822 protein-coding genes, 6 tRNA genes, 1 other RNA gene, 7 pseudogenes and 5 riboswitches (2 of these 841 only partly in view) are annotated in these 922,746 nt (G+C 51.6%); of the genes and pseudogenes, 349 read left to right on the forward strand and 487 right to left on the reverse strand.

Going from position 1 to position 922,746, the window contains the following annotated elements:
* Both UNDYM_RS15660 and UNDYM_RS15665 read left to right on the forward strand, forming a co-directional pair.
* A protein-coding gene (locus UNDYM_RS15660; protein WP_110254008.1) for an elongation factor P crosses the window boundary here: on the forward strand, positions 1-169 show its final stretch. It extends 407 nt beyond the left edge of the window; the window shows 169 of its 576 coding nt (coding positions 408-576); the start codon falls outside the window, past its left edge; it ends in the stop codon at positions 167-169.
* A gap of 312 nt (positions 170-481) precedes the next feature.
* Entirely contained in the window at positions 482-2,878 is a 2,397-nt protein-coding gene (locus UNDYM_RS15665; protein WP_162041857.1) for a fused MFS/spermidine synthase, read from the forward strand.
* Positions 2,879-2,971: 93 nt separating this feature from the next.
* Here UNDYM_RS15665 and UNDYM_RS15670 read toward each other — a convergent pair whose 3' ends face one another.
* From UNDYM_RS15670 to UNDYM_RS15680, 3 genes are read right to left on the reverse strand one after another with little or no spacing between them, the layout of a single operon-like run.
* Positions 2,972-3,781 (reverse strand): MetQ/NlpA family ABC transporter substrate-binding protein, encoded by an 810-nt coding sequence (locus tag UNDYM_RS15670; protein ID WP_162041858.1) that lies wholly within the window; start codon positions 3,779-3,781, stop codon positions 2,972-2,974.
* Positions 3,782-3,841: 60 nt separating this feature from the next.
* Positions 3,842-4,501, reverse strand: coding sequence for a methionine ABC transporter permease (locus UNDYM_RS15675; RefSeq protein ID WP_162041859.1), 660 nt, complete (start codon positions 4,499-4,501; stop codon positions 3,842-3,844).
* Positions 4,501-5,532 (reverse strand): methionine ABC transporter ATP-binding protein, encoded by a 1,032-nt coding sequence (locus UNDYM_RS15680; RefSeq protein WP_162041860.1) that lies wholly within the window; start codon positions 5,530-5,532, stop codon positions 4,501-4,503. Before UNDYM_RS15680 ends, UNDYM_RS15675 begins: the two co-directional genes overlap by 1 nt.
* A 260-nt stretch (positions 5,533-5,792) precedes the next feature.
* Between UNDYM_RS15680 and UNDYM_RS15685 the strand changes: the two genes are divergently transcribed.
* Complete coding sequence (locus tag UNDYM_RS15685) at positions 5,793-6,101, forward strand: hypothetical protein (protein WP_162041861.1); 309 nt, start codon at positions 5,793-5,795, stop codon at positions 6,099-6,101.
* 82 nt (positions 6,102-6,183) lie between these two features.
* On the opposite strand, the gene UNDYM_RS15690 is transcribed toward UNDYM_RS15685, so the two are convergent.
* A complete protein-coding gene (locus UNDYM_RS15690) occupies positions 6,184-7,437 on the reverse strand; it encodes a DUF1501 domain-containing protein (RefSeq protein WP_162041862.1) in 1,254 nt (417 codons plus the stop codon).
* 40 nt (positions 7,438-7,477) lie between these two features.
* Complete coding sequence (locus UNDYM_RS15695; RefSeq protein ID WP_162041863.1) at positions 7,478-9,058, reverse strand: DUF1800 domain-containing protein; 1,581 nt, start codon at positions 9,056-9,058, stop codon at positions 7,478-7,480.
* Positions 9,059-9,462: 404 nt separating this feature from the next.
* Between UNDYM_RS15695 and UNDYM_RS15700 the strand changes: the two genes are divergently transcribed.
* Positions 9,463-11,040: an ABC transporter substrate-binding protein gene (locus UNDYM_RS15700; protein ID WP_162041864.1), complete on the forward strand. Its 1,578-nt coding sequence runs from the start codon at positions 9,463-9,465 to the stop codon at positions 11,038-11,040.
* Between the two features lie 73 nt (positions 11,041-11,113).
* Here UNDYM_RS15700 and UNDYM_RS15705 read toward each other — a convergent pair whose 3' ends face one another.
* Positions 11,114-12,691: a thioredoxin fold domain-containing protein gene (locus UNDYM_RS15705; RefSeq protein ID WP_232063504.1), complete on the reverse strand. Its 1,578-nt coding sequence runs from the start codon at positions 12,689-12,691 to the stop codon at positions 11,114-11,116.
* Between the two features lie 248 nt (positions 12,692-12,939).
* Between UNDYM_RS15705 and UNDYM_RS15710 the strand changes: the two genes are divergently transcribed.
* The gene (locus UNDYM_RS15710; RefSeq protein ID WP_162041865.1) at positions 12,940-13,992 is read left to right on the forward strand and encodes a sulfate ABC transporter substrate-binding protein; all 1,053 of its coding nucleotides are present in this window, start codon (positions 12,940-12,942) and stop codon (positions 13,990-13,992) included.
* 72 nt (positions 13,993-14,064) lie between these two features.
* Here UNDYM_RS15710 and UNDYM_RS15715 read toward each other — a convergent pair whose 3' ends face one another.
* Both UNDYM_RS15715 and UNDYM_RS15720 read right to left on the reverse strand, forming a co-directional pair.
* Positions 14,065-14,484, reverse strand: coding sequence for a DUF1801 domain-containing protein (locus tag UNDYM_RS15715; RefSeq protein ID WP_162041866.1), 420 nt, complete (start codon positions 14,482-14,484; stop codon positions 14,065-14,067).
* Between the two features lie 73 nt (positions 14,485-14,557).
* Positions 14,558-16,915 carry a hypothetical protein gene (locus UNDYM_RS15720; protein ID WP_162041867.1) on the reverse strand — a complete coding sequence of 786 codons (2,358 nt, stop codon included), beginning with the start codon at positions 16,913-16,915 and terminating at the stop codon, positions 14,558-14,560.
* A 424-nt stretch (positions 16,916-17,339) separates the two neighbouring features.
* Here UNDYM_RS15720 and UNDYM_RS15725 point away from each other — a divergent pair, with 424 nt between their 5' ends.
* Together UNDYM_RS15725 and UNDYM_RS15730 are read left to right on the forward strand one after the other, a co-directional pair.
* Positions 17,340-17,495 carry a hypothetical protein gene (locus UNDYM_RS15725; protein ID WP_162041868.1) on the forward strand — a complete coding sequence of 52 codons (156 nt, stop codon included), beginning with the start codon at positions 17,340-17,342 and terminating at the stop codon, positions 17,493-17,495.
* A gap of 342 nt (positions 17,496-17,837) precedes the next feature.
* Positions 17,838-18,131 (forward strand): hypothetical protein, encoded by a 294-nt coding sequence (locus UNDYM_RS15730; RefSeq protein ID WP_162041869.1) that lies wholly within the window; start codon positions 17,838-17,840, stop codon positions 18,129-18,131.
* Between the two features lie 317 nt (positions 18,132-18,448).
* Here UNDYM_RS15730 and UNDYM_RS15735 read toward each other — a convergent pair.
* The 4 genes from UNDYM_RS15735 to gltX all read right to left on the reverse strand — a co-directional run bounded on the left by UNDYM_RS15735 (position 18,449) and on the right by gltX (position 20,234).
* Positions 18,449-18,524 (reverse strand) — tRNA-Glu (locus UNDYM_RS15735).
* Positions 18,525-18,592: 68 nt separating this feature from the next.
* Positions 18,593-18,668: transfer RNA gene (locus UNDYM_RS15740), tRNA-Glu, on the reverse strand.
* A gap of 31 nt (positions 18,669-18,699) precedes the next feature.
* Positions 18,700-18,775 (reverse strand) — tRNA-Ala (locus UNDYM_RS15745).
* A gap of 64 nt (positions 18,776-18,839) precedes the next feature.
* Positions 18,840-20,234 (reverse strand): glutamate--tRNA ligase, encoded by a 1,395-nt coding sequence (gltX, locus tag UNDYM_RS15750; RefSeq protein ID WP_162041870.1) that lies wholly within the window; start codon positions 20,232-20,234, stop codon positions 18,840-18,842.
* A gap of 192 nt (positions 20,235-20,426) precedes the next feature.
* On the opposite strand from gltX, the gene UNDYM_RS15755 reads away from it, so the two are divergent.
* The 3 genes from UNDYM_RS15755 (at position 20,427) to UNDYM_RS15765 (ending at position 21,658) form a co-directional block, all read left to right on the forward strand.
* Entirely contained in the window at positions 20,427-21,329 is a 903-nt protein-coding gene (locus tag UNDYM_RS15755; protein ID WP_162041871.1) for an RluA family pseudouridine synthase, read from the forward strand.
* Positions 21,330-21,401: 72 nt separating this feature from the next.
* Positions 21,402-21,478 (forward strand) — tRNA-Pro (locus UNDYM_RS15760).
* A gap of 103 nt (positions 21,479-21,581) precedes the next feature.
* Positions 21,582-21,658 (forward strand) — tRNA-Pro (locus UNDYM_RS15765).
* 93 nt (positions 21,659-21,751) lie between these two features.
* Here UNDYM_RS15765 and ribD read toward each other — a convergent pair.
* Both ribD and apbC read right to left on the reverse strand, forming a co-directional pair.
* Positions 21,752-22,849 (reverse strand): bifunctional diaminohydroxyphosphoribosylaminopyrimidine deaminase/5-amino-6-(5-phosphoribosylamino)uracil reductase RibD, encoded by a 1,098-nt coding sequence (ribD, locus tag UNDYM_RS15770; RefSeq protein ID WP_162041872.1) that lies wholly within the window; start codon positions 22,847-22,849, stop codon positions 21,752-21,754.
* Between the two features lie 13 nt (positions 22,850-22,862).
* The gene (gene apbC / locus UNDYM_RS15775; RefSeq protein WP_162041873.1) at positions 22,863-23,951 is read right to left on the reverse strand and encodes an iron-sulfur cluster carrier protein ApbC; all 1,089 of its coding nucleotides are present in this window, start codon (positions 23,949-23,951) and stop codon (positions 22,863-22,865) included.
* 180 nt (positions 23,952-24,131) lie between these two features.
* Between apbC and UNDYM_RS15780 the strand changes: the two genes are divergently transcribed.
* Positions 24,132-24,821, forward strand: coding sequence for a carboxypeptidase regulatory-like domain-containing protein (locus UNDYM_RS15780; protein WP_162041874.1), 690 nt, complete (start codon positions 24,132-24,134; stop codon positions 24,819-24,821).
* 85 nt (positions 24,822-24,906) lie between these two features.
* On the opposite strand, the gene UNDYM_RS15785 is transcribed toward UNDYM_RS15780, so the two are convergent.
* Together UNDYM_RS15785 and UNDYM_RS15790 are read right to left on the reverse strand one after the other, a co-directional pair.
* A complete protein-coding gene (locus tag UNDYM_RS15785; protein WP_162041875.1) occupies positions 24,907-26,439 on the reverse strand; it encodes a phage tail sheath family protein in 1,533 nt (510 codons plus the stop codon).
* A gap of 39 nt (positions 26,440-26,478) precedes the next feature.
* Positions 26,479-27,078 carry a DUF924 family protein gene (locus tag UNDYM_RS15790; protein WP_162041876.1) on the reverse strand — a complete coding sequence of 200 codons (600 nt, stop codon included), beginning with the start codon at positions 27,076-27,078 and terminating at the stop codon, positions 26,479-26,481.
* 117 nt (positions 27,079-27,195) lie between these two features.
* Here UNDYM_RS15790 and UNDYM_RS15795 point away from each other — a divergent pair, with 117 nt between their 5' ends.
* The 4 genes from UNDYM_RS15795 (at position 27,196) to UNDYM_RS15810 (ending at position 30,170) form a co-directional block, all read left to right on the forward strand.
* Positions 27,196-27,729: a GbsR/MarR family transcriptional regulator gene (locus UNDYM_RS15795; RefSeq protein ID WP_162041877.1), complete on the forward strand. Its 534-nt coding sequence runs from the start codon at positions 27,196-27,198 to the stop codon at positions 27,727-27,729.
* Positions 27,730-27,857: 128 nt separating this feature from the next.
* Positions 27,858-28,295, forward strand: a complete 438-nt coding sequence (locus tag UNDYM_RS15800) for a thiol-disulfide oxidoreductase DCC family protein (protein ID WP_162041878.1) — start codon at positions 27,858-27,860, stop codon at positions 28,293-28,295.
* A gap of 79 nt (positions 28,296-28,374) precedes the next feature.
* Complete coding sequence (locus tag UNDYM_RS15805) at positions 28,375-29,700, forward strand: SDR family oxidoreductase (protein ID WP_162041879.1); 1,326 nt, start codon at positions 28,375-28,377, stop codon at positions 29,698-29,700.
* Positions 29,697-30,170, forward strand: coding sequence for a DUF2269 domain-containing protein (locus UNDYM_RS15810; protein ID WP_162041880.1), 474 nt, complete (start codon positions 29,697-29,699; stop codon positions 30,168-30,170). Before UNDYM_RS15805 ends, UNDYM_RS15810 begins: the two co-directional genes overlap by 4 nt.
* 72 nt (positions 30,171-30,242) lie before the next feature.
* Here the strand turns inward: UNDYM_RS15810 and UNDYM_RS15815 are convergent, their stop codons facing one another.
* The 6 genes and pseudogenes from UNDYM_RS15815 to UNDYM_RS15830 form a co-directional block, all read right to left on the reverse strand.
* Positions 30,243-32,300, reverse strand: a complete 2,058-nt coding sequence (locus tag UNDYM_RS15815) for a DUF4982 domain-containing protein (protein ID WP_197740911.1) — start codon at positions 32,298-32,300, stop codon at positions 30,243-30,245.
* A 27-nt stretch (positions 32,301-32,327) separates the two neighbouring features.
* Positions 32,328-32,477: pseudogene (locus UNDYM_RS30765) on the reverse strand (hypothetical protein); the annotation flags it as partial.
* Positions 32,426-33,163: a sugar-binding domain-containing protein gene (locus UNDYM_RS30325; RefSeq protein WP_197740912.1), complete on the reverse strand. Its 738-nt coding sequence runs from the start codon at positions 33,161-33,163 to the stop codon at positions 32,426-32,428. The gene UNDYM_RS30325 and the pseudogene UNDYM_RS30765, both read right to left, overlap by 52 nt.
* A 163-nt stretch (positions 33,164-33,326) precedes the next feature.
* Positions 33,327-34,664 (reverse strand): glucarate dehydratase, encoded by a 1,338-nt coding sequence (gene gudD / locus UNDYM_RS15820; protein WP_232063505.1) that lies wholly within the window; start codon positions 34,662-34,664, stop codon positions 33,327-33,329.
* Positions 34,665-35,094: 430 nt separating this feature from the next.
* Positions 35,095-35,826, reverse strand: a complete 732-nt coding sequence (locus UNDYM_RS15825; RefSeq protein WP_162041882.1) for a site-2 protease family protein — start codon at positions 35,824-35,826, stop codon at positions 35,095-35,097.
* 66 nt (positions 35,827-35,892) lie between these two features.
* Positions 35,893-36,774 carry a DUF2167 domain-containing protein gene (locus tag UNDYM_RS15830; RefSeq protein WP_232063506.1) on the reverse strand — a complete coding sequence of 294 codons (882 nt, stop codon included), beginning with the start codon at positions 36,772-36,774 and terminating at the stop codon, positions 35,893-35,895.
* Positions 36,775-37,060: 286 nt separating this feature from the next.
* On the opposite strand from UNDYM_RS15830, the gene UNDYM_RS15835 reads away from it, so the two are divergent.
* The 4 genes from UNDYM_RS15835 (at position 37,061) to UNDYM_RS15850 (ending at position 42,859) form a co-directional block, all read left to right on the forward strand.
* Positions 37,061-38,128, forward strand: a complete 1,068-nt coding sequence (locus UNDYM_RS15835) for a hypothetical protein (protein WP_370529336.1) — start codon at positions 37,061-37,063, stop codon at positions 38,126-38,128.
* Positions 38,129-38,256: 128 nt separating this feature from the next.
* On the forward strand, positions 38,257-40,317 hold the full coding sequence (gene metG, locus UNDYM_RS15840; protein WP_162041884.1) for a methionine--tRNA ligase: 2,061 nt from the start codon (positions 38,257-38,259) through the stop codon (positions 40,315-40,317).
* A gap of 31 nt (positions 40,318-40,348) precedes the next feature.
* Complete coding sequence (locus UNDYM_RS15845; RefSeq protein ID WP_162041885.1) at positions 40,349-40,828, forward strand: GNAT family N-acetyltransferase; 480 nt, start codon at positions 40,349-40,351, stop codon at positions 40,826-40,828.
* A gap of 198 nt (positions 40,829-41,026) precedes the next feature.
* The gene (locus UNDYM_RS15850; protein WP_162041886.1) at positions 41,027-42,859 is read left to right on the forward strand and encodes an aminopeptidase P family protein; all 1,833 of its coding nucleotides are present in this window, start codon (positions 41,027-41,029) and stop codon (positions 42,857-42,859) included.
* 85 nt (positions 42,860-42,944) lie between these two features.
* Here the strand turns inward: UNDYM_RS15850 and UNDYM_RS15855 are convergent, their stop codons facing one another.
* From UNDYM_RS15855 to pstS (UNDYM_RS15890), 8 genes are all read right to left on the reverse strand, one after another.
* The gene (locus tag UNDYM_RS15855; RefSeq protein ID WP_162041887.1) at positions 42,945-44,396 is read right to left on the reverse strand and encodes a serine hydrolase domain-containing protein; all 1,452 of its coding nucleotides are present in this window, start codon (positions 44,394-44,396) and stop codon (positions 42,945-42,947) included.
* A gap of 302 nt (positions 44,397-44,698) precedes the next feature.
* Positions 44,699-45,991 (reverse strand): phosphate regulon sensor histidine kinase PhoR, encoded by a 1,293-nt coding sequence (gene phoR, locus UNDYM_RS15860; protein ID WP_162041888.1) that lies wholly within the window; start codon positions 45,989-45,991, stop codon positions 44,699-44,701.
* A gap of 179 nt (positions 45,992-46,170) precedes the next feature.
* Positions 46,171-46,857, reverse strand: coding sequence for a phosphate regulon transcriptional regulator PhoB (gene phoB / locus UNDYM_RS15865; protein ID WP_162041889.1), 687 nt, complete (start codon positions 46,855-46,857; stop codon positions 46,171-46,173).
* Positions 46,858-46,866: 9 nt separating this feature from the next.
* Complete coding sequence (phoU, locus tag UNDYM_RS15870; protein ID WP_162041890.1) at positions 46,867-47,577, reverse strand: phosphate signaling complex protein PhoU; 711 nt, start codon at positions 47,575-47,577, stop codon at positions 46,867-46,869.
* A 102-nt stretch (positions 47,578-47,679) separates the two neighbouring features.
* On the reverse strand, positions 47,680-48,459 hold the full coding sequence (gene pstB, locus UNDYM_RS15875) for a phosphate ABC transporter ATP-binding protein PstB (protein WP_162041891.1): 780 nt from the start codon (positions 48,457-48,459) through the stop codon (positions 47,680-47,682).
* 13 nt (positions 48,460-48,472) lie between these two features.
* On the reverse strand, positions 48,473-49,345 hold the full coding sequence (gene pstA, locus UNDYM_RS15880) for a phosphate ABC transporter permease PstA (protein ID WP_162041892.1): 873 nt from the start codon (positions 49,343-49,345) through the stop codon (positions 48,473-48,475).
* Positions 49,345-50,325, reverse strand: coding sequence for a phosphate ABC transporter permease subunit PstC (gene pstC, locus UNDYM_RS15885; protein WP_197741933.1), 981 nt, complete (start codon positions 50,323-50,325; stop codon positions 49,345-49,347). The genes pstA and pstC overlap by 1 nt, the downstream gene beginning before the upstream one ends.
* Positions 50,326-50,479: 154 nt before the next feature.
* Positions 50,480-51,523, reverse strand: a complete 1,044-nt coding sequence (pstS, locus tag UNDYM_RS15890) for a phosphate ABC transporter substrate-binding protein PstS (protein ID WP_162041893.1) — start codon at positions 51,521-51,523, stop codon at positions 50,480-50,482.
* Positions 51,524-51,719: 196 nt separating this feature from the next.
* Between pstS (UNDYM_RS15890) and ppk1 the strand changes: the two genes are divergently transcribed.
* From ppk1 to UNDYM_RS15905, 3 genes are all read left to right on the forward strand, one after another.
* Positions 51,720-53,906, forward strand: a complete 2,187-nt coding sequence (ppk1, locus tag UNDYM_RS15895) for a polyphosphate kinase 1 (RefSeq protein ID WP_370529337.1) — start codon at positions 51,720-51,722, stop codon at positions 53,904-53,906.
* Positions 53,906-54,385 carry a phosphohistidine phosphatase SixA gene (sixA, locus tag UNDYM_RS15900; RefSeq protein ID WP_162041894.1) on the forward strand — a complete coding sequence of 160 codons (480 nt, stop codon included), beginning with the start codon at positions 53,906-53,908 and terminating at the stop codon, positions 54,383-54,385. Before ppk1 ends, sixA begins: the two co-directional genes overlap by 1 nt.
* A gap of 101 nt (positions 54,386-54,486) precedes the next feature.
* Complete coding sequence (locus tag UNDYM_RS15905) at positions 54,487-55,374, forward strand: EamA family transporter (protein WP_162041895.1); 888 nt, start codon at positions 54,487-54,489, stop codon at positions 55,372-55,374.
* A 1-nt stretch (position 55,375) separates the two neighbouring features.
* Here the strand turns inward: UNDYM_RS15905 and UNDYM_RS15910 are convergent, their stop codons facing one another.
* From UNDYM_RS15910 to UNDYM_RS15920, 3 genes are all read right to left on the reverse strand, one after another.
* Positions 55,376-56,254, reverse strand: a complete 879-nt coding sequence (locus UNDYM_RS15910; RefSeq protein WP_162041896.1) for a UDP-2,3-diacylglucosamine diphosphatase — start codon at positions 56,252-56,254, stop codon at positions 55,376-55,378.
* Positions 56,255-56,256: 2 nt separating this feature from the next.
* Entirely contained in the window at positions 56,257-57,021 is a 765-nt protein-coding gene (locus tag UNDYM_RS15915) for a GNAT family N-acetyltransferase (protein ID WP_162041897.1), read from the reverse strand.
* Between the two features lie 249 nt (positions 57,022-57,270).
* The gene (locus tag UNDYM_RS15920; RefSeq protein WP_162041898.1) at positions 57,271-57,735 is read right to left on the reverse strand and encodes a hypothetical protein; all 465 of its coding nucleotides are present in this window, start codon (positions 57,733-57,735) and stop codon (positions 57,271-57,273) included.
* A 192-nt stretch (positions 57,736-57,927) separates the two neighbouring features.
* Here UNDYM_RS15920 and pstS (UNDYM_RS15925) point away from each other — a divergent pair, with 192 nt between their 5' ends.
* Entirely contained in the window at positions 57,928-59,001 is a 1,074-nt protein-coding gene (gene pstS / locus UNDYM_RS15925; RefSeq protein WP_162041899.1) for a phosphate ABC transporter substrate-binding protein PstS, read from the forward strand.
* A 17-nt stretch (positions 59,002-59,018) separates the two neighbouring features.
* On the opposite strand, the gene budA is transcribed toward pstS (UNDYM_RS15925), so the two are convergent.
* The 9 genes from budA to UNDYM_RS15965 form a co-directional block, all read right to left on the reverse strand.
* On the reverse strand, positions 59,019-59,801 hold the full coding sequence (budA, locus tag UNDYM_RS15930; RefSeq protein WP_162041900.1) for an acetolactate decarboxylase: 783 nt from the start codon (positions 59,799-59,801) through the stop codon (positions 59,019-59,021).
* Between the two features lie 73 nt (positions 59,802-59,874).
* A complete protein-coding gene (locus tag UNDYM_RS31105; protein WP_162041901.1) occupies positions 59,875-60,252 on the reverse strand; it encodes a DUF4184 family protein in 378 nt (125 codons plus the stop codon).
* Positions 60,237-60,662 (reverse strand): DUF4184 family protein, encoded by a 426-nt coding sequence (locus UNDYM_RS31110; protein WP_162041902.1) that lies wholly within the window; start codon positions 60,660-60,662, stop codon positions 60,237-60,239. Before UNDYM_RS31110 ends, UNDYM_RS31105 begins: the two co-directional genes overlap by 16 nt.
* 45 nt (positions 60,663-60,707) lie before the next feature.
* Positions 60,708-61,451 (reverse strand): penicillin-insensitive murein endopeptidase, encoded by a 744-nt coding sequence (locus UNDYM_RS15945; RefSeq protein WP_232063507.1) that lies wholly within the window; start codon positions 61,449-61,451, stop codon positions 60,708-60,710.
* 14 nt (positions 61,452-61,465) lie between these two features.
* Entirely contained in the window at positions 61,466-62,392 is a 927-nt protein-coding gene (locus UNDYM_RS15950) for a hypothetical protein (protein ID WP_162041903.1), read from the reverse strand.
* Positions 62,393-62,844: 452 nt separating this feature from the next.
* Positions 62,845-64,146 (reverse strand): cytochrome c, encoded by a 1,302-nt coding sequence (locus UNDYM_RS15955; RefSeq protein WP_162041904.1) that lies wholly within the window; start codon positions 64,144-64,146, stop codon positions 62,845-62,847.
* A 37-nt stretch (positions 64,147-64,183) separates the two neighbouring features.
* Positions 64,184-64,453 (reverse strand): cytochrome c, encoded by a 270-nt coding sequence (locus UNDYM_RS31395; protein ID WP_370529338.1) that lies wholly within the window; start codon positions 64,451-64,453, stop codon positions 64,184-64,186.
* Complete coding sequence (locus UNDYM_RS31400) at positions 64,450-64,920, reverse strand: cytochrome c (protein WP_370529339.1); 471 nt, start codon at positions 64,918-64,920, stop codon at positions 64,450-64,452. Before UNDYM_RS31400 ends, UNDYM_RS31395 begins: the two co-directional genes overlap by 4 nt.
* A gap of 125 nt (positions 64,921-65,045) precedes the next feature.
* Entirely contained in the window at positions 65,046-65,402 is a 357-nt protein-coding gene (locus UNDYM_RS15965; protein ID WP_162041905.1) for a hypothetical protein, read from the reverse strand.
* A gap of 224 nt (positions 65,403-65,626) precedes the next feature.
* Between UNDYM_RS15965 and rpoD the strand changes: the two genes are divergently transcribed.
* Positions 65,627-68,128: an RNA polymerase sigma factor RpoD gene (gene rpoD / locus UNDYM_RS15970; RefSeq protein WP_370529487.1), complete on the forward strand. Its 2,502-nt coding sequence runs from the start codon at positions 65,627-65,629 to the stop codon at positions 68,126-68,128.
* Positions 68,129-68,204: 76 nt separating this feature from the next.
* Here the strand turns inward: rpoD and UNDYM_RS15975 are convergent, their stop codons facing one another.
* On the reverse strand, positions 68,205-68,729 hold the full coding sequence (locus UNDYM_RS15975; protein WP_162041907.1) for an AAA family ATPase: 525 nt from the start codon (positions 68,727-68,729) through the stop codon (positions 68,205-68,207).
* The gene (gene pnuC, locus UNDYM_RS15980) at positions 68,717-69,307 is read right to left on the reverse strand and encodes a nicotinamide riboside transporter PnuC (protein WP_162041908.1); all 591 of its coding nucleotides are present in this window, start codon (positions 69,305-69,307) and stop codon (positions 68,717-68,719) included. Before pnuC ends, UNDYM_RS15975 begins: the two co-directional genes overlap by 13 nt.
* Before the next feature lie 181 nt (positions 69,308-69,488).
* Between pnuC and UNDYM_RS15985 the strand changes: the two genes are divergently transcribed.
* A complete protein-coding gene (locus tag UNDYM_RS15985; protein ID WP_162041909.1) occupies positions 69,489-69,986 on the forward strand; it encodes a pilin in 498 nt (165 codons plus the stop codon).
* Positions 69,987-70,082: 96 nt separating this feature from the next.
* Here the strand turns inward: UNDYM_RS15985 and UNDYM_RS15990 are convergent, their stop codons facing one another.
* Positions 70,083-72,392, reverse strand: a complete 2,310-nt coding sequence (locus tag UNDYM_RS15990) for a TonB-dependent siderophore receptor (RefSeq protein ID WP_162041910.1) — start codon at positions 72,390-72,392, stop codon at positions 70,083-70,085.
* A 244-nt stretch (positions 72,393-72,636) separates the two neighbouring features.
* Between UNDYM_RS15990 and UNDYM_RS15995 the strand changes: the two genes are divergently transcribed.
* On the forward strand, positions 72,637-72,831 hold the full coding sequence (locus UNDYM_RS15995; RefSeq protein ID WP_162041911.1) for a hypothetical protein: 195 nt from the start codon (positions 72,637-72,639) through the stop codon (positions 72,829-72,831).
* A gap of 37 nt (positions 72,832-72,868) precedes the next feature.
* Here the strand turns inward: UNDYM_RS15995 and UNDYM_RS16000 are convergent, their stop codons facing one another.
* The 5 genes from UNDYM_RS16000 to UNDYM_RS16020 all read right to left on the reverse strand — a co-directional run bounded on the left by UNDYM_RS16000 (position 72,869) and on the right by UNDYM_RS16020 (position 77,932).
* Positions 72,869-73,624 carry a hypothetical protein gene (locus tag UNDYM_RS16000; protein ID WP_162041912.1) on the reverse strand — a complete coding sequence of 252 codons (756 nt, stop codon included), beginning with the start codon at positions 73,622-73,624 and terminating at the stop codon, positions 72,869-72,871.
* Between the two features lie 34 nt (positions 73,625-73,658).
* A complete protein-coding gene (locus UNDYM_RS16005; protein WP_162041913.1) occupies positions 73,659-74,498 on the reverse strand; it encodes a MipA/OmpV family protein in 840 nt (279 codons plus the stop codon).
* A gap of 148 nt (positions 74,499-74,646) precedes the next feature.
* Positions 74,647-75,774, reverse strand: coding sequence for a glycosyltransferase family 4 protein (locus tag UNDYM_RS16010; RefSeq protein WP_162041914.1), 1,128 nt, complete (start codon positions 75,772-75,774; stop codon positions 74,647-74,649).
* A gap of 109 nt (positions 75,775-75,883) precedes the next feature.
* Entirely contained in the window at positions 75,884-77,242 is a 1,359-nt protein-coding gene (locus tag UNDYM_RS16015; RefSeq protein WP_162041915.1) for an ATP-binding protein, read from the reverse strand.
* A 3-nt stretch (positions 77,243-77,245) separates the two neighbouring features.
* Positions 77,246-77,932 (reverse strand): response regulator transcription factor, encoded by a 687-nt coding sequence (locus UNDYM_RS16020; protein WP_232063508.1) that lies wholly within the window; start codon positions 77,930-77,932, stop codon positions 77,246-77,248.
* A gap of 249 nt (positions 77,933-78,181) precedes the next feature.
* Here UNDYM_RS16020 and UNDYM_RS16025 point away from each other — a divergent pair, with 249 nt between their 5' ends.
* Both UNDYM_RS16025 and UNDYM_RS16030 read left to right on the forward strand, forming a co-directional pair.
* Positions 78,182-78,898 (forward strand): hypothetical protein, encoded by a 717-nt coding sequence (locus tag UNDYM_RS16025; protein ID WP_162041916.1) that lies wholly within the window; start codon positions 78,182-78,184, stop codon positions 78,896-78,898.
* A gap of 82 nt (positions 78,899-78,980) precedes the next feature.
* Positions 78,981-79,658 carry a GNAT family N-acetyltransferase gene (locus UNDYM_RS16030; protein WP_162041917.1) on the forward strand — a complete coding sequence of 226 codons (678 nt, stop codon included), beginning with the start codon at positions 78,981-78,983 and terminating at the stop codon, positions 79,656-79,658.
* 16 nt (positions 79,659-79,674) lie between these two features.
* Here the strand turns inward: UNDYM_RS16030 and UNDYM_RS16035 are convergent, their stop codons facing one another.
* The gene (locus tag UNDYM_RS16035) at positions 79,675-80,619 is read right to left on the reverse strand and encodes an exopolyphosphatase (RefSeq protein ID WP_162041918.1); all 945 of its coding nucleotides are present in this window, start codon (positions 80,617-80,619) and stop codon (positions 79,675-79,677) included.
* A gap of 415 nt (positions 80,620-81,034) precedes the next feature.
* Here UNDYM_RS16035 and UNDYM_RS16040 point away from each other — a divergent pair, with 415 nt between their 5' ends.
* From UNDYM_RS16040 to UNDYM_RS16050, 3 genes are all read left to right on the forward strand, one after another.
* Complete coding sequence (locus tag UNDYM_RS16040; RefSeq protein WP_162041919.1) at positions 81,035-81,439, forward strand: DUF4260 domain-containing protein; 405 nt, start codon at positions 81,035-81,037, stop codon at positions 81,437-81,439.
* A 202-nt stretch (positions 81,440-81,641) separates the two neighbouring features.
* Positions 81,642-82,055, forward strand: coding sequence for an ester cyclase (locus UNDYM_RS16045; RefSeq protein ID WP_162041920.1), 414 nt, complete (start codon positions 81,642-81,644; stop codon positions 82,053-82,055).
* A gap of 101 nt (positions 82,056-82,156) precedes the next feature.
* On the forward strand, positions 82,157-82,609 hold the full coding sequence (locus tag UNDYM_RS16050) for a MarR family winged helix-turn-helix transcriptional regulator (protein ID WP_162041921.1): 453 nt from the start codon (positions 82,157-82,159) through the stop codon (positions 82,607-82,609).
* A 100-nt stretch (positions 82,610-82,709) separates the two neighbouring features.
* Here UNDYM_RS16050 and UNDYM_RS16055 read toward each other — a convergent pair whose 3' ends face one another.
* Genes UNDYM_RS16055 through UNDYM_RS16075 form a run of 5 tightly spaced genes read right to left on the reverse strand, consistent with a single transcriptional unit; the run spans position 82,710 to position 92,366 of the window.
* A complete protein-coding gene (locus UNDYM_RS16055) occupies positions 82,710-84,020 on the reverse strand; it encodes a hypothetical protein (protein WP_162041922.1) in 1,311 nt (436 codons plus the stop codon).
* The gene (locus UNDYM_RS16060; RefSeq protein WP_162041923.1) at positions 84,020-85,084 is read right to left on the reverse strand and encodes an SCO family protein; all 1,065 of its coding nucleotides are present in this window, start codon (positions 85,082-85,084) and stop codon (positions 84,020-84,022) included. The genes UNDYM_RS16055 and UNDYM_RS16060 overlap by 1 nt, the downstream gene beginning before the upstream one ends.
* Positions 85,085-85,105: 21 nt before the next feature.
* Entirely contained in the window at positions 85,106-87,016 is a 1,911-nt protein-coding gene (locus UNDYM_RS16065) for a YncE family protein (protein WP_162041924.1), read from the reverse strand.
* Complete coding sequence (locus UNDYM_RS16070) at positions 87,016-92,082, reverse strand: copper oxidase (RefSeq protein ID WP_162041925.1); 5,067 nt, start codon at positions 92,080-92,082, stop codon at positions 87,016-87,018. The genes UNDYM_RS16065 and UNDYM_RS16070 overlap by 1 nt, the downstream gene beginning before the upstream one ends.
* Positions 91,995-92,366, reverse strand: coding sequence for a hypothetical protein (locus UNDYM_RS16075; RefSeq protein WP_162041926.1), 372 nt, complete (start codon positions 92,364-92,366; stop codon positions 91,995-91,997). Before UNDYM_RS16075 ends, UNDYM_RS16070 begins: the two co-directional genes overlap by 88 nt.
* Before the next feature lie 372 nt (positions 92,367-92,738).
* Here UNDYM_RS16075 and UNDYM_RS30780 point away from each other — a divergent pair.
* Positions 92,739-93,005: pseudogene (locus tag UNDYM_RS30780) on the forward strand (DNA adenine methylase); the annotation flags it as partial.
* A 326-nt stretch (positions 93,006-93,331) separates the two neighbouring features.
* On the opposite strand, the gene UNDYM_RS16080 reads toward UNDYM_RS30780, so the two are convergent.
* Together UNDYM_RS16080 and UNDYM_RS16085 are read right to left on the reverse strand one after the other, a co-directional pair.
* Positions 93,332-93,423 (reverse strand) — tRNA-Ser (locus UNDYM_RS16080).
* 92 nt (positions 93,424-93,515) lie between these two features.
* Positions 93,516-94,766 (reverse strand): aspartate kinase, encoded by a 1,251-nt coding sequence (locus UNDYM_RS16085; protein WP_162041927.1) that lies wholly within the window; start codon positions 94,764-94,766, stop codon positions 93,516-93,518.
* A 31-nt stretch (positions 94,767-94,797) separates the two neighbouring features.
* Between UNDYM_RS16085 and UNDYM_RS16090 the strand changes: the two genes are divergently transcribed.
* Positions 94,798-94,992, forward strand: a complete 195-nt coding sequence (locus UNDYM_RS16090; RefSeq protein ID WP_162041928.1) for a hypothetical protein — start codon at positions 94,798-94,800, stop codon at positions 94,990-94,992.
* A 221-nt stretch (positions 94,993-95,213) separates the two neighbouring features.
* Here UNDYM_RS16090 and UNDYM_RS16095 read toward each other — a convergent pair whose 3' ends face one another.
* The 4 genes from UNDYM_RS16095 to UNDYM_RS16110 form a co-directional block, all read right to left on the reverse strand.
* Entirely contained in the window at positions 95,214-95,780 is a 567-nt protein-coding gene (locus tag UNDYM_RS16095) for a DUF1415 domain-containing protein (RefSeq protein WP_162041929.1), read from the reverse strand.
* Between the two features lie 133 nt (positions 95,781-95,913).
* The gene (gene aqpZ, locus UNDYM_RS16100; protein ID WP_162041930.1) at positions 95,914-96,603 is read right to left on the reverse strand and encodes an aquaporin Z; all 690 of its coding nucleotides are present in this window, start codon (positions 96,601-96,603) and stop codon (positions 95,914-95,916) included.
* 277 nt (positions 96,604-96,880) lie between these two features.
* Positions 96,881-98,467, reverse strand: a complete 1,587-nt coding sequence (aceB, locus tag UNDYM_RS16105) for a malate synthase A (RefSeq protein ID WP_162041931.1) — start codon at positions 98,465-98,467, stop codon at positions 96,881-96,883.
* Positions 98,468-98,498: 31 nt separating this feature from the next.
* Positions 98,499-99,179: a haloacid dehalogenase type II gene (locus UNDYM_RS16110; protein ID WP_162041932.1), complete on the reverse strand. Its 681-nt coding sequence runs from the start codon at positions 99,177-99,179 to the stop codon at positions 98,499-98,501.
* Positions 99,180-99,343: 164 nt separating this feature from the next.
* Between UNDYM_RS16110 and UNDYM_RS16115 the strand changes: the two genes are divergently transcribed.
* Positions 99,344-100,249, forward strand: a complete 906-nt coding sequence (locus UNDYM_RS16115; RefSeq protein ID WP_162041933.1) for a LysR family transcriptional regulator — start codon at positions 99,344-99,346, stop codon at positions 100,247-100,249.
* 45 nt (positions 100,250-100,294) lie between these two features.
* Here UNDYM_RS16115 and UNDYM_RS31115 read toward each other — a convergent pair whose 3' ends face one another.
* The 4 genes from UNDYM_RS31115 to UNDYM_RS16135 form a co-directional block, all read right to left on the reverse strand.
* A complete protein-coding gene (locus tag UNDYM_RS31115; RefSeq protein WP_162041934.1) occupies positions 100,295-102,019 on the reverse strand; it encodes a methyl-accepting chemotaxis protein in 1,725 nt (574 codons plus the stop codon).
* A 225-nt stretch (positions 102,020-102,244) separates the two neighbouring features.
* On the reverse strand, positions 102,245-102,448 hold the full coding sequence (locus UNDYM_RS16125) for a cold-shock protein (protein ID WP_007878889.1): 204 nt from the start codon (positions 102,446-102,448) through the stop codon (positions 102,245-102,247).
* A 257-nt stretch (positions 102,449-102,705) separates the two neighbouring features.
* Positions 102,706-103,491, reverse strand: coding sequence for an enoyl-CoA hydratase/isomerase family protein (locus UNDYM_RS16130; protein ID WP_162041935.1), 786 nt, complete (start codon positions 103,489-103,491; stop codon positions 102,706-102,708).
* A 73-nt stretch (positions 103,492-103,564) separates the two neighbouring features.
* Complete coding sequence (locus tag UNDYM_RS16135) at positions 103,565-104,044, reverse strand: thioesterase family protein (RefSeq protein ID WP_162041936.1); 480 nt, start codon at positions 104,042-104,044, stop codon at positions 103,565-103,567.
* Between the two features lie 142 nt (positions 104,045-104,186).
* Between UNDYM_RS16135 and UNDYM_RS16140 the strand changes: the two genes are divergently transcribed.
* The 5 genes from UNDYM_RS16140 (at position 104,187) to UNDYM_RS16160 (ending at position 110,562) form a co-directional block, all read left to right on the forward strand.
* A complete protein-coding gene (locus tag UNDYM_RS16140; RefSeq protein WP_162041937.1) occupies positions 104,187-105,389 on the forward strand; it encodes an acetyl-CoA C-acetyltransferase in 1,203 nt (400 codons plus the stop codon).
* A gap of 28 nt (positions 105,390-105,417) precedes the next feature.
* Positions 105,418-107,550 (forward strand): 3-hydroxyacyl-CoA dehydrogenase NAD-binding domain-containing protein, encoded by a 2,133-nt coding sequence (locus UNDYM_RS16145; RefSeq protein WP_162041938.1) that lies wholly within the window; start codon positions 105,418-105,420, stop codon positions 107,548-107,550.
* Positions 107,551-107,701: 151 nt separating this feature from the next.
* Positions 107,702-109,096 (forward strand): MBL fold metallo-hydrolase RNA specificity domain-containing protein, encoded by a 1,395-nt coding sequence (locus UNDYM_RS16150; protein WP_162044654.1) that lies wholly within the window; start codon positions 107,702-107,704, stop codon positions 109,094-109,096.
* A gap of 102 nt (positions 109,097-109,198) precedes the next feature.
* On the forward strand, positions 109,199-109,570 hold the full coding sequence (locus UNDYM_RS16155) for a hypothetical protein (RefSeq protein WP_162041939.1): 372 nt from the start codon (positions 109,199-109,201) through the stop codon (positions 109,568-109,570).
* The gene (locus UNDYM_RS16160) at positions 109,567-110,562 is read left to right on the forward strand and encodes a CapA family protein (RefSeq protein WP_162041940.1); all 996 of its coding nucleotides are present in this window, start codon (positions 109,567-109,569) and stop codon (positions 110,560-110,562) included. Before UNDYM_RS16155 ends, UNDYM_RS16160 begins: the two co-directional genes overlap by 4 nt.
* A 13-nt stretch (positions 110,563-110,575) precedes the next feature.
* Here the strand turns inward: UNDYM_RS16160 and UNDYM_RS16165 are convergent, their stop codons facing one another.
* Positions 110,576-110,887, reverse strand: a complete 312-nt coding sequence (locus UNDYM_RS16165) for a 2Fe-2S iron-sulfur cluster-binding protein (RefSeq protein WP_162041941.1) — start codon at positions 110,885-110,887, stop codon at positions 110,576-110,578.
* A 105-nt stretch (positions 110,888-110,992) separates the two neighbouring features.
* On the opposite strand from UNDYM_RS16165, the gene UNDYM_RS16170 reads away from it, so the two are divergent.
* Positions 110,993-111,331, forward strand: a complete 339-nt coding sequence (locus tag UNDYM_RS16170; RefSeq protein WP_162041942.1) for a hypothetical protein — start codon at positions 110,993-110,995, stop codon at positions 111,329-111,331.
* Positions 111,332-111,427: 96 nt separating this feature from the next.
* Here the strand turns inward: UNDYM_RS16170 and UNDYM_RS16175 are convergent, their stop codons facing one another.
* The 4 genes from UNDYM_RS16175 to UNDYM_RS16190 all read right to left on the reverse strand — a co-directional run bounded on the left by UNDYM_RS16175 (position 111,428) and on the right by UNDYM_RS16190 (position 114,206).
* The gene (locus tag UNDYM_RS16175) at positions 111,428-111,724 is read right to left on the reverse strand and encodes an SCP2 sterol-binding domain-containing protein (RefSeq protein WP_162041943.1); all 297 of its coding nucleotides are present in this window, start codon (positions 111,722-111,724) and stop codon (positions 111,428-111,430) included.
* A 94-nt stretch (positions 111,725-111,818) separates the two neighbouring features.
* Positions 111,819-112,472 carry a class I SAM-dependent methyltransferase gene (locus tag UNDYM_RS16180; protein ID WP_162041944.1) on the reverse strand — a complete coding sequence of 218 codons (654 nt, stop codon included), beginning with the start codon at positions 112,470-112,472 and terminating at the stop codon, positions 111,819-111,821.
* Positions 112,465-113,268 carry an HAD family hydrolase gene (locus UNDYM_RS16185; protein ID WP_162041945.1) on the reverse strand — a complete coding sequence of 268 codons (804 nt, stop codon included), beginning with the start codon at positions 113,266-113,268 and terminating at the stop codon, positions 112,465-112,467. The genes UNDYM_RS16180 and UNDYM_RS16185 overlap by 8 nt, the downstream gene beginning before the upstream one ends.
* A complete protein-coding gene (locus UNDYM_RS16190) occupies positions 113,265-114,206 on the reverse strand; it encodes a CysB family HTH-type transcriptional regulator (RefSeq protein ID WP_162041946.1) in 942 nt (313 codons plus the stop codon). The genes UNDYM_RS16185 and UNDYM_RS16190 overlap by 4 nt, the downstream gene beginning before the upstream one ends.
* A 125-nt stretch (positions 114,207-114,331) precedes the next feature.
* On the opposite strand from UNDYM_RS16190, the gene UNDYM_RS16195 reads away from it, so the two are divergent.
* Positions 114,332-116,593 carry a patatin-like phospholipase family protein gene (locus tag UNDYM_RS16195; protein ID WP_162041947.1) on the forward strand — a complete coding sequence of 754 codons (2,262 nt, stop codon included), beginning with the start codon at positions 114,332-114,334 and terminating at the stop codon, positions 116,591-116,593.
* 4 nt (positions 116,594-116,597) lie between these two features.
* On the opposite strand, the gene UNDYM_RS16200 is transcribed toward UNDYM_RS16195, so the two are convergent.
* Positions 116,598-117,755 (reverse strand): ABC transporter substrate-binding protein, encoded by a 1,158-nt coding sequence (locus UNDYM_RS16200; RefSeq protein ID WP_370529488.1) that lies wholly within the window; start codon positions 117,753-117,755, stop codon positions 116,598-116,600.
* 96 nt (positions 117,756-117,851) lie between these two features.
* The gene (locus UNDYM_RS16205) at positions 117,852-118,838 is read right to left on the reverse strand and encodes a fumarylacetoacetate hydrolase family protein (protein WP_162041949.1); all 987 of its coding nucleotides are present in this window, start codon (positions 118,836-118,838) and stop codon (positions 117,852-117,854) included.
* Between the two features lie 188 nt (positions 118,839-119,026).
* Between UNDYM_RS16205 and UNDYM_RS31405 the strand changes: the two genes are divergently transcribed.
* Together UNDYM_RS31405 and UNDYM_RS31245 are read left to right on the forward strand one after the other, a co-directional pair.
* Complete coding sequence (locus UNDYM_RS31405) at positions 119,027-119,494, forward strand: MCP four helix bundle domain-containing protein (RefSeq protein ID WP_162041950.1); 468 nt, start codon at positions 119,027-119,029, stop codon at positions 119,492-119,494.
* 50 nt (positions 119,495-119,544) lie between these two features.
* Positions 119,545-120,750, forward strand: a complete 1,206-nt coding sequence (locus tag UNDYM_RS31245; RefSeq protein WP_162041951.1) for a methyl-accepting chemotaxis protein — start codon at positions 119,545-119,547, stop codon at positions 120,748-120,750.
* 102 nt (positions 120,751-120,852) lie between these two features.
* Here the strand turns inward: UNDYM_RS31245 and UNDYM_RS16220 are convergent, their stop codons facing one another.
* Positions 120,853-121,962, reverse strand: coding sequence for a VCBS repeat-containing protein (locus tag UNDYM_RS16220; RefSeq protein WP_162041952.1), 1,110 nt, complete (start codon positions 121,960-121,962; stop codon positions 120,853-120,855).
* 383 nt (positions 121,963-122,345) lie between these two features.
* Between UNDYM_RS16220 and UNDYM_RS16225 the strand changes: the two genes are divergently transcribed.
* Together UNDYM_RS16225 and UNDYM_RS16230 are read left to right on the forward strand one after the other, a co-directional pair.
* The gene (locus UNDYM_RS16225; protein WP_162041953.1) at positions 122,346-124,190 is read left to right on the forward strand and encodes a DUF885 family protein; all 1,845 of its coding nucleotides are present in this window, start codon (positions 122,346-122,348) and stop codon (positions 124,188-124,190) included.
* 232 nt (positions 124,191-124,422) lie between these two features.
* Positions 124,423-125,307 carry an HDOD domain-containing protein gene (locus tag UNDYM_RS16230; protein ID WP_162041954.1) on the forward strand — a complete coding sequence of 295 codons (885 nt, stop codon included), beginning with the start codon at positions 124,423-124,425 and terminating at the stop codon, positions 125,305-125,307.
* Positions 125,308-125,408: 101 nt separating this feature from the next.
* On the opposite strand, the gene UNDYM_RS16235 is transcribed toward UNDYM_RS16230, so the two are convergent.
* From UNDYM_RS16235 to prpB, 6 genes are all read right to left on the reverse strand, one after another.
* Positions 125,409-127,298 (reverse strand): propionate--CoA ligase, encoded by a 1,890-nt coding sequence (locus UNDYM_RS16235; RefSeq protein WP_162041955.1) that lies wholly within the window; start codon positions 127,296-127,298, stop codon positions 125,409-125,411.
* Between the two features lie 146 nt (positions 127,299-127,444).
* Complete coding sequence (prpF, locus tag UNDYM_RS16240) at positions 127,445-128,629, reverse strand: 2-methylaconitate cis-trans isomerase PrpF (protein ID WP_162041956.1); 1,185 nt, start codon at positions 128,627-128,629, stop codon at positions 127,445-127,447.
* Between the two features lie 89 nt (positions 128,630-128,718).
* On the reverse strand, positions 128,719-131,313 hold the full coding sequence (acnD, locus tag UNDYM_RS16245) for a Fe/S-dependent 2-methylisocitrate dehydratase AcnD (RefSeq protein WP_162041957.1): 2,595 nt from the start codon (positions 131,311-131,313) through the stop codon (positions 128,719-128,721).
* Positions 131,314-131,353: 40 nt separating this feature from the next.
* Positions 131,354-131,827 carry a GNAT family N-acetyltransferase gene (locus UNDYM_RS16250; protein ID WP_162041958.1) on the reverse strand — a complete coding sequence of 158 codons (474 nt, stop codon included), beginning with the start codon at positions 131,825-131,827 and terminating at the stop codon, positions 131,354-131,356.
* Positions 131,828-131,860: 33 nt separating this feature from the next.
* Positions 131,861-133,009, reverse strand: a complete 1,149-nt coding sequence (prpC, locus tag UNDYM_RS16255) for a 2-methylcitrate synthase (protein ID WP_162041959.1) — start codon at positions 133,007-133,009, stop codon at positions 131,861-131,863.
* 85 nt (positions 133,010-133,094) lie between these two features.
* Positions 133,095-133,985 (reverse strand): methylisocitrate lyase, encoded by an 891-nt coding sequence (gene prpB / locus UNDYM_RS16260; protein WP_162041960.1) that lies wholly within the window; start codon positions 133,983-133,985, stop codon positions 133,095-133,097.
* Between the two features lie 208 nt (positions 133,986-134,193).
* Here prpB and prpR point away from each other — a divergent pair, with 208 nt between their 5' ends.
* From prpR to phnE, 8 genes are all read left to right on the forward strand, one after another.
* The gene (gene prpR, locus UNDYM_RS16265; RefSeq protein ID WP_162041961.1) at positions 134,194-135,807 is read left to right on the forward strand and encodes a propionate catabolism operon regulatory protein PrpR; all 1,614 of its coding nucleotides are present in this window, start codon (positions 134,194-134,196) and stop codon (positions 135,805-135,807) included.
* 116 nt (positions 135,808-135,923) lie between these two features.
* Complete coding sequence (locus tag UNDYM_RS16270; RefSeq protein ID WP_162041962.1) at positions 135,924-136,289, forward strand: response regulator transcription factor; 366 nt, start codon at positions 135,924-135,926, stop codon at positions 136,287-136,289.
* Positions 136,286-136,897, forward strand: coding sequence for a chemotaxis protein CheX (locus UNDYM_RS16275; protein ID WP_162041963.1), 612 nt, complete (start codon positions 136,286-136,288; stop codon positions 136,895-136,897). Before UNDYM_RS16270 ends, UNDYM_RS16275 begins: the two co-directional genes overlap by 4 nt.
* Complete coding sequence (locus tag UNDYM_RS16280; protein WP_162041964.1) at positions 136,898-137,920, forward strand: GGDEF domain-containing protein; 1,023 nt, start codon at positions 136,898-136,900, stop codon at positions 137,918-137,920.
* A gap of 122 nt (positions 137,921-138,042) precedes the next feature.
* Positions 138,043-138,876, forward strand: a complete 834-nt coding sequence (locus UNDYM_RS16285; RefSeq protein ID WP_162061969.1) for a putative selenate ABC transporter substrate-binding protein — start codon at positions 138,043-138,045, stop codon at positions 138,874-138,876.
* Positions 138,877-138,887: 11 nt separating this feature from the next.
* The gene (locus UNDYM_RS16290; protein ID WP_162041966.1) at positions 138,888-139,742 is read left to right on the forward strand and encodes a phosphonate ABC transporter ATP-binding protein; all 855 of its coding nucleotides are present in this window, start codon (positions 138,888-138,890) and stop codon (positions 139,740-139,742) included.
* 5 nt (positions 139,743-139,747) lie between these two features.
* On the forward strand, positions 139,748-140,593 hold the full coding sequence (locus UNDYM_RS16295; protein WP_162041967.1) for an ABC transporter permease: 846 nt from the start codon (positions 139,748-139,750) through the stop codon (positions 140,591-140,593).
* Complete coding sequence (phnE, locus tag UNDYM_RS16300) at positions 140,590-141,393, forward strand: phosphonate ABC transporter, permease protein PhnE (protein ID WP_232063509.1); 804 nt, start codon at positions 140,590-140,592, stop codon at positions 141,391-141,393. The genes UNDYM_RS16295 and phnE overlap by 4 nt, the downstream gene beginning before the upstream one ends.
* A gap of 28 nt (positions 141,394-141,421) precedes the next feature.
* On the opposite strand, the gene UNDYM_RS16305 is transcribed toward phnE, so the two are convergent.
* Complete coding sequence (locus tag UNDYM_RS16305) at positions 141,422-142,813, reverse strand: YfcC family protein (protein ID WP_162041968.1); 1,392 nt, start codon at positions 142,811-142,813, stop codon at positions 141,422-141,424.
* A 13-nt stretch (positions 142,814-142,826) separates the two neighbouring features.
* The gene (locus UNDYM_RS16310) at positions 142,827-143,945 is read right to left on the reverse strand and encodes a succinylglutamate desuccinylase/aspartoacylase family protein (RefSeq protein WP_162041969.1); all 1,119 of its coding nucleotides are present in this window, start codon (positions 143,943-143,945) and stop codon (positions 142,827-142,829) included.
* A gap of 306 nt (positions 143,946-144,251) precedes the next feature.
* On the opposite strand from UNDYM_RS16310, the gene UNDYM_RS16315 reads away from it, so the two are divergent.
* The 4 genes from UNDYM_RS16315 (at position 144,252) to UNDYM_RS16330 (ending at position 151,325) form a co-directional block, all read left to right on the forward strand.
* Complete coding sequence (locus UNDYM_RS16315) at positions 144,252-145,205, forward strand: MurR/RpiR family transcriptional regulator (protein WP_232063510.1); 954 nt, start codon at positions 144,252-144,254, stop codon at positions 145,203-145,205.
* Between the two features lie 92 nt (positions 145,206-145,297).
* Positions 145,298-148,012, forward strand: a complete 2,715-nt coding sequence (locus UNDYM_RS16320) for a TonB-dependent receptor (protein WP_162041970.1) — start codon at positions 145,298-145,300, stop codon at positions 148,010-148,012.
* A 217-nt stretch (positions 148,013-148,229) separates the two neighbouring features.
* Complete coding sequence (locus UNDYM_RS16325; protein WP_162041971.1) at positions 148,230-149,399, forward strand: cyanophycinase; 1,170 nt, start codon at positions 148,230-148,232, stop codon at positions 149,397-149,399.
* Positions 149,400-149,711: 312 nt separating this feature from the next.
* A complete protein-coding gene (locus UNDYM_RS16330) occupies positions 149,712-151,325 on the forward strand; it encodes a methyl-accepting chemotaxis protein (RefSeq protein WP_162041972.1) in 1,614 nt (537 codons plus the stop codon).
* 11 nt (positions 151,326-151,336) lie between these two features.
* Here UNDYM_RS16330 and UNDYM_RS16335 read toward each other — a convergent pair whose 3' ends face one another.
* Positions 151,337-152,929 (reverse strand): hypothetical protein, encoded by a 1,593-nt coding sequence (locus UNDYM_RS16335; RefSeq protein ID WP_162041973.1) that lies wholly within the window; start codon positions 152,927-152,929, stop codon positions 151,337-151,339.
* A 183-nt stretch (positions 152,930-153,112) separates the two neighbouring features.
* On the reverse strand, positions 153,113-153,448 hold the full coding sequence (locus UNDYM_RS16340; protein ID WP_162041974.1) for an energy transducer TonB: 336 nt from the start codon (positions 153,446-153,448) through the stop codon (positions 153,113-153,115).
* A 307-nt stretch (positions 153,449-153,755) separates the two neighbouring features.
* Between UNDYM_RS16340 and UNDYM_RS16345 the strand changes: the two genes are divergently transcribed.
* From UNDYM_RS16345 to UNDYM_RS16355, 3 genes are all read left to right on the forward strand, one after another.
* The gene (locus UNDYM_RS16345; RefSeq protein ID WP_162041975.1) at positions 153,756-154,208 is read left to right on the forward strand and encodes a cache domain-containing protein; all 453 of its coding nucleotides are present in this window, start codon (positions 153,756-153,758) and stop codon (positions 154,206-154,208) included.
* Between the two features lie 275 nt (positions 154,209-154,483).
* Positions 154,484-156,601, forward strand: a complete 2,118-nt coding sequence (locus UNDYM_RS16350; protein ID WP_162041976.1) for a bifunctional diguanylate cyclase/phosphodiesterase — start codon at positions 154,484-154,486, stop codon at positions 156,599-156,601.
* A 62-nt stretch (positions 156,602-156,663) separates the two neighbouring features.
* Positions 156,664-156,909 carry a hypothetical protein gene (locus tag UNDYM_RS16355; RefSeq protein WP_162041977.1) on the forward strand — a complete coding sequence of 82 codons (246 nt, stop codon included), beginning with the start codon at positions 156,664-156,666 and terminating at the stop codon, positions 156,907-156,909.
* 71 nt (positions 156,910-156,980) lie between these two features.
* On the opposite strand, the gene gcvP is transcribed toward UNDYM_RS16355, so the two are convergent.
* The 3 genes from gcvP to gcvT all read right to left on the reverse strand — a co-directional run bounded on the left by gcvP (position 156,981) and on the right by gcvT (position 161,567).
* Positions 156,981-159,869: an aminomethyl-transferring glycine dehydrogenase gene (gcvP, locus tag UNDYM_RS16360; protein WP_162041978.1), complete on the reverse strand. Its 2,889-nt coding sequence runs from the start codon at positions 159,867-159,869 to the stop codon at positions 156,981-156,983.
* Between the two features lie 120 nt (positions 159,870-159,989).
* On the reverse strand, positions 159,990-160,367 hold the full coding sequence (gcvH, locus tag UNDYM_RS16365; RefSeq protein ID WP_162041979.1) for a glycine cleavage system protein GcvH: 378 nt from the start codon (positions 160,365-160,367) through the stop codon (positions 159,990-159,992).
* A 69-nt stretch (positions 160,368-160,436) separates the two neighbouring features.
* A complete protein-coding gene (gcvT, locus tag UNDYM_RS16370) occupies positions 160,437-161,567 on the reverse strand; it encodes a glycine cleavage system aminomethyltransferase GcvT (RefSeq protein ID WP_162044657.1) in 1,131 nt (376 codons plus the stop codon).
* A gap of 80 nt (positions 161,568-161,647) precedes the next feature.
* A riboswitch (glycine riboswitch) is annotated at positions 161,648-161,786 on the reverse strand.
* A gap of 11 nt (positions 161,787-161,797) precedes the next feature.
* Positions 161,798-161,885: riboswitch (glycine riboswitch) on the reverse strand.
* Between the two features lie 449 nt (positions 161,886-162,334).
* On the opposite strand from gcvT, the gene UNDYM_RS16375 reads away from it, so the two are divergent.
* Complete coding sequence (locus UNDYM_RS16375) at positions 162,335-162,745, forward strand: hypothetical protein (protein WP_162041980.1); 411 nt, start codon at positions 162,335-162,337, stop codon at positions 162,743-162,745.
* Between the two features lie 20 nt (positions 162,746-162,765).
* Positions 162,766-163,704, forward strand: coding sequence for a polysaccharide lyase family 1 protein (locus UNDYM_RS16380; RefSeq protein ID WP_162041981.1), 939 nt, complete (start codon positions 162,766-162,768; stop codon positions 163,702-163,704).
* 84 nt (positions 163,705-163,788) lie between these two features.
* Here UNDYM_RS16380 and UNDYM_RS16385 read toward each other — a convergent pair whose 3' ends face one another.
* The gene (locus tag UNDYM_RS16385) at positions 163,789-164,061 is read right to left on the reverse strand and encodes a hypothetical protein (RefSeq protein ID WP_162041982.1); all 273 of its coding nucleotides are present in this window, start codon (positions 164,059-164,061) and stop codon (positions 163,789-163,791) included.
* A gap of 63 nt (positions 164,062-164,124) precedes the next feature.
* Entirely contained in the window at positions 164,125-166,530 is a 2,406-nt protein-coding gene (locus UNDYM_RS16390) for a penicillin acylase family protein (protein ID WP_162041983.1), read from the reverse strand.
* Between the two features lie 203 nt (positions 166,531-166,733).
* On the opposite strand from UNDYM_RS16390, the gene UNDYM_RS16395 reads away from it, so the two are divergent.
* Together UNDYM_RS16395 and UNDYM_RS16400 are read left to right on the forward strand one after the other, a co-directional pair.
* Complete coding sequence (locus UNDYM_RS16395; RefSeq protein WP_162041984.1) at positions 166,734-168,569, forward strand: ABC transporter transmembrane domain-containing protein; 1,836 nt, start codon at positions 166,734-166,736, stop codon at positions 168,567-168,569.
* Between the two features lie 65 nt (positions 168,570-168,634).
* Positions 168,635-169,009, forward strand: a complete 375-nt coding sequence (locus UNDYM_RS16400; RefSeq protein WP_162041985.1) for a VOC family protein — start codon at positions 168,635-168,637, stop codon at positions 169,007-169,009.
* Positions 169,010-169,061: 52 nt separating this feature from the next.
* On the opposite strand, the gene UNDYM_RS16405 is transcribed toward UNDYM_RS16400, so the two are convergent.
* Positions 169,062-169,637 carry a TetR/AcrR family transcriptional regulator gene (locus UNDYM_RS16405; RefSeq protein ID WP_162041986.1) on the reverse strand — a complete coding sequence of 192 codons (576 nt, stop codon included), beginning with the start codon at positions 169,635-169,637 and terminating at the stop codon, positions 169,062-169,064.
* A gap of 113 nt (positions 169,638-169,750) precedes the next feature.
* Here UNDYM_RS16405 and UNDYM_RS16410 point away from each other — a divergent pair, with 113 nt between their 5' ends.
* On the forward strand, positions 169,751-170,971 hold the full coding sequence (locus UNDYM_RS16410) for an MFS transporter (RefSeq protein WP_162041987.1): 1,221 nt from the start codon (positions 169,751-169,753) through the stop codon (positions 170,969-170,971).
* 30 nt (positions 170,972-171,001) lie between these two features.
* On the opposite strand, the gene UNDYM_RS16415 is transcribed toward UNDYM_RS16410, so the two are convergent.
* The gene (locus UNDYM_RS16415; RefSeq protein WP_162041988.1) at positions 171,002-172,666 is read right to left on the reverse strand and encodes an amidohydrolase; all 1,665 of its coding nucleotides are present in this window, start codon (positions 172,664-172,666) and stop codon (positions 171,002-171,004) included.
* Positions 172,667-173,033: 367 nt separating this feature from the next.
* On the opposite strand from UNDYM_RS16415, the gene UNDYM_RS16420 reads away from it, so the two are divergent.
* The gene (locus UNDYM_RS16420; protein WP_162041989.1) at positions 173,034-174,590 is read left to right on the forward strand and encodes a transglycosylase SLT domain-containing protein; all 1,557 of its coding nucleotides are present in this window, start codon (positions 173,034-173,036) and stop codon (positions 174,588-174,590) included.
* A gap of 208 nt (positions 174,591-174,798) precedes the next feature.
* Here the strand turns inward: UNDYM_RS16420 and UNDYM_RS16425 are convergent, their stop codons facing one another.
* The 12 genes from UNDYM_RS16425 to UNDYM_RS16475 form a co-directional block, all read right to left on the reverse strand.
* Entirely contained in the window at positions 174,799-175,800 is a 1,002-nt protein-coding gene (locus UNDYM_RS16425; RefSeq protein ID WP_162044658.1) for an NADP-dependent oxidoreductase, read from the reverse strand.
* 119 nt (positions 175,801-175,919) lie between these two features.
* A complete protein-coding gene (locus UNDYM_RS16430) occupies positions 175,920-176,729 on the reverse strand; it encodes an oxidoreductase (RefSeq protein ID WP_162041990.1) in 810 nt (269 codons plus the stop codon).
* A gap of 119 nt (positions 176,730-176,848) precedes the next feature.
* Positions 176,849-177,457: a TetR/AcrR family transcriptional regulator gene (locus UNDYM_RS16435; RefSeq protein WP_162041991.1), complete on the reverse strand. Its 609-nt coding sequence runs from the start codon at positions 177,455-177,457 to the stop codon at positions 176,849-176,851.
* A 232-nt stretch (positions 177,458-177,689) separates the two neighbouring features.
* Positions 177,690-178,364, reverse strand: coding sequence for an OmpW family protein (locus UNDYM_RS16440; protein ID WP_162041992.1), 675 nt, complete (start codon positions 178,362-178,364; stop codon positions 177,690-177,692).
* 14 nt (positions 178,365-178,378) lie between these two features.
* Entirely contained in the window at positions 178,379-179,905 is a 1,527-nt protein-coding gene (locus tag UNDYM_RS16445) for a lipase family protein (protein WP_162041993.1), read from the reverse strand.
* A gap of 313 nt (positions 179,906-180,218) precedes the next feature.
* Positions 180,219-183,347, reverse strand: a complete 3,129-nt coding sequence (locus tag UNDYM_RS16450; protein WP_162041994.1) for an efflux RND transporter permease subunit — start codon at positions 183,345-183,347, stop codon at positions 180,219-180,221.
* 3 nt (positions 183,348-183,350) lie between these two features.
* Entirely contained in the window at positions 183,351-184,532 is a 1,182-nt protein-coding gene (locus tag UNDYM_RS16455) for an efflux RND transporter periplasmic adaptor subunit (protein WP_162041995.1), read from the reverse strand.
* Between the two features lie 198 nt (positions 184,533-184,730).
* Positions 184,731-184,967: a DoxX family protein gene (locus UNDYM_RS30795; protein ID WP_232063511.1), complete on the reverse strand. Its 237-nt coding sequence runs from the start codon at positions 184,965-184,967 to the stop codon at positions 184,731-184,733.
* Between the two features lie 2 nt (positions 184,968-184,969).
* Positions 184,970-185,209 (reverse strand): DoxX family membrane protein, encoded by a 240-nt coding sequence (locus UNDYM_RS30800; RefSeq protein WP_232063512.1) that lies wholly within the window; start codon positions 185,207-185,209, stop codon positions 184,970-184,972.
* 52 nt (positions 185,210-185,261) lie between these two features.
* Positions 185,262-186,077 (reverse strand): DNA-binding domain-containing protein, encoded by an 816-nt coding sequence (locus tag UNDYM_RS16465; protein ID WP_162041996.1) that lies wholly within the window; start codon positions 186,075-186,077, stop codon positions 185,262-185,264.
* 8 nt (positions 186,078-186,085) lie between these two features.
* Complete coding sequence (locus UNDYM_RS16470) at positions 186,086-186,916, reverse strand: DUF692 domain-containing protein (RefSeq protein ID WP_232063513.1); 831 nt, start codon at positions 186,914-186,916, stop codon at positions 186,086-186,088.
* Positions 186,917-187,027: 111 nt separating this feature from the next.
* Positions 187,028-187,282 (reverse strand): DUF2282 domain-containing protein, encoded by a 255-nt coding sequence (locus UNDYM_RS16475; protein WP_162041997.1) that lies wholly within the window; start codon positions 187,280-187,282, stop codon positions 187,028-187,030.
* 218 nt (positions 187,283-187,500) lie between these two features.
* Between UNDYM_RS16475 and UNDYM_RS16480 the strand changes: the two genes are divergently transcribed.
* Both UNDYM_RS16480 and UNDYM_RS16485 read left to right on the forward strand, forming a co-directional pair.
* Positions 187,501-187,782 (forward strand): hypothetical protein, encoded by a 282-nt coding sequence (locus tag UNDYM_RS16480; RefSeq protein ID WP_162041998.1) that lies wholly within the window; start codon positions 187,501-187,503, stop codon positions 187,780-187,782.
* Positions 187,783-187,818: 36 nt separating this feature from the next.
* Positions 187,819-188,037, forward strand: a complete 219-nt coding sequence (locus tag UNDYM_RS16485; protein ID WP_162041999.1) for an RNA-binding S4 domain-containing protein — start codon at positions 187,819-187,821, stop codon at positions 188,035-188,037.
* On the opposite strand, the gene UNDYM_RS16490 is transcribed toward UNDYM_RS16485, so the two are convergent.
* The 3 genes from UNDYM_RS16490 to mobB all read right to left on the reverse strand — a co-directional run bounded on the left by UNDYM_RS16490 (position 188,025) and on the right by mobB (position 189,494).
* Positions 188,025-188,474 carry a hemerythrin domain-containing protein gene (locus UNDYM_RS16490; RefSeq protein WP_162042000.1) on the reverse strand — a complete coding sequence of 150 codons (450 nt, stop codon included), beginning with the start codon at positions 188,472-188,474 and terminating at the stop codon, positions 188,025-188,027. The two genes, UNDYM_RS16485 and UNDYM_RS16490, sit on opposite strands and share 13 nt — an antisense overlap.
* Positions 188,475-188,663: 189 nt before the next feature.
* Positions 188,664-188,864 (reverse strand): YjfB family protein, encoded by a 201-nt coding sequence (locus UNDYM_RS16495; RefSeq protein WP_162042001.1) that lies wholly within the window; start codon positions 188,862-188,864, stop codon positions 188,664-188,666.
* Between the two features lie 63 nt (positions 188,865-188,927).
* The gene (gene mobB, locus UNDYM_RS16500) at positions 188,928-189,494 is read right to left on the reverse strand and encodes a molybdopterin-guanine dinucleotide biosynthesis protein B (protein ID WP_232063514.1); all 567 of its coding nucleotides are present in this window, start codon (positions 189,492-189,494) and stop codon (positions 188,928-188,930) included.
* Between the two features lie 134 nt (positions 189,495-189,628).
* Here mobB and UNDYM_RS16505 point away from each other — a divergent pair, with 134 nt between their 5' ends.
* The 8 genes from UNDYM_RS16505 (at position 189,629) to UNDYM_RS16540 (ending at position 208,393) form a co-directional block, all read left to right on the forward strand.
* On the forward strand, positions 189,629-190,753 hold the full coding sequence (locus UNDYM_RS16505) for an ABC transporter substrate-binding protein (RefSeq protein ID WP_162042002.1): 1,125 nt from the start codon (positions 189,629-189,631) through the stop codon (positions 190,751-190,753).
* A gap of 197 nt (positions 190,754-190,950) precedes the next feature.
* Entirely contained in the window at positions 190,951-191,511 is a 561-nt protein-coding gene (locus UNDYM_RS16510; RefSeq protein WP_162042003.1) for a porin family protein, read from the forward strand.
* A 394-nt stretch (positions 191,512-191,905) separates the two neighbouring features.
* A complete protein-coding gene (locus tag UNDYM_RS31120; RefSeq protein ID WP_162042004.1) occupies positions 191,906-193,642 on the forward strand; it encodes a DUF4347 domain-containing protein in 1,737 nt (578 codons plus the stop codon).
* Positions 193,639-198,270, forward strand: a complete 4,632-nt coding sequence (locus UNDYM_RS16520; protein WP_162042005.1) for an Ig-like domain-containing protein — start codon at positions 193,639-193,641, stop codon at positions 198,268-198,270. Before UNDYM_RS31120 ends, UNDYM_RS16520 begins: the two co-directional genes overlap by 4 nt.
* 29 nt (positions 198,271-198,299) lie before the next feature.
* Positions 198,300-198,935, forward strand: coding sequence for a hypothetical protein (locus UNDYM_RS16525; RefSeq protein WP_162042006.1), 636 nt, complete (start codon positions 198,300-198,302; stop codon positions 198,933-198,935).
* A gap of 406 nt (positions 198,936-199,341) precedes the next feature.
* On the forward strand, positions 199,342-200,196 hold the full coding sequence (locus UNDYM_RS16530; RefSeq protein ID WP_162042007.1) for a DUF4347 domain-containing protein: 855 nt from the start codon (positions 199,342-199,344) through the stop codon (positions 200,194-200,196).
* Complete coding sequence (locus UNDYM_RS16535; protein WP_162042008.1) at positions 200,196-205,016, forward strand: S-layer family protein; 4,821 nt, start codon at positions 200,196-200,198, stop codon at positions 205,014-205,016. Before UNDYM_RS16530 ends, UNDYM_RS16535 begins: the two co-directional genes overlap by 1 nt.
* Entirely contained in the window at positions 205,013-208,393 is a 3,381-nt protein-coding gene (locus tag UNDYM_RS16540) for a DUF4214 domain-containing protein (protein ID WP_162042009.1), read from the forward strand. The genes UNDYM_RS16535 and UNDYM_RS16540 overlap by 4 nt, the downstream gene beginning before the upstream one ends.
* Positions 208,394-208,405: 12 nt before the next feature.
* Here the strand turns inward: UNDYM_RS16540 and UNDYM_RS16545 are convergent, their stop codons facing one another.
* From UNDYM_RS16545 to edd, 5 genes are all read right to left on the reverse strand, one after another.
* Positions 208,406-212,110 carry an AAA family ATPase gene (locus tag UNDYM_RS16545; protein ID WP_162042010.1) on the reverse strand — a complete coding sequence of 1,235 codons (3,705 nt, stop codon included), beginning with the start codon at positions 212,108-212,110 and terminating at the stop codon, positions 208,406-208,408.
* A 219-nt stretch (positions 212,111-212,329) separates the two neighbouring features.
* Positions 212,330-215,116, reverse strand: coding sequence for a phosphoenolpyruvate carboxylase (gene ppc, locus UNDYM_RS16550; RefSeq protein ID WP_197740913.1), 2,787 nt, complete (start codon positions 215,114-215,116; stop codon positions 212,330-212,332).
* A gap of 213 nt (positions 215,117-215,329) precedes the next feature.
* Positions 215,330-216,964 carry a glucose-6-phosphate isomerase gene (gene pgi / locus UNDYM_RS16555; RefSeq protein ID WP_162042011.1) on the reverse strand — a complete coding sequence of 545 codons (1,635 nt, stop codon included), beginning with the start codon at positions 216,962-216,964 and terminating at the stop codon, positions 215,330-215,332.
* 63 nt (positions 216,965-217,027) lie between these two features.
* Complete coding sequence (gene eda, locus UNDYM_RS16560; RefSeq protein ID WP_162042012.1) at positions 217,028-217,663, reverse strand: bifunctional 4-hydroxy-2-oxoglutarate aldolase/2-dehydro-3-deoxy-phosphogluconate aldolase; 636 nt, start codon at positions 217,661-217,663, stop codon at positions 217,028-217,030.
* Between the two features lie 40 nt (positions 217,664-217,703).
* The gene (gene edd / locus UNDYM_RS16565) at positions 217,704-219,545 is read right to left on the reverse strand and encodes a phosphogluconate dehydratase (protein WP_162042013.1); all 1,842 of its coding nucleotides are present in this window, start codon (positions 219,543-219,545) and stop codon (positions 217,704-217,706) included.
* 352 nt (positions 219,546-219,897) lie between these two features.
* On the opposite strand from edd, the gene zwf reads away from it, so the two are divergent.
* Genes zwf through UNDYM_RS16580 form a run of 3 tightly spaced genes read left to right on the forward strand, consistent with a single transcriptional unit; the run spans position 219,898 to position 222,949 of the window.
* A complete protein-coding gene (gene zwf, locus UNDYM_RS16570; RefSeq protein ID WP_162042014.1) occupies positions 219,898-221,358 on the forward strand; it encodes a glucose-6-phosphate dehydrogenase in 1,461 nt (486 codons plus the stop codon).
* Between the two features lie 14 nt (positions 221,359-221,372).
* Positions 221,373-222,041 carry a 6-phosphogluconolactonase gene (pgl, locus tag UNDYM_RS16575; RefSeq protein WP_162042015.1) on the forward strand — a complete coding sequence of 223 codons (669 nt, stop codon included), beginning with the start codon at positions 221,373-221,375 and terminating at the stop codon, positions 222,039-222,041.
* Between the two features lie 5 nt (positions 222,042-222,046).
* Positions 222,047-222,949, forward strand: coding sequence for an SIS domain-containing protein (locus UNDYM_RS16580; RefSeq protein WP_162042016.1), 903 nt, complete (start codon positions 222,047-222,049; stop codon positions 222,947-222,949).
* Positions 222,950-222,966: 17 nt separating this feature from the next.
* On the opposite strand, the gene UNDYM_RS16585 is transcribed toward UNDYM_RS16580, so the two are convergent.
* From UNDYM_RS16585 to UNDYM_RS16595, 3 genes are all read right to left on the reverse strand, one after another.
* A complete protein-coding gene (locus UNDYM_RS16585; protein ID WP_162044662.1) occupies positions 222,967-224,178 on the reverse strand; it encodes a PepSY domain-containing protein in 1,212 nt (403 codons plus the stop codon).
* 21 nt (positions 224,179-224,199) lie between these two features.
* Positions 224,200-226,311 (reverse strand): TonB-dependent siderophore receptor, encoded by a 2,112-nt coding sequence (locus UNDYM_RS16590; RefSeq protein ID WP_232063515.1) that lies wholly within the window; start codon positions 226,309-226,311, stop codon positions 224,200-224,202.
* A gap of 315 nt (positions 226,312-226,626) precedes the next feature.
* Positions 226,627-227,445 carry a hypothetical protein gene (locus UNDYM_RS16595; protein WP_162042017.1) on the reverse strand — a complete coding sequence of 273 codons (819 nt, stop codon included), beginning with the start codon at positions 227,443-227,445 and terminating at the stop codon, positions 226,627-226,629.
* A 512-nt stretch (positions 227,446-227,957) separates the two neighbouring features.
* On the opposite strand from UNDYM_RS16595, the gene UNDYM_RS16600 reads away from it, so the two are divergent.
* Positions 227,958-228,800, forward strand: coding sequence for an HDOD domain-containing protein (locus UNDYM_RS16600; protein WP_162042018.1), 843 nt, complete (start codon positions 227,958-227,960; stop codon positions 228,798-228,800).
* Positions 228,801-228,812: 12 nt separating this feature from the next.
* On the opposite strand, the gene ribA is transcribed toward UNDYM_RS16600, so the two are convergent.
* From ribA to pepN, 4 genes are all read right to left on the reverse strand, one after another.
* Complete coding sequence (gene ribA / locus UNDYM_RS16605) at positions 228,813-229,445, reverse strand: GTP cyclohydrolase II (protein ID WP_162042019.1); 633 nt, start codon at positions 229,443-229,445, stop codon at positions 228,813-228,815.
* A gap of 300 nt (positions 229,446-229,745) precedes the next feature.
* Positions 229,746-231,623 (reverse strand): dihydroxy-acid dehydratase, encoded by a 1,878-nt coding sequence (ilvD, locus tag UNDYM_RS16610; protein WP_162042020.1) that lies wholly within the window; start codon positions 231,621-231,623, stop codon positions 229,746-229,748.
* 387 nt (positions 231,624-232,010) lie between these two features.
* Positions 232,011-233,012: a class 1 fructose-bisphosphatase gene (locus UNDYM_RS16615; protein WP_162042021.1), complete on the reverse strand. Its 1,002-nt coding sequence runs from the start codon at positions 233,010-233,012 to the stop codon at positions 232,011-232,013.
* 40 nt (positions 233,013-233,052) lie between these two features.
* On the reverse strand, positions 233,053-235,731 hold the full coding sequence (gene pepN / locus UNDYM_RS16620; RefSeq protein WP_162042022.1) for an aminopeptidase N: 2,679 nt from the start codon (positions 235,729-235,731) through the stop codon (positions 233,053-233,055).
* Positions 235,732-236,020: 289 nt separating this feature from the next.
* Here pepN and UNDYM_RS16625 point away from each other — a divergent pair, with 289 nt between their 5' ends.
* Positions 236,021-236,656, forward strand: a complete 636-nt coding sequence (locus UNDYM_RS16625; protein WP_162042023.1) for a DUF4136 domain-containing protein — start codon at positions 236,021-236,023, stop codon at positions 236,654-236,656.
* Between the two features lie 44 nt (positions 236,657-236,700).
* Here the strand turns inward: UNDYM_RS16625 and UNDYM_RS16630 are convergent, their stop codons facing one another.
* The 4 genes from UNDYM_RS16630 to UNDYM_RS16640 form a co-directional block, all read right to left on the reverse strand.
* The gene (locus tag UNDYM_RS16630; protein WP_162042024.1) at positions 236,701-238,965 is read right to left on the reverse strand and encodes a DUF1631 family protein; all 2,265 of its coding nucleotides are present in this window, start codon (positions 238,963-238,965) and stop codon (positions 236,701-236,703) included.
* 170 nt (positions 238,966-239,135) lie between these two features.
* Positions 239,136-239,282 (reverse strand): hypothetical protein, encoded by a 147-nt coding sequence (locus tag UNDYM_RS30255; RefSeq protein WP_174244949.1) that lies wholly within the window; start codon positions 239,280-239,282, stop codon positions 239,136-239,138.
* 11 nt (positions 239,283-239,293) lie between these two features.
* Positions 239,294-240,268 (reverse strand): quinone oxidoreductase, encoded by a 975-nt coding sequence (locus tag UNDYM_RS16635; RefSeq protein WP_162042025.1) that lies wholly within the window; start codon positions 240,266-240,268, stop codon positions 239,294-239,296.
* 29 nt (positions 240,269-240,297) lie between these two features.
* Positions 240,298-241,209, reverse strand: coding sequence for a DMT family transporter (locus UNDYM_RS16640; protein WP_162042026.1), 912 nt, complete (start codon positions 241,207-241,209; stop codon positions 240,298-240,300).
* A 218-nt stretch (positions 241,210-241,427) separates the two neighbouring features.
* Here UNDYM_RS16640 and UNDYM_RS16645 point away from each other — a divergent pair, with 218 nt between their 5' ends.
* On the forward strand, positions 241,428-241,598 hold the full coding sequence (locus UNDYM_RS16645; protein WP_162042027.1) for a hypothetical protein: 171 nt from the start codon (positions 241,428-241,430) through the stop codon (positions 241,596-241,598).
* A gap of 69 nt (positions 241,599-241,667) precedes the next feature.
* Here the strand turns inward: UNDYM_RS16645 and UNDYM_RS16650 are convergent, their stop codons facing one another.
* On the reverse strand, positions 241,668-243,311 hold the full coding sequence (locus tag UNDYM_RS16650; protein WP_162042028.1) for a helicase HerA-like C-terminal domain-containing protein: 1,644 nt from the start codon (positions 243,309-243,311) through the stop codon (positions 241,668-241,670).
* A gap of 130 nt (positions 243,312-243,441) precedes the next feature.
* Here UNDYM_RS16650 and UNDYM_RS16655 point away from each other — a divergent pair, with 130 nt between their 5' ends.
* The 10 genes from UNDYM_RS16655 (at position 243,442) to UNDYM_RS16700 (ending at position 252,000) form a co-directional block, all read left to right on the forward strand.
* Positions 243,442-244,167 (forward strand): YebC/PmpR family DNA-binding transcriptional regulator, encoded by a 726-nt coding sequence (locus tag UNDYM_RS16655; RefSeq protein ID WP_162042029.1) that lies wholly within the window; start codon positions 243,442-243,444, stop codon positions 244,165-244,167.
* Position 244,168: 1 nt separating this feature from the next.
* On the forward strand, positions 244,169-245,443 hold the full coding sequence (gene purD, locus UNDYM_RS16660) for a phosphoribosylamine--glycine ligase (protein WP_162042030.1): 1,275 nt from the start codon (positions 244,169-244,171) through the stop codon (positions 245,441-245,443).
* Positions 245,444-245,551: 108 nt separating this feature from the next.
* Positions 245,552-246,451: an oxygen-dependent coproporphyrinogen oxidase gene (gene hemF, locus UNDYM_RS16665; protein WP_162042031.1), complete on the forward strand. Its 900-nt coding sequence runs from the start codon at positions 245,552-245,554 to the stop codon at positions 246,449-246,451.
* A complete protein-coding gene (gene nadD, locus UNDYM_RS16670; protein WP_162042032.1) occupies positions 246,442-247,143 on the forward strand; it encodes a nicotinate (nicotinamide) nucleotide adenylyltransferase in 702 nt (233 codons plus the stop codon). Before hemF ends, nadD begins: the two co-directional genes overlap by 10 nt.
* Positions 247,144-247,148: 5 nt before the next feature.
* The gene (rsfS, locus tag UNDYM_RS16675; protein WP_162042033.1) at positions 247,149-247,901 is read left to right on the forward strand and encodes a ribosome silencing factor; all 753 of its coding nucleotides are present in this window, start codon (positions 247,149-247,151) and stop codon (positions 247,899-247,901) included.
* Between the two features lie 98 nt (positions 247,902-247,999).
* Entirely contained in the window at positions 248,000-248,470 is a 471-nt protein-coding gene (rlmH, locus tag UNDYM_RS16680) for a 23S rRNA (pseudouridine(1915)-N(3))-methyltransferase RlmH (protein WP_162042034.1), read from the forward strand.
* A gap of 20 nt (positions 248,471-248,490) precedes the next feature.
* Positions 248,491-249,108, forward strand: coding sequence for a nucleoside triphosphate pyrophosphatase (locus UNDYM_RS16685; RefSeq protein ID WP_162042035.1), 618 nt, complete (start codon positions 248,491-248,493; stop codon positions 249,106-249,108).
* Positions 249,109-249,129: 21 nt separating this feature from the next.
* On the forward strand, positions 249,130-250,602 hold the full coding sequence (gene rng, locus UNDYM_RS16690; protein ID WP_162042036.1) for a ribonuclease G: 1,473 nt from the start codon (positions 249,130-249,132) through the stop codon (positions 250,600-250,602).
* Positions 250,603-250,731: 129 nt separating this feature from the next.
* Positions 250,732-251,367, forward strand: coding sequence for a hypothetical protein (locus tag UNDYM_RS16695; protein ID WP_162042037.1), 636 nt, complete (start codon positions 250,732-250,734; stop codon positions 251,365-251,367).
* Positions 251,368-251,688: 321 nt separating this feature from the next.
* Positions 251,689-252,000: a hypothetical protein gene (locus tag UNDYM_RS16700; RefSeq protein WP_197740914.1), complete on the forward strand. Its 312-nt coding sequence runs from the start codon at positions 251,689-251,691 to the stop codon at positions 251,998-252,000.
* A 127-nt stretch (positions 252,001-252,127) separates the two neighbouring features.
* Here UNDYM_RS16700 and UNDYM_RS16705 read toward each other — a convergent pair whose 3' ends face one another.
* From UNDYM_RS16705 to UNDYM_RS16740, 8 genes are all read right to left on the reverse strand, one after another.
* Complete coding sequence (locus tag UNDYM_RS16705) at positions 252,128-253,288, reverse strand: acetate/propionate family kinase (protein WP_232063516.1); 1,161 nt, start codon at positions 253,286-253,288, stop codon at positions 252,128-252,130.
* On the reverse strand, positions 253,285-254,706 hold the full coding sequence (locus tag UNDYM_RS16710) for a bifunctional enoyl-CoA hydratase/phosphate acetyltransferase (RefSeq protein ID WP_162042038.1): 1,422 nt from the start codon (positions 254,704-254,706) through the stop codon (positions 253,285-253,287). The genes UNDYM_RS16705 and UNDYM_RS16710 overlap by 4 nt, the downstream gene beginning before the upstream one ends.
* 16 nt (positions 254,707-254,722) lie before the next feature.
* Positions 254,723-255,502, reverse strand: coding sequence for an enoyl-ACP reductase FabI (gene fabI, locus UNDYM_RS16715; RefSeq protein WP_162042039.1), 780 nt, complete (start codon positions 255,500-255,502; stop codon positions 254,723-254,725).
* A gap of 63 nt (positions 255,503-255,565) precedes the next feature.
* Complete coding sequence (locus tag UNDYM_RS16720; protein ID WP_162042040.1) at positions 255,566-256,738, reverse strand: ABC transporter permease; 1,173 nt, start codon at positions 256,736-256,738, stop codon at positions 255,566-255,568.
* Positions 256,739-256,754: 16 nt separating this feature from the next.
* Positions 256,755-257,909: an ABC transporter permease gene (locus UNDYM_RS16725; RefSeq protein WP_162042041.1), complete on the reverse strand. Its 1,155-nt coding sequence runs from the start codon at positions 257,907-257,909 to the stop codon at positions 256,755-256,757.
* A complete protein-coding gene (locus UNDYM_RS16730; RefSeq protein ID WP_197740915.1) occupies positions 257,906-259,915 on the reverse strand; it encodes an ATP-binding cassette domain-containing protein in 2,010 nt (669 codons plus the stop codon). The genes UNDYM_RS16725 and UNDYM_RS16730 overlap by 4 nt, the downstream gene beginning before the upstream one ends.
* 9 nt (positions 259,916-259,924) lie before the next feature.
* A complete protein-coding gene (locus tag UNDYM_RS16735) occupies positions 259,925-261,037 on the reverse strand; it encodes an HlyD family secretion protein (RefSeq protein WP_162042042.1) in 1,113 nt (370 codons plus the stop codon).
* Between the two features lie 41 nt (positions 261,038-261,078).
* The gene (locus UNDYM_RS16740) at positions 261,079-262,431 is read right to left on the reverse strand and encodes a TolC family protein (protein WP_162042043.1); all 1,353 of its coding nucleotides are present in this window, start codon (positions 262,429-262,431) and stop codon (positions 261,079-261,081) included.
* 187 nt (positions 262,432-262,618) lie between these two features.
* On the opposite strand from UNDYM_RS16740, the gene UNDYM_RS16745 reads away from it, so the two are divergent.
* Both UNDYM_RS16745 and UNDYM_RS16750 read left to right on the forward strand, forming a co-directional pair.
* The gene (locus tag UNDYM_RS16745) at positions 262,619-264,463 is read left to right on the forward strand and encodes an alpha/beta hydrolase (RefSeq protein WP_232063517.1); all 1,845 of its coding nucleotides are present in this window, start codon (positions 262,619-262,621) and stop codon (positions 264,461-264,463) included.
* A 91-nt stretch (positions 264,464-264,554) separates the two neighbouring features.
* Positions 264,555-265,355, forward strand: coding sequence for an ABC transporter substrate-binding protein (locus tag UNDYM_RS16750; protein ID WP_162042044.1), 801 nt, complete (start codon positions 264,555-264,557; stop codon positions 265,353-265,355).
* A gap of 14 nt (positions 265,356-265,369) precedes the next feature.
* Here UNDYM_RS16750 and UNDYM_RS16755 read toward each other — a convergent pair whose 3' ends face one another.
* From UNDYM_RS16755 to dnaE, 7 genes are all read right to left on the reverse strand, one after another.
* Positions 265,370-267,325 (reverse strand): GGDEF domain-containing protein, encoded by a 1,956-nt coding sequence (locus UNDYM_RS16755; RefSeq protein ID WP_162042045.1) that lies wholly within the window; start codon positions 267,323-267,325, stop codon positions 265,370-265,372.
* A gap of 216 nt (positions 267,326-267,541) precedes the next feature.
* Positions 267,542-268,171 (reverse strand): Crp/Fnr family transcriptional regulator, encoded by a 630-nt coding sequence (locus UNDYM_RS16760; RefSeq protein ID WP_162042046.1) that lies wholly within the window; start codon positions 268,169-268,171, stop codon positions 267,542-267,544.
* Positions 268,111-269,178 (reverse strand): lipopolysaccharide heptosyltransferase II, encoded by a 1,068-nt coding sequence (waaF, locus tag UNDYM_RS16765; RefSeq protein ID WP_162042047.1) that lies wholly within the window; start codon positions 269,176-269,178, stop codon positions 268,111-268,113. The genes UNDYM_RS16760 and waaF overlap by 61 nt, the downstream gene beginning before the upstream one ends.
* Complete coding sequence (locus tag UNDYM_RS16770; protein WP_162042048.1) at positions 269,175-269,753, reverse strand: peroxidase-related enzyme; 579 nt, start codon at positions 269,751-269,753, stop codon at positions 269,175-269,177. Before UNDYM_RS16770 ends, waaF begins: the two co-directional genes overlap by 4 nt.
* Positions 269,754-269,770: 17 nt before the next feature.
* A complete protein-coding gene (msbA, locus tag UNDYM_RS16775; protein ID WP_162042049.1) occupies positions 269,771-271,516 on the reverse strand; it encodes a lipid A export permease/ATP-binding protein MsbA in 1,746 nt (581 codons plus the stop codon).
* 88 nt (positions 271,517-271,604) lie between these two features.
* On the reverse strand, positions 271,605-272,930 hold the full coding sequence (locus UNDYM_RS16780; protein WP_162042050.1) for an O-antigen ligase: 1,326 nt from the start codon (positions 272,928-272,930) through the stop codon (positions 271,605-271,607).
* Between the two features lie 4 nt (positions 272,931-272,934).
* A complete protein-coding gene (gene dnaE, locus UNDYM_RS16785; protein ID WP_162042051.1) occupies positions 272,935-276,453 on the reverse strand; it encodes a DNA polymerase III subunit alpha in 3,519 nt (1,172 codons plus the stop codon).
* Between the two features lie 320 nt (positions 276,454-276,773).
* Here dnaE and UNDYM_RS16790 point away from each other — a divergent pair, with 320 nt between their 5' ends.
* From UNDYM_RS16790 to UNDYM_RS16815, 6 genes are all read left to right on the forward strand, one after another.
* Positions 276,774-278,801 carry a TonB-dependent siderophore receptor gene (locus UNDYM_RS16790; RefSeq protein ID WP_162042052.1) on the forward strand — a complete coding sequence of 676 codons (2,028 nt, stop codon included), beginning with the start codon at positions 276,774-276,776 and terminating at the stop codon, positions 278,799-278,801.
* A gap of 2 nt (positions 278,802-278,803) precedes the next feature.
* Positions 278,804-279,775 (forward strand): ABC transporter substrate-binding protein, encoded by a 972-nt coding sequence (locus UNDYM_RS16795; RefSeq protein ID WP_162042053.1) that lies wholly within the window; start codon positions 278,804-278,806, stop codon positions 279,773-279,775.
* Positions 279,772-281,100 carry a diguanylate cyclase gene (locus tag UNDYM_RS16800; protein ID WP_162042054.1) on the forward strand — a complete coding sequence of 443 codons (1,329 nt, stop codon included), beginning with the start codon at positions 279,772-279,774 and terminating at the stop codon, positions 281,098-281,100. Before UNDYM_RS16795 ends, UNDYM_RS16800 begins: the two co-directional genes overlap by 4 nt.
* 198 nt (positions 281,101-281,298) lie before the next feature.
* Positions 281,299-283,029, forward strand: coding sequence for a glutamine--tRNA ligase/YqeY domain fusion protein (locus tag UNDYM_RS16805; protein ID WP_162042055.1), 1,731 nt, complete (start codon positions 281,299-281,301; stop codon positions 283,027-283,029).
* 29 nt (positions 283,030-283,058) lie between these two features.
* Entirely contained in the window at positions 283,059-284,252 is a 1,194-nt protein-coding gene (locus UNDYM_RS16810; RefSeq protein WP_197740916.1) for a DUF262 domain-containing protein, read from the forward strand.
* The gene (locus UNDYM_RS16815; RefSeq protein WP_162042056.1) at positions 284,249-285,253 is read left to right on the forward strand and encodes an MAE_28990/MAE_18760 family HEPN-like nuclease; all 1,005 of its coding nucleotides are present in this window, start codon (positions 284,249-284,251) and stop codon (positions 285,251-285,253) included. The genes UNDYM_RS16810 and UNDYM_RS16815 overlap by 4 nt, the downstream gene beginning before the upstream one ends.
* Before the next feature lie 228 nt (positions 285,254-285,481).
* Here UNDYM_RS16815 and UNDYM_RS16820 read toward each other — a convergent pair whose 3' ends face one another.
* The 3 genes from UNDYM_RS16820 to UNDYM_RS16830 all read right to left on the reverse strand — a co-directional run bounded on the left by UNDYM_RS16820 (position 285,482) and on the right by UNDYM_RS16830 (position 288,648).
* Complete coding sequence (locus tag UNDYM_RS16820) at positions 285,482-286,210, reverse strand: hypothetical protein (protein ID WP_162042057.1); 729 nt, start codon at positions 286,208-286,210, stop codon at positions 285,482-285,484.
* A 133-nt stretch (positions 286,211-286,343) separates the two neighbouring features.
* On the reverse strand, positions 286,344-287,441 hold the full coding sequence (locus tag UNDYM_RS16825; protein ID WP_162042058.1) for a serine hydrolase: 1,098 nt from the start codon (positions 287,439-287,441) through the stop codon (positions 286,344-286,346).
* A 283-nt stretch (positions 287,442-287,724) separates the two neighbouring features.
* The gene (locus UNDYM_RS16830) at positions 287,725-288,648 is read right to left on the reverse strand and encodes a LysR family transcriptional regulator (RefSeq protein ID WP_162042059.1); all 924 of its coding nucleotides are present in this window, start codon (positions 288,646-288,648) and stop codon (positions 287,725-287,727) included.
* A 147-nt stretch (positions 288,649-288,795) separates the two neighbouring features.
* Between UNDYM_RS16830 and UNDYM_RS16835 the strand changes: the two genes are divergently transcribed.
* Both UNDYM_RS16835 and UNDYM_RS16840 read left to right on the forward strand, forming a co-directional pair.
* Entirely contained in the window at positions 288,796-289,593 is a 798-nt protein-coding gene (locus UNDYM_RS16835; RefSeq protein ID WP_162042060.1) for a putative hydro-lyase, read from the forward strand.
* A 28-nt stretch (positions 289,594-289,621) separates the two neighbouring features.
* Positions 289,622-290,503 (forward strand): DMT family transporter, encoded by an 882-nt coding sequence (locus UNDYM_RS16840; RefSeq protein WP_162042061.1) that lies wholly within the window; start codon positions 289,622-289,624, stop codon positions 290,501-290,503.
* Positions 290,504-290,557: 54 nt separating this feature from the next.
* Here UNDYM_RS16840 and UNDYM_RS16845 read toward each other — a convergent pair whose 3' ends face one another.
* Complete coding sequence (locus tag UNDYM_RS16845; RefSeq protein WP_162042062.1) at positions 290,558-290,989, reverse strand: Hsp20/alpha crystallin family protein; 432 nt, start codon at positions 290,987-290,989, stop codon at positions 290,558-290,560.
* Between the two features lie 284 nt (positions 290,990-291,273).
* On the opposite strand from UNDYM_RS16845, the gene UNDYM_RS16850 reads away from it, so the two are divergent.
* Genes UNDYM_RS16850 through UNDYM_RS16860 form a run of 3 tightly spaced genes read left to right on the forward strand, consistent with a single transcriptional unit; the run spans position 291,274 to position 292,579 of the window.
* Complete coding sequence (locus UNDYM_RS16850; RefSeq protein ID WP_162042063.1) at positions 291,274-291,639, forward strand: YkgJ family cysteine cluster protein; 366 nt, start codon at positions 291,274-291,276, stop codon at positions 291,637-291,639.
* A gap of 1 nt (position 291,640) precedes the next feature.
* Positions 291,641-292,192 (forward strand): hypothetical protein, encoded by a 552-nt coding sequence (locus tag UNDYM_RS16855; RefSeq protein ID WP_370529343.1) that lies wholly within the window; start codon positions 291,641-291,643, stop codon positions 292,190-292,192.
* Positions 292,193-292,219: 27 nt separating this feature from the next.
* Positions 292,220-292,579, forward strand: coding sequence for a TfoX/Sxy family protein (locus tag UNDYM_RS16860; protein WP_162042064.1), 360 nt, complete (start codon positions 292,220-292,222; stop codon positions 292,577-292,579).
* A gap of 93 nt (positions 292,580-292,672) precedes the next feature.
* On the opposite strand, the gene UNDYM_RS16865 is transcribed toward UNDYM_RS16860, so the two are convergent.
* On the reverse strand, positions 292,673-293,245 hold the full coding sequence (locus UNDYM_RS16865) for an outer membrane beta-barrel protein (protein ID WP_162042065.1): 573 nt from the start codon (positions 293,243-293,245) through the stop codon (positions 292,673-292,675).
* A gap of 309 nt (positions 293,246-293,554) precedes the next feature.
* Here UNDYM_RS16865 and UNDYM_RS16870 point away from each other — a divergent pair, with 309 nt between their 5' ends.
* The 6 genes from UNDYM_RS16870 to UNDYM_RS16895 all read left to right on the forward strand — a co-directional run bounded on the left by UNDYM_RS16870 (position 293,555) and on the right by UNDYM_RS16895 (position 298,412).
* Positions 293,555-294,262 carry a hypothetical protein gene (locus tag UNDYM_RS16870; RefSeq protein WP_162042066.1) on the forward strand — a complete coding sequence of 236 codons (708 nt, stop codon included), beginning with the start codon at positions 293,555-293,557 and terminating at the stop codon, positions 294,260-294,262.
* Positions 294,263-294,526: 264 nt separating this feature from the next.
* Positions 294,527-295,780 carry an MFS transporter gene (locus tag UNDYM_RS16875; RefSeq protein ID WP_162042067.1) on the forward strand — a complete coding sequence of 418 codons (1,254 nt, stop codon included), beginning with the start codon at positions 294,527-294,529 and terminating at the stop codon, positions 295,778-295,780.
* 146 nt (positions 295,781-295,926) lie between these two features.
* On the forward strand, positions 295,927-296,289 hold the full coding sequence (locus UNDYM_RS16880; RefSeq protein WP_162042068.1) for a VOC family protein: 363 nt from the start codon (positions 295,927-295,929) through the stop codon (positions 296,287-296,289).
* 2 nt (positions 296,290-296,291) lie between these two features.
* Complete coding sequence (locus UNDYM_RS16885; RefSeq protein ID WP_162042069.1) at positions 296,292-296,813, forward strand: EVE domain-containing protein; 522 nt, start codon at positions 296,292-296,294, stop codon at positions 296,811-296,813.
* Between the two features lie 72 nt (positions 296,814-296,885).
* On the forward strand, positions 296,886-297,797 hold the full coding sequence (locus UNDYM_RS16890; protein ID WP_162042070.1) for a hypothetical protein: 912 nt from the start codon (positions 296,886-296,888) through the stop codon (positions 297,795-297,797).
* Between the two features lie 51 nt (positions 297,798-297,848).
* Positions 297,849-298,412, forward strand: coding sequence for a hypothetical protein (locus tag UNDYM_RS16895; protein WP_162042071.1), 564 nt, complete (start codon positions 297,849-297,851; stop codon positions 298,410-298,412).
* Between the two features lie 36 nt (positions 298,413-298,448).
* On the opposite strand, the gene UNDYM_RS16900 is transcribed toward UNDYM_RS16895, so the two are convergent.
* The 8 genes from UNDYM_RS16900 to mrtJ form a co-directional block, all read right to left on the reverse strand.
* Entirely contained in the window at positions 298,449-298,847 is a 399-nt protein-coding gene (locus UNDYM_RS16900; protein WP_162042072.1) for a nucleotide pyrophosphohydrolase, read from the reverse strand.
* 154 nt (positions 298,848-299,001) lie between these two features.
* Positions 299,002-299,946 (reverse strand): thioredoxin-disulfide reductase, encoded by a 945-nt coding sequence (trxB, locus tag UNDYM_RS16905; RefSeq protein WP_162042073.1) that lies wholly within the window; start codon positions 299,944-299,946, stop codon positions 299,002-299,004.
* 23 nt (positions 299,947-299,969) lie between these two features.
* Positions 299,970-301,859, reverse strand: a complete 1,890-nt coding sequence (gene dsbD, locus UNDYM_RS16910) for a protein-disulfide reductase DsbD (RefSeq protein WP_162042074.1) — start codon at positions 301,857-301,859, stop codon at positions 299,970-299,972.
* A gap of 31 nt (positions 301,860-301,890) precedes the next feature.
* Positions 301,891-303,087, reverse strand: coding sequence for a DUF3570 domain-containing protein (locus UNDYM_RS16915; protein ID WP_232063518.1), 1,197 nt, complete (start codon positions 303,085-303,087; stop codon positions 301,891-301,893).
* A 15-nt stretch (positions 303,088-303,102) separates the two neighbouring features.
* On the reverse strand, positions 303,103-303,342 hold the full coding sequence (locus UNDYM_RS16920) for a DUF4266 domain-containing protein (RefSeq protein WP_162042075.1): 240 nt from the start codon (positions 303,340-303,342) through the stop codon (positions 303,103-303,105).
* Positions 303,339-303,839, reverse strand: coding sequence for a TlpA disulfide reductase family protein (locus tag UNDYM_RS16925; protein WP_232063519.1), 501 nt, complete (start codon positions 303,837-303,839; stop codon positions 303,339-303,341). Before UNDYM_RS16925 ends, UNDYM_RS16920 begins: the two co-directional genes overlap by 4 nt.
* A gap of 77 nt (positions 303,840-303,916) precedes the next feature.
* Positions 303,917-306,088, reverse strand: a complete 2,172-nt coding sequence (locus tag UNDYM_RS16930) for a choice-of-anchor D domain-containing protein (protein ID WP_232063520.1) — start codon at positions 306,086-306,088, stop codon at positions 303,917-303,919.
* A gap of 29 nt (positions 306,089-306,117) precedes the next feature.
* On the reverse strand, positions 306,118-306,564 hold the full coding sequence (gene mrtJ, locus UNDYM_RS16935; protein WP_232063521.1) for a JDVT-CTERM system glutamic-type intramembrane protease: 447 nt from the start codon (positions 306,562-306,564) through the stop codon (positions 306,118-306,120).
* Between the two features lie 342 nt (positions 306,565-306,906).
* Here mrtJ and UNDYM_RS16940 point away from each other — a divergent pair, with 342 nt between their 5' ends.
* The 5 genes from UNDYM_RS16940 to phaP all read left to right on the forward strand — a co-directional run bounded on the left by UNDYM_RS16940 (position 306,907) and on the right by phaP (position 311,539).
* Complete coding sequence (locus tag UNDYM_RS16940; protein WP_162042077.1) at positions 306,907-307,509, forward strand: RNA polymerase sigma factor; 603 nt, start codon at positions 306,907-306,909, stop codon at positions 307,507-307,509.
* On the forward strand, positions 307,506-308,186 hold the full coding sequence (locus UNDYM_RS16945; RefSeq protein ID WP_162042078.1) for a zf-HC2 domain-containing protein: 681 nt from the start codon (positions 307,506-307,508) through the stop codon (positions 308,184-308,186). Before UNDYM_RS16940 ends, UNDYM_RS16945 begins: the two co-directional genes overlap by 4 nt.
* Positions 308,183-309,502: a S8 family serine peptidase gene (locus UNDYM_RS16950; protein ID WP_162042079.1), complete on the forward strand. Its 1,320-nt coding sequence runs from the start codon at positions 308,183-308,185 to the stop codon at positions 309,500-309,502. The genes UNDYM_RS16945 and UNDYM_RS16950 overlap by 4 nt, the downstream gene beginning before the upstream one ends.
* Before the next feature lie 43 nt (positions 309,503-309,545).
* Positions 309,546-310,238: a TorF family putative porin gene (locus tag UNDYM_RS16955; protein WP_162042080.1), complete on the forward strand. Its 693-nt coding sequence runs from the start codon at positions 309,546-309,548 to the stop codon at positions 310,236-310,238.
* 242 nt (positions 310,239-310,480) lie between these two features.
* Positions 310,481-311,539, forward strand: coding sequence for a phasin family protein (gene phaP, locus UNDYM_RS31250; RefSeq protein WP_162042081.1), 1,059 nt, complete (start codon positions 310,481-310,483; stop codon positions 311,537-311,539).
* An 87-nt stretch (positions 311,540-311,626) separates the two neighbouring features.
* On the opposite strand, the gene UNDYM_RS16965 is transcribed toward phaP, so the two are convergent.
* A complete protein-coding gene (locus UNDYM_RS16965) occupies positions 311,627-312,658 on the reverse strand; it encodes an AraC family transcriptional regulator (protein WP_162042082.1) in 1,032 nt (343 codons plus the stop codon).
* A gap of 180 nt (positions 312,659-312,838) precedes the next feature.
* On the opposite strand from UNDYM_RS16965, the gene fabF reads away from it, so the two are divergent.
* Together fabF and UNDYM_RS16975 are read left to right on the forward strand one after the other, a co-directional pair.
* Positions 312,839-314,107, forward strand: a complete 1,269-nt coding sequence (gene fabF / locus UNDYM_RS16970; RefSeq protein WP_162042083.1) for a beta-ketoacyl-ACP synthase II — start codon at positions 312,839-312,841, stop codon at positions 314,105-314,107.
* A 209-nt stretch (positions 314,108-314,316) separates the two neighbouring features.
* Complete coding sequence (locus UNDYM_RS16975) at positions 314,317-315,015, forward strand: transporter substrate-binding domain-containing protein (RefSeq protein WP_162042084.1); 699 nt, start codon at positions 314,317-314,319, stop codon at positions 315,013-315,015.
* A gap of 8 nt (positions 315,016-315,023) precedes the next feature.
* Here UNDYM_RS16975 and UNDYM_RS16980 read toward each other — a convergent pair whose 3' ends face one another.
* The 3 genes from UNDYM_RS16980 to UNDYM_RS16990 all read right to left on the reverse strand — a co-directional run bounded on the left by UNDYM_RS16980 (position 315,024) and on the right by UNDYM_RS16990 (position 316,774).
* A complete protein-coding gene (locus UNDYM_RS16980) occupies positions 315,024-315,554 on the reverse strand; it encodes a GNAT family N-acetyltransferase (protein ID WP_162042085.1) in 531 nt (176 codons plus the stop codon).
* Positions 315,555-315,657: 103 nt separating this feature from the next.
* Positions 315,658-316,503 carry a PA4780 family RIO1-like protein kinase gene (locus UNDYM_RS16985; protein WP_162042086.1) on the reverse strand — a complete coding sequence of 282 codons (846 nt, stop codon included), beginning with the start codon at positions 316,501-316,503 and terminating at the stop codon, positions 315,658-315,660.
* A 13-nt stretch (positions 316,504-316,516) separates the two neighbouring features.
* A complete protein-coding gene (locus tag UNDYM_RS16990; protein WP_162044671.1) occupies positions 316,517-316,774 on the reverse strand; it encodes a hypothetical protein in 258 nt (85 codons plus the stop codon).
* A 256-nt stretch (positions 316,775-317,030) separates the two neighbouring features.
* Between UNDYM_RS16990 and UNDYM_RS16995 the strand changes: the two genes are divergently transcribed.
* The 9 genes from UNDYM_RS16995 (at position 317,031) to UNDYM_RS17035 (ending at position 323,895) form a co-directional block, all read left to right on the forward strand.
* Positions 317,031-317,867: a hypothetical protein gene (locus UNDYM_RS16995; RefSeq protein ID WP_162042087.1), complete on the forward strand. Its 837-nt coding sequence runs from the start codon at positions 317,031-317,033 to the stop codon at positions 317,865-317,867.
* Positions 317,868-317,890: 23 nt separating this feature from the next.
* Positions 317,891-318,823, forward strand: a complete 933-nt coding sequence (locus UNDYM_RS17000; RefSeq protein ID WP_162042088.1) for a fused MFS/spermidine synthase — start codon at positions 317,891-317,893, stop codon at positions 318,821-318,823.
* A 62-nt stretch (positions 318,824-318,885) separates the two neighbouring features.
* Positions 318,886-319,656: a thioredoxin family protein gene (locus tag UNDYM_RS17005; RefSeq protein ID WP_162042089.1), complete on the forward strand. Its 771-nt coding sequence runs from the start codon at positions 318,886-318,888 to the stop codon at positions 319,654-319,656.
* Between the two features lie 130 nt (positions 319,657-319,786).
* The gene (locus UNDYM_RS17010) at positions 319,787-320,233 is read left to right on the forward strand and encodes a DUF2214 family protein (protein WP_162042090.1); all 447 of its coding nucleotides are present in this window, start codon (positions 319,787-319,789) and stop codon (positions 320,231-320,233) included.
* Between the two features lie 125 nt (positions 320,234-320,358).
* The gene (locus UNDYM_RS17015) at positions 320,359-320,730 is read left to right on the forward strand and encodes a hypothetical protein (protein ID WP_162042091.1); all 372 of its coding nucleotides are present in this window, start codon (positions 320,359-320,361) and stop codon (positions 320,728-320,730) included.
* 201 nt (positions 320,731-320,931) lie between these two features.
* Positions 320,932-321,291 (forward strand): LiaI-LiaF-like domain-containing protein, encoded by a 360-nt coding sequence (locus tag UNDYM_RS17020; RefSeq protein WP_162042092.1) that lies wholly within the window; start codon positions 320,932-320,934, stop codon positions 321,289-321,291.
* A 48-nt stretch (positions 321,292-321,339) separates the two neighbouring features.
* Positions 321,340-322,026: a LiaI-LiaF-like domain-containing protein gene (locus UNDYM_RS17025; protein WP_162042093.1), complete on the forward strand. Its 687-nt coding sequence runs from the start codon at positions 321,340-321,342 to the stop codon at positions 322,024-322,026.
* A gap of 12 nt (positions 322,027-322,038) precedes the next feature.
* Positions 322,039-323,109, forward strand: coding sequence for a sensor histidine kinase (locus tag UNDYM_RS17030; RefSeq protein WP_162042094.1), 1,071 nt, complete (start codon positions 322,039-322,041; stop codon positions 323,107-323,109).
* 21 nt (positions 323,110-323,130) lie between these two features.
* Positions 323,131-323,895 carry a LytTR family DNA-binding domain-containing protein gene (locus UNDYM_RS17035; RefSeq protein WP_162042095.1) on the forward strand — a complete coding sequence of 255 codons (765 nt, stop codon included), beginning with the start codon at positions 323,131-323,133 and terminating at the stop codon, positions 323,893-323,895.
* A gap of 10 nt (positions 323,896-323,905) precedes the next feature.
* On the opposite strand, the gene UNDYM_RS17040 is transcribed toward UNDYM_RS17035, so the two are convergent.
* Positions 323,906-324,763 carry an HDOD domain-containing protein gene (locus tag UNDYM_RS17040; RefSeq protein ID WP_162042096.1) on the reverse strand — a complete coding sequence of 286 codons (858 nt, stop codon included), beginning with the start codon at positions 324,761-324,763 and terminating at the stop codon, positions 323,906-323,908.
* A 250-nt stretch (positions 324,764-325,013) separates the two neighbouring features.
* Between UNDYM_RS17040 and UNDYM_RS17045 the strand changes: the two genes are divergently transcribed.
* Positions 325,014-325,289, forward strand: a complete 276-nt coding sequence (locus tag UNDYM_RS17045) for a hypothetical protein (RefSeq protein ID WP_162042097.1) — start codon at positions 325,014-325,016, stop codon at positions 325,287-325,289.
* 46 nt (positions 325,290-325,335) lie between these two features.
* Here UNDYM_RS17045 and UNDYM_RS17050 read toward each other — a convergent pair whose 3' ends face one another.
* The 8 genes from UNDYM_RS17050 to UNDYM_RS17085 all read right to left on the reverse strand — a co-directional run bounded on the left by UNDYM_RS17050 (position 325,336) and on the right by UNDYM_RS17085 (position 333,810).
* Positions 325,336-325,917, reverse strand: coding sequence for a winged helix DNA-binding protein (locus UNDYM_RS17050; RefSeq protein WP_162042098.1), 582 nt, complete (start codon positions 325,915-325,917; stop codon positions 325,336-325,338).
* 163 nt (positions 325,918-326,080) lie between these two features.
* Positions 326,081-327,739, reverse strand: a complete 1,659-nt coding sequence (locus tag UNDYM_RS31255) for a methyl-accepting chemotaxis protein (RefSeq protein ID WP_162042099.1) — start codon at positions 327,737-327,739, stop codon at positions 326,081-326,083.
* A 101-nt stretch (positions 327,740-327,840) separates the two neighbouring features.
* Positions 327,841-328,545: an ABC transporter ATP-binding protein gene (locus UNDYM_RS17060; protein WP_162042100.1), complete on the reverse strand. Its 705-nt coding sequence runs from the start codon at positions 328,543-328,545 to the stop codon at positions 327,841-327,843.
* Positions 328,545-329,258, reverse strand: a complete 714-nt coding sequence (locus UNDYM_RS17065) for an ABC transporter ATP-binding protein (RefSeq protein WP_162042101.1) — start codon at positions 329,256-329,258, stop codon at positions 328,545-328,547. The genes UNDYM_RS17060 and UNDYM_RS17065 overlap by 1 nt, the downstream gene beginning before the upstream one ends.
* On the reverse strand, positions 329,255-330,325 hold the full coding sequence (locus tag UNDYM_RS17070) for a branched-chain amino acid ABC transporter permease (protein ID WP_162042102.1): 1,071 nt from the start codon (positions 330,323-330,325) through the stop codon (positions 329,255-329,257). The genes UNDYM_RS17065 and UNDYM_RS17070 overlap by 4 nt, the downstream gene beginning before the upstream one ends.
* Positions 330,326-330,346: 21 nt before the next feature.
* Positions 330,347-331,213: a branched-chain amino acid ABC transporter permease gene (locus UNDYM_RS17075; RefSeq protein WP_162042103.1), complete on the reverse strand. Its 867-nt coding sequence runs from the start codon at positions 331,211-331,213 to the stop codon at positions 330,347-330,349.
* A 150-nt stretch (positions 331,214-331,363) separates the two neighbouring features.
* A complete protein-coding gene (locus tag UNDYM_RS17080; protein WP_162042104.1) occupies positions 331,364-332,641 on the reverse strand; it encodes an ABC transporter substrate-binding protein in 1,278 nt (425 codons plus the stop codon).
* Positions 332,642-332,769: 128 nt separating this feature from the next.
* Complete coding sequence (locus tag UNDYM_RS17085; protein WP_232063522.1) at positions 332,770-333,810, reverse strand: TRAP transporter substrate-binding protein; 1,041 nt, start codon at positions 333,808-333,810, stop codon at positions 332,770-332,772.
* A 391-nt stretch (positions 333,811-334,201) separates the two neighbouring features.
* On the opposite strand from UNDYM_RS17085, the gene UNDYM_RS17090 reads away from it, so the two are divergent.
* From UNDYM_RS17090 to UNDYM_RS17100, 3 genes are all read left to right on the forward strand, one after another.
* The gene (locus UNDYM_RS17090) at positions 334,202-337,843 is read left to right on the forward strand and encodes a hydantoinase B/oxoprolinase family protein (RefSeq protein ID WP_162042105.1); all 3,642 of its coding nucleotides are present in this window, start codon (positions 334,202-334,204) and stop codon (positions 337,841-337,843) included.
* Between the two features lie 353 nt (positions 337,844-338,196).
* The gene (locus tag UNDYM_RS17095) at positions 338,197-339,276 is read left to right on the forward strand and encodes a porin (RefSeq protein ID WP_162042106.1); all 1,080 of its coding nucleotides are present in this window, start codon (positions 338,197-338,199) and stop codon (positions 339,274-339,276) included.
* A 155-nt stretch (positions 339,277-339,431) separates the two neighbouring features.
* Positions 339,432-340,193, forward strand: coding sequence for an ABC transporter substrate-binding protein (locus UNDYM_RS17100; RefSeq protein WP_162042107.1), 762 nt, complete (start codon positions 339,432-339,434; stop codon positions 340,191-340,193).
* A gap of 6 nt (positions 340,194-340,199) precedes the next feature.
* Here the strand turns inward: UNDYM_RS17100 and pyrF are convergent, their stop codons facing one another.
* Positions 340,200-341,021, reverse strand: coding sequence for an orotidine-5'-phosphate decarboxylase (gene pyrF / locus UNDYM_RS17105; protein WP_162042108.1), 822 nt, complete (start codon positions 341,019-341,021; stop codon positions 340,200-340,202).
* 180 nt (positions 341,022-341,201) lie between these two features.
* Between pyrF and UNDYM_RS17110 the strand changes: the two genes are divergently transcribed.
* Positions 341,202-341,654, forward strand: a complete 453-nt coding sequence (locus UNDYM_RS17110; protein ID WP_162042109.1) for a MarR family winged helix-turn-helix transcriptional regulator — start codon at positions 341,202-341,204, stop codon at positions 341,652-341,654.
* Positions 341,655-341,924: 270 nt separating this feature from the next.
* The gene (locus tag UNDYM_RS17115; protein WP_162042110.1) at positions 341,925-342,344 is read left to right on the forward strand and encodes an organic hydroperoxide resistance protein; all 420 of its coding nucleotides are present in this window, start codon (positions 341,925-341,927) and stop codon (positions 342,342-342,344) included.
* 106 nt (positions 342,345-342,450) lie between these two features.
* On the opposite strand, the gene UNDYM_RS17120 is transcribed toward UNDYM_RS17115, so the two are convergent.
* The 12 genes from UNDYM_RS17120 to UNDYM_RS17175 form a co-directional block, all read right to left on the reverse strand.
* Positions 342,451-342,981: a YcnI family protein gene (locus UNDYM_RS17120; RefSeq protein ID WP_232063523.1), complete on the reverse strand. Its 531-nt coding sequence runs from the start codon at positions 342,979-342,981 to the stop codon at positions 342,451-342,453.
* Positions 342,978-343,181: a hypothetical protein gene (locus UNDYM_RS17125; protein WP_162042111.1), complete on the reverse strand. Its 204-nt coding sequence runs from the start codon at positions 343,179-343,181 to the stop codon at positions 342,978-342,980. Before UNDYM_RS17125 ends, UNDYM_RS17120 begins: the two co-directional genes overlap by 4 nt.
* Positions 343,182-343,191: 10 nt before the next feature.
* A complete protein-coding gene (locus UNDYM_RS17130; RefSeq protein ID WP_162042112.1) occupies positions 343,192-343,641 on the reverse strand; it encodes a copper chaperone PCu(A)C in 450 nt (149 codons plus the stop codon).
* A gap of 22 nt (positions 343,642-343,663) precedes the next feature.
* Positions 343,664-344,239, reverse strand: a complete 576-nt coding sequence (locus UNDYM_RS17135; protein ID WP_162042113.1) for an SCO family protein — start codon at positions 344,237-344,239, stop codon at positions 343,664-343,666.
* Between the two features lie 113 nt (positions 344,240-344,352).
* Positions 344,353-344,769, reverse strand: coding sequence for a DUF2946 domain-containing protein (locus UNDYM_RS17140; protein WP_162042114.1), 417 nt, complete (start codon positions 344,767-344,769; stop codon positions 344,353-344,355).
* Positions 344,770-344,957: 188 nt separating this feature from the next.
* A complete protein-coding gene (locus UNDYM_RS17145) occupies positions 344,958-350,216 on the reverse strand; it encodes a putative Ig domain-containing protein (RefSeq protein ID WP_162042115.1) in 5,259 nt (1,752 codons plus the stop codon).
* Positions 350,159-357,859, reverse strand: coding sequence for a calcium-binding protein (locus UNDYM_RS17150; protein ID WP_232064186.1), 7,701 nt, complete (start codon positions 357,857-357,859; stop codon positions 350,159-350,161). Before UNDYM_RS17150 ends, UNDYM_RS17145 begins: the two co-directional genes overlap by 58 nt.
* Entirely contained in the window at positions 357,859-358,386 is a 528-nt protein-coding gene (locus UNDYM_RS17155) for a hypothetical protein (RefSeq protein ID WP_162042117.1), read from the reverse strand. Before UNDYM_RS17155 ends, UNDYM_RS17150 begins: the two co-directional genes overlap by 1 nt.
* Positions 358,387-358,549: 163 nt before the next feature.
* Entirely contained in the window at positions 358,550-359,170 is a 621-nt protein-coding gene (locus UNDYM_RS17160) for a hypothetical protein (protein ID WP_162042118.1), read from the reverse strand.
* Positions 359,098-359,391 (reverse strand): hypothetical protein, encoded by a 294-nt coding sequence (locus tag UNDYM_RS17165; protein WP_162042119.1) that lies wholly within the window; start codon positions 359,389-359,391, stop codon positions 359,098-359,100. Before UNDYM_RS17165 ends, UNDYM_RS17160 begins: the two co-directional genes overlap by 73 nt.
* A 165-nt stretch (positions 359,392-359,556) precedes the next feature.
* Positions 359,557-361,029 (reverse strand): HlyD family type I secretion periplasmic adaptor subunit, encoded by a 1,473-nt coding sequence (locus UNDYM_RS17170; protein ID WP_232063524.1) that lies wholly within the window; start codon positions 361,027-361,029, stop codon positions 359,557-359,559.
* Positions 361,030-361,115: 86 nt separating this feature from the next.
* Positions 361,116-363,344: a peptidase domain-containing ABC transporter gene (locus UNDYM_RS17175; protein WP_162042120.1), complete on the reverse strand. Its 2,229-nt coding sequence runs from the start codon at positions 363,342-363,344 to the stop codon at positions 361,116-361,118.
* A 346-nt stretch (positions 363,345-363,690) separates the two neighbouring features.
* Between UNDYM_RS17175 and UNDYM_RS17180 the strand changes: the two genes are divergently transcribed.
* From UNDYM_RS17180 to UNDYM_RS17195, 4 genes are read left to right on the forward strand one after another with little or no spacing between them, the layout of a single operon-like run.
* Positions 363,691-364,470, forward strand: a complete 780-nt coding sequence (locus tag UNDYM_RS17180) for a hypothetical protein (protein ID WP_162042121.1) — start codon at positions 363,691-363,693, stop codon at positions 364,468-364,470.
* A gap of 6 nt (positions 364,471-364,476) precedes the next feature.
* Entirely contained in the window at positions 364,477-365,751 is a 1,275-nt protein-coding gene (locus UNDYM_RS17185) for an acyltransferase (RefSeq protein WP_162042122.1), read from the forward strand.
* 17 nt (positions 365,752-365,768) lie between these two features.
* A complete protein-coding gene (locus tag UNDYM_RS17190) occupies positions 365,769-366,266 on the forward strand; it encodes an RNA polymerase sigma factor (RefSeq protein WP_162042123.1) in 498 nt (165 codons plus the stop codon).
* A gap of 1 nt (position 366,267) precedes the next feature.
* Entirely contained in the window at positions 366,268-366,972 is a 705-nt protein-coding gene (locus UNDYM_RS17195) for a hypothetical protein (RefSeq protein ID WP_162042124.1), read from the forward strand.
* A gap of 113 nt (positions 366,973-367,085) precedes the next feature.
* Here UNDYM_RS17195 and UNDYM_RS17200 read toward each other — a convergent pair whose 3' ends face one another.
* The 9 genes from UNDYM_RS17200 to rpsP all read right to left on the reverse strand — a co-directional run bounded on the left by UNDYM_RS17200 (position 367,086) and on the right by rpsP (position 373,716).
* Positions 367,086-367,721, reverse strand: a complete 636-nt coding sequence (locus tag UNDYM_RS17200; RefSeq protein WP_162042125.1) for a tetratricopeptide repeat protein — start codon at positions 367,719-367,721, stop codon at positions 367,086-367,088.
* 85 nt (positions 367,722-367,806) lie between these two features.
* Positions 367,807-368,880: an acyltransferase family protein gene (locus tag UNDYM_RS17205; protein WP_162042126.1), complete on the reverse strand. Its 1,074-nt coding sequence runs from the start codon at positions 368,878-368,880 to the stop codon at positions 367,807-367,809.
* Positions 368,881-368,923: 43 nt separating this feature from the next.
* Positions 368,924-369,493 (reverse strand): GNAT family N-acetyltransferase, encoded by a 570-nt coding sequence (locus UNDYM_RS17210; RefSeq protein ID WP_162042127.1) that lies wholly within the window; start codon positions 369,491-369,493, stop codon positions 368,924-368,926.
* Positions 369,494-369,599: 106 nt separating this feature from the next.
* A complete protein-coding gene (locus UNDYM_RS17215; RefSeq protein WP_162042128.1) occupies positions 369,600-370,550 on the reverse strand; it encodes a CobD/CbiB family protein in 951 nt (316 codons plus the stop codon).
* 276 nt (positions 370,551-370,826) lie between these two features.
* Complete coding sequence (locus UNDYM_RS17220; protein WP_162042129.1) at positions 370,827-371,495, reverse strand: CoA pyrophosphatase; 669 nt, start codon at positions 371,493-371,495, stop codon at positions 370,827-370,829.
* Between the two features lie 120 nt (positions 371,496-371,615).
* Positions 371,616-371,999 carry a 50S ribosomal protein L19 gene (gene rplS / locus UNDYM_RS17225; protein WP_162042130.1) on the reverse strand — a complete coding sequence of 128 codons (384 nt, stop codon included), beginning with the start codon at positions 371,997-371,999 and terminating at the stop codon, positions 371,616-371,618.
* Positions 372,000-372,131: 132 nt separating this feature from the next.
* A complete protein-coding gene (trmD, locus tag UNDYM_RS17230) occupies positions 372,132-372,878 on the reverse strand; it encodes a tRNA (guanosine(37)-N1)-methyltransferase TrmD (protein WP_162042131.1) in 747 nt (248 codons plus the stop codon).
* 25 nt (positions 372,879-372,903) lie between these two features.
* Positions 372,904-373,446 (reverse strand): ribosome maturation factor RimM, encoded by a 543-nt coding sequence (rimM, locus tag UNDYM_RS17235; RefSeq protein ID WP_162042132.1) that lies wholly within the window; start codon positions 373,444-373,446, stop codon positions 372,904-372,906.
* Positions 373,447-373,464: 18 nt separating this feature from the next.
* Complete coding sequence (gene rpsP / locus UNDYM_RS17240) at positions 373,465-373,716, reverse strand: 30S ribosomal protein S16 (protein WP_110255824.1); 252 nt, start codon at positions 373,714-373,716, stop codon at positions 373,465-373,467.
* 184 nt (positions 373,717-373,900) lie between these two features.
* On the opposite strand from rpsP, the gene UNDYM_RS17245 reads away from it, so the two are divergent.
* A complete protein-coding gene (locus UNDYM_RS17245; protein WP_162042133.1) occupies positions 373,901-374,353 on the forward strand; it encodes an NINE protein in 453 nt (150 codons plus the stop codon).
* 254 nt (positions 374,354-374,607) lie between these two features.
* Here UNDYM_RS17245 and UNDYM_RS17250 read toward each other — a convergent pair whose 3' ends face one another.
* The 16 genes from UNDYM_RS17250 to ugpQ all read right to left on the reverse strand — a co-directional run bounded on the left by UNDYM_RS17250 (position 374,608) and on the right by ugpQ (position 392,382).
* Positions 374,608-375,510, reverse strand: coding sequence for a hypothetical protein (locus UNDYM_RS17250; protein WP_232063525.1), 903 nt, complete (start codon positions 375,508-375,510; stop codon positions 374,608-374,610).
* A gap of 185 nt (positions 375,511-375,695) precedes the next feature.
* Entirely contained in the window at positions 375,696-376,736 is a 1,041-nt protein-coding gene (locus tag UNDYM_RS17255) for a PHB depolymerase family esterase (protein ID WP_162042134.1), read from the reverse strand.
* Positions 376,737-377,036: 300 nt separating this feature from the next.
* Positions 377,037-378,827 carry an acyl-CoA dehydrogenase gene (locus UNDYM_RS17260; protein WP_162042135.1) on the reverse strand — a complete coding sequence of 597 codons (1,791 nt, stop codon included), beginning with the start codon at positions 378,825-378,827 and terminating at the stop codon, positions 377,037-377,039.
* A 118-nt stretch (positions 378,828-378,945) separates the two neighbouring features.
* On the reverse strand, positions 378,946-379,875 hold the full coding sequence (locus UNDYM_RS17265; protein WP_162042136.1) for an electron transfer flavoprotein subunit alpha/FixB family protein: 930 nt from the start codon (positions 379,873-379,875) through the stop codon (positions 378,946-378,948).
* An 88-nt stretch (positions 379,876-379,963) separates the two neighbouring features.
* Positions 379,964-380,716 (reverse strand): electron transfer flavoprotein subunit beta/FixA family protein, encoded by a 753-nt coding sequence (locus UNDYM_RS17270; protein ID WP_162042137.1) that lies wholly within the window; start codon positions 380,714-380,716, stop codon positions 379,964-379,966.
* Between the two features lie 433 nt (positions 380,717-381,149).
* Complete coding sequence (locus UNDYM_RS17275) at positions 381,150-381,377, reverse strand: sulfurtransferase TusA family protein (protein WP_162042138.1); 228 nt, start codon at positions 381,375-381,377, stop codon at positions 381,150-381,152.
* Positions 381,378-381,714: 337 nt separating this feature from the next.
* Positions 381,715-382,233, reverse strand: a complete 519-nt coding sequence (locus UNDYM_RS17280) for an NUDIX domain-containing protein (RefSeq protein ID WP_162042139.1) — start codon at positions 382,231-382,233, stop codon at positions 381,715-381,717.
* Between the two features lie 7 nt (positions 382,234-382,240).
* Positions 382,241-382,777 carry a GNAT family N-acetyltransferase gene (locus UNDYM_RS17285; RefSeq protein ID WP_232063526.1) on the reverse strand — a complete coding sequence of 179 codons (537 nt, stop codon included), beginning with the start codon at positions 382,775-382,777 and terminating at the stop codon, positions 382,241-382,243.
* Positions 382,756-385,368, reverse strand: coding sequence for an alanine--tRNA ligase (gene alaS, locus UNDYM_RS17290; RefSeq protein WP_162042141.1), 2,613 nt, complete (start codon positions 385,366-385,368; stop codon positions 382,756-382,758). Before alaS ends, UNDYM_RS17285 begins: the two co-directional genes overlap by 22 nt.
* A gap of 336 nt (positions 385,369-385,704) precedes the next feature.
* Entirely contained in the window at positions 385,705-386,049 is a 345-nt protein-coding gene (locus UNDYM_RS17295) for a hypothetical protein (RefSeq protein ID WP_197740917.1), read from the reverse strand.
* 167 nt (positions 386,050-386,216) lie between these two features.
* Entirely contained in the window at positions 386,217-387,509 is a 1,293-nt protein-coding gene (locus UNDYM_RS17300; RefSeq protein ID WP_162042142.1) for a hypothetical protein, read from the reverse strand.
* 2 nt (positions 387,510-387,511) lie between these two features.
* Positions 387,512-388,303 carry an outer membrane lipoprotein-sorting protein gene (locus tag UNDYM_RS17305; protein WP_370529344.1) on the reverse strand — a complete coding sequence of 264 codons (792 nt, stop codon included), beginning with the start codon at positions 388,301-388,303 and terminating at the stop codon, positions 387,512-387,514.
* Between the two features lie 6 nt (positions 388,304-388,309).
* Complete coding sequence (locus UNDYM_RS17310) at positions 388,310-389,704, reverse strand: ABC transporter permease (RefSeq protein WP_162042143.1); 1,395 nt, start codon at positions 389,702-389,704, stop codon at positions 388,310-388,312.
* Positions 389,701-390,420 carry an ABC transporter ATP-binding protein gene (locus UNDYM_RS17315; protein ID WP_162042144.1) on the reverse strand — a complete coding sequence of 240 codons (720 nt, stop codon included), beginning with the start codon at positions 390,418-390,420 and terminating at the stop codon, positions 389,701-389,703. Before UNDYM_RS17315 ends, UNDYM_RS17310 begins: the two co-directional genes overlap by 4 nt.
* Before the next feature lie 48 nt (positions 390,421-390,468).
* Positions 390,469-391,530 carry a MerR family transcriptional regulator gene (locus UNDYM_RS17320; protein ID WP_162042145.1) on the reverse strand — a complete coding sequence of 354 codons (1,062 nt, stop codon included), beginning with the start codon at positions 391,528-391,530 and terminating at the stop codon, positions 390,469-390,471.
* Positions 391,531-391,635: 105 nt separating this feature from the next.
* The gene (gene ugpQ, locus UNDYM_RS17325) at positions 391,636-392,382 is read right to left on the reverse strand and encodes a glycerophosphodiester phosphodiesterase (protein WP_162042146.1); all 747 of its coding nucleotides are present in this window, start codon (positions 392,380-392,382) and stop codon (positions 391,636-391,638) included.
* Between the two features lie 47 nt (positions 392,383-392,429).
* Between ugpQ and UNDYM_RS17330 the strand changes: the two are divergent.
* From UNDYM_RS17330 to UNDYM_RS17370, 9 genes and pseudogenes are all read left to right on the forward strand, one after another.
* A pseudogene (locus UNDYM_RS17330) lies at positions 392,430-393,670 on the forward strand (CaiB/BaiF CoA transferase family protein).
* Positions 393,671-393,804: 134 nt separating this feature from the next.
* Entirely contained in the window at positions 393,805-394,944 is a 1,140-nt protein-coding gene (locus tag UNDYM_RS17335) for a sensor histidine kinase (protein ID WP_162042147.1), read from the forward strand.
* A gap of 2 nt (positions 394,945-394,946) precedes the next feature.
* Entirely contained in the window at positions 394,947-395,756 is an 810-nt protein-coding gene (locus UNDYM_RS17340; RefSeq protein ID WP_162042148.1) for a LytTR family DNA-binding domain-containing protein, read from the forward strand.
* Positions 395,757-395,792: 36 nt separating this feature from the next.
* On the forward strand, positions 395,793-396,272 hold the full coding sequence (locus UNDYM_RS17345) for a GNAT family N-acetyltransferase (protein ID WP_162042149.1): 480 nt from the start codon (positions 395,793-395,795) through the stop codon (positions 396,270-396,272).
* A 48-nt stretch (positions 396,273-396,320) separates the two neighbouring features.
* The gene (locus UNDYM_RS17350; protein WP_174244950.1) at positions 396,321-397,223 is read left to right on the forward strand and encodes a sulfurtransferase; all 903 of its coding nucleotides are present in this window, start codon (positions 396,321-396,323) and stop codon (positions 397,221-397,223) included.
* A 192-nt stretch (positions 397,224-397,415) separates the two neighbouring features.
* Positions 397,416-399,476, forward strand: coding sequence for a M13 family metallopeptidase (locus UNDYM_RS17355; protein WP_162042150.1), 2,061 nt, complete (start codon positions 397,416-397,418; stop codon positions 399,474-399,476).
* A gap of 205 nt (positions 399,477-399,681) precedes the next feature.
* On the forward strand, positions 399,682-400,113 hold the full coding sequence (locus UNDYM_RS17360) for a hypothetical protein (RefSeq protein WP_162042151.1): 432 nt from the start codon (positions 399,682-399,684) through the stop codon (positions 400,111-400,113).
* An 11-nt stretch (positions 400,114-400,124) separates the two neighbouring features.
* Complete coding sequence (locus tag UNDYM_RS17365; RefSeq protein WP_162042152.1) at positions 400,125-400,943, forward strand: DUF2145 domain-containing protein; 819 nt, start codon at positions 400,125-400,127, stop codon at positions 400,941-400,943.
* 259 nt (positions 400,944-401,202) lie between these two features.
* On the forward strand, positions 401,203-402,897 hold the full coding sequence (locus UNDYM_RS17370) for a long-chain-fatty-acid--CoA ligase (RefSeq protein ID WP_162042153.1): 1,695 nt from the start codon (positions 401,203-401,205) through the stop codon (positions 402,895-402,897).
* Between the two features lie 81 nt (positions 402,898-402,978).
* Here UNDYM_RS17370 and UNDYM_RS17375 read toward each other — a convergent pair whose 3' ends face one another.
* The 5 genes from UNDYM_RS17375 to UNDYM_RS17395 all read right to left on the reverse strand — a co-directional run bounded on the left by UNDYM_RS17375 (position 402,979) and on the right by UNDYM_RS17395 (position 408,505).
* Positions 402,979-403,434 (reverse strand): HIT family protein, encoded by a 456-nt coding sequence (locus UNDYM_RS17375; protein WP_162042154.1) that lies wholly within the window; start codon positions 403,432-403,434, stop codon positions 402,979-402,981.
* A 73-nt stretch (positions 403,435-403,507) separates the two neighbouring features.
* Entirely contained in the window at positions 403,508-405,145 is a 1,638-nt protein-coding gene (locus UNDYM_RS17380) for an amino acid adenylation domain-containing protein (protein WP_162042155.1), read from the reverse strand.
* Positions 405,146-405,256: 111 nt separating this feature from the next.
* Positions 405,257-407,317, reverse strand: a complete 2,061-nt coding sequence (locus tag UNDYM_RS17385; RefSeq protein WP_162042156.1) for an alpha/beta fold hydrolase — start codon at positions 407,315-407,317, stop codon at positions 405,257-405,259.
* Between the two features lie 59 nt (positions 407,318-407,376).
* Positions 407,377-407,622, reverse strand: coding sequence for an acyl carrier protein (locus UNDYM_RS17390; protein WP_162042157.1), 246 nt, complete (start codon positions 407,620-407,622; stop codon positions 407,377-407,379).
* The gene (locus UNDYM_RS17395) at positions 407,600-408,505 is read right to left on the reverse strand and encodes a diiron oxygenase (protein ID WP_197740918.1); all 906 of its coding nucleotides are present in this window, start codon (positions 408,503-408,505) and stop codon (positions 407,600-407,602) included. Before UNDYM_RS17395 ends, UNDYM_RS17390 begins: the two co-directional genes overlap by 23 nt.
* Positions 408,506-409,034: 529 nt before the next feature.
* Between UNDYM_RS17395 and UNDYM_RS17400 the strand changes: the two genes are divergently transcribed.
* The 7 genes from UNDYM_RS17400 to UNDYM_RS17430 all read left to right on the forward strand — a co-directional run bounded on the left by UNDYM_RS17400 (position 409,035) and on the right by UNDYM_RS17430 (position 414,399).
* A complete protein-coding gene (locus UNDYM_RS17400) occupies positions 409,035-410,300 on the forward strand; it encodes an RNA polymerase sigma factor (RefSeq protein ID WP_162042158.1) in 1,266 nt (421 codons plus the stop codon).
* A gap of 66 nt (positions 410,301-410,366) precedes the next feature.
* Positions 410,367-411,431: an alpha/beta fold hydrolase gene (locus UNDYM_RS17405; protein ID WP_162042159.1), complete on the forward strand. Its 1,065-nt coding sequence runs from the start codon at positions 410,367-410,369 to the stop codon at positions 411,429-411,431.
* Positions 411,432-411,574: 143 nt separating this feature from the next.
* On the forward strand, positions 411,575-411,997 hold the full coding sequence (locus UNDYM_RS17410; protein ID WP_162042160.1) for a VOC family protein: 423 nt from the start codon (positions 411,575-411,577) through the stop codon (positions 411,995-411,997).
* Between the two features lie 36 nt (positions 411,998-412,033).
* Positions 412,034-412,390 carry a YciI family protein gene (locus tag UNDYM_RS17415; protein WP_162042161.1) on the forward strand — a complete coding sequence of 119 codons (357 nt, stop codon included), beginning with the start codon at positions 412,034-412,036 and terminating at the stop codon, positions 412,388-412,390.
* Positions 412,391-412,401: 11 nt separating this feature from the next.
* Positions 412,402-412,806, forward strand: a complete 405-nt coding sequence (locus tag UNDYM_RS17420) for a VOC family protein (protein ID WP_162042162.1) — start codon at positions 412,402-412,404, stop codon at positions 412,804-412,806.
* Between the two features lie 56 nt (positions 412,807-412,862).
* Positions 412,863-413,267, forward strand: coding sequence for a VOC family protein (locus tag UNDYM_RS17425; RefSeq protein ID WP_162042163.1), 405 nt, complete (start codon positions 412,863-412,865; stop codon positions 413,265-413,267).
* Positions 413,268-413,454: 187 nt separating this feature from the next.
* Complete coding sequence (locus UNDYM_RS17430; RefSeq protein ID WP_162042164.1) at positions 413,455-414,399, forward strand: alpha/beta hydrolase; 945 nt, start codon at positions 413,455-413,457, stop codon at positions 414,397-414,399.
* Positions 414,400-414,975: 576 nt separating this feature from the next.
* Here UNDYM_RS17430 and UNDYM_RS17435 read toward each other — a convergent pair.
* On the reverse strand, positions 414,976-415,545 hold the full coding sequence (locus UNDYM_RS17435) for a flavodoxin family protein (RefSeq protein WP_162042165.1): 570 nt from the start codon (positions 415,543-415,545) through the stop codon (positions 414,976-414,978).
* A gap of 90 nt (positions 415,546-415,635) precedes the next feature.
* Positions 415,636-416,337 (reverse strand): pirin family protein, encoded by a 702-nt coding sequence (locus UNDYM_RS17440; protein WP_162042166.1) that lies wholly within the window; start codon positions 416,335-416,337, stop codon positions 415,636-415,638.
* A 119-nt stretch (positions 416,338-416,456) separates the two neighbouring features.
* Between UNDYM_RS17440 and UNDYM_RS17445 the strand changes: the two genes are divergently transcribed.
* Together UNDYM_RS17445 and gluQRS are read left to right on the forward strand one after the other, a co-directional pair.
* On the forward strand, positions 416,457-417,374 hold the full coding sequence (locus UNDYM_RS17445; protein WP_162042167.1) for a LysR family transcriptional regulator: 918 nt from the start codon (positions 416,457-416,459) through the stop codon (positions 417,372-417,374).
* A gap of 24 nt (positions 417,375-417,398) precedes the next feature.
* A pseudogene (gene gluQRS / locus UNDYM_RS17450) lies at positions 417,399-418,285 on the forward strand (tRNA glutamyl-Q(34) synthetase GluQRS).
* Between the two features lie 86 nt (positions 418,286-418,371).
* Here gluQRS and UNDYM_RS17455 read toward each other — a convergent pair.
* Both UNDYM_RS17455 and UNDYM_RS17460 read right to left on the reverse strand, forming a co-directional pair.
* Complete coding sequence (locus UNDYM_RS17455; protein WP_162042168.1) at positions 418,372-418,866, reverse strand: hypothetical protein; 495 nt, start codon at positions 418,864-418,866, stop codon at positions 418,372-418,374.
* A gap of 188 nt (positions 418,867-419,054) precedes the next feature.
* Entirely contained in the window at positions 419,055-419,723 is a 669-nt protein-coding gene (locus tag UNDYM_RS17460; RefSeq protein ID WP_162042169.1) for a hypothetical protein, read from the reverse strand.
* A gap of 266 nt (positions 419,724-419,989) precedes the next feature.
* Positions 419,990-420,076, forward strand: a riboswitch (cyclic di-GMP riboswitch).
* Between the two features lie 247 nt (positions 420,077-420,323).
* On the opposite strand from UNDYM_RS17460, the gene UNDYM_RS17465 reads away from it, so the two are divergent.
* Entirely contained in the window at positions 420,324-423,026 is a 2,703-nt protein-coding gene (locus UNDYM_RS17465) for a S53 family peptidase (RefSeq protein WP_232063527.1), read from the forward strand.
* 118 nt (positions 423,027-423,144) lie between these two features.
* Here the strand turns inward: UNDYM_RS17465 and UNDYM_RS17470 are convergent, their stop codons facing one another.
* The 4 genes from UNDYM_RS17470 to UNDYM_RS17485 all read right to left on the reverse strand — a co-directional run bounded on the left by UNDYM_RS17470 (position 423,145) and on the right by UNDYM_RS17485 (position 427,238).
* Entirely contained in the window at positions 423,145-424,566 is a 1,422-nt protein-coding gene (locus tag UNDYM_RS17470) for a multicopper oxidase family protein (protein ID WP_162042170.1), read from the reverse strand.
* A gap of 25 nt (positions 424,567-424,591) precedes the next feature.
* A complete protein-coding gene (locus tag UNDYM_RS17475; RefSeq protein ID WP_162042171.1) occupies positions 424,592-426,001 on the reverse strand; it encodes a TolC family protein in 1,410 nt (469 codons plus the stop codon).
* Between the two features lie 201 nt (positions 426,002-426,202).
* On the reverse strand, positions 426,203-426,577 hold the full coding sequence (locus UNDYM_RS17480; protein WP_162042172.1) for a hypothetical protein: 375 nt from the start codon (positions 426,575-426,577) through the stop codon (positions 426,203-426,205).
* A gap of 55 nt (positions 426,578-426,632) precedes the next feature.
* Complete coding sequence (locus tag UNDYM_RS17485; RefSeq protein ID WP_232063528.1) at positions 426,633-427,238, reverse strand: LysE/ArgO family amino acid transporter; 606 nt, start codon at positions 427,236-427,238, stop codon at positions 426,633-426,635.
* A gap of 133 nt (positions 427,239-427,371) precedes the next feature.
* Between UNDYM_RS17485 and argP the strand changes: the two genes are divergently transcribed.
* Positions 427,372-428,283, forward strand: coding sequence for an HTH-type transcriptional regulator ArgP (argP, locus tag UNDYM_RS17490; RefSeq protein ID WP_162042174.1), 912 nt, complete (start codon positions 427,372-427,374; stop codon positions 428,281-428,283).
* Here argP and UNDYM_RS17495 read toward each other — a convergent pair.
* From UNDYM_RS17495 to UNDYM_RS17530, 8 genes are all read right to left on the reverse strand, one after another.
* Positions 428,264-429,532: a sensor domain-containing diguanylate cyclase gene (locus UNDYM_RS17495; protein ID WP_162042175.1), complete on the reverse strand. Its 1,269-nt coding sequence runs from the start codon at positions 429,530-429,532 to the stop codon at positions 428,264-428,266. The genes argP and UNDYM_RS17495 overlap by 20 nt on opposite strands.
* A complete protein-coding gene (locus UNDYM_RS17500; RefSeq protein ID WP_232063529.1) occupies positions 429,529-430,581 on the reverse strand; it encodes an ABC transporter substrate-binding protein in 1,053 nt (350 codons plus the stop codon). Before UNDYM_RS17500 ends, UNDYM_RS17495 begins: the two co-directional genes overlap by 4 nt.
* Before the next feature lie 286 nt (positions 430,582-430,867).
* Entirely contained in the window at positions 430,868-432,007 is a 1,140-nt protein-coding gene (gene coaD / locus UNDYM_RS17505) for a pantetheine-phosphate adenylyltransferase (RefSeq protein WP_162042176.1), read from the reverse strand.
* Entirely contained in the window at positions 432,004-432,645 is a 642-nt protein-coding gene (gene coaE, locus UNDYM_RS17510; protein WP_162042177.1) for a dephospho-CoA kinase, read from the reverse strand. Before coaE ends, coaD begins: the two co-directional genes overlap by 4 nt.
* 135 nt (positions 432,646-432,780) lie before the next feature.
* Positions 432,781-434,190: a heavy metal sensor histidine kinase gene (locus tag UNDYM_RS17515; RefSeq protein ID WP_162042178.1), complete on the reverse strand. Its 1,410-nt coding sequence runs from the start codon at positions 434,188-434,190 to the stop codon at positions 432,781-432,783.
* Positions 434,187-434,858: a heavy metal response regulator transcription factor gene (locus UNDYM_RS17520; protein ID WP_162042179.1), complete on the reverse strand. Its 672-nt coding sequence runs from the start codon at positions 434,856-434,858 to the stop codon at positions 434,187-434,189. Before UNDYM_RS17520 ends, UNDYM_RS17515 begins: the two co-directional genes overlap by 4 nt.
* Positions 434,859-434,918: 60 nt before the next feature.
* Positions 434,919-436,316: a YncE family protein gene (locus UNDYM_RS17525; protein ID WP_162042180.1), complete on the reverse strand. Its 1,398-nt coding sequence runs from the start codon at positions 436,314-436,316 to the stop codon at positions 434,919-434,921.
* A gap of 80 nt (positions 436,317-436,396) precedes the next feature.
* Positions 436,397-436,864: a DUF305 domain-containing protein gene (locus tag UNDYM_RS17530; protein WP_162042181.1), complete on the reverse strand. Its 468-nt coding sequence runs from the start codon at positions 436,862-436,864 to the stop codon at positions 436,397-436,399.
* 440 nt (positions 436,865-437,304) lie between these two features.
* Here UNDYM_RS17530 and groES point away from each other — a divergent pair, with 440 nt between their 5' ends.
* Positions 437,305-437,595, forward strand: a complete 291-nt coding sequence (groES, locus tag UNDYM_RS17535) for a co-chaperone GroES (RefSeq protein ID WP_110257032.1) — start codon at positions 437,305-437,307, stop codon at positions 437,593-437,595.
* A gap of 41 nt (positions 437,596-437,636) precedes the next feature.
* Positions 437,637-439,286, forward strand: coding sequence for a chaperonin GroEL (groL, locus tag UNDYM_RS17540; RefSeq protein WP_162042182.1), 1,650 nt, complete (start codon positions 437,637-437,639; stop codon positions 439,284-439,286).
* 119 nt (positions 439,287-439,405) lie between these two features.
* On the opposite strand, the gene UNDYM_RS17545 is transcribed toward groL, so the two are convergent.
* Together UNDYM_RS17545 and UNDYM_RS17550 are read right to left on the reverse strand one after the other, a co-directional pair.
* A complete protein-coding gene (locus UNDYM_RS17545) occupies positions 439,406-439,801 on the reverse strand; it encodes a VOC family protein (protein ID WP_162042183.1) in 396 nt (131 codons plus the stop codon).
* A gap of 31 nt (positions 439,802-439,832) precedes the next feature.
* Positions 439,833-440,255 carry a 4-oxalocrotonate tautomerase gene (locus tag UNDYM_RS17550; protein ID WP_162042184.1) on the reverse strand — a complete coding sequence of 141 codons (423 nt, stop codon included), beginning with the start codon at positions 440,253-440,255 and terminating at the stop codon, positions 439,833-439,835.
* 159 nt (positions 440,256-440,414) lie between these two features.
* Here UNDYM_RS17550 and UNDYM_RS17555 point away from each other — a divergent pair, with 159 nt between their 5' ends.
* From UNDYM_RS17555 to UNDYM_RS17565, 3 genes are all read left to right on the forward strand, one after another.
* On the forward strand, positions 440,415-440,990 hold the full coding sequence (locus tag UNDYM_RS17555; RefSeq protein WP_162042185.1) for a TetR/AcrR family transcriptional regulator: 576 nt from the start codon (positions 440,415-440,417) through the stop codon (positions 440,988-440,990).
* A gap of 356 nt (positions 440,991-441,346) precedes the next feature.
* Positions 441,347-443,263, forward strand: coding sequence for an OPT family oligopeptide transporter (locus UNDYM_RS17560; protein WP_162042186.1), 1,917 nt, complete (start codon positions 441,347-441,349; stop codon positions 443,261-443,263).
* Positions 443,264-443,522: 259 nt separating this feature from the next.
* The gene (locus UNDYM_RS17565; protein ID WP_162042187.1) at positions 443,523-443,972 is read left to right on the forward strand and encodes a nuclear transport factor 2 family protein; all 450 of its coding nucleotides are present in this window, start codon (positions 443,523-443,525) and stop codon (positions 443,970-443,972) included.
* Positions 443,973-444,096: 124 nt separating this feature from the next.
* Here UNDYM_RS17565 and UNDYM_RS17570 read toward each other — a convergent pair whose 3' ends face one another.
* Positions 444,097-444,987, reverse strand: a complete 891-nt coding sequence (locus UNDYM_RS17570) for a LysR substrate-binding domain-containing protein (protein ID WP_162042188.1) — start codon at positions 444,985-444,987, stop codon at positions 444,097-444,099.
* A 110-nt stretch (positions 444,988-445,097) separates the two neighbouring features.
* Here UNDYM_RS17570 and UNDYM_RS17575 point away from each other — a divergent pair, with 110 nt between their 5' ends.
* The 6 genes from UNDYM_RS17575 (at position 445,098) to UNDYM_RS17600 (ending at position 450,775) form a co-directional block, all read left to right on the forward strand.
* Entirely contained in the window at positions 445,098-445,796 is a 699-nt protein-coding gene (locus UNDYM_RS17575) for an NADPH-dependent F420 reductase (protein WP_162042189.1), read from the forward strand.
* 131 nt (positions 445,797-445,927) lie between these two features.
* The gene (locus UNDYM_RS17580) at positions 445,928-446,563 is read left to right on the forward strand and encodes a hypothetical protein (protein WP_162042190.1); all 636 of its coding nucleotides are present in this window, start codon (positions 445,928-445,930) and stop codon (positions 446,561-446,563) included.
* 676 nt (positions 446,564-447,239) lie between these two features.
* A complete protein-coding gene (locus tag UNDYM_RS17585; RefSeq protein WP_232063530.1) occupies positions 447,240-448,106 on the forward strand; it encodes an NADP-dependent oxidoreductase in 867 nt (288 codons plus the stop codon).
* A gap of 64 nt (positions 448,107-448,170) precedes the next feature.
* Positions 448,171-448,659, forward strand: a complete 489-nt coding sequence (locus UNDYM_RS17590) for an ester cyclase (RefSeq protein ID WP_162042192.1) — start codon at positions 448,171-448,173, stop codon at positions 448,657-448,659.
* Between the two features lie 18 nt (positions 448,660-448,677).
* On the forward strand, positions 448,678-449,655 hold the full coding sequence (locus tag UNDYM_RS17595; protein WP_232063531.1) for an MBL fold metallo-hydrolase: 978 nt from the start codon (positions 448,678-448,680) through the stop codon (positions 449,653-449,655).
* 205 nt (positions 449,656-449,860) lie between these two features.
* Positions 449,861-450,775, forward strand: a complete 915-nt coding sequence (locus UNDYM_RS17600) for a LysR family transcriptional regulator (RefSeq protein ID WP_162042193.1) — start codon at positions 449,861-449,863, stop codon at positions 450,773-450,775.
* An 86-nt stretch (positions 450,776-450,861) separates the two neighbouring features.
* Here the strand turns inward: UNDYM_RS17600 and UNDYM_RS17605 are convergent, their stop codons facing one another.
* A complete protein-coding gene (locus UNDYM_RS17605; RefSeq protein ID WP_162042194.1) occupies positions 450,862-451,503 on the reverse strand; it encodes a tRNA-uridine aminocarboxypropyltransferase in 642 nt (213 codons plus the stop codon).
* A 113-nt stretch (positions 451,504-451,616) separates the two neighbouring features.
* Between UNDYM_RS17605 and UNDYM_RS17610 the strand changes: the two genes are divergently transcribed.
* On the forward strand, positions 451,617-452,942 hold the full coding sequence (locus UNDYM_RS17610) for a hypothetical protein (protein WP_232063532.1): 1,326 nt from the start codon (positions 451,617-451,619) through the stop codon (positions 452,940-452,942).
* Positions 452,943-452,992: 50 nt separating this feature from the next.
* On the opposite strand, the gene UNDYM_RS17615 is transcribed toward UNDYM_RS17610, so the two are convergent.
* The 7 genes from UNDYM_RS17615 to UNDYM_RS17645 all read right to left on the reverse strand — a co-directional run bounded on the left by UNDYM_RS17615 (position 452,993) and on the right by UNDYM_RS17645 (position 459,860).
* Complete coding sequence (locus UNDYM_RS17615; protein ID WP_162042195.1) at positions 452,993-454,471, reverse strand: radical SAM protein; 1,479 nt, start codon at positions 454,469-454,471, stop codon at positions 452,993-452,995.
* A 1-nt stretch (position 454,472) separates the two neighbouring features.
* Positions 454,473-455,399: a tetratricopeptide repeat protein gene (locus tag UNDYM_RS17620; RefSeq protein ID WP_162042196.1), complete on the reverse strand. Its 927-nt coding sequence runs from the start codon at positions 455,397-455,399 to the stop codon at positions 454,473-454,475.
* On the reverse strand, positions 455,383-456,156 hold the full coding sequence (locus UNDYM_RS17625) for a prolipoprotein diacylglyceryl transferase family protein (RefSeq protein WP_162042197.1): 774 nt from the start codon (positions 456,154-456,156) through the stop codon (positions 455,383-455,385). Before UNDYM_RS17625 ends, UNDYM_RS17620 begins: the two co-directional genes overlap by 17 nt.
* Before the next feature lie 57 nt (positions 456,157-456,213).
* On the reverse strand, positions 456,214-456,414 hold the full coding sequence (locus UNDYM_RS17630; RefSeq protein ID WP_162042198.1) for a hypothetical protein: 201 nt from the start codon (positions 456,412-456,414) through the stop codon (positions 456,214-456,216).
* A gap of 122 nt (positions 456,415-456,536) precedes the next feature.
* The gene (locus tag UNDYM_RS17635; protein ID WP_162042199.1) at positions 456,537-456,773 is read right to left on the reverse strand and encodes a hypothetical protein; all 237 of its coding nucleotides are present in this window, start codon (positions 456,771-456,773) and stop codon (positions 456,537-456,539) included.
* Positions 456,774-456,776: 3 nt separating this feature from the next.
* A complete protein-coding gene (locus UNDYM_RS17640) occupies positions 456,777-457,832 on the reverse strand; it encodes a rhomboid family intramembrane serine protease (protein WP_162042200.1) in 1,056 nt (351 codons plus the stop codon).
* A gap of 69 nt (positions 457,833-457,901) precedes the next feature.
* Positions 457,902-459,860, reverse strand: coding sequence for a TonB family protein (locus UNDYM_RS17645; RefSeq protein ID WP_162042201.1), 1,959 nt, complete (start codon positions 459,858-459,860; stop codon positions 457,902-457,904).
* A gap of 147 nt (positions 459,861-460,007) precedes the next feature.
* Here UNDYM_RS17645 and UNDYM_RS17650 point away from each other — a divergent pair, with 147 nt between their 5' ends.
* From UNDYM_RS17650 to UNDYM_RS17660, 3 genes are all read left to right on the forward strand, one after another.
* Positions 460,008-460,163 carry a hypothetical protein gene (locus UNDYM_RS17650; RefSeq protein ID WP_162042202.1) on the forward strand — a complete coding sequence of 52 codons (156 nt, stop codon included), beginning with the start codon at positions 460,008-460,010 and terminating at the stop codon, positions 460,161-460,163.
* Complete coding sequence (locus UNDYM_RS17655; RefSeq protein ID WP_162042203.1) at positions 460,154-460,561, forward strand: ATPase; 408 nt, start codon at positions 460,154-460,156, stop codon at positions 460,559-460,561. The genes UNDYM_RS17650 and UNDYM_RS17655 overlap by 10 nt, the downstream gene beginning before the upstream one ends.
* Before the next feature lie 195 nt (positions 460,562-460,756).
* Positions 460,757-461,698 carry a 4-hydroxyproline epimerase gene (locus tag UNDYM_RS17660; RefSeq protein WP_162044683.1) on the forward strand — a complete coding sequence of 314 codons (942 nt, stop codon included), beginning with the start codon at positions 460,757-460,759 and terminating at the stop codon, positions 461,696-461,698.
* 65 nt (positions 461,699-461,763) lie between these two features.
* On the opposite strand, the gene UNDYM_RS17665 is transcribed toward UNDYM_RS17660, so the two are convergent.
* Positions 461,764-462,906: an ABC transporter substrate-binding protein gene (locus tag UNDYM_RS17665; RefSeq protein ID WP_162042204.1), complete on the reverse strand. Its 1,143-nt coding sequence runs from the start codon at positions 462,904-462,906 to the stop codon at positions 461,764-461,766.
* Positions 462,907-463,072: 166 nt separating this feature from the next.
* Positions 463,073-463,840, reverse strand: a complete 768-nt coding sequence (locus tag UNDYM_RS17670; protein ID WP_232063533.1) for an AraC family transcriptional regulator — start codon at positions 463,838-463,840, stop codon at positions 463,073-463,075.
* Positions 463,841-464,177: 337 nt separating this feature from the next.
* On the opposite strand from UNDYM_RS17670, the gene UNDYM_RS17675 reads away from it, so the two are divergent.
* On the forward strand, positions 464,178-464,846 hold the full coding sequence (locus UNDYM_RS17675) for a GntR family transcriptional regulator (protein WP_162042205.1): 669 nt from the start codon (positions 464,178-464,180) through the stop codon (positions 464,844-464,846).
* A gap of 764 nt (positions 464,847-465,610) precedes the next feature.
* Entirely contained in the window at positions 465,611-465,868 is a 258-nt protein-coding gene (locus UNDYM_RS17680) for a hypothetical protein (protein ID WP_162042206.1), read from the forward strand.
* A gap of 32 nt (positions 465,869-465,900) precedes the next feature.
* Here the strand turns inward: UNDYM_RS17680 and UNDYM_RS17685 are convergent, their stop codons facing one another.
* Positions 465,901-466,686: an enoyl-CoA hydratase gene (locus tag UNDYM_RS17685; RefSeq protein ID WP_162042207.1), complete on the reverse strand. Its 786-nt coding sequence runs from the start codon at positions 466,684-466,686 to the stop codon at positions 465,901-465,903.
* Positions 466,683-467,614 (reverse strand): annotated as a pseudogene (ylqF, locus tag UNDYM_RS17690) (ribosome biogenesis GTPase YlqF). Before ylqF ends, UNDYM_RS17685 begins: the two are co-directional and overlap by 4 nt.
* 500 nt (positions 467,615-468,114) lie before the next feature.
* Here ylqF and UNDYM_RS17695 point away from each other — a divergent pair.
* The 10 genes from UNDYM_RS17695 to UNDYM_RS17740 all read left to right on the forward strand — a co-directional run bounded on the left by UNDYM_RS17695 (position 468,115) and on the right by UNDYM_RS17740 (position 483,721).
* The gene (locus UNDYM_RS17695) at positions 468,115-469,026 is read left to right on the forward strand and encodes a hypothetical protein (protein ID WP_162042208.1); all 912 of its coding nucleotides are present in this window, start codon (positions 468,115-468,117) and stop codon (positions 469,024-469,026) included.
* Between the two features lie 26 nt (positions 469,027-469,052).
* The gene (locus UNDYM_RS17700; RefSeq protein WP_162042209.1) at positions 469,053-470,246 is read left to right on the forward strand and encodes a hypothetical protein; all 1,194 of its coding nucleotides are present in this window, start codon (positions 469,053-469,055) and stop codon (positions 470,244-470,246) included.
* Positions 470,247-470,253: 7 nt separating this feature from the next.
* On the forward strand, positions 470,254-470,778 hold the full coding sequence (locus UNDYM_RS17705) for a hypothetical protein (RefSeq protein WP_162042210.1): 525 nt from the start codon (positions 470,254-470,256) through the stop codon (positions 470,776-470,778).
* 22 nt (positions 470,779-470,800) lie between these two features.
* Entirely contained in the window at positions 470,801-474,055 is a 3,255-nt protein-coding gene (locus UNDYM_RS17710; RefSeq protein ID WP_162042211.1) for a DUF6603 domain-containing protein, read from the forward strand.
* Positions 474,056-474,142: 87 nt separating this feature from the next.
* Entirely contained in the window at positions 474,143-475,663 is a 1,521-nt protein-coding gene (locus UNDYM_RS17715; protein ID WP_162042212.1) for a hypothetical protein, read from the forward strand.
* Between the two features lies 1 nt (position 475,664).
* On the forward strand, positions 475,665-476,642 hold the full coding sequence (locus UNDYM_RS17720; RefSeq protein WP_162042213.1) for a hypothetical protein: 978 nt from the start codon (positions 475,665-475,667) through the stop codon (positions 476,640-476,642).
* Positions 476,643-476,666: 24 nt separating this feature from the next.
* Positions 476,667-481,019 (forward strand): hypothetical protein, encoded by a 4,353-nt coding sequence (locus UNDYM_RS17725; protein WP_162042214.1) that lies wholly within the window; start codon positions 476,667-476,669, stop codon positions 481,017-481,019.
* 82 nt (positions 481,020-481,101) lie between these two features.
* Positions 481,102-482,658 carry a hypothetical protein gene (locus UNDYM_RS17730; protein WP_162042215.1) on the forward strand — a complete coding sequence of 519 codons (1,557 nt, stop codon included), beginning with the start codon at positions 481,102-481,104 and terminating at the stop codon, positions 482,656-482,658.
* A gap of 12 nt (positions 482,659-482,670) precedes the next feature.
* Positions 482,671-483,141, forward strand: coding sequence for a phage tail protein (locus UNDYM_RS17735; protein ID WP_162042216.1), 471 nt, complete (start codon positions 482,671-482,673; stop codon positions 483,139-483,141).
* Positions 483,142-483,226: 85 nt separating this feature from the next.
* Positions 483,227-483,721 (forward strand): phage tail protein, encoded by a 495-nt coding sequence (locus UNDYM_RS17740; protein ID WP_162042217.1) that lies wholly within the window; start codon positions 483,227-483,229, stop codon positions 483,719-483,721.
* Positions 483,722-483,761: 40 nt separating this feature from the next.
* On the opposite strand, the gene UNDYM_RS17745 is transcribed toward UNDYM_RS17740, so the two are convergent.
* From UNDYM_RS17745 to UNDYM_RS17755, 3 genes are all read right to left on the reverse strand, one after another.
* Positions 483,762-484,271: a nuclear transport factor 2 family protein gene (locus UNDYM_RS17745; protein WP_232063534.1), complete on the reverse strand. Its 510-nt coding sequence runs from the start codon at positions 484,269-484,271 to the stop codon at positions 483,762-483,764.
* A 61-nt stretch (positions 484,272-484,332) separates the two neighbouring features.
* Positions 484,333-484,887 carry a GNAT family N-acetyltransferase gene (locus UNDYM_RS17750; RefSeq protein ID WP_162042218.1) on the reverse strand — a complete coding sequence of 185 codons (555 nt, stop codon included), beginning with the start codon at positions 484,885-484,887 and terminating at the stop codon, positions 484,333-484,335.
* A 16-nt stretch (positions 484,888-484,903) separates the two neighbouring features.
* Complete coding sequence (locus UNDYM_RS17755; protein WP_162042219.1) at positions 484,904-485,842, reverse strand: histone deacetylase family protein; 939 nt, start codon at positions 485,840-485,842, stop codon at positions 484,904-484,906.
* Positions 485,843-486,129: 287 nt separating this feature from the next.
* Between UNDYM_RS17755 and UNDYM_RS17760 the strand changes: the two genes are divergently transcribed.
* The 6 genes from UNDYM_RS17760 to UNDYM_RS17780 all read left to right on the forward strand — a co-directional run bounded on the left by UNDYM_RS17760 (position 486,130) and on the right by UNDYM_RS17780 (position 491,870).
* Positions 486,130-487,050: a MoxR family ATPase gene (locus UNDYM_RS17760; RefSeq protein ID WP_162042220.1), complete on the forward strand. Its 921-nt coding sequence runs from the start codon at positions 486,130-486,132 to the stop codon at positions 487,048-487,050.
* Between the two features lie 27 nt (positions 487,051-487,077).
* The gene (locus UNDYM_RS17765; RefSeq protein ID WP_232063535.1) at positions 487,078-487,902 is read left to right on the forward strand and encodes a DUF58 domain-containing protein; all 825 of its coding nucleotides are present in this window, start codon (positions 487,078-487,080) and stop codon (positions 487,900-487,902) included.
* Positions 487,887-488,060 (forward strand): hypothetical protein, encoded by a 174-nt coding sequence (locus tag UNDYM_RS30830; protein ID WP_232063536.1) that lies wholly within the window; start codon positions 487,887-487,889, stop codon positions 488,058-488,060. Before UNDYM_RS17765 ends, UNDYM_RS30830 begins: the two co-directional genes overlap by 16 nt.
* Positions 488,057-490,069: a DUF3488 and transglutaminase-like domain-containing protein gene (locus tag UNDYM_RS17770; RefSeq protein ID WP_162042221.1), complete on the forward strand. Its 2,013-nt coding sequence runs from the start codon at positions 488,057-488,059 to the stop codon at positions 490,067-490,069. The genes UNDYM_RS30830 and UNDYM_RS17770 overlap by 4 nt, the downstream gene beginning before the upstream one ends.
* Positions 490,060-491,235 (forward strand): lytic murein transglycosylase B, encoded by a 1,176-nt coding sequence (mltB, locus tag UNDYM_RS17775; protein WP_162042222.1) that lies wholly within the window; start codon positions 490,060-490,062, stop codon positions 491,233-491,235. Before UNDYM_RS17770 ends, mltB begins: the two co-directional genes overlap by 10 nt.
* A 335-nt stretch (positions 491,236-491,570) precedes the next feature.
* The gene (locus UNDYM_RS17780) at positions 491,571-491,870 is read left to right on the forward strand and encodes a hypothetical protein (protein ID WP_110257001.1); all 300 of its coding nucleotides are present in this window, start codon (positions 491,571-491,573) and stop codon (positions 491,868-491,870) included.
* Positions 491,871-492,233: 363 nt separating this feature from the next.
* Here UNDYM_RS17780 and cysM read toward each other — a convergent pair whose 3' ends face one another.
* From cysM to UNDYM_RS17795, 3 genes are all read right to left on the reverse strand, one after another.
* Positions 492,234-493,136, reverse strand: coding sequence for a cysteine synthase CysM (gene cysM / locus UNDYM_RS17785; protein WP_162042223.1), 903 nt, complete (start codon positions 493,134-493,136; stop codon positions 492,234-492,236).
* A 272-nt stretch (positions 493,137-493,408) separates the two neighbouring features.
* A complete protein-coding gene (locus UNDYM_RS17790; RefSeq protein WP_162042224.1) occupies positions 493,409-493,903 on the reverse strand; it encodes a helix-hairpin-helix domain-containing protein in 495 nt (164 codons plus the stop codon).
* A gap of 152 nt (positions 493,904-494,055) precedes the next feature.
* Positions 494,056-494,940: a LysR family transcriptional regulator gene (locus UNDYM_RS17795; protein WP_162042225.1), complete on the reverse strand. Its 885-nt coding sequence runs from the start codon at positions 494,938-494,940 to the stop codon at positions 494,056-494,058.
* 170 nt (positions 494,941-495,110) lie between these two features.
* Here UNDYM_RS17795 and UNDYM_RS17800 point away from each other — a divergent pair, with 170 nt between their 5' ends.
* Positions 495,111-495,914 (forward strand): class III extradiol ring-cleavage dioxygenase, encoded by an 804-nt coding sequence (locus tag UNDYM_RS17800; RefSeq protein WP_162042226.1) that lies wholly within the window; start codon positions 495,111-495,113, stop codon positions 495,912-495,914.
* Positions 495,915-495,969: 55 nt separating this feature from the next.
* Here UNDYM_RS17800 and rfaE1 read toward each other — a convergent pair whose 3' ends face one another.
* From rfaE1 to gyrA, 12 genes are all read right to left on the reverse strand, one after another.
* Complete coding sequence (rfaE1, locus tag UNDYM_RS17805; protein WP_232063537.1) at positions 495,970-496,890, reverse strand: D-glycero-beta-D-manno-heptose-7-phosphate kinase; 921 nt, start codon at positions 496,888-496,890, stop codon at positions 495,970-495,972.
* 38 nt (positions 496,891-496,928) lie between these two features.
* The gene (locus UNDYM_RS17810) at positions 496,929-498,302 is read right to left on the reverse strand and encodes a UDP-glucose/GDP-mannose dehydrogenase family protein (RefSeq protein WP_162042228.1); all 1,374 of its coding nucleotides are present in this window, start codon (positions 498,300-498,302) and stop codon (positions 496,929-496,931) included.
* A 159-nt stretch (positions 498,303-498,461) separates the two neighbouring features.
* A complete protein-coding gene (gene lapB, locus UNDYM_RS17815; RefSeq protein ID WP_162042229.1) occupies positions 498,462-499,637 on the reverse strand; it encodes a lipopolysaccharide assembly protein LapB in 1,176 nt (391 codons plus the stop codon).
* Between the two features lie 121 nt (positions 499,638-499,758).
* Positions 499,759-500,073 (reverse strand): lipopolysaccharide assembly LapA domain-containing protein, encoded by a 315-nt coding sequence (locus UNDYM_RS17820; protein ID WP_162042230.1) that lies wholly within the window; start codon positions 500,071-500,073, stop codon positions 499,759-499,761.
* Positions 500,074-500,240: 167 nt separating this feature from the next.
* Entirely contained in the window at positions 500,241-500,546 is a 306-nt protein-coding gene (locus UNDYM_RS17825; RefSeq protein ID WP_110256992.1) for an integration host factor subunit beta, read from the reverse strand.
* A gap of 23 nt (positions 500,547-500,569) precedes the next feature.
* Entirely contained in the window at positions 500,570-502,273 is a 1,704-nt protein-coding gene (gene rpsA / locus UNDYM_RS17830; protein WP_110257122.1) for a 30S ribosomal protein S1, read from the reverse strand.
* 151 nt (positions 502,274-502,424) lie between these two features.
* The gene (gene cmk / locus UNDYM_RS17835) at positions 502,425-503,102 is read right to left on the reverse strand and encodes a (d)CMP kinase (RefSeq protein ID WP_162042231.1); all 678 of its coding nucleotides are present in this window, start codon (positions 503,100-503,102) and stop codon (positions 502,425-502,427) included.
* A 17-nt stretch (positions 503,103-503,119) separates the two neighbouring features.
* Positions 503,120-504,457 (reverse strand): 3-phosphoshikimate 1-carboxyvinyltransferase, encoded by a 1,338-nt coding sequence (gene aroA, locus UNDYM_RS17840; protein WP_162042232.1) that lies wholly within the window; start codon positions 504,455-504,457, stop codon positions 503,120-503,122.
* Positions 504,458-504,506: 49 nt separating this feature from the next.
* The gene (locus UNDYM_RS17845; protein ID WP_162042233.1) at positions 504,507-505,415 is read right to left on the reverse strand and encodes a prephenate dehydrogenase/arogenate dehydrogenase family protein; all 909 of its coding nucleotides are present in this window, start codon (positions 505,413-505,415) and stop codon (positions 504,507-504,509) included.
* A gap of 7 nt (positions 505,416-505,422) precedes the next feature.
* Positions 505,423-506,496 carry a prephenate dehydratase gene (pheA, locus tag UNDYM_RS17850; protein ID WP_110256988.1) on the reverse strand — a complete coding sequence of 358 codons (1,074 nt, stop codon included), beginning with the start codon at positions 506,494-506,496 and terminating at the stop codon, positions 505,423-505,425.
* A gap of 232 nt (positions 506,497-506,728) precedes the next feature.
* Positions 506,729-507,832 carry a 3-phosphoserine/phosphohydroxythreonine transaminase gene (gene serC, locus UNDYM_RS17855; protein WP_162042234.1) on the reverse strand — a complete coding sequence of 368 codons (1,104 nt, stop codon included), beginning with the start codon at positions 507,830-507,832 and terminating at the stop codon, positions 506,729-506,731.
* A gap of 6 nt (positions 507,833-507,838) precedes the next feature.
* Complete coding sequence (gene gyrA, locus UNDYM_RS17860; protein ID WP_162042235.1) at positions 507,839-510,490, reverse strand: DNA gyrase subunit A; 2,652 nt, start codon at positions 510,488-510,490, stop codon at positions 507,839-507,841.
* A gap of 297 nt (positions 510,491-510,787) precedes the next feature.
* Here gyrA and UNDYM_RS17865 point away from each other — a divergent pair, with 297 nt between their 5' ends.
* From UNDYM_RS17865 to ssrA, 5 genes are all read left to right on the forward strand, one after another.
* A complete protein-coding gene (locus UNDYM_RS17865; RefSeq protein ID WP_162042236.1) occupies positions 510,788-511,375 on the forward strand; it encodes an OmpA family protein in 588 nt (195 codons plus the stop codon).
* Between the two features lie 306 nt (positions 511,376-511,681).
* Positions 511,682-512,338, forward strand: a complete 657-nt coding sequence (gene ompA, locus UNDYM_RS17870; protein WP_162042237.1) for an outer membrane protein OmpA — start codon at positions 511,682-511,684, stop codon at positions 512,336-512,338.
* A gap of 207 nt (positions 512,339-512,545) precedes the next feature.
* Positions 512,546-513,250 (forward strand): bifunctional 2-polyprenyl-6-hydroxyphenol methylase/3-demethylubiquinol 3-O-methyltransferase UbiG, encoded by a 705-nt coding sequence (ubiG, locus tag UNDYM_RS17875; RefSeq protein WP_162042238.1) that lies wholly within the window; start codon positions 512,546-512,548, stop codon positions 513,248-513,250.
* 52 nt (positions 513,251-513,302) lie between these two features.
* Positions 513,303-513,980: an HAD family hydrolase gene (locus tag UNDYM_RS17880; protein WP_162042239.1), complete on the forward strand. Its 678-nt coding sequence runs from the start codon at positions 513,303-513,305 to the stop codon at positions 513,978-513,980.
* 44 nt (positions 513,981-514,024) lie between these two features.
* Positions 514,025-514,384: a transfer-messenger RNA gene (gene ssrA, locus UNDYM_RS17885) on the forward strand.
* 689 nt (positions 514,385-515,073) lie between these two features.
* Here the strand turns inward: ssrA and UNDYM_RS17890 are convergent.
* Both UNDYM_RS17890 and UNDYM_RS17895 read right to left on the reverse strand, forming a co-directional pair.
* Positions 515,074-515,247, reverse strand: coding sequence for a hypothetical protein (locus UNDYM_RS17890; RefSeq protein ID WP_162042240.1), 174 nt, complete (start codon positions 515,245-515,247; stop codon positions 515,074-515,076).
* A gap of 18 nt (positions 515,248-515,265) precedes the next feature.
* On the reverse strand, positions 515,266-515,493 hold the full coding sequence (locus UNDYM_RS17895) for a hypothetical protein (protein ID WP_162042241.1): 228 nt from the start codon (positions 515,491-515,493) through the stop codon (positions 515,266-515,268).
* A gap of 399 nt (positions 515,494-515,892) precedes the next feature.
* On the opposite strand from UNDYM_RS17895, the gene UNDYM_RS17900 reads away from it, so the two are divergent.
* On the forward strand, positions 515,893-516,501 hold the full coding sequence (locus UNDYM_RS17900) for a hypothetical protein (protein WP_162042242.1): 609 nt from the start codon (positions 515,893-515,895) through the stop codon (positions 516,499-516,501).
* Between the two features lie 94 nt (positions 516,502-516,595).
* Here UNDYM_RS17900 and UNDYM_RS17905 read toward each other — a convergent pair whose 3' ends face one another.
* Positions 516,596-517,255, reverse strand: a complete 660-nt coding sequence (locus UNDYM_RS17905) for a glutathione S-transferase family protein (RefSeq protein WP_162042243.1) — start codon at positions 517,253-517,255, stop codon at positions 516,596-516,598.
* Between the two features lie 409 nt (positions 517,256-517,664).
* Positions 517,665-518,297 (reverse strand): hypothetical protein, encoded by a 633-nt coding sequence (locus tag UNDYM_RS17910; protein WP_162042244.1) that lies wholly within the window; start codon positions 518,295-518,297, stop codon positions 517,665-517,667.
* A 579-nt stretch (positions 518,298-518,876) separates the two neighbouring features.
* On the opposite strand from UNDYM_RS17910, the gene UNDYM_RS17915 reads away from it, so the two are divergent.
* Positions 518,877-520,910 carry a di-heme-cytochrome C peroxidase gene (locus UNDYM_RS17915; RefSeq protein ID WP_197740919.1) on the forward strand — a complete coding sequence of 678 codons (2,034 nt, stop codon included), beginning with the start codon at positions 518,877-518,879 and terminating at the stop codon, positions 520,908-520,910.
* 15 nt (positions 520,911-520,925) lie between these two features.
* Here UNDYM_RS17915 and UNDYM_RS17920 read toward each other — a convergent pair whose 3' ends face one another.
* The 4 genes from UNDYM_RS17920 to UNDYM_RS17935 all read right to left on the reverse strand — a co-directional run bounded on the left by UNDYM_RS17920 (position 520,926) and on the right by UNDYM_RS17935 (position 526,393).
* Positions 520,926-521,930: a substrate-binding domain-containing protein gene (locus UNDYM_RS17920; protein WP_162044687.1), complete on the reverse strand. Its 1,005-nt coding sequence runs from the start codon at positions 521,928-521,930 to the stop codon at positions 520,926-520,928.
* 86 nt (positions 521,931-522,016) lie between these two features.
* Complete coding sequence (locus UNDYM_RS17925; RefSeq protein ID WP_162042245.1) at positions 522,017-523,273, reverse strand: sugar MFS transporter; 1,257 nt, start codon at positions 523,271-523,273, stop codon at positions 522,017-522,019.
* Between the two features lie 80 nt (positions 523,274-523,353).
* A complete protein-coding gene (gene pgmB, locus UNDYM_RS17930; RefSeq protein WP_162042246.1) occupies positions 523,354-524,007 on the reverse strand; it encodes a beta-phosphoglucomutase in 654 nt (217 codons plus the stop codon).
* The gene (locus tag UNDYM_RS17935; RefSeq protein ID WP_162042247.1) at positions 524,000-526,393 is read right to left on the reverse strand and encodes a glycoside hydrolase family 65 protein; all 2,394 of its coding nucleotides are present in this window, start codon (positions 526,391-526,393) and stop codon (positions 524,000-524,002) included. Before UNDYM_RS17935 ends, pgmB begins: the two co-directional genes overlap by 8 nt.
* 709 nt (positions 526,394-527,102) lie before the next feature.
* On the opposite strand from UNDYM_RS17935, the gene UNDYM_RS17940 reads away from it, so the two are divergent.
* From UNDYM_RS17940 to UNDYM_RS17955, 4 genes are all read left to right on the forward strand, one after another.
* The gene (locus UNDYM_RS17940) at positions 527,103-528,905 is read left to right on the forward strand and encodes an IucA/IucC family siderophore biosynthesis protein (protein ID WP_162042248.1); all 1,803 of its coding nucleotides are present in this window, start codon (positions 527,103-527,105) and stop codon (positions 528,903-528,905) included.
* Positions 528,905-530,050, forward strand: a complete 1,146-nt coding sequence (locus UNDYM_RS17945; RefSeq protein WP_162042249.1) for an MFS transporter — start codon at positions 528,905-528,907, stop codon at positions 530,048-530,050. The genes UNDYM_RS17940 and UNDYM_RS17945 overlap by 1 nt, the downstream gene beginning before the upstream one ends.
* Positions 530,047-531,969 (forward strand): IucA/IucC family siderophore biosynthesis protein, encoded by a 1,923-nt coding sequence (locus tag UNDYM_RS17950; RefSeq protein ID WP_162042250.1) that lies wholly within the window; start codon positions 530,047-530,049, stop codon positions 531,967-531,969. Before UNDYM_RS17945 ends, UNDYM_RS17950 begins: the two co-directional genes overlap by 4 nt.
* Positions 531,970-532,032: 63 nt before the next feature.
* A complete protein-coding gene (locus UNDYM_RS17955) occupies positions 532,033-534,096 on the forward strand; it encodes a TonB-dependent siderophore receptor (protein ID WP_232063538.1) in 2,064 nt (687 codons plus the stop codon).
* Between the two features lie 63 nt (positions 534,097-534,159).
* Here UNDYM_RS17955 and UNDYM_RS17960 read toward each other — a convergent pair whose 3' ends face one another.
* Positions 534,160-535,317 carry a PepSY domain-containing protein gene (locus UNDYM_RS17960; RefSeq protein WP_162042251.1) on the reverse strand — a complete coding sequence of 386 codons (1,158 nt, stop codon included), beginning with the start codon at positions 535,315-535,317 and terminating at the stop codon, positions 534,160-534,162.
* Between the two features lie 219 nt (positions 535,318-535,536).
* The gene (locus tag UNDYM_RS17965) at positions 535,537-536,547 is read right to left on the reverse strand and encodes a LacI family DNA-binding transcriptional regulator (protein ID WP_232063539.1); all 1,011 of its coding nucleotides are present in this window, start codon (positions 536,545-536,547) and stop codon (positions 535,537-535,539) included.
* Between the two features lie 591 nt (positions 536,548-537,138).
* Between UNDYM_RS17965 and UNDYM_RS17970 the strand changes: the two genes are divergently transcribed.
* Positions 537,139-539,616: a TonB-dependent siderophore receptor gene (locus UNDYM_RS17970; protein WP_162042252.1), complete on the forward strand. Its 2,478-nt coding sequence runs from the start codon at positions 537,139-537,141 to the stop codon at positions 539,614-539,616.
* Between the two features lie 67 nt (positions 539,617-539,683).
* Here the strand turns inward: UNDYM_RS17970 and UNDYM_RS17975 are convergent, their stop codons facing one another.
* Entirely contained in the window at positions 539,684-540,349 is a 666-nt protein-coding gene (locus UNDYM_RS17975; RefSeq protein ID WP_162042253.1) for a thioesterase II family protein, read from the reverse strand.
* Between the two features lie 60 nt (positions 540,350-540,409).
* Between UNDYM_RS17975 and UNDYM_RS17980 the strand changes: the two genes are divergently transcribed.
* The gene (locus tag UNDYM_RS17980) at positions 540,410-541,201 is read left to right on the forward strand and encodes a 4'-phosphopantetheinyl transferase superfamily protein (RefSeq protein ID WP_162042254.1); all 792 of its coding nucleotides are present in this window, start codon (positions 540,410-540,412) and stop codon (positions 541,199-541,201) included.
* Positions 541,202-541,273: 72 nt separating this feature from the next.
* On the opposite strand, the gene UNDYM_RS17985 is transcribed toward UNDYM_RS17980, so the two are convergent.
* Positions 541,274-541,507, reverse strand: coding sequence for a hypothetical protein (locus UNDYM_RS17985; protein ID WP_162042255.1), 234 nt, complete (start codon positions 541,505-541,507; stop codon positions 541,274-541,276).
* A gap of 248 nt (positions 541,508-541,755) precedes the next feature.
* On the opposite strand from UNDYM_RS17985, the gene UNDYM_RS17990 reads away from it, so the two are divergent.
* On the forward strand, positions 541,756-542,067 hold the full coding sequence (locus UNDYM_RS17990) for an STAS domain-containing protein (protein WP_162042256.1): 312 nt from the start codon (positions 541,756-541,758) through the stop codon (positions 542,065-542,067).
* A gap of 76 nt (positions 542,068-542,143) precedes the next feature.
* Here the strand turns inward: UNDYM_RS17990 and UNDYM_RS17995 are convergent, their stop codons facing one another.
* The 12 genes from UNDYM_RS17995 to UNDYM_RS18050 all read right to left on the reverse strand — a co-directional run bounded on the left by UNDYM_RS17995 (position 542,144) and on the right by UNDYM_RS18050 (position 568,995).
* A complete protein-coding gene (locus UNDYM_RS17995; RefSeq protein WP_162042257.1) occupies positions 542,144-544,399 on the reverse strand; it encodes an ABC transporter transmembrane domain-containing protein in 2,256 nt (751 codons plus the stop codon).
* Positions 544,400-544,462: 63 nt separating this feature from the next.
* Complete coding sequence (locus tag UNDYM_RS18000) at positions 544,463-544,732, reverse strand: acyl carrier protein (protein ID WP_162042258.1); 270 nt, start codon at positions 544,730-544,732, stop codon at positions 544,463-544,465.
* Positions 544,733-544,753: 21 nt separating this feature from the next.
* Positions 544,754-546,520, reverse strand: a complete 1,767-nt coding sequence (locus UNDYM_RS18005; RefSeq protein WP_162042259.1) for a fatty acyl-AMP ligase — start codon at positions 546,518-546,520, stop codon at positions 544,754-544,756.
* Entirely contained in the window at positions 546,517-547,458 is a 942-nt protein-coding gene (locus UNDYM_RS18010; protein WP_162042260.1) for an MsnO8 family LLM class oxidoreductase, read from the reverse strand. Before UNDYM_RS18010 ends, UNDYM_RS18005 begins: the two co-directional genes overlap by 4 nt.
* The gene (locus UNDYM_RS18015; RefSeq protein WP_162044690.1) at positions 547,455-548,312 is read right to left on the reverse strand and encodes a pyridoxal-phosphate dependent enzyme; all 858 of its coding nucleotides are present in this window, start codon (positions 548,310-548,312) and stop codon (positions 547,455-547,457) included. Before UNDYM_RS18015 ends, UNDYM_RS18010 begins: the two co-directional genes overlap by 4 nt.
* Entirely contained in the window at positions 548,258-548,473 is a 216-nt protein-coding gene (locus UNDYM_RS18020; protein WP_162042261.1) for a hypothetical protein, read from the reverse strand. Before UNDYM_RS18020 ends, UNDYM_RS18015 begins: the two co-directional genes overlap by 55 nt.
* A complete protein-coding gene (locus tag UNDYM_RS18025) occupies positions 548,473-549,711 on the reverse strand; it encodes a hypothetical protein (RefSeq protein ID WP_162042262.1) in 1,239 nt (412 codons plus the stop codon). The genes UNDYM_RS18020 and UNDYM_RS18025 overlap by 1 nt, the downstream gene beginning before the upstream one ends.
* The gene (locus UNDYM_RS18030; RefSeq protein ID WP_162042263.1) at positions 549,708-554,327 is read right to left on the reverse strand and encodes a non-ribosomal peptide synthetase; all 4,620 of its coding nucleotides are present in this window, start codon (positions 554,325-554,327) and stop codon (positions 549,708-549,710) included. Before UNDYM_RS18030 ends, UNDYM_RS18025 begins: the two co-directional genes overlap by 4 nt.
* 56 nt (positions 554,328-554,383) lie before the next feature.
* Entirely contained in the window at positions 554,384-558,310 is a 3,927-nt protein-coding gene (locus UNDYM_RS18035) for an amino acid adenylation domain-containing protein (protein WP_162042264.1), read from the reverse strand.
* Between the two features lie 27 nt (positions 558,311-558,337).
* Positions 558,338-559,387: a TauD/TfdA family dioxygenase gene (locus tag UNDYM_RS18040; RefSeq protein WP_162042265.1), complete on the reverse strand. Its 1,050-nt coding sequence runs from the start codon at positions 559,385-559,387 to the stop codon at positions 558,338-558,340.
* Positions 559,384-568,206, reverse strand: coding sequence for a type I polyketide synthase (locus UNDYM_RS18045; protein WP_162042266.1), 8,823 nt, complete (start codon positions 568,204-568,206; stop codon positions 559,384-559,386). The genes UNDYM_RS18040 and UNDYM_RS18045 overlap by 4 nt, the downstream gene beginning before the upstream one ends.
* A gap of 102 nt (positions 568,207-568,308) precedes the next feature.
* Positions 568,309-568,995: a hypothetical protein gene (locus UNDYM_RS18050; RefSeq protein WP_162042267.1), complete on the reverse strand. Its 687-nt coding sequence runs from the start codon at positions 568,993-568,995 to the stop codon at positions 568,309-568,311.
* Positions 568,996-569,482: 487 nt separating this feature from the next.
* Between UNDYM_RS18050 and UNDYM_RS18055 the strand changes: the two genes are divergently transcribed.
* The 6 genes from UNDYM_RS18055 (at position 569,483) to UNDYM_RS18080 (ending at position 576,067) form a co-directional block, all read left to right on the forward strand.
* A complete protein-coding gene (locus tag UNDYM_RS18055) occupies positions 569,483-569,926 on the forward strand; it encodes an ATP-binding protein (protein WP_162042268.1) in 444 nt (147 codons plus the stop codon).
* A gap of 48 nt (positions 569,927-569,974) precedes the next feature.
* Positions 569,975-572,056, forward strand: coding sequence for a SpoIIE family protein phosphatase (locus UNDYM_RS18060; RefSeq protein WP_162042269.1), 2,082 nt, complete (start codon positions 569,975-569,977; stop codon positions 572,054-572,056).
* Positions 572,053-572,937, forward strand: coding sequence for a transporter substrate-binding domain-containing protein (locus UNDYM_RS18065; protein WP_162042270.1), 885 nt, complete (start codon positions 572,053-572,055; stop codon positions 572,935-572,937). Before UNDYM_RS18060 ends, UNDYM_RS18065 begins: the two co-directional genes overlap by 4 nt.
* Positions 572,934-573,761, forward strand: coding sequence for a bifunctional 2-polyprenyl-6-hydroxyphenol methylase/3-demethylubiquinol 3-O-methyltransferase UbiG (locus tag UNDYM_RS18070; protein ID WP_162042271.1), 828 nt, complete (start codon positions 572,934-572,936; stop codon positions 573,759-573,761). The genes UNDYM_RS18065 and UNDYM_RS18070 overlap by 4 nt, the downstream gene beginning before the upstream one ends.
* A gap of 90 nt (positions 573,762-573,851) precedes the next feature.
* Positions 573,852-575,420, forward strand: coding sequence for a transporter substrate-binding domain-containing protein (locus UNDYM_RS18075; RefSeq protein WP_162042272.1), 1,569 nt, complete (start codon positions 573,852-573,854; stop codon positions 575,418-575,420).
* Positions 575,420-576,067 carry a polar amino acid ABC transporter permease gene (locus tag UNDYM_RS18080; protein WP_162042273.1) on the forward strand — a complete coding sequence of 216 codons (648 nt, stop codon included), beginning with the start codon at positions 575,420-575,422 and terminating at the stop codon, positions 576,065-576,067. Before UNDYM_RS18075 ends, UNDYM_RS18080 begins: the two co-directional genes overlap by 1 nt.
* 149 nt (positions 576,068-576,216) lie before the next feature.
* Here UNDYM_RS18080 and UNDYM_RS18085 read toward each other — a convergent pair whose 3' ends face one another.
* From UNDYM_RS18085 to UNDYM_RS18095, 3 genes are all read right to left on the reverse strand, one after another.
* Positions 576,217-578,499, reverse strand: a complete 2,283-nt coding sequence (locus UNDYM_RS18085) for a molybdopterin cofactor-binding domain-containing protein (protein ID WP_174244952.1) — start codon at positions 578,497-578,499, stop codon at positions 576,217-576,219.
* On the reverse strand, positions 578,496-578,987 hold the full coding sequence (locus UNDYM_RS18090; RefSeq protein ID WP_162042274.1) for a (2Fe-2S)-binding protein: 492 nt from the start codon (positions 578,985-578,987) through the stop codon (positions 578,496-578,498). Before UNDYM_RS18090 ends, UNDYM_RS18085 begins: the two co-directional genes overlap by 4 nt.
* A 79-nt stretch (positions 578,988-579,066) precedes the next feature.
* The gene (locus tag UNDYM_RS18095; RefSeq protein WP_162042275.1) at positions 579,067-580,035 is read right to left on the reverse strand and encodes a sodium-dependent bicarbonate transport family permease; all 969 of its coding nucleotides are present in this window, start codon (positions 580,033-580,035) and stop codon (positions 579,067-579,069) included.
* A 93-nt stretch (positions 580,036-580,128) separates the two neighbouring features.
* Between UNDYM_RS18095 and UNDYM_RS18100 the strand changes: the two genes are divergently transcribed.
* Positions 580,129-581,025, forward strand: coding sequence for a LysR family transcriptional regulator (locus UNDYM_RS18100; protein ID WP_162042276.1), 897 nt, complete (start codon positions 580,129-580,131; stop codon positions 581,023-581,025).
* An 8-nt stretch (positions 581,026-581,033) separates the two neighbouring features.
* Here the strand turns inward: UNDYM_RS18100 and pgeF are convergent, their stop codons facing one another.
* Positions 581,034-581,738: a peptidoglycan editing factor PgeF gene (gene pgeF, locus UNDYM_RS18105; RefSeq protein WP_162042277.1), complete on the reverse strand. Its 705-nt coding sequence runs from the start codon at positions 581,736-581,738 to the stop codon at positions 581,034-581,036.
* 191 nt (positions 581,739-581,929) lie between these two features.
* Here pgeF and UNDYM_RS18110 point away from each other — a divergent pair, with 191 nt between their 5' ends.
* Positions 581,930-582,724 carry a hypothetical protein gene (locus UNDYM_RS18110; RefSeq protein WP_162042278.1) on the forward strand — a complete coding sequence of 265 codons (795 nt, stop codon included), beginning with the start codon at positions 581,930-581,932 and terminating at the stop codon, positions 582,722-582,724.
* 25 nt (positions 582,725-582,749) lie between these two features.
* Here UNDYM_RS18110 and UNDYM_RS18115 read toward each other — a convergent pair whose 3' ends face one another.
* Positions 582,750-583,661, reverse strand: a complete 912-nt coding sequence (locus UNDYM_RS18115; RefSeq protein ID WP_162042279.1) for a LysR family transcriptional regulator — start codon at positions 583,659-583,661, stop codon at positions 582,750-582,752.
* A gap of 181 nt (positions 583,662-583,842) precedes the next feature.
* Here UNDYM_RS18115 and UNDYM_RS18120 point away from each other — a divergent pair, with 181 nt between their 5' ends.
* Positions 583,843-585,813: an alkyl/aryl-sulfatase gene (locus tag UNDYM_RS18120; RefSeq protein WP_162042280.1), complete on the forward strand. Its 1,971-nt coding sequence runs from the start codon at positions 583,843-583,845 to the stop codon at positions 585,811-585,813.
* A gap of 190 nt (positions 585,814-586,003) precedes the next feature.
* Here UNDYM_RS18120 and UNDYM_RS18125 read toward each other — a convergent pair whose 3' ends face one another.
* Entirely contained in the window at positions 586,004-586,222 is a 219-nt protein-coding gene (locus UNDYM_RS18125) for a cold shock domain-containing protein (RefSeq protein ID WP_162042281.1), read from the reverse strand.
* Complete coding sequence (locus UNDYM_RS18130) at positions 586,215-587,387, reverse strand: reverse transcriptase family protein (protein WP_162042282.1); 1,173 nt, start codon at positions 587,385-587,387, stop codon at positions 586,215-586,217. Before UNDYM_RS18130 ends, UNDYM_RS18125 begins: the two co-directional genes overlap by 8 nt.
* Positions 587,388-588,331: 944 nt before the next feature.
* Here UNDYM_RS18130 and UNDYM_RS18135 point away from each other — a divergent pair.
* Together UNDYM_RS18135 and UNDYM_RS18140 are read left to right on the forward strand one after the other, a co-directional pair.
* Positions 588,332-590,029 (forward strand): tol-pal system YbgF family protein, encoded by a 1,698-nt coding sequence (locus UNDYM_RS18135; protein WP_162042283.1) that lies wholly within the window; start codon positions 588,332-588,334, stop codon positions 590,027-590,029.
* A 553-nt stretch (positions 590,030-590,582) separates the two neighbouring features.
* Positions 590,583-591,062 carry a hypothetical protein gene (locus UNDYM_RS18140; protein WP_162042284.1) on the forward strand — a complete coding sequence of 160 codons (480 nt, stop codon included), beginning with the start codon at positions 590,583-590,585 and terminating at the stop codon, positions 591,060-591,062.
* Between the two features lie 153 nt (positions 591,063-591,215).
* On the opposite strand, the gene UNDYM_RS18145 is transcribed toward UNDYM_RS18140, so the two are convergent.
* The 3 genes from UNDYM_RS18145 to UNDYM_RS18155 all read right to left on the reverse strand — a co-directional run bounded on the left by UNDYM_RS18145 (position 591,216) and on the right by UNDYM_RS18155 (position 594,191).
* Positions 591,216-591,737 carry a hypothetical protein gene (locus UNDYM_RS18145; protein WP_162042285.1) on the reverse strand — a complete coding sequence of 174 codons (522 nt, stop codon included), beginning with the start codon at positions 591,735-591,737 and terminating at the stop codon, positions 591,216-591,218.
* 281 nt (positions 591,738-592,018) lie between these two features.
* Positions 592,019-592,723 carry a GntR family transcriptional regulator gene (locus UNDYM_RS18150; RefSeq protein ID WP_162042286.1) on the reverse strand — a complete coding sequence of 235 codons (705 nt, stop codon included), beginning with the start codon at positions 592,721-592,723 and terminating at the stop codon, positions 592,019-592,021.
* A gap of 151 nt (positions 592,724-592,874) precedes the next feature.
* Entirely contained in the window at positions 592,875-594,191 is a 1,317-nt protein-coding gene (locus tag UNDYM_RS18155) for a C4-dicarboxylate transporter DctA (RefSeq protein WP_162042287.1), read from the reverse strand.
* 312 nt (positions 594,192-594,503) lie between these two features.
* On the opposite strand from UNDYM_RS18155, the gene UNDYM_RS18160 reads away from it, so the two are divergent.
* Together UNDYM_RS18160 and UNDYM_RS18165 are read left to right on the forward strand one after the other, a co-directional pair.
* A complete protein-coding gene (locus tag UNDYM_RS18160) occupies positions 594,504-595,763 on the forward strand; it encodes an allantoate amidohydrolase (RefSeq protein WP_162042288.1) in 1,260 nt (419 codons plus the stop codon).
* Positions 595,764-595,806: 43 nt separating this feature from the next.
* The gene (locus tag UNDYM_RS18165; protein ID WP_162042289.1) at positions 595,807-597,030 is read left to right on the forward strand and encodes an ArgE/DapE family deacylase; all 1,224 of its coding nucleotides are present in this window, start codon (positions 595,807-595,809) and stop codon (positions 597,028-597,030) included.
* A 97-nt stretch (positions 597,031-597,127) separates the two neighbouring features.
* On the opposite strand, the gene UNDYM_RS18170 is transcribed toward UNDYM_RS18165, so the two are convergent.
* Positions 597,128-597,343: a hypothetical protein gene (locus tag UNDYM_RS18170; protein WP_162042290.1), complete on the reverse strand. Its 216-nt coding sequence runs from the start codon at positions 597,341-597,343 to the stop codon at positions 597,128-597,130.
* 417 nt (positions 597,344-597,760) lie between these two features.
* On the opposite strand from UNDYM_RS18170, the gene UNDYM_RS18175 reads away from it, so the two are divergent.
* The 3 genes from UNDYM_RS18175 to UNDYM_RS18185 all read left to right on the forward strand — a co-directional run bounded on the left by UNDYM_RS18175 (position 597,761) and on the right by UNDYM_RS18185 (position 600,280).
* Positions 597,761-598,450 (forward strand): M949_RS01915 family surface polysaccharide biosynthesis protein, encoded by a 690-nt coding sequence (locus UNDYM_RS18175; protein ID WP_162042291.1) that lies wholly within the window; start codon positions 597,761-597,763, stop codon positions 598,448-598,450.
* 95 nt (positions 598,451-598,545) lie between these two features.
* Positions 598,546-599,469: a prolipoprotein diacylglyceryl transferase gene (locus UNDYM_RS18180; protein ID WP_162042292.1), complete on the forward strand. Its 924-nt coding sequence runs from the start codon at positions 598,546-598,548 to the stop codon at positions 599,467-599,469.
* 97 nt (positions 599,470-599,566) lie between these two features.
* The gene (locus UNDYM_RS18185; RefSeq protein ID WP_162042293.1) at positions 599,567-600,280 is read left to right on the forward strand and encodes a M949_RS01915 family surface polysaccharide biosynthesis protein; all 714 of its coding nucleotides are present in this window, start codon (positions 599,567-599,569) and stop codon (positions 600,278-600,280) included.
* Positions 600,281-600,316: 36 nt separating this feature from the next.
* Here UNDYM_RS18185 and UNDYM_RS18190 read toward each other — a convergent pair whose 3' ends face one another.
* The 4 genes from UNDYM_RS18190 to UNDYM_RS18205 all read right to left on the reverse strand — a co-directional run bounded on the left by UNDYM_RS18190 (position 600,317) and on the right by UNDYM_RS18205 (position 605,068).
* Positions 600,317-601,672 carry an MFS transporter gene (locus UNDYM_RS18190; RefSeq protein WP_162042294.1) on the reverse strand — a complete coding sequence of 452 codons (1,356 nt, stop codon included), beginning with the start codon at positions 601,670-601,672 and terminating at the stop codon, positions 600,317-600,319.
* Between the two features lie 431 nt (positions 601,673-602,103).
* Positions 602,104-602,433, reverse strand: a complete 330-nt coding sequence (locus UNDYM_RS18195; protein WP_162042295.1) for an STY0301 family protein — start codon at positions 602,431-602,433, stop codon at positions 602,104-602,106.
* 213 nt (positions 602,434-602,646) lie between these two features.
* A complete protein-coding gene (locus tag UNDYM_RS18200; protein WP_162042296.1) occupies positions 602,647-604,620 on the reverse strand; it encodes a U32 family peptidase in 1,974 nt (657 codons plus the stop codon).
* A gap of 112 nt (positions 604,621-604,732) precedes the next feature.
* Positions 604,733-605,068, reverse strand: coding sequence for a hypothetical protein (locus UNDYM_RS18205; protein ID WP_162042297.1), 336 nt, complete (start codon positions 605,066-605,068; stop codon positions 604,733-604,735).
* Between UNDYM_RS18205 and dacB the strand changes: the two genes are divergently transcribed.
* Complete coding sequence (dacB, locus tag UNDYM_RS18210; protein ID WP_162042298.1) at positions 605,067-606,431, forward strand: D-alanyl-D-alanine carboxypeptidase/D-alanyl-D-alanine-endopeptidase; 1,365 nt, start codon at positions 605,067-605,069, stop codon at positions 606,429-606,431. The two genes, UNDYM_RS18205 and dacB, sit on opposite strands and share 2 nt — an antisense overlap.
* A gap of 22 nt (positions 606,432-606,453) precedes the next feature.
* Here dacB and UNDYM_RS18215 read toward each other — a convergent pair whose 3' ends face one another.
* A complete protein-coding gene (locus UNDYM_RS18215; protein WP_162042299.1) occupies positions 606,454-607,335 on the reverse strand; it encodes a hypothetical protein in 882 nt (293 codons plus the stop codon).
* Positions 607,336-607,503: 168 nt separating this feature from the next.
* Positions 607,504-608,928: a M48 family metallopeptidase gene (locus tag UNDYM_RS18220; protein WP_162042300.1), complete on the reverse strand. Its 1,425-nt coding sequence runs from the start codon at positions 608,926-608,928 to the stop codon at positions 607,504-607,506.
* 203 nt (positions 608,929-609,131) lie between these two features.
* A riboswitch (glycine riboswitch) is annotated at positions 609,132-609,228 on the forward strand.
* A 164-nt stretch (positions 609,229-609,392) separates the two neighbouring features.
* On the opposite strand from UNDYM_RS18220, the gene UNDYM_RS18225 reads away from it, so the two are divergent.
* From UNDYM_RS18225 to UNDYM_RS18240, 4 genes are all read left to right on the forward strand, one after another.
* Positions 609,393-609,644, forward strand: a complete 252-nt coding sequence (locus UNDYM_RS18225) for a hypothetical protein (RefSeq protein WP_162042301.1) — start codon at positions 609,393-609,395, stop codon at positions 609,642-609,644.
* Between the two features lie 201 nt (positions 609,645-609,845).
* The gene (locus UNDYM_RS18230) at positions 609,846-610,595 is read left to right on the forward strand and encodes a hypothetical protein (RefSeq protein WP_174244953.1); all 750 of its coding nucleotides are present in this window, start codon (positions 609,846-609,848) and stop codon (positions 610,593-610,595) included.
* Between the two features lie 44 nt (positions 610,596-610,639).
* Positions 610,640-611,227 (forward strand): C39 family peptidase, encoded by a 588-nt coding sequence (locus UNDYM_RS18235; RefSeq protein WP_162042302.1) that lies wholly within the window; start codon positions 610,640-610,642, stop codon positions 611,225-611,227.
* A gap of 138 nt (positions 611,228-611,365) precedes the next feature.
* Positions 611,366-611,635, forward strand: coding sequence for a YkgJ family cysteine cluster protein (locus UNDYM_RS18240; RefSeq protein WP_162042303.1), 270 nt, complete (start codon positions 611,366-611,368; stop codon positions 611,633-611,635).
* Between the two features lie 126 nt (positions 611,636-611,761).
* Here the strand turns inward: UNDYM_RS18240 and UNDYM_RS18245 are convergent, their stop codons facing one another.
* Positions 611,762-612,694: a hypothetical protein gene (locus UNDYM_RS18245; protein WP_162042304.1), complete on the reverse strand. Its 933-nt coding sequence runs from the start codon at positions 612,692-612,694 to the stop codon at positions 611,762-611,764.
* A gap of 974 nt (positions 612,695-613,668) precedes the next feature.
* Between UNDYM_RS18245 and UNDYM_RS18250 the strand changes: the two genes are divergently transcribed.
* The 3 genes from UNDYM_RS18250 to UNDYM_RS31415 all read left to right on the forward strand — a co-directional run bounded on the left by UNDYM_RS18250 (position 613,669) and on the right by UNDYM_RS31415 (position 616,558).
* Positions 613,669-614,487 carry an ornithine carbamoyltransferase gene (locus UNDYM_RS18250; RefSeq protein WP_162042305.1) on the forward strand — a complete coding sequence of 273 codons (819 nt, stop codon included), beginning with the start codon at positions 613,669-613,671 and terminating at the stop codon, positions 614,485-614,487.
* A 347-nt stretch (positions 614,488-614,834) separates the two neighbouring features.
* Complete coding sequence (locus tag UNDYM_RS31410; protein ID WP_174244954.1) at positions 614,835-615,539, forward strand: MCP four helix bundle domain-containing protein; 705 nt, start codon at positions 614,835-614,837, stop codon at positions 615,537-615,539.
* Positions 615,455-616,558 carry a methyl-accepting chemotaxis protein gene (locus UNDYM_RS31415; RefSeq protein WP_370529346.1) on the forward strand — a complete coding sequence of 368 codons (1,104 nt, stop codon included), beginning with the start codon at positions 615,455-615,457 and terminating at the stop codon, positions 616,556-616,558. Before UNDYM_RS31410 ends, UNDYM_RS31415 begins: the two co-directional genes overlap by 85 nt.
* A gap of 93 nt (positions 616,559-616,651) precedes the next feature.
* On the opposite strand, the gene UNDYM_RS18260 is transcribed toward UNDYM_RS31415, so the two are convergent.
* Together UNDYM_RS18260 and UNDYM_RS18265 are read right to left on the reverse strand one after the other, a co-directional pair.
* Positions 616,652-617,227, reverse strand: a complete 576-nt coding sequence (locus tag UNDYM_RS18260; RefSeq protein ID WP_162042306.1) for a hypothetical protein — start codon at positions 617,225-617,227, stop codon at positions 616,652-616,654.
* Between the two features lie 65 nt (positions 617,228-617,292).
* Positions 617,293-618,006 (reverse strand): hypothetical protein, encoded by a 714-nt coding sequence (locus UNDYM_RS18265; RefSeq protein WP_162042307.1) that lies wholly within the window; start codon positions 618,004-618,006, stop codon positions 617,293-617,295.
* 253 nt (positions 618,007-618,259) lie between these two features.
* Here UNDYM_RS18265 and UNDYM_RS18270 point away from each other — a divergent pair, with 253 nt between their 5' ends.
* Both UNDYM_RS18270 and recQ read left to right on the forward strand, forming a co-directional pair.
* Positions 618,260-619,105 carry an undecaprenyl-diphosphate phosphatase gene (locus UNDYM_RS18270; RefSeq protein WP_162042308.1) on the forward strand — a complete coding sequence of 282 codons (846 nt, stop codon included), beginning with the start codon at positions 618,260-618,262 and terminating at the stop codon, positions 619,103-619,105.
* Positions 619,106-619,156: 51 nt separating this feature from the next.
* Complete coding sequence (gene recQ, locus UNDYM_RS18275) at positions 619,157-621,010, forward strand: DNA helicase RecQ (RefSeq protein ID WP_162044693.1); 1,854 nt, start codon at positions 619,157-619,159, stop codon at positions 621,008-621,010.
* A 49-nt stretch (positions 621,011-621,059) separates the two neighbouring features.
* On the opposite strand, the gene UNDYM_RS18280 is transcribed toward recQ, so the two are convergent.
* From UNDYM_RS18280 to UNDYM_RS18305, 6 genes are all read right to left on the reverse strand, one after another.
* Positions 621,060-621,605 (reverse strand): hypothetical protein, encoded by a 546-nt coding sequence (locus tag UNDYM_RS18280; protein WP_162042309.1) that lies wholly within the window; start codon positions 621,603-621,605, stop codon positions 621,060-621,062.
* Between the two features lie 42 nt (positions 621,606-621,647).
* Entirely contained in the window at positions 621,648-622,052 is a 405-nt protein-coding gene (locus UNDYM_RS18285) for a hypothetical protein (protein ID WP_162042310.1), read from the reverse strand.
* A gap of 224 nt (positions 622,053-622,276) precedes the next feature.
* On the reverse strand, positions 622,277-622,537 hold the full coding sequence (locus UNDYM_RS18290) for a hypothetical protein (protein WP_162042311.1): 261 nt from the start codon (positions 622,535-622,537) through the stop codon (positions 622,277-622,279).
* A gap of 43 nt (positions 622,538-622,580) precedes the next feature.
* On the reverse strand, positions 622,581-623,078 hold the full coding sequence (locus UNDYM_RS18295) for a hypothetical protein (RefSeq protein ID WP_162042312.1): 498 nt from the start codon (positions 623,076-623,078) through the stop codon (positions 622,581-622,583).
* Between the two features lie 117 nt (positions 623,079-623,195).
* Positions 623,196-623,378, reverse strand: a complete 183-nt coding sequence (locus UNDYM_RS18300) for a hypothetical protein (protein WP_162042313.1) — start codon at positions 623,376-623,378, stop codon at positions 623,196-623,198.
* A 53-nt stretch (positions 623,379-623,431) separates the two neighbouring features.
* The gene (locus UNDYM_RS18305) at positions 623,432-623,755 is read right to left on the reverse strand and encodes a plasmid stabilization protein (RefSeq protein ID WP_162042314.1); all 324 of its coding nucleotides are present in this window, start codon (positions 623,753-623,755) and stop codon (positions 623,432-623,434) included.
* A gap of 213 nt (positions 623,756-623,968) precedes the next feature.
* On the opposite strand from UNDYM_RS18305, the gene UNDYM_RS18310 reads away from it, so the two are divergent.
* The 6 genes from UNDYM_RS18310 to UNDYM_RS18335 all read left to right on the forward strand — a co-directional run bounded on the left by UNDYM_RS18310 (position 623,969) and on the right by UNDYM_RS18335 (position 633,589).
* The gene (locus UNDYM_RS18310; RefSeq protein ID WP_162042315.1) at positions 623,969-624,661 is read left to right on the forward strand and encodes a YafY family protein; all 693 of its coding nucleotides are present in this window, start codon (positions 623,969-623,971) and stop codon (positions 624,659-624,661) included.
* 122 nt (positions 624,662-624,783) lie between these two features.
* Positions 624,784-625,842 carry a LacI family DNA-binding transcriptional regulator gene (locus UNDYM_RS18315; protein ID WP_232063540.1) on the forward strand — a complete coding sequence of 353 codons (1,059 nt, stop codon included), beginning with the start codon at positions 624,784-624,786 and terminating at the stop codon, positions 625,840-625,842.
* A 671-nt stretch (positions 625,843-626,513) separates the two neighbouring features.
* Positions 626,514-628,826 carry a TonB-dependent siderophore receptor gene (locus UNDYM_RS18320; protein ID WP_162042316.1) on the forward strand — a complete coding sequence of 771 codons (2,313 nt, stop codon included), beginning with the start codon at positions 626,514-626,516 and terminating at the stop codon, positions 628,824-628,826.
* 250 nt (positions 628,827-629,076) lie between these two features.
* Positions 629,077-631,029 carry an alpha-amylase family glycosyl hydrolase gene (locus UNDYM_RS18325; RefSeq protein ID WP_162042317.1) on the forward strand — a complete coding sequence of 651 codons (1,953 nt, stop codon included), beginning with the start codon at positions 629,077-629,079 and terminating at the stop codon, positions 631,027-631,029.
* 206 nt (positions 631,030-631,235) lie between these two features.
* Positions 631,236-632,240 (forward strand): PfkB family carbohydrate kinase, encoded by a 1,005-nt coding sequence (locus UNDYM_RS18330; protein WP_162042318.1) that lies wholly within the window; start codon positions 631,236-631,238, stop codon positions 632,238-632,240.
* The gene (locus UNDYM_RS18335; RefSeq protein ID WP_162042319.1) at positions 632,237-633,589 is read left to right on the forward strand and encodes an MFS transporter; all 1,353 of its coding nucleotides are present in this window, start codon (positions 632,237-632,239) and stop codon (positions 633,587-633,589) included. The genes UNDYM_RS18330 and UNDYM_RS18335 overlap by 4 nt, the downstream gene beginning before the upstream one ends.
* On the opposite strand, the gene soxB is transcribed toward UNDYM_RS18335, so the two are convergent.
* The 7 genes from soxB to soxC all read right to left on the reverse strand — a co-directional run bounded on the left by soxB (position 633,586) and on the right by soxC (position 640,767).
* The gene (soxB, locus tag UNDYM_RS18340; RefSeq protein WP_162044695.1) at positions 633,586-635,295 is read right to left on the reverse strand and encodes a thiosulfohydrolase SoxB; all 1,710 of its coding nucleotides are present in this window, start codon (positions 635,293-635,295) and stop codon (positions 633,586-633,588) included. The genes UNDYM_RS18335 and soxB overlap by 4 nt on opposite strands.
* 511 nt (positions 635,296-635,806) lie before the next feature.
* Positions 635,807-636,442, reverse strand: a complete 636-nt coding sequence (soxX, locus tag UNDYM_RS18345; RefSeq protein WP_162042320.1) for a sulfur oxidation c-type cytochrome SoxX — start codon at positions 636,440-636,442, stop codon at positions 635,807-635,809.
* Between the two features lie 10 nt (positions 636,443-636,452).
* On the reverse strand, positions 636,453-637,292 hold the full coding sequence (gene soxA, locus UNDYM_RS18350; RefSeq protein ID WP_162042321.1) for a sulfur oxidation c-type cytochrome SoxA: 840 nt from the start codon (positions 637,290-637,292) through the stop codon (positions 636,453-636,455).
* 13 nt (positions 637,293-637,305) lie between these two features.
* Positions 637,306-637,617 carry a thiosulfate oxidation carrier complex protein SoxZ gene (soxZ, locus tag UNDYM_RS18355; RefSeq protein ID WP_162042322.1) on the reverse strand — a complete coding sequence of 104 codons (312 nt, stop codon included), beginning with the start codon at positions 637,615-637,617 and terminating at the stop codon, positions 637,306-637,308.
* Positions 637,618-637,787: 170 nt separating this feature from the next.
* Entirely contained in the window at positions 637,788-638,276 is a 489-nt protein-coding gene (gene soxY, locus UNDYM_RS18360; protein WP_162042323.1) for a thiosulfate oxidation carrier protein SoxY, read from the reverse strand.
* Positions 638,277-638,396: 120 nt separating this feature from the next.
* Positions 638,397-639,419 (reverse strand): c-type cytochrome, encoded by a 1,023-nt coding sequence (locus UNDYM_RS18365; RefSeq protein WP_162042324.1) that lies wholly within the window; start codon positions 639,417-639,419, stop codon positions 638,397-638,399.
* Positions 639,403-640,767, reverse strand: coding sequence for a sulfite dehydrogenase (gene soxC, locus UNDYM_RS18370; protein ID WP_162042325.1), 1,365 nt, complete (start codon positions 640,765-640,767; stop codon positions 639,403-639,405). The genes UNDYM_RS18365 and soxC overlap by 17 nt, the downstream gene beginning before the upstream one ends.
* A gap of 278 nt (positions 640,768-641,045) precedes the next feature.
* On the opposite strand from soxC, the gene UNDYM_RS18375 reads away from it, so the two are divergent.
* Positions 641,046-641,654: a rhomboid family intramembrane serine protease gene (locus tag UNDYM_RS18375; RefSeq protein WP_162042326.1), complete on the forward strand. Its 609-nt coding sequence runs from the start codon at positions 641,046-641,048 to the stop codon at positions 641,652-641,654.
* Positions 641,651-642,325 (forward strand): M23 family metallopeptidase, encoded by a 675-nt coding sequence (locus tag UNDYM_RS18380; protein ID WP_162042327.1) that lies wholly within the window; start codon positions 641,651-641,653, stop codon positions 642,323-642,325. Before UNDYM_RS18375 ends, UNDYM_RS18380 begins: the two co-directional genes overlap by 4 nt.
* 14 nt (positions 642,326-642,339) lie before the next feature.
* Here UNDYM_RS18380 and UNDYM_RS18385 read toward each other — a convergent pair whose 3' ends face one another.
* Positions 642,340-643,215: a LysR family transcriptional regulator gene (locus UNDYM_RS18385; RefSeq protein ID WP_162042328.1), complete on the reverse strand. Its 876-nt coding sequence runs from the start codon at positions 643,213-643,215 to the stop codon at positions 642,340-642,342.
* A gap of 148 nt (positions 643,216-643,363) precedes the next feature.
* On the opposite strand from UNDYM_RS18385, the gene UNDYM_RS18390 reads away from it, so the two are divergent.
* The 3 genes from UNDYM_RS18390 to UNDYM_RS18400 all read left to right on the forward strand — a co-directional run bounded on the left by UNDYM_RS18390 (position 643,364) and on the right by UNDYM_RS18400 (position 647,816).
* On the forward strand, positions 643,364-643,963 hold the full coding sequence (locus tag UNDYM_RS18390; RefSeq protein ID WP_162042329.1) for a short chain dehydrogenase: 600 nt from the start codon (positions 643,364-643,366) through the stop codon (positions 643,961-643,963).
* A gap of 51 nt (positions 643,964-644,014) precedes the next feature.
* Positions 644,015-644,935, forward strand: a complete 921-nt coding sequence (locus tag UNDYM_RS18395; protein WP_232063541.1) for a hypothetical protein — start codon at positions 644,015-644,017, stop codon at positions 644,933-644,935.
* A 280-nt stretch (positions 644,936-645,215) separates the two neighbouring features.
* Positions 645,216-647,816, forward strand: coding sequence for an MXAN_6230/SCO0854 family RING domain-containing protein (locus tag UNDYM_RS18400; RefSeq protein WP_162042330.1), 2,601 nt, complete (start codon positions 645,216-645,218; stop codon positions 647,814-647,816).
* Positions 647,817-647,848: 32 nt separating this feature from the next.
* Here UNDYM_RS18400 and UNDYM_RS18405 read toward each other — a convergent pair whose 3' ends face one another.
* The 5 genes from UNDYM_RS18405 to UNDYM_RS18425 form a co-directional block, all read right to left on the reverse strand.
* Positions 647,849-648,430, reverse strand: a complete 582-nt coding sequence (locus UNDYM_RS18405) for a YdeI family protein (RefSeq protein WP_162042331.1) — start codon at positions 648,428-648,430, stop codon at positions 647,849-647,851.
* A 141-nt stretch (positions 648,431-648,571) separates the two neighbouring features.
* Complete coding sequence (locus UNDYM_RS18410; RefSeq protein ID WP_162042332.1) at positions 648,572-649,060, reverse strand: hypothetical protein; 489 nt, start codon at positions 649,058-649,060, stop codon at positions 648,572-648,574.
* 48 nt (positions 649,061-649,108) lie between these two features.
* The gene (locus UNDYM_RS18415; protein ID WP_162042333.1) at positions 649,109-649,420 is read right to left on the reverse strand and encodes a hypothetical protein; all 312 of its coding nucleotides are present in this window, start codon (positions 649,418-649,420) and stop codon (positions 649,109-649,111) included.
* Between the two features lie 44 nt (positions 649,421-649,464).
* Positions 649,465-650,106, reverse strand: a complete 642-nt coding sequence (locus UNDYM_RS18420; protein ID WP_162042334.1) for a glutathione S-transferase family protein — start codon at positions 650,104-650,106, stop codon at positions 649,465-649,467.
* Positions 650,107-650,177: 71 nt separating this feature from the next.
* The gene (locus UNDYM_RS18425) at positions 650,178-651,002 is read right to left on the reverse strand and encodes a helix-turn-helix domain-containing protein (RefSeq protein WP_162042335.1); all 825 of its coding nucleotides are present in this window, start codon (positions 651,000-651,002) and stop codon (positions 650,178-650,180) included.
* A 139-nt stretch (positions 651,003-651,141) separates the two neighbouring features.
* On the opposite strand from UNDYM_RS18425, the gene UNDYM_RS18430 reads away from it, so the two are divergent.
* Both UNDYM_RS18430 and UNDYM_RS18435 read left to right on the forward strand, forming a co-directional pair.
* Positions 651,142-651,561 carry a hypothetical protein gene (locus UNDYM_RS18430; RefSeq protein ID WP_162042336.1) on the forward strand — a complete coding sequence of 140 codons (420 nt, stop codon included), beginning with the start codon at positions 651,142-651,144 and terminating at the stop codon, positions 651,559-651,561.
* 117 nt (positions 651,562-651,678) lie between these two features.
* Complete coding sequence (locus tag UNDYM_RS18435) at positions 651,679-652,047, forward strand: MmcQ/YjbR family DNA-binding protein (RefSeq protein WP_162042337.1); 369 nt, start codon at positions 651,679-651,681, stop codon at positions 652,045-652,047.
* Positions 652,048-652,567: 520 nt separating this feature from the next.
* On the opposite strand, the gene UNDYM_RS18440 is transcribed toward UNDYM_RS18435, so the two are convergent.
* The 5 genes from UNDYM_RS18440 to UNDYM_RS18460 all read right to left on the reverse strand — a co-directional run bounded on the left by UNDYM_RS18440 (position 652,568) and on the right by UNDYM_RS18460 (position 655,769).
* Positions 652,568-653,005 carry a hypothetical protein gene (locus UNDYM_RS18440; protein ID WP_162042338.1) on the reverse strand — a complete coding sequence of 146 codons (438 nt, stop codon included), beginning with the start codon at positions 653,003-653,005 and terminating at the stop codon, positions 652,568-652,570.
* Between the two features lie 135 nt (positions 653,006-653,140).
* Positions 653,141-654,058, reverse strand: a complete 918-nt coding sequence (locus UNDYM_RS18445) for an NAD(P)/FAD-dependent oxidoreductase (RefSeq protein WP_232063542.1) — start codon at positions 654,056-654,058, stop codon at positions 653,141-653,143.
* Positions 654,042-654,506, reverse strand: coding sequence for an Rrf2 family transcriptional regulator (locus UNDYM_RS18450; RefSeq protein ID WP_162042339.1), 465 nt, complete (start codon positions 654,504-654,506; stop codon positions 654,042-654,044). The genes UNDYM_RS18445 and UNDYM_RS18450 overlap by 17 nt, the downstream gene beginning before the upstream one ends.
* A gap of 125 nt (positions 654,507-654,631) precedes the next feature.
* The gene (locus tag UNDYM_RS18455) at positions 654,632-655,051 is read right to left on the reverse strand and encodes a hypothetical protein (RefSeq protein ID WP_162042340.1); all 420 of its coding nucleotides are present in this window, start codon (positions 655,049-655,051) and stop codon (positions 654,632-654,634) included.
* Positions 655,052-655,253: 202 nt separating this feature from the next.
* Positions 655,254-655,769, reverse strand: a complete 516-nt coding sequence (locus UNDYM_RS18460) for a hypothetical protein (protein ID WP_162042341.1) — start codon at positions 655,767-655,769, stop codon at positions 655,254-655,256.
* 255 nt (positions 655,770-656,024) lie between these two features.
* On the opposite strand from UNDYM_RS18460, the gene UNDYM_RS18465 reads away from it, so the two are divergent.
* Positions 656,025-656,315 carry a YciI family protein gene (locus tag UNDYM_RS18465; RefSeq protein WP_162042342.1) on the forward strand — a complete coding sequence of 97 codons (291 nt, stop codon included), beginning with the start codon at positions 656,025-656,027 and terminating at the stop codon, positions 656,313-656,315.
* Positions 656,316-656,381: 66 nt separating this feature from the next.
* Here the strand turns inward: UNDYM_RS18465 and sugE are convergent, their stop codons facing one another.
* A complete protein-coding gene (gene sugE / locus UNDYM_RS18470; RefSeq protein WP_162042343.1) occupies positions 656,382-656,702 on the reverse strand; it encodes a quaternary ammonium compound efflux SMR transporter SugE in 321 nt (106 codons plus the stop codon).
* Positions 656,703-656,873: 171 nt separating this feature from the next.
* The gene (locus UNDYM_RS18475) at positions 656,874-657,338 is read right to left on the reverse strand and encodes a DsrE family protein (RefSeq protein WP_197740920.1); all 465 of its coding nucleotides are present in this window, start codon (positions 657,336-657,338) and stop codon (positions 656,874-656,876) included.
* Positions 657,339-657,663: 325 nt separating this feature from the next.
* Here UNDYM_RS18475 and UNDYM_RS18480 point away from each other — a divergent pair, with 325 nt between their 5' ends.
* Positions 657,664-658,479, forward strand: coding sequence for a phosphate/phosphite/phosphonate ABC transporter substrate-binding protein (locus UNDYM_RS18480; protein WP_162042344.1), 816 nt, complete (start codon positions 657,664-657,666; stop codon positions 658,477-658,479).
* A gap of 47 nt (positions 658,480-658,526) precedes the next feature.
* On the opposite strand, the gene UNDYM_RS18485 is transcribed toward UNDYM_RS18480, so the two are convergent.
* From UNDYM_RS18485 to UNDYM_RS18510, 6 genes are all read right to left on the reverse strand, one after another.
* Positions 658,527-659,117 (reverse strand): helix-turn-helix domain-containing protein, encoded by a 591-nt coding sequence (locus UNDYM_RS18485; RefSeq protein ID WP_162042345.1) that lies wholly within the window; start codon positions 659,115-659,117, stop codon positions 658,527-658,529.
* 55 nt (positions 659,118-659,172) lie between these two features.
* Entirely contained in the window at positions 659,173-659,385 is a 213-nt protein-coding gene (locus tag UNDYM_RS18490) for a hypothetical protein (RefSeq protein WP_162042346.1), read from the reverse strand.
* A gap of 10 nt (positions 659,386-659,395) precedes the next feature.
* Complete coding sequence (locus UNDYM_RS18495) at positions 659,396-660,820, reverse strand: hypothetical protein (protein WP_162042347.1); 1,425 nt, start codon at positions 660,818-660,820, stop codon at positions 659,396-659,398.
* Positions 660,821-660,878: 58 nt separating this feature from the next.
* Positions 660,879-661,766, reverse strand: coding sequence for an ABC transporter ATP-binding protein (locus UNDYM_RS18500; protein ID WP_162042348.1), 888 nt, complete (start codon positions 661,764-661,766; stop codon positions 660,879-660,881).
* A gap of 2 nt (positions 661,767-661,768) precedes the next feature.
* Positions 661,769-662,179, reverse strand: a complete 411-nt coding sequence (locus UNDYM_RS18505; RefSeq protein WP_162042349.1) for a GntR family transcriptional regulator — start codon at positions 662,177-662,179, stop codon at positions 661,769-661,771.
* A gap of 352 nt (positions 662,180-662,531) precedes the next feature.
* On the reverse strand, positions 662,532-669,761 hold the full coding sequence (locus tag UNDYM_RS18510) for a DUF4214 domain-containing protein (protein ID WP_162042350.1): 7,230 nt from the start codon (positions 669,759-669,761) through the stop codon (positions 662,532-662,534).
* A gap of 314 nt (positions 669,762-670,075) precedes the next feature.
* Between UNDYM_RS18510 and UNDYM_RS18515 the strand changes: the two genes are divergently transcribed.
* The 4 genes from UNDYM_RS18515 (at position 670,076) to UNDYM_RS18530 (ending at position 678,540) form a co-directional block, all read left to right on the forward strand.
* Entirely contained in the window at positions 670,076-671,089 is a 1,014-nt protein-coding gene (locus tag UNDYM_RS18515; RefSeq protein WP_162042351.1) for a MerR family transcriptional regulator, read from the forward strand.
* A 35-nt stretch (positions 671,090-671,124) separates the two neighbouring features.
* On the forward strand, positions 671,125-671,895 hold the full coding sequence (locus tag UNDYM_RS18520) for a fumarylacetoacetate hydrolase family protein (RefSeq protein ID WP_162042352.1): 771 nt from the start codon (positions 671,125-671,127) through the stop codon (positions 671,893-671,895).
* Entirely contained in the window at positions 671,882-674,389 is a 2,508-nt protein-coding gene (locus tag UNDYM_RS18525; RefSeq protein ID WP_232063543.1) for a DEAD/DEAH box helicase, read from the forward strand. The genes UNDYM_RS18520 and UNDYM_RS18525 overlap by 14 nt, the downstream gene beginning before the upstream one ends.
* Positions 674,390-674,688: 299 nt before the next feature.
* Entirely contained in the window at positions 674,689-678,540 is a 3,852-nt protein-coding gene (locus UNDYM_RS18530; RefSeq protein ID WP_162042353.1) for an EAL domain-containing protein, read from the forward strand.
* A gap of 56 nt (positions 678,541-678,596) precedes the next feature.
* On the opposite strand, the gene trmB is transcribed toward UNDYM_RS18530, so the two are convergent.
* The 29 genes from trmB to UNDYM_RS18675 form a co-directional block, all read right to left on the reverse strand.
* Complete coding sequence (trmB, locus tag UNDYM_RS18535) at positions 678,597-679,313, reverse strand: tRNA (guanosine(46)-N7)-methyltransferase TrmB (protein WP_162042354.1); 717 nt, start codon at positions 679,311-679,313, stop codon at positions 678,597-678,599.
* Positions 679,314-679,610: 297 nt separating this feature from the next.
* Entirely contained in the window at positions 679,611-680,087 is a 477-nt protein-coding gene (locus UNDYM_RS18540; RefSeq protein ID WP_162042355.1) for a hypothetical protein, read from the reverse strand.
* Between the two features lie 243 nt (positions 680,088-680,330).
* On the reverse strand, positions 680,331-681,677 hold the full coding sequence (locus UNDYM_RS18545; protein ID WP_162042356.1) for a phage tail tip lysozyme: 1,347 nt from the start codon (positions 681,675-681,677) through the stop codon (positions 680,331-680,333).
* 458 nt (positions 681,678-682,135) lie between these two features.
* Entirely contained in the window at positions 682,136-682,585 is a 450-nt protein-coding gene (locus tag UNDYM_RS18550) for a hypothetical protein (protein ID WP_162042357.1), read from the reverse strand.
* Complete coding sequence (locus UNDYM_RS18555; protein WP_162042358.1) at positions 682,545-683,819, reverse strand: hypothetical protein; 1,275 nt, start codon at positions 683,817-683,819, stop codon at positions 682,545-682,547. The genes UNDYM_RS18550 and UNDYM_RS18555 overlap by 41 nt, the downstream gene beginning before the upstream one ends.
* Positions 683,820-683,970: 151 nt before the next feature.
* A complete protein-coding gene (locus tag UNDYM_RS18560) occupies positions 683,971-684,216 on the reverse strand; it encodes a hypothetical protein (protein ID WP_162042359.1) in 246 nt (81 codons plus the stop codon).
* Positions 684,217-684,290: 74 nt separating this feature from the next.
* Positions 684,291-684,713: a hypothetical protein gene (locus tag UNDYM_RS18565; RefSeq protein ID WP_162042360.1), complete on the reverse strand. Its 423-nt coding sequence runs from the start codon at positions 684,711-684,713 to the stop codon at positions 684,291-684,293.
* The gene (locus UNDYM_RS18570) at positions 684,706-685,188 is read right to left on the reverse strand and encodes a glycoside hydrolase family 108 protein (protein WP_162042361.1); all 483 of its coding nucleotides are present in this window, start codon (positions 685,186-685,188) and stop codon (positions 684,706-684,708) included. Before UNDYM_RS18570 ends, UNDYM_RS18565 begins: the two co-directional genes overlap by 8 nt.
* The gene (locus UNDYM_RS18575; protein ID WP_162042362.1) at positions 685,175-685,456 is read right to left on the reverse strand and encodes a hypothetical protein; all 282 of its coding nucleotides are present in this window, start codon (positions 685,454-685,456) and stop codon (positions 685,175-685,177) included. Before UNDYM_RS18575 ends, UNDYM_RS18570 begins: the two co-directional genes overlap by 14 nt.
* 77 nt (positions 685,457-685,533) lie before the next feature.
* The gene (locus UNDYM_RS18580) at positions 685,534-687,132 is read right to left on the reverse strand and encodes a hypothetical protein (RefSeq protein ID WP_162042363.1); all 1,599 of its coding nucleotides are present in this window, start codon (positions 687,130-687,132) and stop codon (positions 685,534-685,536) included.
* Complete coding sequence (locus UNDYM_RS18585; RefSeq protein ID WP_162042364.1) at positions 687,132-687,425, reverse strand: hypothetical protein; 294 nt, start codon at positions 687,423-687,425, stop codon at positions 687,132-687,134. Before UNDYM_RS18585 ends, UNDYM_RS18580 begins: the two co-directional genes overlap by 1 nt.
* A 140-nt stretch (positions 687,426-687,565) precedes the next feature.
* Entirely contained in the window at positions 687,566-687,841 is a 276-nt protein-coding gene (locus UNDYM_RS18590) for a hypothetical protein (RefSeq protein WP_162042365.1), read from the reverse strand.
* On the reverse strand, positions 687,838-689,388 hold the full coding sequence (locus UNDYM_RS18595; protein ID WP_162042366.1) for a hypothetical protein: 1,551 nt from the start codon (positions 689,386-689,388) through the stop codon (positions 687,838-687,840). The genes UNDYM_RS18590 and UNDYM_RS18595 overlap by 4 nt, the downstream gene beginning before the upstream one ends.
* Positions 689,375-690,715, reverse strand: coding sequence for a hypothetical protein (locus tag UNDYM_RS18600; protein ID WP_162042367.1), 1,341 nt, complete (start codon positions 690,713-690,715; stop codon positions 689,375-689,377). The genes UNDYM_RS18595 and UNDYM_RS18600 overlap by 14 nt, the downstream gene beginning before the upstream one ends.
* Positions 690,716-690,723: 8 nt before the next feature.
* Complete coding sequence (locus UNDYM_RS18605) at positions 690,724-690,864, reverse strand: hypothetical protein (RefSeq protein ID WP_162042368.1); 141 nt, start codon at positions 690,862-690,864, stop codon at positions 690,724-690,726.
* Positions 690,865-690,866: 2 nt separating this feature from the next.
* Entirely contained in the window at positions 690,867-691,766 is a 900-nt protein-coding gene (locus UNDYM_RS18610) for a hypothetical protein (RefSeq protein WP_162042369.1), read from the reverse strand.
* Positions 691,744-692,157 carry a hypothetical protein gene (locus UNDYM_RS18615; RefSeq protein ID WP_162042370.1) on the reverse strand — a complete coding sequence of 138 codons (414 nt, stop codon included), beginning with the start codon at positions 692,155-692,157 and terminating at the stop codon, positions 691,744-691,746. Before UNDYM_RS18615 ends, UNDYM_RS18610 begins: the two co-directional genes overlap by 23 nt.
* Positions 692,124-692,945, reverse strand: coding sequence for a hypothetical protein (locus UNDYM_RS18620; RefSeq protein ID WP_162042371.1), 822 nt, complete (start codon positions 692,943-692,945; stop codon positions 692,124-692,126). The genes UNDYM_RS18615 and UNDYM_RS18620 overlap by 34 nt, the downstream gene beginning before the upstream one ends.
* Positions 692,945-693,553, reverse strand: coding sequence for a hypothetical protein (locus UNDYM_RS18625; protein WP_162042372.1), 609 nt, complete (start codon positions 693,551-693,553; stop codon positions 692,945-692,947). Before UNDYM_RS18625 ends, UNDYM_RS18620 begins: the two co-directional genes overlap by 1 nt.
* On the reverse strand, positions 693,550-693,834 hold the full coding sequence (locus UNDYM_RS18630; RefSeq protein ID WP_162042373.1) for a hypothetical protein: 285 nt from the start codon (positions 693,832-693,834) through the stop codon (positions 693,550-693,552). Before UNDYM_RS18630 ends, UNDYM_RS18625 begins: the two co-directional genes overlap by 4 nt.
* On the reverse strand, positions 693,834-694,139 hold the full coding sequence (locus UNDYM_RS18635; protein ID WP_162042374.1) for a hypothetical protein: 306 nt from the start codon (positions 694,137-694,139) through the stop codon (positions 693,834-693,836). Before UNDYM_RS18635 ends, UNDYM_RS18630 begins: the two co-directional genes overlap by 1 nt.
* Positions 694,140-694,255: 116 nt before the next feature.
* Positions 694,256-695,179, reverse strand: coding sequence for a DUF5309 domain-containing protein (locus UNDYM_RS18640; RefSeq protein ID WP_162042375.1), 924 nt, complete (start codon positions 695,177-695,179; stop codon positions 694,256-694,258).
* A 24-nt stretch (positions 695,180-695,203) separates the two neighbouring features.
* Positions 695,204-696,184, reverse strand: coding sequence for a hypothetical protein (locus UNDYM_RS18645; RefSeq protein WP_197740921.1), 981 nt, complete (start codon positions 696,182-696,184; stop codon positions 695,204-695,206).
* A 274-nt stretch (positions 696,185-696,458) separates the two neighbouring features.
* Positions 696,459-696,620 (reverse strand): hypothetical protein, encoded by a 162-nt coding sequence (locus UNDYM_RS18650; protein WP_162042376.1) that lies wholly within the window; start codon positions 696,618-696,620, stop codon positions 696,459-696,461.
* Positions 696,617-696,898, reverse strand: a complete 282-nt coding sequence (locus UNDYM_RS18655) for a hypothetical protein (protein WP_162042377.1) — start codon at positions 696,896-696,898, stop codon at positions 696,617-696,619. Before UNDYM_RS18655 ends, UNDYM_RS18650 begins: the two co-directional genes overlap by 4 nt.
* On the reverse strand, positions 696,885-699,248 hold the full coding sequence (locus UNDYM_RS18660; protein ID WP_162042378.1) for a hypothetical protein: 2,364 nt from the start codon (positions 699,246-699,248) through the stop codon (positions 696,885-696,887). Before UNDYM_RS18660 ends, UNDYM_RS18655 begins: the two co-directional genes overlap by 14 nt.
* Positions 699,249-699,256: 8 nt before the next feature.
* Positions 699,257-700,504 (reverse strand): PBSX family phage terminase large subunit, encoded by a 1,248-nt coding sequence (locus UNDYM_RS18665; RefSeq protein WP_197740922.1) that lies wholly within the window; start codon positions 700,502-700,504, stop codon positions 699,257-699,259.
* Positions 700,494-700,814 (reverse strand): hypothetical protein, encoded by a 321-nt coding sequence (locus UNDYM_RS18670; protein ID WP_162042379.1) that lies wholly within the window; start codon positions 700,812-700,814, stop codon positions 700,494-700,496. The genes UNDYM_RS18665 and UNDYM_RS18670 overlap by 11 nt, the downstream gene beginning before the upstream one ends.
* Entirely contained in the window at positions 700,807-701,001 is a 195-nt protein-coding gene (locus UNDYM_RS18675) for a hypothetical protein (protein ID WP_162042381.1), read from the reverse strand. The genes UNDYM_RS18670 and UNDYM_RS18675 overlap by 8 nt, the downstream gene beginning before the upstream one ends.
* A 704-nt stretch (positions 701,002-701,705) precedes the next feature.
* Between UNDYM_RS18675 and UNDYM_RS18680 the strand changes: the two genes are divergently transcribed.
* The gene (locus tag UNDYM_RS18680) at positions 701,706-705,239 is read left to right on the forward strand and encodes a CHASE domain-containing protein (RefSeq protein ID WP_162042382.1); all 3,534 of its coding nucleotides are present in this window, start codon (positions 701,706-701,708) and stop codon (positions 705,237-705,239) included.
* Here UNDYM_RS18680 and UNDYM_RS18685 read toward each other — a convergent pair.
* Positions 705,230-706,033: an AraC family transcriptional regulator gene (locus UNDYM_RS18685; protein WP_162042383.1), complete on the reverse strand. Its 804-nt coding sequence runs from the start codon at positions 706,031-706,033 to the stop codon at positions 705,230-705,232. The two genes, UNDYM_RS18680 and UNDYM_RS18685, sit on opposite strands and share 10 nt — an antisense overlap.
* 94 nt (positions 706,034-706,127) lie before the next feature.
* On the opposite strand from UNDYM_RS18685, the gene UNDYM_RS18690 reads away from it, so the two are divergent.
* The 10 genes from UNDYM_RS18690 (at position 706,128) to UNDYM_RS18735 (ending at position 716,843) form a co-directional block, all read left to right on the forward strand.
* Entirely contained in the window at positions 706,128-707,336 is a 1,209-nt protein-coding gene (locus UNDYM_RS18690) for an NAD(P)/FAD-dependent oxidoreductase (protein WP_162042384.1), read from the forward strand.
* Positions 707,337-707,801: 465 nt separating this feature from the next.
* Positions 707,802-710,000 carry a TonB-dependent hemoglobin/transferrin/lactoferrin family receptor gene (locus UNDYM_RS18695; protein WP_162042385.1) on the forward strand — a complete coding sequence of 733 codons (2,199 nt, stop codon included), beginning with the start codon at positions 707,802-707,804 and terminating at the stop codon, positions 709,998-710,000.
* A gap of 12 nt (positions 710,001-710,012) precedes the next feature.
* Positions 710,013-711,125: a hemin-degrading factor gene (locus UNDYM_RS18700; protein WP_174244956.1), complete on the forward strand. Its 1,113-nt coding sequence runs from the start codon at positions 710,013-710,015 to the stop codon at positions 711,123-711,125.
* Positions 711,113-712,048, forward strand: a complete 936-nt coding sequence (locus UNDYM_RS18705; protein ID WP_232063544.1) for a hemin ABC transporter substrate-binding protein — start codon at positions 711,113-711,115, stop codon at positions 712,046-712,048. The genes UNDYM_RS18700 and UNDYM_RS18705 overlap by 13 nt, the downstream gene beginning before the upstream one ends.
* Entirely contained in the window at positions 712,045-713,130 is a 1,086-nt protein-coding gene (locus UNDYM_RS18710; protein WP_162042386.1) for an iron ABC transporter permease, read from the forward strand. The genes UNDYM_RS18705 and UNDYM_RS18710 overlap by 4 nt, the downstream gene beginning before the upstream one ends.
* Before the next feature lie 14 nt (positions 713,131-713,144).
* The gene (locus tag UNDYM_RS18715; protein ID WP_162042387.1) at positions 713,145-713,960 is read left to right on the forward strand and encodes an ATP-binding cassette domain-containing protein; all 816 of its coding nucleotides are present in this window, start codon (positions 713,145-713,147) and stop codon (positions 713,958-713,960) included.
* A 37-nt stretch (positions 713,961-713,997) separates the two neighbouring features.
* The gene (locus UNDYM_RS18720; protein ID WP_162042388.1) at positions 713,998-714,390 is read left to right on the forward strand and encodes a VOC family protein; all 393 of its coding nucleotides are present in this window, start codon (positions 713,998-714,000) and stop codon (positions 714,388-714,390) included.
* Positions 714,383-715,243: a ChaN family lipoprotein gene (locus UNDYM_RS18725; protein ID WP_162042389.1), complete on the forward strand. Its 861-nt coding sequence runs from the start codon at positions 714,383-714,385 to the stop codon at positions 715,241-715,243. Before UNDYM_RS18720 ends, UNDYM_RS18725 begins: the two co-directional genes overlap by 8 nt.
* Positions 715,244-715,274: 31 nt before the next feature.
* The gene (locus tag UNDYM_RS18730) at positions 715,275-715,547 is read left to right on the forward strand and encodes a hypothetical protein (RefSeq protein ID WP_162042390.1); all 273 of its coding nucleotides are present in this window, start codon (positions 715,275-715,277) and stop codon (positions 715,545-715,547) included.
* A 72-nt stretch (positions 715,548-715,619) separates the two neighbouring features.
* Complete coding sequence (locus tag UNDYM_RS18735) at positions 715,620-716,843, forward strand: DUF2325 domain-containing protein (protein ID WP_162042391.1); 1,224 nt, start codon at positions 715,620-715,622, stop codon at positions 716,841-716,843.
* Positions 716,844-716,996: 153 nt separating this feature from the next.
* Here UNDYM_RS18735 and UNDYM_RS18740 read toward each other — a convergent pair whose 3' ends face one another.
* Entirely contained in the window at positions 716,997-717,920 is a 924-nt protein-coding gene (locus tag UNDYM_RS18740) for a LysR family transcriptional regulator (protein ID WP_174244994.1), read from the reverse strand.
* A gap of 182 nt (positions 717,921-718,102) precedes the next feature.
* Here UNDYM_RS18740 and metE point away from each other — a divergent pair, with 182 nt between their 5' ends.
* The 3 genes from metE (at position 718,103) to fdhF (ending at position 724,656) form a co-directional block, all read left to right on the forward strand.
* On the forward strand, positions 718,103-720,403 hold the full coding sequence (gene metE / locus UNDYM_RS18745; protein ID WP_162042393.1) for a 5-methyltetrahydropteroyltriglutamate--homocysteine S-methyltransferase: 2,301 nt from the start codon (positions 718,103-718,105) through the stop codon (positions 720,401-720,403).
* A 123-nt stretch (positions 720,404-720,526) separates the two neighbouring features.
* Positions 720,527-721,993 (forward strand): NADH-quinone oxidoreductase subunit F, encoded by a 1,467-nt coding sequence (locus tag UNDYM_RS18750; RefSeq protein WP_162042394.1) that lies wholly within the window; start codon positions 720,527-720,529, stop codon positions 721,991-721,993.
* The gene (fdhF, locus tag UNDYM_RS18755; RefSeq protein ID WP_162042395.1) at positions 721,975-724,656 is read left to right on the forward strand and encodes a formate dehydrogenase subunit alpha; all 2,682 of its coding nucleotides are present in this window, start codon (positions 721,975-721,977) and stop codon (positions 724,654-724,656) included. Before UNDYM_RS18750 ends, fdhF begins: the two co-directional genes overlap by 19 nt.
* 97 nt (positions 724,657-724,753) lie before the next feature.
* Here the strand turns inward: fdhF and UNDYM_RS18760 are convergent, their stop codons facing one another.
* The 3 genes from UNDYM_RS18760 to UNDYM_RS18770 all read right to left on the reverse strand — a co-directional run bounded on the left by UNDYM_RS18760 (position 724,754) and on the right by UNDYM_RS18770 (position 726,522).
* The gene (locus tag UNDYM_RS18760; protein WP_162042396.1) at positions 724,754-725,581 is read right to left on the reverse strand and encodes a hypothetical protein; all 828 of its coding nucleotides are present in this window, start codon (positions 725,579-725,581) and stop codon (positions 724,754-724,756) included.
* 87 nt (positions 725,582-725,668) lie between these two features.
* Positions 725,669-725,977 (reverse strand): putative quinol monooxygenase, encoded by a 309-nt coding sequence (locus UNDYM_RS18765; RefSeq protein ID WP_162042397.1) that lies wholly within the window; start codon positions 725,975-725,977, stop codon positions 725,669-725,671.
* Positions 725,978-726,039: 62 nt separating this feature from the next.
* Positions 726,040-726,522, reverse strand: coding sequence for a hypothetical protein (locus UNDYM_RS18770; protein ID WP_162042398.1), 483 nt, complete (start codon positions 726,520-726,522; stop codon positions 726,040-726,042).
* Between the two features lie 202 nt (positions 726,523-726,724).
* Positions 726,725-726,963, forward strand: a riboswitch (cobalamin riboswitch).
* A 281-nt stretch (positions 726,964-727,244) separates the two neighbouring features.
* Here UNDYM_RS18770 and UNDYM_RS18775 point away from each other — a divergent pair.
* From UNDYM_RS18775 to mmsB, 5 genes are all read left to right on the forward strand, one after another.
* On the forward strand, positions 727,245-728,756 hold the full coding sequence (locus UNDYM_RS18775; RefSeq protein ID WP_162042399.1) for a CoA-acylating methylmalonate-semialdehyde dehydrogenase: 1,512 nt from the start codon (positions 727,245-727,247) through the stop codon (positions 728,754-728,756).
* Between the two features lie 10 nt (positions 728,757-728,766).
* A complete protein-coding gene (locus UNDYM_RS18780) occupies positions 728,767-729,927 on the forward strand; it encodes an acyl-CoA dehydrogenase family protein (RefSeq protein ID WP_162042400.1) in 1,161 nt (386 codons plus the stop codon).
* A complete protein-coding gene (locus UNDYM_RS18785; protein WP_162042401.1) occupies positions 729,924-730,715 on the forward strand; it encodes an enoyl-CoA hydratase in 792 nt (263 codons plus the stop codon). Before UNDYM_RS18780 ends, UNDYM_RS18785 begins: the two co-directional genes overlap by 4 nt.
* The gene (locus tag UNDYM_RS18790; RefSeq protein ID WP_162042402.1) at positions 730,712-731,899 is read left to right on the forward strand and encodes an enoyl-CoA hydratase/isomerase family protein; all 1,188 of its coding nucleotides are present in this window, start codon (positions 730,712-730,714) and stop codon (positions 731,897-731,899) included. Before UNDYM_RS18785 ends, UNDYM_RS18790 begins: the two co-directional genes overlap by 4 nt.
* A 192-nt stretch (positions 731,900-732,091) precedes the next feature.
* Positions 732,092-732,991, forward strand: coding sequence for a 3-hydroxyisobutyrate dehydrogenase (gene mmsB / locus UNDYM_RS18795; RefSeq protein ID WP_162042403.1), 900 nt, complete (start codon positions 732,092-732,094; stop codon positions 732,989-732,991).
* Positions 732,992-733,073: 82 nt separating this feature from the next.
* On the opposite strand, the gene UNDYM_RS18800 is transcribed toward mmsB, so the two are convergent.
* The 3 genes from UNDYM_RS18800 to UNDYM_RS18810 form a co-directional block, all read right to left on the reverse strand.
* Complete coding sequence (locus tag UNDYM_RS18800) at positions 733,074-735,803, reverse strand: diguanylate cyclase domain-containing protein (protein ID WP_162042404.1); 2,730 nt, start codon at positions 735,801-735,803, stop codon at positions 733,074-733,076.
* Between the two features lie 137 nt (positions 735,804-735,940).
* Positions 735,941-736,804 (reverse strand): hypothetical protein, encoded by an 864-nt coding sequence (locus tag UNDYM_RS18805; RefSeq protein WP_162042405.1) that lies wholly within the window; start codon positions 736,802-736,804, stop codon positions 735,941-735,943.
* Positions 736,788-737,738 carry a glycosyltransferase family 2 protein gene (locus UNDYM_RS18810; RefSeq protein WP_162042406.1) on the reverse strand — a complete coding sequence of 317 codons (951 nt, stop codon included), beginning with the start codon at positions 737,736-737,738 and terminating at the stop codon, positions 736,788-736,790. Before UNDYM_RS18810 ends, UNDYM_RS18805 begins: the two co-directional genes overlap by 17 nt.
* Positions 737,739-737,895: 157 nt before the next feature.
* Between UNDYM_RS18810 and UNDYM_RS18815 the strand changes: the two genes are divergently transcribed.
* The 4 genes from UNDYM_RS18815 (at position 737,896) to UNDYM_RS18830 (ending at position 740,164) form a co-directional block, all read left to right on the forward strand.
* Entirely contained in the window at positions 737,896-738,756 is an 861-nt protein-coding gene (locus UNDYM_RS18815; RefSeq protein ID WP_162042407.1) for a hypothetical protein, read from the forward strand.
* Between the two features lie 67 nt (positions 738,757-738,823).
* A complete protein-coding gene (locus UNDYM_RS18820; RefSeq protein WP_162042408.1) occupies positions 738,824-739,603 on the forward strand; it encodes a metallophosphoesterase in 780 nt (259 codons plus the stop codon).
* A 13-nt stretch (positions 739,604-739,616) separates the two neighbouring features.
* Entirely contained in the window at positions 739,617-739,904 is a 288-nt protein-coding gene (locus UNDYM_RS18825) for a hypothetical protein (RefSeq protein ID WP_162042409.1), read from the forward strand.
* A gap of 35 nt (positions 739,905-739,939) precedes the next feature.
* Positions 739,940-740,164 (forward strand): DUF6434 domain-containing protein, encoded by a 225-nt coding sequence (locus tag UNDYM_RS18830; protein WP_162042410.1) that lies wholly within the window; start codon positions 739,940-739,942, stop codon positions 740,162-740,164.
* A gap of 87 nt (positions 740,165-740,251) precedes the next feature.
* Here UNDYM_RS18830 and UNDYM_RS18835 read toward each other — a convergent pair whose 3' ends face one another.
* The gene (locus UNDYM_RS18835; RefSeq protein ID WP_162042411.1) at positions 740,252-741,751 is read right to left on the reverse strand and encodes a DUF4214 domain-containing protein; all 1,500 of its coding nucleotides are present in this window, start codon (positions 741,749-741,751) and stop codon (positions 740,252-740,254) included.
* A gap of 368 nt (positions 741,752-742,119) precedes the next feature.
* Between UNDYM_RS18835 and UNDYM_RS18840 the strand changes: the two genes are divergently transcribed.
* Positions 742,120-742,428 (forward strand): hypothetical protein, encoded by a 309-nt coding sequence (locus UNDYM_RS18840; protein WP_162042412.1) that lies wholly within the window; start codon positions 742,120-742,122, stop codon positions 742,426-742,428.
* A 34-nt stretch (positions 742,429-742,462) separates the two neighbouring features.
* On the opposite strand, the gene UNDYM_RS18845 is transcribed toward UNDYM_RS18840, so the two are convergent.
* From UNDYM_RS18845 to UNDYM_RS18865, 5 genes and pseudogenes are all read right to left on the reverse strand, one after another.
* Complete coding sequence (locus tag UNDYM_RS18845) at positions 742,463-742,918, reverse strand: chromate resistance protein ChrB domain-containing protein (RefSeq protein ID WP_162042413.1); 456 nt, start codon at positions 742,916-742,918, stop codon at positions 742,463-742,465.
* 28 nt (positions 742,919-742,946) lie between these two features.
* Positions 742,947-743,312: a rhodanese-like domain-containing protein gene (locus UNDYM_RS18850; protein ID WP_162042414.1), complete on the reverse strand. Its 366-nt coding sequence runs from the start codon at positions 743,310-743,312 to the stop codon at positions 742,947-742,949.
* An 11-nt stretch (positions 743,313-743,323) separates the two neighbouring features.
* Positions 743,324-744,453 (reverse strand): annotated as a pseudogene (locus tag UNDYM_RS18855) (chromate transporter).
* A gap of 99 nt (positions 744,454-744,552) precedes the next feature.
* Positions 744,553-745,539: a chromate resistance protein ChrB domain-containing protein gene (locus tag UNDYM_RS18860; protein ID WP_162042415.1), complete on the reverse strand. Its 987-nt coding sequence runs from the start codon at positions 745,537-745,539 to the stop codon at positions 744,553-744,555.
* A 169-nt stretch (positions 745,540-745,708) separates the two neighbouring features.
* Positions 745,709-746,641: a LysR substrate-binding domain-containing protein gene (locus UNDYM_RS18865; RefSeq protein ID WP_162042416.1), complete on the reverse strand. Its 933-nt coding sequence runs from the start codon at positions 746,639-746,641 to the stop codon at positions 745,709-745,711.
* 149 nt (positions 746,642-746,790) lie between these two features.
* Here UNDYM_RS18865 and UNDYM_RS18870 point away from each other — a divergent pair, with 149 nt between their 5' ends.
* The 3 genes from UNDYM_RS18870 (at position 746,791) to UNDYM_RS18880 (ending at position 749,070) form a co-directional block, all read left to right on the forward strand.
* Positions 746,791-747,186, forward strand: a complete 396-nt coding sequence (locus tag UNDYM_RS18870) for a RidA family protein (RefSeq protein ID WP_162042417.1) — start codon at positions 746,791-746,793, stop codon at positions 747,184-747,186.
* Position 747,187: 1 nt separating this feature from the next.
* A complete protein-coding gene (locus tag UNDYM_RS18875; protein WP_162042418.1) occupies positions 747,188-748,330 on the forward strand; it encodes an NADH:flavin oxidoreductase in 1,143 nt (380 codons plus the stop codon).
* Between the two features lie 230 nt (positions 748,331-748,560).
* A complete protein-coding gene (locus UNDYM_RS18880; RefSeq protein ID WP_162042419.1) occupies positions 748,561-749,070 on the forward strand; it encodes an HAD family hydrolase in 510 nt (169 codons plus the stop codon).
* A gap of 35 nt (positions 749,071-749,105) precedes the next feature.
* Here the strand turns inward: UNDYM_RS18880 and UNDYM_RS18885 are convergent, their stop codons facing one another.
* Entirely contained in the window at positions 749,106-749,906 is an 801-nt protein-coding gene (locus tag UNDYM_RS18885) for an ABC transporter substrate-binding protein (protein WP_162042420.1), read from the reverse strand.
* Positions 749,903-751,531: a methyl-accepting chemotaxis protein gene (locus UNDYM_RS18890; protein ID WP_162042421.1), complete on the reverse strand. Its 1,629-nt coding sequence runs from the start codon at positions 751,529-751,531 to the stop codon at positions 749,903-749,905. The genes UNDYM_RS18885 and UNDYM_RS18890 overlap by 4 nt, the downstream gene beginning before the upstream one ends.
* A 294-nt stretch (positions 751,532-751,825) precedes the next feature.
* On the opposite strand from UNDYM_RS18890, the gene UNDYM_RS18895 reads away from it, so the two are divergent.
* Genes UNDYM_RS18895 through UNDYM_RS18905 form a run of 3 tightly spaced genes read left to right on the forward strand, consistent with a single transcriptional unit; the run spans position 751,826 to position 753,330 of the window.
* On the forward strand, positions 751,826-752,368 hold the full coding sequence (locus UNDYM_RS18895; protein ID WP_162044704.1) for an O-acetyl-ADP-ribose deacetylase: 543 nt from the start codon (positions 751,826-751,828) through the stop codon (positions 752,366-752,368).
* A 34-nt stretch (positions 752,369-752,402) separates the two neighbouring features.
* Positions 752,403-752,786, forward strand: a complete 384-nt coding sequence (locus UNDYM_RS18900) for a lysozyme inhibitor LprI family protein (protein ID WP_162042422.1) — start codon at positions 752,403-752,405, stop codon at positions 752,784-752,786.
* A 58-nt stretch (positions 752,787-752,844) separates the two neighbouring features.
* Positions 752,845-753,330, forward strand: coding sequence for a hypothetical protein (locus UNDYM_RS18905; RefSeq protein WP_162042423.1), 486 nt, complete (start codon positions 752,845-752,847; stop codon positions 753,328-753,330).
* On the opposite strand, the gene UNDYM_RS18910 is transcribed toward UNDYM_RS18905, so the two are convergent.
* A complete protein-coding gene (locus UNDYM_RS18910; RefSeq protein ID WP_162042424.1) occupies positions 753,314-753,622 on the reverse strand; it encodes a hypothetical protein in 309 nt (102 codons plus the stop codon). The two genes, UNDYM_RS18905 and UNDYM_RS18910, sit on opposite strands and share 17 nt — an antisense overlap.
* A gap of 193 nt (positions 753,623-753,815) precedes the next feature.
* Here UNDYM_RS18910 and UNDYM_RS18915 point away from each other — a divergent pair, with 193 nt between their 5' ends.
* Complete coding sequence (locus tag UNDYM_RS18915) at positions 753,816-754,622, forward strand: alpha/beta fold hydrolase (protein ID WP_162042425.1); 807 nt, start codon at positions 753,816-753,818, stop codon at positions 754,620-754,622.
* A 34-nt stretch (positions 754,623-754,656) separates the two neighbouring features.
* On the opposite strand, the gene UNDYM_RS18920 is transcribed toward UNDYM_RS18915, so the two are convergent.
* On the reverse strand, positions 754,657-756,618 hold the full coding sequence (locus UNDYM_RS18920) for a methyl-accepting chemotaxis protein (RefSeq protein WP_162042426.1): 1,962 nt from the start codon (positions 756,616-756,618) through the stop codon (positions 754,657-754,659).
* Between the two features lie 618 nt (positions 756,619-757,236).
* On the opposite strand from UNDYM_RS18920, the gene UNDYM_RS18925 reads away from it, so the two are divergent.
* Positions 757,237-757,818 carry an RDD family protein gene (locus UNDYM_RS18925; protein WP_162042427.1) on the forward strand — a complete coding sequence of 194 codons (582 nt, stop codon included), beginning with the start codon at positions 757,237-757,239 and terminating at the stop codon, positions 757,816-757,818.
* A gap of 70 nt (positions 757,819-757,888) precedes the next feature.
* Here UNDYM_RS18925 and UNDYM_RS18930 read toward each other — a convergent pair whose 3' ends face one another.
* Complete coding sequence (locus tag UNDYM_RS18930; RefSeq protein WP_162042428.1) at positions 757,889-759,637, reverse strand: DUF4214 domain-containing protein; 1,749 nt, start codon at positions 759,635-759,637, stop codon at positions 757,889-757,891.
* A gap of 342 nt (positions 759,638-759,979) precedes the next feature.
* Here UNDYM_RS18930 and UNDYM_RS18935 point away from each other — a divergent pair, with 342 nt between their 5' ends.
* The 8 genes and pseudogenes from UNDYM_RS18935 to UNDYM_RS18975 all read left to right on the forward strand — a co-directional run bounded on the left by UNDYM_RS18935 (position 759,980) and on the right by UNDYM_RS18975 (position 766,975).
* Positions 759,980-760,573 (forward strand): purine phosphorylase, encoded by a 594-nt coding sequence (locus UNDYM_RS18935; protein WP_162042429.1) that lies wholly within the window; start codon positions 759,980-759,982, stop codon positions 760,571-760,573.
* A 59-nt stretch (positions 760,574-760,632) separates the two neighbouring features.
* The gene (locus UNDYM_RS18940) at positions 760,633-761,274 is read left to right on the forward strand and encodes a Vat family streptogramin A O-acetyltransferase (RefSeq protein WP_162042430.1); all 642 of its coding nucleotides are present in this window, start codon (positions 760,633-760,635) and stop codon (positions 761,272-761,274) included.
* A gap of 33 nt (positions 761,275-761,307) precedes the next feature.
* On the forward strand, positions 761,308-761,637 hold the full coding sequence (locus UNDYM_RS18945; RefSeq protein WP_162042431.1) for a DHCW motif cupin fold protein: 330 nt from the start codon (positions 761,308-761,310) through the stop codon (positions 761,635-761,637).
* Between the two features lie 397 nt (positions 761,638-762,034).
* Positions 762,035-762,544, forward strand: a complete 510-nt coding sequence (locus UNDYM_RS18950; protein ID WP_162042432.1) for a chemotaxis protein CheW — start codon at positions 762,035-762,037, stop codon at positions 762,542-762,544.
* Between the two features lie 54 nt (positions 762,545-762,598).
* A pseudogene (locus UNDYM_RS30330) lies at positions 762,599-764,349 on the forward strand (methyl-accepting chemotaxis protein).
* Between the two features lie 246 nt (positions 764,350-764,595).
* Entirely contained in the window at positions 764,596-765,903 is a 1,308-nt protein-coding gene (locus UNDYM_RS18965; RefSeq protein WP_162042435.1) for an amidohydrolase family protein, read from the forward strand.
* A 115-nt stretch (positions 765,904-766,018) separates the two neighbouring features.
* Positions 766,019-766,396, forward strand: a complete 378-nt coding sequence (locus tag UNDYM_RS18970; RefSeq protein WP_162042436.1) for a hypothetical protein — start codon at positions 766,019-766,021, stop codon at positions 766,394-766,396.
* 126 nt (positions 766,397-766,522) lie between these two features.
* The gene (locus UNDYM_RS18975) at positions 766,523-766,975 is read left to right on the forward strand and encodes a hypothetical protein (protein ID WP_162042437.1); all 453 of its coding nucleotides are present in this window, start codon (positions 766,523-766,525) and stop codon (positions 766,973-766,975) included.
* A 252-nt stretch (positions 766,976-767,227) separates the two neighbouring features.
* Here UNDYM_RS18975 and UNDYM_RS18980 read toward each other — a convergent pair whose 3' ends face one another.
* From UNDYM_RS18980 to UNDYM_RS18995, 4 genes are all read right to left on the reverse strand, one after another.
* A complete protein-coding gene (locus UNDYM_RS18980; protein WP_162042438.1) occupies positions 767,228-767,548 on the reverse strand; it encodes a hypothetical protein in 321 nt (106 codons plus the stop codon).
* A 34-nt stretch (positions 767,549-767,582) separates the two neighbouring features.
* Complete coding sequence (locus UNDYM_RS18985; protein WP_162042439.1) at positions 767,583-768,320, reverse strand: alpha/beta hydrolase; 738 nt, start codon at positions 768,318-768,320, stop codon at positions 767,583-767,585.
* 123 nt (positions 768,321-768,443) lie between these two features.
* Complete coding sequence (lnt, locus tag UNDYM_RS18990) at positions 768,444-769,991, reverse strand: apolipoprotein N-acyltransferase (RefSeq protein WP_232063545.1); 1,548 nt, start codon at positions 769,989-769,991, stop codon at positions 768,444-768,446.
* A gap of 16 nt (positions 769,992-770,007) precedes the next feature.
* Positions 770,008-770,886, reverse strand: coding sequence for an HlyC/CorC family transporter (locus UNDYM_RS18995; protein ID WP_162042441.1), 879 nt, complete (start codon positions 770,884-770,886; stop codon positions 770,008-770,010).
* Positions 770,887-771,362: 476 nt separating this feature from the next.
* Here UNDYM_RS18995 and UNDYM_RS19000 point away from each other — a divergent pair, with 476 nt between their 5' ends.
* The 6 genes from UNDYM_RS19000 (at position 771,363) to UNDYM_RS19025 (ending at position 777,639) form a co-directional block, all read left to right on the forward strand.
* Entirely contained in the window at positions 771,363-772,661 is a 1,299-nt protein-coding gene (locus tag UNDYM_RS19000) for a hypothetical protein (RefSeq protein ID WP_162042442.1), read from the forward strand.
* Entirely contained in the window at positions 772,565-773,020 is a 456-nt protein-coding gene (locus UNDYM_RS19005; protein ID WP_162042443.1) for a hypothetical protein, read from the forward strand. Before UNDYM_RS19000 ends, UNDYM_RS19005 begins: the two co-directional genes overlap by 97 nt.
* Positions 773,017-774,348: a radical SAM/SPASM domain-containing protein gene (locus UNDYM_RS19010; RefSeq protein WP_162042444.1), complete on the forward strand. Its 1,332-nt coding sequence runs from the start codon at positions 773,017-773,019 to the stop codon at positions 774,346-774,348. The genes UNDYM_RS19005 and UNDYM_RS19010 overlap by 4 nt, the downstream gene beginning before the upstream one ends.
* Before the next feature lie 40 nt (positions 774,349-774,388).
* A complete protein-coding gene (locus UNDYM_RS19015) occupies positions 774,389-776,107 on the forward strand; it encodes a ferritin-like domain-containing protein (RefSeq protein ID WP_162042445.1) in 1,719 nt (572 codons plus the stop codon).
* Positions 776,104-777,171: an NAD(P)/FAD-dependent oxidoreductase gene (locus tag UNDYM_RS19020; protein ID WP_162042446.1), complete on the forward strand. Its 1,068-nt coding sequence runs from the start codon at positions 776,104-776,106 to the stop codon at positions 777,169-777,171. The genes UNDYM_RS19015 and UNDYM_RS19020 overlap by 4 nt, the downstream gene beginning before the upstream one ends.
* A gap of 120 nt (positions 777,172-777,291) precedes the next feature.
* On the forward strand, positions 777,292-777,639 hold the full coding sequence (locus UNDYM_RS19025; RefSeq protein WP_370529489.1) for a DUF1304 domain-containing protein: 348 nt from the start codon (positions 777,292-777,294) through the stop codon (positions 777,637-777,639).
* Position 777,640: 1 nt separating this feature from the next.
* On the opposite strand, the gene UNDYM_RS19030 is transcribed toward UNDYM_RS19025, so the two are convergent.
* From UNDYM_RS19030 to UNDYM_RS19050, 5 genes are all read right to left on the reverse strand, one after another.
* Positions 777,641-778,537 carry an ion channel gene (locus UNDYM_RS19030; RefSeq protein WP_162042448.1) on the reverse strand — a complete coding sequence of 299 codons (897 nt, stop codon included), beginning with the start codon at positions 778,535-778,537 and terminating at the stop codon, positions 777,641-777,643.
* Positions 778,538-778,841: 304 nt separating this feature from the next.
* Positions 778,842-779,324: an rRNA maturation RNase YbeY gene (ybeY, locus tag UNDYM_RS19035; RefSeq protein ID WP_162042449.1), complete on the reverse strand. Its 483-nt coding sequence runs from the start codon at positions 779,322-779,324 to the stop codon at positions 778,842-778,844.
* A complete protein-coding gene (locus UNDYM_RS19040) occupies positions 779,308-780,420 on the reverse strand; it encodes a PhoH family protein (protein ID WP_162044705.1) in 1,113 nt (370 codons plus the stop codon). Before UNDYM_RS19040 ends, ybeY begins: the two co-directional genes overlap by 17 nt.
* Positions 780,417-781,757 carry a tRNA (N6-isopentenyl adenosine(37)-C2)-methylthiotransferase MiaB gene (gene miaB / locus UNDYM_RS19045; RefSeq protein WP_162042450.1) on the reverse strand — a complete coding sequence of 447 codons (1,341 nt, stop codon included), beginning with the start codon at positions 781,755-781,757 and terminating at the stop codon, positions 780,417-780,419. Before miaB ends, UNDYM_RS19040 begins: the two co-directional genes overlap by 4 nt.
* A gap of 80 nt (positions 781,758-781,837) precedes the next feature.
* Positions 781,838-782,227: a hypothetical protein gene (locus UNDYM_RS19050; RefSeq protein ID WP_162042451.1), complete on the reverse strand. Its 390-nt coding sequence runs from the start codon at positions 782,225-782,227 to the stop codon at positions 781,838-781,840.
* Between the two features lie 196 nt (positions 782,228-782,423).
* On the opposite strand from UNDYM_RS19050, the gene UNDYM_RS19055 reads away from it, so the two are divergent.
* From UNDYM_RS19055 to UNDYM_RS19070, 4 genes are all read left to right on the forward strand, one after another.
* Positions 782,424-782,933 carry a flavin reductase family protein gene (locus UNDYM_RS19055; RefSeq protein WP_162042452.1) on the forward strand — a complete coding sequence of 170 codons (510 nt, stop codon included), beginning with the start codon at positions 782,424-782,426 and terminating at the stop codon, positions 782,931-782,933.
* A gap of 8 nt (positions 782,934-782,941) precedes the next feature.
* Positions 782,942-783,205 (forward strand): SemiSWEET transporter, encoded by a 264-nt coding sequence (locus UNDYM_RS19060; RefSeq protein ID WP_370529347.1) that lies wholly within the window; start codon positions 782,942-782,944, stop codon positions 783,203-783,205.
* A gap of 49 nt (positions 783,206-783,254) precedes the next feature.
* A complete protein-coding gene (locus tag UNDYM_RS19065) occupies positions 783,255-783,470 on the forward strand; it encodes a hypothetical protein (RefSeq protein WP_162042453.1) in 216 nt (71 codons plus the stop codon).
* A 118-nt stretch (positions 783,471-783,588) separates the two neighbouring features.
* Positions 783,589-783,957, forward strand: coding sequence for a DUF4124 domain-containing protein (locus UNDYM_RS19070; protein ID WP_162042454.1), 369 nt, complete (start codon positions 783,589-783,591; stop codon positions 783,955-783,957).
* Positions 783,958-784,071: 114 nt separating this feature from the next.
* On the opposite strand, the gene UNDYM_RS19075 is transcribed toward UNDYM_RS19070, so the two are convergent.
* Positions 784,072-784,362: a hypothetical protein gene (locus UNDYM_RS19075; RefSeq protein ID WP_232063546.1), complete on the reverse strand. Its 291-nt coding sequence runs from the start codon at positions 784,360-784,362 to the stop codon at positions 784,072-784,074.
* Entirely contained in the window at positions 784,352-785,017 is a 666-nt protein-coding gene (locus tag UNDYM_RS19080; protein ID WP_370529348.1) for a hypothetical protein, read from the reverse strand. Before UNDYM_RS19080 ends, UNDYM_RS19075 begins: the two co-directional genes overlap by 11 nt.
* A 308-nt stretch (positions 785,018-785,325) precedes the next feature.
* Here UNDYM_RS19080 and UNDYM_RS19085 point away from each other — a divergent pair, with 308 nt between their 5' ends.
* Positions 785,326-786,135: an AraC family transcriptional regulator gene (locus tag UNDYM_RS19085; protein WP_162042455.1), complete on the forward strand. Its 810-nt coding sequence runs from the start codon at positions 785,326-785,328 to the stop codon at positions 786,133-786,135.
* Positions 786,136-786,588: 453 nt separating this feature from the next.
* The gene (locus tag UNDYM_RS19090; protein WP_162042456.1) at positions 786,589-787,227 is read left to right on the forward strand and encodes an alanyl-tRNA editing protein; all 639 of its coding nucleotides are present in this window, start codon (positions 786,589-786,591) and stop codon (positions 787,225-787,227) included.
* 194 nt (positions 787,228-787,421) lie between these two features.
* Here the strand turns inward: UNDYM_RS19090 and UNDYM_RS19095 are convergent, their stop codons facing one another.
* From UNDYM_RS19095 to UNDYM_RS19110, 4 genes are all read right to left on the reverse strand, one after another.
* Positions 787,422-787,754, reverse strand: coding sequence for a hypothetical protein (locus UNDYM_RS19095; protein ID WP_162042457.1), 333 nt, complete (start codon positions 787,752-787,754; stop codon positions 787,422-787,424).
* Positions 787,747-788,244, reverse strand: coding sequence for a hypothetical protein (locus UNDYM_RS19100; protein WP_162042458.1), 498 nt, complete (start codon positions 788,242-788,244; stop codon positions 787,747-787,749). Before UNDYM_RS19100 ends, UNDYM_RS19095 begins: the two co-directional genes overlap by 8 nt.
* 4 nt (positions 788,245-788,248) lie before the next feature.
* On the reverse strand, positions 788,249-788,659 hold the full coding sequence (locus UNDYM_RS19105; protein ID WP_162042459.1) for a DUF4259 domain-containing protein: 411 nt from the start codon (positions 788,657-788,659) through the stop codon (positions 788,249-788,251).
* Positions 788,660-788,752: 93 nt separating this feature from the next.
* On the reverse strand, positions 788,753-789,241 hold the full coding sequence (locus UNDYM_RS19110) for a hypothetical protein (protein ID WP_162042460.1): 489 nt from the start codon (positions 789,239-789,241) through the stop codon (positions 788,753-788,755).
* Between the two features lie 531 nt (positions 789,242-789,772).
* Between UNDYM_RS19110 and UNDYM_RS19115 the strand changes: the two genes are divergently transcribed.
* Positions 789,773-790,756, forward strand: coding sequence for a hypothetical protein (locus UNDYM_RS19115; protein ID WP_162042461.1), 984 nt, complete (start codon positions 789,773-789,775; stop codon positions 790,754-790,756).
* 71 nt (positions 790,757-790,827) lie between these two features.
* On the opposite strand, the gene UNDYM_RS19120 is transcribed toward UNDYM_RS19115, so the two are convergent.
* The 3 genes from UNDYM_RS19120 to UNDYM_RS19130 all read right to left on the reverse strand — a co-directional run bounded on the left by UNDYM_RS19120 (position 790,828) and on the right by UNDYM_RS19130 (position 793,718).
* Entirely contained in the window at positions 790,828-791,640 is an 813-nt protein-coding gene (locus tag UNDYM_RS19120) for a transglycosylase SLT domain-containing protein (protein ID WP_162042462.1), read from the reverse strand.
* 1 nt (position 791,641) lies between these two features.
* The gene (locus UNDYM_RS19125) at positions 791,642-792,235 is read right to left on the reverse strand and encodes a hypothetical protein (protein ID WP_162042463.1); all 594 of its coding nucleotides are present in this window, start codon (positions 792,233-792,235) and stop codon (positions 791,642-791,644) included.
* Between the two features lie 592 nt (positions 792,236-792,827).
* The gene (locus tag UNDYM_RS19130) at positions 792,828-793,718 is read right to left on the reverse strand and encodes a LysR family transcriptional regulator (protein ID WP_162042464.1); all 891 of its coding nucleotides are present in this window, start codon (positions 793,716-793,718) and stop codon (positions 792,828-792,830) included.
* A gap of 139 nt (positions 793,719-793,857) precedes the next feature.
* Here UNDYM_RS19130 and UNDYM_RS19135 point away from each other — a divergent pair, with 139 nt between their 5' ends.
* Both UNDYM_RS19135 and UNDYM_RS19140 read left to right on the forward strand, forming a co-directional pair.
* Entirely contained in the window at positions 793,858-795,336 is a 1,479-nt protein-coding gene (locus UNDYM_RS19135) for an MFS transporter (protein ID WP_162044708.1), read from the forward strand.
* A gap of 217 nt (positions 795,337-795,553) precedes the next feature.
* Complete coding sequence (locus tag UNDYM_RS19140; protein WP_197740923.1) at positions 795,554-797,719, forward strand: metallophosphoesterase; 2,166 nt, start codon at positions 795,554-795,556, stop codon at positions 797,717-797,719.
* 57 nt (positions 797,720-797,776) lie between these two features.
* On the opposite strand, the gene UNDYM_RS19145 is transcribed toward UNDYM_RS19140, so the two are convergent.
* From UNDYM_RS19145 to UNDYM_RS19160, 4 genes are all read right to left on the reverse strand, one after another.
* Positions 797,777-798,346, reverse strand: a complete 570-nt coding sequence (locus UNDYM_RS19145; RefSeq protein WP_162042465.1) for an SMI1/KNR4 family protein — start codon at positions 798,344-798,346, stop codon at positions 797,777-797,779.
* The gene (locus tag UNDYM_RS19150; protein ID WP_162042466.1) at positions 798,347-798,646 is read right to left on the reverse strand and encodes a hypothetical protein; all 300 of its coding nucleotides are present in this window, start codon (positions 798,644-798,646) and stop codon (positions 798,347-798,349) included.
* 39 nt (positions 798,647-798,685) lie between these two features.
* A complete protein-coding gene (locus UNDYM_RS19155) occupies positions 798,686-799,024 on the reverse strand; it encodes a hypothetical protein (protein ID WP_162042467.1) in 339 nt (112 codons plus the stop codon).
* A 335-nt stretch (positions 799,025-799,359) separates the two neighbouring features.
* On the reverse strand, positions 799,360-800,031 hold the full coding sequence (locus tag UNDYM_RS19160; protein ID WP_232063547.1) for a hypothetical protein: 672 nt from the start codon (positions 800,029-800,031) through the stop codon (positions 799,360-799,362).
* A 289-nt stretch (positions 800,032-800,320) separates the two neighbouring features.
* On the opposite strand from UNDYM_RS19160, the gene UNDYM_RS19165 reads away from it, so the two are divergent.
* From UNDYM_RS19165 to UNDYM_RS19180, 4 genes are all read left to right on the forward strand, one after another.
* Complete coding sequence (locus tag UNDYM_RS19165; RefSeq protein ID WP_162042469.1) at positions 800,321-800,782, forward strand: hypothetical protein; 462 nt, start codon at positions 800,321-800,323, stop codon at positions 800,780-800,782.
* Between the two features lie 250 nt (positions 800,783-801,032).
* On the forward strand, positions 801,033-801,332 hold the full coding sequence (locus UNDYM_RS19170; protein WP_162042470.1) for a hypothetical protein: 300 nt from the start codon (positions 801,033-801,035) through the stop codon (positions 801,330-801,332).
* A gap of 124 nt (positions 801,333-801,456) precedes the next feature.
* The gene (locus tag UNDYM_RS19175; RefSeq protein ID WP_162042471.1) at positions 801,457-802,218 is read left to right on the forward strand and encodes a hypothetical protein; all 762 of its coding nucleotides are present in this window, start codon (positions 801,457-801,459) and stop codon (positions 802,216-802,218) included.
* Between the two features lie 201 nt (positions 802,219-802,419).
* Positions 802,420-804,510 (forward strand): ATP-dependent endonuclease, encoded by a 2,091-nt coding sequence (locus tag UNDYM_RS19180; protein ID WP_162042472.1) that lies wholly within the window; start codon positions 802,420-802,422, stop codon positions 804,508-804,510.
* Between the two features lie 76 nt (positions 804,511-804,586).
* On the opposite strand, the gene UNDYM_RS19185 is transcribed toward UNDYM_RS19180, so the two are convergent.
* From UNDYM_RS19185 to UNDYM_RS19195, 3 genes are all read right to left on the reverse strand, one after another.
* Positions 804,587-804,889, reverse strand: coding sequence for a type II toxin-antitoxin system RelE/ParE family toxin (locus tag UNDYM_RS19185; RefSeq protein ID WP_162042473.1), 303 nt, complete (start codon positions 804,887-804,889; stop codon positions 804,587-804,589).
* Entirely contained in the window at positions 804,879-805,133 is a 255-nt protein-coding gene (locus UNDYM_RS19190; protein WP_370529349.1) for a type II toxin-antitoxin system Phd/YefM family antitoxin, read from the reverse strand. Before UNDYM_RS19190 ends, UNDYM_RS19185 begins: the two co-directional genes overlap by 11 nt.
* Before the next feature lie 226 nt (positions 805,134-805,359).
* Positions 805,360-808,902, reverse strand: coding sequence for a TIM-barrel domain-containing protein (locus UNDYM_RS19195; RefSeq protein ID WP_232063548.1), 3,543 nt, complete (start codon positions 808,900-808,902; stop codon positions 805,360-805,362).
* Between the two features lie 211 nt (positions 808,903-809,113).
* On the opposite strand from UNDYM_RS19195, the gene UNDYM_RS19200 reads away from it, so the two are divergent.
* Entirely contained in the window at positions 809,114-809,974 is an 861-nt protein-coding gene (locus tag UNDYM_RS19200) for a rhodanese-like domain-containing protein (RefSeq protein ID WP_162042474.1), read from the forward strand.
* Between the two features lie 103 nt (positions 809,975-810,077).
* On the opposite strand, the gene UNDYM_RS19205 is transcribed toward UNDYM_RS19200, so the two are convergent.
* The 3 genes from UNDYM_RS19205 to UNDYM_RS19215 form a co-directional block, all read right to left on the reverse strand.
* Positions 810,078-810,932 carry a C13 family peptidase gene (locus UNDYM_RS19205; RefSeq protein WP_162042475.1) on the reverse strand — a complete coding sequence of 285 codons (855 nt, stop codon included), beginning with the start codon at positions 810,930-810,932 and terminating at the stop codon, positions 810,078-810,080.
* A gap of 227 nt (positions 810,933-811,159) precedes the next feature.
* On the reverse strand, positions 811,160-813,649 hold the full coding sequence (locus UNDYM_RS19210) for a DUF4214 domain-containing protein (RefSeq protein ID WP_162042476.1): 2,490 nt from the start codon (positions 813,647-813,649) through the stop codon (positions 811,160-811,162).
* A 177-nt stretch (positions 813,650-813,826) separates the two neighbouring features.
* On the reverse strand, positions 813,827-814,753 hold the full coding sequence (locus UNDYM_RS19215; protein ID WP_162042477.1) for a hypothetical protein: 927 nt from the start codon (positions 814,751-814,753) through the stop codon (positions 813,827-813,829).
* A gap of 348 nt (positions 814,754-815,101) precedes the next feature.
* Between UNDYM_RS19215 and UNDYM_RS19220 the strand changes: the two genes are divergently transcribed.
* Complete coding sequence (locus tag UNDYM_RS19220; RefSeq protein WP_162042478.1) at positions 815,102-815,791, forward strand: triacylglycerol lipase; 690 nt, start codon at positions 815,102-815,104, stop codon at positions 815,789-815,791.
* Positions 815,792-815,839: 48 nt separating this feature from the next.
* Here the strand turns inward: UNDYM_RS19220 and UNDYM_RS19225 are convergent, their stop codons facing one another.
* The 15 genes from UNDYM_RS19225 to UNDYM_RS19295 all read right to left on the reverse strand — a co-directional run bounded on the left by UNDYM_RS19225 (position 815,840) and on the right by UNDYM_RS19295 (position 830,042).
* Positions 815,840-817,627, reverse strand: a complete 1,788-nt coding sequence (locus tag UNDYM_RS19225) for an RICIN domain-containing protein (protein WP_162042479.1) — start codon at positions 817,625-817,627, stop codon at positions 815,840-815,842.
* A 286-nt stretch (positions 817,628-817,913) separates the two neighbouring features.
* Positions 817,914-818,561: a hypothetical protein gene (locus UNDYM_RS19230; protein ID WP_162042480.1), complete on the reverse strand. Its 648-nt coding sequence runs from the start codon at positions 818,559-818,561 to the stop codon at positions 817,914-817,916.
* A gap of 72 nt (positions 818,562-818,633) precedes the next feature.
* Complete coding sequence (locus UNDYM_RS19235) at positions 818,634-818,855, reverse strand: hypothetical protein (protein WP_162042481.1); 222 nt, start codon at positions 818,853-818,855, stop codon at positions 818,634-818,636.
* Positions 818,856-818,876: 21 nt separating this feature from the next.
* Positions 818,877-819,449, reverse strand: coding sequence for a hypothetical protein (locus tag UNDYM_RS19240; RefSeq protein WP_162042482.1), 573 nt, complete (start codon positions 819,447-819,449; stop codon positions 818,877-818,879).
* Between the two features lie 195 nt (positions 819,450-819,644).
* Positions 819,645-820,076, reverse strand: coding sequence for a rod shape-determining protein (locus UNDYM_RS19245; RefSeq protein WP_232063549.1), 432 nt, complete (start codon positions 820,074-820,076; stop codon positions 819,645-819,647).
* A gap of 137 nt (positions 820,077-820,213) precedes the next feature.
* Positions 820,214-820,639, reverse strand: a complete 426-nt coding sequence (locus tag UNDYM_RS19250) for a hypothetical protein (RefSeq protein ID WP_162042484.1) — start codon at positions 820,637-820,639, stop codon at positions 820,214-820,216.
* A 63-nt stretch (positions 820,640-820,702) separates the two neighbouring features.
* Entirely contained in the window at positions 820,703-821,110 is a 408-nt protein-coding gene (locus UNDYM_RS19255) for a hypothetical protein (protein WP_162042485.1), read from the reverse strand.
* A gap of 224 nt (positions 821,111-821,334) precedes the next feature.
* A complete protein-coding gene (locus UNDYM_RS19260; RefSeq protein WP_162042486.1) occupies positions 821,335-821,853 on the reverse strand; it encodes a hypothetical protein in 519 nt (172 codons plus the stop codon).
* Between the two features lie 75 nt (positions 821,854-821,928).
* Positions 821,929-822,963, reverse strand: a complete 1,035-nt coding sequence (locus tag UNDYM_RS19265; protein ID WP_162042487.1) for an L-threonylcarbamoyladenylate synthase — start codon at positions 822,961-822,963, stop codon at positions 821,929-821,931.
* Positions 822,960-824,171 carry a 5-(carboxyamino)imidazole ribonucleotide synthase gene (locus UNDYM_RS19270; protein WP_162042488.1) on the reverse strand — a complete coding sequence of 404 codons (1,212 nt, stop codon included), beginning with the start codon at positions 824,169-824,171 and terminating at the stop codon, positions 822,960-822,962. The genes UNDYM_RS19265 and UNDYM_RS19270 overlap by 4 nt, the downstream gene beginning before the upstream one ends.
* A gap of 248 nt (positions 824,172-824,419) precedes the next feature.
* The gene (gene purE / locus UNDYM_RS19275; protein WP_370529350.1) at positions 824,420-824,917 is read right to left on the reverse strand and encodes a 5-(carboxyamino)imidazole ribonucleotide mutase; all 498 of its coding nucleotides are present in this window, start codon (positions 824,915-824,917) and stop codon (positions 824,420-824,422) included.
* Entirely contained in the window at positions 824,917-825,813 is an 897-nt protein-coding gene (locus tag UNDYM_RS19280) for a phosphoribosylaminoimidazolesuccinocarboxamide synthase (RefSeq protein WP_162042490.1), read from the reverse strand. The genes purE and UNDYM_RS19280 overlap by 1 nt, the downstream gene beginning before the upstream one ends.
* Positions 825,814-826,073: 260 nt before the next feature.
* Positions 826,074-827,138, reverse strand: coding sequence for a class II fructose-bisphosphate aldolase (gene fba, locus UNDYM_RS19285; protein ID WP_162042491.1), 1,065 nt, complete (start codon positions 827,136-827,138; stop codon positions 826,074-826,076).
* A 41-nt stretch (positions 827,139-827,179) separates the two neighbouring features.
* Positions 827,180-828,619: a pyruvate kinase gene (gene pyk, locus UNDYM_RS19290; protein WP_162042492.1), complete on the reverse strand. Its 1,440-nt coding sequence runs from the start codon at positions 828,617-828,619 to the stop codon at positions 827,180-827,182.
* Positions 828,620-828,848: 229 nt separating this feature from the next.
* Positions 828,849-830,042 (reverse strand): phosphoglycerate kinase, encoded by a 1,194-nt coding sequence (locus tag UNDYM_RS19295; protein ID WP_162042493.1) that lies wholly within the window; start codon positions 830,040-830,042, stop codon positions 828,849-828,851.
* A 912-nt stretch (positions 830,043-830,954) separates the two neighbouring features.
* On the opposite strand from UNDYM_RS19295, the gene UNDYM_RS19300 reads away from it, so the two are divergent.
* Positions 830,955-831,248: a hypothetical protein gene (locus UNDYM_RS19300; RefSeq protein WP_162042494.1), complete on the forward strand. Its 294-nt coding sequence runs from the start codon at positions 830,955-830,957 to the stop codon at positions 831,246-831,248.
* Positions 831,249-831,823: 575 nt separating this feature from the next.
* Here UNDYM_RS19300 and UNDYM_RS19305 read toward each other — a convergent pair.
* Together UNDYM_RS19305 and UNDYM_RS19310 are read right to left on the reverse strand one after the other, a co-directional pair.
* The gene (locus UNDYM_RS19305; protein WP_162042495.1) at positions 831,824-832,147 is read right to left on the reverse strand and encodes an AzlD domain-containing protein; all 324 of its coding nucleotides are present in this window, start codon (positions 832,145-832,147) and stop codon (positions 831,824-831,826) included.
* Positions 832,144-832,881, reverse strand: coding sequence for an AzlC family ABC transporter permease (locus UNDYM_RS19310; protein ID WP_162042496.1), 738 nt, complete (start codon positions 832,879-832,881; stop codon positions 832,144-832,146). Before UNDYM_RS19310 ends, UNDYM_RS19305 begins: the two co-directional genes overlap by 4 nt.
* A gap of 465 nt (positions 832,882-833,346) precedes the next feature.
* On the opposite strand from UNDYM_RS19310, the gene UNDYM_RS19315 reads away from it, so the two are divergent.
* The 8 genes from UNDYM_RS19315 (at position 833,347) to UNDYM_RS19350 (ending at position 839,040) form a co-directional block, all read left to right on the forward strand.
* Entirely contained in the window at positions 833,347-833,556 is a 210-nt protein-coding gene (locus UNDYM_RS19315) for a zinc-finger domain-containing protein (protein WP_162042497.1), read from the forward strand.
* Positions 833,557-833,571: 15 nt separating this feature from the next.
* On the forward strand, positions 833,572-834,003 hold the full coding sequence (locus UNDYM_RS19320) for a nuclear transport factor 2 family protein (RefSeq protein WP_162042498.1): 432 nt from the start codon (positions 833,572-833,574) through the stop codon (positions 834,001-834,003).
* Positions 834,004-834,013: 10 nt separating this feature from the next.
* Positions 834,014-834,970 (forward strand): YheT family hydrolase, encoded by a 957-nt coding sequence (locus UNDYM_RS19325; RefSeq protein ID WP_162042499.1) that lies wholly within the window; start codon positions 834,014-834,016, stop codon positions 834,968-834,970.
* The gene (locus UNDYM_RS19330) at positions 834,970-835,581 is read left to right on the forward strand and encodes a DUF2946 family protein (RefSeq protein WP_162042500.1); all 612 of its coding nucleotides are present in this window, start codon (positions 834,970-834,972) and stop codon (positions 835,579-835,581) included. The genes UNDYM_RS19325 and UNDYM_RS19330 overlap by 1 nt, the downstream gene beginning before the upstream one ends.
* Positions 835,582-835,625: 44 nt before the next feature.
* A complete protein-coding gene (locus tag UNDYM_RS19335; protein ID WP_162042501.1) occupies positions 835,626-836,330 on the forward strand; it encodes a hypothetical protein in 705 nt (234 codons plus the stop codon).
* A gap of 255 nt (positions 836,331-836,585) precedes the next feature.
* Positions 836,586-837,293 (forward strand): hypothetical protein, encoded by a 708-nt coding sequence (locus UNDYM_RS19340; protein WP_162042502.1) that lies wholly within the window; start codon positions 836,586-836,588, stop codon positions 837,291-837,293.
* Positions 837,290-838,456: a M48 family metallopeptidase gene (locus tag UNDYM_RS19345; RefSeq protein WP_162042503.1), complete on the forward strand. Its 1,167-nt coding sequence runs from the start codon at positions 837,290-837,292 to the stop codon at positions 838,454-838,456. The genes UNDYM_RS19340 and UNDYM_RS19345 overlap by 4 nt, the downstream gene beginning before the upstream one ends.
* Positions 838,453-839,040: a hypothetical protein gene (locus UNDYM_RS19350; RefSeq protein WP_162042504.1), complete on the forward strand. Its 588-nt coding sequence runs from the start codon at positions 838,453-838,455 to the stop codon at positions 839,038-839,040. The genes UNDYM_RS19345 and UNDYM_RS19350 overlap by 4 nt, the downstream gene beginning before the upstream one ends.
* Positions 839,041-839,110: 70 nt before the next feature.
* Here the strand turns inward: UNDYM_RS19350 and UNDYM_RS19355 are convergent, their stop codons facing one another.
* From UNDYM_RS19355 to UNDYM_RS19385, 7 genes are all read right to left on the reverse strand, one after another.
* Complete coding sequence (locus UNDYM_RS19355; protein WP_162042505.1) at positions 839,111-839,620, reverse strand: hypothetical protein; 510 nt, start codon at positions 839,618-839,620, stop codon at positions 839,111-839,113.
* The gene (locus UNDYM_RS19360; RefSeq protein ID WP_162042506.1) at positions 839,593-839,946 is read right to left on the reverse strand and encodes a hypothetical protein; all 354 of its coding nucleotides are present in this window, start codon (positions 839,944-839,946) and stop codon (positions 839,593-839,595) included. The genes UNDYM_RS19355 and UNDYM_RS19360 overlap by 28 nt, the downstream gene beginning before the upstream one ends.
* 150 nt (positions 839,947-840,096) lie before the next feature.
* Positions 840,097-841,854: a patatin-like phospholipase family protein gene (locus UNDYM_RS19365; protein WP_162042507.1), complete on the reverse strand. Its 1,758-nt coding sequence runs from the start codon at positions 841,852-841,854 to the stop codon at positions 840,097-840,099.
* A gap of 337 nt (positions 841,855-842,191) precedes the next feature.
* Positions 842,192-842,776, reverse strand: a complete 585-nt coding sequence (locus UNDYM_RS19370; RefSeq protein ID WP_162042508.1) for an exonuclease — start codon at positions 842,774-842,776, stop codon at positions 842,192-842,194.
* 43 nt (positions 842,777-842,819) lie between these two features.
* Positions 842,820-843,272 carry a DUF6794 domain-containing protein gene (locus UNDYM_RS19375; RefSeq protein ID WP_162042509.1) on the reverse strand — a complete coding sequence of 151 codons (453 nt, stop codon included), beginning with the start codon at positions 843,270-843,272 and terminating at the stop codon, positions 842,820-842,822.
* A gap of 130 nt (positions 843,273-843,402) precedes the next feature.
* A complete protein-coding gene (locus UNDYM_RS19380; RefSeq protein ID WP_162042510.1) occupies positions 843,403-843,873 on the reverse strand; it encodes a DUF6794 domain-containing protein in 471 nt (156 codons plus the stop codon).
* 104 nt (positions 843,874-843,977) lie between these two features.
* The gene (locus tag UNDYM_RS19385; RefSeq protein WP_162042511.1) at positions 843,978-846,641 is read right to left on the reverse strand and encodes a hypothetical protein; all 2,664 of its coding nucleotides are present in this window, start codon (positions 846,639-846,641) and stop codon (positions 843,978-843,980) included.
* A 30-nt stretch (positions 846,642-846,671) separates the two neighbouring features.
* Between UNDYM_RS19385 and UNDYM_RS19390 the strand changes: the two genes are divergently transcribed.
* Positions 846,672-846,968: a hypothetical protein gene (locus UNDYM_RS19390; RefSeq protein WP_162042512.1), complete on the forward strand. Its 297-nt coding sequence runs from the start codon at positions 846,672-846,674 to the stop codon at positions 846,966-846,968.
* Here UNDYM_RS19390 and UNDYM_RS19395 read toward each other — a convergent pair.
* The 4 genes from UNDYM_RS19395 to UNDYM_RS19410 form a co-directional block, all read right to left on the reverse strand.
* Positions 846,965-848,038, reverse strand: coding sequence for a hypothetical protein (locus tag UNDYM_RS19395; RefSeq protein ID WP_162042513.1), 1,074 nt, complete (start codon positions 848,036-848,038; stop codon positions 846,965-846,967). The two genes, UNDYM_RS19390 and UNDYM_RS19395, sit on opposite strands and share 4 nt — an antisense overlap.
* 84 nt (positions 848,039-848,122) lie before the next feature.
* Positions 848,123-848,830 (reverse strand): hypothetical protein, encoded by a 708-nt coding sequence (locus UNDYM_RS19400; RefSeq protein ID WP_162042514.1) that lies wholly within the window; start codon positions 848,828-848,830, stop codon positions 848,123-848,125.
* Between the two features lie 40 nt (positions 848,831-848,870).
* Positions 848,871-849,407 carry a hypothetical protein gene (locus UNDYM_RS19405; protein WP_162042515.1) on the reverse strand — a complete coding sequence of 179 codons (537 nt, stop codon included), beginning with the start codon at positions 849,405-849,407 and terminating at the stop codon, positions 848,871-848,873.
* A 6-nt stretch (positions 849,408-849,413) separates the two neighbouring features.
* Positions 849,414-850,985, reverse strand: a complete 1,572-nt coding sequence (locus tag UNDYM_RS19410; RefSeq protein ID WP_232063550.1) for a M48 family metallopeptidase — start codon at positions 850,983-850,985, stop codon at positions 849,414-849,416.
* Positions 850,986-851,069: 84 nt separating this feature from the next.
* Here UNDYM_RS19410 and moaC point away from each other — a divergent pair, with 84 nt between their 5' ends.
* Together moaC and UNDYM_RS19420 are read left to right on the forward strand one after the other, a co-directional pair.
* Positions 851,070-851,597: a cyclic pyranopterin monophosphate synthase MoaC gene (gene moaC / locus UNDYM_RS19415; protein ID WP_162042516.1), complete on the forward strand. Its 528-nt coding sequence runs from the start codon at positions 851,070-851,072 to the stop codon at positions 851,595-851,597.
* Positions 851,594-852,145, forward strand: a complete 552-nt coding sequence (locus UNDYM_RS19420) for an endonuclease V (RefSeq protein ID WP_162042517.1) — start codon at positions 851,594-851,596, stop codon at positions 852,143-852,145. The genes moaC and UNDYM_RS19420 overlap by 4 nt, the downstream gene beginning before the upstream one ends.
* A gap of 62 nt (positions 852,146-852,207) precedes the next feature.
* On the opposite strand, the gene UNDYM_RS19425 is transcribed toward UNDYM_RS19420, so the two are convergent.
* Both UNDYM_RS19425 and UNDYM_RS19430 read right to left on the reverse strand, forming a co-directional pair.
* Positions 852,208-852,741 (reverse strand): hypothetical protein, encoded by a 534-nt coding sequence (locus tag UNDYM_RS19425; RefSeq protein ID WP_162042518.1) that lies wholly within the window; start codon positions 852,739-852,741, stop codon positions 852,208-852,210.
* Between the two features lie 39 nt (positions 852,742-852,780).
* The gene (locus UNDYM_RS19430) at positions 852,781-853,770 is read right to left on the reverse strand and encodes an AraC family transcriptional regulator (protein ID WP_232063551.1); all 990 of its coding nucleotides are present in this window, start codon (positions 853,768-853,770) and stop codon (positions 852,781-852,783) included.
* 47 nt (positions 853,771-853,817) lie between these two features.
* Here UNDYM_RS19430 and UNDYM_RS19435 point away from each other — a divergent pair, with 47 nt between their 5' ends.
* Complete coding sequence (locus UNDYM_RS19435; RefSeq protein ID WP_162042519.1) at positions 853,818-854,183, forward strand: hypothetical protein; 366 nt, start codon at positions 853,818-853,820, stop codon at positions 854,181-854,183.
* Positions 854,184-854,373: 190 nt separating this feature from the next.
* On the opposite strand, the gene UNDYM_RS19440 is transcribed toward UNDYM_RS19435, so the two are convergent.
* From UNDYM_RS19440 to UNDYM_RS19495, 12 genes are all read right to left on the reverse strand, one after another.
* Positions 854,374-856,290: a family 16 glycosylhydrolase gene (locus tag UNDYM_RS19440; protein ID WP_197740924.1), complete on the reverse strand. Its 1,917-nt coding sequence runs from the start codon at positions 856,288-856,290 to the stop codon at positions 854,374-854,376.
* A 627-nt stretch (positions 856,291-856,917) separates the two neighbouring features.
* Positions 856,918-857,265 carry a hypothetical protein gene (locus UNDYM_RS19445; protein ID WP_162042520.1) on the reverse strand — a complete coding sequence of 116 codons (348 nt, stop codon included), beginning with the start codon at positions 857,263-857,265 and terminating at the stop codon, positions 856,918-856,920.
* Positions 857,255-857,659: a hypothetical protein gene (locus UNDYM_RS19450; RefSeq protein WP_162042521.1), complete on the reverse strand. Its 405-nt coding sequence runs from the start codon at positions 857,657-857,659 to the stop codon at positions 857,255-857,257. The genes UNDYM_RS19445 and UNDYM_RS19450 overlap by 11 nt, the downstream gene beginning before the upstream one ends.
* 416 nt (positions 857,660-858,075) lie before the next feature.
* On the reverse strand, positions 858,076-858,435 hold the full coding sequence (locus UNDYM_RS19455; RefSeq protein WP_162042522.1) for a hypothetical protein: 360 nt from the start codon (positions 858,433-858,435) through the stop codon (positions 858,076-858,078).
* Positions 858,436-858,540: 105 nt separating this feature from the next.
* Positions 858,541-858,975, reverse strand: a complete 435-nt coding sequence (locus tag UNDYM_RS19460) for a hypothetical protein (RefSeq protein ID WP_162042523.1) — start codon at positions 858,973-858,975, stop codon at positions 858,541-858,543.
* A gap of 115 nt (positions 858,976-859,090) precedes the next feature.
* On the reverse strand, positions 859,091-859,528 hold the full coding sequence (locus tag UNDYM_RS19465) for a hypothetical protein (RefSeq protein WP_162042524.1): 438 nt from the start codon (positions 859,526-859,528) through the stop codon (positions 859,091-859,093).
* Between the two features lie 162 nt (positions 859,529-859,690).
* Positions 859,691-859,984, reverse strand: coding sequence for a hypothetical protein (locus UNDYM_RS19470; RefSeq protein ID WP_162042525.1), 294 nt, complete (start codon positions 859,982-859,984; stop codon positions 859,691-859,693).
* 500 nt (positions 859,985-860,484) lie between these two features.
* Positions 860,485-860,883 (reverse strand): hypothetical protein, encoded by a 399-nt coding sequence (locus UNDYM_RS19475; RefSeq protein WP_162042526.1) that lies wholly within the window; start codon positions 860,881-860,883, stop codon positions 860,485-860,487.
* A 164-nt stretch (positions 860,884-861,047) separates the two neighbouring features.
* Positions 861,048-862,691 (reverse strand): lipopolysaccharide assembly protein LapB, encoded by a 1,644-nt coding sequence (locus tag UNDYM_RS19480; protein WP_162042527.1) that lies wholly within the window; start codon positions 862,689-862,691, stop codon positions 861,048-861,050.
* Positions 862,688-863,074: an energy transducer TonB gene (locus UNDYM_RS19485; protein WP_162042528.1), complete on the reverse strand. Its 387-nt coding sequence runs from the start codon at positions 863,072-863,074 to the stop codon at positions 862,688-862,690. Before UNDYM_RS19485 ends, UNDYM_RS19480 begins: the two co-directional genes overlap by 4 nt.
* Before the next feature lie 114 nt (positions 863,075-863,188).
* Complete coding sequence (locus tag UNDYM_RS19490) at positions 863,189-864,982, reverse strand: PglL family O-oligosaccharyltransferase (RefSeq protein ID WP_162042529.1); 1,794 nt, start codon at positions 864,980-864,982, stop codon at positions 863,189-863,191.
* Between the two features lie 84 nt (positions 864,983-865,066).
* Complete coding sequence (locus UNDYM_RS19495) at positions 865,067-865,813, reverse strand: hypothetical protein (protein ID WP_162042530.1); 747 nt, start codon at positions 865,811-865,813, stop codon at positions 865,067-865,069.
* A gap of 497 nt (positions 865,814-866,310) precedes the next feature.
* Between UNDYM_RS19495 and UNDYM_RS19500 the strand changes: the two genes are divergently transcribed.
* Positions 866,311-866,610 (forward strand): cyclic-phosphate processing receiver domain-containing protein, encoded by a 300-nt coding sequence (locus UNDYM_RS19500; RefSeq protein WP_162042531.1) that lies wholly within the window; start codon positions 866,311-866,313, stop codon positions 866,608-866,610.
* On the opposite strand, the gene UNDYM_RS19505 is transcribed toward UNDYM_RS19500, so the two are convergent.
* The 11 genes from UNDYM_RS19505 to UNDYM_RS19550 all read right to left on the reverse strand — a co-directional run bounded on the left by UNDYM_RS19505 (position 866,607) and on the right by UNDYM_RS19550 (position 880,182).
* A complete protein-coding gene (locus tag UNDYM_RS19505) occupies positions 866,607-867,242 on the reverse strand; it encodes a hypothetical protein (RefSeq protein WP_162042532.1) in 636 nt (211 codons plus the stop codon). The two genes, UNDYM_RS19500 and UNDYM_RS19505, sit on opposite strands and share 4 nt — an antisense overlap.
* Entirely contained in the window at positions 867,239-869,206 is a 1,968-nt protein-coding gene (locus UNDYM_RS19510) for an ankyrin repeat domain-containing protein (protein ID WP_162042533.1), read from the reverse strand. Before UNDYM_RS19510 ends, UNDYM_RS19505 begins: the two co-directional genes overlap by 4 nt.
* Before the next feature lie 188 nt (positions 869,207-869,394).
* Positions 869,395-871,425, reverse strand: coding sequence for a DUF4214 domain-containing protein (locus UNDYM_RS19515; protein ID WP_162042534.1), 2,031 nt, complete (start codon positions 871,423-871,425; stop codon positions 869,395-869,397).
* A gap of 310 nt (positions 871,426-871,735) precedes the next feature.
* The gene (locus UNDYM_RS19520) at positions 871,736-872,071 is read right to left on the reverse strand and encodes a hypothetical protein (RefSeq protein ID WP_162042535.1); all 336 of its coding nucleotides are present in this window, start codon (positions 872,069-872,071) and stop codon (positions 871,736-871,738) included.
* Positions 872,072-872,219: 148 nt separating this feature from the next.
* Positions 872,220-872,759: a hypothetical protein gene (locus UNDYM_RS19525; RefSeq protein ID WP_162042536.1), complete on the reverse strand. Its 540-nt coding sequence runs from the start codon at positions 872,757-872,759 to the stop codon at positions 872,220-872,222.
* Between the two features lie 14 nt (positions 872,760-872,773).
* Positions 872,774-873,298 carry a hypothetical protein gene (locus UNDYM_RS19530; protein WP_162042537.1) on the reverse strand — a complete coding sequence of 175 codons (525 nt, stop codon included), beginning with the start codon at positions 873,296-873,298 and terminating at the stop codon, positions 872,774-872,776.
* A 76-nt stretch (positions 873,299-873,374) separates the two neighbouring features.
* The gene (locus UNDYM_RS19535; protein WP_162042538.1) at positions 873,375-873,830 is read right to left on the reverse strand and encodes a hypothetical protein; all 456 of its coding nucleotides are present in this window, start codon (positions 873,828-873,830) and stop codon (positions 873,375-873,377) included.
* A gap of 137 nt (positions 873,831-873,967) precedes the next feature.
* Entirely contained in the window at positions 873,968-875,824 is a 1,857-nt protein-coding gene (locus UNDYM_RS19540; protein WP_162042539.1) for a DUF4214 domain-containing protein, read from the reverse strand.
* 69 nt (positions 875,825-875,893) lie between these two features.
* Positions 875,894-876,025 (reverse strand): hypothetical protein, encoded by a 132-nt coding sequence (locus UNDYM_RS31125; RefSeq protein ID WP_255456491.1) that lies wholly within the window; start codon positions 876,023-876,025, stop codon positions 875,894-875,896.
* 480 nt (positions 876,026-876,505) lie between these two features.
* Positions 876,506-878,011: a DUF4214 domain-containing protein gene (locus tag UNDYM_RS19545; protein WP_162042540.1), complete on the reverse strand. Its 1,506-nt coding sequence runs from the start codon at positions 878,009-878,011 to the stop codon at positions 876,506-876,508.
* A gap of 710 nt (positions 878,012-878,721) precedes the next feature.
* Positions 878,722-880,182, reverse strand: a complete 1,461-nt coding sequence (locus UNDYM_RS19550; protein ID WP_162042541.1) for an efflux transporter outer membrane subunit — start codon at positions 880,180-880,182, stop codon at positions 878,722-878,724.
* Positions 880,183-880,283: 101 nt separating this feature from the next.
* On the opposite strand from UNDYM_RS19550, the gene UNDYM_RS19555 reads away from it, so the two are divergent.
* The 6 genes from UNDYM_RS19555 to UNDYM_RS31135 all read left to right on the forward strand — a co-directional run bounded on the left by UNDYM_RS19555 (position 880,284) and on the right by UNDYM_RS31135 (position 887,580).
* Positions 880,284-880,922: a TetR/AcrR family transcriptional regulator gene (locus UNDYM_RS19555; RefSeq protein WP_162042542.1), complete on the forward strand. Its 639-nt coding sequence runs from the start codon at positions 880,284-880,286 to the stop codon at positions 880,920-880,922.
* 84 nt (positions 880,923-881,006) lie between these two features.
* Positions 881,007-882,125 carry an efflux RND transporter periplasmic adaptor subunit gene (locus UNDYM_RS19560; RefSeq protein ID WP_162042543.1) on the forward strand — a complete coding sequence of 373 codons (1,119 nt, stop codon included), beginning with the start codon at positions 881,007-881,009 and terminating at the stop codon, positions 882,123-882,125.
* A complete protein-coding gene (locus UNDYM_RS19565; RefSeq protein WP_162042544.1) occupies positions 882,122-885,190 on the forward strand; it encodes an efflux RND transporter permease subunit in 3,069 nt (1,022 codons plus the stop codon). The genes UNDYM_RS19560 and UNDYM_RS19565 overlap by 4 nt, the downstream gene beginning before the upstream one ends.
* Positions 885,191-885,231: 41 nt before the next feature.
* On the forward strand, positions 885,232-886,050 hold the full coding sequence (locus UNDYM_RS19570; RefSeq protein ID WP_162042545.1) for an oxidoreductase: 819 nt from the start codon (positions 885,232-885,234) through the stop codon (positions 886,048-886,050).
* Between the two features lie 118 nt (positions 886,051-886,168).
* Positions 886,169-886,762 carry an OmpP1/FadL family transporter gene (locus UNDYM_RS31130; protein WP_255456492.1) on the forward strand — a complete coding sequence of 198 codons (594 nt, stop codon included), beginning with the start codon at positions 886,169-886,171 and terminating at the stop codon, positions 886,760-886,762.
* Entirely contained in the window at positions 886,738-887,580 is an 843-nt protein-coding gene (locus UNDYM_RS31135; RefSeq protein WP_255456493.1) for an OmpP1/FadL family transporter, read from the forward strand. Before UNDYM_RS31130 ends, UNDYM_RS31135 begins: the two co-directional genes overlap by 25 nt.
* Before the next feature lie 342 nt (positions 887,581-887,922).
* Here UNDYM_RS31135 and UNDYM_RS19580 read toward each other — a convergent pair whose 3' ends face one another.
* Together UNDYM_RS19580 and UNDYM_RS19585 are read right to left on the reverse strand one after the other, a co-directional pair.
* Positions 887,923-889,782, reverse strand: coding sequence for a DUF4214 domain-containing protein (locus tag UNDYM_RS19580; protein ID WP_162042546.1), 1,860 nt, complete (start codon positions 889,780-889,782; stop codon positions 887,923-887,925).
* Positions 889,783-890,154: 372 nt separating this feature from the next.
* The gene (locus tag UNDYM_RS19585; protein ID WP_162042547.1) at positions 890,155-891,273 is read right to left on the reverse strand and encodes a DUF4214 domain-containing protein; all 1,119 of its coding nucleotides are present in this window, start codon (positions 891,271-891,273) and stop codon (positions 890,155-890,157) included.
* A 146-nt stretch (positions 891,274-891,419) separates the two neighbouring features.
* Here UNDYM_RS19585 and UNDYM_RS19590 point away from each other — a divergent pair, with 146 nt between their 5' ends.
* Entirely contained in the window at positions 891,420-892,061 is a 642-nt protein-coding gene (locus tag UNDYM_RS19590) for a class I SAM-dependent methyltransferase (protein WP_162042548.1), read from the forward strand.
* Positions 892,062-892,092: 31 nt separating this feature from the next.
* Here UNDYM_RS19590 and UNDYM_RS19595 read toward each other — a convergent pair whose 3' ends face one another.
* Positions 892,093-892,980, reverse strand: coding sequence for an alpha/beta fold hydrolase (locus UNDYM_RS19595; RefSeq protein WP_162042549.1), 888 nt, complete (start codon positions 892,978-892,980; stop codon positions 892,093-892,095).
* Between the two features lie 65 nt (positions 892,981-893,045).
* Between UNDYM_RS19595 and UNDYM_RS19600 the strand changes: the two genes are divergently transcribed.
* Positions 893,046-893,483 (forward strand): hypothetical protein, encoded by a 438-nt coding sequence (locus UNDYM_RS19600; protein WP_162042550.1) that lies wholly within the window; start codon positions 893,046-893,048, stop codon positions 893,481-893,483.
* Positions 893,484-893,502: 19 nt separating this feature from the next.
* On the opposite strand, the gene UNDYM_RS19605 is transcribed toward UNDYM_RS19600, so the two are convergent.
* On the reverse strand, positions 893,503-894,090 hold the full coding sequence (locus UNDYM_RS19605; RefSeq protein ID WP_162042551.1) for a hypothetical protein: 588 nt from the start codon (positions 894,088-894,090) through the stop codon (positions 893,503-893,505).
* 37 nt (positions 894,091-894,127) lie between these two features.
* Positions 894,128-894,592, reverse strand: a complete 465-nt coding sequence (locus UNDYM_RS19610) for a VOC family protein (protein WP_162042552.1) — start codon at positions 894,590-894,592, stop codon at positions 894,128-894,130.
* 340 nt (positions 894,593-894,932) lie between these two features.
* Between UNDYM_RS19610 and UNDYM_RS19615 the strand changes: the two genes are divergently transcribed.
* Both UNDYM_RS19615 and UNDYM_RS19620 read left to right on the forward strand, forming a co-directional pair.
* Positions 894,933-896,201: an OmpA family protein gene (locus tag UNDYM_RS19615; RefSeq protein WP_162042553.1), complete on the forward strand. Its 1,269-nt coding sequence runs from the start codon at positions 894,933-894,935 to the stop codon at positions 896,199-896,201.
* Positions 896,202-896,223: 22 nt separating this feature from the next.
* On the forward strand, positions 896,224-896,772 hold the full coding sequence (locus tag UNDYM_RS19620) for an SMI1/KNR4 family protein (protein WP_162042554.1): 549 nt from the start codon (positions 896,224-896,226) through the stop codon (positions 896,770-896,772).
* 204 nt (positions 896,773-896,976) lie between these two features.
* Here the strand turns inward: UNDYM_RS19620 and UNDYM_RS19625 are convergent, their stop codons facing one another.
* Genes UNDYM_RS19625 through UNDYM_RS19635 form a run of 3 tightly spaced genes read right to left on the reverse strand, consistent with a single transcriptional unit; the run spans position 896,977 to position 898,406 of the window.
* Positions 896,977-897,231 carry a hypothetical protein gene (locus UNDYM_RS19625; RefSeq protein ID WP_162042555.1) on the reverse strand — a complete coding sequence of 85 codons (255 nt, stop codon included), beginning with the start codon at positions 897,229-897,231 and terminating at the stop codon, positions 896,977-896,979.
* Positions 897,232-897,247: 16 nt separating this feature from the next.
* Positions 897,248-897,781 (reverse strand): chromate transporter, encoded by a 534-nt coding sequence (locus UNDYM_RS19630; protein ID WP_162042556.1) that lies wholly within the window; start codon positions 897,779-897,781, stop codon positions 897,248-897,250.
* Positions 897,774-898,406, reverse strand: coding sequence for a chromate transporter (locus tag UNDYM_RS19635; protein WP_162042557.1), 633 nt, complete (start codon positions 898,404-898,406; stop codon positions 897,774-897,776). The genes UNDYM_RS19630 and UNDYM_RS19635 overlap by 8 nt, the downstream gene beginning before the upstream one ends.
* Positions 898,407-898,510: 104 nt before the next feature.
* Here UNDYM_RS19635 and UNDYM_RS19640 point away from each other — a divergent pair, with 104 nt between their 5' ends.
* A complete protein-coding gene (locus tag UNDYM_RS19640) occupies positions 898,511-899,443 on the forward strand; it encodes a LysR family transcriptional regulator (RefSeq protein ID WP_162042558.1) in 933 nt (310 codons plus the stop codon).
* Positions 899,444-899,489: 46 nt separating this feature from the next.
* Here the strand turns inward: UNDYM_RS19640 and UNDYM_RS19645 are convergent, their stop codons facing one another.
* From UNDYM_RS19645 to soxR, 5 genes are all read right to left on the reverse strand, one after another.
* Positions 899,490-900,029, reverse strand: coding sequence for a hypothetical protein (locus UNDYM_RS19645; protein WP_162042559.1), 540 nt, complete (start codon positions 900,027-900,029; stop codon positions 899,490-899,492).
* Positions 900,030-900,093: 64 nt separating this feature from the next.
* A complete protein-coding gene (locus UNDYM_RS19650; protein WP_162042560.1) occupies positions 900,094-900,627 on the reverse strand; it encodes a DUF6882 domain-containing protein in 534 nt (177 codons plus the stop codon).
* A 64-nt stretch (positions 900,628-900,691) separates the two neighbouring features.
* On the reverse strand, positions 900,692-900,925 hold the full coding sequence (locus UNDYM_RS19655) for a hypothetical protein (protein ID WP_162042561.1): 234 nt from the start codon (positions 900,923-900,925) through the stop codon (positions 900,692-900,694).
* Positions 900,926-900,994: 69 nt separating this feature from the next.
* Positions 900,995-901,837: a hypothetical protein gene (locus UNDYM_RS19660; protein WP_162042562.1), complete on the reverse strand. Its 843-nt coding sequence runs from the start codon at positions 901,835-901,837 to the stop codon at positions 900,995-900,997.
* Positions 901,838-901,884: 47 nt separating this feature from the next.
* Entirely contained in the window at positions 901,885-902,352 is a 468-nt protein-coding gene (gene soxR, locus UNDYM_RS19665; protein ID WP_162042563.1) for a redox-sensitive transcriptional activator SoxR, read from the reverse strand.
* 83 nt (positions 902,353-902,435) lie between these two features.
* Here soxR and UNDYM_RS19670 point away from each other — a divergent pair, with 83 nt between their 5' ends.
* Positions 902,436-902,879, forward strand: coding sequence for an ester cyclase (locus UNDYM_RS19670; RefSeq protein ID WP_162042564.1), 444 nt, complete (start codon positions 902,436-902,438; stop codon positions 902,877-902,879).
* Here the strand turns inward: UNDYM_RS19670 and UNDYM_RS19675 are convergent.
* On the reverse strand, positions 902,869-903,510 hold the full coding sequence (locus tag UNDYM_RS19675) for an NAD(P)H-binding protein (protein WP_162042565.1): 642 nt from the start codon (positions 903,508-903,510) through the stop codon (positions 902,869-902,871). The two genes, UNDYM_RS19670 and UNDYM_RS19675, sit on opposite strands and share 11 nt — an antisense overlap.
* 179 nt (positions 903,511-903,689) lie before the next feature.
* Here UNDYM_RS19675 and UNDYM_RS19680 point away from each other — a divergent pair, with 179 nt between their 5' ends.
* Entirely contained in the window at positions 903,690-904,403 is a 714-nt protein-coding gene (locus tag UNDYM_RS19680) for an L-2-amino-thiazoline-4-carboxylic acid hydrolase (protein ID WP_197740925.1), read from the forward strand.
* Positions 904,404-904,482: 79 nt separating this feature from the next.
* On the opposite strand, the gene UNDYM_RS19685 is transcribed toward UNDYM_RS19680, so the two are convergent.
* Positions 904,483-905,718: an MFS transporter gene (locus UNDYM_RS19685; protein ID WP_162042566.1), complete on the reverse strand. Its 1,236-nt coding sequence runs from the start codon at positions 905,716-905,718 to the stop codon at positions 904,483-904,485.
* 257 nt (positions 905,719-905,975) lie between these two features.
* On the opposite strand from UNDYM_RS19685, the gene UNDYM_RS19690 reads away from it, so the two are divergent.
* Complete coding sequence (locus UNDYM_RS19690; RefSeq protein WP_162042567.1) at positions 905,976-906,878, forward strand: LysR family transcriptional regulator; 903 nt, start codon at positions 905,976-905,978, stop codon at positions 906,876-906,878.
* Between the two features lie 315 nt (positions 906,879-907,193).
* Here UNDYM_RS19690 and UNDYM_RS19695 read toward each other — a convergent pair whose 3' ends face one another.
* From UNDYM_RS19695 to UNDYM_RS19705, 3 genes are all read right to left on the reverse strand, one after another.
* Complete coding sequence (locus tag UNDYM_RS19695; protein WP_162042568.1) at positions 907,194-907,865, reverse strand: MIP/aquaporin family protein; 672 nt, start codon at positions 907,863-907,865, stop codon at positions 907,194-907,196.
* On the reverse strand, positions 907,862-908,341 hold the full coding sequence (locus UNDYM_RS19700) for an arsenate reductase ArsC (protein WP_162042569.1): 480 nt from the start codon (positions 908,339-908,341) through the stop codon (positions 907,862-907,864). The genes UNDYM_RS19695 and UNDYM_RS19700 overlap by 4 nt, the downstream gene beginning before the upstream one ends.
* Before the next feature lie 62 nt (positions 908,342-908,403).
* The gene (locus UNDYM_RS19705) at positions 908,404-908,730 is read right to left on the reverse strand and encodes a helix-turn-helix transcriptional regulator (protein WP_162044716.1); all 327 of its coding nucleotides are present in this window, start codon (positions 908,728-908,730) and stop codon (positions 908,404-908,406) included.
* A gap of 144 nt (positions 908,731-908,874) precedes the next feature.
* Here UNDYM_RS19705 and UNDYM_RS19710 point away from each other — a divergent pair, with 144 nt between their 5' ends.
* The 5 genes from UNDYM_RS19710 (at position 908,875) to UNDYM_RS19730 (ending at position 913,008) form a co-directional block, all read left to right on the forward strand.
* Positions 908,875-909,189 carry a helix-turn-helix transcriptional regulator gene (locus UNDYM_RS19710; RefSeq protein WP_162042570.1) on the forward strand — a complete coding sequence of 105 codons (315 nt, stop codon included), beginning with the start codon at positions 908,875-908,877 and terminating at the stop codon, positions 909,187-909,189.
* Between the two features lie 98 nt (positions 909,190-909,287).
* Positions 909,288-910,760, forward strand: a complete 1,473-nt coding sequence (locus tag UNDYM_RS19715; RefSeq protein ID WP_162042571.1) for an NAD(P)-binding domain-containing protein — start codon at positions 909,288-909,290, stop codon at positions 910,758-910,760.
* Positions 910,761-910,779: 19 nt separating this feature from the next.
* Entirely contained in the window at positions 910,780-911,994 is a 1,215-nt protein-coding gene (locus tag UNDYM_RS19720; RefSeq protein ID WP_162042572.1) for an MFS transporter, read from the forward strand.
* 20 nt (positions 911,995-912,014) lie between these two features.
* Positions 912,015-912,500: an arsinothricin resistance N-acetyltransferase ArsN1 family B gene (locus UNDYM_RS19725; RefSeq protein ID WP_162042573.1), complete on the forward strand. Its 486-nt coding sequence runs from the start codon at positions 912,015-912,017 to the stop codon at positions 912,498-912,500.
* Positions 912,501-912,504: 4 nt separating this feature from the next.
* Positions 912,505-913,008 carry a GNAT family N-acetyltransferase gene (locus tag UNDYM_RS19730; protein ID WP_162042574.1) on the forward strand — a complete coding sequence of 168 codons (504 nt, stop codon included), beginning with the start codon at positions 912,505-912,507 and terminating at the stop codon, positions 913,006-913,008.
* An 11-nt stretch (positions 913,009-913,019) separates the two neighbouring features.
* Here UNDYM_RS19730 and UNDYM_RS19735 read toward each other — a convergent pair whose 3' ends face one another.
* The 3 genes from UNDYM_RS19735 to UNDYM_RS19745 are packed head-to-tail and all read right to left on the reverse strand — an operon-like array spanning position 913,020 to position 914,954.
* A complete protein-coding gene (locus UNDYM_RS19735; RefSeq protein WP_162042575.1) occupies positions 913,020-913,871 on the reverse strand; it encodes a hypothetical protein in 852 nt (283 codons plus the stop codon).
* Positions 913,872-913,874: 3 nt separating this feature from the next.
* On the reverse strand, positions 913,875-914,231 hold the full coding sequence (locus tag UNDYM_RS19740) for a hypothetical protein (protein WP_162042576.1): 357 nt from the start codon (positions 914,229-914,231) through the stop codon (positions 913,875-913,877).
* Between the two features lie 9 nt (positions 914,232-914,240).
* Complete coding sequence (locus tag UNDYM_RS19745) at positions 914,241-914,954, reverse strand: SOS response-associated peptidase (protein ID WP_162042577.1); 714 nt, start codon at positions 914,952-914,954, stop codon at positions 914,241-914,243.
* Between the two features lie 171 nt (positions 914,955-915,125).
* Between UNDYM_RS19745 and UNDYM_RS19750 the strand changes: the two genes are divergently transcribed.
* The 4 genes from UNDYM_RS19750 (at position 915,126) to UNDYM_RS19765 (ending at position 918,499) form a co-directional block, all read left to right on the forward strand.
* Positions 915,126-916,514, forward strand: a complete 1,389-nt coding sequence (locus UNDYM_RS19750) for an acyl-CoA thioesterase/bile acid-CoA:amino acid N-acyltransferase family protein (RefSeq protein ID WP_162042578.1) — start codon at positions 915,126-915,128, stop codon at positions 916,512-916,514.
* Positions 916,515-916,707: 193 nt separating this feature from the next.
* Positions 916,708-917,415 (forward strand): hypothetical protein, encoded by a 708-nt coding sequence (locus UNDYM_RS19755; protein ID WP_162042579.1) that lies wholly within the window; start codon positions 916,708-916,710, stop codon positions 917,413-917,415.
* 180 nt (positions 917,416-917,595) lie between these two features.
* Positions 917,596-918,054 carry a hypothetical protein gene (locus UNDYM_RS19760; protein WP_162042580.1) on the forward strand — a complete coding sequence of 153 codons (459 nt, stop codon included), beginning with the start codon at positions 917,596-917,598 and terminating at the stop codon, positions 918,052-918,054.
* Positions 918,047-918,499, forward strand: a complete 453-nt coding sequence (locus UNDYM_RS19765; RefSeq protein WP_162042581.1) for a hypothetical protein — start codon at positions 918,047-918,049, stop codon at positions 918,497-918,499. Before UNDYM_RS19760 ends, UNDYM_RS19765 begins: the two co-directional genes overlap by 8 nt.
* Positions 918,500-918,616: 117 nt before the next feature.
* Here UNDYM_RS19765 and UNDYM_RS19770 read toward each other — a convergent pair whose 3' ends face one another.
* The 5 genes from UNDYM_RS19770 to UNDYM_RS19790 all read right to left on the reverse strand — a co-directional run.
* Positions 918,617-919,756 carry a hypothetical protein gene (locus UNDYM_RS19770; RefSeq protein ID WP_162042582.1) on the reverse strand — a complete coding sequence of 380 codons (1,140 nt, stop codon included), beginning with the start codon at positions 919,754-919,756 and terminating at the stop codon, positions 918,617-918,619.
* 379 nt (positions 919,757-920,135) lie between these two features.
* Positions 920,136-920,474 (reverse strand): hypothetical protein, encoded by a 339-nt coding sequence (locus tag UNDYM_RS19775; RefSeq protein ID WP_162042583.1) that lies wholly within the window; start codon positions 920,472-920,474, stop codon positions 920,136-920,138.
* 128 nt (positions 920,475-920,602) lie between these two features.
* On the reverse strand, positions 920,603-921,262 hold the full coding sequence (locus tag UNDYM_RS19780; protein ID WP_162042584.1) for a hypothetical protein: 660 nt from the start codon (positions 921,260-921,262) through the stop codon (positions 920,603-920,605).
* Between the two features lie 56 nt (positions 921,263-921,318).
* Complete coding sequence (locus tag UNDYM_RS19785) at positions 921,319-922,089, reverse strand: Ig-like domain repeat protein (protein ID WP_232064208.1); 771 nt, start codon at positions 922,087-922,089, stop codon at positions 921,319-921,321.
* Positions 922,008-922,746: the 3' end of a beta-1,3-glucanase family protein gene (locus tag UNDYM_RS19790; protein ID WP_162042585.1), read on the reverse strand. 1,091 nt of this gene lie beyond the right edge of the window; 739 of the gene's 1,830 nt are visible here — the last part of the coding sequence; the start codon falls outside the window, past its right edge — the gene reads right to left on this strand; the stop codon is at positions 922,008-922,010. Before UNDYM_RS19790 ends, UNDYM_RS19785 begins: the two co-directional genes overlap by 82 nt.

Raw genomic sequence — 922,746 nt, forward strand, 5'->3', positions numbered from 1 at the left:
GCCAGCAGTTAAAGGCAACACTTCAGGCAACGTCCTGAAAGAAGCCAAGATCGAAAACGCGATCGAAGAATACTGCCATATCGTTCAAGTTCCACTGTTCGTGAGCCAGGACGACATGATCGAAATCGATACACGCACTAATGAATACAAAAAAGTCGTACGTAACTAAGCAATAAGACGTAAAGACTTTGCGAAAAACGCCGCTGATACAGCGGCGTTTTTTTTCGTCCAGCAATTTGCATGACGGCAGCGTTCCACTCCCCCAACATAGACTGACAGAGACAAGATGGTCTTTTTATCAACCATCATACGCCTGAAAAGCAAGGTCACAATTTAGTCATTTGACAATACTTGGTAACATCACTAATATTCAAATTCTTTTTACTATCACTCGCTTAAACTATTGTCGAATATGGTATAAATAGCAAAGAATAAATTCCCATCCACCAGCGCCTGGAAGACGCTCACTAAAAATATCACCGTGAAAAAAATAAACACCTTGTTTGGAATTTTCTTTGCCTCCGGTTTTGCGGCACTGGCTTACCAGATTTATTTTGCAAAGAAGCTTGCCCTGGTATTTGGTAGCCAGTCCAGCGCCACTTACACTGTGCTGGCGATTTACATGGCGGGTATGGCGATCGGGGCTGCGATAGGTGCAGGCGTGGCAAAACGCACACGCTTCCCGGTGCGCATGTATGCCATGGCAGAGCTGGCGATTGCCCTGTACTGCCTGTGTACGCCTTATATATTTTCATTCGCGCACGATATCTATTTAATGATTGCAGTCGGCTACAGGCCCGATTCTGGCTCTCTCGTCATTTATCAGGTCTTGCTGGGCGCACTGGTGCTGCTCTTCCCCACCATCCTCATGGGCCTGACCTTTCCCCTGTTGGTGCGTGCCGTTGCGGATAGCAAATCCTGCATGGCTTCTATTTCATGGTTTTATTCCGCCAATACTTTTGGTGCGGCGTCTGGTGCCTTATTGTCGGGCTATCTGATCATTCCTGCTCTGGGTATGAATGGCACGCTGTGGCTGTCCTCAGCCATTGATATCATGGTGGCGCTGCTGGCATTCTTGCTGGTCAGCGAAACAAAAACAGTAGACAACTTGCCAGCACAGGAGCAAGGCAAAACTGATCTGCTGGCGCAAGGCTCTTATCGCTTTGGCTTGTTCGTCCTGCTCATCGTCGGCGCACTGACGATGATGATGGAAGTCTCGACCATACACTTGCTGGCCGTGGTCATAGGCAATAGCACTTATGCTTTTTCACTGATGCTGACGTGCTTTCTGGCAGGCCTGGCCCTGGGTGGCAAATATGCAGGCAAGGCAAGCAAGCGCTCCACCAATGAGCAATTAAATGACGCCTTGTTTTTGCTGACCTGCACGATCTTATGCTCCACTTTTTTGTGGCATCTTTCTTCTTTGTATTTCTATGGTCTGGCAAAAAGCACGGTCCCCTACTCTTTCTGGTTCAGGGAATTTTTGCGCGCTATTCCAGCCATCATTATTGCCCTGCCACCAGCATTTGCAATTGGTGCTCTCTATCCTGTCAGCATGACGATCGCTTCCAAAGGCCAGCATGACGGTATAGGTTTTCCTTCTGCCATCAATACTCTGGGAAATATCGCTGGTGTGTTACTGGCTGGATTCTTGCTCCTGCCAGCTATCGGCGGCTTCTACACCAGTTTATTGTGCGGTGTAGTGGCGTTCACCTTGCTATTGATAGCGACCTGGAAATCGCGCGACAAATCTGTGCCCGCCCTGCAACAATATGGCAGTGCTATTGCCGCTACGATCTTGCTCATTGCCTGCCCCAAACAACTGGACCTGAATGCAATCGCCACTGGCATCAACACTTATTTCAAGCCGACTTACTATGCGGGCTGGAAAATGATAGACCATGCGGAGAGTGCAGATGGTGGCCTGACTGCGGTCATGGCGCAAACCGAACAAGGCAAGGAATTTAAAACCCTGACCACGAATGGCAAGTTCCAGGGCAATAATGTCATGGAAGCCGGTAGCGAAATGCTGGCACAGGCAGGCTTTGGACTGATACCCATGCTGCATTTGAATAACTACGACAATGCCCTGGTCATAGGATATGGCACTGGCGTCACGGCCATGGCAATCCATGAATCGGGTTTCAAATCGATGGAAGTAGTTGATCTGAGTCGCGACCTGGTGAATATCGCCAACCGTCATTTTGCTGACGTCAATCAGAATCTCGCTACAAAACCTGGCGTATCATTCCTGTATACCGATGGCAGGAATCATTTGTCGCTGACCGACAAAAAATACGATCTGATTGCGATACAACTGTCCTCTATCTGGTTCGCAGGTGCAGCCTCTCTGTACAACCAGGAATTTTATGCACTGGCCAAGTCCAGACTGGCCGAAAAAGGTGTGTTGAAACAATGGTTTCAAACGGCGCACATGTCGAAACAAAACCTGAGAGTCATGATTGCCAGCCTGTCGCAGTCCTTTCGCTACGTCTGGATTTATAACGTAGGCAAGCAAGGCGCAATGATAGCCAGCAATAGCCCGGATGCATTTCCCGATGCCGCAAAGGAAAAACACTTGTTAGCGATGGCCGATAATCAAACTATGAAGAATTATCTCGCTCTTTACAAGAACGGCATAGCATCCATTTCTGGTGCGCAAGTACTCAATCCTGAACAGGTGAAACAGATGTTGGCATTGAGTGAAACCATATTGTCAAATGACGACAATCTTTTACTCGAATACAGCACGCCAAAAGGCAATGCCATGAGAGATGAAGAATTCAAGGACAATATCGATTATCTGAAAAGCTTTGCGCGCAGCCCCTATGTGAATTTGAAGCAGGCAGCAACTGAACCGGCATCGACCAGCAGATAAAGTGGCATGTAAAGCGGAATGTAACACAGCATATAAAACAAAACACCCCGGCAAGTTAATTCTGCCGGGGTGTTTTATTATCCGAAGAGACGATTAAAAAGCAGGAACCACTGCGCCCTTGTATTTGTCTTCAATGAATTTTTTGACTTCAGGTGAATTCAAGGCTGCCACCAGTTTTTTGAAAGCCGGGCTATTTTTATTATCTTCACGCGCCACCAGCAAATTTGCATAAGGTGAATTCGCATCTTCGATAAACAGCGAGTCTTTGACCGGATTGAGTTTTGCTTCTATCGCATAATTGGTATTGATTAAAGCCAGATCAACCTGGTTCAATACACGCGGCAAAGTTGCTGCTTCGAGTTCCTTGAATTTCAGTTTCTTAGGATTCTCAATGATATCTTTTTGAGTGGCAGAGATATTTTTTGGGTCCTTCAGTTTCAACAAACCCTGTTTTGCCAGCAACAGCAAGGCACGGCCAGAATTTGATGGGTCATTTGGGATAGCGACAGTTGCACCATCTGGCAAGTCAGCCAGCTTTTTGTACTTGCTTGAATAGGCAGCGAAAGGTTCTACGTGCACCTTGGCGATAGGCACTTCGATATCATTCTTGTGGCTTTTCTTGAATTCGTTCAGGTAAGGTTGATGCAAGAAGAAATTACCATCCAGATATTTTTCATTGACCTGCACTGCTGGCTGTATGTAGTCAGTAAAAACTTTTACTTTCAAATCCACGCCTTCTTTGGCGAGTTGCGGCTTGATAAATTCCAATATCTCTGCATGTGGCACGGGGCTGGCTGCGATGTTCAAGGTTTCTACCGCGAAGGCAGTTGGTGAAAACACGGCAGCAGCTGTCAGGCTACTTGCCAGTATCAGGGTAAAACGGCGTTTCAGGTTCAAAGACATAGTGGCTCCAATTTAAAAAAATAAAAACTTGCTTAGTTACTTGCTTAATTACTTGCTTAATCACTTACGTGTGAATTTCAACACCAGCTTGTCACCGACAAATTGCAGCAACTGCACCAGCACGATCAAAATAAATACCGTCACTACCATGACCTCAGTCTGAAAACGCTGATAACCATAACGCAGCGCCAGGTCACCCAGACCACCACCACCGATCACGCCCGACATGGCTGCATACGACACCAGGGCTATCGTCGTTACTGTTGCTGCAGCCAGCAAACCCGGCAATGCTTCTGGCAACAATGCATGCCAGATAATCTGCCAGGTCCTGGCACCCATGGCCTGGCAGGCTTCAATAATTCCCTTATCTACTTCCCGCAACACGTTTTCTACCAGGCGTGCAAAAAATGGCGTTGTTCCGATTACCAGCGGCGGTATGGTTCCTGGCACCCCCAGCGATGTTCCCATCAATAACAGCGTGAAAGGGATCAATACGATCAGCAAAATAATGAAAGGGATAGAGCGCAAAATATTCACGACTACCGACAACACTGCGTACAGCAGGCCCTGCTCCAGCAATTGCTTTTTACCTGTCAAAAACAGCAGCACACCCAAAGGCAAACCCAGCACCACGGTGAACAGCAAAGAGGCACCCGTCATCGTCAGGGTATCGAGTGTCGCCAATGCGATATCACTCCAGTCAATTTGAGAAAAGTCCATCAGTGCACCTCTGCTGCTGCGCTGATTCTTGCCACCCTGACACCAGCATTTTTCAATAAATTCTCGACAGTCGCGGACTGTTCCCGCGTGCTGTGTAACTCCACCAGCAATTGCCCGTAAGGCGTATCCTTGATGCGCCCTATCACGCCTTGTAGAATGGCGATATCGACACCAGCCTGCGCCGCGATACGGGTAATGATGGGTTCATGCGTACTGGCACCTACATAGCTCAAACGCAGCAAGTGACGGTCATCGTCCTGGTCGCTGCGCTCCAGCACAGACAGATCCAGTGCCTGGTTTTCTGCGACCAGGCTTTGTGTCACCGCATGTTGAGGATGCAGGAACACATCAACCACATCACCGAGCTCAACAATCTCTCCCGCATCTATGACTGCCACCTTGTCGCAGATAGTGCGTATCACCTGCATTTCATGGGTGATCAAGACGATGGTCAGGCCCAGTTTTTTATTAATATCCAATAACAGGCGCAAGATTGCTTGCGTGGTCTCAGGGTCTAATGCCGAGGTCGCCTCATCGCATAGCAATAGATGCGGATAATTTGCCAGCGCCCTGGCTATGCCCACCCTCTGCTTTTGCCCACCAGACAATTGCGATGGATATTTATGACCCTGGTCCTGCAAACCTACCAGCTCGAGTAATTCGTTTACCCTTGCCTGAATTTCCTGCCTTGTATATTTGCCACTCAGCTTGAGCGGAAAGGCAATATTGTCGATGACCGTTTTTGCATGCAGCAAATTGAAATGCTGGAACACCATGCCCACACGCTGGCGCAAGGCATGCAGTTGTTGCGTGTCAAAACTGGTGATGTCCTGATCATCAATTACCACTTTGCCCGCACTGGGACGCTCCAGTAAATTCAAGGTGCGCAGTAAAGTGCTTTTACCCGCACCGGAACGGCCTATGATGCCGAAAACCTGACCCGTTTCTATGTTGAAATTAATATTATGCAAGGCCCTTACTTCGCGGCCCTGATGGCTATAAATCTTTGCTAACTGCTCTATACGTATCACTGAATATCTGACCGGCTGTTGTTGCTGTTGGACTCAACTTTATCGAAGGCAACAAGTTTTTTCCAATCATATATATGCATTTGTATATACAACTATTCGTATAAGCAAAGTTGAAAAATGAATACGCACTATCAATTGAGCGGGCGTGATTAACATTGACGCATGGCAACAAACTGCGATTTGTGGTTAAATCGCTTGTAATTTTGGTCCAGGCTCGCTATGTTGAAATGATCCTGGTTCTAGTCTTAGGAGTTAATATTATGGTCACGTCCGTTACATCTTCGAGCGCAGCGCAAGTTGCACAACAACAGCAACTCTTGCAGCAAGCTGCTGCAGGTCAGCAGAAACAAAGTGCGGAAACCATAGGCGCAGCAGCAGACCGCGACTCCAGTACGGCTGATGCCATTGCAGATCAAAAAAGAATTACCGCTGCACAAGCGGAGCAACAGGCGCAACTGGCCAGCAAGCAGAATGTAAAGCAGCCAGAACCACCGCCGCCAGAGCAACCCAAACCAGTCGTCAATACCAGCGGGCAAGTGACTGGCACAACCATCAATACCACTGCCTGAACACCGTACACATGCAAAAAAGCCACTCCGGTTTAATCCAGAGTGGCTTTTTTACTTACTATGATCAGCAATTAATCAGCAATCAGGCTTTGTTCACAAATAAATTAAAACTGGACCTGGCGTAAGCCTGTTCAGGAAAAACCCTGAGCAACTGATTGTCTGACAAACCCATATGACGCTCACAGACCTGCGTCAATACCGAACGAAAATCGGTGGTCACCGGCACATCACGTCCCTCATATAACTGATCATTGCCGAGGCCGCGCCAGTCGCCATATATCTTGCCGCCAGCAACTTTGCCACCAAGCACCCACATGACATTGCCATGCCCATGGTCGGTGCCGCCATTGCCATTCTGTTTGGCAGTACGGCCAAACTCTGACATCACAACGATCGTCGTGTCATCAAACATGGGGCCAAGACGCTTGGCCAGATTCGCCAGGCCCAGACCCAGCGGTGACAAACGATTCGCCAACTGACCTTTGCCAGCGCCCTGGTTGGCATGGGTATCCCAACCACCCAATGCCATGAACACCATCTGGATTTTCGGATCATTCTTGAGCAAGGTGGCAACACGGGTACTGTCGTCAGGAAAACCATTGGGTAAAGGCGCGCCGCCATTGGCAGCCTGCTGCTCTTTTTCCATGGAAGCGCCCATCATTTCCTGATGCGCTTCTTTGGCATCGCTGAAGGCTTTGGCGTATTTATCGTTGTCCTTGTACATCTGTTCAAAAGCTGCACCGACCTTGGGCCTGTCCAGTACATTCGCCTTGGTACCCGCCGCACCGCTGGCGATATTGCTGGCGGCAACCGTGCCCGACAAAATACGGGGCATGACCGCACCGACACTAACAGCCCGCGTTGGTGTCGTCGTACCCGGCAAGTTGCCGAGCAAACGGTTCATCCAGCCATCTGTCGTGCCTTTACGCCCAGGCGTGCCAGACTCCAGATAATCCTGGGCATCGAAATGCGAACGGGTAAAATCCGGTGAGCCACTGGCATGCACAAAAGCCAGTTTCTTTTGCTGCCAAAGATCCTGCAAGTTTGCCAGTGCAGGATGCAGACCAAAATAACCATCGAGATCTATCGCACCATCGGTCTGCCCCGGCCTTGCCAGCGCGATAGTCGGACGCAGACGCGCATAGTTGGCATCACCATACGGAGCCACCACATTCAAGCCATCGACTGCGCCCCGCAACATGATGACGATGAGTTTGTTTTTTGTTGCTGCCTCGGTAGCTGCACCATTTGCCCTCGCAGCCCAGGCAGCCTGCCCCACCGGGACCAGCAAACCCGCTCCTGCGGCCATGGAATATAAGAAATTTCTGCGTTTCATTTTGCTCTCTTTGTCTGTACGATCTGTGCGCTTGCCTGCTTCAATGTTGCATAAAATCCGGGCTGCCCAATATCAGTGATGCACGCAAGGCTTCGGGATTGCCATTCACAATTTCTATACTGCGCCCAGACAAGCCTGGCCCCAGTGTCTGCAACAAGGCAGTGGCGCTGACCGCAGGCATGACCGCGGGCCGGTCTGATTTTTCTTCAGCCTGTTTTGCCAACTGCTTCTTGCCCATTTTGTCGCCATCCTCTATCTCTTTATCGAATGGCAGGCGGCCGGTTGCGAGTGCGGTAGCAAAGTTGATGCGGCGGCTGATGGCATCCGGGTTCATCCAGGCATTCTGGGTGTTTTTATACCCATCAGGTGTCTGGCTGCCGTATAAAGGCATGCCAAGCTGCGCCAGTATGCCCAACACGGGCCTGACATTTTGCACGTTGACATCACTGGCCCGGATGGCGGACACCACATATTGATACGGGGTTTTATATTTCACACCGGCATTTTGGGGATCACGAAATTCGGCACTGGCAAACAGTGTCTGCAATACAGCCCGTATGTCACCACGCGTATCGAGATAACGTTTGGCCAGCCTCTCGACCAGGGCGGGCGCAGGTTTGTCAGCGACAAAATACTGTGCCAGTTTGAAACTCAGATGATGCGCTGTGGATGGATGCATTGCCAGCACATCAAGCGCGAATTCTGCCTCAGCCTGACCACGCACAGGTATGGATTTACCGAGCCACAGCTTGCTGCCTTTATCGTGTCTGCCAGCATCAAAGTAAAAGTTTTGATTACTTCTGACCATGGCACGCGGATCAAAAGTCCAGCCGGTCAGCATGCGCGCCAGCTCGGTCACGTCTTTCTGGGTATAGCCACCATCCACACCCAAGGTATGCAACTCCATGACTTCACGCGCATAGTTTTCATTCAAGCCACTGGACTTGGCCTTTTGTCCACCGCCCTTACCCTGCTTGCCATGCGCATGAAAGTCTGCTGACGTGGACAGCCAGTTATCCAGATAAAACAGCATGGCAGGATGCTTGGCCGTTGCACCCAGCAAATCACGGAAGTTGCCAAAGACATAGGGTCGTATCGCATCGCGCTCATAGCTGGCGACAAGTGCACGGTCCAGGCCTTTGCCATTAAACACATTGAAATGATTGAACCAAAAATCGACCATCACCTCTTCCAGTTGATGCGAGCTTTCTATGGCACGGTATAGCCTGGATTCTGCGGTTTGTTCCATAATGCGGCCGACCAGTTCACGGCGTTTCTTTTGCGCAGCATCTGACTCATCGCTGGTGTCTTTCAAGGCTTTTTGATAATCAAACAAGACCGAACCCGCGCTCTGACTCATGACATCGAGTGATTTCAATTTCTTTTGCAAACCATCTGGCAGGGGCAGGAATTGCGGATTCAGTTGCTGCTCAATATAGGCATCCACACCCATTTTTTTGACCCGCTCTATATCACCAGGCCGCGGCCCATAAGCAAGACGGTTCAGTACGTGCAGGGCTTCTGCCTCAGTCGAAGAACCTGCAGCATGCACAGGAAGAGCACAGATATTTACGGTGATCAACAACACCAGCAAGCCAGGAATTTTTGTCAGGTTTTTCATCTATTTCTTATACCCGTTATTGAAACTGTTGAAGTATTTATGCAGAAGAACAATGACTTGCTTATTCATTCGTACAATGTAATCAATATAGTTTCATGCGAATAGCTTTCACAAGTAACGGCATGTAAATCAAAATAAGCAAAACTACGGATTGTTACAGGAAAAATCCTTGTAGCCCCTCGCAGAACCTGCGCGGCACCCTGATTCATTTCGCTCTTGCAGAATGTGCTTCGATTTGTAAATTTCAAAATTCGAAATTTCTAAATTTGCAAGCTGGTTTTATCAACATGTCAGAACGCATTCCATCTCACTTCATCTCATTTCAAATATACAAATACATTCGCGGCCCTGATGAAAAACGCAGGCAATGGTAAGCTTGCAAGATTGAAACTTGAAAGTTGCTTATGCTTCTCACCACAAAAAAGCTCTTGCTCCCCGCCCTGCTTGCAGCCTCGCTGGGTATTTTCCAGCCTGTACACAGTCTTGCTGCGAATCTCAAGATAGGCCTTGCCGCTGACGTCAATTCCATCGACCCGCACTATTTCAATAGCGGGCCGAACAATGCCATGGCCTCGCATTTGTTCGAGGCACTGGTCAGTGTTGATTCAGATGGCCGCGTGGCACCTGGCCTGGCGCTGTCATGGAAGGCGATTAACCCGACCACCTGGGAATTCAAATTGCGGCCTGGCGTGAAGTTCCATGATGGTAGCGAGATGACGGCTGAAGATGTGGTGTTTTCTTTGGACAGGCCTGCACAGATAAAAAACAGCCCCGGCCCCTACACCAGCTTTACCAAACAAATTACTGGCAAACAGATAGTTGATGCCCATACCCTGCGCCTGAAAACGGCGACCGCATACGGCCCATTGCCGCTGGACATGAGTTCTGTATTTATCGTTTCAAAAAAAGCAGCATTGCAGGCAAGCACCGATGACTTCAACAGCGGCAAGGCGGCAATCGGTACTGGCCCCTATAAATTTGCCAGCTTCAAACGCGGTGATGCAGTTGAGCTGACAAAAAACGATGCTTACTGGGGTGAAAAATCAGCCTGGGACAAGGTCACCTTCCGCATCATCACTGCCGGTGCGCCTCGTATGGCTGCGCTCTTGTCTGGTGATGTCGATGCGATAGAGAGTATCCCTCCGGCAGATTTGAGCAAGCTCAAAAGCAATGCCAAATTCAAGCTGGAACAAAAAATTTCCTGGCGCACCTTGTTCTGGCAACTGGATCACCAGGCCCGGGTTTCACCCTACATCACCGACAAGGCGGGCAAACCGCTGGCGACCAATCCACTGAAAGACATACGCGTGCGCAAGGCGATTGCCAAGGCTATCAACCGCACAGCATTGACAGAGCGCATACTGGAAGGTCTGGCAGTGCCAGCATCTAACCTCGTCGCACCTGGCGTGTTTGGCTATAACGATAGTCTGAAGCTTGAAGCCTACGACCCGGAAGGCGCTAAAAAATTGCTGGCTGAAGCTGGCTATCCAAATGGTTTTGCGATGACCCTGCACGGCCCGAATAACCGCTACATCAATGATGAACAGATAGTGCAGACTGTTGCACAATTTCTCAGCAAGATAGGTATACAGGCCAAGGTGGAGACGCAACCGCTGGCAGTGTATTTCCCCAAAGCGTCCAAGGGTGACTACAGCATGGCCTTGCTGGGCTGGGGTTCATTGGCGGGTGACTTCGCGTTGCGTACCACTCTGGGCACCGTCAACGCCGACAATGGCTGGGGCAGCTGGAACTGGGGCAAATACAGTAACCGTGCATTGGATGAGGCAATACAATCTTCGCTAGCATCTGTCGAAGCAGACAAGCGCGAAGCATTTGCCAAAACAGCCATGGCGGCCGCCTTGCAGGATTATGCAGCCATGCCGCTGCATCACCAATACGCCAGTTGGGCCATGCGCAAGGGATTGCATTACAAGGCCAGGACGGATGAATTTACCTTTGCTCACCAGTTCAAACCAGACTGAGTTGCATTGAACAGCCCATAAAAAAAATCCCGCGATATCAAGTCGCGGGATTTTTTTTATACCAAGATTGCCATCAAGATTTATTAAGCACCCCCTGGCAAACTGCTTTTTGCGGGTCATTCGCGGGTAGCTTGCCGCAGATGCCATCGAGCTGACTACGGGCTTTCTGGTAAGCGACCTGGTGCTTGCCTTCCTTATTCCAGTCTATGAGTTTTTTACCCATTTTTTCCAGATAGGCGCGGTTGCGTTCATAGAAGGCATTATCGACTTTTGCGGCTTCGCCAAAGACACTTTGCACGGCTTTTTCTATACGTGCATCATCATTTGGTGCCAGTTCTACCAGGCTGCTTACATAGTTGGAACCCCATTGCAAACGGGTAGCCGGCCCCTTGGCGGCGTTATAGGCTTGCTCATACCAGTTTGCGGCAGCGACTTTGTCACCACGCTTCTTGGCATTGGAACCCAGGGTGGACATGAAGTAGTAAGGAGAATGTGAACGTTTGAGTTCAGCCTTGAGCAAGCTGTCAGAATCATCAAGCAAACCCGCATCACCCAGTGCATGGGCAGCGGCATTGACGACAGACTGGCGTTCATAGGCATCGGTAGTCGCCTGCTCTATCGCCGCTACACGCTTTTGCACATCCTTTTGCAAAGCCGCTTCTGGCTTGGCATTATCCAGACTGGCCAGAGCAACCTGGGCACCGACTGCGCCCAACCTGTCGGTTTTGGAAATCGTGGCATCATCAGCCAGCTTGACCACTGCCGCATTCCAGGCACGCACCAGCTTGTTGCGTGGCTCTGATTTGGCGACAGTCAGGAACTCGGTGATCTCCCCAGCAGCATTGCTCAACAAATCCATATTGTCGCGTGCTGTTTTGGGATCATTGATGGCTTTCAGGACTTTATCTGTTGCCTGGGCCTTGTCTATGTTTGGTAATGCCTGGCCAGGCTTGGCTGTCGCTGCTGCATAAATGCCGCGCAAGTACAAACGCGTGGCATGCAAACCAGCCGGGCTCAGTTCAGACAGTTTGAGCAAAGTCGCCACCAGCTCCTTGCCGGGTACCAGTTTTTGCTCAGGATCATCCCATGAATAATCGGCCAGCAGGCTCCAATCCTCATCCTTGAGATTTTTATTGCCAGCCAGTGCCAGTTTCATGGTGTCCTGCACAGACAGCGTGGTATTCAGTGCCTGGGTCAGCACTTGCAAATAACGTTCAGAATCAACTTCACCTGGCAAACGGGTGATCTCTGTGCCGTCAGGTTTGAACAGTATCATGGTCGGATAACCACGCACCTTGAATTGCGATGCAAATTTTTGCGCACCCGGGGTATCGCCATCCAGATATACCGGAATGAAATGACGTGATTTATCGATGAATTCCTGGCGATTGAAAATTGTCGCCTTTACCTGATTACAAGGCGGGCACCAGATTGCTCCCCAATACAAGAACAAGGGCTTGTTGCTGGCCTTGGCCTGGGCAAAAGCCGCATCCACATTATTGTCCTTGCGCCAGTCTATACCACCTGCATGTGCAGAGGCGCTGGCCGCCTTGCTATCCGCCGCCTGGGCGGGCAATGCCGTCATGGCAGTCAGTGAAATTGAGGCGCTTGCAGCCAACAGAGCTGCCATCAGGGGAGTAGTCATTTTCATCGGTTTTGACCTGGATAAATATATCAAGAGACTCAGTGTAGCAAATTTAATGTCTTTGCAGTACAGCGGACGCAAGCTCTTATCAGACTAATTTTGAGTATCCATATTTGTTTTTCTCCGGCAAGAAATACCAGGCCCGCGTATGCCATGCCACTTATGCCTTGTGCGTCTAAGCAAGTAAAAATATCATCGTTCACAAGTCTGGCATTTTTGCGCAAGATGAACGGTCTGCAAATCGAGAGCAAAAAATGAGCAAAATCGCACATATAAAACAATTAATCAAAACCCGCCAACGTCAGCGCCGCACTTCTTTCGCCGCCGCATTGCTGATTGCCAGTGTCAGCCTGCTTGCCTTTCACAGCACGGCACAAGCTGCCACCGGCATACTGAATGCATCCTATGACGTGACCAGGGAATTATTCAAGGACATCAATCCCGCCTTTGTCGCAGACTGGAAAAAGAAAACCGGCGAAAGCATCAGTGTTAACCAATCCCACGGTGGTTCCAGCAAACAGGCGCGCTCGGTCATTGATGGGCTGGAAGCCTCGGTCGTGACCATGAACCAGGCCAATGATATCGACATACTCGCAGACAAGGGCCTGCTGCCACAAGACTGGGCCAAACAATTCCCAAATAATGCAGCGCCGTTTTATTCAACCATGGTTTTCCTGACGCGCAAGGGCAACCCCAAGCACATCGCCAACTGGGATGACCTTGGCAAACCCGGCTTAAAAGTCATCATCCCCAATCCAAAAACCTCTGGAAATGGCCGTTACAGCTACCTGGCAGCCTGGGGCTCCGTCATCAAAACTGGCGGCACTGAAGCTCAGGCACGCCAACTGGTAGAAAACCTGTTCAAGAATGTACCGGTACTTGATGGCGGTGGACGCGGTGCCACTACCACCTTCACCCAGCGTGAAATTGGTGATGTACTGGTAACCTTTGAGAATGAAGTGCAACTCGTACGTCAGGAATTTGGTGACAACTTTGAAGTCGTCTATCCAAAAATCTCTATCCTGGCAGAGTCTCCAGTTGCGGTGGTAGATAAGGTAGCCGACAAACTGGGTACCCGCAAAATCGCCACAGCCTATTTGCAGTTCCTCTATACCGAAGCTGGCCAGGACCTGATCGCCAAACACTACCTGCGCCCACGCTCAGAAATCGCGGCAAAGAAATATGCAGCCTCTTTCAAACCCGTGAATTTGTTTACTGTCGATGATGTATTCGGCGGCTGGAAGCAAGCGCAGAAAAAACATTTTGATGATGGCGGTGAGTTTGACAAGATTTACATCAAGAAGTAAGTCAATAATAAAGCCATAGCAAACAACACAACAGAAATCAACGCAAACAAAACATCAAACAACGCATATTGTTTATGCACCCAGCATGGGTAGATGTTTTCTGTCGTGATAAGTGAGCGCCAAAAGTATGCAATGCTTGAGTTCATCGATGGGGACTTCATCATCCTGATGAAAAATAATCGCCCTGTTACCTTCGAATGTCAGCTTGTCTGCATATAGCTGTCTGAAGGTATCGATCAGGCTGGTCTGGCAATGGAAATACATCGCGTATTGCTCAGGTCTGGCGCTCTTCCAATCAATTCTGATTGTGCTGCCGGTTTTTACGAGATAACTTGGCTCGCCCCATTTCAGGGTTTCTTCCAGCGTGCTGGCAAGTTTATATTCTGATGCGGTATCGAGGATCAGTTGACGCAGGTGCATCAACTTTTGCCGTATCGGGGATGGATAGTTAGCAAACACCTGCGCGACCCGGAGGTTGTTAATTTCATTCATTACTGCCCTCCTCTGCCTCATAAAGCCTGAACCATCAGTGTGGTTCAGGCTTTATTTTTATTTAGCAGTGCTCTTATTTAAGCTTGCTATTTTTTGCGGTTCCTGTAGCACGGATAAACGGGTTGTGGGATTCAAACCATTTCTTCGCTTGCTGTTTCAGGTTTTCAGGAAAAGCATTAGCCCTTTCTGAACCCGGGTCCAAATATAAAGCGATACCCAAGGCGCGCAAGCGGTCTTCTGGAGATGAAGTCAATTTGGCCTCCATTGCATAAGCCCAAGCATAAGTTGGATTCAGCTTTTGGTAAGTTTTACTCCATTTCAAAGCCAGGTCACGATACTTCTTGTCATTCGTGGCTTCAAATAACATTTCACATATCTCGGCCCACTGGAACTCTTTCAAGATAAGCCTGGTGTCGTTCTCTCTTCTATTGTTAAATGCCAGAGTCAGGTATTGCACGGCCTTTGCTGTCTCGCCGCGCACACCGGTAAAGATTGCCTTGGACAGGTAGTAATCATGCTCGGCACTGGTGAGCACACCTATTTTATCGAGGTATGCTTCCAGCTTATAAGGATCACCTGACCTGGCGCTGGCCCAGGAAAAATACGGCAAGGTATATGCGTACCGGTTAAGGCTGGCCTCATAATTTACAGGATAAAAAGCCTCCATCTTATAAAATTTTTCTGCAGCTTCTTTGTAATCCCGTTTGCGAAAACTCAGGTAAGCGTCGGCAAACATGATGGAATCTGACCAAAGTTCGCCCGCCGCTATTTTGGTGTTTTCGCGTGAGCTGAGCGGCGAGAAAGGAAGCGCAACCTCATCGCCAGATTCTGTGGGAACGGTAAACATAGGCGGATAGCGATAGCTGCCCGTCGCTTTTCCCTCTATCGATTTCATGACTTCAGGCAAATCTGCCGCTGGCATGCGATCGACGCTATTGTGCAAGACCGCCAATATCATTGCTGGCTTATATAGCCCGAATTTGATATTTTTGATTTCATCCTTAAGCAGCCAGGCACTGATGTCTTCCCATGAGCGCTGGTCTATTCTGTATCCAATGTCAGCAGCTCGCCATGCTTCCGGGGATTTGAGTCTCGCTTTGATCTGATTGAACACATCCCATCCCTGCTGGCTTTTACCAAACACGAATTGCCAGGCCATATAGTCGCCATACGACCGGGGAATATCATATCGTTGCGCATTATGAAGTGATAATGCGGAAACCTGCTCATAGTCTCCCTTCAGCAAATGCAGTCTGATAGCACCCAAATGACTGGCGCCTGAGCCAGTGTCCAGATCGGCTGCAATCTTATAAAATATTTTTGCGTCTTCTGGATACGCATTCCAGAAAAAGGTATTCCCAGCATCGACGGCATGATTACTCACCTCAACGACACCATGAACATCTGGCCGTTTGAAGCCTGGATACTTTAGAAAAATTTCTTTGGCATGGCGATAGTCGTTTTTAAAACTGATTAGGTAATTGGCATAATGATGATAGCTTGACCATGTATCCGGATGATTCCGAATTGCCAGCTCATAGTTTTTTATCCTGTTTTGCTCTGTGTCAGGGACTTTATCGACTATCGCCATTAAGTCAGCGCGACTTGGGTTACCGTTAAACCTGTCAGCAACCTGATTCTTCAAGGTTTTTAATTCTGCATCCGTCACGTCCCTTTGTTGTGCGATAGCCAGTGCCAAATTTATTTCAGTTTGCGCATAGTTGAGCTTCACTCGCATCTCATCCACGGTCTTTTTCAATAATGCGGCTTCAGTACGTGCCGTGAAGCTTGTGTACCAGGTCCGGTCAACCCAATAAGGACGCAGTGGCAGATCACCAGCAAAAACACTGAAGTACGGGGTCGATTCCACATTCAAATGCAATCCATGCAGCAACTTCGCTGCGGCGACAGAGGTTTCAGTTTGCCCTTGCTCCCAATAAGCAGCCAAACTCGCCTGCTTCTTGATTTTATCGATGATTGCCTGACGTAATTCCGGTGCCGCAGCTTTTAATTTGAAATTCAAAACATTCGCCATTGCCAGCGCATAATCAGGATTGCCATTCAAATAGCCAGAAAAATACTCGCCCATTTTTTCCGCGCGTTCGTAATTACCCTGAGATAACGCTGTCTTATCCAGCAACTTCACGACATTTGAAATCAGGTTTGCCTCGAGCATATCGAGATACGCAGCATCGACACACATAGGATGGCTGGACTTACAAGCCTGCAAGGCAGGACCACGTGCACGCCTTATATGTTCCAGTGCAGACATTCCCAGTTCGATTTCATCAGCCTTCTTGCCCTGGGCCTGCAAATTTCTGACTTTGGTTTCAAGATCAAACCCTTCGATCGGCAGACTTTGATCAAGCTGCCATTTCACTTGCACGTTGCTTTGCACAGTCCATTGATCATATTCCTGCAATCTTCTCAAGAACAAGGCTTGCCAGAAAGGCCGCTTGTCCAATGCTGTCACGACAAAAGCTGGTACAGGGGTTTTCAGCGAGACGCCATATGCCTGGCGCAAGTCTTGCAATTCTATCTCCAGCATCAGGCGGGAAATTTCGTTCTTCACGCCCAAAACTGCTTTTTCCATTTCTGGCAGATTGCCGTTCACAAAAGCACGGAAAGCGATGCCCTCTGCACTCTTGGTTTGCCCCAGACTTTTCAGGGCTGCTGGCCGGGAATGCAAGTAGAAATTTGCACGCGCTTCCAGATACCCTGCAAATTCACCTTTTTGCCCGCTACTGTGTAGGGCAAGCAATGACTGCTCAAATAGTCTCTCGCGTGCACGCTCGGGCTGGCCAGGAGAAATTGTGCCCAGCACCTGATACAAAATGCTCTCGTTGAGGCGACTCGTGGCCGCAGCGGATCTTGCCTGCGTCAAATTATCAGGCAAGCGCGTCATAACAGCGATTGGACTTGCACTCGTTGTTGTTGTTTTTGTTGAAGACTTTAATTCCATCGCCTTCGCGATTTCAGGTATTGCTTTTATACGGAAGGTTTCTGCGTAAGTCTGGTTTTCTTCAACTGGAATAGTCAGTGCTTGCGATTTTTCTTCTGGCCACGTATCGCTGACAGTCGATCGCTGAGAATAACGGAATTTGACAAGGCAGTTCCCGGCATCATCGTAGCCTGCTTCCACAATTAATCGTTTCAGCGCGCCAGTCTCATTCGCCAGGCGCAGGATTTGCGCTTGCTCGATTTTCCTGTGTCCTTCGCCAAGTGCCCGTTGCACCAGGTAAGGGTTCAGTGACTTCTCACCGAAATTATCGGCCAATCCTGTCGCCAGGAACGCAGCCATCAAAGAGCGAGTACTGCGATCAAATCCATTGATGCGGCTTTCAACCGGTGCGATGAAAAAATCTGCTTTTTGTCCTGCCAGTAAAGCAGCAAATTGCTCTTTGTCTGCGTTAACCCACGCTGATTCTGGAGCAGACGGCAACACAGGTGCTGGATATCCCGGGATTGCAGAGGCCTGCGGCCCGAAGACGCCGGGAGCCTCTGGCTTAAGTCCGGATGACGCTGGCAAATCACTGGAGTTACCCTCCTTCACAAACGTCGCTGCGCATAGCAGGGAAGTGATCAACACTACACCTGAACTTTGCAAAATTTTTTTCTTCATCCTCAACCTTAAAAAGCAAATATAAAAAAACATTCCATCATCAGAAAAATAGTCTCATATCAACAAAAAACTAGCAAACATTGCAACGGACAGGCAAGATTTTAGAAAGACTCACCACATCGACAGGAATGCTGATACGTTTGTCCTGGAGCATTGGACCGTTGGATGAAGCTGGATGGAAAAGCAATTGACTAAATTTGAGTGGATCCCCATAACGCTGGGGTAAGAGGCAGCAAATGTATATTGATGTGTCGAATAGGACCAAACTGTAAAGGGATCGTACAGGCGAAAAAAAAGCCTTGATTTCTCAAGGCTTTTTTCACTCTCTTAACGAGAACTTACTGGCGTCCCCAAGGGGATTCGAACCCCTGTACTCACCGTGAAAGGGTGATGTCCTAGGCCTCTAGACGATGGGGACAGATTCTGTCCGTGTTGCTGACCTAAATCGTAAATTACTTGCTGTCCACAATAAATAATGAAGTTTATTGGCGTCCCCAAGGGGATTCGAACCCCTGTACTCACCGTGAAAGGGTGATGTCCTAGGCCTCTAGACGATGGGGACAACAAGTAATGTTCTGCTCTGCCACTTTATTTGGTGGAGGTAAGCGGGATCGAACCGCTGACCTCTTGCATGCCATGCAAGCGCTCTCCCAGCTGAGCTATACCCCCGACGCTGCAGAACAGAAACAAGATTATAGGGGATACATCGTCAGATGTAAAGCCCCCAGACTTTCTAGCCTGCAATTACGCTCAGGCGCTGAGTAACGACTTCGCGGCCAAACAGCTCGATGACGGCATCGATGGACGGTGTTTGCAATTGACCTGTCAGCAGCAAGCGCAAAGGCATGGCCAGTTGTGGCATCTTCAGTGAGAAATCAGCCAGGGTTTGTTTCATGGCGGCAGACAGGGCTGCCTTATTCCATTCCACGGTTTTGCAGAGTTCGGCGTATTGGCGCAGGGCTGGCAAGATCGCTTCAGTCACATGCTGGGTCATCAATGCCGGGTCTGCTGCTGGCTGACGATAGAACAGCATGGCAGCCTGCCCCAGCTCTACCGTCGTATTGGTGCGCTCTTTCAACAGTGCGATTACGGCTTCCAGTGCGGGTGCATTATCAAACTGTGCACCATCGTCCAGCATTTGCTGTTTGATCAAACCAGCCAGACGCGCGTTGTCTGCGGCCTTGATGTAGTGGTTATTGATCCAGGCCAGTTTTTCAGGATTGAATTGGGCAGCAGAACCAGATAAATGACTTAAATCAAACCAGCTGCACATTTGCTCCATGGAGAATATCTCATCATCACCATGGCTCCAGCCCAGGCGGGCCAGGTAGTTGAGCATGGCTTCAGGCAGATAGCCTTGCTTTGGATACTCCATCACACTGACAGCACCATGGCGCTTGGACAGTTTTTGGCCATCAGGGCCCAAGATCATAGGCAAATGACCATAATGCGGCAGGGTTGCGCCAAGTGCGTTCAGGATATTGATCTGGCGCGGTGTGTTATTGACATGGTCATCGCCACGGATAACGTGGGTGATTTGCATATCCCAGTCATCAACTGCGACGCAGAAGTTATAAGTAGGCGTGCCATCAGGGCGGGCAATGACCAGATCATCGAGCTCACGGTTGGCTATGGTGATTTGGCCCTTGACGACATCCAGCCAGCTGACTTCGCCATCCAGCGGGTTTTTAAAACGTATGACAGGCTTACGGTCTGCCGGAATCGCAGGCAAAGTCTTGCCAGCCTCAGGACGCCATGTACCGTCATAACGCGGCTTTTCACCTGCTGCACGCTGACGTTCACGCATGGCTTCAACTTCTTCCGGCGAGGAATAGCAGTGGTAAGCAGTGCCTTTTGCCAGCATGTCGGCCAGCACTTCACCATAGCGCTCCATGCGTTTCATTTGATAGTAAGGGCCTTCATCATGATGCAGGCCCAGCCAGTTCATGCCATCAAGGATAGCTTGTACGGCCTCTGGTGTAGAGCGCTCAAGATCGGTATCTTCTATGCGCAGCACAAAAGTGCCACCAAAATGACGGGCAAATGCCCAGCTGAACAAGGCAGTGCGGGCACCACCAACGTGGAGATAGCCGGTAGGGCTGGGAGCGAAACGGGTACGTACAGTCATGAGATCACTAGCCTGCGCCCTGCTGTCGATACAACTGACATACAAGAACGCGATAATGGTTAAAACCAGCATTTTACCGTTTTAACATCCCGGACGGATAGTTTCATGAGGTAGGGTGCCCCACTGAACTCTGGAATGAAGCCTGCGTGATAGTATGGCGGCGAAAACAAACACCCAGATAAAGCAACAGATATGCAAGCCCAACCTCCCCTGCCCCTGCCTTTGCCAGTACGCGACGGCATCGCGCCCAGCTATATCTGGATACCAGAAGGCCATTGGGACAATGTCTTCAGTTTTTTGCAAGCTCATTTCCCGGATGTTGAGGCTAACATCTGGCAAGCACGCCTGGACAAGCAAGAAGTAGTCGATCAGCACGGTGTGGCCCTGCTTGCTGACAGCGCTGTCAAACGCGGCATGTGTATTTACTACTACCGAGAAATCGAGAATGAAACACCTGTCCCGTTTCATGAAGAAATCCTGTTTCAGGATGAGCATTTGCTGGTGGTCGATAAACCGCACTTCCTGCCAGTGATTCCATCAGGTCGATTTTTGCGGGAAACCCTGCTGGTCAGACTGAAGAAAAATACAGGCCTGATGGATCTAACCCCCATACACAGGCTGGACAGGGAAACCGCAGGCGTCATGCTGTTTTCACACAATCCAGCCACCCGCGGGCAGTATCAATCCCTGTTCCAGCGCAAAAGCATGGCAAAGACCTATCACGCCATTGCGAAGCATTTGCCAGAACTGGTTTTCCCGCTGCGCCATCGCAGCCGCATGGAAGAAGCCGACAAGTTCTTTGTCATGCGTGAAGTGGCAGGCATGCCAAACTCAGAAACCCTGATCGATATCAAGGAAAGGCGTGGTGAATATAGCCTTTATCAATTGCAGCCTGTGACTGGTAGAAAGCATCAATTACGCCTGCACATGAGCAGCCTGGGTGCGCCCATTCTTAACGATGCATTTTATCCAATCGCCCTGCCCTGCAAGGCAGATGATTTTTCGGCGCCCTTGCAGTTGCTGGCAAAATCCATTTGTTTCGATGATCCACTTACCGGCAAGCAACGCTATTTTGAAAGTAAAAAGTCATTATGAATGACTGCCATAGAGGGATGTACGGGCAAACGGGTTGACAGCAAGTCTCTAAAGCGGTAATATTGCGGTCTTCGGAGTGTAGCGCAGCCCGGTAGCGCATCTGCTTTGGGAGCAGAGGGTCCAAGGTTCGAATCCTTGTACTCCGACCAGATTCCAGGGATCGTCAGCGACGGTCCCTTTTATTTCGGTAGATTCATATCTTGGTAGTTTTAAGTTGAATCGCCTAAAATAATAAATGACAGACCAGTTTTTCGGAGTGTAGCGCAGCCCGGTAGCGCACCTGCTTTGGGAGCAGGGGGTCCAAGGTTCGAATCCTTGTACTCCGACCAGTTAAAAAGGATCGTTGATTATTCAACGATCCTTTTTTCTTTTCTGCCTTACATTTTCCGGGTTCACATATTTCTGCTTCACATATAAATGATTTATTTCAAGCGAGCCAGTATCCGCACATCATCTCCCACCTGGCTGATTTCGTGAAATTGCAAAACGCTCGCCTGATCCACATGTGTCAATTCAGGTAAATTAAATAAACCGGCACCACTACCCAACAGCTTGGGCGCCAGGTACAGCAACAATTCATTGACGCAGTCTTGATTGATCAATGCGCCATTCAGAGTCGCCCCTGCTTCCACATGCAATTCATTGATTTGCCTGCGTCCCAGTTCTTGCATCAGGGCGGGCAAATCGACTTGCTGATTTGCACCTGGCAAGCAAATCACTTCTGCCCCAGCCTGTTCCAGTTGCACCTGTTTTTCAGCATCAGGTTCAGCACAGACAATCAAGGCCCCGCCTTGCAACACTTTGGCTTGGGGCGAGATGCGCAGCTGGGAGTCAACAATGATTTTTTGTGGCTGACGTGGCGTGTCCATGCCCCGGACATTCAGCATGGGGTCATCTGCCAGCACGGTACCTATGCCAGTCAAAATCGCATCAGCACGCGCCCGCCATTGATGACCATCCTGCCTGGCTGCTGGTCCGGTGATCCACTGGCTTTGGCCATTGCTCAAGGCGGTAATGCCGTCAAGGCTGCCAGCAACTTTCATCCTGACCCAGGGCTTGCCTGTTTCCATGCGCTGGAAAAAACCTATGTTCAATTCCCGCGCCTGCAAGGCCAGGTCAGGAAAAGTACCGCATTCAACTTCAACACCAGCCTCGCGCAAGATACTTAAACCGCGTCCCGCCACTTGCGGGTTCGCGTCTTGCACGGCAGCGACTACGCGTGCGATACCAGCATCACGCAAACCGTTTGCACAAGGTGGTGTGCGGCCAAAATGGCTACATGGTTCCAGCGTGACATAGGCTGTAGCGCCACGCACATCATGGCCTTTTGCGGCGGCGTCACGCAAGGCCTGCACCTCAGCATGCGCCTGCCCTACTGGCTGCGTCCAGCCCTGCCCCAGCACCTGACCATCACGCACTATCACGCAACCCACTTTGGGGTTGGGTGAAGTTTCTATGGTCGCGCGTCTGGCCAGCTCCAGCGCTTGCTGCATGTAAGCATAATCAGCCTGCCTATCCATACTCGCCTGCACCTCAGGTATTTTGTATGGTGATGGTGGGGAATTTACTGGTCATGTCCTTGGCCTTTTCCGCAACCTTGATAGCGACTTTGCGGGCGATGTCTTTATACAGACCGGCGATTTGCCCATCAGGTTCGGCAACCACGGTAGGCGTGCCTGAATCGGCTTGCTGGCGTATGCTCATCGTCAAAGGCAGGCCACCGAGGAAATCAACGCCAAAGTCAGCGCACATCTTCTGCCCACCACCCTCGCCAAAAATATGCTCGGCATGACCACAGTTGGAGCAGATATGGATGCTCATGTTTTCGACTATGCCCAGGATAGGGATGCCGACTTTTTCAAACATCTTGAGTCCCTTGCGCGCATCCAGCAAGGCGATATCCTGTGGCGTTGTCACAATAATGGCGCCAGTCACCGGCACTTTTTGCGATAGTGTCAGTTGCACATCACCCGTGCCTGGTGGCATATCAACGATGAGATAATCCAGGTCACGCCAATTGGTTTGCCCCAGCAATTGCTGCAGGGCCTGGGTAACAATGGGACCACGCCAGACCATGGGTTCATCCGGGTCTATCATGAAACCGATAGAGGATACCTGCAGACCATGGTTTTCCAATGGCTCCATGGTTTTACCATCTACCGTTTCAGGGCGACCAGAAATACCCATCATCATGGGTTGTGAAGGGCCATAAATGTCCGCATCCAAGATACCAACGGCCGCGCCTTCAGCAGCCAGGGCCAGCGCCAGATTGGCAGCGGTAGTCGATTTGCCGACCCCGCCCTTGCCTGAGGCCACAGCGATAATATTCTTCACATTCGGCATGAGTTTGATGCCAGGCTGCACAGCATGGGCGATGATTTTTGAGGTCACATTGACCGCGACCTTGCCCGCACCGGGCAAGACAGCAATGGCAGCCACAACGGCAGCGCGTATCATTTCAAACTGGCTTTTGGCCGGGTAACCCAGTTCCACGTCCAGGCTGACATCTGTGCCTTCTATCTTGATATTTTTTACTGATTTAGTCGCGATCAGGTCTTTATTCGTATTTGGGTCTGTCACTTTTGCCAATACGGCTTTAATGTCTTCTACTGTAATACTCATGCAATTCTCCATAGATATCCTGCAAGTCTAGCGCAATTTATGCATCCAGGCTGTAATACCCTTGATGTCAGGCGTGTTGTAAGCGGGCATATTGAAGAAGCGCAAACTTCCCCGCTCAATGAAGTTCAAGCATAATGGACTGCGCTCATTTGTTTTTTATAAGAAAATCAGGAGAAATTGATGCAAGCACCAGCCAAACACCACTTCCGCAACAAATTCTGCCTATCGCTATCTGCTCTTGGCTTGCTGGGTTATTCCATGGCCGCCCAGGCTGGCCTGCTGGTGGGTCACCTGACCGACAAGAATGGACAAGCCATGGGCAATGCTGTTCTGTTCGCGACGCCGCTGGACACGCCCTCTCCCGCCAAAAAGCCGGGCGAAACCAGTGTGGTGGCACAGGAAAATTATGCCTTCAGCCCCTTCCTGACTGTTATACGCAGCGGCACACAGGTGCGTTTTCCCAACAAGGATAATCACGAGCATCACCTGAAATCATTTTCTCCTGCAAAGACATTTGAATTGCGCGTGAACAGCAAGAAAGAAGAACCTGCGCCTATCCTGTTTGATAAAGCGGGTGAAGTAGCCCTGGTTTGCCACTTCCACGACTGGATGCGCGGTTTTATCTATGTGGTTGATACACCATATTTTTCCAGGACTGATGCATCGGGCAGTGTCGCCCTTAACAATCTGCCAGCAGGCAAATATGAAGTCAAAGCCTGGGCACCGAATATGTTTGGCGAACCGCTGGCACAAACCGTGCAAGTGGCCAATGATGGGCCAACCAATGTCAAATTCCAGTTCAACTTCGTGCCCAAGGCGCCGCCTGCTCCCCGCAATTTGAGCAAGACTGCAACATTTGGCTATGACTGATTGCCTGCAATTTGCAGATTGCCTGGCATTGCGCCAGGCAATCGTAATCAACTTAATGAGAGCTTAGTGGGCGCGTAATCACACCTTAGCTGGTCTGCATTTGCTGCTGAAAAGTCAGTACGATAAATTCTGCAGGATGCACCAGCGCGACCATGACCGTGACATTCATCACGCCGTCGAGTATGTCCTGGGCCGTCATGGTAGTTCCCAACCCTACACTGACACTATATGCATCTGCTGGTTTACTGCCAACCAGTGCACCGTACTTCCATTGCGCATTCAAGAAATTGCTGATCGTCGAAGTGACGGCCATCCAGGTCTGGTTATTGTTGGCCTGAAACACATAAGTTTGCAAGGCGGCTTTGATGGATTGCTCAAGCATGATGACCGTACGCCTGACACTGATGTAGCGCCAGTCGTCGCTATTCCCCGCCAGGGTACGGGCGCCCCAGACCAACAAGCCATAATTGGGAAAAGTGCGTATCGCATTCACGGCCAGGCCATTCAAGGGCACATTCAAGCTGCCCTGTTCCTGGTCGCTAATCGTCACCACAGGAGAAATGGCATTGATGATGGTTGTATTGGCGGGCGACTGAAAAACACCAAAGGTGTGATCGGTACGTGCATATACGCCAGCCATCGCTGCTGCTGGCGGCAACAGGTTAACGCTGGTAGCGATATTGTTCATGCAGGTTTGATACAGAGGTGATACTGCCATCAGGCTTTGATGGCGCTGCCGCACTGCCACTGCATCACCCGCCTGAGTCAACGAGCTGACAATACTGAGATAAGACTGCAACCTGGGCGCTGGCGCATCTGTTGCAGAGGGTGGAAATAAAGTGGGTGCTTCCGTCGTCAAATCTGCCACCAGTAAAGCCAAGGTGGCGGCTGAAATCCATCTGTAGTCGATATCACTCATGCTGACGATATTCGTGTTCAGCCAGGGATAATAACTGACACCATATTTATTGAACTCTTCACCGAGCCCGGCAATCCTGTAAAAACCACCGCTACCCGCACCACCTGTAATGGGGTCCTGTGCAGTGCCATCCGCAGGCAAATAGCCATTGTGCACATCCAGTACACACATGAGATGTTGCGATTGCTCACAGCTTTGCAATGCCAGTTGCGATACGCTGGCCCAGTCATCGAGGCTGAGATGCACAGCATCTGGCATGACCAGCAAATCGGCTTCTGTGCAGCCAGCAGCTATGGGCAGCGCGTTGGTATACGCTTCTTTGCCAAAGGCGCCAGCATCAATCACCTCATCATACGTACCAAGAGAAAGTACATAGCAAATCCCGCCACCATTATTGAAAAACAATTCCAGGCCGAAGTACAGGCCAAAAGCTGGCGCGGCATTATTGGCCTGGTATGGCGGTGTTGCCTGACTATTGCTGACGTAGTCATACTCTATCTGTGGAGCAGCACCAAAGATATCAATGTACTCGGCCAGTGACGAAATGCGTACAGGCAGAGTTGCATTGGCTGCCTTGGCGCTGTTTTTTTCTGTATAGCCAAGAAATACCGGAATACCGGTGGGCACTGCCACCACGGCACTGGAAAAACCATCCACCTCAGTAACATAAACACCTGGTGTTGCGCGTTGCTCTGTCATGCCTGATACTCCCTGGTAGTGTGCCTGATAATTTCGGCTTTAAAATGATGAGCCGGGTCCAGCTAAAAATGCCAGCTCATCCGCAGTAGATGTACGTCCGAGTATCGCATTCCTGTGCGGGAAACGACCAAAGCGGCCAACGATCGCGCGGTGTTTTATCGCGAACTTATAAAAACCATCGAAAATCTCACGCTGTGCTTCTGGAGCCTCGCGCCGCAATGCGTCATACAAAGCAACCGATTTGTCCTGATCTGCCAGCGACTCTGAATGTTCAAGTGGCAAATAAAAGAATACTCTTTGTATGGGGCGCAACTGACGGTCTGCCTGCAATTGCAGCCCTGCCTCACAGTAAATCCTGGCCTGCGCATCGTAGGCAAAAGATTCAGGCAGGTTCCTGTACATATTCCTGGGGAACTGATCACAAAGAATAATCAGCGCCAGTCTGCCCTCGGCGGTATTTTCCCAGCCCGACAATTCCCCCTGTATGGCTTGCTCGGTCAGGTTGGCAAAACCATCCCTGATTGCAGCATCGAGGTCATCGCTCTTGGACCACCATAGCTTGGCCTGGGATTGCGCAGTCTTTGCATCGTCGGCATCCAGGCCAAACCAGAAATTTAATACTGCATGTACATCATCCATCTATGCGCCCCTCAGATTTAAGCTTCATTGTGAGCAATTTTATCTTTTCATTAAGGAAATTAATAATTCTTTTATTTCTGTCTTGACTGAAATTAAGGAATTAACTACACTGTGCTCATGGAACTTACACCCGTCAAACAAAAATTTATCCTACACTGGGGCGAAATGGGCACCTTATGGGGTGTTAACCGTACCGTGAGCCAGATTCATGCTCTGCTGTATATCGTCGGCTGCCCCATGCAGGCAGAAGAAATTGCAGACACTTTGGGTGTAGCAAGATCGAATGTGTCCAATTCGCTCAAAGAGCTGCAAAACTGGAAGCTGGTGAAACTGGCGCATGTCATGGGTGACCGCAGGGCGCATTATGAAACTTCGCTGGATGTCTGGGAATTGTTCCGCACGGTAGTACGTGAACGCAAGGAAAGAGAATTCAATCCTACCATCGCTACCCTGCAGCAATGTCTGGATAGCCCGGAACTGGATCAGGAAGACAAGGCCACGCAGTTGCGTATAGCAGAAACCCTGGCGTTGATGAAGACCGTCACCACCTGGACTGATGAAATGCTGCGACTGGAACCGAATACCCTGATGAAGCTGTTGAAGATGGGTGCGGCGGTACAAAAATTTGTGCGTGGGGATGACAAGCAATAAGCTTGCTGCAACAGTATTCATCTGATTCGCACAAGAAAAAATGCTCATGCATTTTTTTTGAAGATAAATTTCTGTTTAGACAGAAATGTCAGAAATAAAAGTTAAAGTTAAAGTTGAGAAAGATTAAAATGAGCGACTATCCACTGACCCTTCTGTACGACGCATCCTGCCCTGTCTGCAAGCTGGAGATGGACAATTTGCGTGAGCGCGATCAATTGAATAAATTGAATTTCATTGATGCTTCAGCACCTGGTTTTGATGTCGCAAAATATGGCGTGAGTTTGACAGAAGTGATGCGCGTCATTCATGGCATCAAACCCGATGGTACAGTCGTGACTGGTGTAGAAGTCATACACCTCGCCTATCGCGCCGCTGGTCTGGGTTGGCTGACGGCATTCAGTAATTGGCCGATACTCAAACCCATCTGCAACTGGGGCTATGAGCATTTCGCCAAAAACCGTCACTGGGTTTCTGAAGTATTTGCCGATTCCATCTTGCGCATTGCTGCAAGACGCGCTGAAAAACGGAGCCGCGCTTGCAAAGAAGGTCGCTGCGACATCAAATAGAATTTACGCAAAACCGACACAGTTGCAGTGCAGCGCCTTGACCGGACAATTTTGCATAAGCCCTTACAAAAACAAGATCATGAAAATTTTTATCTGCGGCGCCCAAGGTTTTTTAGGCCGTCATATCAGTCAGGTTTTGCAAGATGCCGGGCATGAAATCTGCCACGGTGTACGCAAACCCAAACTGCCTGAACGCCTGACTGTTCCTCAAGAAATAGCGATCAATTATGCGCAGGATACCGAGCCAGCCATCTGGGAAAAACGTCTGCGCAGCCTTGGGCAAATTGATGTCATCATCAATGCCGTCGGCATACTCAATGAAACACCAGAATTAAGTTTCGACGCCATCCATCGCGATGCACCTGCTGCCTTGTTTTATGCAGCAGCCAGATGTGGCGTCAAAGCAGTCGTACAAATATCCGCCTTGGGTGCTGCGAACGAAGCTGAACATCCAGAAACCATGACAGGCTATATGCGCAGCAAGCGCGCTGCTGACAAGGCATTGATAGATCTCGGCCCTGGTGGCCTCAGCTACCTGATCCTGCGCCCTTCTTTGGTGGTTGGCATTGATGGTGGCAGCAGCCAGCTATTCCGCGGCATGGCCAGCTTGCCTGTGCTTGGTTTGCCGGGGCGTGGTGAGCAACAAGTACAACCCGTTCATGTAGATGACTTGTGTGAAGCAATCGCGCTCTGGCTTGCTGATGAAAACCGTCATAGCATGGTCTTGAATGCCGTTGGCCCGCAAGCGCTGTCTTACCGGCGCATGCTGGAAATTTATCGAACAGCCATGGGCATGCCTGCGCAATGCATGTTTTCTATTCCCATGCCTGTGATGCGCTTCGCCGCCCGGGCAGCCACGCTGTTACCGCAAAATCTGCTGACACCAGATAGCTTACGCATGCTCGAGCAAGACAATATTGCTGATGCCACCGACTTTGTTGCACATCTGCGCAGGCCAGCAAAATCGCATAAAGACTGGTTCACAGGCATCCCCGCCAATATGCTCGCCAGCAGCGCGATTGCAGGCTGGAGCCTGCCATTGTTTCGTTATGCACTGGCGCTGGTCTGGTTCGTCACTGCCGCCGTGTCGTTTGGCCTTTACCCCATCTCCGGCAGCCTGGCTTTACTGCAACCTCTTGGCCTTAGCGGTGCGCCTGCGATGTTCATGCTGATGGCCGGATCGACGCTGGATCTGTGCCTGGGTTTGGCTACCCTGCTCTGGCCAAGGCGCATTTTATGGCTGATGCAAATTGTCCTGATTGTCGGTTATAGCGGCATCATTGCGATTTACTCGCCTGAATATTATTTACATCCATTTGGCCCGGTCCTGAAAAACCTTCCTATCCTGGCTTTACTCGCTTATTTATTTGCTCATCAAACAGACACACGAAAAGACACAAAATGAACACCTATCTCTTGCTTAAAACTCTGCATGTCCTGTCTTCTGTCTTACTGGTTGGCACCGGTTTTGGCTCGGCGTTTTATATGTTTTTCACCAATCGCAGCAGGCAATTCAAGGCACAAGTCGTGGTTGCACGGCTGGTAGTACTGGCTGACTGGTGCTTTACCACACCTGCCGTAATCATCCAGCCACTGACCGGCTTTGCCATGGTGCACATGGCAGGCTGGCCCTTGAGCACACCCTGGATCATGTGGTCCTTTGTCTTGTACCTGTTTGCCGGTGCCTGCTGGTTGCCTGTGGTGTGGTTGCAAATACGCATGAAAGCCATGCTCGAAGTTGCTGATGCCAACAACACGACTGTGCTGCCAGAGCTGTACTGGCGCTATGCAAAGATATGGGAATGGCTGGGCTATCCCGCATTCATCGCCATGATAGGTGTGTACTTTTTGATGGTGAACAAGCCCAGTTTTTGACGGCTAAGTACAGCCAGAGACATCCAAATACAGCCAGCCTGCTGACGGCAACAGACTGGCTGCCCTCACCATTTAATGCAGCGCCTCATAGAATTCTGCCTCAATAATCGACAGCGCTCCTTTGGCGACGACTTTGGCACCGGTATCCGTATTCTTTTGATTGGCAACCTCCTGCAGGGTAAATGCCTTGTCGCTGTCACTTGCAATACCGGTCAATTCGACTTTGACGACACTGCCCTGTACAGCTTTCAAAGGCAGGCTGGCATAGCCCAGGCTCTTGGTTGTCAAGCCCTCGTACACCAGCTTGCCATCAACACTGATACGTATAGGGTAGCTGCGCTCACGCCAGCCAGTGAATTTGAAAACGGCTTCGGTCAGCGTGGCAGGACGAGCCAGCTCATAGGCTATCCATGCTTCACCAGGCACACTGCTGCTATGCCAGGCGGTGGTTTCATCGTCATCAAAGGACTTTGCTGCAGCATCGGCATTGCTACCCGCTGTAACCTTGGCAATATCCATCGCCAGGCGCGATGCCTTGAATGAAGGAGTAGCCGGTGTCGGGCCACGCCCCAGATAGGAAGGTAATTGTTCACTCGCCAGTTGCGTACCCAGACCTGCATCTACTCTGACCGGTTTTGTAGTCATTTCCAGACTCGCTGATCGCAAGCCTGCGGTGGTGGCAGTCAGGCGTACTTTTCCGGCCTGGGTAGCGCTGCGTAACAGCACCCGATTGACACCACCCTCCACCGGCAAACTGGAAGACAAGATGAAATTATTTTCACCTTGCGCAATACCGCCGCGCCATTCTGCCGGACCATCCAGTTTGAAATCAACCAGATTCAATGCTACAGGATTGCGCTGGCCGTTTGCGTCTATGACTTCCACCTCAACCAACGCCAGGTCCGCGCCATCGGCACGCCAGCCAGTTGGCGCAGCTTTGACACTCAGGCGCAAGGCTACCGGTTCACCCGCTGTTTTCAAAACGGTTTCACAAAGCTTCTTGCCATCTGCGGCATAACCAACGGCGCGCAACTCACCGGCCTGCCAGCTTACGTCCCTGAAGCTGAACAGGAAGCGTGAACTCTGCTCACCCTTGCCGAGTGATTTACCATTCAGGAACAGTTCCACTGCATCTGCACTGGACACCACTGTTATCGCTTTGGTGGTCGCTGGCGTGTAATTCCAGTGGCCTATGATATGTATGCGTGGCTGTTCTACATCCACCCAGCCATCCCAGATCACCTGGTGAGCGTAGAAGCCATCTTTGGGAATCCGCATGGCATCGACTTCGCCACTACGGCGATAATTTTCTGCGCCGCGATGGTGGGTATTGGTGTCAGAGAAAACGATATTGACACCGCCGCTGCTGACACGCCTGCCAGTGCCCGGACGCTCACGCCAGTAGTCATACCAGCGCTGTACATTTTCTATGGCGTGGGAATCCTGATTGCGGTTATAGATGCTGGCGTCCTGCCCCTTGTGCAGAGGGCCATCGCCATCCTTGTGATACGGTGCAGTATAGTTATCCCAGTATTTTCGCAAGCCTTCATCACGCGAATATTCCATGGCCCAGAATGGCAGTCTGGCACTCTTATTGATGTATAGCATTTCACCGCCATATTCTGCCACCTGGCTATTCAGCATTTCCCGGCTGCCAGCAGCGCGCCCGCCATATGGGTCATATTGATCACGTATGGCTTTCATCTCGCGCATATGGGCTTCGCTGATGCCCTTGTTGCCGGCTTCATAGAACAGGATGCTGGGATTATTGCGGTTATAAATGACGGCATCCCGCATCAATGCCACCCTTTGTTCCCAACGACGGCCATCAACATCCGCTTCAGAGTCACCTGCTGGCATGGCTTGTATCAGCCCTACCCTGTCGGCAGATTCCACATCCTGCTTCCATGGTGTCACGTGCATCCAGCGCACCAGGTTACCATTGCTTGCTACCATCAATTGATTGCTGTAGTCGCTTAACCAGGGCGGCACTGACATGCCAACTGCAGGCCATTCATTCGAAGTACGTTGTGCATAGCCATGCATTTGCAGTACACGGTCATTCAGTTTGATCATGCCATTCGCAAATTCAGTTTTGCGAAAACCGGTGCGGGTATGTACGGTATCCACCGCGCGGCCATTCACTTTCAGAGTGGTGCTGACATCGTAGAGATAGCCATAGCCCCAGCTCCAGAAATTCAGCTTGCCTACGCGTGCTGCGGCTTTGACATTCGCAGTCTGTCCAGCGTCTATAGTTAGGGCCGGGCTGGCAAATGCAGCGACTTTTTTGCCATCCAGATCAGTGATGACAACTTCATAGACAAGCTTGCTGGCTCCCCCGTTTCATTCCTGACCTGGGACTCTGCAGTAATCGTGGCGGCCTTGCCAGCCACATCAAAATCCTGCGCATAGATGTAAGTGCCGGTAGTACCCAGATTGGAATATAAGGGCAAGGTCTGGTACAGACGGCCACTCAGATGCAGGCGGATATTCTTGGGGATGCCACCATAATTCGCATTGAAATTATTGTTAGACCATTGATAGCGCTGGTTAGTCGCTTTTTCATGATAATCCCAGGCATTGTCGGTGCGCACTGCAATCGTGTTTTCTCCCTCAGTCACGGCCTCGCTGATATCGACGCCAAAGGCCATGACGCCGTTTTCATGCAAGGCAAGGGATTTGCCATTCACAAAAATTTCTGCCGCCTGGCGTACGCCTTCAAATTCAAGGAAGACCTTGCCCGCCAAAGCACTGGCGGGCAAACTAAAACGCTTACGATACCAGGCGATGCCAGTCGACAAATCAGCGATATCTTTTTTAAAAGCTTCGTCTTCATTCCATGCGCGCGGCAGAGTAACCGCCTTCCAGCTAGCATCATCAAATGCAGGGCTGGCTGCGCCTGGTGCATCGCCGACAAATAGTTTCCAGCCAGGGTTGAAGTCATAGGTACTGCGCGCCGGGATAGCGGGACTAGTCTGTGCTGCTTGCAGCATATCCGTATGCAATCCTGCAGACAAACCTATAAACAGGAATAAGCAGTTGCTGAAAAATGGCCGCAGTGCCCGCAGCAATCGTAGTGTTCGCATGGAATACATACCCATAAATGGTTGAGGTCAGTACAAATTGTCGATGCAGAATATGAAACGGCGATGCGCATTAACGCAACATGCAAGGTTTTTTACGGTCAAACTTCCAGCCAGGTATCAGATATTGCATGGCCACTGCATCGTCACGCGCACCCAGGCCCATGCTGCGATACAGGCGATGCGCACGCTCCACTTCGGCCATGTCCAGCTCTACACCCAGGCCTGGCGTTTGTGGTACCTGCACCATGCCATCAATGATTTGCAAAGGCTGCTTGCCCAGGCGCTGGCCATCCTGCCATATCCAGTGAGTATCAATTGGCGTGATGTCACCAGGTGCTGCAGCGGCCACATGCGTAAACATCGCGAGCGAAATATCGAAATGATTATTGGAATGCGAGCCCCAGGTCAGCCCCCATTGCTGGCATAACTGAGCAACCCTGACGGCCCCGCGCATAGTCCAGAAATGTGGGTCAGCCAAGGGGATATCCACCGCCTGCAGGCGTACTGCATGATCAAGTTCGCGCCAGTCAGTGGCGATCATATTGGTGGCAGTTGGCAAACCTGTTGCCCGCTTGAATTCAGCCATGACTTCGCGTCCAGAGAAACTGCCTTCTTCGCCGCAAGGGTCTTCTGCATAGGCCAGTACATTTGCCTTGTCACGACACAGGCGTATGGCATCTTGGAGTAACCAGCCACCATTGGGGTCAATCGTGATGCGTGCTTGTGGAAACCGTTCAGCCAGCGCAGTAACGGCTTCCATTTCATCTTCACCGCGCAAGACGCCGCCCTTGAGTTTGAAATCGTTAAAACCATAACGTTTGTAAGCGGCTTCGGCCAGTTTCACAATCGCTTGTGGGGTCATGGCTGCTTCATGGCGCAAGCGCAGCCAGTCATCGTCGGCATCGCGGTTGCTGATGTAGGGAAGTTCAGTGAGTCTGCGGTCGCCGACAAAAAACAGGTAGCCCAGCATTTTTACAGCAGTACGCTGCTGCCCTTCCCCGAGCAGCGCAGCGACTGGCACTTCCAGGAACTTCCCCAGCAAATCCAGCAAGGCAGATTCAAGTGCTGTGACAGCATGCACGGCAATGCGCAAATCAAAAGTCTGCTTGCCGCGTCCGCCACTATCCCGGTGTGCAAAAGCATCCCGCACCCGGTTCAATATGCCTTGATAATCGCCGATACCTCTACCCATCAGCAAATCACGCGCATCAAGTATAGTCTGCCGTATGGCTTCGCCACCTGGCACCTCACCAACACCGGTATTACCCAGGCTGTCGCTGAGTATCACGATATTGCGGGTAAAAAATGGACCGTGTGCACCACTGAGATTAAGCAACATGCTGTCATGACCAGCAACCGGGATGACTTGCAAATTGACGAGGACAGGCGTACTTGATGGATTGGGCATGGTTCTTTTCATCAAAAAATGACAACTTAAGCTTAGGGCATTGACGAAAATGGTAGCGCTATCAAAACAACAGGTCAAGACCAGGCGCCATCAACAGGATGGAATGGAAAATGGGATTTTGTACGCATTCCTCCTATGAAAATGACTCAGTCAGCAATTGATTTTCACATCAATCACGCACATGATTATTTTTACAAACATGGAAGAATTTTCAGTAAATTGCTTTTCCGACTGAAATTCGGACCAAAATGGTAGCGCAACAAGCAACATCATTCAGCCAAAGGGAAGCGTCAATGCAAGAGTAAATTCATGCATGCTGCCAGCAAGCATGAGCAAGTCCAGGAGGACGGGAAGATGGGGAGGATACAGAAGCAGGCGGAATCATTACCCAGACCCGCCTACGATCCGCAAAACTTACGGAACAATAAAACTAAATCCCTTTGACCTGACGTGCCGCCTGCACCAGCTCGTGCACATCATTCGTCATGACCGCCAGAAAGCCCAGCAAGATCAGGTAATAAGCCGCATAGGTGAAACGTACCTCACCAGACATATTGTAGTAAGCCTTGTTCTCTTCCGCCTCAGGATCATATTTCCAGGCGCGCCACAATTGTGGCCAGGCCAGTAAACCGATAATGATCAGCATGGGGCTGGGACGATAATAAAACAAAGCCAGCAAGACCGGCACGCCGACAAACCAGATGCGCGGCGTCAGCACAGCAGTAATACGCCCGCCATCAAAGGGCGACAGCGGTATCATATTGAACAGGTTCAAGAAGAAACCCGAATACGCTACCGCCATCAATAAATCGCTATCGTAATTACGGGCGAGAAAATAGCAAAGAATCGAAGCAACCGTGCCTGCCAAAGGGCCGCCTAAGCCTATATATGCTTCGGTCTCGGCGTCGTGAGGCTGATCCTTTATCTCAGTCCACGCTCCCAGAAAAGGGATAAAAGTAGGCAAGCCCGCACGCAAGCCACGCTGACGAGCAGCAAAAAAATGACCCAACTCATGCACAAACATGAGCAAGACAAACCCCACCGCATACCACCAGCCAAATATCCAGGCGTAAAGGGCGACAGAAACAATCATGGTGCCGCCAGTGGTCAGCAACTTGCCAAACTTGACGCCGGAAAACAGCAGAAACAGCAGTTTCATCATCTTTATTACATCCTATTTATTTTGGCCTGGACTTCTTCAAGCTCTATAACTTCAAGTTTTATAACTTCAAGCTTTATTGCGGCCGAACAGCTTGCCTATCAATGCGCCCAAGCCTACCACGGCAACCAGCGCCAGTTTGGCGAACTTGGCAAAGAAAGCAAAGATGAGGGCAAACAGACCCAGCTTTTTGGCAGCGACACCGGCAACCAGAGCTGCCAGGCCATACTCAGCTACTTTGTCGGTACTGATATTGAAATCGCTGTAACGCTTGCCGTCTGTAAATTCCAGATGCCCCAATAAATCTTTGGCGATGGATTTTTGTTGTGGCAAATCGTTCAATGCCGTCACCAGGTTCAGGCTGATGTAGCCTTCACGGCCCAACGCATAGGTATTGTAATTCACGCCCTGTCTGTCGCTGCTGCTCTGCTTATCCTTGGTGATCGCGGACCATACCAGCCTGTGGGTTGCGGCTTCATAATTCGGTTTTTCTGCCCAGCCCACCAGTTGCATTTCAGGAATGCCGCGCTGCACGCGTTCTTTATTTCCCTGCTCGGTACCTTCCTTTAAGCTTTTCAGCAAATCGTCGGCATTCCAGTCTTTGGCATCGTCATCCTTGATATAACCAGATTTTTGGTAGCGCGCGACGATCATCCAGTGCCCTTCTTCAGGGAAGATGGCACCAAGCAAACTGGGGTCAGATGAATTGCCCATGGCACGCATGATGCGGCCAGCCTCAGGCATGGGGATAAAAATCTGACCGGCTGGCACTTTCAATACCGCCTGATCTATCATTTTGATTTCTGCCGGACCTGCCTGCATGACTTTTTTTGCTTCGTCGAAGGCTGCCTTGACTTCGGCATCAGCAGCCGCATTTTGCGCGTAAGCAAAATGGCTAAAGACTGCAACAAATAAGGCTAATACCCACTTTAAATACTGCTTGACGATCATGTTCATTCCCTGTGAATTTATATTTTGATGAGCAATTTGGCATCCTGGCATTTGTCATCATTTATTGAGTGCGCTGAATTAAATACTGCAGATCAAGTACTGCAGATTCATGGATATTGTGCATTTACACACACTTAGTTTCCATAAAGTTAAGCATAATGCCTTGAAAACTGGACTAAATCAAATCCAGGCCAGGCTCTTAGGAGCTAAAATAGCACCCTCAGCTAAAGCTCTCACCGTAAATAAACTGCCCGCATCTAATGATGCGGCAGGCGCAGGCAAAATCATGACCATCTCCATCGTTAATCCAGCTACAAACCCAGAAAAACCTATGGAGATATTGCCTGCGGCAACAGTCGCAATAGCGACAAAGCATTTGCGCGACATCCTGCAACTGGCCTTTGAACATACTGATCAGCATCAGGCAGTAGTCGTGTATGACCAGCGCAGCCCCCTGGCAGTGGCACTGACCAGCGCCTATCGCGCCTGCCTGCCCAATGCACGCTTTATCAATTTCGATGCAGAGACACCAGAATCGATTTTATCAACCTTGAATGCCTTGCAGGCATCTGATCTCGCAGTGCTGGTGCAATCCACCAATTTTCGCCTGGAAGCCTACAGACTACGGGTGGAACTATTCAAACGTGGGCTAAAAGTGATAGAACATCCCCATCTCGCACGCATGGAAGGTGACGAAAACCTGTATTACATAGAGTCGCTGGCCTATGATGCCAACTACTATCGCGGTACTGGCAATGCGCTCAAACAAAAAATTGACCAGGCCAGCGGCGGTATTGTCGATAGCGGTGGTGCCGAACTTATTTTCAGTGGTCGCTTTGAACCGGCCAAGCTCAATGTCGGCGACTATCGCCAGATGAATAATGTTGGCGGCCAGTTCCCTATCGGTGAAGTGTTCACGGAATCAGTAGCGCTGGAAGATGTGTATGGGCAAATCCGCATCTTTGCCTTTGGTGACACCAGCTTTACCGTCAATCGCCCGGCGCAGCCTATTACCCTGATCGTTGAAAAAGGCCAGGTTGTTGACACCATCAATTCCACACCTGAATTTGATCAGGTGCTGGCCAATATCCGGGCAGATGACAGCATAGTCTGGGTGCGTGAACTGGGCTTTGGCATGAACAAGGCCTTTTCCAAGGACAAGACCGTGCGTGACATAGGCACTTATGAGCGCATGTGCGGCGTCCATTTATCCCTGGGGGCCAAGCATGGCAGCTATGCCAAGCCGCATATCAAACGTGGTGAAGGCCGCCATCATGTCGATGTTTTCGCCGTTACCGAGGCCGTAAAACTGGATGATGAAGTGGTCTACAGGAATGGTGCCTGGGTAGTTTGAACAGCATCCATTAGCAAAACAACACGAAAACCCAATTACTATCCCTCCGGATCAGGGCATAGCGGCTGCAATATGTGCATTCGCTGTTAGAATAATGCTCTTGTCCGTTCATAAAAAGTGCATCAACCATGACCCGTAAGCTGTTTGTTACCACTGCCCTGCCGTACGCTAATGCGCCCTTCCACCTTGGTCATATCATGGAATATATCCAGGCTGACATCTGGGTAAGGCATCAGCGAATGTCGGGTCACGAGGTACATTTCGTCGGCGCGGATGATGCACACGGTGCACCTATCATGATTGCGGCTGAAAAAGCCGGTATCACGCCACAGGCTTTTGTGGCGCAGATCGCTGCCGGACGCAAACAATACCTCGACGGTTTTCATATCAAGTTTGACAACTGGCATTCAACCGATGGCGAAGAAAACCATCAGTTGTCACAGGACATCTACCGCAAACTGAAATCTGCCGGTTTCATCACGAGCAAAACCATAGAACAGTTTTTTGACCCGGTCAAAAACATGTTCCTGCCTGACCGTTACATCAAGGGCGAATGCCCTAAATGTGGTGCCAAGGATCAATATGGCGATTCCTGCGAAGTCTGCAGTGCCGTCTATGCGCCTACAGAATTGAAAAATCCTTATTCCGTTCTGACCGGTGCCACACCGATCATGAAATCCTCCGAGCATTTCTTTTTCAAACTGTCTGATGAAAAATGCGTGGAATTCTTGCGTGGCTGGGCTTTGAAAGACAACCGCCTGCAGTCTGAAGTTGCGAACAAATGCAAGGAATGGCTGGAAGGCGAAGGCGGCCTTGGCGACTGGGACATCAGCCGCGATGCGCCTTATTTTGGTATCGAGATTCCTGACCAACCAGGCAAGTATTTCTATGTATGGCTGGATGCGCCTGTCGGTTACCTCGCTTCGCTGAAAAATTACTTCGGCAAGACAGGTCGTGATTACGATGCTTTCATGGCTGACCCGACGACTGAGCAAATCCATTTCATCGGCAAGGACATCACTTATTTCCATACCCTGTTCTGGCCAGCGATGCTGAAGTTCTCTGGTTATAAAACACCGGACAATGTGTATGCGCATGGTTTTGTGACGGTCTCTGGCGAAAAAATGTCCAAGTCACGCGGTACAGGCATTTCACCACTGCGCTATCTGGAAATCGGCATGAACCCTGAATGGCTGCGTTATTACTTCGCCGCCAAACTGAATGCCAAGGTCGAAGACCTGGATATGAATCCAGAAGATTTCGTTGCGCGTGTCAATTCTGACCTGATCGGCAAATACATCAACATCGCCAGCCGCGCTGCCGGTTTTATCAGCAAGCGTTTTGATGGCGTAGTGGCGACTGACTGGGCGACGGCAGATGATGCCTTCCTGAATAATCTGCGCAATGTTGCGCCAGAAATCCAGGCCTTGTTTGAAGCACGTGAATACGGCAAAGCCCTGCGTGCGGCAATGGAACAGGCTGACCTGGTGAATGCCTATGTTGATTCCAACAAACCCTGGGAACTGGCGAAAAAGCCAGAGAACGACGCCAAGCTGCAGGAAGTGTGCAGCCGCTTGCTGGAAGCATTCCGCATTCTGACCATCTTCCTGAAACCGGTCTTACCTCAACTGGCAGCACAGGTAGAAGCACAATTGAATATCGCCCCTTTGCAATGGGCAGATGTTGCGACACCATTGCCGCATCATCACAAGATCAATCCTTATACGCACTTGATGCAAAGGGTGGATTTGAAGATATTTGACGACTTGTTTGATGTACCTGCACCGGCAGCTACTGTTGCTTCTGAAACGACAGCAGTTGCTGCTTCAGATATCGAACCACTGGCAGAAGAAATCAAGATTGATGACTTTGCCAAAGTCGATCTGCGCATTGCCAAAATCGTCAATTGTGAGCATGTAGAGGGTTCAGACAAGCTCCTGCGTCTGACTTTGGACGTAGGCGAAGGCCGTACCCGCAATGTGTTCTCAGGCATCAAGTCTGCTTACCAGCCAGAACAGCTGATAGGCAAATTCACTGTCATGGTGGCTAACCTGGCACCACGCAAGATGAAATTTGGTATGTCAGAAGGCATGGTATTGGCCGCATCTGCTGCTGACGAAAAAGCCAACCCAGGTTTGTACATACTGGAAGCCTGGCCTGGTGCCCAACCTGGCATGCGTGTACGTTAATATCTTTTGTGCGTAGATACAGTACCAGCGTATGAATATTGTTGTCCGTGAAGCGGCTATCGAAGATGCGCAACTCATCGCGCATCTGACGCGCACTTGCTGGACTGACAAGGTAGCCGCTACCTCCAGCGGCCACCATGAAAGCAGTGAGCGTGTCTGCAATGATTTGATGCAGGGTGGCGGCTTTGTGCTATTGCTGGATGATGAACCGGTAGGTTCGGTGCGCTGGTTGCCACTGGATACAGAAAATAATTGCTGGGAAATGCTGCGCATGGGCGTTTTGCCTGCATTTCGGGGCGAAGCCCTGTCCCAGCATTTACTCGAAGCCGTCATTCATGCGGCACAGACATCTGGCATAGAAGAATTACGCCTCGGCGTACGCAGTGACCAGCCCCGCCTGCTGGACTTATATGCCGCATTCGAGTTTGAACTCGCGCCCGAGCTTGAATATTCCCACGCCAATCCTAATGAGCCTGCCCCGCATGTCATGCGGCGATTCTTAAGAAATTAAAGAAATCGGCATACTTGCTCTTATCTAATATATTTTAGGTATACTCTTCTCCAGTTTTGTAAATCTAGATGAATGATGCTATTTAAACAATGGCTTAAGCAACAACTTAAGCAATACATTCAAATTCGCCCTGTATTTACAGCATCTCAGTATTAAACTTATCCTCACCCCTGTCTATCCTGCTTTGGAAATCCATCCATGAACAGCCCTGTTAGTCCTTCTGCCATCACCTCCCCCATCCCTGCCCGTCTGGTGCAATTGCGCGCTGCCATGCAGGAGCAAGGGCTGGATGCCTATATCGTGCCGTCCTCGGACCCGCATCTATCTGAGTATCTACCTGACCGCTGGCAAGGACGCAGCTATTTCTCGGGCTTTACCGGCTCGGTAGGTACGCTGATCGTTACGGCAGATTTTGCAGGTTTGTGGGTAGATAGCCGCTATTGGAGCTCAGCAGAAACAGAACTGGCACCAACTGGTATCAAGATGATGAAAATAGCATCTGCTGCAGCGACACTTTACATAGACTGGCTGGCCAGCAATTTGCAGCCTGGGCAAACGGTGGGTGTCGATGGTGCAGTATTGGGGTTGGCAACTGCCAGGGCGCTGGAACATGCCTTACAAAGCAAGGGCATCACATTCAATACCAGCCATGATCTTTTGGATAAAGTGTGGAACGAACGTCCCAGCCTGCCACAGGCTGCGATCTATGAACATGCAGCACCGTATTCGGTAGTCGCCCGCGCCGATAAGCTGGCGATGATACGTGAACAGCTGCGTGCCAAAAACGCCGACTGGCATTTTGTTTCTACTGTCGATGACCTGGCCTGGATTTTCAATTTGCGTGGCGCTGATGTCAGCTATAACCCGGTCTTTGTTGGGCATGCCCTGATCAGCCAGACTGAGGCAAAACTGTTTGTCTCCACAGGCAAAGTCCCGGCAGAACTGGCAGCTATACTGGCAAAAGATGGCGTCAGTCTGGCAGACTATAGTGAGGCTGCCTCTGCACTGGCGGCTCTGCCAGCAGGCAGCAGCATCATGATAGACCCCCGCAGGATCACTTATGGCTTCCGTCAGAGCATACCAGCAACTGTCAAAGTTATCGAAGCCATCAACCCATCGGTATTTGCAAAATCCCGCAAGACTGCGGAAGAAGCGCAATTTGTGCGTGAAGCAATGGAACAGGATGGTGCGGCGCTGTGTGAATTCTTCACCTGGTTGGAAGGCGCATTAGGCAAGCAACGCATCACTGAACTGACCATTGATGAAGAGATTTGCGCTGCCCGTGCACGCCAGCCGCATTTTGTCTCGCCCAGTTTTAATACCATCGCCGGCTTCAATGCCAACGGTGCCATGCCGCATTATCGCGCCACCAAGGAATCACATTCCGTCATCGAAGGTGATGGACTGCTGCTCATCGACTCCGGTGGACAATACCTGAATGGCACAACGGACATTACCCGCGTCGTTCCTGTAGGCCAGGTATCAGAAGCGCAAAAGCGTGACTTCACCCTGGTCTTGAGAGGCATGATCAATCTCTCGCAAATGCGTTACCCACGCGGCACCCTGTCGCCCATGCTTGACACTGTAGCCCGCGCACCTATCTGGGCTGACGGCATTAACTATGGTCATGGCACTGGTCACGGCGTAGGCTATTTCCTGAATGTGCATGAAGGTCCGCAGAGCATTTCTCCTGCGATAGCAGAAACCCACATGGCGATGGAGCCAGGCATGATCACCTCGAACGAACCCGGCATCTACCGCCCGGGCAAATGGGGCGTGCGTATAGAAAACCTGCTATTGAACGTCCCTGCCATGCAAACCGAATTTGGCGAATACCTGGAATTTGAAACCCTGACGCTCTGCCCCATAGATACACGCTGCATCACGGTAAGCTTATTGCGCGAAGACGAAATCAAATGGCTCAATGATTACCATGCTACAGTCTTGCAGCGCCTGTCGCCACGCGTCAGCGGTGCAGCGCAGGAATGGTTGAAGGCAAGAACCCAGCCTTTGCTGCGCCCTGCCAGTTGATTGTTTGCTTACCCGTCTTAAGAAATACTGTTTGAGTTAAATGAGGCACAAGATAAAAGGTAGCGCATGCGCTACCTTTTATACTCTAAAAGCCCCCCTTACTGCCATTTGCCAACACTTGCAAGCGCTGGATGGCATTCTGATTTTGCGGATTAAGCTCCAGGGATTTTTGGTAATTGCTCTTTGCAAGTTCATTCATGCCTGCTGTTTCATAGGCTTCTGCCAGGCTATCGTAAGTATTGGCACTTTTGGGATACAGGTAAACACCTAGTTTAAATAACTCCACAACCGATTGTGGCTTCCCGGTTTTCATTTTGGCGTAAGCCCATTCGTTCAAGACTTCTTCGCGCAAATAGAAGTCTGCATCTCTCGCTTTTAAATCCTGATAGACAGCAAGCACCTGGTCGTAACCCGCTTTCTCTATTGCTTGCACAAAACTGAGTGGCATTTTCAATTGCCGCAAACGGTACTCGCTATTGATAATCTTGCTACCTATGTCGTCTACATCTGTCGTTGCATTAGATAGCACAACTACGCCTTTGCCAGCTTTTCTGTCAAACCCGATATAGCTGCGGTAACCACCAGTAGCGCCAGCATGAGAAATAATTTCACTCCCATATTTATTACCGCCACCCCAGGCTAACCTGACTGGCTTGCCAAGCGCTTGGGAATCTAAAGGCTCCTGCATTTTATCGACGATGGCTTGCACAGGACTCTCTTGTTTCCCCATATTTGCAGCGAGGAATCTGAGCATATCAGTCATGGATGAGCGCAAGCCACCTGCTCCGTCAAATCTTCCCAGGTCCCAGTTGGATGTAGCTGTCAATGTTGCTTCGCTGGCGCCTTCCTCAGTCACAATGTAGGGGATAGCCAAGTGCTTCTTCATGTCGGCGGTAAGACTAATACCTGTATCCTGCATTTTCAAAGGTAAGAGAATGCGACTTTTTACCAGTGATTCATAATCCACACCCGCTCTCAAGCACAGCACATGGCCAAGCAAACCTACCCCAAGGTTTGAATACTCCATTTTTGAACCTATGTCGCGGGGTAACTGATAAGTGGACAAAAATTGGTATAACAAATCCTGGGTATAGTCGGGGTAAGGATTCGCGGGGTCTTTGGGGGCAAAATTACCTGGCATTCTGGGTAAGCCAGACACATGGGTAGAGAGGTCGCGCAGGCTGATCTGTTTGCCGGCACGGCCAGGTACTGTCACTGATTTTGGCAGGTATTTTGCCACCGGATCATTCAAGCTAAGCTCGCCTTTTGTATTCATATCCATCAAGACCAGACTCGTGAATACTTTGGTAATCGAACCGATTTCAAACACAGTGTCGGCATTTGCCAATTTACGGTCTTCCAAGCTGGCATAGCCATGGCTGATTACACGGCTGCCATTATCATCGATGATACCGACAACAATACTGGCGGCCATTTTTTCCTGATCTATACGTTGCTTGAGGATGGTCCGAATTTCCGTATCGCTCAGTGCGGCAGCTGCCTGCGCATTCATAGCGCAAAGTGCGAGTGCCATCATACTGAATTTAAAAGCGCTGCTTAGGCTGGGGTATTTCAATTTATCTCTCTCCATATAATCTGCCATCCCAAATCAACAGACACGGATCGCAAGACAAATGGACCATGCTGCCATGCACAAGCCCACAGCATGAAATATGCCATTATGTAAGCATTTGATTTTATAGAGAATATTTATGGACGCGCCTGTCCACTTGGAGCAGGCGGACAGGTGCGGACAATAAGCGGACAAGGAGCAGGCAGCAAAGAAGGAGATAGTGCCGGCAAATTTATCAATTCACCAGCTCTAATGGACTGCAAGAACTAAGCAGTGATTGCCGAACCCGGAAACTGCACACAGAATTTACTACCTACGTCCGGCGTAGATTCAATCAACAAATTCGCCTTGTGCCTGAGCAGCACATGCTTGACAATCGCCAGGCCCAGACCAGTTCCCTGAGTTTCGCGGGAACGGCTTTTATCGACGCGGTAAAAACGTTCTGTCAGGCGCGAGATATGTTCTGCGCTGATGCCTATGCCGTCATCCTGCACTGCAAATTTGGGACCATTTGGAGTATCTATCCAACTGATCTTGATGTTGCCATTCTCTGGCGTATAACGAATTGCATTCGTGACCAGATTGGTCAGGGCACTACGGATTTCATCATTGCTACCGCGGATATCCGGGCCAGTACATTCCAGCGTGATTTTGTGCTTGCCAGCAGACAGAGCATGCGCTTCCTGCATGATCTGTTCCAGCAAACCCTGCATGCTGATGCGTTCAGGACGTGGCGGATAATCCACCGATTCCAGCCTGGTCAATGTCAGCATGTCTTCTACCAGACGCTGCATGCGTTCGCCCTGCTCTGACATCAGTTTCAGATGCATATTGCGGGTATGGTTATCGAGGTCGTCCTGCATGGAAGCGATTTCCAGAAAACCATTAATGACCGTCAATGGAGTGCGTAATTCATGCGAGGCATTGGCAATAAAGTCGCGCCGCATCATGTCTATGCGCTCTGATTCAGTCACATCATGGGTCACCAGGATCTGGCGACGGTTTTCAAACGGGATGATATGGGCAATCAGCTTGCGGTCGCGGAATGACAGCGTCAGCGGTGTCTCGTAGCGCCCCAGAATAATGTAATCCATGAACTCAGGGCTGCGTACCAGGTTGGTAACCCGCATGCCCTTGTCCTGCGCGTGGCTCAGGCCCAGGTGGCTTTCTGCTGCCGGGTTGCACCATTCCAGAAACAGCACATCATCCATGATGACGACACCATCTGGCAGCAAGGTCATGGCCTGGCGAAAACGTGCCAGCCATTCTGCCAGTTCTGCCTGGTTCTTTTCATCATCACGGCGCAATTTATACAGGCGTGAAAAAATATCGGTCCAGGCACCCCAGCCGTCAGGCAAGCGCGAACTATTCGGGTTATCCAGCCAGTCTGCCAGGCGCTGCAAATAAAATAGCTGTACGCAAAACAGGGTCACCATACCGATCAAACCTAACACCAAACCTGTTACCGGACCCCATATATACATAGCGGATGCGGCGCCCATGAGAACCAGGGCGATGCGTACAAATGCAGAAATCCAGAAAATAAGGCGTGGAGACATAGTGGGTCCTGAGGGTTCTCAGTAATTGCTTGAAATGTAATGCACAAATGTAATGATATAGGTTTTACTGATATCAGTGAGCAATGTTTGCAAGCTATTCCAAAACAGGAATGGCGCTGCCACACTGCATATAGCTTATGCAGTGAGCGATGCCGTAAATAGCATGAGCTGGTGCCAGTTTATTTTTCAGACAGCATGTAGCCAACGCTACGCACGGTCTTGATCAGTGACTCGGCATTCTTCAAGACTTTGCGCAGGCGCAGTACGTGGACATCTACCGTCCGCTCTTCGATGACGACATGGTCGCCCCAGACTTTGTCAAGCAACTGGCTGCGTGAAAATACGCGTTCCGGATGCGCCATGAAGAATTTCAGCAGCTTGTATTCGGCATGGCCAATATCGACCTTGTTGTCTTCTATCTTGACCGTGCAGCTGACAGGATCAAGTACTACAGAGCCTGCCGTCAGGGCGGTCTGTGCATGCTCAGGGCTCTTGCGGCGTAACAGAGCCTTGATCCTGGCCGTCAGTTCGCGTGGCGAGAAAGGTTTGGTCACATAATCATCAGCGCCATGATCAAGACCAGCAATCTTGTCTTCTTCCATGCTTTTTGCGGTCAGCATGATGACAGGGATTTCATTGAACTGACGGTCTGAGCGTATCTTGGACAAGAGGCGCAAACCACTCTGATCAGGCAACATCCAGTCCAGCAAAATCAATTGCGGAGTGCGGCGCTGCAAATACTCCCAGGCTTCAGCCGTCGTATTGACAGCAAAAGTGTTCCAGCCTGCTGCACGAAGGGAAAAACTGACCAGTTCTACGATTGCCGGTTCATCTTCTACGATGAGTATTGTTGTGTCTGTAGCCATCATCAATAATTAATTCTGTTGTTCCTGCTTGCTTGCCACATAGTCCGAATGACGGATATCCTTGCCTTCAACGATGTAAATCGTATGCTCGGCAATGTTCTTGGCATGGTCACCGATACGTTCTATCGCCTTGGCCACCCAAAGGGCGTCCAGCGACGATGATATCGTACTTGGGTCTTCCATCATGAAAGTAATCAGATTACGCATGATGGAGCGGAAATCATTGTCGATCAATGCATCCTGAGCAATCAATTGTACCGCCTTGCCACCATCAAGACGGGCAAAGGCATCGAGAGACTGATGCAACATGTCTGCCACACTGCTGGCCAGCACGCGCACGGTTTCATAACCGCTGAACATGGGCACGCCACGTTTGTTGCCTGCTGCATCCCTGGAGATACGGGCAATTTTAGTTGATTCATCACCTATGCGTTCAAGATCAGTGATGACCTTGCCGGTTGCCATGACAGTGCGCAAGTCATTCGCAGCAGGCTGACGCTTGACGATGAGGTGGCTGCACATATCATCAAGCGACACTTCGAGGCGGTTGACTTCGAGGTCAGACTGGATCACGGCTTCTGCCTGTTCTGCATTACCAGTACGGAAGCAGGACATGGCATCATGAAAATGGCTTTCCACCAAGCCGCCCATCAACAAGACCTTGGAGCGTATTGTCTCCAGATCCATATCATATTGTTTTGAAGAGTGTTCGCCTGTCACAGGTTTCTCCTGAATTCGCAATTGCAAAATATAAACGCCAGCTCGCGCAATATAATCTATCCGTGCTCCCACGGATAGATCTGCGCAAGCATGGTACGTCTGTTAGCCGAAACGGCCAGTAATATAGTCTTGAGTTTCTTTCTTCACCGGGTTCATGAAGATATGATCAGTTTCACCAAACTCGACCAATTCACCCAGATACATATAGGCAGTGTAATCAGAACAACGGGCTGCCTGCTGCATATTATGGGTAACGATGGCGATGGTATATTCCTCTTTCAGTTCATTGATCAGTTCTTCGATCTTGACGGTAGAGATAGGATCAAGTGCTGAGGTTGGTTCATCCAGCAGCAAGACTTCTGGCTTCACTGCCACACCACGGGCGATGCACAGACGCTGTTGCTGACCACCAGAGAGGCTCAGGCCGCTCTTATTGAGCTTGTCTTTGACCTCAGTCCAGATCGCGGCTTTTTTCAAGGCCCATTCTACGCGCTCATCCATCTCGCCCTTGGACAGGTTTTCATACAGACGCACACCGAAAGCAATGTTGTCATACACCGACATAGGGAAAGGCGTAGGCTTCTGGAACACCATGCCGACGCGGGCGCGCAGCAAGTTGATGTCCTGATCCGCATCAAGGATATTTTTACCGTTATAAATGATGCTGCCCTCTGCACGCTGACCTGGGTACAGGTCATACATGCGGTTCAGGGTACGCAATAAAGTCGATTTTCCACAGCCGGATGGGCCGATGAAGGCGGTGACTTTTTTGTCGTAGATATTCAGATTGATATCGCGCAGGCTGCGTGTCGCACCATAAAAGAAATTCAGCCCGCCGATTTCGATTGCTTTTTTCTGTTGGTTGTCTTGAGTAGTAGTCATATCGAGGCCAGTATTAATGCTGTGTTTTTTGGTTAAACAAAGTACGCGACAAAATATTCAAACCGAGAACGCTGAAGGTAATCAGCAGTGCGCCACCCCAGGCCAGCTCACGCCAGTTGTCGTAAGGGCTCATGGCGAACTGATAAATCACGACTGGCAAGTTTGCCATCGGTTGATTCATGTTGCTGCTGAAGAACTGGTTGTTCAGAGCAGTGAACAGCAAAGGTGCAGTCTCACCAGAGATACGTGCTACCGCCAGCAAGATACCAGTCACCACACCTGCCTTGACTGCTCGCAAACGTATCATCAGGGCGACCTTCCAGCGTGGTGCGCCAAGAGCAAATGCAGCTTCGCGCAAGCTGGCAGGTACCAGACCCAGCATATTGTCAGTAGTGCGGACAACCACAGGAATAGCGATGAGGGAAATCGCAATACTGCCAGCCCAGCCAGAAAAGTGTTTGACGTTGGCGACATAAATCGCATAGACGAACAAGCCAACCACGATGGATGGAGCAGACAGCATGATGTCAGTCACGAAGCGGGTGACACCGCCAAACCAGCTTTTGTCGCCATACTCTGCCAGGTAAATACCTGCCAATATGCCTATCGGAGTAGAAATCAGCGTAGCGATACCGACCATCACAAAGCTGCCAAAGATGGCATTCATCAAGCCGCCGCCGTCGCTGCCCGGTGCCGGTGTCGATTCTGTGAACATCGCGATGTTGACAGCAGAAGCGCCTTTGAGCAGCAAGGTGAACAGTATCCACATCAAAAAGAATACACCCAGCACCATGGCGATAGAAGACAGGCTGATACCTATCTTGTGCATCAGCAAGCGCTGGCGATATACCGGGTTGCTGGCAGATTGCATTGTAGAGTTTTCCATTATTTTGCCCCTTCTTTACGTGACAGGCCCAGCAACATCAGCTTCGCTGCGGACAAGACAATGAAAGTAATCACGAACAATATCAAACCAAGCAGGAACAGTGAGGACGTATGCAATGGTGATTCAGCTTCGGCAAATTCATTGGCCAGTGTAGAAGCGATACTGTTACCAGCAGCAAACAAAGACCAGGACAAGTGATGGGAATTACCAATCACAAAAGTAATTGCCATGGTCTCGCCCAAGGCACGGCCCAGGCCCAGCATGACGCCGCCGACCACACCAATTTTGGTGTAAGGCAAAACGATCTTGCGTACTACTTCCCACTTCGTGCAACCGAGGCCGTAGGCAGATTCTTTCAAGACTGGCGGCACAACTTCAAACACATCGCGCATAACTGAAGAAATGAAAGGGATAATCATGATGGCCAGGATCACGCCAGCAGCCAGAATACCCATACCTATCATGGGGCCAGAGAACAACACACCAATTACCGGCAGTTTGCCCAGGGTGGCAGCCAGCGCCGGTTGCACATATTGCGAGAACAAGGGTGCGAATACGAACAAGCCCCACATGCCGTAAATAATACTGGGCACACCAGCCAGCAATTCAATTGCCGTACCCAATGGACGCTTGAGCCAGTTGGGGCAAATCTCGGTCAGGAACAGGGCAATGCCAAAACTGACTGGGAAAGCGATCAGTAAGGCAATGATCGAAGTCACCAGCGTGCCAACGATAGCGATCATGCCACCGAATTTATCATTGACCGGATCCCATTCTATGGTCCAGATGAATGGCAAACCAAATTCCTTCATGGCCGGAATGGCACGCAGGAATAAAGAAATAATGATACCAACCAGTACCACCAGCACGAGAGCGGCGAAAGTAAAGGTCAGTTTATGAAAAAAGAAATCTTGCCAACGCTGGCGACGCATTACTGCTGCCATTTTTGCCGGGTCAATCTGATCGGCCTGATGTGGCATTGTGTTAGTCGCAGGTGGGATTGCAGTTGGTGCAGTCATGTTGACGGAGGACATTTGGGTAGTCATGGGTGTCTTTTCCACCGGAAGGTAATCCGGACAGCTCCGGATTACCTTGATCGTTTAGTTCAGCTTCTGAACAGGGTCAAACTTTTTATTACCAGAGTGCTTTACCGGAAGCATCTTTGACTTTTGCTTTCCAGTTGTCTTCGATCAGTTTGACAACTGGTGCTGGCAGGGAAACATATTCCAGTTCAGCAGCCATTGCGCCACCGTTTTTGAATGCCCAGTCAAAGAATTTCAATACTTCTTTGCCTTTTTCAGCATCAGCCTGCGCTTTGTGCATCAGGATGAAAGAAGCACCAGTGATAGGCCAGGTGATTTTGCCAGGCTGGTTAGTCAATACCAGGTACATGCCTGGTGCTTTGCTCCAGTCAGCGCCAGCAGCAGCGGATTTGAAGTTTTCATCATCTGGTTCAGCGAACTGGCCATCAGCATTTTTCAGCAAGGTGTAAGTCATCTTGTTTTTCTTCACATAAGCGTATTCAACATAGCCTATGGAATTTCTGATTTGCTTGACGCTGGAAGCCACGCCTTCATTACCCTTGCCACCTACACCAACCGGCCATTTAACAGCGGTAGAAGAACCAACGGCTGTTTTGAAGTCCGGGCTGACTTTGCTCAGGTAATCTGTCCACAGGAAAGTCGTGCCGGAACCATCAGAGCGATGTACAACGGTGATATCTTCTGCCGGCAATTTCAGACCGGCATTGATGGCTGCGATTTCTGGTGCATTCCATTTAGTGATCTTGCCCATGTAGATGCCAGCCAGTACTTCACCTGTCATCTTCATTTTGCCAGGAGCGATACCGTCCAGGTTAACCACAGGAACCACACCACCGATGATGGCCGGGAATTGCACCAGACCTTCTGTTTCCAGCTCTTCTGCCTTCAAAGGCATGTCAGAGGCGCCGAAATCGACAGTCTTTGCCTTGATTTGCTTGATACCACCACCGGAACCGATGGATTGATAGTTCAGACCGTTGCCACTGGCTTTTTTATAAGCTTCTGCCCATTTTGCATAAATTGGATATGGGAAAGTCGCGCCAGCGCCGGTAATGTCGGCAGCATGAGCAGCGCCAAATGTGACAGCGACGCCAATTGCAGCGATGAGAGTTTTGACAACACGTTTGATTTGCATGTTCACCTCAGAGTTAAATAACAGTATTCAGTACTACGAGGCGCACTGTACAAGCCAAATATGACAAGATTATGACGTGAAGCAAAGCCTGTGAAATAATTGCACTTGTTATCACTTTTTTGTCATAAACTTGTCATTTAAGACGTCTAGAATGCTTGCGTATATATATGACGCCCTTTATGACATGCAAAAAACTATGCCAAATCAGGAAACACCCTCTTCAGCAACCGCGCCAGAAGACATGAAACAAGTTCCTGACACTGGAATCAAGGCACTTGCCAAGCAAGTCAAACCAGTGGCAGCACCAGAATTGTCACGTTCGGTGATTTTCCTGGACAGGGAGATGTCACAAATTGCCTTCAACTGGCGCGTGCTGGCCCAGGCTGAGGACCGCAGCATCCCCTTGCTTGAACGCTTGAAATATTTATGCATTGTCGGCAGCAACCTTGATGAGTTCTTTGAAGTCAGGGTGGCCAGCCTGCTGGCGCAGAACACGATAGATGGCGAACTGGTACAACACCCAACCTTCCAGGCCATGCTCAAACGCGTCAGCGATGAGTGCCATCAATTAGCAAAAAGACAATATGAATTACTGAATCAGGAGATTTTGCCCCAGCTCTCCAAAAAAGGCATACATCTGTTGCGCCATTCCGAGCGCAATGAAGCCCAGCGTGCCTGGGTGAAATCCTATTTTGAACGTGAAGTCAGACCCCTGTTGACGCCAATAGGCCTGGACCCTGCTCACCCCTTCCCTCAAGTAGTCAACAAGAGTTTGAATTTCATTGTCTCGCTGGCAGGCAAGGATGCTTTTGGCCGTGGCACAGCCATTGCCATCGTCAAGGCACCGCGCGTTTTGCCGCGCATCATCCGTCTGCCAGATGAACTCTCCAACAATGGCATGGCTTTTTGCCTGCTGTCTTCTGTCATACACTCACACATAGAAGACTTGTTCAATGGCCGTGAAGTAATCAATTATTCACAGTTCCGCGTGACGCGCGACAGCGACTTGTGGGTGGATGAAGAAGAAGTCAAGAATCTGCGCCAGGCCCTGCAAGGCGAATTACAAACCCGCCAGTTCGGTGCGGCAGTGCGCCTGGAAGTCGCAAAGAACTGCCCTGAGGATTTGTCACGCTTCCTGCTTGAGCAATTCAATCTCGACAGTGACCGTCTGTATCCTGTAGATGGCCCGGTCAACATGGTCAGACTCGGTGAGCTGGTCGATCATGTCAAGCAGCCGAATCTGCGTTTTCCGCCGTTCTCGGCCAAGGCCATCGGTAAATACGCGCATGCCGATATTTTTACCCTGCTGCGCAAGCAAGACATACTCTTGCACCACCCTTTCCAGCCTTTCCAGACTGTCATTGACTTCATACGCTCGGCGTCACAAGACCCCAGCGTGGTAGCAATCAAGCAGACTATCTATCGCACCGGCATGAATTCGGATTTGATGGAGTCGCTGATCACAGCGGCAAGGCTAGGCAAGGAAGTCACCGTCATCGTCGAGTTGATGGCACGCTTTGATGAAGAAGCGAATATCAACTGGGCCGACAAATTGCAACGCGCTGGTGCCCAGGTTGTGTATGGCGTGGTGGGTCTGAAAACCCATGCCAAACTGGCGCTGGTGATACGCCGTGAAGAAGGCGGCAATCTGCGTCACTATGCCCATCTGGGCACAGGCAATTACCACCCATCTACTACCCGCTTTTATACTGATTTTGGTTTATTGACCGCTCACCCAGGGGTAGCAGCAGAAGTCAATGAAGTCTTCATCCACCTGACTGGCTTGACCAAACCCAAGAAACTTGAATACCTGTGGCTGGCACCATTTGCCCTGCAGCCGCAAATCATCAAGGCCATACGAAATGAAGCACGCATAGCCCGTGAAGGCCGCCCTGCCCGCATCATCGCCAAGATGAATGCCCTGCTCGATGAATCCGTCATCCGTGCCTTGTATGCGGCATCAGCAGATGGTGTCAAGATTGACCTCATCATCCGCGGTGCCTGCGCCCTGCGACCTGGTGTGCCAGGTTTGTCAGAAAATATCAAGGTGCGCTCCATCATAGGCCGCTTCCTTGAGCATAGCCGCATCTATTACTTCCGCAATGACCTGGCGCATGATGTGTATCTGGCCAGTGCCGACTGGATGAACCGCAACCTGTTCCGCCGTATAGAAGTGGCTTTCCCGGTACTCGAAAAATCCTTGAAAAAACGGGTTATTTCCGAAGGGCTGGAGCCCTATCTGAAAGACAACGTGAACGCATGGACACTGGACTCGGATGGCCGCTATGAGCGCAAGAAAGCCAGAGCCAAACAAGTGCGCTTTTGCGCCCAGCAACATTTGATGCAAACCCTGGGTTCCTTATCTGAGGCGGAAGAATCATAATGGATCTTATCCTCTGGCGTCATGCAGAAGCAGAACCGGCGACGGCTGAACTGACTGATGAATTCAGAAAACTGACAGGCAAGGGAAACAAGCAGGCAAGCAAAATTGCTTACTGGCTCGATAGCACCTTGCCTGAAACCTGCAGGATACTGGCCAGCCCCACCATACGTACCAGGGACACGGCTGAAGCCCTGATCGCCTGCGGCAGGAAGTATAAGGTCGTTCCTGAACTGGGGCCAGCTGCCACGGTCAGTGACGTATTAACGGCGGCCAACTGGCCGAACAGCCGCGAACCTGTACTTATCATCGGCCACCAGCCTTGCCTGGGCCAGGTCGCCGCTGAATTGCTGGGCCACCCTTTGCAAGAATATAGTGTGCGCAAAGGAAATGTCTGGTGGATCACGCAAAAGCAGCGCGAGAACGACATCGTGCAAACCTATCTGAAAGCCATCATGTCGCCCGACCTGGTGGTGAAATAGCAAGCGCCTCCAGCAAACCCGCCATAGGTAAAAATACTGGCGCTCTGCAGCAAATCCTGCTTGCTGTTAGTATGTAGGGCCGTCTTTACCCATAAAGCACGATGAAACCCACGCACATCCTTGCCGCCCTGATCGCCGTCATCACCTGGGGCATCAATTTCGTAGTCATTAAAATCGGTTTGCAAGGTTTGCCGCCTGTGCTGTTTACCGCATCGCGCTTTATCTTTTCTGCCCTGCCCCTGGTATTTTTTGTGTCGTTTCCCAAGACATCATGGAAGTGGGTCGTTGCCTACGGCATGTTCCAGTTCGCCTTCCAGTTCACGCTTTTGTTTTGCGGTATCAAGCTGGGCTTCCCGGCGGGGCTGGCATCCCTGGTCATGCAATTGCAGGCTTTCATCACCATGGGCCTGGCAGTTGTCATCATGGGTGAAAAACCGCAATTCGTGCAGGTACTGGGTGCCCTGATCGCCCTGTCCGGTATGGCGCTGGTTGCCATGCATCTGGAAGCACAGGCAACCATCATAGGATTCTTGCTGGTGGTCGCTGGTGCGGTGTGCTGGAGTATCGCCAATATCGTCACCAAGAAGATAGGTGTGGTCAATCCGCTGGCGATGGTGGTGTGGGGCTCGGCCATTGCCAGCCCGCCCTTGCTGCTGGCGTCTTACATGATGGAAGGCATGGATGCCTGGCAAGCCGCCTATGCGCAACTGAACTGGACGTCCATAGGCGCGATTGCTTATCAGTCTTACCCGAATACCATCGTCGGTTTTGGCATCTGGTCATGGCTGATGCGTAAATACCCCGCCGCGACGATAGCACCGTTCACCTTGCTGGTGCCAGTAGTTGGCATGGTCACCGCATCTATCGTGTTGAACGAGACTTTGTTCTGGTGGAAAATCTGTGCTGGTTTGCTGGTACTTGGTGGCTTGGCCTGCAACCAGTTTGGCCTGCGTATCTGGTCGTGGTTCAAACCGGCTGCAGCAACCTGAATTAGCCTGCAACGGTTTCCAGTTCTGCCTCTTCCGCATCGGTATCTGCCACAGCGTCTGCCACCGCATCTGCCGCATGCTCAGGGTGGCAGATGTCATGCCAGGTCACCAGTCTGAGTTCGCCCTTGGCATCTTCCACCAAAGCTGACAGACTCTCTACCCAGTCACCATCATTGCAATACAAAATGCCACCTATATCGCGTATCTCTGGCTTGTGGATATGGCCGCAGATGATGCCATCAAGTCCCTTGCGGCGCGCCTCATCTGCCAGTGCATCTTCAAATTGCGTGATGTAGCTGACCGCGTTCTTGACCTTTTGCTTCAGGTATTGTGACAACGACCAGTAAGGCATGCCAGCGCGGGCGCGCCAGTTATTGAAGATCTGGTTGAATTTCAGGATGACAGTGTACAGGCTGTCACCCACATAGGCCAGCCATTTGGCACAGGCGATGACGCCATCAAACCTGTCACCATGCAAGACCAGCATGCGCTTGCCTGCTGCTGTGGTGTGGACCAGCTCGTCCCTGATCTTGATGCCACCAAAATCGAGATCGATGAACTGGCGTATCGATTCATCATGGTTACCAGGAACGAAGATGACATTCGTGCCTTTCTTGGCTTTTTTGAGGACAGTCTGCACCACATTATTATGGGTCTGGTCCCAATACCAGCGGCGCTTGAGTTGCCAGCCGTCGATGATGTCACCGACCAGGTACAGGGTATCTGAATCGGTGGCACGCAAAAACTCCAGCAACTTGGTCGCCTGGCAGCCGCTCGTTCCCAGATGCAAATCTGAAATCCAGATAGTGCGGAAACGCTGGGTTTCTTTCTTACCGGTTTTATACAATTTGCTATTCAGGAACTGATCGGCTGGTTTCATCTTTATTGCTCCCCTGTGCCGTAATGGCGTGCGTAACGGTCATCCAGATTCGCCAGTGGCAACATGACGAATAAATCAGCGCTATGGAAATCAGGGTCCCAGGCAGGATCACCACACACCCAGGCACCGGCACGCAGGTAGCCCTTCAGCAATGGCGGAATACGCGCCTCAGTCGTGCTGCTATCGATTTCATCGAGCGGGAAAGGTGTGTGAGGCGTAACGCGGTATTCGAGCGGAGAGAAATCTGCCGCAGACAAACCACGGTATATCGCCGCAGCATTCTGGCCACCGTCGGTCAGGCTGATACTCGCGCAACCGATGAGGTGCGAGCAGCGCTCACGGCGCATATAGGCAGCCAGGCCAGCCCACAACAGCATGATAACGGCACCGCTGCGGTAATCAGGGTGTATGCAGGCACGACCGGCTTCTGCCACGCTATTGCGTATATGTTGCAGGCGCGACAGGTCAAATTCTGTTTCGGAATAATAGCGGCCCATCTGGCGGGCGGCATTTGGCCCCAGGATGCGGTAAGTACCTACCACTTTCAGGGTCTTGGAATCGCGCACGATCAGGTGATCGCAATACTCATCAAATTCATCCTTGTCCAGGCCATCCGGGTTGGACAAAGCAGACAGGCCCATGCTTTCTATAAAGACCTTATAGCGCAGGCGCTGTACTTCTTTGACTTCTTTTGCCGTGGTAGCAAGGCTCAGATTGAGTTTGGAAAAACTGGGATTAGCATCGGCGGGTATCGTGAGTAATCGCATTCATCGTCCTTGTCATGTTGTTCGTTTATCCGACGAACGAAGAATAATCAAGGATTACTTCAGCAAGATGACAGCAAGATGTCGGTTTTATGACAAGTCTGAAAAACAACAATCCCCGTTTTGGCTGATATCGAGCGGATGCCAGAACGGGGATAGTCTTGAAAAACTGTAGCTCAGCAGGGCAAAACCGCATGCCGGGTACGTTCCCGGCATCGTGCCCCTGCTATTCAGCGCATTGCTGCGGTTGAATTATTTTTCTTTCTTTGGCCTGCCCGCCTTCAGCGGCGCCAGACCAGCAATCAGTTTCTTGAGGGCTGGCACGTCAGTCTTGCTCAACAGGGCGACGCCTATACGCAGCAACTGACTCTTTTTGACTTCAACGCCAGCTTTCAGGCAGGCTTTCTTGACGGCACCAAGTGCCGCGTATTCGCTTTCCGGCATGGTGAAGCTATCGCGCACCAGCTTGGCCTTCTTGACTTTTTCGACGACTTCGGCGACGGGCTTGGCTTCAGGCAGCCTGGCTGCCGGTTTGGCGCGTACAGGAGCTTTCACAGGCGCTTTTGCAGCGACTTTCAGCTCGGCTGCAGGTTTGCTGGCGACTTTCTTCCCAACAGCCACAACAGCAGGCTTGACAGGCGTTTTTTTGAGGGCGACGACTTTTTTCTCTGCACCTGCGACTACAGTACTTACTTTTTTCGTTGCTGCGGTTACCATTCCAGCCTCCAGATTAGAAAACATGTAAACAATATAAACAATTTATTGTCGATATGCAAGGAAGAAGCATAGCCACCAGAAATGACAGGTTCATTACGAAAAATACTGCGTCAGGGAGGAATTTTCAGGCTCGTGAGATAATCCGCGCCAATTCGTTTCCAGTTCCCCCGCTTTTCAGCTTTACTTTTTATCATGAATACACGCAACGCCCTGCTCTTCCCCCTGGTTTTATTGTTTTCCCCTCTTGCCAGCCTTCCTGCCCATGCCGATATTCAGGGCTCAGGCTCGTCTGCAGCGGCTCCCCTGTACCAGAAATGGGCAGATGCTTATAGCAAAAACGCTGGCATTACCGTCACTTACCAGGCCAGCGGCTCCTCCGCCGGTATCAAGAAAATCAAGGAAAACAGCGTGGAATTTGGTGCCAGCGATGCTGCCCTTAGCCAGGCTGACCTGAAAAAAGACAAACTCATACAGTTTCCCTCTGCTATTTCAGGCGTGGTGCCCGTCATCAACTTGCCAGGTATCAAAACCGCCGAACTGCGCCTGACCGGCGAAGTCCTTGCGGGCATATTTTCTGGCGAAATCACGAGCTGGAACGATACTGCGATCACGGCACTCAATCCCGGCTTGCGCTTGCCAAACAAGAATATAGAAGTCATCGTGCGTCAGGATGGTTCTGGCACGACTTATAATTTTTCCGATTATCTGGGCAAGGTCAGCAAGAATTGGCAAGCCAAGTTTGGCAGGAATTTCACCATTCCCTGGAACAGCCGTTTGATACAAGTCAAGGGCAGCAGCAATATTGCCAGCACGCTCAAGAAAACCCCGTATGCCATCAGTTACATCGACTTTAATTATGTAACGCAGGAAAAACTCGATTACGCCCTGCTGCAAAATCGCGATGGCAAATTCATCGTCCCTTCTGCCGAGGCATTTTCTGCAGCCCTGTCAAACAGCGGCTGGAAAACCGATGCCAATTTTGAAGAAATGCTGACTGACAAACCAGGGCAAAAAACCTGGCCTATCAGCATGGGTACTTTTATCATCATGCAACAGCGTGCCAGGGACACACAGCAAACCACGGCCACCATGAAATTCTTTACTTGGGCCTTCATGCGCGGTGACCGCTTTGTCAATAGCGTCGATTTTGTGCGCCTGCCCGATAGCTTGCAAGCCAGGATATTCAAGGAAATGACGACTGTCACCGACAAAAACGGCAATATCCTGAACTGGAATCTGAGTACTGATCCTGGTTCAAAAAACTGAGAAAGCAAGGACTATGTTCAGTCCTTGCGCAGCTTCTCTACCGCCTTCAATTCCGTTGCACGGTCAACAGTCTGATTGGTGTTGGCAAACATGCTGTTGGCGGGTAATTTGATCTCTACATCCGATACTGCGCCCACTTTGACGGTACCCTGGCTGAGGCTGAGTGCCAGCACGTGACCACCAGCCTTGCGGTCATCTGAAAGATAGTGCCAGTGATAACCAGGCACATTAAAGCCCTTGGCAAAGCCGGGGCTGCGGAATGCAACCAGGGTCCCCCTGGTATTGCTGAAGTTAAACAGGGTCTGGGTCTTGGTCACTTCTGCCAACGGTTTATAAGGCTTGTCCTGCGGCGAAATGGCGCGTGTAGTCAACTGTTTGAACTCGCCATCTACCCTGATAGCATAAAAAAGATTTTTATTGACCAGTCGTTCATCGAGCATGTCTTCGAGCTCTTTCATGCTGGTTTCTTTGCTGACTTCATAGCGATTGTCAGCCTTGAAAGTGGTGACTACAGCAAAGGGAGTCAATTGCCCGCCACTGGCTTTAACCACAGTCCCATCTGCCTTGAACTGGAACACGTCACCGTCAAGCACAATCATTTCACCATCGACACGGTTAAAGGTGCCTATGCCAAAATCACCCTTCTTTTTCAGCTCATCAACCGTCAGCTCACCTTCATAGGCACCAGCGAGAAGTGCGTCTATCGTGGCGTAATGAAATACTGTCGCCTGCTTCGGCACTTGGGCGCAAGCTGATAAGGTAGCGACGACTAACAGGACTGCCAGTTTTTGAATTTTCATGATTCTCTACGCATTTAAGTTGATAGGGGTGATGTAGTAAAAGGCATATTGTCTCTGATTGCGTATCAATTGCTTACTCCGGTGCTTCTGGTTTTACTCTGGCCCTGGCGATCAGTAAAGCAGCAATCGTCAGCAGTATGGCAAAGCAAGTCGTTGCGCATAGCGCGAAACGAAACAGAAATACCTCTTTTGCTGCACTGGTATTCTTAGCACCAGATATGGCAAACGCCATCGGCAACGCGAGCAATAATGCAGTCAGGGCAGTGCTGGCAATTAAAATATACCGCCACTGATCACTCTCCCTTGGCTCGAGTATGACGATGTGCGGAAGTTTTCTCAGCCATTGCCAGTAACAATAAGCCAGTCCACCCACACCAATCAAGGTACTCAGATGCTGTAACAGATGGAAGACGCGGGTATGAAAACCGGCTATCTCTACTGGCTCACGCAAGACATCAAAATAGACGACCGCAAGCCACTGGCATGGGTAAATGCATCCCAGACTATATGTGTCATGGCCCCCAGCAGCAAAGACAAGGATATCCAGATCATCTGCGAAACACTCAGTCCCAGAGATTCAGACAGATGCGCCTGCAACGCCTGTCTTTGTATCTGCGGCAGCAAATAAATAAAATGTGTTTGCATCAAGCGCAAGAACATGAATATCACCCACCCTAAAGGCAGGCACACCAGCAACAAGCCCGGCCACTGGTGCGCCAGTGTCGCCAGGTCAAAGGCAAATACATAGTAGCCAAGATCAGGCGCAATACTGCCAATAACCAGAGCCAGCAAATTGAAACGCTGTGGCGCCAGGCGGCGCAGGGGCATTATGGCGAGTGGATGGGCAAAGGTCCAGGGCATGTTCAGGTAAAGTAAGTTCAGGTCATCCGTTAGTACGTTTTACAATTAAGCAGGATTCTTCTTGCAGGGCAAATCAAAATCAACATGATAATGCTCATCATGCCTGATCCAGGCTTTTCCTTTCATGAATTTCAGGTGTTTTTGTAGATAGGGGCCACGCTTTGTGGCAAACAATTTTGCCTGGTAGGGCGGGTCAATGATCACCAGTGCAAGTCCCCTGCCCTTGGCTTTTGCTGCAAGATCAAGCTCGTATAAATGCTCGGCCAGTGCGGCAAAGTCTATTCGGTAGTCACCAAAACTACCTTGTGCATCGAAATCGATATCGTAGCCATAGTTGTTATTCATATTCCCTGGCAGGGGACGGGATATGCCTTGGGCATCAAGCACGGGCACCATGAAATCGACAGACAGACCATTTTTATGGGTACGATGCGGCCGCATGCGCCCACCTGTTTTCCAGCCGGTTTCACCATAGACAAAAACTTTGTCACTGGCAGTTTGCTCAAGCTGTTGATAGGCCAGGGAAATAATTTCTGCAACGGCGGAATGTACATAAGTGCGCCCCAGGCTGACGCCCAGGGCACTATACGCAGAAAAATTATTCCCTTTTTCTGGCAAGCTGACGCCGCCTTCCAGCCTGCCATTGGCGACCGTTCCATAGCAGGTACTTGCTTTGGCCTGCACTTTTTCTTGTGCTTTTGCATGCCCTGATGCTAGTCCTGCACAAGAGCATGCCAATACCAGGCCCAGGCCCAGCAGATGGCGACGGATATGTGCGAAGGATTCCACCTCGATGCAGATACTTATTTTGGTTCAGTCGTCTGCGCAGGTGGCGTAGTGCTCACTGCAGGGGCTTGAACATTCACTACCGGCATTGCATTTCGCCAGTTTTCTGGCGTGCACATTTCCCATTTTGCATTGGTCACATAAAATAATGCTGCCTGCTTGTGCGACAGGACATGGAAGGATGGCTGCTGTATCGCCTTCACCGTACCATCAGCAATAAAATACTCAATGGAAAACCGTGGGTAAGCCATGACCAAGCCACCGACTGCAAATGAAACATCTTCAGGCTTGATGATCTCTGCCACTTTGCCTTCACTGGTGCCGGTGGTGACCTCCATCAGGCGCAGCCTGGTTTTTTCAAACAATTCACGCTCAGCCATGGATTCGCGCGCATTATTGAGTTTGCGCAAAATACCCAGGGGATTGGTACCGATATCCACCAGCGAGCCAATTTGTGACAGGGAAGGATTATTGACGACTTCAACAATACTGCGCCAGCTCGACTTGCCAGAGAATTGCAAAGTGATTGCGGAGGTCGGCTGGCTGGCGGCCAGCAAACCGTCTATCCAGGCATTGGCGTCTTTAGCCCAATGGTATTTGGTGGCAGAAGCATAGCCACGGCAGCTATAGAAAGCCAGCGCATCCTGTTTGGAAACCGCACCCGTGAGTTTGTTATCAACAAACACCAGGCCACCGACATCACCATCTGTCATGGCAACATAGGCAATATTGCGCCCCTGAGCATCTTTCATCTCAAAGCGTTCCATGGCCGACTCTTGCGGCACCGTTGTAATCACATAGCGTGCATCGGATTTTTGATCCACCGCCAGGCTCTTGATAGGCCCCGTAGTTTTAGTGGGTTGATCTACATTATTGGCGGCAAGCGCAGGATAGGAGATGCTGAGAGCAAGTGCTGGCAGCAATGTGACAATTCTGGATCGCATATGATGAAAAAGATTTATAAAGAAGCAATCTTAACTGAAATTGCTGATCTATAACACTTTTCCTGGGCAGGTGGATAGGGTTATTGGAGCATGTCGGCAGTATGGTAGCGATTACAGTCAACGCCAAAAAGCTGCTGTCATGCTCCACTTCGTGGTGGTGTCACTTCCAGTGCGACAAGTGGTAGCAACAGGGGCGTCGGATAACACCATGTCTGCCATTACCGGACCAGAAAAATTCCAGCCCTTTCACTGACCTCACTACATCAGCGTTCACACCAGTGCTCGAGACACCACCACACGCCGCCAACATAACTGTAAAAACAGGGGGCAAGCGGGTTGCAGATTTCAAATCTATCTGCAAACAATGTCAATTAACACAAGTGTAAAAGCGGATGAAGTGCAAGAATGTTTAAAAATGTATGTGAATTGTCATCAAATTGTAATTTGCCACACTATTCCATTGCCGCAGTACGGTAGCGATTGACTTCTGCCGGGGTCACTGGCTCGGCTTTATTGCCCCAGGCATTGCGCACATAGCTGAGTACCAGGGCGACTTCACTGTCAGTGAGGGTATGGGCAAAAGGTGGCATGCCGTAAGGACGCGGATTATCTTTGGTCACAGGCGGGAAGCCGCCAGACAAGATCATGCGCACCGGATTCGACAAGGCATGGCTGAGCAAGCCGGGGTTAGACTTCAGGGCCGGATAAATATTGGTTACCCCTTCGCCCTGGGCACCGTGGCAATCCATGCAATGGGTCTTATAGAGCGCGCCGCCCTGCTTCATGACTGCATCCATGCGCTCCGCACTCAGCTCAGAACCTGCCATGAACTTGTCCAGCATATCCTTCTCAGCCACCTGCACGGTTGGAATGGCCTGCAGATAACTGACCATGGATTTGATATCGGCGTCTGACAGATACTGGGTGCTACCCGCCACCACTTCAGCCATGGGGCCAGAAACGGCAGTATGCTGATTGACACCGGATTTCAACAAGGCGATCAATTCTTGCGGCGACCATTTGGCCAGATTGACTTCCTTGCTATTGGTCAGTGCAGGCGCATACCAACTGCTCAATTCGCCACCGGACAAATCTTTGACACCGGCATTTGCCCCCAGGCTGTTGCGGCTACTATGGCAGGCGCTGCAATGTCCCAGTCCATTGACCAGGTAAGCACCGCGGTTCCACTCAACAGACTTGCTCTTGTCTTCCTGATAGCTGGCGGGCCTGAAATACGCAGCACGCCAGAAGGCCAGCAAGGCACGTTGATCATAAGGGAAGCGCAGTTCATGTGCCTGGTTCTGTTTTTCCACCTTGGGCAAGGACATCAGATAGGCATACATGACATCAGCATCTGCACGCGAAACCTGGGTGTAATTGGTATAGGGGAAGGATGGATATAACAGGCTGCCATCCCTGGATTTGCCATTGTGCAGGGCTTGCCAGAAATCGTCGGCAGTCCAGTTGCCTATGCCGGTCTTTGCATCAGGCGTGATATTCGGCGTCCTGAAGTTGCCAAAATCAGTTTGCAACAGGCGGCCACCGGCAAAGGCGGCTTCGCCACGTGCCGTGTGGCAGCCCATGCAATTACCTGCCTTGACCAGATATTCGCCCCTGGTGACCTGCTCTGCCTGTGGCTTGCCCGCGGCTGTATTGACCGTACTTTTGTCATCGACCAGATAATAGCCAAAGCCTGCTACCGCCAAAATGCAGGCCAGCAAAAACAGCACAGCGAATGATAAGATTTTTTTCATAAGTTTATTTACGGCTTAATTACGGCTGAATTACGACTTATTGTGACAGGCTGCCGCATTTCAGTGGCAATTGGGCGCTTTCTGTCAAGGTCATTGCAGGAGCAATGCTATCGCCAGGCACAGTCTGGGCTGCCAGCCAGCTGGATACAGCAGCAATATCCTGGGGATTGAGTTTGCCAGCAATTTGCTGCATGCAGTCTGGCTTATACGCTTTACGGCTACCAGTCTGCCATGCCCCCAGTTGCGCGATCAGGTAGTCACGCGGCAAGCCTACCAGCCCTGGCATGAAAGGAGCCAGACCCGTCATGCTCTTGCCGTGGCAAGAGACACAGGCAGGCACATTACGTGACTTGTCTCCCTGCGCGACCAGTAGCCTGCCCCGCTCCAGCAAAACAGCATTCGCATCACTGGCCTGGGGGCAGCATAGGGCGGATGCTGGCTGGCAAAATACTCTGCTATTTCTTTCAGGTAGGCGTCCGACATATGGGCAACCATGTACCGCATGGCGGGATAAGCGCGCTTGCCTTCCCTGAAATTCAATAACTGGTTATACAGGTATCCGGCTGGTTTTCCAGCAATGCGCGGATAAAAACCGTCTGTGCCCGCCCTGCCCTCTGCCCCGTGGCAGGCGGTGCAGGCTTTCAGCCTTTGCTCCAGGGTGTCCGGCACTTTCAGGCTTGACTGTGCAGGCTGGGCAGCCTGTGCCGTGGCGATTAATGGCAGGCCCAGCAAGAAGCAAAGCAGGCTGGCTTTCAGGTGATATGTAAAGTGCATGGCGATATAAAAACAAATAATGGCACAAAGCCGCTAGCTTAACAGTTTGTCCAATTTCTTTAAGATCAAGCGCAAGAACATATGATTTACATCAAACATTGCCAAGCTACTCACTCCTTGAAACCTCAAGCAAAAATATCCTGACACTGGGCAAAGCCTGTAGATATCAGCCCTTTGCTGACCTCACTGGTCAGCATTAAGGCAAGGGTACAAAATTTTCTGCAAAAGAAAGCAAAGTCTTGCTTGTCAAGAATGCTTAAGCCGAGGATAATTCTGCCCTTTCGTCTCTTTTGAGGCCCAGATTCAGCAAGATGACCTGGCCCGCTTTTACCAGCGGGCTTTTTTATCCGCGCCGCGCCTGCCGTTGATCTGCAAATGATGATCGCCAGCAGCTTTTCGCCCTTGCTATTGCCAAACACTATTGACAAGCATTTGTTGTCGTATTCGAATTTGTTACATGAAAAACAGCTTAACTGACTCAAACACTTCTCCTACAACAAAAACAGGCTCAACGCTGACATTAGGTAAAAAACCGCAACTGCAACTGAACCGCCCCGCGCTCAGCGTAGCGCGCACGGCCACAGTGCAAACTGTACAGGTGGTAGTACCGGTGTCGAATCCAGTAGATTCGATAGAAGAAACACCGACACTGGTATCGACACCAGTAACGGTAATTACCAAACGCCGCTCCAGATTACAGACCGCGATGGCTGACGGCAGTAGTGCGCCTGAAGAGGCGGCATGCACGTCCACAGAGACGGAAGCAACGGCAGTTGAAGGCAGCGAGAACAGCAGCACGGAACTGTCGGCTACGGCAGTTGATACCCACATCGAGACCGCTTCCAGCGATGTCGCTGAAGGCAACGGCAAGGCCGAGGCTGCCGGAAATACTGCTGGCAATATGGCCGATGCTGAGGCCGCAAAGCCGCGTGTCGTCGTCATACGTAAAAGCGGCCCAAAACTGGCAAAGAAATTATTGCTGGCTGACCAGCCGGCAACACCCGCACCTGCCATCATCAAGCGTGAGGCACGCATAGGCTCGGGCAAGCTGGCACCACCCGCACCCGTTGTGACGATGAAGCCAGTGGCGGCTGCCTTGGCACCGGCCACCGCCCCAATTGTGTCGGCTACTGCCCCTGCGGCTGCAGCAAGCAGCGTTACCAGCATCAAGGACATAGATACTTCAGCTTATATCTTGCCAGCCATGCGCGAGCCAGCCAAGCGTGGCCGCAAGTCTTCTGAATTTCAATTCGAGAATGATGAAATCCTGGCATTGAACGCAGCAGAATCAGCAGAGATGAAGCGTGCCGCACGTGTCAAGGCAAAGAAACCTGGTACGGGCAATGCCGCCAGCCAGGAAGCACAACTGGAACAATACCGCAAGCAACTGACCAAGCTGATCAACCTGGGCAAGGACCGCAGTTACCTGACCCATGCCGAGATCAATGATCACCTGCCTGACGACGTTGCCGACGCTGAAATGATACAAGGCGTTATCAGCACCCTCAACGACATGGGTATTGCCGTCTATGACGCCGCACCTGATGCTGCGATGATGCTGCTGACCGATAACGTCGCCAACAATGTCACTGAAGATGAAGCAGAAGCCGCAGCAGCTGCCGCACTGGCCACTGTGGATTCAGATTTTGGCCGTACCACTGACCCGGTACGCATGTATATGCGTGAAATGGGCGGCGTGGAATTGCTGACACGTTCAGGCGAAATCGAAATCGCCAAGCGTATAGAAGATGGCTTGAAAGACATGGTGCAGGCTATCTCTGCCTGCCCTGGCACGATACAGGAAATCCTGGCGATTGCCGACAAAATCTCCAAAGATGAAATCCGCGTGGACGACATCATTGATGGCTTGCTCGATCCGGACGCATCTGACGCTCCCGCCATAGAACTCAGCGACAACGATGACTTGGATGATCTGGATGATGACGATGACGCGGTGGCAGAAAACGCCAGCGGCATCAGCGACGAACAATTGCAGCAAATGAAGACTGTGGTACTGCAAAAGTTTGCAGTAGTCGGCATGCGCTTTGAGCAAATGCAGGCGGCCCGCGCGACGGATGGTTATAAATCACCGGCTTACCAGCAGGCACAGCTTGCAATCACACGCGAGTTGCAAGGCATGCGCTTCAGTGTCAAGACCGCAGAAAAACTGTGCGACTCCTTGCGCAAGCAAATGAAGACTTTGCGCCAGACTGAAAAGCAGATGCTGGAACTAATGGTCAATAAATGCGGCATGCCACGTGCTTATTTTGTTGAACATTTCCGGCAGAATGCGACCAATCCAGAATGGCTGAACAAGGAAATGAATGGCACATCCAGCTATGCTGCCATCCTGGGCCGCAATATTCATGCTGCGCGTGAATTGCAACAAAAGCTGATCGACCTGGAACACAATGTCAGTCTGCCTTTGCATGACCTGCGTGAAATCAACAAGCAGATGGTGGCTGGTGAAAAACGTTCCAGCGAAGCCAAGGCCGCCATGACTGAGGCCAATTTGCGCCTGGTCATTTCCATCGCCAAGAAATATGTAAACCGTGGCCTGCAATTCCTGGATTTGATCCAGGAAGGCAATATCGGTTTGCTCAAGGCAGTGGATAAATTTGAATACCGTCGCGGCTATAAATTCTCTACCTATGCAACATGGTGGATCAGACAGGCGATTGCCCGTGCGATTGCGGATCAGGCACGCACTATCCGCGTACCAGTGCACATGATAGAAACCATCAACAAGATGAACCGCGTACGTCGCCAGCTCTTGCAAACCACAGGCCTGGAACCAGAACCGGTAGCGATTGCTGAAAAAATGGGCCTACCAGAAGGCAAGGTCAGGGAAATCCTGAAGATCGCCAAAGAACCAGTCTCGCTCGACGTACCTATTGGTGATGATGGTGATTCACAACTCGGTGACTTCATTGAAGACAGCATGACCTTGTCGCCGATGGCAGCGGCGATGCAGGCATCGGTACAAGAGAAACTGAAAGAGGCACTGGATTCTTTAAGCCCGCGTGAAGCCAAAGTCTTGCGCATGCGTTTTGGCCTGGAAACCAGTACCGAATTCACGCTGGAAGAAGTAGGCAAACAATTTGAAGTGACGCGTGAGCGCATACGTCAGATTGAATCCAAGGCCATGAAAAAACTGCGCCACCCTGCCCGCGCTGATCACCTGAAGAGCCTGATGGAAAGTAACTAAGCCTGGCCCGGGGGTTCAAACAAGCTCAAATAAAAAGCACTGCATCTTCAGGATTGCAGTGCTTTTTTTATTGAACTCAACTCAATAGAAAAGATAGAGCGAACTGTACTTGCTCAAGCCTGGACCGGGTATTTCCCTCAACCAGCAAGAAAGGGATTTCCCTCTCATCCAGCACATCCAATACTTCCTGATGTACGCGGTCACGCACATAGGCAGATTCACGCTGCAAGCCATCTGGCTGCCAGGGAAAATCTGGTGCAGTGACTATGCAAAAATCATATTGATGCGACAGTTCCAGTTCAGCCAGTTCTGCATCCGGCTCGCCAAAATAATGGCGGCTATAAATAGCTGTCATGATGGGGCCAGTGTCGCAGAACAACCATTGTTTAGCCTGCTTCAATAACTCAGCTTCGCGCTGTACCTGTGTCCTGGCGATGAGGATTTGCTCTTCTGCCTTAGGAACACGCTGATTCTGCTCAACGAATTCACGCAAATACTCGGGCACCCAGAGGGTCTGGTAATGCGCAGCCAACGCCTCGGCCAATATGGATTTACCTGAGGACTCTGCCCCCAATATGACGACACGGTTTACTGAGGACATGTTTTACTCCAGGCACGCAAGCCCATGATGGCCATGATAACGAAAATTGCATACAGCAGCGCCGTCAGCATCAGGCCTTTATAGACATACAGGCCAACATACAGCACATCGACGAAGATCCAGACATGCCAGTTTTCCAGTTTTTTACGGCTGAGCAAAACCTGCCCCAGCAAACTGCCAGCCGTCAGGAAGCCATCGGCAAAAGGTACATCAGTATCGGTATAGCTCTTGAGGAACCAGGCCAGCAAGACAAAGGCCAGCACAGTCATCCCAAGAGAATTCCACCTGCTCTGCGCATTCAAACGCGTGACTTGCAAGCGCTCATGACTATCATCACCACGCAGCCAGTTGGCCCAGCCCCAGACCGATACCAGGATAAAGACAAACTGCAAACCCATGTCTCCATATAATCTGGATTCAAAAAATACGGCGGCATACATGCCAGAGGAAAGGATGGAAAACAGCCAGGCCCAGTGTATCTGCCGTATATTCAGAGCGACGGTGATGACAGACAAGGCAAAGGAAGCCAGCTCCAGCCAACTGGTACTGAAGCCTAACAGGGGAATAGGATCATTCATCATGCAAAGGATAATTGGTTTGCCCGCATTATCAACGATAGGGCTACTTGTGTCATAGCTTATTACGCCAACAGGCGTCGCCAGCCGCTGCACAAGTACATTCTCTTGATATTTAGATTGTGATAAGCAAGGCTTATCCGCTATATTCCTAAAAACTCAACATTCAACAAAAATCAGCTTTATGAAAAAACACTCAGGATTCACCTTACTGGAAATGATGATAGTCATCGGCGTCATTGCCATCCTGGCAGCCATGGCTGTTCCATCCTATATGTTCAAGGTCGTCAGGGAGCAATTGGAAGTCGGCATACAGTTTGCGGATATCGCAAAAAAACCGGTCGCCGCTACCTGGCAAACTGAAAAGAAGTTTCCGGCAGACAATATTGCAGCTGGTTTGCCAGTCGCCGACAAAATTGTCAGCAACCTCGTCAGCTCGGTGGAGGTGCAAGACGGCGTGGTCAATATCACCTTTGGCAATAATGCCCATGGTGCAATCAAAGGCAAGGTTCTGAGCTTGCGCCCGGCAGTGGTTGAAGATGCACCCATCGTGCCAGTGGCATGGGTATGCGCCACAGGTACACCACCAGAAAAAATGACGGTCAAGGGCATAGATAAAACGACAGTGCCGCCAGCGAACCTGCCTTCATACTGCAGACCAAAGGTCGAGAGCAAGAAATAAGCTGAGTTGACCGCTTGGCTTGAATGTCAAGCCTCTGTATATAGACAAAGGGCACTTCATTACTGAAGTGCCCTTCTTGTTTCAGTGCTGATAATGTCAGAACTTGTGTTCAAACATGACGCGGGCAGTCACCGTGGTAGGAGTGACATTGGTTTGTATCAAGCCGTTATCACCTGTAAAGCTGCCAATATTGATATTGTCCTGATGCAAAAGATTACCTAGCGACACACGTAGATTCGTCTTGGGGTCAAACTTCCACAAGGCGTACACATCAAGTACGCGCTTGGGCACAGAATACGAACTCTGCGTATTAGAAATTTTCACCGGCCCACCGTCCTGGAAGCTGGCATTACCGCCCAAGGTCAGTGGTATCTTGTCCAGCTTGTAATCCAAGCCCAGATTTGCGCTGATAGGTGTTTGTGAATCCAAACGGTTGTTCGGTCCAGTCACACTACTAAGAGTGGACCAGTTGAAAGAGACATTCGCCCTGAAATCGATAGCAGGCGCGCCGTCAAGCATCGCGCGCAGAGGGAACTTCGCTTCAAGCTCTACGCCTTTGGTCGTAGCCTGGCCATCATTAACTGGCATACTGACCCATCTGCCATTAGTATCCTTTGACAAATCAGTGCGTGTAATATCATTGATCCTGCGGAAAAATACACTGGCACTGAGCATACCACCGCCAGGCAGATAATGTTCATAAGCCATATCCAAGCCCCACGCCAGTTCAGGTTTGAGGTTAGGATTACCCTGAGAATCCGGGCTGCCTTGAGTATTTTCGTTAGAGATGAAACGGCGCGGTATCAGACGACTGGTATCGGGAGCTTTATAAGTACGGGTGATGCCCAGTCTGATCTGGTCGTTCTTGCTGTCAGGGAGTTTATACAAAGTTTGCAGTATCGGGCTCCAGACGCTGAATCTGTTATGTATGCTGTAAGGCGTATTTTTGCCAGTGTTATTAGCCTTGAAGTCACCACTGCTACGGGTATCAATACCTTCCCAGCGCAAACCACCATATACAGACCACTGCTTGGTGACATTCCATTCATCCTGGGCGAACACTGCCATCCGGGTCACGTCTGCGTTAAAGTTTTCGTCAAGATCATTCGCCAATAAGGGGGAAGGGCTGAGCTTGTTCGCAGCAAAGGAAACATCCTCTTTTTGAGTGCGTGTTTCACCACGTTTGCTATATGCGCCATCCCAGCCAAATACAAACGAGTGATCCTGAACAAATGGCGCACTGTATTTACCACTCATGGTCAGGCCTTTGTCAGTCGCTCCAGAAATACTCTTGCGATCAAGTATTTGCGCACCATCTTTGTTATAACCTGCAAATCCTACATCTGAATTACGTTTGTTATAGTTCACACCCAGTTTGACATCCAGCTTGGCGCTATCGGCCAGCTTGTGTATCCAGTTCAAATTAGTGCGCAACATGGCAAAGTCAGAGTGTATTTTTTGAAAATCACTCGCATACATTGGTAATACATCTTTTTCTTCGAGTGGTTTTGGCAAGATACCAATTACAGTTGCCGTCCTCACATCGCTGGAGTATCCATCAAAACGGTTTGCATTGACAAAGCTTTGCGTTGTCAACGTATCACCATTTTCAAAATTCCAATTTACTCTGGGTGAAAATCCCACGTTATTGAAAGTGCCCCAGCCCAGGTTGTAAGTCTGTGTTTTTACATATGGATTGCCATTCGCATCCATGCGAACCTCATCTGAATACGAGGGGCGCTCATACTTTCCATGATTTAGATTACCGGAGATGGAATATGACATGCGGCCAGCCTTGTCTGATATCTGGTAATTGACATTTTCACCAAACTTGCCACCATCCTCAAACAGGCCTAGCTTCAGTTCTTTTTGTGCTGTCTGCACGGTCTTTCTCAAGACGATATTGATGGTACCCGCAATAGATGCCGTGCTGAGATCAGCCGTCGCTGCACGTATGACTTCTATACGCTCTATGAGGTCAGGGGAAAGGGAGTCCAGCGAAAAACCTGGTGGGCTGGGTTCACCATTGAGCATGATCTGGGTATAGCCTGCGCCCAGACCACGCATGCGGATATCGCCGCCACGGCCCTGCACGCCACCTATGGTCACGCCTGGCAGTCGCTTCAATACTTCGCTGACGGTGGTATCACCGTAACGCAAGATTTCTTCCTGGGTGACGACGATCTTGGACGCAGTGTCCTGACGGCGTTCGTCATAGACGCGGTTACCCTGTACTTCTACTTTTTGTATTTTTGGCTCCGCTGCCTTGGCATCTGCTTTTTCAGCAGTTTCGGCTTTGGCTGGTGTCGCAGGCGCAGTAGTTTGCGCATAGGAAGACTGGCTGAAGGCGGCCATGATGGCCAGTGACAAAATAGTTGGGCGTATGGCTAAACTGTGGGTTTGCATATAGATGTTATTGTGGCAATAGTCGTAAGAGAACAAACCTAAGACCATACCACACGGCGTCAAGTTCCGCGACGCAACAAATGTTTGCTCAAGTTATTGCTCATTGTGGTTTTCAAACAAGTAATATTTTTTATCAATTCTTACAAATTATTTTTTGAAACATCCGCAACAGAGTTTTACACTTGAATTGTCAACGCAAACACCCTGTCAAGCATTACAACTGAAGTACCAACAGGAGTACATCATGCGAAGAAACATTATTGGTCTGGCTGCCATACTCATAGGCGCCCTGGGTTTGTCTGGCTGTGTCGTAGCTCCTGCACAACCCTATGGGTATGGATATGGTTATGGGCCACGGGTGTATGTCAGCCCTCCCCCCGTTATAATACAGAGCGGCCCTTACTGGGGTGGTGGTGGCAGGCACTGGCGTCGCTGGTAGGACGTAAGCTGTATTAATGAATTAATTAGTAGTTAATTCATTCAAAGACTGGTGCAATTGCCACAGGTGGCTGTTGCGCCAGTAACTGTCCTTTTTCCGGCGCATCGGCAAAGCGCAGGGTCACGGTTTTATAAGACTTATTGTTTTCATCAGGGAAGGCACTATTTTCTTGCCATGCCAGTGCGTGCACAGACATGTCTATGTTCCTGAGCTTGATACCTGCCTGCGCTGCGTTCTTCAAATAGGAAAATCTCACACCCACACAGGATTTGGCAGCGGTTTTGGCATCCCCCATATTTTTCAGATAAGTCAGTGCCTGCTCGCATGCCAGGCGTAATTCGGCAACTTCATAAATACCATCAGCCCTGGCAATAATCGATATCCGGCTTTGAAAATTGACTTGCCCGGAAGTCTGGCTCAACACCAGCTCGGCATTTTCATCATAGGCAGACTTCAGCAAGGGAAAACTGGCACGGCCAACAGCATCCAGTGGCAAATTCAAGCGCATGTTTTTGCTGACTAGATGCAATTGCAGATTGTCTGGCAAAGGATTACCATTTTTTGCGCTCACCTGGAAATGGCTCTGGATCAGGTTCTTGGGCTTGCCATACTTCTCAAACTGTATCATCAGGCGGTAAGCACTGCGATAGCTGATCCATTCAGTCTCGGCCTGGCTTTCTGCCACCTGTGCAGCCGCAGGCTTCGTAACAGGCGTTGCGCTATTCATTTGCGCAAAAGCCTGTACTGAAGCTAACTGCATCAGGACAAAAATGGAGGCGTACTTATTGATCATGCTTTAGTAAAATTAAAATCGAATTAAAATCGAATTAAAATCGATATGCAAGGCCAGAATACACGGTGACGTAATTCTTCTTGCCTAGCCACAAACTGTCACTGTCGATATCAAACTGATGCACTCCGGTCACATGCGAGGTGATTATCCAGGATGAACTCAACTCCCAGTTCCAATTCGCACCCAGATAAAAATTCCTGACATTGGCATTGGTATGCACCAAGTCCTTGCCCGACTTTGCAATCATTACCTGACTGCCAGAGCCGACAAAATTATTTCCATCGCCGTTGACAAAGACAGGATAGCCATCTGCAAAATTAGGATCAAACCTTGAGTTGGCTGAATCATAATAACGTCTGCTCCAGGCCAGGCCAGAAGAGAAAGCCAGCCCATGATGGGATGCTATCTTGTAATAAGTGCGTGCTTCTACATTCAGGTACGTAGTCTTCTTGCCTGCGCCGGTGCCGAATAATAATTTGGACCCCAGACGCAAGTTGCTCATAGGACGGAAGTTAAAAAAACCACCGACTTGAAAACTGCCATCTACATCACCAAACCCGGCCAGCTTGCGCGCAGCTGAGGCACTGCAACCTCGCTGATAAGACAATAAAGGACCATACTCATAACCACTGGAGCGGCTCAAATGCATGCCGAGATTGGTGTTACGCAAGAACACGCCATTACTCCATTGCATTTGTACGTTAGGCATGATGCGGGTAGTCTGCTCGCCACCCACTTCACAACTTGGTTCTGAAACCACCCCCAGGCCGACATACATATCCGAACTACCGTCTGGCAACATGCTCGCTGCCGGGGTCTGGGCACTAGCAAGATTGGCGATGCAAAAAAGGGAGGCAAATAGTATAGATTTCATGCTGATCAATTGTAGTCGTGTGTATACCCGGTATATCGCCAATATCTTCAATATCATCAAAATAGCGAAGCTGCATTACGGGCATAAGGGCGGAAGAAATCCGCATCATAGACACCTCTTTCCAATTTCGCAACATCAACGCCCATGCTCAAGGTTCTCTCGTGTTTCCTGATATGACATCCACATACAGGCGTACATAGTTTCTTGCCATCATTTCAGATGTGAATATGGTCTGATAACGTTTTTGGGCAAATTGCCCCATTTGCGCTGCCAGTGCAGGCTTATCCCACAAACGCACCATCGCTGCCCGCAGAGCCGGCACATCATCGGGAGGCACCACTACCCCAGTTTCATCTGCAACATTGACATAACTGGTCCCAGTTCCTATCTCGCTCGAAATCATGGGCTTGGCATACATCGCCCCTTCAAGCAGCGAAATACCAAAAGCTTCTGAGCGCAAATGCGAGGGAAACACCACGCCATAGCAAAGACTGAGCAAGGCAACTTTATCTTCTTCCGGCAAGGCTCCGAGAAAATGCACATTGTCCAAATTCAAATCCCTGGCTTGCCGTTTCAACGCAGCTTCCTCAGGCCCGTTGCCGACTATCAGCACAGGCATATCCGTACCGGCCACTGCCTCCAGCAAGATATGCAAGCCCTTGTAATAGCGCAGCACTCCGACGAACAGGAAGAAGCGTCCCGCAAAACGTTGCTGCCATTTGGCTATCAATTCTGGCGATGGCTGCGGATAAATATCCTTGTCCAGTCCATAAGTAATCACCTCAGTCTTGTCGCGGTAACGGTTCAACACCGGGCTGCTGGACAGGTAATTGGGCGAAGTGGCAACGATCCTGTCCACATCATTCAAAAACCAGTGGCGCAAAGGTTGATACACTTTTTCCAGGAATTTTTGTCTCACAATATCTGAATGATAGGTCACGATAGTTGGCTTTCTGATTCCGCAAAACAGATGCATCAAATCCATAAAAGGCCAGGGGAAGTGATAGTGAATAATGTCCGCACTATTCGCCAGCTCCCTGAATCGCGAAAGCGCCCTCCAGGAAAACCCGGTGGAAGCAATTTCAAAACTCTGTATTACCCTGTGTACTTTATGCCCTTCCAGCTCCAGTTCCAGATCGCCTTGTTTGCGTGTCAGGGTCAGCACCTCGGCATCCACACCCAGGCGGGCTGTTCCCACCGCCAGTTGTCGTATTACTTGCTCTATTCCCCCAAACGTATCGGGGTGATAAGTGCGGTAAAAATGCAATACTTTCATGGCGGGCCTTGATCAGGGCAAACAGAACGCAAACAACAACACTGCGACATTGAGCAATGATAGAGAGCGACAAGGTGCAAGTCTTCCCCAACTTGTCTGGCAAATGTCATCAATTTGTAAGCCCGGGATTTGATGGATTTACTGCTGCGAGATGCTGAAAAACAGGCAAGGAAATAACAAACCTGGCGCCACCATATTGCCCTTCTTGCACCACTATTTCACCGCCATGGGCAGCGATGGCTTTTTTTGCAATAGCCAAGCCCAGGCCAAAACCGCCAGTGCTGCGGTCACGGCTGCGGTCCAGCCTGAAAAAGGCTTCAAAAATGCGCTCCCTTTCCTCGGCAGGTATGCCGGGGCCATCATCTTCAAGCATGATTTCAATGCTGCCATCTGCGTTCCTGCTGGCATGCAGCCAGATGCGTGCAGTGGCGTATTTGGCAGCATTACGCAAGAGATTGCTGATTGCCCGCTTCAGCAAGCGCTGGTCACCACAGTAGGTGCCCAGATCAACAGAGAAATCCTTATTGACTACATGAACGTCCAGCACATGCTGCAAGCTGGCGACGCAACTGGAAAGACTATCAGCGATATCGAATTCACTCTTGTTCAGGCTGGCATCCTGGTCCAGTTTACCCAGGTCCAGCAATTCACTGACCAGCGCATTGAGCTCACTGATATCAGCTTCCATGGCTTGCATACGTGGTTCAAGCTGGGGATTTTTGGCGGCGTTTCTCAAGAGCTCCAGTGCAAATTCCAGCCTGGCGATGGGCGTGCGCAATTCATGTGAGACTGAATGCAAGAGATTTTTTTGCGCATCCAGCAGGCTCTCTATACGGGCCGCCATCTGATTCATGCGCTGTGCCAGCGGGTGTATGCTGTCGCGTTCTTTGGTGTGCGCCCTGACCTTCAAATGACCAGCGCCAAACTCATCGGCCACTTTTTCCAGCGCCTGCAAACCCCGCCAGTGCGAGCTGGACCAGACCGCAATCGGGATCAGCAGGCAGAGTGCCACGATGATGTAGCGCAGTGCCTCGGTCTTGAGAACGGGCGCAACATCAATCGGTAAATTCTGCGCGTGGATGACTTCTTCATCACTACCCACATAGCGCTCGCCTTTCAGATCAACACGGCGGTAAAAGGATTTGCTGGCAACATCGATGACCACTTCACCACGCATCAGTTGCGCCCGCCTTGTCTGGTTCAACTTGGCCAGTACCGGCTGCATGGGTATCAAATCCATACGGGCGCGGGTGATTTCCCTGATCTTGTTGAGGCGCGTCAGCCATTCATTCTGACCTGCCTGATCGACGTACTCCGTCAATAATAAAATCTGTCCTGATGCCTGCTGCTGTGCGACTTCTTCCAGAGGATAACCAAAGAAAATGGTGATGGACACGTAGATGGCAATCGTAGCGACGCTGATGGACAGCATCACCAAAGCAAAAAAACGCAGGAACAGGCGATTCATCGGCTAGTCCCAGGCAGACGGGCTGAACAGATAGCCCTCTCCCCAGACTGTCTTGATCTTGTCGGCATGCGGATCATCGAACTTGCGCCGCAGGCGGGAAATTTTATTATCGATACTGCGGTCCAGGCCATCAAACTCTATGCCGCGCATCTGTATCAGAATATCGTTGCGCGACAAAACCTTGCCTGCAGCCTCGGCCAGCACCAGCAACAATTTATATTCTGCGCTGTTAAGCGTGACAGTTTCGTCGCGCCAGAATACCGTGCGGTCACTGCGGCAGACACGAAAGGCACCAAAAACCAGGTCAGCGTTTTCATCTTCAGGCTCCTCCTTGACACGCCTCAGCAAGGCACGCAGGCGGGCCAGCAATATCCTTGGTTGCACAGGTTTGTTGACATAGTCGTCAGCCCCCTGTTCCAAACCCGAGACTTCATCAAAGGCATCTTCACGCGCTGTCAAAATCAGGATAGGCACGGCACTGATGGCACGCAACTGACGGCAAACCACCATGCCATCCAGACCAGGCAACATCAGGTCTAGCACCACAATATCCGGTGATGTTTGTTGAAAATGGCTGAGCGCAGCATCGCCACGGCTAACGATGTCTATCGTAAATTCGTATTCCCTGAGGTACTCGGCAACCAGCGCTGCCAGCTTGGCGTCATCTTCCACCAGCATTACACGAAACATATTCTTCTCTCCTTTTTGCATTGCCCTCATTTGCTGCATTTGCCGCATTGTAGAGCGGGCAGCGCGCGATTCTACGCAAATTGCCCATGCTTGCGACGCCACTTACAATTTTCAGACAATTTCAAGCCAGGCAAGATTTACAAATTAAAGACAATTATCTGACATTTTCAAGAACGACTTTCTCCCTGCCGCCCGCTATTCTCTGTCGCCATACCATCCCCAACAGGCAAATCTCTTTTAATCTTCATTATGAAAACACTCACGCATTTTTTCGCAGCGACTGTCATCACCACCCTGCTGGCTGCCTGTGGCGGCACTACCAATTATATTCCCAAGCCGGTGCCAGTCCAGATCAACACTGATTTTGGCAGCGAGCCACCCGGCTGGGCCTTTGGCACCTCAGACTTCAGCAGTGAGACAAAACCTACCGACGTCGTCACCGAATACCGCACCCTGCCTCTGCCTTTCAGCGGCAAGGGCTTATATACCTATGGCACCAACCGCAGTGATGACCTGTTCATCTACATCAAAAAGAAATATTCCGGCTTTGCCCCGAATACGGAATACGCACTAAGCTTTCAGGCCACCATCGTCAGCAATGTGGCCACAGGCTGCTTTGGCGTAGGCGGCTCGCCAGGTGACAGCGTCTGGTTTTTTGGCGGCGCATCACCAACAGAACCTTTGACAGTACAAAAGGGCGATGAGTTCGTCATGAACATAGACCGTGGCGGCCAATCGGGCTCAGGCAAATTTGCTCAGGTGCTGGGTACCATAGGCAATGCCAGTACCGATTGTGGCAAAGCGCCGTATATGGAGAAAAAATTGAGCAACCTGACACCATTGAACGTCAAGACAGAAGCCGATGGCAGCCTGTGGATCTTGTTCGGTCTTGATTCCGGCTTTGAATCGACCAGCCATATCTATTACAAGAGCATCGTTGTGAATGCTACGCCAGTCGCAAAATAAACGGCAAACTTGCCGTTTGCCTGTACGCAGGGCAAACGGCACAGTAAAATCATCTCTCGTGAAAACCTCAGATGAATCAGCCATGTCACCAGCTTCACCAGCATCTACTCCCTCGACTTCCTCATTGTCCGGTATATCTACCCAGATACAGGCATGCGCCCAACAGGCAGGTATTGCGCAGCGCCTAGCCAACCTCGGTCTGGCAGGCGGGCCCGCTTTTTTAAAGCCGCAAAAAATCACCGGCCATAAACTGATCATGCGTAATGCCACCGTGGCAGACGCCAGCTACATCGTTGCCCTGCGTACAGACGAACAAAAATCACGCTTTATCTCCAGCACCTCAGCCGATATCAAACCGCAAGAGCAATGGCTGGAAAAATATGCGCTTGATGACAGGCAAGTCTACTTCATCATACAAAACATGCAGGGTGAGAATATAGGAACAGTGCGCCTGTATGATCAGCAGGCAGATTCATTTTGCTGGGGTTCCTGGATCATACAAGCGGGCGCTGCCAGCAGCAGCTCTATAGAATCTGCCCTGATGGTATATCACTATGGACTCGCACTGGGTTTCCAGAGTGCGCATTTCGATGTCAGAAAAGGCAATGAGTCAGTCTGGAAATTTCATGAACGTTTTGGTGCAATCAAGACAGGCGAAAGCACTGAGGATTTTTATTACCGCATTGCAGCCAGCGATATCAGTAATTCCCTGGGCAGGTATGCCAAATTCCTGCCCACGGGAATACAGATAGCCTTCTGAAGCAAAAGTACCATTCTCAGCCATCCTGATTTATACGGCTCGTCAGGGTCGCCAACACCTGCTCAGCCTGTTCATTGGCAACCTGGCAGGTACCGGCATTTTCATGACCACCGCCACCAAATTCCAGCATCAATGGACCTATATTGGTTTTGGAACTACGGTTCAGGATGGACTTGCCGGTAGCAAACACGGTATTCTGGTTTTTCAAACCCCAGAGCACATGGATGGAAATATTGGTCTCAGGGAACAAGGCATAGATCAGGAAGCGGTTACCCGCGAAGATGGTTTCTTCATTGCGCAAATCAAGCACCACCAGGTTTTTATGCACGGTCGCGCAACGCAGGATTTGCTCCTTGCATTTTTCTTCATGCTCGAAATACAGATCCACCCTTTCTTTCACATCCGGGTCTTGCATGATGTCGGCGATACTCTGGGTTTTGCACAGGTCTATCAACTTCATCATCAGATTGTAGTTCGATATCCTGAAGTCGCGAAAACGCCCGAGGCCAGTACGGGCATCCATGAGGAAATTGAGCAAATCCCAGTCTTGCGGGTGCAAGACTTCCTGGCGATTGAATTGTGCTGAATCACCCTTATCGACAGCTGCCATCATGCTGTCCCAGGATGCCGGGAATGCATTGAGGCCGCCATAATAGTCATACACAACCCTGGCTGCGGAAGGTGCATCAGGTGCAATCACATGATTTTTTCTTCCGCCACCATCTGCATTACGCAGGGTTTCTGACAAGTGATGGTCGAAAGCCAGATGTATGCCTTCGACATAGGGCAGATTGGTACTGATGTCAGCGTCACTGACAGCGATCTTGCCGTCCTGCATGTCTTTGGGATGCACAAACAGGATGTCATCAATCAGATCAAGATGCTTTAGCAAGACAGCACAAACCAGGCCATCAAAGTCGCTGCGCGTAATCAAACGAAATTTTTTGCTATCTGCAGACATGAATACTCCCCCATAAATGGTTTATAAGTGGTTTATCCCTGATACAACAAGCACGGCAAGCGCAAAAAGCCGCTTTTCTGAAAACTACCGCCATCAATTGTTTAATGTAATCACTTTCACTGCACTTGTCCATGAAATGAGTTCTGGTTTTACTGTCTGGGACACTTCCCCAGACAGTACACAGCGATGCTGCACAGTAGTCTTGTCATTTCGTGACTGTATCTGGTTTGCCTGCCTTCCAGTCCATCAACAAATCCAGGCAACGCCATGCTGCGCTTGCCACCACCCTGATTCTCCAGCAATAGAAAAATACCTGCCAACGCAGTCAGGTAAAAAGTCACGCAAAATCCGCCTTGATTTATACAGTCAGACTGTATATAATTTTTTCACCCTTACCCCTGCAACAGGAGAATTTATGACCGGCACAGCATCCGGCGGTGTACGCACTGTCCTTCGCCTTGAAGGCTTATGCGTACTTTTAGGTAGTCTGATTGCTTACTCAGAATTTGGTGCAGGCTGGGGCGTATTTGCCCTGTTCTTTCTGGCGCCCGACTTATCGCTACTTGCTTACCTGGCTGACCCCAGAGCAGGCGCACTGATGTACAACACTGCACATTCATACGCTGGCGCCACGTTGATGCTGGCGTCCGGGATTTTCTTTTCTGCGCACCTGGCAATCACTGCCGGCATGATATGGATAGCACACATAGGCTTTGACAGGGCCCTGGGTTACGGCTTGAAGTATTCGTCCGGTTTCCGCTTTACCCATCTGGGAGTCATTGGACGAGACCCGGACAGCTCTCAGATAAAGACGAAATGAAGATTGCTGATAGCAGCAAACGGCTTTTTGCCAGACGTATTTCATACAAGGGTAAATAATGCAAAGACGTGCATTCATAGGGCACTTCACGACTTTTCTTGTTGTCCCGAATTGCTTACTGACGGGTACGGCGGTCGCCGCCAGCAATACCTCACCGTCCCACACGCAAAATATAAACATCAACTATTTACCATCAGATCACATGGATCATCAAGCTCGCAAAGAAGTCGTAAAACGCTTCAACAAGGAAGTCATAGAAGAAGGAAACCGTGCGTCTTTCGAAGCGCTCATGGATACCCGCTTCATCAATCATTCGGCCCCACGCGGCACTGCAAATGACGCCGAGGGCATGTGGAACACATTCCAGCACATACTCAGGCCTGCACTGAGCGACTTGCAGGTGCAGATACATGATCAATTATGCGAATGTGAAAAAGTTACCACGAGAAAAAGCATTACTGGAAAACACACTGGCACCCTGCTGGGCATTGCCGCCACTGGCAAATCCATTTCCATAGACGTCATCGACATCGTCCATGTCCAGAATGGCCGCTACCTTGAGCACTGGGGCATCAATACACTGAGCGCCGTACTCACACAGTTACGCGCAGACTAATCCCTTCCTCGATGAGCTGCAATAATGCCGCTTGTTCGTACCTCATGAAACTTGGCGAAACCAGCAATATGCGCCATCATTGCACCAGGAGGAAACCAGCTTTGAAAAAAACAACCGTCACTGACAACGACCACGAAAATGTGCAAGCCCTGGCAGAAAATTTGCGCGACACCATAGGCAAATTCGTCCGCGCCGTCCGTTGCCAGGCGGGAACGCCGACTACTGCCCAGGGAGAAACACTGGCCTTCCTGGAGCGCAATGGGCCTGCCAGCATCGCCACCCTGGCAGAGAACCGGGGTGTCAAACATCAAAGCATGCGCCTGGTCATTGCCAAACTCGAAGAAAACAGCCTGATTACTCAGACTCCCGATCCCAAAGATGGCCGCAGCCAACTCATCACCCTGACCAGAAAGGGCCAGGCAGAAAATGCCACTGCCCGTAAGGCCCGCACACTCTGGCTAAGCGAGGTATTATCTACACGTATGAGCGCCCGTGAACGGACGCTTCTGGGCGAAGCACTACCCATACTGCAAAAGATCACCGGCCTCGATTAAGCTCTATTTCCATTGCCTGCGCCGGGGTGGCTTTGATGTTCAATCTTTACTGGCAATACTCAAACTTTCCATCTGCCTTGCGATCGACATGCATTGATGCTTACCAGCTACGCAACACTTTGAATATGCCATGTTCCGCATCCACAACCAGTAATTGCCCGCCACGGCTGCCGTGGTGTTGGCCAGAATGAAAACTTATTGCGCCAAATCCAGGAATAGTAAAGTCTCTAAGCTGGTTCAGTTGTTGCAGCAGTTCTGCGCGGCCAAGCTGGCGGCCACTGCGTTTAAGTGCCTCGATGAGTACCATACCAGCAGCGTAGGCGGCGTCATTGTAGGCAGCAGGCAGGTCAAACACCGGGCTGCTGGTGTGCCAGGGTAACAACAGACGCAGGCGGGCTGCTTGTGCAGGTGGCAGTTGCAGGCTGGAGGGGCCTATGTGAATGGCACTCGCATATACCAGGCCTTCACCAGTGGCTGCAAGTACTTCACGCAAGTTGGCCGGGCTACCCAGATAAATCACTGCTTCAACGGGCTGGCGGGCCTTGGCTGACCATATTTGTTCACGCAGTGACTGGTGATTGTCTCGCGCTTGCTCACGTAATTCCTTAAGCAATGCATGCAAGGCGGGATCATTGCCCCGATCATAGATCAGGGTCAGTTGTTGTGTCGCTCTATTGTTGTTAGCTACGTCACGAGCATCCAGTGCAGCCTGCGCCAGCAAAGCGCTGGCTTGTTCACGCATTGATGGCAAGAGGTGGAAACTGTCTTGTGCAAGCGTGTCAGAAAAACTGGCAAGACCTGGTGCAGGCAAGGGGCCGATGACTGCCCGCCTGTTCGCTTCAATCCTGGAACTGGACGCGGCCTGCACGCCGCTTTGCAAGCTGGCGACCTCGACAAATACCTGGTCAGGTGCTGGATTGACAAGCAGTTCCAGTTTGCGCCCATATACGCCACTGGCGACCTGATCAAAAGCCCTGTTCAAACCTGCCTGTATGGCGGCACCATAGACGTTGTCAGGTAAAGAGATACCGACACGCAGTACGGTATCAGTAAGGCCGGGCGTGTCCTTGCCGATGACACTCAGGTAAGCGAGCATATCATCAAGGCCCGCGGCATCGATCTGATAACGGGGCATGAGTGGATGCAAGAGTTGGCCATTGCTGCCCACGCCTTCAAGCAAGGCGCGTTGCAGGTGCTGACGGTCTGGCTTGCCAGCCAGAGGCGGGGCTTGCAAGCCACCCTCTTCTTTGCCCTGGCCCAGGTTGCCGTGGCAGCGCACGCAAGCGGCCTGACCGTTCCACCCCTTGTGGTACATGGCCTGGCCGCGTTGCCAGGCCTGATCGTCAGCCCTGGCAATATCTGTACAGAACAGGCAGAGCAAAGCAGCAAGTGCAACCCAAAACCTTGCCATCATCTTGCGGGCAATAGTTTTCCTACGGCCAGGGCAATATCTTCTGGCCTGGCAGTCGCATAGATTTTTTTCCAGTCACCGGTCTGTACATTGCCAGCCAATAAAATGCCACTGTGGGCATCTTTGTCTTCGCCACTGCCACCGAGTTTTTTGGCGACCGCGCTGATGTTCTCTGCGCTGCCAGTCAAAAACAGCCAACCTGGGCGCACCTTGAATTTGCCTGCAAAGTCTTTCAAGACCTGTGGGGTATCAGTGTCAGGATCGACGGTGATGCTGACCATTTGCACCCGTGGGTCCAGCAAGGGCTGTACCTTTGCCAGATTGGCGGTCATGGGTGAACAGATACCGGGGCAAGTCGTAAAGATGAAATTAATGAGTACGACTTTGTCTTTCATGACATCATCAAAAAAGTGCACGGTCTTGCCATCTTGCGTTTGCAGGGGCAGATTAGGGAAGTAGCGGCTATTGGCTGACTGCATCGCAGGGTCAGGCCCGGCCACCTGTTCTATCGTAGTCTGTATCAGTTTGGCCTCGGGCATGCTGGCGAGTTGTTGCCAGACCTGTTTTTTTTCATTGATGACCAGTACCAGGCCACTGTGATTGCTGATGTCACCGACACCGGCATTAAGGGAGCGTAATAATTTATCGACGACGGATTTATTACCTGTCAAAAACTGCCAGCCCGGGCCAGTCTCAAATTGTCTGGCAAAGGCTTTCAGACGTGGCGGCTGGTCGGTATTCGGGTCTATGCTGATCGATATAAAAACCACGTCGCGCCCTACCCGCGTGCCCAGGTCACGCTGCACCTGGCGCAAGGTGGCGGTCTGGGTGGGGCAAATCATGGTGCAGGACGTGAAGATGAAATTGACGACGGCGGTCTTGCCTTGCACCAGGTCACGGTAGAAGGCGATGTTTTTACCATCCTGATTTACCAGTTGGGCTTCAGGTATGGGGCGCATGGCTGCCTGTGCAATTGGCATTGCAGCGAACAGGCACATCATGAACAGCAGCGCTTTGTTTGACATCTTCGACATCTTCAACATCTGTTTGATGACTTGCTTCATATCAAATCCCAGAGTAAGTCTTTATTTCACCGTCAGCACAAGTCGCGCCGACTGATTCCAGCTCATGCCCAGCGATGCTGCCTGAAAATAGACATAGTAATACCCGCTGACGGGCGGCGCAAAGCTAATGGCATAGTCGCCGTTTTTTTGTTCATGCGCATCGAATTGCAGTTGTGCGCCCGTCGTATTGAAAAGCAGTACCTGCAAATCAGGAATGCCTGTCTGGATGTGGCCGCTGACTGCATCGCGGATGGCGAATTGCAAATTCTGATTTTCACCTTTGCTCAAGGTGGGCGTGGTGCCAGCCAGTGTCACGGCATAGCGTGTTGCAGGTGGCCTGGACGGATCAGTCTGCACCGTGATCGGAAAACAATGCAGCATCCTGGGTGAGTCAAGATAAAACACCACCTGGTAATTGCCAGCTTTTGGCAAGCGGGCACTGGCCTGATAAAGGCCAGGCTGGCGTTCTTGCAAGCTATGATCCAGCACCAGCACGGCACGTGGTTCATGGCCATAATTGCGGAAGCTGCCTGCGGGTGCGCTCATTCCTTCCTGATAGTAATAGATGGTACGGTCAGCCGGGTTGGCCAGCAAAGCAGCTGCGCCATTTGGCACCATGACTACGGTGTCTGCCAGGCTGCCTGTGCTGCGCCCCTGGTCCGGGGCTTTTTGACCATAGCTGACAGACGCCAGCGCCAGTGGCTGTCCGGCCTGTATATTATGTGCGATGGCATCCAGCGGCACCAATTGCATGATTTCGCTATGGCGACGCCGTATATAGGCCATGCGGTCAGAAAACGTGACCTGGTCTGGCCCATGCGCGATATCTGCGCCTTGCACGATCTGGTTGGTGGCAGCATCAAGCAAATCGAGTTTGTTTTTTTGTGGGTTGAGGATAAAGCCATAGCGGCCATCAGGCGTCAAGCGGATAGTCGAGATACCCGGCAAAGCCTTGATGCTGGCTGCCTGCTTGCCTGCCGTATCAAAGGCAACCACCTGGCCATCAGCTTCATGTACTACATATAGCAGTTGCGCCTTGGATGACCATGCCATGGCGACAGGTTTGCTGCCGCTGGCGATATCGATAGTTTTTTTAAGGCTGCCAGCGTCGATGAGACTGATGTTATTGTCTGCGCCATTACTGACAAATGCGCCCTTGCCATCATCACTGAAGGCGATGGCGTGGCTGCCCTGCCCTGTCTTGATGTTTGCCAGCAACTGGCCATTGGATGATGAGAGCACTGTCACACCATCATCCGTCAATACCCATACTTGCTGCGCACCGGGGCGCAAGGCCATCTGACCGGGATGACCAGGCACGGGCACATGGGTTCTGACTTGCCAGTTGCGGGTATCAACCAGCGCCACTTCATGCACCTGTGGCTGGCTGACCCAGAGGTTTTGCTCAGGCGTCAGCAACCAGTCCTGCCCTACCCCTTTCAGTATCACCATGGTCAGCAGCTTGGAGCCGCCAAAGCCGGTTTGCGGATTGATGACGGAAATGGAATTATCTTCATTCAGGGCCAGCACATAATAGGCATTCAGACTCAGTGCGGGCGTATGTAGCAAATCACCGCCGATAAAGGTGGCAACCTTGCGACGACAGGCTTGCTCACTGTTTTCGTTTGCCCTGGTTTGTCCGTCGAGTCCATCTACCCAGGCAATAGGCCGAGCATTACGGATGGGATTGGCGCTCGCCGCATCGCGCAGGCTCAGGGTGAAGCGTGCTTCTGCGCCCTCTTGCATGGATTGCGACAGATCCAGTTGCAGGGAGACGCCATCCTTGACCACTTGATTTGCGGTGGTGTCAGCCTCGGGCACAGATGCCGCACCCGCGCTACCAGCAAAAACTGCCCCCAGCATCAGCCCTGTCAGGGCCTGATGCCAGCGCTTGTGTGCACAGGCAGGTTTGCTAAGTATGGCGTGCCCCATTAACGCTTCCGTCGTTCAAATTTTTGCAGTGGTAGCACAGGCGGCTCAGCCTGCTTGTCCACGGATTCCAGGGTATTCGTCGCCGTCAGGACAGTTGCTACCGGCCTGTGCTGAGCAATGCCACCAAAAGCAGAGTGCACTTCCAGCATGGCAGGCATGGCGGTCTTGGCCTTGAATTGCCAGCGGCCTGTCTGGTCAACCGCAACCTTGCCGATTTCTTTGCCATCTGCCACGATGACAACAGAGTCAGCCAGCTCCCATTGCACGCTACCGGGGCGCACGGTGACACTGCCACTCACTTCCAGTATGCCTTCAATGGACACGGCCTTGTCTATCACGACGACATCGGCAAACACTTCCTGCACGGCTACAGTGGCAGAGGCTGCCTTGGCCGCACCAGCCTGGGCAGGGCTGACGCGGAACACGCCCCAGCCACCGGCGCTGTATTGACCATTGGGCCAACTGCGGAACAGATAATCGCCCGGCACGGCGAAGGCACCACCGGCCTTATCGACGACCACATCAAAATGCGATGTCGTGCCATAGCCTGACTGCGTACCCGTAGCTAAGGATGCAGGGTTACTACCTATCCTCGTCGAGTTATAGGCATAGGGTTCAAACTGCCATTGATGCCCGGTCAGCTCAAATACATTCAGGTTATCTGCCAGCCCCAGTGGGCCAAACAGGCGGAAGCGCACAGGTGTTCCTGCATTGGCGCGGAAGACCGGTGTCTGCGGATCGCCATTGACCTGGGTATTGGATACCTCAGCCGTTGTATCAATCCCAGCCAGGTTCACATTGGTAGTGGTGCCATAGCGATAAAAGAAAGGTTCAGTTCGGTAGTTGACCGCCATCAGGGGCGAGCCCACGCTGTACAGTGATTTGCCCTGATACTGCATGGCGATATCAGTTTGCATGAAGACCGCAAAATCACGGAAGGGCTTGCCAGCCACCGGCGACACCGTGCTGGAAATATGCGTGCCGGCATCGTCCTGCCATTTTGCACCCAGCGGTTCTATGATGATGCCGCCAAACAGACCGTGATAAGCCTGCATCAGCGGGTCGGCGGGTGTCAGGTTGAGTGCGCCAAATTCTACCGGCGTGGCCCTGGTGACGCCATTCTCGTTTTGCAGGGTGCCTGCATACCAGGTGTAGGTAATGGATGGCGGCGTGCCGGTACAAGGTGCGGGGTTGCAGGCGGCCACGGTTTGCACAGGATTGATGCCCACGTTCATGCCATCTGCATTGCTGACATCCAGCGCCAGCAATTGCGGGTGCAAGCCTGCCTGGCTCGAAGGCAGCAGATTGATGTTGGCATAGGCATCTGTAAAGCCCAGAGTTGGCCGCGCGGCAGATTCAGGCGTGGTAAATACAGCCGCCCTGGCATTGACGCGGTTGGTCAGTTGCAGCCGGATGACATCGCCAGCAGCGGCACGCAAGGCCAGCGGCTCAATATTGAGCCCGGCTTTCAAAGTGCCATTCGGGTTCAGGTCCTGGTCTTGCACATACACGATGGCATTGGGGTCGTTCAGGGTTTGATTCGAGAACTTGCCATTCGTCAGCCTGGCACCACGGCTGTTGTACAGCAGCGGGCTATTGGAACCCAGCAGCTGTTGTATGGTCGTCGCCGATACCTTGAACTGACGCAAGCAAGGGCCACGTGCCGTGCAATCAGTGGGAAGGTTGGGCATGGTGGTGGCCACCGGCCTGATACTGGAATTGCCAGGCAAAGGTGAGAGCCATGACACCTGGTTGTTATAACTGCGCATCAGGCTCCAGGCACCACTGACATTGCCATCATAGGCATTGCTGGCGTTGACCAAATAATCCAGCGACTGCGTCCTGCCGGTTTGCGGGATGGTGAACAGACTTTCAAAATGTTCAGACAAGCCCATGGTCTGGCTGCCACGGTAACCGGAATTGGTGTTGAAGGGTTCGAACAGCCATTTATTGCCATTCACGGTGACGGTATGGTTACCCACCAATGCACCATCAATGAGGCGCAATTGCACTGGGTCATTTTCATAGACATGCAATATTGGCGTGAAAGGATCAGTGCCACCCATCTGCGCGCTGAGAGGCTGCCTTGGGAAGCTAAAGCAATTATTCGTGGCAGTTTTTACGCAACGCGGATTGATGTTGCTGCCGCCCACAGGCTGCACGTTAAGTTGTGCATCATTGCGCAATGTGGACGAATAAGCGCGTGCCAGGTCAGTGCCTGCATTGACGGCACCATTGGCAGATGCCACCCGCAAGGCCAGCGACTCATTACGGTAATTGAGTACCGATACGCCGACACCAAAACCACCAATGATACTGGGCGTGGTCGATGGTGGAATTGGTGGATTGGTCGGATTGCTGAGTGCAACTGGCAGGCAGCCAACGCAGTTGATGCCATTGAGCGGGTCAGCCCAGCCAGTGTAAGTGCCGTTCACACTGCGCTTGCAGCCGCTATACACGGGGTCTTGCCCAGGATAGCAATCAAAGCTGGTGCGGCTGGCAGGCAGGTAGGCAAATTGGGAGTCAGCCACTGCCAGCCCAAATTCACGGTAGGCCTTGCCCTGACGCGGGACGATGTTTGCGGCATAGCTGGTTGGGCCGCCATCGCTGCGGTTGCCAAACAGGATTTTGCCATCTGTTGAAGTCCAGCGCGAGTCCGTGGGTTCTACCACCAGCCCGGCATACAGGCCCACCATCTGGTGCGTTGATGGGCCAAAATGGTCATGCGTAAACACTGTCAGCAGGGTGCGGTCAGCTTTTTGTTTATCCATCACCGGATCTACCCACCAGCGCTGCACCGTGGCCTGCGCGCCCACCCATTGCATGCTGCCGGGTGTAGGGCCATTGCCAAAGGTGGCGATGGCTTTGGGGGTCAGCCTGACTTGTTTGCCATTCACCGCTATACCACCAGCCTGGTTGATACCATTGATACGGGCGCGCACTTCGTCAGGGCTAAAGGTGCCGTCTTCATAGTTGAAGCCATTGGCAGCGCCATCAGAGGCAAGCACATCAAACTTCACCAGGTGGATATGCTGACCTATGATGTCCGTCGGTGTGCGCACCTGGAAATCATCGAGCTCATAATAACTGGGCACGAGATTGGTGTGCCAGTACTCCACTACGTCATTACTGTTGGCGCGGAAGAACAGGGGTTCTGGTGGTTTGTCACCGTTCAGTATCGGTTTCACATCCTGCCACAAGGCCAGTATGCGTTGCTGCGGGAAATGCCAGCCTTTTTTGTTCAGGACAACGTCGGTCTGCATGGCAGCACCCTTGTAGATGCGCAATGGCGGCGTGACAGTGGCACCTCTGGCAGGGTTGGCAAAGGGTGCACCAGGTGCGCGCCTCAAGCCATTCATGGCGAACTGCGCAGGGCTGCCGTCAGGCATCCTGGTACTGACGGATTTTTGCTCATGCATGCTCATCGCCGCCTGTTCGGTGGCGGTGCCCTGCTCGGGCAGTTCTATGGCATTGATGACGCTCATCTCCTTGGTAAAGTCAGTCGGCGTGACTTTATCGACAGAGATTTTGCCACCGGCAATCAGGTGGCGTGGCAGGCCGCCGTTGAGAGTGACACCATTCTCGACCGCAAAATCATTTGGCGGATGTGGCGCACGGTGTCCGGCAATGCCTGGTACAAAGAAGGGGTAGCCGGGATTGCCCGCACCAGTGACCCTGACCTGGCCTTTATCAATCTGCACTGCCGCTGGCAAGGGTGCCATGGCGCGGGTTGGCAAGGGCACGACACCGGGGATGGGTGTGCCTGCGACGATCTCACCATCAGGCAAGGCACGCGAACCAGGTCTGGGCTTACCATCGCTACCCAGCGGCGTACCCAGTTCCAGCACATCATGCACGCGGAACAGCGCCCACATGCCGCTGGCAAAATGGGGGTAGAAGTGGCAATGGAAGATGGAGTCCCCCGGCGTCAGGTTACGGTTGCCGCTGCCTTCATAGACCAGGTCCATGGTATAGGAAGAACCCGGGCCTATGGTCTGGCTATCGAGATAGCTGCTGGTGTCGCTGTCCGGCGAATACAGCCACTGGTGCGCATGGTGATGATGCACATGGAAAATACCCTGCCCCGCATGCAAGACACGGAAGCGCGCACGGTCGCCCTGATAGGTGTGATAAACATTCGACGGGTCATCCGGATAGAAAGCCTTGGTAGCCTTGGGCGGTGTGCAAGGCTGGGGCGAGCAGGTCAGGTTGGCCGGATTATCCACCACCATGGCAGGGTCACCACCAGCCCAGGAGCTCAGGAAAAACTCTTCAAACTTGCATTCAGGGCAATCAGCAGTCGGCCCGACCTTGAGCCGGTTGGCCAGGATTTCAGCAGAGATACCAGCCGAACCATAGTTGATGGAAAACGCATCACTGGCACCGCTCAAGACCCCGTTCAGTGGATCATTCTGATTATTCATCTGCGGGAAAGCCTGCACCAGCGTGAACGACTCATGGTACATCACCGTCACTTCGCGGTAAGGTGATTCTGGGTTCGGGTAAGATGGATTGCGGGTACCGCTGAACGTGAAGGGACCATGATTGGGCCCGGTGATGATGGCGGTGAGGTCGCTGTGAACGATATTATTCCTGGCATCAAGCATCTTCAGCACAGGCTTGCTGCTGCCGGGTATCAATGCATCATAATTGATCACCGGGTAGCCAGTCGCACTGGTACCCGATGCCTGTTGCATCTCGGCCTGTGTGACCTGGCTGCGATACCACTCAGACCCGCGTGGCTGCACATTGACAGAACCAAACAGGCCATACGTCAGTTGCTCCTGCCCTGCCATGCTGTACAGCAGGAAAGTACCCTCTTGCGCCGCATACAAACGATAGATCATGGCCCTGCCCGGGGCGATGATGCCACTGTCATTGCCTGAAGGCGACACCGCGTTATTGCCAACAAAACTGCCATCATCTCTGATGGATGAGACAGCCTCCATGCCCGCCACATGGACAGACGCGTTTTTTGTCACCGGGTTGGGATTGACACTGGCCGGTTTGAGCCAGTTCTGGAAATTGACCACCAGGCAGTCACCCACATTTGCCCGCAAGACCATGGGCCGCGGCCGCTTGCCTGGCCGCAATTGCGCATTGCCCGGTCCCGGCGTGCTACCGCTGACAGCAACCACATCCCCCGCAACGCATACACCATGCCGCCCGGTTGTGAGGTGCCCAGACGGTTAATCATCATGGCCTGGTCTATCGCCACCACATCCGCCGTGACGACGCGTTCACAACGCGCAGCAGCCAGATTATCTGGCGCAATCTGGGCTTGGGCCTGAGCGGCGAGCATGAGTAAGATGGGGGCGAGACTACCGCCTATCATAGAAAGGAATTTCATCTCAGTTCCATTTCAAGAAAGTTGGGGTGCGATAAACCTGGGTACAACCTGGCAGAGCTGCCAGCTGTTTATATTTTTGATTGTTTTTTTTACAATTTCGACTTTACTATACTCTAATTTCTTAAGTTTTTAGCAATCAGTGGAAATATTTTAATTGCGGCTGGATTGTCGTTGTGTTTTTAATACAAATCAATCAGCGCGAGATGTCAAACCTGCGTGAAAGTTGATCACGAATGTGCCAGCCCGGAATGCCCTCTGGCAAAACCACGTCAGCGACGTTCTACCTTTCCTCATCAAGCGACGCAGGATTGCGCACTAAACAAGAGTCGCATGGATATAAATCATCCAGCAAAGTGACAAGCAACTAGGCTGCTAACCGGACAGAACTTTGGCACGGCCACAACCGGATCACCGATAAATCTGTGTCGAATCGAGGAAAGTCTTAGCGCTGCCCATTTGCGCCTGGCAGGAACGTATGTGGAAAACCTGGCCTGGTTAGACTGCATGAAGCGATTTGACCGGGCGCATACTTTCTTTTATTGCGACCCGCCGTACTGGGAGACAGAGGGATACGGCGTGGATTTTGACTTTGAAAACTATGTGCTCATGGCCGAGTTTATAAAGACATGCAAGGGAAGGGGCTGTCGTCGCACCTTGGGAGCAGTCGCATTATTAATGTCAACATTCCAAATGACTGGATTGACTTCAAAATTACTGAAGAATGGAGTGAAAAGCCAGTTTAGACGAAATTCAAAGTTATTCGCAAGCTAGTGCAAAGTTTCACGCGGCCTTACAAATTGAGATACGAAGATTTTAAGGTTGAAGTACTTGTCTAAGTACGACTGGGAAAAAATGGAATGCAAAGTTATATATCAATCTGTGCAAAGTTCTTCGCAGCCGTACCTATGTGAGGGGATCTGAAAAAGAAAAAGCCCCTGGTTACCCAGAGGCTTTTTCAGTATTGCTGGCGGAGATGGTGAGATTCGAACTCACGATTCAGGTTACCCCAAATGCTTCCTTAGCAGGGAAGTGCCTTCGGCCACTCGGCCACATCTCCACACTATTGCAGCCGCTAAAACTCAGCTGCAATTGAGACCGTGATAATAGCTGCTTGTATGACTTTGGTCAACAGTCAGGCCAGAAAAAATTTTATGCGCTTTCCAGGCCAAATGCTTTGTGCAGGGCGCGGACTGCCAGTTCCATGTATTTTTCATCAATCAGGACCGAAATCTTGATTTCTGAGGTGGAGATCATCTGGATATTGATGCCCTCTTCCGACAAGGTACGGAACATCTGGGAAGCGATGCCAACATGGCTGCGCATGCCTACGCCAACGACGGAGACCTTGGATACCTTGGAGTCACCAACGATGCTGCCGGCACCGATATGGGCCTTGACGCTGTTTTCCAGCACGTCCATGGCCTTGGTGTATTCGCCGCGTGGTACAGTGAAGGTAAAATCAGTCTTGCCTTCGACGGACTGGTTCTGGATGATCATATCGACTTCGATATTGGCATCAGCAACCGGGCCCAGGATTTGATAGGCGATGCCTGGCCTGTCTGGCACACCCAGGACGGTGATTTTTGCTTCATCACGGTTAAACGCGATGCCGGTGATGGTAGCTTGTTCCATGTGTGTATCTTCCTCAAACGAAATCAGGGTGCCGGAATTCGCTTCTTCTTCCAGCGGTATTAATGGGTCAGTCAGTGATGACAAAACGCGGGTAGGCATGCGGTAGTTACCGGCAAATTCGACGGAGCGGATTTGCAGTACTTTGGAACCCAGCGAAGCCATTTCCAGCATTTCTTCAAAGGTAACGGTATTCAGGCGGCGCGCATCAGATACCACGCGTGGATCGGTCGTGTAGACTCCGTCAACGTCTGTATAAATCAGGCATTCTTGCGCCTTGAGTGCTGCAGCAACAGCTACGGCAGAGGTATCAGAGCCGCCACGACCCAGGGTCGTGATATTACCCAGCTCATCCACACCCTGGAAGCCGGTGATGATGACGATCTTGCCTGCATCAAGGTCAGCCTTGACCTTGGCTTCATCAATCGAGGCGATCCTGGCCTTGGTGTGGGCAGAATCCGTCTTGATGGCAACTTGCCAGCCTGCATAGGACACGGCTTGCTTGCCTATCGCTTGCAGGGCAATGGCCAGCAAACCGACAGAGACCTGTTCGCCGGTAGAAGCGATCATGTCGAGTTCACGGGGATCAGGCTGGGCAGAAATTTCTTTTGCCAGGCCGATGATACGATTTGTTTCACCAGACATTGCTGAAGGCACCACGACTATCTGGTGACCGGCATCATGCCATTTGGCGACGCGCTTGGCGACGTTCTTGATGCGTTCTGTCGAACCCATCGAAGTACCGCCGTATTTGTGGACGATTAAAGCCATAGATATAGAAACTAAGATAGAAGACTAAAGGGTGAAAAATGCGGAAAATCAACCTCTTACTGTACATGCTGCCCTGCAAAATAACAAGGCACTTGCACGCAGAAAACCTGAAGAAATGCTGGCTCAAGGTTTGGCAAAAGCAAATTTTCTACAGAAGCATGGTTATTCAATCAAGGAATTTGCAAGAAAGCGGGTGTCTGTGGAACTGCGGGAGAAAGAAAAATGATTGATGGCATTCAGGAATAATGCCTATCGCAGCGGACAGAGTGTGAAATACTTCTGTTTTTATGTTTTAAATCAAGGAGTTGATAAAACATACTCCAGACCAGTATATTGGATTGACAGCATCATCGATCATTTCATCAGGACCCGGAATCGCAAATTACTTATTTGCATATCAATATAAGAATTCAATTGATATGCAAATTTTGCGCGCAACTGCCTAATTTATTTTTTAGCGTATTTGGAAAACAGGCGACGCCAGCCTTCATGGCCCAGCTCGCGCATGGTTGCCATATTCTTTTCATAAATTTGCTCAGCCTCAGGGAAAGCCTCAACTGCCCTGTCTATGCTTTCTTCACGCAGCAGATGCAGGGTCGGATAGGGGGAGCGATTGGTGTAGTTTTCTATATCATCCGGCTCGGTACCGGCGAACTGGTAATCAGGATGGAAGCTGGCAATTTGCAAGATGCCGTCGAGCTCCATTTCCTCCAGCATGCCATCGGCGACATCGAGGAAATCATTGAAGTCCAGGAAATCATGCAAGGCCAGGGGATGGATCAGCAAAGTGGTTTCTATCTTCTCGGGATTGGCTTCTGCCAGCAATTCGAGCTCGCGCTCCAGGTCTTCCAATAAGCTGTCTGGCGTTTTTGCTTCGCTGACGACATAGCGTACCTGCTGCTTGACTTGCACAGCCTTGGCAAAGGGGCAGAGGTTCAGACCGATGACGGCCTTGTCCAGCCAGGCTGCGGTTGCGGAAATGACGTCGTCGGTGTTTATGAGATTGCTGGGCATGATGTACAAAAAAAGAGTGAAGGCCCGAGAATAACATGGCAAATTTGCTGATGCATGACATCCGACAATTTTGCATGATATGCACAGTATTTCAGAGCCTTCAACCCTTGCACCCTGCCCTGCTGTTCAGTCTTTACTTCGCCTCACCAGCAATGGCTTTGTAGCTGACCGCACCCAGCACAGCACCAACGACAGGTGCAAGCCAGAACAGCCACAATTGCTGCAGAGCCCAGCCGCCCACATAGATGGCCACGCCTGTACTACGTGCAGGATTGACCGAGGTATTGGTGACAGGGATGCTGATCAGATGTATCAGCGTCAAACCCAGGCCAATAGCGATAGGTGCAAAACCCTGTGGTGCACGGCTGTCGGTAGCACCAAGGATGATGACCAGAAACATCATCGTCATGACAACCTCAGTCACCAGTGCCGCCACCATGGAATAACCACCAGGCGAATGCTCACCGTAACCATTCGAAGCAAAGCCGCCAGACACGTCAAAACCGGCCTTGCCGCTGGCAATCAGATACAGGACACCACCGGCAACAATACCGCCCAATACCTGGGCGACGATGTAAGGCAGTAATTTGTTGGCAGGAAAACGGCCACCTGCCCATAAGCCTATAGAGACCGCGGGATTAAGATGACAGCCAGAGATATGGCCTATCGCATAAGCCATGGTCAGCACAGTCAGACCAAAAGCCAGCGACACACCGTGCAAGCCTATGCCCACACCAGGGAAAGCCGCTGCCAGCACTGCGCTGCCGCAACCGCCAAGTACCAGCCAGAATGTTCCCAAAAATTCAGCTCCATATTGTTTCATTTTTTCACTCACTTTTCTAAGGTATGGGTTGCCCGGTTTTGCTGCCTGGCAGATTCCAGATCGCGCCAGCACAGTGAGCAACAATATAACAAACTTATATTGCCTTATTGTTAAAATGTGTGATGTATTGCTATTTTTTACCTGACCAGGCGGATAAATTAAACATGTTTTTCAAATAAGCTGAACAAGACTTATTGAAAGAAACAAGAGGCTAATAAAAAAAGCGAACACAAGGTTCGCTTTTTTAACTGATTACAGCACTAATGCTGCCAGAACATCAAATTTCTTCGTACAAAGGCAGAGTCAGGAATTCAGCAAAGTCTTCCGACGTTGACATCTCTTCAAAAATTTGCGCTGCACGGTCATAAGTAGGGCCTGTACCTGCCACTTCTTTCACCTTGGCCAGCTCTTCCGGGATCATGGCGCGGACCATGTCGGCGGTGACCTTGCGGCCATCTTCCAGATTGCCCTTGGCAGAACGTATCCATTGCCAGACTTGTGAGCGACTGATTTCTGCAGTTGCAGCATCTTCCATGAGGTTATGGATAGGCACGCAACCATTGCCAGCAAGCCATGCGCCGAGGTAATGAATACCGACGTTGATGTTGTAACGCAAGCCCGCCTCAGTGATCGGTGTTTCTGGCTGGAAGTTCAGCAAGTCTTTGGCGCTGACTTCGATATCAGGGCGTTGTTTGGAAATCTGGTTCGGTGCATCGCCCAATACTTTCTTGAACTCTGTCATCGCCAGATCGACCAGGCCTGGGTGAGCAACCCATCCGCCATCGTAGCCATCTGTTGCATCACGGGCTTTGTCATTGCGCACGCCGCCCATGGCAATCTCGTTTTTCTCTGGATCGTTCTTGATAGGAATCAGTGCGGCCATGCCACCAATTGCCGGTGCATTACGCTTGTGGCAGGTTTTCAGCAACAGCAAGGCATAAGAACGCATGAAAGGCGCGGTCATCGTGACCTTGGCGCGGTCCGCCAGGCAGAAGTCTTTGTCGTTCTTGAACTTCTTGATGCAGGAGAAGATGTAATCCCAGCGACCAGCGTTCAAGCCTGAGCTATGCTCACGCAGTTCATACAAAATCTCATCCATCTCGAACGCAGCAACGATGGTTTCGATCAGCACTGTGGCCTTGATCGTACCTTGTGCCAGACCGATTTCATTTTGTGCCATGACGAAAATATCGTTCCACAGGCGCGCTTCCAGGTGGGATTCCATCTTGGGCAGATAGAAGTAAGGGCCAGCGCCGCGTGCCAGTTGTTCTTTGGCGTTATGGAACAGGAACAGGGCGAAATCAAAAATGCCGCCAGAGATGCGCTTGCCATCGACGAGCACATGCTTTTCATCGAGGTGCCAGCCACGTGGGCGCACGACCAGAGTGGCGATCTTGTCGTTCAGTTTGTAGGATTTACCGTTTTGCTCCAGACTGATAGTGCGGCGCACGGCGTCGCGCATATTGATCTGACCAGTGATCTGGTTATCCCAGTTTGGGGTATTGGAATCTTCAAAGTCAGTCATGTAGCTGTCAGCGCCAGAGTTGAAGGCGTTGATGACCATCTTGCGCTCTACCGGGCCTGTGATTTCTACACGACGACATTCCAGTGCTTTTGGAATAGGAGCGATCTTCCAGTCACCTTCGCGGATATGACGTGTTTCTGGCAGGAAGTCTGGCTGTTCACCGGCATCCAGGCGCTTCGCACGTTCTACGCGGGCAGCCAGCAATTCCTGACGGCGTGGCTCGAAAGCGCGGCTCAGTTTGGCAACCAGGGCCAGGGCATCTGGGGTCAAAATTTCGGCAAAGCCTGGCTTGATTTCGCCGCTGATTTGCATGCCTTCAGGTAAAGTCAGTTGTGTCATTGTAGTCTCCAAAAAATGAATTAAAACGAAATCAGTTGCGGTGTTTTGCTATAAAGGGAATCAGGTCTTTGAGCGTGTGCCCTACACCATGCGGCGTCACGCCCAGTTGTTCCAGAGGTGCGTTTTGCCGATTGACCCAGAAGGTGGTGTAACCAAACCAGGTGGCGCAACAGGCATCCCAGCAATTGCTGGACACAAACAAAATATTTTTTGCTGGCACACCATATACATCGGGTGCCATTTGATAGGCTTCAGGTGCGGTCTTGAATTTTTTGACGACTTCGACCGACAGCAAATGGCTGAATATGCCCTGCATGCCTGCCGCATCCACCGCTGACTGTAGCATGTGCAGGTTACCGTTCGATAAAATCGACATTTTCATGTCTTGTGCCTGCAAGGCTTGCAGGACCGGCAGGTTTTCAGGAAAAGCTTTCAGCCGTGCATACTGGCCCATCAGGCTGTTTTGTGCATCCAGCGTCAAATCCAGATCCAGTTTCTGGCAGCAAAATATCAACGCATCCTGGGTAACTTCCCAGAATGGCTTGTACATGCTGCACATGGTGCGCAGGCGGGTGTATTCAATCTGCTTGTCGCGCCACAGTTCTGCCAGTGCCCTGCCCTTGCCAGGAAAAAGCTTGTCTGCCAGTTCGCTGATGGAATACACATCAAACAGGGTACCGTAGGCGTCAAAGGCGATGGCAGAGATGGTCATGGTTTTATTGATTGCGCTGAATGTGAGACTGGCCTGGATGTGAAAAATTAAATAGCAAACATCATGAAAGCAGTATATTCAATATAAAATACTATAATCATCGAATTTCATCACTACATCTTTTCATTTTAGTTGCAAATGAAGAGTTAACCAGCCAGGCTGTCATGGATCAATTCAAACAAATTTCTACCTTTGCTGAAGTGGCAACACGCGGCAGCCTGTCTGCAGCCGCCCGTGCTGAAGGCGTGGCCCCGGCTATGATAGGCCGCCGTCTGGATGCGCTGGAAGAAAGACTGGGGGTCAAACTCTTGCAACGCACCACACGCAAGCTGGCGCTGACCAATGAGGGCGAAGCCTTTCTCGAAGATTGCCAGCGCATCCTCGCAGACCTGGAAGCAGCGGAAGGTGCGGTATCAGAACGCAGCGCCCGTGCTAGCGGTACGCTGACGATTTCAGCCCCCGCAGGTTTTGGCCGCCAGCATGTGGCCCCGCTGATGCCCTCGTTTTTAAGTGAGCACCGCGATGTGAAGCTGACGCTAAGCCTGAATGACCGGGTCGTTGATTTGATCGGTGAGGGTATAGACGTGGCGATACGCATTGCAGCTTTGACGGACTCTAACCTGATAGGCGTCAAACTGGCGGACAACAAGCGTGTCGTGGTTGCCTCCCCTGCCTATATCAAACGCCATGGCACACCGAACACCCTGGATGAACTCAGCAGACACAATTGCCTGGCTTTCAGTGCCGATGGCAGCCAGCGTGGCTGGACCTTTCGCCAGAACGGCAAGAATGTCACGCTCAAGGTGGAAGGCAATATGGTCTGCAATGACGGCGAAGTGCTACACGACTGGGCATTGTCAGGCAAAGGCCTGGCCTGGCGCTCCATGTGGGAAGTGGGTGCAGAAATTGAATCAGGCAAGCTGGTCACGGTGCTCGATGAATTCAATGCACCGGGCAATGATATCTATGCGATCTTTGCCCAGCGCCGTCACCTGCCCTTGCGCATACGTGCCTTCATTGACTTTTTGCGTCATGCCTACAGCCAGCCGGATTACTGGCAAAAATCCTGAGCAGGATTTTTGCCATTCAGGTTTGAAAACCCTGAACGTGGAGAATTAAAACTCTTCCCAGTCATCCTGCGCTGCCGAAGCTGCCGGTTTGGCTGTCTTTTTCGGCGTAGCCGGCGTTGCCGCAGGCAGTGATTTGACAGCAGACCGCTTAGTCACAGGATTATCCCTGATGACAGCTTTTGCAGGTGAAACCACGGCAGGTTTGCCACTATTATCTCCCGCATCGTTTGCATCAATCTTGAAGATACTCACAGCATGGTTCAGGTTATTGGCCTGGTCGCGCATGCTGCTGGCCGCCGCTGCAGCCTGCTCCACCAGCGCAGCATTTTGTTGGGTTGCCTCATCCATCTTGCCTATTGCAAGGCTGACCTGGTTGATACCGTCTCTTTGCTCGGCGCTGGCAGATGTGATTTCTGCCATGATATCGGCGACGTTCTTGATGGAGACCACGATTTCGTCCATGGTCTTGCCCGCATCATCGACCAGGCGTGAGCCTACTTCGACTTTATCGACAGAATTGCTGATGAGTTCCTTGATTTCTTTGGCAGCGTTGGCAGAGCGTTGCGCCAGATTGCGCACTTCTGTCGCGACCACAGCAAAACCTCGACCCTGCTCACCCGCACGGGCAGCCTCAACAGCAGCATTCAAAGCCAGAATATTGGTCTGGAAGGCGATGCCGTCAATGACACCAATAATATCGACAATCTTTTTGGAACTTTCCTTGATTGATGACATGGTGTGCACCACATCACCCACCACCTGCCCACCTTTGCTGGCGACCTCAGACGCATTCGATGCAAGGGTATTGGCCTGGCGTGCATTATCGGCATTCTGCTGCACTGTCGATGTCAGCTCTTCCATGGACGAAGCTGTTTCTTCGAGGCTGGCAGCCTGTTGTTCGGTACGGCTGGACAAATCCATGTTGCCAGTCGCAATTTCTTCTGAAGATACAGCGATAGAGCCGCTTGATTGCCGCACCATGGTGACAGTTTGCATGAGGCTCTGACGCATGTTCTCCAGAGCAGTAACAAGTTGCCCCATTTCGTCGCGGGATGTAGGTTTCAACTGCTGGGTCAGGTCACCATTGCCTATCGCCTCAAATTGGCTAATCGCCAACTTCAGTGGATGAGAAATGGCAGCCAACAAAAAGTAGGCAGAGATAAACACTGCAACCAGACCGCCGATCACACCCAATATGTCAACCCACAGGAAGGTAGTAAAAGCCCGCTCGCTATCTTTAAGGGAGTTGGCAGCACCAGCAAATTGATAATCACTGAGCTTGTCCATCTGATCAGAATAGGCGCTGTAGGCTGGCGGCACTATCTTCATATTGATATTGTCAGCTTCTTCCTTATTACCTGCCTTGATGGCATTGAGCATGGGGAGGTGCGCGCTGTTGATGTACTTGTCGCGCAAGGCTGCGACTTCATCAGAAATCTTTTTCTCTTCAGTGTCTTGCGGCAAAGCCAGGTATTTCTTCCAGTAATCTTCAGATTGCTTCAAGTATTCTTCTGAGCGCTTGATCGTTTCCGCAGTGTCCGGGAATTCTGGATGGCCGATAGCCCTGTCCAGAGAAGTACGGGCACGAAGGATAAAGACGCGGGATTGTCCCAGTGCTTCGACCGAAGGCAACTGGTTAGTGAAAATTTCCTTGATGACGGCATTGCTGTTCCTGACGCCATATACTCCCATCAATCCGCCGATAACCAGCATGATTGCCATGAAAGCCATTGCACCTATCAGTCTTAACCTGATTGTCAGATTGAACATCTTCACTTCTCCCTTTTTAACATTCCGATTTGGAACCAGAATACAAAAAATTCTTACTAAGAGTATTGATCAGAGACAACAGTAACACGGCAAATACAGCTCAAGTATAAATAAATTTGCAAATTTTCGTGAAAGAAAATTTTGTGCTTTTGCAAAAAAAAATCCCCGGGGAACCGGGGATTTTTTGAGCAAATCTGGCATAACGCCAGACTAACAAATCAGCAATTAGATTGCTTGGATGTTAGAAGCTTGCTTGCCTTTAGGGCCTGTAGTTACTTCGAAAGAAACGCGTTGGTTTTCTTTCAAAGATTTGAAGCCGTTAGATTGGATAGCGGAGAAATGAGCAAACAGATCTTCACCGCCTTCATCTGGAGTGATGAAGCCGAAACCTTTTGAATCATTGAACCATTTAACAATACCTGTTGCCATTACAATTTCCTATTTCAGTTAATGTGGGCATGTGCCCGATAGATCGTTTCAACCAAGTAAGAAATGACAGACTGATACTGCACTACCACTTTGAATCTCAACGACTGAACGATTATACGCAGAATTTCGGGAAAAAGTAAAATAAAACACCAGGTACTCGATTAATCTTGCATTTTCAGAGGGAAAACACGGGTTTCAGGGGCAAAAAACGTCACGAAACTGTCACATTCCCCCTAAACAAGAGCAATCAATACTGCTTAGTTCAGCTTGCAGCCGAAGTGCGCGGTACGCTTGTCAAGAAAAGCTGAGACCCCTTCAGCAAAGTCCGGAGTCATGGTGACTGAGGCAAAAGCCTCGATTTCATCACTAACCTGCTGCTCAAGCGAAGTGGCATCAGACTGATATACGAGGCGTTTCATTCTGGCGTAGGTTTCCTGCGGCCCGCGCAACAGGCGCATTGCCAGTTTTTCTGTGACATCTTTTAATTGCTCAGGTGGTACCACGAGGTTAATCAGGCCAAACGCCAGAGCTTCATCAGCATCAAAATTTTCTGAAAACAACAACCATTCCAGTGCCTTGCGGTTACCAACCAGACGCGGCAAAAACCAGGTGTTGCCCACATCAGGGCTGGCACCTATCTTCGCATACGCCATATTAAAACGTGTGCCCTTGGCCGCAATGACCAGGTCTGCCGCGTTCATGGTTCCCATGCTGCCACCAGCAACCGCACCATGCACAGAGGCAATCACGATTGCAGGTAATTTGTGCAGGCGCAATATTGCCTGATTCAGCTCGGCACCAATTTCACGTATGGCCTCGGGAGATGCCGGGTCGCCGGGCTTGAAGCTGGCAATATCCCCACCCGCTCCAAACACCTTGCCTTCAGCACGGATAATGACCACGCGTATGCTGCGGTCTTCTGCCAGCAACTCGGTTAACTGGTTCAGGGCACGTATCTCTGCTGCGCCCATAACGTTCATGCAGTTTGGATTATCAAAAATAATGGTGGCCAGTCCATTTGCTTTTTCCAGACGTATGCTCATGCTGCTCCCCCTTGTCGTCGTTTGTATCTACACGTTTGTATCTACATCCTAGTACAAGTGGGCAGAAAGGCAATCAGGCACGGCCATGCAGCATGAAAGCGGCCGCACCTGTCGCAATCCTGTCGCCTTTTTCATTACGCAAGTCCATCAGGACATTGGCGACACGCTTGCCCAGCCGGGTGACTTCTGCACTGGCCACAAAATGCTTGCCGCGCCCTGGTTGCAGATAATCGATGCGCAAGTCTATGGTGCTCATCTTGCCAAATTCCTTGATCTGCGAGATCACATCATCTTGCGGGCTTTGCTGTGCCATTTTTAGCAAGATGGCAAAACCAGCCACGCTATCGAGTACAGAAGCGATCACACCGCCATGCAGCATGCCCTGGGCAAAATTGCCGAGTAACTCGTCGCGCATGCCTATGGACAGGCGTGGAGCATCCGGGTCAAAACTGTCGAGTTTCATGCCCAGCAAATGACAAAACGGGATTTTTTCCTCTATCACCATTTTAAGCATGCCCTGAAACTCTGGATTATTAATGATGTTTTGTGTCATTGCCTTTTTCCTACTATCCTGTGAGTAAAATGGTAACAAAATAATTAATCAAGCATTTGCTTTATTAATTGTATCATCATACACTTGAGCAGCAATAAAGCCATCTAACCCTCATATACAGACCAGCAAACAGGAGAATGAAATGACCGAAGCCTATCTTTTTGATGCGCCACGCACGCCGCGTGGCAAAGGCAAGAAAGATGGTTCGCTGCATAGCGTCAAGCCCATCTCTTTATTGTCTGGCCTGATGCAGGATATGCAGCAACGTCTGTCGCTCGATACCGCACTGATCGATGATGTCGTGCTGGGTTGCGTCACGCCTATAGGCGACCAGGGTGCAGATATCGCCAAGACGGCGGCTCTGGCAGCAGGCTGGGACTGGCAGGTCGCAGGCGTGCAACTGAACCGCTTTTGCGCATCAGGCCTCGAAGCAGTTAATCTGGCGGCGCAAAAAGTACGCTCGGGCTGGGAAGACCTGGTGGTAGCAGGTGGTGTTGAATCGATGTCGCGCGTAACCATGGGCTCGGATGGTGGTGCCTGGGCTGCCGACCCGCAAACCAGCATGCAGACTGACTTTTTACCGCAAGGCATAGGCGCGGACCTGATTGCGACGCTGGAAGGTTTCAGCCGCCAAGATGTCGATGCCTTTGCCCTGCGTTCGCAAGAAAAAGCCACGGCGGCACGGGCGGCTGGCCGCTTCAAGTCCCTGCGCCCGGTGCGCGACATGAATGGCCTGGTAATACTGGCTGAAGATGAATTCATCAAACCACAATCCAGCATGGCAACGCTGGCTTCTCTCAAGGCTTCATTTGAGATGCCGGGCAAGATGGGTTTTGACAGTGTCGCCATACGCAAGTATCCGCACATAGCGAGTATCAACCATGTACATACTGCTGGTAACTCGTCCGGCATTGTCGATGGTGCCGCCCTCGCCCTGATAGGCACAGAGGCCATGGGCAAGCGCCTGGGTTTGAATCCGCGTGCCCGCATCGTCGCCAGCGCAGTCACTGGAACAGACCCCACCATCATGCTGACCGGCCCTGGCCCTGCGACGTTGAAAGCTTTGAACAAAGCAGGGCTGAGTATAGAAGACATCGATTTGTTTGAGGTCAATGAAGCCTTTTCGGCTGTCGTCATGAAGTTCATGAAAGACCTCAAAGTGCCGGAGGAAAAAGTCAATGTGAATGGCGGCTCAATTGCACTCGGCCACCCGCTGGGGGCAACTGGCTGCATGTTGCTGGGTAATCTGATTGATGAGCTGGAAGCACGTCAGTTAAAACGTGGCCTGATCACCCTTTGTGTGGGCGGCGGTATGGGAATCGCCACCATCATAGAGCGCGTATAAATCAGAACATAAGAACGAGAAAAACATCATGATCAATTACAGCAAAGACGAACATCAGATAGTCACTCTCAACATCGACATGCCGGGCTTGTCAGTGAATACCATGAACGCGGCATTTCGCGATGCACTGGCATCTGCCGCAGCCAGGCTGGAAGAAGAAAAAGAGCAAGTCAGCGGCGTCATTCTGACATCTGGCAAAGACAGTTTTTTCGCTGGTGGCGATTTGCGTGAACTCATCAGCATACAAGATGCCAAAACCTGCCTGGAGATGGTGGAGAAAAACAAGGCAGTATTGCGTCGCCTGGAAAAACTGGGCAAACCGGTAGTTGCCGCCATCAATGGCAGTGCCCTTGGCGGCGGCCTGGAGTTGGCGCTGGCCTGCCATTACCGCATAGCCCTGAATAATGCCAAAGCAAAAATTGGCTTCCCTGAAGTGACGCTGGGATTATTGCCAGGCGCTGGCGGTGTGGTGCGTACTGTACGCCTGCTGGGCTTGCAGGAGGCCATGCCTTATCTGCTCGAAGGCAAGCAGGTTTCTCCTGCAGCAGCCGTCAAGGCTGGCCTGGTACATGCCATCGCCAGCAGCCATGAAGACATGTTGCAGCAGGCTAAAGCATGGATACTGGCAAACCCGCAGGCACAGCAGCCTTGGGATGATGCTGCCTATAAATTGCCAGGTGGCGCAGCCAACTCTGCCAAGCTGCTGCCGATGATCATGGTAGCACCTGCCATGTTGCGCGAAAAAACCAGGGGCAATTATCCAGCGCCCGAAGCCATACTGGCAGCCATGGTAGAAGGTGCGCAAGTTGATTTTGATAACGCCCTGAAAATTGAAGGTCGTTACTTCACACATCTGGCAACTGGCCAGGTCGCCAAGAACATGATAGGCACCCTGTTCTTCCAGATGCAGGAAATCAGTTCTGGCAAAAGCCGACCACGGAATATCCCGAAATCAAAAATCAGCAAACTCGGCGTCATTGGTGCTGGCATGATGGGAGCAGGCATAGCCGCTGCCAGTGCAGCGCGCGGCATACATACAATATTAAAAGAACAGACACAGCAAAAAGCTGAGCAGGGCAAGACCGGTATTGCCAACAGCCTGCATAAAAAAGTCGCCCAGGGTCGCCTGTCTGCAGAAAACGCAGCGAATCAGCTTGAACTGATACAGCCTACTGCAAGCGCTACTGATTTTTCAGGATGCGACCTCATCATCGAAGCCGTGTTTGAAAACCGTGAGCTCAAGGCCAGCGTCAGCAGCGAGGCGGAAAACATGCTGGCTGCAAATGGCATCATGGCCAGTAATACCTCTACCCTGCCGATCAACGGCCTGGCAAAAGCCGTCAGTAATCCTGAGCGCTTCATAGGCATACACTTCTTTTCACCCGTCGAGAAAATGCAGTTGGTGGAAATCATCAAGGGCAAGCAAACCAGTGAGACCACACTGGCACGCGCTTATGACTATGTACTGCAGATAGGCAAGACACCCATCGTCGTCAATGACTCTCGTGGCTTTTTCACCAGCCGGGTGTTTGCCAGTTTTGTCAACGAGGGCCTGAGTATGCTGGCAGAAGGCTTGCCTGCTGCACTGATAGAAAATGCTGCACTCTCGGTTGGCATGCCGGTGGGGCCACTGGCAGTGCAGGATGAAGTGTCACTGAGCCTGTCACGCCAGGTCGCAGCGCAAACCAAGGCTGATCTGGAAGCCGAAGGCAAAAACTGGCAGGCCCCCGCATCTGCGGCCATCATCAATGCCATGCTTGATGAACATCAACGCGCAGGCAAGGCTGCCGGTGCGGGGTTTTATGAATATCCTGCAGATGGTGGCAAGAAGTATCTGTGGCCCGAGCTAAGCGCATTATTTGGTAAAGCAGGACACAGCCTGCCCTACACCGATTTGCAAGACAGGTTCCTCTACATACAGGCTATAGAAACCCTGCGTTGCCTTGATGAAGGTGTGCTGGAGTCAACTCGCGATGCCAATATAGGTTCGATTTTTGGCATAGGTTTTCCGGCATGGACGGGTGGTGCAGTGCAATATGTGCATCATGTGGGCTCACAGGCATTTGCCAGGCGTGCAGCAGAATTGCGGTCACTCTATGGAGAACGCTTCTCTCTGCCGGAAAATTATCTGAGACTGATACAAACCGGTGCTCATGATTGAGTTAGCACAAACAAAGTAAAACTAAGGCTCGCCTGGAGTTGGCAGGTCATTGACTTGAATATGCCTGTACGTGTTCAATAGTGTTTGTGTTCTTGGTACTTGCCTGGCAACAGAGCAGGCAAACACTATCCCTGACTGGAGGTGTATTTTGATCAAACTGCATTTCTTGGGTGCCGCTGGCACTGTGACTGGCTCACGTTATCTGCTGGTGTCGGACCGCAGCCACATCATGGTGGATTGCGGCTTGTTCCAGGGTTACAAGCAACTGCGTTTGCGTAACTGGGAAGATCCCCCCTTTGATCCATCGAAAGTCGATGCGATTTTACTGACTCATGCCCATCTTGATCACTCTGGATATATCCCATTGATGGTCAAACAGGGGTTCAAAGGCAAGATTTACTGTAGCAAGGCCACATTCGCGCTCTGTAAATTATTATTGCGCGATTCTGCCCATCTGTTTGAAGAAGAAGCAGCCTACCTGAACCGTCACCACCTGTCCAAGCATGAGCAGGCCCTGCCTTTGTATGACAGTAATGACGTTGCCAAGGCACTCAAGCATTTCCATTACATTGACGAACATACCAGCATCAAGATAGCCGATGACGTGCAGGCAAAATGGATACCGAACGGGCACATCCTGGGTTCTTGCAGCATTTCTTTAAAAATGGAACAGACCAGCCTGTTATTTTCTGGCGATGTCGGGAGGCCGCGCGATTACATCATGAAGGCGCCAGAATTCCCGGAAAGAACTGACTACCTCATCGTAGAATCAACTTACGGTGATCGATTGCACAGTAACAGTGTTCCCGAAAACGATTTGCGCGATGTCATCAATAGCGCCGTACAACGTGGTGGCTCGGTGCTGATACCCTCGTTTGCCGTTGGGCGTGCTCAAACACTGCTGTATCTGTTATACCAGCTGCGCAAGAACAAGCAGATACATGACTTTCCGATTTATCTGGACAGCCCCATGTCTGAAAGTGCGACGAGCATCTATAGTCACTATGCCGACTCACTGAAGCTCTCGGCTGAAGATATTGCGGGCATGACGGCCATGACCACATATGTCAGGACGCCGGAAGAATCCCAGCGACTGAACAATGAGCGCTGGCCCAAAGTCATCATCTCTGCCAGCGGCATGGCCACTGGTGGGCGGGTGTTGCATCACATGAAATACATCGCGCCCGACGACAGGAACACCATCGTTTTTTGCGGCCATCAGGCTGGTGGCACAAGAGGCGAGAAATTGATCAATGGTGCAAGCACCGTGCGTATTCACGGCCAGGATATCAGGGTACGCGCCAAGATAGTGATGGTTGACGGTTTATCCGCCCATGCTGACTATGAAGAAATGCTGGGATGGCTGAAACACCTGAAGCATCCGCCTCTGCGCAGTTTCATCACTCACGGCGAGCCAGCAGCGGCTGATCATTTGCGCCAGCAGATAGAGCGCGAACTGGGCTGGCGCTGCGAAGTTCCTGAGCATTTATCCAGTTACAAGATAGAAGGCCAAACTCTGACTTCCCTGCATCCGCAAATACTGTGATAATCGCTGTTCGTATAAACGAACATCGGTGAATCTATGCAGGCACTTGCGGGGACCAGGGAGAGGTATCGTGTATCTTTACTAGCGGGCAGCGCTTTTTTAATGGCATGCCTCCTGAGTACAAACAGCCAGGCAAAGCCTTTGCTGCGTTGCTATGTCAGTTATGCTGGCAGCATGCAGACCATAGAGAGCCAGATCGTGCCTGACCCGTATGATGTGAAGACCACCGATATAGGCGAGCGTTTTACTTTCAAGGCAGTCATGGTAGGCAAGGAGCAGCAGATAGACTATATCAAGCTGTATGCTTATTTCCAGACCCGTCGCAGCGATATCCCAGTCCATCAGGCAACTTACCGCCCTCCCTTCAAAATCAGCAGCAAAGAGAGCCCACTGACGCCGCAAAATTCAGTCTATGCGGGTGATGTAGAACGTGAACTGCAGTACCGCTGCACTTTGCAGGAGGTGCAGCAATGAAACTCAAGTTTTTAAGTCATCTGCTGGCAGCATTTATTCTGACTGGCACGCTCGCACAAACAGCCCAGGCCCAGACACAAGACGACAGTGTCAGCATATTGTTTGCCGGCGACGTCGTCCTTGATGGCAAGCCAGGAAAAATGATTGCTGAGGGCAAAGACCCGTTTTTTGCCTTTGCCAAATTATTCAAAAGTACTGACATTCGCGTCGTCAACCTCGAATGTGTAGTGGCCACGACGGGTGATGCTGCCGACAAGAACTTCACCTTCCGTGCCCATCCCCGTACCCTTGCTACGCTGAAGCAGCATGTTGATGCAGTGTCGATTGCGAATAATCATTCCGGTGATTTTGGCCGTGGGGCTTTCCAGGAAATGCTGGCCTTACTCGATCAGCAGCAGATCAAACGCTTTGGCGGTGGCAATAATTTGCGTGAAGCGCACACACCAGTGATCATAGAAAAGAAAGGCTTGCGGATCGCCCTGCTGGGTTACAACGAGTACATGCCGCGCAGCTTTGAAGCGGAAGCGCAGGCAGCCGGTGTAGCCTGGAGCGAAGATGAACAGGTAGTACTTGACATACGTAAGGCACGTCAGCAATACCATGCCGATCTGGTCATACCCTTCATGCACTGGGGCTGGGAAAATGACAAGCTCGCCGTTGACAGGCAACGCCAGTTAGCCAGGCTGATGTTAGATGCTGGTGCCGATGCCATCATCGGCGGTCATCCCCATGTGATACAGGATGTTGAGCATTACAAGGGCAAGCCCATCATATACAGCCTCGGTAATTTCGTCATGGATGAGCTAGACAATGAACCGCAAACCCGTGGCTGGGTCATCCGCCTGCAACTCGATAAAAAGGGTGTCAAAGCCTGGGATACACGTTTGGCCAAGATAAATGATGATGGCGTGCCCCACCCTGTACCCGAGGCCAGCACGGCGTGCTGGAACCGCAAGGATGGGCAGCTCAGGCAATGCAGCAACGCTGAATGAACTTTTCCTGCCTCTACACTTTGACGGCTGCGGGCACATCCAGTACAACATCCGAGCATGCCTGGGCGACGCAGGGCAATATCCAGCCCTCCTGCTTTTCTTCCAGGCTCAGTCCTGGCCAGTCTATCTGGTAGCGTATCTCCCCGGCCCGCATCTGGCACATGCAGGTGCGGCAGGTACCGTTGCGGCATGAATTGGGAATGCGTATGCCTTCCAGCAAAGCAGCTTCCAGCAGGCTGAGTTCATCCTGGGCTTCGCAAGTCCAGCCCTGGGGTTGTATGGTCACAGTCCATACCTTATTCCCTAACACATCCTGCTTACTCATTTTTTCTCGCTATCAACCTTGTCTTCATGCCTGAATTTTACTAGATTGAAAGCCTGCCCTCCTGTTGACTATCAGCAGTGGCAGAAGTCTTTCCAGGAGCTCAACATGATGACAGCCAGTGCACATCTACTTTCCCAGCAGCAAGACACTTATTCAGAAAGGCGCAATGCCCGCGCACCAGACTTTATTCTGATGCAGCTTGATCCCCGCGATGTCATAGAAGGAGTAATGTTAGAAGAAGGTTTTCAATCCGAGGACGCGCCCTCGGCAGGCCATATGCGTGAGCATTGCCCCCATTGCAGTGGAGTACAGTTACAGCTCATACTGCGCTATAAATTCGTCAAGCGCTCCCACCTTTTTTGCAGCAGTTGCACACGCTGCTATGATGCCTTATATCCAGATGGCACTTCGGCACTGGCATTGAGTGCCATGTCACTGGTTTGACAACAGTAGCAATACCGCAAGTCCAAAATAAAACGGCATTTCCTCGCTATCGCCAAGGAAATGCCGCTCTGTAAAACTTGTCTGCAAGACTGGTTCTTACACCACAGTCTGCAAGCGCATGGCCACGCCCATATCGCCAGACACTTTAAGTTTGCCCATCATGAAACCGTTCATAGGGTTCAATTGACCAGTCAGCAAGGCTGCCAGGTTTTCCAGTGAAATTGTGATGGTGCAGCCTGCCTCCTTGTTTTCATTGCTGACTGTATTTGGTGTCACCAATGCATCAACGAATACCACGCCTTCATCACCGCAATCAAATTTCAGGGTGGCGTTCAAACCACTGTCATCACCAACTTTAGCGCGTATCGCTTCTGTACAAGCTTGCAAATCCATGAATTACTCCAGAAAAAATGTATACGACTTGCAATGTATCACGGCAGGCTTTCGAGGGACAATACTAGAAGAGTATGGAACTCAATCCCAATACCTATTTCAATACGCAGGTCAGCATCCAGTAGTAGGTGTTTCTGAAAATACGGATGTCGCGTACCGCCGGACCGAATTTTTTGCGCAGTGCACTATCAGTAGGGAAGTTCTTGAGTATCTCTACCCTGCTGCCATCTTCCTGCTTGCGTAACTGGAAGGTATTGCCTTCAAGATCAGTGCGGGCAATCACTGTGCTGCTGCCTTCGACATAGTTATTGTCGATCAACACCAGAGTCGTGCCTTTGCCTGTTACCTTGCTCAGATGACCCAGCAGGCTGGTCTGATCATCACGCATCACATGTGACCAGAAAAAACCGGCAAAACATGCCGAGTATTGACCTGCCGCCGCAGCAGGCAAGTCATGCAAGTCCGCCAGAGCAAACTGCACTTTGCCTTCAGGGTAAGCTTTGGCTTGGGCCACATCGAGCATGGACTGGTTATAATCAGTCGCCACGACGCTCGCTGCCACCGGGGCAAAACGCTCAGTCCAGTAGCCTGTGCCACAGGCCACTTCCAGCACGCGCTGATCTTTCAATACGTCCAGGACTTTGCCCTGGATTTCACGCAAGTCTTGCTGGCGCTCAGGTTTTTGGTAAACCTTTTCCAGCGTTTGTGCACGTTGCGCATAGTATTCGCGCATTTTATTTTCACTCATTTTTATCTTTCAACAGAAAATCTACCAGCTCTACAAATCCCGCGCCATATTCGGCATGACAGACATAGGCTGGATGGGCCTCAAACCTGTCAAGGTAATTGCGTATGTTTGCCACTCCGACCGAGAGCGGGTAATGGGCAAACATGCTGGCATCATTGGCAGAATCACCAATAAATACATAAGTCTCTTTTGCAGCTTCATCGCTGACGCCAAATACTTCATGCAACACCCGCTGGCTCATGCTTTGTTTGCTGAAGGGCGCAACCGAGGCATGGGCGTGGATGCTGCTGGTAGTCGCATGAAAACCATGTTCACGGATCAGGGCGACAACTTCATTCAATTGCGTCAGCGGTATCGCAGGAATATTTTCAGCAATATCAAATGCCAGGTCACCGATGCGTTGCGCAGCATCTGCAGCAGGCAATACATCCGGGAAATGCTGGCGCATGGTGTCAGCAAAATCCAGCAGGCGCTGCCTGTGTTGCAGACGGGTTTGTGCATCGGCATAATACATCGCCTGCTGCCTGCCATTTTTATCCAGCCAAAAAGCACTCGCGCCATTCTCGGCAATGACTGCATCAAAATCACATAGCCTTAATAGAGGCAAGGTCCAGTAAGTAGGTCGGCCAGTCACGGCTATGCGCCGCAAACCTGCATTTTTTGCACGGTCCAGCGCGGCCAGCGCAGCCACTGTCAGCTTGCCATGGCTACTGAAGGTGTCATCAATGTCCGTCAGTATACCGCGCACCTGCCTGCGTTGTTCTGCAGGCCAGCTACTCAGTGCCTGCATGCTCATAAATCATAAGTATCCTTATTGCCCTGCATGACATTGTCTATCATTTTACGGTTCAGGGTAGGATTCAGTAATTCTATAAAGGTGTAGATATAGCTGCGCAAATACGCGCCCTGCTTGATCGCCACCCGTGAAATATTCATGCCAAACAATTGGCCGACTGGTATAGCGCGCAAATTCTTGTCGCGCTCGGCATCAAAGGCCATGCCTGCGATGATGCCTATGCCCATGCCCAGTTCCACATAAGTCTTGATGACGTCAGCATCAATGGCTTCGAGCAGGATATCCGGTTTCAGGTTACGTATCTGGAAGGCATGGTCTATCTTGCTACGGCCGGCAAAGGCAGCATCGTAGGTAATCAGGGAATAATTGGCGATTTCTTCCAGACTGACATTCTTCAACTTCAGCAAGGGATGTTCGGCTGGCACGACCACAACATGCTCCCATTGATAACATGGCAAGGAGATCAGTCCATCAAAACCGGCAATGGCTTCTGTTGCGATGGCAATATCGGCCTGGTCACGCATGACCATCTCGGCAATTTGCTTGGGATTGCCCTGCAATAAAGACAATCTTACCTTTGGGTATTTTTGCATGAAGGCCTGCACCACCCTGGGCAAGGCATAGCGTGCCTGGGTGTGGGTGGTGGCGATGGTAAAACTGCCGCTATCCTGTGCGGCAAACTCCTTGCCTATACGTTTAAGTCCATCAATTTCCTGCATGATGAGCTCAACTGACTTCAACACCGCTCTGCCAGGTTCGGTCAGGCCGCGTATGCGTTTGCCGTGACGGGTAAAAATATCGACGCCCAACTCCTCTTCAAGCTCAATAATTGCCTTGGAAACACCTGGTTGCGATGTAAATAAGGCCTTGGCAGCCTCAGTCAGATTAAAATTCTGTCTTACAGCTTCGCGTACAAAACGCAATTGATGTAGGTTCATGGGTAATTTTTTGTAAAGGCGAGGATAATCTCTTATGCAATTAGACCTAGGTTAGCATCGTTTGATATGCATGCGCTAGTATATAGACCCTGAGCCGAGAATTCCATGTTTCCACCAATTACAACATGCACAAATCATTATTAGTGGCAGTTTTGAGCCTTTTTGTTTATCTGACGACAGCATCTCTTGCCTTGGCAGAAAGTATTACCGTCCCTGGACCACAAGCTAAAAAACCCAAAATCTGCCTGGCTCTGTCTGGCGGTGGTGCACGTGGTTTTGCTCATGTTGGCGTGCTCAAGGTGCTGGAAGAATTGCGCGTGCCTATACATTGCATCGCTGGCACCAGCATGGGTGCAGTGGTCGGTGGCTTGTATGCGGCGGGGTTTTCTGCCAGCGAAATTGAAAAGCGCCTGGATGCATTGAAACTCAATGACATTGCCCTGGATCGTGTAGAGCGGCGTTATCTGCCACAAAGCGTCAGGGAAGAAGATGAACAATATCCCCTCGGTGCCACGCTGGGCCTGAGCGCCAATGGTGTGCGCCTGCCCGCAGGCGTGGTACAGGCCAGTCAGTTCCTGGAAATTTTGCAGAACTGGACTGCCCACCTGCCACCTGATATCGATTTTGATCATTTGCCCATCCCTTTCCGCACACTGGCAACCGATCTTGAAACCGGGAAAATGGTTGTCTTCACCAGAGGCCCTCTGCACAAAGCCATACGCGCGAGTATGGCGGCGCCAGGGGTATTCGCCCCCGTAGAAATCGACGGCAGATTACTGTCTGATGGCGGCCTTGTCAAAAACCTGCCCGTCGATATTGCCAGGCAAATGGGTGCCGACATCGTTATCGCAGTCAATATAGGTACGCCCCTGATGCCCAGGGATCAATTGCAAACCCTCTTCAATGTCAGCCAGCAAATGGTCAATATCCTGACTGAACAAAATGTCGAAGCGCAAAAAGCTCTACTCAGCTCAAAAGATATCTTGATAGAACCGGGGATGGGAAATATTACTTTCATGGATTTTGCCAGATCCAGGGAGGCGGTAAAAATAGGCGAGAAAGCCACCCATGAGCTGGATGGCAAGCTGCTGGCGCTAAGTCAACCGGCAGACATCTATGCGGTAGGCCATGAAATACGCCTGAACCCGCAACTACCGCCTATCAAAATCCAGTTTGTCGATATCAGTACCAATGGTGCTGTGCCCGAGAGTGACATACGCCGCCAGTTGAATATCAGCCTGGGCACAGAATACAAGGCGGAAGAGATCAACCGCAAATTGGCCATACTGAATAATGCCCGCGAGTTTGACAGCGTCAGCCATGAGTTGCTTGAACGTGACGGTGAGTATGGCATACGGGTAAACGCCCATGGCCGCAACTGGGGCCCGCATTTCCTGCGTTTTGGCCTGGCTTTATCCAGCGGTTTTGAAGGTGCTGGCGGCTTCAAGCTGCAAGTCGGTCACCGCCGCCCCTGGCTGACCGATGGCGGACTGGAATGGCGCAATGACCTGGAATTTGGTAACAGCATCAAATATCACACAGAATTGCGCCAACCCCTGTTTGAGCGCGAAGGCATGTACCTCGCACCATTTGCAGAGATTGGCCAGAACACCCGCAACCTGTATAGCGGCAATACCCGTATTGCCGAATACAATTTCCGCAGTGACAAACTGGGGCTCGACCTGGGTTTCCGCATAGGGGAACAAAGCACATTGGGTGAGGCCAAGCTGGGCCTGAATTTCAATCACTACCGTGTGCGCCCCAAGATAGGTGGTTTCCTGCTTTTGAATGAAGATGGCAGCACGAAAGTTGAATCCCTGCCCAGCGCAGACTTGCAACAATTTGGCCTGAAGTCGGCAGTCGTCATCGACCAGCTCAGCGATGCCAGCTTTCCGCGTTATGGCTATAAGGTAGATGCCAGCGCTTTTCTTGGCACCAGTGATACCCGGAAAAACTTCCAGGAAGTGGCGATCAATACGACCTGGGCCAATAGCATAGAAAATCACAGCATCAATCTCAAGCTGAATGCGGCAGGCCTGTTCCAGAAAGGCACTGATGTGCGCGGTATAGGCTATACCCTCGGTGGCTTCCAGCAATTATCCGCCTATCAGCCTGACCAGTTCACGGGTGACTTCATGGTTTATGGCAGCATGACGTATTTGCTGCGCGCGGTGAAATTTGATCTGGCGGGACAAAGCCTGTTCCTCGGCACTTCACTGGAAGCAGGCGGTGTCTGGAACAGGGGCGAAGATATGTCATTCAAGTCATTGCGCAAGAGCGCCAGCCTGTTCGCCGGTTTCAACAGTTTTATCGGCCCGATTTACCTGGGTTTTGCGGTGGGGCAAAGTGGCGCAAAAAATGTTTTCTTCCAGTTGGGCAGGCAATAATTTTTTAACCGCCGTAGGCATACACAAATTTGCCGCCCTGAATTTTACCCATGACGCGTGAACGCTGGTCCAGGCCCACATGGTCGCCAGCATTCATGTTGATGACACCTTGAGGCACGACCAGATCCCTGGTGTTTTCCAGCGCAGTACGCAAAGCTTGCCGGAAAGCCTTGCTGCCAGGCTGGCTGGTTTTCAGGGCAACAGGAATCGCATTTGCCAGCAACATATACGCTCCCCAGGCGTCACCAGCAAACTGGGTTGTCGTGCCTGCGCCATAAGCAGCTTCATACTTGCGCACAAATTCGGTAGAGACTTTTTTGACTGCATGCTTTTCCGGCAATTGCAATGCCACCACTGCCGGGCCGGTAGGGAATAAAGTGCCTTCCACATCCTTGCCGCCTAGCTTTAAAAATTCCTGGCTTGCGATACCATGGGTCTGGTAAATCTGCGCCTTATAACCACGTTCTATCAAGGTTTTTTGCGGCAAGACTGCAGGTGTGCCAGAACCGGCAATCAATACGGCATCAGGTTTTGCCGACATCATTTTCAAGACCTGCCCTGTGACGCTGGTATCGGTACGGGCAAAACGCTCATTGGCAACGATCTTGATATGGCGCAGTTCAGCCAGCTTGGAAAACTCACGCCACCAGCCTTCGCCATACGCATCAGCAAAGCCAATGAAGGCCACCGTCTTCACGCCATGATCAGCCATGTGTTGCGTCAATATGGTGGTCATGTGGGTATCATTCTGCGGCATCTTGAAAGCCCAGGCACGCTTAGCATCCATGGGTTCGACGATACTGGCAGATGCGGCCAGGGTGATCATCGGTGTTTCATTCTCCGCCACGGTTTCCAGCATCGCCAGCGCGCTCGGTGTGGTATTCGGGCCGACGATTACATCGACCTTTTCTTCGGTGATCAGTTTGCGCGCATTCTTGACGGCATTGCCTGGGTCACTGGCATCGTCAAGCAAGATGTACTCGATTTTTTTGCCTGCGATCTCCTTGGGCCACAGCATGATGGCATTTTTGGACGAGGCACCGATGGCCGCTGCCGGCCCAGTAGTAGATAAATTGATACCCACCCTGATCTGCGCCTGCGCCACGACACTACCCAAACTCAAAGCTGCGACGACTGCTCCACGCAGGGAATAAGAAAAGATCAGGGACATGCGGTGACTCCAAAAAATAGGCAATGAAAGCAGCTAATAAAATCAGGCAGCAAAAGCTGACAACAAAAACAGGCAAAAAATAGCAACTTAAAGATGCGACTCAACGACGCTTTGATCAATTGCCCCAAAAATCGATTTGCCGTTTTTATCCAGCATTTCTATCTTGATACTGTCGCCAAATTTCATGTACGGTGTGACAGGTTCACCCAGGGCGATCATTTCCAGCGCGCGTTTTTCAGCGATGCAGCTATAACCCTTGCTGGCATCCTTGTTTGATACCGTGCCGGAGCCAATGATAGTACCCGCCTTGGCATTTCTGGTCTTGCACAGATGCGTGATCAGTTGCGGGAAAGAGAACACCATATCGACACCCGCATTGGGCTGCCCTACCAGCATGCCGTTCATGCTGGAGCGCAGGGGCAAATGTACTTTGCCCTCCTTCCAGAATTCCCCGAGTTCATCCGGCGTCACTGCGACAGGTGAAAAACTCGACGCTGGTTTGGACTGGAAAAAGCCAAAGCCTTTTGCCAGTTCAGCCGGGATCAGGTTACGCAGGGAGACATCATTCACCAGCATCAACAGACGTATGTGGTCACCCGCATGCTGCACCTTGACGCCCATGGGCACATCGCCAGTCACGACGGCGATTTCACTTTCAAAGTCTATACCCCATTCTTCCGACGTCATGACGATGTCATCGCAAGGGCCAATGAAATCATCACTGCCGCCCTGGTACATCAGCGGGTCATGCCAGAAGCTGTCTGGCATCTCGGCATTTCTGGCCTTGCGCACCAGCTCTACGTGATTGACATAGGATGAGCCGTCCGCCCACTGAAATGCCCGCGGCAAAGGTGCCATGCAGTTTTTTGGCTCGAACTCAAAACTATAGACTGCCCTGCCAGAATTGAGGCGGTTATACAGTTCTTCAAGCTGGGGCTGGATAAAATTCCAGTCATCCATGGCACGCTGCAAGGTCGGGGCGATGCCGTCAGCAATGGCGGCTGTCTTCAAGTCACGCGAAACAACCAGTAACTGCCCATCCCGGGAGCCATCTTTCAGTGTTGCAAGCTTCATAATTCCTCTGTTTTGATCAAGTATTCTACGATTTTACCCGAAGGGTTTGGTGAAATTGTCAGGAAACTGACAGGCGCCGCGACTAATGACCAATTTACTTAGCAGAACAGCGCAATTTTAGGTATGCTAAAACCTCAAACTGCCGTTGCCTGCCCCCTTCAAAACTGATCTGCACAGGAATAAACACCATGAACTTCAGTAACTTTAAAATCAGGGTACGTCTCAGCTTTGGCTTCGGCCTGACCTTGTTGACCATGCTGCTCATGGTAGTCATCAGCGTGGTAAGGCTCAATGAAATTGCCGACCGCAACACGGAAATACTTGAAGATGACGCTGTCGGCGTCATCAGTGCACTCGAAATTGCTGCCCTGATACAGGAAAATGGCAGTCGTACGCTGGAGTTGTTCATTACAGCAGACCAAAAGGCCCGTACTGCCCAATACACAGCGATTGATGCAAACAAGAAAAAAATCAATGCTCTGCTTGAGATTTCCAAAAGACTGGCAGTGCCCCAGAAAGAAAAAGACGCTGTAGAAAAACTCATCGCCTCCAATGCCGCTTTTGTGGCGGCCTTCAGCAAGACGGGTGATCTGATAGAACTGGATCAAAAGGAGGAAGCCACCGCCATGATGGGAAGTCCACCTTCCCTGCGCTGAAACAATCCCTGATCGACATCGATAATCTGAGTGCGATACAGAAAAACGACATGGCGACCAATGGTGAAGCGATCAAAGGCATCATCATGTTTTCGCGTAACCTCATGATAGTGCTGGGCGTCATCGCCTTCATCCTCAGTGCAGCTTTTGCAGCCTGGATCTCCCGCTCTATTACCAAGCCACTCGATGAAGCCGTCCAGGTGGCCACCAAGGTCGCCAATGGTGACCTGACTGGCCGCATAGAAGTGCGCTCACGTGATGAAACCGGCCAATTACTGAGTGCGCTGGCAGATATGAATAACAGCCTGGTCATGACGATCAGCCAGGTACACAACAGCACTGAAATGATTTCAACTGCATCGAGCGAAATTGCCTCGGGTAATGCCGACCTGTCGAGCAGGACAGAGTCGCAAGCCAGCTCACTCGAAGAAACTGCTTCATCCATGGAGGAACTGACCTCCACCGTCAAGCAAAATGCCGACAATGCCCGCCAGGCTAATCAACTGGCCATTTCAGCGACTGAGGTTGCGACCAAGGGGGGCAATATCGTTGGTCAGGTTGTCAATACCATGGGTTCCATCAAGGACAGCTCAGGCAAGATCGTCGATATCATCGGTGTTATCGACGGCATCGCCTTTCAGACCAATATCCTGGCTCTGAATGCGGCAGTTGAAGCCGCCCGTGCCGGTGAACAGGGCCGGGGTTTTGCCGTGGTGGCGGCAGAAGTCAGGAACCTGGCGCAACGCAGTGCCAGCGCCGCCAAGGAAATCAAGACCCTCATCGATGACTCGGTGGAGAAAGTCAATCTTGGCAACAAACTCGTCGATGAAGCAGGCCTGACCATGGATGAAATCGTCACCTCCATCAAGCATGTGGCTGACATCATGAGTGAGATCACTGCGGCCAGCCAGGAACAAAGCGCGGGCATAGAACAGGTCAATCTCGCCATCACGCAGATGGATGAAATGACGCAGCAAAACTCTGCCCTGGTCGAACAGGCGGCGGCAGCAGCCGAGAGCATGCAGGAGCAGGCTGGTGCTTTAACACAGGCAGTCAGCGTTTTCAAACTGGATGCAGTAGTGAAAAAGCCAGCTGTTCCCGCAGTGAGCAAAGCTGTCAGTCCCGCGCCCAGAGCTGCGGCGGCACCGTTAAGAATCAGCAAGACACCAGCAAAAGCAGCAACGAAACCAGCGATGAAAACATCCAGTATGGAAAAACCGACTGCGGCAACGAATGATGACTGGGAAGAGTTTTAAGTTTTAGATAAGAATGAATGCCTCACACAAAAACAGCTCCATACAGGGAGCTGTTTTTGCAAGTGCTGGCATAAGTGCTGACAGATAGCCGGTTCAAGCAATCTATACCGACAAATCCACCTGCTGCAAACTATGTGCCTTGCCGTCTTCGCTTAACCATACGCCGGACGAGCGTATCTGTCCGTTGGATTGATTTTGCGCATTCTTCAAATCGAATTCTGTACTGGCATTACCGAGATATAGCGCTCCGACATTCGCCTGTTTTAAGGTCTGCAATTGATCATGCCCGGCACCATCCTTGGTCCATACTTTGAGTTTCTGGTAAATCGCATCGTTTTCATCTATCCAGTGATTGCCATCACTGTCATAGGCTGCCAGTTCAGAAAAACCATTCCCTGTGCCGGGACCAAATAATTCGCTGCCATTATTGATCTTGCCATCATTGTTTTTATCCAGTGCCAGGAAACCGGCGCCCTGGACAAAAGAGATATTATCTTTCTTGCCATCGGCATCCAGATCAAAAGCAAACTTTTGCGATGTCAGTTGAGCAGAATTGCCAGAGAAATTAATGACCAGGGGATCGACTTTCTTGGCATCACCAAGGCGCACACTGCTGCTGCTTTCTTCATGATAACTGCGGCTTAATTCAAACGACAGGTCGAAGCTGATTTCCTTATTATCTGCAGTCACGATTTTCCCGGTCGAGTGGAAAGAGGTTTGCTCAGTCTCGGTATAAGATTGGTGCCTGTCTATTTCTACTCCCCAGCCTTTCTGTGCTGGCGGAGCATTTTGCGCTGCTTCTGCAGGAGCCTGCGTAGCCGGCCCTGACGGTGCTGCTGGTGCCGCGGTATCCTGCTGTATATCAGCACTGCTCAGGGTATTGATCTGTTTGCCCGTCATCAGTTCTATGATGTATTTGATCAGACGTATGCGCGGGTCATTGTCAGCTTCATCACTGGCTTGCTGCACGGCGTCTGCGCTTGCAGCGGCATTATCCGCAGGCACGGCCGGTGCAAACTGGGCCGCCCTCGCAGCGTCCGAAATTTGCACATTGCTGGATGCATTTCGCATATTCGCAGGGAGACTGGCATTCCTGCCTTCAAAATCTGGGCGTTCCTTACCTATCCAGGCGCGCAGTTTTTCCTGCGTTTCCAGGGTAGTCGTGGCAGCATGTTGGGAAGAAAAGGAAATATCCGAGGAAGCAATTTTCATGATGTGCTCCAGCCATGAGCTGATGATGAAGTAAACCTGGAACACATACCGAGGGCTTATATTTTTTTACATACAACAGCTCGCCCTCGCCCTCCGGTGCTCAACACACAGGACACGACCACGCGAAGCTTGCCAGCCCGATATACCTTCCATCCACACGCACTTCGGAATTGCTCATTCGTCAAATGGAATATGCGTGATCTAACTGGATAACGGTCAAAGTTCAAAAAGCTTTATGCAAAAAAACGGATAAATCCATTTTTATTGTCTGAACATTGTGCTTTTGGGAACTGCTGACCATTCACCATGGTCACAGCAAATTCAGGCTCGCACGATGGTATGCTTGCAAACTATTTTATTTCAATATTCTTTGGGAAACTCTTATGCTCAAGTTGCGCTTGATATCCGGTGTTCTTATTTCTGCCGGTTTGATCAGTTGCGCCAACGTCATGGCAACAAATGACGCTGCCACTACAAAAAATAAGCATGCTGCAATTGCGCAATCCGGACAGCAAGAAGGCGATCGCCTGGGTAAACAACTCAATAAACTGGCCGATGAATACTATGAAAAACAAACCGCCTTTGACCCGATAGGCGCCACTTATAACGGCGATACCCGCTATGACGATAAACTGCCCATGACACTGTCTGCAACGACCCGGGCAAAGCAGATCGCCATGTGGAAGGATATCGCCAGCAAGTTGGTGCGCATCAAACGCGAACAATTATCAGCGACCGATACCGTCACCTATGACTGCCTGGACTATGAACTCAAGGCCAGCCTGGAAATGTCCAGATTTGACGGGCATCTGCTACCCATCAATCAAATGGATAGTCTCCCTGTCACCCTAGCCCATTTTGCCTCCGGCCAAAGCGCACAACCCCTGAAGACGGTTAAACAATACGAAATCTTCTTGCGTCGTCTGGCGCAATTGCCCGTATGGCTGAATCAGGCTACTGGCAACATGCACGAAGGCATGAAGCGCGGCATCGTACTGCCCAAAGCCCTCGTGAATTCTGCCCAGCCCCAGTTTGCGCAACTGGTCACAGATAAAGTGGAAGATCATGCCTACTTTGCCCCTGTCAAAAACTTCCCCGAGGGTTTTAGCGAGGCAGACAAGCAACGCCTGAGTAAAGAATACAAGCAGGTATTAACTGCAAAAGTCTTGCCCGCCTTGCGCCAGTTCAATCAATTCCTGTCGCAAGACTATCTGGCCGCCAGCCGCAGCAGCAGTGGTTTTGGCGCATTGCCAGGTGGTGATGCCTGGTATCGCGCACTGGTACGCGACCAGACCACGACTACCCTGGACCCGGAAACCATACATGCGATAGGTTTGAAAGAAGTAGCGCGCATACAAAGCGAATTTGTCGCCCTGGGTCCAAAACTGGGTTATCGCGGCGACCCGGTGGGCCTGCCAGCCTGGATAGATACACAAAACCAATACCGTCCTTACAAAACCGAGGCCGAAGTACTGGACGGCTACCGCCAGATAGAAAAAATGGTCAAGGCCAAACTGCCAGAATTGTTCAACAAAATGCCCAAGGCGGCACTGGATATCCGTGCCGAGCCGGAAATCAGTCGCCAGACCGCGTCTGACCATTACACCCAGCCAGCCTTTGATGGCTCACGCCCCGGTGTGTTCTGGGCCGTCATCAACAACCCGGCAGACTACAGCACGACAGGAATGAAAACCCTGTACCTGCATGAAGGCCAACCCGGACATCATTTCCATTTGGCAACATCGCAGGAACTGGACATACCCAAGTTCCGTAAATTCGGTGGTAATAATGCCTATACCGAGGGCTGGGCCCTGTACGCCGAAACCCTGGGCAAGGAAATGGGCCTGTTTGAGAATGATCCCAGTGCCTATCTCGGCCACCTGACAGATGAACTCTTGCGTGCCACCCGTCTGGTCGTCGATACCGGCCTGCACTCAAAAGGCTGGACACGAGAGCAAGCCATACAATACCAGCAAGCCACCCTCGGTTATAGCGAGGCTGCCTCACGTCAGGCTACCGAGCGCTATATGGCCTGGCCAGGTCAGGCCCTGGGTTACAAGATAGGCTCACTGAAAATCGTCGAACTCAGGCAAAAAGCCACTGCCACCCTGGGTAAGCGCTTTGACCTGCGCCAGTTCCATGACGTGATACTCAGCGACGGCACCCTGCCACTGGCCTTGCTGGAAGCCAAAGTCAACAAGTGGATAGACAGCCAAAAGACAAATTGAGCAAGTTTGGATTTATTTTCTATCGCTTGATTGACCTGCCACTGTATCTGAAGCAGAATGAAATATAAGACTCATTCTGCAAACTCATTTTTGCAAACTCATTTTTGTAAACATAAGCAGTAAATCGAATACAGCACCGGGCTTGTTAATCAACAAACAATCCCGGTGCTGACTGGCCGGGTGTAGCCTGCACCTGTCATCTGTTTGTTTAACTTGTGCAAAAGACATAGCGATGAATAAAATCGATGCGCTCAACAGCATAGCTGAACAAGCCAAACGGGGAGAGCTGGTTTTCCCGACAAATGTAGCGGCTTCCATTAAACTGCAGCAGACCCTGGATGACCCCGATTGCAGTATTGATACGGCCACCAAGCTGGTTCTGAATGAGCCTTTCCTGGCGGCCCGCATGGTCGCCATTGCCAATTCTGCCGCCTACAATCGCGGCAATGATGTCACCAATGTCAAGGCAGCCATCAGCCGTCTGGGCTTCCGCACCCTGCGTGCGGTGGTTGCTTCGCTGGTGGTGCGACAACTCGCTGGCACCAGCAAGAACAAGCAATTACAGGCCATGACCAATAAGCTGTGGGAACACACGGCGCAGGTAGCAGCGCTGTCACGCGTCATCGCCAAACGCATCACCAAGCTGGATCCGGACACAGCCATGTTTGCCGGTATCGTGCATGAAGTGGGTAATTTTTACCTGCTGTCCCGTGTCGATGAGTACCCTTCTCTCATAGAAAGGGATGAACCTGCGCCAGATTCCAGCGCAGATGATCTGCCCTCCTTCCTCGACACCATCATAGACCGCGAATCATCTGAATCACAAATCGGTGCCGCTGTGATCAAGAGCCTGATGCTGCCTCAGCAAGTGGTAGAAGCAGTAGAAGCCCTGTGGTTCGGTTTGCGCGCGATGCCGCCAGAAACCCTGGGTGATACGCTGTTATTGGCAAATGAACTGGCGACCACACATTCACCTATGGATATCCATTCCTATGCTGAGGTGTCCGAACAGTATTCTTCAGAAATTGACTTTGTCGTCGGTGATGGTACGCTCAACAGTATACTGGAAGAATCAGAAGAAGAAGTCCAAACCCTCGCGGCCGCGTTGCAACTCTGATTTTTTTAAATTCCGCCTGCAACAAGACCAAGGGAGCATAAGCTCCCTTTTTTTTTCAAAGCACGGTTTTCAATGCGTGGCTCTCAACCGCTCAGGCCCTTTCAGGCCTTCAGGGCCGCCTGGATTTGCTGCAAGGAAGACGGGTCTTCTATCGTAGTCAAGTCACCAGCTTCACGCCCTTCACAGATCGCCTGTATGGACCGGCGCAGCAATTTACCAGAACGTGTCTTTGGCAACACATTGACGAAATGCACGCGTGATGGCCTGGCAACAGCGCCCAGTTGCTTATCTACCACGGCCATGACCTCGGCTTCCAGGCTGCGTTTTTGCTCTGGCGTCCCGGCAAGAGCGGGGTTTTTAAGTATCGCAAAAGCAACCGCTACCTGCCCTTTGAGTTTGTCTTCAACACCTACCACCGCCACTTCAGAAATCTGCGCATGACTGGAAATACTTTCTTCTATTTCGCGCGTACCAAGACGATGTCCAGCTACGTTGATGACATCATCGGTACGGCCCAAGATGAAATAATAGCCGTCAGCATCCCTGATACCCCAGTCGAAAGTGGAATATAACTGTTCATGCGAGAAATTGGACCAGTAAGTATTGACGAAGCGCTGGTCATCGCCATACACGGTTTGCATGCAGCCTGGTGGCAATGGGCCTTTGATGGCAACCACGCCTTTTTCATTGGCGGCACATTCCGCCCCGGTATTTTCATTGATGATGCGCACGTCATAACCATACATGGCTACACCTGGGCTACCCAGGCGAGTGGCAGTCTGCTCAACGCCACGGGCAATCGACAGGATGGGCCAGCCCGTCTCGGTTTGCCAGTAATTGTCGATAATAGGGACGCCAAGCTCGCTTGCTATCCAGCTTGACGTAGTTTCATCGAGCGGCTCACCTGCCAAGTACAGCGCCTTGAGTGAAGACAGGTCATATTTGCGCATCAGTTCTGACGGGTGCTTCTTGAGTACACGCACCGCCGTCGGTGCCGAGAACATGCGCGTGACCTTGTATTTCTCGACAATGCTCCACCAGATGCCTGCGTCAGGACGTATAGGCGTGCCTTCATACATGATGGTGGCCATGCCAGCGATCAGCGGGCCATACACAATATAAGAGTGGCCGACCACCCAGCCTATGTCTGATGTCGCAAAATAAGTTTCACCTGGCTTGCCGCAGAAAATGTGCTTCATGGAGGACGCCAGTGCCACTGCGTACCCACCAACATCACGCTGCACGCCCTTGGGCTTGCCTGTCGTGCCTGAGGTGTACAAGACATAGGACATGGCATTCGATTCCAGCCAGGTCACAGGTACTTGCGCGTCCATCTGCTGCGCCCTTGCAGCTGCATAATCAACATCACGCCCAGCCACGACTTGCATCGCATCCAGGCCACGATCGACCAGCAAGACATGCGCTGGCTTGTACTCAGCCAGGGCTATCGCTTCATCCAGCAAGGGCTTATAGGGTACGGCCTTGCCACCACGCATACCGGCATCAGCCGATACTACCAGCACGGGCCTCGCATCATCAATACGTGTGCCCAGGCTCTTTGAAGCAAAGCCACCAAACACGACGGAATGCACCGCACCTATGCGGGCACAGGCCAGCATCGCAAACGCCGCTTCAGCGATCATGGGCATATAGATCAATACCCGGTCGCCCTGCTTGACGCCCAAGCCCAGCATGATGGCCGCCATGCGCTGCACTTCTGCATGCAGCTCGGCAAAGCTATAAGTTTTTTCGGTATTGGTTTCGGTAGAAATGGCGATCAGCGCAGGCTGGTCTGCCTGGCTAGCCAGCCAGCGATCGACTGCGTTATGACAGAGATTAGTTTCACCACCGACAAACCATTTCGCAAATGGCGGCTTGCTATGGTCGAGTACCTGATTATAAGGCTTGTGCCAGTCTATCAACCGCGCTTCTTTGGCCCAGAACCCTTGCGGGTCTTGTATAGATTCCTGATAAAACGCTGCGTAGGTCATGCTGTCTCCTTCGATATCACAAAATGTTCTTAACATTCGCGTCGGCCCTGAGCATTAATTATTATTGTTGGACAGTGGCGCTGGCACGTGGCTAGGCCTGCACTTTCACGTGCATAAAACTACTTCGTTTCAAATCCAAAATTTTGTCAGTTTGAGGGTACGCGTACCCAACCTTCCATCAGCACGCGCGCACTGCGACTCATGATGGCCTTGGTAACACTCCATTCGCCATTGACCTGTGTAGCCTCGGCACCTACCCGCAAAGTGCCAGACGGGTGACCAAAACGCACGGCAGTGCGTGCACCACCGCCAGCAGCCAGGTTCACCAGCGTGCCCGGAATTGCTGCCGCAGTGCCTATGGCCACCGCTGCCGTACCCATCATCGCATGATGCAGCTTGCCCATGGACAGGGCGCGTACCAGTAAATCGATATCAGTTACTTGGACTTGCTTGCCGCTGGATGAAGTGTAGTCAGCAGCCTTGGCAACAAAGGCCACCTTGGGGGTATGCTGGCGCTGTGCAGCTTCAGAGATATCCTTGATCAGACCCATACGCAATGCGCCATGCGCACGTATGGTTTCAAACATGGCGAGAGCCTTGGCATCACCGTTGATCGCATCCTGTAATTCTGTACCTGTATAGCCTATGGCATCGGCATTGATGAAAATGGTGGGAATACCGGCATTGATCATGGTCGCTTTGAGTGTACCCACACCTGGCACGTCAAGATCATCAACAAGATTACCGGTCGGGAACATGGAACCACCAGCGCCCTCTTCATCTGCTGCCGGGTCCATGAATTCAAGCTGAACTTCTGCTGCCGGAAAGGTCACGCCATCGAGTTCAAAATCGCCGGTTTCCTGCACTGCCCCATCAGTCATAGGAACATGAGCAATAATGGTCTTGCTGATATTTGCCTGCCAGATGCGTATGGTGGCTATGCCGTTTTGAGGTACACGCTCAGCATCCACCAGGCCAGCGCTGATGGCGAAGGCACCAACTGCCGCAGAAAGGTTACCGCAATTGCCACTCCAGTCTACAAAGGCCTTGTCTATCGCTACCTGGCCAAACAGATAATCAACATCATGATCAGGCTTGCTGCTTTTTGACAGGATGACTGTCTTGCTGGTACTCGACGTCGCGCCACCCATGCCATCGATCTGCTTGCCATAAGGATCGGGGCTACCTATCACACGCAATAGCAAGGCGTCGCGTGCAACACCCGGCTGCTGGGCAGCCTCAGGCAAATCCTGCAAGCGAAAAAAAACACCCTTGCTGGTGCCGCCACGCATATAGGTCGCCGGGATTTTGATTTGTGGGAGGTGGGCCATATACTTCTCTTTAAAATTTCTCTTTTTAATTCAACTCAAATCCAGCACTTTTCCATCAAGAAAAGCACTGGAAATATATCGTATGAAACTTACGCAGCCTTGACAGATTCCAGGAAGTCTTGCGCAAAACGCTGCAAGACACCACCGGCTTCGTAAATAGATACTTCTTCTGCCGTATCGAGGCGGCACAGCACAGGCACTGCCACTGATTCACCATTCTTGCGGTTGATGATCAGGGTCAGGGTTGCGCGTGGCATGCGATCACCGATGACGTCAAAGGTCTCTGTGCCATCTATGTTCAGCGTCAGGCGGTTCACGCCTGGCAAGAACTCCAGCGGCAAGACACCCATGCCAACCAGGTTGGTGCGGTGTATGCGCTCAAAACCTTCAGCGACAATCACTTCTACCCCTGCCAGGCGCACGCCCTTGGCGGCCCAGTCACGCGAAGAACCCTGGCCATAATCGGCACCGGCAATCACGATAAGCGGCTGCTTGCGTTCCATGTAAGTTTCGATCGCTTCCCACATGCGGGTGATCTGACCTTCTGGTTCTATACGTGCCAGTGAACCTGCCTTGACCTTGCCATCAACCACGACCATTTCATTTTTCAGAGTCGGGTTGGCGAAAGTCGCACGTTGCGCCGTCAAATGGTCGCCACGGTGGGTAGCATAAGAATTGAAATCCTCTTCTGGCAAACCCATCTTGGCGAGGTATTCACCAGCGGCACTGTCGAGCATGATGGCGTTCGATGGTGACAGATGATCAGTCGTGATGTTGTCACCCAATACTGCCAGCGCACGCATGCCCTTCATGCTGCGTGCGCCTGCCAGTGCGCCTTCCCAATACGGTGGGCGACGGATATAGGTGGTCTGTGGACGCCAGTCATACAGGGGGCTGACTTTCTCGCCATCATCTGCCTGTTTGGCAAACATGGGGATATACACTTTACGGAATTGCTCAGGCTTGACGCTGGCAGCAACCACGGCATCAATCTCTTCATCCGTAGGCCAGATATCTTTCAAGGTCACCGGCTTGCCTGCAGCATCCAGGCCCAGCACATCTTTCTCGATATCAAAACGGATAGTGCCAGCAATCGCATAAGCCACGACCAGCGGTGGCGAAGCCAGGAAGGCCTGTTGCGCATACGGATGGATACGGCCATCAAAATTGCGGTTACCCGACAACACAGCCGTCGCATACAGATCACGGTCTATGATTTCTTTCTGGATGACAGGATCTAGCGCACCCGACATGCCATTGCAGGATGTGCAAGCGTAAGCAACCACGCCAAAGCCCAGTTGTTCCAGCTCAGGCATCAAATTAGCCTCTTCCAAATACAGGGTCACGGCCTTGGAACCAGGGGCCAGTGAACTCTTGACCCAGGGTTTGCGAGTCAGGCCCAGCTTGTTGGCATTGCGTGCCAGCAAACCGGCAGCCACCATATTGCGTGGATTATTGGTGTTGGTGCAGCTGGTAATCGCAGCGATGATAACGGCGCCGTCTGGCATCAAGCCAGGCTCATCTTCTACCGTACCACTGATGCCGCGCGCTGCCAGTTCAGACGTTGGCACGCGCTTATGCGGGTTGGATGGACCAGCAATATTGCGCACAACGGAAGACAGATCAAACTGCAGCACGCGTTCATATTCCGCATTTTTCAGTGTATCTGCCCACAGACCAGTTTCCTTGGCATAGGTTTCTACCAGTTTGACCAGTTCATCATCACGGCCTGTGAGTTTCAGATATTTGATGGTTTGTTCGTCGATGTAGAACATCGCAGCAGTGGAACCAAATTCTGGTGCCATGTTGGAAATCGTGGCGCGGTCACCCAGGGTCAGGTGGGATGCTCCTTCGCCATAAAATTCCAGATAAGACGACACAACTTTTTGATTGCGCAAGAATTCTGTCAAGGCCAGTACCGTATCGGTCGCAGTGATACCTTCCTGCGGCTTACCCGTCAGTTCTACGCCGATGATGTCTGGCAAACGCATCCAGGATGCACGGCCAAGCATGACGCTCTCTGCTTCCAGGCCACCAACACCAATCGCAATCACACCGAGTGCATCCACCATAGGCGTATGGCTGTCTGTGCCTACCAGGGTATCCGGGTAAGCGACACCATCTGTGACCTGCACCACCGGCGACATGCGTTCCAGATTAATCTGGTGCAAGATGCCATTGCCGGGCGGGATCACATCAACATTCTTGAACGCCTTCTTGGTCCAGTTGATGAAGTCAAACCGGTCTTCATTACGTCTGTCTTCAATGGCGCGGTTTTTATTGAATGCATCCGGATCAAACCCACCGCATTCAACAGCCAGCGAATGGTCAACCACCAGTTGTGTAGGCACGACAGGGTTAACCAGTGCCGGGTCACCACCTTGAAGGGCTATCGCATCGCGCAAACCAGCCAGGTCCACCAGGGCAGTCTGTCCAAGAATGTCATGGCAAACTACACGCGCCGGAAACCATGGAAAATCAAGATCGCGCTTGCGTTCTATGAACTGGCGCAGAGAATCAGTCAGCGTAGCGGGATCACAGCGGCGCACAAGGTTTTCTGCCAACACGCGTGAAGTATATGGCAGCTTGTCATACGCACCTGGCACGATGGCATCGACGGCAGCACGTGTATCGAAATAATCCAGGGTGGTACCGGGTAGTGGCTTGCGGAATTGAGTATTCATGGCTCGCTATTTCTTAGATATTAATATTGGGTAAAACAGCTCAGAGTTGCAATTTGAAGCCTTCATGGGACGCCGTGAAGCCCATGCTTCCGTAGAATCTGTGCGCCTGTATGCGCTTCTTGTCGCTGGTCAGCTGTACCAGTTGGCAGCCGCGCTCGCGCGCCAATTGTATTGCCTGTTCTATGAACCAGTGGCCTATGCCCTGCCCGCGCAGATAGCCATCAACCCGCACGCTTTCTATCATGGCGCGGGTAGCGCCTTTTCTGCTCAGGCCGGGGATGAAAGTGACCTGCTGCATCGCAATGATGCGACCATCCATCTCGGCCACCATCAGGAACTGGTTGTCGTCAGCTGTTATACGGTCAAAGGCTTCTGCATAACATGCCGCATCCGACCCGACGCCTTCACGATTTTTGCCCAGATCATCATCGGCGATGAGTTCCAGCAGGCGCGGCAGATCCTGCTTCACAGCGCGTCTGATGCTGAGCTTAGAAAGGTCTGCCTGCACTTTCATCTTGCAACCTCTGGCTTATTTATGCTCGTTGATTTATTTGCGTTTATTCAAAGAAACAAACTTCAGATCTTCAGGGCCAACATAATTGGCACTAGGACGAATGATCTTGTTGTCGATACGCTGTTCTATGATGTGAGCCGCCCAGCCAGAGGTACGCGCAATCACGAACAAAGGCGTGAACATGGCAGTTGGTACACCCATCATGTGATAGGACACGGCAGAAAACCAGTCCAGATTCGGGAACATTTTCTTGATATCCCACATCACGGTTTCCAGACGCTCTGCAATATCGAACATCTTCATTGCTCCTGCCTCTTTAGACAGGCTGCGTGCCACTTCCTTGATGACCTTGTTGCGTGGATCTGAGATCGTGTAAACAGGATGACCGAAACCGATCACGACTTCCTTGTTTTCTACGCGCTTCTTGATATCGGCTTCTGCTTCGTCAGGATTGTCATAACGCTTCTGGATTTCAAACGCAACTTCGTTCGCGCCGCCATGTTTAGGGCCACGCAAGGCACCGATCGCACCAGTGATGGCAGAATACATGTCAGAACCTGTGCCAGCAATGACACGGCCAGTAAAGGTGGATGCATTGAACTCATGCTCTGCATACAGTATCAATGAAGTATGCATGGCTTTTTCCCATGATGCGCTTGGTTTTTCACCATGCAGCAGATGCAGGAAATGACCACCTATGGATTCATCATCGGTTTCTGTCTCTATGCGTTTGCCATTATGGCTGTAGTGGTACCAGTACAGCAGCATGGAGCCCAGCGATGCCATCAGGCGGTCAGCGATGTCGCGTGCGCCCGGGGTATTGTGATCATCTTTTTCTGGCAACACACAACCCAGTGCAGACACACCAGTGCGCATCACATCCATAGGGTGGGACGATGCAGGCAGCCATTCGAGTGCTGCCTTGACATTCGCTGGCAGGCCGCGCAGGGCTTTCAGCTTGGCTTTGTAGCCACGCAATTCTGCGACGGTAGGCAATTTGCCGTGCACCAGCAAATGGGCAATTTCTTCAAACTCGCAGGCGTCAGCCACATCCAGGATGTCGTAGCCACGGTAATGCAGGTCGTTACCGGTTTTGCCTACGGTACACAGGGCAGTATTACCAGCAGTAACGCCAGACAGGGCAACGGATTTCTTAGGTTTGAAAGGAACTGCTTCAGTCATGATTATTTCTCCAGAGGTTCATATTCAGGGCTGTTTCCACCCTCCAGCTTGATGCAGCGCAAGGACGGGACAGCTTATATCATTATTATTTGGCTTTTTGCTGAGCAAACAGAGCATCGAGCTTTTGCTCAAAGTCGTGGTAATTGATGCGTTCATACAATTCCATGCGGGTTTGCATGGTATCAACGACATTCTTTTGCGTACCATCACGGCGTATCGCGCCATAAACGTTTTCTGCCGCCTTGTTCATGGCACGGAAAGCGGACAATGGATACAAGACCAGGCCCACATCTACAGCGGCCAGTTCTTCAACGGAATATAAGGGAGTAGCACCGAATTCAGTGATGTTTGCCAGAATAGGTACTTTGACGGCATTGGCAAATTGCTTGTACATCGCCAGTTCAGTGATCGCTTCCGGGAAGATCATGTCGGCGCCTGCTTCTACGCATGCCAGGGCGCGGTCTATCGCTGCATCCAGGCCTTCGACTGCCAGTGCATCGGTACGTGCCATGATGACAAAATTATCGTCAGTACGGGCATCGACTGCAGCCTTGACGCGGTCTACCATTTCCTGCTTGCTGACGATTTCCTTGCCAGGACGATGGCCGCAACGCTTGGCACCAACCTGGTCTTCGATATGGATCGCGGCAGCACCAAACTTGATCATGGATTTGACAGTGCGCGCCACATTGAAGGCAGAGGAACCAAAACCGGTATCCACATCGACCAGCAAAGGCAGGTCGCAGACATCGGTAATGCGGCGTACATCGGTCAGGACATCGTCAAGATTGGAAATACCCAAGTCAGGCAAACCCAGGGAGCCGGCAGCGACACCGCCGCCAGAAAGGTAGATCGCCTTGAAACCAGCACGTTTAGCCAGCAAGGCATGGTTGGCATTGATTGCACCGACGACTTGCAGAGGGGATTCTTCCTGCATCGCCTTGCGGAAGGCGGCACCTGCGGAGTATGTACTCATGTGTATGCTTTCAGGTTAATGAACAGATTCTGGCATCCGTATTGCAATCAGTGTGCCAGCATGCGTGGGATCACTACTGTTTCAGTCTGATATGCATATAAATCAAACACTTATTCGTCAAGCCAGGATAATAAATCCTGTTCAGTAACGCAGTTTTGTTTCATAATGATGTTTCATATTGAATTATGAAACATCAATTGAAACATATATGAAACAACCTCCCGCACTACGCGACGCCCACGACAAACCTGTCATCTGGACAGTCTCCATCTCGCGCCTGTTCGATATGTTCCGTGACATCATGGTTGAATATGACGTCAGCGCCGATATAGAACCCATACACATGGGTTTTGAAGGAGCGGCGCAATACCTGAAAGAACGCCTGCAAACCGAGAGATGTGATGCCGTCATCGCGGCAGGCTCGAATGGCGCTTACCTCAAAAACCGCCTGCCCGTCCCTGTCGTTATCGCCAAGGCCAGTGGCTTTGATGTCATGCAGGCACTGGCAAGAGCGCGCAAGGTGTCGCCAGCCATAGGCCTCATCAATTACCAGGAGACCATGCCTGAGCTGGCGGATTTCAAAACCACTTTCGGTTTTCCGCTGGAGCAGCGCACCTATGTTACTGAAGAAGATGCACGGGCCCAGATCAGTGAACTCAAAGCGAGTGGCATCAAGGTCATTGTCGGCGCGGGCCTGATTACTGACCTGGCGGAGGAAGCCGGGCTGACTGGCATTTTCATGTATTCTGCCACCTCAATACGCCAGGCTTTTGACGATGCACTGGAAATCGCCCGTCTGACGCGACTGGAATCAGCCAGAGGCAGACATCATCCTGCGGCAGAATCATTACGAGCCAAGCATGGCCTGAATGATTTGCGCGGCGAGTCCGCCATTATGCAGGCGACCCGCAAGTCCATTGCCTTGTTTGCCCGCTCCCCGGCAACGGTGTTGTTACAAGGTGAAACAGGCACAGGCAAGGAATTGGCAGCCCAGGCCTTGCACAGAGAGAGCACACGGGCACGCCAGCCCTTTGTTGCCGTGAATTGCGGTGCGATTGCCGAAAGCCTGCTGGAATCTGAATTGTTTGGCTATGAAGAAGGTGCTTTCACCGGCTCAAAGCGTGGCGGTCATGCAGGTTTGTTTGAAATTGCCCACAGAGGCACGGTATTCCTCGATGAGATCGGTGAAATGCCACTGACTTTGCAAACCCGCCTGTTGCGGGTACTGGAAGAGCGCGAAATCAACCGCGTGGGCAGCATGCGCCCTGTCCCGGTCGATGTGCGCATCATCAGCGCCACTCATTGCGACCTCGAAAGCCGGGTAAAAGAAGGAAAGTTTCGTGCCGACCTGTATTTCCGCCTTGCAGTATTACGCCTGCATCTCCCACCCTTGCGCCAGCGTCCTGACGACCTGCTGCCCCTCGCAGTATGGTGCCTCAAGCATGCGCTGGCTGCCATGGGTGCCAGGCCACACGCCAATCTGCATGCAGAAATTGCCAGCTGCAACAGCCTGCTGCAAGCCTATGACTGGCCAGGAAATGTAAGAGAATTACGCAATCTCATGGAGCGCCTGGCCCTGTTCCTGGCGGCAGAACCCCTGCAAGCCCTGACACCTGCCTTTGTGGCAAAAATCCTGCCTGAACTACATAAACAACAACCCGGTGCAGAAGTGTCGGGCAGCCCAGCCAGCACTGGCGATCTGGCAGCACCAGAGTCGCTGGAACTGGTCATGGAAAAATTCAAGCACAACCGGGAAGCGGCGGCAGACTACCTGGGTATCAGCAGGACGACTTTGTGGCGACGTCTCAAGCAAAAAACGTAATCATTTGAAACATTAATTGATCATCTGGAGGGCGAATTTTGTGTCGCTCTAAGGTAGAATGAATTTGCGCTGCCACTCACAATCTTTGGGTGCATTTATCTTGCATAAAAAATATTATGAAAAAACTACTAATTGTTGACGATAGTAAAGTCTCCCGCATGGTGATTCGTGCACACGTCAAAGCAGTGCACCCAGACTGGGAGTTTTTTGAGGCGGGCAGTGGCGAAGATGCCATCAAGTCAGCCGCAGAGAACAAACCAGACTTTTGCACCATGGACATTAATATGCCAGGCATGCTGGGCACTGATGCCGCAGAGCAAATTTTGCAGCAAAATCCTGGGGTTCGCATCGCTATATTCTCAGCGAATGTGCAGGACACCATGCAAAATAGAGCCAACTCCATAGGCACGATCTTTGTCGCCAAGCCGGTGACTGAAAAATCCATCACTATCGTTCTCAATTATTTCGCGAGCGGCAAATGAATTCCCTGACCGAACTTCATCTCGATGCATTAAGCGAGGTCTTCAATGTCGGCGCTGGCAGGGCTGCTGCCAGCCTCAGCGACATCGTCGGTGAAGAAGTTCGCCTTTCTGTTCCCTCGGTTGAAATTCGTAAATCCTCAGAAATAGACGTTTCCTCCATGGGCTTGCAGAGTGACCGCTTTGGTGCGGTACACCAGACTTTCAGCGGCTCTTTTGAAGCAGAAGCCATACTGCTGTTCACTGAGGAACATGCACTCAAAATCGTGCGTGACATGATGGGCTCGCAAATCAGCCTCGAAGACCTGGCTGAATTTGAACAGGAAGCGATGTGCGAGCTGGGTAATATTATCCTTAATGCCTGCCTGTCAGCCATGGCAGATATGCTCAGTATCCCCTTGAATTGTTCGCTACCAGATTACTCCGTCGCCAGTACCGAAGAAATTTTCCGCCGCGTCAGCAATGATCTTCAACAGCCCTATGTCCTGCTGCTGCATATTGACCTGGCGATAGAAAGCCGTCATTCCGAGGGACATTTGATTTTCCTGCTGAGTTCAACTTCCCTGACGGATTTGGTAACGCAGCTTGATCGCTTTCTGGGAGCTGTCTAAATGGCACAGTTGATGCCTGCTTCTGCCTACCGGGTAGATGAGATATTAAATACCATCAGCCTGGGTCTGATCGTGCTTGATGTCGATCAGACTATCCTCTTGTGGAATGGTTGGGTAGAGCGATATAGCGGCATCCCGGCCAGCCAAGCCTTGGGCAAACATGTATCTGAAGCCTTTGAAGAATTACCCAGCCGTGCCATATTAAGTGCAATTACCAACACCCTGAGCTATGGCTTGCCCGTCGTCTTGTCGAATGCCCTGCACCGCTCCCCTTTACCCCTGTTCCAGCGTGGCGAACACGAGGTTGAGAAAAAACGTATAGACCAGTCTGTTACCATCACGCCGATCACGGCAGAGGACGGCGCACGTCAGTGCCTGATACAGATCAGTGATTCAACGACCTCGATCAAGCGCGAAAAAATCCTGCGCACGCATTCTGAAGCATTAAAGCGTGAAGCCACGACCGATAGCCTGACAGGCATCTATAACCGCCGTTTCTTTGATGAACACTACAAGATGGCAATGGGCCACGCAGTGCGCCATCATGTTCCCCTGACTGTCTTCATGGTCGATATAGATTACTTCAAGGAATACAACGATAACTACGGCCATGTGGCCGGAGACAAAGCCTTGATACAGGTAGCCGCAGCCCTGCGCAAGCAATTACTCAGGGCGACTGATGTGCTGGCACGTTTCGGCGGTGAAGAATTCATCCTGATGCTGCCTAATATGGCACCAGACACAGCCATGCAGTTTGCAGAAAAACTGCGTACCGCAGTCTGGGATCTGAACATACCGCATTTCAAATCACACATCAGCCAGCGCATCAGCGTCAGCATAGGCTTTAGCAATTACCACAAGCATCCAGACGTTGATGCCAATGCCTTGCTCAAGTGCGCTGACGCAGCACTCTATGAAGCCAAAAAGGCTGGCCGCAATCAAAGCTATTTTCTGCCCCTGCAGCAATTCAATACCCAAACTACAGCACCCGCAGGCACCCTGCATAAATCTATCAGTCATTAACAAATGCCATTGAATACAGGCCACTAATGCGGGCCTGCCACTGATTGCCCCACGCGTTTTAGAGCATATAAGGACATATTATGACGAATTCTGTTTCATGTTTTTCCGTATCCCGTCGCAGCATGATCGTGGCCTTGGGTTTATTGACGTTCACGGGCCTGGCGCAAGCACAACAGGTCTTGCGTGTATCCGCTATACCTGACGAAGCACCAACTGAATTACAACGCAAGTTCAAACCACTGGGTACCATGCTGGAAAAGAAACTCGGCATGAAGGTAGAGTTCATACCCGTCACTGATTATGCCGCGTCGGTCGAAGGACTGATCAACAAGAAACTGGACATGGTCTGGTTTGGCGGCTTCACTTTTGTGCAAGCCAAGGTACGCAGCAAAGACCAGGTCATACCGCTGGTGCAACGTGAAGAAGATGAAAAATTCAAATCGGTCTTCATTACTACCGATAAAAATATTACCAAACTGGAAGACCTCAAGGGCAAGACCTTCACCTTTGGTTCTGAGTCATCCACTTCCGGCCATTTGATGCCAAGGTCTTATTTGCTGGCCGCGAAGATCAACCCTGATACAGACATGAAACGCATCGCTTTTTCCGGCGCCCACGATGCGACTGTCGCTGCCGTATCTGGTGGCAAGGTAGATGCTGGCGCCCTGAATATCTCAGTGTGGGAAAAACTGCTGGCGCAAGGCAAGGTCGATACCAAGCTGGTGCATGTGTTCTACACTACCCCAGGCTACTATGACTACAATTGGTCAGTACGTGCCGACATGCCTGCCGACTTGCGCAAGAAGATCAGCGATGCCTTCCTGAACCTTGATCCGGCCAACCCACAAGACAAGGAGATACTTGAGCTGCAACGCGCCACCCGCTTCATCCCCACCAGGGCAGACAACTACAAGGCCATAGAAGCGGCAGCGCATAATGCTGGCCTGCTGAAGTAATGCCGGCAGTAATGGCTACAGTACAGCTGCGCTTGCAGCAATTGAGTGTGGCTTTTCCCGGTGCGGCACACACTGCACCGGTGGCAGGGCAAGGGCAACAGCAATACCTACTTGAGAGCCTGAACCTGACAGTAGCCCAGGGTGAGCAAATTGCCATCATAGGCCCGTCTGGTGCCGGCAAAACCACGCTGCTACATACCCTGGCTGCGGCCCACCAGCCTGCCAGTGGCCAATTCCAGTTCATGGACCACGATGTCTGGGCGCTTTCGCATACGGCACGCCATGCCTTGCGCCGTCATCTGTTTCTGGCACCGCAAACACCGCCGCTACCGGTACGCCAGCGCGTCGTCACTGCGGTACTGGCTGGTCGCCTGCCACACTGGACACTGTCACAGGCACTACGCAATCTGATCAAGCCCACAGACCCGCTGGCTGCCTGGCAAGCCTTGCAGCGTTTTGATCTGCAACACAAGCTGTATGCCAGGGTAGATAAACTGTCTGGCGGTGAACGCCAGCGCTGTGGACTGGCACGCCTGCTATTGTCCGATGCCAGCCTGTTGCTGGTAGACGAACCCCTGTCTGCACTGGATCCGACACTGGCCCTGCAAACTCTGAACACCTTGCAGCAGGAAGCAAAACAACGCAATGCAACACTGATTTGCAGCCTGCATCAGGTAGAACTGGCACGTCAGCACTTCACGCGCATCATAGGCTTGCGTGCCGGTAAAGTGCTGTTCGACAGCAATAAAGTAGATGATCAGATGATCGCTGATCTGTACCGGAATGCTGGCAGCCCCCAGCAGCAATCATTGGATATGACTGCGCTGGATCAACCTGATTTTTCTGACGCTCCCCGCTGTTTTTAAGCACGATGACACAGCAAGCAAGCCATTCCAACTTACAGCCAGCACATGATCCTGCATGGCGCATGCGAGTGACCATCATACTATGCTCGCTGGTGCTGCTCTGGCCCATGCTGCTGATCACTGAATTCAAACCCTGGCAACTGATCGATGCACAAAGTCTGGGGGCAACCTGGCGCTTCCTGTCGGGATTTTTTCCGCCTGCGCATTCCACAGAGTTTTTACTGATCGTGCTGGAAGCCACCTGGCAAACCATCGCCATTGCCACGGCGGGCCTGACGCTGGCCTTGCTGGGCGCGATACCCATGACCCTGATCGTCAATGAACATTTATCGATCTCGCGCATAGGCAGCGGACGCATGCATGGCATGGCCAGGCTGTTGCGCCAGATCGTACGCTGGAAGCTGGTCTTGTTGCGCAGCGTGCCCGAACTGGTCTGGGCCTTGCTGTTTGTGCGCCTGGTCGGACTGGGGCCGACAGCGGGTGTATTTGCCATCGCCCTCACCTATGCCGGCATGCTGGGCAAGGTTTATGCTGAAATACTGGAAGCCAATGATGCCCACGCCACCGATAGCCTGCTCAGAAATGGTAGCAGCCGTCTGACGGTGTTTTTGTACGGGGCCTTGCCAAATGCCGCACCAGAACTGATTTCCTACACCATCTATCGCTGGGAATGCGCGATACGCGGTTCTGTCGTCATGGGCTTTGTCGGCGCTGGCGGCCTGGGTCAGCGTATGGATGAATCCATGAAAATGTTGTCCGGCGCTGAAGTGTCAACCATGCTGATCGTCTTCGTGCTGCTGGTGGGCATTGCGGACCTGGCCAGTAAATTATTCCGCAAGGCACTGGCATGAGTACGCTAGATAACAACATGCCAGCCGCACCGGCGCTATTGAGCCCACTCAAACTGGCACTAAGTGTGGGCATCATACTGCTGGTCGTAGCCAGTTTTGTCAGTCTGAACATGGAATGGCGTGCCTTCTTCAGCGACGACGCCGCAGGCAAAACCTGGGAATTTCTGCAAGGCTTCGCGCCGCCAGACATCAACCCTGCCCTGCTCAAAAAAACCGCCTTCGCCTCTTTTGAAACCCTGGCCATGTCGGCACTGGGCACCCTGATTGCCGCCATCCTGGGTCTGTTGCTGGCATTGCCAGCCAGCGGCCGCTTTGGCAAGGCTGCAAAAAGCAGTACGCGATTATTTTTGAATGTGGCGCGTGCCATCCCCGAACTGGTGTGGGCATCCATCATGCTGATTGCCGCTGGACTAGGGCCATTTGCCGGCACCATCGCGCTGGCCGCCCATACCACCGGCGTACTTGGCCGCCTGTTTGCTGAAGTACTGGAAAACGCCGTGCCACAGGCAGAATCCACATTGCGCCTGAACGGTGCATCTGCCATCAATGCCTTTATGTATGCCACGCTGCCACAAAGCCTGCCGCAAATGCTGTCTTACACCCTGTACCGATGGGAAAACAATATCCGCGCTGCCGCCATATTGGGCGTAGTCGGGGCCGGTGGTCTGGGGCAGATGTTGAAATATCATCTGTCGCTATTCCAGATGCAGACCGCAGCCACGGTCATCATCGCCATGCTGATACTGGTCGCCATGGTGGATGCATTGAGCTTCGCTGTGCGACGCTGGTTGATGCAATAACACCACGCATTAACACTACCCATTAGCACTACCAACTGATCACACAAGACAAGGCCAGCAAACCCAGGGCCAGGACAAAGTACAGCAACTGCAAGGGTATCATCCACTTCGCCCAGGTCGCCCAGGGTATGCGCGCCAGCGCCAGCACGCCAACGGTAATGCCGGATGTGGGTATCATCGGCGTCGTGAATTCACCAAACTGAAATGCCAGTATCGCCGTCTGTCTGCTCACACCAACCAGGTCGGCCAGAGGTGCCATGATGGGCATGGTCAGTGCCGCCTGCCCGCTGCCGGAATGGATAAAGAAATTGATGACAGACTGGATCACAAACATCTTGTGTGCTGCAAAGATCGGATGTGAGGACTGTACGAAAGGCATGAGGAAGTTCAACATCGTGTCAATGATATTCGCGTCACGCGCCAGTATCATGGTGCCGCGCGCCAGGGCTATCACCAGTGCAGTGGTCACCAGGTCTTTCGCGCCTTGCATAAAGGCTTCAACAAAACTGTCCGCATTGAGTTTGCCGACTATGCCTACCAGGATGGCCATGACCAAAAACAAGGCAGCAATCTCTTCTATATACCAGCTGTATTTAACGACACCCACCACCATGGTTATGAGAGTCAGCAGGAACATGCATAGCACCGCCTTGTGAGTAGCTGTCATGCCGGTGAAACTGGTGAATTCATCGATTCTGAGGTTTTTGCGTTTTTCTTCATCAAGAACAAAGGTCGGACTTAATTGTGGATTTTTCTTGATACGTGCCGCATACCAGCTAAGAAAAACAATAGTCACGACTGTCGCCAGCAACCACGCAACAAGCCGGAATCCTATGCCAGAAAACAGCGGTACACCCGCAATCCCCTGGGCAATACCAACATTAAAAGGATTCAGAAACGCCGCTGCAAACCCGACTTGCGAGCCAACGAAGGGGATTGATACGCCGATCACCGAGTCATAGCCAAGTGCCAGCGCCAGCGGGATAAAGATCATGACGAAGGGTATCGCTTCTTCTGCCATGCCAAAGGTCGCCCCGCCCACGGAAAACAGGGTCACGAACAAGGGAATGATGCCAGCCCTGACAGCACTGGAATGGGTATGCGCCCTGGCCACGGACTTGATCATGGCATCAATCGCTTCAGTCTTTTGCAGAACCGCAAAAGCACCGCCAACGATGAGTACAAAGCCTATGATCAATGCGGCCTCAACAAAGCCCTTGATCGGCGCCATCATCAGGGCCACAGCACCTTGCGGATTGCTGGTGACGTAATGGAAACTGGCAGGGTCTATCAGCGTCTTGCCATTCACCACATGGGTATCATATTTACCGCCAGGTACCAGCCAGGTAGCCAAAGCAATCAATGCCAGCAGGGAGAACAACAGGACAAAGGTATTCGGCAATCTGAGTTTTTTCAGCATGATCAGCTCCTGGTCACAAGGACAGTAAATTACCGCTGCGATAGGCAACGGGACCAGCAATCTTGGCTATGCGCATGCCGTGCGTGGCATAGCGTCTGGCCACGCGGGCGAATAAAATGCCGGATACCGTTGCCAGTACTGGCGTCACCTTTGCGCTGACTGGATCAACAATGTCGGCCACCCTCTCACCTGCCTCAACGTGCTCACCTGTCTCTCTGGTAAATACCAGGATGCCTGCATGCGAAGCACGCAAAGGCTCTACACCTTCCAGCGGTGTAGGCTGGCATAAGGCCTGAGGTAAGGCCGGTGCTTTTCCACGCAGGTAACCCGCATGTCTGAGAAAATTGATGATGGCCGTGGCATCTGCCTGCGCCAGCTCATGGCTGACCTCGGTTTCTCCACGCAATTCCACCGTGATGGACAGGCAGGCATTTGGAACAGGCGTCGCCGTACCGAAATGTTGTGCCAGTTCCCACCAATGGCGTGAGCAGGATTCATCAAAAGGATCATCGCCCGACAATACCGAGACCAGCACTGCCTGCGCGCCCAGATAAGCTGCCAGCGGCATACAATCATCTGTCAGCGGAGTACCCGCATATAAATGCATGACAGCCTGGTTATCACAATGCAGGTCCAGCACGATGTCAGCATCGACTGCCAGGGTTTGCAGGACTTTCTTTTGCTGCTCTGCTGCAGTTTCTGGCTGCCATGCCTGCAGCACTGCCAGTGCCTGCTGGCGTATCAGCTTCACATTTTCTTTTTCATCCGTGCCCAGCTTGCCTTCCAGCAGAGGTAAAAGATGTGGTGTCAGGTGGCGATAGCCACGGTTGAAATTGACACCAGTCGCCAGATCAAAGCGGCCAAAGGCCGTGCCCTGTATATCCTGCGCAAGTCCTATAGGGTTAGCCACCGGCACCAGTACGATTTCAGCCGCAATCGCAGAAATTTTTTCATACTGCTCCAGCATTTCGCGCAAATAGTGATTCACCAGCATGCCGGGTATTTCATCTGCGTGCAAGGACGACTGTATATACACCTTGCGGCCCTGGCCTGGAGTGCCGTAATGAAAACTCCGCAATTCCCGCACTGTCCCGCTACTGATATCTGGCAAGGCATGGCTTTGTATTTGCATAAAAACTCTTTTCTTTTGTTGGTAATGGTAAGGCCCAAAAACTGGCCCATGCAGTATTTATCCCATAGTGCAGACTTTACTCTCGCCGTCACATCGTTTTTTACAATGGCAGTTTTTGCAAGCAGAAAAATACAACACTGCCTGAGCCCGTCTCCACTGCAATTTATGAACGATTTTTTACATATTCTACATTTATGAAAATAAAACGACAAATAGTATTGAAAATATTTTTAAACAGGGCTACAGTTCATTCATCGAAAAAAGTTTTACTCAATGTTTTACTGAATGCTTTACCGAATACGGCACATGAAAAAATTAAATACCCCTGTTGAATCTGCCTCGCCGGAAATGGTCTTTGCCAAATCCACGCTAGGTGAATCGCTGATGCTGGTCTTGCAGGAAGGCTCTGCCTCCTATAAGCGCATAGCCAATTTCCTCTTGCGCAACCAGGTCAAGGTGACGGCGCTCGGTATAGAAGACATGGCAGAACAATGTGATGTATCGACCGCCACCATCAGCCGTTTTGCGCGCGACATGGGTTTTAATAATTATGCAGGGCTGCGTAACCAAATTGCAGAAGTGGTGCAAGCCGTGTTCCAGCCAGTAGAAAAACTGCGCAATACCATAGAAGCCAAAAAGAATGCGCCCTCACCTGCTCATACCAGCATGCAGTTTGCCGCTGCCAATATTGATGCAGCAAACCAGGGCATGTCTGAATCAGACCTGAACGAGGTAGTCAACCACATCGCCAAGGCTAAAACCGTGTATGTCATGGGCTTTGGCCTGAGTGCCCATCTGGCTGGCATGCTGGCCCTGCATTTGCAACCTTTTTGCTCACATGTGGTGGAAGTGGTTGGTTACGGCGGCACTGAAGTAGCGGCAGGTCATCTCGCGAATATTACTGACAAGGATGTACTCATCGTCATCTCTTTCCCACGCTATGCGCTGGACGTCATCAAGCTCACGCAGTTTGTACGCGACCATGGTGCCTGCATAGTCACGATCACCGATTCCCCAGCCTCGCCTATTGCACAACTGGGTCATTATCTGCTGCTGGCACCAAGCACCCACGGTGTCTTGCCCAGCAGTGCGAGTGCCGCGATCGCCGTCATCGAAGCCCTGGTCAGCAGCATGATGGTGTCGAATAAAAAGAACGTAGAGAAGGCCATGCGCCTGACCGAAGCCATATCAGCCTATCTGCATAGTGCTGACAACAACGTCAAATACACACAGCTGGATAGCAATAAACCCAAGAAGTAAATAAACAAAATTAGCAAATCACAGTCACTCCCCGGAGTGCCTGAGGGGGATGCTTTTTTTAAATTTCTGTAAAACCTGAGGAGAAGAAGGCAATGGCAACGAAAAAACAAGCATGTCAGCCCATACCCAAGAAATTGGCTGTCGCAACCTGGTCTGCATTGAGCGTCATGGCGATGTTGGGCATGAATACGCAAAGCGCATGGGCGCAGACTGAGAATGATCCCAACAAACCGCAGCGAGTAGAGATTACCGGCTCGTCAATCAAACGCATTGATGCAGAAACTGCCCTGCCTGTGCAAATCATCAGCCGCGAATCGATAGAAAAGTCAGGCGTCACTACCGCAGCAGAATTATTGAGCAAAGTGTCGGCCAGCACAGCGGGCCTGACGGACGGTGCCAGCTTCAGCGACAACGGTGGTACGCAACGTGGTTTCAATGGTGCCAACCTGCGTGGCATAGGTGTGTCATCTACGCTGATCTTGCTGAATGGCCGCCGCCTCGCCAACTTCGCTTCACCTGGTACCTCATCTGGTGTGGATTTGAATTCCATCCCGTCTGCCGCCATACAGCGCGTGGAAGTCTTGAAAGACGGTGCATCAGCGATTTATGGTGCGGATGCGATAGGTGGTGTCATCAACTTCATTACCCGCCCTGATTACCAGGGTGCAGAAATATCCGCCTATGCGGGCAATACCCAGCATGGTGGTGCAGATAAAAAAATTATCAGCCTGTCTGGTGGGATAGGTAGCCTGAGCCAGGACAGGTACAACCTCATGGGTGTGGCGAATTTCCAGAACACCGGCAGCCTGCGCTCTACCCAGCGTTCATGGATAGGCTCTGCCTATCAGCCTGACATCAATCTCGATGTGGGTAGCTCCAATACTTTCCCGGCCAATGTACGCCGTACCACAGTCAGTGGTGGCGCTACCGGTTCGCGCCTGAACCCCAGTGCACCAACTTGCAACCCACCTGCCACGGTGTTTGCGGCAGACAGCTTTGTCGGTAACAAAGCCTGCTTGTATGATTACATGCATGACACCGAGATTTTCCCTGAATCGCAGCGCGCGTCACTGCTGGGTCGTGCCCAGTTTGCTATCGATGCTGACAATACCCTGTTTGCAGAAGTGCTGCACAGCGACACCAAAACTACTTACCGCATCAGCCCACTGACGGTCAGCAATCTGAACTACCCGGTCAACGGCATGTACTATCCGAATGACCTGATCACGACCAACAAAACGCCTTTGCGCGTTGGCCTGCGCCTCAGTGCTGCTGGCCCGCGTACCAATGAAGTCAATGCGATTGCACAGCGCCTGGTCGTTGGTGCCAAGGGCACAATCGCAGGCTGGGATTATGATGCAGCGCTGAATCACAGTGTCAGCAAGGTGGATGATAAATATGTGGATGGCTATGTCAGGACTTCGGCTTTTGACAGTGCCTTCTTGACTGGCAAGATCAATCCCTTCGGTCCATCAGGAACTGAAGGTACGAGCCTGCTGAATGCAGCAAAGATCAGCGATGCTGCCCGTCAGTCAAGAGCGACTACCGATGCGTTTGACATCAAGGCTTCACGTGAATTATTTGCCATGGCAGGCGGCAATGCAGGCTTGGCAATAGGGGCAGAATACCGTCGTGAAAAATTGGAGTTCACCCCATCTGCCCTGCTGGCTGCCGGTGAGATACGCGGTGATGGTGCTGCAACAGCTTACGGTGGCAGCCGCACCGTCAAGGCTCTGTTTGCCGAATTGAATTTGCCCATACTCAGCAATCTCGAAGCCCAGGCCGCCGTGCGCCATGACAGCTATAACGATGTAGGCAGCACCACCAATCCAAAATTTGGCCTGCGCTGGACACCAGCCAAAGAAATCGTGGTTCGCGGCTCTTACAGTGCTGGCTTCCGCGCCCCCAGCCTGGCAGACATCAATGAACCGGCACGTACAGGTCAGACCAGCGGCATCTACAATGACCCGCTTGGCTGTATCAAGACCGGCAATATCGACAATACCAAGAACCCGGATTACTGCGGTATACAGCCAGACCTGATCAAGGGTGGCACTGCCAATCTGAAGCCTGAGACATCGAAGCAGTTTTCTGCAGGTATCGTCGTTGAACCCAGCCGCAGCCTGACTGCCTCCCTCGATTACTGGCGTATAGAAAAGTCTGACACCTTGCTGGCCAACGAAGGTGCTTACTTTAGCGACCCCAAGTCCAATCCCGGCTACGCGATACGTGGCGCTGCTGATCCCAGCCTGCCAGGCATCCCCGGACCTATCCTGTCAGTCGATGGCCGGGTGAAAAATATAGGTTCGCTGAAAACCTCGGGCGTGGATGTTAACGTCAACTGGAAGCTGCCAGAAAACAGTCTCGGCAAATTCAATGTCAGTTTGAACGGTACTTATGTCATCGACTACAAGACCCGTAACACGGCTGCCAGCCCGGAAGTGAATGGCGTAGGTATCTACACCGACACCCAGGTAGTACAACGCTGGAGACATACCCTGACATTTGACTTTGACCGTGGCCCTTGGGGCGCGACACTGCAACAGACTTACTACCAAGGTTATCACGACCAGAATGCCCTGGCTGATGGCAGCACCCGTGACGTGCCCGCCTATGTCTTGTGGGATTTGAGTGGCAGCTATAAGTTCAGCAAGGCATTCAGCCTGCGTGCAGGCATCAAGAACCTGCTGGATACCAATCCGCCACGTTCCAACCAGGTATATAGCTTCATCGCTGGTTATGACCCCAGCTATACCGACCCACGTGGCCGCTTCATCTATATCTCTGGTAACTATGCTTTTAAATAAGCTATATCAATAATCACTTCCAAAGCAGCGCCTGCGTGGATATTGGGGACAAGTAATGCTTGTCCCCTTTTTTTAAATTCATGACCGTAGTGGTGAATTGAATCACTTACAATATCAAAAAATCAGGATGAAAATAATGACAATTTCTCTGAAAAATTCCAGTTGGCTATTGCGTAGTTTGCTAAGCTGGCTAACTCTTTTAATCTGGCAATTGCCCATGAATGCTCACGCGGAAGACAACACCCTTCAACAATCAAAAGGCTCACTCGTCATCATAGGCGGCGCCTTGCGCATGGATAATTCTGTGGTGTGGCAACGCATCGTACGGCAGGCCGGCGGCAAGGGTGCAAAGATTGCCGTCATCCCGGCGGCAGCTGGCAGCCCGGAAAAATCAGGGGCGTTTGCGGTGGAATCCCTGAACCAGAACGGCGCCCAGGCATTTTTGATCCCCCTGTCGGTCAAGCATGCGCAATTCAAGCCAGACGAGATCGTCAGCAACACGACCTGGCTGGACAAGCTGAAAGATGCCAGCGGCGTGTATTTCACCGGTGGTGACCAGGGCCGCATCATACAGGCGCTGGTCAAGCCAGATGGCAGCAAAACGGCGATGCTGGAAGCTATCTGGGCGCTATATCAGCGTGGCGGTGTCATCGCTGGCAGCAGTGCCGGTGCTGCCATTATGAGCACGACCATGTTTTATGATGCCAAGCCAGTACTGCCGACCTTGAAGCTCGGTGTCACTGATGGCAAGGAGATTGCGGCTGGTCTGGGCTTTATAGGCCCCGACGTTTTCATAGATCAGCACCTGATCATCCGTGGCCGTTTTGCCCGCATGCTGCCTGTCATGCTGAAAAAGAATTACAAACTGGGCTTGGGCGTAGATGAAAATACGGCGATGGTGGTCAGCAATCAGGGTGAGGTTGAAGTCATCGGTTATAAGGGCGCGATCCTGTTTGACCTGAGCCAGGCGACGACAGATAGCAAGCAAAAGAGTTTCAACATCAGCAATGCCCGTATCAGCTATCTGGACAGGGGCGACCGCTTTAATTTGCACACCAGGATGCTGACGCCATCAGTTGACAAGCTGCAAAACAAGCTCAATCCTGCCCAGGCATACAATACTGAGCAGCGTTTTTATCCTGACATCCTCGCCAATACCGTCGTCACTGACCTGATGTTTCATTTGATTGACAGCAAGCAGGAACGTGCTACTGGCCTGGCTTTTGGCATGGATGCCCAGCCTGAACTGGGTTTTGAATTCAGCTTCAGCAAAGTGGCTGACAGCCAGGGCTATTATTCTGGAGCATCTGGGGCAGAAAGCTATACGATACACAATCTGCGCCTGGACATACGGCCCGTCAGCATGAACCTGCCGCTGTACAAATAAGACCAGCCTGACATCAGGCTACATCAAAGAGGATGGCATTAATGCCATCCTCTTGTCCTTCCTTCTGCACAAGATCCGCGCCCTGATTTGTCGTTTGTTTGCAAATTCTTCCTCTCAGGCATCTTGGCTTCACTTACAATCAAAATAACGCTCGCGCCCTGTACCTTGCAGGCTGCATTGCGTGATCGCCAATTAACAAACTATGCAGACCTGCCCCAAATGTAGGTGGATTGACCAGAGGGGATACCCGCTTTTCTCTCACGCTTTCGCACTGCATTGCAGCAAACTGCAACAAACCAGTGAGACCACATCATGAAACTCAGCACCCGCATCATCCTGCTGTGCGCCATCACCCTGTTCGGCATTTCCATTATTTCTGCCATTTCGCTATATTCCCTGCGTCAGACCATGACCAAGGAGCGCACTGAGCAGATTTCCAATATGGTGGAAATGGCTCATGCCGCCATAGCAAAAGCCTACGCACTCGAACAGTCAGGCAAGCTCTCACGTGAAGATGCGCAAAAGCAGGCCAAGCTGGCGATTGCCAGTTTCCATAAAGATGAAATGTATTTCTTTGTACGCGGCTACAACGATGATTTGTTGCTCGTGCACCCCAAGGCAGACCGCATAGGTGTACCGCAAAAGGATATGAAGGAATCTGGAGACCGCTACCGTGCCTCACTGGCTAAAAGCAGCATTGGTGTTGTACAGGCCATGGGCACCCGGCCTGGCGTACAGGGCCAGGTTGAGAAAATCTATGCCGTCATGCGCTTCGCTCCGTGGGAATGGCTGGTGGGTACCGGTACATATCTGGACGATATTAATGAAGCCTTTTGGCAGCAGGCCGGCATCCTGCTCGGCCTGGGCTCCCTCATGATGGCCATGGTCGGTGCCCTTGCCTGGCACATGACACGTACTATTCTCGGTCAACTGGGCGGCGAGCCCGCTTATGCGGCCGAGGTAGTGGGCCATATAGCCGAAGGTGACCTGACTGCAGATATACAAGTCAAGGATAATGACCAGTCCAGCCTGCTGTTTGCGATCAAGAGCATGCGCGACAAACTGGCTTCTGTCGTCAGTGAAGTGCGTACAGGCTCAGAATCCATCGCCACGGCATCTGGTGAAATTGCCTCAGGCAACCTAGATTTGTCTAACCGTACCGAGCAGCAGGCAGGTGCACTGGAAGAAACTTCATCCACCATGGAAGAGCTGACTTCCACCGTCAAGCAAAATGCCGACAATGCCAGACAGGCAAATCAACTGGCGATCTCGGCATCTGAAGTCGCCACCCAAGGCGGCAGCGTCGTAGGCAAAGTGGTGGCGACCATGGGCTCCATCAATGAGTCATCGAAAAAAATCGTCGATATCATCAGCGTGATTGATGGCATTGCTTTCCAGACCAATATCCTGGCTTTGAATGCTGCTGTAGAAGCTGCAAGAGCTGGTGAACAGGGGCGCGGTTTTGCCGTGGTTGCCAGCGAAGTGCGTAACCTCGCCCAGCGTTCAGCCTCGGCCGCCAAAGAAATCAAGACCCTGATAGACAGCTCGGCAGAAAAAGTGGAGGAAGGCGGTAAGCTGGTTGCTATCGCCGGCTCCACCATGGATGAAGTGGTGGCCAGTGTCAGGCGCGTGACCGACATCGTCGCCGAGATTGCCTCGGCCAGCCAAGAGCAAAGCTCGGGCATAGAACAAGTCAATCATGCGATTGTGGATATGGATAATATGACGCAGCAAAATGCCGCACTGGTAGAACAGGCATCTGCCGCTGCCCAGGCCATGAATGAACAGGCTGCAGCACTGGCGCAGGTGGTCAATATTTTCAAGGTGCAGCAACAGGCTGGTAATGCGCCTCAGCCTCAAATCAGCCATGCCAGCGTGCGTCCAGCGCCAACTGGCCAAGTGAATCAGCCACGCCGCTTGCGCTAGGGAACTATCACTTAGAGAAAGATTTTCCCGCTCAATCCGGTAATGATGCGCTGGCGCTGCAAAGCCTGCTCAGTTGCCGTATTGTCGCGGGTCGCATTGGATGAGAAATCAATCACGGTTGTCTGTTTATCCGGCACAGTTGTGCTATCAATGAGCTTACCGAATTCATAACTGGAGATGCTCAGATTGCGGTCATGGCTTTTTTCCAGCCGCGCACTATTCAATTGATTTTTTTCAAATCCCAATTCGAGCTTGCTGCTCTCATGATCGTCCACCTTGAAGTAGCGATAATTCTGCGAGTTCTTGCTCTCGCCTAGCTCCGGTTTTTTGCCAGACTTTAACTCAAGGTGAAAAGCTGCGCTAAGACTGGATTCCAGCTTCTGGCTGATTTTTCCACTTGATAACTGGCCTTCCTGTGTCGTCTTCTGGCTGGTCTGGAAATTGAAATAATCGCTCTCCTGCAAGCGCAAAGGATTTGGCGTAGTTGTTTCCCCTGTGATCTTTGCGTCAAAATCTGCCAAACCGGTCAGCAGAGGGCTCGCGCCGGCATCCCAGAACGATGGGGCCTTGGCAGGTGCCAGTGCTGAAAGATTGTCAGTATCATCTGTGACATTGATTTTTTGTACAGCAGAAAATGCTTCCTTGTACTGTGCTATCAAGCCTTCATCTGCATGACCACGCTTGGCAGCACTATCGATTTGCCCCAGGAATTGCTGGATAGCCTGCTCCCTTTGAGTCGCATTTCCCCTCAGACCAGCATTGTCGTGTTTGACATCAATATCGATCACGCCACTGGGTGAGGTCAGTTTGAGCTGATGATGTGACTGATCTATCCTGAAATCGACTTGCCTGTCACCTGACTTGATATTTAATTCCAGCGAACTGATGACGGAAGTATCAAAGCCAGATAAGGCATTGAGATTGATCTTCTGCTCGCCAAAATAACTTTGCGCTGCAGCCTCCAGACCCGCCGCAAGCTTCTCAAGCGCCTTGCTGTCAGTCTCGCTCAACTCTGTATCGCTGCTGGCCTCTACACTGAGGCCATTGCCATTGCTCTTGATGGACAGGCTGACCTTCTGCCCGGAAGCGAGTTTGACACTCAGCCCCAGGCTTTGGTCAGGACGGTCACGCAAGTCACTCAAACTGACCTGCCCTGCTTCAGACACAGCCTTGCTACCTGCATCTGCATCCACGGAGGTTGTGATATATGCCTGCTTAATGTCAGCACCTGTCACATGCAGGCGTTCTATGAGGCCGGTAGCAAGACCATTGAAACGCCCTGCTGTAGTCGTCGCTGAAACGGCATTTTGTTCAAGAAGATAACTGAAATGATCATCGCCCTTATTTTCCCACCATGCCGTAGGAGCCACAGTTGTGGACGCAGATGCAGATGCAACACCGGCCTGATTATAAGTCTGCCCCACCGTGCCACTAGCAGAGGAGCGTAGATTGACTTGATAAGAACTTGCAGGCGCGGATACTGATTTTGATGCAGGGGCTGATGAGGCAGGCGCAAGCTGAGGGTTCACATTCTGCGTCTGAATCTGTGCCTGACCAACGCCGGGGCTTACCACCGAATTCAAACTGGTAGAGATAGTTGACATGGCTTGCTTACGTCCTTGAAATAAATCCTTGCTTAATCTTCAATTGATTATCGACAATGTTCATTATTTCTTTAGCAAACAAGTATGAAAAAGCAGGAAAATTCATATTGCTTTGCACATAAAAAAAGAGATGCCAGGGCATCTCTCTTGTTTTGCCAGATGATCAGCAAGCAGCATGCCCGATCAGGAAAGGCTCCAGACATATTCCAGCTTGGTCCAGGCTTGTTGTGGCTTGCCATCTTTAGCACCTGGTTTGAATTTGCAGGAAGAATAAATTTTCTGTGTTGCCTTGTCCAAAGCCTTGGAACCACTGGATTTCTCTACTTTGGAATCAACTACCGCGCCGTCAGGGCCAATCAGCACGGACAATACAACGGTGCCGGTTTCTTCATTCATCAGGGCCGATTTTGGATAAACCGGTTTTTCGCAAGTTTGCTTATCGACAGCAGGAGCAACTTCACTGGCAAATGCGGAGAAAGAAGAAACAAGGATGGCAGTAGCGAGAAGTAATTTTTTCATGGGAGTAAAATGAGGAACAAGATTCAGGGAAAGTTTAATATTGCCACATGGAAACAGGTGCGTATTTTACTGCACATTTTTTCCGCAACGCAATATTTTCCTGAGGAAATTCACCGCCAGAATGTTAAAGATTGTGCCTGCTTACTACCTGGAATTATTCCCTTTGCGCTATGGCAATACTCGTTAAGAATTGTTGCTTCCATACATAGCGACTTTGCTTTTATGCCCTATTTCCACTAGTCTTAAATCAGACATCTTGCTGCCAAAGAAGCTGATGATAAAAATAGAATGTTTTAGGGAGATAGAAATGAAAATCCTCAAATCACTACTGGTATTGTTATTGCTGGTTCAATCCCAGTTTGTCCTGGCGGACGACAATCCCGCCGATGCGATTGCCATGGTAGAAAAGGGCTTGGCCTATATGCAAAAGAATGGCAAGGATGCCCTGGTACAGGAAATCAATAATAAAAATCCCGACTTCATCAATGGCTCGATTTACCTGTATGTACGCGGTCTTGACGGCATCGTCATTGCCCACCCTATCAACCCCAAATTGATAGGCAAGAACATGCTGGACTTGCCAGATGCCGATGGCAAATACTATCGCAAAGAGATCATTGCACTAGCCAAGAGCAAGGGCAAAGGCTGGGTAGATTACCGCTACAATAATCCTGTCAGCAAGCAGATAGAAAACAAGACTACCTATATTTTCCGCAGTAATGACGTGATACTTGAAGCTGGTATATATAAAGGGAAGTAGCTTTTTAGGTCTTTGGACCCACGACAGGGTATCGATGTTCTCGATACCTTTTTTTATTTTCTGTGGCTGGCAGAATACCTGCAATACGCTGAATTTATAACTTTTCAGACACTTTGTGCGACATCGCACAGACGCATAAATTTCCATCAAGTAGCTTCTGTCCAGGTATCCAGACAGATCATTTTCTTGCTTGGGCAAGAGATTTATAGCCAAGCGGTCAGCGGTTTTTTGCGCTCGCTGCCTTCATTTTTGAAAAGTTTATAAGGAGCCAGCTCATGGCCAAGCGAATTCTCGTCGTCACAAATATTGTTACCGATGCTCTTGCGCTTCAGGACGCGTTGCGCAAAGCCCATGACGGTCCTTACGAAACCCAGTTCGCCAGCAGTCTGTCAAATGCGCTTGAACAAGTGCAGCAAAAGCACATTGATGCAATTCTGGTTGATCTCTCTTTACCGGATAGTGAAGGCATTGCGACTTTCGAGGCCTTGTTTGCAGTTGCCTCCAAAATCCCCATACTCACACTCTGCGATGTTGATGACAGCCTGGCAGTCGAAGCGGTAGGACTGGGCGCGCAAGGTTATCTGACCAAGGGTCACTTCTCCAGTTATCTCGTGCCCCAGTCCTTGCGCAACATCATCCAGCGCAAAGCGGTTGAAGAAGCTGCTTATTTAGAAAAAGCAAGAGCAGAAATCACACTCAACTCGATCAGTGATGCTGTCATCGGCACGGACATGGCAGGTAATGTCGATTACCTCAATGTCGCAGCCGAGCACATGACGCTGTGGAAACGTGAAGAAGCACAAGGCCAGTCCATCAATCTTGTCATGCCTCTCATTCATAGCGAAAATAAACAAGCCAAGGCCAATCCCGTCATGCAGGTATTGCGACAGGATAAAGCCACAACCTTAACCCCAGGAACGATATTGCTCAGACGTGATGGCAGCGAAGTGGCAATTGAGGATTCGACGGCACCCATCCACGATTCTGATGGCAATATCGCTGGTGCAGTCATGGTATTTCATGACATTACGGCGACCCAGGCCATGGCAGTCAAAATGGCACATCTGGCGCAGCATGACTTCCTCACCAATCTGCCCAACCGCGCACTGCTGAATGACCGCATTGCTCAGGCAATCGGTCTGGCAAAACGCCGAGAAACACATCTGGCCATACTTTTTCTGGATCTGGATAATTTCAAGCATATCAATGACTCCCTGGGCCACGCCATCGGTGACATGCTATTGAAATCGGTCACCGAGCGGTTATGTGCTTGTGTGCGCAGTTCAGACACTGTGAGCCGCCAGGGCGGCGATGAATTCGTGATTCTGGTGACAGATGACAAGTCTGCCGAAAACGCGGCCTTTACCGCCGAGAAACTATTAAAATCACTCGCGACGCCTCACAGCATCAACAAGCATGAGCTGTATGTCACTACCAGCATAGGCATCAGTTCTTACCCTGCTGATGGTACGGATGCAGAGACTCTCATCAAGAATGCGGATACGGCCATGTATCAGGCCAAAGAAAGGGGGCGCAATAACTTCCAGTTCTTTAAACCGGAAATGAATGTACGTGCGGTGGAGCGGCAAGTCATAGAAGCAAATTTGCGACTGGCTCTGATACGCAATGAGTTCTCGCTACACTATCAACCCAAGATCAACCTGAAAAGCGGCGTCATCACTGGTGCAGAAGCCTTGCTACGCTGGACGCATCCACAATGGGGCATGGTACCGCCAATACGATTCATCGGTATAGCAGAAGACTGTGGCGTCATCATACCGATAGGCCGCTGGGTCTTGCGTGAAGCTTGTGCACAAACCAAACAATGGCAAGACGCGGGACTAACAATAGCGGCGATTTCAGTGAATATTTCTGCAGTTGAATTTCGTCGTCAGGATTTTGTGGAAGGCGTGCGGACGATACTTGAGGAGACTGGCCTGTCACCGAATTGCCTGCAACTGGAAATTACCGAAAGCGTCCTGATGCACAATGCCGAGAGTAGTGTCGCCATACTACAGCAATTGAAAGACATGGGGATACAATTGGCTGTCGATGATTTTGGCACGGGTTATTCGAGCCTGAGTTACCTGAATCAATTCCCGATAGATGTCCTGAAAATAGACCAGTCATTTGTACACGATATCGGTACTTCAAAAACCGATGGTGATGGTGTCATTGTCAGCGCCGTCATCGCAATGGGAAACAGCCTAAATCAAAAAGTCATTGCAGAAGGCATAGAGAAATATGGCCAGCTGTCTTTTTTAAAAGCACAGCATTGTGAAGAAGGGCAAGGCTACATTTTCAGCCGCCCTTTGGCGGCGGAACAATTTGCAAAAATGCTGCGGCTGGGCATCACGGCACATGCACCGATTCCTGTCCTGATGCCGGATTGAACCACACATTAACCTGATATATAGTTAGACGTATAATTATTAGCAATTGCTTGGAGCATGTATTGAAAATTTATGGATACAAGAATACAGAACTTACACCAGAAGACATAGTCCCTGATGAGCTGGCAGAAATCACACTGGCAGCCTCATCGCAAGAACTACGCAAGATAGCAAGCTTCATTCTTTCTGCGGCCGATGATATGGAACATGAAAACTCAAATTGGGAACACAGACATTTGTCAGATGTAGACAAGAGTTTTGAAGGGTCACCACAGTTCGTGGTGTACAGGTCAAATACGCAAAACTGAACTGCAATAAAGATAAAAAAAAACGGACATGCAAGCATGTCCGTTTTCATTTTGAACCAAACCGTTAATACTTATTCGTAATCGCTGACTGGTATGCAAGAGCAGAACAGATTGCGGTCACCATAGACATTGTCAGCACGGCCAACTGGCGCAAAATATTTATTCTTGCGCAGCGAAGCTACTGGATAAGCTGCCACTTCACGGCTGTAAGCATGTGACCACTCATTGGCAATCAGTACCTCCGCTGTATGTGGTGCATGTTTCAGCGGATTGTCTTTGGCATCAAATTCACCACTGGCTACCTTGGCGATTTCTTCGCGTATGCTGATCATGGCATCGATGAAGCGGTCGAGTTCAGCCTGGGATTCGCTTTCTGTCGGTTCTATCATCAAGGTGCCAGGCACAGGGAAGCTCATGGTCGGTGCATGGAAACCAAAGTCGATGAGGCGCTTGGCCACGTCTTCATTGGAAATGCCGGTGGCATCGGTCAATGGACGCAGATCCAGAATACACTCATGCGCAACCAGGCCATCATGACCGCTGTACAGCACAGGGTAATGCGGGGCCAGGCGTTTGGCGATGTAGTTCGCTGCCAGAATCGCTGTTTCTGTCGCTGCCTTCAAGCCTTCTGCACCCATCATGGCGATGTACATCCAAGAGATAGGCAAAATGCTGGCAGAGCCAAATGGTGCTGCGCTAACGGCAGAGATGCCATCTTCACCACGTACATAACCGGTGGATTTCTGGTTAGGCAAGAACTTCGCCAGATGCGCACCAACAGCAACCGGGCCTACGCCTGGGCCGCCACCGCCGTGAGGGATACAGAAAGTCTTGTGCAGGTTCAGATGGCTGACATCACCACCAAACTTGCCTGGTGCCGCAACGCCAACCAGTGCATTCATGTTCGCGCCGTCAACATAGACCTGGCCACCGTGGCTATGCACGATTTCGCACAGTTGCTGTATGCCTTCTTCAAACACACCATGCGTGGATGGATAAGTCACCATCGCTGCTGCCAGGTTGGCACTGTGTTTTTCTGCCTTGGCTTGCAGATCAGCCAGATCAACGTTGCCCTTGTCATCGCAAGCAACCACAACCACATCCATGCCTACCATGCTGGCGGATGCTGGATTGGTGCCGTGTGCAGAAGATGGGATCAGGCAGATATTGCGGTGTGCTTCACCACGGGACGCGTGGTAAGCCTGGATCACCAGCAAGCCAGCATATTCACCTTGCGAACCGGCATTTGGTTGCAGGGATACGGCGTCGTAGCCAGTTGCTGCGCACAACATGGCTTCGAGTTGAGCGATCATTTCGCGGTAACCGATGGTCTGGTCATTTGGCGCAAATGGATGGATGCTGGAGAATTCAGGCCAAGTGACCGGGATCATTTCGCTGGTGGCATTCAACTTCATCGTGCATGAACCCAGCGGTATCATGGTGCGGTCCAGCGCCAGATCTTTGTCAGCGAGGCTGCGCAGGTAACGCAGCATTTCATGTTCTGCGTGATAGCGGTTGAAGGTTGGGTGCGTCAGATAAGTCGTGCCACGTGTCAGTGCCGCAGGATAGGCATCATTGACGCCTGCTTCTATCGCTGCAAAATCTGGCGCTGTAGTTACGCCGCTTGCCTTGGCAAAAATCGCCCACAGGGCTTCAACATCGGCACGTGTCACTGTTTCATCCAGAGAAACGCCGACCTGTGTTGCGCTGATCTGGCGCAGGTTGTAGCCAGCAGCTTCAGCAGCCTGATGGTATGCCGCCGCATTGGCGACATTGACTGTCAGAGTGTCAAAATAAGTGGTGTTCGCGATAGTCAGACCTTGTTGCTTGAGGCCGCCAGCCAGAACACCAGTCAGACGGTGTACGCGCAAGGCGATCTGGCGCAAGCCTGCAGGGCCGTGATAAACAGCATACATGGAAGCAATCACTGCCAGCAACACCTGAGCGGTACAGATATTCGATGTGGCTTTTTCGCGGCGGATATGCTGTTCACGTGTTTGCAGGGCCAGGCGATAAGCCTTGTTACCTTGCGCATCAATCGTCACGCCAACCAGACGACCTGGCATGCTGCGTTTGAATGCATCGCGTGTACCCATATAACCTGCGTGCGGGCCACCAAAACCCAGCGGTACGCCAAAACGCTGGCTGTTACCAACAACAACGTCAGCACCCCACTCGCCTGGGGAAGCGATCAGTGTCAGTGCCAGCAAATCGGCAGCAGCGATAACCATTGCACCCTTGGCATGCAAGGCTGCCGCATATTCGCGGTAATCAACGATGGAACCATCAACGCCCGGGTATTGCAGCAAGACGCCAAAGCAATCATTGTCCAGCGCTTCATTACCAGCGCAGGTACGCACTTCTATGCCCAGCGGCTTGGCGCGGGTTTCTATGATTTCTCGGGTTTGTGGCAAGACATCGGCAGCGACATAAAACACATTGGATTTGGATTTGCCTACGCGCTGTATCAGCGTCATGGCTTCAGCTGCAGCCGTGCCTTCGTCAAGCATCGATGCATTGGCGATGTCCATGCCAGTCAGGTCAGTGATGACTTGCTGGAAGTTCAGGATTGCTTCCAGGCGGCCCTGGGAAATCTCTGGCTGGTATGGTGTGTAAGCGGTATACCAGCCAGGGTTTTCAAAGATATTGCGCAGGATAACGCCCGGCGTATGCGTGTTGTAATAACCCTGACCGATCAAAGACTTCAGTACACGGTTTTTTGACGCCAATGCCTTCAAGGTGGCCAGTGCTTCCTGTTCGGACTTGGCTTCTGTGAATTGCGCCAGTGGCAGCACATCGTGACGACGGATATTGGCCGGGACGATGGCATCAATCAGGGCTGTGCGGTCAGCATAGCCCAGGGTTTTCAGCATGGCGGCTTGTTCTGCTTCAGAAGGGCCGATATGGCGAGCGATGAAAGCGTCGTGCGCTTCCAGTTGGGTCAGTGAAGGACGGGTCATGGTATATGGGGTACAGAAGAGTAACGTGGAATATCAGGTGTAGCTATGCAGGGCAAACCGCATTCAGGCAAATCCATATTAAAAGAGGCAGCAACAAGGCCACCTCTTTTAATTACATCATCAAGCGATGTTCTTGGCGTAAGCTTCGGCAGTCAACAAAGCATCGACATCAGCAATATTTGCTGGTTTCAGTTTGAACAGCCATGCAGAAAAAGCGTCAGCATTGATGGACTCTGGTGCATCTGCCAGTTCTTCATTGATGGCGACAACTTCACCAGTCACTGGTGCATAGATATCGCCCGCTGCTTTGACGGATTCAACCACTGCGCAATCCTTGCCAGCTTCAAGTGCTGTGCCAACTTTAGGCAAGTCAACGAAAACGATATCGCCCAAAGCATCTTGAGCGAACTCAGTAATGCCGACAGTGATAGTACCGTCTGCTTCAGTGCGTACCCATTCGTGGGATGTCGTGTATTTCAGGTCTGCTGGTACGTTCATGATGGGCTCCAGATAAGTAAATTGTTTTAAATGATGGTCTTTAATAAGCAGGACAACTTGCTAATATAATTATGCAGCCAGGATTTTGCCGTTACGGACGAAAGGCAGCTTGACTACAGACGCCGCCAATTGCTTGTCACGGATAACAACATGCACAGTATCGCCTACAGACACGCCCATAGGCAAACGTGCCAGTGCAATTGCCTGTTCCATGGTCGGGCTGAAAGTACCGCTGGTGATTTCGCCTTCACCTTGTGCGCATACTACTTTTTGATGGGCGCGCAGGATGCCGCCTTTTTCACGCAGGATCAATCCCAGGAACTGGGCATTCTGGCCTTGTGTTTGCAGTGCTTGCTTGCCAACGAAATCACGTTCACTGACCAGGTCTATGGTCCATGCCAGGCCAGCATCGAGCGGGTTGACTGTTTCATCCATGTCCTGGCCATACAGATTCATGCCAGCTTCCAGACGCAGGGTGTCACGCGCACCAAGGCCAGCAGGTTTGACGCCTGCCGCTGCCAGGGCATTCCACAAATCCGTGACGCGGTCAGCAGAAACAGCGATCTCGAAACCGTCTTCACCGGTATAGCCAGTGCGTGCCACCATGACTTCACCAAAGGAAGTATCAGCCACGATAACGGCATTGAAGGGTTTGATCTCTGCACTGGCTGCCTTGGTTTCTGGCAAGACTTCCCATGCTTTGGCGCGGGCATTCGGGCCCTGCACTGCTACCAGGGCAAAGGCATTCGCGCCATCACGGCGCTGGGTAATAGTCAGGCCGCTATTGGTTTCTGCATTGCGGGCATTCATCCAGGCGATGTCTTTTTCTGCCGTGCCAGCATTGACGACGAGGCGGAACCAGTTTTCGTTGAAGAAATAAATGATGAGGTCGTCGATGACCGTGCCTTCAGGCTTCAGCATGCAGGAATACAGGGCCTTGCCCGCAACCTGCAATTTATCGACATTATTGGCAACCAGGCCACGCAGGAAGCTGCGGACATTCTCACCCTGCAAATCAACGACACACATATGGGATACATCAAACATGCCGCAATCAGTGCGCACTGCATGATGTTCTTCGATTTGGGAACCATAGTTGACAGGCATGTCCCAGCCGCCAAAATCAACCATTTTTGCACCAGCCGCACGATGGGCTGCATTGAGGGGAGTTGCCTTGAGTGATGTCGCTGCTTGCGTCATGAGTGCCTCATTACCAGATTGCCAGATTGAAGGGACGAACAAACGCATGCCGACGAATAACCGCCGCATGCGCTGAAATCGCATACCCCTCTGTCCTGGTACCTGAGAGATTACGGGAGCCATGTATGTTTGCTGCCCGCGCGCACCTTCGGTGGGTAGTACGGCGAATATTTATAAGAATAAACGTATCTGCCGCTACCGCTCTCCAGAGTTGGGGCAACTTTTAACTACCCCGTTGATCGGTCCTTTTGCCTGAGAGTTTTTTGGGTATTAGCCCCTTCGGCGGCGACTTTCGTCACGCTCTCCCGATCAAGTAGCGCGATTATATAAGGCTTGCAAGGGCTTGGATAGTTGAGCGTGGAAATATTTACACAAAAGCCTATGGAATAGTTAAAAAATGAATAAAACGACAAGTAACGACAAATATAGCAAGTTTGCGAGCAACAAAACCACTTATGCAACTTACTTGAAACTTACGCGAAACTTACTATGACAGCCTGACAAACAAAACCGCAATCAACCAGACCACTACCTGTTTTGACGCTCATCTCTGTATTAATTTGTAACTATTGTTTGAAGAGGAAACAATCACGAGAATGATCAGCATCCCTTGTTACTCTAGGTTCGCATTTTATTTCTATAGTGCAAATATTCGCTTCACCAAATTGAAAGCCAACCCGGATTTCTTGATTCAAAAGAGATCAGTTGTGCAGATGTTTTGGTAAGCGAATTTTTTTTAACTAACGAAACAAAAACCCGGAGGGAAAATGAATAACAAGAAATTGAAATTGATCGCCTTTGCCATCATTGCAGCGTCTGGCAGTGCAGCTAATGTTTTTGCAGCAGACTGGCCCTCGGGCTTTTCTAAATGTGCCGATGAAGGCGGCACCTGCAAAGTAGGCGACAAAGCACTGCAGGTATCATTTGGATTGAAAGATAAATGGGTCATCAAATCCCTGTCGGGTAATGTCAGTTGTACAGCAGCCACCTTTGGCGTGGCAGCAACAGCCGACACCAAAGAAAATGTGCCGTTGGCCCAGCTGGCACGCCAGATACTGGCGGCGGCAGTGGCTCAAATGATGGCTCAGGTTCAGGCACTGGCACAGGAACCGCGCCAGCCGGACACAGTGGCGGCTTTGCCGGGCTGGTCACTGGTGGTGGTACAGTTGCCGCTGTAGCAGTCACGACTGCGGCACAAATGCAGGCAGCAATTGATGCCTACAATGGCACTGGTGGCCTGGTGATACGCTATAACGGCATGTTTGATTTCCGCACTATTCCTGATGCATGCACACAATGGAAAAAAGCCAAAGGTGCGATAGTCGAAATCAAGAATAAGGGCAATATCACGATAGAAGGCAGCAATGGCTCTGCGGCCAATTTTGGTATTGCCGTCAAGGGTGGCGCGACCAATGTGATTATTCGCAATATGACCATAGGCCTGCTGCCTGGCTCTATCGATGCCATAGGCATTGAAGGCCAGAGCGGCAAATTCCCTGGCTATGTCTGGATAGACCACAACACCCTGTTCAGCTCACTTGCCGAATGCCCGGGCGCGGGTGACCTGGAGTTTGATGGCCTGGTGGATAACAAGGCAGGTGCGCATCACATCACCTACTCTTATAACTACATCCATGATCATCACAAAGTAGGCCTGATCGGTTCTAGCGACAGCGATGCAAGTGACCGCTACATCACCTTCCATCACAATTATTATAAAAACGTAGGCTCACGCCTGCCCCTGCAGCGTGGTGGTTATACCCATATCTATAATAATCTGTATAGCGATATCAAAACCTCGGGCATCAATGTGCGCATGCAGGGCTATTCCCTGATCGAAAGCAATTACTTCGAAAATTCACAAAACCCCGTCACCTCACGCGACAGTGATGTGCTTGGCTATTGGGAATTGCGCAACAATAATATCAAGACGCCTGCCGACTTCAACACTTATGGCATCAATTGGGTAGCGAGTGATTCCAAGCCCAGCCGTGATGCAACAGACTGGGTAACGACATCGCATTTACCAGTTGGCATACCGTATAGCTATACACCAGATGCACCTGCCTGTCTCAAGCAAAAACTGCCTGCGGTCGCGGGTGCTGGCACTTCTCTGGCAAAACTGAGTTGTAAATAAATCTGACTATATCTTGATTAAGTCTGATTAAGTCCGATTGAGTCGGCACCTACTGGGCGGCAATCATGCCGTCCAGTTTTTTGTCTAATCATGACGACGATGTTCCTGATTGAGTAAAGGAAGATAAAGCGTAGCCGCACCTCGCCCTGCATAAAATTCTTTCAACTGCCTCAGTTCTGAAAGATAGCGACTCCAGAATGAATTCCATTTCTTGATTTTTCTGGGAGAAGGCACACGCAGCTTCCAGTGCACACAAATGCTCTCCTTGCCACAATGCGGACAAAAAAAGGCCGGAATATTCTGATCCTTGCGCTGCAACTTCTTACAGTCAAGACAGGCAAAAGTACGATTACTCATTATTTTTAAAAACCGTCAAAAAAACATTTCAAATAGTATTGTTGAGGCTTTTGATTTCATTAATTATTTCGCTCTTAATGTCAGCGTACTAGTAGCGTGAGCAGCAACATCCTTATCACTCAAATACTGCGGCACATAAGTCCCAGCCGCAAAGCCTTTGGCCTGATCATTGTAATGCGCATCAAACAACACCCCGCTCTGCCCTACCGGGTTGATACCTAAAGCTTTTGAGGCATCGGCAAAATCGATCAGGCGCCGTGTCGATGGGCCATATACCACATCCCATGGTGCAGGACCTATTGCTGCCGCCAGATTATTTGGCACTTCACGCCCGCCAGCAACTTCAAACGGGCCGATGTTGAATATCTTGTCCAGCGGCTTTTGTTGGGAAAGCGGATGCTTGTGTGTCAGGGTGTGTGCCTTGGCCCAGGTCCATTGCTTGCTGTCGGTACCAAACGTCTTTTGCAGATGTGCGATGCTGTCGCGCCAGGCCAGTGCCAGGATATCGTCGCGAGTTTCTATCGATGCTGTTGAACGATTATCCCACCACGGAGAATTCGCGTCTGCCAACAGGCGTGGCAAAGCATCATCGAGTGCGCGGGTACGCAAGAGATTCTTGAACTGGACTTCGCCCACTTCATCTGCCATTGCCGCATAGATGATCTGGTACAGCAATTGGCTGAAGATGGTGGGTGCTGTGCTATTCGCCTGGTAGCTGCCATCCCATTTTTCCAGTTGTTCCAGCAGTCGCTTGCCATCTGCATCCTTTACTTGCTTGCGCAAAATCGGCAATATGGATGGCAAAATCTGCGCAGCATAAGCTGTCTTGTTATCAAGCTGTAGCGCCTGGCTGTTTTTGGTATTCCACTTGACGCCTGGTTGCGAAAGCACGGCTTCAAGACGTCGCGCACGCTCCTTCAGATTGTAATAACCTGGGATGGCAAAATCAGCTGATGGCAAAGGCTGCTGGTTGGCAGAGACGATAAACCCACGGGCAGGATTGACTTCATGCGGGTTATCGGCAAAATCAGTAAAGCCGGGTTTATCAGCTTCTGCCGTACTGCCATCAAGGATGAAGGCCGGATTCACATCAGTTGGCCGCTTGACCAGTTTCGCCGCCGCCCACCAGGCGATATCGCCTTGCGCATTTGCCCAGACCACATTCAAGCCAGGCGCATGGATATTGCTGGCAGCATGGGCCGCGATGTCTTTTGTGCTGGCACGGTTCAATTCATAAAAGGCATCAAGCACGGGGTTTTCAGTTTCCAGAAATGCCCACCACATGGCGATGGGTTTGGCCGTCATATCGTCACCCCAGGCCTGACGGAAGGCATCGCTGATGATGGGACCATGAGGAGATGTCCGCAATTGCAGTTTAACTGCTGTTGCGCCTTTGACCTTGATGACTTCTTCGCGGCTCTGCATATCCACCCATTGCCCCTTGACCCAGACTTGATTGGGATTTTGCGGGTTGATTTTTTCAGCAATAAAATCAACATCATCATTCTGGAACATGGTCAGCGTCCAGCCAAAGTTCTGGTTATGGCCGAGTAAAGCAAAGGGATTGAGCGCCTGGTGATGACCATATAATTCAAAGCCCGGCATTTTGAGATGGGCTTCATACCAGACTGCGGGTGCCGAGTAAGCGATGTGCGGATCACCTGCCAGCAGGGGTTTGCCACTCGCAGTATTTTTGCCAGCGACTACCCAGGCATTGCTACCCTCGAACTGTGGCAAGCCAAATTCTTCCATGACTTGTTGGCTCGTCGTTGCGATGCGGTTCATCCTGTCCCAGTCTGCCGCGCTCAATTGCAGAGGCTTGATGACGCCCTCGGGGTGCCAGGAAAAATCAAAAATACGCAGATAATCTGCACCCAGCTTGTCACGTATCTGCGTCAATACTGGCTCCGAACGGAAAGCCGCAGCAAAGCTGTAAGCCATGTAACCAGATACAGCAACTGTATCTTCTGCAGTGAATGGCCGCTTCGGTATGCCCAGCAATTCAAATTCCAGCGGCACTGCGTGGGTGGCCTGATACTGGTTGATACCATCAAGGTAGGCATTCAGGGCTTTGACTGCGGCGGAACTTTTATCAAGTCTGGCCGCATAATCAGCCGCGTGTTTGCGCAAACCCAGGGTGCGGAACAAGCGGTCGGTATCCAGCAGTTTGGGGCCAAGAATTTCAGCCAGTTCGCCTTTAGCGAGGCGGCGCACCATTTCCATTTGAAACAGCCTGTCCTGCGCATGCACATAACCCAGGGCACGATATAAGTCTGCTTCGTTCCTGGCTTCGATATGCGGCACACCGCGCTCGTCATATTGCACCGTCACTTCAGCTTGCAAACCCGTGAGCACCTGATTACCTGAGCGCTGCACGCGCTTGCCATACAGATGAACAGCGGCTGCGGTGATAGTGATCAACAGCAGACCAAGCAATACAAGCAGACTCCATTTCAGCAGGCGTTTCATTCGTTCGCTCTCAATGTGGCATAGTGATCAGATTCTACACTCAGTAGCAAGAGTCGCGCTCAAGAGTGCAACAAACCCAAATATTATCAATAGTTCATCACCAGAAAAAGAGCGCTATGGACTATTGATTTTGGCTCACCTATCATCATCTATACGTTTTGCTATTTGCTTAGCCCACGCTTGCCCACTATTCTGGACTGCGCATGACCACTTCCCCCTCAACATCCCCCTCCACAGCACAAGCCGCCACTGAAATTTCCCAGCGCAGCAGTTTACAAACGCTGAAAGGTTTATTGCCTTTCCTTACGCCCTACAAGATGCAATTTGTATTGGCAGGTATTGCCTTGCTGGTGGCAGCCGGTGCCACATTGGCAATACCTTACGCTTTTCGCCAGATGATAGACCTGGGTTTTGGTGGCGGCGACCACAGTATCAAGCATGTAGACCTGACCTTCATCGCTCTGTTTGGTGTGGCCTGTGTGCTGGGCATAGCCACCGCGGCGCGATTTTATATGGTGTCCTGGCTAGGTGAAAGAGTGACGGCAGATATACGCAATGCCGTGTATTCGCATGTGGTCACGCAGAGCCCTGAATTTTTTGAAACCACGCAAACAGGTGAAGTGCTGTCACGCCTGACTACCGATACCACCCTGATACAAACCGTAGTGGGCACCAGCATCTCCATGGCTTTGCGTAATTTCCTGCTTTTCCTTGGCGGCCTGGTGATGCTGTTTATTACCAGCCCTAAACTGTCATCCATCATCATCGTCATGCTGGCGGTAGTGGTCTTGCCTATCATTTTATTTGGCCGTCGTGTGCGCACGCTTTCGCGTGATTCGCAAGACAGGATTGCTGATGCCTCAGCAATCGCTGGTGAAATCCTGAACGCCATGCCAACTGTGCAGGCATTCACCCATGAGCAGATGGAAGCCCAGCGCTTCTCTGGTTCGGTCGAAGGCGCATTCAAAACTGCCATGCGCCGCATACGCGCCCGTTCACTGCTGACAGTCATGGCCATTCTGCTGATCTTTGGCGCTATCGTCTTTGTATTGTGGCTGGGTGCCCATGCCGTCATGCAAGGCCGCATGAGTGGTGGTGAGCTGGGTCAGTTTATTTTGTATGCATCCATCGTAGCGGGTGCTGTTGGTGCTTTGTCTGAAGTCATGGGCGATGCCCAGCGTGCAGCAGGTGCAACCGAGCGCCTGCTGGAATTGATCGAGGTCAAATCACCAATACAAAATCCAGTAAAAGCACTGAGCTTGCCTACCCGTGCCGAGCATGACCCCAGAGGCGCGTCACTGTCATTGCAGGGCCTTGAGTTTCATTACCCTTCACGCCCCAACACGGCAGCCTTGTTGAATCTGAACCTGGATATACAGCCTGGAGAAACTGTCGCCATTGTTGGTTCTTCCGGTGCGGGCAAGACTACCTTGTTCCAGATGCTCTTACGTTTTTATGATCCGCAGCAGGGCAGGATCACACTCGACGGTATCAATATCCGCGAACTGAATTTACATGAACTGCGTGGCGCGATAGGCGTGGTGCCGCAGGATACCGTCATCTTCTCAGCCAATGCCATGGAAAACATACGCTATGGCCGCGCCGATGCCAGTGATGCAGAAGTGATAGCGGCAGCGAAAATGGCAGCCGCGCATGAATTCATAGAAAGACTGCCGGAAGGCTATCAATCCTTTCTCGGTGAGCGTGGCGTGCGACTGTCTGGCGGACAAAAACAAAGGATAGCCATTGCCCGCGCTCTGCTGAAAAACCCGCCACTGCTGTTGCTGGATGAAGCCACCAGCGCCCTCGATGCAGAATCAGAACGCCTGGTGCAAGGCGCACTGGAAGTAGCGATGCAGGGCCGCACTACCCTGATCATTGCGCACAGGTTGGCCACCGTACAGCGCGCCAACCGTATCATCGTCATGGAACATGGCCGCATTGTGGAAACCGGCACTCACTCCTCGTTGGTAGAGCAAGGTGGGGTTTATGCAAAACTGGCGGCATTGCAGTTTGATTTACACAGGAATGAAGAATAGATCTTGGCACAAAATAATGTGGCAAAATAACCAACTCATCAATAACATATCCAAAGGAGACCATGATGATAGGCTACATTACCCTGGGCACCAATGATGTCAAGCGTGCCGCCGCTTTTTACGATGCGCTGCTGGCAGAAATAGGTGCCAAACGCACTATGGAATCAGAAGGTTTCGTCGCCTGGGGAGTCAGCCCCAAACATCCCGCACTGGGCATAATCACGCCATTTAATGGCGAACCAGCGACAGTGGGTAATGGCAGTATGGCGGCCCTCGTCGTCAAAACCAAAGAACAGGTGCAAGCCCTATATAACAAGGCCATTGAACTGGGTGGCAAAGATGAGGGTGGACCAGGCCCAAGAGGTGACAGCGGTTTTTACGCTGCTTATTTCCGCGACCTGGATGGCAATAAATTGAATGCATTTTGCATGGGTGGCTAAAGCCTCAGCTGGCTCTTGCTATTCCCCTTGAATTGCAAGAGTCAGGCGGGCTTCAATCCTTTTCAGCCTCCAGCGTAGCAGCGACAGCGCCCAGGATGCGCCGGGAAAAATTTTCATCTTCCGCCACACGCGCCAGCACGACTGCTCCTACCATACTGGCCAAAGCCAGCATGGCCCTGTCTTCTCTTTTCTCTCTCGTTTCGCCAGGTAGCAAATCTGCCAGCACGACCATCAAGTCATGCGCGCCTTTGTCGGCAGCTTTGCGCACTGTCTCATTTTGCCTGGCCATGTCTGACCCCAGAGCTGCGAGGGCACAGCCCCTGCCCGGCTTGTCCCTGTGCGCAGGAGACAGATAATCATTAGCGATGCGTGACAGCGCGGTATCCGGGGATTCTGTCTGCCACTTCTTCCAACGCTCTGCAGAGCGGCCCAGACTCAGTGCGCAGGTTTGCGCAATCAGGTCTTCTTTGGAAGAAAAGTTTCCATAAAAGCCACCATGGGTCAGGCCCGCGCCCTTCATCAGATCAACCACGCTGACACCATCATAGCCGCGCTCACGGAATAGCTGCGAAGCCACATCCAAAATGCGTTGCCGATTTTCATTTGCCTGCTCTCTGCTGACTTTCATGGCACTACTCCATCGATAAATTCTCTTGACATTATAGATTACAAACGTAATATATACAATCATGATGATCATCATTTAAAATCAAATCTGCCCTTTCATTCACGGAAAACGATATGGATACCAGGAACAATCTATTACACAAATACCCTGCCATCTGGCTGGTCCTGCTAGGCACTGCTGGCACGTTTGCCCTGACCATGGGGGCACGGCAAAGCATGGGCTTGTTTCTTAGCCCGATGAATACTGCCACTGGCCTGGGCGTAGGCAATATCAGCCTGGCTTTCGCCTTTGGGCAATTGTGGTGGGGTCTGACGCAGCCATTTGCGGGCGCCTTTGCTGACAAGATGGGTGCTGGCCGTGTCTTGTGCGTAGGTATCATTCTGGTGGCCGTGGGCACTTTCATCACGCCGCTGATGACAACAACGGCTGGCCTGATCTTTGCCATAGGCATGCTCGCAGCAGGTGGCGCTGGCATGGCCGGGCCAGCGGTACTGATGGCAACTGCCACCCGCATGATCCCTGCAGAAAAGCGTGGTATTGCTACTGGCATCGTCAATGCTGGTGGCTCTTTTGGCCAGTTTTTGATGGCACCAATCGCCATCACGCTCATGGGTTGGTATGGCTGGAATAATGCGATGCAGATCATGGGCATTCTGGTTTTGCTGGCCCTGCCCGCTGCCTATCTGTTGCGCGGCAAACCTGTACAAGCTGCCAGTACCGGACAGGCACCTGTCAGCACATCCAAAGCCATCTCCATCGCCCTGAAAAACCCCAGTTACCTGATGCTGGCGGCAGGTTTTTTTGTGTGCGGCTTCCACGTGGCTTTTCTGGCCACCCATTTGCCGGGTGTGATCAGCCTGTGTGGCTTGCCTGCAGAGTTTGGTGGCTGGGCGCTGGCCATGCTTGGTCTGTTCAACATCATAGGCAGCATTTCCATGGGCTGGGCAGTTGGCAAGTGGCGCATGAAGTCCCTGCTATCATTGCTGTATGCGACACGTGCCATTGCGATCATCCTGTTTTTGCTGGCACCAAAAAACGGTACTGTCGTATTGATATTTGCCGCTGTTATGGGGCTGACGTTCTTATCGACGGTACCACCGACCGCCGGCCTGGTAGCGAAGTTGTTCGGGCCAGCCAATATGGCCAGCCTGTTTGGCATCGTCATGCTGACACATCAACTCGGTGGATTCCTGGGTGTCTGGCTGGGTGGCAAGGTGCTGGAGGCAAATGGGAATTTCAATTTGCTCTGGTATATCGATATCACCCTGGCAGTCGCTGCTGCCCTGGTGCACTTGCCTATACACGAAAAACAATTGCAACTGCAGGCGGCCTGAACCGCACTGCAGCCCTCATGAAAGCAAGGTTTATTTAGTGGCTGAATAAATCTGCTTGCCAGCCACCCAGGTTTGCAAGACCTTGATCTTGTAAATATCGGCGGCGGGCATATTCAGCATATCCTGGTCGATGAGAATAAAGTCTGCCCACTTGCCAGCTTCCAGTGTGCCAAGCGTACTTTCCTGATGCGCTGCATAGGCGGCATCAATAGTGAAGCAGCGCAAGGCTTCCTGCACCGTCATGGCTTGATTGGCATACCAGCCTTGCGCAGGCTTGCCCGCCATGTCCTGACGGGTGACGGCTGCATGCACACCCCAGAATGGATTGGGCGATTCTATCGGGAAGTCCGAACCACAGGCGATGCGTGAGCCCTGCTGCAAGAAACTGCGCCACGCATAAGCACCCTTGATGCGCTCAGCCCCTACTCTGTCCTCGGCCATATTCATGTCTGATGTCGCATGAGTAGGCTGCATGGAGGGCAAGATACCCAGTTGTTTGAAGCGTGGAATATCCTCCAGCGCCACGACCTGGGCATGCTCTATACGGTGACGCAAGTTGGCAGATGCTGATGCTGGCAAGCGGGCAAAGCCGTCCAGTATCTGGCGATTACCTGCATCACCAATCGCATGCACATTCACCTGATAGCCCTTGCTGGCGGCTTTTTCTATCATCGCGTACATCTCATCGGCAGTCTTGAACAGCAGACCATGTGTATGCGGCGCATCTGAATATGGTGCCATCAAGGCCGCGCCACGGCTGCCGAGTGCGCCATCAGCAAACAGCTTTACCGCACGCAGAGAGTAAAAGTCATGCCCATAAGTGAGCAAAGGACCTTGCTGCGAAACTTTGTCGAAAAAACCATCGGTACCACGCACCATGCCATAGATGCGCGTCGTCAATTTGCCCTGATCTGCATATTCTCGGAATAATTTGTCAGCAGGTTCTGAAACACCGGCATCATGCACGCTGGTGACGCCGACCTTGGCCAGCTCCAGCAAGGCCAGGTCCAGGGCTGCCCTTTGCTCGGCACTCGACGCAGGCGGTACCACCTTATCAACCAGGCGCATGGCCGCATCGACGAGGATGCCGGTAGGCTTGCCCTGGGCATCTTTTTCTATCTTGCCACCGGCAGGGTCAGGGGTATTTTCTGTAATACCGGCCAGTTGCAAGGCCTTGCTATTGGCCCAACCGGCATGGCCATCTACCCGCGACAACCAGACCGGGCGTTCTTTGACAACCGCATCTATCTCTTGCGCAGTGGGAAAGCGGCCCAGCTTCCAGTTTGCCTGATTCCACTCGCCACCCATGATCCACTGATTCAAAGGAAAGCGGCTTGCATAATCAGCAATAGCCTTTTGCGCTTCTGCCAGATTGGCAGTAGCGCGCAAACTGAGTTGCATCTGACTTGCACCGAGGCTCAATACATGACCATGTGCATCTATCATGCCTGGCAACAGGGTTTTACTGCCGCCATTGATATGCCTGGCCTTGGGTAATCTGGTGACCAGCTCTTTAGCCTTACCGATTCCAATTACTTTGCCCGCATCATCAAAAGCCAGCGACTCAAAGTGCAGCAGCTTCCCCTCCTGATTCAGGGTGTAGCCACGGACATTATCGATAATTGTGTCGGCCGCTGCCAGACCTGTGCTCATGATGGCAATTGCCAATATCAAGGGTTTCAATGTGCTTTGCATAGACCACGTCCAGATTGAATAGATACGCCGATGAGGATGTGTATTGTATTTCAATATTCTTTGGCAACAAGTGTTTTAAAGCTGCCCCTATATTTCCTTGTCATATAAATTAAAACCGGGAATCAGCGCCAGAAAAATTACAACAAAAGATGAAATTAGGGATATTTAATTGCACGTAAAGCGATATTGGTCGGAATTTACAGATTTTCCACTCAGGAAAAAGTGAAATCTGAAGGCATCCCCATGTAACAGATGTAAAACTTGTCATTCAACTGACATTTTTCTTGACGCTGCAAACTGCACTTGCGTACACTCACACGATTCTGCAATCCACGTCGACTATGGTCGATTAGACAATTCATTGCCTATGAAACGATTCCGACTACACTCTCCAAGCATATTGACCGCCGCCTTGCTAACTGGCCTGGCCCCTCAATTATGTCTTGCAGACGCTCCGCCCCCAGTTTTCTCCCTGGTGTCAGCACCAGAAACGACCAACTCAGTACAACAAACCACGGCCAATCCAGCCATTCCGCAGGAATTGCCTTCCGATGCGGTCATTCGTGTCGATGACAAGGCAGCGGATTTATGGGAGCGTGTACGCGCGGGTTACGCCATCCCCGACCTGGAAAACCAGTTGGTCGCCAACCAGCTAGCCTGGTATGGCACACGCACTGAATATATCTTGCGCACAGTGCAACGCGGCTCCCGCTATCTCTATCATGTGGTGGAAGAGCTGGAAAAGCGCGGCATGCCCACGGAACTGGCCCTGCTGCCTTTCATAGAATCTGCCTTTAATCCTCAAGCCATTTCCACTGCCAAAGCAACCGGCATGTGGCAGTTCATGGCAGCGACAGGCCGCGACTTCAACCTCAAGCAAACCATGTTCAAGGATGACAGGCGCGGCGTCATCGACTCTACCGATGCCGCCCTGAATTACCTGGAAAAACTGTATGGCATGTTTGGCGACTGGCAACTGGCGCTGGCAGCCTATAACTGGGGCGAAGGCTCGGTGCAACGCGCCATCAAGAAACAACAGGCACTAGGCTTGCCGATAGACTTCCAGAGCCTGTCGGTGCACATGCCAAATGAGACCAAAAACTACCTGCCAAAACTGCAGGCAGTTAAAAATATCATAGGTCATCCGGAGCAATTCAATCTGGCGCTGCCCAAGCTGGATAATCAGCCCTACTTTGTCTCTGTTGAAAAAACCCGTGATATCGACGTGCGCGTAGCCGCGCAACTGGCAGAACTGCCACTGGATGAGTTCACAGCACTGAACCCGCAATTCAGCCGCCCTGTCATTACTGGTGGTTCAGGCACAAAAATTTTGCTGCCCACGGATAATGCTGCCCTGTTCAAACAAAACCTGAACAAATGGCAAGGTCCTTTATCCAGCTGGTCTGCCCACACCGTACAAAAAACCGAGCGTGTAGAGGCGCTGGCAAGCAAACTCGGGCTCAAGCCCGAGGTGGTGCGCGAAGTGAATTTCATTCCGGCAAAAATGATGGTCAAGGCGGGCTCCACCTTGCTGGTACCAAAGTCAGCCAAGGCACCAGACAATGATATCTCGCTGGAAATTGCTGAAAAAGCGCAACTGGTCATAGAAAAAACTTCTACCCGCCAGGTCAGTTACAAGGTCAGCAAGCACGATAATCTGGCTGCGATAGCCAAACGCTTCCGAGTCAGCGTCGCAGAACTGAAGACCTGGAATCACCTGAAACGCGAAAATGTGGCCCACGGCCAGACCCTGCATATACAGACTCCTATCGTCACCCAGGTCAACCAGACGAATATGCTGGCAGCCGCAGGCAGCCGCCGCGCTGCGCCAGCACCTAAAGTCACCCATCACACAGCAGCCCCTGCACGGCATGGCAAGACTCTGCTTGCCAACCTGAAGCTGGGCAAGAAAAAGCATAGTTAATCAGGTCGCCCGGACAGGGTCGCCCAGATCGGGTGAGCAGTTCAAGCTGATTGCCCCAACGTAAAATGAACAGCCCTCACATGTGAATGTGAGGGCTGTTCATTCATACAGACTTCCATACAGTATCGCAGGCAAGGCGATCGGACTGCCAATACCAGTAATAGCCGGGGCCATACTTTGCACCATCTACAGTCAGGTCTTGCACAGTCTATAGAATCTTGATGACAACCTTGCCTTTTGCCCGCCCACTTTCGACATAAGCCATTGCTTCGTTACTGGCTTCAAATGGAAAAACCTTGTCTATGACTGGACGTATTGCCCCGGCATCGATGAGAGTAGTAATTTCACGCAATTGCCTGCCATGTGCTCTCATGAACAGGAAAGAGTAACTTATATCGCGCCGTCCAGATTTTCTTCGCACGCCAAAGCTCAGCAGGCGCGTGATTAATTTCACGAACCAGGGAGCACCAATTTCTTCTGCAAACGCTACATCCGGCGGCCCGGAAATTGAAATGAGTTTTCCACCAGATTTTAGTATCTGCAATGATTTTTCCAGCGTCTTTGCATCCTGACTATTCAATACCACATCGTAATCGTGCAAGACTTTTTCGAAATCGTCCTTCCTGTAGTCGATCACGACATCTGCGCCCAGGCTCTTCACCAGATCAATATTCGCAGCGCTGGTTGTGGTGGCGACGAATGCTCCCAAGTGCTTCGCCAATTGAATCGCAAATGTCCCTACACCACCTGAACCAGCCTGAATAAACACCTTTTGCCCTGGTTTCAAATTGGCTTTTTCAACCAGCGCCTGCCAGGCCGTCAAACCTACCAGCGGGATAGACGCAGCTTCTTCCATGCTCAGTGATGCCGGTTTCATCGCCAGCGAATCTTCCTTGATGGCGATAAATTCTGCAAAGGCGCCGATCCTGAAGTCATCTAGCCTGGCATAAACCTCATCACCCAGCTTGAACTGCCGCACTTTGGAACCCACTTTAACCACGACTCCAGCAACATCATGACCCAGGATGAGTGGCAAGCGATAAGGCAGAATGAGCTTAAATTCACCATCCCGTATCTTCGCATCCAGCAGGTTGACGGCAGCGGCATGAACCTGCACCAGGACCTCAGCTTCTCCCAGTTCAGGGACTGGCATCTGGCCAATTCGCAGCGCACTCTTTTTTTGGTAGCAATCGACAATGACAGCTTTCATCATGATTGTGACTCCAATTTGTTTACAATAATTCTCGGGAAAAATCTGCTTGTTAACTTTTGATGTGATCCGGCAGCTTCATGCAATCCCTGCGCAAGAAGCAAGACACAGAACCGCAACTATGCTTCTAGCCTCAGGTCTTTCCGTATCCCTGCATCCATCATGCCGTCTGGCGCAAATGTGCGCAGCAAGCGCAAGCGTTTCGCCAGAGTGCCTGCGGTGTAACGCAATTTGGGATGCTGTACACCGGCAGCCCTCAACACAGTCTCCGCCACGACCCCGGGTCCCTCAGCTGTTTCCATTACTTCTTTAATTCTCTTATTCACTATAGCGCGAATTTCGCGATACTCTTCCATCTTGGTGTCGGGTTCCAGCATGTTCGCGTCGAATGCGGTCCTGGTGTATGCAGGCTCTATCACGGTGACGCGAATACCTCTGGTGCGTAGTTCATGGTCCAGGGATTCGGAATAAGCTTCGACCGCATGCTTGGTCGCAGCATATAAAGCCCCGTAAGGCATAGGCAAAAAACCCAGCACCGAACCTATGTTAATAATGCGACCTGCTCCCTGGCGTCGCATGTGCGGCACGACCGCCTGCGTTACCCGCAGCAATCCAAAAAAATTTGTATCAAAAATCGCCTGGGCCTGCGCTATCGAGATCTCTTCTGCACCGGCAGGCGCAATGCCTATCCCGGCATTATTTACAAGCAAATCTATACGCCCATTCAAACGGACCACTTCATTGACAGCTGACGTGACAGACTCATCGCTGGTCACATCCAGTGACAGCATCTCAAAGGTCCACTGACCTTTTACTGCCCCTCGCCTGCTGGTACCGTAGACCTTGTGACCAGCTTTAGCCAGCCTCTCGGCTGTAGCTGCACCTATACCCTGCGAAGCGCCTGTCACGAGCGCTATTTTTATACTCATCATATTCTCCAATCTATATGTGCCATGCATCTAAAGAATGGCAAGGCTCAAATTTCACATTAAAATATGACAATCATCATATTTTAACAAAACAAAAACCCCGTAGATATCCACGGAAATCAATTTCCAGAGGGAATGAGTTTTTCCCGCGCAGCCGCAAGAAAACTTTCAGACAACCTGGGGTCATCAACAGCCCGCGCCATCAGCATGGTGCCAACCATGGTGGCCACCATCATCAGCGCCTTCTCGTGCGCACCTGGCTGTCCCCAGTCTGGCAACTGGCGTGCAACAACGTCTATCATTTCCTTGATGCGACGGGTAGCCGCACGCCGCACCTCCGGTGCCTGCCTGGGCATCTCAGAACCCAGAGCACTCACAGGGCAACCGGTTTCTATGCTATCAAAGTGCTCTTTCGACAAATAAGCCTGCACCAGTGCCTGCAATGCCTGCTCAGGCGGCACGGCAGCAGCAATCTGGGCAGAAACTGCCACCGCTTCCGCTCCTGCCCTGTCAGCGGCCTCTGCCAGCAATGCTTCGCGTGAGGCAAAGTGACTATAAAAACCGCCGTGCGTCAAACCGGCTTCCTTCATGAGGTCAGCGACACCAGTACCATCATAACCGCTGCGCCGTATTGCACGCGCAGCAACTTCAACGATGCGATCGTGCGTGATTTCTTTGCGACTCGCGCCTTTTAGTTTGGATGAATTATTTCCCATGATGGTCATCATATACCATTTTGAAACAACATGCTGAACTGCCCTCAAAAAGGCATGAGCATCAACTCGCAGAAGGTGGATAGCCTGCGCAACTTGCCTAGTGAAGAGCAGCCTCAAGCAATCAGATTGACAAGACCAGATGCATCACGCGTAAAGAATTACTTATCAATGACATACAAAAAAAGAGCTCCAGCTTTCGCTGGAACCCTCTGTCAAACCAAGCAGATTAAGTGATCAGTCCTGATCAGAAACTGTAACCCAGAGCCACGCAATAGACGACAGGACGGAAGTCGATCGTCGTTTTACGTTCGATACTGCCTGTTGTTGCTGTCATGTCAGATTTGACTTTAGCAGCAGCGATAGTGGCTGTGACAGACCAGCGTTCATCGTATTGATATTTGACACCTACCTGACCAGCCAGGCCTATGGAATCCTTCAATTCAATTTTGGTTGGCCCACCGGTAGCAATATTGCCTACAGCAGTTGATTTCGCATCAAAGAACTGGGTGTAGTTCAAACCCAGGCCTACAAAAGGACGGAAAGTATTCGTCGGCGCGCCAAAATTGTAGTTGAGGAAGAAAGTAGGTGCGCGTTGCTTGACCTTGGAAATAACACCATAAGGCGCCAAAGTACCGCGACCAGTTACTTCATGCTCCGGTGGAATACCCGCGACAAAATCGAAATCGAGATGATCATTGATACGGCGGGAATAACCCAATGCCAGCGTAGTAGCATTCTGGACGACCAGGCCAGCTGGCTGTGGCGTCAGGAATGCCGGGCCGTTGCTGGTGAAATCCGGGGATTCAGAATGCACCTGTACATTGATGATACCTGCACGTACCGTATTTTCAAAAGCATGAGCAGAGGAAGCGCAGGCCAGACCAAACAGGGCACTAACGGCGAAATGAATTTTTTTCATGATGGCGTCCTCTCTTATTTAGCCAAAACTTGCTGGAAGAAGGCGCGGGATGCAGCGTTACAGAACGGTGGTACCAGAGTACCGTGGTACTGGCTGGCAACCGCTGTCGTCGGATCTACCTTGGCAGCAATCGCAGCATTGATTGCTGCCTGCTTGCTTTGGGCAAAACCAACTTTAGCTGCAGCAAATGGATCGGCTGCGCTGGTTGGGGAAGAATCAACGTCCAATACTGTCAGCGCTGCTGCCGGCAAGCCTTTAGCCTGGAAGAAGCCTGCTGTTGCCTGTGTACTTGCGAAGAACACGGTAGGATCACCATTACCACCGCACAGCATGACTGGTACATTAGGTACATAGTTACGCAAGTCGTTTTTCACGCCAGCCTTACGGAAAGGATTGGCAGGAGTACAGTTCAAAGGATCGGCAGGATTAACGTTGCAAGGATTTTTCTGTGCATCAGCCAGATAGGTATTGCGATAACTGGTTTTCACCAGGTTACCGTCACCAAAGAAGGCAGCAAATGCAGGAGACGATGGGCCTGGCAGAGAATCTTTGGCAAACATTGCATACGCTGGCAATTTACCAGTCGTGAACAGGTCATTGAAAGTCAACGCGCCTGGCAGCAGGGTTTCTATGCCGGTAGCGTATTTGTCTTCATAGACTTCGTTCGGGCTGGAATACAAACCACCGTAGGATTTTTGCCAGCTGGTTGTGATCAGCGGGATGAATACCGTGCCACCTGCATTCGGGCTGCCAGCAAAAGTGGCATCACCCAGCAAGGACATCGCATAAGGACCGGACATACCAGCCAATGCGCTTACCTTGAATTCGGAAGCATAGGTTGTCTGCATCGCACGTTGCGTTGCCATGGCAACGTGACCGCCTTGAGAATAACCGCTGATGACCAGCTTGCCAGAATCCTGCGCACCGATAGTCGCGAAAGCCTTGCGCGCAGCACGCAGGGAATCGACCATGTCATTGGCTTGCTGTTCAGCGTTCAGGTAAGGATGATAAGTCAGTGCAGAAGTATCGTAGCCCGCATAGTTAGGCGCAACTACGATGAAGCCTTGCGCTGCATACATGGCTGCCATCAGGATGGCTTCCGAGTTGTCACGCAGGTTGGCCATGTTGAAGGATTTTTCTACCGTCGTGCCATGTGCATACAGAATGACTGGACGTGGGCCGGTACATGCTGGATCGCTGCCAGATGGAACCATGATGGCACCAGTTGCGTCAGTCGCTTCATTGGCGCCGCCGACTGTGGTGTATTTCATGTAGTAAGTGCTGATTTCGCACTTGGGAGCGCCGGTGATTTGTGTCAAACCTGGCTTGGCAGCATCCAGAGAAGCTTTGAAAACGACCGGATCAAGCTTGGTCAATGCCGGGCCACTTGCCTGGGGAATAGGCACCAGTACAGGTGGATTGGCGACCAGAGTGCCGCGGGCAGGTGTGTTATCGATGACTGGACCAGCACTACCGCCGCCACCGCAAGCCGTTAAAACGGCAGCAGAAAGCAGACCCAGTGCTATGTGAGTTTGACGCATTGTTGTCTCCTGTTAAGTATTTTTTTGCAAGTCCGTAGATTTAACCAGTGCCACATAAAATGGAACGAGCGTTCTAAAACTTAGCAAACAGTATGTCATTTACGCAATTTGATGAATAGCGAAAATTTCACATCTAGAGTAAACACTCTTAAAAATTTAGTCTGAACTTGCCCCAAAGATTTTCCATGCGGGGCAAATACAACACTCTTAAAAAATCAGTGAAAAAGAGAGCTCACGGGCTTCTCTTTTTCCGGGCGGCAAGTATACCTTTTCCGATACGCAAATAGCTGCCTCAAGATAGAATTTTTTCGTTTTAATCCTGCACCACGTGCACAGCTGCAGTCACTGGTGCTGGTTCATGCGCTGGTTCACGATGAGCAAAATAAGCTTTCGCCTTTTTGCCCAGATTATCCAGGTAAGTATAGGCGATAGGCACTACCAGCAAAGTCAGCAGTGTCGATGTAATGATGCCGCCTATCACTGCCCGGCCCATTGGCGCCTGGGTTTCTGCCCCATCGCTAATCCCCATGGCCATGGGCAGCATACCAAATATCATCGCCAGCGTTGTCATCATGATGGGGCGCAAGCGCACCTGTCCGGCAGCCAGCACGGCATCAAACTGGTTCATGCCCTGCTTTTGCGCCTGGTTGATAAAATCAACCAGCAAGATCGCATTCTTGGTCACCAGACCCATGAGCATGATGAAGCCGATGATGGAGAAAATATTCAGGGTGCTGCCAGTAATCAGCAAAGCCAGCAATACACCGATCAGCGAAAACGGCAAGGCCGTCATGATCGCCAGTGGTTGCAGGAAACTGCCGAATTGCGAAGCCAGAATCAGGTAAATAAAGATCACTGCTATACCCAGTGCTGCCACGGCAGCCTGGAAGGACTCTTGCATTTCCCTGGTCTGACCACCGATATCAAAGCGGTAGCCTGGCGGCAATTCTATGGTCTTCACCAGTTTTTGTACTTCAGCACCTACGTCACCGGCTGGACGGCCTTCGACGTTGGCATAGATGGCTGCCCGGCGTTGCAAGTCCTGACGCTTGATGACGCGCGGGCTGGTGCTGGGAACAAATTGCACGACCAGGCGCAAAGGCACCATCATGGGTTTGCCGTTTGCATCGATCTTGCTACTCGCAAGTGACAGGTCACCCAGGTCAGAAATTTTTTGCCTGCCTGATTTGGGCAATTGCACATTGATTTCATAATTCTGACCATCCGGTGCCAGCCATTGGCCCAGCGTGTCGCCCGCAACAAAGGGGCGTAGTGCGGCACCTATCTGCTGCACTGACAAGCCCAGGTCATTCGCCAGCTCATTATTGACCTTGACCAGGACAGTAGGGTTAGCACCTGTCAGGCTGCTCTCCAGATCAGCGATACCTTTGATACCCGCCATTTTTTTCATGACACTATCGATAACGTCCTGCAACTTGTCCGCATCGGGGCCGAGTATCGCTACATAGATAGGCTTGTCGAAACCAACTGCCATTTCTATGCCGGGTATGCTTTTCAGACGCTCACGTATTTGCATCTCCATCTGCTTTTGTGATTTGCGATGGCTGATGCGCTTTTCACTGAGCTTCATATTGATTTGTGCAGTATTTCTTTCATTCTCAATGCCGACCGAGGTGTTGATGGTCTGGATGTCTTTCATCTCCTTCAGAACAGCCTCAACCTGGTGAGTTTTATCGTCGGTATATTGCAGGCTGGAACCTACAGGAGTTTTCAGGTTGATGGTGATCTGACCTTCATCTGCCTCAGGTACAAATTCTGTACCTATCATGGGCACCAGGAAAAAACTGCCGGCAAATAAAGATGTCGCCAGCAGCAAGGTGGTTTTACGTTTGCGCAAAACCAGTTGCAGCAACTTGCCATAAATGACGTGCAGTTTTTCTATGCCATGTTCTATGGCATTCATGAATTTGGCCAGCCATGGCAGGCGTTTGAAGCGGTCTTGCTCAGGATCGCGCCATACCGATGACAACATGGGGTCCAGCGTAAAACTGACAAACAGCGATACCAGCACGGCCACGGTCACTGTAATGCCGAACTGGAAAAAGAACTTGCCTATCATGCCCTGCATGAAAGCCACGGGCACGAACACGGCGACGATGGCAAAGGTAGTCGCCATGACCGCCAGGCCAATTTCATTGGTGCCATCTTCTGCTGCCTGCTTGTGCCCCTTGCCCATGCCCAGGTGCCGGACGATATTTTCCCGCACAACAATGGCATCATCAATCAGTAAACCTATGCAGAGTGACAGCGCCATCATGGTCAAAAAATTCAGGGTAAAGCCAAAAGCCTTGAGTGCAATGAAAGTCGCAATCACCGAAATAGGCAGAGTCAGGCCAGTGATGATGGTACTGCGCCAGGAATGTAGGAACAGGAAAACGATCAACACCGTCAGACCTGCACCTTCGAGTATGGTTTCTTTGACGCCGTCAAGGGAGTGCCTGACAAAATCAGCATTGTTTTCGCTGATGGTCATTTGCACGTCTTTGGGCAGACGCGTTTTAAGATCGGCAATAGCTTCCATGATGCCATCGCCTACCTCAACGATATTGGCATCCTGTATGCGGCTGATAGCAACAGCAACTGATCTTTGTCCATTCACGCGTGAGATGGAATATTCTTCCTTCTCACCATCCTGCACTTCTGCAATCTGTTCCAGATAGACAGGTGAGCCGGCACGGCGGGCGACGATGACTTTATTAAAACCACGGGTGTCCGCTATCTTGGCTTCCAGCCTGACCAGTTGATCTTGCGAACCACGGGTGATCAAACCTGCCGGCATGTTTTGATTGGTGCTCTGTATCGCAGCCAATACTTCATTGACGCCAATATGGTTAGCTGCCATACGGTCAGGCAAAAGCTTGACCTGCACCTGGCGCACTACAGCACCACGCACATCAACCCTGCCCACACCTGGCACGCTTTGCAATTTCTTGACGATGATCTGGTCTGTCATGTTCGACAGATCACGCAAGCTGCGTTCACCAGAACTGATCGCCATTTGCACGACCGGGCGGCCATTACCATCACCGCCCTTGACGATGAAAGGGTCTTTCACATCACGCGGGAAGCCAGGGCGTATCTGCGCCACTTTGTCGCGCACTTCCTGCAAGACCTTGTCGCCATTGACGTGCAGTTGGAATTCTATCCAGATGCCAGCCCTGCCCTCATACGAACTGGCCATGATGCGCTTGACGCCACTGATGGTATTGACGACATTTTCTACCGGCTTGGTGATGTCATTCTCAACAATCTCTGGTGAAGCGCCCGGGTAAAGCACTTCCATCCAGACACCGGGCGACTCGACATTGGGCATGTTTTCCAGGCCCAGACCTCTATATGAAAAAATACCAAGCACCATCAGGCCTATCATGACCATGGTGGCAAACACCGGGTTTTGTATACTGACTTTGGTCATCCACATGGCTCAGACCTTCGATGCAGGAGTGGGCTTGGGCATCTTCACTTTGCTACCAGACTTGACGCCATCGAGGCGGGAAGAAATCAGCACTGCACCGGCATCCAGGCCCTGCACGATTTGTACCTTGCCTTCGTCTTCACTACGCAAACCCAGTTTGACGGTTTGCATTTTCACCTGATCATTAATGATTTGGTAGACCACATCAGCGCCATTCACCTGGCGCACGGCTGTCAGCGGCACGGTCGTGGCTGGTGCTGATTTTTCCAGCACCAGGCTACCCTTGGCGAACATGCCGCCCCGCAATGCTGCGTCTGCATTATCGACAGCGATGTATACCATCATGGAACGTGAGCCTGTTTCTGTCGCCGGGTTGATGCGCGCTACCTTGCCAACGAATTCGCGCTTGCCAAAACCATCGACCTGGAACGCGACTTTTTGCCCTGTCCTGACGCGGGGGATTTCACTTGCGGGCACTTGTGCTTCCAGCGTCATGTGGCTGAGATTGACGATGCTGTACAGGGCAGTATCTGGCGATACTTTTTCACCTGCCTGCACATGTCGCTTGCTGATGTAACCATCCAGCGGCGAACGCACTTGCGTGTCTGCCAGCGCCAGTTGTGCCACCTGCTTTTGCGACAATGCCGACTTCAGGCTGGCCTGTGCCAGCTCCAGCCCATTGTGGGTAGTGTCGTAGGCATTTTGTGAAATATAGTTTTGTTTCAACAAGGTTTCGTTAGACAGGCGGTTCTTTTGCGCCAGCGCCAGCCTGGCCTGGGCCTCATCAACTGCAGCTTCTTGCGTAGTCAGGCGTGCATGCAAGTCGGCAGCGGTAAAGCGGGCAATGATCTGGCCTTTTTGTACTGCCATGCCCTCTTGCAAGGAAGCATCGGCAACTTCAGCAATCACCTTGGCACGCACGGTGACCTGGCTATCAGGCACCAGCGAACCCGAGATGGGCAGTTGTGCTGACAATTCCTTGAGTTCTGCACTGGCGATATCTGCAGCAGCCAGTTCATAGACTACTTCCTTGTCGGCCTGTTTTTTTTCATTGGTACTGGCTTGCGCAGTCATTTTGCTGGAATAAAACATCCAGAGACCACTGCAAATTGCCAGTGCTGCAACAGTCACGACAGGCGTACGCCATTGAATCTGCCCCTGGGAATTACGTAAGCGAAATTTGTTTTGCATGATGAAGATATTCCAGTGTGTGTGCGCTATATCCGCTCTGCCGCCAGGCAGGCCAGACTTTGTTTAGCGGTTTGACTAATCGGCACAGGATAAGTTCATCCAATAATAGTACAAAAAATAATGCAAAATTGACCAAAAAAAAGAGCCCGGCTTAGCGGGCTCTGATTTGGCACTGATTTCGTGGGATGATTTGCAAGCTTAACTTGCCGTATTCGCAGACTTGCCTTTATCCAGCCAGGCATCCAAAGACAACTTACCAGGGCCAAAACTGACCAACACCAGCAACAGGATTCCCCAGTAAAAATGAGAATTGACGGCTGCCGGACACTCCAGCTCAAACAACTGCGGATAAGAAATTACGGCCATGACATTCACTGCAAACAAGGCCAGTGCTGCCGGGCGGGAAAAAAAACCGAGTACAAGAAAAACCGGCACGATCAATTCCCCCCCGCCCCCATCCAGGCTGCCAGCTCTGGCGGTATGACAGGTACCATATATTCTTCGCGGAACAAGGACAGGGTAGATTGCCAGTCAGCGATTTTTACCAGACCAGCTTTAAAAAACTGCCAGCTTACATATAGCCTGAGTGCCAGGCAAAGGGCTGAACCACCCCAGACATTAAGTTTGTCATCAAAACGTGTGCTCAGGCGATGAAAGTATTGCAGGGTGTTATACATAGAAATTCTCCAATTAGTCTCCTGCAACTTAGTCTGTCTGCTGGTGGAATCCTTACAGCTGTTTTTCAGGGAATTTGAATTTGATGAATAAGCCGCTGGCAAACCAGGATTGCACATTGGCATTAATATCAAAGCCATCATTCTCATCGAGCGCGGCTTCCAGTGCGGCACCCAGACTGCCACCCTTTTGCAAGACGGTCAAAGCCAGCCAGGCTGCTTTACCGAGTGGCTGCAAGCGAACCGACCAATTACTTCTATGGATAAGCCCATAGCAAGTCTGCCTGATATTCTCAGGTGATTTTTCCTCGGTATTTGCCTGGTGCGCCAGCCAGATGGCGACACTATCCCATTCTGCAGTGTAAAGCCTGCTGGCTGGATGCAGTTCCAGTTGCACAGCCTGCACATCCTGCTCTGCCGCAGCCACGGCCTGTAACAGGTCTGCCAGGCTGGCAGCATCGGCGTCAGCAGCATAATAGGCGCGGTGTATCTGCCATTCCAGCGCAGCTACCTCAGAAAAATAAGGGTAATCTGCTGCATCAGGTATGGTTTGCAGGAATTCTGTCAGCCTGACGCCAAACTGATTCAAGTCACCCGATTCTGAAGGACAGGCACGGCCAAAGGCGCGCGCTACTTGTTCGAAATATTCATCGCCCACTAATTGATGCAATACCGGATAGGCATTTTTCAATGCTGACGTCCAGATCGCCGTCAGATTGCCGCGATACAAGGCGAGCCTGTCATCCTGATACGGATGCACCTTAAATAAAACGGATGTCTGTGCAGCAGCAGAAGGCTGCAGCAATGCCTGGGCAAATTGCGCCTGGATTTCAGCCAGCACATTTTCAGCCGGAACAGGAAGAGGCTTCATCACATCCATTATGCCAGCGCCACGTTTTGGGCAGACTGGGCAAGCAGAATCTGCCTGGCTTTATCGGCCTCATTGAGCAGCACAGGCAAATCAGGGATTGCCGTATCCCATTCTATTAATACCGGAATGCCAGCAGGCAGCATATTCACCGCCTGCCTGAACAATGCCCACACCGGCTCTGCAACCTGGCTGCCATGATCATCAACCAGACCGATATCGGTTTGCAAATGCCCTGCCAGATGGATTTCACCTATCGCACCAACTGGCAAACCCGCCATGACGCACAAGGCTTGCTGCGCGTCTTCACCATGATTGTGTTGATTCACATATAGATTATTGATGTCGAGCAAAATACCGCAGCCTGTGCGTTTAGCAAGGGTCGCCAGGAATTCTGCTTCTGACATATCGTCCTGGGCAAAGCGCAAATAGGTCGAGACATTTTCTATCAAGACCTGTCTGCACAAACGCGACTGCAATTCATCGACACGCTGGCATACCAGGTCAAGTGCGCTTTGCATCAGCGGCAAAGGCAAGAGGTCATTCAAATGCCTGCCAGCGATGGCTCCCCAGCACAGATGCTCAGAAACCAGTGCAGGCTCGGTGCGTTCTATCAAACGCTGCAAGCGTGAAATATGCAGATCAGAATAGCCCTGGGCTGACCCCAGTCCCATGCCAACACCGTGCAGGCTTAAGGGGTAATCACGGCGCAACGTTTGCAGTACATGCAAATCATAGCCGCCATCACCAAAATAATTTTCTGAATGTACCTCCAGCCAGTCAGCAGTAACTGGGGCAGATGCATGCAGAAAATCACGGTAATGCTGAGTACGCAAACCCACGCCCACCCCTTGCAGGGTGAACGCGGGTAAGCAGTTTGCGCGTGCCGGGTCAATCAAGATAAATCAGTCAGACTAATTCAGAATAACCCAGACTCATCACGTCAGACAAACTCAAGATTTAGGAGCTTCCAGCTTGCCACCCATTTTTTCGCAAGAACCGGCTGGCACTTTTTTCCACTCAGCTGGATCATTGTCTTTCTTGGACTGACCTGCACAAGAATGGGAGCCAGATTTGGTGGCGCAATCGTTCTGACCTGCTTTTGAAATACCAAAGCATTTCTCTGTCTTGACCGGATCAGCAGCCAAAGTCATGCCAGAACCCAACAAACCTGCCAGTGCGACTGCAACCATTGCTTTATTACTCATGTTCATCTCCTGTTTAAAGTGCACAACATCCCACATGGGAAAATTTAAAACTACAGCCTATAGTCGGCGCAGATAAAGCAAACTTACAGAAATTTTTAAAAATAATTTCAGTTGCGCTACCTACATCATCTTCTACGCAGCACTTTTTCGATTGGATTCAGGCAGCGATCAGATTATCCTACTAGCTTATGACTTTTTTTCAAGCTAAAAGTTTCTATATGCTCAACTTCACTCAAGAATTACGACAAAGTATCCAGGCTTTACCGGCTGGCGAGATCAATATCAGCCAGTTTTGCCACCTCTGGCGTAGCCAGACTCAGCTATTGGCCGCCCTGCCGCCTCAGTTTGGCGAGGTCATGGAAAACCTCTTGAGTCGCCTGGAATCCGGCAGTCTGTTCACAGAGGAGAGTTGTTCATTCAGCCAGACAGACCTGATTGCCCAGTTAGGGGTGTGGCTGGAGAAAGCAAATGCACGCCTTGCGTCTGGCAAAATAGTGTAAGCTGCGTCCCTTTTATTGCAGGGTAAAGGAATTTATATGCAAAGCCTGAGTTTTAGCCTGGAAGGCGAATATGTGGAATTGAACCAGTTATTGAAACTGGTTGGTTTGTGCGAAAGCGGTGGCGCTGGCAAGGCTATCGTTGCCAGCGGCGATGTCAGCGTTGATGGTGAGCAGGAGTTACGCAAGACTGCCAAAATCCGTGCAGGCCAGGTGGTCAGTCTCGGCGATATAGAAATACGGGTTCAGGCAGGCTGAATCTGGGCAGCATCAGTCGCATCGGCTGTTGTATCAACAAGCCTTTCAGGATTGCTTGCCATGAAACGCGCCAGCATATTATCCATGGTGTCGACATGATGCTCAAACCACAAAGGTAATTCTTCTGCCAGGCGCGTCGCCAGGTCGGCCTCACCCAGCTCTACCCTGCGCCTGACTTCTTGCATGACTTCAAGTACTGCATCATGCTCCTGTCTGTGGCAGCCCGCAGGCGGGAATGCGGTTTCTGCCATCCACTGGTTTTCCTGCTCAAAATGGGCTATGGAATGCACGATCAGGGCATCCAGCCTGGCGACGAAAGTGGCCGGATTATCTTCAGATAAAGCCGCACAGAGTTCGACAAACTCTTTATGGGTCTCGTCCATAGGTTCATAACTGAGACTGAGGCGGTCGGACCAACCCCAAGAATTTTGTTCCATATTAGATCCAGGTAGAGAGAAATGGCGAGATTATCGCTGATCGTCAGATAATCTGCTTGCGTCAGATCAGACCAGAAGTGGTCACCAAAGACGACCACCAAGAAACATTATCAGGAGTTACAAACAAAAAGCGCGCTATCAGCGCGCCTTTTGAACATCTGTTTGAATATCTATTAACAAAAACAGCATTCAAGCTGTCGTATTGATATTCCTGCCCAGATTAGGTGGCAGATTGGCGACAGATTTATTATCTGGAATAGCCTCTATAAGCGCAGTGGCGCTTTCAGCAGTAATATCCTGCGCTTTTTTCAAAACAGCAATACTCACCACCTGGCTGGTACCTACATCTGCCAGTGTCGTTGCCACTCTGGCAATACCGGTTACGTCCATGACAATTCTCCTTATCCGTCTATTGTAAATAACGGCGGCTTGAGCAAAGTCTTTAGGGATATTTCAATTTTTTTTCAAGATATTATTTTGCATCGCAGCACGAACCCAGTCCAGCACCAGTTGCGGCTGGTTTAAATCCAGCCATTGCACGCCAGGACGCAAGTCTGCCGGTGCGGCAATATCGGATGCTACCAGTGCTACATGTGCATCCTCAGTATAAATAGCTGGCTTACCCAGGGCTGGGCGATAAACTTCAATCTTGGGCATTGCCTCCCATTTATAGCCCTCGACCAGTGTCAAGTCTGCTGGAGACAGATGGCTCAGCAACTCGTTCAGCGATGGTTCAGCTTCCTGCCTCAGCTCATGGGCAATCACATAGCGGTACGGGGATGCCAGCAAGACATCCTGCGCGCCCGCCATGCGCAAGCGCGAGCTATCCTTTTGCGGGGGCTCTATCGTGACATCATGATGACTATGCTTCACGACATTGATCTTATACCCTGCCGCCGTCAACTCCCTGACCAGATGTTCAAGCAAGCTGGTTTTACCGCTACCTGACCACCCTATTACGCCCAGTACTTGCCCTGCTTCAGCCACATCAATCACATCATTCTTTTCACCGCCAGCCACACTGCCTCCAGATTTTTTTCACATTCATTATATGCATATAACTTAGGAGTATGAGCTCTATACCTGCCTCGTCATTCCATAGTCATATTTGAATGTAACAATTGTTACATTGCAATATTTCACAGGTTATCAGTATGCGTTTTCCCTTCAGACTATGGTCCTTTTGCTTCACCCTGCTATGCTTGCTGTTCGCCATGAATGTACAGGCGCAAGGCAATGTCATCGTCGTTGGTCAGGCAATAGACTTGTCCGGACCGAATGGTAGCATTGGCCGCGACTATGTGGCAGGTATCACGACTTACTTTGACAGTATCAATGTCAGTGGCGGTATAGGTGGTAAACGCATCAAGTACCTGGTACGTGACGACCAGGGCAACCCGGCAATATCAGCACAGGCCGTCAGCGATTTACTGGAAAAAGACAAGGCCGATTATCTGCTGGGTGGCATAGGCGCTGCAGTCACCGACGCAGTGCTGGCAAACGCCAGGTTTTCACAAAGCGGGCAAACCCTGTTTGCCCCACTGGTTGCATCAGTCAAGACCTACAACTCCCGCGTCCTGTTCTGGCGGCCCAGCCCTGAGCAAGAGATGCAATATATCTTCTCTTATTTCGATAAACTGGGTATCAAGAGCGTAGGCATAGCCTATCAGGAAAACGCCCTGAACCAGGACATGTACCAGTATGTGGTTGCCGAGTTGCGCAAACGCAATATGCTCATGAGCGGGCTGGTGCGCATAGGTGCCTCTGCTGCGGACATGGAAAGAGAATCTGCTGTGCTGGCACGCAGCAATCCCGGCATCGTCATCGCCATTGCCGATACGCTGGGCACGGGTATCTTCCTGAAAGAATTCAGGAAGCAAGCACCCCGCACCTTTGTTGCCGGCATGTCACTCATCAATCTTGACACCCTGGCAGAAGTGGCAGGCCCCAAGGCACTGGAATGGACGGTATTTTCCCAGGTGGTACCCAATCCCTTGAGCAAGAAGTCACTGATACAGATAGATCATAGCAATATGATGAAAAAATTCAGGGATGAAGATCTGTCTGCGCTGACATTTGAAGGCTTCATGGTCGCCAAAACTCTGGTCAAAGCGATACAGGCAGGAAAAGGCGGGCGTGATGGCCTGCAAGCCCTGGCAACCCAAAAAAGCATCATTGACCTCGGTGGCGTAACCCTGACGCCTTCAGAAAGTACCCGCCGCATGTCCAACTATGTCGATATGGCACTATTCAGAAAAGGCGGAGGATTGTTATTTTAATTGGCAAACACATTACATTGTCAATAGTGCATTCATACAAAAAACGACATGCATGAACAGAAACAAATAACGTTTTTTGACATTCTTGTGATTTTAGAATAGAGTGCTGCACCGCAACATGAGAATTTAAAATTTACTTATCCGGTAAATGCATGAATCAAGTTTGCGCTATTCAAAAAAAATCAATCAGGTACATCATGTTTAATAAAAAAATTATCGCTGCCGCTCTGGCAATTTCCGGTTTGTTTATCGGTACAACTGCCAATGCGCAGTTTTATGCTGGCGCCACTGTAGGCCAAGCTCGCTGGAACATGGATTGCGCAGGCACATCCAGCTGCAAAACCAATGACACATCCTTCAATATCCTGGGTGGCTACAACATCACTCCTAACTGGGGTGTAGAAGGCAGCTATTACAATCTGGGCACAGTTAAAGCGAATGTCTATGGTGTTGCTGCAGAAATGAAAGCAACCGGCATCGACCTGGCAGGTACATACCGCGCCCAAGTTGGCAATAACTGGGGCCTGTTCACAAAATTGGGTCTGGCTTACTCCAAAGGCGAAGCAACTGCTGCATTCAATAACCTGCGTGGTTCTACCAGCAAAAATTCCACACAAGTGATGGTAGGCATTGGTGCAACATATGCATTCACACCTAACATCGCTGCACGCGCTGAAATCGCCAGCCGTAAAGTTGATTTTGTTGGCGGCGACGGCAACATCACCAACTTCAACATTGGTGTTCAGGCATCGTTCTGATATTGCGCTTGATACCGCAATATCTGACAAAAGTTGTTAAGGCGCAGTATTGATTTAGTGATACAAGAACTCAGTTAATTTTGCGCCAGATTGTCAGCAGCAAATTCATCGTTTGCTGCTGACAAAGCAAGTTCCCTCCCCAAGCCCCAGACTTTCGCCTCTAGCAGGCATCCCCCTCCTCCACCTTATCCCCACAGTTTTCAAATCCTGCCGAGCAAGTTTGCTTACGTCTCTTACGAAGTCCTTACGGTCAGTATTTACAATCAGATATTTGCTTGCCCGATTGTCAGGATTGTCAGTCTCCCTGGTCGCTTCATGACGTGCATGAAGAGCTTCATTGTCACTGCATCACTGCTGAGCCTGCATGCGCCCTCAATCCTGAAAATTATTTGTTATGACTCTGTATGGCTCTGCTGCTTCACAAGAAGCAAAACAAGAAGCAAAATCTGTCAACAGTGAACTTCTGACCTCCCCCACCACTGCATCAGCACTGAATCTGCACCAGCCCTCTGCACAGATACCAGAGCAAAAGGCCATGGTATTCATTGACAGCCGCCTGCCCGATTTGCAGCAGATCGTGGACGCAGTAAAACCTGGCATCACAGTAGTGGTGCTGGATAAAGACCAGGATGGCGTGCAGCAGGTTGCCGATGCACTCAAAAATTGCAGCAACCTGGATTCCATTTCCATCATCTCCCATGGTGATAATGGCGTGATGCTTCTGGGTAGCGCAGTCTTGCATGATGGTGATATGGCAGCCTATCAAAGCCAGTTGCAAGCCATAGGCGCATCCCTGAAGCCTGGTGGCGATCTGATGTTATATGGCTGCAACATAGGAGCTGGCCCGGCAGGATCAAGATTTATCAACGACCTCGCAAGCATGACAGGAACAGATGTCGCGGCATCTACCAATGACACAGGCACAGCAATACAAAACGGCGACTGGCAGCTGGAAATCTCGACTGGCAAGATCGAGGCAGGCAGTGCACTGAACATCCAGCAATTGACGGACTGGAACCATCTCGCAGCGACTCTGTCAGCCTCTGATCTGGCTAGCCTGCAATCAGCCATGGCAACGGCAAATTCCAATGGCAGAGACGATACCCTGACATTGACGGGTGACATTCTTTTCACTGCCAGCAACAACACCATCAGCATCGCGGCTGATTCCGGCCATACGCTAACCATCATAGGCAGCAAAAACAATGCTGGTGGCGTGGTCACCATCAGCGGCGGAAATTTAACTCGCGTCATTGATGTGGCAGCCGGAGCGACAGCAAGCCTGGAAAACCTGGTCATTACCAATGGACTGGCTGCTGGAAATGGTGGGGACAACACAGGTAATCTGGAGGGGCCTGGCAGAGCTGGTCTTGATGGTGCTGGCGGCGGGATACGCAATGCTGGTACTTTAACCATCAGCAACAGTACGATCACTGCCAACAAAGCGTCAGGCGGTGGTGGCACAGGTGGCGGTTACCCCAAAGGTGGCGGCGGCGGTGGCGGAGGTGGCTACGGCGCTGGCTTGGGTGGCATTGGCGGAATGGACCGGATTGGCGAAGCACCCACAGCACCAAGTGCTGGTCATGGTGGTAACGGCTCTGGCACATCTGGCGGGCAACGTGGAGGGTACGGCGGCAGTACCACGGGCGGTGCGGGCGGAGGCGCGCACGTGCAGTTTCTCGGTTCATCCTATACATTGGGAGGTGCGGGAGCGTCGGCTAGCAACGGCACGATCTCTATCGGTGGCGGCGGTGGCGGAAGTGGCGGCATTTATGTTGGAGGTACCGGCGGCAATGCGGTTGGCGGTATCTTTAACAGCGGGACATTAAGGATAACAAGTAGCGTCATCACCAATAACCTTGCTGCCGGAGGTGGTGGCGGTGGCGGCGCAGCTTCCAACTATACAAATCACGGCAACGGTGGTGCTGGCGGAAACGGCATAGGTGGTATCTGGTCAACCGGCACCCTATTGATGGATACAGCATCAGTCGCCAGTTTAAGTACTGGAAACAAAGGTGCTGGTGGTTTTGGCGGCACCGCTTCTGGAACTGGCAATATTGCAGGCACCAACGGCAACAGCATTGATGCCAGTTTGGGCACGATTACCGCCTATAGTACCCCGCGACTGTGAATATAGCTTTGTCCAAACCCACCTTGAAGGCTGGCGATACGCAAGATGTGACATTTACATTCTCCGAAGCCGTCTCTGACTTTGGAACCGCCGATATCTATATTGCCAACGGCATACTGTCAGGCTTGCAAACCGCCGACAACATCACTTTCACAGCGACTTTTACACCGAATACCAATTTTGAAAGCGGCAGCAATGTTATTTCGGTCAATTTGCCAGGCACCTATAATTCGACTCATACACCAGGTGTAGGCATTACCAGCAGCAGCAACTTCGTTGTCGACACCAAGGCACCAACGCTTACCATCAGCAGCAATGTCAGCACACTCAAAGCCGGCGAAACGGCGACGATTAGCTTCGCCTTCAGCGAAGTTCCAACTGGATTTACTGAGATTGACATTTCGGTTACTGGCGGTAGCTTAGGCAGCCTCACTGGCTCAGGCACGACTCGCACTGCGACATTCACACCAGATCCGGCAACCAACGCCGGCTCAGCCAGTATCATCGTTGCGTCTGGCAGCTACACTGATGCGGCAGGCAACAGCGGTGGTGCTGGCAACAGCCCTGCCCTGACTTTTGACACGGGAATACCTGCTGTCAGCACGGTCAGTGTCCCAGCAAATGCCACCTATGCGACAACACAAAATCTGAATTTCACCGTCAACTTTAATGAAGCAGTGATAGTGACTGGCACGCCCAGCCTTCCAGTCACGTTGGACACTGGTGGCAACGTTGCAGCTACTTATATCAGTGGCAGCGGCAGCAGCTCACTTCTATTTGGCTATACCATCGTTGATGGCAATCAGGACAGCAATGGTATTTCTGTCGGCAGCAGCGTCACCCTCAATGGCGGTACCATCAAAGATGGTGCAGGCAATAATGCCGCTCTTAACTTGAACGGAGTAACCAGCACAGCCGCAGTCAATGTTGATGGCATTGCCCCTACTGTCAGTACTGTCACGGTTCCCGCCAACGCCACTTATGTGCCAGGACAAGGCCTGAATTTTACGGTTAATTTTAATGAAGTCGTCAACGTTACAGGAACACCAACTATTCCAGTAACGCTCGATACCGGTGGCACCGTAGCAGCTTCTTACGTGAGCGGAAGCGGCACTTCAGCACTCGTATTCCGTTATACGGTTGCCAGCGGCAACCTCGATACCAATGGCATCAGTCTGGGCAGCAGTATTACTTTGAACAGTGGCAGCATCAAAGACACTGCAGGAAATAATGCTGCTCTCAATCTGAATGGTGTTAGCAGTACGACTGCTGTCATGGTGGATGGCGTTGCGCCTACCATCACCAGCATCAACCGTGCGTCAGGCAGCCCCAGCAACAGCAGCTTTGTAGATTTCCAGGTCACTTTCTCGGAGAGCGTGGCAAATGGTGGATTGGATATTTCCGATTTTGCGCTGGTGACGACCGGCACAGCCAGCGGAAACATTGCCTCACTATCAGGCCCCGTTGGCAACGTCTGGACCGTTCGGGTTAACACTATCAGTGGTGACGGCACCTTAGGACTGAATTTCAAGAACAGCGGCACTGGTGTCACCGATGTGGCCGGCAATGCCATCGTTGGCGGGCATACTGGCGACGAGCTATATACACTGGATAACAGTGGCCCTGCGGTAACGAATGTCAGCTCAAGCACATCCAATGCCACCTATGCTGCGGGTACAGTCATACCGGTCACCATCATCTTCAATGAAACTGTCAATGTTACCGGAATACCACAACTAACACTGGAAACTGGCACCATAGATCGGGTAATTAATTATGTCAGCGGTTCGGGCACTAACACGATCACCTTTAATTACACCGTACAGGTAGGTGATGTCAGCGCAGATCTCGATTACCAGAACAGTACTGCTTTGCGCTTGAATGGCGGTACTATCAAGGATTCGCTGGGCAATAATGCCACATTGACGCTGGCTGCGCCCGGTGCTGCCAACTCGCTGGGCAGCAACAAAGCCATCGTCATCTATACTAACTCCCCTCCCGCCATAGGCGGTGCCCTCGCTGGCCAGACCGTCACAGAAACCACCACGGTTTCTCCCTTCACCGGCGTCACCATCAACGATCCTGATGTCGGTGCTTCCGAAACCATCATCATCAGTCTGGACCTGGCAGCCAAAGGAGCCTTTACTGCCGCCTCCCTGGCAGCGACTGGCTTCTCGACTGCCGATGGCGGCCTGACCTATACCCATGCCGCAGGAACACCGGCAGCCGTGCAGGCGGCCATCCGTGGCCTGGTGTTCCAGCCGGCGGCTGGCCGTGTCCCTGTGAGCAGCACAGAAACCACGACCTTTACCATCAGCGCCAATGATGGGATTGCTTCTGCGGTATTGAACAATACGACGACAGTGATTGCGACCGGTATCAATGCGGCGCCGACCAATATCAGTCTCTCGAATGCGGCCATCCAGCAAGGCTCTGCCACCAACACCAGCGTCGGCACACTTCTTGTGACCGACCCCAATCCAGGGGATACCGCCAGCTTTACCCTGGTGACAGGTAATGGGGCGAATGACAGGGATAATGCCAAATTCGTAATCTCGGGTAACAGTCTGGTGGCCAAGAACCCACTGAGTATGACGCCCGGCAATTACACCATCTTCGTTCGCGCGACAGATGGCAGCGGCGCTGCCTATGAAAAAAGCCTGGTCATTGCTGTCGGCGACAATGTTGCCCCCGTTGCGACAGGCATCACCCGTCTCCAGCCAGAAAACAACAATCTGACCAACGTCGATTACAAAGTCAGCTTCAGCGAAGCAGTGGCGGGCGTCAATGCTGCAGCCTTTACCCTGGCAACGACAGGCACAGTCGCGGGGACGATCAGCAATGTGACGCAACTGGACGCTTCTACCTATAGCGTCAGGATCACAGGATTGACCGGTGATGGGACACTGGGCCTGAATCTGAAGAATGCCGGTACCGGCATCGTTGATACCACCAGCCTGGCTCTGAGTGGCAGCTTTACTGGACAGTTGTATCAGGTCGATCACACAGCGCCGACCACCAACATCAGTTCCGTTCGTTTATCCAATGATGATGGGATCAGCGGCACTGACTTCGTGACGACAGCGCCTCAACAAACCATCAGTGGCAGTCTCAGCAATGGTCTGGTAGCAGGTGAAACAGTCCAGGTCTCTATCGATAATGGCACCAACTGGCTCAATGCCACAACAGTGACAGGAAGCACCAGTTGGTCATTACAGAACCAGACACTGGGCGGCAACAATACCTTGAAGGTCCGGGTCACTGACCTGGCAGGTAATAGCGGAGCTGTACTGCAACAGGCTTATTCCATCCTCACCTATGACAACAGTATGGGGACCAATCCTTCCGACAACACCATCCCAGTGGCTGGTCCGGATGCCGATGGTGACGGCATCCTGCAAACCATAGAAGCAGGAGTACCCAACTGGATAGGTAGTGGCAAGGGAGACGGCAACGGCGATGGCAAAGCCGATCAGGCTCAGAAAGAAGTCGGCTCTTTGCCCTGGAATAATGGTGGCGTGGTCAATACCCACTTTGCGACCCTGAGTAGCAATCAGGCTTTGGCTCTGTCTAACATCACGACTACGGCCAGCCCGACTGATCTGTCCAAGGACTTGCAACTGCAATATGGCTTGATCAACGGCCAGATCAGCGGCGTGGGTGCCGGCAAGGATGTCAGCCTTTCCCTCTATACCGATAAGCTTGGTTCAGTGAATGGCTACTGGGTACAGGACAGGGCCGGTAACTGGACGAATATTGCCAGCGCGATCACTGAGGTGAATGGCAAACTGAAGGTGGATTTCAAGATTACCGATGGCGGCATGTTTGACGCCGACGGCAAGGTCGATGGCAAAATCAGCTTTAGTGGTGGCCTGGGTTTCAAAACCAGCCCACTGCCAGGCGACAAGGATGGTGACGGCATCCCCGATGCCATAGAAGCGAAGGTCGGCACCAACCAGAACCAGAAAGACAATGATGTGTTGCACAGGGCTGACCTGTTTGCCATGCAGCTCTACCGGGATGTGCTGTTCCGTGAGGGAGATACTGCCGGTATCACTTACTGGCAGCAGCAAATCGACAGCGGGCATTTGAACCGTGCCCAGGTGGCAGCGTCGATGCTGGCTTCGACCGAGTTCCAGAATAATGTCGGCAGCCTGACCCGCCTGTACTTTGGCGCCTTTGACCGCTTGCCTGACCGGGATGGCCTGGCTTACTGGATAGGGCAGGAGAAAGCCGGGGCCAGCCTCAGCGGCATCAGCGGCGCCTTTGTGGCCAGTGCCGAGTTCCAGAATGCCTATGGCAATCTGAACAATACGGCCTTTGTAGACAGGGTGTACCAGAATGTCCTGCACCGCACTGCTGATGCGGCAGGCCAGGTTTACTGGCTGGGGCAGTTGAACAATGGCCTCTCGCGTGGTGACATGCTGGCGGGCTTTACCGAGTCAGCGGAGTTCAAGGTGAATTCACAATCCAAAGTGTCTTTGACGCTGGATTACATCGGTCTCCTGGGCCATGCGCCGGATCAGGCGACCTTTGATACTTTGCTCAGCCAATCGGGTACGGATGTGGTCACGCTGATCGGGCAGTTTATTAATTCGCCTGAGTATCTGGCGAGGTTTATAAGCTGATTTGAACAATATTAATAGGAAATAAAGTCATGACATCCTTTAGATTGAATATTGACCTTTCCTCCGAAGACCTGCATTTACTTTCACAAGTCAATTACAAAATTATCGTAGCCAAGACTTTTTCCGGAGGCCAGCCAAATGTCGCATGGCAGATATTTCGGCCAGCGCTCAGAAACACAATCAGCTGGGAAGAAGAGTACGGTATTTATGCATCTTCAACATCATTGCAAAATGGTGCGAAGCTGAGAAAAATATCGGAAACAGAAATTCCAGCCGTAGCAGGTAAGCTCTATTCATTGCAGGAAAATGGGATCATTGAGAATTCCGTAGGGGATGGCAATGCCCAAGTATTTACTTTGTTAAATCAATACCCCACACCGCCGGGAAGTATGGTCACGGGTCTATATCAAAATGCGCAAGTGAACGGGATTGAAATAGCTGGCAATGCTGTATCTGCAATGCCAGTACATTTCAAGAATAGTATTGAGATGCAACCCTGCCCTACTGTGCATCTCTGGATTTCCAGTTGGCCAGAAGGTAGCAGCCTGACACAGCCCGGGACGTCAACCGTGACCCAACTGTCATTTGAAGATGGTATAAACGAAATCACATGCTATTTCGACATAAGGACCAGTAAGTTCCTTCTCCCTCGACGATGGAACTAAACAATAGCAAAGTCAACACGGAATCGCCATCTCATCACTATCAATAGCACAAAGTCAGCAACCTCTGTCTACGATGCCAGTTGTCAGAAAACGGCTTGCAGTCCCCGGCATTTTCCACCACCCACTTTAGAACTGGATAGAGAGCTATCCAGTTACTGCCATTAGGAGGGAGGTCCTGGCTAAGTCGGCATCAGACATGGGCATTTAATTACGATTTCCAGATTTCGCCAATCAAGAATCACCGCCCTTCTTACGAATCTCTTACGGCAGTTTGATAGCATCAAGCAATTTTTTCATAGCCATTATTGCATGATGTTTTGAGCAACTTCTTAGCTTTCAAGATTCCTCAATCTTGCCCGCGAGCTCGACATGCGTACACCTTTTCTTTAAGTCAGAAGTCTACACAATGAATCTGCTCAATCAAACTGCCGCAACCGATATTCAGTCTGTCCACGAAGACGCACTTGCTAACTCAACCGTTGCGCATTTGATGGCTACCTTGTCCACGCCCGCCCCCTCCCTATCCTTGGGTACTGCGGCAAATCCAAGCGCGGGCCAGCAGATTCTGATCATTGATGGTCGGGTACCAGATCAGGCCACGCTGATCAATGCAGCCAAAGAAGGGGTTAAAGTCATCGTTCTGGATACAGAGCATGATGGCGTGCAACAAATTGCCGATGCATTAAAGGATGTCCACAACGCTTCGTCTATCAGCATCATTTCGCATGGTGATGATGGTGTTCTCTTGCTAGGTAACTCACCTCTGCATAACGGTAATGTCGCCAACTATACCGAACAGTTAAAAGCCATCGGTGCATCTTTACAGACCGGTGGAGAAATCAGGCTGTACGGCTGTGATATTGGCAAAGACAGTGTTGGTCAGGATTTTATTCAAACCATTGCCCAGGTGACCGGCGCCACGGTAGAAGCCTCAACTGATGCAACAGGAACTGCAAGCCGGGGCGGCAACTGGGACCTGGAAATATCGACTGGCACCCTGCATAAGGATAGTGCTCTGGATACCAGCAAGCTTGGCAACTACGATCATTTATTGGTGACGACCGCTGTCAATAGCATCAATAGTCTTAAGTCTGCTATCGCCACCGGTAACAGCGATGGTGTCGATGATGTCATTACATTTACTGGCAATATCACCTTTAGCAACGCCTCTGATAGCGTCCCTATCAATGTTACCGATGGTCACACGATGACCATAGTCGGGGTGGTAACACCCTCAACGGCAATAATATGGCAAGGGTGATGACCGTCGGCACAAACGGCGCAGGATCTGCTGTCGTTATTCAAAACCTGACGATTACCAATGGCTTTGTCACTGGCAATGGCGGTAACGCTGGTGTCAACGGACCAGACCTCAACGATATAGGAAAGCCGGGGGACGATGCCAAGGGAGCCGGCATATGGAATTCTGGCGTTTTAACAATTTCAAACAGCAATATAACAAATAACAAGGCTTCAGCAGGCGGCGGTGCCGGCGGCCTGACATCTGGTAATGGTGGCGGTGGTGGTGGTGGTGGCGGCTACGGGAGCAGCTATGGCGGTAATGGCGGATCCAGTTTAGCGTATTCGCACCCGGGAGCAACAGGCACCGCTGGCGCCGGTGGCAATGGAGGACCGCTTTCGGGGATATACTCTTTGCTGGGCGGAAAAGGCGGTACGACCACAGGAGGGAATGGTTCAGGTGGGTTTGCAACTTACTCCAGAGGGGGCAACGGTGGCACTGCCAATGCAGGTGGAGGGTTGAGTATTGGCGGTGGCGGCGGTGGTGGCGGTGCCGATGCAAAAGGCGGAGCCGGTGGAAACGCGGTTGGTGGTATCTACAACATCGGAACATTGACCATTACAGGTAGCAGCATCACCAACAACATTGGTGCCGGCGGCGGTGGCGGTGGCGGCAGTAAAGCAGATATAGGTAAAGACGGAGGCGCTGGTGGCAATGGTATAGGCGGCATATGGAACAATGGCGGAACGGTCACTCTGGATAGTGTGACCAATAATTCACTCGCAACTGGCAATCGTGCTGGTGCGGGCAATGGCGGCTATGCTGATTCAGGTAGTTCCTCAGGGGCCGACGGGATTGCTTACGATCAGAAACTTGGTAATTTCACGGTACTCAACAATCCCACTATTACCAACGTTACATCCAGCAAGCTGAACGGCAGCTATTCGGTTGGTACAGTCATACAGATACAGATTACTTTCAATGAAGCAGTCACAGTCACTGGCATCCCACAGTTATTACTTGAAACAGGTACCGTAGACCGCACTATCAATTACGTCAGCGGTTCAACCAGCAACACGCTGACTTTCACTTATACAGTCCAGGCTGGTGATACCAGTGGCGATCTCGACTACAACAGTACGACAGCACTATCGCTCAATGGTGGCACCATCAAATCAACGTCATCCGGCTCCGATGCGACGCTGGCGCTATTTAGTCCAGGTGCTGCCAATTCGCTGGGCGCGAACAAGAACATCGTCATTGACACGACGGCACCTGCCGCTCCAAGCACACCAGACATGACGGCGGGCACCGACAACGGTGTCTCTAATACCGACAATCTCACTTCCAGCACCACACCTGTGTTCACGGGTACAGCAGAGACTGGCAGTATTGTGACGCTCTACGATACCGACGGCACAACTGTACTGGGTACTGCTACAGCAACGGGTGGTAGCTACTCAATTACCTCTTCAACATTAAGTGCAGGTGGACATACCCTGACAGCCAAAGCCACAGATGCGGCTGGAAATGTGAGTGTCGCATCAACCGGACTGTCGTTCACCATCGACACGACGGCCCCCACAGTGAACTCTGTCAGTGTTCCAGCGAATGCCACTTACATCGTCGGACAAAACCTCGACTTTACGTTGAACTTAAGCGAAAACGTCACTGTCACTGGTTCGCCCAAGCTTGACCTGACACTCGACACTGGCGGCACCGTTGCGGCAACTTACCTGAGTGGATCTGGTACCAATGCTCTGGTATTCCGCTACACCGTCGCTAATGGCAATCTTGATACCAACGGTGTCAGCCTGGCCGCTAATATCGCCCTGAACGGTGGCACATTAAGAGATACTGCAGGTAACGACGCAACACTGACGCTCAACAGCGTTGGCGCATTAAGCAATGTCCTGGTTGATGGCGTGGTACCTACCGTTTCCTCCATCAATCGCACAGGTGCAGCCATTACCAATGCCACCAGTGTCAGCTACACGGTGACTTTTTCAGAAAGCGTCACAGGCGTCGATACCAGTGACTTTGTGCTTACCCCAACAGGCGGCGTTAATGGCAACATTACCAGCGTGACCGGCAGTGGTACCACTTATACCGTCACCGTCAATGGCATTAGCGGTGATGGAACTTTGAGACTGGACCTTAAAAATGCAGGCACAGGCATTGCCGACGTAGCAAGCAACGCCATTGCCACCGGTTATACCGGCGGCCAGGTGTATACCCTCGATAACACGGCGCCGACCACCACGATCGCAACTGCCGCCATGTCTGCCGATACCGGCACGTCCAACACTGATTTCATTACTAAAACTGCCGCACAAACCATATCCGGCACCTTGAGTGCGAATATGGTGGCAAACGAATTTGTCGAAGTCTCTATCGATAACGGCAGCACCTGGACCAATGCCACAACAACCGTTGGACAGAATACCTGGTCTCTCAGTGGCGTTACCCTGACGGCTAGCTCCGCCCTGAAGGTGCGGGTGAGCGATGCGGCAGGAAATAGTGGTACGGCATTTAGCCAGGCTTATGTGCTAGATACCACGGCACCGACCACGACGATTGCCACAGCCACCTTCTCGGCCGATACCGGCACGTCCAGCACTGATTTCATTACCAAAACTGCCGCACAAACCATATCCGGCACCTTGACTGCGAATATGGTCGCTGGAGAGATCGTCGAAGTGTCGCTTGATAATGGCAGTACCTGGACCAGTGCCACAACAACCGTTGGATTGAATACCTGGTCTCTCGGTGGCGTTACCCTGACGGCTAGCTCTACCCTGCAGGTGCGGGTGAGCGATACGGCAGGCAATAGTAGCGCGACGCTTAGCCAGGCTTATGTGCTCGATACCACGGCACCGACCACCACGATTGCAACTGCCACCTTCTCGGCCGATACCGGCACGTCCAACATCGATTTCATTACCAAAACTGCAGCACAAACCATATCAGGCACCTTGAGTGCGAATATGGTGGCAAACGAATTTGTCGAAGTCTCCATCGATAATGGCAGCACCTGGACCAATGCCACAACAACTGTTGGACAGGATACCTGGTCTCTCAGTGGCGTTACCCTGACGGGAAGCTCCACCCTGAAGGTCCGGTTGAGCGATGCAGCAGGGAATAGTGGTACGGCATTTAGCCAGGCTTATGTGCTCGATACCACGGCACCGACCACCACGATTGCAACTGCTTCCTTCTCGGCCGATACCGGCACGTCCAGCACAGATTTCATTACTAAAACTGCCGCACAAACCATATCCGGTACCTTGAGTGCGAATATGGTCGCTGGAGAGATCGTCGAAGTGTCGCTTGATAATGGCAGCACCTGGACCAGTGCCACGACGACTGTTGGAATGAATACCTGGTCTCTCAGTGGCGTTACCCTGACGACTAGCTCCACCCTGAAGGTGCGGGTGAGCGATGTGGCAGGAAATAGTGGTACGGCATTTAGCCAAGCTTATGTGCTCGATACCACGGCACCGACCACCACGATTGCAACTGCCACCTTCTCGACCGATACCGGCACGTCCGGCACTGATTTCATTACCAAAACTGCCGCGCAAACCATATCCGGTACCTTGAGTGCGAATATGGTTACTGGAGACATCGTCGAAGTATCGCTTGATAACGGCAGTACCTGGACCAATGCCACGACGACTGTTGGACAGAGTACGTGGTCTCTCAGTGGCACTACCCTGTCCGCTAGCTCCACCCTGAAAGTGCGGGTGACAGACAATGCAGGCAATAGTGGCGTGACGTTCAGCCAAGCTTACGTACTCGACACCACAGCACCGGCAGCACCATCTACACCAGACATGACGGCAGCCACCGATACGGGGGTCTCCAATACGGATAACATCACCGCCAACACGACCCCCGCCTTTACTGGCACTGCAGAAGCCAACAGCACCGTCAATATGTACGATACAGATGGCGTCACTTTGCTTGGTACAAGCACAGCGAATGGTGCTGGCATCTGGGCCTTAACCAGTTCTGCACTGGCGGTCGGTTCACACACCGTTAAAGCCACAGCTACCGATGCTGCTGGCAATATCAGCGTCTTGAGCACTGGCCTGACAATTACCATTGCAACACCGACCATTACCAGCGCCAGTTACGATGCCGCGACAGGCATCATGACGGTCAACGGCGCTGGTATGGTAGCTAATGACACGATTGACGTCAGCAAATTGAGTCTCGTGGGTGAAAACGGAGGTTCTTATGCACTTACGACAGCCAATGTTACAGCGAGCAGCGCAACCGCCTTCTCCATTACCCTGAACGCGGCGGATAAACTGGCGATCAATGGCCTTCTCAACAAAAATGGCACACTGGCAGCGAGTGGTACCGTATTTAACCTGAGTGCTGCACTGAATTGGGATAACACCAGCAGTTCGCTTGCAGACACGACAAATGCCATCACCGTCTCGAATGTAGCTGCCCCAACAATTACGTCTGCAACCTATGACGTCACCACCCACATCCTGACCGTCACCGGCACAGGCCTCGTCAGCACCCTCGGTGCCACCAATGACATCACCGTCTCTGCCCTGACCATCAAAGGCGAAGGCGCAGCCACCCGTACGCTGTCGACCACCGGCAATGTCGAAGTCACCTCCGCCACCAGCTTTGCCGTGACCCTCGCCGGTGCCGACCAGGCCGCTGTCGAAGCCCTGTTCAACAAGAACGGCACGACCTCCACGGGGGTACCACCTACAACCTGGCCGCAGCAGACGACTGGGACAGCGTCATTACCGGTGGCAATATTGCTGTCACCACTGCCCCGATTACCGTCTCCAATGTCGCCGTCCCGACCGTGACCTCGGCCACCTACAATGCCAACACCGGTGTACTGACCGTCACAGGTACTGGCCTCACCGGTCTGACAGGCGCAAACAACGACATCGTCGCCAATAAATTCAGCCTGCAAGGCGAAGGCGGTGCCAGCTATACCCTCACCACCACCAGCAATGTCGAGATCACCTCCGCGACCTCGTTCACCCTGACCCTCAGTGCCGCAGACAGGCTGGGTGCCAACCTCATCATGAACAAGAATGGCACCAGCTCCACCAGTGTCAATACCTATAACCTGATTGCCGCCGAAGACTGGAATGCCGGTGCTGATGCCGCCGTTGTGATTGCTGACCTGACCGGTAATGGCATTACTGTTACCAATGTGGTGGCACCAACGGTGACTTCCGCCACCTACAACGTCGCCACCGGCGTGCTGGTGGTCACAGGTAACAACTTCCTGAGCCTGACAGGTGCCAACAACGACATTACCGCCAACCGTATCCGTTTCCTGGGCCAGGGGGCCTTTAACTACACCCTGACCGATACCGCCAACGTCGACATCACCTCCAACACCAGCTTCACCATGACCATGAGTGCCAACGACAAGGCGGCCCTGGCATTGCGCTTGAACAAGGATGGCAACTCGTCCACCGACAGCACCACCTACAACATTGGCATGCTGGAAGACTGGAATACTGGTGCCGCTACGGCTGTCGTCATCGCTGACCTGTTTGGCAATTTCATTACCGTCACCGGCAATAACGTTGCTCCCGTCATCGGTGGTGTGGTCGCAGGCCAGACCGTGACTGAAACCACCACGGTTTCTCCGTTCACCGGTGTCACCATCACTGACCCTGACGTGGGTGCATCTGAAACCATCATCATCAGCCTGGATGTTGCCGCCAAAGGTGCCTTCACCGCCGCTTCACTGGCAGCGACTGGCTTCTCGACTGCCGATGGCGGCCTGACCTATACCCATGCAGCCGGTACCCCGGCAGCCGTGCAGGCGGCCATCCGTGGCCTGGTGTTCCAGCCGGCTGCTGGCCGTGTCCCTGTGGGCAGCACAGAAACCACGACCTTTACCATCAGTGCCAATGACGGTATTGCTTCTGCGGTATTGAATAACACGACGACAGTGATTGCGACCGGCATCAATGCGGCACCGACCAATATCACCTTGTCGAATGCGGCACTCCAGCAGGGTTCTGCTGACAATACCAGTGTGGGTACTTTGACAGCGATTGACCCGAATCCGGGTGATACCGCCAGTTTTACCCTGGTAACTGGTAATGGGACGAATGACAAGGACAACAGTAAATTCACCATCTCGGGTAATACCCTGGTGGCGAAGAACCCTGTGGGCATGACACCGGGCAATTACAGTATCTTTGTGAGAGCCACGGATGCCATGGGTTCTGCCTATGAAAAGAACTTCATCATCGCCGTTGGTGACAATGTCGCTCCAACCGCGACCGGTATTACCCGCATCCAATCTGAGAACACCAGCCTGGGCACGATAGACTACAAGGTCACGTTCAGTGAAGCGGTGACGGGCGTGAATGCGGCAGCCTTTGCACTGGCGACGACGGGGACAGTGGCAGGAACCATCAGCAGTGTCACGCAGCTTGATCCTTCTACCTACAGCGTCAGGATCACGGGATTGACCGGTGATGGGACACTGGGCCTGAATCTGAAGAATGCCGGTACTGGCATTGTGGATACGTCCAGCCTGGCCCTGAATGGCGGCTTTACCGGGCAGTTGTATCAGGTCGATCATACGGCGCCGACGACCACCGTTGTGAACCTGAAGTTCTCTAATGATGACGGTATCAGTGGTACCGACTTCATCACGACAGCGACTCAACAGACCATCAGCGGTACACTCAGTGCCAGCTTGCTCGCCGGTGAAACCATCCAGGTCTCGCTCGACAATGGCACGAACTGGATCAATGCGACAGCAACAGTAGGTAGTAATAGCTGGGCCCTGCAAAACCAGACTGTCAGCGGTAATAACACCCTGAAGGTCAGGGTAAGTGATCTGGCTGGTAATAGCGGAGCGGTACTGCAACAGGCTTATTCCATCCTTGCCTATGACAACAATACCGGAACCAATCCTTCTGACAATACCAATCCTGTCATTGATCCGGATGCCGATGGTGACGGCATCCTGCAAACCATAGAAGCAGGAGTACCCAACTGGATAGGTAGTGGCAAGGGGGATGGTAACGGCGATGGCAAAGCTGATCAGGCGCAGAAAGAAGTCGCCTCCTTGCCATGGAATAATGGTGGCCTGGTCAATACGCACTATGCGACTTTGAGTATTGATTCTTCACTGGCCTTGTCTCATACGACGACGTCAGCCAGCCCGCTCAATTTACCCAGTGACCTGCAATTACAGTATGGCTTGATCAACAGCCAAATTAATGGCGTGGGTACAGGTAAAGAAATCAATTTGTCGGTTTATACCGATAAGCTGGGTTCAGTAAATGGTTACTGGGTACAGGACAAGGCGGGTAACTGGACAAATATTGCCAGCGCGATCACAGAGGTGAATGGCAAACTGAAGGTGGACTTCAAGATCACCGATGGTGGCATATTTGATGCGGACGGCAAGGTGGATGGCAAGATCAGTTTCAGCGGTGGTCTGGGATACAGGAACAGTTCCCTGCCCGGCGACAAGGATGGTGATGGTATCCCGGATGCGATAGAAGCGAAGGTCGGCACCAAACTTGATGTCAAAGACAATGATGTCTTGCACCGCTCTGACCTGTTTGCCATGCAGCTGTATCGTGACGTGCTGTTCCGTGAAGCGGATACCGCAGGCGTGCAGTACTGGCAGGGTCAGATCGACAGTGGCAAGATGAGCCGGGCGCAGGTGGCGGCGTCGTTCATGGAGTCAGCTGAATTCCAGAGTGGGATAGGCGGGATTACGCGTCTGTACTTTGGTGCCTTTGACCGCTTGCCTGACCGTGAGGGTCTGGCTTACTGGATGCAGGCGCAAAAGGATGGCATGAATCTGAGTAAAATCAGTGCTTCGTTTGTGTCGAGTGCAGAATTCCAGAAGACTTACGGGGCGCTGGATAATACGGCCTTTGTGGACCGGGTCTATCAGAATGTCTTGCATCGCAGTTCAGACGCCGCAGGCAAGGCTTACTGGCTGGGGCAACTGGGCAATGGCTTGAGCCGTGGCGATATGCTGGCGGGTTTTACGGAATCGACGGAGTTCAAGGCGAATTCGCAATCCAAAGTATCGCTGACGCTGGATTACATTGGTCTCTTGGGGCATGCGCCGGATCAGGCAACGTTTGATGCTTTGCTGGCACAATCTGGCACGGATGTGGTCACGCTGATCGGGCAGTTTATTAATTCGCCTGAGTATCTGGCGAGGTTTATGCCGGTTTGAGTTGTTGATGGGCTACTGCGGCAAAGCATGCTTTTGCTGCAGTAGCTGGCAATCTGCCATTGCCTGCCTGATTGCATCAAACAATCCTACAGCTCCTTGTGCTGTTGCCATCTGCAAAGCCTGCTCCAGTGTTTCACTGGCAAGACCGATATCTCCCTCTTGCATAAAGCACAAACTACTCAAACGCAGCAAGTCTGCATGACAGTAATAGTCTTCGTACTTGTCAATTTCGCTCAATGTCTTGTCAAGCAAAGACCTTGCCTCATCCCAGCATTGCAGCCTGATCAGGGTATTGGCCAACACCCAACTTGCTGTTGTGGTACCTGCCCGGTAGGCACTGTGCAAATTTTCTGCTGCCTGCAGTGCAGGCATGATGTCTTTGAGCTTGTTGCCATTGGCCTGAGCAGATAGATAAAACAGGCTATTCATGCTTTGCCACAATGGAAATCCAAATTGTGTACCAAGTTGCACACCCTCTCCTGCCAGCTTGGCGACTTTGTCCATTTGACCTGCGGTCCAGCACATGGCCGTATTGAAGGTCAGCATAAAACATAAGGCATGGCTTTTTTTGCGCTCCCTGGCCAGCAAGGTACTTTCCGTCGCCAGTTCATGGGCGTCGCCATCCCCCAGAAACCACAGGTTCCAGCACAGGAAGGCGCGTATCAGTATTTCAAGATCTTCACCCCAGTAGCGCTGCCGCTCTTCCAGACTGAGTGTCTTGGCAATGGACAAACCCTCTCGTTGATAACGCAGTGCTTCTACAAACAGACCGCGCCAGAACAATGAATTGCCAAGCGCGAAGCAGGCCATCAGGCGCTTGGCTGGCGTATCCGCCAGCTCCTCCAGGCGTCGCGCTATACCCAGTCCATCGCTTTTGCCCTGGGAACTTCCCCCCATGTATAAACCACTTAATGCACGGAACAATGACTCTGTTTCTTCATGATCAGGCGCTGGCAAGTTATTCAAGCTGTCACAGACTGCCAGGAACTGCTGATGCCCCAACTGAGAGCCATACCCCTGGCACAACAGGGCGGCATTGCCCATAGACAAACGCAGGGAAATTTGCAAGTGAGCCAGCCCGGCCTGCGGTTGCAAGGCAATATCCAGCGCCTTGCCAAAATCATGCAGGGCATCCATGGCGAATTCACTCGCCAGTGCTTTCTGGCCACTGATCGTCCACATGGCAGCAGCCTGCTGCCAGTCATGTGCCTCTTCAAAATGTCGGGCAATTTCTGCACTCGCTATGCCAGGCTCATTGAGCAAATGCTCTGCGACACGCAGGTGTGCAGACCTCCTTTGTTTTTCAGGAAAACTCTGGTACGCCGCGTCAGCAATCAAGGCATGTTGAAAGCGATAGTGCCCATGCTGTGCACCTGCTTGTATCAGGCGATAGCTGATGGCCAACTGCAGGGGGCCGGCTACGTCTTCGTCTGGCAGCAGGCCCCTGAGTATGCGGGCATTGAAGTTGTTACCAACGACGGCGGCCATTTGCAGAATATTTTTGTAAGGCCCTAGCTTGTCGAGTTCACTCTGCAACAATTCCTTGACTGGTATCAGGTGATGTTGTCCATCTTCTGTACGGCTGCGGGTAAGCCTTTCAATAAACAGGGGAATACCACCACAATCATGGGCGATGCGTGCCTGCTCACTGGCAGACAAAAGATGACGGCGGTCGCAGGCAGCGACCATTTGCTCTGCAGCAGATGCAGCCAGAGGGTTGAGTTCAATGACAACGGGCGAGGCACCCGCATGCTCCAGCGGGGCGTCGGGTCTGGTTGTTACCAGCAGCAATAGCTGTTGTTGCTCAAGACTGCCCGCATAACGGGCCAGGAATTCGCGGGTAGCAAAATCTGACCAGTGAAAATCATCGATCAATACAAGACAAGTCTTTTGCCTGGATAATTGGTCAAATAACAAGCCCAGAGCCGCAAATATCTGATTCTTGCTGTCCGTCTCCACCAACATGTCCTGGTCGAACAAAGAAATGAGGGCATGCAGGGTTGCCTCTTCCGGCTCATAAGCGGGTAGCAATTCCTGCAAGCGCGCCCTTATTGCACCTGAATACTCAGCCACTTTTAGTGATGACAGGGCAAATAACTCACTCAGTGCATGCCTCAGGGCTGCCAGTGACTGATGTTGGTACTCAAGCGTGCAATAAATACGAACGACATGGTTTTCGGGCGTATCGAGCTGGCGGCTCACTTCTGTAGCCAGCCTGGTCTTCCCAATCCCGGCATTGCCACGCAATATCAGCCATTGTGGTTGCGCCTGCTTTGCCAGTTGCCAGTGACTCCATATGGTCTGCAATTCTTCGTTGCGTCCGACAAGGGGGAACTCTTGCTGACCGCCAGTGCTCACAATTTGACTTGCCAGGCTGTACCTGGGGATACCATGTGCATAGTGGTTATTGGCAAATACTGCGATGGCATTATTGGCCAGCTTGCTCCTGATTTGCTCTGCCATGATACGGTCAAACACAACTTCACCCGCTGCAGCCGACCAGCACAGCTCTTGCGCCAGTCTTGGCAATGTCCCAAGAAAGCGCATTTCATCAAGCGTGCACTGTACATTGCCAGCACAGATACCTATGCGAAGATGTTGCCGCGCTTCATCTGCAAGCATGATTTCCTGTGCGGCGTAAATACTCCTCAGGGCAGCTTGCTCGGGTTCAGTGTGCATGCCAAAACTCGCATGAAAACCCTGACCAAATACCGGTTTGCAGGCTCCGCCCCACAGATTGATTTTCTCTTGTGCTGCGCCAAGTAACTGATCCATGCGCAAAATCGCGTCTGCCTCATCAGCCCCCGCATGCGGCGAGAGATCAAATTCTACATAGGCAAGGGTGAGCCAGCGGATTTCGGTAACAGCCTTGCTGATAACTGAAACCTGCTTTTCTCCTGTAACTCTCAGGTCAACGACTGTTGACATAGGGTCTTGCTGTAGCAATCTCCTGGTAGAAGCAGATGCACGTGTGCCAAAGGCAGCAAGTAAATTCTGTTCCAGCGTAGCCAACACAAAATTGGCACGTTTGAAGTCACCACAGGATAACAACAGGCGTATCAGCTTTGCCGCAGTATTCTCGTTTAAGCTGTCCTGTTCCCATAGCTGGTTGGCGACGGCCACCGCAGAGGCAATTCGTCCGGTCTTTTCCTGCTCGCGGCAAAGTCTTGCAGCCAGATCACGCCAGCGTTCCCGCAGTTGCTTGCGCACCAGGTGTATCCAGGCCTGTAAATCAGTACCGACATTGAGCTCCATGCGTTCAAGAAAATCATGGTTGAGCTGGCTTAATCGTGGCTCAAAACTATTTGCCAGCCATGCACAAAACACTTTGTCCGTCTCATCGGCCCGCCAGTCATTGAGCAAAAAGGCAATATCCACGTGCACTCGCGCATCAAAAAAACAGGCAATGCTGTCGCGCCTGCTTTGTATCACATCTACCCCAACAGAGGTATTAATGACTTTGCTGAGATTATTGAGCACCTGCCGCAGGTTCGTCAGTGCAGCGGCACCGGGCAGGTCAGGCCACAACAACTCTGCCAGTTGTTCCCTGGATATCCAGCGCCCATTTGCCATTACCAGATAGGCCAACAGGTAAATGGCCTTGCGGTATTTGAGCCTGCCCGCAATGTCCTGTCCGTCCAGCTTTAACTGGAAACTACCCAGCAAGGAAATATCAAGCTGAGAGACTGATGGATCTGGCAAAGCTGAGGTGTGCATATTCAATAAAGATAGATACTTTTCGCTGATGGACCTGGTGTCAGATGGCAAGTGCATGGATAATCAACACGAGCTTACTGTAGCTGGATAGCAATATTATAACCGGGTCACCCATGCCTCCCTTTGAAACTGCACAAGTGAATGCTGGCTTGAAGTCAGCGCAAATAAAAAAGCCTTCCCTGACAATCAAGGGAAGGCTTCAACATAAGGGTGAAAGAATCAGCCGCTATTACGCAAACCGGCAGCAATACCATTGATGGACAAATGTATCCCACGGCGCACGCGCTCGTCTTCATCGCCCTTACGGTAGCGTTCCAGCAATTCCACCTGCACGTGATTCAATGGCGACAGATAGGGAAAACGGTTGCGTATCGAACGTGCGAGCAGAGGATTTGCCGCCAGCAATTCATCCTGCCCAGAAATTGCCTTCAGTATATCTATCGTTGCTTCATGCTCAGCCTGTATGCGCGGGAAGATGCGGTTACGCAAGGATTCATCCTTGACCAGTTGCGCATAACGGCTGGCAATGCCGATATCGCTCTTGGCCAGCACCATCTCCATATTCGACAACACAGTACTGAAAAAAGACCAGTCCTTGAACATCGCCTGCAAAGTCTGCAAACCGGTATCAGGATGTGCCTTCAGATAAGCTTGTACAGCAGAGCCAAAACCAAACCAGCCCGGCAACATCAAACGGCATTGCGACCAGCTGAATACCCAGGGAATCGCACGCAAGTCTTCTATCGCTGTTGATTTCTTGCGAGAAGCCGGGCGGCTGCCTATGTTCAGGCCAGCGATCTCGGAAATGACTGTCGATTCCCAGAAATACTGCTCGAAACCCTCGGTTTCATAGACCAGATTACGATAGGCCTTGAAAGCATGGTCAGACAATTCTTCCATCGCTGACAAAAACTCGGGGCGAGGTGCTGGCTCGGTATGTGCCAGCAAACTGGCTTCCATGGTGGCCGCAGCCAATACTTCAAGATTACGCCGCCCTACTTCAGGATTGCCGTATTTGGCAGTAATAACTTCGCCCTGCTCTGTCAGGCGAATCTGTCCCTGCACAGCACCCGCAGGCTGCGCCAATATCGCCTGATAGCTGGGGCCGCCGCCACGGCCAACAGAACCACCGCGTCCATGGAACAGGCGCAGGCGCACCTGGTGTTTGCTGAATATGGCGATCAGGTCAAGCTCGGCCTTGTACAACTCCCAGCCGGAAGTCAAAAAGCCGCCATCCTTGTTACTGTCAGAGTAACCAAGCATGACTTCCTGCGCATTGTTGCGACTGGCCAGCAAGCGTGCATAAGCCGGTATGCCAAACAACCTGTCCATGACAGGCGCGCTGTTTTGCAAATCGCCTATGGTTTCAAACAGTGGGATGATATTCACATCCACACGCCCTTCAGCAGGATGCAGCAGGCCAGACTCTTTCAGGAGCAAGGCCAGCTCCAGCATGTCGGACACACCATCCGTCTTGGAGATGATGCAGTTAGGCACTGCACCCTTGCCATAGCGCTTTTGCGCGGTGCAGGCGGCACGGTAAATCGCCAGCTCAGACTGGGTTTCTTCCGAATAGCTCAGGTAAGGCGAAGCCAGTGGACGGGCCGAGCTGATCTCTTTGATCAAGACTTCTACACGCTGTTCTTCATTCAAGTCCAGGTACTTCAATTCAGGATTAGCCGCTTGCAATAACTCATGCACTACACGCTCGTGCACATCTGAATTCTGGCGCAAATCCACAGGTGCCAGATAAAAACCAAACACCTTGACCGCACGGCGCAAATGACGCAAACGGCCACGCGTGATCGCAGCAGAACCATTGTCATACAAGGAGTGGTGAACAATATCCAGATCCGCAGCCAGTTCTTCTGCTGTCGCATAAGGTTCGGCGATACCACTGGGGTGTATCACTGGTTCCAGGCCCAGCAATTGTTTGTAGGTCGCAGACAGGCGCGCATACACACCGCTGATGGCCAGGCGATAAGGCTCGTCAGATCGGTGTGGCGAATGATCAGGTGAGCGCTGCGCCAGGGCCAGCAAGTCGTCTGAGACTTTCACCAACAAATTCGCCATCGACAATTGCGAACCCAGGGTATGCAATTCATCGAGATAAAATTTAAAAGCGCGTGTGGCCTGCATGGCCAGGGTTTTTTCCAGCACAGTGGCTGTGACGAAAGGATTACCGTCACGGTCCCCGCCTATCCAGCTACCCATTTTCATGAAGCTGGGCAGTTCATGCTGAGCCAGCGCTGCATCTTTGCTTACCAGTAAATCTTCTAGACCTGCATACAGATGTGGCAATTCACGCAGGAAAGTATAGTCATAAAAACTCAAGCCGTTTTCCACTTCATCGAGCACTGACAATTTGGAAGTACGCAGCATGCGTGTCTGCCACAAGGTTAATACTGCACGACCCAGTGCCTCTTCATTGGCTGCGGATTCTTCCGGCGTCAATTGCATGCGGTCGCGCTCATCCAGCAGGCGGGTAATCACCATCTGGCAATTCAAAATACTCTTGCGCTGCACTTCTGTAGGATGGGCAGTCAATACCGGAAACACTTGTGCAGTCTCAAAAAAATCCAGCAACTGCTGGCTGCTATGGCCTGTGTTGTACAGTGCTTCAATGGTGTGCGCCAAACTACCCTGGCGCGGTGCAGAACCGGCAATCAAATGCGCACGGGTGCGGCGTATGTGATGCTGGTCTTCCGCCAGATTCACCAGATGTGAAAAATAACTGAAGGCGCGTATGACTTGCGTGGTCTGGTCATTGGTCAGTGTATCCAGCGTGGTTTCCAGCTCGGCACGTGCAGCTTCATCTGCGTCACGGCGAAAGCGTATGGAATTCTGGCGCACCTGTTCGATGAGATCAAATACTTCGTCACCATGCTGGTTTCTTACCGTGTCGCCTAATATGCGGCCCAGCCTGCGTATGTCTTCACGCAGACTCTGGTCTTTGTCGTCGCTGATATCGTTCATTTTTAATTGCGGGTGTAGGTGGGCGTTCATGCTGACAAATTCTACGGTAAGGATAAAAACAGATCGATGAAAATTCTTGTACGCCTGCAGTGGCAAATAAGTAGCAATATATTTGCGGCAGCCAGGGCTGCGACTCTACAGAGTAAGCAGCTGACTTGACAGCATGCTTACACCATCATATAAATTTAATATATCAAATACAATGAGGCTCGCCTACAACACCACGGCGTCAGAAATGAAACGCTAAGCGGCCTTTTTCAATTTATGACTACGGCCAACTGCCATCAACAAACCCTTGGTTGAGCTGTCGTAATCTTCCTTGACGGCACTCGGATCAAGGCTGATCAATTGCTGGGCCAGAGATTTACCGAGCTCCACACCCCATTGATCAAAGGCATTGATATCCCAGATCACGGATTGCACGAATACCTTGTGTTCATACAGGGCAATCAATGCGCCCAAAGAGCGTGGCGTCAGAGAATCCAACAAAACAGTTGAAGTCGGGCGATTACCTTCAAACACGCGTGGTGCCAATACCTTTTCAGGCAAATCACCAAGCTCAGCACGTACCTCTGCCATGCTCTTGCCCCAGGCCATGGCCTTGGATTGCGCAAAACAATTTGCCAGTAAAGCCTGGTTATGACCAGGCAAACCTGCATCATCATCAGCGACTACGATAAAGTCGGTAGGGATAATCGTTGCGCCCTGATGTAATAACTGGAAGTAAGCATGCTGACCATTGGTGCCCGCTTCACCAAACAAGATTGGCGAAGTGGTGTAATCAACGCGCTGTCCTTCACGCGTGACAGACTTGCCATTGCTTTCCATTTCCAGTTGCTGCAAATAGGCAGGCAAGCGTGTCATGCGCTGGTGGTAAGGTGCAATCGACAGTGCTTGCAAGCCAAGGAAATTGATATTCCACACACCTATCAAGGCCATCAACACGGGCAGATTTTGTTCCAGCGGTGCCTGGGCGAAATGCAAATCCATTTCATGCGCACCAGCCAGCATTTCTTCAAAACGGTCGGCGCCTACATATAGCGCAATCGATAGGCCAATGGCACTCCACATCGAATAACGGCCACCAGCCCAGTTCCAGAACGGGAAAACATTTTCAGGGGCGATACCAAAATCAGCAGCGGCTTTTACATTGGTACTGAGTGCAACAAAGTGCTTACATATCTGATCGACCGGGCAACCATGCGACAGCATCCATTCACGCGCAGTGCGGGCATTGGTCAGCGTCTCCATAGTCGAGAAGGTCTTGGATGCGACCACGAACAAAGTTGTTTCAGGATCAGCATTGGCCAGCGCATCAGCCACATGACGGCCATCAACATTCGAGACGAAATGCAGGGACAGGTTTTTTTGCGACCATGGCGCCAAAGCAATGCAAGCCATTTGCGGGCCAAGGTCTGAACCACCGATACCTATATTAACGATAGTGCGTATGGCCTTGCCTGTATAACCCAGCCAGCGGCCTTCCCTGACCGCATCGCTGAATGTCCGCATTTGCGCCAGGACCTGGTGCACGTCGGCAGCAATGTTTTCACCATTCAGATAAAAAGACTCGCCCTTGGGCAAGCGCAATACCGTATGTAGCACTGCCCGGTTTTCCGTCTGGTTGATCGCTTCACCGCGCAGCATGGCATCGCGACGTGACTCCACATCCTGCTGCCTCGCCAGCGCCAGCAAATTGAGCTTGGCCGTAGTGTCTATGCGTTGCTTGGAGTAATCAAGCATGATGCCGCAAGCGGACGCTGAAAAATGCGCAAAGCGCTGAGGGTCAGCACGAAACAGGTCTTTCAGGTTGGGCATGTTGGTGGCACGTTGCTGCAACAAACCCCAGATAGGAGTACGCGATACGGAAGTGACCATAATCTTGCTTATAGACGAAAAGTGATGAGTGAAAGTGCTAAAAAATATTATTCCAACCTGTATTTACTTCTTGCCAGCTGCAGCAGCGGCTGCCGCCAGCGCACCAATCGCCGCCCAGTCGCCTGCATTGATGAGGGAGGCTGGACACATCCACGAACCGCCCACGCACAGGATGTTTGATTGCTGCAATAGCGTTGGTGTCGCCTCTACTGTGACACCACCGGTCAGGCAGAATTTGACATCAGGGAAAGGACCGCCCAGCGCCTTTGCCATCTTGGTCGCGCCGACGATATCAGATGGAAAAAGTTTGACGACATTGAAGCCATGCTCCAGCGCCAGCATCAGGTCACTGGCACCGCCAACGCCAGGGAAATACGGTAAGCCGGATTCAGCTGCCGCTTTGGCCAGTACAGGTGTAATACCAGGACTGATACCAAAGGCTGCACCTGTTTCTTTGACAGCATCCAGTTGCGCCTGTGTCAAGATAGTACCTGCACCCACAGTCACTGTCGGGCAAGCCTTGACGACTTCGCGCAAGACTGTCATCGCATTTGGCGTGCGCAAGGTAATTTCCACTGCTGGCAAACCATTTTCTGCCAGCGTCGTCACACAGCGTATGGCCTGATCGACATCATCAGTAACGAGGATAGGCAATACACGGATTTGTTCCAGTTGGGCGATGATGTTTCGCTTACTCATACTGATATTCAGGCTCATGATGGGTTTCGCTTTTAGAAAATTAATCAATGAAAAGAGTTGATGCGCCATGCTCAGGTGCAGTCACGACACGACGCTGTGCGGCAAACAAGTCACGGCCATAGCCAAAAGTCACTTCCTTGCTGAGTTCACGCACGGTGCGCTGTGACCAGACATCGGCATCCACCAGGGCACGCAATTCACCAGTGTGGACATTGAGTTCAACCACATCACCATCACGCACTTTGCCGAGCGGGCCGCCTTGTGCCACTTCCGGGCTGACATGCAGGGCCGCTGGCACTTTGCCGGATGCACCCGACATACGACCGTCTGTCACCAGCGCAACCTTATAACCAGCCGACATCAGGCTGCCCAATACGGGAGTGAACTGGTGCAACTCAGGCATGCCATTCGCTTGCGGGCCCTGGAAGATGACGACAGCGACGAAATCCATATTCAGCTCGCCCGCCTTGTAAGCTTTGACGAGTGCATCCTGTGATTCAAATACTTTTGCCGGTGCCTTGATGATCCAGGCATCTTCAGGCACGGCAGATGCCTTGACAATCGCGCGGCCCAGATTGCCATGCAATAAACGCAGGCCGCCAGTAGGTGCGAATGGATCAGTCACATTGCGTACCACTGTTGTGTCGGTCGATTCTGCAGGCAGCGCTTCCCATTTGACCTTGCCATCTTCAGTCAATACCGGGCGGCTGGTGTGTGAATTCAAACCATCATTGCCATACACTGTCATGACATCTGCATGCATGAGTCCGGCAGACAAGAGTTCGCGTATCACAAACACCGGGCCACCGGCATCTTCAAAGGCATTCACGTCTGCAGTACCGTTAGGATAAACACGCGTCAGCAGAGGGATGACGGATGACAGTTCATCAAAATCCTGCCAGTCGATGATGATGCCAGCGGCGCGTGCCACGGCAATCCAGTGGATAGTGTGGTTGGTAGAACCACCCGTCGCCAGCAGGGCAATGACGGCATTGACGATGGTTTTTTCATTGACCAGTTGGCCAATCGGTTTGTAACTGCCGCTTTGCTCGGTCAATTGCAGGACGCGCTCTACTGCCGCATCTGTGAGCACACTGCGCAAAGGGTCGCCAGGATGGACAAAGGCGGCACCTGGCAAATGCAGGCCCATGGCTTCCAGCAGCATCTGGTTGCTGTTGGCTGTGCCATAGAAAGTACAGGTGCCCGCGCTATGGTAGGCGGCGCTTTCTGCCGCCAGCAATTCTTCCTTGGTCGCTTTGCCTTGGGCATAGCGTTCACGCACTGCTGCTTTTTCTTTATTCGACAAACCAGAGCCCATGGGGCCAGCAGGGATGAAGATGGTTGGCAGATGACCAAAGGCCAGCGCACCTATCAACAGGCCAGGTACGATCTTGTCGCAAATGCCGAGGCAGAGCGTCGCATCAAAAGCATCATGGCTCAGCGCCACGGCAGTTGCCTGGGCTATCACATCACGTGAGAAGAGCGAGAGCTCCATGCCAGGGCGGCCCTGTGTCACGCCATCACACATGGCAGGCACAGCACCGGCCACCTGGGCAGTGCCACCAAAGCGCAGCGCTGTCTGGCGTATCTGCGCTGGATAGTGCTCATACGGCTGATGTGCCGACAACATATCATTATAGGCAGTGACTATGCCGATATTTGGTTTTTGCGCCTGGTTGAGCCAGATCTTGGTGCCACTGTCCATCGCTGCATTAGCATGTGCCTGGTTAGCACAAGACAGGCTGGCACGACGCGGGCCACGGCCACGCATTTGCTCCAGTTGCGAAAGATAGGTAGAGCGCAAGGTTTTGCTGCGCTCGGTAATGCGCTGGGTAACCTTGTCGATAACAGGATGCAGCGCAATGGATGGGGATGTCGTCATATAACACCTGTGGCCCGTTCGGGCGAAAAATAAGAAAGCTGTAGCAATACTGAATCAATGCAGCAAAGATAGCATAAATCCCCACGTTTCTGTAACAAACTTTCAGTATTTTGATATTTAGCTGTTTTTTTGGCAAAAACATCAAATTTATCGTAATGAAACTACATTTTTGAATATTTTCTGGCATAATCAGGATAAATCACTATCATCAATGTAGTACATCTTTTGCAATGCATGACAAACTCAGGCAAAGCAAAACAGCAGCATCTGGCAGCAGACGGTAACTTACGGGAACATATACCTGCCGTCTGTGTTGCACCCAACATAACAACCGACACAACACGGAGTCAGCATGACCACATTTGTTTTATTTGGCGGCACCGGCGACCTTGCCAAGCGCAAGATCATCCCTGCTTTGTATAGCGCATTTGTGAATGGCAGGCTGGACCAGAACTTCAAGTTCATTGGTGCGGCCCGCGAAAAACTGACTGATGAAGAATTTCGGGTGCGTGTTGCGACTGCCATTGAATCCTATGCTGCCAACGTAGATGGTGCGACGGAAGAAAAACGAGCTGCCTTTTTGGCGACCACGCATTATTCCAAAATAGATGCGCGCATCCCAGAAGACTTTGCTGCCCTCAAAGACAATCTGCATACCAGTGAAACCAATGCCACCCTGTTTTACCTGGCGACAGGCCCCGACATTTTCATCCCCGTCGTTGAGCAATTGTCCAAGCATGGCCTGGTAGAAGGTAATGCCCGTGTCGTGGTCGAGAAACCTCTAGGCCGCGATGCGCAATCTGCCAAAGAGATCAACCAGTCCCTGCGCACTTACCTGAACGAAAACCAGATTTACCGTATCGATCATTACCTCGGTAAAGAGATGGTGCAAAACCTGCTGGCACTGCGTTTTGCCAATTCTTTCCTGGAGCCTTTATGGAACCGCAAATGGATACAGGATGTACAAATCTCCATCTCTGAACAGGTGGGTGTCGAATCACGCGGTGATTTCTATGACCATACTGGCGCGTTGCGCGACATGGTGCAAAACCATTTGCTGCAACTGGTGTCCATCGTCGCGATGGAACCACCGGTGAATGCCAACCCGGATGCGATACGCGATGAAAAAGTCAAGGTCTTGCGCGCCCTGCACAAGTTCACGCCTGACGAAGTCAGCAAGAAAACCGTGCGCGGCCAATATCGTGCCGGCGCCGTTGATGGCAAACCCGTCATTGCTTACCAGAATGAACCCGGCGTACCGCCTGCATCCCGCACTGAAACCTTTGTCGCCATCCGTGCCGAGATAGATAACTGGCGCTGGGCTGGTGTGCCTTTCTACCTGCGCACAGGCAAACGTATGGCCAGCCGCAGTGCGGAAATCACGATCAATTTCAAGCCTATCCCCTACTCCATCTTTGGCAAGTCACAAGGGCCTTTGCGTTCGAACCGCCTCGTCATTTCTTTGCAACCGGAAGAAAGCGTGCAACTTTATATGAAGGCCAAGGAACCGGGCGAAGGCATACGCCTGTCCGACGTTGCCCTGAACCTGGACTTTGCCGAAGTGTCGAATTCACGCCGCGTTGAATCTTATGAGCGTCTGTTGCTTGACGCCATGCACGGCGACCTGACCCTATTCGTGCGCGATGATGAACTGAGCGCTGCATGGGCCTGGATAGACCCCATCATGAGCGCCTGGCAAAACGATAGCGAAGGCCTCAAGTCATATATCTCCGGTAGTTGGGGTCCATCTGCTGCCAGTTACTTGCTGGCACAGCATGGGGCAGCCTGGGGTGAAGAATTCGTTGAAAGCTAAGCGATAAAATGACTATGAAATACCATACTTTTGAAAACTTCACGGCACTGACCGAAGCCCTGAGCCAGCAATGGCTGGATGTGATCAAGACCACACCGGATGGCAGCAGCTTTGCCCTGGCTGGAGGCTCCACACCTGCGCCTGTATATCAGCGCCTGGATCAATTGCTTTCGAATATCGATGCGCACAATCCCATCAAACTGGTAGCTACCGATGAACGCTGGGTACCGGATCAGGACACGCAGAGCAATGAGGGCCTGTTCCGCCGCTGCCTGTCCGGTTCTGCTGCTGGCAAGCGCTGGCAACTGGTGTCCCTGAAAAATGCTTCGAGCACGCCGGAAGTTGCGACAGAAGCCATCAATGTGCGTCTGAAGGAACAACTGCCGCAAGCCTTCAGTGCAGTCTTGCTGGGCATGGGCGCAGACGGGCATATTGCCTCCCTCTTCCCCGGCGCACCTACCCAGCATGATGATCTGGCTTGCCTGGCAGCGGTGCATCCGCAAACCCGCCAGAGCCGCATGTCCTTATCCTTGCCGCGTCTTTTGAATACCAAACGCATCTGGCTCGTCATCACCGGTGCAGAAAAACGACAGGTACTGGAACAGGCAGTAGAAAATAATCTGCCGGTTGCCTCCTTGCTGCGTGAAGCAGGCTGTACCATAGATGTTTTCTGGTGCCCGTAAAACTCATGTATATGGCCAATCCGTTTTCTGACAATAAGCCCAACAACCCTCCTGAAAAAGGTTTGCTGGCACGCATACGCACTGCCAGCACGGCTTTAAGCCGTGCCGAGCGCCAGGTAGCAGAATTTTTACTGCAAAAACCGCATGATGCACTGGAAATGTCGATACGGGTTCTGGCCCAGGCCTGCGACGTCAGCGAACCCACGGTCGCACGCTTTGCCCAGAGCATGGGATTTGACGGCTTCAAGACCTTCAAACTGGCGTTTGCCAAAAGCCTGGCCACCGGCATCCCGTTCCTGCATCTGGATGTGAACCAGGCTGATCATGTGCGTGATGTCTTGCCCAAGGTCTTTGACCGCACCATCGCCGCATTGATGGAAGCCCGCAATAATGCCAATACTGCAACCTTTGAAGCTGCAGTCAATCTGCTGGCACGCGCACGCCGCATAGAATGTTATGGCCTGGGTTATTCCGGCGCACTGGCGATTGATGCGCAGTTGAAATTCTTCCGCTTTGGCATACCAACCACGGTATTTTGTGATGCGCATTTGCAGGCACAATCAGCAACTTTATTGAACAGCGATTGTGTGGTCGTGGCATTTTCCCGCACTGGGCGCACACGTGACCTCATCAACAGCGTGCAATTGGCCAAACAGGCTGGTGCCAGGATACTGGTATTGTGCGCCAGTGGCGGCCCGCTGGCAGAACTGGCTGATGTGCATATCGGTGTTGATGTGGAAGAAGACCCGGACATCTACACACCGATGACTTCACGCCTTGCGCATCTGACCTATATCGATGCACTGGCAGTGGCTGTCACCTTGCTGCGTGGCCCTGCGGCCATCGACATGCTGGAAAGAGCCAAGGCCAGTATCAGTGAAAAACGGCTTGTCCCCAAGATAGGTTAAGGTCAATTAGGCCAACGTCAAACAGTTTGCATAGCGGCGTTGGCTACTACCCTGGCACGCCGCTTCCTCATCCAGATAATCACACCTGTGACGCTCAGCATGGCGACCACCAGGCCCAGCAGTGAAATCAGGATACGCCCAGTCAAGCCGAGTATACGGCCCGAATGCAAGGGGAATTGCGCCTGCAGGAAAATATCGCCAGCAGATCCGGTACCGGGAATTTTTCCTCCCAGGGCACTACCATCCTTGCCATCAAAATACAGCCAGGCATTGCCAAGGCCGACATCGCCATGATCATTACCAGGTTCAAAAAATCCCACACCATACACACCAAATGCGGGTGAATAAAATATGCCGCCAGCAGGCAAAGTCCAGCCGCGTTTTTGCGCTTCCTGTTTCGCCAATTCCGTAACCTGTTCACGGCTGATGACGGGTATCAGAGGCTTGTCCGGTGTTTGCGGCACACGGCTGGCAAATACATCCGCGCTCAGAGGTGAAAATAATGAAACCACTGGGCGAACCACCTGTGCATTCAGGTTCATCGATACTGAGGTAATCGCCAGCAGCAGCATGAACAGCCACAACCAGACACCACTGGAGCGGTGCAAATCAAAATTAAGTTTATGCCCTCCTTGACGCCAGCGAAAAGCAAATGACTTGCGCCAGCTACGCCAGTTGGGGAAAGACAGCCATAGCGCGATAAAACAATCGAGCGCCCACACTATGCCTATGATACCCATGAACAAAATACCCAGCTCTATGCCCGATACTTCGGGTATGTGCATGGTGTAATGCAGCTTGTATAAAAAGGGCAGCAGGTTTTCACGGCTCAGGGATATTTCACCCCATTGCCGCTTGCCTTGCACATCGCCGGTGACAGGGTCAACCGCAATCTGGTTAAAGCCCAGGGGATAAGCCTTGCCAGTGGCAGGATCTATCCTGCCTTCTACCGACAGCTGGCTGGTGTGTCCTGGCTCTGCATCGCTCAGGACATAGGTCACCCAGATGCGCGGGTCACGTGCTTCTACCCTGTTGGCCAGTTCCAGTCCTGACATGGGTTTGCCAGCCTTGCCTTGCGACTGGCTATGCGCCTGGAACAAATGCGGATTGAGCAAAGCATCCAGCTCATGATCCCAGGAGATGAAAGCACCCGTCAGGCCAGAGATAAACAGGAATACCGCCACCGCAAGCCCAAACCAGCGGTGCAGTAAAACAAAGACAGGACGCATCAGCATAAACTTCCTGGCTTATCAATATTTCCAGTTGACCGCAACGCTGCCGTTTCTTGGCGCAGCGTAATAGCCCTGGCTCCAGTACAGGCTGGTCAGATATTTTTGATCACTGACATTGTTCAGGTTGGCCGCTATGCTGAGATTCTGATTCACATCATAGCGCGCCATCAGGTTCAGAGTTGCATAACTGCCCTGGCGTATGATGTTGCCTGAGCCTTCATCACGGAAAATAGCCGACTGCCAGTTCAGGCTACCACCCACTTTTGCCTTTGGCATGAAAGGCAGTTGATAAGTACTGGACAGACGGAACAATTTGCGCGGCACATAAGTTTTGACATCCTGATCATTGCTACCCTTGAGGCTCAACTGTGTATAGCCTGCGCTGAGGTTCCAGCCTTTTGCCAGTTCACCACTGGCGTCGAGTTCAAAGCCTTGTGATTGCGCATCTATGCCACGGTAATAGCTCTTGGTGCCGATATAGCCTGCCTGCTCCGCTGCATTGTTTTGCTGTATCTTGAAAACGGCCGCTGACAGGTTGAGTTTGCGATTGAACAGTTCGACCTTGATACCCAGTTCATCGCCTTTACCCTTAACAGGGTCAAGGGTTTTCCCACTCGCATCCACTTCGCTTTGGGGATTGAAGATTTCCGTGTGGCTGGCATACACAGAAGTATTAGCTGTCAGATCATAGACCAGGCCCAGATAAGGCGAGGTGTTGCTGGCATTCTTGCGGCTGCTGACGCCATAAGCATAACCAGTGCTCTCTGCCTTGGTATGGTTTGCTCCGGCGATGAATTTGAATTGATCCGCCAGGTTGAAACGGGATGCAATAAATATGGTCTTGCGCGTGTCTTCATACGCACTGCCATCGGTGTAGGCATTGAATGCGGGTTGCGGATAATTGCCAGTCCAGTTGCTGATATCTGGCAAAGCGGTACCTATGCCTACGCCATAGTGGGAGATGTCATCCATCTTCGACTTCGACCAGTTGATACCAAAACTCAGGTCGTGCTTGCGTCCTGCCAATGTGAATTTGCCACTGGCAGACAAATCAAACAGTGTCTGGGTGTTGACATCGTTGTAAAGCGAAGGATAGCTATACAAACCCAGACCTGTCTTGCGGTCTGGCGTGCCGTAGGCATAAAACAGTTTGGAGTCAGCGGTTGATCTGTTGCGGCTCAATGTCGTCTTGATTTGCCAGTCATTATTCAGTTGATGACTCAGTTCGACAAAGCTGCGGTCGTCTTGCGTGAGCCAGTGTGACCAGTCTGCAGCGGTACTGGTGGAAGTCCTGTAATTGGTCGGACTGCCGTCGGTGTAATACAGAGGCAAGGCACCCCACATGCCACCTTTGGCATCACTCTTTTGATGTGAATGCCCCAGTGTCAGCACTGTAGCTTCGCCGAGATTGGCTTCAACCACTCCATATACCACGGTTTTTTCAGGCGAATAACGGTCAAGATAAGAATCACCGCCCTGTTTCGCGACCACTATACGACCGGCTACTGTGCCTGCGGCATTCAATGCACCAGATACATCTGCATCCAGCCTGCGCGTGTTCCACGAACCCAGCGTCAGCCCGGCAGAGGCCTGGAACTGGTAGGCCGGACGCTTGCGTATGAAGTTGACCGTCGCAGATGGGTTGCCGGTCGCTGACATCAGGCCATTCGCGCCGCGCACGATATCTACCCTGTCGTAAATCGCAGTATCAATATCACCAGCCACGTTGCCAGAGGTGAATGGCAAACCAACGCCATCGTACTGGAAATTGGTAATGTCAAAACCGCGTGCCATGTAATAAGTGCGGTCGGTCTCCACTTTTTCTACCGACACGCCGGTGGCATTAGACAGCACATCATTCACATTGACTTGCTTAAAGTCGTCCATCTTGGCACGGGTAACAACGGATACCGATTGCGGTGTTTCACGCAAAGAAAGATCAAGTCTGGTTGCCGAACTGCTTTTTCTTTTTGTATATGCACCTGTTTTTTCTGTACTCGGTTCATTCCCGGAAACGCCAGTCACGAGTACCTCAGGCAATTCAGCCTGCCCACCCTTGGCTGGCGCGGGCTCATCGGCGAAAGCCGGAGCAGCCAGCAGCATGGACAGCGCCAATGCAATTGGGCTCAAGGGATGGAGAGAATTTACAAGATGTACATTTTTTTGTAGAGATGCCGGTATCTTGCGAGGGAAAGCATGGGGAAAGGGCGAACGAGGTGAGCGCGAAGTCATAAATAAGCCTGGAAATTGACTAGCTGCACAGAGAACGCCTCTGAGAGTGTCAGAATTAAAAATTTCGGCTTATTTTACCCATACATAAATGCAATTGCAAATCATTCTCATTTATATTTAATAATAATCAAATACCCAAGGCTTCCCAGCAGCAATTCCTTTGTATGGCGTGCTTATTACATTGACATGAGCTTCCAGCGCCCTCGTACAGCATCAATCACAGCTACCAACTGCACTACAAGCCTGGTAAGTTTTCTGCTTTTTCTGCGAAGTACACTTGCCATCTTTGGCATCGCAGCTAATCGTATAGGTGGTTTCCAGCACGTCCACCCAACTGCCAATCTCGCAATGTTGCGCATCTTTTGTATCGCCTTTGAAATCTGCTTCACTACGCGTCAATAATTGTATGGTGCCGGTCTTGACCGGTGTCACCTCAAAGCCTTGCACCTGATCCTGGAATTTTTCATCGAGATAAGTTTTAGCCTTTTGTTTCAGGTCAAAAATGGCAAAGCCTTCACCGGCACTATCACCCATGCAACTTTGCTGGCTGCCAATCGCAATGCGCATGCTGGTGCCCGGCATGGCCTGGCTTTTTGTCGGGATGTCTGTCAGCAAGCTCATATCGCTTTTATTGAAAAAGACGGAACGAAACTGATCTGTGCCACCATCAATGTCATCGCTATGTGCAGTCAGCACTTCGCGTATTTGCAACAACACATGCTCACCCAGGTCTTCGAATTCAATTTGTATGACACCTGCGGGCAAGGGCGGCAGATCCTCCCCTGCTTTTGCCACGCCGTGCAATGTCAATTGCCGGGCATTGAATGCATCTATCCATTTGCGCAAAACCGCCTCGTCGTAAGACTTCATTTTCAGTTGCAGACTGGCAATGAAGCTATCCACAGTATCCGCAAGGTCTGGTTTTGCTGCCAGGCTATTGGCAGTTGTGCTGGCAACGCTGGATGCGGCAGCATTTTCTGATGCAGGTGAGTCTGCTTTACTATTCCCTTGTGGCTTGCTACAGGCACACATTGCCGCGCAAATCATTATTATGTAACAGAGTCTGGCTATTCCTGATGCGTGAAAATTAAACATTTTAGTGAGCTGCCTTTTAGAACTCATTTCATAAATAGGGATGAGTGCGAACAAGGCGATTTGGGATGCAGTGCAAGGCGTGGCCTGCAGCTAAGGCTCATGCCTTAGCAAAGGACGCAACGCAGCAATGCGCCCAAATCGTCAGTTCCCGAAGGGTTTGCCTCATAACACGTATCAGACAACATTGATTTATTGAAAATAGTGCCACAATTGACAACCACAAACGTGTTACCGATCCGTGTTATGAGGCGAACGCATCTCATTCATATTTATGAAATGAGTTCTAGCTACTTAAGGGGCAAAGGGGGCGATTCTAAATCCATCATCGCAAAACCGCATAAAAATATGCGCGTGCCGTTGTTGCCAGTGTACGCTGATGATAAAAACTCAAGTCAGCCTCTGGTATTTCAGGCAAGCTAAGAGAAATATTCTTCATAGGAGCCAGGTTTATGAATACCATCTCGCTTGCCCAGATTATTGACAGCGTCAAAGACTTGCCGACTTTGCCTGCCATCGTGATGGAATTATTGAATAATATCGATAATGAAGAATTGAATATGCATGACCTCGCGCAAAAAGTCAGCCATGACATGGCACTGACCGCCAAGACCCTGCGCTACGCAAACTCACCATATTACTCGACCATGATCAAGGTCACAACTGTGCAACAGGCGATTTCACTGTTGGGCTTGAGTACAGTAAGACAGATCGTGATCACCGCGGCACTGACGGGCTGCTTCCCTGAAAATAACTGTAAAGGATTCAATCACAAGGATTTCTGGCGGCATTCCAATGCCGTTGCCATTGCGGCCCGCATACTGGCCCGCCGCCTCAAGCTCAACCCAGATGTAGCTTTCACTGCCGGTTTATTGCACGACATAGGCGCACTGGTATTGGCGACCTGCTATACCGGGGCCTATGAAATGGTTTTGGAGCAAAGGCAGGAACTGCAAACAACGCAGTATGAAACTGAAAAGCAGTTATTGGGGATTGATCACGCCCTGGTTGGAGAGACCCTGGCAACACAGTGGAATTTTTCAGAAGTCATGATCAAAGCAATCGCTGGTCACCATCACCCAGAAAAGCCTGGTCTCGGTTTTCTGGCAACCATAGTCCATGTCGCAGATGGCATAGCCCACGCTCTTGGAGTCACGACCACACCTGATCTGGCACCGCCAGAAATCACCGGTCAGTCATGGGAGAGCCTGGGTCTGGACCAGACTCTGCTTGATGAAGTACTGGCCGAAGCCGCCGTAGAATTTGAAAAATTGCAGGAAGCGGTTGAGGTATAAGCCCACCTGTAATTACAAATCAGGCTGTATCAAATGCCCCAGCTTGGTCGCCTTGGTGCTCAGGTAGCGTTCATTATAGGGATTGCGCTTGACGATCAGAGGGACGTGCTCGTGTACCCTGACATTCATGCCTTCCATTGCTGAAATCTTGCGCGGGTTATTCGTCATCAGGCGTACCGACTCTATACCCAGATGTTTGAGCATGGGGTCGCACAGGCTATAGTCGCGCAGGTCGGCAGCAAAGCCTAGCTTTTGATTGGCTTCTACTGTATCGGCACCTTCGTCTTGCAGATGATAGGCACGTACCTTGTTGAGCAGGCCTATGCCACGCCCTTCCTGACGCAGATACAGCAAAGCGCCGCGCCCTTCCTGGGCGATTTTTTGCAAGGCCAGTTCCAGTTGCGGGCCACAGTCACAGCGCTTGCTGAACAAGGCGTCACCGGTCAGGCACTCTGAATGTATGCGTGCAAGCACGGGCTGGCCATCAGCCACATCGCCAAGAGTCAGGGCGATATGCTCTTTGCCCGTTGCCGTTTCTACAAAGGCATGCATGCGGAAGGTTGCCCAGGTCGTGGGCAGGTTACAGGAATCGACATATTCCAAAGCCTGTTCATCTAATTTGACAGGCTGGTCATTGCTTAACATACAATTCTCGCGGATTCTTTTTATGGATTATTGCCTGGCATAGCGCCATCAGTGGCGTTGATTACATCGGCCAAGGCTAGAGTATAAACGAGACAGGCATTTTCTACCTGCCGCTGCGAACGGGCGTTTTATTCTTAATCAAAGCTAACCAGATTTAATTAAAGCTATATAGGGTCTGCATCCAGAAAAGCAAGTAGTTGCCGGAGTAGAGGGTTTCCCCGAAAAAAAAGAGCACCTGCTTTTGCAAGGTGCTCTCTTCCTCATGGCTTCGCAAGCAGACCAGCTACCTACTCCAGATTCTTATCTACGCTGCAACTGTGTAATATCCCTGACCGCGCCACGATCAGCCGATGTTGCCAAAGCAGCATAAGCCTGCAGGGCTTGTGAGACATAGCGCTCACGGTCTACTGGCTGCCATGCTTGTGGACCACGTGCTTCCATCGCTGCCCTGCGTTGCGCCAGATCGCTATCACTGACTTTCAGGTTGATGGTACGGGCGGGAATATCGATTTCTATGATGTCGCCCTCTTCCACCAGACCAATAGTCCCGCCTTCTGCTGCTTCGGGTGAAGCATGGCCAATGACCAGACCGGAAGAACCGCCCGAGAAACGGCCATCCGTGAACAGGGCGCAAGCCTTGCCCAGGCCCTTGGATTTGATGTACGAAGTCGGATACAGCATTTCCTGCATGCCGGGGCCGCCTTTGGGGCCTTCATAACGGATGATGACGACATCGCCTTCATGCACGGTATCACCCAAGATGGCTTCGACAGCAGAATCCTGGCTTTCAAATACACGTGCCTTGCCGGTGAATTTCAAAATACTTTCATCGACACCTGCGGTTTTGACGATACAGCCTTTTTCTGCCAGATTGCCATACAAGACTGCCAGGCCACCATCTTGCGAATAGGCATGCGCCTTGTCGCGTATGCAGCCAGCTTCGCGGTCGGTATCAAGACTGTCAAAGCGCTTGTCTTGTGAGAATGCCGTCTGGGTAGGTATACCGCCTGGTGCAGCACTGAACAGTTTGCGTACTGCTGCATTGTCAGTCACGGCGATATCGTTTTGTGCAATCGCATCTGCCATGGTCGGGCTATGCACGGTCGGGCGTGTGGTATCGAGCAAACCAGCGCGTGCGAGTTCGCCGAGGATGGAAATAATGCCTCCTGCGCGATGGACATCTTCGATATGATATTTATCGGTCATCGGTGCTACCTTGCACAGACAAGGTACTTTGCGTGAGATGCGGTCAATATCGGCCATCTTGAAGTCCACGCCAGCCTCATGTGCAGCAGCCAGTAAATGCAAAACGGTATTGGTAGAACCGCCCATGGAAACGTCAAGCGCCATGGCGTTTTCAAAAGTGGCTTTGTTGGCGATGGAACGTGGCAGGATGGAATAATCATCCTGCTCATAATGGCGTTTGGCCAGCTCCACCACCAGGCGGCCAGCGCGCAGGAACAATTCCTTGCGGTCAGCATGCGTCGCCAATATCGTGCCATTGCCTGGCAAGGACAAACCAAGCGCTTCGGTCAAACAGTTCATCGAATTTGCCGTGAACATACCAGAACAGGAACCACAGGTAGGACAGGCAGAACGTTCTATACGGCCTATCTCTTCATCCGACACATTGCTGTCACCCGCCTTGATCATGGCGTCAACCAGATCAATCTTCATGATCTTTTGTTCACCAGTCTGCTTGGGATGCAAAGTCTCCAGCACCTTGCCCGCTTCCATAGGGCCACCGGAAACAAACACGACAGGAATATTCAAACGCATCGCAGCCATCAGCATGCCGGGCGTAATCTTGTCGCAGTTGGAGATGCACACCATGGCGTCAGCACAGTGGGCGTTGACCATGTATTCGACAGAGTCAGCAATCAGCTCGCGTGAAGGCAGGGAATACAACATGCCTCCATGACCCATGGCGATGCCGTCGTCCACGGCTATCGTATTGAATTCTTTTGCCACACCACCAGCCGCTTCAATTTCACGCGCCACCATCTGGCCCAGGTCTTTCAGATGCACATGACCAGGCACGAACTGGGTAAATGAATTGACCACGGCGACGATAGGCTTATCAAAATCCCCATCTTTCATGCCAGTCGCACGCCACAGGGCGCGGGCACCGGCCATATTGCGGCCATGGGTGGTGGTACGGGAACGGTATGCGGGCATGTCTGACTCCAGGCTGGCGATAAAATGAAAATGTTATATCAGCATGCGCTTCGTATAATCATATGTCAAATATGGAATTTATTGAGAATTAGGTCGAATTAAGTATCAATTAAATTCAAGACCTAAAGACTCACCACAGAGGCACCGAGACACAGAGTAAACACCGAGAAAATCAAATTTTAAAAAGACGCTCAGGTTTTCTCTTGCCTTTCTCTGTGTCTCTGTGGTGGAGCAGGGAATTCGTGTGGTATGCCACACGCCTGCACAACGAAGACTTCTTGCAAGAAGTCTTTCCTTCCTCTGTGTTGAGAAGTCTTTACTCAAATCACGAACACCCATAAAAAAACGCGAAGCTCATACTTCGCGTTTTTAAGAATCATGACCCCATCATTCCTGATGGTATTGCGTCACTCTTTCCACTTCGTTTTTGGAACCCAGGAACACAGCCACACGCTGATGCAGTTTTTCTGGCTGGATGTCCAGCATACGGCGCTTGCCGTCTGTCGATGCGCCGCCAGCCTGTTCTACGATAAAAGACATGGGGTTGGCTTCGTACATCAGGCGCAGCTTGCCTGCTTTGTCCGGTTCACGCATATCTGCCGGGTACATGAAGATGCCGCCACGGTTCAGGATGCGGTGTACATCGGCGACCATGGAGGCGATCCAGCGCATATTGAATTCTTTGCCGCGCGGGCCGGTGCCGCCAGCCAGCATTTCTTCTACATAGCGTGTGACTGGCGGGTACCAATGGCGGGTATTGGAAGCGTTGATGGCGAACTCCTTGGTGTCTGCCGGGATTTGCATATTGCGTTGTGTCAGTACCCAGGAACCCATTTCACGGTCGAGAGTGAAGCAATTGACGCCATTGCCTGTCGTCAGCACCAGCACTGTTTGCGGGCCATACACGGCATAACCGGCTGCGACTTGCTTGCTGCCTGGCTGCAGGAAATCCTGCTCGGTTGGTTTGCCCATGCCGTCAGGTGCTTTCAATACCGAGAAGATGGTACCGATAGAGACGTTGACGTCGATATTGCTGGAACCATCAAGCGGATCAAACAAGAGCATATATTCGCCCTGAGGATAGCGGTTCGGTATCGGATGTATGCTTTCCATTTCTTCCGATGCCATGGCTGCCAGGTGGCCGCCCCATTCATTGGCTTCGAGCAGGATTTCATTCGACAGGATGTCGAGTTTTTTCTGTACTTCACCCTGGATGTTTTCACTGCCCGCCGTACCAAGCACTTCACCCAGCGCGCCCTTGCCTACGGCATGGCTGATGGTTTTACAGGCGCGGGCAACAACCTCAATCAACAGACGCAATTCTGCCGGGATCGAGTTATTCAGTCGTTGTTCTTCGACCAGGTATTGGGTGAGGCTTACACGTTTCATGTTGTTCTTTCAGTTTCTATTTCAGTGACTTTTAAATTCTTTATGAAGCCAGGGCCTTGCTAACGACTTCGAGCACGTCTTTCGACAGTTTCTTGGTGTCAGCCACTTTTTGCAAAGCGGCTTTCATGTGCACTTGCAGGCTCTCAGGATATTTTTTCCAGCGGTCCATGCTGCGTGCCAGGCGGGCTGCGACTTGCGGGTTGAGTTTATTGAGAGCAATCACCAGTTCTGCCCACAAGACATAACCACTGCCATCAGCGGCGTGGAAGCGGGATGGATTGGCATTACAGAAAGCAAACGTCAAACTGCGCGCACGGTTAGGATTGTTCAATGTAAATGCTGGATGCGTCATCAATTCACGCACCTTGGCAACATCAGTGGTGCGTGCAGTTGCCTGCAACATGAACCATTTGTCGATGACCAGGGCTTCTTTCTTGAAGTCTTTATAGAAAGCTTTCAAGGACTTGGCTGCCGATTTGGCTTGCTTGTCATTGCCACTGAAGTTAGTCAATGCAGTCAGTGCAGCCAGGCGGTCCGTCATGTTTTCTGCTTCATCAAACTGGGTTTTCGCCAGATCAAAAGTAGATTCGTCCGACCATTCAAGCAGATAAGACAGGGCCAGGTTTTTCAATCCACGTTTTGCCATGGACTGTGCATCCGGGCTGTATTTGCCAGGTGTCAGGTGAGCTTCATAAGCACTCAGCAAATCAGCGCGCAGATGCTTTGTGATGGTGGCGCGGGCAAACTGGCGTGCAGTATGGATGGCCTGTGGATCTACTACCTTGAATTCTTCAGCGATCATGGCTTCGGATGGCAGTGTCAGCACCAGTTCACGGAAAGCCGGGTCGAGGCTGGCATCGTTCAGGGTAGCGCGCAGGGCTTCGATAAACATGCTGTCCAGGCTCAGCTCTTCACCTTGCTGTACTGCAGTTGTCAGTTTAACGAGACGGCGTGTAGCCAGACGCTGGCCCGCTTCCCAGCGGTTGAACGGGTCGCTGTCATTGGCCAGCAAAAGGCCCAGTTCTTCATCGCTGTAGTCAATTTCCAGCACGACTGGTGCAGAGAAATTACGCAACAATGATGGTACTGGTTTGCTGCTAACGCCCGTAAAGACAAAAGTCTGGCTGGCTTCTGTCAGTTCAAGCACCAGGCTGGTCGCGCCAGCCTGTGCTTCGTAAGCAGCGCTATGCAAAGGAATATCCTTGCCATCTGCCCCCAGCAAGCCCATGGCAACCGGGATGTGGAAAGGCAGTTTTTCTGCCTGGCCTGGTGTAGCCGGGCAAGACTGGCTCAGGGTGATGGAGTAAGTCTGTGCATCTGCATCATAAGTCGCCTCGACCTTCACGCGTGGCGTACCAGCCTGGCTATACCAGCGTTCAAACTGAGTCAGGTCACGGCCACTGGAATCTGCCATGGCAGCGCGGAAGTCATCGCATTCAACAGCCTGGCCATCATGACGCTCAAAATACAGGTCCATGCCTTTGCGGAAGCCATCATGGCCCAGCAAGGTGTAATACATGCGCACGACTTCTGAACCTTTTTCATAAATCGTGACGGTGTAGAAATTATTGATTTCTACAAAAGAATCAGGGCGTACGGGATGGGCCATAGGGCCTGCATCTTCAGAGAATTGTACCTGGCGCAGCAGGCGTACATCTTCTATGCGCTTGACGGCGCGGCCTGTGGCTGTGCCTACCAGGTCGGCAGAAAATTCCTGGTCACGGAAAACCGTCAGGCCCTCTTTCAGGGACAACTGGAACCAGTCGCGGCAAGTGACACGGTTACCTGTCCAGTTATGGAAGTATTCATGACCAACGACTGATTCTATGCCCGCATAATCAACGTCAGTCGCAATGCTTGGATTAGCCAGTACAAACTTGGTATTAAAAATATTCAAACCTTTGTTTTCCATCGCGCCCATATTGAAGTCGCCAGTGGCAACGATCATGAAGCGGTCAAGATCCAGTTCCAGGCCAAAGCGTTCTTCATCCCAGCGTATGCTGTTTTTGAGCGAATCCATGGCGTGCTGGGTTTTATCCAGGTTGCCGTCTTCTACCCAAACCTGCAGCAAGACTTTGCGGCCAGATTTCAACTTATAGTCTTCTTCCTGGCATACCAGCTTGCCCGCCACCAGGGCGAACAGGTAAGACGGCTTTTTGAACGGGTCTTCCCACTTGCCAAAATGGCGACCATCACCGAGATCGCCTTCTGCTATCAGATTACCGTTGCTGAGCAGCACAGGGAATTTTTTCTTGTCGGCGCGCAGCATGACAGTGTATTTCGCCATGACGTCAGGACGGTCAGGGAACCAGGTGATCTTGCGGAAGCCTTCTGCCTCGCACTGAGTAATAAAGTTACCGTTGGATGCGTACAGGCCGGACAGGGAGGTATTCTTGAGCGGATTGATCAGTGTTTCAATTTCCAGCGTGACTTCGTCCGGGGCATTGGCTATGCGCAAGGTCTCGCCTTCTATCTTGTAGGCAGACTTTTTGAGGTTCACGCCATTCATGCGCAATTGCAGCAATTTCAGGGATTCGCCAAACAAGACCAGGTCTTTCTCGCTGCTGTCATGATTGCGGCGCATGGTCATGCGGGTGGCTACATGGGTGGCACTAAGATCAAGGTCGAAACCCATCTCTACCGTATCTACCCAAAATCCCGGGGCTACATAGTCTTTACGGAAAATTGTCTCTGGTTTGCTGGCAATATCGTTACGCATGGATGGAATATCTCGCGAAAATAAGTTGAATGACAAAGTCTTTTGAACCCTGTAAAGACCGCCATTTTACCAAGCTGCGCCCATACAGGGATAAATTCACTTGAATAGACGCAAATTAAGGCAGAAAGTTTGGTAAAACCATCAAATTTTTACTGATCTGGCCTGACCAGCATGCAAATCAAGACCTGGTAACAAAGTCGATACAACCCGTTACAGTAAGAGCAACAAGTTTTCTGATTCAGGCATATCATGGAACTATAGTAAAAGTATGTTTGAAGGAGCAGTAAAAATGAAAAAGTTCACCTTATTCTTCGCCCTGGCCTGCAGCCTGCTGCTGGGCGGATGTGCGACGACATTCACGAGCCAGGTCAGCGTCTTCCACGAATGGCCAGGCGCCACACAAGACAAATCTTATATATTTGAACGTGCACCGGTGCAGGAAAATAATCCCGAGCACAAGCTGTATGAAGACTTGCTCAGAACCCGCCTGCAAAATCTGGGCTTCAAGGAGGTGGCGGCTGGAACGGCGCCTGTCCTGAAAGTTGAATTGCAGTATGCCAGCACACTCAGGGAAATCCAGGCCTCGCCGTTCTGGCAACCTGGTATCTATGACCCCTATTGGGGCCTGCATTTCAGCCGTGGCATTTATCGCCGCCACTATATTTATTATCCGGGATACTGGGGCTGGCCCGGCTACCCCCGTGGATGGACGGATATCAGCGTGCGCAGCACCTACCTGCACCAGTTGCAAATTCGCATCACTGAATTGAACGGTAACAAGAAACTGGCTGACATCAAGGCCAGCACCGAGCAATTCAACCCTGAGATCTCGCTGTATATTCCTTATCTGATGGATAGCGCGCTCAAGGACTTTCCGGGCAAGAATGGCAGCACCAGCAAGGTGGAATTGACCGTCAAGGATTAACAGGTGTAGTCACTCTGATGGAGTGACTACACTGCCTGTACTGGTTAAGTTGCCGGAGGGTCGCGCAATGCCTCCACCAGGGCGCGATCTACCACAGATTCAGCCACAATCTGTATCGCCCTGCCCTCGCGGAACTGGGTAATCAATTCTTCACTGGAGACCGAGAAGGCGTCATGCCCCTGGCGGTTAGTGAAGATATAGCGGGTACGCTTGGGGCTGACCCAGGCAAGCTTGAAGCGCGTGGTAACACCATTCTGTCTCGTGAAATCAACCCAGATACCGCGCTCCATGGTCTCAATGACGCGCGCCCATTCATCTACCGGCTGCTCTATCTGATCCTGTACATGGCGGTTCAGGCGTTTTTCACTGGCGCGCTGGGCGATATTGACGGCAATTTCAAGCTGGCGACGTGGTGAGAATTCCAGCGGGGCGCGGGCAATTGCGGCATGGCGCTCAGCCAATTTGGAAAAGAAGATAACGCGTTCGGGCTCATCCCACTTGATCGCATTGAGCCAGGCATTCAGCAAAGACAGCATGGCTGGCAGTTTGCTGACCAGCTCCTTGCGTTCTTCTGCACTGTTCTTGGGTTTCAGACTCCAGATCAGGTCATCCATCGTCCTCAGGGCATTTTCGAGGGCGTTGGGTTTTTCTTCCTTGACGTTATGCGATATCGTCAGAATCCTGATCCATTGCTCTTTGAGGAAGGTTTCCAGGAAACCCGCAACCTCACCCGTTTCTACCCGGATGGCAACATCATTTTCGGCAAACTCGCGCGCCAGGCGCATTTTTTCCTGCTTCAGCGCAACGGCTACCGGTTCACTGATGGCAACTTCGGTTTGCTGTTCTTCATCCTTGAGGAAGGCTTCCAGGTCAGCAACGACATCTGAAAACAGTTCTATCTGCTGATCAAAATCCTGCTGCACCCTTTCAACTATGCCTTCTATCATCTGATAGAGCGGGTCTTCTGAAGTGGTGTCGCTATTGAGCAGGACGCTGGACTTAGCCAGTGTGTCTATCAATACCCGTGCCGGATGGCTTTCCTTGAAAAAGAAATCCTTGTCCAGCAAAGCCACTTTCAAAGTCGGTATCTGCAACTGGCTGATGAGGTTCTTGATATCTGCGGGTATGCTGGTGTCATTAAAGACATAGTCAAAGATACGCGCCAGCAGCTCTATGGTGCTCTGGTCTATATGGGTCAGGCCACCAGCATTGGGCTGCTGCGACAATTGCCGCAGATGCGCCGTATCAGTAGGCATGGGATTCGCAGAAAAATCCCTTTGTACGCTCGTCAGGTAATCAAAAAACTGCCTGTCTATGGTGACCATGTCGGGCGCATTACCACTGCCACCACCACCGCTACCACCGCCATAGCCACCTCCACCGCCGCCGTTTCCACTGCCATTGCCACCGCCAGCATCTTGCCCACCAGTGTAAGGCATGCCTCCACCATCCATGGCAGGGCCGCCGCCCCCGTTACCACCGCCACCGCCGCCTCCGGTTACTGTATTACCAAAGGACCCGGCGGGCGCATTGCCTGAGAAAATATTGCGCAGCTTGTTTTCCAGATAAGGGTCGCGGTTACTGATATCGTCAGAGCCAGACATCATGTTCTTTTTTTGCTTGTTACGATAACCATCATTGAGTTCTGGCAAAATACCGCGCTCTACCAGGGCCTGATTCAATTCGCGATAAATAGCACCGAGTTGCAGGAACAATTCTGGCCGCAGCAAGCGCAAGATCAGGTGATGGGTTTCGGGATTGGGTTCCAGTTCCATCCATGCCTGATGGACGGCCTTGACAAATAATTCCGGGCGAAAAGGGTTTTGCGAAACACTGATGGGTGTGCGGCGCAGGATATGGCCTATGCGCACATTCAGGGCAACCAGCAACTCTGCATTGGTCACTTCCAGCGACTGGCTCAGGTTACGGCTGAGCACCTTGCTCTCCATTTCTTCAAAACTGACCAGGGAAAAATCCTGCTTGCCTTCGTCCGTCCTGGCACGCTTGCGGGTATTGACGACACTGACTTCTTTGGCAAGCGCCGCATTGACCTGGCCTGCAACCAGGCGGTAGAAAGTGGTGCCATTGCGCTTTAATTGCTGGTAAGCAGCAAAACTCGTAGCGACCTCTTCCGGCCTGACAGTCTGGTCAGACAGCTTAAACAGGGCCTCGGTCAGGCGTCCTGCAAATGCCTCAATTTGCGAGGAAACCAGATTAGTGGCGATAGGCACCAGACTTTGCAATATCAGCAAACGGCTAGAGCTGGAAAATTCGCTCGTCTTGGCATTATTCAGTGGAATGGTATCCATCGCTCTTTTTTATTATGCTCAGGTTATAAATCATACTCAGGCGCCTGCGTGTGCACCCAAAAACTTGCATTCTGCCAAGCCACACAGGCTTGCGCAATGCCAGAATCCTACGGAATAGTGCAGTAAAACAACAAAGCTGCAAAATTGCACTACCCAGTATTCAAGCCTCACTAATTAGTATAGTAAGCCTCTGACCCCAGCGTAATAACTACTATGAGCATGACTGCAAAAATAAGTACCAGCAGCAGCCTTCCAAATTTAGGGCTGCCACTGTCTTTTTCTGCCTGTGTTTTTGATGGTGGTGTTACTTCTGTCATATTTTCTTGTTTCAGGGAATCAATATGCTGGAACCTGTTGTTTTGCGGGCCTCCAGCTCACGGTGCGCATGCGCCACTTCACTTAAGGGATAGCGCTGGCGTATGTCTATTTTAACTTTGCCGCTCTCGACCATGGAAAATAAGTGAGCAGCCATTTGCTCCAGATCATCACGTTTGGCCGTATAACTCATCAAACTGGGGCGGGTAATGAACAGCGAGCCACGTGAGGCAAGCTCGCCAAGACTGAAAGCAGGTACAGGACCAGAGGCATTGCCAAAGCTGACCATCATGCCCAACGGCGAAAGACAATCCAGCGACGGGATGAAAGTATCCTTGCCTATGGAATCATAGACGACAGGCACGCCTTTTCCATCTGTAATTTCACGGACACGCTGAACAAAATTTTCCTTGTTGTAGTTGATGACATGGGCACAGCCATGCGCTTTGGCCAGCTCGCCCTTCTCATCCGAGCCCACCGTGCCTATCATGGTGACACCGATGGCGCGTGCCCACTGACAGGCAATCAGGCCTACACCGCCAGCGGCAGCATGAAACAATATTGTTTCCCCGCCCTGCAAAGGGAAAGTACGGTGAAACAGGTATTGCACCGTCAAGCCCTGCAGCATCATCGCGGCTGCAGTCTCAAAACTGATGCTGTCTGGCAGGCGCACGAGATTATCTGCCGGCATGATGCGGGCCTCGGCATAGGCGCCGGTTGGCCTTCCCGCGTAAGCCACCCTGTCGCCAACCTGCACATATTTCACGTCCGGCCCTATGGCCTCTACGACACCAGCCCCCTCCATGCCCAGGCCACCCGGCAGCGCTTGCGGATATAAACCGGTGCGGAAATACACGTCAATAAAATTCAGGCCGCAAGCCTTTTGGCTTACCAGCACCTCACCCGGGCCGGGCTTGCCCAGCTCTACGTCGACATATTCCATGACTTCCGGACCACCGGTTTGCTGTATGCGAATTGCCTTGACCATTTACCCCTCCTGAATAAGTTTTTTTACCTTTAGGCTTTTTTCCTGGACAGCAAATACATGCCGCCCATTACCAATACTGTCCCGGCCAACTGCCAGCCCGTGATGGGCTCACCAATAAAGTAAGCGCCCAGGAACAAGGTTGATACCGGGCCTATCATGCCAGCCTGCGAAGCTGTCGCTGCGCCTATGCGCTTTACCGCAATCATGGTCATAAACACTGGCAATACCGTACACATGATGGCATTCACGATAGATAATGAATATACAGCAAGCGGCTGCACCAGCATGCTGGCAGGACGCAAAATAAAAAACTGGCCTATGCAGGCAGCACTGGAAACACACATCGCATACGACACCAGACGCAGGGAACCCAGCCTTTGCACCAGTTGCCCAGACTGTATCAGATAGATGGCATAAGAAATTGCCGCCCCCAGCACCAGGGCAGAGCCTAGCAGCACATAATCGCCACCCAGCTTAAGATCATGAAAAAAAACCAGGACGATGCCCAGGTAAGACACGACCAGGGCTGCCCACTCCAGCCTACTGACAGCACGTTTCAAAAAGAAGGCAGATATCAGCAGGACAAAGGACGGCGTCAGGAACAGGATCAGACGCTCCAGACCCGCGCTGATATATTGCAAACCGAGAAAATCCAGGAAAGATGACAGGTAATAACCAACCAGCCCCAAAGCCACCAGACGCCAGCGGTCTGCTTTGCTGAGGCTGCCGCCCTTGTGCATTTGCCAGATAGCAATTCCAGCAAAAATAGGCAAGGAAAACGCCATACGGAAACAGATCAGTGTCACCGCATCGACGTTGTAGCGATAAATCAGTTTGGCAACGATAGCCTTGGTAGAAAACAGGATGGCACCAATCAGGGCGATGGCAAGACCAGTCAGGTAATGGCGGCGGGCAAGTAATTTCGTTTGTTCTGTAAGCATAAATCTCTGAATGAGGGAAAAACTGTTACATTGTCTGAATCCGTAATTTCACACATAAATTACCAGGCAGAAAGTAAATAATTTCCACACAGAAAAGAACTGACAATGTTTCACACCGTATTTGACATTTAGTTGCCAAATTTGACTTTGTGTGACTATTAAATAATGCATTTTTCATTACACTGATTTTCGTGAACCACATTGCTGGAGAAAATCAAATGTACACGCCACGCTTACAATATGCAGATCAACCTGTGCTCCGTCCGAAACGTGCGATGACGACAGCTGCGCCGCAAAGACAGACGAAGGATGTATCGCCAAAGCAGAACGACAGCTCCCTGAACAGCATTTTCAGGCGTCTGGTCAAGAACAACCCTGATCAGGAATAATTTTCCTCGTCAGCAGAGCTTTTAGGCTCTGCTGCCAGATGTGCAATGCCGCGTGAAATACCGGCAAGCTCATTTCTTCAATATGGAACCTAGCACACCGCGAATAATTTCACGCCCCACCTGAGAACCCATGGTCCTGACCGTCGATTTGATCATGGTCTCGACCACATTATCCTTGCGGCGCAAACCACCGCCGCCGAGCAGGTTGCCAAACACGCTTTTCAGCGTATCACCTACACCACCGCCACTTTCCTGTGCAGGCGCAGGCTGTGCCGCACGGCCTGAATTGAATACGGGACGACTTGGCGCTGCTGGTGCTGCCGGCGCAGACAAAGCCGAGGGCGCATTACCCCAGCCATTGGCATCTGCAACTGCAGGCTCTTCCCTGCTACCTGGTTGCAGATTCTCTTCTTTATCTGCGGTAGCGGCACGCGCTGCCACCCTGCCTGTCAGTTTTTCATAGGCAGATTCGCGATCGATATGTTTTTCATACACACCGGCGACGATGGAAGTTTGCATGACTTGCTGGCGCTCATCTGCCGTTATCGCCCCTATCTGTGACGATGGCGGCACGATCAAGGCACGTTGCACGATGTTCGGCCTACCCTTATCATCAAGGAAGGAAATCAGTGCTTCGCCAACACCCAGCTCGGCAATCACCGCCGCGGTATCCAGCTTTGGATTGGGACGGAAAGTTTCTGCCGCCGCCTGCACCGCCTTTTGATCCCTGGGTGTATAGGCACGCAAGGCATGCTGGACACGGTTGCCCAATTGCCCCAGCACGGTATCAGGGATATCCAGAGGGTTTTGTGTGACGAAATACACACCCACACCCTTGGAGCGTATCAGGCGCACCACCTGCTCTATCTTTTGCAGCAAGACCTTGGGTGCCTCATCAAACAGCAGATGGGCCTCATCAAAGAAAAACACCATCTTGGGCTGATCGACGTCACCAACCTCAGGCAAATGTTCATACAATTCAGACAGCATCCATAGCAAAAAGGTCGAATACAGACGTGGCGATTGCAACAACTGATCTGCCGCCAGGATGTTCACAAAACCCCGGCCATCGCCGTCAGTCTGCATCATGTCATCCAGATTCAACATGGGTTCGCCAAAGAATTGCTCGCCGCCCTGCTCCGAGATCGTCAACAATGAACGCTGGATAGCGCCGACACTGGCGGCAGAGATATTGCCATATTCGGTCTGGAATTCAGACGCATTCTCGGCCAGGTATTGCAACATGGCGCGCAAATCCTTGGTATCCAATAGCAGCAGGCCATGATCGTCGGCTATCTTGAAGGCCAGTTGCAAAACGCCCTCCTGAGTATCATTCAGATTCAGCATGCGGCCCAGCAGCAAGGGGCCGAGGTCAGATACCGTGGCACGCACCGGGTGGCCTTGCTTGCCAAACACGTCCCAGAAAGTCACCGGGCAAGCCTGCCATTTGGGTTCATCAAGTTGCAGGGCTTGCAGTCTCTGCTGGATTTTGCCCGTTGCACTGCCTGCCTTGGCCATGCCGGACAGGTCACCTTTGACGTCCGCCATGAACACCGGCACGCCTATGGCAGAAAAAGCCTGGGCCAGCGTTTGCAGGGTGACCGTCTTGCCAGTACCCGTAGCACCAGTGATACAACCATGGCGATTGGCCCAGTCTGACAATAAATTCAAGTCGAATTCGGTGTTTTTAGCGATCAACAGAGGTTTTGACATAGTTTTGGAGGGTGATTTGGGGAAGTCGGTCGGTGCCACTATGGTAAAATACTGGTCTTCATTATAAAACCAAGCCAGGCAAAATTGCCGCCCTCAGGGTGAGCTATTGTCAATTCAGGAAAGAGCGATCATGGCAGGACATAGTAAATGGGCCAATATCAAGCATAAAAAAGCAGCAACTGATGCCAAACGCGGCAAGATATGGACGCGTCTGATCAAGGAGATCACGGTTGCAGCACGCATGGGTGGTGAGGATGTCGATTCCAACCCGCGCCTGCGTCTGGCAGTAGACAAGGCGGCTGACGCCAATATGCCAAAAGAAAACGTCACGCGCGCGATACAACGCGGCGCGGGCACACTGGAAGGCGCAAATTACGAAGAAGTACGTTATGAAGGTTATGGCATAGGCGGTGCCGCCATTGTCGTCGATTGCATGACCGACAACCGCGTACGCACCGTGGCTGAAGTACGCCATGCCTTCAACAAATACGGTGGCAATATGGGTACTGAAGGCTCGGTTGCCTTTTTGTTCCAGCATTGCGGCCAAATGTTCTTTGCCCCAGGCACGAATGAAGATGCACTGATGGAAGCTGCCCTGGAAGCGGGCGCTGACGATGTCATTACAGATGAAGAAGGCGGTATCGAAGTCATCTGCGCACCATTCAGCCTGTCTGACCTGCGTGCCAGCCTGGAAAAAGCCGGTTTCAAGGCAGAAGTTGCTGAAGTCGTCATGAAACCAAATACTGAGACCGTATTTGCCGGTGATGAAGGTATCAAGATGCAAAAACTGCTGGACGCCCTCGAAAACCTCGACGATGTACAAGAAGTATTCACCAACGCCATCATAGAAGATTAAGATGAAATTACTCGTAGTCGGCTCTGGTGGCCGTGAACATGCCCTCGCCTGGAAACTCGCACAATCTGAACGCGTACAAACCATTTTTGTCGCCCCCGGCAATGGTGGTACCGCTGCTGACAGCCGCCTGAAAAACATCAACATCACAGACCCGGCAGCATTGGCAGACTTTGCCGAGCAAGAAAACATAGGCATTACCGTAGTCGGCCCTGAAGTGCCGCTGGCTGCCGGCATCGTCAATATTTTCCGTGACCGTGGCCTGAAAATCTTTGGCCCGAGCAAAGAAGCTGCACAGCTGGAAAGCTCCAAGGATTTCGCCAAGGCTTTCATGCACAGGCATGCTATCCCTACGGCTGAATACCAGACTTTCTCTGAGCTGGCACCTGCGCACGACTATATCAATGCCAAGGGCGCACCTATTGTCATCAAGGCCGACGGCCTGGCGGCTGGTAAAGGTGTAGTCGTTGCCATGACGGTTGAAGAAGCCCATGCAGCAGTCGATATGATGTTGTCTGACAATAAGCTCGGTGATGCTGGCGCACGCGTCGTCATTGAAGAGTTTCTGGCAGGTGAAGAAGCCAGTTTCATCGTCATGGTTGATGGCAAGAATATTTTGCCACTGGCAACCAGCCAGGACCATAAGCGCCTGCTCGACAATGATGAAGGCCCGAATACAGGCGGCATGGGTGCCTACTCCCCTGCCCCTATCGTGACGCCACAACTGCATGCACGCGTCATGCGCGAAATTATCGTGCCAACGGTACAAGGCATGGCCAAAGACGGCATCGTATTTACCGGCTTTTTGTATGCAGGCCTGATGATTGATGACCAGGGCAATCCAAAAACCCTGGAATTCAACTGCCGCATGGGTGACCCGGAAACCCAGCCTATCATGGCGCGCCTGAAAACAGATTTGCTGCACGTGGTTGAACACGCAGTCAATGGCACTCTCGATACGGTAGAACTGGAATGGGACAGGCGTACCGCCATGGGTGTCGTCATGGCCGCTGCTGGTTACCCTGATGCGCCTCGCAAAGGTGACAAGATCACCGGCATCCCGGCAGAAACAGCAGATACCGTGACCTTCCATGCGGGCACATCTCTCAATGAAAAGACCTTGAACGTGACCGGTGGCCGTGTGTTGTGCGTGGTTGGCCTGGGCGACACCGTCAAACTGGCGCAAAAACATGCGTATGACGTAGTGGAAAAAATCCATTTCGACGGCATGCAATACCGCCGCGACATAGGCTGGCGTGCGCTAAACCGCAAGCATTAATCCTTGCCAGGCGTACATGTTTCATGTGCGCCACCGATCTTTTAAAGCGGGTTGAGAATAGTCCAAAGACTAGTCCAGCCCCTTACGTTTTTTAGAGTAGATAGCAGAATGACAGATACACTTGCGGTTAAAAACTACTTCCTGGGCTTGCAGGCTGCTATAGTCGCGGCTCTCGAAGAAGTTGATGGCCATACTTTTATTACCGATAGCTGGGAACGCCCGGAAGGCGGTGGCGGTATCTCGCGTGTGATAGAAGAAGGCAAGGTATTTGAACGTGGTGGCGTCAATTTCTCCCATGTCATGGGTAAAAACCTGCCGCCATCCGCCGCTGCAGCCCGCCCTGAGCTGGCTGGCCGTCAATGGGAAGCCATGGGTGTCTCACTGGTTCTGCATCCACGCAACCCGTATGCACCTACCGTGCACATGAATGTACGATTTTTCACCACCCGAGCCGAAGGGCAGGAAGATGTCTGGTGGTTTGGCGGCGGCATGGACTTGACACCGTATTACGGTTTTACAGAAGATGCGGTGCATTTCCACCAAACCTGTAAAATGGCGGTCCAGCCTTATGGTGCAGACTTGCATGCCCGCTTCAAGAAATGGTGCGACGAGTATTTTTACCTGAAACACCGTAAAGAAGCGCGTGGCGTCGGCGGCATCTTCTTTGATGATTTCAATGAGCAGGATTTTGCCAGCAGTTTTGCCATGATGCGTAGTGTGGGTGATGCCTTTATCCCGGCTTATCGCCCTATCCTGGAACGTCGCAAAGACCAGGAGTATGGCGAACGTGAACGTGATTTCCAGGCTTATCGCCGTGGCCGCTATGTAGAGTTCAACCTGGTATTTGACCGCGGCACGCATTTTGGCCTGCAGTCTGGCGGCAGGACAGAGTCCATACTGATGTCCATGCCCCCCATCGTCAAATGGCGCTATGACTGGAAACCGGAGGCAGGTAGCCCGGAAGCAGCACTGGCTACAGACTTTTTGGTACACCGGGAATGGTTATAGAAACTGCGGAAACTGCGGAAACTACGGAAACTGCACCACCACCTTGTATCCTGGTACTTGGTGGCAGCTTTGACCCTGTGCATCTGGGGCATGTCGCCCTTGCCCATAGCCTGGCGACGGCATTGCAGCCGGATGAATTGCGCATCATTCCCGTAGGCCAGCAATGGCAAAAAAATGAGTTGCAAGCTACAGCAACACAAAGACTGGCCATGCTGAAGCTGGCTTTTGAAGACTGGCAACTCTGCCCTGTCAGGATAGATGAGCAAGAAATCATCCGCGCAGAACAGGGTAAAAGTAATTACACCATCGATACCTTGCACCAGCTACGCAGAGAAGTTGGCGATGAGGCATCACTGGTATTTGCCATGGGTGCAGATCAGTTGCAAAATTTGCACACCTGGCGCAATTGGCAGGCCTTGCTTGAAGTAGCACATTTGTGTGCCGCATCACGCCCGGGTTTCAGCCTCGATATCAGCAGCCCCGACATTGCTGACATCTGGAAGAAAAATGCCATCAGCGCCCTGGAAATGCGCACACGGCCAGCCGGTGGCACTTATCTGGAGAGAAATCTGGCGCAAGATGTATCTGCGACCCAACTACGTACTGAATTAAAACAGCATAACCCGACAACAAGATTGCTAGTCCCGCACAAGGTGCTAGACTACCTACAACAACAAACTATCTACCAATAAAAAATATGGATATTAAAAAACTGCAAACCCTGGTCGTTGACGCTCTGGAAGACGTCAAGGCACAAGACATACAATTGTTTGAAACCTCTCACCTGACCAGCCTGTTTGACCGTGTTTGTATCGCCTCTGGTACATCCAACCGCCAAACCAAGGCTCTGGCCGCGTCCGTACGCGACAAAGTCAAGGAAAACGGCGGCACTATCGTCAGTATGGAAGGTGAAGCGACTGGCGAATGGGTACTGGTCGATCTGGGTGACATCGTCGTCCACATCATGCAGCCAGCCATCCGCGCTTACTACCGTCTCGAAGAGTTATGGGGCGACAAACCGGTAAAACTCGGTGCAGCCAAGCGCACATCCGGCAAAAAAACCGAAGCTGCTGATGCTGATGAAGCCAGCGACAAGCCTAAGCGCGTCCGTAAAGTGGCTGGCAAAGCTGCTCCGCTGGAAGTCACGCATGACATGATGGCCATCCAGACCACGCTGGAAGATGAAAAGAAACCAGCGCGCAAACCACGCGTCAGCAAAACTACTGGCGATGCTGATGGCAAGCCAGCACGCAAACCGGCAGCCCGCAAAGCTGCTGATGGCACTGCTGCTGCAAAACCTGCCAAGATACCAACTGGTGCCCGCGTTAAAGTAGCAGCAACTAAAACTGCGGTTGCCTCTGCCAAGCAAGCCGCAGAAAAACGCACTGCCAATGCTGCTGCAACGCCAGCAAAACGCGCTCCGGCACGTAAGAAAGCAGCAGAGGAATAATTCTCTGTTACAGTACTATTTCAAATGGCTGCCTCGTGCAGCCATTTGTTTAAGCAGACCAGGTTTCAATCTACTACTTGCAGCAAACAGACACAAACATGCAATTGATCATCGCCGCCGTCGGTCACAAAATGCCCTCCTGGATAGAAACAGGCTTTCAGGAGTATGCCAAGCGCATGCCGCCAGAATGCCGCGTCATCCTCAAGGAAATCAAACCGGTAGAACGCTCGGGCAGCAAAACTGCTGAAACCGTCATGGCTCTTGAGCGTACCAAAATCGAGGCTGTAATACCCAAGAATGCCCGCATAGTCGCCCTGGATGAGCGCGGCAAAGACTGGACCAGCGTCGCCCTGTCGCAAAACCTCACGCAATGGCAGCAGGATGGTCGCGATGTGGTCTTCATCATCGGTGGCGCCGATGGTCTGGATGCGGAATTCAAGGCCAGGGCCGATACCCTGATACGCATCTCCAGCCTGACCCTGCCGCATGGCATGGTACGGGTGCTACTAGCAGAACAGCTATACCGCGCCTGGTCAATTACCCAGAACCACCCTTATCACCGGGTATAAGTCATACCAAGGAGACCGCCATGCTAAAAGAAAATAAAATCTACCTGGCATCAAAAAGCCCAAGACGCCGCGAACTGCTGCACCAGGCAGGCATAGAGTTTGACCTCTTGCTGCTGCGTGATGCCCCACCACGCGGGCCAGATGTAACCGAGATTGTCTTGCCCGGCGAAGCACCAGAAGCCTATGTCAGCCGTGTCACCCAGGAAAAAGCAGACAAGGCATGGGAAATCATGCATCTGCGCAAAATGCTGCCACGCCCAGTGCTCGCCGCCGATACCACCGTCGTACTCGGCAAGCAAATACTGGGCAAACCCGCCGACAAGCAAGAAGCCATACAAATGCTCAGCATGCTGGCAGGCCAGACGCATCAGGTACTGACCAGCATCGCCGTGCATTCTGCCCTGGGCAGTGCCGCCGTCACGCAGTGCTCAGAAGTCAGCTTTGCCAACCTCGATGAACAGCAGATACTGGCCTACTGCAATAGCAATGAACCCTATGATAAAGCCGGTGGCTATGGCATACAGGGCGCCGCCGCCCGTTTTATTTCACACATCAAAGGGAGTTATTCTGGCATCATGGGATTACCCTTATTTGAAACCTGCCAGTTACTGCGTCAGGCAGGTATCTTTATTCCCTAAATTGAAGTATTAGAGAAGCTTATGAGCGAAAACCTCCTCATCAATATCACCCCACAAGAAACCCGCGTTGCCCTGATGTTCCAGGGTGCGGTACAAGAACTCCATATAGAACGTACATTGTCACGCGGCCTGGTTGGCAATATCTACCTGGGCAAAGTCGTACGCGTCTTGCCTGGCATGCAGTCTGCGTTTATTGACATAGGCTTGGAACGCGCCGCCTTCCTCCATGTTGCCGACATCTGGGATGCCCGCCCTCAGGATGCCAATGGCAATACCAATGCGCCACTGACACCGATAGAAAAACTGCTGTTCGATGGTCAATCGGTCACCGTGCAAGTCGTCAAAGACCCGATAGGCACCAAAGGTGCACGCCTCTCTACCCAGATTTCCATCGCAGGCCGCATGCTGGTCTACCTGCCGCAAGATTCACATATCGGTATCTCGCAAAAAATAGAAAACGAAGCAGAACGCGAGGCTCTGCGCACCAAGGTACAAAACCTGCAGCAAGTAGATGAAAAAGGTGGTTTCATCGTCCGCACCATGGCAGAAGATGCCTCGGATGAAGACCTCAAAGCCGACGTTGATTACCTGCGCCGCACCTGGTCCACCATACTGCAGTTAGCCAAGACCCAGCCACCAACGACCCTGCTGTACCAGGACCTTAATCTGGCACAACGTGTCTTGCGCGACTTCGTCAATGAAGAAACCGACAGCATACAAGTCGATTCGCGTGAAAATTACATCATGCTGCAAGAGTTTGCGACGCACTATATGCCATCCGTACTCGGCAAGCTGCAACACTACATAGGTGAGCGCCCGCTGTTTGACTTGCATGGCGTAGAAGAAGAAATCGAAAGAGCTTTGGGCCGCCGTGTCGATCTGAAGTCTGGTGGTTACCTCATCGTCGACCAGACCGAGGCCATGACTACCATTGACGTCAACACCGGCAGCTTCGTCGCTGGCCGCAATTTCGATGACACCATCTTCAAGACCAACCTCGAAGCCGCCCACGCCATCGCCCGTCAGCTGCGCCTGCGCAATCTCGGCGGCATCATCATTCTCGACATCATCGATATGGAGAATGAAGAACACAAGGTAGCCGTGCTGGCCGAACTCAACAAGGCCCTGTCACGCGACCGCACCAAACTCTCAGTATCCGGCTTCTCTGCCCTGGGCCTGGTAGAAGTCACCCGCAAACGCACACGCGAATCACTCGCCCATGTGCTATGCGAACCCTGCCCAGCCTGCAGCGGCAAAGGCCAGGTAAAAACCGCCCGCACCATCTGCTACGAAATCCTGCGCGAACTGCTGCGCGAAGCCAAACAATTCAACCCCAGAGAATTCCGCATCATGGCTTCACAAGTCGTGGTCGACATGTTCCTCGAAGAAGAATCCCAACACCTGGCCATGCTGGGTGACTTCATCGGCAAACCGATTTCACTGCAAGTCGAAAGTGTGTTTCATCAGGAGCAGTACGATATTATTTTGATGTGATGCGCGATACAGAGTACTCAGAATAAGACCCTTGAATCTCTTCATGTCGGCCCAGCCAAGGCATGAAGGGATTCATGCGCCTGCACCAAACTTCACTCGTTCAAATCAAGCAATACATCTATGTGATCCATGAGTACTCCACCACCCAGCCCAAGACTATTCGTTATTTTTGCCAAGGAAGCGCATGTAGCAGCAATCTTCGCACGGGGACCAACCAACTGGTTTCACGTCATTCGCTGGGATACCCGCAACGACGTCTTTGAATCTGGTGCATGGATGCGCGGCCGCTTATACCCTCAACGTTGCGACCTGTCGCCAGATGGAGAACTGTTACTCTATTTTGTGTTTCAGAAGCGACGCGGCTACACGAGCTATGAATCATCCTGGACAGCTGTCAGTCGCCTGCCCTGGCTACATGCGCTAGGACTCTGGCCACAGGGCCATACTTGGGGTGGTGGCGGTTATTTTATAACGAACCGCATAATTTCCCTCGAAAACGGTCGTTCGTGTAAAGCTCACCCTGAGCATATTCCTCTTGGACTGGAAGTTATTTCCAGCGGTGGAGAACGCAAATCATCCAGTAATGAAGTGGCAGGAGCAGAATGGTCAGGCCGCGACCAACGCAATCGCCTGATCTTTACAGCCAATGGAAAATTGCACTGGCAGCGAGATGATCAGACTGTGCAGGTGTTAGCCGACTTCAACGGCGATAAACCCGACCCGCGCGATGCGCCAGAATGGGCTAAGCGATCACTGGTGGACTAATCTCCAACACGCATCGGGCGATCAGTCTCTTAAATCGTATAGTCTCAGCATCCCTGGCTGATTCTGGTTTCCAATCAAGCAGGCCCAGCCTTTCCTACTGATGCAAGTTATTCCCAAACTAGAATCATGCTGCTGCGCTGCACAATGCAGCAAATGTTGATTGCACATTGCCATAATAGATGATATTTTTTAGGCAACACCTATCGAAGCAATTTGTTCGCCAGAGTAAAGTTGCAGAATTTGGATTCACCGCTTTTCAGAGTACCGAAACCGCGTTTCATTTTTCCCTGTCCGCAAGTTTTATCAAAGCAAGGAGCTATCATGTATCCATGGCTATGGGTGTGGTCACCACAGGTTCACTTTCCCTGGAGTGGCAGTGTTGCACAAAAAATTGAGCCTAGAACGGCCTGGTTCACGTCCATGATCCCTCCGGTTTCAGGGGATGCTGCAATAGAAGAGCAAGTATTCAATGCTGCGTCATACGGTACACAGTTGGGCCTGATCACTGATGTACTTTTGGATATCGTCAAAGAGACTGAAATTTTGTCGCCCAGGGCATCCAAGTCGCTGGATGAGTTGAAGGCCTTGAAATCCAAGATCGAAGATATCAAAAAAATATCCGCAAAAAAGTAGCCCTGAATTAAGCCAGGGCCAAGGAAGTGCTGGCGTGGGTTTCATCGCCGACAGCAAACATCTCAAAGCATGGCTTGCAGCAGTTGTTGCGCATCCATGGCTGCGATGCGTCCTTCATCCGTGGGCACTACCCACACTTCAGTGCTGCTGTTGGGGTATGAATGGGCGCAATGCCATCACCGCGGGCGGCGTTGTTCTTTGCCGTTTCTATCTGCACGCCCAGATAAGCCAGACCTTCTGCTACCTGCTGCCTGAGTAGCGCATCGTGTTCCCCTATGCCGCCGGTAAACACCAATACATCAAGACCGTTCAGGCACGCGCTTAATGCACCACATTCGCGTATCACGCGATAGGTGAATAAATCGATGGCAAAACCAGCTCGCGGGTCGCTGCTGGCGCGCAGGGTGCGCATGTCGGCGGAGATGCCTGATACACCGAGCAGGCCGGATTCTTTATATAGGGCGGTTTCCATGCGTTTTTCACCCCAGCCCTGCTGCATCAGGTGTAGCAAGACACCGGGGTCGAGTGCGCCGCAGCGGGTGCCCATCATCAGGCCATCGAGTGCAGAGAAACCCATGGAGGTCGCGATGCTTTTACCGTTTTTCATGGCGCAGGCGCTGGCACCATTACCGAGGTGCAGCATGATCACGCTCCCGGCAGCAGGATCAAATGCGCGTGCCGATTGCTGGGCCAGGTGACTGGCGACATAGCGGTAAGACAGGCCATGAAAACCGTAACGGCGTATGCCAGTGGCACGCAGGGATTGCGGCAGGGCCAGCGTGGTTTCGCATGTGGGCATGTCAGCATGGAAGCCGGTATCGAAGCAGGCTATCTGTGGTATGCCGGGATAGGCACGTCGAAAGGCGGCTACGCCTTCCAGGTTATGCGGCTGATGCAGTGGTGCCAGTGTATCCAGGGTATGCAGATAGACCAGGGCTGCGTCATCTATCACGATGGAAGATGAAAACCGCTCGCCGCCGTGCACGACGCGGTGGGCTACAGCGGCTATCTGCATGTCTGCGCTATGGCTCATCAACACGCCGTGCAGGGCTTGCAGCGCAGCCGCGAACTGGTCGCCACCTGCGGCGCTGATATCCGTTTGATCCAGCGTCAAGGTCTGTGTTCCATTACTTGTACGACATTGTATGACGGGCTTGCCCTCAGGTTGCAAACCCTCAATGACACCTGTCAGATTACTGCCTGTCACGCCCTCTTCAGTAAAAGGATACAGGGCAAACTTGATGCTGGATGAACCTGAATTCACCGACAGAATGACGGGCTGCTTCATGGTGCATTCTTCCGGTATTCATGCGCCAGTAATTTGACGAGTGCGGCAGAAGCAACCCGGGAAGATGGGCCATCGGCACGGCTGGTCAGGGCAATGGGTACTTTGGCACCGAGGACAACGCCACAGGTGGCTGCGCCTGCCAGATATTCAAATTGCTTGCCGAGCATATTGCCGGATTCTAGGTCAGGCACCATGAGGATATCCACATCGCCAGAAACGGCTGAGACTATGCCCTTGATTTGTGCGGCCCGGGCAGAAATGGCATTATCAAAAGCCAATGGGCCATCAACGATAGCGCCGGTGATTTGCTTGCGCTCTGCCATCTTGCACAAGGCAGCGGCATCAATGGTGGAATTGATTTTTGGGTTGACAGTTTCGACTGCAGACAAGAGCGCAACCTTGGGTTCGGTGATATTCAAGGCATGAGCCAGGTTGATGGCGTTTTGCAGTATGTCAGCTTTTTCCGGCAGGCTCGGATAAATATTCAGGGCTGCATCCGTCAATAGCAAGAGCTTGTGATACATGGGTACATCCAGGTGATAGACATGCGACAGGCGCCGTTTGGTACGCAGGGCAGCACATTCAACGACGGCATGCATGAGTTCATCGGTATGCAAGCTGCCTTTCATCAGAGCTTCTACCTTACCGCTGGCGGCCAGTTCTACGGCTTTTTCAGCAGCGGCATGGCTGTGTGGCACATCGATTTGCTCATAGCTGCCTATATCAATATTGGCCGCAGCAGCGACAGCGACCAGTTTCGCCAACGGGGCAATCAGGACGGGTATGATCAGACCATGTTTTGCAGCATCGACCGCGCCTTGCAGGGAATCGACATCGCAGGGATGGACGACCGCGCAAGGGATGGCCGCCAGGTCTTTGACACTATCAACCAGGTGCTGCTGGCGCTCGCCCAGGTTGAACATGGCCATGGTGGGCAGGTGGGCGCGTGGGCGGCTGACTTTTTCTGTGGGAGCAATGACCAAAGCATTGCCATATACGACCTTGTCGCCCTTCTGGTTTCTGATTTCACAATCGAGGGTCACGCGCTTTTTTGCATCATCCTTGGCAACCACTGTCGCTGACACAGTCAGGGTGTCACCTATGCGCACGGGTTTAACGAAATGCAGGTTTTGTTCGAGATAGATCGTGCCTGGCCCTGGCAAACGCGTACCCAGTATGGTGGAGATGAGCGCCCCACCCCACATGCCATGGGCGATCACGCCATGGAATAGCGTGTGCTCTGCATATTCAGCATCCAGGTGGGCGGGGTTGACGTCACCCGAGACGGTAGCAAAGGCCTGGATATCGGTGTTCGTCAGCGTACGTACCTGGCTGGCGGTCTGCCCTATCTGCAAGTCTTCATACACGACATTGGAGATCAGGTCTTGTTCATTGGTTGCTGTGTTGATGGTATTCATTTGATGTGGACTCCCATTAATTTACGATGTGATAGCCGCCATCCACATACAAGGTCTGCCCTGTCATGCCGGATGAAGCATCACTGATCAGGAACGCAGCTAGCCGGCCTATCTCATCGAGTGTCACCAGCCTGCCCAGAGGGGAGCGGGCAACCGCTTTCTGCATCAGTACATCGAAGTCTTGCAGGCCAGACGCTGCACGGGTAGGTACAGGGCCTGGGGATATCGCGTGTACCCGTATTCCTGCAGGGCCAAGCTCGGTCGCCAGATAGCGCACCGTTGATTCCAGTGCCGCCTTGACCGGCCCCATGATGCCATAGTGGGCAACGGCTTCGTCTGCCCCCAGATAGGTCATGGTCATGATGCTGGCGCTCTTGCTTAAATGCGGCTCGCATAGTCTGGCCAGACGGGCAAATGAATGACAGGAGACATTCATGGCACGCAAGAAGCCTGCACTGGAACTGTCAATGACGCGACCATGCAAATCATCCAAAGGTGCCCAGGCGATGGAGTGGATGACAAAATCCAGTTCCCCCAGTTCCTGCACTGCCGCGTCAACAAGAGCTTCCAGCGAACCTTCCTGTTCCACGTCACAAACGACGAGCGTGGATTCCAGCGCTGCTGCCAGCGGCGCAACAAACTGATGCGCCTTGGCATTCACGCAGGACAATACTGTCCTTGCACCCAGTTGCCTTACCATGGCCGCACAGCCATAGGCAATACTGTGCTCATTGGCCAAGCCTATGATCAGGCCGCGTTTGCCCTGTAATGAAAATGAAGAACTTGCTGCAGTCATCTTTTTTACCTATCTCGGTTGAACCTGATTGAACCTGAACCAGGTGTTTGCCTGTCCGACACATCAGGCAAACTGTTTTTTGAAACATGCTATCGTCGTCAGGCTCACCATTACGGCGATCAGCAATATGCCTGAAAACATGGGCCACAATACACTGAAGCCAGCCCCTTTCATCAAAATACCGTAACTGGCATTGATGTAGTAATACAGCGGTGATACATACATGCCCAGTCGCATGATGGTGGGCATAGCTTCAGGGGGAGTCCATGCGCCCGACAAAAACATCATGGGGGCGATGATAAGTATCACCATCATGCCTGCCTGCGCCATATTGCGCGTCATGGTGGCGATCAATATGCCTATGCCGGCCAGGGTACTGACATACAAGGTAGTCAGTGCAAAGAACAATAACAAGCTTCCTGCTACCGGCACGGCAAAGACCGGCACCAGAATGCCGAATAGCCCAAGAGCGGTGCCGCCCAGGATCACCGCTACCATCGCCACTATCTTGGGTATCATGATCTGCAATGGTGACAGCGGTGATACCAGCAACTGCTCTATAGTGCCACGTTCTTTCTCCCTGACCATGGCAGCCGCAGGCAGCAACAGCGAAAACAGGGTAATTACATTTAATAATTCTGAAATACCCATGAACCAGGCATCGTTCTGATTAGGATTGAACCAGACCCGGGTCTGGTTATTGATCAGTGGTGCGTCCACAGCCCCTCCTGCCCCGCCAACTCCACCAATTCCGACACCATAACGCTGCGCGGTTTGCTCCAGGCCATAGCGGGCAACGATTTGGCTTGCATCCACGGCTGCCAGAAAGCCCTGTACAGAATTGGAGGCATCAATCTGCATCTGTACAGATGCGGTGTCACCACGCGCCAGCTTGTCCGAAAAGCCTGGAGGTATGTCCAGCACCGCCATCGCTTTGCCATCATCCAGCAATTGCTGGCCCTGACTGGCATGCGTAATGGCACCTGCCCAGCGAAATTCAGGCGACATGAAACGTCCAGCCAGTTCGCGTGATGCCGCGCTGCGGTCCAGATCAAACAATACTAAGGCCGCATTATTTAACTGGAATGACACACCAGAAGCAGCATTATAAATATCAGCAGAAAATGCATACAGCACAAACACCAGCAAGACAGGGTCACGCATGAGTTGCAACAACTCTTTCCAGGTCATGGCCTGCAAGCGGCTCCACCAGATACGATCGAACAAACTGTTCATTTCATCATACTCCGCATCAATTTTTTGGCCGCTTGGAAAAACCAAGAAATCCTGCTGTAAACAAGGCTATGGCATACAAAGCCAGGATCAACATGTCTTGCCACAATGCCGCAATGCCAACCCCCTTGAGAAAGCTACCCATGGCGATCTCTGCGTAATACATGCCGGGCAAGGCATGGGCAATGACTGAAGCAATGGCAGACAGCGAAGGGATAGGAATAATCATGCCTGAATAAAGTACCGCAGGTACCACCGTCACAATGGCCGTACCCACCATGGCTGCCACCTGGGTATTCACCATCACCGACACCAGCAAACCTATGCCGGTAGTGCAAATCACATACAGTATGGTGGATAGCAAAAAGAATAGCGGATCACCCTTGAATGGCGCACCAAACAGCAGCAGGGCAAATGCGGTCAGCGCACAGGCATTGACGATGGAAATTCCTACATAGGGCAGTAATTTTCCTATCAGGTATTCACCGCGTGACAAGGTGGATGAATAGACGTTATAGATAGCACCGGATTCTTTCTCCCTGACTACGCCCAAAGCAGTCAGAAATGGTGGTGACAGCATGAGGATAACCATGATGAGTTTGGGCGCTATCGACCAGATGCTCTTGACCTCCTGATTATACAAATACCTTGTCTCCAGCTTGACCGACTGCATGCTGTTACGCAAAGTCTCTTGCCCTATTCCTGTCAGCGCAGAGAAATGGGCCGACAAATTATCAAGATTCATGGCGGCATTGATGGCGGTCACATAGCCTTTTGCCGTCAGTGCACGGAAAGGGAAAGTACCGTCTATCCAGGTTTGCACCGTCGTTGCCTGGCCTGATTTCAAGCGTGTACCAAAATCGGGCGGAATAATGATGACAGCCCGCAAGCTGTTATCGACCAGCAGCTTTTCTACGTCCTGCTCCCGCTGTGCATAGCCCTGGAAGGAGAAATAGCGAGAATCACTGAAATGATGTGCATAGTCACGCGAACTGACAGACTGGTCGTAATCCACAATCGCCAGGGGAATGTTTTCCACATCCAGCGACAGGCCATAGCCAAACAGCAGCATCAATAAGGATGGTACGACAAAAGCCAGGACAAAAAACAGGCGGTCGCGCACGATCTCGCGCCATTCCTTATACGCCACTACACTGATACGCCGCAGATTCATGCTTGCTCTCCCCTGGCTTTGGCGTCTTCTGCTTCCAGCCTGGTGACGATGTGGACAAAGACGTCTTCCATGCTCAAACGCTTTTGCTGGAACTGGATGTCAGGTGTCTGCAGAAGTGCATGGAGACGCGGCAGATCCTGTTCAGGTTCCGGCAACATCACGTGGATGCGCGAACCGAACAAAGCAGCACTGGAAAAACCATTCTTGTGTAAAATTTCCAGCATGGCCTGCGCCTGATTGGCATCCCCCGCTGCCTTCAATTCATACAATTTGCCAGCCTGCGCTTCCACGTCAGCCTTCAATTGATCTGGCGACGCATCTGCGACTATGCGCCCGGCATACATGAGGGCGATATGGTCGCAGTGCTCTGCCTCTGACATATAGTGGGTCGTGACCAGGATGGTGACGTTTTCTTCGCGGGCAAGCTTGAACAGGACTTCCCAAAAGGCACGGCGTCCCAGGGGATCAACTCCAGAAGTAGGCTCGTCAAGGAACAGCACTTGCGGCCTGTGTATCAGTGCGCAACCCAGTGCCAGGCGCTGGCGCAAGCCCATGGGCAGGCTGGCTGCCAGCGCACCGCCGAAAGGACGCAGGCCTGCCATATCCAGTATCCAGTCCATGCGTGCTGCGGTTTGCTGCCTGGTCAGGCCATAGATACCTGCATACAGGCGTATGTTTTCCAGCACTGAAAGATCAAGGTAAAGGGAAAACGCCTGCGACATATAGCCTATGCGTTCACGTATCTGCCGGCCGGCATCCCGCATGTCAGCCCCCGCCACCCTGCCCTTGCCGCTGCTGGGGCTGAGTATGCCAGTCAGCATCTTGATGACCGTGCTTTTACCTGCACCATTCGCACCCAGCAAACCGAAAATCTCGCCTTGCGGTACGCGAAAGCTCAGATCATCCACTGCCTTGAACGCACCAAAAATACGCGACAGATTTTCTGCCTCTATCGCCAGGCCATGATCGGCATGACGCTGAGCAGGGAGATCAGTGGAGTCAGGATTTTTCTGAGTCGCTTTGCTGGCCAATAACTGTTTTTTCCGCAGGAGCGCGATAAAGACATCTTCCAGTTCTGGCTCCAGCACCTCGCTGTGACTGATAGCGACGTCAGGCACACATAGCTGCACTTGTGCAATGGCCTTGGCGGCATCGGTCTCATCGACGAATACACGTATGTCTTGCCCCAATACTTCCATCTGGGGGAATTGCTGGCCTAGCTGATGGACAGCAGCTATCTGCTGCTCCGCCTTGCTGCATACCATGCTGACCACCGAGCCTGCCGCCAGGGTCTTGATTTGTTCAGGCTCGCCTGATGCGAGTATCTTGCCTGCATGCATGAGCGATACGCGGTGAAAGCGGCTGGCTTCATCCATATAGGCGGTGGACACCAGTGCTGTGATGCCCTTTTCCTTGAGCAGGCGCGCGAGGATGCTCCAGAATTCGCGACGGGATACCGGATCAACGCCCGTGGTTGGCTCATCCAGTATCACCAGTTGTGGCTCGTGGATAAGAGTGCAAACCAGCCCCAGCTTTTGCTTCATGCCGCCGGACAGGTTTTTCATGGGACGGTCACGGAATCTTTCCAGCCTGGTGCTGCGCAGCAGGGCTTCCTTGCGCTCACCCAGTTCAGCCTTGCTTAGCAGCCGCAAGCCTCCGAAGTAATCGATGTTTTCTTCTACCGACAGATCACCATACAGATTCTGTCCCAGGCCCTGGGGCATGAGGCCTATCCTGTCCTTGATCAATTCACTGCTTTTCTCAGAATTGATCAGTGTGCCAAATACCTGCAGGTCGCCAGAGTCGTGTGCCAGCACGCCTGCGACGGATTTCAGCAAGCTGCTCTTGCCCGCACCGTCAGGACCAATCAGGCCATAGATTTCGCCAGCTTCCACCTGCAAGTCTATGCCGTCCATGGCAATCGAATTGCCATAGGATTTCATCAGTGCACGTGCGAGAACGATTGGTCCGGGAATCGTCGCAACTGGCTGCATTTGTTTCATCATCGCGGGCATTTATTTCCAGCGTGGCTTTTGCCAGGCTTGCTCTTCTTTCCAGCGTATGACGGCGTCTGCCGGTATGCCTGGGGTCAGCCTGTGGTCAGGATTTTTGTCCAGACTGAGTTTGACGGCATACACCAGTTTGACCCGCTCATCGGTGGTCTGCACCTCCTTGGGTGTAAATTCTGCTCTCGTGGCGATATAGCTGACCTTCGCTTCATAGAACTGCTCACCCTGCGAATCCACATAAATACGTGCGGGCAAACCCAGGCGTAATTGCCCAATTCTTGATTCGGCTACATATACCTTCAGGTACAAATGATCAAGATCGACCATCTCCAGGATGGACCCGCCAGGCATGACAACTTCACCTGGCTCACGCAAACGTGTCAGCACCACACCAGAACCTGGTGATTTGATGAGCAGATCGGCGAGTACGGAACTGGCTTCTGCCACTGCAGCATCTGCCCTGTCGTGCTGGGCTTTTAAAGCTGCAATATCCTGCTGCCTTGCCTTGACCTTGTCGTTACCCAGTTGCGCCTGCGAGAGCCCTTGCCTGGCGCGATTAACCGCCTCTTGCGCAGCCTTGACATCTGACTGTGCCACCTGCCATGCCAGGTCAGCCTGCTCGTATCTGTGCTTTTCGATCACGCCACGCTCAAACAAGTCCTTGTGACGTTGTGCATCAAGCCGGGCTTGCTGTTCGACTGCCATGGCCTTGGAATAAGCAGCCTGGGCCTGGCTGACTGTGGCATCTGCGAGGTTGATACCCAAAGGCACTTCTTTCTGCGCCACATCAAGGGCACCTTGCGCCGCACGGACCTGTGCTTCAGTTGCATTGGAAGCCTGTCTGGCCTGCTCGACCTTGGCCTGGACACTGTCATCTTCGAGTTGTGCAATGACGGCCCCTGCCTTGACACTATCGCCCTCCCTGGCAAACACCTTGCTGATGCGGCCAGGGTATTTAGCAGCAGCGACGATGCGGTCGCCCTCAATACGGCCATTGGCGACGATCAGGCCTTCTGGCATCTTGCGTGACTGTGCCAGATAGTAAAAATAGCCACCAGCGATGAGCACGGCAGCAACACCGAGTAAGGCAGGGCCCAGCAATTTGGATTTATTTTCCATCATTTTTCCTGGATACTGATAGGTAATATGAAATGCGTCACTTACAATTTTCCCGCAGCATGCAGTAATTGCAGGCGGGCGAATTCATGGTCATAGAGTGCGTTATCGCGATTGGACAGTGCCTGCAAGCGGCGTGCCTCTGCATCAAGTACATCACTGTTCGGCGCCAGCCCTGAGCGGTAGCGCTCGCGTGCCAGAGACAGAGTTTCTTCGGCCTGTTCTACCGCCTTTTCCACCAATTGCATGCGCGCCCTGGTCTCTTGTTGTGTGAGCCAGGATTGCCGCACCTGCAAGGCGATGCGCTCACGGGTGTCAGCTTCCATTTCACTAATCGCCTGTGCTGTTGCAGAAAGCTGCGAAGCCTGATGTCGGACCAGCCCACCATCAAACAAATCCCATTTCATCACCACGCCTACATACCAGCCCTTGTCTTCAGCCAGGTAGCGGTTTTCCAGCTTGCTATAACCGGCAGTAATGCCTATCTGCGGCAAGTGTCCGGCAGCGATGCTATTGGCCTGTTTTTTGTAGACCAGGCTTTGGCTGGATAACTCTTGTAATTCCTTGCGGTCATTGTTTGCAGACTGCAAAAGAGCAGGCAAATCTGCCATGGCGGGTTCTTTGTTAAAACCTGCAATATCCTGTATCTCGACCGCTCTTTCATATTCACGCCCCAGCCAGCGATTCAATGCTGCGCGTGCCAGCTCCAGCGCATTGTTTGCCTGCAGCCCAAGTTGACGTGCATTTGCCATCGCTACCTGGGTAGCCAGTAAATCGTGCTTGGCAGCATAGCCCTTGTCAAAGAGTGCCTGTACATCATCCACATGCTTGCTGACAGCAGTGATATGGCTGTTACTGACATGTACCGCATGCTCGGCGCGCAATACGGCGATATAGCTTTGCGCAATCGCCAGCTTGAGGTCACTGCGGGTAAGCTGGGTGCGTGCCAGGGTCGCTTCGGATTGCGCCTGGGCTGCCTCGACGCCAGACGAAATTTTGCCGCTGGTATATACAGGTGCAGAAATGCTGAGACCACCGAAATAGGCCGATTCCTGCGCAAACGGCAGCGTAGTGCCTTTCAGCATGGGAAGCGCCGGTATATTCACTTTGGCTGCCGGTTCGCTTTCGGTGCGCATGTAGCCACTTTCCAGGCTCAACTTAGGCAGGTAATTGGCTTGCGCAGAAGCCAGTTGATGTTGCGCCGACTGTTCTTTTTGCTGCGAAGCAGCAAGCACATGATTACGCTGCAAAGCGATGTTCCATACTTGCTCAAGGCTCTCTGCGGCAAGTGCTGGTACGCCAGTCAGTAAAATATTGATGCAGATCAAACTTTGTGCGAAAGCCTTGATTTTATTTGGCTTTCCAGCTGTTTCCAACATGCCTGCACGAGTATCCATTTGCCTGCGCAGGGATAGGTTTTGTGCGTCTCTACAGAGAGAAAGTGGTCTGAACAGTGTCATCTTGAATTCACCAAAAAAGAGTATCCTTAGTGTATTGCTGCATTTGCACAATGCAATTGATTCGAATCAATTCAATAGACTGACATGTTTGCCAGAATAGGCTTACATCAACGAGGATGCGCCAATGAAAACTGATTACAGCCCTGCCACCACTCCACAACAAGCCGGTCAAAAGAAAGACTATGCAAGCCCTGCCCGTCCGCTTTGCTATCTTGGTGATGATGAGGCCGAAGTGCATCCTCTCGATATGGCCTTGCAAAACCATATTGCCAAATTGACCGGCGGCATCTCACCCGCCAGCGTGGCTCTGGCCTGGATGGACTGGGGCATGCATATCGCTGTGTCACCGGGAAAACAGCTGGAACTAAGTAATCTGCTGCAAAAACAAATCGCCAGCTGGCCCCAATTTCTGGCACCCGCGCTGACCGGCAAACCCGCAGAGACTGCAAAGAATGCAGCAGGCGATACCCGCTTTGCCGACGCAGGCTGGACCAACTGGCCTTTCAACGCCATGAGCCAATACTTCCTGCAAAGACAGGAGTTCTGGCAACATGCGACCAAGGGCGTGCGCGGCGTCACTGCGCATCATGAAAATGTCGTCAACTTCATGTCCAGGCAGTTACTGGACATGATGTCCCCGTCGAATTTTCCCTTGCTCAATCCCGAAGTCATCGCCACTACCCAGGCCACGGGCGGCAAGAACCTGATGACTGGCGCGGCGCACTGGATGCAGGATAATGGGCTGGAGTTTCAAGTGCCTGGGGTTGAAGCTGGCGAACATAAAACCGAGCAACTGGCATATCAACCGGGACGTGATGTTGCTGTCACTGAGGGCAAGGTGGTATTTCGCAATCACCTGATAGAACTCATACAATATGCCCCGCAGACCACAAAGGTGTATGCAGAGCCTGTCCTGATCGTGCCTTCGTGGATCATGAAATACTACATCCTTGATCTGTCGCCACATAATTCCATGGTGCGTTTCCTGGTCAGCCAGGGTCATACGGTATTCATGATTTCCTGGAAAAATCCTGGCAAGGAAGACCGTGACCTGGGCATGCAAGACTACCTCGACAGCGGCCTGTTTGCAGCACTGGGAGAAGTTGGCAAGTTAACCCAGCACAAAGCCGTGCACACGGTTGGTTACTGCCTCGGTGGCACCCTGCTAGGTATTGCTGCCGCGGCACTGGCAAGCGATCACGCCAGGGAATACGCACACCATTTGCCGCCTGTGCAGACGGTCAATCTGCTGGCCGCACAAACTGATTTCAGCGAGCCGGGCGAACTTGGCCTGTTCATTGATGAAAGCCAGATTGCCATGTTGGACGCCCAAATGTGGGAGCAAGGTTACCTGACCGGCGAGCAGATGACGGGCTCATTTCAATTGCTGAATTCACGCGACCTGATCTGGTCAAAAATCATGCGTGAATATCAGCTGGGCACACGCAATTCGCCAAATGATCTGATGTCCTGGAATGCGGATACCACCCGTATGCCTTATCGCATGCATAGTGAATATTTAAAACACCTGTTCCTGCACAATGACCTGGCAGAAGGCCGCTATGAAGTGCATGGCCACGCCGTGGCACTGAATAATATACACGCCCCCATGTACGTGGTTGGCACGGCACGCGACCATGTTTCACCCTGGCGCTCTGTGTATAAAATCCATGTGCTGACCGATGCGCCTATTGACTTTGTACTGGCGTCTGGCGGCCACAACGCTGGCATAGTTTCAGAACCGGGCCATGCGCATCGCAGCTTTCAACATTTGCCATCTGATCAGCGCGGCCAGTCTTTCCAGCAGGCCGAAGACTGGCTCAAGGCGGCAACAACGGAGACAGGCTCATGGTGGACGCATTGGCAAGCCTGGCTGGCAGGGCATTCCAGCAGCACACAAGTGAAGGCAAGGATTGTCGGCGATAAGGAACTGGGGGTTGCGCCAGGCAGCTATGTATTTGAAAAATAAGCTTAAATAGTCGCACTAGGAACTTGTGGCGTCACTATAAGGAGTAAAATATTTTTTGATATGGCGAATCTCAAGGCAGGAAAAGATCGCAGTGACGATATTAAAAAAAACACATCAAAAAAGAAGATACTTCCTGGGCGCTCTTACCTCGCTGTATTTCACAGCGGGCTGGGCAGCAGAGCCGCGCAAACTCGTCCTGCTGATTGCAGAATCGAATGCCACCAATACCCCGCAGGTGCCGTATAACCCCATATTTCAGCAAGCCGTGGCTTATGTGGAAAAGGAGCTGCACCTGCAATTTGAGTACAGACGTTACCCCTGGAAACGTCTGTTGCAAAGCCTGAATGAGGGCGAAGGCCTGGCTTTTGGTTTGTCAAAAACCAGGGAGCGGGCACAAACCTTGCATTTTTCCCTGCCCGCTTTTGCTACCCATGTCTGGCTGGTCGTCAGGAGTGATCAAGCTTTTGCATTTTCCCGCCTCGCCGACCTGCAGGGCAAAACCGTGGGCATGGTAAGAGGCTCTACCTATGGCGATGAATTTGAAAAGGCAAAATCCGAGTTATTGCTGATAGAAGAAGATCTGTATTCCCTGCCCTCACGCCTGAAAAAATTATTAAACAGGCGCACGGATGTCATGTTGTTCAGCCACCATGACCCTGACCCGCGCAAGGTCGAAGCCATGCTCAACAAGACCATGCCCGACGTAGCACCAGATACGCCTATGCCACCTGGTGTTTCATTCAAGGTACTGGATAAGTTTTTATCCGTGGACTACATCCACTTTGCGATACTGGCATCCAAAGATGATGGCATCATTGAACAGATAGACAAGGTCATCAGGAAAGGCCAGCAAGATGGCTCTTTACCCGCCAATCATTTGGCAAAGAAATGATGCGCTTCAGTGCGCTATTCAAGGGTCTGCCCCATATCCTGGCGATACAGTTTGACCTGATCCCGCCCGCCAGCCTTGGCGGCATACATGGCAATATCAGCCCTCTTGGCCAATTCAATTTCAGTTGCCCCATGGTCGGGATAAATGGCAACACCTATGCTTGCCGACACTGTGTGCTCATTACCTGCAATGAGAAACGCCTGTCCAAGTGCTGCACGTAATTTCTCGGCCAGCAGACAGGCACTTTGCCTGTCGCTGACATCCAGGGTCAGCGCCACGAATTCATCGCCACCTATACGTCCTACCGTATCAGAATCACGCAGACAATTCTTCATACGCTCTGCGGCTTGCTGTAAAAGGATGTCACCAACTGCATGGCCATAGGTATCATTCACAGGTTTGAAGCGATCGAGATCTATGTACATGAGCGCCAGGCGGGTATTGTTTCTTTTCGCCAGTGCCAGCCCCTGCGCCAGCCGTTCAAAGAACAGGGTGCGGTTTGGCAAGTGCGTCAGGCTGTCGTGATGCGCCAGATAGGCCAGCTTGTCATTGACTTCCTTGCGTACACTGACATCGACTTTGACTGCGACATAATGACGGGTCTTGCCTTTGCTGTCTTTGACAGGGGCAATGTGTGCCTCTTCCCAATATGCCTCGCCGTTTTTGCGGCGATTGATCAATTCACCCGTCCAGACTTCACCCCGCAAGAGCTGCGCCCACATGGCCTGATAGGTTTCGGCAGGTACCTGGCCAGATTGCAGGATACTCGGTTTTTTACCGATGACTTCTTCAGCAGAATAGCCCGTTTCCAGAATGAAGTGCGGGTTCACGTATTCGATCACACTATTGGCGTCAGTAATGATCACCGAGGTCGGGCTGTGCTCTATGGCAGAAGACAGGAGATTAAGTCTTAATTCATTTCTCTTTAATTCATCCAGACTGTTTGCCAGCTTGTGATTGACCTTGAAAATATACAATGCCACGCCACCGACTATACTGACAAAAACCAGGGCAAGTGCACCCCAGAAATACAACCAGCGCAAATTCACGTCGGGATTGGCGTCATACAAAAAATCATCCAGTGGATAACCGGCTGGCAGCATGCCCAGTTCAGCGTAAGTATCTGCTATATGACGCCAGCGCCCTGGATTCATATACCCTATCGCTATCAGTTCCCGGCTCAGCAAATAACTGGTTTGCGCTGCTTCATACTGAAAAAATTCCTTGTTGTGCTGCCCCGCATCTGTACCCTTGTAACGCTGCAATATCATGTCTATGATTTCATCCTGATGGCTCATCGCATATTCCCAGCCACGCAAACTGGCAGCGCGAAAAGCTTTTACACGTTCAGGATGGGTACGTATCTCACTTTCGCTGGCGAACAGATTATCGCCATAAAAGTCGATACCGGCAGCGCGCGGCGTGTAAATATTGTAGGCAACGCCCGCCTGCCCGAGGCGAAATGGCTCATTAGTCAGGTAAGCAGAAATGACATCGACTTTCCCTTGTATCAAATCATCAAGATTGAAGCTGTGTTCGATTTGCTGCAGTTGCTCGAAAGGCACATTTTCACGCCTGAGATAAGCAAGCAATTCCTGCGACTGCGGCTCCAGCATCATGCGCTTGCCCTTGAGCTCGTGCACAGTCTGTACATCGTTCTCTTTTCTGGATATCAGTATCAAGGGAGAATGCTGAAATATGACAGCCAGGGCAACAACGGGCTGACCAGCCTTGCGGGCAAGTATCAGGCTGCTGGTGCCAACGCCATACTCTGCCTTGCCGGTAACTACCTGATCGATGACGTCCAAGCCTGGCTGAGCTGGCAAAATATCAACATCAAGGCCAGCTTCCCGGTAATAACCCAGCTCTTTTGCAGCGTAATATCCGGCAAACTGAAACGCATGCGTCCACTTGAGTTGCAGATGTATTTTGTCAACGGCCAAACTGGCAGGCGCGAGCAGGAATTGCATGCAAAAGCATGTCAGGCTGAGCCACAACTTTCCATGCTTGGTCATAGTTACAATGTGAAAATAATATTAATAAGCCTGGCATTTTTGCCATGCTGCCTGGTGCGCTTATGCAGCAGTCACAAGCAGCAGTCACAAACGTGTGGACTACCGGTAGAGCACCAGCTTATTTCCATCATACAATAATTGACTAAGTCAATTGCGGCTTTACACAATCATTTACAGTCGCAATCGCTTGCGAATGCGGCTCAATGCTTCAGGCGTAACACCGAGATAACGTGCAATATCGCGCAGTTGCAATTGCTCTGCCAATTCGGGATAGGTTTTTAAGAATGACAGGTATCTGTCTTCCGGCGTCATGGTCAGCAACTCACGTTCCCTCTGCTCTTTCCTGACTATGTGCTGCTCCAGTAACTGCCGTATGGCTTTTTGCCAAGGAGGATATTGATCGCACAATTGCCTGACAGGTGCGTAATCAACCTGTTCAAGCACGCATTCATCAATGGCAGCAGCGAAATAATCCGTGGCTTGCCCGGATATCAAGACATTTGGGCATGCAAAGAAATCGCCAGGACCAATAAAGGATTTGATCCACTCCACGCCATCAATCCCCAGGTAGGTCAGCTTCACAATGCCGCTGGTAACCACATAGACATAGGGTTGCCATTCACCTGCCGCGAACACCAGCTCGCCTTTGTGGAAGTGCAATTTTTTCGTGAAAGGACGCAGGATATCCCATCCAGGCAAGGCCGTGCCTGCGGCCTGCTCCATCAAACGTCTGGTATGGGTCATGACAAAGCGGGCAATGGCAAACGCGCGGACGTCAATATAGCCTGCAGGGGTTGCCATACCAATTGGCTATCGAGCTTATTCATGCAGTCATGATGACCCAGAGGACATTCCCTTTGCCGGCACGGCGCACAAGCCAGGCGCAGCGACAGGGAGTGGGCGATATCAGAAAATGGTGGCGCGTGATCTGGATCAGTCGGGCCATAAATGGCGATGACGGGTCTGTTAAACGCTGAGGCAATATGCAACAGGCCAGAATCATTCGACACCATGGCGTCACTTGCTGCGATTAATGCCAACGCCTGATCCAGTCTGGTCTTGCCAGCAAACTGGTGAACAGCCGGGCAAGTCGCCTGTATCTGCTGACAAACTTCAACGTCCTTGGGTGAGCCCAGCAACACGATTTGCGCATCAGGATAAGCTTGCAGGATGGTCTTTGCCAGTTCTGCAAAATGGCTGACAGGCCAGCGTTTGGCATTGCCAAATTCGGCACCCGGAGCAAAACAGATCAAAGGCTGTTTTGCCGACAAGCCCATTTCCTGCAAGACGGTATCTATCTGTGCAGGGGCAATTTGCAAGCGCGGTTTGGGAAAGCTCTGCACCAGATCAGTTACTGGCGCATTCGCCAGCGCTGCATAAAATGCCACCATGGGTCGCGGTGCGGACTTGCTGTCTTGATGCATGACATTGATGAGGCCATAACGGCTCTCCCCCTTGTACCCAACCCGCTTTTTGATACCAGCCATCCAGGGTAATAGTGCAAATTTCAGGGTATTAGGCAACACATAGGCGGCTTCATAGCCACGCTGGCGCAAGATTTTTGCATAGCGCCAGCGTTCACGTAATTGCAGTGAGCCATGTTTCAAGGGTGTTTCCAGTACCGTATCCACTTCCACCATAGCGCGCAAAACCGGTGCTACCCAGGCCGGTGCCAGTACATCGATCGCAGCTTGCGGATGGTCGCGTTTCAGCAATTGCAGCAAAGGCTGGGCCATGACGGCATCGCCTATCCAGTTGGGTGCAATGACGAGAATGCGGCTGGCAGGACTGTGCACGACGACACTCATCTTGGCGTGCGCCCCATGAGAAAGAACTCATCATTTGGCCGCATGGAAATCACATTTGCCATGCGGTTCGACAAGCCAAAGAATGCGGTGATGGCTGCTATGTCCCAGATATCTTCATCATCAAAACCATGGCTGTGCAACAAGGCATAATCAGCATCATTGATGCTTTGTGAATCCAGGCAAACCTTGATCGCAAAATCCAGCATGGCACTTTGACGTGGTGTGATATCTGCTTTCAAATGATTGACGGCGACCTGGTCAGCCACGAGGGTATTCTTGGCATAGATGCGCAGAATCGCACCATGGGCAACTACGCAATACAGGCAATTGTTTTTGGCACTGGTTGCAGTGACTATCATTTCACGCTCGGCCTTGTTCAGGTTACCTGTGGTTTTCAGCATCAGGGCATCATGATAGGCAAAGAAGGCACGAAATTCATCGGGCCTGTGGGCCAGCGTCAGGAATACGTTCGGTACGAAACCAGCTTTTTCCTGCACGGCCAATACTTTCTCGCGTATATCGTCAGGCAGGTCTTTTATTTCTGGAACAGGGAAACGGGAAATCGCAGTAGTCATGGCTTCTCCTTTTTCAATCAAGCGGCAAACTGCAGACGATGCAGGTTCGCATAAGTGCCGCCATTATCCAGCAATTCTGCATGCGTACCCATTTCTATGATCTTGCCATCGACCAGTACAGCAATGCGGCTGGCACGTTCAATTGTTGACAGGCGATGGGCGATGACCAGCGTGGTACGGCCCAGCATCAGTTCGTCCAGTGCGGCCTGCACGGCGCGCTCAGACTCGCTGTCGAGTGCAGAGGTAGCTTCATCCAGAATGAGGATAGGCGCATTCTTATAGATGGCACGTGCAATCGCCAGACGTTGCCTTTGACCGCCGGAGAGGCGCATGCCATTATCACCTATCATGGTGTTCAAGCCCTCTGGCAAATCACGCACAACATCCGTCAGATGTGCTGCCTGCACTGCTGCAGCCACGCGTTCAGGATCAGGATTGGCATCACCATAGGCAATATTCGACACCAGGGTGTCATCAAACAAAACCACATTCTGGCTGACCATCGCGATTTGTTCGCGCAGGCTGGTCAAGGAAATGTCGTGCAAAGAAATGCCATCGAGCAGGATATCGCCAGAATCCGGCGTGTAAAAGCGTGGCACCAGATTCACCAGCGAAGTCTTGCCACCGCCAGACATGCCCACCAAGGCGATGGTCTCGCCCGGTGCTATGCTGAGGTTGATATCTTTCAGCGCTTCCTGCTCCTGGCCTGGGTAAGAGAAGCTGGTATGGACAAATTCCAGTTTGCCTTGCGCACGAGCACTCAAGGCTTTGCCGCTATCAGTTTCTGGCAAAGTGTCGATAAGGGCAAATACCGACTCTGCCGCAGCCATGCCGCGCTGCATGGGGCCATTCAGGTCGGCCAGACGCTTCAAAGGTGTCAGCAACAGCATCATGAGGCTGACAAACTCAATAAATCGGCCTGCTGTGGTGGCGTCTTGCGCTGCTTGCGACACCGCAAACATGATGACCACCGCTACCGCAATCGCGGCTGCGAGTTGTGTCAGCGGCGTCGTTGATGCAACGGCAATGGTGGTACGCATGGCGTAACCACGCAATTTTTCATTCTTGGCTTCGAATCTTTCCTGCTCATATTTCTGTCCACCAAAAATACGTATGACCTGGCTGGCACGGGTGGCTTCTTCTATGACCTGGGTCAGCTCATTGCTGACATCAAGCTGGCTTTGATTGAGTTTGCGCAAGCGCTTGCTGACCCCACGCACGAGAAATGCCATGACCGGCATCATGACCAGGGCAATGATGGTCAACTGCCAGTTGCGCCACAACAAGGCAGCCAGCAAGACCATGACCGTCAATGAATCGCGGAACAGTGTGGTCATCGAGACCTTGAGCATCTCGACGATTTGCTGCGCCTCAAACATGATGGTGTTGATGATGCGGCCACTCGATTCACTTTGGTAAAAGCTGATGGGCACATTCAGGATGCGGTCAAATACCTTGGCGCGTAGTTGATTCAATAATCTGGTCGAAATCCAGGTCATCAGATAACTTGTAGTAAACGTGCAAATGCCACGAAACAGGAAAATCGCAATAATGGCCGTTGGCACCATCCACAGGGCAAGCTTTTTCGCATCGGCATTAAAACCGTGATCGAGAATGTAGCCCAGCACCTTGGGGAACATGACTTCCGTCGAAGCTGTGCCCAGCATGGTCAGCAAGGCCCACCACACCCTGGCGCGATAAGGGGCGATGGACTGCCACAAGCGGCGGAACACATCGATGGTTTCTTTATTGATCAAACTCATAGTATGAAATTCATATCCTGTATTGGCACAAGCCGCTCAATCAATTAATCAATCAGGCTTGCGCATAAATAATCTATCTGCGGCGTGACTAATTTTTATTACGCATGCCAGCCAGCGGTATCGCCAGCAAAATCATGAAAGCCATGCCAAACACAGCATCACGCAAAATCGCATTGAACATACCGCCCAGCATCATGGCGATGGTCAGCATCAGCAAGGGCATGGCCATTTCCCTGGTGTTGGGATTCTCATGCACTTCCTTACATGCCATACGATAGGCCACCCAGTATTGGGTCGCCCAGATCGCCAGCAGGGCAAACAAGCCGATGACACCCACTTCTGTCAGGTACAACAAATAATCATTGTGCGGTGTCGTCATGGTAGAACTGATGAGGCCCTTGGCTTTTTTCTGGTAAAGATACATCCAGGTAGCAATACCATGGCCTGTCAGAGGTTTCTCGGCAATGATCTCACCGGTGATCTTGTAAAGTTCAAGACGCATGCCATCATCATTGACTTTGCGGCCCTGGGAAAAGTCATGCAATTGATGCACAGTACACAGGCTGCGCAATTTAAAAATTTCCCACGGCCCGGCTTGCACCAGACGCACCTCACAGGTTGCCGGTGGTGGCAGGCTCAAGGCATATTTCCAGCCGCCGCCAAGTGCTGCCAGCAAGATCAAAGGCAAAGCCACTACCCGCCATGACCAGCCTATCTGGCGCAAAATCAGTACACCGCACAAGATAAAAAACAGCAGGCTGGCCGTCCTGGTTTTTGCCAGCAAGACCAGGGCTGCGGCCACATATACAACTGCCAGCACCCGCCAGACCAGGTGATCACGGTGCGTGCGCAAATCATGCAACATCCAGGCGGCAGCAATCGCCATCAATATGCCCAGCAAGATGGATTTATTACCCTCATAAATCACATAGCTGCGAAATACCGTATTGACAGGCAAGAGATGGAAAAAATTGGCCACAAACAGCGTTGCCGCCAGCACTGCACCAGCAAAGAAAACATACATCGCCCGCCTTTGCCACACGCCCGCAGCCACGGTCAGAAAAGGCAAGAGAAACAAATACGTCTGGTAATGCACAAGCCCCGGCCAGAATTCTTTACTGATTTCTGGCGGGATATCCTGCATTGCCGCCAGCACGATACTGACCAGGCTAAGGCCAAGTATCGGCAGCAACATGGCGCTTTGCCTGATCCTGTGCATCTTCTTCAGGTAGCCGCCAGATACCAGCAAACTGATATAAAACAGCAGCACACCGGCATACATGACACCAACCGGGAAAAACAGGGTCAGCGGCAAGCCTGTCAGTATCTGATGCGGCAAGGACTGGCGCCAGCCGGTTTGCGGCTCTGCCTGCGGTGAATCACCACGCGCTGGCAATACACTACTGGTATCCATGGAATCAGGCGTATTCAATTTTGACGTTTTTCATGGATAGCCATTCGCCCAGGTTCTGCCGCAAGACATCATCCGGGTTCACCCGCCACTGGTCTGACAAATACATTTCAGCACTGGCATTGGCGTTTTGATAGCGTATCAATACCGGGCAACCATCGGCGTTCAAATGTGGCTTCAGCATCTCTTGCAGCTTTTTGGTGTCTGCTGTCGATGTCAACGTCAGGCGCAAACCTTGCGAGAACTGTACGCGGGCGCGGCCTATATCCATGACTTTTTCAGCCGAGATACGCAAGCCGCCTGAGAACCTGTCCTCAGACACTTTGCCCAGCACAGCCAGGAATTCATCTTCCTTGAACAGGGATTTGAACTCTTCCATGAGTTCGCTATACACCGTCACCTCAACCACGGCAGTGCCATCATCAAGGCTGACGATGAGTAGCTTGCCGCGCTGTGTCATCTGGGTGCGCACACCGGTAATGATGCCGCAAATCAGGCGCAAATCGCGTGAAGGTTCCAGCTTGGCAAGAGTGGTCTTGATGAACTGGCGCACTTCTGGCGCATAAGAATCAAACAGATGACCGGACAGGTAAAAGCCCAGCGCCAGTTTTTCTTCGGTCAGGCGCTTCTTGTCTGTCCACGGCGGTACATCCAGGTAATCTGGTGGCGCGATCAAATCATCGTCATCACCAAACAGGCTGACCTGGTTTGCTGCGGCTTCTGCCTGCATCGCTGCTTCCAGCGCAAAATCGACGGTTGCCAGCAAGACGCCACGGTCTTTGCCCAGGCAATCCATGGCACCGGCACGTATCAGGGACTCTACCGTACGGCGGTTCACCTGGCGTTTATCGACGCGTTTGCAGAAATCAAACAAATCCTTAAATGGCCCACCTTCTTTTCTGGCCGTGATGATGCTTTCTATCGCATTCTGGCCTGAGCCTTTGACGGCGCCCATGCCATAGCGTATCTGGCTGGATTTTTTGCCAGGTTCAGCAACTGGCATGAAACGATAATCGGACAGATTGATATCTGGCGGCAGCATTTTGAGCTTGCAGATATCAATCGCATCTTCGACCAGAATCTTGACCTTATCGGTATCATCCATGGCCAGCGACATATTGGCTGCCATGAAGGCAGCAGCGTGATGCGCTTTCAGATAAGCGGTGTGGTAAGACAGCAAGGCATACGCGGCAGCATGGGATTTATTAAAACCATAGCCCGCGAATTTTTCCATCAAATCGAAAATCTCGTCGGCTTTTTCTTGCGGCAAACCATCCTTGGCTGCACCATCACGGAAAATCTGGCGATGCTCGGCCATCTCTTCTGCTTTTTTCTTACCCATGGCACGGCGCAGCAAATCGGCACCGCCGAGTGAGTAGCCACCGACCACCTGGGCCATCTGCATAACCTGTTCCTGATACACCATGATGCCGTAGGTTTCAGACAAAATGCCTTCGGTACGGGGATCAGGATAATCGAATTTCTCACCGTGCTTGCGTTTGCAGAAATCCGGGATCAGGTCCATAGGGCCAGGGCGGTACAAAGCCACCAGCGCGATAATGTCTTCAAAGCGGTCAGGACGCGCATCTTTCAGCATGCCTTGCATGCCGCGGCTTTCCAGCTGGAACACAGCCACGGTCTTGGCCTTGGTCAGTAAATCATAAGATGCCCTGTCATCCAGCGGCAATTTGGCCAGATCAAAATCTGCCATGGCCGGGTCCATCATCTTGATATAGCGCACTGCCCTGTCGAGAATGGTCAAGGTGGTCAAACCCAAAAAGTCGAACTTGACCAGGCCCACAGCCTCGACGTCGTCTTTATCATATTGCGACACCACGCCAGAATCGCCGCCCTGGGTGTACAGCGGGCAAAAATCTGTCAGCTTGCCTGGGGCAATCAATACACCACCGGCATGCATACCAATATTACGGGTGATGCCTTCTACCTGTTGCGCCAGGTCGAGCAGGGTTTTGACTTCTTCTTCGTTTTCCTGACGCTCAGCCAGCAAGGGTTCTTCCACGATTGCCTCGGCTATCGTGACTTGTTTGCCCGGTTTGAACGGGATCAGTTTGGAGACGCCATCGCAGAACATGTAGCCAAAGTCCAGCACGCGGCCGATGTCACGTATCGCGCCCTTGGCAGCCATGGTACCGAAGGTGGCAATCTGCGATACCGCTTCTTTGCCATAACGGTCTTTCACGTACTGAATAACCTTGTCGCGGCCTTCCTGGCAAAAGTCAATATCAAAGTCGGGCATGGATACCCGCTCCGGGTTCAGGAAACGCTCGAACAGCAGGTTGTACTGCAAAGGATCAAGATCGGTAATCAGCAATGAATACGCAACCAGGGAACCGGCACCAGAACCACGGCCCGGCCCTACCGGCACGCCATTGTTCTTGGCCCACTGGATAAAGTCAGCAACAATGAGGAAGTAACCCGGGAAACCCATCTTGATAATGGTGTCGGTTTCAAACTTCAGGCGCGCCTCATAACGGGCGCGCTCTTTCTCGCGCTTTTCTTCATTCGGGAAAATTTGATTGAGGCGGAACTCAAGACCGCGCCGGGATTCATGTTCCAAAAAGTCATTGATGGTCATGCCCTCAGGCGTTGGAAAATCCGGCAGCTTCGGCTTACCCAGTTCCAGCGTCAGGTTACAGCGCTTGGCGATTTCGACAGAATTGCGCAAGGCTGCTGGCAAGTCGGCAAACAGCTCTGCCATCTCGGCCTGGGTCTTGAAGCATTGCTGCTCATTGAACCTGCGCACGCGGCGGCCATTGGCCAGCATATCACCTTCGGCAATACAAACGCGTGCTTCATGGGCGGTGTAGTCGTCCTTGCTGATGAATTGCACGGGATGGGTTGCCACCACCGGCAATTTGAGCCTGCCCGCCAGGGCCACGGCAGCGCGCACATGGTTATCCATGTTTGCCTGGCCTGCTCTTTGTATTTCTATATAAAAATGGTTGGGAAAAATGCTGGCCCAGCGTCTGGCGTTTTGCTCTGCCAGTTCCAGATTGCCATTATCAATAGCAACGCCGACATCGCCAAAATGTGCGCCAGAGATGGCGATCAGGCCACCGCCCTGACCTTCTTCAAAGATTTTTTGCAGCCATTCAAAACGAATTTCCGCCTTGCCCTTGTGCTGGTTAGTCAGCCAGGCCTGAGCCAGCAATTCACATAACTGCAAATAGCCAAGTTTGTTCTTGACCAGCAAAAGCAATCTGGATGGCTTGTCACGATCGACATCATTGCTGATCCACACATCGCAACCGGCGATAGGCTTCATGCCCTTGCCGCGTGCAGATTTATAGAATTTCACCATGGCGAACAAATTCGCCAGGTCAGTAATTGCCATTGCTGGCTGTTTGTCTTTTACTGCTGCCTTGATGACATCATCAATACGCACCAGGCCATCGACTATCGAATATTCAGAGTGGATGCGCAGATGGACAAAGGCAGGCTCGTAGGGCTTGCTGACGGCAACTTCATTGCTCGCTTCAGGGGAGGTAATTAATTCTGTAGTCATACCGCTATTCTACCTGTTGCCCAAGCTGTTCAGAAGTTTTGCCTTATCGAAGTTTTCAAATATGCAATTTATATTAATTTAACCTTAATTTTCTGCGCGTCCACAGCTGTCAATTCATCATGCCGTCAATAAATTGCGTTTTAATTTGCCTGTTATACAAATTTCAAATAAAGCATCATGTCCAAAAATATTCGCCATAAAAACAACAATTCCCAAGCCGCAAAGATGGCTTCTGGCTCGACACTTTGCATTTAGGCTACATTTGCGTGCCCGTGCTGTGTTACTCTGAATCAATGCATTTTTTGGCTCTGGGGCATATCTTGTTAGCAAAAAAAAGACGCGGCATCCAAAGCAATCACACTGGCAAACGCCTGAACAGGCGTGCTGGCTGTCTTGTCCTGTTCTTTTCCTTGCTGCATCAGGTGGCAATCGCCGGTGGCGGTGAAGAATCGATATTTCTGGATGATATGCCTGTGGTGCTGTCTGCGTCCCGTCTCTCACAACCCATCAATGAAACACCAGTTGCGGTCACCATCATAGACAGGCAAATGATCAAGGACTCTGGTGCCTGGGACTTGTCCGAGATTTTTCGCCTGGTACCGGGCATGTATGTGGCTTACCATGCCGACCCTTATTACTCAGCAGACAGCACGGTTGCCTATCACGGCATGGTCACCACCACGACCTCAGACCGTATGCAGGTCCTGATTGACGGCAGATCGGTGTATGCCAGCCTGTTTGGTGGCGTCAACTGGAGCGACTTGCCCATCGTTCTTGATGACATAGAGCGCATAGAAGTCATACGTGGGCCAGACTCTGCCAGTTACGGTGCGAATTCATATTCCGGCGTCATCAATATCATCACCCGCCACCCGGCAGAGACCCAGGGTACCACTCTGTCCATGGCATTTGGCAATGGCCGCAAGGAAGGCATCTTGCGCTATGGCGGCAAGACTGGTGCATTAAGCTACCGGCTGTCAGCCAGCATCAGGGATGACAAAGGCGAAGATGACACTATCAAGAAGCCAACTTCTGCCTTCACTTTCTGGAACCTGAACAAGTATGACAACAAGACCATACACAACCTGAACCTGCGCGCCGATTACCAGGTCAATTCTGCCGATACGCTGGAATTCCAGTTCGGTTATAACGGTGGACCGCGTGAAGTCGGTGAATACAATAATGTCTCCGCCATCAGCAGACGGGCAGAAAACCATTTTGAAATGGTGCACTGGCGCCGCGCCCTTGAAGGCGGTGGCGAATTGTCTGTGCAAGCCTTTCATACGGTAGAAAGAGTGTATGCACGCCTGAAAGATTCAGATGGCATCAGTGATGGCGATGCCATCTTGCGGCGCTATGACCTGGAAGTGCAGCACACCTTTTCACCTTTCAAGAACGCCCGTCTGGTCTGGGGTGGCAGCATACGCTATGACCAGACTTATGCGCCCTACTATCTTGGGGTTGGTGACAACCAGTATCTGTATGGTGACTTTCCTTATCATTTGCGCCGTTTTTTTGGCAATCTTGAATGGCGTGCCCGCCCTGACCTGGTCTTCAACGTCGGTGGCATGATAGAAAACAATACCTATACCGGCACAGACACTACGCCCAGGGTGGCAGTCAACTGGCATGTACAGCCCGGCCATACCCTGCGTCTCAGCCACTCACGCGCCACGCGCTCGCCTTCTGTCTATGAAAAGACCTATGACAACTACTGGCGCAGCGCTGACTTTTACCCAGGCTTGCCAGAAATGCAGACTGAAAGAGTCAAATCAAGCGAGATAGGCTACATCGGTAAATACGGCAACCTCGATGTCGATTTCCGCCTGTTCTATGATGACTACAGCCAGTTAATCGACGTCAGGAACAAGCGCTCGGCTGCCGGCGGCAACCTGAATGCGGGCACAGCCGTCATGCGTGGTTATGAATTGCAATTGAAGGCGCAACTGACAGACAAGACGCGGCTTATCTATGGCCTCTCTGGTGGTGGTGTGAAAAGTGATAATGTAAATGGTGTCGTGTATAGCGATTCGCTACCTAAATACAACCACAACATCATGCTCAGTCATAAAGTCAATGAACAATGGAGCGGCAGCCTGGTAGCTTACCAGATGGCAAAAACCAAGTTCAATGCCACCGATTACAACCCACGCGAAAACCGTGGCTATTTCATTGATGGCAACAAGCGCGTGGATGCCAGGCTCAATTATCAGTTCAAGCTCGGTGGCAAGTCTGCCGAGTGCTCGCTGATTGCCCAAAACCTGACTGATGCCCGGTATTTTGAATACCGGCACGACAATGAATTGCCAGGCCGGGCACTGAGGCTGAACCTCAGACTGGACATGTGAACATGCACTGGCAGTCAACAAGGCATTTGCGGTATGTAGTCAATTTGCTAGGCCTGACGCTGAGTTTGCTGTATGCGCAAGCTGTTCTGGCACTGGACAACATCACCATACTGCTGAGTGAGGAAGGCTCTGCTTATACTGAATTTTCCAGCCAGTTAAGCATTCTGCTGACTCAGGGACAAGGTAACGCAAAAAATACCATCAAGGTCTTGAACCTGAACACCTACAAGGCAGAAGACGTGCCGCGCAATGCCAGCAATCACCTGCTGATTGCGGTTGGCACACCAGCCATGACAGCGATGGCGCAAAAGCCACCTGCCATGGCGGTGTTGAGCGTACTGGTACCACGCAATACCTTTCAAAAAATAGCAAGGCAATATGGCCGCCATCAAGACCCGCATCATTTCTCGGCGATTTATTTTGACCAGCCGTGGCACCGGCAACTGGGTTTGATACGCAGCAGTATGCCAGGCCGCAATCGCGTAGGATTATTACTCAGCAAAGACGGTAACGAAATGCTGGTCGGCCTATCAGCCATCGCCAAAGAAATGGAGATGCAAATCAATGTTGAAACCGTCACCGATGATTCTGAATTGCTGCCCGCCCTGCGCCGCCTGCTGAACAACAGCGACAGCCTGCTGGCCCTGCCCGATGCCGCCATCTATAACCGCAATAACATCCCCAGCATATTGTTGACCAGTTACCGGCAAAAAGTGCCGCTATTCGGTTTTTCTGCCGCCTACGTCAAGGCAGGTGCACTGGCTGGCGTGTATAGTTCTGCGACCCAGATTGCCCAGCAGGTAGCAGAGATCATCGCGACACTACCCAATAATGGCTACCTGCCTCTGCCACAATATCCACGCCACTTCAGTGTCAATATCAATACCCAGGTCAGCCGTTCGCTGAGTCTGGAAATGGAAGATGAGGTCAGCCTGACACGCAAGATCAAATCATTGCCGGAGCGTGTCCAATGAAAAACTGGCCACTCGCCCACCGCATCCTGTTCCTTGCACTGGCCCCGGTCTGGATCATCTCTGCCCTGCTGGTGTTGATGGTCGTCATCGTCGGCATTACTGAAATTGACGGCGCCATCAAGGCGCGCGGCACTGTCATCACCCGCCAGTTGGCACCAGCCAGTGAATATGGCGCCTTCTCCGGTAACCGCGAAGTCTTGCAGGCATTGACGCAATCCGTCATGAAAGAAGATGACGCCAAAGCCGTGGTCATCACCGATGCCGACAATAAAGTACTGGCCGTCAGTGGCAAACCCAGCAAGCTGGGACCGGAACATGCCAAAGCCGCCGACAACGGCAAGATCTTGCGCGGCGACCATGAGTCACTGATCTTTGCCGCCCCGATTTACCAGGGCAAATCTGAGGCCGATGCCTTCGACCTGTTTGACCGCATCCCGAATGACAAGACCGCCAAGCAAAAACTGCTGGGCCGGGTCTATCTGGAGTTGAGCACCCATGCCAGCCACCAGTCCAAGAATGTCTTTGTCGCCCTCAGCGTACTGATAGGCCTGGTCGGAACAGTCTGTGCGTCCATACTCGCCATGCGAATGAGCCGTGACCTGACACGGCCATTATCACGTCTGCTCGATGGCGTGCACCGCATGGAAAAAGGTGAGCTTGATACCCGCATCACCGCAAATTCTGGCGGCGAATTACAGGAACTGGAAGCCGGCTTCAACCAGATGGCAGAGAAGCTCGAAGCCAGCCATAAATCCATGATGGAAGTCAACGCCAACCTAGAAAACCTGGTCGTCGCCCGCACCCGCGAACTGGAGTTGCGCAACCATGACCTCGAACTCCTGTCCAGCACCGACAGGCTCACCGGCCTGTATAACCGCCTGAAGCTCGAACAGATACTGGATGAAGAACACCAGCGCAGCCAGCGTTATGGCACCAGTTTTTCGCTTGCGATTGTCGATATAGACCTGTTCAAGCAAGTCAACGACACCCATGGCCACCAGACCGGTGACCAGGTTCTCATCAATATCGCCCGCATCCTGCAAGATCATGTACGCAGCATGGACGCCGTGGGCCGCTGGGGTGGCGAAGAATTTTTGGTCATCTTCCGCGAAACCACCATTCATGCCGCAATAGCCACTGCAGAAAAACTGCGCTGCGCGATTGCCAACCATGAATTTGAAGTCGTTGGCAAAAAAACTGCCAGCTTTGGTGTCACCAGCTATTACCATCCAGACAATATCAATGAGATGATGAAACGGGCTGACAATGCCCTTTATCATGCCAAGAATTGTGGGCGGAATCGCGTAGAATCCAGTGAAATGTAGATTTGGTATTGCCAGATAGTTCAGATTTTAGGGTACACTGACTTTGATACCATCAATCGGGCAGGCATTCCTGCCCATGCAGGAACAAACTGCAAGCAAACCACGAGCAAACTTCGCGCCATCCATGCTGCGCTACGGTAAAATGCTTGTCATCTCCTTATTTAGAAGACCCTATCAGGTTCACAACAGTGATTAGCTATGAGCAAAGAAATCAAAAATAACGATAATGCAACATCTGCACCAGTTTCCAACTTCCTGCGCACCATTATTGACGAAGACCAGGCTGCCGGCAAATACGCGCGTGACGGATTGCCTACAGTCATCACCCGCTTCCCGCCTGAACCAAATGGTTACCTGCACATCGGTCACGCCAAGTCCATCTGCCTGAATTTTGGCCTCGCACGTGATTACGCTGGCCGTTGCCACCTGCGCTTTGATGATACCAATCCTGAGAAAGAAGACCAGGAATATGTCGATACCATCATGGACAGCGTCAAATGGCTGGGCTTTGACTGGAACAACAAAGGCGAAGAACACCTGCACTATGCGAGTGACTATTTTGAGCGCCTGTATGAAATCGCCGAATACCTGATCGGTGCTGGTCTGGCCTATGTCGATAGCCAAAGCGCTGCCGACATGGCCGCCAACCGTGGTGACTTTTCCAAACCAGGCGTGAACTCGCCTTTCCGTGACCGTGCTCCAGCAGAGTCACTGGACTTGCTGCGCCGCATGAAGGCAGGTGAATTCAAGGATGGCGAACACATCCTGCGTGCCAAGATAGACATGGCATCACCGAACATGAATTTGCGTGACCCGGCCATCTACCGTATACGCCATGCCCACCATCACCGTACTGGCGACAAATGGTGCATCTACCCTATGTATGACTACACGCATCCCCTGTCAGATGCGATAGAAAACATCACGCATTCGATTTGCACGCTGGAATTCCAGGATCACCGCCCCTTCTATGACTGGATCATAGAACGCGCCGCCGAAGGTGGTTTCTTCAAAAAACCAGTACCGCAACAATATGAATTCGCCCGCCTGAACCTGACCTATGTCGTCACCAGCAAACGCAAGCTGCGCCAACTGGTAGAACAAAACATCGTCACCGGCTGGGACGACCCGCGCATGCCTACCATCGTCGGCATACGCCGCCGTGGCTACACGCCAGAATCCCTGCAACTGTTTTGCGAACGCATAGGCGTGACCCGCTCTGACGGCTGGATAGACTACAGCACGCTGGAAGGCTGCCTGCGCGAAGACCTCGACCCAAAAGCACCACGCGCCACTGCCGTATTGCGCCCGCTGAAGCTCATTATCGACAACTTCCCGGAAGGCGAAAACATCGCCTGCACCGCACCTATCCACCCGCACCACCCAGAACTGGGCAACCGCGAATTCACGATAGGCAAAGAACTGTGGATAGAGCAGGAAGACTTCATGGAAGAGCCCGTCAAAGGCTACTTCCGCCTCTTCCCCGGCAACAAGGTACGCCTGCGTTATGGCTATGTGGTTGAATGCACAGGCTGCGACAAGGATGAAAACGGCAATGTCATCGCCGTGCATTGCAATTACTTCGCCGACAGCAAATCCGGCACAGAAGGCAGCGCCAACTACAAAGTCAAAGGCAACCTGCACTGGGTCAATGCAGCAGATGCGCTGGAAGTGGAAGTCCGCCTGTACGACCGCCTGTTCACAGACGCCAACCCCGATGCCGGCGGCAAAGACTTCATGGCCTTGCTGAACCCGAATGCACTCGAAGTGGTACGTGCCTATGTAGAACCTGGCCTCGCAACGATCACACCAGATACACGTTTGCAGTTTGAACGCCATGGTTATTTTGTGGCGGATCGTGTGGATTCAGTGGTTGGGAAACCGGTGTTTAATCGGGTGACGACGTTGAAGGATAGTTGGGGTAAATAGTAAGCCTGTACTAATACTAAAGGAATCGTATGCCATTTTTCTCTGAATCAGAACTTAGTATGTGGGATAAATCCCCATCTGAGACTCCGCAAGCTCAGCTAACAGATGAACAAATAAATTCGAAATACGATAAAAAGGCCGAGCGAATTGTTACGGAAACCAATCGCGAAAAATTACAAAACTTCTATGAGGCATTAAAACGGCCAGGATATATGGACCCGCGCCCTTTTTATCAGCGCAGGAATCGTTGGGATAATGAACGCCAATCTAAATTAATTGAGTCCTTCCTAATAAATATTCCGATTCCACCATTATTCGTTTATGAAATTTCCCCTAATTCTTACGAAGTAATGGATGGCCAACAAAGAATTAGCGCTATAAAAGCATTTTATTCAAATGAGCTAGTTTTAAAGGGTTTGGATAGATGGCCGGAATTGAATGGAAGAACGTATTCCAAACTTCCAGAAAAAATCAAAGCTGGAATTGATCGCCGCTCGGTCTCATGGATAACGGTTTTGCATGAGTCAACAGAAGGATCAGAAGATGCGCTAATTTTAAAACAACTCGTATTTGAAAGACTCAACACGGGTGGGGTTAAATTAAGCGCGCAAGAAATAAGAAATGCTTTATATGCAGGGCCTTTCAATGATGCACTAATCGATTTAGCAAAAAACAAAATGCACAGAAGTGCTTGGAAACTTCCAGATTATTCAGATGTAGAAGAAAAAAGTACTCCCGATTATTTGTTAGACGACCCATTTTATAAACAAATGGAGGATATTGAAGTAATACTAAGATTTTTTGCGCTAAGACATGCAAATAGCTACCGAAAGGGAATGAGTGGTTTCCTAGATCTTTACATTTTGAAGTCGCGATCATTTAAAACTCAAGAAATAGAACAACTGAAAGCTTTATACCTGGATACTTTGGAGCTCGCCCATAGGATTTATAAAGACTTGATTTTCACGCCATTTCATGCCAGAGATGGAAAATGGGGCTCGCGCCCCCAAAAGGCATTTGCTGATGCCGTCTTAGTAGCGCTTTCACATCACTTGGATAAATCATCGAAATTGATTGAGAATAGAGACAGTATTCTTGCTCAAACAAGAAATGCATTTACTGAGGACACTAAAGGAATTCTGACTGGTCGAGGTAATACTAAACAAGATGTTAAAGACAGAATTGCTTTGATGAATCGTATTTATGATGTGAACTCGAAATGACAAAATTCAATCAATATTCAAATGAATTGTCTGAAAAGTTCGATGATCTACAAAACGAGATCACCCAACTGAAATCATTACTTACATTGAACGAATGGACTCGGTCAAATCAAATTTCGTTAGGTGAAGACGCGCCGCAGCTTACCTCAAGAAATCAATTTTCAAAGTTATTTGATTACTCATCCATGTTGTTGAATCTTTACTCGTCATACGAAGATTTTATTAATGAGAGCGCAAGGATTTGGTTGAAATTCATTTCACAACAGAAAATTGCCATTGATTACGACAAGCTAGCAACGACATACTCTTATGGCGTTGCACTTATTTTGCAAAAAATTGATACCTCACCTCGATATGCCAATTTAAACAAAAAAGATTTAATAAAAAGTTTAAATGATGCGATTTTTGATACACGTGAAACGGTCTTTTTTTTTGAGCCTTTTTCAGCCGACCTAAATAATTTAAGACTCGCTGAATTGGAAAATTTATGTGCACGACTTCAATTAACAAACATTAGAAATTGGTTCGAAGAAGATATAGGACTATTAAAATTATGCGAAGAATCAGACCATACTGTTGAATCACGATTGAAAGATTTTATTGAGCGCCGCAATGAAGTAGCCCATGGAAGAAGAACCAGTGAAATCTATGCATTAGGCCCCTTAAAAGATCTAGGAAATTTTATTGTTGAACTGTGCCGGTCAATTACTGAATTTCTAATGTCAAAGATGCTTTTCAATTGGTCACATATCGAGATTGGAAAAATTTCCGAAAAACTGCAGAAAGCCGATGCATATATATTTAAAACAAAGACGCATGCTTTTAGCACTGGCGTTGATATCTATATCGCTGGAAAATCTCGATGTAAAAAAGCGAAAATATTGGAAATTCAAGTCAATGGCTTTTGTACTGACTCACTAGTACCATTTTACGAAACTGAAGTGGGTGCAAAATTTTCAACAGAAGCGTTTAAAAAGGACCGTTTGTTTATAATGGACTAAATTCTCTGATTCACCAAATCGATTAACAACCCATCGGCACCAGAATGTCTCGCGCCATATTAAAAGCTGCACAATCCCACGCTGCTTTTGGAGTTAAGGAAACGTAATAAATCAGCGAATTCAGCGGCAGTATTATTGTCCGAGTCTTTGATTTTGCGACCCAAGTTCAGACATCGTATCCCGATATAAGGCAAAAATAAACTGTTGATATTGCTCCAAATTATTGGATCAATACTCCCTACCTTTGGCGCGTTGACCATCAAACTGCCCCCTCCCAAAACCCGTCAAATTCCAGTGCCCTGACACGCCGCCTGTCTTGAGATTTATTTTTCCATCAAAACTCGCTGAGCCTGCCAGGCCCTTCCCTGTCATCTGCACGACACCATTGGTCGATACTTTACCGGTGATCGTAAAGCTGCTGTGGGCGGTGCCTGAATCGGCAGAGCCAAAGATGTTGCCGGTGTGATCGACGTGGATATAAAACGTGCCTGCATCGGCGCCGTTATAGCTGCCGTAGTAATCACCAAGAATACCCGTATAGCCAGATTCACTGCCCTCAGCTTGTGCTGATTCCCTGGCTATGGATGTTGCCTGCGAGCGAAGCTGGGCAAGACTGACTGCGGCTTTGGCGGGTACTTCTGCTTCGGTGCCAGCGGTTATGTCGGCAAACGATTTTGCTGTTGGTGTAGGTGTGGGCAATTTCTCAGTTGGTGCATCACTCGTGGCCGCCCTGGGTGCTTGCACGGATTCTTTTTTGATCGCAGGTGACAGCTTTTGATCATCTGCTTTTTGAAGCTCTGCTTCTTGACGTTCTTCTTTTCGATGCTCATTTTTTGGCGGCAATGATTCTTTTTGCGCCGTAACAGGCGTCAGGAAAGTCACGGCTGTTCCAGATACTGCTTTGTCTGCCTGCGGAGTGTAAGTGCGTGATAAAGCCAGGAAGAACAGGACGTGCATTATCAGGATGACGATCAAGGGTCGCATCCTGATATGACTACTGAATTGCAATGTTTGCTGTAGCGATGTCATTCCATTTTTTAATGCGGTTTTTCGCTGAAGGCTGCAGGCAGTTCTGCCTGCAACCTTGAGTTTACTGTGCCAGCGGAAAATCTGTATTGATGATCTTGTTGCCGATATCAGCCACGCTGACATCTGCATTCGATAATATCACGACGCCTTTGCCCGCTTTTTTATCGAAGGCGATGTAGCTGCTGTAGCCACCTGTCTTGCCTTCAAGACCCAGGATGGCGCTGTCAAATTTATTGTTATAGCCACCCCAGACCAGCAAGAGGCGGTTGCCTATTTCAAAGGGCATCTGCAGTTTGCGTATGGTGCCGTTCAAGGGTGTCTTGGCCTGGTCCATATTGGCAGCGAGGAACTTGAGCATGTCATTGGCAGATGAGTGCAAGCCACCCGCACCTTCGAAGGCGCTGAAGTTCCAGGCCGGTGCTACGGCAAATTGTGCCTTGCTGCTATAGCCTGTTGCCATGCGCTTTTGCAAGTCTGCATTGAGGTTAACGCTGGTAGCAGTCATGCCCAGTGGTGTGGTCACGCGGTTTTTGATCAGGGTGTCATAGTCGGTGCCTGCGCGTTGACTCAATACCTGGCCCAGCAAGCCATTACCAAAACTGGAATAGAGATAACGGCTGCCGACGTCGTATCTCATCTGGTAGCTGGCCAAAAATTCATAGGCTTTATTGGTAGTGAAACCTGCATAGGGATTGTCGGTACCTGTGCCTGGGGTGCCAGGTACAGCAGGCAGGCCGGAGCGATGCGAAGACAGGTCAGAGAGTGTGATTCTCCTGTCTTCATAGTAGGGTATCCTGACGCCGTCAGGCAGATAAGTCTCGATAGGTTCTTTCAGTCTGACTTCACTTTTCTCTGCCATGTCCATCATGGCGACACCGGTAAATGCGCTGGTGATGGAACCAATTTCAAACAGGGTATCGCCATCGACAGGGCGGCGCTCGGCAAGATTGGCATAGCCGTAGCTGATCACGCGGCTGCCTTTTTCATCGACGATGCCGACCACCAGGCCCACCGCTTTTTTGTCTGTATCAACACGCTGCTTGAGGAGGTTCAGGATGTCTGCGTCGGACATGGATGTTGCGGCATGCGCCTGAATTGCACCCAGTGCCAGCGTTGCCATCAGTAATTTCGCAGGGAGAAGGCGGTAAGTTTTTTTCATGTTCGATGTACTTTCTGATTCAGGATTAAGAAACCCAGACCCACTCATGGAGAGATCTGCAAACTGGTAATAACTGTGCGAAAGCAGGTTTATCGCTTCGCCGGTGCCGCTTGATTGCAAGCACATGGCGCAATATAGGCAATACCTGATTTTCAAGTTGGCAGATTGAGACAGAAGCGCAAATTAAGGGATTGAATGTGGAATTTTGAGGAACCAAATGCACGGAGCGCTCAGGAATTTCCATGCATCAAAACGCAATTGATGCTGTCGTGAGTCGACGATTTTAGCGTGGCGCTGGCGATGTTAATGGCAGCAGTAGACCACTCTTCTGCAATATTTCGCGCGTCATATCAACGAGGCCGCCGCCCGCCAGCTCAGGCTCCTGGCGCAAATAGGAAACGTAGTAGGTCAAGGGATTCAGCGCTGGCTTGACAGGCAGCGTGCGCAGGATGCCGCTCTTGATTTCTGCATCGACCACGGCGCGTGGCAACACGGCGATGGCATGGCCTGCGGCAACAAGTTTGATCATCATCGCCATGGAATTGCAGATGCTGAGATTTTCCGGTTCATGGCCTGCAGCCCTGAACCAATCCATGACAACATTGCAGATGGTGCTAGGTGCTGGCATGGCGACCACCGGCAAGGCAGCCATGCCCGCAGGATGAAGTTCCTGCTCATTCAATACGGTTTGGGTAGATGCCATCCACGCCAGATCTACTTTACCTATGGCAACGTCAATGACATGTGGCGCAGAGACTGGGTCGCTGAGGATGGCAACATCCAGTTCACGTGCATTGAGTTTGCGGCTGAGACTGGCACCGACATCAATGCTCAACTCTATGCGCAGGCCAGGGTACAGCGCCTTTAGCCGCCCCAGCAATTCTATCAGACCAGACATGGCGGTCGATTCATTCGCCCCCAGGCGCAACAGGCCACGCATGGGATTGCGGCGCTTGCTGATTTGTTCGAGGTCATCAGACAGGCGCAGCATTTTCTCTGCCTGCGCCAGTACATCGCGCCCTACCGGGGTAATAACGGCCCGGTGGCCACCGCGCTCAAACAGCTTCAATCCCAGGATGTCTTCAAGCTCCTGGATTCTGGCGCTGATCGTCGGCTGGGTCAGGTGCAGGTGTTTGGCCGCCGCATGAAAACCACCCAGACGGGCTATCCAGTAAAAAGTTTCGAGCTGTTGTAGTGAAGGTCGCATGATAGATAAATCTTATCAACTATTGACAATAACTTCAATTATCTTCTATCAAGATCGCATTTTATACTGGCTCTATCAGTCCTGAAGTCCTCAGTCGTCATAACTTATTGATAAGCCCTTCACTATCCACCTTTTATGGAGCCGCCCATGTCCGCACTTTCCCCCCTGTCCAAGTCACCTGCAGAATTACGCCTTGCCATACGCCGCGGCGAGTGGCGCAAAGAAACCTCGGGTCTTGCGCCTGGCTATGTGCAGGTCAACCTGGTGATACTGCCCGCCAAAGACGCCAGCGACTTTCACCGCTTTTGCCAGAAAAATCCCAAACCCTGCCCTTTGATTGCCGTGTCAGAGGTCGGCGACCCTTTCCTGCCTTTCCTTGGGGCTGATCTCGATATACGCAGCGATGTGCCGCTTTACCGCGTGTTCCGCAATGGTGAGCTGGTGGCAGAGCCTTTGGACATCGGTGATATCTGGCGGGATGACCTGGTGACATTTGCCCTGGGTTGTTCTTTTACTTTCGAGCATTCGCTGATAGAAAATGGCATAGGCATACGCCACATAGAGCAGGAGCGCAATGTACCCATGTACCGCACTACTGTGCCAACTTCGCCTGCCGGTGCATTCCAGGGGCCGCTGGTCGTCACTATGCGTCCGATGAAGGCGGCAGATGCAATACGGGCGATACAGATCACCTCGCGCTTCCCAGGCGTGCATGGTGCGCCTGTGCATATAGGTGACCCGGCGCTGATAGGCATCAGGGACCTGGCCCAGCCTGAATATGGTGACGCAGTGACGATTAATGAGGGCGAGTTGCCGGTGTTCTGGGCTTGTGGCGTCACACCGCAAGCAGCCCTGATGCATGCAAAACCTGAGCTGTGCATTACCCATGCGCCTGGCCACATGCTGCTGACAGATTTGCGCAATAACGACTACTCGGTACTTTGAAAGCTCCCTTACCTAGAGGATGCAGGCAATGGAATTGATGGGTTTGGTTTATGGCCTGCTGGTCGCACTGATCTGGGGAGCACAGCCTGTGGTTGCCAGTTTTGGTTACCGCGCATCGCTGGATATTTTTGACCTGACGGTATTGCGGTTTACCGTCAGCGGGCTGATCATGCTGCCTTTCTTCATCAAAGCTGGGGCAAAGAATGCAGCAGGCACGGGCTGGCCCAGGGCGCTGGTCTTGCTGCTGCTTGCCGGGCCTTTGTATAACATGGTACTGGTCGGTGGCCTGCACTGGGCACCTGCTTCTCACAGCTCGCTGATCTATCCGGCGTTTACTCCCTTGTTCACGTCCCTGCTGGCGAAACTGATGCTGGATAAGCGCGAAGGCATTCCCATGCTGGGTCTGGGCTTGTTATTGACCGGGGTGGTGGTGGTCAAGGCCGGCAGCATACTGCAAGCGCCGTCAGCCGCGTATGCCCAGGCCTGGCGTGGTGACTTGCTGTTCATGCTGGCTGCGCTGATGTGGTCGTTTTATACGGTGCTGATGCGACGCTGGAATACCAGCCCACTGTCGGTAGTCAGCGTGATACAGGTGGGCGGCTTGCTCTATGTGCCTGTGTATTTTTATTTTGCCGGTACCAGCCTGTTCCAGCTTGATGCCGGTGCGATTGCGGTACAGGCGGTTTATCAGGGCTTGCTGGTCAGTGTGGTATCTGTCTTGCTGTTCAACCTGGCGGTAAAGCAACTGGGGGCGAAAGCGTCAATGTTCACCGCGCTGATGCCTATCGTGGGGGTAAGCCTGGCCGTTCTCGTGCTGGGTGAGACCATGACCATGTCATTGCTGCTGGGTGCCATGCTGATATCAGGTGGCCTGTTTTTTTCACTCAGACAAGGGGCCCGCCAGCAATAAAAAAGCAGCATGGTTTGCCATGCTGCTCAAGTCTCCTCCTGCAATGCTGGCTGCCTATTCTATTTTAAGTTTTTGCACTCCGCTGGCCGCACGCTTTTTAGGTAAGGTCAGATTCAATACACCATTATCGTATTTGGCCGTCGCTTCGCTCGCTTCTATTTCTACTGGCAACTGGAAGCTGCGCGATACTTCGCCAAAATAGCGTTCACTGCGCAAGACTTTCTGGTCTGGACCAGTTTTGTCTTCCTGCTTGATTTCTGCCCGCAATGTAACCACATTGCCATCCAGTGTGACATGGATATCGTCTTTGGCAACGCCAGGTACCTCTGCGTGCACAGTGTAGGCCTGATCAGTTTCCTTCAGGTCAAGCTTGATCTGTGCCGGACTGGGCAAAGGATCGCCATGCAACGGTCTTACAAAGAAACCTGGATTGACGTCCCGAAAAAAATCATCGAAAAAATTACCACGATTGCTTAATGCTCCCATTTGTCTCTCCTTCAGAAAAATATGACACAAAATGAAAATCCGTACTTGCTATGTGATCAAAATAGTATGCGACGCGGTGCTTGACAAGCCAGGCAAGCAGGCGGTTTGACACATATCAAATGAGTCCTGGAGCAGGTAGCTGAGCATGCCCCTTTCCAGGCAAAACGAGTGGATTTAAAATTCTCGCCGGACATGTGTTAAGGTCAATGCAGATTTTTCTTTTTCACATTGTTCAGTTGCCGGGTCTGTCATCAAGATGGCCAATCTCAGAAGCACTTACATTTATGGAAATACAAGTTACAGACAGATATGAACCCTGCCTTGATTGTGGAGCCTGCTGCGCTAGTTACCGGGTTTCGTTTTACTGGGCCGAGGCCGAGGAAAATGGCATAGACGATTCCATGGTCGAGGCTTTGACACCGGTTTACTCTTGCCTGCGTGGCACTAACCAGTCCAGCCCGCACTGCCAGGCTCTGGTGGGGGAAGTAGGAAAGTTCGTCAAATGCACTATGTATGAGCAAAGACCCTCACCATGCCGCGAGGTGCAGGTCGGTGACGACAAGTGCCGGCAAGCCCGCACCAGGCATGGTTTGGCTCCACTTCCATACAAAACGGAAAAGGACTCAGACAAACTGAAAACTTGCGTGTAGCATGTGCAGCCTGAAAAACAAACCGGGAACCGCCTTGATAAACGATAACGATAGCGATTACACATCAGACGACCACGCACCTCAGGAAGAGGACAACAAGGTCCACGAGCCACGCCTGTGGCGCGACAAGGGCTGGACAGCCCAGGTCATCAAGAATGACGACGATGAAGGCTGGGCAGTTGCCATGATCAAGGATGGTGAGCCTGAACCTGCACTGGTTGGCCCGTGGACCATGGGGCGCGATAAAAAAAATCCCAAACCACTCGATGCAAATGCTTTTGGCACACTGGTGAAAACGGCATCCGAGGTAATACGTCGCCATGAACAGCAATTGCATGCGACATTGCACAAGAGCCTGATGGTCGCGACCGATGAAGCAGACTTCAAGATCATGCTAGACATCGTGCCGGATGAGGATGATCCCTATGCCTGGCTCAGTGCGCAAGATGCAGGTAATACCGAGCTGGCGAGAGTCAGGGTTGCCCCCAACTATAAACTGAACCAGCAAAATGCCAGGGCCTGGATAGCTGATGATTTTCGTCGTCCAGATTAAAGTTCAATTTTTATCCAGAGCGAGACCATGGGCTCACAAGCAAGCTTTGTAGAATTTATTCTCGACCAGTTAAGCAGTTGCGAAGATGTGGTCGCGAAAAAAATGTTTGGTGAGTACGCGCTGTATATGTCGGGCAAGATGTTTGCGCTGATCTGTGATGATCAGCTCTTCATCAAGCCGACTGCGGCGGGGCAGCAATTTTTAACGCAGTTACCAGCGACAATCACCGAAGCACAGCCCTACCCTCAGGCCAAGCCCTGGTATCTCATCGACAGTGATTTGCTGGAAGACCGGGATGGTCTGACCACCCTGGCGCGTGCCACTGCGAATGCTTTGCCAGTGCCAGTCAAAAAGACCAGCAAAACCACTAAAAAGAACCAGGCCTGAGACTGAACTGAAACCCAGGCATGGCTCTTTTTTATCTTCAAATTCCGTGAGCGTTGATGGAATTTATTCATCAACGCCACCGGAAACAATTAATTAAAAATTGTATTGCAAACCAGCCGACAGATTGCTGCCGGAAGTGCCGCTATTCGAGAACGTCCGGGCATTGTATTTCTCGAATTCTGCACGAACGGCTACGTTAGGAGTTATCTTGTAAGACACGCCTACCCCAAGCAGTGCCTGGTTGCCCGTATTGGAGGCTGAATAGGAAGGCAGGCCTGAAGTGTCGTAAGTCGTTTCTGCTTTTACACGCGCAATCCCGAGCTTGGCAAAACCGGCAAAAGCCTCATTGAATTCATAGTTATACACACCAGCCAGGCTGAAGCCGGTTTTCTTTTGTTCGCTATGGCCTAGCGGCACACCTGAATTGATAGAGGTTTTGCCACCAGAAAAATAACTGCTTTCTACTGCAAAATTCTTGTTGAAGTTATAGCCGCCGAACAGCTTGTAGCTGGTGGCCTTGGAATCGCAAGTTGTGGCGTAGTTGCAGTAGTTGCTGTTATCGCTCTGGCCTACGGAAGCACCAAGATAAGTCTGGGCACTAGCAAAAGAGCTGGCGAGCATACCCACCGCTGCACACGCGATGAGAGTAAGTTTTTTGATCAACATAAATATCCTTTGTTCACTAGTTGGTATATCTGAACAGTCTCAGATAGCTGGCCTGGAGCACCAAAGCACATCGCCAAACAGGTATTTGGCTGTTTCGTTGCCCAGGAAGCAATTTAAGGGTATACAAAGGATTGCAAAATTTAAATCAAAAATGCCCAGGTACCGTTTTAATGTCTTATTGGTATCACATGACTAGACTCTGACTATATGCATTGAACAAAGAGTTTTAGCCCCAATCAGGGTGCTGGTCTTGAAATTTCCAGCGGCAACATCAAATACTCAGGTACGAAGCTATTCACCGGAGAAAAGATGGCGTTTGACCCATTGAATCTGAAACAGGCATCATCTGCCTTTGAACAGAGTCTGAACCGTGTCATTGATGAACGGGTAGCACCATTGGTGGACAGGTCCATCCATCAGGTCAGTAATGAATTGTCTGAAGTCATACGCCAGGCTGGCGAGCAGGTAGACAGGAATATCGCGCTGCTGTCTGATGAAATACATAGCCAGCGCAGCATGACCAAGGATGACATCAGGGAGCTGATTGATTATTCCACGGCGCAGATAGGTGCGGCGATAGACCAGCGCATACTGGCGATCAAACATGAAACCTCCACACTGATCAATGAAAAAGTGGATTTGCTCAAGTGTGAGCTCGAAGACGCTGCAGTTAATAGCCGCAAGACCATGTATGCAAATGTGGCCATCTCCATAGGTGCAGCCGTTTTGATGGCGCTGGTTGGTCTGGCGTACAAAAAAATATCGATGGGTGAACTGAATCTACTGAATGTATTCAGGGTGACCTTGCTGTCCTGTGCGACGTTTACTTTTGTCCTGTCCATGCTGAAGTTCATACAACGCTGGCGCAGCATGAAGCGCGTCAAGAAAGGCATGGCGACAGTAGCCATAGGCTATCTCGGTATCTTGCGGCCAAACGGGGCGACTGGTTTGCTAGTGCTCAGCGTGTGTCTGATGGCGGGCTGGGCCTGGCTGTATCTGGGGAAAATCTGGTTCTAGGATTTGCACACGGCTTTGCCAAGCGCATCACATCAACAATTATATTAAAGACCACATGTTTGCCGGGTTACCAGTAACTTGCGACCCGGCAACAGGTTTTTAAAATTAGGCGTACAATTTAAAGCTTATTTGATTTGCTTATATCGATGAACTTTTTCTGTTGTGCAGCATCACAACATGAAGTTCATGTCTTAACGATCTGCACTTCTTACCATTCCTGCTTTAAGTATCTTTAGCGCTGCCCAGGCGCTGACGCCCTGACCTATGCAAACCAAGAAATTCGATCCTGTCTTCAATTCCTATCTGATTTATATTGGTGTTGCCATCGCATCTGGCGGTGTTGCTTTATATACACCTATCATTGTCTCTGAAACAGGCAAGGCTTTCTCGGGGTTTTGGGCAGCATCAATTTTGTTTGGCTTGAACCTGGGCCGGGTGCTGGGCTCGTATATGGGTACCAGGTTTTCCCGTATGGCGAACCACCCGCTGGCAATCTCAGGCAATATCCTGCTCGAAGGCATCGCCCTGTATTTCATGGCCTATCTGAATCAGGCCTGGGCGCTGGCACTGTTTGCCTTGCTGGCAGGCCTTGGTAGCGGTCTGTCCTTCCCTGGCTTGAAAAATTATTTATTGAAGCTCAAGGGTCTGGATCAGACTTCCATCTTCAGCAAACTCGCTTTCGCAATACGCATGGGTCTGGTTGGCGGCTACCTGACTGCCAGTTTTGTACCGCATGATCAGTTGAAGCTGGTGTTCCTGATCGTACTGATCACCTTCATCGTGTATGGGTTGTTCATGCTGATTGCCATGCGTGCCATCAGCGAGCATGAGCAAGAGAGTCTGGCACTGGAACAAAAAGCTCAGGCAGATGAAGCAGCCAGTATAACTGCGATAGCCGCTGCTGAATCAGAAAAACCGGTAGAACTGCCACTGATGTTTTATTTGTCGAATTCAGTATTCTGGTGTTTTGCCGTGCAGCCCATGATAGGTTTCAGCCTGCATATTCCCAAGTTCACACCTGAGATACCGGTCTCCACGCCGTTCTGGCTGGCGGCGCTGGTGATCATTTTTTTCCAGATACCGATTTCCAAACGTGCGGTGCGCACGCTGGATCATTTCCGTTTCCTGAAGATAGGCTATGCCTGCCTGTTTGTCAGCTTTGCCATCATGGTGGTGTTTACCCATAGCGCTGCTGCCGTCATTGTTTCTGCGATTCTGCTGTCTTTTGGCCAGGTATTTTATGGGCCCTCGCTGGATGTGCTGGTTGCACGCTTTGCCAACAAATCGGCGGCAGATACCGGCAGGCTGATGTCGCAGCAAATGTTTTACCAAAGCATGGGCACCATGGTCGGCAGCCTGGCGGGTGGCGCCTTGTTTGATTTTGCCCAGTTCCTGAAAATGCCAGGGGTCAACTGGTTCATGCTGGCATTGGCCAGCCTTGCCATGATGATGCTCAGCCAGAAAAAAATCCCGGCGCTTTATTACGATGCTGGTCAAAGGGTTCCCGGTACCAGCTAAGTCTGTATTTTACTGAAAGCCTGCAAGTGCAGGCTTTTTTCATCATGCCATCACTGCTGACAGAAACTGACACTGGCTCATCCTAAGATGTCTTTGCCTTGAACAACATATCAATGCAAACAACATCACCTTTAGGAGCAGATACCATGATGACACCAAGCTATGTCCTTTTATATGTCGACAGTCCAGAAGCCAGCGCCGGTTTTTACAGCAAGATACTGGGTATGACACCAGTAGAAGCATCCCCTACTTTTTACATGTTCATACTGGACTCTGGCCACAAACTGGGTTTGTGGTCAAAACACACGGTAGAACCAGGGGCTACCCCGGCTGGCGGCAGTGAGCTGGCTTTTGCAGTCGCTGACAATGCCACCGTCGATAGCACCCATGATAACTGGGCCACGCGCGGCACGACGATAATCCAAAACCCTTGTAGCATGGATTTTGGTTATACCTTCGTCGCGCAAGACCCTGACGGTCACCGCCTGCGCGTATTCGCGCCAGCCTGATCATGGCTGCCCAACAGTGCCATAACTGGATCGCTGTTGCCTCTGCCGACCACGTGCTGCGTGGTCAGGCAGATGGCTACATGCAAGTCTGCCATGGCAAGGCAGCACCTTTGCGACGCCTGCAGGCGGGTGACAGGGTCGCATATTACTCACCCAGCCAGGTCTTTGGCAGCAAAATCAGATTGCAGACTTTCACTGCCATAGGCAGGGTCAGGCCGCACGATGCCTATCAGGTCGACATGGGAGATGATTTTCATCCATTCCGGCGTGACGTCATTTGGACACCATCGCGGCACGCCAGCATCCTGCCCTTGCTGCAGACACTGGAATTTTCTGCAGGAGTGAAGAATTGGGGTTATCAATTCCGCTTCGGTCTGTTTGCCATCAGCGAACATGATATGCAGGTGATTGCCGCAGCCATGGGTGTCGCCAAAGACTGGTTTAATACTGGTCAAGCGGGAGCAGAACCATATCTACACGCAAATACAGAAACAAATTTACAACTCAGCCTGGGCTTAAACTGATACTGTCTATGAAGTGGCACAAGTCAGGCGTTACAATGACGCCTGATCGTTTACCTGACATAGAGAACCAGTTTGCCTGCACAATTACAGTCCACTCCTCCTGATCTGCCAATACGCTCCTGGGCAGCAGCCATGCTGTTCTTGCTCGCGGCTGTCTGCATGCCGGGCTGTGACAGCAAGGATGGTGGTAAAGCCCTGCAATTGACAGACTGGCTCAGGGTCAGCAATTTGACGGCAGAAATCCCGGCTGCTGGCGCACCACCAGCGCCAACACTGCGATATGCGATACGCAAACCTCAACGCATCTGGTTCATTGCCTATGATGACTGGCCAGACCTGGACTACGATATGGTCAACGTCATCGATGACAAGAATATCCTCGTCGCCAGGAGCAGCAAGTATGCAAAGACCCAGGCGGCAAAAGACGGCAAGCCTGCCGACACACAGGTCAGGCTCCTGAACGTCCATGGCGGTGCTGAAATCTCTCTTTGCCCCTCAGCAGAATTGATCAACGCACCAGCGAACAGTGATTTTGCAGATTGCGTGGAAATCAGCAAGGCCAATAAATTGATCGTCAAGCGCGTCGATTTTCACGGTAAACTGCTGCAAACCACCAGCATGGCCGCCAATGAATGGGATGACCTGATCACCCAAAAGAACGTGGCGTATTACGATGAGCAGCAGCAAGCCTATGTGCTGGAGACAGGCAAAGACAATACCTATTGCCGCCTGATCGCGCCAGGCAAGGAAAAAAGCCTGAGCTTTACCTTGAATCTCATGGATACCAAAAGCAAGTGCGACGACTTGCCAACCTGGGCCGCCATCACCCGCAAAAAATTAAGCAAGGCACTGAGCTTTGGTGAACTCGGCAAGCATGCTGCCATCTGGAAAAAACTGGAAACCTCCCATCCCGGCTGGCTGCCTGCCAAAAACGTCATCCAGGATGCCAGCGAAAAGAAAGCGTCCGCGCCGCCAGCCAGTTGAGCTTGATGTTAAACTACCCCCGTCGTTTTCTTATACGCTTGTTGTTTGCCTATGATAGTCAGAACCTTAGTCGTCATTTGTGCCATCGTTTCGATTTATTTTGGCATAGACAATTTGCAAAAATATCGCACCATGCGGGTTCCCGTCAGCGAGTTTGAACAAGTCGATGGCAATCTTGTGCTCATGGTGCACGAGGTGGATAACAATCCTGGCTATGTGGTCAATGGCAGCTTTAACAAACAGCTCTTGAAACTGACCTATAGTTACAATTTCAATGGCATGGAAAGAAGCACTGACACCATCTCCCCCATCTGCACAGTGTGCGAAGCCAAGCACGTGCTGAGAATGACAGGTTTAAAACCGGCAGAACTGGTTCCCGGTGCACCGTTGAAGGTCTATGTATCTTCAACCGATCCCAATAAGGCTTACCTCGCCCTGCCCACCTCTGGCGAACTACAATCACAGATGTGGACCGTATTCTTGTGGCTGGTCTTCGCACCCGCCATGTGCCTGCTTTTCTACAAGCTCGAGGGCAGTGGCAAAAAGCCGGACGAAGATACCGCAAAAGAAACCCAGGCATCATCCGCTGAAGCTGACAACACGCCGAAGGACTGAGTCCGCGTCAGGCATATTGAACCCGGTTTTTTACTGTCAGGCGGGGTCGGTTTTAAACGAAGTATCATAAGCGGTATATTTCCTGGCATCGCCTTTGGTTTGTTCTACCGGGTACTTGATGGCATTGAGCACGATCTTTTCCATGCTGGCCGCAAACAGATCAACTTCCAGCGCATCAGCCAACATGACCAGATAATTGAGTACGTCCGCCATCTCGTGGCGCACAGCAGTTTTTGCATGTTCGTCAAGCTCATCCGCCTTGCCAGTTTGCAGCCATTGAAAAATCTCCAGCAATTCTGCGGCTTCTACCGTCAGCGCACTGGCCAGGTTTTTAGGTGTGTGAAACTGTGCCCAGTCACGCTCGGCAACAAACTGGCGCAAACGGTCACGGATATCTGTATATTGAACTTCAGGTACTGGCGTAGTCTGGGACATAATGAATTGAAAAAGAGGGTCTGCTTAAAATCGCCTTAAGTGGACTAAATCACCTAAATGGCCTTCCACAACTGCGGACGGTATTGTACATGGCTAAAGCAGCCATATCCCTTTCGCCGTCTTGATAAGCAGACTACCCTTCAATTCACAAAGATCAATTCTCCAGAAAACGTTGCGCATCCAGGGCTGCCATGCAACCTGTGCCTGCGCTGGTGATGGCCTGGCGATAGATATGATCCTGCACGTCGCCAGCAGCAAACACACCTGGTACATTGGTCGCTGTCGCCATGCCCTCAGTGCCGGTACGGGTTTTGATATAGCCATTCTTCATATCAAGCTGGCCATCAAAGATGCTGGTATTTGGTTTGTGACCAATCGCGATGAACACGCCATGCAGGGTGATAGGGGTAACTGTTCCATCAGCAGCCTTGACATTGATGCCAGTCACACCAGAGTCATCACCGATGACTTCATCCAGCGTATGGTTCCATTTGACTGCTATCTTGCCTTCAGCAACTTTAGCCATCAAGCGGTCTATCAAGATTGCTTCGGCGCGGAATTTGTCGCGACGATGGATGACGGTAACCTTGCTGGCGATATTCGACAAATACAGGGCTTCTTCAACAGCGGTATTGCCACCACCAACGACGGCCACTTCCTTGCCGCGGTAAAAGAAACCATCGCAAGTTGCACAGGCAGACACGCCTTTGCCCATGAAGGCTTGTTCAGATGGCAGGCCCAGGTATTGCGCAGACGCACCGGTAGCGATGATCAGGGAGTCGCAAGTGTATTGCGCCTGGTCGCCGATCAGGCGTATCGGTTTTTCATCGAGCTTGGCGGTGTGGATGTAATCAAAAATGATTTCTGTATTAAAACGCTCGGCGTGTTGCAAGAAACGCTGCATCAGTTCCGGGCCTTGTACGCCCATGGGGTCGGCTGGCCAGTTCTCTACATCGGTGGTAGTCATCAACTGGCCGCCTTGTTCTACACCGGTGATCAGTACAGGTTTCAGATTGGCGCGGGCAGCATACACAGCGGCTGAATAACCTGCGGGGCCAGAGCCAAGAATTAATACGCGGGCATGTTTGGGTGTGGACATAGCAGTGATTAGAATAGTATGAATTACAATGCAAAATGGCGTGACAGATGAGCGATGAAACGCTCAGGTTCGAGGTAGCCTATGATGCGGCTATCTGGCACTTCCTTGCCGTTACGGTCAAACAGGATGATGCCAGGCGGCCCAAACAGGGAGAAACGTTTCATCAGGGCTTTTTGCATATCGCTGTTGGCGGTCACATCCACTTGCAACAAGCGCAGTTGCTTGAGCTGTGCGCTGACCTTGGGTTCTGAAAAAGTAAACCTCTCCATCTCCTTGCAGGATACGCACCAGTCGGCATAAAAATCCAGTAGCACTGGGGCGTCTGCCTTTGCCAGAGTGGCCTCAAGCTCAGCTACGCTTTGTATGCGGGTGAATTTATTGTCGCTATGGTTTTTTGCATCGCCAGCGGCAAGTTGCGCGCCGCTATTCTCTGTAACGCGCAAATGTGCCAAAGGTTGCAAGGCATCTTTGCCATTGCTGGCGGCACCGATCAATTCAAACATCCCCACCAGCATGAAGGTGATACCCAGGGCCTTGGCAAAATAGAGACGCAGCCTGGCACCTGCAGGGATAGGATCAAATACATGCAGGAAGACTGCGCACAGTATGGCGAAAGCGCCCCAGGCAGCCATCATCACCGTAACAGGGAATACTGGCGACACCATCCAGATGGCGACTGCAATCAGCAACAGGCCAAACAATTTCTTGACATGGTTCATCCAGGCACCAGCACGGGGCAACAGACTGCCAGCAGAAATGCCCGTCAACAGCAAAGGTACACTCATGCCCACTGCCATGGAGAACAAGGCCCAGGCACCTGTCATCACATTACGTGTCTGGCTGATGTAGAGCAAAGCGCCCGCCAGTGGCCCGGCCACGCAGGGGCCAACGATCAATGCAGACAAAGCCCCCATGACAAACACGCCAAGGAATTTGCCACCACTGAAACTGCCACTGGTTTGACTCAGGCGGCTTTGCAAGCCACCTGGTAATTGCAATTGATAGACATCAAACATGGACAATGCCAGACCCACCAGCAAGGCACCAAACGTCAGTAAGACCCAGGGTTTTTGCAAGGCCCCGGCCAAGCCTTCACCGGCCAGGCCTGCTGCGACGCCCAGCAAGGTATAAATCATGGCCATGCCCAGACAATACGACAGAGCCAGCATGAAGCCGCGACCACGCGATACATTGCCCTCACCCACGATGATGGATGAGAGGATAGGCACCATGGGCAAGACGCAGGGAGTAAAAGACAGCAATAAACCAAATACCAGGAAAGCCAGGCCTATGCGCCACAGGCTGCCGCTTTGCAAGGTGCGCTGTGCCAGCGAACTGTCATCTTCCGGGTGCTTGACATCCTTGGAGGCAGTCACTGTTGGAGCAGGGGCACTGTCCGCTGCGACTTGCGCGATTTGCTCTGAGGGCACAAGGCTCAACTTGCCGGGTACAGAAGCATCCACCTTGTAATGCTGTTCAGCAGGCGGATAACACAGCCCTGCATCGGCGCAACCCTGATAGCCTACCTTCAAAGTGAAAACCTTGTCCGCTTTGGTGACGGGCAATTCCACCACCAGTTTATCGTTATAGGTTTCAACTTCCTTGTTGAATGTAGTATCGAATTTGCGTATGCCGTCCGGCAAGCGCGGTTCAGCAAGAGTGATGCCCTGCTCTACTGCATTGAAACTCAGGCGCTCTTTATACAGATGATAATCCTTGGCAATGGCCCACGACAGCACCAGGGTTTTCGCTTCACTGACATCGCGCAATTCAGCCTGCAACTGGAACGCGCGCTCTGGCTCCAGAAAATCATCAGCATGGGCAAGCGGATGCAATAGAGTTGCTATCAACAACACCGGCAATAGCGACAACAGCCGCAAGGCAGAAAATAATTTATAAAAATACTGCTTCATATGAACTCCTGTTTTTTTAGCAGCAAGACTGCTACCACTGCTTGCTGATACCCAGTTGTATGCTTTGCGCCTTCAGCGCTGCGAGACCGGGGCTGCCCTTGTGGAATAGTCGCCAGCTACCGCGCTGCTCATAGTTTTCCAGCTTGATATCTACGGTCCAGTCACTCGTCAGTTGCTTGCTGAGCTTGAAGCCAAAAGTCAATGCGCCAAAACCCGACAAGCGCTGGTCAGCAGAAGTAGGCTGGGTAGAGGCGAACTGATAGCCAGGCGGGAAAGGTGCCCCGAGTTGTGCATCATAGACAGGATCAAAATAGAAACTGGCCGCACTTTGGCTATACACACGTAGCGATGGTGTGATTGTCCAGCCTTGAGAAAATGGCTGTACATACTCTGCTGTCAGGGTGTGCGCCTTGACATCGTAAGTGTCGCTGTAATAGCGATAGCTGAAGCGGCCTGTGCCACCAGTGCCCAGGAAATGGTGATTCCAGCGGGCCAACAGGGTAGTCTGGTTACGCTCTCTCGGCCTGCGATCCAGCGCCTTGTAAGGGTCAGAGAAATATCCCTCCCCTCTGCTATGACTGAGCGTCAATTGGGCGATATCTTCGGCAGTCAATATCTGCGTGACACCTGCCATGATGCTGATCGTCTTTTTAGTTTCGTTTTTAACGATCAGGTTGGTAGGATTGATACGGTCATGGCTGCCACCCAGGCCAGCAGTCCAGGTAGTATTTTTATCTTCTGAAGAAAAATTCCAGGTTGCAGACAAGGCACGTGACTCGTAATCATGCTCAGTTGAATATGCGGTACCGACTGTCAGGCTGGCACGCGGGAAGTAACGGGTGAAAGCCACATCACCGGCAGTGCGCTGGTCATTCATGCGCGATGCACCAGAGATCGCAGTATGGTAACGCGGCGATGCACCGGATACGTCGTCTGAAGTCAGCGTGGCATCCAGTGACCAGTCTGCCCCCAGAGGAGTAATCAGTGAAAGCGAAGGCGAGTTTGCCGTGATGCGTTTCAGGCCTGCCTGCTTTTCTTCATAGTTCAGATACTTGAGGCTGAGGCTGGCATGCTCGGGCGGCGTCTCGGCCTTGACAACACCCGGCAATAGCAAGGCGGCAGTCAGCAAGGCTGCACCTATGGTTTGCATATCAGATGAAGCAGGCAAGGTTTCAGATCCGGTCGAGGTAATAAGAGGAACTGAAGTTTTTTCAATAATTTTAGTCATGTCGAAATTCTCTGATTAATTGCAACCACAACCGCCACCACCCACACCAGCACCGCCAGACGCTGATTCGCGGCTGGTGTAGATGTGCTCGCCATAACGGGATTCGAGCCTGTCGTTTTCAAAGGTCATGGCTGTTTTCGCCAGATTGCCTTTTTCCCAGGGCTGTACGGGTTTGATCGTGCCGCAAGCAGACAACGCCAATGCAGCGCTGGCTATCAATAACATCGTCGTGGTTTTCTTTACTATGACCTTCATTTGATTGCTCCCAATGAGGATTTTATTTTTTCTTCCAGCGCCGCCCTGTCTGCTTCCTTGAAACCGGCATGCTCAAAGATGATTTTTCCATCCGGCCCTATCAGCACGCTGCTCGGCATGCCTTTCACGCCATAGCTGCGGGGAGTCGCGCCAGCAGGGTCAAACGCCACGACAAAGCGTGCTGGTGTGGTCGTCAAAAATTGACGGGCATCTTCATTTTTTTGATCGAGATTGACACCGATGATTTGCAAACCCTGTGCGCCGTATTTCGATTGCAGCTCATTCATCCATGGGAAAGACTGGCGGCACGGGCCGCACCATGAAGCCCAAAAATCCAGATACACCACCTTGCCCTGATACTTGGCCAGATTGATATTGCCTTCCACACCCTTGAGATCAAATGCCGGGGCGGTGCTACCTTTATCCAGCGCCATTGCTGACGTTGCCATGAGCAGCGCAGCAATGCCCAGTGCAAAGCGTTTTTTGTATATATTCATAGAGAATTTCATATTCTTTGCCCTATCGTTTTCATATTCTTAAACCTGAAAGCCGGACCGCAGCCCGGCTTTACTGATTAATCCTGTACCCTGGCCTGACGTGTCTGCTTCCTGCGCCAGATGATGACTGCCACAGCGAGCATGACGAGAACCGGCAGCATGGGGTCATTGCCATCGCGGGCAACCGAGCAACCACCGCCGCCTTCATTTCTTGGCGCATTGGCTGTCACCGTAGGGGTAACGGCATTCACCGCAGTACCTGAGAAAGCGATGTTCCAGGTTGTGCTAGTGTCAGAAGAACTGATGACGACGCTGCCATTATTAGTACCTGCATTTGTTGGTGCATAGCTAACCACCAGTTCGCAAGAAGTATTTGCCTGCAGGCTGAATGGGAAGCGTGGGCAGGATGAGCTATCCACCACCGCTGCATAGGCACCACTAAACGCAGCATTTGTCAGCGCAATCGCAGCGCTGCCTGGGTTAGTCAGCGTGAAGCGTTTTACCAGGTTGGCACTGCCTATCGTGGCAGAACCAAAGTCAAAGGATTGCGGGTTGATATTCAGCGTAACAGTCTTGACAGGGATGGCTACGCCAGTGCCCGCCAGCCCCACACTGAGTTGCGCACCACCATCGGTCACTACCAGGACGTTTGCAGTTTTACTACCTGCGCTGCCAGGCTTGAAGCTGGTATCGATGGTACAACTTGCTGCCGGGCTCAGCGTGGCATTTGTGCTGCAAGTACCGGCCAATATAAAGTCATTGAGCTGGCTGCCATTCAAGACCAGGCTGGTGATTTTCAGCGCTGCAGTGCCGGTATTACTCAGCGTGGTAGTATGCTTGGCAGAAGTGGTGCCAACCTGGGTGTCGCTGAACTGTACTGTGCCGGTATCTGACAAGACCGGTTTCGCAACTGCCTGTTTGGTCGCTGTGCCAGTAATAGTTACCTGCAAAGGCGCAGCATTGGATGTCACAGCCAGGCTGGCGCTGACATCACCCTCGACCGTCGGTGTGAATACCACGGGTACATTACAGCTTGCACCAACTGCGAGGCTGCTGCCACAAGTATTACCTGCACCCAGCGTAATTGCTGATGCGCCGCTGATCTTGATCGCTGTGAATGTCAATGCGACGTTGCCGGTATTGGACAAACTGATCTGTTGTGTCAATGGTGAACCAGCTACTGTCTGGGCACCAAAGGCAAGCACGCTGGGTGTTGCGGTAATGGCTGGCGTGGCGGCCGCTGCATTACCTGCCAGGCTGACGACAGCATTACCGTTAGAGGCATTGCTGGCGATATTCAATGCCGCCGCAAAGGCGCCTGCGGTGGCCGGTGTTGCCTGCAAGGTGATGGTGCACTGGCCACCTGCGGCAACTGCAGTCTGTGTACTACAGGTGCCACCAACGACAAAGATACCTGCGTTGGCGCCACTCAAAGCAATGGAACTGAAATTCAATGCTGCCTGACCGCTATTGCTGATGGTAACAGTCTGCAGTGCAGACGCTGCATTCACCAGCAGCGTACCAAAGTTCAGGCTGCTGGCTGACACCGTAAGGCCAGCCTGCGCAGCAGCATTACCAGTGCCGCTAAGCGTAACCAGGCTAACACCGCCCGTTGCATTGTGGTTGATGCTGATGTTGGCAGTACGGTTACCCTGCGCTGTCGGTTTGAACGTGGACAGCACGGTACAACTGGCACTTGGTGCCAGTGAACTGCCACCCGCACAGCTGCCGCCAGCCAAATTAAAGTCGCCCGCTGAGCCACCTGTCAACGCAATTGAGGTGATATTCAAGGCTGCCGATCCAGTATTGCTGAGTGTTGCACTCAGGGCAGTGCTGGTCTGGCCTATGGTCGTTCCGGTGAACACCAGGCTGGCTGGTGACACTGTGGCGATAGGCCCGGCTACGACACTGGGGTTGCCGATAAATGCAGCGAGGTCAGCAATTTCAGCCTGGCTGAATTTATTGTTATATAAACTGCCCATCCCACCTTTGTTTTGTGCAAAAGCATTGCTGATTTCCGTGGGATTATTCGCTCCGCGCAAAATGCCGTTGACGTTATTGGCCGGGCTGGCACCATGGCAGGCAGTACAACTGGTGCCGCCTGCTGTCGGGCCATTCAGGTACAGGCTTTTGCCATTCAGGGCATCAGCGGCATGAGCTGCCGACATGCCGGTAGCCAGCAGTACCAATGTACCGCCCAGCACACCCGCCTGCTGCAGCAAGCGCGTAAAACGAAAATGCAAGTTCATCATAGTTTCCCTTCAATGATTAAAATTTTTTACTGCATGCAAACACCAAGAGCCACTCCATTGAATACGGCATGGGTCAACGCACATAATCGCCAGTCACGCGTAGCTTGGTACATCATCGCCAACAGCAGCCCAGGCAAAAAAACTGTCAGTACTACGTCCCATCCTGATGCCATATGCAAAACGCTGAACGCTGTTGCAGATATCAGCACCGGTATTAACTTCGCGCTGATACCCGAGTGACAAAACCGGCCTATCACGTATTGCTGCAAACCGGCGCGCACAACCAATTCTTCAAGAATTGGTGCCAGCAACAAGAGCCTCAGCAGAGTCGCCGCATCTACTGTCCACAACTGATTTCCACACATCGCTTGCTGAACAAAAAGAGGAGAGATAAGGTTCATCGATAAGCAATGCTGGTGAATTAAAAGAGGTTTTTCTTCGCATGAAAAAATAGACCTCTCCGTTTGTTTCAAGCGGTTAATGCACCAATAATCCAAATTGGTTCAAAGAAAAATTAAATATTTTTTTTGACGCGAGAAAAAGCATCAGCAGTTTGTGAACTTGCAGGGGATTTTTGTGATGGAAATTTGAAGGGGAAATATGGTGAGAGAAGATAAAAAATTTCATCATGGCGATGCGCTACAATCATTTGCGAACACTTGTACTTAGCAACATCTGGCAGATGGCACACCAACCCAGAAAAAATGCATTTTATACAATAAATTCTCATCAAGCTGATGCCAAATATTTTTTACGCCGACATGAACCTTTTCCACCTGAGCAGGTATTAACAGCTAATCGAGGAGAGTGCAGGCATGTTTGAGAATTGGGGATGGCGAGGTAAAACTGACAAGAAACGTCCAGATACCCCGGAAGCGCAGGAAGTTGAATTGATCACTTTGATTGCAAACGCCGATCGCCAGGCGTTTGAGGCCTTGTATCGTCTGTACTTTGGCAGGCTGGCCAGGTTTCTGGACAAAATGACACGTGATACGCATCTGATAGAAGAAATAGTCAACGATACAATGCTGGTCGTCTGGCAAAAAGCGCCCAGCTTTAACCATACTTCCCGCGTATCCACCTGGGTATTTGCGATAGCCTATCGCCAGGCCTTGAAAGCCATCAACAGTTTTGATGAAGCAGTCGAATCCGATTTTGAACATCATGCAGCAGAGACCAGATACGAGCCAGAACATCAGATGTCAGCCCAGCAGCTTGATGCCGACCTGAGCCGCGCCCTGCGTGCCCTGCCCATGGAACAACGCGTTGTCGTCAGCCTCACTTATTATCATGAGATGGGATACAAGGAAATCGCTGAAACCATGGAATGCCCGGTCAATACCGTCAAGACCCGGATGTTCCACGCCAGACAGCGTTTGAGATTCATGCTTTCCGACAGCATGGAGGAAATATTATGAACACGAAAACTAACCAGGCCCATCAATCTGATGAGCCTGACCATAGCCAGGTGCAGGGCTTGTTGCCCTGGTATGCCAACAATACCCTGCAAGCTGATGAACAGCAGTTGGTACGAGCGCATTTGCAAACCTGCACTGCATGTCAGGATGACCTGCAATGGCAACAAAAGCTGAAGGCTGGTGAACCGGCGGCAAGTACAGTTCCCAATGTGGATAGAGCCCTCGCCCGTCTTTTACCAAAGCTGGATGTGCAAGTACAAGCAGCCAAAGTTAACAATACCAATAACTTCATGGCACGCTTGTGGACGCTGTTTACTGCGGATGGCAAGGCTCCTGCGCGTTGGGGAATGGCAGTCATGGCAGCACAAACTGCCGTCATTGTCGGACTGGTCGCGTTTATGGCACTGCCCAGGCAGGACGACAGCAGTTATCGCGTACTTGGCAGCGGTGAGCGTTCTTCCGGTAATATTGTGGTTGTATTCAAACCAGAAACCACAGTCAAAGATATACAACGCATCATGTCCATCAACGACGCCCGCATCATCGATGGCCCGACCGTCACCAATGCCTACCTGCTCAATGTCGATGATGCCAGGCTGGAGCAAAGCATCAGGGAACTGCGCTCTGAGGTGGGGATAGAGCTGGTTGAATCCCTGGGTTCGGGAGCTGCAAAATGAAAGCACGCTGGAATATAAACTGGACCAATAGCCTGAGTAAATTCGGCCTTTGCCTTTTTCTCGCTTTGACAGCAGTAGCAGGCACCAAGCCAGCCAGCGCAGACACTGTCGTCGAACAGGAACAGAACACAGCAAAGGAACCTGAAGCCAAGCGCCGGATACTGGTCATGCTGCACTTGCCTGCCCCGCATTTTCGCCCGGATGTCAGCTATAGCGGCGGTTACAGCAATGATGTCAGCCGCAGCGCACGCCGCCGCATCGCTGAAGAACTGGCACGTGTACATGGCCTGAAACTGCTGGAAGACTGGCCCATGCCAGTGCTGAATGTGGATTGCTTTGTCATGGAAGAAAGCGATGCCATCTCTGAAGAACAGACCATCGCCAACCTGAGCAAGGATGCCCGTGTAGCCTGGGTGCAGACCATCAACACCTTTGATGCACAGGCAAAAAGTGACCCGCTATTCCCGGTCCAGCCTGCGAATAAATACTGGCAGCTTGATGAAATACGCAAGATTGCGACTGGCCGCAATGTGGTAGTTGCTGTCATCGACAGTGGCGTAGAAATCAAGCACCCTGATCTTGCCGGGCAAATCTCGCTGAATCAAAACTTCATTGATAATAATCCTTATGTCGGTGAGAACCATGGCACAGGCGTGGCGGGCGTTATCGCCGCGCGTGCTGGCAATGGCGTGGGTATAGAAGGCATCGCGCCGAATACGCATGTCATGGCCCTCAGAGCCTGCTGGCAAGAGCCAGAAAATAAAACCAGATGCAATAGCTTCACCCTGGGCAAGGCTCTCAATTTCGCCCTGACACAGGGCGTGCAAGTGATTAACATGAGTTTGTCTGGCCCGCCAGACCGCCTGCTGAAGCAATTGCTCGATGCTGCCATTTCCCGCAATATCAAGATAGTCGGCGCCATGGACCCCAACCGTGCCGATGGTGGCTTCCCGGCTTCACATCCTGGTGTGTTTGCGGTAGCTGACAGCAAAACCAGGTTGCTGACGAATGACATACTGGTAGCACCAGGGCGTGATATTCCTACGACTGCGCCGGGGGCACGCTGGAGCTTTGTTTCTGGCTCGTCTTATTCGGCCGCGCATATCTCGGGCATGATGGCCTTGCTCAGTGAACTGAAGCCATCGGCCAGCCTTGCGCAAATACGTGCAGACCTGGTGGTCAATCCTGTGAATCAGGGTGACGCCAATATCAGCGGGCAAGTCAACCTGTGCGCAACTCTCAGCAGGCTGACAAATAAATGTGCCTGCTCTTGCCATTTGACGCCCTCTTCAGCAACAGCAGCACATCAACCCTAGCAGACATACGATATATCCCATGTATCTTCATTAAGGAATGGTATTGCTTAAATCTTGCGTGATCCTGATCTTTTCCATCTTTGCTCTTGCTGGCAAGGCATGCGCACAAGTCAGTGGCAGTATCACGCTTGCTTCCGACTATAGCTATCGCGGTATCTCGCTGAGTAACGAGCAGCCGGTGGCGCAATTAAACCTGGTCTATGATGCGCCAGACGGCTGGTATGCCGGTGCTTTCGGCTCAAAAGTTAAACTGAATGGGAATAGCAGTGATGGTGAACAAATCTTGCTGTATTCAGGATTTTCTCAACGGCTGCGCAGCGGCTTGATCTGGGAGGCTGGCGCTACTGCGGCACTTTTCCCCAAATCTACCGACCTTAATTACGGCGAAGTGTTTACCGGTCTGATGTTCGATAATCTCAGCGCAAGAATTTATTACTCTCCCAATTACATTGGACTTAATAGCAAGACCCTGTATCTGGAAGCCAATGCAGACTACCAGTTGCAAGAGCGTCTGGATCTGTTTTCCCACATAGGCTGGCTGGTTTATCCAGATGGTAAAGTCGGGCAGGTCAACCGCAACCGCGTGGATGTGCGCATAGGGGTAGGCAGCAATTTCTCTTCCTGGAAGTTGCAACTGGCTTACGGCATCACCAGACCACAGCAAAGTTACGGCACAGGAAAGTACCAGAACAATTCCCGCAACAGCCTGGTATTCAGCGCCAGCTATTTATTCTGACGACCTGCCATGTCGGCAATCAGACAAAACAGGCAAATATCACCAGACACCTTTTTTTTTCTTCATAAAGCACTATTTTTCAAGCAAATATTGCAATGCAAAAATAATGCTTACAAATTAAGCAGGCTAGCGCTAGAATGCGTTATTAACAAATAATGCTGCATTGCGCCATTTTTATTGCAATATGCTGCTTCAATGCTATCTGTCTTCTTGATGCCTCATCCCACACTCTGGAGAGTTTCATGTCTTTGCTTACTGAACAATTATCATCTGCTGCCCAGAATCAATTGGCGAAACAAATTGCCGTTTTCCAGGCCTGGTCACATCTGGCCTTTGGCAGTCTGGAAAAGCTGATCGCCCTGAATTTCAATACCGCCAAACAATCACTGGAAAATGCAAATAGCGCGACCCATGAACTGTTTGCGGTCAAACAAGCGCAAGAATTGCTGGACTTGAGCCGCTCGCAGGCTCAGCCACAATTTGAAAAAATCCTGTCTTATGGCCGCGAACTGGCCGCCATCAGCATCGATACCCGCACAGAATTGTGGCAAATCGTCAGCAAGCAAGGCAATGCTGAAATAGTCACTACAGTTGCCGTTGCTACGCCAGCCCTTAAAGCCGCGCCTGCCGCAGTTACAAAATCAGTCGTTGCAAAACCAGCCGTTACAAAACCAGCGGTCAAAAAACTCGCTGCCAAACCTATTGCAGCGACCAAGCAATTGACTTTGCTGGCTGAGCCAGAAGTCAAAAACGCAAAAACACCTGCCAAACCGAAAGCTGTTGCCAAGGTGGCAGAAAAGCCGGTAGCCAAAGTCGCGGACAAAGCACCTGCGGCGAAAGCAGAAGTAAAACCGGCTGTAGCGAAACCATCTGAAGTCAAGCCAGAAACGGCCAAACCAGTAGTGGCAAAATCAAGCAAAGCAGCCAAAACTGAAGCTGCAAAAAAACCTTTGAAAACCAGCACAACAACAGTTGAAGCTGCACCAGCTCCCGTTCCAGTCGTCACGCCGGCAGAACCATTGCCAGCAGCAACGACATCTACCATAGAAAAAACTTTGGACAAGAAAACTACCCCGGCTAAAAAGCCAGCAGCAAAAACTGAGGCTACAGAAACTACCACAGCAACAAAAGCAGATAACAAACCTGCCGCCAGTACTGAGAAAAAATCTGCTGTGAAATTTCCATTTCCAGCCACGCCAAATTTGAAGAAGGCACCTGGCTTTCCAGCCAATAACGGCAAACCAGCCTACAAGGCAAAATCCAGCGCCGCCACAGGTGCGAAGAAGCCAGTTCGTCAGTAATTAAAACGGGCAATAAATTAAGCCGCGGTGCTGATCAGCTTTGATCGGCATTGCGACTTTATCACATCTGCTGACTGTCTCTACCCCTTATTCATCCTGACGGCTGCCCTTGCGATAATCAGAAGGGCTACTGCCAGTCCAGTGTTTAAATGCGCGGCAAAAACCAGTGGCATCGAAAAAGCCCAGATCAAAAGCCAGCGCTGCTACTCCCACGTTTGAATTTGTCAGCCTGTGGACGGCAATATCGCGTCGCAGCCCATCTTTCACTGCCTGGAAATGTGTTCCTTCCTCTGCAAATCGGCGGTTCAGAGTGCGCACCGAAGTATGCAATACCTTTGCTAGATCCTGTATTGTCACTGGCTGGGCAATATGCGGTTCAAGGTATTCGCGCGTTTTGGCCACAAGCGAAGCGCGGTGAAATGCACTGAAGGTCCAGTCTTCCGGCGCACGTTTCAGGAATGCCCATAGCTCGTGCTTCTCGCGTTTGAACAGCTCAGCACAATCCTGGTATGAAAAATAAATACTCGTCATGCCAGCATCGAAGCACAGCTCGCCGGGATACAGGAAGGCATAATCCTCCACATGCCTGGGCCTGGCAAAGCTGAACTCGACCCGGTGCAGGTTGATCTCCCTGCCAAGCAACCAGGATGCAATGCCGTGTATCAGCTTTATCATCAACTCATGCCCGAGTGGAGTGACCTGTGTACCGGGCGCTCTTTCCACCAGAGCCAGCCTTACCAGATTATTTTTGGTTGAAATCTGCAGCCGGTAATCATCCAGCAGCAGATTCCAGAAACGGACAAAACGATTCAAAGCGACCAGCACGGTTGGTGCATCCAGCAGGCTGAGCATGAGGTACTTCAGGGTACCAGTGCGAATAGGCCGGGACCACAAGCCCAGCATCTCGTCATCCAGTGTCGCCGCAACTGTCCTGTACAGCGCGACGTATTGCTGACGTGTCAGCCGCGCATCAGGCTGGTGGAGCAGAGACTGGGGGATAGCCGCGCTCGCCAGTACCTGCGCGGCCACTTTTTCTCCATGATGGGTACGCACGAAGTGCAGCATGCCATGCAGGAAGTGGGCCGAAACAGTAAGAGTGCTTTGCCAGGATAACGTCATAGTTCTTTCATTATGGCGCATTTTGCATATTCATTGGCGTGATGTGCCGATTTTTTATCTACCATCACCCTATACTGATTCATGATTTCAACAACGACCTTGGTGTGCGTTTAGCCGCCGCATGGCGTATTTTGCCTATCGCTGTCTGCGCATTTTCACCGATCAAAACAGGAGCATGATGTGAATACAAGACGAATTGTCGTGACAGGCATGGGTATGGTGTCGCCGCTGGGCTGTGGTGTCGAAACTGTATGGCAACGCCTCTTGAATGGGCATTCAGGCTTGGCTTTACTGCCTGAAGAAGTCACTGAAGGGATAGCAGCCAAAGTCGCTGGTGTCGTGCCCGACTTGTCGCCAGACCGCCCCTGGGGATTTGACCCTGCCCTCTCCGTGGAACCCAAGGACCACAAGAAAATGGACAGGTTCAGCCTGTTTGCCCTGGCCGCAGCGCAAGAGGCTTTGATCCAGGCGCGCTGGCAACCCGGCACCGACAGTGAACGTGAAAGAACGGCCACCATCGTCGGCTCAGGCGTGGGCGGGTTCGGTGCCATCGTCGATGCCGTGAGAACCACTGATGGTCGTGGACCAAAACGGCTTTCGCCTTTTACCGTCCCGAGTTTTCTGGCCAATATGGCAGCTGGACACATTTCCATACGCCATGGCTTTCGTGGCCCATTGGGCGCACCTGTCACCGCCTGCGCCGCCAGCGCGCAGGCGATTGGTGATGCAGCGCGTCTGATACGTGCAGGTGAAGCTGATATTGCCTTGTGTGGCGGGGCCGAGGCCTGCATTGACCGTGTCAGCTTTGGCGCATTCGCTGCCGCAAGAACCATGTCCACCAACTTTAATGAACATCCCACCCAGGCATCGCGCCCCTTCGATATGGAGCGTGACGGCTTTGTCATGGGAGAAGGAGCAGGCATGCTGGTCATTGAAGAACTCGAACATGCCTTGCGCCGTGGTGCCACGCCAATCGCTGAGCTGCTGGGCTATGGCACCAGCGCTGACGCGTATCACATGACTTCTCCGCCCGCTGACGGCGACGGTGGCCGACGCGCCATGGAACTGGCGATACGCCAAGCCGGGCTAGTGCCCGGACAGATCGGGCATTTGAACGCCCACGCAACATCCACACCAGTCGGCGACATCAGTGAGCTGGCCGCCATCAAGGCAATATTCGGGAGTGATCGCGGCCCCGCTGTATCTGCCACCAAATCATCAACAGGACATTTGCTAGGAGCAGCAGGCGGTGTGGAAGCGATCTTCACCGTACTTGCCCTGCGTGACCAGATGGCACCGCCGACATTAAACCTGGCACAGCAAGATCCGGCAGCGGATGGCATAGTCATAGTCACCGGAGCGGCCCGTAAAATAGCAACGGACTATGCCATCTCCAATGGCTTCGGTTTTGGTGGTGTCAATGCCAGCCTGGTATTTCGTCGATTTTGATTTTTATGGAGAGCTGGCAGAAGAATTGAAATGCAGGCATACATGAAAAATGTATCTCTAAAGCAAAAATTATACTTTTTCCCCGTCATTTAGCTCTGAAATTGCCTTGCAGTGTCATTTGATCGCTTAGAATGAATCAAACATCTGGCGATAATAAAATGAATCTTTACCAGTTAGCGGGCGTATTGTGCACAGTGGGTACCTTTACAATGAGTCAAAGTGTATATGCACAAGAACCCATCACAGTTGCCTGGCGCATCAAACCGCCGCATCAATACCTGGAAAATGGTGTGGAAAAAGGCGTATTGCTTGAGCGTGCCAAACAGGTCTTCAGCAATGCGCAAATCCCGCACCGTTTTGTCGAAGAACCGGCAAAACGTATATGGAGTAATTTTTCCGGCGGCACCAAGAATTATTGCTCATTTGGCTGGTACCGTATCCCGGAGAGAGAAGCCCTGGTGCAGTTTTCCGAAGTCTTTCATACTGATCCGCCGCATACCCTGCTGGTCAGCCCGGTTGCCGCCAAACAGGTCGCAGCACACCGCACACTGAAGTCACTGATGTCCGACCCCAGCCTGACGCTGGGCATCGTTGATGCAGTCTCTTATGGCCCTGAACTGGATGCCATGTTTACGACCACTAAAAACAAGGTCGAACGCAGCACTACCCTGCCCATGATCATGGCCCGCATGGTAGCTGCCAATCGCGCATCCTATATGCTGATAGACAGGGAAGACTGGGAATACCTGAAGGACAAGGAAGAAAGCCTGAGTCAGACCACGCAAATGGATTTGCAAGGCATGCCTGCAGGCTTGAACCGCTACATTGTTTGCAGCAAGGATGTCACAGCAGAGCAAATGCGCAAGATCAATACGGCTTTGCTCAAGATTTACCCGGTGAGAAAATAATAACCTGGCTAAGCCAGCTTTTCCCACTCATCTCTGAGCAATGCGTACATGGCGATATCGCGGTGTTTGCCACGTGAGAATGTGGCACCGCGTGCAATGCCTTCTTTTTGAAAGCCACAATTGATCGCCACTTTTTCTGAAGCGATATTGTCAGTGTTCATGTGAATTTCAAGACGGTTGATGAGCATCGTACTGAACAGATAATTCCTGAGTAATTTGACAGCCTCGGTCATGATGCCTTTACCGTGCAGGTTCTTGACGAACATGCCATAACCGATTTCGCGGGAATTGAAATAAGGTACAGTCTTGAAATGGAAAACACGGCCTATGATTTTCTCATTTTCATCAATGATCAAAAACGTCTCGACCTGCTCTTTGGAACGTGATTCATCTTCAAATTTCTTCTCTGCCACACCTGGCAACATCAATTCCTGGGACAAAAAATCACCCTTGGCATCGGGGTGATTCATCAAGTCCAGCAAGGTCATGACATCTTCTTTCCTGACGTGGCGCAGGTGAAAGCAACTTCCTTTGATCATGCATACACTCCTGTGTTGAACAATAGTACTGATCGTCAATATTCAGAATGGACAAAGGCTAGTGACAAGAGTTCCCGAAGCACCTGGGAATATGCAAGGAAGCTTAGGTTTCCAGCAAACGCCTTTGCCTTTCTTTTTCTTCAAAGATGGCAGACTCGATTTCTTCCATGACCGCACCCAGATCAACCGGGCGGGTATCTTGTGCGACGATGCCGGTCAATACCGTTTCTGGAGTCAGCAAGCCTGCGGTATATAGCTTCCAGATTTCCTTGCCAAACTTTGTACCATTGAGCTCAGGTGCAAACTGGCCAAAATAGGTCGCCAGATTGTTCACATCGCGTTCCAGCATGACGCCTGCTTCGGTATTGCTGGCGGCATCTATCGCCTGCGGCAGATCGATAATCACCGGTCCTTCTTCATCGACGAGGATATTGAATTCAGACAAATCGCCATGAATGACACCGGCACATAACATCAGCACAACCTGATGCAATAACTGGGCGTGGTATTGGCGTGCCAGCTCTGGCGTCAATTCCACATCGTTGAGGCGGGGCGCGGCATTGCCGTCGGCATCTGTCACCAGGTCCATCAACAATACGCCTTCATGGCAGATATACGGCCTGGGGACTTTGACACCGGCGGCAGCGAGACGATACAGGGCATCGACTTCGGCGTTTTGCCAGACTTCTTCCTGCATCTTGCGGCCATAGCGCGTGCCTTTTTCCATGGCGCGGGCCTGACGGCTGTTCTTGACCTTGCGGCCTTCCTGATAAGAAGCGGCGTTTTTAAAGCTGCGCTGGCTGGCTTCTTTATAGACCTTGGCGCAACGAATTTCTTCGCCACAGCGCACGACATATACGGTGGCTTCCTTGCCACTCATGAGCTGGCGCATGACTTCGTCGATCAAACCTTCTTCCTGCAGGGGCTGCAGTCGTTTTGGTGTTTTCATCCGGTCAGCGTGCTCAGGCTTTGCGTGGCTTGCCGCCAGTTTTTACCAGTTTGACGGGTGCATGGCCGCGTGACTTGTTGCGCATGTCGTAGATGGTCTTGGCGTCCTGCTCGGCGCGCTCTTGCGTACGCATTTCAGCAATATCGTCATGCAGGGTAAAGAAGTCAGCGGCCTGGGCGCGCATGACATGCTTGATGGCCTCGTCATCGCTGAGGTCAAATCTCTCTGTCATTAAAGTCGTGACTTCATCCAGATATTCTTCATAGGTCATCATGCTGGTTTTTCCTGTCTGTCATGAAGTGCGTTTGGAAACTGCGGCTGTGGACTTATTACATCCATGGCAATTTTTATAACGAATGTGGTCAATAAGGTAGGCTAACTTCATAGCGCTGATTATGCTCATCGCGCCTGAAAGATTACGCCGAAAGACCAGTATTGTACACGTGCTACCCGCTGACAACGGTGTTGCGCCTGTTCTCGGCTACAATGCCGCCTTCCCTGAAAAATTACAGCCTGGATATTATTGTATGAGTATCATCATCCATGAGGCCTTGCGCGCCTATATAGACCCCCTGACCGAGCATGAATTTACTGCTCTGGAACGCAGCATCCTGACGGAAGGTTGCCGTGACGCCCTGGTATGCTGGGGTGAGATCCTGATAGACGGGCATAACCGCTATGCGATTTGCCAGCGCCATAACCTGCCCTACAATATTGTTCAAAACGACAACTTCAGCAATATCGAAGATGTTCAATTGTGGATGATAGATAACCATCTGGGTCGCCGCAGCGTGACTGACTTCCAGCGCGGCATGCTGGCCTTGCGCAAAAAAGAAATCGTGCTGGCCCGCATGAAGGCACAGGAAGAGCAGGCTCCCTCAGACAATGCAGAGAGCGAAGTCGCCGTCCCGGTTGTCAAACCTACCCAAAGCCGCCAGGAAATTGCCCGTCTGGCAGGCATCAGCAGTAATGCCGTGGTACAGATAGAAAAAATTCAGAAAGCTGCAGCACCTGAACTGGTACAGGCCGTGCGCGATGGCACTATCTCCATCAGCGCAGCCGCAGCGATTGCCTCCCTGCCCAATGAAGATCAGGTTGCCGCTGTAGCAGGTGGCCGCAAGGAATTGCAACAGGCCGCCCGCCAGGTCAGGGAAAAAGTACGCGAGCAAAAAGCCCCGGCCAAGCCTGTTGCCGCTGAAGCCAGCGCACCGGCTGCTATGGAAGGCAGGCAAGACAGTACCAGCAGCAATGTCAGCAATGCGGATGAACTCAACAGCCTGCGCCAACAAGTCTTGCATCTGAAAACTGAAAACAGTGAATTGCTGAGCCAGATTGCGGCACTGAAGGCCCAGTTGGCAGATTGAACAGAAACTTAAAGGTGACGGATATGAAAAAACCCCGGCAAAGCCTGTCCAGCCTGTTCCTGAAGCAGGTGCCAGCAGCTGAGCGCGCGCATATCCGCTGTCTCGAAGAAATACAAAAAGCGCACGAGGGCCGCCCCTTTCATGTCGATGATGGCAATCTGCGTATCATGTATCTGAACCCCAAGTGCATGCAAAGCGTGATGAAACTGGATGCGCCGGATGAACTGGTCTGCGCCTACTCACGCACGGTCATGGGCTTGCTCATGTTCCACCCGCAGCCTCGTCATATCCTGTTGATAGGTCTGGGCGGTGGCTCACTGGTTAAATACTGCTATCGCCATTTGCCAGACTGCCGCATCACCGTGCTGGAAATCAATGCCGACGTGATCGCCATGCGTGAGTTGTTCATGCTGCCGCCGGACGATGAACGCCTGCAAGTCATCCATTGCGATGCAGTGACCCACTTGCAAGACAATACTTATGATGCCGACGTCTTGCTGCTGGATGCCTATGATGAAAATGGTCTGGTAGCGGACTTGAACACGGCAGAATTTTATGCGATCTGCCATGCCAATCTGGTGGAGAATGGCATCATGGTTGCCAATGTCTGGGGCAAGCCCAGTGCCCTGGCTGGCATGCTCAGCCGCTTGCGCCAGCAGTTTGCACGCCAGGTCAGTTGGACGCGTTCACCTGACAGCTACAACCTCATTGTGTATGCCATCAAGGGTGCATTGAATCAGGTCAATGAACATACAATAAAGGCTTTGTCAGACCAGCATCCATCCTTGCAATTTTCTTCATTGCAGGACAAGCTGCTCAGCCTGCCCTTGTCTGCCGATTACGCTGATCCAGAAGAAGAACTGGCAGCACTCAAACTAAGCCTGTCAACCATCATGGTGCCAGACGCCAATGTCCCGCAAAACTATGCAGACTGGAAAAAGCAGGCTGCCCAATAAAAAGCATGTAAGGAAACCCGACAAGCGACGACCAATGAATATCCACCCACTGAGGATAGTTCATGAAAGCCCTGCTCTTATTTGGCGTTTTTCCCTGCGCAGTTAGCAATATGCAAGCCGCAGAAATCTGTAGTAAATCCAGCCCTGCACACACCGTTGCCCTGCTTGAGTTGTATACCTCTGAGGGTTGCGACAGTTGCCCACCCGCCGACAAAACCATCAGTCGTCTGTATCAAAGCACGGGCTTGAACAGTGAGCAAGTCATTCCCGTTTCCCTGCATGTCGATTATTGGGATTACCTGGGCTGGAAAGATGTGTTTGCCAAAAAGACTTATACCGACAGGCAAAGAACTCTGGCTGATCTGGCGAATAGCCGCACTGTTTATACGCCAGAAATCTTCATCGCTGGCAAAGAACTGCGTAGCTGGCGCAATGGCATGGCAGATGACATACGTCGTATCAATCAACAAGCTGCCACGGCATCATTGCGTCTGGGCATAGAAAAACTGGCAGATAGCAAGCTGTTCTTCACGATTCAAGGCAATAGCAGGCAAGATGCAAAGCTGCATTTTGCCCTGCTTGAGCAAGGCCTGGTCAGCAAGATACAGGCAGGCGAAAATCGCGGAGCCACTTTACAGCATGACTTTGTCGCCAGGGAATGGGGTGATGCTTATCCACTCAGCGCTGGCAAGGCAGCAAGCTTTGCCGCCCAACTGAGTGTACCCGCCAATGCCAAACGCAAGAACCTGTCAGTGCTGGCCTTTGCCCAGGACAAACAAGGCAATGTCCTGCAGGCGCTTAGCCTGCCGCTCTGTGAGGCTCTGCAGCAATAACACCGCTCACGCCAGTTTTTGGGTGGCTGGCGACAAAATTCACAGGCCTGGTCTTATTTTTTAAGCAAGCAAGGCATAAATGGCTTAGACTTTCTGCACTTTCCTGCCAGCCGCCATAGGAGCCATGACCGTGAATATACTCGTCGCTTTGCTACACCATATCGCCGCCTTTACCCTGGTCAGCACGCTGCTGGCAGAACTTGTGCTGGTGCGCCAGCCGCTTACCGTGTCATCGGCTAAAAGCCTGCGCTTCATCGACAGCATTTATGGCCTGAGCGCCATGCTCATCATCGTGCTAGGTGTCTTGCGTGTGATGTACTTTGAAAAAGGCCAGGATTACTATCTGCATAGCCATGCCTTCATGCTCAAGATGACCACCTTTATCATCGTGGGCTTGCTTTCTATCTATCCTACCGTGGTATTCCTGCGCTGGGGCAAGGCGGTCAAGCAAAACCAGTTGCCGGTATTTCCTGATGCTCAGGTCAACACCATACAGACCATATTGAAACTGGAACTGGCTGGCGTCATCTTCATTCTCGCCGGTGCGGTACTCATGGCCAAGGGTTACAGTATGTAAAACGGCATGGTTTTGATGAACACAGGCGACAAGAAAAGTTGTGTAAATGCCTGATTTCTGGCAATCTTTCCACATCATATAGTGCTGCCATCGCACATGGCGGCACAATTATCCGGGACATTGCCATGTATGACGAAAACGACTTTACCGCCGTATCCAAATTCCTGAAGCTGGGCATTAAAATCACATTCAGAAACCCCATGGGGCAAAACCCTTCTTTTCAATCGACCTTCCCCACGCCCAAGGGGGCCACTGTCACCCTGGATGAAAAAAGCCTCTATGATGTAGAGCGCAAACTGCGCGCCCTGATAGGCAGCGACGTACCGGTCAAGACCAAGTTGGCACCATTTACTTATCTGGGGACGAATTTCCGTGGTTTGCTGTACTGTACCAAGGGATCCAATGAATACATCGTGCAGGAGACGCACGACCTGTTTGGCACGGAATCCAAGCGCATAGTACGTACTGCTGAATACTTCATACAACTCTTGAGCTGACGCCTGCCATGCCATGATGGCGTTGCCCAGGGCCGTTGATACCGCACTTTAGTCAATCCAGCGCTATTCTCACTGGCATTTCGTCAATCACCGACGAAAGCCGTCATTCGCCGAAAGGGGCGCGACAAGCGCCTTTGCTTTGGGTATCTTGATCTCACAGAACAAAAACACAGAAGTTTTTGATGATAGAAAGGTCAAGATATGTCTGCAAATTCTGAAACCCAGCGCCACAGCAAAGGCAATTTGTTTTTCGGTCTTACCCTGATAGTTGCAGGTAGCGTCTTTTTGATGGACCGCCTGGACGTCATCCATGCGCTTGATTACTGGTTCTTGCTGCCAGCCATGATCGCCATAGGCGGCCTGGTGGATATCATCAGCCCTGGCAAGCCTGAGCATATTGCCAAAGGCTGCTTCAGCCTGGTTTTTGCCTTGTGGCTGTATGTATCGATAGAACAATTATGGGGATGGAACTTCCGCACCAGTTGGCCTTTGCTGTTGATTGCCTTTGGCATACAGCACCTGGTTGGTGGTTTGCTGGCGGCCAGGGATACGCAAAAATAAATATATACCTTATCTACAACGAATGCTCACAAATACCGGATCATTATCATGAAAAACAATAACCCTCAAGGCCGCATCCTGATCGGGGGCATGCTCCTGATTTTTGGCGCGCTGGCTCTCCTGGACAATCTGAACTTGTTCAATTTTCGCGAAGTATTTCACTTCTGGCCCATGGTCTTCATCTTTATCGGAGCCCTGAAGATTTCAAAAAGCGACACTACAGCAGGCTACATCATAGGCTGCGGCTTTGTTGGGCTGGGTGCTTTGCTGATACTGCATCACATGGGCATCATTTATTTCCGCATGCGCGACTGGTGGCCGGTATTCATGATTTTTGCCGGCCTCATGGTCATCTTCAAGGGCAAGATAGGCGATCAGGAAAAACTCATCAACAATGGCACGAACCAGGATGCGATCTGTAATATCGTTGCTGTCATGAGTGGCAACAAGCTGCAAAACAGCTCGCAGGATTTTCGCGGGGGTGAAATCAATTGCATCATGGGTGGGGTAGAACTGGATTTGCGTGCTGCGTCGATGCAGTCAGAAGCAACCCTGAATGTCTTTGCCATGTGGGGCGGGATCGTCCTGAAGATACCAAATGACTGGACCGTGGTTTCGCATGGCTCGCCCATACTCGGTGGCTTTGATGACAAGACTGTGCCACCGATGCTGAATGCTAAGAAGCTTTACATCAAGGGTTATGCGGTCATGGGTGGCGTTGAAATCATCAACTGAAGATAAAGATCCATGCACCCTATTCTGTCAGACCGCCGCCGTTTCCTGGTCTATCTCATTGCCTGGATGATGACAGGGGTGCTGATCGCCAGGCTACTGGTGGCGGCTGATCTGACAAACTGGTCATTTGCCCTGTTATTCTCTTTACCTTTGGCCCTGTTTGGCAGCTTCCTGACTTCTTCGGCTTATTTTGTCTGTCGTTCACTGCCCTTCAATCGCCGCAGCTTCAGCCTGGCTGCACTGGTGTTTGCCAGTGCAGCTCTGATTTCTGGCCTTAGCTGGCTGGGACTGTGCTATGGCTGGAACCGGGTATTGGTATTGGCATCAGATGATGTCGAAGTGCTGCATCTCAGCAGTCATCTGCTGGTGCTGTTTTTTATCACCGGCTTTGCAGTTTACCTGCTGGCCCTGCTGGCCTTTGATGTATATATCGCCTTCGACAATATACGTGAGGCAGAAAGACGGGAAGCGGCATCGCGACTGCTGGCAAGAGATGCTGAACTACAGGTCTTGCGCTCGCAAATTGACCCGCACTTCCTGTTCAACAGCCTCAATTCCATCAGTGCCCTGACGGCGATTGATGCTAATGCCGCACGCACGATGACGATAGCCCTGGCGGATTTCTTCCGGCAAACCCTGGCGATTGCCGAGAAAGAAAAAATCAGCCTCAAGGATGAATTACGCCTGTGTGAAAATTTTCTGGCGGTAGAAAAAATCCGTTTTGGAAAGAAACTGGATACAGAGTTTGAGGTCACGGAAGAAGCAGAAAGCGCCCTGATCCCACCCATGATACTGCAGCCCTTGCTGGAAAATGCCATCAAGCATGGCATACGTAATTTACCCAAGGGTGGCCTGATCAGGGTGACGATATTCCAGCGTGAAGGCTGGCTGCATATTGCCGTAGAAAATCCCGTCAGCGCTGATCCCGGTAACAGTACGGGCAATGGCCTGGGCCTGGTCAATCTGCGCCAGCGTTTTTTTGCCTTGTATGGCGAACAGGCGCGTGTTAGCTGGCAGCGCGGAGATGAAAAGTTTACGCTGGAAATGGCTTTACCTTTTGAACCCAATAATCAAACCCAATAATCAAAATAAGCATGAGCAAGTATGAATAAGCGCTTACAAGTCCTGATCGTCGATGACGAAGAACTGGCCCGCAGATTATCACTGGAGTATTTGCGTGCTCATCCTGACCTCGACGTCATAGGTGAATGCGAAACCGGGCTGGAAGCTGTCGATGCCATCAACAGACTCAATCCGGACCTGGTCTTGCTGGACATACAGATGCCGCAATTATCAGGGCTGGACGTGCTGGAACTGACAGGCAGGCGCAGCGGCGTGATCTTCACGACCGCCTATGACCAATATGCCTTGAAAGCCTTTGACCTGCATGCGGTTGATTATTTATTGAAACCATACTCCCAGCAACGTTTTGATGAAGCACTGGGCAAGGCACGCAAGCTGCTCATACAGGAAACCTCAGCCAGCTCTCCTACCTCATCAAGCACGCAAGCCCTGGAAACTCTGCTGGCCCAGCAAAGCGAAAAACTGCAACGCCTGCTGATACGTGACCGAGGCCAGGTACATGTCGTGCCGCTGGATAGCATAGATTATGTCGAAGCCCAGGACGACTATATCCTTATCCATGCGGCGGGCAAATCGTATATGAAGACCCAGAGCCTGTCTGAACTTGAAGCCCAGCTTGATGCCGGCAAATTCGTACGGGTACACCGCTCTTTCCTGGTACAGGTCACGGCCGTACAATCAATTGAAAAAACCAGCAAGGACAGCCAGGTTGCCATCCTCAAAAGCGGTGCCCAGGTAGCTGTCAGCCGGGCTGGCAATGAACGCCTGCGTGCCCTGCTGAGTTAGGGCCTGGCGCTTAGTTGATCGCCTTCAATACCAGGGCCAGTTCCGTCCTGGTTTCCTGCATCAGGGCCTCGATATTGTCTTTGTCAATATTCAGCAATTTGAAGCTGACCGGTACCGTGTTCCAGTCCAGCGTATCTATGCTTTCATTGACGAAATGGGCGTCGAGAAAATCTGCCACTGTCACGACGTCGATCAGAGCGACCTTGTGGGTGGGGCCAGGTCTGTGGTCACGGTGGTCCATGACAGCAACACGGATGTCTTCAGAAATTTCCCAGTCTTCCAGTATCGCGCTGCCTATGCTGGCATGCCAGTGGTCGATCAAATCCCATAGCACCTGCTCAGACTTGAACAATTCCTGGTAATGGTTGGCGCGGTTCAGGATATAGAACTTGCCTATATCGTGCAGCAAACCGGCCAGCATGGCCTTGTCAGCACTGAGGCGGGTATAAGTCCTGGCTATTACCATGGCGAGAGCTGCCACCCGCAAACTGCGCCGCCAAAGTCCATCCATCTGGGCAGACAGGCTGCCATTGTATTTATTTTCGGCCAGTTGCTTCATGCCTATGGAGATGGCCAGATTGCGTACCGCAGAAAATCCCAGCAAATTCGTGGCCGCCCGCAAATCACTGATTTTTCGTCCCTGGGCATTGAAACTGGCTGAATTACTCAGGTGCAGTACCTTGGCAGACAACACAGGCTCAGTGCCTATGATGCGTGTCACCATATCAGTAGAGATATCAGCCTGGCTCAGCGCCTTCCTGATCTTCATGGTTGCTCCAAGCGAAGTCGGGAACACCAGCTTTTTGGCAGACAATTCCGCAGTAAAGGCTTCAAGGAAAGCGAATTCAGTGTTTTTTTGGTCTGTCATGATAGCAATAAGAATGCTGACGATTTTTTATTGTACCTTGCGAAACCTGTTTACGCAGGCTTGGCAAAGTCTGCTTACATGAATTATCAATTGCCCCTGCGCAGGCATATCCAATTGGCAGGCTTTAACCACCTTTTGATCCCCTATTCATGCATTTCGTCGCAAAGCCTGTGCAGACAGCATGGCGGGGGCGTAATCTGTATTCATCGCAGTACGATACTGAAAAAACAGAAAACAAAGGGAAATCACCATGAAATCTGCTCAAACCGAACAATTATTCACACTGATGCGCCAGGCTGCCCATGAATTCTTTTATCTTTGTCGCAAGGCATTTCTGGCGATGATGGCCTTGCCTCTGCCGCATTTGTTGGTGATCTGCATGGTGATTGCAGTCGCCCTGATGATATTGCCGCTGGCCCTGAGTATCTTTATCGCTTTCATGATATTCAAACTCATCGTCGTCTTGCTGGCGATTAACATCAACAAGAATCAAAAGCAGGCCAGGCAATTACATCAGGAGCAGTAACAGACAGGGCTGCCCCCATGACAGGAACGCTGCGTGGGGACTGGCTTTACAGAGACGTTGCCGCCCTGGCTGCCTGTTCGTACAAACCTGACAATACCCGCAAGAAGCGCGCGAGTTCGCTCAACTCAAAACTCTCGGTACCATCGCCCGTCAGTGCAGATACCAATACCTGTTCACGGATTTCAGAATAACGGCGGCAGATATCACGGCCCTCTTCATTGGTTGAATACAGGATTTCCTTGCCGCGTTTCTCGGTCTGCACCAACTTCAATGCTTGCAGTTTTTTCAATGAATAATTGACGATATGGGTGTCTTCGATATTCAGGATGAAGGCGATGTCTGCCAGTTTTTTCTCACGCGCCCGGTGGTTGATATGGTGCAGCACCAGCACATCAGTGATGGTCATGTCTTTCATGCCCACCGCAGCCATACACCTGACCGCCCAGCGGTTGAAGGCATTGCTGGCAATGATCATTCCAAATTCAAATTCACTCAATTCTGCACTCCTGCCCTCAGCCAGATGGGAAGAGGAGACGATAGGTACCCTTGGCGTGGCAGTAGTAGCAGTGGATGCTGCCGGGCTAAGGCCGGTTTTTGTGGCAGTTTTGGCAGGCTTGGTCGTGGACATAATGACTCTTTAAAGATAATTTGAATAAAAGACAGGCGTAATTGATAGCCTGATTTTATCTTCTTTGAGAAAAAAGTCAGTCTTTTCGCACTGTTTTATCAATAAAAAATCGATATTTTATGTTTTTATCCACAGCTTTGACGCAGCCACAGCCATGTTTACCTTAGCCGCGCAGCACTTTGCTGTTGCCGGAAATGCTCAATGCCGGTCTTGCCTGCACTTGTCCTTGTAGCTGTGTCTGTGTTTTTGCTTGTGCAGCCTGCATGGCTTTTTCCAGCTTGAACACCGCCACCGTCTCCACCAGTAATTCAGCTTCATCCTGCATGCTCCGGGCTGCGGCAGCCGCCTGCTCGACCAGGGCCGCATTTTGCTGCGTCATCTGGTCCATCATGCTGATAGCCTGGTTGACCTGGACTATGCCGGTATTCTGTTCACGGCTGGCCGCACTGATTTCGCTGATGATCTCAGCCACATGCTGGACTGAGCTGACAATATCGCGCATGGTCAGGCTGGCTTCATTGACAAGTTTGCCACCGGCATCAACCTGGCCGACTGAGTCGGCAATCAGAGCCTTGATCTCTTTTGCCGCACTGGCCGACCTTTGTGACAGGTTGCGCACTTCAGCCGCCACCACTGCAAAGCCACGTCCGTTCTCCCCTGCCCGCGCCGCCTCCACCGCAGCATTCAGGGCCAGGATATTGGTTTGAAAAGCGATGCCGTCAATGACACCGATGATATCGACTATCTTGTTCGAGCTGGCCTTGATCGCACCCATGGTCAGCTCCACCTGATCAATGACCTTGCCACCCTTGCCCGCATGCTGGTAAGCCTTGCCCGCCAGGTCATGTGCCTGGGCGGCGTTCTCTGCATTCTGGCCAACAGTCGCTGTCAGTTGCTCCATTGACGCCGCAGTTTCTTCCAGGCCAGATGCCTGCTGCTCGGTACGGTTGGATAAATCCAAATTGCCATTGGCGATTTCGCGTGAGGCAAGGCCGATATTTTCTGAACTCTTCCTGACCTGGCCTACGGTATTGATCAGGCTCTGGCTCATCTGGTTCAGCGATGTCAGCAATTGACCTGTTTCATCATTACTCCTGACTTCTATATCAGCCCGCAAATCGCCTCCTGCCACGGACTCTGCAAGCAGGATAGCCGCCTTCAGGGAAGCCGTAATCGCCCTGGTCGTCAAAATGGCGATCAACACTGCCACCAGACCCGCGAAAGCCAGCAAGATGATCATCAATACCTGCGCGGCACCCGAGATGGATGCGGCATCGCTGCCGCTGCGTTCCATCTGGCTGGTTTGCAATGTCACCAGTTGATCAAGTGCGGCAAAATACTGGTCTTGCAAAGGGGCAATTTCAGGCAAGACCAGATCCTTGGCCTGCTCCACCTCATTCTCCACCACCAGCTTGAGGAATTTGTCGAGCACAGGCTGATAACGCTGTTTCGCTGCCAGTACGGCCTTCAGCAGTTTTTTCTCTTCAGCCGAGCTGGCCAGTTTGCCAAACTGAGCGAGATCAAGCTCTATCTGTTTGCCTGATTTATCGATGGCAGCCTGTTCAGGCTTTCTCTCATCGAGCGTCGATAGCAGCAAGAGATTGCGCATGCTGCGGGCAATGTGGTCGAGGTCAGACTTGATACGATTGACCGTCGCCGTCTTGGGGTAAACTTCCTTGACGACGAGATTCACGCCCTGGTTGACACGACCCAGTTGCGTGTATCCCGTCACCGTCAGCGCCAGCATGAGCAAGATAACAAATGCAAAACCCAGGCCCAGCTTGTGGCCTATCTTCCAGTTCCTGATGTACTTGTTCAACATGGCTAACCCCTGATTCAAAACCTGCTAAATTTGCGGACGAGTCAGGCCAGCGGCAAGTGCAGGCACTTGCCGTCGATCTGCTTACTGCCATTTATCTACTGTCAGACGCCCAGGTAGGCTTTCTTGACGTCTTCATTGTTGAGCAGCTCTTGCCCCGTACCCTGCATGACGATACGGCCTGTCTGTATGACATAACCGTTATGCGCAATTGCCAGTGCCTTGTGCAGGTTTTGCTCAACCAGCAGTATTGACATACCCTGTTCATTGATCAGTTGTATGGTGTCGAGTACCTTGGTGACAAACTTGGGAGCGATACCCCAGGATGGCTCGTCCAGCAAGAGCATCTTGGGCTTGGCCATCAGACCACGGGCTATCGCCAGCATCTGCTGCTCACCACCACTCATGGTGCCAGCGAGCTGGTAACGCCTTTCCTTGAGAATGGGAAAGAGCGTGTACATGGTGTCTATGGATTCAGCCACTTCGTCATCATCACGGCGGGTATAGGCACCGAGTTGCAGGTTTCTTTCTACCGTCAGGCGGGCGAAGATGCGCCGCCCTTCCGGCACCAATGACAGGCCCAGCCCCACCCTTTTGCTGGCCGGGATTTTTTCCAGTGGCTTGCCATCGAATACGATCTGCCCTGCATCCGCCGCATTCAAACCGGCAATTGCCCGCAAGGTAGTGGATTTTCCATTACCGTTACCACCGACCAAGGCGACGATCTTGCCCTTCTCAACATCAATATCAACTTTGGACAAGGCCAGCACGCCGTCATAACTGACTCTCAGATTTCTTACTTGCAGCATCATTCATCTCCCAGGTAGGCAGCGATCACTTTGGGATCGTTAGATACTTGTTCAGGACTGCCTTCGGCAATTTTCTTGCCATAATCAAGCACAACTATCGCATCGGCAATCGGCATGATGCCCTCCAGCACGTGCTCAACGATGAGGCAGGAAATACCTTCTTCACGGATTTTCAAGACCACATCTACCGTCTCTCTTACTTCGGTCGGGTTCAGACCAGCCATGACTTCATCCATGAGCAACAGACGTGGCCGGACTGCCAGTGCACGTGCCACCGCAAGGCGGCGCTGCTCGCTGATAGTCATGCTACCTGCAGGCTTGTCCCTGAACTGCCCAAGGTTGACGAAGTTCAGCAACTTGGTGGCACTCTGCCGCGCATCCCCCACATTCTTGTTGATCAGGAAGGCGCCAACCATGACGTTTTCCAGCGCTGTCATGCTGGTGAAGGTACGCGCCACCTGGAAGGTACGGCCTATGCCTGCACGTGCACATTGCTCGGGGCTCATGCCTGACACCTTGATGTCATTCATCCAGATTTCACCAGTCGTAGGTGGGGCATAACCGGCAATGCAATTGAACATCGTGGTCTTGCCTGCACCGTTCGGGCCTATCAGGCCAACGATCTTGCCAGCACCGACTTCAAAGGAGACATCCTGGTTGGCGGTAATACCGCCAAAGCGTTTGCTGACGCTTTCTACTCTTAACAAACTCATGCTGCCTCCCTTTTTGCCTCTTGTACATCCTGCTCTTTTTGTGCCTTGACTGCTTTTCTGCGTGCAAAAAATTGCTTGACCCAGCCCATGACACCGGTCGGGTAATACACCGCGATGACCACGATCAAGGCCGCATAAATCACCAGGTCAGTACCACGGCCAGATCCACCAAACAGGGCGCGCGTACCTTCTTCAATGAAAGTCAGTACACCGGCACCGATGACCGGCCCCAGCAAAGTACCCACCCCACCAAGGATAGACACCAGTGCCATCTTGATCGACAGGCCGGTATGCAGGACTGAGCCCGGGTCTATATACAATTCCTTCTGCGCATACAGGCTGCCACCAATCGCCGTAAAAAAGCTGCTGACGGCAAAAGCTATTTGCTTGTAACGACTGAGGTTGATACCCAGGCTGCGCGCTGCATCTGGTTCATCCTTGATGGCACGGAAGTAGTAACCGAGATAGCTGTGTTCTATCCAGTAATTCACTGCCAGTGTTACCATCAAGAGACCGAGGGCGATGTAGTAATACGGTGCCTTGTCGGTAAATATCATGCTGGCCCAGCCTTGCTGGTCCATAGGTATGGTCAGGCCAACGGCAGCACCCGCATATTCCCAGTTCGTGAAAATGATCTGGATGATTTCAGCCACTGCGATAGTCGCCATGCCAAAGTAATGCCCGTTGAGACGAAAGCATGACCAGCCTATGATGAGACTGATTGCTGCCGCCAGTATGCCGCCGCAGATCATCGCCACCCAGGCATTCAGGCCAAACTGTGTCAGCAACAATGTCGAGGTGTATGCACCCAGCCCGTAAAAGGCGACATGCCCCAGCGAGACCTGGCCTGCATAACCACCGACGATATTCCAGGCCACACCCAGTTGCGCTGCCATCAAAATCAATATCGCCAGATTCTGGTGCGAAGGGTCTTTGACTACGACGGGTACCAGCAATGCAGCCAGTACGCACAAGGCCAGCAATATGTATTTCACCGAGGAATTACCATGTGAATCTGGCGCCAGCAACTCTTGCGCCGAGATCACGGTTTTGTCTTGTATGTTCATTTTTGTACCTTCTCTTCTACGCTATTGCTTGCCCATCAACCCTTGCGGACGGAACATCAGTACCGCCAGGAACAAGGCCAGTACCAGTGCCAGCTTGTATTGCGGCCCGATGAGAAAACCGCCCATGACTTCAATGACACCAACGATGATCCCGGCAAACAAGGCGCCGATAACACTGCCAAAACCACCGAGATTCACGACCACAAAAGCAATCAGGATGAAGTTCGCCCCCACTTCCGGGAAGATGGGAAAGAAAGTAGACAGCAATGCGCCCGCCACACCAGCACAGGCAGCACCTATGCCCCAGGCCATGGCAAACATTTTTTGTGAATCTATACCCATCAGTTGAGCTGCTTCCTTGTCAGCCGCAGTGGCTTCCAATGCCGCGCCGGCACGGGTCTTGGTCAGGAACAGGTAAATACCCATGGTCACCAGGACTGCTCCAACACCGGCAGTCACCTGCGGCATGCCCACCTGTATGCCGAATATCTGTACCGCGCCAGAGACGACGGAATGATCAACCGTCCTGAAATCCGGTTTCCAGAAAAATTGTGCCAGGCCACGGAACAGCATCATCAGGCCAAAGGTCGTAAAAATTTGCGACAACATCGGCGCATTGGTGATCTTCTTGATGATGAGCTTGTACAACACTGTGCCAAGCGCAAACAGGAACAGTGCCGTTAAAGGCAGGGTAAACATGGGGTCCAAGGCGAACAGCGAGTACATCCAGAAACTGGAGTACATGCCGAACATCAAAAACTCACCATGAGAAAAATTGACGATATCCATGACGCCAAAGATCAGCGTCAAACCTATCGCCACCAGCGCATAGATCAAACCGATCAGTATCCCTGACGCCAGGGTTTGAATAATAATTTCAAGAGACATTTTCTCCTCGCACTTCCTCTTATGTATAGCTATGTAAAACCGACCTCATGTATCGTCAGGTATCGTCAGATAGCGCCCGGCATTTTTTACTTTCTGTTGCCCTTGCCCGGTAATAACCGGGCAAGTTTGCTTCATGTCTTGCTGAACATATTATTTACGTTGGTCCCACTTAGGCATAGGCCAGACCACGTCTTTAGTCGCCAGGTCAAAAGGCCATACGGTGTTGTATTTACCATCAATGATCTGCACCAGGATGCCGGAACCCAAAACGTTCTGACCATGCTCGTCAAACTTCACACCCTTCCACGGCATGATCAGTTTATTGGCAGGGATATTGGTTTCTGTCAGTGCTTTACGGATGGCTTCTGGCTCGGTAGAACCGGCGCGGTTGATTGCATCGACCAGTGTCATCAAACCAGTAAAGGTGCGGGAGGAATTACCGGTAAAGTCAGCCTTGTATTTGCTGTTATACAAATCATTGACTTGCTTGATCAGCGGGTTATTTTTTGCCAGATCAGGCGACCAGACTTCGCGGGTGATGACATAATCAGCATCCTTACCCAGGGTGCGGCGGAATTCCGTATCCGTAAAACCAGCATTGTTTGCCAAAATCATGTCAGGTGAAAAGCCCAGTTCCTTATAGGTTTTCATCGCCATGATGGCGTCGCCCAGGTAAGAAGACTGCATGACAACCTGCGGGCTGGAAGATTTCAATTGCTGTACTTCAGAAGTCAGCTGTGTACTTTTTGCTGGATAGACGATGGTCTTGACCAGGTTATAGCCCTTCTCGCCTGCCAGCTTGGTTTCCAGCTTGGTGGTTTCATTGCCCCACAAGGTATTTTCATTAAAGGTAGCCAGTTGCTTGACCTTGATACCCTTCTTGGCTTCGAGCTCCTTGAAGAAATCAAAGAAATTATGAACAAACAAATCATCATGGGCCGTGGTACGGAAGAACCATTTGAAACCACGCTGTGTCAAGGTAGAAGAAGATGATTCAGGGTTCACATAAGGAATCTTGTATTTTTCTGCGACCTGGCTGGAAGTAGCGGTCACATTACTGAAGTAAGCCCCCACCACAGCAACCACTTTTTCCTGAGTGATCAATCGCTCAGTTTCTGTCGCGCCGATTTGTGGATTGCCCTGGTGATCAGCAAATACCAGCTTGATCTTTGCGCCTTTCAGGTTAGGTAGACCGCCACCAGCAGAGAAAGGCAGGTTGGGAATATTTTTTGCGCCATTATTGACGATGTCAGCAGCCAGTTCCAGTGCATTTTTCATTTCACTGCCTGAGGATGCAGCAGCACCTGACAATGGATAGATAACGCCTATCTTGATTTCTTGCTGCGCATAGGCAGAGTAGCAAAAACTCAGACCCAGGCTGGCCAGAAGACCGGCGCGGGCAATTTTTTTGATGGTATTTGTAAACATTATTAAACGCTCCAATTTAATTAAATGTAAGCCCTCTGCTAATACTTTGAGGAGAGCCCTTTCCTATGCTGCTACTTCTGCCCTTGTCTGCACTTGCACAAACCTGCCCGAGCTTGTCAGTCAAAGATTTACTTCATCGACCTTTCAGTCGTGTATTTCAATAAAATCGCTACTTCTTCACTGCTTGCGGTTTTCAACCACTCCCTGACAAACTGCTCACCCAGTCTGTCGAGGTTATTTCTTAATAGTGCATCTACCCGGTCAACTTTGATCTTGTTATTGCGCAGCTGGTTTTCATACCCGGCATCACTGTCGCGGCTCATATTCCAGCCACGCTTTTCTGCAGCCTGGGCTGCCTCCAACATCTTCTTTTGCGTATCAGCTGACAGTTTGGCAAACACTTTCTGGCTGATGAAAACAATATTTTTTGGTATCCAGGCATTTGCCTGGTAGTAATACGCCATCTTGCTCCAGGCCTTGGTTTCCACTCCAGTCCAGCTGGAAGTGATCATCACATCCAGTTTATCGCTGGCGATTGCCTTTTCCAGGTCTATCACCTGCACAGGCACTGCCGTTGCCATTGCCAGTTCCGCAATACGTTCACTGGCCGGGTTATAACTGCGCATGCGCATACCCTTGAAATCTGCCAGCGAGCTCAACGGCTTTTTCGAATACAGATTCTGTGGCGGCCACGGTACTGAATACAGTAACTTCAAACCACGCTTGGTCAGAGCTTTTTCCACTTCAATTTTGGAAGCCATCCACAGATTATGTGCATCTTCATAACCCCTGACAGTGAATGGCAAAGAGTCAAGTCCAAACACCGGTATCTCTTTCGCCAGGCTGGACATGATGACTTCCCCAGCCTCAGCCTTTTCATTCACCACACCAGGAAATATCTCCGCTGGCTTCAATAAACTACCAGCAGGGAACACCGTCATCTTCACCTGGCCATTGCTGACAACTGCTACTTCCTTGGCAAACTGTTGCAAATTCATCGTCTGGAAATTATCTGCAGCATAGGCGGTGGCGATGCGTATATCCACTGTCTCAGCCTGCGCGCTGGCGGTCATGATCGCAGCTACCAAAATATAAATACCAACAAATCCCTTACGAGAAAGAGCAGATAAGCAGGAAAAACTCAGCTTGTTGCGAATTGAATCTGACATCATTTGCTCCCTCAATGTTTTATATCGTAAACGTTTTATCGATAAATCGTCAATAAAATATCTTACATTTAATCTCAATAACTACTACAATATCATCAAAGGAAAAATCTACAAGATGTTTATAAAGTTTTTTTCCTTGCTGTTATTAAGATGAAAACCAGTAAGAAAAGAACTGCACCACGCTGTAGCGGCGATGCACAAGAACAGTGAACTTTTTTGCTTTTTTAATATTAGGTATCCATTACTTCTGATATTTCCGGGCATAAAATGCAAACAATTATTTGTCTGATTTTTGACACAAAGTTTGCAGGCACGGACAGAAATGGCTACAGACCGGGATAAGACTTTGCCGAAGAAACGGCAACATCTCTTTATGAAAGGTGGTTGCAAAATGAACGAACAGAAACAGGCACACAATGACTTCGTTGAAGATCAACGCTGGCAATTCTGGATAGATAGAGGTGGTACGTTTACCGATATCGTGGCGCGCCGCCCGGATGGCAAATTACTGACCCATAAACTGCTGTCAGAAAATCCTGAACAATATAAAGATGCTGCCGTTGCAGGCATACAAGGCTTGCTGGGTTTGAGCGCAGACCAGAATATCTCACCTGAACTGGTGTCTGCCGTGAAGATGGGCACCACCGTTGCCACCAATGCCCTGCTGGAACGCAAGGGTGACCCGACTGCTCTCATGATCACCAAAGGTTTTCGCGATGCCCTGCGCATTGCGTATCAAAACCGCCCCCGCCTGTTTGACCGCCATATCGTCTTGCCTGAACTCTTGTATGAAAAAGTCGTGGAAGTTGATGAACGCATCGATGCGCACGGCAATGTCTTGCAAGCCCTGGATGAAGCTGCAGTCAAAAAAGAACTCGCTGCTTTATATAAAGATGGCTACCGGGCATTGGCCATCGTGCTCATGCATGGCTATAGACATACCCAGCATGAAGACATCATAGGCAAACTCGCTGCTGAAGCTGGCTTTACGCAAATTTCGATTTCCAATCAGGTCAGCCCCATGATGAAGCTGATCTCGCGTGGTGACACGACCGTAGTAGACGCCTATCTGTCTCCTATCCTGCGTCGCTATGTTGATCAGGTTGCCAGCAAGATGGACGGCGTGCGTCTGTTCTTCATGCAAAGCAATGGCGGCCTGACAGATGCACACCGCTTCCAGGGCAAGGATTCCATATTGTCAGGCCCGGCAGGCGGGATCGTCGGCATGGTGCGTACTGCACAGACTGCGGGCTTTGACAAGATCATCGGCTTTGACATGGGCGGCACCTCGACGGACGTGTCTCATTATGCTGGCGAGTTTGAACGCGAATTTGAAACCCAGGTTGCCGGTGTCAGGATGCGCGCGCCAATGATGAGCATACATACCGTTGCTGCCGGTGGTGGCTCCATCCTGCATTTTGACGGTACTCGTTACCGCGTAGGCCCGGACAGCGCGGGTGCGAATCCCGGCCCCACCAGCTACCGGCGCGGTGGGCAGTTGGCCGTGACTGATTGCAATGTCATGCTAGGTAAAATCCAGCCCAGCTATTTCCCTAAAGTATTTGGCCCCAAAGCAGACATGTCGCTGGATCATGATGCTGTCGTCGAGAAATTCACTGCCATGGCAGCAGAGATAGAAAAAGCCACGGGCATACGCAAATCGCCGGAAGAAGTGGCTGAAGGCTTTATTGAAATTGCCGTCGGCAATATGGCCAATGCCATCAAATTTATCTCGGTTCAGCGCGGCCACGACGTGACTGACTATACTCTGACCACCTTCGGTGGCGCAGGCGGTCAGCATGCCTGCCTGGTGGCAGATGCACTGGGTATGACTAAAGTATTTGCTCACCCATTCTCAGGTGTCTTGTCTGCTTATGGCATGGGCCTGGCAGACCAGACTGCCATGCGCGAACTGGCGATGGAATTGCCACTCGCCCCCGCCTCCATACCCGCGCTGGAAAAAGAACTGGCACGCTTGTCCGATGCGGCCAGCAATGATTTGCTGAGCCAGGGTGTGGCACCAGAACACCTCAGCGTCAAGCAACGTGTGCACTTGCGCTATGAGGGCACCGACTCTGTCATCGTCGTGGCCATGCAGGATATTGCCAGCATGATCTATCAGTTTGAATCTGCCTACAAAAAACGTTATTCCTTCCTGATGTCCAACAAGCAGCTCGTCATAGAAGCGATCTCTGTCGAAGCCATAGGTAATTCTGGCGAGGGCAATGAAAGTGTAGAGCACCTGCCACCACGCGAGAATGGCCAGACTTTGCAACCCGTGGAAATCGTCCAGTTATTTTCTGGTGGAGAATGGCATGGCACAGACTTGTATAACCGTGATGACATGCGCCCCGGTGACAAGATCAAGGGCCCGGCCATCATCGCAGAAAAAAATGCGACGAACATCATAGAACCTGGCTGGGGTGCAGAAGTCACAGCGTTGAACCATTTGGTATTCACCCGCCTGGAAGCACGCCCCAAACGGCAGGCCATAGGCACCAAGGCTGACCCGGTCATGCTGGAAGTATTCAACAACCTGTTCATGAGCATCGCCGAGCAAATGGGCTTGCGCCTGCAAAATACGGCCTTCTCGGTCAACATCAAGGAGCGTCTGGATTTCTCTTGCGCCCTGTTTGATGCAGAAGGTAACCTGATTGCGAATGCGCCGCATATTCCTGTGCATCTGGGTTCCATGGGCGACAGTATCAAAACCATCATCCGTGCCAATGCCGGCAGCATGCAGCCGGGCGATGTGTATATGCTCAATGACCCGTATAACGGTGGCACCCACTTGCCTGATGTTACTGTCATCACACCGGCCTTCAATGCAGAAGGCACCGAGGTCTTGTTCTATGTAGGTTCACGTGGCCACCATGCTGACATAGGTGGTATCACGCCTGGTTCCATGCCCGCAGACAGCACGGTAGTCGAAGAAGAAGGTGTGCTGATCAATAACTTCAAACTGGTCAGCGCTGGCAAGTTCCTGGAAAAAGAAACCATAGCCCTGCTCTCTTCCGGCAAATACCCTTGCCGCAATATCCATCAAAACCTTGCTGACTTCCAGGCGCAGATCGCCGCCAACCAGAAAGGCGTCGATGAATTGCTGAAGATGGTGCAGCACTATGGTCTGGATGTCGTGCAGGCCTATATGGGCCATGTACAAGACAATGCTGAAGAAGCAGTAAGGCGTGTCATCACTGCCCTGCAAGACAGCAGCTATGAATACAAGCTCGACAATGGCGCCATCATCAAGGTTGCGATTCGTGTTGATCATGCATCACGTTCTGCAGAAGTCGATTTCACTGGTACTTCACCGCAACTGAATAACAATTTCAATGCACCAAGTGCTATTTGCATGGCAGCCGTATTGTATGTATTCAGGACCCTGATTGATGATGATATCCCGCTCAATGCCGGTTGTTTGAAACCGCTGAAAGTCATCATCCCTGAAGGTTCGATGCTGAATCCGCGCTACCCGGCGGCGGTAGTGTCCGGTAATGTGGAAACCTCAAGTTGCATCACCAATGCGCTGTATGGTGCGCTGGGCGTGGTGGCATCTTCACCTGGCACGATGAATAACTTCACCTTTGGTAATGATGATTACCAATACTATGAAACCATCTCTGGTGGCTCTGGTGCAGGTGAAGGTTTCAATGGTACTGACGTAGTGCAAACCCACATGACAAATTCACGCCTGACTGATCCTGAGATACTGGAATGGCGTTATCCGGTCAGGCTGGAGAGCTATGAAATCAAGCCAGATTCAGGCGGTGCAGGCCGCTGGCATGGTGGTAACGGTGGCGTGCGCAAAATACGCTTCCTGGAAAACATGACGGCTTCGATACTCTCGAATAACCGCGTGTATGCACCCTTTGGTGCGGCTGGTGGCGCAGCAGGTGCCTGCGGCAAGAACTATGTAATCAGGAATGATGGCAGCACAGAAGAGCTAGGTTTTGTGGCCAGCACCGACATGCAGCCTGGCGACATTTTTGTCATTGAAACCCCTGGTGGTGGCGGTTATGGAAAGGCATAAAACTGTCTGCTACGACAGCGACAGCATCCACCATAACCAAAACATGAACTGAAAATGTGGTCAGTGACTTCAGTCACTGACCATTTTTTGTATCAAAAATCCAGAGCGTAAATATTACCCTCAGCGCAATTTCAACTTTTTAACAACGCATCATCTATTTTTTATCAACGTTTTATAAACAATTTATATGTAAACATTATATTTTTCATCGATAATAAATTACCGACTGCAATCACAGGAAATCCGGTTGGTAATCGCCCTTATCGCTTGCACCAGACAGCATGCATGCTCACAGCAAAGGCGATTCTTTTGACAGCAACATCGTTTCCTTATCTATTTTTTGAGAGAACCACATGAAAAAGACTTCCCTCGCTTTGGCCATATTTGGCGCGATCAGCGCGTTCGCCGGATCTGCCATGGCACAATCATCCGTCACCATTTACGGCATCGTCGATACCGGCATCGCATTAGAAAGAGGCGGCAGCGCTGGCTCTGTCAGCAAACTGACGAGCGGCATCGGTTCTGGTTCGCGCCTGGGTTTCAAAGGTACTGAAGACCTCGGTGGTGGGCTGTCTGCCTTCTTCCTGCTTGAAAGCGGTATCAATGTCGATACCGGTTCCCTGGGCCAGGGCGGCCTGATGTTTGGACGCCAGGCTTATGTCGGCGTCAAGGGTGATTTTGGTACGCTGACTGCTGGTCGCCAGTACACCCCAGAATATTTGACACTGGCTTTTGCCGATCCTTTTGTCACCGGTTTTGCAGGCGACGCGGCCAATATCATGCCTAACTCTGGTGCCGGCTCCAGCCGCATGGACAATACCCTGAAATACGTGACACCATCTTTTGATGGCCTGACTGGTGAGTTGGCTTATGGCTTTGGTGAAACCGCTGGTGACACTTCTGCCGGTCGCCAGCTTGGTGCCGCGATTGCCTATACCTCTGGCCCATTTGCTGTACGCCTTGGTTACCACAATCGCAATAACGACACAGCCACATTGAAGAATACCGATGATGGCAAAACCACTTTGCTGGCTGCGACTTATGATTTTGGCGTGGCAAAAGCGCATCTGGCATACGGCGTCAACAAGGGTCTGAACAGCTCACCGTTACGTAATACTGCCAATCCATTTGGCAGCCTGATTGCACCAACTGCATCGACAGATTCCACAGACTTTTTGCTGGGCGTGACTGTGCCATTTGGTAATAACAAGATTTTGGCATCGTATATCCGCAAAGATGACAAGACAGTCAAGAACCAGGATGCCAGCCAGTTGGCGGTGGCCTATATCTATTCATTGTCCAAACGAACGGATCTGTATGCAGCCTATGCAAAGATAGACAACAAGAATGGTGCTGGCTACACGGTAGGCAGCGCGATTGAAGCAGGCTCAGGCGACAGCGCCCTGCATGTGGGCATACGTCATAGTTTTTAATGCAGGTAACAACGCAGAATAAGCGCACATCATCAAGCGACACAATGAATTGACTTTGCTTCAGGCAATGAGTCTACTTCTTCCGAACAGACTCATTGCCATCTGAAATTTCAAAGCATGTTTTGATGAGTGTGGCATCTGAAAGAGGTAACAAGATGCGCACCATTTTCCACTCCCTGCTGGCAATCTTGCTGGCACTTTCCTGCTCTATTTGTTTTGCCGCCACGTTCAAACTGGCGAGCCTGAGTTACCCACCCTACGAGTATATAGAACAAGGTGAAGTCAAAGGCATAGCCGTCGATATCATCAAGGAAGCTTTTCGCCTCATGGGGCATCAGGTCAGCATCAATATCTACCCCATGCGGCGCAGCCTGGAAATGGTAAAGAATGGCGAGGCCGACGGTATCTTCACCGTCTTCAAGACTCCTGAACGTGAGAAATACATCATCTACAGCAATGAAGCAGTCTTGCAGCTCACTATCAGCCTGTGGACCAGGAATGACAGCAATATCAATTTTGACGGAGAACTAGCGCGCCTCGCCCCTTACCGGTTTGGCGCAGTCAGAGGCATCAGTTATGGCAGCAGATTTGATGAATTCATCAAGAGCGGCGTTCTGAATGTGGAACTCGCCAGCGACCAGACCAGCGCTATCAGAATGGCGCTGGCGCAACGCTTCGACATCCTCATCAGCAACCATGCAGGGGCAATACATGAAATGAAGAAGATGGGGCTGCTGAATGATTTCAAGGTGCTCTACCCTGTCGTGCAGGAACAGGAAACCTTTTTCGGCTTCGCCAAAAAAGCGCATCTTGAGCCATTAAGGGACGAGCTTGATCAGGTGCTGAAACAACTCAAACAGAATGGCTACTACGATTTGATATACAAAAAATACCGGGATGTCGTGACACCCCGGTAAAGTTTTTTATTGGCGATGCAGATTGATTGCATCGCGCGTTTCCAGCGCTACGCGGCGAACAGCATCAGCAGCACTTTCACCAGTTGCTGGCTGGGCATACAAAATAGCGCGCGAAGAATTGATCATCATGCCTGTGCCATTTGCTGTTTTACCTGCCTGCACAGTCGCTGCAATATCACCGCCCTGCGCACCTATGCCCGGCACCAGCAAAGGCATGTCACCGATGACAGAGCGTACCTGCGCCAGCTCTTTTGGGAAGGTAGCCCCCACCACCAGCGCGCATTGGCCATTGGTATTCCATTTATCCGCCACCAGTTGCGCCACATGTTGATACAGCGGCTTGCCACCGACATCGAGGAATTGCAGGTCAGAGCCACCTGCATTGGAAGTGCGGCACAGCACGATGGCGCCACGGTCTTTCCATTCCAGGTAAGGCGCAACTGAGTCGAAACCCATATACGGATTGACTGTGACTGCATCGGCGTCATAGCGCTCGAAAGCTTCACGTGCATATTGCTCTGCTGTTGCGCCGATGTCGCCACGCTTGGCATCAAGTATCACCGGAATATTTGGATAAGTAGCCTTGATGTAAGAGCAGATTTCTTCGAGCTGGTCTTCTGCGCGCAGGGCGGCAAAATAGGCAATCTGTGGTTTGAAGGAGCAAGCCAGGTCAGCAGTCGCATCAACCACGGTTTTACAGAATGTATAAATAGCATCCGGCTTACCGGCCAGATCAGCAGGGAAGCGGCTGACATCAGGGTCCAGGCCTACGCACAACAGGGAATTATTGGCTGTCCAGGCAGCGGAAAGTTTTTCTATGAAAGTCACGGTTTACCTCTTACAGTGGGGCGTGGCGGCGCACGCGCAATGGCCGACATTATACCTTGTGCGACTTGCCAGGCTTCGCAAAAGACGATGCCCCATACTTTGCAGAAGTGCCGCATTGCTGGCAAAAACTGTTTATCATGCCTGCATATCATCCATTCACGAATTTGCCAGAGTGCCAAAATGAAAACACCCGCAGAAACACCGATCAATATGCTGGCACTGGAAAACCAATTTTGCTTTGCCCTGTATTCATCATCCCTGGCGCTGACCAAGGCCTACAAGCCCATGCTCGATGCCCTGGGCTTAACCTATCCGCAATATCTGGTCATGCTGGTCTTGTGGGAGCAGGATGATGTGCTGGTCAAAGACATAGGCCATGCCCTGTTCCTTGACTCAGGCACGCTGACACCCTTGCTGAAACGCCTGGAAGCCAATGGCATGCTGCAAAGGCATCGTGATGAGACTGACGAGCGCCAGGTAAGGATCACCCTGACGCCATCAGGCAGGGAATTGCGCAATGCCGCCCTCGACATCCCGCAAAAAATCCTCTGCGCCAGTGGGCAAAGCAAAGAGACCCTGATGGAATTGCGCAGCCAGCTTAGTGATTTGCGTAATGAGTTATTAAATCCTTGAGTTATTAAATCCTTGAGTCATTAAATCCATGAATTTTCAAGTTATGGGTGACCAAACCCATCAGTTAAAAAATTCTTAATATTTCCCTTGTTTGTACTAAGCTGTTATTCGCATACTATCGCGATGATAGAAAAAAACAATCGTAATTTAGATTGCACACAATTAAATTGTTCGCTATAGTTCATCCATCGACTCAGTAGTCGTAAGAAAAAACAGGAAACAAACGCAGCAAACCCCAAATAACCCAGCTAATTAAATCAGGAGTTCATCATGCAAGTACTTTACACAGCAAATGCAACAGCAACTGGCGGTCGTGATGGCCGTGCCGTTTCCAGCGACACTCAACTTTCCGTCAAACTGACAACGCCAAAAGAACTCGGTGGTGCAGGTGGCGAAGGCACTAATCCTGAGCAATTGTTTGCTGCCGGTTATTCCGCCTGCTTTATCGGCGCGATGAAATTTGTTGCCGCCGCTGGTAAAATCGCCCTGCCAGCAGATGTCTCCATCAATGGCCTGGTGGGCATAGGCCCAAATGGCAAAGGCGGCTTTGGACTGGCCGTGACCTTGAACGTCAGCCTGCCTGGCATGGACCGCGCAGAAGCAGAAGCGCTGGTACACAAGGCACATGAAGTTTGCCCATATTCCAATGCCACACGCGGCAATATCGAAGTGACTTTGAATATCCTGTAAGTTCAGGTGCCAGACTCGCCTGATAACTCGGGTGTCAGCAATTGAATAAGAAAAAATCCCCAATCGTGATGTCATGACTGGGGATTTTTTAAGCGTATCAAAATACTTAATGGTGATGCGCTGCGTCTGCTTTTTCCTGCACCTCCAGCACCGGCGCTGGTGTTTTCAAGCCCTTGGCAGCCTGGCCATCTGCCGGGATTTCCGCCCAGTCCAGCCTGCCTTTTTCACATAACTGCGTGACCTTGAAATATACCTTGCCTGCTTTCTCCGGCAATTTCACCTGTATCGAAAACTCATCGTAATAAGCATCAGGTAAAGGGCCGCCTGTCCAGCTTACTTCACGTACGTCCTGAGTGATGGTCTTGCCATGTGAGTTATAAGGCGCGCTGAGCGCTTGTATACTGGTATCGATTTTCCAACCCGCCTTGGGCATGGGTTTGGCACCGCTGACGTTTTCAGGAATGCTGACCCTGACCGCATTAGTAGCACTGCCCTCACAACCATGGCCGATTTTAAATGTCAGCTTATGGTAGGCGCCTGCGGCGGCAGTAGCCTGCTCCAGCGTGACATGAGCATGGGCTGCCTGTGCCAGCAAACTGCTTGCGGTGAACATGCCGATAAACAGAAATTTTTTCATGTGATTATCCTCGGGGTAGTTTGCTGATGTGCAGGCAGTGGCAAAAACTCTATCACCGCTGGCCTGGCGACGCGCGACATGGCCTGGTGCAGATAAAAGGCATAGGCATGCCACACTGCCAGCGCACAGATTGCCGCAACATTAAAGCACTGCAGCAGCCTGATAACACTGTTACGCCCTGCTCTTCTGCTTGTACTCATATTGCCTCCATCAATGTTGCGTTGCCTGGTTCAGGGGCTTGGCGACAGCCTTGATCTCCAGGGTTTCACGCTTCTTGTCCTTGCCCTCGACAACCAGGGTCACAGGTACCACATCCCCCTCCTTGACCTGTGCCTTCAAATCCAGCAGCATGATGTGGTAAGAACCGGGTTTGAGTTCCACCAGCTTGCCTGCGGGCAGGTCCAGACCATCGACGGGGCGCATCTTCATCATATTGTCGGTCATTTCCATTTTATGGAGTTCTGCCACACCTGCGACTGGCGAGCGCACTTCCAGCAGGCGTACATCCTTGACGGACTTGATCTGCATGAAAGCACCTGTCGCCTTTTGCTGCGCAACCGTGGCACGCACCCAGGCATCACTGACTGTGACCTGCGCCTGTGCAGAGATTGCAAATACAGTAGTAGCTACCGCCATCATGATTTGATTGATTTTGTTCATCGTATTTTTCCTTTAATGTAGTTCAGGCAGCCATCAATGTGCGCAAGTCTGCTGCACATTGCTCTGCGGTTTGTTCATGCTTCAATGCCAGGCGTATCTTGCCTTTGTCATCAAACACATAGCTTATTGCGGTATGGTCCATGGTATAAGAGCTGCCGCTGGGCACCTTCTGGTAAAACACCTTGAAGGCTGCGGCCGCTTCCTGCGTTTCTTTCATGTCGCCATACAGGCCCAAAAAGCTGGGGTCAAATGCTTTCATGTATTGTGCCAGCAATTCAGGGGTATCTCTTTCCGGGTCTATGGTAATGAAAATAACCTGCAATTGCTCAGCCTTGTCTGCCAGCAATTTGCGTATGTGCACTGCACGGCTCAGGGCCGCTGGGCAAATATCAGGGCACTGGGTAAAACCAAAGAATATCAGCAGATGCTTACCCTTGAAACTGGCAAGGCTGTAATCCTTGCCATCATGCCCGCGCAGATGAAAATCATTGGCATAATTGGCACCCGTAATATCAATGCCGGTAAAAGTCACAGGCGTGCGGCTGCAAGCCAGCAAAGACAGGCTGCCCAGCAGCGTCAGTACAGAACGACGTTTCATGTTGATGTCTTTTCTTCATTCATCGCCATTAATCACAATGAGATGATGGATTGATATCGTCTTACCTGCTCACGAACAAAGCCGGTGAACAAAAGGTAAAACAGCAGGGAGAATCAAACCAGATGGAGAGGCGGGCCACGCGGCTGCGCCGCAGTCCAGATGAATAAAACGTGGGGAGATTGATAAAACAACAAAGGCGCTGCCGCTGCCAACTTGCCCTCTGGCGGGCTGGACAAAGCGCCTGGCAACACAAAATCATGCCCTGCATGCAGCACACAATAAGCACAATGCGCCGCCATATGCTGCTTGTCTTGCGCGGACTTTCCCGCAACCAGTTTGATCAGCTTGCCCGTCACGGCATCCACCAGCTTGACACCCTCGACACTACAGACCTCGACAACCCCTGGCGCAACGACAACAGGCACACCCGCCCCCATCCCGCCAGCCATGGCTGGCAGCAAACCATTGAACAACAGGGCAAGACATGCAAGCCATATCGTCAGGTGCCGGAATGAGGAAGAAATGCGCATGGGCAGATTATAACAAAACCTGCATCATTCAAAAAAATATGCGGGTAAATGAATCGCAGGTTTGCACTGACACAAAAAACAAAAAGGGCTGGTCGCGAAACCAGCCCTCCCGCCCTGCTCATTATCGCTTGTTCAAAACAAGTTTCAGATCAGGCATAGTTCACATACAGATCAAATACAGATCAAACTCACATCAACAACAAAGCCCCCGTTTCCAGTTGAGGCCTGTTATGCAAAGTCTGGCCCTTGTTATTGTTAAAGTCATTCGCTGCCAGGCTGGTCTGCACGACGCTCAAACCGATGCCGGTCAGGTTACCGTTCAGGCCATACTGGTAACTAAGGTCACCACCAATGGCAACTGTGTTCGATCCATACAGATGCGCATCGAGCATGGAGCTCATGACTGCCCATTGGTTCAGGCTTGGTGTGGCTGCCAGGCTGGCATCAAACTTCTGGACCAGTTTGGTGAAGTCAAATACTTCGACTTTGCTGTTTTTGGTCTTGTCAGTTGATGCGGCATCATAATCACCACCTTCGGTGATGAATTGCAGGCGATCTACACCACGCAAGCCCTGGTTGGTGTACCAGTCCTTGAGGGTGATACTGTCGCCCTGGCCGAGGTTGAGCACCAGGTCCATGCCAGCCTTGCTGAGTGACAGGTCGGCATATTTGATGCCTTTGCCAAGAGAGATCGTATTGCCATTGACCTTGTTGTTTTTGTAGATGTCGGCACCGTCACCGCGGTTGAAGGCAAATACATTGAGGCCCTGGCCTGGGTCTATGGTGTCATTGCCTTTGCCACCGGCATACCAGTGGTTGCCGACGTTCATGGTAATCACATCATCACCATCACCGCCATCAACCAGCTTGTTGCCATAGTCGCCGGTGATGACATCATTGCCTGCACCGCCCTGGGCGACGTCATTGCCGTTGGCGAGGGTGATGGTGTCGATGCCGTTGCCGCCATTGACATAGTCATTGCCATAACCTGCGCTGATGGTGTCGTCGCCGTTGCCACCGTACAGGGTGTCGTCCTGGTCACCGCCGTCAAGGGTATCGTTGCCGTCACCACCATCGAGCATGTCATTACCATTGCTTCCCGTGAGTTTGTCGTCACCAGCACGGCCATACAGGATGTCGATGCCATCGCCACCGTCAAGGGTGTCGTTGCCATTACCACCGTCGAGGGTATCGTTGCCGCTGCTGCCATCGAGCAGGTCGTCACCATCTTCGCCATAAAGGGCATCATTACCACTTTGGCCGTACAGACGGTCATTGCCGACACCGCCGTAAGCGGCGTCATCGCCATTGCCACCATCGAGCTTGTCGTTGCCGTAGCCGCCATAGAGGGTGTCATTGCTGTCGTAACCGAAGATGGTGTCGTCGTTACGGCCACCACGGATGACTTCGGCAGCATTGCCGCCACTGGCGGTGACTTGTTTGACCAGCAGGTCATCCCAGCTGACTTGTTTGCCGTCAGAGAGGATGAACTTCTCTATAGGCGAAATGACCTTGCCCTGGGCATCGACGGTGACCTCAAAGTCTATGCCCTGGCTGGCATCACCTTCTGCGGTGATGGCGCGGATCTGGGCAAACTTTTTATTGCCAACCGTGGCGACAGAGCCGATCAGGTTGTCAAGACTTAACCCAGTGCCAAAGTTGAGGCTGTCAACACCGGATGTGTCGGTAATGAAGTCGAGGCCATCGCCCTGGGCATAGTAGTACTGATCATCACCGGCATCACCATTCAGAACGTCATTGCCGGTACCGCCTGTGAGGCTGTCATTGCCTGCGCCGCCAGACAGGGTATCAGCACCGGCACCACCGTTCATGACATCGGCTGCGGCTGTACCGGTGAGTACGTCTGCTGCATCGGTGCCGCTCAGGCCGCTGGCTGTCGCACCTGCGATATGCAGGACGAGCTTGTTACTGGCGCTGAGGCCGCCTTTGTCCTTGACCTGGATAGTGACCGCCAGATCACCGACGGCAGCATGATCAGGTGTACCACTCAGTGTCTTGGTCGCTGCATCAAATGCCAGCCAGGTTGGTAAGGGGCTGCCATTGGCCAGCGTGGCGCTGTAGGTCAGGACATCACCTGCGTCGGCATCAGTGAAGGTACCTGCTGGTACCGCAAAGCTGAAGGCGGCTTTCTCTGTCAGGCTTTGATCTGACAGAGTTTTCGCAGCAACCGGTGCTGTGTTTGGTGCGACATAGTCTGCCACATGCAAATTCAGGGCCGTTTTAGCTGTCAAACCACCTTTGTCTTTGACCGAAACAGATAAGGCCAGATCGCCGACTGCAGCATGATCAGGGATGCCGCTCAACGTCCTGGTGGCTGCATCAAAGCTCAACCAGGTCGGTAAGGCCTTGCCATCTGCCAGTGTCACACTGTAAGTCAGCACGTCACCTGCGTCAACATCAGTGAAGGTGCCTGCCGGTACCGCAAAGCTGAAGGCGGCTTTCTCTGTCAGGCTTTGATCTGACAGAGTTTTCGCAGCAACCGGTGCTGTGTTTGGTGCGACATAGTCTGCCACATGCAAATTCAATGCCGTTTTTGCTGTCAGGCCGCCTTTGTCTTTGACGGCAACAGACAAGGCCAGATCACCAACAGCAGCATGATCAGGTGTACCGCTCAATGTCCTGGTCGCTGCATCGAAGCTCAGCCAGGTCGGTAATGCCTTGCCGTCTGCGAGGGTGACGCTGTAAGTCAGTACATCGCCTGCATCAGCATCAGTGAAGGTGCCTGCCGGTACCGCAAAGCTGAAGGCGGATTTCTCTGTCAAGCTTTGGTCTGACAGAGTTTTTGCGGCAACCGGTGCTGTATTTGGTGCGACATAGTCTGCCACATGCAAATTCAACGCCGTTTTAGCTGTCAAACCACCTTTGTCTTTAACCGAGACAGATAAGGACAGATCGCCAACAGCAGCATGGTCAGGTGTGCCACTCAGCGTTCTGGTGGCTGCATCGAAGCTCAGCCAGGTCGGTAATGCCTTGCCGTCTGCGAGGGTGACGCTGTAGGTCAGCACATCGCCTTTATCTGCATCAACAAAGAGCGTATCTGGTATGACCAGGCTAAAGGCTTTCTTCTCAGTCAGCGCCTGGTCTGCCAAGCTGGCTTTCAACTCCGGTGCAGTATTAACTGTCGCAGCTGCTGCCACACTCAAACTAAAGTCGAGATTGGCAGACAGTTGGCCACCGTCTTTGGCCGTTACGCGCAATACCAGATCACCAATGTCTGTATGCCCAGGTGTTCCGCTCAGTTTGCCGGTCTTCTGATCAAACTTGAGCCAGGTTGGCAAGACATCACCATTGGCAAGGCTCAGGCTATAAGTCAGACTATCTCCTGCATCCGCATCGCTGAAAAGACCGTCAGGCAAAGTGAAACTGAAGTCTTTGTTCTCGGTTACTTTTTGCTGGGTGACAGAGCCGATTGCGACTGGGGCAGTGTTAGCACCAAGTGCAGGCCTTGATGGCGCACGCGCTATCATTTGGTCCAGAGTAAATTTACTGCCGTCAGCAAATTCAAAAATCTCCACACCAAAACCAGTCGCATCCTCTGCATTAGCAACAACAATACGCACGCCCTTACCTTCACCCCATGAAATATTCAGAGTCTGATGAGGTGTGTCCGCGTCGAACCTGCCCCATGAGAATTTCAGGTCAGATAGATTGATGCCTGCTTCGAAGAGCACCTTGTCTTGTGGCAGACTGTTTTGATCAATATCAACCCGGAAATAGTTTTCACTACCTAAGCCATATTGAGTAGCCGTCACGACACCAGAATCATAAATAGTGTCCCAGCCAGTATCTGCACCAAACAACCGGTACCAGTCACCCATGGCGCCACCGTTCATAAAGTCATCGCCATCACCGCCTATGATTTCATCACGGCCAGCGCTGCCCAACAGGGTGTCGTTACCTGCTCCCCCATTGATAAAACTTCCGGATGCGCCATTGTCGTTCGCATATACAACAGATTCCACCATGGACCTGTCCAAGTTGGACATCTGCACATCTTTATAGGTGTCAAATAGTTTCCAATTTACGGCTTCTTCTGCCGACGCAAAACTACCCATCCCACTATCAACAAAATCATCGCCGGCGCCAGCATCAATAATCTGATAACCCGTGCCATTGAGCCAATAACTGGCTGTGGCAGCACCATATAAAATATGATTATTAGAAGAACCTGACCTGATGTCTTCTACTGAAAACACTTGATTTTGACGATTCTCGACAGTTCTCAGAGTTACATTATCTGTCTGTACAACGCGTTGATCCACATAGGTAGTCTGTATATCTTGGTACAAATTGAAGTAGGCAAGCTCCTTGGTAGTATTACCATTAACAGCATCAACTTTATCCACATAAACAGCAACACTGTTCATTGGTGTGTCATAACGGCCATATCGATTCTTGACCAATTCATCAAGTTCAATTTTCCTGACGAAAACGGGTGCATGAGTCACCGGAGTTTTAACTATGCTTTCGCTCGTCACTGCCTTGGTTTCCTGTGTATCCGACACTACCGAAATATTGTTTTGCACCGTTGGATCTTGTGCGTGTATTTCTGCACTGTCAGATGTCGTCCTTACCACAGAAATGACAGGCGTGGACGTTGCAGTTGTTGCTGTTACGCTGACCCCATTTTCAATATATGTGGACACACTTGTACCGCGCTCTATCGCAAGCTCAGAAAAATAGTGATTGTGGGCAGTCAGGAAATCCTGTCTGTACTTCTCTACCTTATCTGCACTTGATGTGGCTTGTGTCGCTGAGTTTCCAGCAACCAGCAAACTCGACAAAGATATGCTGGAACCCTGATCTGCTTTGACTGTCCATTGTGAATTTCCCTTGAAATAATCGCGCAAAACCAAGCCATCGCTTGTGCCATTGATTCCAACAAATAAATTCTCACCCATTCGTTGCAATGTCAAATCAGATATATTAGTACCTGGCTTGAGCGCGATCAGGCTGGAGTCACCGTCCTTTTCAATAGCGATATCCTGCCCTGCTCCCCTACCAAAGACGTAAGTATCCACACCCTGACCACCAATCAGTACTTCATTCGCACTGCCACCTTGCAGGACGTCGCCGGCTCTGCCACCAACAAGATTTTGTGACGAAGCAGTACCCGTTAAATTCACACTATCGGTCAATAAAAGATTCAGGAACTGACCATGACTGAATAAGGTGTCGTCTGCGAATTGATATGTCATATTGGAATTTGACAAACCATTCTTGATCAAAACCTGATCTCCACCATCGCCAATCTTCAACAACAGAGAAGTACCACCATCCGCATTTTTAACCTGGCTAGCTTTGATGCTGGCAACTGGAATGTCGTCTCCAAACCTGATTAAGTTATTACCACCCAGATCCACTATGGTCAGAGCACCACAACCAGAATTGACTTGATAGACATCTTTACCTGCACCACCAGACAAAATCCCCCTGCGCCTAATCCGCGCAGCAAAGCTTGGTGTGACATCACAGTGCCATCTGCAAATTCATAGGTTTCTATCGCGCCATTGGCACCACCCAATATGGTGATCTGATCATGATCACTATATTTGATAATCAGGTCAGTGCCATTCGCCGCAAGACTCAAATGCACATCTTTGGCATTGATGCCTTGGCCAAATCGTATCCGGTCTGACGATCTTGAGTCATGTTCTTCGTAGGTACCATCAGCGATGGTATCTTTGCCGTCGCCAAGATTAAAAATATAAGTATCACTGCCATATTGGTCAAACAGTTGATCATCCCCTGCCCCGCCCTGATAGGTATCATCACCATAACCGCCAAGCAAAATACTGGATCCGGAGCCGTCGATCAAAGTGTCATTATCACCTTCACCGCTTAGGACATTATTACCTTCCCCGCCGATCAGTCTGTCGTCATAGTCACCACCATATAACTTATCATCGCCAGAACCACCAATCAGTGTGTCCTCTCCGTCATCTCCCCAGAAAATGTCTGCACCAGCACCGCCTGTGATTACGTCATCACCTGCATAACCGTGAATACGAGCACCAGTGTCAGGTGCCTTCAAATTATCATTCCCGTTCGTGCCGTCAAGTGAACCACCCGTCATCAGATTGGCGATAGCAGCCTTGTCCAGGTAGTCACCATTGGCGAATGTAATGCGAGAAATATTATCAACACCAAGGATTTTTCCATAAACAATCCTGATCGTATTGGTGCCACTCTGCAAGAGAATATCGCTCTTGTTTCCTGGATCTCCCAGATTCAAAGTATCTTTAGTGAATCCTTCCCCAAGCCGTATTTCAGTATTTCCTACGGTATCTTTAATCTGGACGTTAACGCTACGATTTTTGTAAGCTGAAATAATGTAGGTATCGTCACCATCACCACCTTCCAGATGGTCGGCTTCGTTTCCGTAGAGAGTGTCATTTCCACCGCCACCAACCAGCAAATCGTCACCGTCGCCACCGTCAAGCACGTTATCGGCATCGTTACCCCAGATGCCATTGCTCAAGGCATTACCGGTTCCATTAATAGCGTTTGAGCCAGTCAAGTAAAGTTCTTCTACATTGTCTGGTAATGTGTAAGTGACTGAACTGTAAATCTGATCCACTTCATATGCAGAAGTAGTCTCAATGACAACGTCTCCCACATTATCTACGATGTAAACGTCGTATCCAGTGCCACCGATTAACGTGTCCGCTCCCAAACCACCATCCAAGGTGTCATGGCCTCCAAGACCAGTGATTAAATCATTGTCTTTAGACCCTATCAGTTTGTCATTACCCTCGGTTGCGCGTGGAGCTAGACTATCAATAGAAAGGTACATATCAATTGTTGTACTCGCCCCAAAAGAATCTGTTGCGATCAATTGAACGGCATAAAGCCCGGCAGACATGTCTGGTGGTATGCCACTAAACACTCGGGTTTTTGGATCAAATTTCAACCATACTGGTAAGGGTTCACCTTTATTAAAAGTGGCGGAATAGGTCAGTGAATCACCTGGATCTTCATCGATAAAAGCATTATCAACAACGGCATAATTTAACTCCAGAGTTTCTTTTGCCTCAATGGTAGCCAGACGTGCATTGATACGGGGAGCATGATTAAGGCTTTGCATTTCCAGAATCTGTTGCTGCGTCCACTTGATACTTGAGTCATCATCAAATCGGATACCGTCGAACCTGTGGCCTGAAACAAAAAACTCCCTGATTCTCAATTCATCATTAGTACCTTTAATGTGAATAAATAAATCACGGCTGTCACGGCTAAAGCTAATATCAGATGGCTTCACCCCTGATTTGATGATGAGACTGATTGTATCGTCTGCGCTCTGTGCAGGATCGACAGCAAACGCCGTATCGCGGCCTGCACCACGTCCCCAAAGTATGGTGTCGTGTCCTTGCGGTCCGCCTAAATTATCGTCACCAGCACCGCCATCAAGTACATCATCTCCTTCACCACCAGAAAGGACATCATTGCCGTCACCACCATACAAAGTGTCGTCACCAACCCCACCACCGATGTCGTCGTCCCCTTCGTCACCGTACAAGAGATCATTGCCTTCGCCACCGTGAATGTAATCCCCTCCACTTCCACCAAAAACGGTGTCATTGCCTTTGTCGGCAACAATATTATCGACACCCGCATTCCCATGAATCAAGTCGTTGGTGAAGTAACCCTGAATATCATCATCCAGCTCAGTTCCCTCCAAAACCATTTGTTTGAGCTTGGCTGAATCCCAGATAGTTCCGTCAGAAAACTGAACCTGATCAAGAGTTGTATCTACAATCTGACCATTTGCGATCTGCGCATTGATATAAATTGAATCAGGTCGTCCACCATTTGCATCGACTGGGGAATTTTTCAGGTAAATGTAGAAGCCTGCACCGTACTGAAATTTGATGATGATTTCAGAAGGCAAGGCCTTAATCAGCAGACGGTCAAAATCTGCTTTCTCTCCAGCTTCTTTCTTGGTGGTCGTATTATCGATAAAAATATTACCGTATCCTTCTCCCCAGACATAGGTGTCATCACCTTTACCACCGGTTAGTTCTGCACCGCCATAAAAACGGATACCGCCGGAGAAGCTGCCAAGACTAATGCCACTATCCAGGAAATCATCGCCATCCCCCCCAAACAGGCGATCAAAACCGTCGCCTCCCAGCAAGGTGTCATTTCCATTGTCACCATAAAGCCAATCATCCCCGTCATCACCATACAGAATATCTTCGCCATCAGCGCCGTAGATAGTATCGTGACCATTTTTGCCATGAATAACGTCATCACGATCACTAAAGCCTGCAATTTTTTGAGATGTTTCATCACCAAGAACAGAGAGTTCTTTAAGTTTAGTGATATCCCAAACGGTGCCATCCTCAAACACCACTTTATTGACGGAGGGATCATTCATGATGACAATATTTTCCAGTCTCAGATCTGAGTCGCCGGGTATCACCAAAGACAAATCATTCCCTGCAGCATAAACTCCCCAAGAACGAGCCACTCGTACGTCTTCAGGTTTAGTACCAGCTTTGATCTTGATTATGTCAGTTCCCTGAAAGTCGGTTCCGCCATAGTTGCGACCGTAAATATCGGCGATAACATCGTGACCGGATCCTTTGCCCCAGATGAAAGTATCGTTGCCTGAGTAGCCAATATACATATCGTCGCCCAGGCCGCCGTCGATAGTGTCGTCACCTTCGCCACCTTCCAAGCGATCATTGCCTTCACCACCATACAGGAAGTCATTCCCTCCCCATCCCATGATGTAATCATTACCGGCACCGCCGTTAATCGTTTCGCCTTTATTAAATCCGCGCAACTCATCGTCACCATCGGTCGGACGCAAAGATTCTTCTTCAATCTTTTTGGCATCCCAGACCGTACCATCCGCAAAACGAATTTCATTGACCATCTGCAGGGCATTCACGCCATCCATATCAAAAGCCATTACGACCCGCAAGGTATCGGTCGTTCCTTTGATTTTGAGCGTCAGACTAAAGCCATCGTTACGAACAATAATTTCATCTGGTTTGGTATCTGCCTTGATCTGTATAACATCCATACGGCCAGACGACGTGTCGTTATTGACCAGTTGATCATTGCCACTACCCTTGCCCCACAAATAAATATCATTACCGGTACCGCCGATCAGGACATCATCACCCGCCCCACCGCTCAGGAAGTCATTGCCCGCACCACCGTCAAGAGTATCGTAACTATCGCCACCGAACAGCATGTCATCGCCATCATTACCTGCAATGTTCTCCGAAGTTGTGCTGGCAACTAAAATATCATTCAGTACCGTGCCTATCATATATCCAGGCTTGCTTGGATCTATAATGATGCCTTGCTCTGCATACAGTGCCCTGAGTGCAGGCGTAAGTGGCATGGACTGAATTAATTGTGCCATCAATATGCGGCCATCCCAGTCAACTGATGTCAACTGCGGCGCTACATATTTGTTGAACTCGATCAAATCTGCCAAACCATCAATCGAACCACCTGATGTGACCTGCTCAAAATAGGCTTTTGCCTTAGCGCCATTCAAGCGGACACTGGCATTATCGACAGTTAAATCCAACTGGCTGAACAAAGACTGGAACCTTGTTTGCAGCAACAAATTGCTATACACAGACTCGCTCAGGGTAGTCCATGACAAATCCAGAACAGCCAGCCTGTCGGATTCAAGGTTGATGGTATGTGTAGCATTTGTCTCAGTGACGATACGCCTGGTCAGGAAATTGCTGCCATTAAATTTCTCAAGCGTGTCGATACGTTTAAATACGCCAGGCTGGTCTTGGGCAAATTGTTCAACAGCGGTCAGCGCACCAGTACCGGTATCATGGCTGGCCTTGATACTGGTCGCCATATTGCTGGTAGCACCCCAGGCCATGATCAGGTCTTCAAGCAAGGCCCTTTGCGCCGTATGTGTTTTGGCATTTACAAATTCAGTGAGTTTTGCTTTGAGCGCACGACCAGCTGCACTATCAATGCTGGCGGCTTCACGCAGGCTACGTACCTGCCCTGAACCTTGCATATCAGGTAAAAGCTCTACGCCTGCCACCAAGGTAATGTGGTCAGTGAATTTACTATTGAACGTATCTTCAGCCAAATTAACGTCTGCAACCTGGCCTGCCTCACCCACGGTCCCCCGTGTTCCATCGGCACGGGTATAACTACCCAAATCAGCGATCTGGTTACCATTGGCCAAGAAAACACTATTAGCAGTTTTTGCCACGCTAAAGCTGCTAATGCCCACTTGATCAAGAGTAAACAACTCATTTTTTTGCGATACGCCATCTTGATTCAAATCACGCCATACGCGCAGTTTGTCCCAATTAGCATCAAGCTTATCTACCTTGCCGTCATGATTACTGTCCTGATCTGCCAGTGCAGCAAAACCATCCTGGGCTTTGCCACCACCATATAACGGTGTTGAATCACCAAATAGCTCTGCACCAGTATCTATCGTACCGTTGTCATTACGATCCAGCGCAAGGAAACCGTCGTCTGGCAAAATCCAGCCAGTCCCGGTTTTAATGCCGTCGCCATCATGATCAAACAGAATAGGATTGGTCAGCGACACACCAGTCGTATCAAGTCCATTACCATTAAGATCAATGGTTAATGGATCGCGTCGGCGCTGCCACTTGATTGCATCGTTAAAATGCTTGCCTGTACCTGGATTGATAATTCTTGTTTCAATATGAATCACTTTGCCAGGATTGGAACCACCAGTCTCGGTGCCAGGTTTAGGACCAGAACCGCTGCCAGTTGAATCGCTAGTACCCGGCTTCACTTCAGCTGGAATATTCGGGCCACCATTTTCTGGTTTCTCTTTAGGCAAATTATCCGCAGCAATCCCTGTCGAGACACTTGGATCCCAGGCCGAAGTAGCAAGCTCACCATCTGACTTGTCAGCTGGCGGGAGCGTGTCTGGACGCATATCCGGCTTGGACAGGATTGCAATTCCACCAGGTCCAAAAGTTTTCTCTGTCGTGCCATTGACTGTCGTTGTCGTAGCCGTACCACTGCCATCCGCATTGTATTTGATGGTTGTGTTTGAAACGATACCTACACCACCTTCACCAAAAACCGTTTCAGTCCGCGTACCATTGCCATCATCTGAGTAATTTTTGTGAGTGCCATTCGCATATACAGTACTGTTGGTGATCATGCCATTCTTCTGGTATGTCGTCACATTCTGTTTCTCAGCACTGTTTGGACCACCTGTAGAAAACTCGATGATATTGCCTACACTACGCTCATCGATTGTTCCATCATCACGTTTGCCATCACTGATGTAAACTCCACCGGTTGTACCATCCGGCTTTTTATAACTGGACGAGACAAAATTACCTTTCTTGTCGTAAATAACACTGGTGCTAGCACCGTTAATCTTGTCATTGACATAGCGCACGTGATTACCATCAACACGATATTCAACGCCAGTACTGACCTTGTTCACATCCGTTTTTTCAAAGCCATAACTGCCGTCAGCTTGTGACCAGAAAAGTTCTCGAGGATTGTTTTGACTATCGCGGTTGATGACCGTGATATTTCCCTTGCCGTCATCACTCACTGAGCGAGTACTTTTATCCGCATTGACGGTGATAGAAGTATATTTACGGCCATCAAAAGTCTCTTTACCATAACTGCCGTCCGGGTCTTTCCAGGTACGGGCAGTTTTTTGCCCCCAGTTGGTATAGAAAGTTGTATCTGTGGCGCCATCAGCATCTTTGTTGAAGACTTGCTTGCTGCCGTCAGCGAGGATAGTCATACCGGAAAGCGAGCCATCGGCGCTTTCAATGATATTTCCCTTACTTCCATCAGGTTTTAACCAACTGGTAGTAGTTATCCCATCAACTCCACGGACACTCGTTTGTTCAACACCTTTACCATCTTTATAGACAGTAGTCTTAACACCTTCAACAATTTTGCTTTCACTTTGGCTGCCATCCGATTTAGCCCACTTCTCCCCAGTTTGTACACCATTTTTGTCGTAGTAAATTTCCTGACGGTTTCCAGCCTTGTCGTCGGAAACATCAGTCACATTACCATCACGGTCTTTATATTTGGCGACAACAGAACCATCATTCGGATTGGTTACTTCACGCCCCTCGGTGCCATCCCATTTCTTCCAGGAGGAATCGATCAGATTACCTTTTGGGTCATACACTTTAAAAAACGTGCTTCCCATTGGATCGACAGAGTTCTCTGTCTTGGACTTATCAGCGTTAACAGTCGTCACACTCCTGGAACCCGTGTCCGGGTTATAGGTCATGATCTCGCCAGTCCCGTCTTTATTTTCTACGATCTTGCTTGTTACGACATTGTTTTTATCAAGAACGACTGTCGTTTCTGCCCCGGTTATGAGATCGCGCTGATATCCGCCATGTTCACCCGTATCTTTGTGCAGCCAGCTACCTTCAATTTTTGAATTATTTTCGTCATATTTAGCTTTTGAAAAGTTTGAGCTTGTCTCAATCGTTACTACAGAAGAGCCATCTTTTGCAGTAATGGTGTTCCGCTCTTCCAACAGAATATGGTAAGAAGCAGATTTCAATTTAATGTTTTCGATATAACTCCCACTAATCTTGTCTGTCGACGTTGTGGTTTCGTTATATGTATTTGAAGAGACAGGTCCAATAACAGTTTTAGAAAGTAGATCTATCGAACCACTACTTTTATCCGCCCAATGATAAATTGTCTGCTCACCAGTACTCCAGTTATGCTCCCCCTCATCAGTACCACCGTCTGAGCGTGGAGTAATCCATTTGACGTCAATTCCATCAGGCGAACCAATCAGTGACTCAGAAATTTGAGCACCGTTTGAATACTTCGTTGTCTTCCAATCACCATTTATATATACCTTTGGTGGATCGTTGCCGGCAATAACATCTAATCCGTATTCAGCAAGCGTGACTATTTCATCTACCCTATTTTTCAAAAATTGCAGTCCTAATTCGCCAAAAGTGGTGGTGATTTTCCACAACGCTGGAAAATCCAAGGTGCCAGGAACGCGCTCCATCCATTCCGATGCTTTTTCAACGACCTCCGGATCTTTAGAATTCAGAAGACGCCCAACCCTATGCATCAAGAAAGTATTCTGCAAATAAGTTGAAATACCAGTGCCTCCAGTATCACGTACCTCCGACCAAATCGTCTCAACATTAGCTTCACTGCTTGTTTTTTTATGAGATCCATTGGAATTTTCAAGGTCCAGTTATCGATAGAAAATCCGTTTTTCTCAAACACCTCTTTATGAAAATCTTCTGTCTCGAAAAAATTCACATCCCGATTTGCTATGCCATTTCCTTCCGAAGCAATTTTCTCCATTGCAGTTAGGTACGCATACGCCATGTCTCTACGGATATTGGCTATGTCGTTATCGGTTACTACTTTGCTAGGGTGTCCGCCTGCGCCATCAGCAGCACTTTTCTTTAGATAGTCCAATGCTGCGATACCAGCAAATTCATCACCCGCAGCTACACCACCTGCCCACCCGGCGTACATATAGCCTTTTTTTAGCATATTCTGATAAAACTGCACTGTGGTCATTTGACCACTATCCAGTGCATTTCTGTATTGCAACAATTCTTTGGAGCTAATTGAATTAGGCATTAAAATTTTCCTGAAAATTACTATTAAAATTACGTCTGTAAAAAAGTTTTAGAAATTACTGATTGAAAAGCAGCTACGTCTTTGCGCGGCCCTTGAAAACCAGGTTTGACTTCACAAGAACTCTGTCTGGAATTTTTCCAACTCAAATAATTAAACTAAATGGTCAAAGACTCTCAAAACTTAAAATGAGCTTGCTTACCGAATCCTGCATTTGCTTCCACTCAGACAAAAGGCCACGGCGATAAGAAAGCGTGATCTTCGCTTTTGCCCTTGGCAGCAAGAAAAAAAATTGTTTACATGGCGCAGCGTCATGATTGACATTTGTGCACTCTATATAGGTTTGAACAACGCCATTTTCATCTCGAAAAATGTACAAATCTTTGTCGTCATCAATATGTCTTTGCGGATTGCGTGTTTGCGGATCTACACCTATCGGTGTGTAAACTTCCAGGCCAAACTGCTTTTCTTTCTGCTTTTCAAATTGAAGAGAACCCATTTTCCCCATTGATTCGCTCATACGCTGCAAAAACCCCCCGTCGCCAAAATTGACACCTGTTGTAACAAAGCCCCTAAACCACGGTGTATTGAAGATAGAAAATGCCTCTTTATTTTTTCTGAGATCCGGGCTCGACAGACCTGCCATATCTGGGTAACGAATATCAAAACCAAAGCTAACTAGTTTGGATTTAGTATCTCTAATAGGTGTAGGACCTATTCGCTTGCCACTCCACCCTGGATCGCCTTCATATTCAGCATATTTGGCAAAGTGAGATGGAATACGCACAGGAATCCCCCCAAATCACCGACAACTTCGTGCTTCGCTAGACTAGGAGGAGCGCTTGAGTTTGCTAGTGCTAATTTTTTATTTTCATCCTGATTCGTCTTACTCAAGAAAATAAAGAAGATTACTCCAGTCAACAAGGGGAAAAAAACTGCAAGCGCAGTCGTGGCAATTGCTGCTTTCTTCGGATTTTTTTTTGAATTACCCTGATTTATTTTTTTCATTTATTTCACTTCCACAATCAAAATTTTCTATATCTTTCATCTTCACCAGACTTTACTGAAGTCAATAAGATTAGAATGAAAAATTTTGAGCAATATCATTTTTCAAACTAAAATCATGCAAAAGCTAATTTGCATTTGTTCGATATTTTTGATTAGCATTAAATTTCACCTCTCCCGCCCAGCCTCACTAACCGCCTTCTTCACTGGCGACAGCAAATACTCCAGCACACTACGCTTGCCCTGGTTAATCTCTGCCACCACCTGCATGCCTGGCGTGGTACTGAGCCTGTTCCCTTGCGCATCGATCAATATTTGCTGGTTCAGTTGCACCCTGGCTTTGTAGGTGGCGATGCTGGTGTTGCTGTTGCCGTTACTGCTGGCGTCGCTGTTCTGATTCGTATTTTGTTTGCCGATTTCTGTCGCATCTGCACTGACATGTATCACCTTGCCGTGGAGCATGCCGTAACGCTGGAAGGGGTAGGCAGCGAGTTTGATCTGGGCTTCTTGCCCGACTTGTACAAAGCCGACATCTTCATTCTTGATTTGTACGTCGGCATATAGTTGCTCGTCTTTTGGGACGAGGGTGAGTACTACGCTGCCGGGTTGCACGACTGCGCCGGGGGTTGTTGTGGCCAGGTCTTTGATGATGCCGTCTTGCGGGGCTTTGAGTTCCATCAGGCCTTCTTTGTAATTACTTTTGTCCAGCGTTGGTTGCAGCTGAGCGATGCGTGCGCGAATGTCGGCCAGTTCTTTTTGCAGTTCAGACTGGTAGTTGCTCTGGATCTGGCTGAGCTTTTTTTGTTGAGCATCAATGGTGGCATTGAGTGCGGCAACGCTGGCGTGCTGAGCATCAAGGTCTTTGGATTTTTCCAGTGCTTCGCGTTGTTTGTCGGCGCTGGCGAGGTTGCCGACATAGCCTTCTTTTTCGAGCTTGCTGTAGGCGTCTGCGGTCTTTTTATAAGTGGGCAGGGTTTGTTCGAGCTTGCTTAAAATTTCTGTGGCGCTTTTGCGTTCGTGCTCTGCACGGCTCAATAATGATCTCTCCTGATCAAGGCTGTCGAGATAGGCTTTGCGGTGGGCGTGGTACTGGCTTTGCACTTGCGCGAAACGGGTAGCGTCATCCCCTGCCTTGATGAGCATGGGCTGGTTGCTGAGTTCTGCTTCTATACGGCGCACTTGCAGTTGCTGGCTATTGAGGTCGCTGCTGATGCTGGTTTTGTCGGCACTGGCGAGTGTGGTATCGAGCCTGGCGAGGACTTGTCCGGCTTTAACGTTATCACCTTCTTGCACCAGTATCTCTTTGAGTACGCCGGCTTCTGCGGGTTGCACGATCTTGACCAAGGTCTGAGGCGTGAGTTTGCCTTCAGCTGTGGCGATGATGTCGAGCTGGCCTATGGCTGCCCAGACCAGCAGGATAAAGACGAGAGCGCAGACAGCCCACAAGACGATGCGACCTATGTGGCTGGGCTGCTGAGTTTGTATGAGATGCAAAGGGTCGTGCCAGCGGCTGGGTGGGCGCAGGGGTATGATTTTGGCGGTGATAGGTGCGGTCTTTTCTGGTGCTGCGGTTTGTGCAGTTGATCTCGCATCTGGCGTTGTCATGCCCTGGTCGGGCTGGGGTGTTGGTACTTGCTGCATGGGTGCTTACCTGTCTGTTTTTTACTTGCTCAATTTTGGATTTTTTTGTCGGGCTTGTCTTATTTCTTTGCCCTGTTTTCCTTGGCTTATGCAGCGGTACTCGCCTGCACCGCTACTGGTGCCGGGTGCATTTGCTGGGCACCGTCATGGGTCAGGCGATAGACAGCATCGACCTTGAGACCCTTGGGCAAGCCATGGGTAATGAAGAGCATGGTGACTTTGCCTTTGAGGGCATTGATCGTTTGTGCGAAGTGTTCTGCCGTGGTGGTATCAAGGGCGCTGGTGGCTTCGTCAAAGATGAGGATGCTGGGGCGTTTAAGCAGAGCACGGGCGATGGCAATGCGCTGCTTTTGACCGCCTGAGAGACCGGCACCGCGTTCGCCGATTTCTGTCTGGTAGCCTTTGGGCAGGCCTTCGATGACACTATGAATTTCTGCCATTTTGCAGGCGGCGACGATTTGCTCGAAGCCAGCATTGGGGCTGGCCATTTGCAGGTTGTCGTAGATGGTGCCTGAGAACAGGGTGGTCTCTTGCGGCACGACGCCAAAGAGGCTGCGCAATTCATTGGCAGACAGGTAGCGTATATCAACATTGTCGATGAGAATGCGACCCTGGCTAGGTTGGTAGAAGCCTTGCATGAGTTTGGCAAGCGTGCTTTTACCGCAACCAGATGGGCCCATGATGGCGGTGGTCTGGCCTTGTGGAATATGCAGATCAAGGTTTTGATACACAGTGGGCAGGTGTTCGCCATATTTGAAAGCGAGATTGTGGATTTGTATGCTGCCTGCCTTGTTGCTGTCGCGCGCAGGAATGACCGAATAAGGTTCTGCCGGTGCGTTCATAAGGTCGCCAAGACGGTCTATGGAGAGGCTGGCTTGCTGGAATTGTTGCCACAGGCCGACCAGACGCAACATGGGTTGTGACAGGCGGCCAGAAAACATCTGGAAGGCCACCAGCATACCGATGGTAAAAGCGGTGTCATGCATGACAGTGTAGGCACCAATTGCCAGTATCAACAGGCTCATGATTTGTTCAAGCAGGTTGGCGAAGGTGTTGTAGGTGTTGGCCAGTTGCTTGGTGGCGAAACCTGCCTGTAGGTAGCTGGCGAGAAAGCCGCTGTATTTGCTGTTGAGTTGTGGTTCCAGCTGCAGGGATTTAACGGTTTCCAGACCAACAATGTACTCGGTCAAAAATGCCTGATTGCGTGCGCCGAGTTGGAATTGTTCTTGCAGCCTTTGCTGGAACAGGGGGGCGACGACAGTACTGAGGATGACAATGGTAGTCAGTATGGCTAAAGCGATCAGGGTCAGGGTGACGCTGTAGTAGAACATGATGCCGACAAAGATCAGCAGGAAGGGCAAATCAAGCACGAGGGTAACGCCAGCACTGGCGATGAATTCGCGTATGGTTTCTACGCCATGCAGGCGGGCAGCAATGACGCCTGTGGGCCGGTGCTGGAAGTACATGGGTGGCAGTTTGAACAGACGCTCAAATACGGCGGAACCGAGTACGGCATCGACGCGGTTACCGGTGTGCAAAATCAGATATTGACGCAGCCATGACAAACCCGCTGAGAACAGCATGAAGACCGCCATGCCGATGGCAATGACGATCAAGGTGCTTTGGGTGTGATGCACGACGACCTTGTCGATGATGGCCTGGGTAAACAAGGGGGTGGCCAGGGCAATCAGCTGTATCACCAGAGAAGCCAGCAAAATTTCTTGCCAGAGCTTTTTATGCTTGAGCAATTCTGGGATAAACCAGCGAAAGCCGAATTTACGTTGCTGGCTGGTGGCCTGGTCACTGTCCGGGTCTGCCGCCGGATCAGCTTGCGGGGTAATGCGGGTAATCTGCCCCTGGTATCTCTGCTGAAATTCAGTCAGAAGTATGCTTCGAGGGCTGGCGTCTGAAGGTTCTACGATGAGGACTTGGCTGGTATCGGCTTGCAGGATCAGGGCGGGGACTAACGTAGGGGCAGGTGCGGAGGCAGGCTCTGACTTGTCCGGTCGTTCGCCCGCGGTGGGACTTCGCTCTTCGGTTTGAAAAGCGACATCGCTGATATCGCTTGCTGTTTCTGGTGCAGGGCTGAGCCAGGCGATGAGAGGGAATGATTCGTGCTGCAATTTGCCGCCCTTGCACTTGCGGGTGTCGGCATTGAAGCCATAAGCCTTGACGGCTATCAGCAAACCATCACTGGTGTAAGGAGCAGCAAACTGTTGTGCTGCCAGCTCAGAGGAGTATGGCTTGCGATGGAGCGCACAAAGCCCCTGTAATGCCCAGAACCAGGCATTACGGTCTAGAGAATGAGAGATCATGAAGGATGGATAAAATGAGAAAAATGGTTTATGCCGTAGGATGGGTCCTACAATATGTATCGTATTGTATCTTTATACTCACAACAAATGCAATATTTTGTGAATTTCTTGCGCAAAGATCAATTTCCGTGTAGAAATTTCTATTGAGGAACTTTTCACTCTGCTTACTCCTGTTTGCATTCTGCGTTCACCGCACTACCAGCACAAAATAGCTTCGCGCTGCCAGTCAAAATAATTTCATAGAAGCTGTAAATTTTTCTTATCCCCTGCGAATAACAAAGCAAGAGTTTAGTGAAGCTATACAGCAAGCTCGCTAGACATGAACTCATTATTTCCGGGAGATATCATGTACGGTTTGATTTTAATGCGCGGTTTTATACTTGTCTTATTTTATGCATGCTGGTCTTGCACAGCATTTGCGCAGACTGCCAAAACCAGTTTGCCAGCCACTGTCAATATGACGCTTGAGCATGTCATGCAAGCGCATCTGGCGGCACTTGGGGATGTGAGCAAGTTGCAGTCGCGTCGCGTTAAATTGCGCATCATAGGGATGGCACCATTTGAAATACCGACGACAGTAGAAGCAAAGCGCCCCAACCTGTTACGGCGGGACGTGCTGGTACAAGGGCAAACACAGATATCGGCTTATGATGGCAAGGATGCGTGGAAGATAGACCCCTTTCTGACTAGCGGCAAAAAAACGGTTGATTTATCAGCCGAAGAATTGCCTGCCATGCTGGAAGAAAGTTATTTTGATGGGATACTGGTGGCGGCGCAAAAGCTCGGGTTTCCCTTGCACTATGTGGGTATGGAAAAACTTGATGGGCGGCGTGTGCATGTGCTGAAGGTCAGCATTCCTGCTACGGGTGAATCGACTATCTATCTGGATGCTGACAGTTTTCTGGAAATCAAGCGTCTGCAAAAGCGCCCTGTCATGGGTCGCATGACTGAGCTGGAAGTCTATACCAGTGATTACCGCCTGCATGATGGCCTGAAGGTGGCTTATCGTTTTGAGATAGGCACCAAGGGCTCTGCGCAGCGCATGAGCATTGTGGTGGATGCGGTGGAAAATAATCCGGTCATTGCTGCCAGCCGTTTTCAACGCGCTGCTAATTTGGCGAACTGAGCCATCATGCAAAACGATGCCACTATTAATGCAGGTAATGCAGGCCTCTCTGCAATCGCACCCGCGCATGCCCAAGCCACGCAAACCGCAGCAACTGGCGAACGCCTGCATGGACTGGATGCCTTGCGTGCCGGGGCCCTGCTGTTGGGCGTGCTTTTACATGCGAGCATTTCTTTTTTGCCTGGCGCCAAATTCTTTTGGATGGTCAGCGACAATCAAAAAACCGCATTGCTGGGGCCAGTGTTCTTTGTCATCCATATTTTCAGGATGCCTTTGTTCTTCATGCTGGCCGGTTATTTTGCCCATCTGGTTTTGCAAAAGAAAGGCTGGGCTGGTTTTATCAAGGACAGGCTCAAACGCATCACCCTGCCCTTGCTGCTTGGCTGGCCTGTAATATTTGCAGCGATCGTTGCCGCCATTGTGCTAGCTTCCTGGGTGCGCAATGGCGGCAGCCTGCCGCAAAAGTCACCGCCTCCACCGACCTTTACGGCTGACAGTTTCCCGCTTGCGCACTTGTGGTTTTTGTATATGCTGACGCTGCTGTACGCGGTGTATCTGGGTCTTTGGGCTGTCTGCAGGCAACTGGGTATCCTGCCCCAACTGAAGCGCTGTGCAGACTGGCTCATGCCCGTAATGTCAGGCTGGCTTGGCCCCATGTTGCTGGCACTACCGGTGGCGCTGGCCTTGTTTTATACGCCTTACTGGGTGAGCTGGTTTGGCGTGCCTACACCAGATCAATCGCTCTACCCTGGGCGAGCAGCCTGGATCAGTTTTGGCATGGCGTTTGGCTTTGGCTGGATGTTGCAACAGTCAGCGACTACATTGCCACGGTGGCAGCGCCGCTGGCCCTGGCACCTAAGCCTGGCATTCTTGATGGCCGCTTGCTGCCTGTATCTGGGCGGCCTGACACCAAAACTGGTACCAGCAGTACATGATGACAGCAAGCTGATCTTTGCCTGGCTATATGCAGCGACGGCCTGGAATTTTTGTTTTGGTCTGACTGGTCTGGCGCTAAAATTCATGAGGCAGGCAAACCCCAGGCTACGTTACCTGGCAGATGCTTCTTACTGGATTTATCTGGTGCACCTGCCCCTGGTGATGGTTTTGCAGGCCCTGGTATCGCGTAGTGAGTGGCATTGGGCAATCAAACTGACCGCAGTCTTGCTGGGTACACTGGTTTTGGCTTTGCTCAGCTATCGCTATCTGGTCCGGTTTACATGGATAGGCAAGCTCTTGAATGGCCAGCGTCATGTTGCTCACCGGCAGCACGCACGGGCCTGACATCGATGAACGGGTATATGGACGAAGAACTCTTCTTGCAGCAACTCGCCATGCATAAACGCCTGCTGTACAAGGTGGCCTATAGCTATTGCCGCCATGCCGAAGACAGGCGTGATCTGGTGCAGGAAATGGTCATGCAGTTATGGCGTTCTTTTCGCAGTTTTGATCAGCGCGTGCAGTTTTCTACCTGGATGTACCGCATTGCAATGAATGTCGCTATTTCGCACTACCGCAGTGAGAAACGGCAAGTGCGCGACACGCTGCCACTGGAAGAGTTTGGTCTGGACATCGCCGAAGCAGACCAACTCTACAACGCCCAGAGTGACAATATGCGCACGCTGGACAAACTCATCAGCGAACTTGATGAACTTAACCGCGCCCTGATTCTGCTGTTCATGGATGGCCATGACAATGATGAGATCGCCAGCATCATGGGGCTCAGCACTGCCAATGTTGCCACGCGCATGACACGCATCAAACAGAAATTGCAAGCCCGCTTTGCAGAAGGAAATTAAGATGGATCTCGATCTCTTGAAAGCCGAATGGCAAGCCCGCGACCAGCGCCTCGAGCTGGCCGTCAGAATGAATACCCAGATGCTGCGCCTGTCCTTGCTGGAACAGCACAGGCGTGAAATCGCCAAATGGGGCTGGGTCGATAAATATGAAATCATCGCAGGCACCCCGGTCTTTATTTATCTGATCTGGTTTCTATCGCATCACATCGGCAACTGGCAATTTGCCTTGCCTGCGTTTGCCCTGCTGGTATGGACCATCGCCATGCCGATATGCAATCACCGCTTGCGCCACGCCTTGCAGGACATGGATTTTGGCCAGCCCGTCACTGTTGTGCAAAAGCAGTTAGCAGAACACAAGGCCAGGCGCCTGAGTTTGCTGAAGTGGGCATTTTTGCTGGGGCAGATAGTCTGGTTCATTCCTTTCATACTGGTGCTGTTCAAGGGTGTGTTTGGCGTGGATCTGTACCTTAAAACCTCTAACTTCATCGGCCCCAGCCTGTTAGGTGGTTTCTTGTTCATCCCGCTGGCGATAGGCATGTCCAAATTATTGTCGGGCCGCTTGCAACACTCTGCCCGCTTCCAGGCTTTTACCGATATGCTGGCAGGCAATGACATTATCCGGTCACGCCAGTTCCTGGCCAGGATTGCGCAGTTTGAAGAAACGCCTGAAGAATTCAGCACGCACACCAAAAACCAAAGCAACTGATTTTTAAAATCAGTTTAGATAAATTATGTCACAACAGTGATGAGACGATTGCCGATGCAGGCTAGCAAATAAATTAATCGCATGAATATGTTGAAATATGCTGAGTAATTAGTTTAATGTATTTCACCATAATTTTTTCTGTACTCTGCTATCAGTCTGAATGTATCAGGCAAATTATCCATCCCCGCGAGTGCATTAATCGCTTCTTCATAAGCGGGATTAATCTGTAGTGCACTCTTAAAACTGTCGATTGCCTGTTCATACCTGCCTTGCGCGCGGTAAGCCAGACCCAAATTGAAATACGATTCATCTTTCAAGTGATGGTCTTCACGCAAGGCTATCTCGAAGCAGCTGATCGCTGCATCAAATTCCTCCATGTACATGAGGTTTGCCCCCTTGAGTATCCAGGGCCAGCCATGATCAATATCGGCATGTTTGCAACCCGTCTCAAACCAGGGAAGTGCCTCTTTGGGGGACTGAAAATCCTGCACCAGTACGGCAATCTGCATTGCGACGAACCCCTTATAAGTTTCGGGTGCCAGTTTATAGGCGGTGATCAGGGCCTGCAAACTCTCCTTATTCCGGCTCAGATCCTTGAGAGCGGCACCATATAATGACCAGGCCCTGCCATGTTGGGGTCGTGATTTTACATATACTTCCAGAAGTTCTACCACATGGCTGGGATGAAGATCTGTCTTTGACAGATCTTCTGCACGTTTATAAATTTCATCGAGGAGCTCACTGGTCATGGTAGTCCTTGTCCTTTTTGACCTTGGTACATGTATCGCAGATTAATAATCAATTTAGCGCAGTATGCAAACGCAATTGATATGATCAGGCACTGCCGCGCACTTTGGGTATATGAGTCCTGGGCAAGAGTAGGCTGTGCAAGAGCTTGTTCTTTTTGACCAGCATCAATAATAACAGCGGTAGCAATAGTCCAGCCACAAATGCCAGGCTGGCATTCAGGTAGGCATATGTGCTCACCCGCGACAGCAGGCCAAATATTTTCCACTCTATCCATGAATGAAAAATCATGATGAATAAACTGCTGGTACCCAGATAAGCCAGCGCTTTGCCTGGCCCGCCAGCGTACTGCAGGCAGCTTGATAGCGACAGTACCAGGTAGATACCGAGGATAGCCTGGGCGGTCGAAATCCACCAGTTGCCATACAGGCGCATGTTCAGGTCTATGGTTTCGTCAAAAAAGAAATGTAGGGCAGCAAAAAGGAGCAAGGCAATTGCAAACATCCAGGGCTGGAACCTGAAGCGCATGACAGGCTCATGCATGACATAACCAAGCAGGATGAAAGCAGTACTGATGCCCACCAGATCCAGACCCCAGGGCAAGCCGGGGAAATTGTGCTGGTGATTACCTACAGCCCGATTCAGACCTTCAAACTGCTGCGTATCCATCCCGGCAAATTGCTGAGTCATGATGATGCCCAGGGCTAGCAGGATGGCAGTACTCAGTGCGGGCAATAACATGCCAGACCCTAAACGGTGCATCAGACGCAAAAGTATCCAGGCCAATATAATAGCCAGGAACAAATGCGGCAGATACCACAGCGGCACCCATTCTATGGTACTGCCCGTGCCATAAAACATACCCAGAAAATAGCTGCGGGCATCGATACCTGACCAGACTATGCGCGCCAGCCCCCAGGCTGACAGCACGACGAAGAAGGGCTTTAATAGCGCATCAATCTTGAAGACCAGAAAATCCCTGAAGTCGGTATCCTGATGCAGGACAGCCCCGGACAAAAAGAAAAACAGGGGCATGTGAAAAGAAAAAATAATGCGGAACAGTTCGCCATGATCATGGGCGATGATCCAGTTATGTCCAAAGACAACCAGGATGATGCCTATGCCTTTGGCGATATCAATGCTGGTGTTACGTTCTGACATGAATCTCCATCAATAAAACGCAAGTACGGCTGTACACAAAGACCTATTTTTGCACCAGGTAATTCAATTCGGCATGCCAGTCTTGCGGCAATAATGCGTGTACGGCAGCAGTCATTGGTACGCCACCTACCACCAGGCGATTACGCGCCATGCATTCCAGATGCGCACCTACTTTTTTTGCAACGGCAATGCTGGCGACATTGCCCTCAGCAGCGACGATCTCTATGCGGTGAAAGCCCAGTTGCTTAAAGCCTGCGTCGGCCAGCAACATCGCCGCCTGGCTGGCAATACCACGCCCTTGTATAGGCTGTCTGACCCAGTAACCGAGATTACAATAATTATGCAGCTTGCTGATCATGTTCAGGCCTGCACCGCCGAGCAATTCCTTGCCATCTTCGCTGAAGATGCCAAACTCATAGGCCGCACCCTCTTCCCGCCCTTTATCACACACCGCAAACCAGTCGCGCGCATGTTCACTATTAAAATCAGCATGACACCAGCTCATCCAGCGCCCAACCGTCGCTACCGATTCACGTACTACTGCAGCAAACATGTCAGCATCAGCAGATTCATAAGCGCGCAGGCAAATACCGGGGGCAGTGATTTTTCTCATTATAAATAATTAATATGTACACAGCACGAGTATAGCCTGAGCAATACACCCGGTGGTAGTCAGCTGGATCAATGAAAAAAGCCCTGTTGTTTAACAGGGCCTCTATTTATATCCAGACTGCGAAGGAAAGCAGCAGTAGCAGCAACATCCACAGCAGCAGCGCCCGCCAGACCAGGCCGACAGCACTTTGCAGGGCGCGGGGTGAGGCTTCTGCACCCGGCTGGCTTTCCAGTTCGAGGCTATCAACATCGACTGCCGTTGCATCAGCCTGCAAGACCATGGCTTTTTCTTCTGGCTCGCCCAGGCGTACGCCAAGGGCTCCACCACCGGCAGAGAGGATGATACCGACCAGTTCATCCGACCAGCGGTCAGCGTAATTGCGCCAGGAGTAAACCGCGTCCTCAAAATTGCCGACCACGGCGAAGGCGACAGCAGTCAGGCGTGCCGGTATCCAGTCTATCCAGTAAAAGACTTTGGCTGCATAGACGCCAAATTCTTCGTTTTTCATGTGTTCGGGTTCATTCCAGGCGCGTGCCAGATATTCTGCTGCACGGTACATGACGGCACATGCTGGCCCTACGGGCATGAGAAACCAGAAGAACACGCCAAATACATTGCGGTGGGTGGCGATCAGGGAACGCTCCACGGCAAGACGGGAAATTTCTGAGACTTCCATGCCGGTCGTATCCAGATGCGTCCATTCGGCCAGATAACGCCGGGCGGTATCTTCATCGCCAGAACTCAGGGCGAGCTGTATGGAGGTGAAATAATGGCTATAGCGGCGAAAACCCAGGGTCAGATAGACGATGAGCACATTCCACAGCAAGGCAGCGATAGGATTGAGGCGCAGGCACAGCCAGTAAATCAGGGCTGTAGGCAGGGTCAGCAAGGCAATCACTATCCACCAGCCCAGGCGGCCATGCTTGACCTTGCCAGCATTGAAGGATGCTTCGATTTTGTCAGCCAGCGTCTGGATTTGCGTATAGATGGGGTTATCTGCCCGCAAGGGCTTGAGCTGCTCAATCAACAGCGCTAACAGGATGGAAATAAAGGTCATGATAGACTGGGCTTATGTTGCAGCGCAATGCTGCAAACAATCAATTTGCAAATGCGGCAAGTGTAAACCGAATTGCCCGGATTATGAAGCTTTGTTCTAGTGCTCTGAGTTATTAATTCATTCAATAACAAATCTGGAGAAATCGTTACGAGGCAAGGAGCAAAGCACAGCAAGGCTGGTGCCTTGCGCGCATTTGAGACGCAGTATCGTGGCGATTCTCGCCAGATTTGTTGAATGAATTAGTATCTCAGGGCACTATAGGCAAGAACTTAAGACTCATGCACGCAAGAAATGAAACAGATTGCGCAGCATGCCCGCCGTTGCTCCCCAGATGAAATGCTGCTCGTAGGGCATGGCATAAAAGTGCCGTTTGCCTGCATTGTCGGGCAAATCAAAGCTACGGCGCTGGTGGTTTTTGCCGTTCATCAAAAAGTCCAGCGGCACTTCAAAAATCGAGGCGACTTCTGAAGGATCAGTACGCACCTGAAAGCCGGGGCTGATCAAGGAAACGATGGGGCTAACCTGATAGCCTGTGCCGGTCTTGTATTCTGGTAGTTGTCCCAGAATTTCGACGAATTCGCGTTGCAGACCAATTTCTTCTTCTGCCTCACGCAAGGCAGTGGTCACCGGGTCGATATCTTCTTCCTCAAAACGCCCGCCAGGAAAGCTGATTTGGCCGGGGTGATGATTCAGGTGCGCAGCCCGCTCAGTGAGTAGCATGGTCAGGCCCGCATCACGCATGACGATGGGTATCAATACCGAAGCAGGCCGGAAAGGCAGGTTTTTTGAAAAAAAACTCTCATCGACAACTTCTGGCGTCCATTCGTGCTGCTGAAGAAAGCGTTGGCGCAACCATGCGGGAGACAGATGAGCAGCAGGAACAGCAGCCTCCTCGCCCAAGGAATGGACAGGGAAAGTCTGGGGATCGAAAACCGGTTTACTCACAATGACTATTCGTTTTTATTGTTGATTTGTATATAGGAAAAAGTTTGCCATGTGCCAGACAAAAATTCCAATAAAAAAAGGATGCCGGAGCATCCTTTTTCAATACGGCTAAAACAGATATTACTCTGCTTTTGCTGCTGCAACTTTACGTGCTGGCAATTTCTCTTTGATACGAGCAGATTTACCAGAGCGTTCACGCAGGTAGTACAGCTTGGCACGACGTACGTCACCGCGACGTTTCACTTCGATAGAAGCGATCAGTGGGGAGTACAACTGGAATGTACGCTCAACGCCTTCGCCGGAAGAAATCTTACGCACGATGAAGTTGGAATTCAAACCACGGTTACGACGGGAGATCACTACGCCTTCGTAAGCCTGTGCACGTTTGCGTGTACCTTCAACAACGTTGACGTTCACAACAACTGTGTCACCTGGTGCAAAGTCAGGGATGTTTTTGCCGAGGCGAGCAATTTCTTCTTGCTCTAATTTTTGGATCAGATCCATTTTTTACTCCTATGACCATCTTGCCGACGCTGCAGAACCTGGTTCTGACTGATGCCCGGTAGAGGATGGGGTTTAACATGTGAATCATTGAAGATTCACGCTTATTGATTCCCGCCCGAGAACAGGAAGATACTACAAACTGCTTAAAAACTTTTCGTCGGCACGGCTCAACAAGCCTGCCGCACGCGCTGCGATGATTAAATCCGGACGCTTCAACTGACTGGCTTCCAGTGCACGCTGACGCCGCCACTTTTCGATTTCAGCATGATTACCACCCATCAACACGGCTGGCACAGCCTGGTCTTCAAAGACTTCTGGCCTGGTGTAATGCGGGCAATCCAGCAAGCCATTGACAAAACTGTCCTGCACTGCCGAGGCGTCATCATGCAAAACGCCGGGGATTTGCCGTATGACAGCATCCATCAGGGCCATGGCTGGCAATTCACCGCCGGACAAGACAAAATCGCCGAGGCTGATTTCTTCATCAACGTAATTATCCAGCAGGCGCTGATCCACTGCCTCATACCTGCCACATAACAAGACCAGGCCAGGCGTTGCCGCCAGTTGCATGACCTTTTCATGTGTCAGCGGCTTACCCTGAGGTGACAGATAAATCACTTTTGGTGCCACTGCAGACAAGGTAGTCTGACGCGCCTTGGCAGACTCGATTGCGGCCTGCAAGGGTTTTGCCAGCATCACCATACCGGGGCCGCCGCCATAAGGCCGGTCATCCACGGTACGATGCCTGTCAGTTGTAAAATCACGCGGATTCCACAGCTTTAATTCGCATTTTTGTTGCTCGAAAGCCCGCCTCGTTACACCTGATTGTGTAATGGCAGCGAACATTTCGGGGAACAGCGTAATGACATCAAATTGCATGCTTATGCCTTCTGATTGCATCACGTTAATAATCACTACCCCAGTCAACCTGGATTTTGCCTGCTTTTTGATCAACTTCCTTGACGAAAGCCTCTACGAAAGGGATCAGGCGTTCGTGTTTCGCCAGTTCATTTTCAGGCACATCCGCTGCCGCCACCCGTAAAATCGGATGCGCACCGTTGTCCATCAAATCCCTGACCACACCTAAATTCTCACCCTGAAGATTATCCACCTGCAAACCTATCAGATCGAGCCAATAGAATTCACCAGACGCCAAAGCAGGAAAATGCTTGCGGGAAATTTGTACAGTCGCACCTTTCAGTGCTTCTGCGGCATTCCTGTCAGGCACACCCACCAGCCGCGCAACCACGTCTTCCCCCTGGATTTTAACTTCCAGACGGTCAACATCACGCAACTCAGGCTTATCTAACCACCAGGTTTTTGCTGACATCAATGCGTCAGCATCAGCAGAATAAGGACGTATCCTTACCCAGCCGTGAATACCAAATGCTCCCGAGATATAGCCAACCAGGACCAGATCATCAGGAGCATGGACTGCAGCAGTCATGAAACGGCTTGGCAGCGATTAAGCTGCTGCTTTGCCAGACTGAGCTACCAGGCGAGCAACTGCTGGAGACAATTGAGCGCCAACACCTTGCCAGTAAGCCAGGCGATCTGCTGCAACGCGTACTGTTTCTGCATTGCCAGTAGCTACTGGGTTGTAGAAACCGATGCGCTCGATAAAGCGACCATCGCGACGATTACGGGAATCAGTTGCAACGATGTTGTAAAAAGGGCGCTTTTTTGCGCCACCACGAGCTAAACGAATAACGACCATAATATTTCCAAAAAATGTCTGAACGCGGAAAAAGCTGTAGATTATAGCCCGCTTCTTGAGCAAGTCGCAAGAACTATCCCACTTTTCCTATACATAGTACTGTTTTTATCTGTCAGCGTGACGATTGAGACACAGTATAGCCTCATCGCATACAATCACGGCTTCAACTTTGATGGTTTTTGCAATGACTTCCAACAATACAAGCAACGATATAAGCAATCATATAACGTCACATAAAAATAAGACCCTGGCAACTTTCCTGGCAGCCGTCTTTGGTGCCATAGGTTTGCACCGTTTTTATCTGGGGGGCAAAAAAGACAAATGGGGCTGGTTGCATTTTGTCACGTTGCCGATCAGCATGGTCATCCACTATTTTTATTTTGGCAAACCCGAGATCGTCCAGTATAGCTTCTTGTTACTGTCTTTCCTGATCGCCATCCTCGAAGCACTGGTCATGGGCCTGACACCGGATGAAAAATGGGATGCCCGCCACAATAGCAAATCCGGCAAGACCAGCGAATCCAACTGGCCGCTGGCCTTATTGCTGGTATTGACGCTGGCCACAGGTGCTTTTGTATTGATCGCCGTCATCGCACGTACTTTTGATTTGCTATATACCGGCGGCGCTTATGGCTGAGTATTGCATGACACCAGAATAAAAGAACATGGCCCATCGCAAAAATGGGCCATTTTTTATTGCCATGCCTACAATCAAATTGCAGACACTTTTTAACGTACAAACAAGGCGATCAGGATAACGATAGGCAGAGGTATGCCAAGTAACAAAAGCAGGATTGAACGCATGATAAGCTCCAGAAAATAGCAACTTGTTGTTTGCCCTTGCCAATCTCATCAGCAAGGGAGAAGTTTTAGGCAGATGTTTATGCTGACTTATACAATCACATGAGCCTCATCACGTTGACGACCACCGAGCGTAGCGGCCAGGCTGGCAACGAATGCACCCAGCAATAAGGCAACAAACATCCACAGCGCAGAATGCGCGGCTGCCTTGCGGGCCTGGTCTGCAGCGGCTTTGGCCGTATTTTTAGCATCGGTGACGGACTTGTTCAACTGATCGAATACGGCATCAACACGTTTTGTCGCATCCACCTGTGTCATCTCGGTGCGCCTGGAGACCAGTTTGGCCAGATAATCACGGTCGCCTGGTGACAGAGAACCGTTGGCAATGTCTGTCGATAAGATACGGCCAACTTCCATGCGTATGCCGCCACCATTACCAACATTGCTACCAGCAGCGTTATCGTTTGGCGTTTGCTCGGTACGCAAAAGCATGTCGGTAAAATAATCCACCGGATTGCCCCTGGCATTGCCGGTTACCGCTGCGGTTGCGGTTACCGCAGCACCTGCCGCATCTGCTGTACCACTGAGCATGCTTTGCGCAGCACTGGCAAGTAATCCTACCGTCAGCAACGAGGCGACAGCCCATGCCAGCATGCCGTGCGCCGTGTCACGGAAGTAAACTTCGTTGTCATGCACATTGCTCCACTTGGTACGCAAGCGGCCTGCGATATAACCACCAATGCCGGATGCTGCGAGCTGCGTAAAGCCTATCCAGGCGATAGTGGAAATACCCATCACCGTCGCGTTATAAGACCAGGGAGATACTGCGGACAGGCCAAGGCCAGCACCCAGCATCAACAAAATCAGCGACAGCGCCGCTGCCGCCACCGCGCCCCCAAGTACTGCACCCCAGGACACACCTGAAGTGCCAGCCCGGGATGCATGGTCTTGGGTGACTACCAACATATTTGCTTCAGTAGTATTGTTATTCATAGAGATATCCATCTGCTTTCGATTGGTTAGGACATACGAAATAAAATCTCAAGCTTTTTCATGATGACAAATAAGCTGAGAACGCCTTCAGAATAGAGGGCGTTGGCTTTCACGTCTGTGTGTTGATTAACACTGGCGCATGATTTCTTGCAGATAAAAAAGGAGATACTTTTGCACGATGGTAGTCAGGACACACCTGCGAATTGCTTGCTGACAAAAGCCCAGATCATGGCAGTTGCATCTGGCCCTTTAGGGTCACTGTAGGCATACCCCTTGGCACCACCGCTCCACGCATGATCCAAGCCATTCACCTCACACAAACTGACAAGCACGCGCCCCTTGGTGCGATAGTCAGTAATCGTCGATGGATAACGCGCACCGCGCTGCACAGTGCGCGGCGACACCGCTTTCGCACCGGCATGCTTAGCCCATTGCTGCGCGACCAGTGAACCATTAACAGGGAACACAACCCGGTCTTTACTGCCCTGTATCACCAACAATGCAGGCAAGCTGACACCGGCAGGCAGAGGTATTGCTGCCAAACGTCGGCCACGCATGGCCATGACGGCGGTCGCTGAAGAATGGGCAAGCCCGGTAGCAATACCTGAATGCATGACCAGCGCCCCAAATCTTGCCGGATGGCTCACCGTCAACAATGCCGCCATGCTGGCACCGGCAGAAAGCCCAGCCAGGGCAATGCGCCGAGTATCGATGGGCTGCGACAGGCAGACCTGATCAATCACTGCATCGATGGAATCAGCCTCACGTTGCGCACGGCCTGAACGTGTGTCATACCAGTTCCAGCAAGCCTGGGGGTTCGAGAATTTCTCCTGCTCTGGATAAAGCACGAGAAAGCGCTTGCGGGCGGCAAGCTGATTCATCTTGCTGCTGGCCGCCAGAGCCTGGGCATCTTGCAGACAACCATGCAACATGACCATGAGTGGCAAACGCTCGCCAGGCTTGACAGCGGGCGGGCGATACAAGTAATAAGGCCGCAAACCGACCACCCCGACTACCATATCGGGTGCCAGTTTGCGCTTAACAACAGATGCTGGCTTGGTTGATGCTCCCGGCTTGGCTGATTTGCGCTTGGCGGCCTTTGGCGCGACTGCCGCCAGTGTTTTTTTTATCGCACGGGCACCAGTACGCGATGCCACTTTTGTCATCGTGCTCAGAATACGTTTGAAGGACCTGCTCCATAGTGACTTGCTGATGCGTTTGCTCATGGGTGAGCCAACCCATGCAAGCTATATTCAGATGCGCTGGTTTGTTGCACGAAATACTCCTTGTCCAGGGATATGATCTGAGCGTGCAGCATGGCGGCAGGCAAAACGGATCCACACTCTGGAAGCTACAGGTGAATGCAACAGGTCTCTATGCGCTAACGCACACAGGATTTACTGGAGATGAACGAAGTAAGGGAAAAACAGGCAGGATGTCATCATAAAAAAACGGCTCATCCAAATGAATGAGCCGTTTTTATTTAACAGACAGTCTAACTTGCTAGCGTTTTACTACAATTACCATCAGAACTGATCTTCAGGCAAGGCCATGACACCGGTACTGCCATCAACTATCGCTGAACGCAAGCCTTGTGCAGCCGACAGGATATGGTCAGCAAAGTAACGGGCAGTCGCAATCTTGGCTTTATAAAAGGCGGCATCGCCCTCGCCTGCATTCAGTTTTTGCTGGGCGACAATGGCAGCACGCGCCATCTGCCAGCCACCAAAAACGATGCCTGCCAGCTTCAGGTACAGAACACTGCCGGCAAAAACGCCCTTGATGTCTTGCTTGAAGTTGGTGACGACATAATCAACCACATCTTCCAGCGCTGCAGTACCTGCTGCCAGTTGGCGCTGTATCGCCAGCATGTCAACTGAACCAATAGCCGTCAATTGTGCTTCTGTTGCACGCATGTCAGCGATGAATGCTTTTGCAGTGGCACCGCCATCGCGTGAAGTCTTGCGGCCTACCAGATCGTTTGCCTGGATAGCTGTAGTACCTTCATAGATAGTCAGAATCTTGGCATCACGGTAGTGTTGTGCCGCACCGGTTTCTTCGATGAAGCCCATGCCGCCATGCACCTGCACGCCAGTGGATGTGACATCCAGCGACATTTCTGTTGACCAGCCTTTGACGATAGGCACCAGGTATTCATACTTGGCCTGATTGGCCTTGCGCACTGCTGCATCGGCATGATGATGGGCAAAGTCACTGATACCGGCGGCGACATAAGCCAGCGCACGTGCACCTTCAGTCTGGGCGCGCATGGACATCAGCATGCGACGTACATCAGGATGGTTGATGATGGCAACCGGGCCAGCAGAGCCCGCCAGGTCACGTGACTGCACGCGGTCTTTGGCGTATTGCACTGCCTTTTGATAGGCGCGTTCTGCCACGCCTATGCCCTGCATGCCAACGCCAAAGCGGGCGGCATTCATCATGATGAACATGTATTCAAGGCCGCGGTTTTCCTCGCCGACCAGGGTACCTATCGCGCCGCCGTTATCACCAAATTGCAGTACCGCAGTCGGGCTGGCCTTGATGCCCAGCTTGTGTTCTATCGATACGCAGTGTGCGTCATTGCGTGCACCCAGTGTGCCATCGGCATTCACCAAAAATTTAGGCACGATGAACAGGGAAATACCTTTGACGCCTTCTGGCGCATCAGGAGTACGTGCCAGCACCAGGTGGACGATATTTTCTGCCATATCGTGTTCACCATAGGTGATGAAAATCTTGGTGCCATAGACTTTAAAGGTACCATCACCTTGCGGCACGGCACGGCTGCGCACCATCGCCAGATCAGAACCGGCTTGTGGCTCAGTCAGGTTCATGGTGCCTGTCCATTTGCCGGAAATCAGGTTTTCCAGGTAGATGGCTTTTTGTTCGTCGCTGCCTGCAGTCAGCAGGGCTTCAATCGCGCCATCGGTCAGCAATGGGCACAGGGCAAACGAGATGCTTGCTGCATTGAGCATTTCTATGCATGGCGTTGCCACCAGCTTGGGCAAGCCCTGGCCGCCAAATTCTTGCGGATGCTGCACACCCTGCCAGCCTGCTTCTCCAAACATCTTGAAGGCTTCTTTAAAGCCCTTGGTGGTGAAGACTTCACCGTCCTTCCAATAGCTTGGTGCCTGATCGCCAGGCCAGTTCAATGGCGCGACCACTTCACCGGCAAACTTGGCGTTTTCTTCCAGCACGGCTTCTACCGTTTCTGCTGTTGCATCTTCACAGCCAGGCAAGGCATTGACTTCCGCCAGACCAGCCAGTTCGTTGATGAGGAACAGCATGTCCTTGACAGGGGCAACATAGCTCATTTTTGTATCCCAAAAAAAGAAAAAGGGGCAGGTCAGGAAGATCGCCAGAAATAGTGCGATAAACCGCTTACCTGCCCCAATCAGGCCGCCGTAGCGGCCAACAAATTACAGTAGATTATTAACCTAATTCAGCTACCAATTGCGGAACGATATCAAACAGATCGCCAACGATGCCGTAATCAGCTACCGAGAAGATCGGTGCTTCTGGATCTTTGTTGATAGCAACGATAGTCTTGGAATCTTTCATACCGGCCAGATGCTGGATCGCGCCCGAGATACCGACGGCGATATACAGCGTTGGAGCAACGATCTTGCCGGTTTGGCCAACTTGCCAGTCATTCGGTACAAAGCCAGCATCCACCGCAGCACGGGATGCGCCCATGGCAGCACCCAGCTTGTCGGCCAATGGCTCCAGAATCTTGAAGTTGTCGCCAGAACCCATGCCACGGCCACCGGAAACGATGACTTTGGCTGCTGTCAGTTCAGGACGATCAGACTTTGCCACTTCGCGGGAAACGAAAGCCGATTTGCCAGAATCAGCAACGGCAGCCACAGTTTCCACAGCGGCAGAACCACCAGTGGCAGCAGCATCAAAGCCTGTTGTACGTACAGTGATGACCTTGATTGCATCTGTCGATTGTACGGTAGCGATGGCGTTACCAGCATAGATAGGACGCTCGAAAGTGTCTGGGCTATCCACCTTGGTGATTTCAGAGATTTGCGATACGTCGAGCTTGGCAGCTACGCGCGGCAAAATGTTTTTGCCGTAGGCGGTTGCCGGTGCAAGGATGTGGCTATAGCCAGATGCAATTGCCAGGACTTGTTCAGCAACGTTTTCTGCCAGGCCGTCAGCAAAATGTGCTGCATCTGCATGCAATACTTTGCTGACGCCAGCGATTTGTGCAGCAGCAGTTGCGGCAGCACCGGCATTGTGGCCAGCAACCAGTACGTGCACATCTGCGCCGCATTGGGCAGCAGCAGTAACAGTGTTCAATGTGCTGCCCTTGAGGCCAGCGTTGTCGTGTTCAGCGATGACGAGTGTAGTCATGATGTCTTCCACTTGATGTGTTGTCAGGATCAATATCCCGGCAACAAAAATTATTCTTAAATTCTGTCTTTATGAAAGCTGAAAGCTATCAGCCAATAACCTTGGCTTCATTGCGCAGCTTGGCAACCAGGGTCGCTACGTCAGGTACCTTGATACCGGCGCTGCGTTTTGGTGGCTCAGTGACTTTCAAGGTCTTGACGCGGGAAGCAACGTCCACACCCAGGTCTGCTGGTTTGACATTGTCCAGTTGTTTTTTCTTGGCCTTCATGATGTTAGGCAAAGTCACATAACGTGGCTCATTCAGACGCAAGTCTGTAGTGATGATCGCTGGCAATGTCAGGGACAATGTTTCCAGGCCGCCATCAACTTCACGTGTGACTGTGGCCTTGCCATCAGCGACCGTGACTTTGGATGCAAAAGTCGCTTGTGGCCAACCCAGCAAAGCGGCCAGCATCTGACCAGTCTGGTTGCAATCATCATCAATCGCCTGTTTGCCGAGGATGATCAGTTGTGGTTGTTCTTTGTCAGCCAGTGCCTTGAGCAATTTGGCCACAGCCAGCGGTTGCAGTTCTGCATCGCTTTCAACCAGGATGCCACGGTCAGCACCAATAGCCATGGCTGTACGCAGGGTTTCCTGGCATTGCGCCACGCCGCAAGATACAGCGATGACTTCAGTCACGACGCCAGCTTCTTTCAGGCGGGTCGCTTCTTCAACAGCGATTTCATCAAATGGGTTCATGGACATTTTGACGTTGGCGATATCAACGCCAGAGCCATCAGATTTGACACGTACTTTGACGTTGTAATCGACGACGCGTTTGACTGGTACCAGGACTTTCATAGTTCTGCCTTTATGAGCTAATTGGGGAATACCGAATTTAATACCGATTTATACGAAACTTGCTACGAATGTTAAAGCTTGATACTGAAAACTTGCTGCCTGACGTACTTTTACATTGCGGGCGACCTGGGCGGCGTGTACGGCACTGCCGCACCAAACATCTCATCTTACTGCGCTTTCGCATCCGCAAATTGACGTATACGTAAATTCTATTGATTATAAAACGAAAACATCAAGATTTTGCACAATTTAGCACGAGCGTTCTTTTTAATCCACTTTGCCACTAGAGCAGAATGCCTAATCCACCCGTGCTTGAGACTGAGCCAGAGGCGCATCAAACATGAAAAGTGCATTCCTGAATACAAAAAACCCGCAACAGGTTGCGGGTTTTGATTTGCTGCTTTGCCGATGGGTATATGCAGACTGGACAGACTTATTTGCGCTTGATGAAGTACTCAAACTCTTTGCTGCCTTCCTGATGCGACAACAGTTCATTGCCGGTTTGCTTGGAAAAGGCCTTGAAGTCCCTGACCGAACCAGGATCTGTCGCCAGCACATGCAACACTTCACCAGTGAGCATTTCGGCCAGTGCCTTTTTAGTCTTTAAAATTGGAAGAGGACAATTCAGTCCACGTGCATCCAGTTCTTTATTGAATTGCATGATTTCCCCAGAAATACAAATTGAGTAAGCTAATTCGCCCGACAATTGATGCACCAATTCTACCGGAATTTTCATTCGTATGGTGCATCGCAGCAGACTAACAACAAAAGACCAAATATTTTAAAAAGTTTCCGCACGAAAATGGTGCAAAACCAAAGAATCTTCGTTTAAAGCCTACATTCTCATCTTAGACAGTAAACTTACTGCTGGCTTACTTATTGGAGGAATTTCACCAAAACAATTGTTAAACTGGTTTTTTTATTGGCAATTACGCATGTAGCCCTGCCCTTCCGGGCATTTTTAGCCCATCGTCGTTTTGCATTGCAAAAGACTCAAGCTATTTACTTTCCCACTCCCTGTAAACCGGTTCCAGGCCTCGTGTACGCATCCAGTCTGCCATGGCATGACCAGTACCGGCACTCCATGGCCTGAGTTTTTCGGGTTCTATGAGACGGTATTCCAGCAACTCTGGCGACAGGCTGACCGTGCCGGATGCCTTGACGTGATAGGCGATGATGAGTTCGTTTTTACGGATGAACTCATACACACCGATCAACTTCACTTCATCGGCATCAAGATTGGTTTCTTCCTTGAGTTCACGGGCCACGCCCTGCTCCGGGGTTTCGCCGCGCTCCATGAAGCCGGTGATGAGGGCAAAGGTATTTTCTGGCCAGGCAGCATTGCGCGCCAGCAGTATCTTGTCTTCAAACTCGACCAGGGCAGCCAGTACAGGCAGGGGATTATCCCAATGGGTCCAATGCCCTTCAGGGCAGGCCAGCCTGAGCTTGCTGGCCTCTTGTTCATCGGGACGTTCTATCAGTGATGTTGCACAAACCGGGCAAAACTTTATTTCCATGCTGACCTCAGGTTTCCCTCAGCGGTATCATCGCCTGCTTGGGATGCAGGCGCGCCATGGCATAACTATCGACATACTGGCCATTGCGAAAAGCGTAGGCACGCATGGTGCCCTCTTTTTCAAAGCCAAATTTTTTATACAGATGGATGGCGGCGGTGTTATCGCAAAACACCGTCAATTCCAGACGCAGGAGATTAAGCCAGTTATCCGATAAATTCAGCAGTTCGGTGAGCAGCGCAGTGCCTATGCCACGACCAGTAAAGGAATCAGCCACCCCCATGCCCAAGCTGGCGACATGTTGTCGCCTTTGCGCTTTTTCAAGATGCAGGCTGGCAGAACCCACCACGACACCATCATAGATGGCGACCAGGCGGGTATCCTTGGGATCAGTCTTTTCCAGGCGCTCCTGCCACATTTCATAAGAAGGATGTGGCAGTTGCAAAGTACCTGCATAGGTGCCGCCACTGGCGAACACCCTTTGCAGTTGGGCCGCATCTGAAACTTCAGCGCGGCGTATATGTATCATAGACGTGAAGTTACCCATTCAGTCACACCCTCCAAGGCTTTTGTCAGACCGCTGGCATCCGTACCACCCGCTTGCGCCATGTCAGGACGGCCACCACCTTTGCCACCGACTTGCTGCGCAACAAAGTTAACCAGATCACCCGCCTTGACTTTGGATGTCGTATCCGCTGTCACACCGGCAATCAGGCTGACCTTGCCATCATTGACTGCGGCCAGCACGATGGCGGCTGTTTTCAGCTTGTCCTTGAGCTTGTCCATGGTTTCACGCAGGGCTGTCACGTCAGCGCCTTGCAACGTCGCAGCCAGCACCTTGATACCTTTGACATCCACTGCCTGGTTCACCAGGTCATCGCCCTGGCTGGACGCCATTTTGGATTTCAATGTCGCCAGTTCTTTTTCCAGCGCCTTGACATGATCCTGCACTTGCCCGATACGCAGCGTCAGTTCTTCTGGCTGGGTTTTCAGGGCAGCAGCAGCTTCATTGATGCGGCTGTTCAGGTTTTGCACCAAAGCCAGCGCAACTTCACCCGTCACGGCTTCTACACGGCGAATACCGGCAGCGACACCACCTTCAGCCACGATCTTGAACAGGCCGATATCACCGGTACGAGATACGTGAGTACCACCGCACAGCTCACGCGAAGTACCGATGTCGAGTACGCGCACTTCATCGCCATATTTCTCGCCAAACAGGGCCATCGCACCATGCTTGACCGCGTCGTCATATCCCATGACTTGCGCCTGAGTTGCCACGTTGGCCAGAATTTCACGGTTGACGATGGTTTCTACCTGACGGATTTCATCCGCAGTCATAGGGCCATTGTGACTAAAGTCGAAACGGGTTTTTTCCACATCCACCAAAGAACCTTTTTGTGCGACATGGCTGCCCAGTACTTCACGCAAGGCCTTGTGCATCAAATGCGTGGCAGAGTGATTGCGCATGGTTTGTGCGCGGATTTCCTGGTTCACTTCTGCCTTGAGATTCTGTGCAATAGACAGGCTGCCAGATTTCAATACGCCGTGATGGCCGAATACATCTGCCTGGATTTTTCTTGTGTCATTCACTTCAAACACGACACCATCCACGCCCACCAGCACACCAGAGTCGCCTGCCTGGCCACCTGATTCTGCATAGAAAGGTGTCGTATCAAGGACAACAATCGCTTTTTGACCCGCCTTGATTTCATTGACGGCTGTGCCATCAACATACAGGGCGATCACTTTGGCTTCATGTTGCAATTGATCGTAACCGACGAATTTTGTCTTTTCGCCACTGTACTCAATTGCAGCAGCCATTTTGAAGTCGTCGTTATCTTGTCCGCCCTTCTTCTGTATCGCCATACATTCATGGAAACCAGCCTCATCCAGCACGACATTACGCTCACGGCAAATATCTGCGGTCAGATCCAGCGGGAAGCCATAAGTGTCATGCAAAGTGAAGGCTGTTTTGCCATCAAGATTTTTGCTGTCTTTGACAAGAGCGGCCTCCAGAATCTTCATGCCGTTGCCCAGTGTTTCACCGAATCGCAATTCTTCTTGCTTAAGCACCTGAGCAACCCGATCCGCCATTTCTGTCAATTCAGGGTAGGCAACGCCCATTTCCTTGACCAGATCAGGTACCAGTTTGTAGAAAAAAGGCTGGCTTTGACCCAGCTTATGGCCATGACGCAAGGCGCGGCGAGTAATGCGACGCAGCACATAGCCACGGCCTTCATTACCTGGGATGATGCCATCAACGATCAAGAAACAAGCACAGCGGATATGATCCGCAATCACGCGCAGGGAATTGTTTTCCAGATCGGTACAGCCGGTTTCACGCGCTGCTGCCTTGATCAGGTTCTGGAAAGTATCGATTTCATAGTTGGAATGCACATGCTGCAAGACTGCAGACAGGCGTTCCAGGCCCATGCCAGTATCCACGCATGGCTTAGGCAGAGGATTCAGGACACCAGCTTCATCCTTGTTGAACTGCATGAACACCAGGTTCCAGATTTCGATGAAACGGTCGCCATCTTCATCTGGCGAACCTGGAGGTCCGCCCCAGATTTCCGGACCGTGGTCATAGAAAATCTCGGTACAAGGGCCGCAAGGGCCAGTGTCAGCCATTTGCCAGAAATTGTCGGATGCATAGCGCGCACCCTTGTTGTCGCCGATGCGGATGATGCGTTCTACCGGTACGCCGATTTCGTTTTTCCAGATATCGTAGGCTTCGTCATCTTCCTGATAGACGGTGACGGTCAGCTTGTCTTTTGGCAGACCATAGACTGTCGTCAGCAATTCCCATGCATAGTGAATCGCATCTTTCTTGAAGTAATCGCCAAAGGAGAAATTGCCCAGCATTTCAAAGAAGGTGTGGTGACGCGCGGTGTAACCGACGTTTTCCAGGTCATTGTGCTTGCCACCGGCACGTACACTGCGTTGCGCTGTCGTGGCACGGGTGTAGGCACGTTTGTCCTGGCCGAGGAACACATCCTTGAACTGCACCATACCGGAGTTGGTGAACAGCAGAGTAGGATCATTGCCGGGTATCAGGCTGGAAGAGCGCACGCGGGTGTGGCCCTTGGATTCAAAGAAGCTGAGGAATTTATCGCGGATTTCTGACGAGTTCATAAATGATGGTTCTAAGCTGAAAAATGGGTGTAATTTCCGATTATACGGTATAAATTAAGCCGGATATGCTAGTGAGGTGATGGTAAGTAAGCAAGTTTGTCTGAAAATGACATGAAAACTTCAAGACATCTCAACACAGAGACACAGAGTCACAGAGAAAACCAGGAGAAGACGTAGAGAGGAAGCAGGGGAAAAGCCAATGGTAGCGGTGTTGCAAAAACACCATCCAACTACGTCTAACAACTATTAGATGTAGATAACACCACAATCCGCACCGAAGCAAAGAAAAAACCGCCAGTATCTGCCGGCGGTTTTATTTTGCTTTGGCTCTCTTGCTCAATTAGTCGTAGTTACTGCGCTCGCATTGTGCTTTTTATTGCGAATTTTCTTGCTGGCGCGATTTTCTTCGTGCTCAAGTTTGGCGCGCTCTGCCGGTGTCACTACACCATCTGCCTTGGCAGCCTGTTTGTCACCCTCTATCTTGGCTTCACGCTTTTCCAGATTGCTGGCTTCTTTTGCTGTCAAAGCGCCGCTTTCAACCCCCTTGGCGATGCGTTTTTGTTGTCTGTCCTGGCGTTTCTCTACATTTGGCGTTGCCGGCTCCTGGGCAAAAACGGAACCCGTGATCAATGTCAGGGCAAGAGTAGTAGCCAGGGCGGCGGCGAGCTTGATGGATTTCATGAGTATTCCTTTGTTAAAAGTAGGCTTCTTGGGTCGATATGAGCACGCTGCCCATGTACCTATAACGAAGTCGCTGCTTTTTCCGATGACGGCAAAAAATGTAATCGATGTAAGTGCTGGTAACTACTACCGCTGTCTTGTAACAGACTAAAAATCCTTGTAACAGGCTAGAAATAATAACGCGCCAGCAATTGCCAGCTTTGCATTTGCGGTGCAGCGCCGTAATTGCTCAGGCTCTTGCCGCTGTTGCGCTGCCATTGCAGCGCGAACTCTGTATGCTTCAGGTGGTAGCGCGCCTCCATCCATGACATGCGGCTGGAATCGGCCATGTCATAGCGGCTCATCGCCGCCAGGTCCAGGTGGTTGATCAGCGCATCTTGCCAGCTTGCATAGACAAAGACGCTGCGCTTGGCCGGTGTCTCTTGCACGCCCTGCAAAAAACGGCGGTAGATGCCATAGCTTTGCAGGGAAGCCTGCCCGAGGTTATTCCATTTTTCCTGGTCCAGGCCACCGCCGTTGTATTCGAGTTCGGCTGTCAGCGATATCTTGTTACTGGTGGTGTAGGTCAGGCCGGTCGCACTGTGATTGCGAAACGCACTGTCATCAGGATAAGTTATTCCGATTTGCCGCATGGCTTGTGCGAAATTGGACAGGCTGCGCCCGCCCGACCATTCTGCAAACACGACCGTGGAATCATTGAGCAAGGCCGTCAGGTTCAGGCCGATTTGCACGGGCTGCTTTTCTGTCTTGTACAGTAAGACTTGTGGCGTAATGCCGTCCATCACTTGCTGACTCAAAGTTAACAGCCAGCGGTCTTGCCCATTGGTTGCGGCGACATCAGGGCTGAAGCTGGAGTAATTGCGCTCGTCAGCCAGTTTGGGTGAATACAGCGCGGTCAAAGAACCGCCATTCCACAGTTTTTGCCCACGCAGCATGATGCTACCCTGGCGGTTTTCCTTGAGGCTCGCAGGATCTACCGACACCACAGACCGCAAGGCAGAAGTACGAAAATAATCGGTAGGGTTATAACCCAGCGCCACGCCATTGCGTGCGTTGATGCGGCCCAGGTCCAGTATCTGATCAGTCTGCACTTGCCAGCTCAGGTAGGCTTCTTTAATGGTATTGATGTCATGCGACAACCCGGTGGCCTGTGGTGGCCAGCTCACATCCAGGCGATCAGACAGAACCGCACGCCAGCCTGGCGCGAAGGAGTTGTCATATTGCAGATCCAGCGACATGCGCTGCAATTGCTGGCTGGCGCCACCAAGACGTGCACGGTTTACCCCTGCCCCGGCCTCAACAAACAGACGCCAGTTACTAGGCTGCTCAACCGTATTGGGCATCTGGTCTGCGACTTTCAGAGCATCAAGATCAGGGTCTTGTTGTGCCTGGCAATTCAGCGTCAGCAAAACCGTGCAGGCGCAGACAAGGGTTTTGCATGAAAATGATTTGCGGCGCATCGTCATTCCGGTTTGAAACGCGGCAGATAATCGCGCTGCAACCACTGATCAGGTACTTCACGCCTGACCAGGTTAGAGTAACGCATCACGGTGACCCAGCTTGGATCCAGGCCGTCAATGATGACGGTTTCTGTCGGCCTGTCTATGCCCAGCTGTTTTTCATAGCGGCGGTAATAGGCGGTCTTGAGCAGCTTGCCGCTTTCGGTATAAAACTTGGCCTTGACCGGATGATTATTGCCCACCTCTATCCACATGTCGATGTGATGATAGGTGGCATCCGGAGTACTGGCATTCATGCTCAGCTTGTTGCAGTGCTTGGTCTGGCGATCACCATCCTGGGTGTCTTCTTCTACCGCGCTCACGGCCTGGTAGTCCTTGGCCAGATTGACTGTCACCACATCGCCATTCGATGCCTGGCCCAGCAGGCGCTGTTGCGGTGACATGCGTATGCTGGCCTTGCTGCTGGGGTCGTAAAACCACAAGTCCTTGCCGCTGAAGAGTATCAGTTTGTTGGCATCCCTGGCTGGCGCAACATAGCGTATCAGGCTGCGGAACTGGCCGCTATTGGGGTCAGCCTTGGAATAGATGGACAGGGTGCTGGTATCCGTCTGTTTGCCTGCGCGGTATTCGATGAGGGTATTGGTCAGGCCAAACGGATAATCAGGATTGCGCACCACATCACTGGCAGCCAGTATTTCTTGCGGGCTCTGAGCTGCCTGGGCGGCCTGCGCAGTTCCCATGAACAATCCAGCCATGGCGAAACAAACTACGGACAACTTTAAAAAGTTCATCATATTTCCTTATACATGTCTCAATGCATCGACAATCATCAGTCTTGATGCCCGGTTAGCAGGCAACCAGGCCGAGATCACCGTCACCAGCAAAAGACCAATGATACTGCCTATGAGCAAAGGCATGTCTTGCCATACGCGCACCTGTATCAGGTAGGCATAGGAATAGCCTGGCGGCGTCCACGCTGCACCACTGTTGTTGATCAGATAGGCGATGACCAGCGAGCCAAGCAGGCCGCATACCGCACCTATCGCGCCCAGCAACACACCTTCACACAGGAACAGCCTGCGCAAGCCGGAACGGCGCAAACCCATGGCGCGCAAGGTGCCTATCTCAACCGTGCGTTCTACCACGGCAGTACTCATGGTATTGCCGATAGTGAAGAGGACGATCACGCCTATCAGTATGGAGATAAAGCCGAACATGGAATTCATGAATTGCACCGTCTGTCCATACATGGGGTTGAGTACCTTGAAGTCCAGCAGTTCCAGCGTCTGCCCCTTGACGTTCTGATCCAGCAACTGTTGCAGACGGGCGCGCGCTACCGGCATCTGCGATGTATATTTCAACTGTATCTGTATCGCGGTTACCTGCGCCGTGCTATTACCATAAATCAGCTTTTGTGCCTGACTCAAATGCATGGCCATATACACGTCATCAAGGGCCTTGATGCCCATGTTCCTGGCGGTAATGACACTGAGGCTGGCAACATTCGGTGCACCATGTGAAGTTGCCGCCAGCATTTCTATGCGGGTGCCCTCTTCCTTGACGGTATTGCCCTGCTCCAGTGCGGACAGCGCTGCGATATCGCCGGGCGCCTGTGCGCTATTATCGGCGGGAGTGACAACCGTGTCGTCCTGTTTACAGTCTGGTATCTGCAAGGCCTTGCACAATTTGATCTTGCGCGCCACGCCCTCGCCTATGACCACTGCATCGGGGTTGCTGCCATTCAAAGGGAGAGGCTTGGCATAGCTTTGCATGCCGTAGTCATTCCAGTTCAGCATCTGGTTGCGCTCGGGCACAACGACGCCTAATGCCAGTACCGAACGTGAAACACCCGCAGAAAAATTACCGGCGAGGCCACCAAGCTGCAAGGTTGGCGTCACCACCACCAGCATGGGGGCCAGTTCCTTGTCCTGTTTGACGAGGTCAATGATGTGCTGATAATCAGCGATGCCATAGGCAGTAGGATTGTCACCACCTTCGAGGAAATAACCCTGACGCTGGATTTGCAAGTGGCCGCTGCCCTGGATAAAACCAGTTTCCATGCCATAGGTGATATTCGAGCGGTAACCGCCAAACAGCAGTATGGCAGTCAGGCCCACCACCATGGCCAACAGGGTTGTTAATGAACGGCGGCGGTTCCTGAGCAGGTTGCGCAGGGCTAAGGAAAAAGTCTTCATACATGCAACTCCATCGCTACATTTTTTTGTTCTGCCTGCCGTTCTATATTCACGATGCGGCCATCGCGTATGAATATCGTGTCATCTGCCTCGGCCTGCACTTGTGGATCATGAGAAGAAAATACGAAGGAGACATGGCGCTCACGCTGCATTTTGCGCATCAGGCTGATGATGGCAGCACCGGTCTGGCTGTCGAGATTGGCAGTTGGTTCATCAGCCAGTACCAGCCTGGGTTCAGTCGCCAGTGCACGCGCAATCGCCACACGCTGGCGCTGACCACCGGATAATTGACCTGGCAGGTTTTGCGCCCGGTCTGCCAAGCCTACCGCGTCCAGCAGGTCAAGCACACGCCTCTTGCGCTCTCCTGCGGCGACTTTGGCCAGGATCAGTGGATACTCGACATTTTCATAGGTATTCAGAACAGGCAGCAGATTGAAATTCTGAAAAATAAAACCCAGGTGACGCGCCCTGAAATCTGACAGCGCATCATCAGACATTTGATGCACGGCCTGATCAGCGACGATGACTTCGCCACTGTCGGCCCTGTCTATGCAGCCGATGAGATTCAGCAATGTGGTTTTGCCGCTGCCGGAAGGGCCAGAAATCACAGTAAAACAATTGGCCCGCAATTGCAGGTTGATATCGACCAGTGCGGGCACATCGACCGCATCGAGGTGATAGGTTTTCATGACTTGCTTCAGTACTACGGGATACATAGTTACTCCGGTATGAAAATTAAATGATGGAATTCTTCCAGATCGTTGTCAGCGGGCTACATGGTCCGACAGATTGGCAGACATATCGTTGACCATTAAGGCCAGCATGCCCTGCTCAACAAATTGCTTCATGTCTGCTGTATAGCCACTGCCAGCCAGCATCTCTGGATGCTGTTCGTGAGCAGTCTGGACTTTCGCATGCGTAATGGGGTTTGCGCCCCAGGTGTCAGCAATCAGCCATTGCCAGCGGCGCATGAGCTTCATGATGTCGGGAAGGCCTGGTGCGGGCTGGCTTTCCATCAGTTGCCGGGTCTGTGCAAAGGTGTTCAGCCATTCCTGCATATTTTTTTGGCCGTGTTTGCGGTAATGCTGCAATTCATCCTGATCCAGATAACCTGCAAAGACATCGCAACGTATTTCATGCAAGGCCTGCAAAATAAAATCGAGCAATTCACCATCAATACCGGTGATGGCCTGGGCAGAAAAATCTGTCCTGTGCATATTGCTGAGTTTGGCGAAGAAACGCGGATCATCCCCCATGCTGGTCTTGCATAAGTCTATCCACTCGCGCGCCAGATTTTTGGCCTGTATATCAGTAGCAGGTATGCTGTTCTCCATGAGGCTGCGCACGGCGGTCACCAGTTTGGGCCATTCCTGCCTGAAATCGTTTTGTGCTGCCCGTTTTTGGAAGATGGCAATTTCTTCGGCACTGAAATACTGCCGCTGAGTCGCCATCAGGCGCAAGGTGTTGAGCCACTCGTCAAGCTCCGGCTCTTTTTCTGAAGACAGTTTTTCTTCCAGTGTAGCCAGGCGCTCGCGTAAATCATTTGCATCCGCAATTTGCCTGTCTATTGCACACATCTGCTGGCGTATCAATTGACGCAAGTCCGCGCCGCCACCATTGAGCATATCGCGTGTCTCTGCCAGTGACAGCCCGAGACCTCGCAGCGCCTGCACGCGGTGCAGACGGGCGACATCATCCCTGTTATATAAACGATAACCTGATGCCGTGCGCGAAGACGGTTGCACCAGCCCTATCTCTTCATAATGATGCAGCGCACGGATAGTCAGGCCTATGCGCTTTGCCAATTCGCCTATCTTGAGTAACATTGCTTGCCCTTGTAGAAAGGCCTATCTTAAAGTCTGACGTAACGTCAGAGTCAAGCAATTTCAAAAAGATTTATCGGGTTTTCTACAAATTTACTTATTTGCAAGTTAAAAATCTGCTGGTATCAAATCCAGCCTGTCTGTACAAAAGGCATCGACACCCCAATGCAGTATTTCCGTCGCCCTTTCAGGTGTATTGACGGTATAGCAGAACAGGCCATATCCGGCATCCTTGATCTCCCGAGCCGTGTCTGCCGTCAAATGTTTGTGATTTGTATGCAGGGCTTTTGCGGCCAGCTCTTGCAAGCTGGCTTTCCAGTCTGGCGTTACCCTGTCCATCAAAAAACCTCGCGGAATAGTGGGTGCGGCATGCTTGGCGGCCATCAGAGCGGCAAATGAAAATGAAGAAAACAGAGGCAGATGCAGGGCATCAGTCACAGAAACATCGGTAAACAGGGCTTGCGTCTGTTCTACGACGACACGTCCTGTTTCTTCTTCCGCTCCTGATGAAGGCTTGATCTCCACATTCATCCATATGCCATGCTGGCGGCAAAACCTGACCACGTCTGCATACAGAGGCACAGATTCTCCTGCGAATAGCGCTGAAAACCATTTACCAGCATCCATCTTCTGCAAATCTGCTGCCAAAGTATCAGCCACGCGGCCACTGCCAGCCACGGTTCTGCCAAATTCAGGGTCATGCATGAGCACAGGGACGCCATCCTTTGATAACATGACATCAAATTCCACGGCAGCAAAACCGTGTTCTTGTCCACAACGCATCGCAGCCAGCGTATTTTCTGGCGCCAGGCTTCCACCGCCACGATGGGCGATGACTTTAGGATAGGGCCACATATGCGCTCCTCACAAACTAAAAAATAATGTTAATAGGATAATCCAAGATGACAAGCTCGTCGCTACAAAAAACCGCCCTGGGCCATATCCGCGTGCTGGACCTGACGCGCGTACTCGCTGGCCCCTGGTGTGCACAAAACCTGGCAGACCTGGGTGCAGATGTCATCAAGGTAGAAAGACCAGGCAGTGGCGACGATACCCGTAGCTGGGGTCCACCTTATTTGCGCGATGCAGAAGGCAATAACACGACAGAGGCAGCTTATTATCTGGCGGCGAATCGTGGCAAGCAAGCCATTACGGTCGATATTGCGACCGCAGAAGGCCAGCAAATCATCCGTGAGCTGGCAGCCAAATCTGATGTGGTGCTGGAAAACTACAAGGTTGGCCAGTTGAAGAAATATGGCCTCGACTATGAATCACTGAAGCTGGTCAAGCCTGACCTGGTGTATTGCTCTATCACCGGCTTTGGCCAGGATGGCCCCTATGCCCACCGTGCTGGCTATGATTTTATCGTGCAAGGCATGGGCGGGTTCATGTCACTGACGGGCGAGCGTGACGATTTGCCAGGCGGCGGCCCACAAAAAGCCGGAGTCGCCATTGCCGACCTGATGACTGGCATGTATTCCACCATCGCCGTCATGGCCGCCCTGACACACAGGGACAGGACAGGCGAAGGCCAGTACATAGACATGGCCTTGCTGGATGTGCAGGTCGCCATGCTGGCCAACATGAACATGAATTACCTGGCCAGCGGCAATGCCCCAAGCGCTGGGGCAATGCCCATCCGAATATCGTGCCCTACCAGACCTTTGCGACTTCTGACGGCCATATCATCGTGGCAGCAGGCAATGATGGCCAGTATAAAAAATTTGTCCAGATAGGTGGCCTGCCAGAGCTTGCAGATGACCCGCGTTTCAGCGCCAACCCAAAGCGCGTAGAACACAGGGATGTGCTGGTGCCGATACTGGCCAATATGGTCAGACTCAAAACCAAGCAGGAATGGATAGACCTGCTGGAAGAGGCCGGCGTGCCTTGCGGCCCGATCAACCGCCTGGACGAGGTATTTGCCGACCCACAGGTCGTAGCGCGTGGCATGAAGATTAAGGTTCCTCATCCTGCTGCTGGCAGCGTTGATCTGCTGGCCAGCCCGATGAAACTTTCAGGCACGCCCACGACTATCCCTGCCGCCCCGCCCCTGCTGGGCCAGCATACCCAAGTCGTATTGGGTGAATTGCTAGGCTACGGGCCAGCGCATATCGAGGAATTGAAGGGCAAGAACATCATCTGACGGATGACAGCAAGGCAGCAGGCGTCGTTTTTGCAAGCCCTGGCGACAAAAAACCGGGGCTTCATCCTAAAGCGCTCCGCAGCCTGCGCCAAAGTCGCTAAGCTTATGCCCATCACTATTTCCCTGGCAAAACAATGATCAAACAGTATTATTTGCGCACAGTATCTGCCCTGTTATCAAGCCTGACACCAACATGGCGCGAGCGCATATACAAGATTTTGTCGGATATGCCGCGTCTGCTGGGCATCAATCTGGCCTGCGGCTTTGCTGTCACCTACGTGTTGCGCACCGGCGGCAGCCTGTTCGATAACATCACCGTTTCCATGTTCATAGGCTTTTCTGCCTATACCCTCATCAACGGTACAAAGCAGTTGATCTGGAGAGACAAGGAGCCCCATGTCATCGGCTTTTACCTGATGTGCCTGCTGATTGCACCACTGGCTTTTTTCGTCGGTCTGCTGATAGCGTCCTATCTGCTCAATTTTTCTATCAATGCCTTTTCACATTTCCAGTGGAATCATGTGAGTAATTTTGTCATCATGACCTGCATCGTCAGTCTGGTGGCAGCCTGGTCTTTCTGGAACCGGGGGAAAATGGCCGAGCTGGTCGCCGCTGCCGAGGCAGAAAAAGCCAAGAATGCCGCCATAGAGAAGCAGGCACTGCAAGCACAATTGCAAATGCTGCAAGCACAGATAGAGCCGCACATGCTGTTCAACACCCTGGCCAATCTGCAGGGCCTGATCGCGATAGACCCTGAGCGTGCCCAACACATGCTGGCACAACTGATCATTTACCTGCGTAATACCCTGAGTTCTTCGCGTGCAGAACATACCAGCCTGAAGCAAGAGTTCACTCTCATGCAAGCCTACCTGGAACTACTCGCCATCCGCATGGGCAAACGCCTGCGATACACTCTGGAATTGCCCGATGCATTGCAGCAGACCAGCATTGCCCCCATGCTCTTGCAACCTTTGGTAGAGAACGCCATCAAGCATGGTCTGGAGCCAAAAATGGAAGGCGGCAGCATCCATGTCGTCGCTGAAGCCGTGATAGGACAATTGCACCTGAAAGTCATAGACACCGGCCTGGGCCTGCCTTTCAATTACGATGATAGCCATGTTGTGAGCACCGATGGGCTACATGTAGGCAACGCCAACATACGTGACCGCCTGCTTGCTCTGTATGGTCCACAAGCCAGCCTGACACTAACGGCCAATGCGCCCGAAGGGGCGATTGCCCATTTGATTATTCCTTTAGCACACTTAGCACAATAACCATGACAAACAAACGCGCCCTGATCGCTGAAGACGAACCCATACTTGCCCTGACCCTGCAAAAAATGCTGGGCAAACTCTGGCCAGAACTGCAAATCTGCTGCCTGGCTGAAAATGGTGTTGAGGCAGTGCAGGAAGCACTGACGCAATTACCCGACATACTATTTCTTGACATCAAAATGCCGGGCAAGACCGGGCTCGAGGTGGCGCAGGAACTAGCGGAGGAATGGCCGGACCAGAAACCCTTCCCTCTCATCGTGTATGTCACTGCCTATGATGAATATGCCGTTGAAGCCTTTGAACACTCTGCTTCGGACTATGTTCTGAAACCCATCAGCGAAGACAGGTTGAACAAAACCGTACAAAGATTACAGGCCCGCCTGGCTGATGGCCCACAAAGACCGAATGAACTTGAGCGTGTGCTTGAGCAACTGCGCCACCTGGTACCTGGCCAGACTGCCCAGCCTGCCAATACTGCGCAGCCAGAACGCCTGCGCATCATACGCGCCGCCGTCGGCAACCAGATACGCATGATCAATGTGGATGATGTACTGTATTTTGAAGCGACTGACAAATACATCAATGTCGTCACCAGGGAGCATTCATCCCTGATACGCAGCAGCCTGCGTGAACTCTTGCCACAACTCGACAGCAGCATCTTCTGGCAAATCCACCGCAGTACTGTGGTCAATACCTTGCATATACAGATCGCCAACAAGGACGAGACTGGCAAGATCACACTGAAGCTCAAAGGCAGTGAAGATAAATTGCAGGTGAGCCGGGTATATGCACATTTGTTCAGACAGATGTAAGCTATCCTGTTTTATCCAGGACAAGCAGAGGCAGGCATGAGTACAGACAAAAATATAAACAATTTACAATGGCAATGCGCAAGCTTCAATGAATTGAGCAATTTGCAACTGCATGCCATCTTGCAGGCACGTTCTGCCGTATTTGTCATTGAACAAAACTGCGTCTATCAGGACGTCGATGGCAAAGACCCAATTTCACATCACCTGACGGCCTGGACGCCGGAAGGCGAAGTGGCGGCCTATCTGCGCATAGTCCCTGCTGGCATCAGTTTTGATGAGGCTTCACTGGGCCGTGTCATCAGTACCCAGGACTGGCGTGGCAGCGGTGTTGGCAAAGCTCTAATTGCAAACGGCATCAAGGCTTTGCATGCACTCTACCCTGGCGCCCCTATACGCATAGGTGCCCAGGCTTACCTTGAAAAATTCTATGGCAGCTTTGGTTTTGAGACGGTTTCTGACATCTATCTGGAAGACGATATTCCCCATATCGAGATGCTATTGGTCGCAAAAGCCTGATTAAATCGCTTATAATGCTGCCAAATCAATGACTTACTGAATTTCATCATGCCCGCTGTAATACAAACACCCGATAAACCCTACGTCAATATTTCTGCCTACAAGTTCATCACCTTTGATGACACTGCTGAAAAACGCCAGGTATTTCTGGATAAATGCAAGGAACTGAACCTGAAAGGCACGGTACTGCTGACGCCAGAAGGCATCAACATGTTCCTGGCCGGTTTGCGCCACGAGATTGATGCCTATATGGACTGGCTGCACCAGGACCCACGTTTTGCAGACATCGTCGCCAAGGAAAGTTTTTCTGATCACCAGCCCTTCACCAAAATCCTGGTCAAGCTGAAGGCAGAAATCATCACCATGCGCATGCCCCTGATCAAGCCTGAAGAAGGCCGCGCCCCTGCGGTGGATGCTCACACGCTGAAGCGCTGGCTGGACCAGGGCCATGACGACAATGGCAAAGCCGTGGTCATGGTCGATACCCGCAATGATTTTGAAGTTGATGTTGGTAGCTTTGACAATACCATCGATTACCGCATTAGCAAGTTCACAGAATTCCCTGCTGTCATTGAAGCCAATCGTGATGTATTGAATGACAAGACCGTAGTGACTTTCTGTACTGGTGGCATACGCTGCGAAAAAGCCGCTATTCACATGCAGAATGTTGGCTTTGATAGTGTCTATCAGCTCGAAGGCGGCATCCTCAAGTATTTTGAAGAAGTCGGTGGCGATCACTATCACGGCGACTGCTTTGTGTTTGACTACCGCACTGCGCTGAACCCACAACTGGAAGCTACAGACACCAAGCAATGCTTTGCCTGCCGCGCAGTTGTCACACCGCGCGAGCAATTGTCGCCCTGGTATATCTCTGGCAAGTCTTGCCCGCATTGCAAGAAAGAATCGACAGGGGCAACTGGCGCGAGTGAAGCTGAGGCTACTGCGGCCTGATTGACCCAGCAGATTGCTGAAGTAAAGTTTCAAACGAAAGCATTACTGTTTATACAGTAATGCTTTTTTTATTTTCCGAACTGAACTTCAACTGCTCCAGGCAGTCTATTGAGATTCAAGCACTTTAAAATAAACTACCCATCCTGCAGTGCATTGCTGCCCGGGTAAAACATCTTACTTCAGAGACTCCCTATGAAACGCTTATTACTCAGCGCACTCGCCCTCAGCCTGCTGGCCAATGTTGTTCACGCCACAGAGCCTGCACAGACAACGACAGTTGCCACAGCATCTGCCCTGGGGTCAGGCATACATCCTGAAGACATGGACAAGGCAGTGCGCCCGCAGGATGATTTTTATCGCTATGCACAAGGCGCGTGGTTGAAGGCGAATGAAATCCCGTCCGACAAATCAGACTGGGGTACTTTCATGAAAGCGCGTGAAGATGTGCAACAACAATTGCGTACCATCGTCGAAAGCGCCGCGAAAGAGAGCAACAAACTGGCTGGGTCGGACAAGCAAAAAATCGGTGATCTTTACACCAGTTTCATGGATGAGAAAAAACTCAATGCCCTGGGCATCACTGCACTAAAGAATGAATTGGGGCGAATTACCAGAATACAATACAAGCGTGGCGTTCAGGACCTGATTGCCCATTTCCATGAGATAGGTATCAACACCCCGATACGTTTAAGCATAGGCCAGGACAACACTAACTCCAGCCAATATGCCGTGACTGTATCCCAAGGTGGGCTGGGTTTGCCAAACCGCGATTACTATCTGTCGCAGGATGACGCAAAAATGGCCGACATCCGTGCCAAATACAAGACACATATAGAAAAAATACTGACACTGGCTGGTAAAAGCAATGCAGCAGCACAGGCCGACAATATCATCGCACTGGAAACCGCGTTGGCCAAGGTGCAATGGACAACCGAACAAAACCGCGATCCGGTCAAGACCTATAACAAAATGCCCGTTGCTGAATTAAGCAAGATGACACCCGCCTTCAACTGGGCCATGTATCTGAAATCAGCCCACATGCATGGCAAGATCAATGATCTTGTCGTACAACAACCCAGTTTCATCAAAGGCTTTGATGACACCATCAACAATTTCAGCCTCAACATCTGGAAGTCGTATTTCACCTGGCACCTGATCCGCTCCTACAGCCCTTTCCTGTCGTCTGATTTTGTGAATGAAAACTTTGCCTTCTATGAAGCCACAATTGCAGGTACGAAGGAAAACCGTACACGTGAAAAACGCGGTGTAGCACTGACTGACCAGTTGCTGGGTGAACCCGTGGGCAAGATCTATGTAGAAAAATACTTTCCGCCTGAAGTCAAACAACGTACAGAAAAAATGGTGGGGTATTTCCTTGAAGCCTTCAAACAAAGTATCAAAACTCTGGACTGGATGAGCCCCGAAACCAAGAAACAGGCGCAAATCAAATTATCCAAGATCAGCGTCAAGATAGGTTACCCAAGACAATGGCAGGATGATACTGGCCTGACGATCAAGCGTGATGACCTGGTCGGCAACCTCATGCGCGCCCGCAAAGCACGCCACGACAGAGAAGTTGCCAAGCTGGGCAAACCCATAGACCGTGAAGAATGGCATATGACGCCACAAACGGTGAATGCCTATTACAGCGAGACAATGAATGAAATCGTCTTCCCCGCAGCACGCCTGCAATCACCTTTGTTTGATGTCACTGCAGAAGATGCTTTCAACTATGGTGCACTGGGTATTTCCATCGGCCATGAAATCAGTCATGCATTTGATGACCAGGGCGCGCAGTATGATGGCGACGGCAATTTGCGCAACTGGTGGACGGCCGAAGACAAGGAAAAATTCAAGAAAAAAACTGCCAGCCTGGTTGATCAATATGCGACGTATAGCCCAGTTCCAGGTTATTTCCTGAATGGGAAAACGACCCTGGGCGAAAACATTGCCGACAATGCCGGCATTGTCATGGCATTGCGTGCCTACAAGCTGTCACTGCAAGGCAAACCTGCACCTGTGATCGATGGCTGGACAGCCGAGCAACGCCTGTTCATGGGCCTGGCACAAGCCAGACGCGGCAAGTCACGCGAACAACGCGCCATCGCTCTTGTCAAGACCGACGTGCATTCTCCTGGAGAATTCCGCGTCAATGGCAGCCTGGTCAATCATCCTGATTTTTATACTTCGTTTGACGTCAAACCTGGCGACAAGATGTATCTGACATCGGATAAGCGCGTCAGTATCTGGTAAATCATTTATCGCCCCCACTACCTGCCTTCCTCTTATCCAGAGTCATGGCAGGTAGCATATACAGTATCCAATTTCCTCAAAAATCGTCGTACCGGTATCAAATTCCACTACCTCTTCTGTAACTATTTGCTACTGATGACAAATAGCTTGCGATTCTATGGTCTTATATTATTGTAGAGTCACTTTCTACATACAAGGAGACTTCATGTCAGCATCAATTCGCAAAATCGCCCTGATTGCCACCCTGTGCGCAAGCAGCCTGTTGCCACTTTCTGCACATGCTGGCCGCGGTTGCATCTCTTGCGGGCCCTCTGGTGGCTCTGAAGCCCTTTCCATGGGTGTGGGCATCATCATGCTTGGTGGTTTTTCCATGGTGGCTGGTTCAGGTGAGATGATCGTTGATACGGTCAAGGCGGGTGCTGATGGTGTGACTGTCGTGCTCAAGGGTTCTACGCAAGCGGTCAGCACAACCGTCAGATTATCTGGCAAGGGCATAGAAAAAGTCGGACTGGTCAGCGGTGCCGTGGTGGAAGTCAGCGCGACGACAACTGGTTATCTGCTGGTCAGTGCAGGCAAGGTGCTGGCCTTTATTCCTAATGAAATCGGCACTGCCCTGATGCATCACAACAAGGTCTGATCAAATTTAATATGCGCACACGCTCACTGGCTTTCTCCAAGGTTCTGATAATAATTCAGCGTCTATTCGTCGTCATCGCTCTCGCCTGTACGGCACCGGCTTTTGCCGGTCGCCCATGCGAGGAAAATAGTTACGATCCCAAGAAAGTCATGCAGGCGCTGGAATTTGCGCACAAGACCCAGATCAGGCTCGACGAAAGCCAGGCCAATGTTGCCATCATCGCCCGCGTCGGCCAGGATTTATCGAAATACAATTTACGTTACTCCCACCTGGGTCTGATAGAACGCCTGCCAGATGGTACCTGGTCTGTCATGCATGAACTGAACCAGTGCGGCACTGCCAATTCAGAATTATTCAGAGAAGGCCTGGGGAATTTTTTCATGGACGACATGTTTGCCTTTGAAACCCTGGTCGTCATTCCCAACACTGAGCTGCAACAGAAAATACAACAGGTGATGGCCGATGGCCGAGCAAAAAACCTGCATGCAGCACGCTACAACATGCTGTCCTATGCCTACTCCACCATGTACCAGAATTCAAATCAATGGGCACTGGAAGTCCTGGCCGCAGCGCAAGCCAATGATGTGCGCATAGAAAACCGCACTCAAGCCCAGGCATGGTTGAAGTCAGCATCGTATAAGCCTGACACCATCTACATCCCTTCCCTGACACGCCTGGGTGCACGCATGTTCCGCGCCAACGTGGCCTTCGACGACCATCCATTTGACCGCCGCATGGCCGGGCAAATCGACACCGTGACTGTGGAATCCATCGTTCGTTTCATGATGTCGCGCGATAACAAGGCTGAAAAATTCGTGCTGAAGCAATAAGGTAATTTGCAAAACCTTCTTCAGTCGCCCTCCCAAAAAAGACTGCCGCAGTTGCATAGAGCTGCTCCCCAAAAAAACCACAATATCCCTTTTTAGAAGGCTTATTCAAATGTCATGAATAAGCCTTGCCTCCTGCTGCCACCTGCATTTAGCATGGTCAAAAACAATAATAAGTTTGCCAATATCAGTACGCAGACGGTATCTACGGCCGCCTGACGTCACCCGATTTTTATAACAATGAGACAAAAAAAGGTAAAGCATGGAAAAGTTTTGGCTGCAATCCTATCCCCAGGGTGTACCCGCAGAAATCGACTACACCCAATACACCTCCCTCGTGCATCTGCTGGAAGAGTCTTTCCAGAAATACGCTGACCGCAAAGCCTATGTCTGCATGGACAAATACCTGAGCTATGCAGAAGTGGATGACTTGTCGAAAAAATTTGGCGCATGGCTGCAAAACCGGGGCCTGGAAAAAGGCGCGCGCGTTGCCATCATGATGCCTAACATCCTGCAATACCCCGTCGTTATCGCTGCAGTCTTGCGCGCAGGCTATACCGCCGTCAACGTCAACCCTTTATATACACCGCGTGAACTTGAGCATCAATTGAATGACTCTGGTGCTGAAGCCATCGTCATCCTTGAGAACTTTGCCACTACCCTGCAGCAGGTACTCAGCAAAACCCGCATCAAGCATGTCGTCGTAACCAGCATGGGTGACCTCATGGGTGGAGTCAAAGGCATGGTCGTCAATTTTGCCGTGCGCCATATCAAGAAAATGGTGCCGGAATTCTCACTCCCGACTGCGATCAGCTTCAAACAGGCACTGGCAGATGGTTCACGCCTGCAACTGCAGGCAGTAAAGCTCACACATGACGATATCGCCTTCCTGCAATATACAGGCGGCACTACCGGTGTATCCAAGGGTGCGGTGCTGACACACCGTAATGTCACTGCCAATGTCCTGCAAAATGAAGCATGGGCACAACCTGCGCTGAACAAGGCACCCAGGGTAGAAGCCATGACCATCGTCTGCGCCCTGCCCCTGTATCATATCTTTGCACTGACCAGTTGCTACCTCATGGGCATGCGCCTGGGTGGCATGAATATCCTGATCCCGAATCCGCGTGATATTCCTGGCCTGGTCAAGACCTTGTCACAACACCAGATCAGCATGCTGCCCGCCGTCAATACCCTGTACAACGGCTTGCTGAATAATGCCGATTTTGCCAAGCTGGATTTTTCGTTGCTGAAGGCCTGCAATGGTGGCGGTACGGCAGTGCAGCCCGCAGTGGCAGAGCGTTGGAAAAAAGTGACGGGCTGCGCCATCATAGAAGGCTATGGCATGTCAGAAACTTCACCAGTAGCAACCTGCAATCCGGCAGATTCAGACGATTTTAGCGGCACCATAGGCCTGCCCCTGCCATCGACAGAAATCGCCATACTTGATGATCATGGCAACCGCGTGCCTTTGGGTGAGTCGGGTGAAATTGCGATACGTGGCCCGCAAGTCATGCAGGGTTATTGGAACCGTGCTGACGAAACTGCCAAGGTCATGACGGCTGACGGATTTTTCAAATCCGGTGACATTGGCATCATGGAAGCAAATGGCTTTATCCGCGTCGTAGATCGCAAGAAAGACATGATCCTGGTGTCCGGCTTTAATGTCTATCCAAATGAAATCGAAGGAGTCGTCGCCAGTCACCCGGGCGTACTGGAATGTGCATGCGTAGGTGTGCCAGATGACAATTCAGGCGAAGCTGTCAAATTATACGTCGTCAAGAAAGATGCGAAATTGACGGATGAAATATTGATGAGCTACTGCAAGGAGCAACTGACTTCCTACAAAAAACCCAAGTACATAGAATTCCGTACCGAGCTGCCAAAGTCCAACGTAGGCAAAATCTTGCGACGCGAATTAAGGGATGAAAAGAAGGAAGAAAAGAAAGCAGCCTGAACAGCTACCCAGAGAAAAAGCAAGGCCTGCGTAATCAGGCCTTGCTTTTTTTTGGCAAATTCTTTGTTGGGGTGGTAACACTCATTCTGGCTTGAGTAACTCCTGCCAGCGCGCAGCCTGGCGGGACAAGCGTTTACTGCGGCCTATATAGGACCAGGGATTGATGAAGCGCGTTACATAGCGCCATACCATCATCGCCGTATCACCATCACGGCGCGGTATCACATGCAGATGCACATGAGGTACATGCTGGTTCGCGGCCTTGCCATTATTGAGCAACACTGCAGTAGCATTGCTTTCGCCACCAAGACGCAGGGCCGATGAAAAACGGCTGGCCATGGCAAACAGATAGCTCACCGTCTCTTCCGGCAATTCTTCTATATGCTGCTGGTGCTGTTGCGGTATCACCAGCAAATGCCCGCGTGTCAAAGGGAAGGCATCAAGTATGGCGATACAATGTTCATCTCTATAGACCACCGATGCTGCACTGCGGCCATTGAGAATTTCACAAAATATGCATTCATGCTTGTCGGCCACATTATTCTCCACTTTGTCTAGATGAAAAACCCGTCATTCTGGACGGGTTCATCTCCGCTTGTTCATTGCAGCATCATACGCCAGGAAGGATAGTTTCAACTTGCCGACCATCGCTTTCTTTTGCCAGCTTTTGCAAGGCTGGGTAATCAATCTTGCCATTCGAATTGAAAGGCATCTTGCGCAATTCAATCACATCCTGCGGCACCATGTAGGCAGGCAAATGCAGGGTACAAGCCTTGAGTATATCTCTTGATGATACGGTAAAGCCACAGCCATAGGCAAGCAAGCCCTGCACGCTACCATCTGCAGCCAGTGGCCAGGGCACTACCGCCACCAGGTCAGAACCACCCAGGCGGCGTATCACCGCCTCAACCTCCTGCACTTCAACCCGGTAGCCACGTATCTTGACCTGGTTATCGATGCGGCCACAATACAGCAAGCCAACCTCAGCATCGACACAGGCCAGGTCACCGGTACGGTACCAGCGCTGGGCCAGTTTGCCCTCGAAGTGCATGTTGAGAAAGCGCTGACGCGTGAGCTCGGTATTTTCCCAATAGCCCTGGGCCAGTTGTGAGCCACCCAGATACAATTCACCAATTTCACCGTCAGCAACAGGATTAAAGTGTTCGTCCAGCACCATGGTTTCCTGCCCTGGCAAAGGCTGGCCTATGGGCACGACAGGCAAGCCAGCAATGCGCTGATCACTGGCCTGATATGGATGCACCGTAAAAGCAATCGTCGCCTCTGTAGGCCCGTATAAATTCTCGATGATGGAATTGGGCGCGGCAGGTTGCCAGTCCTGCGCCAGGCTGGTGGGCAAAGCTTCACCGCAAAACAGACTGTACTTCAGGCTAGGCAAAACGCCGGGGCGCAAGGCGTTGTAGCGTTTCAGGCAGGCGGCAAGCGATGGCACCGAGAACCAGTGAGTCAATTCATGCTGCTGCACAAACTTAAGCGGCATCATCATGAGCTTCGCAGGCACGCTGTACAGGCAAGCGCCGGCACTCAGGCAAACGAAAATATCATGTACCGACAAATCAAAGGTAAAGTCAAAAAACTGGGTAAAACGGTCGCCCTGCCCCGGTTGATAGCGTTCGATGATACTGGCGACATAGGTAGCAGCATTTTCATTCGTCACTGCCACGCCCTTGGGCAAACCCGTGCTGCCAGAAGTGAACAGAATATAGGCGACAGGGTTGGCCCTGACAGGCAAGCTGAGGCTGGCGGCATCAGCCTCGGCCATCTGGCGTTTTAAAATATAAGTGTGCTGGCTGGCGCTGGCAGCCCAGGTAGGTAAAGTCTCAGTCTCGGGCATCAGTACAGTCAAAGGCTCGGGATAAGCTTGCAGCAATTCTTTGGCGGCATCCATAGAGCGTTCATCGACCACAATCGAGGTCGATGCAGACAGTTCCACCATGCGCAAATTACGCTGCACAGGGAATTTGGTATTCAGCGGCACATAGGCCATGCCTGCCAGCAAAGTGCCAAGCACGGAGGCATAGGCAGTAATGCTGCGGTCAACCAGCAAGGCGCAACGCTGACGGCTGCAATCCTTGTTTTCGCGCGCCAGCGTGCGAGTGATCCTGGCGACACGCAATAGCAATTCTGCATAGGTATATACCTGTTCATCGACCCACAATGCATTGCTGTTAGGTTGTGCTTTAGCCGTGTTGAAAAAACCGGCAATCAATAATTTTTGTTCTTTTTTCATAAAAATGTCTCCCCCCTCAGCCATGATCATGACCATGGCTGTCATTTCGCTACGACGAAAACAGCTGGGCAATATCCGCAGACTTTCTTGACGCGGACATTGTCATCAACATCAATTCAGGCTGGGCACCACTTGCTCCTGATGTTGCGCGACAAATTGCCTGATCATGGTCGCCAGGTCTTCATCATAGAAATGCGAGAAGTGATCACCGTTTTCATCAAAGGACAACACGCCCTGCTTCAGGCCTGCGACCAGGAAACGGCCCACATCGGCATGCGTGACAAGATCCTTGCCGCCGACATGCACGAGCACAGGGTGTGGAATATCGGCAGTCCAGGCATCGTCTCTTTCATTGAACAGGCCATTCATCATATTGGCATAGCGGGATAATGATTCCGGTGTACGGAAAGGGACGCTGGTCATGTACAGCAAGAAAGGGTCGGTACTGGTCAGGATGGTAGAAATCATCTTGCGGTCTTCACCATCATCTGAGGTTGCATGGGCACCATAAATGAGGTCGCAGTACTTTTGGGCGAAACGATAATTGGCAGCAATCTTGGGGAAAAGCGTGCGTATATTTTTTTCAAAATCGGTGATCTTGATTTCATTCGAGGCTGGCAACGAAACACCGCCATTCAGCAATACTGCCGACGAAATACGCTCAGGGAAAGCCGCCATGCTGCGCAGGCATACCTGGGCACCACTGCTCCAGCCAGCAATAGCTGCCTTGGCGATCCCAAAGTGATCAAGTATAGTCACCATGTCTTTGGCATGAGTCAGCGAATGACATTTTTCCAGATCAAATTCGTGCGTGATCGCCGGTACCCAGCGGCTTTCCCAGGTGATGACGTGAAACTGATCAGACAGGCGCTGGGCCAGCGGGAACATGAAGTCAGATGGCATGCCATAGGCATTTGCCAGCACCAGCGCCGGTTTGCTCTTGTCACCCAGCGTCAACACACATAATTCAGTACCATCTTCAGCCGTGACCTGGCTGCGGTTGAAAGTCGTACCATTCTTTTGTTCGTCCAACTCCTTGATAAAGGCCGTCAGGTAAGTACCATAATCAGCCCAGCTCAGGCCCACATGTTTGGGCAGGCTGCGCGCAAAATTCTTGATAGTGCGGTAGTAGCCGCCATAAAACACGGTGCGTTTATCGAATAATTCTTCTATCGCCGTCGCGGGGGTGTCGCGCTCAGGGACGAAATTGATGCTTTTCATGCCGAGTGCAGTATCAATTTTTTCCAGCATGGTCTTGACATTGAGGTCGCTGGAATTGGTCAGGTGATACACCTTTTGGTCACCAAAACCGATATTGCTCAGATAGATCATGTCGAACACGCATTGATCCACCGGCACCAGATTTCCCGCAGCAGCGAGGTCACCGATGAGGCGTAAAGGTGTCTGCAATTTGCTCAGAGTCTCGCGCAAACGGTACATTTCCTGCGTCAGGCCGTAGATACCAAAGCGCGTGCCACCGCTGCGGCGTGATGCCAGCGGCCCCATGATGATGGCAGGACGCAGGATGCGGTAATCCAGTCCGTTGGCATCGCAGTATCTGGCGACTTCATGCTCGCCTTCATTTTTGCTGCTCTCGTAAAAATTGTTGTAGGCAATATCAACGGGGTGCAGGCTCTCCGGTATTTCACCAGCCACACGACCAGAGGTATAGGCCGTAGAGATATGCAGATAGTGCTGGCAATGCACACGCCGCGCCAGGTCCATCACATTCTGGGTGCCATTGATATTGTGATGGTAAATTTCTTCCTTGTGGCGGTCTTCAAACTTCAGGCTGGCAGCGCAGTGCCAGAATTCGCTGATGCCTGCAACCATGAGTTTTTCCAGATCATTCTTGCTGATCGCGCACATGGTCTCGGTCATGTCACCGAGTATGTATTCCAGCTTGCTGTCGATATCTGCTTTGGGGATGGGCTGGTTGTAGGCAGAGGCGCAGACTGCCAGCGCATCATACACGCGCTGACGCGCATGCTCTTGCGATTCGCCCCTGACCAGTACATAAATCTTGCCACTCTGGCGCAAACGCCAGAACAGGAAATTACTGCCGAGAAAACCGGTAGCACCGGTGAGAATAATATTTTTTGTCGTATTGCGGTGACGGTTGGTCAGTTCCAGCAAGTCGCCATAGCGATAGTCAGTCAATTGGTGTTCCATGGTTTTTCCTAGTCTAAGTTTTCTGTATTTTTTCTGTATGCGTGGCGGAATGGAATGCACTATTCCATATAATTCAGTTGCACCCTGTCCAGAGTCCTGACCTTGTCGAGGACGGTGTCATCGACGACAACTTCCCTGCCACTGATTTCTTCTATGAGGAGTACGTATTCCACAAAACTCAGGGAATCGACGACATCGTTTTCTATCAGGTCAAGGTCAAAGGGGATATCGGACAGATATTTTTTCTTTGACAGCAACCACTGTTTAACTTCATTGATCTTGTCAAGACTGATAAGCTGGCTCAAGACTGGTCTCCTGTTTTAATAAATGGGTGTCGCCCAGCAGGGCCAATACTTTTTTCAGCAGTTCACGTGCGTGAAAATCTTGTCGCGCCGGGTCAGCCAGCAGTGCACTGCGGATTGCCATGCCGCTGGCAAAGCCGGCATCGCGGTACATCGCAGGGTTGTAGAGCGATTCGATGGTGACCTGCACATATTTGCGCAAGTGTTGCGAGACTTTCTCCAGTACTTCTGGCGCATAATCATTGCTGATGCCATCTGCCAGCCTGGCCAGCAGGGCACGGCCAAAGGTGATGTGGCGCGACTCATCGTTGCGGTGCGCCTCATTGATCTCGCGTATAAAGGGATGCACGCGCTCATCAAGTGCAATCTTCAGGTTGTAGTAATGGCCGACTTCTTCAAAAATGAAAATCTGTGCAAAGCGGACGAGGATAGTCAGCCTTGGGTCAAGCTTGAGTTCAGTCAGTTGTATTTTCTTGTTGCCATAAATCTTGCCCGCGTAGTTTTCGCAGAATTTGGCGAAGTACCACATGTGCTGGTTTTCTTCGTCGATGAAGTGATGCAGGTAATCATTGGCTTCTTTCAGCATGGGGGTATGCAAGAGTTCAGCAACACCTGCGATCAGTTCCTGCTCGCCAGTCACATTCAGACTGAACAGGTTGATGCATTCCCATTTGCTGAGCAGTTTGCGTTGCGCCTCACTGGCCTGCTCGTAGTAAGCGGTGCCATGGATAGTCAGCAGTTCGGGGCTTACCCACCAGTCCTGCTCACTGATATCATCCACCCAGTCAAAGCGGGTGAAGCTGAAGACATGCCTGTCACGTGACAATTGCACCAGCCTGGCAAGGCGGTCTGTGTACATACTTTGGGCACTTTGGTTCATGCTCATCTTTCTTTGCCTCCATTGATACTGATCAATACGTTAAAATTTAGTCTAGCCATTTTTAGATGCCTCTTTAGCTACATTAATAAAAGTCCAACATCAGCGTCCATGGAATTTGATAGAATTTTTCATCTAAGTTTCTGGCACAAAATTTGATTTATAGAAACTTTGTCTGCATGCAAAAACCAGCAGAAAATCCGTTTTCTCAGAGGAGGGAGCAGCAGACCAGTTACTCCTTCCTGCAACATTTTTGAGCTCAAGGCGCTCGCTTGCCAGCAAGCAGACCAGTCAGCAATTCGTGGCAAAAAAAGCACATCCGGTCTTTTTTTTCAAAAGTGTCTGCAAAAAATGGATATAAGAAAATTTTCTTTATATTAATGTTTTTAAAGCATCGCTCTTGCATAGTGGGCTAGAATCAGTCATCACTATTTCTGGTATGGAAAATGCTGAACTTATCGATTTTTGAGACGCAAATACTTGTGCTGCATCCGTATGCAAGTCATACGCTAAATGTCATTCGGCAAGTTTGCGCCTCATGAATCCAATCAGCGACCACATACGCCAGACCCTGGACCGTATTTACCAGCAGGAGTCGCGCAGGGTCTTTGCGACCCTGGTTCATCTGCTCGGCGACTTTGACCTGGCAGAAGAAGCCTTGCATGAAGCCTTCAAGGCAGCGCTGGAGCAATGGCCGGACAAAGGCTTGCCTGAATACCCACACACCTGGCTGGTCTCTGCAGGACGCTATAAGGCCATAGACAGCATACGCAGGCAAAGACGCTTTGACCCGCTGGATGAGCATGTAGAGGCCGTAGAAGCGTTGGTGGATGAAACAGCCCAGCCAGGCGAAACTGCATTTGAATCATCAGTCATGGAAGACGACAGGCTGCGCCTGATTTTCACCTGCTGCCACCCGGCACTGGCAGCCGATGCCCAGGTCGCTCTGACCTTGCGCGAGGTCTGCGGCCTGACGACGGAAGAAATCGCCCATGCCTTTTTGACCCCGGCACCCACGCTGGCGCAACGCATAGTGCGTGCAAAGGCAAAAATACGTGATGCCAGGATTCCCTACCAGGTACCCGAGAAAGAGGAATTGGCTGCCCGCCTGCACAGTGTGCTGAGAGTTATTTACCTGGTCTTTAATGAAGGCTATTCGAGCTCTGCCGGTGATACCGTCCTGCGCCTGGATCTGGCAGCAGAAGCCATACGGCTGACACGCCTGCTACAAGAACTGTTGCCCGAGCCAGAAGTCAACGGCTTGCTGGCCCTGATGCTATTGCATGAATCACGCCGCCCTGCCCGCACTGACAGCCAGGGTGAATTGATTGCACTGGAACAGCAGGACCGGCAATTATGGGATCAAGAATTGATCGACGAAGGTTGCACGCTGGTAGAGCAGGCTTTGCGCTCTGGACGCTTTGGCGCCTACACCCTGCAGGCGGCGATATCCGCCGTCCATGCAGAGGCGGCGACTTATGCAGAAACTGACTGGCCACAGATCGTTGGCCTGTATGATGCCCTGCTGCGGGTTGAAGCCAGCCCCATCATAGAACTGAACCGTGCTATCGCGATTGCCATGTGCACGGGCGGGTTAAAACATGGCTTGTCGTTGGTGGAAGCCTTGCTGGAAAAACAGGAAATGCAAAACTACCATCTGGCCCACGCAGCCAGAGCTGACCTGTGTCGCCGCAATGGTGACATGACGCAAGCCTGCCTGTCCTATGAACTGGCGCTGAAACTCTGCAAACAAGAGCCGGAGAAACGCTTTATTGAACGCCGTTTGCTGGCATTAAAAAATTAAAATCCCTGTGACACCCGTCAGCCTTACCCAAAAATTACAAGAAGTCCACTCACCATCAGGAGATATATGGCAAAACTGCACCACGTTCTTCCCGCTCTGTTATTGAGCCTGTTAACTGCACTATGCCAGGCCGAAGCAACACCGATTTCACCCGGCCCTGCCTGCAAGTCTGCAACCCAGGCCATCAATGAAGAAGGATTTGTCGAGCTGGGTGGCATACCGCAGTGGGTGACCATCAAGGGCAGCCGTTGCAGTAACCCGGTTATCCTGGTCGTGCATGGCGGGCCTGGCAATACCATGAGCCCGTATGGCACGGCTATCTACGGCGCATGGGAAAAAGATTACACCGTCGTGCAATGGGATCAGCGCGGCGCGGGCAAGACATTTGGCAAGAACAAACCCGGTGAAGAAACGCCTTTGACAATTGCGCAAATGGCCGATGATGGTGTCGCCCTGGCGGCTTATCTGACCCAGCACCTGGGCAAGAAGAAAATCATACTGACGGGCAGCTCATGGGGTTCCATACTCGGTGTGCAGATGAGTCTGTCGAAACCTGAATTATTTTATGCCTACGTTGGTACTTCTCAGGTTGTCAGCTACAGGGCAAACCAGGCTAGTAGTTATAAGCAGGTGTTACATCTGGCACAGGCTGCCGGTGATCAGGAGACCGTCACAAAAGTAAGCGCACTGGGCCCACCGCCTTGGACCAATCCACGTAACTTCGGCATTTTGCGCAAGGCTATCCGCAAATATGAAGCGCTGCGCACAGACCCTGCTCCAAAAACATGGTGGGCATCTGATCCGGCCTATGCCACCCCGACAGCGCTGGCAGATTACGAAGCTGGCGAAGATTACTCTTTCCTGAAATTTGTCGGCTACAAGGGTGATGGCATGTTCAGTACCGTGGATTTTCCTGCCACGGCAAGCAAATTCGCCATCCCTGTCTTTTTTGTCCAGGGCGCAGAAGATTTATTGACCATGCCTGAGATCACCAAACAGTATGTGGATAGCATTAGCGCACCGCAAAAAGAATATATCGTCGTGCCACGCGCCGGGCATGATCCAAATTTGCCATTTATTGAGGCACAATTAAAACTGCTCAATGAACGTGTGCGAGCCTTGAGCAATTAATGCTCACGGGCAATTTTCAGATATCTAAAAAAAAAAATTAAATATTTTTTTGAAGTAGTGTCGATTTACTGTCAGGCCATTCGACTATCAGATGTGGAAATACTTTCACACGATGATACAACACTTTTATAAAGGAATTGACCATGCCACATCCTATCGCTTACCTGTCTTTCAATGGCAACTGCAAGGAAGCCATGTACTTTTATGAACAAGTCCTGGGCGGTAAAATCACCGTCATGATGAGTGGTGCCGATTCGCCCATGGCTGCGATGATCCCGCCAGAATCTGCCCACCGCATTTTGCATGCACGCCTGGAATTACCCGATGGCGGCCTGCTCTATGCTGGTGACTGCCCACAACAAATGCCCTATGAAGGTATCAAGGGCGTCTCTTTTACGCTGAATTACGATACTACAGAGGAAGCCGCCAAAATCTTTAACGCGCTGGCAGAAGGTGGGCAGATCACGATGCCGGTACAGCCTGCATTCTGGGCAAAATCCTGGGGCATGCTGGTCGACAAATACGGCACGCCATGGATCATCAATGGCGAGCAGCTGCCACTGTAATCAGATCACCGTTAATCCATCCTTGCCGGAGTCCCTATGAAATACCTATGCCTGGTTTATCTCGATAATGAACACTGGAATGCCTGCCCTGACGAAAAATGCGGCACGTATGCTCAGGGCCTTATTGATAGCGGTCATATGCTGGCGGCAGAACCCCTGCACCCTGTCCATACTGCCACCACGGTCAGGGTAAGGAATGGGCAATTGTCGGTCACAGACGGCCCATTCGCAGAGACCAAGGAAATGCTGGCCGGTTTTTATCTCATTGATGCACGAGACCTGAATGAAGCCATACACCTGGCTTCGAAAATCCCGCCAGCCCAGCATGGCAGCATAGAAGTGCGCCCCGTGCGAGCCCTGAACCTGCCTGCTGAGACAGTGAGTGCAAATTAAAGGAGTACGACATGCATAAGCAATTTTTTGTCAATCTGCCAGTCAAAGACCTGGCACGTTCCAAACAATTCTGGAGCAGCCTTGGTTACAGCTTCGATCCCAAATTCGCCAGCGACAATGCTGCCTGCATTATTTTTGGTGAAAACATCCTGGTCATGCTGTTGACAGAAGAACTCTTTGCCAGCTTCGCCCACAAACCAGTCTGCGATGCCCATGAGCGTGTCGAAGTCTTGCATGCCATGTCCTGCGATGGCCGCGAACATGTCGATAGCCTGATTGCCAAAGCCAAAGCTGCCGGAGCCACCGTGCCTGATGAGCCTGAAGACCATGGCTTCATGTATGCGCAGGGCTTCTATGACCTTGATGGCCATGGCTGGAATTGCTGTGCATGGGCGACGGAAGGTGAATGCAAATAAAACGGTATGGCCCGCCTGGCCTGCCTATACCGAACAACAAATGAAAGGAAGACAAAATGCATAAGCAAATCTTTGTAAACCTGTCTGTCAAAGACCTGCCCCGCTCCAAGGCATTCTGGAGCAGTCTGGGCTACAGTTTTGAACCCAAGTTCACGAATGACCAGGCTGCCTGCATGATCATGGGCGAGAACCTGTTTGTCATGCTGCTGGTGGAAGAATTCTTTGCAGGCTTCACCAACAAACCCATCAGCGATGCGCATGAGCGTACTGAAGTTTTGAACTGCCTGTCCTGCGACAGCCGCGAACATGTCGATAGCCTGGTCGCCAAGGCCAGGGCTGCGGGTGCCACGGTGCCTAAAGAGCCTATAGATCATGGATTCATGTACGGACATGGTTTCCATGATGTCGATGGCCATGGCTGGGAGCTAGCGTACATGGTAGCTGAAGGTGAGTGCAAATAAATCTGCGCAAGCTGAATCTGTCTCGCCAAACCGCCTGTGCTTCAGGCGGTTTTTTTATGGACATTGCTATCGTTTTCATACCATTCGTCACGGCAGACTCAAGCTTGGTCACACAGTCCCTTACCTACTCCTGCTGACCCGGCATACTGATTCCATGTAAAACTCTTCATGTCGCAGGAAATAAGAAATGAAATTTTTTAGCCGGCCAGGCAAGCTATGTAGATGCACATCCTTTTTATACCGCTTAATAAACTGTATCACCCTGAGCCTGCTGGCAGCAGCTTCTGCACACGCTGCCATGCCAGAGAAGGCTTATGACATGCAACAGGGCATCATCTACCAGCGTAACGGCGATGAAGTATTGACGGGTGATCTATATCGTCCCAAGGGAGATGGAAAATATCCGGTGCTGATTACAGTGCACGGCGGCGACTGGCGCTTTGCCGATGCCAGCCTGTATAAACACTGGGGACCGTATCTGGCAAAAAATGGCTATGCCGTATTTGCCGTCAATTATCGTCTGGTCAAAGATAAAACCAATCTCTATCCGGCAGCGATACACGATGTACGCGCCGCAGTGCAATTCTTGCGCCAGCAGGCAGCAACTTACCAGCTTGATCCTGAACGCATGGGCTTGATGGGCGACTCAGCAGGAGCGCAGCTTGCCACTATCGTCGCACTGGCCGGTGACCAGCCACCGTTCTCGGATGGCATGCAACCAACGACAAAGGTCAAGGTGTGCATAGGCATTTATGGCAGTTATGACCTGACGGCAAAATGGGAACATTCGAATCGCTACTACCCGGACAATAATATTGCCCAGGGCTTTCTGGGTAGCAGCCTCATCGATAACCGCAAAATCTATGTTGAAGCATCGCCGTTGTCTTATGTGACGCGTGATAATAATCAAACGCAGTTCTTGTTGAGCTGGGGTGCGAAGGATAAATTTGTAGATCCGGCTGGGCAGTCGATTGCCTTCATGCATGCCTTGAAGCAGGCGGGGTTTTCTGTGCGCTCAGTCGTGTTGAAGAATGCGGGGCATTATTGGGCATCGGAACCTATCAGGATACCGGGGACGGATTCTGGATATCTGGCACCGCGATTGTTGCAGTTTTTGAAGGAAAAGTTGTAAGTGCTGTCAGTTGGTGATTCCAGATCTGCATGTCATGGGTGGTCAGTAATTCGTTTTGCTTGAGCAACAGGATACAGATTGAATGACCGCATCTCTCAAAGTCGTCATTCCTGCGTGCTTTTGGCAGGAATCCAGCGGCGTTCTTGGCATCCGGTTAGCTGCATTAATTTCAGAATCGTTGTGTTTAAATTTCCTGACTTTAAGCACCTGCACATGTCATTTACGATTGCCGGTCGGGGGTAGCCCGACAGCTACATACCTTTCTTGCGTCGCCAAGAAAGGTATGCCAAAGAAGGCGACCCAGGCGTAGCCGCCCCTAAAGGGGTTCCCGTTTGTGCAGTACAAAAAATGGGAAGATCCGAAACTCGCTACGCTCAGACATCGGCTCTTCTTAATCCATTTTCTGTACAGCACAAACGGCGGCTACACATGGGAACTGCTGAAAGTCAAAAACAACCGCAACGTCAACACAACCTGCTTTAGTACTCTTTAAGCTCGTAGCTAATCAAGATTCCGGAATCATGAAAAACCCGCCAATCAATCCGGCAGGTCTTTTTACTTCAACACCAACTCATCTTACTTAAACTTCGTAGCCACTTCCGCAATACGCTTACCAAACAATTTCGCCGTTTCCAGATCACCTGGCAGCGGGCCTTCTTCTGGTGAAGAGTCGGATGGGGATTGTGTCATCAGGCCACTAAAGCTGGCGATGTAGTTGATGTCATTGCGTTGTGCAGCCTTGCTGTTGGATGGCATCAGGCCTGTGCCTACCCAGATCATGGAGTGCTGCTGGGACAGGGTGAACAGGTAATGCAGCGTCGATAATTTGTCGCCATTCATGGAGGCAGAATTGGTGAAGCCTGCTGCGATCTTGTCTTTCCATACCTGGCTATACCATGGTTTGGAAGAAGCATCGGCGAATTTTTTGAATTGCCAGGACACTGATCCCATATAAGTTGGGGAACCAAAGACGATGGCATCAGCAGCAGCCAGGGTTTCCCATTGGGCGTCGGTGATATTGCCTTCGGCATCAATCTTGATGAGTTCGGCATCAGCACCGCCAGCGGCAGCACCTGCGTGTACTGCTTCTGCGGCCTTGGTGGTGTGACCATAACCTGAATGATAAATAATCGCGACTTTAGACATGTTTTACTCCAGTGTGGATATTGAGTTTTTACGCAAAAAGACAAATCACTGACGTATTTTTTTTGTCAGTGATTTGTCAGTATTTACTACTTAATGCGGCAGATCAAATACCAGTACTTCTGCCTGTTTGCCCTGCTCCAGAACGAGTTTTTCTTCGGCTGACATCATCACGGCATCGCCCTCTTTCAAGGACATGCCATTTACCTGCAATTCACCACGTGCTACGTGGACATAGGTCAGGCGATCCTTTGCCAGTGCTACTTCCTGCTTTTGTTCTGCATCGAACAAGCCAATTTGCAGACGTGCGTTCTGGCGGATTTTGATGGAACCATCGGCGCCATCACCAGAAACGACCAGACGCAAACGACCCTGTTTTTCTTCGCGGCTGAATTCTTTTTCGCCGTAAAGAGGTTCGCCACCCAGCCGGTCTGGCTGTATCCAGATTTGCAGCAAACGTGTGTGCTCGTTATTGGCCGGGTTGAATTCCGAATGGCGCACACCAGTACCTGCACTCATATACTGCACATTGCCTGGACGTATCGTACTGCCATTGCCCATGCTGTCTTTGTGCGCAATCGCACCTTCGAGCACATAAGTAATAATTTCCATGTTCTGGTGAGGATGCGTACCAAAACCCATGGCGGGAGCGATCCAGTCGTCATTAATCACGCGCAGTGGGCCAAAACCCATGTGCTGTGGATCATAATATTCTGCAAAAGAAAAACTGTGATGTGATTTCAGCCAGCCGTGCTCGGCGTGGCCGCGATCTTGTGATGGTCTGAGCGTAATCATATAAGTCCCTTTCAAATTTCCTGAAGAATGTGTCCAGGCGATGTACACACTATATACATGCAAATTCTTTGACATAAGGGTAGAATTTCATATAACTCATTCAAATTATTTGAACAAGCATGAACCTGACCCTTGAAGCCCTGCAAATCCTTGACGCCATAGACCGTAAAGGCAGCTTTGCGGCGGCTGCAGCGGCCCTGGATAAAGTGCCCTCCGCCATTACCTACAGCATACGCAAGCTGGAAGAAGACCTGGATGTTCTGCTCTATGACAGGCGTGGCCACAGGGCCAAACTGACCATCGCGGGAGAGGAATTATTGCTGCAAGGCAGGCATTTGCTGAATGCCGCTCAGGAGCTGGAAAACCGCGTCAAACGTGCCGCCAGCGGCTGGGAGGCGGAGCTGCGCATCGTCATTGATGGCATCATACAATTCGACGACATGATCCCCTTGATCAAGGAATTTGAACAACAGGGCTGCGGCACACGCATCCGTATCAGCCAGGAGATTTTGTCCGGTGTCTGGGAAACTATGGTATCTGGGCGTGCCGACCTGGCCATAGGTGCGGCCTATTATGGGCCCGATGCGATACGCATGCAGGGAGAATTCCAGACCCGCTTGCTGGGCAGTGTGGAATGGGTGTTTGCCGTGGCACCACAGCACCCGCTGGCACAGGCTGCAGAACCGCTGACACCGGCGATTTTGCAGGCTCACCGGGCAATAGCCATCGGTGATACCGGCCTGACCCTGCCATCAATGACAGCAGGCTTGCTGAGCGGCCAGGACACCATGACTGTGCCCACCATGCATGCCAAGCTGGCAGCGCAACTGGCTGGCCTGGGTTGCGGGCATTTGCCGCGCCGCCTGGCATTGCCCCATTTGCGCAGCGGCGCTTTGATAGAAAAGAAGACCAGCGCCTACCGCCCGCCCGAAGATAACCGTCTGGTCTGGCGCAATGCCAACAAGGGCAAGGCTTTGCTGTGGTTTTTACAGAAGTTGCAAGACCCTGTCGTGCAACGCATGTTGATAGGTAATTGAAGAACATCCATGCCAACAAAACAGATGACGCAAAAATACATAGGACGTTTCGCCCCTTCGCCAACCGGCCCATTGCATATGGGTTCGCTGGTGGCGGCCATGGCCAGCTATCTGGATGCAAAAGCCCATGAAGGGCTATGGCTGCTGCGCATGGAAGACCTGGACTTTGACCGCAATGTCAAAGGCGCAGACCAGTATATTATCAATTCACTGCAACGCTGCGGCATGCTCTGGGATGGCGCCATCACCTGGCAAAGCCAGCGCCAGCATCTGTATGAAGCTGCCTTGCAAAAACTGGGGGACAAGCTCTACCCCTGCGCCTGCTCACGCAAGGAAATCGCTGATTCGCGCCTGCGTCTGGGTGATACGGCCAGCCAGATTTACCCGGGCACCTGCCGTCACGGTCTGGCAGCAGGCAAGACAGCACGTGCCTGGCGCTTGCGCGTGCCAGATCAACTCTATCGCTTTGAAGACCGCATGGCTGGCATGCAGCAGCAAAACCTGGCGACCGAGGTGGGGACTTTGTGTTGAAGCGCGCTGACGGCTTCTGGGCCTACCAGTTGGCGGTGGTGGTTGATGATGCCGCTCAAGGCATCACGCATGTGGTGCGTGGTGCTGATCTGATAGATTCCACTGCAAGGCAAATCTATCTGCAAGAATTGCTGGGCTTGCCCACGCCGCATTACCTGCATGTGCCAGTAGTGACCAATGCTGATGGCGAGAAATTATCCAAGCAAACCGGGGCACTGGCTTTTGACCGTGGTGACAATGATGTGCTGCATGAAGCGCTGATACCGGCAGCCCAATTTCTTGGACTGAGCTTGCCTTTACCAGTCACAGATATTCCCACTTTCTGGTCAATGGCAATTCATGCGTGGAAAGAAAAATTGGTCTGTATGGATAGAAGATAGACACAAGGGCTGCAATGCAGCCCTTGTTGATACTGCCGATCATTGACGAGTAGCTGGCAAACAACTAATAAGCAATTAATACGCAATTAATGCTCTGGATGTTCCCTGCCGCGGCCATGACCATGGCGTTCATGCTCATCATAGCGTCTGTCATCCTTACGATAGTCGTCACGCCTGTAATCGTCGCGCCTGTATGCATCATGTCTGTAATCATGGTCACGATAATACCCATCGCGGTAACGAGGCACTACCTGGGTGTTGTACCAGTTTTCCTGTACAAAATACACGGGGCGATTGCAGGCATTGTAGCGATAGCAATGTTTTTCCCATTTATTTCTATGGCCTGGTGGCACCACCAGATACATCGGTTGCTGGACCACATTCACCCTCTGCACTATGCGTGGCTCAGTATAAATGACCTGTGGCTGAGGGAAATTACCAATATCTACCCGACCATAGAAACCTGGTTGCCCGAATTGCATAGACACACCCACATCCTGCGCCTGACTCTGACCTGTCATGAATAGTGCGGCACAGGCTGCGCCTGCGAGCATTATCTTTCTGCATGTCATGGTTTTCATTTCTAACTCCTTATTTGATACTGCTCACAGGAGCATATCCTGTGCTTACACCTATAACGCTTGAGCGGCACATCTGTTGACTTCTGTCGTAAATATTCTGGCTGAGCGCTTGCAAAGCTTCTGTACGCTAACCAACATTCCCTCATGGAATAGCAAATAAAAACGCATCAAAAATATCTATTTGCAACTTACTTGACAGGAAATTCTGCAGCCCATTGTTGTGCTTTTTGATCAAGAACAGCGCGGCGTTCGGCTGGAACTTTTGTTGTCAATTGCGCCAAGGTGGATCTGTTTGACATACAGGCATATTGCGCATCACGCTTGCCGAATTGACGCTTGAGCACACATTCCAGTTGATGGGCACCAGCCACATCTTCGTAGGCAGTTTCCAGCGCTTCAGGCAATACCGTTTGATAGCGCAGTACCAGTTGAGCCGACATGCTGCGATAAGCAGGATCATTCGCTCCGGCCTGATGAGTGTATTTGACAGCATCTTTCAATGCGGCGTAGGCATCAGCATTTTTTTTGATGTTCGGGATACCGGGATTGGATGTCGTTTCACTTGCGCCATCACCACCGCTCATGGTCACTGACCAGCCCGACTTTTCAGTGATTTTCTCTTCCAGGCAGGCCAGGCGGTTATTTGCTTCAGCGGCGACATAGGTTTGTGCCTCCACATTGCCCTCAGCAGCGAGTTTGCGGTTCTTTACCAGCCAGTCCTTGAAATCGGCGCGCAAGGGTTTTGCGGTAATCAAGTCGCAATCGTCCAGGCTGATTTTTGCAGCCTGCGAACTTGCGCAAGTGAGTGCCAGACCGAGCAGAAAACCAGTGCGGGAAATTGTTGAAGAAAGTTTCATGTGTAATTTGTTATGTTCAATTCAGATAAAAAAACGGATACGAATCCAGGCCAGCGATGCTGCCATGATGAGATGAATAGTGGAAATGGTTTTACAATTTAACACTTTTGTTTTATTCAAAAACCAGCAAAACAACTATTTGCAGTTTCTGTTATCAAAGTGAAAGCCAAGCTTGTTTTCGCTACATGATTTCAACAATCCTTGACATTTTTTTTCTTCCATTTAATTCGAAATATTTATACCCTGAATCTGTAATTTCAATTTCTAAAACTTGAGGGCAAACCCGTTGAAAAATGGGGACGCAAAGCCACCGGCCTAAAGCGCATCAGCGCCATGGTAGCGGGGTTGCCGGTGATGGTGTCTGCTTATTTTTGGCACGATACTATTATTCGTCGAATCACCGCCCTCTGCTTATATCGGAGTGCATTTGTGATCATCGAAAAAAAATTGCTCTTCAACATACCCAGGCTGCTTGGCTTGTCTAGCTTGCTGATCAGTGCAAGTCTCCTCAGCGCTTGCGGTGGAGACAGTCAGCAAATCAGCCAATCCAACATTGCGTTACCTCCTCAAGAAGTCGCAACAGGAACGACAACACTGGATATGACTGTCCCTGTGTTGCCGCCTGATGTGGCTGCACAGGCGACACAACCGACCTTTCATCTGGCTCCGGTTTTGCTTGATCCACCGACGGATATTGATGCGACTGACAGTAGCAGGTCGGCCCACATTCCAGCAGCGGCTCTGAGCATACCGCGAGAACTGCAAGCAGTGCGTGGGCGCGGTTTGACTGTCGGTGCAATTCGTTCCTTGCCACGACCACAGTTGGCGCCGCCACCTGCAGGTGAAAACGCACAGCCTATGGCAGGCACCTCTGTCGTTTCTACCTATACGCCTGCGCAAATCCGCGCTGCGTATAGTCTCCCTGCGCTCCCTGCCAGTACCAGTGGGTTGACTGCAAGCCAGGCTGCACAGCTTGGTGCAGGTCAGACGATTTATATTGTGAACGCAAATCACGATCCCAATATCGTTGCAGAACTGAACGCCTTTAATCAAAAGTTTGGTCTTCCCGCATGCACAGTAAAAAGCATTCCTGCAGGTACAGCTTTGCCATTGCCTGCAGCGTCAAGCAATGTTTGTGAATTTTCTGTCGTGTACAGCACCAGTGCTGGTGGAATGACCAGCACCACACCAGCATTCAACTCTGGCTGGGCGACGGAAATTGCGCTAGACGTGCAATGGGCACATGCCACAGCGCCATTGGCCCGTATCATTCTGATTGAAGCTGCTGATTCTTCTATGAGCAACATGATAGGTGGAATCAAGCTGGCCAACGCCATGGGGCCAGGCATAGTATCCATGAGCTTCGGTGCAAATGAAGGAAGCTGGACAGCTGGGGTGGAAAGTACATTCACTACCGCCAAAATGACCTATCTGGCTGCAACCGGCGATAACGGGCCAGCCGTTGAATGGCCTGCAGTTTCTCCCAATGTTGTTGCCGTTGGTGGCACCAGTCTCACCTACTCAGGTACAACACGCACGGAGGTGGCCTGGTCCAATACTGGAGGTGGAGTAAGTGCATACACGGCGACACCAAGCTATCAGAACAATACAGTGCCGGGTGTGGGTACACCTGCCCGCAGGACGGTCGCTGACGTCTCCATGAACGCTGACCCGAACACTGGCCAGTACGTCGCCGTCATGACACCAGGAAGCAGTGTTGTAAACTGGGTCAGTGCAGGCGGCACCAGCCTGTCCACGCCCCAATGGGCCGGGGTGATTGCGATCGCCAACGCGACTTTGGCGCAGGCTGGCAAACCAGTTCTGGGTGCACCGCATGCTGTCCTGTATAACAAAATTGCGACAACTCCTGGCAGCTATGCCAGCAGTTTTGCCGATGTTGCGAAAGGCAGCAATGGCACTTGCGCAAGTTGCGTTGCCAAAACCGGGCATGACCAACTGACCGGCCTTGGCACGCCCAATGTCACCAGCTTGTTAAGTACACTCGGCGGCACAGTCATTGCAACACCGCCAACCGTAACTTCGGCAAGCATCAGCGGGCAAGTTGGCACGGCATTGAGTTTTACCGTATCTGCAACAGCAGCTAATCCCCTCACCTATACCTTGAGCGGCAACCCGGCAGGCTTGAGCATCAGCAGCAGCGGCATTGTTAGCTGGGCCACGCCTGTAGCAGGTACATACACGGTGGTCGTTACTGCGCTGGATGCAAAAACGGGGCTGAGCGGTAAAGGCACTTATACAATCGTTATTTCTGCCCCTGTGCCACCAGCTATTTCTGCCACCACCATCAATGGAAAAGCAGGCACGGCGCTTTCCTTCAATATAACGGCAACGTCTACCAATCCGCTGACCTATAGCATCACTGGTGCACCAAGCGGTATGACTGCTACTTCTGCGGGCGCTGCGACCTGGCCAACGCCAGTTGCAGGAACCTATTCAGTGACGGCAACTGCACTCGATGCAAAGACCGGATTGAGCAGCAAGGCTGTCTATACCGTTGTGATTGCTGCTGCAACACCTCCAGTCGTCACTGCAGCAACGATCAATGGAGTAGCAGCAACCGCACTGACTTTTAATGTAACCGCAACGTCTGGCAACGCAATGACTTTTAGCCTGACTGGTGCACCTGCTGGAATGACTATGGGGTCAACAGGAACTGTAAGCTGGGCTTCTCCTGTTCTTGGCACGTATTCAGTCACCATCAATGCAACGGACAGCAAGACAGGCTTGACAGGCAAAGCTGTGTATACCGTCGTGATTGCTCAGCAACCTGCGCCTGCAGTAACTGCGGCGACGGTCAATGGAACCGTTGGTACTGCACTATCCTACACCGTAGCAGTCAAAGCCTCGAATCCAGTCACCTATACACTGACTGGCGCACCTGCCGGACTGACTATCAGCAGTGCTGGCATTATCAACTGGGCTAGTCCTGTTGCAGGAAATTATGCTGTCACAGTGCTTGCGAAAGACAGCAAGACTGGCTTGAGCGGTCAGGCGGTCATCAGCATCAGCGTTGTGGCATCTGGCTTGAGTATCAGCGCACCGGCAATGACAGGCACTGCAGGCAAGGCGCTAACGGGTAGCATCACGATCAATGCACCCGGCGCGACCTCGATTTCCATCTCGATCACGGGCGCTCCTCTGGGCCTAGGATTTTCCATGAGTGGACTAAGCATTGCAACCAGCTGGGCAAGCCCTGTAAAAGGTAGCTACACCATGCTTATTACTGTGACTGACAATCTTGGAAGAAAGGCGACTGCCAGCGTACCTATCACAATCAACTGAGACGATCAGTTGAGATAATCGCCTAAGACGATCAAGCAAATACAAAAGGCGGAGCATTGTGCTCCGCCTTTTGCACTCTGGCTTTGGACCTTTCTATTACCCGCAGCCATTTTCTTTCTTAATGCCCGCTATGACCTTGCGGCTTGCGAACCTGCACTTCAAGCTCCGGCATGACACGTGAGCCATGCTTCATGCCAGCATGCACATCAACAGGCTGAGCAGGCGGGCGCGGCGCTTCTGCCACGGGGCCGCCATATTCATAGGCTACCGTCCCCTTGGGGTGCCTGAACCAGCCAGGGTCTTTATAATCCCCCGGTTTCTGGTCCTTGCGCACCTTGACTACGCTGAACATGCCGCCCATTTCCAGCCCGCCAAACGGCCCCTCGCCTGTCATCATGGGCAGGGTATTGTCAGGCAAGGGCATTTCCATAGCTCCCATGTCGGCCATGCCCTTGTCCCCCATAGTCATGTAAGCGGGAATGAGCTTGTTGATCTTGTCTGCCACGTCCTTGTGATCAACACCTATCATCGACGGTACATTATGGCCCATGGCATTCATGGTGTGATGGCTCTTGTGGCAGTGGAAGGACCAGTCACCTTCTTCATCGGCAACAAATTCCACCTGGCGCATCTGACCGACGGCAATATCCGTCGTTACCTCTGGCCAGCGTGCAGTTCTTGGTACCGGGCCGCCATCCGTGCCTGTCACGGTGAATTCATGACCATGGATATGGATAGGGTGGTTGGTCATCGTCAGATTACCTACGCGTATCCTGACCCTGTCATTCTTGCGCACATTCAGGGTATCAATGCCGGGGAAGACGCGACTATTCCATGTCCACAAATTAAAATCTGTCATGGTCATGATATTAGGTTTGAATGCACCTGGCTCTATATCATAAGCACTGAGCAGGAAAATAAAGTCCCTGTCGACTTCATCAATCTGCGGATGCTTGTTTTTGGGATGTGTAACCCATGAGCCCATCATGCCCATCGCCATCTGCGTCATTTCATCGGCATGCGGGTGGTACATGAAGGTACCCGGGCGACGTGCGACAAATTCATAGACAAAGGTCTTGCCCGGCTGTATTGACGGCTGGGTCAGGCCGGATACGCCGTCCATGCCATTTGGCAGGCGCTGGCCATGCCAGTGTATGCTCGTATGTTCAGGCAAACGGTTGGTGACAAAGATGCGTACCCTGTCTCCCTCCACCACCTCTATCGTCGGCCCCGGGCTTTGGCCGTTATAACCCCATAGATGCGCTTTCATGCCGGGTGCCATTTCGCGCACGACTGGCTCTGCCACGAGATGGAATTCCTTGACACCATTATTCATGCGCCATGGTAGCGTCCAGCCATTCAGGGTCACTACCGGATTATATGGGCGGCCGTTCTTGGGCTGCAATGGTGGCATGGTATCCGGGCTGGTTTGTGTAACTGCGTCCGGCAAGGCTGCCAATGCCACTTTGCTGACTGTGCTTGCTGCCAGTGCGCCACCAGCGATGCTCGCCAATTTAAAAAAATCTCTTCTTGTACTCATAATATTTCCTTCGCAGATCGTGTGATCAATGCGCTGCTTCTGCCGTGGCAGTTGATTTAACGGGATTCAGATTACTTGCTGACGGGCGCCCCAGCAACTCAGCCTGCAAGGCCGCATCTGCCAACCAGAATTGTTGCTCTGCATTGATGGCAGCCAGCACGCTATTGATTTGTTCGCGACTGTCGGCCAGCAATTCAAACACGCTGATGAACATGCCGTTGTAGCGCAACTGGTTTTCTACCGAGATGCGTTTGCGCAAAGGCAGTATCTCGTCGCGGTATTGGCGGGCGATATCATACATATTGCGATAGGCGGAATAGCTGACGCGCAGATGCGAACCCGCGTTATTCACCGTCGCCTGCAGGCGATAACTGGCGGCCAGGGTATTCGCATTCATGGCAGTTCTCTGCGCATCGCCCCAGTCAAATAGCGGCAATCTCAGGCTCACCTCAACACCACGTTTGATCTCGCCATGTCCCGCTGCATCAAAATTGGTATCGCGCCTGATACCCAGTTCGATATCGGTAAAGCTGCTAACCAGGCTCAAACCCTGGCGTGCTGCGGCGGCATCGAGCTCCTGTTTTGCCAGTTGTATGTCAAGACGGTTTTTGCTCGCTTGAGGACCCAGGCTTTCTGCGGCCAATGGTGTTGCTGGCAAATCTGGCAGACGCTCAGGTAACTTCAGTGTTTTTTCCTGTTCATCATTCAGACCCAGCAAGCGCACCAGCTCTTCACGGGTGGCGAGACTGGCATGGCGGGCAAAACTGAGCTGTGCCACCGCGTCAGCCTTGAAAGCCAATTGGCGCGCTGCCTGCAAGCTATTGAAATTGCCCGCCTTGTGCATGCGCTCTGCCAGTATGGCACTGGCACCGGCCGCTTCACCAACTTGTCTGGCATATTCCAGGCTCTGTTGTGCAGCGACTGCCTTGACCCAGGCAATACGCACCTGGCTAACACTGTCGATGACATCCAGGCTCAACTGCGTCTGTGCCTGTGCCAGGCTATGCTGTGCCATGGTCTGCCTTTGCGGCAGGCTCAGCAAGTCCATCAGGCCAAAACTCAGCAAACGACCCAGTTCCAGCTCACCTGACTGGCGGTTGCGTTCAAACGTAAAAAGCGGATTGGTGATGCGGGCGCTTTGCGCTGTGCTTGCGCCTGCAGCCTGATGCTGCGCCAGCATGGCTTGCAAGGCTGGACTATTCAACAAGGCCAGTTGTACAGCAGCGTCTTGCGACAAAGGCTGTGTCAACAAGCTTGCTGCCTGATCCTGCATGTTTTTTTGTTGCTCAGGCTTGCTCGCCAGCGCCAGTTTGCCCTGGGTGTAAGCCGGATATTGCTGATTGAGTTTTTGCGTGCTTTGATCGATATCAAAACTGGCGCAGCCAGTCATCACCAGCAATGCCGGTAACAGATATCGGTAATGTATGTGCGACATGAAGTCCTCGCGGTAAAAAATGTGTTCCCGTCAAATGGGGGAAGTATTCGTAACTTGGGCTACCCACGCATGTTGGGCTGAGCTTGTAGGTTGGGCTACGGTTTACCAGCCCAACACTCGGCCTCAACAAACGTTAACCTTATTCAAACGCCCAGTGTTGGGCTGATAAGGCGCAGCCCAACCTACGAACAAACTAATTATTCAGACGAGAACAGCCTTAGGAGGACGTTCCAGCATGCGTGCAGGCACGGATGCTGGCAACAGGACGGGCAGTACCTGGGCATCATCATGCGCAGGTACAAATGCAGAGATTGAAGGAGCAGGCATGAGCGCGATACCCATGCAACAAGGGGAAGAAGACTTGCAGTGATCGGCCACTTTGGCTTTCACAGCATCTGAACCATGATCGCTAGCCTTAGCAGTGGGCTGGCAATGTTCATTGCCACTGGCAACAGCAATACCAGCCTGGACAGACATATCCATGGCGCAGCCCAATTTACTGGCGACAGCAAAGCCCTGCAGGGGCAGCAGTACCAGTAACAGGCAAGCAATCAATAAACGCCAGGATTTTTTCATGTGCCGAAGTTATCACAATTCGGGCTTTTCAACAAATGGCCAGCTCAAAGCCAGATCAACCCAGCATTAAATTGAGCGCCAGCATCAGCATCACAATACCGACCAGGCTATCAAGCACCCGCCATGCCATAGGTTTGGCAAACCAGGGAGCGAGCAGGCGCGCACCAAAGCCCAGGGCCGCAAACCAGATCGTCGCATTCAAGACGGCACCCACGGCAAACCAGTATTTGCCATTGCCTGGCTGCTGGCCACCTATGGCACCCAGCAACACCACCGTATCCAGATAAGTGTGGGGATTGAGCAAAGTCGCACCCAGCACTGCCAGTGCAGCCTTGTCAGCCGTCAGGCTCAACTCCCCGGCTTCAGCGACCAGGCTTTGCTGGCTGGCCGCCGCCCGCAGAGAGCGCACGCCATACCAGACCAAAAACGCGGCCCCGCCCCAACGGGCTATCGTCAGCAAGACTGGCTGGCTATTGATCATGCCACCTATGCCCGCCACTCCGGCCAGTATCAGCAGCATTTCACACGCGATGCAGATCATTACTGTCAAACCCACATGCTGCTTGCGCAAACCCATGCGCAAGACGTGGGCATTTTGCGAACCAATTGCCATGATCAAACCCGCGCTCATGCCCATGCCCTTGAGTATAAAAGCCAACATCATCAGTCTCCCGTTTGTCGATGTAGTGATTGTGAGGAGAAAAAGGTTTAATATGAAGTTAATTTAAAATATTTACGAATTCATTAAAATTTCTTAATTTTCAAATTTAGTTCAATTGATCCACCAATAAAACATGCAAACAAGACTAGACAGCCGCCAGTGCGAAGCCTTCCTCAGTGTCATTGACCATGGCAGCCTGGAACAGGCCGCGCAGGCCCTGAACCTGACCAGTTCGGCCATTTCCCAGCGCATCAAGGCATTGGAAATGGAACTGGGCAATACCCTGCTGGTACGCAGCCGCCCCTGCCGCGCCACGACAGCCGGGCAAAAGCTGGTACAGCACTTGCGCCGGGTGGCAGAACTTGAACAGGATTTGCAAAGCGAATTTGCCGGTCAGCAAAGTGCTGCCATCAGCATTGCCCTGGGCGTCAATGCCGACAGTCTGGATAGTTGGCTACTGCCAGCCCTGGCAGAATTTTTGATCGCTGAAAATATCTTGCTTGAAGTGCTGATCGATGACCAGGATCACACCCATGATTTATTGGAAAGCGGTATGGTGCTCGGCTGCCTCTCTGCAGAACAAAATGCCATGCGGGGTTGCCAGGCTGTGTCGCTGGGCTTCATGCGTTACCATCCGGTTGCCAGCAAAGAATACTGTCAGCGCTGGTTCCCGCAAGGGATGACACGCGAAGCTGCAAGACTGGCACCAGTGCTGACCTTCAATCGCAAAGACAAATTGCAAGCACAGATACTGCTAGAACATTTTGGGCTACAGGAACATGCCTATCCCACACACTATGTACCGGCAACAACGCCGTATAACCAGTCGATTTTACTGGGGCTGGGCTGGGGCGTAATTCCTGATGTCATGCTGAAAAATCTGGATCAGGACAAGCTGGTCAGACTTATGCCGCATCATCCTGTGGATGTGGCCCTGTACTGGCACCACTGGAAAGTACAGACGCCCCGGCTGGCACGGCTGACAAATACCCTGGTCAGGCAAGCCCGGGGGAGCCTGCAGCAAGTCAGGGGGCCAGATAAATGACGGGTGCAGCCATGGGCTGTACCTGGTTGCGTCCCTGGGACTTGGCTTTGTACAGACATTCGTCAGCACGCTGCACCATGCTTTCCATATTATCGGCCGCCTGCAATTGAGCTACCCCAAAACTGGCGGTGATGTGTAGCATGTTGCCATTGGCCAGACGTATGGTCAGTTGATGTTCGACTTTCTGACGTATTCTTTCTGCGACTTCAAGTGCAGCCAGCAGGCTGGTCTCAGGCAAGACCATGATGAACTCTTCGCCGCCGTAGCGGACTATCCAATCGACGTCAGTACGCAATTCATCGGCCAGGCATTGGGTAAAAGCAATGAGCACAGTGTCGCCTGCTGCATGCCCATACTCATCATTGATTTTCTTGAAAAAATCTATGTCGCAAAACACCAGCGACAAATGGCGCTGGTAACGTACGGCCCTCTGGATTTCTGCAGGCATGCGCTCATTGAACAAGAGGCGGTTATAACAACTGGTGAGACCATCGGTAATCGATAATTGCTTCAGGGTTTTCATCGCCGCTTCGAGCTGGCTGGTTCGCTCAGCGACCAGTGCATCCTGGTTGGCGATATGTTTTTGCAGACTGTCCTGCATGGTGTGAAAACCATCAACGACCAGGTCGATTTCGTTATATCCGTCCTCCGGTTTGCGTTTTAATTCCAGTTTGGTCGCGAGCTGGTTGGCTTGCAGGTTTTTGACAAAGTCCGCCAGTTGCCGCATCGGTTTTTCAAGATCACGACGCAATATCGCCACGACCGCCATAAAAATAAAAATCGACAGGATGATGACTTCGATAATGACGATAATAAAGCTGCGCAACAACTCCTTGCGCAAGATGGTCTTATCGACGACAAACTCTACCGTGCCCACTGTTTTGCTGGCATCTGCCGGGGCTGGGATGTTGAACTTCATGTGCTGCCCATTTCCGAGGCGATTGACATCACCACCAGTAAATTGCTGCCCGGTACTGGCCTTGATGGCCACATAAGAAATCGTTTTATTCTTCAAGATCAAATCGATTTGCTTTTGTATGGTTTGCGGCTCTATATCCCAGATGGCAACAGACAATAAAGGCAGATGCGCATGAGCCACGTCATCCACAGTCATTGTGAAGTTTTCTTCTATGGCGCGGTAATTGAGCCAGGCTTGCAGACTGCTGATACAGATCACGCACAGGATCACCCATTTGAAGACACGTCGTATCAACAAACTGGCTATCGGTTGCAGGACTTGCTTGCTCATTTGCGCTGGTCTGACTGGGTCAATAAATGCCGGAAACTGAAATCATATTTTTTGATGGCAGGGTTCAGGTATTTGCTGAACTTCCTGAAATCCACTTTTTCAAAATTCTGTGCGCCAAACAATTGCTGGTAACGCCTGGCCTCTTCTGGTGTGAACAGTATGAACATGGATCTGTTTTGCTCCAGGCCTTCATCAGCAAAGTCCTTGCCATGGTGATAGTCATATAGCATCACCAGGCCAAATGCACCGGTAATGAAATGGCCGCCAGCCAGCGCCGTGAGACTGCCTGACTCCAATGCGGTAAAAGCTTCAGCCGAGGTATTGATGGCACTGAAATGAGCATCGCGCCCTGGTTTGCCACCGCGGGCGCGCCAGCTTTCCATCGCACCAAAGCTCATCAAATCATTCCCGGCCCAGATCAACCTGGTCTGGGGATAGCGCTGATACAACCAGATACTCTGCTCCTGTGCCTTGGCACGGTTCCACTCACCATAGACGACCTGATCCAGTACCACATTCGCTTCTACAACAGCCTTGCGCATACCTTCAGTGCGTTTATACGATGTCGCCGTGGATCTGTCCCCGGCGATTGCCAGCATGTGCAATTTGCCATCAGAACTGAGCATTTTGTCTGTCTTGCCACGTTGTATCAGCGCGCGTGCGGTCAGGTAACCAGCATCTTCTGCCTGCGGTTCCAGTACACCCAGCCAGCCCTTGTAAAACTGACGTGGTATACCGGTTTTTTCCCTGTCACCGCCATCATTGATACCGCTATAGGCAAAAAAAGTCTTGATGTTTGCGGCATCCAGTATGCGCAGTGCTTCGGCACCGACAGCATAATCATTCGACAAGATCACATAATCAGGCCGCTTGCCAGCCGGACGTGCCGCAATCTGCTTCGCATATTCCAGGGTTTTTAAATGATCGCGTTCAGAATAAATGACTTCGAGATGGATGCCCAGGCTGCGGGCGGCAGCCGACATACCGTTGCTGGCGGTGACCCAGTAGATTTCATCGGATTTACCCGGATTGAGAAAGGTGACGGTCATAGCCATAACCACACAAGGCATGAACAAGGCCATGCAGGCGCACAAGCAAACAACCAAACGATAAATCCACATTCCTGCCTCCGCGCATCCTGTCATGTAAGAACTGCAAATGATGACGGGATCAGTGCCTGTCTCGCATTCTCCCAAGTTCACGGAGAACCGACAGTTTTTACTCAGCTTCTATTCTCGCGGTTTTCTTGAGTAAAAAGTTGCTCATTCACAAAAAATCACATTTATGTGAATGAGCGGATTTGCCAGGGCTACGAATGTGCCCCTGAGAAAAAGACTATTTCAACAAGGCTTTTTCGCGCCTGATATTCACCAGCGCCTGGCTGGTGTAGAGCTCAGAAAACCAGGTATCTGCAAACAAATTACCTGCGACAGCCTGTGTCTCAAAATGGCTCAATACACGCGCCCTGCCCGCCTGGTAAGCAGCATCATCGACGTCACTGTATTCAAGTCGCACAGTTGATGCATAGGCATCATAAGTATCCGCGGCCTGGCCCAGTATCGCCAGATCAACACCGAGCATGGCATCTTTCAAGGGGTGGCTCAGGCCTGCACTCTGGAAGTGATCTGTCACCCGTATCAGGTCAGCCACCTCCTGCGCATGCTCTGATCCCAGACTGGCATCCAGCCACAGCCTGGCACTTTGCTCTTCATTCGACAGACCAGCATGCTTGCCAACAGAGCCGCCATAGACTGCGTCATGGAACCAGAAGGCTTTTTTCAATATTGCTACGTCGGCCTTGCTGGCACCCGTATTGCTCGCCCAGGCAGAAATTTCACTCAGGCCATGCACCAGGTGATCAAGATTATGATAAGTCCGGCGTGCTGCGCCATAGGCCTCATCACCAGTCAGATAATCAAACCAGTGGTCCAGTTTGCTAGCCTCAACACCAGCCCCCTCCCAGAGTTTTTGCCAGTCTGTACGCAGCCAGCTTTTGATCCAGGCGATATAAGCGGGCATGGGCATGAATTTTTTTACCGTCCAGTGCCAGCCCACTGGCCCCTGCAAGGCCCGCACGAAACTGGAACTGACCGAGCCAAGATCACGCGGTGGCATGACAAAAATAGTCTTGGCACCATCAAGCACATCGACATTGGTTTGCTGTATCAGGTTTTCATAATCAAAGTCTGAAGTATTGCGTATGCCGCGCACCAGATACTCAATACCGTGGCGCTTGGCGGCGCGGGCCGTGTAATCACCCTTGACGATGACGACACTGACATTGTTCCAGCCGCATTCAGCCACGCTGCGCTCAATAATGTCCTTGCGTTCGATCGCATCGAACTGCGGTTTCTTGACCGGGTTTTCAGAAATAAAAACCACGACTTCATCTGCCAAAGCGCGGGCCTCTTGTATCACCCATAAATGACCATTGGTGATCGGGTCCAGAGTGCCAGAGAATGCGATTTTTTTCATTGTGTGCTCCAGTGCGACATAAAAGTAAGGTGTTGCTGCAAGACTGCCTGTTCCAGCTCCATGATGCTGCCCTGATTGATGATCTCGGCATCGGCGTATTCCCGGTACTGATCCAATGTGGCCTGCATATTGAAAACCTGCGTGATATCAGTTTCAGTCCAGTCAGGGTTATGCTGACGCACGCGTCGCAGACGAATTTGGGGATCAGCATGCACCAGCAAAGCGCTATCGTACATGAAGCCGCCAGGTTCATCAGGCAAGAGCGCGGTTTCCCAGATCACATACGGTGCAGTTTGCTGCACAGTCCATTGCCGTATTGCTGCCAACACATGCGGTTTCAACAGGCACAGCAAGCGACGGTTGGCATATGCATCATGCGTCAGCACCGTGCGCAAGCTGCCACGCCGCAAACAGCCATCTTCTGTCAGTAATTGCGGCAACTCCTGTGCAATCTGCTCCATTACAGGATGTTGCGGGTCCTGGTGTATTGCCCTGGCAAGCAGATCAGCCTCACTAACAGGCACGCCCAGTTGCTGGAAACTCCTGGCTGCGCACGATTTGCCACTGCCCATGGGACCGGTCAGCAAGACCACGCGAACGGGTAAATGTTTGGCAAAGATGTCAGTAGGAGCTTGCATGTGAGCTGCTTTCAATATTTGGTTAATCAACCAATATTTGAAGCTTAATCCAGCAAAGCCCGAAATGCAAGTAATTTTGGTTAATTAACCAAATTAAATGTTAAGAAAAATTTAATGCTGGATGACTCGCCTGTTTTACCCAGGGAAAAACAAATCCAAAGCAATAGCCTGCTCAGCTTTGTTATAACTGGCACTGACATGTCCGCCATGCAAATCGACGATAGCCTTGACGATGGACAAGCCCAGGCCATTTGATTCTGTATGGCTGCTGCGAGCGCTGTCGCCGCGGTAAAAGCGGTCAAACATTTTGTCCAGTTGCAGCGGCTCAATGGCAGCACATTGATTCACGATGCTAATGCTCACACCTTCGGTGCTAGCGATGGCTTTCACCTGTATCACCGTCCCGGCTTGCCCATGCCGTATGGCGTTGATGAACAGATTACTCAGTGCCCTCTGCAGCATCAGGGGATTGGCATAGACCATGCCATCAATACCACCAACATCAACAGCAAAATGCATGTCGCGCTCTTGTGCCAGGATGTCGAAATAATCAATCAGCTTGCCCATCTCTGCTGCCATTGATAGCGGCTCTTTTTCAACCACAAAACCTGCATGATCGATATGAGCGAGAAACAGGATGTTTTCGATGATGCGCGCCAGCCGGGCATATTCTTCGAGATTGGATTCAAGCAGGCTTTCATACTCCTCCAGCTCCCTGGCTTGCGCGAGTGCCACCTGGGTCTGGCCCATCAGAATATTGACGGGTGTGCGCAATTCATGCGCGAGGTCTGATGAGAATTGTGACAGTTGCCGGAAGCCAGCTTCCAGCCTGTCCAGCATGTCATTGCAGGCCAGGGCCAGCTTGTGCAAGTCTGGCGGCATGTCTGTTGCTGACAAGCGCAAGGACAGGTTTTTAGGGCTGATCTGCCCGGCCTGACGGCTCATCGTCGCGACAGGCAAGAGGCCGCGTCGCAAGATCAGGTAACTCAACACGCTGGTCAGTAACACCGTCAATGCAACTGCGGCAATCACGCGCAAGAGGTAAGTTGACAGCACACCAGATTCTTGCGTCATCACATAGGCGGCAATGATTTCCACCTTGTCTTTATGGTCACCCACTTCTGCGAGGGCAGCGACCCAGCGTACCCGCACACCATCATCGCGCTTACCTTCTCGCAAGGCCTCCAGCGTCAGTGGCACGCCGAGCTCAACCGGCTTCATCGCAGGCGGTGACATCGCCCCGGGATTGACGTTGATGAAGGGTGTATCACCAAGCCTGCGAAAAATACGCACATCCTGCTCATTACCTAGCATGCTTTCAAACAGGGTCGGGTGTGCTTCCATCTGCTGGATATTGTAGAGATCACGGAACAGGGTACGGAAGTGTTCTACCCTGCCTATCAGGGTATAGTCGGCACGCTGCTCCAGAGCCTGCCTGGCCGAGGTATATAAATACATGCCCAGACTGCTCATGATGACAAAAACCAGCACAGAAAACAGCGTGGTCGCACGCCGGGTCAGGCTCCATGCATGCCAGAAGTTCATGGATTTTCCGCAAACATATAACCCACGCCACGTACGGTGTGGATGAGTTTTTTCTCAAACGGCGCATCCAGCTTGGCGCGCAGGCGTTTAACGGCAACATCAACGACATTGGTATCACTGTCAAAATTCATGTCCCATACCTGGGATGCGATGATAGTGCGCGACAATGCCTCACCCTGATGCTTGATCAGCAGATGCAGCAGCATGAACTCTTTACTGGTCAAGGCTATGGGTAAATTTTGACGGGTGATTTTATGACGCACGGTATCAAGCTGCAGGTCGGCGACCTGATAGATGTCGGCATCACGCCTGACGCCACGGCGCAACAGGGTACGGATGCGAAGCACCAGCTCAGTAAAAGAAAAAGGTTTGACCAGGTAATCATCGGCGCCCAGTTGCAGGCCGCGTATCCTGTCATCGACATGGTCGCGCGCAGTCAGGAAAATCACAGGCATGTCCTGCTTGCTGCGCAGCGATTGCATCACTGTCCAGCCATCCAGGCCGGGCATCATGACATCAAGAATGACCAGTTCATAGCTTTGCTCCATCGCCAGATGCAGGCCATCAATGCCATTCCTGGCAAGATCAACGGCGTAACCTGATTCGCGCAAACCCTTCTTCAGGTAGTCGCCGGTTTTCTGATCATCTTCTATGACTAGTATGGTCATCCGTATCCTGTGTGCATGACGCGTTGATGGCCAGATTCTAACATCCGGCCATCGTCTGGACTAATTTGTGCTCACCATGACAGCCTGCTCTGCACTCACTGCCTTGTTGCCTTCCATGATGATCAGACGCTGGGTTTTGATGCTGGCGTCTGCCTTTACCGCCTCCCTGACGGGGCCTATCATGGTCGAATTGGTCGCCCCTTTGACATCGGTTTTCAAGCGCCCGAGCACGGTACCCTGCCCTTCCAGATAAACCGTATATACAGTTTCTGGCTTGAGCTTGAACAAAGCCACTTCCAGCGCATCGACTATACCCAGATTACGCAAGACGACAAAGCCCCTGCCCTCACCAATCACGGGTTTCAAACCTATGTTCACCGGTTCATTATTGCTGCGCGGGACCAGATTCGCAGTGCCATTGGCACCATCGCCGCTCTCTACCACGTTAGACACATACACCAGCGCTTGCGGGGCCTGGCCACCAGCCATGTGGGCGATGACTTTATTGCTGGCGGTATCAATGACATCAACGCCATCACCATTCTCCAGCCCGACATACATGCGGCTGTGATCGTCCGACGCCCAGATGCCATGTGGCAAGGCTCCGGTTGCAATGCTGGCAAGCAGTCTGGGTACTTTGTCTGTTGTGAATACCTTGACGACATTCTCACCACCTATGGTCACATAAGCCAGGGTCTGACCTCGGAAGTTGGCAAAAGCCAGGTGATTGGAAATAAAGCCGGCATCAAACACGCCGATCACTTCCAGCGTTTTTGTGTCGATGCGGGTGACCTTGCCGACGTCTTTGTGCGTCATCCACACTTCACTAAAGTCTGGCGTAAATTGCAAAAATGGCGAGAACGGGCTGACCACCTTGATACGCTTGATGACTTCATGCGTAGCTACATCAATCACATCGACCATGGGCGTGAAGCTCGACACCACAAACGCCAGCTTGCCAGCAGGATGGAATTGCACCATGCCCGGCCCCAGGTCAGTCTGTATACGCCGGGTTTCTTTGAACGTAACAGGGTCTATGACCGAGATATAGTCTTCACCACGCACAACCACCCAGACCTCTTTACCATCTGCCGTGAAAAAACCTTCATGCGGCGAACGGCCCACATAAGTCGTGCCCTTGACCTTGTTGGTGGCCGTATCAATAAATACTACCGAGTTGGAACCATTGGATATCGCCAGCAAGGTTTTATGGTCTGGCGAAAACCCCATGCCGTGCACATTGATCTGCCCCTTGTACAAGGGCGACAAGACATCAGGACGCGGATTACCGAGCCTGATCTGCCCGACCAGGGTATTGCTGGCGGGGTTGAATACCGAGATGGTATTGCTGTTCTGGTCTGCCGTATATACCCGGTCACGCGCCGAAGGCAAGGCCCAGGCTGTGTGTGCGATAAGAGTGCTTGCCGCAATCAATGCGAGCGCTGATTTATTTTTCATGATGATTTTTTTGAAGTGAGAGGAATAACCCAGGTTTTAAACTCTGGCGGAGTAACGACTGAGTGACTAATGAGCAAGAACTATTTGCCGGCAGCCTGAAGGTGCTGCTGCAACCAGAGCTGCATGAGTTTGATTTCGTTTTGCTGCTCAGCGATGATGCCCAGTGCCAGGTTCCTGACGGCCGGGTCCTTGGTATACAGTAAAACCGCCTTGGCCATATCGACGGCACCCTGGTGATGAGGAATCATCATGCTCATAAAGTCATGCTCACTCTGACCATTCATGGGCGCACACTTCATGCCTTCATCCATGACCTGCATGGCATCATCCATCAACGCTGCGAAGGGCTTCGCCGTGGTTGCCATGAAAACTGGCTTGCTGCCATCAACTTTATCCGCAGCACAAGCCGCAGCGGGACCATGATGATGTTCATGCGCCATTGCTGGTGAAAAACACAACACCAGACTGACACCCACACCAGCACATAAAACTTTGAGCGAGCTACCCTCACCCCGGCCAAAACCTGAAAGGACACCACCTTTTACCATCATCCTGCTCCTTGAAATTTCCATGATTTGTATAAACACAAGCCGCAAACCCGTGAGCGACGATGGAAAGTGTAGAAGTCCTGCCAGGACAGAGAGGTGACAGTCAGATGACAGTTTTGTCAGAAAGAGATGGGAAATCTTTCAAAATAGGCAATTCGAACCCAATAAATGAGCAGAAATCAATTTCCAAAAGGAAATAAAAATACAATTATTTTGTGAGACCATAGTTCAAAAACATGAAAATCATCACAAAATCAAGTAGATAAAAACTGCCAAACCCTTGATTATTAAAGAAATATTAGTTTATCCCTTTTTTAGCTCTTGAAAAGCCCAACCCCCGCCCATATACTTAGCACTCGTTGGGAGAGAGTGCTAACAAAGTCTTTCCCCAGCTTAATTGAATTCCAATAGTAATTACTTGCAAATTTAAAGGAGCTAGTATGAACCTTCGTCCCCTGCACGATCGCCTGATCGTGAAACGCCTGGATCAAGAAACAAAAACCGCATCCGGTATCGTTCTGCCTGACGCTGCTGCTGAAAAGCCAGATCAAGGTGAAGTACTGGCTGTTGGTCCTGGCAAATTGCTGGACAACGGTACAGTTCGCGCCCTGGACGTTAAAGTTGGCGACCGCGTTTTGTTCGGTAAATATTCTGGTCAGGCTGTCAAAGTTGACGGCAACGAAGTTCTGGTGATGCGTGAAGAAGATATCTTCGCGGTCGTACAGAAGTAATCGACATCCACGATATCAATTAAAGAATTCGGAGAATTAATATGGCAGCTAAACAAGTAATTTTTGGCGATGACGCACGTGCGAAGATCGTTAATGGCGTCAACATCCTGGCGAACGCAGTTAAAGTAACTCTGGGCCCTAAAGGCCGTAACGTTGTTCTGGAACGCTCTTTCGGCGCGCCTACAGTCACCAAAGACGGTGTCTCTGTAGCTAAAGAAATCGAACTGAAAGACAAGCTGGAAAACATGGGTGCACAACTGGTGAAAGAAGTGGCTTCCCGCACTTCTGACAACGCTGGTGATGGTACAACGACAGCGACAGTTCTGGCACAAGCCATCGTTCGCGAAGGTTTCAAATATGTAGCAGCTGGCTTCAACCCAACTGACCTGAAACGCGGTATCGACAAAGCGGTTACAGCCATCGTTGCTGAAATCAAAACGCTGTCCAAGCCAACAACAACCAACAAAGAAATCGCTCAAGTTGGTTCCATCTCTGCCAACTCCGATGCCAACATCGGCGACATCATTGCCAAAGCAATGGACAAAGTCGGCAAAGAAGGCGTGATCACTGTTGAAGACGGCAAATCCCTGGACAACGAACTCGACATCGTTGAAGGTATGCAGTTTGACCGTGGCTACCTGTCACCTTACTTCATCAACAATCCAGAAAAACAATCCGTTATCCTGGAAAACCCGTTCATCCTGTTGTTCGACAAAAAAATCTCGAACATCCGTGACCTGCTGCCAGTATTGGAACAAGTTGCAAAATCCGGCCGCCCACTGCTGATCATCGCTGAAGATGTCGATGGCGAAGCGCTGGCAACCCTGGTTGTGAACAACATCCGTGGCATCCTGAAAACTGCTGCTGTTAAAGCTCCAGGCTTCGGTGACCGTCGCAAAGCCATGCTGGAAGACATCGCTATCCTGACCGGTGGTCAAGTGATTGCTGAAGAAGTTGGCCTGACACTGGAAAAAGCGACTCTGGCTGATCTGGGCCAAGCCAAACGCATCGAAATCGGTAAAGAAAACACCACCGTTATCGATGGCGCTGGCCAGGCTACTGGTATCGAAGCACGCGTTAAACAAATCCGCGCGCAAATCGAAGAAGCAACTTCTGACTACGACCGTGAAAAACTGCAAGAACGCGTTGCCAAACTGGCAGGCGGCGTTGCTGTGATCAAGGTTGGTGCTGCAACTGAAGTTGAAATGAAAGAGAAAAAAGCACGCGTTGAAGATGCTCTGCACGCAACTCGCGCTGCCGTAGAAGAAGGCGTTGTTCCTGGCGGTGGCGTTGCCCTGCTGCGCGCACGTCAAGCTGCTGGCGAAATCAAAGGCGACAATCCAGATCAAGAAGCAGGTATCAAACTGGTTCTGAAAGCGATCGAAGCACCTCTGCGTGAAATCGTTGCTAACGCCGGTGGCGAACCTAGCGTTGTTGTTAACGCCATCATCAATGGCAAAGGCAACTACGGTTTCAATGCTGCCAATGACACATACGGCGACATGATAGAAATGGGTATCCTGGACCCAGCTAAAGTAACTCGCTCTGCATTGCAAAATGCAGCATCTGTTGCTGGCCTGATCCTGACTACTGACGCTCTGGTTGCTGAATTGTCTGAAGACAAGCCATCTATGGGTGGTGGTGATATGGGTGGTATGGGCGGTATGGGTGGTATGGGCGGCATGATGTAATAGCTGCTTCGCTGCTCTCTGTGATCTAACCGAGAGTCGCATTGCTCAAAACCCCGCAACTTGCGTTGCGGGGTTTTTTATTACCCCTCACGATTTATCCACTTCGGCAACACCCTCATTCATGCAGCGCAGTTGAACATCCACTGGACGCCGAACTGGTCAGTCAGCTTGCCAAAATAATCCCCCCAGATTTGCACAGCCAGCGGCGTCGTCACATTTGCCCCCTGACTCATGAGTGCAAACAGCTGATCGGTTTGCGCACGGCTATCCATCATCAGTATGTGGGCAGAACCGCGCATAGGCTCTGCATCATCATTGTCTGAGGCATAGAAAAGTACGCCCGGCCCCTCGAATCTGGCATGCATGATCTTGCCGCGCATGGCCTCGTTCTTCATCGGCATCTTGCCCTCACCATGACGCAGGATATCGGTCACCCTGCCCAGGCCGCACTGCGTATAAAAATCCAGGGCCTGTTCGCATTGCGTCGTAAAAAACAGATAATTTGATTGCTGCATAGTGCTGACTCCTGACCCGGTAAGGTTTGCGTCAATGAAAACCTTGCTGCACGGCCTCTCCCATCTCTGCATTGGAATAGGCCTTGCCCGCAATACCCCAGGTACCATCAACTGCATAAGTCACGTTGACATACGTCCTTTCGCGCGGATGCGTACCCTGCTTGAGCCTGTCTATGATGTCCGTAACCTCGCTGACAAAGGCCTGCTTGACCTCGGCGGTAGGGAAAGTGACCGAGGGAACCTTCACTTCGACAACCGCCAGCGACTGGTGCTTGCCACCGGCATAGCTGCGCGCCTCCGGGCTGACGCTCAGATGGCCGACGACGTTAGGCGTCATGAACTTGTTGCCAGTCAAGCCATGCACGCGTAGCAAGGCGTCTGCAACGAGAGGCAGCACTTCACGCTCCCCCGCAAGAGTTAGAAGGTCTGTAGTAACTTGAACTGAGATAGGCATAGCTTAACTCCTTGATCAAAATGGATGTCCGAGTCAAAGACCAGGCCTTGACTCCCGCATCACGAGCGTTATATAACGGTCGTGATGTGACGCATGATTACATAACGATCGTTATCTTGTAAAGTTTTAAATAGCATTTTTTTTATGGAGATTTTTTACATGGCACACCGGGCGGGACAAAAAGAAGAAAGCAAGGCAAAGATACTTAAAAGCGCAGGCCGTGGATTTCGCAGCCGGGGGTTTGGTGGTTCTGGCGTTGATGGGCTGGCAAAAGATGCCGCAGTAACATCGGGGGCTTTCTATGCCCATTTCAAGTCGAAGGCAGACGCTTTCCGTGAGGCAGTGGTCGCCGGACTGGAAGACCTGAAGCTGGGAGTCAGCCAGGCGCGCGAGCAACTGGGAAGTGGCTGGCGCACGGCATTTATTGATTTTTACCTCGGGGAGCGCCGCACTTGCGACCTGGCCGATAGCTGCGCATTGCAAAGCCTGTCGCCTGAAGTAGCGCGGGCAGAGGAAAAGACGCGACAAGCATATGAAACCGAGTTGCTGGCAATCATAGAAACAGTGGCTGCAGGCCTGGATGGACAAGCTGATACCAAACGCGAAGATGCAACTGCCTTGCTGGCACTGCTGGTTGGTGGCGTCACCCTTGCCAGGGCTGTCAATGATCCTGCCATCAGCAAGGACATTGCTACGGCAGTTCGCAAGGCAGCATTGGATTTGAACAGCCACTGATGCCCTGAATTTGCATGCCAGGAATTCTGCCCCGGTCACGCTAACCGTGACAATTCTGGGCAGGTGCCGTCACGCGTTGATGCCAATTTCGCTATAAATCAAATAGAACAACAGCAAAATCCTTTTTTTCAACAAGCACGCTTGACAGAAAACATCTGTCGCTTGGATACTGCCGCACCTGAAAGAAAATTTTCATATTTCCGGCTTCGTGTTTCATATTTGCAATGATCTTGCGTATGCATCAACAAGCCGGGCATCATCATCAAGCAAGACAACCGCTTTGGAGAAAATATGGCGCTGCAACAATTAAGCGATGAGCAAATACGAACCTGGACCCGCGCCCAAAAGGACGAGTGGTGGTTCGCCAATATTTACCGGGGGACATGGCGCAGTTAACCATACGCTCGGCATTCACTGGCTTTTTGCTTGGCGGCATATTGTCTGCAACTGCTTTATATATCGGTGCCAAAACCGGTATCACCATAGGCGTGGGCCTGACCTCCGTCATTCTGGCTTTTGCGATTTTCAAGATACTCGCGAACCTGGGGCTGGCCAAGGACTTCACTATCCTTGAAAACAACTGCACCCAATCCATCGCCACAGCGGCTGGCTACATGACCATGCCACTCAATACCGTGCTGTCAGCCTATATGCTGATCAGCGGTACGGTAGTCAGTTGGTGGCATCTGGTGGTGTGGATGAGTATCTGCTCCATCCTGGGTGTGCTGGTGGCTTTCCCGATGAAGCGCCGTTTCATCAATGAAGATCAACTGCCCTTCCCTGAGGGCCGTGCCTGTGGCGTCGTGCTGGATGCCGTCTATACCGGCGAAGCAGCCAGCGGCATGTACAAGGCGCGCCTGATGGCTTTTTCTGCGATGTGGACGGCAATCTATCAAATGATCACCAGTGATGGCTGGATGAAATTGATACAGTTCAAAATCCTGCGCATGGATAAATGGGCGGGCATGACTGAAGCCTGGCACTTCCAGGAGCGGGTTGATTCTTACTATTACGCTGCTGCCGTCAAATATGACATGCTGATCCCCAAAATCCTGGGTACAGATTTCCGTGCACTGGGTCTGCGCTTTACTCTTGATGCAGCCATGCTGGGCGTCGGTGGCCTGATGGGTATACGCGTCGCCAGCAGCGTTTTGCTCGGTACCATTATCAACTTCGTATTCCTGGCACCGTGGATGATACAGCGTGGCGACATCGTCGAACGCATCGCCCCTAGCGGTAAACTGGTTCCAATTTCCCGTACCGAGATCGTCAACCAATGGGGTCTGTGGTGGGCGGTTTCCATGATGGTAGTGGCATCTTTCATCAGCCTGGCAGCCAAACCAGAATTATTCACCAGCCTGTTCAAAAAATCTGATACCAAGAAAGTCGCAGACCAGACCAGCACTGTGCTTGATCATATTGAAGTACCGCTGATCATCTCTTACATAGGTATCCCTGTATTCAGTATCCTGGCTGCCTGGACCACGCATGAATTCTTTGGCGTGCCATGGCTGATGTCCATCATCACCCTGCCGCTGGTATTCATCCTGACCATCATCTGCGCCAATGCGATGGCCCTGACTTCATGGACACCGACAGGCACACTGTCAAAAATCACCCAGTTCAGCATGGGCGCGATCGACAGCACCAACCCAGCCAACAACCTGATACCTGCAGGCATGACGGCAGAAGTGGCATCGAATGCATCCAACCTGTTGTCTGATATCAAACCTGGCTATATGCTGGGTGCAAAACCAAGGCAGCAGGCGATAGGCCATATCATAGGCATCTTCTCGGGCGCGCTGGCTTGCGTACCGCTGTACTTCCTGCTGTTCTTGCCGCCAGATGCTGACGGCATACGCTCCACTGCCACTATCGTATCCGACAAATTTGCCTTCCCTGGCGCGATGCAATGGAAAGGCGTGGCCGAGCTGATCGCCAAAGGCTTCAGCAGCCTGCCAGCATCTGCCATCACCGGCATCATCGTGGCAGCAGTAGCAGCTACCATCATAGAAATTGCCCGTATCATCACCAAGGGCCGCTTCCCGCTGTCAGCTGTCTCCATCGGTCTGGGTGTCATCCTGCCACCAGAATCCTGCCTGGCAATGTGGATAGGCGCAGCCATATTCTGGTGGATGGGCCGCAAGAACAGCACGCCTGGCAGCAAAGGCCATGATTTCTGGGTAGAAGGGTGCGAACCTATCTGCGCTGGCCTGATCTCTGGTGCCGCTTTGATCGGTATCGGCAATGCGATTATCAATGTGCTGATCTGATCCTGCGTTGATGCTCATTGACATTATTAGCCCCGCTTTTGCGGGGCTTTTTTATAAGTGTGATAATTTTGCCTGAAGACAGTAACGCGAACAAATACCAGGAACCAACATGAATATGCCGGGTCAAGATAAATTGATGATTTTGCACAATCATGCGTCAGGCAAGGAGATACCTGCCAAGGTATCGACAAATATGTCATTCTTTATGTCACCCCGTCTTTGATCTTTAAAAGCCGCACTCAATCAGGAACCCAACGCCATGTCCATTGTGACCCTCTTCATCGCTGCTACCTTTTATGCCGGCCCTGGCAGCAATCAAACCACCGCAGATGCCGCAACCATTGCCGCCATCGAAGCCACTTGCTACGACTATATTGACGGCCAACTTGAAGCAGATCCCAAACGGGTAGCCAGGTCGCTACATCCCGACTTGGCAAAGCGCGCCGTGATAGGCGACACGCCGGATGAGCGCCTGGGCTTGCGCCGCATGTCCAAAGAAGAACTGGTCAACCTGACCAAAGCGGGGGCACTTAAAACACCAAAGGCTGAATGGAACCGTAGCTGCACCGTTCTGGACGTCACAGACAAAGCAGCCTCAGTACGACTGGAAACGCCTTGGTTTGTCGATTACTTCCACATGGGTAAATTTGAAGACCGCTGGATTATCGTGAATGCGCTTTGGTATAGCAAGCCAAAGAAAAGCGGTTAAATGACTTTGGAATAAGGTTCTGGTTAGAGACCTTGCTGATTAAAACAATAGAAAGATAAGACATAAGCTGCGTTTGGTAGGGTGCGCCATGCGCACCGTTTCCATCTTAATTATTCAACCACCGCTACATACCAAGCTCGCTAACTACTGTGTCAATAAAACTCTTCAACTTGGGAGTCTGCCTGCGGTCAGGATGGTAGATAAGATGCACGGGCCGCGACGGTGTTTCATAGTCAGGCAAAATTTTAACGAGACGACCGCTGCGCAAATCTTCACGCGCAAGGTCCTCTGCAATATAAGCCACGCCTATTCCATTCAAGGCTGCAACCAGCAATGCTTCTGCATCATTGAGTTGCAAACGGTGCCTGACCTGTGCCTGGTATTTTTCTTCTCCACGCATAAAGCGCCATTCGCTGGCAGTGGAGCCTGTGCTGGATGCATAAGCCAGACACTCGTGTTTTTCCAGATCAAGCGGCGTGGCGGGAACGCCCCTTTCTTTGAGATAGTCTGGTGATGCGCAGGCGACCAGGCGAAACGGTGCAAGTTCGCGTGCAATGAAGCTGGAGTCGCTCAAACGGCCTATACGAAACACTGCCTCAAACTCTTCTTCCACCAGATCAACATAACGGTCACTCAGCACCAGATCAATTTCTACCTGTGGATACTGTCGCAAATAGCGGGCGATGACCGGTGTCAGCGCGTAAGTGCCAAATGACACTGGCGCATTGATACGCAAGCGCCCTTTGGGCGCCCCTTTCACCTCGTCGGCAAGCGAATCAGCCCAGTCTGCATCGGCCAGCACCATCTTGCAACGATCGTAATAAGCCTTGCCGATATCGGTCAGGCTCTGTCGCCGGGTAGTCCGGTTGATCAGGCGCGTCCCGAGACGACTTTCCAACCAACTCACATGCTTGGCTATCATTTGAGGCGACATGTCCAATGCGCTGGCGGCTGCGGCAAAGGACCCGGCATCCACCGTTTTGACAAAAGCCGCCATGCTTGCAAGCCTGTCCATTCCACACTCCCAGTTGTTACACACATGCAAAAACCCTTATTTATGCGTGATTCCGAAAGGAATAATATCACTCTCTCTGCCCCAGGGGCGGCTTAAAAAGGAAAGAAATCATGCGTAAAATCGGCATTATTGGATCGGGCAATATCGGTGGCACACTCACACGTTTATTCACCAAGGCAGGGCACAATGTAGCAGTGGCCAACTCACGTGGCCCGTCTTCATTAGCTGATCTGGCAAATGAAACGGGAGCCCATCCGGTGACGGTCTCACAAGCAGTGCAGGATAGTGAGATTGTGGTCGTCACTATCCCCATGACAGCTGTCGCCAGCTTGCCCAAAGACCTGTTCCGTAACGCACCTGCAGACTTGATTGTCATTGACACCAGCAACTATTATCCGCAGCAACGCGATGGCCTGATTGCAGAAGTTGAAGCAGGAATGACAGAAAGCGCCTGGGTTGAACAACAGATCGGACGCCCGGTTATCAAAGTATTCAATAGCATACTGGCTGAACACTTGCTCAACAAGGGTACGACTGATGACAGCACCAACCGGGTTGCGCTGGCAGTCGCTGGTGATAATACGCAAGCCAAAGCAGTCGTCATGCAACTTGTCGAAGAAATTGGTTTTGCAGCAGTTGATGCTGGCACGATCGCGCAATCATGGCGCCAGCAACCTGGCTCACCGGGATATCTGAAGGACTACAACGCCGCCGGTGTTCGCAAGACATTGACTGAAGCGCGGCAAGAACGAACTCCCGAATGGCGAGCTACTGTGAATAGTCCTGGCACTTTCGAATCACCAGCCTGATCCCTGGCCGCACCGCCTTGAACATAGTTGAGACATCTCAGCATTCAAGCTATGCCTGGCTCCTGCGCGGACAGTTGCATGTCCGCACCAGAGTGACATCTGAGACACATTTATTTGTATTGGGAATTAGCATGCACAACTTTGCAAAACTTGGACTTTTTGCCGCCATCACTACCATCCTTAGCATCCCCAGCATTTCTGTACATGCACAAACGCCCCCTGCGTCAACAGCCACAGATATCACGCCCGCCAGCATGAACATGCTGGGCCGCGAGGGTGACGCACTTGCCAGCCGTGCCGGCCTGTGGGATGTCGTTGAGACGGCCTGGTCTCGTCCCGGTGCGACACCAGAAATCATCCGCGGACAAGTTTCCGAAAGACGCATGGTCGGCTTATATTTGCAAGAGCTACTACACCCCTCTGCAGATGCAGTTGGCAAAGACGTGAATCGCCTGGATTATCTTGGGTTCAACCGCGTGACAGGGCGCTGGGAATATCTGTCGATGGATGCGCGCGTGGCCGTCGGCCTTATGCCCGCCTGGAGCTTTGACAAGGACAATGTCGAGCGCATCCGCGTGCAATTCGACCCGTTTGTCGTTCCAGGCAGTGGCGATGTGATCACAGGTCAATTGCTGAGAATGGAACAAGTCTATGAAAAATCTGGTCCAGATAACGAGGTCAAAAACCAGTACTTCATCCTGGCCGATGGCAGCGGCATGAAATGGCTCGCGCATCAGTACATTTATACCCGCCGCAACGTACAGTGAAGTCATTCAATGTTTAATGCAGGTCACGGATTTCAATGCAGTCCAAGCTGATCACTCAAAAAAACCGTGTCCTCCGATAAAGACGGAAGGCATGGCCTTACTCCAATACTACTGACGCTCAACTGACTGGCAAGCGTCGAAATTTATTGGTGCGCTCTGCCAGTCAGCCAACTTTTCTTGGATCCCAAAAGATACCTGATCCGGGAATTTATCTGCCAAAAAATGGCAATGCCTTACATTTGTCACTATAGATATTGCCAGTTTTGACTCCTGTCAATTTGACTGGACTCGCCGGAACGCGCAGGCATTAGCCTGGCGAGAACCTCCTCCCCTGCCAGCAATTCTTGTGAAAGTACAAGTCAGCTATACCCTGCTCTTCATGACGGCATCCATGAATTTTTGAGCTTTACAGTCACTCAGAGCTGATGATTTTCAAAGTAAATGTATCCAGGAATGCGTGTATGTACCGCATCACTCCTGTTCAGTCCGGGGCCAATCAATGGCACACGCATTATCCATTTTTCAAATAATCATTTATACCTGATATCTATTGGACGAATATTCCTGAGGCCTCTATCATTTTCACATGATCTCCTCTCAATTTTTTCGAAAGACAAGCATGAAAGCACTAAACATTCGTCATTTTGGTCAGCTATCTGATGTCAGGCTGGAAGACGTGCCACTCCCGGCCCCGGCATCCCATGAAGTCATCGTACGCATTAAAGCAGCGTCAGTGAATCCTCTGGACTTGAAGATACTGGCCGGCCAAAAGCAGGCGGCATTTCCAGTGAACTTTCCTTACACAATGGGAACTGACTTCGCCGGTGTTGTCGAAACGACCGGTGACGGCGTGACTGGCTTCAAGCATGGCGATCGCGTAGCTGGCCGCCTCAGTCCAAGCGCTGGCGGCGCCTTTGCAGAGTATGCCGCTGTGCCTGCCGATCTCTTATCCCACATCCCGGCTGGCGTCAGTGATGAGCAGGCTAGTGCCTTACCGACGGCCGCAGCGACGGCCAGGCAGGCCCTGTTCAATGTGGGCAAATTATTGCCGGGACAACATGTCCTGATACACGCAGGAGCTGGCGGCGTCGGCAGTTTTGCCATTCAACTTGCAAAACAGGCAGGCGCGTATGTCATCGCCACGGCGTCAGAGCACAAGCTCGATCTCATACGCGAGCTCGGCGCAGATGTGGCAATTGACTACCACAACAGTGAGCTGCTTGAGCATCTCGGAGGAATGCATCTGGTGTTGGATACCCGTGGCGGGGAAACGCTGGCACGCTCCTGGGCAACCGTCCGTCCTGGCGGAAGCATAGTATCCATCGTGGATAACACCATTAAACCACGTGACGAGATTCAGGCCGTGTTCACAGCGATCAAGCATGACGCATCCGTCTTGTCTGACCTGCTGAAAGACGTTGAAGCTACACGCCTGAGGGTGCTAGCGGACTCGACTCATATTCTGGACGATGCACATGGAGCTCTTGAACACTTAGCAGCGGGTCATTCTCGCGGCAAGGTCATCATATGCATCGGAAGCTAAAACGCATAGAAAGCTAAAACAAATCCAAAGACAATAATCAATCCCTGAATCAGGAAAACATATCATGACTAAAATTTCTACCTTAACCGCCATAATCATTATGCTCGGCAGTACATTTGTCACGCACGTAGCAAGGGCTGACGATGACCGCGCTATTGTCGAGGCCTTCTACAGCAAATTACTGAGCGGAACAAGCAGTGCCGATCTGCCAGCCAGAATGGCCGAAGTGCTTGCCCCTGACTGGCAAAGCAGAGGGGACTATACGAGTGTGGCAAAGACACGTGATCAATTTTTAAAACAGCTGCAAGGCACAGGCAATATTCTGCCCAATCTCACCTGGAAGATAGAAGAAATTCTTCAAGTCGGTAATCGCTATGTCGTCCGTGGACATGCCAGTGCAACACCTGTTCTTTCCTTCCTGGGTGTGGAAGCGTCCAACCGTCGCTTCGACATCATGTCGATTGATATCCATACTGTAGAAAACCACAAGATCGTAAAGTCATATCATGTCGAAGACTGGCATGGAGCGACTGAGCAACTGAAAAACAAATAATCAACCAGAGGAAATTTCGTGAAAAAAATCAAACTCGCTACCCTCCTCTTGCTGGCTGCATTGGCGTCAACTTTTGCCACTACAGTTACGCTCGCGGCAAATAATGACATATCAAAAGAAAAAATCGTCCGCCTCGCAAATGTGACTGAAATCAGTCCAGGTGTACATGTGATTGAAGACAGACAGCATATTTTTTTGGTGCCGAATGTCACTATCATCACAGGTAAAGATGCAGTCCTGGTAGTCGATACCGGGCTGGGTGCAGCAAGTGCACAACTCGTCTTGCAAGAAGCACGCAGGCTCGCGGGAGACAAAAAAATCTATCTGACTGTGACGCACTTTCATCCTGAACATGGTTTCGGGGCGCAAGTCTTTAAGGGCCAGGCAACGATAATCTATAACCGCGCCCAGCGAGATGAATTGCGTAAAAAGGGACCAGTTTTCCGCACATTGTTTTCTGAAAAACTGGACGTCAGCGAAGCAATGAAAGATGTGAATTTCGTAGAACCAGATATTACCTACGAAAACGAAGCCTCAATTGACCTTGGCGGACGGGTAGTAAAACTCAATTACTACCAGGCGGCGCATACGCTTGGGGACCAGGTGATCTCGATTCCAGAACAGGGCATCGTGATATTAGGCGATCTGCTGGAAACCAAATCCTTCCCCATCATGCCCTGGTTTCCTGATTTGCAGGATACAGATGTTGATCCGTTGAACTGGCGCGAGATTTTTCGAAAGATCGCTGCGACCAGGCCAAACATCGTCATTCCAGGACATGGCACGATAGGTACTGCGGCGGACCTGGAAGCTTCAGCGCAACACATGGATTTTGCCCGTGAGGAAGTTGCCAAGTCTTGTGCTGCAGGCAAGCAACTGCCTGACATCCAGAAAGAGCTGACACCCGTCCTGACAGCCCAACATCCCGATTGGGATCTGAAGGACTGGATAAGCATGGAAATTCAGGTGTACTACGAGCGCCTCTGCCACAAATAAGGCTACGGGGAAAGAAATTCGATAATTGAGTGTAGCAAGCTTGCCTGACGCTGTCAGTGCTAAATTCGCTTTATTTGCTACACTTGTTAACAACAAAAAATTCCTTAAATATGTCTGATATATGTCTGATACATTGTGCCAGGAAAGCTCTGCCATGAGCTCGCAGCAAAATAACGGATGTCTGCCAAAATAGAAAAATTGACATATGGATTTCCACGGGATAGACCTTAATCTGCTGGCCGCCTTCGATGCCCTTGTCAACGAGCGCAATGTGACACGCGCTGCTGCCCATGTCGGTGTCAGCCAGCCTGCAATGAGTGCTGCACTGTCCCGACTGCGCACGCTATTCAATGACCAGTTATTCCTGCGCAGCGCGCATGGCCTGCTGCTGACACCAAAGGCAAGAGATCTCGCAGAACCTGTTTCACAGGCATTAAAGCAAATTGAAAAAGCGCTGTTACCCAAACCCCGCTTCGAACCAGCGAATGCATCAATTACATTCACGCTTGGCTTGTCTGAGTATCCTGCCTTTGTCTTATTACCCATCATTGTGAAAGCAATGCAGAATCACGGGAAGGGGATATCCCTGGCGGTGCATGGAATAGGCAGCCGCGATAGTGCGGTCGATTTACTGGATGCAGGAACCATTGACGTTGCGATTGGGGCACCGCCCAGTGTGGCTGAAAAGCGGATATTGACACAGACAATCATGCGTGACGAATTTATTACCATTGTTCGTCGAGACCATCCTGAAGTAACAGATGACATGAGTATGCAAACATTTCTCAAGCTAACTCATTTGTTGGTATCGCCAGAGGGTGACCGCTATGGCATGGTTGATCAAGCATTGGCACATCTGGGCCAGCGCCGCAAATTAGGGCTCACCTTGCCACAAATGTTTGCGGCACCTTCAGTCGTCGCAAAGACAGATATGGTCTCAACTGTACTGAAACGTATAGCCCAGCATTCCTGCGATTGGCGCAAGCTGGCTGCTTATCCGCCACCTGTTGCCATGCCGGAAATCAACTATGATTTGATGTGGCATAGTCGCAATGATACCCATCAGGCACAGCTATGGCTGCGCGAACAAATTGCACTGACGGCATCAACACTTCGATAATACCGATTGGATTTCGCACACGTCGCTTAGAAACAAATCCCTGCACGGCAATAGCCGGGATAAGCTGGTCAATCACTTTATGACAATCAAGCGGAATCAATTAATGCTGAGTTAATCCTGAACCCCATCTGCTGCCCGACAAACCCATCAAACGCCTCAATCAAGGGCTGATATTTCCCCTCATCCTGCTCCAGTTGCATCAATGCATAACAAGCCGCCTCCAGCGTAGATAACTGATCTGGGGCATGCGCCTTGCGTATGCGGTAGTGTGAGGCTGGCATGTCTTGCAGGCTCAGGCGGGGTAGTTGTTGCAGCAGCGGGTTCAGGTACAGCATCTTGCGGCTTTTGCGCCAGGTCGCGTCTATGATCACCAGGCGTATATTCGTCAATACATGGTCTTGCGCAACAAATTCTGCTGCTTCGTATTGCAGGTCTTGCGCATCATTTTTCGTGGTTGCAGGATAAAGCAACACAGCCTGCTTGCCACCAGCTTGCAGCAGGTCAGTCAATAATTGCTCGTCAAACTGCTCGCATTCCACCATCCGTGAATCTTGCAGGCACAGGTCCAGCAGGCGTGCGCTGCCCTTGGCATTGCTGACTTCCAGGGGATGTTGCAACAGTAATACTTCGGGTACATTGGCAATGCTGCAAACCCAGTGACATATGCAGGCTGTGGATGGGCGCAGGCATTGCGGGCAGGATTTTCTTTTGGGCTTGGGTTCTGACATGCCAACATTGTGAAGGATTGTTATTTAAGCGGCAAGCTTGAAATGGTTTCAGGCAAAGTCGTAAAGGCATCGTCTATCATGATCAGAACCTTTGACATTTCATTTCTAGCCTTATGAAACTCCCAACTATCCTTGCAGCAAGCCTGCTAGTGGCCACCAGCGCTTGCGGTGGCGGCGGTGGCTCGACTGCAGCGACAACTACCGGCACAACGACTACTGGCACAACGACTACAGGTACCACAACTGGTACCACAGGAACAACCACGGGTACAGGCACCGGAACTACTACAGGCACAACGACTGGTACTGGAACCACGACGGGTACCACCACTGGTACAGGTGCGGGTACTACGACCGGCGCTGGTACCGGCACTGGCACGACCGTCGTCACGCTGGAGAAAAAAGCCGCGGCACTGGCAGCCAAGCTCGGCAAGCCTACGCGTTTTCTGGTGGGTCTGGGCAGTGCCGATCTGGCGGATGTACAAAAGCAAAATATCACACCGGATATCTATGATCAGTATCTGGTCGGTGTCGGTGCTGGCTCATGGCCAACCTGGAACAGCCCTTCTGGCGCTTATGTGCAAATCGTTGCGCAAAATGCCGACAAGCTGGGTGCCATCCCCATGTTCACTTTGTACCAGATGGCCAGTAACGGTGACGGCAATCTGAGCGGCCTGACCAATACGACGTTCATGAAAGGCTATTGGGACAATGTACGCCTGATGTTCCAACAGATCAAAACCTATGGCAAACCGGTGCTGGTCAATTTCGAGCCAGACTTCTGGGGTTATACGCAAAGAATATCCAATAACGCCGACCCGGCCACAGTACCAGCGCAGGTCAACAATAATCCTGACTGTGCGAACCAGCCGAATAGCGTCGCCGGTATCAGCCAGTGCCTGATGCAGATGGCGAGAGCCATTGCACCAAATGCCTATGTTGGCTTTCCCCCTGCCCTGTTTGAAGACCTGCACTCAACTGCCATGTCTTATATGCTGAAGCTGGGTGCCGACAAGGCAGATTTCATCGTCATGCAAACCCTGGACAGGGATGCCGGTTGTTTTGAAACCGTACCGCAAGTATCTTATTGCTCACGCGCAGGCACAGGCTGGTACTGGGATGAATCGAATCTGACTTCACCTAATTTCAAGGACCATTTTGCGTTGGCTAAAACCTATTATCAGGGCTTGCAATTGCCTGTCCTGTGGTGGCAAACCCCGCTGGGTGTGCCATCGACCCAGATAGGCGGCTCGTCAGGTAAATACCGCGACAACAAGGTGCGTTATTTCTTGACCCATGCATCGGAAATGGTCGCGGTTGGTGGCTTGGGTGCGGTGTTCAGTACCGGTGAAGTGAACCAGACTTCCATCAATACCGACGGCGGGCAGTTCAAGACTTATTCAACCAGCTATCTGGCCAAGCCTGCTGCCTTGCCATGATATAAGACATGCCAACAAACGCCAGCCTTGCTTGTACAGGCTGGCATTTTTCAGTTAATTTCTACCAGCGGAATGTGTTTCTGTTTCTTCCCTTCCGGCAGTCTATCCATAGTTTGCCTCGCAATGCTGCCGCGTATCTCTTTGAGCCTGCTGGCTTCCCTGTACAACAGGTTATAACTCTCAAACGGTATCATCTTACCGTCAGGCAGAGCGAAATGGATGCAAGATTTTTTCAATGCGCGTACGTCCAGGGAATAAGCGTCCATGAACTGCACGATCAGTACGCGAAAGACGTTGTCATATTTGAGGTTTTGCGGTGCCGAGATCAAGGGCAGACAACACATCAATTCAGACAGACAATTGGCCTGAGACTCTGGCGAATGATTGGTTGAGAAGAGTTTGAAAATCTGGTCTTTCATACCCTGCTTTAAATTCTCATCACGTTCAAAGACGATGGTATTGCCACTACCTTCCACCAGAGATTGCGGGTCAAGATAGCGCGTGAGCGGGATGGTTTTTTCTTCTGTCTTTAAGGCATAGGCCATCGCCAGCGTATCTGGATTACAAGGTACAGGTACGATATCCTTGAGACTGAACAGGCTGCATTGCTCGGTAATTTTTCTGCGTATTTCTGATACCGTCAATCTGTGCAGGCGCGGATCATAGTCCTCGACACGTCCTGCATCCTGTATCGGTTGCAAGGTCACGCCGCGTACGCATTTTTGGGTCAATCCAAAATTGATGATGTCGCCGATCTCATCATCATTCATACCCTTTTTCAAGGTCACGACCAAAGTGGTAGATAGATTAACTGCATTCAGGTTTTCCAGTGCCTGCTGGCGTATGCGACGCAGGTCCGCACCGCGCAAGACCTTGTGCACTTCTGCCCGGAAAGAATCAAATTGCAGATACACTTCCACACCCGGCGCATAGGTCGCCAGGCGCTCAACAAAGGCCTTGTCCTGCGCCAGTACGATGCCATTGGTATTGATCATGACGTGCTTGATAGGGCGAGCCTTGGCAGCGTCCAGGATTTCCCAAAATTGCGGATGCAGCGTTGGCTCACCGCCTGACAATTGCATGACATCGGCCTCGCCTTCATTGGCAACTACCGTATCAAGCATCCTGATAATCTCAGCTAACGGCTTGTGCTGCTCGCGATGGGTACCGCTCTCGGCATAACAGACCGGGCAATTCAAATTACAGTTGTCGGTTATCTCTACGATGGACAGGCAGGAATGCTGCATGTGGTCAGGACACAAACCACAGTCATAGGGGCAGCCATATTCCATCTTGGTATTAAAGATTTGCGGCATTTCAGGATGCTTGACGAATACTTCGCGGCACAGCCTGTAGTATTCAACATCATCACTGACCAGCACGCGCTCAGTACCATGCGCGCTGCACCACTTGTCCATATAAACTTTATCATCCTTGAAAATGATTTTTGCTTCTACAGGATGCAGGCAGCTGGAACAGACCGAACTGGTGGTGTCGTAAAACAGATAAGGGCGGACTTTTCGGGACATATTATTTTTTACCCTTATAGTTAGTAGGATCGGGATATTCTTGTTCTGACTGGCGAACGGCCAAACGAAGTTCTTGTGCTATTGCCTTGGCTTCCTTGATCTGCTCCGAATTCAATGTGGCAGCAAATGCTGAGGCACGTTCTCTGTAATATTTGGGTAAAGGGCTGCGCGAGTTATCCAACAAATAAAGGAATGCTAAAGTTTTTGCATCTGAAAAATATTCATGACCAAACAAGCGCCATTTTCCCTTGGATGAAAACCCAGATTTCCCGCCGCAATGCAGGATAAATCTCGCAAACCAAAGATCAGAAATTCGTTCATTTCTTAAAACATATTTTCCGTCCAGATAGATGTTCTTCAAATCCTGGGCTGGATAATTCCAATTTTGCGAAAACGACGCTGCACATATTTTCTTTGCCGAATTTTCTATCAGCCTTATCCCTTCAGAATAAGAAAGTTCTATATCCCCTTGCTCCAGCTTAATCTGGTAGTCACTTTCGACAGGTGTCCCCTTAAGTAATAGCCATCCATAATAATACTCAGCATCTGGGTGTCCATCATCCGCGGCGCTTTTAATCAGAGCAATTCCCTTTTTTACGTCTTTTGGGAAATACCCAATATTCTTCAAATACTCTATACCAAGCTTGGTTTTGGCAGCAGGGTCATTTGCATTTGCTGCAATCACCAAATTATTATATTCAAGCTCGTACTTTCTCCTGCTTTCTTCTCTTGCAAGTTCCGCTTTCTTTGCAATCTCTTCTTTTTCCTGTACAGTTAATTCTCTAGGAACGCTGACTGGATTTGTATTATTCCTCGAGCCAGAGCTAGAGCTCGCCATCAAATAATGCACACAACCAGTCCCACCTATCAAGCTCAGCGCCACCATCAACATCGCAATACGCGAATTTTTATTAAGGTTCGAGTCCAAATTTCTCTCCTGTATTCAATCTAAGCATCTGACGCACAAGCAAAGGCAGGTAGATCACAAGCGCAATGATGCACAAAATTTGTATGCCACTAAAATAAGAAAAATAATAGTAAGGTACAGGTTTAATGCCATCGACAAGCAAGCGCCAGAACAAATAGCCAGCCAGGTACATTTTGAACATCAGGCCAGACTGGCTTTGCCAGGCCTGTCTGTATCGCCATAAATAGCTACCCCATGCCAGGACAAAAATCATGTCGTAAATCTGGGTGGGATGGCGCGCGATGCCATCGCCGAAATCGATGCCCCATGGCAGACCCGTGGCGTTGCCATAGGTGCCGTCATTGAGCCCCGCCAGGAAACAGCCTATGCGGCCTATGACCATCGCCACCATCAGGGGTAAAACAAAGTTGTCGCCGGTTGATTGCGGTTGTTTGAGCAGGAACTTGGCAAACTCGACACCGATCAAACCACCCAGCAAACCACCGACGATGGATTGGCCAGACATCAATATCTGCAAGTTAGCTGCCGCTCCCGCCCACATGTGTGGGAACTCCATCCAGAAGGCCGCTTTATTGCCTATCGCAGCACCCAGTACACAGCCTATGATCACGCCATAATGGCCGGGGGCCAGTATGCCTGCCTGTTGCTGGTATGCGCGCTGACGGCGGTATAACTGCACGCCAATGGCAATTGCCAGCCATTCAAAAATGAAATGCAAAAGATGGGCGGTACTTGCTGAAAATACGTAAAGTTTCATTGAATGCAGAACTGGAACGAAGCACGCAGAACGCTGCAGGCTGGGTAGATGAGTAATTTATTTGGACGCGATCTTACCAATTAATTTATACAGCAAAGCACAAATGAGCAAACCTGCAACGCCATAGGCGAGTGGAATGAGGCTGAAACTGATGACTGCAAAAAAAATGCCAAACGCGCCACAGGCACCAAAACCCACCATTGGGATAAGGCACAGGAGGATGAAGAATGCACGAACAAAGTTATTTAAATTGCGCATGATAAATAATGTTTATCCATTTAACTAATGATCATCATAGCCCAAGTATGTGGCAAGGCTTGCCCTGCCTCGTAAATAAGTTCTGATTTGAAATGACTTGCCTGAAATCCCTGGATAGCTGCTTAGCGCGGCTCTTGCTTGTCAGGATCAGATTTATGCGTAGATACAAAAAGCTTCTTGAGCAGAAAGCCACAAACAATACTGATACTTAAACCCAGAGCAGTCAAACCCAACACTGAAAGATTGAATGGTGTTCCTGCTAAAAAAGTTAAACCGAGAAGACCACAAGCACCAAAGCCTATCATTAATATCAGGCAAATCAACATCGTGATGACTCGGACAATTTTTTGCAGATTCATGTTTTATCCTGTATTTGTACGCTGCTGGAGATTTTCACGTATGGTTTGCACACTGGTTTTGAACAATGCAGCCAGATTTGCATCCTTGTTTGTGTCAATGACTGCCTGCATGATTTTACTGGCAGGAACGAGGCTGAAAATGACTGGCGGCGCATCTGCCGTAGTCATGACAAAGATGCGTTGCCGGTCGTTATCGATCACTGCCCATTTCAAACCTGTCTCTTGTACCAAGGCATCGGCAAATACTATTTCCAGTGCCTGCACTTCATGTGCTGGCCGTGCCTCTATTGGTTTTTGCTGCAAGATCACTTCGATGATTTTGAGCTTGCCTTCTATGGTGTCAAACTGTGCTCTCGCTTCTGGCAGGTATTGCTGCCTGACCCAATCTCGCAATGATTCTGCCTTGAGGATATCGGCAGTAGAAAAATATTCCAGGTTTTGTGCCGCGTTGGCTGGTAGCGGTAAAGAAGATTGTGTCAGTCCCAGCTTCTTGCACTCAATATAGGCCCAGGCAGCGCCAACCAGCAGCCCCATGGTGTGCGCCCAGTTTGCGATAGGGCCAAGCAAGCCAGTCCAGCACAATACAAACCAGGCCAGCATCATATTCACTGTGGCTTTGCGCATGATGCCGTTAAAGGCGGCGTCATAGCGGCCACGTATCCAGACATAGGAAAATAAGCCATATATAACGCCCGACATGCCGCCAAAATAAGGATTATCTGTGAGCAGGTATTGCGCGATATTTGAAATGACTGCCGCAACCAGGAAAAAGCCCAGATAAAAGCGGGGGCCTTTTCTGTTTTCAATGACGATGCCCAGATCCCACACCCACAGCAAATTAAAGATCAGATGCATGAGGCCGAAATGGATGAAGGCAGGTGTCAGCAAGCGCCAGACCTGGCCCGATAAAACATCGGCGAATCCGGCATGATCCGGGTCGGTTATGAAAAGAATGCGCAGGTTCTCTATCGTCCCACCAAAGCTGGAAGTGAGTGCAACCAGAGCACTCAGTGCAATCAGCACGATGGAAACGCTGGAATAGTTTTTAAATTTTGTCATGAATGATGATTGAATTTACCTGGCCGGCATCAAAACGAAAAAATCCAGCCAGCAGAATACTTCACACAACTAGCGCAGCTCTTCGATCAATCTCAGATTGTCGTCAAAATTCCAGATACGGCGTATTTCTATGACGTCATATTGCGCCGCGATATTCGGTGGGAAGGCAGCGTATTTGGCATTCACGCGGACGATACGGCGTACTGCCTCATCGATGTCGGCACGTCCGCTGGAACGCAAGATAGTGATTTCTTCGACGCTACCGTCACTGCGTATGGAAACCACCACGACAGGGTCACCACGCGCCCTGTCTTTGGAAATCTGCGAATAATTCAGATTGCCATTGCGCTCGATTTTCTGCTTCCAGCTATCGATATACAGACGCAGAGGAACATCTTTGTCCTGGCTGCCAAACAGGCTGCGGCGACGCGGTTTTTCTTCTGTGTCATTGCGTGGCAAAGGCGGCGTGCCACGCAGGATGTCGAGCCCGCGTGCCTGGTCCCTGGCCCGGCTTGCCAGGTCACCACCGGTGATATTTTTAGGCAGGCTGAACGGGTCAGATTTATTCCCCTGATTGCTGCCATTGCCCGGCGTGGTGGCAGAGCCATTGTTTTGCTGCCCGGTATTGGGACCAGGATTGATGCCCGTGTTTGCAGACTGGTTATTGGCGGCGACCTGTGCAGCAGCTTTGGCAGCGGCAGCAGCCTGTGCTTGTGCTTGTGCTTGTGCCTGAGCTTGGGCCTGAACACGCTGTTCGTCTGCTTTTTGTTTTGCAGCCAGCTCTTCGGCTTTTTGTTTCGCTAATTGTTCATCCTGCTTTTGTCTGGCGACTTGCTCTTCTTGTTGTTTCTGACGTACCGCTGCTTGCTGACGCTGTTCTTCTTGCTTGCGTTTTTCCGCTTCCAGCGCGATTTGCTGTTCTTTTTCTTTCAGTTGCTGTTGCTCTTTGGCTTGCTGCTGTTCTTTCTGTGCCTGGGCCAGTTGCTGGGATTTTTGCTGTCTTTCTTCTTCCTGGCGCTTATTGTCGTCCTGGCGTTTTTGCTCTGCCAGTTTGACTTCTTCAGCCTGGGCTGCTTCGCGTTGGGCGCGGCGGTTTTGTTCTTCGGCTTCCAGTTGTTTTTGCAGGGCCAGTGCGGCTGCCGCCTTGCGGCTGGCTTCATCGGCGAGTTTGCGGTTTTCTTCGTCGAATTGTTTGCTCAATTGCTGGAGTTCTGCCTTGCCATTGGCATCGCTTTGCTGCGCCAGTTCGTCGGCTTGCTTGCGCATCTGTTCTTCACGCTTCTTGCGTTTTTGTTCTCTTGCCTGTTCTTTGGCAGCTTTTTCTTGCGGTGTTTCCTGCTCCACGCCTTCTTGCGCTACATTGTCATATTGCTTTTTTGGGTCGGGTTCTGCATCTGGCTTTTTGGGCAGGTCGTCAGGATTGGGCACAGCCATGGCAAAGGTTTCTTCACGGGCTATATCCTGGGTGATCACACGGGCCACATCTGGTGCCATGACTTTGCGCTGCTGGGCCTGGGGTGGTGCCGTGTTGGCTTTGTTTTTTTGGGGAGCGCGCGGCTTGCTGGCAACTTTGGTCTGTACCGGCGCGGGAGCAGGTGCTGCTTTTTGTGGTGCAACCAGGCGTATCCCAGAAGTGGCTGCCTTGCTCTCGGTTTTTGCCGTCGCACCGCTGTCTTTCACGCTGACTGCAGCAACAGTGGATGCGGGGGCAGGATCAGACTTGGGGGTGAGAGGTGTTACTGGCGTCATGGGCACTACTGGTGCCGACGACTCAGCCGCAGCGCTGGCAGCGACAGGTTTGTCATTATTAGCTGGTGTTGAATTGGCAATCTGTACCGTGAGTTGTGGTGACTCTGCCCTGCGCTTGTTCCACGGCGCTTCCACGCCGGGCATACCCAGGCCAGGCAAGCCAAACTGCAAACACAAAATAAATATATGTATGGCGAGAGAAATGAGCAAACCGCCAATCAGGCGCTGCTTGATCTCTTTGGGCATGGCATTTTCAGTGTGGGCTGGATACAGATTCATGCAACAGGTTCGATTTTCTCTCATGGCTGAAGATTATCGCATGGTCAAAATGCGAAACGTACTTTACCATCTGTATGCATCAAAAAAGTGCTTCAGCATCAGAAATTCACGATTTGAATTTGATGGCCCACCAAACAGGAGCAAAACATGACCCCTCGCTTTCGCATCCTCACCGCCTCTGCCCTGCTCTGCCTGGCTAGCCCAGCGCTGGCAGAAGTTATCAATATAAGTAGCAATGGTTTCCAGATACGTCACGAAGTGCTGTTGAATATACCCCTGAAGAAGCCTACGAATTGCTGGTGAATGTCAGTGGCTGGTGGAATCCTTCGCATACTTATACCCTCAATCCCAAAAACCTGAGCATAGACGCCAGGCCTGGTGGCTGCTTTTGTGAGAAATACCCGCATGGTGGTGGCGTACAACACATGAGCGTGGTACATGCAGCACCTGGCAAAGCCTTGCGCATGACAGGCGCACTCGGCCCCATGCAGGCGCATGGTCTGGCTGGCAGCATGAGCTGGGATTTCATCCCGCAAAAACCGGCTGAAGCGGGCCAGCCAATGAGCAAGCTGGTACTGAGTTATAGCGTAGGTGGTTATATGGCAGGTGGTTTTGAAAAAATGGCACCGATGGTGAATGTCATGCTGGGTGAACAGATCACCCGCTACAAGAATCTGGCGAATACCGGCAAGGTCGATTAATACGCCTGACTTCTGGTTCCGGGATCATATTGCCAACATGACTATGCTGATTTCGTCGTCCGTCTGCTGAATTTGTGTCAAGACAGATACAGCTGTTTTGCCTAAGCTGACGTAACTAATCATTTTCTCATGAATCAGGTTTTATTCTGCATGGAAACCCTGATTCAGCAAACTCATCCCATACTGGCAAAAAACATGAAAAAAATCTCAGTCATTGATTCGCATACCGGTGGTGAACCTACCCGGATTATTGTTGATGGCGGCCCTGATCTGGGAACAGGTGACCTGGCTACCCGCCTGCAAGTATTTCGTGATCAATTTGATCACTACCGTTCAGCCACCGTCTGTGAACCACGTGGCTCAGATGTCATCGTCGGCGCACTGGCGTGTGCACCACATGACCCGTCCTGTACGGCTGGGGTGATATTTTTCAATAATGTCGGTTATCTGGGTATGTGCGGCCACGGCATGATAGGCTTTATAGTCACCCTCGCCTATCAGGGCAAGGTCAAGGCAGGCAAGCACAGGATAGAAACACCGGTCGGCATCGTCGAGGCAGAGCTGCATGCCGACAACACCGTGACCGTGCACAATGTACCTGCCTACCGTTACCGCCACGCGGTGCAGATCGATGTAGCCGGACATGGGCAGATCAGCGGCGACATTGCATGGGGCGGCAACTGGTTCTTTTTGATCAACCAGCACGGGCAAGACCTGCGCCTGTCAAATGTAGAACAACTGACAGACTTTAGCTGGCGCGTCAGACAGGCACTGGAAACCCAGGGCATTACCGGTGAAAACGGTGCACTGATCGATCATGTCGAGTTATTTGGCCCACCACTTTCAACAGACAACCATAGCCAGAACTTTGTGCTCTGCCCCGGCAAAGCTTATGACAGGTCCCCCTGCGGCACAGGCACCAGTGCCAAGCTGGCCTGCCTGGCAACGGATGAAAAACTCAAGGAAGGCCAGGTCTGGCGACAAGAAAGCATACTGGGCAGCGTGTTTGAAGCCAGCTATCGTCACGCGGCAGATGGCAAGGTTTTGCCCAGCTTGCGAGGCAGCGCTTTTGTGAATGCAGAAGCACAGTTACTACTGGATGAACGCGACCCCTTTGTCTGGGGCATACGCCAATAAATGTATGTGCAGCCTGATTCCGGCAAATACCCGGATCAGGCTGCTACATCATGCAATGCAAAGTATTAACGCAAAAACCGCCCATCTTTGGACACTACAGTCAGCTCTGCATAATCAGAACCCTGGTGGTTATTCTTGCCAAAGTTGACGATAAAGCCGTCAAAGTCTGTACGTCCCATACCCTCTAATGCCGTGATCAGGCGCTCGCTGTTGACATCCTTCCCTGCGCGCTTGATAGCCTCGACAAACACCTTGGCATCCAGAAAACCTTCTATACCCAGATAAGAATATTCCTTGACGTTCATCTTGCCCATGACCTTCTGGTATTCGCGTACCAGGGCTGTCGTGGCAGAGTAAGGGAAAGGCAGGACCTGGGAAATGATGACGCCCACGCCATCCTTGCCCAGTGCTGTAATACCAGCCTGCGACGCCAGTACCGACAGGGCAAAATACTGCATGCCCTTGACCTTTTTATTGAAGGCCTGGATAAAATCACTGGATGGCTTGCCTGCGGTGATCAGGATGATGGTTTGTACATCGGCCGCTTCCATGGCACTGACAGCCTTGTCGAGGTCAGAAGAATCGCTGTTGATACTGACTGTTGCCGTCAACTTCAACTGATGTTTGGCGATAGCCTGTTCTATGCCAGCCAAGCCTTCCTTGCCAAAGGCATTGTTCTGTACCACCACACCTATCTTCTTGATGCCACGTACGTTCAGGTGATCAATGATCTTTTCTGTCTCTGTCGTGTAACCCGCGCGGATATTGAAGATGCGACGGTTAAATGGCTTGCGTACCACATCAGCACCGGTCACCGGGGCAAAGCTGAGGATATTGGCTTCTTCCAGCACTGGCAGCAAGACTGTATTGGCGGGTGTGCCCAGCATGCCGAACAGGGCTACGGCTTTTTCTTTTTCTATGAGCTGTTTTGCGTTGGCAAGAGATTTTTTGGCGTCATATGCATCATCCAGGGTGATCAGGCGTATCTTGCGGCCATTTACCCCACCCTGTGAGTTCACATAATCAAAATAGGCTTTGGCACCGGTGGAATGCGCAACTCCCAGTTCAGCCAGGATGCCGGTCAATGCAGTTGATTGACCGATGACGATGTCATTACCGTCTGCGTAGGCACTTACACTACAGCACAACATCAAATTGACGAGCAAAAGCCTAGCCATCGCTTTGCAGCGATTTAATTTTACGAACATATTGTCTCCAGTGTTTTCTTTACTTCTGTGCAAGATGCCAGAAGCTGTCTTGGTTATATGCCAGGCAGAATTTCCGCAAAGCATTGCCCAAAGAATAAAACACATCTTTACCAAAGATTGTCGTCAGGATGACTATTCAGTTACCTCAAGGAAACTTCTCTTGCATTTAGCTGCGCACTACTACCTCACGGTATTCACTGGGCGTCATGCCCACTGTCGCCTTAAAGATACGCGAAAACGCGCTGTGGTCCTGATAACCGCAGGCAACAGCAATATCGGTAATGCTCAATTGTGATTCGGCCAGCAAGGATGAGGCAGCATCGAGGCGTATCTTGACCATCATCTGTCGGGGTGTAAGGGAAAATATCTTGTGGAAATTACGCTCCAGTTGCGCCACCGACAGACCAGTCAGCTTTACCAGGTCTGCCATGGCGATGGTTTGGGTATAGTTTTGATGCAGGTGTTTTACCGCAGCCGCAATCTTGGCATACACGGGATGACGCTGGTCAGGCATAGCCAGGTCACGTGAGATGCCTGTCATGCCTATGATGTTGTGGCGGGTATCACGCAAGGGGATTTTTTGCGTCAGGCACCAGCCTGGCGAGCGGTTCGGGTACAGGTGCAGCTCCAGCTGGTCATGGATTTCTTTTTTCCCACTCAACACCAGCGCATCCTGTGTGGCATAACTGGTTGCCAGTGAGGATGGAAACACCTCTTCTGCCTTCTTGCCTATCAGGGCATCCTTGTCCCGGACACCACAGCGCCTGACCAGGGTGTGATTAACCACCAGATAACGCCCTTCATCGTCCTTCACAAAAAACACGATGTCGGGCATGGCATCGAACAGGCTTTCAGCAAAAAAAACATTCGCCATCTGGCTGGCCATCTGCTGTCGTTTTTGCTGTGCTGGAAAAGGGGATGCTGGCAGCGTCAATTAATCAACTCCATGAATGAAGAGAAAAAAAAGAATAACAAGAAAAAATATTGTGTTGCAATTAACTTAATTTATAAATATATTTAAATTATATTTGAAATGTGGAGCTTAAACCATAATTCAGACTAGAATCTATTCCTGTGCCGATTTCTGCGTAAATCACCAGCAAATAAGGATAGTCCATGGCAAAATTGAAGGCAGGAATATATTGCCATATGTCAAAAAAGTGCAAAAGTTTTATAAAAACGCGCAGAATTTGATAATACTGGCTTTTTACAAGGTAAAATTCGTACTCGAATAGGTAAAATCCATACAAAATACAGAACATGGATATCTGATGCTTGCTACTCCTGAAAAAACACCCGCTTTCGCTCCTAAATTACGCGCAGCAGACGTTGCCTATGATGCGATAGAAAGCATGATAGTCACGCTGCAGTTAAAACCTGGCTCACCCGTAGTCGAGTCTGAGCTGGTAGAAAGAACCGGCCTGGGCCGCACCCCGCTGCGCGAAGCCCTGATGCGCATGTCATCCAACGGCCTGATACAGCAAATGCCCAGGCGCGGCCTGATCATCAGCGACATTGAAGCTGCCGAGCACATGACGCTGATAGAAACCCGCCGCGTCATCGAACGCCTGATAGGCGCCAGCGCCGCCCGGCGCGCTACGCCGCAGCACCGCAAAGACATCATAGAATGCGCCGACAAAATGCTGGTCGCCGCCAAACGCAATGACCTCAACGACTACATGGCAGCCGACCAGGCCCTCGACCATGTTGTGCACGAAGCCTGCCGCAACCCTTCAGCCGTCGCTGCCGTGATCCCGCTGATCATCAAATGCCGCCGCTTCTGGTACGCCTTCCAGCACGAAGGCGACATAGAAGAAGGCGCCCGATGTCATATGCTGGTTGCAAAGGCGATTGCCAAAGGTAATGAAGAGCAGGCTGCCAAGGCGGCGGATGGTTTGATGGATTATCTGGAGTCGTTTGCGCGTAAGGTGATTGGGTAGGATTGGTGTTTCGGGAGGCTAGCAACCCCTATTAACTACAAGCCAAAGAATATTCTCCAAGGTCACAGTGACGTTGGGGTTGCTTTTGACGTTGGGGTTGCTTTTGACGTTGGGGTTGCTTTTGACGTTGGGGTTGCTTTTGACGTTGGGGTTGCTTTTGACTTTTGCAGTTCCCATGTGTCGACGCCGTTTGTGCGGTACAGAAAATGGATTAAGAAGAGCCGCTGTTTGAGCGAAGCGAGTTTCGGATCTTCCCATTTTTTGTACTGCACAAACGGGAACCCCGCAGGGGCGACGACGCCTGGGTCGCCTTTCTTTGAATACTTTCTTTGGCGACGCAAAGAAAGTATTTCGGCTGCCGGGCCGAGACCCGGCTTGTATCCACGAAGGGCAATTTAATTTCAAGCTACACGGTATGCAACGAACGTCGCTGGAGCGCCAGCCCGGTGGATTCCAGCTAAAAACACGCTGGAATGACGTTAATAAGATTGCCGCTCGTTTTTCCGCTCACCAGCCGCAAACGATACCCTTAAAGAATGGCACAAAACACGCTCAATTGTGCCCAAACCTTCAGCAGCTAAGAGTATAATCTTGCCCCTATGGCATTCCACCCTTTTATTTCCAAACCCAATAACCATGCAATTGCCATGGCTACATTGGCCTATGGGATAATATATTTTATCTTTATTGCCGCGCTCAATGCTTCATTACCCCAGTCGAACTCGGGCATAACGGGATACGGGCTCTGGGATAATGATATTTTCATGACTATCTGCGGAGTCCTGCAATATGTCTTGCCCGGATTGTTGGTCGGCTACCTGGCAAAAAAATCACCGATGATGCACGGCTACCTGCTGGGTATAGCTACCACAGCCCTGACTTACCCCTACGGTGCCGCGCCAGGTCAATTTCCCACGACCTACATAGTCTTGTATACCTGCTTTGTTGCCGGAGTCTGGTGTTCACTGGGCGCGATTATTGGCGACCACGTCCGGTCTTTAAAAGCAAATCCTGAAAACTGACCAGAATTACGGGATAGGATAAGGATTCCGTCCTACTTCCAATCAGGTACGCGTTTTTCCAGGAAAGCCTGTACCCCTTCTTGCGCCGTCTCATCCAGCATATTGCAAGCCATGGTCTGCCCGGCCAGTTGATAGGCGGCTTCCACTCCCATTTCCAGCTGTTTATAGAATAACTGCTTGCCCATGCTGATCGCCAGCGCGGGCTTGGAAATGATGCTGGCCGTGAGCTCTGCCACACAGGCATCGAGCTCATCAGTACTGACGACACGATTGATGAGGCCGCGCTGCAAGGCAGTTTGCGCATCGATAAAATCGCCGGTCAGCAGCATTTCCATCGCCTGCTTGCGTGAGACATTGCGTGACAAGGCGACTGCAGGTGTAGAACAGAACAGGCCGACATTCACGCCAGATACGGCAAAGCTGGCATTGTCACTGGCAACAGCCAGATCACACATGCCCACCAGTTGGCAGCCGGCTGCTGTCGCCAAGCCCTGCACGCGGGCGATGACGGGTTGGGGCAATTTCTGAATTGCCAGCATGAGCTTGCTGCATTGCTGGAACAAGCTCTTGTAATAATCTTCAGATGGATGGGCCTGCATTTGCTTCAGGTCATGGCCAGCACAAAATGCCTTGCCAGCAGCAGCCAGCACTACTACCCGCACACTTTCATCAATTGCGATGGCCTTGAACTCAGCCTGCAGGGCTGCCAGCATTTCTTCTGACAGGGGGTTGAAACGTTCACCACGGTTCAGTGTCAGGGTGCTGACACCCGCAGCGTCACTACGCAGTACAAAGGGATTGTCTGCGGCAACATTCATTCTGCATCTTCCTGTTCTGGCTCCATGCCAGTCTGCACACTCTTGCCCTGACCCAGCAAGACTGGTGGCACATAGGTTGCCAGCAAATGCTCGCGGCTGGCCGGGGTTTCCAGGCTCACGCGGCCCAGGGCGCCGCTGCGGTAATCAAGCAACAGGGTATGTGATGCTTTTTCATAATCCCAGTCACCGCCTTTGAGCTTGTAGCCGCGTTTTTTTGCCACGCCTTCTATGACGGAGACAGCATCGATACCTTCGACCGGAAAGCCATAACGCGCAGTGATAAATTTTGGATAATGAATCAGCAATTGCTCAGCCAGGAAAGTCGCGATTTCTTCCTCAATCAGCGCATTCACGCCGACGGCATGGCTGGCTGCCAGCATCAGACCGTCAGTAGGATGTTCTATCTTGGGCCACAGCATGCCGGGGTGTCGGTCAAAATCATGTTCTTACCCAGGTACAAACGCTGCTGGGTCTTGGTCACGGCGGGCTCGTCACCGACATTGGCAACACGTTTCTTGAGCAAGGCATTCATCAAGGTCGATTTACCGACATTGGGTATGCCCATGATCATCATGCGCAGCGGTTTGGTCGGCACGCCACGATGCGGGGCCAGTTTCAAAGCCAGGCCAGGCACTTTGGCGACATCAGACGGTTTTTTACAACTCAGGGCGACGGCGAACACGCCCTTCTGGGCATTGTAGAAATCCAGCCAGGCCTTGGTGGCATTCGGGTCAGCCAGGTCGGCCTTGTTCAATATCTTCAGACAAGGACGCTGGCGGAAGGTACGCAGCGACTCCACCATGGGATTGCAAGAGGCTTGTGGAATGCGGGCATCCTGCACTTCTATTACCAGGTCGGTGTTTTCCATGGTTTCCGCCGCCTTCTTGCGGGCGGCGTTCATGTGGCCGGGGAACCATTGTATGGACATGCTTATTCTTCTTTTTGGCAAAAACAAAGCGACATTGTACGGAAGTCTGCCACGCTTGCGCCGGATTTTGCGGGCGATCCCGGGAAAGCACTGCATTTATCCGGTGCAGATTTTGACTATGGATGTACAAAAAGACATTAATGTTTAATATTTTTGCCAGAATTGTAAATTTAGTTGATTAATTTGTATGTAGATGCTATTTTTCTAATCCATGATTTGTTGTGTTTTTATTAGCACCTGAAACATTTCCCCACAGGAAATTCAAGCAAGTTTTTCACCCTTGAAAAAGGGTGAAGGGGAAACTCGTGCGAACAAGCAACAAGGCAGGTATAAGGACGGACAGAGGCAAGCGGCACAGCAGTAGGAATTTTATTGTTTTTTGAGCTTACATAACCATAGGCAGATGAGCGATGAAGGTAATTTCCTGGAATCTGAAAAATGTCAGTCTCAACAAGCTGACAAAAGCGAACGCTTTCCAGCCTCTTTTTCAGTCTTATGGCATGGGAAACACCGTTCTTGATTTTGTCACCAATGTTGTCATGGGGGCAGAACAATGGGAAGGCGTCGTTTCTGCCTTTCCAGTTGACCTGTTTGTCGTCATCGAATTGAAAACCGGCGGATCTGCCAAGGGCGGCGCTGTATCAGGCAACTGCCTGCCTACCCTGGTTGCGCTGCGCGACGCGATGAATGCAGCAGTCACTGCCATGAATCATGACCCGCAAGAATACACTTATGCGTATGTCACGCCATTGATCACAGGTCAACATGAAACTGTTGGTTTTATCTACAACACGCGTGTCCTGACTCCAACAGGTATTGCTGTAGAAAGGGACTCCGTCAGCAATACTTACCTGCCAGGCAGAACCCCGCTGGTCGCCACCTTCAGCCTGGTATCAAATCCGCTGACAACCATGCGCTTTTCCGGCATTCATGATCCGCCACCCAGTGGCGGTGCGGCAGTCAGGATGCGTCCTCCGATTGATTTTTGCAGACGGCTGATCAATACGCCGTCCGCAGCGGTACAGAATACCTTTTTCCTAGGGGATTTCAATTGCCAGCCAAGCGACAGCTATGTGAACGGGAATGGCGTTACCGTCAGGCCATTTAGTAATCTGCCCAATTTTGGTACCGACCTGCCCAACAATTCACTCTCCAGCGTCAGGCGGCGCCTTGATACAACACAGGCGGGGCAAGCCGCCTATCTGAATGCGGCTTACGACAACAATATTTTCTGGCCGATACCGCAGCTTGTTGTAGGCGATGAGGAAGTCGCCGACCTGATAGGTGAAGCCAAGGACAATACCTTTGACCCGCCGAATGACTTGTATCCAGCTAGAGGGCGTGCAGTGTTGAATGCATTTAACGCGGTATCGGATCACTTGCCAGTCATCATCGAATTCAACGTCATATAAATTAAATATTAGCAGGGGCATACTTCATGGCTTACTGGAAATTTACCGATGTCTATGGCAGCACTTACCCGGCACTGAGTAATTCCATACTCAGTGTGCTGGTATTTGACGTACCGTCAGGCTCACCGATCAGCGGAACGAATTTCAGTGCCAACCTGGATTTGCAGGCGACTGGCAAGGCCATGACTGTGCTGTCAAAAATGCTTGGCATGACGACGGTGCCGATGACGGGCACAGTCACGACCACCAACAATGTGCTCAGTATTGAGCTGACGTCGAGCAATAATGCAGCGATACTAAGCGCACTGGCAGCCTGCATTCCCGTCATCGGTGGTCAGCTCATGCAGGCGGCCAGCCTGACCATCAAGAACACTACGCCACAATCCGCCACCGTCGATGATGACCCGACCACGGACCAGTTCAATCTGAATACCACCGTCAAGATAGGCAGTGGCAGCGGGAATGTGACCACACAGATACCGATGAGTAATGGCCTGTTCACCATGAGCGCCACGTTCGACAACTTTGGCATCGGTTTGAGCGACCTGAATTTCCTGGTGCCGGGCGCGCAGTTTTCCAGCATGTTTCCAACCACGCTGCCAACGAATTACTACAACCCGGCCAGCACAACCTTGAACCTCCTGTCTCTGGAATTGTCGCTGTATGTGAAGACGTCACCATCCCTGAGTATCAGTGTCAATAATGTCTCGACCTCGATAGGCATAGTCAATATACCGCTGTATCCGAATGCGCTATTCCTGAACCCGCTGGCGATCTGGATCAGTGTCAGCAATCCACTCAGCAACCCGACACCGACCTGGGGGCTCAACGGCACCATTGCGCTTTATCCTTACGATAAGCAGACCAGCCCGCCCAGTGTGCCGCCGGATTTTAGCTATGATCTGGCGATGCAGATGCCGACCAGATCCGACCCCACTTTTTCTGTGACTGGCACCCTTGACAATCCACAAAACCTGCCAGTGTCGCAAATACTTTGTGACCTCATGAGTGACGGCAGCTTCAACACCGGCATATCGAATCAACTGACTTTGGAAACATTTGACTTTGCCACCGTGGCCGATACTTCCACAGGAACGATCAGTGAATTTTCTGTCGAAATTGCCATGAATGCCACTGCTAACGGCGGCTCTTACCTTGGACTGCTCAGCGACAGTTTTGGCGTCAAGGATTTCAGTATCGCTGTTGCTTATGTCAAGTGAGTTGCCAATGAATATAGAACAATCCCCTGTTGAAAACGATGGCGGCAGCCCTAAGAGTGGGACTACCATCAATTTCAAAACTACCCTGGTTATAGGAGAACAGGATGTGCCGCTGGCCTCAGAAATTGTGCTGGGCCAGAGCGATTCACAGGAAGGTGCCAGCAACGGCTTTTTATTCAAACTCGACCGCGAACCCTTTGACCCACCCGTCACGATCTATCTTGGTGATGTGATCAACTTCATCAATACCAAACTCGGCGGCGGTGATGTTTCCAGCAATCCTGGCATGGCCCTGATCAGCCAGGCTTTTCCTGGCATGAACCCGGCCAATTTCAATGCCAGCAACCAGACGCTGGTCAACATCTATGAATTCAGCCTCAATTCGACGACCAAGGAATTCCTGTTTTCTTTCAATCTTGATGTAGAAGGCTCCAATCCTGACGTCGGTCTGATAGCCCTGCCGCCTGTCTTGTCGAGCTGGCTCAAGATAGAGAGTCTGGCGATTTCTTTTTCTGCCTCCAGTCAATCCTGAACAATCCAAACTCTGCGCCGCCATGTCCAATACTGCCATAGACCTCACCCTCGGCCTGAACCTGCAAATCGGGTCTGTTCCTGTTTCCCTGAGCGCGGAAGTGGAAAGCAAATCGAGCGGATCTGTTTACACCTTCAGTGGTTCGGTGCAGGATGCCACGATTGATATAGGCAAGTTCATGAGCTATATCGGTCAGCAGTTTGGCGTTGATGTGCAATTCCCACCAGAACTGAACCTGGAAGCGATCATCGACTATGTCGCTGGGCAAATTACCTATACCAAGCCTGTCACTGGTGCAACGACCACAGAAATGGGGATAGCGGCCAAGTTTGAACTGATCTACCAGAATGGCGACAGCACCGAGAAATTTGGCTTCAGCTTTTATGCCGACACTATCCTGACCAGCGGTTCCACTACCAGCAACTATGTGGTCGGTGCTTCGATAGACAGCAACCTGGCATTCAAGGATTTGCCACTGGTTGGCAGCATACCGGTGTTCAATGAATACACATTGCAACATCTGGGATTCAGCTATACCAATGCCGACCCGGCGCAAAATAATGGCAAGCCTGTCAGCTTCAATATCCCCCAGGTATCAAAAAGCAGTAATCCATTAAAGCCAGCAGGTTCACCGGCCTCGCGTGAAAGCAACACCTATGCGATAGATACGAAAGGTGACCAGACTACATTCAATCTGAATAAAAGAGGGTTTGCATTCACTGCAGGTCTTTTGCGGGAGGGTAGCAATACTGCTGTCAGCAATTTCTCCTTGCCCATGGCCTTGCCTGCTGCCCCGGTTTCTACTGCGCCAGCCACTTATTACCAGGGTAGTGGTAGCGGCAGCGTCAAAGCCAGCCCGCCAGCCAGCCCTATCAACTGGATCAATATCAACAAGACTTTTGGCCCGGTTGACCTGCAAAAAATCGGCCTGAACTATAAAAGCGGTGAAGCGACGTTTGGCCTGTCCGCCGGATTTTCCATGGGTGGTTTTTCGCTGGACTTGCAAGGCCTGTCCATCACCTTCCCTCTGCCACTGCCCGGCATGCCAGCGGGTGACACTGTCAGCTTCGATCTTGATGGTCTGGCGATGGATTTCCAGCGCGGCAATCTCAGGCTGGGTGGTGCTTTCCTGAAAGTCAAACAGAACGACATCACAAATTATTTTGGTGAAGTCGTCGTGCAGGTTGCCAGTTATGGCTTCAAGGCCATAGGGGGTTATGCCCCGGCGCAGAATAATAATCCGGCATCCTTCTTCATCTATGCGAACCTGCAGGTGCCTTTGGGTGGCCCTCCCTTCCTGTATGTATCCGGCCTGGCCTTTGGTTTTGGTGTCAACTATGCGTTGAACCTGCCGACCATCGCAACCCTGCCCGGCTACCTGCTGTTGCCAGGCAAGGCACCGGCACAACCATCGAATGCAGGTGCTGCCTTCAGCAGTGTGCTGACGCAACTGGCCAGTGGCACCAATCCCGTTGTGACCAACCAGCCTGGTCAGTACTGGGTGGCGGCTGGCATACAGTTCACGTCTTTCAATATGGTGTCGGCCTTTGCCCTGGTCACGGTATCGTTTGGCGTCAGCACCCAGATAGGTTTGCTGGGTTCCTGCTCCATCACTTTGCCCAAGGGAGCCAGCAGCCCGCTTGCTTATATTGAGATTGATATCGTCGCCTCGTTCACTCCAGACAGTGGTGCACTGGCGGTCGCAGGTGTGATCACACCTGCTTCTTACCTGTATGGCGACTTCGTCAAGATCAGTGGTGGCTTTGCCTTCAATATCTGGTTCAGTGGTGCGCACAAGGGTGATTTCGTTGTCACGGTCGGCGGCTATAACAGCGCCTATTCCAAACCGGCCTGGTACCCTGCCGTGCCACGCATGCAAATGGGTTTTGCACTGGGGCCCTTCCAGGCTTCGGGCTCGTCTTACCTGGCCCTGACACCGGCGATGTTCATGGCGGGCATGCAATTTTCTGCAACCTTCTCGCTGGGCTCCATCAAGGCCTGGTTCAATTGCGGCATGGACTTTTTGATTGCCTGGGCTCCCTTTGTCTACCGGGCAGATGCCTATGTCAATGTCGGTTGCTCAGTTGATCTTGGCCTGTTCACGATACGTGTCAGTGTGGGCGCGAATCTGCAGGTATGGGGCCCGTCATTTGGTGGCCGTGCCGAAGTTGATCTCGACATCGTCAGCTTCACCATCAGCTTCGGTTCTTCTGCACCCAACCCTGCTCCTGTCAGTTGGCAAAATGTGGCGGACAACTTCTTGCCTGGCAGCGGTACAACTTCATCGAACTCAGCCAAGTCGGTATCCGCCCGTAGCATGAATATGCTGAGCATGCAAAAGTCTGCCAGCATGGCAAAGACTGCCAAGCTCAGCACCGCCAGCGCAAATGCCAGCACCGACACCAATGCCTCTGCATCTGTCGCCGTAGGTTTGTTGCAACAGGACATTGTCGATGCCGAAGGCCGCACCTGGGACTGGATCGTCGATCCTAATCAGTTCCAGTTGATGACTGCATCAACCATACCGTCGAACGTAGCACGCTGGAGCACCGGCAGCAGTACGACAACGACGATACCAAATGTCTTGCCCATTGCCAGCACTACAGCCCTGCCACATCTGGTGGCAGCCAGTGAGTCTTACTCCAGCACACAGATATGGAATCCGACGATCAGCGTCAAACCCATGAAGCTGTCGGGCGTGCAGACCATACATACCATCACGCTGACCAAAGCAGATAATAATGGCAACTTCAATGACTACATCAATGAAGTGCAAATCCAGCCTGTATTGGGTAACTCGAATACCGCATTGTGGGGTGACCCGAATGCCAGCAAGGATGCCAATGCCGCGGCCCTGCTGCAAAATACACTGATGGGTTTCAATATCACAGCCCTGCCGCGCAACCCGCTGACAGTCAACAATGTGCCATTGATACAGCTGATTTTTACGGCAGGAAACCAGACTACTTTCAGCTATACCTCACAGCAGTCTGACCAGAATTACACGGTGACCTCGACCATCACCAGCCCGGCAGAAGAATTGCAGATCAATGTCACAGGAGCCAGCACGCAAGCGCTGACGAACCAGAATTATGTACTCAGCTCGCTGACGAATAACTGGGTCAGCAGCCAGCGCAATACCGTGCTGGATGACCTGACAGCCAATGGCTTTGGCACCTACACGCCCGCGCAACTGAACCTGACAGCCATGGCCACGACAGAAGCCCTGACTGACTGGCCACTGGTGGGTGTGCTGGGGGAAGCAATAGCGGCCTAGCAATCGCAGCCTGGCAATTGCAGCTTGTACGGAAAAGCGCAACAAATAATGCATAGATGAATATTTTTTCTGAAGGTGTGGATCAACATGGCTGTCAATGACGATGAAACCTATTTGCTGAACCAGCAGGTATCCTTTATCCAGCATTTTTTACCAGGCCTGGATGCTGGCGGTTATCAGTTAAAGGTAAGGCAAAACATACTCGACAATGCAGGTAATGCTGTCAGCGGCGCAGACTATAGCAATAGCTATACCTTTGCGGTAACGGCAGACCGCTTTGCGATTTCGCAGCCAGGCAATGTGATCAGCTCCGTCTTCCCCTCGGATAATGCCTCGGGTGAGTTCAGCAATGTCTTGCCACATGTGGTGTTTTCGCAAAAAACTTTCCCCTGGGTGCGTTACCCGACCAATAAACTTCCGTATTCGCCGCCAGAGGCAGGCACAGATACCGATGCCGACGTGCCGACCTGGCTGTGGGTCATGCTGCTGGATGAAGATGATGTCGGCGCCTGTGCTGCTGAAAGTCTGAGCCTGAACCTGACTGCTGCAACCCGCAGTGTGGCCGACCTGTTCCCGCAGGCTGCCCTGCCGTCCGGCACGAACAGCAGCCTGGGTAGCAATTATTCCTATTTCAATGGGGCCACCAACATACTGGGACTGGAGCCTGGTGAGACATTGACCGATGCGATCCAGACCATTGATGTGCCGCTAAGCCTGTTCTGGAAGATCGCACCCAGTGTCGATGACTTGAAGCAGATGGCGCATGGTCGTGTAGTCAGCCTGATCAACCAGCCAACCACGACCAATACGCCAGACCCAGGTGAGCCTACCGGTTCATTCTCCGTCGCTTTTGGCAACCGCCTGCCTGCTACCGGCAAGAAGACTGTGGCCTTCCTGGTGTCACTCGAAGAATTGGAAAACTTTTTGCCCAGCACCAGCAGTGGTGGTGCACCGGCGGGCAACACTTACAATGGCAACTTGTCGCTGAGGTTGGCAGTACTCAGCAACTGGACTTTCTTCAGCACTGGTCAGCCAGCGACCTTTGTCCATCAGTTGCTGAGCCTGAATGATCGCGTCATTGATGACCCGAAAAAACAACCGCCACCAGCCGCCACCAATACCAATCTGCGCCTGCCCTATCAGGGCAGCAATGCGGTAGTGCGCGGCGCGCTGAATATGGGCTATGTGCCGCTCAATGAAACCCTGCGCACTTCCGGCCAGACGGTGTCCTGGTATCGTGGCCCGCTGACACCTTATCAGGTCACGCAGTCATGGTTGCAGGTGCCAATAGCCTCGCCCGATGCTGCCACCATCTTTGATCCGACCACGGGTTTGCTGGATACCTCTTATGCCGCCGCGTGGACCATAGGCCGCATGGTGGCCTTGCAGGATACTTCGTTTTCAACGGCCTATTACACCTGGAAGCGTGACCTGGAAATGCAGGTACAACAATCTGTCGAAGACCAGATGCTGGAACAAAGCCTGGGTGCTTCGCTGGACCTGGCACCGCAAGCGAAGCAAATGAAACTCATCGTCGGCGCACCGGCACCGCATGGTTCAAATTCGCTGCTAAAGCGCACCATCATGTCACTCAATCCTGAGAGTTAATATGAAATCCGTCTATAAGCGCTCATCGCTGATCAGCAACCTGCAGACTGCGTATTCCAGTCCCGCCAATGTGCAGGCAAATCTGACCAATCCTGCCATGCCACAAGTGCTGGTGGATTGGCTGGCCAACCTGGCACTGCTGCATGGCGTGCCCTTCAATTACCTGGTGCCAGATGAAAACATGCTGCCACCAGAATCCCTGCGCTTTTTCTATCTCGACAGTAACTGGATTTCTGCACTGACTGACGGTGCCATGAGCATAGGCCGCAACCTGACCACACAGGTTGATACGCCAGAGATGAATCTGCAATCTGCTGTCTTGCCCGAGGTGACCAGCCAGGTCAAGGGAACGGCTTCACAAGTCAGGGCCAAGGCCTTTGGTACTACGGTAAAACTCAGCGAGAACAATCCCACAGTCATCAGCGGCTTTGTCCTGCGCTCTTCACTGGTACTCGATTACCCGAGTATGGGCGTAAATGTCTATCCTCTCGGTGGCACCCCCAAAGACCCAAGCCCTGTCATGTTGCAGATCCTGCGCCTTGAGCAACTGGGGCCACAATCAGACACCTTAATCTGTCTGGTTGCCGGTGATGCCTATCGCGTTGATATACATGAAGCACCACAGGCACTGCATTATGGTATCGATTGTTTCCAGAATGGCTGTACCGTCAGGGGCCTTGCCGCCACTGCGGTCAAAAACCTGTACACCTTCGGCAATGCAACTAAGACCGACGATGGCACGACGACGAATAGCGTCACCATGAGCCAGACGGTGACGCCGACTGACATCAGCTCATGTTTCCGCAGCATATCGCCGCGCGTGCTGGGCATGGACAGCTTGTCCAAACTCATCCTGCAAGCCAACCACTCTGTCGCACCGCCACCGGGCACCACAGCCCCCAGCAGCATCGATTCTGCCGAGATGGGCTTTGAGATGACCGAGGGTGTGGGCATGGTCAGTTTTTATAAATCAAATTAATTAAGCCAGCGACTGAAAATCATGATGAACGCCATCGTTCCACTCAATATTGCCGCATTGCGCGTCAACAATAATGATGCCACCAATGTCGTTGGCGGCTTCCAGGGCAAGACGGCCAGTTTCAATTCCATGCCCTGGTATAACCCGAATGGCGGCACGCCACCGGCAGCGGCCAGTACCGGTGACAAGATTTATGCGCCGCTGGGCAGCACAGCCAGCGGCAATCCGCTTAACAGCCCAGCCAACCCGCTCGGTGTGGGTGTGCATCTGCAATGGGAATTGCCTGATTATTTTCGCAAAGGCTCGCAACCTGCTGAAGGCGGCAACCTGGTTTTCCCGGCTGCGCCTAACCGCTGGCTGGTAACCCGCTTCCTGAGTTTTTATGATACGCAAACCCAGGCTTATGGCAACATCAGCAGCAAGAGCTGGGTGGTCGAGAGTGATTACCTGTCATCGACAGTGCAGGCCGATGCTTCCGGCATTATACGGCCTGTCATCTCTGTGCCTATCCCAGCCCAGCCTGGTTTCCAGCAACAGCCTTTCATGTACATGGGGCGGGTGGTGGATGCAGCAAGCTGGAACCCGGCGAATACACCAGCATCGAATTACCTGCCAAATTACAAGGCCACTGACGGAAGCTCACTGTACCTGACATCAATAGGTTTTGTCGGTGCCTATTTTGGTTCTTACTACCCTGAATGCTGTAGTGTGTTTGGCTTCTGGGATAATTTTTCTGACGTACCTTATCCCGGCTACAAGTCTTTGTATGAAGCCCTGAAGGCGAATGCGACGATACAGTTCCGCACAACTTACCAGGTCACAGGCTGGCTCAATGAGAGCATGTCTGATCCGCTGGCCAATATTGATGCCCATATTACCGACGACTATAACAAATATCTGACTGACTGCAATAACAATGATGTTGCCCCTGAACTGACGCCGAATGATTTTTTCCAGCAGATCACCAGCGGAAAAATGAAGTGGACCTTCAATATGGCCGACGTCAGCTATGAGCTCAATGAAAATCATACGATAGCTTCGCTCAACTACCCGGAAGAAACCCTGTCTGCCGGTACCAGCCAGGAAATCGTCTGGAACATGCTCAGCAATCCCGGCACGACTTACTTTTTGCAGTCGAATAATGCGGGCAATGTTTCAGTCTGGGATACCCAGGTTGAGATTGCCGTCGGCAATTCAACCGAAGAAGCCGTGGCTGCCATGCTCAAGACCGACATGGGCCAGCAGACCAATGACCCGAATGTGCTGAGCAATTATGAATACCTGCTCGATGCCCTGCAACTGGGCTTGCTGGCAGATCTCGAAAAGACACCGAACAAACTCATTACGCTGGAAGAAGCACTGCACAGCAATGCCTTCTCTACTGACCCGGGCGGTTACCTGTGGATCATAGGTAGCCAGGAAGTCAATGGTGACACCCCTGTCAATCCCGATATCGAAGTCACCCTGCCGCTGGACCTGGCCGAACAACTGTATTTGCTGAACCAGGCGCAAAAAAATTACGACATGGGCCGCGCTGCGCTCTCCACCATGCGCAAGCAATTGTTCATGGACTGGACGCATTATGTGAAGCTATACACGGGTGAAATCACTGACCCGAATATCAGCATCAGCAACATGACGAATTTCATCAACACTGCCAGCGGTGGTGAATTGAATGCTGTCATCGCCAAGGGCACGGCAGTTGGCATATTGTCGTATATCACGAATGAAGAATCAGGTGCAGTCACCGGCATCAGCCAGCCTGTCAGCGGGGTATCGATTTCCAGCCTGGCCTACAAGGTCTGGGACAATTATCAGGTAGTGCAAAATGCCCTGGCGGCTTACCCGGCATGGCAAGTGCAGTGCACGAAGAGTGATGCTTTCTATCTGCCGAATGAGCCTCTGGTACTGATGCAGGGCGACATGATGGAGCCTGCGCGCAGGAATGGCAAAAATCCACTGACCTTTGTGCGCCTGAGCCAGGAAATACTGGACCAGCTCAATATCAGCTATAACGGCAATGAGCTCCGGATAATGGCCAGCAGCACAGGCATAGTTCCTGCCATCAACAGCAATATACCCATGGGCAACGATGTCAGCGCTCTGCTCGGCGAAGCCTGCCTGATCACGCCCATGCTGGCAACGGCAGTGGCATCCGGCCTCGCTGCAATAGGCGGGGCAAATAATCCGGCAGTCACTTCACTGTCCGCATTTACTACCAGCCTGATGTATGCGCAAGGTGGCTTGAGCCCGCTTGATATTGCACCGAATGCCGGTGGCGTACCGGCATCCACAGATACCAGTCTGTTTGCCACGGTGGCAAGCGACAATTACCAGGCTGCAGCCAATCCTGTCATCGCGATCAGCGCACCACAGTCGCTGAATATCACGTTCAGCAATGTTGCCGGCAATGGCTGGGCACCAAATACCATAGGCTGGAGCACCCAGGCTACGCCAGCCGGTTTCCCATCCAGCCAGGTCAACCCCTTCCTGCCGGTATTCATGGTCTGGAATGTCAGACTTAATCCCTTGCTGTGGGAAGCCAGGGACAACAATGGCAACGCGATTTATTCACCATCAAATCTCACTGACTTCTTTACCCTGGATACAGATGCGGTCGATTATGTCTATAAGATGAATGGCAGCCAGGCTGTGAACTTCACCTCGCCTGACGCCATCACTTATGGCAACTCATCGACCATGAGTTCCAACTCCACCGGCGTGCTGGTGTACCAGATCAACTCTTATATAGCCAGCCACCCCGGTGACCCGGATAACCCTACCCTGCAAAGCATAGCCGATCTGTATGCCGACAAGAACTTCCTGGCGCAATCGATCAGCGGCTTCAATATCCAGCAGATATTGACTGCCGATGTCGCCCAGGTAGCCGTGCAAGACCTTACCAAGGGTAGCCGCGACAGCGTGACCACCGCTGTCGCCAACGCCGCCAAACAAAATGCCTGGGACAACTGGTATGACTTTGGCTTCAACAGCCAGCAACCCATCTCCACGGGCTTGCTGGCTCAGGGTAATTTTGGCCCCTTGCGTTCTGGTTTCCTGGAAATCATGAGCATAGAAATCGTCGATGCCTTCGGCCAGCGCATGGACCTGGCGACTGCAGCCAGCAATCCCGATGGTTCGCTGGAAGTAATTACCGCTTACTCCATGACGCCGCCCGCCGAAGATACAGCGAACCAGGGCAAGATCTATCTGCCACCAAGGTTACTGGCCTCCAGCCGCCTGTGGTTCCAGTGGCTGTCAGCCTCGTATGACACCAGCATCGCCGGTATCACCGGGGATTTTGAAGAGATGAGCCATCACCCCGCCACCTCACCCGTGTGCGGCTGGATCATGCCGAACCACCTCGACAATAACCTGTTTTTCTACAATGCTGATGGCAGCCCGATAGGCACGTTTGGCATAGAACATCTGAGCACCAATCCTGCGCTGGTCTATCGCACCCGTGCCGGTAATCTGGACAACCCCACCAGCAGCCTGGCCTATGACATAGGCGAGCCCGGTTCGCCCAAGGTGAATGCCAATCTGGCCAATTACATGTGGTACATCAATGGCCAGAACGCCAGCTACCTGCAAGACCTGATGAAGGTGATACTGGATTCTGCCGACTATATCAACCCGGCCAATTACGCCAGGGATGCGAATCTGTCGGTATTGCTGGGTAACCCCCTGGCCCTGGTCAGGGCCTCGGTCGGGCTGGAAACTGCTGGCAACCTGCTGCCAATTAGCCAGGCAAGCAGCGGTCCTGGCGCACCACTCCCACAAGACGTGAATAATAACCGTGTCAATTACACGGACCGCATGGCCTACAGCAGTGCCAACCTGCAAAATCTCAACTTCCCACTGCGGCTGGGCGACCTCGCCAATCTGGATGACGGGCTGGTTGGCTACCTGATGGATGGCACTGGCGACAATCCCTACACCGGTGCCGTATTTTATGCACCTGCTGCCGATCCTGGCATGCAAGGTGGTATCCGGCCGCCGACTGAAACCACGGTGCAACTGACCCTGAATGCAGCATCACGTCACCTGACCATGCTGGTTGATCCGCGTGCGGCAGTGCATGCCACGACAGGCGTGTTGCCTGTCAATGAACTGAGCATACCACCTGACCAGTACTCGACTGCAATGAACAGCCTGCAAGTCAATTTCGTCACCAGACCGATGCTGAAAATGAGTCAGGGCCTGGTTGTACCCTTGCCTGCGGAGGCAGGCTATGCGTGGTCGTGGATCACGCCGGGCAGTACTACCGAGACAACACTGATCGCCAACGCCGCCAATGAAACCCCGGTCTATGGCTACTCACCACAGACCCTGCAGGAGGGTTGGCTGGAACTCACCCCGGACAGTAATGAATGAAGCATGCATACAAGCAGTGACAACCAAGCCAGCACGACTGAACATTTATTATTTTGATCAACCCTAACAGACAGAAAAAATTATGAGCTCAGTAATAATGACCATGAACAACCCTGCGGTACCGGGCACGCCCGCTACCATTTATACAGGGGTCACAGCCAGCCTGAATATCGTGCTCACCAATGACACCGGTGCTGATATCAATCTCACTAACGCCGCCAGCCTGGAAGTATTTATGCCACTGTATTTCACGGCTGCACAACTGGAGCAGATGACAATCAGCAATATCACGCCTGCAGGCTGGACTTTCAGTTACAACAGTGCCGACATGTCTTTGCAACTGAACTGGACTGGTGGCAATGCCCCCTGGTTTAGCAATGGCGCCATCACTTTCAGCATCAATAATGTGCTGACATCGAATCCCCCTACCGCTGACGTCGTGCAGATCAACCTCAATGACATCAGCGGTACCAATGTCCCTAGCCAGGTATCGTCAGCGCTGGCGCTGGTTGCACAACCTGCGCCGGGCAACCTGAATCTGCAACAGGTGCTCAGCGTCGCACCAGAATTTGGTGGCGCGGTCTATGTGTCCGCCATCAGCAATCCACTGACCAACACCCTGTACCTGAACCTCAAGAATATCGGCAGCACACCTCTGTTCAATGGCAATAATATGTGGACAGGCTCACCCAAGGTATCGGTCAGTTTTGTGTATGGTACAACCAGCGGCTCGCTGGCGCCGGACGACAAACAGCAAGCGACACAAACAGGCTCAGCCTGGGCTATCAGCGCCGGTATCTATGTAGATCAGACTGGTGGCTGGAGTGTGCAAAATCCTTCTGTTACCGGCCAGGCAAATTCGCCAACCTGGACACTGACACCCAACAATACCAATAAACAGATCATAGGTACTGGTGACCAGTCAAATGTGACATTCTCTTTCGCCAATATCATTTCGATGACGCCGACTGGCCCTACGCAGATGTATGTGCAGTTTTCCGGTTTCATGGCAAACGATGGCACGCATTACAACGATACGGTGTTTGTCGTTCCTATCAGCAAGCAGATTCCACCCAATCCCGGCGCGATAGGCATCTACAGCCTGGCAGAAACTATCCCTGTTAACAGTTCAACTGAACAGGTCTCTATTCCGCTAACCTGGAGCATGTTTGGTGTTGGCAGTGTCAAGCTGAGCTTCTATATACCAGGCATGACCATACCCGAACAAAAGTATACCTACGGTACTACGGCACATCCCGCACTCAATTATGACACTGAGCATCCACAGATCACTGGCATTACCAAGACCCAGACCCTGACTGTGTATTGCTGGGCTTACTCTGACAGCAACTGGCAAAACCTGTTGAACAAGATACAGTGCACGGTGCCACTGATCTTCCCGCCCGTCATCAACAGCTTCACAATACAAACGGCGACAATTGTGCCGCCAGCCAGTTATGCTTTCCAGCTGAACTGGAATATCGAGGGGCAAAACAGTTTTGAAATCGTTGCCGATGATGGTTCAGGTACCACGCGCCAATTACCGATACCACAAACCGCGACGTCTTATATCGTCAACCCGACTTCACCACAAACCACCTATACACTGAATGTGTATGGCGATAACACAAATAACTGACCGGAGTAACCCATGCCAAATCCAAGCGCCACAGCGACGACTTCAGCCACTATACAGATGCCAGTTGGCACTGTTGTCAGTTTTGCAGGATCCGCAGCACCAAACGGTTGGTTAATATGCGACGGAACAGCTATTGCTCAATCCACCTATCCGACTTTGTATGCCCTGATCGGCGGCAATGTACCTGACCTGCGCAGCCGCTTTATCGTTGGTGTGGGTCAAGGTGGAGGACTGACCAATCGCTTGCTGAAAGACACCGGCGGCGAGGAGTATCACACACTCAACATCGATGAAATGCCCTTCCATACCCATTCATATGGAGTCGGTGGTGGCAATGGCGGGGGAAATAACGGCACAGGTAATTCAGAAGGCTGGTCAACAACCAGTTCAGCATTTACCACCTGGACAGGCAGTGCCGGCCACAATCTGGCACATAATAATATACCGCCGTTTTATGCGCTGACCTATATCATTAAATACTAGGATTACAGGCTGAAGACATCTTTATATGGATGCCAGTACAAGATTCGTCACTGGCATGATTCATTCCTTTTTTTGAGAATATTCCATGAGCACATTAGCTAATGCAGTCCCTGCCCAATCTGCCGACACAGTAGCGATCAACCCTTTGCCTGTCGGTTCTATCATTGCCTTTGGCGGCAGCGATGCGCCTAACGGCTGGCTGCTTTGCGTCGGCCAGGCCATCAGCCAATCGACCTACCCCAACCTGTTCGCAGTCATCGGTGGCACCGTACCAGACTTGCGCAGCCGTTTTGTCATCGGTACAGGACAGGGGAATGGCCTGAGCAACTACCCACTCAAAAGTACGGGCGGAGTTGAAAATGTCACGCTCAATGTCAACCAGATTCCTAGCCATCAGCATTTCGGTTTTGGCGAGGCTTACGACGATTGGCCACTTGGCTATCAGGGTAGCAATCAAAAAGGCAGCAAAGGTGGTATGGACAATGACAACCATTATTACGGCACGACCAGCACAGGCGGTAGCCAGGCACATGAAAACCGCCCGCCGTATTTTGCGCTGACTTACATCATCAAGTATTAAAAGCAACCAAGCATAAGCAGGTTTGAACAGTTTGCAGGGCTCATTTTTTCTGCGTCTGTTCAGCCTGTTTTTCAGCCAGTTGCTTCACACCGGCAGCTAGATAATCAGTCAGTTCATTCGGCACCGTCAGTGACAACTGGTAGTGCATGATTTCGAAGCCCCGTGCGGTCTGGTGTATGACGCCTGTCGCCTGGCAGATACCCATCTGGGTTTGCAACTGCTCATCAAACCAGATAAATTTGCGGTCTTCCGCCATGCTGATATGACGGTTGAAAGAGGTAAAAGCCCAGGCAGATGGCCGTTCAAAAAAACGTTTGGCCCAGGCTTTGAATTCATCACGCGTCCAGCGTTCGGTCTTGTCGGTGCCTATATACACACCATCTTTTGCCATCTTGTCGAAATACTGCAGGCGTGCATGGGCAGCATCATCATGCCATTCATCAATGAACTGGGCAACTTTGCTCGTGACGCTTGCAATATCATCTGCGGCATGAACCAATGTAGTCTGCATGGCCCATGCAGCCAATAAAGCACTCAGTGTCTTTTTCATTTTCACATCCTGGTTCATATCCTGATTTTTATAGCCTGATTTTCGTAGCCTGATCCGGGTATCAGTTTTGTCGGTTCAGGTAATCGGCACGGGTGATGCGGTAAATCAGGCTGGCCGCTTCACCCGGCACATCTTCCACTTCCGAATATAACTGCATGCCGACTTTTTCCAGGGTACGGCGCGAAGGAATATTGGCAGGTCTGACCAGGCCATATACAGCATCCTCAGCCAGCACGACAAAAGCAGCATGCAAGGCTGCCATCGCCATTTCCGTTGCGTAGCCCTTGCCCCAGGTGTGCGCAGCAAAACGGAAATAGATGTTCAGGCCACTGAAATCACCTATCTGCTTGCGCATGATGCCACCAAAACCCAATACCTGATCTGGCTCATCTATAGAACAGATTGTCCAGTAACCAAAATGCTGACGTTCCCATGCACCTGCCCAGTCATCCAGCAATACCCTGGTGGTTTCGCGTGATCTGGGGCCGGTGGGGTTATGGATATTGGTGGCAGGGTCACCATGAATAATGGCGGCACTGTCGATATCGCTGCGCTCCATCTTGCGCAATAGGAGACGCTCCGTCTTTAACGGACTCAGGCTGGCGTAGTCAATCATGCTTGTTCAACGATGCTTAATCCAGGTCTGCCAGGACTTTGAGGTGGGCAACCACGCTGCGTCCCAAAGCAGACAGGTTATAGCCCCCTTCCAGGCAACTGACGATGCGTTTGTTGGAAAACTCCTGGGCTATCTTCATGATTTCTTTAGTGATCCACGCATAATCGGCCTCGACCAGGCCCAATTGTCCCATGTCATCTTCACGGTGGGCATCGAAACCGGCAGAAATAAAGATCATTTCTGGTTCAAACTTGCGCAAAGCGGGCAACCACTGCTCATTAATTAACTGACGCACGACGTCGCCATAACTGTGTGCCGGAACTGGAATATTCACCATATTGCTGGCCGGGTGCTCAGTGCCGGTATAGGGGTAATACGGATGCTGGAAAAAACTGACCATCAGCACGCGCCCATCATCCCTGAATGCTTCTTCCGTGCCATTACCGTGGTGGACATCAAAATCAACAATGGCAATACGCTTCAGACCGCGTACCTCCAATGCATGCTTGGCCGCGACAGCAACATTATTGAACATGCAAAAACCCATGGCTTCACTGGGGGTCGCATGGTGTCCTGGCGGGCGTATCGCACAAAATGCATTTTCCACTTCACCATCAAGCACGGCATCGGTTGCCGCTACAGCAGCACCCGCGGCACGCAGGGAGGCGCGCCAGGTGTAAGCATTCAGTGATGTATCTGCATCCAGCGGGAAATGGCTGTAGTCAGAGCGCTCTGAGGGGCAGTTTTCCCGTATGCGGTAAATGGCGTCGGCAGTATGCACGCGCGCAAGATCGGCTTCCGTCGCCGGAGGTGCTTCGCGATGGTCCAGCAAGTTGCTGATACGGCTGGCGATCAGTTGATCGTCTATGGCTTGCAGACGCTCGGGTGATTCGGGGTGCCATGAGCCCATTTCATGGCGTTTGCAGTCAGCATGGGTGAAATACGCAGTTGTCATGTCTCTGTGCCAGAACTACCACAAAACCAGTCCGGCATTAGTTTGCCAGAGCAGTATGAGTGAACTCAGTTCTGTTTATCTTATCCGTCTTGCTATCAGTTTCACCCTATTTGCCTGATTTTGCAAATCCGTCTGTCTGAATCTTTTCACTACGGGCAACAGTTTTTCACATTTCGGTTTACACTGTGGGCACAGAAATTTGACAATTCATGTACATGGTCAGCTCATTCTGGCTTGAACCATCATGATTTTCAGGCAACAATAAATATTGCTCAGTAAGGAAGAACATGTTTTCCAAAGTACATAAAGTAGCAAAACAGGTCAATAGCGTCATCATAGGCAAGGAGCAGCAGATCAGGCAGGCGCTGGTCTGTTTGCTGGCGGGTGGGCATTTGCTGATAGAAGATTTGCCTGGCGTAGGCAAAACCACATTGGCACATGCGCTGGCGATATCCCTGGGCCTGAAATTCAACCGTCTGCAATTTACCAGTGACCTGCTGCCAGCAGACGTGGTCGGTATTTCGATTTTTGACAGGGAAAAATCACAATTTGTCTTTCATCCCGGCCCAGTGTTTTCCCAGGTCTTGCTGGCAGATGAGATCAACCGCGCTACGCCAAAAACACAATCCTCATTGCTGGAAGCTATGGAAGAAAGGCAAGTCTCGGTAGAGGGGCAAACGCGCAACCTGCCCTCGCCTTTCTTTGTCATCGCCACCCAAAATCCAGCGCATCAGGTAGGTACCTTTGCCCTGCCTGAGTCGCAACTGGACAGGTTTTTGATGTGCCTGTCACTCGGTTACCCCGATGCGGCAGCAGAACGTGCCCTTTTGCTGGGTGAAGACAGGCGCAGCCTGCTGGCGCAATTGCCCGCCGTCATGCAGCCGGAAGAATTGATGGAAGCCCAGCAGCAACTGAAGAAAATTCATACATCTGCCGCGCTGATCGACTATGTACAATCACTGGCCCATGCAACACGCCAGGGCGATTTATTTGCCGAAGGCATGAGCCCGCGTGCCTCTATCGCTCTATTGCAGGCCGCACGCGCCTGGGCTGCCATGGAAGGCCGTGACCACGTCCTGCCTGAAGATGTGCAGGCAGTATTGATACCCGTCATTGCGCACAGGCTGCGTCCCTTGAAGTCAATGACGGGCAAAGTCAGTGCCAGCAGCGAATTACTGGCGCAATTGATGAAACGCGTCAGCGTCTGAACTGCACAGCCATAGATCAATCACGGCATGTTCACATCGCTTAAAAAAAGACTGCGCAAGATCGTTTTTCTGGAGCATAAGCCAGAAAGCGGTGAAGTGTTCCTGAATCAGCGGCGGGTATTCACCCTGCCCAGCAAACCCGGGCTGGTATATGTCGTCCTTTTGCTGCTGATGTTTTTGGCAGCGACCAATTACAGCCTGAATCTGGGCTTTGGCCTGACTTATGTATTGGGTGGCGTTGCCCTGGTCAATGTATTTTATGGCTTTCGCAACCTGGCCTACCTGCACTTGCTGCCAGGCTCGGCCCGGGCTGTCTTTGCGGGTGAAGAAACCGAATATACAGTGTTTCTGATCAACCGCCGCACTCATCCACGCTATGCCATCAGTGTGGGGTTTGCTGAAAAAGGCCATCCAGAAAAATTTGTCGATATTGCCGCCGAGAGCCGCGTTGCCGTGCAGCTCAGCTACCCGACGACGAACAGGGGTTTGCAGGCGATACCCAGAATCCGTTTGCAGACCAGTTACCCGCTAGGCCTGTTACGCGCCTGGAGCACCTGGCTGCCAGATGCCAATGCGCTGGTCTATCCGCAACCAGAGGCAAATCCACCACCCCTGCCCATGTCAGGTGCCGGGCAAAAGACAGAAGCACCAGGCCATGCCGGTGATGAAGATTTTGCCGGTGTGCGTGCATATCAGCCTGGCGACCCCATGAAACACCTGGCCTGGAAACAGATTGCCAAAGTCGATACTGCCCTGGGTGGTACACTGGTAACCAAGCAATTCGCCGGAGGCTCTGGCAGCGATGTCATGCTGGACTTTGCCGCACTACCCGGAATATGGATACAGAACTAAAACTGTCACGCCTGACCAGCTGGGTACTGGAAGCCGACCAGCGCGGCCTGACTTATGGTTTCAGGCTGGCGCAAACGCAGTATCCGCCCACCACAGGGCCAGAGCATTGTGAGGCCTGCCTGCGCGCACTGGCGCTCTACGAGATACCAGCACCATGAAATTGCCAGTCTTCCGCACCATATTGTCACGCGACAAGGCAGATACCCTGCTGTTGATCTTTGCCTGCGTCTTCGTGTTATTACCACATGCTGACCATGTCAAATGGTGGGTGAATGCCTCTTGCGCCCTGTTATTGACCTGGCGTGGATGGCTGACCCTGAGCGGACGCCGCCTGCCCCCTGCCTGGCTGCTGCTGCCGGTTGCCCTGATGATGATGGCCGGGGTTTATCTGACGCACAGAACTTTTTTTGGCCGGGAAGCAGGCGTCACCATGCTGGTCTTGCTGCTGACCTGCAAGCTGCTGGAAATGCATGCCAAGAGAGATTTGTTCGTGGTGATTTTTCTTGGCTTTTTCCTGTTACTGACGAGCTTCTTTTATCAGCAGAGCATCTTTGCTGCGATACTGACATTGACAGGCCTGTGCCTGTTATTGACAGCACAGCTATCCTTCCATTACACGGGCGTAGTGCCGCCCTTACTGCAAAGGCTCAAGCTTGGCGCCGGCATACTGGGGCTGGCAATTCCGCTGACCATCATCGCTTTTGTGCTGTTCCCGCGCATACAGGGGCCATTGTGGGGCTTGCCAGGCGATGCACAATCTGGCCGCAGCGGTTTGTCAAACTCGATGTCGCCAGGGAATATCAGCGAACTGGCACAATCTGAAGAAATTGCCTTTCGCGTCAAGTTCGACAAATTCATCCCGGCCAAACCCCAGCTTTACTGGCGTGGTATTGTCATGAATAAATTCGACGGACGCAGCTGGTCACAGGAAGAAAAAAGGTCTTCCTATAAAACTGACCAGGACAAAAACTGGATTAAATACGGCGGCCAGGCCATACGCCAGGAAATCACACTGGAAGCAAATGGACAAAACTGGCTGTTTGCACTCGACATGCCCGCAGGCAAGCCCGAGCTGGAAACCAATACCGGTACCGTTGCCATCATCAACAGACTGATGGAAACCCGGCGCGAGCAAGTCACCAATGACAGGCTCAAATACACGATAGAGTCGTATACCAGCTATGCCCTGGAAGCCGGGAGCAACCGGGAGATGGTGGCCGATTCGCTGAAACTGCCTGAAGGCTACAATCCACGCACCCTGGCTTTTGCTGCGACACTGAGACAACAATATCCCGATGATATGCAGTTGATCTGGGCCATACTGAACTACTTCCGCCGTGAAGCCTATTCCTACACGCTGGAACCACCGCGCCTGGGCAGGAATAGTGCCGATGAATTCCTGTTCGATACCAAGGCTGGTTTTTGCGAACACTATGCCAGTGCCTTTGTCCTGCTGATGCGAGCCGCCAATATTCCGGCACGGGTCATTGCCGGCTATCAGGGTGGCAACCTGAATTCTGTCGATGGCTATCTAGAAATACGCCAGTCTGACGCGCATGCATGGGCCGAAGTCTGGCTGGAAGGCAAAGGCTGGCTCAGGATAGATCCGACGGCAGCCGTAGCACCGGAAAGAGTGCAGCGCTCGCTCAATTATGCCGTGCCGCGCCAGGGCCTGGCGGGCCTCATGAACCTGAGCCCGGATGGAATTTCCTTTTTCAACCAGGTGCGCATGCAATGGAGCGCCGTCAATAACTCCTGGAATCAATGGGTATTGAACTACAATCAGAATACTCAGAGGAGCCTGTTGAACTCCATGGGCCTCATGAAAGTGGATTGGACACAACTGACCATGCTGTTTTTTGTCGCGACCAGCCTGATACTTGGCCTGATCTCCCTGCCCTTAATTCGCAACCGGCCACGTATCACAGCGCTTGATAAGGTATACTTTTCTTTCTGTCGCAAGATGGAAAAAAAGACCGCAGCACGCGCTTTGCATGAAGGGCCAAAAACCTATCTGGAAAGATTGCGCAACAGCCTGCCCGCAGCTGAATTTGAAAATGCAGAGCGTTTTCTGACACTGTACGCAAGTGCCCGCTACGGCAAAGACCCAGGTCCGGAAAGTACACTGATCCGGCGTTTGAAAACCTTGCTGGCAGCATGCCGCTAATTTTTAATAAACGTATTTTGATCTCTCTGACATCCCACGCATCACGCCAGCCAGGCATCCTGCTCAATAGCATCTACTCACTCATTATCGCAGCCTCGCTGCTCACCTCGGGCGCAGCACATGCAGCAGAAAAAAAACATGTGAAAAAGCCTGCAAACAGCACGGCAACAGCCAGTTCTGCCCCGGCTGCCAAGGCAAAAAAAGATGAAGGCCATTTTGAGCAATGGAAGGAAGTTTCCAGCTTCATCTCGGAAATGGTCAGCAAGCATGGCTATACCGAAGCAGAATTGAAAGCCATCTTCAAGCAGGCCAGGTACATAGAAACCGCCAGGCAACTGATGCGCCCTGCTCCGGCAGGCAAACCCAAGAACTGGAAAGCCTACCGCGCCCGCTTTGTCGAGCCTTACCGTATTGAAGCCGGCGTCGCTTTCTGGGATAAATATGCCGATGCCCTCACCAAGGCCGAGCAGGAATATGGCGTGCCACCAGAAATCATCGTTGGCCTGATTGGTGTAGAAACCATCTTTGGCAAGCAGACTGGCGGTTTCCGTGTGATGGATGTACTGGCCACGCTGGCCTTTGATTATCCCGACACACCAACGCGCGATGCACGCATGCAATTCTTCCGGGGCGAGCTGGAAAACATGTTGCTGATGTCCAGAGAGGCCTCGCTTGATCCTTTTGTGTTTAAAGGCTCTTACGCAGGTGCGATAGGCTGGCCACAATTCATGCCTGGCAGCATCAGAAAATATGCAGTGGATTTTGATGGTGACGGCAAGATCAACCTGACAGATTCACCAGTGGATGCGATAGGCAGTGTTGCCCACTATCTGGCCGTGCATGGCTGGAAGCGCAATCTGCCCGTGGCATTTCCCGCTACCCTGGTCGTGAGCGAAAAAAGTGAGCAACTCAGCACCGCGCTTGGCAAGGGTTTGCAGGCCAGCTATCAGTTGCAGGATTTAAAAGCCATCGCGACAACAGCCAGTAGCGATGCGCCAACAAATATCCCCTACGGGCTTGTCGATCTGCAAAATGGCAACGACGCAACAGAGTACTGGTTTGCAACAGAAAATTTTTACGCGATTACCTTGTATAACCGCAGTTATTTTTATGCAATGTCAGTCTATGACCTCGGCCGTGTCATCGCTGCAGCCAGACAAAAATAATTCGCACCTGGTGGGTTTAGCGCCGCATCACAGAGGGATGGGAGAAGAAGCTCGCAATTTAACAGATTTTAATAAACCAAATAAAATTGTTAATTTATGTTATTCTAGTAACTAATTACTGGAATAAACATTGCCATTCAGTATTTTCTAAACTAAAGTGCTGTTATCTAGTTGACACATTTACTTCTTAACTAAGCAAAGTGTCAAGAGATTTAACAATGGTTTGCTATTTTTCTGACAAGCAAATTATATTTTAAAGATACAATATTACCGTTTGATTAATTTTTTATTGAAGCAACTAATTAAGCGTCAATAAACTACACAGCGAGGTAATTATGGCAAATTTGACCCAGCTTGAATCCGATGAAATCGACTATGATCCAAACAATCTGTTGGATACTCTGATCAAGCAATTGCATTTGAAAAATGATGCAGCACTCTCCAGAGCATTGGAAGTGGCACCACCAGTAATCAGTAAAATCAGGCATCGTCGCCTGCCGGTCGGCGCATCACTGCTGATCCGCATGCATGAAATCAGCGATGTCAGCATCAAAGAATTGCGCGAATTGATGGGCGACCGTCGCGCAAAATTCCGTATCAGCGACAAGCAATTCAAACCAAAAGACGCAGCATAAGTCTTTAATTTGATCAGTGCTTGCTGGCCTGCCTGACCTCCGGGTTTTCAGGAAAACTGCTACATTGAAAAATACCGAAAATGCGCCACAAGCGTGATTTCGGTATTTTTTTATTTTATTTTGCGCTGGATTTGTGACAGCTTGATGTAATGCTGGCGGAGAAGTGCAATCAATTTGAGCTGCCGGGAGATCTCCGTGGCAGTGTCATGAGCCGGTGTGCGTCAAGTGAGAGTGTCAGATTCCTACGCCTTGGCCTGCCATTCCGGCGATGCGTGATAACTTGCGCTTGCAAGCCACATCCATAAGCTGCATTTTGAGCACATTGTGTTGAGTGCAGACCTGCACTCAACACAATGTAGATGATCAGGCGGGAAACACACCTGTCGATAAATACCGGTCGCCACGGTCGCAAACCACAAAGACTATCGTGGCGTTTTCTACCGTCTGGGCGATACGCAAAGCGATTTCGCAAGCACCTGCGGCAGAAATACCACAAAATATGCCCTCTTCCACGGCCATCCTGCGCGCCATCTGTTCTGCATCTGCCTGTGTGACTGACTCCACCTGATCAACTCTGGCTTTATCAAAAATCTTTGGCATGTAAGCCTCTGGCCATTTGCGTATGCCTGGTATCTGCGAACCTTCTTCCGGCTGTGCACCAACGATGCGTATCTGTGGATTCTGTTCCTTCAGATAAGCAGATACCCCCATGATGGTACCGGTAGTTCCCATGGCGCTGACAAAGTGGGTGATCTGGCCCTTGGTGTCGCGCCAGATTTCTGGCCCTGTGGCTTCGTAGTGCGCGAGAGGATTATCCGGATTGGCGAACTGGTCAAGTATCACCCCCTGCCCTTCGGCCTGCATTTGCTCTGCCAGATCGCGAGCATATTCCATGCCGCCAGTCTTGGGAGTCAGCATGATTTGCGCCCCGTAAGCGGCCATGCTCTGGCGACGCTCTATGCTCAGGTTTTCTGGCATCAGCAAGATCATCTTATAACCACGCATGGCAGCAGCCATGGCGAGGGCAATGCCTGTATTGCCGCTGGTAGCCTCGATCAAAGTGTCACCAGGTTTGATACGGCCACGTTCTTCTGCCCTTTTGATCATGGACAAGGCAGGCCTGTCCTTGACGGAACCGGCAGGATTATTCCCTTCCAGTTTGCCGAGGATGACATTATTGCGTCGCTGGTTTTCGTCACCGGGTATGCGCTGCAATCTAACGAGCGGTGTATTGCCTATGGTGTCTTCGATGGTCAGATAGGTCATGGTAAACAGCTTAACAACAGCTTAAAAAGACAAAGTCTTATTCTAAACGCAGTTACCTTTAGACGCTTGCCGCATAAGCAAGCAGTTTGTTTGAAAAAGCACCGCCAAGGCTGATAAAAATCAGCTTCTCATAGACAAATCAAGTCTTTGCAAGCCGCTGGCATGCGCTAATCGGGCTTATACAGAATTTAAATAAGCTAATAAAAAACCCCGGAATCACTTCCGGGGTTTTGTGAAACTGTCAGATCAACAAAAGAACTGAAGAATCAGACTTATTTTGCGCTGGCCTTGGAAGCTGCAGATGCGGCGGAAGCCTTGGATGCTGCTGAAGCTGCCGAGGCTGCACTTGCAGCTGATGCGCTGGATGCTGCAGCGGAAGCTTTTGGTGCCGCTGTTGCCGCTGGTGCAGACGCAGGTTTTTCTGCTTTCTCTGCTTTAGCAGCCTTTTCACCTTTGGCAGGAGCTGCGCTGGCCGCTGGTTTTGCTGCTGCACCAGGTTTAGCCTGGCCATTGACAGTCAAACCTGCTTCAGACAATTTAGTGGAATTCTTTTCGCCTATGCCTTTGACGCGGCTTTCAAAATCTGCCCAATCCTTGAAGGCACCGTTCTTGGTACGTTCTTCAATGATGGCCTTGGACTTGGCTGGGCCTATGCCCTTGATACCATCGAGTGCAGCCTGATCGCCTTTATTGACATCGACATCAGCGAATGCAAAACCAGTAGCAGCCAACAAAGCCATCAGGCCAAATATAATTTTCTTCAACATGCGAATACTCCCTCAATAATTGGACATTTTTAAGCAATATTTAAAGCGAATCTTTAAACGACATAGCCTGGTTTTTATCGCTGGCTATATAGCTAACAACGGAACTGGATTAATTCCGTTGACAAGTATTCCACAATTTAATGTCAATATGACTAATCGCCCAACCTGTCTATCAAAAAATCGATAAAACAGCGTAGCTTGGGTGGCATCTGACGGCGGCTGGCATAGACGGCATACAGATTGCCGGTAAAACCCGGCTCATTACCTGCCACCAGTTGCAAACGGCCAGATGCAAGATCATCGCCTACCAGCCACTCAGGCAGAAATGCGGCACCCATGCCAGCCAGTACGCAGTGATAAGTGAGTGTGGTGTCACCGCATTTCATGATCGCATCCAGCTTTAAAGGTGCCCACTCTGTTTGCACTGGCAAGTGAAACCTTTCAAGCTGCACATAATTGGGCAATATCATCGCCACGTTGATGGCTTCGTCTTTGTTGCCAGCTTGCAGATTTTTCACAAAAGCCGGTGCGGCAACCAGGCGGAACTCGACTTTGCACAAGGACCTGGCAATCAGCGCCGGTGATGGCTCATCGGTCGCCCGCAGCGCCAGATCAAAGCCATCTGCCACCAGATCTACCATGTGGTTATCAAGATGCAGGTTCAATCTGACCAGAGGATACTGTTGACGAAAATCTGCCAGTACCTTGGCAAAGCCGGGATTCGCACACCAGACCGGGGCGCTGATTTTCAATTCACCGCGTGGTGGCCCGCTCTCTTGCGCAACCGAGGCGACGGCAGCATCCAGAATATCCAGCGCCTGCCTGCCCTGCGCAAAGAAATCCTTGCCTGCCTCAGTCAGGCTCATGCTGCGGCTGCTGCGATTAAGCAGTCTGGCACCCAGCTTGCGTTCCAGCCTGGCGATATGTTTGCTGACCATGGGCGCGGCCATGCCCAGCCTGTCAGCTGCGGCGGTAAAGCTGCCTGATTCGACAATCTCACGAAATACCCTGATGCCACTGATATCTAGTTCATCCATATATCACCCTTGGCTTTTCATACACTATAGTTGCACTTTTTGGAAATAATACAATTACTTTACCACCATCGATTTCCATATAAGGAAACATTATGATGATTTACATGGGCTTTATGGAATTAATTGAAAAAACAAGCCCCGGCACCAAATGACCTGTGGAGGATACTCATATGAAATTGCCTACCTATTTTATTTCGCACGGCGGCGGCCCTTGGCCTTACATGGAAGACATGCGTAAAACCATGCATGTGCTGGAAGCATCACTGGTTGATATGCCACGGCAACTACCGTACAAACCCAAGGCCATCTTGATGATCTCGGCGCACTGGGAAGAAAGCGCATTCAAGGTCATGACCAGCCCTTGGCCCGGCATGCTGTATGACTATGGTGGTTTTCCTGAGCATACCTACAAGGTACATTACTCAGCGCCGGGCTCACCCGAACTGGCAGAACGGGTAATGGGCCTGATCAAGGATGCAGGTTTGCCCGCACAGGCGGATGCACAGCGTGGCTTTGATCACGGTGCATTTGCGCCATTGGCCGTGATGTACCCTGAAGCTGATATGCCGATCGTGCAATTATCCCTGCGCAAAGGACTGGACCCGGCAGAACACCTGGCACTTGGACGTGCGCTAGCCCCTTTGCGTGACGAGGGCATACTCATCATAGGCAGTGGCCTCAGCTACCATAACCTGCGCCGCTTTGGCCCGTTGGCAAAAGAACCTTCATCAAGTTTTGATGACTGGCTGCAGGACAGCCTGATCGCCAGCAGCACGACAGAAAGAGTCAAGCGACTGCTCAATTGGGAAGAAGCACCGGCAGCAAGAGTCGCTCACCCCAGGGAAGAGCATTTATTGCCGCTGATGGTGGCCGTGGGTGCGGCAGAGGATGAAGTTGCCAGTTGTGTTTATCATGAAGAAAACATTTTTGGCGGCGTGGTGGCATCAAGCTTTCGCTTTGGGGCGATAGCCTGATAAACCAGTATTGAGGATACCGGCTTGAATACTTCAAGCCGGCACAGGGATTAACTTATTGCACAGCCGATGGAAAAAGCTCTTCCCGAGTCACCGTAGCAGTACCCAGTTTGCCCACCACAATGCCACCAGCACGGTTGGCAATCACTACCGCCTCTTGCATGGATTTGCCTTGCGCCAGCATGACGGCCATGGTGGCGATGACAGTATCACCAGCACCAGAGACATCAAATACTTCACGCGCCATCGCTGGTACATGGGTCGCGCCATCGGCAGTGAACAGGGTCATTCCTTCTTCTGAGCGGGTCAGCAGCAAGCCATCGATGTTTAAATCTGCGCGCAATTGCTGCGCTCGGGCTGTCAGTTCTTCTTCATTTGACCAGTCACCGATGATTTGCTTTAATTCAGACTTGTTCGGTGTCAGCAGGCTGGCACCGGCATAGCGCTTGAAGTCACTACCCTTGGGATCCACCAGCACGATCTTGCCTGCTGCCTTGGCCGCAGTGATCATCGCGCTGACATTCACCAGGCTGCCCTTGGCATAGTCGGACAGGACGACGACATCATAACCAGTCAGCAAAGAGTTGAAGCGATTGAGTTTGTCACGCAAGACATGTTCAGTCGGGCGTTCTTCAAAATCGATGCGCAACAATTGCTGCTGCCTGCCGATGACGCGCAGCTTGATGATGGTAGAGATTTGCTGGTCGCGACTGAGATAGGCTTCTATGCCTGAAGTCTTTAGCAAACGCTCCATGCTATTGCCTGCATCATCGTCACCAATGACACCCATCAAGGCGGCTTGCACGCCCAGGGCGACGGCATTGCGGGCCACATTGGCGGCACCACCAAGGCGCTCCTCACTTTTTTCCACGCGGACGATAGGCACCGGGGCTTCTGGTGATATGCGGTTGACTTCGCCAAACCAGTATCTGTCGAGCATGACATCACCAGCAACCAGAATACGCTTCGCTGTCATATCTTGCCTTGCATCTTTTTTTGCATCCATATTTTGCATTATTTGTTCGTCAATACGGAGCGGCCTATGCCGTGGTATTCAATACCCAGCTCGGTCATGACCGTAGGCTCAAACAGGTTACGGCCATCAAACACGACAGGCTGTTTCAGGCGTGCCTTGACTTCATCAAAGTCAGGGCTGCGGAAGGCCTTCCACTCAGTGACAATCGCCAGTGCATCGGCTTCGACCAGCGCATCCATGGGGTTGGCGGCATAGCGTATGGATGCCAGCAATTCTGGCGCATCGTAGAAATCCAGTTCAAATACGCGCTTGGCTTCCTGCATGGAAACCGGGTCATACACCGCCACCGTCGCACCGGCACGCAATAATTCACCCAGCAAGACACGCGAAGACGCTGCACGCATATCATCGGTATTCGGTTTAAAGGCCAGGCCCCAGATGGCGAAATGACGGCCGCTGAGGTTTTCACCAAAACGCTGCTGTATCTTGTTACCGAGCACCTGCTTTTGGCGTGCATTCACTGCTTCCACTGCCTGCAGAATGAGGAGATTCAAACCATGGTCCTGGGCAGTACGCTCCAGCGCCTGCACATCCTTGGGGAAGCAGGAGCCGCCATAGCCGCAACCGGCATACAAGAAGCTGTGGCCTATGCGCGGGTCAGAGCCTATGCCGTGACGCACAGCTTCAATATCCGCACCAACATGATCAGCCAGATTCGCCAGCTCATTCATGAAAGAGATGCGAGTCGCCAGCATGGCATTCGCCGCATACTTGGTAAACTCTGCTGAACGCACATCCATCCAGTAAGTGCGCTCATGGTTGCGGTTGAAAGGCGCATACAGCTTCTTCATCTGGCTGCGCGCTTTTTCGCCTTGCGGCGTCTGATCGCAACCGATAACAATACGGTCAGGGCGCATGAAGTCTTCTACTGCTGCACCTTCTTTCAAAAACTCTGGATTGGAAACCACAGAGAATTCCACGGTCGCAGAGCGCGTTGCCAGCTCGGCAGAAATGGCGGCACCGACGCGGTCAGCCGTACCGACAGGTACGGTAGATTTATCAACGACGACCTTGAAGTTCGTCATGTACTTACCGATATTTTTTGCCGCAGCCACGACATATTGCAAATCAGCAGAACCGTCTTCATCCGGTGGCGTGCCGACCGCGATGAACTGCACATCACCGTGCTTGACGCTGGCTTCAACATCGGTAGAAAACTGTATGCGGCCCGCAGCGCGATTGCGCGCAACGATTTCTTCCAGACCCGGCTCATGGATAGGAATGCCGCCGTTATTGAGGATATCAATCTTGCGCTGATCGACATCGAGGCAAAACACATCATTACCCAACTCAGCCAGGCAGGCACCTGTGACCAGACCAACATAACCTGTACCAATAATTGTGATTTTCATTTTTTGACCACCAAATAAAAATAAGTCATTCTGCACATCCAAATATCTAGTCATCCACATAGATTTTCAGATTGCAGCCCTTATTCAAGATTCTTTAACTTAACTAGTATCCCTGAAGCCTTGCGCAAATCAAGCTTCGCTCAGGCATGACAGCGATCATTAATTCATGACGTTCAGCTCTTCTGTGCGGCGTGGTGGATAAGTTTCCCACTTACTGCAGCCAGGGCAATGCCAGTAAAACTGCCTGGCCTTGAAACCGCAATTGGAACACTGATAGCGCGCCAGTTTTTGTGCATAGCCATGTACCAGGTTCTTGATGATGGCCAGCTCAGGCCTGACTTCAGGCGGAACCACCATGATGCGGCCATCCAGCAATTTATCCAGGCCCAGCAGGGTTGGGGTGCGGCGCAATTCTTCACTGACCAGGCTATTGACGGCTTCTATACCTTCCAGCTCCAGTGTGGCCTTGAAGGCGACTTCCAGCAAATCTATCGACGGTGCTTCGGCAAGGTAGTTTTTGAGCAGGTTCAAGCCCTCCTGCGACTTGTCGAGCTTGCGGTAAGCATCCATCAGGCGCTGCGCCACTAGTGCCACATGAGGCACGCTTTGCTGCTCTACCCGGCGCCACGTAGCCAGCGCTATTTCAGTATCGCCATTGGCCATATACACGTCACCCATGAGGATGATGGCGCGTACATTGTTACGGTCTGCCGCCAGTGCTTTTTCCAGATTGGCCAGGGCCGCTTCTGTATTGGTATGCACCAGCTCATCCTGGGCAATTTCGCAGTAAAACTGGGCAATTTCTTTTTGACGGCCACCAGCACCGCATTCTTGCAAGGCATTAGCGGCCTCAATCGCACGCGCCCATTCTTTTTCACGCTGGTAGATTTCCAGCAGGGCACGCCGGGCCTGGGCTTCAAACGGGCTGTTGACGAGCAGGTTATAGGTTTCTTCAGCACGGTCAAGCAGACCGGCTTTCAGGTAATCCTGCCCCAGTTCATACATGGCCTGGGTTTTTTGCTCGGTGGGCAGGTCTGGCCTGGCCAGCAGGTTTTGATGCACGCGGATGGCGCGTTCAGTCTCACCACGGCGGCGGAACAGGTTACCCAGGGCAAAATGCAAATCTACCGCCTCAGGATCCAGCCTGACGATGTCGATGAAAGCATCAATGGCCTTGTCTGGCTGGTCGTTCAGCAGGAAATTCAAGCCCTTGAAATAGCCACGCGGCAGGCTGCGGGACTCAGAAATCAACTGGCGTATATCGATACGCGCAGCACTCCAGCCCAGGGTAAAGAATAAGGGTATGCCTAGCAGCCACCAAATTTCAAATTCCATGTGTATTTCTTCTTATTGTTGAGAACAATGTCAGTTCAAATGCAAAGCCTGAATTGCCGATATGTCTTTAACCTATTTTTGTTCGCAGGTCTCAATGTGCTGAAAGCTGCGCCCACACGTGTCAGATATTGCGAATGCTATCAGGCTGAGGCGCTTGTGTGCTGGCCCTTTGTGCGGCTTCACGTTCTTTTTCAATTTCTGCCAGGGTCTTTTTATGCTTGTGCAGATCGCGTCTGTGGCGGAACACCATAGGCACCATGGCCAGTGCGCCCAGCGTAGCACCGCCGGCAAAAAAAGCCAGCAGCATGATGACCAGTGGAGCGGATTGTTGATAGCCAAAGAAATATTGCAGCGTGACTATCTGGTCGTTTTTCAAGGCAAAGCCAAAGAACAGGACAAACAGCACGATGGCGAAAAATCTTGAAATATATTTCATGTATGCATCCTTGATGGATAAGCGGAAAAATCGTCAATGAAGCAATTTATCCCGAAAAGAGCATTGTACTGAAAAAAAACGGCATATCGGAAAACCGATATGCCGTTTTTATCTTTGCGTCATCTAATAGGCTCAACATTCCGAGCTCAACAACCAGTCAACCTGACTTAGTCATCGTGTATCGGTTGCCCCACCATGGCATCAACACGTTCGCGCAGCTCCTTGCCTGGCTTGAAGTGCGGCACCCGTTTTTCAGGGACCATCACCTTGTCACCGGACTTGGGATTACGACCTATCCGTGGTGGACGACTGTTCAGTGCAAAGCTGCCAAAACCGCGGATTTCTATACGTTGCCCTGTTGCCAGGGCATCCGACATTGCATCCAGTATGGTTTTAACAGCGATATCCACATCTTTAGCTACCAGTTGCGGATATCGCTCTGCCAGACGAGCTATCAGCTCCGACTTAGTCATAGTAAAAACCTTATGACTTAATCTTAGTTTTTATTGTCGAGCTTGGCTTTCAACAAAGCGCCCAGGCTGGTTGTGCCGGATGCTGCGTTGGAATCAGTAGTGGACATTTTTTGCATAGCTTCTTGTGTTTCAACGCTATCTTTAGCTTTGATAGACAATTGGATACCACGCGCTTTGCGGTCGATGTTCAATACCAGGGCTTCAACTGTGTCGCCGACTTTCAGGTGTGTACCAGCATCTTCCACGCGGTCGCGGGAGATTTCGGATGCACGCAGGTAGCCTTCAACGTCGTCTGCCAACTGGATTACTGCGCCTTTGGCTTCAACGGATTTAACTGTACCAGTAACAACTGCACCTTTGTCGTTCATAGCGCAGTAGTTATTGAATGGGTCGCCTTCCAGTTGCTTAACGCCCAGGGAAACGCGCTCACGCTCAACGTCGATTGCCAGAACGATGGCTTCCAGTTCGTCACCTTTCTTGAAGCGACGTACTGCTTCTTCGCCTGTTTCGTTCCAAGACAGATCAGACAAATGTACCAGACCGTCGATGTTGCCAGACAAACCGATAAATACGCCGAAATCAGTGATGGACTTGATCGCGCCGCGAACTTTGTCACCTTTCTTGTGGTTGATCGCGAAATCATCCCAAGGATTGGCTTTGCACTGTTTCATGCCCAAGCTGATACGACGACGTTCTTCGTCGATTTCCAGAACCATGACTTCAACTTCGTCGCCCAATTGAACAACTTTGTTTGGTGCAACGTTTTTGTTCGTCCAGTCCATTTCGGAAACGTGAACCAGGCCTTCGATACCTTGCTCGACTTCAACGAACGCGCCGTAGTCGGTCAGGTTCGTTACTTTACCGAACAGACGTGTGTTCGCTGGGTAACGACGGGACAAACCTGTCCATGGGTCGTCGCCCAATTGTTTTACGCCCAGGGAAACACGGTTTTTCTCTTGGTCGAATTTCAATACTTTTGCAGTGATTTCCTGACCAACTGTCAACACCTCGGAAGGGTGACGTACACGACGCCATGCCAGGTCGGTGATGTGCAACAAGCCATCGATGCCACCCAGATCAACGAACGCGCCGTAGTCAGTGATGTTTTTAACAACACCAGTAACCACTGTGCCTTCTTTCAGGGTTTCCATCAGTTTTTGACGCTCTTCGCCCATGGACGCTTCAACAACAGCGCGGCGGGACAGCACAACGTTGTTACGTTTGCGGTCGAGCTTGATAACTTTGAATTCCATGGTTTTGCCTTCGTAAGGAGTTGTATCCTTAACTGGGCGTGTATCAACCAAAGAACCTGGCAAGAAAGCGCGGATGCCGTTCGTCAGAACAGTCAAGCCACCTTTGACTTTGCCATTTACTGTACCAGTAACGATCTCGCCAGACTCCAGCGCTTTTTCCAGCGCGAGCCAGGAGGCCAGACGTTTAGCTTTGTCACGGGACAAAATTGTGTCGCCGAAACCATTTTCCAGCGAATCAATCGCTACGGAAACGAAATCGCCGATATTAACTTCCAGGTCGCCCTGGTCGTTTTTGAATTCTTCAACAGGGATAAAGGCTTCAGACTTCAAGCCAGCGTTAACGATCACGAAGTTGTGATCGATACGGACGACTTCAGCAGAAATCACTTCACCGGAACGCATATCCTGACGTGACAGGGATTCTTCGAACAAAGCTGCGAAGCTATCTGCACCGGTTGCGAAATCTTGGGACATGAAAACAGTAGACATAGTATTTACAAGTTAGCCGGAACGGTGCAAAAGGCACTATTTACCGGGTTAGGTTGAACATCCCTTTATTAACCTTGCGTCAATAAAGGCTCTTGAAACGACACTCGCAAACTTCACCAGATACTTAAATACTTACTTATATAGTGCTGTTTGTCTGTGTTTGCGCATACCAGACCAGGACTTTATTGACCGCTTCTTCAGCAGTTAATTCAGATGTATCCAGGATGATCGCGTCTGGTGCGGGCTTGAGCGGCGCTGTGCTGCGGGCACTATCTCTCGCATCACGTTCCATCAAATCTTTTACCAAGTTTTCCATATTAGCAGAAATTCCCTTTTCAATCAATTGCTTATATCGGCGGCTTGCGCGCGCCTCAGCACTTGCTGTTAAGAAAACTTTTAAGCTGGCATCGGGGAAGATCACCGTCCCCATATCGCGCCCGTCAGCCACCAGGCCGGGCGTATAGCGAAAAGCCACCTGCAAATCCACCAGGGCCTGGCGTACTGCTGGCAAAACAGCAATACGTGAAGCGGCTACGCCAACCTCTTCTGCCCTTACGGCATCGGTGACATCGGCATCTTCCAGAAAAACATGGCCGTGAACAAAACGACAAGGCAGGGTTCTTGCCATGCTGGCAATGGTGGTTTCATCATCCAGAGCGATGCCATGGCGGGTAGCCATCAGGGCAGTCAGGCGGTACAGGGCACCAGAATCCAGGTAATGAAAACCCAGATGCTTGGCCACCCTGTGTGCCACCGTGCCCTTACCGGATGCGGTAGGGCCGTCTATCGTGATAACAGGACTACGTGTAGTCATAGAAACAATAAAAACCTTTAAAACAAATCTTGGTGATTAATCTTGGCAAAGACTTCAAAGTAATCAGGGAAGGTCTTGGCCACGCATTTTGGATCATTGATGCGCATAGTAGCACCTCTGCGGGCCCGGCCATCGAGGCTGGCCAAAGAGAAGCACATGGCCATGCGGTGATCGTCATAGGTATCGATAGTCGCTGACAGGATATGTTCAGGCGGCGTCACCGTCATATAGTCTGCGCCCTCTTCCACTATTGCCCCAAGCTTGCGCAATTCTGTTGCCATGGCAGACAGGCGATCGGTTTCTTTAACGCGCCAGCTGGCAATATTGCGCAGGGTCGTGGTGCCATTGGCATATAGCGCGGCTACCGCAATCGTCATGGCAGCATCGGGGATATGGTTAAAATCCATATCTATGGCCTGCAAGACACCATTCGAAGTGGCTTCTATCCAATTATCACCACGGGTAATGGTTGCGCCCATTTTTTCGAGTGCTTCGGCAAAACGTACATCGCCCTGTATGCTGGACTTGCCTACGCCTTCTACCCGGATAGGGCCGCCAGCGATGGCACCCGCTGCCAGGAAGTAAGATGCTGAAGAAGCATCCCCTTCTACGTGGATGACGCCGGGCGACACATAATGCTGGCCTTTTGTGACAGTGAATGCCTGCCAGCCATCACGCTCTACCGTCACGCCAAATTTTTGCATAAGGTTCAGGGTGATTTCTATATAAGGCTTGGAAATCAGTTCGCCCACCACTTCTATCGTCACATCGTGCTCACGCGCCATCAAAGGTGCAGCCATCAGCAAGGCCGTCAGAAACTGGCTTGAGACATTACCCTTCACTTGCAAACGCTGGGCGTGAACATGGCCACGGCGTATATGCAAAGGCGGGTAACCTGGATTGCCGGTATATTCTATCTGCGCACCGGCTTCATTCAGTGCATCAACCAGGTCACCGATAGGGCGTTCATGCATGCGGTGCACGCCGTGGATGGTGTAGTCACCACCCAGCACGGCCAAGGCACCGACCAGCGGGCGTATCGCAGTACCGGCATTGCCCATGAACAGATCAGCCTGGTGTTTGGGGAAATGGCCTTTGACACCTTCTACCGTGTAATTCTGGCTATCGCCATCCTGCTCCCAGTGCACGCCCAACTGCGTCAAGGCGTTCAGCATGACCAGGGTATCGTCGGATGCCAGCAAATCCATGATCTGGGTCTTGCCTTCTGCCAGCGCCGCCAGCAAAAGGGTACGGTTGGAAATGCTTTTGGAGCCCGGCAATTTGACTGTGCCCTGCACCTGCATGACTGGTTGCAGATCGAGGTAATGCGGATAATGTTTGCTTGCTTGTGTCATGGTCGTTTTCAATTCTGAGTTTGTCGATGTGGAGCAGAGCTAATCTCTATCAATCCCCACCTTCACGCTGCTGCTTCTCGGCTGCCTCAATCGCGCTGATCCAGTTATGGCGCGCGCGCTGGGCATTGGCGTAAATACCTTCTATGCCTTCACTGTCTGCATCTACCAGATGCTGGCGCAGGATGGACAGGCGGGCGGTGTAGGAATCCAGTTCCTGCAGCATCGCAGCACGGTTCGCCAGGCTGATGTCGCGCCACATTTCTGGTGATGAACCGGCAATGCGAGTAAAGTCGCGAAAACCGCTGGCAGCATACTGGAACAAGGTATCTGCATGCGGCTTGCGGGCGATATCATCGACCAGGGCATAAGCCAGCAAATGCGGCAAATGGCTGACTGCGGCAAATACGCCGTCATGTGCAGCAGGTTCCAGATGATGGATGATGGCACCGCATTGCTGCCAGGCCCATGCCACTCTGGCCACGTCAGCATCGCTATTGTCTGGCAGGCGGGTGATGACGGCTTTTTTGCCTACATACAAATCCACCAGTGCTGCCTCAGGCCCATTCAGTTCACGCCCAGCTATCGGATGCGCTGGCACAAATTGCGCGATCTTTTCGCCCAGACTGGCGCGAGCAGCGGCAACCACATCGGCCTTGGTACTCCCAGCATCCGTGACTATCGTCCCCGGCTGCAAATGAGGATAAATCGCCTTCAATATCGCGCCGGTTTGTGCCACTGGCGCTGCAATCAGCACCAGATCACAGTTGTGCAATGCCTGTTCGGCATTCAGGGCTATTTCATCAATGATGCCGAGTTGCTGCGCTTTTTCCAGCGAAGCCTGGCTGCGCCCTACCCCGACTATCTGTTCGACTGCCCCTGCTTTTTTCAAAGCCAGGGCAAACGAACCACCAATCAAACCTACGCCAAAAATTGCTATGCGTTGAAAAGCTTTTTGCATCAGGCACTCACACTGTACAAGGGTAAGAACCCAGCACCTTGAAGAAGGCTGCCTTGTCATTCAACTCGGCCATGGCGGCTGCCACCTTGGCGTCCATGACATGGCCTTCTACATCGACATAGAAATAATATTCCCAATTGCCGGTGCGTGCAGGACGTGACTCAAAGCGCGTCATCGAGACGCCATGTTTTTCCAGAGGGGCCAGCAAATTATAAACAGCACCTGCCTTGTTCGGCGTCGCCAGCACGATGGAAGTCTGGTCCTTGCCACTAGGCGTAGTATGCAGGCGACCAATGACGGCAAAACGGGTACGGTTATGCGGGTCATCCTGGATGTGGGCAGAGACGATGCCCAGGTTGTACTGGTGACCGGCAATTTCACTGGCAATCGCCGCCACGGTATAGTCACCACTGGCCATGCGTGCTGCCTCTGCATTCGATGCCACGGCATGTCTTTCCACATGCGGGAAATGCTGGTTCAGCCAGGCCTGGCATTGTGCCAAAGCTTGCGAATGGGCACAGATGCGGCTGACGCCTTCCATATTGCCAGACTTGCTCATCAGGCTATGTTGTACAGGTATCGCCAGCTCGCCACTGATGGCCAGGCTGGTTTGCAAGAGCAAATCCAGGGTACGGTTGATCGCGCCTTCGGATGAATTCTCGATAGGCACGACACCAAAGTCCGCCGTGCCTGCTTCGGTCGCACGAAAAACTTCATCAATAGATACGCAAGGCAGGGGCTGGATGGCATGACCAAACTGCTTATAGACAGCCTGCTCACTGAAGGTGCCGACAGGACCAAGGAAAGCCACGACCACGCGGCGCTCCAGCGCACGGCAGGCTGACATGATTTCGCGGAAGATCAGTTGTATGTCGTCACTCAGCAAGGGGCCTGGATTGCGCTCCGCCACGCCGCGCAAGACTTGCGCTTCACGCTCAGGACGAAACACTGGCGCATTGGTTTCTGCCTTGACATGACCAACTTCTTCCGCCACGCGGGCGCGCTGGTTCAGCAAATCCAGGATTTGTGCATCAATGGCATCAATCTTGATGCGCAGGGGGAGTAATTTATTGTCGCTCATAATGACCTAAAAACCGTGTTTGATAGGGTGTGGGCAGGCAGCAATACTGTAGCGCATGACTGCAATGCCGGATATGCTTTTTTCGCCAGGCTTTTGACCTGGTTCATCAGCGCCACGGTTTCCAGGTGATGGTGAGTACCATGCTCAGAAAGGGCTGATGATGAAAATAATGTTAGCGGCGTCTATCTATAGTGTAATTAAAACAGACGCCAAATATTTTTAAGCCCAGGGCTTATGAATTTCTTTTGGCGAAATCCTGCATAAAACTGACCAAGGCCTGCACGCCTTCTATAGGCATGGCGTTATAAATCGAGGCACGCATGCCGCCTACTGATTTATGGCCTTTCAATTGCAACAGGCCATTCGCCTTGGCTTCTGCCAGGAATGCCGCATTCAGGCTTTCATCTTTCAGGTAAAAAGGCACATTCATACGCGAACGGCTGCCCTTCTCTACCCGGTTTTCGTAAAAGCCTGTGGAATCGAGGTAGTCATACAGCAGGCTGGATTTGGCAATATTCCTTTGCTCCATCGCTGCCACACCACCCTGTTGCTTGAGCCACTGGAACACCAGGCCCGCAATATAAATCGCATAGGTTGGCGGGGTGTTGTACATGGAATCATTGTCGGCGACGATTTTCCAGTCAAAGGCAGATGGGCAGATGGGCAAGGCATGGCCGAGCAAATCTTCACGCACGATGACGATGGTCAAACCCGCCGGACCTATATTCTTTTGCGCACCGCCAAAGATGACGCCGTATTTGGAGACATCAATCACGCGCGACAGAATGTGCGAAGACATGTCGGCAACGATGGGCGCGTCTCCAGTTTCTGCCGCCACATCTGGGGCAAACTGATACTCAACACCATCGATGGTTTCATTAGTACACAGGTGCACATAAGCGGCATCTGGCGTCAATTTCCAGCTATCGCGTGGCGGCACAGTGGTGTAGCCGCTGGCTTCACCAGACGCTGCGATATTGACGTTACCGTATTTTTTTGCTTCCTTGATGGACTTGCCAGTCCAGGAACCGGTATGCACAAAATCTGCCGTCGCAGGCTGTGGCTTGCGTCCCATGAGGTTCATGGGGACGATGGCGTTTTCGCCCAGGCCGCCGCCTTGCAGGAACAGGATTTTATAATTGTCCGGCACCGCCAGCAGCTCGCGCAAATCGCTTTGCGCAGCAGCGAGGATGGACATGAACTCTGGCCCACGGTGACTCATTTCCATGACCGACATGCCACTGCCATGCCAGTCCAGCATTTCGGCAGCGGCTTGCTGCAATACCTCTTTCGGCAATACTGCCGGGCCTGCAGAGAAATTGTAGATCGTCGTCATGATGGTTTACTCCGCTGCGTCGGCTTCTGGTGCGCTGCCTTCCGCTTCGCCAGCACCGTTATCGCCTGTATCTACATCTGCATCTGTTTCGACAATACGTTGCAAACCGGACAGCTTGGTGCCATCTTCCACCGCAATCAGGGTCACACCCTGGGTCGCACGGCCCATTTCACGGATCTCGGAAACGCGAGTACGGATCAGAATGCCACCAGTAGTGATCAACATGATTTCATCCGTTGTTTCTACCAGCGTAGCTGCTACAACCTTGCCATTACGCTCGGATGTCTGGATCGCGATCATGCCTTTGGTACCACGGCCATGACGGGTGTATTCAGTGATAGGAGTACGTTTGCCGAAGCCGTTTTCAGTCGCAGTCAACACAGATTGCTGCTCATTTTCAGCCACCAGCAATGCAATAACCTGCTGGCCTTCATCCAGGTTCATGCCGCGTACGCCACGGGCAGTACGGCCCATAGGACGTACATCGTTTTCATCAAAGCGTACTGCCTTGCCGGAATCAGAGAACAGCATGACATCATGCTTGCCATCGGTCAGTGCCGCGCCGATGAGGAAATCGCCCTCGTCCAGATCAACCGCAATAATGCCGGCTTTACGTGGATTGCTGAAGTCAGTCAAAGGTGTTTTCTTGACCGTGCCCAGGCTGGTGGACATGAAGACATAGTGGTCTTCAGGGAAAGTACGGTTATCGCCAGACAAAGGCAGGATGACGGTGATTTTTTCACCGTCCTGCAATGGGAACATGTTGACGATAGGCTTGCCGCGTGAAGTGCGCGAGCCTTGTGGCACTTCCCATACTTTCAGCCAGTACATGCGGCCACGGTTGCTGAAGCACAGGATGTAATCATGGGTATTAGCCACGAAGAGTTGCTCGATCCAGTCATCATCCTTGGTCGCTGTCGCCTGCTTGCCACGGCCACCGCGTTTTTGCGCGCGGTATTCAGACAGGGGCTGCGACTTCATATAACCAGTGTGCGACAGGGTCACGACCATGTCTTGCGGCGTGATCAGGTCTTCTGTGCCCAGGTCTGTGGCGTTATGGGTGATTTCTGAGCGGCGTACATCTTTATTGCCTTCGCCGTATTCATTGCGGGCCAGGGTCAGTTCATCAGTGATGATGACGGTGACACGCTCTGGCTTGGACAAGATGTCCAGCAAATCGGCGATCTCGGCCATGACGTCTTTGTATTCATTGACGATCTTGTCTTGTTCCAGGCCAGTCAGGCGTTGCAAACGCATTTGCAGGATTTCCTGCGCCTGGTCGTCAGACAATTTATACAGGCCATCTGGCTGTATGCCGTAATGCTTGGGCAAATTCTCAGGGCGGAAAGAATCAATACCACCAGAATTGTCAGCCGCAGTACGCACCAGCATCTCACGCACCATGGAGCTATCCCAGGCGCGTGTCATCAATTCCTGTTTCGCGATCGGTGGCGTAGGCGCAGCGCGGATGATGGCGATAAAGTCATCGATATTTGCCAGCGCAACAGCCAGGCCTTCCAGCACATGACCACGTTCACGTGCCTTGCGCAGTTCAAACAGGGTACGGCGCGTTACTACTTCACGGCGGTGCGACAGGAAGCAGGACAGCATTTCCTTCAAGTTCAGCAATTTAGGCTGACCATTCACCAGCGCCACCATGTTCATGCCGAAGGTGTCTTGCAACTGCGTCTGCTTGTACAGATTATTCAGTACTACGTCAGGTACTTCGCCGCGCTTGAGTTCGATGACCACGCGCATACCCGATTTATCGGATTCATCGCGGATATCAGAAATACCATCGAGCTTTTTGTCACGTACCAGTTCAGCGATACGTTCCAGCAGGGATTTTTTATTGACCTGGTAAGGCAGCTCATCAACGATCAGCGCCGTACGGCTGTCTTTGCCAAACTCTTCAAAGTGGGTCTTGGCGCGCATGACCACACGGCCACGGCCAGTGCGGTAACCATCGCGCACACCAGACACGCCATAGATAATGCCGCCGGTAGGGAAGTCAGGTGCAGGGATGATCTCGATCAGTTCATCGATCGTGCAATCGCTATTGCGCAAGACATGCAGGGCACCATTGATGATCTCGGTAATATTATGCGGCGGGATATTCGTCGCCATACCCACCGCAATACCGGATGCGCCATTGATCAGCAGATTCGGAATACGGGTAGGCAGAACCGAAGGTTCCTTCTCTTTGCCGTCATAGTTGGGAACGAAATCGACAGTTTCTTTTTCGATATCTGCCAGGATTTCATTGGCGATCTTGTCCAGCCGGCACTCGGTATAACGCATCGCCGCAGCATTGTCGCCGTCGATGGAGCCGAAGTTACCCTGTCCATCGACCAGGGTATAACGCAGGGAAAAGTCCTGCGCCATACGCACCAGCGTGTCGTAAATGGAGGCATCGCCATGGGGATGGTACTTACCCATGACTTCACCCACCACACGCGCACATTTGACGAAGGGGCGGTTATAGACATTGTTCATTTCGTGCATCGCGAACAATACGCGACGATGCACAGGCTTTAAGCCATCACGCACATCCGGCAAAGCGCGACCTACGATAACGCTCATCGCGTAATCGAGATAGCTTTTGCGCATTTCTTCTTCAAGGGAAATCGGGAGTGTTTCTTTTGCGAATTGATCCATTGGCGGCCGGCGAATTAGAGCTTGGTTAATTAATAACGTCTTTACTATCGTCTCTAATGACATCTTATCAAGACCATTAAAGACTGACGTTTAACTCTTGATTCTAACATGCCTCCCACGCCGAATTCCATTTATAGCAATTAAGTCAGGCAAACACTGGTAATAGGCCGCAAAATAGCCAGGCAGGGGCATGCAACACTGTCATTCAAATGACAGCCATCGCGCAAATTTATATGATTTAATCAAAAGCATAATAAGAACACCTGACAAATAATTAATACATCCACGGAGACAACCATGTTAAAAAATTTGACAGCACTTTTTGTGCTCGCAGCATTCGCCCTGCCCGTCTCAACAGCCCTGGCCCAAACCACGGCTGCACCAGCATCAGCGGCACAAGCTGGCGAAGCCCCCGCATCTGCCACGGCCGCCACCCCTTCAGCCCCGGCAGTTCCCCCTCCGGCTCCAGCCCCGGCTGCGGCACCCAAACGCTGCGACTTTGCCCTCACCCTGCAAAGCGACGAAATTTTTGAGCACAAAAAATCCGTACAATTATCTGTACTGAATGACAAGGGTAAAGAGCGCATAGACAATGAAGTCATGGCCAAGCTGGCCAGCTGCGCCAAAGTTGATCTCATCGTCATCAGTGGCCACACCGACCTGTCAGGCAGCCATGCACAAGCTCAGAAATTATCTGAAAAGAATGCCGATGCCGTGGTCGCTTACTTAACTAGCAAGGGCCTGAATGCCCCTATGGACACCATGGGCATGGGTAAAACCCAACAAATCAAGGCTTGCGATGACAAGTTACCCAAGGCAAAACTGGCAGAATGCCTTGCACCAAACAGGCGCATCGTCGTCGAAGGACGCGGCCTCGCCAAATAATTTCAGTGTAAAAACCCGTCGTTTTTCTGGTTAAAAACAAAACATTTCTGCTCCGGAACTGGTATTAGCTTGCCAAAGCATACATTTCGTTGTCAAAATACGACATATTTAACTAACTGTAACTTTGTCGATTTAACAATTTTCGTCTTTATATTGATGATTATGGCAAAATAGAACGAATGTTGATTTATGGCTGACATGATGTTTGACGAAATAGTAATGTCATCATCGCCGTGGTACTATCTGGTTTTATGCAGTAATTCGCGCAGTTCATCTGCGGTAATAATCTCACCCGAGAGGAGAAATATGAAAAATTTAGTCAAGCTCGTTATCGCAGCGTCCGCAGTAGCATCCTTTTCTGCTTCCGCACAGCAAGACATCATGGCTAACAAGCCACACAGCGCCTATGTACAAGATGGTCGCGGTGTAATTGCACGTGACCCATTTGGTCTGTGCTGGCGCACTGGCTACTGGACTCCTGCTGACGCAGTTCCAGGTTGCGATGCACCTTTGGTACAACCAGCTCCACCAGCACCACCTAAAGTAGTTGCGCCGGAAGTTAAGCCTGAACCAGCAAAACCACCAGTTCCACCTGCACCTACTTCTGAAAAAGTAACGTTCGCAGCTGACGCATTCTTTGACTTTGACAAAGCAGTTCTGAAACCAGAAGCTAAAGTCAAACTCGACGACATGGCATCCAAACTGAAATCCATCAACCTGGAAGTCGTTATCGCTGTTGGTCACACTGACTCTGTAGGCTCTGACGAATACAACCAAAAATTGTCTATCCGTCGCGCTGAAGCTGTCAAAGCTTACCTGGTAAGCAAAGGCATCGAAGCCAACCGTGTTTACACTGAAGGCAAAGGCAAAAAACAACCAGTAGCTGACAACAAAACAGCTGATGGTCGCGCCAAAAACCGTCGCGTTGAAATCGAAGTTGTTGGTACACGCAACGTCAAGTAATTCAGTACTTGAAGCCTGGCTTCTGAAAAACCCGCTTCGGCGGGTTTTTTTATTTGTGGCTTATGCTATTCATTTTGGCTTAAGGCCCAAATCACTCCCAGAGTATTTCCATACTATGTTTATTTTCCGCCAATGCGGTACAGCCCTGAATCGCCTACAATAGCGGTTTCGCAGCTCATGCCCCGACCCGGCACTTCAAACCACATCATGTCCACCTTGAACGCTGATCCCGCAGAAATCCAGAAATTTAGTGAACTTGCCCATCGCTGGTGGGACCCCAGCTCAGAATTCAAACCCCTGCATGAAATTAACCCCCTGCGCCTGGAATGGATCAACCAGCGTGTGCCGCTGGCAGGCAAACAAGTCATCGACGTAGGTTGCGGCGGCGGCATCCTGGCCGAATCCATGGCAAAAAAAGGGGCGACAGTTACCGGCATAGACCTGTCTGACAAGGCGCTCAAGGTCGCCGACCTGCATGGCCTCGAATCTGGCGTCAGTGTCCGCTATAAAAAAATCGCCGCCGAAGACATGGCAGAAGCAGAGGCTGGCCAGTTTGATGTTGTCACCTGCATGGAAATGCTGGAACACGTACCCGACCCCGCATCCATCATCAAGGCCTGTGCAAAAATGGTCAAACCAGGCGGACATGTGTTCTTCTCAACACTGAACCGCAATGCCAAAGCCTACCTGTTTGCCGTCATCGGCGCAGAATACCTGCTGCAAATGCTGCCCAAGGGCACGCATGATTACGCCAAGTTCATCACCCCGGCAGAATTGTCACAAGACATACGTAATGCAGGCCTGGAATTACATGCGATGAAGGGCTTGAGTTATAACCCCCTGACCCAAATCTACTCCCTGAATAGTGATACCAGCGTCAACTACATGGTTGCCTGTACACGTCCGCTGTGAAGCCAACAAAACGCCTTCATCCATCATGAAGGCGTGTTCTTGATTTTTTATTATGCAAACTCCACAAGCAATTCTGTTTGACCTTGATGGCACCCTCGCAGACACCGCCCCCGACCTCGCAGCCGCCGTCAATGTCATGCGGGAAAACAGGCAACTGGCACCCGTTCATTATCAAAGTTTGCGCCCACATGCATCCGCTGGCGCACGCGGTTTGCTGGGCGCGGGCTTTGGCATCACGCCAGAACACCCTGACTACGAAGCCATGCGCGTTGAATTTTTGAACCAGTATGAATCCGCCATTGCTGTGCACAGCAAACTGTTCAAGCAAGTGCCTGATCTGCTGCGCGGTCTCGATGTCATGGGCGTATCCTGGGGCATAGTCACCAACAAGGCCATGCGCTTTACCCGCCCGCTGATCCCGCTGCTGGATTTGCAGGAAGCGCGCTGCGTGATTTCTGGCGACACCACCCCGCATGCCAAACCCCACCCTGCCCCCTTACTCGAAGCGGCAAGGCAACTGGGCATACGCTCAGAAAACTGCTGGTACGTAGGCGACGACCTGCGCGACATACAAGCTGCCGAAGCAGCAGGTATGACCAGCATCGCCGCCGCCTGGGGTTATTGCGGCGCGACCGAACCCAAACACTGGAAAGCCGACGCCATCATCGACAGCCCGCTGGAACTGCTGGAACTGGTACGCGGCAAACATTTACAGGCCGTAGGCTCTTGAATCTATCGCGCCAGACCACATATAGGATATACTATCAATGCTTAGGGGTCGACCAGGTTTCGACAGGGGTTGCAAAGCAGCGCAGGGCATACCGAGGCCAGACTACCTCGTAAATACAATCTGAACTATATAACTGCAAACGATAACTCGTACGCATTAGCCGCTTAATACCGGCTAACCTTACACCACTTCGTCCATAGGGTGGGCTGGCAACAGCAGTAAGGACATTCATATGGAATCGTCTTGAGCCGGGTTACTTGACTCTCGATTAAATAATAGGTAACTCGTCCTGCCGCAGCGTGTGCGTCCGCGTCGTCAGGATTAAATCAAATGGCAGCACTAAGTATGTAGAACTGTCTGTAGAGTGCTTCTGGACGCGGGTTCGATTCCCGCCGACTCCACCAAAAATGCAAAACCACCCAGCTTCATCGGGTGGTTTTTTATTTTTGTTGATTTGGTGGGGATCTAACCCGCGGGACGCGGGGCGAACAGGGGTTTCGAGCTGCATGCAGCGAGCCTGTGAGCGACATATCGCTTGCAAGCGATATGGCTGGCCAGGATGGCCGATTCCCGCCGACTCCACCAGAATACAAAGCCATCCAATTTATTGGGTGGCTTTTTTATTTTGATGATCTGCGTGAATTGAACCCGCGGGACGCGGGGCGAGTGGGGGTTTCGAGCCGCATGCGGCGAGCCCACGAGCGACATGGCGCATGCAAGCGCCATGGCTGGCCAGGGTGGCCGATTTCCGCCGCCTCCACTACATTACTGCAAATGCATTACCAAGTTTGCCTAAATCCCGCCCTTCCTCATAGAAGAGTGGTTTTTTTGCCCAAAGTCACCCATTGTTAACCATCCATAGCAATGCTGATATGCAGTAACTATCGCGGCAACCCGCAAAATCTTCATTTACTGCAAGCTAGTTACTGCATTACGGTTACTGCATGAGAATATCTATTAAATTGAACCATAATCCGCATCGGTGATGAGTAATCGCCCGCCAGGTTGAATACGTGTGAATGTTAGGACTTATATTTGTTTCTTAAGAGACCTGGCCCGGCGCACCTGCTACAAAACGAGGTACACCAAAGTATCAATATGGCTTTTTTTCAGGATGTTCTAAGTAGTAAATCTTTTCTTTAAGTTGGTCTATTTGCGCTTGTTGTTTATCGATAAAAGTCGAGAGTCTATGCATAGCATAGTAAGTCATGATAAAACCCCAAATGATTTTCCACGAGTAAATAGATACTCCAAAGTATTCATCCATGCTGACTCCTAATAAGCGCTAATTTTTTAAACTTTCATCATGATCAAGTAACTTATCATGATGCTTTTCAACGATTGAAGATAATTCCTGAAGTTCAGCCACTTGACGTTTTAATCGCAATATTTCATAGCTATTGTTGTTAAGTTCATTCGATATGTTTGAGAAAATTTTCAACCCAATCAAAGAAACGATAATTAAAAACCAGTGGTTTAATATCCAGTAAAGGCAATCGTTAATGTATTGCATTTAAATAACCTTTTTGAAATTTGCTAAATATTTACGCTACTGCAAATAATAGATTAACTAAAAAAATACAGTTAAATATTATGGATGATGTGATGTAGTTATCAATTCTGGATATATCACGGGTCTGGTTTATACCGCGTTAAACTTTCTATCTTTATTTTTCTTTACTGAGAGTCTGACTCAGCTCATCATTTTGACTGGGATATGCTGCTTTATTGGAGCATTGAGTTATGGTGTAAAAAAGAGAGATCGCTGGGCAGCTCTGACACCTTTTCTTGCCCCTATCATAGTTACGGTCCTGTCATCCTGCATTGCGACGAGTAAACAGAACCAGTATTTGCCTGGTGATTCAAACCCGATCACAAAGTCATAGCGAATGAATCCCGAATACACTTATCTATGACCACAGAACTCAAATTTTATCTCGCCACTTGGATCAGCTACTGCATCCTGTGCATCTGGCTATACATGTCTGACCGCACCTCCTTTCCTCTGCAAGCGTACAAAGCATTTTTATACGTGCCCTGGAAGCTGATTACTTTCAGCATCGCTGCAATTGGGATTACTGTCGTCGCACCTTACACAGCTGACCCGACCTGGGATTATTTTGATGCGGCCATGATGTCTGCACTCACATTCTTGACTGCACCTTGGGCGACGGGAATGCTCTACCTGGGAATAAGAGGCAAAGCCAGGTTCAAGCACGTGCTGGTCGCAATTGGGGTTTGGATGTTCTCGGCAAGCTGGTGTTATGACTTGTATCTGTTGATCAGGGATGGCCATTACCCGATTACCTGGGAGGCAAATATCTATGCATCCTCGGTGCTTTATTTTAGCGCGGGCTTGCTATGGAATCTGGAATATAGAGCTGGCCGGGGCGTGACATTTTCTTTTCTTGAACCGGGATTTCCAGTCCGCCCACAGCAAACAGGTTTTGCCAGGATCGCCTTGTTTGGCCTGCCTTTCATGATATTGGCTATCTGTTGCATAGGATATTTTCTTATCTAAAGACAAGAAAAATCACACGCAACAAAATTCACAACTTCATCCAGCTTACAGACCTTCAAGCGTTCAGGAAAATCAATCCCTGATTCAACTTACCCTAATCCCTGTCCGGCGCCCCAAGCGGGAATAACTGCCGATAAGGCCGCGCCTCTTCCACTGCCCTCGCGAATGATGGGCGGGCCAGCAAACGGCTGCGGTAGGCGCGTAGTCTTGGATATTTTTCTGCGATTTGCTGGGTCCAGTCTGCATAGAAGAGTGAAGGCGCTGCAGCGCAGTCTGCCAGCGTGAAATTTTCGCCGCTGGCCCAAGCATCGCCTTTGCTGTGGTTTTCCAGCCATGCATAGGCGAGGTCGAGTTTGCTGGCGGCGTGGGCCAGTCCTTCCTGTCTTTTTATGGTATCGCCTGTCAGTGCTGCGCCAACCGCATGCTGGACCGGGGTCATGACGTGCAGGTCGAAATAGCGGTCAAGAAAGCGCACGTCCAGTGCCTGCATGGGGTCTGCCGGCAGCAGGCGCACTGGCCCAGGGTGAACCAATTGCAGGTACTCAATGATGATACTGGTCTCGACAACATTGCGCTCACCGTCAACAAGCAAGGGGAATTTGCCCAGCGGCCAGCGTTGCAACCACTCTGCGGTGTAGGCGGGCGTATCTGGTCCTATGCAGCGGAATTCAAAAGGCGTGTCGTTCTCGTACAGAGCGATAAGCACTTTCTGGGTGTAGGACGAGAATGGATGACCGTATAGTGTGAGTGACATGAGCTACGCCTTGAAAAATGTGTGCATTGATGATGTTCGCGTTGTCCAGGAATTTATCTCGCATGGTAGTCTGCGTATGACCAAGACCACCTCGGCCATACGCCGCAAATACATGCCTGGCCCAATTCTGCGCGTCCACAGGTATTCAATCAAATACTTCAATCCAGCGGCAAGGTTCATTATTTGCCGACTATATTGAAAATGCAATCACTTGCAGAGTTGAAATGATCAGAAACCGGCTCGCTAAATAAGGCCCTGGGTGACAAATGAAATCAGGGCGACCATCTCTTGTTCGCGACGGCAATTCAATCTCAACAATAGGCCGTCCGTTTAAATTTCAGACACAAAAAACAATAAGCCACCTTACGGTGGCTCATTGTCTCAATACCGGACTTCGCTTCTATTGAGCTTAGCCACGCACATAGCGGCTATCAACTGCAAAGGCAGTCGTTGAACTGCCAATCGCCTGCACAAAAAACAGTTCGCCATTACGCAGCATGAAACCGCCCTGGGCGCTGCCAGATGAGATTTCTATGGTCTGGGTAATTGTCGTGTCCTTGAAAACAAATTTCCAGGTGGTCTTGCCATTGACTACGGAAGATGACACGGCGCTGCCAACGAAGTTGATCACAGCGCCGTTAGCAGTCGCATTGACCACATCTACTGAGGAAGCAACGGTTTCGCCTGTCAGCATTTTGACGGTGGCATTGGCTTCTGTCCTGATATGTTGCGCCACCACAACCGGCGAGGTGTAGGTGCCAGTTGCGACGATAGCTCCTGTGCAGTTGGCGTTTTCATAGAATTCAATTTTTTGTGACATCGACAGCGCGGAACCAGCGCTGGTCGCCGTAATCGTGGTCGTGTCGATCTCATGGTTCTGGCAACCCTGGTTCCAGACACCAACATATTTGCTCAAAGGGCCTGTGCTGGTATCAACAGGTGTCACCGTTGCAGGCGCACTGCCACCTGATCCGCCGCCACCGCAGGCTGCCAGCAGCATTGCAGTCATTACGCCCAAACCAGCTAATTTAATTTGTTTCATTTTGCATCACTCTTTAGTATAAAAATAGACCGTTCGCATTATGACAATTTTCATAGCAAATTCGGAAAATAATTGGCTTTTTATTTAGAACTCATTTCATAAATATGAATGAGATGCGTTTGCCTCATAACACGGACCGGTAACACGTTTGTGGTTGTTAATTGTGGAACTATTTTCAATAAATCCAATGTTGTCTGATACGTGTTATGAGGCAAACCCTTCGGGAACTGACGATTTGGGCGCATTGCTGTGTTGCGTCCTTTGCTAAGGCATGAGCCTTAGCTGCAGGCCACGCCTTGCACTGCATCCCAAATCGCCTTGTTCGCACTCATCCCTATTTATGAAATGAGTTCTAGTTGAATCAATGAAATTTTCTAAAGAGCAATCTTAATCACATTACAAAAACTGTATTTGATCTGGATGCAAGTTTGGCACGCGCAAGTAACGTTGTTAAAAATACACATCCATCGCAAGTTGTGCAGTGGCCTGTCGAAAAAGAATTAAAATATCAACATGATAAAAATACAATCATAAATCAAGCTCTGCGGATTTCGCGCATCTCTCCAATCAGGGAACATCATGAAACTTCCGAAAATAAAATTCAAAATATGGCATGGCTTCTTGCTGCTGATTTTGCTGTTCATCATCCCTCCCCTGATCATCACCTTGTCGCAGCGATGGGAAGTGTCTGACAGTGATCCTGATCGTGGTGCGATGACGGTCAAGCAGGATGTGTTTGGAGACAGCGCAAGCAAGATTGTGTATCTGGAGCAGAACTGGAAGCCTGAGCAGAGCCTGTGGTTTTATACAACCACACAGGGTTCGAATTTGCTGCCTTATGATTTTTTCCTGGTACTGGAACAAGCTGACAAGCCGGAGTTGTTCCGCAGCGATGAGAATATCAATCGCTACCGCTACCTGCCACAGAAAAAAACCTCGAGCAACCCTGATGCCTTGCCGGTGGGCTTTGTCAAAGATAATTACCTGAGCAAAAATTACATGGGCTTTACCTGTGCGGCTTGCCATACCGGGCAAATCAATTACAAGGGTACAGGCATGCGTATTGACGGTGGCCCGGCCAGTGCTGACATGGCTGGTTTCCTGAAAGGTCTGACGGACGCGATGATTTCTGTCAGAGACAAACCAGATGTGCAAAAACGTTTTGTGAAGGCTGTCATGGCGCTTGGTGCCTACAGCAGCGAAGCAGATGTCATTGCAGATATCAAGACGTATACCCTGCGCCTGACCAGCTACAACATCATCAACCATAGTCCTGTCGATTATGGCTATGCGCGACTGGATGCCTTTGGCCGCATCTACAACCGCACGCTTGAGCATTTGCTGAATCGTCAGCAGATAGAAGAAGTGCTGGGCAAGGTCTTGACTGAAGATGAAGTGCGTACGGCAATGGCAGGCATAGGGCCGGACATCAGCTCTGCCGACCGCGACAAGATCGTGGAAAGAGTAGCGACATCGGCCAAAAATATCGTCAAGCTCAGGCAGGAATTATTCATCAAGGCAGATGCACCTGTCAGTTACCCTTTCTTGTGGGATATCGCCCAACATGATTATGTGCAGTGGAATGGCCTGGGTGGCAATGGTGGCCTGGGCCCACTGGGCCGCAATACAGGTGAAGTCATCGGCGTGTTTGGTTCACTGGACTGGCATGAGGGCAAGCGATTCTCTATCACTTCATTGCTGACTGGCCAGGGCTGGACCAAGAAGGTGGTTGAGTATGACAGCTCTATCAATACCCAGAACCTGCGCCGCATAGAAAACCAGTTGACTGAATTGCAGTCACCCAAATGGCCGCAAGACATTCTGGGCAAGCTGGACCAGACCCGCATCAAGCGCGGTGAAAAGCTGTTTGCCAATTATTGTGTCAGTTGCCATGCAGAGATAGACCGCAGCTCGCCACAACGCCGTGTCGTGGCACATATGTCGAAGCTGGAAGAAGTGGGCACCGACCCGACCATGGCCGATAACAGCATCAAGTACGAAGGTTATTCAGGTATCTTGCGCAATCAGTACGTGGGCGCGGGTGTCGGTGATGTGCTGCTGGATAAAAAAGCCCCTATCGCCGCCCTGCTGACCAAGGCAACGCTGGGTGTGGTAACGACACCAGATGCGGACAAGGGCTTCATACGCCGCTGGTCTGAATGGTTGCACAATATTTTCCAGGCTTTGTTCAGCAATGAAATCAAGGATTCAAACAAGCATGGTAATTACAATCCTGATACCACGATGACGCCCTACTCTTCGCTGCAGGCGTACAAGGGACGCTCACTGAATGGCATCTGGGCGACCGGGCCTTATCTGCATAATGGTTCTGTGCCTACCCTGTATGATTTGCTGTTACCTGCCTGTCAGGCCGAGCAAAAGGATGCAGAATGCAGACCTGAGAAGTTCATAGTGGGTTCACGCGAATTTGATGCAGAAAAAGTCGGCATGAAGAGCACAGGCTATGAAGGTTTTGTCTTTGACACCCGGCTCAATGGCAACCGTAATACAGGTCATGACTATGGCAACAAACCAGCAAAAGGGCCAGGCGACTTGCCTATGTTGACGAAGGAGCAAAGACTGGATTTGCTGGAGTATTTGAAGGATCAGTGATGATCTTCACTGCATTTAAAGTGGGCCGGTGGTTGATCCCGCGATCAACACCGGCTGCCACAAGACCTGCAAATCTGCCGCGGGTGTGCCATTCATCAGCGCAAGCAGCATTTCACTCATCTTGACGCCTGCGGCGCGTGGATCAGGCTGGTCTATGGTGGTGACCTGGTCGCCGACCAGGGTGTCTTCCATATTGCCCCAGACGATGACGGAGATATCACGGCCTATGGCGATGCCTGCGTCCATCAAGGCGCGCATGGCACCGACGCCGGAGAGATGGTTATCGACGATGATGGCGCTGGGCCTGGGTGTGCAGTTCAATAGCTGCTGCACTGCCAGGTAGCCACTACGTCTGTCGAGGGCATCCTGTATCAGGTAGCGGGTATCAATATCCAAACCTGCACCGCTCATGGCTTCGACAAAGCTGGTGCGCCTTTGCCTGGCGAAGTTCAGTTCCAGCGGTGCGCTGATGAGGCTGATGCGCTGGTGGCCAAGTTCCAGCAAATGCTGCACAGCCAGCCGTATGCCGTTTGCATTGTCATAGTCAAACCAGGCATAGGGTTTGTCGGTCTGGGTACGGCCATGGGCTATAAAGGGAAAGCCCTGCCTGGACAAATAAGCGATGCGTGGGTCTTGCACCATGGTGCGGCTGACAATGAGACCATCGACACGGCGGCCTTTGACCATTTGTTCATACGAGGGCAACTCATTACCGGGCGAGACAGGCGCGATCATGAGGTTCATCTTGCGCGCTTCCAGCGCTTCGGCCATGCCGCCAACGACGCCCAGGAACATGGGGTCGCCCAGGTCAGACGGCAGCAAGGGGTAGATCAGGCCAAATACATTGGTGCGGCCCACGGCCAGGCTGCGCGCCATGGGGTTGGCTTCATAACCGTGCTGCTCTGCTGCTGCCAATACTTTTTTGCGCGTCTGCTCACCGACCTCAGGGTAGCCGTTCAAGGCACGGCTGACCGTGGTCTTGGACATACCCAGGCTGGCAGCAAGCTCCTTTAAAGTAATCGACATAGGGCAAATGGTAATGATGGATTAAGTTGGAAATAAGCTGGGATTATATACTTGTGCAGGCGCACTCGGTTCGTCCATGATTAGTCCAATCGCTCAATCGCACGCTTGAAGAAAAACAGGGTCAGCAAGATGACACTCAAGGGCAACAGAGACAGATAAAACGCCGTTTGCCCATTCATCGCACCAAACACATAACCAGTAATCATGGAACCGCTGGTACCACCCAAAGCAGAAAACAAGACCAGCAAACCCGTCATGGCGGCATGCTGGTTAGTCGGCAAAGAGCTCAGCATGACGGAATTAATGCCAGGATAAATCGGCGCCATGAACAAGCCTATCAAAGGAAAGATGAAGGCAGCCAACGGTGCATTGCTCCAGCGCAGATCAGGGTTGGCGACGATGTTATGCGTCAATGGCAGCGTCAGCAAGACCAGCGCCGCCATGCTGATCAGGCAGATGTTCAATACCAGATACCAGTTAAGCTTGCGCATGACAGCACCAGCCCCCAGCCTGCCTATCGCCAGGCAAGCCGCAAAAATGCTGGTGGCTTGTACGCTCATATCTACCGGCATCTTGAGGATTTCATTATTGAAAGTCGGCAGCCAGGTGCCTATGCCCTGCTCCAGCAGTACGTATAAAAACGCCGAGATGATATAAACACAGACGAGGGGACGCGCCATCAGTTTAAGCATATCGGCAAAATCGGTAAGCAGGCTGCTTTGACTGACTGTCAGCTTTGCTTCAAATTCGGTGAAGCTGGTGGTCGCCACCAGCAAGAAAGTCATGGCGCACAAGGCTGCCAGCAACCAATACACATGCAGCCAGACTGGCGAGGCGGGATCGTTGGCATCGATGAAATAGCCAAATATCCAGTAACCACTTAGCACGCCCACCATGAAAAAGCCTTCCAGCGTATTCATCAGGCTCGCATGTTGTTTGCGGTCTGCACTGACCAGGCCTATGGTCGCATAGACGGATACCTTGATGAGTGCAAAGGCAACACCCACACTGAGGAACAGCAGCTTGGTCATCAAGAATCCTGGCAGCAAGGGCATGGCTGCCGTGCTGACAGTAACGATCGCCATGCCTGTCAACATCGCATATTTATAACCCAGTCGCGGCAGGAAAGATGCTACGCAAAACGAGACTATGCTGATGGGAATATCCTTGAAAGCCTCCAGCACACTGGCAGCGGATTTGCTGACGCCATAAGTCTTGATGACTTGCAGTATCACCGTGCCCACGCTGTTGAGCAGGATGGCGAATACAAAATACAACAGGAATAGCGCAAAAATAATGCGCCGCCTGCTGGCAGCGTGCTGAGCCTGATTGGTCATGTTGTCTCCTGCCTTTTTTATTTTTACTGCTTATTTTTTATGTTTTGTTTTTATTGCTACTGCTTTTACTTTTGCGGCTGTTACTTCAAATAATCCTGCAAACTGAATTGATGCAAACCTGCGATGACAACATCAGCCTCGGTCAATACTGCCGGACTACCTATGCCTAGCGCAAACATGTTCGCAGATTTGATGGCGCGTATGCCTGCGATGGAATCTTCGATTCCAAAACACTCGTCAGAAGTCAAACCCAGCCCTGCTGCCGCGGTCAGGAAAATTTCAGGATCAGGCTTGCTGTTCTTTATTTTTGCAGCATCGACGACGACATCAAACTGATCTGCGATACCCAGTCTCTCAATGACCGCCTGGGCATTTTTACTGACCGATGCCAAAGCTGTTTTTAAACCTGCCGCGCGTATCTGTTGCAAAGACTCAGCCGCGCCAGGCAATAAATCAGCGGGGCTCAACTGCGCAATCAGGTTTTGATAATGCAGGTTTTTTTGATTTGCCAGCGCCAGTTTATCTGCATCGCTAAAGTCTTTGCCGGATGCTGCCAGGATCAGGTTCAGCGAACCCATTCTATCGACACCTTTTAATTGCTCATTGAAGGCTTCATCAAAACTGGCACCTACACTTTCAGCCAGTTTTTTCCAGGCCAGATAGTGGTAATGTGCAGTGTCTGTCAGCACGCCATCCAGATCAAAAATCACACCACGATAATCGTATTTACGCATGAGCCAGCTCCGGTTGATGCAAAGGTACGCGGCATGTGGCTTGTTGCTCAGTGACTTGCAGGCTTTGCCCTCTGTGCTGGAATTGCAATGCCGTGCCGCGCATGAGACGGTATTCGACATGGGTTTGGTTCACGGTGACTTCCAGTAATTGCCCGTGGAAATGCACGCGGAACTGGTAGTCTTGCCATTGCTTAGGCAAGACCGGCGCAAAGCTCAGTTGCCCCTGGTTGATGCGCATGCCTGCAAAGCCATAGGCAATACCTAGCCAGGTGCCGCCCATGGCGGCAGTGTGCACACCATAATGGGTATTGCCATGGGTATTGTCCAGGTCCAGCCTGGCGGTTTGCATGAAGTAGTCATAAGCCTTGTCCTGATAACCGACTTCTGCGGCGATGATGCTGAAGATGCAGGTGGACAGGGATGAGTCATGGGTCGTGACCTTCTCATAAAAATCAAAGTCACGGCGCTTGTCATCGAGGCTGAACTGATCGCTGAGCAAGAGCAAGGCCAGCACCACATCTGCCTGCTTGCATACCTGATGGCGATAAATAACCAGCGGGTGGTAATTCAACAGCAGGGGATAATTTTCTTTGGGTGTATTGGCAAAATCCCAGACTTTTTTATTGAGAAAGCTGTCGTCCTGCTCATGAATGCCGCGCTCTTTGTTGTAGGGCAAAGCCATCAGATCAGCGGCGCGTTGCCATGCATTTGCTTCATCTGCTTGCAGATGAATTTTTGCTGCAAGTTCAGTAAATTTTTCTAGGTGTTCAGCCTGCAGTTGCCTGACGATATCAGCCGCAAAACGCAAATGCATTTGCGCCATCGCATTGGTGTAATAATTGTTGTTGACTTGCGCCGTGTATTCGTCAGGGCCGGTCACTTCATTAATGCAAAATGAATCCGTGTCATGACCAGGCAAGCGGGTGAAATGGCCCAGGCCCATCCACAGGCGAGCAGTTTCCAGCACAATTTCTGCGCCTTGCGTGAGCAAGAAATCCTTGTCTGCCGTTGCGTCCATATACAGCTTGATGGAATAGGCAATGTCAGCATTGATATGGTATTGCGCTGTTCCTGCGGGGAAGTAGGCTGAGCATTCTTCACCATCGATAGTCCGCCACGGGTAGAGTGCGCCGCTGGCATGTGACATCTGACGCGCACGCTCTCTCGCTTGTGGCAGGTATTGATAACGGTATTCGAGCAGCTTTCTGGCGATCTCTGGCTTGTTGTAGAGGAAGAAGGGGAAGATATAAATTTCTGTATCCCAGAAATAATGCCCTTCATAACCTTCACCTGTCAGGCCCTTGGCAGCAATATTGGTCTTGCCATCACGCCCTACTGATTGCAGCAGGTGGAACATATTGAAACGTATGCCCTGCTGCAAGGCAGCGTCACCGCTGATACGCACATCGGCTTGTGCCCAGAAGTCAGCCAGATAAGCTTGCTGGCTTGCGGCCAATTGTGCGAAACCTTGTTCACACACCTTGCCCAATGTTTGTTGACTGAGCGAGAGCAAAGACGCTACCGGATAATCGCGGGATGAAAAATAGCTGCAAAATTTATCCAGCTTTATTGCCTGTCCTTGTACTGCCTGGATGGTGAATTGCTGTTCCAGCTTGTCATCAAACTGCTGCAAGCTGCTGGTGTAAGCACTCTCAGTTTGCAAATGATTTTGCATGGCAGTCGCCAGGCTCAGGCCGCTATTGTGGGTGCGGTGCAGGAAGGCTGAGAGATCATTTTCCTGCTTCACTTCAAGTTTGTGCAACACAGGGCCACTGATGGCAGAGCCTACGCGCGGATCATCACCCGCCGTAATATTTTTTACTGCAGCATCGATGCCAGAAACCAGTTTGATCTCGCCAGAAAAATTTAAAGGCGTGACTTCGTACGACATCGCATACACATGCTTGTTGTCAAAACTGACCAGTCGCTGGCTATGCAGGCGTATGCTGCGGCCCAGTGCAGATGTCCATTGCAAGGTGCGGGTCAGCAAACCGGTACGAAAATCCAGATGCCGCTGGTAGCTATCTACCCTGCCTTGCTGCAAATCGAAAGTCTCATCTTCCAGCATCAAAGTCAGGCATTTGGCATTTGGCACATTCAGCATGAATTGATTGGTGCGCGCCAGGCCATAGGCATTTTCTGGATACTGTATGGCTTCGGATTCATAAAAGCCATTGAGGTAACTGCCGTTCAGTGAGTCTGCCGCTGTCCTTTGATTGCCTTCTTCTGCCGTGCCGCGCAAGCCTATGTAGCCATTTCCCAGGGCGAACAGGGTTTCGCTAAGCAGGTGATGCCCGTCATCGAGCTGATTTTCTGTAATCCCCCAGCCTTCCAGCGGAAATTGATGTTGCAAGGCATCGCTTGTTTGCACGGTGTCGTCCTTCATTTTTATTCTTGATCTTGAATATTGCGATTAATTTTGATGGGTTTAATATTAATGAATTTATTCAAACCGGTTTGAAATCTAAATTAATTCTATTTAAACCGGTTTTAAAAGTCAACAAACTAAATTTATATTTTTAAAGCAAGACTAGCCCGGGTTTAAAAGATGCCTTGGAGACAGCTACCCGCAGGGGTTTATCCAGCGATCAGTTTATCGGTGCAAAATAGGGACATGTAAAGCAAGCTGCCCTATGTTACGGTGAGCAAAACCGGCGTCGCTCCCAACAAATTGCCCCTAAGGTTTCTAGGTTATTTATTAAATAACTCGCAAATGACAACGATTCTCATTTATAATGATTTCACTTTAGCAATTTCACACCCTCTGAAGCGCCAGCCCCCAGCTACACACGTACGCCAGCATCCCTACGTGGGCAAGTGAAAAAACCATGCGTTATATTCGCGGGGAAATCATGTCCATCGTTATTTCACATTCGTATCCATTACTGCATCCATCGTCGTACCCATCGTCATATCGATTGCCGCACTCATCCGTCGTCACCCCTGTCTGGAAAAATACTCTCATGACGCAGCACTACGACAGCCCCGGCTAAGCGTCAGCCCATAAGCGCTTTTCATTTCACATCTTGCAGCAAGCTGTGATTGCCCCGGCAATCGCAAGGGATTTGCTCACCCTCATTTTTTGGAAAAACAATATGGACAGCAACAATCAAATTCCGGCGACTGGCAATAAGTCATTTTATGCAGCAGCGGCCGAACGCACGCTACGCCAGTTCATCGACGCATTCTGGTTTGAAGGTGCCCTGGATGGGCATCTGGAACGACAGGCTGATGGCAAGGCTGATTTGTATTTACGCGGTAGCAATGAGCAGGGCCAGGCGATTGAATACCGGATAGCTGCACATCCGGCCAACAGCTTTGGGCGCAACCGTTTGCACGGCCCAGTATGTGAAGTCAGCAGTGGGATGAGCACCACTGATATTGCCACCGTTGCAGGCAATTTGCTGAGGTCACACGCGGCGCAGAATGGCCCGCGTTTCATCAATGAATTAATTCATACTGCGGCCAAACAGGCATGCTCTTTGCAAGCCAGGGCACTGGTAGCAAAAGGCCATGCCGCACTTGACTTGCCATATGCCTGGCAGGAAGCGCAATTGGGTGACGGCCATCTGTACCATCCTTGCTATCGTTCGCGCATAGGTTTTAATCTGGCGGACCATCAGCGTTATGGACCAGAATTTGCGCAAACTTTTGGCCTGGCCTGGCTGGCACTCGATAAACGACTGGCTGATATTCATAGCTTGCCTAGTGGTGACTACACACAATTTTTGCAAACGGAAATCGGTGCAGCAGAAGTGCTGCGTTTGCAGCAAGCAATCACTCTATCAGGCCAGGACGCAGACAATTATCATTTGCTGCCTTCTCATCCCTGGCACTGGCAACAGAACCTGCAAATCCAGTACGCCGACTGGCTGGCAGATGGCCGCCTGCTCTACCTTGGCATGGGTGAAGCGGTATGGCTGGCACAGCAATCGATACGTTCACTGACATCTCTTGCCAGCCATAACAATCACAACCTCAAGCTGCCGCTCGCCATCGCCAATAGCTCGGCAGACCGCATCCTGTCTGATCACCATGTTCACAATGCACCACTGATATCGCAATGGCTGGAAAGTTTGTGTAGTGCAGATAATTTTTTACAGCAGCACTGCAGGCTGGCTGTTCTGGCAGAACCCATGGGTATCACTCTTACACCTGCGGCATCACGCCAGGACAGATATGGCTTGCTCGGCGCGATCTGGCGGCAGTCGCCAACATCCATACTCAGGCAAGGCGAGCAGATATTTCCCTGCACGGCCTTGGCTACGCTCGATGATCAGCAACAACTGAATATTTCGATCTGGTTGCAACAATATGGCACTGAAACCTGGGTCAAGGCGCTAATGCACGCCATGCTGCCTCCGTTTATTCATCTGATGCTGGCGCATGGTGTTTTACTCGAAGCGCACGCACAAAATACCCTGCTCATCGTCAGGGATGGCTTGCCTGCCGGTGTAGCCATTCGTGACTTGCCCGGTGGCCTGCACTATATCGCGGGGCAAACCACCGGAGAAGCGCACTTGCAGCATTTACGCCAGGCGCCGCCACACCGCAATGCAGCCAATGCCAGCAACGGTTTTGCCATGCACACGACAGACGAAGCCAGGGATTACCTGCTTGAAGTGCTCTTGTTTATCCACCTGTCTGAACTGGCTCACAGGCTGGCGCTGCATCATGGTTTTGAGGAAAGCCGTTTCTGGCAACTCGCTGCGCAAACCGTGCTTGATTATCAGGCGCAAGTGCCGCAATTGTCTGCACGCTGCCAGCAATTCAATTTGTTTGTACCTGAACTGCAAATGGAAAAACTGGCGAGCAGGCGTCTTTCTGCCGCCAGTGCGCAAGCCTTTCATACTGTCCCTAATCCCCTGCATCAATTTGTGCAGTCTCAGGGCGCGTGATGCGGCAAACCATTTTCATCACGGTACTGGGGCATTTTGGTGCGGCCTTTGCTGCACTGTGCATGCCACCATTTTATGCGCATATACTGCAGCAGAACTTTTCCAGTCAGGCCCTGGTCATGGCTGGCTGGTACTTTACCCTGCCAACTCTGGCGGCAGCGATTTCCAATCCCTTATGGGGCAAGCTGGCTGACCGCATAGGCATACGTGCTTCGCTGATACGTGCACACTGGGGCCTGTGCCTGAGCTTCATCATCACAGGTATGGCACGCACGCCCTGGGAATTTGCCTTTGGCCTGACTTTGCAAGGTTTGCTGGGTGGCACCTTTGCGGCATCAAATGCTTTTCTGGCTTCCTTCCTGCCAGGCAAGCGCCTCGCTACATTGCTGAGTGTCATGCAAGGCTCGGCCCGTACCGCGCTGTTCGCAGGACCTGCCATCATAGGCCTGTTCAGCGACGGCCAAAATCTGCTGCATATCTTTTTTTATCTGGCCATATTCCCTGGTCTGGCGGGGTTGATACTCTATCTGTTGCCAGCAAAAACCAGTATCCCTGCCGCGCATACCGTAACAGACAACACTGGCACAGCACCTGCCGAGGCTGGCGCACTGAGTGCCAGCAGTCTGTACCGCTACCAGGCGCTATTCACCATAGGTACGGTACTGACCTATCCGTATTTTGTCATTGACCTGGCACAACGCCTGAATATGTCTGCGGCCTGGGCCGGTGCCCTGTTTGGCTTGCCACATGCACTGTTTCTGGTGCTGGCCTGGCCTATCGGCCGCCATGTCAATTTTTCCAATGCGCAGACTGCACTGGCGCGTTTCTCTGCGCTGACCTGCGCTGGATTGCTATTGCAGGTGCTGGCCAATAATCTGCCCCTATTGGCGACGGGCCGGATACTCATGGGCGCAGGGATGACCGGCGCTTATCTGGCCATCAATGCCCTGGCAGCATCAACGACCAGAAAAGCCAGTGCCGGCCAGCATTTTGGCAAACTGGAAGGCGCCAATAAATGGGGCGCTGTCATGGCAGGAATTCTCGCAAGCGGTCTGGCTACTTCTATGAGTTATACCGCTCCCATCTGGTTGGCTTGTGCGCTGTTGGCCAGCCTCTCCATTTTTATAGAAAGTAAACGCTTATGAACGCTAGCTTACCGCGGTTCGCCTGGAACCATGCGCATGACACTCTGCCCTTACTCCATCTGCCGTCTTTGCCACGTGCTTTACCACATCCCAGGCAGGCAGCCAACAATGCTGTCCCTGTCGAGGCCAGCGAATACGCCCAGTTACAACATGCCCGCGTCCTGCTGAACTGCTATGCGCGCGAAGTCGCCATGCAGGAACATAAGCTGGCCGTCCGCTCCATCGCCCACACCAGGATGGCACCTGCAGCACTGCGCCAGTATCAGGGCCAGGTGCTGGACATACAGTTACCGCGCATGCAAAGCCGTTTTTGCGTGGGGGTACAACATGTCTCAGTCACCGGCAATTATGATTACATCACCGACATCTATCTGCAAGACCATCAACAGACCTGGTCAGTAGCCAGTTGGCGCGACATTGCCCAGCTCATTGTCGCTGACCTGTCGCTGCGCGAAGGCACTGAGTTTAATGCCGACCTGCTACAACAAATCGAGGAAAGCATCGCTACCATGCAGCATCTGCTGGAAGCGCAGCAAGGCAAATTACGTTCTCTCCACACAGACTCAGCTTTACAGCAATACATACGCAGTGAACAGCATTTGCTGACGGGCCATCCTTTCCACCCTACACCCAAGAGCCGTTCAGGCTGGACAAAAGAAGAAGAAAAAAACTATTCACCAGAACATGGCGCAAGGCTGCAATTACGCTATTTCCAGATCCCGCGCAGCTGGATCATCAGCGACAGCCTGGATGGGCAAGACTTGTCCAGTAGTTTGCAACAACTAACTGGGCATGATCTGCAAGCCGATAGCGAGCACATCATCGTACCCTTGCACCCCTGGCAAGCTGACTGGCTCGTGCAGCAGCCCCGCATTCAAGCCGCCATGGCTGCTGGTGAAATATGCGACCTGGGTTGTAGTGGCAAGCAGTTTTATCCTACTGCATCCATACGCACCATGCTGGCTGAAGATGGCAGTGCTTTTTTGAAACTGTCGCTGAACCTGCGCATCACCAATTGCATACGCAATAATGCGCGGCACGAACTGGCTGCCGCATTGACTGCAAGCCGCCTGTACCGACCGATGAAGGCAGACATGCAGGCATTGTTCCCGCATTTTCATGCACTGGAAGAACAGGCTTACCTGAGTGTAGCCTTCCCGGAAGATCAGCAACAGAGTGACAGGCAACATAAGGAAATCGAAGACGGCTTTGGACTGGTCTTGCGCGAAGGTCTGGCAAGCCATCTGGCGCAAGGCATCACCCCCATGATATGCGCGGCCTTGTTTGGTAACGGCCAGGCAGGTCGCCTGCAGGTGGCTGCATTGATAGAACGATTTTCCCACAGGCATAGTCTGTCCCTGCGCCAGGGCATGCTCCTGTGGTTCAGCCGTTATGCCGAGCTGGCAATTTATCCCGTGTTCTACCTGTTGTTTGAAAAAGGCATCGCCTTTGAGCCACATATGCAAAACAGCATTGTCGGGCTCGCAGAAGATGGCACTCCAGTGCATTTCATTGTCCGTGATCTGGAGCTGACCAGGCTGACACCCAAGGCCCACGAACTGATCAAGGCCATGCAACTCGATGAGCATACCCGCAAAGAAATCTGCTGCAGCGACGAAGCGGGCTGGACACGCATAGGCTATTGCCTGCTGGTCAATAATATCTGTGAAGTCATCGCCACGCTAGCGAATGGTAATCACGAACTTTATCTCGAATTATGGGCTTGCCTGCGCAATACCCTGCAAAGTTATCTTGCCAACTTCCCCAACCCGGAGGCAGCGCGTCGCATACAGGGCTTGCTGTCCGGCGAGCCCCTGCCCGTCAAGGGTAATTTGCTGATCCGTTTTTTAAAGCAGGCTGACCGCAAGGCAGCCTATCTGCCGCTATATCACCCACTGGGCGTAGTCAATGAAGCTTAGCGATTCGTGACGTGGTCACCACTCTGCACCCGTTTTTTTCAACTCCAAAATGATGTATTAATTATGCACGTAAAACCTTTTTCACTGATACTCCCGGCCTTGCTAGGTCAGGCTTATAGCCATGCAGTGATGGCGCAAAGCACGACACAAAATGACTTGCCGTTAATTGAAGTCAAGGCTCAGTCCAGGCCAGCAGCTACCCGGGTAAGCGGTGCCAGCAAAACCAATGGCATTTTGCTGGAAACCCCGCAATCAATATCCGTCGTCAATAATGAAGACTTGCGCGACCGTGCCGTCAACAGTAGCAAGGACGCACTGGCCTATACGCCCGGCATTATCGCCGGGCAAGGCGAAGGCCGCCGTGATGAATTTTATATACGTGGATTTTACTCCCCACGTGAAATCCTGCTCGATGGCATGCGTGACGACAGCCTGTATTTCCGCGATCTTGCCACCACGGACAAACTCGAAGTCATCAAGGGTGCCACGGCAGCTTTATATGGACGTGGCGCAGCCGGAGGCCTGATCAACCGCATTACCAAAAAACCGCAGGCCAAACAGGACAATGAAATTTCACTGGCGCTGGGTTCGAACAGCCAGCGCAGGCTCAGTGTCGATGCAGGTGGTGCACTGAGCAATGAGCTCAACGCGCGCCTGATTGCTGCCTATGACGCGGGTGACAGTTACCGGAATATTGTTGATCACAAGCGCACACTGCTGGCACCATCGCTGTCTTGGAATATCAGCCCGCAAACCAGCTTGCTGCTGCAGACTGAAATACAGCGCGAAGACCACACGCCTGACCGTGGCATACCATCGGTGAATGGACGTGCAGTGGCAGTTGATGCCAGTACTTTTTATGGTGAAAAATTTGACTTCACCAAAACCAATAGTGATCTCTTTAAAGCCAGGCTGGAACACAAGTTCAATCAGCAACTTAGTCTGGTCAACAACCTGCAATACAGCCAGACTGATCTTGATGGCGTGAACACGCGCAACCGGCGCGTGAACGCTGACAATACCGTGTCACGCCAGATTACCTATTTTCCCATACAGCAAAAGAACCTGGTTAACCAGACTGAACTGACTTACGCCATCGGTAACCACCTGTTGCTGGCTGGCCTGGAATTATCCCAGCAAAAGCGCGATTCCCTGGTCAGGCAAACCGGCACGGCTTACCCTGTGGATTTATACCGCCCCCAGCAATTGCTGGCCGCTCCTGACTTCAGGGCTTTGCCTGTGTCCATAGACAGCCGCTTCAATGCCGACACCACTGCCCTGTACCTGCAGGATCAGATTGCCTTGACGAATGAATGGGACATACTGCTCGGTGGCCGCTTTGACCGGTTCAAGCAAAAGCAAACCAACAGGCTGCTCAACAATGTCGTCAGTGAACGTACCGATAATCTGTTCTCACCACGCTTGGGGCTGGTATATAAAATCACGCCGCAACAGTCTGCCTATGCCACGATCAGTCGCTCTCATCAGCCTGCCGGTGGTGACTTGCTTTACACCGGTAGCAATCCGCTAAATCAAGTCAAGCCCCTGAGGACTGACCTGCAGGAAATCGGCTTGAAGCAAGAGTGGCTGGATAAACGCCTGTACACCAGCATCGCCTTGTTCAGGGTGGAGCAAAGCAATCAATTGACTGCTGATCCAACTGACCTGACAGGTTTGCGTCAGTTGCAAATTGGCCGTCAGCGCAACCAGGGGCTGGAGCTTGAACTGCAGGGACAACTGTTCAGCGCTACCCAGGTCAATGCGAGCTATACCTATAACGATGCAAAAATCGTCGCATCTAATGATATACGCATAGGTAACCGCGCAGAAATGACACCGACGCACAATGCCAGCCTGTGGTTAAAGCAAAGTTTCAGCAAGAACTGGAGTGCTGGTGCAGGCATCATTGCCCATAGCGAGCAGTATGCACTGACTGATAATACGGTACGTCTGCCGGGTTACGCCCGGGTCGATCTGGCACTGACTTATATGCAGGCCCGTTATGACATTACCCTGAAACTCAATAACCTCGGCAATACCCGCTATATGGAGTCAGCCAACAATAATGTGCAGATACAGCCTGGCGCACCTTTCAATGCCTATCTGGTGTTGAATACACGGTTCTAAACACAGGGGCCTGAGCCCCCCGCCAAGGCACGACTAGCCGGATGCATCGCGCATCCGGTTTTTTTATTTGTTCTTGCGCTTGCGCCACATGCGCCAGCCCGTCAGCATCAAAACCAGCGGCACCAGACCAAAGCATGAAATGAATATCCGGCCCGAAATGCCAAAGGCGATGCCGCTATGCAGAGGAAACAGCGATGCCAGAAAGCGGTCGCCAGCCTGCCCCTGTAGCGGATCGGAAACCCTGATGATGCGGCCACTGCCGGCATCTACACTGACCCTGCTGGCACCATCGCCGCTATGCATTTCCTGGGGCTGGCGCAAACGGATTTCATACACGGCAGCAGAAGCCGATGGCAAACCCAGGCGCGAAATTCTGGCATGTGGGAATACGCCTTGTGCTATCAGCATGGCTTGTACAGCATTGATGTGCTGACCGGTAAACACATGCGCATCCCCCTGCTTGCGTGCCTCTGTGACTGGCAATACTTTGCCTATGACGGGCAATATCCATTGCGGCTGGTTGAAGTAGGCACCAGAAAATCCCAGTAGCAAGAGCACAGGCAAGGCAAAAAATCCCAGCATGCGGTGCAGGCGAAAATTGATGGCAGCCGGAGTTGCCGCCAGATTGACTGTCAGTGACTGTCGCAAGGCTTTCCAGTTCGGCCTGGGCAGCCATAAAAACAGGCCAATAAGCGACATCAGCACGAGCATGATGCCACTGACTGCGATCACTATCTTGCCAGTCTCACCCAGTAAAACATAGCGGTGCAAGTGATACAAGCTTGGTATCAGCAAACTCCCTGAGATGCCGTATTGCCCCCAGTTGCGTTCACCTTTCACTTCCAGCGTGTGCGGATCAAGCATCACCTGGCGTGACCAGTCCTGGCTAAACGCGGACTTGCCGGTAGCTGCTCGGGCGGGATACCAGGCGGTAATGACATCTGCCGTAGTGGCAGGCAGCATCAATTGCCTGGGCTTACCATAAGCGGGATTGGCTGTCAGGCTATCCAGCGCAGCCTGCACCATTTCTGGCTTGATGGGTTCAGCAGTGCGAGTTTGATGTGCCGTGCTGAACAGCCCAGGATTGAGTGCGTGATCAAGCTCATGCATCCAGCAGATGATGCTGCCAGTGAGCCCCAATAGCACGAATACACTGCCAAACGTGAGCGCCAGCCACAAATGCAAACGCAGCAATACCGTGTGCACTGACTTAGGCAACATAAGCAGTCCTGAAATAGCGACGATTTGAGATCGTGTGAAACTGGGAATTGCAGATAAACATCGTGAATATCCAGACTGAGAAAAAATGGCTGGCTATTCTTGGAGAATCAGGAAAATGCTGGCTGTAGTGGGGTGCTGCCACTATCTTATCTAAAACAGCCACCCAGATCAATGACAGTGACGGGCTAACAGCCGCGAGGCGGCTAAACGCCATCACATTCAAGTCTGCCTGACCACCAGCATGGTCTGCAAGACCTCGGACTCGACCGGCTCTTCGTTGATGAGACCAAGGATTTTTTTGGCGAGCAGGATGCCGCCGTCGCGCAGGTATTGGTGTACGCTGGTCAGTGCCGGGATAAAGCTGGCAGCACCTGGGGTATCGTCGTAGCCAATGACCGATACCTGGCCGGGCACGCTCATATCTGCTTCGGTAATTGCCCGTATCGCGCCCATGGCCAGCAAGTCGCTGGCGGCGAAGACGGCATCGAAGGCTTTGTCTTTTTTATCCAGGTAGGCAGACATGCAGTCAAACCCAGCTTCAAAGGTAAACGCTTTGGGGCGCAGGATAGTGACTGCGTGCTGCTGCTCACCCAGCGCCTCCATGAAACCGGCGCAACGTTCCTGCACTTCGGCATGGTCAATGTCACCGATGAACAAGAGTTTGCGCCGCCCTTGCTGGATAAAACGCTCAGCCACGCTGGCACCGCCCTTGCGATTATCGCTACCAACGACGATGCCGGGCTGGTTGGCATCTGGCGCACCCCAGATGACCAGTGGCAGGCCGGAACGTTGCAAGCGATGCACAGCCTCCCCATGTGAGCCCTGTCCCAGCAAGATCATGCCATCAGCCCCTTGTACAGGTGGCGTGTCGATGAGTTGCATGGAAGTCAGCACCACGCTATACCCGGCAGTCGTCAACTCCTGCGTGATGCCACCCAATAATTCCAGCGGGTAAGGGTCAGACATGGGCCTGTCATTGGCAGGCGTCATCTCCACCACCACGGCGACAGAATGGCTGCGGCCCAGGCGCAAATTGCGGGCGCTGACGTTGAAGCGGTAGCCCTGCTCTTCTGCAATCTTGCGGATTTTTTCGCGCGTCTCTACCGTCACCAGCGGGCTGTTACGCAAGGCACGCGACACCGTAATGGTCGAAACCCCGGCAATGGCTGCCAGGTGTTCCATCGTTACCCCGGATTCGGGATTAGGTGTACTGCGTTTTTTTGCCGACATGCAAAGACCTTATGAACAATTGCCAGGTGTAGAAATTTCGGGTGCAGTGATTTCAGCTTCGGGCAAACTCAGCACTATGTCTGGCTTAGCCCCTTTTGAAACTGATTAACTGATTATTTCCCGCGCATTATGACAGAGCTTGTTTGGCTGCGATATATCCCCCCTATATCCCCCCTTCGACGCTGCACAAAGTGAACACCCTCCTTGTCTATGGCTGCCGCACAACACAGGGGCAAATCTGGCAAAAACACGTCAGAAATTTTGTGGCTCTCATGCCAGCATCTGCGCAGGAAAGTTAGGCAACGTTTCATTTCTCAGTGGAAATTTTTGTATTTTTAATCAACAAATCCATCTGTGTCGAATAAATGACATCGATAACATTTCAATTGACATCGATAACATTTATTGTTTCAATGAGCTTGTTTTTACATCTCGTCACTTGAGTACCAGGGAAACAGGCCGCATAAAAAAACCAGGCCAGGCTCATTTAGGAAGTGGCAAGAGGCAACAATGCGTATCATGGAAAATGGACGTATTGCCCTTGAACGGATGTTAGGGACGACAAACTTTAATAATATTCAGGAGCACAACATGAACTGCAACAAGCCTTTCCGCTTGTCGGCGATCACTATCGCCATGATGACATTATTGAGCCAGGCGCAAGCCCAGGTCGCCAGCAATCCAGAAACCAACACAGCGGCAACGGCCAATACTGCTAATGCCACTGCCCCAGCCAAGGCAGATGAAGTCCAGCAAATCGTCGTGACCGGTAATGCCCGCAACGGTGGCCAGCGCAAGATCGATGCGTCTTATTCCATCACGACTGCGAATGAAGAACAACTGAAACAGGCTGCTCCGAGCAGCACTGCCGATCTGCTGAAAATAGTGCCCGGTATTTATGCAGAATCCAGTGGCGGTAATGCCGGTGCCAATATAGGTGTGCGTGGTTTCCCCATTGATGGTGATGCGCCGTTTGTGACGATACAAATGAATGGCTCACCTTTGTTCCCGCCACCGACTCTGTCTTTTCTGGAAGGATCATCCTTGTTCCGTATTGATGACACTATAGAACGGGTAGAAGTCTTGCGCGGCGGCCCCAGCCCTATCTTCTCGAATGGCCAGCCTGGCGCGACCATGAACTTCCTGCTCAAGAAAGGCCGTGATGTGGCAGAGGGCAGTTTGCGAGCTACCGTGGGCACGGGTAATCTGCGTCGTATTGATGGCTATTATGGCGGCAAGATTGCCGATGGCTGGTATGGCACCATAGGTGGCTTTTACCGAGTGGCACAAGGTGTGCGTGACGGGCAATATCCGGCAGACGATGGCGGGCAAATCACTGCCAGCGTCACCAGAAAACTGGACCAGGGCGAGCTGACTTTTTATGCGCGTACCGTCAATGACAAAAATACTTTCTATACCGGTGTGCCGCTGATCTCTGCCAGCTCTGCGGGTGGCAAGCCAACGGCTTTCCCTGGCTTTGATCCTTTGACCGGTTCGCTGTACAGCAATGAATTGCGCAATGTCGCGCTGGAAGTCGGCCCTGGCCAGGTCATCAATAAAGACCTGGCAAATGGCCGCGGCCTGCAAGCCAATCTGTTTGGTGTGGATTTTTCGCAAACCATCAATGGCTGGAATATCAGTAACAAACTCAATCATTTCTCCGGTGATGCGCCTACGCTAGCTATCTTCACCGGTAATAGCCCGATGAGCATGTCCAGCTATATCAGCAGCGCCATCTCGTCTGCCAATGGCCAGGCCAACGTAGTAGCTGCGGCAGGTGGCAAGCAGGCTGTGTCGGGTACGGCAACTTATCTGAATGGTGGCGCTGCAGTGGCAGGTGACCAGCAAGTAATGTCTGCCGGTATCTGGTCGGTAGAAAAGAAACTGAGTTCTTTCACGGATGAACTGCGCATCAGCAAAGAGATCATCAAAGACCATACCTTTACCGCTGGCCTGTATTATGCTGACTATTCATCCAAGGACATGTGGTATCTGGGTAATAGCGTGCTGATGACAGCGACACCAAATGCCCGCCCTATCAATGTGCAGTTGAATAATGGCGTGATCGTCAGCGGCAATGGCCATGATGGCGCATCTTTCTACACCTTGAATGAAAATTTCTCGGCACAGAACACGGCGTTTTACCTGGCAGATGAATGGAAGATCAATGAGCGCATCCGCGTAGATGCTGGCGTACGTACCGAGAACCGTCGTTTGAATGGCGTTATCTCCAATCCAAAATCAGTGGATCTGGATAATAACCCGCTGACCCTGTACAACAACAGCGCATCGGTACTGAGCGGCAGCAATACTCCGGTCGATCGTTCTGACAATGAAGTATCTTATACCCTCGGTGGCAATTACAAGGTGTCAGAAAATTTCAGTGTATTTGCACGTCTGAATTCTGGCTTTGCCCTGCCACAGTTCGACACCATACGCGACAATGGCGTGAATGCACCTGTGACCAAGGTCAAGCAATATGAGATAGGCTTGAAGAGCGTGTCGGAATATTTCAGCGCCTACCTGACCTTCTTCCACAATACCTTCACAGGCCTGCCCTTCCAACAATTCTTGGCAGATGGCCGCAATGTGAATGCGATAGGTGGCTCCAGCGGTTCAGGCCTGGAATTTGAAGTGGCTGCCCGCCCGATCAAGAATTTCCAGATATCCCTCAGCGGTGCCTATCAGCAATCGAAGTATGAAAACTATGGCACCAATACTGGTAATGAAGTGAAGCGTCAGCCTAAGTTGCAGTTCCGCCTGTCACCTAGCTACCGCATCCCGTTCGACAATGGCGATATCAAGCTGTATGGCACTTACACCCATGTCGATGCACGCTTTGCTGATGCAGAAAACCAGCAATCACTGCCCAAGTATTACACGCTGGATGCAGGCATCCTGGTGGGTCTGGGTGACAATCTTGAATTCCGTCTGGCTGGCACCAACCTGACCAATCAACTCGGTCTGACGGAAGGTAATTCCCGCGTTATCGGCAGTGGCAGCAGCGTGGTCTTTGCCCGCCCTATCTTTGGTCGTGCGATTGAAGCGTCTGTGCTGTATCGCTTCTAAAACCGGTCTAAAACTGGTCTGTATTGATAATAAAGCGTGGTCCTGACCAGGGCCACGCTTTTTTCATTCAGGCGATCAGGCTTTGCACTTTTTCGACTTCATCAAACAGGAAGAAATGTCCGCCTGCAAATGTATGTACTTCAGGCGCATTCACAAAACATTCAGCCCAGGCCATGCCATCGGCCAGCGCTATCCTGTCATCTTGCCCCAACAGCACCCGTACAGGTACATCATGCTGGCGCTGGCTGCCATCGACATAAGCCTCTGCTGCACCTATGTCGGCACGCAGGATGGGTTCAAATAATTCCATCAATTGCGGCTCCGCCAGCACTTCTGCTGAAATGCCACCCATGTTTGCCACCCATTTCCAAAATTCCTTGTGCGGCAATTCTGCGTGATGTTGTAATACACGGCTATGCGGTGCGGCAGCGCCTGACAACACCAGTCTTTGTGGCAGGCTGGCGCCCAGCTCCACCAGTCTGTCCAGCATGGCCAGCGCTATATAGGCCCCCATGCTGTGTCCAAACAGAACATAAGGTTTGCCAGCGCTTGCACGCAAAGTAGGTTCGAGCAAAGCCGCTACCATCTCGGGGATGCTGTGCATCAAAGGCTGGCGCATATTACTGCCATGCCCAGGCGGGTCTAGCACCAGCCACTCGAGCGCATGTTCACGCGACAGTTTTGCATAGCTGTAGCTGCTGCCACCGGCGAATGGGTAGGCGATGATTTTCAATATACTATTCCTTTATCGGCGTTCTGAATATAATGCGGCACCAGTGAATATAACCTGTCTATGACCACGCACACAAACGATATGCAATTGAACCAGGCAGCAGCTATATGGGTAGCAAGGCTGGATCAATTGCGCTTACACCGGAGCAGCTTGCTACCCCTGTTAAGCGCGGCAGAGCATGTGCGCCACCAACGCTATCTCCAGCAAGATGACAGAGACCGGTATCTGGGTGGCCGTGCACTGGTCAAGCTGGCAGTTGCAAAAATGAGTGGTGTTTCTCCAGGAGAAATATCTGTCGCCACCACCGCCACAGGCAAGCCATTTGTCTTGATTCCCGGAAAAAATATACCTGTTCCTGCCATCAGTATTTCTCACGCCGGTGACCTGGTTGTGGTGGCATTGCAATATGCTGCCGTTCTGGGTGTCGATGTGGAATTATTCAACCATGACGTGAACCTTGATGATTTGATGAGCGTGGTTTGCAGCGAAGAAGAAATTGCAGAGATCAATCTTTCTCCACACAAGGACAGGGCGAAAAAATTTTATGAAGTCTGGGTGCTAAAAGAGGCCTATCTGAAAGCTACGGGCGAAGGTCTGTCCGCCGATGCACGGCGACTGGTTTTCAGTGTGGATGCCGCATCCAGGGTCAGCTTGTTGAGGCGACCTGACAATGACAATGGAGGGGAATGGGATTTTGCGCTCAGGCAGCATGACGGGCAGCATCTCATTGCATTGGCAAGCAGAAAAGCCAGATCCGGCGAGTGGCTTGAGCATGCATGCAAGACAGAAAAAAATATCCCTGCCTTTATAGATGCCGGTGATTTACTTGGGGAGTATTGTTCTCTGGAATAATGCCAGGTTACTGACATCAGGCACATGACCCGGATGAGCCATGTGCTCTGCTACCTCTGTTACTGCAGGGAATTACTTCTTGATACTGAGAACGATGGAGCCTGTCCAGTTTGCACCGCCGTTTTCGACGAGGATGCTCAATACATTGGTGATCTCTGTCCATTCCATGGAAACTTTTGCGCCGCCGATATCAACGCCATCAGATTTCAAAGTGCCGTTTGGGTCAGACAGCAACTTGGTACGGTATGCAGGATCTTGTGCTGATTTTGCGATTGCAGATGCCAGTTGGTCATATAAATGTGCCATTTTTCTTACCCCTAGTTTACGTGGTTCAACGAAAATAATATCGGAATGAAACGAAACTCTATGCCACCCGTTTCAGCTTAAAATTTAGGCAGCGAAGGCAATAGTACACTTGCACAGAAATGATGTCTAGCTTTTAACAAAGCGCAAAAAAATATTATTATTTTTGCGTTGTTAAAAGTACGATTTGCGTCGAAATTACGTCTAGAATAGGCAGCATTTAGCTCACAAACTTTCCTGTCAGGATCATTATGCCGAATATAAAAACATTTACACCTGCTGGCCGCCTGGACAGCAATAATTCTGCCGCATTTGAGAAAGAAATTTTGGCTGCCATTGAGGCTGGCGAGGTGCACATCCTCATCGATTTTTCTGAGCTTGCCTATATCAGCAGCGCTGGTTTGCGCGTGATCTTGCTGACAGCCAAGAAAACCAAGGCAGCCAGCGGCAAGCTGGTCTTGTGCAGCTTGAATGAATCGATCAATGAAGTATTTCTGGTCAGTGGTTTTAATGCCATCCTGGATATACAGGCGAACAAGGATGCTGCACTGGCACGCTTCTGAATTCATCAAGCCGTCACAAAAAGCTCTCGCAATTTTTTTGCGAGAGCTTTTTACTTTTTACCGTCCTATCTGACAATCAGGCATCTGCGGCTTCCATGATCGCCTGCGTCCACTCCGCCGCCCTTTCATAGGCGGTCGTTGTCACCGCTTCTTTCAGTTTAGGATCCGCATCCATCAACTCCATGAATTGCTGCCTGTCGAGACTGATGCAGGTACTATCGACCACCGCACGCACAGACCAGGTGCGCGGTACCGGGCGTATCAGGGCCATTTCACCAAAGTAGTCGCCGTCATCGAGCATGCCCAGCGGCGTTTCTTTGTCACCTTCGAGCTTCACATAGTTTTCCAGCTTGCCACGGGCGACGATGTAGAACTTGCTACCAGGCTCGCCCTCTTCAAATACCGGTTTGCCTGCGGCAAAGGATTCTGACACCAGCGACTTCGAGAGTTTTTGCAAGACTTCGTCCGAGCATTCAGACAGGAAAGGGATGCCCCTGAGACGTTCTACAGATACGCTGGCCTTACCGTCATCAGTAATGGTAAAACCGCTTTGCTTGCGCCACAGCATGGCATAGCGGCCATCCTTGGCGAGTAGTTCTTCATGCGTGCCCGACTCGACCACCTGGCCTTTTTCCATGACGATGATGAGATCGTAATTGGTGATATGGGTAAAGCGATGCGTGACGGACACCACAGTCCAGTCGGCAGAGATGGCATCGAGGGTCGCGCCTATCTCGGCTTCAGTATGAGCATCAAGTGCTGAAGTGGCTTCGTCCAGGAAAAGTATGCGTGGGTTGCGCAATAGCGCACGGGCTATGGCGATACGCTGGCGCTGTCCACCCGACAGGCTGCCGCCCTGGCTGCCGACTACGCTTTGGTAGCCATCTGGGAAAGTCTCTATCAGATCGTGGATACCCGCATCCTTGGCGGCGGCGACAATTTCATCATCGGTTGCATCCAGCCTGCCCATGCGTATGTTTTCTGCGATGCTGGTGTCGAACAAGGCTGTGTTTTGTAAGACCACGCTGGTTTGTGCGCGCAGCGATGCTTCTGTACCATCACGCAAGTCCACATTATCGAGCAAGATCTTGCCCTTGTTGGGATCATACAAGCGCATCAGCAAAGACAGTACCGTCGATTTGCCGGAGCCGGAGCCACCGACGATGGCAACCGTCTTGCCCGCCGGGATTTCTATATCGACGCCACGCAGGATGGGATGATCAGCCTGATAGGCAAATTCCACGCCTTGCAGTTTGAGGTTTTCCTGTATCGCTGGCAGTGCTGTGGCTGTGGGGCTATCGGGCAATGCTGGCTGCGCGCCCAGCAGTTTTTGTATGCGCGAATAACTGTTCATGCCCTGTACCAGCAAGGGGATGGCCTGGGTCAGGTTATCGGTAGCTCCACCAATATTAAGCAACAAGCCTATAAAGGCAATCAGCAGACCGGTGGTCAGAAAACCCATGACAGCCAGGATGGCACCGACACCCAGCACACCTATCTGCAAGAAACCGGCAGCGACATTGGTAGAACGGCCTATCATGGAGGTAAAGAAATTCGCCCTGAAATCATCTTCCTGCAAGCGCGTCAACCTTTCACCGAATTGCTGTTCACGGTATTTGCTGAGGTTGAAGGTGCGTATGGTCAGGTGGTTCAGCAAGTTCTCTTGGACCAGGCCTGCATTGCCGGATTGCAGGTCATCGCGTGAACGGCCAAACTTGCGCGCACGCGGGCCAAATGGCTTGGGAGCAAAGGCAATCATCGGCATGAGTACCAGCGCCACCATGGCCAGCCGCCATTCAATGACGAATAACAGAACCAGGCTGGTGACGATGGTCACCAGGCGCATGCAAAAGCTGGGCAAGCCACGCACCAGGGCAGTTTCTATCGCCATCACATCAGGGCCAAAGCAGGCAACGATGTCGCCTTGCGGTGTCTTGCTGAAAAAATCAGTCGATTGCTTTTGCAGGTTGGCGAACATCCTTTCCTGCAAACTCTTGGAGATACGTGAACCTATGGTGGCCGTACCAAAGTCCTGCATCAGGCCAGCACCCGCGTTGAGCAGGAAACCCACAGCCAGTATGCCCAGCAGCATTGCCAACAGAGGCATGTCCTTGTTGACGATGGCCTTGTCGAAGATATAGCGGTAGCTTAAGGGCATGAGCAGATTAAAACCTATCTGCACCAGCAAGGCCAATGCCACCAGGCTGGCCAGCAGGCGGTAAGTAAAGGCCAGACCCAGTGCCTGGCCGATGAAGCCCCAGAAACTGGTTTTATGCTCGCCGTCTGCGGGTTTGCTGTTTTCTTTTTTGGGTGCTGCCGTTTGATCGCTCATGCTTGCTCCGGTTTAAATTACCCATGCCGACTGGCGTGCTACCTTGCAGTCTCTGAATGTCTCTCAATGCCCTATCAATGTCGCTATGTATGCACTTAACAGATGTATCGTCGGATAATCCCAGACGATGGTCGATTCAATTTCTATGCCCAGCAAATCATCCAGCTCGACGATAAGGTCCATGACATTGATAGAATCCAGGCCCAGGCTGCTGAAGGGCATGTCGGGGTCTATGTCATTTTCGGCCTGTCCCATCAACTGAGCTACCCGCCGGATGAGCCAGTCTTCCAGCTGTTCTGCATTCCATGATTTTGTTGCCAGTTTTTCTGTCATTGTTTTTCCTGGATAGAAGGCTTAATCCTTGCTGCGGAATTCTGCTGATGCTGTGCGTGATCTGATGCTTTCTGGCAATTCAGAAAACGCCCTGCGATTCTGGCCATAGCTGGTCTTGCCACTGGTGGTCTTGCTGATGCCCATGGGACCAACAAAACGCAGATGGGTAATCGCAATTTCTGCTGGTGCTACTGCCAGCCTGATCTGGTTGGCGAGTTTTTCGAGTTCTGCACTCAGCATCTGCTCAGCCGTGTCTGCAAACCAGCCGCGTGCAGTGCGTGCCAACTCACAGATGACGATAATGCTTTCACTTTTTGCACTCGCATCATCATAAGAAAAAACGGCGACATCCTCAATCCCGCTTACCGTATTCTGTACCAATGCTTCCACATCGTGTGGATATATATTGCGGCCATTAAGTATCATTAACTCTTTACTGCGACCAGTCACGTAGAGTTGCCCTTCAACAATGGCACCGATATCGCCGGTCACCAGATAGCGCGACTGAGGCCGGTCAGCGAACTGTGCATGGAAAGTCAGCTGGCTTTGCTCAGGATTATTGAAGTAAGTCTCAGGCACACTGGGGCCAGTGATCCAAATTTCGCCTATCTTGCCATCGGCCAGCCTGAGTTTGCTGACCGGGTCGGCAATGGCTATGCGTTCAGGGTCGGCATGACCACTGGCGACCAGTAGGCGGCTGTCTTCTTCATTCAGCGGTGCACCTATATTGCCCTGCTCCAGACCCAGTACGGAAACAGGACGTATGACAGGGTCATGGTTGCCCGTAGCAAACAGTGTGGTTTCTGCCAGGCCATAGCAGGTCAGCATATTCATGTTCGAATAGCCTGCCGGAGCAAAGCGTTGTTCAAATTTTTGCAGGGTGATGGCGCGTATAGGTTCAGCACCATTGTAAGCAGTCTTCCAGGCATGCAAGCGCAAGTCTGTTATATCGGCATCGGCCACCCGGTCAGCACAAAGCTGATAAGAAAAATTGGGGCCACCGGACATGACTTTGCGACCGCTCTCTTGTGCCGATATCAGTTGCAACCAGCGCACCGGTCGTTTGATAAAGGCTGACGGTGCCATGCTGACACCGGGTATGCCGCCATACAGTGGCGTCAGCAAACCGCCTATCAGGCCCATGTCATGATAATGCGGCAGCCAGTTGACCATGACAAACTCGGGATCAACCCTGAAGTCTTTTTGTATGAGTGCCAGGTTGGCTGCCAGGTTGGCATGACTGACCAGCACACCCTTGGGCAGGCTGCTGGAACCTGAGGTGTACTGGATGAAGGCATGCTCCTGTGCCTTGTACCTCGCCATGCTGCGCCCCTCGCCCAATACCTTCAACTGTATGGTACTGAGTATGTGCATGCCTTCGAGAACCGGGTTGGCGGCAAACACATCCTGTAATCGCAACACTTCAGTCTCGCTGGTCAGCGTCATCGTCGCGCCGCAATTGCTGACGATGGCTTCGAGTATATGTGCTTCGCGTCCGCGTCTTGGCATGGCGATGGGAATAGCGATGACGCCCGCCATCTGACAGGCGAGAAAGGCCTGTATGAAATCCAGCCCGGGTGAAAACGCCAGTATCATCATGCGCGGATGATCTTCAGGCCAGCTCAGTTGCAACAGGCCACGGGCTATGCATTCACTGGCCGCATCCAGTTCTGCACGGCTCAGATGCTCTGCCAGGTCTTGCGAACGTTCTGGCACCCAGGACATGGCTGCTGCATGCGCATCACTGTCGAGGTCGGCACGGAATTTTTCTAACAGGCTCAGTGTCATGGCTTCAAATCAGCTTCCAGTTGAAATAATTCTGCCAGCGCGACAATAGCGGCACGCTTGCGTTCTTCGAGATGCCACATGTGATAGATGATGATATTGTTTGTCTCGTAGCGCTCCTGTATCGCGAGTAACTGGTCGCGGCAGGATGCCGGAGTGCCACAGATGTTGACGCGCATGGTGCTGCCTATCCAGCTTTCCACTTGCTGCTTTTGAGCCTCGGCAATCTCTTCGGTATCAGCACAGACACAACTGAGAGCGATGGCTATTTCTGCCTTGTCTGTATTGCCCTGATATTCGCCATACTGGCGTTGATAGGCAGCGGTGATGGCAGCATCCTGCGTGCTGGCGCGATGGAATAGCGAATAGGCATAACTGGCTGCTGACTTTGCTGCCAGTTCTGCCGTGCCAAAACCTGAACCCATGATCCACAGTGGCGGCCTTTCAGCAAAGCATGGTGTGGCGGCGTGGGCAAAGCGATGGCCTTCCAGAAAATCACCACCAAGATAACGCTGCAGATCTGCCAGCTTCTGCGCAAACTGTTTGGTAATGACAGCAGGCGGCTCATCAGAGCCTGTCAATGCGGCCAGTGCAACAGGATCAGCGGGCACGCCGCCACAAACGCCCAAAACAACCCGACCGCCTGACAAGGCAGATAAGCCACGATAATTTTCAGCCACAGCCAGCGGGCTATACAGGGGCAGTAATACTGCCGCCGAGCCCAGCCCTATACGCTGCGTAGCTTGCGCCAGCGCAGCCAGCATCATTTCCGGCGCCGCCCAGGAGAAATGGGATTCGTGGTGTTCAGCCAGCCACAGTCGCTCATAACCTAGCTGGTCGGCCAGCTTTGCCATCCTGAAGGCTTGTGCCAGTACATCTGCACCATTCTGGCCAGGGGCGATGATGCCCAGATCAAGCAGGGATAAGCTCAAGCTACTCATGCTGCCGCCTTTGCACAAATGGTGGAAGGATCAGGATCAACCGCACTATAGGTATTCCAGAACAACACGCGCCGCCCTTGCAGGGTGGACTTGCGGAACATCGCCAGTGTCTTGGAGATATAGGTGGTCTCGGTGCGGAAGTTACTGGCTTCTGCCACTTCTTGGGCGGCTGCGTCGGCGTCCGCATTGCTTTGCCCATAACCTGGTGCGGCAAAGTCATCAACCCAGAGTATGTCGCCAAACTGTGGCTCTTTGGTATAACCAGCTTCGCGCAACAGGGCCAGGGTTTTCATCGCCAGCTTTTTCATCTTGCCTGGGCCAGTGATCATCATGGGCACCATGCGCACCGCTACCACACGTATAGGCAAACCCGCCATTGCCAAGCCCAGCCAGACGCCGGATGCGGTAGCGCAAGTACCGGTGGGGACGACGATGTCATCTATCATGGGCAGCTCACCGCTTTTGATGGCCGCCGCAATTTCCAGCGCACCTTCGATGACGCCCAGCACGCCTATGGGATGATGCGAGCCTGGTGGTATCCAGTAAGGGCGCTGCCCCTGATGGCGACGATAACGTATGCGCAGGAAAGCCATGGGCACATCAAGGAAGCGTTCACAGCGCAGGAATTCCATGCCCAGTGCTGGCAACAGGCGCTTGTTCAAGCCAGCCTCATGTACATTCGGTTGCGGTGTCAGCAAGGCGCGTGCATGCAGGCCATGGATACGGGCAAAGGTGGCAGTCGCCAATACCTGATGACTGCCAAGTGGCCCCATGGTGGCGACACTGGTCGCGCCTTTGGCTATTGCATCACCAAAGAAATATTCGAGGTTCCTGACCTTGCTGCCGCCATAGATGGGGAACTAAGGTCATCGCGCTTGACCCATAACTCCTGTAGCTTCCAGCGTGCTGCCAGACTGGCTTCATGGCTGATGGGAGTCGGCCTTTGTACCAGATCGACAGGTTTATACATCGCATCCAGGCCAGGCACCATTTCGGTAAGTAGTCGAGCTGTCATCATGCATGCTCCACCGGGTTGAGCATGGCCGGGCTTAGGTGCCGGAATTCTTCAACCAGTGCGCTGAAACAACTAGTCTCACTGCGATCCAGATAGGCTTGCAGGCGTGGCTCCAGATCAGGATAAGTGCGCAGTCTTTGCAAAAGCGCAGGCACGACTCTTTGCAGGCAGGCCAGCATGAGTAAGGACGGGTTACGATACTCTGCTTCTACATCGGCCACCGGCCCCAGCATGAAGTGGCGCACGGTTTTACTGAGGTCAGCAAAGGCAGCCATCAGCATTTCCATGAAAGCGGCATCGCTCCTGACTTCAGCCATGGAGATGATGGAACCCAGATCGACAAAGCCGCCATCAATGACGGCATTTTGCATTTCCAGGCAATGGCCTATGCCTATGTGTTCTGTGCGGCCAGGCAAGAAACCCAGTGCCAGCATACGGGCAACGAGGTCTATCCAGCGATCGACCACATGCTCCGGCGTCAATCCATAGCCTGCTGTCAGGCTGCTCAGTCTTTGCAGCCAGGGTGCGGTGCCGAGCTTTTTCAATTCCACAGGCAAATGCGCAACGCGTAGTGGCAGGCTGGGGTAGTAATAGATAATCGCCGCCAGGCCATCTGCGGACGAAGTTTCGACTATGCGCATCGCCCTTTCTGACAGCAGGCTACGCAAAGCAGTGAGATGACTTTCCCGCGCGGACGCAGGCCAAGCTAGCACCAGCAAGGGTGTGGGTATGCAAGCCAATTGGCCAAAACGCTGTAGATGCGCTTGCTGCAACATGCAGGCAGCTTTCGCGTCTTCCACCGCTTCAAAGGCGCTGATGGCCAGCGGGATTTTTTGTTCGACCAGGGCAAAATGCTCAGCCGCAGAGAAAAGTGACTTACCGCGTACAGGGTAATCAATACGGAATTGCGATAATACCGCCAGATGCTGGTCACGGTCATGCGCATACACCTCCGTCCCTTTATGCGCTAGCACACCTGCGCCGGTATCCTGGTAAAAAGCCCGCAGATGGCGATAAGGTCGCTGGTATGCACCAGACTGAAAGGGATTAATACCATGCGCACAGGGCAGTTCCTGGCGCAGTGCCGCCAGCCGCGTATCAAGGTCGGGCAAAATAGCTGACAGAGCTGCATGCAGATCAGCTGCTTCTGTCTTCACATCCCACAAAACCCGTTCTACTTTGTGGGCAGTAATGCTTGCTTGCTCCGTCATCGCATCTTTCATGATGATGTTGTTCATGTGGTTACCCCAGGCTTGCGCAATTCTTTCAGTCTTTGCAAGCCACTTTTGCGCAAGTCACGTTTTGCCGCTTCCTGGCGTTCTGCACCATCGAGTGACAACATGCTCGCCAGACTGGCATAGCTGATACTGGCGGCGGCGGCGACCTGACCCAGCACGGCGATAAATTCTCGCTGTATGCTTTGTGCAGTTGCTGCAGTAAATAATTCGGTACTAAATTCCAGTGTGGCATGCATTTGTGGCTCATCAATGACAGTCAGCAGCAAATCGTATTTGGCCGTATCGGTATGCAAATCGACTGCCTGTATCTGGAAGTGCTGGTTATCGAGTTGCGCCAGCGGTGCATTTTGCAAAACAAACTTGTGCTGGAATAGCGGCATGCCACCGGCATCGCGTGGCGGGTTCAATTCCTGCACCAGTAAATCAAATGGCAGATGCTGGTTGAAATAAGCTTGCAAGCTGGTTTGCCTGACCTTGCCCAGCATATCGGCAAAGCTGTTGCAATCAGCAAAATTGCTGCGCAAGACCAGTTGATTGACGAAAAAGCCCTGGATTTTTTCTGCCAGCGGATGATCCCGGCCTGCGATATCGCTGCCAACCACAATATCATCCTGGCCAGACCTGTAGCGCAGGACAACTTCAAAAGCCGTCAACAAGAGCATGAACAGCGTAGCTGAGTGCTGACGTGCGACACGGCGCAAATCATCGGACAGTTTGGCATCAAGCCCGAAGCTGATGCGTGTACCAGCATGGCTGCTGTTTGCCGGACGAGGGAAATCGGTAGGCAAGTTTAGACGTGGCAAGGCAGCCAGTTGCTGCTTCCAGTATTGCATTTCCTTGTTCATGTACTGCTGTTGTACCTGCTGTTCCCACCAGTGGCTGAAATCGGCATATTGCAACGCGGGCTCCGCAAATGCTTGAGTGTTGCTTACTTCAGCAGCATATGCCTGCAAGAGTTCTTGTGCAAACAGGGCAATCGCCCAGCCATCGGTGGCGATATGGTGTATCAGTATCAGCACATAGGCTTGCTGGTCGCCATTGAGCAGGAGGCTCAGGCGTACCGGTCTTTCATTTTCCAGATCAAAGGGTTGGCTGGCCAGTTGTTTGAGTCTGGTATTGATCTGTGTTTCATCCAGATTTTGTGCACTGACATCTTCGACATGAATTGCCAGACTAGCCTCATCAGCCACGGCCTGCATGACAGCACCCTGCCCTTGCTTTTGTATGCGCAAGTTGAATATTTCATGGCGCACCACCACTTGTTGTACAGCGCGCTGGAAAGCAGCCTGGTCCAGATTGCCATCCAGCCGTGCCGCCAGTGCTACATTATAGTTGGCGCTGGCTGGTTCCATCTGGTGCAAAAACCACAGGCGCGATTGCGCGCGTGACAAAGGCAAACCCTGAGTGCGATTCAATGTGGGCAAAGTCACTGCCTGTGCTTGCGCATGACCGCTCAATAATTCGCGCACTGCTGCGGCCAGAGTTTGCAATGTCGTATATTCAAATATCAGGCGCAAAGGCAGGTCCACCGCGAAGGCTGCGCGCAACCTCGCCATGACGGCGGTTGCACGCAATGAATGTCCACCCAGGGCAAAAAAATCATCAGTGGCATGCACGCCTGGCACAGACAATACTTCTGACCATGCCGCCGCGATGATGTCTTGTACCGCATCAGTACCAGCCTGCTGCGTTACGTATGCATTGTCCTTGCGCTCAGGCAGTGGCAGGTTTTTTCTATCTACCTTGCCATTGACTGACACTGGCACGCTATCCAGCTGCAAGAAATGCGAGGGCAACATGCTGGCTGGCAGTTGAGCTTGCAGATACAGGCGCAATTCCTCTGCCCCCAGGTTCTGACCGGGATGAAGGACGTAGTAGACAATCAATTCCTTATCAGATTTGCCCGAGGCCGGGCCGCCATCATTATGGTCATGCACTATGCAAATCGCATCGCGTATCGCTGCATGCCTGCCCATGGCGATTTCTATCTCGCCCAGCTCTATGCGAAAACCGCGTATCTTGACCTGGTTATCAAGACGACCCAGGAATTCCATGACGCCATCAGGATAAAACCGCGCACGGTCACCGGTCTTGTACATACGTGCATCTTTTTGATCTGGCCTGGCATGGGGATCATGCAGGAAGCGTTCTGCCGTCAACTCAGGCTGGCCAACATAGCCTTCGGCCAGGCAATCACCGCCTATATACAAGTCGCCGGGCAGGCCCACAGGCAATGGCTGCAAGTCTGCATCAAGTATGTAGTAGCGGGCATTTTGTATCGGTCTGCCATAAGGAACGCTGACCCAGTCTGGCTGTAGCTCTCCAACGATATGGTAATTAGACCAGATCGTTGCTTCGGTTGCACCACCCAGCGCAACGACGCAGACGCCTGGGAAAGCTGCCTTCATGCGGTCTGGCAGGGCCAGTGGTATCCAGTCACCACTGAGGAAGATCAGGCGCAACCTGGAAGTCGCTGAGCGCTGCGGCAATAATGATTCCAGTTGCCACAAGGCTGCCGGGGCTGAATCCCAGAAGCTGATATTTTCAGTTTCTATTATTTTCAGTAAACGCTCAGGGTCTGCAATCTCGGCTTCACTGGCGATCCTGACGATACCGCCTGCGGCTAATATGCCAAATATGTCATACACCGACAAATCAAATGCAGGTGAAGTGACGAACAAGAGCTTGTCCTGCGCGCCTATATCAAATGTGTGGTTCACCCACTCTATAAGGTTGATGGCTTTTTGATGCAAGACCAGTACGCCCTTGGGCTTGCCAGTGGAACCTGAAGTAAAGATTACATAAGCCGGGTCTTGCGGACGCGCCTGGTTTTGCAAGGCTGCGACTGGCAAAGCCGTTGTCTGGTCAACACAGACGACTTGCAATTGCCGCTCATTTGCCAGGGCCTGCGTGCTCTCCATCAAACTGCTGACCGTCAATATGCTGCGCACTGGCAGGCTATCAAAAATTGCCATGACACGGACGGCAGGCAGTTGCGGTTCTATCGGCACATAGTGATGGCCGCTAGCGACCACAGCCAGCAAGGCAACCAGCATTTCGCGGTCACGCGTGAGCCTGACGGCGACTGGTGAATTTGCGCTCAATCCCAGGGTATTGATGGCATGTACCACCTGGCTGACCCTTTCTTGCAAACTCGCATAGCTCATGCTGCCTTGCGCATCGATAAGGGTTGTGGCATTCGGCGTGCGTGCTGCCTGGTCTATGAAAATACTCGCCAGCGTGGCCGTAGTGTCATAAGTGCAGGCAGTGTCATTCCATTGCTGCAGTTGCAGTTCACGTTGCTCTGCTGTCAGCAGGTGAATATCCCTGACGGCTTGTTCACCACTGGCATGCGCGAGTTGCTGCAACAAGAAGCGATATTGCTCTAGCATGGCTTGCGCTGTTGCAGGCTCTATACGGGCAGTGTCTGCCAGCAGGCGTAAGTGCATGCCATCATCTTTGGACTCGACAATCAAGGTCAGCGGATAATTCGATTCTTCCTGCAAATAGTAATCAATGATGCTGGCATTACCGAGTTTATTGCCCTGCACCGCCAGCGGGTAATTTTCATAGACGACGATAGTGTCAAACAACGCATGGCCCGATGGCAGTTCACTCCATTCGGCAATGCGGCTAAGGCTGCTGTGTTCATGTTCACGCGATGCGGCCAGGTGTCTGTGTACATCGGTCAGCAGGTTGACAATGCTGTGGTCAGTGCCATGTTTGATGCGGAGCGGAATGGTATTGATGAACAGACCTACCATCTGCTCTACCCCATCCAGTTCAGCAGGGCGACCAGAAGTGGTGACACCAAACAGCACATCCTTGCTACCTGCATATCTTGACAAGAGCAAACCCCAGCAAGCCATGATGGCACTGACAGTGGTCACTCCGGTTGTTTGCGACAGAACTGATAATGCACTAAAGTCATCAGCAGACAGCAGATTTTCAAAAGCCAGGACTTTTGCAGCGGCTCCCGTATTGCGTTTCAGCACCGGCAAGCTGGTCGCCTGCTCAAAGCCGCGCAGGGAATGACGCCAGTAATCTTCTGCCGCCAGGTTATCGCGCTTACCCAGCCACTGTAAAAAATCGGTATAAGGGCGCTCTGCTGGCAGGCTGACTGCCTTGCCCTGCAATAAATCTGCATACCGTTGCGCCACCGCAGCCAGCACCAGGCCGGATGCCCAGCCATCGAGTATCAGGTGATGATGGCTCCAGACCATCTCCCATTCATGTTCAGCCCAACGCAATATGCTGACGCGCATCAGCGGCGCGCTATCCAGTGCAAAGCCTTGCTGGCTGTCTGCCTGCAAGAATTGCTGGCGCAAGGCTTCATGTTCTTGCTTTGGTAAATGGCTGTAATCGACAACTTTGAATGGCAGGACGATTGCAGCCTGCAATTGCTGGCGTGGCTGGTCTCCCGCCCAAAGGAAGCGCATGCGCAAGGCGCAGTGATGGGCGATGACAGCTTCCCAGGCTTGCTGTAGCTTTGCTGTATTGATCTCACCTTGCAGGCGTACCTGCAATTGCTGGAAATAAGCAGCACTGGCCGGTTCACGCAGATGGTGAAACAGCATGCCTTGTTGCATGGCCGTCAGGGGAAAAACCATTTCCATATTTGTTCCAGCCCTCATCAATGTTTACAGTAGCAAAACAAGTTTTTCATCCCTGTCTACAGGCCCAGCATGGGCAAGAGTATCTGCCGCCCCAGGCCATGCAAGCGCTCGACTTCCTTCAATTCCTGGTCCAGGGCTGCTACTACCGCATTGACTCTTGGTGTCTCCATCATCGACATATGGTCGCCGACGATATCGCGCACTTTGACAAAGCAGAGTTTGTCCCAGCCCAGGTTTTTTTCTTCAGAGTTGTAATGCACTGCTGCTTCGCGTATCGCCTCCGGCAAAGCCTGTGTGGCTTTCATGAGCAGGGTACGTCGCGGCAAAGGGCCAGCGGCGTAACGGCCTATGACAGTTACATTTTTTTCAAATACATGGAATAAACGGGTGATTTCTTTTTCATCGGCATGTGGCGGTACATAATCAGCTTCGCGTGCCAGTTCCAGCAAGCGCTGTAATGCAGTATCAAATGGCAGACCAGATAAATCAGGACAGGCGATTTCTGCCTTATGCGCAATCAGGCGCGAGATGGAGCGCAATAAACGTTCACGCGGCGGCGCAGATTCCGCCAGTGGCGCAACCTGGCTGTCTATCAGGCACAGGAAGGCAATTTCATAACCGCGTGCCAGCGCCTGCCTTGCCATTTCATAAGCAATGATGCCGCCCGAGGACCAGCCTGCCAGCAGATAGCGCTGGTCCTTGACCAGCGGGGCGATCTTGTCCAGATACAGGCTGGCCAGTTCTTCCACGCTTGTATAAGTCGCTTCCCCCATGAGGCCAGGGTCTTGCAGGGCGATTACTGGCCGGTCTGTCGTCAAACCGCTGGCCAGGTCGCGATAACACAATACACTGCCACCAGTAGGGTGTACCAGCACGATGGGCGTATGCTGGGCGTTGCCAGCGCGTATCGGTATGACTACCGGGTCTAGCTGCAGGCTCTCGTTGCGCAATAGTTCTGCCTGGGCAGCAATGGTGGGTGCAGAGAATAGCGAAGTCAGCGGCAGCCTGTGGGCAAATTCTTTTTCTATCTCCGCCATCAGGCGCACGGCCAACAGGGAATGCCCACCGAGATCAAAGAAATTACTGGTGATACCAACCTGGGATACATGCAGCACGCTTTCCCAAATACGTTCCAGGCGCATTTCCAGCGTGTCACGCGGTGCCTGCGAGATGGCGGTATTTGATGGCCGCAGCTTCAGCAAGGCCTTGTTATCGATCTTGCCATTGGGCATGAATGGGAAGGCATCAATCGGTATCAGCCAGTTTGGCAGCATATAATCGGGCAAAGCAGCCGCCAGTTTTTCCTTGATACTGGCGACGGTCAGGCTGGCCCCTGGTTTGAGCGTATAGAAGCACAGTAACTGGTCTATGTTTGCGACATCCCTGTCCACTACCACGGCAGCCATCAACACCTCAGGCTGAACTGCAACAATGGCTTCTATCTCACCCAGTTCTATACGGTAGCCGCGCAGCTTGACCTGCCGGTCTGCACGGCCAAAACAATCAAGCTTGCCGTCCATGCGCCAGGCACCAAGGTCACCAGTACGATACATGCGTTCGCCATGCACGAACGGATCGCTGACGAAACGCTCTGCCGTCAAGGCATCACGCTGATAATAGCCTTGCGCGAGGCTGGCACCTGCCACATACAATTCACCGCGCACGCCTATGGCTTGCGGCTGCAGGTATTCATCGAGGACATAGATGCGGGTATTGTCTATGGGCTTGCCGATGGCAACCACCATGTCATCCATGCTGACTTTTTCATAAACGACTTGCACTGTGGCCTCAGTAGGGCCGTACAGGTTGATGCACTCTGCACCGGCTGGCAAGGCCGCCAACACCTGGCGCGCCAGTTCAGCATCCAGCACTTCACCGCCGCAACACAGGCGACGCAGGCGCAGGCATTTGGCAAATTCAGCTTGCCCTACCATCATGCGCAACATGCTGGGCACAAGTTGCAGCACGCTGATATCAAAATCCTGCAGGGTCTGCAACAAGGCTTCAGGGTCTCTTTCGACGCCGGGGGCTGCCAGCACCAGTCTCGCACCTGTCATCAAGGGTGCAAATACTTCCCAGACTGAGGCATCGAAGCTGATGGCAGTTTTTTGTAGCACTGCATCTTCTGCATCCAGCGGTAAATCCCTGAGCATCCATTGCATGTGATTGGCGAGTGCGCCATGTGTTACGGCGACAGCCTTGGGCTGGCCGGTAGAACCTGAGGTATAAATCAGATAGGCGAGATCACCGGTTCGCAGAATGGGAAATTGCGACTCCGCTGTATCTTCAAGTGCGGGCAAGGTATCAACCGTGATCAGCTTTATCTTTTCCAGCAAACCTGCAAAAGCAGCCTGCTGTTTGAATTGAGCAGCAATAGCTGCGCTGGTCAGCAATACACTGACACCACTGTCCTGCAACATGAAGGCAATGCGCTCTTCTGGATAGGCAGTATCGAGTGGCAAATAAGCTGCGCCTGCCACCTGTATCGCCAGCAGGCTGGCTATCATATCTACACTGCGGTCCAGCAATACTGCCACCACCCTGGCCTTGGCTTCATCCTGCTGCCTGGCCAGCAGCACATGTTGCGCCAGTTCTGCTATGCGGTGCAAACAAGCCTGGCCACTCAATTGGGTCAGCGGGCTTTGTATGAATATCTGTTCGGGATGCTTTGCCAGGCAAGCAAGAATATCTTGCACTGGTGCCTGCCATGGTTCTGCAATCGACACCAGCGGTCCGGCAAAATCATAGATGATCTGCTGCCGTTCATTGGGGCCTAGCAGTGTCAATTGATCTATCTGCGCATCGGGGCTCTCTACTATGGAAGCCAGCAGTGTCAGCAATTCTTCTTCCAGATTGTGCATGCAGGCAGAGTCACAGGCTGCCATATCGTAATCAACATACAGTTGTAGCTGGCCTGTTGCATCTGCATAAGCTGACAACACCAACAGGCATTCATCTGTCCAGGCGAATGGCGCATCTGCCATTATCAGTTTGCCTGCACTCGCCTGCTGCCAGCAAAAACCTGCCGCCAGACCCTGTTTGCTATCCAGCGGTGCGATATAGTCTTGCAGCGCGCAGGCTTCATCAATCGCGGTGCTATGCGTCTTCAGCAATGTAATGAAGCTGGCATGCGGATTAATCACAGTATGCAGCGGGATAAACCGGGCCATGGGCCCCATGGCCACCGCCATTTCTTCATAGGCACGGCCATTGGCCTGATAGGCCACGGCAGGTGAATGCGGATTTAATCTGTATAACAATACTGCCCAGGCGAGATAAAGCAAATGCGCAACTGGCAACTGGTTTTTGTCAGCTAGGGCACTGAGTGCGGCAGACATGTCTGCGGACAAGGCCAGAGGTTGACGCTTGACATAGGGTGTAGCCTGGCGTTGCCTGCGCATGAAAGGCCAGTCTGGCAGATTGCCCGCTACCAAACTGTTAGCTGCGTCCCAGACTGGCAATTGCACATCCTGAGGCTCTGCCAGCATATCGTGCTGCCACTGAGCCAGACTGGTGAAGGGCAGGTCTTCTTCCGCAAATTTTATAACATGCGTCGCGGCGCACCATGCTGCATCGGCCAGCTTTTCTTCCACTTCAGTCAATATCAGCAAAGCCGTCTGCGCATCGGCGCACAAGGCAGATAACCCTAGCCGGTAATGACTGTCATTTAATTTTTGCAAGCAGGCGCGCTGGTCTTCATGGATAGCAGCCAGCTGTGGTGGGGCTATTTGCGTGGACGCTAATGTTTCAGCAGGTGCCTGCACAGGTAACTGCATGCCAGGCAATACCCCAAACTCCATGCGCAGGATTTCATGCCTGGCCAGTACATGGTCAAAGGCAAGGCACAATAGTGCTTCATCCACGCCAGCGCAATGAAAGTCAACGCTGACCAGATAAGTCTGCTGGCCATCTCTTTGCGCCAGTTGCCACAGCCTTTGCTGGACTGGTGACAATGAAAAACCGCTTTTTAATTTGCTGCTCACTTGCGCATCCCTGGTTTTATTTGTTTTTTAGTTTGTTGATCCTGGCAAGACACTGGCCGGGCGCACTTCATCGCCCATGGCTGTCAGGATCTTGCGCTCGCCAGTGAACCTGGAACGGCCATGCGCCACCAGCATATTGTCGAGCAAGAGCAGGTCACCCGGCTGCCAGCGGAACTTGACAGTTTCTGCATCATAGGCAGCCCGCAGGTGGGCAACCACTTCGTCCGGGATCACCGTACCATCGCCATAGAAAGTGTTATATGGCAGGTTTTCCACTCCCAGGTCGCCAGTCAATGAAGTACGGATTTCATCTGTCATACTGGATGGATGCCAGAAGGCGATGTGATTGAACCATAGCTCTTCACCGGTCTGCGGGTGGCAGCGTATCGCAGAGCGTATTTGCTTGGTTCGCAGCCTGTCGCCTTCCATCCACGTCCATTGCGTGTCTGACTTTTGCATATAGGCTTCGGCTTCTTCCCTGGTATCTACCGCCAGCGAATGTTGCCAGGATGGCCCTATACCAGAACCAAAATTACGTACCAGCATCCAGCCCAGGCGACGGAATTTTTCCTTGACTTCAGTATCTATCGCAGCCAATACACGGCGCACATCGGCGATAGGCGTCTCGCCTTCTGTCTCGGCAGCGACTTCACAAAAAAAGGCGATGCGCCCCGGCCACTGGCGCACATAAGACAATTCATTATGCAGGGCAATCACATGCTCAGGCGGAAAGATGGTCGAGGTATACACCTGCCCATCTATCTGCTTGCGCGGCGTGGCCTTTTCTATATAGTTCATGAGTTGCACGCCAAAGGCATTCAGGCCAGCCTGGAAATCCTGCACGCCACGCATATCAAAATCACGGAATAGCAAACCACCGTATTGCAATAAATCCTGCTGCAACTGCGCCTGGTTATCCCTGATCCAGCCCAGCAAATCCACGCCTTTTGCATGTGGCCGCAAGACCAGTGGCAAGCCGGATGCGCTGCTGAAACCCTGCTTATCGACCAGGCTGCCATCCGACAGGCGCACAGCAGGGCGGCGCAGATTCAGTCCGGGTTTGGGCATCGTGTTCATGCTATTTCTTCCTTCCCATGTTTTGCTTCAATCGCAGTGCTGTTGCTCAAGATACTGGCGATATGGCCGGCCATTTTTTGCGCGACGCTGCGTATTTCCTCTTCCTGATAACTGCCTGCATGGTATTGCCACAACAAGTGCAGGCAACCATCGAGGATGTAAGCTTCTATCGCCAGCTTGTGCAGGCGTGGCAAGTGCCCTGCTCTTTCTGCGCCTCGGTCCTGACGGTCAGGCGACCATGACAAGAGCTTGCAGACATCATCAGGCGGTGGATTGATCTGCCCCATGTAGTTAAGGCTGATCTCAGGCATTTGCCCCTGCGCCAGTGTGGCACGCACTTTGTCCGGGCCGAGGTAACGCAACAGCCCGTAAGAAAAACCATGCGCAGGTATGTCGCTGCGCTGTACTGCAATTTCACTGGCAACAGCATCTGCAGCTATGTCAGTCAGATCAAACCAGGCCGGGTAACGGCTGGTGAACCAGCCCACACTGCGGCTGACATCCAGCTCAGCCTGCTCGAGTTGACGGCCATGGCCTTCCAGTTCCAGATAGGCGACAGGCTCACCCGTCCAGTCACCAAGGCTCAGTGTCAGGGCAGCAATGAGAATATCTTCCGCTGCTGCATCTGGCAGCCCCTGCAAAAAGCGGCTGGTGATTTCTGCTGGCAGGATGACGCTGATTTGTGCTTCTTCGGCAATGCTGCCATAGCCATCACCTTGCCCACTTTCAGGTAATTCCGGCGCGGGAATGGAAGTGCAAACTTCCCAATATTCGGCCTCTGCCAATACAACATCCTGGCTGGCCTGGCGCTTCAGGTGTTCTGCCCAGGCTTGCACTGAGGCAGTCTTTCTACCTAGTGCAGGGGCACGGCCTGCCTGCAAATCCAGCAATGCCTGCCGCAAGTCTTCGAGCAGGATTTGCATGGAAATGCCATCACTGACCAGATGATGCACAGCTAACAAAAGCTGCGATGCCTGTCCTTCGCTTGCAGGTGTCCATGCCGCAGCCAGCAAACTCCCTTGCGCAGGTTGCAATGAAGCCTGCACTTGCTGGTAGTCTTTTGTCAGATGCAAAACAGGTTTACTGGAAAGTTCATTGAAATGCACAGCTTCATTACTAAAACTCAGGCGCAGGGCATCATGTTGCGCGATCAGCGCCTGCAATGCCTGCCCCAGCATATCAGCACTGACCCAATCTGCCATTTCCAGCAAGACGGATAAATTGAAATGCGCTGGTATCTCATGCATCAGCTCTTGCAACCTGAGTTGTGCGGGCAAGAGTCCGCACATGCCTTCAGCTTTGGTATCCGCAGCAGCCATCTCACCGACAGACAAGAGTTTTTTTGCAAAGTCAGCCAATAATGGCGCTGCATATAAATCCATGGCCTTTGCTTGCCAGCCAGCCTGGCGCAAACGGGCGATCATTTGTATCGCAAGGATAGAATCACCACCGCTTTGAAAAAAATCTGCCTGCTTGCCCAGGTTTTTGCGCTGCAAGAGTTCGCGCCAGATTGCCAGTACTACCGCTTCTGCTTCTGAGCTTATGGCGGTTTCTGCTTCAGAATATTCTTGCTCCTCATCCAGCCTGGGCAAAGCAGCTCTGTCCAGTTTGCCATTCGAGGTATAGGGAATGCTGGCTATGGCGATGACTGCTTTCGGCAGCATGTAATCAGGCAAATGCTGTCTCAATTCTTCCAGCAAGCTCTGCGTATCAAGTGGTTCATTCTGATCGGCAGCAACGGCATACGCCAGTAAATATGGGCGGCTATGTTCAGGCTTATGCAAGACCACTGTCGCATTCGCCACATTCTCTTGCGCCATCAGGGCAGCGATGATTTCTGCCGGTTCTATACGATAGCCGCGTACTTTCAGTTGCTCATCCTTGCGGCCCAGTATCTGTATGCCGCCTTCGGTATGCATGACTGCAAGGTCGCCAGTACGATACAGGCGCTCACGCAAGCCAGCGATTTCGGCAAACAGGAAAGGGCTGGCTGCATCTTCGGGCACGCCCACATAACCCAGTGCCAGGCCAGGGCCACCCAGATAAATCTCGCCAGCCTCGCCAAAAGCACATGGCTGCGCTGCGGCATCAAGTATGTGTATGCGGTTATTACCCAAAGGTTGACTGAAGCGCATGCCACTCAAATCGCCCTGCCATTTGCCTACCATGACGCCTATGGTCGCTTCGGTAGGGCCAAAGTGATTCAAGATGGCACAAGCTGGTTGCAGCTTACCCAGCTCTTGCAAGAGCCTGACACTGGCAGTTTCTCCACCAAGTATCAAATGCGTCAATGGCAAGACTGCTGCCTTGTCCTGCGCTGCCAGCAAGGCTTCGAGATGTGAAGGAACTATCTTTAATACATCGACCGGTGTTTGCTGCATCAATGCTGCATAGCCGTCGGCGTCGCGCGCCAAGGCATTGCTGATGACGCTGAGACAGCCGCCATGAAATAGTGCAGGTAAGACCGTGGTCAGACCCAGATCAGCCGCAAACGTCGATATCACGGCATAACGCAAACCAGTCCGCAAATCAAAGGCGGCGATAATCGCATCAAGATAATGCTGAACTGCCCTGTGCGGCACAGCAACCAGCTTGGGCTTGCCTGTGGAGCCTGAAGTGAATAGCTGATAGGCGCATGACTCTGGATGGATCTCAGGCAATGACAATGGTTGATGATCCTGAACACTGAGCTCTGCGAGACTGGCTGGCAATTGCAGACAGGGGATATCCCTCTCTATCAATGCATCACCCACATCCTGATTATCTTGCAAGATGACGCAACAAGGCTTTGCCTGTCGTATCAATTCCAGCACGCGTACTTGGGGCAGATTGCTGTCTATTGGCAGATAGGCTTTACCAGCCTTCCATGCCGCCAGCATGGCGACAGGGAAAGCCAGACTGCGCCCCAGCAGCAAGAGTACAGGGCCTGCACCTTGTCCGGTTTTTAAAATATCCCGCGCCAGCTTGTCTGATAAGCGATCAAACTGCTGGCGTGTCATGTGCTCAGTTGCATCTACCCGCAAAGCCACGGCCTGCGGGTCTTGCTCAACTGACTGACGGAATCTTTGCAGCAAACCCGGCTTGGCAGAAGTTGATTCAAGCCTGGCAGGTAACCAGACGCCCCTGGCAGCAGCACGTTCATCAAAATCCTGATCAGCGCCTGCCATGCGTTCTATCATGGCGACAAAACTGGCCAGCAATTCTTGCATATCTGCGGCATCAAATAACTGGCTATCAAAATCCAGCTCTACCCGCACACCATCTTGCCAGTCAACCAGATTGCAACCTATGTCAAAGCGTGCATGGCGTATAGGCAGGGAATACGCCTGCACCGTCATGCCAGGCAAACTGGGCATGGTCGCCAGCTTGTCAACATTGAAGGTGATATTCACCAAGGGCGGCCTGGCCGGGTCACGTGCCAGCCCCAGGTCATCGACCAGTTGTGACAGCGGGTAATCGGCATGGCTGATGGCATCAAGGAATTGCTGCTTCACTTCTGCCAATACCATGCCGGTATTGGCCTGCGCAGGAATATTCAGACGCAAGGGCAAGAGATGTGCGCAATAACCTGGCGTATGCGCCAATGCTTCATCGCGTCCAGAATAAGGCACGCCGATGACCATGTCCCGCCCTGCCCCGGCACGTCGTAGCGTAGCAGCAAAGGCCGCAATCAGGGCCATGCTCGATGACATGCCCAGCTTGCCCGCTTTTTGCTCAAGCTGGCGCAAGATGTTCTTGTCGAGTTCATGCGTCAGGCGCTGGCCTGCAAAACCTCGCATGCTGGCCCTGGCATGGGCACATGGCAGTTCTATGCCGACTGGCGCATTCTGTAATTTACGTAACCAGTATTGCTTGTGTTCTTGTTCTTCTGGCGATGAGCCTGCATCTGCCATGCGTTGCGCCAATAAGGCATAGTCCGGTTTGCTGCCTGGCTGCCGACCATGCATGAGCTCTGCAAATTCTTCAAACAGCATCTGCATGGATTGCCCGTCGATGAAGACATGATGGGCAGCAAACAGCAAGACCGCATGATGCGTATCCAGCTCAAACAAGGCTATGCGGAAGGCACCAGCCTGCGTCAGGTCAAAACTGGCGGCGACGCTCTTTTGCAGGGCTGCGTCCAATGTGCTGGCAGTAACTTGATGGCGCTGCACTTTTACGTCGACATGAGCTGCGATTTTCTGCACTCCTGCTTCCAGGTCTATCGATGCCCGCAGGGCATCATGCCTGGCTACCAGTCTTGTAAATGTGCGTGTGATATCAGCGTGATCGATATCGCCCTGCAAATCCAGCGCCACACTGACGACATAGGCCGCAGAACCCTGTTCAGACAAGGCTGCCAATGTCGCCAGTTGTTTTTGCGCTTTGGATAAAGGAAGGATTACCTCTGCTACCTTCTGTGCTTGAGGTGCATTGGCAATAAAGCCCGCCGATTTCAATGCAGCCACACTCTCACTGACCCGGCTGACTATCTGGGCGATATCATCATCAGTGTGCGCAGTCGACAGAAATAAATTACGTCCTTCCCACACATACAGACCGCGATACAGCAAATGATAAAAGAAGGGATCAAGGTTTTCGCTGAAGGCGAAGCGGAACAGCGAGCCAAAATTCTTCATGTGTACAGGCGCACCGGCAGCAGCAAACACCTGATCAAGTTCCGCAGTCAGCCTGGCGGTATTGTCATTGAGTTTTTGATAGACAGCCAGGCCACCTTGTTTGATCTCGGTCAGCACTGCTTTTGCTGCGGCCATCACCAGCGGATGCTTGTTGAAAGTACCGGCAAAAAAAGTCGTATCCGCCGCCGGGTAAGATGCATCGCCATATTGCCAGTGCCCGCCATCAATACCCGCCATGATATCGGCACGACCAGCGATGACGCCCACCGGCAAACCACCACCGACTATCTTGCCATAGGTGACGATATCTGCCTGCACATCAAAATGCGCCTGGGCACCGCCGGGGTGTATGCGGAAACCGACCAGCACTTCATCAAAGATCAGCAGACTGCCAGCCGCTCTGGTCATGGCACGCAGGCTGCGCAAGAAGTCTTGTGGTTGCAGGCCGGGGTTACGGCTTTGTACAGGCTCGACCAGCACTGCAGCAAACTCATGCAGGCGGCCACGCAATAATTCCAGCGCCTCTGCCGAACCATATTCAAAAAAGGCCAGGTCACTGACCATGCCGGGCGTAATGCCTGCCACACGCGGCATCACCTTCCACGGGTCTTCATTGACTTCACCCAGCACACCATCAAAGTGGCCGTGATAACTGTCGCGAAATATCGCGACCTTATTGCGGCCAGTAAAAGTTCGCCCCAGGCGTAGCGCTGTCATGATGGCTTCTGTGCCTGAGCTACAAAAAGCCACGCGCTCTACGCCCGTCAACTCACTGATGAGGCTGGCGACCTCGCCTGCCATGTCAGACTGCGGCCCTATGCGTATGCCACGCGACAGGCTTTCCGCCAACGCCTCTTTTAAAAACTCTGGTTCGTGCCCAAACAACTGCACGCCAAAACCCATGGAGATATCGACGTATTCATTGCCGTCCAAGTCCCAGATTTTGGAACCGGCAGCACGCTGACCAACGATGGGATAGAGCATTTCCTTGATGGAGAAACGGAAACCCGCCGAGGCGCGGCTGTCTGCCAGCACATGACGGTATTGCTGGGCCTGTTGTTTGGACAGTGCCGTTTTTTTACAGTAACTGAGGCTGAATTCATGGAGATGCTGACGCTGTACTTCGCTCAGATTGGTGCTGAGCAGAATATTGCTTTTCGGTTTGGCGACAGGTGCTATTGAGGGATCAGTTTCAACTTCCTTTTCGACGACTGCATCAGCCGACACTTTACCACACTGCTGTTCAGCCAGATAAGCTGCCACCGCTTCAATGGAAGACAAATTTTCAAAGAAAGCTCGTACCGGTATCTTGACCGAAAACTCGTTTTCTATGCGCCCCACCGCCTGCATCAGTATCAGCGAATCAGCACCAATTTCCAACAGGGGTGCTGCCGCATCAACCTTGCTGGCATCAATCGCCAGCAGACCTGCGATGATGGCAATGATGCGTTTGCGGATCGCAAGCGGATCGCTGACAATCGTGCGCGTGCTTGTCGCCACTGGATTGCTGATTTCGATAGCTTTACTCGACGGCACTGCCGCGCTGTCACCACTAAAGCTATTCAAGCCCAGTCGCAGGGGAAAGACATCCTTGGCAAAGGGATACAAGGGCAAGGCATCGCCAGCCGCAGTATTTTTTTTGTCACAAAATTGCAGCTTGCTACCCAGTACATGCAGGCGCGCGACTGTTTTCAGGAATGCGACGCTGTCATCCTGAGTCGCATCCAGGCAAGGCAGGCTGCGTAAATTGACAGCATCGGCGCTTGCAACATCTTCAAGCATGCCAGACAGTACTGGCATGGCACCCAGCTCCAACGCAGTATCAATACCGGTTTTACTCAACGCCGCGATGTTGTCAGCAAAACGCACAGCTTCGCGTGTATGTTTTAACCAGTAGGCGGTGTCATACACATGGCCCACGGGTAGCAATTCACCTGTCAGATTAGAGGTCACCGGCACTTGCAATGGCTGCCACTCCAGCTCTTGCAAAGTCTGTTCAAACTCTGCCAGCATGGGTTCCAGCAAGGCAGAATGGAAAGCAGTTTTTACGCGCAACGAGCGCACCCGTATGCCATCTGCAATCAGCTTCTGACTGAGTATATCCAGCTGATCTCTGGCACCGGAAATAGTCACGGATTGTGGGCCGTTCACGGCAGCGATGCTGATATCTGTGCCAGCCAGATAAGGAACTACAGTTTGCTCATCAGCACGCACCGCAGCCATGGCACCATCTGAAGTCAAGGCACCCATGAGCCTGCCGCGTTTTTCAACCAGACGCAGTGCCTGCTCAAAACTCAAAGCACCGGCGATGACTGCCGCCGTATATTCACCCAGGCTATGTCCGGCCAGTACGGTGGGCTTGATGCCGTATTCAGCCAGCAGGCGCGCTAGTCCTACGCCCAGCGTCAACAAAGCTGGTTGGGTGTAAGCAGTCTGGTCGATATTCTCGTCAGAACTCAGCAGCAACTCGCTTAGCGACCAGGGCAGCACAGCATCAGCTTCTGCAATGGTCGTGCGGAAGCTGGCGAACTGGAATAAACCCCTGGCCATGCCTGGCCGCTGCGATCCCTGACCGGGGCAGAGGAAAGCCAGTTTGGGCGGTCTTCTGGCTGCTACAGCAGTGACGACTTGCTCAGCATGGGCTTGATCCAGCCACTCATGCAACTGCGTAGCAGCCTCACCGGCACTTGCCGCCACCAGCGCCAATCTGTGACGCAGGTGAGCACGGCCATGCTGCGACAAGGCACAGATGGCGGCAAAATTTTGATGGGCATCAGCTTGCAGTTTTTGCGCTGTCTCCTGCGCCAGCAAGCTCAGTGCTTCGTTGCTGGATGCTGACAAGAGAAAAATTCCTGGCTCGCCTGCTTGCGGATTTCCAGCTACTGGTGCAGGAATAAATTCTTCAAGCACGACATGACAATTCGCGCCGCCAAAACCAAAGGCGCTGATGGAGGCTGCTCGCGCTCCAGCCCCGGGATTACTTGGCCAGTCAGTACTACGAGCCACCACCTGCAAACGCAATTGCTCAAAATTGATGTGCGGATTAGGCTGGGTGTAGTGCAGGCTGGCGGGTATTTTTTTATGCTTGAGCGCCAGTATCAGCTTGATCAGACCTGCGATACCGGCAGCCGCTTCCAGGTGGCCGATATTGGTTTTGACTGAGCCTATCAGCAGAGGTGTTTGCCGTGGATGCTGGCCCAGGGTGCGCCCCAAAGCGCGGGTCTCGGTAGGGTCACCCAGCAAAGTGCCAGTGCCATGTGCTTCTACATATTGTATGGATGATGGCGGCAAGCCAGCATCGGCAATCGCTGCCTGTATCAGATTTTCTTGCGCCAGGCCATTGGGGGCAGTGATACCGTTCGAGACACCGTCATGGTTGGTGGCAGAACCACGTATGACGGCATGGATGCGGTCACCATCTGCCAGCGCATCTGACAGACGCTTGAGCAAGACCAGGCCAGCACCTTCACCACGGCCATAACCGTTGGCTGATGCATCAAAGGTCTTGCACAAGCCATCCGGGGCTAGCATACTCCCCTTGCCCAGTGCCACGCTGCTGTCTGGCCTTAACATCAGGCTGACGCCACCGGCCAGCACCATGTCGGCATCACCAGCCTGCAAGCTGCGGCAGGCCTGGTGCACAGCGACCAATGACGATGAACATGCAGTATCTATGCTCATGCTGGGACCGCGCAAACCCAATACATGAGAAATACGGTTAGCGATGATGGCATTTGACATGCCTATGCCCATGTGGGACTCTACATCGTCGGTATGAGCAAAGCTGCCCAGGAATTCGCCATTGACTGCACCGATGAAAACGCCCAGGCGGCTTTCTTTGAGGCTGTCGGCAGCGATGCCCGCATCTTCCAGCGCCCACCAGGCCAGTTGGAGGGTCAGGCGCTGGCGCGGGTCCAATGCTGATGCTTCCTTGGGTGAGATACCAAAAAACGCCGGATCAAAACAGGCTGCATCGTCAATGAAGGCAGCATACGGCGCGGCAGAGGCAGGAAGTTCCGCTGTATTCCAGCGCTCTGGCGGTATGGGTCTGACGGCGCATGCTTCCTGTTCAAGCAGTGACCAGAAAGCTTCAATATTAGCCGCTCCAGGAAAAACACATGACATGCCGATGACAGCAATTGCATGTCCTGCCACCTGAGTGCCAGACTCTGGTGTGGCTTTATCCATATCAGTACTCATGATGAGCGAGAAATCAGATCATGCCCAAAGGCAATAGATTGATTAAAGTATTCTGCACCCAAGCCCGACATCACAATGAAATTCCTGGTATGCATGACCATCTCAATCCAGATGGCCTATGTAACGCAGTATCGAGGCGTCGATATCAACCAGCGTGTCATGTATCTGGGCGATGACCTTATAGCCTTCGTCAGACCCGTAGTGTTGCACGACCCGTCTTTCCAGCGTGGCGACCTCGCCTAGCTCAGCGATGGTATTGCCCATCGTAAAAGCATGCAGCCTGACCGGCCCGGCAAAGGTGGCAAAACAGAACAGGGGGCTGCCAGCAGTGGCTACGCCTAGCTGCTGCAGGTTCTGCATGAGTTGCCCCATGCGCCCTGGCTGCGCTTGCAGGTTCAGGTAATACAGGTAGGGTGGCGGGGTTTCGCGCTCTATCGGGTCTATGCCGTCATTGACACGGTTGAGTACAAAGCTTTCCATCTGCAAGACGCATTCCTGGAATTTTTCCAGCAAGGCTACGCTGTCAGCACCATAAACATCAGACAAAACCTGGTCCAGTGAAGGCATGCGGTCCATGTCACCGAGTTCTGCCAGGGGCAGCATTATATAGACATAATTGGCCGGGCCAGCCACCGTGGCATAGGCCATCCAGCGCATGCGGCGGCTATGCTGCTGGTAGGCGAAAGCGACCTTGCCAGCCAGCTCCTTGAATTGCACATAGCGCTCGCGGCGCACAGACAAACGCACGAAAAGACAGTAAGGGGTAGGAAACAACCACTGAGCATTCATTGTTTTTTACCGGCTGAGTCGATGCAAAAAGTTTAACCGATCTGGGAGCCTGACAGCAATATGAATGCGGGCAAACAACACTTATTGAAGGATAAAAAAATTGTGAAGAAAACACGAAAAATCTGTTAATTTGCGTTAGAAATCATCGACAAAAAATTCCGGCGCGGGAATAATAAGCTGCCCGGACAATGTATGTTCCTGCAGTTTTTTCATGCCGCTGAAGTTCCTTCTAGCCGCAGGAATGTTCCGGCTTTGTCCGCGATATTTTGAAAAGATTGCATTTAACAGTTTTTAACCTTGCACCTACCCTGCTTGTTTATATTGGCATTTTCTATCTGAAACAAGTTACATTGAATATCCGAGCGGCAAGGGCCTGAAAGCCAGGACGTGCAGGCGATATCAGCCAGGAGCCATGCATGCATCACATTGCTGGCCTGTACCTGGTTTTTATCCACCTGTCAGGCTTATCATCGTCGGGGAGACTTAGATGTCGAGTGAAGAAGCAGCGCCGGGCACAGCCAGATTTCATCACATTATCCCCGGCCTGATACCGGAGATAGAAAGCCTGACCGAGGCACTACGTGGCTGGGCAGACCGTCACGGCATACCGGCACGCATGATTAACAGTATCGTCCTCATGCTGGATGAATTATTGACCAATGTTGTCATGCACGGCTATGGCGATGATGACAGTGGTGAAATTGAGGTGACCGTGCTGGCGACTACGAATGGCCTTGAAGTCATCATCCGCGACAGCGCAACCGCCTTTGACCCTTTCTCTATCGCCGAGCCTGATACCACACTCGATGTCGATGAGCGCGACATAGGCGGCCTGGGCGTGCATTTTGTCAGGAAGATGGCTGACAGTTTTGCCTATCGCCGCGATGGTGACATTAATGAAGTGCGTTTTAGCAAGAGTTTCCCGTCCTGATCATTTTTCAGCAAACAGACCAAAGATACCCAGACACCGGACCAGAAAATGCCCAGCACGACGCCGCCAGCCAGCCACAACAATAATATCAACTTCTTCCGCAACTATAACCGCCTGGTTGGCTTCACCTATATCGCCATCGTCGTACTGACCATGGGCTTTTTCCTGTTCCAGATACGGCAAAAACACACGGAAGAAATCAAGGTCATACAAGGCCACGTTGATAGACACGGCCAATTCGTTGAATTCATCCTGCGCTCATCACTGGACAGTCTCGAAGCCATGCGCATCTCGGCGGCTAATTTCTACGATAGCGCCCTACCTGCTTTCAGCAAGGCAGAAACAGATACCGGGCACTCTCCCCTGTTCAAAAAGCTGGAACAGGAAAAGCTAAGTTTTGATCTCGACAAGGCACCTGAAAAAGATGCCACTGGCAATCTGAACGGCATGGGCAAATTGCAAGGCCGCACACCTGAGTTTTATCTGGATGTGGAAATGGCGCTTAACCTGAACCAGGTCTTCCAGGCGATTGCCTTCAATTTACCGAATGCCAGCGAAAGCCGTTTCATATCGGCGGATAATTTTTCCAATACCTATCCCTGGATGGATGCTGCAAAACGTCCGCATAGCGACAAGGTATATCAAAGCCAGGTCTGGCTCATGGGAACGCCAGAGAAAAACCCTACTGGCGAAAAATACTGGGCACCCGTGTATTACGGTGGTACAGCAACGGGCTTGCTGGTGCCAACGGCTGCCCCCATCTACCATGACGACAAATTCCGTGGCGTGGTCTCCATTGATACCAGCCTCGATTACCTGAACCGCATCAATGCTGACTTTGCCTACCAGCCAGGCACAGTCTTTCTCGTCGATGCCTATGGTGAAGTGGTGGCCCATCCTGAGGCTTATGCGAATGCGCTGGAAGTGCAGGCCACGCAAAAGCTGGAAAAAATCATGCCTGCAGGCATACTCACAGACGGTAAACGCCTGACTGATATTCCTGCCAACCAGGCCGTCGAGATGGGTGATTATCTGTTGATACGCCACCCCTTTATTTCAGCGCCGTGGCAACTGGTGTATGTCGTACCCAGGAACCAGTTGTGGAAAAACCTCTTGTGGGAACGTGGCCCAATCATGTTGCTGGTGGTATTGGGCCTGACGCTGCTGATGGTCGTCACTTATTATGTGACCACGCGCGAATTCATTTCTCCGGCGTCCAAACTGGTCGCACATATCGCAAAAGAAAGCCAGTTCACCCCAGCCCCGATACCGGTAGTACCTGGCAGCTGGAAACCCTGGTTTGAAACCATCTCACAAGCCTTCAAGCAAAGCCTGCAACTCGTCAGCATACGTCAGGAACTGGATATTGCGGCCAATATGCAGCTGTCGATCTTGCCGCGCCACTGGCCCAATGAAAAAGAGTTTTCTTTATGGGGCATCATGCGCTCGGCGAAGGAAGTGGGCGGTGATTTCTATGACCACTTCTCACTCGGCAATGGCAAGACAGGTATAGTCGTGGCCGACGTCAGTGGCAAGGGCGTGCCAGCCGCATTATTTGGCATGGTATCGAAAACCCTGATACGTGCGACCGCCACCCGCAATGCCAGCGAGCCTGGCGAGATCATCGCGATTGCCAACGACATTTTGGCAGAAGACAATGATGAATGCATCTTCGTCACCACCTTTTATGCCGTACTTGATCCGGCCACTGGCATACTTACTTATGTCAATGGCGGCCATCCGCCGCCGCTGCTGATACATCAGGATGGCACGACAGAATTTTTGCCCATGACAGGTGGCAGCGCGCTAGGCATCATGGATGGCATACCCTTTGCGCAAAAAACCATACAGTTGCAGGAAGGTGATTACGTACTGATCTATACCGATGGCGTGACAGAAGCCTTCAACCCGCAGAATGAAGAATACACACCAGAGCGGCTGCCGCCCCTGTTTGCGAATCGCCCCATTGCCGATGTCAATGAAGCCGTCAATCGTACCGTTGCCGATGTCGATTTGCATGCCAATGGCGCACCGCAATCGGACGATATTACCTGTGTCGCCCTGCATTTTCATTTTGCGAAAAATAGTGTGGCCGACAATAAACCACAAGAAGATCAGCAGGCATCATGATGACATTCAAATTCAAGATATTACGCCTGGCCTGTTTGACACTGCTGAGTTTGTTGAGCGCCACTTCGCTGGCCACCAGCCTGGCCGAGATCAAGCAACGCGGCAAACTCGTCGTCGGTGTCAAGAAAGATGTACTGCTGTGGGGCTATCAGGACAGCAGTGGCAAAATCGTAGGCATGGAGCCAGACCTTGCGCAAAGCATCGCCACTGATCTTGGCGTGCAACTGGAACTGGTCGGCGTGCTGACGGCTGAACGCATAGACGCCGTCAAAAGCGGCCAGGTCGATATCCTGATTGCCACTCTTACTGATACGCCGGAAAGGCAAAAGGAACTGAACCTCATCCTGCCACATTACTATAGTTCAGGTGTGAACCTGCTGACCCGCAAGAGCGAAAACTTCAAGGAATGGACAGACCTGAAAAACCGTCGCGTTTGCAGCCGTCGTGGTGCCTTTTATAACCGCCGTGTGACGGTGACTTATGGTGCTGATGTCGTCGCCCTGTATTCCAACGACTGGTCCAAGCAGGCTTTGCGCGATGGCCGTTGTGCGGCTCTCGTGTATGACGATACGGCTATAGCAGCCATGTTGCGCGCCCCTGAATGGGCGAATGACTTTGTCATGCCGATGACCACGATATTCACGACACCCTGGTCCATCGCGATTGCCCCGGCAGAGCGTGGTGGCGATCTGGAAAAATATCTTTCCAAGACCATTATCAACTGGCACAGGAATGGCTATCTGCAGCAAGTCGAAAAATCCTGGTCCATACCACCATCACGCTTTCTCGATGACATGCACAAGACCTGGAACAAGAGAAGTGGCGACAAATGGTTATGCGGTGACAGCATCACCCCCAGCACACCGAAAGAATGCCTGTGAAAGATGATTTGCCAGCACCCGCTCGTGACAATCATCAAATCGCCGAGGCGATGACGGATTTGTATGACCGTTATTACACCAGCCATGAATACGAAAAGCGCTATCCCAAGCCCAACCAGGGCACCCTGCACTTCCTGTTTGATAATGGCGCAAGAGAGGCAAAAGACATACTCGATTTTGGTTGCGGTAATGGCCGCTATGCCCTGCCCCTGTTACAGCAAACCAATGCGAGGCTGACCGGTTTTGATATCTCACATGCAGCGATAGCCGAGCTGTCACGTTTTTTACAAAACAATCCGCATGCAGAGCGCATGCGTCTGTTCGAAGGTGACGCACAAATCCTCAATGGGCAGGGTGACTATGACCTGGTCATGCTGATGTTTGGTGTGCTCAGCCATGTTGGCGACCATACTGCCAGGCTGGCTACGCTGAGGCAATTGCGCAGCCTGATGCGGCCTGAGGGCAAGCTGGTGCTCAGCGTACCCAGCATTTTCCGCCGCCGCCCCTTCGAGTTATTTGCAGCATACTGGCAGCGCATGACAGGCAAGGCGCGTGATACGCAAAAAGAACCGGGCAATATTTTGTTTACCCGCAATATAGACAAACAGGCGCACCAGTTTTTTTATCACCTGTATTCAGTCGCTGGCTTGCGTGCAGAATTGCAGGAAGCAGGCTTTGCCATCACCGCGCTGTCACCAGAAAGCCTGCTGCCAGAATGGATGATTACCCAGCATGACCTGTTGGGCAAGCTTGATGAAGCCCTGCTACCCTTGCTGCCAGCGGCGCTCGGCTATGGCATACGTGCAGTGGCTGTACCCACATAGACATGATTCAAACATGATTCAAACATGACGATATACAAAAGAAAAATAAAATCATATTGCAGCCTGCTATTTTTGTTGATGATGCTATTCATGACAGCAGTACAGGCACAAGCAGCGAAGTCACCTGCTGCAAGCGAGAGACTGACACTGATACGCGAACGTGGCGCAATCGTCGTTGGCGTCAAAACCGATTACCCACCGTTTGGCATGCTGGACGCCAATGGCGTGCCCGAAGGTTTCGAGCATGACCTGGCAGCCGACATCGCCAAACGCCTTGGCGTGCAATTACGCAAGGTCAGCGTCACTGGCAGCAACCGTCTGCAAAAATTACAGGAAGGCGTGATCGACCTGGTGATCGCCACGACGGGAGACACGGAAGAACGCCGCCAGATCGTGACCATGATAGAACCGAATTATTATGCGTCCGGCGTCACCCTGTTCATGCCGCCGACAGCAAACATCAAGGACTGGGCAGATACCCGTGGCCATCCTGTATGCGCAACACAAGGCTCTTACTTCAACCGTGTCATGCAGCAGCGTTATCTGATGGAATTGCAGATGTATAACAATGCCAGAGATGCCAAACTGGCTGTCAAGGATGGGCGTTGCATAGGCTATCTGTTCGACAATACCGCCGTCATCAATGATCTCGCCAACCCTGAATGGAAAGGCTATAAAGCACCCTTGCCGCCCACCCTGAACACACCTTGGGCGATGGCTATCAGCAAGAGTGAAAAAGGCACGGAATTTGAAAAAATGCTAGGCGATATCGTCGCCGACTGGCACCGCAGCGGCTTTTTGCAAGAGCGGGAAAAAGCCTGGGGTATAGCGCCATCAAAATTCCTGGCGGATACCCACGCACTGTGGCAAAAAGAGGAAGGCGACAAGACACCCTTTTGCCACCGCATGCCAGACGGTAGCTGGCGCGCGGAATGTCGTAACCAGGTATTCCTGACATCAACAGATGTAGGTGGTCTGGCGCAACTTGGTCTGTGGCTCAATGAAACCACGGGCATCAACCTGACCCTGGTGTATGACAGCTTTGACCGCAGACAGTTCTTTTATGGCTTGCTGGTTACGCTGGTGCTAACGGTTTTTTGCATCACTTGCAGCCTCTTGCTGGGCTGGGCGGGTGCAGTATTTGCCGAATCCAGAATATCGCTATTATCAGTCACGGCACGGCTGCTGGGTACGGTAGGCCGTATGACGCCACCCTTGCTGTGCATGTATCTGCTACTGTTTGGCGTGGGCGCAATACTCAGTGAAACTGCCGGCATCGCGCTGTCTGCCTTTGGCGTGGTCTTGTTTTGCCTCAGCGTGTATACCGGCGCTGGCGTCATGACAGCCTTGCTGGATGCAGCAACGGCTTACCGTTTGCAACATGGTGAATTTCGCCTGCGCTTTGCCAATACCTCGCAAATCGCCAGGCTGGCCAGCGGCTCGGTGACAGCATCGCTGATCAATGTATCCAAGGCTACCATGATGGCGTCTGCCGTGGCCGTGCCAGAACTATTGTCGGCCACCACGTCCATCATCAATGAACGCGGCAATGTCGGTGTCATGATGAATGCCCTGCTCTTGACCTTTTTGCTGATTATCTTTGCCGTGGTGCGTGTCATACGCCAGCTTGAACAAAAAATCCTGGCGAGGGTCGCATGATGGACGGCACAGAAATCTTCCAGCACCTGCTGACCTGGACACCATTTTTGCTCGGCGGCTTTGCCATGAACATCTGGATATCCCTTGTCGCCATGATCATAGGCACGGGCATAGGCTGGGTACTTGCATCCTTGCGTTTATCCAGCCATCCGCGCCGTGTCAAAGCCAGCCTGGTGGCTACCGAGTTTTCGCGCAGCATACCAACTATCGTGTTCCAGTTTTACCTGGCCTTCATGCTGCCATCTGAAATCCTGCTGCCTTATTTCAAGACCATCATCAGCTTCCCGGTATGGATCAAGGCCGCATTGGCACTGGCGATTGCCGTCATTGGTTTCACCAGCGATAACCTGACGATAGCGATGGATGAATGGAAAAAAGGTAACCACCATGCCGCCTTCCTGTTCATCCCCAGCTGGACCAGCTATGCACTCATCATCGTCATGGCCTCGAGCACAGCATCCATCATCGGCGTCAGCGAACTGGTCAGCCGCTGCAATACCGTTATCAATGCGACAGGCAATACGGCTTTGATGCTGCCGATTTATTTGTATGCCTGTTTGTTCTTCTTTTGCTTTTGTTATCCGCTGACTTTATTGATGAAGCGGATTTCGCGGCAGTTGAAGTTGCGGTATGGGATGGAGAGTTGAGTGGCGTAGATTAAGCAATCTCGTAGGTTGGGCTACGGGGTATCAGCCCAACACTCGGCGTTTAAATAATGTATACGTTTTGTTGAGGCCCAGTGTTGGGCTGGTGAATCGTAGCCCAACCTACGAAAACATACTCATTAAATCTTAAATCAACTCCAACTCAAATCCGTATGCATCAAAGGCAACTGCCTGACCCGCTTGCCCGTCGCTGCAAAAATCGCATTACACACCGCCGGGGCCAGCGGTGGGAAGGCTGGCTCGCCCAGACCCGTCACAGGAAAATCCGTCTTCAGGAAATGTGCTTCAATCCTGGTATAACTGTCCTTGATGCGCAGCAGCGGATATTCATTGAAATTACCCTGCACGACTCGGCCACGCTGTATATCGAGCTCGGGGTACATCAGGGTACTGATACCATCGAGGACCGAGCCCTGTACCTGATGCTCGGCACCGCTGAGATTGACTATCTGCGAACCTATATCGGTCACCACGACCACCCTATCGACCTTGAGCTCACCCTGTTTGCTGACGGTGACCTCGGCCACCTCGGCAATATAGCCACGGTGGCTGAAATGGAAGGCAATGCCCTGCCCCTGGCCACGCGGGAATTTCTTTTTACCCCAGTCTGCCCTGGTTGCCACCTCCTGCAAGACACGCTTCATGCGACCCACATGATAAGGCTGACCGCGCTCACCCGTGCCCGGCACGATTTCTTTATCACCGAGTATATCAAGGCGGAACTGCACAGGGTCGCGCCCAGCTGCATGGGCCAGTTCATCTATAAAGCTATGGAAGACCCAGGCAAACACATTGCTGCCCGGTGCACGCCACGGCCCCATGGGGATATTGCATTCCATCAGCGTCTGTTCCAGCAGGCAGTTTTCCAGCCAACGACCAGGGAATTCATCGCCGGACAAACTGGCACCACTGCCCGCCTGTAATTGCGGCTTGCCATCCCGCATGACTTTATTGCCAAAGCTGACGAAGTGATTATGCCAGGCAGTGAGCTTGCCCTTGTCATCCACCGCACCACGCAAGAAGTGAAAACCACCCGCGCGGAAATGATCATGGCGCATATCGTCTTCACGCGACCAGGTCAGCTTGACGGGTGCATTGACGCGTTTGGCAATCGCGGCAGCTTCGACGATAAAGTCTGAACTCAGGCGGCGACCAAAGCCACCACCGCTGCGGGTGATGTGCAGCTTGATTTTTTCCTTGGGCATGGCCAGAACTTCAGCCACCAGATTCTGGCCAGACTCAGGCAACTGGGTTGGCGCCCAGATTTCCAGGCTACTCTCTTTTGCATTGTAGGCTGCCGTGCAATTTTGTGGCTCCATGCTCGCATGCGAGATGAAGGCGTAGGAATAGGCAGCTTCCACTGTTTTGGTAGCCTTACCCATGGCAGCTGCAACATCACCATCCTTGCGCAAAGTGGCAGTGCCTGGCTGGCCAGAGAGTTTTTTGGCTTGTTCGGCAAAGCCAGCCCAGCTCTCAGCTGCGCCCTTGCCTTCATCCCATTTGACATCCAGTTGCTTGCGAGCGCTGAAGGCGGCCCAGGTGGTTTCGGCAATAATCGCCACGCCGGGCATGAGGCCGCGCAGATTGTCCGTACCTTCAATGACAAAAGCATCCTTAATACCTGGCAAAGACTTGATGCGATCAAGATTGGCACTGACGACCTTGCCACCAAAGACAGGGCATTTTTCATAGACGGCATACAGCATGCCGGGTAATTTCACATCTATGCCAAACAGCGGCTTACCGGTGACGATGGCGGCATTATCGACACCGCCTATGCGCGTGCCCAGCAGCTTGAACTGCGCCGGGTCCTTGAGTTTGACATCCTTGGCATCTGGCACAGGCAATGTAGCAGCTTTAGCGGCCAGTGCCGCATACGTCAGTTTGCGCTGGCTGGCTGCATGGTGTACGGCACTGTCCGCCGCATGGCATTCAGATGCAGGTACATTCCAGGTCTGTGCAGCAGCACTGACCAGCATGGTGCGTGCCGTGGCACCCAGCCTGTGGAATTCATTGTAATTCGTCGGCGTGGAAGTTGAACCACCGGCACCCTGGCTGCCATAGGCGGGATTAAGATCACCCTGGATGATGCGCACATCTTTCCAGTTCACTTCCAGCTCTTCGGCTATCACCATGGGCAGCGAAGTCTTGATGCCCTGCCCTATCTCTGGTTGTTTGGATACCAGGGTCACTGTGCCGTCACTGCTTATACGTATCTGGGCATGCGGGACAAAGTCTGTTGCGCCACCTGTTGCATTAGCCGCAGGCTTGCTGATCTGCGCAAGTGCACTGTCGCCAGCCCCCAGATAAGCCAATACCAGGCCACCGCCAGTGAATGCTGACATGCGTAAAAAGTCACGGCGTGCCGGAGAACTGACTTTTGGCTCAGCAGAAATATTTTCAGGTTTATTCATTTCGCCACCTTGTTCTTGCCACTCTTGCCATTAGCGATTTCTGCCGCCCTGTGTATGCCAGCCCGTATGCGTATATAGGTAGCGCAGCGGCACAGGTTGCCGCCCATGGCCGCATCGATATCAGCATCAGTGGGATGGGGCTTGTCTTTGAGCAGGGCGGCAGCCGACATGATCTGGCCAGCCTGGCAATAGCCGCATTGCGGCACGTCCAGCTCTTGCCAGGCGGTTTGCAGCGGGTGCGTGGCCTTGGCGTCCAGGCCTTCTATGGTAGTGACTTTTTGTTTGCCTAGCGAAGATACCGGCACCAGGCAAGAGCGGGTGGGTGAACCATTGATATGCACGGTACAGGCACCGCACTGCCCCACACCACAGCCATATTTGGTGCCAACCAGGTTCAGGCTGTCGCGCAGCGCCCATAATAAGGGGGTATCGGGGGCGACATCTACGGCCTGCAACTGGCCATTAATATTCAGGGTATGTTTGCTCATGCTGAGTCCGCTAAAGTTGAACAAGTCCAATCAGGCATGCAAGATTGTATGCTTTTTAGGCAAATCAGGTGAGGCAGTTTCAAATCAATACACGATGAGCGATTGTCATGTACAAAGGGATACCGAGCAAGATATTGAATGGAAAGGTCATACCCAGTGACATGCCCAAATACAGTGCTGGTGAAGCCTCAGGAATAGCAAAGCGCAAAACCGCCGGTACTGCAATATAGGAGGCACTGGCAGCAAGGACCATCAACAGCGCAGCATCACCTGCGGGCAAGCTGAACAGGGCCGCAAGGACCAGCGCAATTCCGGCATGGGCAAGTGGTGCCAGCAAGGAATAGGCAATCAGCAAGGGAGACTTTCCACGCAATTGTCCCAGGTTGCGTGCAGCCTTTAAGCCCATATCAAGCAGAAAGAACGCCAGCATGCCTTTGAACAGGTCGCCAGAAAATGGCTGCATCGATGCCTTGCCTGCCTCACCGGAAAGTATGCCCACCAGCATGGCCCCCAACAACAGCAACTGCGCACCATCCGTCAAGGACTCGTGCAGTATCTTGCCCAGTGTAGGTACAGCACCGGGCTCACCAGCATTCGCATGGCGCTTGCGCACTGTATTTGCCACGATCACGGCGAACAATATCGCTGGCGACTCCATCAGCGCCATCGCAGCCGCCATGTGGCCACCGTAATGCAAAGCATGGGTATCCATGTACTGCACGGCCGTGATAAACGTGACGGCACTGACTGAACCGTAAGTCGCCGCCACAGCAACGGCATCAAGGGCTGGCAGAATTCGCTTCAAGGCCAGATAAGACAATGCGGGAACAATCAGCGCCAACGCAACCGCGCAGCCCAGGCTGGTTACCAGTTGCAGGTTGAGGCCAGAATGCGCCAGCGCAAAACCGCCCTTCAACCCCAGGGCCATGAGTAAATACAAGGAGAGGAATTTGGCAATCTGCGAGGGTATCTCCAGATTTGATTTCATCAAACCAGCCAGGATGCCAAAGATAAAAAAGAGGATGGCGGGGTCAAGTAAGCTCTGCATATCTGCCTTAAGTATATCGATGGCAGGCATGGTAATCGCAGGCCATCATAAGGTAAAATCAATTTTTTTAAATGCAATCATAGATAAAAACCTATGAACATCACATTTAGACAATTGCAGATATTCATACGCCTGGCAGAGCTGCGCAGCATCAGTGCTGTTGCACGCGCCTGTCATGTGACACAACCCACGGTGTCCATGCAACTAAAAGAAATGACAGACACCATAGGTATGCCCCTGTATGAAGTGATAGGCAAAAAACTGTACCTGACCAAGGCAGGCGAAGAGTTGGCGAGTACCGCCCGCAGCCTGGCGCATGAATGGGGCAGCTTTGAACAGCAAATCGCAGCCATGAAAGGTTTGACCGAGGGCAGCCTGCGCGTGGCCGTGGTCAGCACCGCGAAATACTTTATCCCGCGTATGCTGGGTGATTTTTGCAGGGAATATCCAGAAATTGATATCGCACTTGAAGTACAAAACCGTGACGGCGTCGTCGAGCGCCTGAGAAACAATTTGGACGATATCTACATCATGTCCACGCCCCCTAAGGACATCGACGTCGTCAAACAAGTATTCTTGCCAAATCCACTGGTCGTGGTTGCACCCTTGCAGCATCCTCTGGCGGGGAAAAAACGGCTGCAATTTGCCCAGTTATTAAATGAGCGCTTTATCCTGCGTGAGCGGGGCTCTGGCACCAGGCTGGCGTGTGAACACTACTTTAGTGAGAATAAGATCGCACCCGTGGTCAGACTGGAACTCGGCAGCAACGAGGCGATCAAACAAGCAGTTGCTGCCGACATGGGGCTGACCATTCTGTCACGCCATGCACTGGGTGATCATTTGACAGATCAAAACCTGAGCGTTCTGGACGTCCAGAATTTTCCCATCATGTCGAACTGGTATATCGTTCACCTGCAAGGCAAACGCCTGTCCCCCATTGCCAGCAATTTTCTTGGCTATCTGAGCCAGCACGCGCAAGACAAGGTTTAGAAATCAGATCAAGGCAAAATCACCAGCCCTGAATGTTGAAAAGAATTACGGTCACCACGACGATAACTGCGATAAACATATTTGCCTTCTGCTGTCTGGCTGCACATCGTGCAAGGCACGGCATGGTCTATCTCGCTGATACCGATTTGCTGCAAGGCACGGCGAGCCAATACATTCAGATCTACATGGCGGTAACGCGGATTGATGGCTGTGGCATCCAGATCAGGAAACTGCCGCACAAAATCCGCCGCCAGCTCTTCGCTGACTTCAAAACAGCATGGGCCTATATGCGCACCGATGGCCGCCACCCAGTCTTGCGGCTGCTCGCCCTGTGCGGCCAGTTCCTGCCACAAGGTTTGCACCACACCACCGACTATACCGCGCCAGCCAGCATGGGCGACTGCTATCATCTTGCCGTCACGCCTGGCCATTAACACTGGCACGCAGTCCGCAGTGATCACGGTCACGGGTATGCCCGGCAGGCGCGTGAAAAAAGCATCTGCGTCACCACATTGCTGATGGTTTTCCGTTACCTCCACCACGCGTATGCCATGTACCTGCAGCTTGTTGGGCACAGTATCCCAATACCCGCTCAGGCTGGCGGGGACAAAGTCACGGGCATTGCCAAAGCCATAGCGTATACCGGGAACACTGGAAAGAAGGCTGCTGTGGTGTTGACTATGCTGGCTGCGATGGCGGTGATGCAGGGACAAGGCTGGCTCCGGTAAATTTGTTCAGAGCAAGATTTTAGCGACTTTCTTGTCCGGTATGTGCAGCAGTTCTTACTTTTAAATACCCGCACCTGTATCTATGCAGGAACTTAGTGGCAAAGCATCAGTCTGAATTCCAGAATTCAGCATTGCAAAATTTAAAATCTTCTCTATCCTCATACCGCGAGACAATAATGCGATCAATAGTATTCCCTGCCCTGGTCCTGCTATTTGCCAGCTTCAACCATGCACAGGCTGCCACTGAGACACTGTCCCCCGGCAAAACCCTGTCACGCATCACCCTGTTAAAGGAAGGCACGCATCACTACCTGCGCTATTTCAAGAGTGGCGACAGCAATGTCCCTCTTGATATCTGGTCGCGCGAAGTACAGATCACAGAGCAGAATGGCGAAAAGCGCATACGCATACGCCAGCGCTGGGATGGCGCAGCCATACCGCCCAGCGCACCAGTGTCCACCCAGGCCAACAGCACAGCGACTACCAAGCTCCTCGATTCATGGGCACAATTCCCCAGTTTTACCCCGATCAGCCATGAACGCATTACCGACAAGGACGGCAAACACCTGGTAGAAGGCTTCACCTTCAGCGCCGACAAGATCACGGGCATGAAAGATCTCGCCGACAATAGCCAGAAAGATTTTGCCATGCCATCTGCCGTTGCCACCTACAATTTTGAAACCGACATCGAATTCCTGCAAACCCTGCCCCTCGCAGCAGGCTATGAAGCGAGGGTCAACTTCTACCACCCTGGCAGCAAAAGTGCACCAGCCTATTACAGCTTCAAGGTGGCAGGTGAAGAAAGCATCCCCGGGCCAACTGGCAATATCGATTGCTGGCTCGTGACCACCGATTACAATCGGCCAGGCACAGTCACCAAATTCTGGTTTGCCAAGCAAAGCCAGCTCATGTTGCGACAAGAAGCAACAATGCCCGATGGCCGCACGCTGGTGAAGACATTGATAGATTGAAGCGGCATAAGCATTGAGCAGTCCCTTACTGCCTTGCATGCAGTTCAGCCAATTCCTTGAAGCGTGCTATGACATGCTGCGCCACTGGTGAATGACTGCGCCCCCGCAGCGACACGATACCCACCTCAGAATGCATATTCGGGATGCCCGCAATCACCAGCGGCAACATCAGGCCACGCTGGATTTCATCTGCCACCGCAGCATTGATCGCAGCCAGTATGGTGTCAGACTCCAGGGCCGCGCGCTTCAGCGTCAGCACGTCATCGCACTCAAGCGCAATTGGCAAGGCGGCGCCCGCTGGCAAACCCAGCAATTGCGCCAGCGCCTTGCGTATCGCTTGCGGCAAACGCACGGATGCCAGGCCATAATCAAGGATATCCGCAGGCAGCCTTTCCGCCTTGTTCAATAGCGGGTGCCCGGCGCGCACAAAAAAACCGCCACGCTGGCGCGCCAGCAAATCAATGTCCAGGTCCTGGTCCGGCGGCAGATCACGCGTATCTGCCACAAAAAAATCCAGCTCTTCAGCCCGCAGATGCTGGGCGAGGTATTCCCAGTTATTGACCTCTACCCGCAAGCTGACGCTGGCAAAATTCTGCCGCAATTCTGGCATCAGCATGGGCAGCAAGGTCGCCGCCGGAAATGGCCCAACGCCTATCGCCAGCTCACCTATCTGCTTGCTGCGGTATAGCTCAATATCCCTTTGCAGGCAATTGCTGTCAAACACCAGCTTGCGCGCCCGTTCTATAAAAAAGCTGCCTGCGGGAGTAGGCAACACATCGGTCGTGCCACGGTCAAACAATTGCACCTGCAACTCAGCCTCTGCCGCCTGTATGCTGCGACTAAGGGCAGACTGCGACAGATGCACGCGCTCGGCAGCACGGGCAAAATTCTTTTCATCTGCGAGGGCAACTACATGTTTGAGTCGCTTAAGTTCCATTATGTTCCATAGCCCTTACCTGAAGAAAACAGCATAAAAAGTCGGCAATGCGCGCAGCTCTTGAGTATTATCATTTCAACACACCCATGCAAGCAGTGCATTGATTTTAGCTTAAGAATGCATTGGACAAGCACAATTCACTGCCCTACGCTCTTCCATAAAATAAATAATGGAGACTGTCATGCATCATTTGAAGTTAAATCCTCTCGCCGCCCTGCTCATTGGCAGCCTCATCCTCAGCGCCTGCGGGCAAAAGGCCAGCAACGCCCCCAGGGGCGACGCCACCGCCACCACTGTCAAAGCCAATGCCGACATGGCGCAAAGCCTGGCGCTGGATGACCAGCAAGACTTTGAAGATGCCAAGCGCGGTCTCATCGCCAAACCAGAAGGCAAAATCCTCGGCCCCGCAGGTGAAGTGCTCATCGATTTCGATGCCTGGAAATTCATTGATGGCGCAGCCCCCGCCACTGTCAATCCCAGCCTGTGGCGGCATGCAAAACTCAATGCCCAAATCGGCCTGTTCAAAGTCACCGATGGCATTTACCAGTTGCGCGGTTTTGATATCGCCAACATGAGCATCATAGAAGGCAAGACAGGCTGGATCATTGTCGATCCGCTGACTTCCAAAGAAAGCGCCAGCGCCGCCCTTGCCTTTGCCCGCAAGCACCTGGGCGACAAGCCAGTGACTGCCATCGTCTTCACCCACAGCCATGCCGACCATTTTGGTGGTGCACTCGGCGTCATCACGTCAGAAGAAGTCAAAAGCAAAAACATCCCCGTCATCACCCCCGACGGTTTCATGGAAGAAGCCACCAGCGAAAACATCCTCGTCGGCACCGCCATGGCCAGGCGCTCTGGCTACCAGTTTGGCAAAGACCTGGAACGCTCACCCAAGGGCCTGGTCGATACCGGCCTTGGCAAAGCGGTCGCCTACGGCAGCATAGGCGTGCTGGCACCCAACCAGCTCATCACCAAAGAAACGCAGGAGCTGACACTCGATGGCGTGAACTTTGTCTTCCACAACGTGCCAGGTGCAGAAGCACCGTCAGAACTCACCTTCAGCATCCCCGATAAAAAAGCCTATGCCGGTGCCGAGATACTCGCGCAAACCATGCACAATCTCTTGCCCGTGCGTGGTGCCAAGGCACGCGATGCCCAGCGCTGGAGCAACTACCTCGAACAGGCCCTCGCACAAAGCGCCGATGCCGATGTCTATTTTGGCCAGCACAACTGGCCCATCTGGGGCAAGCCACGCATTGCAGAATTCATCACCAAGCAGCGCGATGTCTATAAATACACCCATGACCAGACCGTGCGCCTCATTAATGCCGGTTACACGCCTTACGAAATCGCCGACAAAATCAAGCTGCCCAAATCACTGGAAAACTATTTCGGCGCACGCGGCTACTACGGCGACCTGCGTCACAATGTCAAAGCCGTGTATCAGTTCTACATAGGCGCGTATGACGGCAACCCCGCCAACCTGAACCGCCTGCCACCGCAGGAATCTGCCAAACACTATGTAGAGTTGCTGGGCGGCGCAGATAAAGCCATCGCCGCAGCACAAACATCGTTCGACAAAGGAGAATACCGCTGGACAGCCGAGCTGCTAAACCACGTCGTCTTTGCCGACAGCAAAAACAAAACCGCCAAAGAACTGCTAGCACGCACCTACGAGCAAATGGGCTACGCAGCAGAAGCATCCACCTGGCGCAACAGCTACCTCACGGCAGCCAACGAGCTACGCAACGGCCCACCCGCCAAAGGCATCAACCGCGCCAACATGATAGACATGCTGAGCCAAACCCCGATAGAACGCTTCCTCGAAGCCATGGCCGCCGGCCTCAACGGCCCCGACGCCGAAGGAAAAGACTACAAGCTCAATCTTGTGCTGACCGACACCAAAGAGTCTTACGTACTATGGATAGAAAACGCCGTACTGCATCACAAAAAAGCAGAACCGGTAAAAGATGCGAATGCCACGCTAACACTGACCAAGCCCATCTTCATCAAGATGATGGCGGGGACGGCAGGCGTCAAAGATACGCTGTTCAGTAATGACTTGAAGGTGGATGGCAGCAAGATAGATTTGGTGCGCTTCTTTGGTCTCATCGACAAGGCGCAGGGGACGTTTGGGATTGTGACGAAGTAGATTACACCTATTGCTTACTGGCAGGCATACAGGATGACTTCTTTTGAGAATAGCATCACTATTTTGATGCGCTAGATATGTAGATTGATACAGGACTTATTGAACTGTAGTAGTTTCGATTTGATCAGCCATTTCAACTAAAACAAAACTATTGACGAACGGCCTATGAACCAACAGCAAAGGCCATACTCTAGGCAATTATATGAACATCAATAGCTACAGGCCCTCTCCCACCTTGTTCAATACTGAACTCAACTGAACATCCAGGAATAGCTGCCGCGTCACGATCTGCGGACAGAAATTGATCAAAGTACACGAATAGATCCTTTCCTTCAGATCTACTTATAAACCCATAACCTTTTATCGGATCAAATGTTTTAAGAATCCCGGAAAACCGTTCTTTAAGCATAATGACTCTCTTTTGTAGATGTAGGCCGTCTTTTGTTAAGCATAATTTGAAGCTGCCTAGCTATTCTCGGATTTGTGCGTTTCACTATAGAAACCTGATGCTGTAAATGAAAAAATCTCTGTAAATAACCAAGTTTTGAACTATCAATCTCTTTTCTAACAAACATTTTCACTACTTTTTGAATTTTTGCGATCTTAGAATGTTCAAAAATTGGAGGAGTAGCGTCTAGCAACTTTCTAAGTTGACCAGCCTCGACATGTTTTAACCGCTTTAAAAGTGCTACCTGCCCCGCCAATTTACTGTGCTGTTGATGATATTCGTCTGAAACGCAATCTTTAACTCCATTTTTTGTTAACCTGGTTACAGAAGCAGAAATTTTCACCCGCTTATCTGCATCCAATCTAGGCATTCCTCTATTTAGCCACAATCCCGTAATCAGCATCAATTTTTCCGGATTACTTTTCGAATATATTTGAGTCTTATCAGGATGAATTTTAAAACCGTAGTTAACGAGCATACTTGATACCAATTTAATTACGTTTTCAATCGCTTCTTTCGACATTGATTTTTCTGTGCTTACTGTAATGTCATCAATCAGCCGAGTGTAAACAAATCCTTTTTGTTCGAATAATGACGCGAGTTTATATTCTCTATCCCAGATCACTAAGTTCGCAATGTATGAACTAGTAGGAGCACCTTGAGGAACTGATCCATTGAGCGTGGTTAAACCTGCCAAAGCTTCGGATACTTGTGGAGGAAATTTGCACAGACGCAAAAACATCTGGTAAACATGTTCGTAGGTTATAGATGGATAAAAACTTTTAATATCCATCGCAATGGCAGTTTTACACGCTGCATGAGCTGACGCGTTAGATATGAAATCTCGTGGAGTATCGGCCTTAATCCCGCCATGTAAATAATGTGGAAAACGGAAGTGACTAAATATTCGCGAAATAATTCTCTTGTGAATAATTTTAAGCTCGGCCTTCGGTTCTGCTAATTCCCGAATCTTATTTTTGACTTGCTTCTCGAAAATAGTATAAAAATCGGTTTGAACGCTGGCGATTTTCTGTATACGATGAACAGAGATATCTAGCGTTTTCGCCAACACCTGTAGCGAACCGATAGAAGAGGCATCGTAGACTATTTTATGGTTTTGCCTCATTGAATATCCAAATTACTTAAAGTGGAAAATCAGTAGAGAGTTATTTACATAATCATCTTAGAATAAAGTTCGGTAGCTAAGATGATAATTTTAATAATCATCGGAATGTGAGGAATAACACCCCTCAAAATCCGACTCGTGCTAGTTTGGGCGGGTTTGTCGCAATAGTGAATCTCCCGACGCACTACAACTAAGTTTACGACAACAATTTTTACCGCTCTTTTGAAAAATTTGCTCATATCAATGCCCTTTATAGTTAATTAACAAAGCTCAAAATGAGCAATGCCGCCTAACATTAAAAGAGACAATCGAAGCAACAACCCTGTACTAGCACTCCCTCCACATCATTACGCCTAACTAACGTACTTGTAGGTTCGGTTACTCATTGATGACGCAATTTATTACACTTGCACACCAAGGCCCCGGTAATGATCATCTTCAAAAAAGAAGTTGATCGTCTAATGGCTGAAGTCAAAATAAAAATGAAGTCAGAAAAAAGACTTGGATCTTCGATTCGCGGTAAAAATTCATAAACACCCTCAGACATTCGCCTGATGATAATTAATTGTAACAGTTCGTTACCAATGAAATTGTCAATTGTCCAAAAAAATTTAGAGGAGAGATTTTTTTACAACAATCCGCTTAAATAAAGTTCGAACAAAATGATCATATACATATTGCACACAAAAATTCCCCAACATGTCATAACGTCATATTTCAATATCACTAGCAGCAAGGGACTACTTAGAAATCGAGTTGCGAGTAGCCGCGACATGTGCGGTTCAAACAGCTAAAAATTATTGGTATCCGCCAATATTTCGAGGATGAATTATTCCCTCCAGCAACAGCCTTGCACACAAGCCTGACTACGTTTATATTGCCGGGTTGCCCGCACTTCCCGCCCCTATACAGCGCTTTTACCGCGCACAACAACAACTCAAACCATGTCCGCAGAACCCCAGATCAAGATTTACCAAGACGATATCACGCCATTTTTGCAGCGCCTTCCTTCGTTTTTGCTGTTTCCTTTCAAGCCTGCACCGCTGATCATGATTGCGGGCTTGTCGGCCCTGAGTGTCGTGACGGTGTTTGCGTTTGGCATGTTTCGCGGCTTGCTGATGCTGTTCTTTTTGCGCTATGCCTATGCGGTCATGGAAATGGCATCGATGGGGCAACTGAACCCAAAATGGGATGACATTACTGTCTGGGGTAATAAAGATAAACGCCCCTATAAGCAGAACCTGGTGTTCTTGCTGTATTTTATTTTGATGGTCATCGTTGGCACTTATGCCATGAAGCCGGATGCGAATGCGCCTGCGATCTCATCCAAATCCCAAACCAGTGCCGCAAGTGTGCAAATGCCTGCGGCGGCATCGCTGGCGGCAATAGCGGGCAATGAGGCCTCCCCTGCCCGCAGGCCTGCGCCAACAGATGAGGATGACGACAGTACCGACCCGGATGAACCCAAAGCCCTCAGTCAATATGATATGGCTGCGCCCAAGGCCAGCAGCGATGGCAGTGATGAAGCAGCCCGGCGCATTGCCATGCGTGAGGCGGAGCTGACCTATGGTACGCAAAACGGCGCGCAAGACAATAGTGTAGAAGAAAGCAGCAACCAGCCGCGTAGCAGGATGGATAAATTCATGGCGCCAGATGTGCATTTTGCCAAATGGTTTTATGTGCTAGCCATCCTGTTTGCCCTGCCTATCCCCGCTGCGGTGATGGTGCTGGCGATTGAAGACAATGCCTGGCGTGCCCTCAACCCTGCGACGGCGCTGTTCTTCATACGTGGCATGGGTGCATCCTATTTCGTGGTGTGGGCAATCTTTGGTGCAGTCTTGTTGAGTATAGAAGGCTTGCGTCATCTGATACCGGCAACCTGGTCGCCTTTCGTGAGCGTGCCGCTGATGACTTTTTTGAATTTTTACCTGATCCTGGCAACCTATTCAATGATGGGCTATGTGCTGTATCAATACCATCAGCAACTCGGTTTGCCTGTGGCAGTGGATTTTGATACGCACAGGGAGCAGTCCAAGGCGAAGGACAATCCGGCACCTGCATCTTCTGACCCGTTCATCCAGCGTATCGACGCACTATTGATGAGAGGTGAGCTTGATGCTGCCTTGCGCATACTGGAAGATGAAATGCGCTATGAGCGCGGCAACCTGACCCTGAATGAAAAGCTGTATCAGCTGCTATTGCGCAAAGGCGATGAAAAACGCATCTGCGAACAGGCGCGGCGCTATATGCTGGTGCTGGGTAAAGCTGGCTATCACGAAAAAGCCATGCATATGCTAGGTGAACTCAAAAACCGCGACCCGGCTTTTGAAGTGCAACCTGACGATATCCTGCAAGTTGCCAGCAGTGCTTTTGCGACCAACGATTTCAAGGGCGCGATGAATCTGATACAGGGCTTTGACAAAAAGAACCCCAAGCATGCAGATATTCCTGCCATATACATGCTGGCCGCCCGCCTGTCTGGCGACCATTTCCGCAAGTATGCGCAGGCAATTTCTATCGTGAAGGTGATCTTGCAGCGCTACCCGGATGCAGAGGTGGCAGCAGAAGCCAGTGCCTATCTGGAAAAAATGCAAAAGCTCATGGCGGCATTACCGCCTGCTGCAACAGTGGCACCAAGCTGATTAGCTAACTCGCTATTGCATTCAGCCGGTATTCTGCACGAAGAACAGAGGACTTTCATTGTGTGGATAGGTAATTACGCTAAAATCAAGATTACTCAAATTCAATGTGAAAAATGATAGTCAATATCCTCGCACTATACTTGCTCCTTCTGGCTTCAAGCATTAGTTACTGGCTGATATTCTCATCAAATTGGATATGGTCAATCGCCGTAATAATGTGCTTCGCCGGGTCAGTCGGTCTATTCAAGCGGAAATCCTGGGGCAAGTTTCTCTGGTACTTGATTGCGTTCATCGCTTCGACTGGCTGGGTAGCTATGGCGATCTATAATCTGTCAAGTGCTGACAGCAATGTGTTTCAGCATTGGGATCAATTAATGATTGCGCTGATACCTGGCTTAGTCTGGATCTTTTCCTGGGTAGCCGGTAGCTATGTGGTGACGGTTCAGTTTCGCAAACTCAGACCTATTGACAGGCCTTAGATGGGATTGGGGCAACGCATGCGTAATCGTACTGCAGCTCGTGTAGGTACGATTAGTGAAACGTAATCGTACGCATGCAAACCTGCGCATGTCATGGTGGTTTGCAGCTTCATAAAATTTCAAAAATATTTAAAAAGGATATAGCAACTATGTCACTCGCTGGAAGAATTCGTCTTTTAGGTTTCTGTTTTTCTGCACTGGGCTTATATGAAGGTGTGGGAGGTTATCTCGAAAATCGCGACTTCGAGCTCCTCGGAAGAAATGCTCAGGTTGAACCGCTGGAGAAAATTTCTGGGCCAGCCAGCAATCAAAACAACGTCCGCCTGACATTCATCACAGAACGAGGCGAAAAGTACACTGTGACGAAAAGCATTGATCAGGCTACCTCGCAAACCCTGCATGGTGGGCGAAGTATGAGGATCATTTATTTGGCGAATGACTATGCAAAGAACAGATGGCCATGGGAAAAAAGAGACGTGAAAATGGGCCTCGTCATGACGATTTTTGGTTTTCTTATTTTGGCATTCTCTTTTATGTACCGGCCTTCAAAATGAAGCCGCCAGGTGGTGACAAAAACATGGACGATTAGTAAAACGTATTCGCACGCATGTAAGACTTCGAAACAACAAATCTACAAAACATGGTGCGTAGATCAACATGCGTACGATTACGCAAAGCTAATCGTACCTACTCAGGGTGATTCAAACTTAATTGAATTCCAAAACATGCAATCCAGATTTTTCTGCCAGACGTAAAACTGGTTCAGCCCTCAGACGGTCATTAAAATAAAACACATGGGTGTCGTCCCACGATGCTACGTAGAGACTATCAAACTCGGGCAAGATGAGGAATTGGAATGGGGTGTTGAGCATTTTATGCTTGCATTGGGTCAGATAGCCAGCCTTGTCGGTATATTGTTTGATGACCAGTTTCTCTTTTTGCGGCCATTGGCCACGGTAACGAACGGTGAACACCTCGGTAGCATCAAATATCGCAGCCCAGTGCGACAGAAATTTCTTATTCCGGTTTTCTTGTTCAGCGGCGTCTATGTTATCTAATAGAGGATACTCGCTCTCGCAAGTGATCCAGTGGTCAAACACAGAGGTGGCAACGCGCCCCATATTGCCGTGATCAATATTTTCTTTTATGTTCTGCAAAAATGGGAATTGCAGCTTGATGCTGTTTTCTTTGTCGATGCTGACTTTGGATAAGATTTTTGTTTTGCGCATGTTGTTCAATGATCAGGATTGCTGTGGCAGTGTAGGTACGATTAGTGAAACGTAATCGTACGCATGTAAATCCTTGAAGCGACCATAGCTCTTTAAAGCTTGATGCCTGCTTGATTTGTGATGTGCGCTCTACCAAGGGTATTCAGTGAGTCAACATGCGTACGATTACGCAAAGCTAATCGTACCTACAGGATCTGCTTATCGTTAGTCTCGCATTTTCACAAAACCGCTGCCACCAGTTTTGTGCATCCCTTTATTACCCCTACTTTTCAAACTTAACCTCAAGCCAGCAACGCCGAAATAAAATCCTTCTTGTCACTCTTCGCCACTTCTTTGAATTGCAACGCCGATTCAACGTGGTGCAGGTGATGGGCCATCAGTTCTACGGCTTTTTCTACATCCCCGGCTTTTGCGGCCTTGATGAATTCTACGTGTTCGTCTGATGAGCAACTGGCGTCGCGGCTGGACTGGTAGAGCATGGTGATGAGGGAGCTACGGCCTGCGAGCTTCATGAGGATGTCGGTCAGTACCTGGTTGCCTGCAGTTTTGGCGAGCAGGATGTGAAAGTCGCTGAGCAGGGTTGAGCGTTCCTGCACGTTGTTGTCGCTGATGGCCTGGCGTTCCTGGAGCAGGTGTTGTTCTATGCGGGCGTAATCTTCTGCGGTGGCCTTGGCGATGAATTCGCGCACCAGTGCGGCTTCGAGTATGCGGCGGACAGCAAATATCTCGTGGGCTTCCTGCTCGCTGGGCTTGCTGACGAAGGCGCCTTTTTCTGGCACGAGGTCAATGAGCTTGTCCTTGGCCAGCATGACCAGGGCCGCGCGGATTTTGGTGCGGCTGACGGAATACATGCGCGCCAGTGCCTCTTCCCTGAGCTTGGTACCAGGCGGCAGCCTTTGCTCGGCGATGGCTGTGGTGATGTCCAGGGCGATGGCTTCTGAGCTGTCTGCCTGGTCTGCCTGGGCTGGATTGGTGGTGGCGGTCATATTCTTATTTACCTGTAGAGCTGGCGTGCTGCATGATGAGCTAAGGCTAAATTGTAACCTGATAAGGATAACGCCCAAAGATTTTGGCCTTTGGGCGTTATTTTTATTCCACTACCCTTGACCTGGCGCAGTCAGTGCATGAAAAACTGCATCATCCCGCCGCCAGCTCTGTCTTGCTGTTCGCCAGATCATAACTGGCAATCGCAGCAGTATCGCCATTCAAGACCGCATGGGCACGGCTTCTGTCTATGTCTTTTTCCCATGCGGCGACGACAACGGTAGCAACGCAGTTGCCGATCAGGTTGCCGAGAGCACGGGCGATGCCGATGAACCAATCGACAGACAGCACCAGCACCAGGCCCACTACCGGTATCGCCGGTATGGCAGACAAAGTGGCAGCCAGGATGACGATCGCCGAGCCGGGTACGCCATGTGCGCCTTTGGAAGTGACCAGGGCAATCGCCAGTATCGCCAATAGATCAGAAAACGCCAGCGGGGTATTGGTGGCCTGGGCGATGAATACGGCGGCCAGTGTCAGGTAGATGGAAAACGCGTCTAGGTTGAAGGAATAACCTGTGGGTATGACCAGGCCAACGGTGGTATCTTTGATACCCATGTATTCCAGCTTTTTCATCACCTGTGGCAAGACAGAGTCAGACGATGCTGTCGCCAGCACCACCAGCAATTCTTCACGCAGGTATTTGATGAATTTGAAGATATTGAAGCCAGCGACTTTCAATATCGCACCGAGTATGCCAAACACAAAAATGATGACAGCGGCGTAAAACAAGATCACCAGCAAACCCAGTTGTTTCAACGAACCCACACCATATTTGCCCACGGTGAAGGCAATTGCACCAAACACGCCCAAAGGTGCCAGCTTGATGATGAAGGACATGCACTTGAAAAACACTTCAGACAGGCTGCTGATCATGTTGGCGATGGGGCGGGCTTTTTCACCGACCAGTGACAGGGCGCAGCCAAAGATCAGCGAAAACAGCAAGACCTGCAACACGTCACCCGAGGTAAAGGCGCTGACGACTGTGGTCGGGATGATTTTCATGACAAATTCGGCAAAGCCTGCGCTTTTGACCTTGTTGGCATTATCGACATAGGTGCCCAGGGTGCTGGCATCAAGCGAGGCGGGGACAATGTTCATGCCCTCACCGGGGTGGAACAGGAAAGCCAGTGCCAGGCCCAATACCAGTGCAATCGTTGTCACCACTTCAAAGTAAATCAGCGCCTTGAGGCCGACGCGCCCTACTTTCTTGAGTTCCCCTGCACCATAAATGCCATGGACGACAACACAAAAAACGATCATGGGGATGATCATCTTGATCAGTTTGATAAAGCCATCGCCTATGGGTTTGAGGCTGACGCCAAAACTGGGGTACAAGACCCCTATCAGTATCCCGGCTGCCAGGGCAATAAGCACCTGGCCAAAAAGTGATTTGTAGATACGCTGCACGATTACCTCCTGATTGACTGGTTAGCACTACTTGATGTGACTTCACTCCAACTCATTGATATATATACGAAAATTCTTGCAGACCTCACCATCAAGCCAGCTTTTCAGGAAGCGATCTGAAATCAAATATACTGCATCCAATTTTTGTATGCAATAAATGAATTCAATAGTAGAATCCAAAAAAACAGGCAAAAACAGCGACCATCCTGGCAAGCAGATGCAGGCCGTTTCCCACCAGAAACCACGAGAGCCGCCAGCCACTATGAGGCGTGCAATAAAACGCCTGAAACACCTGACAAGGAGGAGACCAGCATGTCGAGCAAGATGCATTCCTACGCGAGTTGTGGCTCGCAAATCATGAACAGGGCTGACGTATTGGCGCAACATACCGAAACACCAGGCATGTTGACGCGCACTTATCTGACCCCCGAGCATCACAGTGCTGCCGCCCAACTGGCTGAATGGATGTGCGCTGCCGGCATGAATGTACGGCGCGATATGGCAGGCAATGTCATAGGACGCTATGAAGGCCTGGAACCCGACGCGCCCACCCTGCTGACCGGCTCACATTTTGATACGGTGCGCAATGCCGGCAAATATGACGGCAACCTCGGCATCTTGCTGCCACTGGCCTGTGTAGAGCAATGGCACGCGGCGGGCAAGCGTTTCCCATTCGCGATAGAGGTCATCGGTTTCGCAGAAGAAGAAGGCGTGCGTTTCAAAGCCACCCTGCTGGGCAGCCGCGCCGCCGCAGGCACGTTCGACATGGCGGTGCTGGATAATCTGGATGACAACGGCCAGAGCATGCGCGAAGTGATGACGGCTTCCGGCTTTCATCCAGCCGGGCTGGCCAAGGCCGCGTATGACCCGGCGAGTGTGCTGGGCTTTGTAGAAGTCCATATAGAACAGGGGCCGGTCTTGCTCAATGAAGGTCTGGCGCTGGGTGTGGTCACGGCCATATCCGGTGCCACCCGCTTTATGGTCGAGGTGGAAGGTCTGGCAGGACACGCAGGCACATCCCCCATGGGCATGCGCCGCGATGCCGCCATGGCCGCAGCAGAAACCGGCCTGTATATAGAACAGCGCTGTCAGGGCATACCCGGCCTGGTTGGCACGGTGGGGCAATTCAATGTACCAAATGGTGCTGCCAATGTCGTGCCTGGCAAGGCGGTATTTTCGATAGACATACGTGCTGAGCGGGATGCCGTGCGCGAGCAGGCCGTGGTCGATGTGCTGGCGCAAATCGAGCGCATCGCAGCACGCCGCAAGGTGCAATTCAATCTGCGCAAAACCCATGAAGCTGCCAGCGTGCCTTGTGCGCCTTGGCTACAACAGCAACTGGCTGATTCCATTACTGATTGCGATGTAGCCTTACGCCACCTGCCCTCTGGTGCTGGACATGATGCGATGGCAATGGCCGCAATCTGCGATGTTGCCATGCTGTTTGTACGCTGCGGCAATGGTGGTATCAGCCATCACCCGGATGAAATCATGACGGCAGAAGATGCCACACTCGCCGCGCAAGCCTTTGTCCATTTTGTTGAACACTTTCAATCGAGGCGTCGAGCATAAGACGCCCAATCACACTCAACACTCACCATGAAAGCTCTCCACCATGAATAATTACGAACAACTCGACGCCTGGATAGACACGCACTTTGACGAGCAAGTCAAATTCCTGCAAGAACTAATACGTGTTCCGACTGATACCCCACCCGGCAATAACACCCCGCATGCAGAACGCACCGCCGATCTGCTGCAAGACATGGGTATCAGCGCAGAAAAGCATGCTGTACCAGACAATGAAGTCAAAGAAGCAGGCCTGCAAAGCATCACCAACCTGCTGGTACGCCGCCAGTATGGCCCTGGCAAGACCGTGCTGCTGAATGCGCATGGCGACGTGGTGCCACCGGGCGAAGGCTGGACTAAAGACCCATACGGCGGTGAAATAGAAAACGGCAATATCTATGGCCGTGCTACGGCGGTCAGCAAATGTGATTTCTCGACTTACACCTTTGCCCTGCGTGCCCTCGAAGCAGTGGCCAAACCAACAGCAGGCACGCTGGAGTTGTTATTTACTTATGATGAAGAATTCGGCGGTGAAGTCGGCCCCGGCTGGATGTTGAAACACAACTTGATCAAGCCTGACCTGATGATAGCCGCAGGTTTCTCTTACCAGGTCATCACAGCGCACAACGGTTGTCTGCAGATGGAAGTGACGGTACACGGCAAGATGGCACATGCCGCAATCCCTGATTCGGGTGTCGATGCCTTGCAGGCAGCGGTCAAAATCCTGAATGCCCTGTATGCGCAAAACACGCTGTACAAACAAGTCACTTCCAAAGTCGAAGGCATCACCCACCCTTATTTGAATGTGGGAACAATCGAAGGTGGCACGAATACCAATGTCATCCCAGGCCGCGTCACATTCAAACTTGACCGCCGCATGATACCGGAAGAGAATCCGGCAGAAGTCGAAGCGACTTTGCGCAAAGTCATCAGCGATACTGCGGCTGAGTTGCCACGCATCAGCGTTGATGTAAAACGCATCTTGCTGGCAAATTCCATGCGACCATTACCGGGCAATGCGCCTTTGGTAGAGGCAATACAAAAGCATGGTGGGACTGTGTTTGGTGAGGCGATTCCTGCGCTGGGTACGCCTTTGTATACCGATGTACGCCTGTTTTCGGAAGCAGGCATGCCTGGCGTCATCTATGGTGCTGGGCCACGTACCGTGCTGGAGTCCCATGCGAAACGGGCGGATGAGCGTTTGAATCTGGAAGATTTACGCAAGGCCACCAAGGTCATTGCGCGTAGTCTGGCGGATTTGCTGGTGTGATGCCGGGTTGCACTTGTTAAGCTAAATCAAACTCAACAGGCATGCGATCACACTGTATGTGTATCGCATGCATGTTGGCCGGGTGCATGTGTTTGACTCAGGCTAACTGATTTTTTCTGTCCGCAGCTATTGCCTGGTTACGGGCAATTTCCAACTCCATCGCTTTCATCTTTTCCTGATGTTCCATAGTACGCTGTTGCAAGTCAGTTTCGTGCTGGCTGGTCTTGATCCAGGCATGGCAGATCGAGTAAGCGATGGCAACAGCAAATGCACCGAGGGGAACGATTTGGGAATAAGACAGTATATCGGACATGATGTTTTTCCTTGCTTGGTTGATGGAGACGTTAGTGGACTGTAACAGTGGAAATCGGAGTGCCTGTCATGTGCGCGACGATCATGGCTGCGTTGCAAATACTCGCGATAGCCTCGCTATCGCTGTGTTTTGCGTCTTGCCCTGATGCGCCGGGCACATGCCCTTCACTCTCGATTCCACTGTTACAGTCCACTAGTATAGAGAAGCAAAGTCAGGTGCATAAGTAGCGGCTGTAAGCAGTATTGCATGACATTTGTCATGCCCACACCCTTGTCTGGTGAACAGCAAGGTTGGGAAGCAAAGTACAGGCAAAAACTGTTACTGCAACAAAGTAATACAGGTGTTACAGAGTTTTCTTGCTAAGCTAAGCGCCCTGATCAAAGAATCAATAAGGCGCGAATAGCGCCAACTGCTGCCATGAAATATCTGCTCCCCCTGTTTTTCCTGTTACCTGCGCTCGCTTTTGGCCAGGGCAAGGATGGCAAAGCCACCTGTGCTGATGCGCGCCTGCTACAGGCAGAAACATTGAAAAAATCCGGCATTGTCCTGCCGGTGTTCAAGCATTACTGCTATAGCGACCAGTCTGGCAACTATGTACTTTATCTGACTGAAAAGCAGGATGTAAGGCAGGATATAAAGCAAGGTGAAGAAAAACTGGCCAGCGCTGTAGAAGCGCACCTGCTGAAGATAGAGGCTGACAAGTCCCTGAACAGTATTGCCAGCATACGTGACAAGGCGAATGCTGATGAAGCGGGCATGGAATTTTGGAGCAAGCTGACAGAAATCAGCGACATCGATAATGATAGCAATATTGAGCCCATCCTGGTCTATCGCTTTTACAACAAGGATGAGACGAAGATAGATCGCGATGCTTTTTCAGGACGCATCAAGATCATCATGCTGTATAAGGGAAGCAAAGTCGTCATACGTGCCATCACGGGTAATCTGGATGGCGAACGCAAGACGACAGCGACTGAGAACTTCTTCACTTTGCCTGCCTCAGTGCAAAAACACCTGGTGAAGAAAATGACTGGCATGTACAGGGATAATCTGTATGGCTTCGATAATAGTTATCAATTCGTGCCGAGAAAATCGATGGGAAATTAGGCTATCCACGAGCCTCACTACAAAATCAAGCTCGAAATACGTGCTGAGATACCCCATGTTAAGATAAAAAAATCATCTTTTGACTAAAGACTCAAATGGCCTTTCCCTATTTGACAGATGTAGTACGCAGTCTGTTTGGCATTTCGCTACCACTGCCTATCCCCATGTTTGGCCTCTTCGTTGCTATTGCCATGCTGGTTGCTGCATATACGCTCAAGCGTGAACTGCAGCGCAAGCACAGTAATGGGCAAATCAGTAATGCCAGAATGAAGAGCAAAAATGAAAGGGGCGTCAGTACTGTGATAGAAGTGCCACCGCAAGAAATCGTCGCCGATCTCAGCTTTGTGGTCATGCTGGCCGGTATTGCTGGTGCCAGGCTATTTCATATATTTGAACATACCGACGAGTTCATGGCCAGCCCGTGGGCGATGATATTCACCACGTCTGGTCTGAGTATTTTTGGCGGACTGATCGCAGGTACGCTGGCTGGCCTTTACTGTGTCAGACGGTGGCAATTGGCCTTGCGCCCCGCGCTTGATGCGGCAGCACCAGCGATGATGCTGGGCTACGCCATAGGCCGCATCGGTTGCCAGGTATCTGGTGATGGTGACTGGGGCAGCGTGGCAAACCTGGCGCTCAAACCAGACTGGCTGCCGCTATGGGCATGGGCGCAAACCTATGACAACAATATCGTCGGTGCCATAATTGCAGCACCAGGCGTTTACCCCACACCCATGTATGAAGTTTTGATGAGCATGGCTTGCTTTGCCTTGTTATGGGCTTTCAGGAAAAATCGCTTCCACGCTGGATGGCTGTTTTCCATGTATATGTTGCTGGCTGGGGTAGAACGTTTGCTGATAGAAAAAATCCGCATCAATCCTGTATTCGATGTCCTTGGCATCCATGCGACGCAGGCAGAATTTATCTCCGGTGCCCTGATTGCTGCCGGACTTATCGGTATGCTGATATTGCGCAAGCGCTTGCCAGCATTGCCCGTGACTGACGCAATGGCGAAATAGCCCGGTTTGCTACCAATACCATTCTTAACATTGACACCTGGCTAGCGTTTGTCTTGCCAATATATTTTTATTCCGAATGTCTGACAACGTTCCACTTATGAAACTGACTTCAATCGTTTTCCTGACTTTTTTATTGCCATCCCTCGCGTGGAGTCAAACCAAAATTGGAAATACGGGCTGCGCCAATGACGCTATGTTATTGAGTGCAGATACTTTAAAAAAATCAAAAATACAAATACCTGTAGTCCGACACTATTGCTACAGCGATAAAACGGGTAATTATGTACTTTACCTGGCTGAAAAGCAGGACCTGCCCTACGCATCCAGAAATTTGTCCACCATCATTGAGACACATCTGTTCAAGCTGGAAAACGACCAGACCCTGAGTTCGCCCATCATCATACGTGACAGCGCCAAACGCCCTGGCGTCATAGAAAATGAAGCTGGTGTGACATTCTGGCAGCAGCATACCGAGATTAAGGATATTGATGCAGATGGCAACATGGAAGCCATTTTGGTATATCGCATATACGCTGAAGATGACTTGAAAATACGCGACGACCCTTATTTTGGCCGCCTGAAGATCGTCATGTTTTACAAGGGCAGCAAAGTGGTGATACGGGCTACAACCGGCCCTTATCATGGCGATGCGTTCACGACGGCAAGCGAGAATTTCTTTTCCTTGCCAAAATCCATACAGGAATATCTGGCAAGGAAAATGAAGAAGATGTCTGAGGACAAACTCTTCGCCTTTGATAACAAACACGACTATATGCCGTTGAAAGTGCGCGAGCCTTACAAAGAGTTTTGAGTGCAGCTTCTGGCGAATTCGCTACCCACTTTTTCTTTAAGCGGTGACTGGTTTGAATTCCATGCGCTTGATATCACCGACAATAAACACATAGCAAAAAATAGCGATGGCAGCATTGGCAGCGACAAAAACCAGGGCGCCGGCAAATGAACCAGTCGCTTGCAGGATATAACCAATGACGATGGGCGTAGTAATACCGGCGACGTTGCCAAAAGTATTGAACAGCGCACCACTGAGGCCACCCGCTTCTTTTGGTGCTGTGTCGGAAACTACCGCCCAACCAAGAGCGCCTATGCCTTTGCCAAAGAATGCCAGTGACATGGTCGCAATGACGATTGCATCTGTGCTGATGTAATTGCAGAAGATCATGCTCATCGCCATCAACAGGCCAATAACTATAGGTGTTTTTCTGGCCTTCGACAAAGACACACCGGCCTTAATCATGCGGTCAGAAATAATACCGCCGAGTACCCCACCAATAAAGCCTGCGATAGCGGGTATGGCTGCGACGAAACCTGCTTTGAGAATAGTCATGTGCCGCTCTGTCACCAGATACACCGGGAACCATGTCAGGAAAAAATACGTCAGCGTATTGATGCAATACTGGCCGATATATACCCCCAGCAGCATGCGGTTGGACAGCAATTGTTTGATGATGGAAGCAGTATCAAGCTGCTCTGCTTTTTTTGTCTGGTGCGCAGTCTCAAGATCAATCAAGGCCCCGCCATCTTTTAAATACTGCAGTTCAGCAGCATTGATGCGCGGATGCGTTTGCGGGTCGTGCAGTTTGAACTTCCAGACCACAGACATCATGATGCCCAGAGAACCCATGACATAGAACACACTGGGCCATCCCCATTGATGGACTATCCAGCCCATGAAAGGCGCAAAAATCACGGTCGCAAAATATTGCGCAGAATTGAATATCGCTGCAGCCAGCCCGCGCTCACTGACAGGGAACCAGGCAGATGCAATACGGCTGTTACCAGGAAACGATGGAGCCTCTGCCGCACCAACCAGCAGGCGCAGCGCAAACAGTACGGCAATCGCCGCCGCCCCCGACAGAAAACCCACCAGGCCCATGAGCATCGTAAAAAATGACCACAGAAAGATACTGAAGAAATAAGTCCCCTTGGAACCATATCTGTCGAGCAGCCATCCGCCAGGGATTTGCGCCAGCACATAAGACCAGGCAAACGCTGAAAAGATAAAGCCCATCTGCACAGATGACAGGCCCAGGCTCTTGCTTAACTCCGGCCCGGCGATGGAGATGGATGCACGGTCAGCATAGTTGATGGTCGTTACGATAAATAAAATCAGCAAGATACCCCAGCGGGTTCCTGTGCGTGTCTGGCTGTTCTGCCTGCCTGCTGCTAATGCTTGCGCGTCCATCCTGTCCCCATTTGTATAGTTTTTTCAGCATCACATGCGACTAAATTTCTAGTGCAATGCCAATGCCGGATTAAATATATCTAAAACTATACATTGTTATAGGACATCCTACAACTGAGAATTATAATGAAGGCCGTTTTCGGAAAACATCAACACTTGTGGATGATATTATCTTTCAGATTCATAGATAACAATTACTAATGGTGCTGTCAGGAATTATTGCTTGCTTTATTTGCCAAAATCCATGTTGTACGACAACATATAATCAACCCATAATTTCAAGAGTATCAAGCTTTGATTGGCTGTCGAAACATTATGTGGTTTCGTGCGATGCCGATCATTCTGCTTTCGGACCTATCAATTTACATCCAGCAAGCCATCACCCCACTCTGTCGCCGGGTCTCGTGAAAAGTCGCCAGTCATGACAGCATTCACTTACATTGAATACTAAACTGATTTTTCTTGTTGATTTGATAATTGCATTTGCTGATCCTTTGTTTGAGATCAACCCGCTCAACATGTCCATCGGCGTATTTGCAGAGCACCGTAACGTAGCGCTTTTGATCGTATACCGAACCCAATATCCAGTAACCTGAATGCTTGCCACTCTCTTCTGGCACCAGACTGGCAAGCTCTTCTGGTGCACCGTCGAAAACTGTAACCGAGAGGGGAAAAGAAGCATCCCGGCGTGGGCAAGTCTCTGCAGAAAATGCGGGCTGGAGCAGGCTGAATGTCAGGCACGCGCAAACCAGGCTTTTCAACTTGAATTTTATGAGCACCGCAGCTTCTCCTTAAGTGACAAAAAAGTGGCAAAAATAGTGACGATAAAAGCTGATGCAAAAAGCTTGTTCCAGCTTATCACATTGATGCGACGTGCCACTCGCCAGAATTTTCACAAACCCTGACCCACAATAGAAGAAAGGCCCAAAAAGCATTTTTACTTTTTGAGCCTGCAATTTCCATTCACTAAACCATCACACCGTCTGCGGTCTGTTCTTATGAAAGGTCACCGTACTGTATTGCACAGATGAAGGCGGTGGTGCCTGCAGGATGTGCTTTTTCATTGCGCCTATGATGTGCATCTCACACGGCTTGCAATCAAATTTGAGAGTGTATTTTTCTTCGCCTGTGACCAGGGTCATGGGTTCGGCCTTGACCTGGCCTTGTACACCTTGCACACCCTTGGCCTGTTTGGGGCAGAGGTTGAAGGAGAAACGCAGGCAGTGTTTGGTGATCATCAGCGATACTTCGCCCGGTTCTTCATGGGCTTCGTAGGCGGCGGCGATCAGTTGTACGGCGTGCTTTTCATAAAAGCTGCGGGCCTTGTGGTTGTACACGTTGGCTAAATAGCTCAGAGTTGTTTCTGGATACGCGACTGGCGGTTCGACTGCAGGCGTGCGCTCAGGGCGCTGCCATGCAGACAGGCGTGCCGCTTCGTGCGCAGTGACGGCATCACGACGCAGGGCGTTGATGACGGAAGATGGCACGAACCAGGGCTGCTGCAAATCGAGATTGACTTGCGCAGCTTCAAACATGGTGTTGCCGAGCTTGGCGAGGTTGTCGCGCAAACCAGCCTCTGCCTTATCGCGGTTTTGTGCGGGTTCCAGTGCCAGTTGCGTGCTGACTTCAGAAGTCACGCCGTCTTCATCAGTGATCTTCAGGCTCAAACCTTCTGCCTGTTCTGTCAGAGTCATATAGACAGGGATGCGGCGCTCGGCGGATTTTTTGGTCAGCGCATGTTCCCAGCGATGATCGCGGTTGCGGTTGATCAGGGTGCCGACTTTGAGGCTGACCAGATCGGCCATTTTCTCATTCGGGAATACGCGCCAGATTTCACCGTTTTCTGATGTGCCTACGCGCTCTACCGTGTTGGCCTGTATGCCTGCGACTTCGCGCTTGACCATGTAGTTGAGGCCATCGCCATTCGACATGGGTTCATTGGCTTCTATCTCAAAGAAGTTGGCGGCCAGGCGGGTCACATAACCGAGATGCAGGCCCACATATTTGGGTGAGTCGAATGCACCTATGTTATCGAGGCGGCCATTGGCAAAATAATCGGTATGGCCGCGGTGGAAGTTTTTATCGACATTGGGTGTGAAGGCAACCTGGCTATGGCCGCTGGAAGCACGCGTGAATTCTGGCCTGCGCTCTAAAATCTCATCCAGCAGCAAGCGGTAATGGGCAGTGATGTTCTTGACATAGCCCATGTCCTTGTAGCGGCCTTCTATCTTCAATGACTGCACGCCTGCATCGAGCAGGGCTTCGAGGTTGCGACTCTGGTCATTGTCTTTCATCGACAACAGATGTTTTTCATAGGCGACCACCCTGCCCTCGCCATCGCTGAGTGTATAAGGCAGGCGGCAGGCTTGTGAGCAATCGCCACGGTTGGCGCTGCGGCCATTGTCGGCATGTGAGATATAGCATTGGCCAGAGAAGGCTACGCACAATGCACCATGAACGAAGTATTCAAGTGGCGTGGCAACCTGTGCCTTGATGGCCTGTATTTGTTTGATCGTCAGTTCACGTGCCAGTACCAATTGCGAGAAACCGACATCACCGAGGAATTTGGCTTTTTCCACGCCACGGATATCGCACTGGGTACTGGCATGCAACTGTATAGGCGGGATGTCAAGTTCCAGTATGCCCATGTCTTGCACGATGAGGGCATCGACGCCGGCATCATACAACTGGTGTATCTGCTTACGTGCAGGCTCCAGTTCTGAATCATGCAGGATGGTATTCATGGTCACGAAGATGCGGGCATGATAGCGGTGGGCAAATTCCACCAGGCTGGCGATCTCGCTGATCTCATTGCTGGCATTGTGACGCGCACCAAAAGAAGGGCCACCGATATACACGGCATCAGCACCATGCAAGATCGCTTCGCGGCCTATCTCTACAGTTTTGGCGGGCGATAACAGTTCGGTCTGGTTGACAAGCAAGCTCATGGTGATGGCCGGTGACAGGGAAAGGGCGAAATTATAAAGGAAATCAAGGGCTTATGTCATATTTGCTGCTGTAACCCAGTATTAATTGAATGTTGATTAAGCAATATTTGCATTAGCAAAGCTGCTTTCTTGGGTTTACATCAATATTAAAGCCTGATTTTTGTCTTTTGCAGTGTAGATCAAGACGGGCAAATAACCAGAAGATATGTGGCGCAGACAAAATTTCATTGCACAAAAAGAACGCTTTCCTGTTTCCCTTTCTTGCCTGCTCTACAATATGGCTCAATGTCACCACTACTGTATCTATGCGCTTAGCTCCTGCCTGCCTCTTGTCCGTTTTACCCTTGCTACCTGCTTTTGCTTTCGCACAGGCCAGTTTGCCGACGACTGTTGAAGCAGCATTCAGCAGAACAAATGTGCCGGTCCAGGCATTCAGCGCAATCGTCATGCCTGCCAACGGAGGCCAGCCAGTCTTGTTGCAAGCCGCAGACCGGCCCATGAACCCGGCATCGGCGATGAAGCTGGCGACGACTATCGTAGGGTTAGAAGAACTGGGGCCGACCTTTCGCTGGAAAACGCAGATACTGGCGGACAAGAGCAGCAAAAAAGACATCTACACTGGCAACCTCTACCTGCGTGGTGGCGGTGAGCCCAACCTGACGATAGAAAAACTGGGCAGCATGTTGCGTAGCCTGCGCAACCAGGGCTTGCGCCGCCTGCGTGGTGACATCATTCTTGACCGCAGCTATTTCCAGCCTGAGCGGCCAGACATAGGTGCAGCACAATTCGATGAATTCCCCGATGCTTATTACAACGTCATACCCGATGCACTGCTGGTCAACAGCAACCTCAGCAGCATCTCTCTGGAATCAACGACGGACAAGATAGAGGCGCGCCTGAACACGCCACTGGACAAGGTCAAGATCGTCAATCACCTGCACTTCAATGAGCTGCCCTGCTCTGCCTGGGAGACCGAGTGGCAGCCGCCTGTGATAGAGACTGTCAACAACATGGCGGAAGATCCCGAGACAGATAATCCAAACGCGCCAGCCAGTAAAAAACCACTGCGTCAGACCACCAAAGCCGGGCTGGAAATCACGCTCAACGGCGGTTTTCCCAAGCGCTGCAAGATCACGAACAATATCAATATCCTGGACCGCAACCAATACCTTGCGCACCTGATACGCGCGCTGTGGCAAGAGATGGGCGGTACCTGGCAGGGCGAAGTGCGCGATGGCAAGACACCCGCCTCGGTGACGGTATTGGCAGAGCGCCAGTCCGAGCCACTGGCAGACATACTTCGCATCATCAACAAGCAATCTGACAATGTCATGGCGCGCATGCTGTACCTGACTCTGGGTGCAGAATACGCCAACAAGCAGGGCATGACTAACCTGCAGGCAGCGGACGCACGCATACGCCAATGGTTGTTCAGGCAGGGTATCAACGATGCGGGGCTGGTGCTGGAAAATGGTTCCGGCCTTTCACGAATTGAACGTATCAGCCCACAACAAATGGCGGGTTTATTGCAGGCGGCCGCCCGCAGCAACTGGTATGCAGAATTTGCCAGCAGCCTGCCGGTGGCCTCCATGGATGGCACCATGCGCCGTCGCCTCAAAGGTGGGCCGGCAGAATTGCGCGCCCGCATCAAGACCGGCACCTTGAAAGATGTGGTGGCGATTGCCGGTTATGTACGGGATATCAATGACCAGCAATGGATAGTCGCGGCGATGATCAATCATGATGAAGCCATCAAGGCAAAAGCTGCGTTGGACGAATTGATTACATGGGTGGCGGCAGGTCGCCCATAAATTTCACTACGATCCACTGCGCCTATTTGGTTTTGACCGGCTTGTCATTTGCCACGACATACTTCTGTGTATCAGCATCAAACACCAGCTTCTTCTTGCCCTTTTGTGCGGTGATGACGAAGTCATAGGTGTTGGTGCGCTCGCCCGCACTGTCGGTCATGCGGCTGATCTGGCGGTAACCGTAAGTTTTACCTGCAAATTCGACGATGAGCGGGCCGGGTGCGGCGATGCCGGGGGCGAGTTCCCACTTCGCCAGGTAGTCATAGCAATGCGGCGGGTCTTGTTCGTTTTCATGCAGGTGCAGGCGTGGGTGCTTGCCTTTGCCGGGGCGCATCATGCTTTCACATTCAGGGCCACTCTCTACATGCTTGACCAGATCGACATCCTGGTCTTTGTCAAACAATGGGGTGATCTTGTCTGCTTCTATGCGCAACAGGCGCAGCCAGACATGGACTTCGTTTTTTTCTACATGGCTGTGTTCTATCGCCATGGCAAAGTCACCTGGAAATAATTCCACCATGCTGGTCTTGCTGATGCGACCGTTGGCAGCCAGCCATTCAACCACATCCTGACGATTGGTTAGTGACCAGGCTTCACCACGGCGTTTGAACCAGTAAGCGGCAATCAAATTGGGCAAACCCGATGCCAGTGGCTCGCCCTTGACCAGCAGGACTGCCGTATCTGCATCGAGTTTTTGTACATGCAGGGCATGCATGCGCAATGCCAGTTGGGTTGTCGTGGGAATCGACGCTGGCAACTCTGCCTTTAGTTGCGGTGTCCTGATGATGTCTTTGTCGTCATTGATATCCCAGCCCTTGAACACCAGGCGCATGAGATCACGCTGCTCCAGTGTTTGCACTGACTCATTACGGGCGCAGGCCACCAGCATGCACAGGGATAGCATGAGTACTGCGTAAGCAGGGGAGTAAATGAAGCGCCAGGTTAATTGCACAAGGGAAATTCTTCTCGATGAGGCAGTCTGGATTTTAACTGATAGGCAGTGATTGAAGGTTGTTTGATGGACTAAGTATGGCTTTAGCCCACTCACCCAGGCCAGAAGAACACAAAGCCCCTACTCTCCATTCTTGAACCGCCTCACAGCCTCATCCCGCCTGGCGATGAGCTTGTCCCCCTTGGCCTGCATGCCCAGCGCGAAGTATGACTGCGCCAGGGCTTCGAGAGTGTAGATATCCCATTCATTGCCATTTGCCATGCTCTTTTCCAACAGGGCGATGGCTTGCTTGTGGTTGTTCTTTTTGGCGTACAGCAGGGCCAGTTCATTGACCAGTAACTGATATGGCTGGCTGTTGAGGCCGCGCTCAAACCAGGTGCGGGCACCTTCCTGGTCTTCGCGATAAATGGCGATGCCGCGGTAATAGCAAAGACGTGATTTCAAATCATCGACCAGTATTTCATCGCCGGTGGTTTTTCTGATGTTGCCGATGAAGGTCTCCATCTCAGAAAAAGAACCGCCCCACTGCGGCAACAATTTGCTCAGGTAGGCATATACCGGTGAATACAGGGTGGGGTCATTTTGCAGGGCGATTTTCAGCAATGCATCATCACCGTCTTTGATACTGAGTGCCCTGTTACTGGTGATCAACTCACCTGCACAGATACTGCATGATTTTATTTTTTCATTGGCTTTCGTCAGATCGACTCTTGCCAGGCTGGATAATTGATGAAACTCAGCAAACTGTTTTTTGCTGGTCTCAGCAGCCAGTTTATCACCGCGGGCATCCCATGCCTGCTGTTGCAAGAACATGCCACGTGCGAGAGAAGCATAGCCATACGTGCTGGATTTTAGCCAGGTATCAAACTGCTTTTGAAAGTCTTTGTCCAGACGCGACAAAGTAGCAAAGCGTTTATACAGGGTATTTGATTTAAGCCTGCCAGCCTTGTTTTGTGCAAAAGCACTATCGAGTGCAATGTCCAGCTTTTTGAATTCGCCGCGCCATAACATGCCCACCAGGATGTTTTGTTCATGTTCTTCATCGGCATAATTGCTGCCCAGTTTTTGCAGTTCAGGATTTTCTGCTGAGCTTTTTAACCATACTGCCTGATGTAATTCAGTATTCCCGGCATCGCGGAAAGACTGGTGCCAGATTTCTTGAAAGCCCTCTTGCGCCATGCTGTTCTTACGGGCGACATACCATACTGTGGTCATGCCCCAGTATGAATAGAATCTCTCCATATCCCTGGGAAAAGGATGGAAGTAGGCTTTATAGCTGAGCAAGTCCTTGTCATTTTTTTGCCCGACGACCTTATAGGGCATGAAGCGGCTTTCCACCATTTTTTGCAGCAGTTGCGTCAGCGCAGAATCAGACAGCCATGCGCTCTCCTTCACTTTTTCATTCGCCGCAATTGGTGTAGCCGGTTTGGTTTGTGCCTGAACCTGCGTAGCAGCAGAACTCAATACCATGGCGCAGGCAAGGCCAAGTTTGCTCAAGGTTGAAACTTCTTTTAGACGGGACTTGCTGGATAAATGATCAGGCATGGATGACAACTCAGATTTTTGTATACCTATCATAGCCCGACAGACCGGCAAACGCCAAGCGTGCTTGCGCATGTGGGATGCAAATCACAGATTCAATCAAAACAAAAAAATAATCCTATTGACATCAAAAATGATTTGCAAATGGATAATGTGTGCACTATGCTCATTTCTACAACTTGCACAACAGGTTGAGCACAGCACACCAAACAATATCGGGAGAGACTGCCAAATAAAGATTGTGGCAGCGCCGAAGGAGCAACCGCCCCGGAAACTCTCAGGCAAAAGGACCGTTATTGTTTTCAAACTCTGAAGAGCGGCTGGATTGCGTCACCCAGCACACCGAAGGAGCAAGCATTGCCGCCTTACCCATGGCAGCAGGCGAAATCTCTCAGGTCCAGGACAGAGGGGGTATCCGTTGCGTAACAGCGCACGGACATCCCTTTGACGTCTGGAGTCTGCTTACCATGAAATTCATCCATTTGAACGGTGACACTGTCACCGCGATGGCGGCCGCCTGCGCGCTGTCCATCTATAAAACCGGGTTTTACACTGATTGCAAAACCGAGTTCAAAAACATGAACGACGCTCAACAAACAGCCCGCCTTGATGGCCCTTGCTACAAAGATGATCTCAGTATCACCTCAATCACTACAATCACCACCAGCCTTCTGCACTCGCACGATATGCGACCGCAGTGCAGCCACATCCACTGTTGACGCTGAACAGCGCAATTTCTTTTTCATAAAAATTCTGGTTATAGAGTTCTGAAGCGCTCTATAAGCGGATCCCCTATTCCCGTTTGCGCGGGAATGCTGTCCGGCATGCTCAGCCATGCCATGTTTCAAGCCGCCCGGTCCGCTTGAGTGGGCGAGCTATTGTCTCAAGCAAGTCTAAAACCAACCAAGGAGTAATTCATCATGCATTTTCACCCTGTTTCAAGACTCAAAAAATCCACCCTGGCTGCTTTGATTGTCAGCATCAGTTGCGCTGTCGCCAGCCCTGCATTACTGGCACAAAATGTCGCCAGCGATATTGGCGGAACAAGCGATCAGGCACGCCTGGTCAGCGCTGCTGCACAACGCGATTTTGCCGAGTTTGTGCAATTCAATGTGCAGCGTCGCGGCGGTACCCTGCCATCTGAATTCCCGCTCGAAGTCAATGATGTGCAAGACCTCAAGGACGCCAAGATAGGCTATGGTTTTCCAGTCTATAGCGTGCCGCCACAAGATGTCATGACAGGTCGCGGTGATTTGCGCAGCATGGCAAAAGCGACCGGCGAATGGCGCTTTGTGATCACCCTCAATGACACACCGATAGGCCTGGCAACCCTGCGGCAAAACAATGGGCGCTGGGGCGTCACTTCGTATGGTGGCGCAGTGCTGGCCAAGGATGTCGATGCAGCAATTGCGGCGCATGGCAACAGCACACGCTCCAACCTGCGCTTTATCCGCGTGTATCAGGCCATGTCGGATTTTCTGGAAGTAGTCTCACCTGCCGATGCTCGTGCCCGCTTTGCGCCCTTGCAAGCCGCCCGCCAGAATTTGCTGCTGCAACAGCGCAGTGAAAAACTCGGCACACAAGCCGGCAACCATGGTTTGCTCGAGCAAAGCGACATCCTTGAACCTTTGCGCGTCAGCGTCAAGCGCAATATCGACAGCTTTCGCTAAGCCAGAATCCAGTTGAATATACCTACAATAAATACGGAGATATCATGAAAAAAAATCTGTTAAAGCTCATACTCGTCTTGGGAGCAATGCTGGGCATAACCAGCGCTTACGCGCAATACCGTGCATTGAATGTACCGCTGGTCACGCAAGAACACAGCCAGTGGTGCTGGGCAGGCAGCAGCAAGGCCTTGCTGAGTTTTTATAATCAAAATCCCAGCCAGTGCCAGATCGTGAACTGGGCTTATGGCCTGAACTACGCCTGCGGCAATACCAACTTTAACTGGAACAGCAACGCCAATCAGCCCAACTCCATGTATGGCAGTGGTGGCAGCGTGCAAAACATTCTGGCACATTGGGGTGTGCCAAATACAGCCTATAACTATGCATCGTCATGGAATACGGTGGTCAACGACATCAATGCCAACCGCCCTTTCGTCATCCGCTATGGCTGGACCAATGGCGGCGGCCACATCATGGTCGGTACTGGCTATGAAGTGTATAACGGCACCAACTATATCTACATCATGAATCCATGGCCAGGTGAAGGCAAAACCTACCGGACGTATGGTTCTGCCGTGTCCGACTATGATCATCAGTGGACGCATACGCAGCGCATGAATATCAGTGGGTGATCACCCATGATCTTGTTGTAATGTAGCTTATGTAACAGGCAGGCGGGAGCTCGTGCATTCACCACCTCCGGCCTGCTGATCCCATGGAGTACAACTTTCTGCTGGTGTGTCATGAGACGCATACTTTACAATGCGCGCATGAGTACTTCTTTTTCCTGCCGCCCCCATTGCGCCGCCTGCTGCATAGCACCATCCATCACCAGCCCCATACCTGGCATGCCGGATGGCAAACCCGCGGGCGTGCCCTGCATACAACTGGATGAAAATCTGGCTTGCAAGATTTTTGGCCTGGCCAGCCGCCCTGCAGTTTGTTCAGGCTTACGGGCGTCGGTGGAAATGTGTGGGGATAAGCGGGAAACCGCAATGCTGTGGCTGACCCGGCTCGAAGAGGCAACTCAGCCATCCTGAAAATGCCGCTTGAGAAATCAACATACCAGGCAGAGTAAGTAAAATGCCGGTAGCGCTTACGCACTACCGGCATCCTAGCTTAGCTATGTACAACTATACAGCTACAATGCAGCTAGCATACAGCATTTATTTCGCCCAGTGAATCATGCCACGCAGTGCTGGCACATTACCTTCGCAATGTTGTTCAAAACGCAGGTCTATGGATGTCAATTCACCCAGAGCATAACTGACATTATCGACGACAAACCAGCCTGTCAGTTTGTTGCAACCACGGCCATTGCCTGACCAGTCCATACCACCGCGCACTGGATTATGGAACGGGTAGCGCTGCAGGTCTGCGTAGTAGCCAGGTTTCAATTGCGACAATGAGTTCATGCCGACAAAATTACCCCACCAGCCGCCTGCACCGATACGCCATGCTGCGGTCAGGTTGGATATTGAAGTGAAACTGGTCGTAGCTGGTGTCAACAATTGCGTGCGGCCACCACCTATGTAGTCACCACTGTCGCTGACGAGATAGATAAAGTTACCTGCTGGTGGTACGAAGGAGTCAGCAGGTTTCCACAGGTTGGCCGGTACAGGAATTTGCGGTCCTGGCGGTGTCGTTGTGTCATTCGCTACCCAGTGCAACTGGCCACGCAAAGGAACAGTGCTGCCATCACAATACTGTTCAAAACGCAGATCCACTGCTGTCAGGGTGGCGCCACTGTAACTGATCTTGTCTACTGCAAACCAGCCATTCAGATTATTACAACCACGCCCGTCTCCAGACCAGTCCAGGCCACCCAGAACAGGGTTATTGAAAGGATAGCGCGACAAGCCGGGATAGTAACCAACAGCCAGCTGCGACATGTCTTTCATGCCCTTGAAACTGCCAGTCCAGTTCTGGTCACCAGTGACGTTCACACCCAGAAAGCCAGTTTGAGTATTGAGCTTCAGGCTGGCATTGGATTGGGTATAGGTGTAGGTTTTACCAGCACCGACGTAATCACCGGGACGGCTTTCCAGGTACATGTAGTTGCCGGTAGCAGGCACTGCACCGACAGCTGCTTGCCACAAATTGGCGGGTATGGTTTGTGGCCCCCCGTCTGGCCGCCGGTATCTGACTTGTTCCAGTGTATCTGACCATGCAAGGCAGGCGCCCCGCCTTCGCAATGCTGCTCAAAACGCAAATCCAGTGCACTGATGGCAGTACCAGTGAGCTCGACCTTATCGATGATGACCCAGCCCTTGATCTGGTTGCAGCCGCGTCCCTCGCCACTCCATTCAACGCCACCGACGGCAGGATCAGCAAAAGGAGTACGGGTCAGATTCTGGAAATAGCCGGCTTGCAGACTGCCCGCAGCAGATGGCAGCAGGAAGCCGCCATTCCAGCTCTGGTTACCCTGCACAGCAGCATTAATTTTCAAACCATTATTGGTTGCTGTGATGACTGAATCTGCATTGGTATATAACAATGTACGGCCTGAGCCGATATAGTCACCATTATCACTTTGGAGATAAATATAGTTGCCCGTAGCTGGCGTAGCACCAGAAGGAGCAGACCAGGCACCGTCAGGGATAGGGTATTGCAGCGCTGGCGCTACCTGCACCAATGCCTGACCGGCACTGCCACCGCTGGCGATGGCAGTATTCGCGCCCGTATTGGTCGTCCCCGCACTATTGCTGCTGCCACCACCGCAGGCAGCCAGCAAGGCCGATAACAGGGCCGTGGCAAGCCCGCGTTTTAACTGTAGAGATGTCATATTAAAAAGGAAATAAATTTCCAGAGTGGGAAAGCTATATTATACTTCTAGCATGATATTTATGCAATATTAACAATGTGATATACAATTTTTGCATCTCAATAAGCTCTAAATAAGCTCTCAATCACCTCGCAACAAGCTTGCATTTCATCATTGGTATCAAGACAAATTGATATCAGGACAAGACCGGGCAGATGTTTATATTTGCAATCAAATTCATCAACCAGCATGACAACACCTGTATGCTGGCAATGTCATCCTGCTCATTGCCAAGCCTGGCTAATTTTTATGAATCTCATCCAGATCACCGACCTGTCCGCCAACGATATTGCCAGCATCTGGGAACTGGCAGAACGCCAGGACATGCATATCCAGGGGCGGGTCGCCTGGTCTTTTGAAGGCAATGGCATACGCACCCGCACCAGCTTCATACAGGCTTTCCAGGAACTGGGCTTGCGATTTGTTGAATTGCCCAATTTGCTGAAGACAGCAGAGAGAACCGCAGACCTGGCCGCCTATCTTGATGACTTTTACGACATCTATGTCATACGCGAACGCAACCATGAGCGCCTGGCGGAATTTGCCAGCAATAGCTACCGCCCTGTCGTCAATGCACTGTCCAGCCAGGGGCACCCATGCGAGGTATTGGCGGATGCTTATTATGTAAATCAGGCAATTGCACCGATACAGCAGGCAAGAATATGCCTGTGGGGCCCGCCCACCAATGTCATGCGGTCCTGGCATGAGCTGGCGGTGGTCATGGGCTTTCAGGTCACGCAGCTGTGTGAGGCTGCCTTTCATGAAGCAAAACCAAGCGTCAACTATGCCTCAACGATTGAATCCAGCTTTGATATTGTCATCACCGATGGCTGGCCTGAGAGCTATGCAAATGCAGACTGGTCATTGACTACCGGGCATCTTGAACAAATGGGAATGCCGCATTTGTTGCCAACGCCACCATTTTCCATAGGCAGGGAAATCGCCTTTGACCCGGTCAGCTATGCTGGCTTTACTGGCTACCGGCAAAAGAACCTGCTCCTGCCAGTACAAAAAGCCATATTGTTCTATTTACTAAATCATAAAAAGTCATCATCCAAACTGTCTTGACATCACTTTTAGATATTTCTCAACCTGATGTGGCAAAACCCTCATAACAGTATGGATTTTTGTAAATTTTCACCTAAAATATATGTTACAAATCTTGGCGATACGCTGGACTAGCATGTCATCAGACTTGTGAGCGTATAAGATTTGGCTATAGCATAAGCAACAATTTTTATAGAAATTTGCATTAAAGTCATACAAACTTCATACAATCAGCTTGCTACTTCAAAGTATAATTGCTATATGGAAATTATATTTCCAATCTTCATGATGCAGGCCATTAAGCAAACTGTACCTCAGTACACAGGTCTGCATTTTCAATTTGTCTTACGACAACAAATAGAAAATCTATGACCTCTCTGTTCAAACACCTCTCGGTGGGTAAGCGCTTAGGCTTTGGCTTTGTCCTTATCCTCTCCCTGTTCTTCGTGACTACGCTGGTTGCCATCATCAAACTCAATACCGTTGCGGCGGCGGCAGACAATTTATTGAAAGACCCGCTGGCAACTGAGCGCATGATCAGTGACTGGTACCGCAATATTCACACAGGCGTTCGCCGCACGACAGCGATTGCGAAGAGCAGCGATCCCTCGCTGGCAACCTTCTTTGCCGCTGACCAGGAGGAATCAACCAGAACTTCTGGCATTTTGCAAAAAGAAATCGCTGAGCACATGAAGAGCCCTGATGAAGTCGCCCTCTTCAAGGAAATCGGCGTACAACGCCAGGCCTATATCAGTGCCCGTAATAAAGTGGTAGAACTTAAAAAAGACGGCAAGATCGATGAAGCCAATACGGCACTGGATAAAGAATTCATTCCGGCATCGGTCATTTATGTCAAAAAAATAGAAGAAATGCTGGCCATGCAGCGCAAGCAGATTGATGATACCTCTGCTGAAATCCAGCAGACGTATCAAACCAGCCGCATTCTCTTGATTGTACTGTCGGTGATTGCAGCATTGTTGTCAGTGCTGTGCGCCTGGCTGATGACAATCTCGATTACCCGCCCCTGGCCAGGGCAACGGCAGTTGCCGAGAAAATGGCCCAGGGTGATCTGAGTGAGACCATAGAGATCAAACTGAATGACGAAATCGGCAAGATGATGCATGCCATCAATGGCATCAACACCGGCCTCAGCAGTGTTATTGGTGACGTGCGTCATGGTACCGAGACCATCAATGTGGCAGCGGCTGAAATTGCCTCTGGCAATGCGGATCTGTCATCCCGCACGGAATCGCAAGCCAGCTCGCTGGAAGAAACCGCCTCGTCCATGGAAGAGCTGACCTCTACGGTCAGGCAAAATGCCGACAATGCACGTCAGGCCAATCAACTGGTGATCTCGGCATCAAGCGTTGCCGTCAAGGGTGGCGAAGTGGTCGGCCAGGTGGTGGAGACCATGGGCTCGATCAAGGAGAGCTCGCGCAAGATTGTCGATATTATCTCCGTCATTGATGGCATCGCCTTTCAGACCAATATCCTGGCCCTGAACGCTGCGGTTGAAGCAGCCCGTGCCGGTGAGCAGGGCCGTGGTTTTGCGGTAGTGGCGACTGAAGTGCGTAACCTGGCGCAACGCAGCGCATCTGCTGCCAAAGAAATCAAGCACCTCATTGATGACTCGGTGGGCAAGGTCGAACATGGCAGCAAGCTGGTTGATACTGCTGGCCAGACCATGACAGACATCGTCTCCAGCGTCCAGCACGTTGCCGACATCATGAGTGAAATCACCGCTGCCAGCCAGGAACAAAGTGCCGGTATCGAACAAGTGAACCTGGCCGTTACCCAGATGGATGAAATGACCCAGCAAAACGCTGCACTGGTTGAGGAAGCAGCAGCAGCAGCAGAGAGCATGCGCGAGCAGTCAAGCAAATTGTCTGAGCTGGTGTCCCAGTTCCAGATCATGGCGCAGGCACAAAAACCCGCAGCACAAACTGGCCGCCCTGTGGCGTCCCCACGCCCGCCAGTGATTGCCAGGGCCGCTGACAAGTCAGGTAACGCGGCAAATGCCGCCAGAGCACAAATCCGTCAGATACCGCAAAGAAAAGCAAAGACAGTTGAGCAGGATTGGGAAGAGTTTTAATTACAGAATATCCAGACCAGCAAATTAGCTGGTCTGGACTGGAAAATTGAATTTCTTGCTACCCGTTTTTTGCAAATCCCTCTATCCTTGCGATCAAATCTTGATGCGCATGGAGTCCCCACTCAAAAAGAACAGTGAGATGCCGTCATCATTTTGAATGACGCGCACGACTGACTGTTCCAGACTGGCGGCATACAGCTTGCTACCATCCGGGCGGAAGATACCAAACCACATGCGCTGGGTGCTGGTGCGGGAATTAGCCGCCAGCAAAAGGTAGTCGCGCCCGCCTATCTGTACTTCGCTGGCTTGCAGCTCGCCCATGTAAAAAGCAGAGGGTATGCGTTCCAGCATGATGCGCAGGCCATCATGATAGACCTGGATCAGCACGCCATTGTCGGTGCCAGAACGCACAAAATTGAATTCAAACGAGCCCATCCTGGTAGGCGTATTGCGGCGTACGTGCACATGGTCGGCAAAGTCGGCAAAATAATTGTTGCGGTCAGTGCGCATCTTGTTGCTTACTTGCTGGGTAGTTTCGGTTTGCACATCTTTCTCCTTAAATTCAGGGTAATTCCAGGCTTCTGCCCTGACTGCATCGCTGTCCTGTCCAGCCCCGGCAATTCCTCCGCCAACGACAGGTAGCGCAATAAAACAGCCACTCAAATTCATACAATTCATACACAAGCAAACTGACAGGGCAAAACGCATACGTGCTGCCCATGGCTTGCTCTTCATTAATGCTCAGGCCTGATCAGCAAACGCCTTCCAGAACCAGAGGTATCGACGATGGAAATACCATCGGCATGCTCCGTCAATTGCCAGTGCCCGTGAGGCAGACCTATGCGATAGACAGGGTTGCCATCTGCCGCAAATATCGCCAGCCACATGGGCCTGTGTAAAAATCCATTTGCCACGGTCAGCACATAGGTGTCATTCCCGACCTTTAGACTGGCCGCCTCCAGGCGGCGGTAACTTTGCTCGCCGGTAAACACGGGCGATATGCTTTCGCTCACCATGAATCTGCCATTCCTGCTGATCTGCACCTGGTCAAGCAGGCTCGCGCTCATCGAGGCGCTGTCTGCAGGCGTATTGCGCGGCAGGTGCTGCGCTTTGCTATAGGTGACGACAAATTCCTGCAAACGGGCGGGCACAGTGCCATCGACCTGGATGTGGTGAGCAAATTGCGCCAGATGCTGGTTGGCGTCTGGCAAGCGCCAGACATACTGTTGCCGCACCAGCGTGACCTCAACCTGGTTACTGCGGTATTCCGTCAGAACGGTATCCACGCCGCCTTCCATACCTGCTCCAGCCTGAGCGGGCGGTGCTGGCATGGTGGTAGTGCTGCAGGCACTCAGACCAAGAATCAAACTCAACACCACAAGCGCATGCAGGCTGGCAGCGCGGCCATGCTGGCAAAATGCGGTATATAGTTTGGGTTGCAGGGACATGCGATATCAAGCCATCATCATTAAACATGCTGAAGTATCGCGACGCTTCATTTTAGTGACAATGAAATTAGATAAAGTACTAAAATACGGTACTTATAGTGCAGGCTGCTGCCATCTGGCAAATGTTGGAATATGGCCATCCTGCAAATAAATGTAATTGAACACTGGCTGTCGCCAGCAAATTTCCAAGCAGGTGTGGCGGGCGACATGCTAAGCTTCGTCCCGACTAAAACTTCCTTATTTTTGTGTTTTTATGGATCTACTACTCGCCGTCAAAGTCATCATCATGGGTATCGTCGAAGGCTTGACGGAATTCTTGCCCATCTCCTCCACCGGCCACCTGATACTGACGGGCAGTTTGCTGAATTTCACCGGCGAGAAACAAAAAGTATTTGAGATTGTCATACAGGCAGGAGCGATTTTTGCAGTGTGCTGGGAGTACCGTGCCAAGATAGCCAGTGTCGTTGGCGGCCTGGGCAACGATCCCAAAGCCCGCAAGTTTGCGCTGAACCTTATCGTCGCCTTCCTGCCAGCCGCCGTACTGGGCCTGCTGTTCTCCAAAAAAATCAAGGCGGTCCTGTTTGCACCGGTACCGGTTGCCCTGGCCTTCATTATAGGCGGCATCATCATTCTGTTTGTTGAACGCAAGCATGCAGGAACTGACACTCACGACAGCAGCCATGCACGCATACAAACTGTCGATGACATGAGCCTGCTCGATGCCCTCAAAATAGGCCTGGCACAATCGCTGGCCCTGATCCCCGGTACCAGCCGTTCTGGTGCGACGATCATAGGCGGCATGCTGTTTGGCCTGTCGCGCAAGGCAGCCACTGAATTCTCATTCTTCCTGGCGATCCCTACACTGCTGGGCGCCACCGTGTATTCGCTGTACAAAGCACGTGAAGACTTGTCGATGACAGATTTACCCATGTTCAGCCTGGGCACGGTTGCCGCCTTTATCTCGGCGTTCTTTTGCGTACGCTGGTTGCTGCGTTATATCAGCTCGCATAATTTCAATGTGTTTGCCTGGTATCGTATTGCCTTTGGTATCATGATCCTGATTACCGCCTACACTGGCGTGATTACCTGGGCAGACTGATTGGTGATAACTGAAGTGACAACAGAGGTAAGTACCGCAGTGACGACAGCAGTGACCGCGGGCTATACGCATACAAATACCGGCAGCAATACGGTAGATCAGGCCCTGCACGTATTGCAGACTGTCTTTGGCTACCCGGCCTTCCGCTCCCAGCAAGGGCAAATCGTCGAGCATGTCGTCAATGGCGGCGATGCCCTGGTGCTGATGCCCACGGGCGGCGGCAAGTCTCTGTGCTACCAGATACCGGCCCTGTTGCGCAGTGGTGTAGGCATCGTCGTGTCCCCCCTGATCGCCCTCATGCAAGACCAGGTTGATGCCCTGGCCGAGGTAGGTGTACGGGCCGCTTTTTTGAACTCTACCCAGAGCTTTGATGAAATCCTCGCAGTAGAAAAGAAAATGCGCGAAGGCGATATCGACCTCGTGTATATCGCACCGGAACGCCTGCTGACCCAGCGCTGCCTTGAGTTGCTGCAAGTCGTCAACATTGCCCTGTTTGCGATTGATGAGGCGCACTGCGTCTCGCAATGGGGCCACGATTTCCGCCCGGAATACATCAAGCTGTCGGCTTTGCATGAACGCTTCCCGAATGTGCCGCGCATTGCCCTGACAGCCACGGCTGACCAGCAAACCCGCGATGAAATCATCCATCGCCTGCAACTCGAAAACGCGATGCAGTTCGTGTCGTCTTTTGACCGCCCGAATATCCGCTACCAGATCGTCGAAAAAGCCAATGGCCGCAAGCAACTGCTGGACTTCATCATGGCCCAGCACAGCGGTGATGCTGGCATCGTGTATTGCCTGTCCCGCAAAAAGGTTGAAGAAACATCTGAGTTCCTGAACGAAAATGGCATCACCTCCCTGCCCTATCATGCGGGTATGGAGCTGGCTGACCGCAGCCGCAACCAGGCGCGCTTCCTGCGTGAAGATGGTATCGTCATGTGCGCCACCATTGCCTTTGGCATGGGCATAGACAAACCCGATGTGCGTTTTGTCGCCCATCTGGATTTACCAAAAAGCATAGAAGGCTATTACCAGGAAACTGGCCGTGCTGGCCGCGATGGTGCCAGCGCCAATGCCTGGATGGCCTATGGCTTGCAGGACGTTGTACAGCAGCGCCGCATGATCGACGAGTCAGAAGCCAATGAGACTTACAAGCGCGTGCAAAGCGTCAAGCTCGAAGCCATGCTGGCCCTGTGCGAAACCCTGAATTGCCGCCGTACCCACATACTGGAATATTTCGGCCAGGCCGCCCAGCCCTGCGGCAATTGCGATACCTGCATCAGCCCGCCCAGTTCATTTGACGGCAGTGTGGCTGCGCAAAAAATACTGTCCACCATTTACCGTGTAGACCAGCGTTTTGCCGCCGGCCATGTCATCGACATCCTGCGCGGCATTGATACCGAGCGTGTGCAGCAATGGCGGCATGAAAAACTCTCTACTTACGGCATAGGTTCCGACAAGAGCGAAGCTGAATGGCGCGCCTTGTTACGCCAGTTGATCGCCCTCGGCCTGGTTGCCGTCGATTATGAAAACTATAGCTCGCTAAAACTGACCGAAGCATCCCGCGCCGTACTACGCGGCGAAATCAAGGTCCAGTTGCGCCAGTACAAAAAAGCTGAAAAAGCCGTCAAACACAAACGCCAGTCCGCCAAGGATTTTGCTGAGTCTGACCTCGACAGCGCGGCACAGACCGTCTTTGACAAACTGCGCTGGTGGCGCGTAGAAACCGCACGCACCCACAACGTACCAGCCTACGTCATCTTCCCCGACGCCACCCTGCGCGAAATCGCCCGCCAGCAACCCGCCACCCTGCCTGCTTTGCGGGCGATATCCGGTGTCGGTGACAAGAAGCTGGAAAGTTACGGTAAAGAGATTATTGAGTTGATAGAAGAGCTGCGCGCTTGATACCCCTCGCGCTATTGGACGCAGCTATTCGCTCTTGCGAGGCTCTCGTCTAAGCCTCAACCCTCCCCACACGAATACCATGCAACAACGCAGTATCGTGAACTTGCTTTGCCAGCTCGACATCGTCAATCACTAGCGTGGATTTGCTTTGATTGTTTGCAAACAAGTGCCTGGAAGTGTCGGTTACTTTCTCCAGCACGCTCAAACCTTCTTTCCGACAATTTGCGGTAATAATTCTTGCCTGCCTTGCCTCGAATCTCCCAAGGGAATAAGTCTGGCTTCCGCGCAGACGGGCAACGACTTGGGCAAGTGGAAGAGAATTAAATTCATGCAAGGTACGCCTTACCGCCATTATTTCCAAGTTTGATGGCCCAGTGAGGTCAAATTTTAGCGATAAATCGACATATTCTTGATAGACATAGATCAATTCCCAGCCAGGTTGAGAGCCGTCCCAGAGATATTGATATTGACGAACGTCTTGCGTACTCATGTTTTTTATATTGATGTTGATTTTGGTTTGATCGCCTTGAGGCGGACTTAGACCACATTCCTGGTAAGTGATTGCGAGCAGTTCATCGCTCCTGCTGATATCCATGCATTTCCGGCCCAGCGGGCGATTACGTGCCGTTAATGACCACTACACGGGACAGGTATTGACTGCACTCCTCAACCAAAAACATTCCCCCACGTCTGGTAATTCACGAATGACAAAGCCGCGTCTTTCCAGTACACGGCGTAATTTCAGGTTGGGCCTGGCGCAATGTACGGCGTGCACACGCCACTCCAGAAACTGCAAACCTTCGCGTTGTGCATAGCGCTTGGCCAGTGATGCCAGGGCGGGTAAGGCACCTTCGCCGCCACCATCGACGTGCGCCAATTCTAAAATGAGGGTGTCGCCAGACACGCAAAAGCGGCCCAGCATGTTAGCTGAGCCGGCCTTGAAGACCAGAGCTTCGTCACTGAATATGATGGATTGCATCAGTTCAGCAGGAAGGTTCAGGATTTCGTCGGTGGTGTAGCCTTCCAGCAGTATGTTTGACATGGATTTGATGGATGATCAATATTGATTAAAGATCATAACAAAATTCAGCCAGCCGGGGTCCCGGTGATGTGCTGCTGATATTCGCACAGTGTGGATTTGGCTTGACCAGTTATGGCTGGACAGGTATGGGCATGGGAGCCTTCAGTACTCCCAAAGGAGAAGCTGTCATGCCGACGAGGCCCTGTTTTGCGCTGGCGGCGCGCATAATGGAAAAATGACTGAACTTATTCGAGTGAAGCGAGTATCGCATCTATCTTCATTTTGGCATCGCGGATGACGGCAAGTTTAGCGTCGGTTTCACTTTTGGCCTTGAATGGCCCGCTAAATTGTTGGGCGATTTCCAGGCCCTGTGCGCCAAACTTCTGTACTTCACCGCTGGCAAACCAATGTCCGTCTTTACGTGGAGATGCGATGACAAAAATATCGTAATTTTTGTAATGCATGGTCGGTGTTCGTTCTATCCTGGTCTCTACCCTGCTGCTCATGTTTTCTCCTGAAAACTGATCCTGCTGTCTTTCAATACTCGCTTCAATACTCAACCACCGCCATCAATCTGACACCCCGGTGCGCTGCACCGCGCAGGCGTATTGCGGCTTTTTCATTGAAACGATATTCCAGCCACAGATGATCATTCCCGCTTTGTGAATAGCCCAGACCGAAGCGTGACAAGCTACCTGGTTTTTCCTGTCTGGAAGCGGGATTGGCAGACTGGGCATAATATTCTTTAGTCACGCGCGTATACAAATCAGGCCCGTTGGCAGACTGCGTTTTTTCAGACCGACCCGCAAGCTGCGCTTTGCTGACAGCCGGGACAGGTGGCCCGTTCAACTCTGCCTGTGTGCTGGTATCTGCCCTCGCACCTGGCTCAACCGGCTCTTGTGCCACGTTTACGGCCTGGGGTGTCGCCAAACCCGGGGGCGGTTCGGCAGCATCAGCGCTGGCAGCAGAATTGCTTTCACTGGCGCAGCTATATTGCGCATACATCAACAGACTGCATGTGACGAGAACCAGGTAATGAGCGCTCATGATCATCTCTTGGCAAAAATGGAATTCATTACAGTCATGAGCAATACACCATACAAAACAAGCTGTGAAATGCGCATGATCTTCCCCCTTGTTAAACTTGCTCAGCCTGTCGATTGCTTAGTCCGCCACCAGGTTCAAATGCCCTGGCAATTTCGAAAACGAACGCCCATGCGGCATATTTATCCTGATGTGGGCATATTCCCATTCAACCTCATTGGCTTCTGCCGCGGCTTTTGCGGTTCTCAAGGCAATGAGCAGCCATTGTTGAGCGGGTGCCTTGTTAATAGCGATGATGATCATGATCCAGCCTCATGCAAAATATTTATATAATATTTATATCTTTTTTGCCTGTACTACCGCCCGCCATGCTTGCCTGCATCCAGAGCCTGTTCAAGTTCTGCCTTGTTCATGCCAGAACGTCCACGGATATTTTTCCTGCGTGCTTCTTCATACAACTGCGCATAACTGCGGCCCAAAGGGCCACTGTGAGAACCTGGCCCGCTACGTCTTCTTGCCACTTTCTCAAGCCTTGCACTTGTTAAGTCCTGTCTGTTCTTGTTAACGGAGTCAGAAGCAATTTCTGTAGTGAAACTTAGCTGGTGGACACTTTTATTCACCTTTTCTTTTAACTGCCCGAACTGACGCAATCTTTTTGCACTCCAGATAGTGTGCGGCATGCTCACTCCTTTTTTTTATCATTTGACTTACAGGTCCTGCATCCCTGAGCTTTATGGTAGTCACCCATCGCAAGGAACAACATCAGACCAGGATGAAAGTCGCGTAAGACTACGCTGACGTCTTTGTCATGCCGTCAACAAAAGCACAGGGTAAAATCGCACAAATGATCAAAGGGAAAATTGCCATGCCTGTAAACCCAAGTGAGTATCCACATGTCGCGCACTGAGCGCTTGCTGCAACTGATGCAAATCCTGCGCAGACATCGTTATCCCGTCAGCGGTACTGCCTTGTCGCAGGAACTGGGTATCAGTCTGCGCAGCCTGTACCGCGATATCGCCACCCTGCAAAACCAGGGAGCGAAAATTGCTGGCGAAGCTGGCATAGGCTATGTCTTGCAGCCGGGTTTTACCCTGCCACCCTTGATGTTCACTGAAGAAGAAATCGCCGCCATTGCCCTTGGCTCAAAATGGGTGGCCCAGCAGGCGGACCATAAACTGGCATTGGCTGCGCGTGATGCCCTGGCAAAAATCGCCTCGGTCTTGCCGGCTGAAGCCAGGCTGGAACTGGAACACAGTGGCTTGCTGATCGGCCCCGGCTGCAAGAGCGACGGCAACGATGAGCAGTTACGCGAGATACGCCTGGCCATACGCAAGCAACACAAACTAGTGCTTGAATACCGGGATGAAACCGGCAAGGTCAGCGAACGCATCATCTGGCCCTGCGCCCTGTCCTTCTTTGATAATTTGCGCATCATCGTCGCCTGGTGTGAATTACGCAATGATTTCCGACACTTCCGCACTGACCGCATACAGGCCTTGCAGGTGGCAGATCAAACCTACCCGCGCTCGCGCCAGGCCTTGTTGAAAGAATGGCGTGAGCAACAGGGGATCAGGGCTGAGCGCTAAAACAGCCGGGCTGTGCAAAGCAGGTTCCACGCAAGACTGCATATTTGCCGCTAATGCTGATTTCGGTTTTATAATGGGCTTGAGAAGAGCTCAGTACATACACCCAAATTAAGAACAAGAAGATGAAAACCAAGACGGACCTTACAACAGACACAATCAAGTCCGCCAGCAAAGAACAGCGCCGTTTGCAGATGGCTGATATTGCCAGGCTGGCGGGTGTTTCCACCTCGACGGTGTCACGCGCCCTGAGTGGCAGCGCGCTGGTCAATGACGAAACCCGTCAACGCATTGCCGAACTGGCACGCTCGCTCAAATATTCCATCAATATCGATGCCCGTAATTTGCGCCTCAAGCAGACACGCACGATTGCCGTGGTCGTGCCCTTTGATTCTGAAACCCGCCAGCATTTGTCTGACCCTTTCTTCCTCGGTATCTTGGGCAGTCTCGCCGATGCATTGACAGACCGTGGTTTTGACATGTTGTTGTCACGCATAGATGCAGAACATCTCGATAATGCCGCGCAGATTTTTGATACTGGCCGGGTGCTGGGTGTGATCCTGATAGGCCAGTGGCGACATCATGACCAGTTGAACCAGTTAGCGGCGCGCCATGTGCCCATCGTGGTATGGGGCGCGCAATTGCCGCAGCAATTGTACGTGACCGTCGGTAGTGACAATGTCACTGGCGGGCAAAAAGCCACTGAGCACCTGTTGCAAAGCGGGCGCAAACGCATTGCCTTTTTTGGGGATACGCAATTGCCTGAAGTGGCGCAACGCTACGAGGGTTATTGCAAGGCGCTGGCGCAACATGGCATTGCCCTTGATGAAAAACTGGTCGTGCCCGCCTCATTCATAGAAGAAGGCGGCAAGCTGGCAGTGGCAGAACTGTGCAGCCGCAAAATCAGTTTCGATGCCCTGTTTGCCTGCAGTGATTTGCTGGCCATGACCAGCATCAACAGCCTGCGTGAGAAAAATTACCGTGTGCCGGATGACGTGGCCGTGGTTGGCTATGACGACATAGAACTGGCGCGCTATTTTCACCCGCCCTTGACGACGGTGCGTCAGCCCATGGCACAGGCAGGCCTGGCGCTGGTCGATGCCTTGTTATCCCTGATAGAAGATGGCAATAGCGAGGCAAGATTATTACCTACAGAACTGATGGTCAGGGCGAGCAGTGTTTGACTGCAACGCCAGACACATCCTGCGGAAGAGGACAAGCATGGATTATTTGCATTACGGACAATTTATGCAACCGATTGCAATAAATTTCAAAAATTCGAAGTATTCCTACAAAAAACTCAAAGACCCTTCTCCTGATTTTCATTGTGCATCGCAGCATATATAAGCTCACCCAGTCTTTTTGTTGCTTGCAAAACACATGCGATGACGGCCATTTTCTTTACGCCTAAGAAGATAAAAATACGATGGGTTGCTGACCAGATTTCATAGGACGCAATCCTTTGCGTCAACATCCACCCTACTCATCTTCGTGCACACCTGAAATTTACCCAAAAGAAATATTGCACCACTTTATTGCGCCGCATCTTTGCAATCGATTGCAATAAAATTCGGTTTACCAGATAATTCTCTTCACCTGCACTACAAAAGATCTTCAACAGCGTTTGCCCAGGCAAACCAGGGATCGCAAAAAAAAGCGCCATAGAGTACGACAGTTGATGTCAAATCAAGCTGAATGTCCAAAGAGCGCGGCGAAAATTGTTGGAGGTCTTTTGTGACTGACACGGCATCACCGCTACCAGCGTGATGCCTGTGCTCAGGCAACAAGGTAAGAGACATGCATGCACAGACCTGTTCTGTGCGGCTTTATAAAAATGATGACAGCGGAGACAGCAATGAAATCATCACACATCAAAATGACGCGCATGGCCAGCGTCATTTCCCTGGCCTTACTGCACATGAACGGTGCTTGGGCACAAGACAACACAGCGGCACAGGATAAAGATAAAAACTCACTAAACCTGAATTCAGTCATCGTGACGGGTACACCCACAGGCACTTCCAAAATGAAGGCCAGCGTGTCCATCAGTACTATCGATGCTGACCAGATCGCCCAGTCCGCGCCGACCAATGCGGCAGAAATCTTGCGCTCCATCCCTGGTGTGCGGGCAGAGTCCTCAGGTGGTGAAGGCAATGCCAACCTGACTGTGCGCGGCGTACCTATTTCTGCCGGTGGTGCGCGTTATGTACAGTTCCAGGAAGATGGCTTGCCGCTGCTGCAATTTGGCGATATCGCCTTCGTCACACCAGACATGTATTTGCGCGCCGATGGCAGCCTTTCGCATCTGGAAGTAGTACGCGGTGGCACGGCATCAACCATGGCCACCAATTCACCAGGCGGCATCATCAACTTCATCAGCAAGACTGGGAAGGAAAAAGGCGGCAGCATAGGCATCACCAAAGGCGTGGATTTTAGCCAGACCCGCTTTGATTTTGACTATGGCGCAGCCCTGTCTGACAAGACCCGCGCCTTTATCGCAGGTTATTACCGTAGTGGAGACAGCTCACGCCCTGCTGGCATGACAGCAGAAGAAGGCGGCCAACTGCGTGCCAATATCACGCATGAACTGGATAATGGCTACCTGCGCCTGAGTTTCAAGCATCTGGATGACAAGACACCGATGAATATGCCAGTGCCAGTCAGGACGGTGAATGGCAATATCTCTGAACTGCCCGGCATAGACCCGCGCACCGCCAGTTTTTATTCCCCCTACTGGACACGCGATATTGTTCTCGATAAAAACAATAACAAGATCGCGACGAATGTGAATGATGGCCTGCATGTCGTCAACAATGCCTTTGGCGCAGAAGCATCCTTGAAGCTGGGCGGTGGCTGGACCCTGGATGAAAAATTCCGCAAGTCGAATAACACTGGCCGCTTTATTTCCATATTCCCGGCTGATGCAGGCGTGACCGGCGCCGCAGCAACGAACATGACTTATGCTACCGGCCCCAATGCAGGCAAGGCATATACAGGCGCAGCATTTACGGCGACCGTATTCAATACTTCGATTGATGACCTGGGCAGTACCGTCAATGACATGAAATTGTCCAAAGTATTTGATACGTCCGGTGGCAAGTTCGCCACCACGGTGGGCTGGTATTCATCCCTGCAAAACCTGGGCGTGACCTGGAACTTCAACCAATACCTGATGCAAGCCAGCGGTGACCAACCTGCCCTGTTGAATTCGAACGGCACGATTGCAGGTACCCCCGGTTTGCTGGCGCAAGGCACGGATGTATTTGGCGGCTGCTGCAACCGCAATATCGATGCACAGTACAAGACCAATGCGATGTATGCCAATCTTGGTTGGGAAAGTGGCAACTGGAACCTCGATGGCAGCCTGCGCTACGACAAGCAGGATGCCAGCGGTACCTTCAACCAGGCAGTCAATCAAAATTATCGTGCGGCCAATACCAAATTTATCAACTATGGCGTGAACCATACGTCTTACTCTTTCGGTGCCAATTATCGTGTCACCAAAGACATCGCCGTGTTTGCCCGCGTCAGCGAAGGCATCGCCTTCAATGCCGACCGCATCATGTTTGGCAACCCACTTGATGGCAGCACACCGATCAGTACCAATATCGTCAAACAGACCGAGGCAGGCGTGAAATGGAAAGCAGGCAGCTTCAGCAGCTTTGTGACCCTGTTCCAGGCCAAGACAGAAGAATCGAATTTTGAAGCAACGACACAAAAATTCACAGCAAATAACTACGATGCCAAGGGCGTGGAAATCGAAGCCAGCTATCGCTACGACGCCTTCCGCGTTACTGGCGGCCTGACTTACACCAATGCCAGCATCACGGCAGCGAATGACAAGTCAGTGGTCGGCAAAACCCCACGCCGTCAGGCCAGCTACACCTACCAGATCGCCCCCACCTATACCATGGGTGAAGCCGTCTTCGGTGCCAGCCTGATAGGCACGGGCAAATCTTACGGTGACGACGCCAACACCCTGATCCTGCCCGCCTTCCACGTCATCAACGCCTTCGTCAACTACAACATCAACGACAAAGTCCAGGTCTCCCTGAGCGTCAACAACCTGACGAACAACATAGGCTACACCGAAGTAGAAGGCGATGGACACGCAGCAAGATCCATCAATGGACGCAGTATTAAAGCGTCATTGAAATATAGCTTCTAGAACTTCGCTATATGTAAAGTGGCCTTGCATAAGCGTAGCGAGCGACGCTAGTTTGGGTTAAGAAGCGCAGTCGTACTTAAGTACGACGACGAGCTTGCAAAAACAGCAGGCCCAAAATCGCGCCGCGCAGTAGCTTAGGCAAGGCCACAAGTAGGAACCAGTCCCTGGTAGCACTTAAGGCTCCCCTACACCCCCAACATGTGGGGGAGCCATTTTTAATGACCCGTTTTTCTAAGGCACTACCTGCACCATGTCTGCCGCAACGAACACAACACCTTTCCTCACAGCCCTACTCAGCAAGCTGGCACCGGGCACGCACGCGCGCACAGAGGTCAGGCTGGCAAAGCATCTCCCCGATTTATACCAAACACTGCAGACACTGTATGGCAATCAATTCAGCAATGAACAAGCGTATGCCACATGGCTGACAGAACTCTTGCAAGTCGCAGGCGAAGCCATCGCAGCACGCCCCCTGTCCCTGCAAGTTCTGGATGATGCCAGAAGCACCGACAAAGACTGGTTCACCAAAGAAAACATGCTTGGCTATTGCTGCTATGCCGACCGTTTTGCCGGTGACTTGCGCGGCGTGCAAAAGCGTATCCCGCATTTGCAGGAACTGGGCGTAACTTACCTGCACCTGTTGCCCTTTTTAAAAGCCCGCGCTGGTGAAAACGATGGCGGTTTTGCCGTAGCCGATTTTGATGCGATAGAACCGCATCTTGGCAATATGGCAGACCTGGAAGAACTCAGTACTGCCCTGCGTGCAGCAGGTATCAGCCTGTGTTCTGACTTTATCCTCAACCATGTGGCAGATGATCACCCCTGGGCTGTCGCGGCAAAACAAGGTGACCCACACTACCGCGATTATTTTTATCATTATCCTGATCGCACAATTCCAGATAATTTTGAAAAGCATCTTGGTCAGGTCTTCCCGCAAGTTGCCCCTGGCAATTTCAGCTTTGTACCTGAACTGCAAGAATGGGTATGGACCACCTTCTACCCTTATCAATGGGATTTGAATTACAGTAATCCAAACGTCTTTGCCGATATGGCAGCAGCCCTATTGCGCCTCGCTAACCGTGGGGTAGAAGCTTTTCGTCTCGATTCCACCGCCTTCTTGTGGAAGCGCGCTGGCACAAAATGCATGAACCAGCCAGAAGCCCACCAGATTTTGCAAGCCTTGCGCAGTCTGGTAGAAATTGCTGCCCCAGGTGTTTTACTGAAAGCGGAAGCCATCGTTGAGACGGCAGAATTACCCGCCTACCTTGGTAACAACGACGGTACAAATTCAAAGCAGGAATGCCACCTCGCCTACCACAGCAGCCTGATGGCAGCCTCCTGGGTCGCGCTGGCAGAACAAGACACAAGCCTGATGCGCCATGTATTTGCAGGCACGCCAGCGCAGCCAGAGCAAAGCAGTTGGCTGACTTATGTCCGCTGCCATGACGACATAGGCTGGAATGTGCTGCGGCCAGAAGCAAGCCTGGAGACAGAAGATGTACAGCAAAGGCTGGCCAGGGTATCCCGCTTCTATAGTGGCGAGGGCAGCTATGCGCGCGGCGCCAGTTTCCAGGCCAATGACCCGGCAGCAGTGCATGGCACGGTAGGCATGGCGGCGGCGTTAACCGGTTTTTCCAGCGCACACACAGCAACAGAAAAGCATCTGGCCAGGCAACGTCTGCTACTCTTGTATGGGCTGAGTTTTTGTTTTGGCGGTATGCCGCTGATTTATATGGGCGATGAGCTGGCACAGACAAATGATGAAGCATACAGGCAGGTACCCGCACAGGCTGCAGACAGCCGCTGGTTGCACAGGCCGGTCTGGGATGAAGAATTATATGCCCAGCGCCATTCCGGTTCGCATGAAGCGGGTACGGTATTCAATGCGCTTTGTCACTTGTTGCAGCAGCGTAGGCAATTGCCGCAACTTGCTGCGCAGGAAGCACAACAACTGTTGAAAGCAAACAATCCTGCCGTGCTGGCTTTTTTGCGCGGCAGCGTGGATGATCCTTTGCTGTTTTTAGGGAATTTTTCAGAGCATAGTATCAGGCTGGATTTGGTGGAACTGCTGGTGGGCTATGATATTCCTGGGCAAGGCTGGGTTGATCAGTTGAGCAAGCTTGATGTTGATCTTACCGTGACATTACAAGCATATTCGCAATTGTGGTTGGTAAGGAAACAGGGAAATATGACCAAAAACTAACTCCCTCCCTTTCAAGGGGAGGGCTGGGGTGGGGATGGGGTTCGGCAAAAAATACTTGCCAACTTAATTTAAGAAACCCATCCCCATCCCGACCTTCCCCTTGAAGGGGAAGGAGAAAACTGGATATTGCACAAATACTCGCATTTCGCAATTCTCGCAATTTTCACAATTTTCGCAACTAAAGCCCGCTAACAGAAAAGAAACCCATGTCATTGCAAAGCAAACCCATCATCATCTTTGGCGAAACCCTGATTGATGATTTCCCGGATCAGCCTGTCGTTGGCGGCGCGCCTTTCAACGTGGCGCGCAGCCTGGGTTATTTTGATTGTGCGCCGCTGATGATTTCTCGCGTGGGCAATGATGCAACTGCGCAATTGATACGCGCCGACATGCAGCGTTTCAAACTCCCGGCAACTGCTTTGCAGACTGACCGTCACTATCCTACGGGGCGCGTCAAGGTGACTCAGGACGATAGTGCAGACAAGGCCAGTCACAAGTTCGACATCTTGCCTGACCAGGCCTATGACTATATTGAAAGCCATGCAGCCTTAACAGCCATGCTACAGGGTAGCCCTGAACATGATCAGGGCATCTTTTACTTTGGCACACTGGCACAAAGAAACCCTGTATCACGCGCTGCCTTGCATGCCTTGCTAAAAGAGACACTGGCGCTCAAATACCTGGATTTAAATTTGCGCGCCATGCAATATAGCCTGGCTACCATCGAGCAATCATTACAGTTTGCCGACATACTCAAGGTCAATGAAGAAGAATTGCAGATACTGGCAGAAATTTACCTGGATAAACCCAAGGCAGACAGCGTGGTCACACTGGATGATGCAGATATTCTGACCCATGCAACAGCATTGATAAGCCTGTTCAAGCTGCAAGCCATTATCACCACCCTGGGTGAACGCGGTTATGCCTATCTGGATGAGGCTGGACAATACCTGCGCAGTGCAACTGAATCTGTCAAAATTGAAGTGGTTGATACCGTAGGCGGTGGAGATGCATTCTCTGCCATCTTTTTACTTGGCCTGCAGCGTGGCTGGCCACTGCTCACCAGCCTGCAGCGCGCCCATCAATTTGCAGCAGGTATTTGCGGCGTAAGGGGTGCAGTTGCCAGCGATGCTGACTTTTATGAACAATGGCAACAACGCTGGAATGCGGAAACCCTGCCAGTTATTGAAAGCAGCGGAGCAAACCCATGAATGCAGCCACAAGCAGCCCGCAACAGGTGACAGGCAAACCCCGACTGTCATTCTGGCAAATCATTAACATGAACTTTGGCTTTTTTGGCATACAGTTCAGTTTTGGCTTGCAGCAAAGCAGCATGAGCCCCATCTATGCCTACCTGGGTGCTGACGAAGCCAGCCTGCCCTATTTGTGGCTGGCCGGACCGGTGACAGGCCTGCTGGTGCAACCTCTGATTGGTGCCATGAGTGACCGCACCATCAGCCGCTGGGGCCGCCGCACGCCTTATTTCCTGATTGGCGCCATGCTGTGCAGCCTGGGTTTATTGATCATGCCCTTCAGCTCTACACTGTGGATGGCTGCAGGTTTGTTGTGGATACTTGATGCTGCCAATAATGTGACGATGGAGCCTTACCGTGCCTTTGTCAGCGACAAGCTCGATGCCAGCCAGCATTCTGTCGGCTTCCTGACGCAAAGCGCTTTCACTGGCCTGGGGCAAACCCTGGCGTACCTGACGCCATCGATTCTTGTGGTGGCAGGCATGAACAGTAATAGCGTCAATAGCCATCACATCCCCTTTATCGTCATTGCAGCTTTTATCATCGGTGCGGTGTTTTCGATTGCGTCCATCTTGTGGACTTTGAAGACGACGCCAGAAATCCCTTTGACTGCTGAGCAACTGACGCAAATCAGGCAACAAGCCACCGGCTGGCGTGCCACCCTGGCCGAGATAGGTCTGGCAATAAAAGAAATGCCACCGACCATGCGCCAGTTGGCGCTGGTCAAACTATTCCAGTGGTATGCCATGTTTTGCTACTGGCAGTACATCATGCTGTCGCTGGGCCGCAGCATATTTGGCACCAGTGACCCCAGTTCTGCCGGTTTTCGTGAAGCTGGATTATTGAATGGGCAGATAGGCGCTTTCTATAATTTCATCGCCTTCATTACCGCCTTTGCCCTGGTGCCTTTCACCCGTCGCTTTGGCCCAAAAATCAGCCATGCCACTTGCCTGACACTGGCAGGCTTGTGCATGATGAGCATACCGGCCATACATACGCCAGCGCTCTTATTCATCCCCATGCTGGGTGTGGGCCTGGCCTGGGCCAGTATCATGGGCAATCCTTATATCATGCTGGCTGGCAGCATACCGGCAGAGCGCACGGGGGTGTATATGGGGATTTTCAATATGTTTATCGTCATCCCCATGATCATACAAATCTTCACCCTGCCGCTGTATTACCATGCGTGGTTGGGTGGCAATCCTGAGAACGTGATCAGGCTGGCGGGCGGCTTGCTGATTTGTGCAGCACTGGCGGTGGGCATCGTCAAATTACCAAAGAAACCGCTACCCACCATCAAAACTTAAACCAGGCCAGGGTTACCAGTCACGCCAATCAAACGTGGTGTATTCAGTTTGCGTGGTGTGATTTTTTTATAGGTACGCAGCCATTGCGCCACCACGTCCCAGACTGGCTCACCTTTGGCACCTTCTGCCACCGGGGCCCAGCCAGCCACTTTATAGACTTTGCCATCTGCCAGTGGCTGACCATTCAGGCGCATATCCTGTATGCGCTTGCCCATGGCGGCCGCCGGTTCTATGGCATACGTCAAGCCACCAACGCGCACCATGTCGCCACCTTGCTGGTAATAAGGGTCGGGGTTAAACAAATTGTCGGCCACATCTTCCAGCACAGTCTTGATGGCGGCGCCTGTCATTTCTGTGACGGTGGTATAGGAATAGGTCGTGGCGGTCTGGTCCATCACATGCTCCATCGTGATCGCGCTATTAGGTAGCAGTGACGTACCCCAGCGGAAGCCGGGTGAGAATGCGATTTCTGCACCTTTGACTTCCATCAGGGCATCAACGATAAGCTGGTCAAAGCTGCCGTTGAAATTACCACGGCGGTACAGCGTACCCTCAGTCATCGCCAGTTTTTCACCCAGCTTTGTGGTGTAAGGTGCACGGATTTTTTGTATCAATGCCTGCATCTCGGCGTCAGCAGGCAGGAAGTTGGCAAACACCGGCAGCAGCTTGTACTGGAAGCCCTGTATGCGCCCTTCTTTCACATCAAAATCAAGCACGCCGAGGAACTTGCTATTACTGCCAGCATTCGTTACCAGGGTCTTGCCTCCACCGTTTTCGACGATAACAGGCGCAGGCATGCCGTCGTGGGTATGCCCACCGAGTATGGCATCGATGCCACGCACGCGCGAGGCCATCTTGAGATCGACATCCATACCGTTGTGCGACAGCACGACAACCACTTTCGCCCCCTTGGCACGCGCCGCATCGACGGTCTTTTGCATATTCTCCTCCTGTATGCCAAAGCTCCATTCGGGTACCAAGTAGCGCGGATTGGCAATGGGGGTATAAGGGAAGGCCTGGCCTATGATGGCGACTGGCACGCCATTCATTTCTTTCATGACAAAGGCTTCAAATACCGGATCACCAAAATCGGTAGTCTGGATATTTTGCGCGACAAAATCGATCTTGTCCTTGAAATCATTCTCGACAATCTGCTTGACGCGTTTGTCACCGAGGGTCATTTCCCAGTGCGCTGTCATGACATTCACACCCATCTGCAGACAGGCATCAACCATGTCCTGCCCCTTGGTCCATAGGGCAGTGGCTGAGCCTTGCCAGGTGTCACCACCATCAAGCAAGAGTGCACCGGGCCGGTTACCCTTGATGCGCTTGACCAGCGTCGTCAGATGCGCAAAGCCACCGACCTTGCCATAGGTCGCTGCGGCCTGTTCAAAGTTCAGGCAGCTAAAGGCATGGGCTTCTGGTGTATTGGGCTTGATACCGAATTGCTTGAGTAAATGTTCTCCGACCAGATGCGGGCTCTTGCCAAATGCCGCGCCTATGCCCAGATTGACACTGGGTTCACGAAAATACAGCGGCAACAACTGCGCATGACAATCGGTGAAATGCATGAGGTGGACATTACCAAAGCGTGGCAGGTCGTAGAGTTTATCTGCAACAGGATTAGCGATGGCAGCCTGCGCATCTATCTGCATGCCACCAGCGGCGGCAATAGCCATTACTTGTAAAAAATCGCGACGATTCAGGCCCATGGTGATTTGCTTTCTGATTTTGGTGTTGCTTTGTCGTTGATTTTGACGTTGCTGTTGATTCTGATGTTGTCGTTGTTTTTGACTTTAATCCGCTTGGGACGTAGCAATTTGTGCATCACAGAAAATGGATCAGAAAGCTTCGTTGTCTGAGCACAGCGAGTTTCGAAGCTTTCCCATTTTTTGTGATGCACAAATTGTGCTGGAGCGTAGCGTAAGCACCCGAAGGGCAAGTCTGCGGTCGCCTTTCTTTGATTCCTTTCTTTGGCGAAGCAAAGAAAGGGATTCGGCCGCCGGGCCGAAACCCGGCCTGTGTCCGCGAAGGGCAATCGTGTTAATCAAAGCACACGTATGCAACGAACGCCACTGGGCTCCAGCCTGCGCTGGAGCGACGAATTTTACGATCACAGTTTATCGACAGAACCCCATCCCCACCCAACCTCCCCCTTGAAGGGGGAGGAGCTGCGACAAACAATTTTTGGGGTGCGGGCTCAATATGTAAAGGGCACTACTTATTCACCGGCGACTCCATATCCAACAACAGCGCCATCACATCCTTCAACTGCGCCTCAGTCAATACCCCGTTATGCCCAAACCTCGGCATCCGGGAACAGGCGTTATAGGCCTGCGCGTTATACAGCTTGCCCCAGGTATATTTCACAATCTCCGGGCTGGCACCGCGCAGCTTGCCGTACTGGTATAGCGAAGGCCCGATATTGCCGAACGAGATTTCTGTCTTGCTCATCTGGTGGCAGGCATAGCAATTGCCGCCATTGACTGAGCCCATCGCGTCTGAAGACTGCATGCCACGGCCATTCTGGGCGATTTTTTCGCCATTCTTCCAGTCGCCCATGTATTGGCCATCCGCCGGATATTTGACAGTGGCGAGTTGTGCTTGTTCGAGCTTCTTGGCTGGCTTGGCTTTCAGACCTTGCGGGTTGGCGCTGCACAGAGCCTGGGCTTCGTCCTGTTGCACCATGCGTTCCATGGTGGCCGGGCCTTTGGCTTTGAAATCAGCTTTCATCATTTCCAGTGCAGCTTTGGCGTAGTCAGGCTCAGCGGCAGAAACCAGTGCCGTGCTACAGATGGCTAAGAACAAGATACTGATATGGCTTATGCGTGGATTTATGCGTAAATTTTTCATGCCTATCCCCTTAGCGTTTCAATGCAGGCGCATTCATGACCGCGCCATCGGCAGATTTTGCCAGGAACATGGTCAGTGCAGTGATGGTGTCTGACGCATAGTCAGGCACGGGGAAACGTTGCTGGCGGAAGCAGTCATTGAGTCTGTGCTGCATGGTCCTGACTTCGCCTTGCGAAACGCGGTAAGCGGGCCAGGTTGAATAAGCTGCCTGAGCATTTTCCTTGTTGTTCAGGTTAGGCAAGTCTTGCAGACGTATGCGCTGGCCATCTGCGGAGTGGCAGGATGCGCAGGCAAAATCGTGGGAACCAGCGCGGTAATAGAATATCTTCTTGCCGATTTCATAGGCCTGTTTTTCTGCTGGATGCTTGGTGCTGATGGCCAGTTTCATGCCGCGTGATTCTGCCGTCAAAAAAGACACCAGTGCTTCGATATCAGACGGGTTACCGGCAGAACCAAAAGGTGTCTTTGTTGCCTGTTCACGCGTCAGGCCTTGCAGGTTCATGCGACAGTGCATGAGGCGCTGCTCCAGGTCCATGACCTTGTTGGTGTCTTTAAAATAGCGCGGCAATTCTGCATACGCGCCCTTGGTCACGCCTGGGCCTTTGCCCAGATCACATTGCTCCAGCGACGCCTGATTGGGGCCAAGCTTTTTTTGCCAGAGTTCCTGGCCGCGCATTTCCCATAACTCTGCCGGGTTGCCATCGGCCAGCATCTGGCGGTATTTGGCGATTTCTTCAGTTGCAGAAGTTTGAGAAGCAGCTTGTGCCTTCGCAGAACCAGACATTGCACACAACGCTACACAGGCCGCTAGCGGCACAGCTTGCGCAAGTTTAAAGACAGCATGTGACATAGTTTTATCCTATTCAGGCGATGACGGCTTCATCACTACGCTGATCACCCTTGTTGTCTGTCCAGGTAACCGATACTTTTTCCCCTTTAACGCCGCCTTTGAACTTGAAAGACAAAAACGGGTCTTTGGATACAGAGGGGCCAAATTGCGCGTCCAGCACCAGCTTGTCTTTCCATTTGGCCTGCAGTGTCTTGATGAAATGGGCAGGTACGACTTTGCCTTCAAGGTCCTTGCGCTGACCTGTTTCCATATCGTGACGTATCAATACTTTTACCTCGACAGCTTCGCCTACAACTGCCGCCCGAATACGCATAGGATCGCCCATGATGTCTCCTTTTTTGCTAATTTTAAATAGATACTTGATTAAGACAGGTCAAGACCTGAAAGCTCACCACAGAGGCACGGAGACACAGAGGTGCACAGAGAAACCCGCTTGTATCTGCTTCTCCAGGCTTACGATGCATCACAGTAGCACCTGACCTGAAATTCTAAAAATTAACCGCCGCAACCACCCAGAGTAACCTTGATCTCTTTCGATGCCACCAGCCATTTACCATCGGCCTTCACCAGGGCATGCACATTCGACGTCTCGCCGACCTTGACACGTGTTCCTACCTGGGGTTCAGTACCTTCAGGTATGGTAAATGCTGCCGACATGGCATTTGGATTTTTTTCAATCAAGATCGCAATGTATTCTGTATTGGCGGCCTTGCTGCTGACGTTGACTTGAACCACGGCACCATTTTCTGCAATATCCGGCGCACCAATAATGACATCAGCACTGACGGTAGGGCTGCCCGCACCCAGCGCAGCAAACGCATCTTGCAGGCTCTTGGCTTCAAAGGCCTTGCCTTGCCATTCGGCAGCAAATACATCAGACGGTCTGAGCAAGCCGGCGGCAAAGGCCAGGCCAAACACCGTGGATATGCGTAAAAAATCACGGCGTTGCTGGCCGTCATCGTTGATCTTGAATGCCTGCTTCATTACTGTCTCCTGAGTAAGCGTACTGCCGCTATATTGCGAACTAAAAAAGTTTGATAAGCTTAACGCGAAATCGTTCCATCGATATGACAAAACTGAAAAATCCTTGCTGCACCACGATCCTCACTGACGCATGACCCAGTCCAGCATGGTCTTGATGTCTGCATCCTTGATATGGCCTTGCGGCGGCATGGGGATATCACCCCAGGCACCGCTGCCGCCTGTCTTGATTTTCTTGATCAAGTTCGCCTCTGCATTGGCGTCACCCTTGTATTTTGCAGCGATCTGGGCAAAGCCGGGGCCTACTACTTTGTCCTTGACACCATGGCAGGCCGTGCAGGCATATTGTTTGGCCAGCTTCAAACCTTCATCTGCGGCTGGCGCACTGACTTTGATGACGGCAGCCTTGCTCAGATCAACACCGCGCACGGCACCAATAGTACGGTTTTGCTCTACCGGGTTGCCGTTCGCACTGCGGGCAAAGGCTGGCAGTTCAGAGGTGATCTTGACTTCCTTCAGGCAATCTTTCATGCAGGCCGTGTTCTTCACATCTGGCTTGCCACTGGTTTGCCACAGGCCATGGCTTTGTGTCATGCCATTACGGTTGGGCATGCGCTTTTGTACTTCGGCGATGTTCTCATTCGACATGGTAAAGTCGTCAGCAACAACGCCTCCCAGGTTAAGAATATACGCGGTGACGGCATATACTTCATCGGTGGTCAGTGTCTTGGGTGCATTCCAGGGCATGGCGCGGTTGATGTAGTCCCACAAGGTAGAAACTGTGGCGACTTTCATCAGGGTGGTACGTTGCGGCTGGCTATTTCCTGTCAGTGCTGCTACCCGGCCATTCTTGACATCGTCCTTGGTGGTGCCACCGACTATGGGAGTGAAAACCTGGTTCGATTCACCAAAGGTGCCATGACAGGAGGCACATTTGCCATCCCATACCTGCTGCCCCTGATCGACACTGCCGCGCCCTTTAGGCAAACCCCTGAAGTCGGGGCGCACATCGATGTCCCAGGCAGCGACTTCCTTGGGTGTGGCAGCACGGCCTATATTAGTATAGTCCGCTGCACTGGCGGCAAGACTGAAGCCAGCTAGCACAAGGACAGATAAAGACTTGCGCAACTCAGGCCACTTGTACATTGCTGACCTCGCCATCTTCATTGATTTTCCACGATTGGATCGCATTATTGTGATAAATCGATTTGGTGCCGCGCACTTCGCGCAACTGGTTGATCTTGGGTTGTACATAGCCGGTTTCATCGATCGCCCGTGATTGCAAAATCGCTGGTCCGCCATCCCAGTTCCAGTCCATGTTGAAGCGGGTCAGGCATTTGCCGAGTACTGGACCTTCAAGCCTGGCGGTACGCCAGCTGCGGCCACCGTCGGCAGACACATCCACGCGCTTGATCTTGCCGCGTCCTGACCATGCGAGGCCGGTGATATTGTGAAAGCCTTTTTCCAGCAACATCTGCCCGCCAGAAGGCGTGGTGATGACGGACTTGCATTCTTGCACCGAGGTATATTGCCTGTGCAAGCCGCTGGGTTGCAGGTCTATATAATGTATCGCTTCATCCTTGGTGGCCCAGGGCTGATCGCCAACTTCGATACGGCGCAACCATTTGACCCAGGACACGCCCTGCACACCGGGTACGACCAGGCGGAGTGGATATCCATTTTCTGGCCGCAGCATTTCACCATTCATGGCATAGGCAACGATAACGTCATCCATGGCGCGGGCGATATCGATGGTGCGTGTCATGGCAGAACCATCACCACCCTCGGCCAGCACAAACTTGGCTTTCTTGCGGTCTATGCCGCAATCATCGAGCAGCACTGACAAGGGCACGCCTGTGTATTCACAGCAGCTCAGCATGCCATGGGTGTATTGCACGGTAGGCACGGCGACATTGCCCCATTCAGTTGCGCTATTCGCGCCGCATTCTATGAAGTGCATGCGTGATACCGACGGCAGGCGCATGAGGTCATCCATGGTATACACCTTGGCTTCGCGCACCAGACCATTGATCATGAAGCGGTGTTGTGCCGGGTCGTTATCTATCCAGCCCTGATGGTGGCGTTCAAAATGCAGACCATTCGGTGTGATGATGCCAAAGAAGCCCTGCAGGGGCGCGAACGACACCGAAGCCTGTGGCACCCGTGTGAGACCAGGTGACTGGCGGCGCTGCAGATTACTTTCAAACTTGGATGGCTGGCCATAGCCTTGCATGACAACCGGGTTGCCCAGGCTTTTGGCATGATCTTGCAGATTCAATATTAGCGGGTCGCCATCACCTTCAGGCATGCTGCCAGGTCTGGCCATGGCTGCACCGCTTGCCAAGGCTGCCGTGGCGGCAGCAAAGCTCTTGCGCAAGAAGCCGCGACGCTCATCATTCAAGCCTTGCTCAGTAATGGCCTCGCGCAAGGGTGCATCCAAAAAATTCTCGGGTGCACGGCGCAAAAGACCGGACTTTTTTATCTGGATAGACATGAGACTGAAACTTTCCAATGAGATACTGGGTTCATGCTGCGCCTGTATGCTGCCACCATCCGCACTATCAGTGACAGCATAGTTTATTCTCCAAGCACAGTTTTCACGATCTGTTTTTGATCAAGCTCAAATAATACTATTTGCGCATATAATCAAATAAGGAAGGATAAAAGGCAAATACTTTCTTTTGTGCAATGCACAAATAAACAATCCCTGGGCTGGCAAAGCTGCTTTCGTGATAAATTCTTGCTCTCGCATAAGCATGCAAAATCAGCAAGATGAGCCAGAAAAAACTTTTACCCATATCGCCTGTAGCAATTCTTCTCTTTGTGCTGATATTGGCGGGCTGGACTTGTTCTGTCCTGTATTTCGGAAAATCTTATTTTGCCTCGCAAAAATCCGTACTCCTGCCGCAGTTGGGTGCCGCAACCGGGGAGCTGTTCACCAGACATGAATGGTGGCGCCTGCTGGTCTCGCAATTCCTGCATGTGCATTTCCTGCACATGCTGTTCAATGCCTTGTCCATACTCATCCTTGCCAGCAGCCTGGAAAGAGCAAGAGGCTGGCTGGCCCTGCTGGCAATTTACTTCATTGGTGGTCTCACCGGCCAGACTGCCAGCGTCTGGTATTACCCTGCACTCGTCACCGACGGTGCCTCACAGGCGCTGATGGCCTTGTGTGCCGGCATGCTGGTCTTGCCACCACGCAGCAAAGTGACCTGGTTTGCTGGCCTGGTAGTCGCCATACAAGTGGCGCTGGATGTGCATGCGATAACAGCTATCAAGGCTGGGCATTTATATGGTTTCGTCACAGGCTTGCTGGTTGCTCTGACTATTTTTTCATACAGACAAAGCGTACTCATGCACCGTAATAACGCCAGCCCATGACCGCACCTATCATCATAGAATTTCCTTTGTCCGGCGAATGGCTGGTCGGCGCAGATGGTACCGAGGCCGGGCATGAAAGAGCCTTAGATTTAATACAGGTCGATCACAAATTCAAAGCAACCCGGCGCCCGCTCTGGCGAGAATTGTTCCAGGCCGTGCCCTTGGGAGATTATTACGCCTTTGGCCAACCGATATTCTCTCCTTTTGCTGGCAGGGTCGTGACCGCCGTTGATGGCTGCCCCGAGGCTGCCAACAGCTATCTGCGTACTCTGGTTGAAATGCTGTTCTCAAAGCAAGGCGACGCTGAATTGCAGCAGTTGATGGATGCAGGTCATGGCGATATCCGGGCCTTTGCCGGTAATCATATCATCCTGCAATCCAGCGCAGATCCTGCTGTCCATGCCTTCCTGGCCCATGCGCGCACTGGCTCGGTTTGTGTTGAGGTGGGACAGGAAGTCGCAGCCTTGCAAACGATAGCTGCCGTCGGCAACTCCGGCCAGTCAATGACGCCGCATCTGCACTTTCATTTGATGGCAGGAGCCAATCCTGTCAATGCAGTCACGCTGGAATGCTGTTTCCGTGCTTATGAATTATTCTCTGCTGGTCAATGGCAACGTTGTGAGACATCCCTGCCCAGGCGCAGGCAGCGCATACGTGCCCTTGCAGCCTGAGAGACAATTCAGCACTACAAACCAAACCTGCCCACCATGAATTCTATAAACGTGGAAAGCTTGGGCGTGGGCTGCCTGTCGCGCGGATACAGCAGATGCATGGGGCGTGATGCAGGCAGGTAGTCTTGCAGCAGTGGCACCAGTCTGCCTGCGGCAACCTCACTGGCGAGCAGCAGTTCAGATTGCATGACGATACCGAAACCCGCCACGGCAGCACTCTTCAAGGCCTGGCCATTATTCGAACGCAGGCGGCTGACGGGGATGTCGGTGACATCTTCACTCAGGCGCCAGCGCACATGCTTGTTCCAGTGTAAAAAATCCAGGCACTCATGCGCTGTCAGATCGGCAGGTTTAAGCGGTATGCCCTTGCGTTGCAGGTAGGCAGGCGCGGCGCAGATCATCATGCGGTAGGGCCTTAGCGGGCGGGCAATCAGGGTGGAGTCTTCCAGCCTGCCTATGCGTATGGCGGCATCGTAGCCATCTTCGACCACATCCACCAGTCTGTCATTCATGTGCAGGTCAGCACGCATTTCTGGATATTGCGCAAGATAATCGACCATGGCCGGAGCCAGCAATTCACTGCCGAAGGTCACGGGGGAGGTGATCTTCAGCACGCCACGGGCACCGCCACGCATCCTGGCGGCACCGGACTCTGCCTCACTGATCTGCGCCAGTATGGCCCGGCATTGCTCCGCGTATTGCAAACCCAGCTCGGTCAGACTCTGGCGGCGCGTCGTGCGTGTCAACAGACGCGCAGCGAGCAGTTCTTCCAGAAACTGTATGTGTTTGCCGACCATGACAGGCGAGATTTCGCACTGCGCTGCGGCAGCCGTAAAGCTGCCTGCATCGACAACGGCGACGAACACTTCCATGCTGCGCAATTTATCCATTGCTCACCTCAATTACTAACCAATGGTTAGCAATATATGCGTTTCCGTGACATTTATCTACATTAAAAATTGGAAGATACTTAATCCTGAGCTTCAAAGCTTCAGGATTATTTAAAACGAATGCAATCACCAACGAGAGGAACAAACCATGAAACTCATCATCATCGGTGCCAACGGCACAGTAGGCAGCGCTATCAGCAATGAACTCGGTGCCCGTCATGAGCTTATCCGCGTCGGCAAGAGCAGCGGAGACCTACAGCTGGACATCAGCAACAGCGAACAGATACAAGCATTGTTTACCCGTACTGGCAAGGTTGATGGCGTGGTGGTCGCGGCAGGCCATGTGCATTTTGCCCCTCTGGGTGAAATCGAAGAACAGCATTACCACATAGGTCTCAACAGTAAGCTTATGGGCCAGGTGAATGTTGCGCGCATCGCTCAGGACTATCTGCATGATGGCAGCTCCATCACGCTGACCAGCGGCTTCGTCGGCGACATACAAATACGTGCTGGCGCCAGTGCAGCCATGGTCAACGGTGCCATCGAAGGTTTTGTGCGTGGCGCAGCGATAGAATTACCACGCGGCTTACGCATCAATGTTGTCAGCCCCGGCTTGCTGGAAGCCTCGGTCGCTGCACTGGGCAGTTTCTTCCCTGGCTTTGAAGCAGTATCCGCAAAACGTGTGGGCCTGGCCTATGCGAGGAGTGTCGAAGGCGCACAAACCGGGCAGGTTTACGCTGTGCGCTAGGCAGGCAGGACTTATCAAAAAAATAGCACAAAACAGCGATTACCAGTTAGCATGGACCTGCAATGCCGCTGGCAGCAAAGCCTGCCAGCGACCATCATCCATGCGACCGGGAGTGCTGCCTTGAGTAATGAAAACTTTGATGCCCCTATCTTCATAGAAGATGGTCCTTACATAGACTTGCTGCCCGGCGTATATCCCTATCTGTATAACGAGCGCGGTCACTGCAGGCAATTGCGCCAGGCGTTTGGCACTGAGATCAGCATCGCCGAAGATAATCCCGATCTTGAGCTGGGCACAAAATACAAGGGCATCAGCCACCAGCCCAAGACCATACCGAATGATGGTCACCCTTACCAGATTACCGAATTCAATTTCAAGGTTGCCGAAGTCCATTACGAAGCCATCACAGCCACCAGGGATAGTGTGCAGGCCTTTGGTATGACCCTACTGAAAAGCGGCGAATGCCTGCGCTTTGAATATGAGGGCATGATCATGGCCCAATATACGTATGGCAAATGGGCGGGCCATCAGTCTCCCTACATAGGTGGCCGCCGGCGGCGCGAGTTGCTGACCCATAATCCCACTGACCTCGAATTCCATGACTTTCCTCACATCTTCTTTTCGCAGGATGACTTACCCCTGGTCATCAGCGTGGCACGCTGGCGCCCTTATGTGCAGGAAATTTGTCTGGCAGACCTGTGGGTGGCACCGGGTGACGCCATCGTCCTGCCACCCAAGACCAGGCCAGTGCCGCCAGATGGGCAACTGTCGGACAAACAAGCCAGAGACATCATCATCGACCTGCACGGCAACCGCAACTCTGCCCTCGCTTGCTGGGGTAGTGACAAAGCCGCACTGACGACAACGACTGTGCTGGGTAATGCCCTCACCATGCAAACCCGTGCCCCGAATTATCATGAAGAGCAGCACCCCAGCAAACACCCTTACCCCGGCAGCAGACTCGCTGGGTGATGACATCGGCCTCATCATATCGAGCGGAATACGGTATGAAGGGCCTGGGTTTTAGCGCACCGCTTTCAAACCTATCCTTTTCCCAAACCCTTGATCTTCTGACAGTATTTGCGTTAGCATCTGTATTGCGAAGGCTCAGACTGGGCTTCCTTCTACAACCTGAAACAGCCCGGTCGATTTCCTTCGCAACTTATTTCTTCACCTGATTTTATATCAGGGATACTTTGATCATCAGCGGAAGTTGGCTCGGGCCCTCTTCCGTTTTTTGTTGGAAGCGTGCATGACTTTGCCATTTTCTGCGACACAGGCTTTACTGCTCAGAAGAAAACATCTGGTTTTTGTAGAAGCAGGCACAGACGCCAGCCTTCTGCCAGAATCCTATCTGCAAGCTTTTGAAATCAATCTGGCGAAACTGGGTTATGCCGTCTCCACCCGTCTGCGTCTGGCCTTGCAAGGCCAGAGCGCGAATGCACTAACGCAGATCCAAAAGCATGTATGGAAAGTTTTACTGGAAAAAGTCGGTGGTAACCAGCAGTTGATGCCGCAGTTTCGTCGTTTCCCTGAAGATGTGCCCGCAGATACGCATGCACTGTGGCGTCAGCGTGTGCTCAGTCACTTCCTGCAACTACCTGATCAGCCCTGTCTATTCTGTTCACAAACTGGCAGCACACATGTATTGGCGCCTTGTGAACATGTGGTTTGTGATCATTGCTATGACGGTAGTAATTATTCTGCCTGCCCAATCTGCGGCCAGCAAACAGAGTCATCAGCATTCTTCAAACCAGCCCAAGCACGCCAGCAGCCAAAAGAAAATATTATTTTCAAGCTGCTGGATCTTGGCCAGGATGTAGATGCTGCAGCTAAAGAACTATTGCACAGCCTGTGCGAGCGCAAGCAAGCCATGTCACCCGTGGACACGGACGACTTCATCGCCATCGTGCAAGAGTATGGGGTGGCAGTCATACCATGGTTGCCGCAAGTCATACCCGTGCGTGAAAACATTGCCCTTTTGTTTGGCAGCTTGTTGAAGCAATGTGAACCTGCCCTGGTCATGGATGCAGCAAAATCGTATATCAGCACTGCCACCGATGTGCTGCGCCTGATCGCAGCCTATTCGGGCGCTGACCCCGCCCTACAGGGCCAGACTGTTTACCGGCAACTCGCTATTGCAGAAATGCGTGGCGTCAAAAAATACCGGCCATGGTTTGAATCCAGCCACTGGCTCGCCTGGGCCAAACGCCACACCCATATGCAAGTCACCCGGCTGGTCAAACGCTTTAAAGTTGCCAAACTGAGCCGCCCACTACGCAAGTCGCTTCTGGGCTTCATGGAAAGCCTGCGTCCTGATTTGCTGACTGAAGACATGCTCAGGCACAGATCGTATTGGGTATGGATGGGCGAATTCCTGCATCCGCATGAATACAAAAACCGCTACCCTCAGGTGGCAGCCGCCTTTACCATCATCCGCAAAAAATCTGCCGACGGCACGCCAGCGCCTGCCTTCCAGACTTATTATGGCAAGCTTGAAGCCAGCCTGCGCCTGGGCGATGCGGGTGCCATGGCTGGCTTGCTGGCGCAAAGGCCGGGTGAACTGGCACGCCGCCTGGATTTACTATTACGAACGGCGGGTACCAATGAAACAGCACTTGCCCAGGTCAAGTCTGCTTTTCAGAAGGCACTGCCGCAATTTGCCACACCTGTATTGCTCACTTTACTGGCTCACCTGCCAGTCAGGACGCAAGCTGTTAAAACCAGAATATATTGGCCCAAGGGCCAGGTCGCCAAAGCTGTGTTTGCACCTGAGACCAGAGCAAACCTGGACGCAAATACCATAGTAGAAATAGTCGCCGCACTGGAAGAACAACTCATGCTGCGCTTTGCTGCAAAACCCCACTATGATCAATTCATCATAGACCGGGCATTACAAGACATCATCGTGCCGTTCAATGAGCGAACTGCCAGCAAATCAGCGATCAGTCTGCCGCGCGGCTCCTGCATTGCTGTCACACCAGAAAAAACAGCACGCCTGTTTTTACACTGGTGCCAGCCTGAGAACAATGCCAGCCGTACTGATCTGGATTTGTCAGTCGGTTTTTATGACGCTGACTGGCAGTATCAGGGAGTTTGCTCCTATTACCAATTGCAGTTGCAGAGCAAAAATGGTCAGCATATCGCCCGCAGTTCTGGCGATATCACCAGTGCCCCCTTCCCTGATGGCGCCAGTGAATTTGTCGATATCGATCTTGAAACAGCCCAACGGCAAGGCATACGCTATGCAGTGATGGTCTTGAATAATTATTCAGGTATGGCCTTTGAAGACCTGGAACGTGCCTATGCTGGCATCATGTTCAGGGACGATGTTCAAGGACATCATTTTGACCCGCGCACGGTCGAGCTCAGGTTCAATCTGCAAGGGGCCAATGGCATCTTCCTGCCCATGGTCATCGACCTGCAGGATGGGCGCCTGCACTGGCTGGACATGTATTCCACGGGCATGTTCGCCATGAATAATGTCGCCAGCTCAAACAATGCCATCACCACCATTTGCCCCGAGCTGATCGCCTACTTTGCCAGCGGCACGCGCCCATCCATGTATGAGCTATGCCTTCTGCATGCTGCCGCGCGTAGCCAGGAAGTGCTGTTGCGCGGCAAGGACATGCAGTGTTTTATACGTGCAGAGAATGAAACCAATGCGGCATTTCTGGCGCGCTTGCGACGTGAATCTGGTCAGCAGTTACCCGCAGATGCATTGCGCTTTGAACGCAGCATTTTTGCCGCCCTGTATGAAGGTAACCTGTCCTTGCCCGAAGGCAGTGCCATTTTTGCCCTGAAACCTGCAGCCATCACAGGCAATCTGGCTGCCAGCGATCTGCTAAGTTGAGCGTGCGCTGACAGCTGACAGCTGAAAAGGGTTCATTCATCATCCAGCCCCTTGCCTTCCAGGATCTGCGGAATCGCTTTTTCCACTCTTGATTCGCGGGTCTTGGATTGCTTGGCGGCTGAGAAATGCAGCAGGTATGCTCTTTGTCGTCCAGGTGTCAGGGCTTCAAACGCTTTTTTCAAAGCGGGCATGCTGTCAAGCTTGATCTGGAATTCTTCGGGCATATTGAATTCTGTCGTTTTTTTGAATTCCACCTTCAGCCCGGCTTTTTCTACTGCAATCGCATCCTTGATATAAGCTTTGATCGCGGTTTTTTTCTTGCTGATTTCTTCAACGCTGGTGAAACGAAGTTGCCTCGCCGCCTGGGTATTCTCGGTCTGCTGTACCAGCAAACCCTTGCTGTCTTTTAGCAGCGCTCCCTTGAAAAACAGCAGGGCAGCATATTCCTTGAAGACATGAATAAGAACAATATTTGTATCCTCATGCGTATAGCAGGGGTTGCCCCACTTGAATTCTTCAGTCAATGGGCATTCAAGGACTATGCTGCGCAATTGCTCGATTTCTTCTTTCCAGGTCTTGGCTTTGCTGACGTAGGCATCGACTTTGGGATTCATATTGTCTCCATGAAAAAGCTGGCTTGATTATCTGACCATGCTGCTAATTTAGCATGCAAATTAGCAATCATTCAAGTAACAGATTTCCCTCCAATCAACAACGCAACCCCGTCCGCCGCAGTCACATTTCGCGTGAACCGCTCAGGGTGTGACAAGCTTGCCTGTGCGTATATCAAAAAACAGGCGCTTTTCGTCAGCTGTCTGGACTATGAATTTTCCATGTTCATCTATGCCCAACCCATGACCCCAGTAATAATGCGAAACAGTTTCTTTCAAGATGCGCTTGTCGGGAATGATCTCCTTCAATCTGACCTTTCGCAATACCTTGCCATGCTTCCAGAAGGTCAGCATGACCATGTCGTGACTATAATCCTGGGGTATCAGGTTCAGGCCATCATACTCAGTCACACAATATTCGCCATCATTGCTGATAAAGGGTGCGCGAAACCAGCCAGACATTTTCCAGAGCACCTTGTTATTCTTATCCAGGACTTGCGTACCAAGGAGTGGATCGGAAATGATCTGATATTGTTGATTCTGGCTGGCACGCGTGATTTTATGTGGTGGCTGCAAAGGAGTATCTGCATGGACGCTATCCACCAATAAAAAATTTAAAAATAAACCGGTCACGCATAAAGCCATAAAAGCGAAGGTCTTGTTTAACATTACAGGATAGCCCTAAACTTTTTTTATATTCAATGCCAGATATTGCAGCAAAGGTGCGACATGAGTCAGCATCAATGGAAATGCATGTGTCTTGTCGTTGAGTACGTGTTTGCTGAATTCCAGATCTTCACACAGGCTGCCTATATTCGGTTCCTTAGCGTCCTCAAGTATGGCGTATAAAGAATCGTCTGGCATGGCCCAGTAGTAGTCTTCGGTCAGTTCAACCTCTTTCAACTGCAAATCATCTTCCACATGGGACAATATGGAATTAATGATACTGCGCAACTCTGCAATATTGATGCTGTGCTTTACTTTGACTGTCATGCTGATTTCATGCTGCTTCCGAAATAGTTTTTACCAAAACTTATTCACCACTTGGGCGTAATCCGCTCACCTGGCAAGACTTCATAAGGATGTGCCCAGCCTGGCAAGGCACGCAAGCGGTCCAGCCAGGCGACGATGTGCGGGTAGCGGTCTGTCAGCTTGTAGCCACTCTCTTCTTCAGGATAAAACAGGTAGGCACTCAGGGAAAAATCAGCAATCGTCGGTGCATCGCCGACCAGGTATTCTCGGCCTGCCAGATGTTTGTTGACAATAGTGAAGGCATTGTCTATGCGCCCCAACAGCCAGGCCTGGACAGCCGGATCGGGGGCAGAGGGACCAAAGGATTTATTGAAGCGGTAGCTGGCAAAATAACTGGTGAACTTGTGGTTATCAAATAAAAGCCAGCGCAATACTTCGAGTTTTTCATCTTCATTCTTGCCACCAAAAGCGCCATGCTTGTTGGCAAGGTAGCTGAGGATTACGCCAGACTGTGTCAGCCTGCGTTCGCCGTCTTCTAGTATGGGCACCTCCCCCATTTCATTGGCTTGCTCGCGCCATTCATTGCTGCGGGTAACCCCCTGGAACATATCGACAAAGGCGTTCTCAAAAGGCTGGTTCAGTGCGCGCAGCAGGAAAGCGACCTTGAAGGAATTGCCTGACTGGCAGAGGCTATACAGTTTGTACATGATGCTTGTCCTCGGGTGGGAAGGGAACAGGCATCTTACCAAGATTTAGCGAATGTGCATAATCGCAGCAATCATGCTCCCATCGCCTTCAAGAAAACTTCGGTTTGTGTATCTGCCGGATAAAACAATTCCACGCACAGCTCATGCAGGGTGATGTCGCGCGGGCTGCCAAAGGTGGTCAGGGTCGTGAAGAGCGAAAGTTCATGGCCATGCAGCTCCATGATGCAGGGTATCAGCAAAGAGGGTTCTGTCGCTTGCGTGACGGGTGTTTGCTGTTTGAGGGCGATGACATTGGGATAGGCATGCACTTCTTCCACCAGGGCGATGATGGCTTCATCGCGGGCACTCAGCATGAGCCTTTGCAGGACTTGCAAAAGATAGCTACCCCATTCTGCAAAGTTTTTGGTAAAAGCCGCAAAGCCTTGCGGATGCAGGCTGGCTCTGAAGATATTGATTTCTGGTGTCAGCAATTCTGGCGGCAACAGGCTCATGAGTTTTGCAGCGGCACTGTTATGCAAGACCACATTCCAGTGCCTGTCCAGTGCAACGCCGGGATAAGGATCATGCGTATCGAGCAGGCGCTGCACTGCGGCTTTGGCTTGCGCCATGCGGGCCGTATCCAACCCCTGTTCGCTATAGCGTGGCGCATAGCCTGCCGCCAGCAGCCAGGTATTGCGGGCGCGCAAGGGCACATCCAGCTGGCTGGCGATGCTCATCAAGAGTTCTGCACTGGGGCGTGAGCGCCCAGTTTCTACAAAGCTCAGGTGACGTGGCGAAATATCGATGTCCAGCGCCAGCTCCATCTGGCTTATTTTGCGTTGCGTGCGCCATTCACGTATCAGGGTACCGACTGGTGCCTCTGTCTGTTCTGCTGTCGCCAATGTGAGATGAGCCATTGCGCTTCCCTTAAGAAATATGGATACCTGATGCATTATCCCTGCCCTGTTGCATGAGCGCCATTACCTGCCAGGTAATCGACTCGCTGCAAATGTAGAGCGAAACTGCAATCCCCTCAACTGTTTTTGGAGATACATCATGTCAACAGCTACTAATACATCTGCCGCAGTTAAATTGCATGCACCTGTCCTGTCCCTGCGCACCATACTGACACTGGATGCCATTACTGGCCTTGCCATGGGCTTGTTACTGGTTGCCGCGTCTGGTCTTTTGTCTGGCTTGCTGGGCTTGCCCAAGGATTTTTTGTTCATGGCAGGTGCCAGCCTGTTCCCGGTTGCTGCACTGGTGGGTTTTACCAGCCGCGCTGGTGGCGAAACAAAGCCGCCTGCACCACTGGTATGGATCGTCATACTCGGTAACCTGGGCTGGGTCATCGCCAGCATATTGACGATGGAAGTCTGGTTTGAACCCAGTATATTGGGATTTGTCTGTGTCAGTGTGCAGGCACTGGTGGTGCTGGCTTTTAGTGTGCTGGAATATCGTGGGCTGCGCAACTAAGGCTCTGGTGCTGAGGGGCAAGCCTGGCTTGCCTCTTACTGCTCAAGCAAGATTGCCAGAATTGCAATACACTGAGATGCTTACGTATCCCATTTTGCTATTGACCTTAAGCCTGCGATGAAACTAGCTGCTCTCAAAAAATTATGTGCCGGTTATGCTGGTGCCCGTGAAAGACTACACGATACGCCCAGTAATATACTGGTGTATAGCGTAGGAGAAAAATCCTTTGCCTACTTCAAGACCAGCGAGCCTGAGCGCTGGCGTTTCAGCATACGGGTGACGCCTGCTCGCTTTCTTGAGCTGACTGATATGCCGGGCGTAAAACCGGCGCGGTATATGGGGCGCTTTCATTGGGTCACTATCGTCGCTGTCGAGCAATTTCCTGAAGACTATTTGCGGGAATTGCTTGAGTATTCTTATCAAAAGGCTTTGTCGGGCTTGACGAAGAAAAAGCGGGAAGAGGTTTTGGTGGGTGGTGCAGATTGAACTGCACGCCCATCTAGTGCCGACAGGGTTTAAAGTTTTTTAGTCGCAATTATCACGTTGCTTCTGATAAGCCATTATCGTGTTACCGTCATTCCTGCATGCTTTTGGCGGAAGTCTACAAGGTAGGCGCTTCAGTGGCATTCTTAACATACTGCAAAGTACATTCCCACCAGAATTGCATGCGGCTACGAACTTGACTCTAAAATATCTTCGCACGTGATCGACGATTGCAGGTCGGGGGTAGCCCGACAGCTACATACCTTTCTTGCGTCGCCAAGAAAGGTATGCCAAAGAAGGCGCCCCAGGCGTCGTCGCCCCCTAAAGGGGTACCCGTTTATGCGGTACAAAAAATGGGAAGATCCGAAACTCGCTTCGCTCAAACAGCGGCTCTTCTTTTTCCATTTTCTGTACCGCACAAACGGCGCCGACACATGGGAACTGCGAAAATCAAAAGCAACATCAACACAACCTGTAATCATATTGCGAACTGAAGTCATTGTTCGTCGTAGTTAAGAGAACCTTAAACCGTCTCCAAATCCTTCGCCCTCACCTCACTCACGGGCATAATCACACATCGCAAAAACAGCTTCGCGGCATCCTCATGCGTGAGCAAATCCTGCAAGTCTGCCGGTATCTGCCCGGTAAAGGCAAAGCCTGATCTGGTGTGCATGCCCGCTTCACGTTCTGTCCACAGCAATTGTATCTGGCAATCGCCCAGTGCCATGTCGGGTTGCGCTTCATCTGGTAAAAAGCTGAGCTGGTACTGGCCGGATGGCATTTCGGATTCGAGTTCGGTCAGCACCTGCAGGCCACCCGTGCTGAGGTTGACCAGCAGGGCTGGCAGGGCATCGGCATGCTCGGGGGAGTTGAATACCCAGACCGGGCGTATCTCGTGGGTGCCCAGAGGAACTAAGAAGAATTGCACGCGTTGGTGGCGACGGTTTTCAGATGGGTTCATGGCATCAATGATCAGGTCAGGTGGAGGAAATTTCTGTCAAAACAGCAGACAGAAATTTATTCCAGATTTATGTCATGAACATGACCAGAATATACTTCGCCGTCCCTCCGCTCTCTCCTTGAAACCGTCAAGCTATCAGGCAGCCTTTGCCTCAAAGATCATGGACTGATGTGCTGCCACCCCTGCCATCGCGCCGTCAGCCACGGCCATTGCCACATTGCCTGCCATGCGTGCGGCGTCACCGCAGGCGAATACGCCGGGCACGCTGGTGGCTTTGATTTCGTTAGTGCGGATAACGGTACCCATGGGGCCTTCTGTCATTTCGCAAGCCAGTTGTGTGGCGAAGGGACTGTTGATGCGGATCGTGCCCATGGTGAACAGGCCGTCCATGTCATGTTGCCTGCCGTCTTGCAGTTCTACCGTAGCAAGGCCGCTGATCTTGCTTACAGGCGCAGCTACTATTGTGACGCCACGTTTTTGCAAAGCCGACAATTGCTCAGCATCTGGCTCAAAGCATAGATTGGTGAACAGCGTGACTTGACCCCAGTCTGGCAGCATCATCGCATGATGATACGACAGCGGGCTGGTAGCCAGTACGCCAATGCGGCCATTGTCAATTTCATAGCCGTGACAATATGGACAGTGGAAGATGCTGCGGCCCCAGCGTTCTGCCAGACCTTCTATCGCTGGCAAATCATCTGTGACACCGGTGGCGAGTATCAGCCTGCGTGCCTGGTAATTGCCCTGCCCCTCAATGGTTACGATAAACCCCTCATCCTGGCGAGCTACCGATGTTGCCTGTCCCTCTACCCAGGTGACGGTTTTATAGGCCATCAACTGTGCCTTGCCTTCACTGGCGATGGCGCTGGCTTTTTTGCCATCTTGCCCCAGAAAGCCGTGTGAGTATTCAACAAAGCGGTTACGGCGCTGGCCGCCATCAATGACCAGTACCTGCCGCCTGGCGCGTGCCAGTTGCATGGCGGCTGAAAGCCCGGCATAGCTGCCACCGATGATGATGGCATCAAACATCATACCCTTAGTGATGATGGTCATGGCTTTTTCCCTTGTTCTTGCTGTGTGCATTAAATTTGCGGCCGAATTCAGTAGCCAGATCGCCCAGCGTCACGTCACCCAGGCGGGCGATGAGCAAGGCCTCTGCTTCGTCAAAGGCAGTTGCGAGTGCTTCGTTGACGACTTGCTCGACCAGGCACGCTGGATTGTCATTGCGGTTGCCCATGGCAAAGACGGTAGGTGCGCCGAGGGCATCGTAAATGTCACGCAAGGTCACTGTTTGCAAGTCGCAAGAAATCACCCAGCCGCCGCCATGGCCCTTGTCTGAACTCACATAGCCACGGCTGCGCAAGCCCGCCAGCACACGCCTGACCAGCACCGGATTGGTGGTCAGGTATTGCGCCAGTTCTTCAGAAGTCATGGCCCGTTGACCATGCGCCATGTGCAATAGCACGTGGAGGATGGAGGAAAGTTTGCTGTCTTGTCTCATGTAACTTATGATAGTACATAATCGGGAAATGTGCAGGAAATTTTTAATACGGCAGAAAACAGCCCCAATAAAAAAGGGTGGCCATGATCAGGCCACCCCATTCTTATTTTTTGCAGTCGATGAGTTTATTTATCTACTTCCCTCGTCAGCATTTCCCATGAAGGCTGGGAAGTGCCATCAGTAGTCGCTGAGACTTTACCGCCAGCAAACTTGAGGTAAGTCGTCGGAGCCTTGCTGAATTCTATGGACTTCATTTTGCACATGGCTTTTTTTGTCGCGGCATCAGCGCAATAGGAGGCAACATTGTCCTTGATGGTAGCGGCAAAATACTTGATCTTGAACATGTCGTCAGTGCTTTGAAAACTGTCGGCCTTGATATCGAATTTGACGTCGCAACCACAAGATGTTTTCAGGCTGCTGGTGGCAGCCTTGACTGCGGGCTCAACTTCATTGCTCATGAAGTCGCGCTCAGCCTTGCCTGCAAATGCAGTCAGTGGCAAAAGCAAGGCGATGGTCGAGATGGCGGCGAGTCTGGAAATTTTCATGCTGGTGTCCTTGTGTAGTTAAAACCTGAATGTCTTGAAGAGTTTTGCATTCTAAGTTTCAGGAACAGCATGTGGCTAAATGTTTGTAAGCAATTCACGATGAAAAAATACCGCTCACAGTGTCTGTCATTTTACTTTGTCACCAGTGCTTACACTTTTGATCACAGTGCATTCTTTCCAAATTCAGGTGCACCGGGATTATTCATCCCAGTGCTTTTCTTTGCCGCCACCAATGCAAAGCCCAGCGCCAGCAATAGATCAGGCTGACTAGCAATAAACTGATCCAGCAGAGAATCGCCAGCACGCCGCCGGCTTGCGGCGTTCCCCACACCAGCACCCAAAAGAACAAGGCTGGGCCTGCAAGCACACTGGCCAGCAAGGTAATGATGACTTGTGGTTTTTCCTTCAAAACCAACAGCACGCAGGGCAGGAGAAATACGGTTAATACTGCGAGCAAGGTCGCACTGCTTGCCAGCGTTTTGTTTTTGCGCACGTCCTCCCAACCGTCGATCAATAAGACATAGCCATATAGTAAATTATCTTTCGCAACCTCTTTCACGGCCTCTTTCCCCGCCTCATTTTGCTTAGCCTGGTCATTTGCAGTTTGCGATTGTGCTTCCTTTTGCGGCTGCATTTTTGATTCGCATTTGGAAAGAGGTAGCACAAAACAAAGCAATAAAAGCAGGGAAGAAATTTTCCTGATCAGGCTTAACATCATGATGTGAACTTTCGAATGAATGTGGACTTTCGAATTAAAGAGTACTCGCGGCCTAATCCAAGCACATACCGGATTCAACACCAGCGCTTAGCTATCTACAAACCTGTTGCTACTTTATCAAAGTATTACCACTAAATATACTGGCATCAGCTGTCCGGCTGGTTTGGGACAGAAATAAAAACATTGAACAGCCATCAGCCGCTATTCAAGTTTTTGCCACTCACTTCACATTCAAGAAAAACTCAGGAAAACACCATGTTCATACTCAATGTCAGCTATAGCAAAAACCCTGTTGAAGTAGAACCGCAAATCAAAGCCCATGGCGAATGGGTAGGCCGTTACCTGAAGGAAGGTATATTCCTGTTTGCCGGTCCCAAAAAGAGTGGCCTCGGTGGCGTCATCGCCGTACAGAGCATCAGCAAGGAAAGGCTCTTGCAAATACTGGCGGAAGATTCTTATGTACAGGCAGATGTCGCGGATTACCAGATCATTGATTTTGATTGCAAAGCGACGCAAAGCACACTGGAAGCCTTGAAGCTGGCTTGAGCATATAGTCTTCAAAGCCCTTGGCATACAAAGCCAGATCAAGGGCTTTGCCACATAAATTACGATCTAGTGCGATGAAGACATTTTCATGAAGACCAGACCGCAGATGATGAGCAACAATGCACAGACACGCATGAAATTCAATTGCTCACCAAAGAAGACGATGCCAAGGATGAAGGCACCGACGGCACCTATGCCTGTCCACATGGTATAAGCTGTGCCTAGTGGCAGAGTACGCATGGATAGCGCCAGCAAAGCGAAGCTGACTATCATGCCTGCGATGGTGATGACAGTGGGAAGAAATTTAGTGAAACCTTCAGACTGCTTCATGGAGAAGGCCCAGACTACTTCAAACAGACCGGCCAGTACCAATAATATCCAAGCCATGACGGCTCTCCTTTCAAAGAGCCGGGCCGTCCCGGACATTCATTCCCAAACTGGGGAAGGTCGTTCCTCCTGATGGAATCCGTATGGATTCACATGTATGGGCTGCTTAGCCCAATGATGCCAGGTGCAAATTATAGCTTAGCTGCCCGCGAGTCACCACCCTGCTGCACATCAGGGCCTGATGTAGGCATAACCCTGCTGCTGCCGCCTGATCAGTTGCGACACGCCTGCTTCTACATAATCGAGATTGTCGAGCATGTCTGACTTGCTGATTTTTTGTGCCCGCATGGTGTTCTCGCAGATTACGACATGGGCCCCCATCTTGATGACTTCATCAATACGGCTGGCTACGGGTGTCTCAAACTTGAACATGTCTATGCCTGGGCCATAGGCGACAATTTCTACCTCGACATTATCCTTGCCCAGGTCTTTGATGACATTCTTCACATTATTCAGTGCCAGCTCCCATTTGCGGCTTTCGCCATCACTGACCTGAAAAACCACTTTGGATTTTTGTATTGCCTGCGCCTTGGCGGGCGCTGGTGTTTGTGCCATGACGCTGGCCTGGCCCAGGCTGCTGACTAACAGGACCAGGGCTGCTGCCACATTACGGCCATAGTTGGAAAACTGGCTCATTTTCACTCCATTATCTAAAAGTGCTGATTTATGCGGCAACAATAGCAGATTTATAGGCAAACTGATCATGAAATTTTCTGCTTTCATGCATGGTGATTTGGCAATGCATTACTTTTTTGACAGGTTGCAAAAAAGCATTTTACAAAAACAAGAATGTTAAAAATGGTTGCTTGTATCGGCTTATCTGGATTAAAGTTGGCCTTTCCACAAGTTGCGTTGGCGTAACCGGTCATCCATCAGATGCATGCGTCTGGTGTTGGCGTATGTGATCAATACGTGACAACTACGTGACAAGAATGATGAACAGTTTCCCAGGATGACGGATATGAAAAAAGCTCTATCGATTGCTGCTTGCTGCCTGGCTGGTTTTACTGTCCAGGCGCAGGCGCAAAACAACTATAGTCTGTACGTCAGTGAAGGTACTTCTGGCGGGCTTGATGCGGCCCAGGTCATAGAAAAATATACTGGCCTGGCAGAAGTCATGGGCAAGGCCCTGGGTAAAAAAGTGACGGTGGTGGTGGCACGTGAGTTTTCCCAGCTTGAAGAAGGCATGAAAGCAGGCAAGATGGATTTTGTGATTGCCCGGCCCAGTGACTATCCTGCACGTGGCATACGCGACTACAAATATCAACTGGTCTCGACATCCAAGCCTGATGGTCAGTGCGTGCTCATCGTACCCAAGGCATCACCATTGAAGAGTATCGCTGATGTAAAAGGCAAACGCATAGCCTTGCCTGAAAAGATTTCTTATATGTCGAAATTCTGCTCGGCAGAATTGACACACAATGGATTCAACCTGGCGACAGAAAAAATCCAGTATGCCAAAGAACAGGGTGCAGTATTGTTTTATCTGGACAATCTGCTGGCCGATGTCGGCGGCATTGCCTCATATTCAGGCGTTGCCAAGAACCTTGAAAAAACCGGCCACCGCGTCATCCACACCAGCCAGCCCCAGCCTTACCAGCCTTTGATTGCCCACCCAAAGATCACGGCAGCACAAATCCAGGCCTTGAAAAAAGAACTCGGGCAGCTCGATGAAACCGAAGCAGGCAAACCCACGCTGAAGCAAATCGGTATCAAGGAATTTGATACCGGCAATAATGAACAACGCCTGCGCGATTTGCTGAAGTGGCTGGGCTAAGCCTTAGCTCCAGTTCCAACTCCAGCTCATCTATCCCATTCCATTCATTAATACGAATGGGATACAGCCTGGGTCAGGGGGTCATAAATGGACGGCATCATAGGCATGGATGGAACCGGTGTTTTCACCTGTTCTGCCATATCACGCATCATCAGCTTTTGCGTACGCAGGTAAGGGCTGGGTACGGCCCTTTCCACTACGATGTTCCAGCGCTTCAGATAGTTGGTCACTGAACGTATGTGAATTTTGACGCCCAGATGTTTGCTGATGAGCTCAGCGACGGCAGGACGTGTCCATTCAGCAAAGTCCATCTGCAACTGACGTGGCTTGTTGTCACGTATCAGTTGTTGTATTTGCTCTTCCTGCTCGGTACTCATGGCACGGCCTTCGCCTGAACGGCGGCCACGGCGGTGCGGCAGAATGGCATCGGCACCCTGCTCCTGGTAGCGGGCAATAATCAGACAGACTGCAGTATAGCTAAGCCCCAGTTCACGTGCGATCTGGACTTTTCTCGCACCGCGCTGGTGGGCGCGTATGACCTGGCGGCGGCGTTCATACTGTTCCAGCGCACTCAGGCTTCTGGCATCTTCTTTTTTGACAGCAGGTGCAAATACTTGCATGGGCAGTGGCATATTCATACTGAGATCCTTAATGTTGACTATTCAACGAAGAGATGCAGTGAATATAGGCGATTTACAGCTTTATGTGCCCTATACTAAAGTATGAATACAGCACTTCCAGAGTGATTTTCCCTAGCTTGATACCGAGGCATTCCCAGATTTCTCCCTCTTTTCCGTCATACTGGCAAGCCAGCATGAGTGACTTACCGGCTGATACAGTCACCTCTGGCGGCGTCAGCAATATTGCCGTGAATAAAAAAACTGCACAAAGTAGCAGGATGCGCATGTTCTTGTCCTCATACTGCCCGGCCAGCGGGGAAAATGGCTGCCACTTTTGCCAGCCTGAGCCATCTCCAGTAAAGGATGATAGCTGTTGTCAAAGTAATCGCCGCGCAAATCTGCCAGGCTGAGATGAATCCTGACTGTACGTACACCACAATGGAGATGATGCCAAGCAGCACAGGTATTCCCAGTGCTGCAAGCAATGAAGTTTGGTAAGTAGATTCCATACGGGCATAGTTGTTCAAACTCAGCACGCTCACCGGCAACAGGCAAAAACTGATAATCCAGATGATCGCAGACATACGTGTTGAAGTTTGCAGGAGATAGATCGCACTGCCAAATATGAAAGTTGTTGTCAGCCACAAACCGAGGAACTGGCGCAGCATGGATTGCAAGAGCAGCCTGCCCTGCTGATGTGGATCAGGTAACTTGGCTGTCAACATCAGCAGCCCCAGCTCCCCCTTGCGCAGATAGACCAAGGAGCGCACGATGGAGCTGTATATCGGTGACAGCATGATCAGAGACACCAGACCAATAAAGTAAGCCAGGCCTATATTTTTTTCGTCAAACTTGCTGCTGTGGTTGCCCAAAACCGCAAAGACGATGAACAACAGGGCTGCCATGAATACGACTGAAAAGAAACTGGTCATCCAAAAAACTTGAGCCCCCAGAGAAAACAGCATTAGATCGCCGGCTTTTGCCGGGTTCCTTTTCACTTTTTTCATACTCAGGCGCAACAGTAGAGCATAAGGATTGATGAAATTCAGGCTGTAGTACCTGTTCGAAATTTCTTCGCCATTCATTTGCTTTTGCATCATGGCAAAATTCTCTTTGTGCCTGAAATGCTGGTCACCATGGAGCTTAAAAACCCATTGAAGTACCAATACAGTTAAACCAAGGCCAGCAACAAAGAATAATACCGGTTGATTCCATGTCGGATCAATGAAAAAACTTTTACCCTTGTCAAAAGCAATCGGTGTCAGAAATAGCAGCGTGATCACTACATAAGCCCATTGTGTGCGTATGGTCGCAGTATAAATAAGGAGAGCCACTACCCCAAAAAACCAGCTCAAAGAGAAATGGTCATGATTCAAGTATGCAAAACCCAATGGCATCAGCAAGACAGGAATAGCAAGTGCCACTTGCAAATTACGCTTCAGACCTGGTACCAGCGATGCATTCGCAGGCGTGTATTGCAGGGTAATGTTGGGCACCAGCATGACGAACCAGGTGAAAATCAATGTAGCTAGAATTAACCCACCACAAGCGAGCAAGGCCCATATCATTGCTCGCAAACCAGGCTCTTCTGTGCTCGCAAAATAGAGGACGACAAGCGATGCAAGCGTGGTCAGACTCAACAAAATATACATGGTCTTTGACATGCCGACATTCTTGCGCGCATAAACCGGCTGCATCCATACTGAAATAATGGCTTTCATGTTTTCTCTCTCAACGCAGGTATTTTGTTGAATAAATGATGTGTTCAGTCCGCCGTGTTCACTGTGTCATTTCTATGAACAAGTCTTCCAGGCTCAGTTTGTCAAAGCGCACATCGCGTCGTACCTGCAATGCCTGCAGTTGTTCATGGCTGAATTGCGCCAGCATCTTGCCTTCTGCAGCATCACCGTCTTTGGCAGTGGTTGACTGGCGCAATATTTTTGCCGGCTGTAACTCCTGCAATACCGCTGGTGCCGCGATGACGCGCACGGTGTTGTCCATCATGTCGTCCAGTGCTTGCTGGTGTACGATCTGCCCACCATTAAGGAAGGCGACATCCATCGCTACCCTTTCAAGGTCAGACAAGATATGGGTAGAGAACACGATGGTGGTCTGCTTTTCGATGACGCGGTCTATGAGTTCGCGCAAAAATTCACGGCGGCCTGCGGGGTCAAGGCTGGATACTGGCTCATCAAGGATAAGCAGCTCAGGATCATGTGCAAGTGCGCGGATGATGGACAGGCGCTGCTTTTGTCCTACCGAGAGTTTGTTGATGGCCTTGTCATAAGGCAGCTCCCAGGCTTGCATCAGCGACTGTACCTTGCTGTCGTTCCAGCGCGGGTACAGTAGCTGGAAGTAGGTCAGCATCTGTCTTGCCGTCAGCCATTCAAACAGGTCACTGCGCTGTGGTACATAGGCTATCCTGGCTCTGGTCTCGGCACTGAGTTGCCCTGCTACTTCGCCATACAGGCTGGATGTGCCGCCATCGACATCACGCAAACCCAGCAGGCATTCTATCAATGTCGATTTGCCTGCACCATTGCGGCCCAGCAGGCCGACGATACTGCCGGGTGCAATCTGCCAGTCGAGATTTTTCAACACAGCTTGCCCGCTGAAGGATTTATTCAGACCCTGGATATGCACGGGTGCATTTAACTGAGCTTGCATGCTTATTTTCCTTTAAGAATACTGGTCAACAGTGTGATAACTGCGCTGGCGTCAAGTTCGAGCTGGCTGGCTTCAAGTGCGATACGTTCAAGGCTGGGGCGCAATAATTCCAGCCTCGCTGCAAGATCAGAATGGCCGCTGGCTTGTGCCGCGACTTCCATGCCCAGGCCACGGCGGCGTACCAGCAAACCTTCTGCTTCGAGCATGCTGTAAGCCTTGGATACCGTCATGGGATTGACACCAAGCCCGGTGGCGACATCACGCACCGAGGGCATGGCATCACCCGCTGCAATTTGCCCGCCCGCCTGCAGGCGTCGCAATTGCTCTATCAACTGGCGATAGATAGGCTCGCTACTCCCTGTCACCACCTGGAATATCTCTGCACCCAACTGGCGCGGTTTAATGTTTGTCATGCCTGGCGTCATGTTTCATGCTCCATGTTCCGGCCTTTCATCGTGTTTAAGCGAATACCTGGACACGCCCATCGTAAGGACGAGTACGTTGCGGTAACTCCACATGGGATTAATGACTAATACATCAAAACAACGTGTATTAATATAGTAATACACTGATTTTGCAAATTCAAGCAATTTTCAGAAAAATGCTGGCAGATTTTCTGGATGCGGCAAGCTGGCGCAGAAATTATGGTAGACGGGAGGTAAAAAAAACGCCAGCTAAGCTGGCGTCTTGAGTAGTGCGATACTGCGACATTGCGATACTACGGACAGGAATCAGAACTGATACCCGTCCTCGCGAAACACTTCTTTATGCAATCAGATTACCAGCGCCAATACCACCGATAGTACCCGTCAACTGTACGAAGAAGTCGGTATTATCAAACTGGCTAGTATCTGAACCAGTGTTCTGGAACAAGTAAGTACCTGCTGCGGTACCCGTTTGTATTGTGATCAGGTAAGACTGTCCAGTGTTGTTGAGTACGATAGACAAACCAGAGGCGATGGTGGTCAGATAATTGGCCGTGGTGGCATTGCCGATGATGTAGGAACCCACACTCACCGCATTGACACCCGTCTTGAAGTAGTCAGTGCCTGTGGAGTTGAAGTTGCCGACGATGTCGACCTGCGTCTTGTTGGACATATTGGCACCGGTTTCTATCAGTGTTTCAGAACCGGAACCTGAAAACTGCAGGTTGATGGTGTCGACTGCCGCACCACCTGTGACGGTGGTGGATGAGGCACTGGAGCCGAGCAAATTCAGGGTCTGGCCGCCAGTACCGAGGGTAATGGTGTTGTCGCCAGTGCTCTTCGTGTAGTTCAGGGTCACGCCCGCGCCATCCTGATTGATGACGCTGGCCGTACCTGTACTGCCTGCCACGTTGATGATTTCAATGCTGGCGATCTTGGTGCTGAAGTCCAGGTTCTGGGTAGTGGTGGCGCCGACATTGAGGGTATCCGTACCATTACCACCGTCCACCGTGGTCAGGAAGTTGACGATCTGGTTGGCGGTAAAGTTGAAAGTATCCGAGCCAGTACCGCCAATAACACTGACAGCCACGTTGGCTGAGGTGAAGTTATTGGTGCCATTGGCCAGGTTGTACTTTTCTATCGCGCTGAAAGCATTGAAAGTGCCCGCTGTTGTCAGATTGAGCGTCTCGGTTCCTGATGCATTGACAGTGCCGGTAAATTGCGACATCTGGGCTACGGTTGCCGTGATATTGGCATTATTAACCACCGTCAGGTTTTCAAAACCGGTGATCGTGGCATTGCTGATATCCGGTGTCGACGAGAAGAACGCCAGGCTGTCTGTACCAGTATTACCAGCGGTATAAGTGCCAAGGATGGTAACCCCATTCAGGGCCAGGCTATTATTGCCGTTGCCTAATGAAGCCGTGCTGGAAACAGTGGCATTGATCGTGACGTTGTCGTTACCTGTACCACCAGTGTAATTAACACCAGCTGTCGCAGAGTTCATGTTGACGGTGTTGGTACCACTGGCACTGCCTTTGACAGTCGCCGTACCTGTCAGGGCATTGGCTGTCCAGGTAAAGCCGCCGAGGGTAATGCCGCTGGCGTCAACAGTTGTCAGTGCGGTGCTTGATGATGACAGCGTCAGGCCTGCATTGCCACTGACATTGAAAGTTTTGACCGAGTTACCCAGCCAGGTGATATTGTCATTGAACAGACCTGTGGGAGTGGCCTGTGTGTCGTTGACACTAATATTGACAGTCTCAACACCGGATGCAGTAACGCCTGTGTTGGCAAAGCCGACAGCAGAAGTACTGCCGTCTGTCAGCGTCAGGTTGAGGATATCATTGACACCACCGGCAAAGGCGGCATTGGAAATGGTAAAGGCCGTGCCTGCGCCATTCAACGTGATGTTGCCATTGCTCGGCAAGTTGCTCAATGTCAGCCCGTTTGCGCCAGAGAAAGTAACGTCGCTATAGTTACCCAGAGTCTGCAAGTCTATGGTCTGGTTGGTTACACCGGTGAGGCGCAATTTCTCAAAGCCGGTGACATTGGCCGCAAAAGTACCTGAGCCGGAAGCCGTGGCAGCGTACGCTGCTGACAGCACGATGGTGTCGGTGCCCAGGCCGCCATTCACAACAATAGGCAGCAAGGCTGTGTTGGGGATGAAGGTATCATCGCCAGAGCCGCCATTGATGGTGGTGAAGCCCGCAGACGTGTTGTAGGTGATGGTATTGGTACCATTGGCCAGGTTAAGAACCTTGAGGTTACTGAGCGTGCCACCAGTGCTGCCATTGTTGATGGTGACTGTGCCAGCCGTAGTCAGAGTAAGCACATCGGTGTCTGCAGCATTACCAGCGATGGTCGTACCATTGAGGCCAGGGATGGTGGACATGAAGATGTCGTTGGCACCAGCGGTACCATTGAACGTGCCGCCTGCGGTGACACTGACAGCATTGGCAATACCAAAGTCACTGGCCACGATACTGCCGGTAGTGCCACCAAGTTTGACGATGAAATCGCTGCCATCCACCGCCGTTGCATTACTGCCCGAATTCTGGAACGCATACGTGCCTGCTGCTGTACCACTATTGACGACGATGGTATAAGCCTGGCCTGCACTTGCGAGGCTGGCACCCGCTGCCGTTGCTGCGGTAGCGATGGCTGCCGCCAGATTGCTGCTGTCGGCATTGGCAATAGTCAGGTTAAACAGGGAAGTTGGCAAAACACCGGTAGCAAAAATGTCTGCCCCTGCCGCCTTGAAGTTATTGACGGTATCCATGGCATTGATGTTCGAGCCAATTGCGATGGTATCTGCACCGGTTGCCGTCGTAGACAAATTGATGATATCCGCACCAGAACCGCCAGTGATGGTCGAACGCCCTGTGCCCGTACCCAGGATATTGAGAGTCTGACCGCCTGAGCCAAGGGTAATGTTGTTGATGTCGGTGGCAGCAGACTTGGTGAAGTTCAGGGTGACGCCAGCGCCGTTTTCGTTCGTGACCGTCCAGGTCGCATCGGTACCGCCTGTAACATTGACGGTTTCGACATTGCTGATCTTGGCAGACATGTCCATGGCAGCAGTGACTGCGCCGACATTAAGGGTATCTGTACCCGCACCGCCATTGATGGCAGTCGAAGCAGTGATAACGGCTGAACTGGCATTGATGGTGTCATTGCCCGTGCCACCTGTCACCGATACCAGGCCAGTTGCCGCGGTAAAGGTATTGCTGCCATTTGCCAGTACATAGTTTTCCACATTGGCATTAGCTGTGAGCGTACCCGCCGTCGTGAGGTTGACTGTTTCTGTTCCACCGGCAGTGAAGGTGGTAAAGCCAGCAAACTGTGCTGCTGTCATGGTGACAGACGCGTTATTGCTGATATTCACGGTTTCAAAACCACTGACATTGGCCGCGCTGATATTGCTGCCATTGAACAGGTACAAGGTATCCGACGTCCCCGAACCAGCCACAAAGGTACCTGTATAGGCTTTGCCTTCCATGACCAGGCTATTGCTGCCAGCACCCAGATTGACATTGCCAGCCAGCATGGAGTTACCACTGTTCGCCAGATCAACATAATCATTGCCTGAACCGCCATTGACGGTGGTAATACCAGAATTCGCTACTGAGAAGAAAACAACACTGCCAGCGCCACCGTCCATCGTCAGTGTCTTGATATTGGTAATGGTATTACCACTACCAATATTCACCGTACCACCACCAGAGATGGTGATAGTGTCAGAGTCAGCATTGTTACCATTGACGGTAGTACCGACCAGGGCAGCGACATTGCCGGTGAAATTTTCATTGAGGCCGGCTGTGCCATTGAATACACCGCCTGCAGTCAGCGCAGTACCATTGGCGGCCTGGCCATTGCCATTCGATGGACTCGTGCCTATGGTGCCTGCAATTGCAACGCCCGTGCCAGAAACAATAATCGCATTGGAAGTAGTCGTGTTATTGACATTACCACCGGTCGCATTCGAAGACGACGTCACGTCATACACCAGCGTACCACCAGTGATGGAGATATACGACAAGTCGATGTTATTGGCACCCGCCACATCATCCACGATCGTCAGTTGATGCGGACCAACGCCAGAGAAGGTCAGTACAGGACCAGACAGGTTCAGCGCTGCACGCGCAGCGATTAATGCAGCATATTGAGAAGCAGTGATCACAACAGCAGAGTTCGCTGTGATGTTTTCAATACCAGACAATTGTGCACCAGCCAGGTTGATCGCACCGTAAGTCACCAGTGTATCGTTACCTGCACCCAGGTTGATGGTGTCTGTCACAACACGTGCCACTGCATTTGCTGTGGATTGTGCGTTCAGGGAAACACCGTTTTCTGTACCCAGGTAAGTACCAGCAACATAGTTACCCAACAAGACAACGCGGTCTGCACCAGCGCCGAGTTGCAGGAAGTTGGCGCCGCGGGCCAGTGTCACGTCCAGTGCAGATTGTGCTGTCAATGCGCCTGCATCGATGGAAACACCAACAGTGGCGTTAGCAACGTTGACGTTGTCGATTGCACGGATAGTCAGACGTTCTACGTGGGTTGTGGTGTTAGCAGCTTGGTAGCTGTCAACCAGTGCATCAACGATAGTATCGTTCAACTGGATTTGGGACACTTGGGTGACTGCTGTGTCGTTTGTCAGTTCGATGTTACCAACGTTGGAGATGCCGTTGAAGTCACCGATCGCTGCGTTTGTTGCATTGCGCAGTTCGATAACGTCGTCGTTCTTCTGGCTGTTGTTGGTGCTGTTGTTGTCAACTGCACCGCCGTTGATGGCGTGGGAGCCATTGAAGTTGGCATCTGTGAAGATGATACGGTCGGCTGTGCGGGAAGCACCTTCTTCGCCGTTGTAGCTGAAGCGGCTTGTGGCGCTCAGTGTACGTGCGTCGATCACAACTGCGCTTTCAACGGCTGTACCAGCTGTGTCTGCGGCGTTCGCTGCATCATTGGCTGTGTCGTTGTCGTTGACGATAGCCAGAACACCTGCGTTGTTGTTGGCAGCGATCAGGGCATCTGTCAATGTCAGACGGTAGTTACCTGCACCGTCAACACCGGCGTTGTTGGAAGTACCAACCAGACGGATAGTTTCGAAACCGGAAACGTTAGTCCATTCAGACGCGCCCAGAGCGATGGTGTCGCCCAGTGCTGCACCTGTCAGGTCGCCGTCGATGACCAGTGTATCTGTACCAGCGCCACCTACGACTGTGTCGGAGATCGTCAGGCCAGCACGTGTGTCCTGGATGTTATCGAAAGTGACTGTGTCGTTACCAGCACCCATCTTGATGTTTTGCGCGCCGTTGGCTGCACCGCTGGTGGAAACGCGAACGATAACGCTGGCGGTTTCTGCGGATGCATCGATGTTAGCGGCGATCAGTTTGATCTGACCTGCTGTTTTGGACAACTCTTGTACGCCAGCGATGTTGGCTGCGGCGCCGCCTGTTGTGTCGATACGGTACAAACCGCCGTTACCAGCAACTGTGGTGTCGAGGTTCAGGAAGGTTGTTGTGGAACCAGCACCTGCTGTTGTACCAATCGTGATGGTGCCTGTGTGGGCAGCAACGTTGGCCAGGGCAACTGTGTTGGATTCTGTATCAGCATCGACCAGAGTGATGTTTTCTACAGCGTTGGTGTTCAATACGAAGTTGAAACGTGGGTCAACGTTCAAACCTTCAGCGATAGTGACAGCAACTGTATCGGATGCACCAGTAGCAGTCGCCAGATTGGCGTTGATGGTGGATTGGCCGATGGCGTTGGAGCCTGTGTCGCTATGACGGATGGTGATGGCTGCAGCTTGACCAACACTCAGGTTGTTGAGTGTGAACACGTCTGTACCAGCGACTGGTGCGGAGTTCGCAGGAGCTGCTACGTTGGTGTTGGAGACGTTGCGGACCAATACGCCTGTCACATCTGGCAGTTTGGCGAAGTCAACTGTGGAAGCGGCGTTGTTCAACAGAACTTGAACTGCTTCTACTTTGGTGATGATGGAGGAACCAGCTGCACCGGCTGTGACGTTGCCGCCGTTGACGATAACCAGGGTATCTGTACCGTCGCCGCCTGTGATGCTGTCGCCTGTTTCTACTGTGTCTGCCAGGTAGAATGTGTCGTTACCAGAACCACCAGTGATGGTGACGTTTTGAACGGAACCGGAGGTGTCAGCTTTACCTGTGGTGAAGATGCCATTGCCGAGGTTGAGTGTCAGGTTGCCTTTGAATGCGGATGCATCAATGGCGGACAGACGGCCTGCTGCTTGCAGGATACCACCGGAGAAGTTGGTGGATTCAATGGTTGTTACACCATTGACAACATTGGATGTCTGGGCCAGTGTGAGGTCTTTGTCGCCAGTGATGATGACTTTGCCTGCTGTACCTGTGTCCATTGGCAGATTCAGTGTGCCGATGTTGTTGGTGTTGCCTGTGCTGTTGATGGTCAGTGTTTCGTAACCTTGGTTGGCAACGCCTGCGGCGGATGTGCCGGAAACGTTTTGACCAATGTTGACTGTACCAACTTGAACGTCGGACAGGTTCAATGTACCTGTGTTAGCGCCGAGCAGTGTGCCATTGCCGAAGGAGAATTCAACCACGCCTGTGTTGTTGGCGTTGGTGCTGGTCAAATTCATTGTTTCTACAGCTTGCTTGATGTTTTCAATACGGGCTGTGTTGGTACCTGCTGTGGAGGCGATACGGTTGATGCCAACTGTTTTCAAGCCAGTGCCGTCTTGCAGGTCAACTGCAACAACAGCGTTGTTGTTGACGTTGTTGCCATCAGCGGAACCTGTGAAGGTGAATGTGGCTGTCTGGATGTTTTTGAGCGTTGGTGTGACGATCGCTGCGCCGTTGTCATTGGAGTTACCCAGTGTGGCGGTCAGTTTGTTGTTGGCTGTAGCGGATGTGTTGGAGCCTGTCAGGACGTCTTCGTCTTGCAGGGCATTCACACGGGAACCACCGTTTGGTGTGTAGACGAGGCCAGCTGTGAAGTTTTCAGCTGTGGCGATGTCTGTGTTGCTTGTCAGTGTGAAGTCTTTGACGCCGCCGCCATTGACGATGGATGTCAACACTGCATCTTGAACTGCGATTTGGGATGCTTGTGTGGCGGAATCCAACACTTTGCTCAACCAGTCCTTGGCCAGGGCTGTGTTGGCTGGCAGGGAGTAGGCAACGATTTCTTCGTTGGTGTCGATGGCTGTTGTGAAGGATGTCGCTGCAGCAACTTTGGAGTCAACAGCAACTTTGTCTGCACCGGTAGCACCACCGAGGATGGCCAGAGCGGCTTGACCCAGGGTAACTTTGCCGTTCAGCAGTTGGCCTGTCCAGTAGTTGAGACCGGCTACGTCAGCTTTGTGGCCGAACAGGTTGTTGTATATGGTGTTGACGGTGTCTTCTGTTGTTTTACCAGCAAATACGGTGGCGTATTCTGCTTGTTTGGAGAAGCTGTCGGCGATTTGGTTCAGCGTGAAACTTTGGGCCATCCAGTACGCCAGACCATTTGGGTCTGCTGGGCGGTTGAAATAGGCGATGTAAAGCTTTTGGATGTCTGCAGACGTATTAGCCATTAATAACCCCAGAAAAAATTCACGCGTGAAACGTTACAATTAGAATAAACACCAATGTTACCAATGGTAACATTGCTGGAAAAGAAAAATTTTCATTCCAGCTTGGACAACATAAATATAACAATTTTTAAATTTTTCTTTACATTGTTCCAGAACAAACCAATGCCATTTGTAGTTATTTGACAACTTCCATATCTATTTTTCGCCTCTTGCACCTGACTCAGGGTCAGGGTTTATCATCCTGACCACGATCAAGTAAGCAAATAAGTAAGCACATAAGTAAGCACACAAGTAAGCAAATAAGCAGGCGAAAAATGAAATTAAAAATAGGTGAGCTAGCAAAACGCACGGGGTTGACCGTCCGCGCCTTGCATCACTATGACAAGATAGGCCTGTTACGCCCCTCGGTAAGGGCTGACAATACTTACCGTCTGTATGATGATGACGACGTCTTGCGGCTATATCGCATACAGGCACTGCGCCGCCTGCAGTTATCGCTGGATGAAATCGGGGTGATACTCGATGATAACAATATCAGCATGGCCAATATTGTCAGTCAGCAAATCAGTCTGATGGAAAAACAGGCGCGTGAAGCCCTGGCCTTGCGCGACCACTTGCTCACACTCTCGGAACATCTTGCCGGTCAACAATTACCAGCTGTCGATGACTGGCTGACTGCGCTGGAAATGACAGTCCACAGCGAAAAATATTTTACTCCTGCAGAACTCAGGGCATTACGGAAAAGACGCAGCGCAGTGGATACGGCTGACAAATCGGCACTCATCAAGGCCTTGCATAAATTGATGGAAAAACAAGTATCGCCACAGGATGAACTGGCTCAATCCCTGAGCCAGCGCTGGCTGCAACGCATGCAGGAAGAAAGTGGGGGTGATGCCGCGATCCTGATCAAGTTTTACCAGATGCAGAGTGAAGAAAAAGCGTTGCAATTATTCTCAGGACTGGATCAAGCCACGCTTGATTACATGGTACGTGCCCTCGCCTGCACCACACTGCCCTTGTATGAAGCATATTGCCTGCCAGATGAAATGGAAGTCTTGCGCCAGCATAGTCTGACAGATGCCGCTCACTGGCCTGCACTGATCGCCGCCCTGCACCTGGAATGCGAAGCGGGTACTCGCGTCAGCCATCCCAAAGTGCAGGAACTGGTAAAAAAATGGCTGGCATTGTCCTCGAGGAAAGCTGGTAACAGTCCCGGTTTGCAAAAGAAAATCCAGCAAGCTTTTGCAGAACACCCAGTCTTGCGCATGGGCATAGATAATCGCCTGTTTGACTACCTGCAGTCAGCATTGAAAACAGTAGCACTATAAAATGCACGCATATTATTTTGATCAGACACATATTCATGAAACCAGCCAGTATCCATCAGGCAGCCCGAATTTTGCTGGACAGGCGGCACAGCGGTGAACAGGGTGATGCCCTGCCCGCCCTGCTCCGGCCTGATAATCTGACCACAGCATTTGCGATACAGTGCGAGCTCAGTCACATCATTGATCAACCCATCGCTGGCTGGAAATGCGGTACGCCAGCTACTGACAAATGGGTGCTGGCCCCTATCTATGCGATTGATGTGCATGATGCGAACACGCAAACCTGCCCGGTCCGTGTCAGGCGAGGGCAAATCAAAATCGAGCCGGAACTGGCTTTTATACTCGCCCATGATCTGCCTGCAAGAGCAGCAAGTTATTCGCCAGTAGATGTTGATGCGGCAATAGCAGAAACCAGGCTGGCGCTGGAATTGATAGATAGCCGCTACACGCATCCTGAGCAATTGAATTTTCATGATCACTTTGCTGATGGGCTGTTTAACCAGGGTCTGTTACTCGGCCCTATCGTTGATGATGAAGCGGCAAAACAGAGCAGGCAACTGGACATAACATTGCGCGTTGCTGGCCAGCCGGAGCTCAGCCTGGATGGACAACACCCGGCTGGCCACGCTCGCCTGCCACTGTACTGGCTGGCAGAATTCTTGCGCAGCCAGGGGCTGGGTTTGCATGCTGGTCAGGCAATCATTACAGGATCATATACAGGCAGCCCGCAAGTGCCCGTCGATACGGACGTGGAAGTGCAGTTTGCCAGCCTGGGCAGCATAAAGGTGCGGTTTGAAAGAAAATAAACCTGCACCACGTGGCTTGCCTGAAGTGACAGGCCATTTCCGCCCTCGCATCACTTTGCAAACCCTGCACCGTGGTGATGGCTTGCTGGGCATGAAACCCAGCGGTGACTTTGGGCCGCGTGGTGGCAGTGTCACGGTGGTAGAGATCGACTGGCTGTATCACACAGATAGCGGCCTGCGCTGGCAAACTCCGGCACCCACTGCCCTGCTGAACCGCAGGCCGCATTCCACCCAATTGTTGCATGATGAAGATGGCAAACCCCTTAGCCTGCTACGTGATCTGGGTGCAGAAGCTGATGCACTGGACAAGGTCTGGGATATAGGCCTGCAACCCCTGCCCGCAGCCAGCCTGCAATGGCGCAACGACAGCATTGCAGAGAATTTTGGCCCGCTGTGGAGCCTGGTGCAGGAAGCTTTCTTTGCTGACTTCTGGGCAGAAAAACTGCCAGAGATGCAGGCGCTGGGCTGGCAAGTCGTGGTGCGCCCCGGCTTTGCGCATGAAAGCGTGCCAGTCGATGCCTGGCATCTCATTATCGATGAAAGCACCGGAGCCATCACTGGCAAGCAGGTGGCATCTCGCATGCGTGGCCGTAAGGAGATCATCACCCCGCTAGGCCTGCCTGCGCGTGAAGGCTCATGGATGCTGAGCCTGGGGATAGAAATCGAAGGTGAGGTGCTGGACCTGGTGCCCATGCTGGCACACCTGCTACAGCGCGACGCACGCTGGCTGAATGCGAGGCAGATACGCCTGATCGATGACATGGCCGTCATACAATTGCGCGCACCCGGCGGCAAGCGCATTGACGCCATGGCGGCACCGCTGAAAGCCATTGTCATCCATATGCTGGACTTGCTGACTGACAGGCCACAGATGGAAGGGCCAGTGCCATTGTCAGCCTGGGATAGCTACCGGCTGGAAGCCTTGCGTGTCAGCCTGCTCGATAGCCAGCCTGCGCGTGCGGGAGAATACGGTGGCTGGCAATTGCAGGGCGATATGGGCTTGCGCAGCCTGGCACAACGCCTGAAGAAAGTTGGCAGCCCACGTGCGGTCGCTGCGCCCGATGGCCTGGGCGTGACGCTGCGTCCGTATCAATTGCATGGCGTGGCCTGGTTGCAATACCTGCGCGAGCAGCATCTGGCTGGCATACTGGCAGATGATATGGGCCTTGGGAAAACCGCGCAGGTACTAGCCCATTTGCTGATAGAGAAGCAGCAGGGCCGCATGAATATCCCTGCCCTCATTGTCTTGCCAACTTCATTGATTTTCAACTGGCAGGCAGAGGCCAGACGCATGGCCCCTGCCCTGCGCGTATTAACGCTGCAAGGGCCAGAACGCGCTGACTTGTTTGCCGATATCAAACAGGCAGATGTGGTACTGACGACTTACCCCTTGCTATGGCGCGATTTGGAAGTGTTGAAGGCGCAGGAATTTCATTTATTGATCCTTGATGAAGCGCAAACAGTCAAGAATGCGGCCAGTCGTAGTGCCGATGCGGTACGCCAGATCAATGCGCGCCACAGGCTGTGCATGACAGGCACGCCACTGGAAAATAATCTGGGCGAGCTGTGGGCGCAGTTTGATTTTTTGATGCCAGGTTTTTTAGGTGACATGCGCAGTTTCTCAAGGTTGTGGCGCAAACCCATAGAGGTCAACGGCGAGACACTGCGCGCACAATTGCTGGCGCAAAGAGTGCGGCCCTTTATTTTGAGACGACGCAAGGATGAAGTGGCAACAGAATTGCCACCCCGTACCGAAGTCATCAAACGTCTGCGTCTGCAGGGCAAACAGCGCGAATTATATGAAAGCGTGCGTGTCGCGGCTGATGAGCAGGTGCGCCGCATTTTGCAGCGCAAGGGCTTTGATGGGGCGCAGATAACGATACTTGATGCGCTGTTAAAGCTGCGCCAGGTCTGCTGCGACCCGGCTTTGCTGAAAGGCCAGAACCTGCCTCCAGAAATGGAAAGAGCCAAGCTGGAAATGCTCAGCGATATGCTGCCTGCGCTGGTAGAGGAAGGCCGCAGCATACTGGTGTTTTCGCAATTTACTGAAATGCTGGAACTAATTGCCGCAGCTCTGATGGATATGAATCTGAATTATCTGATGTTGACCGGCAAAACGGCCACAGCAGACCGTGGTGCGGTAGTCGCCAGCTTCCAGGACAGGCAAGTACCCATCATGCTGATCAGCCTGAAGGCAGGCGGTGTCGGCCTGAACCTGACGGCGGCAGACACAATCATCCATATGGACCCGTGGTGGAACCCGGCGGTGGAAGAACAAGCCAATGCCCGTGCCCACCGCATAGGGCAGGAACAAGCCGTGTTCATCTATAAATTGCTGATCGAAGGCAGCATAGAGGAGCGCATATTGGGCCTGCAGGCACGCAAGGCGGCGCTGGCCGAAGGAGTACTGGGGAGTGACACTGCCTTTGCCAGCAAATTCAGCGCTGAAGACTTGCAGGCCCTGCTTGCGCCACTAAGCAGCGGCATCACTTGACATCAGTCCAGATTGGTAAATCCCGCTCAATCAATTTTGGGGTTTTACGCAAGTTTTTATGTCAATTTTACAAATTTTTCCATTTTGTACATTGACAAAAAAATACACATGGCACATCTTGTTAGTAAGTGGCATTCAGACATGTTAGGCTTACAAGATAAGTCCATGCGGCAATATTTCTTGACCCGAGGATAAATCCAGATTCGCATTCACCGCAATCCCAAGTTGATGTCAATAAGCACATAAATAACACCAGGCTTGACCTTCTTCATCAATGCAGAAACGGCAGGATCTTTATGATGACTAACCCGCGCAATCGCTATATCAGCATCGTCACGGTGCTTTATCTGTTATTTGCGTTGGCATGGATATTTCTTTCTGACAGTCTGCTGAGCAGTTTAAGCAACCTCGATAACATCACTTGGCTTTCTACTGTCAAGGGCGTGTTTTTTGTGGTTGTTACTACAGCATTATTTTTTCTTGCAATGCGGGCAGTGCCCCAATTGCCTGCAGGTGAGCAGCTTGCATCGGACACCCCCTTGCTGGAAGCATTTCATCCTCAGAATAAAATCCGGTGGCCTATTTATTTGCTGGCGATTGCCCTGCCACTCTCGGTGCTTTTATTGCGCCTGGCCATGGCAACCACTTTTGAAAACCGGCCCATGTTGATCATGTTTGTCTTGCCCATCGTGCTGAGCGCGATGCTGGGGGGACTGGGGCCAGGCTTGCTGTCAACATTGATTGCAAGTCTAGGAATTTGCTACTTCCTTATTCCACCTCTTTACAGCTTCAGCATTAAAACAAGCCAGGACATTTTACAACTGGGCTTTCTTATCGTTGACGGGATTGCTGTCAGTCTGCTCAGCGAAGCCTTACGACAATCCCTGCTCAAGGTTCGAAACAATCGCAACTTGCTTGATGCCATCATCAGAGGCACTTCAGATGCCATTTTTGTCAAGGATTTGAAGGGACGATATGTGTTGGTTAATGAATCTGCCGCTAGCTTCGTTGGCAAGCCAGTACAAGACATCTTGGGGCATGATGATTTTTCCCTGTTCCCAAGGCAGTCTGCTGAATTAATCGCTGCGGTCGACCATGGGGTAGTGACAAGCGGAGAAATAAAGACACGTGATGAATACATAGATACCTTCGATGGCAAATCGCTGGTCTTCATGGTGACCAAGGGACCACTGCTGGATAAGGAAAAGAATGTACAGGGCTTGTTTGGTATTGCCCGGGATATCACCGAGCGCAAGGAGGCTGAAGCTGCGCTGAAAGAAAGTGAAGCCGCCATGAAAGTAGCGCAACGCCTGGCGGCAGTCGGCAGTTGGAACTGGGATGTACGCACGGACTTGCATACCTGGTCGGAAGAAGTGTATGCAATCTATGGCCGTGACACTAAGCTGCCACCCGCCGTTTATCCTGAGGTACAGCAATACTTCACGCCTGAGAGTTGGACCAGACTGGCAAATGCAGTCGAACAAGCGATCAATACCTTCACACCATACACCTGTGATGCGGAAGTGATCAGGCCAAATGGTGACCATCGCTGGATTATCGCCCGCGGTGAGACTGTACTAGATACCGATGGCAAGCTGATCAGGCTGCATGGCAGCGTGCAAGACATCACTGAGCGCAAAGCCGCTGCCATGCGACTGCAGGCCAGCGAAGAACGCCTGCAAATGGCAATAGCTGCTACCAGCGAGGCACTGTGGGATTGGGACGTAGCGACTGGCAAAGTCTATCGATCTCAGCGCTACTATGAAATGACGGGATACACAGAAAGCGAAGACACGCAAGACCTGGAATTTATCAAGCGCCAGGTACACCCCGACGATGTCGACTTGGTGCTGCAGCATATCAAAAGCTATAAAACCACGCATTGTGGTGACGTGGATTTTGAATACCGGCTACTGACCAGGCAAGGCGAAATCAAGTGGGTGCATGCGCGTGGCCGCGTCGTCAGTCGTGATGCCATTGGCTATGCCTTGCGCGTAGTGGGCACCCTGGCTGATATCAATGAGAAAAAAATCATCGCCGCCGAATTACTTGAGAGAGAACAAAGGCTGGAGCGCGTGATGCTGGGTTCTGACCTGGGCTACTGGGACTGGGACCTGGTCACCAATACCTTCAAGGTCAGTGCCCGCTGGGAAACCATGCTGGGCTATGAGCCAGGTGAAATGAATGTCAGCCCTGAGCATTGGTCAGATCACATCCACCCTGATGACATGAAAGCCGCCCATACTTCACTCGATCGCAATATCAAAGGGCAAACCGCCAGCCATGAGATGGAGTTGCGCTTACGTAGCAAGTCAGGAGAATGGCGCTGGATACTGACGCGGGGCGCCATCGTGGCCTGGGACGACACTGGCAAACCCCTCATCATGTCAGGTACACACACTGATATCACTGGACAAAAAATCCTGGAAATGACGCAGCGTGAAGCTGCTACAGTGTTTTCCAGTAGTTTTGAAGGCATCATGGTAGTTGATCCACGTGGCTGCATCACCAAGATAAATCCTGCATTCACCAGTATCACCGGTTATACCGAAAAAGAAGTCTATGGCAATTCGACAAGGATACTCGCATCTGGCCGCCACAATGCCAGCTTTTATGCAGAAATGTGGAAGGCCGTGACTGAGGATGATTTCTGGCGCGGTGAAATCTGGAACAAACGCAAGAATGGTGAAATTTTCCCTGAGTTACTTTCGATTTCAGCGGTGCGCGATGCCCTGGGAGAAATTCAGCATTATGTTGGTATTTTTACCGACATCAGCGAACTCAAAACCCATGAAGCACAGCTCGACCGCATGGCTCACTATGACCCGCTGACAGGCGCACCAAACCGGCGTTTGCTGGCTGACCGTCTGAGCCAGGCAGTCAACCGTGCCAACCGTACCAGCAAATCACTGGCCGTCTGCTTCATTGACCTGGACGGTTTCAAGGAAATCAACGATAAATTTGGGCACACCGTCGGCGACCGTCTATTGATTGGCGTCACAGAAAATCTGAAGCAAGTCCTGCGGGCAGACGATACGCTTGCGCGCCTGGGTGGCGACGAATTCGCTGTGCTGCTGTCTGACATTTCATCTGCAGAAGAAAGCGCCATGATACTGGATCGTGTCCTGGCGGGTATCAGCAAAGCCATACAAATCGACTTGAAATCAATCAGCATCTCGGCCAGCATTGGTGTCAGCCTGTATCCTGACGATAACGTCGATGCGGACACCCTGTTGCGGCACGCAGACCACGCCATGTACCTGGCCAAGGAAGCAGGCAAAAACCGCTACCATCTTTTTGATCCCGAAAGTGACCGTAAAGCACAGCAGCGCAGACAGATACTGGAGAGACTGGAAATTGCGCTTGACCAGGACGAATTTGTTTTGTATTACCAACCCAAGGTCGATTTGATCAGTGGCGAAATCGTCGGTGCAGAAGCCCTGATACGCTGGCAGCATCCAAACCGCGGCATACTTGCACCCGGCGAATTTTTGCCGCACATTTATGGCAGCAAACTCGAAAAGCCTTTGGGAGAATGGGTGATCAAGGCCGCGATACAGCAAGCCTATCACTGGCAATTGCGGGGCATCGCCATCCGGGTCAGCGCTAATATCAGTGCCCATCATTTGCTGGCGCCAGAGTTTTGCGATTATCTGCAAGCAGCCTTGCGCGTACATCCTTACTTCCAGGCCAGTAATTTTGAACTGGAGGTATTGGAAACTGCCGCCATCGCCGATATGGAACAGGCTGTTGCCATTCTCAACCGCTGCCGCCAGTTAGGCATACATTTTTCACTTGATGATTTTGGCACTGGCTATTCGTCACTGACCTACCTGCGCAAGCTGCCTGTGGATACCCTCAAAATAGACCAGAGTTTTGTGCGCGATATGCTGACCGATGTCGAAGACCTTGACATAGTTGAGGGCGTAATCCGTCTGGCGGGCGCGTTCGACCGGCAAGTGATTGCCGAAGGGGTGGAGACCATGGCACACGGTGCCAAATTGCTGGAACTGGGATGCCGCCTGGCGCAGGGCTATGGTATCGCCCGCCCCATGCCTTCAGACCAGTTCGTCGATTGGTCTGTACGCTGGAAATCAGAAGCACGCTGGCGTGACTTGCGTGCTAAGCCCACTCTGCAAGTCTTGCAGTGAGCAGGTAGTGCCCAGCTAGTACGCAAATAAAAAGCAGCTCTGATACTGATCCGCACTTACTTCTTGCGGAATACCAGATCCCATACGCCATGCCCAAGGCGTATGCCACGGTTTTCAAACTTTGTCACAGGACGGTAATCAGGCCGTGGCGCATAGCCATCAGCAGTATTTTCCAGCGCTGGCTCGGCGTTCAATACTTCCAGCATCTGCACGGCATAGTCTTCCCAGTCAGTAGCGCAGTGCAGATAGCCGCCAGGGGCCAGACGAGATGCCAGCAAGGCCACCAGTGGGCCCTGTATCAAGCGACGCTTGTTATGCCTTGCCTTGTGCCATGGATCGGGGAAAAACACGTGTATGCCATGCAAGGACGCTGGCGTGATCATGTTCGTCAGCACCTCAAAGGCATCATGCTGAATGATACGTTGATTTTGCAAACCCAATTCGTCCGTCAACTTGAGCAGGCTACCCACACCTGGCGTGTGCACTTCAACACCAATGAAATTTTTCTCTGGCATACCAGCAGAAATCTTGGCACTGGTCTCACCCATGCCAAAGCCAATCTCAAACACAGTTGGCGCATTACGGCCAAATGCCGCATCCACATCCAGCGGCGCTTTTTGATAAGGGATGCAAAAACGCGGACTCAGGCTTTCTATCGCCCTGGCCTGGGCATCAGACAAACGTCCGGCTCGAGTGACAAAGCTACGGATGCGGCGCTCGGTAGGATCATAAAACATCGGCTTGGCACCGTCAGCAGGTTTGGAATCAGACATACGGAAAATCAGAAAGAAGGAAGAATGACAGTTGCGAACTCAAGGCTAAAGCCATCATGGCATCAAAGCACAACGACCGACTCTGACTGATCGTTGTTACCTAAGGTAAGCCCAATATCCGCAAAACAAGCATTTTACCAGATGAACGCGATGCTTAATATTAATTAAAACAGTTCTTATGAGCAGTCCGTCATTGGGAATTATCGTACTTGATCATTCCGACAAGATAACTCAAGGTGAACAATACCAAGCTTTGCTTGAACATCACTCGGGCACGCAACTCAAATGCAATCTGAACTAATCTATATCTTTCTCTACAAGTCCAGTATAAAAAGAGAACGAAAATCCTCGTTTGGATGGCATGCTAACGCCTAATATTTTTTCAGCAAGCCTGGAATTCTCTCTATTTGCCGCAGGAGGCCTCAACAAGAATTTAAAGCTTACGGGATCAATAATACCGTATTCCCTTACACAGGCAGACCCGCCGCAGTCACGCGAAAAAAGAAGTTGCTCATTGCCACGATAGTCTTTGACGCAACTAATCGACAAATGATCACCATCCACGGTATACAAGTCCCGTGTCTTGCCATGAGCTCTGCCGTAAAGTGTAAACATATAGTAGAAATCATCCTTGATCCCCATATACCTAACAAGTTTAGCCTTCACTTCAAATTGTGTTCCGCCACACTGAAACGACACAATCTCTGCACATGCATTATTCAAAGCAAGAAAAAAAGAGAGAATGAAAAACAGAAATTTATATACGCTCGGCATTGAAATATCTCTTATTAAATCAGTGAATACAGGCTGACTGCAGTAAATCATTACGATGTCACAAGCTTTTCACTTTGTCTGCGTGATGCCTCAGAAATTTACTAAAAAAATATGCATTGAATCTGAAGGGCTTGAGATTATTTTTCAGTGGGGCATTTTGCAAAAACCGCTTTTAAGAAAAATTGCCAATATGGAAACTTACGAGCAAATATTATCAGAAATTTATTCATTATGGCGCGCATATTACTCCCCCCTTAAGATTTTAAGAAAAGTTTTTGCACGCGGCATGATCTCGCTTCGTGAAATATCCATGCCTTCAGATTTGCTATCAAGATCATTGCTCTCGCGTTTGTTTGGGCCGTCGTGATGATACTTATACACATATTCAGGCCCCCTTAGTCGCTTCTTCGCCAGTCGTGCATTGTCCATTGTAAGTTTGATCATGGTGTCGGCCTGTGCGTCCATATCCCACATATTGCTGTCATCAAGCCTGTACTTTTTTCTGGTATCGTTGGTGAATTGCCCCAGACCAGTTGCACTTGAAGTCCCGGCTGCAGCATCTGGATTAAAGCCAGATTCTTTATGTGCGATCGCCAGAATCAATGCGGTCTGCTCATCGTTTAAACCTGCCTGCTTGGATTTCTCTATCAATGTATTGATTGCTGCCCTTTGCACCGCTGGATCGGCATCGCCAGAGATTCGGGAACGACCGGCAGCTCTGCTGTTCGAATAGTCAATAGGTGCGTTGATATGCGAATCCTGAATAATCTGGTTCTTTCTGTAGGCCGCTGCTTTAGGCGCATATAATTGATTGTAGTCAATGCCGTAGTCTGGATATTTATATATCGGAGCAACACCATGACTTTCTGGCGTATCTGTCGGCACACCTGCACTCTTTAACTCCGCCTGCAAGAAACGCATGAAACCTGCTGCGTTGTCATTTTGAGAATCTGTATTAACCTCAAGCATGCTTTTTGTGCGGAATGGTAAAGCTGCGCGTGCCATGACACCCGGCACGGCTGATTCCTTATAGCCAGACAAGTCTGTGCTATTTGACATGGCTACAGCCGGATATCCGAATAGCGGAAACTCATCATTCGCACAGTACCTGGTAGCATTATCACCACCAGACCCAGCGTCAACAAGTAACGGCCGCTTTAACTTTTTGAAACCAACTTCAGAATCTGGCATATACGCAGAAGCGCCCAAGTCAAACTGACTTGTCAACGCACCATTTCCCGGGAGATCATACTCGTTAATGACATCAGAATTTTTCAACGACAGGCTGTTTCGTGCAAGATCATAGGTAGCGAGCGATAGCAATCCTCTCGGGCGATCTGACTGCCGCATGTACATGATATCCGTATCATCAATACCTGATCTGGAAGGTAAATCGGTATCAGATGCTAGCTCAAAGTTTCTTCCTGGTCGATCTGCGTGATAAGTTGGCAGCATCAATTTCTGTGCAGAATCGCCCAAAAACTCATTGCTATTTGAGAATATATCGTCACCTTCATTCAAGCCTGTTCCTGACGTATCAATGAGATATGGAAGCCCATCATTTCCAAAAATTCTCTGAAAATTTACCATTATTTTCCTTTCAATAGAATAATGCGATGCGAATTCCGAGCAAAGCGTGTGCATTGCCAACAGCAAGCGTCCATAATCTGGAGATAAAAAAAGCTATCCATACTGGATAGCTTCCTCATTTACGCGTTTTGTAAATACGTTTACTTAACCGGGTCGAGCGGGTCGTTTACTAACCGCGACCAAGCCATTGAAAAACTGCTGACCAAATGCCAGGCAGCTTCCGTCTGCGCTTCAACGCTTAGAGATTAGTACTAACGGCATTGCGCACGATCAGCGCTTTGTCATTGCCTGTGGTAGTGAAAATCAGGCTTTTGATCGCAGCATAAGGCTTATGCTACAGCGTGGCGGTTCGACCAAGGTCGATATAGCTAGCAGGTTGCCGTTGAAACTGTGATCTCCGATGGGAGAAGACTGGCTTGCAGCGTGACGCAGTTCAGGGGTCAAATCAAGAGACCAGGTCAAACTTCCGCGTCCTTACAGGAAAACTCAATATTTCTTTCCTTTATTTCACCAAGCAGAAAGTTTTGCAATGAGGTAGCCTTGGATTCACAAGTCGGCTTACGCTCACTTTGCAACCAGCAATCAAGTTGTCCTTTTTTTGTCGAGAGGCAATACAATTGTTCTTCCGTCGCCACGTCCGTCATGAGCAGAGTAATCGTGTTTTTTTCGAATTTGATGGACTTAGTAGCTGACTTTGTCTTTAATATCTCGGCAAACTCAGCTTGAGACGCGTCATTCATTAGCAAACTATAGTCAAGAGCGGGCCTTTCTTCTTTGACGACGGTATTACTTATCACAAAAAATAATACAATGATTAGCGCCAGAAAAACTGGTGTGCCTATAAACCATACCAAAGGCCAGATTACATTACTTTTTATTGAGGTCATATGTTTTTTTTGCTCTTTCAAAAGCTTTCTCATCATTGTTTTTAAAAATATACCAGATATTGTTTGGCTTCCCAACCTGATGATTTATATTAGCCATGGTCTCCGAGGAGAGGATATTTGCTGGTCCGTAATTCATATCTACGTTTTGTCCGACACCCCAAGTCAAAATTCTGATTTTATTGCCGTCACGGACCGGCATACGGGTCACAATACCATTTCTCATAACGTGTCCAGGCTGAGTAATATTTACAAGTGAATGATTTTCCGGGTCCAGCGCCTGAACTATATCGTTCCCTCCAGTCAATCTTTGACGCTTCCCATTTTCAGCCTTTCCTTCCTGACCAGGTGCACCATTGTACAGGAGGCCTTCATTGTAAATATTTGGTATATTGCACCAATCTTCAATGACGTCACAACTAGCAGGAGAAAGTCCAGAATAATTATGATATGTACTGCCTGCCTTTGATTTATTTCCAAATGCCTGAGCATATTGAACAGCAAAACTATCTCTCGGCAATGCATTATTTGGAATAGCGACAGGCGTATCTTTCCATAAGTTATTAAAATAAAGAGAATCTTTTCTATCATCCTCTGCCAGATTTTCCAGAAAACGATCCAGATCTTTTGGTTTTATCATGGGGCCACTGCCGTTCCCTTGACTTACCAAACGATGCTGTTCAGCCAAAAATGCGTTCCTGGCATCACGATTTTTTTTGAATTGAGCATCCTTGGATAAATATTCATCCATCTGTGGACGACTAATCTGAACTTCGTGCAAACTGTCAATGTCAGGGCTTTTAATCACCTGATTCACCGCCAATTGATGTGGACTACTCATGCCATTCAGATTGGCATATTGAATCAATTCGCCGGCACTTGGTGTATAGCCATACTCTCTTTTGAACAGTGCCGTCATCGTGTCGCCAGCTTTACTCACGTAACGTCTGTCAAAATCATTACTCTTGTAATCAGTTTTCTCTGTTGGCAAGAAATTCGATTTCGGAATATCACCCGGATCGGATATCGCGTTCATTGGCTCTGGCAGGCTGGACGGCATTTCTCTGAAGCGAGTCATGTCTTGCTCATAGCCCAAATCCATATCTGCTTCACGAGAAAAGTTTTGTATTCCTGGCCCTGGTTCAAGATTATCGCGACCATTTCTTAATGAAGAATAAGCTTCATCAGCATCTTTTCCTGTTACATCAAAGAGAGATGAAAACTCATCGTCATCCAAAATTCTTTTCAGATTAACCACTATTTTTTCCTTTTTGAAAATGAAACTGTTATGCAGATACTTACCAAATCTTTTGCATTAACTATCAGCATTTTTCAATTATTTAGGGAGCTGAAAAGAGGATGCCCAAGACAGGTATCCTCTTTTTGTCGGTCCTTTATAAATGCTTTATCTAAGCTGGTTTTTTGGTGGTCGCGACCAGATCATTAAACAATCCACTGATGTAAGGCCAGGCATGTTCAATCTGGGCCTCTAAACTGAGACTAGTCGCAATGAAATTGCGCACGATCTGGGCTTTGGTATTGCCGGCGGTCATGGGTATCAGGTTTTCTATGTCGAGTATCAATTTTTTGATCTCCTCTTTGTGTTCGGCCAGAAGGCCGATGATTTGTAATATCGTTGCAGCGATTTGCAGCATGACGTTTTCCTTAAAATTGGCAATTGCGCGTAAGTTGAATGCCGTCGATTGATTTGAAATAAGCGCGTGCGTAGTCAAGCGCGGAATGTGGTGTCGAGTCCGGCGAGCGGGTTATCACTGTTGATGACTGTGGCATGAGACTGGTGCTGCAGCGTGGTGGTTGCCACCAACGTTGATACTGCTGGCAAGCTGTCGCTGAAGCTATGATCTTCGATTGGAGCTGGCTGGTTTGTCTTTGCTGGCAGTAAGCCGGCTCTTTTAGAGGTGATGACAGGGAGCACGACACCAACAAGGCTGATGACGCCAATAGCAAGACCATTGAGCTGCTCAGGCGTAATAGAGAGGTGAAGGCCAAACGCGTTACCCAATTGAAGTGCTGCCCCCATAGCCGCAGCAAGGGCAGCAATTGAAATGCCACCGCTTTTCCAGAGTTCAACATTACTGACCTCGCTACCTTTGCGAAATAGATTGATGATGGCGTTGATTTTTTCAAACATGATCTGCCTCCCATAAAGCATTGATCGCCAGGCGATTGATCCAGCCTGCACCAAAATGCGGCCAGTTGGATAACTTGGTATAAAACTGCATGCGATGGGCCAGCAAGCGCCTGGCCAGTTTGTCAGCGTTACACTTGCTGATGGCTGCCAGGGTGATGGGGCCGATGATGCCATCTTCCGCGACGCCGAGGGCGCGTTGCAGGAGCCTGGCAGCGGTACCTGCGCCGCAATTGATGGCGCAATCAAAAAATTCAAAGGCCACAGCGAGCGGCAATTGATCAAGATGATTGGCATCCCAAAAGTCTCGCTTGTAAAGCGCTTTGGCTTGCTCTACGGTGAGTGCTGCAATATCAAGTTTGGGGTAACTGCGCTGACTGATGCCAAACCGCGTCAGCTTGCCGGCATCCAGAGGGTGATTGCTGGTGCCGCCCTCGTTTTTCAGCACCGGGGCAATGCAAAGATCAAAGTTGTTCATGCTGATGTTCCTTCCACCGTTGTTCTGCTTCCTGTCGTTCTATTTCTGCTGTCTGCAGGCTGACCCAGCGCTGACGCAGCAGGATCAGTGAAATGGCTATGCCTATGAGCATGGACGCAATCGACAGATAGCCCTGAATTTCGGCTATTGAAGTCAAGGGAGCAATTGCTGTCGTAATCGCTGGTACTGCCAGGGCAGTTTTTGGGTTATTGATAACAGCCTCGGCTACCTGACTGGCAGCGGCTTCGGCGTGTTCTGGAATATTCATAAATAAGATCCTTGCAAATATGAAGAGCGTCATTGAGAAGGGTACCAATGCAACTGGCGCATTCGCGTCTATTGCATTCAAGTGCCGCCTCCTGTTTGCCCTATGGGATAGCCGCTGTATCCGCCATCGCGGGGCAAATTAGTCCAGACCGGATTACCGGTATTATTGGCAGCACTGCCAATACCTCCGCCCATGCCGCCACCATCAAAAATACTACCAATACCTTTGACGAGACCACCAAGCAGGCTTGATCCCAGACCACCGCCCTGATCACTTCCCTGCCCAGATTTAGTCGATGTCTCATTCGTAGTTTTCGTGCCATTGACTCCCATATATGGCGACAGCAACCCGTTGATCCTGGTAGCCTGGTTCAATGCATAATCATTCTGATTATTGGCGACACCATAGGCATTGTTGATCAATGAGGTAACCGCGTTAAGTCCATTAAGTTTGTTCTGGCTATTGAGCTGGTTATTAGCGAGCTGCCATGCAGCATTTTGCATATTGGCTTGCTGGCGATTACCCAGGTTCGCCATGTTGCTTGCCTGCATACCCTGATAATTATTCTGGTTGGCTTGCTGTTGGAAGCCCGCATTGGCCAGATTGGTTTGCAAGGCAGCGCCAAATAATTGCGACAGCACATTATTCTGCGCCGTGGCATTGAATTGATTATTGTTATTGGCCATCTGCGCATTGCTGAGATTGACCTGGTTCTTTGCACCTGCATCAAGTCCAGCCACGTTGTACTGCTGACCTGAAAGTCCCATGGCAGCATTCAGTTGATTTTGCCTGTCCTGGGTATATTGCCCGGATTGTGCGGCAACTGCAGCATCTGTCATGTTTTGCCCGACTTGTGAAAGCGCACGACTCATATTGCGCGCCAGGGAATCTGCTGCTTTTCCCTCTGCGATACCCTGACGCGACCCACCATACTGGCCGTTAGCGATAGCGTCACCGCGCAAGGAAGGCAGGATGTCTTCCTTGAACTGTTGCATCGCATCGTTTTGCAGATTCTGGAATTGTGCCGAACTTTGATTCAGGCCCTTTTGAATCGCGCCAGCGAGATAAGGATTATTCCCAAGGTCGCCATAAATCAAGTCTTGAAAAGCCCTGCCCAGACCGAGATTATTTTGTCCAGGAGCGTTAATCATGGCCGCCGGGCCTGCTTGCGCCAGGCCAGAAGTTGCCGCCTGATAGCCTTGCGGCATTTGGCTGAAGGCCGCATTCATTGGCATGGTATAAGCACTTTGTGCTGCTTGCATGCTGACAGGGTCATAAGCATTCTTCATCATCCTGAAAGCCGAATCCCTCGCTTCACCCATGTCCCAGGCAGAATTGGTGCTAAGATAGTTGTCAGCAGCCTGCCCATATAAACGCAGCCCTTCATTTTGCGGTCTGTCCAGCAAGGCTTGATAACGCTCAAGCAGGCCTCCACTGGTTTGATAATCTTCGGGTTTGTAAATGGGGTTACCATCTTCATCTGCCCCTGTTGGTACAGCTCCTTTTTTTAAAACTTTTTCACCCGATCCAAACAAAATGGCAGCGATACGTGGATCAAGCTCTTGTTTGACAACTTGTGTTTGCGAGCCCGAACTACCACCTCCGCCCCCACCGCCTCCCATGAGGCCACCAACAAAGGCGCTCGCCGCGCCACCTGCTACCGCTGCAAAAGACATTATGATTCCTCCAATTTTTTCAATTCTTTCATTGAGATAAGATGCTGCCTGGTCTGAAGCTGATCACTCTCTTCCACCAATTCATCTTCTATCTCTTCAATGACAAGCAAATCCGTTTTGCACACTGTTGTCCATGTCGTATCTGCGTGCGCATAGCCCACCCGCTTCATGCCGGCCTTAGTGGGCAAAACGCAATATCCACTTAGGCGTCGCATGCCTGTATCGGTTGACACTGAAATATCGCCACAAACAACATTCAAATGATCTGTCTTGTGCGTAGTACCAACCAGCACCGTGCCGGCTGGTATGTGTATGGTTCGCGCATACATACCCCCGACAAACAATGCTCGGTATTCAGATCAATCTGTGGCCCCTGCCTGAGGCAAGTCTCTAGCCTTGCCAGCGCATCAGGCTTTATCAGTTCTTCCATGACTTATCCTAAAAATACCCAGGTTGAACTTGCGCCTTTGTAGTAATACACGCCAACACCAGATCCAGGATTCCACAAACTACCGTCGGCGTAGCGAATGTCACCATCTCTGGGCTTGGCAGGGGCAACTGTGGTTTTGTCTAGGTGGCCCACCGATAATCCAGCAATGGCTGTGGCTATTTTCTGAAGTTCAGACGAAAAAAAACGCTGCATTTCTGCAGCGTCATCTGGTAATTGCGATGGTGCATAGCCCACCGTGCTTGAATTGCTTGCCCTCACCATGCCCCCATAATATCGACATCCAGATCGACCGAATCAAGTCGCCATTGAAACGCAGATCCGGACGCGTAGCGATGTGCGATATAGCGACCACTTGCAAACAGATCGACAGCTACGCTAGAGCCTATCGTATACGTTCCTGTGACCCACACTGGCTCATCATAGGGTGTATTGGCATACCCAACGCTCACCTTGACTGTTTCTCCGGGATTGCCGGCGATACGGGGACGCACTCCCTTCACCAGTTTAATGCTTTCAGGTGTATCAAATGACAAACCCCGGCGTTCCAGAAACGCAGCAGGCAGGCTGCCATTAAAGGAAGCTGAGGCATCAAGCATATACAATTTTTGATCATTCGATGCCATGACGACACGCGCGGTGTCAGGTGTGTAATCGGGACCGCTCCAGAATGTCAGATCAGAATCCCAGGAATCAGAATCCTGCGCCCAGGTTCCTCCAAGGTCATTCGATACAGCACCGTAGCTGGCATGATTGATATTAGGCAGATCACGGAATGAAACTGTCTTGTCGATAAAATTGTAAACCATCGCCTTGTCACATACGCTTGATCCTATGGAAGGATAAGCCAGATAAATTTCATTAAGGAATGGGTTCTTGAAGACAAATACGCTCCCACGGCTATTGACATCAATATTCTGAAAAAAGAATCTGCGTGTCTGCTTGTCCAGCACCGAGTTTGCTGTTTGCCCATCGTGAACAATGACGTCAGAGCCAGTAACCACGAAATGCCAGCCATCAAACTCAACTGCACAATTACGGTTGAGCATACCGGACATGCCAAGGATTTTGGAAAACCGGAACACAGATTGTCCGCCGACAAAATCCATACGATGGGTGGAATTTTCAGTATAGATGATGAAAGAATCGCGCAAAGGCAAGCCATCAACAACTGGACTATTTGTTTCTGCCAAATCAACCTCACCCGCATCCTTGGTGGCATCGGCAGCGTCCCAAGTTACTGGAAACGCACCTGGATCAGCCGGATGCGACCATTTCACCAGAAATGGTTTATTCGTTCCGGCAACAGTCAGGTTCATTGCAATCAAAAAATTTTTATACGCCCGTAATGATTTGCAATAGGTGTTTGCCGGCCAGTTAGGTAAATCAACAAATTTATTTGCCACATTCAAGTCCCAGGACATAGGAATTCTTAATGCATCGCCAACATTTACTATTGGCAGACCTGAAAGCAAAGCATGGGTCCATTGATTGACCACACCCGCCCTGGGTGTTGCGTGTGTAATGTCCGTATGCGTGACAACACCTCCAGAATAACTCACCGCATGCGATTTGGCCGCACTCATATACAACCAGTAGCGGTTACCTGATATCGTCAATGGCAACACGTATTGCGGCACAACAGCGGGAGAATTATAAACTTCACCATGTCCATAGAACTGATAAGCGTAGCCATCAAGAAAGCGAATATTGCGCACATCTGTCCAGGCATTGACAGGTATTTCATGCTGGGACAAATCCTTATTCACCCCAAATTGTCCGACATTTTGTATTTTAACGAGAGCCATATGCACTTAATAATCCATAGCGGTTCTGATTGCCATTGGCCGGCTGCTGTTGTGCGAAACCCTGATTGAGCAATCCCATAGGTTGCTGGAAATTGCTCTGCGCTCCCCGGCTTTGCATGCCATAAGGATTTTGCGGATACGGCAGAAATGGGCTCTGAAAATTATTATATTGCTCCCCGTATATATAGGGATTCGACTGTCCTTGCTGATTTTGCGAATTACCTACTTGCCCTTCGTTACCCCAGTAAGTCTGTGCTCGCGGCTGATTAGGGTTGCCCCAATTCATGTTCACAGACCTGTTATAGGCATTTGACTGCTGAAACGGCTGTATATATGGAAGCTGTTGCTGTTGTTGCGTCACTGGCACCTGCGGCTGATTAGCAGGAGCATCAAACCCAGCCATGCCATATGCCTGGCGCTGATTAAACAACTGCTGCTGGGCATTATTGTATGCGCCATTGTTGTATGTTTTAGTATACGTCTGATGTGTCTCGTCAATTCCACCCAATTGCTGTAATTGCTGGGGTGTCAGTTGAGACATTTGCTGTCTTAGGTATTCTTGTTGAGCCGGGTTCATGGATTGCGCTTCAGCAATCCGCCGTTGCATGTCAATCAGAGGATCACTGGAGTACATGCCGGACGATTGAACACTATCGAATGGCTTGGCCGCCATCTGTTTTTGGCGATTTGCAGCAGCGGTTGCCAATTCGGATTGCATACGCATTGCCGCAAGTTTTTGTTCGTAATCCGGCCTGGCGCTTGCACCAGGCATGCCGAATTCACCGGCTTGATAAGGACCACCAACATTTCCAAGCGCCGCCATCCTCGCATTCTGGGCGGCCAGATATTCTGCCGTTGGCATTCCATTCGCTGAACCAGATTTTGCACTGTTATTGGCTGTGTCTGTCGATGCCGCATCCTTAGCTTGCGTACTTGTGTTTGCTGAAGTTTGAATATTGCCAGAACCTATGCCCTTGCCGCTCACCATATTCTGTGCTGCAGCAACCTGAAAGGCAGTGCGGGCATTCTCCAGCCCCTTATTTTTTATCTCATTATTCCAATAATCAATCCCCGCCTGATCACCCACCTTACCAAATGGGGTGTAAAAATCAGCGGCAGTCGTCCCCGTTACATAGTCTGAGCCAGGATCCTGAACATTCCCCACACCGCGTCCAGAAATAATATTATCACTGGCGGCCTGATAGAAAGCACGCTGCGCTGCGTCAGCACCCTTGGCAGCAATTTCCCGGCTCCAGTAATCGACACCTGCCTGATCTCCAGCGCGACCAAATTGCTTGTACCAGTCTGCTGCACTTATATCTGCCATGATTTACCTCATTCTTTTCGTGGTTTCGCGAACACGTGACCATCCCAATGATCGCCAATAGAAACGCTATCATCACAAGGGATATATCCCGCAACCATTCCTAAAACTATATTCACAACTATGCCATTTTGAATTTCTGCGCTTTTCATATTTACCACCAATAAATAACTACGAGACCATCACCGCCTTTGCCAGTAATAGCCCCAACTGTACCGTCAACACCACCACCACCTCCACCAGGAAAACCTCCATCAGTAGCGTTCATACCAGCGCTCAGTGAACCTCTACCGCCCCAGCCACCACCACCTTGCAGCGCGTGAGATATGCCATTTTGTGCAAGGGTGCCTCCTGAACCACTTTGAGAATATTGTCCAGACGCACCTCCATTCGCTTGATAGCTTCCTCCGCCACCGCAGCCAAAAATGCTACCCCCTCCCTGATTTACGCCACCACCACCGGCACCACCGCCCCATACTGCATTGCCTGGCACCGTCGACCCCCAGGACAATCCATGTGCACCACCATAATCAGAAGAGGCATTTGCATTTGCACCTCCAGACACTCCCGTCCCACCTACTGTCGGATTTCCACCAACAGTACCGGTACCAGGACTTGCAATCCCGCCGCCACCAGCACCACTTCCCCCTCCCCCTGCGCCACCATAAGCTTCAACTGAAAGTCCCAATGCTATGCTACCAAACGAAGATTTTCCGCCCGTATTTCCCGCTATATAGTTTCCAGGTGAAACTACTGCGGCACCACCAGCGCCCACTAAAATTGAAACACTTGTTCCCGGCTTGAGTGACAAGGCAGTGAAAAACTGTCTATTTCTTGCTCCACCACCGCCCCCACCGGAACCGGAACCTGAACTGGAGGTATATCCACCACCTCCACTTCCACCTCCTCCAAATACATCGACAATAAAATTTTGAGCTTGTGGCAAAATAAAACTTCCAGAGGCTTTGAAAACTTGGAAATTTGGTGACCGTAGTGGCGCACCTGGAAATCCTGAAAACCCTGAAGACATATCAATAATCCCCAGTATGAGCACGCACACGCCAACCGGCAGCCACCGCTGTCCCCATGGTCGCATATAGTGTATAGCCGGCAGGAATAGCCCGATTTAAAGGGATAACGACCTTCGCCTGCGCTGCTACTTCTGTCAATAAAGTCGCCGGCAAACTTACTTCTTCCCATAAGATGTTATTCGCAGCCGATGACGGAGAAGATCCGATATTAAGGAATACGCGAAGTACAGATGCGTTATTTGTTCCAATTGGCAAGGCTTCGACACTTTCAACAAATGCACCGTTTGGCCCCGCCGGTGAAGAAATTTGAGTAACTGTGCCGGTGCCATCCTTGTTGGTATTCGCCGCAGTAATAAGTGCCGATATCCATACTTTGGGTGTCAGTGGAAAAATAGGGGAAATATTTGCTGCCATATCTGCTCCTTAGAAATTATTGTATAAATACAGTACGCTAGCGGAGTTAGTCCCCAACTCGCATTACTCCCATCCGTCGTCAGCACCTTGCCTGCATTCCCTGCCTGTCCAGGCAACACAGGAGAAAATGCCTGTGCGACCACAAATGCGCAGGTTGCCACCTCATTTGTAGCTGTACCTGCCGTTTTGGTCGATGCCGTCACCGCCGCGCTTGTAAAGTCCTGTGCACCTGTCCAGGTTTGCCCCGATACATTGCCCTTGGAGAACATCGCAGGTCCAGTCAGATTTCCCGTTACTGCCAAGTCACCTGTAACAAGCTGATTGCCAACCATGGTCAAATTTCCGGTCATCGTCTGATTGCCAGTTCTCAGCAAAGTCTCGGACCCGGCAATGATGACGAAATTCGTGCCGTCATACATCAACAGCAGAGGTTGACTGGCGACGACGTCGCCAGCAGTAGGATCGGCACCCAGCAAAGTCTTTACAGGCTTTGCCCCAAGACCGGAAACATTCACAGTAAAAGAACCTGTACCCGCATTGACTGGTCGATACAACAGCAACAGCCCGGTTGTATAAGCCAGCAAAGCAGTTGCAGGATTCAAGACATGCGCCGCAGCCGTACCTGTTTCTGCCGCAGTAACAATTACTGCGCCAGTAAAACCAGCAAAGCATTCCTTCAATACCGTTTTCAACATGCGGATATGATCATCACCCTGGGATTTTGGATCAGAAGCAGTTGGATTTGTGATCGTCAGATCATTGATATAGTTTGCAGTTTCTAATGCCATTATTTAGACCTCACTTGCATGGTTGAACCTGAATACCAGTCTATGGAATTGATGGCATCCACACTTTGCAAATACAGCTTTTCAAAAGTCGGGATGCGCGCATCATTCATGATGAAAGGCTGAGCAGCACATAAAGAAGCGTAAAGATAGACGTTAGGAAAGGCCGCCAATAACCAGTTCGTCGTATTGATGCTCGATAAAGCCGGTATGCGTTGCTGGTAAGTCAGTTCCAGCTGATAAGCGGCATCCGGTACAGGTGCCAGTTGCAGTTGCTGGCCTATGACAGAAAATGCTGTCGGCTTGCCAGTAGAAGAATCTGCATGGTCAGCGCTCAACTGGTCAGGCGACGCATAGCGCAACACCGTCACAGGGTCACCACGCAATATAAGCCGCCTCATTTCCAGAATATCCACTGGCAAATTCACATAGGCGTTACCTGCGCTTGTCAGCAGATTACTGCGTATATCCATAGGCCGTGCCACGATATCCGAGGACATTTTTGCTTCCGCCAACGCGATAAAGTCTGCGATGAAGGATGTCAGATCTGTGCGATGTAACCAACTACTCACAGCAGCCTGCAAACTTGCGTAATCGGTGATAGCACTCATACTCTGCCTCCCCAAACACGAAATGCAGACAGCGCTGGATCAGCCAGCATGGCCTTTACGTGCACGGCTTCCGCCATGAATTCCTGGAAGCTGATCCCCTTATCATTGATATATTTTTCGACGAGTACCATAGGAAAGGATGCCGCATGCCGCATGTCTGCCGAGCCATGCAAGCCTTCCTTATGCAAAGCCTGAGTATGTTCAGCAATGGCTGTGCAATCCTGCACACGTTCAAACGTGACATCACCACCTTCGACATGGATATTGGTCGTGACCGCCATTACATGTTCTCCAGCGGAGAAACCTGTACCACGCCCGCAGCAGCCACCTGTATCGCCGCTATCCTGTCGTTGCCATTCACACTCAGAATGACGGCATCGCCAGGCTGCACCTGCAAATCCGTACTCAAGGCCGTCGCAGATGATTTGCCAAGTCGCACACAAGCTGGCGCAGTTGCAGCGATACGGATAAAACGCGGCAATTCACCGCTGGACATAGTTGGAATAGTTGCCGATGCAGACGTACCCGAAGTGGCGATTGCCACTCCGGTGGTCTGACTCGAAACGGTGATATATCCACCATTCATAAAAACCTCCTGCGCTTCACAGCGTTTTAATTCAATTGAAAAAGGCGGGGCTTGCACCCGCCAGCTTTTTTATGCCACCTTCAAAAAACGATGACGGCATATTTGAACGTCAAGAATTACAAGACGTCGTAAATCGCACCATGCGCTTTCGGTGCACGGCATTCCAGCGTATATTCAACCACCAGTTCGCGCTGCACTGCATCGCCTGTCGTCGCCAGTTCGATAGTACTGAACGGGCGCAAATAAGCTAGAGCCAATTTGTCGGCCTGCAAGACAAACACATCACGCGCGGCCTGGAAGCGGTTCGGCACCACCTTCAAAGAGCCAAAGTCGGATACATACACATCAATCGCCGCATACAGCTTCGCGTCTTCCGACTTATCGAAACGTGTAGCATTGCCAGAAAATGTAGAGAAAGTCTGTTTCTGCGCCGGGCCAACCATAATGGTGTCAGGCTCGCCACCAGCGCTATAGCATTTCTGCAAGACGTTCTTCAACTGTGCTTCAGTAAAAGCACGCGGTGTACCCACGGTGCGGCCAGTATTGCCAGTATAAGATGCCAAAGTACCGGCATTATTATCGACGTTGTCAACTATCCAACCGACCAGGCCACGCGCCTGGCGCGGTGAAGTTGCAGCTGCATCGAGTTGACACAAAGCCGATTCCATATCACGTTTCAATTCCAGCGAGGCCATGGACAACTGGTAAGCCAGTTCATCCTTACGACCCGCAGGGTTCATCGCTTGCTGGGTACCAGAAACGATCACGGTCTTTGAAGCGATTTGCGTACGATTACTCAGGCGCACGGTCGGCGTCACACTCTTTGCCGTAGCATTGTCACCCTCAGCTTGCGCATTGGTGGTGACGGCGCTGGCCAGGTCCTGCGTTTGCCACTCATGCAGGGTATTACTGGCCTTGGCTTTGGCTGCCATGTTCATCAACGGTGTGGTGGTGGGAGAGATGCGATAGATGATATCGCTGAGATCTTCCTTATTACCAATCGCGCTGGTTGTTACATAGGTATTGCTTGGTGCTGTCATAGATTTCTCCGGGGTCTCGCGACCTTAAATAAATTTTGCAAAAAGGGATGCTGCGTCTTCAACTCTGCCGGATTTGGCAAGACGCTGCATGGCAGCCTGACGACCATCACCACCGGGTGATTCGCCCACACCCGGCCTGATTACTTTTTGCGGTATGCTCGTCACACGCTTGGCTGCTGCATTGGCTTTGGCCATCATGGCATCGTAAAGCATGGCCTTACGCCCCAACAGCACCGCCTTATGATCAGCGATACTATCGACTAACTGATGTTCAAACCCCTGTTCCAGTAAATACTGGCGAATAGCCTTACTTTCGGCTTCGGCCTTTCTGCTGTCTTTCCAGTCCGGTAGCTTGGCAAGAAGTTCTTCCTGCTGCGTATGGAGCACAGACTCCAGATGGTGCGCCTGTTCAGCCTGGGCGATATGTGCCAGGCGTTGTTGTTGCTGCATATTTTTCTGATAAGCGGCTTGTCTCCTTTGATAGAGATGCTGCTGTTTCAGATATTCAGCGGGATTATTTACCAGCAAATGTTCCCAGTCTATTTGCTGTTGCTGGTTCAGGGCACCTTCGATCTGAGCTGCCATCTTTTGCAAATTGCTGGCATACTCCTGGCGCTCCTGGCTGGCCCTGTGAATTTCAGCTTCGGCAGCCTTGCGCTGCTCAGCCACTTCCATGGTCTTTCTCGTGTAGTCGGATTGACGCAAACCATTTTTATAGGCATCGGCCAGCTCTGCCTTGGACAAATTGACTGTCTTGCCATCGACAACAATGGTGACTGCCTCATCATCTGCGGAGAGCAAATCCTGCTCTGCGTCATCCTCGGCTACTTCGGTGGACAAAGCTTCACGCCTGTCCCGCTTGCCACTCAAGTCATCCAGCACTTCCCTCTCCAGGGCCTGGGCACTTTTTTCATGTGCCTGCGGTTCCAGAAAAGCCCCCATGGCTTGAGCTGCACCATCTACATTCAAAGCACTACCTGTGGGTTCAGTAACCTGATTATCCATATTCCCTCTCCAATCAATGAATGGGACTTCCACCCATTCCCGGCGCCTCACGGCGTTAAGATTTATCCGGCAGAAAAGCCGCTACTGCGGCCATCCAGTGTGCCGGACCGCTAAAAGTGAACTGCATCAGTTGAAAGCAGAGTGCCTGTCACGTGCGCGCCAACCATGACTGCGTTGCAAATGCTCTCGATAGTCCCGCTATCGATGTGCTTTGCGCCTTGCTCTGATTCGCCGGGCACGCGCCCTTCACTTCTGCTTCAACTGCTACAGTCGACTAGACTTTAATAAGTTCACCACTATTAAGCTGATAAGCAGCCTCGCCACATGCCACCCTGACCCAGCCCTTGGCTGTTTGTATCATCGCCACCGTGGGATGCGGATGAAAGGCCATGGCAACCGAATCCTTCCAGCCCTTGAAATCCTGTACCGCCTTCACCAATTCTTCAAACGATGCATCAGACCTTGCTTGTGTTCCACTTCCAGTTGCGCCAGCTTGCCGGTTTCCAGCGTTGTATCGAGCTGGGATTTGAGTTTCTTCAACATGGCCAGATACATCCAGAGTTTTTCCCGTCCCTCGGCGTCGCGTGCTGGTGAGTTTTTCCATTTTTCTGTGACCTCGTTTTCTATATCAACAAATGCCTGCTGATAGGCTTCATTCTCCAGCACTTCCCTGGCGCGGCTGGCTGCATGCACGCGTTGTTCAAATGTGCTCATCATTCGCTCCTGTCAATCCATCTGTCATCCCTGCAGTTAAACCGTCCATGCAAGCATCCAGTTGAGCTTGTGGCTGCATCTTCGCTTCTGCCGCAATGCGGGCAACCATCATCCTGGTTTCTGCCTCCAACTGCGCTTTCCAGCGATCAAACTCCATGCGTTGCTGCGCCAGTTGCGCATCCAGTTGTGCTTTATGCTGCCGCTCCTGCATATCATTCTGTGATTGCGCCAGTTGCTTTTGTGCTTCCAGTTGCAGTTCACGCTCACGCAACATGGCTTCCTGTTGCAATTCGCGTTCGCGCATTTGCATGTCCATCATGTGCTTTTCTTTACTCGCCTGCACTTGCATCTGTGTCTTTTGCTGTTCCGCCTGCATCTGCATTTGTACAGGATCAGGCGGTGGTGGTGATGGTGGCGCTGGTGGATTTTTAGCAGGGTCGCTAAAAAACTTGTCACCATTCTTGAATCCCAGCAAACGCGCCAGTTCCGAACTGGATTGATAAATCCCTTGCGGATTTGCGATGCCTAAGGGGAAAACTTTTTCCTGCTGCGCCAGCAAGGCCATCAGATAATTCACTTTCTGGTCTTTGTTGCCCAGGCCTATGCCGACATTGATACTCACATCAAACTGGTTGCGCCATTCACGTGGGTCAATATCTACCCAGCCATTTGATAACCTGACTTGCGTTTTCTTGTCCTGATGCTGGCATATCAATTTCAACACCAGCTTGAACAACTCTGTAAAGCCTTCCGCAAAATTGCGCGAGATTAAATCCAGACGCATATCTGCCTTGTTGGTGATAATATTCATGCCCTGCGCAGTCTGGTTCAAGCCATCAGAGTCATTTCCCTGGCTATAACGTGTCCAGCCTGTCTTGTTTTCCAGGTCTTGCTGTATATAGTCCAGCAAACCCATGGATTCGCCTGTATTACCCTGCGCCTGGTCCAATCTGCCTACCGCACCAGGCTGTTTGATACGTACCACTCCGCCAGGTCGTGAAGTCAACAAATCATCCAGATTCACCTGACCTTCGACTGCGTAATAGCGGCCATTGACGTTCAAATAGAGATTATCGAGCTGACTGCGCAAGATGCTGGTTTTGGTCTTCTGGCTTTCCATCGCCAGATCGGCAATCGACAAACCAAAGAAGGTATGTGGCAATGGCACAGGCGTGATATCAACAAAGGGGATAAAATCCACCTCCTCATTGTCAAGCAACTCATTGCCCGCCACCGTCACCTTGCGCAATTCGCTGATGCCATCGCCGTCAAAATCACAACGCACATAAGCTTCTGTAATCCAGATCTTGCGCTGGCTGTCGTCAGCATTCGTCACCTCATCCGACAGATAAGCATTTTCATCATTCCAGCTCAGTCGCTGTATGCGTTCCAGATTCAAGGCTTGCCCCTGATCTTCGCCGCTGATATTGTCAACGTTCTTGTAACCCATGGATTTCAACTCAGACACTGTCCTTTGCACTCTGTGCCCGACAAACCTGGCTGTCTGTATATCCTTGGCATTGCGTGCAATCAAAAATTCTTCAGGTGACACATTGTCTATCTGTATCTTGCCGCCCGTCTTCACGCGCTTGCAGGTAATGTCATACAACAATTCAGGCGGCTGTGACTGGATTTGTTGCAACTGCGCTTGCAACTGCTGTACAACCGGGTTAACTTGCTGATTTACTGGCAGCATATTCGGCGGGCCAGGTGGCTGTCCGGGTTGCTGAACATTCGCTTGCGGTGCCTGCTGTATTTGCTGACTGATTTGCTGGTTGACCTGTTCGATCGCCTGCTGACGCTGCTTGGCATCATCCTCATCCGGATAAGCCTGCTGAGCTATCACCTCAATTTCCGGGTCATCCAGGATTTGCGCCAACTCTATCTGGTTCAAACCTTTATATTCTTCCTTGGCCTCTTCAAAGCGAGTATCCCACCACACCTTGACAATGCCATTTTTTTGCAGCAAAGCGTCCTTCATCCACACATAAGCGATCTTGTGACCATTGTTCTTTTTAAAGAACAAGTAATTGATATACTCCGTCGCTGCTTTGGCCCTGGCTTCGTCGTCCGGGTTTTGCGGTTCGAACTCGACAATCGAATCACCGCCACAAAACGTCAGCATCAATTGCGGCAGCATAGATTCTATGGTGTCACGCACATCGGTAGAAACTACCGATGAACGGCCATCCACTTCTGGTGGTGATAAATCCCCAACCGCCAGGCCCAGATAATAATATTCCGCCTTTTGCCTCGCTTGTGACAAACGCGAAGATGAATAACCCAGGCTCTGGCGCATTTCTGTCTGCACCAGTGCTTTCAATTCGTCTTGAGATAAAGCTTTAGCCATTCCATCCTCTATGCATAAGTAAATTTAGGGTAAGTCAGTTTGCCGCCCCATTCTTCGTTCGACATCGCTTCTGCATTGATACAGATATAGCGCAAGTTGTCTGCACCATGGCTGAACTCATCATGCAAAGGCGCGCCAGCTTCATTCGTGCTTTGGTTGATCACGCGGCGATAACGCTTTGCGCATTCAATCAGGCGCGCAGTTTTGTCCGCATCAAACCACAGGCGTCCAAATGTCATGCGCGTCAGGCGTATGCCATCTTCGACGCTCATGCTCGGCGTGATCGCCACATCCCAGCCCAGAGCCGTCATGATTTCTTCTGCGCTCTTGCCAGTCTTGAAGTCCTTGTTGCGGCCATCATGAGGTAAAAATAATTTTCCCCAGTTCATATTTTTTTGCTTCAACAAGGCTGAGTAATAATCCAGAGTCTGATGACTGTCTTCCAGGTATTCAATCACCCGCAATTCAGAGCTTTGCCTTTGCACCAGGCTGATAGCCATCGCATCATTCCAGCCCAGGTCAACCACCACATGCACTTTCAGCATGGGGTCATACGGCACATGACAAATCCTGCCCTGTGCCCCAGCCACTTCGTGGTAATAAATCGCCCCACTGACTGCCGGTTTGCATTCACCATCCCAGATATTTTTATAAGCTTCGGGTTCACGCTGCATGCAGGTTTGTCTTTCTCTTTCCAGCACTTCAGGGAACCAGGGATTATCACGCCAGTTCATCAAGATCGAAACACAGTCATGCGGTGGTCTTGCGACAAAACGCTGGTGGGTAGGATCAGTTTCCAGCTCCGGGTTATAAGTCACCCAGATTTCTGATCCAGCAGTGCGTATCGTCGGTATCAAAATACTCCATGACCTGTCCGACACACTCTGACCTTCTTCTATCCATACCTTGGTGCAACCTTCAAAAGACTTGATACTATCGGCCGTCTGCTCAGACAAGCCGCTGAAATAAAAACGCGTGCCATTCATGCCGCGAATTTCTGATTCATACACCTGGTAGAAATAACTCAATCCCAGCGCGGCAATCTGGTCACGCAATAACTGATGCACAGATTGCTTGATCGATTTTTGCAACTCACGTGCGCATAAAATCCGCTCCACATTCTGCACACCCAGCAACAACAAGGCGCGGGCAAAACCCCAGGACTTGCCACTGCCGCGCCCACCACGCGCCACCTTGTAACGCGCTGGCTGGAATAGAAATTCCAGCTTTTCAGGAAACTCACATTCAATCTGCATTCGGCTTGACCAGTTTTATGGCGATATCGCTAATCAGATGTTCGCCGCTTTCTCCAGCCCCATTCACTTGCAGGGGTAAAATCTTCAGATACAACACTGTCCAGAAGGCTTTTTCATTGGTTGGGTCTTCTCTTGCCCATTGTGCCAGGCGCATGGCCCCGCCCAGTTCTTCGCCAGCTTTGGCAATCGCATCCCTGACCGTCAATGTAGATTGACTGACTGCTTTCTTTGGCCGTCCGCGCGTCTTGGCAGCAGGCTTTGCTACCATCTCAGATGCAATAGCAGCCTTCACAATTTTGCTTTCACTCATCTATTTTCAGGATGCCTTGCGGCTTGTCCTGCTCCAGGTTGATCGGCATTGGTCCGCCCGGGAACCATTGGCAGCGCAACTGCACGGTCTGCACAGACCACAATTGCAGGCGCACATTCCCATGATTCCCGTCAACGCCCAAAAAAGATTTACCTGTCTGCTGCTTCGCGTTCAGTATGGTCAGCACTATGTGATAGGGTGATACGCTTGCAATCACAAACAGGTAAAAGCATGTGCGCCAGCACGAACAAATTGTGTGGCGCGATTCTGTCAATTTTCTGCATTCATGAACAAAATTCGTGAACAAAACGCAGAAAACAAAAAGCCCCGCTGCTTTACAGTAGCGGGGCCAGATCAACTCTAACAAATCAAATTCTTCAGGACGCAAATCGCCCTGAACAATACTATACACTGATTATTTAATCAGTACAAATTTTTATTATTAAATTAGAGTACGCAGGCGCATCAAGAAAACAACATCTGAATTCAGCCCGGCACACGCATTAACAAAAATAAAATAATCAATAAAAACAATGCCTTAAAAACCAAAAACCCCACTTTTCACAAAGCAGGGTCCGTGGTTTTTATCTGAGGGATATTACAAAATAGCAATAGGGCGCAACTCGCCCTGAACAACACTATACACTGATTATTTAATCAGTACAAATTTTTATTAAGCTTATTTCTCATGCCTATTTTCTCCATAAAAACAGCTGGCGCAGCAAGGAACCAAGCCTGATTGGGCACACAAGCAAGCATGCAGACAAAGCGCAAATTCGTTCAGATGAATAAAATCACAATGACTTGCTTTCGGTCATATAATTATTCAAAGCAAATTTTTCGCTTTGAGGTGTTCACCATGGGGAGCCAGGTATTTTGCCCACATCGTCCTTGAACAATGTCTCCTCTCTGCTCGCGAGGAATCTGCTACTGGCTTTCGTCTATATCCTGTTTGGACGCATCGCCCTGTTGCTAGCGATTCCTCCCGGCTATGCCATTGCCGTCTTTCCACCGGCGGGCGTGGCAGTGATTGCCGTGTTAACGGGTGGATACCGTCTGCTACCTGGCGTGGCTCTGGGTTCATGTCTCTTCAATCTGTGGATAGGCTGGGAAAGCCAGGGTCAATTGACGCTCACAAATACCGGCCTGGCCCTGCTGGTTGCCACTGGCGCCATGCTGCAGGCCATGAGTAGCGCTTATCTGCTGAAACGCTTTGTTGGCTATCCCGCTGCGCTTGATGACGAGCGCCATGTTGCGCTTTTCCTGTTGCTCGCTGGGCCGGTTGGCTGTCTCGTCAATGCCAGTGCAGGCATCTTTTCCCTGTTCACCCTGGGCCTGTTGCCAGCAGCAGACATGTTTGGCAACTGGCTTACATGGTGGATCGGCGACATTCTTGGTGTCCTCATTGTCGCCCCTCTGGTGATGATACTGATTGGACATCCACGCACGATCTGGGCATCGCGCCGCGTTAATGTGGGTGTGCCTCTGCTACTCACACTGTCCGTCGTCGTCTCCGTCTTTCTGTATGTACGTGAATCAGAAACAGACCGGCAAAAACAGGAATTCGAAGCCGAGGCCAGCCGCATGGTGCAAGCCATACAGCAGCGCTTCGATTTACAGAGTGAATTACTGCGCAATCTGGAACGCTTCTTTGCCAGCACTGATCATGTCTCCAGATTAGATTTTCAAAGCTTTGTCGGCTCCACCCTGCAAAGAGAAAGCACTATCATCGCCGTCGATTGGGCGCCCCTGGTCATGCAAAGTGACAGATCAGCATTTGAAGCCAGGCTGAGAAAAGAAGGTGAGGCTTCCTTCATTATCAAACAAGGCAGTACTCAGGGCCTGCTCGTTCCCGCCACTAGACGTGAATTTTATCTGCCCGTTGAATTTGTCGAGCCTTATCTGGCCAACAAGCCAGCACTTGGTTTTGACCTGCTTTCTGAACCTGGCCGCAGGGTCGCCATAGAACGAGCACGCGATTATGGTCATTTGAGTACCAGCTCCCCTGTCAGCATCATCAACACAGAAAGGGCAAGAAATGTCACTGGCAGTCTGATCTTCGCCCCCGTCTATACCCGGCATCTGCCCGTTTCTACCAAGGAAGAGAGACGTACGGCATTTCGAGGCGTTGTACTCAGTGTCTTGCATGTAGACGACCTGATCCGGCATATATTTGGCGAAGACATACGCAAGCAGATACAGTTCCGCCTGCGTGATCTCAACAGCGCTGCCGACAAGGCAGTTATGTATGACACTTTGGAAAAAAGTCAGGCAAATACCGTGTTTCGCAGCACCATCCTGTTTGGTGACCATGAGTTTGAATTCAGTGCCCAGCCTTCCCCCGCCTACTGGCAATTGCACCGGTCCTGGTCAGCCTGGGCGACCCTGATAGGTGGCCTGTTCTTTACCAGCCTCGTCAGCGTCTATCTGCTGGTAGTCAGCGGCAATGCCTTTCATATCGAGCACAAAGTGCAGCAGCGCACACTGGAGCTGCAAGCCAGCAAAGAAGAACTGATCCGCAGTGGCCTGCTGTTGCAAACCGTCATGGAGGGTACGGAATCCTATATCCATGTCCGCGATCTGGAAGGACGCTACCTCTACATCAACAAAAAATATGAAACTGTCTTCCAGATGAAACGCGAACAGTTAATAGGTAAAACCATAGAAGACGTATTCCCCTATGAGCTCGCAAGAAAATACCGCAGTGCCGAGCAGACCGTCATCACCACCAAGATAGCCTTGCGTACCGAAGCCATGGTGCAACAAAAAGATGGCATGCATACTTATCTCGTCGTGCGCTCCCCGCTCATCAATGCCGACGGCGAGGTCTTTGGGGCCTGCGGTGTAGGTACCGACATTACCCAGCGCAAACGCGACGAAGTCGCCCAGTATGAAAACCTCATGCTGCTGCAGGCGGTCATGGACAGCACCGCCTCTGCCGTTTGCCTGCGTGACAAAAACGGCAACTACCTGTATGCCAACAAGGAATACGACAGACTCTTCAAGCCCGCCAATATCCCCAGCCTGATAGGCACCAGCGTCTATTATCTCTTCTCGCGCGACAAGGCAGAACAATACATGCGCCTGTCAGATGAAGTCATCAGGCAGGGAACCACACACCGTACAGAAGTCGCCGTTACTGCTGGCGGCATCAACACTACCCACATCCTCATGCTCACGCCCCTGCGCAATGAATCGGGTGAAATTTATGGTGTCTGCACGGTAGGTACCGACATCAGCCAGCGCAAGCAATCAGAAGAAGCCATCCTCGCTCTGAATGCTCAACTGGCTGCCACCACCGCCCTGCAAAACGCCATACTTGATAGCGCCAATTTCTCCATCATCGCCACCGACACCGCAGGCCTGATACAAGTCTGGAGTAAGGGAGCAGAACTCATGCTGGGTTATAGCGCGGCAGAAATGATAGGCCTGCAAACCCCACTCTGCCTGCACGAAAGATCTGAACTGACCAGCCGTGCCGCCAGGCTCAGCCAGGAATTCGATACCCCGGTAGCTGCCGGGTTTGCCGTATTTGCCCTGCGTGCACTGCATGGCATGGCCGATGAAAGCGAATGGACTTACAAGCGCAAAGACGGCAGCCGCCTGCCCGTCATGCTATCAGTCACAACCCTCAGAGACAGCGAGGGAGAAATATCCGGCTTCCTCAATATTGCCTACGACATCACCGAGCGCAAAAAAGTCGAAGTCATGAAAAACGAATTCATATCCACCGTCTCGCATGAATTGCGAACCCCACTAACCTCGATACGCGGTGCCCTGGGTTTGCTCATGGGCGGCGCACTGGGTAAAATGCCAGACAGCGCAGAAAAAATCCTCGACATCGCCACCAAAAATTGCCAGCGTCTGGTCAGGATGATCAATGATATTCTCGATGTAGAGAAAATAGAATCAGGCAAGATGGAATTCAACTTCGCCCGGGTACATTTGATCCCTGTGCTGGAACAAGCCATCGCCGCCACCGTGGCCTATGCAGAACAACACCAGGTCATCCTCAAACTGCAGACGGAAGTCAAAGACGACATCGTCAGGATAGACACAGACCGCATTACCCAGGTGCTCATCAACCTGCTCTCAAATGCCGCCAAATTCTCCCCTCAGGGTGCCACTGTCGATGTGCTGCTGACATCTCAACCAGGCCAATTGCGGGTTGCCATCATCGACCAGGGCATAGGCATAGCCGACGAGTTTCGTGATCGTATCTTCCAGAAATTTGCCCAGGCAATATCTTCTGATTTCAACAAAAAAAGCGGCACTGGTCTGGGCCTGAGCATCTCCAAGGCCATTGTGGAACACCATGGAGGGCAAATTGGTTTTACCAGCGTCATCGGCCAGGGCAGTGAATTTTTCTTTACGCTGCCAGTCAGCGACGTGCTTGATGATACGCAGGATAACCATCAGACCTGAGAAAAATATTTACCAGGTGATTGCCCAAAATAGCGCTTGAACATCGCAATAAAATTGCTTGGCGTTGCATACCCCAGCGCATCGGCAACCGTCGCCACAGCATCCCCCGCAGCCAGTCGCTCCAAGGCATGCAAAAGCTGCGCCTGCTGGCACCACTGACCTATACTCATCCCCGTCTCTTGCTGAAAGTGACGGCTCAAAGTTCGCCCGGACATGCAAGCCACACGCGCCAGCTCAGGCAGGCTCAGGCTGACACCCGGTTGCGCCAAAATCATCGCGGTCAATTCCCGCAAGCGTAGACTGGCAGGCATCGGTAAATGCAAAGCCTCGTGCGGTGCCTGACGCAATTCATCCAGCAACACTGCCATCACCGCCTTTTGCTCTCTGCCCAGCTCCTCAAGCACAGACCAGGTGGCAGCGCGCACCACCAATGCACGCATCAAATCATTGACGGCAACGACACAAGGCTGTGCAGGCAAAGCCGCACTCGCTGCCGCAGTCAGCAAGACACTCCAGCCGCTCATGGCCCCGCTAATACGCACGCTATGCGCCTGCTCCGGCGGTATCCAGCCCGCCCTATGTGGTGGCAGCAACCATGAGCCATGCCGCGTGCGCACATATATCAGGCCACTCTCTACACAAAACACCTGCCCACGTGCATGGCTATGCCAGTCATATTCGCGCGTGCCCAGCAAAAACTGGCTATCGGCTTCAGCCTCTCCCTCGGTACGCAAGGCGATCAAGTCCGGGCCGTTCAGCCAGTCGCTATAGTCAGGAGCAGTTTTTGATGACATGGCAAGAATTCAGTATTTATTGTCAAAATAAGCTTATCAAGCAAACTCTTTTTTGTCCAATAATCACTACATGAGCAACCAGACACTATCAATCATGACTACGTCGCTTCATATTTGCATCATAGGTGCAGGCCCAGGAGGCCTCTGCCTCGCACAAGGCTTGAGAAAACATGGCATCAGTTTTGAAGTTGTCGAGAAAGACGCAGCCCTCGCCAGCCGCAGCCAGGGCTACCGCCTGCGCATAGACCACACAGGCCAGACCGCCCTCGCCGCCTGCCTGCCGGCAGATCTATACGATTATTTCCAGCGTACCTGCGCATTACCTTCAGCACAGGTCAATACGCTGAATACCCAGCTAGAAACACTTGCAGACAAATGGGTCAAAGACTGGCGGCTCGACAAAACTGGCACAGACGCCGCACCCGACCTCAAAGCCGACCGCCTGGCTCTACGCGAAGTCCTGCTCACTGGCCTGCAAGAGCATGTGCACTTCAATAAGAACCTGAGTGACTATACAGAACAAGCCAATGGCAAAATCCTCGCCCGGTTTGAAGACGGCAGCAACTGCCTGGCAGACATACTCGTCGCAGCCGACGGCATCCATTCCCGCGTACGCGCATTGCGCTTCCCTGATCTGACACCACAAGATACAGGTAGCATCTGCATCTACGGCAAGACCGCATACAGCACAAAGATCACAGTGCAAGTCGCGGCAGAATTACAAAACGCCACCACCATCATCTTTGCAAATGAAATGGCAGCGGTCATTGACGCTATGAAATTTGACAATGCAAAAAGAAGTAACACAAACTCTGGTCTGATTAGCCCGGTCAGCAACTATCTCTATTGGGCCTTGATAGGCAAGCGCAGCAGCTTTGGCTTGCAAACCGATCAGCCCTTGCCAGCCACCGGCCTGACCATACGCAACTGCCTGACTCAAACTACCGCATCATGGGCAACCAAACTACAGACACTGTTCCAGCTAACACCAGCAGAAGCCCTGGCCCTGCTACCAGTCAGAACGGCCCGTACCATGCCAGTCTGGGACACTCATCGCATCACCGCCTTAGGCGACGCCAGCCACGCCATGAGTCCCGCCAGCGGCCTCGGGGCCAACTCCGCCCTGTATGATGCGGCTGCCCTGGCAAACGCCATCCGGCAAATCCATGCGGGTGCCATCACTATAAAAGATGCCATCAGAAACTACGAGAAACAGGTCAGGCAACACAGCTTCGCCGCCGTATCAGCATCGCAAGAGGGCAGCACGCAATTATTCGGCAGCGAGGATAGGCCTTCAGACTGACATATCCCGACAAACCAACATCAAGGCCAATCCAAGTAAGCCAATCATTTCAACTCTTAAAACAGATATTTTTCTGTGAAAACAGTTTTAACCGCGAGCAATCAGCCCGGACAATGGCTCTCTGCTCGCGGCTAAAAGCCGCTCCTGCAGCGCGGTAAAGCTTTCATTAAAAAGCAGTGGTACTAAGCAATAAACTTGATGCTCCGCTCGTAAGCTCATACCCACAAGACCCACCACCCTCCCTCAAAGCCCGCTTATAAAAATATTCCGACCGCACTTGCAACTGAGAATGATTCTCATTTATAATAAACTCGATTAAAATATATTAGTCGTAAAAACTCCCCTTTTTACGATGCTCCCAGCCTCAAGCACGATGCAATGAACGTGCGGGCTATGGAGCTGACCATGATACGCACCAGCCAGTCGCCGCTAGCCAGTGTCCAATTTTTAAAATTAGGAAACACGATGCTAAGCAAGACGCAAATCGCCCTGGCGCTGGGTATGGCATGGGGCATGGCTCCGGCAACTACTTTTGCACAAACTCCAGGCCCGGTTCCACCGACAGAAGCAACTACTCTCAAAGACATTACTGTCACCTCTACGCGTACCGCCAGGACAGTCGATAGTGTGCCAAATACCGTCACCGTCATCCCTGCATCCAGGATAGAGCAAGAAGGTGGCCGCGACATCAAGGACCTGTTCCGCAATGAACTCGATATCAGTGTACGTGCTGCCCCTACCCGCTTTACAGCGGCTGGCAGCTCCACTGGTCGTGCTGGTAATGAAGGCATCAATATTCGTGGACTGGAAGGTAACCAGGTCTTGATGCTGGTTGATGGTACGCGTGTACCGGATAGTTTTTCGTTTGGCGCATTTGCGACAGGCCGTGGTGATTTTCTTGAACTCGATGGCATCAAGGCAGTAGAAATTTTGCGAGGCCCTACCTCCACACAGTTCGGTAGCGATGGTCTGGCTGGTGCAGTCAGCTTCCGGACGCTGGACCCGTCTGATTTGCTCAAAAAAGGCCAGTCTTTTGGTGGCTTCGTACGTTCTGGCTATGGCACAGTCGATCGCTCATGGCGCAATACTGCCGCTATCGCTGGCGACAACGGTAGCTGGCAAGGTTTGCTGCTGGTCAGTGACCGTCGTGGTCATGAAACAGAAAACCGTGCAGACAATGACGCAAAAAACGTCAACCGCACAAAACCAAATCCAGTAGATTTCAATGCCCAATACCTGCTGGGTAAGGCAATCTTCAAAATCGATGGCAACCAGCAAATCGAAGCCAGCGTAGAAGCACAAAAACGCACGCAGGATACTGATGTTTATTCTGCCCGCGCCATCCCGCCACTGGCATCCACCAGTACCCTGGACCTCGATACCCGCGACAAGGTAGAGCGCAATAAACTCAGCCTAGCACACCGCTATAGAAACCTGAATTCCAGCTGGTTGCACAATGCCGAGACACGCCTGTACTGGCAAGATGCCAAGGTCAGCCAATACTCTGCCGAAGACAGGAACACCGCTGCTGACCGCACCCGCGACAACCACTACAACACCAGGATCGTCGGCCTGTCCAACATCATGGAAAGCAATTTCTCCGGTGCAGTTGAACAAAAACTCAGCTACGGCTTTGACTGGAACCGCACAGAAGTCACCGGCCTGCGCGATGGCACGGTAGCGCCTTTTGGCGAAACTTTCCCGGCCAAGCCTTTCCCTGATACGACTTACACAGTCACAGGCGCCTTCATCCAGGATGAAATCGAAGCAGGCAAGCTGAGCATCATCCCCAGCCTGCGTTATGACCACTACAAACTTGCACCATCGAGTGCAGGTTACACAGGCGGTGCAGTAGCCACCTTGTCCGACAGTGCAGTCACACCACGCCTGGGCCTGGTATGGCAACTCGACGCTGCCTTTGCACCTTATGCACAATTCGCCAAGGGCTTCCGTGCACCTACTCCTGACCAGGTCAATAATGGTTTCACCAACCTGGCATCCGGCTACACCAGCATAGGCAATTCACAACTGAAAGCAGAACGTGCTGACAGCTTTGAGATTGGCTTTCGTGGCAGAGTGCAGGGTTTGCGTTATTCCTTCGCCGCATTCGACAATAGCTACAAAGACTTCATCAGTCAGCAGGTAGTGCGCGGCACTGGCACTGCAATCGACCCGCTGGTATTCCAGTACATCAACCTGGCCAAGGCGCAAATCCGTGGTGCAGAAGCCCGTGCAGAATTGCAAATCGACAGTAACTGGCAAGCCACTGCTGGTGTCTCCTACACCAAGGGCGACAGCGAAGTTGCCGGCGTAAAAACGCCACTCGACACCATCAACCCAATGAAATTCCTGGCAGGCCTGCGCTATGAAACAGCAGCCTGGGGCGCACGTGGGCAATTCCAGCATCATCAAGGCAAGCAGCTCGACAGAATCGCACCTGCAGCAACAACACAGTTTGCACCAGGTTCTTACCACATCGTTGATCTGGGTGTGTACTGGAGGCCCATGCCAAACCTGATAGTCAATGTCAACCTCAACAATGTCTTTGATACCAAATACTGGGCCTGGTCTGATGTACGCGGCCTGGCTGATAACACCAACGTCAAAGATGCTTACACCGCCCCTGGCCGGAATGCCCAGGTATCAGTTCGTTACGACTTTTAAGAAGGAATCGTCATGCCAGCCCAACATTTGAACCCGCAGCAAAATGCTAAAGTACGTGAAGAATTCGCCAGCATGCGCCGCGAGAAAAAAGCCAGACATCGTGACATCGCAGAAACTTTGGAGATCAGCGAAGGCGAGCTGATCGCCGCCCACGCAGGCACAGCAGCCATAGAAAGCAACTGCCTGCTGCGTGCCACCTGCCTGCGCGCAGAGTGGCCAGAAATTATCGCCGCGGTAGAAAGCCTGGGCGAAGTCATGGCCCTGACACGCAATCCTTCCTGCGTCCATGAAAAAACTGGCAGCTACAGCAAAATTAGTAATAATAATCACATTGGCCTGGTGCTGGCAGGTGAAATCGATTTGCGGATTTTTTATCAACAATGGGCATTTGGCTTTGCCGTGACAGAGCAAACAGGAAGCGGCGAAGAACGCAGCGAGCAAAAAAGCCTGCAATTCTATGATGCTACCGGCACTGCCATCCACAAGATTTTCATCAAGCCACAAAGCAATGTAGAAGCGTATGAAGCCCTGGTCGCCAGCTTTGCCGCTGTTGAACAGCAAACCGGTATCCAAACAAAAGATGCCGCAGAAAAACTGCTGGAACTGGCTGACAAGGACATCGATGTCACCGGCTTCCGTCAGGCCTGGGCATCCTTGCGTGATACTCATGAGTTCTTTGGCCTCATGAAAAAATTTGCCGTGACGCGCACCCAGGCCTTGCGCGTGGCTGATGCCCGGTTTGTCCAACAAATTGATGTCAGCAGCTGCCAGGATTTATTGCAGGCCGCTGCTGCTGAAGCTGTACCCATCATGGTATTTACCGGCAATGTCGGCATGATACAAATCCATTCCGGCCCGGTCAGCAAGATTGCCAAAATGGGGCCGTGGGTGAATGTGCTCGACCCACGCTTCAACCTGCATCTTCGTGAAGACCATATCGCCAGTGCATGGGTCGTCAAAAAACCAACCACAGATGGCCTCGTCACATCACTGGAATTGTTTGATGCCGACGGCGAAACCATCGCCATGTTCTTTGGTGAACGCAAACCCGGCAAGCCAGAACTCTGCGAATGGCGCGCATTGATCGACAACCTCTTGTCAGAAAGCCAGACATGCGCAGCATAAGCCCAACAAATCGCTTGCGCAGGCAGGCATTGATGCAACTTGCTAGCCTGGCGGGTTTGGCTGGCTCCAGCATGCTGGCACCGTGGGCACAAGCCGCAACCGGCAAAGGCAAGCAGCGCATCATCAGCGTAGGCGGAGCAATCACCGAGATCATCTTCGCCCTCAATGCCAGCAATGACCTGGTTGCCGTCGATACCACCTCCAACTTCCCTGAGAGCGTGCAAAAACTGCCTAACGTCGGTTATGCCCGCGCCCTGTCGGCAGAAGGTGTACTGGCCCTGGCCCCTACCCAGATCATCGCCAGCGAAGATGCAGGCCCGCCTGCCGTGATACGCCAGTTGACATCCTCCGGCATACCACTGGCGGTCTTGCCTGCGCATCACAAGTTTGAAGGCGTGCTCGACCGCATCAAGCAGATTGGTGAACTGACTGGCACACAAGCCCAGGCAGCTACCCTGATGCAGAGCCTGCAGCAGGAATGGACCAGGGTCCGCATGCCAATAGAGCAGCGCAAGGGCAAAGGCCCCAAAGCCGTATTCATTCTCGCTCATGCACCTAACCAGATCATGGTGGCAGGTCGTGAAACCGCTGCCCATGCCGTGCTTGAATATGCAGGTGCCAGCAATGCCTTGACTGCGGCCAATGGTGGCAATGGCAGCAGCGGTTTCAGTGGCTACAAGCCTTTGACACCAGAAGCCATGATCGCCGCCCAGCCTGACATCATCCTCGTGACTGACCAGGGCCTGAAAGCCTCAGGCGGCATAGAGTCTGTGTTGAAATTGCAGGGTGTGGAACAAACACCGGCAGGCCGCAAGCGCCGCATACTGTCACAAGAAGCCATGCTCATGCTGGGCTTTGGGCCGCGTCTGCCGTCGGCGATCAGCCAGCTTGACAGTGCCATCATCAAGGCCATGCAGGCATGAAAGCCTCGGTAACTGTGTCTGGTGAATTGCCACCAAGTTTGCAGGCAAAGCTTTTGCAAAGCGGCAGGCCTGGCCTGCTGCTGGTGCTGGGTATCTCCCTGCTTGCCGCTTTGCTACTGAGTGTGCAATTCGGTGCCGTGCCTGTCGCATTGCAAGACTGGCTGACCCTGCTAGACTTCAGCGACGACCAGACTTTGACAGGCAGCAGCTATGTCTTGTGGAATATCCGCCTGCCGCGTGCCCTGTTTGCCGTGCTGGTGGGTGCTGCACTCGGCATGTCAGGTGCATTGACGCAAGGCTTGTTCCGCAACCCGCTGGCAGATCCCAATTTGCTGGGCATTACTGCCGGTGCGGCTGCGGCTGCGGGTTTGAGTATCGTTGTCCTGTCAGGCATGCACTTGCCTATTCCCATGTCATGGCGTATGTGGATCTTGCCGGTCACTGCGTTCAGCGGCGCACTGCTGGTTTGCTTTGCACTTGATCGTGTGGCGCGCTGGATTTCACCTGGTTCCATCGTTGGCCTGCTATTGACAGGTATTGCTTTGAATGCCCTGAGCGCTGCCGTACTGGGTCTGTGCACTTACCTTGCAACGGACGAACAATTGCGCAACCTGAGTTTCTGGACCCTGGGTTCCCTGGCAGGTGCGAGTTGGCTGGCTGCTAGCTTGCTATTGATGTTGCTGTTGCCAGCTTGGTGGTGGGTCAGGCGCATGATCAGCGCCATGAATGCCCTGGCCCTGGGCGAAGCTGCGGCTGCCCATGTCGGCATCGATGTACGCCGCCTGCGCAGCCAGGTCATTGTACTGGTCGCGGTACTGACCGGGTTTGCGGTAGCCTGGTGTGGCATGATAGGCTTCATCAGCCTGGTTGCACCACATCTGGTGCGCACCATGGGTGGGCCAGATCAAAGACAGGTGATACCACGCTCCATGCTCATGGGTGGTTTTCTCTTGCTGCTGGCCGACACCGTGGCACGTTGCATCGCCATCCCGGCTGAAGTGCCAGTGGGTATTTTCACGGCCCTGCTGGGCAGCCCTTTCTTCCTGATCCTGCTGCGTAATGCACGTAGTCGTTTAGCCTGAATAGGCTACATATCATGTTAATGAAAACCACCACACAACAGGGTTTGCTTCAGCTTGACGCCGTCTGCGCCAGGCTGGGCAAGAAAGATTTTGGGCCCTTTAATATCAGCATAGGCAAGGCAGAAAAAGTCGCCATACTCGGCCCCAGCGGTGCAGGTAAATCCACGCTACTGAAACTGCTGTCCCGTGAATTGAAAACCAGCAGCGGCGACATCACTTTTCAGTCACGCCCGCTGGCAAGCTGGTCCTTGATGGAACTCAGCCGCCTGCGCGCCGTCCTGCCGCAAAACAGTGATGTGGCCTTTGGTCTGGAGACTGATCTGGTCATCAGCCTGGGTCGTGTCAGCCGTGCGCATGATCCTGATCTGGCAAACATAGTCAGGCAAGCAGCGGCCATGGCCCATGCAGCCCATTTGCTGGGCCGTCGCTTTGACAGCCTCTCTGGCGGCGAACAGGCACGCATACAACTGGCGCGCATCTTTGCCCAGTTGTGGGACCAGCGAGACGGCCTGATACTTGTCGATGAACCGCTGGCAGCACTCGACCCCGGCCTGCAATTTGACCTGCTCGCCAGCCTCGAAGAATATGCGACAGAACGCCAGCATGCCATCGTCGCCATCCTGCATGACATCAACCATGCGATGCAGGCGTTCGAACGTCTGCTGTTAGTAAAAAATGGCCAGCTCGTTGCTGATATCGCCAGCAACCGCGAAGCAGTACCAGCGCTGGAAGACTTATACAATATTGCTCTGACTTGCATGCACAATGAAGAAGGTGATTTGCTGGTCACCCCCTTGCGCGCTTCATCCCGCGCCAGGAAAAGCGCATAGCAAACCATATTGCCGATTATTGCCGATAAGAGAGATCATGCAAAAACCAAAGATGCAAGAAATCAAGGCCTTTGTGCCTGCTAAAAATTTTGAAACATCCCAGGCCTTTTATCAAGACCTGGGCTTTGAAGTCGTCTTTAGTGAAGATGGCATTGCCCATCTCAAATATGCACAATGCAGCTTCATGCTGCAAGAGTTCTATGTCGCTGATCACACCAATAATTTCATGATGCATATCCTGGTAGATGATGTCGGCATCTGGCACGAGTTCATCGTCTCATCCGGCATTGCAGAAAAATACCAGGTGCGCCTCACCCCAGTCGTTGAACAGCCTTATGGCATGCGCGACTTCACACTCACGGACCCTAGCGGCGTCCTGTGGTTCATAGGCCAGGAAATTGACACAAGGGATACATGTAGCAATGCGTAAATTAACTCGTTTCACCAGTGCAGCCGCTGCCCTGGCCTTAGCCAGCCTTTTATCAGCATGCGCGACCCAGGCTGAAAAGCCAGTGAGTGGCAGCAAGATATTGTTATTGGGCGAAGTTCACGACAATCCAGACGGGCATGCACAACGCTATGCCGACCTGCAAAAACTGGTCGTCGCAGGCTGGCGTCCCGCCATCGCCATGGAACAATTCGACCGCGAAAACCAGGCCGAACTGACCCAGGCACAGGCAACTTGTAATGATGCAGACTGCATCATCAGCAAAGTCGGCAACAAACGCTGGGAATGGCCGCATTATCGCCCCGTGATCCAGCTCGCCATTGATTACAAACTGCCGTTGCTGGCAGCCAACCTGTCCCGTGCCGATGCTGCCCGCGTCATGCGTGAAGGCTATGCCGCAGTACTCGACAAGAACATCATCGCCAGCTACGAGCTCGACCAGCCTTTGCCTACCGTGGTAGTCGATGGCCAGCGTGCTGCGATGGAAAGCGGCCATTGCGGCAAGATGCCAGACAATATCGTCCCCAGCATGGTCAGGGCACAAGTTGCGCGTGATGTCGTGATGGCCAAGATCGTCACTGAAAACGCCGACCGCGGTGTCGTCCTGCTGGCTGGCAATGGCCACGTCAGGCGCGACCTGGGTGTGCCGGTATGGCTGCCTGCCAGCCAGCAAGCCAGCCTGCAAATCCATGGCTATGTAGAAACAGATGACAGCAAATCGGGAGGCGCGTCTATTGCGTCAACTGCATCCATCTACGACGTCAGCCACGTCGTCAAGACGCATACCCGACCTGATCCATGCCTGAGTATTCAAGCACCTAAAAACACAAATTAGAACCCAACTTAAGCCTAGCGCAGAGGAACACATGAAACATCAGCAATCAGCCAACGCTTGCCAGCACCTCGGTCTGGCCTCAAGCAAAGTCGGCGAAGTCATGATCTGCCCTGAATGCGGGGTAGTCCACCTGTCTTTGAACCATGTGTCCCTGCGCTTTGATGTCGAGGCTTTCCGCGTGCTCGCCTATATGCTGGCAGAAGCGCAGTTGAACATAGAAAGTTACGATACACGCCTGTCCAAAACCCCTGAAGCGCCTCACGCCACCGGCTTTGAAATAGCACCGGGTAAAAAAATGCACTAAGCAAATCATTAAGCAAATCATCAAGCAAGTTTATGCAACATCACTGGTCAGAAGCATCAAGAGGAGTACCGTATGTGTGAACATGACAAACATAGTATTGCATTAACACCAGAAGCCACACCGGTAGGTTCACGCCGTCGCCGTATCTGGGATTTGACGCATGAATGCCATTGCCCCGTCATCGGTGTCTGCATACCCCTGACGACCTTGCGACGCATCGTTAACAAGGCCATGAATGGCCAGGCCATTGCCGAAGACTATGAAATCCATGTCGGCGCGATTGCAGAATGTGGTCGCCGCAACCGCCTGTCAGAAGCCATACAGCAAGAGCTGGAGCAACGCTATGCCCGCACCATACAAGAGTTTCGTGCAGCCAAGACAGTAGAAGCCGTCACCCGCCTGTGGCTGGCCGCAATCGACAAAGGCGATGTCGCTGGCGCATTCTGGGCCGCACTGACACACCCGCGTTGCGACGCCGATTTGCAAGACGGCTTATGCCGCGACATGCACATGCTGCAGCACCAGGCCGGTGCCAGCGTACGCATCGATATCGCCCGCTTCAATGCCCTGCTTGAACAAAACAAATTACTGACCCGCGAACTGGGCCGCGTGCAGGAAAGACATAATCGCGCCCTGGCAGAAAAGACCCGCGAGATAGAAAAACAAAACACCCAGTTGATACAACTGCGCGCAGAAAGTATAGGCAAGGACAGCAGCATCCATTTCCTCAGTTGCGACATCGCCGCGCTGAAAGCAGAAATCCCCGAACTGGAAACCCGCCAGCGCCTGCTCAAGAAAATCGAGCAAATGGCTGAGCGCCAAACCGAAACAGAAAACCAGGTACGCGAGCTAAAACAAAAACTCGCAGAAGCCAGCAAAGCCGTCGCCGACATACAGGAACAGGCAGCCGAGCAAGGCAGACAACAGCCAGAAGAAAAAGTCTATCCCATCACCCTGCACCTGAAGCAAAAAACCGTCCTATGCGTAGGTGGCCGCAGCGGTAATGTCCCCACCTATCGCGACCTCATAGAACGCATAGGCGGCCGCTTCGCCCACCATGATGGTGGTCTCGAAGACAACCAGAGCCTGCTCGACGCCAGCCTGGCCGCCGCCGACCTCGTCATCTGCCAGACCGGCTGCATCAGCCACACCGCCTACTGGCGGGTCAAGGATTTCTGCAAACGCACTGGCAAGCGCTGCGTCTTCGTAGAAAACCCCAGCGTCTCATCACTTGCACGCGGGTTGGAAAAATTCTCGGAAGATGAGGTAGCAAATACAGAAATGTCCAGTCAATAAAACACGCGCAATCCCCTGTAGGAGCGGCTTCAGCCGCGAACAGCAAGTGCAGCAATGCCCGCACTACTTATGGCCAATGCAGCAAAGCATTCGCGGCTAAAGCCGCTCCTACAAAGAACAAAACATGCCCGTGCCTGTCCAGCAACAATGCACTCAAATCAACTCTATACTCTGCAAATTCAAATAACTACTCTCCCGTATCGTCGTCACAAAATCACTGAGATAAGCCTTGGCCGACAAATCCGGCAGGCAGGCTGCGTACAACCTGCCAGTCAAACCATCCGCAGTAATGCGCTTGGGCAGTACATAATCGCGGTTTACATAGTTTTGGGCGGCCCACACCGGCAGGGTAGCAATGCCGCGCTTGCTGGCGACCAGTTGCAGCATGGCGACTGTCAGCTCGGTCGTGCGGCGTGTGGTGTCTATACCGGCGGGCTTCAAGACCTGGCGTACCACGTCCAGCATTTCATCCGGCACGGGATAGGTAATCAGGGTATCCGTCGCAAAATCCTGCGCCACCAGATAATCCCGCGTCGCCAGTGCATGGTCTTTGGCGATCAAGGCAATGATCTCGAAGCGGAACAAGGGGTGATAAGCCACGCTCTCATCCGCATCCATTTCTGACACAATCGCCACATCCGCCTTGTGGCTGTACAGCAACCCGACCGGGTCCGCCTGGAAGCCGGACACGATATCCAGCTCCACCTCAGGCCAGCGCTGGCGGAATAAATCCATCGCGGGCATGAGCCAGTCAAAGCAGGTATGGCATTCAACCGCGATACGCAATTGCCCCGCCACACCCTGGGCCATGCGAGCCAGGTCGCGCTCGCAATTGGCGACTTGCGGCAGGACACTGTCTGCCAGCTGCAGCAGGCGCTCACCCGCGGGCGTGAATCGTATGGGTGTGGTCTTGCGCTCGAACAAGGGTGTGCCGTGATGTTCTTCCAGCAACTTGATCTGGTGTGACAGTGCTGATTGCGTGACATTCAACAGAACCGCCGCACGCAATAAATTGCCAGACTCACGCAGGGCATGCAGGGTTTTCAGGTGGCGTAGCTCTAGTATGGATTGCATGATCTCTGAGCCTTGCAGGCCTCATTATGAATAAAATTCAAGATGATTCTTAAAATATGTCGTTTGAATCATAGTCAATTCTAACCCATCATGCTAGCACCCATAGGACTTTTGCAAAATTCCCCCAGCCGCCTTATTGCGGCCAGGTAGTTTTGCAAAAGTCCTCCCACGATAGGAGAAATGAAATGACAACAGCACACACCCTGGGCTTCCCCCGCATCGGCGCCCAAAGAGAATTGAAATTCGCGCAAGAATCCTTCTGGCGCGGCGATATCACCGAAGCCACACTGCATGAAACCGGTGCCGATTTGCGCGCCCGCCATTGGGGTTTGCAAAAGCAGGCTGGCCTCGATTTTGTCAGCGTTGGTGACTTTGCCTGGTATGACCAGGTCTTGAACACCCTGGCCTTGCTGGGCGCCCTGCCTACGCGCTTTGGCTTTGATGCAAAAAAACTGAACCTGGCAGACTACTACGTCGCCGCCCGTGGTAACCCCCAGCACTTTGCGATGGAAATGACCAAATGGTTTGACACCAACTACCATTACCTCGTACCAGAGTGGACAGCCGACACCAGCTTTGATGGCGGCACAGACTGGCTATTTGAAGAACTCACACAAGCCCAGTCCCTGGGCCACAAAGCCAAAGCCACCCTGGTTGGCCCCCTGACCCTGCTCTACCTCGGCAAGATCAAAAGCGGCCTGGACATCAAACTCGATTTGCTACCCAAAATCATCCCCGCCTACCAGCGCCTGCTGGCCCGCCTGCAAGAGCAAGGCGTTGAATGGGTGCAGATAGATGAACCTATCCTGGCACTGGACCTCGACAATGCCTGGCTGGATGCCTTTGTGCTGGCCTACAATGCCCTCGCACAAAACACACCCAAGTTGCTGCTATCGACTTACTTTGAATCAGTGCAGGAACGCGCCGCCCTGTTGCATGCCCTGCCTGTCGCTGGCATTCACCTGGACCTGGTACGCGCTCCTCAGCAACTGTCTGCTCTGCTGGTCAACTGGCCGCAAGACCGCGTATTGTCCGCAGGTATCATCGATGGCCGCAATATCTGGCGGGCAGACCTGACAGGCTTGCTGGCCAGCCTGCAAACCGCCCACGCGCAATTGGGCGACAATTTGTGGCTGGCCGCAAGTTGCTCTCTGCTGCATGTACCGGTGGATCTCGCAGCAGAGACAGCGCTCGATGCAGAAACCCTGAGCTGGCTGGCTTTTGCCACCCAAAAACTTGATGAAATCGTCGCCCTCAAGCAAGCCCTGAATGGCAATGCTGCCAGCGTCGCCCAGCAATTCAAGGCTGCAGAGCAGGCTGTCACCAGCCGCCGCACCTCAGTACGCATCCACAACCCCATCGTACAAAAACGCCTGGCCTCGGTTACAGAACAGGATGTCACCCGTCACCATGCTTTTGCTGGCCGTATCAGCGAACAGCAAAAGCGTTTTGCGCTGCCCCTGTTCCCGACCACCAGCATAGGCTCTTTCCCGCAAACCAAGACCATACGCCAGGCCCGCGCGGCGTATAAACGTGGTGACTTGTCGCATCTCGAATACCTCGAAGCCATGCGCGCAGAAATCCGCCTGGTCGTTGAGCAACAAGAAAAGCTCGACATCGACGTGCTGGTGCATGGCGAACCAGAGCGTAATGACATGGTCGAATATTTCGGCGAACAACTCTGGGGCTATGGCTTCACCCTGAATGGCTGGGTACAAAGCTATGGCTCACGCTGCGTCAAACCGCCCTTCATCTATGGTGATGTCTATCGCCCGGAAGCCATGACCGTCAGTTGGAGCGAATACGCCCAAAGCCTGACCGCTAAAACCATGAAAGGCATGCTGACCGGCCCCGTCACCATGCTGCAATGGTCCTTCGTGCGCGACGACCAGCCACGCTCCACCACCGCCCTGCAAATCGCCCTGGCCTTGCGTGATGAAGTTGCCGACCTCGAAAAAGCTGGCATAGGCATGATACAGATAGACGAACCCGCCTTCCGCGAGGGCCTGCCGCTGAAACAGCAAGACTGGTCCGCCTATCTCGACTGGGCAGTACGTGCCTTCAAGCTGAGTTCAGCCGTCGTCAGGGACGATACGCAAATCCACACCCACATGTGCTATTCAGAATTCAACGACATCCTGCCCTGGATAGCCGCCATGGATGCCGACGTCATCACCATAGAAACCTCGCGCTCGGACATGGAATTGCTCGACGGCTTCGGCGAATTCGCCTACCCGAATGACATAGGCCCCGGCGTCTACGACATCCATTCACCACGCGTGCCCAAGGTCAGCGAAATGCAAAGGCTGCTACAAAAAGCCCGCAGCGTACTCCCCGACGCCCGTCTCTGGGTCAACCCCGACTGCGGCCTCAAAACCCGCGACTGGCCAGAGACGATAGCTGCGCTGGAAAACATGGTGCAGGCAGCCAAGTTGTTGAGAGCGACTGTGGCGGCAAATGATGAGGAGCATCAGGATTGTTGCTAAATCAGTGCCAGCCATGCTCATGCTGGCATTCCTTGATACAGCTCAATTGACAATGCTGGCAGCTATGCCATATTGAAAGCTGGCATAGGCGCTATGCCCGTACAGCGTTTCATATTGGCTTATATGGACCACATCCTTGCACGGCTTGCCAGCGACAGCTTTTATCACTTGTCCCATGCATCCCTGACGGGCAGTCGCTGTCAGGGGCTGGCCTGTTTTGCTGCAAGGCAGCAAGATCCTGCGTGTTGGAAGCAGGCGTGCCAGAGCAGCCCCACCGTATTTTGCCTGGGCCAGTGTTATCGTGGCCCGGCACGGCAGGGTGAGGATGCACTTCCCCATATCGCCAGCCATGCCCGCGCATCAGTCCTGCTCGGCAATGTCGCCAATGCTGCTGTGCTTGATCTGGCAGCGTATTGCAAGACAGGCGGCGGACAGGCTTTACACCAGGTCCTGCGCATGGACAGCGCCGCAGTCATGCAGCAGATCAGCGCTTCAGGCTTGCGTGGCCGGGGCGGCGCGGCCTTCCCTACGGGTCTGAAATGGCAATTGCTGGCCGAGCAAAAAGCGGACTGCAAATACCTGGTCGCCAATGCCGATGAGGGCGACCCCGGCAGCTTTAGTGACCGCCTGCTGATGGAGAGAGACCCTTACCGTCTGATAGAAGCCATGCTCATCGCAGGTATTACCGTCGGTGCCCGTCTGGGCTACATCTACCTGCGCCGTGAATATGAGCAAACAGCCAGTATGCTGCAGGCAGCAATCGCACAGGCGCGGGCGGCAGGCTGGCTGGGCCAGCATGTACTTGGCAGTGCACATGGCTTTGAAATACATCTCGTCATCGGCAAAGGCAGTTACCTTTGCGGTGAAGAAACCGCCATGCTCAATGCTATCGAAGACAGGCGGCCAGAAGCCAGGCTGCGCCCACCGCAAATCACCGAACTGGGTTTATACAGCAAACCAACGCTGGTCAATAATGTCGAAACCCTGTGCTCCATCCCCTGGATCATCACCCATGGCGCTGCCGCCTACGCAGCCCTGGGCACGCCAGAGAGCCCTGGCACCAAGCTCTTGTCACTCAATGCTGTCTTCAAGCGGCCTGGCCTGTATGAAGTCGAATTTGGCATCAGCCTGCGTGACATCGTCGACAAGCTCGGCCTGGGTTTGAAGCAAGGCCAGCTCAAAGGCCTGATGATAGGCGGCCCACTGGCAGGTGTGATACCACCACAATTGCTTGATACCCCGCTCGCTTATCAAAGCCTGCAGCAAATTGGCGGCGCTGTCGGTCATGGTGGCGTCATCGCTTTTGATGACAGTTGCAGCATTGCCGAACTGGTGGCGCAGGTATTTCGCTTTGGTGCCTTTGAGTCCTGCGGCAAATGCACGCCCTGCCATCACGGCGCGGCAGAAATCTCTCGCCACTTTGACGACATACTGCAAGGTGGGCACTGGAATGCAAGTCGCTGGCAGGCCCTGGTAACAGCATTGGCTGATGCCAGCCTGTGCGGCCATGGGCGCGGCCTGGCAGAGTTCGCACAGTCAATTCAACGCCATTACCATGCGGAGTTGCAGACATGCTTCACATCAGCATAAATGGCCAGGCATGCTCAGTAGCAGAAGGCAGCAGCCTCCTGGAAGCCTTGCGCGATAATGGCTGCCAGCCACCTCACCCCTGTCATGATGACAGGCTCAAGCCCATAGGTGCATGCAGACTGTGCCTGGTGGAAGTCGAAGGGCAAGCCCGCCCCGTATCCAGTTGCGCCACCGCAGTCATTGATGGCATGGCCATACATACAGCAACACCACGCCTGCAATCACTGCTGCATACCAACCTCTCGCTACTGGCGGATAATTATCCTGCCACGGCAATGAGTGAGCAGGCTGAGCACCCCTTCCATCAATTGCTGAAACAAAATGGCATAAGCGCTGGTAGCAATCACCAATCACCTATTTTCAAGGATGACAGCCACCCTTATCTGGGTATAGACATGGACAGGTGCATACACTGCCAGCGCTGCGTACGCATCTGCGACGAAGTACAGGGGCAATTTGTCTGGAAAGTCTGGGGCAAGGGCGAGCAAACCCATATCGCCCCGGCAGATGGCAAGAGCCTGCTCAGCAGCGGCTGCGTATCATGCGGCGCCTGCGCCGACACCTGCCCGACCGGCGCAATTTTTGACAAGCGCAGCACAGGGCCGGTTGATCATTTGACCAAAACCACCTGCGTCTATTGCGGTGTCGGATGCCAGATGGAAGTCGACAGCCACGACAATAAAGTCGTCGCCATCAAGCCAACGGATAGCCCTGTCAATCACGGCCATCTGTGCGTCAAGGGCCGCTATGCCTACGACTTTACACACGCCCCGGATCGCATCACCCAGCCCATGCTGCGCAGGGGCAGTGACTGGTATACAGTTTCATGGGAAGAAGCCCTGAGCTTCACTGCCAGCCGCCTGCAAGAACTGCGCAACAAGTATGGCGCAGACAGCCTGGGCGTATTAGGTTCAGCCCGCGCCACCAATGAAGAAAACTATCTCGCGCAGAAATTTGCCCGCGTAGTGCTGGGCACCAATAATGTCGATTGCTGCGCCAGGGTTTGCCATCAGCCATCCGCCAAGGCCCTCAAGACCATGCTGGGTACGGGCGCAGCGACCAATTCATTCGATGACATAGAACACAGCAGCCTGTTCATGCTATGCGGTTGCAACCCGACAGAAAACCACCCCATCGTCGGCGCCCGCATCAAACAGGCAGTGCGCGCCGGGGCTGGCCTCATCGTCATCGATCCGCGCCGTACCGAGCTGGCAGCCTGCGCCGATATACACCTGGCCTTGCGCCCCGGCACCAACGTGTCGCTGTTCAATGCCATGGCCGCCACCCTGCTCGAAGAAGGTTTGCAGGATGACGACTACATCGCCATGCGCGTTGATGGTCTGGCAGGTTTCCACAGTTTCATCACAGCCTATGCGCCAGAACAGGTCGCCAGCCAGTGCGGTGTTCAGGCAGGCGACATACGCCGCGCCGCCCGCATGTATGCGCAAGCCAAGCCCGCCATGTGTTTTCACGGTCTTGGCATGACCGAACACCTGCAAGGTACGCAAGGCGTCATGAGCCTGATCAACCTCGCCCTGCTGACCGGCAACCTGGGCAAGCGCGGCAGTGGCATCAACCCCTTGCGCGGCCAAAACAATGTCCAGGGTTCAGCCCAGATGGGATGCGAGCCCGCCTCGCTGACAGGCGCGCAAAACCTGGCCGATGCCAAGGTACGCGCCAGCTTCGAGCAAGCCTGGGGCACGAGCTTGCCAACAAGCGCAGGGCTGGATTTGCCTGCCATGCTGGCAGCCGCCAGTTCGGGTAAATTCAAAGCCATGTGGGTCATGGGATATGACATCGCCATGTCCATGCCCAATGCCAATCAAACCCTGGCAGCCCTGGCGCAACTGGAACTCGTCGTCGTGCAAGACCTCTTCCTTAACGAAACTGCCAAGGCAGTGGGCCATGTCTTCTTCCCTGCAGCCAGTGTGTTTGAAAAAGACGGCAGCTTTATGAACGCCGACCGTCGTGTACAAAGAGTCAGGCAAGTCGTCAACAGCCCTGGTGAGGCAAAACCAGACTGGCAGATCATCACAGAACTGGCCAGACACATGGGCCATGAGCAGGGCTTCATATTCGATGACCCGCAAGCCATCTGGGATGAAATACGCAGCGTCTGGCCAGCCAGCGCCGGTCTCAGTTACCAGCGCCTGCAAAACGAAAGCCTGCAATGGCCCTGCCCCGCCACTCTAGACGACAATCATCCCGGCACAGCCGTCCTGCACCAGCAAGGCTTTGGTGTCGCCCCCAAAGCAAGCCTGGCCTGCATCCCATATCAGCCCACAGCAGAAGTCTGCGATGATGACTACCCCCTGCTACTGACAACGGGCCGCGAGCTGTATCACTTCAATGCAGGCACCATGACTTACCGTAGCCCCAATGCTGTGCTCAAACCCACCGACACCCTCGACATCTCACCCTCCGACGCCCGGCAGCTAGGCCTTGCACAGGGCCAGCCAGCCCAGATCAGCAGCCGCTATGGCACAGCAGTCCTGCCTGTACACATCACAGACAAAATGCAGGTCGGCCAGTTGTTTTGTAGCTTCCACCGCGCAGACTTGAATGTCAATGCGCTGACCTCGCCTTACTGTGACAATCTGGTGCATGCGCCGGAGTACAAAGTCACGGCGGTGAGAGTGATGGGTTTGGGAGATAAATATTGAAATTTTTATTAGGGAATTTTTTACCCTTTGACGATGTATCTTAAATTATCGCGACTACAGAAAATACCGGATCACGATGCCTGATACGCCGCGCTAACTAGTCCAGCTTTGCGACTTCGTCTTCACTGTTCAAGCCAAATGACACCAGGCGGTCTATACGGTCAGGGTGATGTTTTTTCAAATAATCAATATTCCCATATCCTTCTGGTGCAGAGATATTCTGGATATTCATTTTATTCATTACACCGACTGTTGCAACCCATACCCGTTTGTAAAAGACAGGTTCATGCCCTAGCCTGGTTATATACTCATTGACATTTATTTTCTTGAAAAACTGCCGCTGTTCAGACAATAATTGATTGGAACCCTCGTACCGCAATTTATCACTATCCAAATACGCTATTTGCTCCGTGGACGCTTTCCCAGCTAAAGAAAGCGCCAAATAGTCCTCATACTTCTTATTCATTTCCCTGATAGTCCATTGCTCCGCACTACCATGCCAGATAACCAATGCGGAAGGCCTGATTATTTTTGTTTTTGCTGCGGTAAATACATAGTTTGCGCATGCAGACATGCACAAACTAGGCACTTCGACCTCAATCTGATTGTCGTATACCCAATGTCCAAAAATGATGCCGAAGTGAGCATCTCCTCCCTGGGAATTAATGTATAGACGCTCTATTTTTTTGTCCGCCGCAGCAGAAATAAAGTCATTGACCGTTTCATCTATGACTCCCAAATAAAGACCTACATTACCTAAAAAATAGAATTTTGCAGGCACCTCGTTTTTTTTCGATTTAGATTCATCAGCCATTGCACTAAATGATAATGCTGCCATTACCAGCGCAACCGCGACCTGTTTATATACCTTCATGCACATGGAATTCAAATTAATTTTGTTTAATAAGTCTGTTTGGCGTCTCAACACTTCTCTCCTGCAGGAAGGCGATATTTCATCTTAAAGTACAGATTAAAATTATGAGCTCTAGCTATGTTAATACGATCGTCAAAATCAGGAAGTCTTCACCCACATCGGCGTCAACGCCGTCACCTGCGGCGGGCCAGATAACAAAGGTTCGACATCGACCAGATAAGCAGCATAACTGGCTGTCTGCAAAAATGCCTGTGAGGCTTCTGCGCTGCTGTATTGCTGAAACGCACAGATCACGTCCGGATCAGCATTGTCAAAGCAATAGAAATAGGCCAGGTGGCCAGGATTAGCTGCAACAGCCGGGGCCATATGTTTTTCCCAGACAGCGCGCACTTCGTCGCGTTTTCCTGGCTGGGTTTTGTGTTTAATGATGACGGCAAAAGTGTTCATAGAGCTTTCAGTCCTGTGTTTGCATTAATTGTTTATATAAGGTACTCGCTAAAACTGTTGTGCTAAACCTCAGCAAGGACCACATATTTTCTAAATTCATTTTTCAGTGCCAATACATGAGCTGCAAATTGCGCTTCAGTATAGTTAACTTCATCCAGCCATTGCCAGTAGCTGACAGTCAACTCTCCATCATCAATGCCTATTGCAACATCAGGATTTTCGAGATCAAAGACCTGCACAGCACATAATCTCAACCGGGGCATGCGCCGCTGAAGAGTTAGTAACGATGCCTTAGCAATTTTTCTGGCACAGACATCAAACGAGTTGTCTTGCCCATCAATTTCAACTATTTTTTCACTAACGATGACGATTTCCCCACCCTCTTCTTTTGCTCTTTCAAAGTAGTGCAAGAGCAGGTTTGTTTGTGCTGTTTTCTTGTGTGCCAACGTAAGCGACTTCAGTATCTGGGCAAGCGCGGCAATGATTTTTTCATGATCATCACTGGCAGCCAAAGTGAGGAGAGTTGCTGTATTTCTCAATCTCATAAAAAATCCTTTTTTAGTCACAAAGACCTGATCAACCTGATTTTAAGTAAAATTTTTATTTTGCTTCAGGAGAATCGGGCGCAAGTAAAAAAGCGGCTTTATTCAGGCATCAAAGTAATCAATATCAAAATAGCAAAACCCATTTTAACTTCACCCTGAATTTTTTTCACCAATTAACGTTTACGTTAACGTCAATTCTTGTGCTATTCTAAAAATAACAGGTGCACGGCCCAATCTCTTGGGCTGTGTTAAACGGGAAAGTGGTCGTCCTGATCGCTGTCACTAGCAAGTGACAGTAGGTATCAAGACCCAAGCCCCTGCTGCCTCCGCAACGGTAAGCGAGTGCGGTTACATCATCCACGCCACTGGTCAGGCCTGACTGGGAAGGCGATGTAACAAGACTTGCGAGCCCGGATACCGGCCTGTTGATCGCTGAGAAAAACATTGCGGAAGGCGGTGTTTGGGATATGGCATGGCACGCCTGATGGTGGGCGGGTGCTTGTCTTCAATACTGTTCTTTCACTGTTTTTCCAAGGTCTGGTCACGTACGGAAGGTGCGTGGCGGGTGTGCGTCCACATGGCGTATGCCCATGGTCAGGATGGTTGCTGCGGCAGATTTCTGCAGGTGGCGGCTGTCTTGTTTTCAGGCATCAGTGCGGCTGTTGTTGCGGGCGTGGCCCGCCGTCTGTCCGTGCGCAATCAGGAAAGTACAGGAAATCATCATGGCAACTCTTACCCAGGTTCCCAACGTCAAACTGCTCATCAACGGCGAACTGATAGACTCCAAATCCACGCAATGGCGCAATGTGATCAACCCGGCCACGCAACAGGTGCTGGCCCATGTGCCATTTGCCACGCCAGAAGAAATGCAGGCGGCAGTCGATGCTGCCAAGGCCGCTTTCAAGACCTGGCGCAAGACGGCGATAGGCACACGTGCCCGCATCTTCCTCAAATACCAGCAACTGATACGTGAAAACATGGCCGAGCTGGCCGCATTGCTGACAGCTGAACAGGGCAAGACCCTGGCTGATGCTGAAGGCGATATCTTCCGTGGCCTGGAAGTGGTTGAACATGCTGCCAATATCGGTAACCTGCAAATGGGCGAAATCGCCAACAACGTCGCCAGCGGCGTTGATACCTATACCCTGAACCAGCCGCTCGGTGTGTGTGCTGGCATTACCCCTTTCAACTTCCCGGCCATGATACCGCTGTGGATGTTTCCTATGGCGATTGCCTGTGGCAATACCTTCATCCTGAAACCATCTGAGCAAGACCCCATGGTCACCATGCGCCTGGCGGAGTTGGCGATGCAGGCTGGCATACCACCTGGCGTGCTGAATGTGGTGCATGGTGGTGAAGACGTCGTCAATGCGATTTGCGACCACCCTGATATCAAGGCCGTGTCCTTCGTAGGCTCCACCCGCGTAGGCACACATGTATATAACCGTGCGACACTGGCGGGCAAACGTGCACAGTGCATGATGGGTGCCAAGAACCACGCCATCGTCCTGCCAGATGCAAATAAAGAACAAACCCTGAACAACCTCGCCGGTGCTGCGTTTGGTGCGGCTGGCCAGCGTTGCATGGCATTGTCCGTGGTGATACTGGTTGGCGAAGCCAATCAATGGGTGCCAGACTTGCTGGACCGAGCACGCAGCCTCAAGATCAATGCGGGTGCTGAAGCCAATACAGACATAGGCCCGGTCATTTCATGCACCGCCAAAGAACGCGTAGAAAGCCTGATCGCCCAGGGTATTGCAGAAGGCGCGACACTGGTGCTGGATGGCCGCGCACCGCAAGTGCCTGGCTATGAGCATGGCAACTTCGTTGGCCCTACGGTCTTCACCGGTGTGAAGCCCGGCATGCGTGTGTATGAAGAAGAAATCTTTGGACCTGTATTGTGCATCATGCAGGCAGATACTCTGGCTGACGCTATCGCCATCATCAATGCCAACCCTAACGGCAATGGCACGGCATTATTCACCCAGTCTGGCGCTGCGGCTCGCACTTTTGAAGAAGATATCGATGTAGGCCAGATCGGCATCAACGTGCCTATCCCTGTGCCTGTGCCGCTGTTTTCTTTCACAGGTTCACGCGCATCCAAACTTGGTGACCTGGGACCTTATGGTAAACAGGTCATACAGTTCTACACCCAGACCAAGACCATTACGGCACGCTGGTTTGATGACAGCGTCAGCGCTGGCAAGGTGAATACGACGATTTCGTTGAAATAGGGAAATCGCCATGGACTTCGATCTTAGTGAAGACCAGCGCGCCTACCAACAATCTGCCCGCAGCTTTGCCGCCCATGAAATGGCGGCACAGGCGGCGCATTGGGATGCCAATGCCCACTTCCCCCTGGACGTGATTGCTCACGCCGGGGAGTTGGGCTTTTGCGGCCTGTATGTGCCAGAAGAACTGGGCGGGCTGGGTTTAACGCGGCTGGATGCGGCAATCGTGTTTGAAGAACTGGCACGCGCCTGCCCTTCGACCACGGCTTACATCACTATCCACAACATGGCAAGCTGGATGATTGCCCACTGGGCCACGCCAGAAGTGCAGCAGGAGTGGGTACCCAGACTGGCGGCGGGCAAAAAGCTGGCCTCTTACTGCCTGACCGAGGCGGGCGCAGGTTCTGACGCGGCCTCGCTACGCACTACCGCCATACTTGACGGTGACAGCTACGTGCTCAACGGCAGCAAGGCCTTCATCTCTGGTGCAGGCGCCACCAATATGCTGGTGGTGATGGCACGCAGCGGCGGTGATGGTGCGGGTGGCATATCAGCCTTTGCGGTACCGGCAGACTTGCCGGGCATCAGCTATGGCAAAAAAGAAGACAAGATGGGCTGGAACAGCCAGCCCACCCGTACCGTGAATTTTGACCAGGTGCGCGTGCCGCACAATCATTTGCTCGGTGAAGAAGGCATGGGCTTCCGTATTGCCATGCGCGGGCTCGATGGCGGCCGCATCAATATCGCCACCTGCTCCATCGGTGCAGCGCAATCTGCCCTGAACAGTGCGCACAACTACATGAATGAACGCATGCAGTTCCAGAAAAAACTGGCCGATTTTCAGGTGCTGCAATTCAAGCTCGCTGACATGCAAACCGAGCTGGTCGCCGCCCGCCAGATGGTGCGTCTGGCTGCCAGCAAGCTCGACAGCAAGGCCGCCAATGCCTCTGTCTATTGCGCCATGGCCAAGCGCCTGGCGACCGACACCGGCTTTACCGTCTGCAATGAGGCGCTGCAAATCCACGGCGGTTATGGCTATATACGCGAATATCCGCTGGAGCGTTTCCTGCGCGATGTCAGGGTGCACCAGATACTCGAAGGCACGAATGAAATCATGCGCGTCATCGTCGCCCGCCACATGCTGAGTCAAGACACTACCGAGGAGTTTTTATGAGCAAGTATGCCAACTACACCAACCTGCAATGCGAAATCATAGGCCACACCGCCCTGGTCACCATTGCCAATCCGCCCGCCAATACCTGGACATCAGCGGGTTTGCAGGCATTGACGCAACTGGTCAATGACTTGAATGCCGATGCTGATATCTACAGCCTCGTCATCACAGGCTCAGGCCAGAAGTTCTTTTCAGCAGGCGCAGATTTAAAATTATTTGCCGATGGCGACAAGGCCGTGGCGCTGGACATGGCGCGCCGCTTTGGTGAAGCCTTTGAAACCCTGAGCCGCTTCCGTGGTGTATCGATTGCTGCCATCAATGGCTATGCCATGGGCGGTGGTCTTGAATGTGCCTTGGCCTGCGATTTGCGCATTGCCGAGACCCAGGCGCAACTGGCCCTGCCAGAAGCCGCAGTCGGTTTGCTGCCCTGCGCTGGCGGCACGCAAAATCTGGCCTGGCTGGTCGGTGAAGGCTGGGCCAAGCGCCTGATCTTGTGTGGTGAACGTGTCGATGCTGCTACTGCCCTGCGCATAGGTCTGGTAGAAGAAGTGGTCGCCACCGGCGGCGCACTGGAACACGCACTTGCGCTGGCCAAACAGGTAGGCAAGCAAAGCCCCAGCAGCGTCAAGGCATGCAAACAACTGATACAAGGCGCACGCCAGCAACCAATGAACACCGTGCTGCCACAAGAACGCGAAGCCTTCCTGGCCCTGTTTGATACCGCCGATCAAAAAGAAGGCGTTACTGCCTTTTTGGAAAAACGTCCACCCGTGTGGAGGAATGCATGAGCGACGCTCCAGTCCTGTTCCAAACCCTGCCTGCCGCCAATGGCATGCAACTAGGCGTGGCCACCCTCAATTCAGAAAAAACCCTGAATGCCCTGTCCAAAGAGATGGTGCATTTACTGGGCAAGCAATTGCATGCCTGGGATGAAGATGACAGCATCGCCATGGTGGTCTTGCAGGCCGCTGGCGAGAAAGCATTTTGCGCAGGTGGTGATTTGCAAAACCTGTACGCCAGCATGCGTGAGCATCATGCCTCCGATAAAAAAGACGACTTGCTGGGCAATGCCTATGCGCTGGATTTTTTTGAGCAGGAATACCGTCTCGACTACCAGATCCATACTTTCCGCAAACCCATCTTATGCTGGGGCCATGGCATCGTCATGGGTGGCGGCATAGGCTTGATGGCCGGTGCCAGCCACCGCGTCGTCACAGAAAAATCCCGTCTCGCCATGCCTGAGATTGCGATTGGTCTCTTCCCCGATGTAGGCGGCACCTGGTTCTTGAACCGCATGCCGGGCAAGCTGGGCTTGTTCCTGGCCCTGACGGGTGCCAACATCAATGCCAGCGACGCCGTATTTGTGAAGCTGGCCGACCTGCAATTGCCACATGAGAGCAAGGCAGAACTGCTGGCCCGCCTGCAAGCCTGCGAATGGAGCAGACAAGCAGAAAACAATCATCTGCGCCTGAGTCATGTCCTGCATGAACAACAACGCAATGCCAATGTGGTCATCAGCGCTGGGCCTTTGCGCCAGCATTTCGATCTCATCAATCAACTGTGCAGCGCTGCTGACCTGGGCACTATCATCGGCAATATCTGCCAGCTTGATGCAAGCGTAGTCAACGATGATATTTGGCTGCAAAAAGCCGTCACCAGCCTGCAAAAAGGCAGCCCGACATCCGCCTGGCTGGCGCATGCTCTGCAAGAACGCGGCAAACATTTGTCGCTGGCAGAAATCTTCCGCATGGAACTGGTGGCAGCACTCGCCTGCGCGCAGGGCCATGATTTTGCAGAAGGGATACGGGCCTTGATTGTGGATAAAGATCAAAAGCCGCAATGGTTGCCGGGTAGTTTGGATGCATTGCAGCCGCGAGATGGCGAGCGATATTTTGCGCGTCTTTGGGCGGCAGAGCAGCATCCATTGCGGGATTTAGGTGTGGGTGAAAATATGCAAAAAAGAGCTGCGTAAGTATCAAGCCGTATTCCGTAGGTTGGGCTACGCTTCATCAGCCCAACACTCGGCCTTGCAATAACGTACGTCGTTTTTCAACCGCACAGTGTTGGGCTGGTAAACCCTAGCCCAACCTACGATCGGCCCAACATGCGCGACACGGACGCCCAACACGCTAAACAAAGAACACGTAAAACCAGGAGATAAACCATGTCAAACCAATCCAAAATCGCTTTCATCGGCCTCGGCAACATGGGCGCGCCCATGGCCCTTAACCTGCTCAAGGCAGGCTACCCACTCACCGTCTTCGACCTCTCCCCTGTCGCCCTGATAACGCTGACAGATGCCGGCGCACTGGCCGCAAGCAACGCAAAGCAAGCCATAGAAGGCGCAGACATCGTCATCAGCATGCTGCCCGCCAGCCGCCATGTAGAAAGCCTCTACCTCGGCGATGACGGCATACTCCCCCACATCGCCAGCGGCGCAATGATCATAGACTGCAGCACCATTGCCCCGCAATCTGCAAAAAAGGTCGCGCAAGCCGCAACCGCGCGTGGGCTGGCAATGGTAGATGCCCCGGTATCGGGCGGCACAGCAGGCGCAGCGGCAGGCACGCTGACCTTCATAGTCGGTGGCAGCACAGACGACCTCGAACGCGCCCGCCCTGTACTGAACGCCATGGGCAAAAACATCTTTCACGCTGGTGAACATGGTGCAGGGCAAACCGCCAAAATCTGCAACAACATGCTGCTGGGCATACTCATGGCAGGCACGGCAGAAGCGCTGGCGCTGGGCGTGGCCAACGGGCTTGATCCCAAGGTGCTGTCCGACATCATGAGCAAAAGCTCAGGCCGCAACTGGGCACTGGAACTCTACAACCCCTACCCCGGCGTCATGGAAAATGCACCCGCATCACGAGGCTACACCGGCGGCTTTGGCGTAGACCTGATGCTCAAAGACCTGGGCCTGGCAACCGAAGCCGCGCTGGGTAGCAATTCCAGTATCCCGCTGGGTGAAGCGGTGCGCAACCTGTATGGTATCCATAGCAAGGCGGGGGCTGGCGGCAAGGATTTTTCCAGCATACTTGAGTTGTTGAAGAACCGGGAATAAAAGCGAATGAAGGGACAGGCTTCGCCAGCGAGTTGGCGACATGAGTATTCAAGCGAAACCTGTCCCCTGATTTAAATAGCACTTACTCCAACTGCAAGACCTTGAAATTATTCCGCCCCGCCTTCTTGGCCAGGTACAAAGCTTCATCCGCCTTCTTCAGCATCTCGCCAGCATTGGAATTATGTTCTGACGAAATCGCCACGCCTATGCTGGTGGTCACCATCAGGGGTTTGCCTTCTATATCAAAAGGCGTAGTCATGGCTTGCACGATTTTGCTGGCGACCATGTCGGCTTCGCTGTGCATGTTCAGGCCTTCGAGTACGATGACGAATTCATCGCCTGCGAGGCGGCCTGCAAGATCAGTCTGGCGTATGCAGTGCTTGAGGCGGCTGGCGAATTCCTGCAAGACCAGGTCGCCGGCATGGTGGCCCAAGGTGTCGTTGATGCTCTTGAATTTATCGACATCCAGGAACATCATCGCCATCAGGCGGCCTGTACGTTGTGAACGGGCGCTGGCCTGTTCCATTCTTTCATTGATCTGGTTACGGTTGGGCAAGCCGGTCAGGGTGTCGAACCTGGCCAGGGCCAGCAATTGCCGCTCCACGGCCTTGGCGTCACTGATATCGTTGATGAGGCTGTTGACGCCGACCACTTTGCCGTTGCCATCATATTGCGGCACATAGGTAGCGTGGTAATGACCCGTCTTGCCTGCAACGCTGATCTCGGTTTCAAATTCGGTTTTTTCACCTGCCATGGCGAGTTTGTAATGCTCATGATGCTCTTGCTGCATGGCGCCCGACAACAGCGCCAATACCGGCTGGCAGCGTATTTCTGACAAGGGCAGATTGAACCAGGCCTCATACGGGCGGTTCACAAACTGATAACGGTTTTCACTATCGATGAGGCTGACAAAGGCGGGAATATTGTCGGCAATGGTGCGCAACAGGCCTTCGCTGGCAGCGAGTTTGAGCTCTGCCTCTTTGCGCGCGGTGATATCGATGACCATGGAATAATAACCCAGGGTGGCGCCCTCGGCATTGGTGTCGGGCACGTATTCATACTGCAAAAAGCGTTTGATATTACGCTCAGGCGCATAGCGTTCAAACGAGACTTTTTCGCCATGCAGGGCGCGCTGCATCTTGTCCTTCAATTCAAGATAAGACTGTTCACCAAACACTTCGCGCACGGTCTTACCTATCAGATGTACGGGCTCCAGGCCTGGTATCTGGCCATAATTGCGGTTGCAGAACTGGTAGCGCTCGCTGGCATCGACATAGGCTATCATCGCAGGCACATTGTCGGTGATGGTGCGTACACGTTTTTCACTGCGGGTCAGATCATCCTGCACACGCTTGAATTCGGTGACGTCTTCTACCAGTACAAAAAAACCATCGACCTGGCCGGATTTGTTAAAGTCGGGCACATAGGTCACCCTGTCCCATTCCCAATAACCATAGCGCTCGACGCGGCGCTCAAAGCAAGTCCATTCACCATTCAAGACCTGAGTCACATAGGGTTTGGTATGACGATAGAATTCCGGTGTAGAAATCTGCTTGATGGTCTTGCCTATTGCCTGCTGGGCGGTCAGGCCAAACAAGTGTTCTATGCGCTTGTTGACGAAGGTATATTGCTCGCGGTAATCGACATAGGCGATAAAGGCTGACATATTGTCTGCAATCAGGCGCAGTTTCTTTTCACTGGCACTGAGGGCCGCCTCGGCATCCCTGCGTTTGATCATGGCATCATCAAAAGCCTTGGCCAGGTCGCCTATCTCATCCCTGGGGTATTCTTTATTTGCTTGTGCCAGCAAAAAATTGGTGTCGCCATTATTGACCTTGTCGCGCAGTTTTTGCAAAGGTGCGAGCTGCCAGTACATGAACCACCAGACCAGCAACAACAAAGTCAGCAGCAATGCGAGGCTGAGCAAGACTGCTTCACGCCTCACCTTTGCGACGATGCTGAAGGCCTCGTTGGTGGGAAATACACCGGCAATCAGCCAGCCTACCGACTTCAGACGGCGGTAACTCAGTATGGCTTCATCCTTGGTATTGTCATTGGTGGTCAAGCTGCCTTCCAGTGCATTGAAGGCACTTTCTGGTATCTGGTTTTTGTCTGGCGATTCGCGGCTGTTTTTTAATATCTGCCTGTGATCAGGATGGGTGACAAAGACACCCTCGGTGGTCTGCACGTAAAAATAGCCTTGTTCGCCAATTTTGGCTGTCGCCAGGTCAGCCAGGAAGCTGTCCTGCGTCAGTTCTATGGTGCCCACCAGTACCAGCAGCATCTTGCCACTGGGGTCAAAGACAGGTACACACACCACTACCAGAGGCCGCCCGGACAGACCGCTTTTCAAAGGCTTAGATATGGTGATCTTTTTTTGTTTGATCGCCCTATGAAAATAATCGCGGCTGCTGATATTGAGTTGCCCTTTGGTATCAGGATTATCCATGTTGGCCAGGATATCCCCTTGCAGATCAAATACAGCCAGATTATCAAACAAGCCATCGAGGCTATGATAGCGCTCCAGAAAACCCTGAATCTTCTGCTCACTGATATCGTCTGACCCCAGGTCACTGGCCAGCCGTATCAGGGCGTTTTTCCTGAGTTCTACCTTCTGGTCAATTTCATTGCCTACATTGGCAATCAGGCTGGATTGTCTCGCCACGATGAGCTTTTCCAGTGCGCTTTCAAATACTGACGAAGCCAGCGCGTACAGCAAACTCAGGGAGAGGACAAAGAAAATCGCCACCGCCACGGTCAGGCGGGTTTTGAGGGTGATATTACGAAAACGAAATAGTCGGTATGGCGACATGTCTTTCGAAATAATGAATGAATCCCAAGGACAATATTAGCATTCGTGTTCTTGATGACAATCATAATTTCGGGAAAGCGTGGTATTCCAGTCCCCCACCGTAAGCATTTCAGGTGCTTTTTACCAAATTCTACAATTCAGGAATACGCCCCCAGACTGTCGTCCGTACGGCAGGCCAGTTGATCTGCCGAGGCAGATGCATTCAATGCATCAGTGACGCAATTAACAGGTACACCAGGCACAGCATGTGTATCTGTATGCTGTCTGGGATCTTCATGGACACGCGTACTGGTGACGGGCTCATCATAGACATTGTGATTGATCCCCTGGCTGTAATATAGCCAGGGATAGGCGGCGCTATTGTCCTGGCTGCCGTAATTATTGTTATCGTATTCTGTCGTGCTGGTGTCGGCTGGTCCACCCACTTGCCTGGAAGCGATCTGCCTTGCCCGCTCTGCCAACTGGCGGATATAGGCCTGCACCTCCGCCGGTACGGCGTCGCCGCTGGCCTGGTATTTTTCCAGCATCTTGATGGCTGCCTGGACTTCATAGCGCAGTTTTTCCAGCCTGTGTTTTTCTTCATTGACGCTGGTAATTTGCGCATCCAGGCTACGCAAGTCTGCGCCCTGTTGCGTATCCAGGAAAAAGGCCAGGCGTATTTTGAGGGTAGTCAGCGCAGTCGCCGCACCGGCGCGACTGAAGATACCGAGTATCTTGCTGTTTTGCCTGAAGGTGTCGCGCACCATGTCATCGACAAACCCGGGGCAAGCCTGCGCCAGCGCATCAAGTGTCGCACCAGAAAAATCCGGCAGCAAACGGGCGACCTGGCTTTCCAGCCTTTGCCTTCTGCTTGCTTGCAACTGCTCCAGCGAGCTGGCCTGGCGCGCAATCTCATCCTGTACTGCCTGCTGTGAATTTTTAAGGCCCTGCAAAGCCAGTTGTATGTCTGGCAGTGAACTATCTATAGAAGTAAAGCCTGAGCTGTTATCTGACTTGCGCATGGAGTGCCTTTACAGGAGATTCGCCGTCTTCACGGCGGGATAGAAAATAATCGACAAAATACTGACGCAAACCGGGTTTGCGCATGTCCGCATGCCATTCCAGCGGTTGCCCTGCACGCACACTCAAATCTGTCCATGGATTAAAACCCAGGTCGGTAATCTCATGCATGCGCAAAAAATAGCGTCTGTGCAGGGCTTCACCATGCCACAGGTGGCGTATCTCACCACGCACCACACCCAGCCCGCCTTGTACCTGCGCATAAAAACGCTGGCCCCAGGCTTGCAGGTGGGCGATCTGGGCCTGATCATGTTTCAGGGCATTCTGTATGCAAAAGTTATAGTCGCCATAAATCGCATGCGCCATGAAATGGTCTGCGCTACCTGATATCGCCGCCTCATACAGGCCTACGCTGTCAAACAGGCTGCGTCGCATGGCCCAGCCATAGCCAGTGTGTCCATGGGTATCATATCGCCCTGCATGCAGGGTAGCAGGTTGCGCCTGCATGACGGCAGCAAAAGAGCGGACGCGGTCAGGCACAGCCCCCTCACCGCCATTCTGCTCCTGGCGCAGGCAGCTTTCCCACACTTGCGCGACCGGGTATTGCTGCAACACCGCTATCAGTTCGATTGCCCAGTTTTTATTCTCAAATACGATATCGCAATCGAGCCAGGCCACATAGCGGCAAGTGGCAGGCAACCAGGATGCCGCCAGATTCAGCAGCCTTTCCTTTTGCCACAGCAAGGTGGCTGAACGCAGTTGCAAGACATCCAGCACCGCAGGCAATTCAAAGGGCGCATCGCCAAATGCACATTCGACAGTAATACACGTCACCCCGGCCGCCCGCATGCCCCGCATGAAAACATCATAATTCTGCCTGCGCGTAGCATAGCGACAGGGGTTGAAGTATGTGGTGAGGATGACGAGTTCGGACATGATAGACAAGCCAGGATGCATGCATCGCAGGATCATAACAAGGATTTGTCTTTTGTTCATCAGCAAAAACCAGTGTTACACTCACTTTTCCTAACACTGATTACGCCGTCGCAGCCTGTCATCTGCAATAATAAAGCGCACCGCGGCACATGCATATATGAATAAAATCCCTGTATTTTATAACCCTGCCATGGTCGTTGAGATAGACCTTGAATCACCTTCCCCAAAAAAACCAAGGGAGGTTGTCACTGAATGGAAGCAAAATTACCCTATTGAAGTCATCGATTTTGTTCCTTTGAGGGAAGAGGATTTTTGCCTTGCACATACAACAGAGCATGTGCGAGGTATTATCAGCCTACGAATCGCCAATGGCATGGACACGCGGCATCAGGAAGTTGTTGATTCCTTATACTGGACGACAGCATCTTTTTACCACGCGGCAGAACATGCATTGCAATATGGTGTGGCTGTCTCACCTACTTCTGGTTTTCATCATGCTGGCCACGATTTTTCATGGGGTTTCTGCACCTTCAATGGATTACTGATTGCCGCAGTAAAGATGCTGAACAAGTCTCAGGTGAGGCGCATAGGTATTATCGACTTTGATTACCACCAAGGCGACGGCTCTGAAGACATCATCGCCAGACTGGCGTTGGGCGACCGTATTTCTCACCGTACCGGAAAGATACATTACACACGCGAAAAGCAGGCTTTTTTCCAGGAGCTGCCAGCATTGCTGGAATCATTGAAGGATGTTGACATCCTGTTTTACCAGGCAGGTGCTGACCAGCATGAAAACGATCCTCTTGGTGGTTTCCTGAATAATGCAGAAATGCGCGAACGCGATGTGCAAGTATTCCGCTTCTCCAAAGACCACGGCATTCCTATCGTCTGGAATCTGGCAGGCGGATATCAGGAAGAACGCACAGAACAAGGGCGTTGCATACAAAAAGTGCTGGACATCCATAATGCCACGATGGAGGCTTGCATGGGGATCTACCTGAATAATCCTGTCTGAATACGCTCCTGCGAATTTTTTGAAATTATTGCTACAATCAAATCCTGTTCGTTAAGTGCCATCATCCATGCGCCTACAAATCCTGTCTGACCTGCACCTTGAAGCCTGGGGTGATACCGCACCTCTTATTGACCCCGCCATCAGCCAGCCTGATGTGGTGGTGCTGGCTGGCGATATCCACAGCGGCAGCCAGGCAGTGAGCTGGGCAGCGCAACAGTTTGCTGGCATCCCTGTGCTGTATGTGCATGGCAATCATGAAGCCTATGGTAAAAATCTCGAAGACATGCAGGCTGATATTGCCCGTGCCTGTGAGGCTAGTGACAATGTGCACTTTCTTAATGCCCGTGAATACCAGATAGGTGACATACGCTTTCTGGGTGCAACGCTATGGACAGATTTTTGCCTGTTTGGCGAAGAGCAACGCCCCTACGCCATGACGGAGGCTGCCGACCTGATGCCCGATTATCAGCGCATCACCCTGGCTGAACAAGGCTACCGCAAACTGGAAACGGCGGACACAGCAATCATCCATGCACGACAAAAATCCTGGCTCAATCAACGGCTCAATACCAGCTTTGAGGGCCGCACTGTCGTTGTCAGCCACATGGCACCATCAATACAATCGGTAGCGCCGCGCTATGCGGATGATTTGCTGTCCGCCGCCTTTGCTTCTGAACTCGACATGCTGGCGCAAAAAGCTGATCTTTGGATACATGGCCACATGCATGATAGCTTTGATTATCACCTGGGGAAATGCCGCGTCATCTGCAACCCTTGCGGCTATCCCCTGCACAATGGCAGGATGGAGAATGCGCAATTTGATCAGCACCTGGTTGTGAACATATGACATGTCTGCGCAAATGAAAAAAAACAGCATTCCCCTGGTCGCCCTATTGCTTTATGTGTCAGGTCTGTGCTGTTTCATACTGCCGGTGGTTTTTCCCGCTTTGCAGATTGATGGCGGCTTTGGATATATGTTCGTGCTGTACTACCTGTGCGGCATCATTTTTTTGCTTGCAGGTTTCATTTTTCACTCCTGGGTAAAGTCGCGTAATGCCGCAGCTCATGCACGGTTACTTGAAGGTATAGAAAAGAATGTGGTTCCACACCGGCTGGGAGAAGGCCATGAGTGGAATCAACAGGATTGATGAGTATTTGAATACTACGCAGAAGGGAATAAGACATGAAAACAGACTGGCACAGCCTCGACATCTCACGCACCACTGTCGTCGATAAAGACTACAAGAACACGCAAAACGTCAGGCGCTTTTTAAGTGCTGAATGCGGTGCTGACTGCAAGCTTGACCGCAACTTCATGGCCTGGATCATCAATGGCGAACACAAGACCATGGGGGATGTGGCGGATGAATGGAAACGACTTTACGCTGGCAGCGTAAAGCCCGTTTGATCATTTTCCAGCCTGTCTTGCCGTGACAGGCGTACAAGACAGGCATACAAAACAGGCCGAAAAATCAATCATCTCAGAGCAAACAACTCAACCCAGCCACAGTTTGAATTCTATGCCGTTTTGTATCGTGCCTATGACCTGCGCCTGGTTCTCGGTACTCTCACAGAAGCTGGCGAGTGCACCGGCAGCGGTGATCTGGCCTTTGCTTAACTGGTTGTTCCAGTAATCAAAACCCGCCTGGTCTGGCGCACGGTGCAAGACGTTCTGGTAGAAATTCGTGATCAGTGTCGTGGTCGATGGGTTGGCACCATACAGCTTCTGGAATTCAGCCGACTGGAAAAAGCCTGCTGCCACCGTTGTCAGGCTGGAGCCCTTGTCCATGTCCTTGATCCAGTAACCCAGTCCTTCAAGATCAGGCTTGCGGCCAAATGCAGCCTGGTACAGGCGATATGCCTGGCCTGCCGTGCCATTGATGTCGAGCGCTATGCTCTTGTCAGAAAACTGCAGGCGTTCGACATTGAACAGGCTGTCGATATCACCATTCGATTTGACGCGCAGCTGAAAAGCCGAACCAACCGGGGTAATTGCAAAATTGCTGGCATTGCCAGCCATGATGACGGTGTCCATGCCGGTGCCGCCATCGATATTATGGTTGCCTGTGCCAACATTGATGGCATCATTACCGCTGCCAGCATTGACGTGCAAACGGCCACCGCCACCATTAATGGTGATCAGGTCGGCACCTGCACCTGAGGCGATCAGGTAATCCGAATACATGACGCCAGGCAAATCGACACTGATGACATCTGCACCGGCAAACGAAGACTCATCAGCCAGCAGTTTTTCATCGATCTGCTGATTGGCGGACAAAGACACGGAAACGCCAGTGATGCGGTTGTAGCTGCCGTCATAGTATTCAGTGACTGAAGAACTCATCACACCGCTGACGCTGGACTTGCTCAAGCCCTGTGCCACGGTGTTGCTGTTGGATGAAAGATTGAAATTGCCTTCCACAATAGTCGATGCGACGTACTTGTCGGCAGTTGCCGTCACCTTGCTGATGCTACCTACATTATTACCATTGATGTCGCCACGGATAGCGCCCTTGACGGTGATATAGACATTCCCTGTCACCGGATCATAGCTGGGACTATAGGCGGGCAATAAGGTAGAAAACGACAAATCATTCAGCAGAACGCTGGTCGGTGTAATGGAGACAGAATTGGCACCATTGATCGTGGTATTGGCGTAGTTGAAATTGAACTGACCACCTTCAACAATCGACATTACCCCGCTGTAATACAAGCTCAACTTTGTCGCCGAGGCCTTGCCTGCTGCGGCATAGGGGTCTTCGAGCACCAGTCCTGTATAAGTCATGCTGGCACCGTCAGGGAAGGAAAATCTCGCCTGATTGCCACCAAAATCGAGTGCAGAATAATACGCATGATCCCTGGCCCAAAGCGCACCCAGTTTAGGGAAAACATCAAACAAAGTCCCCAGGCTGCCATTGGTAGGAGGCGATTTGATCAATTGCTGATAATTAGCGTTAACAATGTTTTGGGACAGCTTTATATTGATGTTTGCCATGAATAAACTTTATCTGAATAAGGGAACTGGGTAACAGCCTCAAACTGCGGCACGAATATCGCAACCAGGCAGATGAAACGGATGTCTTGCTTGAATGCATCAATGAAATGCAAAGAATTTCACGGCAATTGTAACATTTTGTCTCAATTTAAATATGACAATGCTATTTTCTTAATCTTGTTCATGGACAATACCCCTACCCCACGCAGGGCATATATTTTTCTTATGACTGTCACATGGATATTCATAGCAAAATTAATTGCAATTTAAATAATGATCATTTATATTTTCAGAATAACAATTTAGAAAATATATTTTCAATCTTCATTTGGTCTTGAAGCCCTGACTGACAATTTCCTGGAGTAGGCATGAAACAACTGCGCATACTGTCGATCATACTGGTGATATTCAACCTGTCTGCCTGCGATAGAGGCTGGTCCAGCCAGCGCTATGAGCTGGTGGCGGCATCCGACGGCAAGGTCTATAGAATAGACTCGCAATCCGGCACCGTTCACTATGTCACGTCCGAGAAAATGCAGGCCCTCAACGACGGCCTGCCGACTTTGCATGTCGGTGAGTATTACCAGATGGCCGATGCCGATGGCAACAGCAAATACCTGAAGTATCTGGGTAACGGACAATTTGAAAAAAGCCCGGCGTCCAGCCAGGTAAAGTGATTGCCAGCAAAGGCAGCCGCAGCCGCCTTATGCTTCAGTTCATTAGCGGTGGCCATTGATGCGCTTCTGCCTGACAGTGCTGGCACCACGCATACAGCGCGTCATACATGACCATGCCATGCCTTAGCATGATGTGGTCATCTGCAAAGGTTTTTGACAAGCCCAGCGACAAGGCATACAGGCCTGCCGATTGCGCCGTCAAATCCAGCTTGCCTGTGTCTGCGCCACGGACGATGGTTGCCAGGGTTTGCAAGGCAGGCTCAGCCAGTGCATATTTCTTCAGGAAAGCATCAAAACTGCACAAGTCACCGACATGGCTCAATTCCACGCCAGGAATGTCATACGGTATGGCAGCGGTCTCTCTGGCGATGCGCAAGACGTCGGAATTAGGCACATATAAGAATTCTGCTTCACTGTCGATGAAATTCACGATCAGCCAGGGGCAGGCAATGCGGTCTATCTTGGGTCGTTCACGGGTAATCCATTGCATGATTGTTCTCCCACGATGATGACAGGACTTAGCCTGCCCTTCTGGCCAGCATGCCGCCAGCCTGTTTGTAGGCTTCCAGCCCACCTTCGAGGTATCGTGCTGCGATACCCGCTTCATTAAGAGCGCTGGCGCAATTAATACCGACTTCATGTCCCTTGATGCAATACACAACGACATTCTGTTGTTGTGTCAGCGCCGGCGCCCAGTTAGTCACCTGCTCAGGGTCCAGCCAGACTGCCCCGACAACCTGCAAGCTGTCAGCTTCAAAGGCCGGACGCCTGCGTACATCAATCACGGCTGGCGGGTTGGCACTGCTTAATTCACGCATGAATTCTGCAACACTGACGATTTGCTTTGTTTGTTCTGTTTGCTCAGTTTGATTCATATGTTCCATTTGAGACTCCTCTAAGGGTGAAGCAGTGGGTAAATGAGCAGACCCAGAACCGCTGCGGCAGCAACGATGACGGGTTCCTGTAACTTCTTGAACTTCCACAACAGGAAGATACTGACCAGGGCAATCACTGCCGTCGGTACATCCAGTATTGAGCGCCTGGCAATGACCAGCACAGAACCGGCAATCGCGCCTATCGCTGCCGCCGTGATGCCATCGACAAAAGCAATCACACCGGGCAATTTTCCATATTTTTTAAAGTAAGGTGCCGGGATGACAGTGAACAGATAGCAGGGCAAAAAGGTAGCCAGCGCAGCCACTGTTGCCCCCGGCAAGCCCGCCACCAGATAGCCGATAAAACCCACCGTGATGACTACCGGCCCAGGCGTGATCATGGCAACTGCCACGGCATCGACAAACTGCTTGTCCGTCAGCCAGTGATGTTCAGTCACGACACCGCCATACAGGAAAGGAACAATCGCCAGGCCAGAACCAAATACAAAGGCCCCGGCCTTGGCAAAGAAGATGGCGATCTGTGTTAACAGCGAGGCGTCCTGCGTAGCCAGCATGCTGCCTATAACGGGCAATTGCAGCAGCGTCAGGCCTGGCAGTTTGCTGCCACCCAGCCATGCTGGTGGTGCACGCAACAGCCAGACCAGTACGCCAGCCGCGATAAACAGCCAGGCAATTTCTGTCTCGGTGATAAAGGTCAGTGCTGCCAGCAAAAGATAAATAGCCCATAGCAGCTTGTCCTTGCCTATACTTTTTTGCGTGAGCTTCTTGGTGCTCATGACGATGATGCCAACCACCGCAGCACCGACACCATAAAACACAGCCTGCATCCAGGCCAGGCCGCCATAACTGACATAAGCCCAGCCCAGCAACACCACCATCATGAAGGAGGGCAGCACAAAGGCAATGCCAGCCAGCGTCGCGCCCAGATGCGGTAATGCACATAGCCCATATAGATGCCAAGCTGAGCCGCCAGCGGTCCCGGGGCCAGTTGCGCCAGTGCCAGGCCTTCCTTGTAGTCTGCTGGCGAAATCCAGCCGCGCTGCTCAACCAGGTCACGTTGCATATAGCCGACCAGCGCCACCGGCCCACCAAAGCCCAGTGCCCCCAGACGCAGCATGTAGAGCACCATTTGCCACAGCGTATAAGCGGGGGCGGAATCTGGTACATCTGGTACATCTGGCACAGTTTGATTTGAATCAGGCAGGCTCTGGCTCATCGCAGTGACCTCTTATGTTGTACTTGGCTGCACTACAGAAAAATGCTGGTAAAGCGCATCCAGTACCACGCTTATTTTGTCCAGCAAGTCATCATCGTCACGGGCGTTTTTCCGTGCACCAGCCAGCATGGCTTCAAAACCACTGGCCTCAGGCACATAGCCATTGCCAATATCGAGTACATGCACCATGGCCCCCAATCTTTGCAAGCCACGGTCAGCTTCCAGACCAAAACTGGCCAGCAAGACCTCAAAGCTGACACGGTCACCGACATGGGTAAACGCTGCGCCCTCAAAGTCAAAACCCAGCGCACCTGGTGGGCAATCCTTGACCGACTCCAACCAGACAAAGCGCGCCTGCCTGTCGATGAAGCGGCGTATCAGCCAGGCGCAAGCCACCCTGTCCACCCACAGGTGCTGGCGGGTAGCCCAGCTGCGTCCCTGATAATCTTCGATGACCAGCGTCTTGATCGCCGCCTGCACTGCCTGCGGCTCACCGACCGATAGCAGGCCCTCTGCCGCCTGCATGAAATCCATCCAGGCAGCTTCGACCGTATTGCTGCCATCACCGGGGAAGTAATCTATGCTTTTGAAAGCTTCATATTCACGCCGCATCTTGCGCAAAAGCTTGGTAATTTCCTGTGGTTTCAAATTGCCCAGGCCGGGACGTGCATCCGCCAGAGTCTGCAGCCAGGTGGCATATTCACCACTGCGGTCAAACAAGGCCTGGAAGGCCAGATTCTCGTCTTCGGTCTGAGCCCAGACATGCAATAGCCAGGCACTGCCACCTTCACGCAAGGTTTCTTCCGACAAATCCTGCAGTGCCTGTTGCTGCACCTCACCAAAAGGTAAAAGATAAGCCCCATCGCGCAAGGAGCCACAACCCAGGGCCTTGAGATTGCGCCAGATACGCATGCGCCCCGTTGCACTATTCGTGGGCAAGCTCAGCACCAGCAATAGCCAGCGGGCAGTTGGATCAGCATTGATAGTTTGCGTTTTCATGAAACACATACTACACAATAATATGAGTTATTACAAATTTTGTAGATATAACTACTTATTTAATTATTCCTGGATGATCAAAGCATATTGTTAGGAGAACTCATAGTATAAAAAAACAATAGGCCAGGTTTTCCACCGCTGCTTTGTGACTCCAAAGACGTAACTCACCTTATGGATGGGCAGAATTATCGTCTTCGTCGGGTAGCCTGGAAGCCATTTTCGATACGTGTAACTGGCTGCGTAGCCATGCTAATGCAGATTCAACATGCGGCCCGGGGATATGACCCGCGCTACGAACGAGATGATAGGTATGCCCGGGTATGACTGGGCCAAATGCTTGCACCAGACGCCCGGCCGCGATGTCGTCAGCCAACAGATCAAGGCTCAATAAGGCGATACCCTGACCAGCCAGTGCAGCCTGGATTGCATGGCCCTCGTCCGAAAAAACAAGCTGGCCGCGACGTGCCTTCCAGGGCAGGCCTGCTGCAGCAAACCAGTTCTTCCAGGTAGGGTTAAGTGGATGATCGTGGGTCCATTTGAAATCAATCAGCGGTAGCTGGTTCAGGTCTGCCTGCCTTATTGGTCCAAGCAAGGGGCTGCAAACCGGGGCGAAACTATCGGTCAACAGCGGCTCAGCGACCATGCCTGGATATGGCCCCCGCCCATAGCGTATCGCTATATCGGCAAGCTCCGTTCCAAGGTCGATTGCCTGGTCGGACGCGTGCAGCTCAAGGTCTATTTCCGGATACAGCTTTTGGAAACCCGTCACCCGCGGCGCTAACCAGTGCGCCATGAATGCATTAGTCGTAGAAATGATGACGCGGCGGCGCGTCTGCGGCTTCCCCAGGTGCTGCAGAGTCATCTCGAAAGCATTGAAACCATCACGCAGCACTGGATACAACTCCAAGCCAGCATCCGTCAAGACCACTTTGCGTACCTGCCGGTCGAACAGGCACAGACCAGTGTACTCCTCAAGAAGTCGAATCTGATGGCTGATTGCAGTCGCTGTAACAGCCAATTCATTGGCAGCCAGCTTGAAGCTGCCGTGGCGGGCTGCCGCTTCAAACGCCCGAAGTGCTGAGAGAGATGGGAGTCGCCGCATTGTGACTATAGAAATAAATAACAGATGAGAATAACTCATGTTATGACTGACAACATAGCGTTTGTCAATGCAAAGGCGCAGGTCTATCTTCTCGCTGCGGCCCTGACAAGCCGGAAATTTTTTCACTAACTCCATGAAAGGAGCACATCATGCTCGAACGCGTCATGACCCAACCCGACAACTACGAACCCTACCTGATTTCTCAGGCGATCAAATTTGGCAACCTGCTCTTCGTCTCTGGCCAGGCTGGTGCGGCCGATGATGGCAAGATCGTCGCTGGCGGTTTTCGTGCCCAGGGCGAGCAGGCGTTCGTCAATCTCAGGCGCGCGCTGGAAGCTGGTGGTTCTGGCCTGACAGACGTCATCAAGGTCACCATCTTCGTAACTGATATGGGTAACTTCAAAGATGTCGTGGAACTGCGTCGTCAATTTTTCACAGCCCCCTATTCCGCAGATACCATCGCTGAAATAAAGGCCCTGTACGATCCCGCGGCCATGATAGAGATTGAGGCCATCGCCGCGATACGTCCTCATGCAGGGAGCTGATATGAATGCCACCACGACACCTGATACTCATCAGCACGACTGTCTTTTCCAGCCGTTTTCCATAGGCCGCATGACGCTTAAAAATCGCCTGGCAGTAGCACCCATGACGCGCATCAGCGCAAGCGATGACGGCTGCGCGACTGAGCAGATGGCAAGCTATTACAGCGCCTTCGCGAAGGGAGGTTTTGGGCTGCTCATCACTGAGGGTATTTATACGGACAAGGCTCACTCGCAAGGCTACTGGAATCAGCCAGGGCTGTCTGACCATCAGCAGCGCGATGCCTGGGCCAAAGTAGTTGAAGCTGTCAATCAAGATGGGGGGCGCATGGTTGCACAGTTGATGCATGCGGGCGCACTCTCACAGGGCAACCCTTACCGCAGCGATACCTTGGGCCCGTCTGCGGTGAGGCCCAAAGGGCAGCAGATGACGTTCTACCGGGGCAAGGGCGAGTACCCAATACCACGTGCAATGGCTGACCACGAAATCACGGAAGCGATCAATGGTTTCGCCACTGCGGCGGTGTGCGCAAAACAAGCTGGCTTCCACGGTGTAGAAATCCACGGGGCAAACGGATACCTGCTTGACCAATTCCTTAGCGAAGGCACAAACCTGCGCAACGACCGCTATGGTGGAGACGTAGCGCGCCGCCTGCGCCTGATCGTTGAGGTCGTGCAGGCAGTTCGTACGGCTGTTGGTCCTGAGTTCACGCTAGGCCTGCGCATATCCCAGGGCAAGGTCAACGATTTCACACACAAGTGGCGCAATGCAGAAACCGATGCTGCACTCATCTTCAGTGCACTGGCCGATCTGCCAATTGATTATGTCCACACGACTGAATTTGAAGCATGGCAAAGTGCCTTCGGGAACGGCCCCAGTCTGGCCGCACTTGCCAGACAATATGCAGGCTTACCCGTGATCGCCAATGGATCACTGCATGATCCCACGCGCGCGGCCGATTTGATTGTAAGCGGTCAGGCTGATGTAGTGTCGCTTGGACGTGGTGCGTTGACCCATGCTGACTGGCCAACGCGTGTACATAACGGCGCATCATTCGATGAATTCGACCCTGGGATATTGTCGCCGATAGCCAACCTGGCGAATGAACATCGACATCGTAAGGAACGCGCGTGCACCTTGCATTAATTTGCACAATACCTCGTTACTCAAACGAGCTTAAAATACCTGCAATACCTGTTTCGTTTGAGATTTATTTCAGTTAAAAGCACAGTGGGTCAGAATGCTCTTTTTTAACTCTGATCCACTTTTCTGTGAAGGTAGAAATACACAAAGCAAAGCCACCAACTATCATGGTGTGGCACTTGCCATAGGTAACGGATGGTCGCAGCATCTGCAAAAGGCAGCATAAGATAAATATGAATTCGAATAAACAACGCCAGCTTATTGTCTTCGATCTTGATGAAACATTGGTCCATGCAAGCATGACTGATTTGGGTCAGCCTATGGCTTTTGCATTTCCACCCTACTTTGTTTATCAACGTCCCTTTTTGGCAGAAATGCTGGAAGAACTGGCGCCACATTACGACCTGGCAGTATGGTCATCGTCATCAAGGGAATATGTGGATGCTGTGGTCGCGCAGATCTTTGGTACTCGCTACCCTGTCAAGTTTGCGTGGTCGGTCGAGCGCTGTGTGCAGCGGGTGGACATCAAAAGCAATAGCTATGTTTACATCAAGGATTTGAGAAAAATTCAGGGTCAGGGATATACGCTGGACCAGATTACCATAGTCGATGATTCGCCAGAAAAAATTGCCAGACAGCCGAGAAACCATATTCTGATTACGCCTTATCTTGGTAACCAGAAAGACAGGGCCCTGCTGGACATCGTCGGGAAATTCACATTGAGAAGCGCAATTTGCGACTAATTGACTTACTTTTCTGCTTGAAGAGCCGGTGAACACTACTCTTGATAGCGCTCAAATATTCTTTTCAATTCCCCATTTCTCTCCAGCAAAACCAGGCTTGCGCCTATCTTCCTGACCAGCTCAGGAGACATGGTTTTTGCCATGCCCATGTAGAATTTTTCTGTCAGTTGGGGTTTGCTCAAAAGCCGTATCTTGTCTTCCAGGCCGGCCTGCCTGATCGCCAGGCCTATGCCGGGCGAACGGTGACAATAAAACCGCCCGCGTCCAGCCAGCAGTTTTTTCAAGTTGGAGATGGATGAAGTAGCAGTGTCATCTATCTTCAAGCCGCCCATTTGTGTAAGGATATCGACTATGCCAAAGCCGCGCAGGGCCAGGATGATGCCCTCATTACCGAGCTTGCGTATGTCGTCCCAATCCCCAACAGCGACGGTATCATCCGCCCTCACGGCCAGCAGGTAATCGACAGAAAACAGCGGCGTCGCGGCGAACTGGTATTGCGAGGTATTACGCGCTATACGTTGCACCCCACAGATAACATCAATATTGCCCGTCTTCAAAGCGGCATCAATGCGGGCACGCGGTTGCCAGACCTGGTCACCAATAAAGCGCAACTCCGGGTCAACCTTCTCGATGGCGCGCAAGATATCCACACACATGCCGCCTATCGCAATCTTGCCTTGCGGATTAAGGGTAGCAATATACTTGGGTTCGGATGCTTCCTGGGCAGCAGTACGAATCTCTGTAACAGCACAAGCGGGCAGCATGAGCATCAGGAACAGCAGTATCAGTACGCCTTGCAATGCCCATAAAGGACGAACTTGCCCGGACTTGCTCATTGCCTATATGCCAGCCTCTTGTCAGATTTAACAGCACCGCCAGATGCAGCTGCATAAGTGCCAGAACTTGCATGCGTGAACTGTTGTTGCAACTTGAAGATACTGACCACATTCGACAAATTGCCCGCCTGGTCCTGCAAGCTTTTTGCGGCAGCGGCAGCTTCCTCGACCAAGGCTGCATTTTGCTGAGTCACGCCATCCATTTGTATGATGGCATTGTTGATCTGGTCTATGCCAGCAGACTGTTCTTTGCTGGCATCATTGATTTCATTCATGATGCTCGTCACTTTTGCCACGCGCTCGACTATCTCGGCCATAGTCGCACCAGCCTGATCAACCAGGCGCGCACCTTCGCCCACTTTATCGACTGAATCAGAAATCAGGGTTTTGATTTCTTTCGCCGCACTGGCCGATCTTTGTGCCAGGTTGCGTACCTCTGACGCAACCACCGCAAAGCCCCTGCCCTGCTCACCGGCACGGGCTGCTTCCACTGCCGCATTCAGGGCCAGGATATTGGTTTGAAATGCAATGCCATCAATGACGGCAATGATATCGACGATTTTATTCGAAGAATCACTGATCGCCCCCATCGTGGCCACAACCTGCGACACTACCGTGCCACCCTTGACGGCAGCATCAGATGCCGCGTGTGCCAGTTGGTTCGCGTCACGCGCATTTTGTGAGTTCTGCTTCATGGTGCTGGTCAGTTCTTCCATGGAAGAAGCAGTCTCTTCCAGTGAACCTGCCTGGCTTTCGGTACGGGCAGACAAGTCCATATTGCCATTGGCGATATCAGTCGATGCACCGACGATGGTATCGGTGCTGGTGCGCACCTCACTGACGATATTCACCAGTCCATTGTTCATGTCTTTCAAAGCCTGCATGAGCTGGCCGGTTTCATCGCTGGATTTCACTTCGATATTGGTCGTCAGGTCTCCATCTGCCACGCTGCGTGCGAGGCTCAGCGCATGGTGCATGGGCCGGGTGATTCCTATGGTCAGGAACCAGGCGCAGGCACTACCAAAAATAATGAACAGAATGATCAGCGAGCTGATCAGCATCAGGCTGTTTTTGGCGATGGCATCGACTTCCTTGCTCAGATCGTCCACATCTTTTTTTTGAAACTCAAGGAAATCAAGTTCGCTCTTTTGGTATGCATCCGACACCGGCATAAATTGATCAAACAACTTTGCGGCGGCTTCCGCCTGACCTTCTTTTTTTAACTTACTAAGCTGGTCACGCATTGCAATGTATTGCTTGCGCACAGCAATGATGTTGTCGAGCAGTTTTTTCTCTTCTGGAGAGCTGATATGCTCTTCCATGTATTTTTGTATTTCATTATTCCGTGCAGTAGATGCCTTGGCGTCACTGGCAAAATACTCTGCCAGCGACTCATCACTGCTCTTCACTATCGCCAGTGTGCGCTTGAGCCCGGCCACGGTAATCCGGTACCATTCTTCGGTCATGCGCTCTTTTTTCAGCGGCTCCTGCATCATTGCACGGGTGCTGTCTGCAACCTCATTCAAGCGCCATAAGCCTATCCCGGAAGAAACCGTCGCCAGCAGCATAACCAGGCCAAAGCCCATGGCGAGACGTATCCCTATGTTCAGATTCTGAATTTTCATTGCCTGTCTCCTGGGTATTTTTTTATAGGGCACTGCAGAGCTGGAGTTGGCACCGGATATGGCCCGGAACAAACCCCGTCTTGCTTTTCACCTTTTAAAACTATTTCTGGCGAAGCAAGAATTTAGTGTTTTGATGCTTTCAATCATATAAGGCTATTGCTATTTTGCAAGTCAACGATTGCAAAATACCATGAAAACGATATAGCCCCCCCTCACTCATAGGGAAAAAGCTTGAGACCGACAAAGCACTTTCATGCTATCTTGATACTTATTTTTGATTTCATCATTACTTCCATGCCACACATCCGCGCCATTCGTGCAGACATCACCAAGCTGCAAGTCGATGCCATCGTCAATGCCGCCAATTCGTCCCTGCTGGGCGGTGGTGGCGTTGATGGGGCAATACATAGAGCTGCCGGGCCTGAACTGGTACATGAATGCCGCCTGCTCGGTGGTTGCAAGACCGGAGAAGCAAAACTCACCAAGGGCTATCGTTTGCCCGCCAGTTTCATCATCCACACCGTGGGCCCGGTGTGGCGCAACGGCACCAACGATGAAGCTGGCCTGCTGGCCTCTTGTTATTACAACGCCATGCGCATTGCGGCAGAAAAACAGCTCACCAGTATAGCTTTCCCCAGCATCAGCACCGGTATTTACGGCTACCCCATAGAACAGGCTGCCCGTATAGCGGTAAGCTATGTGCGCTCAGCGCTGACAGACTACCCCGTGCTACAGGAAGTGATTTTCTGCTGCTTCTCGGATAGTGACCTCAAGATTTATGAGGCCGTATTGGCTGAATCGGCTGGATCGGCTGAAACAGCAAACAAGGCACCATGAAAATATACTGCCCACAACAAACAAGGCTGAACCCATGCGACATTTCATCTGCTTGATTACCCTGGCCTGTGCCAGCCAGTTGGCCCTGGCACTGGATTGCAGCAAGGCATCCAACACGCTTGAAATCAATGAATGCGCATCCATAGAACAAAAGAAAGTGGAAGCAAAACTCAACGCCGTCTATCAGCGCGTGATGAAGTTTCTCGACAAACAGATTGCTGACGGTGATCTTGACAAGGCATCCAAGACCACGCTCATAGAAGCCCAACGCGCCTGGATCAAGTTCCGTGAAGCAGACTGCAGTGCCGTCTATCAGTACCACATTGCAGGCACCATACGCGGTGTGATGTCCATCAGTTGCATGCAAACCCATACTGAGCGGCGCATCAAGGATCTGGAAGAGTATGAAAAGAATTAAAACCTCTGCGCGCCAGTGTCGCCCTGCAGCTCAGTGATGATTCGGTGATGATACAGTGATGAACAAGATTGACACGCCCATCGATATTATTCGCTTAAGCAAAAAGAGACAACGTAATGTCCAGGAGCAAAACAGATTAAGCGAATATGGTTTGAGAACAACAGCCACTTATTGGCGCGCACACGCACTTCCCAAGGCCTTGCATGATGCCGGGCTTGCCCGCGGCATAGACTGGGGCAATAGCATCATCATTGATCTTGTCGCTGATTTGCCGTGGATGCGAGACACAGTGATGGGCACAATATTGAGCCAGGAAGAAAAATTCATCGAGTTTGAAATTGAAACCAGCCAGCAACACCAGCTAATCAGTTCCATAGAAGCCTGGCTCGATGTGACTGCGCAAACCAATATTTGCGAACATAATCGCGGGACAGGCAGGGGCGCTGGTGCAATGGCCCTGGAGATACGCAGGCAGCTATGCGCGCCTAGAGGGTCGCCACCGGCCGATAGCAGCACAACTGAAGGTGCTATTCCTGCTTTTTAGCGAGTACGTACACAGAGCAAAGACACCCTGCAATCAACCTGAGGCCAAAAGCCAATACGACCACCAGCAATAAAGGTTTGCCAGGCCCCCACAAAGCACCAGCCATGCCCAGGGACAATGCCGAAGCAAAACCCATATCTAAATCATTGAAGCGACGCTCAAGCACGGCTTGGCAAAACGGGCAGTCATAGCTCACCCGCCGGACCAGTTTATACCAGCGATGTCTGCTCAACATGGGCGGGGTCAACTGCAAATCAGTACGGCATTGCGGGCAAAGATGGCGTTTGAGCATATTTGAATTGGCTAAATGGCGCGTAGCATTTGTTCGCGGTTTGGCAAGATCAATTTTCTTGAGTGCCAACAATTATACATTCCCACTTTGCCCGCCTGCCCTTGCTGCTATCATCCAGACAGCAGGCTGAGCAATTCGATCACTAGCCCGGTCGATTGTGTGGCAACGTCTGAGACATGAAAGATCACCAATAATGAGAAATGAAAAAATAAGATCAACTGAGCACCGTATAAAAACCGAAGCAGGCCACCTGTATGCATGTAGCTGGCAGCCGACAAATCATCAAGGCCATGATAACCAGCCACCAATTTTGCTACTGCATGATTCCCTCGGCTGCGTAGCTTTATGGCGTAGCTTTCCCGCCCTGCTGGCTGAGCATAGCGGCAGACAAGTTATCGCTTACGACAGGCTGGGCTTTGGACAATCTGATGCGCGTGACGATGTGCTGAGCCTGGATTTTATTGCGCAGGAAGCGGCAACTTCTTTGCCCCTCTTGCAAAGCCACTTTGGCTTTGAGCGCTTTGTAGTCATGGGGCATAGCGTAGGCGGTGGCATGGCGGTGCACTTTGCAGCTCTTTACGCTGACATCTGCGATGCCCTGATCACCGAGTCTGCACAGGCTCTGGTCGAAGACAAAACACGGGCTGGCCTTATCGAAGCGCAACAGCAGTTCCAGCAGCCAGGTGCATTAGAGCGCCTGCGCCGCTACCACGGTGACAAGGCAGCATGGGTACTCAATGCCTGGATCAATACCTGGCTGTCGCCCGCCTTCGCCAACTGGTCACTGCGCGATGTGCTGCCACAAGTAAGATGCCCCGCCCTGGTGCTGCATGGGGAGCATGACGAATATGGCTCAAACCTGCACCCTGAACAGATCGCAGGGCTCACAACTGGCCCTGCACAACTGGAGATCATCGCTGGCGCGCACCATGTGCCGCACAGGGAACAGGAAGACTGGGTGATAAACAGAGTCTGCCCGTTCCTTGCCAGCTTAAAGTAAGTTCTGCAGCATGGCTGCAACTCAATACCGCCGTCTAAAACTCATCCCACTCATCGTCTGGCTTGCTGGCTGCCTTGGGTGCACCCACCCTTGGTGCTGGCCTGGTGACAGCAGTGACAGACCTGTTGACGGGTTTTGATCCAGTTGCGCCCCTAGGTGAACTGGCCTGTGGCTTGCTGGCAGTTGCCTGGGCATCGTCGAGCTTGAACATGCTGATGATTTGCGACAGGTGTTCTGCCTGTTCTTGCAGGCTCTCAGCCGCAGCCGCTGCCTCTTCGACGAGAGCAGCATTTTGCTGTGTCATTTCATCCATCTGGGTCACGGCACGGTTGACCTCTTCTATGCCTGAGCTTTGTTCCTGGCTGGCGGCGGTGATTTCACTCATGATGTCGGCGACCTGCTTGACCGAGGTGACAATCTCGCCCATGGTCTGGCCCGCTTCATCCACCAGGCGCGCACCGGAATCAACCTTGCCTACCGAGTCATCAATGAGGGATTTGATTTCCTTCGCGGCAGTGGCTGAGCGTTGCGCCAGGTTGCGCACCTCGGATGCGACCACCGCAAAACCACGCCCCTGCTCGCCAGCGCGCGCAGCTTCTACGGCTGCATTCAAAGCCAGGATATTGGTCTGAAAGGCGATGCCGTCAATGACGCTGATGATATCGACGATCTTGCTGGAGCTGCCCTTGATCGACACCATGGTAGAGACGACTTGCGAAACCACTTCACCGCCCTTGCCTGCCACGTTGGCAGCAGACGCAGCCAGTTGATTGGCCTGGCGCGCATTGTCGGCATTTTGCCTGACGGTAGAAGTCAATTCTTCCATCGATGAGGCGGTTTCTTCGAGCGAGCTGGCCTGGCTTTCAGTGCGGGCAGACAGGTCGGCATTGCCCGCAGCAATCTCGCCGGAGGCCAGCCTGACCGAGCCGCTGGTGGCGCGTATGTCTATCAGCACCGCCGCGATCTTGTCGACAAAGCGGTTGAAGGCCTCGCTGATCTGCGCCAGTTCGTCCTTGCCATCGGCAGCCAGACGACGGGTCAGGTCACCTTCGCCAGTCGCAATGTCTGCCATGGCATCGCGTACCAGCTCCAGTTTTTTCAGGGCCTGGGCTACCAGTGCCGTCAATATCAGGGCGGCGAGGGCCACCACGATGATGGCGGTGACGGCAGAGGCCGTCAGCATGGCGGTCAGTGCCTGGGTGGCCTCTGCCCTGTCCAGCACGGTTGCCAGTAGCCAGTCAGTGCCAGCGATTTTGGTGACGAACAGCATGCCCTCACGCCCGTTCAGGTGCACGGTGCTGCTGGTTTTGGATGCTTCAGTCGCATTCAGCACCTGGGTGGTCAGGCTGGCATCGAGATCGCTGAGCGGTTTCAGCGTCAGTTTCTCGTTCGGGTGGGCAATGATCTTACCGCTGCCGTCGAGCAAAAACGCAAAGCTGGCTGGCGTAGGTTTGATCGAGCCTACATTGCTGGTCACTACGTCCAACATGACATCGGCGGCGGCCACGGCGGTGACACTGCCCTTAGCGCCTATGGGGTCGGCAAAGGTCACCACCAGTTTGCCCGTGCTGGCACCGATATAGGGCGCGGTGATGATGGGGCCACCAGCTTCGCTGGCCTTGATATACCAGGGGCGTGCGGTAGGGTCATAGTCGGCTGCGCGTTTGCGGTCTTGCGAGAACACCGCATGCTTGTCGGCAAAGCCTATATAGGCCATGTCAAACACACCGGCCTGCTCACCCGCCTTGAGTGCTCCCAGGGGCTCGGGCAATTCTGCCGCCAGCTTCAGCGAGGCGACTGCTGCCTGCTTGGACTTGACCCATTCGGTAATGGCTGTTGCATGGCTTTCAGACAGTTGCAGTAACTGGCTGTTGAGTGCATCCATGGTACGCGAGCGCGTGGTAAAGAAATTTGCCACTACCATGGCCAGCATGGCAATCACAACGATGGACACACAAATACTGATGAGCTTCCTGCGTAGCGACGAAAAAAACATACCGGTTCTCCATTGATGACAAAAGGCGGAATATTCTGTAGCAACAGCTTTTGCAGCATAGCACTGATTTTGTCGCGCGGTCATCTGGCAAACCTGGCCCTGCGTTTCAAGCAGGTGCAAGACATTTTTTACAGGAATCGTGTTGACTAATTGCAACGCGCACTGAGAACAAGGAGTCATACGGCATTCTCTGCCGGGTGCAATTTACATTATTTGGTTGCAAATTAGTTGCAAATTGACGACGTTGCCGCCAGTTAATATCAAGAAGCCACCTATCGCTCATGAATACTCACGTGCATGCGATTTCCCTCTATGGGTGCAGGAATTTTCTCGTGAGGTGAAGCACGACCGCAAAGCAACAAGTAACAATCTCTATCAATTGGCAGACAGCATTCGCATGCCAGATTTTGATTTTCGGCAGCGTGACTGGTATCTTAGCTACCTTGCTTGCTGCAATGCGCCCGCATTGCATACTGGCCCGCATGCCTGTATTGCTGGTGCTACAAAGGATGTTCCATGCAGCCCGGTAATATGTTGCAACAATTTTGGGCAAAACTTGTCTGATTAATACGCTATGCTTAAGCATGGCAGCCCTATCTTTGACTTTGAATTGCAAAAATGAATGCGCTCGTTACACCCTTGCAAGACAATTATGCGTCAAGAGAGACGGGGGATTTGCTCGCACTGGGTATCAAGCCTGATCTGGCTGAGCATGAATATGCTGCGGTGGAATCTATACTGTCGGTACGTGGTGTGGATATCCATGCGTTCAGGGAACACCGCCAGCAATACCTGAAAAGTGCCGAGCAGCAAAAACCTGCTGATGACAAGCTGGCCTATATGTCACATCGCCTGGCCGCCCAACTTATTGATGTGATAGGCATCGCCCTGTTGTTGGCGCTACTGGGTTTGCTGATCACCGTCGCCATGCCCAATCTGTTCAAGCAGACCAACCGCGCCATCCTGATATTGTGGACGCTTTACCTCTTGTTCAAGGATGGCTTTGATGGGCAAAGCCTGGGCAAGCGCATCATGGGCATACGTGTGCTACAGCGTGACACTGAGCAGCCCTGCAACCTGACGCAATCCTTTGTGCGCAATATCCTGGCACTGACAGTGGTCGATTGGTTGTTCGCACTGGGCAGCAAGCGCCTGCGCCTGGGTGACATGCTGGCGGGTACCAGGGTAGTCAGGGAATAAGCGGCTGCCTGACTGGCCGCCCTTTTTGTCACATCCCGCCGTCACATCTCCCTTCACATCCATCCGCGCATCACAAAAAGTTTGTCGCATCAAAGCCGACCAGGCTCAGGTTATTGACATTCTTCAATACCCCCACCAGCACGATCTCATCCGGCGTGATGTTGTTGACATCAAGCTGGTTGATCACATACCAGATGCTGGCATCACCTATGATGTCGGCGGTAATGATGACCATCTTGCTGGCAACAGTGGGAGCGGTGAAGGCCTTGCCGGTACCAAACAAGGCGGCGATCTTTGTTGTGTCGAGCGCATTGCCCTGTACCGTCAGCACATCGCCATTGGCCCAGGCTTTTGGGGTCGTGGCCGCTGCATTGACTGCAGCAATTTTGGTGGTGCCAGTCTTGTTCAGGAAGGCAGAGAAATTCAATACATCGCCACCCTTGCCTATGGTGAAATTGGTGATGGTATCCACACCATTGGCAACCGGGGTAATGCCAAAAGCATAGGTATCAACCCCGATACCACCCTGCATGGTGTCGATGCCGCCGCCGCCATTGAAAAAATTAGGGTAATTCGAGCCAACCAGCAGATTATTCGCTTCATCACCCTTGATGGTGGTGGTCACCGTCACCTTGCCTGCGGATGAACCGGTAGTAGTGCCGGTACTGCTGGCAGGCGCTGCAATCAGGCTAAAATCGACATAATCGACCTTCTTGATGTCACCACTAAGCAAGGCCAGCGGTTTGCCGTCCAGCGTCAGCAAATCCTGGCCCAGATCCACCACCAGCGGCGTGGTCAGCGCGCCCTTGCCGCTGAGCAGGTGATTGGTTTCATTGAGTGGGATATCGATGTAATTGATCTGTAGATCAGACTTGACTGCATTGATGATATTGACAACCTTGCCGCCGGTGAATGAGGTATTGTCCAGCGTCACCGTCAGGTTCGTGACATTGTTGATACTGGCATTGGCCGTGGCCTTGCCGCTCAGGGTCAGGGTAGCCGTGGTATCGGTGGTCTTGACCAGGGTGCCGGTCAGGCCTGTGGGTACATTGGTGATCTTGCCCAGGGATGTGCCAACATTGCCCTTGAAGGTGTCGCCAGTCAGCGTGAGGATAATACTGCTGCTGATGCTGCCATCATTGAGCTGCTGCTCGACAAAGGCCGGGGCTGAATAACTGATACTGCCTATGGTGGGCGTCACTTCAGACGCCTGCGCCACTTTCAAGACCAGTTGCTCGACATTGGTAGGGGCAGCAGCAGCCTCGGCTGCCGTTGGCATGCGCCCTATCAGCGTGGTATACACCACGCTGGCATACACCTTGGTCGAGGCAGCTATCTTGAATTCTTGCGACTGGGCAAACTGGTTGACGATTTCACCACGAGCCATGCCATTGTTCATTTGCCCAACCCAGTAATCGCGGCCTGCCGCATCGGCGCTGCGGCCAAGCACGTTCTGGTAAATCAGGTCGAGAAACTGGCTATTTGACAAGTTTGCACCGTATTTGCTGACAAACTCTTCTGATTGTGCAAACACCTGGGCAATCTGGCTATTGCTGCCGCCATTCCTGTGTACGCCCATCCAGAAGGTAAAGCCATCGGTATCCGGTATGCGGTTGAAGGCAGCGAGGTAGAGCCGCACGATCTGCTCAGCAACCGGGCTATACTCAGGCGCAATCAAAAAACTGTATTCCACCCCGGCGCGGGTGAGCAAACCAGAGTCAAGACGGGACGCATACAAATCCACGGTCTGTTGATCGGGTTGCTTGTCCCAGAGTATCTGGAACAAACCTGTGACGAATTCTTTATTGGTTTTGGCCATCGTTGCACCTGCATTTATTGCAGAAAATAATCACGAAAGAAACAGCAAGCATGCCCTGTCGGGGGTAGCAGTTCACTACTTTACGGCAAACTTTCTCAAAGTTTCAGTGTCTATCCCATGTCCGAGCTAGCGGATAAGCGAAACTCAGGCTTCTTGCCAGACGGAAAAATCCCTATTTATGCAGTATATGCCAAAAAATTTCGCAGCAATTCATGCAACAGGCATTAAAAAACCCGCCAGTTCCCATTTTCCGCGTCTTTAATTGATAAAATACAAAACATCCTGCAAGTCATTCACTAGTCAGCCCAGGCCCGGTAGCAAAAGAGCAGAAAGCCAGACATCATGAAAATCGCCGTCCTCTTCCCCACCCAGACAGAAGCCAGCCTGTTCCAGCGCGAAGGCATCATCACCATCGTCTCTGGCGTAGGACTCACTGCGACTGCCCACGCAACCCTGCGTGCAATCTATGAATACGAACCCGACATGCTCATCATGGCAGGCATCGCCGGGGCTTATCCCCATTCCAGCTTCAAGGTCGGTGACGTGGCGCTGGTGGAAAGCGAAGTCGAAGGCGACCTCGGCTTTTTCACGCCCGATGGTTTTACCCATCTCGCCCACCTGCCCATAGACATGGAATTTGAACGCCGCCATACTCTGAGCTGCCCCTTCATCCCGGCAGGCACAGAGTTCGCCCGGGCACGCAGCATGTCCCTGAATGCCGCGATGGCCCACTATGTCGATACAGAATTTGTCGATCTTGAAAACATGGAAGGTGCAGCCTTCTTCTATACCTGTTTGCAGGAAGAACAGCCCTTCCTGGAGTTGCGGGCGATATCCAACTTCGTCAATGTTGATAATGATGAATGGGACATGCAGGGTTCGATCAAGGCCATGACTGCGGCCCTGCATCGCTTGCTGGATGACATACAGCACTGAAATAGCATTGAGCCACACTGAACCAGCACCAAGCTGACACAGAATCTACACTGAATTTTATGCACGGACCCGACCCCAAAAACCCTCACCCCATGCAGGGCTTCCCACAGGTTTGCTATATCCAGAATACCGTCAGCAATCCCCATATCATCATCGGTGACTACACCTACTATGATGACCCGGAAGATGCTGAAAACTTCGAGCGCAATGTGCTCTACCATTTCCCCTTCATCGGCGACAAACTCATCATCGGCAAATTCTGTGCGCTGGCACGGGGTGTCAAGTTCATCATGAACGGGGCCAACCACAATATGGCAGGCATCTCCACCTACCCTTTCCAGATTTTTGGCAATGGCTGGGAGAAAACACCGATGGATCTTGAGTCCCTCCCCTACAAGGGCGACACCATCATCGGCAACGATGTCTGGATCGGGTATGAAGCACTCATCATGCCGGGTGTGAAGATAGGTAATGGTGCCATCATTTCTTCACGCTCCGTCGTGGTCGCCGATGTACCCGCCTATACCATCGTCGGCGGCAACCCGGCTAAACCCATACGCCAGCGCTTTACGCCGGATGTCATCGATACCCTGGAGCAGATCGCCTGGTGGGACTGGCCAGTAGAAAAAATCAGCCGCTACATCAGCGTGATTATTGCGGGCGACATCGGCGCACTCAAAGCCAGCGCACTGGCTGAATAGCCGCATCCATTTCAATTTACTTCTTAGCCATACATGAAAATTACTGACATCCCTTTTGGCACGACAGACTGGTCTGCCATAGAAAAAACCGAGCATCCTGGCATCACAGGCAAGGCCTATTGGCGTACCTGCAAGTTTGGCGATATCCGCGTACGCATGATCGAATACACAGCCGGCTACCTGGCTGACCACTGGTGCAGCAAGGGGCATATCCTGCTCTGCCTCGAAGGTGAAATGCAAACCGAACTCGACGATGGCCGCGTGCTGACCCTGAAGGCAGGCATGAGTTATCAGGTAGCTGATGGCGCAGAGGCACACCGTTCATCGACAGCAACAGGAGCAACGTTGTTTATCGTCGATTAGGCTTGCGATCTGAAACTGCAATGCTGGTCTGATTGCGGTTTCGCCCCAGCCATTTCAGGCACATTGCATGCAAACGCGCAGGATTCTTGCATTTACTGCATATCTGTATGAGATTGTTAAATCTGACGCGAAAACATTTCCACAGGGAAAATTTTAGCTTATCCTTCTGTTTGCGCTTCAACACTTGAAATCAAGTAAAAAATAACGAGCAAGAATGCTGTTGTTTTTTCCTGAATTTTCATCACCTCCGTTGCCCATCCCCCGCAACGAAAGAGGCACCCACTAACGGCCCAAATCCGCCGCGTTGTAAATCCCGTATTTTTTATTCTGTTTGCCCATAGTCTGAGACCAGGTCTCTGCAGGCATACAGCACGTGGTTCAAACGAAAGGAAACATCATGTCCACAACAACACACAACGAACAATCCACCACCATGCTGCAAAGTGCAGAGCATGGCGCGCAGGAATATCTGGTATTCACCCTGGGTCAGGAAGAATACGGCATAGATATACAGATAGTGCAGGAATTGCGCAGCTACGAAGCAGTGACCAGTATTGCCAATGCGCCAGACTATATCAAGGGTGTCATCAACCTGCGGGGCAACATCATTCCCATCATCGATCTTCGCCTCAGGCTGGGTTTGCCTGTGCGCTTTTACGACCAGTTCACCGTGGTCGTTGTCGTCAATATCGGTGGCAGACAGATAGGTATCGTCGTCGATGGCGTTTCTGATGTCATCGCGCCTCAGACAAATCAAATTCAGACAGCACCGCAGTTGGTCAGCATCAATGACTCCTGCCGGTTCGCTGGTGTCGCTACGATCGATGACAGGATGATCTTGCTGACAGACATCAGCCGCCTGGTCGCTGCTAACGACATCTATCTGCTTGAAGAAGCCGCAGCCTGAGCCCGCGCACTTACCAAGCACACTGACAAAAATACTGCCTTACCGGAGTAACAAATGAATATCAAGAACTTGAAAATCGGCCAAAAACTTGGCCTTAGCTTTGGCATCATCGTCTCGCTGCTGTTGCTGATGTCCATCATTGCCTACCTGTGTGTCGATGAGCTTAATAATGATCTTGATCTGACGAACAAGGACCGCTATCCCAAGACTGTCCAGGCACATATCATCAAGGATGAATTGAATGAGACTGCGCGCAACATGAGCAATATCCTGTTGATGACAGATGCAGAGACACTCAAAGCCGAATATGCCAACATGGATCAGTCAGCAATTGATATTACCAAAGCTGTTGAAGCGCTGGATAAGACTATCACTTCAAAGCGCGCCCGCGAAGACCTGGATGCATTGCAAGCCGCACGCAAGGAATTCCTGGCAGTGCGAACAAAATTCGTCCAGGTATCACGTGAGGGCAATAAAGAAGAGGCGCTTAGCCTGCTTCTCAAGGAAGTGCGTCCTGTTCAAATAAAGTACTTTGACGCCCTGGACAAGCTGATCGGCTATCAAGCCAGCCTAATGGATCAATCTTCGAAAGAAGCAGAAGTAAGTGCGGCACAAACCGAAATGCTCGTCGTCGGTTTAACAATCGCAGCAATCATCATCAGCGGCTTGCTGGCATTCATAACGACACGCCTGATCACCCGCCCCATGAATCAAGCCGTTGAATTAGCCAACAAGGTGGCGGGCGGTGACTTGTCCTCAGACATACAAGTGACCAGCACCGACGAAACCGGTCAGTTATTACTGGCACTTAAAGGCATGAATGACAGCCTGGCACGCATAGTCGGTGAAGTACGTGCTGGCACCGACACGATTGCTACCGCATCCAGCCAGATCGCCGCTGGCAATATGGACTTGTCTTCCCGCACGGAAGAACAGGCAGGCTCGCTGGAAGAAACCGCCTCTTCGATGGAAGAGCTGACTTCTACCGTCAAACATAATGCCGACAATGCAAGGCAAGCCAACCAGCTGGCAGTGTCGGCCTCTGACGTTGCGCAAAAAGGGGGGATGTTGTAGCGCAGGTCGTACAAACCATGGTGTCCATCAATGACTCATCGAAGAAAATTGTTGACATCATCGGCGTCATTGATGGTATCGCCTTCCAGACCAATATCCTGGCGCTCAACGCCGCCGTCGAAGCAGCCCGTGCCGGTGAACAAGGTCGCGGATTTGCAGTGGTTGCCAGTGAAGTGCGTAACCTGGCACAACGCTCAGCAACAGCGGCGAAAGAAATCAAGACCCTGATCAACGACTCGGTAGAAAAAGTGGGCGCAGGCACAAGACTGGTTGACCAGGCAGGTGCCACCATGGACGAAGTTGTACAAAGCGTGCGCCGTGTGACTGATGTGATTGCTGAAATCAGCGCGGCCAGCAATGAACAAAGCACAGGCATAGAGCAGATCAATCAGGCCATAAACCAAATGGACGAGATCACCCAGCAAAATGCCTCACTGGTAGAAGAATCTGCAGCCGCAGCAGAATCCATGCAAAACCAGGCCAGCAATCTTTCTCAACTGGTGGCAAGCTTCAAACTGGGCGCAGAATCGGTGCAGACCAATTTGAGCAATGCAATGGAAACAGCACGGCAGACCATCAAACCAGCAACACGCCAGCCACAGACAAAAACTCTGGTGCGCAGCACTACAAGCCTCATGAACATCAAAAAACTGGCCAGCGCGGTGAAGGTACAGCCAACACGGCAATTCGCCAGCGCCAATGCAAGCGCGGGAGAATGGGTAGAGTTCTAATTTAAGCACACTGTGCTTCATAAAACCAGCCAGGCACCGCCTGGCTTTTTTGTTGCACAAACGCCAGCTACAGGCAATTGGCAGCACCGCCATGCCAGGCACAGCAGGCCGGATTTGTACCAACGAGAGTGAGGCTATGCTATATTCACAGCGACTATTCAGGTGCCATTCAAGTACAAGCTAGCTACTGTTTACGCACTATTTCGCAGATCTTTTCGCACTCTATCCACCATCCGGGAACATGGCATGTATAAAAACAAAGCGCGCAGTCTCGTTCACACCTTACTTTTCACCAGCCTGTGCCTGGGCAGCAACTTCGTGCATGCCAACGACAAAGGAGCTACACAGGATACCATCGCCATCAAGGCTGGCCGTTTGCTGGATGTAGAAAGCGGCAAAGTCTTGCGCGACCAGCTCATCGTCGTCCAGGGCGAGCGCATCATCTCAATCACTCCCATTGCCGGCACACCCATCCCTGCCTCTGCCAAGCTTATCGACCTGTCCAAATCTACCGTCTTGCCCGGCCTCATCGATGCCCATACCCACCTGACCAGCAACCCGCACATGCATGGCTACAGCTCTTTGGGGACATCGACAATACGCTCCGCCCTGTATGGTGTACGGGCAGCACGCGATACCCTGCGCGCTGGCTTCACCACCGTGCGCGATGTAGGCTCTGAAGGTTTTTCTGACGTTGCCCTGCGCGATGCCATCAATGATGGCGACTTCCCCGGCCCGCGCATCATGGCGGCTGGTTATGCGATAGGCATCAAGGGTGGCCATTGCGACAATAACCTGCTGCCGCCCGACTACAATGACACCGGCAAGGGCGTGGCAGACGGCCCCTGGGCAGCACGCAGCAAGGTGCGTGAAATGGCCAAGTATGGTGCCGATGTCATCAAAATCTGCGCCACCGGCGGCGTACTATCCAAAGGCGACTCGCCTGGAGCCCAGCAATACACCCTCGAAGAAATGCAGGCCATCGTGCAGGAAGCCCACAAGCTGGGCCGCAAGGTCGCCGCCCATGCCCACGGTGCCAGCGGCATTGCTGACGCCATACGCGCCGGGGTCGATTCTGTCGAGCACAGCAGCCTGATTGATGAAGAAGGCATCAAACTCGCCAAAGAACATGGCACATGGCTGGTCATGGACATTTATAATGACGACTATATTCTTGGTGAAGGCGAAAAAGCAGGCTTTTTGCCAGAATCCCTCGCCAAGGAAAAAGAGATAGGCCAAAAACAGCGTGATAACTTCCGCGCTGCGCTGCAAGGCGGTGCCCGCATGGCCTTTGGTTCAGACGCTGGCGTCTATCCGCATGGTGACAATGGCAAGCAATTTTATTACATGGTCAAGTATGGCATGACACCCATGCAGGCCATACAGGCAGCCACCATCAGTGCCGCAGATTTGCTGGGCCTGAAAGAAAAAATCGGCAGCATCAAGGTTGGCAAGTTTGCCGATATCATCGCCGTCGATGCAGACCCGCTGGCAGATGTCACGAGCCTGACGAAAGTAAATTTCGTCATGAAGAGCGGCAAGGTTTACAAGTAATTTTTTTAAGTCAAGACCTCTCAACACCGAGGCACAGAGATGCAGAAAAGATCAGAAGAAAAACACAAACTGTGATTCTTCATTTTAATTTGCATCTCTTTTTTAGAAAGCAGCAATGAATCAAAAACTCAGCATAGATGAATACGACGCACTGGAGCAATTAAGCAAGCTGCCGCGCAACACCAAACCAAATGCCTGCATCAGCCGCAACGCCAAGCGACTGTGCGGCATCAAGTTCATGACTTACCGTAAAGACGGCACGCTGGAACTGACCGATACAGGCAGGCAAACCCTGTTCATCAAACAATGCATAGACGGCCTGCGCGCCATTGCCAATGACCCGGACACCACCCTCCCCGGCCCGGTAGCCACCTTCCTCGGCAAGAAAGCCCACGTAGCAGTCGATGCCGAAACCGGCAAAATGACCATCACCCAACGCGGCCTCGAATGCCTGGCGGATATTGACGCGCAGATGGTGCAGGGGAATAAGTAAACAGCGAAATGGGCGTCAGGCTTTGTCCACGTATTTTAGGCAGATACACATACGTACGATTACGCTCGCGCTAATCGTACCTACCTGAGCTGGTTACCAACTTTCAAATAAGAGTTAGGTATCATCATGACGCATATATATCAATGGTTCTCGTTTCCCCAAGAGTTCTCGGTTGAATGCGCGAAGTGCAAAGGACATGCAATTTGTTCAAACGCCCCGATCACCAAAGCAACTCAGGTTGGAGCAAGCATTAGTTATGAGGCCATCGGGGAGCCTGGTATCTTTGAAGCCGATATTTCTTGTCTCAATTGTGGTTTTTCAGGAAGAAAAACAATCCATTGGCCACGTGATGCTTTTTGGAAGTGTCAGGTAAAAGGAAAAATACTTTGGGCATTTTCATTGGAACATGCAAACGTTCTACTAGAATTTATCCAGTCTTCCAATAGGAATTATCACGACCATACGGGATATCTAGCTTCATTATTACATCTGCCTAAACATTTTAAGTTGGCAAAAAATCGTAAATCTGCAGTGATATCAATTAAGCGATTAATTGGAAAATCGAGGGGGTCAGTCTGATCTTCCTACATTTTCAATTTTGTGGGCAGTTACGTATCTAATCGTATCTAGCTGAGCCAGCATCCATGCATAGAGCCCGTAGGTACGATTAGCCCCGCGTAATCGTACGTATGTTTTACGTCGGATGCCCACATTGTCATTTGATATTTTTCAAAAAGAGCCCGGCTCATTGTCCTACTGAATTCAACAAAATAAGTATCACACTTTTCAAAGTATCTGAGATAAATAGACATGCGTACGATTACGCTTGCGCTAATCGTACCTACCTGAGCTTTCCAGTTCTGTACATGCAAACTCTATTTCACCTGTTTCGATTAAGCTTGCAACTGTTTTGTGAATGGTCTCTTCATCGATGGACTCAACGACTATCATGTCAGTTGCCCATACATAGGCGCCTTTTGCGCACTCTCCAGTTGTGCGAAATTTCTCTAAAAGATACTTCAGATTGCGAAGAGTAAAAAAAGTCGCCGTAAATTTTCTGCCATCAAGCAAATCAATTTGAACGTCAATATTCTCATCTGCTGCAGATAATACTTCATCGATTGCATGTATTGTTATAGAAAAATTCTTCATCGGTTTTTCTCAAATCAAGCCAGGCATTGCAGCATTAATCAGACAAACCACGCAAGGCCGACAAGACTGCAGGCCAGGCATTGCTTTGCGGATCAATCACAGCAAAATGCCCGGCGTCAGGCAGCAATACCAATTGCGTTTTGGGGAAAGCCTTGCAATAAGCTTCAGGCACAATCGGTGGCACAACTTTATCAAGGCTGCCTTGCAGCACCGTCACTGGCACAGCGGGTGCGGGTAACTGCATGGGGTCGGCGTCAGGGCGTTCAGCAGGATTCTTGCCTAGAAACTTCAACACTGCACCATCGCCCAGTTTCAAATCATGGGCCATGCGCAGATCAGCGGCGGGTGCCAGGGCGAGTACACCGGCGAGTGCGGGTGTTGCACATTTGACTGCTGCCCACAGCACGAGATGGCCACCGGCAGAATGCCCGGCCAATAGGATCTTGCCGTTGTGTCGCGCCACCTGGTGTGGCAGCAATTCTATCGCGCTGGCGATATCTTCCAGGCTGGCGTCAGGATTGCCGGGGATGCGGCGATATTCTGGTGTGATAACCGTCCAGCCTTCAGCGGCCAGTGCGCTGGACATCGCCTCGGTGTGCTGCCTGTCATATTCTGGTTTCCAGAAGCCGCCGTGTATCAGCATGAGCAGTGGACGCCGCGCACCGTCACTGCCATAACGTATATCGGCTACCTGGTCTGCATGACTGCCATAGATCAGGATGTGGTCAGGTGGATTGCCTTTGCGTGTCAGGATGGAGAGGTCTTCTGTCATATTGTTTCCTGCAATGATTTACGTAGAACGGGAGATGTGTTGTGCGCTCATTGTACCTGCCACTGGCTGTCATTCTCAGTAGGAGTGGCTCTAACCACTCCTACTGAGAATGCTACAAGCTATCTATTTTTTTGCCCTGCGCCCCAACACAAACGCCAGCAAAATTCCCAATGCAGACAAGCCCAGAGCACCGAGGTTGCCGATGAAGATGTATGGCGTCATGCCAGTATAGCCCTGCACGTTTGCTGCCAGCACGGCGCGGGTATTCTCGGGCAATAACTGTTCTACCACGCCACCCGGTACGATGACGGCTGTGGCCCCGGTATTGGTGGCACGCAGCATCGGGCGACCCGTTTCGAGTACGCGCATTTGGGATATTTGCAAATGCTGGGGGATGGCGAAAGAATTGCCATACCAGGCCAGGTTGGATGCATTCAGCAAAATGCTGGCAACCGGCTGGCCGGCAGCGTGCTGGGCTGACAGTTGCGCGGCAATTTCTTCACCGAATAAATCTTCATAGCAGATATTTGGCATGACCCACTGGTCTGAGACTTTCATCGCTGGCTGTATCGGGCCAGAGGTGGAGAACTCGCCCATGGGGATGGACATCATGTTCACAAACCAGCGGAAACCCGGCGGGATGAATTCGCCAAAAGGCACGAGATGGTGTTTGTCGTAGCGGTAGGGCTGGGCATACTGGCGTGACATGCCAAGTACGCTGTTTGAATACTTGTCGCCACCATCATGCACACCGACACCGAGGATAACAGTGCTGGCACTGTCCTGGGCAAAGGTATTGAGGATGGGCAGATAGTCGGGCGGCAGTTGCGAAGTCAGCATGGGTAATGCTGTCTCAGGTGTGACGATGAGATCCGCCGGGGTTTGCGTGATCATGTCGTGGTACAGCGCCAGCGAATCGTTCAGGTGTTCCTGGCTGAACTTCATGTCTTGTGCGACATTGCCCTGCAACAGGCGCACCTGTATGGGCTGGCCTTGCGGCCTGGTCCAGCTGATTTGTTGCAGGCCAAAGCCAGCAGCAAATACCAGCACGATCAGGGCAGGCAGCGCCATTTTTTGCTGGCGGCTGCCAGCACTTACCAGCAACAGGGCGAGCGCCCCGGCCAGCAGAGCATTGATCCAGCACAGGCCAAGCACACCGATAACAGGCGCGAAACCAGCGAGCGGGCTATGGGTGTGGGCATAGCCTGAGATAGTCCAGGGGAAACCAGTCAAAAAGCAGATGCGCAGCCATTCAGCCACGGTGAACAAAGCGGGCAAGACCAGCAAGCCAGCGACAGTCGCCGAAATCTTCCAGCGTTGTTGCAACCAGCGTGTGCCCCAGGCAGCCGCTGCCAGGTAAATGGACAGCGCCCCGGTCAAAAACATCAACGCCAGCAGGGACAAGACACCGGGCAAGCCGCCAAACACTGTCATTGCATACACCAGCCAGCTGGTACTGGCCGTCAGCCAGCCGAGGCCATATGCCCAGGCCAGCCAGCCTGCGCGCTTGCGGCTGATGGCGGCATCGCCTTCACGCAAAACCTGGCTGAACAAGAGTGCCAGACTGAGTATCTGTACCGGCCAGAAATGAAAGGGAGCAAACGACAATACATTCAGCCCCCCTGCTACCAGTGCCAGCAGGAAGGATGAACGCACAGAAAGAGAAGACAATAAAGACCGCACAGCCTTAATCATCGGACCGCACGGTAGGTCGCTGCTCTACCAGCAGCATCTGCACTTCACGCGCATCGGCACGCAGGACTTCAAAGTAGAGGTTGCCTATGGAAAATTCATCGCCCATGTGCGGCAACTCGCCCATGTAGTCGGCCACATAAGCGCCTATGGTTTCGGCATGGTCAGAACCCAGCGTCGTACCCAGGGTGTTATTGAACTGCTCAAGATCAGTCAGGCCCTTGATGCGCCAGCGCTTGCCATTGCCCTTGCTTTCCAGCGCCAGGATATTGTCTTCTTCTTCCTCAAAATCGTATTCATCTTCGATGTCACCAACGATTTGCTCAAGCACGTCTTCGATAGTAATGAGGCCGGAGACACCGCCATATTCATCGACCACCATGGCAATATGATTGCGGTTGGCGCGAAAATCGCGCAGCAGGATATTCAGGCGCTTGGATTCTGGGATATAGATGACCGGGCGCAGCATGTCACGTACATCAAAAGCGTCTGAGGCGTAGTAGCGCAGCAAATCCTTGGCGAGCAGGATACCAACCACCTTGTCGCGGTCACCATCGACAGCAGGAAAGCGGGAATGCGCTGTCTCCAGCACTTCTGGCATCCATTCTTCTATGGGGTTGGAGATATCGATGACATCCATTTGCGCGCGCGGCACCATGATATCGCGTGCGCACAAGTCGGATACCTGGAACACGCCTTCTATCATTGCCAGTGCATCAGCATCGATGAGGTTGCGTTCTTGCGCGTCATGCAATACTTCGAGCAGCTCTGCGCGGTTTTCAGGTTCAGGAGAAATCAGGGCGGTCAATCGTTCAAACAATGACCTGTGGGGTTTAAGGTCAGTAGGTCTGACCTTACTAGAGTGCTCTTGCATAATAGGCGTAACGCCGTTGTTTCAATCCTACAGAATACAACAAATGGCGGCTGTTTCCCAAATTTTGACATGAGCAGTTACAAAAACTACAGCAAAACCTGTCCAACGGCAGCTCAAAACCAGTCAAAAACAAGATTTGTCATCCAATTGTCATATTGGCGCAAGCTCCCCCCGGTGCTTTAAACATGCGTGTGGCTGACAAACAGAGCGGCCGTGGTACAAAAACATCAATTAATTCAATGGCAATAAAAGATGATTGCCTTTAATTTTTCGACAACTTATGCTGGTAGCTGAGAAACACAAGCTTACTTCTTACTGATTAAGTACGAGCAAAAAAAACGAGCACAAACACAGGCATAAACGCAGACACAAGCACAGGCAAACGCCATTCAGCGCCTGCAGATACTGGCGCTGGCGATGGTAATCGCACTGACATTGAAGTAGTGACAGCAGCAAATTACCAATGGAGAGTATCCATGTCAGCAATCATCCAGGCCATCTTTATCAATCCGCCCATGGCAATTGCACGCCTGGGTGGCAGCAGTACGCCGCAAGAGGCATTCCAGTGGATACAAAATCCGGCACCGCGCGCCAATGCAGAAACCGTCATTGCCCCCGACTGGTCACTGCGCATCTTGCCTGACAGTTCGGTCGAGCCGTATATGCCGACTGAGCTCAGCCTGCGTGATGGAGAACTGATCAGGCCCGTTGCACCCTTCTTTGAAATCTGGGCAAGAATGGGCGAACCCGGCTCGGCAGAAAGCAGTTGGACAGATGTACCGCTGACCCCAGCCCTGTTGAAGCGCTTCAAGATACCGCTTGCCAACTTGTCGCTGGAAGTGAATGCGCAAAACCACAAAGCGGCCCGACGTGCCTCCAACCCGCTGTTACGTTTTGGCACCTATCCACCTGTAGTAGTAAGGGCAGACAATCATGCCAACACCCCTTTGCTGGCTGTCAGCCCGCCCGCAGCAGCCAACCCGATGATACCGGCGGGGCGCAATATCCCGCTTGGCAGCATACAGTTCTTGCTAAGCAAACCCCAGCCCGCCATTGGCCAGCCCTGGCTGGCAGCAGTTAATGTTGAGGTATTGCGCTTTCGCTTTACCCCGGCGCGGGGTCGCGTATATGGCCCGCCAGATACCAGCCAGGATCACCAGCCACCCACGGGTGCCCCGGCACCACCGGTACTGGAGCCTTTCAACTTCCTCAACCCTGATGCAGGCTGGCGCGGTACCACGGGCACGCAGGCATCTATCGTCAGCCCCTGGGACACCTATGATGGCGCAGATGATGGCAACGACAATGATGCCAATGACGAACTGTCGCTAGGTGTGGTTGATGATACCTGCGAAGCCAGGGTCAAAGCCACTTTGCGCTTCCCTGGTGCGGCTGGGCGAACCATCAGCACCACAGCCAATGTCTTTGTTGCCCCACCTGATTTTGCGCCGGACCGCCGGCCTTTCCTGTCCATGGCGGACGAAATCAATGACCGCAGTGCCGACATCGCCCAGCGTAATGTCGCCATGAGCACAGCCGAGCGCGAGCGCTGGGTAGAAGACCTGTTCGAGCGCGCTTATGAAACCCTGAGCCTGCTCAACATCGATTACTACCGCGAGCTAAGGGCCATGCGCTTGCCTGCCGGTGCACGGCGCCCACAGCCCATCCCGGTGACAGCATGCGCCTGCCACTCAGGGCATTTGGTGCCAGTGATCCATTGCGTAATCCCGATTTCGCGCTATCCAATGGCAATACCGATGATCCCCTGCCACTGACCAGTCATGCTCGCTCGCGCCACCGCTACCTGTCTGACTTGCAGGCCCTGCATGATTTTGTACAGTTGCACCCCACCCGGCTGAAAGAATTGATACGCCAGAGTTTTCATCTGAGATCACCAGAAACTGCGAATGCCACCAGCATGCAGATGCCGCCCCTGATGCGCAACTCGAATGCCCTGCCGCTGACGCTGAGTACCTGGCAATATGATCTGCTGATGAGCTGGGTCGATGCAATCGTCCAGACCCCCGTCACCTCACCACTGGGTCGTTCTGCCATCGTCGCCAGGCGCGCGGATGAAAGGCTGGATGAAATCCTCGCTGACATGGGCACCGCCGTGCCTGGTGGACAGCCATGAGTCTGTTACCGCTTCCGTCTGCGGCGCAGGCCCCAGGCAGTTACCGCTTCAGGTCCAGCCTGGGTCAGCATTTGCTGGTGGTACAGCACAGCCAGATTTATGACCTGCCAGAACAGGAAACTGATGCTGATATCAGCCTCGATCACACCCTCAGCCAGATGCTGGCACGCACTCTGGACAATGAAGTCAGCCTCGACGCACTGAGCCTGCCTACCGTGCAGAGCCTGTCGCTGAACGTCAGTTCCAGTTGCAACCTCGGTTGCAGTTATTGCTATGCCAGCCAGGGTAATTTTGAGGGCAAGCAAAGCAAGGGCATGGACTGGGAACAGGCACGCAGCAGCATAGACCGCCTGCTGGCAACAGCCAATCCTCAAGCGCCGCTGACTCTGGGCTTCATAGGCGGAGAGCCCTTTGTCAACCGTGCCCTGATACATCAATGCGTACACTATAGTGCTCAACTGGCACAACAACGACAACTGGACTTGCGCTACTCCGTCACCACCAATGGCACCTTGCTGCGGCCAGAAGACCACGAACTATTGCGGCAACACCGCTTTGCAGTCACCGTCAGCATTGATGGCGGCAGTGTCGTCCAGAACCGCCAGCGCCCCATGCTCAATGGCAAGCGCGATTCTTTTGCAGCAGTCATCGAACACTGCCAGCCTTTGCTGGACCAACCCGGCAAGTGCAAACTCGCGGCCCGTGCCACGGCCAACAGCCTCTCGCTTGACCTGACCCAGCAATTTGACGCCATAGCTGCACTGGGCTTTCAGGACATAGGCTTTTCACCCTTGCGCAGCGGTTCAGCACTGGCATTACAGAAGCACGACTGGCCAGTATATGAGCAAGCGATGATCAGCCTGGCCAGCCGCGAATTGCAAAGCGCCTTGCAGGGGCAGCAGATACGCCTGAGTAATTTCGCCACAGCCTTGAAGCAATTGCATGTGGGTGCCAGCAGCCCTTACCCCTGCGGCGCAGGTGGCGGTTATTTTTCTGTTGCCAGCGATGGCGACTGGTATGCCTGTCATCGTGCGATTGGCAATCATGATTACAGGCTGGGTGACCGACACTCGCTGGACGCACCCAAACGCCTGCAATTTTTGCAGGAGCGCCACGTCCATGCCCAGACCGATTGCCACACTTGCTGGGCACGCTACCTGTGTTCAGGTGGATGCCATCAGGAAAAAGCCAGCCGCAGCCAGGCCTCTTGCGACTACATCCGTCATTGGCTGACTTTTTGCCTGCAGTCATATTGTGAACTCAGTCAGGCCAGGCCGGATTATTTCACTCATTGCCTGCCAACTTCACGTGCCAGCACGACAGCATAGGCTGGAACATCAGGAACATCAGGAACATAAGGAATGTAAAATGAGCCTTCCCGACATCATCAAACTGGTCCCCCGCAATGCTGCTGCCCTGCGCCGTGCGCAGACTGCCGACAGCGCCATCAGGCCGGTTGCTGGCAATCCCGTCTCTACCCGCCTGGAATCTGGCGTCGGCAATTGCTACCCTGGCCTGGAAGCTGATTTGCGCAATCTGGAGAGACGTTTTTTCCCCTTCCTGGAAGTCGATATTGCCGATACAGAAATACGCATCGTGGCTGTCGATAGCGCTGGGGTCACGGCAGCCGCCCTACCAGATGCAGACGCACAAAAATACCGCGACCTGGCGCTGGGCATCAGCCAGAATCTGCCCTGTATCATTAGCAGGATCAACGGCAATTTCGGGCCCTTTGGTAATCATGATCTGAACATCGCTCAACTGAGCCCGCCAGGCGCAGCTAGCACTAGTACCAACGCCAGCACTGCTCCCCCGGACGCATGGACCGCAATACGCCTGCTGCCAGAAAATACGGCCATCAGCCTGACGATACGGCTGGGCACCCGCAGCATCAGCCTGGAAGGCAGGCGCTCGGCCTACCTGAGTGGCACAGGCAGCCTGGCTGCCATGTTTGAACCTGGTGAGCTCACGCAGTCCCTGTGCAGCCCCTGGACCCATGATTTTCGCGATTGTGGCTGCTTTTACTGGGCCAGCAATCATCCCGACATTGCCCAACCACCGACACCAGATGCCAGCGAGCCCGGTGTACCCTGGCTGGCCGCAGTACCATGGGAGAGACTGGACCGCAGCATAGGCAGCACGCCACCCTCACCCGCCAATACAACTACCCCGGAAGAACTGGGCCACTATGCAATCAACCATCAATGGCAAAGCCTGAACTTTGTGCTGGAAGGCCGCGAAACCATACGCCCCTACAAGCCGGGCAAGTTCACTGCACTCCCACTGGCGTCCAGGGAAGAATTACAGTTATACCTGCGCTATGCCGCCGGGCTGGAACTGGCAGCAATACAGGAATACCTGTCGGCAGCCTATTCGCTGCGAAGCCCGGCCAGCCTGCCAGCTGGCAGCTTGCGCAACCGGGTCACAGCCAGTTTTGCTGAACTCATGCGCATCGCCTATGGAGAAATGCGCCACCTGCGGGCTGTCAATAATGTGCTGCAAGCGCTGAACGGCCCGGCCTATACGCCCGCCTTGCAAGTCGCCAAAACGATACCTGATGCCGCTGGCAATCAGCGCCCACCACGTGCGCGAATACTTGACCCGCAAGCCCTTCTGGATTTCCTGGCGCTGGAGCAGGCCAACAGAGGTGCTGACGAATTATATGCACGCATCTATGCCACCCTGCGCCAGCCAGGCTTTGGCAGCGATGCCGACTGCCAGAGCATACGTTACATCATGGCCGAGGGGCAGGATCATTTTGAAACCTTTGAAAACATGCAGGTATGGCTGCAAGGTTTCCAGCCTAGCCAGTATCTACATCAGAATTTGGTACAGGCACCGGCCAGCAACAGCAGCTATCAGGCACTGCAAAATGCTTACCGCAAGCTGCTGGAAAAACTGTACGCCGGTTACCAGGCGGGCATGCCGCAGGGCGCAGTGGATATCAACACTGCCCGTGGTGACATGGTGGCTGCGAATGGTTTTGGCAGTGCTGCCAGGGCTGTCATCAATGCGGGCTTTTTGCTGTCTTTTGATACCATCAGTGATCCCCGCTTTGCCCCTGTTGCACCGCCACCCGGCTTATGAAGCATTACCGTGTTGCCGTGCTGGGCAATGGCCCGGTGGGCACACTGGCTGCCTTGCATGCAGCCAGGCAGGGACATGGCCCGGTTTTGCTGCTGGCGGCAGACCCACCTGCTAATGCTGACGCTGAAGGTGGCTACCGCATTGAGGCTGTCCCCGTCAGCTTGCTGGCATTGCTGCTCGAATATGGCATTCACCCCCACCTGATCGGAGCCGGGCAAACGCATGCTGTCAGGCAGATACAGTGGGATAGCAAAACCTGCATATCCCTGCCCACACCCAGGACCGTACATATCCACCGCCCGGCACTAGAGCAGGCACTGTGGCAAAAATTATTACAGGAGCCGCGTATCCACCTGCTCCTTGGCGAGCAAAGCCTGCAATTGCATGATGCCGGAGTTGATAGTATCAATGGCGACAATCCTAACAACTGGCACGCCGACCTGTTGGTTGATGCCAGTGGCCGCGCCGCCAGGACCGCCAGCACCATAGACAAATCGCCGCAACCCTGGGTAGCCCGCCTGTTCACACTGGCTGGCAACACAAGACCGTCGGGAAGTTTTCAATCTCATATCCATTCTCACTTCAAGCTGGCAGCGCTGCCCGAGGGTTATGTGTATAGCCTGGCTACGCCCGAGGTACAGAATGTGGTTTTTGTCGGGCGCGGCAAGGCAGTCAAAGGCAGTGCAGAAGAATTGCAGCAACTCTTGCAGGGCACTCAGGCTGAGTGGGTACTACAAGGCTTGCCCGGGCTGGCAGAGTTTCACAGCGGCATAGCTCACCCGGTATCGCTGCAATGGGCGGCATCTGAGCGTAGCGTGCTGATCGGCGATGCAGCGCTGGCGCGTGACATCCTGTCGTCCCAGGGTTTGTCTTGCGGCTTGTCAGAAGCACTGTGTGTAGCAGAGCTGGGCACACCACAGGCCAGGACAAATTTTCAGCAAAGGCAAACACAACAACGACAACTGCATGCCACGGCATTGCTGAATCAGATCAGGAGCTGCCTGTATGGCATGGAGACTGCGTGGCAAGACTATGCGCAATTTATTATGCAGGCACGCACATAAACCGCCAAGACTGTCAGTTTCAACACTGTTTAAATCGCCGGGGATCAACTAGTATCAGGGCATGGAAAACAATCTCTACAACATCGATAACATCAACAACAAGGAGTCACCGTGTACCTCATCGCCAACATACTGACCGGCATCGTCGCCGCCCTGCATATCTACTTCCTGGTGCTGGAAATGTTCCTGTGGGATAAGCCCATGGGTTTGCGCACTTTCAAGAACACGCCTGAGAAGGCAGAAATCACCAAGATGCTGGCCGCCAACCAGGGTTTATACAATGGCTTTCTAGCCGCTGGCCTGGTGTGGGGTTTGCTGATGGGTGGTCATGAAGGTTTTCATGTGAAAATTTTCTTCCTGACCTGCGTCATCGTGGCCGGTGCCTATGGTGCCTATTCCGTCAGCCGCCGTATCCTCTACATACAGGCGGCACCAGCCTTGCTGGCTTTAGTGCTGCTGCACTTCTAAATCAGGCTTGCGGCACATCGACGATCTCTTCCGAGTCATGGAAGCGGGTGTAGTGGATGTGCTGGACATTCTCTGAATCGCGGTTATTTTCAAACACATCGACATAGCGATGGTTCCAGTGTATCTGGCTGCAAGGGTAATAGTGGCGCGCCCTTTGCGGCTGGTTGGTGGTGTCATCAACCCCTTCTATACTCAATATCAGCGAAGCCCTGCATGCGTGCAGGGCTTCTTCATCCATGCCAAACAGCGGGCTGCTTTCATCAATCACATGGATGACCGTCCAGCCGAGGATGAAGATGGGATGCTGCTCGCGCTCCAGCTTCATGTCGGTGATCTTGCGAAAACTGCCCATATTGGCCGTACTTTCATCCCGCATCAGGCGTAGCTTTGCCGTCGCCTCGCTGATGATATTCATGCGTGCATTGGCCAGGCGTATCAGCAAGACCCGTTTGCCATCCATGATGTGGCTGACAGGATGGTTCGCAAAAATAATGCTGGAACGCGGGCGTGAAAAGCGTGCAAACATGACACCAGTAATCAGAGCCACACTAGCCATGCCAACAAAAATCTCCAGTGTGGCGATACTATGCCCATACACAGTTTGCGGGTGCATGTCGCCATAACCGACAGTCGCCAGTGTTTCTACACTAAAGAAAAACGCCCCCAGAAAACTGTTAGGATGCAGATTGCCTATCGGGTTATCGCCCAGCATGAACAGCGAGGCAAAGCACAGGTTCAACACCAGGAACACCACACCCACGCCTGCAAAAAACACCGGCCAACTTGAGGTCATTGCATAGTAGTAAATATCTTGCCAGAATTGCGTGCGCAAACCATAGGCAACGACAGAACGACCACCCATGCTGATGCTGCGGCCATGCGGTTTTTGTTGGGTCATTTGGGGGCTTTCGAATATTTTGGATATTTAATCGTTCACTTGCCGGCGCAAAAACTGGTCACTCGTTCCTTTTCAAGGGGAGATTTGTGGGAATTCGCAAAGCGCAGCTTTGCGCCACAAATATCTAAGCCGCATGTAAGCGGCGCAGTGGAATGGTCGGGTGGGGGATGGGGGTCGGTTGAACAAGTATAATTAGTTTCTTTCTCGGGCCAAAGTTTCTTAATACAGGACCTAGGACGGATATATACGTTATTGAACCGCCCAGTGTTGGGCTGGTGAAACGTAGCCCAACCTACCCAATCAACTACTGATACGGATTCCCCAACCCCATCCCCGCCAATATTTCTATCTCCAGCGCTTCCATCTCCTCAGCCTCATCATCCTCTTCATGATCATAGCCCTGGGCATGCAAGACGCCGTGGACGATCAGATGCTTGGCATGTTCGAGCACGGTTTTCTTTTGCTCGGCCGCTTCCTTCTCCAGTACATCGGTACACAGGATAATGTCTGCCTGGGTCACCTCGGCATCTTCATCTTCGGTATAGGCAAAGGTCAGGACATTGGTGGCGTAGTCCTTGCCTCGGTAATCATGGTTGAGCACTTTGCCTTCTTCTGCATCGACAAAGCGCAAGGTGATTTCTGCCGGGAAGAACAATGCCGCCTGCACGGTCTTGCGTATCAGCGGGCGGGTAAGTACATCTTGCAGGCGCTTGTCGGCGTATTGCACTGACAGTGTCAGCTTGGGTTTAGCGACCGTTTTAACTTCGTTTTTACTTTTTGCGACCATGGTGGGCAGAGCTCAAGGGGGTTGCGGGTTTCAACATGCCTATGGCGGCGTTGTTGGCCGTGGTATTGGCATTGGCAGTTTCATAGGCATCGACGATACGTGCCACCAGCGGGTGACGCACCACATCGACGCTACCGAAATGAGTAAAGCCTATGCCGCGCACACCTTCGAGCACATGACCGGCATCGATGAGGCCGCTCTTTGCACCGCGCTGCAAATCAACCTGGGTAGGGTCACCGGTAATCACGGCCTTGCTGCCAAAACCTATACGCGTCAGGAACATCTTCATTTGTTCTGGCGTGGTGTTTTGCGCTTCATCGAGGATGACGAAAGCATGGTTCAAAGTACGGCCACGCATATACGCCAGCGGGGCAATCTCGATGACCTGCTTTTCAAACATTTTTTGTGTGCGGTCAAAGCCCAGCAAATCATATAGCGCGTCATACAAGGGGCGCAGGTAAGGATCAACTTTTTGCGCCAGATCACCGGGCAAGAAACCCAGGCGCTCACCCGCTTCCACCGCCGGGCGGGTCAGCACGATACGTTTGACGGCATCACGCTCCAGCGCATCTACGGCGCAAGCTACGGCAAGGTAGGTTTTACCTGTACCCGCCGGGCCTATACCAAAGCTGATATCGTGGTCGAGTATGGTCTTGATGTAATGGTTCTGGTGCGGCGTGCGCCCGCGCAAATCGCTGCGGCGGGTTTTCAGCATAGGGCTTTCTATATCGGCATCTTCCGGTAACGGTGCATCCACCGCCACGGCGTCGGCAGGAATCACTTCTTCCAGATCTTTGCCGGCCCTGCCTTTTTTGAGGCTCTTGCTGGCGCGTTGTTCTACCAGTGCCAGTTGCACTTCATCGATGGTGACGACTTTTTTCGCCAGGCCATAGAAATGCTCAAGTATCTCTATCGCTTTCTCGGCATTGTGGCCGCTGACGATGAATTTTTCACCGCGGCGGAAGATCGTCACATCCAGTGCTGACGATATCTGCCGCAAGTTCTCATCCAGTGGCCCGCACAGGTGTGCCAGGCGAGTATTGTCCAGTGGTTGAGGGATGAAGTGTGCTACCGGCACGGGTGTTTTTGCCATTATGCTGTCACTGCCTCTTCGACGAGTTCGCCGCGTAAGGAATAATTATAGGACTCGGTAATGCGGGTATTCACCAGCGTACCGACCAGGTCTTTGGAACCCGCGAAATTGACGACACGGTTATTCTCGGTGCGGCCCTGCAATTCATTCGGGTCTTTGACTGACGGGCCTTCTACCAGAATACGCTGCACCGTACCTATCATGGCATTGCTGTATTTCTTGGTATTGGCATCGATCACAGACTGTAAATGCTGCAGGCGGCGCAATTTGAGTTCTGCCGGGGTATTATCCTCGAGGTTCGCCGCTGGCGTGCCAGGGCGCGGGCTGAAGATAAAGCTGAAGCTGTTATCAAAACCGATGTCATTGATAAGCTTCATCAGTGCATCGAAATCTTCATCCGTCTCACCAGGGAAGCCGACGATAAAGTCAGACGACACGGCAATATCCGGGCGCACCTGCTTCAGGCGGCGCAAGACGGATTTGTATTCGATGGCGGTGTAACCACGCTTCATCGCTGACAGGATACGGTCAGAGCCATGCTGGGCTGGCAGGTACAGATGATTGACCAGCTTGGGCACCTTGGCATAACAGTCTATCAGGCGCTGGGTAAATTCCTTGGGATGGCTGGTGACAAAGCGTATGCGTTCTATCTGCGGGAATTCAGCGATGTATTCAATCAGCAGCGCAAAGTCGGCGATTTCGCCATCTTCCATCGTGCCACGGTAGGCATTCACGTTTTGCCCCAGCAGGGTAATTTCCTTGACGCCCTGCTCGGCCAGGCCAGCCACTTCAGCCAGCACATCATCAAAGCGGCGCGAAACTTCTTCACCACGGGTATAGGGTACGACGCAATAACTGCAATACTTGCTGCAACCTTCCATGATGGACACATAGGCACTTGCGCCTTCGACGCGGGCCGGTGGCATGTGGTCAAACTTTTCGATTTCAGGGAAGCTGATATCGACCTGCGAGCGGCCAGAATTGCGGCGTGCATCTATCATCTGAGGCAAACGGTGCAGGGTTTGCGGGCCAAACACTACATCGACATAAGGGGCGCGCTTGATAATCGCATCACCTTCTTGCGAAGCCACGCAACCACCAACACCTATCAGCAGATCCGGTTTGTTGCGCTTGAGTTCACGCAGGCGGCCCAGGTCAGAAAATACTTTCTCGGATGCTTTTTCACGCACGCTGCAGGTATTCAGCAAGATCACGTCGGCGTCTTCGGGCGTATCGGTTTTCACCATACCGTCATTGGCATTGAGAATATCTGCCATCTTGTCCGAGTCGTACTCGTTCATCTGGCAGCCGAAGGTTTTGATAAATACTTTTTTTTGCATAATTTTCTACACGCTCTACATACTCAAGGGACTGACATAATCCATGTTGCCTTGCACTGCTCCCCTGAGCCAGCGCCACATCACATGTTGGTATTTTTAAAAATTTGCGGTACCCATTCCTTCGCGGCTGGTAATACCCTCTTGCGCTCAATTTCGTTCAGAATCCAGATCCTGGACACTTCACCAAAATTATCTTCCAGATAATTGATGATGACGTAATTGCCGGTAATTTGCGTAGGCGAGATAAACAGGTTCTGGTCATCATAAATACGCAAACCCGGTGCCGTGTTTTTGGCTTTACCATCAATCAGTACATCGGGATATTGCGACATATTCAATACGCCGCGCTTGGTATTCTCCGGAAAATTACGTTCATCCGGTATTTGTGCAAAACCTTGCAAACTCGTCATGGCCAGCAAGACCAGCATGAACATCATCATTACACGGCGTAAAGCCAGCAGCATAGGCATACCTAGGCACCTCTTGGTGGGGATTAAGTTCAAAGGAATCAACTACTTAGGTCAAAACCTCGGGAAACCGGCAAGCCTGCAAGTTTAACACAGTCAGCGCCACACTTCCTATTGCAGCATAGCAGCACTTGCAGCCGCAACAAGCCAAAAAGACCCAAAATCTGTGATAATGGCAAAAAAAGAATGATGGAAACCCATGCACACCCGCTCACCCCGCTCTGAAAAGCGAGAATTTGATACCCGCCATTTCCGGGATGCCCTGTCGCAATTTGCCACTGGCGTCACTGTCATCACCACCCGGCTGGCAGATGGCCAGTTCCTGGGTTTGACCGCCTCCTCCTTCAATTCTGTCTCGCTGGACCCACCTCTGATACTCTGGAGCCTGGGCACGGCCGCCAACAGTCTGCCGGTGTTCAGCGGCAATTCTCACTACGTAGTAAACATCCTGTCTGCCGAACAAGCCTGGCTGGCCGAGCAATTTGCCAGCCGCAAGACTGACCGCTTTGCAGGTGTTGATTACACCCTCTCGCGCACGGGTCACCCTATCCTGACTGGCGCATCCGCCTGGTTTGAATGCCATAACCGCAGCCGCTACCCTGAGGGTGACCATGTCATTTTCGTCGGCGAAGTCGAGCATTGCGAATTCACCAAACAGGCACCGCTGGTATTCCATTCCGGCCAGTTCCTGCGCCCCACCAAAGAATAGACACATTCATGACGACCATTTTGCCTGTCGACCTGGTCGGCTACATTGCCGCCTGCCTGACGACGACCGCCTTTGTACCCCAGGCCTGGCTGACCTGGCGGCGCAAACGGGCGGAGGGTGTCTCCCTGGGCATGTACATCATCCTCGTCCTCGGCATCATGCTGTGGCTGGTGTATGGCCTCATGCTCAGCGCCCTGCCCATCATCATCGCCAATATGATCACACTCATGCTGGCCATGTTTATTCTCGTGATGAAGCTGGTGTATAAGTAAATATCCTGACTGGTGGAATCCCCAATATGCCCTCGACAGGCATGTGGAAATGGGCGGTGAATATGTCGATGTCATTGATGGCGGCTATGACCTGAAGGCAAAAGATGGCGGTACGGAACTGTGTTTGAGTACCCGCTTCATCAACAAGTCACAATTGAAGACCTATGGTGATCTGTGGGGCAAGATGGTGCTCAACGACTTTCACCAATCCATACTGGGCCTCATGAAAAACCGTGCCGAACAGCGTCATCAGCAACAGCAATAACAGGTAAAAACAGGCAAAAGCAGCAAATTGATTGATATATTGGCGATTGCTTGAATCCCAAGCCAGGATGTGAGAAGCTTGGGACCTTGATGACAACCCGGAACCTGAGGCATCCTGCATGAAACTCTCACAGCTTTTATCTGCCGCCCTATTGTTGGCACTGGCAAATAGCGCATCTGCCCAAGTACAAAGATGCGTAGATAGCGACGGGCGTGTGACTTTTACCGACAATGTCTGCCCCAAATCCAGCGTCAATGGAAAATCCGTCAAGGCCAACCAAAAATATGTGGGCTCAGAAAAAGTGCAGGAAACCAACTGGGCCGCACAGAATGAAGCTTTTAATCAACGCCATGCCGAGCGCGAGAGAAGAGCTGACAATGAACGTGCCATTCACAATTTCCTGACAACGCCCATGCCCGCAGGTGTCAAGTCCAGGCAATTGACGACTTACACCAATGCCCCCCATAAACTTGAATACAACAAGTAACACGCTAGTCAGCAGATTCCGAGAGACCCGGGCTTGCCCGGAGTAAACCCTGTAAAACCGTAAATCCGCTCAAACAAGGGCCCAGCTCGCAGACTGGGTCTTTTGTATTCCAGGCTAAGGTTTGGGAGCAGCTTTCGCCACCGGCCTGACAACCGACTCTACACCGCGTGCACCATGCATGTCAGTATCGACCTTACCCTCCTGCAAGTCAGTTAATGCCTGCTTCATGACTTTACGCGGCGCAGTCTTGCCATCCGTCGTTTGATCACGCTCGTGTGGTAGCAAGGCTTCATTGTTTTTGACCCGTGCGGCCTGAGCAGATCCATCAACGCCGCGCCCCTTGGCTTCACCGGCATTGGCCTGCTTGCGATTCTTGCTGTCCAGATTCACATGTCTAGAGCTCACGGCCTGTCACTCCCATTTCTGCAGCCTGCTGTTCAACAGTTGCCGTGGGGGTATTGCCGGGCGCGGCGGCAACAGAGTTTGCTGAAGGCAAACTGCCGGGAATAAGATTGGGCGGCACACGTGGATCAAAATCTGTCCAGTCGCCTTTGCTAATGGTGCCTTCGCCCAGCTCGATCTGGTCTGCCCCCAGGTCTTTCAAGAGCTTGATGACACGCTGCTCGGTCTCCGGCTTGTTGACACTGACCGCCACCATCATGCCAGACCGCCTCACGGTGGCGGCATTTTCAGCGTCATCATCGGTGGTCTCCCCCTTGTCCTTCATTTGCGACAAGCTGCCTATCAGCGCACCCACATGTGCTCCAACCAGTGCACCCAGTGCCGTACTCACAGGCCCGGTCACAGGCGCACCGATCAAACCCACTGCAGCACCAACTGCCCCACCCGCAGCAGCACCGTTGACGGCACCGTTGCCAGCCTTGGTTGCCCCCGGAGAATCGTCCCGGTCACCGCCAAGCGGATACATATCATGCTGCCCCGGAGGATTAAGATAGAAAGAGCTGATTTGTCCCGGAGCAAAGCCCAGTACCATCAGTTGATAGATAGCCTGCTGTACCTGTTCCTGCTGCTGCAGCCGCCCGGCAATAATATGTGTCATGATGTTCTCCGTCCTGGTTGCAAGACCCGCACAGACCTGAGCCTGTGAGGGTACTTACTGACAGGATAGGCGCATCCGGCACAGTCATCTGTGCGCTGGCGCACCCAGTCTTTCGGCAGCAATGGGCGTAATCTGCAAGTATGGACAGGCTAGCGCCAGACCGCCCAATTGAAATTGAGGTATGCTCACCGGGCAAGCCATGCCACTTTCTCTTTGCAAGTGACGCAAACAAATTGCAGCAAGCATTTAATGTCCCCAGCCAATGCCGTATTGGCATGCCTTATTTATTGGCATACCCTATTGATAAAATGAAAGATCAGATACATTACCAACGCGTCGCCCAGGTGCCGGGACTGGTCCTGAGTGCGAGCCGGATTTCGGAATTCCACTTCGACCGCCATTATCATCTCGACTACCATATTGGTCTGGTGACAGAAGGTGTGCAACGCCAGGAATTTCGTGGGAATTCGGTGCTGCTGGGCCAAGGCTGCATCGTCCTCATGCCTCCAGGTGAAATCCATGATGGTATGGCAGAAGGTGGTGATGCCTACACACTCAAGACCTTTCGCCTGCCATTTGATCTCCTGAACCAGGTCACAGAAGAACTCACGGGATCCAGCCGTGAACCGGCCCTGGTGGGAGCGATGCTGGAAAGCCCCATGCAGGCCGCCCATCTGCTGCGCCTGCATGACAGCATGTATGCGGATAAAAATGCATCCCCCATGGCGATACAGTCAGACTGGCTGTCCCTGCTGGATTTTGTCTTCACGCAATCCAAAACCATACAGCCCCAGAACATCAAAAGCGGCCTCGCACCCTGGCAATACCAGCGCATCAAGGACTACTGCGTGGCGCATCTGTCACAAAAAATTAGCCTGGATGAGCTGGCGGGTATCTGCGGCCTCGGTCAATTCCATTTTTTGCGTCAATTCAAGCACAGCGTAGGCATGACACCTCATGCCTGGCTGATCAGGCTGCGACTGGAGTACGCCTGTTCATTACTGGGGAAAAGTCCGCAGACCATCGCCGATGTGGCACAACTGGTGGGCTTCTACGACCAAAGCCATTTTAACCGCGCTTTCAGGCAGGCCTACGGGGTCGCACCGTCCTCGTACTAGAACTCATTTCATAAATAGGATGAGTGCGAACAAGACGATTTGGGATGCAGTGCAAGGCGTGGTCCGCTGCTAAGGCTCCTGCCTTAGCGAGGGCCACAACGCCGCAATGCGCCCAAATCGTCAGTTCCCGGAGGGTCTACCTCATAGCGCGTGCTGGACAGTGTTGGACTCGTTATCAATAGCACCGCTATTGACTGCCTCGTCTCCTTGCAGGACGCATATGCGCTGGTAAGCGCACATCGTACGCAGGCGCGCAGCATGCTGCACGAAACCCCTGCTTTACCCTTGCCAGCCCACGCTATGAGGCAAACGCATCTCACCCTATTTATGAAATGAGTTCTAATAGTCAATTTTTTACAATCCACCGCGCCAGCCCTGCTCTTATCATGCCTCCATTGGAGCATGCTCCAGGCAAAAACAGGATTTTCATGCCCACCACCAAGGAGAATTTGCATGACGACAGAGCGCCATTATTTCAAGAGCGATGAGCTAAGCATGCACACAGAAGTAAAACTGTGCACAGCAACTCCGGAAGCTGAGTTTGAGATCATTCTGGAAGCCACCCTGTTTCATCCGCAAGGTGGCGGGCAACCTTCCGATGTGGGCAGCATAGCAGGGGTCAAGGTCAAGCGGGTGCTTCAAAATGGTGAACAGATTGTTCATGTCACCGGGCACCCTGTCGCCGTCGGCCCCGCCCTGATTGAAGTTTGTCCAGAAACTCGCAAACTGCATACCCAGCTCCACTCAGCGGGCCACCTGATAGGCTGCTATGGGGAACTGGCTGGATGGCAGCCCATCAAGGGGCATCACTGGCCAGGTGAAGCCAGGGTAGTCTTTGAAAACGCTGGAGCGACCACCACCTTGCCCGCAGACGAACTGGCACAACAAATCCAGACCTGGATTGCCGCCAACCTGCCCCGCCACACCAGCCTGGAAGCAGGACAACGCCAGATTGGCTTTGGTCACTTGCCTGCCCACCCCTGCGGAGGTACGCATGCGCTGTCAACTGGCCAGATCGGCCAGGTCAACATTACCAGAATCAAGGAAAAAAAGGGGCAAGTATCCGTCCACTATGAGCTTGCCCCGGCATGATCTTCCAGTAATTTATTATAAAATTCGCGGAAAAACGGCTAAGCGGCTTTACCAGAGGCACCCTCGGTGGCCGCATGATGCCTGCCGCGTACTACTGCTCCCGTAGCATCGTTGACTGCCGGTTTACTGCATCGGTGATTTACAAGTTAGACCTGTCCGGGCAAATCATCTGCTGTACAGTGACTCTTTTCTGGCTAAGGTGTCCCTTTAAAAAATCTCCCGATGGCCTCAATCAAAGGCCTAAAACCAGCATAGACTTCAGTCCCTTTAGGAAATGGCTTTTCCTGCTCAGCTAATGGCAAGACAGGAGGTGCATCAACAAACACAAAGAAGACAGGCCCAAAAAAAGGAATCGCAGAAATAAACATAAGCAAACACTTGACCCAAGTCCGACCAGGTCTGTGCAAGACCATGCACCAAATTTTGATGGTAGCGCAGAGCGATACGAACATCAAAACTGCAAATAAAACTGGATGGCTGTTCATTTTATCGCTACCCTTTTTCTTATTATCAATAACGTCAAACACTCAGGATTGGTTTTATCTCAGCGCAAAATTCAATTTTAGACTTTTCTGCTGCATCAATCAGGTAGCGACCAAATGCTGTGTTTTGGTCTGGCAGGCAATTCAACGGCGAGAAATCATGACAGAAGTCTTCTATCGTCAACATCATGTAATTGCTATAACCATCAATAACATCGACTAGCTCAGCTTCAAACTCTGATAGAGATATTTTTCCTTCCTGAACACTCAGATACAAAAAGCCAGTTAAAAGTGACACATAGCGCTCGTCAAAAATGGCATGCTGTTCGCTTATTTGTTCCCGTAAAATATCCAGCGCCTCATCTGCAGTTTGGCACACAGCCAGTTCAGTGAGCCAAAATTCTGGCATCACTTCAAGCTCACTTAACACGCTTGCCGCACTTGCGAGATTGTTGATCTCTGCAACGGAGACATACTTTGACTCGACGAGAGAAAAAATCAGCAGCAAAAAATTCTTATTTTTATCTTCATCCATAACATCAAAGCTTCACCCGCCCCGCCAGCTTCTGCACCGATGCTAACCATTCATTCGACAGCTTGGAATCTTCCCAAAGTTCCTTGAGTTCAGATTCATCCCCAAGAATTCTGGCAATCACCTGATGGGCTTTCTCGACCAGTTCCTTGCCCGGTACCAGCTTAGATTTCCTGACCCATTTATCGACGCTTTCACTGTACGCATTGCGCGTGCCCCAGTTGCCCTGCAACCTGGCAATCACCTCGATAGCGGCAATCGCCTCTTCTGCATCAGAAGCATCAATATAGCCATCTCCTTCCTGCAATATCTTGTCCAGCGCTTCTTCTACCAGTGACAGGTCATTACAGTCTTCAATGGCATAAGCCCAGTCACATGCAGTATCGTTTCCAAAAGAATCGGCAGCCCAGGCACCCATATCAGTTCTCCTAAATTTGAAATAGCAAATGGAAGACAGACTGCCCTCCTGTTAAAAACGTCAGGTAATTACGTCAAGATGCGTTGGCACACATCAAACTTCATCCGCCTTGCGCACATACACCCCTATCAAACCCAGCACACCAAAAAACACGCAGAGCAAATGCAGGTACATCAAAGGGATGATTTCATACAAAACATTTTCATCACTGTAAGGGTGCAAGGGCCGTATGTCTGCATGCATGATGCTGTCGAATACCACATGGGACAAGGCACCAAGCAAGGCGCCAATGCTGACCTGTAACAACGTCAATTGCTGCCAGCGATAAAAATTGGGCAGATAAAATCGTCGTGCGCACCAGCGTGCCAGCAGGAAAAGCAAGACCGTAAAACCCGCCATCAAAGGCGCGCCAAGATAGGTATGGAAGAAGGCATGCACAGGGAATCGCGCATGCATGAGCTTATACACGGACTCCACATCAATGAACACATTCACGGCAGCGAAAGACAAAAAGCTGACGTGGCGCGGCGCTGCCGCCTTGAGGGCAGCACCGAGACCAAAATGAAATGGAGTAACCGGCATGAAAGATGTACGCTCCTGCGCAAAGATCATCAAGCAGCAGCATACGATGACCAGGGAGGATGGTCAACCAGACAATATCAGGCGCGATCAGGCAAAATCAGGCGATCACTGCCAATTTTGCGCAGCCCTGTGAAAACCAGCTCAGTAATCGATACCGCGCCCGGTTTTCAGTAGCGATTTAAGACTGGACAATACCAGCGGCCAGCCAAAGCTGATGCCGCGATGCACTTCAGGGCTGAGCTCTTCATGCGTCACCGTCAGGCGCTCAAGTACACGCCAGATGCTTGCACCCTGTGGTTTTTTTCAATTCTTTAGCAGGTATTGTCATAAGCCACACTATAAATTTGAGGCATCGGTCAGAGCAATTCTTTTAAGCCCTGATCACTTAATCTTATCCTCTCAATATGGGTGGCAACATCTTTGCTGTTTGACTGATACGTTACAATCTATCTAAAAAATGGCGTTCCCAAGACGAAAGACAGCAGATACTTTTACCTTGAGCGCCTCAGTAACACACCGAAAGATTGCTACATGAATGAAATAGCCAAAAGTTTTTTGGATGTCTATGCCAGCGGTGGCGAAATAGAAGGTGGCTGGAAATTTGCCAAAGCCCTGCAGCAAGCTCAGCTTGATTATTCGGACAAAGGTTTACAGCGGCTGGACCAATTATTTGCAGCCATGCGGGAACGTGTAAAGCCATCCCGGGACGACATGCAAGGGTCGCTGCAAGGTCGCAACTTTTGCGCCCTGATTGCCTATCATGTGATTGAAGTCCTGCGTCGCCGTACAGGCGCGCATATCGATTGGCATGACAAGGCATCGGCACTCCAGGAATTACCGGCTGGCATGCAATTACCCAACGAGCCGTTTGCCCGGCTGATTGCCCTCGCGCCTGACCAGGGCGTTGCATTTATGCCTTTGGATTGGATAGAGGCAGAGATATTTGCAGACAGCCAGCAATCAAAAGCTGCAGACTATGTCACAAGCCTGATACAGCAACTCGAACGTAACGCACCTGTCATTTGGTGGACAGGCATGCAGGCCCTGGGGTGCACTGCCTCATGGCAAATGATGATGGCGGCTGACGGTGGTGCTGTGCTGCCCTTGATGCTGCGCTCAACTGCGCCCATGTCCTGGTGCGCGCTGATGTCTGGCCTGCCAGGTGAAAGCCATGAACAGGCTTTGCAGTATGGTGTTGATTGTCTGGAGAAAAACCCGGACGGTGCAACATGGCAAGTGTTTTCTTATGATGGTTACGCTGATATTGAAGAAGGCCGTTTCGATGCGGTGATAGTCATTCTTTATACTTACGGCACATCGCCTTTACAGTTGAAAATAGCTTTTCCATATCGCCCCGCCCAGGCTGGCCGGGCATTTGAAATCCTCGACCCAACTTTGCGTGGTACAAATGTAGAAGGCGAACACGTGCTGATATTGGGCAACGCCATGCAACGCGGCATACGGAGCATCAAGTGGGCGTTTGGAACTACGTGGGACCAGTTACGGAAAACTTAGAGCTATGCAGACAATGATATTTATGACGGAAGCCCTCACAACTTCCGCCATATACTGCATTTATTTTCAAGCTATTGCGGCTTGACAGTCTCTTTCTTCACCGGCTCCGGCACCCGCATCATCATGCGGCTGGAGGGTGAATCCGTACCCATCAGCATATTCCAGTTTTTGTCGGCATCCTGCCCTGCCTTGTTCAACAACGGGATGGATGACAACACATCGCCAGATTTTTTGGGCTCTTCTGCTGCCAGTTTAGTAGATTTTGCTGGCTCTGCTGTTTCACCAGGCTTGGCGGGCGTTACGGGTTTGACGGGTGCTGCCGGGCCTGGGCCGTCCCAGACCTTATTGGTCAGGTCTTTATCATACTGTGTTGCATGCTTGTCGAGGCGAGTCAGCAATTTATTGTATTCTGCCGGGTTGGTATTCCAGGCTTTGTAGATATCACCGACATCATCAGAACCGGCGACCTTCTTTTTATCCAGATAGACTGCAATACCGAACGACACATTCGATGCCGTGTTGAACCTGTCGTATTTTTCGGCCACTTCATAGCCACCTATGCGCTTGGTGCCGCTCAATCTTTCTGTTGCATCTTTGGCCGTGCTGTCGGTAATCGCAAACACACCGGATGCAGAAGACTTGCGCGAAGTCGTTGCGGCGTCAGGGTTGAAACCAGACTCCACCTCGGCCAGCGCCAGCAAATTGGCAGTGTCCTTTTGTGACAGATTGGCTTTGCCCGCCTGCTGCACAATTTCTTTTTGCACTTGAAACTTCACATGATCATTCGCATCCCCCCAGGTGCGGCTGTCGCCCTGGGAGTCTGCCGTCAGTGGATCGCCGTTATGGCTAAAGTTCTTGGTTTTATGATGTTTTGCGCCTGCCATCTTATTTCCCCTCGCGCTGTATGCGCTTTACTGATACTTTTTCAATTTCAGTGAAACGTCCATTGTCATCCAGCACAAAACCGTGCTTTTGCAGAAAATTGCCAGGCAAGGCCTTGGGTTTGAAATTCGTTGCACCAAATTTTTCGCGGCTGGAACCAAGGAAAACACCCGTCTCAGAAAAATAATCATCCCACTCGCAAGACTTGCAGTTACCGAGGTTGGTGGAACTCAACACGATCTTGTTCCGCCCCTTGTCTTCTTTACCTTTATCCCCTTTACCCTTGACACAAGCCAGTTGCGTAATCAGTGAACGGTCTTTCAGGTAATCTTCATACAGATAAAGTTTTTCAGAAAACTTGTCTGTGCCAGACTGGCGCAGCTTCACCTTTTGCAGGAAGCATGCACCGTCAAGACGTTCATTAGGTTCGCAATAGGTTTCGACACTGACATCGAGCTCATCGCAATGGAGGCTGGCTTCAGTGATATAGGTGGTTGATTTGGCCGTCACTTGCGCATTGGCAATAGCAGGCAGCAAGGCCGCCCCAAGGACAAGACTGCTCAACAAACGAAAACTGCCAGGAAAGTAGTTATTCATAGGCATCCACTTCTTGAAGTATGAGGCAAGGGGAAAAGCATCAGCAATACCTATTCTACAACAAAATATATTTTTACTTTTGTTTTTATATAAAATTAGAAGCGGCAGCCAACATAGATTATCCGTGCCAGATAAATGTAGCCTTTGCCGTGCTCTCCAACACACGGCAATCTCCGCCACCAAGCACCAGCCCCCCCAACCGTCATGCCAGACTCGATCTCACCGCTGTCCGGAATAATGTCCTTGACAAACAATAACGAGTAAATTCCCTCCCTTTCAAGGGGAGGGTTAGGGTGGGGATGGGTTTCGGTCGATTGGCTGTACATGATTTTGCTACAGAAACCCATCCCCATCCCAACCTTCCCCTTGAAGGGGAAGGAGCTTTAAGCATGATCGCTGGCAAAAATTATTCAATTGCAGAATTAAGTCTTCGACGTAGAAGAATCGCCGCGACTCTGTTCGTACTTGACTCTCCAAATGAGTCAAGATAACTATTCCGGACAGCAGTGAGACTCGATCTGGCATCCAGTCTCGTTAAACCGTGATGCACGTTTAAGCATGACTGACATAAGCCCCCGTCCTCCTGCTCACCCTACCCCGCACAAACCTCCCACAAACACTGCCGCAACCACCGGTGCCCAGGATCAGCATCCATACGCGGGTGCCATAACATCGAGACAGTAATCTCCAGCGCAGGAAATGGCAGCTCAAAACTATGCATGCCCGCCCGCAAATTGCCCGTATGCCGCGCAGGTACGGTAGCAATCAAATCAGATGCCCGCGCCAATGCCAGCGCCGCAGAAAAGCCCCCCACGGTCGTCAGCACATCGCGCTCCAGCCCATACGGCTTCAATGCATCCGCCATCGGCCCCTTGCTCTGCGTGCGGCGAGCCACCAGCACATGTTTGCCAGATGCATACACGGCTGGCGTCATGACAAGCTCGCTCAAGGGATGCCCCATGCGCATGACGCCAATGAAACGGTCACGGAACAAGGCGCGGGTACGTACTTCAGGGCTGATGGCATCGCCGACCACGCCGGTTTCCAGATCGACTGTGCCATCACGCAAGAGCGTGCTGTCCTTGTTCAATTTCGGCATGAAAGTCAGGCGCACACCTGGCGCTTCTGCACTGATGCGGGCGATCAGGGCGGGGCCAAAGTTTTCGACAAAGCCATCGCTGGTGCGCAGGGTAAAAGTCTGCGTCAATTTGGCAAGATCAAGCTCAGCAACCGGGCGCAATGCCGCCTGTGCATCCTGCACCAGTTGGCTAACCTGTTCACGCAACTCCAGCGCCCTCGGTGTAGGCACCAGACCGCGCCCTGCCCTGACCAGCAAAGGGTCACCCGTGGTCTCGCGCAGGCGTGCCAGCGCGCGGCTCATGGCAGATGGACTCAGCCGCAGCCTGGCAGCAGCACGCGCCACGCTGCCTTCTGCAAGCACGGCATCCAGAGTAATCAGCAGGTTCAGGTCGGGGATAGACATGCATTTATTCTAACGCGCTTTCGCCTGACACAGTTTATGGCATAGCGTCATACGCATGAATAAAGTGCAAACCGTGCGTCTTCCGCCTTATATCGCAAAAGCCTATGATCAAGGCATCACCATCCAAGACAGCCCAAAAATGAAAGCCGTACCAGAATCTATCGCTGCGACTGTAACAAGTAGTGCAGGCAGCCCACAAATGTCATCCTCAGTTCGCTGGATACTCGCCAGCCTGTCGCTGTCCATGTTGCTGTCTTCACTGGGCACCAGCATCGCCAATGTGGGATTACCAACCCTGACGCATGTATTCAATGCCTCATTCCAGCAAGTGCAATGGGTAGTCGTCGCCTACCTGCTCGCCATCACCACCCTTATTGTCAGCGTAGGCCGCCTGGGGGATATGGTGGGGCGCAAACGCCTGTTGCTGGCAGGTATTGCCCTGTTCACGATCGCTTCTGCCCTGTGCGGCGCAGCCCCCACATTGAATATGCTGATCGCTGCCCGCGCGGTGCAAGGCCTGGGGGCCGCCATCATGATGGCGTTGACCATGGCCTTTGTCGGTGAAACCGTTAGCAAAGAGAAAACCGGTAGCGCCATGGGTTTGCTGGGTACCATGTCTGCCGTTGGCACGGCCCTTGGCCCTTCACTGGGCGGTATACTGATTGCGGGCGTCAACTGGCGCGCGATCTTCCTGATCAATCTGCCGCTGGGCATCCTGAGTTTCATACTCGCGCAACGTTACCTGCCACAAGACCAGCAAGCCAACAACAAAGCCAATAATAAAGCCAATAATAAAGCCAGCCAGCGCTTTGATCACACAGGCACACTCATGCTGGCCCTGACTCTGGCCGCTTATGCCCTCGCCATGACGCTGGGTCGCGGACATTTTGGCGCACTGAATCTGGCATTGCTGCTTGCCGCAATCCTTGGCGCGGCGTTGTTCATACTGGTAGAAACCAAAGTCGCATCACCACTGATACGCCCCGCCCTATTCCGCGACATCAATCTCAGCACCAGCCTGGCCATGAACACCCTGGTCGCCACCGTCATGATGGCCACGCTGGTGGTCGGCCCTTTCTACCTATCGCGCTCGCTGGCACTTAGCGATGCCATGGTCGGCCTCGTCATGTCCATAGGCCCCATAATCTCCGCCTGCAGCGGCGTTGTCGCAGGCCGCATTGTAGATCGCATGGGTGCACCAGCCACCGTCACCAGCGGGCTCGTCGCCATGGTCACAGGTGCATTCGCCCTCGCCCTGCTGCCGTCCATCATAGGCATCTCTGGCTACGTCATCGCCATCACCATACTCACACCCGGCTACCAGCTTTTCCAGGCCGCCAACAATACCGCCGTCATGCAAGAAATCGCCCCGAATCAGCGCGGCCTGATCTCGGGCATGCTCAACCTGTCCCGTAACCTCGGCCTCATCACGGGCGCAACTTTGATGGGCGCGGTATTTGCCTGGGCATCAGCAAGCAGTGACATCAGAGCAGCTACGCCAGTGGCGATTGCGACTGGCATGCAGATCACGTTTATCGTGGCAGGGGTGATGCTGGTGATGGCACTGGGCATTGCCGGGACAGGGCGATTGCTCGCAAAGTCGAATCCCACAGTTTGAACAAGGCATTCAACTCCAGAACTCATTTCAGGCAACACAGCATTTGCCGCAACACCTGAGAAGCGCCGTCACCATCTTGTCATCAAGCAACTTTACAATGCCAGCCTATGCAGGCGGCTAGTGCCTCTCATTTTACGTCCCTGCAACAGTCCCGCTATCCATCTCTGCCTGGCACACATGTGCCAGGTGAGTCTCCGAACCTGTGACAGGAAAGACCATGAATGTTCGTTTTTTAAATGAGCGCAAGGCCGCAAAGCAATTGCTCTCATTATGCTTGCCGCTGGCACTGATCGCTTGCGGCAACAGCAAAGATGCTGCAACGCCCGCACCAGAACCCGTTGCTGAAACACCCGCCGTGGCCGTCATGTCTGACGTGCATTTTGAAAACGTCTATGGTGACCTCAAAAATGCCAAGTTCTCAGGCATACCTACTGGTGACGGCAAATTTGCCACCATACGTACCATGTATGCGCAACTGACTTCGACCCGCCTGTTTAATGAAAACTACTTTGCCTTCCGTGGCGCACTGGATGACGCTTACGCACGCGGCATCAGGCTGGTAGCCTTGTCGGGCGATTATTCTGACGATGCACAACCCGTCAACATCGATGGCATTGCCGCCATCTTGAAAGAGTATCAGGCCAAAGGCATGCGCTTCTTTATCGCGCCCGGCAATCATGATCCTAATGAGCCTTATGACGATGACGAAGCTGGCAAAAATGACTTCCTGACCGCAGAAGGCAAAGAACAAAAAGTTTATGCCGTCAATTATTCCGGCTGCAAATCACAGGACGCCACTGTCGCCTGCACCAACCAGCTCATGGAACTCGGCTACGAAAAACTGATCGCCCAACTGGGTGAATTTGGCTACATGCCCAACAAGGCTGACGTGTATTGGGAGACGCCGTTTTCCAGCTATGCCAATTCCACCTATACCTATGACGCAGCACTGACCAGCGCCGATGTAAAAAACCGCCAGTTTGAAATTTGTGCAGAAGGCGAAGGCGGCAGCTACAAGGCAGAAGGTGAAAAAACCCTGGGCAAGGCATTTACAAAATGCACCAGCATCATCGATTCCAGCTATCTGGTAGAACCGGTCAAGGGTGTCTGGCTGCTCTCAATCGACGCCAATGTCCATATCCCCAACGGCGCATTTGACCCTGTCAATGCCAAGGCATTCAAAGGCTTTGATGGCGCTGGCAATGCGGGCTGGAACAAAGTACTGACGCATAAAAAACATTTGCTGGCATGGATCAAAACCGTCACTGCCCGCGCCAAGGCCCAGGGCAAGCGCCTGATTGCATTCTCGCATTATCCGACCATGGATTTTTACGCCAACCAGACTGATACCATGAAGGCCGTCTTCAAATCGGGCGCCTTCCAGGTGGCACGTGTGCCTGAGCAGGCAACCACTACTGCACTCGCAGCCACAGGCATGCAATTGCACATGGGCGGCCACATGCACTTCAATGGCACAAATGATTACAAGGACGCATCCGGCAATTACTTCGTGAATGTACAGTCACCCTCGCTGGCCGTATTTGGTGCCGCCTACAAGATCGTCAAATACAAGGACCAGGATACCGTCGATATCGAAACCGTGTCCCTCAACAACGTGGCACGCTATAACGAACTCTTCAAGTATTACCAGACCGAGTACGACTATCTGCAAAACAGCAGTCTCGCCGCTGACGTCAGCAAGCGCTGGAGCAAGGATATCCTCGCCACCAAATCCTATGGCGAATTTACCCGCTTCTATTTTGGCGAACTCTCACGCCTGCGCTTCATGGATGAATACTGGCCTTGCGAAATGAAAGAAGCCGCCACCAGCCTTGACGCCAAACAGATGCTGATCCTGTCGCAATTGCAAACCCAGGTCACATTCGCGCAATTGAAAGACATCCCCGGCGTCTTACCGCTGAGTGCCACCTGCATGTCCAAAGGCAGCGTCAGCGGCACGCCTGTCTCAGCCAGCCAATTGACCGCCGACTGGACAGTAGCCACCAACAAGGCAACACAGCTTGCCACTGCTGCCGGTTATAAGCTGGATGACTTCGCCAAGATCAGCGCCTATGAATTCTATGGCGACTTCCACCGCACCGTCTATGCAGGCGAACTGGCTTTGCGCGACATGGGCACAGACAGGGTCAAGCAATACAAGGTCCTGATGAACGCCTTCCCGGCCAGCCCGGCTGCCATCAGTATGCTTGACGGCAAACCATCAGACCAGAATGCGGTCAACGTGCTTTTCCAAAACCAGTTCAAGCAAGTATTCAGCATTCTCAAAGGACTGGGCTCAGGCAAACCCAGCGACCGCTTCACCGTCAACTTCAAAACCCAGACGTTGACGAATACTAATACTAGCTCTGCCAGTTTTAATTAAGGCGCTTGATCCCTCCGTTTGGCAAATGGCAAACGGGGGATTTATAAAGACGAGGGCTTATCGCATCAAAAAATTCCAAAACTCCAAATCATCACTACCTATTTCATTGGCAATTCGTTGTGCCAATTCTTTCTTATTTTCAGTCTGATTCCGTAATAAAACAGTCGTTCCAAGGCCTGCAAAAAAGGAAGCAAAATTTCTTGCAATGAGAGTAGCTCTTTCATAACCCAATTCAGCATCCATTGCCAGCACATGCCCGCTACCAACATCTAGCATAATTGCAAATGGATCCGAGTTCGCCACCATTATCATTAATTCAGGGCGTGCACCAGGGCCCCACCACCTTAGCTTTGTATTCAATTCCAGCAGCATATCTGTATAGTCGCAAGAGAAACCAAAACTGACTGGGCCAATAGTTAAATTTCCAAAATCGAATTCCGAAATAAGCAGTCGAAAATCTTCAGGCAATTTGATAGAAAGTTCACGTTCCAAATCAAGCAGATGTCTTGATTGGAGATTACCTTCCAGCAGGCGATATCCACTTAACTCTGGTTCGAGATGCTCAAACTCTTTATTGAGTCCAGCCTGAATTTCTCTGATTGAAAGCAAAGGTAATCTGGAATCCATTTACCATTCCTCAGAAATGAATTGATCAACTCTTTCATCTGAAAGCCCCATAGTCAACCAACCTGCTACAGGTTTCGCTGCCTTTAAAGACATGCCAAATGCGGCTCTGAAATATTTAATGAAATACAGTCCAGAAAGTTCTGGAAGTTCATTTTTCAAATACTTTAGCAAGGCAGACGGCGGTTGCCCCAGAGATTTTAGTCTTCTTAATTCTTCGACTATTCTTTCGTCTGGTAAGTAAGGCGAATTTTTCAGGGCGTCATTTATTTTCAGATCAATGATGTTTACTTTGTCTGTCATTCTTACTCCATTACATACCTTGGCAAGCGTCTATCTGACTTACCGCTTTTGCCGCTCTTCAAAACGATTTGCAAAGGGCAAATTTTTTTGTTCCACGTACATCTCGCCTTGCCAGGTATAAACATCAGCCATTTGCAAATTAGATGACCCGTCTTTTATATGCCCGCCGCCTTCATTACCGTATCCTGGGAAGCTCAGACGCTCCATTCCATTCGATTGGTAAGTAATTTCTGGCAGGCCCTTTTTCCTTACATCTAGCACCTTCTGAATACCTTTACTTTTCATATCATAGACAGTAATCCAGAATGCGCTACCAGATTCCCAGGCTATCAACAATCTTGAGCTAGCTGGCCAAATAGCTACGGGTACCTCGGCCATCATCTCGGTATAAACTGTTTGTTTTCGAGCTGGGAGGGCAGAGTTTTTTTATTGCCAAACGCCTGACGCATGCACCGAGAGAGCTATCAAATTGATTGCTGATACCTACTTGAAGATCATTTTCCTGCACCCTCCACACAGTTTTCATGCTTTCACCATTGCAGCGGGAATTGCGCAATGGCTCTGCTAAAGCAAACTTCGAAAATATGGCAGCGAACAGTAAAACTAAGGTTAATAAAGATTTTTTCATCGATTGAATTTTTTCTTTTTTACTGCAAGCACACTATTACGCTGCATTGATCGTATCGCTATCAAAGCATCGTAGCATCGCATTTTTATTGACTCCCAACCGCATCCTCCAGCAAAGTCATGCTTTTTGCGACCTTGCCTTTCTTTGAACTCAATATGACTTTGCGATCACGCTTCTCGTCATACTGATAGCTTTCGCTGATTTGCAGGCCAGTCAGCAAGTTGGTGCTGACGGTAGAACCCTTGCCCACCATACCATCTGCCTCTTCTTCATCTATGCCTATCATTTGCAGGCGCTGGCTGGCAGCATCCAGGCGGAAGCGCCAGGTATAGACTGAGTATTCACGCGAACCGCTATACTGGCTAACGACCAGCACGCCGTTTTTAACCGCGACATTGACACCATCTTTGACACCACCACAACCCTGGCATTGCAGCAGCTTGCCATTGCTGCCCAATACACTATAGCCCTTTCCCGCACTCGCCTGCAGCACGATCAAGCCACGCTGCCTGTCGTCAGTTGCGCCCTTGCCCTCCACCAGTACGGCGGCAATATCGGCCAGTCCATCACCATTAAGGTCACCGCTGACCTGGCTTTCCACCATCCAGCCGGGCGGTACAAAATCACGCAGTGCCGGTGCCGTGGCTGGCATTTTCTTGCCAAAGACCGTGCTTTGTTGCGCCTGGCTGTTGCTGTGCAGTGCCACGGTCAATAACAAAACAGTAAATTGCAGGGATGTGGAAAGCTTCATGGACATTTGATCTTTCAAATACGATGGATACTTGTGATGTAGATGCGGCCTGGCGAAGTAACCATACGTCGCATGCTTAGGGACGGAGCCATGATACTTGAAGTCCGCGCTTGTCTGCCATCTGCATGTCTTGAAGCAAACAAAGATTTTATTGGCGAATGTGCGGTAGCACGCAGAAATAGCATTTGCTTTCGACTAAACTGATATCCAGTGACAAGTAAATTGCGGGCTTGTGGCAGTGCACCTGCCTTCGCCCGCATGTACAGCATCTATACCATCTCAATGAGGTCATGCCATGAAACACGATCAAACAGTATCCGCCGACACCAATCCACTCAAGCTGCCGCACACGCAAACGCGCATGCCTGCAGGCAAAACCGCCGCAGCCCTGGTCGCCGCTATCATCTCCTCCGTCCTGCTGGCAGGCACATGTGTAGCCGCAGATCGTGACGATAGCAGCGCCCGCGCCCGTTACGAACAAGAACGGGAACGCTGCAACAAAGGCGAGACGAATCAATCAAAAGAAACCTGCCTGCGCGAGGCTGGTGCCGCCAGACAACAAGCCAAATCTGGCAGCCTCACGACAGCAAGCGAAGACCAGCTCCAGCGCAACCGCGAACTCCGCTGCAACGCCCTCCCACCAACAGACCGTGATTATTGCCTGCAACGCATGCGCGGTGCAGGCACACAGTCCGGCAGCGCAGAACGCGGCGGCATCCTGAGGGAACTGGTTGTGCCGGTCAAGCCTGGGCAATAAGGTATTAGCTAAGGTTTAAATACAGTAATCCATAAAACTACACCCGTTTGCCTCTGGTAAACGGGTGTAGTTTTATGTGGGCGATATCGCCACGGTCATTATGTCTGTGCTTGCGGCGCCATAGCAATTTATTGCTTTATTTGCTATATTGCAGTGTCAATTGGCATTCCCCTAATCACTGTTGAAGCGATATGAATGCATATTGAGACGATTAATCTACAGCAAATTTCAATTCGTTCCTGGAGGATGTATGTCCACAACTAAGTACACAATCAGAGTCCTGAATAAAAGTCATGCTCAAGATAATTTTTACATTTTCCAACAAACTCCACCTGTTCCAGGCGATATATATGCCTGGAGAAATATCGGGCAATTTCCTGCAATTCCCTTCCCGGATTTAAAGGATGGTCGCGTGAACTGGGCTATCGATTACGCTACAAGTCTGTCACCAACAGGTGAACAATTGCCAAAGAAAACTGTTCAAGATATTTTGAATATTGATACCGGGTCAAATAATTTACCGATCAATACAGAATTGGATAAGCCATAGTCACCGATGAGAAGACAGCAACGATAGCGCTCAAACAAATAAGCACACACTTTAAAAAATCAATTTCACTGGCAAGTAGTAAAAAATACAATTATAGTTATTTATTATTTAACTATATATGCCAATGCTTATGCCGCGCTCATTCAAACATCAAGCAGTCAAGATACAAAAACCGCAAACTCTGGACATCATCAGAAAATTACATGGCATGTGTGGTATTGAAGGATCAGAACTTGCATCCAGACTAGAACGCTGGAGTGAAAAGATCTCAGGCAGATTGATGAAAGCAGGGTTTCTGTTATTTGGCCTGATCATCATCTTCGCATTGTGGCATGTGATCAGCCCCTTAAATAAGTATGCCGTGATGCTCGCCCTTGCTCTGGGTGCCGCCGCAATCATCCTTCCAACCTGCGCCTTGCTGATCACGATTTTTTCTGCCATTGTGACTATCAAAAATCTGAAAAAGACGTCGCTGGAGTACTTCATTCTTGGCATCGAAACCGATCAAAAACATGTACGCGAGTTGGATGCATACTCAAAAAAAGATCTGGAGCATGCACAAAGAATCATCCAGTTAAAGATCACCCGTATCAAATACAAAGTCAGTCTCGTGATCGGCTCCCCAGACAAGTTAGCATTCATCTCACTGGCGGCAATTGGATGGACCTTGATAAAAGAATTTTCGTCTAAAACCTCTCCTGTGAAATTTCCCGAAATTTCTCTACTCTCCACCCCTCTCTATGAATTTTTATTCGGTGCTGTAATCCTACTAGGCCTGCTGGCTTTTGTAGTTGTCTATCTGAGCCGTGGGATGCGGGATTACGTTTATCAATCAGAAATCCTGGATTTAGCTATCGCGTTGAAAAAAGAAAATGAAACTGCCTAAAATCATTCAAAGTTAACTTATTCATCACTGAAAAGCGCTATCCTCATGGAGTTGAAAAAATTATTTTGAGCATCAATTGCAAAGAGAAAATCAGCGATTTCGCCAACAATTCAGCATATAAATCTGCGCTCGCACTATCTAAAGCGATATAGTTATTGAATTGCGCGACATATTCTATATCTAACATGCAAGGCATATTCAATGAAAATAACCTCATTAAAAATCGCTAATTTTCGTGGCATTAACAATGTTATTTTAGAAGATCTAAAAGACATGGTGGTTATTGCAGGCCCAAATGGTTGTGGTAAATCTTGCATACTTGACGCAATTAGGCTGCTCAAATCAGTCTACGGCGGATATCAGCATAACGAAGTTCATCAATGGTTAAGTGAATTTCAAATAAATTTTACTCAAGATCCAGAAGCATTTTCTGGACTAATGCAAGACAAAACAAAAGAATTTGAAATAGCTGTGACATTCGAATTGCAGCAAGAAGAAATCACATATCTACAGGAGCATGCAGAGCGTTTAATTCAAGAGACTATTTGGCGGCAACTTGCTCCTGAGCTCCAAGGTTGGAGTGTTGTTGACACAGCACCTCTTGCAACACAAATTCGCGCAAGACAAGGGGAAGTTGAGGAACGCACAAAAGCTGCTTTGCAACAATTTATAAGCGAGACCAGAGCCAAGAAAGTAGATGCTCGAATATGGATATTACCTCAGCTCAAGCAGTTAAATGTGCTGCCTTCGACTGCATTAGGGATAATTTTTTCTGTTTATAAACCGAATGTCATTGGAGTAATCGAGTACAACGGTGCAAAAAGACACTATGAAAGAGAATCTGTCCAAGGAGTAAATCTTAACTTAGATCCCAATCAACAAATACAACGAAGCCAGCACGCTTTATATAATTATGGCGCGAAATATTCTAACGTAAAGGGAGAAATGGCCTCCATTTATGTACGAGAAGCATTGGCAAAAAATGCCGGCGTAGAGTTTAGTGAAAAACAAACGCTTACCAATACGTTGAAAGAGCTATTTCAACAATTTTTTCCAGACAAACAATTTTTAGGTCCGGTTGCAACTAAAGAGGGTTATTTGAAATTCCCTGTTAAGACACAGTCCGGAACTGAACATGATCTTAACGAGCTTAGTTCGGGTGAAAAAGAAATACTCTTTGGCTATCTGAGGCTGAGAAATTCAGCTCCTAAAAATTCTGTAATTCTATTGGACGAACCCGAGCTACATTTAAACCCAAGACTGTTAAGGGGGCTTCCTAGCTTTTATCACAAAAATCTTGGCATCTCTTTAAATAATCAAATTTGGCTTGTTACTCATTCTGATGCTTTGTTACGGGAATCCGTCGGTGCTGGTGATTTTTCTGTATTTCACATGTCACCATCAAAAGGAACCAATGACAATCAAGTCAGATTGATTACGATGGAAATCGAAATGGAACGAGCCATCGTTAACTTAGTCGGTGATCTTGCATCATATAGACCGGGAGCGAAGGTAGTAATTTTAGAAGGAGAAGATTCTGAGTTTGATCGAAAAATGATTGGCGCTTTGTTCCCACAGTTCAGCAATGAAGTTAACACGATATCAGGTGGTAACAAAACTGGCGTAAAGCGTCTTCGTGAAGCAATGGAAAAAGCAGCACGAGATGGAAATATTCCGATAAAAGTTCTGTCAATAACAGACGCTGATTTAGACGAGACCTTAGTTAATGATGAAAATTCATCTTGGCAGTGGAATGTATACCACATTGAAAATTATTTACTTGAGCCAAGTATCATAAGAAAAGTGCTAATAGATATTCGTCCAGGAGGTAATATACCCAATGAAGATCAAATCTACGAATCTCTTCTACAAGCTGCGAAAGAATGTGTTCATTCACTCGTAAGGCATGTTATTCAACTGGAAGTCAATCAGCAGATTGTTGGACTTGTGAACACTAAGACAAATCCCAAACAATCCTCTATAGCAGATAACCTTTTCGAGGTATTAAGTGCATCAAAATCACGTCTCGACAACGCGTTTCAGTCGTCATTTACGATTGATAAATTGCGGGAAAGAGAGGCTAATTTACAAACTGAATTCTGTGCGTACCTAAGTAACGGTTTATGGAAACAAAAACATAGAGGAAGAGATATTTTGAGACGTTTTTCAGGTCAGTATGTGACAGAAATGAAATATGAAATTTTCCGCAATTTAATAATATCAAAAATGGCATCAATGGGATATCAGCCACCCGGTATGAAATCAGTTATTGATTCCATTTTGGCAGTCTAGCTGCGTAATTTCAATTAAACTCTCGACTTGATTAATTTCTAATTTATTTATTAGCCATCATTAGAAATGTGAATAATCAAAGTATTTTCTGTATTCTTTGCCTAGCCGCCTCATAAGCCTGACTTTTATCCCGCTTCCCCACCGCGAGGACAAGCACAGTAATAGTGTTGTCGTTGACTTCATACACCAATCTGTAGCCACTATCCCGCAGTTTAATTTTATAAGCGTTTTTCATGTCAGCGCCACTGAGCCGGGCAGAAGGAACATGAGGATGTTGCAGGCGTTTGATCAGATGTTTTTTAAATTGCGCCTGTATGGTGTGATCAAGCTTTTTCCATTCTTTGAGCGCGGCCTCGTTAAATACAAGTTCATAAGTCATCCAAAGACACTTTCACGGTTTTGCCGTGGCGGCGTTTTCTGACCAGTTCTGCCAGGTCAATATCTTCCAGCTTTTCCATCATGACTTCAAAGGCATCTGCCGGAACCAGATAAGCAGTCGCACGGTTGTGATTAAGAATGGCCACCGGCTCAATACCTGCTTCTTCTATCACAGCACCAGGATTGCGGCGGAGCTCGGTAATGCTTACGGTAGCGTTGGCATAGATTGCATTAGTCATTGTCATAAGCGTATGGTTTGATGTAGGTTGGTTCAATAACAATGTCAGCTTCTTTGGTATCTGAACACGTATTGTCTTTGTATGTGCGTTTGGATTTAACTCAAATGACACTTAATTATACACTTTTTAATGCACTGAATATGCTGCATTATTATATCCAAATTGGAACATTCGCAAGTCAGCACAAATGTCCCGGCAATAACAATGTGGCAAAGAGTTAAAGTTCTCGGTTTTACCTCCCCACCCCATCCCCCGCAAACCCAATCACCGAAGCATTCGCCCAGTTAGCACAAACCTCTGTCTTACCCGTTGCTTTAACGCCCGTAGTCTTCAATTTAAGTTTGCTGATGCCCCGTATGTCCAGCTCAGGTTTGACGACTGCTGGAGCGGTAATGAGGCCGCTGTCGAATAATAATTTATCGTCGCCCCATACCTGGAATTGCAGGCCGCCGTTGTTGCGGCAGCTGTCGTCTATGCCGACGTCGGCGCGGAAAGTTTGCCAGTCGCCTTTGAGCTGGTAGCTGATTTCGCTGTTGCCAGCGACGCCCAGGCCTTTGTGGAAACGCAGGCCGTTCATTTGCATGCTGCTTTGCATACCGGTTTGCTTACTAACATCGCGCTTGACTGATTTGGCGCTCGCAACGCTATAGGCCTGGTCTTTGGCGTAGCCGTTCTTGTTGCCAGCGATGGCACTAGCAACAGCATCCGACAAATAGGTTTGCAGCTTGGCTTTCTCAGGTGCTGGTTTTTCCAGGATGCTGAATTCTGAAATCGTGATCGGGCTGACGACTACCGGGTTGAAGGCGTTGTAGGCCTTGACTGGTTTGGCTTCGCCTGTGCTGGTCAATACCATGGGGTCTTGGGCGTCGCCGTCGTCGTTCTGGTCGTGGGTGCTGAGGACGCGGAAGCGGAACAGGCGGCCTGCTTTGGCCGCGAATTCTACTTTTTGTTTGCCCTCTTGTTTTTTGAGCTGGCCAGTGTAGATGGGTTTGCCCCATTCGCCGTTGGTGTCGGCCAGGTAGATTTCAAAGTCTTTGACCTGGCCGTATTGCCAGTTCTTGTCATTGCGCGGGGCGATTTCAAAACCGTTGATCATCCGGCGCTCGCCGAGGGCGAGGCTGAATTCGTGTGCGCCTGTCTTTTGTGACTGGTCACGCACGGTGCGGAACCAGGTGCCGGGTTTGCCGTCGAAGGCTTTTTCCAGCGGGTGGCCGGGTTCTTCTGCCGGGCGGCTCAGCACGATGAGGCTGTCTGCGGCGATACTGTTGCCGAGATCTGGTGCGGGCGGGTAGTCTGCTGTTGTCGCGAGTTGCTTGTTCGCGGCAACGGCCAGGCGGAACTGGTAAGCCTGGTTGACGGGCAGCTTGGCAGTCTTGATATGGACAGTGCCGTATTTTTCTGTGGCGTCAAAATACCAGCCGTTGCTGGCTTTGTTGTAATCTGCGCGGTTGCTGTATGTCTGCAGGGTTTGCTCACCAAAGTGCACTGCATCTGGCTGTACCCGGGTGTGGACTTGCAGTTGCAGGGCGCGCTGCTGTTCCATGCCTTGGTAGCTGCCATTGACAGCGCCGACGCTGATGCTGATGTCGCCTGCGCGGTTTTCTGGCGCATCTACACTGAAGGTTTGCAGGCTGGATTTGCCGCTCTGGTACTGGCGGCTTTCACCATCGTCTTCATACAGGGTGAAGCTGGATTTGCCATGTGGGTAGATGTCCAGCGTCAGCACGTCTTTGGGTACCTGGCCATCGTACAGGGCGACCGGGTACATGGGCAAAATCGCACCGGCGCGTACCATGACGGGCAGTTTGTCCAGCGTGACTTGCTGGTCGATGACTTTGCCTTTGGCGTCTGCTGTCACGACGCGGCCATCCCAGTAATCTATCCACTGGCCTTGCGGCAGGTAGATGCCTTTGCGCCAGCCTTTGCTGGCGGCCTGGCTGCGATACACTGGTGCGACCAGGAAGTCTTTGCCGAGCATGAACTGGTATTTGTAGTTCTCGTTATTGGCATTGGGGTCTTGCGGGTGATCCCACATCAGGCCACGCACGATGGGTGCGCCGCTCTGTTCTGCTTCATGCGCATAGGTGTACATATAGGGCATGAGGCGCATCTTGAGTTTGAGGTAATCGCGGTTGATGCTGCGGTAGGGTTCGTCAAACCACCAGGGGTGTTTGCGTTCTGACTTTGACCAACCGGACATGCCCATGAGTACGGGCGTGAATGTCTTCCATTGCAGGTCACGCGTGAAGGTTTCGGGGCTGCCGCCAAAGATGCCATCGACATCGCCGGTGGCATAGGCCTGGCCGGACAGGCCCGAGCCTATCAGCGTGGGGATGTGCCAGCGTATGTAGTCCCAACTGCCGGACTGGTCACCTGTCCAGGTGACGGCATAGCGTTGTGTGCCTGCCCAGCCCATGACGGTCCAGACGAAGGGGCGTGCGTTTGAATTATCGAGTATGCCTTGTGCAGCGGCCATGTTGGCATCGAGCGAGAACTGGTAGCCTTTGCCTGTCCAGGCGACGTCGAGCTTTTGCGCGCGTGTGCCTGCGGTGCCGACTTCCCAAGCGATTTTATCGACGCCGTTTTCTGTCCACAGGCCGGTGCGGAAGCCATGTTTTTTTAAGCCAGCGACGGTATCTGGCAGGTTGGTATAGCCGCAGCCGTAACCATCGTTAGGCAAAATCCAGCCGCCGGGCATGTCGTGCTCGCGGTATTTGGCCGCTACGATTGCCACCACATCTGGCGTCTTGCCTGTGGGGCCATCACTCCAGCCTGTGGGCACGGTGCCGGGCTTTTTGCTGTTGTCGCCGTCGTTGTAGCAATCGGCATCGCCATATTCATAGGCCCAGCGTGGCAAGAGTTTGGCGCGGCCTGTGAGCTCAGTGTAACTTGCCAGCACGTCCTTGATGCTGTCGCCTACGAAGTAATAGGCGTCGAAGCGTTTTTCCTGATGGCTGGTGGAGAGGTATTCATTCGAGCGGAAATCATAGCTGCCGTTGCTCCAGGTATTGCGCAAGACGCCGTAACCTTTGCTACTCATGTAGAACGGCGCGGGGCTGGGCCTGTCGCCCTCTTCCCAACCGCCGGAATAAGATACCTCAAGTTGCTTGCCCTTGAAAGCATAGCTGCCGTTTTGCTGGCCACCACCAAAAAAGGCTTCATCGGCTGTGCTGGAGAGTATCTGGAAGCTGGCCTTGTCACCGAGTTCCAGTGGCTGTTTTTCTTCCCACAGCAGGGTCTTGTTGTCGGCCTTGTAGAGCGCCAGGCGAACGGGTGAACGATAGATGCGCAAGGCCATGGCAGATGTCTGCACCAGTTGATAGCCGTCTGGCGCAGTGACGCTGACCGGGAAATCCGCATAATCTTTTTTAAGCACGATAGGCGCAGCCTTGTCACCGGCCTCCAGCAACTGCCCCTTGCTACCCGCCCAGACACGGAACAGATCAGGCTTGAGCAAACTGATGCGGACGATGCTGCCTTCATCCGTCGTGAACTCTATCTGGCGTTGCGCACTGACAGACAAGTTGCGCATATTGCCCAGGGGTGCGGCATGGCTGGTGGACGGTGAAGATGCCAGCAGGCTGGAGATAAAGGTGGAAACCAAACCTGCGATAAGGGTCTTGCGCAATGGTGGATGCATGGTGGCGTCAGGGGTAAATGTGGCGTCAAGTGAATGGCGATTCAGGGCAGGATCAAGGCAAACTGCCGTTAATATATTTAAAGTATTTTCCCACATGAGGCAGGCAGGGCTCAAGCCTTGTATAAGCATCTGCATGGGACATGCCCCCTGCATCTGTATCAAGCAACAAGTATTACGCTATAACACAGTGCGTGCCGCAGTGACGAACAAGAGCAGTGCTCTGCCCAATAACCTGACTCACGCAAAAGTTAAATAATGTAAAATGGCGACCAGATTTGAATTCCCCTGCATGGATGGAGAAATGCGGGGGCATCAAGCACTGTGACCATACTTAATTATCCTGAACATGAAAATTTTCACTGTCCTGTCGTTTTCTTTTTGCGCCCTTGGTGCCTTTGGTACCGCCCATGCCCAGGATATCTGGCCGGGCCAGATTGAACTGAACAAGAGCGCCCAAATCGGATTTGAAAAATACAAGGAACATAAAACCAAAAAAGCCTTTGCCGTTGCCCCGGATGGTGCCTGGGGTACAGGCTATGGCATGAGTAACGACGTGCTGGCGATACGTTCTGCCCTGTCGAATTGCCAGCGCCGCAGCAAATCCAATTGCAAACTGTATGACCTTGATGACGAGGTATTCCAGGACAAGTATGCGCTGTTCCTGACAGAGTCTGAGCGTGCGATAAAAAATCTCAAGGTCCAGAATGGTTATCAGGATTTTGAAAATGCCGATTGGTTTTTACCCCCGGTAAAGCATTTGCGCCCTGGCAGTGAAGGCTTCCACTATGCCACGCCCACCAGCATAGAAGGTGTAAAGAACATCAGCACCCCAGAGCTGGCAGAAAAGCTGGCTAAAAAACAGATCAGCGTGATCGACGCCCTGGGCATAGACAATAGCGGCATGACCCTGCCGTTTGCCATCTCGCTTGACGGTGCGGCCAATCTTGCAGACGACCCTGAAGCCGCCTTCAATAAAAACCTGGATGCAGATTTGCGTGCGGTCATGAAGAAAAACTTTCCGCAAAAAGACGCAGCAATCGCGGTATTTTGTGTTTCTGAAGAATGCTGGATGAGTGTCAATACCCTGGTGCGCCTCAAGGACATGGGCTACTCCAACCTGTATTGGTATCGCGGCGGCATCGCTGCATGGCAAGCAGCAAAATTGCCAGTGGTGAAAGCCGTACCGCTATTGACAGTGATGCGCTAGACCTCAAGCATCAGCACAAAAAAGCCAGGGCCATCTAATGACGGCCCTGTTTATCTTACGGTAGCTGCGCAGTGATGATGGCAGGGCAAGGAATACATCGTCCCTATTGCAACCAGGACTTCAAAGGCTGCTGCGCATAAGCCTGCATTTTCTCGCCAACAAAAATCTGTGGTGACGAGGGATCAAATTTCGCTGCTTTCTCACGCTCTGTCACCAGCTCTTTGGTATGTTCAAACACTTGCATCAGGTTTTGACCTGAATCGAGTTTGCTGCCAAACAGGGCATCAACAAAAAACGTATTGTTTGCCAATGGCTGGCAGCCATAAGACACCTTGTCTTGTGCCGACGCAGTCACGATAATGCGGTTCGGTGCTTTCAATTGCGAGATCAGGGAACCGGAATAGCAGGAAGAAATGATCAGTACCGTCGGGAATTTTTCCAGAGGGGCCAGTGCCGTTTTGAGATAGCGCGTCCAAATGGGTGCCGTGGGCTTATTGCCTATTTCAACCGCGACCAGATCGGTATAGCCATGACTGGTCAGCAGAATAGTCACCACATCTCCTTCCCTGGCCTGGCTGGCAATATCCCTGGCCGTCTGATCCAGGCTGCCGAGGTGGGCAAAGGGAGCGTCAAGTTTGTCCTGATGTGGGTCATTATTGAAGCTATAGCTGATCAGTTCAGGATTGATTTCTTCCAGCCTTTGTTTGGCCAGTTGCACATCACCCCAAAATGCCTTGGAGCCTGAATGCAAACCAAATCCAGCGTACCAGACACGGTGATGGTCTATGGTTTTCGCCTTCTCCTGATTACTGAGCCTTTGCTGCGCCATCAATTGATCACTCATCTCACGCGCCTTGTCCTGGCCGGGGTTCAGATAAGTAATAGCTGGCTTGGTCGCACAAGCAGACAAAAGCACCAACAGGCCAGCCATCCACAGGGAAGAGGAAAGTTTCTTCATGTATTTCTGCACACTTCTTTAAGCGATAAAGCTGGCTATCATAACATTTGTTAAAAAATGTGTCATGAACGAATGCGGAAGTTGAGTACTGCATAAGGCCGGGCAGCCAATCTGATGTGGTATCAATACGCAGATACGATTGATGCAAGCTAACCCATACCCAGGTCATAAGGTGCAAGAATCCGCATCATTGACAGAGCAAACACTAAGCAGACACTCAGCAAACATTAAGCAAGCCAGAGCGTGTAGTCGATACCGTTTTGTATAGAGTTGGCGACCAGTGCCTGGTTCTCGGGGCTGTCGCAAAAACTGGCCAGCACACCGGCAGCGCTGATTTTGCCGGTATTGAGCTGGTTGAGCCAGTAATCATAGCCCACCTGGTCAGGAGCACGGTGCAAGACATTCTGGTAGAAATTACCAACCAGGGTAGCATTGCTGGGGTTGCTGCCATACAGTTTCTGGAATTCGGGTGACTGGAAAAAACCGGCCGCCACCTGGGTCAGGCTGGAGCCCTTGTCCATGTCATTGATCCAGTAACCAAGACCTACCAGATCAGGCTTGCGATCAAATGCTGCCTGATACAGCCTGTAGACCTGGCCAGCCGTGCCATTGATGTCGAGAGCCAGCGCCTGGTCCTTGAATTGCAGGCGCTCTATGCTGATGAGCTGGTCGTTGCCATCGCTGCCTGCGAGGTCAGTGATGGCCCATGACTGACCATCCTTGCTTTTGCTGATGCTATAGCCTGTGCGCAGCCCGGCAAAGCTGGCCGTGTCCAGGCCATCGCCACCTGCCAGAAAATCGTTGCCCCCGCCGCCGGTCAGCGTGTCATTGCCGGCAAAACCATACAGGTAGTCGTTTCCTGCTGTTCCTGCCAGTGCTTCGTTGCCTGTGCTGCCATTGATGGTGATGCCAGTGACGGTGCTGACCAGCATGCTGATTGGCGAACGGCTGCCATCGGCAAAGCTCAGTATCTCTATCGAATATAAAGTGTCAGTGCCATCACGGTTGCTGGTTTTGTCCTGGATGGTGTAGCTGGCGTTGCCCGCATTGTAAGTGACACTGTAGTCAGCCGCATTGCCGCTGTAGTTGGCGGTGTCGTTACCGTCGCCACCATAGAGGCTGTCGTCACCTGCACCACCAACCAGGGTGTCATTGTCGGCCAGCCCATTGATGGTGTTATTGCCTGTGGTACCAAGCAGATAATCGTTATAGGGCCCGCCATTGATGGTGAGGCTGGGCGTAGCGATCAGCAAGCCGGGGCGGATATTGAGGACATCAGAAAACGACAGCAACTCTATCGAATAAAGTGTGTCAGTACCGTCGCGGCCATTGACCTTGTCGGCCACGGTATAGCTGGCGCTGGCGGCATCATAGCTGACAGTGTAGTCGGCCAGGCTGCCAGTGAACAAGGCGGTGTCAGTACCGTCGCCACCGTACAGGGTGTCATTACCAGCACCGCCGCGCAAGCTGTCGTCACCGGCCAGGGCATTGATGCTGTCACTGCCTGCCGTGCCTGTCAGCGTGTCGTTGCCGGTGCTGCCGTTGATGGTGTTGCTGTTGCCTGTTCCGGGGATGGTGTTAGTGAGCAGGCTGGCCGGGGTTTTGGTGCCATCGGCAAATCTCAGGTTTTCTACAGAAAAGATCGTGTCTATGCCATCCCGGTTACTGACACTGTCCCTGACGGTGTAACTGTCATTGGCAGCATTGTAAGTGGCAGTGTACTCATTGGCATTGCCAGAAAATACAGCCACGTCGTTACCAGCATCACCATACAAAAAGTCATTGCCAGCACCGCCATACAGGCTGTCGTCACCCGTAGCACCGATCAAGGTGTCATTACCACCGCGGCCTTCGATACGGTCATCCTTGCTGTCACCTATGATCTGTTCATCGGTATCCCAGCCTACCAGATACAACGGTGCAATTTTATTGTCCCAGATATTGACGACATTGGTCATCGTGGTCGGCTTGAGTGTCCACCCCATGTCCTGCAACATGGCAAGCTCCAGCCTGCCCAGCAGGTAACGCTCGCCGTAGTTATAGTAATAGCCGTTGAAATTGCTTGCCTCCAGCCAGGGCATCTTGCTGTCTGCCACAGCGGGGCCAGTACCCAGGTGATAGATGCTCTGGGTGCCGCCAACCCGCACCTCCACCGGTTCTCCCAACAAGGCAAGAACGGCAGGCCCGCCCAGCGAGGCAGTATTATTGCTATTCACAGTCAGGAAAGAATCCCAGACCGATTCATAATTGCCTGGCAATTTGCCAACGCCGTCACGGTAACCAAGAAAACCCATGCCATGCAGGAGCTCGTGCAAAATTCCGGTAAACGCATCAACCTTGCTGGGATCGACCGTGCCGCTGATGCTATTGGCAATATTGGGGTCCCAGTACAGTCCACTGGCATAGGACGAAGTCGGGTCGATATTGATGATCAGGTCTGGCTTGTCTGGCGAAGGATCTATGCCAGTGCGCGATTCCGTCACCAGCGATGCCTCATACACATCCAGGCCATTTTTCTTGCCAAGAAGAGATGCGGTGTAACTGCCACTAAATCGTCCGGTCGCAGTCGTATCTGCGTTGACCAGGATGTCTATCGTGCCCTTGAACACGACAAACTGATCAAGGTACCTGATCGCCGCATTGATCGTGGCCGCCAGCAAGGGCAAGGATGCGAGCTTCCCTGCGACATCGTTATAGGTAATATTGACGTTGGGCATGAACGCTCACCTTGATGCACATGAGTTAATTACAGCAATATACCCCTAACTTCAGCAGGCGTAATCAAAATGCAGTGAATAACAACAGATGTAAAAAAGTATGCCCGTGAGCAAGTTTACTCAGTGGCTTTGCCAGCACATTCCTGTGCTGGCATGAAGATTTAACCGTCAGGCCAATCACTGTTTCGCTGGCAGACCAAAACCATCAGGCAGGCGGGCAATGACCTGACCTGTCGCTGGGGAATAGAAGATCACACCTTCGATAGTTGTGCTTAAGTATTTCTTCTGGCGATAGCTCTCTTTGGGATTATCCCTGGTTGGCTCTGAGTGATAAAAATCATAGATCAGATAAGGCTGGGTGATCTTGGCGACGACCAGGGCCTTTATCGCAGGCAGCTCTTTTGCTGCAATGGCACTTGGCATGCTGACGCGGGCAGCGGGGATCAGGTCCCTGTAGTAACCTACCTCACGCTTAAAGTCGAGAAATGGGATAGTGGGTGACGCCAGGCCCAATACTGTCGTCGAGGTCTCTTCAACATTGACCGTCGCGCCATAGGCATTGCTCGCACGATATGTCCTGGTCTTGTCAATATTAAGATCAAAATCAAGCGCATCCAGCCTGTCGACTCTTGCACCTTTAATGTCATGGTTAGGTGAGCCTATACCATTAAGAGACGCATTGGTGGGGAGCATGTAAAACAGCGCATCACCAGCGTCTGCATCGTATTTATACCTGAAACCGACAGGAAGAGAATCTGCAACAGAAACCGGGAAGGCAAAAGCGAAATAATCATCAATGTTTTGCCCACCAGGGAGTTTAGCTGCATAAGCCTTGGCTTTACGGTTGTCGAAATCTGCCGTGGTTTCAAACTCCCCTTTCTTAATGAGGGACATTTTCTCAAGTGCATTGATAGTCTCAATTAAATTCGCACCTTTGAAATTGACTGGGAGTTTATCCTTCGCCAGCATCTCGATGGAGAACTTACCAGCTTGCGCTTGTTTGGCATTTGGCGCGGCAGGCTTTGCGCTCGGTGTTGTACTTGCCACAGCAACATTTGACAAGACTACGCTAACTGCGATTAACAGCGTTGAGGAAATTTTCATGGTCTGAAAGAATTGATGAAAGCAGTTGATAAGAAAAGTTGATAAGCACAGCGGGTGAAATTTAGCAAAAAATGACCTGCACAAAGTGTTCAGGGAATGTAACTGTCCAACCGGGAAAACGGATAGACCTGAGCAAACGCAGATCACAAAAATGTGCGCCCGCCTGTTGCACTGTCAAAGTCTGGTTCAGGCTACAATACTACAAGAATTCTCAGGGGAAAAACCACTTCCGGGACAGCCATCATCAATAATCACAAAATTTATTATTCTGCATCAATGCCAGGGATAAAGACAGAGAACTGTATGACGGGTACTGAGAACTTGTCCTGGTCTTAACGGAGCGTTTGCATGAACAATAGTACCCGCCAGATTGTTTTTATCGATGGAGTCGGCGGCAAGCGCTATATGCGCGGCACATTTGTCCGCTACTTTGAACGACGCGGCTACAAGGTACTATGCTTTGACTACAAGGTATCGTCCCAATCCTTTGATGAAATCCAAAAGAAGCTCAGCGAATTTTTATCTGCGGTCGGCAGTCAAGGTGAATATCATGCTGTCGGCTATTCTTTTGGCGGCGTGCTTCTCAGGAGCCTGAGCGAGCAACTGGAGCCGCACTTGCGGCCCAGGCGTGCAGTCTTGCTGGCATCACCACTACGCGCCATGCGGCTCGCCCGCAGATTGCATAACTGGAAAATCTACCAGATACTGACTGGCGAATGCGGCCAATTTGCCGCTGATGAAGAAAGGATGAGCAAAGTCCCCATGCTCAACATTCCCTGCGCCCACATCTATGGCACATGGCCCTGGCTTGGCGCTTTCTGTTTTTTCTTTGGCTTTAGCTTGCCACACGATGGCATGGTTGCTGCTGATGAAGCCATTCCATCGTCACAGGCGCAGGCGATACCTGTACCGGCAAGCCATGCTTTCATTCCATCGAATGTGCATGCATTGAGGGCCATGGAACGATGCTTTGCTACCGAGACTTCGGCAGCAAAGCACAGTTGCGATAAATGCCTTGTAGTGTCATCAACACATTGATGACCACATTCATCTCAATCATTACAGTTCTCATAAGCAGCAATCGGCTTATTCAGCCCGCTCATATTCCCAATGAAAATTCAGTGAATTGAATTTATCCGTACTATGAGTGCCAGAGATATTGACGAGTCTGGCAGCAACCATATCATCAAGGCCCGCATCAAAATAGCGGCCATTGATGTGATCGCCAATCTTGCCAGCCTGGATAGATCGCCCCAGATTGGTTTCGAGTATCAGTCCCAAAATGATGTTATCCCATTCAAGAAGGCGGACATTACAGATATATTCACCTGTTGCCAGTTTCAGTGTCTGTTTGTCCCCTTCTGTCTTGCCGACGGAAAAACTATCGCCTTTAACAGGTAATAATTGCAGGCCGCAAAGAAAGGCATGTGGTTGATTATTGGTATGCGTCCACAATACGACTTCGCCCAGATCATCAAGCTTTGAGGCAAAACTGTTGGTAGAAGGCATATACCCATAAGCAGTCGTTACTGCGATTTTCTTTTTGCCCGGCCCAGGTTTTTTCTCTCTGTTGAAATAAGGCCACAGGTACACCTGTGCCAGGATAACGTCAAGTTCGACATCGAATTTCGCCTTTACCCTGGCCACATGCATTTCCTTGGCTTTATCTGCCTTGGCCTTGGCATAGGGATCGTGAACGCGTGATGAAGGTGCGAAAGTATGTGAAACACGCCAGCCTTCATAACGATCTTCGACCCAGTATTCTTCCAGCCGCCCCTGCCTGCTGGAAGTGACTTTTACATCACTGACGATAAATGACAGTCGCCATTCCATCGCCTTTTTGCGGCTGGTACTGGCGGCCAGGCCAAAGCGTGCTATGGCTTCGTTTAAAAATTGCAGTTCATCACCATCTGCCTTCAGCGCAGCCTGGTCAGTGCTGGCTAGGAGCAGGTTCGCCTTATTATAGTGACTAACCATTTCCATGCGCATAGTCAGCACCATCGTGCCCCAGGATGCCATGAGTGGCAGCACGGCAAGGCCGCCATCATTATCGAGATAGTGGTCTTCTACCTGCGTAGCCGCTGTAATGGCAGCAATCAGCTTGATGCGCTTATTGGTCAGGTTAGTGGTAGTCAGATATTCCTTGAGATTTTTTTTGATGCCTTCCAGGGTCTGGGTCAATGTTTTGATTTCAGCCTGTTTCAGCAAATCCTTCATACGCTGTTCAACATAGGCGGTGATCTGATCCCAAAAATTCTGATCGTGATTGTCAGGCCAGAAGAAGCCGACAATGGCCTGCACAGCACCACCAACTTCGGGCATCTTGTCTATCAGTGACAGCGTTGCCTCACGTATAAAATCGGTATGCACCTTGAATGCCATTGGCTCTCTCACCAGATAACCAGTACTGGCCGGCATAATGCTGAACAACTGATAATCGCGGTTGGCTATATTGGTGTTCAATTGATTTTGCTGTACTTGCGCGCCATCTTTCCCGGCATCTTTTACTTCCAGCGTCAGACCACTATGAGCAGCCTTGATGTAGTAATAGCCCTCACCGTTCGACATCAGCCTGAAACGCTGGTTGGGCGAATTACCGTTTGAATCACTCCAATCCCATTGCAACAGCTCTGCGTCTGCATCTTGCGAAGCGTTCTTGATATCCCAGTACAAACCGGAATGACTCATGATCACATAAAAGTGCCCCTTGCCATTGCGGGCGAAACGCACTTGCTGGGCAGTGCTGCCCTGGATCGCGTTTTGCGACTCTATCTTCAGCCCTTTTTGTTTTTCCTGCCTTTGCACGCCCAGTGGCTGCTTGCTATGTTTGGGGATGATGAAATAAGGTCTGTCGTTCTCAAAATTGAAGGCCATGCAAAACTCCAGGAAAAGAACCGGCATGCGCCACCATGGCGACAAACATCAGACCGGGGGAATCAAAAGACGGGATAAAAAGACAGCTCAAGAACATGCATTTTATAATCAAATGCACAATCATGTTTCCTTTTTAATCATTACGGCAGTGTTGCCGCGTTTGCTCTTGTGCCTGGCTTGCCGGGTAAGCCTTTGTCTGTGCACATAACAGCGACCCGCCATGGCAATTTGCAAGCAGTGCCATAAGACAGCAATGGCTGAATGGAAATTGTCTATGCCACCAATTTTAAAGCGGACAGCATGCCTGCGCAGTTTTCATCAGATATGGCAGGCCGAAGTCATCAAGAAAAGAAAGCATTTCCCTGCACATATCTCCAGTCGCATATTCGGCATCTTCTTGCGTCAACGGAGTATCCATGAAGCATTTCATAATGCCCCAGTACCTGATCATCGTATTTTTTTCCCAATCGGTTTCTGTATAGGCAGCAGATGCATTTGCTCTCTTCAGGGTATCAGGGTCGGCATATACATCCTTTGCCCTTTCTATCGAAGCCATTTCTTCTGCCGGGCCAAAAAATCCAAGCGGGCTGCCAAATTCCGTTCTATACAAATACACTTCCTGCAAACCTGCCAGAGCATCAAGATTGCCATCGTTAGCATCCAGCTTCTCAACAGCAGTTCGATGAGCCTCTACAAAATCCAATACGCCATCACTTCTTCTTGACCACCCTATACCGAGATTGCAGTCATTGCCGGATGAATAGAATTCGAGAGCCACAAAACAAGAGAAATTATCTGATACTCTCCAACGCCAGACGCAAGAGCCCGGACGCTGTGCACCAAGCTTGATTTTTTTATCCAGCTTAAATAGACCATCTACAATGAGCCTGGTGTCTATACTTTGCTGAATATGTACCCTGAATTCTTTTTCCATCTTTATGTATCGTCTGGTGTATCAGCCTTGCATACATGCGCCCAGAAGGGGCTGTTGTTGAAGCATGAGCAGCTATACGAAATCAATTTGAACAGAAGTGCAAGATGTTCTACCTACAGCTATCAATTTGAATTTTTTGATTTCTTTCCCGGCATCTTTGAACATCGCTTGCAAAACCAGCTCTGAAGGCATTTCTGATTTATTGACGAGAAGCTGTATTTTCTTTAAGTTTGGCAAGCCTGCAAGCCCCGCCCAATGTGGCGAAACAGCGAAGCCGCCTAAGCATAAAGTCACGAGGCTATTCGTACCTACTTGCTAAGATGCAGCCGCATTGAGCGCCGGGGAAAATTTAATCACTAAAAATAGTAATAGCTGAAGGGCAGGAATTCCCCATACGAAAATATGGACTGTTGCAAAGCCAGAGATGGGCGACAATTTGACCTTGACCAAGGGATGAAAGCGATTTTCTGTATAACCCGCGTTCCTCTTTGCTGTTTCAAGTCGCGCCGTACAGCATGCACTATCCTGTACTTTGCTGTGACCTTCAACGGCAAGCAGATGGTGGTAAAAGCCCAATTCAATTTCCAGTCTATGTAGTGTTTCGCTTCTCAAATTGTATAGATGACGACAACGCAAATACCACAATAGCCAACAAAGTAAAACAAATAGCGAAAAGAGAGGGAGTCCGACAACGATGGCAAAGCTATACAATCCTTTGTCCTGGATAAGAGCAACAGATTCTTTGCGCAAGACAAGTCCGGTCAAAAGAAACACGGCTGCAATCAAGATACTCCCTATTTGCCAACTTAAAGAATCATAATGACGAAGCATTTCTTGCGCTGCTGAATACTCCAATTTCTTTTTTTCAAATTCATTATCATCGCTCATAAGAACCCTTTCCATTTAGAGTTACTACTGAATAGATATTAAATTAAAGACAATGAAATTGGAATTATTTTGACAATATAAATTGTTAATTAATTATTCGTGATCAAATATTGTTTTGCGACATATATGAGCGAAGTTAGTGGATGCTCAAGGTAGACAAAACCATAATCGTACATACCAGTTAACCTGAAAACATCAATCAATAACACGCCCATGGGACGGATACTGGCCGGACAATATTTCCTGATCAGTCAGTTCGTCGCCGTACCAGAGTATGACTTTGTATGCACCAGCCCCGAACGCCAATTCACGAAATGCGCGGCCCTCTACCTGGGTAAAACCGCCGTCAGGATTGCCGAGTGGGTGGAAGATGATGATGGGATTCATCGCCATGGCAGAACTGGACTTGACGCGCTGAACAAAGGCCTTGATGAGTTGCTGTGCCACGGTAAAATCAGATACAAGTGAGCGCGGATGAGCAAAGGGATTAAGCACAACGGCGCCGGCTTTTCCCGCTATCGAAGACCGCGCCGCAGCGCCAACACCCAGTATCTTTTGATCAGGTGGCGCACTGATCGCCAGTTCAGGCACTTCTGAAATGCACTCTCCCGATTTGATATTCTTCACGCTTAGGCGATCAGGAGAAATCTGGATGTAGATATATTGCTTGAAGGAATCGAACATAGATAAATTATTTGTGAGGCAGGCGAAAAGACGCGATAAGATTTTTGGGTACAGATACGATCATGCGAAATCCATCTCGCCTACCTGGGCTGTGCAAACTTCGCTTGATGCTGTAGCAGGATTTTTCGCATGTCAGGGGCAATAAACCAGGCATCTTCAATATTTTCTTGCTCCGTACTTGCGTAGTACCAAACCGAGTAGATGTGCAGGGTTATGTTATTTTCTATCAGCATCACTATATTTTTCCATAGATGACTTTCCAGAATAATCGTGTCTGCTGCATCAATGACAGAATTGAGTATCACTTCCATCAATGTGAATTTTTCGTCGTCGCTTAATGCCAAATTTTCATACGCAACAACAAAATCTTCAATTCTGGCAGGATCAGCTACCGCATAATGCCAGTCATAAGCCAGAGGTGGGGGTGGTAAATCAAGTTGCCTGGCAAGTGCATACATAGCCTCGCCGGTTGGGCATCTCCATTTATGTTCCAGATCGACAAACATGGGATTCCTATTTTTTCCACAGAATGATAAACACTAACTACATATCAGTTGGACTCTACACAATCAGCCTGGATCGGTCTCATCTATTTTTTGAGGATTTATCTTTTCACTAGCAGCCCAATATTTGGGCGGATCTTTTTTCAACAAAGCCAGATTGCAAAGCGTTGCCAGCAACCATGGTGCCAATAACCAGCCTTTGACGGACGGAGCTCCAAAAAAAATACAGGCAACCCCCAGGCATATCCAGGCAACAATCATCAACGCCGCCAAAATGCGAGATACCCTGATCGCGGGCAATAGTGACCAGCCCAACAAGACAAGCGTCAGCGTGCACGCAAAAAAAATGCCACTACTGCTACCACTGCCACCACCGCCAAAAAAGCCTGACAACATGACGAATGCCATTGCTGCGGAAGCAGCGAGGACGGATAAGATAATCCGAAGAAAGACATGAGCGATTGCGTCAGCCATGAGATTGATGTGCCGTTTTCTATAGGAGTTTTGAATCAAGAAATATGAAGCAATAAAAAGCAATTAGTAAGTACAGGCCTAATGTGAATACTTGAATAAAAAACTTGTCTCGTAGGAGCAGCTTTAGCCGCGAACCGACCATCGGTCATACTTGATTAATCATGGTTCGCATCACACAAATTAGCTGCTGAAGCCGTTCTTACGGGTGGATAGAAATCTGGCCCCTATCTAAAGGGATACATCAATTTCCTGCGCCTATTCAGTTTGCAAGGAAAAACCAATAACTGAGACTCGCTCTTTTGGTTTATTTTTACTTTCAAAGAATAGGTACTTAAAACCATCGATGTTAAGCTCTTTAAATAAAAATAAACCTTTATTTGAATACTCGGCCCGTTCAAAAATTCGATTTCCATTTTTAGGAATCTGATGCTGCAGTTCAGAATAGGTGCCAGAAGTCCCCAGCAGAAGTTCTTGCGGGGAGTAGCAAGAGAAGTATCTGAGGTCGCTGGCAAATCACTATCCAGATATGCCCATTTCAAGGCTGCGACGGATGCAGCCCAATATACGCCAGTAATGAATGGGGCCAGCGGGTTATCTCTTTCCAGATTTTTATTATAAGCTTGGGTGCTGACATAAAGATTTGCCCCAAGACTAAAAAAACCGCCGGAAATTGCTTCCGCATTTTCTCCAATCCTGGATAAGGACATCCATTTTTTCAATCGTAGCGCTTCGTCCAGTCCCATCGTTTACTTTTGTGCTTTGGCCATTTAATCATTGTTGGAATGAGATGCAAGTCTGTCACAGTAAAGTAACGCCCCCTACCCTAACATCCCTCTCAACACATCCCGCGAGTCAAATGCCGCGCGGCGCAGACGGTCATTCACGCCTTGCCAGTCTTTGTCTTGTGGCAGGGCCTCTACCAAAATCAAATCTGCATGGGCATGATCAAGTTCACGCAAACCCGCATACAAATCATGGGCATAGCCTACCGGGTCGGCGGGCAGGTGGCGCCATGCTTCTGCGTGGATGGCGGGGTGGGCCTGGTAGCTCATGAGGGCGAGCTTTTTATTTTTGGCGTGCAGGCGGTTGACGGTGTCGTCCAGCTCTGCGGCTTCGACCAGAATTACTGGTGTGTGTGGCGCATAGTGGGCGTCCAGGGTGCCGGATGCGCGTGGGGCAGCAGCGTCTGGCGCTGATGGTGTGGTACCCAGCACGGCAGCCATTTGGGCGACAGTGATGTGGCCTGGGCGCAGCAGCACGGGGCCGTGGGTGGCGAGGCGACTGAGATCGACGATAGTGGATTCTATGCCGACATCGCTCTGGCCGCCGTCGAGTACGCTGGCGATGAGGCCACCAGGCTGTATCTCTTGCTCGAACTCTTCTTCTACGTGGGCTGCCATGGTGGGGCTGACGTGGCCGAATTTATTGGCTGATGGTGCAGCCACACCGCCCTTGCCCGCCTTGAAGGCGCGCAGGAGTTCTTGTGCCACCGGGTGCGATGGGCAGCGTATGCCTACCGTGTCTTGCCCGCCTGAGACGGCATCGGGGATATGGTCAGCACGTTTCAGGATCAGGGTCAGCGGGCCGGGCCAGAAGGCGGCGATGAGCTGGTGCGCTTCTGCCGGGATGTCCTTGGCCCAGTAGCTGATGTCAGCACCAGGGGCAACGTGGACAATGACCGGATGATTCGATGGCCTGCCCTTGGCGGCATAGATATTGGCAACGGCGACCGGGTTTTCTGCATCCGCACCAAGTCCATAGACGGTCTCGGTCGGGAAGGCGACCAGTTGGCCGCGTTCGAGTGCTTCCGCTGCTTCGGCAATAGCGCAGGGAGTACAGGCGACGGATTTCATGCCCACTCCGGCGCTGCTATGCCAAGGATGGTGCAGGCTTTGCTGAGATTGGCCTGCGCTTCTGCCATGGTGGGTGCGGTGAAAGTGACATGACCCATCTTGCGGGCGCGGCGGGCTTCTGCCTTGCCGTACAGGTGCAGGTGCGCGCCAGGGATGGCCAGCACTTGATCCCATGCGGGTTCGCGCATGGTGTCGGTGTCGCCTTCATACCAGACATCACCAAGGATATTGAGCATGGCGGCTGGCGAATGCTGGCGCACATCGCCCAGCGGCAATTGTGCGAGTGCCCTGACCTGTTGCTGGAACTGGCTGGTGACGCAGGCATCTATCGTGTAATGGCCGCTATTGTGCGGGCGTGGTGCCATTTCATTGACGACCAGACTGCCATCCTTGAGCACAAAAAATTCTATGCACAGCACGCCGACATAGCCCATCTCCGCAATGATGTGCAACGCGGCAGCTTGCGCCTTGCTGGCGACATCTGCCGATACATGGGTGCTGGGGGCTATTGTGGTGAACAGGATGCCGTCGCGGTGGACGTTTTCTGCAATCGGGTACACCACTGCTTCGCCATCGACGCCACGGGCAACGAGGACGGAGACTTCGTAAGCCAGTGGCAGCATTTTTTCAAGTACGCAGACCTGGCCGTTCATGCCAGCAAAGGCTGCGGCGAGTTCGGCACGGTCACGCACGCGTACCTGGCCTTTGCCGTCATAGCCCATGCGCACGGTTTTCAAGATGCCGGGCAAGAGATCATCACTGACCTTGGCAACATCATCCTGGCTGGTGATACCCCAATGCGGTGCCGGGTACACATGCGTGGTCGCGCCACAGCGGGTGAAGAAATGTTTTTCTGCGAGACGGTCTTGCGCGATGGAGACACAGGCAGCAGCCGGGGCGACGAAGCTGGTTTGCGCCAGCAGCTTTAAACTTTCTGCTGGGACGTTTTCAAATTCTGTGGTGACAGCTTTGCTGAGCTTGGCCAAGGCCATCAGGCCAGGGTGGTTTTCATAGCCAGCCTGGATATGCTGGCCTGTCACTTGCGCGGCAGGGCAGCCTGCTTCAGGCTCCAGCACGGCCACCTGATAACCCATGGCTTGCGCCGCCTGGGCAAACATGCGGCCCAGTTGGCCACCGCCCATGATGCCAAGGCAACTGGCGGGGGTATTTGGTAACAATGGCTGGCGGGGCTGTGGATGAGTGGTCATGGTAGTGATTTCAAACTAGGGATTGTTTGTACACAATAGTACAAATCAAATGAGGTACGGATATTTAGGTGAATTTGTTCGTGCTCGGTGATTAGGTTGCGGTCGTAGGTTGGGCTACGCTTCACCAGCCCAACACTGGGCCTCAACAAACGTATACGTGATTCAAACGCCGAGTGTTGGGCTGATAAGACGTAGCCCAACCTACGAGGTCAGCCCAACCTACGAAATCTTCCGCTATCAACGAAAATCTAAACCGGCAACACCATATCGCGTGCAACTTGCGTTTGCTTTTCGCGGAACTCGATTAATCTCGCCGCCAGTGCATCATCGGTCGTCGCCAAGATCGCAATCGCGGCAAGGGCTGCGTTTGCTGCGCCTGCCTCGCCTATCGCGAAGGTTGATACCGGTATGCCTTTTGGCATTTGCACGATGGACAGCAATGAATCTTCGCCACGCAGGTATTTGGATGGCACGGGCACACCCAGTACTGGCACGATGGTCTTGGCGGCGATCATGCCTGGCAGGTGGGCTGCACCGCCAGCACCGGCGATAATGGCGCGCAGGCCACGCTCGCGGGCGGTTTCTGCATAGCTGAACATTTCATCGGGCATGCGGTGAGCAGAGACGACCTTGGCTTCAAAGCCTATGCCAAATTCCTTGAGGATGGCGACGGCGTTTTGCATGACGTCCCAGTCTGAGGATGAACCCATGACGACGCCGACGACGATTTTATTTGTAGTCATCATCAGTCCTTCAGGCTTTCGCCGGTCAGGCGTTCCAGCGCTTCACGGTATTTGGCGGCAGTTTTTTGCACGACTTCATCCGGCAGAGCTGGTGCTGGCGCGGTCTTTTTCCAGCTGGTGATGGTTTCAAGATAATCACGCACGAATTGTTTGTCAAAAGACGGTGGTGAAATGCCGGTGGCATAGGAATCAGCAGGCCAGAAGCGGGAAGAATCGGCAGTCAGCACTTCATCCATCAGATGCAACACGCCATTGTCATCGAGGCCAAATTCAAACTTGGTGTCGGCGATGATGATGCCACGGGTGGCGGCGTATTCTGCGGCTTCAGTGTAGAGCTGTATGCTGATGTCGCGAATTTTCGCGGCCAGTTCTGCGCCTATACGTTGCTCGGTTTCTGCATAGCTGATGTTTTCATCATGCTCACCCATTTCTGCCTTGGCAGCCGGGGTAAAAATAGGTGCTGGCAACTTGGCTGCCTGTGGCAAGCCTGCTGGCAATTGTATGCCGCAGATCGCGCCTGTTTCTTGATAATCTTTCCAGCCTGAGCCGATGATATAGCCACGTACCACGGCTTCTACCATGATCGGTTTCAGGCGTTTGGCGACGACTGCACGACCTTTGACTTGCGCGACTTCATCGGCTGCCACGACGGATTCTGGTGCAACACCTGTCAGGTGGTTAGGCACGATGTGACCCAATTTTTCAAACCAGAAATTCGCCATCTGGTTCAGCACGCGGCCTTTGTCGGGTATCGGTTCATTCATGATGACATCGAATGCGGACAGGCGGTCACTGGTGACGATGAGCAGCTTGTCGTCGCCGACAGCGTAATTGTCACGTACCTTGCCACGGCCCAGCAAAGGCAGGGAATGAAGAGTGGAATTGATTTGCGTAGTCATGAGGGATTTCTTTATTTCGTCAGATAGGGTTTACACAAAATTGTTGGTGTAGTTGGTAGGCCGTAATTCGTAGGTTGGGCTACGGGGTATCAGCCCAATACTCGGCGTTTAAATAACGAATACATTTTTTTTGAGGCCCAGTGTTGGGCTGATGAAGCGTAGCCCAACCTACAAATACCCCAACCACTAACAGCAATTTTGTCTAAACCCTGAACTCCCCCACTCCGGCTCACACCGGAATGAGGAAATGAGCTTATTACTTAATTTACGATCTGCGCCAAAGCGCCTTTCTTGTACTGTTCTGCCACTTTTTCCAGTGCCATAGGCTTGATCTTGCCTGCCTGGCCTTCGCAACCGAAGGACAGATAACGCGCCTTGCACACCAGTTTCGCTGCTTCACGCGCTGGTTTCAGGTAATCGCGTGGATCAAACTTGGATGGGTTTTCAAACATGTAGCGACGGATCGCACCTGTCATTGCCAGGCGGATGTCGGTGTCGATGTTGATCTTGCGCACGCCGTTCTGGATGCCGATGACGATTTCTTCAACCGGCACGCCATAGGTTTCTTTCATGTCGCCACCGAACTGGCGGATTTCATCCAGCAGTTCTTGTGGTACGGAAGAGGAACCGTGCATCACCAAGTGTGTATTTGGAATGCGCTGGTGGATTTCCTTGATGCGGTCGATTGCCAGGATGTCACCAGTAGGCTTGCGGGAGAACTTGTAAGCACCGTGAGAAGTGCCGATGGCAATGGCCAGGGCATCGCACTGTGTCTGTTTGACGAAGTCGGCAGCTTGCTGCACGTCAGTCAGCAATTGTTCGCGCGTCATTTTGCCGTCGGCACCGTGGCCGTCTTCTTTGTCGCCCATCATGGTTTCGAGGGAGCCGAGCACGCCCAGTTCAGCTTCTACCGTGACGCCGATGGAGTGGGCAAACTTGACCACTTCACGCGATACTTCGACATTGTATTCATAGCTGGCGACGCTCTTGCCGTCTTCCATCAAAGAGCCGTCCATCATCACCGACGTAAAGCCGGATTTGATCGCAGCCATGCAGACTGCTGGCGACTGGCCGTGGTCCTGGTGCATGACGACGGGAATGTGCGGGTAGGCTTCTACCGCCGCTTCGATCAAGTGACGCAAGAATGCTTCGCCAGCATATTTGCGGGCACCGGCAGAGGCTTGCATGATGACAGGTGCGCCAACTTCATCGGCGGCCTGCATGATGGCGGTGACTTGCTCCAGGTTGTTGACGTTGAAAGCTGGCAGACCGTAACCGTTTTCGGCTGCGTGGTCCAGCAATTGACGCATGGATACGAGTGGCATAATTAACTCCAGATTGCTTTATAAAAAAATCTTTGTCCCTGCTACGCTTGGTTCTCACCTACCCTGACAATTTTCATTGCATTGGTGCCGCCGACCTGCCCCATGGGTTCACCCCAGGTGACCACGATCATGTCGCCCTTGGTGACGATGTCGTTTTCCAGCAAGACGGTTTCGGCAGACTTCAACACCACTTCCCTGTCAGCAGAGTAAGGCAGGTTGAAGGTCTGGACATTGCGGTACAGCGCTGCCTTGCGCTGGGTAGCCACGCTTGGTGTCAGTGCAAACAAAGGCACATCGACGCTGTGGCGGCTCATCCACAAGGCAGTAGAACCCGATTCGGTCAGGGCCACGATGGCTTTCACACCCAAGTGATGGGCTGTGAACAGCGCGCCATAAGCGATGGACTGGTCGATACGGGTAAAGGTCATGTTGAGGAAGTCGGCATCGAGCTTGTTTTCCTGGAATTTTTCAGCTTCCAGGCAAATCAGCGACATCGCCTCCACGGTTTCTATCGGGTATTTGCCTGATGCGGTTTCTGCCGAAGTCATGACGGCATCAGTGCCATCCAAAACAGCATTGGCCACGTCGGATACTTCAGCGCGGGTAGGCACGGCATTGACGATCATGGATTCCATCATCTGGGTGGCAGTAATGGCCACCTTGTTGGAAGCACGCGCCATCTTGATCATGCGTTTTTGCAGGGCTGGCACTGCCGCATTGCCAACTTCAACGGCCAGGTCACCACGGGCGACCATGATGCCGTCAGATGCATCCAGAATTTCTTGCAGCAGCGGTATCGCTTCTGCACGTTCTATCTTGGCGATCATCATGGGTTTGTGGTTGTAAGGTTCACCCGCGATGTTCGAGAGTTGCCTTGCCATTTCCATGTCAGTCGCATTTTTTGGGAAAGACACGGCCACATAATCGGCCTGGAAAGACATGGCGGTCTTGATATCTTCCATGTCCTTGCCTGTCAGTGCAGGCGCTGTCAGGCCACCGCCCTGGCGGTTGATGCCCTTGTTGTTGGACAACTCGCCACCTATCTTGGTGACAGTATGGATTTCATTGCCAACGACTTTTTCAACGACCAGCACGATGAGGCCATCATTGAGCAAAAGCAGGTCGCCATTTTTGACATCACGTGGCAGGGCCTTGTAGTCAAGACCGACACGTTCCTGATTGCCCATGGTGCAGTCTGCATCGAGGATGAACTTGTCGCCGTTTTCGAGATTGATGCGGGAATTTTCAAACTTGCCTATACGGATCTTTGGCCCTTGCAAATCGGCCATGATGGCGATTTCGCGACCACACTCTGCTGCTGCCTGGCGCACCATCGTGGCCCGGTCTATATGATCCTGCGCCTTGCCATGCGAGAAATTCAACCTCACCACATTTACCCCGGCATGGATCATACGCTTGAGCGTTGCCAAGTCGTTCGAAGCGGGGCCTATGGTGGCAACAATCTTGGTGGCACGTGACATCTGGTCTCCTGAAAATTTTCTTTTATATGTTGATTACACAAAACCTGAAAGCTGATTAAGACCGAAAAGCTCACCACAGAGACATAGAGGGGGCACTGAGGGTCACAGAGAAAATCTTTTTTGGCAATGAAGGTCCAATGACTGGACGCTTATCTGCTTTTCTCTGTGTCCCCTCCGTGTCTCGGTGTCTCTGTGGTTAATGGTCTTGAATTTGATCTTGACCTTGAATTTACTTTACCGCGCGTTGCAACAAAATTTCTACTGCTGGCAGGGTTTTACCTTCCAAAAATTCCAGGAAAGCGCCGCCGCCTGTGGAGATATAGCCTACCTTGTCAGCAATGTTGTACTTGGCAATTGCGGCCAGGGTGTCGCCACCGCCGGCAATCGAGAAGCCTGCTGAATCGGCAATCGCCTGTGCCAGCACTTTGGTGCCGTTGCCGAACTGGTCAAATTCAAATACGCCGACCGGGCCGTTCCAGACTATCGTGCCAGATTTTTTGATTTGTTCTGCCAGCAAGGCTGCTGTGGTCGGGCCGATGTCGAGGATCATGTCGTCGTCCTGCACATCTGCCACTGCCTTGACAGTTGCCACTGCGGTTGGTGAGAATTCTTTGGCGCACACTACGTCAGTCGGGATAGGCACTGACGCACCACGCTTGGCCATCAAATCGATGATGGCCTTGGCTTCTTCCACCAGGTCAGCTTCTGCCAGGGATTTGCCGATCTTGAGGCCCGATGCCAGCATGAAGGTATTCGCAATGCCGCCGCCAACGATGAGGTTATCGACCTTGTCTGCCAAAGATTTCAAAATAGTCAGTTTGCTTGATACCTTGGAACCGGCAACAATCGCCACCAGCGGGCGCGCAGGTTGACCCAGCGCCTTGCCCAAAGCATCCAGCTCGGCAGACAACAGCGGGCCAGCGCAGGCAACAGGGGCAAACTTGGCGATGCCGTGGGTAGTTGCCTCTGCACGATGAGCCGTACCAAAGGCGTCATTCACATACACATCGCACAGCGCAGCCATTTTTTGCGCCAGCGCATCATCGTTTTTCTTTTCGCCCTTGTTGACGCGGCAGTTTTCCAGCAAGACCACCTGGCCAGCTGCTACATCCACGCCATCCACCCAGTTTTGCTTGAGTTCGACATTCACACCCAGCAATTCAGACAAGCGCTTGGCAACCGGTGCCAATGTATCTTCTGCCTTGAATTCACCCTCAGTTGGGCGACCCAGATGCGAAGTCACCATCACGGCAGCACCTGCCTGCAAAGCCTGCTGTATCGCCGGCACCGAGGCGCGGATACGGGTATCTTCGGTGATATTGCCGTCATCGTCCTGAGGAACGTTCAAATCGGCGCGGATGAAAACACGTTTGCCCTGGAGCTGGTTTGCTGCGATCAGGTCACTGAGTCGGTTGAATTGCATCGTGATATGGAGTTGGCAAGGTTGAAGGGTGGCGCATTGCCTGCGAGAGCCGGGCAATGAATTCCGCCAGTAAATTTGCTGCATATTTACTGCATAAGTTCTCAGCCCGCTATTTTACCAAAGCCCGCTTGCAGACCATACGGTTTTGCAAGGGTTTTGCGTGTTTAATGTGAAATTTGATAATAATTTAGCATTTATTTGATGGAATTACCTGGACTTCGGGATGGCGGGTGGGTTTGGTTGTGGATGGATGGGGTTTGATGGGTAATCAGTACGTTCGTGCTTTTATATGGTTTTTATCAATTTGCCATGCTAAATGCGTTTGTTGATTTGTATGTATCAAACGAATGTCCAAAGCCAAAGCTGCCACATGCAAGCAAAACCATTCATATAATTACGTCATTCCTGCGTGCTTTTGGCAGGAATCCACCGGGCTGGCGATCCAGCGGCATTCGTGGCACACTATGACGTGAGTTAATCTTAGATTCATTGTGATTACATACTGCTGTTTTTAAATACGTTCACACGTCATTTACGATTGCAGGTCGGGGGTAGCCCGACAGCTACTGACTTTTCTTGTCTCGCCAAGAAAAGTAAGCCAAAGAAGGCGACCGAGGCGTCGCTGCCCCTGAAGGGGGCCCGTTTATGCAGTACAAAAATGGGAAGGCCCGAAACTCGCTCCGCTCACACAGCGGTCCTTCTTAATCCATTTTCTGTACTGCACAAACGGCGTCTACACATGGGGGCTGCGAAAGTCAAAAGCAACGTCAATACGGCCTCCGCCTCCAACTTTGGAAGATACTGCTTATCAATTATGGATTTATGCAGTGTCTTCACGCAAGGCAAAGTATTTCCACATAAATTCCTGCAATAATTAAAAATCCCACTTTCATCAAAAAAGAGCTGTCGGCCATGAAGCTTCAAATTGAACTCACAAAATTCTATACAGAAAAAGACGAATCACGTTTTTTCATGGCACGAAGAGAAATATCGGCCTTGAAATCAATACAAGGCGTTGGGCGCTCACTCATCATCGATTTAGATCTGAGAGGACTTAGTCGTGATTCTCTATTTGAATTGATCGGCATATTGACTCGCTACCAAATCAACTTGAAGCCACTCGGCATACTCGTGGAACGCAGCAAATTTGCCTGGCTGAAGGATAAGACATGGTATTGGTATGCCGGGATGTTCGGTAAACAGTGACGCATAAAGAATGCAATTTAACTGGAGTGCCAAGCTAAGCAGGCAAAGATAGCAATATGTCTTCTCGCTGTTGCTGTTGCTGTTGCTGTTGCTGTTGCTGTTGCTGTTGCTGTTGACCTTGACTGTTCCCATGTGTAGACGCCGTTTGTGCAGTACAGAAAATGGAAAAAGAAGGGCCGCTGTTTGAGCCGCAGGCGAGTTTCGGACCTTCCCATTTTTTGTACTGCTCAAACGGGAACCCCCTTTAGGGGGCGGCTACGCCTGGGTCGCCTTCTTTGGCTTACTTTTCTTGGCGAGACAAGAAAAGTGAGTAGCCGCCGGTCTACCACCGGCCTGCAATCTCAAATTACGTGTGCAGGCATTTGAAAATCCGAATGTTCATGCACGATGAATCAGAAATTAACCCACGCAATAGTTTCCAACGATCGCCTCTGGAGCGCCAGCCCGGTGGATTCCAGCCAAAAGCACGCTGGAATGACTTAGCTAAGGAGAATAATTTATTATCAAACAGGGCTTCGATATAGACCATTCGTGCAAGGCCTTGGGCACAGCAAGGCTATAGCCTTCCTCCCAGATCACAACTCCAACCGAATATAAGTAAACACCGCCATCCCAAAAAATATCGTCTGCAACATATTCTTGCGTACCAGGAAGAAAGCCGTTGCCAGCAAGCCCGCCAGAAGACGCGGGTTTTGCAAGCCCACTTCGACCTGGCCATTGGTCAGCAACAAGTCCGGCACGATGATCGCAGCCAGCGCGCAGGCGGGGGCGTAGCGCAGGGCTTCCTGCACGCGCCTGGGAAGGTTGATGTGATGTCCCACCAGCCAGAAGCCGCTGCGGGCGATGAAAGTGGCGAGAGTCAGCAGGCCTATGACCAGCCAGATTTCCCAGTCGCTCATGCTTGCTCCCCATTGTTCTTGCCAGCGGCGGCTAGTTTTTTACCGTCCAGATATTCTTCCAGCATCATGGCAGTGCCCATGCCGAGCAAGACGGCCAGCAAGAGGCCGAGTTTGTAGGGCAGATTCACTGCAAGCAGGGCCACGATGCCAGCCACAACGACACCGGCAAAGGCAGCGCGATTGATGATCAGGGGCAGCATGATACACAGGATGGCCAGGGTACCGGCAAAGCCCAGACCCCAACTGCTCGGCACCTGGCTACCCAACAAAATGCCGATGATAGAGCCGGTTTGCCAGGCACCCCAATTTGGGAATACCAGGGATTTGAGGTAGGCCAGCTTGCCTTTTTCCTCAATAAATTCAGGATAACGCTGTATGAACAGGCTGACAGAAATATCACCTGTCATAAAACCCAGCCAGGCGCGGGTACGCCAGGGCAGGTGCGCAAAATGGGGAGCGAGAATGGCAGAAAAAATCAAAAACCGCAGATTCACGACCAGTGCCGTGGCAAAAATCACCCATGCTGGTGCGTGTGCGGCAATCAGGGGAAGTGAGGCGAGTTGGGCGGAGCCGGCAAAGACCAGCAGGGTCATGCCCAGTGCCTGTGGCAGCGTCAATCCAGCCTTGATCATGGCAACGCCAACCACCATTCCCCAGGCACCTATGCCAAACCAGGTGGGCGCTCCTACTCTCAAACCTTCCTTGATCGCGGCCTTGTCTGATTCAAATGACATGAGAGTGTAGATAGAGCGGGAAAGTGCATCATTGTAACTTGGAAACAAAAAGCTTGCCTGTGGTGCTGATTTTGTGAGCAGATTGATAAATTCTCAGATCCTGGCAAGCGCAAACAATTTTAAATTTCATGCAATGCAATTTCGTAGGTTGGGCTGCGGGGTATCAGCCCAACACTGGGCTTCTGCAAACGTATACGGTATTTAAGCGCCGAGTGTTGGGCTGATGAGGCGTAGCCTAGCGAGGCCCGGCCCAACCTACGCATTGGCAAGGCCCGGTCCAACCTACGATCTTTTTCGGATCATGCCAAATCACAGAGTACACAGCACCAACAGCCACCAGCACGAATACCCCCAGCCACCCCATAATCCGTTAAAATCCCGTTGGCAATGTTTAATTCGGGAGCAAACCAGCGTCGCCAGCCTGTACGCCCCTGCTTCCAGCACAAATTTATTTACGGAGTCTCCATGTCCACCACAGCCAGCACAGCCACCACCAATAACATCGTCGAACTGCAAGCCACGGATTTGCCTGCGCACTGCCCTAACCCGGCCATGCCGCTGTGGTCTTCGCACCCGCGCGTCTATCTTGATTTGTCGCATGGCGGCACAGCCACTTGCTCTTACTGCGGCACGCAATACAAGCTGGCAGCAGGCGTTGTGCTTAAAGCCCACTAATCCACCTCCCCCATCATGGCCGCTAAAAAACAGTTGAATGGCAGTGCCGACGAAGTTGAGGCGGCTTTTTATGATGCACTCAGCCGTGCCGATCTCGATGGCATGATGGCCCTGTGGGCTGAGGATGAAGAGATCGTCTGCATCCACCCTGGTGCAGCCAGGCTGATAGGCCATGCTGCCATACGCAGCTCCTGGGAAGCGATCTTCGAACGCGGCAGCGTGCAGATACGTCCTTTGCAGTTGCATGCAACCCACAATATGCTGACAGCGGTCCATAGCATCGTCGAAGAATTCCAGCGTCCCAGCGACGGCAGCCAGGATGTACATATCCTGGCTACCAATGTGTATGTCAAGACCCCGCGTGGCTGGCGCATCACCATGCACCACGCCTCGGTCGCGTCTGGCAAACCGCCGCTGGACATGTTCAAGGCCAGTACCCTGCATTGATGAAGTTTGCATGAAATACCTCTCTCCTCGCTGGTTACCCGGTGGCCATTTACAAACCATTTACCCGGCCTTGTTTATCAACAAGCCGCACACGCCACTACGGCGTGAACGCTGGACCACGCCGGACAATGATTTTGTCGATATCGATTTCCTTGATGGCGAACCCGGCAAACCCTTTGTCGTGCTCTTCCACGGTCTCGAAGGTTCCAGCGACAGCCATTATGCGCGAGCCATGATGGCGGCCTTGCGTGAGCGAGGCTGGTCGGGCGCAATACCGCATTTTCGGGGATGCTCGGGTGAGCTGAATCAGGCACCGCGCTTTTATCACTCTGGTGATGCGCAGGAAATAGACTGGATCATAGAACGCCTGTACCAGCAATTCCATCACCGTCATGACGGCGGCAAGTTTTATGCGGCGGGCGTCTCGCTTGGTGGCAATGCCCTGTTGCGCTGGCTGGGTGAATCGCAACATCATGCCGATATCGTCAATGCAGCCTGCGCAGTTTCTGCCCCGCTCGACCTGGCACAGGGCGGTGCTTCGCTGTCCAGCGGTTTCAATATGATTTACACGCGCATGTTTTTGAAGACACTGAAACCCAAGTGCCTGCAAAAGCTCAACCAGTTCCCTGGCCTGTTCAACCGTGATGCGATGCTCAATGCGCGTGATCTGTACGAGTTCGACAATGTCGTCACTGCCCCGCTGCATGGTTATCTCGATACCGATGATTACTGGCACAGGGCCAGCGCCAAGCATATACTGAATGACATCACGGTGCCGACGCTGGTGCTCAATGCCAGGAATGATCCCTTCCTGCCCGCGCAGCATTTGCCTACCCAGGCCGCCAGATGCGTGACGCTGGATTACCCTGATCATGGCGGCCATGTCGGTTTTGCGGCAGGCAATGTGCCCGGCCATTTGAACTGGCTGCCGCAAAAGATACTGCATTTTTTTGAGGCGAATAGCTGATGGATGAAATCGTCAAGGCAGCCATGGCCAAGTGGCCGAATGTACCGCATTGCTATGGCTGGCTGGCACTCGATGCGCGCGGCAACTGGCGCATGCGCGACGAGCGCAGCCAGGCCTTGAACCTGCAGGGTGACCCCATACGCAATGCCGCCCTGCTGGCCTTCATCACCCGCAATTATTTATGCAATGAAGAGGGTTGCTGGTATTTTCAGAACGGCCCGCAACGCGTGTATGTCGATCTGGAAGCCACACCTTATATCGCCAACACTACGGTAGATGGCAGCTTTACCCTGCAACATGGTGAACAGGCTTTCACACCCGAACTCGCCTTCCTCGACCCGCAAGGCAGGCTGCAACTCAGCAGCGGCAATATCCTGGCGCAGCTTGACGACCGCGACCTGGCCTTATGCCTGCCCTGGCTGACGCTCGGCGAACAGCCAGTCAGTGATGAAGCACTATTGCAGTGGCTGGAAGACGCCAGCACACCTGGCGACTTGCAATTGCGCCCACCCGGCATGCCTGGTTTATATGTGGAAGTGCAGCGCTGTGAAGAGGGGCAATTGATGCGGGAATTTGGTTTTGTGGCACGCCCCAGGGAAAACAGTAATTAAGCCAACGTAAACACACTATCCTGCTCTGCCAACATATAACAAAAATGAACAGATACCTGTCTTTATTCCTGAGCTCACTTTTTGTCATCACGAATGCCTCTGGTGCAACAGTACTTGATTTATACCTGGGCCCCAAACTGCCATCAGAACAACTCGCCAAAATCAATAATCCCGATGCGATTATTAATTTTATAGATGAATTGGGATCCCAAGGCCTGCCAAGCAAAGAAGCGCTTGCATTACCTGGCAAACACGTCATCAGCATTCAGAGCAAAACGTCCAGAGATGCCATCGCCATGTATGTCATGCTTGAAGCTGGCAAGGAATACAATATTGTTCCGCGTTATCAGGACAAGCTCTGGCGACCTGAGGTGGTAGAAAAATTGTCCGGCAAAACCGTCAGCTGGATGGGTTTTATACCAGTCACCGATTTGAAGGCGGGAGCCAGCCGCGCGCAGGTAGAGGAAATGTTCGAGGGCCAAACCATTCGCGCAAGTTACTCTTACGAGTACAAAAACATTCTGTATCGAGCGGTACATTACAATGTCTTTCCCAAGAATTCTGTCAATGACCGCAAAGGCGCAGGTACTGATTTCGTCTTCATCTACCGACCTGACGACACCGTGTTCTTCAGCGGAACATTTACCGGTAATTTACTCAGATCAAACGACCCTGAAATTCAAAAAATGCTGCCCATGATTAAAGAAGGATGGGCGAACGCAGTTTATGGGCCACCTGTGGTCAAATAGAACCACAAAAAACAAGCGCCACCATTATCAATACTGATGCCTGATATTGAAGCAGGAGCATGCGGGTAATTCAGTATCTTCATGCCACGCAAGTCATTGCACGGCAGACCTCTGCTCCAGGATAAAACATTCTTGATCAAACGCAATCTTCACATAGAATTGAGTCCATCCCCAGCACTTGTCACACAAACTTAACTGTATTTAATTGTTATCCGCTGATAAGATTTGGGACTTTTTTTCTTCTGGATTCCATCCATGTCTATACGCAAAACCTTCGCGCCTTTTGCCTTTTTTGGCCTCATGCTGCTGGCAGCCATGCAACCAGCTCAGGCGGTGGAGCAACTTGCTCCGGGCTTTAGCAAGATTCCCAAAGGCAGCACTGTACTCATCATGCCCAGTGACATAGAACTGTATTCACTGAGTGCAGGTGGCGTTCCTGAACCCAAAGCCGACTGGACTGAAGCGGCTACCAGGTATTTTGCCAAGGCCCTGATAGAGAAAAAGAATAAGTTTGGCTTGAATACTGTCACCCTCAATGCACAAGATGCGGACGCCACGGCTGAGGTCAACGCCTTGCATGGTGCAGTTGCGCAGGCCATCAACCTGCACCACTTCAGCTCCTCCTCGTTATACTTGCCGACCAAGGCAGGTGCACTTGACTGGTCATTGGGAGATTCTGTACAAGTCCTTCGCGAAAAAACCCAGGCAGACTATGCAATATTTACCTGGGTCAGGGATAGCTATGCCAGCGCCGAGCGCAAGGCTGCCATGATCGCCATGGCCATTTTTGGCGTAGGCCTGACAGGCGGCATGCAAGTCGGCTATGCCTCGCTGGTTGATCTGCGCACTGGCCGGATACTCTGGTTCAATAAATTGATCAGCGGTTCAGGCGACATGCGCGAACTGGACAAGGCCAGAAACACCGTGGACAACTTGCTCGACAAGTTCCCGGTGAAACCATGAAATACCGCAAGGGCAAACACCTGCTCTGTATTGCCCTGGGCTTGAGTCTGGGTCTGAGCAGTATCACTGCCAGCGCCCAGGCTTTGTATCAGGTGCCTGGCCGTTTCTTACGTCCAGAGATCAGCACTGACGAAGGTGGCCTGTGGTCGATGATGGACAGGGAAGAAACCAAATTGCGCCGCAGCCCCTTTGTCTTGAAAGACAAAGAGTTTACGCAATATGTACAAGCCCTGACCTGCAAGCTGGCGCCAGAACATTGCCCGGATATCCGTGTGCACATCGTCAGGAATCATTATTTCAACGCCAACATGGCGCCAAATGGCATGATGCAAGTCTGGTCTGGCCTGATGCTGCGTGCAGACAATGAGGCGCAACTGGCTTCTGTATTGGGACATGAGATAGGCCATTACCTTGAGCGGCATACCTTGTCCAATTTGCGTGACATCAAGAGCCGCGCCGCCTTTGGGCAGTTCCTCGGTTTGTTTGGTTTGATTGGTGCACTGGGCCAGGTCGGTTTGCTTGCCGGGCAATTTTCGTTTTCGAGGGAGCATGAAAGCGATGCCGACAGGATAGGTATCGTACTGCTGCATAACGCTCACTATGATACGACTGAAGCTGCAAAAATCTGGGAAAACCTGCGTGAAGAGAGCAAGGCAGGTCCGCTGGGTGATCCGGCAAAAAACAGCCCCATGTTTGCCACTCACCCGCCCATCCATGAACGCAAGGAAAAGCTGGAGCAATATGCGGCGCTGCTCAATACCCAGGGCAGCAATAACCAGCAAGAATGGCTGGAGCGTACCGCACCATTCCTGCATGACTGGCTGGTCGATGAGATCAAACGTGGCAGCTATGCCGAATCCCTGGTCCTGTTTGAACGCCTGTCAGGGCGTCAAGTGAAACAGGCCGAATACCTGTGGGCCAAAGCTGAAATACTGCGTTTGCGCAATCAGGACAAGGATGCTGACCTGGCACTGACCCAGTATCAGGCTGCCATCGCAGCAGGTAATGAACCTGCAGAAACACACCGTGGCATGGGTTTGATCTGGCGTCAAAAAGGCAATAAAGACCAGGCAAAACTATGCTTTGAACAATACCTGCAAAGTGCACCCGAAGCGGGCGATGCACTCATGATCAAAAGTTATATAGAGGATTTGAATACATGAATTTTTTTAAGAAACTCTCAGTCCTGGGCCTGGTGCTGGCATTAAGTGCCTGCGTCACCACAACCAAAGTAGAGTCAGGCACGCGCCTGATTGGCGACAAACTCACCCTGACGCTGGAAGGTGCCTGGAACCAGGTCAGTGCCAGTGGCATGAATGGTCCACACCGCGATACCTGGACCATGGAAGGTTTGCCGGTAGATAAACTGCTGGTGTATTCTGGCCTGCAAAGTGGCGAGCCTGTGCACCCGCCGGAAGAATCGAACAAGGATAAAAAAGTATTCGCATTTAAACCGGGCATGCAAAATGAACAGATCATTGCCTTGTTTGAAGGTGCACTGACGCGTGACAGCTCTACCTTCAAATTACTGAAAATGGAGCCCAGCCAGTTTGGCGGCACCAAGGGTTTTCATTTTGAATTCAGCCTCTTGCGCAAGCTTGATAATCTCGAAATCCTAGGCAGCGCAGATGTCTCTGTCGTCAACGGGCAACTGTATGCGATCATGTACCAGGCACCAAAACTGGTGTTTTACCCACGACATATAGAGCGTGTGAAGCGCATCGCACAAAGCGCAAGGATAGGATAAATAGCTTAATTAGCTTAAAAACAAAGCCGGCATCGCCGGCTTTGTTTTTACTTCTGTCTGACGCAAGCAATCAGCTACCATCCGCCTTGGCTGGTTTATCACCAGTACCGCGTACATTGATCTTGACTATGCTCTGCAAGAAGTCAAACCAGAACGGCGCCCCCAGGCTGACGGCAAACGCGGTGACCAGGCAACCCAGCAGCGCCATGCCGCAAGGGAAGCTGGCGAAGAAGCTTTGAAAGCCAAACATGGTCAGCACATCAGCAGTGATGGCCGGGGTTGTCGTTGCGCCCTTTTCTATGGCTGCTGCGGCAGCCGCTGCAGCCTGGTCCCTGAGCACAGGGCTGACCCACAAGGCGCTGCCAACGGCAAAGGCATCGAGCTTCATGCCCACGGACAGTATTGCTCCCAGGCCCAGGCTCAGGTAACCTGCGTAGCGCTTGTAGCGGCCAGACAGGCGGTCCATGGATTCATCAAACCAGGTGGCCACTTCCTGCTCTACCCTGGTGACATCACCCTGGGCGCGGCTGACGGCGAGTTGCAGCACGCTTTTCAGATTGCCGGCTGGTAAATTATCCACGGCAATATCAAGGCGGTTGAAAGCGTCTTTGGAAGCATCCCCTGCCCCACCCAGCACATGGATAGTGGCGGCAGCAAAACTGGTCGATGAAATATAAGAGAGTTTGCCATCGAGCGGCGATACCCGGGATGATTGACGATGGCCTGTATGACAGGATCAAGATTCTTTTTTTGCTCCAGCAATTCATTGATGCCGGAAGAGAGCGTATTGGCCCTGAGCTTCAAGGCCGTGGCAATGAATTCCTGTATTGCGGTGACGAACAGCGATACCGCAAGAAAAAACAGGGCGATACCGATGGCCGTTTCCAATACCTGGCTACCAAACATGATGAATCCTTTTCTCAATGTTGCCAACGGAGCTGTACAACAAGTTTGCTTAATAAGTTTGCTTAATAAGTTTGCTTAACAAATTTGATTAATGCAGACCTTGCATTGCTCCTGCGTTTTGTTATTCAAATTAAATTCATTTGGGTAAATTCACTTGGGATTAAGCAGTTTTGAGTCCCGCGTTGCAGCCTGTACCACTTTAACTACCTTGTCTGCGGCCTTGCTGCTCGCTATGCCTATCACCACTTTGTAAGCCTGCCGTGCCAACCAGCCAGCACTATCGACGTGGGCGGCCACCCGCAGCAACTTGTCTGCTCTCGCCTCTATCTGGTCTTCAAGGCTGTCTGGGTCGAACTTGCCCGGTATCTCGGGCGATGGCTGCTCAACCAGGGCAGAACCGTACAAGGGGATGATGGGAACCTCAAACTTGCCGCTGTTGGGCGGAGTCTCTACCTCCGGAGGTTTAAGCACATTGAACACGGCATTGTCCGGCTCCAGCGTAAACCAGGATTTTAAAAAAGCCTGGCAATTCCTGCGGCCCAGCATGTAGTCATGTTCACGGTATTGCCGCGAGAAAAAACCAAGGAAAGCCGCCAGGCCGGATGAGGCAATCGCATCACCACCCGTCAGTGCATCCCCCTTCGCATTCTTGCGACTGGGCGTGATCAAAAAGCGGCTAAAGTCACTGCCGTCAGTAAAAGCCGCCAGGTCCGCCGAGTTGAAGCGGTTATTCTGGATCAGGCAATTAATGGTGGGGAACAGGATGCTCACCAAATCAGCCTTGGGCAAGGCGGCAAAATTGGGTACGTCGGTAAACGGGTCTATCAGCACGATGGCACGGTTGACCATGCTGCCACTGGTTTCGCGGGTTGGTGCGATACCTGCCAGCACATCATGCGCGAGGCCTATCGGTGCATTGTCGGTGCAACCACCATCGAGAGAAACAAAGGCATATTTGCTGCCTGCATCGCTATCGGGCTGTACAAACAGTGACCATTCCGGCACCAGCCATTGCGGGCTGTAAACGCCCTGCCCGCTATTAGGCAGAATGTAGCGGTAAGCATAATGCCCGGCTGGCCTGGCGATCTGCACAGCAGGCAAACCCACAGGAAAAGCCGCCGTACCCAGCGCATAACTGGACATGCCAGACCAGGCCAGCATGTCCTGAGTCTGATTACCGACTTCAAAACTATCTGGCGCCAGCGCATATTGTGGTGTTGGCAGTGCGCCCTGGATATCAATGGCGAAGCGCACAAAATCAGCGTGATTGACAAAGTACTCGGCGCGCCCAGTCTGGCCAGAAAACATCTGCTTGTAAGGAATGCCCGCAACATTGGTATAAGTCAGTATCACCGGCAAAGGATTGGCCACATATTGCCGCGCTGCAGCCTCCCCGCTGTCAAATGAAATACCGCTGGCAGCCGCCGCTGCAAGAGGTTTGCCAGACAATAATGAAGTGATCGTCGTTGCGCCGTCAAGATCGTCAGTCGCCAGCAAACCGTCTATATCGATGGCATTGACCCATATCTGATAGAACGGATTCTTTGCCCTCAACTCAGGCGCGGTCTGCACACTCGCTGGCGGATAGACATAACTAAGGGCGCGTGACAACAGCACGGCATTGACGCCACCGCCAGAAGTACCAGTGACCACCCTGATCAAGACTTTGTGGCGTGGCACGGTTGGCGCACCGGGGTTGTCTTTGTCATCCTGCGCAATCGCCGCCGCCCAGGCATCCAGTGCCTCGATCAGAAAATCCAGCACCCCGGCTGTATAGCAACCTGCCGACACCGTGCCACCAAGCACCAGGGCCAGCTCAAATGTATGTGGAGCAGGCCCAGGCTGCGTCAGCGGGAATATCTTGTCAACGGCCACCTGTGGCGTAACTGGATAAGTTGCTTCAGACAAAATACACTCCTTGATGATAAGTGGCTGCATCTCAAAATTGACTCGCGCCCCCTCTCCAAAAAACCCGGCATGGGGATGGCAGCACAATGAGACATGCCCTGCTGTTGAGCACGGACATGTTCCACTTTAGCTGACGGATTTTTCAGAGAGATGACATTTTACAAACAAAGCAAAGATAACATTTGCTTACAAAAAAGTCACTTTATTCTAGATGGGTGTTGTGTGTATTCACACAGCTCCTGAGCTCCTGTGCAGGGCGATGTGAATTGATCGTCGATGGGGAGTGTCAAGCATTGACAATTGCGATCTGCAGTTCAGTCACCAAACCAGTCACTGATTATTCAACTTCAGGCAGGCCTGCACTCCTGCTTTTCAGTACCGCCGCAAACACCTGCGCCAGTTCTGCTGCATCTTCACCTGCATGGTGGGTATGCGGCAAGCCCTCAAGATTAAGCGCATATTTGATCTTGCCCTTGCGGCTTTCCACCCACTCACAGCCTGTCAGGCCCATCCAGTAGCTGCGCAAATCCACGCCCGAGCCGGTAGAGCCAAAGGGGCTCGCACCAACGTATCTCATGAAGTACCAGTGCACAAACATGCCATCCCACACCGCCGGTGCCGCCAGAAACACCGGCCTGCCTATCTTGCGCAAAGAATTCACCCAGTCATAAGCTGCTCGTATTGCCACTGCGGCTTCAGGCGCATGGTCTATCAGGTGCTGCCTGTCAAGGCCAGAAACAGCCAGCGCAGCAGGATCAAATTCATCAGAGATGGGTTTGAGTTCGGTATAAAACGTCAGCTCAGGATGTCCTGCTACCGCCATGCCCAGAGAGATCATGCTGTACGGGCCAGGGATGGGGCCGTCAGCCTCTACATCAACGGCAATAAAAATTTCTGGCAATTTTTCATTCTCTGCTGTCATGCCTTGCTCCTTTTGTTTGTCTTTAGCGCTCTTACATGGTGGCTTATTGCAGTCTTTTCCAGCCCTCTTCGACGATGACCCAGGAAATATCTTCAGGATAAGCACTCGAACCAGGGCGCATCGCCACGCACGAAGCGATGAGCGCACTGTTACCGCGCCACAGACCAAAACGGTTACGCACGAGCATGCCCCAAAGAACGGCATGGTCTTTCAGTTCTGCGTATTTTGTCTTGCGCAGAGCCTGCTTGCTGTTGTTATCAAGCTTGGCCAGGAATTGGCTTACTGCTTGCCCGCAACTTGCAGGCCATGACGATGCATCGGGATAGGGGCGGCAGGTTTTGTCGTTGACATCGTCAGTACGCATGCACATGGCGGTGGCCGGATCATAGCTGGGCCTGCCCGGTTCTGCCGTTGCATCAAGTTGCGCCTGTGCGGCGCTGGATACAAACACGGCTGCAATCACAGCCAGATGCATCTTGCCTGTTGTTGTTTTCATGTTTGTGTCTCCACAAAAAACTGGCGGCGCAGGCAGGTGAGCTGATTGCCTCATGGGCAAGGACGCAAGGACAGCGCCCACCATAAGCAGTTTGAAATCCAGCTCAATGCTAACCGACCTAAGCGACCACTCAGTGAAGCTTTTTCCAGATTTGCTGGATGATGATCATGGAAATATGGTCAGGGTGGCGATCACCGTCGTTATCAAGTGCCATACAAGAATCCGTCAGCGCCACATTGCCGCGCCACAGACCCGTGCTATTACGTATGCCCATGCCCCATCCGTTGTGAAACTGAATCAGGTTGTCATACGTTGAATCCCGCGTGCGCTGCTTGCTGGCTTCATCGAGCCTGGCCAATATGTTTGTCGCTGCCTGCTCACAGGTCGTTGGCCAGGTATCGGCATCCGCATAGCGCTTGCATTGTTTGTCGTAGCCATTTTTGCCTGGTGTGGCGCAAGTAGCGGCAGCACCGCTGGCGCTGGCCGGATCAACTGCAGCGGTAGGTGCCGGAACAGGTACAGACTGCGCCCACACCACATTGGCGCCCATCATGATGACAGCAACAAAGCCAGAACAAATCGCTGCACGTGTAATGCTCATCAACTTCCCCTTCAAAATGGGTCAACTCAAAAATATTAAAAAATGTTAAAAGTGCCAAATGGGCATCATACATGAAATAAAGGAAAGTACTTGCCTTTTGACAATCATTCTTCTTGCCAAGGGCCATCGTCCCACCAGTTCTGCGCAAGGATGGTGGCCACGTCATAGCTGCTATCGTCACCGTCCTGATAAACAGTGATGCCCAATTGAGTAGCCAGTTCCAGTCCGTAGGTTTTAAACGCGGCTTTCACGTCCTGCGAAACATTTCCTGGATAGACCGCAAAGCACACCAGTTGATCGCCTTCATCAATCGCCAGCAACTGCCGCGCCACTACTTTTCCCTGCTCATTACGCGCATACAAGACCTGCTTGTTCACATCAAGCAAACAGGCAACCGCAGAATAATCACACAAACCACCAATACCTAAACAACTGCCTGCATAAGTGCCCATCATGAGAACTTCAAAAGGATCATGCTCAAATGCCAGTGTCAAATCACCTTGTGCCGTTTGCACTTTGCATTGCAGCCCTGCCTGCCATGCCGCCTGCTGTGCACGCGGGTGTCTGGCATACCAGGCCTGATTAAGCGGGTGCTGGATATAATTCAAGGTATTACCATCTCTGGCGTGGCCGAGAAATCGTCGCAAGCCTTTGCGGTTATTACGATTAGAAAATTTATCCAGGCCCGCCAACAGGCGCAGGGCATGCCTGGCAGGTGCCGACGTCTCACGCAAGTTGAAAGAAGCATCCATTTCTACCCAAAGTGCAGCAGTCAGAGCGCGTAAACGCAACGATGGCAATCTCGACAAACTGAGCCTGCAATGTCTGGCGATTTGCTGTGGCGATAAACTCAACCCGTCTTCAAGATATTCGCGCAAGCGGCGTGGCAAGGGGCTATCGAGACCAGCTTCTTTACTCAAGTCCAGCATGCGCTGGCAAGCCACCAATGGCGGCATTGCATGCCAGTCCAGCGCAAACCAGTCAGTATTAAGGACCTTTTTCATGAAGAGTTGCCGACGCTCGAAATGCAAACTGCCCAGCAGATTGCAAGTCTTAAAAAACCTGGCTGGCGCTGCCATCAAAGAAGTTCGCAAGAACGCCGGGGCCAGGTTTACGAAGGAATAACTGCCAGAAGTCAGCAAATTCATATTATCTTCGCGACGGCATGCAAGTTCCAATTGCCGCCAGACGCTATCGTCAATGGCAATAATTTCTGCTCTTTTATCTATCGGCCAGGTCTCGACGATGTTCACAAAGCTATGGCCATAATCAATTTCAGCCTTAAACGGCGGCAAGCATAATTTATGCATGAATGGCAAAAAATCCTGCACTGCTTGTGGCAAACTCCGTACATCATCCCAGCCGCCAATAAAGTGACGCCACATCAGTGCCAGCTTGTTTTGCCTGTCGGCAGGCAGGCTGATCAGTACATCATGGCAGGCAGAAAACAGCGTCAGATACACTTGCCACTTCGCCTGCATTTTTTCTTTTTCATCTTCATCCATAAAATTGTAGAAGACATGAAGCCAAGTATCGGCGGCGGGCTCACTCAATTTTTCCCATTGAGTTTCACGTAGATAATGTGCGAGACCGGGAAATTTGGCGCAATAGTCCCACAAAGACACCCGGGACTTGGTGCCTGCGGCTTTACAGGCTCTTGCTATCGCTTCTAATGGCACGTCCTGACAATCGTGACTGACCGTCAGCACATAGTCGCGCAATTCGCTGATATCACTCGCCTCATAAAGCAGGCAACCAGTGAGGCTATATTCCACACTGACTTGCCTGGCGAGGTTGCGCAAAATATTGCACAGGTAAAATTCAAAGCGTGCATCATCGTCCGACAAATCATGCAGACGCATGAGCTGGTCAGCCGTCATCTGTTGAGGCGACAAACTCCCCTGCACTTCCCGCATCACTACAGCCAGGAAAATAGTTTGCCGGTTTTCTGGCAAGAGCAAAGCGAGTTGTGCGGCGTGAGTATTATCCGTATTCATGGCACACAGGCGGGCCAGTACGGCCAATTTTTGCGAGCGTGCAATTTCATCTGCATACTGGCTGCTGTGCTGATGCCATATTTGCAGCCAGGCCAGTTGCAAGTCTGCACTGCATGCACGCAATTGCCACAGCAAGCAACGGCGAAATGCTTCTGGCAAGACGGGCAATTCTTGTGCTGGCCTGTTCCAGTGATGTAAATACAGAGTGGCACTGCTGGGCGTAAACCCGGCGGGCAGCGACAGCACTTGCCCCTGCTCATCCAGCACGGGCAAGGCAGCAAAATCATGGTGCGCAAAGAAAGCATCAAGCAAACGTGCATCTGCCAGCCAGCGACACAAATCGAGTGCAGGCTGCGCAGGCTTTGGCGGCTGGTATTTGGTACCGCGAAAAGCACGCGGGTGGGCAGCAGTCGCCACCGGCTTCCTGGGCACCCCGGTTTGCGGTAGCACCACCATGCTGGCATTGCCAGCATCAGGCACAGTCATCCAGAACACCCGCCAAAAAGCAGGCCAGACACTGCGCAAGTCGCTGGCAGTTTGCAGACTATGCCAGTCCACCAGCAAGCTGGCCGCCTGCGGAAACAGGCGCGCATCCAGTGCGGTGAGCTCCACCTGCCGCAAAGCAGGCTGCACCACACCATCGACTTCATCACTGAGCAAGGCAACGATGCCCTGAGGCTGACGCAACAGGCTGATTAAAATGGATTTGACAGTTTGCAGGACAGGCGGCTGAACCGCTGCCCAGTCTTTGACAGGTTTGCTTGATGACATGTGAACACAAAATAAAAATCCAGAGATGGCATGCACCCACAAACAGGCATCACAGTGCAAACGCACATGCAAGCAACCTGCTCAGGTACTTCCGGTATGAAACCAATCCTGCAAAGGGTGGCTTCAGATTTTCATTTTTTATTTCACATGTGGGGAATGAATGGTTTAATTGATATATGGATCGACAGCCAGAGTGGCTATCAAATTGCCGCATATTATAAATTAATCGGCTACAGCTTGGGCAGCATCTTTTTCCCCGTGATTCGCTTCAAATTGACACCCGTTCAATCCTGGATGCTGGCCAATCTCAACAGTACAACCAGTTAATCTGAGGATGAAGTACGCCAGACATCATCCCATGAACTTTGCCAATAGCTGGGGTATTTTTGCCGCATCGCCTGCGAGAACAAATCCAGTTCTTCAATTACATTAAACTTCAACAGCCCTGGCGGTGGCTTGGGCCCTTTATTCAACCTCTCAATAGCGCCTGCTCTACATGCGCGGGCGGCTTGTATGAATACGGGCCATTCCAGGCGGCGAATCAGATGTGCCCGCAATGCGTTCACGAGATCAACATGGCGTTGACCACGATTCATCGCATCGTAATCCTTTGGGTAATTCCCAAAAACATAGGGATACGAAATTTGCAAAGAAAAATCATCAAAATTCGGGCTCATAGCGAGAAAATCAAGCGAGGCTCCCCGGTCCAAATCCGCCAATACATTTTCCAGCATTTCTATCTGCATGCTGTCTTTCCTGGCAGTCTCGGCCCCGCCGTACATATTCCTGAAAAGAATAGCTTCTTCATGTTCATGAGCACCGAGAAAGCGCTCTTGCCAATCTGTATAGAGCAATTGCTCATCATCAAATGGCCTGACAAAGAAGATGCCGCGCTCTGCCATATATTCACGTAATACCTGAGTCAAATTCGCTCTTGCATCAGGGGTTTTAGGAATTAAGTAGCTGCGAAACCAGAGAGGATTAAGCGGGCGCCCTTTTTTATTGAAACCTGTGGATTGTGGGTTCAATAGACCGCCATCAAATGCCAGCAGGCCATGGGGTATATCCTGCTCTGTCAGACCATGCGATAACAATTCTTTTTTAAATTTGACGCGAGTCTGTTTATCCACGAAAAAAGACTGCATCCATGATGCCTGCTGCAGCCCGACATCCACAGCAATTTCTGCCGTGTCATAACTGCTACGAGGAACAGAAACCAGCACATGATTGCGTGGCGCTACCAAAATGGCTGCAGTCCAGGGCAGTTTTTCAAAATCCAGGAAATACAGCGTCAATTGATCATTGGCCCGCAACTCCTCTTCAGCCCAGTGAAGTTGGGTTTTTTTCAAATCGCTAAATTGAAGATCTTTAGTTGAAAACAGCAATGGAAGCCTCATTTTTCTTTGTATGATCTGACAGCAGTAGCTCGCATCCTGGGCTTGGTGTCGCCAGCCAGGCATTGATGTTCACTATTGCACTTGTCACTTCACCGCGATCTCGTCTATATAAATACCGAGTGCAGAGCGACGCCCTTTGACCACAACCCGGTCACCAGGAATGGGTTGGCGACCAACGACGGTATGTTCCATGCAGATAGTGGCGGCAAACTCTGGAGCACCCACCCGCAGGGTTTGATCACACAGGCCCAGCTTGGGTTTCAGGCGTCCTAAAGAACTTACGGTAGCCTCTACAACGACCGCCTCGCTATTGAATGCCCAGCCGGCCAGGGCAGACAAGGCGATAGGGCTGCGTAATATGACGAAAGTCAATAAGCAAGCCATGAGAGGCAGTATGACGAATTGACGTAAAACTGGCGAGGGATAGCGATACGCCAAATTAGCCTGATGCGTGCGGTCATAGCACCCGTAAAGCACAAAAGGAAACAACACCACCGCAACAATCCAGGGTAAAGAGGTGGCATAAAAATGCTCCCCGGCAAAGACAAAATTATCACTCAAATTAAACCCGTAGAGCAAACAGGCAAGACCCAGACACGACAGCGCGAGTAGGTACTTTTGCCTGTTGGTCATGGGCTTTCTGTCCATGAACTTGATTGACCATTCTTCACGCGGGCGGGCCAGTCTCTCTTCTGCAATTTTGCCGGCGACGATTACCTGTTCTTCCAGCAGACGGATTTTTTCTGCCTGCTGTTTTTTCAGCAGCTCACTTTGAGTTTCGTTTGTTTGCACTATTCATCACTCTTTATTCTGTTATAGCCATATCAGGGCCTTAGCGCTTTGAGCTAACCAGACTCACCCATTCTCTTTCAGGACTTAATTTGACCGACTTGATGAATTGTGCAAAACCTTCATAGATACCCGCTGGCGGCCTATGTTTCGTCGCCTTCCATTCCTGCTGCGAGCATTCAAAGCAAACGTCAAGCTTGCTGCTCAGCTTGCCTTGCGCATAAAAATAAACCGTATGATGGGGATTAAAAACACAGGCGGCGAAAGCCTGCTGGGTTTCATCAGATACCTGCTCAATCGCGGCAATGAAGTTTTCACGGTCGCGTGTAGTCAATGCCACGCTGCGATAGACCCTTTCTTTTTGCGCGGGTGATTGCCCTGCCTGTATGAAATCCATCTCGGACGAATGTTCGGTCACGACGATCTTGCTGGATTGTCGTATCGCATTGAGCAAATCCGCCTTATAGGCTGCGCCCTCGCCTGCCTCATTCTTTTCAGAAGAGCAGGCGAACAACAGGCCACAAAGCGCCAGCAAGAGAGATTGCCGAACTGATCGCCCATGCTTAAGAAATTGCGTCATCATGCCTTAGCGCCGCTTTTTCTCTTCTGCCAGTTGTTCCTTGTGCTTTTCTTTCCATTCACGCTCGCGGGCATCAATGACGGACAGTTCATAATACTGCGCATCTTTTTCGCGTCGGGCTATGTCCAGTTGTTGCAGGGCGGCGGCGAGGTTATTTTCTATGCCATAGGCCTCGGCCAGGGCAACATGTTGGGCGGCTTGTTTGCCCTGGGCGGCATAGACCTTGGCCAGCAGGTTATAGAGTTGCGCTTCTTGCCGGTACAGCACGATCTGGTCACGCAAGAAAACAGCCGCCTGTTCTTCTTTGCCGTCGGCCAGCAGAGCCTCGGCATATTGCACGGCCACGCCGCGTGAGAGCGGCAGATCACGCATGGCTTTTTCTGCCTCTTTGACGGCGGCGGCAGTTTGCTTGTCGCCGATCAGGATGTCGATGGACATATCGACATACATATTGCTGTAAGTGAGTATGTTTTTATATGCAGGCACCTGATCCAGCATTTTGCGCGATTGATCCAGCAATTTGCGGGCGGTAGCAAAGTCTAGACGCTTATAGGCGACGAATGCCTGCCCGTATTTGGCAGTGATCTGGTCTTCGAGTTTGCCAGTTTTGGCCTGTGTGTCAAAAAAGGTGCTGGCATCCATCAGGCCCTGGGTACTGCTGTCTTGCAATACCCTGATCCTGGCCTTGGTGAGCAAAAACTCCAGGCTATCGGCATGCTGGCGGTAGCGCTGCTCTGACAGGCGCGATTGTATGTCGGCTATCCTTTCGCTGGTCAGTGGGTGGCTGCGCAAAAAAGGTGGCAGGTTATCGTTATAGTTGCGCATGGAACTTTGCAGGCGACCAAAAAAATTGACCATGCCCGACGGGTCAAAGCCAGAGTCCCGCAAGATCTGGAAGCCTACGCGGTCAGCTTCACGTTCGGCATCACGGCCAAAATTCAGTTGTTTTTGTATCGCCAGGCCCTGCCCGCCAGTGGCAATCGCCATTGCAGCATCGGGGCTGGACCGCGCAGCCAGCACGGCCAGTGCCAGTGCCGCCAGCGGGATCAGGGCATCGCCACGCTGGCTGGTCAGCATGCGGGCGATATGGCGCTGGGCCACGTGACCTATCTCATGACCCATGACCGAGGCCAGTTCGGACTCAGACTGTGCCGCCAGGATCAGGCCAGAATGAAAACCAATAAAACCACCGGGAAAGGCAAAGGCGTTCAACACCGGATCACGTACGGCAAAAAATTCAAAATTGAAATTGGTTTCGCCACGGGCATCTGGCCGCGCTTCCAGCATCTTGTTGCCGAGACGGTTCAGGTATTCACTGACCGGGGCATCGTCCATATAGTCAGGGTCGCGCCTGACCACGCTCATGATTTGCTCACCGAGCTTGCGTTCTGCCAGTGGTGACAGGTCTTCACGCGAAGTGTCGCCCAAAGTTGGCAGGTTTTGTGCCTGGACCAGTGCAGGCGACAGATTGGCACTCCCCAGGCCAACGGCCAGCAAAACCGCCAGCCGCAAGGCTGACATGGCTGGCAGGCGAAAAACACGTCGCAAGGGGTTCTCAATGCTATGATACTTGGACACTAATAGCTTCCTTATTTTTCAGGACTTAACCCGGGCGTAATTGAGTAAACTTATCATACCGCCTTACAGGTTTTTTACACAACAATGAGCACAGATACAAGCAAAACACAGCAGCCCCATGAATTGGCCCCGGAACTGACCCATTTTGACGAAAGTGGTCAGGCTCATATGGTGGATGTTGGCAATAAAAACAATAGCCACCGCATCGCCGTTGCCCGTGGTCATATCCGCATGCAGGCAGCTACCCTGGCCATCATCCAGCAGGGCAATGCCAAGAAAGGCGATGTCATCGGCATAGCCCGCATCGCCGCCATCATGGCTGCCAAACGCACCAGCGACCTCATCCCGCTATGCCACCCGCTGGCACTGACCCGCGTCACTGTTGATTTTAGCATTGATGCAAGTAACAACACTGTTACATGCGAGGCCCAGGTTGAAACAGTGGGTAAAACCGGTGTCGAAATGGAAGCCCTTACCGCAGTGCAAGTTGGCCTCTTAACAATTTACGATATGTGTAAAGCCGCCGACCGTGGAATGGTCATGACCGACATACGGGTGCTGGAGAAGCACGGCGGCAAATCCGGCGACTGGGTGGCGGATATCGACAAATGACAGCCAAACCAGCCACTTTGCTGGCGGTGGATGTGCATTACAGCAGCGACGAAGCGGGTGAAAGCGCCTGCGTTGCCGGTATCGTCTTCCACAACTGGGATGACGACAAACCGGCAAAAACCTGTATCAGCCACATCAGCAACGTTGCCAACTATGTGCCCGGTGAATTCTATAAACGCGAGCTGCCCTGCATCCTGCAATTGCTGGCGGAACATGATCTGCAGCCAGACTGCATCATCATTGATGGCTATGTTTATCTGGATGGCACCAGCAAACCCGGTCTGGGTTGCTACCTGCACGAGGCGCTGGCTGGCAAGGTCAGCATCATCGGCGTTGCCAAGTCCTCTTTCTCAGCCATACCCGCCTCGTTCGGCATCTGCCGTGGCGAGAGCATCAAGCCCCTGTATATCACCAGCCTGGGTATGGACCTGACGACAGCCCAGGCCAGCATCGCCACCATGCATGGCGAATACCGGCTGCCAACTTTGTTGAAGCAGGTCGATCAATTGTGCCGTGAAGCGGGGGATAAGCCTGCTAGCCATGCCTGAAACGCTGGCCTCGCGCCCAGACATGGCAGACAAGCAGCGGCACCGCTGAGAACAGCAAAAACTCATTTACTAAATTGAGTAAATGAAGATAAGTAATTCAAAGTCAGCCATTTATACAATCCTCCTTTGAAGTACACCACGGTATTATCCACAACCCCAAGTGAAGTATCTTTATATGACCCGCCGGAAAAATATAAAGTCACGACGGTATGACTGTCATTTTTTGCAAAAAACTTCAGTCGCCATCTGACATCCTCTTCCCATCGCTTGTCGTACTGCTCTATTGAAGTATTTTTCAATGCTATGATCAGATCACGTGTTAGTTTCTTTCTAGTAGAAAGACTCTCGATTTTTAATTTGAGATCGTAGGCCATATCAAGCGACGCTGGAGACAACGGGATCGTCATGACTGCTCTCGGGTCCATCCACAATATTTCCAGGCTTCCGATTTCTCCATTTGCAAGCTGTCTGGACAATTGCTCTAACTTTGTGACAGCCTCAGAAGTTCCCAAGTCTTTGCTTTCTGACACTGATACCCATTGAAAGCTTAGTGTCAGAGCGAATATTGAATTAAATAGTAATCGCTTGATGTGCATTGCAACTCCCAACAGAAATGTGTTCGGGCCCAAATCGGCCTATTGGTAAAACGCTTTGTATTCTCGCGGCGAGCATTGCATTACACGTTTGAAAGCGGTGCTGAATGCGCTTTCAGAGTGATAACCTAGCGATGGTGCGATGACGGAAATTGTATCGTCCGAATTTAAAAGCCTGTCACCTGCAAGCAGCATACGCCAGCGTGTTAGGTAATCCATTGGCGGCTCGCCCACCAGGTTTTTGAATTTCATTGCAAAGGTGGATCTGGACATGCAAGAACGGCTGGCCAGGCTCTGTATAGTCCATTTATGTGCTGGATTCTCATGCATGGCACTAATAGCAGTACCCACTTGCTTGTCCGCCAGTGCATAAATCCAGCCTGCGCCAACGTCTGTACTTCCTGTTGCGCTTGAAGCCTCTGCCCTTTCAAACAGAAAAAGCCTCAACGCCTGAACGAGCATGAGAGAGGAAAGGTATTGAGCGATCAAGGTACCGCCAGGCTGCGGTTCTCGCAGCTCTTGCATGATTTGTTCCATTGACCGGCGCAGGGTGTTTTTGTCTGACTCTTTGCGGATATGCACGATAGTTGGTAAAACGCCGAGCAATATGCTGGCGTGTCTGCCAGAAAATTCAAAGAAACCGCCTAATCCGTAACAGGCACCACCACCGTTGTAAGTAACCAGCCCGCCTTCTTTTACGTCAGAAAATATGGTCTTCGCATCAATAGCTGGCAGCGTTGGGGCGCTACCAAGAGTGAGCCCGTGCCCACCGGGCAGCAAAAAACAATCGCCTTCTTTGAAAAGTACTGCTTCAGGAATATCGTCCAAAGTGAGCCAGAATTGACCAGAAAGCAAGACATAACAACGTATTCCCTGTCGTGGCTCGAAATGCATAGACCAGTTACCGCCCGCGTCCAGCCCGTGAAACATATAGTTGCGGGGTTTGAGAAGTGCCAGGGTATCGGAAAGTGGATCCATCATCTTCGGACGATTGAAAAGATAAAATGGACTATAGAGTATGGATCGTCCCATTGCAAGCACGTATTATCAGTACATCGACAAACTATCTGGAGAAAAAAATGATTAACCGCCCCGCTTGCCTGGTCAGTTACTTTGCAGCCTGGAATTCACATGGCATAGACGAGATCCGCCAACATGTCAGCGATGCATTCGGCACCAATACCCGGTATTTTGATCCACACCGTGTTGCCACGGGAGTTGAAGAATTTTCAGCCTGCCTTGCCGAGTTCCGTACTCAACGTCCTGACGCAGAGATAGTCTGGACTTCAGGAGTTGACTCCCACCATCATTTGCATCGTTACACTTGGGAAGTGCGCATAGCAAAGCAAGCCATCGTTGCGGGCTATGATGTAGTTGAAGTCGATGTGGCAGGGAAAATCGTCGCAGTATTTAGTTTTTTTGGAGCACTTCCTGACATTGGCTAAATATAAAAGTGCATACGAAATAGTAGCGGTCTTAATAGGGCCGGTCTTACATCAGGACAGCCCCATAATAAGGAAATACGTAGATGCAAGACCCTCTTTGCATTCGCTGAGATGCTTCAGGTGCGTTCATGCAACAGGTAAAAAACGGTCGCAATCCCCTACGACCGTTTCCTCTACTAACTTACCAATATCACTTCATCGTAAAACTCTGCTGCCCGGTATCGACTGCATAGTTTTTCGCGACGTCCCAATAAGTGAAGCTGTATTTCACCAGATCCCCTGCCTTGAGCCCGCTGGCTGAGTAGCTGTTGTTTCCGTTAGACTGTGTCATGCGGAAGTTTTGCTGTCCACCAGAGTTGACTGTGTAATGCACGTCTGCCCACGACGAGGTGTTGATACCAAACTGCAGTGTGCTTGCGTTAATTTGCGTGGCGCTGGCTGAAACCGGAGTTGGGGTTGGTGTCGGTGTGGGCGTGGGTGTTGGAGTCGGCGTAGGTGTCGGTGTTGGCGTTGGTGTCGGTGTTGGCGTGGGTGTCGGTGTTGGTGTTGGCGTGGGTGTCGGAGTCGGCGTTGGCGTTGGCGTGGGAGTCGGTGTTGGGGTAGGAGTCGGCACACCAGTATCCCAAATAATGTCATCAACCGCCCACTGGAAAGTGCTACCCGGCAGACTGCCATCGACACTGAAAATCTGGAACAGATCAGACATCGATTGCAAGGCGATCAGGTTGCCTGCGAGTGCAGAAATGGGAATGGTTGCGGTGCCCCAATTGCCGTCACGTACCAAACCATAGCTCGCCACGCTTGCAGGAAAAGTGACAGAGCCCTGGTTGGTATAGGTATCACCGATACCGACTTTGAAGGCGACGTTGGCGGGTATTTTGATCCTGAATTTCAGCGTGCCATTTCTGTAATTGCTCATGTCACGCACCTGGCGCGATTGTATGCTGCTGCCAAACCACTGGTTGGCGGCGGTGTAGTTCCAGGCGATGACATTGCTGCCTTCATACGGTGCGGTAGAACCTGCCGACATGGATGCCTGGTTCCAGTTCCACACGTCAGAGCTGACGCCAGCCGTCTGTTTGTTATTGACTGCGGTCAGATCGGTGAACACGCCAAATTTGCCCACCTCGGGTACGTTGGGGTTGCCCACTTTTACCGTGCCTTTGCCATCGAGTTCATACACCCGTACGTAATCGACATACATGGTGCCAGGCAAGGGTGTGGTCACTTGCGCAGGCGTTGCAGCGTCAGTGAAATTGCCGCCAACCGCGAGATTAAACAGCAGGTAATACGGTGCCTGCAGCGAAGTTGAATTGACCGGCAAAGGGTTTTGATACATATCGCGCTCCACACCGTTATCGGTGACGGTAAAGCGCATTTGGGTATCAGTCCAGTACAAGCGGTAGGTGACGAAGCGGTTGATCAAAGGTGTCGAGGCGATATACCAGTTTTTGGTTTGCCAGGCAGTCGAAGCGGCACAACTGGGGTTGCCCGGCACGCAGGCGGCGTCCTGATAGGTGATGACATTTGACCCTACATAATTATTGATCGCCGGGTAGCCAGCCAGCGCCCTTCCTGCATTGCTATGCCCCATTTCCATAATGTCGATCTCGCCGTTACGCGGCCAGGTTTGCGGGCTGGTCCCCAGCATCCAGGCAGCAGGCCATAGCCCTGTGCCAACCTGTGGCGTGCTGATACGCATCTCCACCATGCCGTACTGGACTTGTACCTTGCCTGCAGAAGAAATTTTTCCGGATGTGAAGACATTACTGCCTATGACCTGGTTTTTTGCCTGAATTGCCAATGCGCGTGTGCCAGGTTCAAACGGCACGTTTTGTATCGAGACATTATTAGGGCTGTAGTATTCCAGTTCCTGATTACCGTAGCCGCACAAATTGATCTGGCAGCCATTGCCATCATAGGCAGTCCACAAACCGGTGTTGAGGCTGGTGCCATTAAATTCTTCTGACCAGATCAGTTTGCCTATCACAGGATTAGTGACACTGGCATAGGCTTGCGAGCCATAAGCCAGCAAGATACTGGCCGCGATGGCGGTGAGCGTGCTGCTGCGTTTTTGTTTGTTAAGACGATAGTCCTGCCGATTCATCATGCCTCCGTTATTTTCAATTTTAAAAACAGGGTTTAGACGGATTGACATGGAAAAACGCTGTCAACAACGTCTGTCTGAGCTATGTGTAAAGACCATTGATATCAATTCCCGAACCGGCTTCCATTTAATCCACATTTTGTTGGAAACGTTTCCATTCAAGAATTTAAATAGTGATATTATTTTTATTTCTTGTCAATAAAAATTTTGCACTTGGGGGTTGCATTGCTCGGAAAACAACATTGCTATCCAGGCGGGGTGCAAGGCGCGTATTGTGTGGCTGGGAGTGGACTACCAACGGTGAGCGATACCGGCAAAACGAAAACGGAAACGGGGTTGTAACCAAATCCGATAGCCACAGATCGGCCCATCACCTGGACGCAACGCGGTACTGAGATACTTCTGGAGTAGCTGTGCGAATGGGCGAAATCCAGGTTTGATGTTTCGCTAGATACACATGGCTGAAGCCGCGATTCACGCAAGCACACGTTGAAGCAAAAGGCACGATGGCATTTTGAAGCAAGCGTGTGGTGGCGCAGTAACTATGATCACGGTGTGTTGCGAGTATGTTGTTCGGCTACTTGACTACCGGGGGCTAATGGGTGACCCCAATTTCGGTCCTTGCACTTACAACGTGGAATGACGAGAAAATCCAAGAACTGTAGTCCCGTCTGTTAAAACGAACGTATACGAGATCTCATTTTCACTTTCTGCACCAAACATTGTTCCAGAAACCTCAAATGGTGGCACATCCTCCGTCGTAGATGCCACGGTCACTACAACTTCACTGTCGTCACTTACTTTACCAAAAAATTTTGCATATATCTCGGAATCCTTAGTGCAAGCATCTCCAAGGCACATAACACCTGAGATAAGAGAATTATCTTCACTTACTTCAAAATACGCTTGACCTCTAGTAATTAACCAACGCCCTCTAAAGTCAACGCCCATAAACCAATTCCAATTAAATTCCATATCGTCCTAAGCTCCAAATTCTATTCTGCACCGTTACAACCGAACACAACACCACAAACACTATCTTCAGCCATTTCAGATACGCCATCTCCAAACGGTCGAAGACGGGGGGCGTCGTTGTCATTGCTATCAATGAATATAAAATTACTGCGATTTTTTTCCACCTCCAAATACCGGCGATCGCCAGTAACCTAAGGAGAGAGGCAATTAGTAAACAGTAAGCGGACCAACGTGGGTATAAGAAGATTAATCGTTGCCATGACAATCCATACACTACCACCATGGCTATCGCCGCTATCGTTAGAACAACCAGGATTAAAGTGAAAGAAATTCCTCGATTAGCCATATCAACAAAAGGCTGATCCGAACTTTTTTCATTATCCTTTATTTCCATGTCAGCCTCGCTTCATTACAACTACTAAAATTGCAATTTAAATTTCAGATTTATCAACCAATTGTGACATCTTTTACTGCTTGCAAGAACAGTTTTTTGGCTTGTTTCGTGCAGCTTTCGCTCTCGTCTTAATACAAGACATGCCAGTACGATCCCATGTGGATCATTCCTGGCTTCAACGCCCGCTACTGGCTGCTCTCACCCAAATATGGCAGCAATCTGTTGGTAGGAGCCGTTTAAAATTTGGGGCGATTCCCCCTTCCCGGCACAAGTCGGTCATTGAACAATTCAGCCAATCAGACAAAAACGAATTGATTTGAATGGAATGTTTAGGTGATACTAACCATAATTTTATTGTTGCTTAACGTCAGCACGATTTTATGCAGATTTGATGTTACGCCAGATGCACATCTGGCCTAAACTTTATGATTCAGAATCAATGCATTAAGTTCTTCTTCAAAATGGCATGCAGCCACAAGTCTAAGCCCGTTCGTCCTTAATGCCGAAATGAATGAAGCCAATGAATTTATATATAACTGAGGGTCAATATTTTCATCATCAGGTTCTATTTCAAGATACAGTGGCCATTCAACAAAGTCATCTGGGTCTGCCATCACATTTGCATGCTCATTGACAAAAACATCTGCAGTAAAATACGGGCCGTGTACCGACCTCATCTCAATTTCCCCACCAAGTATTACAGAAATAAGTTTTGCTAAAGAGATGTAATTGACGTTTCCATTTATGTAAACTTTACAGTAAAAATCCAGCGGCATTGATATCTCATTATGTTGTTCGGCTACTTGATTATCGAGGACTAAGGGGTGCCCCCCGGGTTGTGATCGGAGCTATGCGGACTAGGACTACCCCAAGCGTTTCATTTATTTGCGCGAATGACGCACGTTGTCTTCAGTTTTTTTTGCACGCTCTGGGTCAATTTTCTTGATTTCAGAAATTAAATTATCGATTTCAGTAGTTACACTAGTTTGATTTTTTTCAGTTAATAGTGCAGCAATGAGTGCTTCTTTTGATCGAACATCGGGACATTTTGCAGCAAGACGAAACCACCTGGTCGCCTCATTATATTGAAGACTAACAAAAAAATGGTGCATACCTAATTTGTACGCCGAATTGCAATCTCCATTTTTTGCACTTACCTGAAGAGACGGCGTCTCATTCGCCGGAACTACAAACGATGACTCTCCCATTACACCTTTTAGTGACTCTCCCTTTACGCCTTTTGACCGGGGCTCATAAGGCAATGCATAAGCCCCCAAAAATACAAAAAAACCGAAAACTAACAAAGGCTTCCGCATTGAAGTCCCCTTCTTTTGAGTCCTCTGTCTCTGTCAAGACTCCAAATATATCCCTTGATTTGAAGCGTTGATCATAGGAATAACTGTGCACTGAACAGAGCAAGCGAAAGGACGCTTACATACTCCTTGAAAAATTCTCTGGAAAAATCACGTTCAAAGGTTCTAAAGGTAACCCACAACGACCCAAATGCTCATTCATAGAGTCAATTTCGTGTTCATATTGTTCTCGGTCAAAAAAATATTGAAGTGTCTCATTCCACATCTCTATTTTCCAGCACACAATCGTATCATTAATTTCAACCTTGACCCCTTCCCAGCCACAATCTTCAGCTATGCCACAGGCACACGTAAATATTAAGTAGCGACCCGTACCAAGCTTACTTTTTTTCAACTCATCAAAATAGATTAACGAGTCTTTAAAATACTCGTTTTCATCAATATCTTCACCATCAATTGCAGCTTTAACGATCGCAACATCGCAGAAATGAATGCCGTGTTTAATCTGATGCTTTCCATCAGATAATTGATCTAAATATAAAATTAAAGTATTCATCTAATCTTTCGAATGCCTGGTAGTACAAGCTCTGGTCAGCGCGAAGTACGCGTTACAACTCACCACATGAAGAGCATGAAAATACTTAAAGCAGGCTCACACGGATAGATACATCCCCCGGCTTGCATCCGTCGAGCGGTGAGTTGTAACGCACCCTGCTGTCTAATCTGAGTTACGTGAACTGGCTTTTTCGACCAATTCGATGGCGTCAGTATCAACAGCAATTGCGTGAACTTCCGTCGCCCCGTCTTGCCTTTTCCAAGTCAGACTTACCCAAACCAGACCATCTTCATAGACATCAAATACAGGCAAGACTTGGTCAAGCATTGACGAAACATCGGCATGCTCATCTCCAGCCAATCGCTTTAGAATAGAAGGGCGAATACGTAATAAACGAACTAAATCATCATTCTCAACAATATTGCCAAATCTATCTGATCCAAGGTATTTTTTCATTTTTTCCAATTTAATTAGGATTGTAATTGAGTGGAGTCCCTCCATTTTCATTACAAATCCAATTGCGGTTTCCTAAAAACGCCTGCGCGAGCTCAACAATATTAACCAGATCATTCCTGCCAAATTAATCACTCCAAAAAAACCAAAGAAGATTAAATGCCTGAATGTCAGTTGCATAGAAAAATCACTTTCAAACAAACGACGAAGAACAATTGGCAATACAGTGACACAAATCCAGGAAAAATGGCTAAGTGCAAATATAGGAAAGCCAATTCGGGGATATGACATCCATAGCAAGGGAGCGCCAAAACTTACCAGGAGAAACCAGGCCTCCGGCAAAGCTGGGGCAAACAAGCCATAACTGACTAACAAAAACATCGCATACGATGAGATGCAATATCCTGCCAAAAATCGAGGCTTGGAAATTATTGATAACATGACGCTTTCTCTAACTGATATCGCAATAATGATGACGGAGAAAAATCGTGAATCAACCAAGCTTAAGGTACATTTTTTGAACATAACTTCTGTTCAACGCCACGATCAATTCTAATTAAATATCCATTAGGTCTAGATATAATTCCGGTTGTCGCAACAATTTCTGGAATAAACACATCTCTTCCACAAAAACTTACACTATTCTGCTTAAGATGAGATATCCAGCGATTGGATGTATCTTTTTCAAAAAACTGGATATCTTCAGTTTTTCCAGCCTTAATTTCGTAGCATCTTGTTTTCAATTCTGATCTGCATAAATGAACAGATTCATTCAGAGCATTTTCAATAGTGACCAAGTATTCTATTTTTTTCTCGCGAATACAGGCAACCAGACCAATGCAAAAAAAGAACGCTATTTTAGGAACTCTTTGAAATATAGATAAGGTTTTTAATATCCTCATGACACGCCTTAGTTTTTTCATCTTGTTCAGCGCGTCGGGTACGCTGCAACGGCACCGCATGAAGGGCGTTAGAATACTTGAAGCAGCCCCCTCGGATAGTTACCCCCCTGGCCTAAACACCCTTCGAACAGTGCGTTGCAACGCAACCTACCTGCAGCTAACGTTTATGCCTTGCTTTTTTTATTTGAAGATGTCTTCAATTTTTGAGCCGGGCTTTCAAATTTCGCCAGTTCCTTTTCCATTTCTCTGGCCTTGTTTGTTTCATCGAGTTTTCTATAAACAGTGATGAGGGCCTTGGTGCACCGGATGAGAGGGTCTTTTTTGTTTCCCTGCAAGGCGCCATTTTTTTCGTAGGCCAGTTCATAGAATTTTCTGGCATCGGGGTAATTCGCTTTTGCCAGGTAAATTTCTCCTAGATATTCGTAGTAAGCGGGCAGTTCTTCATATCCATAGATTGATTCATCCTTGAGCCTGTTTATCAGCTTGAGATAGTATCCTTCAGCATAATCTGTCTGACCATTGATTTTATAGACATAGGCAAGATTTGCCATGGCGCTCGTCACAGACGGATGTTCAGGGGTAAAAAATTTCTGTGCAATTTGATAGGCAGTCAGATAATTGTCTTCGGCCAGGCTGAAGTCTTTGCTGCTCAAATACAGACGTGCCAGATTGCTGTGCACCTGGAAAACCAGTCTTTGAGAAAACTGATGGCTTTTACTTGAAGCCAGAATTTGCACGTACAGCTCACGCGCTTTATCGAATTGGGCTTGTGCATGCAAAATTTCTGCCAGAGTCAGCATGGTTGTAATCCGCCTGTATTCAGTTTCTTGTTGCTCATTCAAGAGCTTCTTCATTTCAACCGTGCTTCCAGACAGTGCTTTTATTTTTGTTTGCAACTCTTCCTGCCTGCCATTAAAAAACTCCAGTCTTTTTTCTGCAATGCGGATAGCTTCTTTGAGATTGCCGTTTTTGTAGTTCGCGACGATGTCCTGATCATACAAAGACCCGCCGTTGGAAAATCTGATGTCATTCTTGTTTAACTGCCTGACTTTTTCGAAGGTTTCTTCGCCCTTGAGAAAATCATTCGTCAGATACTGGCTGGCTGCGAGCATATATAAATTCTCTGTCAAGTAACCCTTGTCATTGACATTATTTTGCTCCAGGATAGCCACACTTTGCTCAAAAAACCAGGCAGCATTGACGTAGTCTTTAATCGTAAAGTAAGACTCGCCCATCAGGGCATTGGCTTCCGCTTTTTGGGCCGGAGGCAAGGGTGAGCCCAGGCTTCCTTTATCCAGCAATAGCTTCAGCCTGGACTGCGCCAGGTCATATCTTTTGCTTTCCAGATACAATCTGGCGAGACCGAGCTGGAACTGCATGTCTCGCGGATAAAAATTCGCATTTTTCTTTGCCATGGCAGATCCCATCAATAAATAAGACTCTGCATATTCGCACCAGCCTCTTTTTATCAGCGCTTTTGAAGACGTGTCGATTTCAGCAAGTGCTGCTTCTGCCATGTTCCAGTTCGACAGGGCAGCCTGATGCTTGCGTATCGCTTTTTCTGCGGTGCTGAAATCCAGGATAAATGTCTGAAGCGCCAGGGCATGCAAGCGCCTTAATCCCTCGATGGAATCATCAGGTATGGCTGCCAGCTCAGACATGTTTCTGTCGGTTGTGGCTTTACTCGCGATGATTGTCCGGCGTATCTGTACTTTGCAATCTTTGTCTGTCAGTTTGCCCAGTTCTTGTGCCTGTATTGCACCGCATGCCATCGCTGCGGAGAGTAAGAAATAATTTATATTTTTCATTCTAATCTCCAGACATACTGGAGCAAGTGTTTTTGTTGAAAAGGCTTGCCAGCTTTGGAATGCGGGCGATAGATGCATTTCATTGTGGCCTGGAGGGTTGCATAATCCAGATTGCGGAATCCACTGGTCTGGCTTATTTTTCCGTCGATGACGCTGCCGTCCTTGCCAATGAGCATATCCAGCCTGACGACGCCTGTTTCTTCATTGCGCAAAGAGGCTCTGGGATACTCCGGCTTGCAAATTTCGGCTGTCAGCAATTCTCCACCGACCTCTTCATCCATGAATCCGGGTTTAAAGCCGCTGTTTGCCGGTGTATCGGCATAGCTGCTGCCTGCACAGCACAGCAGGATGCCAATGGCAGGCAAGGTAGATACAAATTTCATGTGCTATCCAATAAAGGTCAGGGAAAGATTCGACAATGTGGGGCTTGTGTCAGGATAAAGTGGGCTGTTCAATTTTATCCTGACACGGTGTACTGGCAACTGACTGCTCAGCTATCAAGGCGCATCCCGCGCAGGCATGGTCTCAAACACCGTCTGATAACGCGGGTCTTCCTTGCCCTTGGCTTTCCAGTAATCATAATATTCCGGATAAGGGATGGGGTGCAGGCGTTGCAGGGTCAGCAGGGTACGGGTGGCTTTTTTGGGCTGGCCATTGAGTGCATAGACTTCAGCCTCGATATTAAGAATGTGAACAAAGCCAAAGCGCGGTGCCCAGGTTTCCATGTAGTTGATCTCTTCTGCCGACATGCCTTCGCGCGGTTTGATGCGGGTCAGTTTGAAGTATTCAAAGAACTGCGGGAACAGCGTGAATGCAGGTTTTTGCAGGAATTTTTCTTTCGATTCAAAACCTGAGCTCACATCGCGTATGGACTTGAAGCCGGTGACCACACGTTGATAATCGAGGGTGATAGCCGCCATCAATACGCAGCCGATGACAAACCCGCTTAGCACAATGCCGGGCCTGACCACCGTGCCCGCAGTTGGCCAGCGCAATTGATGCACCATGCCCATGAGCACGCCTACAGGTAGCAGCACAAAGGCATACCAGAGCGGGAACTCGACCATGCTGTGTACGCCGACGGCAAACAGGCTGAGGGTGCAAAACTGCAATGCGGCGCCTTTGCCTGGGGATTTTTCTGTTCTGATACAGGTCTGGTAAAACCACCAGCACAAGCCACCCATGATGAGGATGGTGGCTGGCCAGCCGAGTTCGGCAGCCAGATTCAATGGCAGGTTATGGGCATGCTCGGCATAGGTGCTGGAGGTAAAGTCTGCCCCGACACTGACCTGGCCTGGGCCAAATCCAAACCAGCCCACACCGAGCCATGGGTGTTGTGCTGCGAGTTGCCAGGCGGTTTGCCACAGGCCGGTACGTTCAGAGCGACCACCCACGTGGTCAGCCACGGAGCCGCCAGAAAACCCGATGGCCTGGCTGATTTGCGGCAGGCAAAAGGTCAGCACGGCATACAGGATGACCAGGGCCAGCATGGCGATGATGATGGGTGTGCCCTTACGTTTGCTGGTGCCCAGCTTACTGGCAGTGTAGGCAAAAAACAATGGTACCAGTATCCAGCCTATGCGCGATTGCGTCAGTACTGCTCCCCACAGCAGGAGCGCGGCAATGGCTGCAGAACTGAAACCAGAAAATATACGTGTGCGGTAAAAATGCCAGAGCCCTGCCAACGCAAAAAAATACAGCAAAGCCAGTTGGTTCGGCTGCGCCACGTTGGCATAGGGGCGCATGGCGATATGGGGGTCTTTGGCGATGTACATGACGAACGGCGTTGCATCCAGCCCCAGTATCTGGATATGCTGGAACACCAGGGACACCGATGCTGCCAGCAGGCTGGCGAGAGCAATCGCGCTCACCGCCATGTCCAGCCTGGACTGCTCAAGCGCGAGGCTGCTGCCAAACACAATGGCCAGTGCAAACAGCAGCAGATACAAAATAGGGAGAGCAACGAAGCTGGCTGGCGTTATCATGCCCAGCGCCACTTGCAGGAGAATCAGCAGGATAATCCCGCCTGGCAGGGCAAGCAATGCCGGAAAGCGCAGGCGCACTGCTGCCTTGGATGCAGATGCTGGGGAAATTGCAGATGCTGATTCAGATGGGGATACAGACGCCGGGCGAACAACGAAAAACGCCATCGCGCCCAGCAGACCAAGGCAGATGATCAGGTCGTGATAAAAAGTTCTGTACGGATGGATATGATAAGGATGTGCGTAGCTGAAAAAAATCGCTACCGCAAAAATGATCAATGCCAGCTTGCCTTCCTTTGCGGATGCCATTCGGGATACATTTCAAGAATTGGCCTGGCATGACTCATTGTGCATCAACGAGTTATGCCAGGTCGGGTAAGAACTACATTTTAACTACATTTTGAGAGCGAGTGGCATGATGCCCTTGTAGGCTGCTGTTTTTGCATCAAGCACGGCAGGGAAAATCGATGCCCTTATTTTGATGGGTTGGTATTTGCAGTTTTTTTCATCGCAGTCATTGGATTTTAACCATGACTGTATGTCTGCCTTTTTGTCTTCATTGTTCTTTTCCAGTATGGTGAAGTCTTCGGCGTTTTTAAGGATTTCATCCTTCATGTCGGCATAAGGAATATGCAATTGCGTCAAATGGCCTTTATTACCGCCAAAAGACAGCATGGCATTGACATTGCTGATATCGGCAGGATCGGTAGGCTCTTTGGTACCCACCAGTTTAGGGCCCCATATAGGTAAAGTGGTCTTGCCTTTTGCCAGGGAACCATCGGTAATCTCGGACGCCTGCACTACCTGGAATTCCTTGCCCAGCGCAGCGATGTAGGCTGGACGTGCTTCCAGCAAGGTGCTGACACCGTACAGAAAGGCAGAAACCTGCACTATGGCGATCACTGCCAGGTCAAGCACCAGCCATTTCTTGCCGGGTTTGAACACCACCAGCGTCAGTGCTGGCCCCAGCACCACGTCAATACCAACGATGAGGAAGAAGATTTCATAGCCACCGATCGCCCTGAGCATGGGCGTTGGGTACCACATATACCAGCACATCATGAGCAGACAAAGACCAACCATGCAGCTCAGGAAAAAATGCGTGCCACTGGCACGATAGCGAGATATAGATGTTTTCATAGTAGTTGACATGAATCGTAAGAAAATCCCGGAGACCGGGTCAGGTTCTGTCACATCAGGGCATCTTGGTCTCAGGTTGAATACCAAAGCATTTCCATAGACTTGACATCACCGACCTGGCATCGGTCAAAATCAAAGAAAAGCACGCATATTCTAATGAGCTTTTCCCGCTTGATCAAGACTGGCGGGGCCTGCAAGACAGGTAAAAAGCTGCCAACAGTTATTGGTTCACGATAAATAGTTACATTAAATTAACATTATTGCACCCTTGGCGCTCAATCTAAACTAGAATTTACTTAGTGATGTCAAAGCCGTTATCAGTAAATTCGAGGGCAAGACAAAGAACCCGTATGAGACATGCAGCGAAGGATTAGCTCACTCGCCCTGGATGAGGGGGTAAAACAAGGCATTCTGAAAGGTGTTAATCGCAGCACCCAAAATTCAAATTAGTCTCGATACGCTGAACAATACTTTCCCAAATAAGACCCTGAAAATACATGAAAGTCTATCTCGACGACGAAAGAACAACCCCGGATGGATGGACGCGCACCTACTGGCCGGAAGACACGATAGCCTTGCTAAAAACAGGTGAAGTCACTCATCTGAGCCTGGACCACGACCTGGGTAATGATGAACACGGCACAGGTTACGACGTAGTCTTATGGATAGAAGAAGCGGTCATGACGACGGGCTTTATACCGCCGCAGGAAATGCGTGTGCATTCGGCTAATTCTTCTGCCCGGCAAAAAATGGAAGCGGGCATACAGAGCATTTTGAGACATCTGCAAAAGACTTAGCTAGCTGTCGCCAGCTTCACGGGCAAGACAAAACTCACTTTGGTCCCGAGCATTTTGAGTTGCAATTTCCAGATGATCTTGAATTCAGAGCGTCCCAGCGGGCCACTGCGTGGCAGCTCTGCGGGCAGGCTGAGTGTGAAATCTACCCTGCCTGCGCCATGGGCGATGCGCCTGCGCTTGAGTTCTTGCGACCACAAGGTACTCGTGGAAATTTCCTCTGCACTGCTAGTTACATGGATGCAAGCGACTTCCCATGTTAATGGATAGTCTGCCGCAGGCTGGCGCATGCCCTGCCCCAGTCCCCCGGTGAAGGTCAGGGCCGCAGGCACATCCCTGCAACCCGGGTGCAAAGGCACTGGCAACTGCAACACCAGTCTGCCCAGTCGCTTGCGCAGGTAAATGCGCCAGCAAGCATACGCCACCAGCATGATACTGGCGATGGGCGACAATATCAGCAGATATTCCCCAGTGACGCAAACGCTGCCACATTGCCTTGCTGCTCCCCAGGAAAAACCCGTAGTCATCAGCAGGCAAACGATGGAAGCCACCAGGAGATTAGTGTGCGTCGCATCTTCGGCATATATATACCGGCGGGTTATCTTTGGCCTGGCAGTTGCTGTCAGTTCGCTCATGGGCACCCCAGCGCCGCCGCTGCCTGTGCCTGTTTGAAATAGCGTGCATAACCGCAGGCGTCTTCACCGTACAAGTCTTTCTTGCTGCGGTCTGCGCCTGCCAGTTGCAGGAAGCTGATCACGTCCAGTTGATTGTATTGGGCAGCAATCATCAGGGGTGTAGAACCACGACCGCCATCGAAAGTCTGGTCCATGGCGACCCCGCGTTCATGCAGGTAGCGCAGGCTTTTCAGGGCGCCTTTGTAGGCGGCGTAATGGGCGGGCGTCCATACCTTGTTACCTGGACGACTCAGGTCAGCACCGGCGTCGGCCAGCATTTTCACGATCTCGATACCGTCATTGTGAATGGCGGCAAACAGGGCGCTGCGTCCTCCATTACCGTCGGCGTCCACTGGAGTCATTAAATCGACTTGCGCACCTTTTTGCAGCAGATAACGTACTTTGGCAATGTCATTGTCATCCGCCGCCTGCATGAGCAGGCTGCGCCCGCTTGCATCCCTGGCGTTGACATCGCCTCCGGCATCGAGCCTGGCTTTTAACTGCGCCAGGGTTTCTATGGCTACATTGTCGGCCCCGGCGCTACTAGTTCCTGTCAAGTTCCGCAGGTCATTCAGGTCGAAGATAAAAAATACCGACGCCACGGCAGGAATAAAAAAGATCGCAAAAAACCAAGCCGAGCGCCTGGTCTGATTACTGTTGTCAGTTGCTGCTTTAGGCAGGCCATAAATGCGCTGCTCATGACTGCGGTATTGCTTGGCGATGAGGTCGCGAGCATTGGCCTTCTCCCCCAGCCCTTGCTGTACGGGCAGCTTGAAGAGCAGGTCGGCCCCAAGGATATTAAGCTGCAAGTTCCATATCACTTCAATGTCTTTATGCTCTTGCTTGCCACTGGCAGGCATGTCTGCAGGCAGGCTGATCGTGAAATCCATGCTTTGCGCACCATGCATGACAACTTGCTCGCCAAGCGTTTGCTCCCATAGTCTCTTGGTAGTAGTGTCTTCTCCGCGCCGGTCCTCATGCTCGCAATGGATTTCTGCCTTTACCATGTAGTGACTGGCTCCAGTGGCCATGCGTTGCCCGAGAGGTGGATCAAAATGCAGGCGCAAGGATAAATTCTCTATGCCGGTATGAGGCTGTTTAGCCAGAGTCAGACGCGGCTTGCCCACACGCCAGCGGGAATACGCCAGCCAGACCGCACCTGCAATCATCAGTACACCCAGTGCGGGGAACAGCAAAACCAGGTATTGCCAGTATCCTCCCTCTGACCTGTTCAACATAAAAATGCCAGCTATCGGAAAACTGATCAAATTCCAGAACAGGGCAAACAGGCCCAGGCCGCCAGCACCTGAGGGAGCGGGATTTAACTCCTGCCAGCCAGACTGGCTCTGAGCACTCGTGTAAGCCGATAAGCCAGGCGTATTCTCGTCATCTTCATCACGCTTGAACCAGATTGCCCACAATGCCCACAGAGCACCCAGCCCTACCGCAGGGAACAGAGTCGCAAATGGAATGTGGAATAGAAGCTGCTTGGTGCGCAATTGCCTGTCATACACGGCAAAGGCTGGGTCTTTGATGTCCATCCAGACGGTAACTTGCTGGTCATTGCTGCGCGCCTGCAGCAGGCTGGCATGGATACGCTGATTGTAGCCGCCTGCGCCATCACCATCACCGCTGTCGCCACCGACATTGATACGCTTGCTGCGGTAAGTCTTGCCATTATATTGATAGACAAACTCTGCATCGACGCTGTAGCTGCGTCCATCCTCTGTCTGGTGCTCGCGAAGTGCAAGTTTGTCGATACTGGCCTGTACCGCCACCAGGTCACCGGCACGCCACCAGCCGTGTAGCATATTGGCCATGGGCACAATACCGGCAAACCAGCCACCTCCACCAAAACCGATTACAAAGATAAGGGCAAATAAACTGCCACCTAATTGACTGATTATTTTTTTTGTTTTTATCATGTCTGCAATGTAGCAAACCGTTTTGCGCACTGCAATATCTGCGATGCAACACTGATGGTTACTTGCAACAGGCTGTTTTGCGCTGACAATGTCATATTGCCGTCATATTCACGAAGTAAAAATTGCTCTCATCATAAAAAAACCAGCTGCAATGCTGGTTTTTTAATGGCAAACAAGGTCAGGAATAATTAACCCAACCACCCTGCATACTCTATGCCGTTCTGTATCACCCCGATAACCAGCGCCTGGTTTTCTGTGCTTTCGCAAAAACTGGCGAGTGCCCCGGCTGGTGTAATCGCGCCGCTGTTAAGCGCATTGGCCCAATAATCAAAGCCGGCCTTGTCAGGTGCGCGGTGCAAGACATTGTTGTAAAAATTGGTGATCAGGGTCGTGGTGCTGGGGTTACTGCCATACAGTTTCTGGAACTCGGCAGAAGAGAAAAAACCTGCTGCCACTGTCGTCAAACTGGACCCATGTTCCATATCATTGATCCAGTAGCCGAGGCCAGCAAAATCAGGCTTGCGGTCAAATGCCGCCTGGTACAAACGGTAAGCCTGGCCCGCGATGCCTTTGACATCAAAAGTCACATAGTGACGATCATCAAACTTGAGTTGCTCGACATTCAACAGCGTATCGGTACCCAACTGCCCGGTAGTATCCTTGACGCTGACCGTGTTGCCTGACTTGGTAATGGTGTATCTTGATGCAGTACCGCTATACAGCGCCAGGTCATTACCCGCACCGCCATCTATCGTATCGTTACCACCCGCACCCGAGATCAGGTCATTACCGGCCCCGCCCAGCAGGCTAACGCCCGTGTTGCCATAAGCATGCAGGTATTCGACATTCGCATAATTGACTATCGAGGCATTGAAATTGACCCAGACGGTATCAAAACCCTCGTTGGCAACTTCGATGACCTTGTCGAGGCTATTGTCGAGCACATAGTCATCGTCGCCCCTGCCGCCCATCATCAGGTCATTGCCGTCGCGGTTGTCTGCCAGCCAGTCGAAACGGTCGTCACCATCACCACCGATCAGCGTGTCGTTACCGCCACCACCTTCAAGACTGTCGTTGCCTGCATCGCCATAGATAACATCATTGCCGCCCATGCCACCGAGCAAATCGCTGCCGCCACCACCCCGGATATTATTGGCCAGATCATTGCCCGCGATAATGTCAGCAGCGGCTGATCCTATGGCATTTTCATACTCGCCATAAAGCCAGCGCAAACTGACGGGGTCACCACCATTGACGATGGTATTTGACGCATCGTAATAACTCATCGCCACCCCGACCAGGTGCGAGGCACTGACGATCTTCACCCCCATCTCAAAATAAGCGCCCTGGGTGTACATGGACAAATCAACCGTATCAACACCGCCCTTGTCAAAATAGGTGCGATAACCGTCGGTGCCAGCGACTATCGTATCGTCACCGCTGCCACTGGTACCCTTGCCTTCGCCATAGGCCTGCTGCAAAGCAATCACATCCAGGATCATTGGCGTAAAGGCGTGCAGAAATGATGAATGGTTCTGATCATCATAAGACATGATGGAAAAATATTCCTTGTACATGTCCTTCGCACTTTTGATATTAAAACCCAGGGTATCAAAACCCAGGTACTGGGTCGCGGCATAATCAGTGGTGATCACAGGTACGCCGTTACTGTAAGAGCTATGTGGGTGCGACAGGCCCAAAGAATGTCCAAGTTCATGCATCAGGGTCTGAGTTGCCACCGTGGTCAGGTCCAGTGAATAATCACCACCAAAATTGGACGAAGCCTGATTCAGTTTGATGTCACCAGCCCCACCCACATACCCAAAATTCCTGTCGTCATTGGCCCCTGATATGGCGCTGTAGCCGACATTCTTGAGATTCTGCCAGTTGATATTGATGTCCGACAAATTCGCCTGCCCAACCACTGCAGGCGTCACCAATGAATAACCGCCATAAGTGTCATAATCCACCACGCTGGAAAACGACAGATTGGCAAACTGCGAATAGATATCCAGTATCGCACTGATGTTATTGATCTGCTTTTGCGTCCAAGGATAATCACTGCCGCCCTGCATCACATCATTGGTAAAACTGTCCGACACCGAGACACGGATATATCCCGACAAGATGTAATTAATCAGGCCAGGCGCAACCCCGTCAAAATTGAACATGGCCCGGGTAATCGGGGTCTGAGGGAAATAGGGTATGTAAGTTGCCATGGTATTTTTCTATCAGTTCGCAGTTTGAATTTGCCAGATATAAAGGGTGTACATCAACAGTGAATTCCAGTTTGGCATTGTACGTGATCTGCTGTCATTGGGCACCTTCTTGTGTAGCCGTATTGAGCACGGACAAGCCGGTAGATTAGAATGGGTAACGTATGACTTGATGGTTTTTTTGGGGAATTTAAATAGTGACATCGCCACCCTCATTTACTCTCATCTACGTGAAAGCATGCGACTGCCACTACAGCAGTTTTAGCCGTGTACATGCCTTGCAAAAAGAGCATTTGCAACACTGCCTCAGACGTCACAGACAATTGACGCTAGGAGAAACAAACCCATACCCGATAAATAAAAAATACACTGGAGGAGCAAGGAAAGACAGCACAGACAAAAGCAAGGAGCTGCCCTCATAGTCATGACGAACTCGCTTCCAGCGCCTGCATGTCATCAAGATCAAAACGCCCCACAAGAGCAGTGCCATGACCAACATCCCCTGGGAAAGGCCACCATATAATTGCGCGTTGCCGGGGCAAGCGAAATCTGAAATGATCTGCAAAAACTGTCGTTCGCAAGATGCCCAGCCATAAGCGCAAGCAGCCATCAATACGTGCAGTGCAAAAAAAACGTATTTACTGTTCATCAGGGACTTTGTGTTCATTTCTGCTATCGCCTTGTCAATCAAGGAAGATGCATCATAAACAGCTAGTGTGAAGAGAAGATGCGTTCAGGGTGAACAGGTACTGTTTACTTGTGCAAGCAAAACAGAGCAACCAAGAGCTGATAGGCAGTTAAACGCCGCCGCCTCCTTTACATTGAAGTTCTTCACGGTGCGCACGCAGATATGTGCCCACTAATGAAGACAATGGCAAACCTGCCAGCCTCAACGAGGTCTCTGCAATCAAATCAGGCTCAGGCCAGGATGAACTGACATCAAACTGCTCAAACCATACATCTTGCGGAAATACGCTGAACTCGCCATATTCTTTAGCGACATCTCTTGCAAAAGGAATTGCCGCATCAAGCAGCATCTTTAATTCATCGGCGGCAACCACTGCAAGCGCATGTCGAGTCAGCTTTATTTGCTGAACTGAAGAACAATGATTCGACAAATAATCAGGCAGGCCAGAACTGGACACTTCCATCGCAAAGTGCCATAGATACCAAGCTGTTTTTGCACTTTCAGGAAAATCAGGGTATTCATCAATCAGTTCAGGGGACAATATCTGATGATCAAATAACTTGAGCAGGTGAAAGTAAATACTTTCAAAGACAAGATGCGCATCAGATTCTGCAAAGATGCTATCTGGCACTGGAATAAATTTTTTCATTTCTTCTCTTGAGCTCAAGCTGGCTGCTTGTCATCCCCTTGTTGCAACAACCCCAATCGGTCAAGAAACCCGGACTCTAAAGTCAGGCAAACATCCCGCACAGCTTCCTGAATAATAATATCTTCGACTTCATAAGAACCTGGTCGCCAGTAATCGATCAAAGATTGAAGTGGTGAGTCCAAAGATGTGGGATTAAGACACCACCATTTATCCCTGCCGATCACAGAAGGAAAGCGATAATACCCATCAGTAAATTGCTCAAATTCCCCTTCTTTTGGGTGAAAGTTGCTGGTAGGTTCAAATTTTTCTGAAATGTGGATATTGATTGCAAACTCGCCCACTTGCCATGATTTATTCGACGCCTGAAATACGATCAGAATATGCTTTCCTAAGTTGGGATGAAGGCCCAGATAAAAACTGCTGCTCTTTGGTATGGCTGAACAAAATGGCTTGTCCAGTCTTTTGATAGAGGGATATCGTTCCTTTGCAGATTTCCAAAAGGCAGCAATAAATTTTGCGTAGATTTTCTTTTCAGCCATGTGCTTTTTAAGCATTCATCAGGTCTTCAAATTGGCATATTTTTTGAGTTCAAGAGACAAGTACCAAGCTCCCCTGTCAGTGCGGAAGACAATTTTCCTTTAAGAATGGCATACCATATGCCATTAAATTTTTGAATTGCGTGGATACCACTTCTTCCACATTATCCTTATTTACCTCTACCCATGAGTCCAGCTCCAGAGACATTATTTTTGGCAGGCGGGCCGTTGCCTCTTGCGCATCAGAGCAGAGCGTAAATTCTGAGGAAAAGGATAAAGATGGCCTGCGTACAAGTTGAGGAAAACGCTGCAATCTCGACCAGCCAATTTCGATGGTAAATTGGTCTCGACCATTAAACTCTGGAGTAAAAATCACATAGAGATTGACTCCGGCTACCGTAGAACTATCTTCCCAAACTTTTTCTGTATCAAAGAAGTAGTCGCTACTCCCTTTGAAAAGAGAAAATGCCTGCAATTCTTTTTGCATGCATGCCGCGAACTGATCTAATACTCTTTTCTTTAATTTCTTGTTCATGGTTTTTATTTTCCTGAGAGCATAGTGACATGCTCTGTCGCCAAAACCTGGAGTAAGCGGAATGTCAAACGCAACTGCAATACCAAAAAGAAGCCGGATAACGTAAATAAAGCTCGTCCGGTTCCAACTGCGCTACATCACCCTGCCCACACCGTATACACTATCCCATTCTGTATCTGCCCTATGACTTGCGCCTGGTTTTCTGTGCTTTCACAAAAGCTGGCGAGTGCAGCGGCGGGGGTGATCAGGCCCTTGCTGAACTGGTTGGACCAGTAATCAAAACCTGCCTGGTCTGGTGCGCGATGCAGGACGTTTTGATAGAAGTTGGTGATCAGGGTATTGGTGCTGGGGTTGCTGCCATACAGTTGCTGGAATTCTGCTGACTGGAAAAAACCGGCGGCCACCGTGGTGAGGCTGGAGCCCTTGTCCATGTCCTTGATCCAGTAGCCCAGGCCAGCCAGATCAGGTTTGCGGCCAAATGCGGCCTGATAGATGCGGTAAGCCTGGCCAGCGACACCGTCGGTATCAAAGGCCAAGGCAACATCGCTGAATTGCAGGCGTTCTACCTGGCTCATGGTGATGGTACCGTCATTGCCGACATTGTCTTTCAACACCAGGTTATCGAGCGTGCCTGAGCCGTAGTAGTTGGCGAGTTTGCCTGACAAGACCAGGGTATCAAGCCCGCTGCCGCCAGAGATGCTGTCATTGCCGCCACCACCGATGATGGTGTCATTACCGGCACCGCCGGAGATAGTATCGCTGGCGCTGGTACCGGTCAGGTAATCTGGGCCTGCCGTGCCAATGATATTGAGGCCGGGGGCAACAAAATTACCGATAGTAGAAAACTGGTAGCTGCTGGTGCCCGCATAATTATAGCCAGCCAGATCCTTGATGCTGCCATCAGGGATACTGAGACTGTAGGTGGTGTCATAGGACAACGGGTTATTCGTGTGTATCGTCAACTTGTTGCCAGTCAGGGTCAGGTTGGTGCTGAAGGCCGCATCAAAATCGGCAACCGTTTTGCCTGTGCCATCCTTGAGCAGGATGTGGCCAGAACCACGCGCAATCTCTTCACTGAAAGTGACCACGATATCGCTATTGATGGGTACGGACTTACCAGACTGCGTAGGTGAAAATGATACTGCTGTCGGCGCTGTGGTATCACCCTGCCCCACTATGCGGATAGAAGTATTGATGCCCATTTTCTGTAACTGCGCGGCATTATAGACGTTGACATTGCCTGCCATGTCAGCCACTTCTATGCGTGTGACATTGTAATAGCCATTCGGATTATTGCCCGCGATGGTAAATGTCTGATTGGTCGTGCCATCGACCCAGGGGTCCTTGAAACCACCGAGTACCAGACCGGCATACAGGCTGCCATCGGTTTTTACATCATGGGTCAGTGGCGGATCAGTAATGATGGAAACATAGCGCACGCCCGATTCATAATCCGTGGCAATCGCTTTCATATCTATGATCACATCACCCTTAACCAGGTTGACGACGGATGGAATATTGATGGAATTGAGTACAGGCGGCTTCACGTCGTCCTTGACCACGGCATTGCTAAGACCAATCACATAGTCAGCATTGGTAGTACCAAGATTGCTGACCTTGACAAAAAAACCGCCGTGATTATAGCCACCTGAATAGATGAACTTGATACCATCATCGTTATAGGTCTGGGCAATGGCGGGCGTCAGGTTATACAGTATATTGCCTGCACTGTCGGTGATCTCGATCTTGACACCGGCATAGGTAGAATCCCAGGTATTGCCACGGTAATTGTTCAGGGCATCATTCGACACGACGACGGAATAAATGCCTGGCCCATCCAGGTCCAGCTCGTACCAGTCAGTTGTGTCCGTAGCGGACAATTTACCAAATGAGCGTTTGCCATTACCGAGCTTGTAAACAGTGCTGCGGTTAAATGAATCGATGGTGATGGTTCTTTCATCTGCATTCGAATTCAGACCGTAAACATAAGACATAAAACTGACCTTTAAAGATAAAAAATGGTGGCGGCTTCATTCAAGCCATCAAAAAAATAAAACGTGTACTTAAATCAGCGCATAATCTGCATCGCTGAAACCCAGATTGCTCACCTTGACAGAATAATCGCCATGGCTGTCTGAGCCGCTGTAGCTAAAGTTGATGTTGCCATCCAAACTGGATCTGGCGATGGCAGCCATGCCACTGTCTTTCAGAGCTAATAATTGGAAAAGGCATATTTAGCCCAGGTTTTATTGCTTTTGCTTTGCGCAGGAACAGATGTAAGTGAATGTAATATTCTATTTCAAATTTTACATTCAAGGTGAACTGAAGGTGTACTGAAATAGTTTTCACTCATCAATTTTCAAGTACGTTGAAATTAATTTGAACGTGAGCGGAAATTTTTGTGATGCCTGCAACGGAGGCGGCAATAACACTGATGAAGAGGGGGATAAGGAAAAGAAATGCTTGCATGCAGGATGCAAAGCACGGACTATCAGCGCAGTGGCTGAACAAAAGTCCGGCAATTTTTCTTACAGCTTTGTATTGGTGAAGTCAGATAAAACGAGGAGCAAGTATTCCACAAGTATTCCGTCAGCAAAAGTTGAAATGAGGGCGACGCAATTCAGGCCGCCCCACATTTCAACTGATTTCATCTAATTTCATCTACTTTCATCATATCAACCCACCCACATCGTATATACAATGCCCTGCTGTATCTGCCCCAAGACCTGAGCCTGGTTTTCTGCGCTTTCACAAAAGCTCGCGAGTGCGGCAGCAGGCGTCACCAGACCCTGGTTGATCTGGTTGGACCAGTAATCAAAACCTGCCTGGTCTGGTGCGCGGTGCAGGACGTTTTGATAGAAGTTGTTGATCAGGGTCGTGGTGCTGGGATTGGTGCCATACAGTTGCTGGAACTCTGCTGACTGCACAAAGGCTGCCGCGACAGCATTGAGGCTGGCGCCTTTATCCATGGCCTGTATCCAGTATCCCAGGCCTGCCTGATCAGGCTTGTGGCCAAATGCGGCCTGGTACAGGCGATAAGCCTGGCCAGCTACACCGTTGAGATCAAAGGCCAGTGTCACATCGGTGAATTGCAGGCGCTCTACCAGGCCGACTGAATCGGTACCATCCGTACCAACATTATCTTTGAGGATGAAGTACGCAGGCGTGCCAGACACCGTGTAGTTGGCCATTTTGCCGGACAAGACCAGGGTATCAAGACCGCTGTCGCCAAAGATGCTGTCATTGCCGGGGCTGGCGATGATGCGGTCATTCCCCGCACCAGCCGAGATATTGTCGTTGAGATTGCTGCCCGTCAGCACATCATTACCATCTGTGCCATTGATGGTCAGACCGACCTGGGCCGGGTTGGATGCAGTCCAGAAGGCATACGCACCGGAGGCACTGGAACCCGCATAGCTATTGCCGGCCAGGTCCTTGATACTGCCAGCAGGCAGGCTGATGGTGTAGTTGCTGTCAAACGCCAGCGTCGTTCCGGGATGTATGCTCAGGGTATTGCCTGCAATGCTGATACCGGGGCCAGCAGCATCAATGCTGGCAGCAATATTGCCTGCACCATCCTTGAGAACAATCTTGCCGGTGCCCGCCTGTATCACCTCGCTGAATGTGAATACCAGGTCACCATTGACCTGCACTACATTGCCTGTAGCTGCCGGGGTAAATGAGAGCACGGTCGGTGGCGCCGTGTCTGCCGTCGCCAGCACGCTGATGGTGGTGTTGACGCCCATGGCCTTGAGTTGTGCTGCTTCATAGGTAGTGCTATTGCCCGCATTGTCTATCACCTGCACGCGCAGTACATGATAGTCACCAGGTTTGTTGTTACTGGCGATGGTATAGGTCTGGCTGGATAGCCCGTCTGACCAGCTATCATCCTGGCCATCAATCACAAAGGCACTCAGGGTGCCGCCATGTATCTTGACATCATAGGCAATGAAATTATCGAGCTCTATCATGACGCTGGCAACACCCGAACCGACATCGGTCGCACCGGCCCTGATGAATAACGGCGCATTGCCATTCGTCAGGTTGATGCTGGCCGGAATGATCAGTGAATTGAGAACAGGCGGCGTGGTATCAACGGCTGCCTGGATGACATTCAAACCGGATTTGAGACCGGATGCATGACGTACACCGAGGGTATCAAGATTATCTGCATTAGCCATTTTGCTGACCTTCATTAAAGGCTTCAATTAAAGGGTGGATTCAATCAGAAGTGCAAACGCATCTTGAAATCAGTGACCTGCCTGCGCTCGCGTATTTCATGTCTGATGCAAGCATCACTATTGCATTTAAGTCACGTTTAAATTGTAGTTAATTTGTAACTGAGTTGTACCTCAGTTGCAACTAAGCTGTACCAGGTTGCGTCCAAGAAAAACTGACTCATGCAAAAATTGTGAGGACGAAAAAATGATGTCCTGGGCTGGTGTTTCATGCCCCTGTCGAAATAGGCTATGGGCTTATAGTCCGCGGCGGCACATTGTCTTGCAATGAAAGTCTGCGTTTTGCTATGAAAACCATTTATTTCCTTTGGCCGCCGCCGCTTTAAGATTCATTAAAGTCAGAATTGATAATTTGGAGCGTTAATTGAGGAGTTTCTTCGATTTTCTCTGAACGATCCACCTTCAAGTTGCAACGCATGATAACTGTGAATCGGGCGATCAAGGATGGCGTCAGCAATATTCTTGTTATTCAGGGCCATATGCCCGGCATGAATGGGGCTTGACCATTGAGTAGCTGTTGCGAGATTAAGATGGTCCGGTGCCGCCAAGGCCAGGTTAATTTCGCAACAGTCCTTAAAATTGTTTTACCAGACGAGTAGCAAATCTAAGATAGCATGCCAACACTTCTTCACAGCTGTTGATGTGCAGTCGAGCTATCTCGTTGCTACCGCATCAGATTGACCGGGTTGCCAACCGCCACCCAGTGCCTTGAATGCGGCGACCGCAGCACGGGCCGATTCGGTTCGCGCTTGCGCTTGCATATCGGTGGCGCGTAGCAAGTTTTCGTCGGCTTGCAGGACTTCGATCAGGCTGACGACGCCTTTTTGGTATGCTGCAAACGAGGCACCTCTCGCCCGACTAAGCGAGCCGACGCCTTGAGTAAGTATGTCAGCCTGATCCTCACGCTTGACCAGGGCCGAAAATGCATTTTCTACGTCTTCGGTAGCGCGTAGCACGGCGAGCCGATAAGCCGCTAGCGCTTCGGCTTCTTGCCCCTTGGCCAGATCAATCTGTGCGTTGATGCGGCCAAAGTCGAACAGACGCCAGCGAAGACCCAGCACGCCAGCAGCCTGGCTCGCGCCACTGGTGAACAGGTTGCCGCCAGACACCGATGTCGCGCTGCCTATCAGTCCACTAAAGGAAAGCTTGGGATAGTACTCGGCAATCGCCATGCCGATACGAGCGTTCGACGCAGCCAGGCGACGCTCTGCCACGATCAGATCGGGCCGACGCCTGAGTAAATCACCCGGCGAACCGCTCGATGCAATTTGCGGAACAACCGGAATAGCGCCAGTATTAACGAGTTCCACCCGGTAAGTACCGGGTGGTTTGCCTAAGATGACATCCAGCGCATTCATGGCGGTATCCAACCCTGTTTCGAGGATAGGCACCGATGCCCGCACTTGGGCCAGCGCAGCTTCGGCTTGTCGTACTTGAAGTTCAGCCGTCAGTCCCTTGCCATATAGCAGATTGACGGTGGCGAGCAGGTCTTGTTGCGTTTGCACTTGTTTGCGAGCGATGTCCAGACGGGCCTGTAGTCCGCGAATACTGATATAGATGTCAGCTACCTGTGCTGCCACCGCCAGTCGTGTCGCCGTGGCACCCGCTTCAGAAGCCTGATATTCAGCAACTGCCGCCTCCCGACCGCGACGCACACCGCCGAATACATCCAATTCCCAGCCTACACCGAGGTTAGCCTCGTAAGCGTTGCCGTGGCGGTCGAAATTGGGTTTTGAATTCAAGACTTGTCCCAGCGGTGTTTCAACCGACTGGTAGGCGCGTGCGCCCTGGGAATTGATGGTGCCGGAAGGCAGCAACGCAGCATTTGCGGCGCCAAGCCCTGCTTGTGCCTGAGCGACACGAGCCGACGCCTGGGCAAGATCCAGATTTTGCGCCAGCGCCAGTGTTACAAAGCGGGTCAGTTGCGGATCGCCAAATCCCTCCCACCAGGCGATGAAGTCGGCGGAGGCTTTGGCATGCCGCTGCTCAATCGCAGTTTGCCCCAGGTAGCGGTCTGGCATAGCGGGGGCAGGTCGAAGGTAATCCGGTCCGACAGCGCAACCCGCTGTAAGACTGGTGGCGATGAACATCAAGAGAGAGCGTTTGATCGACATGGGCATCTTCCGTGAAATGAAAAGGGGCGAAGCATTTAGTGACTATATCACACATTGGTCACAAGTTGTACAAATCAAATTTAAGAGGTAAGCTATCGGATATGAGCAAAACAATCACCACAACTACCACAGTGACCGCGCATCCGAGCTCAGCCCGGGGGCCGGTCGATCACGAAGTGCGGGATCAGATCATCATCGCGGCTACCGGGCACTTTCGCCTGTATGGTTACGAAAAGACTACTGTCTCCGACCTCGCCAAGGCCATCGGTTTTTCCAAAGCCTATATATATAAGTTCTTCGAGTCCAAACAGGCCATTGGCGAACTGATTTGCGCAAATTGCCTGCGTGAGATTGAAGCGGATGTCAGAACTGCCGTTGACGGGGTCAAGCACCCGCCAGAAAAATTACGCCGCATGTTCAAGACTATCGTCGAGTCCAGCCTTCGCCTGTTTTTTGAAGACCGCAGGCTATATGACATTGCGGCCTCTGCTGCTACCGAACGTTGGGAATCCGTACGCACCTATGAGGAGCGGATAAAGGTCATGCTGGAAGACATTCTGCGTCAGGGGCGCGAGATGGATGAGTTTGAGCGCAAGACCCCGCTCGATGAGGCGGCGGCGGCAATTTACCTGGTGATTCGTCCTTATCTCAACCCACTGATCTTGCAGCACAGCCTGGATTCTACTGATGACGCGCCAGCTCATCTGTCCAGTCTGGTGTTGCGCAGTCTTTCACCATAAATACAAAAAATATGATGTGACTGTTGACAATATTGGTCACTAGTCCCAAAATGGGAATCATATTCTGTTCTATATGGGATTCCTATGTTCCGTCGTCTCTTTTTTTCTGTTGTCATCTCTGCATTGCCGTTTACGCTGGTTGCTTGTAGTGAAAAACCTCAATCCGACCCTCGTACCGAAGCGCCGTTGGTACGTGCAGCTACTGTTCAGAGCTCGGCCGCGGCATCACGTACTTTCACCGGTACGGTAGCCGCCCGGGTACAAAGCGATCTTGGTTTCCGGGTTTCTGGCAAAGTGCTGGAGCGCCTTGTAGATACTGGGCAAACTGTCAAGCGCGGGCAGGTGCTCATGCGCATCGATCCTGTTGATCTGAAGTTGGCAGCCCATGCACAGCAAGAGACTGTGGCCGCCGCAAGGGCGCGGGCGCAGCAAACAGCCGAAGATGAGGCCCGTTACCGTGACCTGCGCGGAACCGGTGCGATATCAACATCAGCCTACGACCAGATCAAGGCTGCGGCAGATGCCGCGAAAGCCCAGCTTAACGCGACCGAAGCTCAGGCAGAAGTTGCGCGTAATGCCAGCCACTATGCAGAGTTAGTGGCAGATGCTGATGGCGTCGTCATGGAAACGCTGGTTGAACCTGGCCAGGTCGTCAGCGCTGGTCAGGTCGTGGTACGTGTAGCGCGTGCCGGACATCGCGAAGCTGTTATACAGTTGCCTGAAACCTTGCGCCCTGCCATCGGTTCAGTTGGCCAGGCCGCGCTCTTTGGTAAAGAGAGCCTTACTGTTCCGGCCAAACTCAGACAACTCTCAGATACGGCAGACCGGCTAACCCGCACCTTTGAAGCGCGGTATGTGCTCGATGGTGAGCTGTCAAATGCCCCATTGGGCGCCACCGTCACCATTCAGATTACGGGTGGGCTTACCGCTGCACAGGACACCTTGCGGGTACCTATTACCTCCCTGTTTGATGCAGGTAAGGGGCCAGGAGTCTGGGTGGTCGAGGGTGAGCCGGCAAAGGTTGCCTGGCGTGCCGTCAAGGTCCAGCGTCTGGATGACGATGGCGGCTATGTCAGCGGAATCACCGGACAACTCAAACAAGGTGACCGGATAGTCGCACTCGGCACGCATTTGCTGCGCGAAGGTCAGCAAGTGCGGGTGGCCAGTCAGGCCACTGCCACAACGCCGGGAGTGACGCCATGAGCGAAGCTCGTTTCAACCTGTCGGCGCTCGCCGTGCGCGAGCGATCCATCACGCTGTTCCTGATTTTCTTGATCTCGGTTGCAGGCATTCTCGCATTCTTCAAGCTCGGGCGTGCCGAAGACCCGCCGTTTACGATCAAGCAGATGACCGTCGTCACCGCGTGGCCGGGAGCCACAGCCAGGGAGATGCAGGATCAGGTCGCTGAGCCACTGGAAAAGCGCATGCAAGAGTTGCGGTGGTATGAACGCACGGAAACCTATACACGTCCTGGTCTGGCGTTCACCATGGTTTCCCTGCTTGACAAGACGCCGCCTTCGGAAGTTCGTGAAGAGTTCTATCAGGCCCGCAAGAAGCTTGGGGACGAGGCCAAAAAGCTGCCTGCCGGCGTCATCGGGCCGATTATCAATGACGAATATGCCGACGTCACGTTTGCGTTGCTTGCCCTGAAAGCGAAGGGCGAACAGCAACGCTTGCTGGTGCGCGATGCGGAAGCGCTGCGCCAGCAACTGCTGCACGTCGCGGGCGTGAAAAAAGTCAACATCATAGGCGAGCAACCTGAACGCATTTTCGTCTCTTTCTCTCACGACCGCCTGGCCACGCTAGGCGTCGCGCCACAGGACATCTTCGCCGCGCTCAACAGCCAAAACGTGCTGACCCCCTCCGGTTCCATCGAGACCAAGGGGCCACAGGTCTTCCTTCGTGTTGATGGCGCGTTCGACAATCTGGACAAGATTCGGCAGACTCCGGTTGCCGCGCAGGGGCGCACGCTGAAGTTATCGGATGTGGCCACCGTAGAACGCGGCTATGAAGACCCGGCCACCTTCCAGGTGCGCAATAATGGTGAACCGGCACTGCTGCTGGGCATCGTGATGCGCGACGACTGGAACGGGCTTGATCTCGGCAAGGCGCTTGAGGCGGAAATCACCAAAATCAATACCAGCCTGCCCCTGGGGATGTCCCTGACCAAGGTGACCGACCAGGCTGTCAACATCAGCTCGGCAGTGGACGAGTTCATGGTCAAGTTTTTTGTTGCCTTGCTCGTCGTGCTGGTGGTCTGCTTCGTCAGTATGGGGTGGCGCGTTGGCATCGTGGTCGCAGCAGCTGTACCACTGACCCTGGCAGCCGTGTTCGTCATCATGGCAGCCACCGGCAAGAACTTCGACCGCATCACGCTTGGCTCGCTGATTTTGGCGCTGGGCCTGCTGGTGGACGATGCCATCATCGCCATCGAAATGATGGTAGTGAAGATGGAAGAAGGGTATAGCCGCGTTGCGGCGTCTGCCTACGCCTGGAGCCACACAGCGGCCCCCATGCTTTCCGGCACGCTGGTTACCGCAATCGGTTTCATGCCCAATGGCTTCGCGCGTTCCACGGCAGGCGAATACACCAGCAATATGTTCTGGATCGTCGGCATTGCCCTGATCGCGTCCTGGGTGGTAGCCGTCGTATTTACCCCCTATCTGGGGGTAAAGATGCTGCCAGACATCAAGAAGGTCGAAGGTGGGCACGAAGCCATCTACAACACCCGCCACTACAACCGATTCCGGCAAGTGCTGGGACGCGTCATCGCCCGTAAATGGCTGGTGGCAGGAGCGGTCGTCGGGACCTTTGCGCTAGCCATCGCTGGCATGGGGCTGGTCAATAAGCAGTTCTTCCCAACCTCGGACCGGCCAGAAGTGCTGGTTGAAGTGCAGATGCCGTATGGCACCTCCATAGTGCAAACCAGTGCTGCGGCGGCAAAGGTTGAAGCCTGGCTTGCGAAGCAGAAAGAGGCCAGGATCGTGACATCCTACATCGGCCAGGGCGCTCCACGCTTCTTCCTGGCGATGGCACCTGAATTGCCCGATCCGTCGTTTGCCAAGATCGTGGTGCTCACGGGTGACGACAAGGAACGCGAAGCCCTCAAGTTCAGATTGCGTCAGGCGGCGGCTGACGGGTTAGCCCCCGAGGCGCGGGTGCGCGTTACCCAAATTGTGTTCGGCCCTCCTTCGCCATTCCCCGTGGCCTACCGCGTCATGGGGCCGGACCCGGACAAGCTACGCACGATCTCCGCGCAAGTCGAGAGCGTCATGCACGCCAGTCCAATGCTACGCACCGTCAACACGGATTGGGGCCCGCGTGTACCTGCCTTGCACTTCACGCTCGACCAGGACCGGCTCCAGGGTGTTGGTCTTACCTCTGCTTCAGTTGCCTTGCAGTTGCAGTTCCTGCTGAATGGGGCACCGCTTACTGAGGTGCGCGAGGATATCCGTTCAGTGCAGGTCGTCGGCCGCGCAGCTGGCAATATCCGTCTCGACCCTGCGAAGATCGCAGGCTTTACGCTGGTCGGCTCGGCAGGGCAACGTATCCCGCTGTCTCAGGTAGGTGCCGTCAACGTGCGTATGGAAGACCCCATTCTGCGGCGTCGTGACCGTACACCGACCATCACGATTCGCGGCGACATCGCCGAAGGTCTGCAACCGCCGGATGTTTCCAACGCCATCATGAAGCAGTTGCAGCCGATTATCGACGGGCTTCCATCGGGCTACCGGATTGAACAGGCTGGCTCGATAGAAGAATCCGGCAAGGCTTCTACGGCGATGCTACCACTGTTCCCGATCATGATTGCGCTCACGTTACTCATCATCATTTTGCAGGTCCGCTCGATCTCGGGGATGGTCATGGTATTCCTGACCAGTCCACTGGGGCTGATCGGCGTGGTGCCGACGCTGCTTCTGTTCCAGCAGCCATTTGGCATCAATGCACTGGTTGGCCTGATTGCGCTGTCAGGCATCCTGATGCGCAACACACTGATATTGATCGGGCAGATTCGTGAAAACGAAGAGGCCGGACTGGACCCTTTCCGCGCAGTTGTCGAAGCCACCGTGCAGCGCGCCCGACCTGTGGTACTGACAGCATTGGCGGCCATTCTGGCCTTCATTCCACTGACCCATTCTGTGTTCTGGGGGACGCTTGCCTACACGCTGATTGGTGGCACATTCGCTGGAACAATTCTGACCCTGGTGTTCTTGCCGGCAATGTATTCCATCTGGTTCAAGATCAGGCCAAGCCAATCAGAAAACTGATTTTCTGCCCATCCTCATTCACTTATACAAAAGGAACAGCTATGTCGAATTCTAAAGTTGTCGTTGTTACCGGCGTGTCGTCAGGTATTGGGCGCGCCTCTGCGGAGAAATTTGCCAGGCTTGGTTGCCGGGTATTTGGTACCGTGCGCAACCCGGCAAAAGCGCAAACAATACCAGGCGTTGCACTCATAGAGATGGATATCCGGGACGAAGCGTCGATTGAGCTCGGAATCCAGACCATCATAGATCAGGCCAAACGCATCGACGTGCTGGTCAACAGTGCTGGTGTGACTTTGCTTGGCGCGACGGAAGAAACCTCGATTGCCGAAGCGCAGACCTTGTTTGATACCAATCTCTTCGGCCTCTTGCGCACGATCAAGGCTGTGCTGCCGCACATGCGCGAGCAACGCTCTGGCCGCATCGTCAACGTCAGCTCGGTACTCGGCTTTTTACCTGCGCCATACATGGCGCTCTATTCTGCCTCCAAGCATGCCGTTGAAGGACTGTCCGAAACCCTGGATCACGAGGTACGTCAATTTGGCATTCGCGTGGCACTTGTCGAACCATCCTTTACAAAAACCAACCTGGATCTCAACGCGCCCCAGACCGCCTCAAGAATCCCAGATTACAGCAATGAACTTGGCATCGTTTCCCAGGCGATCCAAAACAACGTCCAAAAAGCACCTACGCCCGATGGAGTTGCTGCCACGATTGTCGACGCAGCGTTGGGCCTATGGAAGATGCGCCATACACCCAAAGGTGAAGCGTCTCTTCTGGCTAGGTTGCGCCGCTTCATGCCCGCTGGCCCCGTTGAGAAAGGTCTGCGGAAGACGTTTGGGCTCGACGGGAAATCTTGCTGAGAAACTGTGTCAACGGCACTACAACCGTGATCGAGAGGAACGCGGCATTCTTGCCGCCGACTTCAAAAACTGTATTGTCTGAATTACCTAAACAATTAATAATTACTGAGACCATATCTTGAACCCAAAATTCCTTACCCTGACCATCGCTGCCGCCTTGGGCGCTGTATCCCTATCCTCGCATGCGTCCGGCTATCGTTTCGGCTCCCAGAGCGTGTCGGCGCAAAGTACTGCTGAAGCCAACAGTGCCGAAGCGGCTGACGCCTCCACTATCTTCACCAATCCGGCTGGCCTGACCTACCTGGATGGCACCCAGATCGCAGTAGGCGTGACCGCCGTCGTACCGAATTCGAGCTTCTCAGATACTGGCTCCAGGCGTTTCACCGGCACCAGTTCTGGCGGACTGACTGCCCAGGATAGCTATACGCCGGGCATGGTGGCGGCACCATCCTTGTATGTCAGCAAGAAGATCAACGACCAGTGGGCCGCTGGCTTTGGCCTGTTTGTACCTTATGGTACCAAGCTGGACTACGACAACAACTGGTCTGGCCGCTACGCGCTGACCAATGTGAAGCTGGAATCGGTCAACCTTAATCCGACTGTCGGCTTCAAGCTGAATGAACAGCATTCTTTCGGCTTCGGGCTCAACGCACAGTTCATGAAAGCCAATCTGGGCCAGGGGTGGACGTGCCAGGTTCGATCGCCGCCCTGACTGGCACGCCAGCGGCAACGGCATTGCTGCGTGCCATTGTTGCATCTGGCGGCAACCCGGCAGCCCTCGCAAGCGTCAAGGATGGTCACGGTTCTATGAATGGCGAAGACTGGGGATATGGCTGGAATCTGGGCTATCTGTTCCAGTTGGACCCGGACACGCGCCTGGGCCTGTCTTACCGTTCTGCAATCTCACACAAGCTCAAGGGCAGTGCTGTGTGGGACTTTAACGTCACCACTGATCCGCTAGTCAACAAGATCATTGCCGCCAATTCGGCCAAAAACAACTCCGCTGTGCTGCTGGATATCCACGCTCCAGAGAGCTTCTCCATCAGCGGTTTCCGGCAGATCGATACCAAGTGGGCCGTGATGGGGGATGCCACCTGGACACGCACCTCGCGTTTGAAAAACCTGAATATCCAGTTTCCCGGAACCGTGCAGGGCGACGAAGTGATCCTCCAGAACTGGAAAAATACCTGGCGCTTCTCGGCAGGAGCGAGCTACAAGCTTGATGAAAAGTTCACTCTGCGTGGTGGTTTAGCGTACGATCAGTCGCCAGTTGCAGGCACCACCCTGCGCCACCCGGCTCTGCCAGATGCGGACCGCTTGCAGTTGTCGCTTGGTACGAACTGGAAATTGAACGGCAACTCGTCCGTCGATTTGGCGTATTCCTATTTGCACTTTCAGGATGCAGACGGCAGCTACAAGAATTCTTGTTCGCCTTTGATCGGTGGATGCACTGGCAATGGGGAACTTACCAAGGGTACCTGGCAAACCCGCCTGAATATGATCAGCGTGGCTTACAACTACAAGTTCTGAGTCGACCGAAGGTGCCTGATTTCAGCCTGCTTGATGAGAACTTGCGTGGGCAGTCCCGGCGCGTAAGTTCTTGAAATCATTGCTGAGACTTATATGGTATTTTTCCATCTTGACCAATACCGCAACAGTAAAAGTACGCGATATTGAATTTGATAGATTGCCCGGCGACACTACCAGAACTTACGCAAAATTGTCAAAACAAGGTAAATCGACGAAAGCAGATCACCTCAAAAGGACTTACACAAAGTTGTCCCAGCAAGGCGGAGCGACGAAGACAGGCCTTTAGTACGACTAGGAGCTGCAACACAGTTGGGATGGCTTTGCGTAAGTCTTATTCAATAATCATCCCAGCCATTCGGTATAGACCACACCGTTTTGTATCTGCCCTATGACCTGCGCCTGGTTTTCTGCGCTCTCGCAAAAACTGGCGAGCGCGCCTGCGGGGGAAATCATGCCCTTGTTGAGCTGGTTGGACCAGTAATCAAAACCGGCCTGGTCAGGTGCGCGGTGCAGCACATTCTGGTAGAAATTATTGATTAAAGTGCTTATGCTGGGACTACTGCCATATAGTTGCTTAAATTCTGCTGACTGGAAAAAACCTGCAGCTACCGTTGTCAGGCTGGAACCCTTGTCCATATCCTTGATCCAGTATCCCAAGCCAGCCAGATCAGGTTTGCGGCCAAATGCAGCTTGATAAATGCGGTAAGCCTGGCCTGCGACCCCGTTCACATCGAAGGCAACTGTCACATCTGCAAACTGTAGTCGTTCTACTTGCCCTGCTGTGTCGGTACCATCTTTTCCGATATTATCTTTCACGACAAAAGAGGTAGCGTTTCCAGAAATCGTATAGTTAGCCATTTTTCCAGTGTAGACCAGTGTATCAAGGCCATTACCCCCTGTAATAATGTCGTCTCCACCACCGGCAACGATGGTGTCATTACCCGAACCAGCAAGAAAAACATCATTTAAACTACTACCTGTCAGATAGTCATTTCCTTCAGTGCCGTTGACGTTCTTGCCTACGGCAGACGGATTCGGTATTGTCCAAAAAGTAAAATCGCTTGATCCAGCATAGAAATTAGCATTCAGATCCCAAATTGCCCCCTTGGGAATGCTAAGCGTATATTTTGCATCATAAGCGAGCGTGACCATGTAAGGAATGACGAGCTTGTTCTGATCCATTATGCTCATATTACGATTGTTGATTGCGTCGAAACTGGCGACAACTTTTCCTGTTTCATCCTTTATCGTGATGATGCCGTAGCCTAAAACGATAGCTTCATTAAAGGTGACGACAAGTTCATCCCTGATGGGCATGGGCTTACCCAACTGCGTTGGAGAGAACGAGACAACAGTGGGTGGGACATCATCAATTGCGCCATATACTTTGATTTTCGTGTTTACCCGAAATAGTGCTTGAAGAAGCAAAGAGTTATAGCTCGTTACGTTCCCGTCATAGTCCGTAATATCGACACGTACTACATTGTAGGTACCATTTTTACTGGTGCGGTCTATCGAAAAAGTTTGCGTCGAAGCGCCATCCTTCCACGAATCGTTTGCACCGGTTAAAGTCAGGGTATTACTGGTGCCACCATTGTTTTTTAAATCGTAGGTGATGGGGGCATCAAGGACAATAGCAAAGCTACGGATTCCTGATATGTCATCCTTGGCATAGGTAGTAATTTTTAGCTGCCCATCATTTTTTGACAAATCCAGCGTATCTGGAATCTCTATCGATTGCAGAGTCGGTCCCATGATGTCGGTTGTCTTACCAAACTTGTTGAGAAACAACATGTAGTCAGCTTCTGGATTACCTTGATTTGTTACCTTGACAAAGTAATCTGTATAGTTGGCCTGACCGGTATAGTGAAAATTGATGCTAGTTTCAAAAATCTCGGTATTAACGGCAGACGAAGCACCGGAGACAGGATTACCGTTACGGTCCGTGATTTCTATTTTTACTCCGCTATTGGACTTAGCCCAGGTGCGTCCCAAACTGTTAACGCTATCGGTAGACAAGTTCAGTATATAGTCAGCTGGGCCATCGAGCTCCAGGACATACCAGTCAACCAAGTCCGATGAAGACAATTTACCAAATGACTTCTTGCTTAGTTTTACTTTAAAAGTTGTATTGGGTTCGCTGGAATCATAGCCATAAGTTCTTTCATCAGTATGCGATTCGTTCCCAATAATGTATGCCATGAAAGACGCTTTCAAATAGAGTAAAAATTTTGGTGATGGCCTGGATCAGATGGTAAATTCCATATCGGCACCAGTCTCAACCCTGATAGTGGATTGAAGTTTTCCTGATACCTGCGAACATAGGCAAAAAAGGACGAGAATTGTAACAATTATTTAATTGCACCAGTAATTTTTCTAGCGCCTCGTCTATCCTCGCAAGCAAGAGGGACAAATATCACACTAACAAGGCTTGCGTCCTTGACGGGTTGACCTCGCCAAAGCTTTGCGTTAGGGCAAAAAAAAAGGGCTGCATAGCAGCCGCCCCATTTCATTGTTCACTACACACGGCCTCCGCTTGATCTATCAAGCGGAGACTCCAGGCTAATCGATCAACTAACCCAGCCATTCGGTATACACCACACCATTCTGTATCTGCCCTATGACCTGCGCCTGGTTTTCTGCGCTCTCGCAAAAACTGGCGAGCGCGCCTGCGGGTGAAATCATGCCCTTGTTGAGCTGGTTCGACCAGTAATCAAAACCGGCCTGGTCAGGTGCGCGGTGCAGCACATTCTGGTAAAAATTATTGATCAGTGTCGTTGTGCTGGGGAAGCTGCCATACAGTTTCTGGAACTCTGCAGACTGAAAAAATCCTGCGGCAACTTGCGTGAGGCTGACGCCGTGATCCATCCTGTCTATCCAGTAACCAAGACCTGCCAGATCAGGCTTGCGGCCAAATGCGGCCTGGTAAAGGCGATACGCCTGCCCGGCTGCGCCGTTGATATCAAAGGCCAGTGCTGCATCAGTAAAGATCAGGCGTTCTACTTGTGCGACTGCATCCGTGCCATCCTTGCCTACCGTATCTTTGACGGTAAAGCTGGTGGTCGTGCCATTGATGGCATAATCACCGAGCTTGCCCGCCAACACCAAAAAGTCGAGGCCGGCGCCGCCGTCTATCACATCATTGCCTGCACTGCTGATGATGGTGTCATTGCCAGCGCCTGCGGTGATATTGTCGTCACCATTTGTACCCTGCAGATAATCATTGCCGCTGGTGCCATAGATATTCTTGCCGGGTACAGAGAGGTTCAGGCCGAGTATATAGTCGGTAGCCGCATACGACAGGTTGCTGACGCGCACAAAAAAATCACCGTGTGAATATCCGCCTGTGTAATTGAAGACGATGCTGCCATCTGTCGTCAGGCTGGCATAGCTGGTGTCAAGACCGGCCAGCGGGTTGCCTGCGCTGTCGGTAATCTTGACTTCTATGCCGCTATAGGTTTCGCGCCATTCATTGGTCGCACTATAGTTATTCACGATGTCGGTAGAGACCACCAGGGTATAGGTACCAGGGCCATCGAGGTTGAGCTGGTACCAGTCTGTGAGGTCAGTGGCGGACAATTTGCCAAACGACACCTTGCCCAGGTTAACCTGGAAATTGGCGCTCAGAGAACTGGAATCATAACCCTTGGTTCTCTCATCATAGACACCATCATCACCATAAACATAGGCCATCTTTCACTCCTTACTCTTTCTGGACATACGCAACATACGCAAAAACGCGCTTGACTCTTGCAGCTTTAACGCAATAACGGCATCATCGGATGACAGGAATGTCAAAAAAGTTTAAGCATGAATAAACCAGGCATGGAAACTTGCGCATGAAGAACCCTACAGAAATCACCGTCGCCACTTTCAATAAACTGGCACAGCGCTACCAGGACAAGTATATGAACCTGGAAGATTATGACGATACCTATGCGCTGTTTTGCAAGAATTTGGTTTCCAGCAATGCGCGTGTATTGGAACTGGCTTGCGGGCCAGGCAATGTGACACGTGCCCTGCTGGCACGCCTGCCTGATTTACAGATAATAGCAACTGACCTCGCACCGCAAATGGTGGAACTGGCGCGCAGCAATAATCCCAAAGCACAATTTGCCGTCATGGATTGCCGTGATGTAGGCGGGCAAGGGAAAAATTTTGATGCGCTGGTCTGCGCCTTTGGTCTGCCCTATTTATCGCGTGCTGAAGCAGCCATACTCATTGCTGATGCCGTTGCAGTGCTTAATCCCGGTGGCCTGCTTTACCTGAGCGCGATGGAAGCAGATGAAACACGCTCAGGCTGGCAAACATCAAGTACCGGTGACCAGGTCTATATCCACTATCATGATGAAGCTCACTTGCGCACTGCGCTGGCAAGGTACGGCTTTGACATCATCGATATCAAACGCAAACCCGGGCCTGCACAAAGCAGCATGGCGAGCACGGATTTATTTATCCTGGCCCGCCTGCGTGCTGCTTAGTGACTGTGCTTTAGTAATTTAGTGATACAGCTTATTTCAAAAAGTTTTTGACCTCAGCCTGAAATTGCTCAGGCTGGTCCCACATGATGAAGTGGGCACTGGCAGGGATGCGCTTGAGCTGCACATCTTTGACGGTGGCATAAGCCATCTTGTAAAAACCATCCATCTGCTCTGGCGTCACCGGCGCACCATTTGGCACCACATACAAGACCGAGGTCGGCACGGCAATGTTTTTCAGCTCAGGTGTCAGGTCCGTCGTGATTAATTCATGATAGGCGCGGGAAGCAACGTCCTGGTCACTCTTGAGTGCGTCATCCAGCCCAGCAGGACGCATGGCGGTGTTATTGATCATGCTGTTGATGGTTGCCGTGGTTCTTTGCGCCCGCGCTTCTGGTGCGGCTGCACGCATCTTGGCCAGCATATCGTCTGCCATCGGTTTAATACTTTGCGGTGTCGTGCCCGGCGGGCCAAACATCACACCGAGGAAAGGGAACATATCGACGATCATCAGCTTGCTGATGGATTGCGGATGCCGCGCCGCCACCATCATGCCTATCGTGCCCCCCATGGAATGCCCGATCAACACCGGTTTATTGATATTTTGCTGCGCAATATAACGCGCAATTTCTTCTGCCACTGGTGCCGCCACCGCCCCTTCGGTATTGCCACCAACTGCCTGCCCAGCAAAGCCCGATACCTGCACCAGATGATACCGGTAGCCAGGCACTGCCTTGACCATCTCGGCCCACACTCTAGGCGAAGAACTCAGGCCAGGCACCAGGATCACATCCCTGCCCTCGCCTTCTACCCTGACACTGATACGGTCAGAACTGAAAGCTGCAGCCCAGGCAGCGACAGGGCTAAGGACTGCGCAACTAAATGCCAGAGCGGTCTTGAGCAGGTGACGGCGAAGTATCATAAACAATTCCTTGGTTAATATTCTGCTAGCATACTACAGTCTGCATTCATTTTTTAAAACCACTCATGTCCGCAAGCAATCTACAAAACGCTATCGCCAGCCAGCTCAGTCAATGGCTGGCAATGAGCAACACGGGCGACTGGCAAACCTTAGCCAGCACCGATGCCCCGCACCTGCCCTATTTGCTGGCAGCACGCTTCGACCATGATGTGCGCCAGGGCGGCTTTGCCCAGTTTCTCTACAATATGAACGGGCATTTACTGGCACAGATTGAAGACATGCTGATCGCCGCCAATGCCCACGTCGCCCATGATTTTTATGTACAGGCCATCAGCCTGTGCCTGAAAAACAAAGCGGACTACCAGCGCTTTTTAGCCAGCAACTATACCGATGCCAATGCGCTCAAAGACGAACTGCATCTGCTCAGCATTGCTTATCTTGGCAAGAAAGTGGATTTCCAGACCGAAGCGCATGTTTTTCTGGTGAGTGGCTTGCCCGCTTAAGTTCTGATAATGATTGCCCCTAACCTGCATACCCAGTGATAAAACAAGCATAAAAATGCTTGAGCAAAGGCTGATCCTGGCACTTCATCATGCCGCCAATTTTATCCAGCCGCGCCTGTTCTGGCATCTGTGCAGGGTCTGCTATATACAGGATGCCGTGATGCTCTGAAAACGGCACATGCAAGGCATAGGGAAAATACACATACACCGGCTTGCCATCGTCGGCGTAACAGTCATCTGTTTTCTTGCAATTCCCTGGCAAATTACTACTGAGTACAGCAACTTCCTTTTCATAATGCCCTTGAAAAATCCAGGCATCAACATGCTCTGCCAAAGAAGTTGTGGGCACATAAAACCAGGCAGCCCAGCATACTGTGAGCAGCGCAATCAATGCCCATGACCAACCCGCCAGCGGGCCATCGAAAGAATGCCGGAAAAACTTCAAGGCGCGGTAACTGGCATACAGCCCCAGAACAAACATCAGCATCAATACCAAAAGAAAAATAGCCAGATGCATTTGTACGTACAGTGCCGAGAAACCCAATACGGCAGCGGCAAAAATGAACGGAGACTTTGGTAAAGGTCTTTTTTCAGTAAGCAGTGTCATCAAGGGTAATCCGTGCAGATACGATATCGACAGACAATTAACCCTGCACCATCATCTTTGCAAACCTGGCACGCAACTCGTCATAAGAAACATCTTCCTTGCGACTTGCCAGCAACCAGACATGGCCAAATGGATCGATCAGGGTACCGCGCCTGTCGCCGTCAAACTGATCAGCAACAGGCATCGCAGCCTTTGCCCCCAGCTCTACGGCACGGCCAAATACAGCGTCTACATCATCAACATACAAGTGTATGGATACTGACGACCCACCCAGCGACTGCGGGCCGCGGTAGCCCATGTCCGGGAACTCGTCTGCCAGCATCAACCGCGCATCGCCTATGCTGATTTCTGCATGCATGATCTTGCCGTTGCCATCGTCCAGGCGTACCAGTTCATTGGCAGCAAATGCAGCCGCATAAAATTCAAGCGCAGCAGCAGCGCTCTTGATGATGAGATAAGGTGTGGCGCCACGATAAGCAGCCGGTATAGCAATATTTGACATGAGGATGTACCCATCTAAGGTGCAAGGTAAGAGAAGACTGCCTTCAACAACAAATCAGTTCATCATGATGTGCCGTGAACTGCAGGCATGCAGAGACAATTGCCGCCTCAGAAGCCGGAATGTCAGCATCTTGGGTATTTTCATTTTATCAATGATTTGCATAGCTGGGTAAATTAGCGGGTAAATTAAGGACTAAACTCACCGCACGCATGACGATCAGTTGCCCCGCACCGGAAACCCGCATGAGGATGCCGGTATGCCACTTGATCACCACGACATGACAGGGTTAATATGCTGAGGCTTGACACTGACTATCAACGCTCACCAAACGGAAATCAATATGCGATGGTTTTCCAAGTCTCAACTCCTGTTGCTGGCCTTGGCCTGCACACTGACATCACCAGCCTGGGCTGACCTGGGCTTTCCTGATTATCTGAAGCTGCCACCACAAATCATCCTCAATCCTGATCAGGCATTGCAGGCAGAGAATGTCGCCGAGGCTGAGTTTGTGGTCGATGCTGCGGGTACCAGCAAGCTGTTCAAAGGCAAGCGCTTTGCGCGCTGGATGACTTACAAGCCTGCTGCTGGTGAGCCTGCACTCGGTTATTACAACGGCAGCGAGCTGCGCATCCATAACGCCATGCAGGCGGTACTTAGCAAAGCTGGCTGGCAGACCGTGCGTACAGACGACAACAAGGCGCGCTGGACCATGCGTTATCAGGCAGGTGGCAAGCAGGCCTGGGCCGAGGTCAAGATGGATGCGCCGCAAGCGCAGGTTTGGGTGGAACTGATTGAGTCTGCCGATGCAGGCACGGCATTCACCATACCCAGGCCAGCAAAGCAGCCCGAGAAATTCAGTGCCAAGGATGACATCCCCTACCTGCCGCCCTGGCCCGGTTCCAAACGCACAGGCGAAGGCCATGGCAATGAACCACTTGATGTTGCCGAACCCGGCAAGAGCCAGGAGGCGCAACTGGTAGGGCAAGCGGTAGAGATACGCAACTACCAGGGCCCGACTACCCTGTCCAAGCTGCAATTCATTGGCGAATACCGAGAAGCTTTGATCAAGGCTGGCTGGACTGTGATCTTCCCTGCCAGTGCCGCTGCGGCACGCGACTATGGCATGCTGGTGGCGCACTATACCCAGGATGGGCGCGACATCTGGGCACGCATCAATTACGAATTTACTGCCTCACTCTCGATCAGCACCACTGACGTGGGCAAGGCCGATCTCGCCAGCGCATTCGCCAAAGATTGCCGTGTGCCCCTGTATGGCGTGTTCTTTGACTTCAACAAGGCCACACTCAAGCCTGAGTCCGACAGCGTGCTGGGCAAGGTCGCAGCCCTGCTCAAAACCGACGCCAGCATCAAGGCCGAGGTCGAAGGCCATACCGACAATGTCGGCGGCGACGACTACAACCTCAAACTCTCCGACGCCCGCGCCGCGAGTGTGCGCAACTGGCTGGTGCAGCATGGTATCGATGCTACACGTCTGACTTCCAAAGGCTATGGCAAGTCACGGCCTGTTGCAGACAACAACACAGACGCAGGCCGTGCACGTAATCGCAGGGTGGAGCTGGCGAAGTTGAGCTGCAATAAACCGAAATAGAAAAACTTTAAAAAAAACCAACATGACTAAGCAGCTAGAAAAAATATGGCAAGAAATAGAAGCATGGAACGATATCCATAAAAATACGGATTTGGGATCGTACCTGAATGACGCGGCATCAGATCATGAGATTGATGATCTGAATACACAATTGGGTGGCAGACTGCCTATAGAGTTTTTAGACAGTTTAAGACGACATAACGGCACCGTTTGCTGGACAACTAAATTTTGTGACGGATGCCTGTTTGACGCAAAATCAGTTTTAAGCACCCTGCATGAGATGAGAGGCATCGCCAAAGATTTGATCGATGCCAATATCCGCAATGGCGAAGTGGACAATAGTCCACTCATTACGTCAGGCAGTGTAAAAAGTGATTTGTGGTCAGATGGCTGGATTCCATTTCATGAAACCGACTGGTCCAACACTTGTTTTGATTTCGACCCAGATGTTGGTGGAGAAATGGGCCAGATTATTTCTGTCAATTGGGAAGGCAATTCTGTTTCAGTAGTTGCAAAGAACTATGTAGAATTTCTTGCTTTGTGCGCCAAGAATTTGCCGGATGCGTCCTGACGCAGATGATTCTGATGAATAAGTCAACGTATTCCGCGTAGGTACGATTAGCGCAGCGTAATCGTACGCATGCCAATCCTTACAGCAACAAAAATGCACCTGATTGCAAAGCCTTCATCTACTGGGAAACGATGCGTTTAAAATATGTTTTTGCGAGAATAAACAAATCCAAAAAATCTGAATCCGTAGCTGACATGCGTACGATTACGCTTTGCTAATCGTACCTACACACCTTTCTCTGCTTGCAGACATTAGCATCGCGCCGCCTTTTTGCGACAATGTCACCAGCCCGTTCACGCCGCCTTCGCAACTGATCAATCCTTCTGCACAGGCATCTTCCCAGATACATAATCTTGGACATGTACTGTGCCAGGCCTCAATGACTTCAGTATAACTGTGAGGTCGCTGCTGTATCCATTCCAGCATTTGGAGAGTAAGGCTGGTGTGCGCGTCGGACATGATATTTCTCCTGATTTCAGATCAAATGCAACATCCCGGCGCCTGCCCCGGCGGCGATCAGGATGACTGGGTTCAGTTTACTGCGCACGACAATGATGGCTGTCAATACGGTAATCATGTCGGTGCGCCAGCTTGCGGTGTCGAGTTGTGTGAACAGGCAGGCGGTGGCCAGCAAGAAGCCTATCGAGATAGGGGCAAAGGTATCGCGTACGGCAGCGGTCAGGCGCTGGTTATAGTTGGAGGTATTCAGGCTGATGACGGACAGCGTCAATATTGTCGAAGGGATGATGACTGCGAGCGTTGTCAGTATCGCGCCTGTCCAGCCAGCGATGAGCCAGCCAACCAGAGAGATGAACAATAGATTGGGGCCGGGTGCTGCCTGGGCGATGGCATAGGCTGAGGCGAACTGGGCGCTGGTGACCCAATGTTTTTCTGTAACGACAAAATGGCTGATGTCGGGTGCCATCATCACCAGCCCGCCGCCAACTGCCATCATTGACAGGATGGACAGATGCAGGCACAGGTCCAGCATGGGGGATTCGTCATTCATTTTTTTCTTTCAGAAAATAAGCAGCCACGCTGCCTGGCAAGGCCAGCAATACGAAAACAATAATCAGGCGAAACTTGAGCAGAGCCAGCCCGGCAAAGGCCAACGCCATCAATGCCGCCTGCAAACTGATCCTGCTGTTGAACAGCCTGTTTTTGTCTGGCTCTGCACTCTGGGCATTTTTTCCAAACAGGGACATTGCCATCTTGATTGCTGTTGACAGCACCAGGCCCGCTGCCACGGCTGTCATGCCTGTCAATGCATCCTGCACCACGGCCAGTTTGCCAAAACGCTGGTAGGCAACGCCGAGGGCGATCACCAGCAAAAAAGGGGCAATGATCAGGCCCGCCATCGCTGCCAGTGCACCTGGGATACCGGCATAGCGCTTGCCTATCATCAGGGCGACATTGCATATCGTGGGGCCGGGCAAGACCTGGCTCAGGGCCAGGTAGCGGGCGAATTCTTCGGCTGTAAGCCAGCGGTATTGCTCGACCAATGCCCGGTAGGCAAAGGGCATGACGCCACCAAAACCTGTCATCGCTATTTTTGAAAACGCCAGGAACAGGCGCCAGGCGGAGATGCTGGCAGCATCATTGGCAACCAGAGTTGATACAGGCGGATTCAGCATGGGGCACCATCTAATCGGTAAGAAATATTTTCTGCATGAACATCTTCTTACCTGGGCAATTAAAAGTACAATGAATTTATTTAGACGATTGATTCATTTTCCTTATGAAAATCGATATCCTCGGTGTACAGGCTTTTGTCGCCATCGCCGACCATGGCAGTTTTAACAAGGCGGCTGATGTGCTGTTTGTTACGCAGACGGCGGTAACGCAAAGGCTGCGCAATCTGGAGATTTTTTTGGGCGTGACCTTGCTCGAAAGAACCACCCGCTCCATCGCCCTGACCAGGACCGGGCAAGACTTTTTGCCGCAAGCCAGACGTTTGTTGCAAGAGCTGTCTGCCGCCCTGACCGAGATACGCGAAACCGGCAAGGCGTTGCGCGGTGATGTCTCGATAGCCTGCATACCAACAGCGGGCGTGCGTTACCTGCCGCAAGTCATCCGCGAATATTCTGCACTCTTCCCGGACAACCGTATCAAGATACTCGACCATGCATCAGTCGGCGTGGCAGAGGCCGTGCTACGGCGCGAGGCTGAATTTGGCATCAACCTGGCGGGCCCTAACCATCCTGAACTGAGTACCACGCCTTTGCTGGAAGACCGCTTCGTGCTGGTCTGCCGTGATGATCATGCACTGGCCAGGCGCAAGAGCCTGACCTGGGCACAATTGCAGCCCTACCCGTTGATTTTTGCCGGACAGGCCAGCGGCAACCGCGCCCTGCTAGATGGTTACCTGGGCGCAGAGAATATGCATGGTGGCCGGGGTGCACAAGATGGGCAGGCTGGTTTAAGCCTGCAGATACATTATGAGGTACAGCGCAACTCCACCGCACTGGGCCTGGTCGATGCAGGTATTGCTGCCGCCATCGTGCCCAATCTCGCCATGCAAAAAGCCAACTACCCGCGCCTGCGCGTGATCAGGCTGCAAGACCCTGTCATTTCCAGAACCCTGGTGCTGGTGGCCCGCAAGGCCGCCCGGCTGTCACCAGCGGCGCAGTTGTTATATGACATGATCAGGGATAGCCGGGTGGTTAAATAAAGGAGCGAGGAAGCGTGGCATGGTCACAGGCATGCAGGCTGTGTCGTCAGGTTGATTTTTTCAAGACAGCTTCAGTTTCATCCCTGTATCCCATCATGCATAGTCCCGCCAGAAAAAATGGCAGCAACCACCAGACTGAAGCGTGGGCCAGATCTGCCCAGCGACTGCCATATGACCACCATGTCTCGTCAGCGATATACACAGAATTAACCTTGCTTGACCAGGATGGATAATAGACAGGGGAACCGCCACGAAAAAACTCAAAGACATACGCATCTACAGGTGGCTTGCCAAATTCGCTGATCAATTCATCGGAAAACGGCGCTGCCTTATATGAAAAACCTATGCCTTGCAGGTCTGGCCTGACACGTGCCCAGTCATCAAAGTCTTGAGCAGTCGGCATGCGCGCATGCTGTTCCCGAAAGCGCTGTACATACTCTTTGGCATCGGCAATTTCAGTTTCATAACTGCCATTCAAGGCCTTGTGTTGTTCACTCGGCACCAGGGCAAGATACAAGCTGAAAAGCAATCCTGGCAAACCCGCCAGCACAAACACCACAGCCATCAAAAAATTAATCGCACGCATGAATCAATTACTCGCAATCATACAAATTTACTGTAAAAACCGGACTATATCATGCAGACAGCGTTTAATCCGGCTGCACTTTCCTGATATCAGTAATAAGCAAAAACACAAAGCCAGTCTCAAACGGCACGCGGTAAATACCTTTGGTCTTGAGCAGATAATTGGCCACGGTCGCCATTTCCCATCCATCTGACAATTGCGCAGGCCAGCTGCGTTGCGTCAGCTTGTTGAACTGGTGCTTTGCACCCAGGCTCCTGAGCACATCCATGCGTTTGTACAAGGCCGGGGTGATGGTGGAATTACCCCAGCTCCATAGCCAGGTCTTGCTGCGATCAGAATAAGAACCGACAAACTCGATTCTGGCACTGAGCTTGACCACACCTCCATCTGAGAATGTGAGCTCACCGGCTACCTGATCAAGATCCCAATATTCATAGCTGGAAACCAGGTAATCGTCGTCAAGCGCTTTTTGGGTGGCTGCTGAATAGTCGGCGCTGGCGCTCAGGACTTGCTCCCAGCCTTGCTGGCGGGCTTGGGCGTTGCCAGTCAAAAGCATTAACACAATACTGATCAGCGATATCAGGGAGAGGGCGGGCATGCTGTATGCATTTTCAGATGATTTGCAGCCATGCCCCATCTTTCGCTCTCACAATCAACAGAAATTAACTCAGGATGACGCCACCAATAACCAATAGCACCAGGCCCAGAATATAAAATTTGAGAAAATGGCTAAACAGGCCATGCCGCTTCGCCAGTAAAAAAACATAACCCGGAATGAACAAGGCCACAAAAGCCTTGCCTGCATCAAACTTGAACAACATCAAGCTAAGGTAAAGCTGGGCAAGAAAAGCGATGGTCATCCCAGATAACAGCGTGCAAACGCCAAGATTATGCATGACTATCCTGATGCTATTTTAATACTTCAATGTATCACGGAAACCGTCAAAAACAAATGGCATTCGGCATTAAACTGAAGTGATATTCACCCGCGCTATGCGCTTACGCAAATGTGCAGCCTGCTGCTCATTGAAATGAATACCATCAAGCCAGATATTCTTCAATGAGACTAGCGCCTCCAGTTTGGGTATCAGTTCAGCTGCGTCAAAACCTGGCGCATCATCAAAATTGCCCAGTGACAGGTACTCCAGGTGTGGCAGTTGTGCGAGTAGATCAAGATCATCAAACTCGATTTTCGTTGCCCATAAATCCAGCGACCTGAGCTGCGTCATGCGGCACAGGTGGACGAGCCCCTTACCTGTGATTTTTGTATTGCCGAGATCCAGCGTGTGAATCTGCTTGCTGGCGCTCAGGCTCGCGGCCATGGCATCATTAAATGCTGTTCGTTCCATATCCAGCGCAAGCAGATGCGGGTGGGCCAGCATCGCAGCAATCAGGCGTGGCGACAGATCTGCGCTCTGCATGCCCAGCTCTTTGAGTGCTGGTGCCTGCAGGATGCTTGCTACGTCGTTCTCAGACATGCCAAGATTCGCCCGCACAATCTCCAGATCAGGGGCTGTGGCAAAGCTGTCCATCCTGTCCGGCCCCTTGATATTGAGTATGTCCAACACCCGCAAACCCGGGGTGTTGATGACATGGCGCATGGCCTTGCGTGTGACATCGCACCACAACCAGAGCTTTTCCACTGATTCCAATGTTGGCAGAGCCTCCGCCAGTTTGTCGGTCAGCGTGGGCATTTTGGCGAGCTGGAGTTCATGTATCGCCCCTTTGGCACGCAGGTTTTTGATGTCGGCGGGGGTGATCTTGCCGCTTAGCACAGCATCATTTTTTTGTTCTTCATTTTTTGTCATTGATGTATTTCATTCTCTTTATTTACTCTTTATTTATGTCACCGTCTTCATGACGATTCCATCCCCAGCAACCTCGCCCCTGCCCCCTCTTTTGACAAGGTATCCAGCGGGTTACGCAACTTGCAGGCCTTGATAGACAGGCAGCCGCAGCCTATGCAGTCACCCAGTTGCTCACGCAATTCCATGAGCTGATGGATGCGTTCATCGAGTTCTGCCTTCCAGCGTTTTGACAATCTGGCCCAGTCGGCCACGGTGGGTGTGCGGCCTTCAGGCAATTCTGCCAGGGCGGTTTGTATGGATGCAAGCGAAATACCCAGGCGCTGCGCCACCTTGATGACAGCGATGCGGCGCAACACATCGCGCGCATAACGGCGCTGGTTGCCTTCATTGCGCTGGCTGTGTATGAGCCCCCTGGCTTCATAGAAATGGATGGCTGACACCGCGACGCCACTGCGTGCCGCCACCTCACCGACAGCCAGCGGTTTGCCTATATCTTGCGGATTGATTTTTGCCATGCAAATTCTCCTTGACCTCAAGTTAAGTTGAGGTTTTACACTACTCTTCGCCTGGTTTCAAGCTAACATTTGGAGAAATAAAGATGACGACAGCAATTCAAGTTGAACCGAACCACACCGGACAGTATCACACCGATCACAATCTGCAACTCGTACGCCGCCTGTATGAAGACTGCTTCAATACCGGCAATCTTGATCTTGTGTCACAGATGATCGCCACTGATTTTGTCAGCAACCGTGGCGAGCAAGGTCAAGCGGAATTTGCCGCCAATATCGCGGGCCTGCGCAAGGCCTTTCCTGATGTGCATTTTGTGCTTGAGGATATCTTTGGTGCAGCAGACCGCATTGCCGTCAGATGGAGTTTTACGGCCACACATAGCGCGCCGTTTGCAGGTTTTCCAGCTAGCGGCAAGGCGGTCACGCAGCAGGGTAATGTGATTTACAGGATCAAGGATGGCAAGATTGCCCAGGCCTGGGTGCAGATAGACAGGCTGGGTTTGATACAACAATTGGAGCTTAATGCATAGCGCCAGAAAGCAAGACAGTTTTACCTTGCGCTTGCGGTACCTGGCTCAGCAAAGCTTTGGCAACGGCAGTTGCCGCAATGGGCCGGTAATTGCCAGGGATCAGAAAACCGATTAGCTTGCTGATCGCCAGGCCCAGCTTTTCTCCGCGCCGCTCTGGCTGCCCCAGCACTACCCTGTCGCCAACCAGTAGCGAAGGTCGGGCAAAGACCATGCCTTCAAACGGCATTTTCTCCAGCGCATTTTCAAGCTCGCCTTTGACGCGGTTATAGAAGACACCGGATTTGGCATCTGCCCCCATGGCACTGACCAGGCCCAGTTTCTTGACGCCCGCCGCCTGCGCTGCCCTGGCAACGGCCAGATTGGCATCGTAGTCTATGGCACGAAAAGCCTCCTGGCTGCCAGCGACCTTGATGGTCGTACCCAGCGCCAGATACACTTCGTCGGCCTGCGGTAAAAGCGGCAGGTTGGCGAAATCTACAACATGCACTTCCAGCTTGGGATGCTGCAAGGCAGGTGCCTTGCGGCCAAGGGCATACACCACGGCAACCGTGTCGTCTGCCAGCAGGCCTGCCAGGATTTCCTTGCCCACCATGCCAGTGGCACCGGCGATGATGACAGCTCGCTTGCTCATGTCTGCTACTCCCTAAAAAAACACCTGGTGAATTAATTTCATGTCCGGCTTTTGTCTATATTGCATGAATACTGTTATTCTAAGCCAAGCCTATCACTGTACATCAGAACTCCATAAGACCTGAACAGGTGTCAATAGCGAGCATGCCTGTAACATCTATTGCCAAAGGGAGATATCCAATGCCTGAGATCATTAATTCAACTGCGCATCCCACCATGCATCCCTTCTACGAATCACATCGCCCTGCCATGGAAGCAGCCATGCGCCACCGTCTTGAACTGGCGGAACCTATGTTGCGCGAACGTGCACACTTGTCTGACATCGCGGCAATCAGGCAAGAGGTGATGGATGAATTTAACATCGTACTCCGGCAGATGCCGTATGTCGGTGGCGCAGCAAGCCGCATGAGCGATTTCTTGATGCGGCTGCTGGGTTTTATGGCGATCAGCCGTGTGCTGCGGCGGCATGATGTGGCAGTGCCTGTCATCGGTGACATAGAGCGGGACACTTACCAGGCGCAATTACTGAGCACGCCAGAAGCGGAGCGCCTCGCGTCCGGCGAGCAATTCATGTCAGCAGAAAACCAGGCTTTGCTGCGCGAGCAGGCGGCACAAAGCGCGACGGAAGAACATCAACAAGCGTTTCCACAAGATTTTGTGTATGACTTTGTAGCACCTGGCCCGGGCGACAAGTTTGAATTTGGCATCAACTACAAGGCCTGCGGCTTTTGCAAATTCGCCGCCAGCCACGGCGATAAAGAAGTTTTACCAAACATTTGCGGGCTCGATTTCGTCGCCTATGCAGCGCGGGGAATACGCCTGGAAAGAACGCAAACCCTGGCTGGCGGTGCTAGCCACTGTGATTTCCGCTTTTCAAAGCTAACAACTGACTGAAGCCTCCGGTAGGGTGCGTCTTGACGCACCAACCCGGCAACTTTAAAGAGAGATTTGGTGCGTCAAGACGCCCCCTACCTCAGACAGCCACCACAGGCACCAAAGTACGCAAGCGCAGCGTAATCGCCAGACCTACACTGAGTATGCCAGCCAGCAGCATGACCACGCCCGCCCAGCCGTGGCTGGCCCAGACCACGCCAGTGAAAGAGCCAATGAGACTGGAACCGAGGTAATAGAAGCACAGGTAAATTGCAGAAGCGACAGCCTTGTAAGCCTGCGCACGGCGTGCGACCCAGCTGCTGGCGACTGAATGTGAGGCAAAGAAACCGAAGGTGAACAGGGCCATGCCAGGGATCATGATGTACAGAGAATTAGACAGGCTCAGCAGCAAACCCGCCATCATGACCAGCAAGACTATCCACAGCACACCACGGCGGCCTATACGGTCCACCAGACGTCCTACCCAGACCGAGCTGCCCATGCCCAGCACATATAGCAAGGCAATCGTGCCTGCGGCACTTTGGCTAAAGCCAAACGGTGTGCCTTGCAGACGGTAGCCTATGTAGTTATACACACTGACAAAACAGCCTGTGAGCATGAAGGCCAGGCAAAACAGCATGCACAGGCCACCATCAGACAGATGCAGACGCAAACCCTGGTGCAGGCTGCCCCAAACCCGCGCTGCTGGTTTGAAGTTGCGCGCCAGTGGCAGGCTGCGCCAGAATTCCCACGCGGCATAGATGCCGGCAACACCAATCGCCGCCATCGCCGTGCGCCAGCCAAAATGGTCACTCAACAGGGCTGACAGCAAGCGCCCTATCATGCCACCCATGGCACTGCCTGCGATATACAGACCCACTGCCGTGCCCATGGCTGCAGCCTCTATCTCTTCGCCCATATAGGCCACTGCCACTGCAGGCATGCCACCAAGGGCAAAGCCCAGCAGGCCGCGCAAGAGCAACAACTGGCTAAAGTCTTGCGTCAGCGCGCACAGCACCGTGGCAGTGGCCGCCAGTGCCAGCGCTGCCACCATCATGGGCTTGCGGCCTATGCGTTCACTGATGGCGCTGCTGATGAGCAGAGAGAAAGCCAGCGATAAAGTCGATATCGACAAGACCCAGCTGCTTTGCGCAGGTGTCAGCGCAAATTGCAGGGCCAGCGAAGGCATCAGCGGTTGCATGCTGTACAACAGTGAAAAGGTGGAAAAGCCACCAAAGATCATGGCGCGGGTGATATGCCGGAATGCTGGCGTGCCTGCGACGATGCGGGCTGGCTGGTTTATTTGCGGCGGCGGGGTAGTGCTGGCGACGGTCATGATGGTGTGGCTGGACGATCAGGGAGTAGCCATCTTATATTTGCTCTTTTATAGCGTCCAATATATATTTAAGGCGTTAGTAATACATTTTTTAGATGATTGGATAAGGAATAGTGATAGCTTCTCGTAGGTTGGGCTACGGGTTATCAGCCCAACACTCGGCGCTTGAATAACGTATACGTTTGTTGAGGCCCAGTGTTGGGCTGATAACCCGTAGCCCAACCTACATCCTGCTCAACCTACGACTCCACACCCCCATGGAACTCCGCCACCTCAAATACTTCATCGCCGTCGCCGAAGAACTGCACTTCACCCGTGCGGCGGAGCGGCTGCACATAGGCCAGCCACCTTTGAGCCATGCGATACAGATGCTGGAAGCCGACATAGGTGCGCAATTGTTTGAACGCAGCAAGCGCTGGGTGCGCCTGACGGAAGCGGGCAAGCTGTTCTTGCAGGATGCGCGGCATATCCTGGCGCTGGCTGAGCAAGCCAGTGAAAACGCCCGCCGGGCCCAGCGTGGCGAAACCGGCGAGCTGCGCATAGGTTTTACTTTCTCGACTCCGTTCACACCCCTGTTTGCCACCGTCATCAACAGCTACCGCGAGCAATACCCGAATGTGACACTGAGCCTGCAAGAAATGGCCACCAATAATCAGCTCGAAGCGCTGTCGCAGCACAAGATTGATGTGGGATTCATACGTCCGCCAGAAGGGGGTGAACTGGCGCGCGGCATATCGTCACCATTGCGCTTTCGCAAGCTGCGTGAAGACCCGCTGGTGGCGGTGTTACCTACCACACATGCATTGGCAAAGAAGAAAAAAGTGCCTATGAAAGACCTGGCACAAGAAGGCTTCATCATGTACCCGCCCAGCGCAGGCACCGGCATTTACCCGCAAATATTACGGCTCTGCCATGCCGCGGGCTTTGTCCCAAAGATTGCGCAGGAAGCCTTTGACGCCTCCACCATCATAGGCCTGGTGGCAGCAGGCTGTGGCATCTCCATCTTGCCCGGTTCGTTTTACACGATACATTTTGACGGCATCTGCTACCGGCCGATTGCCGATGCCGGGGCAACTACTTCTTTGCTGCTGGCCCAGCGCAAGGGAGATGCCTCGCCGCTGGTGGAAAATTTTGTGAAGCTGGCGGCAGGCATGGTGTGAGTAGAACTCATTTCATAAATAGGGATGAGTGCGAACAAGGCGATTTGGGATGCAGTGCAAGGCGTGGCCTGCAGCTAAGACTCATGCCTTAGCAAAGGAGGGGTGGCATACTACCCGCAGCAATGCACCCAAATCGTCAGTTCCCGAAGGGTTTGCCTCATAACGCACACCAGATAACATAGAATTTATTTTTGATGATGCAAGCATTAACTGCCGTGTCCGCATTGCCATTTCGCGTTATGAGGCAAACGCACCTCATTCATATTTATGAAATGAGTTCTAGCAAACTGTCGCGGTGAAAATCGTAACACCAGCCTATTGCTCAGCAACCGGGCGAGCCGGATACAGCCAGCAAAACACCAGCGTCGCCACCGCCGCACCCAGCAATTGCGCAATGATAAAACCCGGCGCATCGACAGGGCGTATGCCTGCAAAGCTATTACTGGCCGCCCGTGCCAGCGTCACTGCGGGGTTGGCAAATGAGGTTGAAGAGGTAAACCAGTATGCCGCCGTGATATAGGCCGCCACCGCAAATGGTGTCACCGCCGGGCGGCTGCGGCTGGTGCTGATGATGACCGCAATCAGGCCAAAGCTGGCGACAAACTCGCTCCACCATTGTGCCATGCCGGTACGCGCATGTTCAGATGCAAAGAACAGCGGCAGGTCAAACATGGCATGCGCCGTGGCTACCCCGGCAAAGGCGCCCAGCACTTGCAGCAGGATATACGGCAGCACATCCCTGGCTGGCAGGTTTTTTTGGTAAGCCTCAGACAATGTCACGACAGGGTTGAAGTGCGCACCCGAGACGGGGCCAAACATCAATATCAATGCGATCAGACCCGCGCCCGTGGCAATGGCATTGGCCAGCAGCGCAATCGCAACATTGCCGCCCGCCAGCCGCTCTGCCATGATGCCCGATCCCACCACGACAGCCAGCAACAAGGCGGTGCCCAGGCCTTCAGCCACCAGACGTCTTGCCATGCTCATGGGGTGATCTCGCCTATCTGGTCCAGCGCGGCCTTGAACTTTTGCCTGTCCTGCGCCAGGGTTTCCAGCGGCAGCGCAAGCATGGCCTCGATGCGGGCACGCAGGATGCGGTAGGCAGTCATGAAGGCAGCGTCGAATTCTTCATCTGTCCCGCTGACATGGGCAGGGTCTGCCACACCCCAGTGGGTGCGCAACACTGGCCCCAGATAAGCCGGGCAGGTTTCACCCGCAGCACTGGCGCAGACGGTGATGACGATGTCCGGTGTGGCTGGCAGATTGTCCCATGATTTGCTGGCATAGCCCGTGGTCGAAATACCTTCCCGCGCCAGCAATGCCAGCGAACGCGGGTGTACTTCCCCCGTTGGCTTGCTACCCGCACTCATGGCATGCCAGCCTGCAGGGGCCAGATGATTGAAAGTGGCCTCACCGAGGATGGAACGGCAGGAATTGCCGGTACACAGAAACAAGACGTTCATAAGTCACCAAAAATTGAAAACAGAAATAAAGAAAAAGCAGAAATCGCCTGCACTGCTATCGCTTATTCAGCGGCACATTGCTGCACCTGTACCGGCGTGCATGGATTGCCGCCACAGCAGTTTTCAGTCAAAAAGCCCAGCATCTGGTTCATCGTCGTGATATTCGCCGAGTAAATGACAAAGCGCCCCGCCTGGCGTGACTGCACCAACCCGGCATGCGACAACTCTTTGAGATGAAACGACAAGGAAGAGGCAGGTATGCCCAGCTCTTCACCTATTTTGGTGGCGGCCCTGCCTTGCGGACCAGCCTGCACCAGCAGGCGGAACACCGCCAGGCGTGACTCTTGCGCCAGCGCGGCCAGTGCCAGTAATGCTGCTTTGGTTTCCATCATATCCATGTCCTTGCGATTATGAATAAATTCTATATTTCTATAATAATGGAAATATAGAATTACTGTAAAGCCGATTTTAAAAGAACTTGCATGCGGGGATTTTTGTGTTATTCTTTATTCGTCAATTAACGAATAAGCCGTATGTCCACCACTTGCTGCACGACTGAACCCGCCGTTCTGGAGATGAATTTCCAGCCAGAAGAGATTGCTGCGCTATGCAAGGCGCTGGGGCATCCTGCGCGAGTCAAGCTGCTCAGGCACTTGTCCAATTATGGCGAATGTTTTTTTGGCAGCCTGACCGACATCCTGCCACTGGCAGCATCGACGATATCGCAGCATGTGAGCATACTCAAAGAAGCGGGCCTGATACTGGGCTCGGCTGACGAGCAACGTGTTTGCTATTGTGTCAATGAAGTACGTCTGGCGCAGTTCAAGAAGCTGGTAGCGGGTCTTTGAGCTGGTTTTTTTTGCCTTTATATTCGTATTTTGACGAATAACGAATTAATATAGAAACACACTGATATAGTCCTCATTGAAAATGATTGGAGATCATGATGAAACCACAGACCAGCGCATTACCCATTGCCATCATCGGCGCCGGACCAGTCGGGCTGGCGGCAGCCGCGCACCTGCTCTTGCGCAGCCAGCAGCCACTGATACTGGAAAGCGCAGCAAGCATTGCCGCCAACCTCGCCAGTTATCGCCAGGTGCGCCTGTTTTCGCCATGGCGCTACAATCTGGACCAGGCTGCAGTCAGCTTGCTGACAGCGTCAGGCTGGCAGCAGCCTGATCCTGAAGGCTTGCCAACTGCCGGGGAGATGATAGACCACTACCTGCAGCCACTTGCCCAGCTACCCGCCATCGCAGCAAGTCTGCACCTGCAACACCGTGTCATCGCCGTCAGCAGGCAATCTTACGACAAGGTCAAGACCAAAGGGCGGGAAGACGCCGCCTTTGTCTTGCGGGTAGCAACACCAGAGGGCGAACGGGATTACCTCGCCAGCGCCATTATCGATGCCAGCGGCACCTGGTCGCAACCCAACCCGCTGGGAGCGAATGGCATACCCGCCATCGGTGAAGAGCAATATGCAGCCCACATCAGCTACGGAATGCCCGACATACTTGGCACACAGCGCCAGCGTTTTGCTGGCAAACGGGTGCTGGTCGTGGGCACCGGGCATTCAGCCGCAGGCAACCTGCTGGCGCTGGCACAACTGGCAGAACAAGTGCCGGGTACCACCCTGCTGTGGGCAATCCGGGGCAATCATGTTGCCAAGGTATTTGGCGGCGGCAGTGCCGATGGCCTGCCAGCACGGGGGCAGCTTGGTGCCCGCCTGAAGGCCTTGAAGGATACTGGCCAGCTCAGTCTGTACCGCAATTTCAGGATACGGCAATTGCAGTCTGGCGAGCATGGCGAAGATGGCATCACCGTCACAGGCGACATGCATCTGGGTGAAACACCTGTCCTTTCCGGCATAGATGAAATCATCGCCGCCACCGGGGCCAGGCCCGACCTTAGCCTCAGCCGTGAATTGCGCCTGCGCCATGACCCCTGGCTGGAAAGCACAGAAGCACTCGCGCCACTGATCGACCCTAATGAACATAGCTGCGGCACGGTGCGCCCGCATGGCCACCGCGAGCTGGCCCACCCTGAGCCGGGCTACTATGCCGTGGGAGCCAAGAGCTATGGTCGCGCCCCCAACTTTCTGATGGCGACAGGGTATGAACAGGTGCGCTCCGTAGTTGCCGCATTGTCGGGCGACCTGGCTGCCGCCGACGAGGTACAGTTAAGCCTGCCGCAAACCGGCATCTGCAGCACACAGCCGGTCTATGAATTACCTGAGAAAGAAGAACCGGCCGCATGCTGTGGCGGCGCTGCACCGGCAGGTGCAAACGCCTGTTGCGCACTCGATGCCACTGAAAAAGCCAAAGGAAATGCGGGTTGTGGATGCAGTACACAAAGCGAGACGCCAGCAATGCCAACGCTAAGCAAGCCAGCAGCAAGCAAGCCAAATTGCTGCTCTTGAGATTTGCAGGTACCTATCGATGAACCAGCAGCTACTGACCAGAAAAACCATCGCCATCCTGGGTTTTACCCAAATCGCCTCCTGGGGGTCGCTGTACTATGCCATCGCCATCCTGGCACCGTCCATCCAGCAAGAAATGGGCTGGTCATCTGGCACCGTGTTTGGTGCTTTCTCCTGGAGCCTGCTGGTGGCCGGGCTGGCCTCCACTCCAGTGGGCATGCTGCTCGACCGGCATGGCGGGCGGCTGGTGATGGCCAGCGGCTCTTTGCTGTGCGCTGCAGGCATGGTCTTGCTGAGCATGGCACAGGCCAAGGCTGTGTATTTCATGGCCTGGACACTGCTGGGGCTGGGAATGGCGCTAAGCCTGTATGAAGCCGCCTTCGCAACCATCAACCGCATGATACTGGCGAACAGCCGTCAGGCCATCTCTACCCTGACACTGTTCGGTGGCTTTGCCAGCACCGTGTTCTGGCCGCTGACCTTAAAGCTCAACAGCCTGCTGGGCTGGCGTGACACCTACCTGCTGTATGGCATGCTGCAATTGTGCCTGTGCCTGCCGCTGCACCTGATGCTGGGTACCGCCAAAGCCAGCAACACACCAGACAGCGCGCACGGCCAGACCTCACTGGCAAGACCTGGCCATACCCTGGCCGAAGCCCTGCGCCATCCGGCATTCTGGAAACTGGCGCTGGCCTTTTGTGCGAACAGCTTTGTGTTTTCTACGCTCTCGGTCCACCTCATCCCCTTGCTGGGCCAGTTTGGTCATGCCAGCGCCTGGGTAGTCATGATGGCCGCCTTCATCGGCCCCATGCAAGTCGCTGGCCGCCTCGGTGAAATGACGTTTGCCAGACATGCCTTGCCACAGACCGTCGGCAAATGGGTGTTCACCGCCCTGCCCGCGGCCTTGCTGGTGCTGATGTCATTTGGTACGCAAGCATGGGCAGTCGCCCTGTTCTGCCTGCTGTACGGCCTCAGCAACGGCATCCTGACGATAGTGCGCGGAACAATACCGCAAGCCCTGTTCGGGCGGGATAACTATGGTGCGATTTCCGGTGCGCTGGCTGGCCCCTCGCTGCTATCCAAAGCTGCAGGCCCACTTGCGATGGCTGTCGTGGCGCAAGATTCCACAACACCTTACCCGTTTCTGCTGATACTCTTGCTGTTTACCCTCGCCTCACTGGCATTTTACCTGGCCGCAGTCAGGCAGCAAGCAGTGAGCCTGGAAGCCAGCTAAACCCACTCAAGTCCAGCACCATGATACGAACAGCCACCGCCGCCGACGCCGCCGCCATCATCAACATCTACAACCACTACATCGCCACGACCACCATCAGCTTTGAAGAAAACCCGGTCACAGAACAGGAGATGGCCCAGCGCATCAAGGATGTCAGCGCCAGCCTGCCCTGGTATGTAGAAGAACAGGATGGCGTAGTCATCGGCTATGCCTATGCCACTCCATGGCGGGCCCGCAGCGCCTACCGGTTTTCAGTAGAAAGCACGGTGTATGTCGCCACCAGCCATGAAGGCCAGGGCATAGGCAAGCGCCTGTATCAAACCCTGATAGCCGACCTGCGCCAGCGCGGCATCCACGTCATCATAGGCGGCATCGCCCAACCCAACGCCGCCAGCGTCGCCCTGCATGAAAGCCTGGGTTTCGAGAAAGTCGCCCACTTCAAGGACGTAGGGCGCAAGTTTGAACAATGGGTGGATGTAGGATATTGGGAATTGCAGTTGAATTGAGCACATGAAGACAAACTGGATCATACGCCCGGCGACACCATCAGATATCGCCATCATCACCCGCCAGCGCTTCCACCGGGAAGACGAACGGCAAGAAGACCTGGATGCCTATGCAAACTGGCTGACAGGCACGCTGGCTGCCGGCAATTACCTGGGTTTGCTGGCCCAGGCCGGAGACACAGTCGTCGCTGGTGCAGGCCTCTCCATACTGGATTGGGGACCAATACGCGGCGATACACAGGCCCGTCGCGGCAGGATAGTCAATGTGTATACCGCACCAGACTGGCGCAGGCTGGGCATTGCCAGGGCACTGGTCGCAGGCATGCTGCAACTGGGCAAGGAGCAAGGCCTGAACACCTTCAATCTGAGTGCCTCAGAAGAAGGCCAGCCACTGTACCGGGACCTGGGTTTTGTTTCTTATGCGGCGGAGATGATATACAGGTCAGGAACAGGTCAGGAAAACAAGAGAGTTAGTACAGGTGGTCAACATCATTCTGGACGTCCTTGAAACTCAAATGACTATTTCACTTCTTCGTAATAATCGTCATAAGGCCAGTAATCCCCATCATTTGCAGATGCCATATTTGTGATACAACGATGTTTCAACAGATTGATGCGATCTGCTGTAATCAAATCATCCATCATCGCGTGCGCAGGGATAGATTCTCTCAAATCAATCGCCTTGACGCCACGATCAACGTTATAGGCATAGCGATCACCCAGATCAAAATCACGCCGGAAATCTGTCCGCCATTGTGAATTGCGTCCCCATCCATGGGAGAGATCATTCGCTGGCCGGTATTTCCTGCGATACGCCCAGTATAAACAAGAGCAGTCTGCAATTCCCCTGCTCAGCAGATGCGCAGGGGCTTTCACCCTGACGCCCGCACGTGCAAACATCATATTCCCCAGCATGAAGGCAGGCCACAGCACTTCCAATAATTCGATACTGTTACCTTCACTTTGAATCACGTCCACGATTTCACATGAAAATGCGTGAAATTGCACAGGTTTAAGCACCTCAAAACCAAGGTGTGTGAATAATTCTGTATAGTTCTCCATCGTCGTACCTAAGCCAGCAACATCAAGGTCTCCGGGCTGAAACGACAACAACATCAGATCGCTCAGGCGCGAAGCACAATACAGATTCATGCTTTCACCTTCCAGCAAATCTGGCCACGGATGTGCGCTACTATCCCGATCACGGATTTCTTTAAAATATTGTCCAGCAGACTTCAACGCATCCCAATGCGCGAGAAAAACCTCTTGCCAGATTTGCTCTCCCTGATACTCGCAAACAGCAGCATACAAATTACGCAAACTACCAGACTCGTGCCTCTTTGCATCAAAGGGAATCGATAAAATAGGCATCACTTAATTGGCTTTCTGTTTCAAATCTGATGGAGCGCCGGAATCAGAATTCTCCACTTCCCACACCAGGTTTAGCGACTTGCAGCGCAGGCAATCGACAATTGCGCCATCACCCAATACTGATTTGCACTGGTGGCAGCGACGGCCTGGCAGAGCGACATGCATGAAAGTTGCCTTGGCTTCACCGATGGAACAGGAAGTCATCGCCCGTATCGCCGGAACAAAGCCCAGAAAATCAGCTTTCGCTGCTTTGGCATGCAAAGCTGTCCTGTCAACCTCATCTTCAACCCAGATAAGTTCTGACAAACAACCACATTGCTTGCAGCGCGGCTCGCGCTGATTGACTTCATCGATATTCATCTACTGCTTTCAATCAAACAAATCCAGATTAGTCGGCACCACTATCTGCGGCTTCTTAGGCTTGATAATCTTCGCGACTTTCTCCACCGGCGGCTTGGGAAAGAAATCAGCAAACATGCGATCAGCCGGATAAGGCCGCAAGAAGGCGCGGGCGAATTCCGGGTCGCGGCAGGATAGCCAGTCATCAAAATCTTCTGGCGGCACGATGACGAGGGAGCGTTTTTCTTCGCCGGGTTTGTGGAAGCGGCTCATCAGCGGATGCTCGTCGGCATTGATGGTGATTTGCGTAAAAGAATAACTGACGCTGCCATCTTCCTGCGGCCATTCCTTGTACAGGCCTGCCACGGCAAAGTCAGGTTCTTCGATGAGCCCTATGCGCCAGCGTTCGGCTGCGCCGCTTTCATAATTGGGTTCAAAGAAGTGTTGCATGGGCACCAGGCAGAGTTTGCCGCTGTGCCAGGATGGCGCATAGCTGCGCAGCGATCCCAGCGTCTCTGCCCTGGCATTCATGGTCGAAAATCGTTTGACACCGGGCTGCATCTTTGACTTGGGTATCATGCTGTAAGCACCTAACAGGGCTTGCCGCCTGCCCTGCTCATCATGCCTGATGATGGGGGCATCGTAGTCTTGCCAGACTTCAACATTCCAGTCGTACATGCTCCTGCCGTGGACTTTGAAATACTCCATCAGCTCTGGGCGCGTGGGGGTGTAGTTGATGCACATGGATAATAGCTTGTTACACTCGTTGGATTTCGTCGTTGCTCGCATTTTCTCACATCTGCCATGGTAAAAATGCCGCCCGATTACCGCTGCTTAAAACTTGCGCAGCCGACCCTTGTCTGGTTATAGTCCTGCTTCCATCTTATTCAAATAACAAAATCAGGAGACCAGGATATGCCCGCAACCATCGAAGCTGTGCACGCATCAACAAGATCAGTAAGCTGCCTGTACAGGCTGGCCTTGCTTTCAGCTCTGTTTGCCTTGCCTTATGCCAGCGTACAGGCCCAGGTACAATTCAGCATGACGGCCAGCAACCCTGCCTTGTCAGGCGAGCCTCTGGGTATCAGCCTCAAGGGCTTGCAGCCCGGGCAAACCGTGCAGCTCTTTGCCGAGCGCCGTTTTGCACCGAATGCCCCCATCTTCATGTCCAGTGCAGAAATGCAGGCCGATGCACAGGGCAATATCGCCCTGGCCACTACCGAGTCCAAGGCTGGCAGCTACACTGGCGTGGATGCGGCAGGCCTGTTCTGGTCAATGCAAACCAGCAACAAGGTCGATACCGCATGGCAAGCCGCAGAAACCCGGCTGACCGCACTGGCGGGCCAGCAGCAGCTCGCGCAAATGACATTCGCCCTCCGCAGCACGATCACGCCAGTCAAGACCGAGGCCATTGCCGGGCACACGGGTGCAAAGATTTACCTGCCTGCCACCAGCGTCAATGCCAATGGCAAGCCACCTGTCGTCATCATCCTCGGCGGCTCTGAAGGTGGTGACTCTGCCGGGCGGCGCTTTGGCCTCAAGCTGGCGGCGCGCGGCTTTGCCGCTGTGAGCTACCCCTACTATTCACCGAATACGCCGCGCGGGCAAGAAGTGCCCGGCTTGCCCAAAGACTTTATCGACATCCCCATCGATGGCCTGGATGCGCTGTACAAAACCCTGGCAGCACGCAATGACATAGACAGCACCCAGGTCGCCCTGATGGGTGGCTCAAAAGGTGCAGAGATGGCCTTGCTGTCTGCCAGCCTGCTGCCCTGGGTAAAAGCCGTGGTCGCCATCGCCCCGAGTGACCTGGTATGGGAAGGCTTTGCCATGGAAAGGATGCTGGAAGCTGGCCGCTATGGCAGCTTTAGCTACCAGGGCAAGACCCTGCCCTACACGCCCAATGCCGGTCTCGACAAGGCCTTTGCCACTACCCAACCGGTGCTGGCCCACATCTACATCGAAGGCCGCAAAGCCTACCCAGAACGCGCCAAAGCTGCCCGCATCGCGGTAGAAAATTTCAAAGGCAAACTCTTGCTGATCGCAGGCGGCGACGACCAGATGTGGCCTTCGCTGGACATGGCCAACAACATCGTCAACAGCCGCAAGGCAGCAGGGCTGGAAACAGAATTGCTCGCCTTCCCTAAAGCCGGGCACCTGGTCGGCGGTGATGGCTACAGCCCGAATGATTACTACACCCCATTTGCCATGGGTGGCAATGCCAGAGAAGATGGCCATGCGCAGACTGTCGCCTGGCCGGCGACCATGGGGTTTTTGAAGAAGGCTTTGCAGAGCAAAAAATGACGGTGATCCCGCGACAGGCCAAAAGAAGTTGTTGAGGCTGCCGCCAATTTGTTTATGATGAAGGCTTTTGCAAGCTGCCCTCATCTTCACATCACCAATTTTTCCCATGCATTCCAGTCTGAAAGTTTTACTTGCTCTGCTTATTCTGATGGCTGGTATTTTGCTGTTGGACCGCCAGCTTCCAGCCACAGAAATGATGACAACGATCATCAGCAGCGAAGCAGACAACATGCGTTATAACCTGCCTCTTAGTGGCGGTGACGAGACCAGTTGCAAGCCACGAAATACAGATACGCTGCCACTACCTGCCCAGACCCTGGCGGTGATACAACACACTGCCCTATTCGGAATTTGCCTTAACGTAAAACCAGTCCCCAAAGCTGTACTGGCCTGCCGTGACGAGCAGGTGGAAAAAATTTACCAGCAGGCGCTGGAATTTGAACAACAATTGAAACTCGTGCAAGCGCATGATTACTATGAAGCCGTGTGCAACGCGCGCGGTTCAAAGATTAACAATTCAGACAACAGCAATTCACAAAGTGGCAAAAAAGATCCCTGCGAGACTAGCCAGAGACTTTATACAAAAACGCAAAAAACCTACGATGCTGTCATCGCCGCCCTGGAAAATGTGAAATCAGGAACCGGGCAATATCCAGACAAGCTTGACAGCATACGGGGTGACCTGTCACCCGTCATGCAAGAGCTGGCACAAGATTTTGTCTATTGCAAAAAAACCAGACCCGGCGACAGAACTGCCCCATGCTCTGATGGTGGCGAATCTTTTTCCGATCACGAAATTACTGTTGACACTGGCCTGCACAGGGCCAGGCCAGCACTTGAACAAAAACTGGCGATACCGCAGTTTTTGCATTGCGTGGCTGCTGGTACAAGCAAACAATGAGCGATGCCAGTCAATTACATCCAAATCACAATGGCATGTTCTGGAAGAAAGCACAAAAACTTCTTGCTGAATCACACGCTACAATACTCCCTAATCTCGCTGCCCATCGCCGCACATCTTAAGCGTTGAACTTTTCGCCGCAACACCCCTGAATCTCGTTTTCATACCAGAAAGAAAATCATGTCTTCACCTCAAGAATTAATACTTCATATAGCGGCAGATGTAGAAATATCTGACATTGAAGATATCTTGCACATCAAGTTTGAGCCCGTGGATAATTATTACGATTTTATTGCTACTGTAGTTATCGGACAAATGATGGTGAATTTAAGAGAGCCATTCTGGAAATCATACAAGACGAGCTGTGGCGTGCCATTTAAGTTCAGGATTGAATTTGAATGTGAAAATTCGTTGGTGCGCTCGCGGGAAATCCTGATGATGCAATTATGCAAGGAACTTCATGCAAAATTTGGAGGGCATTATGTCGCATCCCGTGATGACGCTCCTATAGAATTCTGGACAGATGATAAAGGCTTCATCATCAATGAGGCCGAGCGGGCATACTACGATATGTTTCCCCATCATTTCACGAGCAGCAATTTTATCAATGCCCTGACTTGCGTTGGTAAAAATGACTAATACAATTCTTGAATTGCATACAACTGCGATACTTCCCTCACATCGCATCTGGTCTCTTTTCGGTGATGTTGATTGGCACGACAAATCTGACACAGAAGATATTTCATGTGACGCTGCCTTTGGCCCCATTCAAATCAAGATCAGAAAACCAGAATGGAAAGCATATCGTCCTCATGCTGAACTGATTTGGAATACAGCAATCTCTTTCCTTTGCGAAAAATCATGGAATGATGTCCGCATGATCCACGCTTTGGAACAGTGCTCTAATTTATACGAGCTTATCGGAGGGTATTATCTGGTCAAAGAAGATCATGGCGATCTGGGGTTCATCGTCAAAGAAAATAAACTTATCCTGCCAGAGCAATATAGAGATTATTTTTCTAAATTCCCCATAGCATTTGATCACATAACTTATGGCGCACCGCCGCAGTTTTCGCATTCGTAAGCGGTGCATCATATATTCCCTACATGGATACGACCAGAGATTCATCGTATCCATGGGGACTGGAAAAATGTAGCGCCAGAAAATTCTATCATTAGCTAGCGCATTTCATTACTTCACTCAAGGCAGCGGCGTCAACAAAAATGCCCGCTGCACGCCATTGATCTTGCCTGTACCGGCCAGTTGGCCTGCATCGTTGATGCGCAGAGTGTAATAGTCGACGTCGGCGAGGCCGCTTGCCAGGCTGCTGACATCAGCAATCACACCATTACTGTACAAGAAGGCGCGGCTTACTTTGTTAGTATCACTATTGAGCGTGTAATAACCGATCACCTGGCCCTTGCTATTAATGGCGCGCGCATAACTACTACCTGCAGCATCTGCGGGCATACCCAGATTCAGCATGCTGCCTGCGCTATACAAAAAGGCACGGTTGTCACCACCGGCAATGCTGGACGTGCCTGCGACCTGCCCCTGGTCATTGATGCTATTAGCTATACTACTGTTCCCCCCCAGAGTACCAAGGTCAAAAAACTGACGGCCATCATACAAAAAAGCATGCGCAGCCTGACCATTGTTTGACATGCCTACGATCATGCCAGAAGAGTTGATCGCCATTGGCACACAACTGCCCGTGGCTGACAAGGAGCCTATATCTGTCAATCCGCCGCCATAAGACAAGCCGCAGCGTGTTTTCCCCTTCGCATTGCTGGCGCTGGCAACAATAGCACCAGCATTATTGATTGCCACTGCCCTGCTAAAGCGGCCACCCAGGGTACCGAGATCTACCAGCCCGGCTGTGGTAGCGACGAAGGCGTGCTCGTTATAATTGGAAAAGACACCAAAGCCTACGACCTGACCATTATCATTGATGCCGTTGACATCGATGTAGCCACCACCAAAGCCACCTAGCGGTATCGTGTTGTTGCCGCTGAAGATGCCAAGCTCTATGCGCAAGCTATCGGCGCTGGTAATCCGCCCTGCCGCAAGGCCATTTTTGTTGGCGGCTTGCACAACACCAGTAGTATTACCTATGGATGCGAGCTGACCATTCTGGCTCAGGAAGGGATAAGGCAAGCCATCTGCACGCGCAGATGCACCACCCACCCTGCCATCTGCAGTCAAGGCCAACCCATTGCTTGTACCTGATTCAAAGGCACCAAGATCAGTCAATTGCCAGCCTGCTGCGAAGCAGGAGCCACTCATGACCAGCAGCGCACTAAAACCGCCGAGATATTTTTTAAGATTGAATTTTTTCATGAAGTCTGGTGTCAATCCGGCCCATAGACCGGAGCGGCATTGTGCATCTGCAGAGACAGCACAATCTGGTGGAAGCCTGCACACCCCTGTTTTATCCACCGTTCAATAGAGCTTGCGAGCATGCGCAAGCGGCCCTGCCTGATGCCGGAAAGCCCGTTCATGACATCAGCGCATGGGTGAAACGATACCGATCGAAGTGGGGTGATGCAAGTGGGAAAAGAATATGCAGGGAGTAGTAATTGCGCAGAATCTACCGGGATTAATGAGACTCAGACTAAGAATTCATCGCGCCTCATCATCCCATATTAAAATCATTCCCACATTGTTTGGACTGGAATACATCAGACTTACGCTGAGAGTGCAGACTGACCTCGCCAGCTTATCCAATAAGGACAACAATATCACTCCTAGTCTTTAACATTCTCACCGTCTCAACTGACAAGATGTTCAATCTTTGGAGAGTATGCTGCTTTGCCCGAGTCGATAAATTATCCAGCTGTTCAATGCAATCGCAAAGCGTATTCAATTCGCCAACGAACAAGTTTATGTTTTCATGCTGGATACTGACAAAGATACCCCAGTCATCTATCAGTGACAAATTGTGGGCTTTTGCAATCGGAAAAATCACTTCACGAAACCATGACTCGGTACAAACAGGAACATTGAACAATCGCTCTTGATCGTTCAGCGGTGTCTCCACGGTTGCCGTTACACTCATCATTAGTCTCTTGGTTGTTGACGATAAATTATTTTAAAAATGTAAGCAGGACATCAGGTGAGCGCAGTCTACGCCATTCCAGCTTTCGGCCCGATTTTAGGAGTGCAGGCAATGAGTCTAAGTTTAGCCTAACGACGCACCTGGATGCGAACACAGCCCGGCAATAATGGCGGATCAAACAAACTTACGTTCAGATCACTTTCTTCGCTGCCAGCATGAGTAAGCCTGTACGTTTCAGGGTCATAAGCATACACCAGGGAATCACGGCGGCTCACGCCTATTCTTATTAAATTCCCCAACGACCAGACCTTGATATTGCCGGAGTCGGACTTACCATCGCGTGAAAATTTCACATCCAGAACAGGGCCATCGACCTGTGATTCGTCAAAAATCGAGGCAAACGGCCAACAGTTAATTACTTCACGAAAATCTGATTCCCCTGCAAGATCCTGTGCCCTGACCCAGCCCTGCGGGGAGATGTCATTGAGGCCGTCTGACTTGATGCCCACATACACCCATTGACTCTTCGCAGTCTTGCTCAGCTTCCAGTTGATGCGGACAATTTGCCCAATTGCCAGACGAGAAGAGACCTCCGCCATCTCGTCTGGTTTGGTGCGAACGGCAGCCCCACTGATCCGGCTTACGAATAGAGCGCAAGCCAGGTCATTAGTACGGGAAGTGCAGGCAGATAAAAACGTTCCGGCATAGGCAGGTGTGTAGAACACTGAACCAATCACGCACCCAATCAAGATTCTGGCGGTCAGGTGCATGATTAAATATGTTCTCATAGGTCAATTTTCTAAAATGATGATCTTGAATAGTGCATATCTTAGGCGATCGCTCACTATGCCTGAAACGCAAAATTAATTTGCCCCGTCAAAGTCCCGCTACCTACGGTTGGCACATACACCGCCTGTATCGCAAACCCCACCAGCGCCGCATTGGATGTGATGGTGGTGGATGTCCCTGTAGCCTCTGTAGTGGCATTACCACTCATGGTGATCGTGCCGGGGCTGAATGAGATTATCGTCGTGTCTGGGCTTATGCCTGTGCCTGTGAGCACTTGTCCTGGGGTCAGGTCACTGGTACTGCTGACGCTGGAGATCTGGTTGTTGCCACTGGTGACGATGCCGGTAAAACTCAGCACATTGGCGGGAATGTCAAAGGGCGTGACATTGGTGGCGCTGCTGACGCTGGAGGCTGCGACGCTGGCGACCACGTTTTGCGATGAGTCTATGAGGTTCAGCGCCAGTGTGCCAGCGACTGTTGCGACTGGCAGCACAGTGGTGACGCTGACAGTGGTACCAACCGGGAATTGCGGCGGGTTCAGACTGACTGCAAAATCACCGCTGGGGCCTGTGAGTTGCACGGTCTGGGTGGCAACGGCAGGCTGGTAATTGCTGTCGCCGGAATAGACCGCGGTGACGGTATAGCTATGGGTATAGGCCCCATCAGGCAAGGCGGGAACAGTAAAGCTGGCGGCTGCAGCCTGGCCATTTGCCAGTGCTACACTGGTCTGGCTGCTGGTGTTGCTCATGACACAGCCATCGACAAAATAACTGACGCTGCCAGTTGGAGTCGCACCACTACCAGCAACGCTGGCTGCGAGTTGCAGGCTGCCACCTTGCGTGCCGCTGGCGGGGCGATCAGCGTCACGGTCGGCATGGGTGTGCTGCCCCAGGTGCTGAGGGTGATACTGACATTGCCGACACTGCTTTGCTGGATATTGGTGCTGCTGCCAAACTTGTCGTCGTATGGAAAAGCATAAGCCAGGCCGCTCTCGGTCAGGCCAGCCTGGTGCCAGTATTTAACCCAGTAGTTGAAGGGCTGGCTATCTGGATACCAGGTGCTGCTATCGCCCCAGGTCGAAGGGTCATTGAGAATGATGCCACGGTTGAATGCGGCAGAAATCGAATTCTCCAGATCACCCTGCACCGCCAGTGCCGCACCGCTCAGGCCACGCAGGGTATTGTCCGCAAACACGGCGTCGCAGGCGAAGATCATTTGCGAGGCAGATTCCTTGGCCATGGCAGCGCTAATCCATGCAGGTGGCGCAGCGACAGGGAAAACCGGGGTGTAGTCAGCCAGCACATTTTGGGTAGAGAACGGGTAGTAAATCGTATAGATATTGCTGTCGGTGCCACTGGCGTCAGCGAGTGAAAGTGCATAGCTGCCATCAGTCTGCAAAGTCACGCTGCCGCTATAAGTCAGTGACTGACCAAAGGCTGAGGATTGCAGACTAAAAATCTTGCCGCCGCCATTTGCAGGCACA

This window comes from Undibacterium sp. YM2 (assembly GCF_009937975.1).
GTDB lineage: Bacteria > Pseudomonadota > Gammaproteobacteria > Burkholderiales > Burkholderiaceae_D > Undibacterium.

What these genes read in the sequence shown, in the direction of transcription:
- UNDYM_RS15670 (WP_162041858.1), bottom strand. Translation starts at nt 3,781, where the DNA reads ATGTCTTTGAACCTGAAACGCCGTTTTACCCTGATACTGGCAAGTAGC.
- UNDYM_RS15675 (WP_162041859.1), bottom strand. Translation starts at nt 4,501, where the DNA reads ATGGACTTTTCTCAAATTGACTGGAGTGATATCGCATTGGCGACACTC.
- UNDYM_RS15685 (WP_162041861.1), top strand. Translation starts at nt 5,793, where the DNA reads ATGGTCACGTCCGTTACATCTTCGAGCGCAGCGCAAGTTGCACAACAA.
- UNDYM_RS15690 (WP_162041862.1), bottom strand. Translation starts at nt 7,437, where the DNA reads ATGAAACGCAGAAATTTCTTATATTCCATGGCCGCAGGAGCGGGTTTG.
- UNDYM_RS15695 (WP_162041863.1), bottom strand. Translation starts at nt 9,058, where the DNA reads ATGAAAAACCTGACAAAAATTCCTGGCTTGCTGGTGTTGTTGATCACC.
- UNDYM_RS15700 (WP_162041864.1), top strand. Translation starts at nt 9,463, where the DNA reads ATGCTTCTCACCACAAAAAAGCTCTTGCTCCCCGCCCTGCTTGCAGCC.
- UNDYM_RS15705 (WP_232063504.1), bottom strand. Translation starts at nt 12,691, where the DNA reads ATGAAAATGACTACTCCCCTGATGGCAGCTCTGTTGGCTGCAAGCGCC.
- UNDYM_RS15710 (WP_162041865.1), top strand. Translation starts at nt 12,940, where the DNA reads ATGAGCAAAATCGCACATATAAAACAATTAATCAAAACCCGCCAACGT.
- UNDYM_RS15715 (WP_162041866.1), bottom strand. Translation starts at nt 14,484, where the DNA reads ATGAATGAAATTAACAACCTCCGGGTCGCGCAGGTGTTTGCTAACTAT.
- UNDYM_RS15730 (WP_162041869.1), top strand. Translation starts at nt 17,838, where the DNA reads ATGAAAAAATCTGCTTTTTGTCCTGCCAGTAAAGCAGCAAATTGCTCT.
- gltX (WP_162041870.1), bottom strand. Translation starts at nt 20,234, where the DNA reads ATGACTGTACGTACCCGTTTCGCTCCCAGCCCTACCGGCTATCTCCAC.
- UNDYM_RS15755 (WP_162041871.1), top strand. Translation starts at nt 20,427, where the DNA reads ATGCAAGCCCAACCTCCCCTGCCCCTGCCTTTGCCAGTACGCGACGGC.
- ribD (WP_162041872.1), bottom strand. Translation starts at nt 22,849, where the DNA reads ATGGATAGGCAGGCTGATTATGCTTACATGCAGCAAGCGCTGGAGCTG.
- apbC (WP_162041873.1), bottom strand. Translation starts at nt 23,951, where the DNA reads ATGAGTATTACAGTAGAAGACATTAAAGCCGTATTGGCAAAAGTGACA.
- UNDYM_RS15780 (WP_162041874.1), top strand. Translation starts at nt 24,132, where the DNA reads ATGCAAGCACCAGCCAAACACCACTTCCGCAACAAATTCTGCCTATCG.
- UNDYM_RS15785 (WP_162041875.1), bottom strand. Translation starts at nt 26,439, where the DNA reads ATGACAGAGCAACGCGCAACACCAGGTGTTTATGTTACTGAGGTGGAT.
- UNDYM_RS15790 (WP_162041876.1), bottom strand. Translation starts at nt 27,078, where the DNA reads ATGGATGATGTACATGCAGTATTAAATTTCTGGTTTGGCCTGGATGCC.
- UNDYM_RS15795 (WP_162041877.1), top strand. Translation starts at nt 27,196, where the DNA reads ATGGAACTTACACCCGTCAAACAAAAATTTATCCTACACTGGGGCGAA.
- UNDYM_RS15800 (WP_162041878.1), top strand. Translation starts at nt 27,858, where the DNA reads ATGAGCGACTATCCACTGACCCTTCTGTACGACGCATCCTGCCCTGTC.
- UNDYM_RS15805 (WP_162041879.1), top strand. Translation starts at nt 28,375, where the DNA reads ATGAAAATTTTTATCTGCGGCGCCCAAGGTTTTTTAGGCCGTCATATC.
- UNDYM_RS15810 (WP_162041880.1), top strand. Translation starts at nt 29,697, where the DNA reads ATGAACACCTATCTCTTGCTTAAAACTCTGCATGTCCTGTCTTCTGTC.
- UNDYM_RS30325 (WP_197740912.1), bottom strand. Translation starts at nt 33,163, where the DNA reads ATGCTGCAAGCAGCACAGACTAGTCCCGCTATCCCGGCGCGCAGTACC.
- gudD (WP_232063505.1), bottom strand. Translation starts at nt 34,664, where the DNA reads ATGCCCAATCCATCAAGTACGCCTGTCCTCGTCAATTTGCAAGTCATC.
- UNDYM_RS15825 (WP_162041882.1), bottom strand. Translation starts at nt 35,826, where the DNA reads ATGATGAAACTGCTGTTTCTGCTGTTTTCCGGCGTCAAGTTTGGCAAG.
- UNDYM_RS15830 (WP_232063506.1), bottom strand. Translation starts at nt 36,774, where the DNA reads ATGATCGTCAAGCAGTATTTAAAGTGGGTATTAGCCTTATTTGTTGCA.
- UNDYM_RS15835 (WP_370529336.1), top strand. Translation starts at nt 37,061, where the DNA reads ATGACCATCTCCATCGTTAATCCAGCTACAAACCCAGAAAAACCTATG.
- metG (WP_162041884.1), top strand. Translation starts at nt 38,257, where the DNA reads ATGACCCGTAAGCTGTTTGTTACCACTGCCCTGCCGTACGCTAATGCG.
- UNDYM_RS15845 (WP_162041885.1), top strand. Translation starts at nt 40,349, where the DNA reads ATGAATATTGTTGTCCGTGAAGCGGCTATCGAAGATGCGCAACTCATC.
- UNDYM_RS15850 (WP_162041886.1), top strand. Translation starts at nt 41,027, where the DNA reads ATGAACAGCCCTGTTAGTCCTTCTGCCATCACCTCCCCCATCCCTGCC.
- UNDYM_RS15855 (WP_162041887.1), bottom strand. Translation starts at nt 44,396, where the DNA reads ATGATGGCACTCGCACTTTGCGCTATGAATGCGCAGGCAGCTGCCGCA.
- phoR (WP_162041888.1), bottom strand. Translation starts at nt 45,991, where the DNA reads ATGTCTCCACGCCTTATTTTCTGGATTTCTGCATTTGTACGCATCGCC.
- phoB (WP_162041889.1), bottom strand. Translation starts at nt 46,857, where the DNA reads ATGGCTACAGACACAACAATACTCATCGTAGAAGATGAACCGGCAATC.
- pstB (WP_162041891.1), bottom strand. Translation starts at nt 48,459, where the DNA reads ATGACTACTACTCAAGACAACCAACAGAAAAAAGCAATCGAAATCGGC.
- pstA (WP_162041892.1), bottom strand. Translation starts at nt 49,345, where the DNA reads ATGGAAAACTCTACAATGCAATCTGCCAGCAACCCGGTATATCGCCAG.
- pstC (WP_197741933.1), bottom strand. Translation starts at nt 50,325, where the DNA reads ATGCCACATCAGGCCGATCAGATTGACCCGGCAAAAATGGCAGCAGTA.
- pstS (WP_162041893.1), bottom strand. Translation starts at nt 51,523, where the DNA reads ATGCAAATCAAACGTGTTGTCAAAACTCTCATCGCTGCAATTGGCGTC.
- ppk1 (WP_370529337.1), top strand. Translation starts at nt 51,720, where the DNA reads ATGCCAAATCAGGAAACACCCTCTTCAGCAACCGCGCCAGAAGACATG.
- sixA (WP_162041894.1), top strand. Translation starts at nt 53,906, where the DNA reads ATGGATCTTATCCTCTGGCGTCATGCAGAAGCAGAACCGGCGACGGCT.
- UNDYM_RS15905 (WP_162041895.1), top strand. Translation starts at nt 54,487, where the DNA reads ATGAAACCCACGCACATCCTTGCCGCCCTGATCGCCGTCATCACCTGG.
- UNDYM_RS15910 (WP_162041896.1), bottom strand. Translation starts at nt 56,254, where the DNA reads ATGAAACCAGCCGATCAGTTCCTGAATAGCAAATTGTATAAAACCGGT.
- UNDYM_RS15915 (WP_162041897.1), bottom strand. Translation starts at nt 57,021, where the DNA reads ATGCGATTACTCACGATACCCGCCGATGCTAATCCCAGTTTTTCCAAA.
- UNDYM_RS15920 (WP_162041898.1), bottom strand. Translation starts at nt 57,735, where the DNA reads ATGGTAACCGCAGCAACGAAAAAAGTAAGTACTGTAGTCGCAGGTGCA.
- pstS (WP_162041899.1), top strand. Translation starts at nt 57,928, where the DNA reads ATGAATACACGCAACGCCCTGCTCTTCCCCCTGGTTTTATTGTTTTCC.
- budA (WP_162041900.1), bottom strand. Translation starts at nt 59,801, where the DNA reads ATGAAAATTCAAAAACTGGCAGTCCTGTTAGTCGTCGCTACCTTATCA.
- UNDYM_RS31110 (WP_162041902.1), bottom strand. Translation starts at nt 60,662, where the DNA reads ATGCCCTGGACCTTTGCCCATCCACTCGCCATAATGCCCCTGCGCCGC.
- UNDYM_RS15950 (WP_162041903.1), bottom strand. Translation starts at nt 62,392, where the DNA reads ATGCGATCCAGAATTGTCACATTGCTGCCAGCACTTGCTCTCAGCATC.
- UNDYM_RS15955 (WP_162041904.1), bottom strand. Translation starts at nt 64,146, where the DNA reads ATGAAAAAAATCTTATCATTCGCTGTGCTGTTTTTGCTGGCCTGCATT.
- UNDYM_RS31395 (WP_370529338.1), bottom strand. Translation starts at nt 64,453, where the DNA reads ATGACGGGTCTGGCTCCTTTCATGCCAGGGCTGGTAGGCTTGCCGCGT.
- UNDYM_RS31400 (WP_370529339.1), bottom strand. Translation starts at nt 64,920, where the DNA reads ATGCACTTTACATATCACCTGAAAGCCAGCCTGCTTTGCTTCTTGCTG.
- rpoD (WP_370529487.1), top strand. Translation starts at nt 65,627, where the DNA reads ATGGCTGACGGCAGTAGTGCGCCTGAAGAGGCGGCATGCACGTCCACA.
- UNDYM_RS15975 (WP_162041907.1), bottom strand. Translation starts at nt 68,729, where the DNA reads ATGTCCTCAGTAAACCGTGTCGTCATATTGGGGGCAGAGTCCTCAGGT.
- pnuC (WP_162041908.1), bottom strand. Translation starts at nt 69,307, where the DNA reads ATGAATGATCCTATTCCCCTGTTAGGCTTCAGTACCAGTTGGCTGGAG.
- UNDYM_RS15985 (WP_162041909.1), top strand. Translation starts at nt 69,489, where the DNA reads ATGAAAAAACACTCAGGATTCACCTTACTGGAAATGATGATAGTCATC.
- UNDYM_RS15990 (WP_162041910.1), bottom strand. Translation starts at nt 72,392, where the DNA reads ATGCAAACCCACAGTTTAGCCATACGCCCAACTATTTTGTCACTGGCC.
- UNDYM_RS15995 (WP_162041911.1), top strand. Translation starts at nt 72,637, where the DNA reads ATGCGAAGAAACATTATTGGTCTGGCTGCCATACTCATAGGCGCCCTG.
- UNDYM_RS16000 (WP_162041912.1), bottom strand. Translation starts at nt 73,624, where the DNA reads ATGATCAATAAGTACGCCTCCATTTTTGTCCTGATGCAGTTAGCTTCA.
- UNDYM_RS16005 (WP_162041913.1), bottom strand. Translation starts at nt 74,498, where the DNA reads ATGAAATCTATACTATTTGCCTCCCTTTTTTGCATCGCCAATCTTGCT.
- UNDYM_RS16010 (WP_162041914.1), bottom strand. Translation starts at nt 75,774, where the DNA reads ATGAAAGTATTGCATTTTTACCGCACTTATCACCCCGATACGTTTGGG.
- UNDYM_RS16015 (WP_162041915.1), bottom strand. Translation starts at nt 77,242, where the DNA reads ATGAATCGCCTGTTCCTGCGTTTTTTTGCTTTGGTGATGCTGTCCATC.
- UNDYM_RS16020 (WP_232063508.1), bottom strand. Translation starts at nt 77,932, where the DNA reads ATGTTTCGTGTAATGCTGGTGGAAGATGACGCCAAGCTGGCAGCGCTG.
- UNDYM_RS16025 (WP_162041916.1), top strand. Translation starts at nt 78,182, where the DNA reads ATGAAAACACTCACGCATTTTTTCGCAGCGACTGTCATCACCACCCTG.
- UNDYM_RS16030 (WP_162041917.1), top strand. Translation starts at nt 78,981, where the DNA reads ATGTCACCAGCTTCACCAGCATCTACTCCCTCGACTTCCTCATTGTCC.
- UNDYM_RS16035 (WP_162041918.1), bottom strand. Translation starts at nt 80,619, where the DNA reads ATGTCTGCAGATAGCAAAAAATTTCGTTTGATTACGCGCAGCGACTTT.
- UNDYM_RS16040 (WP_162041919.1), top strand. Translation starts at nt 81,035, where the DNA reads ATGACCGGCACAGCATCCGGCGGTGTACGCACTGTCCTTCGCCTTGAA.
- UNDYM_RS16045 (WP_162041920.1), top strand. Translation starts at nt 81,642, where the DNA reads ATGGATCATCAAGCTCGCAAAGAAGTCGTAAAACGCTTCAACAAGGAA.
- UNDYM_RS16055 (WP_162041922.1), bottom strand. Translation starts at nt 84,020, where the DNA reads ATGGCAAGGTTTTGGGTTGCACTTGCTGCTTTGCTCTGCCTGTTCTGT.
- UNDYM_RS16060 (WP_162041923.1), bottom strand. Translation starts at nt 85,084, where the DNA reads ATGAAGCAAGTCATCAAACAGATGTTGAAGATGTCGAAGATGTCAAAC.
- UNDYM_RS16065 (WP_162041924.1), bottom strand. Translation starts at nt 87,016, where the DNA reads ATGGGGCACGCCATACTTAGCAAACCTGCCTGTGCACACAAGCGCTGG.
- UNDYM_RS16070 (WP_162041925.1), bottom strand. Translation starts at nt 92,082, where the DNA reads ATGGTCTTGCGGGCAAATGTGGGTGACTGCCTGGTGGTCAATTTCCAG.
- UNDYM_RS16075 (WP_162041926.1), bottom strand. Translation starts at nt 92,366, where the DNA reads ATGAAATTCCTTTCTATGATAGGCGGTAGTCTCGCCCCCATCTTACTC.
- UNDYM_RS16085 (WP_162041927.1), bottom strand. Translation starts at nt 94,766, where the DNA reads ATGGCTTTAATCGTCCACAAATACGGCGGTACTTCGATGGGTTCGACA.
- UNDYM_RS16095 (WP_162041929.1), bottom strand. Translation starts at nt 95,780, where the DNA reads ATGCCCAGCAATCTCATAAACACCGACGACGTCATTTCCGCAACCGCA.
- aqpZ (WP_162041930.1), bottom strand. Translation starts at nt 96,603, where the DNA reads ATGAAACAATATGGAGCTGAATTTTTGGGAACATTCTGGCTGGTACTT.
- aceB (WP_162041931.1), bottom strand. Translation starts at nt 98,467, where the DNA reads ATGACACAACTGACTTTACCTGAAGGCATGCAAATCAGCGGCGAAATC.
- UNDYM_RS16110 (WP_162041932.1), bottom strand. Translation starts at nt 99,179, where the DNA reads ATGACCATCTCTGCCATCGCCTTTGACGCCTACGGTACCCTGTTTGAT.
- UNDYM_RS16115 (WP_162041933.1), top strand. Translation starts at nt 99,344, where the DNA reads ATGGATCAATTCAAACAAATTTCTACCTTTGCTGAAGTGGCAACACGC.
- UNDYM_RS31115 (WP_162041934.1), bottom strand. Translation starts at nt 102,019, where the DNA reads ATGTTCAATCTGACAATCAGGTTAAGACTGATAGGTGCAATGGCTTTC.
- UNDYM_RS16125 (WP_007878889.1), bottom strand. Translation starts at nt 102,448, where the DNA reads ATGGCAACAGGTATTGTTAAATGGTTCAATGATTCAAAAGGTTTCGGC.
- UNDYM_RS16130 (WP_162041935.1), bottom strand. Translation starts at nt 103,491, where the DNA reads ATGAGCATACGTCTGGAAAAAGCAAATGGACTGGCCACCATTATTTTT.
- UNDYM_RS16135 (WP_162041936.1), bottom strand. Translation starts at nt 104,044, where the DNA reads ATGACACAAAACATCATTAATAATCCAGAGTTTCAGGGCATGCTTAAA.
- UNDYM_RS16140 (WP_162041937.1), top strand. Translation starts at nt 104,187, where the DNA reads ATGACCGAAGCCTATCTTTTTGATGCGCCACGCACGCCGCGTGGCAAA.
- UNDYM_RS16145 (WP_162041938.1), top strand. Translation starts at nt 105,418, where the DNA reads ATGATCAATTACAGCAAAGACGAACATCAGATAGTCACTCTCAACATC.
- UNDYM_RS16155 (WP_162041939.1), top strand. Translation starts at nt 109,199, where the DNA reads ATGGCATGCCTCCTGAGTACAAACAGCCAGGCAAAGCCTTTGCTGCGT.
- UNDYM_RS16160 (WP_162041940.1), top strand. Translation starts at nt 109,567, where the DNA reads ATGAAACTCAAGTTTTTAAGTCATCTGCTGGCAGCATTTATTCTGACT.
- UNDYM_RS16165 (WP_162041941.1), bottom strand. Translation starts at nt 110,887, where the DNA reads ATGAGTAAGCAGGATGTGTTAGGGAATAAGGTATGGACTGTGACCATA.
- UNDYM_RS16170 (WP_162041942.1), top strand. Translation starts at nt 110,993, where the DNA reads ATGATGACAGCCAGTGCACATCTACTTTCCCAGCAGCAAGACACTTAT.
- UNDYM_RS16175 (WP_162041943.1), bottom strand. Translation starts at nt 111,724, where the DNA reads ATGGATTTGCAAGCTTGTACAGAAGCGATACGCGCTAAAGTTGGTGAT.
- UNDYM_RS16180 (WP_162041944.1), bottom strand. Translation starts at nt 112,472, where the DNA reads ATGAGTGAAAATAAAATGCGCGAATACTATGCGCAACGTGCACAAACG.
- UNDYM_RS16185 (WP_162041945.1), bottom strand. Translation starts at nt 113,268, where the DNA reads ATGAGCATGCAGGCACTGAGTAGCTGGCCTGCAGAACAACGCAGGCAG.
- UNDYM_RS16190 (WP_162041946.1), bottom strand. Translation starts at nt 114,206, where the DNA reads ATGAACCTACATCAATTGCGTTTTGTACGCGAAGCTGTAAGACAGAAT.
- UNDYM_RS16195 (WP_162041947.1), top strand. Translation starts at nt 114,332, where the DNA reads ATGCACAAATCATTATTAGTGGCAGTTTTGAGCCTTTTTGTTTATCTG.
- UNDYM_RS16205 (WP_162041949.1), bottom strand. Translation starts at nt 118,838, where the DNA reads ATGAAGCTTGCAACACTGAAAGATGGCTCCCGGGATGGGCAGTTACTG.
- UNDYM_RS31405 (WP_162041950.1), top strand. Translation starts at nt 119,027, where the DNA reads ATGAACTTCAGTAACTTTAAAATCAGGGTACGTCTCAGCTTTGGCTTC.
- UNDYM_RS31245 (WP_162041951.1), top strand. Translation starts at nt 119,545, where the DNA reads ATGGCGACCAATGGTGAAGCGATCAAAGGCATCATCATGTTTTCGCGT.
- UNDYM_RS16220 (WP_162041952.1), bottom strand. Translation starts at nt 121,962, where the DNA reads ATGAAAATTGCTTCCTCGGATATTTCCTTTTCTTCCCAACATGCTGCC.
- UNDYM_RS16225 (WP_162041953.1), top strand. Translation starts at nt 122,346, where the DNA reads ATGCTCAAGTTGCGCTTGATATCCGGTGTTCTTATTTCTGCCGGTTTG.
- UNDYM_RS16230 (WP_162041954.1), top strand. Translation starts at nt 124,423, where the DNA reads ATGAATAAAATCGATGCGCTCAACAGCATAGCTGAACAAGCCAAACGG.
- UNDYM_RS16235 (WP_162041955.1), bottom strand. Translation starts at nt 127,298, where the DNA reads ATGACCTACGCAGCGTTTTATCAGGAATCTATACAAGACCCGCAAGGG.
- prpF (WP_162041956.1), bottom strand. Translation starts at nt 128,629, where the DNA reads ATGGCCCACCTCCCACAAATCAAAATCCCGGCGACCTATATGCGTGGC.
- acnD (WP_162041957.1), bottom strand. Translation starts at nt 131,313, where the DNA reads ATGAATACTCAATTCCGCAAGCCACTACCCGGTACCACCCTGGATTAT.
- UNDYM_RS16250 (WP_162041958.1), bottom strand. Translation starts at nt 131,827, where the DNA reads ATGAAAGTGCAGGCAGACCTTTCTAAGCTCAGCATCAGACGCGCTGTG.
- prpC (WP_162041959.1), bottom strand. Translation starts at nt 133,009, where the DNA reads ATGACTGAAGCAGTTCCTTTCAAACCTAAGAAATCCGTTGCCCTGTCT.
- prpB (WP_162041960.1), bottom strand. Translation starts at nt 133,985, where the DNA reads ATGAGTACATACTCCGCAGGTGCCGCCTTCCGCAAGGCGATGCAGGAA.
- prpR (WP_162041961.1), top strand. Translation starts at nt 134,194, where the DNA reads ATGAAACAACCTCCCGCACTACGCGACGCCCACGACAAACCTGTCATC.
- UNDYM_RS16270 (WP_162041962.1), top strand. Translation starts at nt 135,924, where the DNA reads ATGAAAAAACTACTAATTGTTGACGATAGTAAAGTCTCCCGCATGGTG.
- UNDYM_RS16275 (WP_162041963.1), top strand. Translation starts at nt 136,286, where the DNA reads ATGAATTCCCTGACCGAACTTCATCTCGATGCATTAAGCGAGGTCTTC.
- UNDYM_RS16280 (WP_162041964.1), top strand. Translation starts at nt 136,898, where the DNA reads ATGGCACAGTTGATGCCTGCTTCTGCCTACCGGGTAGATGAGATATTA.
- UNDYM_RS16285 (WP_162061969.1), top strand. Translation starts at nt 138,043, where the DNA reads ATGATCGTGGCCTTGGGTTTATTGACGTTCACGGGCCTGGCGCAAGCA.
- UNDYM_RS16290 (WP_162041966.1), top strand. Translation starts at nt 138,888, where the DNA reads ATGGCTACAGTACAGCTGCGCTTGCAGCAATTGAGTGTGGCTTTTCCC.
- UNDYM_RS16295 (WP_162041967.1), top strand. Translation starts at nt 139,748, where the DNA reads ATGACACAGCAAGCAAGCCATTCCAACTTACAGCCAGCACATGATCCT.
- phnE (WP_232063509.1), top strand. Translation starts at nt 140,590, where the DNA reads ATGAGTACGCTAGATAACAACATGCCAGCCGCACCGGCGCTATTGAGC.
- UNDYM_RS16305 (WP_162041968.1), bottom strand. Translation starts at nt 142,813, where the DNA reads ATGCTGAAAAAACTCAGATTGCCGAATACCTTTGTCCTGTTGTTCTCC.
- UNDYM_RS16310 (WP_162041969.1), bottom strand. Translation starts at nt 143,945, where the DNA reads ATGCAAATACAAAGCCATGCCTTGCCAGATATCAGTAGCGGGACAGTG.
- UNDYM_RS16315 (WP_232063510.1), top strand. Translation starts at nt 144,252, where the DNA reads ATGAAAAAATTAAATACCCCTGTTGAATCTGCCTCGCCGGAAATGGTC.
- UNDYM_RS16320 (WP_162041970.1), top strand. Translation starts at nt 145,298, where the DNA reads ATGGCAACGAAAAAACAAGCATGTCAGCCCATACCCAAGAAATTGGCT.
- UNDYM_RS16325 (WP_162041971.1), top strand. Translation starts at nt 148,230, where the DNA reads ATGAATGCTCACGCGGAAGACAACACCCTTCAACAATCAAAAGGCTCA.
- UNDYM_RS16330 (WP_162041972.1), top strand. Translation starts at nt 149,712, where the DNA reads ATGAAACTCAGCACCCGCATCATCCTGCTGTGCGCCATCACCCTGTTC.
- UNDYM_RS16335 (WP_162041973.1), bottom strand. Translation starts at nt 152,929, where the DNA reads ATGTCAACTATCTCTACCAGTTTGAATTCGGTGGTAAGCCCCGGCGTT.
- UNDYM_RS16340 (WP_162041974.1), bottom strand. Translation starts at nt 153,448, where the DNA reads ATGAAAAAATTACTTCTCGCTACTGCCATCCTTGTTTCTTCTTTCTCC.
- UNDYM_RS16345 (WP_162041975.1), top strand. Translation starts at nt 153,756, where the DNA reads ATGAAAATCCTCAAATCACTACTGGTATTGTTATTGCTGGTTCAATCC.
- UNDYM_RS16350 (WP_162041976.1), top strand. Translation starts at nt 154,484, where the DNA reads ATGGCCAAGCGAATTCTCGTCGTCACAAATATTGTTACCGATGCTCTT.
- gcvP (WP_162041978.1), bottom strand. Translation starts at nt 159,869, where the DNA reads ATGACCCGTCCTTCACTGACCCAACTGGAAGCGCACGACGCTTTCATC.
- gcvH (WP_162041979.1), bottom strand. Translation starts at nt 160,367, where the DNA reads ATGAACGTACCAGCAGACCTGAAATACACGACATCCCACGAATGGGTA.
- gcvT (WP_162044657.1), bottom strand. Translation starts at nt 161,567, where the DNA reads ATGACGCAAGCAGCGACATCACTCAAGGCAACTCCCCTCAATGCAGCC.
- UNDYM_RS16375 (WP_162041980.1), top strand. Translation starts at nt 162,335, where the DNA reads ATGAATAACAAGAAATTGAAATTGATCGCCTTTGCCATCATTGCAGCG.
- UNDYM_RS16380 (WP_162041981.1), top strand. Translation starts at nt 162,766, where the DNA reads ATGCAGGCAGCAATTGATGCCTACAATGGCACTGGTGGCCTGGTGATA.
- UNDYM_RS16385 (WP_162041982.1), bottom strand. Translation starts at nt 164,061, where the DNA reads ATGAGTAATCGTACTTTTGCCTGTCTTGACTGTAAGAAGTTGCAGCGC.
- UNDYM_RS16390 (WP_162041983.1), bottom strand. Translation starts at nt 166,530, where the DNA reads ATGAAACGCCTGCTGAAATGGAGTCTGCTTGTATTGCTTGGTCTGCTG.
- UNDYM_RS16395 (WP_162041984.1), top strand. Translation starts at nt 166,734, where the DNA reads ATGACCACTTCCCCCTCAACATCCCCCTCCACAGCACAAGCCGCCACT.
- UNDYM_RS16400 (WP_162041985.1), top strand. Translation starts at nt 168,635, where the DNA reads ATGATAGGCTACATTACCCTGGGCACCAATGATGTCAAGCGTGCCGCC.
- UNDYM_RS16405 (WP_162041986.1), bottom strand. Translation starts at nt 169,637, where the DNA reads ATGAAAGTCAGCAGAGAGCAGGCAAATGAAAATCGGCAACGCATTTTG.
- UNDYM_RS16410 (WP_162041987.1), top strand. Translation starts at nt 169,751, where the DNA reads ATGGATACCAGGAACAATCTATTACACAAATACCCTGCCATCTGGCTG.
- UNDYM_RS16415 (WP_162041988.1), bottom strand. Translation starts at nt 172,666, where the DNA reads ATGCAAAGCACATTGAAACCCTTGATATTGGCAATTGCCATCATGAGC.
- UNDYM_RS16420 (WP_162041989.1), top strand. Translation starts at nt 173,034, where the DNA reads ATGAAACGATTCCGACTACACTCTCCAAGCATATTGACCGCCGCCTTG.
- UNDYM_RS16425 (WP_162044658.1), bottom strand. Translation starts at nt 175,800, where the DNA reads ATGAAAGCTGTCATTGTCGATTGCTACCAAAAAAAGAGTGCGCTGCGA.
- UNDYM_RS16430 (WP_162041990.1), bottom strand. Translation starts at nt 176,729, where the DNA reads ATGAGTATAAAAATAGCGCTCGTGACAGGCGCTTCGCAGGGTATAGGT.
- UNDYM_RS16435 (WP_162041991.1), bottom strand. Translation starts at nt 177,457, where the DNA reads ATGATGACCATCATGGGAAATAATTCATCCAAACTAAAAGGCGCGAGT.
- UNDYM_RS16440 (WP_162041992.1), bottom strand. Translation starts at nt 178,364, where the DNA reads ATGAAAAAAATTCATTTCGCCGTTAGTGCCCTGTTTGGTCTGGCCTGC.
- UNDYM_RS16445 (WP_162041993.1), bottom strand. Translation starts at nt 179,905, where the DNA reads ATGCGTCAAACTCACATAGCACTGGGTCTGCTTTCTGCTGCCGTTTTA.
- UNDYM_RS16450 (WP_162041994.1), bottom strand. Translation starts at nt 183,347, where the DNA reads ATGTGGATGACCAAAGTCAGTATACAAAACCCGGTGTTTGCCACCATG.
- UNDYM_RS16455 (WP_162041995.1), bottom strand. Translation starts at nt 184,532, where the DNA reads ATGCAAAACAAATTTCGCTTACGTAATTCCCAGGGGCAGATTCAATGG.
- UNDYM_RS30800 (WP_232063512.1), bottom strand. Translation starts at nt 185,209, where the DNA reads ATGTATAACACCCTGCAATACTTTCATCGCCTGAGCACACGTTTTGAT.
- UNDYM_RS16465 (WP_162041996.1), bottom strand. Translation starts at nt 186,077, where the DNA reads ATGAAGCCTCTTCCTGTTCCGGCTGAAAATGTGCTGGCTGAAATCCAG.
- UNDYM_RS16475 (WP_162041997.1), bottom strand. Translation starts at nt 187,282, where the DNA reads ATGAGTAATAAAGCAATGGTTGCAGTCGCACTGGCAGGTTTGTTGGGT.
- UNDYM_RS16480 (WP_162041998.1), top strand. Translation starts at nt 187,501, where the DNA reads ATGCTCAACTTCACTCAAGAATTACGACAAAGTATCCAGGCTTTACCG.
- UNDYM_RS16485 (WP_162041999.1), top strand. Translation starts at nt 187,819, where the DNA reads ATGCAAAGCCTGAGTTTTAGCCTGGAAGGCGAATATGTGGAATTGAAC.
- UNDYM_RS16490 (WP_162042000.1), bottom strand. Translation starts at nt 188,474, where the DNA reads ATGGAACAAAATTCTTGGGGTTGGTCCGACCGCCTCAGTCTCAGTTAT.
- UNDYM_RS16495 (WP_162042001.1), bottom strand. Translation starts at nt 188,864, where the DNA reads ATGGACGTAACCGGTATTGCCAGAGTGGCAACGACACTGGCAGATGTA.
- UNDYM_RS16505 (WP_162042002.1), top strand. Translation starts at nt 189,629, where the DNA reads ATGCGTTTTCCCTTCAGACTATGGTCCTTTTGCTTCACCCTGCTATGC.
- UNDYM_RS16510 (WP_162042003.1), top strand. Translation starts at nt 190,951, where the DNA reads ATGTTTAATAAAAAAATTATCGCTGCCGCTCTGGCAATTTCCGGTTTG.
- UNDYM_RS31120 (WP_162042004.1), top strand. Translation starts at nt 191,906, where the DNA reads ATGACTCTGTATGGCTCTGCTGCTTCACAAGAAGCAAAACAAGAAGCA.
- UNDYM_RS16525 (WP_162042006.1), top strand. Translation starts at nt 198,300, where the DNA reads ATGACATCCTTTAGATTGAATATTGACCTTTCCTCCGAAGACCTGCAT.
- UNDYM_RS16530 (WP_162042007.1), top strand. Translation starts at nt 199,342, where the DNA reads ATGAATCTGCTCAATCAAACTGCCGCAACCGATATTCAGTCTGTCCAC.
- UNDYM_RS16535 (WP_162042008.1), top strand. Translation starts at nt 200,196, where the DNA reads ATGACCGTCGGCACAAACGGCGCAGGATCTGCTGTCGTTATTCAAAAC.
- UNDYM_RS16545 (WP_162042010.1), bottom strand. Translation starts at nt 212,110, where the DNA reads ATGCACACCTCAGCTTTGCCAGATCCATCAGTCTCTCAGCTTGATATT.
- ppc (WP_197740913.1), bottom strand. Translation starts at nt 215,116, where the DNA reads ATGAACGCCCACCTACACCCGCAATTAAAAATGAACGATATCAGCGAC.
- pgi (WP_162042011.1), bottom strand. Translation starts at nt 216,964, where the DNA reads ATGGTCACTTCCGTATCGCGTACTCCTATCTGGGGTTTGTTGCAGCAA.
- eda (WP_162042012.1), bottom strand. Translation starts at nt 217,663, where the DNA reads ATGAGTAAGCGAAACATCATCGCCCAACTGGAACAAATCCGTGTATTG.
- edd (WP_162042013.1), bottom strand. Translation starts at nt 219,545, where the DNA reads ATGACGACATCCCCATCCATTGCGCTGCATCCTGTTATCGACAAGGTT.
- zwf (WP_162042014.1), top strand. Translation starts at nt 219,898, where the DNA reads ATGACCACATTTGTTTTATTTGGCGGCACCGGCGACCTTGCCAAGCGC.
- pgl (WP_162042015.1), top strand. Translation starts at nt 221,373, where the DNA reads ATGAAATACCATACTTTTGAAAACTTCACGGCACTGACCGAAGCCCTG.
- UNDYM_RS16580 (WP_162042016.1), top strand. Translation starts at nt 222,047, where the DNA reads ATGTATATGGCCAATCCGTTTTCTGACAATAAGCCCAACAACCCTCCT.
- UNDYM_RS16585 (WP_162044662.1), bottom strand. Translation starts at nt 224,178, where the DNA reads ATGCGTCCTGTCTTTGTTTTACTGCACCGCTGGTTTGGGCTTGCGGTG.
- UNDYM_RS16595 (WP_162042017.1), bottom strand. Translation starts at nt 227,445, where the DNA reads ATGTGTGCCTGTAGCAAGCCACAAGGGAATAGTAAAGCAGACTCACCT.
- UNDYM_RS16600 (WP_162042018.1), top strand. Translation starts at nt 227,958, where the DNA reads ATGAATACCATCTCGCTTGCCCAGATTATTGACAGCGTCAAAGACTTG.
- ribA (WP_162042019.1), bottom strand. Translation starts at nt 229,445, where the DNA reads ATGTTAAGCAATGACCAGCCTGTCAAATTAGATGAACAGGCTTTGGAA.
- ilvD (WP_162042020.1), bottom strand. Translation starts at nt 231,623, where the DNA reads ATGCCCGCATACCGTTCCCGTACCACCACCCATGGCCGCAATATGGCC.
- UNDYM_RS16615 (WP_162042021.1), bottom strand. Translation starts at nt 233,012, where the DNA reads ATGAAACGTGTAAGCCTCACCCAATACCTGGTCGAAGAACAACGACTG.
- pepN (WP_162042022.1), bottom strand. Translation starts at nt 235,731, where the DNA reads ATGCGTAACGATATTGCCAGCAAACCAGAGACAATTTTCCGTAAAGAC.
- UNDYM_RS16625 (WP_162042023.1), top strand. Translation starts at nt 236,021, where the DNA reads ATGAAAAAGTTCACCTTATTCTTCGCCCTGGCCTGCAGCCTGCTGCTG.
- UNDYM_RS16630 (WP_162042024.1), bottom strand. Translation starts at nt 238,965, where the DNA reads ATGGATACCATTCCACTGAATAATGCCAAGACGAGCGAATTTTCCAGC.
- UNDYM_RS30255 (WP_174244949.1), bottom strand. Translation starts at nt 239,282, where the DNA reads ATGACAGAAGTAACACCACCATCAAAAACACAGGCAGAAAAAGACAGT.
- UNDYM_RS16635 (WP_162042025.1), bottom strand. Translation starts at nt 240,268, where the DNA reads ATGGTCAAGGCAATTCGCATACAGCAAACCGGTGGTCCGGAAGTCATG.
- UNDYM_RS16640 (WP_162042026.1), bottom strand. Translation starts at nt 241,209, where the DNA reads ATGCTTACAGAACAAACGAAATTACTTGCCCGCCGCCATTACCTGACT.
- UNDYM_RS16645 (WP_162042027.1), top strand. Translation starts at nt 241,428, where the DNA reads ATGTACACGCCACGCTTACAATATGCAGATCAACCTGTGCTCCGTCCG.
- UNDYM_RS16650 (WP_162042028.1), bottom strand. Translation starts at nt 243,311, where the DNA reads ATGTCAAAACCTCTGTTGATCGCTAAAAACACCGAATTCGACTTGAAT.
- UNDYM_RS16655 (WP_162042029.1), top strand. Translation starts at nt 243,442, where the DNA reads ATGGCAGGACATAGTAAATGGGCCAATATCAAGCATAAAAAAGCAGCA.
- purD (WP_162042030.1), top strand. Translation starts at nt 244,169, where the DNA reads ATGAAATTACTCGTAGTCGGCTCTGGTGGCCGTGAACATGCCCTCGCC.
- hemF (WP_162042031.1), top strand. Translation starts at nt 245,552, where the DNA reads ATGACAGATACACTTGCGGTTAAAAACTACTTCCTGGGCTTGCAGGCT.
- nadD (WP_162042032.1), top strand. Translation starts at nt 246,442, where the DNA reads ATGGTTATAGAAACTGCGGAAACTGCGGAAACTACGGAAACTGCACCA.
- rsfS (WP_162042033.1), top strand. Translation starts at nt 247,149, where the DNA reads ATGGATATTAAAAAACTGCAAACCCTGGTCGTTGACGCTCTGGAAGAC.
- rlmH (WP_162042034.1), top strand. Translation starts at nt 248,000, where the DNA reads ATGCAATTGATCATCGCCGCCGTCGGTCACAAAATGCCCTCCTGGATA.
- UNDYM_RS16685 (WP_162042035.1), top strand. Translation starts at nt 248,491, where the DNA reads ATGCTAAAAGAAAATAAAATCTACCTGGCATCAAAAAGCCCAAGACGC.
- rng (WP_162042036.1), top strand. Translation starts at nt 249,130, where the DNA reads ATGAGCGAAAACCTCCTCATCAATATCACCCCACAAGAAACCCGCGTT.
- UNDYM_RS16695 (WP_162042037.1), top strand. Translation starts at nt 250,732, where the DNA reads ATGAGTACTCCACCACCCAGCCCAAGACTATTCGTTATTTTTGCCAAG.
- UNDYM_RS16700 (WP_197740914.1), top strand. Translation starts at nt 251,689, where the DNA reads ATGTATCCATGGCTATGGGTGTGGTCACCACAGGTTCACTTTCCCTGG.
- UNDYM_RS16705 (WP_232063516.1), bottom strand. Translation starts at nt 253,288, where the DNA reads ATGAAGCAGCCCGTCATTCTGTCGGTGAATTCAGGTTCATCCAGCATC.
- UNDYM_RS16710 (WP_162042038.1), bottom strand. Translation starts at nt 254,706, where the DNA reads ATGAATACCATCAACACAGCAACCAATGAACAAGACCTGATCTCCAAT.
- fabI (WP_162042039.1), bottom strand. Translation starts at nt 255,502, where the DNA reads ATGACTGCAGCAAGTTCTTCATTTTCATTACAGGGCAAACGCGGCCTG.
- UNDYM_RS16720 (WP_162042040.1), bottom strand. Translation starts at nt 256,738, where the DNA reads ATGAACAGTTTGTTCGATCGTATCTGGTGGAGCCGCTTGCAGGCCATG.
- UNDYM_RS16725 (WP_162042041.1), bottom strand. Translation starts at nt 257,909, where the DNA reads ATGAATCTGCGGCGTATCAGTGTAGTGGCGTATAAGGAATGGCGCGAG.
- UNDYM_RS16730 (WP_197740915.1), bottom strand. Translation starts at nt 259,915, where the DNA reads ATGATGAAACAAATGCAGCCAGTTGCGACGATTCCCGGACCAATCGTT.
- UNDYM_RS16735 (WP_162042042.1), bottom strand. Translation starts at nt 261,037, where the DNA reads ATGGAAAATAAATCCAAATTGCTGGGCCCTGCCTTACTCGGTGTTGCT.
- UNDYM_RS16740 (WP_162042043.1), bottom strand. Translation starts at nt 262,431, where the DNA reads ATGGATACTCGTGCAGGCATGTTGGAAACAGCTGGAAAGCCAAATAAA.
- UNDYM_RS16745 (WP_232063517.1), top strand. Translation starts at nt 262,619, where the DNA reads ATGAAAACTGATTACAGCCCTGCCACCACTCCACAACAAGCCGGTCAA.
- UNDYM_RS16755 (WP_162042045.1), bottom strand. Translation starts at nt 267,325, where the DNA reads ATGCAATTCCTGCTCGCGCCTGCCAGTTTGGCCGTTGACAAAATACAT.
- UNDYM_RS16760 (WP_162042046.1), bottom strand. Translation starts at nt 268,171, where the DNA reads ATGGCAACCCCTGCAGGCTATATTGACGTCCGCGCGTTTGCCATTGCC.
- waaF (WP_162042047.1), bottom strand. Translation starts at nt 269,178, where the DNA reads ATGAGTGTCGTCGTGCACAGTCCTGCCAGCCGCATTCTCGTCATTGCA.
- UNDYM_RS16770 (WP_162042048.1), bottom strand. Translation starts at nt 269,753, where the DNA reads ATGACTACTGCGATTTCCCGTTTCCCTGTTCCAGAAATAAAAGACCTG.
- msbA (WP_162042049.1), bottom strand. Translation starts at nt 271,516, where the DNA reads ATGAGTTTGATCAATAAAGAAACCATCGATGTGTTCCGCCGCTTGTGG.
- UNDYM_RS16780 (WP_162042050.1), bottom strand. Translation starts at nt 272,930, where the DNA reads ATGGATACCAGTAGTGTATTGCCAGCGCGTGGTGATTCACCGCAGGCA.
- dnaE (WP_162042051.1), bottom strand. Translation starts at nt 276,453, where the DNA reads ATGACTACAGAATTAATTACCTCCCCTGAAGCGAGCAATGAAGTTGCC.
- UNDYM_RS16795 (WP_162042053.1), top strand. Translation starts at nt 278,804, where the DNA reads ATGCACTGGCAGTCAACAAGGCATTTGCGGTATGTAGTCAATTTGCTA.
- UNDYM_RS16800 (WP_162042054.1), top strand. Translation starts at nt 279,772, where the DNA reads ATGAAAAACTGGCCACTCGCCCACCGCATCCTGTTCCTTGCACTGGCC.
- UNDYM_RS16805 (WP_162042055.1), top strand. Translation starts at nt 281,299, where the DNA reads ATGAGCAAAGAAATCAAAAATAACGATAATGCAACATCTGCACCAGTT.
- UNDYM_RS16810 (WP_197740916.1), top strand. Translation starts at nt 283,059, where the DNA reads ATGCCATTTTTCTCTGAATCAGAACTTAGTATGTGGGATAAATCCCCA.
- UNDYM_RS16815 (WP_162042056.1), top strand. Translation starts at nt 284,249, where the DNA reads ATGACAAAATTCAATCAATATTCAAATGAATTGTCTGAAAAGTTCGAT.
- UNDYM_RS16820 (WP_162042057.1), bottom strand. Translation starts at nt 286,210, where the DNA reads ATGCACGTCCTGTTCTTCCTGGCTTTATCACGCACTTACACTCCGCAG.
- UNDYM_RS16825 (WP_162042058.1), bottom strand. Translation starts at nt 287,441, where the DNA reads ATGAAAAAAACTTACCGCCTTCTCCCTGCGAAATTACTGATGGCAACG.
- UNDYM_RS16830 (WP_162042059.1), bottom strand. Translation starts at nt 288,648, where the DNA reads ATGCGACCTTCACTACAACAGCTCGAAACTTTTTACTGGATAGCCCGT.
- UNDYM_RS16835 (WP_162042060.1), top strand. Translation starts at nt 288,796, where the DNA reads ATGTCCGCACTTTCCCCCCTGTCCAAGTCACCTGCAGAATTACGCCTT.
- UNDYM_RS16840 (WP_162042061.1), top strand. Translation starts at nt 289,622, where the DNA reads ATGGAATTGATGGGTTTGGTTTATGGCCTGCTGGTCGCACTGATCTGG.
- UNDYM_RS16845 (WP_162042062.1), bottom strand. Translation starts at nt 290,989, where the DNA reads ATGGGAGCATTAAGCAATCGTGGTAATTTTTTCGATGATTTTTTTCGG.
- UNDYM_RS16850 (WP_162042063.1), top strand. Translation starts at nt 291,274, where the DNA reads ATGGAAATACAAGTTACAGACAGATATGAACCCTGCCTTGATTGTGGA.
- UNDYM_RS16855 (WP_370529343.1), top strand. Translation starts at nt 291,641, where the DNA reads ATGTGCAGCCTGAAAAACAAACCGGGAACCGCCTTGATAAACGATAAC.
- UNDYM_RS16860 (WP_162042064.1), top strand. Translation starts at nt 292,220, where the DNA reads ATGGGCTCACAAGCAAGCTTTGTAGAATTTATTCTCGACCAGTTAAGC.
- UNDYM_RS16865 (WP_162042065.1), bottom strand. Translation starts at nt 293,245, where the DNA reads ATGTTGATCAAAAAACTTACTCTCATCGCGTGTGCAGCGGTGGGTATG.
- UNDYM_RS16870 (WP_162042066.1), top strand. Translation starts at nt 293,555, where the DNA reads ATGGCGTTTGACCCATTGAATCTGAAACAGGCATCATCTGCCTTTGAA.
- UNDYM_RS16875 (WP_162042067.1), top strand. Translation starts at nt 294,527, where the DNA reads ATGCAAACCAAGAAATTCGATCCTGTCTTCAATTCCTATCTGATTTAT.
- UNDYM_RS16880 (WP_162042068.1), top strand. Translation starts at nt 295,927, where the DNA reads ATGATGACACCAAGCTATGTCCTTTTATATGTCGACAGTCCAGAAGCC.
- UNDYM_RS16885 (WP_162042069.1), top strand. Translation starts at nt 296,292, where the DNA reads ATGGCTGCCCAACAGTGCCATAACTGGATCGCTGTTGCCTCTGCCGAC.
- UNDYM_RS16895 (WP_162042071.1), top strand. Translation starts at nt 297,849, where the DNA reads ATGATAGTCAGAACCTTAGTCGTCATTTGTGCCATCGTTTCGATTTAT.
- UNDYM_RS16900 (WP_162042072.1), bottom strand. Translation starts at nt 298,847, where the DNA reads ATGTCCCAGACTACGCCAGTACCTGAAGTTCAATATACAGATATCCGT.
- trxB (WP_162042073.1), bottom strand. Translation starts at nt 299,946, where the DNA reads ATGTCCACACCCAAACATGCCCGCGTATTAATTCTTGGCTCTGGCCCC.
- dsbD (WP_162042074.1), bottom strand. Translation starts at nt 301,859, where the DNA reads ATGAAGCAGTATTTTTATAAATTATTTTCTGCCTTGCGGCTGTTGTCG.
- UNDYM_RS16915 (WP_232063518.1), bottom strand. Translation starts at nt 303,087, where the DNA reads ATGACTAAAATTATTGAAAAAACTTCAGTTCCTCTTATTACCTCGACC.
- UNDYM_RS16920 (WP_162042075.1), bottom strand. Translation starts at nt 303,342, where the DNA reads ATGAAGGTCATAGTAAAGAAAACCACGACGATGTTATTGATAGCCAGC.
- UNDYM_RS16925 (WP_232063519.1), bottom strand. Translation starts at nt 303,839, where the DNA reads ATGAATATATACAAAAAACGCTTTGCACTGGGCATTGCTGCGCTGCTC.
- UNDYM_RS16930 (WP_232063520.1), bottom strand. Translation starts at nt 306,088, where the DNA reads ATGAACTTGCATTTTCGTTTTACGCGCTTGCTGCAGCAGGCGGGTGTG.
- UNDYM_RS16940 (WP_162042077.1), top strand. Translation starts at nt 306,907, where the DNA reads ATGTTTGAGAATTGGGGATGGCGAGGTAAAACTGACAAGAAACGTCCA.
- UNDYM_RS16945 (WP_162042078.1), top strand. Translation starts at nt 307,506, where the DNA reads ATGAACACGAAAACTAACCAGGCCCATCAATCTGATGAGCCTGACCAT.
- UNDYM_RS16950 (WP_162042079.1), top strand. Translation starts at nt 308,183, where the DNA reads ATGAAAGCACGCTGGAATATAAACTGGACCAATAGCCTGAGTAAATTC.
- phaP (WP_162042081.1), top strand. Translation starts at nt 310,481, where the DNA reads ATGTCTTTGCTTACTGAACAATTATCATCTGCTGCCCAGAATCAATTG.
- UNDYM_RS16965 (WP_162042082.1), bottom strand. Translation starts at nt 312,658, where the DNA reads ATGACGTTATCCTGGCAAAGCACTCTTACTGTTTCGGCCCACTTCCTG.
- UNDYM_RS16975 (WP_162042084.1), top strand. Translation starts at nt 314,317, where the DNA reads ATGAGTCAAAGTGTATATGCACAAGAACCCATCACAGTTGCCTGGCGC.
- UNDYM_RS16980 (WP_162042085.1), bottom strand. Translation starts at nt 315,554, where the DNA reads ATGATCAAAGGAAGTTGCTTTCACCTGCGCCACGTCAGGAAAGAAGAT.
- UNDYM_RS16985 (WP_162042086.1), bottom strand. Translation starts at nt 316,503, where the DNA reads ATGAAAACACCAAAACGACTGCAGCCCCTGCAGGAAGAAGGTTTGATC.
- UNDYM_RS16990 (WP_162044671.1), bottom strand. Translation starts at nt 316,774, where the DNA reads ATGACCTATGAAGAATATCTGGATGAAGTCACGACTTTAATGACAGAG.
- UNDYM_RS16995 (WP_162042087.1), top strand. Translation starts at nt 317,031, where the DNA reads ATGAGTATCATCATCCATGAGGCCTTGCGCGCCTATATAGACCCCCTG.
- UNDYM_RS17000 (WP_162042088.1), top strand. Translation starts at nt 317,891, where the DNA reads ATGAAAAAACCCCGGCAAAGCCTGTCCAGCCTGTTCCTGAAGCAGGTG.
- UNDYM_RS17005 (WP_162042089.1), top strand. Translation starts at nt 318,886, where the DNA reads ATGAAAGCCCTGCTCTTATTTGGCGTTTTTCCCTGCGCAGTTAGCAAT.
- UNDYM_RS17015 (WP_162042091.1), top strand. Translation starts at nt 320,359, where the DNA reads ATGTATGACGAAAACGACTTTACCGCCGTATCCAAATTCCTGAAGCTG.
- UNDYM_RS17020 (WP_162042092.1), top strand. Translation starts at nt 320,932, where the DNA reads ATGTCTGCAAATTCTGAAACCCAGCGCCACAGCAAAGGCAATTTGTTT.
- UNDYM_RS17025 (WP_162042093.1), top strand. Translation starts at nt 321,340, where the DNA reads ATGAAAAACAATAACCCTCAAGGCCGCATCCTGATCGGGGGCATGCTC.
- UNDYM_RS17030 (WP_162042094.1), top strand. Translation starts at nt 322,039, where the DNA reads ATGCACCCTATTCTGTCAGACCGCCGCCGTTTCCTGGTCTATCTCATT.
- UNDYM_RS17035 (WP_162042095.1), top strand. Translation starts at nt 323,131, where the DNA reads ATGAATAAGCGCTTACAAGTCCTGATCGTCGATGACGAAGAACTGGCC.
- UNDYM_RS17040 (WP_162042096.1), bottom strand. Translation starts at nt 324,763, where the DNA reads ATGACAGACCAAAAAAACACTGAATTCGCTTTCCTTGAAGCCTTTACT.
- UNDYM_RS17045 (WP_162042097.1), top strand. Translation starts at nt 325,014, where the DNA reads ATGAAATCTGCTCAAACCGAACAATTATTCACACTGATGCGCCAGGCT.
- UNDYM_RS17050 (WP_162042098.1), bottom strand. Translation starts at nt 325,917, where the DNA reads ATGTCCACGACCAAGCCTGCCAAAACTGCCACAAAAACCGGCCTTAGC.
- UNDYM_RS31255 (WP_162042099.1), bottom strand. Translation starts at nt 327,739, where the DNA reads ATGTTGAACAAGTACATCAGGAACTGGAAGATAGGCCACAAGCTGGGC.
- UNDYM_RS17060 (WP_162042100.1), bottom strand. Translation starts at nt 328,545, where the DNA reads ATGCTGCAAGTAAGAAATCTGAGAGTCAGTTATGACGGCGTGCTGGCC.
- UNDYM_RS17065 (WP_162042101.1), bottom strand. Translation starts at nt 329,258, where the DNA reads ATGAGTTTGTTAAGAGTAGAAAGCGTCAGCAAACGCTTTGGCGGTATT.
- UNDYM_RS17070 (WP_162042102.1), bottom strand. Translation starts at nt 330,325, where the DNA reads ATGAACATACAAGACAAAACCGTGATCTCGGCGCAAGAGTTGCTGGCG.
- UNDYM_RS17075 (WP_162042103.1), bottom strand. Translation starts at nt 331,213, where the DNA reads ATGTCTCTTGAAATTATTATTCAAACCCTGGCGTCAGGGATACTGATC.
- UNDYM_RS17080 (WP_162042104.1), bottom strand. Translation starts at nt 332,641, where the DNA reads ATGTTTACAAATACCATCAAAAAAATTGCCCGCGCCGGTCTTCTGGCC.
- UNDYM_RS17085 (WP_232063522.1), bottom strand. Translation starts at nt 333,810, where the DNA reads ATGTCAGATTCAATTCGCAACAAGCTGAGTTTTTCCTGCTTATCTGCT.
- UNDYM_RS17090 (WP_162042105.1), top strand. Translation starts at nt 334,202, where the DNA reads ATGAACGAACAGAAACAGGCACACAATGACTTCGTTGAAGATCAACGC.
- UNDYM_RS17095 (WP_162042106.1), top strand. Translation starts at nt 338,197, where the DNA reads ATGAAAAAGACTTCCCTCGCTTTGGCCATATTTGGCGCGATCAGCGCG.
- UNDYM_RS17100 (WP_162042107.1), top strand. Translation starts at nt 339,432, where the DNA reads ATGCGCACCATTTTCCACTCCCTGCTGGCAATCTTGCTGGCACTTTCC.
- UNDYM_RS17110 (WP_162042109.1), top strand. Translation starts at nt 341,202, where the DNA reads ATGAAAACACCCGCAGAAACACCGATCAATATGCTGGCACTGGAAAAC.
- UNDYM_RS17115 (WP_162042110.1), top strand. Translation starts at nt 341,925, where the DNA reads ATGCAAGTACTTTACACAGCAAATGCAACAGCAACTGGCGGTCGTGAT.
- UNDYM_RS17120 (WP_232063523.1), bottom strand. Translation starts at nt 342,981, where the DNA reads ATGAAAAAATTTCTGTTTATCGGCATGTTCACCGCAAGCAGTTTGCTG.
- UNDYM_RS17125 (WP_162042111.1), bottom strand. Translation starts at nt 343,181, where the DNA reads ATGAGTACAAGCAGAAGAGCAGGGCGTAACAGTGTTATCAGGCTGCTG.
- UNDYM_RS17130 (WP_162042112.1), bottom strand. Translation starts at nt 343,641, where the DNA reads ATGAACAAAATCAATCAAATCATGATGGCGGTAGCTACTACTGTATTT.
- UNDYM_RS17135 (WP_162042113.1), bottom strand. Translation starts at nt 344,239, where the DNA reads ATGAAACGTCGTTCTGTACTGACGCTGCTGGGCAGCCTGTCTTTGCTG.
- UNDYM_RS17140 (WP_162042114.1), bottom strand. Translation starts at nt 344,769, where the DNA reads ATGCGCATTTCTTCCTCATTCCGGCACCTGACGATATGGCTTGCATGT.
- UNDYM_RS17150 (WP_232064186.1), bottom strand. Translation starts at nt 357,859, where the DNA reads ATGCATAGGGTTGGGCGTCTTCTGAATTCTAAAGATCCGGAGGTCGTT.
- UNDYM_RS17155 (WP_162042117.1), bottom strand. Translation starts at nt 358,386, where the DNA reads ATGCCTAATTCAATTAGCTCCAAAGAATTGTTGCAATACAGAAATGCA.
- UNDYM_RS17165 (WP_162042119.1), bottom strand. Translation starts at nt 359,391, where the DNA reads ATGAAAAAAATAAATCAGGGTAATTCAAAAAAAAATCCGAAGAAAGCA.
- UNDYM_RS17170 (WP_232063524.1), bottom strand. Translation starts at nt 361,029, where the DNA reads ATGCAGCAAGTACCAACACCCCAGCCCGACCAGGGCATGACAACGCCA.
- UNDYM_RS17175 (WP_162042120.1), bottom strand. Translation starts at nt 363,344, where the DNA reads ATGATCTCTCATTCTCTAGACCGTAATGCCTGGTTCTGGGCATTACAG.
- UNDYM_RS17180 (WP_162042121.1), top strand. Translation starts at nt 363,691, where the DNA reads ATGTACGGTTTGATTTTAATGCGCGGTTTTATACTTGTCTTATTTTAT.
- UNDYM_RS17185 (WP_162042122.1), top strand. Translation starts at nt 364,477, where the DNA reads ATGCAAAACGATGCCACTATTAATGCAGGTAATGCAGGCCTCTCTGCA.
- UNDYM_RS17190 (WP_162042123.1), top strand. Translation starts at nt 365,769, where the DNA reads ATGGACGAAGAACTCTTCTTGCAGCAACTCGCCATGCATAAACGCCTG.
- UNDYM_RS17195 (WP_162042124.1), top strand. Translation starts at nt 366,268, where the DNA reads ATGGATCTCGATCTCTTGAAAGCCGAATGGCAAGCCCGCGACCAGCGC.
- UNDYM_RS17200 (WP_162042125.1), bottom strand. Translation starts at nt 367,721, where the DNA reads ATGACCAGTGAGCTCCTCGATGAAATTTATAAACGTGCAGAAGATCTG.
- UNDYM_RS17205 (WP_162042126.1), bottom strand. Translation starts at nt 368,880, where the DNA reads ATGTCAGAACGTAACACCAGCATTGATATCGCCAAAGGCATAGGCATC.
- UNDYM_RS17210 (WP_162042127.1), bottom strand. Translation starts at nt 369,493, where the DNA reads ATGAGAAAAATCACTGCCCCCGGTATTTGCCTGCGCGCTTATGAATCT.
- UNDYM_RS17215 (WP_162042128.1), bottom strand. Translation starts at nt 370,550, where the DNA reads ATGACCTTTATTTCCATCCTGTTAGCGCTGTTGATTGAGCAGCTCAAG.
- rplS (WP_162042130.1), bottom strand. Translation starts at nt 371,999, where the DNA reads ATGGATCTGATCCAAAAATTAGAGCAAGAAGAAATTGCTCGCCTCGGC.
- trmD (WP_162042131.1), bottom strand. Translation starts at nt 372,878, where the DNA reads ATGCAATTTGATGTCATTACGCTGTTCCCCGAAATGTTCGCTGCCATT.
- rimM (WP_162042132.1), bottom strand. Translation starts at nt 373,446, where the DNA reads ATGACTGCTGCAGTCCATGCTCCTGATGATCTGGTCCTGGTTGGCTAT.
- rpsP (WP_110255824.1), bottom strand. Translation starts at nt 373,716, where the DNA reads ATGGTCGTTATTCGTTTAGCTCGTGGTGGCGCAAAAAAGCGCCCTTTT.
- UNDYM_RS17245 (WP_162042133.1), top strand. Translation starts at nt 373,901, where the DNA reads ATGACTTCCAACAATACAAGCAACGATATAAGCAATCATATAACGTCA.
- UNDYM_RS17250 (WP_232063525.1), bottom strand. Translation starts at nt 375,510, where the DNA reads ATGAATAACAATACTACTGAAGCAAATATGTTGGTAGTCACCCAAGAC.
- UNDYM_RS17255 (WP_162042134.1), bottom strand. Translation starts at nt 376,736, where the DNA reads ATGAGCAAACGCATCAGCAAGTCACTATGGAGCAGGTCCTTCAAACGT.
- UNDYM_RS17260 (WP_162042135.1), bottom strand. Translation starts at nt 378,827, where the DNA reads ATGAGCTATGTTGCCCCTGTCAAGGACATGCTGTTCCTCATCAACGAA.
- UNDYM_RS17265 (WP_162042136.1), bottom strand. Translation starts at nt 379,875, where the DNA reads ATGACTACACTCGTCATCGCTGAACACGACAACGCTGGCCTCAAGGGC.
- UNDYM_RS17270 (WP_162042137.1), bottom strand. Translation starts at nt 380,716, where the DNA reads ATGAAAGTCCTGGTACCAGTCAAACGCGTCGTCGATTACAACGTCAAA.
- UNDYM_RS17275 (WP_162042138.1), bottom strand. Translation starts at nt 381,377, where the DNA reads ATGCAATTCAATAAAGAACTGGATGCACGTGGACTGAATTGTCCTCTT.
- UNDYM_RS17280 (WP_162042139.1), bottom strand. Translation starts at nt 382,233, where the DNA reads ATGGAAATAAAGTTTTGCCCGGTTTGTGCAACATCACTGATAGAACGT.
- UNDYM_RS17285 (WP_232063526.1), bottom strand. Translation starts at nt 382,777, where the DNA reads ATGGGTAACTTCACGTCTATGATACATATACGCCGCGCTGAAGTTTCA.
- alaS (WP_162042141.1), bottom strand. Translation starts at nt 385,368, where the DNA reads ATGAACTCGTCAGAAATCCGCGATAAATTCCTCAGCTTCTTTGAATCC.
- UNDYM_RS17295 (WP_197740917.1), bottom strand. Translation starts at nt 386,049, where the DNA reads ATGAAATCCATCAAGCTCGCCGCCGCCCTGGCTACTACTCTTGCCCTG.
- UNDYM_RS17300 (WP_162042142.1), bottom strand. Translation starts at nt 387,509, where the DNA reads ATGCGCCGCAAATCATTTTCATGCAAAACCCTTGTCTGCGCCTGCACG.
- UNDYM_RS17305 (WP_370529344.1), bottom strand. Translation starts at nt 388,303, where the DNA reads ATGATGAACTTTTTAAAGTTGTCCGTAGTTTGTTTCGCCATGGCTGGA.
- UNDYM_RS17310 (WP_162042143.1), bottom strand. Translation starts at nt 389,704, where the DNA reads ATGAAGACTTTTTCCTTAGCCCTGCGCAACCTGCTCAGGAACCGCCGC.
- UNDYM_RS17315 (WP_162042144.1), bottom strand. Translation starts at nt 390,420, where the DNA reads ATGTATCCCGTAGTACTGAAGCAAGTCATGAAAACCTATCACCTCGAT.
- UNDYM_RS17320 (WP_162042145.1), bottom strand. Translation starts at nt 391,530, where the DNA reads ATGTTACTCAAGATAGGCGAATTGGCAAAGCGCATAGGCCTGACTATC.
- ugpQ (WP_162042146.1), bottom strand. Translation starts at nt 392,382, where the DNA reads ATGTGGCCCTATCCTAAAGTCATCGCCCATCGTGGCGGTGGAAGCCTG.
- UNDYM_RS17335 (WP_162042147.1), top strand. Translation starts at nt 393,805, where the DNA reads ATGATCAAACAGTATTATTTGCGCACAGTATCTGCCCTGTTATCAAGC.
- UNDYM_RS17340 (WP_162042148.1), top strand. Translation starts at nt 394,947, where the DNA reads ATGACAAACAAACGCGCCCTGATCGCTGAAGACGAACCCATACTTGCC.
- UNDYM_RS17345 (WP_162042149.1), top strand. Translation starts at nt 395,793, where the DNA reads ATGAGTACAGACAAAAATATAAACAATTTACAATGGCAATGCGCAAGC.
- UNDYM_RS17350 (WP_174244950.1), top strand. Translation starts at nt 396,321, where the DNA reads ATGCCCGCTGTAATACAAACACCCGATAAACCCTACGTCAATATTTCT.
- UNDYM_RS17355 (WP_162042150.1), top strand. Translation starts at nt 397,416, where the DNA reads ATGAAACGCTTATTACTCAGCGCACTCGCCCTCAGCCTGCTGGCCAAT.
- UNDYM_RS17360 (WP_162042151.1), top strand. Translation starts at nt 399,682, where the DNA reads ATGTCAGCATCAATTCGCAAAATCGCCCTGATTGCCACCCTGTGCGCA.
- UNDYM_RS17365 (WP_162042152.1), top strand. Translation starts at nt 400,125, where the DNA reads ATGCGCACACGCTCACTGGCTTTCTCCAAGGTTCTGATAATAATTCAG.
- UNDYM_RS17370 (WP_162042153.1), top strand. Translation starts at nt 401,203, where the DNA reads ATGGAAAAGTTTTGGCTGCAATCCTATCCCCAGGGTGTACCCGCAGAA.
- UNDYM_RS17380 (WP_162042155.1), bottom strand. Translation starts at nt 405,145, where the DNA reads ATGAAAAAAGAACAAAAATTATTGATTGCCGGTTTTTTCAACACGGCT.
- UNDYM_RS17385 (WP_162042156.1), bottom strand. Translation starts at nt 407,317, where the DNA reads ATGGAACACCAATTGACTGACTATCGCTATGGCGACTTGCTGGAACTG.
- UNDYM_RS17395 (WP_197740918.1), bottom strand. Translation starts at nt 408,505, where the DNA reads ATGAGCATGAACCAAAGTGCCCAAAGTATGTACACAGACCGCCTTGCC.
- UNDYM_RS17400 (WP_162042158.1), top strand. Translation starts at nt 409,035, where the DNA reads ATGAATCCAATCAGCGACCACATACGCCAGACCCTGGACCGTATTTAC.
- UNDYM_RS17405 (WP_162042159.1), top strand. Translation starts at nt 410,367, where the DNA reads ATGGCAAAACTGCACCACGTTCTTCCCGCTCTGTTATTGAGCCTGTTA.
- UNDYM_RS17410 (WP_162042160.1), top strand. Translation starts at nt 411,575, where the DNA reads ATGCCACATCCTATCGCTTACCTGTCTTTCAATGGCAACTGCAAGGAA.
- UNDYM_RS17415 (WP_162042161.1), top strand. Translation starts at nt 412,034, where the DNA reads ATGAAATACCTATGCCTGGTTTATCTCGATAATGAACACTGGAATGCC.
- UNDYM_RS17420 (WP_162042162.1), top strand. Translation starts at nt 412,402, where the DNA reads ATGCATAAGCAATTTTTTGTCAATCTGCCAGTCAAAGACCTGGCACGT.
- UNDYM_RS17425 (WP_162042163.1), top strand. Translation starts at nt 412,863, where the DNA reads ATGCATAAGCAAATCTTTGTAAACCTGTCTGTCAAAGACCTGCCCCGC.
- UNDYM_RS17430 (WP_162042164.1), top strand. Translation starts at nt 413,455, where the DNA reads ATGAAATTTTTTAGCCGGCCAGGCAAGCTATGTAGATGCACATCCTTT.
- UNDYM_RS17435 (WP_162042165.1), bottom strand. Translation starts at nt 415,545, where the DNA reads ATGTCTAAAGTCGCGATTATTTATCATTCAGGTTATGGTCACACCACC.
- UNDYM_RS17440 (WP_162042166.1), bottom strand. Translation starts at nt 416,337, where the DNA reads ATGATTACGCTCAGACCATCACAAGATCGCGGCCACGCCGAGCACGGC.
- UNDYM_RS17445 (WP_162042167.1), top strand. Translation starts at nt 416,457, where the DNA reads ATGAACCTGACCCTTGAAGCCCTGCAAATCCTTGACGCCATAGACCGT.
- UNDYM_RS17455 (WP_162042168.1), bottom strand. Translation starts at nt 418,866, where the DNA reads ATGAAAACCATGACATGCAGAAAGATAATGCTCGCAGGCGCAGCCTGT.
- UNDYM_RS17460 (WP_162042169.1), bottom strand. Translation starts at nt 419,723, where the DNA reads ATGAAACTTTCTTCAACAATTTCCCGCACTGGTTTTCTGCTCGGTCTG.
- UNDYM_RS17465 (WP_232063527.1), top strand. Translation starts at nt 420,324, where the DNA reads ATGACTGTCCCTGTGTTGCCGCCTGATGTGGCTGCACAGGCGACACAA.
- UNDYM_RS17470 (WP_162042170.1), bottom strand. Translation starts at nt 424,566, where the DNA reads ATGAGTACAAGAAGAGATTTTTTTAAATTGGCGAGCATCGCTGGTGGC.
- UNDYM_RS17475 (WP_162042171.1), bottom strand. Translation starts at nt 426,001, where the DNA reads ATGTCGCACATACATTACCGATATCTGTTACCGGCATTGCTGGTGATG.
- UNDYM_RS17480 (WP_162042172.1), bottom strand. Translation starts at nt 426,577, where the DNA reads ATGAAAAAATCCTGGCGTTTATTGATTGCTTGCCTGTTACTGGTACTG.
- UNDYM_RS17485 (WP_232063528.1), bottom strand. Translation starts at nt 427,238, where the DNA reads ATGTTGGCTTTTATACTCAAGGGCATGGGCATGAGCGCGGGTTTGATC.
- argP (WP_162042174.1), top strand. Translation starts at nt 427,372, where the DNA reads ATGCAAACAAGACTAGACAGCCGCCAGTGCGAAGCCTTCCTCAGTGTC.
- UNDYM_RS17495 (WP_162042175.1), bottom strand. Translation starts at nt 429,532, where the DNA reads ATGAGCAAGCAAGTCCTGCAACCGATAGCCAGTTTGTTGATACGACGT.
- UNDYM_RS17500 (WP_232063529.1), bottom strand. Translation starts at nt 430,581, where the DNA reads ATGACCGTCACCTTTCTCAATCCGGGTAAATCCGATGAAATCTACTGG.
- coaD (WP_162042176.1), bottom strand. Translation starts at nt 432,007, where the DNA reads ATGAAAAAAATCGCATTCTCTGGCACTCTGGACCCGATCACCAATGGT.
- coaE (WP_162042177.1), bottom strand. Translation starts at nt 432,645, where the DNA reads ATGCAAGCTCCTACTGACATCTTTGCCAAACATTTACCCGTTCGCGTG.
- UNDYM_RS17515 (WP_162042178.1), bottom strand. Translation starts at nt 434,190, where the DNA reads ATGAACTTCTGGCATGCATGGAGCCTGACCCGGCGTGCGACCACGCTG.
- UNDYM_RS17520 (WP_162042179.1), bottom strand. Translation starts at nt 434,858, where the DNA reads ATGACCATACTAGTCATAGAAGATGATCAGAAAACCGGCGACTACCTG.
- UNDYM_RS17525 (WP_162042180.1), bottom strand. Translation starts at nt 436,316, where the DNA reads ATGAAAAATAAATCAGCGCTCGCATTGATTGCGGCAAGCACTCTTATC.
- UNDYM_RS17530 (WP_162042181.1), bottom strand. Translation starts at nt 436,864, where the DNA reads ATGGTAAAAGGTGGTGTCCTTTCAGGTTTTGGCCGGGGTGAGGGTAGC.
- groES (WP_110257032.1), top strand. Translation starts at nt 437,305, where the DNA reads ATGAACCTTCGTCCCCTGCACGATCGCCTGATCGTGAAACGCCTGGAT.
- groL (WP_162042182.1), top strand. Translation starts at nt 437,637, where the DNA reads ATGGCAGCTAAACAAGTAATTTTTGGCGATGACGCACGTGCGAAGATC.
- UNDYM_RS17545 (WP_162042183.1), bottom strand. Translation starts at nt 439,801, where the DNA reads ATGCAGCAATCAAATTATCTGTTTTTTACGACGCAATGCGAACAGGCC.
- UNDYM_RS17550 (WP_162042184.1), bottom strand. Translation starts at nt 440,255, where the DNA reads ATGCCTATCTCAGTTCAAGTTACTACAGACCTTCTAACTCTTGCGGGG.
- UNDYM_RS17555 (WP_162042185.1), top strand. Translation starts at nt 440,415, where the DNA reads ATGGCACACCGGGCGGGACAAAAAGAAGAAAGCAAGGCAAAGATACTT.
- UNDYM_RS17565 (WP_162042187.1), top strand. Translation starts at nt 443,523, where the DNA reads ATGTCCATTGTGACCCTCTTCATCGCTGCTACCTTTTATGCCGGCCCT.
- UNDYM_RS17570 (WP_162042188.1), bottom strand. Translation starts at nt 444,987, where the DNA reads ATGGACAGGCTTGCAAGCATGGCGGCTTTTGTCAAAACGGTGGATGCC.
- UNDYM_RS17575 (WP_162042189.1), top strand. Translation starts at nt 445,098, where the DNA reads ATGCGTAAAATCGGCATTATTGGATCGGGCAATATCGGTGGCACACTC.
- UNDYM_RS17580 (WP_162042190.1), top strand. Translation starts at nt 445,928, where the DNA reads ATGCACAACTTTGCAAAACTTGGACTTTTTGCCGCCATCACTACCATC.
- UNDYM_RS17590 (WP_162042192.1), top strand. Translation starts at nt 448,171, where the DNA reads ATGACTAAAATTTCTACCTTAACCGCCATAATCATTATGCTCGGCAGT.
- UNDYM_RS17600 (WP_162042193.1), top strand. Translation starts at nt 449,861, where the DNA reads ATGGATTTCCACGGGATAGACCTTAATCTGCTGGCCGCCTTCGATGCC.
- UNDYM_RS17605 (WP_162042194.1), bottom strand. Translation starts at nt 451,503, where the DNA reads ATGTCAGAACCCAAGCCCAAAAGAAAATCCTGCCCGCAATGCCTGCGC.
- UNDYM_RS17610 (WP_232063532.1), top strand. Translation starts at nt 451,617, where the DNA reads ATGAAACTCCCAACTATCCTTGCAGCAAGCCTGCTAGTGGCCACCAGC.
- UNDYM_RS17615 (WP_162042195.1), bottom strand. Translation starts at nt 454,471, where the DNA reads ATGTCCCGAAAAGTCCGCCCTTATCTGTTTTACGACACCACCAGTTCG.
- UNDYM_RS17625 (WP_162042197.1), bottom strand. Translation starts at nt 456,156, where the DNA reads ATGAAACTTTACGTATTTTCAGCAAGTACCGCCCATCTTTTGCATTTC.
- UNDYM_RS17630 (WP_162042198.1), bottom strand. Translation starts at nt 456,414, where the DNA reads ATGCGCAATTTAAATAACTTTGTTCGTGCATTCTTCATCCTCCTGTGC.
- UNDYM_RS17635 (WP_162042199.1), bottom strand. Translation starts at nt 456,773, where the DNA reads ATGAATCTGCAAAAAATTGTCCGAGTCATCACGATGTTGATTTGCCTG.
- UNDYM_RS17640 (WP_162042200.1), bottom strand. Translation starts at nt 457,832, where the DNA reads ATGACAAAATTTAAAAACTATTCCAGCGTTTCCATCGTGCTGATTGCA.
- UNDYM_RS17645 (WP_162042201.1), bottom strand. Translation starts at nt 459,860, where the DNA reads ATGAATCTGTATCCAGCCCACACTGAAAATGCCATGCCCAAAGAGATC.
- UNDYM_RS17650 (WP_162042202.1), top strand. Translation starts at nt 460,008, where the DNA reads ATGACCCCTCGCTTTCGCATCCTCACCGCCTCTGCCCTGCTCTGCCTG.
- UNDYM_RS17660 (WP_162044683.1), top strand. Translation starts at nt 460,757, where the DNA reads ATGAAAAAAATCTCAGTCATTGATTCGCATACCGGTGGTGAACCTACC.
- UNDYM_RS17665 (WP_162042204.1), bottom strand. Translation starts at nt 462,906, where the DNA reads ATGTTCGTAAAATTAAATCGCTGCAAAGCGATGGCTAGGCTTTTGCTC.
- UNDYM_RS17675 (WP_162042205.1), top strand. Translation starts at nt 464,178, where the DNA reads ATGCTTGCTACTCCTGAAAAAACACCCGCTTTCGCTCCTAAATTACGC.
- UNDYM_RS17680 (WP_162042206.1), top strand. Translation starts at nt 465,611, where the DNA reads ATGACTATCTGCGGAGTCCTGCAATATGTCTTGCCCGGATTGTTGGTC.
- UNDYM_RS17685 (WP_162042207.1), bottom strand. Translation starts at nt 466,686, where the DNA reads ATGAATGTTGCCGCAGACAATCCCTTTGTACTGCGTAGTGACGCTGCG.
- UNDYM_RS17695 (WP_162042208.1), top strand. Translation starts at nt 468,115, where the DNA reads ATGGGAAACACCGTTCTTGATTTTGTCACCAATGTTGTCATGGGGGCA.
- UNDYM_RS17700 (WP_162042209.1), top strand. Translation starts at nt 469,053, where the DNA reads ATGGCTTACTGGAAATTTACCGATGTCTATGGCAGCACTTACCCGGCA.
- UNDYM_RS17705 (WP_162042210.1), top strand. Translation starts at nt 470,254, where the DNA reads ATGAATATAGAACAATCCCCTGTTGAAAACGATGGCGGCAGCCCTAAG.
- UNDYM_RS17710 (WP_162042211.1), top strand. Translation starts at nt 470,801, where the DNA reads ATGTCCAATACTGCCATAGACCTCACCCTCGGCCTGAACCTGCAAATC.
- UNDYM_RS17715 (WP_162042212.1), top strand. Translation starts at nt 474,143, where the DNA reads ATGGCTGTCAATGACGATGAAACCTATTTGCTGAACCAGCAGGTATCC.
- UNDYM_RS17720 (WP_162042213.1), top strand. Translation starts at nt 475,665, where the DNA reads ATGAAATCCGTCTATAAGCGCTCATCGCTGATCAGCAACCTGCAGACT.
- UNDYM_RS17725 (WP_162042214.1), top strand. Translation starts at nt 476,667, where the DNA reads ATGAACGCCATCGTTCCACTCAATATTGCCGCATTGCGCGTCAACAAT.
- UNDYM_RS17730 (WP_162042215.1), top strand. Translation starts at nt 481,102, where the DNA reads ATGAGCTCAGTAATAATGACCATGAACAACCCTGCGGTACCGGGCACG.
- UNDYM_RS17735 (WP_162042216.1), top strand. Translation starts at nt 482,671, where the DNA reads ATGCCAAATCCAAGCGCCACAGCGACGACTTCAGCCACTATACAGATG.
- UNDYM_RS17740 (WP_162042217.1), top strand. Translation starts at nt 483,227, where the DNA reads ATGAGCACATTAGCTAATGCAGTCCCTGCCCAATCTGCCGACACAGTA.
- UNDYM_RS17745 (WP_232063534.1), bottom strand. Translation starts at nt 484,271, where the DNA reads ATGAAAAAGACACTGAGTGCTTTATTGGCTGCATGGGCCATGCAGACT.
- UNDYM_RS17750 (WP_162042218.1), bottom strand. Translation starts at nt 484,887, where the DNA reads ATGATTGACTACGCCAGCCTGAGTCCGTTAAAGACGGAGCGTCTCCTA.
- UNDYM_RS17755 (WP_162042219.1), bottom strand. Translation starts at nt 485,842, where the DNA reads ATGACAACTGCGTATTTCACCCATGCTGACTGCAAACGCCATGAAATG.
- UNDYM_RS17760 (WP_162042220.1), top strand. Translation starts at nt 486,130, where the DNA reads ATGTTTTCCAAAGTACATAAAGTAGCAAAACAGGTCAATAGCGTCATC.
- UNDYM_RS17765 (WP_232063535.1), top strand. Translation starts at nt 487,078, where the DNA reads ATGTTCACATCGCTTAAAAAAAGACTGCGCAAGATCGTTTTTCTGGAG.
- UNDYM_RS30830 (WP_232063536.1), top strand. Translation starts at nt 487,887, where the DNA reads ATGGATACAGAACTAAAACTGTCACGCCTGACCAGCTGGGTACTGGAA.
- UNDYM_RS17770 (WP_162042221.1), top strand. Translation starts at nt 488,057, where the DNA reads ATGAAATTGCCAGTCTTCCGCACCATATTGTCACGCGACAAGGCAGAT.
- mltB (WP_162042222.1), top strand. Translation starts at nt 490,060, where the DNA reads ATGCCGCTAATTTTTAATAAACGTATTTTGATCTCTCTGACATCCCAC.
- UNDYM_RS17780 (WP_110257001.1), top strand. Translation starts at nt 491,571, where the DNA reads ATGGCAAATTTGACCCAGCTTGAATCCGATGAAATCGACTATGATCCA.
- cysM (WP_162042223.1), bottom strand. Translation starts at nt 493,136, where the DNA reads ATGACCTATCTGACCATCGAAGACACCATAGGCAATACACCGCTCGTT.
- UNDYM_RS17790 (WP_162042224.1), bottom strand. Translation starts at nt 493,903, where the DNA reads ATGTTGAAGAAAATTATATTTGGCCTGATGGCTTTGTTGGCTGCTACT.
- UNDYM_RS17795 (WP_162042225.1), bottom strand. Translation starts at nt 494,940, where the DNA reads ATGGATGAACTAGATATCAGTGGCATCAGGGTATTTCGTGAGATTGTC.
- UNDYM_RS17800 (WP_162042226.1), top strand. Translation starts at nt 495,111, where the DNA reads ATGAAATTGCCTACCTATTTTATTTCGCACGGCGGCGGCCCTTGGCCT.
- rfaE1 (WP_232063537.1), bottom strand. Translation starts at nt 496,890, where the DNA reads ATGACAGCGAAGCGTATTCTGGTTGCTGGTGATGTCATGCTCGACAGA.
- UNDYM_RS17810 (WP_162042228.1), bottom strand. Translation starts at nt 498,302, where the DNA reads ATGAAAATCACAATTATTGGTACAGGTTATGTTGGTCTGGTCACAGGT.
- lapB (WP_162042229.1), bottom strand. Translation starts at nt 499,637, where the DNA reads ATGGAATTTGAAATTTGGTGGCTGCTAGGCATACCCTTATTCTTTACC.
- UNDYM_RS17820 (WP_162042230.1), bottom strand. Translation starts at nt 500,073, where the DNA reads ATGAAATATATTTCAAGATTTTTCGCCATCGTGCTGTTTGTCCTGTTC.
- UNDYM_RS17825 (WP_110256992.1), bottom strand. Translation starts at nt 500,546, where the DNA reads ATGACTAAGTCGGAGCTGATAGCTCGTCTGGCAGAGCGATATCCGCAA.
- rpsA (WP_110257122.1), bottom strand. Translation starts at nt 502,273, where the DNA reads ATGTCCCAAGATTTCGCAACCGGTGCAGATAGCTTCGCAGCTTTGTTC.
- cmk (WP_162042231.1), bottom strand. Translation starts at nt 503,102, where the DNA reads ATGACTACACGTAGTCCTGTTATCACGATAGACGGCCCTACCGCATCC.
- aroA (WP_162042232.1), bottom strand. Translation starts at nt 504,457, where the DNA reads ATGACACAAGCAAGCAAACATTATCCGCATTACCTCGATCTGCAACCA.
- UNDYM_RS17845 (WP_162042233.1), bottom strand. Translation starts at nt 505,415, where the DNA reads ATGCAAAAAGCTTTTCAACGCATAGCAATTTTTGGCGTAGGTTTGATT.
- pheA (WP_110256988.1), bottom strand. Translation starts at nt 506,496, where the DNA reads ATGAGCGACAATAAATTACTCCCCCTGCGCATCAAGATTGATGCCATT.
- serC (WP_162042234.1), bottom strand. Translation starts at nt 507,832, where the DNA reads ATGACGACGATCTACAATTTCTCTGCAGGCCCGGCAGTATTGCCGAAA.
- gyrA (WP_162042235.1), bottom strand. Translation starts at nt 510,490, where the DNA reads ATGGATCAATTCGCAAAAGAAACACTCCCGATTTCCCTTGAAGAAGAA.
- UNDYM_RS17865 (WP_162042236.1), top strand. Translation starts at nt 510,788, where the DNA reads ATGTTAAAAAATTTGACAGCACTTTTTGTGCTCGCAGCATTCGCCCTG.
- ompA (WP_162042237.1), top strand. Translation starts at nt 511,682, where the DNA reads ATGAAAAATTTAGTCAAGCTCGTTATCGCAGCGTCCGCAGTAGCATCC.
- ubiG (WP_162042238.1), top strand. Translation starts at nt 512,546, where the DNA reads ATGTCCACCTTGAACGCTGATCCCGCAGAAATCCAGAAATTTAGTGAA.
- UNDYM_RS17880 (WP_162042239.1), top strand. Translation starts at nt 513,303, where the DNA reads ATGCAAACTCCACAAGCAATTCTGTTTGACCTTGATGGCACCCTCGCA.
- UNDYM_RS17890 (WP_162042240.1), bottom strand. Translation starts at nt 515,247, where the DNA reads ATGGATGAATACTTTGGAGTATCTATTTACTCGTGGAAAATCATTTGG.
- UNDYM_RS17895 (WP_162042241.1), bottom strand. Translation starts at nt 515,493, where the DNA reads ATGCAATACATTAACGATTGCCTTTACTGGATATTAAACCACTGGTTT.
- UNDYM_RS17900 (WP_162042242.1), top strand. Translation starts at nt 515,893, where the DNA reads ATGACCACAGAACTCAAATTTTATCTCGCCACTTGGATCAGCTACTGC.
- UNDYM_RS17905 (WP_162042243.1), bottom strand. Translation starts at nt 517,255, where the DNA reads ATGTCACTCACACTATACGGTCATCCATTCTCGTCCTACACCCAGAAA.
- UNDYM_RS17910 (WP_162042244.1), bottom strand. Translation starts at nt 518,297, where the DNA reads ATGAAACAAATTAAATTAGCTGGTTTGGGCGTAATGACTGCAATGCTG.
- UNDYM_RS17915 (WP_197740919.1), top strand. Translation starts at nt 518,877, where the DNA reads ATGAAACTTCCGAAAATAAAATTCAAAATATGGCATGGCTTCTTGCTG.
- UNDYM_RS17925 (WP_162042245.1), bottom strand. Translation starts at nt 523,273, where the DNA reads ATGACCAATCAGGCTCAGCACGCTGCCAGCAGGCGGCGCATTATTTTT.
- pgmB (WP_162042246.1), bottom strand. Translation starts at nt 524,007, where the DNA reads ATGCGTAAATACGATTATCGTGGTGTGATTTTTGATCTGGATGGCGTG.
- UNDYM_RS17935 (WP_162042247.1), bottom strand. Translation starts at nt 526,393, where the DNA reads ATGAAGGACGACACCGTGCAAACAAGCGATGCCTTGCAACATCAATTT.
- UNDYM_RS17940 (WP_162042248.1), top strand. Translation starts at nt 527,103, where the DNA reads ATGGACAGCAACAATCAAATTCCGGCGACTGGCAATAAGTCATTTTAT.
- UNDYM_RS17945 (WP_162042249.1), top strand. Translation starts at nt 528,905, where the DNA reads ATGCGGCAAACCATTTTCATCACGGTACTGGGGCATTTTGGTGCGGCC.
- UNDYM_RS17950 (WP_162042250.1), top strand. Translation starts at nt 530,047, where the DNA reads ATGAACGCTAGCTTACCGCGGTTCGCCTGGAACCATGCGCATGACACT.
- UNDYM_RS17955 (WP_232063538.1), top strand. Translation starts at nt 532,033, where the DNA reads ATGCACGTAAAACCTTTTTCACTGATACTCCCGGCCTTGCTAGGTCAG.
- UNDYM_RS17960 (WP_162042251.1), bottom strand. Translation starts at nt 535,317, where the DNA reads ATGTTGCCTAAGTCAGTGCACACGGTATTGCTGCGTTTGCATTTGTGG.
- UNDYM_RS17965 (WP_232063539.1), bottom strand. Translation starts at nt 536,547, where the DNA reads ATGTCGGCAAAAAAACGCAGTACACCTAATCCCGAATCCGGGGTAACG.
- UNDYM_RS17970 (WP_162042252.1), top strand. Translation starts at nt 537,139, where the DNA reads ATGAACTGCAACAAGCCTTTCCGCTTGTCGGCGATCACTATCGCCATG.
- UNDYM_RS17980 (WP_162042254.1), top strand. Translation starts at nt 540,410, where the DNA reads ATGACCACGCACACAAACGATATGCAATTGAACCAGGCAGCAGCTATA.
- UNDYM_RS17985 (WP_162042255.1), bottom strand. Translation starts at nt 541,507, where the DNA reads ATGGCACATTTATATGACCAACTGGCATCTGCAATCGCAAAATCAGCA.
- UNDYM_RS17990 (WP_162042256.1), top strand. Translation starts at nt 541,756, where the DNA reads ATGCCGAATATAAAAACATTTACACCTGCTGGCCGCCTGGACAGCAAT.
- UNDYM_RS17995 (WP_162042257.1), bottom strand. Translation starts at nt 544,399, where the DNA reads ATGAGCGATCAAACGGCAGCACCCAAAAAAGAAAACAGCAAACCCGCA.
- UNDYM_RS18000 (WP_162042258.1), bottom strand. Translation starts at nt 544,732, where the DNA reads ATGACAGAAAAACTGGCAACAAAATCATGGAATGCAGAACAGCTGGAA.
- UNDYM_RS18005 (WP_162042259.1), bottom strand. Translation starts at nt 546,520, where the DNA reads ATGACACTGAGCCTGTTAGAAAAATTCCGTGCCGACCTCGACAGTGAT.
- UNDYM_RS18010 (WP_162042260.1), bottom strand. Translation starts at nt 547,458, where the DNA reads ATGAGTAGCTTGAGCTTATCCCTGCTTGATCTGGGCATCATCGCCCCT.
- UNDYM_RS18020 (WP_162042261.1), bottom strand. Translation starts at nt 548,473, where the DNA reads ATGACAGCTCGACTACTTACCGAAATGGTGCCTGGCCTGGATGCGATG.
- UNDYM_RS18025 (WP_162042262.1), bottom strand. Translation starts at nt 549,711, where the DNA reads ATGAACAACATCATCATGAAAGATGCGATGACGGAGCAAGCAAGCATT.
- UNDYM_RS18030 (WP_162042263.1), bottom strand. Translation starts at nt 554,327, where the DNA reads ATGGAAATGGTTTTTCCCCTGACGGCCATGCAACAAGGCATGCTGTTT.
- UNDYM_RS18040 (WP_162042265.1), bottom strand. Translation starts at nt 559,387, where the DNA reads ATGAACACGATGCCCAAACCCGGACTGAATCTGCGCCGCCCTGCTGTG.
- UNDYM_RS18045 (WP_162042266.1), bottom strand. Translation starts at nt 568,206, where the DNA reads ATGAGTACTGATATGGATAAAGCCACACCAGAGTCTGGCACTCAGGTG.
- UNDYM_RS18050 (WP_162042267.1), bottom strand. Translation starts at nt 568,995, where the DNA reads ATGAATGCTCAGTGGTTGTTTCCTACCCCTTACTGTCTTTTCGTGCGT.
- UNDYM_RS18055 (WP_162042268.1), top strand. Translation starts at nt 569,483, where the DNA reads ATGTCGAGTGAAGAAGCAGCGCCGGGCACAGCCAGATTTCATCACATT.
- UNDYM_RS18060 (WP_162042269.1), top strand. Translation starts at nt 569,975, where the DNA reads ATGCCCAGCACGACGCCGCCAGCCAGCCACAACAATAATATCAACTTC.
- UNDYM_RS18065 (WP_162042270.1), top strand. Translation starts at nt 572,053, where the DNA reads ATGATGACATTCAAATTCAAGATATTACGCCTGGCCTGTTTGACACTG.
- UNDYM_RS18075 (WP_162042272.1), top strand. Translation starts at nt 573,852, where the DNA reads ATGACAGCAGTACAGGCACAAGCAGCGAAGTCACCTGCTGCAAGCGAG.
- UNDYM_RS18080 (WP_162042273.1), top strand. Translation starts at nt 575,420, where the DNA reads ATGGACGGCACAGAAATCTTCCAGCACCTGCTGACCTGGACACCATTT.
- UNDYM_RS18085 (WP_174244952.1), bottom strand. Translation starts at nt 578,499, where the DNA reads ATGAATAAACCTGAAAATATTTCTGCTGAGCCAAAAGTCAGTTCTCCG.
- UNDYM_RS18090 (WP_162042274.1), bottom strand. Translation starts at nt 578,987, where the DNA reads ATGAGCAAACATACCCTGAATATTAATGGCCAGTTGCAGGCCGTAGAT.
- UNDYM_RS18095 (WP_162042275.1), bottom strand. Translation starts at nt 580,035, where the DNA reads ATGCAGAGCTTACTTGACCCCGCCATCCTCTTTTTTATCTTTGGCATC.
- UNDYM_RS18100 (WP_162042276.1), top strand. Translation starts at nt 580,129, where the DNA reads ATGAACATCACATTTAGACAATTGCAGATATTCATACGCCTGGCAGAG.
- UNDYM_RS18110 (WP_162042278.1), top strand. Translation starts at nt 581,930, where the DNA reads ATGCGATCAATAGTATTCCCTGCCCTGGTCCTGCTATTTGCCAGCTTC.
- UNDYM_RS18115 (WP_162042279.1), bottom strand. Translation starts at nt 583,661, where the DNA reads ATGGAACTTAAGCGACTCAAACATGTAGTTGCCCTCGCAGATGAAAAG.
- UNDYM_RS18120 (WP_162042280.1), top strand. Translation starts at nt 583,843, where the DNA reads ATGCATCATTTGAAGTTAAATCCTCTCGCCGCCCTGCTCATTGGCAGC.
- UNDYM_RS18125 (WP_162042281.1), bottom strand. Translation starts at nt 586,222, where the DNA reads ATGCTTAAAGAACGGTTTTCCGGGATTCTTAAAACATTTGATCCGATA.
- UNDYM_RS18130 (WP_162042282.1), bottom strand. Translation starts at nt 587,387, where the DNA reads ATGAGGCAAAACCATAAAATAGTCTACGATGCCTCTTCTATCGGTTCG.
- UNDYM_RS18135 (WP_162042283.1), top strand. Translation starts at nt 588,332, where the DNA reads ATGTCCGCAGAACCCCAGATCAAGATTTACCAAGACGATATCACGCCA.
- UNDYM_RS18140 (WP_162042284.1), top strand. Translation starts at nt 590,583, where the DNA reads ATGCAAACCTGCGCATGTCATGGTGGTTTGCAGCTTCATAAAATTTCA.
- UNDYM_RS18145 (WP_162042285.1), bottom strand. Translation starts at nt 591,737, where the DNA reads ATGCGCAAAACAAAAATCTTATCCAAAGTCAGCATCGACAAAGAAAAC.
- UNDYM_RS18150 (WP_162042286.1), bottom strand. Translation starts at nt 592,723, where the DNA reads ATGACCGCCACCACCAATCCAGCCCAGGCAGACCAGGCAGACAGCTCA.
- UNDYM_RS18160 (WP_162042288.1), top strand. Translation starts at nt 594,504, where the DNA reads ATGTCGAGCAAGATGCATTCCTACGCGAGTTGTGGCTCGCAAATCATG.
- UNDYM_RS18165 (WP_162042289.1), top strand. Translation starts at nt 595,807, where the DNA reads ATGAATAATTACGAACAACTCGACGCCTGGATAGACACGCACTTTGAC.
- UNDYM_RS18170 (WP_162042290.1), bottom strand. Translation starts at nt 597,343, where the DNA reads ATGTCCGATATACTGTCTTATTCCCAAATCGTTCCCCTCGGTGCATTT.
- UNDYM_RS18175 (WP_162042291.1), top strand. Translation starts at nt 597,761, where the DNA reads ATGAAATATCTGCTCCCCCTGTTTTTCCTGTTACCTGCGCTCGCTTTT.
- UNDYM_RS18180 (WP_162042292.1), top strand. Translation starts at nt 598,546, where the DNA reads ATGGCCTTTCCCTATTTGACAGATGTAGTACGCAGTCTGTTTGGCATT.
- UNDYM_RS18185 (WP_162042293.1), top strand. Translation starts at nt 599,567, where the DNA reads ATGAAACTGACTTCAATCGTTTTCCTGACTTTTTTATTGCCATCCCTC.
- UNDYM_RS18190 (WP_162042294.1), bottom strand. Translation starts at nt 601,672, where the DNA reads ATGGACGCGCAAGCATTAGCAGCAGGCAGGCAGAACAGCCAGACACGC.
- UNDYM_RS18200 (WP_162042296.1), bottom strand. Translation starts at nt 604,620, where the DNA reads ATGAGCTTGCTTGTCAACCAGACCGAACTGTTATCGCCCGCCAAAACT.
- dacB (WP_162042298.1), top strand. Translation starts at nt 605,067, where the DNA reads ATGCCTGCCAACGGAGGCCAGCCAGTCTTGTTGCAAGCCGCAGACCGG.
- UNDYM_RS18205 (WP_162042297.1), bottom strand. Translation starts at nt 605,068, where the DNA reads ATGACGATTGCGCTGAATGCCTGGACCGGCACATTTGTTCTGCTGAAT.
- UNDYM_RS18215 (WP_162042299.1), bottom strand. Translation starts at nt 607,335, where the DNA reads ATGCTATCCCTGTGCATGCTGGTGGCCTGCGCCCGTAATGAGTCAGTG.
- UNDYM_RS18220 (WP_162042300.1), bottom strand. Translation starts at nt 608,928, where the DNA reads ATGCCTGATCATTTATCCAGCAAGTCCCGTCTAAAAGAAGTTTCAACC.
- UNDYM_RS18225 (WP_162042301.1), top strand. Translation starts at nt 609,393, where the DNA reads ATGAAATTCATCCATTTGAACGGTGACACTGTCACCGCGATGGCGGCC.
- UNDYM_RS18230 (WP_174244953.1), top strand. Translation starts at nt 609,846, where the DNA reads ATGCATTTTCACCCTGTTTCAAGACTCAAAAAATCCACCCTGGCTGCT.
- UNDYM_RS18235 (WP_162042302.1), top strand. Translation starts at nt 610,640, where the DNA reads ATGAAAAAAAATCTGTTAAAGCTCATACTCGTCTTGGGAGCAATGCTG.
- UNDYM_RS18240 (WP_162042303.1), top strand. Translation starts at nt 611,366, where the DNA reads ATGAGTACTTCTTTTTCCTGCCGCCCCCATTGCGCCGCCTGCTGCATA.
- UNDYM_RS18250 (WP_162042305.1), top strand. Translation starts at nt 613,669, where the DNA reads ATGAATCTCATCCAGATCACCGACCTGTCCGCCAACGATATTGCCAGC.
- UNDYM_RS31410 (WP_174244954.1), top strand. Translation starts at nt 614,835, where the DNA reads ATGACCTCTCTGTTCAAACACCTCTCGGTGGGTAAGCGCTTAGGCTTT.
- UNDYM_RS18260 (WP_162042306.1), bottom strand. Translation starts at nt 617,227, where the DNA reads ATGAATTTGAGTGGCTGTTTTATTGCGCTACCTGTCGTTGGCGGAGGA.
- UNDYM_RS18265 (WP_162042307.1), bottom strand. Translation starts at nt 618,006, where the DNA reads ATGTCCCTGCAACCCAAACTATATACCGCATTTTGCCAGCATGGCCGC.
- UNDYM_RS18270 (WP_162042308.1), top strand. Translation starts at nt 618,260, where the DNA reads ATGGATCTACTACTCGCCGTCAAAGTCATCATCATGGGTATCGTCGAA.
- UNDYM_RS18280 (WP_162042309.1), bottom strand. Translation starts at nt 621,605, where the DNA reads ATGGATATCAGCAGGAGCGATGAACTGCTCGCAATCACTTACCAGGAA.
- UNDYM_RS18285 (WP_162042310.1), bottom strand. Translation starts at nt 622,052, where the DNA reads ATGTCAAACATACTGCTGGAAGGCTACACCACCGACGAAATCCTGAAC.
- UNDYM_RS18290 (WP_162042311.1), bottom strand. Translation starts at nt 622,537, where the DNA reads ATGAGCAGCAGGGTAGAGACCAGGATAGAACGAACACCGACCATGCAT.
- UNDYM_RS18295 (WP_162042312.1), bottom strand. Translation starts at nt 623,078, where the DNA reads ATGAGCGCTCATTACCTGGTTCTCGTCACATGCAGTCTGTTGATGTAT.
- UNDYM_RS18300 (WP_162042313.1), bottom strand. Translation starts at nt 623,378, where the DNA reads ATGATCATCATCGCTATTAACAAGGCACCCGCTCAACAATGGCTGCTC.
- UNDYM_RS18305 (WP_162042314.1), bottom strand. Translation starts at nt 623,755, where the DNA reads ATGCCGCACACTATCTGGAGTGCAAAAAGATTGCGTCAGTTCGGGCAG.
- UNDYM_RS18310 (WP_162042315.1), top strand. Translation starts at nt 623,969, where the DNA reads ATGTCGCGCACTGAGCGCTTGCTGCAACTGATGCAAATCCTGCGCAGA.
- UNDYM_RS18315 (WP_232063540.1), top strand. Translation starts at nt 624,784, where the DNA reads ATGAAAACCAAGACGGACCTTACAACAGACACAATCAAGTCCGCCAGC.
- UNDYM_RS18320 (WP_162042316.1), top strand. Translation starts at nt 626,514, where the DNA reads ATGAAATCATCACACATCAAAATGACGCGCATGGCCAGCGTCATTTCC.
- UNDYM_RS18325 (WP_162042317.1), top strand. Translation starts at nt 629,077, where the DNA reads ATGTCTGCCGCAACGAACACAACACCTTTCCTCACAGCCCTACTCAGC.
- UNDYM_RS18330 (WP_162042318.1), top strand. Translation starts at nt 631,236, where the DNA reads ATGTCATTGCAAAGCAAACCCATCATCATCTTTGGCGAAACCCTGATT.
- UNDYM_RS18335 (WP_162042319.1), top strand. Translation starts at nt 632,237, where the DNA reads ATGAATGCAGCCACAAGCAGCCCGCAACAGGTGACAGGCAAACCCCGA.
- soxX (WP_162042320.1), bottom strand. Translation starts at nt 636,442, where the DNA reads ATGAAAAATTTACGCATAAATCCACGCATAAGCCATATCAGTATCTTG.
- soxA (WP_162042321.1), bottom strand. Translation starts at nt 637,292, where the DNA reads ATGTCACATGCTGTCTTTAAACTTGCGCAAGCTGTGCCGCTAGCGGCC.
- soxZ (WP_162042322.1), bottom strand. Translation starts at nt 637,617, where the DNA reads ATGGGCGATCCTATGCGTATTCGGGCGGCAGTTGTAGGCGAAGCTGTC.
- soxY (WP_162042323.1), bottom strand. Translation starts at nt 638,276, where the DNA reads ATGAAGCAGGCATTCAAGATCAACGATGACGGCCAGCAACGCCGTGAT.
- UNDYM_RS18365 (WP_162042324.1), bottom strand. Translation starts at nt 639,419, where the DNA reads ATGTACAAGTGGCCTGAGTTGCGCAAGTCTTTATCTGTCCTTGTGCTA.
- soxC (WP_162042325.1), bottom strand. Translation starts at nt 640,767, where the DNA reads ATGTCTATCCAGATAAAAAAGTCCGGTCTTTTGCGCCGTGCACCCGAG.
- UNDYM_RS18375 (WP_162042326.1), top strand. Translation starts at nt 641,046, where the DNA reads ATGAGCCAGAAAAAACTTTTACCCATATCGCCTGTAGCAATTCTTCTC.
- UNDYM_RS18380 (WP_162042327.1), top strand. Translation starts at nt 641,651, where the DNA reads ATGACCGCACCTATCATCATAGAATTTCCTTTGTCCGGCGAATGGCTG.
- UNDYM_RS18385 (WP_162042328.1), bottom strand. Translation starts at nt 643,215, where the DNA reads ATGGATAAATTGCGCAGCATGGAAGTGTTCGTCGCCGTTGTCGATGCA.
- UNDYM_RS18390 (WP_162042329.1), top strand. Translation starts at nt 643,364, where the DNA reads ATGAAACTCATCATCATCGGTGCCAACGGCACAGTAGGCAGCGCTATC.
- UNDYM_RS18395 (WP_232063541.1), top strand. Translation starts at nt 644,015, where the DNA reads ATGGACCTGCAATGCCGCTGGCAGCAAAGCCTGCCAGCGACCATCATC.
- UNDYM_RS18400 (WP_162042330.1), top strand. Translation starts at nt 645,216, where the DNA reads ATGACTTTGCCATTTTCTGCGACACAGGCTTTACTGCTCAGAAGAAAA.
- UNDYM_RS18405 (WP_162042331.1), bottom strand. Translation starts at nt 648,430, where the DNA reads ATGAATCCCAAAGTCGATGCCTACGTCAGCAAAGCCAAGACCTGGAAA.
- UNDYM_RS18415 (WP_162042333.1), bottom strand. Translation starts at nt 649,420, where the DNA reads ATGACAGTCAAAGTAAAGCACAGCATCAATATTGCAGAGTTGCGCAGT.
- UNDYM_RS18420 (WP_162042334.1), bottom strand. Translation starts at nt 650,106, where the DNA reads ATGTACAAACTGTATAGCCTCTGCCAGTCAGGCAATTCCTTCAAGGTC.
- UNDYM_RS18425 (WP_162042335.1), bottom strand. Translation starts at nt 651,002, where the DNA reads ATGGCTCATCTCACATTGGCGACAGCAGAACAGACAGAGGCACCAGTC.
- UNDYM_RS18430 (WP_162042336.1), top strand. Translation starts at nt 651,142, where the DNA reads ATGTCAACAGCTACTAATACATCTGCCGCAGTTAAATTGCATGCACCT.
- UNDYM_RS18435 (WP_162042337.1), top strand. Translation starts at nt 651,679, where the DNA reads ATGAAACTAGCTGCTCTCAAAAAATTATGTGCCGGTTATGCTGGTGCC.
- UNDYM_RS18440 (WP_162042338.1), bottom strand. Translation starts at nt 653,005, where the DNA reads ATGAACCCATCTGAAAACCGTCGCCACCAACGCGTGCAATTCTTCTTA.
- UNDYM_RS18445 (WP_232063542.1), bottom strand. Translation starts at nt 654,058, where the DNA reads ATGACCATCATCACTAAGGGTATGATGTTTGATGCCATCATCATCGGT.
- UNDYM_RS18450 (WP_162042339.1), bottom strand. Translation starts at nt 654,506, where the DNA reads ATGAGACAAGACAGCAAACTTTCCTCCATCCTCCACGTGCTATTGCAC.
- UNDYM_RS18455 (WP_162042340.1), bottom strand. Translation starts at nt 655,051, where the DNA reads ATGAAAATTTCCAGACTCGCCGCCATCTCGACCATCGCCTTGCTTTTG.
- UNDYM_RS18460 (WP_162042341.1), bottom strand. Translation starts at nt 655,769, where the DNA reads ATGATGTTAAGCCTGATCAGGAAAATTTCTTCCCTGCTTTTATTGCTT.
- UNDYM_RS18465 (WP_162042342.1), top strand. Translation starts at nt 656,025, where the DNA reads ATGTTCATACTCAATGTCAGCTATAGCAAAAACCCTGTTGAAGTAGAA.
- sugE (WP_162042343.1), bottom strand. Translation starts at nt 656,702, where the DNA reads ATGGCTTGGATATTATTGGTACTGGCCGGTCTGTTTGAAGTAGTCTGG.
- UNDYM_RS18475 (WP_197740920.1), bottom strand. Translation starts at nt 657,338, where the DNA reads ATGAGCCAGTTTTCCAACTATGGCCGTAATGTGGCAGCAGCCCTGGTC.
- UNDYM_RS18480 (WP_162042344.1), top strand. Translation starts at nt 657,664, where the DNA reads ATGAAAAAAGCTCTATCGATTGCTGCTTGCTGCCTGGCTGGTTTTACT.
- UNDYM_RS18485 (WP_162042345.1), bottom strand. Translation starts at nt 659,117, where the DNA reads ATGAATATGCCACTGCCCATGCAAGTATTTGCACCTGCTGTCAAAAAA.
- UNDYM_RS18490 (WP_162042346.1), bottom strand. Translation starts at nt 659,385, where the DNA reads ATGCGCATCCTGCTACTTTGTGCAGTTTTTTTATTCACGGCAATATTG.
- UNDYM_RS18495 (WP_162042347.1), bottom strand. Translation starts at nt 660,820, where the DNA reads ATGAAAGCCATTATTTCAGTATGGATGCAGCCGGTTTATGCGCGCAAG.
- UNDYM_RS18500 (WP_162042348.1), bottom strand. Translation starts at nt 661,766, where the DNA reads ATGCAAGCTCAGTTAAATGCACCCGTGCATATCCAGGGTCTGAATAAA.
- UNDYM_RS18505 (WP_162042349.1), bottom strand. Translation starts at nt 662,179, where the DNA reads ATGACAAACATTAAACCGCGCCAGTTGGGTGCAGAGATATTCCAGGTG.
- UNDYM_RS18510 (WP_162042350.1), bottom strand. Translation starts at nt 669,761, where the DNA reads ATGGCTAATACGTCTGCAGACATCCAAAAGCTTTACATCGCCTATTTC.
- UNDYM_RS18515 (WP_162042351.1), top strand. Translation starts at nt 670,076, where the DNA reads ATGAAATTAAAAATAGGTGAGCTAGCAAAACGCACGGGGTTGACCGTC.
- UNDYM_RS18520 (WP_162042352.1), top strand. Translation starts at nt 671,125, where the DNA reads ATGAAACCAGCCAGTATCCATCAGGCAGCCCGAATTTTGCTGGACAGG.
- UNDYM_RS18530 (WP_162042353.1), top strand. Translation starts at nt 674,689, where the DNA reads ATGACTAACCCGCGCAATCGCTATATCAGCATCGTCACGGTGCTTTAT.
- trmB (WP_162042354.1), bottom strand. Translation starts at nt 679,313, where the DNA reads ATGTCTGATTCCAAACCTGCTGACGGTGCCAAGCCGATGTTTTATGAT.
- UNDYM_RS18540 (WP_162042355.1), bottom strand. Translation starts at nt 680,087, where the DNA reads ATGCCGAGCGTATATAAATTTCTGTTTTTCATTCTCTCTTTTTTTCTT.
- UNDYM_RS18545 (WP_162042356.1), bottom strand. Translation starts at nt 681,677, where the DNA reads ATGGTAAATTTTCAGAGAATTTTTGGAAATGATGGGCTTCCATATCTC.
- UNDYM_RS18560 (WP_162042359.1), bottom strand. Translation starts at nt 684,216, where the DNA reads ATGCTGCAAATCGCTGCAACGATATTACAAATCATCGGCCTTCTGGCC.
- UNDYM_RS18565 (WP_162042360.1), bottom strand. Translation starts at nt 684,713, where the DNA reads ATGTTTGAAAAAATCAACGCCATCATCAATCTATTTCGCAAAGGTAGC.
- UNDYM_RS18570 (WP_162042361.1), bottom strand. Translation starts at nt 685,188, where the DNA reads ATGAACAACTTTGATCTTTGCATTGCCCCGGTGCTGAAAAACGAGGGC.
- UNDYM_RS18575 (WP_162042362.1), bottom strand. Translation starts at nt 685,456, where the DNA reads ATGAATATTCCAGAACACGCCGAAGCCGCTGCCAGTCAGGTAGCCGAG.
- UNDYM_RS18580 (WP_162042363.1), bottom strand. Translation starts at nt 687,132, where the DNA reads ATGTCTTTTGCAGCGGTAGCAGGTGGCGCGGCGAGCGCCTTTGTTGGT.
- UNDYM_RS18595 (WP_162042366.1), bottom strand. Translation starts at nt 689,388, where the DNA reads ATGGCTCTCGTTAAAATACAAAATGTCGGACAATTTGGGGTGAATAAG.
- UNDYM_RS18600 (WP_162042367.1), bottom strand. Translation starts at nt 690,715, where the DNA reads ATGGCAGATATAAGTGCAGCAGACTGGTACAAGCAATTTGGTCGCGCT.
- UNDYM_RS18605 (WP_162042368.1), bottom strand. Translation starts at nt 690,864, where the DNA reads ATGAAAAGCGCAGAAATTCAAAATGGCATAGTTGTGAATATAGTTTTA.
- UNDYM_RS18615 (WP_162042370.1), bottom strand. Translation starts at nt 692,157, where the DNA reads ATGGCAGCAAATATTTCCCCTATTTTTCCACTGACACCCAAAGTATGG.
- UNDYM_RS18620 (WP_162042371.1), bottom strand. Translation starts at nt 692,945, where the DNA reads ATGGCATTAGAAACTGCAAACTATATCAATGATCTGACGATCACAAAT.
- UNDYM_RS18625 (WP_162042372.1), bottom strand. Translation starts at nt 693,553, where the DNA reads ATGAGTGCTATCACCGATTACGCAAGTTTGCAGGCTGCTGTGAGTAGT.
- UNDYM_RS18630 (WP_162042373.1), bottom strand. Translation starts at nt 693,834, where the DNA reads ATGGCGGTCACGACCAATATCCATGTCGAAGGTGGTGATGTCACGTTT.
- UNDYM_RS18635 (WP_162042374.1), bottom strand. Translation starts at nt 694,139, where the DNA reads ATGAATGGTGGATATATCACCGTTTCGAGTCAGACCACCGGAGTGGCA.
- UNDYM_RS18640 (WP_162042375.1), bottom strand. Translation starts at nt 695,179, where the DNA reads ATGACAGCACCAAGCAATACCTATGTAACAACCAGCGCGATTGGTAAT.
- UNDYM_RS18645 (WP_197740921.1), bottom strand. Translation starts at nt 696,184, where the DNA reads ATGGATAATCAGGTTACTGAACCCACAGGTAGTGCTTTGAATGTAGAT.
- UNDYM_RS18655 (WP_162042377.1), bottom strand. Translation starts at nt 696,898, where the DNA reads ATGAGCACATTTGAACAACGCGTGCATGCAGCCAGCCGCGCCAGGGAA.
- UNDYM_RS18660 (WP_162042378.1), bottom strand. Translation starts at nt 699,248, where the DNA reads ATGGCTAAAGCTTTATCTCAAGACGAATTGAAAGCACTGGTGCAGACA.
- UNDYM_RS18665 (WP_197740922.1), bottom strand. Translation starts at nt 700,504, where the DNA reads ATGCAGATTGAATGTGAGTTTCCTGAAAAGCTGGAATTTCTATTCCAG.
- UNDYM_RS18670 (WP_162042379.1), bottom strand. Translation starts at nt 700,814, where the DNA reads ATGAGTGAAAGCAAAATTGTGAAGGCTGCTATTGCATCTGAGATGGTA.
- UNDYM_RS18685 (WP_162042383.1), bottom strand. Translation starts at nt 706,033, where the DNA reads ATGTCATCAAAAACTGCTCCTGACTATAGCGACTGGCTGAACGGCCCG.
- UNDYM_RS18690 (WP_162042384.1), top strand. Translation starts at nt 706,128, where the DNA reads ATGACTACGTCGCTTCATATTTGCATCATAGGTGCAGGCCCAGGAGGC.
- UNDYM_RS18695 (WP_162042385.1), top strand. Translation starts at nt 707,802, where the DNA reads ATGCTAAGCAAGACGCAAATCGCCCTGGCGCTGGGTATGGCATGGGGC.
- UNDYM_RS18700 (WP_174244956.1), top strand. Translation starts at nt 710,013, where the DNA reads ATGCCAGCCCAACATTTGAACCCGCAGCAAAATGCTAAAGTACGTGAA.
- UNDYM_RS18705 (WP_232063544.1), top strand. Translation starts at nt 711,113, where the DNA reads ATGCGCAGCATAAGCCCAACAAATCGCTTGCGCAGGCAGGCATTGATG.
- UNDYM_RS18710 (WP_162042386.1), top strand. Translation starts at nt 712,045, where the DNA reads ATGAAAGCCTCGGTAACTGTGTCTGGTGAATTGCCACCAAGTTTGCAG.
- UNDYM_RS18715 (WP_162042387.1), top strand. Translation starts at nt 713,145, where the DNA reads ATGTTAATGAAAACCACCACACAACAGGGTTTGCTTCAGCTTGACGCC.
- UNDYM_RS18720 (WP_162042388.1), top strand. Translation starts at nt 713,998, where the DNA reads ATGCAAAAACCAAAGATGCAAGAAATCAAGGCCTTTGTGCCTGCTAAA.
- UNDYM_RS18725 (WP_162042389.1), top strand. Translation starts at nt 714,383, where the DNA reads ATGCGTAAATTAACTCGTTTCACCAGTGCAGCCGCTGCCCTGGCCTTA.
- UNDYM_RS18730 (WP_162042390.1), top strand. Translation starts at nt 715,275, where the DNA reads ATGAAACATCAGCAATCAGCCAACGCTTGCCAGCACCTCGGTCTGGCC.
- UNDYM_RS18735 (WP_162042391.1), top strand. Translation starts at nt 715,620, where the DNA reads ATGTGTGAACATGACAAACATAGTATTGCATTAACACCAGAAGCCACA.
- metE (WP_162042393.1), top strand. Translation starts at nt 718,103, where the DNA reads ATGACAACAGCACACACCCTGGGCTTCCCCCGCATCGGCGCCCAAAGA.
- UNDYM_RS18750 (WP_162042394.1), top strand. Translation starts at nt 720,527, where the DNA reads ATGGACCACATCCTTGCACGGCTTGCCAGCGACAGCTTTTATCACTTG.
- fdhF (WP_162042395.1), top strand. Translation starts at nt 721,975, where the DNA reads ATGCTTCACATCAGCATAAATGGCCAGGCATGCTCAGTAGCAGAAGGC.
- UNDYM_RS18765 (WP_162042397.1), bottom strand. Translation starts at nt 725,977, where the DNA reads ATGAACACTTTTGCCGTCATCATTAAACACAAAACCCAGCCAGGAAAA.
- UNDYM_RS18770 (WP_162042398.1), bottom strand. Translation starts at nt 726,522, where the DNA reads ATGAGATTGAGAAATACAGCAACTCTCCTCACTTTGGCTGCCAGTGAT.
- UNDYM_RS18775 (WP_162042399.1), top strand. Translation starts at nt 727,245, where the DNA reads ATGGCAACTCTTACCCAGGTTCCCAACGTCAAACTGCTCATCAACGGC.
- UNDYM_RS18780 (WP_162042400.1), top strand. Translation starts at nt 728,767, where the DNA reads ATGGACTTCGATCTTAGTGAAGACCAGCGCGCCTACCAACAATCTGCC.
- UNDYM_RS18785 (WP_162042401.1), top strand. Translation starts at nt 729,924, where the DNA reads ATGAGCAAGTATGCCAACTACACCAACCTGCAATGCGAAATCATAGGC.
- UNDYM_RS18790 (WP_162042402.1), top strand. Translation starts at nt 730,712, where the DNA reads ATGAGCGACGCTCCAGTCCTGTTCCAAACCCTGCCTGCCGCCAATGGC.
- mmsB (WP_162042403.1), top strand. Translation starts at nt 732,092, where the DNA reads ATGTCAAACCAATCCAAAATCGCTTTCATCGGCCTCGGCAACATGGGC.
- UNDYM_RS18800 (WP_162042404.1), bottom strand. Translation starts at nt 735,803, where the DNA reads ATGTCGCCATACCGACTATTTCGTTTTCGTAATATCACCCTCAAAACC.
- UNDYM_RS18805 (WP_162042405.1), bottom strand. Translation starts at nt 736,804, where the DNA reads ATGCGCAAGTCAGATAACAGCTCAGGCTTTACTTCTATAGATAGTTCA.
- UNDYM_RS18810 (WP_162042406.1), bottom strand. Translation starts at nt 737,738, where the DNA reads ATGTCCGAACTCGTCATCCTCACCACATACTTCAACCCCTGTCGCTAT.
- UNDYM_RS18815 (WP_162042407.1), top strand. Translation starts at nt 737,896, where the DNA reads ATGAATAAAATCCCTGTATTTTATAACCCTGCCATGGTCGTTGAGATA.
- UNDYM_RS18820 (WP_162042408.1), top strand. Translation starts at nt 738,824, where the DNA reads ATGCGCCTACAAATCCTGTCTGACCTGCACCTTGAAGCCTGGGGTGAT.
- UNDYM_RS18825 (WP_162042409.1), top strand. Translation starts at nt 739,617, where the DNA reads ATGAAAAAAAACAGCATTCCCCTGGTCGCCCTATTGCTTTATGTGTCA.
- UNDYM_RS18830 (WP_162042410.1), top strand. Translation starts at nt 739,940, where the DNA reads ATGAAAACAGACTGGCACAGCCTCGACATCTCACGCACCACTGTCGTC.
- UNDYM_RS18835 (WP_162042411.1), bottom strand. Translation starts at nt 741,751, where the DNA reads ATGGCAAACATCAATATAAAGCTGTCCCAAAACATTGTTAACGCTAAT.
- UNDYM_RS18840 (WP_162042412.1), top strand. Translation starts at nt 742,120, where the DNA reads ATGAAACAACTGCGCATACTGTCGATCATACTGGTGATATTCAACCTG.
- UNDYM_RS18845 (WP_162042413.1), bottom strand. Translation starts at nt 742,918, where the DNA reads ATGCAATGGATTACCCGTGAACGACCCAAGATAGACCGCATTGCCTGC.
- UNDYM_RS18850 (WP_162042414.1), bottom strand. Translation starts at nt 743,312, where the DNA reads ATGGAACATATGAATCAAACTGAGCAAACAGAACAAACAAAGCAAATC.
- UNDYM_RS18860 (WP_162042415.1), bottom strand. Translation starts at nt 745,539, where the DNA reads ATGAAAACGCAAACTATCAATGCTGATCCAACTGCCCGCTGGCTATTG.
- UNDYM_RS18865 (WP_162042416.1), bottom strand. Translation starts at nt 746,641, where the DNA reads ATGCGGCGACTCCCATCTCTCTCAGCACTTCGGGCGTTTGAAGCGGCA.
- UNDYM_RS18870 (WP_162042417.1), top strand. Translation starts at nt 746,791, where the DNA reads ATGCTCGAACGCGTCATGACCCAACCCGACAACTACGAACCCTACCTG.
- UNDYM_RS18875 (WP_162042418.1), top strand. Translation starts at nt 747,188, where the DNA reads ATGAATGCCACCACGACACCTGATACTCATCAGCACGACTGTCTTTTC.
- UNDYM_RS18880 (WP_162042419.1), top strand. Translation starts at nt 748,561, where the DNA reads ATGAATTCGAATAAACAACGCCAGCTTATTGTCTTCGATCTTGATGAA.
- UNDYM_RS18885 (WP_162042420.1), bottom strand. Translation starts at nt 749,906, where the DNA reads ATGAGCAAGTCCGGGCAAGTTCGTCCTTTATGGGCATTGCAAGGCGTA.
- UNDYM_RS18890 (WP_162042421.1), bottom strand. Translation starts at nt 751,531, where the DNA reads ATGAAAATTCAGAATCTGAACATAGGGATACGTCTCGCCATGGGCTTT.
- UNDYM_RS18895 (WP_162044704.1), top strand. Translation starts at nt 751,826, where the DNA reads ATGCCACACATCCGCGCCATTCGTGCAGACATCACCAAGCTGCAAGTC.
- UNDYM_RS18900 (WP_162042422.1), top strand. Translation starts at nt 752,403, where the DNA reads ATGCGACATTTCATCTGCTTGATTACCCTGGCCTGTGCCAGCCAGTTG.
- UNDYM_RS18905 (WP_162042423.1), top strand. Translation starts at nt 752,845, where the DNA reads ATGAACAAGATTGACACGCCCATCGATATTATTCGCTTAAGCAAAAAG.
- UNDYM_RS18910 (WP_162042424.1), bottom strand. Translation starts at nt 753,622, where the DNA reads ATGCTCAAACGCCATCTTTGCCCGCAATGCCGTACTGATTTGCAGTTG.
- UNDYM_RS18915 (WP_162042425.1), top strand. Translation starts at nt 753,816, where the DNA reads ATGAGAAATGAAAAAATAAGATCAACTGAGCACCGTATAAAAACCGAA.
- UNDYM_RS18920 (WP_162042426.1), bottom strand. Translation starts at nt 756,618, where the DNA reads ATGTTTTTTTCGTCGCTACGCAGGAAGCTCATCAGTATTTGTGTGTCC.
- UNDYM_RS18925 (WP_162042427.1), top strand. Translation starts at nt 757,237, where the DNA reads ATGAATGCGCTCGTTACACCCTTGCAAGACAATTATGCGTCAAGAGAG.
- UNDYM_RS18930 (WP_162042428.1), bottom strand. Translation starts at nt 759,637, where the DNA reads ATGGCCAAAACCAATAAAGAATTCGTCACAGGTTTGTTCCAGATACTC.
- UNDYM_RS18935 (WP_162042429.1), top strand. Translation starts at nt 759,980, where the DNA reads ATGAAAATCGCCGTCCTCTTCCCCACCCAGACAGAAGCCAGCCTGTTC.
- UNDYM_RS18940 (WP_162042430.1), top strand. Translation starts at nt 760,633, where the DNA reads ATGCACGGACCCGACCCCAAAAACCCTCACCCCATGCAGGGCTTCCCA.
- UNDYM_RS18945 (WP_162042431.1), top strand. Translation starts at nt 761,308, where the DNA reads ATGAAAATTACTGACATCCCTTTTGGCACGACAGACTGGTCTGCCATA.
- UNDYM_RS18950 (WP_162042432.1), top strand. Translation starts at nt 762,035, where the DNA reads ATGTCCACAACAACACACAACGAACAATCCACCACCATGCTGCAAAGT.
- UNDYM_RS18965 (WP_162042435.1), top strand. Translation starts at nt 764,596, where the DNA reads ATGTATAAAAACAAAGCGCGCAGTCTCGTTCACACCTTACTTTTCACC.
- UNDYM_RS18970 (WP_162042436.1), top strand. Translation starts at nt 766,019, where the DNA reads ATGAATCAAAAACTCAGCATAGATGAATACGACGCACTGGAGCAATTA.
- UNDYM_RS18975 (WP_162042437.1), top strand. Translation starts at nt 766,523, where the DNA reads ATGACGCATATATATCAATGGTTCTCGTTTCCCCAAGAGTTCTCGGTT.
- UNDYM_RS18980 (WP_162042438.1), bottom strand. Translation starts at nt 767,548, where the DNA reads ATGAAGAATTTTTCTATAACAATACATGCAATCGATGAAGTATTATCT.
- UNDYM_RS18985 (WP_162042439.1), bottom strand. Translation starts at nt 768,320, where the DNA reads ATGACAGAAGACCTCTCCATCCTGACACGCAAAGGCAATCCACCTGAC.
- UNDYM_RS18995 (WP_162042441.1), bottom strand. Translation starts at nt 770,886, where the DNA reads ATGCAAGAGCACTCTAGTAAGGTCAGACCTACTGACCTTAAACCCCAC.
- UNDYM_RS19000 (WP_162042442.1), top strand. Translation starts at nt 771,363, where the DNA reads ATGTCAGCAATCATCCAGGCCATCTTTATCAATCCGCCCATGGCAATT.
- UNDYM_RS19005 (WP_162042443.1), top strand. Translation starts at nt 772,565, where the DNA reads ATGCGCCTGCCACTCAGGGCATTTGGTGCCAGTGATCCATTGCGTAAT.
- UNDYM_RS19010 (WP_162042444.1), top strand. Translation starts at nt 773,017, where the DNA reads ATGAGTCTGTTACCGCTTCCGTCTGCGGCGCAGGCCCCAGGCAGTTAC.
- UNDYM_RS19015 (WP_162042445.1), top strand. Translation starts at nt 774,389, where the DNA reads ATGAGCCTTCCCGACATCATCAAACTGGTCCCCCGCAATGCTGCTGCC.
- UNDYM_RS19020 (WP_162042446.1), top strand. Translation starts at nt 776,104, where the DNA reads ATGAAGCATTACCGTGTTGCCGTGCTGGGCAATGGCCCGGTGGGCACA.
- UNDYM_RS19030 (WP_162042448.1), bottom strand. Translation starts at nt 778,537, where the DNA reads ATGACCCAACAAAAACCGCATGGCCGCAGCATCAGCATGGGTGGTCGT.
- ybeY (WP_162042449.1), bottom strand. Translation starts at nt 779,324, where the DNA reads ATGGTCGCAAAAAGTAAAAACGAAGTTAAAACGGTCGCTAAACCCAAG.
- miaB (WP_162042450.1), bottom strand. Translation starts at nt 781,757, where the DNA reads ATGCAAAAAAAAGTATTTATCAAAACCTTCGGCTGCCAGATGAACGAG.
- UNDYM_RS19050 (WP_162042451.1), bottom strand. Translation starts at nt 782,227, where the DNA reads ATGCCTATGCTGCTGGCTTTACGCCGTGTAATGATGATGTTCATGCTG.
- UNDYM_RS19055 (WP_162042452.1), top strand. Translation starts at nt 782,424, where the DNA reads ATGCACACCCGCTCACCCCGCTCTGAAAAGCGAGAATTTGATACCCGC.
- UNDYM_RS19060 (WP_370529347.1), top strand. Translation starts at nt 782,942, where the DNA reads ATGACGACCATTTTGCCTGTCGACCTGGTCGGCTACATTGCCGCCTGC.
- UNDYM_RS19065 (WP_162042453.1), top strand. Translation starts at nt 783,255, where the DNA reads ATGGGCGGTGAATATGTCGATGTCATTGATGGCGGCTATGACCTGAAG.
- UNDYM_RS19070 (WP_162042454.1), top strand. Translation starts at nt 783,589, where the DNA reads ATGAAACTCTCACAGCTTTTATCTGCCGCCCTATTGTTGGCACTGGCA.
- UNDYM_RS19080 (WP_370529348.1), bottom strand. Translation starts at nt 785,017, where the DNA reads ATGACACATATTATTGCCGGGCGGCTGCAGCAGCAGGAACAGGTACAG.
- UNDYM_RS19085 (WP_162042455.1), top strand. Translation starts at nt 785,326, where the DNA reads ATGAAAGATCAGATACATTACCAACGCGTCGCCCAGGTGCCGGGACTG.
- UNDYM_RS19090 (WP_162042456.1), top strand. Translation starts at nt 786,589, where the DNA reads ATGACGACAGAGCGCCATTATTTCAAGAGCGATGAGCTAAGCATGCAC.
- UNDYM_RS19100 (WP_162042458.1), bottom strand. Translation starts at nt 788,244, where the DNA reads ATGGATGAAGATAAAAATAAGAATTTTTTGCTGCTGATTTTTTCTCTC.
- UNDYM_RS19105 (WP_162042459.1), bottom strand. Translation starts at nt 788,659, where the DNA reads ATGGGTGCCTGGGCTGCCGATTCTTTTGGAAACGATACTGCATGTGAC.
- UNDYM_RS19110 (WP_162042460.1), bottom strand. Translation starts at nt 789,241, where the DNA reads ATGCCGGTTACTCCATTTCATTTTGGTCTCGGTGCTGCCCTCAAGGCG.
- UNDYM_RS19115 (WP_162042461.1), top strand. Translation starts at nt 789,773, where the DNA reads ATGAATGAAATAGCCAAAAGTTTTTTGGATGTCTATGCCAGCGGTGGC.
- UNDYM_RS19120 (WP_162042462.1), bottom strand. Translation starts at nt 791,640, where the DNA reads ATGGCAGGCGCAAAACATCATAAAACCAAGAACTTTAGCCATAACGGC.
- UNDYM_RS19125 (WP_162042463.1), bottom strand. Translation starts at nt 792,235, where the DNA reads ATGAATAACTACTTTCCTGGCAGTTTTCGTTTGTTGAGCAGTCTTGTC.
- UNDYM_RS19130 (WP_162042464.1), bottom strand. Translation starts at nt 793,718, where the DNA reads ATGTCTATCCCCGACCTGAACCTGCTGATTACTCTGGATGCCGTGCTT.
- UNDYM_RS19135 (WP_162044708.1), top strand. Translation starts at nt 793,858, where the DNA reads ATGAAAGCCGTACCAGAATCTATCGCTGCGACTGTAACAAGTAGTGCA.
- UNDYM_RS19140 (WP_197740923.1), top strand. Translation starts at nt 795,554, where the DNA reads ATGAATGTTCGTTTTTTAAATGAGCGCAAGGCCGCAAAGCAATTGCTC.
- UNDYM_RS19145 (WP_162042465.1), bottom strand. Translation starts at nt 798,346, where the DNA reads ATGGATTCCAGATTACCTTTGCTTTCAATCAGAGAAATTCAGGCTGGA.
- UNDYM_RS19150 (WP_162042466.1), bottom strand. Translation starts at nt 798,646, where the DNA reads ATGACAGACAAAGTAAACATCATTGATCTGAAAATAAATGACGCCCTG.
- UNDYM_RS19155 (WP_162042467.1), bottom strand. Translation starts at nt 799,024, where the DNA reads ATGGCCGAGGTACCCGTAGCTATTTGGCCAGCTAGCTCAAGATTGTTG.
- UNDYM_RS19160 (WP_232063547.1), bottom strand. Translation starts at nt 800,031, where the DNA reads ATGTCCATGAAGCTTTCCACATCCCTGCAATTTACTGTTTTGTTATTG.
- UNDYM_RS19165 (WP_162042469.1), top strand. Translation starts at nt 800,321, where the DNA reads ATGAAACACGATCAAACAGTATCCGCCGACACCAATCCACTCAAGCTG.
- UNDYM_RS19170 (WP_162042470.1), top strand. Translation starts at nt 801,033, where the DNA reads ATGTCCACAACTAAGTACACAATCAGAGTCCTGAATAAAAGTCATGCT.
- UNDYM_RS19175 (WP_162042471.1), top strand. Translation starts at nt 801,457, where the DNA reads ATGCTTATGCCGCGCTCATTCAAACATCAAGCAGTCAAGATACAAAAA.
- UNDYM_RS19180 (WP_162042472.1), top strand. Translation starts at nt 802,420, where the DNA reads ATGAAAATAACCTCATTAAAAATCGCTAATTTTCGTGGCATTAACAAT.
- UNDYM_RS19185 (WP_162042473.1), bottom strand. Translation starts at nt 804,889, where the DNA reads ATGACTTATGAACTTGTATTTAACGAGGCCGCGCTCAAAGAATGGAAA.
- UNDYM_RS19190 (WP_370529349.1), bottom strand. Translation starts at nt 805,133, where the DNA reads ATGACAATGACTAATGCAATCTATGCCAACGCTACCGTAAGCATTACC.
- UNDYM_RS19195 (WP_232063548.1), bottom strand. Translation starts at nt 808,902, where the DNA reads ATGCAGATGCTTATACAAGGCTTGAGCCCTGCCTGCCTCATGTGGGAA.
- UNDYM_RS19200 (WP_162042474.1), top strand. Translation starts at nt 809,114, where the DNA reads ATGAAAATTTTCACTGTCCTGTCGTTTTCTTTTTGCGCCCTTGGTGCC.
- UNDYM_RS19205 (WP_162042475.1), bottom strand. Translation starts at nt 810,932, where the DNA reads ATGAAGAAACTTTCCTCTTCCCTGTGGATGGCTGGCCTGTTGGTGCTT.
- UNDYM_RS19210 (WP_162042476.1), bottom strand. Translation starts at nt 813,649, where the DNA reads ATGCCCAACGTCAATATTACCTATAACGATGTCGCAGGGAAGCTCGCA.
- UNDYM_RS19215 (WP_162042477.1), bottom strand. Translation starts at nt 814,753, where the DNA reads ATGAAAATTTCCTCAACGCTGTTAATCGCAGTTAGCGTAGTCTTGTCA.
- UNDYM_RS19220 (WP_162042478.1), top strand. Translation starts at nt 815,102, where the DNA reads ATGAACAATAGTACCCGCCAGATTGTTTTTATCGATGGAGTCGGCGGC.
- UNDYM_RS19225 (WP_162042479.1), bottom strand. Translation starts at nt 817,627, where the DNA reads ATGGCCTTCAATTTTGAGAACGACAGACCTTATTTCATCATCCCCAAA.
- UNDYM_RS19230 (WP_162042480.1), bottom strand. Translation starts at nt 818,561, where the DNA reads ATGGAAAAAGAATTCAGGGTACATATTCAGCAAAGTATAGACACCAGG.
- UNDYM_RS19240 (WP_162042482.1), bottom strand. Translation starts at nt 819,449, where the DNA reads ATGAGCGATGATAATGAATTTGAAAAAAAGAAATTGGAGTATTCAGCA.
- UNDYM_RS19250 (WP_162042484.1), bottom strand. Translation starts at nt 820,639, where the DNA reads ATGTTTGTCGATCTGGAACATAAATGGAGATGCCCAACCGGCGAGGCT.
- UNDYM_RS19255 (WP_162042485.1), bottom strand. Translation starts at nt 821,110, where the DNA reads ATGGCTGACGCAATCGCTCATGTCTTTCTTCGGATTATCTTATCCGTC.
- UNDYM_RS19260 (WP_162042486.1), bottom strand. Translation starts at nt 821,853, where the DNA reads ATGGGACTGGACGAAGCGCTACGATTGAAAAAATGGATGTCCTTATCC.
- UNDYM_RS19265 (WP_162042487.1), bottom strand. Translation starts at nt 822,963, where the DNA reads ATGAAATCCGTCGCCTGTACTCCCTGCGCTATTGCCGAAGCAGCGGAA.
- UNDYM_RS19270 (WP_162042488.1), bottom strand. Translation starts at nt 824,171, where the DNA reads ATGACCACTCATCCACAGCCCCGCCAGCCATTGTTACCAAATACCCCC.
- purE (WP_370529350.1), bottom strand. Translation starts at nt 824,917, where the DNA reads ATGATGACTACAAATAAAATCGTCGTCGGCGTCGTCATGGGTTCATCC.
- UNDYM_RS19280 (WP_162042490.1), bottom strand. Translation starts at nt 825,813, where the DNA reads ATGACTACGCAAATCAATTCCACTCTTCATTCCCTGCCTTTGCTGGGC.
- fba (WP_162042491.1), bottom strand. Translation starts at nt 827,138, where the DNA reads ATGCCACTCGTATCCATGCGTCAATTGCTGGACCACGCAGCCGAAAAC.
- pyk (WP_162042492.1), bottom strand. Translation starts at nt 828,619, where the DNA reads ATGTCACGTGCCACCAAGATTGTTGCCACCATAGGCCCCGCTTCGAAC.
- UNDYM_RS19295 (WP_162042493.1), bottom strand. Translation starts at nt 830,042, where the DNA reads ATGCAATTCAACCGACTCAGTGACCTGATCGCAGCAAACCAGCTCCAG.
- UNDYM_RS19300 (WP_162042494.1), top strand. Translation starts at nt 830,955, where the DNA reads ATGAAGCTTCAAATTGAACTCACAAAATTCTATACAGAAAAAGACGAA.
- UNDYM_RS19305 (WP_162042495.1), bottom strand. Translation starts at nt 832,147, where the DNA reads ATGAGCGACTGGGAAATCTGGCTGGTCATAGGCCTGCTGACTCTCGCC.
- UNDYM_RS19310 (WP_162042496.1), bottom strand. Translation starts at nt 832,881, where the DNA reads ATGTCATTTGAATCAGACAAGGCCGCGATCAAGGAAGGTTTGAGAGTA.
- UNDYM_RS19315 (WP_162042497.1), top strand. Translation starts at nt 833,347, where the DNA reads ATGTCCACCACAGCCAGCACAGCCACCACCAATAACATCGTCGAACTG.
- UNDYM_RS19320 (WP_162042498.1), top strand. Translation starts at nt 833,572, where the DNA reads ATGGCCGCTAAAAAACAGTTGAATGGCAGTGCCGACGAAGTTGAGGCG.
- UNDYM_RS19325 (WP_162042499.1), top strand. Translation starts at nt 834,014, where the DNA reads ATGAAATACCTCTCTCCTCGCTGGTTACCCGGTGGCCATTTACAAACC.
- UNDYM_RS19330 (WP_162042500.1), top strand. Translation starts at nt 834,970, where the DNA reads ATGGATGAAATCGTCAAGGCAGCCATGGCCAAGTGGCCGAATGTACCG.
- UNDYM_RS19335 (WP_162042501.1), top strand. Translation starts at nt 835,626, where the DNA reads ATGAACAGATACCTGTCTTTATTCCTGAGCTCACTTTTTGTCATCACG.
- UNDYM_RS19340 (WP_162042502.1), top strand. Translation starts at nt 836,586, where the DNA reads ATGTCTATACGCAAAACCTTCGCGCCTTTTGCCTTTTTTGGCCTCATG.
- UNDYM_RS19345 (WP_162042503.1), top strand. Translation starts at nt 837,290, where the DNA reads ATGAAATACCGCAAGGGCAAACACCTGCTCTGTATTGCCCTGGGCTTG.
- UNDYM_RS19350 (WP_162042504.1), top strand. Translation starts at nt 838,453, where the DNA reads ATGAATTTTTTTAAGAAACTCTCAGTCCTGGGCCTGGTGCTGGCATTA.
- UNDYM_RS19360 (WP_162042506.1), bottom strand. Translation starts at nt 839,946, where the DNA reads ATGTTTGGTAGCCAGGTATTGGAAACGGCCATCGGTATCGCCCTGTTT.
- UNDYM_RS19370 (WP_162042508.1), bottom strand. Translation starts at nt 842,776, where the DNA reads ATGACAGCAGAGAATGAAAAATTGCCAGAAATTTTTATTGCCGTTGAT.
- UNDYM_RS19375 (WP_162042509.1), bottom strand. Translation starts at nt 843,272, where the DNA reads ATGAAAACAACAACAGGCAAGATGCATCTGGCTGTGATTGCAGCCGTG.
- UNDYM_RS19380 (WP_162042510.1), bottom strand. Translation starts at nt 843,873, where the DNA reads ATGAGCATTACACGTGCAGCGATTTGTTCTGGCTTTGTTGCTGTCATC.
- UNDYM_RS19385 (WP_162042511.1), bottom strand. Translation starts at nt 846,641, where the DNA reads ATGTCATCAAGCAAACCTGTCAAAGACTGGGCAGCGGTTCAGCCGCCT.
- UNDYM_RS19390 (WP_162042512.1), top strand. Translation starts at nt 846,672, where the DNA reads ATGCACCCACAAACAGGCATCACAGTGCAAACGCACATGCAAGCAACC.
- UNDYM_RS19395 (WP_162042513.1), bottom strand. Translation starts at nt 848,038, where the DNA reads ATGAGGCTTCCATTGCTGTTTTCAACTAAAGATCTTCAATTTAGCGAT.
- UNDYM_RS19405 (WP_162042515.1), bottom strand. Translation starts at nt 849,407, where the DNA reads ATGACGCAATTTCTTAAGCATGGGCGATCAGTTCGGCAATCTCTCTTG.
- moaC (WP_162042516.1), top strand. Translation starts at nt 851,070, where the DNA reads ATGAGCACAGATACAAGCAAAACACAGCAGCCCCATGAATTGGCCCCG.
- UNDYM_RS19420 (WP_162042517.1), top strand. Translation starts at nt 851,594, where the DNA reads ATGACAGCCAAACCAGCCACTTTGCTGGCGGTGGATGTGCATTACAGC.
- UNDYM_RS19425 (WP_162042518.1), bottom strand. Translation starts at nt 852,741, where the DNA reads ATGCACATCAAGCGATTACTATTTAATTCAATATTCGCTCTGACACTA.
- UNDYM_RS19430 (WP_232063551.1), bottom strand. Translation starts at nt 853,770, where the DNA reads ATGGGACGATCCATACTCTATAGTCCATTTTATCTTTTCAATCGTCCG.
- UNDYM_RS19435 (WP_162042519.1), top strand. Translation starts at nt 853,818, where the DNA reads ATGATTAACCGCCCCGCTTGCCTGGTCAGTTACTTTGCAGCCTGGAAT.
- UNDYM_RS19440 (WP_197740924.1), bottom strand. Translation starts at nt 856,290, where the DNA reads ATGAATCGGCAGGACTATCGTCTTAACAAACAAAAACGCAGCAGCACG.
- UNDYM_RS19445 (WP_162042520.1), bottom strand. Translation starts at nt 857,265, where the DNA reads ATGGAATTTAATTGGAATTGGTTTATGGGCGTTGACTTTAGAGGGCGT.
- UNDYM_RS19450 (WP_162042521.1), bottom strand. Translation starts at nt 857,659, where the DNA reads ATGGAAATAAAGGATAATGAAAAAAGTTCGGATCAGCCTTTTGTTGAT.
- UNDYM_RS19455 (WP_162042522.1), bottom strand. Translation starts at nt 858,435, where the DNA reads ATGCCGCTGGATTTTTACTGTAAAGTTTACATAAATGGAAACGTCAAT.
- UNDYM_RS19460 (WP_162042523.1), bottom strand. Translation starts at nt 858,975, where the DNA reads ATGCGGAAGCCTTTGTTAGTTTTCGGTTTTTTTGTATTTTTGGGGGCT.
- UNDYM_RS19465 (WP_162042524.1), bottom strand. Translation starts at nt 859,528, where the DNA reads ATGAATACTTTAATTTTATATTTAGATCAATTATCTGATGGAAAGCAT.
- UNDYM_RS19470 (WP_162042525.1), bottom strand. Translation starts at nt 859,984, where the DNA reads ATGAAAAAATACCTTGGATCAGATAGATTTGGCAATATTGTTGAGAAT.
- UNDYM_RS19475 (WP_162042526.1), bottom strand. Translation starts at nt 860,883, where the DNA reads ATGAGGATATTAAAAACCTTATCTATATTTCAAAGAGTTCCTAAAATA.
- UNDYM_RS19480 (WP_162042527.1), bottom strand. Translation starts at nt 862,691, where the DNA reads ATGAAAAATATAAATTATTTCTTACTCTCCGCAGCGATGGCATGCGGT.
- UNDYM_RS19485 (WP_162042528.1), bottom strand. Translation starts at nt 863,074, where the DNA reads ATGAAATTTGTATCTACCTTGCCTGCCATTGGCATCCTGCTGTGCTGT.
- UNDYM_RS19490 (WP_162042529.1), bottom strand. Translation starts at nt 864,982, where the DNA reads ATGGCATCCGCAAAGGAAGGCAAGCTGGCATTGATCATTTTTGCGGTA.
- UNDYM_RS19495 (WP_162042530.1), bottom strand. Translation starts at nt 865,813, where the DNA reads ATGAAAACATCTATATCTCGCTATCGTGCCAGTGGCACGCATTTTTTC.
- UNDYM_RS19500 (WP_162042531.1), top strand. Translation starts at nt 866,311, where the DNA reads ATGAAAGTCTATCTCGACGACGAAAGAACAACCCCGGATGGATGGACG.
- UNDYM_RS19505 (WP_162042532.1), bottom strand. Translation starts at nt 867,242, where the DNA reads ATGAGCGAACTGACAGCAACTGCCAGGCCAAAGATAACCCGCCGGTAT.
- UNDYM_RS19510 (WP_162042533.1), bottom strand. Translation starts at nt 869,206, where the DNA reads ATGATAAAAACAAAAAAAATAATCAGTCAATTAGGTGGCAGTTTATTT.
- UNDYM_RS19515 (WP_162042534.1), bottom strand. Translation starts at nt 871,425, where the DNA reads ATGGCAACTTACATACCCTATTTCCCTCAGACCCCGATTACCCGGGCC.
- UNDYM_RS19520 (WP_162042535.1), bottom strand. Translation starts at nt 872,071, where the DNA reads ATGAACAGTAAATACGTTTTTTTTGCACTGCACGTATTGATGGCTGCT.
- UNDYM_RS19525 (WP_162042536.1), bottom strand. Translation starts at nt 872,759, where the DNA reads ATGAAAAAATTTATTCCAGTGCCAGATAGCATCTTTGCAGAATCTGAT.
- UNDYM_RS19530 (WP_162042537.1), bottom strand. Translation starts at nt 873,298, where the DNA reads ATGGCTGAAAAGAAAATCTACGCAAAATTTATTGCTGCCTTTTGGAAA.
- UNDYM_RS19535 (WP_162042538.1), bottom strand. Translation starts at nt 873,830, where the DNA reads ATGAACAAGAAATTAAAGAAAAGAGTATTAGATCAGTTCGCGGCATGC.
- UNDYM_RS19540 (WP_162042539.1), bottom strand. Translation starts at nt 875,824, where the DNA reads ATGTCTTATGTTTACGGTCTGAATTCGAATGCAGATGAAAGAACCATC.
- UNDYM_RS31125 (WP_255456491.1), bottom strand. Translation starts at nt 876,025, where the DNA reads ATGGCTGCCATCGCCAGATCCAGTTTGGATGGCAACATCAACTTTAGC.
- UNDYM_RS19545 (WP_162042540.1), bottom strand. Translation starts at nt 878,011, where the DNA reads ATGGCTAATGCAGATAATCTTGATACCCTCGGTGTACGTCATGCATCC.
- UNDYM_RS19550 (WP_162042541.1), bottom strand. Translation starts at nt 880,182, where the DNA reads ATGTCGATCAAACGCTCTCTCTTGATGTTCATCGCCACCAGTCTTACA.
- UNDYM_RS19555 (WP_162042542.1), top strand. Translation starts at nt 880,284, where the DNA reads ATGAGCAAAACAATCACCACAACTACCACAGTGACCGCGCATCCGAGC.
- UNDYM_RS19560 (WP_162042543.1), top strand. Translation starts at nt 881,007, where the DNA reads ATGTTCCGTCGTCTCTTTTTTTCTGTTGTCATCTCTGCATTGCCGTTT.
- UNDYM_RS19565 (WP_162042544.1), top strand. Translation starts at nt 882,122, where the DNA reads ATGAGCGAAGCTCGTTTCAACCTGTCGGCGCTCGCCGTGCGCGAGCGA.
- UNDYM_RS19570 (WP_162042545.1), top strand. Translation starts at nt 885,232, where the DNA reads ATGTCGAATTCTAAAGTTGTCGTTGTTACCGGCGTGTCGTCAGGTATT.
- UNDYM_RS19580 (WP_162042546.1), bottom strand. Translation starts at nt 889,782, where the DNA reads ATGGCATACATTATTGGGAACGAATCGCATACTGATGAAAGAACTTAT.
- UNDYM_RS19585 (WP_162042547.1), bottom strand. Translation starts at nt 891,273, where the DNA reads ATGGCCTATGTTTATGGTGATGATGGTGTCTATGATGAGAGAACCAAG.
- UNDYM_RS19590 (WP_162042548.1), top strand. Translation starts at nt 891,420, where the DNA reads ATGAAGAACCCTACAGAAATCACCGTCGCCACTTTCAATAAACTGGCA.
- UNDYM_RS19595 (WP_162042549.1), bottom strand. Translation starts at nt 892,980, where the DNA reads ATGATACTTCGCCGTCACCTGCTCAAGACCGCTCTGGCATTTAGTTGC.
- UNDYM_RS19600 (WP_162042550.1), top strand. Translation starts at nt 893,046, where the DNA reads ATGTCCGCAAGCAATCTACAAAACGCTATCGCCAGCCAGCTCAGTCAA.
- UNDYM_RS19605 (WP_162042551.1), bottom strand. Translation starts at nt 894,090, where the DNA reads ATGACACTGCTTACTGAAAAAAGACCTTTACCAAAGTCTCCGTTCATT.
- UNDYM_RS19610 (WP_162042552.1), bottom strand. Translation starts at nt 894,592, where the DNA reads ATGTCAAATATTGCTATACCGGCTGCTTATCGTGGCGCCACACCTTAT.
- UNDYM_RS19615 (WP_162042553.1), top strand. Translation starts at nt 894,933, where the DNA reads ATGCGATGGTTTTCCAAGTCTCAACTCCTGTTGCTGGCCTTGGCCTGC.
- UNDYM_RS19620 (WP_162042554.1), top strand. Translation starts at nt 896,224, where the DNA reads ATGACTAAGCAGCTAGAAAAAATATGGCAAGAAATAGAAGCATGGAAC.
- UNDYM_RS19625 (WP_162042555.1), bottom strand. Translation starts at nt 897,231, where the DNA reads ATGTCCGACGCGCACACCAGCCTTACTCTCCAAATGCTGGAATGGATA.
- UNDYM_RS19630 (WP_162042556.1), bottom strand. Translation starts at nt 897,781, where the DNA reads ATGAATGACGAATCCCCCATGCTGGACCTGTGCCTGCATCTGTCCATC.
- UNDYM_RS19635 (WP_162042557.1), bottom strand. Translation starts at nt 898,406, where the DNA reads ATGCTGAATCCGCCTGTATCAACTCTGGTTGCCAATGATGCTGCCAGC.
- UNDYM_RS19640 (WP_162042558.1), top strand. Translation starts at nt 898,511, where the DNA reads ATGAAAATCGATATCCTCGGTGTACAGGCTTTTGTCGCCATCGCCGAC.
- UNDYM_RS19645 (WP_162042559.1), bottom strand. Translation starts at nt 900,029, where the DNA reads ATGCGTGCGATTAATTTTTTGATGGCTGTGGTGTTTGTGCTGGCGGGT.
- UNDYM_RS19650 (WP_162042560.1), bottom strand. Translation starts at nt 900,627, where the DNA reads ATGCCCGCCCTCTCCCTGATATCGCTGATCAGTATTGTGTTAATGCTT.
- UNDYM_RS19655 (WP_162042561.1), bottom strand. Translation starts at nt 900,925, where the DNA reads ATGCATAATCTTGGCGTTTGCACGCTGTTATCTGGGATGACCATCGCT.
- UNDYM_RS19660 (WP_162042562.1), bottom strand. Translation starts at nt 901,837, where the DNA reads ATGACAAAAAATGAAGAACAAAAAAATGATGCTGTGCTAAGCGGCAAG.
- soxR (WP_162042563.1), bottom strand. Translation starts at nt 902,352, where the DNA reads ATGGCAAAAATCAATCCGCAAGATATAGGCAAACCGCTGGCTGTCGGT.
- UNDYM_RS19670 (WP_162042564.1), top strand. Translation starts at nt 902,436, where the DNA reads ATGACGACAGCAATTCAAGTTGAACCGAACCACACCGGACAGTATCAC.
- UNDYM_RS19675 (WP_162042565.1), bottom strand. Translation starts at nt 903,510, where the DNA reads ATGAGCAAGCGAGCTGTCATCATCGCCGGTGCCACTGGCATGGTGGGC.
- UNDYM_RS19680 (WP_197740925.1), top strand. Translation starts at nt 903,690, where the DNA reads ATGCCTGAGATCATTAATTCAACTGCGCATCCCACCATGCATCCCTTC.
- UNDYM_RS19685 (WP_162042566.1), bottom strand. Translation starts at nt 905,718, where the DNA reads ATGACCGTCGCCAGCACTACCCCGCCGCCGCAAATAAACCAGCCAGCC.
- UNDYM_RS19690 (WP_162042567.1), top strand. Translation starts at nt 905,976, where the DNA reads ATGGAACTCCGCCACCTCAAATACTTCATCGCCGTCGCCGAAGAACTG.
- UNDYM_RS19695 (WP_162042568.1), bottom strand. Translation starts at nt 907,865, where the DNA reads ATGAGCATGGCAAGACGTCTGGTGGCTGAAGGCCTGGGCACCGCCTTG.
- UNDYM_RS19700 (WP_162042569.1), bottom strand. Translation starts at nt 908,341, where the DNA reads ATGAACGTCTTGTTTCTGTGTACCGGCAATTCCTGCCGTTCCATCCTC.
- UNDYM_RS19705 (WP_162044716.1), bottom strand. Translation starts at nt 908,730, where the DNA reads ATGGAAACCAAAGCAGCATTACTGGCACTGGCCGCGCTGGCGCAAGAG.
- UNDYM_RS19710 (WP_162042570.1), top strand. Translation starts at nt 908,875, where the DNA reads ATGTCCACCACTTGCTGCACGACTGAACCCGCCGTTCTGGAGATGAAT.
- UNDYM_RS19715 (WP_162042571.1), top strand. Translation starts at nt 909,288, where the DNA reads ATGAAACCACAGACCAGCGCATTACCCATTGCCATCATCGGCGCCGGA.
- UNDYM_RS19720 (WP_162042572.1), top strand. Translation starts at nt 910,780, where the DNA reads ATGAACCAGCAGCTACTGACCAGAAAAACCATCGCCATCCTGGGTTTT.
- UNDYM_RS19725 (WP_162042573.1), top strand. Translation starts at nt 912,015, where the DNA reads ATGATACGAACAGCCACCGCCGCCGACGCCGCCGCCATCATCAACATC.
- UNDYM_RS19730 (WP_162042574.1), top strand. Translation starts at nt 912,505, where the DNA reads ATGAAGACAAACTGGATCATACGCCCGGCGACACCATCAGATATCGCC.
- UNDYM_RS19735 (WP_162042575.1), bottom strand. Translation starts at nt 913,871, where the DNA reads ATGCCTATTTTATCGATTCCCTTTGATGCAAAGAGGCACGAGTCTGGT.
- UNDYM_RS19740 (WP_162042576.1), bottom strand. Translation starts at nt 914,231, where the DNA reads ATGAATATCGATGAAGTCAATCAGCGCGAGCCGCGCTGCAAGCAATGT.
- UNDYM_RS19745 (WP_162042577.1), bottom strand. Translation starts at nt 914,954, where the DNA reads ATGTGCATCAACTACACCCCCACGCGCCCAGAGCTGATGGAGTATTTC.
- UNDYM_RS19750 (WP_162042578.1), top strand. Translation starts at nt 915,126, where the DNA reads ATGCCCGCAACCATCGAAGCTGTGCACGCATCAACAAGATCAGTAAGC.
- UNDYM_RS19755 (WP_162042579.1), top strand. Translation starts at nt 916,708, where the DNA reads ATGATGACAACGATCATCAGCAGCGAAGCAGACAACATGCGTTATAAC.
- UNDYM_RS19760 (WP_162042580.1), top strand. Translation starts at nt 917,596, where the DNA reads ATGTCTTCACCTCAAGAATTAATACTTCATATAGCGGCAGATGTAGAA.
- UNDYM_RS19765 (WP_162042581.1), top strand. Translation starts at nt 918,047, where the DNA reads ATGACTAATACAATTCTTGAATTGCATACAACTGCGATACTTCCCTCA.
- UNDYM_RS19770 (WP_162042582.1), bottom strand. Translation starts at nt 919,756, where the DNA reads ATGAAAAAATTCAATCTTAAAAAATATCTCGGCGGTTTTAGTGCGCTG.
- UNDYM_RS19775 (WP_162042583.1), bottom strand. Translation starts at nt 920,474, where the DNA reads ATGAGTGTAACGGCAACCGTGGAGACACCGCTGAACGATCAAGAGCGA.
- UNDYM_RS19780 (WP_162042584.1), bottom strand. Translation starts at nt 921,262, where the DNA reads ATGAGAACATATTTAATCATGCACCTGACCGCCAGAATCTTGATTGGG.